General features: G+C 69.4%; 815 protein-coding genes, 22 tRNA genes, 3 rRNA genes, 2 other RNA genes, 6 pseudogenes and 1 riboswitch (2 of these 849 running past the window's edge). Of the genes and pseudogenes, 527 read left to right on the top strand and 321 right to left on the bottom strand.

Annotated features, from left to right (window positions below):
• Positions 1–919, top strand: partial view of an error-prone DNA polymerase gene (locus MRBLWH3_RS16345; protein ID WP_363434145.1) — the 3' end only. 2,498 nt of this gene lie to the left of the window's left edge; the window shows 919 of its 3,417 coding nt (coding positions 2,499–3,417); its start codon lies beyond the left edge, outside the window; the stop codon is at positions 917–919.
• Between the two features lie 9 nt (positions 920–928).
• On the opposite strand, the gene MRBLWH3_RS16340 is transcribed toward MRBLWH3_RS16345, so the two are convergent.
• Complete coding sequence (locus MRBLWH3_RS16340; protein WP_363434142.1) at positions 929–1,258, bottom strand: hypothetical protein; 330 nt, start codon at positions 1,256–1,258, stop codon at positions 929–931.
• 118 nt (positions 1,259–1,376) lie between these two features.
• On the bottom strand, positions 1,377–3,152 hold the full coding sequence (locus MRBLWH3_RS16335; protein ID WP_414685382.1) for an L-aspartate oxidase: 1,776 nt from the start codon (positions 3,150–3,152) through the stop codon (positions 1,377–1,379).
• Between the two features lie 36 nt (positions 3,153–3,188).
• Between MRBLWH3_RS16335 and MRBLWH3_RS16330 the strand changes: the two genes are divergently transcribed.
• Entirely contained in the window at positions 3,189–4,112 is a 924-nt protein-coding gene (locus MRBLWH3_RS16330) for a LysR family transcriptional regulator (protein ID WP_363434137.1), read from the top strand.
• A gap of 620 nt (positions 4,113–4,732) precedes the next feature.
• Here the strand turns inward: MRBLWH3_RS16330 and MRBLWH3_RS16325 are convergent.
• Positions 4,733–5,218, bottom strand: coding sequence for a GNAT family N-acetyltransferase (locus tag MRBLWH3_RS16325; protein ID WP_363434134.1), 486 nt, complete (start codon positions 5,216–5,218; stop codon positions 4,733–4,735).
• Positions 5,219–5,421: 203 nt separating this feature from the next.
• Between MRBLWH3_RS16325 and MRBLWH3_RS16320 the strand changes: the two genes are divergently transcribed.
• Positions 5,422–6,171, top strand: coding sequence for an EAL domain-containing protein (locus MRBLWH3_RS16320; RefSeq protein WP_363434131.1), 750 nt, complete (start codon positions 5,422–5,424; stop codon positions 6,169–6,171).
• A gap of 230 nt (positions 6,172–6,401) precedes the next feature.
• Here MRBLWH3_RS16320 and MRBLWH3_RS16315 read toward each other — a convergent pair whose 3' ends face one another.
• The gene (locus MRBLWH3_RS16315) at positions 6,402–6,608 is read right to left on the bottom strand and encodes a hypothetical protein (protein ID WP_363434128.1); all 207 of its coding nucleotides are present in this window, start codon (positions 6,606–6,608) and stop codon (positions 6,402–6,404) included.
• 22 nt (positions 6,609–6,630) lie between these two features.
• Positions 6,631–7,866 carry a polymer-forming cytoskeletal protein gene (locus tag MRBLWH3_RS16310; RefSeq protein WP_363434125.1) on the bottom strand — a complete coding sequence of 412 codons (1,236 nt, stop codon included), beginning with the start codon at positions 7,864–7,866 and terminating at the stop codon, positions 6,631–6,633.
• Positions 7,867–8,086: 220 nt separating this feature from the next.
• On the opposite strand from MRBLWH3_RS16310, the pseudogene MRBLWH3_RS16305 reads away from it, so the two are divergent.
• Positions 8,087–8,481: pseudogene (locus tag MRBLWH3_RS16305) on the top strand (putative PEP-binding protein); the annotation flags it as partial.
• On the opposite strand, the gene MRBLWH3_RS16300 reads toward MRBLWH3_RS16305, so the two are convergent.
• Entirely contained in the window at positions 8,396–8,770 is a 375-nt protein-coding gene (locus tag MRBLWH3_RS16300) for a flavodoxin family protein (RefSeq protein ID WP_363435580.1), read from the bottom strand. The pseudogene MRBLWH3_RS16305 and the gene MRBLWH3_RS16300 overlap by 86 nt on opposite strands.
• Before the next feature lie 253 nt (positions 8,771–9,023).
• On the opposite strand from MRBLWH3_RS16300, the gene MRBLWH3_RS16295 reads away from it, so the two are divergent.
• Together MRBLWH3_RS16295 and MRBLWH3_RS16290 are read left to right on the top strand one after the other, a co-directional pair.
• The gene (locus MRBLWH3_RS16295; protein ID WP_363434123.1) at positions 9,024–9,869 is read left to right on the top strand and encodes a universal stress protein; all 846 of its coding nucleotides are present in this window, start codon (positions 9,024–9,026) and stop codon (positions 9,867–9,869) included.
• 2 nt (positions 9,870–9,871) lie between these two features.
• Entirely contained in the window at positions 9,872–10,342 is a 471-nt protein-coding gene (locus MRBLWH3_RS16290) for a hypothetical protein (protein ID WP_363434120.1), read from the top strand.
• Positions 10,343–10,378: 36 nt separating this feature from the next.
• Here the strand turns inward: MRBLWH3_RS16290 and MRBLWH3_RS16285 are convergent, their stop codons facing one another.
• The 3 genes from MRBLWH3_RS16285 to MRBLWH3_RS16275 all read right to left on the bottom strand — a co-directional run bounded on the left by MRBLWH3_RS16285 (position 10,379) and on the right by MRBLWH3_RS16275 (position 14,762).
• Positions 10,379–11,023, bottom strand: coding sequence for a response regulator transcription factor (locus tag MRBLWH3_RS16285; protein WP_363434118.1), 645 nt, complete (start codon positions 11,021–11,023; stop codon positions 10,379–10,381).
• Positions 11,020–12,747, bottom strand: coding sequence for a GAF domain-containing protein (locus MRBLWH3_RS16280; protein ID WP_363434115.1), 1,728 nt, complete (start codon positions 12,745–12,747; stop codon positions 11,020–11,022). Before MRBLWH3_RS16280 ends, MRBLWH3_RS16285 begins: the two co-directional genes overlap by 4 nt.
• Positions 12,748–12,842: 95 nt before the next feature.
• Positions 12,843–14,762 (bottom strand): heavy metal translocating P-type ATPase, encoded by a 1,920-nt coding sequence (locus MRBLWH3_RS16275; protein WP_363434113.1) that lies wholly within the window; start codon positions 14,760–14,762, stop codon positions 12,843–12,845.
• Between the two features lie 288 nt (positions 14,763–15,050).
• On the opposite strand from MRBLWH3_RS16275, the gene MRBLWH3_RS16270 reads away from it, so the two are divergent.
• The 3 genes from MRBLWH3_RS16270 to MRBLWH3_RS16260 are packed head-to-tail and all read left to right on the top strand — an operon-like array spanning position 15,051 to position 17,086.
• Positions 15,051–16,112 (top strand): zinc-dependent alcohol dehydrogenase, encoded by a 1,062-nt coding sequence (locus MRBLWH3_RS16270; RefSeq protein WP_363434110.1) that lies wholly within the window; start codon positions 15,051–15,053, stop codon positions 16,110–16,112.
• The gene (locus tag MRBLWH3_RS16265; protein ID WP_363434107.1) at positions 16,105–16,572 is read left to right on the top strand and encodes a universal stress protein; all 468 of its coding nucleotides are present in this window, start codon (positions 16,105–16,107) and stop codon (positions 16,570–16,572) included. The genes MRBLWH3_RS16270 and MRBLWH3_RS16265 overlap by 8 nt, the downstream gene beginning before the upstream one ends.
• Before the next feature lie 10 nt (positions 16,573–16,582).
• Positions 16,583–17,086: a flavodoxin family protein gene (locus tag MRBLWH3_RS16260; protein ID WP_363434105.1), complete on the top strand. Its 504-nt coding sequence runs from the start codon at positions 16,583–16,585 to the stop codon at positions 17,084–17,086.
• Positions 17,087–17,368: 282 nt separating this feature from the next.
• On the opposite strand, the gene MRBLWH3_RS16255 is transcribed toward MRBLWH3_RS16260, so the two are convergent.
• Positions 17,369–18,610, bottom strand: a complete 1,242-nt coding sequence (locus tag MRBLWH3_RS16255; protein WP_363434103.1) for a wax ester/triacylglycerol synthase domain-containing protein — start codon at positions 18,608–18,610, stop codon at positions 17,369–17,371.
• Positions 18,611–18,712: 102 nt separating this feature from the next.
• Positions 18,713–19,162 (bottom strand): pyridoxamine 5'-phosphate oxidase family protein, encoded by a 450-nt coding sequence (locus MRBLWH3_RS16250; protein ID WP_363434100.1) that lies wholly within the window; start codon positions 19,160–19,162, stop codon positions 18,713–18,715.
• A gap of 371 nt (positions 19,163–19,533) precedes the next feature.
• On the opposite strand from MRBLWH3_RS16250, the gene MRBLWH3_RS16245 reads away from it, so the two are divergent.
• Positions 19,534–20,079: a flavodoxin domain-containing protein gene (locus MRBLWH3_RS16245; protein ID WP_363434097.1), complete on the top strand. Its 546-nt coding sequence runs from the start codon at positions 19,534–19,536 to the stop codon at positions 20,077–20,079.
• A gap of 432 nt (positions 20,080–20,511) precedes the next feature.
• Here the strand turns inward: MRBLWH3_RS16245 and MRBLWH3_RS16240 are convergent, their stop codons facing one another.
• Entirely contained in the window at positions 20,512–21,153 is a 642-nt protein-coding gene (locus MRBLWH3_RS16240; RefSeq protein WP_363434094.1) for a hypothetical protein, read from the bottom strand.
• Positions 21,154–21,272: 119 nt separating this feature from the next.
• Between MRBLWH3_RS16240 and MRBLWH3_RS16235 the strand changes: the two genes are divergently transcribed.
• The 3 genes from MRBLWH3_RS16235 to MRBLWH3_RS16225 all read left to right on the top strand — a co-directional run bounded on the left by MRBLWH3_RS16235 (position 21,273) and on the right by MRBLWH3_RS16225 (position 23,420).
• The gene (locus tag MRBLWH3_RS16235) at positions 21,273–21,452 is read left to right on the top strand and encodes an excisionase family DNA-binding protein (RefSeq protein ID WP_363434092.1); all 180 of its coding nucleotides are present in this window, start codon (positions 21,273–21,275) and stop codon (positions 21,450–21,452) included.
• Between the two features lie 354 nt (positions 21,453–21,806).
• Positions 21,807–23,129, top strand: a complete 1,323-nt coding sequence (locus MRBLWH3_RS16230; RefSeq protein ID WP_363434089.1) for a hypothetical protein — start codon at positions 21,807–21,809, stop codon at positions 23,127–23,129.
• Between the two features lie 123 nt (positions 23,130–23,252).
• On the top strand, positions 23,253–23,420 hold the full coding sequence (locus MRBLWH3_RS16225; protein WP_363434086.1) for a DNA-binding protein: 168 nt from the start codon (positions 23,253–23,255) through the stop codon (positions 23,418–23,420).
• Positions 23,421–23,552: 132 nt separating this feature from the next.
• On the opposite strand, the gene MRBLWH3_RS16220 is transcribed toward MRBLWH3_RS16225, so the two are convergent.
• From MRBLWH3_RS16220 to MRBLWH3_RS16200, 5 genes are all read right to left on the bottom strand, one after another.
• Positions 23,553–24,359 (bottom strand): nuclease-related domain-containing protein, encoded by an 807-nt coding sequence (locus tag MRBLWH3_RS16220; RefSeq protein ID WP_363434084.1) that lies wholly within the window; start codon positions 24,357–24,359, stop codon positions 23,553–23,555.
• A gap of 274 nt (positions 24,360–24,633) precedes the next feature.
• Positions 24,634–24,957, bottom strand: a complete 324-nt coding sequence (locus MRBLWH3_RS16215) for a hypothetical protein (RefSeq protein ID WP_363434081.1) — start codon at positions 24,955–24,957, stop codon at positions 24,634–24,636.
• Between the two features lie 9 nt (positions 24,958–24,966).
• Complete coding sequence (locus tag MRBLWH3_RS16210; RefSeq protein ID WP_363434078.1) at positions 24,967–26,364, bottom strand: ThiF family adenylyltransferase; 1,398 nt, start codon at positions 26,362–26,364, stop codon at positions 24,967–24,969.
• A gap of 82 nt (positions 26,365–26,446) precedes the next feature.
• The gene (locus tag MRBLWH3_RS16205; RefSeq protein ID WP_363434076.1) at positions 26,447–26,776 is read right to left on the bottom strand and encodes a hypothetical protein; all 330 of its coding nucleotides are present in this window, start codon (positions 26,774–26,776) and stop codon (positions 26,447–26,449) included.
• Between the two features lie 62 nt (positions 26,777–26,838).
• Positions 26,839–27,270 (bottom strand): hypothetical protein, encoded by a 432-nt coding sequence (locus MRBLWH3_RS16200; RefSeq protein WP_363434074.1) that lies wholly within the window; start codon positions 27,268–27,270, stop codon positions 26,839–26,841.
• Between the two features lie 478 nt (positions 27,271–27,748).
• On the opposite strand from MRBLWH3_RS16200, the gene MRBLWH3_RS16195 reads away from it, so the two are divergent.
• The gene (locus MRBLWH3_RS16195; RefSeq protein WP_363434072.1) at positions 27,749–28,855 is read left to right on the top strand and encodes an ImmA/IrrE family metallo-endopeptidase; all 1,107 of its coding nucleotides are present in this window, start codon (positions 27,749–27,751) and stop codon (positions 28,853–28,855) included.
• Between the two features lie 714 nt (positions 28,856–29,569).
• Here MRBLWH3_RS16195 and MRBLWH3_RS16190 read toward each other — a convergent pair.
• Both MRBLWH3_RS16190 and MRBLWH3_RS16185 read right to left on the bottom strand, forming a co-directional pair.
• On the bottom strand, positions 29,570–30,481 hold the full coding sequence (locus tag MRBLWH3_RS16190; RefSeq protein ID WP_363434069.1) for a hypothetical protein: 912 nt from the start codon (positions 30,479–30,481) through the stop codon (positions 29,570–29,572).
• Between the two features lie 150 nt (positions 30,482–30,631).
• Positions 30,632–30,931: a hypothetical protein gene (locus MRBLWH3_RS16185; protein WP_363434066.1), complete on the bottom strand. Its 300-nt coding sequence runs from the start codon at positions 30,929–30,931 to the stop codon at positions 30,632–30,634.
• Positions 30,932–31,309: 378 nt separating this feature from the next.
• Between MRBLWH3_RS16185 and MRBLWH3_RS16180 the strand changes: the two genes are divergently transcribed.
• Together MRBLWH3_RS16180 and MRBLWH3_RS16175 are read left to right on the top strand one after the other, a co-directional pair.
• Positions 31,310–31,567 carry a hypothetical protein gene (locus MRBLWH3_RS16180; RefSeq protein WP_363434063.1) on the top strand — a complete coding sequence of 86 codons (258 nt, stop codon included), beginning with the start codon at positions 31,310–31,312 and terminating at the stop codon, positions 31,565–31,567.
• 58 nt (positions 31,568–31,625) lie between these two features.
• Positions 31,626–32,147, top strand: coding sequence for a hypothetical protein (locus MRBLWH3_RS16175; RefSeq protein WP_363434061.1), 522 nt, complete (start codon positions 31,626–31,628; stop codon positions 32,145–32,147).
• A gap of 298 nt (positions 32,148–32,445) precedes the next feature.
• On the opposite strand, the gene MRBLWH3_RS16170 is transcribed toward MRBLWH3_RS16175, so the two are convergent.
• The 4 genes from MRBLWH3_RS16170 to MRBLWH3_RS16155 all read right to left on the bottom strand — a co-directional run bounded on the left by MRBLWH3_RS16170 (position 32,446) and on the right by MRBLWH3_RS16155 (position 39,183).
• Positions 32,446–33,534, bottom strand: a complete 1,089-nt coding sequence (locus MRBLWH3_RS16170) for a hypothetical protein (RefSeq protein ID WP_363434058.1) — start codon at positions 33,532–33,534, stop codon at positions 32,446–32,448.
• Between the two features lie 293 nt (positions 33,535–33,827).
• A complete protein-coding gene (locus tag MRBLWH3_RS16165; RefSeq protein WP_363434055.1) occupies positions 33,828–36,566 on the bottom strand; it encodes an AAA family ATPase in 2,739 nt (912 codons plus the stop codon).
• A 281-nt stretch (positions 36,567–36,847) separates the two neighbouring features.
• Positions 36,848–38,194 carry an SMODS domain-containing nucleotidyltransferase gene (locus MRBLWH3_RS16160; RefSeq protein WP_363434053.1) on the bottom strand — a complete coding sequence of 449 codons (1,347 nt, stop codon included), beginning with the start codon at positions 38,192–38,194 and terminating at the stop codon, positions 36,848–36,850.
• Positions 38,191–39,183, bottom strand: a complete 993-nt coding sequence (locus tag MRBLWH3_RS16155; protein ID WP_363434050.1) for a CBASS cGAMP-activated phospholipase — start codon at positions 39,181–39,183, stop codon at positions 38,191–38,193. Before MRBLWH3_RS16155 ends, MRBLWH3_RS16160 begins: the two co-directional genes overlap by 4 nt.
• A 147-nt stretch (positions 39,184–39,330) precedes the next feature.
• Between MRBLWH3_RS16155 and MRBLWH3_RS16150 the strand changes: the two genes are divergently transcribed.
• The 5 genes from MRBLWH3_RS16150 to MRBLWH3_RS16130 all read left to right on the top strand — a co-directional run bounded on the left by MRBLWH3_RS16150 (position 39,331) and on the right by MRBLWH3_RS16130 (position 47,362).
• A complete protein-coding gene (locus MRBLWH3_RS16150) occupies positions 39,331–41,154 on the top strand; it encodes an N-6 DNA methylase (protein ID WP_363434047.1) in 1,824 nt (607 codons plus the stop codon).
• A complete protein-coding gene (locus MRBLWH3_RS16145; RefSeq protein WP_363434044.1) occupies positions 41,151–42,395 on the top strand; it encodes a restriction endonuclease subunit S in 1,245 nt (414 codons plus the stop codon). The genes MRBLWH3_RS16150 and MRBLWH3_RS16145 overlap by 4 nt, the downstream gene beginning before the upstream one ends.
• Complete coding sequence (locus MRBLWH3_RS16140; protein WP_363434041.1) at positions 42,392–45,337, top strand: type I restriction endonuclease subunit R; 2,946 nt, start codon at positions 42,392–42,394, stop codon at positions 45,335–45,337. Before MRBLWH3_RS16145 ends, MRBLWH3_RS16140 begins: the two co-directional genes overlap by 4 nt.
• The gene (locus tag MRBLWH3_RS16135; protein WP_363434038.1) at positions 45,337–45,666 is read left to right on the top strand and encodes a M48 family metallopeptidase; all 330 of its coding nucleotides are present in this window, start codon (positions 45,337–45,339) and stop codon (positions 45,664–45,666) included. Before MRBLWH3_RS16140 ends, MRBLWH3_RS16135 begins: the two co-directional genes overlap by 1 nt.
• Positions 45,667–46,231: 565 nt before the next feature.
• Entirely contained in the window at positions 46,232–47,362 is a 1,131-nt protein-coding gene (locus MRBLWH3_RS16130; RefSeq protein ID WP_363434035.1) for a tyrosine-type recombinase/integrase, read from the top strand.
• A 252-nt stretch (positions 47,363–47,614) separates the two neighbouring features.
• On the opposite strand, the gene MRBLWH3_RS16125 is transcribed toward MRBLWH3_RS16130, so the two are convergent.
• From MRBLWH3_RS16125 to MRBLWH3_RS16115, 3 genes are all read right to left on the bottom strand, one after another.
• The gene (locus MRBLWH3_RS16125) at positions 47,615–48,802 is read right to left on the bottom strand and encodes an McrC family protein (RefSeq protein WP_363434032.1); all 1,188 of its coding nucleotides are present in this window, start codon (positions 48,800–48,802) and stop codon (positions 47,615–47,617) included.
• 7 nt (positions 48,803–48,809) lie between these two features.
• On the bottom strand, positions 48,810–50,993 hold the full coding sequence (locus MRBLWH3_RS16120) for an AAA family ATPase (protein WP_363434029.1): 2,184 nt from the start codon (positions 50,991–50,993) through the stop codon (positions 48,810–48,812).
• Positions 50,994–51,450: 457 nt separating this feature from the next.
• Positions 51,451–51,522: transfer RNA gene (locus tag MRBLWH3_RS16115), tRNA-Arg, on the bottom strand.
• Positions 51,523–51,684: 162 nt separating this feature from the next.
• Here MRBLWH3_RS16115 and MRBLWH3_RS16110 point away from each other — a divergent pair.
• From MRBLWH3_RS16110 to MRBLWH3_RS16100, 3 genes are all read left to right on the top strand, one after another.
• The gene (locus MRBLWH3_RS16110; RefSeq protein WP_363434026.1) at positions 51,685–52,488 is read left to right on the top strand and encodes an N-formylglutamate amidohydrolase; all 804 of its coding nucleotides are present in this window, start codon (positions 51,685–51,687) and stop codon (positions 52,486–52,488) included.
• On the top strand, positions 52,485–53,699 hold the full coding sequence (locus tag MRBLWH3_RS16105) for a flavohemoglobin expression-modulating QEGLA motif protein (protein ID WP_363434023.1): 1,215 nt from the start codon (positions 52,485–52,487) through the stop codon (positions 53,697–53,699). The genes MRBLWH3_RS16110 and MRBLWH3_RS16105 overlap by 4 nt, the downstream gene beginning before the upstream one ends.
• Positions 53,700–53,783: 84 nt before the next feature.
• The gene (locus MRBLWH3_RS16100; protein WP_363434020.1) at positions 53,784–54,827 is read left to right on the top strand and encodes a glutathione synthetase; all 1,044 of its coding nucleotides are present in this window, start codon (positions 53,784–53,786) and stop codon (positions 54,825–54,827) included.
• Positions 54,828–54,895: 68 nt separating this feature from the next.
• Here the strand turns inward: MRBLWH3_RS16100 and MRBLWH3_RS16095 are convergent, their stop codons facing one another.
• On the bottom strand, positions 54,896–55,177 hold the full coding sequence (locus MRBLWH3_RS16095) for a Fe-S cluster assembly protein HesB (RefSeq protein WP_341997924.1): 282 nt from the start codon (positions 55,175–55,177) through the stop codon (positions 54,896–54,898).
• Between the two features lie 342 nt (positions 55,178–55,519).
• Here MRBLWH3_RS16095 and MRBLWH3_RS16090 point away from each other — a divergent pair, with 342 nt between their 5' ends.
• Positions 55,520–57,070: a Re/Si-specific NAD(P)(+) transhydrogenase subunit alpha gene (locus tag MRBLWH3_RS16090; RefSeq protein WP_363434017.1), complete on the top strand. Its 1,551-nt coding sequence runs from the start codon at positions 55,520–55,522 to the stop codon at positions 57,068–57,070.
• A complete protein-coding gene (gene pntB, locus MRBLWH3_RS16085; protein WP_363434015.1) occupies positions 57,067–58,485 on the top strand; it encodes a Re/Si-specific NAD(P)(+) transhydrogenase subunit beta in 1,419 nt (472 codons plus the stop codon). Before MRBLWH3_RS16090 ends, pntB begins: the two co-directional genes overlap by 4 nt.
• Before the next feature lie 46 nt (positions 58,486–58,531).
• Here pntB and MRBLWH3_RS16080 read toward each other — a convergent pair whose 3' ends face one another.
• From MRBLWH3_RS16080 to MRBLWH3_RS16070, 3 genes are all read right to left on the bottom strand, one after another.
• Positions 58,532–58,882 carry a histone-like nucleoid-structuring protein Lsr2 gene (locus MRBLWH3_RS16080; protein ID WP_363434012.1) on the bottom strand — a complete coding sequence of 117 codons (351 nt, stop codon included), beginning with the start codon at positions 58,880–58,882 and terminating at the stop codon, positions 58,532–58,534.
• A 166-nt stretch (positions 58,883–59,048) separates the two neighbouring features.
• Positions 59,049–59,930, bottom strand: a complete 882-nt coding sequence (locus tag MRBLWH3_RS16075; RefSeq protein WP_363434009.1) for a helix-turn-helix transcriptional regulator — start codon at positions 59,928–59,930, stop codon at positions 59,049–59,051.
• 226 nt (positions 59,931–60,156) lie between these two features.
• Positions 60,157–60,756, bottom strand: coding sequence for a methylated-DNA--[protein]-cysteine S-methyltransferase (locus MRBLWH3_RS16070; protein ID WP_363434006.1), 600 nt, complete (start codon positions 60,754–60,756; stop codon positions 60,157–60,159).
• 210 nt (positions 60,757–60,966) lie between these two features.
• Here MRBLWH3_RS16070 and MRBLWH3_RS16065 point away from each other — a divergent pair, with 210 nt between their 5' ends.
• Positions 60,967–64,710: an AAA family ATPase gene (locus MRBLWH3_RS16065; RefSeq protein WP_363435577.1), complete on the top strand. Its 3,744-nt coding sequence runs from the start codon at positions 60,967–60,969 to the stop codon at positions 64,708–64,710.
• Positions 64,697–64,915 (top strand): hypothetical protein, encoded by a 219-nt coding sequence (locus MRBLWH3_RS16060; RefSeq protein ID WP_363434004.1) that lies wholly within the window; start codon positions 64,697–64,699, stop codon positions 64,913–64,915. Before MRBLWH3_RS16065 ends, MRBLWH3_RS16060 begins: the two co-directional genes overlap by 14 nt.
• Here MRBLWH3_RS16060 and mscL read toward each other — a convergent pair.
• Genes mscL through MRBLWH3_RS16045 form a run of 3 tightly spaced genes read right to left on the bottom strand, consistent with a single transcriptional unit; the run spans position 64,912 to position 66,313 of the window.
• A complete protein-coding gene (mscL, locus tag MRBLWH3_RS16055; protein WP_363434001.1) occupies positions 64,912–65,349 on the bottom strand; it encodes a large conductance mechanosensitive channel protein MscL in 438 nt (145 codons plus the stop codon). The two genes, MRBLWH3_RS16060 and mscL, sit on opposite strands and share 4 nt — an antisense overlap.
• A gap of 43 nt (positions 65,350–65,392) precedes the next feature.
• The gene (locus tag MRBLWH3_RS16050) at positions 65,393–65,695 is read right to left on the bottom strand and encodes an FmdB family zinc ribbon protein (RefSeq protein WP_363433998.1); all 303 of its coding nucleotides are present in this window, start codon (positions 65,693–65,695) and stop codon (positions 65,393–65,395) included.
• A 21-nt stretch (positions 65,696–65,716) separates the two neighbouring features.
• Positions 65,717–66,313: a 5-formyltetrahydrofolate cyclo-ligase gene (locus MRBLWH3_RS16045; protein ID WP_363433995.1), complete on the bottom strand. Its 597-nt coding sequence runs from the start codon at positions 66,311–66,313 to the stop codon at positions 65,717–65,719.
• An 80-nt stretch (positions 66,314–66,393) separates the two neighbouring features.
• Between MRBLWH3_RS16045 and galU the strand changes: the two genes are divergently transcribed.
• The 5 genes from galU to MRBLWH3_RS16020 all read left to right on the top strand — a co-directional run bounded on the left by galU (position 66,394) and on the right by MRBLWH3_RS16020 (position 69,950).
• The gene (gene galU, locus MRBLWH3_RS16040) at positions 66,394–67,281 is read left to right on the top strand and encodes a UTP--glucose-1-phosphate uridylyltransferase GalU (RefSeq protein ID WP_363433992.1); all 888 of its coding nucleotides are present in this window, start codon (positions 66,394–66,396) and stop codon (positions 67,279–67,281) included.
• Between the two features lie 23 nt (positions 67,282–67,304).
• Positions 67,305–67,934 carry a GNAT family N-acetyltransferase gene (locus MRBLWH3_RS16035; protein WP_363433989.1) on the top strand — a complete coding sequence of 210 codons (630 nt, stop codon included), beginning with the start codon at positions 67,305–67,307 and terminating at the stop codon, positions 67,932–67,934.
• 76 nt (positions 67,935–68,010) lie between these two features.
• On the top strand, positions 68,011–69,096 hold the full coding sequence (locus tag MRBLWH3_RS16030) for a large exoprotein (RefSeq protein WP_363433987.1): 1,086 nt from the start codon (positions 68,011–68,013) through the stop codon (positions 69,094–69,096).
• A 67-nt stretch (positions 69,097–69,163) separates the two neighbouring features.
• Positions 69,164–69,239, top strand: a tRNA-Ala gene (locus MRBLWH3_RS16025).
• Positions 69,240–69,482: 243 nt separating this feature from the next.
• Positions 69,483–69,950, top strand: a complete 468-nt coding sequence (locus MRBLWH3_RS16020) for a RidA family protein (RefSeq protein ID WP_363433984.1) — start codon at positions 69,483–69,485, stop codon at positions 69,948–69,950.
• 55 nt (positions 69,951–70,005) lie between these two features.
• Here the strand turns inward: MRBLWH3_RS16020 and hemL are convergent, their stop codons facing one another.
• The 6 genes from hemL to hemE form a co-directional block, all read right to left on the bottom strand.
• Complete coding sequence (gene hemL / locus MRBLWH3_RS16015; RefSeq protein WP_363433981.1) at positions 70,006–71,319, bottom strand: glutamate-1-semialdehyde 2,1-aminomutase; 1,314 nt, start codon at positions 71,317–71,319, stop codon at positions 70,006–70,008.
• Positions 71,316–72,242 carry a porphobilinogen synthase gene (hemB, locus tag MRBLWH3_RS16010; RefSeq protein ID WP_414685409.1) on the bottom strand — a complete coding sequence of 309 codons (927 nt, stop codon included), beginning with the start codon at positions 72,240–72,242 and terminating at the stop codon, positions 71,316–71,318. The genes hemL and hemB overlap by 4 nt, the downstream gene beginning before the upstream one ends.
• Positions 72,243–72,295: 53 nt before the next feature.
• Complete coding sequence (hemC, locus tag MRBLWH3_RS16005; protein ID WP_363433975.1) at positions 72,296–73,213, bottom strand: hydroxymethylbilane synthase; 918 nt, start codon at positions 73,211–73,213, stop codon at positions 72,296–72,298.
• A complete protein-coding gene (gene hemQ / locus MRBLWH3_RS16000) occupies positions 73,210–73,893 on the bottom strand; it encodes a hydrogen peroxide-dependent heme synthase (protein WP_363433972.1) in 684 nt (227 codons plus the stop codon). Before hemQ ends, hemC begins: the two co-directional genes overlap by 4 nt.
• A 144-nt stretch (positions 73,894–74,037) precedes the next feature.
• The gene (locus MRBLWH3_RS15995; protein ID WP_363433970.1) at positions 74,038–75,240 is read right to left on the bottom strand and encodes a protoporphyrinogen/coproporphyrinogen oxidase; all 1,203 of its coding nucleotides are present in this window, start codon (positions 75,238–75,240) and stop codon (positions 74,038–74,040) included.
• Entirely contained in the window at positions 75,233–76,291 is a 1,059-nt protein-coding gene (gene hemE, locus MRBLWH3_RS15990; protein ID WP_363433967.1) for a uroporphyrinogen decarboxylase, read from the bottom strand. Before hemE ends, MRBLWH3_RS15995 begins: the two co-directional genes overlap by 8 nt.
• Positions 76,292–76,308: 17 nt before the next feature.
• On the opposite strand from hemE, the gene MRBLWH3_RS15985 reads away from it, so the two are divergent.
• Positions 76,309–77,553, top strand: coding sequence for a glutamyl-tRNA reductase (locus MRBLWH3_RS15985; RefSeq protein ID WP_363433964.1), 1,245 nt, complete (start codon positions 76,309–76,311; stop codon positions 77,551–77,553).
• A 79-nt stretch (positions 77,554–77,632) separates the two neighbouring features.
• Here the strand turns inward: MRBLWH3_RS15985 and MRBLWH3_RS15980 are convergent, their stop codons facing one another.
• Together MRBLWH3_RS15980 and MRBLWH3_RS15975 are read right to left on the bottom strand one after the other, a co-directional pair.
• Positions 77,633–78,445 (bottom strand): ZIP family metal transporter, encoded by an 813-nt coding sequence (locus tag MRBLWH3_RS15980; protein WP_363433961.1) that lies wholly within the window; start codon positions 78,443–78,445, stop codon positions 77,633–77,635.
• A 94-nt stretch (positions 78,446–78,539) separates the two neighbouring features.
• A complete protein-coding gene (locus MRBLWH3_RS15975) occupies positions 78,540–79,616 on the bottom strand; it encodes a Glu/Leu/Phe/Val dehydrogenase family protein (RefSeq protein ID WP_363433958.1) in 1,077 nt (358 codons plus the stop codon).
• A 191-nt stretch (positions 79,617–79,807) separates the two neighbouring features.
• Here MRBLWH3_RS15975 and MRBLWH3_RS15970 point away from each other — a divergent pair.
• Both MRBLWH3_RS15970 and MRBLWH3_RS15965 read left to right on the top strand, forming a co-directional pair.
• Positions 79,808–80,590, top strand: a pseudogene (locus MRBLWH3_RS15970) (methyltransferase domain-containing protein); the annotation flags it as partial.
• Between the two features lie 30 nt (positions 80,591–80,620).
• Positions 80,621–81,097: a YbaK/EbsC family protein gene (locus tag MRBLWH3_RS15965; RefSeq protein ID WP_363435575.1), complete on the top strand. Its 477-nt coding sequence runs from the start codon at positions 80,621–80,623 to the stop codon at positions 81,095–81,097.
• 749 nt (positions 81,098–81,846) lie between these two features.
• On the opposite strand, the gene MRBLWH3_RS15960 is transcribed toward MRBLWH3_RS15965, so the two are convergent.
• Positions 81,847–82,611 (bottom strand): IclR family transcriptional regulator, encoded by a 765-nt coding sequence (locus MRBLWH3_RS15960; protein WP_363433956.1) that lies wholly within the window; start codon positions 82,609–82,611, stop codon positions 81,847–81,849.
• A gap of 88 nt (positions 82,612–82,699) precedes the next feature.
• On the opposite strand from MRBLWH3_RS15960, the gene hutH reads away from it, so the two are divergent.
• The 3 genes from hutH (at position 82,700) to hutI (ending at position 87,307) form a co-directional block, all read left to right on the top strand.
• On the top strand, positions 82,700–84,271 hold the full coding sequence (hutH, locus tag MRBLWH3_RS15955; protein WP_363433953.1) for a histidine ammonia-lyase: 1,572 nt from the start codon (positions 82,700–82,702) through the stop codon (positions 84,269–84,271).
• A gap of 2 nt (positions 84,272–84,273) precedes the next feature.
• Positions 84,274–86,007: a urocanate hydratase gene (gene hutU / locus MRBLWH3_RS15950; RefSeq protein ID WP_363433950.1), complete on the top strand. Its 1,734-nt coding sequence runs from the start codon at positions 84,274–84,276 to the stop codon at positions 86,005–86,007.
• A gap of 67 nt (positions 86,008–86,074) precedes the next feature.
• Positions 86,075–87,307, top strand: coding sequence for an imidazolonepropionase (hutI, locus tag MRBLWH3_RS15945; RefSeq protein WP_414685381.1), 1,233 nt, complete (start codon positions 86,075–86,077; stop codon positions 87,305–87,307).
• Positions 87,308–87,422: 115 nt separating this feature from the next.
• On the opposite strand, the gene MRBLWH3_RS15940 is transcribed toward hutI, so the two are convergent.
• The 5 genes from MRBLWH3_RS15940 to MRBLWH3_RS15920 form a co-directional block, all read right to left on the bottom strand.
• Complete coding sequence (locus MRBLWH3_RS15940; protein WP_363433947.1) at positions 87,423–87,893, bottom strand: SixA phosphatase family protein; 471 nt, start codon at positions 87,891–87,893, stop codon at positions 87,423–87,425.
• The gene (locus tag MRBLWH3_RS15935; protein WP_363433944.1) at positions 87,890–88,786 is read right to left on the bottom strand and encodes an agmatinase family protein; all 897 of its coding nucleotides are present in this window, start codon (positions 88,784–88,786) and stop codon (positions 87,890–87,892) included. Before MRBLWH3_RS15935 ends, MRBLWH3_RS15940 begins: the two co-directional genes overlap by 4 nt.
• A 34-nt stretch (positions 88,787–88,820) precedes the next feature.
• Entirely contained in the window at positions 88,821–89,171 is a 351-nt protein-coding gene (locus tag MRBLWH3_RS15930; protein WP_363433941.1) for a gamma-glutamylcyclotransferase family protein, read from the bottom strand.
• A 71-nt stretch (positions 89,172–89,242) separates the two neighbouring features.
• Entirely contained in the window at positions 89,243–90,514 is a 1,272-nt protein-coding gene (locus MRBLWH3_RS15925; protein ID WP_363433938.1) for a DUF445 domain-containing protein, read from the bottom strand.
• A gap of 4 nt (positions 90,515–90,518) precedes the next feature.
• A complete protein-coding gene (locus MRBLWH3_RS15920; RefSeq protein ID WP_363433937.1) occupies positions 90,519–91,691 on the bottom strand; it encodes an acyl-CoA dehydrogenase family protein in 1,173 nt (390 codons plus the stop codon).
• Between the two features lie 28 nt (positions 91,692–91,719).
• Between MRBLWH3_RS15920 and MRBLWH3_RS15915 the strand changes: the two genes are divergently transcribed.
• Positions 91,720–92,724 carry a TIGR00341 family protein gene (locus MRBLWH3_RS15915; RefSeq protein ID WP_363433934.1) on the top strand — a complete coding sequence of 335 codons (1,005 nt, stop codon included), beginning with the start codon at positions 91,720–91,722 and terminating at the stop codon, positions 92,722–92,724.
• A 21-nt stretch (positions 92,725–92,745) separates the two neighbouring features.
• Here MRBLWH3_RS15915 and MRBLWH3_RS15910 read toward each other — a convergent pair whose 3' ends face one another.
• Positions 92,746–93,513: an alpha/beta fold hydrolase gene (locus tag MRBLWH3_RS15910; RefSeq protein ID WP_363433931.1), complete on the bottom strand. Its 768-nt coding sequence runs from the start codon at positions 93,511–93,513 to the stop codon at positions 92,746–92,748.
• 109 nt (positions 93,514–93,622) lie between these two features.
• Positions 93,623–94,120: a MarR family winged helix-turn-helix transcriptional regulator gene (locus MRBLWH3_RS15905; RefSeq protein WP_363433928.1), complete on the bottom strand. Its 498-nt coding sequence runs from the start codon at positions 94,118–94,120 to the stop codon at positions 93,623–93,625.
• A gap of 126 nt (positions 94,121–94,246) precedes the next feature.
• Between MRBLWH3_RS15905 and MRBLWH3_RS15900 the strand changes: the two genes are divergently transcribed.
• Positions 94,247–94,597 (top strand): hypothetical protein, encoded by a 351-nt coding sequence (locus tag MRBLWH3_RS15900; protein ID WP_363433925.1) that lies wholly within the window; start codon positions 94,247–94,249, stop codon positions 94,595–94,597.
• A gap of 26 nt (positions 94,598–94,623) precedes the next feature.
• On the top strand, positions 94,624–95,028 hold the full coding sequence (locus MRBLWH3_RS15895) for a pilus assembly protein CpaE (RefSeq protein WP_363433922.1): 405 nt from the start codon (positions 94,624–94,626) through the stop codon (positions 95,026–95,028).
• A 358-nt stretch (positions 95,029–95,386) separates the two neighbouring features.
• On the opposite strand, the gene MRBLWH3_RS15890 is transcribed toward MRBLWH3_RS15895, so the two are convergent.
• The gene (locus tag MRBLWH3_RS15890) at positions 95,387–96,595 is read right to left on the bottom strand and encodes an MFS transporter (protein ID WP_363433919.1); all 1,209 of its coding nucleotides are present in this window, start codon (positions 96,593–96,595) and stop codon (positions 95,387–95,389) included.
• Between the two features lie 401 nt (positions 96,596–96,996).
• On the opposite strand from MRBLWH3_RS15890, the gene nrdH reads away from it, so the two are divergent.
• The 4 genes from nrdH to nrdF are packed head-to-tail and all read left to right on the top strand — an operon-like array spanning position 96,997 to position 100,843.
• A complete protein-coding gene (gene nrdH / locus MRBLWH3_RS15885; RefSeq protein ID WP_116196298.1) occupies positions 96,997–97,230 on the top strand; it encodes a glutaredoxin-like protein NrdH in 234 nt (77 codons plus the stop codon).
• Between the two features lie 2 nt (positions 97,231–97,232).
• Positions 97,233–97,679 carry a class Ib ribonucleoside-diphosphate reductase assembly flavoprotein NrdI gene (nrdI, locus tag MRBLWH3_RS15880; protein WP_363433916.1) on the top strand — a complete coding sequence of 149 codons (447 nt, stop codon included), beginning with the start codon at positions 97,233–97,235 and terminating at the stop codon, positions 97,677–97,679.
• The gene (gene nrdE / locus MRBLWH3_RS15875) at positions 97,664–99,817 is read left to right on the top strand and encodes a class 1b ribonucleoside-diphosphate reductase subunit alpha (protein ID WP_363433913.1); all 2,154 of its coding nucleotides are present in this window, start codon (positions 97,664–97,666) and stop codon (positions 99,815–99,817) included. The genes nrdI and nrdE overlap by 16 nt, the downstream gene beginning before the upstream one ends.
• A gap of 51 nt (positions 99,818–99,868) precedes the next feature.
• Positions 99,869–100,843 carry a class 1b ribonucleoside-diphosphate reductase subunit beta gene (nrdF, locus tag MRBLWH3_RS15870; RefSeq protein ID WP_363433910.1) on the top strand — a complete coding sequence of 325 codons (975 nt, stop codon included), beginning with the start codon at positions 99,869–99,871 and terminating at the stop codon, positions 100,841–100,843.
• 163 nt (positions 100,844–101,006) lie between these two features.
• Here the strand turns inward: nrdF and MRBLWH3_RS15865 are convergent, their stop codons facing one another.
• Positions 101,007–101,675 (bottom strand): hypothetical protein, encoded by a 669-nt coding sequence (locus tag MRBLWH3_RS15865; protein WP_363433908.1) that lies wholly within the window; start codon positions 101,673–101,675, stop codon positions 101,007–101,009.
• Between the two features lies 1 nt (position 101,676).
• Positions 101,677–102,975: a glycosyltransferase gene (locus tag MRBLWH3_RS15860; RefSeq protein WP_363433905.1), complete on the bottom strand. Its 1,299-nt coding sequence runs from the start codon at positions 102,973–102,975 to the stop codon at positions 101,677–101,679.
• A gap of 96 nt (positions 102,976–103,071) precedes the next feature.
• Here MRBLWH3_RS15860 and MRBLWH3_RS15855 point away from each other — a divergent pair, with 96 nt between their 5' ends.
• A complete protein-coding gene (locus tag MRBLWH3_RS15855) occupies positions 103,072–103,776 on the top strand; it encodes a TetR/AcrR family transcriptional regulator (protein ID WP_363433903.1) in 705 nt (234 codons plus the stop codon).
• Positions 103,777–103,814: 38 nt separating this feature from the next.
• On the opposite strand, the gene MRBLWH3_RS15850 is transcribed toward MRBLWH3_RS15855, so the two are convergent.
• The 4 genes from MRBLWH3_RS15850 to sfnG all read right to left on the bottom strand — a co-directional run bounded on the left by MRBLWH3_RS15850 (position 103,815) and on the right by sfnG (position 109,912).
• Entirely contained in the window at positions 103,815–106,328 is a 2,514-nt protein-coding gene (locus MRBLWH3_RS15850; protein WP_363433900.1) for a signal peptidase I, read from the bottom strand.
• Between the two features lie 38 nt (positions 106,329–106,366).
• Entirely contained in the window at positions 106,367–106,978 is a 612-nt protein-coding gene (locus MRBLWH3_RS15845; RefSeq protein WP_363433898.1) for a hypothetical protein, read from the bottom strand.
• 525 nt (positions 106,979–107,503) lie between these two features.
• Positions 107,504–108,748 (bottom strand): acyl-CoA dehydrogenase family protein, encoded by a 1,245-nt coding sequence (locus MRBLWH3_RS15840; RefSeq protein WP_363433895.1) that lies wholly within the window; start codon positions 108,746–108,748, stop codon positions 107,504–107,506.
• 33 nt (positions 108,749–108,781) lie between these two features.
• Entirely contained in the window at positions 108,782–109,912 is a 1,131-nt protein-coding gene (gene sfnG / locus MRBLWH3_RS15835) for a dimethylsulfone monooxygenase SfnG (protein ID WP_363433893.1), read from the bottom strand.
• A 284-nt stretch (positions 109,913–110,196) separates the two neighbouring features.
• Between sfnG and MRBLWH3_RS15830 the strand changes: the two genes are divergently transcribed.
• The 5 genes from MRBLWH3_RS15830 to MRBLWH3_RS15810 are packed head-to-tail and all read left to right on the top strand — an operon-like array spanning position 110,197 to position 115,087.
• On the top strand, positions 110,197–111,465 hold the full coding sequence (locus MRBLWH3_RS15830) for an acyl-CoA dehydrogenase family protein (RefSeq protein ID WP_363433890.1): 1,269 nt from the start codon (positions 110,197–110,199) through the stop codon (positions 111,463–111,465).
• Positions 111,462–112,454, top strand: coding sequence for an ATP-grasp domain-containing protein (locus tag MRBLWH3_RS15825; RefSeq protein WP_363433887.1), 993 nt, complete (start codon positions 111,462–111,464; stop codon positions 112,452–112,454). Before MRBLWH3_RS15830 ends, MRBLWH3_RS15825 begins: the two co-directional genes overlap by 4 nt.
• Complete coding sequence (locus MRBLWH3_RS15820; protein WP_363433884.1) at positions 112,451–113,527, top strand: LLM class flavin-dependent oxidoreductase; 1,077 nt, start codon at positions 112,451–112,453, stop codon at positions 113,525–113,527. The genes MRBLWH3_RS15825 and MRBLWH3_RS15820 overlap by 4 nt, the downstream gene beginning before the upstream one ends.
• Positions 113,524–113,763, top strand: a complete 240-nt coding sequence (locus MRBLWH3_RS15815; RefSeq protein ID WP_363433881.1) for a hypothetical protein — start codon at positions 113,524–113,526, stop codon at positions 113,761–113,763. The genes MRBLWH3_RS15820 and MRBLWH3_RS15815 overlap by 4 nt, the downstream gene beginning before the upstream one ends.
• A 1-nt stretch (position 113,764) precedes the next feature.
• A complete protein-coding gene (locus MRBLWH3_RS15810; RefSeq protein ID WP_363433878.1) occupies positions 113,765–115,087 on the top strand; it encodes an O-acetylhomoserine aminocarboxypropyltransferase/cysteine synthase family protein in 1,323 nt (440 codons plus the stop codon).
• Positions 115,088–115,154: 67 nt separating this feature from the next.
• Here the strand turns inward: MRBLWH3_RS15810 and MRBLWH3_RS15805 are convergent, their stop codons facing one another.
• A complete protein-coding gene (locus MRBLWH3_RS15805) occupies positions 115,155–115,571 on the bottom strand; it encodes a GlcG/HbpS family heme-binding protein (protein WP_363433875.1) in 417 nt (138 codons plus the stop codon).
• A 44-nt stretch (positions 115,572–115,615) separates the two neighbouring features.
• Positions 115,616–116,854 (bottom strand): MFS transporter, encoded by a 1,239-nt coding sequence (locus tag MRBLWH3_RS15800; RefSeq protein WP_363433872.1) that lies wholly within the window; start codon positions 116,852–116,854, stop codon positions 115,616–115,618.
• A gap of 114 nt (positions 116,855–116,968) precedes the next feature.
• Between MRBLWH3_RS15800 and MRBLWH3_RS15795 the strand changes: the two genes are divergently transcribed.
• From MRBLWH3_RS15795 to MRBLWH3_RS15770, 6 genes are all read left to right on the top strand, one after another.
• Entirely contained in the window at positions 116,969–117,433 is a 465-nt protein-coding gene (locus MRBLWH3_RS15795) for a MarR family winged helix-turn-helix transcriptional regulator (RefSeq protein ID WP_363433870.1), read from the top strand.
• Between the two features lie 484 nt (positions 117,434–117,917).
• On the top strand, positions 117,918–119,180 hold the full coding sequence (locus MRBLWH3_RS15790) for an extracellular solute-binding protein (RefSeq protein ID WP_363433867.1): 1,263 nt from the start codon (positions 117,918–117,920) through the stop codon (positions 119,178–119,180).
• A 179-nt stretch (positions 119,181–119,359) separates the two neighbouring features.
• On the top strand, positions 119,360–120,211 hold the full coding sequence (locus tag MRBLWH3_RS15785; protein WP_363435569.1) for a carbohydrate ABC transporter permease: 852 nt from the start codon (positions 119,360–119,362) through the stop codon (positions 120,209–120,211).
• Positions 120,208–121,044 carry a carbohydrate ABC transporter permease gene (locus MRBLWH3_RS15780; RefSeq protein WP_116196459.1) on the top strand — a complete coding sequence of 279 codons (837 nt, stop codon included), beginning with the start codon at positions 120,208–120,210 and terminating at the stop codon, positions 121,042–121,044. Before MRBLWH3_RS15785 ends, MRBLWH3_RS15780 begins: the two co-directional genes overlap by 4 nt.
• A gap of 25 nt (positions 121,045–121,069) precedes the next feature.
• Positions 121,070–122,482: a right-handed parallel beta-helix repeat-containing protein gene (locus MRBLWH3_RS15775; protein WP_363433864.1), complete on the top strand. Its 1,413-nt coding sequence runs from the start codon at positions 121,070–121,072 to the stop codon at positions 122,480–122,482.
• 32 nt (positions 122,483–122,514) lie between these two features.
• Positions 122,515–123,576 carry a LacI family DNA-binding transcriptional regulator gene (locus MRBLWH3_RS15770; protein ID WP_363433861.1) on the top strand — a complete coding sequence of 354 codons (1,062 nt, stop codon included), beginning with the start codon at positions 122,515–122,517 and terminating at the stop codon, positions 123,574–123,576.
• 135 nt (positions 123,577–123,711) lie between these two features.
• On the opposite strand, the gene MRBLWH3_RS15765 is transcribed toward MRBLWH3_RS15770, so the two are convergent.
• Together MRBLWH3_RS15765 and MRBLWH3_RS15760 are read right to left on the bottom strand one after the other, a co-directional pair.
• On the bottom strand, positions 123,712–127,296 hold the full coding sequence (locus MRBLWH3_RS15765; protein ID WP_363433858.1) for a GH32 C-terminal domain-containing protein: 3,585 nt from the start codon (positions 127,294–127,296) through the stop codon (positions 123,712–123,714).
• Positions 127,297–127,392: 96 nt separating this feature from the next.
• A complete protein-coding gene (locus MRBLWH3_RS15760; protein ID WP_363433855.1) occupies positions 127,393–128,460 on the bottom strand; it encodes a LacI family DNA-binding transcriptional regulator in 1,068 nt (355 codons plus the stop codon).
• A 115-nt stretch (positions 128,461–128,575) separates the two neighbouring features.
• Between MRBLWH3_RS15760 and MRBLWH3_RS15755 the strand changes: the two genes are divergently transcribed.
• The 12 genes from MRBLWH3_RS15755 (at position 128,576) to MRBLWH3_RS15700 (ending at position 141,350) form a co-directional block, all read left to right on the top strand.
• On the top strand, positions 128,576–129,688 hold the full coding sequence (locus MRBLWH3_RS15755) for a substrate-binding domain-containing protein (RefSeq protein ID WP_414685380.1): 1,113 nt from the start codon (positions 128,576–128,578) through the stop codon (positions 129,686–129,688).
• Positions 129,689–129,765: 77 nt separating this feature from the next.
• The gene (locus tag MRBLWH3_RS15750; protein WP_363433852.1) at positions 129,766–130,800 is read left to right on the top strand and encodes an ABC transporter permease; all 1,035 of its coding nucleotides are present in this window, start codon (positions 129,766–129,768) and stop codon (positions 130,798–130,800) included.
• Positions 130,797–131,597 carry an ATP-binding cassette domain-containing protein gene (locus MRBLWH3_RS15745; RefSeq protein ID WP_341998043.1) on the top strand — a complete coding sequence of 267 codons (801 nt, stop codon included), beginning with the start codon at positions 130,797–130,799 and terminating at the stop codon, positions 131,595–131,597. Before MRBLWH3_RS15750 ends, MRBLWH3_RS15745 begins: the two co-directional genes overlap by 4 nt.
• A 62-nt stretch (positions 131,598–131,659) precedes the next feature.
• Positions 131,660–131,965: a putative quinol monooxygenase gene (locus MRBLWH3_RS15740; RefSeq protein ID WP_363433848.1), complete on the top strand. Its 306-nt coding sequence runs from the start codon at positions 131,660–131,662 to the stop codon at positions 131,963–131,965.
• On the top strand, positions 131,962–132,867 hold the full coding sequence (locus MRBLWH3_RS15735) for a carbohydrate kinase family protein (protein ID WP_363433845.1): 906 nt from the start codon (positions 131,962–131,964) through the stop codon (positions 132,865–132,867). The genes MRBLWH3_RS15740 and MRBLWH3_RS15735 overlap by 4 nt, the downstream gene beginning before the upstream one ends.
• Before the next feature lie 177 nt (positions 132,868–133,044).
• A complete protein-coding gene (locus MRBLWH3_RS15730) occupies positions 133,045–134,517 on the top strand; it encodes a glycoside hydrolase family 32 protein (RefSeq protein WP_363435563.1) in 1,473 nt (490 codons plus the stop codon).
• Between the two features lie 55 nt (positions 134,518–134,572).
• A complete protein-coding gene (locus tag MRBLWH3_RS15725; protein WP_363433842.1) occupies positions 134,573–135,910 on the top strand; it encodes an ABC transporter substrate-binding protein in 1,338 nt (445 codons plus the stop codon).
• On the top strand, positions 135,903–136,865 hold the full coding sequence (locus MRBLWH3_RS15720) for a carbohydrate ABC transporter permease (RefSeq protein ID WP_363433839.1): 963 nt from the start codon (positions 135,903–135,905) through the stop codon (positions 136,863–136,865). Before MRBLWH3_RS15725 ends, MRBLWH3_RS15720 begins: the two co-directional genes overlap by 8 nt.
• On the top strand, positions 136,862–137,779 hold the full coding sequence (locus MRBLWH3_RS15715; RefSeq protein WP_363433836.1) for a carbohydrate ABC transporter permease: 918 nt from the start codon (positions 136,862–136,864) through the stop codon (positions 137,777–137,779). Before MRBLWH3_RS15720 ends, MRBLWH3_RS15715 begins: the two co-directional genes overlap by 4 nt.
• Positions 137,780–137,781: 2 nt before the next feature.
• Entirely contained in the window at positions 137,782–138,795 is a 1,014-nt protein-coding gene (locus MRBLWH3_RS15710) for a LacI family DNA-binding transcriptional regulator (RefSeq protein WP_363433833.1), read from the top strand.
• A 214-nt stretch (positions 138,796–139,009) separates the two neighbouring features.
• Positions 139,010–139,720, top strand: coding sequence for a FadR/GntR family transcriptional regulator (locus tag MRBLWH3_RS15705; RefSeq protein ID WP_363433830.1), 711 nt, complete (start codon positions 139,010–139,012; stop codon positions 139,718–139,720).
• Positions 139,721–139,778: 58 nt separating this feature from the next.
• Complete coding sequence (locus MRBLWH3_RS15700; protein ID WP_363433827.1) at positions 139,779–141,350, top strand: amino acid permease; 1,572 nt, start codon at positions 139,779–139,781, stop codon at positions 141,348–141,350.
• Positions 141,351–141,636: 286 nt separating this feature from the next.
• On the opposite strand, the gene MRBLWH3_RS15695 is transcribed toward MRBLWH3_RS15700, so the two are convergent.
• Positions 141,637–142,005 carry a phage tail protein gene (locus tag MRBLWH3_RS15695; RefSeq protein ID WP_363433825.1) on the bottom strand — a complete coding sequence of 123 codons (369 nt, stop codon included), beginning with the start codon at positions 142,003–142,005 and terminating at the stop codon, positions 141,637–141,639.
• 17 nt (positions 142,006–142,022) lie between these two features.
• A complete protein-coding gene (locus MRBLWH3_RS15690) occupies positions 142,023–143,663 on the bottom strand; it encodes a phage tail sheath family protein (protein ID WP_363433822.1) in 1,641 nt (546 codons plus the stop codon).
• A gap of 370 nt (positions 143,664–144,033) precedes the next feature.
• On the opposite strand from MRBLWH3_RS15690, the gene MRBLWH3_RS15685 reads away from it, so the two are divergent.
• The gene (locus tag MRBLWH3_RS15685) at positions 144,034–144,618 is read left to right on the top strand and encodes a hypothetical protein (RefSeq protein ID WP_363433819.1); all 585 of its coding nucleotides are present in this window, start codon (positions 144,034–144,036) and stop codon (positions 144,616–144,618) included.
• A 13-nt stretch (positions 144,619–144,631) separates the two neighbouring features.
• On the opposite strand, the gene MRBLWH3_RS15680 is transcribed toward MRBLWH3_RS15685, so the two are convergent.
• A complete protein-coding gene (locus MRBLWH3_RS15680) occupies positions 144,632–145,735 on the bottom strand; it encodes a class I SAM-dependent methyltransferase (RefSeq protein WP_363433816.1) in 1,104 nt (367 codons plus the stop codon).
• A gap of 90 nt (positions 145,736–145,825) precedes the next feature.
• Between MRBLWH3_RS15680 and MRBLWH3_RS15675 the strand changes: the two genes are divergently transcribed.
• Together MRBLWH3_RS15675 and MRBLWH3_RS15670 are read left to right on the top strand one after the other, a co-directional pair.
• Positions 145,826–146,245, top strand: a complete 420-nt coding sequence (locus tag MRBLWH3_RS15675) for a MarR family winged helix-turn-helix transcriptional regulator (RefSeq protein ID WP_363433813.1) — start codon at positions 145,826–145,828, stop codon at positions 146,243–146,245.
• Positions 146,246–146,309: 64 nt separating this feature from the next.
• The gene (locus MRBLWH3_RS15670) at positions 146,310–146,774 is read left to right on the top strand and encodes a DUF3817 domain-containing protein (RefSeq protein WP_363433810.1); all 465 of its coding nucleotides are present in this window, start codon (positions 146,310–146,312) and stop codon (positions 146,772–146,774) included.
• A gap of 155 nt (positions 146,775–146,929) precedes the next feature.
• On the opposite strand, the gene MRBLWH3_RS15665 is transcribed toward MRBLWH3_RS15670, so the two are convergent.
• On the bottom strand, positions 146,930–147,301 hold the full coding sequence (locus MRBLWH3_RS15665) for a GNAT family N-acetyltransferase (protein ID WP_363433807.1): 372 nt from the start codon (positions 147,299–147,301) through the stop codon (positions 146,930–146,932).
• Between the two features lie 174 nt (positions 147,302–147,475).
• Between MRBLWH3_RS15665 and MRBLWH3_RS15660 the strand changes: the two genes are divergently transcribed.
• Entirely contained in the window at positions 147,476–150,034 is a 2,559-nt protein-coding gene (locus tag MRBLWH3_RS15660) for an ATP-dependent Clp protease ATP-binding subunit (RefSeq protein ID WP_363433804.1), read from the top strand.
• A 59-nt stretch (positions 150,035–150,093) separates the two neighbouring features.
• Here the strand turns inward: MRBLWH3_RS15660 and MRBLWH3_RS15655 are convergent, their stop codons facing one another.
• A complete protein-coding gene (locus MRBLWH3_RS15655; RefSeq protein WP_363433801.1) occupies positions 150,094–150,876 on the bottom strand; it encodes a DUF72 domain-containing protein in 783 nt (260 codons plus the stop codon).
• Between the two features lie 113 nt (positions 150,877–150,989).
• On the opposite strand from MRBLWH3_RS15655, the gene MRBLWH3_RS15650 reads away from it, so the two are divergent.
• From MRBLWH3_RS15650 to MRBLWH3_RS15625, 6 genes are all read left to right on the top strand, one after another.
• A complete protein-coding gene (locus MRBLWH3_RS15650) occupies positions 150,990–151,865 on the top strand; it encodes an LLM class flavin-dependent oxidoreductase (protein ID WP_363433799.1) in 876 nt (291 codons plus the stop codon).
• Entirely contained in the window at positions 151,862–152,626 is a 765-nt protein-coding gene (locus tag MRBLWH3_RS15645) for an LLM class flavin-dependent oxidoreductase (protein WP_363433796.1), read from the top strand. The genes MRBLWH3_RS15650 and MRBLWH3_RS15645 overlap by 4 nt, the downstream gene beginning before the upstream one ends.
• Entirely contained in the window at positions 152,623–153,600 is a 978-nt protein-coding gene (locus MRBLWH3_RS15640; protein WP_363433793.1) for an epimerase, read from the top strand. Before MRBLWH3_RS15645 ends, MRBLWH3_RS15640 begins: the two co-directional genes overlap by 4 nt.
• An 83-nt stretch (positions 153,601–153,683) precedes the next feature.
• Positions 153,684–155,216 (top strand): ATP-dependent DNA ligase, encoded by a 1,533-nt coding sequence (locus MRBLWH3_RS15635; RefSeq protein ID WP_363433790.1) that lies wholly within the window; start codon positions 153,684–153,686, stop codon positions 155,214–155,216.
• A 291-nt stretch (positions 155,217–155,507) separates the two neighbouring features.
• Positions 155,508–156,128: an alpha/beta fold hydrolase gene (locus tag MRBLWH3_RS15630; RefSeq protein WP_363433788.1), complete on the top strand. Its 621-nt coding sequence runs from the start codon at positions 155,508–155,510 to the stop codon at positions 156,126–156,128.
• Positions 156,125–156,832, top strand: a complete 708-nt coding sequence (locus tag MRBLWH3_RS15625; protein ID WP_363433786.1) for an NAD-dependent deacylase — start codon at positions 156,125–156,127, stop codon at positions 156,830–156,832. Before MRBLWH3_RS15630 ends, MRBLWH3_RS15625 begins: the two co-directional genes overlap by 4 nt.
• Before the next feature lie 57 nt (positions 156,833–156,889).
• On the opposite strand, the gene MRBLWH3_RS15620 is transcribed toward MRBLWH3_RS15625, so the two are convergent.
• From MRBLWH3_RS15620 to hrpA, 12 genes are all read right to left on the bottom strand, one after another.
• Positions 156,890–158,161 carry a sugar ABC transporter permease gene (locus MRBLWH3_RS15620; protein WP_363433783.1) on the bottom strand — a complete coding sequence of 424 codons (1,272 nt, stop codon included), beginning with the start codon at positions 158,159–158,161 and terminating at the stop codon, positions 156,890–156,892.
• A complete protein-coding gene (locus tag MRBLWH3_RS15615) occupies positions 158,161–158,967 on the bottom strand; it encodes an ATP-binding cassette domain-containing protein (protein ID WP_363433781.1) in 807 nt (268 codons plus the stop codon). Before MRBLWH3_RS15615 ends, MRBLWH3_RS15620 begins: the two co-directional genes overlap by 1 nt.
• 85 nt (positions 158,968–159,052) lie before the next feature.
• Positions 159,053–160,135 carry a sugar ABC transporter substrate-binding protein gene (locus tag MRBLWH3_RS15610; protein WP_363433778.1) on the bottom strand — a complete coding sequence of 361 codons (1,083 nt, stop codon included), beginning with the start codon at positions 160,133–160,135 and terminating at the stop codon, positions 159,053–159,055.
• Positions 160,136–160,428: 293 nt separating this feature from the next.
• On the bottom strand, positions 160,429–161,676 hold the full coding sequence (locus MRBLWH3_RS15605; RefSeq protein WP_363433775.1) for a sugar ABC transporter permease: 1,248 nt from the start codon (positions 161,674–161,676) through the stop codon (positions 160,429–160,431).
• The gene (locus MRBLWH3_RS15600; RefSeq protein ID WP_414685379.1) at positions 161,673–162,602 is read right to left on the bottom strand and encodes an ATP-binding cassette domain-containing protein; all 930 of its coding nucleotides are present in this window, start codon (positions 162,600–162,602) and stop codon (positions 161,673–161,675) included. The genes MRBLWH3_RS15605 and MRBLWH3_RS15600 overlap by 4 nt, the downstream gene beginning before the upstream one ends.
• A 57-nt stretch (positions 162,603–162,659) precedes the next feature.
• Entirely contained in the window at positions 162,660–163,757 is a 1,098-nt protein-coding gene (locus MRBLWH3_RS15595) for a sugar ABC transporter substrate-binding protein (RefSeq protein ID WP_363433769.1), read from the bottom strand.
• A 9-nt stretch (positions 163,758–163,766) separates the two neighbouring features.
• On the bottom strand, positions 163,767–164,969 hold the full coding sequence (locus tag MRBLWH3_RS15590; RefSeq protein ID WP_363433766.1) for an ROK family transcriptional regulator: 1,203 nt from the start codon (positions 164,967–164,969) through the stop codon (positions 163,767–163,769).
• A gap of 55 nt (positions 164,970–165,024) precedes the next feature.
• Entirely contained in the window at positions 165,025–165,900 is an 876-nt protein-coding gene (locus tag MRBLWH3_RS15585; protein ID WP_363433763.1) for an NYN domain-containing protein, read from the bottom strand.
• Position 165,901: 1 nt separating this feature from the next.
• Positions 165,902–166,894, bottom strand: a complete 993-nt coding sequence (locus MRBLWH3_RS15580) for a Gfo/Idh/MocA family protein (protein ID WP_363433761.1) — start codon at positions 166,892–166,894, stop codon at positions 165,902–165,904.
• A gap of 37 nt (positions 166,895–166,931) precedes the next feature.
• Entirely contained in the window at positions 166,932–168,302 is a 1,371-nt protein-coding gene (locus MRBLWH3_RS15575; RefSeq protein WP_363433759.1) for an O-acetylhomoserine aminocarboxypropyltransferase/cysteine synthase family protein, read from the bottom strand.
• A gap of 180 nt (positions 168,303–168,482) precedes the next feature.
• The gene (locus MRBLWH3_RS15570) at positions 168,483–169,424 is read right to left on the bottom strand and encodes a quinone oxidoreductase family protein (protein WP_363433757.1); all 942 of its coding nucleotides are present in this window, start codon (positions 169,422–169,424) and stop codon (positions 168,483–168,485) included.
• A gap of 29 nt (positions 169,425–169,453) precedes the next feature.
• Positions 169,454–173,443 (bottom strand): ATP-dependent RNA helicase HrpA, encoded by a 3,990-nt coding sequence (hrpA, locus tag MRBLWH3_RS15565; RefSeq protein WP_363433755.1) that lies wholly within the window; start codon positions 173,441–173,443, stop codon positions 169,454–169,456.
• Between the two features lie 78 nt (positions 173,444–173,521).
• Between hrpA and MRBLWH3_RS15560 the strand changes: the two genes are divergently transcribed.
• The gene (locus MRBLWH3_RS15560) at positions 173,522–174,358 is read left to right on the top strand and encodes an aldo/keto reductase (RefSeq protein WP_363433752.1); all 837 of its coding nucleotides are present in this window, start codon (positions 173,522–173,524) and stop codon (positions 174,356–174,358) included.
• Between the two features lie 28 nt (positions 174,359–174,386).
• Entirely contained in the window at positions 174,387–176,237 is a 1,851-nt protein-coding gene (locus tag MRBLWH3_RS15555) for a thioredoxin domain-containing protein (RefSeq protein ID WP_363433750.1), read from the top strand.
• Between the two features lie 7 nt (positions 176,238–176,244).
• Here MRBLWH3_RS15555 and MRBLWH3_RS15550 read toward each other — a convergent pair whose 3' ends face one another.
• Positions 176,245–177,828, bottom strand: coding sequence for a dolichyl-phosphate-mannose--protein mannosyltransferase (locus MRBLWH3_RS15550; protein WP_363433747.1), 1,584 nt, complete (start codon positions 177,826–177,828; stop codon positions 176,245–176,247).
• 23 nt (positions 177,829–177,851) lie between these two features.
• Between MRBLWH3_RS15550 and rsmI the strand changes: the two genes are divergently transcribed.
• The 4 genes from rsmI to MRBLWH3_RS15530 all read left to right on the top strand — a co-directional run bounded on the left by rsmI (position 177,852) and on the right by MRBLWH3_RS15530 (position 181,840).
• Positions 177,852–178,670 (top strand): 16S rRNA (cytidine(1402)-2'-O)-methyltransferase, encoded by an 819-nt coding sequence (rsmI, locus tag MRBLWH3_RS15545; protein ID WP_363433744.1) that lies wholly within the window; start codon positions 177,852–177,854, stop codon positions 178,668–178,670.
• Between the two features lie 137 nt (positions 178,671–178,807).
• The gene (metG, locus tag MRBLWH3_RS15540; protein WP_363433741.1) at positions 178,808–180,388 is read left to right on the top strand and encodes a methionine--tRNA ligase; all 1,581 of its coding nucleotides are present in this window, start codon (positions 178,808–178,810) and stop codon (positions 180,386–180,388) included.
• A complete protein-coding gene (locus MRBLWH3_RS15535) occupies positions 180,388–181,299 on the top strand; it encodes a TatD family hydrolase (RefSeq protein ID WP_363433739.1) in 912 nt (303 codons plus the stop codon). The genes metG and MRBLWH3_RS15535 overlap by 1 nt, the downstream gene beginning before the upstream one ends.
• Before the next feature lie 10 nt (positions 181,300–181,309).
• On the top strand, positions 181,310–181,840 hold the full coding sequence (locus tag MRBLWH3_RS15530; protein ID WP_363433736.1) for an NUDIX hydrolase: 531 nt from the start codon (positions 181,310–181,312) through the stop codon (positions 181,838–181,840).
• Positions 181,841–181,853: 13 nt separating this feature from the next.
• Here MRBLWH3_RS15530 and MRBLWH3_RS15525 read toward each other — a convergent pair whose 3' ends face one another.
• Both MRBLWH3_RS15525 and MRBLWH3_RS15520 read right to left on the bottom strand, forming a co-directional pair.
• The gene (locus MRBLWH3_RS15525; RefSeq protein ID WP_363433733.1) at positions 181,854–183,158 is read right to left on the bottom strand and encodes an MFS transporter; all 1,305 of its coding nucleotides are present in this window, start codon (positions 183,156–183,158) and stop codon (positions 181,854–181,856) included.
• Positions 183,159–183,247: 89 nt separating this feature from the next.
• Positions 183,248–184,711 (bottom strand): sugar porter family MFS transporter, encoded by a 1,464-nt coding sequence (locus MRBLWH3_RS15520; protein ID WP_363433731.1) that lies wholly within the window; start codon positions 184,709–184,711, stop codon positions 183,248–183,250.
• Between the two features lie 92 nt (positions 184,712–184,803).
• Here MRBLWH3_RS15520 and rsmA point away from each other — a divergent pair, with 92 nt between their 5' ends.
• Both rsmA and MRBLWH3_RS15510 read left to right on the top strand, forming a co-directional pair.
• Entirely contained in the window at positions 184,804–185,664 is an 861-nt protein-coding gene (rsmA, locus tag MRBLWH3_RS15515; RefSeq protein ID WP_363433728.1) for a 16S rRNA (adenine(1518)-N(6)/adenine(1519)-N(6))-dimethyltransferase RsmA, read from the top strand.
• Between the two features lie 117 nt (positions 185,665–185,781).
• Positions 185,782–186,702: a phosphodiesterase gene (locus MRBLWH3_RS15510; protein ID WP_363433726.1), complete on the top strand. Its 921-nt coding sequence runs from the start codon at positions 185,782–185,784 to the stop codon at positions 186,700–186,702.
• Here the strand turns inward: MRBLWH3_RS15510 and MRBLWH3_RS15505 are convergent.
• The gene (locus tag MRBLWH3_RS15505) at positions 186,650–188,236 is read right to left on the bottom strand and encodes a stealth conserved region 3 domain-containing protein (protein ID WP_363433723.1); all 1,587 of its coding nucleotides are present in this window, start codon (positions 188,234–188,236) and stop codon (positions 186,650–186,652) included. The genes MRBLWH3_RS15510 and MRBLWH3_RS15505 overlap by 53 nt on opposite strands.
• A 170-nt stretch (positions 188,237–188,406) precedes the next feature.
• Between MRBLWH3_RS15505 and MRBLWH3_RS15500 the strand changes: the two genes are divergently transcribed.
• The 6 genes from MRBLWH3_RS15500 to MRBLWH3_RS15475 all read left to right on the top strand — a co-directional run bounded on the left by MRBLWH3_RS15500 (position 188,407) and on the right by MRBLWH3_RS15475 (position 195,645).
• Complete coding sequence (locus tag MRBLWH3_RS15500; protein WP_363433721.1) at positions 188,407–189,474, top strand: aldo/keto reductase; 1,068 nt, start codon at positions 188,407–188,409, stop codon at positions 189,472–189,474.
• Positions 189,471–190,397: a 4-(cytidine 5'-diphospho)-2-C-methyl-D-erythritol kinase gene (locus MRBLWH3_RS15495; RefSeq protein WP_363433719.1), complete on the top strand. Its 927-nt coding sequence runs from the start codon at positions 189,471–189,473 to the stop codon at positions 190,395–190,397. Before MRBLWH3_RS15500 ends, MRBLWH3_RS15495 begins: the two co-directional genes overlap by 4 nt.
• A gap of 62 nt (positions 190,398–190,459) precedes the next feature.
• Positions 190,460–191,833, top strand: a complete 1,374-nt coding sequence (locus MRBLWH3_RS15490; RefSeq protein ID WP_363433717.1) for a GNAT family N-acetyltransferase — start codon at positions 190,460–190,462, stop codon at positions 191,831–191,833.
• Positions 191,834–191,924: 91 nt separating this feature from the next.
• On the top strand, positions 191,925–192,974 hold the full coding sequence (locus MRBLWH3_RS15485; protein WP_363433715.1) for an iron ABC transporter substrate-binding protein: 1,050 nt from the start codon (positions 191,925–191,927) through the stop codon (positions 192,972–192,974).
• 77 nt (positions 192,975–193,051) lie between these two features.
• Positions 193,052–194,527 carry an ABC transporter permease gene (locus MRBLWH3_RS15480; protein WP_363433713.1) on the top strand — a complete coding sequence of 492 codons (1,476 nt, stop codon included), beginning with the start codon at positions 193,052–193,054 and terminating at the stop codon, positions 194,525–194,527.
• Positions 194,524–195,645, top strand: coding sequence for an ABC transporter ATP-binding protein (locus MRBLWH3_RS15475; RefSeq protein WP_363433711.1), 1,122 nt, complete (start codon positions 194,524–194,526; stop codon positions 195,643–195,645). Before MRBLWH3_RS15480 ends, MRBLWH3_RS15475 begins: the two co-directional genes overlap by 4 nt.
• Here MRBLWH3_RS15475 and MRBLWH3_RS15470 read toward each other — a convergent pair.
• From MRBLWH3_RS15470 to MRBLWH3_RS15455, 4 genes are all read right to left on the bottom strand, one after another.
• Positions 195,620–198,271, bottom strand: a complete 2,652-nt coding sequence (locus MRBLWH3_RS15470; protein WP_363433708.1) for an AMP-binding protein — start codon at positions 198,269–198,271, stop codon at positions 195,620–195,622. The two genes, MRBLWH3_RS15475 and MRBLWH3_RS15470, sit on opposite strands and share 26 nt — an antisense overlap.
• A 121-nt stretch (positions 198,272–198,392) precedes the next feature.
• Entirely contained in the window at positions 198,393–198,554 is a 162-nt protein-coding gene (locus tag MRBLWH3_RS15465; protein ID WP_363433705.1) for a hypothetical protein, read from the bottom strand.
• Between the two features lie 41 nt (positions 198,555–198,595).
• The gene (locus tag MRBLWH3_RS15460) at positions 198,596–198,886 is read right to left on the bottom strand and encodes a metal-sensitive transcriptional regulator (protein WP_363433702.1); all 291 of its coding nucleotides are present in this window, start codon (positions 198,884–198,886) and stop codon (positions 198,596–198,598) included.
• Complete coding sequence (locus MRBLWH3_RS15455) at positions 198,883–200,568, bottom strand: FAD-dependent oxidoreductase (protein WP_363433700.1); 1,686 nt, start codon at positions 200,566–200,568, stop codon at positions 198,883–198,885. Before MRBLWH3_RS15455 ends, MRBLWH3_RS15460 begins: the two co-directional genes overlap by 4 nt.
• A gap of 495 nt (positions 200,569–201,063) precedes the next feature.
• Between MRBLWH3_RS15455 and MRBLWH3_RS15450 the strand changes: the two genes are divergently transcribed.
• The 8 genes from MRBLWH3_RS15450 (at position 201,064) to MRBLWH3_RS15415 (ending at position 208,897) form a co-directional block, all read left to right on the top strand.
• On the top strand, positions 201,064–202,059 hold the full coding sequence (locus MRBLWH3_RS15450; RefSeq protein WP_363435172.1) for an IS481 family transposase: 996 nt from the start codon (positions 201,064–201,066) through the stop codon (positions 202,057–202,059).
• A 1,117-nt stretch (positions 202,060–203,176) separates the two neighbouring features.
• Positions 203,177–203,692 (top strand): hypothetical protein, encoded by a 516-nt coding sequence (locus MRBLWH3_RS15445; protein WP_363433697.1) that lies wholly within the window; start codon positions 203,177–203,179, stop codon positions 203,690–203,692.
• Complete coding sequence (locus MRBLWH3_RS15440; protein WP_363433694.1) at positions 203,689–204,126, top strand: hypothetical protein; 438 nt, start codon at positions 203,689–203,691, stop codon at positions 204,124–204,126. Before MRBLWH3_RS15445 ends, MRBLWH3_RS15440 begins: the two co-directional genes overlap by 4 nt.
• A 148-nt stretch (positions 204,127–204,274) precedes the next feature.
• On the top strand, positions 204,275–204,493 hold the full coding sequence (locus MRBLWH3_RS15435) for a hypothetical protein (RefSeq protein WP_363433692.1): 219 nt from the start codon (positions 204,275–204,277) through the stop codon (positions 204,491–204,493).
• A 167-nt stretch (positions 204,494–204,660) separates the two neighbouring features.
• Positions 204,661–204,807 carry a hypothetical protein gene (locus MRBLWH3_RS15430; RefSeq protein ID WP_363433689.1) on the top strand — a complete coding sequence of 49 codons (147 nt, stop codon included), beginning with the start codon at positions 204,661–204,663 and terminating at the stop codon, positions 204,805–204,807.
• 39 nt (positions 204,808–204,846) lie between these two features.
• A complete protein-coding gene (locus MRBLWH3_RS15425; protein ID WP_363433686.1) occupies positions 204,847–205,515 on the top strand; it encodes a recombinase family protein in 669 nt (222 codons plus the stop codon).
• A gap of 675 nt (positions 205,516–206,190) precedes the next feature.
• Entirely contained in the window at positions 206,191–206,967 is a 777-nt protein-coding gene (locus MRBLWH3_RS15420) for a hypothetical protein (RefSeq protein WP_363433683.1), read from the top strand.
• Between the two features lie 115 nt (positions 206,968–207,082).
• Positions 207,083–208,897 (top strand): ABC-F family ATP-binding cassette domain-containing protein, encoded by a 1,815-nt coding sequence (locus MRBLWH3_RS15415; protein WP_363433681.1) that lies wholly within the window; start codon positions 207,083–207,085, stop codon positions 208,895–208,897.
• A 9-nt stretch (positions 208,898–208,906) separates the two neighbouring features.
• Here MRBLWH3_RS15415 and MRBLWH3_RS15410 read toward each other — a convergent pair whose 3' ends face one another.
• On the bottom strand, positions 208,907–209,410 hold the full coding sequence (locus MRBLWH3_RS15410) for a MarR family winged helix-turn-helix transcriptional regulator (protein ID WP_363433678.1): 504 nt from the start codon (positions 209,408–209,410) through the stop codon (positions 208,907–208,909).
• Positions 209,411–209,514: 104 nt separating this feature from the next.
• On the opposite strand from MRBLWH3_RS15410, the gene MRBLWH3_RS15405 reads away from it, so the two are divergent.
• From MRBLWH3_RS15405 to MRBLWH3_RS15370, 8 genes are all read left to right on the top strand, one after another.
• Positions 209,515–209,586, top strand: a tRNA-Gln gene (locus tag MRBLWH3_RS15405).
• 1 nt (position 209,587) lies between these two features.
• Positions 209,588–211,060: a bifunctional UDP-N-acetylglucosamine diphosphorylase/glucosamine-1-phosphate N-acetyltransferase GlmU gene (gene glmU, locus MRBLWH3_RS15400; protein WP_363433675.1), complete on the top strand. Its 1,473-nt coding sequence runs from the start codon at positions 209,588–209,590 to the stop codon at positions 211,058–211,060.
• Entirely contained in the window at positions 211,035–212,069 is a 1,035-nt protein-coding gene (locus MRBLWH3_RS15395) for a ribose-phosphate diphosphokinase (RefSeq protein ID WP_363433673.1), read from the top strand. Before glmU ends, MRBLWH3_RS15395 begins: the two co-directional genes overlap by 26 nt.
• Before the next feature lie 54 nt (positions 212,070–212,123).
• Positions 212,124–214,883: a cation-translocating P-type ATPase gene (locus tag MRBLWH3_RS15390; RefSeq protein ID WP_363433670.1), complete on the top strand. Its 2,760-nt coding sequence runs from the start codon at positions 212,124–212,126 to the stop codon at positions 214,881–214,883.
• A gap of 76 nt (positions 214,884–214,959) precedes the next feature.
• The gene (locus tag MRBLWH3_RS15385; RefSeq protein ID WP_363433668.1) at positions 214,960–215,439 is read left to right on the top strand and encodes a hypothetical protein; all 480 of its coding nucleotides are present in this window, start codon (positions 214,960–214,962) and stop codon (positions 215,437–215,439) included.
• Between the two features lie 2 nt (positions 215,440–215,441).
• Positions 215,442–216,341 carry an FAD:protein FMN transferase gene (locus MRBLWH3_RS15380; RefSeq protein ID WP_363433665.1) on the top strand — a complete coding sequence of 300 codons (900 nt, stop codon included), beginning with the start codon at positions 215,442–215,444 and terminating at the stop codon, positions 216,339–216,341.
• Positions 216,338–216,892, top strand: a complete 555-nt coding sequence (locus tag MRBLWH3_RS15375) for an MOSC domain-containing protein (protein WP_363433663.1) — start codon at positions 216,338–216,340, stop codon at positions 216,890–216,892. The genes MRBLWH3_RS15380 and MRBLWH3_RS15375 overlap by 4 nt, the downstream gene beginning before the upstream one ends.
• Positions 216,893–216,896: 4 nt before the next feature.
• Positions 216,897–218,459, top strand: coding sequence for an FAD-dependent oxidoreductase (locus tag MRBLWH3_RS15370; RefSeq protein ID WP_363433661.1), 1,563 nt, complete (start codon positions 216,897–216,899; stop codon positions 218,457–218,459).
• 133 nt (positions 218,460–218,592) lie between these two features.
• On the opposite strand, the gene MRBLWH3_RS15365 is transcribed toward MRBLWH3_RS15370, so the two are convergent.
• Positions 218,593–220,170: a sensor histidine kinase gene (locus MRBLWH3_RS15365; RefSeq protein ID WP_363433658.1), complete on the bottom strand. Its 1,578-nt coding sequence runs from the start codon at positions 220,168–220,170 to the stop codon at positions 218,593–218,595.
• Positions 220,167–220,895 (bottom strand): response regulator transcription factor, encoded by a 729-nt coding sequence (locus MRBLWH3_RS15360; protein WP_363433655.1) that lies wholly within the window; start codon positions 220,893–220,895, stop codon positions 220,167–220,169. The genes MRBLWH3_RS15365 and MRBLWH3_RS15360 overlap by 4 nt, the downstream gene beginning before the upstream one ends.
• A gap of 194 nt (positions 220,896–221,089) precedes the next feature.
• On the opposite strand from MRBLWH3_RS15360, the gene MRBLWH3_RS15355 reads away from it, so the two are divergent.
• On the top strand, positions 221,090–222,550 hold the full coding sequence (locus MRBLWH3_RS15355) for an ABC transporter permease (protein ID WP_363433652.1): 1,461 nt from the start codon (positions 221,090–221,092) through the stop codon (positions 222,548–222,550).
• A gap of 65 nt (positions 222,551–222,615) precedes the next feature.
• The gene (locus MRBLWH3_RS15350; RefSeq protein ID WP_363433649.1) at positions 222,616–223,341 is read left to right on the top strand and encodes an ABC transporter ATP-binding protein; all 726 of its coding nucleotides are present in this window, start codon (positions 222,616–222,618) and stop codon (positions 223,339–223,341) included.
• 14 nt (positions 223,342–223,355) lie between these two features.
• Here the strand turns inward: MRBLWH3_RS15350 and MRBLWH3_RS15345 are convergent, their stop codons facing one another.
• A complete protein-coding gene (locus MRBLWH3_RS15345; protein WP_363433647.1) occupies positions 223,356–224,345 on the bottom strand; it encodes an SDR family oxidoreductase in 990 nt (329 codons plus the stop codon).
• A gap of 111 nt (positions 224,346–224,456) precedes the next feature.
• Here MRBLWH3_RS15345 and MRBLWH3_RS15340 point away from each other — a divergent pair, with 111 nt between their 5' ends.
• Positions 224,457–225,800: an FAD-binding oxidoreductase gene (locus MRBLWH3_RS15340; RefSeq protein ID WP_363433644.1), complete on the top strand. Its 1,344-nt coding sequence runs from the start codon at positions 224,457–224,459 to the stop codon at positions 225,798–225,800.
• A gap of 84 nt (positions 225,801–225,884) precedes the next feature.
• Here the strand turns inward: MRBLWH3_RS15340 and gndA are convergent, their stop codons facing one another.
• The 3 genes from gndA to MRBLWH3_RS15325 all read right to left on the bottom strand — a co-directional run bounded on the left by gndA (position 225,885) and on the right by MRBLWH3_RS15325 (position 229,595).
• Complete coding sequence (gene gndA, locus MRBLWH3_RS15335; RefSeq protein ID WP_363433641.1) at positions 225,885–227,486, bottom strand: NADP-dependent phosphogluconate dehydrogenase; 1,602 nt, start codon at positions 227,484–227,486, stop codon at positions 225,885–225,887.
• Between the two features lie 175 nt (positions 227,487–227,661).
• The gene (locus MRBLWH3_RS15330) at positions 227,662–228,174 is read right to left on the bottom strand and encodes a gluconokinase (RefSeq protein ID WP_363433639.1); all 513 of its coding nucleotides are present in this window, start codon (positions 228,172–228,174) and stop codon (positions 227,662–227,664) included.
• A 20-nt stretch (positions 228,175–228,194) separates the two neighbouring features.
• The gene (locus MRBLWH3_RS15325; protein WP_363433636.1) at positions 228,195–229,595 is read right to left on the bottom strand and encodes a GntP family permease; all 1,401 of its coding nucleotides are present in this window, start codon (positions 229,593–229,595) and stop codon (positions 228,195–228,197) included.
• 144 nt (positions 229,596–229,739) lie between these two features.
• Between MRBLWH3_RS15325 and MRBLWH3_RS15320 the strand changes: the two genes are divergently transcribed.
• The gene (locus MRBLWH3_RS15320; RefSeq protein ID WP_363433633.1) at positions 229,740–230,516 is read left to right on the top strand and encodes a FadR/GntR family transcriptional regulator; all 777 of its coding nucleotides are present in this window, start codon (positions 229,740–229,742) and stop codon (positions 230,514–230,516) included.
• Here MRBLWH3_RS15320 and MRBLWH3_RS15315 read toward each other — a convergent pair.
• Complete coding sequence (locus MRBLWH3_RS15315; protein ID WP_262927523.1) at positions 230,501–230,623, bottom strand: hypothetical protein; 123 nt, start codon at positions 230,621–230,623, stop codon at positions 230,501–230,503. The genes MRBLWH3_RS15320 and MRBLWH3_RS15315 overlap by 16 nt on opposite strands.
• 281 nt (positions 230,624–230,904) lie before the next feature.
• Between MRBLWH3_RS15315 and MRBLWH3_RS15310 the strand changes: the two genes are divergently transcribed.
• Both MRBLWH3_RS15310 and pth read left to right on the top strand, forming a co-directional pair.
• Positions 230,905–231,540, top strand: coding sequence for a 50S ribosomal protein L25/general stress protein Ctc (locus tag MRBLWH3_RS15310; RefSeq protein WP_363433630.1), 636 nt, complete (start codon positions 230,905–230,907; stop codon positions 231,538–231,540).
• Between the two features lie 120 nt (positions 231,541–231,660).
• Positions 231,661–232,245, top strand: a complete 585-nt coding sequence (gene pth, locus MRBLWH3_RS15305) for an aminoacyl-tRNA hydrolase (RefSeq protein WP_363433627.1) — start codon at positions 231,661–231,663, stop codon at positions 232,243–232,245.
• A gap of 434 nt (positions 232,246–232,679) precedes the next feature.
• Here pth and MRBLWH3_RS15300 read toward each other — a convergent pair whose 3' ends face one another.
• Positions 232,680–233,312 carry a hypothetical protein gene (locus MRBLWH3_RS15300; protein WP_363433625.1) on the bottom strand — a complete coding sequence of 211 codons (633 nt, stop codon included), beginning with the start codon at positions 233,310–233,312 and terminating at the stop codon, positions 232,680–232,682.
• A gap of 71 nt (positions 233,313–233,383) precedes the next feature.
• On the opposite strand from MRBLWH3_RS15300, the gene mfd reads away from it, so the two are divergent.
• From mfd to MRBLWH3_RS15280, 4 genes are all read left to right on the top strand, one after another.
• Positions 233,384–237,010: a transcription-repair coupling factor gene (mfd, locus tag MRBLWH3_RS15295; RefSeq protein ID WP_363433622.1), complete on the top strand. Its 3,627-nt coding sequence runs from the start codon at positions 233,384–233,386 to the stop codon at positions 237,008–237,010.
• A gap of 107 nt (positions 237,011–237,117) precedes the next feature.
• A complete protein-coding gene (locus tag MRBLWH3_RS15290; protein WP_363433619.1) occupies positions 237,118–237,717 on the top strand; it encodes a gamma carbonic anhydrase family protein in 600 nt (199 codons plus the stop codon).
• A gap of 52 nt (positions 237,718–237,769) precedes the next feature.
• A complete protein-coding gene (locus tag MRBLWH3_RS15285; RefSeq protein WP_363433616.1) occupies positions 237,770–239,467 on the top strand; it encodes an MFS transporter in 1,698 nt (565 codons plus the stop codon).
• Positions 239,468–239,495: 28 nt separating this feature from the next.
• Positions 239,496–240,203, top strand: a complete 708-nt coding sequence (locus MRBLWH3_RS15280; RefSeq protein ID WP_363433613.1) for a DUF2652 domain-containing protein — start codon at positions 239,496–239,498, stop codon at positions 240,201–240,203.
• A gap of 56 nt (positions 240,204–240,259) precedes the next feature.
• On the opposite strand, the gene MRBLWH3_RS15275 is transcribed toward MRBLWH3_RS15280, so the two are convergent.
• Complete coding sequence (locus tag MRBLWH3_RS15275) at positions 240,260–240,430, bottom strand: hypothetical protein (RefSeq protein ID WP_363433611.1); 171 nt, start codon at positions 240,428–240,430, stop codon at positions 240,260–240,262.
• Between the two features lie 60 nt (positions 240,431–240,490).
• Positions 240,491–243,163, bottom strand: a complete 2,673-nt coding sequence (locus MRBLWH3_RS15270; RefSeq protein ID WP_363433609.1) for a phosphoenolpyruvate carboxylase — start codon at positions 243,161–243,163, stop codon at positions 240,491–240,493.
• Between the two features lie 163 nt (positions 243,164–243,326).
• Between MRBLWH3_RS15270 and nhaA the strand changes: the two genes are divergently transcribed.
• From nhaA to hisS, 3 genes are read left to right on the top strand one after another with little or no spacing between them, the layout of a single operon-like run.
• Positions 243,327–244,487: a Na+/H+ antiporter NhaA gene (gene nhaA, locus MRBLWH3_RS15265; protein ID WP_363433606.1), complete on the top strand. Its 1,161-nt coding sequence runs from the start codon at positions 243,327–243,329 to the stop codon at positions 244,485–244,487.
• Entirely contained in the window at positions 244,442–245,224 is a 783-nt protein-coding gene (locus MRBLWH3_RS15260; RefSeq protein ID WP_363433603.1) for a MazG family protein, read from the top strand. The genes nhaA and MRBLWH3_RS15260 overlap by 46 nt, the downstream gene beginning before the upstream one ends.
• A gap of 31 nt (positions 245,225–245,255) precedes the next feature.
• Entirely contained in the window at positions 245,256–246,521 is a 1,266-nt protein-coding gene (gene hisS, locus MRBLWH3_RS15255) for a histidine--tRNA ligase (RefSeq protein WP_363435561.1), read from the top strand.
• A 110-nt stretch (positions 246,522–246,631) separates the two neighbouring features.
• Here hisS and MRBLWH3_RS15250 read toward each other — a convergent pair whose 3' ends face one another.
• Positions 246,632–247,885: an APC family permease gene (locus tag MRBLWH3_RS15250; protein WP_363433600.1), complete on the bottom strand. Its 1,254-nt coding sequence runs from the start codon at positions 247,883–247,885 to the stop codon at positions 246,632–246,634.
• A gap of 78 nt (positions 247,886–247,963) precedes the next feature.
• On the opposite strand from MRBLWH3_RS15250, the gene MRBLWH3_RS15245 reads away from it, so the two are divergent.
• The gene (locus MRBLWH3_RS15245) at positions 247,964–248,404 is read left to right on the top strand and encodes a YdeI/OmpD-associated family protein (protein WP_363433598.1); all 441 of its coding nucleotides are present in this window, start codon (positions 247,964–247,966) and stop codon (positions 248,402–248,404) included.
• A gap of 255 nt (positions 248,405–248,659) precedes the next feature.
• Entirely contained in the window at positions 248,660–249,487 is an 828-nt protein-coding gene (locus MRBLWH3_RS15240) for an SGNH/GDSL hydrolase family protein (protein ID WP_363433595.1), read from the top strand.
• Here MRBLWH3_RS15240 and MRBLWH3_RS15235 read toward each other — a convergent pair.
• Positions 249,474–249,980: a VOC family protein gene (locus tag MRBLWH3_RS15235; RefSeq protein ID WP_363433592.1), complete on the bottom strand. Its 507-nt coding sequence runs from the start codon at positions 249,978–249,980 to the stop codon at positions 249,474–249,476. The two genes, MRBLWH3_RS15240 and MRBLWH3_RS15235, sit on opposite strands and share 14 nt — an antisense overlap.
• 324 nt (positions 249,981–250,304) lie before the next feature.
• Between MRBLWH3_RS15235 and MRBLWH3_RS15230 the strand changes: the two genes are divergently transcribed.
• The 13 genes from MRBLWH3_RS15230 to MRBLWH3_RS15170 all read left to right on the top strand — a co-directional run bounded on the left by MRBLWH3_RS15230 (position 250,305) and on the right by MRBLWH3_RS15170 (position 262,765).
• On the top strand, positions 250,305–250,829 hold the full coding sequence (locus MRBLWH3_RS15230; protein ID WP_363433590.1) for a CPBP family intramembrane glutamic endopeptidase: 525 nt from the start codon (positions 250,305–250,307) through the stop codon (positions 250,827–250,829).
• The gene (locus tag MRBLWH3_RS15225; protein WP_363433587.1) at positions 250,826–251,830 is read left to right on the top strand and encodes a DUF1648 domain-containing protein; all 1,005 of its coding nucleotides are present in this window, start codon (positions 250,826–250,828) and stop codon (positions 251,828–251,830) included. The genes MRBLWH3_RS15230 and MRBLWH3_RS15225 overlap by 4 nt, the downstream gene beginning before the upstream one ends.
• Positions 251,831–251,862: 32 nt before the next feature.
• Positions 251,863–252,531 (top strand): O-methyltransferase, encoded by a 669-nt coding sequence (locus tag MRBLWH3_RS15220; protein WP_363433584.1) that lies wholly within the window; start codon positions 251,863–251,865, stop codon positions 252,529–252,531.
• A gap of 96 nt (positions 252,532–252,627) precedes the next feature.
• The gene (gene eno, locus MRBLWH3_RS15215) at positions 252,628–253,908 is read left to right on the top strand and encodes a phosphopyruvate hydratase (RefSeq protein WP_363433581.1); all 1,281 of its coding nucleotides are present in this window, start codon (positions 252,628–252,630) and stop codon (positions 253,906–253,908) included.
• Positions 253,909–253,936: 28 nt separating this feature from the next.
• Complete coding sequence (locus MRBLWH3_RS15210) at positions 253,937–254,506, top strand: FtsB family cell division protein (protein WP_363433577.1); 570 nt, start codon at positions 253,937–253,939, stop codon at positions 254,504–254,506.
• A gap of 103 nt (positions 254,507–254,609) precedes the next feature.
• On the top strand, positions 254,610–255,128 hold the full coding sequence (locus tag MRBLWH3_RS15205) for a DUF501 domain-containing protein (protein WP_363433575.1): 519 nt from the start codon (positions 254,610–254,612) through the stop codon (positions 255,126–255,128).
• Positions 255,125–256,402: a S8 family serine peptidase gene (locus tag MRBLWH3_RS15200; RefSeq protein WP_363433573.1), complete on the top strand. Its 1,278-nt coding sequence runs from the start codon at positions 255,125–255,127 to the stop codon at positions 256,400–256,402. The genes MRBLWH3_RS15205 and MRBLWH3_RS15200 overlap by 4 nt, the downstream gene beginning before the upstream one ends.
• A gap of 34 nt (positions 256,403–256,436) precedes the next feature.
• Positions 256,437–257,879 carry an NAD(P)/FAD-dependent oxidoreductase gene (locus MRBLWH3_RS15195; RefSeq protein WP_363435559.1) on the top strand — a complete coding sequence of 481 codons (1,443 nt, stop codon included), beginning with the start codon at positions 256,437–256,439 and terminating at the stop codon, positions 257,877–257,879.
• Between the two features lie 72 nt (positions 257,880–257,951).
• A tRNA-Leu gene (locus MRBLWH3_RS15190) sits at positions 257,952–258,024 on the top strand.
• Between the two features lie 342 nt (positions 258,025–258,366).
• Entirely contained in the window at positions 258,367–259,596 is a 1,230-nt protein-coding gene (locus MRBLWH3_RS15185; protein WP_363433570.1) for an alanine racemase, read from the top strand.
• Positions 259,593–260,906, top strand: a complete 1,314-nt coding sequence (locus tag MRBLWH3_RS15180; protein WP_363433567.1) for a D-arabinono-1,4-lactone oxidase — start codon at positions 259,593–259,595, stop codon at positions 260,904–260,906. The genes MRBLWH3_RS15185 and MRBLWH3_RS15180 overlap by 4 nt, the downstream gene beginning before the upstream one ends.
• 82 nt (positions 260,907–260,988) lie before the next feature.
• Entirely contained in the window at positions 260,989–261,555 is a 567-nt protein-coding gene (locus tag MRBLWH3_RS15175; protein ID WP_045296731.1) for a LemA family protein, read from the top strand.
• A 115-nt stretch (positions 261,556–261,670) separates the two neighbouring features.
• Positions 261,671–262,765, top strand: a complete 1,095-nt coding sequence (locus MRBLWH3_RS15170) for a DNA glycosylase AlkZ-like family protein (RefSeq protein ID WP_363433565.1) — start codon at positions 261,671–261,673, stop codon at positions 262,763–262,765.
• A gap of 22 nt (positions 262,766–262,787) precedes the next feature.
• On the opposite strand, the gene MRBLWH3_RS15165 is transcribed toward MRBLWH3_RS15170, so the two are convergent.
• A complete protein-coding gene (locus tag MRBLWH3_RS15165) occupies positions 262,788–264,101 on the bottom strand; it encodes a winged helix-turn-helix domain-containing protein (protein WP_363433562.1) in 1,314 nt (437 codons plus the stop codon).
• An 84-nt stretch (positions 264,102–264,185) separates the two neighbouring features.
• Between MRBLWH3_RS15165 and MRBLWH3_RS15160 the strand changes: the two genes are divergently transcribed.
• Positions 264,186–265,376, top strand: coding sequence for an AI-2E family transporter (locus MRBLWH3_RS15160; RefSeq protein WP_363433559.1), 1,191 nt, complete (start codon positions 264,186–264,188; stop codon positions 265,374–265,376).
• Between the two features lie 8 nt (positions 265,377–265,384).
• A complete protein-coding gene (ilvA, locus tag MRBLWH3_RS15155) occupies positions 265,385–266,665 on the top strand; it encodes a threonine ammonia-lyase (RefSeq protein ID WP_363435556.1) in 1,281 nt (426 codons plus the stop codon).
• A gap of 47 nt (positions 266,666–266,712) precedes the next feature.
• On the opposite strand, the gene greA is transcribed toward ilvA, so the two are convergent.
• Both greA and MRBLWH3_RS15145 read right to left on the bottom strand, forming a co-directional pair.
• Positions 266,713–267,204, bottom strand: coding sequence for a transcription elongation factor GreA (gene greA, locus MRBLWH3_RS15150; RefSeq protein ID WP_116196585.1), 492 nt, complete (start codon positions 267,202–267,204; stop codon positions 266,713–266,715).
• 131 nt (positions 267,205–267,335) lie between these two features.
• Complete coding sequence (locus MRBLWH3_RS15145; protein ID WP_363433555.1) at positions 267,336–267,734, bottom strand: DUF4307 domain-containing protein; 399 nt, start codon at positions 267,732–267,734, stop codon at positions 267,336–267,338.
• 114 nt (positions 267,735–267,848) lie between these two features.
• On the opposite strand from MRBLWH3_RS15145, the gene MRBLWH3_RS15140 reads away from it, so the two are divergent.
• Complete coding sequence (locus MRBLWH3_RS15140) at positions 267,849–268,160, top strand: hypothetical protein (RefSeq protein WP_363433552.1); 312 nt, start codon at positions 267,849–267,851, stop codon at positions 268,158–268,160.
• A 58-nt stretch (positions 268,161–268,218) separates the two neighbouring features.
• On the opposite strand, the gene trhA is transcribed toward MRBLWH3_RS15140, so the two are convergent.
• Positions 268,219–268,962 carry a PAQR family membrane homeostasis protein TrhA gene (gene trhA, locus MRBLWH3_RS15135; RefSeq protein ID WP_363433549.1) on the bottom strand — a complete coding sequence of 248 codons (744 nt, stop codon included), beginning with the start codon at positions 268,960–268,962 and terminating at the stop codon, positions 268,219–268,221.
• Between the two features lie 112 nt (positions 268,963–269,074).
• On the opposite strand from trhA, the gene MRBLWH3_RS15130 reads away from it, so the two are divergent.
• From MRBLWH3_RS15130 to MRBLWH3_RS15115, 4 genes are all read left to right on the top strand, one after another.
• The gene (locus MRBLWH3_RS15130; protein WP_363433545.1) at positions 269,075–269,860 is read left to right on the top strand and encodes an isoprenyl transferase; all 786 of its coding nucleotides are present in this window, start codon (positions 269,075–269,077) and stop codon (positions 269,858–269,860) included.
• 45 nt (positions 269,861–269,905) lie between these two features.
• Positions 269,906–271,027, top strand: coding sequence for an aminotransferase class V-fold PLP-dependent enzyme (locus MRBLWH3_RS15125; protein ID WP_414685378.1), 1,122 nt, complete (start codon positions 269,906–269,908; stop codon positions 271,025–271,027).
• A 197-nt stretch (positions 271,028–271,224) separates the two neighbouring features.
• A complete protein-coding gene (locus MRBLWH3_RS15120; protein ID WP_363433539.1) occupies positions 271,225–272,580 on the top strand; it encodes a PhoH family protein in 1,356 nt (451 codons plus the stop codon).
• A gap of 168 nt (positions 272,581–272,748) precedes the next feature.
• Positions 272,749–273,501, top strand: coding sequence for a hypothetical protein (locus MRBLWH3_RS15115; RefSeq protein ID WP_363433536.1), 753 nt, complete (start codon positions 272,749–272,751; stop codon positions 273,499–273,501).
• Between the two features lie 105 nt (positions 273,502–273,606).
• On the opposite strand, the gene MRBLWH3_RS15110 is transcribed toward MRBLWH3_RS15115, so the two are convergent.
• From MRBLWH3_RS15110 to xseA, 7 genes are read right to left on the bottom strand one after another with little or no spacing between them, the layout of a single operon-like run.
• Positions 273,607–274,263: a response regulator transcription factor gene (locus MRBLWH3_RS15110; RefSeq protein WP_363433533.1), complete on the bottom strand. Its 657-nt coding sequence runs from the start codon at positions 274,261–274,263 to the stop codon at positions 273,607–273,609.
• Positions 274,260–275,762, bottom strand: a complete 1,503-nt coding sequence (locus MRBLWH3_RS15105; RefSeq protein WP_363433530.1) for a sensor histidine kinase — start codon at positions 275,760–275,762, stop codon at positions 274,260–274,262. The genes MRBLWH3_RS15110 and MRBLWH3_RS15105 overlap by 4 nt, the downstream gene beginning before the upstream one ends.
• 50 nt (positions 275,763–275,812) lie before the next feature.
• Complete coding sequence (locus MRBLWH3_RS15100; protein WP_341998297.1) at positions 275,813–277,207, bottom strand: class II fumarate hydratase; 1,395 nt, start codon at positions 277,205–277,207, stop codon at positions 275,813–275,815.
• A gap of 49 nt (positions 277,208–277,256) precedes the next feature.
• Positions 277,257–277,868, bottom strand: a complete 612-nt coding sequence (locus MRBLWH3_RS15095) for a carbonic anhydrase (protein ID WP_414685408.1) — start codon at positions 277,866–277,868, stop codon at positions 277,257–277,259.
• Positions 277,869–277,903: 35 nt separating this feature from the next.
• On the bottom strand, positions 277,904–278,551 hold the full coding sequence (locus MRBLWH3_RS15090; protein ID WP_363433524.1) for a DUF4245 family protein: 648 nt from the start codon (positions 278,549–278,551) through the stop codon (positions 277,904–277,906).
• The gene (locus tag MRBLWH3_RS15085) at positions 278,551–278,793 is read right to left on the bottom strand and encodes an exodeoxyribonuclease VII small subunit (protein ID WP_341998301.1); all 243 of its coding nucleotides are present in this window, start codon (positions 278,791–278,793) and stop codon (positions 278,551–278,553) included. Before MRBLWH3_RS15085 ends, MRBLWH3_RS15090 begins: the two co-directional genes overlap by 1 nt.
• Before the next feature lie 9 nt (positions 278,794–278,802).
• The gene (gene xseA, locus MRBLWH3_RS15080; protein WP_363433520.1) at positions 278,803–280,155 is read right to left on the bottom strand and encodes an exodeoxyribonuclease VII large subunit; all 1,353 of its coding nucleotides are present in this window, start codon (positions 280,153–280,155) and stop codon (positions 278,803–278,805) included.
• Positions 280,156–280,612: 457 nt separating this feature from the next.
• Here xseA and MRBLWH3_RS15075 point away from each other — a divergent pair, with 457 nt between their 5' ends.
• The 5 genes from MRBLWH3_RS15075 (at position 280,613) to MRBLWH3_RS15055 (ending at position 284,189) form a co-directional block, all read left to right on the top strand.
• On the top strand, positions 280,613–281,653 hold the full coding sequence (locus tag MRBLWH3_RS15075; protein ID WP_363435553.1) for a 4-hydroxy-3-methylbut-2-enyl diphosphate reductase: 1,041 nt from the start codon (positions 280,613–280,615) through the stop codon (positions 281,651–281,653).
• Positions 281,650–282,216 (top strand): DUF6264 family protein, encoded by a 567-nt coding sequence (locus MRBLWH3_RS15070; RefSeq protein WP_363433517.1) that lies wholly within the window; start codon positions 281,650–281,652, stop codon positions 282,214–282,216. Before MRBLWH3_RS15075 ends, MRBLWH3_RS15070 begins: the two co-directional genes overlap by 4 nt.
• A gap of 137 nt (positions 282,217–282,353) precedes the next feature.
• The gene (locus MRBLWH3_RS15065; protein WP_363433514.1) at positions 282,354–282,893 is read left to right on the top strand and encodes a sigma-70 family RNA polymerase sigma factor; all 540 of its coding nucleotides are present in this window, start codon (positions 282,354–282,356) and stop codon (positions 282,891–282,893) included.
• Positions 282,890–283,603 (top strand): zf-HC2 domain-containing protein, encoded by a 714-nt coding sequence (locus MRBLWH3_RS15060; RefSeq protein ID WP_363433511.1) that lies wholly within the window; start codon positions 282,890–282,892, stop codon positions 283,601–283,603. The genes MRBLWH3_RS15065 and MRBLWH3_RS15060 overlap by 4 nt, the downstream gene beginning before the upstream one ends.
• Before the next feature lie 34 nt (positions 283,604–283,637).
• Positions 283,638–284,189 (top strand): MOSC domain-containing protein, encoded by a 552-nt coding sequence (locus tag MRBLWH3_RS15055; protein WP_363433509.1) that lies wholly within the window; start codon positions 283,638–283,640, stop codon positions 284,187–284,189.
• 58 nt (positions 284,190–284,247) lie between these two features.
• Here MRBLWH3_RS15055 and fbaA read toward each other — a convergent pair whose 3' ends face one another.
• Positions 284,248–285,279 carry a class II fructose-bisphosphate aldolase gene (gene fbaA / locus MRBLWH3_RS15050; protein ID WP_363433507.1) on the bottom strand — a complete coding sequence of 344 codons (1,032 nt, stop codon included), beginning with the start codon at positions 285,277–285,279 and terminating at the stop codon, positions 284,248–284,250.
• Between the two features lie 191 nt (positions 285,280–285,470).
• On the opposite strand from fbaA, the gene glpX reads away from it, so the two are divergent.
• Entirely contained in the window at positions 285,471–286,460 is a 990-nt protein-coding gene (gene glpX / locus MRBLWH3_RS15045) for a class II fructose-bisphosphatase (protein WP_363433504.1), read from the top strand.
• Between the two features lie 142 nt (positions 286,461–286,602).
• Positions 286,603–286,815 (top strand): UDP-N-acetylmuramyl pentapeptide phosphotransferase, encoded by a 213-nt coding sequence (locus MRBLWH3_RS15040; RefSeq protein ID WP_082496936.1) that lies wholly within the window; start codon positions 286,603–286,605, stop codon positions 286,813–286,815.
• 3 nt (positions 286,816–286,818) lie between these two features.
• Here the strand turns inward: MRBLWH3_RS15040 and MRBLWH3_RS15035 are convergent, their stop codons facing one another.
• Positions 286,819–288,162, bottom strand: a complete 1,344-nt coding sequence (locus MRBLWH3_RS15035) for a DNA recombination protein RmuC (RefSeq protein WP_363433501.1) — start codon at positions 288,160–288,162, stop codon at positions 286,819–286,821.
• Between the two features lie 64 nt (positions 288,163–288,226).
• Positions 288,227–288,829: a 3'-5' exonuclease gene (locus MRBLWH3_RS15030; protein ID WP_363433498.1), complete on the bottom strand. Its 603-nt coding sequence runs from the start codon at positions 288,827–288,829 to the stop codon at positions 288,227–288,229.
• Between the two features lie 76 nt (positions 288,830–288,905).
• Here MRBLWH3_RS15030 and MRBLWH3_RS15025 point away from each other — a divergent pair, with 76 nt between their 5' ends.
• Entirely contained in the window at positions 288,906–289,664 is a 759-nt protein-coding gene (locus MRBLWH3_RS15025; RefSeq protein ID WP_363433495.1) for a class I SAM-dependent methyltransferase, read from the top strand.
• A 15-nt stretch (positions 289,665–289,679) separates the two neighbouring features.
• Here the strand turns inward: MRBLWH3_RS15025 and MRBLWH3_RS15020 are convergent, their stop codons facing one another.
• Entirely contained in the window at positions 289,680–290,336 is a 657-nt protein-coding gene (locus tag MRBLWH3_RS15020) for an SAM-dependent methyltransferase (protein WP_363433493.1), read from the bottom strand.
• A gap of 107 nt (positions 290,337–290,443) precedes the next feature.
• Between MRBLWH3_RS15020 and MRBLWH3_RS15015 the strand changes: the two genes are divergently transcribed.
• Genes MRBLWH3_RS15015 through MRBLWH3_RS15005 form a run of 3 tightly spaced genes read left to right on the top strand, consistent with a single transcriptional unit; the run spans position 290,444 to position 292,778 of the window.
• A complete protein-coding gene (locus MRBLWH3_RS15015; RefSeq protein WP_363433489.1) occupies positions 290,444–291,055 on the top strand; it encodes a dihydrofolate reductase family protein in 612 nt (203 codons plus the stop codon).
• A gap of 58 nt (positions 291,056–291,113) precedes the next feature.
• Complete coding sequence (gene ychF / locus MRBLWH3_RS15010; protein WP_363433487.1) at positions 291,114–292,187, top strand: redox-regulated ATPase YchF; 1,074 nt, start codon at positions 291,114–291,116, stop codon at positions 292,185–292,187.
• A gap of 24 nt (positions 292,188–292,211) precedes the next feature.
• Positions 292,212–292,778, top strand: coding sequence for an alpha/beta fold hydrolase (locus MRBLWH3_RS15005; protein WP_363433484.1), 567 nt, complete (start codon positions 292,212–292,214; stop codon positions 292,776–292,778).
• Positions 292,779–293,048: 270 nt separating this feature from the next.
• Here the strand turns inward: MRBLWH3_RS15005 and MRBLWH3_RS15000 are convergent, their stop codons facing one another.
• Complete coding sequence (locus MRBLWH3_RS15000) at positions 293,049–294,449, bottom strand: NAD(P)-binding protein (RefSeq protein ID WP_363433481.1); 1,401 nt, start codon at positions 294,447–294,449, stop codon at positions 293,049–293,051.
• A gap of 107 nt (positions 294,450–294,556) precedes the next feature.
• On the opposite strand from MRBLWH3_RS15000, the gene MRBLWH3_RS14995 reads away from it, so the two are divergent.
• On the top strand, positions 294,557–295,276 hold the full coding sequence (locus tag MRBLWH3_RS14995) for a phosphatase PAP2 family protein (RefSeq protein WP_363433479.1): 720 nt from the start codon (positions 294,557–294,559) through the stop codon (positions 295,274–295,276).
• Between the two features lie 63 nt (positions 295,277–295,339).
• Positions 295,340–296,140 (top strand): DUF1206 domain-containing protein, encoded by an 801-nt coding sequence (locus MRBLWH3_RS14990; RefSeq protein ID WP_363433476.1) that lies wholly within the window; start codon positions 295,340–295,342, stop codon positions 296,138–296,140.
• Positions 296,141–296,171: 31 nt separating this feature from the next.
• Here MRBLWH3_RS14990 and MRBLWH3_RS14985 read toward each other — a convergent pair whose 3' ends face one another.
• Positions 296,172–296,939 (bottom strand): patatin-like phospholipase family protein, encoded by a 768-nt coding sequence (locus tag MRBLWH3_RS14985; RefSeq protein ID WP_363433474.1) that lies wholly within the window; start codon positions 296,937–296,939, stop codon positions 296,172–296,174.
• 151 nt (positions 296,940–297,090) lie between these two features.
• On the opposite strand from MRBLWH3_RS14985, the gene MRBLWH3_RS14980 reads away from it, so the two are divergent.
• A complete protein-coding gene (locus MRBLWH3_RS14980) occupies positions 297,091–298,275 on the top strand; it encodes an aminotransferase class I/II-fold pyridoxal phosphate-dependent enzyme (protein ID WP_363433472.1) in 1,185 nt (394 codons plus the stop codon).
• A 28-nt stretch (positions 298,276–298,303) separates the two neighbouring features.
• Here MRBLWH3_RS14980 and MRBLWH3_RS14975 read toward each other — a convergent pair whose 3' ends face one another.
• Positions 298,304–299,056, bottom strand: a complete 753-nt coding sequence (locus MRBLWH3_RS14975; protein WP_363433470.1) for an EI24 domain-containing protein — start codon at positions 299,054–299,056, stop codon at positions 298,304–298,306.
• 250 nt (positions 299,057–299,306) lie between these two features.
• Here MRBLWH3_RS14975 and MRBLWH3_RS14970 point away from each other — a divergent pair, with 250 nt between their 5' ends.
• The 5 genes from MRBLWH3_RS14970 (at position 299,307) to MRBLWH3_RS14950 (ending at position 302,287) form a co-directional block, all read left to right on the top strand.
• Positions 299,307–300,272 (top strand): TIGR03885 family FMN-dependent LLM class oxidoreductase, encoded by a 966-nt coding sequence (locus MRBLWH3_RS14970; RefSeq protein WP_363433467.1) that lies wholly within the window; start codon positions 299,307–299,309, stop codon positions 300,270–300,272.
• Between the two features lie 138 nt (positions 300,273–300,410).
• The gene (locus tag MRBLWH3_RS14965) at positions 300,411–300,701 is read left to right on the top strand and encodes a hypothetical protein (protein ID WP_363433464.1); all 291 of its coding nucleotides are present in this window, start codon (positions 300,411–300,413) and stop codon (positions 300,699–300,701) included.
• Between the two features lie 39 nt (positions 300,702–300,740).
• Positions 300,741–301,568, top strand: coding sequence for a DNA-formamidopyrimidine glycosylase family protein (locus MRBLWH3_RS14960; protein WP_363433461.1), 828 nt, complete (start codon positions 300,741–300,743; stop codon positions 301,566–301,568).
• A 59-nt stretch (positions 301,569–301,627) separates the two neighbouring features.
• The gene (locus MRBLWH3_RS14955; protein ID WP_363433458.1) at positions 301,628–301,750 is read left to right on the top strand and encodes a hypothetical protein; all 123 of its coding nucleotides are present in this window, start codon (positions 301,628–301,630) and stop codon (positions 301,748–301,750) included.
• A 33-nt stretch (positions 301,751–301,783) separates the two neighbouring features.
• Positions 301,784–302,287 carry a hypothetical protein gene (locus MRBLWH3_RS14950; RefSeq protein ID WP_363433455.1) on the top strand — a complete coding sequence of 168 codons (504 nt, stop codon included), beginning with the start codon at positions 301,784–301,786 and terminating at the stop codon, positions 302,285–302,287.
• Here MRBLWH3_RS14950 and MRBLWH3_RS14945 read toward each other — a convergent pair.
• The 3 genes from MRBLWH3_RS14945 to MRBLWH3_RS14935 form a co-directional block, all read right to left on the bottom strand.
• A complete protein-coding gene (locus MRBLWH3_RS14945) occupies positions 302,274–302,876 on the bottom strand; it encodes a carboxymuconolactone decarboxylase family protein (RefSeq protein ID WP_363433453.1) in 603 nt (200 codons plus the stop codon). The genes MRBLWH3_RS14950 and MRBLWH3_RS14945 overlap by 14 nt on opposite strands.
• A gap of 91 nt (positions 302,877–302,967) precedes the next feature.
• Positions 302,968–304,485: a DHA2 family efflux MFS transporter permease subunit gene (locus tag MRBLWH3_RS14940; RefSeq protein ID WP_363433450.1), complete on the bottom strand. Its 1,518-nt coding sequence runs from the start codon at positions 304,483–304,485 to the stop codon at positions 302,968–302,970.
• Positions 304,486–304,619: 134 nt separating this feature from the next.
• On the bottom strand, positions 304,620–304,829 hold the full coding sequence (locus tag MRBLWH3_RS14935; RefSeq protein ID WP_363433448.1) for a hypothetical protein: 210 nt from the start codon (positions 304,827–304,829) through the stop codon (positions 304,620–304,622).
• Between the two features lie 47 nt (positions 304,830–304,876).
• Here MRBLWH3_RS14935 and MRBLWH3_RS14930 point away from each other — a divergent pair, with 47 nt between their 5' ends.
• On the top strand, positions 304,877–306,889 hold the full coding sequence (locus MRBLWH3_RS14930) for an ABC transporter ATP-binding protein (protein ID WP_363435551.1): 2,013 nt from the start codon (positions 304,877–304,879) through the stop codon (positions 306,887–306,889).
• Between the two features lie 29 nt (positions 306,890–306,918).
• On the opposite strand, the gene MRBLWH3_RS14925 is transcribed toward MRBLWH3_RS14930, so the two are convergent.
• From MRBLWH3_RS14925 to MRBLWH3_RS14900, 6 genes are all read right to left on the bottom strand, one after another.
• A complete protein-coding gene (locus tag MRBLWH3_RS14925) occupies positions 306,919–307,872 on the bottom strand; it encodes a glycosyltransferase family 2 protein (RefSeq protein WP_363433444.1) in 954 nt (317 codons plus the stop codon).
• A 75-nt stretch (positions 307,873–307,947) separates the two neighbouring features.
• On the bottom strand, positions 307,948–309,102 hold the full coding sequence (locus tag MRBLWH3_RS14920) for a cysteine desulfurase family protein (RefSeq protein WP_363435548.1): 1,155 nt from the start codon (positions 309,100–309,102) through the stop codon (positions 307,948–307,950).
• Positions 309,103–309,126: 24 nt separating this feature from the next.
• The gene (nadC, locus tag MRBLWH3_RS14915; protein WP_363433441.1) at positions 309,127–309,984 is read right to left on the bottom strand and encodes a carboxylating nicotinate-nucleotide diphosphorylase; all 858 of its coding nucleotides are present in this window, start codon (positions 309,982–309,984) and stop codon (positions 309,127–309,129) included.
• Positions 309,978–311,675 carry an L-aspartate oxidase gene (gene nadB, locus MRBLWH3_RS14910; RefSeq protein ID WP_363433438.1) on the bottom strand — a complete coding sequence of 566 codons (1,698 nt, stop codon included), beginning with the start codon at positions 311,673–311,675 and terminating at the stop codon, positions 309,978–309,980. The genes nadC and nadB overlap by 7 nt, the downstream gene beginning before the upstream one ends.
• Positions 311,672–313,024, bottom strand: coding sequence for a quinolinate synthase NadA (gene nadA, locus MRBLWH3_RS14905; protein WP_363433435.1), 1,353 nt, complete (start codon positions 313,022–313,024; stop codon positions 311,672–311,674). The genes nadB and nadA overlap by 4 nt, the downstream gene beginning before the upstream one ends.
• Positions 313,025–313,046: 22 nt before the next feature.
• Entirely contained in the window at positions 313,047–313,787 is a 741-nt protein-coding gene (locus MRBLWH3_RS14900; RefSeq protein WP_363433432.1) for an NUDIX hydrolase, read from the bottom strand.
• Between the two features lie 83 nt (positions 313,788–313,870).
• On the opposite strand from MRBLWH3_RS14900, the pseudogene MRBLWH3_RS14895 reads away from it, so the two are divergent.
• The 5 genes and pseudogenes from MRBLWH3_RS14895 to gcvP all read left to right on the top strand — a co-directional run.
• Positions 313,871–313,987: pseudogene (locus tag MRBLWH3_RS14895) on the top strand (ABC transporter ATP-binding protein); the annotation flags it as partial.
• A 202-nt stretch (positions 313,988–314,189) separates the two neighbouring features.
• Positions 314,190–315,365 carry a MarP family serine protease gene (locus MRBLWH3_RS14890; protein WP_363433429.1) on the top strand — a complete coding sequence of 392 codons (1,176 nt, stop codon included), beginning with the start codon at positions 314,190–314,192 and terminating at the stop codon, positions 315,363–315,365.
• A 42-nt stretch (positions 315,366–315,407) separates the two neighbouring features.
• A riboswitch (glycine riboswitch) is annotated at positions 315,408–315,504 on the top strand.
• A 234-nt stretch (positions 315,505–315,738) separates the two neighbouring features.
• Positions 315,739–316,857, top strand: a complete 1,119-nt coding sequence (gene gcvT / locus MRBLWH3_RS14885; protein WP_363433426.1) for a glycine cleavage system aminomethyltransferase GcvT — start codon at positions 315,739–315,741, stop codon at positions 316,855–316,857.
• Positions 316,854–317,237: a glycine cleavage system protein GcvH gene (gene gcvH / locus MRBLWH3_RS14880; protein ID WP_363433423.1), complete on the top strand. Its 384-nt coding sequence runs from the start codon at positions 316,854–316,856 to the stop codon at positions 317,235–317,237. Before gcvT ends, gcvH begins: the two co-directional genes overlap by 4 nt.
• On the top strand, positions 317,234–320,125 hold the full coding sequence (gene gcvP / locus MRBLWH3_RS14875; protein ID WP_363433420.1) for an aminomethyl-transferring glycine dehydrogenase: 2,892 nt from the start codon (positions 317,234–317,236) through the stop codon (positions 320,123–320,125). The genes gcvH and gcvP overlap by 4 nt, the downstream gene beginning before the upstream one ends.
• A gap of 229 nt (positions 320,126–320,354) precedes the next feature.
• On the opposite strand, the gene MRBLWH3_RS14870 is transcribed toward gcvP, so the two are convergent.
• Positions 320,355–321,338, bottom strand: a complete 984-nt coding sequence (locus MRBLWH3_RS14870) for a hypothetical protein (RefSeq protein WP_363433417.1) — start codon at positions 321,336–321,338, stop codon at positions 320,355–320,357.
• Positions 321,339–321,628: 290 nt separating this feature from the next.
• On the bottom strand, positions 321,629–322,498 hold the full coding sequence (locus MRBLWH3_RS14865; protein ID WP_363433415.1) for a CPBP family intramembrane glutamic endopeptidase: 870 nt from the start codon (positions 322,496–322,498) through the stop codon (positions 321,629–321,631).
• Between the two features lie 164 nt (positions 322,499–322,662).
• Between MRBLWH3_RS14865 and MRBLWH3_RS14860 the strand changes: the two genes are divergently transcribed.
• The 3 genes from MRBLWH3_RS14860 to MRBLWH3_RS14850 all read left to right on the top strand — a co-directional run bounded on the left by MRBLWH3_RS14860 (position 322,663) and on the right by MRBLWH3_RS14850 (position 327,314).
• On the top strand, positions 322,663–324,468 hold the full coding sequence (locus tag MRBLWH3_RS14860; RefSeq protein ID WP_363433412.1) for an ABC transporter family substrate-binding protein: 1,806 nt from the start codon (positions 322,663–322,665) through the stop codon (positions 324,466–324,468).
• 171 nt (positions 324,469–324,639) lie between these two features.
• On the top strand, positions 324,640–326,175 hold the full coding sequence (locus MRBLWH3_RS14855) for an ABC transporter permease (protein ID WP_363433409.1): 1,536 nt from the start codon (positions 324,640–324,642) through the stop codon (positions 326,173–326,175).
• Positions 326,175–327,314: an ABC transporter permease gene (locus MRBLWH3_RS14850; RefSeq protein ID WP_363433406.1), complete on the top strand. Its 1,140-nt coding sequence runs from the start codon at positions 326,175–326,177 to the stop codon at positions 327,312–327,314. The genes MRBLWH3_RS14855 and MRBLWH3_RS14850 overlap by 1 nt, the downstream gene beginning before the upstream one ends.
• Before the next feature lie 26 nt (positions 327,315–327,340).
• Here MRBLWH3_RS14850 and MRBLWH3_RS14845 read toward each other — a convergent pair whose 3' ends face one another.
• The gene (locus MRBLWH3_RS14845; protein WP_363433404.1) at positions 327,341–327,949 is read right to left on the bottom strand and encodes a PH domain-containing protein; all 609 of its coding nucleotides are present in this window, start codon (positions 327,947–327,949) and stop codon (positions 327,341–327,343) included.
• Positions 327,950–327,984: 35 nt separating this feature from the next.
• Here MRBLWH3_RS14845 and MRBLWH3_RS14840 point away from each other — a divergent pair, with 35 nt between their 5' ends.
• The 8 genes from MRBLWH3_RS14840 to MRBLWH3_RS14805 all read left to right on the top strand — a co-directional run bounded on the left by MRBLWH3_RS14840 (position 327,985) and on the right by MRBLWH3_RS14805 (position 336,362).
• The gene (locus MRBLWH3_RS14840; RefSeq protein WP_363433401.1) at positions 327,985–329,745 is read left to right on the top strand and encodes an ABC transporter ATP-binding protein; all 1,761 of its coding nucleotides are present in this window, start codon (positions 327,985–327,987) and stop codon (positions 329,743–329,745) included.
• 89 nt (positions 329,746–329,834) lie between these two features.
• The gene (gene typA, locus MRBLWH3_RS14835; RefSeq protein WP_363433399.1) at positions 329,835–331,748 is read left to right on the top strand and encodes a translational GTPase TypA; all 1,914 of its coding nucleotides are present in this window, start codon (positions 329,835–329,837) and stop codon (positions 331,746–331,748) included.
• A gap of 130 nt (positions 331,749–331,878) precedes the next feature.
• Positions 331,879–332,640, top strand: a complete 762-nt coding sequence (locus MRBLWH3_RS14830) for an AzlC family ABC transporter permease (protein ID WP_363433396.1) — start codon at positions 331,879–331,881, stop codon at positions 332,638–332,640.
• On the top strand, positions 332,637–332,951 hold the full coding sequence (locus tag MRBLWH3_RS14825) for an AzlD domain-containing protein (RefSeq protein WP_363433394.1): 315 nt from the start codon (positions 332,637–332,639) through the stop codon (positions 332,949–332,951). Before MRBLWH3_RS14830 ends, MRBLWH3_RS14825 begins: the two co-directional genes overlap by 4 nt.
• A gap of 63 nt (positions 332,952–333,014) precedes the next feature.
• The gene (locus MRBLWH3_RS14820) at positions 333,015–333,380 is read left to right on the top strand and encodes a DUF6113 family protein (protein ID WP_363433391.1); all 366 of its coding nucleotides are present in this window, start codon (positions 333,015–333,017) and stop codon (positions 333,378–333,380) included.
• Positions 333,381–333,431: 51 nt separating this feature from the next.
• Entirely contained in the window at positions 333,432–333,752 is a 321-nt protein-coding gene (fdxA, locus tag MRBLWH3_RS14815; RefSeq protein ID WP_018170155.1) for a ferredoxin, read from the top strand.
• Position 333,753: 1 nt separating this feature from the next.
• Positions 333,754–334,875, top strand: coding sequence for a succinyldiaminopimelate transaminase (gene dapC / locus MRBLWH3_RS14810; RefSeq protein ID WP_363433387.1), 1,122 nt, complete (start codon positions 333,754–333,756; stop codon positions 334,873–334,875).
• A gap of 188 nt (positions 334,876–335,063) precedes the next feature.
• Entirely contained in the window at positions 335,064–336,362 is a 1,299-nt protein-coding gene (locus tag MRBLWH3_RS14805) for a citrate synthase (protein ID WP_363433385.1), read from the top strand.
• A gap of 79 nt (positions 336,363–336,441) precedes the next feature.
• On the opposite strand, the gene MRBLWH3_RS14800 is transcribed toward MRBLWH3_RS14805, so the two are convergent.
• Positions 336,442–337,881: an MFS transporter gene (locus tag MRBLWH3_RS14800; RefSeq protein WP_363433382.1), complete on the bottom strand. Its 1,440-nt coding sequence runs from the start codon at positions 337,879–337,881 to the stop codon at positions 336,442–336,444.
• Between the two features lie 171 nt (positions 337,882–338,052).
• Between MRBLWH3_RS14800 and MRBLWH3_RS14795 the strand changes: the two genes are divergently transcribed.
• Positions 338,053–338,622 (top strand): TetR/AcrR family transcriptional regulator, encoded by a 570-nt coding sequence (locus tag MRBLWH3_RS14795; RefSeq protein WP_363433380.1) that lies wholly within the window; start codon positions 338,053–338,055, stop codon positions 338,620–338,622.
• An 88-nt stretch (positions 338,623–338,710) separates the two neighbouring features.
• Here the strand turns inward: MRBLWH3_RS14795 and dapD are convergent, their stop codons facing one another.
• Positions 338,711–339,667, bottom strand: coding sequence for a 2,3,4,5-tetrahydropyridine-2,6-dicarboxylate N-succinyltransferase (gene dapD, locus MRBLWH3_RS14790; RefSeq protein WP_363433378.1), 957 nt, complete (start codon positions 339,665–339,667; stop codon positions 338,711–338,713).
• A gap of 565 nt (positions 339,668–340,232) precedes the next feature.
• Between dapD and MRBLWH3_RS14785 the strand changes: the two genes are divergently transcribed.
• The 6 genes from MRBLWH3_RS14785 (at position 340,233) to MRBLWH3_RS14760 (ending at position 348,154) form a co-directional block, all read left to right on the top strand.
• Positions 340,233–341,754, top strand: a 16S ribosomal RNA gene (locus MRBLWH3_RS14785).
• Between the two features lie 443 nt (positions 341,755–342,197).
• A 23S ribosomal RNA gene (locus MRBLWH3_RS14780) occupies positions 342,198–345,302 on the top strand.
• Between the two features lie 108 nt (positions 345,303–345,410).
• Positions 345,411–345,527 (top strand): 5S ribosomal RNA (gene rrf, locus MRBLWH3_RS14775).
• Together the 16S, 23S and 5S rRNA genes form the textbook arrangement of a ribosomal RNA operon.
• Positions 345,528–345,607: 80 nt before the next feature.
• The gene (gene dapE, locus MRBLWH3_RS14770) at positions 345,608–346,684 is read left to right on the top strand and encodes a succinyl-diaminopimelate desuccinylase (protein WP_363433376.1); all 1,077 of its coding nucleotides are present in this window, start codon (positions 345,608–345,610) and stop codon (positions 346,682–346,684) included.
• 47 nt (positions 346,685–346,731) lie between these two features.
• On the top strand, positions 346,732–347,889 hold the full coding sequence (locus MRBLWH3_RS14765; protein WP_363433373.1) for a hypothetical protein: 1,158 nt from the start codon (positions 346,732–346,734) through the stop codon (positions 347,887–347,889).
• Between the two features lie 91 nt (positions 347,890–347,980).
• Positions 347,981–348,154 carry a DUF3117 domain-containing protein gene (locus MRBLWH3_RS14760; protein WP_019179788.1) on the top strand — a complete coding sequence of 58 codons (174 nt, stop codon included), beginning with the start codon at positions 347,981–347,983 and terminating at the stop codon, positions 348,152–348,154.
• A gap of 61 nt (positions 348,155–348,215) precedes the next feature.
• Here the strand turns inward: MRBLWH3_RS14760 and MRBLWH3_RS14755 are convergent, their stop codons facing one another.
• Entirely contained in the window at positions 348,216–348,851 is a 636-nt protein-coding gene (locus MRBLWH3_RS14755) for an O-methyltransferase (protein ID WP_341998440.1), read from the bottom strand.
• 72 nt (positions 348,852–348,923) lie between these two features.
• Between MRBLWH3_RS14755 and MRBLWH3_RS14750 the strand changes: the two genes are divergently transcribed.
• Positions 348,924–349,304 (top strand): Sec-independent protein translocase TatB, encoded by a 381-nt coding sequence (locus MRBLWH3_RS14750; protein WP_363433371.1) that lies wholly within the window; start codon positions 348,924–348,926, stop codon positions 349,302–349,304.
• A gap of 12 nt (positions 349,305–349,316) precedes the next feature.
• Here MRBLWH3_RS14750 and MRBLWH3_RS14745 read toward each other — a convergent pair whose 3' ends face one another.
• The 3 genes from MRBLWH3_RS14745 to MRBLWH3_RS14735 are packed head-to-tail and all read right to left on the bottom strand — an operon-like array spanning position 349,317 to position 352,290.
• Positions 349,317–350,468 carry a P-loop NTPase gene (locus MRBLWH3_RS14745; protein ID WP_363433367.1) on the bottom strand — a complete coding sequence of 384 codons (1,152 nt, stop codon included), beginning with the start codon at positions 350,466–350,468 and terminating at the stop codon, positions 349,317–349,319.
• The gene (locus tag MRBLWH3_RS14740) at positions 350,465–350,995 is read right to left on the bottom strand and encodes a DUF1003 domain-containing protein (protein WP_363433364.1); all 531 of its coding nucleotides are present in this window, start codon (positions 350,993–350,995) and stop codon (positions 350,465–350,467) included. The genes MRBLWH3_RS14745 and MRBLWH3_RS14740 overlap by 4 nt, the downstream gene beginning before the upstream one ends.
• Positions 350,995–352,290, bottom strand: a complete 1,296-nt coding sequence (locus tag MRBLWH3_RS14735) for a magnesium transporter MgtE N-terminal domain-containing protein (protein ID WP_363433362.1) — start codon at positions 352,288–352,290, stop codon at positions 350,995–350,997. The genes MRBLWH3_RS14740 and MRBLWH3_RS14735 overlap by 1 nt, the downstream gene beginning before the upstream one ends.
• Positions 352,291–352,330: 40 nt before the next feature.
• On the opposite strand from MRBLWH3_RS14735, the gene MRBLWH3_RS14730 reads away from it, so the two are divergent.
• Both MRBLWH3_RS14730 and MRBLWH3_RS14725 read left to right on the top strand, forming a co-directional pair.
• Positions 352,331–353,038: a general stress protein gene (locus MRBLWH3_RS14730; protein ID WP_363433359.1), complete on the top strand. Its 708-nt coding sequence runs from the start codon at positions 352,331–352,333 to the stop codon at positions 353,036–353,038.
• Positions 353,035–353,733, top strand: coding sequence for an alpha/beta family hydrolase (locus MRBLWH3_RS14725; RefSeq protein ID WP_363433356.1), 699 nt, complete (start codon positions 353,035–353,037; stop codon positions 353,731–353,733). Before MRBLWH3_RS14730 ends, MRBLWH3_RS14725 begins: the two co-directional genes overlap by 4 nt.
• Here the strand turns inward: MRBLWH3_RS14725 and MRBLWH3_RS14720 are convergent.
• On the bottom strand, positions 353,709–354,908 hold the full coding sequence (locus MRBLWH3_RS14720; protein WP_363433354.1) for a citrate synthase: 1,200 nt from the start codon (positions 354,906–354,908) through the stop codon (positions 353,709–353,711). The genes MRBLWH3_RS14725 and MRBLWH3_RS14720 overlap by 25 nt on opposite strands.
• A 111-nt stretch (positions 354,909–355,019) precedes the next feature.
• Here MRBLWH3_RS14720 and MRBLWH3_RS14715 point away from each other — a divergent pair, with 111 nt between their 5' ends.
• A complete protein-coding gene (locus tag MRBLWH3_RS14715; protein ID WP_363433351.1) occupies positions 355,020–356,171 on the top strand; it encodes a citrate/2-methylcitrate synthase in 1,152 nt (383 codons plus the stop codon).
• A gap of 6 nt (positions 356,172–356,177) precedes the next feature.
• Here MRBLWH3_RS14715 and MRBLWH3_RS14710 read toward each other — a convergent pair whose 3' ends face one another.
• The 3 genes from MRBLWH3_RS14710 to MRBLWH3_RS14700 all read right to left on the bottom strand — a co-directional run bounded on the left by MRBLWH3_RS14710 (position 356,178) and on the right by MRBLWH3_RS14700 (position 360,505).
• The gene (locus MRBLWH3_RS14710; RefSeq protein ID WP_363435545.1) at positions 356,178–357,938 is read right to left on the bottom strand and encodes a gamma-glutamyltransferase family protein; all 1,761 of its coding nucleotides are present in this window, start codon (positions 357,936–357,938) and stop codon (positions 356,178–356,180) included.
• Positions 357,939–358,022: 84 nt separating this feature from the next.
• Positions 358,023–359,444, bottom strand: a complete 1,422-nt coding sequence (locus MRBLWH3_RS14705) for an aminopeptidase P family protein (RefSeq protein WP_363433349.1) — start codon at positions 359,442–359,444, stop codon at positions 358,023–358,025.
• Positions 359,445–359,482: 38 nt separating this feature from the next.
• Complete coding sequence (locus MRBLWH3_RS14700; RefSeq protein WP_363433347.1) at positions 359,483–360,505, bottom strand: endonuclease/exonuclease/phosphatase family protein; 1,023 nt, start codon at positions 360,503–360,505, stop codon at positions 359,483–359,485.
• 83 nt (positions 360,506–360,588) lie between these two features.
• Here MRBLWH3_RS14700 and MRBLWH3_RS14695 point away from each other — a divergent pair, with 83 nt between their 5' ends.
• A complete protein-coding gene (locus MRBLWH3_RS14695; protein ID WP_363433344.1) occupies positions 360,589–361,452 on the top strand; it encodes a PHP domain-containing protein in 864 nt (287 codons plus the stop codon).
• A 69-nt stretch (positions 361,453–361,521) separates the two neighbouring features.
• Here MRBLWH3_RS14695 and MRBLWH3_RS14690 read toward each other — a convergent pair whose 3' ends face one another.
• Complete coding sequence (locus tag MRBLWH3_RS14690) at positions 361,522–361,953, bottom strand: SHOCT domain-containing protein (RefSeq protein ID WP_363433341.1); 432 nt, start codon at positions 361,951–361,953, stop codon at positions 361,522–361,524.
• A gap of 108 nt (positions 361,954–362,061) precedes the next feature.
• Positions 362,062–363,594, bottom strand: a complete 1,533-nt coding sequence (locus MRBLWH3_RS14685; RefSeq protein WP_363433339.1) for a DEAD/DEAH box helicase — start codon at positions 363,592–363,594, stop codon at positions 362,062–362,064.
• A gap of 210 nt (positions 363,595–363,804) precedes the next feature.
• Here MRBLWH3_RS14685 and MRBLWH3_RS14680 point away from each other — a divergent pair, with 210 nt between their 5' ends.
• Positions 363,805–364,518, top strand: a complete 714-nt coding sequence (locus MRBLWH3_RS14680; protein ID WP_363433337.1) for a ferritin-like fold-containing protein — start codon at positions 363,805–363,807, stop codon at positions 364,516–364,518.
• 63 nt (positions 364,519–364,581) lie between these two features.
• Here MRBLWH3_RS14680 and MRBLWH3_RS14675 read toward each other — a convergent pair whose 3' ends face one another.
• Together MRBLWH3_RS14675 and MRBLWH3_RS14670 are read right to left on the bottom strand one after the other, a co-directional pair.
• The gene (locus MRBLWH3_RS14675; protein WP_363433335.1) at positions 364,582–364,872 is read right to left on the bottom strand and encodes a hypothetical protein; all 291 of its coding nucleotides are present in this window, start codon (positions 364,870–364,872) and stop codon (positions 364,582–364,584) included.
• A gap of 14 nt (positions 364,873–364,886) precedes the next feature.
• Entirely contained in the window at positions 364,887–365,111 is a 225-nt protein-coding gene (locus MRBLWH3_RS14670) for a DUF3107 domain-containing protein (protein WP_192634543.1), read from the bottom strand.
• A 183-nt stretch (positions 365,112–365,294) separates the two neighbouring features.
• Here MRBLWH3_RS14670 and MRBLWH3_RS14665 point away from each other — a divergent pair, with 183 nt between their 5' ends.
• Both MRBLWH3_RS14665 and MRBLWH3_RS14660 read left to right on the top strand, forming a co-directional pair.
• Entirely contained in the window at positions 365,295–368,531 is a 3,237-nt protein-coding gene (locus tag MRBLWH3_RS14665; protein WP_363433331.1) for an ATP-dependent helicase, read from the top strand.
• A 2-nt stretch (positions 368,532–368,533) separates the two neighbouring features.
• Positions 368,534–371,875: an ATP-dependent DNA helicase gene (locus MRBLWH3_RS14660; RefSeq protein ID WP_363435542.1), complete on the top strand. Its 3,342-nt coding sequence runs from the start codon at positions 368,534–368,536 to the stop codon at positions 371,873–371,875.
• Positions 371,876–371,920: 45 nt separating this feature from the next.
• On the opposite strand, the gene MRBLWH3_RS14655 is transcribed toward MRBLWH3_RS14660, so the two are convergent.
• Positions 371,921–373,273, bottom strand: a complete 1,353-nt coding sequence (locus MRBLWH3_RS14655; protein ID WP_363433328.1) for a phosphotransferase — start codon at positions 373,271–373,273, stop codon at positions 371,921–371,923.
• A gap of 77 nt (positions 373,274–373,350) precedes the next feature.
• On the opposite strand from MRBLWH3_RS14655, the gene nudC reads away from it, so the two are divergent.
• Positions 373,351–374,265 (top strand): NAD(+) diphosphatase, encoded by a 915-nt coding sequence (nudC, locus tag MRBLWH3_RS14650; RefSeq protein ID WP_363433326.1) that lies wholly within the window; start codon positions 373,351–373,353, stop codon positions 374,263–374,265.
• The gene (locus tag MRBLWH3_RS14645) at positions 374,262–376,040 is read left to right on the top strand and encodes an ATP-dependent helicase (RefSeq protein ID WP_363433324.1); all 1,779 of its coding nucleotides are present in this window, start codon (positions 374,262–374,264) and stop codon (positions 376,038–376,040) included. Before nudC ends, MRBLWH3_RS14645 begins: the two co-directional genes overlap by 4 nt.
• 783 nt (positions 376,041–376,823) lie before the next feature.
• Here the strand turns inward: MRBLWH3_RS14645 and MRBLWH3_RS14640 are convergent.
• A complete protein-coding gene (locus MRBLWH3_RS14640; protein WP_363433322.1) occupies positions 376,824–378,269 on the bottom strand; it encodes a zinc-dependent metalloprotease in 1,446 nt (481 codons plus the stop codon).
• Between the two features lie 146 nt (positions 378,270–378,415).
• Here MRBLWH3_RS14640 and MRBLWH3_RS14635 point away from each other — a divergent pair, with 146 nt between their 5' ends.
• Both MRBLWH3_RS14635 and MRBLWH3_RS14630 read left to right on the top strand, forming a co-directional pair.
• The gene (locus MRBLWH3_RS14635) at positions 378,416–379,543 is read left to right on the top strand and encodes a YlbL family protein (protein ID WP_363433319.1); all 1,128 of its coding nucleotides are present in this window, start codon (positions 378,416–378,418) and stop codon (positions 379,541–379,543) included.
• Between the two features lie 91 nt (positions 379,544–379,634).
• Positions 379,635–382,541 carry a UPF0182 family protein gene (locus tag MRBLWH3_RS14630; protein WP_363433316.1) on the top strand — a complete coding sequence of 969 codons (2,907 nt, stop codon included), beginning with the start codon at positions 379,635–379,637 and terminating at the stop codon, positions 382,539–382,541.
• 53 nt (positions 382,542–382,594) lie between these two features.
• Here the strand turns inward: MRBLWH3_RS14630 and MRBLWH3_RS14625 are convergent, their stop codons facing one another.
• Genes MRBLWH3_RS14625 through idi form a run of 7 tightly spaced genes read right to left on the bottom strand, consistent with a single transcriptional unit; the run spans position 382,595 to position 388,204 of the window.
• Positions 382,595–383,488, bottom strand: coding sequence for a prenyltransferase (locus MRBLWH3_RS14625; protein ID WP_363433314.1), 894 nt, complete (start codon positions 383,486–383,488; stop codon positions 382,595–382,597).
• On the bottom strand, positions 383,485–383,808 hold the full coding sequence (locus MRBLWH3_RS14620; protein WP_363433311.1) for a lycopene cyclase domain-containing protein: 324 nt from the start codon (positions 383,806–383,808) through the stop codon (positions 383,485–383,487). The genes MRBLWH3_RS14625 and MRBLWH3_RS14620 overlap by 4 nt, the downstream gene beginning before the upstream one ends.
• Positions 383,805–384,158, bottom strand: a complete 354-nt coding sequence (locus MRBLWH3_RS14615) for a lycopene cyclase domain-containing protein (protein WP_363433308.1) — start codon at positions 384,156–384,158, stop codon at positions 383,805–383,807. Before MRBLWH3_RS14615 ends, MRBLWH3_RS14620 begins: the two co-directional genes overlap by 4 nt.
• Positions 384,159–384,160: 2 nt before the next feature.
• Complete coding sequence (gene crtI / locus MRBLWH3_RS14610) at positions 384,161–385,726, bottom strand: phytoene desaturase family protein (RefSeq protein WP_363433305.1); 1,566 nt, start codon at positions 385,724–385,726, stop codon at positions 384,161–384,163.
• Positions 385,723–386,604 carry a phytoene/squalene synthase family protein gene (locus MRBLWH3_RS14605; RefSeq protein WP_363433302.1) on the bottom strand — a complete coding sequence of 294 codons (882 nt, stop codon included), beginning with the start codon at positions 386,602–386,604 and terminating at the stop codon, positions 385,723–385,725. The genes crtI and MRBLWH3_RS14605 overlap by 4 nt, the downstream gene beginning before the upstream one ends.
• A complete protein-coding gene (locus tag MRBLWH3_RS14600) occupies positions 386,601–387,656 on the bottom strand; it encodes a polyprenyl synthetase family protein (RefSeq protein ID WP_363433300.1) in 1,056 nt (351 codons plus the stop codon). The genes MRBLWH3_RS14605 and MRBLWH3_RS14600 overlap by 4 nt, the downstream gene beginning before the upstream one ends.
• Positions 387,653–388,204, bottom strand: a complete 552-nt coding sequence (gene idi / locus MRBLWH3_RS14595; protein ID WP_363433297.1) for an isopentenyl-diphosphate Delta-isomerase — start codon at positions 388,202–388,204, stop codon at positions 387,653–387,655. Before idi ends, MRBLWH3_RS14600 begins: the two co-directional genes overlap by 4 nt.
• Before the next feature lie 126 nt (positions 388,205–388,330).
• Here idi and MRBLWH3_RS14590 point away from each other — a divergent pair, with 126 nt between their 5' ends.
• Positions 388,331–388,759, top strand: a complete 429-nt coding sequence (locus MRBLWH3_RS14590) for a MarR family winged helix-turn-helix transcriptional regulator (protein ID WP_363433295.1) — start codon at positions 388,331–388,333, stop codon at positions 388,757–388,759.
• Positions 388,760–388,828: 69 nt separating this feature from the next.
• On the opposite strand, the gene MRBLWH3_RS14585 is transcribed toward MRBLWH3_RS14590, so the two are convergent.
• A tRNA-Met gene (locus tag MRBLWH3_RS14585) sits at positions 388,829–388,902 on the bottom strand.
• A 91-nt stretch (positions 388,903–388,993) separates the two neighbouring features.
• On the opposite strand from MRBLWH3_RS14585, the gene MRBLWH3_RS14580 reads away from it, so the two are divergent.
• Both MRBLWH3_RS14580 and MRBLWH3_RS14575 read left to right on the top strand, forming a co-directional pair.
• Positions 388,994–389,512 (top strand): DUF6328 family protein, encoded by a 519-nt coding sequence (locus tag MRBLWH3_RS14580; RefSeq protein WP_363433292.1) that lies wholly within the window; start codon positions 388,994–388,996, stop codon positions 389,510–389,512.
• Complete coding sequence (locus MRBLWH3_RS14575) at positions 389,509–390,312, top strand: carbon-nitrogen hydrolase family protein (RefSeq protein ID WP_363433289.1); 804 nt, start codon at positions 389,509–389,511, stop codon at positions 390,310–390,312. The genes MRBLWH3_RS14580 and MRBLWH3_RS14575 overlap by 4 nt, the downstream gene beginning before the upstream one ends.
• A 9-nt stretch (positions 390,313–390,321) precedes the next feature.
• Here the strand turns inward: MRBLWH3_RS14575 and MRBLWH3_RS14570 are convergent, their stop codons facing one another.
• The gene (locus tag MRBLWH3_RS14570; protein ID WP_363433287.1) at positions 390,322–391,521 is read right to left on the bottom strand and encodes an aminotransferase class I/II-fold pyridoxal phosphate-dependent enzyme; all 1,200 of its coding nucleotides are present in this window, start codon (positions 391,519–391,521) and stop codon (positions 390,322–390,324) included.
• 118 nt (positions 391,522–391,639) lie between these two features.
• On the opposite strand from MRBLWH3_RS14570, the gene MRBLWH3_RS14565 reads away from it, so the two are divergent.
• The 3 genes from MRBLWH3_RS14565 to MRBLWH3_RS14555 are packed head-to-tail and all read left to right on the top strand — an operon-like array spanning position 391,640 to position 396,082.
• A complete protein-coding gene (locus tag MRBLWH3_RS14565) occupies positions 391,640–393,313 on the top strand; it encodes a S1C family serine protease (protein ID WP_363433285.1) in 1,674 nt (557 codons plus the stop codon).
• Positions 393,314–393,359: 46 nt separating this feature from the next.
• Complete coding sequence (locus MRBLWH3_RS14560; RefSeq protein ID WP_363433282.1) at positions 393,360–394,634, top strand: CDP-glycerol glycerophosphotransferase family protein; 1,275 nt, start codon at positions 393,360–393,362, stop codon at positions 394,632–394,634.
• Positions 394,631–396,082 (top strand): CDP-glycerol glycerophosphotransferase family protein, encoded by a 1,452-nt coding sequence (locus tag MRBLWH3_RS14555; protein WP_363433279.1) that lies wholly within the window; start codon positions 394,631–394,633, stop codon positions 396,080–396,082. The genes MRBLWH3_RS14560 and MRBLWH3_RS14555 overlap by 4 nt, the downstream gene beginning before the upstream one ends.
• 21 nt (positions 396,083–396,103) lie before the next feature.
• On the opposite strand, the gene MRBLWH3_RS14550 is transcribed toward MRBLWH3_RS14555, so the two are convergent.
• Positions 396,104–397,141: a glycosyltransferase family 2 protein gene (locus tag MRBLWH3_RS14550; protein WP_363433276.1), complete on the bottom strand. Its 1,038-nt coding sequence runs from the start codon at positions 397,139–397,141 to the stop codon at positions 396,104–396,106.
• A 97-nt stretch (positions 397,142–397,238) separates the two neighbouring features.
• On the opposite strand from MRBLWH3_RS14550, the gene MRBLWH3_RS14545 reads away from it, so the two are divergent.
• Positions 397,239–398,519, top strand: coding sequence for a CDP-glycerol glycerophosphotransferase family protein (locus MRBLWH3_RS14545; RefSeq protein WP_363433273.1), 1,281 nt, complete (start codon positions 397,239–397,241; stop codon positions 398,517–398,519).
• 30 nt (positions 398,520–398,549) lie between these two features.
• Here the strand turns inward: MRBLWH3_RS14545 and MRBLWH3_RS14540 are convergent, their stop codons facing one another.
• The 3 genes from MRBLWH3_RS14540 to MRBLWH3_RS14530 all read right to left on the bottom strand — a co-directional run bounded on the left by MRBLWH3_RS14540 (position 398,550) and on the right by MRBLWH3_RS14530 (position 401,790).
• Positions 398,550–399,938, bottom strand: coding sequence for a phosphotransferase (locus MRBLWH3_RS14540; protein WP_363433270.1), 1,389 nt, complete (start codon positions 399,936–399,938; stop codon positions 398,550–398,552).
• Between the two features lie 151 nt (positions 399,939–400,089).
• The gene (locus tag MRBLWH3_RS14535; protein WP_363433267.1) at positions 400,090–401,022 is read right to left on the bottom strand and encodes a hypothetical protein; all 933 of its coding nucleotides are present in this window, start codon (positions 401,020–401,022) and stop codon (positions 400,090–400,092) included.
• Positions 401,023–401,097: 75 nt separating this feature from the next.
• On the bottom strand, positions 401,098–401,790 hold the full coding sequence (locus tag MRBLWH3_RS14530) for a phosphocholine cytidylyltransferase family protein (protein WP_363433265.1): 693 nt from the start codon (positions 401,788–401,790) through the stop codon (positions 401,098–401,100).
• Positions 401,791–401,985: 195 nt separating this feature from the next.
• Between MRBLWH3_RS14530 and MRBLWH3_RS14525 the strand changes: the two genes are divergently transcribed.
• Genes MRBLWH3_RS14525 through MRBLWH3_RS14515 form a run of 3 tightly spaced genes read left to right on the top strand, consistent with a single transcriptional unit; the run spans position 401,986 to position 405,388 of the window.
• Positions 401,986–403,530 carry an ABC transporter ATP-binding protein gene (locus tag MRBLWH3_RS14525; RefSeq protein ID WP_363433263.1) on the top strand — a complete coding sequence of 515 codons (1,545 nt, stop codon included), beginning with the start codon at positions 401,986–401,988 and terminating at the stop codon, positions 403,528–403,530.
• Entirely contained in the window at positions 403,506–405,071 is a 1,566-nt protein-coding gene (locus MRBLWH3_RS14520; RefSeq protein WP_363433261.1) for a hypothetical protein, read from the top strand. Before MRBLWH3_RS14525 ends, MRBLWH3_RS14520 begins: the two co-directional genes overlap by 25 nt.
• A 50-nt stretch (positions 405,072–405,121) precedes the next feature.
• Positions 405,122–405,388, top strand: coding sequence for a DUF3039 domain-containing protein (locus tag MRBLWH3_RS14515; RefSeq protein ID WP_045296870.1), 267 nt, complete (start codon positions 405,122–405,124; stop codon positions 405,386–405,388).
• Here MRBLWH3_RS14515 and MRBLWH3_RS14510 read toward each other — a convergent pair whose 3' ends face one another.
• Positions 405,389–406,735: a nicotinate phosphoribosyltransferase gene (locus tag MRBLWH3_RS14510; RefSeq protein ID WP_363433259.1), complete on the bottom strand. Its 1,347-nt coding sequence runs from the start codon at positions 406,733–406,735 to the stop codon at positions 405,389–405,391.
• Positions 406,736–406,776: 41 nt separating this feature from the next.
• On the opposite strand from MRBLWH3_RS14510, the gene murI reads away from it, so the two are divergent.
• From murI to rdgB, 3 genes are read left to right on the top strand one after another with little or no spacing between them, the layout of a single operon-like run.
• Positions 406,777–407,622 (top strand): glutamate racemase, encoded by an 846-nt coding sequence (gene murI, locus MRBLWH3_RS14505; protein ID WP_363433257.1) that lies wholly within the window; start codon positions 406,777–406,779, stop codon positions 407,620–407,622.
• Positions 407,623–407,653: 31 nt separating this feature from the next.
• A complete protein-coding gene (rph, locus tag MRBLWH3_RS14500; RefSeq protein ID WP_363433255.1) occupies positions 407,654–408,397 on the top strand; it encodes a ribonuclease PH in 744 nt (247 codons plus the stop codon).
• A 3-nt stretch (positions 408,398–408,400) separates the two neighbouring features.
• Positions 408,401–409,006: an RdgB/HAM1 family non-canonical purine NTP pyrophosphatase gene (gene rdgB / locus MRBLWH3_RS14495; protein ID WP_363433253.1), complete on the top strand. Its 606-nt coding sequence runs from the start codon at positions 408,401–408,403 to the stop codon at positions 409,004–409,006.
• A gap of 7 nt (positions 409,007–409,013) precedes the next feature.
• On the opposite strand, the gene MRBLWH3_RS14490 is transcribed toward rdgB, so the two are convergent.
• Entirely contained in the window at positions 409,014–410,627 is a 1,614-nt protein-coding gene (locus MRBLWH3_RS14490; protein WP_363433251.1) for a CocE/NonD family hydrolase, read from the bottom strand.
• A gap of 181 nt (positions 410,628–410,808) precedes the next feature.
• Between MRBLWH3_RS14490 and MRBLWH3_RS14485 the strand changes: the two genes are divergently transcribed.
• Positions 410,809–411,720, top strand: a complete 912-nt coding sequence (locus tag MRBLWH3_RS14485; protein ID WP_363433249.1) for a cation diffusion facilitator family transporter — start codon at positions 410,809–410,811, stop codon at positions 411,718–411,720.
• A gap of 7 nt (positions 411,721–411,727) precedes the next feature.
• Here the strand turns inward: MRBLWH3_RS14485 and MRBLWH3_RS14480 are convergent, their stop codons facing one another.
• Positions 411,728–414,238, bottom strand: a complete 2,511-nt coding sequence (locus MRBLWH3_RS14480) for an ATP-dependent DNA ligase (protein WP_363433247.1) — start codon at positions 414,236–414,238, stop codon at positions 411,728–411,730.
• A 71-nt stretch (positions 414,239–414,309) separates the two neighbouring features.
• On the opposite strand from MRBLWH3_RS14480, the gene MRBLWH3_RS14475 reads away from it, so the two are divergent.
• Positions 414,310–415,212, top strand: a complete 903-nt coding sequence (locus MRBLWH3_RS14475) for a Ku protein (protein WP_363433245.1) — start codon at positions 414,310–414,312, stop codon at positions 415,210–415,212.
• A 20-nt stretch (positions 415,213–415,232) separates the two neighbouring features.
• On the opposite strand, the gene MRBLWH3_RS14470 is transcribed toward MRBLWH3_RS14475, so the two are convergent.
• The 3 genes from MRBLWH3_RS14470 to MRBLWH3_RS14460 all read right to left on the bottom strand — a co-directional run bounded on the left by MRBLWH3_RS14470 (position 415,233) and on the right by MRBLWH3_RS14460 (position 416,418).
• The gene (locus tag MRBLWH3_RS14470) at positions 415,233–416,012 is read right to left on the bottom strand and encodes a DedA family protein (RefSeq protein ID WP_363433243.1); all 780 of its coding nucleotides are present in this window, start codon (positions 416,010–416,012) and stop codon (positions 415,233–415,235) included.
• 45 nt (positions 416,013–416,057) lie between these two features.
• Positions 416,058–416,139 (bottom strand) — tRNA-Leu (locus tag MRBLWH3_RS14465).
• A gap of 72 nt (positions 416,140–416,211) precedes the next feature.
• Entirely contained in the window at positions 416,212–416,418 is a 207-nt protein-coding gene (locus MRBLWH3_RS14460; RefSeq protein WP_363433241.1) for a PLDc N-terminal domain-containing protein, read from the bottom strand.
• Positions 416,419–416,520: 102 nt separating this feature from the next.
• On the opposite strand from MRBLWH3_RS14460, the gene MRBLWH3_RS14455 reads away from it, so the two are divergent.
• From MRBLWH3_RS14455 to MRBLWH3_RS14425, 7 genes are read left to right on the top strand one after another with little or no spacing between them, the layout of a single operon-like run.
• Positions 416,521–417,669, top strand: a complete 1,149-nt coding sequence (locus MRBLWH3_RS14455; RefSeq protein ID WP_363433239.1) for a CpaF family protein — start codon at positions 416,521–416,523, stop codon at positions 417,667–417,669.
• Positions 417,666–418,523, top strand: coding sequence for a type II secretion system F family protein (locus MRBLWH3_RS14450; RefSeq protein WP_363433236.1), 858 nt, complete (start codon positions 417,666–417,668; stop codon positions 418,521–418,523). The genes MRBLWH3_RS14455 and MRBLWH3_RS14450 overlap by 4 nt, the downstream gene beginning before the upstream one ends.
• Complete coding sequence (locus MRBLWH3_RS14445) at positions 418,520–419,452, top strand: type II secretion system F family protein (RefSeq protein WP_363435540.1); 933 nt, start codon at positions 418,520–418,522, stop codon at positions 419,450–419,452. Before MRBLWH3_RS14450 ends, MRBLWH3_RS14445 begins: the two co-directional genes overlap by 4 nt.
• Positions 419,453–419,482: 30 nt before the next feature.
• On the top strand, positions 419,483–419,671 hold the full coding sequence (locus tag MRBLWH3_RS14440; RefSeq protein WP_341998588.1) for a hypothetical protein: 189 nt from the start codon (positions 419,483–419,485) through the stop codon (positions 419,669–419,671).
• Between the two features lie 37 nt (positions 419,672–419,708).
• Positions 419,709–420,110, top strand: coding sequence for a TadE/TadG family type IV pilus assembly protein (locus MRBLWH3_RS14435; RefSeq protein ID WP_414685407.1), 402 nt, complete (start codon positions 419,709–419,711; stop codon positions 420,108–420,110).
• Positions 420,085–420,555, top strand: a complete 471-nt coding sequence (locus tag MRBLWH3_RS14430; protein ID WP_363433231.1) for a TadE family protein — start codon at positions 420,085–420,087, stop codon at positions 420,553–420,555. The genes MRBLWH3_RS14435 and MRBLWH3_RS14430 overlap by 26 nt, the downstream gene beginning before the upstream one ends.
• On the top strand, positions 420,552–421,004 hold the full coding sequence (locus MRBLWH3_RS14425) for a pilus assembly protein TadG-related protein (protein ID WP_363433228.1): 453 nt from the start codon (positions 420,552–420,554) through the stop codon (positions 421,002–421,004). Before MRBLWH3_RS14430 ends, MRBLWH3_RS14425 begins: the two co-directional genes overlap by 4 nt.
• A gap of 20 nt (positions 421,005–421,024) precedes the next feature.
• Here MRBLWH3_RS14425 and MRBLWH3_RS14420 read toward each other — a convergent pair whose 3' ends face one another.
• Positions 421,025–421,630, bottom strand: coding sequence for a response regulator transcription factor (locus MRBLWH3_RS14420; RefSeq protein WP_363433225.1), 606 nt, complete (start codon positions 421,628–421,630; stop codon positions 421,025–421,027).
• Positions 421,631–421,896: 266 nt separating this feature from the next.
• Between MRBLWH3_RS14420 and MRBLWH3_RS14415 the strand changes: the two genes are divergently transcribed.
• Positions 421,897–422,118, top strand: coding sequence for a hypothetical protein (locus tag MRBLWH3_RS14415; protein WP_363433223.1), 222 nt, complete (start codon positions 421,897–421,899; stop codon positions 422,116–422,118).
• Positions 422,119–422,126: 8 nt separating this feature from the next.
• On the opposite strand, the gene MRBLWH3_RS14410 is transcribed toward MRBLWH3_RS14415, so the two are convergent.
• Both MRBLWH3_RS14410 and MRBLWH3_RS14405 read right to left on the bottom strand, forming a co-directional pair.
• The gene (locus MRBLWH3_RS14410; RefSeq protein WP_363433221.1) at positions 422,127–422,456 is read right to left on the bottom strand and encodes a hypothetical protein; all 330 of its coding nucleotides are present in this window, start codon (positions 422,454–422,456) and stop codon (positions 422,127–422,129) included.
• Complete coding sequence (locus MRBLWH3_RS14405) at positions 422,453–423,775, bottom strand: MFS transporter (RefSeq protein WP_363433219.1); 1,323 nt, start codon at positions 423,773–423,775, stop codon at positions 422,453–422,455. Before MRBLWH3_RS14405 ends, MRBLWH3_RS14410 begins: the two co-directional genes overlap by 4 nt.
• A 25-nt stretch (positions 423,776–423,800) precedes the next feature.
• Between MRBLWH3_RS14405 and prfB the strand changes: the two genes are divergently transcribed.
• From prfB to smpB, 4 genes are all read left to right on the top strand, one after another.
• Positions 423,801–424,910: a peptide chain release factor 2 gene (gene prfB, locus MRBLWH3_RS14400; RefSeq protein WP_363433216.1), complete on the top strand. Its 1,110-nt coding sequence runs from the start codon at positions 423,801–423,803 to the stop codon at positions 424,908–424,910.
• 97 nt (positions 424,911–425,007) lie between these two features.
• The gene (ftsE, locus tag MRBLWH3_RS14395; RefSeq protein ID WP_363433214.1) at positions 425,008–426,150 is read left to right on the top strand and encodes a cell division ATP-binding protein FtsE; all 1,143 of its coding nucleotides are present in this window, start codon (positions 425,008–425,010) and stop codon (positions 426,148–426,150) included.
• Entirely contained in the window at positions 426,147–427,061 is a 915-nt protein-coding gene (gene ftsX / locus MRBLWH3_RS14390) for a permease-like cell division protein FtsX (RefSeq protein WP_363433211.1), read from the top strand. The genes ftsE and ftsX overlap by 4 nt, the downstream gene beginning before the upstream one ends.
• A gap of 71 nt (positions 427,062–427,132) precedes the next feature.
• Positions 427,133–427,609, top strand: coding sequence for an SsrA-binding protein SmpB (smpB, locus tag MRBLWH3_RS14385; protein ID WP_045296901.1), 477 nt, complete (start codon positions 427,133–427,135; stop codon positions 427,607–427,609).
• Between the two features lie 105 nt (positions 427,610–427,714).
• On the opposite strand, the gene MRBLWH3_RS14380 is transcribed toward smpB, so the two are convergent.
• Both MRBLWH3_RS14380 and MRBLWH3_RS14375 read right to left on the bottom strand, forming a co-directional pair.
• The gene (locus MRBLWH3_RS14380; RefSeq protein WP_363433208.1) at positions 427,715–428,392 is read right to left on the bottom strand and encodes an SIMPL domain-containing protein; all 678 of its coding nucleotides are present in this window, start codon (positions 428,390–428,392) and stop codon (positions 427,715–427,717) included.
• A 28-nt stretch (positions 428,393–428,420) separates the two neighbouring features.
• A complete protein-coding gene (locus tag MRBLWH3_RS14375) occupies positions 428,421–429,233 on the bottom strand; it encodes a siderophore-interacting protein (RefSeq protein ID WP_363433206.1) in 813 nt (270 codons plus the stop codon).
• 137 nt (positions 429,234–429,370) lie between these two features.
• Here MRBLWH3_RS14375 and MRBLWH3_RS18445 point away from each other — a divergent pair, with 137 nt between their 5' ends.
• The gene (locus MRBLWH3_RS18445; RefSeq protein ID WP_414685377.1) at positions 429,371–430,231 is read left to right on the top strand and encodes an SRPBCC family protein; all 861 of its coding nucleotides are present in this window, start codon (positions 429,371–429,373) and stop codon (positions 430,229–430,231) included.
• On the top strand, positions 430,228–431,736 hold the full coding sequence (locus MRBLWH3_RS14365) for a phytoene desaturase family protein (protein ID WP_363433203.1): 1,509 nt from the start codon (positions 430,228–430,230) through the stop codon (positions 431,734–431,736). The genes MRBLWH3_RS18445 and MRBLWH3_RS14365 overlap by 4 nt, the downstream gene beginning before the upstream one ends.
• A gap of 271 nt (positions 431,737–432,007) precedes the next feature.
• Here MRBLWH3_RS14365 and MRBLWH3_RS14360 read toward each other — a convergent pair whose 3' ends face one another.
• Positions 432,008–432,517 carry a DUF2231 domain-containing protein gene (locus MRBLWH3_RS14360; RefSeq protein ID WP_363433200.1) on the bottom strand — a complete coding sequence of 170 codons (510 nt, stop codon included), beginning with the start codon at positions 432,515–432,517 and terminating at the stop codon, positions 432,008–432,010.
• Between the two features lie 216 nt (positions 432,518–432,733).
• Between MRBLWH3_RS14360 and ssrA the strand changes: the two genes are divergently transcribed.
• Positions 432,734–433,104, top strand: a transfer-messenger RNA (tmRNA) gene (gene ssrA, locus MRBLWH3_RS14355).
• A 563-nt stretch (positions 433,105–433,667) separates the two neighbouring features.
• On the opposite strand, the gene MRBLWH3_RS14350 is transcribed toward ssrA, so the two are convergent.
• The 11 genes from MRBLWH3_RS14350 to MRBLWH3_RS14300 form a co-directional block, all read right to left on the bottom strand.
• Positions 433,668–433,832 carry a hypothetical protein gene (locus MRBLWH3_RS14350; RefSeq protein WP_363433198.1) on the bottom strand — a complete coding sequence of 55 codons (165 nt, stop codon included), beginning with the start codon at positions 433,830–433,832 and terminating at the stop codon, positions 433,668–433,670.
• Between the two features lie 377 nt (positions 433,833–434,209).
• The gene (locus MRBLWH3_RS14345) at positions 434,210–434,428 is read right to left on the bottom strand and encodes a hypothetical protein (protein WP_363433195.1); all 219 of its coding nucleotides are present in this window, start codon (positions 434,426–434,428) and stop codon (positions 434,210–434,212) included.
• 688 nt (positions 434,429–435,116) lie between these two features.
• Entirely contained in the window at positions 435,117–435,932 is an 816-nt protein-coding gene (locus MRBLWH3_RS14340) for an alpha/beta fold hydrolase (protein ID WP_363433193.1), read from the bottom strand.
• A 135-nt stretch (positions 435,933–436,067) separates the two neighbouring features.
• Entirely contained in the window at positions 436,068–436,379 is a 312-nt protein-coding gene (locus tag MRBLWH3_RS14335) for an SHOCT domain-containing protein (protein ID WP_363433190.1), read from the bottom strand.
• A 196-nt stretch (positions 436,380–436,575) separates the two neighbouring features.
• Positions 436,576–436,791, bottom strand: coding sequence for a hypothetical protein (locus MRBLWH3_RS14330; protein ID WP_363433187.1), 216 nt, complete (start codon positions 436,789–436,791; stop codon positions 436,576–436,578).
• A 107-nt stretch (positions 436,792–436,898) separates the two neighbouring features.
• On the bottom strand, positions 436,899–437,183 hold the full coding sequence (locus tag MRBLWH3_RS14325; protein WP_363433185.1) for a hypothetical protein: 285 nt from the start codon (positions 437,181–437,183) through the stop codon (positions 436,899–436,901).
• 103 nt (positions 437,184–437,286) lie between these two features.
• Entirely contained in the window at positions 437,287–437,535 is a 249-nt protein-coding gene (locus MRBLWH3_RS14320) for a hypothetical protein (protein WP_363433182.1), read from the bottom strand.
• A 95-nt stretch (positions 437,536–437,630) separates the two neighbouring features.
• Positions 437,631–438,014 carry an SHOCT domain-containing protein gene (locus tag MRBLWH3_RS14315; RefSeq protein ID WP_363433179.1) on the bottom strand — a complete coding sequence of 128 codons (384 nt, stop codon included), beginning with the start codon at positions 438,012–438,014 and terminating at the stop codon, positions 437,631–437,633.
• 107 nt (positions 438,015–438,121) lie between these two features.
• The gene (locus tag MRBLWH3_RS14310) at positions 438,122–438,721 is read right to left on the bottom strand and encodes a hypothetical protein (RefSeq protein WP_363433177.1); all 600 of its coding nucleotides are present in this window, start codon (positions 438,719–438,721) and stop codon (positions 438,122–438,124) included.
• A 175-nt stretch (positions 438,722–438,896) separates the two neighbouring features.
• Positions 438,897–439,067 (bottom strand): DUF2252 family protein, encoded by a 171-nt coding sequence (locus tag MRBLWH3_RS14305; RefSeq protein WP_363435537.1) that lies wholly within the window; start codon positions 439,065–439,067, stop codon positions 438,897–438,899.
• Positions 439,068–439,300: 233 nt separating this feature from the next.
• Positions 439,301–441,667, bottom strand: a complete 2,367-nt coding sequence (locus MRBLWH3_RS14300) for an arylsulfatase (protein ID WP_363433174.1) — start codon at positions 441,665–441,667, stop codon at positions 439,301–439,303.
• A gap of 239 nt (positions 441,668–441,906) precedes the next feature.
• On the opposite strand from MRBLWH3_RS14300, the gene MRBLWH3_RS14295 reads away from it, so the two are divergent.
• Positions 441,907–442,365, top strand: coding sequence for a DUF6325 family protein (locus MRBLWH3_RS14295; protein WP_363433171.1), 459 nt, complete (start codon positions 441,907–441,909; stop codon positions 442,363–442,365).
• Positions 442,366–442,575: 210 nt separating this feature from the next.
• Positions 442,576–443,259: a hypothetical protein gene (locus MRBLWH3_RS14290; RefSeq protein WP_363433168.1), complete on the top strand. Its 684-nt coding sequence runs from the start codon at positions 442,576–442,578 to the stop codon at positions 443,257–443,259.
• A gap of 2 nt (positions 443,260–443,261) precedes the next feature.
• Here MRBLWH3_RS14290 and MRBLWH3_RS14285 read toward each other — a convergent pair whose 3' ends face one another.
• The 4 genes and pseudogenes from MRBLWH3_RS14285 to MRBLWH3_RS14270 all read right to left on the bottom strand — a co-directional run.
• Positions 443,262–445,781 carry a LuxR C-terminal-related transcriptional regulator gene (locus MRBLWH3_RS14285; protein ID WP_363433165.1) on the bottom strand — a complete coding sequence of 840 codons (2,520 nt, stop codon included), beginning with the start codon at positions 445,779–445,781 and terminating at the stop codon, positions 443,262–443,264.
• Between the two features lie 466 nt (positions 445,782–446,247).
• Positions 446,248–446,472: a hypothetical protein gene (locus MRBLWH3_RS14280; protein WP_363433162.1), complete on the bottom strand. Its 225-nt coding sequence runs from the start codon at positions 446,470–446,472 to the stop codon at positions 446,248–446,250.
• A 407-nt stretch (positions 446,473–446,879) separates the two neighbouring features.
• Positions 446,880–448,001: a PLP-dependent aminotransferase family protein gene (locus tag MRBLWH3_RS14275; protein ID WP_363435534.1), complete on the bottom strand. Its 1,122-nt coding sequence runs from the start codon at positions 447,999–448,001 to the stop codon at positions 446,880–446,882.
• Positions 448,002–448,181: 180 nt separating this feature from the next.
• Positions 448,182–448,421, bottom strand: a pseudogene (locus tag MRBLWH3_RS14270) (GntR family transcriptional regulator); the annotation flags it as partial.
• A gap of 112 nt (positions 448,422–448,533) precedes the next feature.
• On the opposite strand from MRBLWH3_RS14270, the gene MRBLWH3_RS14265 reads away from it, so the two are divergent.
• Together MRBLWH3_RS14265 and MRBLWH3_RS14260 are read left to right on the top strand one after the other, a co-directional pair.
• Positions 448,534–449,016 (top strand): antibiotic biosynthesis monooxygenase family protein, encoded by a 483-nt coding sequence (locus MRBLWH3_RS14265; RefSeq protein ID WP_363433159.1) that lies wholly within the window; start codon positions 448,534–448,536, stop codon positions 449,014–449,016.
• Positions 449,017–449,074: 58 nt separating this feature from the next.
• On the top strand, positions 449,075–449,914 hold the full coding sequence (locus MRBLWH3_RS14260; RefSeq protein WP_363433157.1) for a cupin domain-containing protein: 840 nt from the start codon (positions 449,075–449,077) through the stop codon (positions 449,912–449,914).
• 484 nt (positions 449,915–450,398) lie between these two features.
• On the opposite strand, the gene MRBLWH3_RS14255 is transcribed toward MRBLWH3_RS14260, so the two are convergent.
• From MRBLWH3_RS14255 to MRBLWH3_RS14225, 7 genes are all read right to left on the bottom strand, one after another.
• On the bottom strand, positions 450,399–452,261 hold the full coding sequence (locus tag MRBLWH3_RS14255) for a glycoside hydrolase family 15 protein (protein WP_363433154.1): 1,863 nt from the start codon (positions 452,259–452,261) through the stop codon (positions 450,399–450,401).
• A complete protein-coding gene (locus MRBLWH3_RS14250; RefSeq protein ID WP_363433152.1) occupies positions 452,258–453,724 on the bottom strand; it encodes a glucose-6-phosphate dehydrogenase in 1,467 nt (488 codons plus the stop codon). The genes MRBLWH3_RS14255 and MRBLWH3_RS14250 overlap by 4 nt, the downstream gene beginning before the upstream one ends.
• Before the next feature lie 78 nt (positions 453,725–453,802).
• Positions 453,803–455,194 carry a cytochrome ubiquinol oxidase subunit I gene (locus MRBLWH3_RS14245; protein WP_363433149.1) on the bottom strand — a complete coding sequence of 464 codons (1,392 nt, stop codon included), beginning with the start codon at positions 455,192–455,194 and terminating at the stop codon, positions 453,803–453,805.
• A 222-nt stretch (positions 455,195–455,416) separates the two neighbouring features.
• Positions 455,417–457,108, bottom strand: a complete 1,692-nt coding sequence (locus tag MRBLWH3_RS14240) for a glycoside hydrolase family 13 protein (RefSeq protein ID WP_363433147.1) — start codon at positions 457,106–457,108, stop codon at positions 455,417–455,419.
• Positions 457,109–457,165: 57 nt separating this feature from the next.
• Entirely contained in the window at positions 457,166–458,083 is a 918-nt protein-coding gene (locus MRBLWH3_RS14235) for a carbohydrate ABC transporter permease (protein WP_414685376.1), read from the bottom strand.
• Positions 458,083–459,015 carry a carbohydrate ABC transporter permease gene (locus MRBLWH3_RS14230; protein WP_414685375.1) on the bottom strand — a complete coding sequence of 311 codons (933 nt, stop codon included), beginning with the start codon at positions 459,013–459,015 and terminating at the stop codon, positions 458,083–458,085. Before MRBLWH3_RS14230 ends, MRBLWH3_RS14235 begins: the two co-directional genes overlap by 1 nt.
• 24 nt (positions 459,016–459,039) lie before the next feature.
• On the bottom strand, positions 459,040–460,308 hold the full coding sequence (locus tag MRBLWH3_RS14225; protein ID WP_414685374.1) for an ABC transporter substrate-binding protein: 1,269 nt from the start codon (positions 460,306–460,308) through the stop codon (positions 459,040–459,042).
• A 118-nt stretch (positions 460,309–460,426) separates the two neighbouring features.
• Between MRBLWH3_RS14225 and MRBLWH3_RS14220 the strand changes: the two genes are divergently transcribed.
• Complete coding sequence (locus MRBLWH3_RS14220) at positions 460,427–461,641, top strand: ROK family protein (RefSeq protein WP_363433145.1); 1,215 nt, start codon at positions 460,427–460,429, stop codon at positions 461,639–461,641.
• 7 nt (positions 461,642–461,648) lie between these two features.
• Here MRBLWH3_RS14220 and MRBLWH3_RS14215 read toward each other — a convergent pair whose 3' ends face one another.
• A complete protein-coding gene (locus MRBLWH3_RS14215) occupies positions 461,649–462,995 on the bottom strand; it encodes a vanadium-dependent haloperoxidase (protein ID WP_363433143.1) in 1,347 nt (448 codons plus the stop codon).
• Positions 462,996–463,087: 92 nt separating this feature from the next.
• Positions 463,088–463,741 carry a hypothetical protein gene (locus MRBLWH3_RS14210; RefSeq protein WP_363433140.1) on the bottom strand — a complete coding sequence of 218 codons (654 nt, stop codon included), beginning with the start codon at positions 463,739–463,741 and terminating at the stop codon, positions 463,088–463,090.
• Positions 463,742–463,816: 75 nt separating this feature from the next.
• On the opposite strand from MRBLWH3_RS14210, the gene MRBLWH3_RS14205 reads away from it, so the two are divergent.
• Positions 463,817–464,185: a VOC family protein gene (locus MRBLWH3_RS14205; protein WP_363433137.1), complete on the top strand. Its 369-nt coding sequence runs from the start codon at positions 463,817–463,819 to the stop codon at positions 464,183–464,185.
• Between the two features lie 69 nt (positions 464,186–464,254).
• On the top strand, positions 464,255–465,919 hold the full coding sequence (abc-f, locus tag MRBLWH3_RS14200) for a ribosomal protection-like ABC-F family protein (protein WP_363433134.1): 1,665 nt from the start codon (positions 464,255–464,257) through the stop codon (positions 465,917–465,919).
• Positions 465,920–465,940: 21 nt separating this feature from the next.
• On the opposite strand, the gene MRBLWH3_RS14195 is transcribed toward abc-f, so the two are convergent.
• Positions 465,941–466,291, bottom strand: a complete 351-nt coding sequence (locus MRBLWH3_RS14195; protein ID WP_363433132.1) for a LysR family transcriptional regulator — start codon at positions 466,289–466,291, stop codon at positions 465,941–465,943.
• 103 nt (positions 466,292–466,394) lie between these two features.
• On the opposite strand from MRBLWH3_RS14195, the gene MRBLWH3_RS14190 reads away from it, so the two are divergent.
• From MRBLWH3_RS14190 to MRBLWH3_RS14170, 5 genes are all read left to right on the top strand, one after another.
• On the top strand, positions 466,395–466,802 hold the full coding sequence (locus MRBLWH3_RS14190; protein WP_363433130.1) for a VOC family protein: 408 nt from the start codon (positions 466,395–466,397) through the stop codon (positions 466,800–466,802).
• 146 nt (positions 466,803–466,948) lie between these two features.
• Positions 466,949–467,854, top strand: a complete 906-nt coding sequence (locus MRBLWH3_RS14185) for an RNA polymerase sigma-70 factor (protein WP_363433128.1) — start codon at positions 466,949–466,951, stop codon at positions 467,852–467,854.
• Positions 467,851–468,264: a hypothetical protein gene (locus MRBLWH3_RS14180; protein WP_363433126.1), complete on the top strand. Its 414-nt coding sequence runs from the start codon at positions 467,851–467,853 to the stop codon at positions 468,262–468,264. The genes MRBLWH3_RS14185 and MRBLWH3_RS14180 overlap by 4 nt, the downstream gene beginning before the upstream one ends.
• An 83-nt stretch (positions 468,265–468,347) precedes the next feature.
• On the top strand, positions 468,348–469,106 hold the full coding sequence (locus MRBLWH3_RS14175; protein ID WP_363433123.1) for an SDR family oxidoreductase: 759 nt from the start codon (positions 468,348–468,350) through the stop codon (positions 469,104–469,106).
• Positions 469,107–469,614: 508 nt separating this feature from the next.
• Complete coding sequence (locus MRBLWH3_RS14170) at positions 469,615–470,592, top strand: zinc-binding dehydrogenase (RefSeq protein WP_363433120.1); 978 nt, start codon at positions 469,615–469,617, stop codon at positions 470,590–470,592.
• 167 nt (positions 470,593–470,759) lie between these two features.
• Here MRBLWH3_RS14170 and MRBLWH3_RS14165 read toward each other — a convergent pair whose 3' ends face one another.
• Together MRBLWH3_RS14165 and MRBLWH3_RS14160 are read right to left on the bottom strand one after the other, a co-directional pair.
• Positions 470,760–470,990 carry a hypothetical protein gene (locus tag MRBLWH3_RS14165; RefSeq protein ID WP_363433117.1) on the bottom strand — a complete coding sequence of 77 codons (231 nt, stop codon included), beginning with the start codon at positions 470,988–470,990 and terminating at the stop codon, positions 470,760–470,762.
• Positions 470,984–472,465, bottom strand: coding sequence for an SDR family NAD(P)-dependent oxidoreductase (locus MRBLWH3_RS14160; protein WP_363433114.1), 1,482 nt, complete (start codon positions 472,463–472,465; stop codon positions 470,984–470,986). Before MRBLWH3_RS14160 ends, MRBLWH3_RS14165 begins: the two co-directional genes overlap by 7 nt.
• A gap of 49 nt (positions 472,466–472,514) precedes the next feature.
• Here MRBLWH3_RS14160 and MRBLWH3_RS14155 point away from each other — a divergent pair, with 49 nt between their 5' ends.
• Positions 472,515–472,931 (top strand): NUDIX hydrolase, encoded by a 417-nt coding sequence (locus MRBLWH3_RS14155; RefSeq protein WP_363433111.1) that lies wholly within the window; start codon positions 472,515–472,517, stop codon positions 472,929–472,931.
• Positions 472,932–472,937: 6 nt separating this feature from the next.
• Here the strand turns inward: MRBLWH3_RS14155 and MRBLWH3_RS14150 are convergent, their stop codons facing one another.
• Positions 472,938–473,477, bottom strand: a complete 540-nt coding sequence (locus tag MRBLWH3_RS14150; RefSeq protein WP_363433109.1) for a YaeQ family protein — start codon at positions 473,475–473,477, stop codon at positions 472,938–472,940.
• 50 nt (positions 473,478–473,527) lie between these two features.
• Here MRBLWH3_RS14150 and MRBLWH3_RS14145 point away from each other — a divergent pair, with 50 nt between their 5' ends.
• Entirely contained in the window at positions 473,528–473,941 is a 414-nt protein-coding gene (locus MRBLWH3_RS14145; RefSeq protein WP_363433107.1) for a YkvA family protein, read from the top strand.
• A 7-nt stretch (positions 473,942–473,948) separates the two neighbouring features.
• Here the strand turns inward: MRBLWH3_RS14145 and MRBLWH3_RS14140 are convergent, their stop codons facing one another.
• Together MRBLWH3_RS14140 and MRBLWH3_RS14135 are read right to left on the bottom strand one after the other, a co-directional pair.
• On the bottom strand, positions 473,949–474,527 hold the full coding sequence (locus tag MRBLWH3_RS14140; protein WP_363433104.1) for a hypothetical protein: 579 nt from the start codon (positions 474,525–474,527) through the stop codon (positions 473,949–473,951).
• Positions 474,528–474,579: 52 nt separating this feature from the next.
• Complete coding sequence (locus MRBLWH3_RS14135) at positions 474,580–475,407, bottom strand: inositol monophosphatase family protein (protein WP_363433102.1); 828 nt, start codon at positions 475,405–475,407, stop codon at positions 474,580–474,582.
• A 93-nt stretch (positions 475,408–475,500) separates the two neighbouring features.
• On the opposite strand from MRBLWH3_RS14135, the gene MRBLWH3_RS14130 reads away from it, so the two are divergent.
• Positions 475,501–475,573 (top strand) — tRNA-Lys (locus MRBLWH3_RS14130).
• Between the two features lie 51 nt (positions 475,574–475,624).
• Here MRBLWH3_RS14130 and MRBLWH3_RS14125 read toward each other — a convergent pair.
• The gene (locus MRBLWH3_RS14125; RefSeq protein ID WP_363433099.1) at positions 475,625–476,857 is read right to left on the bottom strand and encodes an MFS transporter; all 1,233 of its coding nucleotides are present in this window, start codon (positions 476,855–476,857) and stop codon (positions 475,625–475,627) included.
• A complete protein-coding gene (locus MRBLWH3_RS14120) occupies positions 476,854–477,312 on the bottom strand; it encodes a MarR family winged helix-turn-helix transcriptional regulator (protein WP_363433097.1) in 459 nt (152 codons plus the stop codon). The genes MRBLWH3_RS14125 and MRBLWH3_RS14120 overlap by 4 nt, the downstream gene beginning before the upstream one ends.
• 216 nt (positions 477,313–477,528) lie before the next feature.
• On the opposite strand from MRBLWH3_RS14120, the gene MRBLWH3_RS14115 reads away from it, so the two are divergent.
• The 9 genes from MRBLWH3_RS14115 to MRBLWH3_RS14075 are packed head-to-tail and all read left to right on the top strand — an operon-like array spanning position 477,529 to position 486,276.
• A complete protein-coding gene (locus MRBLWH3_RS14115) occupies positions 477,529–478,728 on the top strand; it encodes a substrate-binding domain-containing protein (RefSeq protein ID WP_363433095.1) in 1,200 nt (399 codons plus the stop codon).
• 19 nt (positions 478,729–478,747) lie between these two features.
• Positions 478,748–479,560 (top strand): ABC transporter ATP-binding protein, encoded by an 813-nt coding sequence (locus MRBLWH3_RS14110; protein ID WP_363433093.1) that lies wholly within the window; start codon positions 478,748–478,750, stop codon positions 479,558–479,560.
• Positions 479,557–480,297, top strand: coding sequence for an ABC transporter ATP-binding protein (locus MRBLWH3_RS14105; RefSeq protein ID WP_363433091.1), 741 nt, complete (start codon positions 479,557–479,559; stop codon positions 480,295–480,297). Before MRBLWH3_RS14110 ends, MRBLWH3_RS14105 begins: the two co-directional genes overlap by 4 nt.
• Positions 480,294–481,169, top strand: a complete 876-nt coding sequence (locus tag MRBLWH3_RS14100) for a branched-chain amino acid ABC transporter permease (RefSeq protein ID WP_363433088.1) — start codon at positions 480,294–480,296, stop codon at positions 481,167–481,169. The genes MRBLWH3_RS14105 and MRBLWH3_RS14100 overlap by 4 nt, the downstream gene beginning before the upstream one ends.
• The gene (locus MRBLWH3_RS14095; RefSeq protein WP_414685373.1) at positions 481,166–482,323 is read left to right on the top strand and encodes a branched-chain amino acid ABC transporter permease; all 1,158 of its coding nucleotides are present in this window, start codon (positions 481,166–481,168) and stop codon (positions 482,321–482,323) included. Before MRBLWH3_RS14100 ends, MRBLWH3_RS14095 begins: the two co-directional genes overlap by 4 nt.
• Entirely contained in the window at positions 482,320–483,945 is a 1,626-nt protein-coding gene (locus MRBLWH3_RS14090; protein ID WP_363433086.1) for a class I adenylate-forming enzyme family protein, read from the top strand. The genes MRBLWH3_RS14095 and MRBLWH3_RS14090 overlap by 4 nt, the downstream gene beginning before the upstream one ends.
• Positions 483,942–484,619: a TetR/AcrR family transcriptional regulator gene (locus tag MRBLWH3_RS14085; RefSeq protein ID WP_414685372.1), complete on the top strand. Its 678-nt coding sequence runs from the start codon at positions 483,942–483,944 to the stop codon at positions 484,617–484,619. Before MRBLWH3_RS14090 ends, MRBLWH3_RS14085 begins: the two co-directional genes overlap by 4 nt.
• Positions 484,620–484,651: 32 nt before the next feature.
• Positions 484,652–485,371 (top strand): 3-hydroxybutyrate dehydrogenase, encoded by a 720-nt coding sequence (locus MRBLWH3_RS14080; RefSeq protein ID WP_363435518.1) that lies wholly within the window; start codon positions 484,652–484,654, stop codon positions 485,369–485,371.
• A complete protein-coding gene (locus MRBLWH3_RS14075) occupies positions 485,368–486,276 on the top strand; it encodes an alpha/beta hydrolase (protein WP_363433084.1) in 909 nt (302 codons plus the stop codon). The genes MRBLWH3_RS14080 and MRBLWH3_RS14075 overlap by 4 nt, the downstream gene beginning before the upstream one ends.
• Positions 486,277–486,423: 147 nt before the next feature.
• On the opposite strand, the gene MRBLWH3_RS14070 is transcribed toward MRBLWH3_RS14075, so the two are convergent.
• Entirely contained in the window at positions 486,424–487,212 is a 789-nt protein-coding gene (locus MRBLWH3_RS14070) for an IclR family transcriptional regulator (RefSeq protein ID WP_363433081.1), read from the bottom strand.
• Positions 487,213–487,320: 108 nt separating this feature from the next.
• On the opposite strand from MRBLWH3_RS14070, the gene MRBLWH3_RS14065 reads away from it, so the two are divergent.
• From MRBLWH3_RS14065 to MRBLWH3_RS14055, 3 genes are read left to right on the top strand one after another with little or no spacing between them, the layout of a single operon-like run.
• Positions 487,321–488,121 (top strand): CoA transferase subunit A, encoded by an 801-nt coding sequence (locus MRBLWH3_RS14065; RefSeq protein ID WP_363433078.1) that lies wholly within the window; start codon positions 487,321–487,323, stop codon positions 488,119–488,121.
• A 1-nt stretch (position 488,122) separates the two neighbouring features.
• Positions 488,123–488,776 carry a CoA transferase subunit B gene (locus tag MRBLWH3_RS14060; RefSeq protein ID WP_363433076.1) on the top strand — a complete coding sequence of 218 codons (654 nt, stop codon included), beginning with the start codon at positions 488,123–488,125 and terminating at the stop codon, positions 488,774–488,776.
• Positions 488,773–489,957, top strand: coding sequence for an acetyl-CoA C-acetyltransferase (locus tag MRBLWH3_RS14055; protein WP_363433073.1), 1,185 nt, complete (start codon positions 488,773–488,775; stop codon positions 489,955–489,957). Before MRBLWH3_RS14060 ends, MRBLWH3_RS14055 begins: the two co-directional genes overlap by 4 nt.
• 55 nt (positions 489,958–490,012) lie before the next feature.
• Here the strand turns inward: MRBLWH3_RS14055 and MRBLWH3_RS14050 are convergent, their stop codons facing one another.
• Positions 490,013–490,267: a hypothetical protein gene (locus tag MRBLWH3_RS14050; RefSeq protein ID WP_363433070.1), complete on the bottom strand. Its 255-nt coding sequence runs from the start codon at positions 490,265–490,267 to the stop codon at positions 490,013–490,015.
• A 136-nt stretch (positions 490,268–490,403) separates the two neighbouring features.
• Between MRBLWH3_RS14050 and MRBLWH3_RS14045 the strand changes: the two genes are divergently transcribed.
• The 13 genes and pseudogenes from MRBLWH3_RS14045 to serA all read left to right on the top strand — a co-directional run bounded on the left by MRBLWH3_RS14045 (position 490,404) and on the right by serA (position 506,158).
• Complete coding sequence (locus MRBLWH3_RS14045) at positions 490,404–491,849, top strand: alpha,alpha-trehalose-phosphate synthase (UDP-forming) (RefSeq protein WP_363433067.1); 1,446 nt, start codon at positions 490,404–490,406, stop codon at positions 491,847–491,849.
• Positions 491,846–492,625 carry a trehalose-phosphatase gene (otsB, locus tag MRBLWH3_RS14040; protein WP_363433064.1) on the top strand — a complete coding sequence of 260 codons (780 nt, stop codon included), beginning with the start codon at positions 491,846–491,848 and terminating at the stop codon, positions 492,623–492,625. The genes MRBLWH3_RS14045 and otsB overlap by 4 nt, the downstream gene beginning before the upstream one ends.
• Before the next feature lie 63 nt (positions 492,626–492,688).
• A complete protein-coding gene (gene ilvD, locus MRBLWH3_RS14035) occupies positions 492,689–494,407 on the top strand; it encodes a dihydroxy-acid dehydratase (RefSeq protein ID WP_363433060.1) in 1,719 nt (572 codons plus the stop codon).
• A 46-nt stretch (positions 494,408–494,453) separates the two neighbouring features.
• Positions 494,454–496,259 carry an acetolactate synthase large subunit gene (locus MRBLWH3_RS14030; protein ID WP_363433058.1) on the top strand — a complete coding sequence of 602 codons (1,806 nt, stop codon included), beginning with the start codon at positions 494,454–494,456 and terminating at the stop codon, positions 496,257–496,259.
• 3 nt (positions 496,260–496,262) lie between these two features.
• Entirely contained in the window at positions 496,263–496,772 is a 510-nt protein-coding gene (ilvN, locus tag MRBLWH3_RS14025; protein WP_045297961.1) for an acetolactate synthase small subunit, read from the top strand.
• 33 nt (positions 496,773–496,805) lie between these two features.
• Positions 496,806–497,849 (top strand): annotated as a pseudogene (ilvC, locus tag MRBLWH3_RS14020) (ketol-acid reductoisomerase); the annotation flags it as partial.
• A gap of 311 nt (positions 497,850–498,160) precedes the next feature.
• Complete coding sequence (locus MRBLWH3_RS14015; RefSeq protein ID WP_363433055.1) at positions 498,161–498,367, top strand: hypothetical protein; 207 nt, start codon at positions 498,161–498,163, stop codon at positions 498,365–498,367.
• An 81-nt stretch (positions 498,368–498,448) separates the two neighbouring features.
• Positions 498,449–499,165, top strand: coding sequence for a copper homeostasis protein CutC (locus MRBLWH3_RS14010; protein ID WP_363433052.1), 717 nt, complete (start codon positions 498,449–498,451; stop codon positions 499,163–499,165).
• 97 nt (positions 499,166–499,262) lie between these two features.
• Positions 499,263–502,490 carry a lamin tail domain-containing protein gene (locus tag MRBLWH3_RS14005; RefSeq protein WP_363433050.1) on the top strand — a complete coding sequence of 1,076 codons (3,228 nt, stop codon included), beginning with the start codon at positions 499,263–499,265 and terminating at the stop codon, positions 502,488–502,490.
• 78 nt (positions 502,491–502,568) lie between these two features.
• A complete protein-coding gene (locus MRBLWH3_RS14000) occupies positions 502,569–503,423 on the top strand; it encodes a peptidoglycan-binding domain-containing protein (protein WP_363433047.1) in 855 nt (284 codons plus the stop codon).
• A 75-nt stretch (positions 503,424–503,498) separates the two neighbouring features.
• Positions 503,499–504,044, top strand: coding sequence for a DNA polymerase III subunit gamma/tau (locus MRBLWH3_RS13995; RefSeq protein ID WP_363433044.1), 546 nt, complete (start codon positions 503,499–503,501; stop codon positions 504,042–504,044).
• The gene (locus tag MRBLWH3_RS13990) at positions 504,041–504,415 is read left to right on the top strand and encodes a bacitracin resistance protein (RefSeq protein WP_363433041.1); all 375 of its coding nucleotides are present in this window, start codon (positions 504,041–504,043) and stop codon (positions 504,413–504,415) included. The genes MRBLWH3_RS13995 and MRBLWH3_RS13990 overlap by 4 nt, the downstream gene beginning before the upstream one ends.
• A gap of 138 nt (positions 504,416–504,553) precedes the next feature.
• Positions 504,554–506,158 carry a phosphoglycerate dehydrogenase gene (gene serA, locus MRBLWH3_RS13985; RefSeq protein WP_363433039.1) on the top strand — a complete coding sequence of 535 codons (1,605 nt, stop codon included), beginning with the start codon at positions 504,554–504,556 and terminating at the stop codon, positions 506,156–506,158.
• 93 nt (positions 506,159–506,251) lie between these two features.
• Here the strand turns inward: serA and MRBLWH3_RS13980 are convergent, their stop codons facing one another.
• Complete coding sequence (locus MRBLWH3_RS13980) at positions 506,252–506,797, bottom strand: TetR/AcrR family transcriptional regulator (RefSeq protein ID WP_363433037.1); 546 nt, start codon at positions 506,795–506,797, stop codon at positions 506,252–506,254.
• A 63-nt stretch (positions 506,798–506,860) separates the two neighbouring features.
• On the opposite strand from MRBLWH3_RS13980, the gene MRBLWH3_RS13975 reads away from it, so the two are divergent.
• The 5 genes from MRBLWH3_RS13975 to MRBLWH3_RS13955 all read left to right on the top strand — a co-directional run bounded on the left by MRBLWH3_RS13975 (position 506,861) and on the right by MRBLWH3_RS13955 (position 512,762).
• Entirely contained in the window at positions 506,861–508,402 is a 1,542-nt protein-coding gene (locus MRBLWH3_RS13975; RefSeq protein ID WP_363433035.1) for an MFS transporter, read from the top strand.
• Between the two features lie 7 nt (positions 508,403–508,409).
• Positions 508,410–509,462 (top strand): 3-isopropylmalate dehydrogenase, encoded by a 1,053-nt coding sequence (locus MRBLWH3_RS13970; RefSeq protein WP_363433032.1) that lies wholly within the window; start codon positions 508,410–508,412, stop codon positions 509,460–509,462.
• 60 nt (positions 509,463–509,522) lie between these two features.
• Complete coding sequence (locus MRBLWH3_RS13965) at positions 509,523–510,629, top strand: branched-chain amino acid aminotransferase (protein ID WP_363433030.1); 1,107 nt, start codon at positions 509,523–509,525, stop codon at positions 510,627–510,629.
• Between the two features lie 71 nt (positions 510,630–510,700).
• Positions 510,701–511,468, top strand: coding sequence for a fumarylacetoacetate hydrolase family protein (locus MRBLWH3_RS13960; RefSeq protein ID WP_363433027.1), 768 nt, complete (start codon positions 510,701–510,703; stop codon positions 511,466–511,468).
• Positions 511,461–512,762 (top strand): MFS transporter, encoded by a 1,302-nt coding sequence (locus tag MRBLWH3_RS13955; RefSeq protein WP_363433025.1) that lies wholly within the window; start codon positions 511,461–511,463, stop codon positions 512,760–512,762. The genes MRBLWH3_RS13960 and MRBLWH3_RS13955 overlap by 8 nt, the downstream gene beginning before the upstream one ends.
• Before the next feature lie 220 nt (positions 512,763–512,982).
• Here the strand turns inward: MRBLWH3_RS13955 and MRBLWH3_RS13950 are convergent, their stop codons facing one another.
• Positions 512,983–514,050: an aminotransferase class V-fold PLP-dependent enzyme gene (locus MRBLWH3_RS13950; RefSeq protein ID WP_363433022.1), complete on the bottom strand. Its 1,068-nt coding sequence runs from the start codon at positions 514,048–514,050 to the stop codon at positions 512,983–512,985.
• A gap of 82 nt (positions 514,051–514,132) precedes the next feature.
• Between MRBLWH3_RS13950 and MRBLWH3_RS13945 the strand changes: the two genes are divergently transcribed.
• From MRBLWH3_RS13945 to MRBLWH3_RS13935, 3 genes are all read left to right on the top strand, one after another.
• Entirely contained in the window at positions 514,133–515,104 is a 972-nt protein-coding gene (locus MRBLWH3_RS13945) for a LysR family transcriptional regulator (protein WP_363433019.1), read from the top strand.
• Positions 515,105–515,115: 11 nt separating this feature from the next.
• Positions 515,116–516,645: a glutamate--tRNA ligase gene (gene gltX / locus MRBLWH3_RS13940; protein WP_363433017.1), complete on the top strand. Its 1,530-nt coding sequence runs from the start codon at positions 515,116–515,118 to the stop codon at positions 516,643–516,645.
• 69 nt (positions 516,646–516,714) lie between these two features.
• Positions 516,715–516,789 (top strand) — tRNA-Gln (locus MRBLWH3_RS13935).
• Between the two features lie 66 nt (positions 516,790–516,855).
• Here MRBLWH3_RS13935 and MRBLWH3_RS13930 read toward each other — a convergent pair.
• The gene (locus MRBLWH3_RS13930) at positions 516,856–517,164 is read right to left on the bottom strand and encodes a hypothetical protein (protein ID WP_363433015.1); all 309 of its coding nucleotides are present in this window, start codon (positions 517,162–517,164) and stop codon (positions 516,856–516,858) included.
• Between the two features lie 13 nt (positions 517,165–517,177).
• Complete coding sequence (locus MRBLWH3_RS13925) at positions 517,178–518,335, bottom strand: PP2C family protein-serine/threonine phosphatase (protein ID WP_363435515.1); 1,158 nt, start codon at positions 518,333–518,335, stop codon at positions 517,178–517,180.
• A gap of 153 nt (positions 518,336–518,488) precedes the next feature.
• On the opposite strand from MRBLWH3_RS13925, the gene opgC reads away from it, so the two are divergent.
• The 4 genes from opgC to MRBLWH3_RS13905 are packed head-to-tail and all read left to right on the top strand — an operon-like array spanning position 518,489 to position 523,730.
• A complete protein-coding gene (gene opgC, locus MRBLWH3_RS13920; protein WP_363433012.1) occupies positions 518,489–520,969 on the top strand; it encodes an OpgC domain-containing protein in 2,481 nt (826 codons plus the stop codon).
• A 59-nt stretch (positions 520,970–521,028) separates the two neighbouring features.
• Positions 521,029–523,002 (top strand): glycosyltransferase, encoded by a 1,974-nt coding sequence (locus MRBLWH3_RS13915; protein ID WP_363433009.1) that lies wholly within the window; start codon positions 521,029–521,031, stop codon positions 523,000–523,002.
• The gene (locus tag MRBLWH3_RS13910) at positions 522,986–523,318 is read left to right on the top strand and encodes an STAS domain-containing protein (RefSeq protein WP_363433007.1); all 333 of its coding nucleotides are present in this window, start codon (positions 522,986–522,988) and stop codon (positions 523,316–523,318) included. The genes MRBLWH3_RS13915 and MRBLWH3_RS13910 overlap by 17 nt, the downstream gene beginning before the upstream one ends.
• Positions 523,311–523,730 carry an ATP-binding protein gene (locus tag MRBLWH3_RS13905; protein WP_363433004.1) on the top strand — a complete coding sequence of 140 codons (420 nt, stop codon included), beginning with the start codon at positions 523,311–523,313 and terminating at the stop codon, positions 523,728–523,730. Before MRBLWH3_RS13910 ends, MRBLWH3_RS13905 begins: the two co-directional genes overlap by 8 nt.
• A gap of 280 nt (positions 523,731–524,010) precedes the next feature.
• On the opposite strand, the gene MRBLWH3_RS13900 is transcribed toward MRBLWH3_RS13905, so the two are convergent.
• The 3 genes from MRBLWH3_RS13900 to MRBLWH3_RS13890 are packed head-to-tail and all read right to left on the bottom strand — an operon-like array spanning position 524,011 to position 527,164.
• On the bottom strand, positions 524,011–525,354 hold the full coding sequence (locus MRBLWH3_RS13900; protein WP_363433001.1) for a hypothetical protein: 1,344 nt from the start codon (positions 525,352–525,354) through the stop codon (positions 524,011–524,013).
• Positions 525,351–526,424 (bottom strand): NAD-dependent epimerase/dehydratase family protein, encoded by a 1,074-nt coding sequence (locus tag MRBLWH3_RS13895; protein ID WP_363432998.1) that lies wholly within the window; start codon positions 526,422–526,424, stop codon positions 525,351–525,353. Before MRBLWH3_RS13895 ends, MRBLWH3_RS13900 begins: the two co-directional genes overlap by 4 nt.
• On the bottom strand, positions 526,421–527,164 hold the full coding sequence (locus MRBLWH3_RS13890; protein WP_363432995.1) for an MTAP family purine nucleoside phosphorylase: 744 nt from the start codon (positions 527,162–527,164) through the stop codon (positions 526,421–526,423). The genes MRBLWH3_RS13895 and MRBLWH3_RS13890 overlap by 4 nt, the downstream gene beginning before the upstream one ends.
• A 222-nt stretch (positions 527,165–527,386) precedes the next feature.
• Here MRBLWH3_RS13890 and MRBLWH3_RS13885 point away from each other — a divergent pair, with 222 nt between their 5' ends.
• The 3 genes from MRBLWH3_RS13885 to MRBLWH3_RS13875 are packed head-to-tail and all read left to right on the top strand — an operon-like array spanning position 527,387 to position 528,973.
• Positions 527,387–527,956: a hypothetical protein gene (locus tag MRBLWH3_RS13885; protein ID WP_363432993.1), complete on the top strand. Its 570-nt coding sequence runs from the start codon at positions 527,387–527,389 to the stop codon at positions 527,954–527,956.
• Positions 527,946–528,557: a molybdopterin-dependent oxidoreductase gene (locus MRBLWH3_RS13880; protein ID WP_363432991.1), complete on the top strand. Its 612-nt coding sequence runs from the start codon at positions 527,946–527,948 to the stop codon at positions 528,555–528,557. Before MRBLWH3_RS13885 ends, MRBLWH3_RS13880 begins: the two co-directional genes overlap by 11 nt.
• The gene (locus tag MRBLWH3_RS13875; protein WP_363432988.1) at positions 528,554–528,973 is read left to right on the top strand and encodes a hypothetical protein; all 420 of its coding nucleotides are present in this window, start codon (positions 528,554–528,556) and stop codon (positions 528,971–528,973) included. Before MRBLWH3_RS13880 ends, MRBLWH3_RS13875 begins: the two co-directional genes overlap by 4 nt.
• On the opposite strand, the gene MRBLWH3_RS13870 is transcribed toward MRBLWH3_RS13875, so the two are convergent.
• From MRBLWH3_RS13870 to MRBLWH3_RS13860, 3 genes are read right to left on the bottom strand one after another with little or no spacing between them, the layout of a single operon-like run.
• On the bottom strand, positions 528,951–529,646 hold the full coding sequence (locus MRBLWH3_RS13870; protein WP_363432985.1) for a class I SAM-dependent methyltransferase: 696 nt from the start codon (positions 529,644–529,646) through the stop codon (positions 528,951–528,953). The genes MRBLWH3_RS13875 and MRBLWH3_RS13870 overlap by 23 nt on opposite strands.
• The gene (locus MRBLWH3_RS13865; protein ID WP_363432983.1) at positions 529,643–530,254 is read right to left on the bottom strand and encodes a TIGR04282 family arsenosugar biosynthesis glycosyltransferase; all 612 of its coding nucleotides are present in this window, start codon (positions 530,252–530,254) and stop codon (positions 529,643–529,645) included. The genes MRBLWH3_RS13870 and MRBLWH3_RS13865 overlap by 4 nt, the downstream gene beginning before the upstream one ends.
• A gap of 1 nt (position 530,255) precedes the next feature.
• Positions 530,256–530,918 carry a glycosyltransferase family 2 protein gene (locus tag MRBLWH3_RS13860; protein WP_363432981.1) on the bottom strand — a complete coding sequence of 221 codons (663 nt, stop codon included), beginning with the start codon at positions 530,916–530,918 and terminating at the stop codon, positions 530,256–530,258.
• 120 nt (positions 530,919–531,038) lie between these two features.
• On the opposite strand from MRBLWH3_RS13860, the gene MRBLWH3_RS13855 reads away from it, so the two are divergent.
• Together MRBLWH3_RS13855 and MRBLWH3_RS13850 are read left to right on the top strand one after the other, a co-directional pair.
• Positions 531,039–531,767 (top strand): response regulator transcription factor, encoded by a 729-nt coding sequence (locus tag MRBLWH3_RS13855; protein ID WP_363432978.1) that lies wholly within the window; start codon positions 531,039–531,041, stop codon positions 531,765–531,767.
• Positions 531,764–532,906 (top strand): sensor histidine kinase, encoded by a 1,143-nt coding sequence (locus MRBLWH3_RS13850; RefSeq protein WP_363432976.1) that lies wholly within the window; start codon positions 531,764–531,766, stop codon positions 532,904–532,906. Before MRBLWH3_RS13855 ends, MRBLWH3_RS13850 begins: the two co-directional genes overlap by 4 nt.
• 34 nt (positions 532,907–532,940) lie before the next feature.
• On the opposite strand, the gene MRBLWH3_RS13845 is transcribed toward MRBLWH3_RS13850, so the two are convergent.
• The 4 genes from MRBLWH3_RS13845 to MRBLWH3_RS13830 all read right to left on the bottom strand — a co-directional run bounded on the left by MRBLWH3_RS13845 (position 532,941) and on the right by MRBLWH3_RS13830 (position 536,529).
• On the bottom strand, positions 532,941–533,678 hold the full coding sequence (locus MRBLWH3_RS13845; RefSeq protein ID WP_363432974.1) for a cytochrome c biogenesis CcdA family protein: 738 nt from the start codon (positions 533,676–533,678) through the stop codon (positions 532,941–532,943).
• A gap of 7 nt (positions 533,679–533,685) precedes the next feature.
• Positions 533,686–533,979: a thioredoxin family protein gene (locus tag MRBLWH3_RS13840; RefSeq protein WP_363432971.1), complete on the bottom strand. Its 294-nt coding sequence runs from the start codon at positions 533,977–533,979 to the stop codon at positions 533,686–533,688.
• Positions 533,980–534,648: 669 nt separating this feature from the next.
• Positions 534,649–535,008, bottom strand: coding sequence for a MarR family winged helix-turn-helix transcriptional regulator (locus MRBLWH3_RS13835; protein ID WP_363432969.1), 360 nt, complete (start codon positions 535,006–535,008; stop codon positions 534,649–534,651).
• Between the two features lie 369 nt (positions 535,009–535,377).
• Complete coding sequence (locus MRBLWH3_RS13830) at positions 535,378–536,529, bottom strand: flavin reductase (protein WP_363432967.1); 1,152 nt, start codon at positions 536,527–536,529, stop codon at positions 535,378–535,380.
• Between the two features lie 297 nt (positions 536,530–536,826).
• Here MRBLWH3_RS13830 and MRBLWH3_RS13825 point away from each other — a divergent pair, with 297 nt between their 5' ends.
• The 15 genes from MRBLWH3_RS13825 (at position 536,827) to MRBLWH3_RS13755 (ending at position 556,528) form a co-directional block, all read left to right on the top strand.
• Entirely contained in the window at positions 536,827–537,375 is a 549-nt protein-coding gene (locus MRBLWH3_RS13825) for a nuclear transport factor 2 family protein (protein WP_363432964.1), read from the top strand.
• 44 nt (positions 537,376–537,419) lie between these two features.
• The gene (locus tag MRBLWH3_RS13820) at positions 537,420–538,730 is read left to right on the top strand and encodes an NtaA/DmoA family FMN-dependent monooxygenase (protein ID WP_363432961.1); all 1,311 of its coding nucleotides are present in this window, start codon (positions 537,420–537,422) and stop codon (positions 538,728–538,730) included.
• The gene (locus MRBLWH3_RS13815) at positions 538,690–540,420 is read left to right on the top strand and encodes a CocE/NonD family hydrolase (protein ID WP_363432959.1); all 1,731 of its coding nucleotides are present in this window, start codon (positions 538,690–538,692) and stop codon (positions 540,418–540,420) included. The genes MRBLWH3_RS13820 and MRBLWH3_RS13815 overlap by 41 nt, the downstream gene beginning before the upstream one ends.
• 109 nt (positions 540,421–540,529) lie before the next feature.
• Positions 540,530–541,474, top strand: coding sequence for an ABC transporter permease (locus MRBLWH3_RS13810; RefSeq protein ID WP_363432957.1), 945 nt, complete (start codon positions 540,530–540,532; stop codon positions 541,472–541,474).
• Positions 541,471–542,346, top strand: coding sequence for an ABC transporter permease (locus MRBLWH3_RS13805; protein WP_363432955.1), 876 nt, complete (start codon positions 541,471–541,473; stop codon positions 542,344–542,346). Before MRBLWH3_RS13810 ends, MRBLWH3_RS13805 begins: the two co-directional genes overlap by 4 nt.
• Positions 542,343–543,347 carry an ABC transporter ATP-binding protein gene (locus MRBLWH3_RS13800; protein ID WP_363432953.1) on the top strand — a complete coding sequence of 335 codons (1,005 nt, stop codon included), beginning with the start codon at positions 542,343–542,345 and terminating at the stop codon, positions 543,345–543,347. Before MRBLWH3_RS13805 ends, MRBLWH3_RS13800 begins: the two co-directional genes overlap by 4 nt.
• Positions 543,344–544,174, top strand: a complete 831-nt coding sequence (locus MRBLWH3_RS13795; RefSeq protein WP_363432951.1) for an ABC transporter ATP-binding protein — start codon at positions 543,344–543,346, stop codon at positions 544,172–544,174. The genes MRBLWH3_RS13800 and MRBLWH3_RS13795 overlap by 4 nt, the downstream gene beginning before the upstream one ends.
• A 148-nt stretch (positions 544,175–544,322) precedes the next feature.
• Positions 544,323–545,963, top strand: coding sequence for an ABC transporter substrate-binding protein (locus MRBLWH3_RS13790; protein WP_363432948.1), 1,641 nt, complete (start codon positions 544,323–544,325; stop codon positions 545,961–545,963).
• Between the two features lie 49 nt (positions 545,964–546,012).
• Positions 546,013–547,431: an amidase gene (locus MRBLWH3_RS13785; protein WP_363432945.1), complete on the top strand. Its 1,419-nt coding sequence runs from the start codon at positions 546,013–546,015 to the stop codon at positions 547,429–547,431.
• Positions 547,432–547,469: 38 nt separating this feature from the next.
• On the top strand, positions 547,470–549,125 hold the full coding sequence (locus MRBLWH3_RS13780) for a CocE/NonD family hydrolase (RefSeq protein WP_363432942.1): 1,656 nt from the start codon (positions 547,470–547,472) through the stop codon (positions 549,123–549,125).
• Between the two features lie 54 nt (positions 549,126–549,179).
• Positions 549,180–551,255, top strand: a complete 2,076-nt coding sequence (locus MRBLWH3_RS13775) for an FAD-dependent oxidoreductase (RefSeq protein ID WP_363432940.1) — start codon at positions 549,180–549,182, stop codon at positions 551,253–551,255.
• A gap of 60 nt (positions 551,256–551,315) precedes the next feature.
• A complete protein-coding gene (locus MRBLWH3_RS13770) occupies positions 551,316–552,839 on the top strand; it encodes an acyl-CoA synthetase (protein ID WP_363432937.1) in 1,524 nt (507 codons plus the stop codon).
• On the top strand, positions 552,836–553,612 hold the full coding sequence (locus tag MRBLWH3_RS13765) for an electron transfer flavoprotein subunit beta/FixA family protein (protein ID WP_363432935.1): 777 nt from the start codon (positions 552,836–552,838) through the stop codon (positions 553,610–553,612). Before MRBLWH3_RS13770 ends, MRBLWH3_RS13765 begins: the two co-directional genes overlap by 4 nt.
• Before the next feature lie 12 nt (positions 553,613–553,624).
• Positions 553,625–554,590, top strand: a complete 966-nt coding sequence (locus MRBLWH3_RS13760; RefSeq protein ID WP_363428209.1) for an electron transfer flavoprotein subunit alpha/FixB family protein — start codon at positions 553,625–553,627, stop codon at positions 554,588–554,590.
• 6 nt (positions 554,591–554,596) lie between these two features.
• On the top strand, positions 554,597–556,528 hold the full coding sequence (locus MRBLWH3_RS13755; protein WP_363432932.1) for a cytochrome b/b6 domain-containing protein: 1,932 nt from the start codon (positions 554,597–554,599) through the stop codon (positions 556,526–556,528).
• A 146-nt stretch (positions 556,529–556,674) separates the two neighbouring features.
• On the opposite strand, the gene MRBLWH3_RS13750 is transcribed toward MRBLWH3_RS13755, so the two are convergent.
• Complete coding sequence (locus tag MRBLWH3_RS13750; RefSeq protein WP_363432929.1) at positions 556,675–557,601, bottom strand: aminoglycoside phosphotransferase family protein; 927 nt, start codon at positions 557,599–557,601, stop codon at positions 556,675–556,677.
• A 74-nt stretch (positions 557,602–557,675) separates the two neighbouring features.
• Between MRBLWH3_RS13750 and MRBLWH3_RS13745 the strand changes: the two genes are divergently transcribed.
• The 4 genes from MRBLWH3_RS13745 to MRBLWH3_RS13730 all read left to right on the top strand — a co-directional run bounded on the left by MRBLWH3_RS13745 (position 557,676) and on the right by MRBLWH3_RS13730 (position 561,779).
• Entirely contained in the window at positions 557,676–558,455 is a 780-nt protein-coding gene (locus MRBLWH3_RS13745; RefSeq protein WP_363432926.1) for a DeoR/GlpR family DNA-binding transcription regulator, read from the top strand.
• Positions 558,452–559,393 carry a 1-phosphofructokinase gene (gene pfkB, locus MRBLWH3_RS13740; RefSeq protein ID WP_363432923.1) on the top strand — a complete coding sequence of 314 codons (942 nt, stop codon included), beginning with the start codon at positions 558,452–558,454 and terminating at the stop codon, positions 559,391–559,393. Before MRBLWH3_RS13745 ends, pfkB begins: the two co-directional genes overlap by 4 nt.
• Before the next feature lie 34 nt (positions 559,394–559,427).
• Positions 559,428–561,446 (top strand): PTS fructose transporter subunit IIABC, encoded by a 2,019-nt coding sequence (locus tag MRBLWH3_RS13735; RefSeq protein WP_363432920.1) that lies wholly within the window; start codon positions 559,428–559,430, stop codon positions 561,444–561,446.
• Positions 561,447–561,509: 63 nt separating this feature from the next.
• Positions 561,510–561,779, top strand: coding sequence for an HPr family phosphocarrier protein (locus MRBLWH3_RS13730; RefSeq protein WP_045297931.1), 270 nt, complete (start codon positions 561,510–561,512; stop codon positions 561,777–561,779).
• Between the two features lie 102 nt (positions 561,780–561,881).
• Here the strand turns inward: MRBLWH3_RS13730 and MRBLWH3_RS13725 are convergent, their stop codons facing one another.
• Positions 561,882–562,520: an MBL fold metallo-hydrolase gene (locus MRBLWH3_RS13725; RefSeq protein ID WP_363432917.1), complete on the bottom strand. Its 639-nt coding sequence runs from the start codon at positions 562,518–562,520 to the stop codon at positions 561,882–561,884.
• Positions 562,521–562,637: 117 nt separating this feature from the next.
• Between MRBLWH3_RS13725 and MRBLWH3_RS13720 the strand changes: the two genes are divergently transcribed.
• A tRNA-Glu gene (locus MRBLWH3_RS13720) sits at positions 562,638–562,713 on the top strand.
• 42 nt (positions 562,714–562,755) lie between these two features.
• Positions 562,756–562,828: transfer RNA gene (locus MRBLWH3_RS13715), tRNA-Glu, on the top strand.
• 156 nt (positions 562,829–562,984) lie between these two features.
• Here MRBLWH3_RS13715 and MRBLWH3_RS13710 read toward each other — a convergent pair.
• Together MRBLWH3_RS13710 and MRBLWH3_RS13705 are read right to left on the bottom strand one after the other, a co-directional pair.
• Positions 562,985–564,172, bottom strand: coding sequence for a DUF4349 domain-containing protein (locus MRBLWH3_RS13710; RefSeq protein WP_363432914.1), 1,188 nt, complete (start codon positions 564,170–564,172; stop codon positions 562,985–562,987).
• Positions 564,169–564,726 carry an RNA polymerase sigma factor gene (locus MRBLWH3_RS13705; RefSeq protein WP_363432912.1) on the bottom strand — a complete coding sequence of 186 codons (558 nt, stop codon included), beginning with the start codon at positions 564,724–564,726 and terminating at the stop codon, positions 564,169–564,171. The genes MRBLWH3_RS13710 and MRBLWH3_RS13705 overlap by 4 nt, the downstream gene beginning before the upstream one ends.
• A gap of 246 nt (positions 564,727–564,972) precedes the next feature.
• Here MRBLWH3_RS13705 and MRBLWH3_RS13700 point away from each other — a divergent pair, with 246 nt between their 5' ends.
• From MRBLWH3_RS13700 to MRBLWH3_RS13670, 7 genes are all read left to right on the top strand, one after another.
• The gene (locus tag MRBLWH3_RS13700; protein ID WP_363432910.1) at positions 564,973–566,046 is read left to right on the top strand and encodes a TerC family protein; all 1,074 of its coding nucleotides are present in this window, start codon (positions 564,973–564,975) and stop codon (positions 566,044–566,046) included.
• A gap of 304 nt (positions 566,047–566,350) precedes the next feature.
• Positions 566,351–567,823 (top strand): 3-isopropylmalate dehydratase large subunit, encoded by a 1,473-nt coding sequence (gene leuC, locus MRBLWH3_RS13695; protein ID WP_363432908.1) that lies wholly within the window; start codon positions 566,351–566,353, stop codon positions 567,821–567,823.
• Position 567,824: 1 nt separating this feature from the next.
• Entirely contained in the window at positions 567,825–568,421 is a 597-nt protein-coding gene (gene leuD / locus MRBLWH3_RS13690) for a 3-isopropylmalate dehydratase small subunit (protein WP_363432906.1), read from the top strand.
• 74 nt (positions 568,422–568,495) lie between these two features.
• On the top strand, positions 568,496–569,878 hold the full coding sequence (gene murA, locus MRBLWH3_RS13685) for a UDP-N-acetylglucosamine 1-carboxyvinyltransferase (protein WP_363432903.1): 1,383 nt from the start codon (positions 568,496–568,498) through the stop codon (positions 569,876–569,878).
• 4 nt (positions 569,879–569,882) lie between these two features.
• The gene (locus tag MRBLWH3_RS13680; RefSeq protein WP_363432900.1) at positions 569,883–570,647 is read left to right on the top strand and encodes a lysophospholipid acyltransferase family protein; all 765 of its coding nucleotides are present in this window, start codon (positions 569,883–569,885) and stop codon (positions 570,645–570,647) included.
• Positions 570,637–571,773, top strand: a complete 1,137-nt coding sequence (locus MRBLWH3_RS13675; RefSeq protein ID WP_341998954.1) for an NAD(P)H-dependent glycerol-3-phosphate dehydrogenase — start codon at positions 570,637–570,639, stop codon at positions 571,771–571,773. The genes MRBLWH3_RS13680 and MRBLWH3_RS13675 overlap by 11 nt, the downstream gene beginning before the upstream one ends.
• A complete protein-coding gene (locus MRBLWH3_RS13670; RefSeq protein WP_363432896.1) occupies positions 571,673–572,788 on the top strand; it encodes a D-alanine--D-alanine ligase family protein in 1,116 nt (371 codons plus the stop codon). The genes MRBLWH3_RS13675 and MRBLWH3_RS13670 overlap by 101 nt, the downstream gene beginning before the upstream one ends.
• Positions 572,789–572,807: 19 nt before the next feature.
• On the opposite strand, the gene MRBLWH3_RS13665 is transcribed toward MRBLWH3_RS13670, so the two are convergent.
• Positions 572,808–573,305, bottom strand: coding sequence for a DUF3515 family protein (locus MRBLWH3_RS13665; protein WP_363432894.1), 498 nt, complete (start codon positions 573,303–573,305; stop codon positions 572,808–572,810).
• Between the two features lie 57 nt (positions 573,306–573,362).
• Here MRBLWH3_RS13665 and thiL point away from each other — a divergent pair, with 57 nt between their 5' ends.
• On the top strand, positions 573,363–574,358 hold the full coding sequence (gene thiL, locus MRBLWH3_RS13660) for a thiamine-phosphate kinase (RefSeq protein WP_363432891.1): 996 nt from the start codon (positions 573,363–573,365) through the stop codon (positions 574,356–574,358).
• A 38-nt stretch (positions 574,359–574,396) separates the two neighbouring features.
• On the opposite strand, the gene rsmD is transcribed toward thiL, so the two are convergent.
• Complete coding sequence (rsmD, locus tag MRBLWH3_RS13655) at positions 574,397–574,960, bottom strand: 16S rRNA (guanine(966)-N(2))-methyltransferase RsmD (RefSeq protein ID WP_363432887.1); 564 nt, start codon at positions 574,958–574,960, stop codon at positions 574,397–574,399.
• Positions 574,961–575,085: 125 nt separating this feature from the next.
• Between rsmD and MRBLWH3_RS13650 the strand changes: the two genes are divergently transcribed.
• Genes MRBLWH3_RS13650 through mutM form a run of 7 tightly spaced genes read left to right on the top strand, consistent with a single transcriptional unit; the run spans position 575,086 to position 580,860 of the window.
• A complete protein-coding gene (locus tag MRBLWH3_RS13650; RefSeq protein WP_363432884.1) occupies positions 575,086–575,640 on the top strand; it encodes a hypothetical protein in 555 nt (184 codons plus the stop codon).
• 37 nt (positions 575,641–575,677) lie between these two features.
• Positions 575,678–577,840, top strand: a complete 2,163-nt coding sequence (locus MRBLWH3_RS13645; RefSeq protein ID WP_363432881.1) for an ATP-dependent DNA helicase RecG — start codon at positions 575,678–575,680, stop codon at positions 577,838–577,840.
• A gap of 40 nt (positions 577,841–577,880) precedes the next feature.
• Positions 577,881–578,378 carry a pantetheine-phosphate adenylyltransferase gene (gene coaD, locus MRBLWH3_RS13640; RefSeq protein ID WP_363432878.1) on the top strand — a complete coding sequence of 166 codons (498 nt, stop codon included), beginning with the start codon at positions 577,881–577,883 and terminating at the stop codon, positions 578,376–578,378.
• A 41-nt stretch (positions 578,379–578,419) separates the two neighbouring features.
• On the top strand, positions 578,420–578,956 hold the full coding sequence (locus tag MRBLWH3_RS13635; protein ID WP_363432876.1) for a YceD family protein: 537 nt from the start codon (positions 578,420–578,422) through the stop codon (positions 578,954–578,956).
• Positions 578,957–578,989: 33 nt separating this feature from the next.
• On the top strand, positions 578,990–579,199 hold the full coding sequence (rpmF, locus tag MRBLWH3_RS13630) for a 50S ribosomal protein L32 (protein WP_045297913.1): 210 nt from the start codon (positions 578,990–578,992) through the stop codon (positions 579,197–579,199).
• Between the two features lie 19 nt (positions 579,200–579,218).
• Positions 579,219–579,920: a ribonuclease III gene (gene rnc, locus MRBLWH3_RS13625; protein ID WP_363432871.1), complete on the top strand. Its 702-nt coding sequence runs from the start codon at positions 579,219–579,221 to the stop codon at positions 579,918–579,920.
• On the top strand, positions 579,913–580,860 hold the full coding sequence (gene mutM / locus MRBLWH3_RS13620) for a bifunctional DNA-formamidopyrimidine glycosylase/DNA-(apurinic or apyrimidinic site) lyase (protein WP_363432869.1): 948 nt from the start codon (positions 579,913–579,915) through the stop codon (positions 580,858–580,860). The genes rnc and mutM overlap by 8 nt, the downstream gene beginning before the upstream one ends.
• Positions 580,861–580,884: 24 nt before the next feature.
• Here mutM and MRBLWH3_RS13615 read toward each other — a convergent pair whose 3' ends face one another.
• From MRBLWH3_RS13615 to MRBLWH3_RS13605, 3 genes are all read right to left on the bottom strand, one after another.
• Positions 580,885–581,985 (bottom strand): GNAT family N-acetyltransferase, encoded by a 1,101-nt coding sequence (locus MRBLWH3_RS13615; protein WP_363432866.1) that lies wholly within the window; start codon positions 581,983–581,985, stop codon positions 580,885–580,887.
• Entirely contained in the window at positions 581,978–583,060 is a 1,083-nt protein-coding gene (locus tag MRBLWH3_RS13610) for a GNAT family N-acetyltransferase (protein WP_363432863.1), read from the bottom strand. The genes MRBLWH3_RS13615 and MRBLWH3_RS13610 overlap by 8 nt, the downstream gene beginning before the upstream one ends.
• Before the next feature lie 85 nt (positions 583,061–583,145).
• On the bottom strand, positions 583,146–583,400 hold the full coding sequence (locus MRBLWH3_RS13605; protein WP_363432860.1) for a hypothetical protein: 255 nt from the start codon (positions 583,398–583,400) through the stop codon (positions 583,146–583,148).
• Between the two features lie 490 nt (positions 583,401–583,890).
• Between MRBLWH3_RS13605 and smc the strand changes: the two genes are divergently transcribed.
• The 3 genes from smc (at position 583,891) to MRBLWH3_RS13590 (ending at position 588,917) form a co-directional block, all read left to right on the top strand.
• A complete protein-coding gene (gene smc / locus MRBLWH3_RS13600; protein WP_363432857.1) occupies positions 583,891–587,442 on the top strand; it encodes a chromosome segregation protein SMC in 3,552 nt (1,183 codons plus the stop codon).
• A gap of 20 nt (positions 587,443–587,462) precedes the next feature.
• A complete protein-coding gene (ftsY, locus tag MRBLWH3_RS13595) occupies positions 587,463–588,335 on the top strand; it encodes a signal recognition particle-docking protein FtsY (protein WP_341998986.1) in 873 nt (290 codons plus the stop codon).
• 81 nt (positions 588,336–588,416) lie between these two features.
• Positions 588,417–588,917 (top strand): DUF2004 domain-containing protein, encoded by a 501-nt coding sequence (locus tag MRBLWH3_RS13590; protein ID WP_363432853.1) that lies wholly within the window; start codon positions 588,417–588,419, stop codon positions 588,915–588,917.
• A gap of 11 nt (positions 588,918–588,928) precedes the next feature.
• Here MRBLWH3_RS13590 and lipA read toward each other — a convergent pair whose 3' ends face one another.
• Both lipA and lipB read right to left on the bottom strand, forming a co-directional pair.
• A complete protein-coding gene (gene lipA / locus MRBLWH3_RS13585) occupies positions 588,929–589,960 on the bottom strand; it encodes a lipoyl synthase (protein WP_363432850.1) in 1,032 nt (343 codons plus the stop codon).
• A complete protein-coding gene (lipB, locus tag MRBLWH3_RS13580; RefSeq protein ID WP_363432847.1) occupies positions 589,957–590,595 on the bottom strand; it encodes a lipoyl(octanoyl) transferase LipB in 639 nt (212 codons plus the stop codon). The genes lipA and lipB overlap by 4 nt, the downstream gene beginning before the upstream one ends.
• Before the next feature lie 121 nt (positions 590,596–590,716).
• Between lipB and MRBLWH3_RS13575 the strand changes: the two genes are divergently transcribed.
• The 3 genes from MRBLWH3_RS13575 (at position 590,717) to ffh (ending at position 595,502) form a co-directional block, all read left to right on the top strand.
• Positions 590,717–591,712: a TetR family transcriptional regulator gene (locus MRBLWH3_RS13575; protein WP_363432844.1), complete on the top strand. Its 996-nt coding sequence runs from the start codon at positions 590,717–590,719 to the stop codon at positions 591,710–591,712.
• A 99-nt stretch (positions 591,713–591,811) separates the two neighbouring features.
• A complete protein-coding gene (locus tag MRBLWH3_RS13570; protein WP_363432841.1) occupies positions 591,812–593,881 on the top strand; it encodes an elongation factor G in 2,070 nt (689 codons plus the stop codon).
• 58 nt (positions 593,882–593,939) lie between these two features.
• Positions 593,940–595,502 carry a signal recognition particle protein gene (ffh, locus tag MRBLWH3_RS13565; RefSeq protein WP_363432838.1) on the top strand — a complete coding sequence of 521 codons (1,563 nt, stop codon included), beginning with the start codon at positions 593,940–593,942 and terminating at the stop codon, positions 595,500–595,502.
• A 56-nt stretch (positions 595,503–595,558) separates the two neighbouring features.
• Here the strand turns inward: ffh and MRBLWH3_RS13560 are convergent, their stop codons facing one another.
• On the bottom strand, positions 595,559–596,722 hold the full coding sequence (locus MRBLWH3_RS13560; RefSeq protein WP_363432835.1) for a glutamate--cysteine ligase: 1,164 nt from the start codon (positions 596,720–596,722) through the stop codon (positions 595,559–595,561).
• A 227-nt stretch (positions 596,723–596,949) separates the two neighbouring features.
• Between MRBLWH3_RS13560 and rpsP the strand changes: the two genes are divergently transcribed.
• The 4 genes from rpsP to MRBLWH3_RS13540 all read left to right on the top strand — a co-directional run bounded on the left by rpsP (position 596,950) and on the right by MRBLWH3_RS13540 (position 602,419).
• Positions 596,950–597,381 (top strand): 30S ribosomal protein S16, encoded by a 432-nt coding sequence (rpsP, locus tag MRBLWH3_RS13555; RefSeq protein ID WP_363432832.1) that lies wholly within the window; start codon positions 596,950–596,952, stop codon positions 597,379–597,381.
• Positions 597,382–597,385: 4 nt separating this feature from the next.
• Positions 597,386–597,616, top strand: coding sequence for an RNA-binding protein (locus tag MRBLWH3_RS13550; protein WP_106814138.1), 231 nt, complete (start codon positions 597,386–597,388; stop codon positions 597,614–597,616).
• A 49-nt stretch (positions 597,617–597,665) separates the two neighbouring features.
• Positions 597,666–598,274: a ribosome maturation factor RimM gene (gene rimM, locus MRBLWH3_RS13545; RefSeq protein ID WP_363432828.1), complete on the top strand. Its 609-nt coding sequence runs from the start codon at positions 597,666–597,668 to the stop codon at positions 598,272–598,274.
• Between the two features lie 101 nt (positions 598,275–598,375).
• Entirely contained in the window at positions 598,376–602,419 is a 4,044-nt protein-coding gene (locus MRBLWH3_RS13540; RefSeq protein WP_363432825.1) for a bifunctional nitrate reductase/sulfite reductase flavoprotein subunit alpha, read from the top strand.
• A 257-nt stretch (positions 602,420–602,676) separates the two neighbouring features.
• On the opposite strand, the gene MRBLWH3_RS13535 is transcribed toward MRBLWH3_RS13540, so the two are convergent.
• Positions 602,677–604,110 carry an MFS transporter gene (locus MRBLWH3_RS13535; protein WP_363432822.1) on the bottom strand — a complete coding sequence of 478 codons (1,434 nt, stop codon included), beginning with the start codon at positions 604,108–604,110 and terminating at the stop codon, positions 602,677–602,679.
• A gap of 181 nt (positions 604,111–604,291) precedes the next feature.
• Here MRBLWH3_RS13535 and trmD point away from each other — a divergent pair, with 181 nt between their 5' ends.
• Positions 604,292–604,987, top strand: coding sequence for a tRNA (guanosine(37)-N1)-methyltransferase TrmD (gene trmD / locus MRBLWH3_RS13530; RefSeq protein WP_363432819.1), 696 nt, complete (start codon positions 604,292–604,294; stop codon positions 604,985–604,987).
• 43 nt (positions 604,988–605,030) lie between these two features.
• Here the strand turns inward: trmD and MRBLWH3_RS13525 are convergent, their stop codons facing one another.
• From MRBLWH3_RS13525 to nirB, 4 genes are read right to left on the bottom strand one after another with little or no spacing between them, the layout of a single operon-like run.
• Positions 605,031–606,167: a uroporphyrinogen-III synthase gene (locus tag MRBLWH3_RS13525; RefSeq protein WP_363432816.1), complete on the bottom strand. Its 1,137-nt coding sequence runs from the start codon at positions 606,165–606,167 to the stop codon at positions 605,031–605,033.
• The gene (cobA, locus tag MRBLWH3_RS13520) at positions 606,164–606,937 is read right to left on the bottom strand and encodes a uroporphyrinogen-III C-methyltransferase (RefSeq protein WP_363432813.1); all 774 of its coding nucleotides are present in this window, start codon (positions 606,935–606,937) and stop codon (positions 606,164–606,166) included. The genes MRBLWH3_RS13525 and cobA overlap by 4 nt, the downstream gene beginning before the upstream one ends.
• Positions 606,937–607,329, bottom strand: coding sequence for a nitrite reductase small subunit NirD (gene nirD / locus MRBLWH3_RS13515; protein WP_363432810.1), 393 nt, complete (start codon positions 607,327–607,329; stop codon positions 606,937–606,939). Before nirD ends, cobA begins: the two co-directional genes overlap by 1 nt.
• The gene (gene nirB / locus MRBLWH3_RS13510; protein ID WP_363432807.1) at positions 607,326–609,905 is read right to left on the bottom strand and encodes a nitrite reductase large subunit NirB; all 2,580 of its coding nucleotides are present in this window, start codon (positions 609,903–609,905) and stop codon (positions 607,326–607,328) included. The genes nirD and nirB overlap by 4 nt, the downstream gene beginning before the upstream one ends.
• A gap of 299 nt (positions 609,906–610,204) precedes the next feature.
• Between nirB and glgX (MRBLWH3_RS13505) the strand changes: the two genes are divergently transcribed.
• The 3 genes from glgX (MRBLWH3_RS13505) to treZ are packed head-to-tail and all read left to right on the top strand — an operon-like array spanning position 610,205 to position 616,501.
• Positions 610,205–612,418, top strand: coding sequence for a glycogen debranching protein GlgX (gene glgX / locus MRBLWH3_RS13505; RefSeq protein ID WP_363432804.1), 2,214 nt, complete (start codon positions 610,205–610,207; stop codon positions 612,416–612,418).
• A 10-nt stretch (positions 612,419–612,428) separates the two neighbouring features.
• Positions 612,429–614,771 (top strand): malto-oligosyltrehalose synthase, encoded by a 2,343-nt coding sequence (treY, locus tag MRBLWH3_RS13500; RefSeq protein WP_363432801.1) that lies wholly within the window; start codon positions 612,429–612,431, stop codon positions 614,769–614,771.
• Positions 614,771–616,501 (top strand): malto-oligosyltrehalose trehalohydrolase, encoded by a 1,731-nt coding sequence (treZ, locus tag MRBLWH3_RS13495; RefSeq protein WP_414685406.1) that lies wholly within the window; start codon positions 614,771–614,773, stop codon positions 616,499–616,501. Before treY ends, treZ begins: the two co-directional genes overlap by 1 nt.
• A gap of 2 nt (positions 616,502–616,503) precedes the next feature.
• On the opposite strand, the gene map is transcribed toward treZ, so the two are convergent.
• Complete coding sequence (map, locus tag MRBLWH3_RS13490) at positions 616,504–617,286, bottom strand: type I methionyl aminopeptidase (protein WP_363432795.1); 783 nt, start codon at positions 617,284–617,286, stop codon at positions 616,504–616,506.
• Positions 617,287–617,404: 118 nt separating this feature from the next.
• Between map and MRBLWH3_RS13485 the strand changes: the two genes are divergently transcribed.
• The 9 genes from MRBLWH3_RS13485 (at position 617,405) to MRBLWH3_RS13445 (ending at position 624,533) form a co-directional block, all read left to right on the top strand.
• Complete coding sequence (locus MRBLWH3_RS13485; protein WP_363432792.1) at positions 617,405–617,899, top strand: MFS transporter permease; 495 nt, start codon at positions 617,405–617,407, stop codon at positions 617,897–617,899.
• Between the two features lie 169 nt (positions 617,900–618,068).
• On the top strand, positions 618,069–618,419 hold the full coding sequence (gene rplS / locus MRBLWH3_RS13480) for a 50S ribosomal protein L19 (protein ID WP_045297891.1): 351 nt from the start codon (positions 618,069–618,071) through the stop codon (positions 618,417–618,419).
• 132 nt (positions 618,420–618,551) lie between these two features.
• Positions 618,552–619,328: a signal peptidase I gene (lepB, locus tag MRBLWH3_RS13475; RefSeq protein WP_363432788.1), complete on the top strand. Its 777-nt coding sequence runs from the start codon at positions 618,552–618,554 to the stop codon at positions 619,326–619,328.
• Positions 619,325–619,984, top strand: a complete 660-nt coding sequence (locus MRBLWH3_RS13470; protein ID WP_363432785.1) for a ribonuclease HII — start codon at positions 619,325–619,327, stop codon at positions 619,982–619,984. Before lepB ends, MRBLWH3_RS13470 begins: the two co-directional genes overlap by 4 nt.
• A gap of 62 nt (positions 619,985–620,046) precedes the next feature.
• Entirely contained in the window at positions 620,047–620,370 is a 324-nt protein-coding gene (locus MRBLWH3_RS13465) for a DUF2469 family protein (RefSeq protein WP_045297888.1), read from the top strand.
• Positions 620,371–620,482: 112 nt separating this feature from the next.
• Positions 620,483–620,851 (top strand): YraN family protein, encoded by a 369-nt coding sequence (locus MRBLWH3_RS13460; protein WP_363432782.1) that lies wholly within the window; start codon positions 620,483–620,485, stop codon positions 620,849–620,851.
• Complete coding sequence (locus MRBLWH3_RS13455) at positions 620,848–622,371, top strand: YifB family Mg chelatase-like AAA ATPase (protein WP_363432779.1); 1,524 nt, start codon at positions 620,848–620,850, stop codon at positions 622,369–622,371. The genes MRBLWH3_RS13460 and MRBLWH3_RS13455 overlap by 4 nt, the downstream gene beginning before the upstream one ends.
• On the top strand, positions 622,368–623,555 hold the full coding sequence (dprA, locus tag MRBLWH3_RS13450; protein WP_363432777.1) for a DNA-processing protein DprA: 1,188 nt from the start codon (positions 622,368–622,370) through the stop codon (positions 623,553–623,555). Before MRBLWH3_RS13455 ends, dprA begins: the two co-directional genes overlap by 4 nt.
• A gap of 72 nt (positions 623,556–623,627) precedes the next feature.
• Positions 623,628–624,533 carry a tyrosine-type recombinase/integrase gene (locus MRBLWH3_RS13445; RefSeq protein WP_363432774.1) on the top strand — a complete coding sequence of 302 codons (906 nt, stop codon included), beginning with the start codon at positions 623,628–623,630 and terminating at the stop codon, positions 624,531–624,533.
• A gap of 6 nt (positions 624,534–624,539) precedes the next feature.
• Here the strand turns inward: MRBLWH3_RS13445 and MRBLWH3_RS13440 are convergent, their stop codons facing one another.
• On the bottom strand, positions 624,540–625,112 hold the full coding sequence (locus tag MRBLWH3_RS13440) for a murein hydrolase activator EnvC family protein (protein ID WP_363432772.1): 573 nt from the start codon (positions 625,110–625,112) through the stop codon (positions 624,540–624,542).
• Between the two features lie 335 nt (positions 625,113–625,447).
• On the opposite strand from MRBLWH3_RS13440, the gene rpsB reads away from it, so the two are divergent.
• The 9 genes from rpsB (at position 625,448) to MRBLWH3_RS13395 (ending at position 632,113) form a co-directional block, all read left to right on the top strand.
• On the top strand, positions 625,448–626,326 hold the full coding sequence (gene rpsB, locus MRBLWH3_RS13435) for a 30S ribosomal protein S2 (RefSeq protein WP_363432769.1): 879 nt from the start codon (positions 625,448–625,450) through the stop codon (positions 626,324–626,326).
• 103 nt (positions 626,327–626,429) lie between these two features.
• Positions 626,430–627,257, top strand: a complete 828-nt coding sequence (tsf, locus tag MRBLWH3_RS13430; protein WP_363432766.1) for a translation elongation factor Ts — start codon at positions 626,430–626,432, stop codon at positions 627,255–627,257.
• Between the two features lie 84 nt (positions 627,258–627,341).
• Positions 627,342–628,061: a UMP kinase gene (pyrH, locus tag MRBLWH3_RS13425; RefSeq protein WP_363432763.1), complete on the top strand. Its 720-nt coding sequence runs from the start codon at positions 627,342–627,344 to the stop codon at positions 628,059–628,061.
• A 52-nt stretch (positions 628,062–628,113) separates the two neighbouring features.
• The gene (gene frr, locus MRBLWH3_RS13420; protein WP_045297881.1) at positions 628,114–628,668 is read left to right on the top strand and encodes a ribosome recycling factor; all 555 of its coding nucleotides are present in this window, start codon (positions 628,114–628,116) and stop codon (positions 628,666–628,668) included.
• A 9-nt stretch (positions 628,669–628,677) separates the two neighbouring features.
• On the top strand, positions 628,678–629,721 hold the full coding sequence (locus MRBLWH3_RS13415) for a phosphatidate cytidylyltransferase (protein WP_363432760.1): 1,044 nt from the start codon (positions 628,678–628,680) through the stop codon (positions 629,719–629,721).
• On the top strand, positions 629,718–630,281 hold the full coding sequence (locus MRBLWH3_RS13410; RefSeq protein ID WP_363432757.1) for a DivIVA domain-containing protein: 564 nt from the start codon (positions 629,718–629,720) through the stop codon (positions 630,279–630,281). The genes MRBLWH3_RS13415 and MRBLWH3_RS13410 overlap by 4 nt, the downstream gene beginning before the upstream one ends.
• A gap of 139 nt (positions 630,282–630,420) precedes the next feature.
• A complete protein-coding gene (locus tag MRBLWH3_RS13405) occupies positions 630,421–631,098 on the top strand; it encodes a lytic transglycosylase domain-containing protein (protein WP_363432754.1) in 678 nt (225 codons plus the stop codon).
• Between the two features lie 3 nt (positions 631,099–631,101).
• On the top strand, positions 631,102–631,386 hold the full coding sequence (locus tag MRBLWH3_RS13400; protein WP_363432751.1) for a hypothetical protein: 285 nt from the start codon (positions 631,102–631,104) through the stop codon (positions 631,384–631,386).
• 1 nt (position 631,387) lies between these two features.
• The gene (locus MRBLWH3_RS13395; RefSeq protein WP_363432748.1) at positions 631,388–632,113 is read left to right on the top strand and encodes an alpha/beta hydrolase; all 726 of its coding nucleotides are present in this window, start codon (positions 631,388–631,390) and stop codon (positions 632,111–632,113) included.
• A 3-nt stretch (positions 632,114–632,116) separates the two neighbouring features.
• Here MRBLWH3_RS13395 and MRBLWH3_RS13390 read toward each other — a convergent pair whose 3' ends face one another.
• Positions 632,117–633,184, bottom strand: a complete 1,068-nt coding sequence (locus MRBLWH3_RS13390) for an AI-2E family transporter (protein ID WP_363432746.1) — start codon at positions 633,182–633,184, stop codon at positions 632,117–632,119.
• A gap of 144 nt (positions 633,185–633,328) precedes the next feature.
• Here MRBLWH3_RS13390 and MRBLWH3_RS13385 point away from each other — a divergent pair, with 144 nt between their 5' ends.
• Positions 633,329–635,227 (top strand): glycosyl transferase, encoded by a 1,899-nt coding sequence (locus tag MRBLWH3_RS13385; RefSeq protein WP_363432743.1) that lies wholly within the window; start codon positions 633,329–633,331, stop codon positions 635,225–635,227.
• Positions 635,227–636,165 carry a tetratricopeptide repeat protein gene (locus MRBLWH3_RS13380; protein WP_363432741.1) on the top strand — a complete coding sequence of 313 codons (939 nt, stop codon included), beginning with the start codon at positions 635,227–635,229 and terminating at the stop codon, positions 636,163–636,165. The genes MRBLWH3_RS13385 and MRBLWH3_RS13380 overlap by 1 nt, the downstream gene beginning before the upstream one ends.
• An 82-nt stretch (positions 636,166–636,247) precedes the next feature.
• Here the strand turns inward: MRBLWH3_RS13380 and glgB are convergent, their stop codons facing one another.
• From glgB to glgX (MRBLWH3_RS13365), 3 genes are all read right to left on the bottom strand, one after another.
• Positions 636,248–638,422 (bottom strand): 1,4-alpha-glucan branching protein GlgB, encoded by a 2,175-nt coding sequence (gene glgB, locus MRBLWH3_RS13375; protein WP_363432739.1) that lies wholly within the window; start codon positions 638,420–638,422, stop codon positions 636,248–636,250.
• Entirely contained in the window at positions 638,419–640,392 is a 1,974-nt protein-coding gene (locus MRBLWH3_RS13370; protein WP_363435513.1) for a maltotransferase domain-containing protein, read from the bottom strand. The genes glgB and MRBLWH3_RS13370 overlap by 4 nt, the downstream gene beginning before the upstream one ends.
• Before the next feature lie 187 nt (positions 640,393–640,579).
• Positions 640,580–642,664: a glycogen debranching protein GlgX gene (gene glgX / locus MRBLWH3_RS13365; protein WP_363432736.1), complete on the bottom strand. Its 2,085-nt coding sequence runs from the start codon at positions 642,662–642,664 to the stop codon at positions 640,580–640,582.
• 115 nt (positions 642,665–642,779) lie between these two features.
• Here glgX (MRBLWH3_RS13365) and MRBLWH3_RS13360 point away from each other — a divergent pair, with 115 nt between their 5' ends.
• From MRBLWH3_RS13360 to MRBLWH3_RS13345, 4 genes are all read left to right on the top strand, one after another.
• On the top strand, positions 642,780–643,973 hold the full coding sequence (locus MRBLWH3_RS13360) for a cysteine desulfurase family protein (protein WP_363432733.1): 1,194 nt from the start codon (positions 642,780–642,782) through the stop codon (positions 643,971–643,973).
• 9 nt (positions 643,974–643,982) lie between these two features.
• Positions 643,983–645,080 carry a tRNA 2-thiouridine(34) synthase MnmA gene (gene mnmA, locus MRBLWH3_RS13355; RefSeq protein ID WP_363432731.1) on the top strand — a complete coding sequence of 366 codons (1,098 nt, stop codon included), beginning with the start codon at positions 643,983–643,985 and terminating at the stop codon, positions 645,078–645,080.
• Positions 645,081–645,150: 70 nt separating this feature from the next.
• Positions 645,151–647,523, top strand: coding sequence for an NAD-dependent DNA ligase LigA (gene ligA, locus MRBLWH3_RS13350; RefSeq protein ID WP_363432729.1), 2,373 nt, complete (start codon positions 645,151–645,153; stop codon positions 647,521–647,523).
• 55 nt (positions 647,524–647,578) lie between these two features.
• On the top strand, positions 647,579–647,887 hold the full coding sequence (locus tag MRBLWH3_RS13345) for a YciI family protein (RefSeq protein WP_363432726.1): 309 nt from the start codon (positions 647,579–647,581) through the stop codon (positions 647,885–647,887).
• A 4-nt stretch (positions 647,888–647,891) separates the two neighbouring features.
• On the opposite strand, the gene MRBLWH3_RS13340 is transcribed toward MRBLWH3_RS13345, so the two are convergent.
• Positions 647,892–649,592, bottom strand: a complete 1,701-nt coding sequence (locus MRBLWH3_RS13340) for a long-chain-fatty-acid--CoA ligase (RefSeq protein ID WP_363432724.1) — start codon at positions 649,590–649,592, stop codon at positions 647,892–647,894.
• 60 nt (positions 649,593–649,652) lie between these two features.
• Here MRBLWH3_RS13340 and gatC point away from each other — a divergent pair, with 60 nt between their 5' ends.
• From gatC to MRBLWH3_RS13310, 6 genes are all read left to right on the top strand, one after another.
• On the top strand, positions 649,653–649,952 hold the full coding sequence (gene gatC / locus MRBLWH3_RS13335; RefSeq protein ID WP_116196676.1) for an Asp-tRNA(Asn)/Glu-tRNA(Gln) amidotransferase subunit GatC: 300 nt from the start codon (positions 649,653–649,655) through the stop codon (positions 649,950–649,952).
• A 9-nt stretch (positions 649,953–649,961) separates the two neighbouring features.
• A complete protein-coding gene (gene gatA, locus MRBLWH3_RS13330; RefSeq protein WP_363432721.1) occupies positions 649,962–651,482 on the top strand; it encodes an Asp-tRNA(Asn)/Glu-tRNA(Gln) amidotransferase subunit GatA in 1,521 nt (506 codons plus the stop codon).
• Positions 651,482–653,005 (top strand): Asp-tRNA(Asn)/Glu-tRNA(Gln) amidotransferase subunit GatB, encoded by a 1,524-nt coding sequence (gatB, locus tag MRBLWH3_RS13325; RefSeq protein WP_363432719.1) that lies wholly within the window; start codon positions 651,482–651,484, stop codon positions 653,003–653,005. The genes gatA and gatB overlap by 1 nt, the downstream gene beginning before the upstream one ends.
• A gap of 105 nt (positions 653,006–653,110) precedes the next feature.
• On the top strand, positions 653,111–654,373 hold the full coding sequence (locus MRBLWH3_RS13320; protein ID WP_363432717.1) for a DNA polymerase IV: 1,263 nt from the start codon (positions 653,111–653,113) through the stop codon (positions 654,371–654,373).
• Positions 654,374–654,453: 80 nt separating this feature from the next.
• A complete protein-coding gene (locus tag MRBLWH3_RS13315; protein WP_363432715.1) occupies positions 654,454–654,774 on the top strand; it encodes a hypothetical protein in 321 nt (106 codons plus the stop codon).
• On the top strand, positions 654,749–655,342 hold the full coding sequence (locus MRBLWH3_RS13310; RefSeq protein WP_414685371.1) for a hypothetical protein: 594 nt from the start codon (positions 654,749–654,751) through the stop codon (positions 655,340–655,342). The genes MRBLWH3_RS13315 and MRBLWH3_RS13310 overlap by 26 nt, the downstream gene beginning before the upstream one ends.
• Before the next feature lie 12 nt (positions 655,343–655,354).
• On the opposite strand, the gene MRBLWH3_RS13305 is transcribed toward MRBLWH3_RS13310, so the two are convergent.
• The 6 genes from MRBLWH3_RS13305 to MRBLWH3_RS13280 all read right to left on the bottom strand — a co-directional run bounded on the left by MRBLWH3_RS13305 (position 655,355) and on the right by MRBLWH3_RS13280 (position 657,440).
• The gene (locus MRBLWH3_RS13305; protein WP_363432712.1) at positions 655,355–655,849 is read right to left on the bottom strand and encodes a DUF2017 family protein; all 495 of its coding nucleotides are present in this window, start codon (positions 655,847–655,849) and stop codon (positions 655,355–655,357) included.
• Positions 655,846–656,145, bottom strand: coding sequence for an ATP-dependent Clp protease adapter ClpS (gene clpS / locus MRBLWH3_RS13300; RefSeq protein ID WP_363435507.1), 300 nt, complete (start codon positions 656,143–656,145; stop codon positions 655,846–655,848). Before clpS ends, MRBLWH3_RS13305 begins: the two co-directional genes overlap by 4 nt.
• Positions 656,145–656,492 carry a metallopeptidase family protein gene (locus MRBLWH3_RS13295; protein ID WP_414685405.1) on the bottom strand — a complete coding sequence of 116 codons (348 nt, stop codon included), beginning with the start codon at positions 656,490–656,492 and terminating at the stop codon, positions 656,145–656,147. The genes clpS and MRBLWH3_RS13295 overlap by 1 nt, the downstream gene beginning before the upstream one ends.
• Before the next feature lie 58 nt (positions 656,493–656,550).
• Positions 656,551–656,626, bottom strand: a tRNA-His gene (locus MRBLWH3_RS13290).
• A gap of 37 nt (positions 656,627–656,663) precedes the next feature.
• Positions 656,664–657,290, bottom strand: a complete 627-nt coding sequence (orn, locus tag MRBLWH3_RS13285; protein WP_363432707.1) for an oligoribonuclease — start codon at positions 657,288–657,290, stop codon at positions 656,664–656,666.
• Between the two features lie 77 nt (positions 657,291–657,367).
• A tRNA-Arg gene (locus MRBLWH3_RS13280) sits at positions 657,368–657,440 on the bottom strand.
• A 106-nt stretch (positions 657,441–657,546) separates the two neighbouring features.
• On the opposite strand from MRBLWH3_RS13280, the gene MRBLWH3_RS13275 reads away from it, so the two are divergent.
• Positions 657,547–657,759, top strand: coding sequence for a methyltransferase (locus tag MRBLWH3_RS13275; RefSeq protein WP_116193189.1), 213 nt, complete (start codon positions 657,547–657,549; stop codon positions 657,757–657,759).
• 47 nt (positions 657,760–657,806) lie between these two features.
• Here the strand turns inward: MRBLWH3_RS13275 and MRBLWH3_RS13270 are convergent, their stop codons facing one another.
• The gene (locus MRBLWH3_RS13270; RefSeq protein WP_363432703.1) at positions 657,807–658,415 is read right to left on the bottom strand and encodes a YczE/YyaS/YitT family protein; all 609 of its coding nucleotides are present in this window, start codon (positions 658,413–658,415) and stop codon (positions 657,807–657,809) included.
• Positions 658,416–658,477: 62 nt separating this feature from the next.
• On the opposite strand from MRBLWH3_RS13270, the gene MRBLWH3_RS13265 reads away from it, so the two are divergent.
• Entirely contained in the window at positions 658,478–659,902 is a 1,425-nt protein-coding gene (locus MRBLWH3_RS13265; protein WP_363432701.1) for a PLP-dependent aminotransferase family protein, read from the top strand.
• Positions 659,903–659,933: 31 nt separating this feature from the next.
• On the opposite strand, the gene MRBLWH3_RS13260 is transcribed toward MRBLWH3_RS13265, so the two are convergent.
• Entirely contained in the window at positions 659,934–660,197 is a 264-nt protein-coding gene (locus MRBLWH3_RS13260; RefSeq protein ID WP_363432699.1) for a hypothetical protein, read from the bottom strand.
• Positions 660,198–660,425: 228 nt separating this feature from the next.
• Here MRBLWH3_RS13260 and ssb point away from each other — a divergent pair, with 228 nt between their 5' ends.
• The 4 genes from ssb to MRBLWH3_RS13240 all read left to right on the top strand — a co-directional run bounded on the left by ssb (position 660,426) and on the right by MRBLWH3_RS13240 (position 663,850).
• Complete coding sequence (ssb, locus tag MRBLWH3_RS13255; protein WP_363432697.1) at positions 660,426–660,971, top strand: single-stranded DNA-binding protein; 546 nt, start codon at positions 660,426–660,428, stop codon at positions 660,969–660,971.
• Between the two features lie 41 nt (positions 660,972–661,012).
• Positions 661,013–661,540 carry a DUF6993 domain-containing protein gene (locus MRBLWH3_RS13250; protein WP_363432695.1) on the top strand — a complete coding sequence of 176 codons (528 nt, stop codon included), beginning with the start codon at positions 661,013–661,015 and terminating at the stop codon, positions 661,538–661,540.
• Positions 661,541–661,653: 113 nt separating this feature from the next.
• Positions 661,654–663,333, top strand: a complete 1,680-nt coding sequence (gene ettA / locus MRBLWH3_RS13245) for an energy-dependent translational throttle protein EttA (RefSeq protein ID WP_363432693.1) — start codon at positions 661,654–661,656, stop codon at positions 663,331–663,333.
• Positions 663,326–663,850 (top strand): acyl-CoA thioesterase, encoded by a 525-nt coding sequence (locus tag MRBLWH3_RS13240; RefSeq protein ID WP_363432691.1) that lies wholly within the window; start codon positions 663,326–663,328, stop codon positions 663,848–663,850. Before ettA ends, MRBLWH3_RS13240 begins: the two co-directional genes overlap by 8 nt.
• 19 nt (positions 663,851–663,869) lie before the next feature.
• Here the strand turns inward: MRBLWH3_RS13240 and MRBLWH3_RS13235 are convergent, their stop codons facing one another.
• The gene (locus tag MRBLWH3_RS13235; protein WP_363435504.1) at positions 663,870–664,730 is read right to left on the bottom strand and encodes an acyl-CoA thioesterase; all 861 of its coding nucleotides are present in this window, start codon (positions 664,728–664,730) and stop codon (positions 663,870–663,872) included.
• Positions 664,731–664,843: 113 nt separating this feature from the next.
• On the opposite strand from MRBLWH3_RS13235, the gene MRBLWH3_RS13230 reads away from it, so the two are divergent.
• The gene (locus tag MRBLWH3_RS13230) at positions 664,844–665,521 is read left to right on the top strand and encodes a hypothetical protein (RefSeq protein WP_363432688.1); all 678 of its coding nucleotides are present in this window, start codon (positions 664,844–664,846) and stop codon (positions 665,519–665,521) included.
• 39 nt (positions 665,522–665,560) lie between these two features.
• On the opposite strand, the gene MRBLWH3_RS13225 is transcribed toward MRBLWH3_RS13230, so the two are convergent.
• The 10 genes from MRBLWH3_RS13225 to MRBLWH3_RS13180 form a co-directional block, all read right to left on the bottom strand.
• Positions 665,561–667,219, bottom strand: a complete 1,659-nt coding sequence (locus tag MRBLWH3_RS13225) for an FAD-binding dehydrogenase (RefSeq protein ID WP_363432686.1) — start codon at positions 667,217–667,219, stop codon at positions 665,561–665,563.
• A gap of 43 nt (positions 667,220–667,262) precedes the next feature.
• A complete protein-coding gene (locus MRBLWH3_RS13220; RefSeq protein WP_363432684.1) occupies positions 667,263–667,745 on the bottom strand; it encodes a globin in 483 nt (160 codons plus the stop codon).
• Positions 667,742–668,854: a mechanosensitive ion channel family protein gene (locus MRBLWH3_RS13215; RefSeq protein ID WP_363432681.1), complete on the bottom strand. Its 1,113-nt coding sequence runs from the start codon at positions 668,852–668,854 to the stop codon at positions 667,742–667,744. Before MRBLWH3_RS13215 ends, MRBLWH3_RS13220 begins: the two co-directional genes overlap by 4 nt.
• Before the next feature lie 46 nt (positions 668,855–668,900).
• On the bottom strand, positions 668,901–669,614 hold the full coding sequence (locus MRBLWH3_RS13210) for a response regulator transcription factor (RefSeq protein ID WP_363432678.1): 714 nt from the start codon (positions 669,612–669,614) through the stop codon (positions 668,901–668,903).
• On the bottom strand, positions 669,611–670,912 hold the full coding sequence (locus MRBLWH3_RS13205) for a sensor histidine kinase (protein WP_363432676.1): 1,302 nt from the start codon (positions 670,910–670,912) through the stop codon (positions 669,611–669,613). Before MRBLWH3_RS13205 ends, MRBLWH3_RS13210 begins: the two co-directional genes overlap by 4 nt.
• 10 nt (positions 670,913–670,922) lie before the next feature.
• Positions 670,923–671,732, bottom strand: coding sequence for an ABC transporter permease subunit (locus MRBLWH3_RS13200; protein WP_363432674.1), 810 nt, complete (start codon positions 671,730–671,732; stop codon positions 670,923–670,925).
• A complete protein-coding gene (locus MRBLWH3_RS13195) occupies positions 671,729–672,640 on the bottom strand; it encodes an ABC transporter ATP-binding protein (protein WP_363432671.1) in 912 nt (303 codons plus the stop codon). The genes MRBLWH3_RS13200 and MRBLWH3_RS13195 overlap by 4 nt, the downstream gene beginning before the upstream one ends.
• 136 nt (positions 672,641–672,776) lie before the next feature.
• Positions 672,777–675,323 (bottom strand): aminopeptidase N, encoded by a 2,547-nt coding sequence (pepN, locus tag MRBLWH3_RS13190; protein ID WP_363435501.1) that lies wholly within the window; start codon positions 675,321–675,323, stop codon positions 672,777–672,779.
• A gap of 113 nt (positions 675,324–675,436) precedes the next feature.
• Positions 675,437–677,134 (bottom strand): SulP family inorganic anion transporter, encoded by a 1,698-nt coding sequence (locus tag MRBLWH3_RS13185; protein WP_363432668.1) that lies wholly within the window; start codon positions 677,132–677,134, stop codon positions 675,437–675,439.
• Entirely contained in the window at positions 677,131–677,493 is a 363-nt protein-coding gene (locus MRBLWH3_RS13180) for an ArsR/SmtB family transcription factor (protein WP_363432665.1), read from the bottom strand. Before MRBLWH3_RS13180 ends, MRBLWH3_RS13185 begins: the two co-directional genes overlap by 4 nt.
• A 54-nt stretch (positions 677,494–677,547) precedes the next feature.
• Between MRBLWH3_RS13180 and MRBLWH3_RS13175 the strand changes: the two genes are divergently transcribed.
• From MRBLWH3_RS13175 to MRBLWH3_RS13145, 7 genes are all read left to right on the top strand, one after another.
• A complete protein-coding gene (locus tag MRBLWH3_RS13175; RefSeq protein WP_363432662.1) occupies positions 677,548–678,747 on the top strand; it encodes a ferrochelatase in 1,200 nt (399 codons plus the stop codon).
• Between the two features lie 84 nt (positions 678,748–678,831).
• Positions 678,832–679,377: a ribose-5-phosphate isomerase gene (locus MRBLWH3_RS13170; protein WP_363432660.1), complete on the top strand. Its 546-nt coding sequence runs from the start codon at positions 678,832–678,834 to the stop codon at positions 679,375–679,377.
• A gap of 3 nt (positions 679,378–679,380) precedes the next feature.
• Positions 679,381–680,379, top strand: a complete 999-nt coding sequence (locus tag MRBLWH3_RS13165; protein WP_363432657.1) for an Fpg/Nei family DNA glycosylase — start codon at positions 679,381–679,383, stop codon at positions 680,377–680,379.
• A 40-nt stretch (positions 680,380–680,419) separates the two neighbouring features.
• On the top strand, positions 680,420–681,076 hold the full coding sequence (locus tag MRBLWH3_RS13160; protein ID WP_363432654.1) for an FMN-binding negative transcriptional regulator: 657 nt from the start codon (positions 680,420–680,422) through the stop codon (positions 681,074–681,076).
• On the top strand, positions 681,073–682,578 hold the full coding sequence (locus MRBLWH3_RS13155) for an amidohydrolase (protein ID WP_363432652.1): 1,506 nt from the start codon (positions 681,073–681,075) through the stop codon (positions 682,576–682,578). Before MRBLWH3_RS13160 ends, MRBLWH3_RS13155 begins: the two co-directional genes overlap by 4 nt.
• Positions 682,579–682,688: 110 nt before the next feature.
• The gene (locus MRBLWH3_RS13150) at positions 682,689–684,095 is read left to right on the top strand and encodes a sensor histidine kinase (protein ID WP_363432649.1); all 1,407 of its coding nucleotides are present in this window, start codon (positions 682,689–682,691) and stop codon (positions 684,093–684,095) included.
• Between the two features lie 20 nt (positions 684,096–684,115).
• On the top strand, positions 684,116–684,784 hold the full coding sequence (locus MRBLWH3_RS13145; protein WP_363432646.1) for a response regulator transcription factor: 669 nt from the start codon (positions 684,116–684,118) through the stop codon (positions 684,782–684,784).
• Positions 684,785–684,897: 113 nt separating this feature from the next.
• Here MRBLWH3_RS13145 and MRBLWH3_RS13140 read toward each other — a convergent pair whose 3' ends face one another.
• Positions 684,898–685,380, bottom strand: a complete 483-nt coding sequence (locus MRBLWH3_RS13140; RefSeq protein WP_363432643.1) for a Dps family protein — start codon at positions 685,378–685,380, stop codon at positions 684,898–684,900.
• Positions 685,381–685,548: 168 nt separating this feature from the next.
• On the opposite strand from MRBLWH3_RS13140, the gene MRBLWH3_RS13135 reads away from it, so the two are divergent.
• Complete coding sequence (locus tag MRBLWH3_RS13135; protein WP_363432640.1) at positions 685,549–687,696, top strand: acyltransferase family protein; 2,148 nt, start codon at positions 685,549–685,551, stop codon at positions 687,694–687,696.
• Complete coding sequence (locus MRBLWH3_RS13130; protein ID WP_363432637.1) at positions 687,693–688,232, top strand: gamma carbonic anhydrase family protein; 540 nt, start codon at positions 687,693–687,695, stop codon at positions 688,230–688,232. The genes MRBLWH3_RS13135 and MRBLWH3_RS13130 overlap by 4 nt, the downstream gene beginning before the upstream one ends.
• Before the next feature lie 17 nt (positions 688,233–688,249).
• Here MRBLWH3_RS13130 and MRBLWH3_RS13125 read toward each other — a convergent pair whose 3' ends face one another.
• From MRBLWH3_RS13125 to MRBLWH3_RS13115, 3 genes are all read right to left on the bottom strand, one after another.
• Positions 688,250–689,155, bottom strand: coding sequence for an alpha/beta fold hydrolase (locus MRBLWH3_RS13125; RefSeq protein WP_159843894.1), 906 nt, complete (start codon positions 689,153–689,155; stop codon positions 688,250–688,252).
• 132 nt (positions 689,156–689,287) lie between these two features.
• Positions 689,288–690,316, bottom strand: coding sequence for a lactonase family protein (locus MRBLWH3_RS13120; protein WP_363432633.1), 1,029 nt, complete (start codon positions 690,314–690,316; stop codon positions 689,288–689,290).
• A gap of 87 nt (positions 690,317–690,403) precedes the next feature.
• Positions 690,404–690,474: transfer RNA gene (locus MRBLWH3_RS13115), tRNA-Gly, on the bottom strand.
• 98 nt (positions 690,475–690,572) lie between these two features.
• Here MRBLWH3_RS13115 and MRBLWH3_RS13110 point away from each other — a divergent pair.
• The 11 genes from MRBLWH3_RS13110 to MRBLWH3_RS13060 all read left to right on the top strand — a co-directional run bounded on the left by MRBLWH3_RS13110 (position 690,573) and on the right by MRBLWH3_RS13060 (position 700,481).
• Positions 690,573–690,950: a nuclear transport factor 2 family protein gene (locus tag MRBLWH3_RS13110; RefSeq protein ID WP_363432630.1), complete on the top strand. Its 378-nt coding sequence runs from the start codon at positions 690,573–690,575 to the stop codon at positions 690,948–690,950.
• A 77-nt stretch (positions 690,951–691,027) separates the two neighbouring features.
• Positions 691,028–691,101 (top strand) — tRNA-Pro (locus MRBLWH3_RS13105).
• Between the two features lie 71 nt (positions 691,102–691,172).
• Positions 691,173–692,639, top strand: a complete 1,467-nt coding sequence (gene tig, locus MRBLWH3_RS13100) for a trigger factor (RefSeq protein WP_363432627.1) — start codon at positions 691,173–691,175, stop codon at positions 692,637–692,639.
• Positions 692,640–692,707: 68 nt separating this feature from the next.
• Entirely contained in the window at positions 692,708–693,199 is a 492-nt protein-coding gene (locus MRBLWH3_RS13095) for a tetratricopeptide repeat protein (RefSeq protein ID WP_363432624.1), read from the top strand.
• Between the two features lie 79 nt (positions 693,200–693,278).
• Positions 693,279–693,869: an ATP-dependent Clp protease proteolytic subunit gene (locus MRBLWH3_RS13090; protein WP_341999149.1), complete on the top strand. Its 591-nt coding sequence runs from the start codon at positions 693,279–693,281 to the stop codon at positions 693,867–693,869.
• A gap of 29 nt (positions 693,870–693,898) precedes the next feature.
• Positions 693,899–694,570, top strand: a complete 672-nt coding sequence (locus tag MRBLWH3_RS13085) for an ATP-dependent Clp protease proteolytic subunit (protein ID WP_310291089.1) — start codon at positions 693,899–693,901, stop codon at positions 694,568–694,570.
• A gap of 205 nt (positions 694,571–694,775) precedes the next feature.
• Positions 694,776–696,044, top strand: coding sequence for an ATP-dependent Clp protease ATP-binding subunit ClpX (clpX, locus tag MRBLWH3_RS13080; RefSeq protein WP_363432622.1), 1,269 nt, complete (start codon positions 694,776–694,778; stop codon positions 696,042–696,044).
• 30 nt (positions 696,045–696,074) lie between these two features.
• The gene (locus MRBLWH3_RS13075) at positions 696,075–697,061 is read left to right on the top strand and encodes a serine hydrolase domain-containing protein (protein WP_363432619.1); all 987 of its coding nucleotides are present in this window, start codon (positions 696,075–696,077) and stop codon (positions 697,059–697,061) included.
• A gap of 9 nt (positions 697,062–697,070) precedes the next feature.
• Complete coding sequence (locus tag MRBLWH3_RS13070; RefSeq protein ID WP_363432616.1) at positions 697,071–698,189, top strand: epoxide hydrolase family protein; 1,119 nt, start codon at positions 697,071–697,073, stop codon at positions 698,187–698,189.
• A 312-nt stretch (positions 698,190–698,501) separates the two neighbouring features.
• On the top strand, positions 698,502–699,221 hold the full coding sequence (locus tag MRBLWH3_RS13065) for a hypothetical protein (protein ID WP_363432614.1): 720 nt from the start codon (positions 698,502–698,504) through the stop codon (positions 699,219–699,221).
• A 180-nt stretch (positions 699,222–699,401) separates the two neighbouring features.
• Positions 699,402–700,481 carry an alpha/beta fold hydrolase gene (locus MRBLWH3_RS13060; RefSeq protein ID WP_363432612.1) on the top strand — a complete coding sequence of 360 codons (1,080 nt, stop codon included), beginning with the start codon at positions 699,402–699,404 and terminating at the stop codon, positions 700,479–700,481.
• Here MRBLWH3_RS13060 and MRBLWH3_RS13055 read toward each other — a convergent pair.
• On the bottom strand, positions 700,478–702,529 hold the full coding sequence (locus tag MRBLWH3_RS13055; protein ID WP_363432609.1) for a M3 family metallopeptidase: 2,052 nt from the start codon (positions 702,527–702,529) through the stop codon (positions 700,478–700,480). The two genes, MRBLWH3_RS13060 and MRBLWH3_RS13055, sit on opposite strands and share 4 nt — an antisense overlap.
• A 120-nt stretch (positions 702,530–702,649) precedes the next feature.
• Here MRBLWH3_RS13055 and MRBLWH3_RS13050 point away from each other — a divergent pair, with 120 nt between their 5' ends.
• The 3 genes from MRBLWH3_RS13050 to MRBLWH3_RS13040 are packed head-to-tail and all read left to right on the top strand — an operon-like array spanning position 702,650 to position 704,876.
• Positions 702,650–703,288, top strand: coding sequence for an ArsR/SmtB family transcription factor (locus MRBLWH3_RS13050; RefSeq protein ID WP_363432606.1), 639 nt, complete (start codon positions 702,650–702,652; stop codon positions 703,286–703,288).
• Positions 703,285–703,515 carry a hypothetical protein gene (locus MRBLWH3_RS13045; RefSeq protein ID WP_363432603.1) on the top strand — a complete coding sequence of 77 codons (231 nt, stop codon included), beginning with the start codon at positions 703,285–703,287 and terminating at the stop codon, positions 703,513–703,515. The genes MRBLWH3_RS13050 and MRBLWH3_RS13045 overlap by 4 nt, the downstream gene beginning before the upstream one ends.
• Complete coding sequence (locus tag MRBLWH3_RS13040; RefSeq protein ID WP_363432600.1) at positions 703,512–704,876, top strand: MFS transporter; 1,365 nt, start codon at positions 703,512–703,514, stop codon at positions 704,874–704,876. The genes MRBLWH3_RS13045 and MRBLWH3_RS13040 overlap by 4 nt, the downstream gene beginning before the upstream one ends.
• 9 nt (positions 704,877–704,885) lie before the next feature.
• On the opposite strand, the gene MRBLWH3_RS13035 is transcribed toward MRBLWH3_RS13040, so the two are convergent.
• From MRBLWH3_RS13035 to MRBLWH3_RS13025, 3 genes are all read right to left on the bottom strand, one after another.
• Complete coding sequence (locus MRBLWH3_RS13035) at positions 704,886–705,134, bottom strand: hypothetical protein (protein ID WP_363432598.1); 249 nt, start codon at positions 705,132–705,134, stop codon at positions 704,886–704,888.
• A 1-nt stretch (position 705,135) separates the two neighbouring features.
• The gene (gene valS, locus MRBLWH3_RS13030; protein ID WP_363432596.1) at positions 705,136–707,736 is read right to left on the bottom strand and encodes a valine--tRNA ligase; all 2,601 of its coding nucleotides are present in this window, start codon (positions 707,734–707,736) and stop codon (positions 705,136–705,138) included.
• Positions 707,737–707,868: 132 nt separating this feature from the next.
• The gene (locus tag MRBLWH3_RS13025; RefSeq protein WP_363432593.1) at positions 707,869–709,206 is read right to left on the bottom strand and encodes an MFS transporter; all 1,338 of its coding nucleotides are present in this window, start codon (positions 709,204–709,206) and stop codon (positions 707,869–707,871) included.
• A 307-nt stretch (positions 709,207–709,513) separates the two neighbouring features.
• Here MRBLWH3_RS13025 and ileS point away from each other — a divergent pair, with 307 nt between their 5' ends.
• The 4 genes from ileS to ndk are packed head-to-tail and all read left to right on the top strand — an operon-like array spanning position 709,514 to position 715,104.
• On the top strand, positions 709,514–712,897 hold the full coding sequence (ileS, locus tag MRBLWH3_RS13020) for an isoleucine--tRNA ligase (protein WP_363432591.1): 3,384 nt from the start codon (positions 709,514–709,516) through the stop codon (positions 712,895–712,897).
• Positions 712,894–714,252 carry a bifunctional folylpolyglutamate synthase/dihydrofolate synthase gene (locus MRBLWH3_RS13015; RefSeq protein WP_363432588.1) on the top strand — a complete coding sequence of 453 codons (1,359 nt, stop codon included), beginning with the start codon at positions 712,894–712,896 and terminating at the stop codon, positions 714,250–714,252. Before ileS ends, MRBLWH3_RS13015 begins: the two co-directional genes overlap by 4 nt.
• On the top strand, positions 714,240–714,650 hold the full coding sequence (locus MRBLWH3_RS13010; RefSeq protein WP_363432585.1) for a DUF4233 domain-containing protein: 411 nt from the start codon (positions 714,240–714,242) through the stop codon (positions 714,648–714,650). The genes MRBLWH3_RS13015 and MRBLWH3_RS13010 overlap by 13 nt, the downstream gene beginning before the upstream one ends.
• A gap of 37 nt (positions 714,651–714,687) precedes the next feature.
• Positions 714,688–715,104 carry a nucleoside-diphosphate kinase gene (ndk, locus tag MRBLWH3_RS13005; RefSeq protein ID WP_363432582.1) on the top strand — a complete coding sequence of 139 codons (417 nt, stop codon included), beginning with the start codon at positions 714,688–714,690 and terminating at the stop codon, positions 715,102–715,104.
• Between the two features lie 39 nt (positions 715,105–715,143).
• On the opposite strand, the gene MRBLWH3_RS13000 is transcribed toward ndk, so the two are convergent.
• A complete protein-coding gene (locus tag MRBLWH3_RS13000) occupies positions 715,144–715,767 on the bottom strand; it encodes a vitamin K epoxide reductase family protein (protein ID WP_363432580.1) in 624 nt (207 codons plus the stop codon).
• Between the two features lie 344 nt (positions 715,768–716,111).
• Between MRBLWH3_RS13000 and MRBLWH3_RS12995 the strand changes: the two genes are divergently transcribed.
• Both MRBLWH3_RS12995 and MRBLWH3_RS12990 read left to right on the top strand, forming a co-directional pair.
• Positions 716,112–718,505 (top strand): Rne/Rng family ribonuclease, encoded by a 2,394-nt coding sequence (locus tag MRBLWH3_RS12995; RefSeq protein ID WP_363432577.1) that lies wholly within the window; start codon positions 716,112–716,114, stop codon positions 718,503–718,505.
• A 105-nt stretch (positions 718,506–718,610) separates the two neighbouring features.
• Complete coding sequence (locus MRBLWH3_RS12990) at positions 718,611–719,705, top strand: glycosyltransferase (protein WP_363432575.1); 1,095 nt, start codon at positions 718,611–718,613, stop codon at positions 719,703–719,705.
• Positions 719,706–719,707: 2 nt separating this feature from the next.
• Here the strand turns inward: MRBLWH3_RS12990 and MRBLWH3_RS12985 are convergent, their stop codons facing one another.
• Entirely contained in the window at positions 719,708–719,974 is a 267-nt protein-coding gene (locus tag MRBLWH3_RS12985; protein ID WP_310291060.1) for a DUF4031 domain-containing protein, read from the bottom strand.
• Positions 719,975–720,129: 155 nt separating this feature from the next.
• Between MRBLWH3_RS12985 and rplU the strand changes: the two genes are divergently transcribed.
• From rplU to MRBLWH3_RS12910, 15 genes are all read left to right on the top strand, one after another.
• Positions 720,130–720,438: a 50S ribosomal protein L21 gene (gene rplU / locus MRBLWH3_RS12980; RefSeq protein ID WP_109211193.1), complete on the top strand. Its 309-nt coding sequence runs from the start codon at positions 720,130–720,132 to the stop codon at positions 720,436–720,438.
• A gap of 18 nt (positions 720,439–720,456) precedes the next feature.
• The gene (gene rpmA / locus MRBLWH3_RS12975) at positions 720,457–720,714 is read left to right on the top strand and encodes a 50S ribosomal protein L27 (RefSeq protein ID WP_109211194.1); all 258 of its coding nucleotides are present in this window, start codon (positions 720,457–720,459) and stop codon (positions 720,712–720,714) included.
• 105 nt (positions 720,715–720,819) lie between these two features.
• Entirely contained in the window at positions 720,820–722,328 is a 1,509-nt protein-coding gene (obgE, locus tag MRBLWH3_RS12970) for a GTPase ObgE (RefSeq protein ID WP_363432571.1), read from the top strand.
• Entirely contained in the window at positions 722,325–723,167 is an 843-nt protein-coding gene (gene proB / locus MRBLWH3_RS12965) for a glutamate 5-kinase (protein ID WP_363432568.1), read from the top strand. Before obgE ends, proB begins: the two co-directional genes overlap by 4 nt.
• Positions 723,164–724,423, top strand: a complete 1,260-nt coding sequence (locus MRBLWH3_RS12960; protein WP_363432566.1) for a glutamate-5-semialdehyde dehydrogenase — start codon at positions 723,164–723,166, stop codon at positions 724,421–724,423. Before proB ends, MRBLWH3_RS12960 begins: the two co-directional genes overlap by 4 nt.
• 54 nt (positions 724,424–724,477) lie before the next feature.
• A complete protein-coding gene (locus tag MRBLWH3_RS12955) occupies positions 724,478–724,702 on the top strand; it encodes a hypothetical protein (RefSeq protein ID WP_363432563.1) in 225 nt (74 codons plus the stop codon).
• A 9-nt stretch (positions 724,703–724,711) separates the two neighbouring features.
• Positions 724,712–725,308 carry a nicotinate-nucleotide adenylyltransferase gene (gene nadD / locus MRBLWH3_RS12950; protein WP_363432560.1) on the top strand — a complete coding sequence of 199 codons (597 nt, stop codon included), beginning with the start codon at positions 724,712–724,714 and terminating at the stop codon, positions 725,306–725,308.
• Positions 725,305–726,510 (top strand): hypothetical protein, encoded by a 1,206-nt coding sequence (locus MRBLWH3_RS12945; RefSeq protein WP_363432558.1) that lies wholly within the window; start codon positions 725,305–725,307, stop codon positions 726,508–726,510. Before nadD ends, MRBLWH3_RS12945 begins: the two co-directional genes overlap by 4 nt.
• On the top strand, positions 726,510–726,890 hold the full coding sequence (rsfS, locus tag MRBLWH3_RS12940) for a ribosome silencing factor (protein ID WP_363432555.1): 381 nt from the start codon (positions 726,510–726,512) through the stop codon (positions 726,888–726,890). Before MRBLWH3_RS12945 ends, rsfS begins: the two co-directional genes overlap by 1 nt.
• Before the next feature lie 71 nt (positions 726,891–726,961).
• Positions 726,962–727,034 (top strand) — tRNA-Ala (locus tag MRBLWH3_RS12935).
• A 230-nt stretch (positions 727,035–727,264) separates the two neighbouring features.
• Complete coding sequence (locus tag MRBLWH3_RS12930) at positions 727,265–727,741, top strand: VOC family protein (protein WP_363432552.1); 477 nt, start codon at positions 727,265–727,267, stop codon at positions 727,739–727,741.
• Positions 727,738–728,877 carry a PQQ-dependent sugar dehydrogenase gene (locus MRBLWH3_RS12925; RefSeq protein WP_363432549.1) on the top strand — a complete coding sequence of 380 codons (1,140 nt, stop codon included), beginning with the start codon at positions 727,738–727,740 and terminating at the stop codon, positions 728,875–728,877. Before MRBLWH3_RS12930 ends, MRBLWH3_RS12925 begins: the two co-directional genes overlap by 4 nt.
• Positions 728,878–728,911: 34 nt before the next feature.
• A complete protein-coding gene (locus MRBLWH3_RS12920) occupies positions 728,912–730,009 on the top strand; it encodes a zinc-binding metallopeptidase family protein (protein ID WP_363432546.1) in 1,098 nt (365 codons plus the stop codon).
• Positions 730,006–731,682, top strand: a complete 1,677-nt coding sequence (locus MRBLWH3_RS12915) for an acyl-CoA dehydrogenase family protein (RefSeq protein WP_363432544.1) — start codon at positions 730,006–730,008, stop codon at positions 731,680–731,682. The genes MRBLWH3_RS12920 and MRBLWH3_RS12915 overlap by 4 nt, the downstream gene beginning before the upstream one ends.
• Before the next feature lie 27 nt (positions 731,683–731,709).
• Positions 731,710–732,915 (top strand): glycoside hydrolase family 3 N-terminal domain-containing protein, encoded by a 1,206-nt coding sequence (locus tag MRBLWH3_RS12910; RefSeq protein WP_363432541.1) that lies wholly within the window; start codon positions 731,710–731,712, stop codon positions 732,913–732,915.
• 1 nt (position 732,916) lies between these two features.
• Here MRBLWH3_RS12910 and MRBLWH3_RS12905 read toward each other — a convergent pair whose 3' ends face one another.
• From MRBLWH3_RS12905 to MRBLWH3_RS12890, 4 genes are read right to left on the bottom strand one after another with little or no spacing between them, the layout of a single operon-like run.
• Positions 732,917–733,789 carry a 3-methyladenine DNA glycosylase gene (locus tag MRBLWH3_RS12905; protein ID WP_363432538.1) on the bottom strand — a complete coding sequence of 291 codons (873 nt, stop codon included), beginning with the start codon at positions 733,787–733,789 and terminating at the stop codon, positions 732,917–732,919.
• Between the two features lie 45 nt (positions 733,790–733,834).
• Entirely contained in the window at positions 733,835–734,548 is a 714-nt protein-coding gene (locus MRBLWH3_RS12900; RefSeq protein WP_363432536.1) for an SOS response-associated peptidase, read from the bottom strand.
• 47 nt (positions 734,549–734,595) lie between these two features.
• Positions 734,596–735,651, bottom strand: coding sequence for an App1 family protein (locus MRBLWH3_RS12895; protein ID WP_363432533.1), 1,056 nt, complete (start codon positions 735,649–735,651; stop codon positions 734,596–734,598).
• Between the two features lie 4 nt (positions 735,652–735,655).
• Positions 735,656–736,333, bottom strand: a complete 678-nt coding sequence (locus MRBLWH3_RS12890) for a DedA family protein (protein ID WP_363432530.1) — start codon at positions 736,331–736,333, stop codon at positions 735,656–735,658.
• Positions 736,334–736,375: 42 nt separating this feature from the next.
• Here MRBLWH3_RS12890 and MRBLWH3_RS12885 point away from each other — a divergent pair, with 42 nt between their 5' ends.
• The 5 genes from MRBLWH3_RS12885 (at position 736,376) to holA (ending at position 744,539) form a co-directional block, all read left to right on the top strand.
• On the top strand, positions 736,376–737,692 hold the full coding sequence (locus MRBLWH3_RS12885; RefSeq protein ID WP_363432527.1) for an anthranilate synthase component I family protein: 1,317 nt from the start codon (positions 736,376–736,378) through the stop codon (positions 737,690–737,692).
• Between the two features lie 61 nt (positions 737,693–737,753).
• Positions 737,754–740,354 (top strand): leucine--tRNA ligase, encoded by a 2,601-nt coding sequence (gene leuS / locus MRBLWH3_RS12880; RefSeq protein WP_414685370.1) that lies wholly within the window; start codon positions 737,754–737,756, stop codon positions 740,352–740,354.
• 90 nt (positions 740,355–740,444) lie between these two features.
• On the top strand, positions 740,445–741,071 hold the full coding sequence (locus tag MRBLWH3_RS12875) for a ComEA family DNA-binding protein (protein WP_363432523.1): 627 nt from the start codon (positions 740,445–740,447) through the stop codon (positions 741,069–741,071).
• Position 741,072: 1 nt separating this feature from the next.
• Positions 741,073–743,460: a ComEC/Rec2 family competence protein gene (locus MRBLWH3_RS12870; RefSeq protein ID WP_363432520.1), complete on the top strand. Its 2,388-nt coding sequence runs from the start codon at positions 741,073–741,075 to the stop codon at positions 743,458–743,460.
• Positions 743,461–743,501: 41 nt separating this feature from the next.
• A complete protein-coding gene (holA, locus tag MRBLWH3_RS12865; protein ID WP_363432518.1) occupies positions 743,502–744,539 on the top strand; it encodes a DNA polymerase III subunit delta in 1,038 nt (345 codons plus the stop codon).
• Between the two features lie 86 nt (positions 744,540–744,625).
• Here holA and rpsT read toward each other — a convergent pair whose 3' ends face one another.
• Positions 744,626–744,886 carry a 30S ribosomal protein S20 gene (gene rpsT, locus MRBLWH3_RS12860; RefSeq protein WP_045302706.1) on the bottom strand — a complete coding sequence of 87 codons (261 nt, stop codon included), beginning with the start codon at positions 744,884–744,886 and terminating at the stop codon, positions 744,626–744,628.
• A gap of 234 nt (positions 744,887–745,120) precedes the next feature.
• Here rpsT and MRBLWH3_RS12855 point away from each other — a divergent pair, with 234 nt between their 5' ends.
• Together MRBLWH3_RS12855 and MRBLWH3_RS12850 are read left to right on the top strand one after the other, a co-directional pair.
• Positions 745,121–746,479 carry a GH1 family beta-glucosidase gene (locus tag MRBLWH3_RS12855; protein ID WP_363432514.1) on the top strand — a complete coding sequence of 453 codons (1,359 nt, stop codon included), beginning with the start codon at positions 745,121–745,123 and terminating at the stop codon, positions 746,477–746,479.
• Entirely contained in the window at positions 746,476–747,726 is a 1,251-nt protein-coding gene (locus MRBLWH3_RS12850; RefSeq protein WP_363432512.1) for an MFS transporter, read from the top strand. The genes MRBLWH3_RS12855 and MRBLWH3_RS12850 overlap by 4 nt, the downstream gene beginning before the upstream one ends.
• Here the strand turns inward: MRBLWH3_RS12850 and MRBLWH3_RS12845 are convergent.
• On the bottom strand, positions 747,715–748,440 hold the full coding sequence (locus MRBLWH3_RS12845; protein ID WP_363432510.1) for an alpha/beta fold hydrolase: 726 nt from the start codon (positions 748,438–748,440) through the stop codon (positions 747,715–747,717). The two genes, MRBLWH3_RS12850 and MRBLWH3_RS12845, sit on opposite strands and share 12 nt — an antisense overlap.
• A 40-nt stretch (positions 748,441–748,480) precedes the next feature.
• Between MRBLWH3_RS12845 and MRBLWH3_RS12840 the strand changes: the two genes are divergently transcribed.
• From MRBLWH3_RS12840 to era, 12 genes are all read left to right on the top strand, one after another.
• Positions 748,481–749,623, top strand: a complete 1,143-nt coding sequence (locus tag MRBLWH3_RS12840; RefSeq protein ID WP_363432508.1) for a pyridoxal phosphate-dependent aminotransferase — start codon at positions 748,481–748,483, stop codon at positions 749,621–749,623.
• 57 nt (positions 749,624–749,680) lie between these two features.
• Entirely contained in the window at positions 749,681–751,531 is a 1,851-nt protein-coding gene (gene lepA / locus MRBLWH3_RS12835; protein WP_363432506.1) for a translation elongation factor 4, read from the top strand.
• A 27-nt stretch (positions 751,532–751,558) separates the two neighbouring features.
• Positions 751,559–752,209 carry a DUF1990 family protein gene (locus MRBLWH3_RS12830; RefSeq protein WP_363432504.1) on the top strand — a complete coding sequence of 217 codons (651 nt, stop codon included), beginning with the start codon at positions 751,559–751,561 and terminating at the stop codon, positions 752,207–752,209.
• A gap of 7 nt (positions 752,210–752,216) precedes the next feature.
• Complete coding sequence (hemW, locus tag MRBLWH3_RS12825) at positions 752,217–753,434, top strand: radical SAM family heme chaperone HemW (RefSeq protein WP_363432502.1); 1,218 nt, start codon at positions 752,217–752,219, stop codon at positions 753,432–753,434.
• Positions 753,435–753,562: 128 nt separating this feature from the next.
• Positions 753,563–754,603 (top strand): heat-inducible transcriptional repressor HrcA, encoded by a 1,041-nt coding sequence (gene hrcA / locus MRBLWH3_RS12820; RefSeq protein WP_363432500.1) that lies wholly within the window; start codon positions 753,563–753,565, stop codon positions 754,601–754,603.
• 51 nt (positions 754,604–754,654) lie between these two features.
• A complete protein-coding gene (gene dnaJ, locus MRBLWH3_RS12815) occupies positions 754,655–755,770 on the top strand; it encodes a molecular chaperone DnaJ (protein ID WP_363432497.1) in 1,116 nt (371 codons plus the stop codon).
• A gap of 3 nt (positions 755,771–755,773) precedes the next feature.
• Complete coding sequence (locus tag MRBLWH3_RS12810) at positions 755,774–756,511, top strand: 16S rRNA (uracil(1498)-N(3))-methyltransferase (protein WP_363432495.1); 738 nt, start codon at positions 755,774–755,776, stop codon at positions 756,509–756,511.
• A 52-nt stretch (positions 756,512–756,563) separates the two neighbouring features.
• Entirely contained in the window at positions 756,564–756,911 is a 348-nt protein-coding gene (locus MRBLWH3_RS12805) for an HIT domain-containing protein (RefSeq protein WP_363432492.1), read from the top strand.
• A 52-nt stretch (positions 756,912–756,963) separates the two neighbouring features.
• Entirely contained in the window at positions 756,964–757,995 is a 1,032-nt protein-coding gene (locus tag MRBLWH3_RS12800) for a PhoH family protein (RefSeq protein ID WP_342001901.1), read from the top strand.
• The gene (gene ybeY, locus MRBLWH3_RS12795) at positions 757,992–758,462 is read left to right on the top strand and encodes an rRNA maturation RNase YbeY (protein ID WP_363432490.1); all 471 of its coding nucleotides are present in this window, start codon (positions 757,992–757,994) and stop codon (positions 758,460–758,462) included. Before MRBLWH3_RS12800 ends, ybeY begins: the two co-directional genes overlap by 4 nt.
• On the top strand, positions 758,459–759,811 hold the full coding sequence (locus MRBLWH3_RS12790) for a hemolysin family protein (protein WP_363432487.1): 1,353 nt from the start codon (positions 758,459–758,461) through the stop codon (positions 759,809–759,811). The genes ybeY and MRBLWH3_RS12790 overlap by 4 nt, the downstream gene beginning before the upstream one ends.
• Positions 759,808–760,752, top strand: a complete 945-nt coding sequence (era, locus tag MRBLWH3_RS12785) for a GTPase Era (RefSeq protein WP_363432484.1) — start codon at positions 759,808–759,810, stop codon at positions 760,750–760,752. Before MRBLWH3_RS12790 ends, era begins: the two co-directional genes overlap by 4 nt.
• Before the next feature lie 68 nt (positions 760,753–760,820).
• On the opposite strand, the gene MRBLWH3_RS12780 is transcribed toward era, so the two are convergent.
• Positions 760,821–762,071, bottom strand: coding sequence for an acyl-CoA dehydrogenase family protein (locus tag MRBLWH3_RS12780; protein ID WP_363432482.1), 1,251 nt, complete (start codon positions 762,069–762,071; stop codon positions 760,821–760,823).
• Positions 762,072–762,287: 216 nt separating this feature from the next.
• Here MRBLWH3_RS12780 and MRBLWH3_RS12775 point away from each other — a divergent pair, with 216 nt between their 5' ends.
• Together MRBLWH3_RS12775 and leuA are read left to right on the top strand one after the other, a co-directional pair.
• Positions 762,288–763,244 carry a helix-turn-helix domain-containing protein gene (locus MRBLWH3_RS12775; protein WP_363432479.1) on the top strand — a complete coding sequence of 319 codons (957 nt, stop codon included), beginning with the start codon at positions 762,288–762,290 and terminating at the stop codon, positions 763,242–763,244.
• 215 nt (positions 763,245–763,459) lie between these two features.
• The gene (leuA, locus tag MRBLWH3_RS12770; protein WP_363432476.1) at positions 763,460–765,220 is read left to right on the top strand and encodes a 2-isopropylmalate synthase; all 1,761 of its coding nucleotides are present in this window, start codon (positions 763,460–763,462) and stop codon (positions 765,218–765,220) included.
• A gap of 134 nt (positions 765,221–765,354) precedes the next feature.
• Here the strand turns inward: leuA and MRBLWH3_RS12765 are convergent, their stop codons facing one another.
• Genes MRBLWH3_RS12765 through MRBLWH3_RS12755 form a run of 3 tightly spaced genes read right to left on the bottom strand, consistent with a single transcriptional unit; the run spans position 765,355 to position 767,173 of the window.
• Positions 765,355–766,041 (bottom strand): trimeric intracellular cation channel family protein, encoded by a 687-nt coding sequence (locus MRBLWH3_RS12765; protein ID WP_363432474.1) that lies wholly within the window; start codon positions 766,039–766,041, stop codon positions 765,355–765,357.
• A gap of 20 nt (positions 766,042–766,061) precedes the next feature.
• Positions 766,062–766,712 (bottom strand): hypothetical protein, encoded by a 651-nt coding sequence (locus tag MRBLWH3_RS12760; RefSeq protein ID WP_363432471.1) that lies wholly within the window; start codon positions 766,710–766,712, stop codon positions 766,062–766,064.
• Positions 766,709–767,173: a MarR family winged helix-turn-helix transcriptional regulator gene (locus MRBLWH3_RS12755; RefSeq protein WP_363432468.1), complete on the bottom strand. Its 465-nt coding sequence runs from the start codon at positions 767,171–767,173 to the stop codon at positions 766,709–766,711. The genes MRBLWH3_RS12760 and MRBLWH3_RS12755 overlap by 4 nt, the downstream gene beginning before the upstream one ends.
• An 83-nt stretch (positions 767,174–767,256) precedes the next feature.
• On the opposite strand from MRBLWH3_RS12755, the gene recO reads away from it, so the two are divergent.
• The 5 genes from recO to MRBLWH3_RS12730 all read left to right on the top strand — a co-directional run bounded on the left by recO (position 767,257) and on the right by MRBLWH3_RS12730 (position 771,415).
• On the top strand, positions 767,257–768,000 hold the full coding sequence (gene recO, locus MRBLWH3_RS12750) for a DNA repair protein RecO (protein ID WP_363432466.1): 744 nt from the start codon (positions 767,257–767,259) through the stop codon (positions 767,998–768,000).
• Complete coding sequence (locus MRBLWH3_RS12745) at positions 767,997–768,812, top strand: isoprenyl transferase (RefSeq protein ID WP_363432464.1); 816 nt, start codon at positions 767,997–767,999, stop codon at positions 768,810–768,812. Before recO ends, MRBLWH3_RS12745 begins: the two co-directional genes overlap by 4 nt.
• Before the next feature lie 94 nt (positions 768,813–768,906).
• Entirely contained in the window at positions 768,907–769,701 is a 795-nt protein-coding gene (locus MRBLWH3_RS12740) for a hypothetical protein (protein WP_363432461.1), read from the top strand.
• Complete coding sequence (locus MRBLWH3_RS12735) at positions 769,698–770,669, top strand: hypothetical protein (RefSeq protein WP_363432458.1); 972 nt, start codon at positions 769,698–769,700, stop codon at positions 770,667–770,669. Before MRBLWH3_RS12740 ends, MRBLWH3_RS12735 begins: the two co-directional genes overlap by 4 nt.
• Before the next feature lie 65 nt (positions 770,670–770,734).
• The gene (locus MRBLWH3_RS12730) at positions 770,735–771,415 is read left to right on the top strand and encodes a DsbA family oxidoreductase (protein ID WP_363432456.1); all 681 of its coding nucleotides are present in this window, start codon (positions 770,735–770,737) and stop codon (positions 771,413–771,415) included.
• A 62-nt stretch (positions 771,416–771,477) separates the two neighbouring features.
• Here the strand turns inward: MRBLWH3_RS12730 and MRBLWH3_RS12725 are convergent, their stop codons facing one another.
• Positions 771,478–771,981: a glutathione peroxidase gene (locus tag MRBLWH3_RS12725; protein ID WP_363432454.1), complete on the bottom strand. Its 504-nt coding sequence runs from the start codon at positions 771,979–771,981 to the stop codon at positions 771,478–771,480.
• Between the two features lie 76 nt (positions 771,982–772,057).
• On the opposite strand from MRBLWH3_RS12725, the gene dusB reads away from it, so the two are divergent.
• From dusB to MRBLWH3_RS12695, 6 genes are all read left to right on the top strand, one after another.
• Positions 772,058–773,224 (top strand): tRNA dihydrouridine synthase DusB, encoded by a 1,167-nt coding sequence (gene dusB / locus MRBLWH3_RS12720; protein WP_363432451.1) that lies wholly within the window; start codon positions 772,058–772,060, stop codon positions 773,222–773,224.
• Entirely contained in the window at positions 773,214–774,572 is a 1,359-nt protein-coding gene (locus MRBLWH3_RS12715; protein WP_363432449.1) for a deoxyguanosinetriphosphate triphosphohydrolase, read from the top strand. The genes dusB and MRBLWH3_RS12715 overlap by 11 nt, the downstream gene beginning before the upstream one ends.
• Positions 774,572–776,437 (top strand): DNA primase, encoded by a 1,866-nt coding sequence (dnaG, locus tag MRBLWH3_RS12710; protein ID WP_363432446.1) that lies wholly within the window; start codon positions 774,572–774,574, stop codon positions 776,435–776,437. Before MRBLWH3_RS12715 ends, dnaG begins: the two co-directional genes overlap by 1 nt.
• A gap of 50 nt (positions 776,438–776,487) precedes the next feature.
• Complete coding sequence (locus MRBLWH3_RS12705) at positions 776,488–777,276, top strand: ATP-binding cassette domain-containing protein (RefSeq protein WP_363432443.1); 789 nt, start codon at positions 776,488–776,490, stop codon at positions 777,274–777,276.
• A gap of 75 nt (positions 777,277–777,351) precedes the next feature.
• A tRNA-Asn gene (locus tag MRBLWH3_RS12700) sits at positions 777,352–777,424 on the top strand.
• 64 nt (positions 777,425–777,488) lie between these two features.
• Complete coding sequence (locus tag MRBLWH3_RS12695; RefSeq protein ID WP_363432441.1) at positions 777,489–778,157, top strand: hypothetical protein; 669 nt, start codon at positions 777,489–777,491, stop codon at positions 778,155–778,157.
• 64 nt (positions 778,158–778,221) lie between these two features.
• On the opposite strand, the gene MRBLWH3_RS12690 is transcribed toward MRBLWH3_RS12695, so the two are convergent.
• From MRBLWH3_RS12690 to def, 3 genes are all read right to left on the bottom strand, one after another.
• Positions 778,222–778,830: a DUF305 domain-containing protein gene (locus tag MRBLWH3_RS12690; RefSeq protein ID WP_363432438.1), complete on the bottom strand. Its 609-nt coding sequence runs from the start codon at positions 778,828–778,830 to the stop codon at positions 778,222–778,224.
• 65 nt (positions 778,831–778,895) lie between these two features.
• The gene (locus MRBLWH3_RS12685) at positions 778,896–779,321 is read right to left on the bottom strand and encodes a DUF6153 family protein (protein WP_363432436.1); all 426 of its coding nucleotides are present in this window, start codon (positions 779,319–779,321) and stop codon (positions 778,896–778,898) included.
• A 91-nt stretch (positions 779,322–779,412) separates the two neighbouring features.
• Positions 779,413–779,979, bottom strand: a complete 567-nt coding sequence (gene def / locus MRBLWH3_RS12680) for a peptide deformylase (RefSeq protein ID WP_363432433.1) — start codon at positions 779,977–779,979, stop codon at positions 779,413–779,415.
• A 42-nt stretch (positions 779,980–780,021) separates the two neighbouring features.
• Here def and MRBLWH3_RS12675 point away from each other — a divergent pair, with 42 nt between their 5' ends.
• The 3 genes from MRBLWH3_RS12675 (at position 780,022) to nagE (ending at position 783,356) form a co-directional block, all read left to right on the top strand.
• The gene (locus MRBLWH3_RS12675; RefSeq protein WP_363432431.1) at positions 780,022–781,119 is read left to right on the top strand and encodes a DMT family transporter; all 1,098 of its coding nucleotides are present in this window, start codon (positions 780,022–780,024) and stop codon (positions 781,117–781,119) included.
• 26 nt (positions 781,120–781,145) lie between these two features.
• Positions 781,146–781,219 (top strand) — tRNA-Ile (locus MRBLWH3_RS12670).
• A gap of 196 nt (positions 781,220–781,415) precedes the next feature.
• Positions 781,416–783,356, top strand: a complete 1,941-nt coding sequence (nagE, locus tag MRBLWH3_RS12665) for an N-acetylglucosamine-specific PTS transporter subunit IIBC (RefSeq protein WP_363432428.1) — start codon at positions 781,416–781,418, stop codon at positions 783,354–783,356.
• A 63-nt stretch (positions 783,357–783,419) separates the two neighbouring features.
• Here nagE and MRBLWH3_RS12660 read toward each other — a convergent pair whose 3' ends face one another.
• Positions 783,420–785,426, bottom strand: a complete 2,007-nt coding sequence (locus tag MRBLWH3_RS12660; RefSeq protein WP_363432425.1) for a DUF262 domain-containing protein — start codon at positions 785,424–785,426, stop codon at positions 783,420–783,422.
• Between the two features lie 164 nt (positions 785,427–785,590).
• Here MRBLWH3_RS12660 and MRBLWH3_RS12655 point away from each other — a divergent pair, with 164 nt between their 5' ends.
• Together MRBLWH3_RS12655 and MRBLWH3_RS12650 are read left to right on the top strand one after the other, a co-directional pair.
• Complete coding sequence (locus tag MRBLWH3_RS12655) at positions 785,591–786,364, top strand: hypothetical protein (protein ID WP_363432422.1); 774 nt, start codon at positions 785,591–785,593, stop codon at positions 786,362–786,364.
• 150 nt (positions 786,365–786,514) lie between these two features.
• Positions 786,515–787,018, top strand: a complete 504-nt coding sequence (locus MRBLWH3_RS12650; RefSeq protein ID WP_363432420.1) for a DUF3145 domain-containing protein — start codon at positions 786,515–786,517, stop codon at positions 787,016–787,018.
• 146 nt (positions 787,019–787,164) lie between these two features.
• Here MRBLWH3_RS12650 and MRBLWH3_RS12645 read toward each other — a convergent pair whose 3' ends face one another.
• The 6 genes from MRBLWH3_RS12645 to aceE all read right to left on the bottom strand — a co-directional run bounded on the left by MRBLWH3_RS12645 (position 787,165) and on the right by aceE (position 794,759).
• A complete protein-coding gene (locus MRBLWH3_RS12645; RefSeq protein ID WP_363432417.1) occupies positions 787,165–788,403 on the bottom strand; it encodes a beta-ketoacyl-[acyl-carrier-protein] synthase family protein in 1,239 nt (412 codons plus the stop codon).
• Between the two features lie 56 nt (positions 788,404–788,459).
• Positions 788,460–788,708, bottom strand: coding sequence for an acyl carrier protein (locus MRBLWH3_RS12640; RefSeq protein WP_013586517.1), 249 nt, complete (start codon positions 788,706–788,708; stop codon positions 788,460–788,462).
• 74 nt (positions 788,709–788,782) lie between these two features.
• A complete protein-coding gene (locus MRBLWH3_RS12635; protein WP_363432415.1) occupies positions 788,783–789,784 on the bottom strand; it encodes a beta-ketoacyl-ACP synthase III in 1,002 nt (333 codons plus the stop codon).
• 14 nt (positions 789,785–789,798) lie between these two features.
• Positions 789,799–790,710, bottom strand: a complete 912-nt coding sequence (locus MRBLWH3_RS12630; protein ID WP_363432414.1) for an ACP S-malonyltransferase — start codon at positions 790,708–790,710, stop codon at positions 789,799–789,801.
• Positions 790,711–790,804: 94 nt separating this feature from the next.
• Positions 790,805–792,022 (bottom strand): PucR family transcriptional regulator, encoded by a 1,218-nt coding sequence (locus MRBLWH3_RS12625; RefSeq protein WP_414685369.1) that lies wholly within the window; start codon positions 792,020–792,022, stop codon positions 790,805–790,807.
• 7 nt (positions 792,023–792,029) lie between these two features.
• Positions 792,030–794,759, bottom strand: a complete 2,730-nt coding sequence (aceE, locus tag MRBLWH3_RS12620) for a pyruvate dehydrogenase (acetyl-transferring), homodimeric type (protein ID WP_363432411.1) — start codon at positions 794,757–794,759, stop codon at positions 792,030–792,032.
• 142 nt (positions 794,760–794,901) lie between these two features.
• On the opposite strand from aceE, the gene MRBLWH3_RS12615 reads away from it, so the two are divergent.
• A tRNA-Val gene (locus MRBLWH3_RS12615) sits at positions 794,902–794,974 on the top strand.
• Positions 794,975–794,983: 9 nt separating this feature from the next.
• Here MRBLWH3_RS12615 and MRBLWH3_RS12610 read toward each other — a convergent pair.
• Positions 794,984–796,528 (bottom strand): amino acid permease, encoded by a 1,545-nt coding sequence (locus tag MRBLWH3_RS12610; protein WP_363432408.1) that lies wholly within the window; start codon positions 796,526–796,528, stop codon positions 794,984–794,986.
• An 88-nt stretch (positions 796,529–796,616) separates the two neighbouring features.
• Between MRBLWH3_RS12610 and MRBLWH3_RS12605 the strand changes: the two genes are divergently transcribed.
• From MRBLWH3_RS12605 to rnpB, 3 genes are all read left to right on the top strand, one after another.
• On the top strand, positions 796,617–797,348 hold the full coding sequence (locus MRBLWH3_RS12605; RefSeq protein ID WP_363432405.1) for a zinc ribbon domain-containing protein: 732 nt from the start codon (positions 796,617–796,619) through the stop codon (positions 797,346–797,348).
• A 21-nt stretch (positions 797,349–797,369) separates the two neighbouring features.
• Positions 797,370–799,100, top strand: a complete 1,731-nt coding sequence (locus MRBLWH3_RS12600) for a bifunctional 3'-5' exonuclease/DNA polymerase (RefSeq protein ID WP_363432403.1) — start codon at positions 797,370–797,372, stop codon at positions 799,098–799,100.
• A 51-nt stretch (positions 799,101–799,151) separates the two neighbouring features.
• Positions 799,152–799,519, top strand: an RNA gene (gene rnpB, locus MRBLWH3_RS12595) — RNase P RNA component class A.
• A 56-nt stretch (positions 799,520–799,575) separates the two neighbouring features.
• Here the strand turns inward: rnpB and ppgK are convergent.
• Positions 799,576–800,340 carry a polyphosphate--glucose phosphotransferase gene (gene ppgK, locus MRBLWH3_RS12590; RefSeq protein ID WP_363432400.1) on the bottom strand — a complete coding sequence of 255 codons (765 nt, stop codon included), beginning with the start codon at positions 800,338–800,340 and terminating at the stop codon, positions 799,576–799,578.
• 97 nt (positions 800,341–800,437) lie between these two features.
• Between ppgK and MRBLWH3_RS12585 the strand changes: the two genes are divergently transcribed.
• Genes MRBLWH3_RS12585 through MRBLWH3_RS12575 form a run of 3 tightly spaced genes read left to right on the top strand, consistent with a single transcriptional unit; the run spans position 800,438 to position 805,078 of the window.
• Positions 800,438–800,665 carry an SPOR domain-containing protein gene (locus MRBLWH3_RS12585; protein ID WP_363432397.1) on the top strand — a complete coding sequence of 76 codons (228 nt, stop codon included), beginning with the start codon at positions 800,438–800,440 and terminating at the stop codon, positions 800,663–800,665.
• A 59-nt stretch (positions 800,666–800,724) separates the two neighbouring features.
• Entirely contained in the window at positions 800,725–802,062 is a 1,338-nt protein-coding gene (gene glnA, locus MRBLWH3_RS12580) for a type I glutamate--ammonia ligase (protein ID WP_363432394.1), read from the top strand.
• A gap of 13 nt (positions 802,063–802,075) precedes the next feature.
• Positions 802,076–805,078, top strand: coding sequence for a bifunctional [glutamine synthetase] adenylyltransferase/[glutamine synthetase]-adenylyl-L-tyrosine phosphorylase (locus MRBLWH3_RS12575; protein WP_363432391.1), 3,003 nt, complete (start codon positions 802,076–802,078; stop codon positions 805,076–805,078).
• A gap of 25 nt (positions 805,079–805,103) precedes the next feature.
• Here MRBLWH3_RS12575 and MRBLWH3_RS12570 read toward each other — a convergent pair whose 3' ends face one another.
• Positions 805,104–805,841, bottom strand: coding sequence for a peptidase M23 (locus MRBLWH3_RS12570; RefSeq protein ID WP_363432388.1), 738 nt, complete (start codon positions 805,839–805,841; stop codon positions 805,104–805,106).
• 135 nt (positions 805,842–805,976) lie between these two features.
• Complete coding sequence (gene glnA, locus MRBLWH3_RS12565; RefSeq protein ID WP_363432385.1) at positions 805,977–807,401, bottom strand: type I glutamate--ammonia ligase; 1,425 nt, start codon at positions 807,399–807,401, stop codon at positions 805,977–805,979.
• A gap of 132 nt (positions 807,402–807,533) precedes the next feature.
• On the opposite strand from glnA (MRBLWH3_RS12565), the gene MRBLWH3_RS12560 reads away from it, so the two are divergent.
• Positions 807,534–807,926, top strand: a complete 393-nt coding sequence (locus MRBLWH3_RS12560; protein WP_363432382.1) for an RDD family protein — start codon at positions 807,534–807,536, stop codon at positions 807,924–807,926.
• Positions 807,927–807,978: 52 nt separating this feature from the next.
• Here MRBLWH3_RS12560 and MRBLWH3_RS12555 read toward each other — a convergent pair whose 3' ends face one another.
• Positions 807,979–808,689, bottom strand: coding sequence for a DUF4191 domain-containing protein (locus MRBLWH3_RS12555; protein ID WP_363432380.1), 711 nt, complete (start codon positions 808,687–808,689; stop codon positions 807,979–807,981).
• Between the two features lie 124 nt (positions 808,690–808,813).
• Here MRBLWH3_RS12555 and MRBLWH3_RS12550 point away from each other — a divergent pair, with 124 nt between their 5' ends.
• Complete coding sequence (locus MRBLWH3_RS12550; RefSeq protein WP_363432377.1) at positions 808,814–810,127, top strand: hypothetical protein; 1,314 nt, start codon at positions 808,814–808,816, stop codon at positions 810,125–810,127.
• A 19-nt stretch (positions 810,128–810,146) separates the two neighbouring features.
• Here the strand turns inward: MRBLWH3_RS12550 and sucB are convergent, their stop codons facing one another.
• The 3 genes from sucB to MRBLWH3_RS12535 form a co-directional block, all read right to left on the bottom strand.
• Positions 810,147–811,895 (bottom strand): 2-oxoglutarate dehydrogenase, E2 component, dihydrolipoamide succinyltransferase, encoded by a 1,749-nt coding sequence (sucB, locus tag MRBLWH3_RS12545; RefSeq protein ID WP_363432374.1) that lies wholly within the window; start codon positions 811,893–811,895, stop codon positions 810,147–810,149.
• Positions 811,896–811,957: 62 nt separating this feature from the next.
• Positions 811,958–813,331, bottom strand: coding sequence for a dihydrolipoyl dehydrogenase (gene lpdA / locus MRBLWH3_RS12540; protein ID WP_363432371.1), 1,374 nt, complete (start codon positions 813,329–813,331; stop codon positions 811,958–811,960).
• Positions 813,328–814,815 carry a leucyl aminopeptidase gene (locus tag MRBLWH3_RS12535; protein ID WP_363432368.1) on the bottom strand — a complete coding sequence of 496 codons (1,488 nt, stop codon included), beginning with the start codon at positions 814,813–814,815 and terminating at the stop codon, positions 813,328–813,330. Before MRBLWH3_RS12535 ends, lpdA begins: the two co-directional genes overlap by 4 nt.
• An 85-nt stretch (positions 814,816–814,900) precedes the next feature.
• Here MRBLWH3_RS12535 and MRBLWH3_RS12530 point away from each other — a divergent pair, with 85 nt between their 5' ends.
• The 3 genes from MRBLWH3_RS12530 to MRBLWH3_RS12520 all read left to right on the top strand — a co-directional run bounded on the left by MRBLWH3_RS12530 (position 814,901) and on the right by MRBLWH3_RS12520 (position 818,108).
• On the top strand, positions 814,901–815,821 hold the full coding sequence (locus tag MRBLWH3_RS12530) for a proteasome assembly chaperone family protein (RefSeq protein ID WP_363432366.1): 921 nt from the start codon (positions 814,901–814,903) through the stop codon (positions 815,819–815,821).
• Between the two features lie 248 nt (positions 815,822–816,069).
• The gene (locus tag MRBLWH3_RS12525) at positions 816,070–817,416 is read left to right on the top strand and encodes an RNA polymerase sigma factor (RefSeq protein ID WP_363432363.1); all 1,347 of its coding nucleotides are present in this window, start codon (positions 816,070–816,072) and stop codon (positions 817,414–817,416) included.
• The gene (locus MRBLWH3_RS12520; RefSeq protein ID WP_363432360.1) at positions 817,413–818,108 is read left to right on the top strand and encodes a coenzyme F420-0:L-glutamate ligase; all 696 of its coding nucleotides are present in this window, start codon (positions 817,413–817,415) and stop codon (positions 818,106–818,108) included. Before MRBLWH3_RS12525 ends, MRBLWH3_RS12520 begins: the two co-directional genes overlap by 4 nt.
• 66 nt (positions 818,109–818,174) lie before the next feature.
• Here the strand turns inward: MRBLWH3_RS12520 and MRBLWH3_RS12515 are convergent, their stop codons facing one another.
• Complete coding sequence (locus MRBLWH3_RS12515; protein ID WP_363432358.1) at positions 818,175–819,197, bottom strand: sugar-transfer associated ATP-grasp domain-containing protein; 1,023 nt, start codon at positions 819,195–819,197, stop codon at positions 818,175–818,177.
• A 43-nt stretch (positions 819,198–819,240) separates the two neighbouring features.
• Between MRBLWH3_RS12515 and MRBLWH3_RS12510 the strand changes: the two genes are divergently transcribed.
• Both MRBLWH3_RS12510 and MRBLWH3_RS12505 read left to right on the top strand, forming a co-directional pair.
• Complete coding sequence (locus tag MRBLWH3_RS12510; RefSeq protein ID WP_363432356.1) at positions 819,241–819,972, top strand: alanine racemase C-terminal domain-containing protein; 732 nt, start codon at positions 819,241–819,243, stop codon at positions 819,970–819,972.
• Complete coding sequence (locus tag MRBLWH3_RS12505) at positions 819,969–821,018, top strand: alanine racemase (protein ID WP_363432354.1); 1,050 nt, start codon at positions 819,969–819,971, stop codon at positions 821,016–821,018. The genes MRBLWH3_RS12510 and MRBLWH3_RS12505 overlap by 4 nt, the downstream gene beginning before the upstream one ends.
• Before the next feature lie 32 nt (positions 821,019–821,050).
• Here MRBLWH3_RS12505 and MRBLWH3_RS12500 read toward each other — a convergent pair whose 3' ends face one another.
• Positions 821,051–821,269, bottom strand: coding sequence for a DUF7455 domain-containing protein (locus MRBLWH3_RS12500; protein WP_341999436.1), 219 nt, complete (start codon positions 821,267–821,269; stop codon positions 821,051–821,053).
• 168 nt (positions 821,270–821,437) lie between these two features.
• Here MRBLWH3_RS12500 and MRBLWH3_RS12495 point away from each other — a divergent pair, with 168 nt between their 5' ends.
• Positions 821,438–823,519: a DNA gyrase/topoisomerase IV subunit B gene (locus tag MRBLWH3_RS12495; protein ID WP_414685368.1), complete on the top strand. Its 2,082-nt coding sequence runs from the start codon at positions 821,438–821,440 to the stop codon at positions 823,517–823,519.
• 53 nt (positions 823,520–823,572) lie between these two features.
• On the opposite strand, the gene MRBLWH3_RS12490 is transcribed toward MRBLWH3_RS12495, so the two are convergent.
• Entirely contained in the window at positions 823,573–826,032 is a 2,460-nt protein-coding gene (locus MRBLWH3_RS12490; RefSeq protein WP_363432351.1) for a DNA gyrase/topoisomerase IV subunit A, read from the bottom strand.
• A 68-nt stretch (positions 826,033–826,100) separates the two neighbouring features.
• Between MRBLWH3_RS12490 and MRBLWH3_RS12485 the strand changes: the two genes are divergently transcribed.
• The gene (locus tag MRBLWH3_RS12485) at positions 826,101–827,222 is read left to right on the top strand and encodes an alkaline phosphatase family protein (RefSeq protein ID WP_363432349.1); all 1,122 of its coding nucleotides are present in this window, start codon (positions 826,101–826,103) and stop codon (positions 827,220–827,222) included.
• 6 nt (positions 827,223–827,228) lie between these two features.
• Here MRBLWH3_RS12485 and sepH read toward each other — a convergent pair whose 3' ends face one another.
• On the bottom strand, positions 827,229–828,272 hold the full coding sequence (sepH, locus tag MRBLWH3_RS12480; protein WP_363432346.1) for a septation protein SepH: 1,044 nt from the start codon (positions 828,270–828,272) through the stop codon (positions 827,229–827,231).
• A gap of 263 nt (positions 828,273–828,535) precedes the next feature.
• Here sepH and MRBLWH3_RS12475 point away from each other — a divergent pair, with 263 nt between their 5' ends.
• Complete coding sequence (locus MRBLWH3_RS12475; RefSeq protein WP_045302586.1) at positions 828,536–828,829, top strand: DUF4193 domain-containing protein; 294 nt, start codon at positions 828,536–828,538, stop codon at positions 828,827–828,829.
• Here MRBLWH3_RS12475 and MRBLWH3_RS12470 read toward each other — a convergent pair.
• A complete protein-coding gene (locus tag MRBLWH3_RS12470) occupies positions 828,804–829,307 on the bottom strand; it encodes a DUF3093 domain-containing protein (protein WP_363432343.1) in 504 nt (167 codons plus the stop codon). The genes MRBLWH3_RS12475 and MRBLWH3_RS12470 overlap by 26 nt on opposite strands.
• Positions 829,308–829,319: 12 nt before the next feature.
• On the opposite strand from MRBLWH3_RS12470, the gene dut reads away from it, so the two are divergent.
• The 5 genes from dut to dxs all read left to right on the top strand — a co-directional run bounded on the left by dut (position 829,320) and on the right by dxs (position 836,167).
• A complete protein-coding gene (gene dut / locus MRBLWH3_RS12465) occupies positions 829,320–829,772 on the top strand; it encodes a dUTP diphosphatase (RefSeq protein ID WP_363432340.1) in 453 nt (150 codons plus the stop codon).
• Entirely contained in the window at positions 829,769–830,368 is a 600-nt protein-coding gene (locus MRBLWH3_RS12460; RefSeq protein ID WP_363432337.1) for a DUF3710 domain-containing protein, read from the top strand. Before dut ends, MRBLWH3_RS12460 begins: the two co-directional genes overlap by 4 nt.
• Positions 830,365–831,153 carry a DUF3159 domain-containing protein gene (locus MRBLWH3_RS12455; protein ID WP_414685367.1) on the top strand — a complete coding sequence of 263 codons (789 nt, stop codon included), beginning with the start codon at positions 830,365–830,367 and terminating at the stop codon, positions 831,151–831,153. The genes MRBLWH3_RS12460 and MRBLWH3_RS12455 overlap by 4 nt, the downstream gene beginning before the upstream one ends.
• Before the next feature lie 133 nt (positions 831,154–831,286).
• A complete protein-coding gene (gene acnA, locus MRBLWH3_RS12450) occupies positions 831,287–834,115 on the top strand; it encodes an aconitate hydratase AcnA (RefSeq protein WP_363432334.1) in 2,829 nt (942 codons plus the stop codon).
• Between the two features lie 99 nt (positions 834,116–834,214).
• Positions 834,215–836,167, top strand: coding sequence for a 1-deoxy-D-xylulose-5-phosphate synthase (gene dxs, locus MRBLWH3_RS12445; protein ID WP_363432332.1), 1,953 nt, complete (start codon positions 834,215–834,217; stop codon positions 836,165–836,167).
• A gap of 72 nt (positions 836,168–836,239) precedes the next feature.
• Here the strand turns inward: dxs and MRBLWH3_RS12440 are convergent, their stop codons facing one another.
• From MRBLWH3_RS12440 to MRBLWH3_RS12425, 4 genes are all read right to left on the bottom strand, one after another.
• The gene (locus tag MRBLWH3_RS12440; RefSeq protein WP_363435489.1) at positions 836,240–838,399 is read right to left on the bottom strand and encodes a 3-hydroxyacyl-CoA dehydrogenase NAD-binding domain-containing protein; all 2,160 of its coding nucleotides are present in this window, start codon (positions 838,397–838,399) and stop codon (positions 836,240–836,242) included.
• 11 nt (positions 838,400–838,410) lie between these two features.
• Complete coding sequence (locus MRBLWH3_RS12435; protein ID WP_363432330.1) at positions 838,411–839,616, bottom strand: thiolase family protein; 1,206 nt, start codon at positions 839,614–839,616, stop codon at positions 838,411–838,413.
• Between the two features lie 72 nt (positions 839,617–839,688).
• The gene (locus tag MRBLWH3_RS12430) at positions 839,689–840,888 is read right to left on the bottom strand and encodes a ribonuclease D (protein WP_363432328.1); all 1,200 of its coding nucleotides are present in this window, start codon (positions 840,886–840,888) and stop codon (positions 839,689–839,691) included.
• A complete protein-coding gene (locus MRBLWH3_RS12425) occupies positions 840,881–841,471 on the bottom strand; it encodes a DUF3000 domain-containing protein (protein ID WP_363432326.1) in 591 nt (196 codons plus the stop codon). The genes MRBLWH3_RS12430 and MRBLWH3_RS12425 overlap by 8 nt, the downstream gene beginning before the upstream one ends.
• A 25-nt stretch (positions 841,472–841,496) precedes the next feature.
• On the opposite strand from MRBLWH3_RS12425, the gene MRBLWH3_RS12420 reads away from it, so the two are divergent.
• Positions 841,497–842,750, top strand: coding sequence for an alpha/beta hydrolase family protein (locus tag MRBLWH3_RS12420; RefSeq protein WP_363432324.1), 1,254 nt, complete (start codon positions 841,497–841,499; stop codon positions 842,748–842,750).
• 16 nt (positions 842,751–842,766) lie between these two features.
• Here the strand turns inward: MRBLWH3_RS12420 and MRBLWH3_RS12415 are convergent, their stop codons facing one another.
• Complete coding sequence (locus MRBLWH3_RS12415; RefSeq protein WP_363432321.1) at positions 842,767–843,207, bottom strand: SufE family protein; 441 nt, start codon at positions 843,205–843,207, stop codon at positions 842,767–842,769.
• A gap of 34 nt (positions 843,208–843,241) precedes the next feature.
• On the bottom strand, positions 843,242–844,147 hold the full coding sequence (locus MRBLWH3_RS12410) for a sulfurtransferase (protein ID WP_363432319.1): 906 nt from the start codon (positions 844,145–844,147) through the stop codon (positions 843,242–843,244).
• Positions 844,148–844,309: 162 nt separating this feature from the next.
• Between MRBLWH3_RS12410 and zapE the strand changes: the two genes are divergently transcribed.
• From zapE to MRBLWH3_RS12395, 3 genes are all read left to right on the top strand, one after another.
• Positions 844,310–845,338, top strand: coding sequence for a cell division protein ZapE (gene zapE / locus MRBLWH3_RS12405; protein ID WP_363432316.1), 1,029 nt, complete (start codon positions 844,310–844,312; stop codon positions 845,336–845,338).
• 179 nt (positions 845,339–845,517) lie between these two features.
• The gene (locus MRBLWH3_RS12400) at positions 845,518–846,786 is read left to right on the top strand and encodes an ammonium transporter (RefSeq protein WP_363432313.1); all 1,269 of its coding nucleotides are present in this window, start codon (positions 845,518–845,520) and stop codon (positions 846,784–846,786) included.
• Positions 846,787–846,887: 101 nt separating this feature from the next.
• A complete protein-coding gene (locus MRBLWH3_RS12395; RefSeq protein ID WP_363432310.1) occupies positions 846,888–847,409 on the top strand; it encodes a type II toxin-antitoxin system PemK/MazF family toxin in 522 nt (173 codons plus the stop codon).
• A 42-nt stretch (positions 847,410–847,451) separates the two neighbouring features.
• Here MRBLWH3_RS12395 and MRBLWH3_RS12390 read toward each other — a convergent pair.
• Positions 847,452–847,527 (bottom strand) — tRNA-Val (locus tag MRBLWH3_RS12390).
• A 155-nt stretch (positions 847,528–847,682) separates the two neighbouring features.
• Between MRBLWH3_RS12390 and MRBLWH3_RS12385 the strand changes: the two genes are divergently transcribed.
• The 3 genes from MRBLWH3_RS12385 (at position 847,683) to MRBLWH3_RS12375 (ending at position 847,983) form a co-directional block, all read left to right on the top strand.
• A tRNA-Gly gene (locus MRBLWH3_RS12385) sits at positions 847,683–847,755 on the top strand.
• 54 nt (positions 847,756–847,809) lie between these two features.
• A tRNA-Cys gene (locus MRBLWH3_RS12380) sits at positions 847,810–847,883 on the top strand.
• 25 nt (positions 847,884–847,908) lie between these two features.
• Positions 847,909–847,983, top strand: a tRNA-Val gene (locus MRBLWH3_RS12375).
• A 47-nt stretch (positions 847,984–848,030) separates the two neighbouring features.
• On the opposite strand, the gene MRBLWH3_RS12370 is transcribed toward MRBLWH3_RS12375, so the two are convergent.
• Genes MRBLWH3_RS12370 through MRBLWH3_RS12360 form a run of 3 tightly spaced genes read right to left on the bottom strand, consistent with a single transcriptional unit; the run spans position 848,031 to position 851,763 of the window.
• Entirely contained in the window at positions 848,031–848,243 is a 213-nt protein-coding gene (locus MRBLWH3_RS12370) for a KTSC domain-containing protein (RefSeq protein WP_363432307.1), read from the bottom strand.
• Between the two features lie 47 nt (positions 848,244–848,290).
• Positions 848,291–849,331, bottom strand: a complete 1,041-nt coding sequence (locus tag MRBLWH3_RS12365) for an alpha/beta fold hydrolase (RefSeq protein ID WP_363432304.1) — start codon at positions 849,329–849,331, stop codon at positions 848,291–848,293.
• Positions 849,328–851,763 carry a GMC family oxidoreductase gene (locus tag MRBLWH3_RS12360; protein ID WP_363432301.1) on the bottom strand — a complete coding sequence of 812 codons (2,436 nt, stop codon included), beginning with the start codon at positions 851,761–851,763 and terminating at the stop codon, positions 849,328–849,330. The genes MRBLWH3_RS12365 and MRBLWH3_RS12360 overlap by 4 nt, the downstream gene beginning before the upstream one ends.
• Positions 851,764–852,127: 364 nt before the next feature.
• On the opposite strand from MRBLWH3_RS12360, the gene MRBLWH3_RS12355 reads away from it, so the two are divergent.
• The 4 genes from MRBLWH3_RS12355 to MRBLWH3_RS12340 are packed head-to-tail and all read left to right on the top strand — an operon-like array spanning position 852,128 to position 856,709.
• Positions 852,128–853,957, top strand: coding sequence for a peroxidase family protein (locus tag MRBLWH3_RS12355; RefSeq protein WP_363432299.1), 1,830 nt, complete (start codon positions 852,128–852,130; stop codon positions 853,955–853,957).
• 40 nt (positions 853,958–853,997) lie between these two features.
• Positions 853,998–854,468, top strand: coding sequence for a nuclear transport factor 2 family protein (locus tag MRBLWH3_RS12350; protein WP_363432296.1), 471 nt, complete (start codon positions 853,998–854,000; stop codon positions 854,466–854,468).
• 2 nt (positions 854,469–854,470) lie between these two features.
• Positions 854,471–855,814: a cytochrome P450 gene (locus tag MRBLWH3_RS12345; protein ID WP_363432293.1), complete on the top strand. Its 1,344-nt coding sequence runs from the start codon at positions 854,471–854,473 to the stop codon at positions 855,812–855,814.
• Positions 855,795–856,709, top strand: a complete 915-nt coding sequence (locus MRBLWH3_RS12340) for an alpha/beta hydrolase (protein ID WP_363432291.1) — start codon at positions 855,795–855,797, stop codon at positions 856,707–856,709. Before MRBLWH3_RS12345 ends, MRBLWH3_RS12340 begins: the two co-directional genes overlap by 20 nt.
• 49 nt (positions 856,710–856,758) lie before the next feature.
• Here the strand turns inward: MRBLWH3_RS12340 and MRBLWH3_RS12335 are convergent, their stop codons facing one another.
• Positions 856,759–858,219 (bottom strand): hypothetical protein, encoded by a 1,461-nt coding sequence (locus MRBLWH3_RS12335; RefSeq protein WP_363432288.1) that lies wholly within the window; start codon positions 858,217–858,219, stop codon positions 856,759–856,761.
• 20 nt (positions 858,220–858,239) lie between these two features.
• On the bottom strand, positions 858,240–859,322 hold the full coding sequence (locus MRBLWH3_RS12330; RefSeq protein ID WP_363432285.1) for an alpha/beta fold hydrolase: 1,083 nt from the start codon (positions 859,320–859,322) through the stop codon (positions 858,240–858,242).
• A gap of 305 nt (positions 859,323–859,627) precedes the next feature.
• Between MRBLWH3_RS12330 and thrS the strand changes: the two genes are divergently transcribed.
• Together thrS and MRBLWH3_RS12320 are read left to right on the top strand one after the other, a co-directional pair.
• A complete protein-coding gene (gene thrS / locus MRBLWH3_RS12325; protein WP_363432282.1) occupies positions 859,628–861,622 on the top strand; it encodes a threonine--tRNA ligase in 1,995 nt (664 codons plus the stop codon).
• A 152-nt stretch (positions 861,623–861,774) separates the two neighbouring features.
• Positions 861,775–862,272, top strand: coding sequence for an HIT family protein (locus MRBLWH3_RS12320; RefSeq protein ID WP_414685404.1), 498 nt, complete (start codon positions 861,775–861,777; stop codon positions 862,270–862,272).
• A gap of 8 nt (positions 862,273–862,280) precedes the next feature.
• Here the strand turns inward: MRBLWH3_RS12320 and pdxY are convergent, their stop codons facing one another.
• Both pdxY and MRBLWH3_RS12310 read right to left on the bottom strand, forming a co-directional pair.
• Entirely contained in the window at positions 862,281–863,132 is an 852-nt protein-coding gene (gene pdxY / locus MRBLWH3_RS12315; RefSeq protein ID WP_363432276.1) for a pyridoxal kinase PdxY, read from the bottom strand.
• A gap of 7 nt (positions 863,133–863,139) precedes the next feature.
• Complete coding sequence (locus MRBLWH3_RS12310) at positions 863,140–864,486, bottom strand: aminotransferase class I/II-fold pyridoxal phosphate-dependent enzyme (protein ID WP_363432273.1); 1,347 nt, start codon at positions 864,484–864,486, stop codon at positions 863,140–863,142.
• A 128-nt stretch (positions 864,487–864,614) separates the two neighbouring features.
• Between MRBLWH3_RS12310 and pdxS the strand changes: the two genes are divergently transcribed.
• The 11 genes from pdxS (at position 864,615) to MRBLWH3_RS12255 (ending at position 875,454) form a co-directional block, all read left to right on the top strand.
• Positions 864,615–865,505 carry a pyridoxal 5'-phosphate synthase lyase subunit PdxS gene (gene pdxS, locus MRBLWH3_RS12305; RefSeq protein ID WP_363432270.1) on the top strand — a complete coding sequence of 297 codons (891 nt, stop codon included), beginning with the start codon at positions 864,615–864,617 and terminating at the stop codon, positions 865,503–865,505.
• Entirely contained in the window at positions 865,499–866,101 is a 603-nt protein-coding gene (gene pdxT, locus MRBLWH3_RS12300) for a pyridoxal 5'-phosphate synthase glutaminase subunit PdxT (protein WP_363435486.1), read from the top strand. The genes pdxS and pdxT overlap by 7 nt, the downstream gene beginning before the upstream one ends.
• 37 nt (positions 866,102–866,138) lie before the next feature.
• The gene (locus MRBLWH3_RS12295) at positions 866,139–866,660 is read left to right on the top strand and encodes a hypothetical protein (RefSeq protein WP_363432268.1); all 522 of its coding nucleotides are present in this window, start codon (positions 866,139–866,141) and stop codon (positions 866,658–866,660) included.
• 73 nt (positions 866,661–866,733) lie between these two features.
• Complete coding sequence (locus MRBLWH3_RS12290; RefSeq protein ID WP_363432265.1) at positions 866,734–867,495, top strand: YebC/PmpR family DNA-binding transcriptional regulator; 762 nt, start codon at positions 866,734–866,736, stop codon at positions 867,493–867,495.
• Positions 867,496–867,565: 70 nt separating this feature from the next.
• Entirely contained in the window at positions 867,566–868,138 is a 573-nt protein-coding gene (ruvC, locus tag MRBLWH3_RS12285; protein WP_363432262.1) for a crossover junction endodeoxyribonuclease RuvC, read from the top strand.
• Between the two features lie 62 nt (positions 868,139–868,200).
• Positions 868,201–868,827 carry a Holliday junction branch migration protein RuvA gene (ruvA, locus tag MRBLWH3_RS12280; RefSeq protein ID WP_363432260.1) on the top strand — a complete coding sequence of 209 codons (627 nt, stop codon included), beginning with the start codon at positions 868,201–868,203 and terminating at the stop codon, positions 868,825–868,827.
• Entirely contained in the window at positions 868,820–869,845 is a 1,026-nt protein-coding gene (gene ruvB / locus MRBLWH3_RS12275) for a Holliday junction branch migration DNA helicase RuvB (protein ID WP_341999512.1), read from the top strand. The genes ruvA and ruvB overlap by 8 nt, the downstream gene beginning before the upstream one ends.
• Positions 869,846–869,929: 84 nt before the next feature.
• Positions 869,930–870,391, top strand: coding sequence for a preprotein translocase subunit YajC (locus MRBLWH3_RS12270; protein WP_363432257.1), 462 nt, complete (start codon positions 869,930–869,932; stop codon positions 870,389–870,391).
• Positions 870,392–870,433: 42 nt separating this feature from the next.
• The gene (secD, locus tag MRBLWH3_RS12265; RefSeq protein ID WP_363432254.1) at positions 870,434–872,158 is read left to right on the top strand and encodes a protein translocase subunit SecD; all 1,725 of its coding nucleotides are present in this window, start codon (positions 870,434–870,436) and stop codon (positions 872,156–872,158) included.
• Entirely contained in the window at positions 872,158–873,150 is a 993-nt protein-coding gene (gene secF, locus MRBLWH3_RS12260) for a protein translocase subunit SecF (protein WP_363432252.1), read from the top strand. The genes secD and secF overlap by 1 nt, the downstream gene beginning before the upstream one ends.
• A 54-nt stretch (positions 873,151–873,204) precedes the next feature.
• Positions 873,205–875,454, top strand: a complete 2,250-nt coding sequence (locus MRBLWH3_RS12255; protein WP_363432250.1) for a RelA/SpoT family protein — start codon at positions 873,205–873,207, stop codon at positions 875,452–875,454.
• Here MRBLWH3_RS12255 and MRBLWH3_RS12250 read toward each other — a convergent pair.
• The 3 genes from MRBLWH3_RS12250 to MRBLWH3_RS12240 form a co-directional block, all read right to left on the bottom strand.
• Positions 875,433–876,092, bottom strand: a complete 660-nt coding sequence (locus MRBLWH3_RS12250; protein ID WP_363432247.1) for a hypothetical protein — start codon at positions 876,090–876,092, stop codon at positions 875,433–875,435. The genes MRBLWH3_RS12255 and MRBLWH3_RS12250 overlap by 22 nt on opposite strands.
• Positions 876,093–876,102: 10 nt before the next feature.
• Positions 876,103–877,734 carry a DUF349 domain-containing protein gene (locus tag MRBLWH3_RS12245; RefSeq protein ID WP_363432244.1) on the bottom strand — a complete coding sequence of 544 codons (1,632 nt, stop codon included), beginning with the start codon at positions 877,732–877,734 and terminating at the stop codon, positions 876,103–876,105.
• A gap of 109 nt (positions 877,735–877,843) precedes the next feature.
• Positions 877,844–878,152 (bottom strand): dioxygenase, encoded by a 309-nt coding sequence (locus tag MRBLWH3_RS12240; RefSeq protein ID WP_363432242.1) that lies wholly within the window; start codon positions 878,150–878,152, stop codon positions 877,844–877,846.
• A 139-nt stretch (positions 878,153–878,291) separates the two neighbouring features.
• On the opposite strand from MRBLWH3_RS12240, the gene MRBLWH3_RS12235 reads away from it, so the two are divergent.
• From MRBLWH3_RS12235 to gmk, 26 genes and pseudogenes are all read left to right on the top strand, one after another.
• The gene (locus MRBLWH3_RS12235; protein ID WP_363432239.1) at positions 878,292–879,626 is read left to right on the top strand and encodes a replication-associated recombination protein A; all 1,335 of its coding nucleotides are present in this window, start codon (positions 878,292–878,294) and stop codon (positions 879,624–879,626) included.
• A complete protein-coding gene (locus tag MRBLWH3_RS12230) occupies positions 879,623–879,778 on the top strand; it encodes a hypothetical protein (protein WP_363432236.1) in 156 nt (51 codons plus the stop codon). The genes MRBLWH3_RS12235 and MRBLWH3_RS12230 overlap by 4 nt, the downstream gene beginning before the upstream one ends.
• 176 nt (positions 879,779–879,954) lie before the next feature.
• Positions 879,955–880,584 (top strand): 30S ribosomal protein S4, encoded by a 630-nt coding sequence (gene rpsD / locus MRBLWH3_RS12225; RefSeq protein WP_018170803.1) that lies wholly within the window; start codon positions 879,955–879,957, stop codon positions 880,582–880,584.
• Between the two features lie 147 nt (positions 880,585–880,731).
• Positions 880,732–881,028 carry an ATPase gene (locus MRBLWH3_RS12220; protein WP_363432233.1) on the top strand — a complete coding sequence of 99 codons (297 nt, stop codon included), beginning with the start codon at positions 880,732–880,734 and terminating at the stop codon, positions 881,026–881,028.
• Between the two features lie 79 nt (positions 881,029–881,107).
• Positions 881,108–883,765: an alanine--tRNA ligase gene (gene alaS / locus MRBLWH3_RS12215; protein ID WP_363432230.1), complete on the top strand. Its 2,658-nt coding sequence runs from the start codon at positions 881,108–881,110 to the stop codon at positions 883,763–883,765.
• Positions 883,762–884,229 carry a Holliday junction resolvase RuvX gene (gene ruvX / locus MRBLWH3_RS12210; RefSeq protein ID WP_363432227.1) on the top strand — a complete coding sequence of 156 codons (468 nt, stop codon included), beginning with the start codon at positions 883,762–883,764 and terminating at the stop codon, positions 884,227–884,229. The genes alaS and ruvX overlap by 4 nt, the downstream gene beginning before the upstream one ends.
• Complete coding sequence (mltG, locus tag MRBLWH3_RS12205; protein WP_363432225.1) at positions 884,229–885,932, top strand: endolytic transglycosylase MltG; 1,704 nt, start codon at positions 884,229–884,231, stop codon at positions 885,930–885,932. The genes ruvX and mltG overlap by 1 nt, the downstream gene beginning before the upstream one ends.
• On the top strand, positions 885,926–886,777 hold the full coding sequence (locus MRBLWH3_RS12200; protein WP_363432222.1) for a shikimate dehydrogenase: 852 nt from the start codon (positions 885,926–885,928) through the stop codon (positions 886,775–886,777). The genes mltG and MRBLWH3_RS12200 overlap by 7 nt, the downstream gene beginning before the upstream one ends.
• Positions 886,778–886,807: 30 nt before the next feature.
• A complete protein-coding gene (gene aroC, locus MRBLWH3_RS12195; protein ID WP_363432220.1) occupies positions 886,808–888,037 on the top strand; it encodes a chorismate synthase in 1,230 nt (409 codons plus the stop codon).
• Entirely contained in the window at positions 888,021–888,563 is a 543-nt protein-coding gene (locus tag MRBLWH3_RS12190) for a shikimate kinase (RefSeq protein ID WP_363432217.1), read from the top strand. The genes aroC and MRBLWH3_RS12190 overlap by 17 nt, the downstream gene beginning before the upstream one ends.
• The gene (gene aroB, locus MRBLWH3_RS12185; RefSeq protein ID WP_363432214.1) at positions 888,560–889,636 is read left to right on the top strand and encodes a 3-dehydroquinate synthase; all 1,077 of its coding nucleotides are present in this window, start codon (positions 888,560–888,562) and stop codon (positions 889,634–889,636) included. Before MRBLWH3_RS12190 ends, aroB begins: the two co-directional genes overlap by 4 nt.
• Positions 889,633–890,166 carry a GNAT family N-acetyltransferase gene (locus MRBLWH3_RS12180; RefSeq protein WP_363432211.1) on the top strand — a complete coding sequence of 178 codons (534 nt, stop codon included), beginning with the start codon at positions 889,633–889,635 and terminating at the stop codon, positions 890,164–890,166. The genes aroB and MRBLWH3_RS12180 overlap by 4 nt, the downstream gene beginning before the upstream one ends.
• A 71-nt stretch (positions 890,167–890,237) precedes the next feature.
• Entirely contained in the window at positions 890,238–890,696 is a 459-nt protein-coding gene (gene aroQ, locus MRBLWH3_RS12175; RefSeq protein WP_363432209.1) for a type II 3-dehydroquinate dehydratase, read from the top strand.
• A 117-nt stretch (positions 890,697–890,813) separates the two neighbouring features.
• Positions 890,814–891,374, top strand: coding sequence for an elongation factor P (efp, locus tag MRBLWH3_RS12170; RefSeq protein ID WP_045302503.1), 561 nt, complete (start codon positions 890,814–890,816; stop codon positions 891,372–891,374).
• 19 nt (positions 891,375–891,393) lie between these two features.
• Positions 891,394–891,804 carry a transcription antitermination factor NusB gene (gene nusB / locus MRBLWH3_RS12165; RefSeq protein ID WP_363432207.1) on the top strand — a complete coding sequence of 137 codons (411 nt, stop codon included), beginning with the start codon at positions 891,394–891,396 and terminating at the stop codon, positions 891,802–891,804.
• A 52-nt stretch (positions 891,805–891,856) separates the two neighbouring features.
• The gene (locus tag MRBLWH3_RS12160) at positions 891,857–895,129 is read left to right on the top strand and encodes a DEAD/DEAH box helicase (protein WP_363432204.1); all 3,273 of its coding nucleotides are present in this window, start codon (positions 891,857–891,859) and stop codon (positions 895,127–895,129) included.
• 106 nt (positions 895,130–895,235) lie between these two features.
• On the top strand, positions 895,236–896,813 hold the full coding sequence (locus tag MRBLWH3_RS12155; RefSeq protein WP_363432201.1) for a Rieske 2Fe-2S domain-containing protein: 1,578 nt from the start codon (positions 895,236–895,238) through the stop codon (positions 896,811–896,813).
• A gap of 160 nt (positions 896,814–896,973) precedes the next feature.
• Positions 896,974–897,507: a DoxX family membrane protein gene (locus tag MRBLWH3_RS12150; RefSeq protein WP_363432198.1), complete on the top strand. Its 534-nt coding sequence runs from the start codon at positions 896,974–896,976 to the stop codon at positions 897,505–897,507.
• A 116-nt stretch (positions 897,508–897,623) separates the two neighbouring features.
• A complete protein-coding gene (gene pyrR, locus MRBLWH3_RS12145; protein ID WP_363432196.1) occupies positions 897,624–898,154 on the top strand; it encodes a bifunctional pyr operon transcriptional regulator/uracil phosphoribosyltransferase PyrR in 531 nt (176 codons plus the stop codon).
• On the top strand, positions 898,151–899,164 hold the full coding sequence (locus tag MRBLWH3_RS12140) for an aspartate carbamoyltransferase catalytic subunit (RefSeq protein WP_363432194.1): 1,014 nt from the start codon (positions 898,151–898,153) through the stop codon (positions 899,162–899,164). Before pyrR ends, MRBLWH3_RS12140 begins: the two co-directional genes overlap by 4 nt.
• On the top strand, positions 899,161–900,471 hold the full coding sequence (locus tag MRBLWH3_RS12135) for a dihydroorotase (protein ID WP_363432191.1): 1,311 nt from the start codon (positions 899,161–899,163) through the stop codon (positions 900,469–900,471). The genes MRBLWH3_RS12140 and MRBLWH3_RS12135 overlap by 4 nt, the downstream gene beginning before the upstream one ends.
• Entirely contained in the window at positions 900,468–900,977 is a 510-nt protein-coding gene (locus MRBLWH3_RS12130) for a hypothetical protein (RefSeq protein ID WP_363432189.1), read from the top strand. The genes MRBLWH3_RS12135 and MRBLWH3_RS12130 overlap by 4 nt, the downstream gene beginning before the upstream one ends.
• Complete coding sequence (gene carA, locus MRBLWH3_RS12125) at positions 900,974–902,164, top strand: glutamine-hydrolyzing carbamoyl-phosphate synthase small subunit (protein WP_363432187.1); 1,191 nt, start codon at positions 900,974–900,976, stop codon at positions 902,162–902,164. The genes MRBLWH3_RS12130 and carA overlap by 4 nt, the downstream gene beginning before the upstream one ends.
• Entirely contained in the window at positions 902,157–905,444 is a 3,288-nt protein-coding gene (gene carB, locus MRBLWH3_RS12120) for a carbamoyl-phosphate synthase large subunit (RefSeq protein WP_363432184.1), read from the top strand. Before carA ends, carB begins: the two co-directional genes overlap by 8 nt.
• Positions 905,441–906,274 (top strand): orotidine-5'-phosphate decarboxylase, encoded by an 834-nt coding sequence (gene pyrF, locus MRBLWH3_RS12115; protein WP_363432181.1) that lies wholly within the window; start codon positions 905,441–905,443, stop codon positions 906,272–906,274. The genes carB and pyrF overlap by 4 nt, the downstream gene beginning before the upstream one ends.
• 121 nt (positions 906,275–906,395) lie before the next feature.
• Positions 906,396–906,640: pseudogene (gmk, locus tag MRBLWH3_RS12110) on the top strand (guanylate kinase); its annotated part runs 634 nt beyond the window's last position; the annotation flags it as partial.

Genomic DNA, 906,640 nt, shown 5'->3' with positions numbered 1-906,640 from the left:
GCGCCACCACGGGGTCGAGGTGCGTCGCCCCGACCTGCACCTGTCCGGCAGCGAGGCGGTGCTCGAGCCCGTCGCCGGCGCTTCGACAGGCTCAGCGACCGGAGCCGAAGGGCCCACCGGCCTCGGCTCGTGTGCCGAGCGCAAGCAGCCGCCCGTCGGTCTCTTCGACATCGACGCGCCCGATGAATCCGCGGCGCACCGCCGCGACGGGAGGTTCGCGGTGCGGCTGGGGCTTGCGGGGGTGAAGGGGATCGGCGCGACGGTCGCCCAGCGCATCGTCGCCGCGCGCGAGTCGGGCGGGCTGTTCCGCGACCTCCGCGATCTCGTGCGGCGCACCAGCATCACCGCGGTCCAGGTCGAGGCGCTCGCCACCGCGGGGGCGTTCGAATGCCTCGGGCTCAGCAGGCGCGAGGCGATCTGGCTCGCCGGGTCGGCGGCGCAGGACCGCCCCGAGTTCCTGCCGGACTCGCTCATCGCGGTGCAGCCGCCGCTGTTCGCCGACCCCACCAGCTACGAGCGCCTCGCCGCCGACCTGTGGGCGACGGGCATCTCCACCGACGACCATCCGATCACCCACTATCGCTCCGGGCTCGACGCGCGTGGCGTGCTGACGTCCCGCGAACTGCGCAGCCATGAGGTCGGCCGCCGCGTCGAGGTCGCAGGCCTCGTGACTCATCGGCAGCGGCCGGCCACAGCATCCGGAATCACGTTCCTCAACCTCGAAGACGAACACGGTCTCGTCAACATCGTGTGCTCGCTCGGCGTCTGGAATCGGTATCGCCGTATCGTGCGCGACTCGCCCGCGCTCATCGCGCGCGGCATGCTCGAGCGCTCGGCCGAGGGCGTGACGAACCTCATCGCCGACGCGTTCGAAGACCTCCGCGTCGGCGTGCAGCATCGCACCAGGGACTTCCGATGACGATGCCTGTCAGATCTCGTCTTCCCAGTCGACCTCGGCCGAAGGGGCGGGGTCGACCGCGGCGATCGGGTGCAGACGTCGCTGGATCGACTTCATCCGCTCGACCGCCGCCTCATCGACGAGCTCCCCATTGTCGTCGTGGACGTCACGCGCGACCATCTGGCTCGCGGGCCCGATGAGAACAGTCACCTCACCGACGGAGCCGTCCGGCTCCCTCGTCGGAACCGTCACGGCCTCGGCCTCGCCCGCCTCGGCCAGCGCCTGGCCGCAGCGCAGAAGTGTGGCGGCGATGTCGTCACCCGTCACGAACTCGCTTCCCGCGTAGATCACCCGCTTCACGAGTCCTTTCTACCTGAGGATTCGCCGTCGCTCTCGGGGGTTGCCGCCCGGCGCCGAAGGGGCTACAAGCCGCCATCGACCGATGTGGCCGGCATCCCTCGAGACGGGTGTGCGAGGGCTACTCGGCCAGCTTCCCGGCAACGGACACCTCGCGCATCAGCGCGCCGATCTCGGCGGGGATCGGCGGGATCTGCTCCCGTACAACGCCGGTCGAGGGGGACCACACCAGGTTGACCTGCAGTTCGGGATCGATGTCAGGGTAGTCGCTGCGGTTGTGGCACCCGCGGGTCTCCCGCCGTTCGAGCGCGGCTTCGAGCGTCGCCCGCGCGGCGAGGGCCGCCGACTTGAGGTCGAACGCGTGTGCGAGATCGTGATATCCCGCGATGTCGGGGTGCACGCCGATGTCTGTCATCCGCGTTTCGATCGCGTCGAGTTCGGCGAGGCCGGCGAGAAGCCCCTCCTCGTCACGCACGACACCGGCGTGCTCGGTCATCGTGTCGCGGATGGCGCGCTGGAGCGCCCGGACATTCTCGGTTCCGGATGCTGCGAGCAGGACGTCGATCTCCGCGCGGGCGGTCGCGACGGCCGCCGCCGAACGTGTCTGGGCGGGGAGCGCCGCCGAGTACGCGGCGGCGGCCTGCCCGACGATGCGACCGAACACGAGCAACTCGATGAGCGAGTTGCCGCCGAGCCGGTTGGCGCCGTGAAGGCCCGAAGACGCCTCGCCGATGGCGTAGAGTCCGGGCACGTCGGTGGAGTGGTCCGACGCGCGAACCCAGACGCCGCCCATCGAGTAGTGCGCAGTCGGCGCGATCTCGATCGGCTCCTTGGTGATGTCGAGCATCTGCAGCTCGAGCATCGTCTGGTACACGCGGGGGAGGCGGGTCATGATCGTCTCGCGCGGGAGGTGGGACACGTCGAGCCAGACGCCGCCGTTCGGGGTGCCGCGGCCCTCCTTGATCTCGGTGTAGCAGGCCAGGGCGACACGGTCGCGTGTGGAAAGTTCGAGGCGCTCGGGGTCGTACTTGTGCATGAAGCGCTCGCCGAGGCCGTTGCGCAGGATGCCGCCTTCGCCGCGTGCCGCCTCGGAGATGAGGGTGCCGGCCGCGTTCTCGGGCTCGATGATGCCGCTCGGGTGGAACTGCACGAGCTCCGGATCACGAAGCCGGCCGCCTGCTTCCACCGCGAGGCGGAAGGAGTCGCCGGTGTTCTCGTCGCGTCGCGACGACGTGCGCCGCCAGATGCGGTTGTGCCCGCCCGCCGCGAGGATCACCGCGTCCGAGTGGATGAGGTAGCGCGTGCCGTCCTCGAGGTCGAAGCCGTAGGCGCCGAAGACAGCCCCGTCATCGTTCACGAGGATGCGCGTCACGTAGACGGTGTCGAGGATCGGCACGTGCAGCTGCGCGGCCCGGTTGATCAGCGTGCGCTGGATCTCGAGCCCCGTGTAGTCGCCCGCGAACGCGGTGCGACGGTACGTGTGCGCGCCGAAGAACCGCTGCGAGATGCGCCCGTCGTCCTCGCGGGCGAACGGCATGCCGTAGCACTCGAGGTCTTCGATCCCGCGAGCGGCGCCCGACGTGACGATCTCGACGGTGTGCGGGTTGGCGAGCAGGTAGCTCTCCTTCAGCGTGTCGGCGGCGTGCTGCTGCCAGCTGTCGTCGGCATCCATTGTGCCGAGGGCGGCGTTGATGCCGCCTGCGGCGAGGGAGGTGTGCGCGTCCGATTTCGGGCGCTTGCCCAGCGCGACGACGTCGACGCCGGCTTCGGCGAGTTCGATGGCCGCGCGGAGACCGGAGCCCCCGGTGCCGATCACGAGGACGGTGGTGGAAAGCCGGCGTTCTGAGGGGATCACAGCAGACACGCTAAGCAGTTCGCACCGATTACTCCAATGCATATACCTGGTGGGATAGATAGCAATAGGCTATTCAAAATGAATCTCGAGCAGCTCCGTGCGTTCGTCACGGTGGCTCAGCTGGGCAATTTCACCCGCGCCGCCGAGCAGCTCCACCTCGCGCAGCCGTCGCTGAGCCGCCAGATCTCGACACTCGAGCAGAGTCTGGGTGTGGATCTGTTCCACCGCGCCCGCGGAGGCAGCACACCGACCGCCGCGGGCGAGGCGCTCCTGCCCCTCGCCCGACGGATGCTGGCCGACGCAGCATCCGTTCGCCGCGAGATCGACGAGCTCGCCGGCCTCCGGCGCGGGCGCGTCCGCCTCGGCGCCACGCCCACCCTCTGCATCAGCCTCGTCGCCGAAGTGCTGAGCGCGTTCCACGCCGCGCATCCCGGAATCGAGCTGCACATCACCGAGAGCGGGTCGCGCGGTCTGCTCGACGACCTTGCGGGTGGCGAACTCGACCTCGCGCTGATCACCACCTCCGGCGCTGCATCCGCCGAGAGATTCACCGTCACGCAGCTACTCGTCGAAGAGCTCGTCGTCATCTCGTCGAGCAGCGCGCCTCCGCTCACGACACGAGCGAGCGTCGGCCTCGGCGACGTCGCCGCGCTGCCGCAGGTCGTCTTCAGCTCGACGTACGACCTGCGCGCCACCACCGATGCCGCGTTCGCGGCGGCGGGACTGACGCCGCACACGGTCATCGAAGGGGCCGAGATGGACGCCGTGCTGCGCTTCGTCGAGCGCGGGATCGGCGTCGCGATCGTGCCCGCGATGGTGCTCATCGAGCGGTCCGGACTGCGATCGGTCCGCCTGTCCCACCCGACCCTGACGCGCACCATCAGCATCGCGCGGGTCACCGACATGGCTCCGACACGGGCCGTCGAGGTGATGCAGCAGACGATCGAGCGCACAGCGGCCGGGCTCGCCGCACTGCCGCAGGCGACGATGCGGCTCGCATAGTCGAGAGAGCGGGTCCGCGACGGATGCTGCGGTCCGCAGCATCCTTCATCAGTGCCCCAGGGCTCGTCCGAAGACGCGGACGTCACGGCGGGTACGGACGTGGGGCGGCGGATGCTGTTCACTGCAGCGTGGACGCGATATGGTGAGCCGCGGGCAGCTCGGCGTGATCCTGGGAAATGATCACGGCGCGGGCGTCCGGTCTGGGGATCTCTGGGGCAGTGCCGCCGATTTCCCTGCGCTCCCCCCGCGCAAGGACGGTCCCTCGGACGTTGCAGCTAGATCCTGTAGCGTCCGAGGGACCTCAGCCTGTCCCGCGAGCATCACGCGCCCATTTGGGGGGAGGGCTCAGCACTGGGGATGCCTCTGCGACGCTGCCGAAAGGTGTGGGACCCGGCTTGCTGCCACCCTAGCGGTTCATGAGGCGCACACGGCGAGGGCCACGCCGCTCCTTCGGCTGACCCCGGGTCGTCGCCGAACAGCGCTGCCGCGTAGACGGCGCGGACTTCGCGTGCGCGTCGGCCGGCGCACTCGGCAGAGCACGGGCCGAGACCGTCAGGCAGTCCCAGAACCTGCACCTTCACGCCGTCCGCTGCGCCACGACCGTGACGCGGCACCAGGCATCAGAGCAGCGCCTTGCGGAGGAAGACCTGCTCGATGCCGTCGTCACCGTCGACGCGCTGGGATTCGCGATAGCCGAGGCGTTCGTACAGTCGCAGATTCGCCTCGCTCAGCGACCCCGTGAAAAGCTCAGCCTCCCGGCATCCCGCGTTCCGCCCGGCATCCTCGACGGCGAGGAGCAGCCGGGAGCCGATTCCGAGCCCCTGGACGTCCGGGGCGATCGCCAGCCGACCGATGAGCAGCAGCCCGGACTCATGCTTGGCGCGGACCGCGCCGACCAGCCTCGATCCCTGCAGTGCGACGCGCCCGAGGTTGTCCGCCAGCTCCGCTCTCAGCTCGTCGAGGCTCTGTGTGAGGGGCGGCATGCGGACGGTGTCGTAGATGAGCGCCTCCTGCACGAACGCGGCGCGCTGAAGCGTGAGCACCTCGCCGGCATCCTCTTCACGGATGTCGCGGATCATCAGGTCCTGCGGATCACGGCTGTTCATCACGATCAGTAAACCGGCTCCTGTCGATCGCGCGAACCGGGTTGACTCGAAAGCGCTGGCCCATGAAGCGAGACGCGACGCATCGGGTATCCGACAACACCGGCCGCAGTCAAGACGCCGATGCCCAACCGCGTCCGGTGCGAGAATGGCGCGACGGGAAGACGCGGGGCAGGGGTGACCGCCAGCACCGGAAGCGAGAAGCCGTGGCTGTGAGAAGCGAGATATCGAGAGCGCTGGCGCACGCCCTCGACCGCTCGGAGATCACCGCGTGGTTCCAGCCTCAGATCGACCTGGTGACCCACAGAGTGGTCGCCGTCGAGGCTTTGTGCAGGTGGACTCACCCGGATTGGGGCCCGGTGGGACCGAACGAGTTCATTCCCATCGCCGAAGAGGACGGCATGATCGGGGAGATCGGCCGGTACATGGCCACGCAGGCGATCGCCGTGATGTCCAGGTGGGGCATCGATGTCTCCGTCAACGTGTCGCCGACACAGCTGCAGGACTCCGCGTTCTCCACGTGGCTGGGTCGGCTGGTCGATCGGATCAGTCATCCCGCACGCCGGCTCACGCTCGAGATCACCGAGGGTCGTCGCATCGGCAATGTGTCGGCGGTCGTCGGCCGGCTCGATCGTCTCCGGGCGATGGGGCTGGGCATCGCGCTCGATGACTTCGGCGCCGGACAGGCATCGCTCACCCAGCTCAAGCGGCTTCACGCCACAGAGCTGAAGATCGACCGCGCCCTGGTGGCGGACGAGTCCCCATCGGCTGAACGAACCATGGGCGCCGCGATCACTGTCGCCCACGACGCCGGCATCCGCGTCGTCGCCGAGGGGATCGAGACTACGCGGCACCTGGAGAAGGCCACGTCGCTGGGGTGCGACCGCGGCCAGGGCTACTTGTTCGCGCGACCCATGCCGCGGCGCCAGTTGGACGCGCTGCTGACCGCGCTCTGACGCCATCCGTCGGGCGCGCCGGTCGCGCGGCGGACGCACTGCAGCGTCGCGAGAGCGGCAAGGGTCGAGCCCGAGACCCCCGACCGGCACGCGGCGATGGCGGCGGTCTTGTCACGGAGCAGGGCGAGTGCCGCAGTATCCGTTCCTCCCGGACCGGCCATCTCGACGGCGCCGAGCGCGGCGAGGCTCGATCGGCGTGCCGCGACCCCGAGTCCCCACAGGGCGCGGCCTCACCAGTCTCCGGGACCGGGTTCGTCGGTCCATTCGCCGCCGGGACCCATGCGGTTGTGCACGCGGCCGTCCTCTGTGACGGCGGACTCGAGGAAACGCAGGTAGCAGTCGGCCAGGGCGGCCGCGGCATCCGATCGTCCGTCCTCCGGTGCCGTGACGGCAAGTCCCTCGGCGACATCGTCGACGCAGTAGCCCAGCGGGCGCATCTCGCGACGGTGGCATGCTTCCTTACGGGGCGGGAGGCGCCGTCGGGTCTGTGCGCAGGGATGGCGGCGGCGGAGATGTGACGCCAGCCTGCGGCGCAACGCCTGCGCTCGGAGGCTGCGCGTGAGCTGTTGTCTGATCCGCCGGCAGTGCGGGGCCGACGATCGCTGTCGGTGTGCGATGCCATGGCCGCTGACGGTGGAGTTCCAGAAGCTGGGCTCCCAGGCCGAAGAAGACCATCGCGAGCCAGACGAGGATGTTGAGCCACGGGATCTGAAGCGCGACGATGAGTATCACCCCGCCGACGAGTGACATCACCACGGGGTGCGCACGGTCGCGGAACACGAGGCGCCCGATGTAGAACGCGCTGTACACGAACGTCGCCAGGACCATGACCGTCCACACCAGTGCGCCGGCGATGGCGAGCGGAGCGCCGATGATCGTGATGGCCACGAAGAAGAGTGCGATGGGAACCGCGACGGATGCGACGAAGCCCACGAGCAGCGCCTTCCACGGTGACGGCGTCAGATGGTCGGTGACGCGTTGCAGCCAGCGCGGGAGGAGGAGTCCCGCGAGCAGGGCGATGAGGCTGAGAGAGATGAGCGCATAAAGGAAGCCGAGGAACCAGCCGATGAACACCGCCCACGGGGAGACCTCGACCCGAGGGGTCTGCGGAGGCTCCAGGCGCTCGACCGTGCCGTCGACCGCCCCTTCTGCGATACGCGCATCATCGTCGCTCACGTACGTCACGCTGCCGCCGACGGACCCGTCGATGACAAGACGTCCGACACTGGCAGCGACATCGCGCCCCACCTCGCCGGCGATGCTGACGGTGCCCGCAGCAGTGACCACGTCCTGACCGAAGGATCCCGTATCGCCGATCGTGAAGCCGGCCGCGAAGACCGTTCCGCTTCGGGACACCTCGCCGGTGACCGAGACGTCCTGGGCGGCAATGCGAACATCGCCGTCCACCGTCCCCGTGATCGCGACGGTTTGAGCTGCGGCGATCACGTCACCCGTGACGTCGCCGCTGATGGTGACGCTCTGGCCCGTGGCGTACACATCGCCATCGACTGCACCGGAGACATCGATCACCAAGCCGGAGTAGAACCGTGGTCCGTCCCGATCGTCTACCGCCGATGCGACCGCGGGCGAGGACTGCACGGGTGCGCCGGCGGCGGCGCCACCGGCGACGAGCGTGAGAATGCCGGCCGCGAGGATCACGGCCAGAGGACGGACGGCACGCCGCAGAACGCTCACCGCGATCACCTCCCCTGCCGCAACGGCATCATCGATCGGTCGGACGCCGTGGCGACCGGGGGAGCGAACGATTCTGCGGGAGCAGGGCTAGCGGGTGAGGTGGTGGACATGTTGTCTCCCTTTGTCGACTTGACTCTCCGCCCTCGCGGGGGACGCCTGCGGGCCGAAGGTCCCGTGCGGTGGGAGCAGACGATCCCGGAGATGACGGGCTCGTCACCCCCGGCTGGAGTTCATCGTGGGCCACCAGATCGGCATCCACTCCCGGGCGCTGCTCGAGTTCGATGCGTTCCCCGAACCACTCAAGACCGACGTCGCCGACCGCATCGCCGCCTACCCATCGGCGCCGGACTTCTTCGTCCGGCGCCTCGCGGAGGGCGTGGCGACGATCGCTGCCGCGTTCGCCCCGAGCCGGTGATCGTGCGGACCAGTGACTTCAAGTCCAACGAGTACGCCCACCTGTTCGGCGGTGACCGCTACGAACCACGGGAGGAGAACCCGATGCTGGGATGGCGCGGGGCGTCCCGCTACATCACGCCCGAGTTCGAGGACTGCTTCGCGATGGAGTGCGAGGCGCTGCGCTTCGTCTGCGACGAGATGGGGCTGACCAACCTGCAGAGCGGGGTGATCCGTCGGCCAGCCATTCGCGGACGCCGGAGTCGCTCCAGGCGTCGTCGAGCTTCAGGTGCTTCTGTTCGTTGCCAGCCCAGACCACCGCTTCGGCCCGCGACTCGGGTCGACTCAGTCCGTGGGCATGGGTGGGGGCGCCGATGATCAGCGCGTCGACGTCCGCGGGGAGACGATCGGCCTGTCCGACGGGGATCAGGCTGACCGGTCGCTGCAGGCGGATGCCGTCGGCGATCGCCTCCGCGATGCGCCGCGTGTTGCCGAACATCGACTCGTACACGATCGCGATCGCGACCGTGGGTCGGTGGCGGGAGAATTCGTCATCGAACTGCACCTTTCGGAGCGGCCGGGTTGTGGGTGGTGTTCATTCCGTCGCCTCGCTTCATTCGATCGGCTTGGGTGAGGAGGCGTCGGGTCGAAGGTCCCGTGTTCTCGTGAGCCGATCGATGGGACTTTCGGCCCGGCGCTCGGACGCCGGCGCGATTTGACTGCTCGACAACGGCAGAGGTCGCCGATTCGAGATGGGGTCGCTCATGGAACGCATCGTCCTCGGCTACGACGGGAGTCCGGCATCCGTGTCGGCGCTGGCCTGGGTGGCGGCACGAGCCGGCCGCGAGGTGGCGAAGGTCGGTCTCGTCAATGTGGTGTCCCGGTTCGCGCAGGATCGGGCATCCGCGCTCGACCAGCTGGCGGAGGCCGAGACCTTTCTCCGCGACAGGGTGCCCGGTGTCGGAGTCGAACTCCATCGGCTCGAGGGCGGTGTACCCGACTCGCTGACCGAGTTCGCCGATGATACGGATCTGCTCGTCGTGGGCATCAATCCGGGACACCCGATCCGCGCGGCGATGGCCGGCGCCATGCCGTTGCGTATCAGCACCCATGCTCGCGTTCCCGTCGTCATGGTGCCTGCCGGCTGGGTGGATGTCGGCGATCCGATCACCATCGGGATCTCCGACGATGATTCGTCCAGCACCGCGCTCGCGTTCGCGGCTCAGGAGGCCGAGGAGACCGAGACGTCTGTCCGTCTGGTGCACGCGTGGCTCATGCCGACGCCGTCCTTCTCGGGATCGGCGGTGATGGTTGCGACGCAGGAGGATGTGATGGCCGATCATCGCGCGACGCTGACTGCTGCCGTGAACTGGCTCGTCGAGCGTTATCCGACGATGCGCCTGCAGAGTGAACTCGTGCGAGACAGTCGCTCGGCCGCGCTGCTGCGCTATGCGCCGCGCAGCTCGATGCTGGTCATCGGCACTCATCATCGCGGCGTCCTCGCAGGCAGCCTGCTGGGCTCGGTCGCCGAGGGTGTGCTCTGGCAGGCGGAGTGCCCGGTCGCAGTCATTCCCCGGGACGCTGTGCTTCACCACGGAAGAGAGGAGTGATCATGATCCGATTCGCCCGTATCGCGCTGCTGAGCGCGCAGGCGTTCGTCGCGATCACCGCGTTCGCAGGAGGGCTCGCCTTGATCTTCGGCAGCCTCAATCCCGATTGGGGGGCGGTGATCGTCCCGCCGGCGGAGTACCTCGAGGGTTCTCCGTTCTCGTCGTACCTCGTTCCCGGGATGAGCCTCATCGTCTTGGTTGCCGGCGTGCACGCGGCCGCGTTCGTCGCGACCATCATGAGATCTCGCTGGTCGATGCCGCTCGCGGCGGCGGGCGGGTTCGCGTGCCTCATCTGGATCTTCATCCAGATGATCTACATCCCCTTCAGTCTCCTGCAGGCGCTCTACTTCGCGCTGGGTCTGGTCGAACTCGGTGTCACGATGCTGCTTCTCGGCGTCCTGACGCATCTGGCACACCCGCACCGGTCGACGTATGTCGCCGCACACGCACCGGCGACGCCCGGCGGAGCGTGAGCATGCCGTCGAGGGGAGTCGCGATACGGCGAGAAGCTAGCTCGGCTGTCCGCCGCGATGCTCGAGCTGGAACACGGCGGCCTGAGTGCGGCGTTCGAGGCCGAGCTTGCTCAGGAGCGACGACACGTAGTTCTTCACCGTCTTCTCGGCGATGCCGAGGTGCTCGCCGATCTGCCGATTGGTCAGTCCGTCGGCGATCAGTCGCAGGATCTGTCGCTCGCGGAGCCCGAGCGACCCCAGGCGCGGGTCGCTGTTGTCGGCTCGCTCACGGATCTTCTCCGTCGCCCGCTTCACGACGGCGTCATCCATGAGCGTTCGGCCGTTCGCCACGGATCGGATGGCATCCACGAGTCGCGAGCCGCCGATGTCCTTCAAGATGTACCCCGACGCGCCGGCGAGTACAGCCGCACGGACGGCGGCGTCATCGTCGTACGCGGTGAGCATCAGGCACGCGACGGCAGGCATGCGGGAACGGATGTCGCGACAGAGGTCGATCCCGCTGCCGTCGGGAAGCCGGACATCGAGGACCGCGACGTCGGGCAGGGTGGCCTCGATGCGGCCGATGGCTTGCCGCACGGTGGCCGCTTCGCCCACCACTTCCAGGTCGGTCTGAGCCCGCACGAGGTCCACGAGCCCGCGGCGCACGATCTCGTGATCGTCGACGAGGAAGACGTTGGTCATCGACTCCGCCCCTGTCTCTTGTCGGCCTCGCCGTTCAGGGGAGCGGCCCAGCGTACCGTCGTGGCACCGGACACGGACTCGACCGTGAACTGTCCTCCGCGCGCTGCTGCCTTGTCGGCGAGATTCTTCAATCCGCTGCGCCGGTCGCCTGCACCGATCCCGATGCCGTCGTCTTCCACCTGCACCACGGCGGTGTCCGCGTCGATGCCGACCTCCACGGAGATCCGGTCGGCTCTCGAATGGCGCACGGCGTTGCTGAGAAGCTCGCGGGTCACGCCGACGACATCGACCAGCAGGGTGCCCGTGATCGCGTGATCCACCGGGCCGGTGAACCGGATGGCGGGTGGACGACGCAACATGGCCGAGAGGTCCGCGACGACGTCGATCACGCGGTGGCGCAGTGAGCTCTCGTCGCGCTGGGACAGGGCGAACACGACGGTCCTGATCTGCGAGATCGCGTCGTCGAGCTGGTCGATGCTCGCGTGCAGCTGCTCGGTCTCCGGTCCGGGCGGAAGCTTTCCGGCGACGGCCTGCAGCGTGAGGCCGGTACCGAACAGCTGCTGGATGACGTGATCGTGGAGGTCACGTGCGATCCGGCGCCGATCGTCGGCGAGCAGCGCGCGCTGACCCTCCTCCCGAGCGTGCGACAGCTCGAGCGCGAGGCTCGCACGGAAGGCGAAGTCGGCGATGCTCTCGAGATCGGCCACCGTGAAGCGCCGGCCATTGGGGTCGCGTGCAACGCACAGAACACCCCAGAGCCGTCCCCGCCTCCGCAGCGGGGCTGCGACCACCGGGCCGGCATCCCCGTCGCGCACCACGCGCAGCGGGTCGTTCTCGGGCGACGGTTCGCGGACGTATGATCGCGCCTGTCCGCTCGTGATGACGGCGCCCGCGCATGTCGATGAAGCATCGAGCGAGAGTCCCCTGACCTCGCTCTCGCCCTGTCCGCGGGCGGCGGCGACGTGAAGCTGGGCCCCGGAATCGTCCGCCAGCACGACCGTGACCTTGTCGATATCCGGCAAGTCGAAAATGCGGCTGGCAATGAGGTCGAAGGCGGTGTCGGTGGTGGACGAGAGGAGCGCGGCGGACAGCTCTGCTGCGGAACTCATCCACTGCGCACGGCCCCTCGCCTGCTCGAGAAGCCGGGCGTTCTCGATCGCGAAGCCGGCAGTGGTCGCCAGCGCCTCGACCAGGCGCTCATCCTCCTCCGTGAACAGGCCGTCACGGCGGTTGGTGAGATAGAGGTTCCCGAACACCTCGCCTCGCACCCGGACGGGCACCCCGAGAAACGAGTCCATCCTGGGGTGGTGAGGGGGAAAGCCCACGGCGCGGGGGTCGTCGGCCATGCTCGGCAGCCGGATCGGATGCGGGTCGGCGATCAGGGCGCCGAGCAGACCGTGTCCCGTGGGCAGATGCCCTATCGCGGCGGCCTGGTCGTCGCCGAGACCCACGTAGATGAACTCCTCGAGCGCGTCCCGCTCCGGAGCGATCACGCCGAGCGCGCCGTACTCCGCGTCCACCAACGTCGCCGCCGCCTGTGCGATCCGACGAAGGACCGAGGGCAGGTCGCTCTCCTCCACGACCGCCTGGGTGGCGCTGAGAAGCGCGCGCAGTCGGTCCTGCGTCGCGCGGACTCGCTCCGCCTGGGTCAGCAGGGTGGTGAGCGCCTCGTCGAGATCGAGGCGCGGGCCGTCCGGGAACGACAGTGGGTCGGGTCCGGTCATGTCGCACCTCCTCGGCGCCGAGGCCACAGTATGACGCCGGGGCGGCGTCCGCCAGCCATGGCTGGCGAGCCGGAACACTCTCAGCGTCCCCCGTCTCATCGGCCGAGGGCTCCCTCCGACGAGTCGGAGCGGAACGGAACGATCGAAGCGGAGTTCGCGTCCCGAGGGAGGCCGCTCGTCGGTCCCCGGAGCGCGCGGAGGGCGAACAGAATCGTCGCGAGGTCTACGAGCTCCTGGGTGAGCGCGCCTGCGACTGCCGGGATCACACCGGTCATCGCGACGAGCATGAGGCCGACGCTGAGGCCGATGCCGATCCAGATCGCCGTCAGAGCGACGCGCAGGGTGTGTCTGGCGATCGCGATGGCGTCGGTCACCTTCGCGAGCGAGTCGACGAGGATCACGACGTCCGCGGCGTCTCCCGCAGCCGTCGCACCCTTCGCCCCCATGGCGATGCCGATGTCGGCGGCCGCGAGGACCGGCGCGTCGTTCACCCCGTCGCCCACCATGAGCACGGGGCGGGGATGCAGTTCCGCCGCGAGCTGTACCTTTTCGCCGGGCAGCAGCTCGGCGTGCACCTCGTCGATGCCGACAGCAGAGCCGATCGACTCGGCGGTTGCTTGGGCGTCGCCGGTCAGGATCGTGATCCGCTCCACACCTGCGGAGCGCAGCCAGGAGATCACCGCCGGCGATTCGGGACGGGGATCGTCCGCGAGCACCAGTGCGCCCGCGAACTGTCCGTCGACCGCGACGTACGCCGCCGCCTGGCCCGGCTTCAACTCGGTCCGGTGCATATCGGCGGCGATCGACGACACGTACCCGGGTTTGCCGACGACGACTGTTCGGCCACCCAGATCGGCCGTCACGCCGTTGGTCGCGACCTCGCTCGCGTCGCCTGCGCCGAGGAGCTCCAGGCCGCCATCGATCGCAGCCTGCCGGATGCTGCTCGCGAGGACGTGCGAGGAGTATTGCTCGGCGGAGGCGGACAGGCGCAGCAGCTCGTCGGACGAGAATCCGGCGGCGGGTCGCACCGCGACGAGCGTCGGCTTTCCCCGCGTGAGCGTTCCGGTCTTGTCGAAAGCGGCTGACCGCACACCGGCCAATTGCTCGATCACGGCACCGCCTTTCATGATCACTCCGCTCTTGGCCGACCGTGAGAGGCCCCCTAGGAACGCGACCGGTGCCGCGATCAGCAGCGGGCACGGTGTCGCCAGCACCAGCACCTCCGCGAACCTGGTCGGATCCCCGGAGATGGCCCAGGCCGTCCCGGCCAGCACGAGCGAGACGGCGGTGAACGGAATCGCGAAGCGGTCCGCGAGACGTACGACGGGCGCGCGCGACTCCTCGGCGGCGTGCACAAGCGCGATGATCTGCTGATACTGACTCTCGGCGCTGCTGCGAGAAGCGCGGATCCGCACGGCACGGGTGCCGTTGATCGCTCCCGAGAGAACTTCATCGCCTGCGCTCCGGCCCACCGGCATGCTCTCCCCGGTCAATGAAGACTCGTCGAAGGTGCCGTCATCGGTGAGCAGCACCCCATCGACGGGAACGATCTCGGACGGGCGGACGAGAAGGACGTCGCCGACCAAGACCTCGTCGACGGGGACATCCTGCGCCTCTACGAGCTCCGGCCCCTCGCCCCTCGAGAGCACGTGGGCGACCCGCGGCGAACGATCCAGCAGCGCAGTGAGATCGCGTTTGGCCCTCCGCTGTGCGAAATCCTCCAGTGCCTCCCCACCCGACAGCATCAGGACGATGATCAGCGATGCGATGTACTCGTCGACCGCCAGGGTCGCCACCATCGCCACGACAGCCAGGATGTCGAGGCCCACATGGCCCTTCACCACGTCGCGAATCATGCCCACCAGCGTCCAGACCACCACGGCGCCCACCCACGCCGTCGCGATCCAGCGAGCAGCCCGAGGCTGATCCGTCGCTGCGAGCGCCACGACGATGCCCAGCATGATGACGGTCACGGTGATGACGGGGTAGATCCACAGCGAACGGAGCAGTCGCATGCCGCTCAGCATCCCAGATCGCGACGAAGCGGGGTCACGCTTGGCTCCTCGCGAGCGTCGCGATTCCGGCGGTCCTGCTCGCCGACGCGACCGCGAAGCATCTTCGAACTCGGCGGCTCGACATCCGCGGTCAGCGACAGCGAACCCATGCAGCGTCCTCGGGACGGTGTCGATCCGATGACCAGACGCCGGGAGATCGTCGTGTTCCGGGGCCGCAGGACCTACGTCCCATCTGCCCGACCGCGCGGCGGAGACACTGATGAAAGAGATACTGCCGAGGAGATGACCATGAAGACCGCAGTCGTTGATGATTTCGGAGCGCCGGCGCGTGTGGAGGAGCGGGCCATTCCGCAACCCGGTCCTGGACAGGTCCTGGTGCGGCTGGAGGCATGCGGGCTCTGCCACACCGACATCCACGCCATGCGTGGTGATTGGCCGGTGAAGCCTCACCTGCCACTCGTGCCCGGGCATGAGGGTGTCGGCATCATCGAGGCTGTCGGCGAGGGGGTGACCACGCGGACGATCGGTCAGCGAGTGGCGATGCCCTGGCTCGGGCACGCATGTGGCGAGTGCCGGTATTGCGTCGATGGTCGCGAGAACCTGTGCGAGCAGCAGTACAACAACGGCTACGCCGTGGACGGCGGATACTCCGAATACATGCTCGCCGACGCCCGCTTCGCCGTCCTCGTCCCCGACGGGGTCACCCCGCTCGATGCCGCACCGCTGACGTGCGCGGGAGTCACCACCTACGCCGCCATCAAGAATGCGCACGTCACTCCCGGTGAGACGGTCGTCGTGTTCGGTGTCGGCGGCCTGGGCCACCTGGCCGTGCAGTACGCCCGACTCGTCGGTGCGAAGGTCATCGCCGTGGACGTCACCGCTGAGAAGCTGGCGCTCGCCGCCGAGCTCGGCGCGGACCACGTCGTCAACGCCGAGCTGACCGATCCGGTCCAAGCGATCCGCGATCTGGGCGGCGCGGACGTGGCTGTGGTGCTCGCCGTCGCCCGAAAGGTGTTCGAGCAGTCGTTCGAGGCCCTCAACCGCGGGGGTCGACTGGTGCTGGTCTCGCTCCCGGCTGACGGCACGCTGACGATCCCGATCTTCGACACGGTGCTCAAGGGCATCAGCGTCATCGGCTCGATCGTCGGCACGCGGCAGGATCTCGCGGAGGTCTTCGCGCTCCACGCCGCCGGACGCACGCGCGTGATCACGCAGACCCGGGACCTCGATCAGGTGAACGCCTCGGTTGACGAGGTTCTCGCCGGCACGGTGCCTGCACGCCTGGTGTTCACCTATCACACCGCTGACGTCGTCCCGGTGACGGGTGAGGAGGGTTTGAGCGATGGATGAGAGTACAGACCCGGATCGCATCGTCGCAGGCGTGGACGGATCGGCGTCGTCGATCGCCGCCCTCCGGTACGCGGCGCGCCTGGCGGAGGCCTTCGACGCCCCCCTGGAAGCGATCACCACATGGACGTACCCGTCGTTCGCCGGTCCGGAAGTCCCGGGCTGGTATCCCGAGCAGAGTGCCGCCGACACGCTGGACGCTGCCATCGAGAGGGCGTTCGGCGCTTCGCCACCCGAGGGACTCACGCGAACCGTCCTCGTCGGCCCTGCCGCGCGGACGCTGATCGACGTCAGTGATCGCGCCGGAATGCTCGTGCTCGGCAGTCGCGGGCACGGCGGCTTCGCCGGGCTGCTGCTCGGGTCCGTCAGCACGGCGTGCGCGGAGTACGCGCATTGCCCTGTCGTCGTCGTCCACGGACGAAGCGAGGGACTCGCGCAGGGCGCCGCTGCGGCGGAACGTTGAGAGTGCCGTCATGCGTGCACTAGTCGTCTACGAGTCGATGTTCGGGAACACTCACCGGATCGCCGACGCGATCGCCGATGGCATGGCCGACGGGTCGGACGTTTCCGTGTTCGATGTCTCCGATGCGCCGCAACGCGTGCCCGACGACGTGGATCTGCTCGTCGTCGGCGGACCAACCCACGCGTTCTCGATGTCGCGACTCGCGACTCGGAGAGGCGCGGCTCGACGCGGCGGCGCTTACACGGATGTGCCCGAAGGGCTGCGCGAATGGCTCCACGCCCTCCCTGCGCCCCCGTCGGCCTGTGCTTTCGCGGCATTCGACACCCGCGTGGACATGCCGCTCCTGCCGGGCGCGGCGTCGCAGAGCGCCGCCCGTGTCGCCAGGAAGCTCGGATTGGAGGTCGTCGACACCGCGAGCTTTCTGGTCGAAGGCTACGAGGGCCCTCTCGTCGGCGGACAGCTCCAGCGCGCCCGGGAATGGGGCCATGGTCTGACAGAGCAGCTCGCGGGGTGACCGGCGGTCGCTGGTCGGTGACTGGCGAACCAGAGGTGCCTTGTGACGGGCACCCGCCGAATGGATCCGTGGAGATGACATGTCGATCAACACCGGGGCACGTGCACCTCGCCGCGCGATCAGGAGCTCACCGCAGGAGTGGTCGTCGCGGGTGGTGGGCTTCCTCAAGACAGCCGTCGAGGCGTGCGGAGGCTGAGCGCGCCCGAACGCGATGGGCGTGATCTCGCCTCTGCTCGGCCGAGCACGGGTGCGGCTGCGGCGATCGACCGGACCTCGAGCGAGTCACGACGTGAGCGCGACCAGCTCGCGACGGATCGCTGCGCTGACGACGGCCTCGTCGAGGTAGCCGGCGTCGAAGTGGACGCCGAGACAGAGTCGTCCCGCGTACGAGACCGCCGCGACCCCCAGCCGCACATTGGCGGCCAGCACGGCGACCGGCCAGAGCTGCAGCAGCGCAGCGCCCGCCATGCTCAGCCTGTGATCCGGACCAGGCACGTTCGTCACGAAGCCTCCGACCAGGTGCTGCCGGTGCGCTATCCGATCCATCACCCGCGCCCCGAGCGGGCCTCGCATCAGCTCGAGCGTGCCCTGCTGCCGCGCCTGGACCTTCTGGATACGCGTCTGCGCGGCGATCCGGGCGAGGGCCTCATGGGGTGACGCCGCGTCCAGGGGCAACCGGACGAGCATCACCCCGACCTGGTTGCGCGAAGCGCCCCGTCGCTCGAGGGCGACGGGAACGGAGACCGGCAGTTCAGCGGGCATCGGGCCACCGGCCTGCGTCAGCGCTGCTCGGTAGCCGGCTGCCGCGACGGCGAGGATCGCGTCGTTCACCGTCGCCGCATCGCCGTGCGCCGTGGCCCTGATGCGCTCGAGGTCGGCATCCGCGAAGATCACGCCGTGATGGCAGCTGCGCGCGCCGAGAAGCACCGTATCGGGCAGACCGCGCGCGGTGAGAGTCGTCACCGTGCGGCGCACCCCGAACAGCGCGGCACCCAGGCGATCCATCGGTGACGAGCGTGGCGCTGGCGGTTGTACCGGGGGAGCGGGGGAGTGAGCGTCGTCATCCAGCAGTCGCCGGACCACCTCAGCCGCCGCGATGCCGTCCGCGATCGCATGATGGATGCGGAAGATCACGGCGGCGCCTGCCGGCGTCGGCGCGACCAGCAGCTCCCACAGCGGCCGCGACCGCGGGAGGGGCTCGACCATGAGTTCGGCGCATCGGAGTTCGAGATCGCTCAGGTCGTCGATCCTCGGCAGAAGGCGCACGTGTAATCGAAGGTCGGGCTGGCGCTCCGCCCACTCATGCCGCCGTCCCACCGGCACTGGCACCTGGCACAGGGCTGGGATGTCTGCGATGCGACGCCGGACGGCCTCGCGGAGCACCACCAGATCCAGCCCGCCGTGCTCAAAGACGAACCCGCCGGGACCGAGCAGGCCCGCGATGAGGAAGACGTTGACCTGGCCCGAGTGATCCAGTACCAGGTTGGCTTCGTCGACCGGCCTCAGCATCTCTTCGCGTCGCACGTCAGACCTCCCTCCCGCACCGTGCCGGCGGCATCCGCTCGACACATTCGGCTCAGGAGCCGACGCGATCAGCAGTCGTGCATCGGGCGCACAGGCCGGGCGTTACGTCCATTGGTCGTTGGTCGACGCCATGTATCGATCCGGTTCCGGCCTGCGTTCGAATCGCCGTCCTGTCACGGAGTCAGGAGTGATCTGAACCCAGCGGTACTTCAGCGTCGGAATCCAGGGCGTCAGGGGAAGCGCGTCGAGCGCATCGATTTCGCGTTGCAGCTCCACACGCCGCGCCGTGCCCTTCAGCACCACGCTCGCGGCGGAGACGTCGTCGTGCTCATCGGCTTCGAAGGCGACGCGCGGGTGCGCCGAGAGTCCCGCAAGCTTGGATCCGGGGGCTGTGCGAAAGTACAGGCGACCGCCGTCGATCACGTAATTGATCGGGAAGATCTCGAGGTCGCCCCCCGCCGTCACCGCCAGTCGTCCGAGCTCGTTGCGCGCCAGAAGAGCCCAGCACGCCTCTTCATCCAACTGCGTGACGACGTCATCGGCGTTCTCCATGATCGCTCCCTCACTCCAGGGTGGCCCTCTCCGTCTGAGTAAACCCGCCGCGGGCGCGATTCGATCGGGTCGAAGGTCCCGCGGAGCCGGGAACCCTCTTCCGCCTGACCTTCACGCACTTGCGGGCCGGTCGTCGCTCTCGTGGTCGGCGACGGGCCACGAGATCAGCGTGCGCCAGGCGGTCGGATCGGGCTCGGCATCCGGATCGCTCAGATAGCTCTCCCAGATGACGTCGGCCGGCTCCCAGCCTTCCGCGGCGAAGCAGCCCTCGATGACGGGCTGAGAAGCCGGGACGAAGGTCCCGGCGGGGCGCGGCGGCGCCTCCTACGGTGAGCACATTGACACGGTGATCACTGGGCAGGGAGCACGCCATGAAGGTTCTCATCGCTTATGCCAGTCGGCACGGCTCCACGGCCGGAATCGCAGAACGGGTCGCCGCCGAGCTGACGGCCGCCGGTGTCGAAGCGGAGGCGATGCGGACTGAAGACGTCCACGACGTCGAGCAGTACGACGCCTTCGTCGTCGGTGCCGCGGCTTACGTCTTCCACTGGATGAAAGATGCGACCCGGTTCGTCAAGAGGCACAAGGCGGTCCTGGCTTCACGCCCGCTCTGGCTGTTCAGCAGTGGACCGCTCGGCACAGACACCGTCGACGCCGAGGGCCGCGACGTCCTGGAGTCCAGCCGGCCGAAGGAGTTCGAAGAACTCAGCTCGGCACTGCACCCTCGTGACGAGCGGGTCTTCTTCGGGGCATGGGATCCGGATGCCCCGCCCGTCGGCGCCGCGGAGCACCTGATGAAGCTCGTACCCGCGGGAGCGGAGGCCTTGCCCGCCGGCGACTTCAGAGACTGGGCGGCGATCGACGCCTGGGCGCGAACAATCGCAACCGAGCTCGAGGACCCAGGTCGACCCGGGTGAAGTCTGGCGGGTGGCAACTAAGGAATTCGGGCTGAAAAGAAGACCTGATCAGAGGACATAAGAATGTCGCTCCCCCTGGAGGGACTTGAACACGACTGAGCATAATGCTCAATCCTACCGATACCTACAAGAACCGCGGAATTACAGGGCTTTCGAGAGAGCTGGCCGACACCGCGCAGCAGTCGGAAGCAGGTCCCGGCAAACAGTTTGCGGGCAAAATGCGGGCAGCAATCCGCAGAAAATCAGGGGTCTCAGCGATGGTCAAGCGCACTGCGCAGGGCTGTCGAACAGACAGATTCTTCGCCAGCTACCTGAGAGCACATTGCGTAACGCAAAGCCGTGTCCGTCGTGATGTATGAGCAAAATGCTCAATCATCTACTTTGCTCCGAGCCCCGTGAAATCGGCCCACGTGGCACCTGCCAGGGTTGTGCTCATCGCCCGATCGACGGACCCCCGGGCCCGGACGGGCCGTAGTACGGCCCTGTTGCGTGTGGCCTCAGCGGGTTGTACGGGTCCACTGCCGGCGCACGCCGAGGCTCCTGGATCCGCACCTCCGGCGCGAGACCCGCATCGCGGGCGCGAGTCATGAGGCGGGTTGCGGTGCTCTGGCTGATCTTGAGAGTGTCGCTGATGAGCTTGAGTGGGGGGTAGCTGATCGCCATAGCGACGCGATAGACGGCGATCGCGGCGTGCAGGGACTCCAAGGGTTCGCGTTCCTCCTGCGCCTGCACGCGGCTGAGATACTCTCGCACCGGGATGCGAGAGCGATCGTCGATACCCTCCCCGCTGACGTCGACGGTGACGACCTCGAGGGCTGACCTCGTCATGATCCAATGCGTGCGCACCTCGCGCAGCACTTGGCTGGTGATGTCGACGCCTTCCGCTTCGCGCTCAAGGGCGGCGAACACAACGGCCGTGCGGCCAAGCGCAGCGTCCCACTCCACGCGCACGGTGATCGTGCCGGGCACGTCCTGCTCGCCTGACACCCGCGCGTGCCACGACTTCGGCAGCGTTACGCCGCTGCCGAGGTCGATGCGTTCGTCGCTGAAGTCATATGCCTCGACGTCTGCCATGGAGCCCACTATTCCAGGTCGGCGACGATTCGCGAAGAAGACTGTCGATCTTGGCTCACGGTTGTGGTAGCTTGCGATGAAGGGAGACTGACACTGCTGGCTCACAGGAAGGAAGGGCGATGAACCGGTCACAGGACTGCCTGGCTCTGACAATGAAAGATGCCGCGAAGCTCGTCGGCGTCGACTACCGCACGATCAAGCTCGGCATCGAGAACGGGACCATCCCCACGATCCAGCTGGGCCCCCGCCGCATGATCCCTCGCGCCCCGCTGCTGCGGGCCTTCGGCGTCGACGCTTGACCGGTGGCTAATGGCTGGAGCTACGGGTTGGTCTTTCGAGGCTGAGGACGCGTTGCCCCTGACGCGTTGTTCGCGGCTCGATGCTCCATCCTGATTCAAGGTTCGGGTCTCCGGCGGAACTCCGTTCTGACTCTTCGTTTGCGCAAGTGAAACCCACGCGAGCCCGATCGCACGTTGCCAACCCCGCCCGTGCGGTGGATGGCTCAGAGCCACCAACTGAAGGCGCCCGCGTCGCGCTCGCATCTGCGACCGATGCACGCCTCTCCCGCGCGGCCAGACAACGAGCGGCGTCGCGTTCGCGACTAGGTTTCTGTATTCCCATATCGGCGCCCTACGCGCCGATATGGTGAGCAGATGAGTGGTGATGTGATCGGGGACGTCGACTCGACCGATGACGTGGAGTCTGACGAGATCGGTGCTCTCTCCCGCGTCCTCGGCGATGTCTTTCGCCTCGAGGTGAGCTTGAACGGCGATGAAGTCGAGTTTCGAGGTAGGCAACCTGGACAATCAGCAGATCTGGTCTTGGAGAAGAAGTCACGGACCGACGTTCTGAAGGTGCTCGCTGAGATTGAACGACTTCGGTCATCTGAGTCACTCGGGCTGGCATTCATCACAGACACGACGTTCGAGGTCGCCGTGGACGAATCCTCTCTCGGAAGGCCTTTACGGGCGCGCGACGACCTGATCCTTGAAAATGCCGCGGAAGGGCTCTTCTATCGGCTTGGGCGACCCAGCACTGCCTTCAGCATCGCCTGTGCAAAGTTGATGACTGACATCCCGAGGCGAGATCGACCGATGATGCCAACGCTATTGCGCTATGGTCGGTCACCGTCCGGTCAGGCAGAAATTGTTGATCCGTTCGTCTTAATCGCCGATTGGGTCCGGCTTTCGACGTTGCGCATCGAGAGCACCAAGAAGCGAAGCGAAGCCGACTGGCGCGTTCTTTCCGAGTCCCTCTTCTTCCACCTTGGTTTCAACCTCGACCTGGCACTCACCCCGCGACAGTCCGCGACAGAATTGTCCCGCTCGAGTCGGATTCAGAGACTGCGGCGCACTATGACAGACGAGCTTGATGCGCCGCGGCGGACGTATATCCCCGAGATAGTTCGCAGCTATCAAGTGGCGCTAGGGTCTGAGAGCCCTATGCTGTCGTACTTATCCTTCTATCACGTCGCTGAGCATTGGTTCGAAGACGTCTTTCTCGACGATGTGGCAACTCGCGTCCAGCTCGCCATTACTTCGCCAGACTTCTCAGCGAGGCGAAAGAAGGACATCCGCGGCGTCATCCGTACTGTGAGCAAGTCTCTTCGTGCGAGGGACGAGAGCGTAGTGATCAACGAGGCCACGGCGCTCCAGCTGACTCTCGAGAAGTACGTAGACCTAGCGTCGCTCGCCGACTCGATATCGACGTTCGATGCTTCGTTGCTTGAGTACTACGCGCACACGCCTGTCGGATTTTCATCCGGAGACACCGTCGACCTCAGGTCACCGCACGATCAGCGCTACAAACGCCTTGCTCAACGCATCTATAAGACTAGGAATGCCCTCGTTCATCGCAAGGATGGCGACAAGTCCCGTTACACACCGTTTAAAGACGACCACGCGCTTCGTCGCGAGATCCCGTTGATCCGGTTCGTTTCGGAGGCAGTCATCATCGGTAGCAGCTCAGTAATTTAGGGTCCGAAAGCGAAGCCTCTCAGAACAGGCACCGGAGTGCTCGAGTGTCACCTGGCAGCCAAGGTGGTACCTGGCGACGAAGGGAGAGTGACACTGGTCTCAGAAGGGCGGGACCATGAACCGGTGACCAGACTGTCTAGCACCGAAATAAAGGATGCCGCGAAGCTCGTCGGCGTTGACTACCGCACGATCAGGCTTGGCATCGAAAGCGGGACAATCCCCACCGTTCAACTCGGCCCGCGCCGGATGTTCCCCGCGTTCCGCTGCTGCGCCTTCGGCGTCGACATCTGATAGCGGTGCGACGGGCGGAGCTCGCCGCGTGTAACCGCCCGACAGGCCGGCGTGATGCGCGAGCGCGACGAGCGGGAGTCGCTCCCTCGTCGGACTTTCCTCTAAGGCGCTGGCTCCAGCCCGGTGGTCGCCCTATGCGCTCGGGAACGCGCGGGCGATCTGGGTATGTATGCGGTCGACATCGATGGGCTGCGGCGCCGCGTCCATCATGCGCTGGACCAGCAGGCGCGGCCACACAACGTGGACACCGTCGACGCTGAAGGAGCCGCCGATCAGTGACCAGTCGGCTTCAAGAAAACACAGCACGCCGGTCACCGGAGGCACTGCTTCTTCGAGCGCCGCAGTCACTCGTTCGACCTGGGACTGCACTCCTTGTACCAGCTTGGTGCCGTCTCGTCCGCCGATACGGAGAGACTCGACACGCGGCCGAATGATGCCACCTTCCACCTCCAGCGCGGGACGCTTACCCATATACCGCTTCGCGTCGATCACCCAGACCCCGGTCGGGCCGATCACAATGTGATCGATGTTCGCTCGGGTGCCTCGGATGCGGCGGTCATGCAGCGTCCGGAAGGTGTCGGGCAGGTCCCCCAGACGGCGCGCCAGCAGCTCTTCACCGATGGCGCCGCGTTCCCACGCTTTCGTGCTCTGCGGGTCATCGGTGAGCGCGAGGATCAGCCCGCCGAGCTTCGGATGGTCTGTACGGATCCGCCGTTCCCGGTTGTCTCGGCGGCGCTCGTATTCGCGTCGCGCGGATGCCCCCGCCTCGCCTCGGTCCGCACCAGTGAACTCCGCCGCGCAGTCAATACAGCGAAGTCTTTTCGAGTCGCGCTCGTAGACCGCTTCCTCGCCGGCGGAGATCTGCCGGGTGCAGAGCCGGCACGTTCCGGCGTACCGTAGCCGCATGCGTTTATCGTCTGGCCCCAGTTCCAGCGTCACGACGCGAACGTAGCAGGCCGGTTCGCCGGAACTGCGTTATCGCCAGGCGAGGCCGCGCGCTTCTAGGTACGCCAACTCCCACCCACATGCTGGCCATCATGGCGCTCCTGCACCGCGAAGCCGGATCCCTATTCGGGCATTGCGCGCTCGGGGCCCGACGCGAGCGGCGCCGAGTGCGTGCGTTTGGTCCCGCTTGCGTGCGGGTTTGGGCGCGGCTGAGGATCGTTTCGCGCTGGCGGCCGTGCTTTGCGAGTCGTGACTCGACTTGGGCACGCTACGCGTGCTGAGCGCCCGCCTCGTCTTCATCTACTTCGGTGGACGCCATAGAGAGCAGCGTGATTACCGCCAGCCCGGCAAGCGAGGTTGCGGAGAGGATCCAGCTGAAGATGCCCCACACGCCTTCCAGTCCACCTGTTTGCGTCCCCCCGACGACAAATCCGAGGCCGATGACGGAGGTCTCGAGAAGCACGAGAATCCCGTGTCGGAACCACCGTTGCCGGCGGACCTTCATTCGCAAGGCCCGTCGTTCTATGACGAGAGTGACAATCACGAGGGGAAGAACCGTTGCGAGGACCTGACAGGTGTCGGCGTTCATCACCACTCTCTCCTACTTCAGGCGCCCGATGGCGCGGGTCAAGATGCCCTCGATGGCAGCGAGGCCGCGGAGCCGCAGCGTTGCCTTCTTTGTACTTCGTTGCCGAACGATCGCCCGCCAGTCTTCGCGCTGCTCAGCGATCGGCGTTCGTGCGTCGCCCACTGCAAGGGCGTTCTCGTAGGGACAGTAGGGACCGGAGGGTGCCGCGGAGTGCTCGAGCGTGTGGGTCGACAGGAGGTAGCGAAGCGGAGCCGAGACGCCGCGGCCGCCGGGATGGGCGGTGAGGCTCACGAATTGCGCGAGGAGAGCGGCGCTGACGCTGGAGGAGAGTGCAGCGACATTCTGCCGCGAAGGCGCTTCTCGATTCGCGCCGGCGATGTACTCGGGGTCGTCGAGGAGCCCGTTCTTGTCGAGAGCGACGTCTCCGAGGACGAGTTGCCCGAGACAAGCCATGCAGGGTCGGCCAGGTACAAGGGTGTGTGCTCGCCAGATGCCATTACGCATGCGCCCGTCGCGGAAGGTGTCGAGGGCGATGCCGCCATCGATGACGGGGATCAGGTCCGAGTAGGCGATCTCATTGAGAACCGCACGCGGCCACGGCCGATCAACGCACGAGAAGATCACGTCGTAATCCAGCGCCATGCTCACGCCAGCCGGGTCGGTGATGCTGACCTCGTGCGTGCTAACGCGGAACCTTCGGGCGGTCGCCGCCGATTTCATCAGGCGCGCGGCGACGTCTACCTTGGCGCGTCCGAGGGCGGCATCGAGGCGTGTTGCGCCGATCATGCGATCCAAGTTGACGATTTCGACGGCGTCGTAATCCATGACACCGATCTCTTCGATGCCCGTGGCGGCGAGACGCTGGGCGACGTCGAGCCCGACGCTTCCCGCGCCCACGACGAGGATCCGGAGCCGTGCGATCGATTTCTGCGTGCTCTCGCCCCACGATGAAACCGTCCGCTGTTGGGAACGAGTCACCGCCGGGATGCCGCGAAGCTGGTCGTTCCAAGTGACCTTGAGCTTCGCCGACACTGTTCGTACAGATTCGGCCCAGGACGGGGCGGTCCGGTCGAACCAGAATCGTGCTGACCACGCCTCGTCGGCGCCGCCCAGTGTCATGCCGACGAGCGGCGTCTTCGTGATGGTTCGCGCGACGCGCTCGTACTCGGACTCTGTGTTGCGGTCCATGTCGCTGAGTCGCTGCCAGCCCGCGCTGTGCGGGTGCGAGTGCAGGAGAATTAGGCCATGCCCGAGTGCCTGAGCTTCGACTGACGCACGCAGGACATATGCGCTAGTAAACGAGGCGTTGCCATGTAGGTGGCGCTCGCCTTCGCGAGGAAGGATCACCGTCTTGACGAGCGCCGTGGTGCGCTCGGATCCGGTGGAGAGTGCGTAGGTCGCGATCAGCACGTCTTCTTGCCCGTCCTCCCGCATCAAATGATCACGCATCGCCTCGTCGAGGTCGCCGGGAATCGCTACAGAGAATCGCATATCAAGCCGCCGTCGGGATCGCTATGGAAATGAATCCGCGGACGTGGCGGAGCCACGCGAGAGCAGGAGCCGTCGCCATGTCGGTGAAGCTGAATTCCCGCGAGTGCCGCACCCATCCAGGAGGGCAGTCGGTGGAGTCCACGTTGGTCGCGGCGAAAGCGACGGAGGCGGGTAGGTGAATCCAGTGCGGCGGGACCATCGGCCAGCTATGCACCTCGGCCAGGCTGACCCCCGTGGTCACCTTGTCGCCAGCGAGTGCACCGCCGACAGCGACGACGTTGTACAGAATTCGTGCTCCGTCGGCCCACGCCGGGGCGCCAGCCGCAGTCATGTCGTCGATGAACTGCTGGGCCGGCCCGCTGAGGGCCGGCCCAGAGAGGGGCGGCGCGTCGGTCACGCGACGTCTCCGACCTGCTTGGCGGTGACGAACTGGTCGCCATTCTCGATCTTTACGACCTGTTCGTCCGCGAAGGACTCGGTGCCACCCGTCGGGAGGATGCGGGCGAGGTCGTAGCCAGCCGGGTCAACTCCGGCGAGCCGGAGCAGCGCCGCCGCGGTCTGGTCGTCGTCGTGGCTGGTGTGTCGCTCGCCGTCGATCGTGAAGCGGATCTTCTTGCGGGCGGAGAACCGCGCGGAATCCCTCAGGTTGACGATCTGGCCGTCGCCGATCTTCTCCTCTACGCCGTTCTTGGTGATGAGGAAGAGGTCGTGGGACTTCGGGTCGTGTCCCGCCAAGCGCAGGAGAGCAGCGGCCTCCTGGTCCTCGTCGAGCGTGGTGAAAGCGTTGTTGTCGATGTAGATCTTGAGCGGTGCGTCGGGGGTCATGAGACCCTCCTTCCTTGTAGCGTGTCGCCCCTGCTCGCGGTTGGGAGCAGGTAGCATGTACCTGTCGGGTAAATCTCACTGTACCAGATCTTCGTTTACCAAAGAGGTAAATCTTGCTGTTGGCGTGGTCGAGCACATCGCTCCAGGTTTGCTGTCTGTCAGGAGCGCAGCTGCGAGCCGCCGCCGGCGACCAGAGCGCAGCAGCGGAAGACCTTCTGTACCTCATCTCGCAAGCGCCGATGCTCGGCGATCTCGGCCCGTTGCGAAGCGTCCAAATCGATGTTCACTCAGGCCACCTGACTCTCTCGATGGATGAGGTCGACATGCATGCCAACACACTCAGTGCCGACGGAGTAGCGCTCCCACTCCCGAATCGGGCCTCGTTGCTCGAGCACGCCTCCGCGGAGGCTCTACTTGTTCACGACTTCCATGTCCGCGGCCGCTCGATCCTCCGGCGCGCGAGCTGAATCGAGATTTCATGACTAGACACACCGCCACCGACACCCGGTTTGATTTCGCCCCGAACCCAGGGCGCATATTGCAGCGCGAACTTGACTCCCGCGGGATCAGTCAAGCTCAACTTGCCGCGCGGACCGGGCTCAGCACAAAGCACGTCAATCTCGTCATCAAAGGGACCGCACCGCTGTCTGCGGATGTCGCTGTCACCCTTGAGGAGATCCTCGGTGTGTCTGCTGAGATGTGGTTGGGCCTTGAGGCTGCCCGTCAAGCGCAGGGCGCGCGAGCCGAACGGCGAGACGCGCTGGCGGGATTCGCGGAGTGGGCCAGCACGTTCCCTCGGCAACTGCTCATCGAGCGAGGGGTGATTGAGCAACTAGATCACGGGCCGGCTGTAGCGGCGAAGCTACTCTCCTTCTTCGAAGTTGCTTCCCCACACGCCTTCGCGAAGACCTGGCTAGAGCCGCAAGCCTCCTACAAGCGCAGCCAGATACATGTAATCGACACCAATCTGACGGCGCTCTGGCTCAGGCTGTCCGAGCTGCAGGCGGCAGAGCTCATCGACAAGGCGCCACCCTATGACCCAACCAAGCTGCGAGACGTTGCCGCTGAGCTACCCAGACTCACCACGCAAGGGCCGCGAGTTGCCTTCCAGCGGGCCCAGGATCTATTGCTAGAGGCAGGAGTGGTCTTGGTGTTCGTTGCAGAGCTGCCCAACACGCGAATCAGTGGTGTGTCGAGGTGGATCCACAAGACGCCGATGATCGCGGTGACGAGTCGCTATAAGACGCTGGACAGTCTTTGGTTCACGTTGCTACACGAGGTTGCTCACGTCCTTCTGCATCCGAAGCGGAGCACGTTCGTCGACGACTTTAGGGCGAACGACGATGCGGATGCGCAGGAGACGGCCGCAAATCGATTCGCGGAGGAGCACCTGATTCCAGGGGCGTACCGGGATGCTCTACTGTCCGCCACAACCACGTCAACGATCCGTTCGATCGCGCACGATCTTCGCGTATCTCCGAGTCTCGTTGCTGGTCAGTGGGCGTTCCTAACAAAGACGTGGAACGGTCCGATTGCCAAGTTGCGGCAGAGCGTCGATCTTGCAGAGGCCCTCGCTGCACCTTGACGCTCAGTCCATCGTCCACGCTGCGGCCCCAGAACGGATAGCTGACTAAGCGGACCCGGACTCTGGGTAGAAGCCGTCGATTATCGCCCGACGTAACGGGGATGGGTATGGAGTCGGCAGCGTCCGCAGGTCGGTGAGGAAATTCTCGGGATACCCATTCGCGATGCGCGTTCGGGGAGATTGCGTACGCCGTACGGCGCGGCGATCTCGATCCTCATGCGGGCAACGCACGATGAGGGCACGCAGCATGCGGGAGATGACGCGTTCGTTCCGCATCCACTGATGGCCGGTGCCAAAGTCGCGCCTGCCGGGGGGACTTGTTCGGGCGGCAGGTTCGAGAAGTCCGGGACGCCACTAGCGTCGAAGTGCGCCGTCGCCCATTCAATGATGCCGCGGATCGTCTCAACCGCCCCGCCCGCGTCGGCCACAAAGCCGACGGCGGCCGCCACGCCAGCGATGACGCTGGTCAACTTCGATCGCTTCAACCTCGTACGGAGCGCATCGAGCTCTCACGCCAGGTCGGCGTTGGCTGCGCCAGCACCGCCCAGATCGACAGTGAGATTGTGTCCAGTTCTCCCTCTGACGCCAGGTCTCTGGCTCGGCCGGCGACACAGTCGCGTGAACGGGTCCTCGATCGCGCGACCGGGAGGGTGGCATATCAGGACTCAGTCGGTCGGGGTGCCTCCTCGCGGGAAATGCAGACGCCCGCGCCGGCTACCGTGTGAAGACTCGTAGCCGATGGGATTCGTTCAGCTCGAACTGCTGACCTTCGATCTTTACGAACCCTCGAGGCCTGTCCGTGGTATCGGGTGCGGCGCGGTCACGGCCGGGCCCCACGTCCGTCGGACCGGTCAGCATGTACTCTTCGAGCTGCCCATCGGCGAGCAACTCGGTCCCGAGATAGAGCTGAACTCGTTGAGGAGGGGGACCCTTCGTCAGTTCGTGCGGTGAGATCTCTGCGCCAGCGCGAGGATAACGGTCCTGGATGCTTTCCTCAGTAGGAGCAACCCCACCGTTCATCTTGGTGAGTTCGGAGTTGATCGCGGCTGGCCAGCTGTTTGGGCCGATCGACTTCATTTCGCGGGCCACCTTACGTGCACCGCGACCGCGTAGCTTGACTGGTGGCAGGCCGAACATGGCGATGATTACTTGTCGCCTGCGCTTCCAGGGGAGTAGCGGGCTGCGCCAGGTGAGGACTACGACAGCGCCGTCTGCGCCTGACGGTGATGGCATGCGTAGCTCGTCATGCCTCTCGTCGCCAGACCATGACACCTGTTCCGCGTCGAAGATCTCTATCCGAAAGGTCTCGCCTGGAAACAGTGCTTGCACCAGGGGTAACGTTCCGTCGCCGGCGACGGGACGACCCGTTCGAGTAATCCACGTGCGGTGATAGGCGATCTGCTGCACGGGGCTCGCTCCGGCGTTGGAGAGTGTCCAGGTGAACGATCGTGCTGGCGGCGTACAGAACACGGAGCTACGCAGCCGCCCACGCGTAAGAAACGCGGAGAACAATCCGACTAGCGTTATCGCGAACGCTCCGAGCGTGACCCAATCGGCGGTGCTGCCGACAATGCGCGCCCAGTCGGAACCCGTGACCGCAGCGAGGATTGAATCTGCCGGGCCCATGACGACATGGTAGAGGCCGGGACGTCCTCCCCGGTTGTCTGGCGAAGGTCCTGCACCGGCGAGCGGTTGGCGGTCGCTTGCCGCCCGTACGAACGACGGCGCGCGATAGGCTCCGGCCAACGCCTCTGAAGCCCATCGCGCAGGCGGACTTCAGGTGTTCAGGGTGGCCAGGATCTGGCGCGCGGTCTTCGCCGTCGCCGGGATCATCGCCAGGAACATGAGCGGCGGTACGGCGATGCGCTCGTGAAGCCGACGGGTGCCGATCAGGCCGCTCTTTCGTATGAGTGGCGCTGCCACCTTGATCAGCTTGAGCATGCGCTGCTTCCACTGCGGAACAAAGGCGAGTGCGACCGCCAGGAAGAAGAGCAGGCGAGCCAGGGCCGCGGCGGCAAACAGCGCGATCGCGGTGGTGGAAAGGAGGTAAGGAAAGGAACCAACCAGAAGGTCCATGAGGCACGTCTCCAGAAGCGCCCGCCTGTCGGCGCTTCTTAGGACGGCTCTCATGGAGCTCTGGGGTTGTCAGTCAGCCGGAGCGTGATGTTCCGGTCGGAGCTTGGTTAGGGCCTGGATTCGGCCCGTTCGGCCTATCACAGGCGATAGACAGGTCCACTCGACAACACTCAACAACGGAGCACGCGCGGCTATTCCCGTGTTCGAACCCAATTCCGCGAGTCGGGGTGGCTGGCACTGCGTGCGCGCTGGAACACAGCGCCGGTTCGCTCCTAGATATGCCCGCTACTGCGCTGCGCGAATGCCGGTACCCCAGCGCACATCTCGATCCCTTCGCGCGGGGTTACGACGGTTCTGGAGTCACGGAATACTGGTCGGGTGCTCACTGTCGCCAAGACAGTCGCAACTGTTGACTGGTCATCGTTCTGGCCCGACATGATCGTCGCGATTTTTACCGGTCTTTTTGTCGCGGCGGCGGTGATTTTCGCGGAGCGGCAGATATCCCGCCGTGCCGCGCTGCGCGAGAGCGCGGATGCGCAGCGGCGTGTCGTCACGGAGGCCGACCGATGGATGCGAGCAGCTGATCTACAGCTCGGACTCGCTCATTCCCGCCGACACAGACTTTCAACACGTTGAACGACTTGTACGACAGATTCCACCTGGCACTTCCCGTCCTTTCATCGCAGAGTTCGGTGTGCTGCTCGACTACGTGCAGCACTGGGAGGCGATGGTTGCCTCAGCCAAGAAGGTTGAGGTCCTGATACAGGCGAAGACCAACACTCCCCGGATGATGTTCGACACGCTCAACCGGTTGATTTCAGGGCCGCTGCCGGCGGGCCCCCTCTGGCAGAAGATTTGGGCCGACTTCGGCGGAGTTGAGAAGATTCACCACTGCGACCTTCAGACATTCACGGGGGAGTACGTCAAGAATCGGGTGAACGTGGAACAGCACTGGTGGGCATTCGCAGAGTGGCGCAAGGAATGGGCGAAGGCAACGCCCAGCAACATTGGAGCTACCTTGGAAGCCCTCGATCACGGTCGCTGGACACGGTGGCGCGTACGCCGAAACTCCGAACGCACTGCCCGACAGGCGCTGGTCGACGCAGAGCGGTCGGCTAGCAGACAATCCGCGCAATCCCGCGAAAATCGGAAGCGATACTGGCCTCGCTGTTCGGCCAGGAATCTCGCTTTCGATTCTGAAAGTCTGAGCCGCTGAGCGCTAGCGAGCTTCTTCGCTCGGGGCGTACTCCTTGTCGGCGAACTCGTCCCCGCGGTTGTACCACCTTTCGCCGGCCTTCGGATCGGAGGCACTCTACTGCGACGATCGCGTGCCCCGATCCGGAGACGGTCACCACACCTGTATGCGCGGACGCGGGCGACCACCAGTGGCAACCGCGCGCAAGGCGGTCGCAGAACGCGCCAATCTTCGCCGAGTCGCGGGCCTCGACGTCCGAACGAGTCGCTTACGTCAAATCGCACCGGCCCCCCGAATGAAACGTCAGTGACGAGTTGTCTCACGAGCGCTCGAGCCGCCACTCCTCGACAGCCTCCCGCGTCGCCTGAGCGAGTCGCCAGGTGAGATCGCTGAGCGAGGCGGCGTCCTGGTCCGGGTTGAGGAGCTCAACGAGGCCGGACATCGGTTTGCTCGCATCGAATGGGAGATCTTGGGGGATGTAATGCACAAAGGTGTTGCGAATGCGCTTGTTGCGCGGGTCCAAGAACGTAGCCACGTCCTTCGATGTGAGAAGTTCTCGCACCCTTGTGGCCTTCGCCGCGGCGTACTCGCTCAGGAGTTCCTGAAGCGACACAAGGGCATGCCAAAGCGTGACCATAGCCGTGCGGAAGAACGGCCCTTCATGACCCGAGAGTGTTTGCGAGAGCAAGAACACCAGAGTGTTCAGGTCCGATTCGAGAAGAAGGACGAGCATCTTCGCTTCGTCGCCGAGCGACGCTTCGTACTGTGCCGGCAGAAACTTCCGGACGTAGTGGTCTTCCCATAAAACATTCCTCAATCCGCTCAGGTCGAGGGTCGCTTGGGTCGGGTGGCCGGAGCCGACCATCATGTGGAATGCGGACAGATCTCTGCCGAGGTCTGTTCCCAGTTTCAATGCGGCGTCGCGCAACTCTTCCGATACCCCAGCGGGGAGTACGAAACGCACCTGGGTAGGGATCGTAGCCAACACGATGTGACCGTCGAACGTGGCGACTCCGAGTTCTTTGACAAGGTGATGCATGAACCGCGGCGCGCGACCGCGCATCCACACGTGGTGTGCTACCCAGTAGTTCTGCATCTCGGCTCGGAAGTCCTCTACGGACTTCTTCGTGTTGTCTAGCAGCTTCGCAGCGTGGCGCGCCTTCTCGATGGAGGGGCTCTCGTCCTCCGCGAGGAATGGGACGAGTTGAGGGACGCCGACGTTGGTGTCCGGCGATTGAATCACCCTTCGACCCTCGAACGCGACTCGCGCGTTGATGCTGAGCATCATCCAGGACGCGAAGTCGACGCCCGTGCCGGCTTGTGCAGACTTGAAGACATCCAAGCACCAGGCCGCGTCCGTCCACAGAAGCGTCCGTGCAAGCGTGCCCCCTGCCTTGCTAACGCCCACGGTGCCTCGAGTTGGGTGTCGACGTAAGCAATGACTGCATGAGTCCATTCTGTCGGCGTCAAGGCAAGCTGCGCGTCGGAAGTGAACAGTCCGCAATCAGCAGTTCTACGCTGCAGTGGCATGGAACGATCACCACGAAGAAGTCGAGGGATCCCGACGTCCGATGGGCCATGCCCGGTATCGGTCGTTCGCGCAACACTCGAGGAGATTCTGTGAGCGAGGTCGAAACCCGCGCTGATCAGGCCCGGAAGCCCGCGCGAGCCTCTCCTCAATGAGCGCCCGACCGCCGAGCGCTACATCCCGAGATCGCGCCCCGCACTCGGCGCCCCAACCACTGGCCCAGTAGTCATCGCCACCTCCCGGTTCCTCGCCGCGCGACGCATCTCTGCCTGGGCCGCGCGCACAGCATCCTGCATCGTCAACTCCGGAGTGCCGCGCTGCATCGACTCGGCGAGGCACTCGCGCGCCGCGGCATCCGTCCGCGCCACGACGATCGCGACGTTATGCACCCGCCCTCGCGTGAGGCCCACGTAGAGCCCTGCGGCATCCACATCCGGCCCGACCACCGACGCGTCGGCGGTGTCGCCCTGCACACCGTGCACGGTGGACGCGTAGGCGAGCTGCAGGTGCTCGTGGGCGTACTCGGTGGACACGCGCCCCACCTCGCCGCTGTCGCCCACGGAGACAAGAGACACATACTCGTCGCGGATGCCGCGCACAATCCACTGCGCGCGATTCTCGACACCCGTGAGCCGGTCATTGCGACGGGTCTGGACGGTGTCTCCGACGAGGATGCGCTGCTGCCTCATTCCCCACGCGACGACGCGGACGTCGAGCTCGCCCTGATCGACTCGCCGCTGCTGGATGGCGTCGTTGATCGCGTCTGCCTCCGCATTCGTGCCTGATACCAACGTCACGCGCTTGCCGCGCGCGTGCCAGTCGAAGTACGCGTCGATCATCCGCTCACACGCCGCGTCGTGATGTTCGACCCGGTCGATGTGACCGTGTTCGGCAAGCTCGCCCGCAACCGCCAGCGCACGCTCGCGATCACCCGCATTTCGGAGCCGAAGCGTGAGCGCCGCGTAGTCGGGATCACGGAACCGGTGCACCGTGTCGAGCTCGACCGCAGCGTTCGCGTGCCGGATCGCAGAACCCATTGCGCCCGCATGTCCGACCGGCAACGCCTGATGCGTGTCACCCACGAAGGCCAGCCCGACACCCTGCTCGATCGCGAGTTCGACGAGGACGTTCGCCGTCTGCAGGTCGACCATGCCGGCCTCGTCGACGACGATCCGATCGCGAGAACGCAACACGTACTGCGTGGGTCCGCCGTACACGAAGCCCATGCTGGGGTCGACGTCTCCCACTCGGAGCCTTGTCCATACCTTCGCGCCGGTCTCGTCGGTGCCCCACCGGTAGCCGTGGTCCGAAAGCAGGGCATGAATGCTGGATGCCGCGCCCCCGACCTCGCGAGACGCCACCGACGCCGCCTTCCGCGTGGGAGCAACAACGAGCATCCGCCGCCGTTGCGACGTGAGTGCCGCGAACGCAGCGCGCAGCATCGTCGTCTTACCCGCGCCGGCGGGGCCGGTCACCGTCACGAGGCCGTCCGTGCCGGCGATGGCGCACGCGGCAACGCATTGCGACGCGTCCAGTGCCGACAGATCCTCGTTCAGGGCGAACCGCTGCAACTCTCCCGACAGCAGGGAGCGCCCGGGTCGGGCGAGCACGTCCAGGCGGCCGGCGAGACGCACCTTGGCGCACACGGTCTCGGTCGCCATGAACGCCTTGACGTGCGCCGGCGGCTCCGCAACCAGCCGATAGACGGCACCCGTGGCACGCTCCGAGATCTCGGCGATCACGCCATCGAGCCGGTCGCGCTCGGCAACGACCCCCGTGCGTGAGAGCGCGCGTATCGCGCCGGCACGGATGTCAAAGATGCTGAACCTCCCGCCGCATGATGCGGACCGTTCGTCCGCGTCGACGACCGCTTGTGCGGCGAGCAGATCCAGATCGACGGCATGGAGGTCTGTTGGAGCGACGGGGATGGGTGCGCGCCGGGTGGTCAGGCTCGGATTGATCGCTGCGATCTCGTCGCGGACGCGCGCTTCCCACGTCGTCTCATCGAGATCGGCCGGCTTGTTCGGACGCGACACCGCCCACGCGCGCCGATCGATCTGGTGCAGCACCTCCACGCTCGGTGCCGATCCTCCGTGCGCCGCCGACCACTCCGCGATCAGGCGCGCGCGGTTGCCTTCGATCTGCGCCGACCGACGCGACACGGGCCGGACAGCACCGGCGAGTTCGGCGACCTCGCCAGTGTCGTCGAGCGTGTATCCATGCCGGGCGAGTGCGGAGATCCAGGCAGGATCGGTGCGGGCGGCGAGCTCGCCCTCCGCGTTGACGACCGTGTGCAGTTTCATTGCGACGCGCGAGTCGAGGTTCGACCACTTGCCGTCCGCGCCGAGCACCTTGATGTTCAGCCAGAGGTGACGGTGGATATGCGGGTCGAGCGCGCGCGAGCGCCGATGTCGCAGCTCGACGACCTCGATGCGGGTGATCTCCTCGCGGATGAGTCCTCCGTGCCCGCGCCGCGCGTTGAGCTCCGTCTGCCACGTGAGCAGGATGCGGTCACGCAACCGGTCCTGGAGGGCCTCGAACTCGGCAGCGAGCTTGGGATGCAGCAGCGCGGCGATGCTGTACGACTTCGGGTGGTTGAGCGTTCCATCGAGCAGCAGATCGGCGTCGGGGCTCAGCCGCTGGTGGCCGCGCTCTTCCCCGGTGATCGGGTCGTGTCCGGTGAGCCAGACACGAAGGCCGCCGGTGGTGAGCTCGTCGCTGCCGATCCTGCCGCTCGCGACAATGAATCGCGAGACCGTCGAACTGGATGCCGCACCATACGCTTCGAGCGCGTCAACGCCGGGGGAGTGGTGCAGGTGAGCATCGCAGGTGCCCTCGAGCGCGTAGCCGATCGCCTGCCGAACCCCACGGGACTCGACACCTCGCTTCCAACGCTCGAGGCCTCCTCGCATGGCGTCAGAATAGGGTGCGTTTTCCACATTATCCAGGTATTTTTCTGGTGTGCAGGTACGTGTAGGGGAGTGCCTCTAAAGGGTGTCGCTCACCATGGGTGCCTGCGTGCATCGTCTTGTTCGATAACGGGCGCCTCGTCGTGCTGGACCAGCGGGCGGGGATAACCCGAGACCGTGGCTCAAGCAGAGTGGTGGGCGGCGTGCTGCGGTCGATCGCGCGCACAGAGACCGTCGGCCGCACGACGGCCGACGGTCCGGAGCGACATAACATGTCAGGACCGCTATTTGATGCTGACGTCCTGCCGGCTGATGGCGACGCAGACACCGTCTTTCACGACATACGCCTCGACGTAGTGTCGTCCGCGGTACGAGGTCGGCTCCGTCCGAGTCAGCGTGCCGTTGTCCTTCTCGACTTGCCCACGGATGCAATCGGCGCGGATCGCTTCCTCTCCGGTGTTTCGCACCTTCCAGTACACCTCAACTGGTCCTGGCACGTTGTGCTGGACGCGGAACTTGATGTCTGACTTCACAGGCACCACGTTGCCGTATCGGCCGAGCTCGTAGTCCCTAAAGCCGCGACGTTTTGCAACGCGACCGGTCAGACTCACGCGGTAGCGCACATCGAGGCGGATCGGGATGCCCCACCGATCACCGATCGTCTCATCGGTGTTGCGGACGCCTTCGACGCCGAGGTGTGCCTCGGACGCCTTCTTCACGGTCGTGTCGTAGGTGCCGAACTTATCGCCGAAGAGTCGACGCCACTTCACCTTGGACTCTTCGGCGCTTTCCTCGTAATACGCCTCGTCGATCCAACCGCGGTAGACGTGGATCTTGGCGCGGAAGTTGGCGTACTCGTCCTGATTCCAGCGATGGTTGTAGTTCTCGGTCGGCTCGCTCGGGTCGTCGATGCTCGGCATCAGTTCGTTGTCCTGCAGGTAGACGTCGAGCGCGCCGACGATGTTCTTGAGCGCGGTTGGCACGTCGGCGTACTGCGAGTCGTCGCCCCACGCGACAGCGTCGCTGACGCTGTTGCCAAGAAGGATGGACAGGATCACGGACTTACAGCTGAAGGTGTCCTTGAAGTCGCGCAGGTACTTGACGAGCCGGATGACGTTGACGAGACGGCCGCTCGCGAGACGGTTCTGCTCATCGAGCCATTTGTTGTAGCCCTCCGGGTTGGTCAGTTCGAACTGGTTCTCGGCCCGGTTGCTGATGTAGTGGGCGCTGCGCCTTTCCATATAGGGCACCAGATCGATGTGGAACTCGTTGGCGTAGTCGATCCGGATGCAGCGGTCGTGCCGGCTGACCATGTCGCGGTAGGTCGAGCTGCCACGGAACACGGTGTACAACTCCTGGACGTAGTCCTCGGCTTCCCACTCATCCACCTCGTCCATCTCGAGCAAGAGGTCCGCGTCGAACTCATCGTTGGCGCGCACCGGATTGATGATTGTGCGGTGGGCGTAGCTGCCCTGCGGGAGGATGTCGATGAAGTTGGTCGCGAAGGCATCATCGCCCGCTTGCACGAAGTTCGTGATTGCCGTGACGCGCTCGTCGAGCTGCTTGATGCGGCCGTCGCCGAGATTGACCTTGTTGACGAGGAACGCGTCGAAGTGCTTGATGAGCTTCATCGTGCCGCCTCCTCGTTCTCAAGCACCCGAACTGGAACGAACGGCGCTGCGGCCGTCGAGAAGAACCGCGCGCGCAGGAGCGGCAATTGTGTGCGTGCCTGATCAGCACCGAGGGCGCGAAGCTCCGGGATTCCTTCTACGCCGTCCAGCTTGTACTGCCGTTCGTCGACGACGGGTGAGACGCGCACGACGTGGGTGTGACCGAGCAGCAGCATGGTTGATCCGATCGAGGACGACGACTGTCCCGACATGAAGACCTTCACGATTCGTTTCGCCCAGTAATTCGCAAGCCCGTGGCGGCGATCTCGGCTTGCCTGGAAGTTGGCGGGCGCCTCCGTGCAGCCGACACCAAGGAGCTCGACATCCCCTTTCTCCCACTCGAGGAGTCCGATCGCTTCCACCGCCGCCGCACCCATAGGGTTGTTGGCCCACATGCCGCCGTCCACCAGCGGGACTCCGTTGGTGAGGCGGTGCGTCGGGAAATAGGTCGGCGCGGCGGCCGTCGCCATGGCAACGTCGACGGCTCGCAGCTTGTAGTCGCGCTCGAACCGCTCATGATGGGCGGTCTTGAAGACGTTGACCTCGCCCGTCGAGAGGTTGAGGGCCGGAATGACCAACCGCGTCGTGCTCTCGCCGACGCGCCGATCGCCAAAAACCTCGGTGAGCGCTGCCTTCAGCGGCGCCGGGTCGTACTTGGCCGTGACCAGCTGCCGAAGCGGCCCGAGCCGCTTGCTCCCCTTGAAGATCTGCGGCCCCTTTTCCTCGTAGAAGCGGAGGATGTCTGACGCCGGGATGTCGAGACCTAGCGCCAGGGCGATGATGCCACCGGTCGAGGTGCCGACGATCAGATCGAAGTAGGACGCCAACGGCTGGTCGAGTTCGCTTTCCAGATCGGCAAGAAAGGCCGCGGGAAACACGCCCTTGATGCCTCCGCCGTCGATCGTGAGAATGCGTCGAGGCACCCCCGAGCTGACATGCTCTGTACTCATTCGTTCCCCTGTCTATCCGCCCTAAAGCCAAGCCTTGCAAGTTGTATCGAAATGCGCGCTCCTCGAGGTGGCACCCCATTGATCTTGAACATCGCCTGCCCCGCCTCACGATTGCATTTGCTAGATCACTATGCAAACATAACAGACATGACAGAAGCCGCGAATGTTTCTCTGCTAATCCAGGCCGTCCGTGCTGCACTCGACCTGACGCAGGCCGAGCTGGCTGAGCGTCTCGGCGTCTCGTTCGCCACGGTAAACAGGTGGGAAGGCGGGGCCAACAGCCCGCAAAGGGCGCAACTGGCAAAGATCACTGTGCTGGCCGAAGAGGCCGGCGTCGACGTCAGCGATGCCCCCATCATCGGCGACGCAGTGGTGGCCCGTCGTCGCGGCCGGCAGGCTAAGTCGGCGACACCGACCACGAAGCCGATGGAGCAGATGCTCTGGGACGCGGCCTGCTCGATTCGCGGCGAGAAGGACGCGCCGAAATTCAAGGACTATTTGCTCCCGTTGTTGTTCCTGAAGCGCTTATCCGACGTCTTCGATGATGAGATCAACCGCCTCGCTGAGGAGTACGGCGACCGCGACGTCGCCATCGAGATCGCGGACAATGACCACAGTCTCCTCCGCTTCTACCTCCCGCCCGAGTCTCGGTGGGGAGTAGTTAGTGGCCGGGCAAAGTACGACTGGCCGGACGACGAGCGCGGCCGCTCGACCCGCCCCCGCGACGTTGGCGAGCACCTGACCAAAGCGGTGCGTGCTGTCGTCCGTTACAACCCCACACTGGCCGGGGTGATCGACGTCGTCGACTTCGCGGCCGAGCGCAACGGCGAGCGAGACATCAATCCCGCCAAGCTCAACGGTGTCGTCGAGACCTTCTCGGATCCGCGCTACCGGCTCGGACTCGCTGATGTGCAACCCGACTTCCTCGGTCGTTCCTACGAGTACCTCCTCCGCAAGTTCGCCGAAGGTTCCGGCCAGAGCGCCGGTGAGTTCTTCACCCCCACCGAGGTGGGCTTCCTGATGGCCCGGATCCTCCGCCCCAGGCCGGGGCAAACCTGCCACGACTACGCGTGCGGATCGGCTGGACTTCTCATCAAGCTCCAGCTCATCGCTCAGGAGCTCGATCCGACCGCGAAGGTGCCTCTGAAGCTCTACGGGCAGGAACTTCAGGCCGAGAGTTACGCGGTCGCGCGGATGAACGCGATCATCCATGACATGGACGTCGACCTCCGTCGGGGCGACACCATGATCAATCCCAAGTTCCGTACGCCTGCGGGTTCCCTCGACCAATTTGACCTCGTTGTGGCCAATCCGATGTGGAACCAGTCCTTTGGGGCCAGCATCTTCGAGGACGACCCATACGACCGCTTCGTCAAGAACGGCGGCGCGACTTCGGGTAAGGGCGACTGGGCCTGGCTCCAGCACACGTTGTCGGTTCTCAAGGACGGAGGCCGTGCTGCCGTGGTTCTCGACACCGGGGCTGTGACTCGCGGCTCTGGCTCGAAAAATGAGGATAAGGAACGAAACATCCGAAAGTGGTTCGTCGACCAGGATTTGATTGAGGGCGTCATCCTTATGCCAGACAACCTGTTCTACAACACCACCGCCGCGGGCGTGATCGTGGTGCTGAACAAGCGCAAGCCCGAGTCCAAGAAGGGCACGATCACGCTCGTCAATGCCAGCAGGCGCTTCAAGAAGGGCAAGCCCAAGAACCACCTCGCCGACGAGGACGTCACTGATCTTGCGATGCTCTTCAACTCGGGCCGGCCCGTTGAGGGCGAGGTTGCGGTCATCCACACCGCGCAGGCGGCTGACGCGGACTATAGCCTCAGCCCGAGCCGATGGGTCACCAGTGCGGACGCCGCCAACCATCGAGACATCAGCGAACTCGTGGCCGACCTGCAAGCACTTTCTGCGGATGCCGCGAAGAATGACGACGCGCTCTTCGCACTCCTGAAAGGAATCCAGTGAGCGTTGCGATCAAGACCGTGCGGCTGGGTGACCCTGAGGTGTCTGAGGTCTTTCTCGGCCAGTCGCCTCCTTCGGCTACCTACAACGAGCATCGCGAGGGCCTTCCGTTCTATCAGGGAAAGGCCGACTTCGGACTCGTGCATCCAACCCCGCGAGTCTGGTGCAGACAGGGCAGTAAGTTCGCGAAGCCTAACGACGTTCTGATATCGGTTCGCGCCCCGGTTGGTGACGTGAACATGGCAACGGAGGACGCCGTCATTGGGCGTGGTGTGTCAGCGATCCGCGCCGCCGAGGGGGTTGATCCGTGGTACCTGTACTTCGCGCTCGGGTTCATGAAGCCAGCGCTTGAGGCGCAGGCGACGGGATCTACGTTTGCAAGCGTGAACGGTGCCACCCTGCGCGACCTTCAGATCCCGCTCGTACCGTTCGAAGACCAAACTGCGATCAGCCGGACTCTGAGGTTGCTGTTGACGCAACTCCAAGGGGAGGAGAGGGCGCTCGAGTCGGCCGCTGAGACCAAGGCGGCGGCGATGCAGCGATTGTTCTCCCAGGGGCTGAGGGATGAGCCGCAGAAGGAGACCGAGATCGGCCAAATCCCGGAGGGTTGGGAGTTAGCCACTATCGACAAGCACTTCTCGGTCACCTCTGGCGGGACACCATCGCGGGGTAACGACTCGTACTGGGTCGGTGGCACGATCCCCTGGGTCAAGACGACTGAGGTGAATTACTCCGTTATCACCGAGACGGCCGAACACATCACGCAGGCTGGGCTCGACGGATCTGCCGCGAAGATGCTCGGTACGGGCACGTTGCTGATGGCCATGTACGGGCAAGGCGTAACGCGCGGGAAGGTCGGGATTCTGGGTATCGAGGCATCATGCAACCAGGCCTGTGCGGCGATGACGCCGACGGATGACGATGTCCTGCCGCGGTACCTCTACCACTTTCTGACGTCGAGGTATGAAGCAATCCGCTTGCTAGCGCACGGTGGACAACAGCAGAACCTGAACCTCGACATCGTGCGCAAGATCGACGTGCCGGTGCCGTCCACTACCGATGAGCAGCAGGAGATCGTCGACGTACTTGACGCCCTCGACCGCAAGATCGACCTGCATCGACGCAAGCGCGACGTAATCGGCCAGCTCTTCAAGTCGCTACTCCACAAGCTAATGACGGGCGAGGTATCTGTGGACGACCTCGACGTGAGTGCACTGTCGACGCTCGAAGGGAGCACTGCGTGACCCAGATCAAGATATCCGAGGCCAAGTCGGTGCAGTTTCCGATGGTGAAGCACGCCTCGGCTGTCGGATGGGAGCAACTCACTCCCGAGGAAGCTGAGGGCATGCGGCGCGGCCGCGCGAACATGCTTTTCCCCGAGGTGCTGGAGGACAAGCTCCGACAGTTCAACTCGTGGCTGACCGAGGATCAGGCTCGAGCGATTGTCGAGAGCATTGAGGCGCTACCGGCAACGATTGAGGGCAACCGCGAGGTGCTTCGATGGCTGCGCGGAGAGCGACAGTGGCGCGACGAGAACGAGCAGCGACAGCGACCGGTGCAGATCGTCGACTACGCCTTCCCGGATCAGAACGCGCTGCAGGTCACCTGGGAGTGGAAGATCGAGCCGCCCGCGCGCGCCAAGGGCAACCGCGCCGATGTCATGTTCGTCGTCAACGGCATCCCGGTGACCATCGTCGAGCACAAGAACCCGAAAGATCGCGATGCTCTGACGAAGGCGGTTACCCAGCTTCGGCGCTACGAGAAGGAGACGCCCGAGCTCCTCACGCAGGTGCAGCTGCACAACGAGACGCACCTGATCGACTACTGGTACGGCGTCACGTGGAACGTCAATCGCCGGATGCTCTTCAAGTGGAAGCACACTAGCGACGAGTCCTACCGTGACGCGGTGCAGGCGTTCTTCGAGCCACGCGACTTCCTGCGCACCGTTCACGAGTGGGTGCTCTTCTACGTCGAGGACGGCGAGACCCGGAAGTCTGTCCTCCGCGAGCACCAGCGCGGGGCTGTCGACGCCGTCGTTGAACGCTGCGCCGACTCGACGAAGAACCGTGGGCTGATCTGGCACACCCAGGGCTCGGGCAAGACGTTTACGTTGCTTACCGCGGCCCAGTCGATCCTGAGCCAAAAGGACCGCTTCAAGAACGCGACCATCATCCTTGTGGTCGACCGCACTGAGCTCGAGGGCCAGCTCAAGGAGTGGGTCGACAGGCTCCTTGGCGAGATGCAGGCCAATGACATTCCGGTCCGGCGGGCCAACAGTCGAGACGACCTGCAGGACATCCTCGACTCAGACTTCCGCGGGCTCGTGGTGTCGATGATTCACAAGTTCGAGACGATCCGGAAGGACAGCTCAGACCGGGACAACATCTTCGTGTTCATCGACGAAGCTCATCGCTCCGTCGCTGCTGACCTCGGCTCCTACTTGATGGCCGCCGTGCCGAACTCCACCATCATCGGCTTCACCGGAACTCCGGTCGGGGGCACGCACGGCGGCGGGTCGGGATCGTTCCAGATCTTCGGCGCCCAGGACGAGAAGGGCTATCTGCACAAGTACTCGATCATCGAGTCCATCGACGACGAGACGACGTTGCCGATCAAGTACCTGCTTGCTCCGTCGACAATGTCCATGGAGCCCGAGGACCTCGACGAGCAGTTCTACGCCCTCGCGAATGACGAGGACATCACTGACGTCGAGGAGCTCAACAAGGTACTCCAGCGGGCCGTTGGCCTGCGTACCTTCCTTGGTGCAGACAGCCGCGTCAAACAGGTGGCCGAGTTTGTCGCCAACCACTTTATGGAGAACGTCGACCCATTGAGCTACAAGGCGTTCCTCGTTGCCGTCGACCGGGAAACGTGCGCCAAGTACAAGCGCGCGCTCGACGAACTGCTGCCGACCGAATGGTCCGAGGTCGTCTACAGCAAGAACGCCAACGACGTCGTCGAGCGGCCGGATGTCCACGATCTCCAGCTCTCGGATGACCGGGAGAAGGAGGTGCGCCGCCAATTCAAGAAGGCTGACCAGCAGCCAAAGATCCTGATTGTCACCGACAAGCTGCTGACCGGATACGACGCTCCGGTGCTGTACGCGATGTACCTGGACAAGCCGATGCGCGACCACGTGCTGCTCCAGGCGCTCGCGCGCGTGAACCGCCCCTACGTCGACAGCGAGGGAGTACAGAAGAAGGTCGGCCTGGTGGTGGACTTCGTCGGCATCCTGAAAGAGCTACATAAGGCGTTGCGCTTCGACTCGTCCGACGTCGAGGGCGCGCTGGAAGACCTTGATGTGCTGCTGGCCGATCTGCTCGTCAAGATCGACGCGGCCTCGACCGAATACCTCCAGGTTGAGAGCGGTCAGGGTGCCGACGAGCAGTTGGAGAGCCTCGTCTACGGCAAGTTCCTCACCCAGGAAGCGCGCAAGGAATTCTTCGACGCCTACCGCGACATCGAGTCGCTATGGGAGATCCTCTCGCCGTCAGCAGAGCTGCGCGACCACATCGCGACATACAAGCGGCTCTCCGTACTGTACGCCGCCGTGCGAAACGCATACTCCGACGCCGGCGGCTTCACTGCCGACCTGGAGTACAAGACCAAGCGGTTGATCGAGGAGAGCGCGACCCAGGACGGTCTCGGCCGCTTCACCAAAGTTGCCACCTTCGACGTCCAGACACTGGAAGCCATAGGCAAGGACGACGGACCGCCGGAGGAAAAGGTCTACAACCTACTGCGCGGTCTGCGGCAGGAGATGGAGGACACCCCCGCCGCTGCGGTCGTGCTCCAAAGCATCAAGGAGAAGGCGGACCGCGTCATCGAGAACCTCGAGGAGCGCAAGGTCAACGGGCTCGCCGCCCTGGACGAGCTCAAGGCGATTGCCGAGGAGAAGGATCGGCTACGTGAGTTTGCGAAGCAGGCTGGGCTTACCGATCGAGCCTTGGGCGTCTACTCGGTCCTGAGTGCAGAACACGCATTGAGTGGACTCAAGGTCGATCTTCAGCACGTCGCGTTGACCATCGAGATCGCGGTCAACCAGTTCCCGCACTGGAAGCAGAACCCGGACGAGCGCCGCCGCCTCCGTAGTGGCCTCTACAAGCCCCTGCTGGACAACAACGTTCCTGCGAAGGCCTGCAATGAGATCATCGAGAACGTCATGAACGTGCTGGAGAAGGTCTGATGAGGCGGCCCAAGATTGTCCTGACCGCCGACCAGGTGCTCACTCGCAAAGCTATGGCCTGGGCAACGAAGATCCGCGTGAACCCCACCCAAGTCGTGATCACTGACCTAGAGACCAAGTGGGGCTCGTGCGCGCCGGACGGTGTCATCACCCTGGCGGGAGACCTCGTCGACATGCCGGACAACTTCCAGGACTATGTCGTTGTCCATGAGCTCCTTCACCTGCGCTACCGCTCCCACGGCAAGGCGTTCGCCGCGATGATGACCGCGCTTGTCCCCACCTGGCGAGAGCTTGAGGCGTCGAGCACGGTCAGTGAGAGGCGGCCGTGATCTCAGCTCTCCGTTGGTGGCCAAGCTGAGTCGATTGGTCCGATCAAGGTAGCCAAATGCCGCAGCGAGAGGGTCGAGGTCATCGACGAGGCACTCAAGGAAGGTTGGGCATACCGTGGACCGGAGGATCCGGTGCCGCGTGCTCGACATCACCGCGGCGCGACTGCATCAAGAAATGGCGACTTCGAGATTCGTTCCCGCAACTCGCGCGGCGATTCAACCTACGTCGCGCCGTCGTCGCAGTGACGGCACGGTGCTACCGCAGTTTCGCCATCGCTCCGACAGTCAGCCGCCGCAGCGATCTGGCGCGGCGCAGTGCTCGTCGTCGAACGGCTGCTAAGCGACGCGCGCCAGCGCGGAGTCTGCAAGGAGAGAGCGGCGAGAACGGAGCCGCGAACGATCGCTACACTCTCGGCGTCGGAGGGAGGCGCCCTTCGCCACAACGCCAGTTAGCGACGTCTTCCGCCATCTATCCACATCTGTCATCAGCCGCGTTGACGGCATCCCGCCAGTGTCCGACACTGGCCCGATACTGACCGTCGAGCCGGAGTGAGCGGAGGTCGAGATGGGCAGCATCACCCCATACGAATCGGCGAAGGGCCGACGCTACCGCGTGCGCTATCGCAAGCCCGATCGTACCGAGGCGGAGAAGCGCGGCTTCACGACGATGCGCGAGGCGAAGCTTTACCTGTCCATGGTCACGGTGTCGAAGTCGAAGGGTGAGTACATCGACCCGTCCTCGTCACGGGTTCCTGTCCGGATGTTCGCCGACAGCTGGCTGCGATCCAAGCAGCCGCCGATGTCGAAGCCCTCGTACTACATGACGCTCGAGCGGGCGTGGAAGAACCATGTCGCGCCTGTGTGGGCCGACAGGGAGATCTCCTCGATCCGTCGCTCCGAAGTCCAGGATTGGGTGTCCGACCTCGCGACGCAGAAGTCGCGCACGGTCGTTCTTCGCGCACTGGGAGTTCTCGCCGGCATCCTCGACGTCGCGATCGACGATCGACGCCTCGCGAGCAATCCGGCCCGACACGTGCGCAACCTTCCTCGGCACGGGCCGGGCAAGCGTCGCGTCTACCTCTCGCACGACCAGGTGGCGACGCTGGCGGCATGCTCGGCGTACCCGACGCTCGTGCTGACGCTGGCGTACACCGGCCTCCGCTGGGGTGAGGCGACAGGGCTGCGTGTGCGCAGCGTGAATCGCCTGCGTCGCCGCTTCGTCATCGAAGAGAACGCGGTGATGATCGCCTACGAGATCCACGTCGGCACGCCCAAGACGCATGAGAAGCGCTCGGTGCCTTACCCCGAGCGTCTCGCCCCGATGATCGAGCAGGCGTGCGCCGGCAAGGGGCCCGAGGGACTGCTCTTCGGCGACGGGGTCAATCACATGCGCAACTCAGGCAGCAAGGGATGGTTCGCGAACGCGGTGCGGCGGGCGCAGGAGTTCGATCCATCGATCCCGCGGCTCACTCCGCACGACCTCCGTCACACCGCCGCGTCACTCGCGATCAGCTCGGGCGCGAACGTGAAGGCAGTGCAGCGGATGCTCGGCCACGCGTCGGCGGCGATGACGCTGGACACGTACGCGGACCTCTTCGACGATGATCTGGATGCCGTCGCGACGCGACTCAACGACGCGATGCCGCTCGTCGCCCTGCCGTCGGGTCCGCAGACGCGGTATGCCCGGCCGCAGTAGTCCAGAGAACGGATTGCTGAATGCTCCGCGAAGCACCGGACCCCCGAGGGCTAGGCCTCCTTACGACTCGGCTGCTGCTTTCGACGTGGATGGAGTCGAGCTCGGCCGTGAATCCGCGGTACGTCCGCGGAATGGGAAACGACGCCGCGCTTCATTCTTGGTAGGCCCCTTCGGCGAGAGGATGACGGATGGATGTCTGCGGTACCTGCGCTCGGTGCGTGGACGCATTCACGAGTTCGGTGAGCCGATCGCTCATTGCCTGCTGTGTACGAGCTTCGCGCCGAGCGTGGCCACACCGTGCTCGAGTGCCCGGGCATTCCCCTCGAGCGGCAGGGCGTGGACGTGGACATCGATACCCGCCGAGGGGATCTGGAGAACGCGGGCGACAACATCGCCCGACACGTAGATGAGGTGCGCGGTGGGGACGTCGAGCGCGAGCGCGTATGCGACAGCCTGATACACATCCCCATTGGGCATCGCGCCGTTCCCGCTGCCGAGCACCTTGTACTTGGTGTCTGCAACCGTCACTGGAGCGCCGTCACGCGAGATAACGATGTCTGGCCGAAGTGCCACCGATCTGTCGACATCGAACCACCGGCCTCGATCTTGCGCCGTCACGTCGAGCCCGATCTCCGCAAGATTCGCGCGAAGGCGATTGGCTATGTATCCCTCGAACACCATCGCCATGTCGACGAGAAACGTGCCTCCAACCGTGGCCCCATCCCGATGGGTCCATGACACGGCCTCCAGAATCACGCGTGCCAGGCGAAGGGGCACGGTGTAGTGCTGGTTCAGCCGATTGGGGCGGACATCGGGGAGTGGCCTTCCGCGGGGCAACGACTCCACATCTGCGAAAAGGATCTGCACCGCGGTGAAGGCAGAGCCGAGCACGTCCGCTATTCCATCAAGCCGGGCGAGCACGCGCAGCGCCGTCAGCAGGATCCGGTTCTCATCGATGTCCTCCGTGAAATCGTCGAACTCGATCTCGACGGGGAGCGGGATGCCGGGTCGCTTCGCGAGCTGGCGCGAGATGTCCCACCGACCGCGCACGACCGCGGCGGACTCCTGCACGCTCCGGTAGCCCTTGAGCAACCCCCGTCGCGTCGCCTGCTCGACCGCGATAAGAAGCGCACGTGCAATAGCCGTCGGGATCGAGTTGTCGCTGCCGTGCCCCACGTCATCGGCACCAAGGCGCAGCTGAACTCCTCCCAGCGAGGCCATTAAGACGATGTTCTCGAGCGGCGTTTTCGGCACCACGTGGAGCTCACAGCCGCTCGCAACCGCCACTCCGACCTTCAGGACGTCAGTTATCCGCCAGCGCCCTGCGGTCGAAGTTGGGGTGACACGACAGAATCCAAGATCCTGCAGCTCCATCGCCTGCGCGAGCGTCAGGTCGACGAAGCTCTCACCCTTCTCCCTGATGTAGACGCGCTCGGGCATGGCGAGATCAGGACGCCTCGGAGGTGGTCGATCCGCCCGATTCGACCGTGTCCGCCGTCGACGCTGTCGGCTGAAGTGCCGAGAGCAGCGAGGAGAGTGAGAAGCGCGATGCGACGTTGACGTCCGTGCCCAGATGACGCTCTTCGAGAAGCGGGAGAAGGTTCTCGGTCCAGATCGCGTCGAGATCCTGCACGGAGAGATCGTCCGAGCGAAGCAGGTAGCTCGGGCCGATTCGGTCCTCCCGATCCCGGATGCGCGAGTTCAGTTCACTGAACAGCGCGGGCAGCGGGTAGGTCTGCGGATGCTCTCGCACCCAGCGATCAAGGATCCCCTCCACCGGTGGCACCTCGGGGTGAAGTTCGAAGAACGAAAAGCGCCTCCGCATCGCCGAGTCGAGCAGAGCGATAGAGCGGTCGGCAGTATTCATCGTCCCGATGATCAGCACGTTAGGGGGCAACTCGAAGGTGTCGCCGCCGTCGGTCCCGGACCCGGCGTAGAGGAGATCGATGGCGTCACCCCGGTATTCGAGGAGGTAGTAAAGCTCGCCGAAGACTTTGGACAGGTTCGCCCGATTGATCTCGTCGATGAGGAGGACGTGTGCGACATCCGGATCCCTGCGTGCATCCTCGGCGATGCGGCTCAGCGGGCCCCTGGCGAGTTCGAAAACGAGTTGTCCGTTTTTCTCGCGCGGACGGTAGCCCGCGAAGAAGTCCTCGTAGGTGTAGGAAGGGTGGAACTGGATGCGACGCTGCGCCTCCTGGCGACCGTCGGTGATCGCCTGCGTCAGCGCCTTCGCGACGAACGTCTTGCCGGTTCCCGGGGGGCCGTAGAGGATCACCTGGCCGCGCCGATGCAAAGCATCGAGCACGCGTGTGATCCAACCGGCGTCCAGGTTGAGCTCGTCGCTCAGTAAGGCGACATCGATGTCCATTGGCCGGAACCCTCGCGAATCGGCGACGGCCTCATCCTCATCGGCCTCCACGGGGCCGACAGGGAGATCGATCGGCGGCTCGGGATGAGCATCCGGGTGCCATCGATCGCGCAGCGGGCTTTTGTAGAAGCTGACAGGCTTGCCAGTCTTCGCTTGCAGCGCAAGCACGATCCGCCGCAGGTCGTCGTCCGCGTCGTCGCCAAACTGTCCACCGATCTCGCCAATGAACGCTTCGCGGATGCGATGCCGGTGGTCCTCGGACACGATGGGCCCAAAGAATCCCGGATGCACGAGATACATGAGCGAGTATCGCTGAGTCGGGAAGGAATCGCCGTCGACGGACAGTACGAACGAGCGCCATGCTCGTGGGTCGTGGAGCACCCGCTCTTGCTCGTCAGCGTTGAGATCCACCCACGCTTTGGCGAGATTGACGATGATCGTGACCGCGTGATTGATGCGCGACATCATCCCGGTTCCGGGATTGAAGGCGCCACCTCCAAACGCTTCGTCGAACAGGGTCGGGATTGAGACTCCATGCTTCATCAGCTGAAGAACCGCCTCGACCTTCTCCGTCTTCTTGGCGTGACCCATGACGGTAGAGATGGGCAGAATCTGCAGCGCCACGATCTCGGCCATGAGGAGTTTGACCGCATCGGTCTCGTCTTCGAGCTGAACGGCGAGGTTCTGGACGAAGTTGGCGCCCTCCACCCGCGGCGCGCCGATCCACTTCGAGTGGAGCGCCGATACCGTGGCGGTGTCCCACACGGAAAGTCCCGGGCTGAACACCGACCCGCCGCTCTGAAGACCTTCCTCGACCCACGCCCGCGAAGCAGCAAGAATCTTCCGCTGCGCGCTATCTTCAGAGACCCACGCGGTCGCCAGAGCGTCGCCGATGCTGGCGCGCAACTCAAGTCTTGAGGCAGCCGTTCGCTGTTGCGCCTCTGCGAAGAGCTCGTCACCGCCAAACTCCTCGAGTGCCCGCATTCCCGACTCAGTGATGGCCCATCGCCCCGAACCATCGGGGTGCTTACGCAGCCAGCCCGCGTTGACGAGATCAGAACTCGCGAAACGCCAGTCCGTCTCGCCTCGACGCAGACCGCGAGTGTTGATCTCGGACTCGTATTCGGAAAGAGGTACGGAGCGTTCCGCGTCCTCCCAAATGTCGCTGATGGGGACGTACTCGCCCGGCGCCGCATTCGACGCGAGGTAATCGAGCGCTGCACGCGCCCGGGCGGCTCGACGCAACTGTGCTTCTGCCACGTGCCCTCCTGAAGCTCTACTGGCTCCGAGTCTACGAAGGGGGCCGTCACTCACACGACCGCCTCTCATGCCGGCGAGTGCATAGCTCGGAGGAGGGTTTCGACGAGCATCTCTAGTCGGAGCGTAGGGACACCTGCGCTGATCTCTTCGACGATGATCTGGATGCCGTCTGGACGCGACTGAACGACGCGATGCCGCTCGTCGCTCTGCCGCAAGGACCGCAGACCCGCTACGCCCGACCGTCTTGACGCCAGAGAGCAGATTGCTCAGTTTTTCGACGAGGCAGATTTCGCCCGAAACGTTCGATTTTGGCGCTCTCAGACGTCGCGCGCAGGCCGTTGCAGACGCTGTTTTCGGCCTGCCGAAATTTTCAGAATGCGGGCAAAAAGCGGGCAAAAACGCCATTTGTGTGGTCTGACCACAGAAGAAATACCTGGTCAGAGGCAAAAAGAGACTGTGCCCCTGGAGGGACTCGAACCCCCAACCGTTTCCTTAGGACGGAACTGCTCTTCCATTGAGCTACAGAGGCTGGCGTCGTCCAGTCTATGCGGTGAGCGTGCGGGGCCGCGGCACGGACGCGAGCTCCGCGGGGCCATCGGCGAGGAACGCCCGCGCGTCCGCAGTCCAGCACCCGAGCAGCAGTGATGCAACCCCCTTGAGCGTCCACCCCGCACCCGACAACAATGGGCCGATGTTCACGACGGAGCACCCCCCGTTCGAATTCCTCGGCGACTGGAGCGGACAGTTCGTCGCTACGGCCATCCACAACGGCCACGACATCCGCGCGGAGCTCGCGGCCGAGCTGATCCTGCCCGACCACGATCGGCTCCGCGAGGAGGACCCGCACACCGACGAGATCGGCGCACTCGTCCCGGCCCGCGTCGTGGTGCACCGGTCGCGCTTCGAGGTCGATATGAACCGCGCACGCGAGAAGGCCGTCTACCGTTCCGCGGAGGAGGCGTGGGGGCTGGAGGTGGTCCGTGACCCACCCCTCGATCCGGCCGTCGTCGCGAGCTCACTCGAGGTGTACGACACGTTCTATGCCGAGCTCGGCCGGCGGCTCGACGGGGTCGCCGAGCGCGGGCCGTTCGTGGTGTTCGACATCCACTCCTACAACCACCGCCGCGGCGGCGCGGACGCCGTCGAGGCCCCGTGGGCGGAGAATCCCGAAGTGAACGTCGGCACGGGGTCGCTCGATCGGGACCGATTCGGTTCGGTCGTGGACGCCTTCATCGAGTCGCTCGCGCGGGCCGGGACGTCAGCGGGTCCTCTCGATGTGCGTGAGAACGTCCGCTTCCGTGGGCAGCAGCTCGCGGCGTGGACTCATGCCCGCTATCCCGACCGGGGCATCGTGCTCGCGCTGGAGTTCAAGAAGACCTTCATGGACGAGTGGACAGGTGAGGCGGATCAGGCTCGCATCGACGAGCTCGCACGCGCCGTGGCGTCGACGATTCCCGTGCTCCAGGAGGCGCTCATCGAGGTGGCGACACCGTGACCACCCACCCGGCACACGCCCGCGGCTCTGGGGGACCGGAGACCGACCTCATCGAGAAGGGCGCGTTCTCCGCCACCGACCTGGCGGCCGACCACGCGATGGCATCGCTGGCGGGCACGGTGCGATTCCTCCTCGAGATGACACCGGTGAATGCCGACGACATCCGCGCGCAGTTCCTCGCCGACCCCGAGAACGACCCGGTGTTCGAATACCGGCCCCTGGATGTCGACCCCGATGTGCTCGACGCTGAGGTGGCCGCTCTGCCACTCGACGCGGTCGCCGACGCAACCCTCGCGGCGCTGCTGCGCAACCGGCAGCGTGAGATGACGCTGCGGGTGGAGATGCTGCGTGCCCGGAACACCCCTGAGTTCCTGCAGTTGTCGATCGCGCAGTACGGACCGGTGCTGCCGGCGCTTGTAGACACCGCCGACGATCTGCTCACCCGACTCCCGCACGGGAGGCTGGAGCGGGACTCCGTGGGCGCGGAGTCGTTCCTCGCGGCGGCCAAGGCCGAGATCGCCCACTACCGCTCGATCGATCCGGATGCCGAGCTTCACGCCGAGATCCGCGACGACGTCTCGGGCGTGCTGGTCGAGGGCAACACGCTCCTGATCTCGCAGAACGCGGCCGTCGCCGGCCCCCGAGTGAACGCCCTCCTGCAACATGAGGTGGGTACGCATCTGGTGACGCAGGTGAACGGACTGGCGCAGCCGATCCGCATGCTCGGTGCCGGGCTCGCTCATTACGACGAGACGCAGGAGGGACTCGCCGTGCTCGCGGAGATCGCGTGCGGCGGGTTGACCGCCTCCCGGCTGCGGCAGCTCGCGGCGCGGGTGGTGGCCGTGCACGCGCTCGTGGGCGGCGCGAGCTTCGTCGAGACCCACCGTCTGCTCACCGGTCACGGCCTGCCTGCGGGAAGCGCCTACAGCGTCGCCATGCGGGTGTACCGCGCCGGCGGCTTCACCAAGGACGCCATCTACCTCCGCGGCCTGCTCGCACTCCTGGATCACGTGGCGCGCGGTGGCGCGCTCGACCTCCTGTTCCTCGGGAAGTTCTCCCTCGAGGACCTGCCGCTGGTCCAGGACCTCGCAAAGCGGGGACTCCTCGCACCGGCTCGCCTCACCCCGCGCTACCTGTCGGAGGCAGAATCCGCCGAACGGATCCACGATGCCGCCCGCGCCGACGACCTGGTCTCGCTGGTCAATGCGTAGGCTCAGCTCGACGATCCGGCCCCAGCCCGCGAATCACGCACAGACAGCACCGGCCCAGGCCCCGCACACCCTCGAGGAGCCCAGATGAGAATCGGTTTCGTCGTCAACGACATCGCCACGGAGCAGCCCATCTACTCGACGACGCGCCTCGCGATGAGCGCGGCCGCTCACGGGCACGACGTGTGCGTCATGGGCCTTCGGGATTTCGGCTACGAACCCGACGGATCGCTCTCGGCAATCGCGGCGACCCCGACCCCTGGCAAGCGCTACCGGTCGCTCGACCGCTTCCTCGAAGACGTGCAGTCCGCGACGCGCCAGCGCACGGGGCTCGGCGAGTTCGACGTGCTCATGCTCCGCGCCGACCCCGCGGCCGAGGCCCCCGAGAGTGCATGGGCGAGCACGGCCGGGCTGGCATTCGGCCGGATGGTGGCCGAGACCGGGGTCCTCGTCGTCAACGATCCCCGCTCACTGGCGGACGCGATGTCGAAGGCGTACTTCCAGGCCTTCCCCGAGGTGGTGCGCCCGCGCACGCTGATCACGCGCGACGAGGACCGGGTCCGCGAGTTCATCGACGGGCTCGGGGGGCGTGCCGTGCTCAAGCCCCTGCAGGGCTCGGGCGGTTCGGGCGTCTTCCTCGTCGACGTGAAGCGCGAGCGGAACATCGCCCAGATCGTCGAGGCGATCGCCCGCGACGGATACGTGGTGGCTCAGGAGTACCTTCCCGCCGCCAAAGACGGCGACGTGCGGATGTTCGTCATGAACGGCCGCCCATTGGAGGTCGAGGGGGCCTACGCCGCGTTCCGCCGGCGCCCGGACCCAGCGGAAGTGCGGTCCAACATGTCCGCAGGCGGGAAGGCCGAGGCGGTGAAGGTCACCGATGAGATGCTGCACCTCGTGGACGCCGTGCGGCCCAAGCTCCTGTCCGACGGCATGTTCCTCGTCGGTCTGGACATCGCCGGCGACAAGCTGATGGAGGTCAACGTGTTCTCGCCGGGTGGCCTCGGCTCCTGCGCTGCGCTGTACGACGTGGACTTCGCCTCGGCCGTCATCGACGACCTCGAGCGCAAGACGGCGATGCGCGAGCACTACGGCAGCGAGTTCTCGAACGTCCAGCTCGCGACCGCATGACGGTGAGGAAGGCGCCAGGCGAAGGCCCCGGCATCCGATAACGGATGCCGGGGCCTGAAGTGCTGCTGTCAGCCCTGGGTTCCGAGAGCGAAGCGGACGGAGCCGTCGCTCTCGAGCTCGGCATCCAGGACGCGGTCCTCGAGCGCGATCGCAGCGGTCTCGTCGAGGAAGACGCGGGCGCCGCTTTCGATCACGACGGTGTCGTGCGGCCCGGGATCGGGCGCGACGCTCAACTCGAATCCGGACGAGCCACCCGTGTCTCGGATGCGCACACCTCCGTCTTCGGCGAGCGGCACTCGAGCGACGATCTCTTTGACGGCCTCGGCGGCGGTCTGGGTCAGCGTGAGCATGCTTTTCCTTTCCGTTTGCGGTTCCGGACCGGCCACGATTCCGAGATCGACCGGCAGATGCAACCCCTGCGCGCCGCACAGCACGCATTCGGAGGGAGTTCCCACGTTCGGTCGCCACTCGAGACGACGCTCGGGTGGCGACCGAGAAGGGAGCCTGCTCCGAGGAACCCGGGTTGTGGTGTGCTGGGGGCAAATTCTGTGATTCTTGACATCGTGTCGGGGCGCAATGCGCGGTATATCTGCGTGGTGGTCTGACATGGTTGGAGGCGTCGTCGCGAGCACCGACCAGGTCTCGCGGAAGCGCCGCAGCGCCACGCTGCGACACCCGACCCAGAGGAACGCATGACCCGCATTGGCATCGTCGCCGAAGCGCCCGGAGAGACCCGGGTGGCCGCGACCCCGACCACCGTCCCGAAACTCATCGCCCTCGGCTACGACGTCGTCGTCGAAGCCGGCGCAGGTGCCGGCTCGTCGTTCCCGGATGCCGCCTTCGCGAAGGCCGGCGCGACCCTCGTCGACGGTGCGACGGCGTGGGCGGCGCCCGTCGTGCTCAAGGTCGACGCGCCGACGCCGGCCGAGATCGACCGGCTCGCCGACGGTGCGACGATCATCGCGACGCTCAGCCCGGCGCTGCGCCCGGAGCTGGTCGAGTCGCTCGCGACACGGGGGATCACCGCGCTCGCGCTGGACGCGGTGCCGCGCATCTCGCGCGCGCAGTCGATGGACGTGCTGAGCTCGATGGCCAACATCGCCGGCTATCGTGCAGTGGTCGAGGCGGCGCACGAGTTCGGGCGCTTCTTCACCGGCCAGGTCACGGCGGCCGGGAAGGTGCCGCCGGCCAAGGTCCTGGTCGCGGGCGCGGGTGTCGCCGGCCTGGCAGCGATCGGCGCCGCATCGAGCCTCGGCGCGATCGTGCGGGCGACCGACCCGCGGTCCGAGGTCGCCGACCAGGTCGCGTCGATCGGCGGCGAATACCTCGAGGTCGTCGTGCCCGAGGAGGCGAAGCAGGTCTCGTCGGACGGGTACGCCAAGGCGACGAGCGAGGCGTACGACAGGCGTGCGGCCGAGATCTACTCGGAGCAGGCGGCCGATGTCGACATCATCATCACGACCGCGCTCATCCCGGGGCGTGCGGCGCCGCGCCTGATCACGGCGGCAGACGTGGCCTCGATGCGCCCGGGCAGCGTCATCGTCGACATGGCCGCGGGGCAGGGCGGCAACGTCGAGGGCTCGGTCGCGGGAGAGAAGGTCGTCACCGACAACGGCGTGGTGATCCTGGGGTACACGGATCTTCCCGGCCGGCTTCCTCAGCAGGCGTCGCAGCTGTTCGCGACCAATCTCGTCAACCTCCTGAAACTGCTCACGCCCGGCAAGGACGGCGAGCTCACGCTCGACTTCGACGACGTCGTGCAGCGCACGGTCACGATCGTGCAGAACGGCGCGGTCACCTGGCCCCCGCCGCCCGTGCAGGTCTCCGCGGCACCTCCGGCGACGAAGACGACGGATGCTGCGCCCCCGATGCCCCCGAAGAAGCCGATGTCGACCGCAGCCCGGACCGGCCTCATCGTCGCCGGCATCGCAGCACTCTTCGCCATCTGCGCGTTCGCGCCGCCGCCGCTGCCGCAGCACTTCCTGGTGCTGACCCTCGCGATCGTCGTCGGGTTCTACGTCATCGGCCACGTGGCGCACGCGCTGCACACGCCGCTGATGAGCGTGACCAACGCGATCTCGGGCATCATCGTGGTCGGCGCGATGGTGCAGATCACGGTCCCCGACCTCACCGTGCAGATCCTGGCCGCCGTCGCGGTGCTGCTCGCGTCCATCAACATCTTCGGCGGTTTCGCCGTCACGCGGCGCATGCTCGCGATGTTCCAGAAGGGTGAGACGCGATGATCGCGGTCGCCGGTCAGGTCGCGGGCGCCGCCTACATCGTCGCGGCGCTCCTGTTCATCCTCAGCCTCGCCGGGCTGAGCAAACACGAGACTTCCCGCCGCGGGGTGGTGTTCGGCATCGTCGGGATGACGATCGCGCTGATCGCGACGGTCGTGCTGGTCGCCGCCGGCGCGTGGGATCAGCCGTCGGGTGTGCTCGGGCTGACGCTGCTCGTCGTCGCCGTGCTCATCGGCGCCGCGATCGGGCTGTGGCGCGCGCGGATCGTCCAGATGACCGGGATGCCCGAGCTCATCGCGCTGCTGCACTCCTTCGTCGGCCTCGCCGCTGTGCTCGTCGGCTGGAACGGCGCCCTCTACGACACCGGGCTGAGCGGAGCGCTCGCCGACATCCACCACGCCGAGGTCTTCATCGGCGTCTTCATCGGCGGCGTGACGTTCACCGGGTCGATCGTCGCCTTCCTCAAACTGTCGGCGCGGATCTCGTCCAAGCCGCTCATGCTGCCCGGCAAGAACGCCCTCAACATCGGCGCGCTCGTGGCGTTCCTCGCTCTCACGGTCTGGTACGTCATCACGCCGGAACTGTGGCTGCTGGTACTGGTGACCCTCCTCGCGCTCGCGCTCGGCTGGCATCTGGTCGCCTCGATCGGCGGCGGCGACATGCCCGTCGTCGTCTCGATGCTCAACAGTTACTCCGGGTGGGCTGCGGCCGCCGCCGGCTTCCTGCTGAACAACGACCTGCTCATCGTCACCGGCGCGCTCGTCGGCTCGTCGGGTGCGTACCTCAGCTACATCATGTGCAAGGCGATGAACCGGTCGTTCCTGTCGGTGATCGCCGGCGGCTTCGGCATCGAAGCGCCCCGCAAGGACGGCGACGAGGAGCACGGCGAGCACCGCGAGATCGACGCCGAGGCCGCCGCGGATCTGCTCGCCGGCGCATCGAGCGTCGTCATCACACCCGGCTACGGGATGGCCGTCGCCCAGGCCCAGCACGGCGTCGCCGACCTCGTGCAGAAGCTGCGCGAGCGGGGCGTCGACGTGCGGTTCGGCATCCATCCCGTCGCCGGCCGCCTGCCGGGCCACATGAACGTGCTCCTCGCCGAGGCGAAGGTGCCGTACGACATCGTGCTCGAGATGGACGAGATCAACGACGACCTCTCGGGCGTCGACGTCGTCCTCGTCATCGGAGCGAACGACACCGTCAACCCCGCCGCTGCCGAGGACCCCGCAAGCCCGATCGCCGGCATGCCGGTCCTGCGCGTCTGGGAAGCCGACAACGTCATCGTCTTCAAGCGCTCGATGGCGTCCGGATACGCCGGCGTGCCCAATCCGCTCTTCTATCGCGACAACGCGCAGATGCTCTTCGGCGACGCGAAAGAGAAAGTCGACGAGATTCTCTTCCAGCTCTCACGCTCGTGAAATCCCTCGACGAATCGTCGGTGAAAGGCCGCCGAAGCGGCGCGCGTCAGTGCGCCGCTTCGTAGGCTTCCAGGACGGATGCCGGAACCCGGCCCCGTTCGGACACGTGATAGCCGTTCTGCTTCGCCCATTCGCGGACGCCGCTGTAGTCCTGCTGTCCGCTGCGGCGACGCTTGCGCCCGCCCGGGGCGTTCGACGTCGCCCGGGTGGAGGAGACGGTGCGCGCCGCATTGGTGTAGCGCTCGAGAGCACCGCGCAGGGCGGCGGCGTTCTCGTCGGTGAGGTCGATCTCGTAGGCGACGCCATCGAGCGAGAACAGAACGGTCTCGCCGTCGCCGGCTTCCAAAAGGGTTCCGTCGATGTCATCGACGAGCTGGTGAACGATTCTACGGGCCATGAGGGAACAATACGCCGAATTGTCGCCACCGCCTATTGATGAATTCCCTTTCCGTGGACGATCGCGGGGTCGGCGGCGAATTCGGGCATCGTACGGGAATTCGGCCGCGACCGTCGGGATTTCCCTGCGAAGAGGCGGGTTCGGCCGGGCCGACCGTGGCCGCAGGTCAGGGGAGGATGCCGGCGCGACGCGCGGTGACGACCGCGGCGTGGCGGGTCGAGGCGTCCAACTTCGCCATCGCCGCCTGCAGATACGACTTGACCGTGCCCTCTTTGAGGTCGAGGGACGCCGCGATCTCGGCGTTGGTCGAACCCAGCGCCGCGCATGCGAGCACATCGATCTCGCGGGGGGACAGCCGCACGTCGAGCTGGACCGGCGGCTCGGACGCGTCGTGGGAGAGCGCCGCCAGCCGTCGCTCGAGTCGGTCGAGCCGCGCGCGAAGCGCAGGGTCGTCGATGATCGCCGCGATGCTGCGCAACTCGGCGTACGTCTCGCGCAGCTCTTCCCGCGTGGTCGCGGGCATCGCGGCCGGGGCGCTGCGCGTGGGGGAGAGGGTCAGCCGCCGCTGCACCTCGTCGCGGATGCGCAGTTCGCTGGAGAGCTCCTCCGCGACGGCGAAGGCGGGGCGGGCGACGACGTCGCCCACCGGCGCTTCGGCCCATGACCCGCAGTAGATGACGCCGCGAGCGCGGCCGCCCACCATCACGGGGACGGCGAAGAGGGTCGCGATGCCCTCGCCGAGCACGGCGCGGTCGTAGTCGTGCGTGATGCTGCGCGAGGAGCCGTAGTCGAGCGCGAGCCGCGGGCGCTTCTCGACGAGCGCGCGCCCGCCGAGGCCGCGAGAGGCCTCCACGACGAGACCCTCGAGATTGCGGGTGCGGGCACCGTGGATGGACGTGACGTGGATCGCGTCGCCGAGTGCGAGTCCGCCGAAGGCGACCGGGAAGCGGGTACGGCGCACGAGGTCGGCCACCGCGTGGTCGAGCGCCTGCGCGTCGCCGAGATCGCCGCCCGCGCCGTCCACGACGATACGGACCCCCGCGCCCATGCGATCGGGGGCCGGTGCGCGATGTGGGAGGGACGCGCCCACGGCTGACCTGCTTCCGGCGTGACGGCGTCCTCGCCGCCTCTTTCGTAGCGTCGACCCTACCACTCGGGGTATCGTCCTCGGCGGCCTGCGCGTGCTCACGGGCGGGAACGCGAGGCCCGCGGGCGAGCCGCGCGGGCCTCGCGGCGTGCGGGCGGCCTACACGCCCGCAGCCTGGGGTCCCGCCTCAGTCCGCCGTCGCGGCGTCGCGCCGGGCGGCCGATGGCGCCGGCGCGACGGCAGGGCCCTGTTCGAGGTCGACCAGGAACCGCTTCACCTCGGGCCGCCCGCCGTATTCGCCGAGGGAGCCGTCGGCGCGGACGACCCGGTGAACCGGGACCACCACGGAGAACGGCGTCGTCGCGCACGCGGTGCCGACAGCGCGCGCAGCTCGGGGGATGCCGGCCGCGATCGCGACCTCGCCGTAGCTGGCGGTCTCGCCGTAGGGGATGTCGCACACGGCCTCCAGCGCGGCGCGCGTGAACCCGCGGACGAGTCGCCAGTCCAGCGGCAGGTCGAACTCCTCCCGGTCGCCGTCGAAGTACTCGTCGAGCTGCGCCACCGCGCTCTCGAAGGCCTCGGTGGTGGCGGAGGCCGCGGTGGCGGCATCCGTATCGTCGTCAGGGACCGGAAGGGCGCGCAGCTGCAGTGCGACGCGCTCGATCTTGGCGTGCAGGGGGCCGTCGAAGGGGTGGAGGGTCACGATGCCGTCGGCTGTCGTGACGATGAGGATGTCGCCGATGGGCGACGGGTGGACGCGGTAGCGGGGCGGATCCTCGGAGGTCATGCGACCATCCTGGCGCGGCCCGCGGACGCCGTGGTCGGTCGTCTCCGCGATCTGTGAAGTCTGCCGTCCTGATGGTGGCGGGGGAGGAAGGGCACTCCGAGCGCGGTCGCCGGCACCGTCCAATACCGCGAAACTCAGGTCCATTGCAAGAGCCGTGCACACGTCGCCTTTAGGGTGGCACGTGTGTGGCGAGCAGAACGCAGCGCCGTGTTGGGCACATCAGACGCCGAGCGCGGGTACGACGTGACCCCGGGCGATCTGGGTCTCGCCGAACCCGACGTCACGGTCGTGCACGTCGCCGAGACCGAACGCGACCGGCTCCGGCTGCAGTCCGCCGCCCTGGGCGGCAGGTCGACTCTCCTGCACTTCGTCGACGGCCAGGATGCCGCGATCGAGATCACGAAGGCGCACCCCGGAAGCCTGCCTCAGTTCATCACCGGGCGCTCGACGCTGTTGTCGAACCTGTTCCGCGACGAGGTGGCGCTGCGCAATGCGCGCCTCGCCGCCCAGAGCATCACCGCGAAGGACCAGGAGCTGCGCACGACCCGCGGCCTCGACACGGTGCGCCTCGCCGTCGGTCTCGCGAGCTGGCGCGTCGCGGGGATCACGTGGAGCGCGCCCGTGCTGCTGCGGCCTCTCGCGATCCGGCGCCACCACGGCGACTTCGAGCTCAAGCTGCACGGCACGTTCGTGGTCAATCCCGAGCTGATCCGTGCCATGCGCACGAACTTCGGCATCATGATCGACGCCGGCGGCCTCGCCGCCCTCGCGTACGAGGGCGGCGTCTTCAAGCCGCAGCCGGTGATCGATCACCTCCGTGCCCTGACCGCGTCGATCGACAGCTATGCCGTGAAGCCGCGTCTGCTCGTGTCGACCTTCGCCGACGTCGGCGGCGACATGGCGCTGGACGCGTCGGATCTCGATCACCCCGTGCTCAACGCGCTCGCCGGGCACGTCGCCGACCGCGAGTCGCTCACGATCCGCCGCGATGGACCGGTGCCGACGAGTCCCGACGACCGCGCGCCGGCCGCTGACATGCTGCTGCTCGACGCCGACTCCGAGCAGGAGCGGGTGCTCGCACGCATCGCCGACGGCCAATCCCTCGTCATCCACACCCTGCCCGGCACCGGCGGCACGCAGACCGTCATCAACGCGATCGGCGCGCTCGTGCGCGACGGCAAGCGCGTGCTGGTGGTGAGCGCTCGACGCTCGACGCTCGACGGCGTGCGGCACCGCCTCGCGGGGATCGGGCTCCCTGGCCTCGCCGTCTCGCCCGACCGCCTGCAGCGCGACCTCATCCGTGCGATCGGACGCAATGAGAAGGCCGACGCCCCCAAGGTCTCCGACATCGACGACGCGCTGGTGCGGCTGCGGGGCGTGCTCCGGGACTACCGCGCCGCCGTTACGGCGAAGCATCCCGATTTCGGGGTGTCGGTGCTCGACATCCTTCGCGAGCTCGCCGAACTCGCCGAGCGGGGCGTCGCCCCCACGACCGAGGCGCGCTTCGACGCCGAAGCGCTCGCGAGTCTCGCGACGACCCGAGACGACGCGGCCGCCAAGCTCTCCGCCGCCGCGCGCCTCGGCGAGTTCCGCTTCGGCCCCGACGACTCGCCCTGGTACGGCGTCACGTTCGCGACGGTGGAAGAGGCTCGCGGCGCCCATGCGCTCGCCGGCAAGCTCCACCGCAGCGACGTGCCGACGCTGCTGGAGCGCGGCTACGAGCTCATCGCGCAGACGCGCATGCGTCCGTTCCAGACCGTCGCAGAGCTCGGCGTGTATCTGCGCCTGCTCCGCGGCATCCGCGACTCGCTCGACAAGTTCAGCCTCACGGTCTTCGAGCGCCCCCTCGCCGAGCTCATCCAGGCGCACGCGCCGCGTCGCGACGCGCCGGAGATGAACGGCGCCAACCGGCGGCGCCTGCGGCGCCTGTCGCGCGAGTACCTGCGCCCCGGCGTCCACGTTCCCGACATGTACGAGGCGCTGGTGCGCATCCAGCAGCAGCGCACCGAGTGGCAGCGCTACGTCGACGCGGGCGTCACGCCCGAGGTGCCCCTGGGCCTCGGCGACGTCCAGGTCGCCTGGCAGCGCGTCGAGGCCGAGCTCGCCGAGGTGGACGCGGTGCTCGGCCGCACCGGCGCCGACCGTCTCGCGACGCTCCCGGTGAAGCACCTCGTGCGCACGCTCGCCGGCCTCGCCGCCGATTCCGACGTGTTCGACAACCTCAAGGAGCGCGCGACGCTGCGCTCCGAGCTGGCCGCCATGGGCCTCGAGCCCCTTCTGCTCGAGCTGTCGGTGCGCCACGTGCCCGAAGACCAGGTGGCCGCCGAGCTCGAGTTCGCCTGGTGGCAGTCCGCCCTGGAGCTGCTGCTTCGCACGGACCGCGCCGTGCTCGGTGCGAACACGGCCGTCGTCGACCGGCTGGAGCGAGACTTCCGGCTCGTCGACGAAGCCCATGCCGCAGCATCCGGTCCTCTCCTCGCCGCCCATCTGGCGACGCAGTGGCGGATCGGCATCGTCGACCACCGCTCCGAGGCCGACGGGCTCAAGCAGGCTCTGAAGCGCGGCGCGATCACCCCGGCCGAACTGGCGGCGGTGGCGCCGACGCTCTCGCGGACGGTGGCGCCGGTGTGGCTCGCCTCGCCCTACGAGGTGCCCCGCATTCCCGAGGCGGTCACGTTCGACGTCGTGGTGATGGCGGATGCCGCGGCCCTGTGCCTCGCCGAAGCATCGCCGGCGCTCCGCCGCGCGGGGCAGGTCGTGGCCTTCGGCGACCCGGTGACGCAGAAGCCGACCCCGTTCCGGGTATCGGCGGGGTCCGCGATGTCGGCCGCCGCGCCGCCCCCGCCCACCGGGAACGGCGCACCCGCCGACAGCGACGACGACGAGGTTCCGTTCGACGGGACGAGCGTGTTCGAGCGTCTCGCCGAACTGCTGCCCGTCGAGACCCTCACCCGCAGCTACCGGGCCGGTGGCGAGGACCTCGCCGCGCTCGTCAACGACGCGTTCTACGGCGGCGAGCTCGTGTCACTCCCGTGGGCCGGGTCGTACCTGGGGCGCGGCAGCCTCGCGGTCGACTACGTCGAGGGCGGCAACGGCGCGCCCGATCCCATCACCGGGGCTGTCGAAAGCCCCGACTCCGAGGTCGCCCGCGTCGTGACGCTCGTGGTCGAGCACGCCGTCAACCGCGGCAGCGAGTCGCTCATGGTGGTCACCGCGAGTGTGCGGCACGCCGAACGCATCCGCGCGGCAGCGGAGGCCGCGTTCGCCGGGCGCTCCGACGTCGCCGACTTCGTCTCACGCGACACGGCCGAGCCGTTCGCGGTGCTCACCCTGGAGGAGTCGGTCGCCGAGAGCCGCGACCGCGTGATCTTCTCGCTCGGCTTCGGCCTCACCAAGCACGGCCGCGTGCTGAGCGATTTCGGCGACCTGTCGTCGCCCGACGGCGAGCGGCTGCTCACCGTCGGCATGACCCGCGCGCGGCGGTCGATGGTCATCGTGTCGTCGATCCGACCGTCGGCGTTCGACGACGGGCGCCTCGAGTACGGTGCCGCGACGCTCATGTCGATCCTGGGCGGTATCGCCGCCCGCTCGCGCGAGGCGCGCCTCGAGGACCTCGCCGACCCGCTCACGCGCGCCCTGGCCCGGGAGCTCCGCCGCGCGGGGCTCTCCGTGGACGTGCACTATCGCGGCCTCCTGCCCCTCGTCGCGCAGTACGACGGCAAGGCGGTGGTGGTCGAGAGCGACCCCGAGACGATCGGCGAGTCGCTGCGCGAGTCGCTGCGGCTGCGCCCGCAGATCCTGCGGCGCCTCGGCTGGCACTACGTGCGCGTGCACTCGTTCGACCTCTACCGCGACCCGGCGGACGTCGCGCAGCGCATCGCCGCGATGCTGGGCGTGCCGCCCGACGCTCCTCGGGTCGACAACGAGACCCAGCCCATCGATGTCGTCGAGTGACCGGCAGCGTATCGAGCGCGTCAAGGGCTCCCGTCGCGCGAAGCTGACGCCCGCGCCGGGAACCACGGCCGAGCCGATCCCGGCCGATGAGAAGACCACGGATGCCGCGCCCCCCGCGGGTCGCGAAGGTCAGGGGGACGCGGCATCCGAGTCAGCCGGTCCGAACGACGAGCGCCTGCGGCGCGACGTCCCGCCGCACTATTAGGACTGCGCAGGCCGGGGCGCGGCGACGGCGGCCTGCTGCTCCAGGATGTCGCGGATCTGCACCAGGATCTCCTGCTCGGTGGGCAGCTTCGGCTCCTCGTCGGCCGGGGTGATGCCGGCCTTCGCGGCGGCGCGCTCCTTGAGCACGTTCATGGGGTGCACGAAGACGAAGTAGACGACGATCGCGACCGCGAGGAAGGCGATCACCGCATTGATGAGGTCGCTGATCGGGAAGGTGACCGTTCCCCACAGTCCCTGGACGGGAATGCCGATCGCGCCGTTGGCGTCCGGCTTCCAGACGAGCTCGATCAGCGGGTTGATGATGCTCGAGACGATCGCGTTGACGACCGCGGTGAACGCGGCGCCGATGACCACGGCGACCGCCAGGTCGATGACGTTGCCGCGGAGAATGAATTCCTTGAAGCCCTTGATCACGTGTACCCCCTGGGTGTCGTCCCGCGTCTGGGGCGCCGGAGGATCAGGCCCCGGACGACGCGGGCGAGGCTTTCGCCTCGGTCTTCGATGATGTCGAAGTCGACGAGGACGCGCCAGCCGAGGCATCCGATCCGCCGCTCGATCCCGAGTCGCCGCCCGCCTTCGAGCCCGCGCGGGAATCGGTGCGGTAGAAGCCCGAGCCGTTGAAGGTCACGCCGATCGACCCGTACTCCTTGCGCAGGGCTCCGCCGCACTCGGGGCACTCGGTCAGGGTCGGGTCGGCGAAGGACTGCACCGCGTCGAAGCGGTGCCCGCACTGCTTGCAGGCGTAGGCGTACGTAGGCATGGTTCTCTCGGTCTCCGGCTTTCAGCGCCTCGTGGGCGCGAGGGTGATGGTGCGCGTGGGCGTGACGACGCCGGTGACGCGCTCGTCGAGTTCGTCGCTCGGCAGCTCGTCCACGAATTCCGAGTCGAACACGACCGCGTAGACGGGAGGACACCGCTCCATCGACCCGAGGGTCTTGTCGTAGAACCCGCGTCCCCAGCCCAGACGCATCCCGGTGCGGTCGACGGAGGCGGCGGGGATGATGAGAAGGTCGACGTCGTTGACAGCGATCGGTCCGAGCAGCTCGCCGACGGGTTCGGGCAGCCCGAACATGCCTTCGGCGATCTCGCCGTCGGGGCCTGCGACAGCCCAGTCGAGCAGGCCGTCGGTGCGCGTGACGGGAAGGAGGACACGGATGCCGCGGGCCACGGCATCCGCCACGAAAGAACGGGTCCCCGGCTCGGCCGTGGTCGACAGGAAGCACGAGATCGAGCGCGCGCCGTTCTCGGCGACGAGGGCGTCGAGCTGAGCATGGATGCCCGCCTCGGCGGCTTCGCGCGCCTGCGGCGAGAGGCACTGCCGCCGCTCGCGGAGTTCGGCGCGCAGGGCGCGCTTCGCATCGGCGATGGCGTCGGACATGGTGTCGATTGTACGGCGCGGAGTATCGCACACCGTCCGTTCGGCCGAGAAGGCCTGATCGCCGCACCTAGACTCTCAGCATGGCGCATACCTCCATCAAGGCAGTCATCCCCGCTGCGGGCCTCGGTACCCGCTTCCTCCCCGCAACGAAGGCGATGCCGAAGGAGATGCTCCCCGTCGTCGACAAGCCGGCGATCCAGTACGTGGTCGAAGAGGCCGCCCAGGCCGGCATCGACGACATCCTCGTCATCATCGGGCGCAACAAGAACGCGATCTCGAATCACTTCGACTCGGTCCCCGAACTGGAGGAGAAGCTGAAGGACAAGGGCGACACCGACCGGCTGCACCGTGTGCTGGAGTCGAGCGACCTCGCCGACATCCACTTCGTGCGCCAGGGCGAGCCCAAGGGCCTCGGCCACGCGGTGCTTCGCGCCAAGGCCCACGTCGGCGACTCGTCGTTCGCCGTCATGCTCGGTGACGACCTCATCGACGAGCGCGACGAGCTGCTCACCACCATGATCGCGGAGCACGAGCGCACCGGCGCGGCGATCATCGCCCTCATGGAGGTCGATCCCGAGCACATCCACCTCTACGGCGTCGCGTCGGTGGAGTCCACCGACGGCAACGGCATCGTGAAGGTCAACGGCCTCGTCGAGAAGCCCCAGCCCGAGGACGCCCCGTCGAACCTCGCCGTGATCGGCCGCTACGTGCTGTCGCCGAACGTGTTCGAGATCCTCGAGCGCACGGAGCCGGGCAAGGGCGGCGAGATCCAGCTCACCGACGCCCTGCAAGAGCTCGCTGCCGACCCGGCGGGCCCCGGCGTCTACGGCGTCGTTTTCCGTGGCCGTCGCTATGACACCGGCGATAGGGTGGACTACATCAAGGCCATCGTGCAGCTGGCGGCCGATCGCGAAGATCTCGGTCCCGCACTGCGTCCCTGGTTCAAGGATTTCGCGGCGAACCTCTGACGCCGCCCGTTCGAGGGGGTCTCGTGGATCTGTCGGCTCCCCGCAGACACGGCTCGGTGGCGATCCGGCTCGTTCGCCAGCGCGACGCTCGCGTGCTGCAGAACGAGCTGCTCTCCAACCGCGGCTGGCTGCGCCCGTGGGAGGCGACGAGTCCGGACGGTCCCGTGTCGTTCGACATGCGCGTCGGCATTCGCCGGCTGCTCCAGCAGTACCGCGACGGCGTCGGAGTGCCCTTCGTCATGGAGTCCGACGGTGAGGTCGCCGGCCAGCTCAACGTGTGGGGGGTCGCCCGCGGCTCGCTGGCGTCCGCCACGATCGGGTACTGGGTGAGCGAGCGGTTCGCGGGCCGCGGCATCACGCCGACGGCGGTGGCGCTCGCCACCGACATCTGCTTCTCGGAGCTGCGACTGCACCGCATGGAGATCTGCATCCGCCCCGAGAACCGTGCGAGCCTGCGGGTGGTCGAGAAGCTCGGCTTCCGCTACGAAGGGCTGCGTCGCCGCTTCATCCACATCGACGGGGATTGGCGCGACCACTATGCGTTCGCCCTCGTCCGCGAGGACGTCCCCGAGGGCGTGCTCCAGCGCTGGGTGTCGGGTCGCGTGCCCCAGGATGCGGCAACGGTTCCGCCCGCGGACCGGCTTCACGCATAGTCGTCCGGTTGCCGGTTCTCCTCACCACCGGCGGGCGCTCGCGCATCGCCGTGCCTGACCACGGCAGAAATCCGTCTTGCGTGACACGCGGACGGATGCGGGGGACACCGCCGTCCGGTCGCCTACCGTGGTGAACATGGGCGGGCAGGTGTGGGGTGGGGGAGTCATCGTTCTCGTCGCCGTGGCCTTGTGGCTGGTGTACCTCCTGCCCTCGTGGCACAGTCGTCGCCAGTTCGATGCGGCCGAACGCAACGCCGTTCGCTTGAATCAGGCCCTTCGCGTGCTCGCAGAGACGAGTGAGACGCCAGAAGAGGTGCGGCTCGAACTCAATGCCCGCACCGCCGCCGCGCAGCAGAAGCTCGCGAAGCGCGCGCTGGCCGAGCGTGAGCATGCGGCGCTCGAGGGTGCGCGCGTAGACCTCGAGATCGCCAAGCGTGAGCGTGAGGCGGCGGAGGCCGCCGCACGCATCGGCGTGGAGCGTGCTCGCACCGACCGCGTCGCCGCCGAGGCGGCCGCGCGTGTGGATCTGGAGCGCGCCCGAGCCGAGCGGGCCGAGGCTGCGGCGGCTGCCCGCTCCGATCTCGCTGCGGTCCGATCCCTTCCGGCGACGCGTCGTGCGCGCGCCCGGCGCCGGTTCCGGCTCGCCGCGACGTCCGTGGGCGTCGTCGGACTCGGCCTCGTGGCGTGGGGCGTGTTCGAGACCATCACGGCCGGTGCGCAGACGTGGATGTGGGCGGGTGTCGGCCTGGTGGCAGCATCCGTTCTCGTCCTTCGCCAGCTGTCCCGCGTCGCCGCGCGTGCCGTGTCGCGGGCGACGGATGCTGCACCTCGCCGCATCGCGGAGGTGCAGGATGTCGCCCTCGAGCGCGAGCAGCGCGAGTGGGCGCCGCGCGACCTTCCCCGCCCGCTCACGGCCTCGGCGGGCTCCCGCGCCGCCGCTGTGCTGGATGGCGAAGCCGCTCGTGCGGCGCTGCGGCAGGCCGCCCTCGAAGAGGCCATGGCGGCCCGCGCCGCGGCGCAGCAGCCCGCCTCGATCGACGTCGCGCGGACCGTGCGTGCGGCTTCCGCGGAGTCGGAATACGCCCGCATGGGGTACGTGGACGACGCCGAGATCGAGGCGCACGTGCGGCAGCTGCTGACCCGCCGCGCGGCCGGCGAATAGGCCCCTCGGAGGGCCTCCGCGGATTCGGAGCGGGTGTCGGAACCGTGATAGTGTTTTCGAGGTTCAAGGGCCTGTAGCGCAGTTGGTAGCGCGCCTCGTTCGCATCGAGGAGGTCAGGGGTTCGATTCCCCTCAGGTCCACCATTTTCTCCGTCGTCACGGGATACACCTGGGTCGCGCCATAGGTGCTCGTCGTGGTGGCGTTTCGTCGTGCGATATCGCGTGTGCAGGTGTCACGGACCGTCCGGGAATCGATTGACAGGACTGCAATCGATTGTTTGAATGGGATCCCGCCGTTCGTAGGTGAAGCCGGCCGCGGTCATGAGCGGCGAGTTCGACAAGCTGGATGGGTGAGCGGGAGAATGCGTCCCCGATAGGAGTGTCCAGATGCCAGCGACCGTCCCCGAACCGCGCCGTGTGGGCAACGCCGATGTGATCCACCACGACGGTTTCGACGACTCGATCGTCAGCCCATTCGTACCCGCGATTCGTGCCGTCTCGAATGCGCGGCTCGTCTTCATCAGCGGAGTGACGGGAGCTCCGGTCTATCACGACCATCCCCACGTTCCCGCAGTGTTCGACGCGATGCCGATGGATGCAGCGGGACAGGTGCGAAACGCGTTCGCGCATCTTGACCTCGCACTTGCCGCATCGGGGTGCACACGCTCGGACGTGGTGAACATGATTCGCTTCTTCACCGACGTCGAGGCCGATCAGAATGTCGTCAACAGCTACCAGAGCGAGTGGTTCGAGGGCCACATCTCCACCAGCACCACGGTGGAAGTGACTCGCATGGCCACTGATCCACGACTCCGCTTCGAATTTCACGTCGTGGCTGCCGCACCCGGTGCCTGAATGAACTCGGCAGGTGGCCCGGCATCCGCACGTCCGGGCGACGGGCGGACCGCCGTCAGTCCGGCACGGCCTCCGCTGCTGCACGCGCGGCCGCGGGGAGCGCCTCGACGATGCGCGCCACAGCGGTGTCGTCGTGCGCGGCAGAGACGAACCAGGCCTCGAACACCGACGGCGGCAGCGAAACCCCCTGGGCGAGCATCGCGCGGAAGAACGGCGGGTAGCGGAACGCCTCCTGCGCCTTCACCGTGTCGTAGTCGACGGGGGCCTCGTCGGCGAACTGGATCGAGAACAGGTTCCCCGAGCGCTGCACGACATGTGTGACGCCGGCCTCGGAGAGAGAGGATGCCGCGGCGTCCGCGATCGTCGCCGCGGCGGCGTCGATGCGCGCATAGGCGGCGTCGTCGAGGTGGTCGAGAGTCGCGCGCCCGGCCGCGACAGCGAGCGGGTTCCCGCTCAGCGTGCCGGCCTGGTAGACCGGGCCGAGCGGTGCGAGCAGCTCCATGAGGGCCGCTGAGCCGCCGATCGCGGCGAGGGGGAGCCCGCCGCCCACGACCTTGCCGAACGTGATCAGGTCGGGTGAGAAGGGCACCGGGTCGACGCCGTACCAGCCGGCGGGACCGACGCGGAAGCCGGTCAGCACCTCGTCGAGGATCAGCAGAGCGCCGTGCTCATGAGCGATCTCGGCGAGTGCGGCGTTGAAGCCCTCCGCGGGCGGAACGATGCCCATGTTGGCGGGCGCCGCCTCGACGATGACCGCGGCGATGTCGTCGCCGTGTGCCGCGAACACCTCGCGGAGCGCGTCGAGGTCGTTGTAGGCGATCACGAGCGTCTGCGCGGCGATCGCCGCGGGAACCCCCGCCGAACCCGGCATCGCGAGCGTGGCCACGCCCGAGCCCGCCTCGGCCAGCAGGCCGTCGGAGTGCCCGTGGTAGTGGCCGGCGAACTTCACGATGAGGTCGCGTCCGGTCGCGCCGCGCGCGAGGCGGATCGCGGTCATCGTGGCCTCGGTGCCGGTGGACACCAGGCGCACGCGCTGGACCGGGCGCGCCCCATCGCGCGAGACACGCGCGGCGATCAGCTCGGCCAGCTCCGTCTCGCCCGGCGTCGACGCGCCGAAGCCGAGGCCGTGGGCCGCGGCATCCTGAACCGCCTTCACGACGGCGGGGTGGGCGTGACCGAGGATCGCGGGACCCCACGAGCCGACCAGGTCGACGTACTCGCGGCCCTCGACGTCGGTGACGTAGGGGCCGGACGCCGACACGAAGAACCGCGGCGTCTCGTGCACCGAGCCGAAGGCGCGCACCGGCGAGTTCACCCCGCCCGGCATAGCGCCGCGCGCGCGGGCGAACTCCTGTGCATTGGTCGTCATCGGATCCACTCCGCAAGCTCCAGCGCCCAGTAGGTCAGCACGGCGTCGGCGCCGGCGCGGCGGATGCCGATCACCGACTCCTCGATCGCGCGGCGCCGGTCGATCCAGCCGTGCGCGGCCGCGGCCTCGATCATCGAATACTCGCCCGACACCTGATACGCCCAGACCGGGACGGGGCTCGTCGCCGCGGCATCCGCCAGCACGTCGAGGTAGCTCATCGCGGGCTTGACCATCACGATGTCGGCGCCCTCGGCGATGTCGAGATCGAGCTCGCGCGCGCCCTCGCGGCGATTGGCGGGGTCCTGCTGGTACGTGCGGCGGTCGCCTTCGAGCGACGACTGCACGGCCTCGCGGAACGGGCCGTAGAACGCCGAGGCGTACTTGGCCGCGTAGGCGAGGATCGGCGTGTTGCCGAACCCCGAGTCGTCGAGCGCGTCGCGCACGGCGGCGACCTGGCCGTCCATCATGCCCGACAGGCCGAGCAGCTGCGAGCCCGCCTCGGCCTGCGCCAGGCCCATGTCGCGGTACCGCTCGAGGGTCGCGTCGTTGTCGACGTGTCCGTGGGCGTCGAGCACGCCGCAGTGGCCGTGGTCGGTGAATTCGTCGAGGCACAGGTCGGTCTGAACCACGAGCGCGTCGGCCGCCTCCGCGACCGCGATCCGGGTCGCGACGTTGAGGATGCCGTCGGGATCGGTCGCGCCGGAGCCCACGGCGTCCTTGTACTCGGGCACGCCGAACAGCATGATGCCGCCGATGCCGGCGGCCGCAGCATCCGTCACGGCCTTCTTCAGGCTCTCGGTCGAATGCTGCACGACACCCGGCATGGACGAGATCGGCACCGGCTCGCTCGAGCCCTCGCGCACGAACACCGGCAGGATCAGCTCGGCGGGGTGCAGGCGGGTCTCGGCGACGAGGCGCCGCATCGCGGAGGTCTGGCGCAGGCGGCGGGGGCGGTCGGCCGGGGTGTATCCGTACGTCACGGGCGTTCTCCCGTCAGGCCGGCGGCGCCGGCATCGAGCAGTTCACGGGCGACGGATGCTGCGACCTCACGCGACGGATCGCCCTCGTCTTCGGGCCACACGGTGGCATGCGACGACGTGAGGATCGTCGTGCCGTCGAGGCTGTAGACGCTCGCCGAGACCAGGAGGAGCCCGGCGTCGACGACGGCGCGCGCGCCGACGGGGGCGGAGCAGCCGGCCTCGAGGAGGGCGAGCACCTCGCGCTCCGCTTCGACGGCGGCGCGGGTCTCGGCGTGGTCGAGCCGATCGACCAGCCCTTCCTCGCCGCGGCGCACCTCGACCGCGAGCGCGCCCTGCCCGGGGGCGGTCGGCCACCGGTCGGGGTCGAGGAACTCGGTCACGACGTCGGTGCGACCGATGCGGGTGAGTCCGGCGGCGGCGAGGATGACGGCATCCAACTCCCCGCTCGTCACCTTGCCGAGGCGCGTGTCGACGTTGCCGCGGATGTCGACGACCTCGAGATCGGGGCGGCGGGCGCCCAGCTGCGCCATCCGGCGGGGCGAGCCGGTGCCGACGCGAGCACCGGGGGGGAGCTCGTCGAGCTTCAGTCCGTCGCGCGCGACGAGGGCGTCGCGCGGATCTTCGCGGGCCGGGATCGCGGCGACGACGAGCTGGTCGTGCGGGGCCGTGGGGAGATCCTTGAGCGAGTGGACGATGACATCGCATTCACCGGCGAGGAGGGCGTCGCGAAGCGCTCCGGTGAAGAGTCCGGTGCCGCCAGCGCGTGAGAGCGGCTCGTTCGAGCGGTCGCCGTCGGTCGTGATCGTGACGAGCTCGGTCGTGACGCCGTACGCATCGGCGAGATCGTCGGCGACCATGCCGGTCTGCGTCAGCGCGAGGGTGCTCCCGCGCGTCCCGATGCGGAGGGTGGTCACGCCAGCACCTCGGCGATCTCGTCGAGGCCGATGCGGCGGCCGGTGTAGAACGGCACCTCCTCGCGCACGTGGCGGCGGGCCTCGGTCTGGCGGAGGTCGCGCATCAGGTCGACGAGCTCGACGAGCTCGGGAGCCTCGAGGGCCAGGATCCACTCGTAGTCTCCGAGCGCGAACGATGCGACCGTGTTGCTCAGCACCGAGCGGTGGGCGGCCCCCTTGCGGCCGTGGTCGGCGAGCATCTGGCGGCGCTCGTCGTCGGGGAGGATGTACCAGTCGTACGAGCGCACGAACGGGTAGACGGTGAGCCACGCCTCCGGATCCTTGTCGCGCATGAACGCGGGGAGGTGGCTGGCGGTGAACTCGGCGTCGCGGTGCACGCCCATCGCGTTCCAGACCGGCTCGAGCGAGGCCAGCGGCTCGGCGCGGCGGAGGATCCGCAGCGCCGACTGCAGCACCTCGGGGGCGATGCCGACCCCGGTGAGCCAGATCATGAGGTCGGCGTCGGCGCGCAGGCCCGACACGTCGTAGAACCCGCGGACGACCACCCCGGATGCCTCGACCTCGGCGACCGCGGCGCTCAGATCGCCGGCGGGGGCAGGCGCGGAGGAGTCGCGGCGGAAGACGGCCCACAGGGTGTAGCCGAGGGTTTCAGTGGGGGAGTTCGCCGCGACGTCGGTCATACTCCCATCTTTCCACCCTGCGGGACGCCTCCTGCCCGGAGGGGCCCCTCCATCCCCTCCGTGCGAGGTTTCCGGGCAGGCGGTCGGGGTTTCGCTCGTTGAACGAGCGACACGAAACGCCTGAGCGCGGTCCCAGCCCGCGGTTCAACGGGCGAGGAGCTCGGCGGCGGTGCGCTCGGCGTGGGCGACGATGCCGGCCAGGCCGGACCCCGCAACCGTCTCGCCCACCACGACCACCTCGGAGGGGACGGATGCTGCGGCCGGCCGCACCCAGAACACATGGGCCGCGTCGACAACGACCGGCAGTCGCACGGCGAGCAGCGCCTCGGCGTCGGCGACGGCGGCGGCGACCGGGTCGGCCGGGGTCTCGTCGTAGGAGAGCCGGACCACGTGGCGACCGCCGGCGGCGTCTCGGAGCCACTCCCACTTCGCGGTCGCGTGCGTGAGTGCGCGGGCGTTCACCGGTGCCCCGGCGGCCACGAGCAGTCCGGTGCCGCGTGGCGCAGCATCCAACTCCTCCTGCTCCACGACCAGGGTCACGAGGTCGACGCGACGGCCAGGAGCGGCGGGCGACACCACACCCGGGGCTGCGACGATCACGGTGCCCTCGAGCGCGCCGAGGTCGTCGACCGGCGCGCCGAGGCGGATGTCGCCGCCAAGGCGCTCGAGGTCGTCGGCGACGGCCGGCACGAGGCGGTTGATCCCGCCGCGGATCCCCGCGACCGCGGCGCCCGGGGGAGCGGCCGCGCGCAGGCGCGCGACCGCTCCGCTGAGCGAGCCCGCGCTCACGACGGCGTCGGCGAGCCCGGGGTGGGCACGCGCGACCGGGAGTTCGTCGGGGTGCTGCGAGTGCACGCCGTACACGACAGGGGCGACGAGGCGGTCGAGCATCAGCGCGCCGTGGCGCTCCCGCACGAGGGCGCCGAGCGTCGCCGGCACCTCGACGACCGGCAGCGCGTCGAGCTCCGCGGCGCGCTCGGCCGCGGAGAGTCCGACGACGCGCACGACGTCGGCGGTGAGGGGGTCCGCCGGGATGCCGAGCAGCGCGGTCGCCGGCAGCGGCACGGCGTCGCCGGTCGAAGGCTGCAGCCACGCCGGTACGGGGGCGGGGGCGACGACGTCGCCGGCGAGGCCGAGTTCGGCGAGGAGCGCCTCGACCGCGCCGCCGCGCACGGCGAAGCTCTCGGCGCCGGCGTCGAGAGCGAGTCCGCCGACCTCGTGCCGCGCGACCGTGCCGCCGAGGTGATCGGACGCCTCGAACACCGCGACGGAGGCGCCGGACGCTGCCAGCCGCCGGGCGACGACGAGCCCGGCCACCCCGCCGCCCACGACGGAGAAGTCAGCCATGCGCGTGGACGAACTCCACGATGCGCGTGAGCACGGCCGGGTCGGTGTCGGGCGGGACGCCGTGCCCGAGGTTCACGATGTGCGCGCGTGCGGCGCGGCCGCGCTCGAGTACGTCGATGATGTGCGCCTCGAGCACCGGCCAGGGCGCGCGCAGCAGCGCCGGGTCGATGTTGCCCTGCACCGAGACGTCGGGGCCGAGCCGGCGCACGGCCTCGTCGAGGGGGAGGCGCCAGTCGACGCCCACCGTGTCGACGCCCACATCGCGCATTGCGGCGAGCAGCTCGCCCGTGCCGACGCCGAAGTGCACGAGAGGCACGTCGAGCTGGCGCACGGCGTCGAGGGCGAGGGCCGAGAACGGCGCGACGTGGGTCGTGTAGTCGGCAAGGCTGAGCGAGCCCGCCCACGAGTCGAACAGCTGCCCCGCCGAAGCCCCCGCCTCGATCTGGGCGGCGAGGAACGCGCCCGTGATCTCGGCGCACCACGTCAGCAGAGCGACCCAGGTCTCGGGATCGGAGTGCATCAGCGCCCGCGTCTTGAGCTGCTCCTTCGACGGGCCCCCCTCGACGAGGTACGACGCCAGCGTGTACGGGGCGCCGGCGAAGCCGATGAGCGGCGTCGCACCGAGTTCGGCGACCGTGAGCGCGACGGCGTCGCGGATGGGGGCGAGCGCTTCGGGGTCGAGCGGCGGCAGGGACGCGACATCCGCCGTCGTCCGCACCGGGTTCTCGAGCACCGGACCGCGTCCCGCGACGATGCGCACGTCGACGCCCGACAGGCGCACCGGGATCACGATGTCGCTGAAGAAGATGGCGGCGTCGACGCTGTGCCGGCGCACCGGCTGCAGGGTGATCTCGCTGGCGAGCTCGGGGTTCAGGCAGGCGTCGAGCATGTCGGTGCCGACCCGCAGCTCGCGGTATTCCGGCAATGATCGACCCGCCTGACGCATGAACCAGACCGGCGTGCGAGCAGGCCGTTCGCCGCGATACGCGCGTATCAGCGCGGGGGGATCGTTTCTCTGAAGGACGGAAGGGTGAGAGTCATGCAACGACACACGTTAAGATTAGGTCCGTGCTCCTCTGTCTGACCGCGAACCACCGGAACGCGAGCCTCGACATCCTGGAGCGCCTCTCTGTGGGGGCGCCCACGGCGACGCGCGCCCTCGTGGACGACGAGATCTTCGTCTCCGGCGCCGTCGTGCTCGCCACCTGCAACCGGTTCGAGGCCTATCTCGACATCGACGAGCCGCTCACCGGCGGCGAGGCGGTCGCGGCCGAGTCCGTGATCGAGGCGATGGCCGAGGCATCCGGCGTCGCCGCCGATCTGCTGCGCGCGTCGGTCGCTGTCCATCAAGGGGCGGATGCCGCGGCCCACCTGTTCGCCGTCACCAGCGGCCTCGAGTCGATGTCGGTCGGCGAAGACGAGATCTCGGGACAGGTGCGTCGCGCTCTCGACGCCGCCCGCGCCGACGGCATGACCTCGAGCGAGCTTGAGCGCCTCTTCCAGAAGGCGACCCACACCAGCCGCGGCGTGCGCAACCGCACCCAGCTGCGCGGAGCTCACCGCTCGCTCGTGCGCCTCGCTCTCGAGCTGGCGTCGAGCCGCGTCGCCGAGTGGGCCGCCGCGAAGATCGTCCTCGTGGGCACGGGAAAGTACGCCGTCCGCACCGTCGAGGCGCTGCGCGCCCGCGGTGCCGGCGACATCCACGTCTTCTCCCCATCCGGCCGGGCCGAGGCGTTCGCCGCCCAGCACGGGCTGATCCCGGTCTCGGACTTCCCGGCCGAGGTCGCCACGGCCGACGTCGTCATCACGTGCACCGCTGCCGCCGTCGTCCACGCCGACGCGTTCACGCCCGGGCACCGCGTGCTCGTGATCGACCTCGGGCTCCCGCGCAACGTCGACCCCGCCGTCGGCGCGGTCGAGGCGGTCCAGCTGCTCGACCTCGAGACCATCCGGCTGCACGCCCCGCTCGCCGAGTTCAGCGCCCACGCCGACGCGCGCGCGATCGTGGGCGATGCGGCCACCGAGTTCCACGCTGACCGCGAGGCCGGTCCCGCGATCACGGCTCTCCGCGGAGACGTGCTGAGGATCGTCGACGAAGAGATCGCCCGGGCACGCTCGCGCGGCGCCGGAGACGACGTCGAGGCCGCCCTGCGCCACCTCGCCGGTGTGCTGCTGCACCGGCCGTCGGTGCGCATCCGCGAGCTGGCCGTCGAGGGCCGCATCGACGAGGCGCGCGCCGCGCTCGAACTTCTCCACGGCCTGTCGGTCGAGGCTCCCGGCGTCGCGGACGACGACCTCTGGGCCACCGCGTAGGACGCCGGGTCCACCAGACGCTGCTCGCCGGTCCGAGGCGTTTCGACTCGCACCCTCCGCTCAACGAGCGGGGGAGAGCTCAGGCGAGCTCGTGCAGGAGGAACGCCGCGAGGAAGCCGATCGTCGCCCACAGGCCGGTGAGCGCATGCTGCTCGTCGAAGGCCTCGGGGATCATCGTGTTGCACACCATCGCGAGCAGACCGCCGGCGGCGATCGTGGTGATGAGGGCGATGAGGCTCGGCGACGCCGACTGGAAGGCGACGTAGCCCAGCACCGAGGCCACCACCGTGATCAGCGCGATCCCGCTCCACAGCAGGGCCACGTACCGCCCGCTCGAGCCGCCTCGTTTGAGGGCGGAGGTCGAGCCGAGTCCCTCGGGGAAGTTGCTGATGGCGATCGCCGTCACGATGGGGATGCTGATCCCGCCCTCCAGCACCGACAGGCCCATGACGATGGACTCCGGGATGCCGTCGATCAACGCGCCGACGGCGATCACGAGCCCCGCTCCGCTCACCGCCTGCGCTCCGGCGCGGCGGGCCACGATGCTGGCGGACACCTCGTTGCCGTCCGAGTACTCGGTGACCGAGGACGCGTCGATCCGGGACGAGCCGGAGGCGGGCCGCCTGCTGCGTCGCGAGATCAGCTGGTCGGCGACGATGTAGATGATCGCGCCGCCGAGAAAGCCCACGGTTGTGGGGATGAGCCCGCCGTCCTCGGCTGCCTCCTCGACCAGCTCGAAAGCCAGGGTCGAGATGAGGACACCGGCACCGACCGCCATGATCCCGGCGACGATGCGCTGCGGAATCTCGACGAACCACGCGACCGCGGCCCCGACGAGCAGCGTGCCGCCGCCGATGAGGCCGCTGAGCGCCGCGAGCCAGAGTCCTTCCATGGCGCCAACCTAGTGGCGGGGACGAGGGATGCCTCGGCGAAACGCGTTCGCCGCGGCATCCGTCTCTCGTCCGCGGGGTCACACCGTCGCGGTCTCAGCGCGCGAGTGCGGGCTGCCGGCCACCGGCCGCGAGGCGCTCGGCGGCGAGTCCCTCAGCGGCCTCGAGCGGCGTGACGCCGCGGGCCTCCGCCTCGTCGAAGATGCGGCGCACGGTGTCGCCGATCTGGCCGACGCGGTCCATGATCTCGGTACGCGTTCCGAGGTGCTTCGCCTCGAGGTCGAGGTAGATCACCCCGCCCGCGTTGACGACGAAGTCGGGGGCGTACAGGATGCCGCGACCGGCGAGGCGTGCCGCACCGCTGTGGTCGGCGAGGGGATTATTGGCCGGGCCGCACACGGCCTTCGCGTCGAGAGCGTCGATCACCTCGTCGGTGAGCAGCCCGCCGATGCCGGCGGGGACGAAGACGTCCGCGGGGACGAGGTGCTCCTCGCCAGGGGCGATCCACTCGGCACCGAGCTCAGCGGCGAGGTCGCGCTTGGCGGGGTTGACGTCGGTCACCGTCAGGCGCGCCCCTTCGGCCGAGAGGCGCACCGCGAGGCGGCTGCCGACCTGGCCGAGGCCCGAGATCGTGATGCGCCTGCCCCCGACGTCGGCGGTTCCCGCGACGCGCTCGAGCGTCGCGCAGAGCGACTCGTAGACGCCGAGGCTCGTGGGGCCGGCGGGCTCGCCCGAGCCGCCGACGGCGTCGGGCAGGCCCACGACGTACTCGGTGCGCTCGCTGACGACGAGCATGTCCTCGGTCGTCGATCCGACGTCCTCGGCGGTGCGGTACAGGCCGTGCAGGGACTCGACCGCATCACCGAGGTCGAGGAACGCGGCGCGGCGGCGGTCGGTGTCGAGCGTGGTGCCGGGAGGCAGCGCGATGACGGATTTGCCGCCACCCGCGTCGAGGCCTGCTGCGGCGTTCTTGAGCGTCATGGCGGCCGACAGCCGCAGCGCGTCGCCGAGGGCGTCGCTCCAGTGCGGGTACGTCCACAGGCGCGCGCCGCCGAGGGCGGAGCCGAGCACGGAGGAGTGCAGCGCGACGGCGATGAACAGACCGCTCCGGCGGCCGGTGATCACCTCCACCCGCTCGTGTGCGAAATCGGGCAGGGGCAGGGTGTGCGTCATCGCGGTTCTTCCTTCGGCGGGCCTCGTGGGCAGTGCGCTGCGGACGCCGCGGCGTTGCGGCATCCGTTCTCATTGCACACCGATTCTGCGAATTGTTCAACCGTCTCGATGGCGAGTGGGCAGATTGCATGCTCTCCAGAGGAGTCCTGCGCATACCTCAGCGGTGTGTGCGCCGTCGATAGCATCGACGAATGCCAGACGCCTATACGCACGGTCATCACGAGAGCGTCCTGCGGTCGCACCGCTGGCGCACCGCCGAGAACTCCGCCGCTTACCTCCTGCCGCACCTGCGGCCGGGCGTCTCGATCCTCGACGTGGGCAGCGGACCCGGCACCATCACGGCTGACCTCGCGGCGCACGTCGCTCCCGCTCGCGTCATCGGGACGGATGCCTCCGCCGACGTCGTCGCGCAGGCCGCCGCCGACCACGCAGCGCCGAATCTCTCGTTCGAGGTGGGGGACGCCTACGCCCTGCCCTACGACGACGGCTCCTTCGACGTCGTGCACGCGCACCAGGTGCTGCAGCACGTGGGTCGTCCCGTCGACATGCTGCGGGAACTGGGCCGCGTCGCCGGAACGGACGGGCTCGTCGCGGCGCGCGACGTCGACTACGAAGGCGTCATCTGGTACCCGCTGATCCCGGCGCTGGACGAGTGGCTCGCGCTGTACCTCGCAACCCACCGCAGCGTCGCCGGCGAGCCTGCGGCGGGGCGCCGCCTCAAGGCGTGGGCGCAGAAGGCCGGGCTCGCCGACATCCGCGCCACCGCGTCGCTGTGGCTCTTCGAGGACGAGGCGGACCGTGAGTGGTGGGGTGGAATGTGGGCCGACCGCGTGCTGCAGTCGGCGTTCGCCGACTCGGCGCGTGCGACGGGCGCCGACGATGCGCTGCTGCAACGCATCTCGGACGGCTGGCGCGAGTGGGCGGCCGCCGACGACGGCTGGCTCCTCATGCCCCACGGCGAGATCCTCGCGCGCGGCCTGCGTCGTCAGGCTGAGCCGGTGACCATCACCGCCTCGCTTCCTGCCCGCAGTCGCCTCGTCCACGAGGCCATCCGCGCCGCCGGGATCCCCGGAGACATCGTGGTGCTGCCGGATGCCGCATCCACCGCGGTGCTGGCCGCCCAGGCGCTCGGGGTCGAGGTGGGCGCGATCGCCAACAGCCTGGTGTTCTCCAGCGACGGCGCGCCGCTGCTCGTGATGACGAGCGGCGCGCACCGCGTGGACACCGCGGCGCTCGCGAAACGCCTGGGTCACGGCAAGATCCGGCGAGCGACGCCGGAACAGGTGCGGGAGGCGACCGGCCAGGCCATCGGCGGAGTCGCTCCCACGGGGCATCCGGCGCCGCTGCGCACGATCGTCGACGAGGACCTCGCCGGCTACCCCGAGATCTGGGCCGCCGGCGGGACGCCGCACACCGTGTTCCCGATGACCTTCGACGAACTCGTGCGCCTCACCGGCGGCACCGTCATGAAGGTCGACTGACCCCGCAGCGGACATGCGGGCGTGTCGGCGCCGCGGCATCCGTCACCGTTCTGCGGATCGGTCCGGAGGACGGCCTTGACGACCTCCGACGGGCGCGGTAGACAGTGACGGTCCGTATCGGCGTAGATGGGGATCGCCGTGCCTGAACGGACATCGAGCACGCGTGACAAGGGGATACGCATGATCCGTCAGCTCGCCATCGCCACCACCGCAGCCCTGATCGTGACCGGTCTCGCGGTGACTCCCGCCGTCGCGAGTCCGGAGCCGCCACCGGCCGACGACCTGCTCGCTGTCTACGCGGGCACGGTCGATGCCGCAGGACTGGGGGCGATCGTGGATCTCGGCGTCGACCGCCAGGAGATCGTGACCTCGGCGGGCGACGAACCGGGCGAGGTCGAAGTGCAGGTCATCCTGAGCGCCGACCAGGCGGCGCAGCTCGCCGCCGGGGGCGCGGAGCTGACGCCGAAGCAACCTGCGGCACAGCGTCGGACGCTGGCCGCGACCGACGGCGTGTTCCGGATGTACAGCGGCGAAAGAGGCATCCTCGAGGAGCTCATGGCGGTCGCCGCGGATCACCCCGGGCAACGCGAGCGAGTTCCTCCGCTACGACGCGGAGGGCCCGTTCTACAGCGCCACGGCGACACCCGACACGATCCTCTTCGGCTTCGGCCTCGAACAACTGGACTCCGACGAAGCCCGAGCGGAGGTGGTCGGGCGGATCCTCTCGCACCTCGCGGGGTAGGCCATCATCAGAGTCTCCTCGGCGAGGGTCTCGCGCCGCCGATGCGCCGGCCGAGCTCGGCCGCCACCGGCGTGACGAGTTCCGCGACGTCCGCAGCCGCGCGCGCGCCCTCGGCCGGGAACGTGACCGCGATCGCAGCGATGGGCCAGCCGACGTGGTCCAGTACCGCGACCCCGACAGAGCCGAGCCCGAGCGTCACCTCGCCGTCTTCGACGGCCCACCCGCGCTCGCGCACGCCCCGGAGCAGCTCGCGCAGCTCGCCGGGTCGCTGCGGGCCCCGGCCGGTGCGGTCGGCGAAGGACGCGGCATCCGGGAACAGCGCCCTCACCTGCTCGCGAGGAAGCGCCGCGAGCATGGCCCGTCCGGTGGCCGTCAGGTGGGCGGGCAGGCGCACCCCCACGTCGGTGACGAGAGCAGGTCGGCGCGGCGCCCGCTCCTCGACGATGTAGAGCACATCGCGACCGTGCATCACTGCCAGATGCGCGCTCTCGCCTGTGCGGTCGACGAGGTCGGCGAGCACCGGCCTGCCCAGCCGGGCGAGCGGCTCCTGACGCGAGTACCCGCCCGCGAGCTCGAATGCCGCGATACCGATACCCCAGCGGCGATCCTCGGGCAGGTGCACGACGAACTGGTGCTCCTGCAGCGCGGCGAGCAGGTGGTACACCGTGGAGCGCGGGATGCCGAGGGCGGTCGCGATGGATCGCGCGGGAACCGGTCCGCGCTGGTGCGCGAGGTGCGACAGGATCCGCAGCGTCTGGTCGGCGGCGGGCACCTGGGGTCTCGTACCACTGTCTGGAATCACAGACAGAGGATGGCATGAGTCGCTGTCGTGCGCCACGGTCGCGGTGTGGAATCGGAGCATGACCATCGTCACGCCCACCTCAGCCAGCGACGTCGCCGTCGTCACCGTCGGTGCGGCGCCGCTGCGTCCCGACGAAGTCGTCGCCGTCGCTCGCCACGGCGTCCTCGTCGAGCTCGCCCCCGAGGCCTTGGCACGCGTCGCCGCGACCCGCGCTCTCGTCGAAGGCCTCGCCGACGACCCCGAGCCGCACTACGGCATCTCGACCGGCTTCGGCGCACTCGCCACGACATTCATCGCCACAGAGCGCCGCATGCAGCTGCAGGCGAGCCTCATCCGCTCGCACGCGGCGGGCACCGGTGCCGAGGTCGAGCGCGAGGTCGTGCGCGCTCTCATGCTCCTGCGCCTGCAGACCCTGGCGACCGGCCACACGGGCGTGCGCCCCGTCGTCGTCGAGACCTACGCGGCGATGCTGAACGCCGGCATCACCCCGATCGTCCGTGAATACGGCTCGCTCGGCTGCTCCGGCGACCTCGCGCCGCTGTCGCACGTCGCGCTCGCCGCGATGGGCGAGGGACGGGTGCGCACCGCGACCGGCGAAGAGGTCGAGGCGGCCGACGCGCTGGCGGCAGCATCCGTCTCCCCGCTCGTGCTGCGGGAGAAGGAGGGACTCGCGCTGATCAACGGCACCGACGGCATGCTCGGGATGCTGCTGCTGGCGCTCCACGATCTCTCGGTGCTGCTCGACACGGCGGACGTCGCCGCGAGCATGTCGGTCGAGTCGCAGCTCGGCACCGATGCGGTGTTCGCCGCCGACCTGCAGGCGCTGCGGCCGCAGGTGGGCCAGGCCGTATCGGCCGCGAACCTGCGGGCCGTGCTCGCGGGCTCGGGGATCATGGCGTCGCACCGCGACCCCGTCGTCTGCACCCGCGTGCAGGACGCGTATTCGCTGCGCTGCTCGCCGCAGGTCCACGGCGCCGCGCGCGACACCGCCGATCACGCGCTGCTCATCGCCTCGCGCGAGCTCGCCGCCGCCGTCGACAATCCCGTGATCACCGACGACGGGCGCGTCGAGTCCAACGGCAACTTCCACGGCGCGCCGGTGGCGTACGTGCTCGACTTCCTTGCGATCGCGGTCGCCGACGTCGCGTCGATCTCGGAGCGGCGCACCGACCGCGCACTCGACCGCGCGCGCAGCAACGGGCTGCCGCCGTTCCTCGCCGATGAGGTCGGCGTCGACTCGGGCTTCATGATCGCGCAGTACGCCGCGGCGGGCATCGTCTCGGAGCTCAAGCGACTGGCGGTGCCGGCATCCGTCGACTCGATCCCCTCGTCCGCCATGCAGGAGGATCACGTCTCGATGGGGTGGGCGGCCGCGCGCAAGCTCCGCCGTGCGATCGACGGGCTCTCGCGCGTGCTCGCGATCGAGGTGCTGACCGCTGCCCGCGCGCTCGACCTGCGGGCGCCGTTGCAGCCGGCCCCTGCCACGGGCGCCGTGCGCGCCCTCGTGCGCACCATCGCCGGCGGCCCCGGCCCCGACCGCTACCTGTCGCCCGAGATGGAGGCCGTGACCGCGCTCGTGCAGTCGGGCGCCGTCGCGGCAGCCGCCTACCAGACCACCACGAAGGAGTGACGATGTCCGTTTCGACAAGCTCGACGACCGCGCCCGCCACGCGCGGACTCGGCGAGGGCGCCGTGCGCGCGCCGCGCGGCCCCGAGCGCACCGCCAAGAGCTGGGGCGCCGAGGCCGCCAAGCGCATGCTCATGAACAACCTCGACCCCGAGGTCGCCGAGCACCCCGAAGACCTCGTGGTCTACGGCGGCACCGGTCGCGCCGCCCGCAGCTGGGAGGCGTTCGACGCCATCGTCCGCACGCTCGACCAGCTCGAGCCCGACGAGACGCTCCTGGTCCAGTCCGGCAAGCCGGTCGGCGTCTTCCGCACGCACGAGTGGGCGCCCCGCGTGCTCATCGCCAACTCGAACCTCGTGGGGGACTGGGCGACGTGGCCCGAGTTCCGTCGCCTCGAAGAGCTCGGCCTCACCATGTACGGCCAGATGACAGCCGGCTCCTGGATCTACATCGGCACGCAGGGCATCCTGCAGGGCACGTACGAGACGTTCGCCGCGGTGGCGCGCTCCCTCGCCGCGAAGAACGGGACGGATGCCGCGACCGCGAGCCTCGCCGGAACCCTCACGCTGACCGGCGGCGCGGGTGGCATGGGCGGCGCGCAGCCCCTTGCCGTGACCCTCAACGGGGGAGCGGTGCTCATCGTCGACGTGGACGAGTCGCGCCTGGCGCGCCGTGTCGAGCACGGATACCTGGACGAGTACACGACCGATCTCGACGCGGCCATCGCGCGCGTGGTCGCGGCGAAGGACGCGGGCGAGGCGCTCTCGGTCGGGGTGGTGGGCAACGCCGCCGAGGTCTTCGGGGACGTTCTGCTGCGCCACCGCGCGGGTGACCTGACGGTCGACATCGTCACCGACCAGACCAGTGCCCACGACCCGCTGGCGTACCTGCCGGTGGGCATCGCGTTCGAGGACTGGAAGGACGAGGCGACCCGCGACCCGGAGGGCTTCACCGCCCGCGCGCGCGGCAGCATGGCCAAGCACGTCGCGGCGATGGTGGGGTTCCAGGACGCCGGCGCCGAGGTCTTCGACTACGGCAACTCGATCCGCGCCGAGGCGCAGCTGGGCGGCTTCGACCGGGCCTTCGCGTTCCCGGGCTTCGTGCCCGCGTACATCCGCCCGCAGTTCGCCGAGGGCCGCGGCCCGTTCCGCTGGGTCGCGCTCTCGGGGGACCCGGAGGACATCCGCAAGACCGACGATGCCGTGAAGGCTCTGTTCCCCGAGAACGTCGGGCTGGTGCGCTGGCTCGACAAGGCAGGTGACGCCGTCCACTTCGAGGGTCTGCCGGCGCGCATCTGCTGGCTCGGCTACAAGGAGCGCCACCTCGCCGGGCTCAAGTTCAACGAGATGGTCGCGTCGGGTGAGCTGTCGGGGCCGATCGTGATCGGTCGCGACCACCTCGACGCCGGATCTGTCGCCTCGCCGTACCGCGAGACGGAGTCCATGGCCGACGGCTCTGACGCGATCGCCGACTGGCCGCTGCTCAACGCCCTGCTCAACACCGCGTCGGGTGCGGCGTGGGTGTCGATCCACCACGGCGGCGGCGTCGGTATCGGCCGCAGCATCCATGCCGGTCAGGTCACCGTCGCCGACGGCACGCCACTGGCCGCTGAGAAGCTGGAGCGAGTGCTCACGAACGACCCCGGCACCGGCGTCATGCGTCATGTCGACGCGGGCTACGACCGGGCGAAGGAGGTCGCGCGCGAGCGCGGCCTGAACGTTCCGATGATCGGTGAGTGACGTCCCGCGCCGTCGGTCCTGTCCCCTTTCGCCGCTTCCGACGTCGCTGAGGGAGGGAAAGTGGGACATGAGGGTCGGAATTCGGGGCAAGGAGAGGACGGATGCTGTGGCAGCGACGCTCATCACGAACATCGGCGAGCTGACGACCAACGTCCCGGCAGGCGGCGATGCGCTCGGGACGCTGCACAACGCCGCGGTGCTGATCGAGGGTGACCGGATCGCCTGGACCGGGGCGGGGGACGAGGCTGCCGCGGTCTCGGCTCGATTCACCGGCGCGAGCGCCGGCGCTCACCTCGTCGACGCGGGCGGCCGCGCTGTCATCCCGGGGTTCGTCGACAGCCACACCCATCTCGTGTTCGGGGGCGACCGCGCCGACGAGTTCGAGGCGCGCATGACCGGTGCGCCGTATGCCGCAGGAGGTATACGGCGTACCGTTGCGGCGACCCGCGCCGCGACCGACGACGAGCTGCGCGCCCGGCTCGCTGCCTTCGTCGCCGAGCTGCACGCGCAAGGGACGACCACGTTCGAGGTCAAGACGGGGTACGGGCTGACCGTCGCCGACGAGGAGCGGCTGGCGCGCCTCGCCTCGGAGGTGACCGCTGAGGTCACGTTCCTCGGCGCCCACGTCGTGCCCGCCGAGTACAGCGAGCGCCGCGAGGAGTACATCGACCTGGTGTGCGACGCGATGCTGCACGCCTGCACCCCCCATAGCCGGTGGATCGACGTGTTCTGCGAACGCGGTGCTTTCACCCCCGACGAGTCGCGGCGCATCCTCGCCGCCGGCATCGCGCACGGCCTGCAGCCGCGCGTGCACGGCAATCAGCTCGGGCCGGGCGACGGCGTGCGTCTCGCGGTGGAGCTGGGCGCAGCATCCGTCGACCACTGCACCTACCTCTCCGACGATGACGTGCACGCCCTCGCCGGGTCCGCGACGGTCGCGACGCTGCTGCCCGGCGTCGAGTTCTCGACCCGTCAGCCGTACCCCGACGCGCGCCGGCTGATCGACGCCGGCGCGACCGTCGCGCTCGCGAGCGACTGCAACCCGGGATCGAGCTTCACGAGCTCGATGCCGCTCATGATCGCCCTTGCGGTGCGCGAGATGGGAATGACGCCCGCCGAAGCGGTGTGGGCGGCAACCGCCGGGGGCGCGAAGGCCCTGCGCCGCGACGATGTCGGCGCACTCGCCCCCGGGATGCGCGCCGACCTCGTCATGCTCGACGCGCCGACCCGCGTGCATCTCGCGTACAGGCCCGGTGTGCCGCTCGTGCACACCGTCTGGGTAGGCGGTGCCGCGGCCTGACCCTCGTCGAACCCCGAGGCGCGGCATCCGTCATCGCTGTTCACCTGTCACGAAGTGCCGGTCGACCCGGCAGAACGTGACAGGTGAGCAGGCCTCGCGCGCTGACCGGCCCGGGTCAGCGGGGAGCGTCGAAGGTCCAGTTGTCGGGGTCGACGGCGCTGGCGACGTCCCAGTCGTCCTGCGCCCAGATGAACGTCGCGACCGAGCACGTCGGCATGTGGTCGATGTCGTCGTCCGAAAGGCTCGCCGCCAGCGAGCTCATGCCGGGGTCGTGCGCGACGACCATGACCGTCGCCGCCCGCGTGGCTGCCGCCGCCGCGAGCAGTTTCCTCGCCGGTGCGCCGTAGAGCTCGGGGTCGAGCGAGACGGCGACGCCGAGCTCGGCCGCGAATGCCTCGGCGGTCGTCCGCGCGCGCACGGCGGTGCTCGACAGGATCACCTCGGGGCGGAATCCCGTAGCCGCGAGACGCGCCGCCATGCGGGGTGCGTCGCGCATGCCGCGATCGTTCAGCGGGCGATCGTGGTCGTCCAGACTGGGGTCGCCCCAGTCGGACTTGGCATGCCGCACCAGTGCGAGACGGATCATGAGGTCACCCTTCCGGAGGCCTTGGCGGCGAGGAGTTCGAGCACGCACAGCGCTGCGAGGCGCACGGTGCGCCCGTCGGGCGCATCCGCCGTGGCATCGACCTCGGCGATGTCGGCGCTGTGCACGCCAGTGTCGGCGGCGAGGGCGCGCACGAGGGCCCTCAGCTCCCAGGCAGTCAGTCCACCCGGGACGGATGCCGGGCACCCGGGCGCGACGGAACGGTCGCACACGTCGACGTCGACGTCGAGATGCACCGGGCCGCCGCCGGCACCGGCGATCTCGAGCGCCTCGGCCGCGACGTCGGCGGCACCGCGGCGGCGGAGGTCGTCCATGGTCACGACCGTGATGCCGTACTCCGCCGCGCGCCGCGCGTATGCGACCGAGTTGGCGAAGTCGGCGATGCCGAGCTGAACGATCCGCCGCCCGTCGAGGCCGTCCTCGACCAGCCGCCGCACCGGCGACCCGTTCGAGACGCCGTCGCGCAGGTCGAAGTGCGCGTCGACCGTGATGAGCCCGGTGGCGCCGGCGCCCTGCGCCACCGCGTAGGTGAGCGAGTTGTCGCCGCCGAGCGCGACCACGAGATCGGCGCGCTCGCGCAGTTCCGTGACCGTGGAGCGGACGGATGCCTCACCCGCGGGCCCGTCGGGCTCGGCGACGTCGCCCGCATCCGCGATCCGCAGCACCTCGTCGAGATCGACCGGCGGGGGTCCGAGGAGGGTCGGGCTGTAGCGGCGCAGGGCGTCGCGGATCGCCGCAGGCGTCGCGTGGGCACCGGTCGGGGACAGGGACGTGCGGAATGCGGGAACGCCGAGGATCGCGGCATCCCATCTCCCGTCTTCGGGCGGTGGCCACGCACCTGCGCGTGGCCACGATGGATCGTGGGGAAGCGTCACGGCCCGAGGTTACCGGAGCACCCGCTTGCCAGCCTCACGCCGCGACGTAGACCCACGCGGAGCGACCGCTCGCGAGCACCACCGCGCAGCGCCGATACAGTGCCACCTCGTACTCGTCGGCCGCGTCGAGCTCGTCCTCGGTCACCAGCAGCGCCCTGCCCACGACTTTGTCGAGGGGGTTCCCGGTCTCGCGCACGATCGGGTGCACCGAGAGGCCCGACAGGTCGACGACCCGCGTGTCCTCGATCTCGGCGTAGTCGACGGTGTAGCCGGGCAGCGCGTCAGGCACGCTCTCGATCAGCCGCCCGAACGTGTCGAGCTGCACGTCGGCGTTCTGCAGGGTGCCGTAGCTGAAGAGGTACTGGGTGGACTCATCCGCGGACACGGCATCAGGCTAACCCCCGGCGGTCTGCGCCGACCGTGACTTCACGCACTCTTAACACGGCCCATCAGGCATCACCCGAGCAGCGCGTGCGCGATGGAGAAGATCGCGAGCCCCGCGAGCGCTCCGACGATCGTGCCGTTGAGCCGGATGTACTGCAGGTCGCGGCCGACCATGAGCTCGATCTTCTCCGTCGTCTCGGCGGGGTCCCATCGTTCGACCGTGTCGGTGATGATCGAGGCGATGTCGTGGCGATAGCGGTCGACGAGGAACACGGCCGCGTCGGTCACCCAGGTGTCGACGCGGCGCTGGAGCGCAGCATCCGTCGTCAATCGCTCGCCGATCTCGACGAGGGCCTCGACACCCCGTCGCCGCAGGCCGCTCTCGGGGTCGGCGAGGGAGCGCAGCAGTCCGGTCTTCGCCGTCCTCCACGCCTCTCCGGCGAGCTCGCGCACACGGGGGCTGTCGAACACGGCGAGCTTCGCGTCCTCGAAGCGCCCGATCGTCGCGGGGTCGTGCTGCAGATTGCCGGCGAGGCGCCCGAGGTACCCGTCGATCGCGACGCGGGCAGGGTGCCGCGGGTCGGCCTTCACCGCCGCGACGAACTTGACGGCCTCGTTGTACACGGTGTCGTCCACGAAACGATGTGCGACCGACGGCACCCACGCGGGCAGCCGGCGCGAGACCACCCCGGTGAACGAGGACTTGTTGGCGGCGAGCCAGGCGCCTATGGTGTCGGCGGCGAGGTCGACCGCGCCGTGGTGCGCGCCGGCGTCGATGATGCGCTCCAGCCATTCGCCGAGGGGGGGACCCCACTCCGGTGCGATGAGGTGCTCACGGGCGAGCTCCTCGATCACGTCGCGGACGTCGTCGTCGCTGAGAGCCCGCAGCACGCTTCCCGCCATCACGGAAGCCTCGGCCGCGACCCGCTCGGCATGCACCGGTGCGCTCAGCCATTCGCCGAGGCGGGCGGCGATCGCGGTCTGGTCGAGCTTCGTGCGCACGACGTCGGCGCGCAGGAACTCGGTCTCGACGAACTCTCCGAGGGTACGGCCGATCTCGTCCTTGCGACTCGGGATGATCGCGGTGTGCGGGATCGGTATGCCCAGCGGATGCCGGAACAGCGCCGTGACCGCGAACCAGTCGGCGAGCGCGCCGACCATGCCGCCCTCGGCGGCGGCGCGCACGTAGGCGAGGGCCGGCACGTCCTGCTGGAACGCGAACGAGAAGGCGAACAGCACGGCCATGAAGACGAGCGCCCCGAGCGCCACGCCCTTCATCGCGCGCAGGGCCTGGCGGCGCTCCTGGTCGGCGGGGCTCAGGAGGCGGGTCGGCGTCGGCGACATCGGGTCAGTCCTCGACCGGCCCGAGCCATGCCGTCGCGACGGTGGAGTGGGCGGACTCCGGGTCGGACGGATGGAAGAGGCCCGCGAGCACGTCGCGGTAGAGGCGGCTCAGCTCGTCCGCCGAGAAGTAGGAGGCCCCGCCTGCCACCAGCACGGCGTCGTCGACGATCTGCTTCGCGGCCGTCACCGCCCGGTGCTTGAGACCTGCGAGCAGCGAGAACCACCCCGCCCCGTGATCGGCGAGCGCGTCGACGTCGCGGGCGAGCGCGTCGATCTGAAGGGGGAGGGCGTCGTACGCGAGCGCCATGTCGGCGATGCGCCAGCGGATGTCGGGATCCTGGCTGTACGGCTTGCCGGTGCGTTTCGAGGTCCGCCTGCCTGCGGCGGCGACCGCGAGGTCGAGGGCCCGGTGCGCGATCCCGGTGTACACCGACGCCAGGAGGATCTCGAAGACGCTGAAGATGCCGAACACGAGCGGGTCGGGGTTCGGTCCGGGGGCGAGTCGCCGCACGATCCGGTCGGCCGGCGCCACGGCGTCGCGCAGCTCGGTCGTGCGCGACTGCGTGCCCCGCATGCCGAGCGTGTCCCAGTCGTCGCGCACGACGATGCGGCCCGCCTGCACCTCGGCGCGCGGCACGAACGCGTAGATCATCCGCGGTGCATCCTCAGACGAGGTGTCCAACCCGTGCAGCCCCAGCTGCGTCCACACCGGCGCGAGCGACGTGAAGATCTTGGTGCCGGTGAAGGAGTATCCGCCGTCGGGGAGGGGCGCAGCATCCGTGCCACTCCCGAACAGCACCAGATCGTTGCCCGCCTCGCTGATCCCGAACGCGAACACCTCGCCGGCGGCAGCACCCTCCTGCACGAACCGCAGCGCGTCGATGCCCCGGTCGGCGAGCACCTTCGCGACGCCGGTCCACACCAAGTGCATGTTTATCGCGAGGGCCGTCGCCGGGGCCGCGCCCGCCAGACGCTGCTGGAGGACGGATGCCTCGGCCAGCCCCAGCCCGGACCCGCCGAGCTCCTGCGGCACGAGGATCGCGAGATAGCCGGCATCCTTCAGGTCCGCGAGGTCGTCGCCAGGGAAGGTGTTCTCGCGATCGTGCACGACCGCCCGGGCGCGGAAGCGCCCCAGCAGCTCGTCGGTCAGAATCTCACTCGGTTCGAAGGACGCCACCACGCCATTCTTACGCGATGATGTGCGCATGGCGACGCTCTCGGAGATGCTCCAGGCGCTCATCCCGCCGACCCAGCGTCAGAGCGCGGCGCAGGTGACCGAGGCGCTCGACCTCGGCGCAGGCGACCGCGCCGGCAAACGCAGCGGCTTCCTCATCATGCTGACGCTGGCGGGCATCATCGCGATCGCCGGCGTGCTGACCGACTCCACCGCGACGGTCATCGGCGCGATGATCATCGCGCCGCTCGGGACCCCGATCCTGGCGATCGGCCTCGGGATCGTCACCGGTCACCTCCGCCTGGTGGTGCGCTCCATCCTGTGGGTGCTGCTGGGCCTTGCCATCGTGATCGTGCTGGGCCTCGCCTTCTCCGTCTTCGTCGCGACGCCTGAGAGCCTCGAGACCAACTCGCAGGTGCTCGGCCGCACCTCGCCGAGCTTCATGGACCTCGTCGCGGCGCTCGCCACCGGCTTCGCGGGCGGCTTCGCGATGTGCCGACGGGACCTCAGCGCCATCCTCCCCGGCGTTGCGATCGCGATCTCGCTCGTCCCGCCGCTCGGCGTCGTCGGCGTGTGCGCCGGGCAGGGGCTGTGGGCAGACGCCCTCGGTGCGCTGTGGCTGTTCCTCTCCAACGTCGTCGCCCTCGTGATCGCCGGCAGCATCGTCTTCACGCTGGCGGGCTACGCGCGTGACCCAGGCTCGTCGCCGGTCGCCAACCGGCGCCGCGCCTACGTCATCGTCACCGTGCTGGCGGTGGTGATCACGGTGCCGCTGGCGGTGAACTCGGCGGTGGCGGTGGCGCTGGCCAGGTGGTCGGTGGCGATCCAGGACGCGACGACGCAATGGCTCGACGACGAGGGTGCCCGGGTGTACGGGGTCAACTGGTCGGGGGCGACGGCCACCGTCGCGATCACGACCGACGACGGCACGACACCCCCGATCGACGAGCTCCGCGAGTCGCTCGCGAGCGTGCTGCCGTCTCTCGTCGGGGTCGTCATCGATGTCGGTCAGGGCGTCGAGATCCCTGTCCAGTAGGCGTCGTCCGCGGTCGAGGGGTCAGGCGAGCACGGCGAACAGCGCCTCGATCGTGGCCTCCGGCCGGTCGCGGTGAGGCGAGTGTCCTGCATCGGCGACGACCGAGACCGAGAAATGCGGGTTCGGCGCCACGGCGGCCTCTGCCGGCTTGCCGCGGAAGATCGAGTACACGCCGGGATCCGACGCGATCACGTGGGTCGGCACGGCGACCTGGAGTGCAGCATCCGTCACGTCCCAGTCCGGATTCTGCGCGCTCGTCTGCTCGACCGCCCAACGGCTGGCCTGCTGCGCCGACAGGGCCTTCAGCTCGATGTCCTGCGGGTGCCAGTCGGGGTGCTCGGCCCGCACGGCCGCCTGCGACGGGTCGTCGAACGAGCGGGTCTGGCTGTCGCGCACGATGTCGCGATCGTGATCCGTGAGCGCGAGCGCGGGGTCGATCAGGACGAGACGACGCGTCCATGACGGGTCGGCCGCGGCAGCGAGGACGGATGCTGCGCCCCCCAGCGAGTGGCCGATCACGAGATCCCATATACCGGCCCCGGCCCCGGCGTCGGGGCGAGTCGCCGCGACGTCCGCGGCGTAGGAGTCGAGCGTGTAGTCCAGCGTGCGCGGGGCCGTGCCGTGTCCGCGCAGGTCCACGGCATCCGCTCGCCATCCGGCATCGGCGAGTGCCGCGCCGTAGCGCCACATGAGCGCTCCGTTCGAGCCGAGACCATGGATGAGCAGTGCGCGGCGCCCAGCGGAGGCCGCGCCCCACGACAGGCGGGGAAGGGCGACGGGGGCGGGCATGCGCCCAGCCTACGGGCGCAGCGGGAGCCACCCCGCGGCATGGCAGGATGCCGGCGCAGGTTGGCGCGATCGGCGCGGTGTGCCGGCGAGCGGAACCCGACGGTGCCCCTCAGCTCACGGTATCGAGCGCGTCGGCGATCTTCGTGAGCACGCTTGCGGCGACCTGGGCCTCGTCGTCGGGGAGGTGGTCGATGACGTCGACGATCGTGGAGTGGTGTGCCGCAAAGGCGTCGTCGACGCACCGCACGGCCTCCTCGGTCGGGACGAGGAAGTGCGCCCGCCGGTCGGTGGGGTGCTGGACGCGCCGGATGTAGTCACGGGCGACCAGACGCTCGACCACGTTGGTGACCGTGGCGCTGGAAGTGTCGAGCATCACGATGAGGTCTTTGGGACCGAGGTCGCGCTCGTCGCGCATGCCTTGGACGAGGTAGCGGAGCGCGGTGAGATCCACGTTCGACATCCCGGACGCGCGCACGGCGCGGTCGGACTGGTGTCGCTCCGCACGCCGCAGATGCAGGATGGCCTCGCTCAGCAGTCTGCCGGCCTCTGACTGCGGCTCCATCGAGTACAGATGCTCACCCTCCCGGCGTACGACGTTCTGGGGCATGCGACCTACCATACTCTCTCACTTGGTGTGAAAGCTATTGAGTTTCACAGAATCTGTGATACATGTTTACTGAGATTGACAGAAGGTGGTAGATCTGCCACCGCCGCGCATGAGGAGGAAAGAGAGATGGCCTACCTGTACTACGGCGCAGACGCCCGTCCCGCCGAGATTCCCGACCATGTGCTGGCCCACGTGAAGGTGGTCGCCGCGACGAAACTGCGTCGCGGCGAGAGCTTCATGCTCACCTGGCGTCACCGCGGTGAGGGGACCGGGGGAAGGACATCGCTGTGGATGCAGCCGTCCATCCCACTGCGATTCGTGTTCGACGAACCAGAACCGGAGGCCCTGGATTCGGAGTACCTGCGCAAGCTCGCCAACGAGGCCACCTCGAGTCGCGGCATCGTCCTGGAATGGGATGACGAGGCCATCGTGGGGCACCCGGGTGAGGCGCCGCCGATCGACGCCATGGCCGCCTGAACTCTCGCTCGCGTCAGAATGGTGGAGTGATCTCGACGGAAATGGCGATCGCGCTGCGCGAAGCGGGCCTGGTGTGGCACCCGCGCTCGGGCGACCGCTTCCAGCTCGATGAGCCGGAGTTCGAGGCGGACGTCTTCACCGTCAGCGAGATGACGATCGAGCCGCGCGAGTACCCGACCGGCCGCATCCTCGCCTTCAACGGCACGACCGAGTGGGCGCTGGATTCCGTCGCCCTCGAGGACGCGCTGTGGCTGCCCCACGAGCACCAGCTGCGCGAACTCTTGCGGGGTGCGTTCCGGTCGCTTCGGCGGCTGCCCGACAACCACGAGGTCGAGATCGTGCTCGGTGGCCAGCGGCGGGTGTTCGAGCATCCCGAGCCCGCGGACGCCTACGCCCTCGCCCTCCTGGAACTGCTGCGCCGCCTCGCCTGACCGCCTCGACAGGTCGATCGTGAGCGCGGTGGTGCAGCCCGCCGACGCCGCTCCCGAGATCGTGGCGCGCTGATGGACGCGCCGTCGTCGCAGAACTCGGTGTCGCTCTGCAGCGACACCTGCGACGCGTTGCGCACGCTCTGTTCGTAGCCGCTCGTCGCACACACGGCGTCGTTGGTCTCGGGCCGCAGGGCGATCTGGCTCGTCTTCACGATCGGGTCGCTCGCGACGGCCGTGACGATGTCGTCGCATACCTCGAAGCGGATGTGCGGCCAGCGCCCCGAGGAGCACGCGGGAGAGATCGCCGTGAAGGTGACTGTGCCGTTCGCATCGCTCTCCTGCACCCCGCGCAGGCTGCTCAGCCGATGGTCGTCACCGGCTCGGTGTCGGGAATCGGGCTCGCGCCGCGCACGCGCAGGTCGGGAAGGCCGCGCGCGAACACGATGGCGACGAGCAGGCCCAGCGCGCAGAACGCCGCGGCGGACGTGTACGCCGCTGTGACGCCGCCCGGGCCGTCGATGAGGATGCCGGCCACGGCCGAGCCGGCCGCCGCGCCGATGAGCTGGCCCGTGCCGACCCACCCGAACGCCTCTGCGGTGTCGCTGAACTTGACGCTCGCGGTCGTGACCGCTGAGAGCACAGCGAGGGCCGGCGCGATGCCGATGCCCGCGAGGAAGAGCGTGGCGCCGATCCACCACACGTTGACCCACAGCGCGGTGAGGGCGAGCCCGATGGCCACGACCGTCAGGCGCCGTGCCATGGCCCAGCGGCCCATCGGCAGGTGCCCGAAGGTGAGGCCGCCGGCGAGGCTGCCGATCGAGAACACCGCAAGGACGAGTCCCGCCTCGAGTCCGCCGTGGTCGAAGGTCGCCACCACGCTCGCCTCGACGGCCGCGAACGAGCCGATGAGCAGGAAGCCGATGACCGTCGCCAGCAGGATCGGCGGCCGTGTCAGCACCTTGCCGAATGAGCGCTTGCTGCGCGGGATGCGCACGCGCCCGACCTCGGGGGAGAGGATGAACCAGGCGCCGCCTGCCACCAGGACCACCACGACCAGCATGAGGCCGACGACCGTGCCGGCCTGCGTCGCGACGAAGGTGATGAGCACCGGGGCGAGGATCCAGATGAACTCCTGCAGCGAGGCGTCCAGAGAGTACAGCGCGGTCAGCTGCGTGGAGTTGACCATCTTGGCGTAGATGGTGCGCACCGCCGCGACGATCGGCGGCGTCGCGGCGCCCGCGATGAAGCCGAGGACGATGTAGACCGGGACGGGCGCGACGAGGAACGCGATCGCGGTCAGCGAGGCGGCGGCCACTGCGGTGGTGAGCGTGAGCACCCTGCGCATGCCCCAGCGGCCCATCCAGCGGCTCGTGACCGGGCCGGCGAGCGCCTGGCCGATCGACACCGCCGCGAGGACCACGCCTGCCGCGCCGTACGAGCCGGTGATCCCCTCGATATGCAGGAGGATGACGAGGCTGATCATCCCGTTGGGGAAGCGAGCAGTCAGCTGAGCCGCGATGATACGGGCCACCCCGGGGGTGCGGAGAACTTCCCTGTAGCCGGCCACCCGACAACGTTACGGTACGCCCGGCGACGTTCTGGTACGGCATCACGGGCACCGCGCCCCGACCATGCGCGACACGCCCGCGACACGCCGGATCGGTTATCCACAGCTGAATCCGGTGTCGGACGCGCTGGCTCGCTTCTCGCTTGTGGACGGATGTGACAGTGGCGTTCGAAAGCCCCGTGATCCTGGCCTTTTCCAGGCGCTTGCGGCTGTGGATGGATCCGTGGACAACCTGTGTTGTACATGGGGAGAACGGTGGAAAATCACACCGATGTAACTACTAGCCCTTGTGGTGGTATCCAATGTCGGTACCCATATGTAGTATTGGACTCCCGGTGGGGGGACTACCGGGGAAGAGCACCGGATGCCACCGGGGGAAGCACTGAGGAGACGGAATCGACATGGCGATCACGGTTTACACGAAGCCCGCGTGCGTGCAGTGCACGGCGACGTATCGAGCACTCGACTCCAAGGGGATCGAGTACGAAATCCACGACCTCTCGGAGGACCCCGCGGCCCTCGAGCAGGTCAAGGCGCTGGGCTACCTCCAGGCGCCGGTCGTCATCACCGATGAGGACCACTGGTCGGGCTTCCGCCCCGACAAGATCGACGAGCTCGCCTCACGTCTGGCCTGACCATGTCTGCTCTCGCGGCGCCAGGCGTCGCGACGAGCGCGCCACTGCTGGTCTACTTCTCGAGCGTGTCGGGCAACACGGCGCGTTTCATCGAGAAACTCGGCGCGCGAGCGGTCCGGATCCCGCTTCACTCGACGGATCCGGTGCTCGTGGTCGACGAGCCCTACGTCCTTGTGACACCCACCTATGGCGGAGGCCAGGGCAGGGGAGTCGAGAAGGGCGCCGTTCCGAAGCAGGTCATCCGGTTCCTCAACGACGAGCGCAACCGCAACCTCATCCGCGGGGTCATCTCCGCGGGGAACACCAACTTCGGCGACCACTTCTGCGTCGCCGGCGACATCATCAGCCGTAAGTGTCACGTGCCGCACTTGTACCGGCTAGAGGTATTCGGCACGCCCGAAGATGTGGAACGCGTGAACGCGGGATTGGAACGATGGTGGGAACTCTGACGCAGACCGACTGCAAGACACAGGCACGCTTCTCTGGGCTGGACTACCACGCCCTCAACGCGATGCTCAATCTGTACGACGCCGACGGCAAGATCCAGTTCGACGCCGACAAGCGCGCGGCGCGGGAGTACTTCCTGCAGCACGTGAACCAGAACACGGTGTTCTTCCACTCGCTCAAGGAGCGGCTCGACTACCTGGTCGAGAAGGAGTACTACGAGGGCGCCGTGCTCGAGAAGTACTCGTTCGAATACATCCAGAAGCTCAACGACCTCGCCTACTCGAAGAAGTTCCGCTTCGAGACGTTCCTCGGGGCGTTCAAGTACTACACGAGCTACACGCTCAAGACCTTCGACGGCAAGCGCTACCTCGAGCGCTTCGAGGACCGCGTCGTCATGACCGCGCTCGCGCTGGCCGATGGCGACGAGAAGCTGGCCACCGCGCTGGTGGAGGAGATCATCTCGGGTCGGTTCCAGCCCGCGACTCCCACGTTCCTCAACGCCGGCAAGGCGCAGCGCGGCGAGCTCGTCTCGTGCTTCCTGCTGCGGATCGAAGACAACATGGAGTCGATCGCCCGTGGCATCAACTCGGCCCTGCAGTTGTCCAAGCGCGGCGGCGGCGTGGCTCTGCTGCTGTCGAACATCCGCGAGTCGGGTGCGCCGATCAAGCAGATCGAGAACCAGTCCAGCGGCATCATCCCCGTGATGAAGCTCCTCGAGGACTCCTTCTCGTACGCCAATCAGCTCGGCGCGCGTCAGGGCGCGGGTGCGGTGTACCTCAATGCGCACCACCCCGACATCATGCGGTTCCTCGACACCAAACGCGAGAACGCCGACGAGAAGATCCGCATCAAGACGCTGTCGCTGGGCGTCGTCGTTCCCGACATCACGTTCGAGCTCGCCAAGAACGGCGAGGACATGTACCTCTTCTCCCCGTACGACGTCGAGCGCGTCTACGGCGTGCCGTTCGGCGACGTCTCCGTCACCGAGAAGTACCGCGAGATGGTCGACGACCCGCGCATCAAGAAGACGAAGATCAACGCCCGCGAGTTCTTCCAGACCCTCGCCGAGATCCAGTTCGAGTCGGGCTACCCGTACATCATGTTCGAGGACACGGTGAACAAGGCCAACCCGATCAAGGGCCGGATCAACATGTCCAACCTGTGCTCCGAGATCCTGCAGGTCAACACGCCCACCACGTTCAACGAGGACCTGTCGTACGACCAGATCGGCAAGGACATCTCGTGCAACCTGGGCTCGCTCAACATCGCCCTGGCGATGGATGGCGGCGACCTCGCGAAGACGGTGGACACCAGCATCCGTGCCCTCACCGCGGTGAGCGACCAGAGCCACATCCGCTCGGTCCGCTCCATCGAGGACGGCAACGACCGCTCGCACGCGATCGGCCTGGGCCAGATGAACCTGCACGGCTACCTCGCCCGTGAGCACGTCTACTACGGGTCGGAAGAGGGCGTCGACTTCACGAACATCTACTTCTATTCGGTGCTGTTCCACGCGCTGACGGCCTCGAACAAGATCGCCATCGAGCGCGGCGAGACCTTCGACGGGTTCGCCGACTCGACGTACGCGTCGGGCGAGTTCTTCGACAAGTACATCGACCAGGAGTGGGCGCCTGCGACGGCCAAGGTCGCCGAGATGTTCGACGGCCACCACATCCCCACGCAGGATGACTGGCGTGCGTTGAAGGCCTCGATCCAGCAGCACGGCATCTACAACCAGAACCTGCAGGCGGTGCCGCCGACCGGCTCGATCTCGTACATCAACAACTCGACGTCGTCGATCCACCCGATCGCGGCGAAGATCGAGATCCGCAAGGAAGGCAAGCTCGGCCGCGTCTACTACCCGGCCGCGTTCATGACGAACGACAACCTGGAGTACTACCAGGACGCGTACGAGATCGGCTACGAGAAGGTCATCGACACCTACGCCGCCGCCACCCAGCATGTCGACCAGGGTCTGTCGCTCACGCTGTTCTTCAAGGACACCGCGACCACGCGCGACATCAACAAGGCCCAGATCTACGCCTGGCGCAAGGGCATCAAGACGATCTACTACATCCGCCTCCGCCAGATGGCGCTCGAGGGCACGGACATGAGCGAGTGCGTCTCGTGCACGCTCTGAAGACCGGCCGTTGAGCCAGCCCAGCGAGACGAAACGCGAAGAGAGAGAAAGATGAGCGAGAAGCTCCAGCTCCTGGACCACGTCCAGGCGATCAACTGGAACCGTATCCAGGACGACAAGGACCTCGAGGTGTGGAACCGCCTCGTGAACAACTTCTGGCTGCCCGAGAAGGTGCCGCTGTCGAACGACATACAGTCGTGGAATACGCTCACCCCTGAGGAGCAGGCCCTCACGATGCGCGTGTTCACGGGGCTCACGCTCCTCGACACGATCCAGGGCACGGTGGGCGCGGTGTCGCTCATCCCCGACGCGATCACCCCGCACGAAGAGGCCGTCTACACGAACATCGCGTTCATGGAGTCGGTGCACGCGAAGTCGTACTCGTCGATCTTCTCGACGCTGTGCTCGACGAAGGAGATCGACGAGGCGTTCCGCTGGTCGGTCGAGAACGAGAACCTTCAGAAGAAGGCTCAGATCGTCATGGAGTACTACCGCGGCGACGAGCCCCTCAAGCGCAAGGTCGCCTCGACCCTGCTCGAGTCGTTCCTCTTCTACTCGGGCTTCTACCTGCCGATGCACTGGTCGAGCCGGGCGAAGCTGACCAACACGGCCGACCTCATCCGCCTCATCATCCGCGACGAGGCCGTGCACGGCTATTACATCGGCTACAAGTTCCAGCGGGGGCTCGAGACGGTCGACCAGGCCAAGCGCGACGAGATCAAGGACTACACGTTCTCGCTGCTCTACGAGCTCTACGACAACGAGGTGCAGTACACGCAGGACCTCTACGACGGCGTCGGCCTCACCGAGGACGTCAAGAAGTTCCTGCACTACAACGCCAACAAAGCCCTTATGAACCTGGGCTACGAGGCGATGTTCCCCTCGACCGTCACGAACGTGAACCCTGCGATCTTGTCGGCCCTGTCACCGAACGCAGATGAGAACCACGACTTCTTCAGCGGTTCGGGCTCGTCGTACGTCATCGGCAAGGCGGAGGCCACCGAGGACGAGGACTGGGATTTCTAAGAGGAATCCCTGATCGAGCGTAAAATCAGCAGGTCGGATCTGGGCGGGGGTCTACGTGACCTCATCGCCGTGCGCGACTCAGGTCCGTTCAATGAACACCGGAACGCCTGGGCTGATCAGCACCGCCACCCACCCGAGGTCCCTCATAGCAGGAACGAGAGGATCACGGTGGGTTCGGCGTCCGGTCCGCCGCCAGGATGGGCGTCGTATCGGCAATTCGGCTCTGCGGAAGCACCTGTCTGAAGGGGATCGACGTCGCGAGGCCGAGCACGATGATGGAGCCCAGTGCGAGCGTTCCCGCCCACGCGCCGCGGGGGTCGGCGAACGAGATGCGCCCCTCGCTGATGATCGGAGTGAATGCTACGAGGGCGATGGCCGCCGCAGCCGAGACGACGCCGACGATGACGCGCATCCAGGCGCGGCCCCGACCGCCGAAGGCGTAGCCGAGCCCGATGGCGATGAGAGCGACGGCCATTCCGGCCGTGCCGATGCCCTGCGCGAGTGCCGCGAGCGTTCCCGGCACGGTGAGGGGCAGGAAAGCCAGGATGAGCGGCGACAATGCGAGCCACCGCCAGTGCAGCCGACCGCCCGTGCGGCGGATGTGGTCCGCCCAGCCCAGCAGTCCGCCGACGATTCCTGCGCCGCCGAGCACCACTCCGAAGGTCGCGTACCAGCTGAACGTGGACTCGGGGCCGGCGATCTCCGCCATGAATGCCCGGAATCCGGCGGCCCAGGTGACCCCGAGGAGTGCGCCAGCGAGGATGCTGAGCGTTGCGGGCCGCACTCGCGCCCGGCCGGTGCGGTCGCTGGCGTCCGTCTGCGTGGTGTCCATGTCACTCGCTCCCCTTCGCGGTCAGGCTGTCGAGTAGTCCGCGCTCGATGATGCCGACGGAGTCGTACTCCGCCAGGGTTGCGCGCACAGCGGCGATCCGCGCTTTCATTTCGCTGTCCTTGAGCACACGTTCCGCGCCGTGTGCGACGGCCCGGGCGGAGGGTGTTTCAGAGCGGAGGTCCACCGCGAGGCCGCGGTAGGCGAGTCTGACGTTGATGTCGCCCTTGCCCTCGCGGGTGCCGGCGACCAGCAGCGGGACGCCGTGGCTGAGCGCGAGGAGTACGCCACCGAGTCCGCCGTTGGTGACATACAGCTCCGTGTGCGGGAAGAGCAGGTCGAAGTCGACGAAGTCCTCGATCAGCACGTTGTCGTGCGGGTAGCGGGCGCGCAGATCGTCTGTTCCGACGCCGCCGGTCACGACGACGAGCAGCCGGTCGCCGCCCGCGAACGCGTCGATCGCCGGGATCATGAGTTTGCGCGGGTCGTGGTTGTCGACGGTTCCCTGCGAGACGACCACGACGTGACCCGACCGCTCCACGATGCGCGGGCCCAGGGATGCCGTCGCTCTCGGACGGTGCGGCAGCAACGCGCCGACCCACGCGGTGTGGGGCGGAACGTATGCGTCGGGAAAGTCGAGTTCGGGAAGCCCCACGTTGAAGACGCGACGTGCGACGTCCGGCTGCTGGGTGCAGTCGAAGTAGTTCTCGACGGTCACCGGCGGCAGCCCTTCCTCCGCGAGGAAGCCGTTGAAGGTCTCGACAGCCTTCCGGCTGGCGGAAAGGAGCATGGCGCGAGCGATGCGGTTGACGACCTTGCCGACGAATGTCCGCGCCGGACGCAGGCCGAAGAACGGCGTGATCGGATTGCTTCCCCGCAGCGTCGGCGCGGCGATCGAGCCCATCGTGAAGACGGGCACGTCCAGGAGTTTCGCGGCGAGGTAGCCGGCATAGAACGCACCGTCGATAAGTAGAGCGTCGAACGGGAATCGCTCACGTGCGTCACGGATGTCGTGGAACTGGGCACCGACCGGACGGGAGAAGAAGACGTCCGCATCGAACTCGATGGCCCTCGGGCCTTTGAGCTTCTGGCGCTCCGGGAAGAGGGCGTTCACGTTGTCGGCCGTGATCTCGGTCGCTGCCGCGTAGGGGATGACCTCGAGCCCGAGACGCTCCACCCGGGTCGCGTACTCGGGGCCGGCATACCACCTGACATCGTGGCCGCGTTCCGCCAGGCGAACGGCCGGCCCGGTGAGCGGGTTGAAGTGCCCCGCTGCCGGGACTGTCGCGACGAGAATCCGCATGTCGACCCCCTTACGGATGACGATGTCCGGGAGGATTTCGCTTTAGCAAGTCACTATAGTGCACCACTAGTGAACGTATCTAGTATCATTCTCGATGTGACCAACGCCCCTGCCGAGCCTGATCGGCGGAACACTCGGACCCCGGGCGCGTCCGCCGCCCACCGCGGCGTGCGCCGACAGAAAGCCCTCGAAACACGGTGGCGGATCATGGATGCCGCGCTGGCCGAGTTCACAGAGCACGGCTATCACGACACCACCATGACGGCCATCGCCGATCGAGCCGGGGTCTCCGTCCAAACGGTGTACCTCGGATTCCGCACGAAGGGCGGCTTGCTGGAAGAACTCGTCGGCAACGCCGTCCTGGGTCGCACGCGCGACGGCGAGATCGGGCGACCGGACGAGACAGAGGCATTCAGCCGCGCGCTGGAAGAGCCTGACGGAGTCCAGGCGCTCGAACTCTGGGTGGACGCAGCGCTGCCGGTGTATGCACGCACGTCCGCGATCAGCGACGTCGGCCGAGCCGCCTATATGTCCGACTCCTACATCGCCGAGTGGTGGGTGCGGAGCGAAGCACTGCGGCTCGACGGATGCGTACGCGTGGTCCGATCGCTCGCCGAGCACGGCCAGCTACGAGCCGGGCTTAGTGTCGAGGAAGGGGCCGACATCCTTGCCACGACGCTGTCACCTCAGTCCTTCCTCGCCTTCACTATCGATCGGGGCTGGACCGTGGATCACCTCGGGGAATGGCTCAAGCACGCACTCCCGCGACTGCTCCTCGAAACCGGGCACTGGAGCGAGTAGGTCTTCAGATATCCGGCTGTCAGAGCCGGCTGGGGGATCTAGAACTCCCGGTCCACCGCCCCTGGCTCGTTGACCGGGGCCCGCGAGGACGGTGTCCCGGTGAGGTTTGTGACAGTTGCGGTCGGGGTCCACACCATGGTGGATGGCGCGGTCACCGTGCGCAGGCCGTTCGCGCCGGTGGCGACGCTGCCGAGCGTGACGGTGATGACGGTCCGCGGCACTCCGTTGATGGCGGTGGTGGTCGCCACCATGGTGGCGTTGTAGACGACCGTCTTGCGCGGCTTGGCGTAGTTCTGGCTGAGGTTGACGGTGCCGAGGTTCACTGTGCTGCTCTGCCGCTGGATGTCGATCGTGTCGCCGTTGTTTCCCAGCGCCACGAGGTTTCCGTCGCGCAGGCGGACGGTGACCGCCAGAGCGCTGCCGCTCCAGCCGGGGGAAACGGTCGCGGGGTTGACCTGCTGGCTGTAAGTGAAGGTCATCGCGTCGCCGGTGCCGAGCCGTCCCGCGATCGCGGAGCCGTTGGCCGTCTGAATATCCGTGCCGCGCAGCGGGCTGTTGTCGACCCGGCGGGCGGCCACGGTGGCGGAGATCGTCTCCCGCGCCGCGGTATCGGTGAGGACGGCGCGGAAGTCGTACAGGCCGTCCGCGAGCGTTCGGGTGTCCCAGGTGCAGGTGTAGGGAGTGGTCGTGACGGTGCAGGCTGTCGTCCAGGTCGTCGTTCCCGCGGGGGCGTACTGGATGCCCACGGACGCCACCCCCGCGGTCGAGTTCGCCGCGGCGGCCAGCGCCACCATCCCGGTGAGATACTCCCCGGGGTCCTGCAGGGAGACGGAGGAGATCGTGTTGTTGACGGTGCGGTTGGCGACGGTCGCGGATGTGGTGCTGAGCCCGCCCGCGTCGGTTGCGATGGCGCGGAAGCTGTAGCTGCCATCGGGCAACGTCGTGGTGTCGAAGCGGCAGGAGTACGGTACCGCGGTGACAGTGCACAGGTTAGTCCACGGGCCGGTGCCGGCTTGGGAGTATTGCAGTGCGACCTGGGCGATGCCGGAATGAGCGTCAGCGGCGGTGGCAGCAAAGGGCACCGTTCCGCTCAAAGGCGTGCCAGGGTCGGTCATGGTGACTGTGGGCGCCTGGTTGTCCACGAGGACATCGGTCACCGGCGCGGAGAACGTGCTGGTCGTGCCGGCGACGGCGACCGCGCGCAGGTCGTAGTAGTCGTTGGCGAAGGCCGTGGTGACCCACGAGCAGTTGTACGGCGCGAGGACGGCCGCGCACAGCGTCTTCCAGTTGTTCGCCCCGGCCACGGAGTACTCCACCCGCACCGAGTAGAGGCTGGTACCCGGGCTGTAGAGCGTGGTCTGGAGGTTCACCGTGCCGCGCTGGATCTCACCGGGATTCGTCAGAACCACCACCAGGCTGTTCGCAACCACCGTCTCCACGGTGGCGGAGGTTGCGGCGTGGGCGGCGTTGTCCGTGGCGGTCGCTCGGAGGGTGTAGGAGCCGTCCGTGACGGTCTTGGTGTTCCATGAGCACGAGTACGGCGGTGTGCTCCTGGTGCACACTGTGGTCCAGGAGGAGCCGTCGGACCGGAGGTACTGGATCGCGACATCGCGGATCCCGGATTCCGCGTCGCTGGCGGTCGCGGTGAGGGTGATGGCATCTTTCACCGGAGTTCCGGGGTCGGTCATGCTGACCTTGGGCGGCGCCCAGTCGGCGGCTGCCCGGAAGCTGTTCCCCGCATTGGCGGTCGTCGACGTGAACGCCGCGGACGTGAACCCGGATGCGCCGAGCACCACCAGGACGCACAGCGCAAGGACAAGAACGACGGTGACCACCGTTCGAAGCCGCCGCATCGAGACCCTGCGGTTCGCGGGGGGCAGAGCGGTCGCGGTGGGCGAGTCGGCCGCGGCAGGACTGCTGACAGCAGCAGGTCCGCCCCCGCGACCGCCCGCAGAGTCGACGGGTATCGGGGGGCTGGCATTCCTGCCCAGGGCGATGGCCGTGGGGCGGCTGGCGTAGACCGTGGCGGCGACGGCGAGCACCGTCACGACGGACCACAGCGCCAGGGCGGTCAGGTTTCCGTTGCTCAGCCAGAGGCCGGGCAACCCGATATACGGAACCAGCAGGCGGGCCTGGCCGGTGATCTGCTTCCGTTCCAGCGGTGTGCTGTCGACATCAGCGTTCGCATCGCCGGCCGTGGTGAACGTCCCGTCGTCGTTGACGCCGACGATCCGGTGCAGCCGAGCCTTCGCCCGCCCGTCCGGTTCCGCCTCGGCCGGGCTCGTGAACCGGACAACACCGCCCACCGGCACAGGGTCACTGCGATCGAATCCGGCCGCAACGACGACATCACCGATGCTGATGTGCGGCTCCATGGAGCCGCTGCGCACCACACTTGCCTGCCAGCCCAAGAGCGCGGGCAGCACGGCGATGACGGCAAGGCTGAGCAGCACCCCCAGATACAGCCGCGACACGGTGGCCGCGATGAACGCCGCCCAGCCGTCCGCGGAGAACAGGCCGCCCTCGAGTCGTCCCGGTGGCTCGGGAGTCACAGGGCTGTCATCGCCACGCCGTCAGGCCAACGCGTCGACTATTCGTCCGATTGCAGCTCCCACACCAGGTCGATGCCGACACTCGCACCCTGAAGCGCATCGATCTGCGCCTGCGTCATGCCCGTGGTGTCGAAACGCCAGCTTGCCCGGTAGCTGCGGGTCTCCCCGTCCGTTCCGGCGGTCTGCCACGCCGCGCCGCCGGTCGCGTAATCTGCGTGGGTCGTTGCGAGGGTGGACAGTGGCTGATCAGCGATGGCGGCGCCTGCCGCGCTGAACCCGGTGCAGTCGTTGAAGGACCCGCCCGTGCCCTGTTCGACCTGGAGGAAGATCCGGTCCTCCAGCCCGTTCGCGGACAGGAGGTTGTCGGAGTAGAGCCGCACCTCGCCGGGGACGGTGGCATTCGAGGTGACCACGATGCACTTCTGGCCCGTCTGGCCAGGAACGAGGTTCTCGACGTTGAACGCGGCCGCGCCGAGGTCATCGTCCGTGAGGAACACGCTCCCTGTGGTCCAGGAGTTTCCCGCGTTGCGGGTGGTGGCCGTGAACGCGGCCTGCGAGCCCTGCCAGACCATTCCGCCGGCAATCAGTACGGCGACCGGTCCGGCAGCGAGGGCGGCAATGGTGCGAATTCGCGTAGAAGGCGTCTTCATGACGAGAACCTTTCAGTTGTGACAGCTGAAACAGGAGATCGTGCACCGGCCAGCGTCCGCTTGCGCCCTGAGCCACAGCGAGGAAGAGAAGCACCAGTACCACCTCCTAGCGTTCTGCAATGCCCGCTGACGCCACAAGTCGGCCGTTCGGGGGACAGACACCACCGCCTCTGCATTATCAGATCCCGACAGCCACCTCAGACGTGACCTTGCCGGAACTTGACGAACGACCGAAGAGACTCCCGCGGGACGGCTCCTCGCGATCGTCCGGCTGGGCGACCGACGGGCGCTCGTCGCGCCGTCGACCCCTTGCTGTCAACGCGTCGAACTGCCAGGCGTGCCGACGCGCTGGACCCACAGGCGGTGCCTGCGTCGCCGGTGGTCGCCGATGCGAATGGATGACGGGGTTCGCGCCGCATGACGGGCAGAGAGCGGTGCGTTCGACCAGGAGATGCCCTGGATGTCCGCCGGCTGAGCCGAAGACCCCCGGGTCGTCCCGGGGGTCTTCGCCGACGGAGAGGTGCGTCAGCTGTACCAGGTCGGCTGCGGGATCTCGTTGCGCAGCACGAACGTGCCCACCTCCCGCTTCTTATACGGCACCGGGTCGTGGAGGCTGTGCGTGCGGAGGTTGCGCCAGTAGATGTCGAGGCCGACCTTGTTTGCGGTGGCGCGCGCGCCCGTCAGCTCGAAGATCTTCGTGGCGACCGCCAATCCGTCGTCGATGATCCGCAGCTTCGCTGCGGCGATGCGCACCGCCACCTCCCCGCGACGGCGCTCGGTGAGCTCCTCGCGCGGGGCGTGCAGGACATCGCTGATCTCCTGGTCGATCCGGTCGATGAGGGCGGCATCTGCCCAGACCTTGGATGCCAACTCGCCGTACCCCTCGAGGATGTAGAACTCCTCGATGCCGCGCTCCTTGTTCTCGCCCCCGTACGGCCACGCTCGCGTGTGCTCGCGGGTGTAGGCCACGGCGGTGTCGAGGGCGCCCTCGGCGATACCGAGGTAGAAGTTGTTGAACACGGCTTGCAGCGCCGGCACATTGAGGGTGTTGTAGACGAGGGGCTGATACACCTTGTCGACGAAGCCGGCGGCACCTGCCCAGTCGACACGCACGTCGGTGATCTCGACAGCTCCCGACTCGGTCAGCCGCTGGCCGAGGTTGTCCCAGTCGCCGGCGAAGACGATGCCCTCCTGCGCCGTCGGAACTATCGCGAAGATGTGCGTCTCGCGGAGGACGCCCTCGAGCACGGTGAGGTCTGCGACCCGGCCGCCCGTTGAGAACGACTTGCGTCCGTTGAAGACGAGCTGGTCGCCGTCCTCCACGATCTCGAGGTCGCCGTCGCGCGGGTTGACCGCGCCGCCGAAGAACAGGTTGTTCGCTGTGTAGAGCTCTTCGACGGCGGCGATCTGCGGCTCGGTGCCGACCAGGCGCACGGCCCACGCCCACAGGTAGTGGTATCCGAGCAGCTGGCCGATCGAGCCGTCGGCGCGCGCGATGATGCGCACGATCTTCAGCACGACGTCCCACCGCAGGCCCGCCCCGCCGTGGGCGGTGGGGCCGAGTGCCGTGACGAGGCCGGCGTTCTTCAGCAGCTGGACTTCATGGAACGGCGCCGCGTTGGCGCGGTCGCGCTCGACGGCGTCGGCAGCGAGGATGTCGGCGACCTCCTGCGCACGGGCGAGCCACTGCTCAGCGGTGGTCGGCCGAGGCGTCTCCTCCCAGCGGTCAAGCAGCCGGTCGGGCGCGGTGGTCAAGGTCGTGTCGGTCATGGGGTCCTCTCGATGGGTCGGGGTGAATCGGGGTCAGCGGGCGACGCCGACGGGGTCGCCGGTGCGCTCAAGTTCGGCCTCGAGCTCGCGCACGAGCGGGATCACGGTCTGCCCGAATGCTTCGAGCTCCTCCTGGAAGTGCAGGAACCCGAGCAGGAGGAGATCGACGCCGCGCTTCTTGTACTCGACGACGCGCTCGGCGACCTGCTCGGGGGTTCCGATGAGCTGCGTGCGGAACCCGTCGTTGTACTGCACGAGGTCCTCGAACGTCGAGTCGGCCCACATCCCCTTCTTGTCGGCCGTCGACGGCCCGGCTTGCTGGACCGATCTGCGGAAGCCTTCGACCGACCCGGCGTCGGCTTTCGCGATGATCTCGCGCAGCTGCTCGCGCGCCTCCGCCTCGGTGTCGCGGACGATCGCGAAGCCATTCAGGCCGAATCGGACCGTTCGTCCGTGCTCGGCGGCCACGCGCGTGACGTCGTCGTACTGCTCCGTGAAGCCGTCGAAGTCCTTGCCGTTGGAGAAGTACCAGTCGGAGTGCGCTCCGCCGTTGAAACGTGCGGCGGTCGAGTTTCCGCCCTGGAAGATCTCGGGGTGGGGCCGACCTGCAACGGGGTAGGGGCCGGGGCGGAGCGTGAAGTCGTCGACGCGGTAGAAGTCGCCGCGGAATTGGACGTTCTCCTCAGTCCAGAGCTTGCGCAGCACCTCGATGAACTCTCCCGAGCGGCGGTAGCGCTCGTCGTGCTCGAGCCACGGCAGTCCGAGCTTGGTGTACTCGTCCTTGAACCAGCCGGAGACCACGTTCACCGCCGCGCGGCCCTTCGAGAACTGGTCGGCGGTCAGAATGAACTTCGCCAGGACAGCCGGCTCCCATAGCCCGGGGTGCACTGCGGCGATGACTTTGAGCTTCTCGGTCGCCAGCAGGAGCGCGAGGCTCGTGGACGTGGACTCGTGTTGCTGCGCGGCTCCGTAGCTCGAGAGGTAGCGCACCTGAGAGAGGGCGTATTCGAAGCCGACCCGCTCGGCGGTCCGTGCGAGCTCGACGTTGTAGTCGTAGTCCCACGACGTGCGCTGCTCGATCGTGGAGACCACGAGGCCCCCGGACACATTCGGCACCCAGTAGGCGAACTTCAGCGGCTGGTGGACCGCGGCTGAATCGGTCATGACACTCCTTCTTGCTCCGGCGGCGGAGCACTGCGCGAGGCGAATCGCATAAACGGCTGACGACGAACCTGGCCGCGAAGGAGCGGCGAATCAATTCGGACCCCGAAAAGATGCGCTTCTTGACGCTGGATGACTGCGGATGACGAAATCCGCGTCGCAACTCCTCATCTGTTGGAGCGATGACGCCCGGGGCGCATATCGTGCTTCGGATCGCCCTCGCAGTCGTGGCCTCGACGAGGCCCGAGCTGTCGCGGAGGGCGTCCCGATACGAGAGGACCTCCGACATGACCCACGTGCCCGGCTCTGTGCGCGGCGAGATTTCGCTCGGCGCAGACTACGAGCAGCTGGCCGAGCGATTCCGCCCGATCTTCGCTCGGATCGCGGCCAGCGCGGTGGCGCGCGAACAGGAGCGCCGCCTCCCGCGTGAGGAGATCGCGCTCCTCAAGCAGGCTGGCTTCGGCGCCGTACGGGTGCCGCAGCGGTATGGCGGCGGCGGGGCTTCGGTTCCCCAGTTGATCGAGCTGCTGACCGAGCTGGCGGCGGCCGACGCGAACATCCCACAGGCCCTGCGCGGTCACTTCGCGTACGTCGAGGACCGCCTCAACCAGCATGCGGTGAGCGACCAGTCCGGGTGGTTCGCCCGCTTCGTTGCGGGGGAGATCGCCGGGAACGCCTGGACCGAGGTGGGCGATGTGAAGGTCGGCGACGTCAAGACCCGCGTCAGTCGCGTCGGTGACGACCTCGTCGTCAACGGTTCGAAGTATTACAGCACGGGAAGCATCTACGCCGACTGGCTCGATGTCTACGCCGGCCGCGACGAGGACGACGTCGCGGTCGTCGCGGTCGTCAGCGCGCACCAGGACGGCGTGCGCATCAGCGATGACTGGGACGGGTTCGGTCAGCGCACGACCGGGAGCGGCACGACGGTGCTCGAGAACGCCCGCGTGGACGAGGCGAACATCACTGTGTTCACCGACCGCTTCCGGTATCAGACCGCCTTCTATCAGCTCGTCCACCTGGCCACTCTCGCCGGGATCGTCCAGGCGGCCGCCTCCGAGGTCGCCGGCCAGGCGCGCAGCCGCACGCGCGTGTTCAGCCACGGCTCCAGTCCGCAGTGGAGCCAGGACCCTCTCGTGCAGCAGGTCGTAGGCGTCGCGACGGCGCAGGGCTTCGCCGCGCGCGCCATCGCGGTGCGATCGGCGAAGGCCGCACAGGACGCATATCTCGCACACTTCTCGCACGACCTGGCCGCCGAGGAGGCCGCGAACCAGCGCGCCGAGCTGGACTCGGCCCAGGGGCAGATCGTGCTCGTCGACCTGGCGCTGGAGGCGACCAGCAAGGTCCTCAACGCGCTGAGCGCCTCGGCGACCTCCGAGTCGAAGAAGCTCGATCGGTTCTGGCGGAACGCCCGCACCGTCTCGTCGCACAATCCCGTCATCTTCAAGCAGCGCATCGTCGGCGACTGGGCAATCAACTCGACGCCGGTGCCGTACGTGTGGGCGATCGGCGCGCAACGAACGGCCTCGGAGGCAGGGACGCCGGTAGCGTCATGACGTCTCCGCGTGTCTATGTCATCCACGAGAACCCCGAGTGGTTCTCCCCGCTCCAGGCCGCGTTCGAGGCGGAGCACGTGCCCGTTGAGGAGATCCTGCTCACCGGCGGCACCCTCGACCTCGGCTCGGTGCCGGCCGAGGGTGTCTACTGGTCGCGGATCAGCGCCTCGGCGCACACGCGCGGCCACGCGGCCACGAAGGAGTACGCGCGGGCGCTGCTGCGCTGGCTCGAATCACATGGCCGGGTCGTGGTGAACGGAAGCGGCGTGCTCGAACTCGAAGTCAGCAAGGTCGCGCAGCACGCATTGCTTCGCAGCCACCAGTTCGACGTCCCCCGGACGACGGCCGTGTTCGGTCGCCAAGGTCTCGTCGAGGAATCCCGCACGTTGCCGGTGCCGTTCATCACCAAGCACAATCAGGGGGGCAAGGGCCTCGGCGTCCGCCGTTTCGACTCGTACGCCGAGTTCGACGCGTACATCGCGGGGCCTGACTTCGAAGAGCCGGTCGACGGCATCACTCTGCTGCAGGAGTACCTGCCGGCGCGTGAGCCGTTCGTGACCCGCGCGGAGTTCGCGGGCGGGCGGTTCATCTATGCGGTGCGGGTCGACACCTCGGCGGGGAGCTTCGAGCTCTGCCCCGCGGATGCCTGCGCCCTCCCCGCATCCGCTTCCGCGGGAGGCTCCGGGCAGATCGGCGAGGTATGCCTCATCGACGGGCCCGCCGACCTGTTCTCGCTTCGTCGCGACATCACAGCAGCGCATCCGCTCATCCGTCGCTACGAGGAGCTGCTCTCGGGGGCGGGCATCGCGGTGGCGGGGATCGAGTTCATCGAGACGCAGGACGGCCGTACCGTGACCTACGACATCAATACGAACACGAACTACAACCCGGCTGTCGAGTCCTCCTCCGCCGTTTCCGGCGCGCGGGAGGTGGCCCGTTATCTGGGCGCGCTTCTCGAGCAGCACGCACCGCGGGTGGTCACGGCATGAGGTTCGGGTACTGGACCCCCATTTTCGGAGGGTGGCTGCGCAACGTCGAAGACGAGGGGATGCCGGTCGACTTCGGCTATGCGGCGGACCTCGCCAGGTTCGCCGAGCGCAACGGGTTCGATGTAACGCTCGTCCCCGAGCTCAATCTCAACGACATCAAGGGAATCTCGGCGCCGAGCCTCGAGGCGTGGACAGTCGCCACGGCACTGGCGGCCGTGACGGAGCGGATCGAGGTGATGGCGGCCATCCGCCCGGGGTTCCACCTGCCGGCCGTGACCGCCAAGCAGGTGGCGACGCTGCAGCAGCTGTCCGGCGGGCGGTTCAGCCTCAACGTCGTGTCTGCGTGGTGGGAGCAGGAGGCCCGACAGTACGGCGGCATCTTCTCCGCTCACGACGACCGTTATGCGCGCACGGAGGAGTTCGCAACGATTCTCCGCGGCCTGTGGACTCAGGACGGGTTCGACCATGCGGGCGACTATTACCACGTCGAGGATGCCCACCTTCAGCCCAAGCCCGCGGCCCCTCCGATCCTCTATGCGGGTGGCGAGTCGCCGGCCGGTAAGGCGTCGATCACCCGGTTCGCCGACGCGTACCTGACGCACGGCGGCACGGTCGACGAACTGCACGCCAAGATCGCCGAGATGCGCGATCGCCGCGCAGACGCCGGGCTCGCCCCGTTCGCCCACTTCGGGATGGCGGCGTACATCATCGTGCGCGACACCGAGGCGGAGGCGCAGGCCGAGCTCGCACGGATAACGGACGTCACCGAGGGGCCGGCGTACGAGTCGTATCGCGACTTCATCTCGAAGTCGCAGCTCGAGCACGTTCTCGACCTGCGCGACTACTCCGTCTCGAACCGTGGCCTGCGGCCGAACTTCGTAGGCACTCCCGAGCAGGTCGCCGAGCGCATCCTCGCCTTCCAGGAGGTCGGCGTGGACACCCTCCTGCTTCAGGCCTCCCCTCAGCGAGAGGAGCTCGAGCGGGTCGCCCGCGATGTCATCCCCCTCGTGCGGGCGTGGGCTCCGACCGCGGAGCATCAGCTCGCCCCGGTCGTTTCCGGAGGGGCACCGTGAGGACCGCTCCCGTCCACGTCATCCCTGAGAACCCGGACTGGTTCGCGCCTTTGGCGCAGGCCTTCCCGTACGCCGGCATCCCCGTGCGAGAGTGGCTTGCGGCGGACGACACCGCCCTTGAGCTCTCCTTCGCCGTCAACTCCCGGGCCGGCAGCCGGCGGTGGTTCATGAGCTGCGGAGCCGCCGCCTCGGCCCGCTACCCGCGCCGACTCACTCATGACGAGAGCACAGCCTGATATGACCGATTCACACGTTCGCCCTCCCCGCACCGACTGGAGCGGCGCGGGGTTCGAGACCCGCCAGGTGCACGCCGGCGAGCTCAACGAGGGCGAGTACGGCGCCCGTATCGCGCCGATCTATCTCACCGGCGCGTACCGGTTCGACTCCTTCGAGCAGACCCACGCCCGCTTCGTCGGCACGGAGGAGGGTGAGTTCTACTCTCGGCACAGCAATCCCACCAACGCGGTCGCCGAGCGCCGCATCGCCGATCTCGAGGGCGGCACGGGCGCCGTCGCGGTCGCCTCGGGGTCCGCGGCGATCGCTGCCACCCTGCTGGCGCTGGCCCAGGCGGGCGACCACTTCGTCTCGCAGGCGAGCATCTACAGCGGCACGAGGGTCATCTTCGCGCGAGCGCTCGAGCGCACGGGCATCACTGTCGACTGGGTGTGGAATCACCGCGACGAAGCCGAGTGGGAAGCGGCGATCGGTCCCGACACGAAGGCGATCTTCGTCGAGACGATCCCGAATCCCAAAGGCGACCTCGCCGACATCGCCCTCGTGGCGAGAGTGGCCTCGCGCCACGGCCTGCCGATCGTGGCGGACAACACCGTCGCGACGCCGTACCTCCTGCGCCCGCTGGGGCAGGGCGCGCACGTGGTCGTCCACTCCGCCACGAAGTACCTCACGGGACACGGCGCGGCGCTTTCCGGCGTGATCGTCGACGGCGGCACGTTCGACTGGGCGGCGTACGCCGACCGGTATCCGCTGCTGGCCACACGGCAGAGTCCGCTCGTGCCGTCGTTCCTGGAACGTTTCGGGCCCGCGCGCGCGTTCGAGGGCTACGTGCGGAACACGTCGGTCAACGACTTCGGCGCTGCGCTCTCGCCGTTGCACGGCTTCCTCCTCCAGCAGGGCCTGGAGACCCTGTCGCTGCGACTCGAGCGGCATCTCGCGAACGCCCAGCAGGTCGCCGAATGGCTCGCCGCCGATCCGCGGGTCGAATCCGTCGACTACGCGGGGCTCCCGAGTCACGCGCATCACGACCTCGCGCAACGGGACTTCCGGGGCTATGGAGGGGCCGTGTTCTCGTTCACGGTGCCGGGAGGACAGGATGCTGCGGCCCGGGTCATCGACGCGCTCACCGTGTTCTCGCGGATGACCAACATCGGCGACACGCGCTCGATGGTCCTGCATCCCGCCACGACGACGCACGTGCGCTTCGGCGACGAAATACGCGCGCGCTTGGGGATCCATCCGGGTCTCATCCGGCTGTCGATCGGGCTCGAGACGGCGGACGATCTCATCGCCGATCTGGACTCGGCGCTGGCCGCCGACAGCTGATAGGTCGTGGACAGGGCGTCCGCTCGCCAGCGCTCCCCGGGGGCCCGGGCGGGGGATCGCTCCCGGTTCAGGCCCCGATCGTCGTCGCGGCGGCGGTGGCGAACAGGTGGTCGTCGGCGGGTGCACCGCCTCCGACGCCGATCGCGCCGATGAGGTGGCCGTCGCGATGGAGCGGCACACCTCCCGCGATGAACAGCAGCGGTCGGTCGAGCGCGGTCTGCAGGGAGTGGAATGGTCCGTCGGGCTTCACGGCGTCGACGACGTCCGCGGTGGCGGCGTTGAGCTGAAGGGCGGTGTAGGCCTTGCGGGTGCTGGTCTCCCCGGAGATCAGCACCGCGTTGTCGTCGCGACGGAAGGCGAGGAGGTGGCCTCCGGCGTCGAGAACGGTGACGCTGACGGTTGCGCCGGCCCGTTCGGCGGCGTCTCGGGCGACGTCGATGAGTCGGTCGGCGTCGGCGGTCGTGAGCTTGCTGATGGTGGGCATGGGATTCTCCTTCTCGGCGAGTGGGGATGGGGATGCTGGTCGGCTCAGCGGGTGGGGGAGTCCGCGGTCGCGTTCTCCGACGTTTTCGCGGCGGTCGGCGAGCCCGCCGTGACCCCGGCGGCTGCGGCATCCGTCTGCGTACGACGTCCGGCTGCGGCCGTGATGATCATGACGGCGAGGGCTGCGAGGGTGATGATCGCGCCGATCCAGATCGGGGAGGTGTAGCCGAGGCCTGCGGCGATGCCGACGCCGCCTGCCCAGGCGCCGATCGCGTTTCCGACGTTGAATGCGCCGATGTTCGCGCCCGAGGCGAGGGTGGGCGCCTGGCCGGCGTAGTTCATGATGCGGCTCTGCAGTCCGGGCACGGTGCCGAATCCGAACCCGCCCATCAGGAACAGGGCGATGATGGTGGCGATCTGGGATCCCGCGAACAGCGCGAACAGGGCGAGGATCACCACGAGTGCGGCGATGAAGCCGATCAGGGTGGCGTCGATGGAGCGGTCGGCGAGTTTGCCGCCGAGCCAGTTGCCGACGACGAGGCCGGCGCCGAACAGGACGAGCAGCCAGGGGACCGCGGTGGTGGGGAACCCGGTGACTTCCGTCAGGGTGTACGCGATGTAGGTGAACGCGCCGAACATGCCGCCGTAGGCGAGCACGGTGACGAGGAGCGAAAGCCACACCTGGCTGGAGCGGAACGCGCGCAGTTCGCCGCGGATGCTGATCCGCTCTTCCGGGCTGTGGAGGGTCGGCACGAGCGCGGCGATGCCGATGAACGCCAGGACGCCGATGGCGGCGATCGCCCAGAACGTCGACCGCCACCCCAGCTGCTGACCGAGGAACGTTCCGAACGGGACGCCGAGGACGTTGGCGGCGGTGAGGCCGGTGAACATGATCGCGATCGCGCCGGCCTTCTTGTCCGGGGCCACGAGACTTGCGGCGACGACGGAGCCGATCCCGAAGAACGCGCCGTGGCACAGAGCGGCGAGGATGCGGCCGATCATCGCGAGGCTGTAGTCCTCGGCGATCGCGGTGAGCACGTTTCCCACGATGAACAGCACGATCAGTCCCAACAGCACGGGCTTGCGGGGCAGTCGGGTGGTTGCCGCCGTGAGCACCAGGGCCCCGACGACCACCGCGAGGGCGTAGCCGGAGATCAGCCATCCGGCGGCGGCTTCCGAGACGCCGAAATCGGCGGCGACTTCGGGCAGCAGGCCCATGATGACGAACTCGGTCAACCCGATGCCGAAAGCGCCGATAGCCAGCGCCACGAGACCCAAAGGCATGACAATCTCCTCGTGAGACGGTAGAGTAGTTGCAAGCGCGGTATAATGCACAAGCAAGAAGATCATTGCACACGCAAATAATCCGCGCAAGCAACTATTGTTCAGGAGTGTCACATGGGCATCGGCGACGACGCTGTTGAGGTGCGAGCGCAGGGGTGGCGCACGCTCGCGGCGCTGCACGGACTGATCGAGTCGGAACTGGAGCGCGGCCTCGACGCGGTCGACCTGTCCGTGGTTGAGTTCACGGTCCTCGATGCGCTCAGCCGGCAGGACGGCTGGCACATGCGGATGCAGCAGCTCGCACGTGCTGCAGCGCTCAGCCCCAGCGCCACCACGCGCCTGGTCACCCGCCTCGAAGACAGGGGGCTGCTCACACGCATCCTGTGCGCCGACGACCGCCGCGGCATCTACACCGAGCTCACCCCCAGTGGGCGCGCGCTCTACGACCGGGCGCTGCCTGTGCACGACGAGGCCCTCGAACGTGCGCTCGCCGACGCCGCCGACCGGCCCGAGCTCGCCCCGGTGGTGGACGCACTCCATGGCGTCGCGCTACCGTCGCCGTCACCGGCGGGTGCGTGAGGCGAGACACAGCTTTCGCACTGCGCCGGCACATCGCTCGCGCGACTCCTGCCGCGTTCCGCCGAGAACGCTCACCGCGGGATCTGACAGGACACGCGGTCCCCGCGACTCCCGTCGACGCCACCTCATCTCTTCGGTGTCGAAGACTCGCGATGCCCATAGGGCCACATCCCGCACGGCTTGGGCGGCATCGCCCACGCTCGTCCGGGACACGCGACTGAAGTCGCCCAACCCGTCCTGTCAGCCGGATTCTCGGGCGGGTCGTCGGAGCGGCTCATTCCGTGTGGATCGAAGACGAGCTGATTCTTGACTCCCTCCGTCGCGGCCGCTATCGTCGTGCCAAGACGTTTTGGCAAATCGTATTGGCACGACGTCCGACCGGAGTCTGCACCCTTCCTGTACACCAATGAATGGAGTCGAAGTGATGAAGCTTCGCATGCCCGCGGACGCACGTTTGCGCCGGGGAGTCGTTGCGGCGGCAGCCGTGACCACCGCAGCCATCGCACTGAGCGGTTGCGGTGCCGGAGGCGGTGGTGGTGAACCCGCCGCTGACGCCGGTGCGCTGACCGTCGTGGTCGAGGGCGGCGGGAAGGCTGAACTGCAGCCGATCGCCGACCTGTACAAGGATGAGACCGGGACGGAGGTCACCCTCGTCGAGCTTCCGTACGCGGGGCTCTACGACCGCATCTCGTCCGAACTGCAGGCGGGAAACCCCTCTTTCGACATCGCCGCGCTCGACGCGATCTGGCTCCCGGCCTTTGCGCCGGGGCTGGCTCCGCTGGACGATCTGTTCACCGACGACGTCGAGTCCGACCTGTTCGGCGGTCTGGTGAGCGAGTCGCAGGTGGATGACACGTTCGTCGGCATGCCGGTCTGGACGAACTCCGAGATCCTCTTCTACCGCACCGATCTCTTCGAGGACCCGAAGAACACGGCCGACTTCGAGGCGAAGTACGGCTATCCCTTGACCGCGCCGACCACGTGGGAGCAATACCGCGATATCGCGGAGTTCTTCACCCGTGACACGGACGGCGACGGCGCGATCGATCTGTACGGCACCGACGTGAAGGGCGCCGTCGAGACGGAGTGGCTGGCCACGGTGTCGCAGGCCGGTGAAGAGAGCATGGTGCTCGACACCGACAGCGGCGAGGTGACGATCGACGACGCCGCGCACCAGGAAGCGCTCGACTACTACGTCAGCCTGCTCCCCTACGCTCCGTCGGGCGCCGCACAGCTGGACTGGGCGGGAGCGCAGAACCTCTTCTACCAGGGCAAGCTCGCGATGATGCGATTCTGGGGCCATGCCTACCGGCAGACACCGGAGGATTCCGCCGTGAAGGACGCCATCGGCGTCGCCCCGATGATCGGCGGCCCCGGTGGCGTGGCGGGAGTGCCCGGCGCGTGGTACCTGTCCGTCCCCGCGTCGGGGGCCAAGCAGGACGACGCGAAGGACTTCATCGCGTTCGCGTACGAGCACAACGACCTCGCCGCCGACACCTCGTTGGGCCTGGTCGCCCGCAAGAGCGCGTTCGAGAGCAAACAAGGCGAAGCCGGATTCGAGAACTATCCCGCTTTGGTGACGACGCTGGAGGCGCCGCAGTCGCTGCCTCGGCCGGCGACCCCGCAGTGGCAGGAGATCGTCGACTCCGTGCTCGTGCCGATGATCCAGAAGGCCGTCGAGCCGGGAGCTGACACCGCGCAGCTCCTGTCGGACGCCAAGTCCCAGATCGAGTCGATCGTCCAGTAGACGATCCATTCAGAAGGTATTCCGTGGAGATTCTCGCTCCTGCGACCCGCGGTGGGGTGGCCCCGGCCGTCCCGCCGCGGGCCCCGCACCCGGGCTCACGCCCGCGCCCCGGCTCACGCCCGCACGCGCGCAAGCACCGCAGCAAGGACAGCGGCGACCGCCGATTCGCGCTCCTGCTCATGGCGCCGGCGGCCCTGTTCCTCGCCGGTTTCGTGCTGTGGCCCCTCGTCCGGTTCATCTACGACAGCTTCTTCGAGATCTCACCGTTCGCCGGTGCGCCGCGCACGTTCGTCGGCTTCGCGAACTACGCGACCGCGTTCGCCTCGGACGCCTTCCAGTCGGCATCCGTCCGCACGATCGTGTACACCGTCTTCGTCGTGACGGCCGAATTCGTGCTCGGCCTCGCGGTGGCACTGCTGTTCACCGCGCTCGGCCGGCGCTCGGCTGTGTTCCGCACCGTGTTCATGTACCCGCTGATGATCGCTCCGGTGGTCGCCGGCCTGCTGTGGCGGTTCCTCCTCATCGACAACTTCGGCATCGTCAACCAGATGCTCTACGAGGCGCACATCCTGTCCAGCCCCGACCAGATCCAGTGGCTGAGCGATCCGAACATCGCGCTGTTCTCGGTTGCGCTGCCCGACATCTGGCTGACCACTTCGTTCATCACGCTGGTGCTCTTCGCAGGTCTGCAGAACATCCCCGGGGACGTGATCGAGGCCGCCCGTATCGACGGCGCGAAGTACCCACGGATCTTGTTCAGCATCATCATCCCGCTGCTGCGACCCGTGATCGCCGTCGCACTCATCGTCCGCGGCATCGACGCGGCCCGAGCATTCGACATCATCCTCATCCAGACGGATGGCGGCCCTCAGGGCAGCACCACGACGCTGAGCCTTCTCATCTACCGCACCATGACCCGGTTCGGGGATCCGGGATTGGCCAGCGCCATGGGAACGGTCTATCTCATCGTCATGCTGGCCGTGGCCATCGCCGCGATCCTGCTGATCTGGCGTCCAGGGAGCACGCGATGAATCCGCTCGAGACCCGGGGCAAGAGCCGCATCCTCCTGTGGGTCCTGCTCGCCGCCGCCATCATCATGTACGGGTTCCCGTTCCTCTACCTGCTGCTGACGTCGTTCAAGCCCCCGCTGGACGCGATCGCCGTGCCGCCATCGGTGTGGCCAGAGACGTGGACCCTCGACAACTACGTATCCGCGCTCACCCGCGAGGGAGTGCCGGCCGCGCTCATCAACAGCGTGGTCACCGCGGTCATCTCGACCGTGCTGTCGCTGGTGCTCGCCGTGCCCGCCGCATACGCGATCACTCGGTTTCGCACCCCCAGCGGACGCGTCTTCATCGTTGCGGCGCTCGTCACCCGAATGGTGCCGACCATCGCCGTGGGGGCGCCCCTCATCGAGGTGATGCGCAACCTCGGATTGACCGACACCTCTTTCGGGCTCGCTCTCGCGCACACCACGATCTCGCTTCCCCTCTCCATCTGGCTGATGGCGAGCTTCTTCGAGGCCGTCCCGGACGAATTGAGCGAAGCGGCCGAGGTCGACGGCTGCAATCGGCTCCAGGCGATGTGGCGGGTCGTCCTGCCCGTGGTGTCGGGCGGCCTCGCCGTGACTGCGATCTTCGCGTTCCTCGCCTCCTGGAACGAGTTCCTCTTCGCCCTCTTGCTCACCTCGGTCAGGGCGCAGACCACCCCGGTCGTGATCGCCAACTTCCAGAGCCAGTTCGGCCTGGACTGGGGAGGGATGACGGCGCTCGCCGCCGTCTACTCGATCCCCGTCATCCTGCTCACGCTCTTCCTCCAGCGGCAGATCGTCGCCGGCCTCACCCTCGGCGCGGTCAAGGGCTGAGAAGCCGGGACACGATTGGACACCAATGTCGAGTGACAACACGTACGACGTGACGGCGTGGCCTCACGGCGATCCCTACCAGGACATCGGCGAGGTGATCAACAGCATCATCGCGGACGTCAAAGCCCGCCAGGTGGCGCGCGACATGCGGGACGGCGGAAAGCCGGGCGCCGTGATCCGCATTCCGCCGGGGGACTACCGACTTCGCACCCAGGTGCTGATCGACATCAGCTTCCTGCGCATCGAAGGCGCGGGGCACGGCTTCAGCTCGTCCAGCATCCGTTTCAATGTCCCCGCAGACGAATGGCCCGGGTTGCACGAGCTGTGGCCCGGAGGCAGCCGCATCCTCGTCGACATCGCTGCCGGAGCCTCCCACGAGGAATCCGCGGGCGCCGCATTCCTGGTGGCACGCAGCGGAAGCCCGAGAATCAGCTCGGTCGAATTCTCAGGCTTCTGCATCGACGGGCTGCACTTCGCCGGCGACCAACCGGGGGAGAACCCGGAGAACTCGTACGCCAATGGGAAGACGGGCATTCATGTCAGGGATGCCAACGACTCATTCCGGATCACAGGCATGGGGTTCGTCTACCTCGAGCACGCGTTGACGATCCACAAAGCTGACGCACTCTCGATCCACGACAACTTCATCGCGGAATGCGGTTCGTGCATCGAACTGCGCAGCTGGGGCCAGGCGTCCAAGATCACCGACAACCTCATCGGGGCCGGTCCCCACGGTCACTCGATCTACGCCGAGAACCACGGTGGGCTTCTGATCACCGCGAACAACGTCTTTCCGCGCGGCGCGAGCAGCGTGCACCTTCACGGTGTCACCCGGTCGAGCGTGACCAACAACCGCCTCCACTCGTTCTACCCGGGGATGATGGTCCTCGCCGGGAACAGTTCGGAGAACCTGTTGGGCTCGAATCATTTCCTCCGCGACCACGAGCCGTGGACGCCGTTCCTCACGGTGGACAACGGGCTGGACGATCTCTTCGGGCTGCTGGTGATCACCGGCAGCAACAATTCGATCATCGGCAATCACTTCTCCGAGGTCATCGACTCCGAGAGCGTCCGGCCGGCAGGCGTAGCCCCTGTGATCATCCGGCTGGCGGCCGGCAGCGACAACTACATCGCGAGCAACCACGTCGTCGGGTTGGACGTCGCCACCTCATCGAGTGACTCGTGCTTCGAAGCACAGGTCGACGCCCTGCTCGCGACCCACGCTTCGCGAAGTCTCGCCCTCACCGCGGTCCTGGTCGATCCCACGGCCACCGGGAACACCATCCTCGACTCGGGGCGCGATGACGAGGTCGTCGTCGATCTCGCGGTGAACGCATTCCGGCCGACCCCAGCGATCGGATCGGGCGTGCACGCGGAGTCCACCCCGCTGCCCGCTGGCGTGGTGGCGCTGGGGGACCGCCGCGCGGACCGCCGGTGACCGAAAGGTGGTACGAACGTGAGGGGACAACGATGACGGAGAGCCGAGTGACAGAGAAGACCGCTGGCATCCGGGACGTCGCGGCACACGCGGGCGTCTCGCAGACCACCGTTTCCCACGTCCTCAATGCGACGCCGCACACGCGTGTCAGCGAAGACACCGCAGCGCGCGTCCGCGCGGCCGCTGAGGAATTGGGCTATCGACCGAACCGCCTCGCTCGTGGGTTGCGAACGCAGGCGTCGGACATGATCGGCCTGGTCACCGAGGAGATCGCGACCACGCCCCACGCCGGCCGCATCATCCTCGGCGCCCAGGAAGAGGCAAGTCGGCGAAACCTCACCCTCGCCATCATCAACTCGGTGCTGAATCCGGAGCCGGAGGTGGACGCGGCCCAGATCCAGGCCTTCCTCGACCGGCAGGTCGACGGCATCATCTACGCCACGGTGTATCACGACGTGATCGTCGCCCCGGAGAACCTGCGATCCCGGCCCGCAGCGCTGATCGGAGCACGAGACTCCGCGGGGGCCATCCCCGCAGTGCTGCCGGACGAACGGGCTGGCGCCGCCGCTGTCGTGGAGATGCTCGCGCGCGCGGGGCATCGGCGGATCGCCTTCGCCGCGAGCGCCGAGGACGTCCCCGCCACGCGAGGACGCCTCCTCGGCTACCTCGACGGCATGCAGGCGGCGAGCCTGCCGACCGAAGACCTCGTCGTAGCGGGCCCCGCGGACGCGCGCGGCGGGTACCGCGCGAGCCTGGAGCTTCTGGACCGCGCTCCCACCGCGGTGTTCTGCTACAACGACCGAATGGCCGTCGGCGCGTACCGGGCGGCAGGCGAGCGCGGACTCGTCATCCCCACCGACCTCTCGATCGTCGGCTTCGACGACCAGGCGCCGATACCCGACAGTCTGTTTCCGACGCTCACCACGGTCTCGCTCCCGCACTACGAGATGGGGGCCTGGGCCGTGTCCACGCTCGCCGATCTCATTCACGGCAAAGACGAGCAGACGCTGCTCACCGAGCGTCCGACGGTGTTGGCCTGCCCCGTGGTGGAGCGCGAGTCGGTCGCTCCGCCGCGTCCGCAGCGCCCCGAGTAGTCTGCCAGCCCGCCCACGACTCTGCCGCTCGCCGTCGAGTGGCGACATCGACCGACGACATCGTCGCACCACGTGGAGGGGTTCGATTCGCGCCCCGCAGACTCCGCTTTTCGAGCCCCTCCACCTCCGTGACTGCTACTTCTTCACGGTGACCGTCAGCGGCGCGCTGGAGGTCGCCCCTGCCGCGTTGATGAATTCCACGCGGTAGGTGTGCTTGCCCAGTGCCGCCCCGTTGACCGCGGTCGTCGCCGACTGCTGACCCGGCGTTGCCGCGACGAGGATGCCCTCGGCGATCACCGTCTCTCCCTCGTAGAAGCGGTACGACGTCGCGTTCGTGCCCCACCACATGTCGGCGGTGAGCGTGAACCGGCCGTCGCCGTCGGTGTTGTCGTGCGACAGCACGGGCTTGCCCGGATTGGCCTGGGTGACCTTGACGGTCACCGAGGTCGTGGCCGTGACCCCTTTCGTGTTGACCAGCTCGCCCGTGTACACGTAGACGCCGTTGGGCTTTCCGGTGATCGCCACCTTCGCCTGCTGCGCCGCGGTGCCGCCGTAAGCGAGCGGAACCGCAGCGACCAGCGCTCCGTTCTCGAACAGCCGGAAGGACGAGCCGTTCTGGCCGCGGTAGAGGTTCATCGTCACGGTGTAGTCGCCGTCGGCAAGACCGGTGTCCCAGCCGTTGTCGTGCGACAGTGTGCCCCGAGCGGGCGCGGCGGTGGCCCCGTCCGGGACCGTCACCGGCGCCGACCACTCCGACTTCTCGCTCTCGCCGGCCGTGTTCACCGCGGTCGCGGCGAACCGCACGGTCGAGCCGGGGATCAGGTCGCTCACGGTATGTGCGGCTGACGTCGTCGTCGCGATCGGCTCGGGAACACCGTCCTGATAGACGCGGTACTCGGTCACCGGAGCACCGCCGTCGTCGGTCGGAGGCGTCCACGAGACCTCGACTCCTTCGCCGCCGGCGGTGGCGATGACGGATGCCGGAGCCCCAGGTGCTGCGACGGGCTCGGGTTCCTGCCACATGGTGGGCCTGATCGGCGTGACGGTGATCCGCTCGATGGTCGCTTCGCCTCCCTCGGACCACCCGGTGATGGCGTCGGCACCCGCGTCGGGGAACACCTGGTCGGTGATCGTCAGCAGCCCGTCGGCGGCGAACAGCTCCACCGAGGCGCGGTCGAGGTACACCTCGAAGGCGACGGTGCCGTCGGCGCCGAGATCCAGCGGCGCGTCTTCGACGGAGGCGAACGCCGGGTGGAACGCGGTGTTCCCCGAGTCGCGCCGGTCGACGAAGAGGCGTCCGGCCTCCGCGTCGTATCCGATGAGGGTGCCCGAGTCCTCGTCGCCGAAGACGCGCACGCCCGCCCGATCCGCGTCACCGGGACGGAGCACGACCTCCAGCTTGACGACGTCGCCCGCGAGACCGAGGTCGGTCTCGCCGTCCACGGCGACCGACGTGAGCGACTCCGCCTGCGTCGTCTGGAGCTGGCCGGCCAGCTGCGGCACGACGCGCTGCGACAAACGTGGGCCGGCCGGTGTCGAGACGAGCGTCACCTCGCGGGGCAGTGTCATGGAGCTGCGCCACGTGCTCGTCGGGATGTCGTTGGCATAGTCCCAGTTGTTCATCCAGCCCTGCATGATCCGCGATCCGGACGGCGTGCCGAAGTACGACACGGCCGCGTAGTAGTCGCGGCCCCAGTCGAGCCAGTCGTAGCTCTCCAGCCTCGTCGGGGCCGCGGCATCCGCGAACATGACCTGATCGAGCAGGATGTGACCCCAGCCGAAGCGGTTGTTGTCGATCACGCGGATCGACGCCTCGCTCCCTTCGAACTCGCGCACGTTCCAGCTCGCCCAGTCGAGGGTCTCGCTGTCAGCGCCGGTCGCCGTGCGCACGACCTCGCCGTCGACGACCAGATTGACGGATGTCTCGTCCGAACGCGGCTTCGCAGGCGTATCGCCGACCACCACATGGTCGAAGGTGAGATGACCCCACCCGCCGGTGGCTTCGTCGCGGATGCGCAACTGGGCGTTCTGCCCGCGGTACTCCGCGACATCCCAGGAACGCCAGTTCAGCTGTCCCGCCTCGGGACCCGTCTCGGTGCGCACCACGGAACCGTCGACCACGAGCTCGGCCTGGAGCGAGCCGTCGGTGCGCTTGCCGCCTCCGATGAGGAACGAGACGTAGTCGCCCTCGAGCGCGAAGGTCGGCGAGGTGTAGATGCCGACGTTCTCGTCGCCGCGCGGGCCTCCCTCCCACGTGTTCAGGCGCTTGGCGCCGAGGTAGTAGTCACCGCCGGCCGTAGACGGGTTGCGCCACGGATCGGTCGCGAAGTCGCCGGTGATCTCCCAGCCGGCGTCGGCGAGGACCTGTCCATCGGGCAGCTCGAAGTCGAACACGGTGGTACCGGCGGGCGGCTCGTTGGTCAGCTGCGCGCCGGAGACATGCGGATGCCGCCCCCCGCCGACGAGGAAGTTGATGTAGTCGTTCTCGACGGTGAACGCAGGTGACTCCAACGTGCCCACCGGCCAGTCGCCGTCGGTGAACCCGTTGACGAGTCCCGCCCCGATGTAGCCGGCGACCGGGTTCTGTCCCGGCAGCGTCCCCGTCGCCGGTGCGGGCCCCCACGGCCCTTGCTTCCAGTTACCGGGCTCGTTGGCTACCGTCCAGCCGTCGTACGTGCCGTCGTCGAAGCCCGCGAACACCTCGCCCGCGGGCAGAGCCTGCGGGCCCTCCGTGGTCTCGCTCGTGAAGGTGACGCCGTCGAAGTCGCCGACGAAGTACTGGCCTCCGCTGCCACCGGCGACCGCGCCGGGGTTGAGGTTGACCACCATCACCCATCTCGTGTCATCAGGGTCGCCGTCGACGGGCAGTTCGAACAGGTCGGGACACTCCCAGATGCCACCGGTGGAGTTCGCGGGGCCGAAGTCGGAGAGGTGCTCCCAGGTCTTCAGGTCCTGGCTCTTGTACAGCACCACCTTGCGGTCGAGCGCTTCGACGGCGGTCATCACCCAGTAGCTGCCGGCGAGGCCCTCGTACCAGAACACCTTCGGGTCACGGAAGTTCGCCGAGTCTCGGTCGACGACGGGGTTGCCGGCGTACTTCGTCCAGGTGTACCCGCCGTCGGTGCTGTACGCCAGCGACTGCGCCTGCTTGCCCGCGCGGGTGGGGTGCGCCGGCTCATAGGCGCTGGTGTAGATCGCCACGAGCGGTGCCCGGGCGCCGTCGCCGAATCCGGAGGTGTTGTCTTCGTCGACGACCACGGATCCCGAGAAGATGCTCTCGATGGGACGGCCGTCGTCGTCGAACGTCTGCGGGATGGCCAGGGGCTGCTCCTCCCAGTGGAGCAGGTCGTCCGAGGTCGCGTGGCCCCAGCTCATGTTGCCCCAGCGCGTCCCCTGCGGATTGTGCTGGAAGTACAGGTGGTACGTGCCGTCGACGTACACCATGCCGTTCGGATCGTTCATCCAGTTCTGCTCGGGCGTGAAGTGGACAGCGGGCCGGTAGAGCTCATCCCCGACCGCGATCTCCTCCGCTGCAGCGAGCGGCAGCGCCCCCAGCCCGGCCGCGATCATCCCCGCCGCCAGTCCCGCCGCCGCGACGGCGCGCGGCCGCCGAGCTCTCGGGGTCCGCGTTGCGCCGGGCAGTGGCATCCATCGTGCTCGCACCATCAGTCGTTCGCCCTCCTTGGCGATCATCGAGGTCTTCCGACCCTCATCTGACATCGATGTCAGACCGTCAGGGCGAGATGTTATGGCTTGTCCGCTGGACAAAGCAACGACGTGATCCGGCGTCGGCGTCGGTGTCGTGACCGCGCCCGCCTACGCGCTCGGTGAGCCGGGCAGCGGCGACGGGGGAGGGATCTCCCCGCTTCCGCGGGGAACGAAGCTCGTCGGCACCACGTGGTGGAGGGGTGGGGAGGCCTCGCCTTCCAGCCGCTCGAAGATGCGCGCCACGGCGATACGCCCGATCTCCTGCGGGTCCTGCGCGATCACGGTGATGCCGGGGTCGAGGAGGTCGGCCAGTGGCACATCGTCGAAGCCGACCAGTGCGACCGAGTGCTCGGCCCCCGCTTCGCGCAGCGCGTGGATCGCGCCGATGGTGATGAGGTTCTGGGCGCTGAACACGGCGGTGGGCGGCCGATCCGACGCGAGGAGCGCCGTCAGGGCGCGGTGCGCGGAATCGGCATCGCGAAGTCCGGTGATGACGGGGGTCTGTGCGGTGGGGATCCCGGCGTCCCTCGTGGCGTCCAGGAATCCCCGCTCGCGCTCGGCGGCCGTGGGAATCTCGCGGCGGTCGGCGAGCAGGGCGATTCGGCGGTGGCCGTGGGAGATGAGCCATTCGGTCCCCGCCCTGGCAGCGGCTCGATTGTCGCTGGTGACGGAGTCCGCCTCGGTGCCGCTGGGCTCGCGGTCGACGTACACGACAGGGATGCCGCGATCCTGCAGCTGCGCGATGTAGTTCTGCCGGCGCCCCGCGGTGGTCAGGATCAGGCCGTCCACCCGGCGCTGCAGGAACGCAGTCACTGCTCGCTCCTCCCGGTCGGCATCGTCGTCGAGGCTGGAAGCGAACACGGCCACCCCACGCTCGATCGCGGCATCCTCGACGGCGCGGTGGATCGCGCCGGCGAACGGGTTGTCGACGCTGCTGATGAGGAGGCCGAGGGTCCGCGTGCGCCCGTCTGTGCGTCGGAGGCTGCCGGCCTGGAGGTCGACGTGGTAGTCGAGCGCGCGCACCGCGTCCCACACGCGCTTCGCCGTCCCTGGCGCGACATTCGGTTCGTCGTTCACCACCCTGGAGACCGTCTTGGTGCCGACGCCCGCCAGTGCGGCGACCTGCTTCATCGTGGCGCGCGGCTTCTGCCCACGTGCCGGGTTGGCGATTGACATCGGTGTCACAGTCCCATCACAAAATTGGAGTTTGGAGTTGACCCTAGCCGAGCGCTGCGATACAAACGCTTCTGACATCGTTGTCAGCCTGGCAACGTCGGCCGAGAGGAACTCAATGAAGAACCACATGCACAAGGGACGCACCGCTCTGTTCGCAGCGTTCGCCATGTCAGCCGCCGCTGCGCTGACGCTCACCGGCTGTGCCGGCACGAGCGGCGCAACTCCGACCGAGGGCGGCTCCGATGAGATCGGCGTCTCTCTGATCGTCAAGACGAACTCGAACCCGTTCTTCATCGCGATGCAGGACGGCGCGAAGGCCGCTGCGGAGGAGAACGGCGTCAACCTCACCCTTGCCGCGGGCAAGGAGGACGGTGACGAAGACACCCAGATCCAGGCGATCGAGGCCGCCATCTCGAAGGGCGACGCCGGCATCCTGATCACCCCCAACGGTCCCGCTGTCCTGGACGCGGTCGAGAAGGCCCGCGACGCGGGCCTGTTCGTGATCGCGCTGGACACCGTGCCCGACCCCGCGGACGCGGTGGACATCACGTTCGCGACCGACAACTTCCTCGCGGGCCAGTACATCGGTCAGTGGACGGCAGCCACGCTCGCCGGCGGGGAGGCGGTGATCGGCCTCATCGACCTGTTCGACGACAAGGCCGTGACCGTGGACTACAACCGCGACCAGGGCTTCCTGGACGGCATGGGCATCGAGCTGAATGACGACGAGGTGAACGGCGACGAGGAGCCGACGGGTACGTACACCGGCGGCGAGGGCGGCGACTACACGATCGTCGGCAACGAGGCGTCGCAGGGCGCCGAGGACGGCGGTCGCACGGCGATGGAGAACCTCCTCGCGAAGAACCCCGACATCAACGTCGTGTACACGATCAACGAGCCCGCCGCCTACGGTGCGTACCAGGCGCTCGAGGCGGCCGGCAAGAGCAAGGACGACGTGCTCATCGTCTCGGTCGACGGCGGATGCGCCGGCGTCGGCCAGGTCGCCGACGGCATCATCGACGCGACGAGCCAGCAGTACCCGGTGAAGATGGCCGAGCTCGGCGTCGAGGCGATCGTCAAGCTCGTCGAGTCCGGAGAAGCCCCGGAGACCAGCGACGGTCTCGACTTCTTCAACACCGGCGTGGCGCTCGTCACCGACCAGCCCGCCGAGGGCGTCGAGTCGATCGACACCACCGAGGCCGCAGAGATCTGCTGGGGCACGAAGTAATCCGATCCATGACGGATGCTGCGACCGTCACGCCTGCGGCGGTCGCAGCATCCTTCCCACCCCACGGAAGTGACACTGTGACTCAGCCAGCTCCACCCACCTCCACCCTCGACCTCGCAGCCGAATTCCTCGACCGGCGTACCCCGCTCGACCGCATCCGCGGCGTGCTGCACAAGTACCCGGCAATCAGCCCGGCGATCGTGCTCGTGCTCGCCATCATCGTCTTCGGCAGCCTCAACCCGCGGTTCTTCGCGCCGGCGAACCTCTCGCTCGTGCTCGATCAGGTCTCCGTCGTCGGCACGGTGGCCATCGCGCAGACCCTCATCATCCTCACCGCGGGAATCGACCTCTCGGTCGGCGCCGCCATGATCCTCGCCTCGATGGTGATGGCTCAGACCGCGTTCCACAACGGGTTCCCCGCGCCCCTGGCCTTGTTCGCCGGGCTGGTGGCGGCTCTCGCCACCGGTGCGCTGAACGGTTTCCTCGTCACCCGGGTGAAGCTCCCACCCTTCATCGCGACGCTCGGCACCCTGAATGTGTTCATCGCCCTGACCCTCCTGTACAGCGGCGGACAGACCGTCCGCAAGGCGGAGATGCCCGCACTGCTCACGTGGACGGCGACTCCCCTCCCGATCGGCGATGTCCGGCTGACCGTCGGCGTGCTCATCATGCTCGCCCTCTACGTCCTCGTCGCCTACGTGCTGGGACGCACGGCGTGGGGCCGTCACGTCTACGCCGTCGGTGACGATGCTGAGGCCGCGCGCCTCGCCGGCATCTCGACGAGCCGCGTGCTGATGGGCGTCTACATCGCCGCAGGCGCCGTCCTCGCCGTCGCGGCGTGGATCCAGATCGGCCGCTCGGGCGCTGCGAGCCCCAACGCGGGGGCGGACCTCAACCTCGACTCGATCACCGCCGTCGTGATCGGCGGGACGTCCTTGTTCGGCGGCCGCGGCGTCATCTGGGGCACCCTGCTCGGTGCGATCATCGTCGGCGTCTTCCGCAACGGCCTCTTCCTCGCCGGTGTCGACGGCCTTTATCAGACCCTCGCGATCGGCATCCTCGTCATCGTGGCCGTCGCGGTGGATCAGTGGATCAGAAAGGTACGCAAGTGAGCCTCATCGAAGATGCCGTGGAGCCCACCCCGACGCCCCAGGGCGTGCCGGTGCTCGAGGCGAAGCGACTCGTCAAGACCTTCGGCCGGGTCGTCGGACTCGACGGCGTGAGTCTGCAGCTGTTCCCCGGCGAGGTCCTCGCTGTCATCGGCGACAACGGCGCCGGAAAGTCGACGCTCATCAAGTGCCTGACCGGCGCCTACGTCCCCGACGAGGGCGAGCTGCGTCTCGACGGCGAGCTGGTGCACTTCAAGCGCCCGCAGGACGCTCGTGCCGCGGGCATCGAGACCGTCTATCAGAATCTCGCGGTCTCACCAGCGCTCGACGTGGCCGCGAATCTCTTCCTCGGGCGGGAGCGGCGCAAGCCAGGACTGGCCGGAACGGTCTTCCGTGCGCTCGACAAGTCCGGCATGCGCAAGGAAGCACGCGAGCAGGTGCAGAAGCTCGGGATCTCGACCCTTCAGGACGTGACGGTCGCGGTCGAGAACCTGTCGGGAGGGCAGCGCCAAGCCGTGGCGGTCGCACGCGCCGCGGCGTTCGGCTCGAAGGTCGTCATCCTCGACGAGCCGACCGCGGCGCTCGGCGTACGCGAGTCCAACCAGGTGCTGGAGCTGATCGAGCGACTGCGCGAGCACAACGTGCCGGTCATTCTGATCTCGCACAACATGCCGCACGTCTTCCAGGTCGCCGACCGGATCCACGTGCAGCGACTCGGCAAGCGTGCTGCGACGATCACCCCGCAGTCGCATTCGATGACGGATGCCGTCGCCATCATGACCGGAGCCGCACAGGCCTGAGACCTCGCTCGGTCGGGGAGCATCCCGGCCCCCGGCCGAGCAGAGCAGAAGGGACAGACGACATGGAGCCGATCGTGCTCTACGCCGAGTTCACGGCACGACCGGGCGCCCGCACCGAGGTCGAGGGACTGATCCGCGGATACGCGGAGGCTGTCCGCCAGGAGCCGGGAAACGTCGTGTTCGACGTCTACACGCGCGCTGAGGGGGAGGACCGCTTCGTCGTCTTCGAGGTGTACCGCGGTCAGGCGGCGTTCGATGCCCACATCGGGGCCGACAAGGGTGCGGCATTCAACGACGTGCTCGGCCCTCTCATCGTCGGGGGCGCGAGCGAACTCAGCTTCCTTCGCCCGATCGAGGCACGGCTGTGATCGACGCGACGACCATCGACATCGACGTGCTGGTGATCGGTGAGGCCCTGGTCGACATCACGACCACCGGAACAGAGGTGGTCGAGATGCCGGGCGGCGGTCCGGCGAATGTGGCGCTCGGCCTCGGCCGTCAGGGCATCGCGGTGGCACTGCTCACCCGGTTGGGACCCGACGCGCGGGGGAGCGCGATCACCCACCACCTCGAGCGGTCCGGCGTGTGGGTGCTGGCAGAGTCGTTCGGCGCAGGCCCGACGTCCACGGCGCACGCCCACATCCTCGACGACGGCTCGGCGCGCTACGAGTTCAGCATCGACTGGACCGCGTCGCGAGAGAGCCTCCCGGTGAGACCGCGCACCATTCACGCGGGATCCGTCGCCGCTTTCCTCCCACCCGGCGACGAGGTCGTCCTGGAGCAGATCGACCGGCTCGCCCCCGAGATCATCACGTTCGATCCGAACATCCGCCCGGCTCTCGTCGGCGATCTCGATCGAGCGCGAGTGAGGTTCGAGGAGTTCGCACGACGATCCACTGTGCTGAAGCTCTCGGACGAAGACGCCGGCTTCCTGTACCCGGGACTCGATGAAGCCGGCGTACTGACGACGATCGGAGGCCTCGGCCCGCGGCTCGTCGCCATCACGCGCGGGGCACGGGGTGCTGTCCTCGCCGCGGAGGGACGGATCGTGGAGGTGCCTGGTCGCCGCGTCATCGTCGCGGACACGATCGGTGCCGGCGATACCTTCATGGCATCGCTCGTCGCCGACTACCCGGCGCTGCACGACGGTGATCTTACGGAGCAGGCACTGCGGGAACTGGCGGTGCGAGCCGTGGACGCCGCCGCGATCACCGTCAGCCGGCCGGGCGCCGACCTCCCTTGGGCCGGAGAGCTCTCTGTGGCTTCCTGATCCCCGTGCCGGGCCTTCGAGTGAGCGCCCGGTGATCGGATGAGCGCCCCCGCGACCGTCGAGCGGGGGCGCTCATTGCGTTCGGGCGGACGCGGCCACATTTCTTGATTAACCGCTTGACCATCGATCACAGCGCCGGATATGCTCTGCGTAACCGATTAACCAAAGTGGGTGACGATGAGCCAGCGAGGGTTCTATCAGCCGGAAGGCGCGTGGGTCGGGGATGTCATCCCCTGGCAGGAAGAAGGTGTGTTCCACCTCTTCTACCTGTACGAGTCGCGGCGCACGCCGAAAGAGGGCATGCCGTGGCATCGGGTGGTGACCGACGACCTGACCAACTACCACGATGAGGGAATGGCCCTGGCGTCGGGTGGGCACGAGGCCTCCGACTTCAACGTCTACACCGGAAGCATCGTGCTCGTCGAAGACGGGACGCACCACGTCTTCTACACGGGACAGAATCCCGACGTGCTGGGTGATGACGGGCGGCCCCTGCAAGTGGTGATGCACGCGACCAGCACAGACGCGATGCGCTCCTGGCAGCGGCATCCGGGCGACACGTTCGGCGCGACCGCCGGATACGAGACGGGCGACTGGCGGGACCCGTTCGTGTTCTGGGACGAGGACGCGGGGCTCTGGCGCATGCTGATCACCGCGCGTCACGCCACCGGCGCCTCGCGTCGTCGCGGTGTCATCGCGCAGTGCACATCCCACGACCTCTCGACCTGGGAACCGGCCGAGCCGTTCTGGAACCCGGGAAGGTACCTCGCTCACGAATGCCCCGAGGTGTTCCAGTGGGGCGACTGGTGGTACCTCGTGTACTCGGAGTTCAGCGACGCCTTCACCACCCGCTACCGGATGGCGCGCAGCCTGGACGGGCCTTGGCTGGTACCCGAGCACGACACGATCGACGGCCGCGCGTACTACGCGGCGAAATCCGCGGCCCGCGGCGACCGCCGGTTCTTCTTCGGGTGGATCGCCTCCCGCGAAGGCGGCGCCGACGACGGTGCCTGGCAATGGGCGGGGACGATGTCCGTGCTGGAAGCCGAGCAGCGTCGGGACGGCACCCTCGCGTTCCATCCCCCCACGGAGTTGAGGGAGACTTTCTCGGAGCCCGGGCAAGGCATCCCGACAGGCACCGTGCTGGCCGCACCCGACGGCTACATCGACGCGTTGACGGCGGTCGATGCCCCGCCCGCATTCCGCCTGCGCGCGCGCTTCGACATCGACGACGCCACGACCGAGTGCGGAGTGCTGCTGCGTGCCGGCGTCGACGGTGACGAGGGGTATGCGCTCCGCCTCGAGCCCTCGCGCGGGCGCCTCGTCTTCGATCGTTGGCCCCGGCGAGCGACCGGAACGGAGCAGTGGCAGATCTCAGGCGATGTCCCGTTCGCGATCGAACTGGAACGCCCGTGCCACCTCCCGGCAGGTGAGCACGTCCTGGACGTCATCGTCGACGGCGACCTCTGCGTCGCGACGCTCGATGACGCGACGGTGCTGAGTACCCGCCTCTACGACCGTCGGACCGGTCGACTGGGCGCGTTCGTCGGCGAAGGCAGCGCCACCCTCCTCGAATTCTCCGTGTTGTCGCGCGTCGAGACGGAAACGGATGAACCCCTCCACGCGGACGCGCTCGCAGTCACGCGCTGAGACAGCCGACACCCGCACCATCCCTTGCAGTACCCGATCAAAGGAGATTCCCACGATGACAACCATCACACGCGGGGCGGCGATGATCGCCGCGGCCGCGGCAACCGCGCTCATCCTCACCAGCTGCTCGGGAACCTCGGGCGCCTCCGACCCCACCGACGTCGACCCGGACGGCGAGATCGTGCCCCGCGAGATCTCGTGGCTGCTGTCTCGGCCGGCCGACGGCGGCGTCATCACGGCCATGGAGCAGATCGCCGACGAGTACGCCGAAGACCACCCCGGTTTCGGACTCAACCTCATCACGACGCCCGATCGGCCCTCATACATCCAGAAGTACGAGACCCTCGCGGCTGCCAACAAGCTGCCGGAACTGTTCGACACCGACGCCACGCCGTTCGCACGCAAGCTCGCCGGGCAGGGCCGGATGGTGGACGTGGACGCCCTCCTGGAGGATCTCGGCCTCGCCGACGACTACCGTGAGGCGGCGCTGAACTACCAGCGCTTCGACGACGGCTCGCTCTACATGGTGCCGTTCGAGTTCCAGCTCGAGTACTTCTGGTACAACGCCGAGCTACTGGATCAGGCCGGGGTCTCGGTGCCCGCCACGCTCGACGACTTCCCGGCGATGTGCGAAGCGCTCCGTGCGAACGGCGTCACCCCGATCGCCCTGGACGGGCAGGACCAGTGGCCGCTCGAGCGGTACATGGCCTACTACCCGTTCCGCCTCGCCGGACCGGAGTACGTCCAGCAGCTCAAGACGGGGGACGCCTCGTTCGCCGACCCGGCCGGTCGCGCCGCCGCCGAGTGGCTCTACTCGCTCGGCCAGGCCGGCTGCTTCCAGGAGGGTTTCTCGTCGACGGGGTACGCCGACGCGCAGGCGCTGTTCACGTCGGGGAAGGCAGCGGTGTACAACATCGGAACGTGGGAGCTGAGCAACCTGGCGACAGACTCGCTGGACGCGGGCGTGCGCGACACGGTCGACTACTTCACCCTTCCGACCATCGACGGCGCCGTGACCGACGACAACGAGTACGTGACTCCCTCGGGCATCGGCATGGCGGTGAACACCAAGACCTACGACCCGCTGGTGCGCGACTTCCTCGCCTTCGCCCTCGAGCGGTACCCCGAGGTGTACGCGGCCACCGGTGCCCTGTCTCCGACCACGACCGCAGCGACGACGGTCCCCGACGACGCGACGCCGTTGTACACCCGTGCGATCGAGCAGGCCGACAGCGTCGGCCCGCGCATCGCGATGCCGTGGGACACCCAGCTGGACCCGGCGACGAACACCCGCCTGCAGCAGGAGCTGACGCTGCTGGTGCAGGGGGACATCACGCCGGACGAGTTCATCGAGACGATGGACGCGACACTGGCGGAGAACGCCGATGGCTGAAGCCATCGCGCCCGGGACGGCCGCGGCGCAGCCGCGGCCGTCCCGGAGGCACTCGCGCCCGCTCTCGGTTTCCAAGCTGCCGAGGCGATCGACGCTGTCCGTGCTCGTGTTCCTCGTTCCGCCGCTGCTGCTCTACGGCGTCGCGGTGCTGCTTCCGATCATCCAGTCGCTGTTCCTCAGCGTGTTCCGCTGGGACGGCATCACCGACATGGTCTTCGTGGGCGTCGACAACTACGTCAAGATGTTCAGTCGGGACGACGTCTTCTGGACGGCGTTCGGCAACGCCCTCGGCTACCTCGCGATCTGCCTCATCCTGCAGCTGGGCGGCGCGCTCATCGTCGCAAGCCTTCTCACGGCGCTGCCGCGGGCTCGTGAACTGGTGAAGACGATGTATCTCCTGCCGGCCATCATCTCGACCGTCGCGATCGCCTTCCTCTTCCAGCGGATCTACTCGCTCGAACCCGTGGGCCTGCTCAATCAGGTGCTGGCCTGGGTCGGACTGGAGAACCTCCAGACCGCATGGCTGTCGAACGTGCAGACCGTGCTGGCTGCCGTGTCCATCCCCGAGGGGTGGCGGTTCACCGGCCTCTACATGCTGATCATCTACGCGGCGCTGATCGCGGTCCCGCGCGAGCTGGAGGAGGCGGCGCGACTGGACGGCGCGTCGTGGTGGCAGGTGTTCTGGCGGATCCGCTTCCCGTACATCCGCCCGGTGTGGATCACCACGACGATCATGGCCACCACCTTCGCGCTGCGCGGCTTCGACATCCCCTACCTGCTGACCAACGGAGGGCCCGGTCAGGCATCCGAGCTGCTCACGACCTATATGTACAAGACCGCGTTCGTGCACACCGACTACGGATACGCCAGCGCGATCTCGGTGTTCATCGTGGTCGAATGCCTGGTCGCCGTCGGCATCATCTTCCTCCTGCTTCGCCGAAGGGACGACTCATGACCGCTTCCACGCTCCACGCGCCCGCCCCCCCGGCGCCGCGGAGGCCCGCCTCGGCGCCGATTCGGCGTCGACCATCGCAGTCGCCGCGGCTGCGGCTGCAGCGGACCCTGCTCACCGCGACCATCGTGGTCATCGTCATCGTGCAGGTCTACCCGCTCCTCTGGCTGTTCGTGACCAGCTTCCGGACGGCGGCCGACTTCGCCGCGGGGAACCCGTTCGCGCTCCCGCAGTCGTTCACCCTCGACAACTACGCCCGTGCATTCGGCACGGGAAACCTGTGGATGAACATCCTCAACAGCCTGATCGTCACGCTGGGTGCCAGCGCCCTCATCGTCATCGCAGGAATGATGGCGGCATATGCGCTCGAGGTGCTGGGCTTCCGTTTCAGCAACTCGGTCAGGGCGCTGCTGCTGCTGGGGATCATCGTGCCGGTGCAGATCGCCCTGGTCCCGCTGTTCATCGACTACTCGCAGGTCGGCCTGCTCGACACCCACATGTCGATGATCATCCCGCTCGCCGCGTTCTCGCTACCGATGGCGGTGTACCTGTTCTCGTCGTTCTACAAGTACATTCCGCGAGAGACGTACGAGGCGGCATCCCTCGACGGCGCCGGCCCCTACCGGATCTTCGCGCGCATCACCTTGCCGCTGTCGGTGAACACCATCGTCACCGTGGTGCTCGTGAACAGCATCTTCATCTGGAACGATTTCATCTTCGCGAACACCTTCGTGCTCTCGGACGGATTGAAGACGATCCCGTTGGGTCTGCAAAACTACATCGGAGCGATGGGGAACACCGACTGGACTGCGACGTTCGCTGCCGTCTGCGTCACCGTGACTCCGTTGCTGCTCGTGTTCCTGGTCCTGAACAAGGCGATGATCTACGGACTCGAGAGCGGAGCGACGAAGGGGTGAGGATGCCCGAGCACGGCAGGACCGGGTCCGCGGTGACGATGCGCGATGTCGCGAAGGCGGCCGGCGTCTCGGTGGCCACCGTGTCGCACGTCGTCAACGACAAGCCTGGCGCGCGGATCGGCGACGACGCCCGTCGGCGTGTCCAAGAAGCCGTGGCCGCGCTCGGCTACCGGCCGAACGCATTGGCGAAAACGCTCTCTCAGGGCACCTCCCGGTTCATCGGACTCGTATCGGACGCGATCGCGACCACACCGTTCGCCGGACAGATCATCCACGGTGCCCAGAACGAGGCGTGGCGGCATGGCTACGTGCTCCTCGTCGCGGACACGGACGGGAACCGTGCGGCCGAGGACGAAGCGATCGCCATGATGCTCGAGCACCAGGTCCACGGCGTGCTCTACTCCAGCTGGTACCACCACGAGATCACGGTGCCCCCGGCGCTGCTGCAGACCGACACCGTGCTCGTCGACTGCTTCGCGACAGGCAGCGACCTTCCTGCGGTGGTTCCAGACGAGGAACAGGGCGGACGACTTGCCACCGAGGAACTGATCGCTGCCGGCCACCGCCGCATCGCCTTCATCAACACCACGACCCCTTCACCGGCGCAGACCGGCCGGCTTGCCGGGTACCGCGCCGCATTGGAGGCGGCCGGGCTGCCGTACGACCCCGAGTTGGCGTTCTTCGCCGCGCCTCAACAGGAGGGCGGGTACGCGGCGACCGCGTCGATCGTCGCCGCACAGGTCACGGCGGTGTTCTGCCACAACGACCGGGTGGCCATGGGCCTGTACGACGGCCTCCGCGAGGGCGGGCTGCGGATCCCGGAGGACATCGCCATCATGGGGTTCGACAACCAGGACGTGATCGCCGCACACCTGCGCCCTCCGCTGTCGACGGTGGCGCTGCCGCACTACGAGCTCGGTGCCACCGCGGTGCGCGTCCTTCTCGGACTCGAGAAGGCGGACGCGGCGGGACCCTACCTCGTGGCCTGCCCGCCCGTGCTGCGTCAGTCCGTCTAGGGCTCGAGAAGGCGGACGCGGCGGGACCCTACCTCGTGGCCTGCCCGCCCGTCTAGGGCTCGGCGGCCCGTGCAGAGCGATGCGCTGCCCGCGCACACAGGGATCGAGCGGCACGGGTCGGTGTGGTCGTGAGTCCGACCGTCAGCACGATGACGTCACGTGAATAGTTCGCGGTGGAAACGGCTCCGAAACATCGGATGGCCACCATGGAGACGTGGAACCCCTGTCAGACAGCTGGACAGCGCCGCCAGGCGGAGGCCGCGTCGGTGCGGTGGACTACGTGCTGCGTGACCTCAGTGAGGCGATCGCCGCCGGAATCGCGCGCGTGGGGGATCGGCTGCCGTCCGAACAGGCGCTCGCTGCGCGGTACGGGGTCTCGCGGGCGGTCGTCCGCGAGGTGCTTCGCATCCTGGAGACGCGCGGACTGACGGTGACGAGGACGGGGCGGGGCACCTTCGTCACCGCCACGGAACCGGCCAGGGACATGCGATTCGGCAGCTACTCGGCCGGGCACCTCATGGAGGCGCGCCCTCACATCGAGGTCGCTGCGGCGGGTCTTGCCGCGGTGCGTCGCAGCGAGGACCAGGTCACGGCGTTGCAGGAACTGCAGGAGCAGATGGAAGCGGAGGAGGACCCCCAGCGGTGGGTCGATCTCGACGCTCGGCTTCATGCGGCGATCGCATCCGCGTCCGGGAACCCCGTGTTCGCGGACGTCCTGGAGAGCATCCGGATGGTCCTCGCGCAGCAGTCCAGTGTCATCAACCTCACGCCCGGTCGACGTCACCAGAGCGACGCCGAGCACCGGGCGATCATCGCCGCGATCGCGCGCGGTTCGGTGGAAGAGGCAGAGGACAGCATGGGCTACCACCTCGACCAGGTGAAGGAGGTTCTGCTCAGCATCACGATGCTCGACGAGCGGCGCTGAAGGAGTCGCCCTTGGCCGAGTGGTCCCCACGTGCACCACCCTCCGAAAGGCAAATGTCATGACTGACAATCCCCCCGTCGCGAAGATGGATCCCGAGGACGCTCTCGAGAACGATCGCGAACTCACCGGTGACCGCGCTGAAGCCGTCCAGGACTTCTCCAGCGAGGACGCCGGCTATCACAAGGCCCTGCGGCCCCGCCAGATCCAGATGATCGCGATCGGCGGCGCGATCGGCACCGGTCTGTTCATGGGCGCCGGCGGTCGCCTCGCGTCCAGCGGCCCGGCCCTGATCCTGGTCTACGCCGTCTGCGGCTTCTTCGCCTTCCTCATCCTCCGCGCCCTCGGCGAGCTTGTCCTGCATCGCCCGTCCTCGGGGTCGTTCGTCTCGTACGCGCGGGAGTTCTACGGGGAGAAGCTCGCGTTCGGTGCGGGCTGGATGTACTTCCTCAACTGGGCGATGACCTCGATCGTCGACGTCACCGCCGCGGCTCTCTACGTGAACTTCTGGGCCCAGTACTGGGAACCGCTGCAGCAGATCCCGCAATGGGTGATCGCGCTGGTCGCACTGGTCGTGGTGCTGTCACTGAACCTTGTGAGCGTCAAGCTGTTCGGCGAGATGGAGTTCTGGTTCGCGCTCATCAAGGTCGCCGCGCTCGTGATCTTCCTCATCGTGGGCACGTGCTTCATCGTCTTCAACGGGTCCACCGATGTCGGCCCGACCGGGTTCACCGTGATCGCCGAGAACGGCGGCATGTTCCCGATGGGATTCATCGCGCCTCTCCTTGCGATCACCGGGGTGGTGTTCGCCTACGCGGGCATCGAGTTGATCGGGACCGCGGCCGGTGAGACGGCGAATCCCGCGAAGGTGATGCCGAAGGCGATCAACACCGTGGTGCTGCGGATCGCCATCTTCTATGTCGGATCGATCCTGCTGCTGTCGCTGCTGCTTCCGTTCGACGTGTACCAGGCTGGCCAGTCGCCGTTCGTGACGTTCTTCTCCCACATCGGATCCCCCGAAGCCGGGGCGATAGCGGGGTCGGTGATGAACTTCGTCGTGCTCACGGCCGCGCTGTCGAGCCTGAACGCGGGCCTGTACTCGACCGGCCGCATCCTGCGGTCCATGTCGGTGAACGGCTCCGCGCCGGCGTTCACCGCCGCCATGAGCAAGAACGGCGTGCCCTATGGCGGCATCCTGCTCACCGCGGTGATCACGCTCGCCGGCGTCGGCATCAACGCGCTCTGGCCGTCCCAGGCGTTCGAGATCGTCCTCGAGATCTCCGCGCTCGGGATCATCGGCGGCTGGGCCACGATCATCCTCTGCCAGCTGAAGCTGCAGCGGTGGGCGAAGCAGGGGAAGGTCGTCCGCCCCGCGTTCCGGCTCTTCGGGGCGCCCTTCACGTCCTACCTGACGCTTGCGTTCCTCGCGTTCGTGCTCGTCACCATGGCGTTCTCCGAAACGGGGCGCTGGGTGCTCGCGTCGCTGGTCCTGCTGATCCCCGCCCTCATCATCGGCTGGTTCGCTGCACGCGGCAAGATCCAGGAGGCCGCCCGCGCGCGCGAGGGCTACACCGGCAGCCACCCCGTCATCGCCACGCGACCCGCCGAGGACGCTCTGCGACGCCGGGACTGAGCGACTGAAGGGGGGACGGATGCTGCGCCCCGCGGCATCCGTCCTCCCATCGCTTTTTCACCCGCTCCCATCAGCCGATCGCTCGATCGGCGTCTGCGGGGCTGGTGAACTCGATCCGGGTACCCGCCCGAACTCGCGTAATAGATCTCCGAGGGCGGTGTCTCTTCAGTGGGGGATAGCGCCGGAGCCCCGGTCCGGCACCCCGGCCGTGGGTCCCGAGCTCGCGGCTACCGGGGGCGCCGGCATTCTCGCGTCGGCCCCCCGGTCAATCCCGGGTGTCGCCGGGTCATCCACCCGGGTTCCGCAACGTCCGGAGGGCCTCGAGCCACTCCTTGCTCGCGTCGTGCAGTTCGGAACGCGACTGCTCGGCGGCCGCGTCCTGGCGATCCAACTCCGCTGGAGCCGACTCGATGCTCCTGCCGAGTTCGGGTACCCGTCGCGCCGCCGCCCGGAGCTCACGCGAGCCGAGCAGCTCGCGGGCGGATTCGGCGCGCGCGACGAGCCTCCTGCCTTCGCGGTGCTCGACGACCTCCGTGGTGCGCTTGAGACCGCTCACCTTGCTGACGCCCGCGACGTACTTGCCGTCCCCCTTCACGCGGAATTCGAAGTTCTTGAACGGGTCGAACCTGCTGGCGTTGACGCTGAACTGTGCCATGTCCCGGTTCCTTCGGCTCAGACGGCGCTCGCGCCGGCGATCTGCTGCAGTCGGATGACGACGAACTCCGCGGGCTTGAGCGGCGCGAAGCCGACGTGGACGTTGACGATGCCCCGGTCGATGTCCGACTGCGTCGTCGTCTCCCTGTCGCACTTGACGAAGTACGCATCGCGCGGGGTGCGGCCCTGGAACGCGCCCTGGCGGAAGAGGTCGTTCATGAACGTGCCGACGTTGAGGCGGATCTGCGCCCACAGCGGCTCGTCGTTGGGTTCGAACACGACCCACTGCGTTCCGCGGAAGAGCGACTCCTCGATGAAGAGCGCGGTGCGCCGCACGGGGATGTACTTCCACTCGTTCGCGAGCGAGTCCGCACCCTTCAGCGTGCGCGCCCCCCACACGACGCGGCCGGCGCCCGCGAACGCGCGCAGGCTGTTGATGCCGAGCGTGTTCAGCTGCCCGATCTCGCCGTCGCTCAGCGGGACCGAGAGCTCGGGCACGCCGTTGAGCGTCGCCTCGAGGCCGGCCGGCGCCTTCCACACGCCGCGGGTCGCATCGGTGCGGGCGAGCACGCCTGCCACCGCGCCCGAGGCCCCGAAGGTCTCGAGCTGGTTGTCGCGGAGCGGGTTGGTCTGCCGCAGCCTCGGGAAGTACACCGCCGCGTTCGCGCTCACCGTTCCGAGCGACGCGAGACCCGACGCCGCGTCGCCGGCCGTGTCCCAGGTCGGCGGGGCGTCGATCACGTAGAACGCGCGCCGCGTCTCGGCATAGGTCGCCGCCTCCGCGATGACGTCGGCCTCGACCTCGCCGCCGGGACCGTCGGGCGACACCCCCTGATACGGGGGAATGACGAGGAGGTTGAAGATGTCGGCGTCCTCGAGCGCGTACAGTCCCGTCTTGGCGCCGAGCGAGCCCTTCACGTCGGCGGCGACGAGGTCATCGCCGTCGTCTCCGCCGGCGAGCCGCTGGCTCGCCTCCTGCGAAGGGTCGCCCGGCGTCGGCGTGAGGTCGTCCCAGATCGTCTTGCCCGCCGATGGCGTGCCCGTGTGGACCTTGGGGCGACTGCTGTCGGGCACGGTCCCTGCCGTGCGCACGAGGACGGACTCGTTGCCGAGGACCCGCGACAGCAGTCGCGGATGGTCGGCCGGTGCGAGGACGACATTGCGATGGGCCTCGATCATTCCTGTCGCGCTGTCGCGGACGGTCAGGTTGAACAGGGTGTCGGGCTCGTCGCCCAGAGCCGCGTCGTGGGGGCGCGTCTCGTGGTCGATGCGCACGCGGAGGCCGTCGCCCCACAGGCCGACATCGACCGCCTCGAGCGTGAGGAGGTCCGCACCGGTGTCGAGGGCGAGGTCGACCGAGGACGACGCGGGGTCGTCGGCGTCGGACGCCGCATCGTTCACGACGCGGACGATCACGGCTGTGCCGCCGCCGTTGAGGAAGAAGTCGCGCACGGAGAAGCCGAGCCGGCTGAGCCTCCAGAGTCCGCCGAACACGCGCTCGAACTCACCGAAGTTCGTCACGACGACGGGCCTGTCCACCGGGCCGCGGGGCGCCCGCCCCACGAAGGCGGTGACCGCGGTGGAGACCCCGACGATCGTCCGAACCCCGCTGGCCACCTCCTCGATGTACACGCCGGGACAGGTCAGTTGGGACCGCATGGCTGTCTCCGGAGAGGATGCATCGATCTGGGGCCCCGACGGCGATACCCGAGGCCGACAGGAGGGAGGCGACCCCACCAGGTGGTGTCGTCGGCGTGGCCTCGACGACCACGGTGCGAAATGCAAGGACCTCGATTCGAGAGTCAATCCCTCGCGGTGGGGGCTGTCAAGGGCCCGGCGCGCAGGGTCGATCTCCCGTCGAACAGGTGACACGGGGGACCCGCGTTCCTACAGTTGAGTCACGACGCCGACGCTGTGGGAGTCCGGCGTCCAAGTCGCATGCGGTGGAAGGGGAGTGGCCGTGGTCCAGGACGTGCAATCGACCGAGGATCCGGCACCCGCGCCTGCACGCGCACACGCTGCACCGCCGGTGACCCGCGGCACCCTCGTGTGGTTCGGTCTCGGCTTCGCGCTCCTATCGTTCTTCGCCGCCTTCCTCGGATCGTGGCTCGCGAGGTCGGTCGACACGGCCACACCCGCTCCCGCGCCGGAGCCTTCGGCGTCGCCGGAGTACGAGGACGTGCTCGCCGAGATCCTTCCGGCCGGGTCGGCGGTGCGCGCCGGGTCCGGAGCGCCGGAGGCGGGCAAAGGCTACGAGGGTGACGTCTTCATCGACATCCTCAACGCCGATGTGTACCTCTTCCAGGACGGCACGTGGACGGTGGTGGGCAACATCCGTGAGGCGGCGGCGGAGAACCTCACGGGCGAGCAGGGGCCGGCGGGCGCACAGGGTTCCCAGGGCGAGCAGGGCGCGCAGGGCCCGAGCGGCGCGCCGGGTGCGCCGGGAACGCAGGTGGTGCTCGGCACGTCCGCGCCCGACGACGGCGCCTGCACCGCCGACGGTGACGTGTTCATCGACACGGCTGCCGTCCAGTTCTACGAGTGCAGCGACGCGGCGTGGGTGCTGTTCGGCCCGACGGCCGAGGACGATCCGACCCCGGATGCCGGCGAGTAACCGCCGCGACACGTCAGCGGCGGGTGGACGCCGTCACGGTGAACTTGGCGTTGCGTGCGATCTGCCGTGTGGGGCCGACCGTGCGATCGAGCGCCGGACGGTAGCGCAGTCCGGAGTTCCACACGGCCCAGAGTTCGCCGCCGGGCCGCAGCACGCGAGCAGCCTCCGCGAACATCCGCGGAGCGATGGCATCGTGCACCGCCGACCCCGAGTGGAACGGCGGGTTCAGTGCGATGAAGGTCGCGCTCGCGTCCGGCTGTGCGCCGAGCATGTCGTCGCGGACGACGTGGACGCGGTCGGCGACGCCGTTCGCCTCCGCCGTCGCGTGCGCGGATGCGACCGCGGCTGCGGACTGGTCGCACGCGAGCACGCGGAGAGACGGATGCCGCAGTGCCAGCGCCGCCGCGACCACACCGGTCCCGCACGCGAAATCGATCGCCGCGCCATCGGCGAGCGGGGGCAGGTGCTCCAGCAGGAACCTCGTCCCGATGTCGATCGACGCCCCGGCGAACGCTCCTCCGTACGCGCAGACGACGATCCCGTCGTGTGTCGCGCGGCTCGGAACCGGGTCACGGCCGTCGTGGGGCTCGCGGGCGATGAGCACGCGGGACTTCTGGCGGGCGTGAGTGACATCGAGGCGGGCGAACCGTTCGCGCAGCACGTCGTTCATGGCGAGCGTCATGTGCTTCACTCGACCACCCGCGAACACGACGACATCGGGCGCCGCGTATGCGGCGATCAGCGCCGCGACGTCACGCAGCGCGTCGAGCGACCTCGGCAGCCGCAGCAGCACGACCCGTGCGCCGCGCACCAGCTCCGGCGCCAGCGGCAGCGACGCGAACGCGTCGCCGAGTCCGAAGCGCTCGGAGTTCGCCGCGAGAGCGCGTTCGCCGGTGAGCGGGTCCTGATGGACACGGATGCCGCAACCGCCGTCCGCGGCCGCGCTCAGCGTCAGCGCGCCGTAGCCGTCGCCGATCACCACCAGCCCGCCGCCCGTCGCTGTCGACCGAGCGATCGCGGATTCTTCGAGCAGCAGCCGGTCCGCAGCATCCGCCGCCACGAGGTCCGGAGCCTCCACGTCGGGCCACCGGCGCAGGCCGTCGAGCGAGAATGTCACCGTCCCACGGTAGCCGGGCGCGCGGCGTCCGCTTCCCGGGACAGCGGGTGAATGCGTGCCGTCACGGGGCAGCGGGACTAGCATTCAACGGTGCCAGACCGTGCGTTCAGTCCCGTCATCTCGCTGCTGACCGTGGCCGCCGTCTGGGACGCGCACCTCGGCGCGCAGCTGCGCGACCTCGGGCTCACCACCCGAAAGTACGGACTGCTCGCCCACATCGAGGCGACGCCCGGCATCTCGTTCAGCGAACTCGCGCGCCGCTCCCAGATCACCGTGCAGTCGGCGCACACCGCGGTGCAGACCCTCGTCGCCGACGGGCTCGTCGCGGACGCCACGAAGCACGCGGGCGCGGCCTCCGATCTGCGCGTGACCGAGCGGGGGAACGAGGTGCTGCAGGCGGCCGAGCAACGGCTGGCAGCGCTCGACGCGGGACTGGCCGCGGGGGCGCCCGCACTCGCCAGCGCGTTGGAGGGTCTGCACGAGCAGCCGTTCGGACTGGCCCCCGAGTAGGCCGGGAGCGCGGGGGCCCGCGAACCTTCAGAAAGCCTGAAGCACTTTCAGTTACGCTGAAGGTGTGTTCCGCAATCCCCACACCCTGTTCCGCGCGCTCGCTGTCTTCGAGGCGATCTCGTGGACCCTCCTCATCGCCGGCCTCATCCTCCGCGCCACCACCGACTGGGCGCTCGGCGTCACGATCGGCGGCGGCATCCACGGCTTCATCTTCCTGTCGTACGGCGCGACCGTGATCCTCGTCGCCCTCAACAACCGCTGGCGTGTCGGCCCGACGGTGCTCGCGCTCGTGAGCGCCGTCATCCCGTACGCCACGATCCCCGCGGAGTTGTGGCTCCAGCGCAGCGGTCGGCTCGCCGGCGCGTGGCGGCTCGAAGTCACCGACGACCCGCGCGACGACACGTGGTACGACCGGCTCATGCGCTGGTTCCTGCGGCGGCCCTGGGTCCTCGGCGCGCTGATCGCCCTCGCCGTCGTGCTCCTGTTCGTCGTGCTGCTCATCCTCGGTCCGCCCGGCGGGCGGGGTTGACGGCCCGCGTCCTCGTCCGCCCCGCCTCCCGAGGGTGGGGTGGACGAGGACGCATCGCGGTCGTGGAGACGGATGCCGCGGCTCGGCGCCACGCCGGCCGCTGCTGCAGGGTCGGGTGTTGCCGCCGGCGTCGTCGACGACGGAGGCTGCGGGGCTCAGCGCCAGGCGGGGAGCTGCTGCAGCGTCCAGGTGTTGCCGTCGGGGTCGTCGAACTGCACGAACCGGCCCCAGTCCTGGTCGTCGACCCCGCGCCCCTCGACGCCGTTGGCGCGCAAGTGTGCCAGTGCCTCGTCGGCGTCGGGCACCACGACCTGGATGGTGTTCTGCTGTCCGGGTGAGAGAGTGTTGCCGAGCCCGGTGCCGAAGGCGATGGAGCAGGCCGACCCGGGCGGAGTCATCTGCACGAAGCGGAGCCCCTCGACAGGGGTCTGGTCGTGGTCGGCATGGAAGCCGATCCGCTCGTAGAACTCCTTCGCGCGGTCGACGTCGGACACCGGCACGTGGATCAGCTCGATCTTCCAGTCCATGGTTCTCCCTCTTCGATCTCGATCCCCCATGCTCACGCTACGCCCGGGGTGGGACACCCTCCGGGACGGATCCGGCACAGCGGGGAATACCTCTGCCGCGGAGCGGTTGAACTTGACAATGCCCGTATCAAGTTCAAAACTTGATGCTCGTTCACTCAAGTTTCAGGAGACGGAATGCCCGAAGACTTCACTCCTCAGGCCGGCGACGACGCGAGCTCGTTCGACGAGTTCCTGGCACGCTACCTCGCGGGCGAGCGCGCGCGTGCCGAGCGCTCGATCGACCTGAGCCGCTACCTCGGCTCACGCACCCAGGAGCTGCTCCGGCGTGCCGGCAGGTACGCGCTCGAGCGCGGCCAGCAGGAGCTCGACGCGCTGCATGTGCTGCGCATCCTCGTCGCCGAGGCCCCGGCGCGTGAGGCCGTCCAGCGCATCGGCGCGGACGCCGACGCCATCGCGCGCGCCACCGAGGAGCGCCTTCCCTCCGCGACGGCGGGCGCCGACGTCGACGGGGCCGTGGTGACCTCGTCGGTGCAGCGGGCGCTGTTCCACGCGTTCCAGGTCGCCCGCTCGTCCGGATCGACGTACGTCGACCCCGAACACCTCTTCTTCGCCCTCGTGCTCGCGCAGGACACCCCCGCCGGTCAGGTGCTGGCGCGCGCCGGCGTGACCGCCGAGGCGCTCATGCAGGGTGCCCGCGAGACCGTCACACCGGGTGAGACCACGCCGTCCGATGTGCGGCCCGAGGGTGCGGCATCCGACACCCCCATGCTCGACACGTACGGCACCGACCTGACGGCGCGCGCCGTGGCCGGCGAGCTCGACCCCGTGATCGGACGGGCCGACGAGATCGAGCAGACGATCGAGATCCTCAGCCGCCGCACCAAGAACAACCCGGTGCTCGTCGGCGAGGCCGGTGTCGGCAAGACCGCGATCGTCGAGGGCCTCGCCCAGGCGATCGTCGACGGCGCCGTGCCCGAGCAGCTGCTCGGCAAGCGGGTCATCGCGCTCGACCTGCCTGCGATGCTCGCGGGAACCCGCTACCGCGGCGACTTCGAGGAGCGCCTCACCAAGACCATGGACGAGATCGCCGCGCACAAGGGCGAGCTGATCGTCTTCATCGACGAGGTGCACACCGTGGTCGGCGCCGGGGGCGCCGGTGACGGCGGCATGGACGCGGGGAACATCCTCAAGCCGCGCCTCGCGCGCGGCGAGCTGCACCTCGTGGGCGCCACGACGCTCAAGGAGTACCGCGTCATCGAGAAGGACCCCGCGCTCGAGCGCCGGTTCCAGCCGGTCCGCGTGGGTGAGCCCTCCGTCGAGGACGCCGTGCTGATCCTCCGCGGCCTCAAGCCCGCGTACGAGGAGCACCACGGCATCGTCTACACCGACGAGGCGCTGCGCGCGGCCGTCGAGCTCAGCGACCGGTACCTCAGCGAGCGGGTGCTGCCCGACAAGGCCATCGACCTCATCGATCAGGCCGGTGCCCGGCTGCGGCTGCGCCTCGGGTCGAAGGTCGACGTGAGCGGGCTGATCGAGCGGCTCGCGACGCTCGAGGCCGACAAGAACGCCGCGGTGTCGGCGGAGCACTACGAGGAGGCGTCGCAGATCCGCGACCAGATCGCCGATGTGCAGGACCGCCTCGAGCGGGCCACCGCCGCAGGCGCCGCGGTGCGCACCGAGGCGGTCGTCGACGAGCCCGAGATCGCCGCCGTGATCAGCCGCGCCACCGGCATCCCGGTGAACCGCGTGACCGAGACCGAGCGCGAGCGCCTGGCGTCCCTCGAGGACGAGCTGCACGATCGCGTGATCGGGCAGGAGGACGCCGTGACCGCGGTCGCCAAGGCCGTACGGCGCAACCGCACCGGCATGGGCGATGCGCGTCGCCCGGTGGGGTCGTTCCTCTTCCTCGGTCCGACCGGCGTCGGCAAGACCGAGCTCGCGAAGGCGCTGGCGGGGTCGCTCTTCGACGACGACACAGCCGTGATCCGCTTCGACATGAGCGAGTTCGGCGAGCGGCACACCGTGTCGCGCCTCGTCGGAGCCCCTCCCGGATACGTCGGCTACGACGAGGCCGGACAGCTCACCGAGCGCGTGCGGCGCAACCCGTACTCGATCGTGCTGTTCGACGAGATCGAGAAGGCGCACCCCGACGTGTTCAACCTGCTGCTTCAGGTGCTCGACGACGGCCGCCTGACCGACGGCCAGGGTCGCACGGTCGACTTCCGCAACACGGTGGTGGTGATGACCTCGAACCTCGGCTCGGAGTTCCTCGCATCGCGTGGTGGAGCGATCGGGTTCCTCGCCAACGGCGGAGGGGCCACCGGATTCGGCTCGGAGAAGGATCTGCGCGACCGGGTGTTCGGCAAGCTGCGCGAGGCGATGCGTCCGGAGTTCCTCAACCGCATCGACGAGATCGTGCTGTTCCGCAGGCTCGAGAAGCCGCAGCTTCAGAGCATCGTGCGCCTGTTGCTCGGTGCCTCCGACGCGCGGCTCGCGAAGCGCGAGGTGTCGCTGGTCGTGACCGACGCGGCGGTGGCGTGGCTCGCCGACAACGGGTACGAGCCCGAGTACGGCGCCCGGCCGCTGCGCCGCCTCATCCAGCGCGAGGTCGACGACCGTATCGCCGACCTGTTCGTCACGGGTGCGCTCGCCGACGGCGGGACCGTGACGGTGGATGCCGCGGCCGACGCGCTGTCGGTGGTGGCGGGTTCACGCGTCGCCGTGGCCGCCTGACCGACCCTCGACCTCTGACCTCGACCTCTGACCTCGACTCTCTGACCTCGACTCTCTGCTCACCTGTCACGATCTGCTGGTCCCACCGGCACTTCGTGACAGGTGAGCGGGGAGGGCGCCGCGTCAGGGGGCAGCATCCGTTTCAGGGTCCGCGCGTTGTGGACGGCGTGGGCCTCGCCGTCGTTGTTGAAGTACGCGTACACCTCGTGGCCGGCACGCTCCCATTCGCGGATGCGCTCGGCCCACCAGGCGAGATCGTCGTCGGAGTACGAGCCGCCGTACAGGTGCTCGGGGTCGGGACCGTGCAGGCGCACGTAGACGAGGCGGGCGGTCGCACGCAGGATGCACGGCAGGTGGGCGCCGCTCATGACGCAGTACGCGGCGCCGTGGCGCTCGAGGATCGAGAAGACGGCCTCGTCGGTCCAGGACGGATGCCGCAACTCGACGACCGGCCGGATCCACGGGGGCAGCGCCGTGAGGAAGTGCTCGAGGCGGGCGTCGTCGCGCTCCATCTGCGGGTGCAGCTGCACGAGGAGCGGCCCGCGCCGCCCGCGCAGTTCGTGAAGGCCACGACCGACGCGGGAGATCCAGGTCTCCGGCTCCCGCAGGCGCCGTGCATGCGTCAGCCCTCGCGGCGCCTTGACGGTCATCTCGAAAGCGCCCGGCAGGCGTTCGCGCCACGCGGCGAAGCGCGCATCGGGAGGCCAGCGGTAGAAGCTGCCGTTGAGCTCGACGGTGTCGAACTCCGCCGCATACTGGTCGAGCCACGTGCGCTGGTCGCCTTCGTAGACCGCGCCGCGCCAGTGCGGATACACCCATCCCGACGTCCCGATCCGTGCCATGGGTCCCAGCCTCGACGCGGGAGCCGCCGGCGGCCAAGGGGTTGCGCGGTTGCGGCACGTTCACTAGCCCCGGCCGGCGTGCGCGTGTCGGCGGGCGCTGACAGAGTGGGAGCATGACCCGCATCGGCGCGATCTTCAACCCCTACACGCACAGCCCCGACGAATTCCGCGACGCGGTGCTCGCCGCCGAATCGGAGGGGCTGCCCGAGCTGTGGATCTGGGAGGACTGCTTCCGGCAGTCCGCGTTCGCGACCGTGGGAGCGGCGCTCGCGTGGACGGAGGGGCTGCGGATCGGCATCGGGATCGCGCCCCTGCCGCTGCGCAACGTGGCGTCGACCGCGATGGAGATCGCCACCGTCGAGCGCCTGTTCCCGGGGCGGCTGCTTCCGGGCGTCGGTCACGGGGTGCTCGACTGGATGGGGCAGGTGGGCGCGCGCGTCGCCTCGCCGCTGACCCTCATGCGCGAGTACGTGCCCGCCCTGCGCGGCCTCCTCGCCGGTGACGAGCTGAATGTCGACGGCCGGTACGTCGCGCTGCGCGACGTGCGCCTGAACTACCCGCCGACGTCGCCGCCCTTCGTGTACGCGGCCGCCGAGGGCCCGAAGACGCTGCGACTGAGCGGTGAGGTCGCCGACGGCACGGTTCTCGACAGCGGGCACACCGCGAGCGAGTACGCCGTCGCGGCCGCGGCCATCCGTGAGGCCCGTGCCGCAGCCGGCCGTGGCGACGGTCACGACGTCGTCGCCTACGTCGTGACCGCATTCGGCGCAGATGCCGAGGCTCGCGCGATCGCCGATGTCGGCGACAAGCCCGGACCCGAGGAGCGCGCGCTGTGGGGCGACCCGGCGGAGGTCGCCGCTCGCGCGCAGCGATTCTTCGACGCCGGCGTCGACGATGTCGTGCTGCTGCCCTCGTCTCGCGGCGACATCGCCGAGTTCTATCGGGCGGCCGCCGAGGTGTCCCGCCTCGTAAGTGCGAGCGCCGCATGACGGCGGCGCTCTCGATCGGGGTCGCGGCGGCAGCGGGCGCGGAGGTCGCCGCGCGCGTCGCCGCGGCTGCCGAGGCGGCAGGGCTGCACGCCCTCTGGGTGAACGACACCCCCGGGCACGACGCGCTCGGGGCACTGGGCGCCGCCGCGGGCGAGACGGAGCGGCTGGTTCTCGCCACGGGAGTGCTGCCCATCGACCGGCGCACGCCCGACGACATCGTCGCCGGCATCTCGGGGCTTCCGGCGGACCGGCTCGTGCTGGGCATCGGCTCCGGACAGCTGCGCCACGGGGCAGTCGAAAGCGTGACGGATGCTGCCGCCGCCCTCCGTGCGCGTACGGAGGCGTGTGTCGTGGTCGGCGCGCTCGGCCCTCGTATGCGGCGCGCGGGCGCCACCGCGTCGGGCGGACTGCTGCTCAGCTGGCTCACACCCGAGATCGCAGCCGAGCAGGCTCGGCACGCCCATGAGCTCGCCGGCACGGCGCACGTCGCGCTGTACGTGCGGACGGCGGTCGACCCCGCCGCGGCCGCGGTGCTCGACGAGGAGGCGCGGCGTTACGCCGGGTACCCCGCCTACGCGGCGAACTTCGCGCGCCTGGGTGTCGAGGCGGCGGACACGGTCATCCGGCCCGCAGCGCTTCGTGACAGGATCGCCGCCTATCGCGCCGTCGCCGACGAGGTGGTCCTCCGTGCCCTCACCGCTTCGGGCGGCGTCGACGAGCACCTCCGGTTCATCGACGCCGTCGCCGAGGCCGTCGCGTGAGGGCTGCACGCCAGGTCGCGGTCGTCGCCGGTGCGTCCGGCTTCGTCGGTCGCGCGGTGGTGCGCGCCTTCGCCCAGGACGGGTACGACGTGCGCACCGTCGGCCGCTCGGGCGCCGATGCGACGTGGGACGACGGGGGCACCATCCGCTCCCTGGTCGACGGCGCCGCCGTTCTCGTGAACCTCGCCGGCAAGTCGGTGAACTGCCGGTATACCGATGCGAACCGCGACGAGATCCTCCGATCGCGGGTCCAGACGACGAGGACGCTGCGGGAGGCCGTGACGGATGCTGCGACCCCGCCTCGCGTGTGGCTCAACGCGAGCACCGCGACGATCTACCGCTACGCGATGGACCGGCCCCAGACCGAGATCGACGGCGAACTCGGCGAGGGCTTCTCCGTCGAAGTGGCGCGGAACTGGGAGGACGAGTTCTTCGCGTGCGACCTGCCGGAGACACGCCGGGTCGCCCTGCGGATGGCCATCGTCGTCGGCGACGGCCCCGCGACGCGCACACTGCTGCGCCTCGCACGACTCGGTCTCGGCGGCACGCAGTACGACGGGCGATGGTGGGCGCATCGCCGGTACCGCGGGATCGGCGCGCACCCCACAGGGGACGGGCGGCCGTCCTGGCATCGGTCGGGCGGGCGGCAGCGATTCAGCTGGATCCACCTCGACGACGTCGTCGGCGCGGTGCGGTTCGTCCGAGACCGGCCCGAGATCGCTGGGCCGGTGAACCTCGCCGCTGCCGAGGCGAGCGACAACCGCACGCTGATGGCGACGCTGCGACGCGTGGTCGGGCAGCCGATCGGTCTTCCGGCCTACCGCTTCATGCTCGAGCCGGCGATGGCGGTGCTGCGGACCGAGCCGGAGCTCGTGCTCAAGAGCCGCTGGGTCGCGCCGAGCGTGCTGCTGTCGGCCGGCTACGAGTTCGCGCACCGCGACCTGGGATCCGCGCTGCGCACCGTCGCCCGCTGACTTCGGGGCGCTGCGCGCGGTCGTGGCGCGGACCCCGCGTCGAGCCGGCGACACGTGTCCGTGGCCGGTGCCAGAATGCCGGTGTGCTTCTGAATGAGCTGGTGGCCGCGACGGGCGAGGTCGCGGCGACGTCTTCCCGATTGGCCAAGGTGTCGGTCCTCGCGGACCTGCTGCGCGAGCTCGACCCGGACGAGATCGCCCCCGCCATCGGGTTCCTCACGGCCAGCCCGCGACAGGGGCGACTAGGTGTCGGCTGGCGGAGTCTCATGGGCCTCGAGGTTGCGCACGCGGGCGAACCGACCCTGACCGTGCTCGACGTCGATGCATCGCTCAGCCGTCTGGCCGCCGCTGACGGTGCGGGTTCGGTGCTCGCCCGACGCTCCGAACTCGAGGCGCTCGCGGGCGCCGCTACCGCCGATGAGTGGGAGTTCCTCTCGCGCGTCATGATCGGTGAACTGCGCACGGGCGCGCTCGAGGGCGTGCTTCTCGACGCCATCGCGAAGGGCTCCGAGCGCCAGGCCCCGGTCGTGCGGCGAGCCGCGATGCTGTCGGGAGACCTCGGGGCGACGGCGCGCATCGCGCTCACCGGCACACCCGAGGAGCTCTCCGCGGTCGGGCTCGAAGTCGGGCGTGGGGTACTGCCGATGCTGGCCGCGACGGCGGGTTCGACGAGGGAGGCGCTCGAGACGCTCGGGGCCGCAGCATCCGTCGAGTACAAGCTCGATGGTGCGCGCATCCAGGTGCATCGCGACGGCGACGACGTGCGCGTCTTCACGCGCAGCCTCGCCGACATCACGCACCGCGTGCCGGAGCTGGTCGAGGCGGTGCGGGCGATTCCTGCCGAGCGCGTGATCCTCGACGGCGAGACGCTGTCGCTCGATGAGGACGGCGGCCCGCGGCCGTTCCAAGACACCATGTCGCGGTTCGGGTCGATGGGCGACGACGCCGCGGCCACCGTGCTGCGGCCGTGGTTCTTCGACATCCTGCATCTCGACGGGCGCGACCTGATCGACGAGCCGCTTTCCACCCGCCTCGAGCTGCTCGACCGGGCCGTGGGCGATGCGCGCATGCCCGGGGTCGTCACCGACGACCCCGCTGAGGCCGAGGAGTTCTCGCGCCGGGCGCTCGCGGCGGGCCACGAGGGGGTGATGGTGAAAGCGCTCGACGCGCCCTACGCCGCCGGGCGACGCGGCAAGAGCTGGCTCAAGGTCAAGCCCGTTCTCACCTACGATCTCGTCGTGCTCGCCGTGGAGTGGGGATCGGGCCGTCGCGCCGGGCAGCTCTCGAACCTGCACCTCGGTGCCCGAGACCCCGAAGGCGCCTTCGGCGAGCCGGGCGGCTTCGTGATGGTCGGCAAGACGTTCAAGGGCCTCACCGACGCGACGCTGCGGTGGCAGACCGAGCATTTCCCGACCATAGAGACGCACCGCTCGGTGTACGCCGTGCACGTGCGCCCCGAGACGGTCGTCGAGATCGCGATCGACGGCGTGCAGCGCTCGTCGCGTTACCCGGGCGGCGTCGCCCTGCGCTTCGCACGTGTGAAGGGCTATCGCCCCGACAAGCGCCCCGACGAAGCAGACACGATCGCGTCGCTGCGCGCTCTGCTCAGGAGTTGATCAGCCCAGCCTGGGTGCTGGGCATGCGGAGGATTCTCCACTTACCGTGACACCTGGGACCGTGTCCGGCAACGAGGCTGTGACCGGTGGGGAGGTGCTTTTCGCGCGCTCGCCGCAGCCGGCGTCGTGCCGGTCGCGGGGCCGAACGGCCGAGCCGCGAACATCGGCGCCGCCTGCAGCGACTCCGCGAGACTGCAACCGAGAGCCGAGACTGCGGGTGGCCCCCGCAGTCTCGGCGCTCCAGTGAAGTCTCGCGGGCCCTTCGGGGGAGGCGGAACGTAGGATTTCGCCATGACCAAGGGACCCGCACCCGACGCCTCGTACGAGAACCGCAGCTTCGGGGCGCCCGGTGCGGAGCGTACGGTGTTCCTGCTCCGCTCGGGTGTCTCGACCCTGTCTGATCCTCGGCCCGATGTCACCGCGCACCGCGACGCCAGGATCGTCGCCGTGGGGCTCACCGTCGACGACATCGACGACCCTGCGGCGTACCGCGGCGCCACCCCGGCAGAGGCGACCGCGAACGTCATCGCGCGCTTCATCGCGGACGAGGCGCACGGGCGTCCGGTCGGCCTGGTGGGAGTCGGCGAGGCCGGAGAGCTCGCGATCATGATCGCGGCGCATCTCGGCGAGGGCGTCGACCGACTTGCACTCGTCGCCGTTCCCCGACCGGATTCCGAACTCGGCGCGAGCGAGGTCGCCGAGCTCCTGAGCCGCATCTCCGCGAAGACGCTCCTGATGAACGGCCAGGCCGACCCGACGGCCGCATCCGCTGCGGCGCGCTGGTTCAAGGATCATCTGGTGTCTGCCCGGGTCGAGATGGTGCCGAAGACGGGGGGCCCGGGGGCGAGGCTCATCCTCGCGGACGTCTGGGAACGCGTGCTGTCGCACGTCGCGCCTGACACCGTGCGATGAATCGCATCGTCGTGCTCACGGGGGCCGGCATCTCGGCAGAGAGCGGCGTGCCCACGTTCCGCGGCGCCGACGGTCTCTGGGAGGGCCACGACGTGGACGACGTGGCGACGCCGGAGGGATTCGAACGCGACCCCGACCTCGTCCAGGCGTTCTATGACGCACGACGCCGGGCGGCGGCATCCGTCGTCCCGAATGCCGCGCATCGCGCGCTCGCCCGTCTCGAAGGCGCGATCGGCGACGACCTGCTCGTGGTCACGCAGAATGTCGACGACCTGCACGAGCGCGCCGGCAGCCGCAACCTCGTGCACATGCACGGCGAGCTGCGACGCGCGCTCTGCCTCGCCTGCGGATCCCGGCCCGATTGGGTCGCCGACCTCATCGACCGCCCCGCGTGCCCCGAATGCGGAGAACGGATGCTGCGCCCCGACGTGGTCTGGTTCGGTGAGATGCCGTACGGGCTCGACCGCATCGAGCAGGCGGTCGTCGCGTGCGACGTGTTCGTCTCGATCGGCACGTCAGGCCAGGTGTACCCGGCGGCCGGGTACGTCGCGCTCGCGTCGGCCTTCGGGGCGCGCACGGTGGAGCTCAACCTCGAGCCCAGCGACCCGGCGGTGCCCTTCGACGAGACGCGGGCCGGCCTCGCGAGCGAGCTCGTGCCGGCGTGGGTCGAGGAGACGATCGCACTGCGCGCGCCGCGGCGATGACAGAAGAAGGCGCCGCACGGATGCAGCCGCCCGGCGCCTTCTGGCGTGGGTTGTCCGCTACATCCGGACTCCGCCGGAACGCAGACGCGAGAGGGCGTCCACGGTCGCCGCGAGGATCAGCACGCCGCCGGTGACCAGCAGGTTGATGCCGGCGGGCAGGTTCAGCAGACCCAGGCCGTTGGTGATCGTCGCGATCACCAGCGCACCGATCGCGGCGTGCATGAGACGGCCCTTGCCGCCGAACAAGCTGACCCCGCCGACGACTGCTGCCGCGACGCCCGACAGGACGATGTCGCGGCCGACGGTCGCGTCGACCGAGCCGACGCGCGCGACGCTCAGCAGCGCCGAGAAGACGGCCAGGCTCGAGCAGATCACGAACGCCCACCACTTGATCCAGCGCACCTTCACGCCCGAACGCCGGGCGGCCTCGGCATTGCCACCGATGGCGTAGATGTATCGGCCGAACCTGGTGCGGTCGAGCAGGAACGTGCCCAGCCAGAGGATGACGAGCACCACCGGCACGACGACCGGCACGCCCGCGACCTCGATCACCGACTGTCCGCGGTTCTGGTTGAGGACGTACACCACGATCCCGCCGATGACGGCGATGGCCGCCAGCTTGATCCACACCAGCGACAGGGCGCGATTGGGCACGCCGGCGCGGGCGCGGCGGGCGCGGTCCCAGAATGACGTCCCGGCCGAGACGGCGAGCATGATCGCGAGCATGACCCAACCGCCCCATATGGGAAGGTTGCCGTTCTGCAGGAAGATCAGCTCGGGCACCTCGAGGCGGAACAGGCCACCAGGGCCAATGATGACGAGCGCGAGTCCCTGAAAGCCGAGGAACAGACCGAGCGTGACGACGAACGACGGGATGCCTACCCGGGCGACGAAGAAACCTATCAGCGCGCCCGTGAGGAACCCGAACCCGAAGCCGACCAGGAGGGCGAGGGGCCAGGGAACCCCCTGGGCCGCGAGCACGACGAAGAGCGCCATCCCGACGCCGCCGGTGACGCCCGCGGACAGGTCGATCTCGCCGAGCAGCAGCACGAATACCAGCGCCATGCCGAGCACGACCAGGGTGGCCGCCTGATTGAGCAGGTTCGCGAAGTTGCGTTCCGTGAGGAAGAACGGGCTCAGAACCGAGAACAGCGCGAAGAGAACCACCAGGCCGCCGATGGCCGGGAGGGCGCCCATGTCGCCGCCGCGCACCCGCTGCCACCATGCCTTCAGCTGGTCGCCGGCGCCGCCTTCGACGCCGCTGCCGATGAGGTCGCTCGCGAGGGGATCGGGTGCGGCTTCGGTCCGTGTCGTGGCATTGCCGCTCATCACACGTCTCCTTCCGTGCTGATGGTGGAGGTGTCGACGATCGTCACGCCCTTCGGCGCCTTGGTGCCGGTGATGTATCCGACGACGTCGTCGCGCGTGGTCTCGCTCGTCGGGATCTGCGCGACCATCTGACCGAGGTAGAGGACCGCGATGTCGTCGGCCACCTCGAACACGTCGGCGAGGTTGTGGCTGATGAGGATCACGGCGACGCCCTGCTCCGACAGCCGCTTGACCAGGTTCAGCACCTGCTCTGTCTGTGCCACGCCGAGGGCGGCGGTGGGCTCGTCGAGAATCACGACGCGCGCCTTCTTCAGCACGGCGCGCGCGATCGCGACGGTCTGACGTTGGCCGCCCGAGAGGCTCGACACCTTCTGACGTACCGACTTGACCGTGCGCACCGAGAGCGAGCGGAGGGTGTCGGACGCCTCCTTCTCCATTCGCCCCTCGTCGAAGGTGCCGAACGAGAGTTCCTCGCGACCGAGGAACATGTTCTGCACGATGTCGAGGTTGTCGCACAGCGCGAGGTCCTGGTAGACGACCTCGATGCCGAGGCCGGACGCGTCGCGGGGAGCATGCAGGTCACGGTGGGTTCCGTCGATGAGCACCTCGCCCTCGTCGTACGGCTGAACACCGGCGAGACCCTTGATGAGCGTGGACTTCCCGGCCCCGTTGTCGCCCACCAGTGCGGTGACCTTGCCGGGGTGGACCTCGAGGTCGACGCCCTTCAGGACGCTGACCGGGCCGAAGGACTTCTTGACGCCGACCAGTTTGATGATCGGCTCGGTGGCGGTGAGTGTGTCTGACATTGCTCGCTTCCTTGCGATGTCGGTGCTGTGCGCGAGAGGGCGCCGCGCCTCGATGACGCGACGCCCTCGCGGCTTGAACCGAACGTTACTCCGTGACTCCGAACTCGGCGCACTTCGCCTCGACGTCCGGCGTGCAAACGTCGTCGAAGCTGGCGTAGCCGCCGGCGGCGACGACGTCCTTGACCTCGTTGGGGCCGACGACGGTCGGCGTGACCTGGATGTAGGGGGTGCCGTCGTCGAGCTCGGCGTCCGCATCCGGAGTCTCGCCGTTCAGCAGCGCGATGGCGGTCTCGATCGCGGCGTCAGCCTCGAGGTTCACCTGCTTCCACACGGTGCCCGTCTGCCAGCCGAGAAGGATGTTCTGCAGGCCCGCGACATTCGCATCCTGGCCCGACACGGCAACGCCGGTCAGGTTGTTGTCCTGCAGGACCTTGATCACGCCCGCGGCGTTGGTGTCGTTCGCCACCCAGACGCCGTCGACCTGGCCGTTCAGGCTGGTGAGAGCCTGCTCGAAGTTGGTCTGCGACTTCGCCTGGTCCCAGACCCCCGGAGGCTCGGCGGCCGGGGTGATGCCCGCGGCCTCCATGACCTCAACGGCGCCATCGTGGAACATCTTCGCGTTACCGTCGGTCGGGTCGCCGCCCATGTAGACGACGACCGCGTCGGCGGGGGCGACCCCCTTGGCCTCGAGACCGTCAAGGACGAGCTGACCCTCGAGGCGGCCGACCTCTTCGTTGTCGAACGAGACGTAGTAGTCAGAGCCCTTGAAGGGACGGTCGTAGGCGATGACCGGAATGCCCTCGGCCTTCGCCTTCTCGGCGACCGAGACGGCGGCGCCGTTGAGGTCTACGAGGAGCATGACGCCGCAGCCCTTGGTGAGCTGCTGGTCCGCGAGGGTCGCGTACTTGTCCTTATCGCCCTGCGCGTTCTGGATGTCGGCCTCGAAGCCCGCCGCCTCCAGGCCCTCCTGGAGGAACGGACGGTCCAGGTTCTCCCAGCGGGGCGAGGACGCCGCGTCGGGCAGGATCACGCAGGCGCGGCCGGCCGCGTCGCCGCCACCCTCGGTGGAACCTCCGTTGCCGTCGCCGTTGCCGGCACAGCCGGCCAGCATCACCGCGGCGGCACCCGTAAGGGCGACCGCGGCAAGGATCGAAGACTTCTTCATCATTCGCCTTTCGTCATTGAAGCGAGCGAGTCCAGGATCGTCCCTGTGTTCATCGCGCTGATGCGATCATCGAGTACACCGATTCTTATCGTCAAGTCTTGAACATAACGCTTTGGCAACGCCGTCGATCTGAGAGGGTGGATACTGTCGCGCGGACGGCCTAGAGAGCGCTTACCGTGCAGAGTGCCCATGCAGCAGGTCGAAACGCGACAATTCGACAAGGGGATTCCGGGAGCCATCGTGAACACCGGCTCGGCGCGTTCGCCAAGTGAAGCCAGGCGGCCGGGCGATCGGTTTCAGGCGCGTCCGGTGGCCGCGCGGGTGCGGCGCGAGAGGGAGTCGATGATCACGGCGAGCACGAGCACCACGCCGGTGACCATGAACTGGACCGAGGAGTCGAGGCTCAGAAGCGTCAGGCCCGACGAGATCGACTGGATCACGACGATGCCGATGAGTGCCGAGAACGCGGACCCGCGTCCGCCGAAGAGGCTGGTGCCGCCGATGACAGCAGCCGCGATCGCGTTGAGGTTCACGTCGCCGGTGCCCGAGCTCTGATTCGCCGAGGCCAGCCGTGCGGCGGCGAGGATGCCGCCCACAGCGGCGAGGGTCGAGCACATCGCGAAGACAGAAAGGTAGATCCGGTCCACGCGGATCCCCGCGCGTCTCGCGGCCTCGACCGATCCGCCGACCGCGTAGACGGCGCGCCCCCAGCGGGTGCGGGTGAGGGCGAAGTTCATCGCGACCACCAGCGCGAGGAAGAACAGGAACATCACGCCGACGCCGCGGTTCAGGTTGAGGTACCACGCGGCGACGAGCAGGAACACGAGCAGCACGGCGCTGCGCACCGCGATCTCGCCGTAGCTCTGACTCACGAGGTTGGCAGCCGCGCGCCGTCGGGAACGTCGTACGAGCGACCACGCGAAGGCGGTGACGGCGAGCACGGCCACGACATAGGACGCCCACGCCGGAAGGAACATCTGCTGCGCGAACTGCACGAGCCATGAATCGAACGGGATCGCAATCGATCCCGTCTCGCCGAGCACCCACAGCTGCAGGCCCAGGAAGCCGAGCAGACCCGCGAGCGTGATGACGAAGCTCGGAAGACCGAAGCGCGTGAACAGGTACCCGTAGAGCAACCCGACGAGGCAGCCGATCACGATCCCCGCGACCAGGGAGAGGACGAGGTTCCACTGCAACTGCACGAAGGTCACAGCCAGCACCGCTGCGGCGAGGCCTGACACCGAGCCGACCGAGAGGTCGATCTCGCCGACGAGCAGCACGAGCACCACGCCGAGGGCGATCGTGCCGATCGCTGCGCACTGCATCGTGAGGTTGACGAGGTTCTCGCTCGACAGGAACACCGGGTTCAGCAGCTGGAAGACCGTCCAGATCACCACGATCCCGAGCACGACGGGGAGCGCCCCCAGATCGCCGCCGCGCACGCGGGCCACGAACGCCTCGAAGGCGTGACGGATGCCGCTTGCGCTCAGGAGCCGCTCCTGCGGGGCCGTCTCCGCGAGCCGCTCTCCGTGGGGGAGGCTCATCGGGTCCCGTCCCCGCGGGGACGGGACGTGCGGCGGGACCCGGCCCGGGGCATGCGGATGACCGTGCCCCCGGCGGTGTGCTCGTCGAGCTCGGGTTCGTCCAGGGACGGGCCGATCGGCGACGGCGGGGGCGCGGCATCCGTCCGTTCCGATGCCCGACGAAGAGTCGAGTGGTCGACCGCGCCGGTGATGGCCGCGATGAGCGTCTCGCTCGTGACGTCGGCGACGTTGTAGACGCCGTTGTTGCGGCCGAGGCGCAAGACGACGACCCGGTCGGCGACCGCCATGACGTCGGCCATGTTGTGGCTGATGAGGATCACGCCGTGCCCGCGCTCGCGGAGCCGTTCGATGAGATTCAGCACCTCGGCCGTCTGGGCGACGCCGAGGGCGGCGGTCGGCTCGTCGAGGATGACGACCCGGGGCTCGCCGATGAGCGACCGGGCGATCGCGACGGTCTGCCGCTGTCCTCCCGACAGCGATGCGACGGGGATCCGCACCGACGGGATCTTCGCCGAGAGCTCGCGCAACAGCGTCCAGGTGCGCTGCTCCATGTCGACCTCGTCGAGCGTCGCGCCGTCGCGGAGCTCGCGGCCCAGCCAAAGATTGGCGACCACGTCGAGGTTGTCGCACAGCGCGAGGTCCTGGAAGATCGTCTCGATCCCGAGCTGCTGCGCATCGGCGGGGGAGTCGATGCCGACCGGCTCGCCGTCGAACTCGATTGTTCCGCTGTCGGGCGGGTGCACGCCGGCGAGCACCTTCACGAGCGTCGATTTGCCGGCGCCGTTGTCGCCGACGAGGGCGACCACCTCGCCCTCGTTGACCCAGAAATCGACGTCCGTGAGGGCCTTGACCGCGCCGAAGCGCTTGCCGATGCCATGCATCGTCAGCACGCGTTCGCGCGGGCGTCCCGCCCGCGGGTGCGTCATCGACATCCTCGCCTCGTCCTCATCGATCCACCGCCGACCCCTGTCAGAGTCAGGACCCTACCCGATGCCCGCCGCTTCGCACGCATCCGCGTACGCCGGGGTGCAGATGTCGTCGACGCTCCAGAATCCGTCGGCGACCACGGTGTCCATGATGTCGTCGATCGTCACGGCCACCGGGTCGAGCAGAGTGGCCGGTGTGCCCTGGATCTCGAGCGGGGCCGTGACCTTCTCGCCGTGAAGCAGCTTGACGGCGACCTCGGCCGCGAGTTCGGCCTGCGGCTTGATCGCCTTGTAGACGGTCATGTACTGGTCGCCCGTCAAGATGCGCTGGATCGCCGAGAGCTCGGCATCCTGGCCCGTGACGATCGGCAGGGGATCGATGTTCGCTACCCGCAGCGCCGCGACCGCGCCGCCCGCGGTCGCGTCGTTCGCGGCGTAGACCCCCGCGATGGCGTCGCCGTGCTGCGCGATCTGGCCCGACACCCACTCCTGTGCCTTCTCGGGGTTCCAGCCGGGGGTGTCGTACTCGGCGAGCACGCGCAGACCACTGTCGTCGATGATGCTGTGCGCGCCCTGCTTGAACAGCGCGGCGTTGCTGTCGGTGGGGGAGCCGTTGACCATCAGGATGCCGCTGCCCTCGTCCTCCGCCTGCATGCCCTTCACGAACGCGGTCGCCTGCAGCACGCCGACCTTCTCGTTGTCGAACGAGATGTAGTACGCCAGGTCGCCGCCGGCGACGAGCCGGTCGTACGAGATGACGGGCACGCCCTTCGCGTTCGCCGAACTCACGATGCTGACGGCGGCGTTCGCGTCCACCGGGTCGAGCACGAGCACGCCGGCGCCGGCGGCGAGCGCGGACTCCGCCTGCTGCTGCTGCTTGGCGGCGTCCTGGTCGGCGTTGGCGTACAGCACCTCGTACTCGCCGAGCTCGGCGATACGCGCCTCGAACATCGGCCGGTCGAACGTCTCGTAGCGCGCGGTCTTCGCGTCGGGCAGCAACAGGGCGATCGTGTCGTCGTCGGGGGTGCCTCCCTGGCCGGGCGTGCCGGAGCAGCCCGACAGCATTGCGGTGGCGAGCAGGAACCCGGATGCTGCCGCCACCGCGCGACGCCCGCTCGGGCGCCGTCGCGGCCGATCCAGTCGCGTACGGGGCATCGGACGAGCCTATGCGGTGATGGGCAGCGACGGTGCGGTCGGCAGCTGGGCGTCGACCGTGACATGGTCGAGGGCGATCGCGATCGCCCCGCGCGTCTCGGCCCACTCGCCGAACGAGGCGCCCACGATCTCGGGCAGGCCGTCCGCGGACGCGAGTGCGGTGCGCTCGAGCGAGTGGCGCATCGGTGCCATGAGGATCTCGCCGGCTTGGCCGAGCTCGCCGCCGACCACGATGAGCTCGGGGTCGAAGAGATTGCACAGGCTCGCGGCGGCGATGCCGATGTGCCGGCCGGCGTCGGCGATCACGCGGCGCGCCGCGCCGTCGCCCGCCTCGGCGGCGTGCAGCAGGTCGCCGAGGCGGTGCATGCCCTCGCTCGGAGGGAAGAGCGACAGCAGGGCGGGCCCGCCGGCGTAGGTCTCGAGGCAGCCGCGATTGCTGCAGCGGCAGATGGGGCCGTTCTCGTCGAGGGTGACGTGCCCGATCTGGCCGGCCTTGCCGTTGACGCCGCGGAACAGGTCGCCGCCCACGACGAGCCCGGCGCTGATGGTGTGCCCGACGCGGATGAACACCGACGACGCGGCCGAGCGTCCGTTGCCCTCACGCGCCTCGGCCAGCCCGCCGAGGTTCGCCTCACTGTCGACGTGCACGGGGCGTCCGATGCGGATCGAGAGGCTCTCGGCGACGTCGACGTTCTCCCAGCCGCGCAGCAGCCCGGGCGTCGACACCATGCCGGTCCGCGGATCGATGGGCGCGGGAAGCGCGAGACCGACGCCGAGGATGTCGGCCATGGATCCGCCGAGGGATTCCATCATGTCGCCGAGCAGCAGGGCGAGGCGGTCGAGTTCGGAGTCGTGGCGGTGGTCGAGGGGGAGCGGCAGCGACGACTGCGTCACGATGGTGCGCGCAGTGTCGGCGATGGCGATGTGCAGGTGGCGTGAGCTGTAGTGGACCCCGGCGACGAGGCCGAGGCGGCGGGCGAGCGACACCAGGGTCGCGCGGCGGCCGCTGCTCGTCGTGAACGACGTGTGCAGGAGGCCCGACGCCGTCAGCTCCTTGACGATGTTCGAGACCGTGGCGGGCGAGAGGCCTGTGCTGCCGGCGAGCTCGATCTGGGTGAGACGACCGTGGCGCTTCAGCGACTCGATGACACGCGCGCGATTGGCCTCGCGGAGCGAGGTCTGCGAGCCCGGCGGGGCTTGACGGCGTGCCACAGGTCACACTTTATCCCACGGCCGATTTCCCCGGTCGGCTGTGGGTCACGCACGGTCAGCGCCTGTCGGCGGCGAGGCGGATGAGCACGATGTTGCCCGACTCGTCGACCTCGGCGACGCCCGGATGCGCCTTCACGAACTCCGAGAAGCTCTTGTACCCGAGGGCCTTCTCGCTGAAAGCCGGGTCGAGCCGCTTGATGAGGCTCTTCACCGCCGAGGCGTGCTGCCACTCCACGCCTTCCTTGTCGCTCTCCAGACGGAGTGCGCGCTCGAGAAGGGATTCGGTCGGATCGACGGCGGTCTTCCTCGCACGCCGGCTGCCGGACGCACGCGGCGGCGCAGCATCATTCTTCCCCGACGCCGGAGCCGCGACCCCGGGCAGGGCGTCGTACGAATCGAACTGGTCGCACGCCGCGGCGAGCGACTTGGCGGTCGAGCCTGCGACGCCCACGCCCACGACGAAGCGGCCCAGGCGGCGACAGCGCTGGGCGAGCGGCACGTAGTCGGAGTCCCCGGCGACGATCACGACGTGCGTCAGGTCGGGCAGGCGGAACATGTCCTCGACGGCATCCACCGCGAGGCGGATGTCGGCCCCGTTCTTGGCGTACGCCGCGGCGGGGAAGAGCTGCACGAGGTCGACGGCGCGCGCCACGAGCTGCGAGCGGTACTCGGCGTTGACGGGCGCCGACCAGTCCGCGTAGGCGCGGGTGAGCACCAGGGTGCCGAACGACGTCGCGTAGTCGATGATCGCACCGACATCGATCGTCGCGGCGGCCAGGCGCTCCGCGATCTCGGGGTTCGCAGCATCCGTCGCGATCTTCTGTCGGTCGCGGGAGTAGGAGTTCTTGCCGTGCACGCGGTCGTACCACGACATCACGATGTTGTCGAAGTCCAGGTACACCGCCACGCGCGGGCTCAGCAGGTCGGGCATGTCACTCCTCACCGGGATAGCGCACGCCGACGAGGTCGCGGATCTCGTCGAGCGTCGCCATGATCGCGACGGTCTCGTCGATGGGCAGCACATCGGAGTCGGTGCGGCCCTCGGCGAGGTACCGCCCGGCGGCGAGAGCCTGGTACTGCATGCCGCGCCCCTCGACGTCGGAGCGGAACTCCTCGCGCACCGCGCCGTCGGGGCCGACGAGGCGGAACGAGGTGGGCGAATACCAGACGCTGTCGATGTCGATGCGGGCCTCGGTGCCGATGACCGCCGCGGTGTTGGGGCCCGCGCCGCGGGATGCCGAAAGGGAGGTCGACAGCGCGCCCGACGCGTGGGTCATGATCGTCGCGACCTCGGTGTCGGATCCTGCGTCGCCGATGCGGGCGGCCGCCGCGATCGAGAGCGGTTCGCCCAGGATGTCCCACGCGAACGACACCGGGTAGATACCGAGGTCGAGCAGGGCGCCGCCGCCGAGCTCCAGCGCGTTGATACGGTGTCCCGGGTCGGAAGGGAGGCGCTGCGTGTGGTCGGCGGTGACGGCGCGGACCTCGCCGAGCGCGCCGGACTCCACCAGTTCGCGGATGCGGACCATGTGCGGCAGGTAGCGCGTCCACATCGCCTCCATCGCGAGGAGTCCGCGTTCCGCCGCGCAGTCGCGCACCGCCACGGCCTCCGCCGCATTGAGGGTGAACGCCTTCTCGACCAGCACGTGCTTGCCGGCCTCGAGGGCGAGCAGTGCGTTCGCCGCGTGCATCGGATGCGGCGTGGCGATGTAGACGATGTCGACATCGGGGTCGGCCACGAGGTCCTCGTAGGAGCCGTGTGCGTGCGCGAGGCCGAAGTCGGCGGCGAAGGCCTCGGCGGTCTCGCGGCGCCGGGAACCCACGGCGGTGACGTCGAGTCCGGCGGTGCGCAGGTCGCTGGTGAACGCACGGGCGATGCCGCCCGGTCCGAGGATCCCCCAGCGGGGGGAGGAGGGCGAGGTCATGAACACGAGGCTAGCGCGAGCCGCCCGTGGCCGGACGCTAGCGGGCGACGCTCTCCGCGAGCTCGGCGCGGGCCTCTGCCGCCGTGATCTGCTCGAGCGCGCGGGCCAGGTCGTCGACGATGTCGCGGGCGTCCTCGAGGCCGATCGAAAGGCGCACGGTGGTCGGGCCGATGTGCGCCTCGGCGAGCTGCGTCGGCGACATGTGGCTGTGCGTCATCGAGGCCGGGTGAGCCACAAGGCTGCGCGCATCGCCGATGTTGGCGACCAGGCGGATCACCTGCAGGCGCGAGATGAACGCCTCGACGAGCCGGAAGTCCGCCTCGTCGTCGCCCGTCGACGGCAGGTCGAACGCGAAGACCGAGCTCACCCCGTCGGGCAGGTAGGCCTCGGCCTGCGCGCGCCACGGGCTCGACTCCAGCCCGGGGTGGTGCACACGCGAGACCGCGGGGTGCGTCTCGAGGAACCGGGCGACCGTGAGGGCGCTCGCGGCGTGGCGCTGCATGCGAAGGTCGAGCGTCTCGAGGCCCTGCAGCAGCTGGAAGGCGTTGAAGGCCGAGAGCGATGGCCCGAGGTCGTGAACATACTTGGTCTTGACCAGCGCGATGTACGGCGACCCCGTCTCGCCGAAGCGCTCGACGAGACTGCCGTCCGGCACGCGCGGGTACGTCTGGGTCAGCTGTGGCCAGCGCTCGGGTTCGGCGGTGAAGTCGAACGTGCCGAGGTCGACCACGACACCGCCGAGCGATGTGCCGTGGCCGCCGAGGAACTTCGTGGCGGAGTGCACGACGATGTCGGCGCCGAAGTCCTTCGCCCGCTGCAGGTACGGCGTCGCGACGGTGTTGTCGATCACCAGGGGTACGCCGGCGTCTCGGGCGACCGCCGCGACTGCTCCGAGGTCGAGCACCTGCGCGATCGGGTTCGAGATCGACTCGGCGAAGAGCGCGCGCGTGGTCGGGCGGACGGCGGCGCGCCAGGCGTCGAGGTCGTCCTGGTCGACGAATGTCACCTCGATGCCCCAGTCGGCGAAGGTGTCCTGCAGCAGGTCGACGGTGCCGCCGTACAGCTGCCGGGCGGCGACGATGTGCTCGCCCTGCTTGGCCAGAGCCAGCAGTGCGACGGCGACGGCCGCCTGGCCCGACGCAACGCCGGCCGCGGCGATGCCTCCCTCGAGCTCGGCGACGCGGCGCTCGAAGACGAGCACCGTGGGGTTCGCGGCGCGGCTGTAGATGTTGCCGTCCTTGCGCAGCGCGAAGAGGTCGCGTGCCTCGGCGAGCGAGCGGAACTCGAACCCGTTGGACTGGTGGATGGAGGGGATGGCGGTGTTCTCCGCGATGCCGGAGTCGAACCCGGCCTGCACCTGCGCCGTCGCGAACGAGCGAGGGGCGGCAGGACGAGTCTGTTCAGGCATGCCCACCATTGTCGAGCCGAGGCGCCCGCCGGTGTGCTTCGTGTGTCGAACTGTTGCGCCGGCGGCCCGACCGGGTCCCGGCGACGGTAGTTCGTACGCGCGTGAGAACGGTGGGGCCCGGCGTAGCCGATCACACCGGCGGGACTCGACGATCCCCTCCGGTCCGCCCCCGGCGCGCGGTCACGGCACGAGCGTGATCTTGCCCGCCACGCCCGACTCGATCGCGCGATGCGCCTCGGCGGCGTCGACGAGGGCGAACGACGGGCCGAGTTCGACCGAGAAGCGTCCCGCCGCGATCAGGGCGAGCGCGACCGGAACCGCCTCCGTACGCCATCCCTGCTGCTGCGGAGTGAGCGGTTCGGGGGAGCCGCCGGAGAATGCGCGGATGCCGCGGCCGGCAGCATCCCGCCCCCGCACCAGCGTCGCGATCCGCTGACGGTCGGCGACCAGCTCGAGCGAGGTGTCGAGGGCCTCGTCGGTGCCGGCCGCGTCGATGGCGACGGTCACGCCCTGGGGAGCGGCCGCGCGCACGCGGTCGGCGAGCCCCTCACCGTAGGCGACAGGGGTCGCACCGAGCTCGCGGACCCGGTCGAAGCGGCTCTCGGACGACGTCGCGATGACGGTCGCGCCCCACAGCACGGCGAACTGTATGAGGGCCTGACCGACGGCACCCGACCCGGCGTGCACGAGCACGGTGTCGTCGCGGCCGACCGCAAGGGAGCGGAGTGTCTGGTATGCCGTGCCGATCGGGATGCCCAGCGCAGCGCCCTCGGCCGCGCTCACCTGCGGCGGGCGTGGGAAGGCGTGCGTGGCGGCCACCGCCACCTCGGTCGCATACGCTCCCGACGCCCCGGCGAACACCACCGGGTCGCCGACGCGGAACCCGTCGACGCCTTCGCCGACGCCCGTCACCACACCCGCGCCGTCGCCGCCGATGCGACGCGGCGCGGTGATCTCGCCCGATGGCCGACGACCGGAGCGGAGTTTGCCGTCGATCGGGTTGACGCCGGCGGCCGTCACGCGGATCGCGAGCTGCCCGGCTGCGGGGATGGGCTGGGGAACAGAGATCTCGTGAAGGACCTCGGGGCCTCCGAACTCGGTGTACGCGATCGCAGTGGTCATGAGGGGGGCAACTCCTGGCGTCGAGACGGCTATTCCCTGAGGGATCTCTGAATCCGCTGCAGCGATACGGGCTCGGCTGTGCCGAGGGACTGCGCGAACAGGCTCACACGGTACTCCTCGAGCAGCCAGCGAGCGTGTGTGAGCGGACCCGGGGAGTCCACCGCCGGGGGGATCACGCCGCCGGCCTCGGCGAACACCGCGGCCGCCCGCTCGAACTCCGTCATGCGCTGGCGATCGCGGCCGGGGTTGTCGGCGAGCGTCCGCACCCGCTCGAGCGCCCCGCGCAGGTAGCGGGGCAGCTGCGCCAGCCGGGAGGTGCCGGTGCGGGACACGAAACCCGGGAACACCAGCCCCGCAAGCTGTCCCCTGACGTCGTTCAGGGCGCCGAGCAGCGTCAGCGAGTTCGCGTCGCGCATCGCGCGCTCCACCTCACGCGCGGCGGTGAGCACGCGGGCGGTCAGCGACACCGTCTGGAACAGCTCGTCGACCACCGCGCCCGAGAGCGCGTCGCGCACCGCTTCGAAGCCGGCGCGGGTGCGCACCAGGGCGTCGGGAGCGGTGCGTGCGATGACGGCATCCGCCACCGCGACGCGGGCGTCCTCGATGAGCGCCTTCGCAGACGGATACGGGGATGCTGCGAGCGCGAGCTTCTCGGCAGAGGTGAGATGTTCGAGCACATAGGCGGAGGGCGAGGCGACCGAGAGCAGCACCAGGCGGCGTGCCCCCGCCTCCGTCGCGCGGGCTGCGGCCTCGGGCGTCGTCTCGATCCGCAGCGCGACCGATGCGCCCTCGTCGACGATCGCGGGGTAGCCGCGCACGACGCCGCCCGCGACCTTCGTGTCGACGACATCGGGCAGATCGCCGAACGTCCAGTCGGTGAGGCCGGTGCGCTCGGCGAAGGTCGCCGTGGCCCGGTCGTCGAGCGAGCGAGCAACGAGAGAGTCGAAGCGCCCTGAGCGGCCGGACGCATCGATGCCCGCCGTCTCTCCGTTCGGACTCGCACGCCCGCTCGACGAACGGGGAACGCCGTCTTTCGCGGTCAGCGACCGCGACACGGATGCTCGCGCACGGTCGGCGAGCCGCGCTTGCAGTGCGGCAAGATCCCGGTCGGATCCGACGGCGCGGCCGCGCTCGTCGACCGCCCGGAACGACACCTGCAGATGCCCCGGTACGCGCTCCATCTCGAAGTCCGCGGCGCTCACGGGCTGGCTGGCGACGCGCTGGATGCGTGAGGCGAGAGCCTCGCGCAGCGCGACGGGCGGCAGGCCGCCGTGGGCCTCCGGGCCCTGCCCTGCCAGGTCGGCGGAGAAGGTGGCCGCCCAGTCGGCCGCGGGCACGACGTGGCGCCGGATCGCCTTGGGGAGCGAGCGCAGCAGCGCCGTGATGAGCTCGTCGCGCATCCCGGGCACCTGCCAGTCGAACCCGTCGGCGCGCAACTGCGCGAGAAGGGCGAGAGGCACGACGGCCGTCACCCCATCGTCGGCCGCGCCCGGTTCGAAGCGGTACGCGAGCGAGAGCACCTGGTCACCCTGCGTCCACCGTGCGGGGAAGTCGCGTTCGTCGCCGCGCGATGCCTCGTCGACGAGGTCGGCCTCCGTCATGTCCAGAAGGCGCGGCGTGCGGGCCGAGGCATCCATCCACCAGCTCTCGAAAGAGCGCGCGTCGAACACGTCGCCGGGGATCCGGGCGTCGTAGAACCGGAAGACGGCCTCGTCGCCCACCAGGATGTCGCGCCGGCGCTCGCGCTCCTCGATCTTCTCGAGCCGTCGCCGCAGCTCGAGGTTTCGGCGCTCGAACGCCGTGAGCTTCTTGTCGAGGTGCGACGAATCCCACTCGCCCTCCACCAGCGCGTGGCGCACGAAGAGCTCGCGCGCGAAGGGCCGGTCGAACCGCGCGAGCTGCACCCGGCGCTTCGGCACGATCTCGAGGCCGAACAGCGTGACCTTCTCGTACGCGGATGCCGCCCCTGACGCCTTCGACCAGTGCGGCTCGCTCAGCGATCGCTTGGCCAGGTCGCCCGCGAGCGGCTCCGCCCACGCCGGGTCGATCGCGGCGACGGTGCGCGCGAACAGGCGGCTCGTCTCGACGACCTCCGCGGCCATGACGGCGGTCGGCCGCTTCTTCCTGAGTCCGGAGCCCGGGAAGATCGCGAAGCGGGTGCCGCGAGAGCCGAGGTACTCCGCGCTGCGCCGCTGGTCGGCGCGGTCCGAGCCGGTGCGGCCGCGCGCGGCGGTGGAAGTCGTGCGCTCGTCGAGGACGCCCAGGTGGGACAGCAGGCCCGAGAGGATCGCCTTGTGCAGATCGTCGGGGTCGGCGGTGCCCGTTTCGACTCGCTTCGCTCGGTCAACCAGCGCGGAGCGCGGGGCGTTGACGAGTGCGCTGAGCTGACGGTGCACGTCCGCCCACTCCCGCACACGCACGTAGTTGAGGTGCTCGGCGCGGCAGAGGCGCCGGAAGGCGCTCGATCCGAGCTCGGCCTGCTTCTCCTGGAGGTGGTTCCAGAGGTTCAGGAGGCTGAGGAAGTCGCTGGACGGGTCCGTGAACCGCGCGTGGAGGCGGTCGGCCTCTTCTCGACGGTCTTCGGGGCGCTCGCGCACATCCTGGATCGACATCCCCGCGACGATGGCGAGAACGTCCCGCAGCACTCCGGTGCGGCGCGCCTCCACCAGCATGCGGGCGAAGCGAGGATCGATCGGCAGCCGCGAGATCTCGCGGCCGAGGTCGGTGAGCGTGGGGTGGTCACGACCGATCCGGACGGCACCGAGCTCGACGAGGAGGTCGAGCGCGGCCTTGACGCCGCGCGAGTCCGGAGGGGTCAGAAACGGGAACGACGAGATGTCGCCGAACCCGAGTGAGAGCATCTGCAGGATGACCGAGGCCAGGCTCGTGCGCAGGATCTCGGGCTCGGTGAACTCGGGCCGCGTGTCGAAGTCCTCTTCGGAGTACAGCCGGATCGCGATGCCGTCGCTCGTGCGGCCCGCACGCCCCGACCGCTGCTGCGCGGACGCCTGCGACACCGCTTCGATGGGCAGCCGCTGCACCTTGCTGCGGTTGCTGTAGCGCGAGATGCGCGCGGTGCCGGTATCGACGACGTACCTGATGCCCGGCACGGTGAGGCTCGTCTCGGCGACGTTCGTCGCGAGGATGACACGACGACGGATGCCGGGCACCTGAGACCGCTCGAACACCCGGTGCTGCTCCGCCGCAGACAGGCGACCGTAGAGGGGGAGCACCTCGGTGGGCGCGGCGTCCTTCGCGTACATGCCCCGCACGGCGTCCGCGGCGTCGCGGATCTCGGCCTCACCGGGAAGGAACACCAGGACGTCGCCCGCGGATTCGCGGTCGAGTTCGCGCAGGGCGGAGGTGATCCCGTCGACGTCATCGGACTCGTCCTCGCCCTTCGCCGGACGCACCGGCGGGCGGTACCGGATCTCGACCGGATACGTGCGTCCGGATACCTCGATGATGGGCGCCGGAGCGCCGTCGGGCTTCGCGAAGTGCTTCGCGAAGCTCTCGGGGTCGATCGTCGCGCTCGTGATGACGACCTTGAGGTCGGGGCGCTTCGGCAGGATCCGTCGCAGATACCCGAGCAGGAAGTCGACGTTGAGCGACCGCTCGTGGGCCTCGTCGACGATGACCATGTCGTACCGGCGCAGGAGCCGATCGCGGTGGATCTCGTTGAGGAGGATGCCATCCGTCATCAGCGCGATCCGCGTGTCTTCCGACACCTTGTCGGTGAAGCGGACCTTGTAGCCGACGGTCGATCCGAGCGGCACCTGCAGCTCCTCGGCGATGCGCTCGGCGATGGTGCGCGCCGCGATGCGGCGCGGCTGGGTGTGCGCGATGCGGGTGCGTCCGAGCTCCAGAGCGATCTTCGGCAGCTGCGTCGTCTTGCCCGACCCGGTCGCGCCCGCCACGATCACGACCTGGTGGTCCCGGACGGCGCGCGCGATCTCGTCGCGCGCGGCGCTGACGGGGAGCTCCGGCGGATACGAGATGACGGGTTCGGGCGCGGACATAGCCTTCGATCGTATCCCGTCCGGCCGTGCAGCGGATCGACCCGTCCGACGCCCCCACTGCGGATCTAGGCTGGACGCATGACAGTCCCCACCGTGACCCTCAATGACGGCAACTCGATCCCTCAGCTCGGCTATGGGGTCTTCAAGGTGCCGCCGGCGGACACACAGCGGGCCGTCGCGGAGGCGCTCGAGGTCGGCTACCGCCACATCGACACCGCCGCCATCTACGGCAACGAGGAGGGCGTCGGCGCGGCGATCGCGGCGAGCGGCATCGCGCGCGACGAGCTGTTCATCACCACCAAGCTCTGGAATGACCGCCATGACGGCGACGAGCCGAACGCCGCCATCGCGGAGAGCCTCGCGAAGCTCGGGCTCGAGCAGGTCGACCTGTATCTGGTGCACTGGCCGACGCCGGCGCAGGACAACTACCTGCATGCATGGGAGAAGCTCATCGAGCTGCGCGGCGCCGGCCTCACGCGCAGCATCGGCGTCTCGAACCACCTGGTTCCTCACCTCGAGAAGATCGTCTCGGCCACGGGGGTCGTACCGGCCGTGAACCAGATCGAGCTGCACCCGGCCCATCAGCAGCGCGACATCACCGACTGGGCCGCCGCCCACGACGTGAAGATCGAGTCCTGGGGTCCCCTCGGGCAGGGCAAGTACGACCTGTTCGGTGCGGCGCCGGTCGCGGCGGCCGCCCAGGCACATGGCAAGACGCCGGCCCAGGCTGTGCTCCGCTGGCACCTGCAGAAGGGCTTCATCGTCTTCCCGAAGTCGGTGCGCCGCGAGCGCCTCGAGGAGAACCTCGACGTCTTCGACTTCGAACTCACCGCCGCCGAGATCGCCGCCATCGACGCGATGGAGCCGGGTGACGGCACAGGTCGCGTCAGCGCGCACCCCGACGAGGTCAACTGACCGCTCACGAGCGGCGGGAGCGGATGCCGTGAACCCTCGCCTCGCGGAAGCGACGAGCCCGTACCTGAGAGCCCACGCGGGCAATCCGGTCGCGTGGTTCCCGTGGGGCGAGGAGGCGTTCGCCGAGGCGCGGCGCCGTGACGTGCCCGTCATGGTGTCGATCGGCTATTCGACGTGCCACTGGTGCCACGTGATGGCGCGGGAGTCGTTCGAGGACGAGACGACAGCGGCCGAGCTCGACGCCGGATTCGTTTCGATCAAGGTCGACCGCGAGGAGCACCCTGAGGTCGACGCCGCCTACATGGCCGCGGCCTCGGCGTTCTCGCCGAGCCTCGGCTGGCCGCTGACGGTGTTCGCGACGCCCGACGGACGACCGTTCTACGCCGGCACGTACTTCCCGCCGCAGCCGCATGCGGGCATCCCCGCGTTCCGGCAGGTGCTCGCCGCCGTCCACGAGGCGTGGACAGAGCGGCGAGACCAGATCGACGAGACGGCGGATGCCGTCGCCGGCGCGCTCGCGGAGGTCCGCGAGTCCGCCCCCGCCACGCCGGCGACGACGCCGTCCGCCGATGATCTGGCCGGCGCTGCGCGTGCGCTCGCGGCTCGGGAGGATCCGCGCCACGGCGGATTCGGCGATCCCGCGTCGAGCGCCCCCAAGTTCCCGGTCGCCACCGCACTGCGCTTCCTGCAGACGCGGGTCGTCCGCGAGCGGGCGGCCGGGGCATCCGTCGTCGCCGATCGCGCCCTCGCCGCGATGGCCGCGTCGCCGCTGCGCGACCCCGTCGAGGGCGGGTTCTTCCGCTACGCGACCCGGCCCGACTGGACCGTGCCGCACTACGAGCGCATGCTGACCGACAACGCGCAGCTGCTCGACGTCGCGATGGACGCGGAGCCCTCCCGCGACGACGTGGCTCGCGGCATCGCCGGGTTCCTGCGCGACGTGCTCCAGCAGCCGGGCGGCGGCTTCGGCGCCGCCCAGGACTCGGAATCCTGGATCGATGGTGCCCGCAGCGAGGGCGGCTATTATGCGCGGGATGCGGCCGGGCGCACGGACCTCCAGTCGCCGGCCGTCGACGGCAAAGTGGTCAGCGGCTGGAACGGCCTCGCGATCGGCTCCCTCGCGCGGGCCGGCGCGCGACGGGACGAGGCATCCTGGATCGAGGCGGCGCGCTGGGCGGCCGACGCCGTGCTCGAGGTGAACGTCACCGCGGACGGGCGCCTGCTGCGGGCGTCGCTCGACGAGATGCCGTCGCGGGCTCATGCGACGCTCGCCGACCACGGGCAGCTCGCCGCCGGCCTCCTCGCCCTCGCGGTCGCGACGGGCGAGGTCGCGTACGCCACGCGGGCGCGCGAGCTCGTCGACGCCTGTGTCGGCGCCGACGGCCGCGTCGCGGTTCCCGGCGGGGGAGACCCGGTGCTGTCCCGGCAGGGGATCGGAGCACCGGATGCCGCGTCCGACGCCGACGAGCCGTCCGGCGCCGCGTCGGTCGCGGAAGCCGCCGCCGCGCTGTGGGCGCTGGGCGCGGGGGACCGGTATCTGTCGATCGCCGAGAGGCTCGTCGCGGCCCACGCCCCCTCCGCTCTCGCGCAGCCGCTCGCGTACGGCGCGCTGCTGCGGGTCGCAGCACGCCTCGCCGAGCCGCCGCGGCAGATCGTCGTCGTCACGGACGATCCCCGGGCCGCGCTCGCGACGGCGGCGCGCAGCATCCGTGCCGATGTCGTGAGCATCGTGTCGCCGGAACAGGCGCGCTCGTGGGCCGAGTCGGGATTCGAGCTGTTCGCGGAGAAGGCGTCGCGTGGTGGGCGTCCGACCGCCTACGACTGCCGCGACTTCGCGTGCCGGCTGCCCGTCACCGACGTCGCCGAGCTCGGCGCGTGACGCGGGATCACACCCAGCTGTTCAGCCACATGTGCAGGTGCCAGAAGTCGTAGGGCACGTTGATCGCCGAGATCACCGGGTACCAGAAGACGGACAGCGCGAGCGCCACACCGAGGAACACGAGCACCAGACGCTGCCCGGTCAGCCGGCGGTAGGTGTCGGCCGTCGGCGAGCCCGCGATGTCCTTGAGCGCGAACGTCAGCGCCAGGAGCATGAAGGGCAGGATCAGCACCGTGTAGAACTGGAAGATCGTGCGCTGGGGCAGGAACAGCCACGGCACGTAGGTGACCGCGACCCCGGTGAGAACGAGCGCGTAGCGCCAGTCGCGGACGACGACGAAGCGGTACGCGAGGTAGAGCACTGCGGCGACGCCGGCGTACCAGATGAGCGGGTTCGGCATCGTCGAGATCACGTCGACGCATCCGCTCGGGGCCGTGCAGCCGTTCACGCCCAGCGCATCCCGGTGAAAGTAGACGCCGGTGGGGCGCCACAGCAGCGGCCATTGCCACGCCGAGCTCGCGTAGGCGTGGCCGGAGATGATGCCCGCCGTCGATGCGTACATCGCGACGTGATAGAGCCAGAGGCTCTCGAGCGGATTGCTTCCGGCGTGACGGTCGTACCCCCCGTCGGTGACGAGCCAGCCGGTCCACGACGCCAGGTACACCAGCACCGCGACGGGGACGAACAGCACGAACGTGACGAGACCCTGGCGCACGGCATCCGTCGGCCAGAGCACCACCCCCGCGCGCCGGCGGGCGAGCGCGTCGGTCACCACGAAGTAGACGCCCAGGCCCGCCAGCACCCAGGCGCCCGACCATTTCACCGCGGTCGCCGCGCCCAGCGCCGCGCCGGCCGCGATGAGCCACGGCCGGTTCCACAGGACGGGTCCCCAGGAGGGCGGCGCGTCGCCGTCGTAGCGGGCGGCGACGGTCTCGGCGATGCGGGTCATCGTGCGCTCGCGATCGCGCAGCACGAACAGGAAGGCGAGCAGGACGAAGAAGGTCAGCGAGGTGTCGAGCAGCGCGACGCGGCTCATCGAGATCGCCAGGCCGTCCACCGCCATCAGGAGCCCTGCGACGACCGCGAAGGTGGTCGACCTCGTCAGGCGCTTCGCGATGAGCATGAGCAGCAGCACCGACGCGATGCCGAGGAGTGCGGTCGTGATGCGCCAGCCCCACCCCGACTCGGGGCCGAGCACCATCATGCCCAGGGCGATGATCCACTTCCCGAGCGGGGGATGCACGACGAAGGCAGGGTTCGTGGTGAACACGTTCACGTCCCCTGAGAGGAAGCTCTCGTTGGCGTCGGCGGGCCAGGATGCCTCGTACCCGAGGTTGAGCATCGTCCAGGCGTCCTTGACGTAGTACGTCTCGTCGAACTGGTTCATCAGGTCGTGTGCCGCGGCGAGGTTCCACAGGCGCAGGATCGCGGCGATGACCAGGACGATCGCAGGGCCGAGCCACCGGTACAGCCGCCGAGCGCGCGCGTCCTGGCTCAGCCGGCGGGCGAAGCGGTCGTACAGACTCGGTCGTGCCGGAGGCAGGAGCGGCGCGGCGGGCTGATCGGCCTCGAGTCGCGGGGCATCCGTCACCCGGTCAAGCTTAGGCTGAGGGCGTGATCATCCTCGCGGCGACGCCCATCGGCAACCTGGGAGATGCCTCGAAGCGTCTCGTCGAGGCCCTCGGCGAAGCGACGATCGTCGCCGCCGAAGACACTCGCACGACCCAGCGCCTCTTGGCCGCTCTCGGCATCGCGAACCGGCCTCGTCTCATCGCGCTCCACGACCACAACGAGAAGGAGCGGGCGCCCGAGCTCGTGGAGCTCGCCCGCGAGCAGGACGTGCTCGTGCTGAGCGATGCCGGCATGCCCACCGTGAGCGACCCGGGCTACGGCCTCGTCGCGGCGGCCGCGGCGGCGGGGGTCGAGGTGACGGCGATCCCCGGCCCGAGCGCGGTCGTGACGGCGCTCGCGGTGTCGGGGCTGCCGACCGACCGCTTCACGTTCGAGGGCTTCGTTCCGCGCAAGGCGGGGGAGCGAGCCGCGGCCTTCCGAGCGCTCAGCACGGAGCCGCGCACCATGGTCTTCTTCGAGGCGCCGTCGCGCGTCGCGGCGACGCTCGCCGATATGGCGGCCGCGTTCGGCGCCGACCGTCGCGGTGCGGTGTGCCGTGAGCTGACGAAGCTCCACGAGGAGGTGGCGCGTGGCGCGCTGGCCGAGCTCGCCGCGTGGGCCGAGGCCGGCGTCCGTGGCGAGCTCGTCATCGTCGTGGATGGCGCGCCCGCCCGCGGCGTCGCGTTCCCGGACGCGGTGACCCAGGTGCTCGAGCTGGTGCGCGGCGGTACGCGTCTGAAGGAGGCGGCGGCCGAAGTATCCGGCCTCACCGGGCACTCGAGCCGCGAGCTCTACCAGGCCGCACTCTCCGTCCGTGGGTAGCGGGTCCGGCGACCGTCACCTGGGCTCACTCCCGAAACACGGGGCCCGAATGTGACATTCGAGCACCTCGGCGGGTCCGGACGGCGGCGTCCGGTCATAGCGGCGGCCAGGGCATCCGCGCTGACTAGACTCGTCGGGTGACTTCCGGCCCCTCGTCCTTCTACATCACGACGCCGATCTACTATCCGAGCGACGTGCCCCACATCGGCCACGGCTACACCACCGTGGCGGTCGACACCCTCGCGCGCTGGCACCGCCAGGCGGGCGACGACACCTGGATGCTGACGGGTACCGACGAGCACGGCCAGAAGATGATGCGCGCGGCGTCGGCGAACGGCGTCACGCCGCAGGAGTGGGTCGACAAGCTCGTCACCGAGGCATGGTTCCCGCTGCTGGAGACACTGGACGTCGCCAACGACGACTTCATCCGCACGACGCAGCACCGCCACGAGGAGCGGGTGCAGCAGTTCGTCCAGGCGATCTACGACCGCGGGTACATCTACGCCGGCGAGTACGAGGCGCTCTACTGCGTGGGCTGCGAGGAGTTCAAGCCCGAAGCCGAGATCGTCGACGGCACGGGCGCGTTCGAGGGCCTGAAGGTCTGCGCGATCCACTCGAAGCCGCTCGAGCTGCTGCAGGAGAAGAACTACTTCTTCAAGCTGAGCGAGTTCCAGGACAAGCTCCTCGAGCTCTACTCGAGCGTCCCCGACTTCGTGCGCCCCGAGTCGGCCCGCAACGAGGTCGTGTCGTTCGTCAAGAACGGCCTGAAAGACCTTTCGATCTCGCGTTCGGCGTTCGACTGGGGCATCCCGCTCCCGTGGGACGAGTCGCACGTCATCTACGTATGGGTCGACGCCCTCCTCAACTACGCGACCGCGATCGGCTACGGCGAGGACCCCGTCGAGTTCGCCCGCCGCTGGCCGGCTTACCACATCGTCGGCAAGGACATTCTGCGCTTCCACGCCGTCATCTGGCCCGCGATGCTGATGGCCGCAGGACTCGAGGTGCCGCGCGGCGTCTTCGCGCACGGCTGGCTGCTCGTCGGCGGCGAGAAGATGTCGAAGTCGAAGCTCACCGGCATCGCGCCCACCGAGATCACCGACGTGTTCGGCTCGGACGCCTACCGCTTCTACTTCCTGTCGGCGATCGCGTTCGGCCAGGACGGCTCGTTCTCGTGGGAAGATCTCTCGGCCCGCTACCAGGCCGAGCTCGCGAACGGCTTCGGCAATCTCGCGTCGCGCACGACCGCGATGATCGAGCGGTACTTCGAGGGGATCGTGCCCGCGGCGGGCTCCTACACCGAGGCCGACCTGCGCATCCAGAAGACGGTGGCGGATGCTGCGGCCCACGCCGACGCCGCGATCGAGCGGTTCCGCATCGACGAGGCGATCCACGCCATCTGGACGATCGTCGACGCGCTGAACCTGTACATCACCGAGAACGAGCCGTGGGCGCTCGCCAAGGTCGACGCGCAGCGCGAGCGCCTGGGAACGGTGCTCTACACCGCCGCCGAGGGCTTGCGCGCCCTGGCGGTGCTCCTGTCGCCGGTGATGCCTGTCTCGACCGAGAAGCTCTGGATCGCGCTCGGCGCGGCGCAGTCGATCGGGCGCCTGCAGGATCAGCCGATCCGCGAGGCGGGCGACTGGGGCGTGCTTCGCCCGGGGACCTCGGTGAACGGCCTCGCACCGCTGTTCCCGCGCGTCGAGCAGTCGGTCTGATGGCGACACCCCCGGTGCCGTACCCCGCCGCGGGCTCCGACCCGTCGCAGTACGTCCGCTCCCGCGAGAAAGGCTCGCGCGACGTCACGTACCCGGCGGCGCCCGAGCCGCTCGCGGTGCCCGTGTACGACAACCACGCTCATCTCGAGATCGAGGACGGCGCCGGCCTGTCGCTCGACGAGCAGCTCGAGCGTGCCGGCGAGGTCGGTGTGATCGGCGTCGTGCAGGCCGGTGGCGACATCGACTCGAGCCGCTGGTCGGCGTGGGCGGCGGCCTCCCATCCCCGCGTCCTCGCGGCGGTGGCCATCCACCCGAACGAGGCGCCCGCGTACCAGGCGGCCGGGCGGCTTCCCGAGGCGATCGCGGTGATCGACGAGCTCGCCGCGCAGCCGCGCGTGCGCGCGATCGGCGAGACCGGCCTGGACTTCTTCCGCACCGACGAGGACGGCCGGCCCGCCCAGTTCGAGAGCTTCGAGGCGCACATCGCCCTCGCGAAGAAGCACGGCATCGCGATGCAGATCCACGACCGCGACGCGCACGACGCGGTGCTCGATACGCTCGAGCGCGTCGGAGCGCCCGATCGCACGGTCTTCCACTGCTTCTCGGGCGACGCCGACATGGCCCGCATCGCGGGCGCGCGGGGGTACTACCTCTCGTTCGCCGGCAACGTGACATTCAACAACGCGCAGAACCTCCGCGACGCGCTCGCGGTGATCCCGCGCGACCGGATCCTCGTCGAGACGGATGCCCCGTTCCTCACACCCACCCCGCACCGTGGCCGCCCGAACGCCCCGTACCTGATCCCGGTGACGGTGCGATACATGGCCGCCGAGCTCGGCGTCGGCGTCGACGAGCTGTGTGCGCAGATCGCGGCGAACACGCTCGAGGTCTACGGCGCGTTCGACGACTGAGCTGACGCGGGTGACTTCGGTGGACGACGAGCTGTGGGACCTGTTGGATGGCGCCGGCCTCCCCGTCGGCGGGACCCACCGCCGGGGCGACCCCGCCTTCCCGGATGGGCTGTTCCACATCGTGGCGTCGGTGTGCGTCGTGCGCGGCGACGGGCTCGTGCTGCTGACGCGGCGGGCCGCAGCCAAGGACTGGGGCCTCACCTGGGAGTTCCCGGCGGGAAGCGCGCTGACGGGTGAGTCGAGCGAGCAGGCGGCGGTGCGAGAGCTGCAGGAGGAGACCGGAGTCCAGGTCCGGACCTCGGACCTGCGACTCGTCGGCCGACTCATCGAGCGGACCGCACTGTTCGACGTCTACGTCGCGCAGGTGGTCGGCGATCCGATCCTCGCCCTCGACCCCGACGAGGTGTGCGAGAGCGCGTGGGTGCCCCTCGCCGAGGCGATGCGTCGCGGCGCAGCCGGCGAGATGGCGGGCCCCTGGACTCCCCGGCTGGCGCAGCTCGGAGACCGCCTGCACGAGCTGGTGAGCGCGCCGCGCGGCTGACCGTTCCGCAGGTTCAGTCGATCAGGGGGAGCCCACCCGCGCCGGGCTCGTCCTCGTCTGCGACCTGCTCCGCTTCTCGCGCGTCGATCACCGGCTTCGCGGCCGCGATGTGCGAGATCGAGCGCCACACCAGCACCAGCGTGATGAGTGAGCCGCCGAAGGCGAACCACCAGGGGGCGGTGAGTCCCCACACCTGGGCGAGGATCCCGCCGATGAACTGCCCGATCACGAGACCCCCGAAGACGCCGACCATGTTCACCGAGGCGATGCGGCCCTGAAGTTCCATCGGCACGAGGCGCTGGCGGACGGTCGTCGAGATGGTGCCCCATACGAACGCGTAGAGGCCGAAGCCGAACATGATCATGAAGGCCAGTGGGGGAGCGGTCGTGAGTGCGAACGAGAGGTGCATGAGCACTTCGAGCGAAAGGCACACCCGCATGAGCGTCGAGAACGACACGTGCTTCTCGAGCCAGCCGAAGCTGAAGATCGCGATGATGCCGCCGAGCGCCGCCGCCGTCGTGAGGGCACCATAGCCGACGGGGCCCATGCCCAGGTGCTCCGTGGCGTAGAGCACGAGCACACCCCAGGGTGCGGCCCACGTGACGTTGAAGACCAGGATGATGATGACGAGCGTGCGCACCGGTGCGTTGTGGCGCAGCCACTGCAGTCCCTCGCGGATGGCGTGCGCCTTCGTGCCGCGGTCCGTATCCGGGTGTTCGGGCACCGGCGTGCGCGCGATCCGGGAGATGAGCAGCACCGCCAGCGCCACGCACAGCACCTGCAGCACGAACGGCCAGAACGAGCCCACTGCGAAGAGGAAGGCGCCCAGCGGCGGCCCGGCGAGCTGGTTGGCGACGAGGTAGCCCGCCTGCATGCGGGCGTTGCCGATGCCGAGGTCGGCGGGCCTCACCAGCATCGGAAGCAGCGTGCTGCCGGCCGAATCGGCGAAGACCTCGGCCGTCCCATAGAGGAACGCCACGGCCAGCACCAGCCACACGGTGGCCTGTCCGGAGACGAGGAACGCGACGAGCACGGCGACGATCACCGCCCGCAGGCCGTTGGCGAGCATCACCAGGCGCCGCCGGTCGTGGTGGTCGGCGACGGCGCCCGCGAGGAGGCCGAACAGGAGCCACGGCAGGAACTGCATCATGGCGCCGGCCGCCACGAGGACCGGCGACGACGTGAGCGAGGCGATCAGCAGCGGCGCGGCGGCGAGCGCGATGCCGTCGCCGAGATTGCTCGTCCACGACGACGCGAGCAGCCAGCGAAAGTCGGTCCCGAGGCGACGTGGTGCGACCAGTTCCCCGAGCGAAGGCATCCCGCCATCCTACGAGCGGCGGCGGCGATACGACACTCGAGGAACGAGACCCCGGGGTTCACCGGGCTTCTCGTTCGTGCAATGTCGTCTCACCGCGTGGTCGGAGCGTCCTTCGCGTGGACGAACAGCGTCTCGGTCTGCTCGATGTCCATGCCCTTGGTCTCGGGCACCCGCCACGCGACGTAGAGGAACGACAGCGCCGCGAACACGGCGTACATGCCGTAGGTGAACGGGAGCGACCACGACGACATCGCGGGGAAAGAAATCGTGATCAGGAAGTTCGCGATCCACTGCGCGCCGGCTGCGACGCCGAGCGCCTTGCCGCGGATGCGGCTCGGGAAGATCTCTCCGAGCAGCACCCACACCAGCGGTCCCCACGACGCGCCGAAGCCCACGACGAACACGTTCGCCGCGATGAGTGCGATGGGCCCCCACGGTGCGGGCAGCACGACCGCCCCCTCGGCGTCCGTCGTGGAGAACATGAACGAGATGGCCATGAGCCCGAGCGACAGCGTCATCATGACGGAGCCGGTGAGCAGGATCGGCTTCCGTCCGACACGGTCCACCAGGAAGATCGCGATCAGGGTGACGAGCACGTTCGTGATCGAGGTCACGACGCTGATCGTGAACGAATCGCTCTCGTCGAAGCCGACCGACTGCCACAGGCTCGTCGAGTAGTAGAAGATCACATTGATGCCGACGAACTGCTGGAACACCGACAGGATGATGCCGACCCACACGATGCGCTGAAGCCCCAGCACCGGGCCGCGGATCGAGACGCCGGCGTTCTTGCGGTCGGTCTCGATCGCCGTCTGCAGCTCGCGGATCGTCTGGTCGAGGTCGGCGGGCGGGATCAGCCGCGCGAAGATCGCGCGGGCCTCCTCGACACGGCCCTTCGACAGCAGGTAGCGCGGCGACTCGGGCACGGTGAACGACAGGATGCCGTACACCGCCGAGGGGATCACGCCCACGAGGAACATCCATCGCCACGCTTCGAGCCCGAACCAGAGCACGCTGTCGGCACTGCCCGCGGCGTTCGCCAGCAGCGCGTCCGACAGGAGTGCCGCGAAGATGCCGATCGTGATCGCGAGCTGTTGCAGCGAGGCGAGCCCACCGCGGATCTGGCGCGGCGCGATCTCGGCGATGTACGCCGGGGCGACCACCGACGCGATGCCGATGCCGAGGCCGCCGACGACACGCCAGAGGGCGAGATCCCACGCCGAGAACGCGAGTCCGGCGCCGATCGAGCTGACGAAGAACATGATGGCGCCGAGGAACATCACCCGGAGGCGCCCCCATCGGTCCGACAGGTTGCCGGCGATGACGGCACCCACCGCGCAGCCGAGCAGTGCGATCGCGACGACGAATCCTGTGATGACGTCGTTGAGCGCGAAGTCCTTCGAGATCGAGTCGACGGCGCCGTTGATCACCGACGAGTCGAAGCCGAAGAGGAAACCGCCGACCGCTGCCGCGAGCGAGAGGCCGATCGCTCGTCGCCCGTAGGGACTGCGGAGGGAGAACGCGTCTGCGGGGATCGATCCGGTCGAGTGCATGCTGGTCACGCTAGCGTTCGGCCTTCGCCAGGGCGAGGGTATCCGCGGCTCGTCGCCGATGCGCCATCGTGGCGCTCGGTACAGTGGGGCCCATGCCCGTGACACTCCTCGGTGCGGCCGAGATCCGCGCGCTGGCCGCCGAACTCGACGTGACGCCGACCAAGAAGCTCGGGCAGAACTTCGTCGTCGACGCCAACACCGTCCGCAAGATCGTGCACGTCGCCGAGGTCGCACCGGGCGATCGCGTGGTCGAGGTGGGGCCCGGTCTCGGGTCGCTGACCCTCGCGATCCTCGAGGCCGACGCATCCGTCACCGCCGTCGAGATCGACCACCGCCTGGCCGAGCGGCTGCCCGCCACCGCGGCGAGGCACGGCGTCGCCGACGGCGCGCTCACGGTCGTGGACGCCGATGCGCTGCGGGTGACGGAGTTACCGGGTGATCCCTCGGTTCTCGTCGCCAACCTCCCCTACAACGTGAGCGTGCCGGTGCTGCTGCACTTCCTCGAGCACTTCCCCGCACTCGACCGCGGCGTCGTCATGGTGCAGGCCGAGGTGGGGGAGCGACTCGCCGCCCCTCCCGGGTCGAAGGTGTACGGGGCGCCCAGCGTCAAGGCCGCGTGGTATGGGCCGTGGCGGCTCGCCGGCACGGTGTCGCGCCAGGTCTTCTGGCCGGTCCCGAACGTGGACAGCGTGCTCGTCGGCTTCCATCGCGCCGCGGAGCCGCGGGGTGACGAGGAGCTGCGCAAGCGGACGTTCGCGATCGTGGATGCCGCGTTCCAGCAGCGGCGCAAGATGCTCCGGCAGGCGACGGCCGGCGTGCTCGGCGGATCGGCGGCCGCGGCATCCGTGATCCTGGAGAGCGCGGGGGTCGCGCCGACCGCACGCGGCGAGGACCTCTCGATCGAGGACTACGTGCGCATCGCGCAAGCCGCCGGGGGCGGCGCGGACAGCTGAAATTCAGCGGATCTTCACCGTGCCGTCGGGAAATGCATGAAACATGCCGGTAACATTCGAGGGTCCGTCGTCCGGTTCCACGGCACCTCGCCTCCCGGCGGACCGGAGTGACCCGACATGCGCACCGCCGAATACCCGGCCCCCGAACGCATCCTGCTGCATCTGAGCGACACGCACCTGCGCGCGCCCTCGACCCCGCGCCTCTTCGACGTCGTCGACGGCGCGAACCGGCTCGCCGAGACCGTCGGCGTGATCGAGTCCAGTGGCCTCCGTCCTGACGCGATCGTCGTCACCGGAGACCTCGCCGACCTCGGCGAACCCGGCGCGTACGCCGCGCTGCGCGGGCTCGTCGAGCCGCTCGCGGAGCGCATCGGCGCGCGGGTGCTGTGGGTGATGGGCAATCACGACGAGCGCGGGGCGTTCCGCGCGGGCCTCTATGGCGAGGCATCCGACGATCGACCCGTGGATCGGGTCGACGAGCTCGACGGCCTCCGAGTGATCACGCTCGACACCAGCGTCCCCGGCCACCACCACGGCGAGCTGAGCGATGAGCAGCTCATGTGGCTCGCCGGGGTGCTGGCCACGCCGGCACCCCTGGGCACGATCCTCGCGATGCACCACCCGCCCGTGCCCAGCGTGCTGCCGCTCGCGGCGAGCGTCGAGCTGCACGACCAGCGCCGGCTCGCGGGGGTGCTTCGCGGCACCGACGTGCGGGCCATCATCGCCGGCCACCTCCACTATTCGACGTTCGCGACGTTCGCGGGAATTCCGGTGTCGGTGGCGTCGTCGACCTGCTACGCCCAGGACCTCACGGTTCCCGTCGGCGGCACGCGTCCTCAGGACGGCGCGCAGGCGTTCAACATCGTGCACGTGTACGACGACACGGTCGTGCACTCGGTCGTCCCGGTCGACGCGCCTCGCGCACTCGAGCACATCGATGCCGAAGAGGCGCAGCGCCGACTCGGCGAGGCCGGCGTCGCGCCGTTCATCGCCGCGCGGAAGGATGCGCCGACCGCGCCGATTCCCGTGCTGCGCTGAGCTCGTCGCGCTCCCACGGCGCCCTCACCGGGAACATGCGCTCGAGCGCGATGCGGATCGCCCGCACACGGACCTCTTCGGGGACCTCGACCTCGCCGCCGTCGTTGAGGCAGAACATGTCGACGTCGCAGCGCTTCTCGAGCCGTTCCATCCGCCGCAGTCCCGCGGCCACCGTCGTCTGGACGTACCGGACGCGCGGGGAGCGCGTGGCGACAGCCCGCCCGGTGAGCAGCGCGTAGTAGTGGTAGAGGCTGTTGGTCACCGAGATGTCGGTCGCCGAGCGGAACCGGGATGCCGCGGTCCTCGCGAAATCGTCCGGGAAGGCCTGCTCGAGTTCAGCCATGACGCTGCGTCGCAGCGGGGCCGCGCAGTGCTCGAGGTCGCGCACGATCGTGCGTCCGAACCGCTCCCGCAGCAGCGCGCGGTTCACACGGAGGCCGTTGTCGTGCCCGCTCCGGTGGAGCGCGGGTTCGCCCCCGCCGATGCGCACCTCGCACTCGACGAACTTGGTGACCCCTCCGGGGGTGAAGAACATCTCGGGCTCGACGGCCCGCCCGAAGAACATGTCGTCGTTCGAGTAGAGGAAGTGCTCGGCGAGCCCCGGGATGCGATGCAGCTGCGCCTCGACGGCGTGCGAGTTGTGGGTGGGCAGGACAGACGGATCGGCGAAGAACTCCTCGCTGCGCACGATGGTCACCTTCGGGTGGTCGAGCAGCCACGCCGGAGCGGGAGAGTCTGTGGCGATGAAGATGCGCCGGATCCACGGGGCGTACATGTGGACGCTGCGCAGCGCGTAGCGGAGTTCGTCCACGTGACGGTAGCGCGCCGGGCCGTCATCGCCGTCGCCGACGACATACTCGGACAGCTGGGCCGCGCGCTGGCGCCGGAACTCGTTCGATGACCCGTCGACCCACGAGAAGACGATGTCGACGTCCTCCGTGACCTCGAGCGGCTGCGGGTCGAACATCCCCCTGATCGTGTGCCAGGTGCGCCCGTTGCGCTCGATCGTGTCGTACTCGACGTCCTCGGTGGCCGTGCGACGTCGCAGGACGGCGTTGTCGCGAGGCGCCTCGATCACGTCGTCCCCGAAGCGCCAGAACTCCAGGTGCACGCCCAGCGACGGCCCGTACCGGAGCGAACCGGAGCGGCTGAGACGCGGGCGATACACCCGCACCGCGGTGGGAGCGTCGGGAACATCCGCGGCGTCGCTCGCCAGCAGCGGCGCGAGGCCCTTGGCCTTGACGTACAGCGGCTCCCGCGTGCACACCGCGGCCAGCGCAGCCTGCACCGCCTCACGCTGGCGCACGTCGACGACCAATGCCGGCTCCGTGCGATCGTGCCGGACGAGGAGGAACTCCACGGCGGCGTCGTCGAGTGCGTCGGCGACGAGGAGCAGGTCGGTCTCGCGCGCGTCGTGGGGCGAGACGTCGTCGTGGACCAGATGCAGGATGCCCCGCTCGAGCACCACGTCGGCGCGCGCGACGAGCACGCTCCACGGGTCGGTGGCCGGGGGCAGCACAGACAGCAGGGTCATGCCGTCCTCCTTCTCGCTCGATGGTCGTGGGCGCTCGAACTACGCGGTGTCGCCACCATAGGGAGCGTCCGTTACGGCGACGTTTCGGATGTAGACCCTTGACAAAGGTGTCGCCGGTGTGCCGTGCCGCGCTTCCTGCGCGCAGGGGCCGACCTCGCTAGCCTGGACCGGTGACCGAAGACGCGCGCTATCTGTCCCGTGGAGGAGACCTCCACCGTCCCTACGCCGCCGCCGCCGACCGCTACGACGGCGCGGACTACCGCCGGGTGGGTGCCTCCGGGCTCACGCTGCCGCCCGTCTCGCTCGGGCTCTGGTGGAACTTCGGCGACAACATCCCGTTCGACAGTCAGCGGGCCCTGCTGCGCCACGCGTTCGACCGCGGCATCACCCACTTCGACCTGGCGAACAACTACGGCCCGCCCTACGGAAGCGCCGAGACGAACTTCGGCCGCATGATGCGCGAGGACTTCGCCCCGTACCGCGACGAGATCATCATCTCGTCCAAGGCCGGCTACGACATGTGGCACGGGCCCTACGGCAACGGCGGCCCGCGCAAGTACCTGATCTCGAGCGCCGAGCAGTCGCTGAAGCGCATGAGCGTCGACTACGTCGACATCTTCTATTCGCACCGCGTCGACCCCGACGTGCCGATCGAGGAGACCGTGGGCGCTCTCGACTCGCTGGTGCGGCAGGGCAAGGCCCTCTACGTCGGCATCTCGTCCTACAGCGCCGAGCGCACGGCGGTGGCAGCATCCGTCGCCCGCTCGCTCGGCACGCCGCTCGTGATCCACCAGCCGGCCTACTCGATCCTGAACCGCTGGGTGGAGGACGGCCTCACGCGCGTGCTCACGCAGGAGGGCATGGGGGCCATCGCGTTCACGCCGCTGGCGCAGGGGCTGCTCACCGACAAGTATCTCGGCGACGGCTCGGCCCAGCGCGCGCAGCAGCGCGGATCGCTGCCGAACGGCTCGCTGAGCGAGAAGGGGCTGTCGACCTTGCGGTCGCTCGACGTCATCGCGAAGGAGCGCGGGCAGACCCTCGCTCAGATGTCGATCCAGTGGGTGCTGCGCAATCCCGTGGTGGCGTCCGCGCTCATCGGCGCGTCGCGCCCGGCGCAGCTCGACGAGAACCTCAAGGCGCTCGAGGGGCCGGCCTTCACGATGGAGGAGGAGGAGCGCATCGACGCCCTGTCGGACGGCATCGACGTGGACCTCTGGGCGGAATCGGCGAACCGGTGAGCCAGGCGCTGGCCGCCGACGGCGTCCGCGTGCGGGCGCCGGGCAAGCTCAACCTCTTCTTCGAGGTCGGCGGCATGCAGGACGACGGCTACCACGAGGTGGCGTCGGCGTACCAGGCCGTGTCGCTGTACGAGGACGTGTGGGCATCGCCCTCCGACGAGTTCACGGTGTCGATCTCGGGCACCGTCGACGTGACGGGGGTTCCCGCCGATGACCGCAACCTCGCCGTGCGCGCCGCGCGGCTGGTCGCGCAGCGCATCGGCCACGCGGGGGGCGTGCACCTCGACATCGTGAAGCACGTGCCCGTCGCGGGCGGCATGGGCGGAGGATCAGCGGATGCTGCGGCCGCCCTCGTCGCCTGCGACGCGCTGTGGGGGGCCGAGCTGGGAACCGCGGAGCTGCACAAGCTCGCCGCGCGCCTCGGCGCCGACGTGCCCTTCGCGCTGATGGGCGGGACAGCCGTCGGCACCGGACGCGGCGATCAGCTGAGCCCGGCGCTCGCGAAGGGCCGCTTCGACTGGGTCGTGGTGCCGTCGGACGAGGGCCTGTCGACCCCGGAGGTGTACACGCACCTCGACGAGCTGCGCGCGCGGCCCGACATCGTGTCGGGTGCGCGCGTGCCGACGGTCGCGCCCGGCGTGCTGCACGCGCTGCGGGCAGCGGACCCGATCGCGCTCGCCGAGCACACGCGCAACGATCTGCAGGTCGCTGCCCTCTCGCTGCGCCCCGAGCTGCGCGAGGTGCTCGAACTCGGTGAGGAGTCCGGCGCCCTGGCGGGGATGGTGTCGGGGTCGGGTCCTACGCTGGCGTTCCTGACCATCGACCCCGAGTCGGCGCTCGAGCTGCAGATCACGCTGTCGGCCGCGGGCTACGAGGCGCTCCACGTGCACGGACCCGTTGCCGGCGCGCGCGTGGTGACCTGAAGCGGCCCAGGCGTCGGCCCGCACGACAACCTGAGCCCTCACGGGAGTGGAGAGGAAGATCCATGAGCACGCGCGAAACGACCTACGGCGGCGTCGGCGAGACCGAGCGCGCTGCCTTCCGCGCGGGTCCGGTCGACGAGGAGTCGGCGGGCCGGCTCGCTGCGAACGGACTGGACTACCGGCGCATCGCCGTCGACAGCGACGCGTACGTCGGCTGGCTGCAATCCGTCTCTCGCGGCTTCCAGGACGGGGAGCGCACCGCTGAGCAGATCGCCGCGTCACGCGAGCGCAGCGGCTACCGGCGACTCACCGGGGTGTTCGACCCCGAGTCTCCCCTGGACGCACCCGTGGCGACCATCGCGTCGTGGCTCGGCGAGCTCACGGTGCCCGGCGAGGCGATGATCCCCTCGTGCGCGATCTCCGCGGTCACGGTCGCTGCGACCCACCGGCGCAAGGGCGTCGCGCGCGCGATGCTCGAGGGGGAGCTGCGAGCGGCCCAGGCTGCAGGCATCCCGATGGCGATGCTCACGGTGAGCGAATCGCCGCTGTACGGGCGCTATGGGTTCGCGCCCGCTGCGGCGGGCACCTCGTGGCGGATCGAGACCAAGCGGGCCGGCTGGATCGGCCCGCAGCCCACCGGGCGGATCGACTTCATCAGCCGCGAGCGGGTGCGCGAGCTGATGCCGGCTCTCCACGAGCGGGTGCGGCACCACCGCCCGGGCGAGATCGAGGTGCCGGGCAGTCACTGGGACGGGTTCGCCGGCACAAACCCGGCGGCCGAGAAGACCGCCGAGAAGCGCGCGGTGCAGTATTCCGACGCTGCGGGCGACGTGCGCGGGGTCGCGGTGTATGCGGTCCGCGAGAACCACGACGACGTCACGAAGGCGACCGTATCGGTCCACTACCTGCTGGCCGAGACCGACGACGCGTACGCAGCGCTGTGGCGGTTCCTGCTCGAGCTCGACCTGGTGGCCGAGGTGCACGCGGGCGAGCTGTCGGTCGACGAGCCGCTGCTGTGGATGATCGCCGACCAGCGCGCGGCCAAGGTCAGCGTGCGCGACCACCAGTACGTGCGGATCATCGACGTCGTCGCCGCGCTCGAGACCCGCCGCTACGGCGGGCCGGGCACGCTGGTGCTCGACGTCTCCGACCCGCTCGGCATCGCCGCCGGCCGCTACCTGCTCCAGACCGACGAGCGCGGCGCCGCGCGCGTGAGGAGTCTCGGCGAGGGCGAATCGGTCGCTGCGGCGACGGTCACGCTCGGCGTCGCCGAATTGTCGGCGACGTACCTCGGCGGCGTGTCGCTCGCGACGCTCGCCGCAGCAGGACGCGTGACGGTGACGGATGCCTCGGCCGAGGCATCCGTCGACGCGCTCGCTATGGCGACTCGCGTTCTCGGCTGGCACACGGCGCCGCGCCTGAGCATCTGGTACTGAGAGCGTCGGCGCTCGAGGGGCGGAACCGGACGAAACACGGCGATCAAGTGCTTTAGGCTAGCCTTACCTGTCTGTCTTCGAGGGGTTCCCCATGCCTTCACGCCTCCCGTCTTCCGCGCGCCTGCGCCGCTTCCTCGTCGTGCCGGTGGCGCTCGCGGGCCTCGCCCTGGCCGGCTGTGCCGGCGGCGCCGGCGGCGATGACGCCTCCGATCCGGACGCCCTCGTCGTCTACAACGCCCAGCACGAGCAGCTCACCGAGGAGTGGGCCGACGCGTTCACCGCCGAGACCGGCATCGACGTCGTTCTCCGCAACGGCGATGACAGCGAACTGGCCAATCAGCTCGTCCAGGAGGGGAAGGCCTCCAAGGCCGACGTGTTCCTCACCGAGAACTCGCCGGCGATGTCGCTGGTCGAAGGTGCGGACCTCTTCGCCCCGGTGGCCCCGTCCGCCCTGGCGCTCGTTCCCGAGCAGTTCCGTCCGGCCTCCGGCCTCTGGACGGGGATCGCGGCACGCTCGACCGTGCTGGTCTACAACCCCGAGCTGATCTCCGAGAGCGAGCTTCCGGCATCCCTTCTGGATCTCGCCGACGCGCAGTGGACGGGGAAGTGGGGTGCCGCGCCGGCGAAGGCCGACTTCCAGGCGATCGTGTCTGCCGTGCTCGCGACCCAGGGTGAGGACGGCGCGCGCGACTGGCTGGACGGCATGGCCGAGAACGCGGTCGAGTACCGCAACAACATCGTCACCATGAAGGCGGTCAACGCCGGCGAGGTGCCGATGGGCATCATCTACCACTACTACTGGTTCCGCGATCAGGACGCCGCAGCCGAAGACAGCGCCGGCACGAAGCTGCACTACTTCGGCAACCAGGATCCGGGTGCTTTCGTCAGCATCTCGGGCGGCGGTGTCCTGAAGAACGCGCCCCACGCCGATGAGGCGCAGCAGTTCCTCGCGTTCATCGCGGGGGAGCAGGGACAGAAGATCCTCGGCGAGGGATACAGCTTCGAATATCCCGTCGCCTCCGATGTCGCGGCCAAGCCCGAACTGCCCCCGCTCGCCGAGCTCGACGCACCCGTGATCGACCCGTCCACGCTCAATGGGCCCGCGGTCATCGAACTCATGACGGAAGCCGGACTCCTCTGACCCAGCTCCAGACACGAACACCCGCGCGCGACACGACCGAGAGGCGTCCGCCCGCCGGGCTGGTCGTCGTCGTCGCGGTGCTGGCTCTCGGCGCGCTGATCCCGATCGGCTACGTCGTCCAGGCGGCGTTCTCGATGGGGTGGGACCAGCTGTCGGCCCTCGTGTTCCGGCCGAAGGTCGCTGAGCTGCTCGTCAACACGGTGCTGCTGGTGGCGATCGGCGTGCCCGCGACCGTCGTCCTCGGGGTGGGCGGCGCCTGGCTCGTCGAGCGCACGACGCTCCCGGGCCGCGGCGTCTTCAAGGTCGCCCTCGCCGCCCCGCTCGCGATCCCCGCGTTCGTCGCGAGTTACGGCTGGGCCAGTGCGATCCCGTCGCTGAGCGGCCTGTGGGCAGCGGTGCTGGTCGCGACGCTGGCGTACTTCCCGCTGGTGTACCTGCCCGCCCTCGCAGCGATCAGGGGTCTGGATCCCGCGCTGGAGGAATCGGCGCGCTCCCTCGGCATGGGTTCGTGGGCGGTGTTCTTCCGGGTCGTCGCGCCGCAGCTGCGGCTGGCGGTGCTCGGCGGGGCGCTCGTGGTCGCCCTTCACCTGCTGGCCGAGTACGGCGCCTTCGCCTTCCTGCGCTTCGACACGTTCACCACGGCCATCGTCGTCGCGTACGAGAGCATGTTCGCCGGCCCCAACGCGGCCGCGCTCGGGCTGGTGCTCGCCCTGCTGTGCCTGATCCTCCTCGGCGCGGAGTCGGCCGCCCGCGGCCGCGCCCACTACGCCCGTGTCGGCGGCGGTGCTCCGCATCCGGCCGAGACCCTGGGCCTCGGCCGCCTGACGGTGCCGGCGTTCACCGCAGTGGCCGCGGTGCTGGCAGGTGCTCTCGTGGTGCCGCTGACGAGCGTCGTCCGGTGGCTCATGAGAACGGATGCCACGGCTGTCGGCGACGTCGGCCTGGCGGCGCTCCAGACGCTCGGCCTCGCGCTTGCAGGTGCGGTGTGCACGATCGCTGTCGCCCTGCCGTTCGCGTGGCTGGCGGTGCGCTACCCGGGACGGGTCTCACGACTGCTCGAGGGCGCCGCATATCTGGCCAGCAGCCTCCCGGCGATCATCGTCGCGCTCTCGTTCGTGGCGGTCACCCTCGCCTTCGCGCCGTCGCTCTACCAGACGGCGTTCACCGTGGTCGCGGCATACGTCGTGATCTTCCTGCCGCGGGCCCTCGTGCCGCTGCGCGCCGGACTCTCGCAGGTGCCGGAATCCCTCGAGGAGGCCGCGCGCGCTCTCGCGGTGCCTCCTGCCGCCGCGCGGCTGCGGGTCACCGTGCCGCTGCTGCTCCCGGCGATCGGCGCTGGTGCCGCCCTGGTGGCGCTCGGCGCGGCCAACGAACTCACCGCCACGCTGCTGCTCGCCCCGACCGGCACGAGCACGGTGGCCACGAGCTTCTGGTCGGCGGCGTCCGCCCTCGACTACCCGACGGCCGCACCCTACGCGGTGCTTCTGGTGCTTCTGTCGGTGCCCGCGGTCGCACTCATGTTCGCGCATGCGGCAGGGAGGACTCTCAGATGACGCTTCGGCTGGAGGGCGTGTCGAAGGCGTACGGCGGCACGGAGGTGCTGCGCGACGTGTCGCTCGATGTTCCGCGAGGCACTCGCCTCGCACTCGTCGGCGCCTCGGGAAGCGGCAAGACCACGCTGCTGCGCCTGGTCGCGGGATTCGTCGACCCTGACGCCGGCGTGATCAGCCTGGGCGGCCGCGAGCTGTCGGGGCATGGCAGAACGGTGCCCACCCACCGGCGGGGCATCGGCTATGTCGCGCAGGACGGCGCGCTGTTCCCGCATCTGTCGGTGGCCCGCAACATCGCCTTCGGGCTGCCGCGCGGACCCGGTCGTGCCGAGCGCGTGCGCGAACTGCTCGAGCTGGCGTCGCTGCACCCGGACCTCGCCGCCCGGATGCCGCACGAGCTGTCCGGCGGTCAGCAGCAGCGGGTGGCCCTGGCGCGCGCGCTCGCCCAGAATCCCACGGTGATCCTGCTCGACGAGCCGTTCAGCGCGCTCGACACGGGCTTGCGGTCGGCGACACGCGATGCCGTGATCGATGTCCTGGAGCGCAGCGGCGTCACCGCCGTGCTGGTGACCCACGATCAGCCTGAGGCCCTGTCGTTCGGGCACCAGGTCGGTGTGCTCGTCGGCGGTCGCCTGGTGCAGTCCGGCGACCCGATGGCGGTGTACGACGCGCCCATCGACGCGAGCGTGGCGCTGTTCCTCGGCGATGCGCTCGTGGTTCCCGCGCGCTCGGACGCGGACGGTGTCGAGTGCGGATTCGGCCGGCTGACCGTGCGGCACGATCTGTCGGGCGGAGCCGCGCGGGTGCGGGCCATGGTGCGCCCGGAACAGCTGCGCGTGGCCGCGGCGGCGCACGGGGCGGCCGCCACGCTGGCCTCGGTGGCCAACGGCACCGTCGTCGCGGTGCGTCCCGCCGGATCGACAGCCGACCTGCGTCTCCGCGTCGGCACGGGGGAGTTGGAGGCAGAGCTCATGTACCGCGTGCCGCAGCACCGGGCGGCCGCGTTCGCGCCGGGCACGGCCGTGCGCGTGATCGTCGAGGGCGGAGTCGTGCTCTACGCCGCGGCGGGTGAGACCGCGACGACGGGAAGCGTCGTCACGCGCGGCGCAGCCGCAGGCTGAGCGGCGCCGTCGCGCGGCCCAGCCGCGCCCACCCGGCCGCAACACCGGCGCAGGCCCTGACATAGAGCCGGTAGGCGATCACGCCGACGACGAACGACAGCAGCGTGCCGAGCCACGGTGCGCTCTGCTCGAACGGCGGATACACCTGCCAGTGCGTGAGGTAGACGAACAGGGATGCACCGGCCACCGTCACGAGGAGGGGCGCCGCGATGCGGGGGAGCGGGATGGCCCCGACCCATACCAGGGTGAGGATCCCGCCTGCCACGATCGCCTCGCGCCACGGCTCGCCGAAGAATCCGAAGGTCGCTGCGACCGTCACCGCGGACACGAGGATCCGACGGGCGGTCGTGTCCGCGCGTGCCACGAGCCACCCGAGGGCCACCAGCCACAGGACGACGGGTGCGGAGTACCGCTCCACGTACTCGGCAGTGGGCCCAGCGATCGCGAAGCGGGCGGCGAGCGCGACGGCGAGCGCCACCAGAGCGAACCCGAACGGCGCCCGGCGCTCGAGTCGTTCCACGCGGCGCACGGCGAGGAGCGCCGCCGCGCCTGCGAACGTCCAGAGCATCGCCTCGAGGAACCAGAACTGCCATTGCTCGTTCCACCGGCCGTCGCCGGGGGCGAAGTTGTTCACGAGCGCCACGGTCGTCGGCGCGTACTGGCCGGTGACGAGCGCCACCGCGCCGATCCACAGCACCGCCGGCACCGCGAGCTGGGCGGCGCTGCGCCCGAGGCGCCGCAGGCGCGCGGTGCCCGCAACGGGCGCCAGCTGGAATCTCGCGAGGTTGTAGCCGGCGACGGCGAGGAGGAGGTGCGCACCGCCCTTCAGCGAGAAGAGATCGGCGTGAGTCGCGACGATGAGGAAGATCGCCGCCGCCCGCAGCACGACCGGCGTCTCGAGGCGCGTCCACGAGAGCCGGCGACGCCTGGGCCGCAGGGTCGACGCCGCCGCGGCAACCGCGCGAGCGGCATCCGATTCCGTGTTCGCGACCGGGGATTGCGGGGGTGGAGCGGATGCCGCCAACTCGCGCGGGGTGCGCGTCGGCCAGTCCCGGGGGAGCGTGCCGACCATGTCCTCGAGTCGCAGCGAGAGCTCGACGTAGCTCAGCGAGTCGCCACCGAGTCCCGCGAACGTGTCGTCGATGCCCGCGTCGGGCTCACCGAGAAGCGTCGCATACAAGTCGCGCACGATCTCGGCCGTGACGACGGCCGGAGCCGTCGGCCGGAGGGCGGCCGCGCTGTGGTCGTGCGCGGCGGCGAAGCGCACCAGGGTCGTGTAGTCGCGCTTGCCGTTCGAGGTCCGCGGGAACTCGGTCACCGCGTAGGCGCCGATCACCCGCGCCGGCACGCCGGTGAGTGACGCGGCGCGCTCGCGCGCACGGGCGGCCGCGCGCTCGGAGGTCGCGAAAAGCAGCAGCCGTTCGTCGGAGCTCGCGGCGCGCACCTCGATCCCCTCGTCGGCGAGGAGGTGCTCGACGCGGTCGAGGTCGAGACGCAGGCCGAACACCTTCACGAAGCGGTTCATGCGGCCGACGATCTCGTACAGGCCGTCGGTGCGCAGCCTCGCCACGTCTCCGGTGCGCAGCTCCGTCACGGTGCTCCCGAGCGGGAAGTCCTCGGGCCCGTGGGCGTACCCCATCATGACGTTCGGGCCCTCGTACACGAGCTCGCCGGACTCGGCGCCGTCGACGGCGTCGATGCGGAAAGCACCGCCGGGGATGGGGCGGCCGATGGCGCCGGCGTGCGTCAGCGCGAGGTCGGGCGGGAGGTAGGCCATGCGTGCGGTGGCCTCGGTCTGCCCGTACATCACGAAGAGCTCGAAGCCGCTTTCCCGCCCGAGGTGCGCGAACCGTCGCACGGCGTCGGGGGTCATCCGGCCACCCGCCTGCGTGAGGTAGCGCAGCGACGGCAGGTCGGCACCGTCGAAGCCCCTCGCCTCCAGCAGCTCGAACGTGTACGGGACGCCGGCGAACGAGGTGACGGCGTGGGCGCGGGCCCGCGTCCAGAACTCCTCGTCGGCGACGGAGCGCTCGGTGAGCAGCAGGCTCGCCCCGGTCAGCAGGTGGCTGTTGATCACCGACAGTCCGTAGCAGTACTGCAGCGGCAGCGTGGTCGCGGCTCGGTCGCTCGGCGTCAGCCGGAGGTACTCGGCGATCGCCGCCGCGTTGCTGCGGACGTTCTCGACCGACAGACGCACGAGCTTGGGCGAGCCGGTGGAGCCCGAGGTGCTCGAGAGGACGGCGAGATCGGGATGGAAGTCGTGGCGGCTCCCGGGGCGGCGCTCGTCGAGCGTCCAGCCCGAGGCTCCCTCGTGGGCGATGACGTCGGGATCGAACCGTGCGATCAGCGACGCGCGGTGCGCGCGCGCGGCCTCGTCCTCTTCGCCCGACACGAGGAGCACCGGGTGCCCGCCCTCGAGTGCGGCCAGGTAGGTCACGATCGGCTCCACGGCGTTGCCCGCCGCAATCATCACGAGCCGTCGTACGCCGCCGAGTTCGTCCCGGCGCCGCATCACCCGATCGCGCAGCTCCGCGTAGTCGAGCCGCATGCCGTCGGCGATCAGCGCAGTGTGGTCGGGATCCCCTCCGAGGATGGACAGGCCGAGGGCGGGCGCGATCGCGGTCATAGAGTCGGGGGCTTTCTCCGGACGCGCCGGTGCGGGGAGAGTCGCCGGCGCGGGTGCAAGGTATGGCTAGCCTAACCTGTCCGGTTCGCGACGCCGAACTGTGACGGCGGATGACGCCCGCTCAGCGACCCCGCAACGCCGCGAAGAAGCCGCGCCGCGGCGCGGGCTCGTGTCCCTGGCACCGCTGCGTCTGCGACACGCCGGCGAGCGCCTGCTCGACGTGCTGGCCGCACCCGGCCCAGGTGGCCTTGCCGCACGTGGTGCACGTGACCCTGCTGCACATGGAGGTCGTTCCTTTCGATTCGGATGATCCCGCGACCGGCGTCAGGCCAGGGCGAGGAAGAGCTTTTCGAGTTCGTCGGTGGTGAGGCCCTCGGCCTCGGCAGCGCCGTCGGGGTCGACGACGCAGTCGCGCATCGCTGCCGACACGATGGCGAAGCCCGCGCGATCCAGCGCGCTGGTGACGGCCGCGAGCTGCGTGACGACGTCGCGGCAGGAGGCATCCGATTCGACCGCCGCGATGACGCCGGCCAGCTGGCCGTGCGCGCGCTTGAGTCGATTGGCGATGCGCTTTCGGGTGGCGGCCTGCTCTTCGGGGGTGCCGGTGATCATCATGCGTGGGCTCCTTCGCGGGTGAGGGTCCGGTCGATGCGGGCACCGTACCAGTGCTCGAGGGTCTGGATGCCGCCCGAGAGCGACGCCGAGTCGAAGCCGTTGTTCGCGAGGACGCGGTGGGCGATGTTCGAGCGGACGCCGGCCGCGCACAGCACGCGCACGGGCCGGCCGTCGGCCGCGTCTCGTACCTCGCCGAGCCGTTCGCGCAGCTGAGTGTGCGGAATGTTCAGCGAATCCGGGATATGTCCGGTTGCGAACTCCGCCGCCGACCGGACGTCGAGCACGAGAGCCTCTGCGCGGACGTCGTCGAGATCGGCGGCGTACCAGAGCCGGAGCCGTCCGGCGAGCACGTTCTCGGCGACCATGCCGACGAGGTTGACCGCGTCCTTGGCCTGTCCGTAGGGCGGTGCGTAACTGAGGTCGAGATCGATGAGATCGGATGCTGCCAGCCCGGAACGCATCGCGGTGGCGATGACGTCGATCCGCTTGTCGACACCGTCGGCGCCGACCGCCTGCGCGCCCAGGAGCCGGCCGCCCTCGGCGCCGACGTGGACGACGAGGTGCAGCGCTGTGGCCCCGGGGAAGTAGCCGGCGTGCTGGTTGGGGTGCAGATGGAGCGTGCGATATGCGATGCCGGCGGCGTCCAGCGCGGCACGGTTCGCGCCCGTGAGACCGACGGTGAGGCCGCCGACGCGCACGATCGCCGTGCCGAACGGTGCCGGGATCGGGCGTGCGCCGGCGATGCCGAAGATGTCGTCGGCGACGAGGCGGCCCGCGCGGTTGGCCGGGCCGGCGAGGGCGACGGGGGTGACTGCGCCGGTCACGGCGGAGGGGCTCGCGGTGGCATCGCCCGCGGCCCAGACGCCGGGGGCCGAGGTGCGACCGCGCTCGTCGACGAGGATGGCGCCGCGTGTCGTCTCGAGGCCTGCGTCGCGCGCGAATCCGGTGTCGGGGGCGACGCCCACCGACAGCACGACGAGGTCAGCGCCGATCGCCGTGCCGTCGTCGAGGAGGACGGTGTCGACCTCGGGGCGGTTCTCGATGCGCACTGCGGAGACCCCGTCGTGGACACGGATGCCGAGCCCCGCGAGTTCGCCGCGCACGAGGGTCGCCAGCTCCTGTTCGAGAGGCGGCAGCACATGATCGGCCCGTTCGACCAGGTGGACCTCCAGGCCGGCCGCGCGGAGCGCCTCAGCCGCCTCCAGGCCGATGAACCCGGCGCCCAGCACCACGGCGCGGCGATCGCCGCCGGTCACCCGCTCGCGCAGGGCGACGGCATCCGACACGGTGCGCAGCGTGTGCACGCGTGTCGAATCGATGCCGGGGATCGGCGGTCGCAGCGCGGCCGCACCGGGCGCGAGCACGAGAGCGTCGTACGACAGCGTCACGAGGCCGTCCGGCGACTGGGCGGTGACGGTGCGCGCATCCACGTCGAGCGAGAGCACCTCATGGCGCGTGCGCACGTCGAGGTTGAGCGCCGCGCGCAGTGACGCGGGCGTGTGGAGGAGGAGCGAGGACGCCTTCTCGATCTCACCGCTGACGTGATAGGGCAGGCCGCAGTTGGCGAACGACACCTCCTTGCCGCGTTCGAGCACGACGATCTCGGCCGATTCGTCGTGACGGCGCGCGCGTGCCGCCGCACTCATCCCCGCAGCGACTCCACCGACGATCACGATCCGCATGACATCTCCTTCTCGATACCCCTAGGGGTATAACTCTTAGGTGATCGAGGATACCCTAGGGGGTATCGAACGCGAAATCGTGGAGAGCGGTCCTGGCCGCGCACGGTTTGGTCGATAGGTAGATGCATCATGAATCTTCCAGACGCCCTTGCCGCTCTCCGTGCCCTCGACCTTCCAACGCCCCGAATCCGGTACCTGGCCGCGCAGGTCGTTGCCGACCCTGACCGGGCTCACATCATCGTGCGGTCGGCGCGGGTAGAAGCTCTGCGCGTCGCTCAAGAGCGTGACGCCGCCGCACGTGCCGATTTCGCCCAGCGTGCCGCATATGCCGCCAGGGAGGCGCAGAGGCCCGCTGAGACGCCCGCAGAGCCCTCTAGGTGTGATGTCCAGGGACGTTGTTCCGGGGACGCGTCTCTGAGGTGCTGACGGCGAAGGCCTCCCCGGTGTGAAGTGGAGCTGTTCAAGGAACCGCTTCACGAGCCAAGGGAGGCCTTCGTGTCTCACGTTAACGCTGCTCTGACTCCGCGCGCACGACTGAGGATGGCGCGGTTGATCGTTGATGATGGGTGGCCGGTCCAGCCGGCCGCGATGATGTTCATGGTGTCGCCGGTCACGGCTCGGAAATGGGCGGCCAGATACCGCGCCGAAGGCGCGCCCGGAATGATCGACCGCTCCAGCCGACCCCGCTCCATGCCGACCAAGACACCGCGGGAAGTGGTGAAACGGATCGTCCGGGTGCGGTGGCGGCGTCGGCTGGGACCGGCGCAGATCGCCGGCGAGCTGGGTATGCCTGCGTCAACCGTGCACGCTGTCTTGACACGGTGTCGGATCAACCGGCTCTCCCGAATCGACCGTGTCACCGGGGAACCGATCCGCCGCTACGAGCACGACCATCCCGGCGCGCTGATCCACGTCGATGTGACGAAGTTCGGCCGGATCCCAGACGGTGGCGGGCATCGCTTCGTCGGCCGTCAGCAAGGACTGAAGCACCGCGCTGTCACCTCCGACCGTGAAGGCACCCGCAACGCCCGCTACCAACCACACCTTGGAATCGGGTATCTGCACACCGTCGTCGATGACCATTCCCGCGTCGCCTACGTCGAGATGCACACCGATGAACGCAAGGACACAGCGGTCGGCGTCCTGCAACGGGCGGTCGCCTGGTTCGCCGACCAGGGCGTCACGGTCGAGCGAGTGCTCTCGGACAACGGCTCGGCCTACAAGTCATTCGCCTGGCGGGACGCCTGCGTCGAGCTCGGGATCGTGCACAAGCGCACCCGGCCCTACCGGCCTCAGACAAACGGCAAAATCGAGCGTTTCCATCGCACCCTCGCCGACGGCTGGGCATACGCGAGGTTCTACAGCTCAGAAACCGAACGCCGAGCCGCCCTGCCCGGATGGCTGCACTTCTACAATCACCACAGGCGACACTCCGCAATCGGCGGGCCGCCGATCAGCAGGCTCAACAACCTGCCTGGACATCACATCTAGGACGTGGCATCCACGCGAGGACGAAGAACCCGCCCCAAGGCCAGTCACAGTCACATGGACCACGCCACGGAAACCCGATGCTGTGCGTCCTGAGAGCCGCCCCGAACAGTCCGAGGGTTTCGAACAGACAGTGGCGCACCGCAAGAACACCCCGCACGGTCTGATTCGCTACAAGGGCGGCTGTCGGTGCGATGTGTGCCGAGCGGGCAAGAGTGCTAGCCGCCCTTCATTGGGCCTACGTGCACCGAAGGGAACAAGCGCCCCGCACGGGACAACTACCCGCTACCAAGACGGGTGCCGGTGCGACGACTGCCGAAAGGCAAAGTCGGACGCGTCCAGAATTTACCGCGCCCGCAGGCGTGCCGAAAAGCAGGTGGGCCCAAAAGTAGAAAATGGCATCGGGGGCCACGAGTGAACAATTCTCACTAGAATTGTTCTTGGCTCAGTGCTTGCGCCTCTCCCATCCCCTCGGTTGTCGTCCGCATCGACCGGGGGGATTCCTCATTTGTGTTCGGGGCCATGAGAACGATTCTCACGAGACAATAGAAGTAGGAACGCGACTGCACGACCGGCAGACAAGTAAGCGCTAGCCAATTTCACACGTGACGCGACTACACGACCGGTAGAGACACGGGGGACGCGACCCTGTTACCAAGCAAGCGACGACGAGAAGACTTCTCCGGACCTGAATCAAGGCAGACCCGCCCAGGCCACCTAGTGCACGAGAGCTTCGCATCCCCGGTCCTGACAGCCTGTGCTGTGGGGTTGGCTCCGTAAACCGACAACCAACCTCCCCTCTGTAGTGGCTAGCTCTCTATCTACTACGGGGGGGATTTCACCGTGCCCGAGCCCAGGATGAAATGTCCGCTACCTCATGACGATTGGCCCTACGGGCCTAATGATGAATGATTCTTGAACGTGATGTTCTTCTCATGAGGGTTTAAGGACAGGTCTGTCTATTCACAGAATCTGTTCCGCTATGTGCCGTTTGTCCCGACTCGAATGGTCGATAGTAAGTAGTGACAGCGGGAGAATCGCGCGGGGCATATCCTTACGGCCTCGAAAGGGGCACTGCCGGCTCCCGCTGTCACCTAGACCGAAGAACCGCAGGAAATCCATGTCCAGAACGTCCACCATCGCCTCTCACGCGAGACGCGAGGACATCGAGCGCGATATTGCGCAGGGTGTACCTATTCGCGACATTGCCACGAGATACGGCGTGTCCGCTTCCGCGGTCGCACGACACAAGTTGAACCGACACGCGGCCCTTGTCACCGCCATCGCTGAGGATGGACCCGCCCCCGATGACGTTATGGGGCGACTCCGCGACCTGGCCGACAGCACACGTCAAGCTCGATTGCTTGCCGACGCCACAGCATCCCCCGCTGTCCGTGCTCGGGTGGCCTCCAGTGAGCTTGCAGTGCTTGACAGGCTGGTGGACCGCCTCGGGCTGACAGACCTAACCGCCGTCGAGATGGCGCAGGCTACCGGCGCACTGGTGAGAGCCGTTCAGGTATACGTGCAGAGCCATCCCGAGCGGGCTACTGACGTGTACGACGTGCTCGGGGACCACGAAGCACTCATTGAACTTAGAGACGCGCTGCGAGCGCAGGCCAAGGGGAAGAAATCATGACCGCCAGCGGAATTCATCATGCAACCATCTCGGGGCTGACGCTCCCCGGCGTACCTGCCGCACCGGGTGCTGTGCTGTCCGCGACTGGGCGAGTCCTTCTCCAAGGAGAAGAATTCACGGTTACCCCCGAGCTTTATGCCGAGACGGTAGACCGCAACGGCGTTAGTTGGTTGGACTTGGACGCCGATGCCCAACTAGCGAAGTGGGGCGAGATTCGCTTTGCTCCTGGCCCCCGTCCCGATGCGCTCACGTTCGGCGGCGACGATTCGAGCTACCGCATCCGCCAGTGGCAACGTGACCTTGCGTACGCGCAGGATGTGAGCGACCCGAATGAACGACGTGCGGCTCTGGCCAGGGTGCGGGCGGAGTTCCCCGAGTTCGGCGCAAGTCATTCCCACACGCTGAGCACGACACGAGACAGAGCGGGATTCTAGAAAAAATGTCTGCCGCAGATGACGCCCTCGCCGCCTTGGTGGGAGTCCTCGGGGACATCGAGTCCGGAGCACTACCCGCATCCGACAATGACCGCGAGGTAGTCGTTAACGCCCTCGACGTGCTCGCAACAATGGGGGATGAGGACCGATGACCACTGACAACGCCAGGGAGCGCGCCCTCATCGCTGAGATGCGAGCTATCGAACGCCAGAGAGCCGCCACGGCTTACGTACAGCCGACGTTCACTCCCGAACAGGAACGTGCAATCGTGGAAGGCTCTCCCGAAATCGACCGCATCTCACGCGGGGACGCAGATGTCCCCGCCGATGTCGCCGCAGAGATTGCCCGGATTTTGGCTCTCGACTAACTAAAGACTCTCGCTGGGTGTGGTGCATTGGGTCCTCACCCGGCGAGTGAGTGCCCCCTGATTCAGGCCAGGGCGGCGCGACCTCTACAGCCCCCGCCAGTTCTCTTCCACTTGACTGGCGGGGGCTGTCTCTTCTCAGAACGATGGCCAGGAATGAGAATCGAGCTATGGACCGCGACAGCATCGAGAAGGCGGCGGACGTTTTAGACGACACGCTCGCAGAGATTGAGAACGGCGAGCTTGAAGCGACAGCGGAGCAACGCGCCTATCTGAAGGGAGCGCTGGACACTCTGCGACAGCTTGCGGAGGACTAGCACTGTACATAGAGGGAACCCTTTATGTATGCTTGCACTGTGAGCAAGCAGACGCCCCGCCCTCTGGCCCTCGCATACGTGCGTGTTTCGTCCGCTGTGCAGGTAGAAGAGGGCGCATCGCTCGATGCTCAGGAATCCACCCTCCGCGAGGAAGCCGCCCGCCGTGGCTGGGCTATCGAGATTGTGCGCGAAGAGGGCAAGAGCGCCAAGAGCATCCATGGACGCCCCGCCCTGACTGACGCTCTGCGCCGACTGGACAGGGGAGAGGCCCAGTACCTTCTCTCAGTGCGTCTGGACCGCGTATCGCGCTCTGTGGCCGACTTCGCCGCTCTCATCGACCGTGCACGCCGCCAGCACTGGGGCATCGTGCTTCTCTCTCCGAACCTCGACCTCTCGGACCCCTCGGGGGAGTTCGTGGCCAATGTGCTGGCATCCGCCGCCCAGTATGAGCGCCGCTTGATTTCGGTTCGTACTCGCGAGGGGATGGCCCAGCGAAAGACCGAGGGTGCAGTGTTCGGGCGTGAGGTTGCCGCCGACTTCCTGCCGACCTACCGCCGCGTGCTCTTGATGAGTGCGGACGGCGTAGGACTCAACGCCATCGCCCGCACTCTCAACGATGAGGGTGTGCCGACTGCCAAGGGTGGCAAGTGGTACGCGTCTACCGTCCGGGCCATCGTCATGAGCGAGACGGCGAAGACTCTCGGTTGATGAAGTCCGCGAAGCTGGGGATGTTCTCTTAGTAGAACTCGACCACTTGAAGTAGTACGCGGTGTCGTCCTTGATGTACGGGGGCGTTGATGTAGTCGGCGCGCTCCTCCTCGATGAGGAAGACTTGGCAGGGAGCGCCAGCGGGTATATGGTTCACCCCCGCAACCCCGAGCAATTAGCTGACTAATGGACTACCCTAGAAAGAAGAAACCGCCCCCAGTTGGTAGCTGAGAGCGGTTCTCCTGGCCCTGGAGCAGTGCGCGCACTGCGACAGAGGTCGCCTCCACGATTGGCCCCCGACTCCTGCGAAGACGAGGGGGCCTTTCGCTTGGTACGAGTCTACCGGCGAAGGACTACATTGCCGGGGGATGAGGCAAAGATGCCCCATCCGTCAGTAGTGAGTAACAGGACTCAATCCCGTTACTCTCTCTGTGGTCCGAGGTACCCCAATGGGTGCACCTGGGGTACAGCGGACATGCTCAGGCGTGGTCCAGTCTCGCCTCTGCGGGGATAGACCTTTGGTACGTGTACCAACGCTCGCCTACGCCTTGCCTACATCTTTTCGCGTGTAACGATTTGGTAACGGGGCGCACTGTGCACATTCGGTGGAATGGAAAGGCTCGGTCAGGCGGGAGTGAGCTCAAGGCTAACCACTACAACGGCTAGATTTCCCTCGTGCCTGAGAGTATCCAGCCCGAAGAGTCCGACGAAGACTTCGCCGCTCGTGCGGAAGCACTGCGAACGAGTATTCGGAATCACCCTGGGCGCATCGCCCACAACCGCTGGGACTCGGTGCGACTGGTACATGCGGCGCTCAAGTGGAACGAGCACTTCCTGTTGAGGCACATCGACTTCACCGGCCCAGAAGGTGAGGCGAGGGCGTTTAGCTACATGGGCATGGAGCGAGAGCAACGGGAGGCCATGCAGACGTTCTGGATGTTCTTGTTCTTGTTCCTTGCCAACTACACCGCCATGAACACCACCCTCGTGGACAACGTGCGGGGCCTGATGGCGAACTATCGAAGCACGCCCTTCGCGCAGGAGGAGGAGAAGCGTCGGCAGTCGCTGGGTTACGCCCCGGTCACCCAGTTCCTGAAAGACCTTCGCAACTACATCACCCATGTCACGACGCCCCCGCTGTCGTTCGAGATGTCGTTCCAGAACAACGAGACGAAGTTCGTGGCCAAGATGAAGTCGGAACCGTTGCTTGCTTCCGGAAGGTTCAGCGCGACCGCAAAGCAGTACATCGGTGACCAAGAAGACATCGTGATTGCTGACGCGGTCACGGAGTACGCCGGACTTCGGGAGGCGTATTACACATGGATGTTCGAGCAGTTCGACGCTCTGCACGGAGATGACATCAGGGCGCATGACGAACTCGTCAACCAGCAGAACGCGATGTACGGCCTACCGGCGCAGAGTCCTGCACCAGACGATTCCAGCCCGGTCTGACGAGCGCCTGACATCCCCGTCGTGCCAACTCCGTGCCAACTGGGTACGCTGGACTTGCCTGTGGGAGCCTCTCGATTTCGAGAAAATAGGACAGTCGAAGGCAGTTTGAGGGGACATGGCACATCTTCTGGGGGCCGAGGCCCTGCACCTGGAGTTCCCGACCAAGGCCGTCTTCGACCGGGTGTCCCTCGGCATCGACGAGGGCGACCGCATCGGAGTCGTCGGCCGCAACGGCGACGGCAAGTCGAGCCTTCTGGCGATGCTCGCCGGGCGGCTCGAGCCCGATGGCGGCCGAGTCACGGTGCGCGGCGGCGTCCGCGTCGGCGTGCTCGACCAGTCCGACACACTCGACGACGCCCTCACGATCCGGGAAGCCGTCGTCGGCGATCGTCCGGATCACGAATGGGCGGGTGACGCGCGCACGCGCGACGTCATCGCGGGCCTCCTCGGCGACCTCGCGTGGGACGGTCCGGTCGCGGGCCTGTCGGGTGGTCAGCGTCGGCGCGTGTCGCTCGCGGCTCTGCTCGTAGGCGACTACGACGTCATCTTCCTCGACGAGCCCACGAACCACCTCGACGTCGAGGCGATCGCGTGGCTCGCCGAGCACGTCAAGCGCCGGTGGCCGGCGAACCAGGGCGGCCTGCTGGTCGTGACGCACGACCGCTGGTTCCTCGACGAGGTGTGCAACACCACGTGGGAGGTGCACGACCGCGTCGTCGAGCCGTTCGAGGGCGGCTACGCGGCGTATATCCTGCAGCGCGTCGAGCGCGACCGTCAGGCCGCCGTCATCGAACAGCGCCGCCAGAACCTCGCCCGCAAGGAGCTCGCATGGCTGCGCCGCGGCGCGCCCGCGCGCACGTCCAAGCCGAAGTTCCGCATCGACGCCGCCAACGTGCTCATCGCGGACGAGCCGGAGATCCGCAACGCGACCGAGCTGCGCTCGCTCGCGGTCTCGCGTCTGGGCAAGGACGTGGTCGACCTCCTCGACGCCGCAGTCTCGTACGACGGCCGCGAGGTGCTGCATCCGGTGGAGTGGCGCATCGCCCCGGGCGAGCGCACCGGCATCCTCGGCGTCAACGGCGCCGGCAAGTCGACGCTGCTCGGCCTCGTCGCGGGTGACGTCGAACCCACCTCCGGCCGCGTGAAGCGCGGCAAGACCGTGAAGGTCGCGACCCTCACGCAGCGCCTCGACGAACTCGAAGAGCACCTCGACGACCCCGTGCGCGTCGTCATCTCGCGGCTGCGCACCACCTACACGTTCGGAAGCGGCTCGAAGGCGCAGGAGCTCACGCCGGGCCAGCTGCTCGAGAGCATGGGCTTCCAGAGCGCGCAGCTCTCGACGCCCGTCAAGGACCTCTCGGGCGGCCAGAAGCGCCGCCTGCAGCTGCTGCTCATCCTCCTCGAGCAGCCCAACGTGCTCATCCTCGACGAGCCGACGAACGACCTCGACACCGACATGCTCGCCGCCATCGAGGACCTCCTCGACTCGTGGCCGGGCACCCTCCTCGTCGTGTCGCACGACCGGTACTTCATCGAGCGCGTCACCGACCAGCAGTACGCGATCCTCGGCGGCCACCTCCGCCACCTCCCCGGCGGCGTCGACGAGTACCTGCGCCTGCGCGAGCGCGAGCGATCCGCGGGGCCGGCGCCTTCGAAGGGCACGGATGCTGCGGTCGCAGCATCCGTCTCGTCCACCGCGTCGTCGCTGTCGGGGCAGGAGCTGCGCGCCGCGCAGAAGGAGGTCGCATCGCTGGAGCGTCGCCTGGAGAAGCTCGAGACCCGGATCGGCGCCGCACGCACGGCCCTGGCCGACCACGACCAGTCGGACTACGTCGGCCTCGGCGCCGAGATGGCACGCATCGGCGAGCTCGAGAAGGAGCGCGACGGCGTCGAGGAGCGCTGGTTCGAGCTCACCGAGCAGATCGGCTGACCCGGCGGGTCAGTCGGCGGCGTCGAAGCCGAGGCTGAGCTTGCGCAGCAGGGCCGCGAGGCGGTCGCGGTCGCCGCGGGACAGGCCCTCGAGCAGGAGCGCCTCGGCGTCGACGAGACGCGTGATCGCGGCATCCACCCTGATCTTCCCCTCGTCGGTGAGCGTGACCAGGATGCTGCGGCCGTCGTCGGGGTCGGACTCCCGGCGCACCAGCCGGCGCCCCACGAGGCGGTCGATGCGGTTCGTCATCGTGCCGCTCGAGACGAGGGTCTGCTGCAGCAGCTGCTTCGGACTCAGCTGGAAGGGCTCACCCGCGCGCCGCAGGGCCGACAGGACGTCCCACTCCCACGGCTCGAGTTCGCTGCGCTTGAACGCGTCGCGGCGCGCGCGATCGAGGTGGCGCGACAGCCGGTCGACGCGCGACAGCACGCCGAGGGGCGAGAAGTCGAGGTCGGGGCGCTGCGTGGTCCACGCCTCGACGATGCGGTCGACCTCGTCGCTCTGCGCCGTCATGCCCCCATTATCCCGGCACGGATGCTGCGCACCCCCGCGGACGGGCGCGCACGGGGCATCTGGCAGACTTGACGGGCAGGGGCCCGGCACCCGGGAGCCTGCGGTCCGCCGTGGTGTAATGGCAGCACGACAGCCTTTGGAGCTGTGAGGTCTAGGTTCGAGTCCTGGCGGCGGAGCATGACCGACACGACCCGCGACAGCGCACTGGCCGTCATCGTCCTGGCCGCGGGGCAAGGTACCCGCATGAAGTCCTCGGTTCCCAAAGTGCTGCACCGCATCGGCGGACGCCCGCTCGTCGGGCATGTGCTCGACACCGCGATCGCCCTCGGACCCGAGCGCGTCATCGTGGTCGTGCGCCACGAGCGCGATCTCGTCGCCGACGCCGTCGTGAAGGCCGTGCCGGGCGTGGTGGTCGTCGACCAGGACGAGATCCCCGGCACCGGTCGCGCGGTCGAGGTGGCGCTCGACGCCCTCGGCGACTTCGCGGGCGACGTGCTGGTGCTCAGCGGCGACGTGCCGCTCCTCGAGGCCGACACGCTCGCGGGGCTGGTGCGCACGCACCGCGACCGTGCCGTGGCCGCGACCCTGCTCAGCGCCGCGCTCGACGACGCCACCGGCTACGGCCGCGTGATCCGCGACGCCGACGGCACGGTGTCGCGCATCGTCGAGCAGAAGGATGCGACGGCGGACGAGGCATCCGTCACCGAGATCAACGCAGGGGTGTACGTCTTCCAGATGCAGGCGCTGCGCACCGAGCTGGCGCTCGTCGGCACCGAGAACGCGCAGGGCGAGAAGTACCTGACGGACGTGGTGGCGCTGCTGCGCGGCGACGGTCTCGGCGTCGCGGCGGAGACCGCTCCGGACGCGGCGGCAGCCCTCGGCGTGAACGACCGGGTGCAGTTGGCCGAGGCCGCTCGCCTGCTGAACGCGCGCACGGTGCGGCGCTGGCAGCTCGAGGGTGTCACGGTCCTCGACCCGGCGACGACGTGGATCGATGTCGACGCGAAGCTGGCGGCCGACGTCACGGTGCTGCCGAACACGCACATCCTGCGCACCACGACGATCGCGTCGGGTGCGATCGTCGGGCCCGACACGAGCCTCGTCGACTGCGAGGTGGGGGAGGACGCCACCGTCACCCGCACGGACGCGACGCTCGCCGTCATCGGCGCGAAGGCCACCGTGGGCCCGTACGCCTACCTGCGCCCGGGCACGTACCTCGGCGACAAAGGCAAGATCGGCACCTTCGTCGAGACGAAGAACTCGACGATCGGCGAAGCCAGCAAGGTGCCGCACCTGTCGTACATCGGCGACACCACGATCGGCAAGCACGTCAACCTCGGCGCCGGCGCGATCACCGCGAACTACGACGACCTGAGCAAGCACCGCACGGAGATCGGCGACGAGGTCCACTCCGGGTCGCACAACGTCTTCGTGGCGCCCGTTAGGATCGGAGACGGCGCGAAAACCGGGGCAGGGGCGGTCATCCGCAAGGATGTGCCCGCCGGTGCCCTCGCTCTCAGCGTCGCCCCTCAGCGCAACGTCGAGGGTTGGGTCGAGAAGAACAGACCGGGTACCGGGGCGGCGGATGTCGCAGCCAAGGCCCGCAGCGCACAGAAGGCGGACGATGGCGCGCAAGAAGAAGACCGTTGAGCTCGACCGGGCGAACGACATCGCCCCGGGACTCGTCGCGAAGACGAAGAAGCGCCTCGTGGTCGCACGAGGAAGCTCGCACCCCGAGCTCGCGGCCGAGGTCGCCGCCCAGCTGAGCACGGAACTGGTGCCGACCGAGTACCGCACGTTCGCGTCGGGCGAGATCCTGACCCGCTTCGAGGTCTCGATCCGCGGTTGCGACCTGTTCCTCATCCAGAGCTTCGGGCCGCCCGTCAACGAGTGGATGATGGAGACTCTCATCATGCTCGACGCCGCCAAGCGCGCGTCGGCCAAGCGCATCACGGTCGTCGCGCCGTACTTCCCGTACTCCCGGCAGGACAAGAAGGGTCGCGGCCGTGAGCCGATCAGCGCCCGCCTCGTCGCGGACCTCTTCAAGACGGCGGGCGCGGACCGCGTCATGAGCGTCGACCTGCACGCGGCGCAGATCCAGGGGTTCTTCGACGGCCCCGTCGACCACCTGTTCGCCAAGCCGGTGCTGCTCGAGTACTTCGAGAACACGCTCAGCGAGGAGGACCGTGAACGTCTGACCGTGGTGTCGCCCGACACCGGACGCGTACGCGTCGCCGACCAGTGGTCCGACAGCCTGGGCGCACCGCTCGCGATCATCCACAAGCGCCGCGACCCGAACGTCGCGAACCAGGTCACCGTCAACGAGATCGTCGGCACGGTCGACGGGCGCGTATGCCTCCTCGTCGACGACATGATCGACACCGGCGGCACAATCGTCAAGGCCGCCGAGGCGCTGAAGGCGAACGGCGCGGTCAAGGTCATCGTCGCGGCGACCCACGCGATCTTCAGCGATCCCGCGGCCCAGCGCCTGCAGAGCCCGGCCGTCGACGAGGTCGTCGTGACCGACACGGTGCCGATCCCCGCCGAGAAGCGCTTCTCGACGCTTACGATTCTGCCTATCGCACCCCTGCTCGCACGTGCGATCCACGAAGTGTTCGAGGACGGCTCAGTCACCAGCATGTTCGACGGGGCCGCCTGACGCCGGCAGCGGGTCGAGACGCGGACCCGGCGGCGACGGAAGGACCAAGCAAGGATGTCGCAGCCGCTGACGGAAGCCCGCCTCACCGTCGCACGTCCGTGGGCGATCCCCGCAGGCGACGTGCTCACGCATCTCGAGGCGGACGCCGGAGGCCTCAGCACCTCTGGCGCCGCGCAACGGCTCGAGATCGCGGGGCCCAACCGGCTGCCCGAACCGGCGCGCAAGCCGGGCTGGCTGCGTTTCCTGGCTCACTTCAACGACACCCTGATCTACATCCTGCTGGGCGCCGCCGTCATCAAGGCGCTCATGGGCGATTGGCTCGATTTCTGGGTCATCATGGTCGTCGCGATCATCAACGCCGTCATCGGCTACATCCAGGAGGGGCGCGCTGAGAAGGCGCTCGCGGGGATCCGCGGGATGCTGTCGGCCGACGCCAGCGCGCGGCGCGACGGCGGCTGGGCCACCGTCGCAGCCGAAGATCTCGTGCCCGGCGATGTGGTGAGGCTGATGCCCGGCGACAAGGTGCCGGCGGACCTGCGACTGCTGCAGGCGCATCAGCTGCGGATCGACGAAGCCGCGCTCACCGGAGAGTCGGTGCCCTCATCCAAGACCACCGACGCGGTCGCCGCCGAGGCGGGCGTGGGCGACCGGGGCTCGATGGCGTTCTCCGGCACGATCGTGAGCGCCGGGCAAGGGCGCGGTGTGGTCACCGCGACCGGGCCGACGACCGAGCTGGGCCGCATCCAGAGCCTCGCCGACGAAGCCGATGCGCTGGCCACGCCTCTCACCCGTCAGCTCGACGGCTTCGGCCGGGTGCTCACCGTCGTGATCCTCGGCATGGCGGCCGTCATGCTCATGATCGGCCGGTTCCTCCACGGGATGCCGTTCGACGAGCTGATCTCTGCGGCGATCGGGTTCGCCGTCGCGGCGATCCCCGAAGGCCTTCCCGCGCTCGTGACGATCACGCTCGCGATCGGCGTGCAGCAGATGGCGCGCCACAACGCGATCACGCGCAAGCTCCCCGCGGTCGAGGCGCTGGGCTCGGTCACCACGGTCTGCTCCGACAAGACGGGAACGCTCACCCGCAACGAGATGACGGTGCGCCACATCGTCACCCCGCTCGCGGAGTACGAGGTCACCGGCATCGGGTACGAACCCGAGGGCGAGATCGTGCCGGCAGGCGCCGAGGAAACGGATGCCGCAGGCCGGGGCGATCTGGCCGCCATCCTCGCGATCGCGACCCTGTGCAACGACGCGCACATCGTGCGGGGCGACGACGGCATGTGGAGCCTCGTCGGCGAGCCGACCGAGGGAGCGCTCAAGGCGGTCGCGATCAAGGGCGGAGTCGGAAGTGCGGGTGGGCGCCGGGTCGCGGTCATCCCGTTCGACTCCGCCAACAAGCTCATGGCGACGCTCAACGAGGGCGCCCGCTCGGGCGGCGAGGCCGGCGAGGTATCACGGGCGATCCTGGTCAAGGGCGCGCCGGACCGCCTGCTCGAGCGTTCGCTGACGCAGCGCGGCGCCGACGGGTCCGAACCGCTCGACCTCGCGCGCTGGGACGACGCCGTCGCCGCGCTGAGCGGCCAGGGCCTGCGTGTCCTGGCAGCAGCGCGCAAGCCGGTGCGGCCGACGACCGAGGAGTTCGGGCTCGACGACCTGGTGGACCTCGAGTTCATCGGCCTGTGGGGGATCGTCGATCCGCCCCGGCCCGAGGCCGTCGAGGCGATCGCCGACTGCCACGCCGCCGGCATCCGCGTGAAGATGATCACCGGCGACCACGCCGGCACCGCCCTTGCGATCGCGCACGAGATGGGTCTCGCGGGCGCCGACGCCGAGGTGCTCACCGGAGCCGAGCTCGAGGCGCTCACCCAGGAGCAGCTGCGCGAGGTGGTGCGCGACGTCGACGTCTACGCGCGCACCAGCCCCGAGCACAAGATCCGCATCGTTCGTGCGCTGCAGTCGCACGGCGAGGTCGTGGCGATGACCGGCGACGGCGTCAACGACGCCCCGGCGCTCACCCGCGCGGACGTCGGAATCGCGATGGGCATCAAGGGCACCGAGGCGACGAAGGAGGCGGCGGAGTTCGTGCTCGCCGACGACAACTTCGCCACGATCCGCAGCGCCATCGCCGAGGGCCGCCGCATCTACGACAACCTGCGCAAGTCGATCGTCTTCCTGCTGCCCACGAACGGCGCGCAATCGCTCGTCATCCTGGTCGCGGTCGTGTTCGGGCTCGCGCTGCCGCTCACGAGCGTGCAGGTCCTGTGGGTGAACATGGTCACCGCGGTCACGCTCTCGCTCGCCCTCGCGTACGAGCCGGCAGAGCGCGGCATCATGCGTCGTCCGCCGCGGGCGACCGGTGGGCCGATCATCAACCGCGGCGAGCTCGGTTTCATCCTCGTCGTGTCGCTGCTGATCGGCGGCGCGGCGATGGGGGTCTTCTATGGCGTCGTGGCGACCGGGGCCGACATCGAGGTGGCGCGCACCGAGGCGGTGCTCATGCTCGCGTTCGGGCAGCTCGCGTTCCTCTTCAATTGCCGGTTCCTGACCCGCTCGAGCCTGACGATCGACGTGCTGCGGGGCAATCGCGTGGTGTGGTGGTCGGCGATCGCGCTCGTGGTGCTGCAGCTGATCTACACCTACGTGCCGTTCATGAACGTCCTGTTCGAGTCGCGACCGGTGTCCGCGGCATCCTGGATCCTCCCCATCGTCGTGTCGATCGGGATCTTCCTGGCCGTGGAGGTGTTGAAGGCAGTGCTGCGTGCCCGACGGCGCTCATCACACGCCGTTGCTTCGCTCAAAGGCGGCTCATAGGAGGGGTTGAGAGGATCCGATCCGACGCGGACACCGCGTCGACGTCGCGAGCCCGACACGAGCCAGGAGGACCATCATGATCCGCACCGCACTCGCTTCCCGCCCCGTCCGCGCCGGAGCGGCCCTGACCGCCGTCGCCGGCATCGCTCTCCTCTCGGGCTGTGCCGCGAGCGCCTCCGAGGCCGAGGAGCCGACCACGGGCGACACCGGATCGTCGACCGGCTCCGGCTCGACCGGCACGGGCTCCGCCGGCTCCGGCTCGTATGCCGACGGAACTTACACGGCCGAGGGCTCCTACGCGACGCCCGAGTCGGTCGAGACCATCAGCGTCACGGTGACGCTCGAGAACGACGTCATCACCGCCGTCGTGGCGACGGGCGACCCGCAGAAGCGTGAGTCCGAGCAGTACCAGAGCCAGTTCATCGGCGGCATCGCCGACGTGGTCGTCGGGGAGGACATCGACGACATCCAGGTCAGCCGCGTCGCCGGATCGTCCCTCACCAGCGGCGGCTTCAACAAGGCCATCGAGACGATCAAGTCCGAAGCGGCGAGCTAGCCGTGGGCTCCGTGCCGGCGTCCTGGCGCTTCGACGCCATCGGCACGACGTGGGAGATCGTCACCGAGCGCCCGCTTCCCGCAGCGGTGCGCAAGGAGGTGACCGCGCTCGTCGACGCGTTCGACCACACGTGGTCGCGGTTCCGGCCGGACTCCGACGTGAGCGCGCTGGCCCGCGCGGGCGGGTCGATTCCGGCGCCTTCGGACGCCGCACCCATGCTCGACGCCCTCGCCGCGGTGTCGGAGGCGACCGACGGTGCGGTCAACCCTCTCGTCGGTGCTTCGCTCGGCGCGCGCGGCTACGACGGGGACTACTCGCTCCACGACGCCGGCCCGGTGGCCGCGCCCGTCGACTGGCGCGGGAGGCTCACCTGGCGGGGCGGCCGCCTCGCGCTCACCGAACCGGCCACGATCGACGTCGGCGCGCTCGGCAAGGGCCGCCTGGTCGACCGCGTGCTCGAGATCCTGTCGCGCGCGGAGTCCGGGGACCTCACCGTCGATGCCGGCGGCGACCTCGCCGTGCGAGGTCGTCCGCAGCGCATCGGGCTGGAGCATCCGTTCGATCCGCGCCGCGCGATCGGCGTCTGGGAGGTGACGGATGCTGCGCTCTGCGCGTCTGCGATCAACCGGCGCGCGTGGCCGTCGGCGACGGGCACCGCGCTGCATCACGTGCTCGACGCGCGCACCGGGGAGCCCGTGCGCACGATCGCGGCGACGTGGGCCGTGGCGTCCGACGTGATGACGGCCGACGCGGTCGCGACGGCGCTGTTCTTCGATGGCGGGCCGCGCGTCGCCCACGACTGGGCTGTGGAGTGGGTGCGCATGACCACCGACGGCCGCGTCGAGTGGTCGCCCGGCTGCCGCGCCGACCTCTTCGTTCGAACGGATAGCGTAGGACGGTGACCGAGCCCCTCCCCGGACACGTCGTCGCCGTGTCCCGCGACGACGCGCATCGCTTCAGCAAGCCGGCGCGCGAGAGCATCACCCTGATCGCCGGGATCGGCGTCGAGGCAGACGCGCACGCCGGCGCCACCGTGCAGCACCTCTCGCGCATCAAGCGGGACCCGACCGCCCCGAACCTCCGGCAGGTGCACCTCATCCTCGCCGAGCTGTTCGACCACATGGCCGAGCGCGGGCACCAGGTGACGCCCGGTGCTCTCGGCGAGAACATCACGACGGCCGGCATCGACCTGCTCGGTCTCCCGCGCGGCACACGGCTGGAACTCGGTGAGGACGCGGTGATCGAGATCACCGGGCTGCGGAACCCGTGCGCGCAGATCAACGAACTCTCTGAAGGGCTCATGAAAGAAGTGGTCCACGTCGACGAAACGGGCGCCACGGTGCGCCTGGCAGGGGTCATGTCGGTCGTGCTCGCGGGCGGCGTCGTGCGCCCCGGCGACAGCATCCGTGTCCTCCTGGCGGAAGGCCCCCACCAGCCTCTCCAGCCGGTGTGACCTCATGACCACCCTCGCTGCTCTCTGGAACCGCGCCTTCGCGGTGCTCGGCCGTGTGTCGATGTACCGCCTCGTCTACCTCGCACTCGCGGCGCTCGCCATCGTGGCGCTGCTGCTGTCGTTCTTCGATCTCGTCGGGCCTGACCCGCTGCAGCTGATCGCGACGCTCGTCGTGCTCTCGGCCGTGTGCGTGGGGGCGGATGCCGCCGCCCAACGTGTGCTGAACCTTCCCTGGCGCCTCGAATCGTCGCTGATCACCGCGCACATCCTGCTGTTCGTGCTGCGGCCCACGTACGAGGTGGTGGGACTCCTCGGCATCGCGATCGCGGCGGCTGTCGCCTCCCTGTCGAAGTACGTGCTCGCCTGGCGCGGACGCCACATCTTCAACCCCGCGGCGGTCGGTGCGACCGTCCTCACTCTGCTGAGCCTCGCCTGGCCAGACCTCGGGGCGTCGGCGTGGTGGGTGGGCACGCCTGCCCTCGCCGCGCCGGTGATCCTGCTGGGGCTCGCGGTGCTCGTACGCACCGAGAAGGTGAGGGTGATCGCGGTCTTCCTGGTCGTCGCCGTGGCGGTCGCGGTCATCCGCACCTCGGTCCAGTACCAGGAGGCAGGCCTCGAGATCGACGCGCTCGACCTCCTCTGGCCCGTGCTGTGGTCGTCGCCGTTCCTCTTCCTCGGCGCGTTCATGCTCTCCGAGCCGCTGACCCTCCCGCCCCGCCGCTGGCAGCAGTTCGTGGTCGCCGGCGTCGTGGGCGTGCTCGCGGGATGGCCGATCGCGATCGGCGACATCACCCTCGGTCAGGAGCGCGCGCTCCTCGTCGGCAATCTCGTCGCCTTCGCCTTCGCGCTCCGCACCGCGGTGAGGCTCACGCTCGTCGCTCGGTCCGAGCCGACCCCGACCGTGCAGGAGCTCACGTTCCGCGTCCACGACCGGCTCACGTTCCTGCCCGGCCAGTACCTCGAGCTCGAGGTGCCGCACCGCCATCCCGACGCGCGCGGCACCCGCCGCGAGTTCAGCATCGCGTCGGCGCCGGCCGAGCTGCCGTTTGTGAAGGTCGCCTTCAAGGAGGGCAAGACCCCCAAGGCACTGAGCTCGTACAAGAAGGCGCTCGCGCTGGTCGAACCCGGCGACGAGCTCGCGATCACCGGCGTGTGGGGAGACTTCCTGCTCCCCAAGCGCGACGCCGCGCCGATCCTGATGGTCGCCGCCGGCATCGGCGTGACGCCGTTCGTGTCGCAGCTCGGACAGGCGAGGGCGAAGGGCCTCGACCGTGACGTGGTCCTGGTCTACGTCGCGTCGGACTCCTCCGAGTTGGCGTACCGCGACGAGATCGAGGCATCCGGCGCCCGCGTCGTGGTGTTCACGCGCGACCGGCCCGCCGACCTGCCCGCCCACTGGACGTGGGCGCAGGGCGTGCGTCTCGACGCCGAAGGCCTTGTGCAGGTGGTCCCCGACATCGCCGCCCGCCACGCGTACATCTCCGGCCCGGCCGGTCTGATCGCCGAGCTCGCGCCCGCGCTCGAGAAGGCCCGCTCGATCACCACCGACGCCTTCAGCGGCTACTGACCCGCCCCCCCCGCCCCCCTTCGCCCCCGCGCCCCCGCGCCCCATCCGCGAGACTGCAACGGGGCACCGAGACTTCACCTCGTGTGCGAAGTCTCGGTGCCCCGTTGAAGTCTCGCGGTCGAAGCGGCCGGGGTCAGGGGGTGACGGGGTCGATCGGCCGCGCCGGCAGGCGAACCTCGAAGGTCGTGTCGCCGTACTCGCTGGAGACACGGATGCTGCCGCCGTGCGCGTCGACGATGGCCCGGGCGATCGAGAGGCCGAGGCCGGTGCCGCCGGTCTGACGGGCACGCGAACGATCGGCGCGGGAGAAGCGCTCGAAGAGCTCGTCCTTGATCGACGGGTCGATCCCCGGACCGTCGTCTTGCACGCGGAGGATCGCGTCGTCGCCGTCGCGCGAGACGCTCACGGTGACGGTGGTGCCGGCCGGCGTGTGCGTACGCGCGTTCGCGAGCAGGTTCGCGGCGACCTGGTGGAGGCGTCCGGTGTCGCCCGCGATGAGCACCGGCTCGTCGCCCACTTCGAGCACCCACTCGTGGTCGGGGCCCGTCGGCGTGACGTCACCGACCGCGTCGATCGCGAGGCGGGTGAGGTCGACGGTGCCGTAGACGAGCTCCTGGCCTTCGTCGAGCCGCGCGAGCAGCAGCAGGTCCTCGACGAGGGAGGTCATGCGCAGCGACTGCGCCTGGATGCGCTCCAGCGACGCCTCGGTCGTCTCGAGAGCCGTCGTCTGACCGCGGCCGAGCGCCGTGAGCGACAGCTCGGAGTAGCCGCGGATCGACGCGAGCGGAGTGCGCAGCTCGTGGCTGGCGTCGGCGACGAAGCTGCGCATGCGCTCTTCGTTGCGCTGGCGGGCGGTGAGGGACTCGTCGACGTGGTCGAGCAGCGTGTTGAGCGCCGCGCCCACCCGGCCCACCTCGGTGCGCGGATCGGCCTGGCGCGCGGGGACGCGCTCGGAGATCGTGACCTCGCCCTGGTCGAGCTGCTGCGACGACACACGCGCGGCGGTGTCGGCGACGGCGCGCAGCGGCGCGAGGCCGCGGCGGATCGTCCATGCGGTCGCGACGGCGAGGAGGAGCAGCCCGCCCGCCGTGAGGAGGCCGATCGTGATCAGCATCCGGGAGAGGGTCTCGGTGATCCCGGCGCGGGACAGTCCGACGATAATCGTCGTGCCGCCGAACGACACGCCCTCGATGCGGTAGGTCCCGAGGTCGTCGATCGTCACCACGAACTGGCCGCGCTGACCCTGGAGGCTGTTGCTGATCTCGGCGATCTGTTGTTCGCTCAGCGCGACGACGTCGCCGTTCGCGTCGACGACGGCTGCGGTCGGTGGGTTGGGGAGCGACTCCACCGCGAGGAAGTAGCCGGGCTGACGCGGCTGCTGCTCCAGGATCTCCTCCGCGGTCAGGCCGCCGGCGACGGGACCTCGCATGTAGTCGACGCTCTGGAGCTCGGCGTTCACCTCGGTGTCGAGCTGTTGTTCCAGCACCTGTCCGAGGATCGCGCTGGTCGCGACCGCGACGAGCACCAGGATGAACGACGTGATGCCGACCACCGTGACGATGAGCCGGCGCTGGAGCGTCCACGGCGCGCGTCGGGGGAGCGCACCGCGGGAGTCCTCGACGGATGCACGGGATGCCTCGGCTCGCGCGCGTGCGCCGGTCGAGGCATCCGTCCCCGACGCGGAGACGACCGGGGCCTTCTGGTCCGTCACTGCGGCGCCTTGATCATGTAGCCGACGCCGCGCACGGTGTGGATGAGGGGATCGTGGCCTGCGTCGATCTTCTTGCGGAGGTACGAGATGTAGAGCTCGACGACGCTCGAGCGGCCGCCGAAGTCGTAGTTCCAGACGCGGTCGAGGATCTGCGCCTTCGACACGACCCGGCGCTGGTTGCGCATGAGGTAGCGGAGCAGCTCGAACTCGGTCGCGGTGAGCTCGATCTCGGTGCCCGAGCGCTCGACCTCGTGACTGTCCTCGTTGAGGGTGAGGTCGCCGACGCGGAGGATCGGCTCGGCGCCCGCGGCGTGCGCGGTGCCGGCGCGGCGCATGAGTCCGCGCAGGCGCGCCACGACCTCCTCGAGGCTGAAGGGCTTCGTGACGTAGTCGTCGCCACCGGCGGTGAGCCCCGCGACCCGGTCGGTGACGGCGTCTTTCGCGGTCAGGAACAGCACAGGCACATCGTCGCCGGCCTGACGCAGCCGCTGCAGCACGGCCATGCCGTCGAGGTCGGGCATCATCACGTCGAGCACCATCGCGTCGGGCTCGAAATCGCGCGCCGACTGCAGTGCCTCGAACCCGGAGCCCGCGGTGCGGACCTCCCAGCCCTCCATGCGCAGCGCCATCGACAGCAGGTCGGTGAGCATCTGCTCATCGTCGACCACGAGGACACGGAGGTTCGAGCCGTCGGGACGCAGCAGGGCCGATGCGGGGTTGCTCATGCGTCCATTGTGGAGGCCTTCCTATGCGATTCCTATGGAGCCTGCTATGCACGCGCTGTGAAGTGTGCGACGGTGCGCGCCGGCACGAATGCCGCATTCCATACATTCCTCATAGCTCCCGCCCGCGGGGCGCATCACGCGGGTCCGTAGCGTCATGTCGACGGCCGGCATTCCGCGCGGCCCAGAGGAGACCCATGTACATGACCTATCTGCGGCGGGAGCTGGCAGGCAGAAAGAAGCAGACGATCATCGTGGCCGCCGGCCTCGCGATAGCGATCGCGCTCGTGATGATCGTGAACTCGCTTGCCGCCGGTGTGAGCGCTGCCCAGGCGCAGGCGCTCGAGTCCGTGTACGGCATCGGCACCGACCTCACCGTCACCGGATCCCGGGCGGAGCCCGGCGAGGGCGGCGCGCGCTTCGAGTTCGGCGAGGACGGCGGCTCGACGACCGACGACGGCACGACGGAGCTGAGCCAGTCCCGCCTCATGACCGACGTCATGCGCGGCACGCTCGACGCTGCGAGCGTGGACACGGTCGCGGGAGTCGACGGTGTCGCCGCCGCGTCCGGCGCACTGAGCCTCACGAATTCGACGTTCACAGGAGAGCTGCCGCAGCGTCCGGGCGACGCGGTGGAGGGTGGCACGACGCAGGCGGAGCCGCCGCAGCAGGGTGAGGGCGGCTTCGGCGGCGGCTCGTTCGACGTCGACTCGTTCACCGTCCTGGGCATCGACCCCTCGGCGGACGCCGTCGGCCCGCTGTCAGCCGTCGAGGTATCCGACGGGCGCGGTCTCGAGGCAGCCGACGAGGGCGCCCACGTCGCCGTGCTCGACGCGACCTACGCGTCGACGGCCGAGCTCGCGGTGGGCGACACCATCGACGTCGGCGGCCAGGACTTCGAGATCGTCGGAGTCGTCGCCTCGACCTCGGATGACGCCGACACGGCATCGAACGTCTACATCCCGCTGGGGGTCGCGCAGGAACTCTCCGGCGCCGGCGATGTCGTGTCCACGGTGTACGTGCAGGCCGAGTCGTCCGACGCCATCGCCTCGGTGCAGGCCGCGCTCCAGGAGGAGCTGCCCGACGCCACCGTGAGCTCGCAGGCAGATCTCGCCTCGACCGTGTCGGGGTCGCTCTCCAACGCCTCGGCCCTCATCACGAACCTGGGCACGTGGCTCTCGGTCATCGTGCTCGCGGTCGCGCTCGTGCTCGCGGTCCTCTTCACGATCTCGGGAGTGTCGCGCCGCACGCGCGAGTTCGGCACGCTCAAGGCGATCGGCTGGTCCAACGGCCGCGTGGTCGGACAAGTGGCGGCGGAATCGGTCGTACAGGGCGCGGTCGGCGGCGTCGTCGGGCTCATCATCGGCTTCGCCGGCATCGCTCTGATCAACCTGGTCTCGCCGACGATCTCGACCGCGCCGTCGGCGCAGAGCTTCGGCCCCGGCGCCGAAGGCGGCCCGATGAGCGGCGCCGGTGGCGCGTTCGGCAACGCGATGCAGTCCGCGGGCACCGACATCGTGCTCTCGGCGCCGATCACCGTGTGGGTCGTCGTCGCGGCGGTCGGCATCGCGGTACTCGGCGGCCTCGTCGCCGGCGTGTTCGGCGGCTGGCGCGCGGCCCGGCTCAGCCCCGCCGAAGCACTGCGATCGGTCGCATGAGACATCGCATGTCCGGCACCACCCCGGCCCCACCCGAACCCACCTCACCGACGGGAGAGCACGTCATGACCATGACCGACATCGAGCCGCCAGCGGCTCCGGATGCTGCGCCCCAGACGCAGTACCGCCTCGAAGGCGTCACCCGCACCTTCACTCAGAAGGGCCGGGTCGTGAAGGCGCTCGCGGGCGTCGACCTCACCATCGACGCGGGCGATTTCGTCACGATCCAGGGACCGACCGGAGGCGGCAAGTCCACGCTCCTGCAGCTGCTCGGCGCGCTCGACCGGCCCACCGCCGGCTCGGTGCATCTCGACGAGATCGACATCGCGACCGCGAACAACCGCGAGCTCGGCCGCATCCGCGCGCACGAGGTCGGCTTCGTGTTCCAGGGCTTCAACCTCATCCCGACGCTCACGGCGCACGAGAACGTCGACACGGCGCTCGAGCCGCTGGGGCTGTCGAAGGACGAGCGTGGCGCCCGGGTCACCGGGGCGCTCACTCACGTCGGCCTCGCCGACCGCGCCGACCATCGCCCCGGTGAGCTGTCCGGCGGTCAGCAGCAGCGCGTCGCGATCGCGCGGGCGATCGTCAAGCGTCCGCGCGTGCTCCTCGCCGACGAGCCCACGGGCAACCTCGACGAGAGCATGCGCGACGAGATCCTCGCCGTGCTCCAGTCGCTCAACGACGAAGGGCTCACGCTCATCGTCGTGACGCACGACTCGGCGGTCGCCGGACGCGCCCGGCGGCGTCTGCGCCTCGACAGGGGGACGGTTCGCGACATCACGCGCTGAGCCGGCTCGTCCGATCAGCCCGCCGAGCGGGCATGGGCCGCGATGCGATCGAAGACCGCATCGCGGCCCTCGTCGATCTCCTGGGCCTCGGGGTGTGCGTCGTAGTACGCGAGGATGCGGCGCGCCCCCTCGTCGAACGTCACCGTGGTGCGGAACTCCGGCACGAGCTGCGTCACCTTCGACACGTCGAACACCATGGAGTGAGCCTTGTCGCCGATGAGGCCGGGGCCGAGTTCGGGCTCGAACGCGGCGATGGTGTCGGAGGCGACGTGTACCAGGTCGGGGGAGGCCACACCCGCGGCATCCGCCAGCCAGCCGTAGATCTGGTTCCACGTCGGCGCGTGCGTGCCCGTGATCGTGAAGGCCTCGCCGATCGCGGCGGGGTTGCCGAGGAGCCCCGTGAAAGCGACGGCGAAGTCGTCGGCGTGCGTGATCGTCCACAGGCTCGTGCCGTCGCCGTGGACGATCACGGGGCGGCCCGCCCGCATGCGGGCGATGTCGTTCCAGTGGCCCAGGGTGGGCAGCAGCCGTTCGTCGTAGGTGTGCGACGGCCGGATGATCGTGACCGGCAGGCCGCGCTCGCGGTGCGCGCCGACCAGCACGTCCTCGCAGGCGATCTTGTCGCGCGAGTACTGCCAGAACGGGTTGCGCAGCGGCGTGGACTCGGTCACCGGCACGCGGCGCGGCGGCTTTTCGTACGCGGATGCCGAGCTGATGAACACGTACTGCCCGGTGCGGCCCTCGAACAGGTCGAGATCGGTGGCGATGTGGTCGGGCGTGAACGCCAGGAACTCGGCGACCACGTCGAACCGACGGCTGCCGATCGCGGCCCGGACGGCCGCGGGATCGCGGATATCGGCCTCGACGAGCTCGACCTCCGGCGGGAGCGGGCGCCGGGCACTGCCGCGGTTCAGGACCGCGACGTCGTGCCCCAGCGCGACGGAGCGGCGCACGCACGCCGCGCTGATGGTTCCGGTACCGCCGATGTAGAGGATGCTCGTCACCCTCGCGAGCCTACGCCTGTCCTGCGACGCTCCGCGGCGGGCAGCGGCCTCGCTGACGGCGAGCGGTGAACACCCTGGTCGATGTCGGCGATGCCCCCTAGCGTGGCCGTCATGAGCAACGACGACCGCAGCGCCGGCACCGTCGGCACCGTCATCCGTCCGGGCGATTCCGAATGGGAATCCGCCCGCCGCTTCCACTCCGGCATCGGCTCGCCCGCCGCCGTCATCCGCGCCGCCACCGTCGACGACGTGCGCGGCGCGCTCCGCTACGCCTCGGCCGAGAGGCTCGACATCATGATCCGCTGCGGCGGTCACAGCGCCTGGGGCGGGGTGCCCGGCGGCCTCACCCTCGACATCTCCGCCCTCGACGACATCGAGGTGGCGGGCACGCGCGTGCGCGTGGGCGGGGGAGCCCAGTGGGGCGCCGTCGCCCGCGCGCTCGCCGAGCGCGGGCTGGGCATCAGCTCGGGCGACACCGCGTCGGTGGGCGTCGGCGGCCTCACCCTCGGCGGCGGCATCGGCTGGATGGTGCGCGCGTGGGGCCTCGCCGCCGACCAGCTCGCGGGCGCGCAGCTCATCACCGCCCGCGGCGACGTGGTGGAGGTGACGGATGCCTCGCACCCCGAGCTGCTGTGGGCGCTCCGCGGCGGCGGGGGCAACTTCGGCGTCGTCACCCGGTTCGACTTCGCGGCGCACGCGCTCGACGGCGTCGTGCACGCGGTGTACGGGATCGACGGCGATGCCCGCCCGATCATCCGCGCGCTGCGCGACCTGATGACCGACGCTCCACGCGAGCTCACGATCACCTACATGGACGTGCCTGCGATGGATCCGAGCGCACCGGCGGGGGCTTCGATCACGGCGGTGTGGATCGGTACCGATGAAGAGGCCGCGCGACGCGCACTCGCGCCGATCGCCGACGCGCCCGGGGTCACCGAACGCGAGTTCGGTGTGCAGGACTACCCCGACGTTCTCCTCGAAGCCCCCGAATTCGACCCCGAGCAGCCGATGCCCGGCTTCGTCGGCGGCAACACGCTGCTGCCGGTGCTCGACGACGATGCGATCGAGCGGCTGGTGTCGTTCCGCGAGCGGCACCCCGCCTCTGTCGCCTTCCTGCGGTCGCTGGGCGGCGCGTACGGCGACGTCGCCCAGCAAGACTCGGCGTTCCCGGCGCGCGACGCCACGTGGTTCGCCATGGCGGGCGCGTTCGACGTGCCGGGCATGCTCGACGACGAGGCCCGGGCGCAGGTCGTGGTCGAATGGGACGCGATCGAGGCGAAGGGGTCGGGCGTCTACGGCAATTTCACGGTGTCGACCGACGCGTCCATCGCCGACCGGATGTACCCGTCCGCGACCATGGCCCGTCTCGCGACCGTCAAGCGGGAATGGGACCCCGGGAACGTGTTCTGCCGCAACCACAATGTGAAGCCGGGTCCGAACGGTCAGGCAGGCTGAGACCGCGCCCGCGAACCGACCCGGGCTGAGACGCCGAGGGCGGATCCCACGTGGGGATCCGCCCTCGGTACTGCGCGCGACGCGTCAGTGAGTGTCTTCGGCCTCGATCTCGGTGCGGTCCCCCGACCACAGCGTGTGGAAGGTGCCTTCCTTGTCGATGCGCTTGTAGGTGTGGGCGCCGAAGAAGTCGCGCTGGCCCTGGATGAGGGCGGCGGGCAGGCGTTCGGCGCGCAGGCCGTCGTAGTACGACAGCGACGACGAGAACGCGGGCGCCGGGATGCCGGCGCCCGCCGCGGCCGACACGATCCGGCGCCACGCGCCCTGTGCGCGGCCGAGTGCCTCGACGAAGTACGGCGCGGTGAGCAGCACGGGCAGCTCGGGCTGGGCGTCGTAGGCGTCGGCGATGCGGTTGAGGAACTGCGCGCGGATGATGCAGCCGGCGCGCCAGATCTTCGACACGGCGCCGAGGTCGATGGTCCAGTCGTACTCGGCGGCGCCGGCGCGGATCTCGTCGAAGCCCTGCGAATAGGCGACGATCTTCGAGGCGTACAGCGCGAGGCGCACGTCCTCGATGAAGGCGTCGGCGTCGTCGACCTCCAGCCCCTCCTCGGGCCCGGGCAGGTCGCGCGAGACCTCGCGCTGCTCGGGGTGGCTCGACAGCGAGCGGGCGAACGTCGCCTCGGCGATGCCCGAGACCGGTACGCCGAGCGACAGCGCGGTCTGCACGGTCCACGCGCCGGTGCCCTTGGCGCCGGCCTGGTCCAGGATGACGTCCACGAGGGGCCGGCCGGTGGCGGCGTCGACCTGGCGGAGCACCTCCGCGGTGATCTCGATGAGGTACGACTCGAGCTCACCGCGGTTCCACTCGGCGAAGACCTCGGCGATCTCGGCGGGGCTCTTGCCCGTGCCGCGGCGGATCAGGTCGTAGGCCTCGGCGATGAGCTGCATGTCGGCGTACTCGATGCCGTTGTGCACCATCTTCACGAAGTGGCCGGCGCCGTCGTGGCCGACGTGCGTGACGCACGGCTCGCCCTCGGCGACCGCGGCGATGGACTTCAGGATCGGGCCGAGGGTGACCCACGACTCGTCCGAGCCGCCGGGCATGATCGACGGACCGTTGAGCGCGCCCTCCTCGCCGCCGGAGATGCCGGCACCGACGAAGTTGATGCCGGTCTCACGCACGGCCCTCTCGCGGCGGATCGTGTCGGTGAACAGCGCGTTGCCGCCGTCGACGATGATGTCGCCCGGCTCGAACACCTCGACCAGCGAGTCGATGACCGCGTCGGTGGGGCGGCCGGCCTTGACCATGATGACCGCGGCGCGGGGCTTCTGCAGCGACGCGGCGAACTCCTCGTACGAGAACGCGGGGACGAACTCCGCCTCGGGGTGCGTCTGGGTCAGCTCGTCGGTCTTGGAGCGGCTGCGGTTGTACACAGCGACGGTGTTGCCCTCGCGGCTGGCCAGGTTTCGGGCGAGGTTCGACCCCATCACCGCGAGACCCACGACGCCGATGTTCGCCGTCCCGGCAGCAGCAGACGCCGGACCTCCGGCCTCGGGAGTGGGACGCTCGACGTCCTCGGGGGCCGGCGCGGCTTCGTGCGCCTGCGTCGCCTCGTCAGGCGCCTGGTCCTGATCCGTCGAGATGTTGGTCTGGCTCGGGTTGCCGGAAGAATCGATGGAAGACACACGCACTCCTGGGGTTAAGTCGTCTTTTCAGCCTAAAGTCTGGCGCGTCCGTGTTACACGGCATGGCCGAGTGCTCACGCGGCGGCGGGGCCGGTTGTGAGCAGGTCCGGGTGTCGCGGCTCGCGGCTGACGTGACGAGCCTAGCCCGGGAGCGTCGTCGCCCTCCGCCGGCGCGTCACGCGCCTTCGAGGCGGAGCGCCGATGCGACGAGCGCCGCCTGGTCCTCGGGCGCCAGCGCGATATCGACGTCGATCGCCTGCTCGTCGGGTCCGGGCGGCTCCAGAGTCGCGAACTGGGAGTCGAGCAGCGCCGGGGGCATGAAGTGCCCCTGTCGCCGCATCATGCGGTCGCGCACGACCGCGGCGTCTCCCGTGAAGTTCACGAAGGTGACGTCCTCGCGGCGGAGGATGTCGCGGTAGCTGCGCTTGAGCGCTGAGCAGGTGACGATGCCGGGTTCGCCCGCAGCGCGGCGCTCGTCGATCCATGCGGCCACGAGCTCCAGCCACGGGATCCGGTCCTCGTCCGTCAGCGCGTGGCCGCGTCGCATCTTGTCGACGTTGGCGGCCGGGTGGAGGTCGTCGCCCTCCTGGAACGGCCACCCGAGCCTGCCGGAGAGCATGGCCCCCACGGTCGACTTGCCGGTGCCCGACGGACCCATCAGCACCAGGATCGGCGGAGTCGACCGCATCCGTGTTCCCCTCTCCTCGCTCATACGAACACCCCGATGATGAGCACGCCGATCAAGCCGACGACCGAGATGAGGCACTCGAGAACCGTCCAGCTCTTGAGGGTCTGCGAGATGCTGAGGCCGAAGTACTCCTTGATGAGCCAGAAGCCCGCGTCGTTGACGTGCGAGAGGAACACCGATCCCGAGCCGATGGCGAGCACGAGGAGTGCCGACATGGCCGGGTCGAGGCCTTCGGTGAGCGGCTGCAGGATCCCGGCCGCGGTGATCGTGGCGACCGTGGCCGACCCGGTGGCGACGCGGATCACCGCGGCCACGAGCCAGGCGAGGAAGAGGATCGACAGCCCCGACTCGGCGATGAGGCCCGCGATCACGTCGCCGATGCCGGTGTCGACGAGCACCTGCTTGAACCCGCCGCCGGCGCCGACGATGAGCAGGATGCCGGCGATCGGGCCGAGCGAGGAGCCCACCGACTTCGCGATCTCGGCGCGGCCGAAGCCGGCCCCGCCTCCGAGCACGAAGAAGCCGACGATCACCGCGATGAGGAGGGCGATCGCGGGCGTGCCGAGGAAGTCGATCACGGCCTTCGCCGGCGAGGTCGAGCCTGGGGCGACGATGTCGGCGATCGCGCGGGCGAGCATGAGCACGACGGGCAGAAGGATACTCACGAGCGTCGCGGCGAACGACGGACGCCGGGTCTGCTGCTCGCCCTCATCCTCGGCGGTGACGAACAGCTCGGGCACGGGAACGCGCACCCACCGCGCGGCGAGGCCCGAGAACAGGGGGCCCGCGACGATCACCGCCGGAATCGCGACCAGCACGCCGAGTGCGAGGGTGAGGCCGAGATTGGCGCCGAGGATGTCAATCGCCGCAAGCGGGCCGGGATGCGGCGGCACCAGCCCGTGCATGGCGGACAGGCCGGCGAGCGTCGGGATCGCGATCTTCATCAGGGGCAGGCCGGAGCGGCGGGCGACGAGGATGATGACCGGCACGAGCAGGACGAGGCCGACCTCGAAGAACATCGGCAGGCCGATGATCGCTCCGATGAAGCCCATGATCCAGGGAAGGCTCCGGGCACTGGCGCGGGCGACGAGCGTGTCGACGATGCGGTCTGCGCCGCCGGAGTCGGCGAGCAGCTTGCCGTAGATGGCACCGAGGGCGATGAGGATGCCGACGCCGCCCATCGTCGCGCCGAAGCCCGTCGTGAAGCTCACGATCGTCTTGCCGGGCTCGAACCCGGCGATGATCCCCGTGGCGATGGCGCCCATCATCAGGGCGAGGAAAGGGTGCACCTTCAGCCACGTGATCAGCACCACGATGATCGCGATGCCGATGACGGCGGCGGTGAGCAGCTGCCACGGCGGGGCGACGGGTGTCACTTCGACGGCGGCGGCCGGCAGGGAGAGAAGTCCGGAGAGATCCATGAGCGTCCTTGATCGAAACAGGGTCGGTCTTTGACCCGCGGTTTAGTCTGACGTGAACGCTGACTACTGTCAATATGTACGACATAAAAACCGGCTGACGCGCGAATGTCGGATGATACGTGCCCGGTGGGGCACAATCGGACCATGGCAGACACGCCTCACGGAAGCCCCGTGCACGACGCCCTCGTCGAGCGGCTCGGCGCCGCGATCGTGCACGGCGAACTTCCGGCCGGTTCGCGGCTGCTGACCACCGAGCTGGCCGAGTCCTCGGGTGCCTCCCGGTCCGCGGCGCGAGAGGCCGTCAGGGTGCTCGAATCCCTCGGGCTCGTGCAGGTGCGCCGCAAGGCGGGGATCGAGGTGCTCCCGGTGGAGCAGTGGAACGTCTACGCCCCCGAGATCATCGCGTGGCGGCTCGACGGGCCCGGACGCGCGCGGCAGCTGCACGAGCTGAGCGAGCTGCGCGGCGCGGTCGAGCCGCTCGCGGCCCGCCTCGCGGCTGCCCACGCGACCGACGCCCAGCGTCAGGAGCTCGTGGCTGCAGCGCTGCGGATGGCGCGACACGACCAGCACGCGTCAGAGGCCGAGTACCTCGACGCCGACGTGCGGTTCCACCGCACGCTGCTCGGCGCATCGGGAAATCCGATGCTCGGGGTGCTGGGGGGAGTCGTGCAGGCGGTGCTCGAGGGCCGCACGCGCCACGCGCTGATGCCGCACGAGGCGAACCCCGATGCGGTGCGCTGGCATCGCGACGTCGCGTTCGCGGTCGCGAGCGGGGAGGCGGATGCTGCGTTCGAGGCGATGTCGCGGATCGTCAGCGAATCCGATGCCGCGATGGACGAAGCGGCGGGAGAAGACCTCGCCGAGGTGCCCGAGGAGCGGGAGCGCTCGGGACCCCGGAGGCGAGCTCAGTCCTTGCGGTAACCCTGACGGCCGAGGCTCCAGAACGCGAGGACCGTGCCCAGGGCGCCGACAGCGGCCATGGCGCCGATGAGCCAGAGAAGAGCGTGGCTTGCGAAGCCGTAGTCCATGGGGTCCTCCGTGTGAGCGGGAAGCAGGTGCGTTCCTCATCGTAGCGGGGGCGCTGGTAGACTCTTGTCCGAACTTCGGCGAGGGATGCCTCGCGCCCGTCGATCACGGCGGGCTGCGGCATCCGTGATCGACGCGGTGATGCCGGCCCCACGGGCTTTCCTCACGCGTGCGCGTTCGAGTCGAAGTCACCCCCAATACCCGGGCCCGCCACCGCGCAGGCCGATTCGGAACGGCCCCGCGCCGCCTCAGAAAAGGGCACCACGCCCGCAAGGAGAACCCCATGTCGACCGAGCCCGACACCAAGGTCCAGGCCGAGCTTCGCGAGAGCTTCGGCAAGGGCTTCGCCCGCCGCCTCCGCGCCGCCGGCAAGATCCCCGCCGTCATCTACGGCCACGGCACCGACCCCGTGCACGTCGCCCTTCCCGGCCACCAGGTCTCGCTGCTCATCCGCCGCGCCAACGCGGTGCTCGAGCTCGACCTCGACGGCACGTCGCAGCTGACGCTCGTCAAGGACGTCCAGAAGGACCCGGTCCACCAGATCATCGAGCACATCGACCTGCTCGTCGTGAAGAAGGGCGAGAAGATCCAGGTCGACGTCCCCGTCGTCGTTCTGGGCGAGCCCGCAGCCGGCACCATCGTCAACCTCGACGCGCAGACCGTGTCGCTCGAGGTCGAGGCGACCCACATCCCCGAGCACATCGAGGTCGACGTCGAGGGCCTCGAGGAGGGCACCCACATCACCGCCGGTGACCTCAAGCTCCCGAAGGGCGCGGCGCTGGCCGCCGAGCCCGAGCTGCTCGTCGTCGCCATCGCCGTCCCCGCTGCGGCGATCGCCGCCGAGGAGGAGATCGCCGAGGCCGACGCCGAGGTCGCGGCCGAGCAGTCGGAGGCTTCGGAGGAGGCTGCCGCCGAGTAATCGGACGCCGAGCGATCGGATCGCTTTCCGGCGAGGGGGTGCGGATGCCGCGCCCCCTCGCCGCGTCTTCACGAGGCGCTTCGCCGTCGACGCGGCGCGAGCTGGGGCAGGATGGATGACATGGCAGACACGTGGCTGATCGTGGGGCTCGGCAATCCCGGCCCGCGCTACGAGCTCACGCGGCACAACGTCGGGCAGCTCGTCGTCGACGAGCTCGCCGGCCGCCGCGGCGAGTCGTTCAAGGCGCACAAGGCGAATGCCCGCGTCGTCGAGACGTGGCTGCGTCCCGGCGGGCCGAAACTCGTCCTCGCGAAGCCCAACACCTTCATGAACGTCTCGGGAGGGGCGGTCGCCGGGCTCGCCAAGTTCTACGGCATCGACCCCGACCACGTCGTGGTGGTGCACGACGAGCTCGACATCCCGTTCGACACGATCAAGCTCAAGATCGGCGGCGGCCACAGCGGCCACAACGGCGTGCGCGATGTCGCGAAGGCCCTCGGCACGCCCGAGTTCGCGCGCGTGCGCGTCGGCATCGGGCGTCCTCCCGGACGCCAGGACGCCGCCGACTGGGTGCTCGACCCGTTCGGCACCACCGAGCGCAAGAACCTCCCGATCCTCGTCGGCGACGCCGCCGACGCGGTCGAGCAGCTCGTCGCCGAGGGCCTGCTCGCCACCCAGCAGAAGCACCACGCGCCCCGCGTCTGAGCTCCGTGCGGCGCGGTCGCTCGGGCTTTCTCGCATCCTCACCTGAGCTCCCTGCGGGGCGGTCGCTCGGGCTTTCTCGCATCCTCACCTGAGCTCCCTGCGGGGCGGTCGCTCGGGCTTTCTCGCATCCTCACCTGAGCTCCGTGCGGCGCGGTCGCTCGGGCTTTCTCGCATCCTCATCTGAGCTCCGTGCGGCGCGGTCGCTCGGGCTTTCTCGCATCCTCATCTGAGCTCCGTGCGGCGCGGTCGCTCGGGCTTTCTCGCATCCTCATCTGAGCTCCCTGCGGCGCGGTCGCTCGGGCTTTCTCGCATCCTCATCTGAGGTCGAGAGCCGGGGTGCGGGACTCTGTCGCCGTCTTGCTCCGCACCCCGGCTCACGTCCTGGAATGAGGAGCGAGAGGGGCGGATGCTGCGGCGCCGGGTGCCGCGCCAGGTCAGCCGCCGATGCCGGTCCCGGCGGCAAGCCCTGCGGTGAGGAAGCCCTGCACGACAGCGCCGAAGGCGATGGGGCCGAGGACGGCGATGACGACGGCCGCGATGCCGGCGCCGCGTCCGCGTCCCTTGACGACAGCGATGATGCCCTGCACGAGAGCCCACACGCCGATCGCGGTGCCGACCCAGAACGAGACCTCGCCCATCAGCACCCAGTCGCGCACGGGCGTCAGCACGGACCAGTCGAAGTCGCCGGTGAAGGGCCGTGATGAGATCTGGCGGCCGGCGCCGAGCCCGATGTTGAAGCTCGCGATTGCGGCCGACAGGCTCGCGCCGATCGTGGCGAGGAGTGCGAGCGCGAGTGCGACGATCCCGAGAGCACCGCTGCGCTTCGCGGGAGCGGGCGCTCCGTACGCCGCTGTCGGGGCCACCCCGTAGCCCGCGGGCGCCGCGTATCCGGCCGGCGGTGCGTACGCGCCGGCCGGGGGAGCCGCCCACCCCGGTGATGCATCAGGGAGACCGGGCGTCGGGCTCGCGCCCACCGGGGTCCCGAACGGCGCCGCCCCGGGCGCTGCCCACGCCGCGGGCGGAGCGGGCGGGTTCTGGGGGGCGTGGGACGCGTCGGGCTGGCTCACAGCCTCATCCTAGGAGCCGGGGCCGGACCCCGGCGGACCTCGGTGTCGGCCCTGCGTCGTAGACTCGTGCGGTGACAGTTCCCGGGATCGTGCGCGCCCTCGAACAGGCTGAGCCTTTCCGGGACGCGCTGGCCGCGGCATCCGTCGATGCCGACTTCTCGCTCGTCGAAGGGCTCGACGCTCCGCTCCTGGCGGCACTGCTGGAGCGGCGTCGCGCCGCCGGCAGGCCGCCGCTCGTGCTGCTCCTCGCGCCGACCGGGCGCCGGGCGGAGTCGCTGGGGCCTGCCCTGGGCGCGCTGCTGCCGGGCGCCGAGGTGCTGCACTTCCCGGCGTGGGAGACGCTGCCGCACGAACGCCTGAGCCCGAGCGCCGAGACGGTCGGCGCGCGCCTCGAGATCCTCACGCGCATCGCGCGATGGGATGCCGCGACCCCCCTCGTCATCACGGCGTCGGTGCGCGGCGCGATCCAGCCCCTGGCGGCGGGTCTCACCGAGGTCGAGCCGATCGAGCTCATCGTGGGCGGACGCGGCCACGATCTCGGCGACGTCTCGACGCGCCTCGTCGAGCTCGCCTACCACCGCGTCGACATGGTCTCGCGGCGTGGCGAGTTCGCCGTGCGCGGCGGCATCCTCGACGTCTTCCCGCCCACCGCGCCGCACCCGTACCGCGTCGAGTTCTTCGGCGACGAGGTCGACGAGATGAGGGCCTTCTCGGTCGCCGACCAGCGCTCCCTGCCGGGCGAGGTGCGCGAGGTCGCCCTCCTCCCGAGCCGCGAGCTGCTGCTGACGGATGCCGTGCGCGGCCGTGCCCGCGAACTCAAAGACGAGTTCCCGGGTCTCGCGGGCATGCTCGAGAAGATGTCAGAAGGCATCCCGGTCGAGGGCATGGAGTCGCTCCTGCCCGCCGTGGTCGACCGCCTCGTCACGCTCGTCGACTACCTGCCCGAGGGTGCCGCGGTCGCGCTGGTCGACCCCGAGCGCGCCGTGACGCGTGCGATCACCCTCGGCGAGACCAACCGCGAGTTCCTCGACGCCGCGTGGAGCGCAGCGACCGCCGGGGCCAGCACGCCGATCGATCTGGGTGCCGGCGACTTCCTGACCCTGCCCGAGCTGCGCGACGCCGCCCGCGACCGCAGCGGCGTCTGGTGGACGCTCAGCGCCTTCGATTCGGGACACGCGGATGCTGCGGCTGAGGGCCTCATCGACGACGACATCGACGTCGCGCTCGAGGCCGCGGCCGCGATCCGCGTGCCGGGTTCTGCGGTGCCGTCCTTCCAGGGCAATGTCGAGGGTGCGACCGACCATGTGGGCGCATTGCTCGCCGACGGCTGGCGCGTCGTGGTCGCAGCATCCGGAACCGGACTCGTGGAGCGCGCCCGCGACGTGCTCGCCGAGCGCGGCATCGCGGCGCGCAAGGTCGATGAGGTTCTGCACGCACCTGAGCCGGGCGTCGCGCACGTGGTCGTGAGCGTGCTCGAACGCGGCTTCGAAGCCCCTGACGCCAAGCTGGCGGTGCTCACCGAGTCCGAGTTCTACGGCCGCACGATCGGCGGCGACACCCGTGTCGTCAAGAAGCTCGCGTCGCGCCGCAAGGCCGTCGTCGACCCGCTCAAGCTCACCGCGGGCGATTATGTCGTGCACGCGACGCACGGCATCGGAAAGTTCGTCGAACTCACGCAGCGTGAGGTGTCCAGCGGGGGCCGCAACGCGGTCAAGAGCATGCGCGAGTACCTCGTGCTCGAGTACGCGCCGTCCAAGCGCGGGTATCCCGGCGACAAGCTCTTCGTCCCGACCGACCAGCTCGACCTGCTCTCCCGGTACGTCGGCGGCGAGGCACCGGGCCTGTCGAAGATGGGCGGCAGCGACTGGGCGCAGGCCAAGAGCAAGGCCCGCCGCGCGGTGCGCGACATCGCCGTCGAGCTCGTGAAGCTCTACTCCGCGCGCATGGCCGCGAAGGGCCACGCCTTCGGCCCCGACACCCCGTGGCAGCGCGAGCTGGAGGAGGCGTTCCCGTTCGCCGAGACCCCCGACCAGCTGCAGACGATCGACGAGATCAAGGCTGACATGGAGAAGCCGATCCCGATGGACCGGCTGCTGTCGGGCGACGTCGGCTTCGGCAAGACCGAGGTGGCCGTCCGCGCCGCGTTCAAGGCGATCCAGGACGGCAAGCAGGTGGCGATGCTCGTTCCGACGACGCTGCTCGTCAAGCAGCACCTCGAGACCTTCACCGAGCGGTTCGCCGGTTTCCCGGTGAAGGTGAAGGCTCTGTCGCGGTTCCAGACCGACAAGCAGGCTCGGGAGGTCGTCGCGGGCCTCGCCGACGGCACCGTCGACATGGTGATCGGCACCCACCGGATCCTCACCGAGCAGGTGCTGTTCAAGGACCTCGGCCTCATGATCATCGACGAGGAGCAGCGCTTCGGCGTCGAGCACAAGGACCAGCTGAAGAAGCTGAAGACCAACGTCGACATCCTGGCGATGAGCGCGACGCCCATCCCGCGCACGCTCGAGATGGCGGTCACCGGCATCCGGGAGATGTCGACGCTGCAGACGCCGCCCGAGGACCGGCATCCGATCCTGTCGTACGTCGGTCCGCGCAACGACAAGCAGATCGCCGCGGCGATCCGCCGGGAGCTGCTGCGGGAGGGCCAGGTCTTCTTCGTGCACAACCGGGTGTCGTCGATTCAGCGGGTCGCAGCCCAGCTCGCCGAGCTGGTGCCCGAGGCCCGCGTAGCGGTCGCTCACGGACAGATGGGCGAGCACGCCCTCGAAGAGGTGGTGGACGCGTTCTGGGAGCGTCGCAGCGACGTGCTCGTGTGCACGACGATCGTCGAGACGGGCCTGGACATCTCCAACGCCAACACGATCATCATCGACCGGGCGGACAAGTACGGGCTCAGCCAGCTGCACCAGCTGCGCGGCCGCGTGGGTCGCGCACGCGAGCGGGCGTACGCGTACTTCCTCTATGACGAGCAGAAGCCGCTCAGCGAGACGGCGGCGGACCGCCTCGAGACGATCGCCGTCAACAACGACCTCGGCTCGGGTATGCAGGTGGCGCTGAAGGACCTCGAGATCCGCGGCGCCGGCAACCTCCTGGGCGCCGAGCAGGCGGGCCACATCGCCGGGGTCGGCTTCGATCTGTACCTCCGCATGATCGGCGAGGCGGTCGCCACATTCCGCGGCGAGGAGACCGAGGGGCCGACCGAGCTCCGCCTCGAGCTGCCGGTGCAGGCTCGCATCCCCGAGTCGTACATCGACAGCGAGCGGCTGCGCCTCGAGGCGTACCAGAAGCTCTCGGCCGCGGCATCCGTCACCGCAGCCCCCGGGGCGATCGATCTCGTCATCGAAGAGCTCACCGACCGCTACGGCGAGCCGCCCTCGGAGGTCGAAGGCCTGCTCGCGGTCGCCCGCCTGCGCCGCCGTGTCGGTCAGGCGGGCCTCGCCGACGTCGTCGCCATGGGACCGAACCTGCGTATCGCCCCGGCGAACCTGCCCGACTCGATGCGCGTGCGCCTGCAGCGCCTGCATCCCAAGGCGAAACTCGTCGCCGGGGGAGACGCGATGGTCGTGCCCCTTCCCACGGCGGGCGGCGAGGTGCTCGGCGACGACGAGCTCATCGCGTGGGTCGCGCAGCTGATCGAGCAGCTCTGGCCGGAGAAGAAGACGGATGCCGCAGCCGAGGCCGCGGCCGGCGCCTGACGCCGTTCCCGCGTCCCCGCTCACTCCTGATCTCGGAGACATGCCGGCGTCGCGCACGTGTGACGGCGCTACGCTGGCCCCATCGACGAAGGCGGGAGGCAGGAACGATGCGGTTCGAGCACCTCGGGGCACAGCCCCGGATCCATCCCGACGCGGTCGTGGCGGCGACGGCGGTGATCAGCGGCGATGTCGAGATCGGCGCGGACTGCCAGGTCCTGCACGGCGCCGTGATCACCGCTGAGGGCGGCGCCATCACCCTCGGGGCGAACGTGATCGTCATGGAGAACGCGCTCATCCGCGCCACCGCGACGAACCCGGTGCACATCGCCGACCACGTGCTGGTCGGGCCGATGGCGAGCGTCTCGGGCGCGGTGATCGAGGAGGAGGTGTTCCTCGCCACCGGCACACGCGTCTTCAACGGCGCGCGCATCGGCGCGCGCAGCGAGGTGCGCATCAACGCGGTCGTGCACCTGCGCACGACGCTCCCCGCCGAGTCCACCGTGCCCATCGGCTGGGTCGCGGTGGGCGACCCGGCGCAGATCCTGCCGCCGGACCGCCACGAGGAGATCTGGGCAGCGCAGCGCGAACTCGACTTCCCGGGTTACGTGTTCGGCCTCGACCGGGAGACGCCCGACCTCATGGTGCAGCTCACCGAGCGTTACGGCCGCAGCCTCGCGCGCCACGCCGACGACCGTCCGCTGGGCTGAACAAGGGCGTCGAATACTGGCCATCGCAGTATCCCCGGCCTAGAGTCTCCGCATGGGCCGTCTGGGGACCCGTTCGAGACTCGACCAGGCACTGGGTGCCTTCTCGAGCAATTGGCGCAACGTCAATCTGCGGCGCGCGCAGCTGAGCTTCCTCGGTGCGTGGACGGCGGAGTGGGCGTTCACGGTCGCCCTCGGCATCGTGGCGTACAACGACGGCGGGGCGCTCGCCCTGGGGCTGGTCGGTCTGCTGCGGATGCTGCCGTCCGCGGTCCTCGCGCCGGTGCTGTCGCCGTTCGCCGACCGGGGCCGCCGCGAGCGCGTGCTCGTGGTGGTGTCGATGCTGAGGGGCGTGGCGACCGCCCTCGCCGCCGTGATGGTGGCTGTCTCGGGCCCGATCGCCGTGGTCTACGCCCTCGCGGTGCTGTCCACGATCGCCGCGACCCTGTTCCGCCCGGCGCACTCCGCGCTGCTGCCCACGCTGTGCCGTACCGGGCATGAACTGGCGAGCGCGAACGTCGTGCGCGGGCTGCTCGATTCGGTGGCGACGCTCGTGGGTCCGCTCCTGGCAGCCATCGTCCTCGCGTTCGCCGACGTGTCGGTCGTGTTCGCGGTTGCCGCGGCCGCTTCTCTCTGGGCGGCGCTGCTGCTGTTCCGCGTGCGCTACGACGCGCCGCCGCGGCCACCGGCACCGCGCCGGGACCTCCTGAAGGAGGCGGTCGAAGGGCTGCGCGCCGTCGGTCGCAGCCGGGATCTGCAGCTCATCCTGGGGCTGGCGGCGGCCCAGTCGCTCACGCGCGGTGCGCTGACGGTCTTCTCCGTCGTCGTCGCGATCGAGCTGCTGCACACGGGGGAATCCGGCGCGGGCGCGCTGATGGCCGCCGTGGGCGTGGGAGCGGTCGTCGGTTCGCTCGCTGCCTCCCTGCTGGTGGGCACCGGGCGTCTGGGCGCGTGGTTCGGGGTCGGCGTGGGTCTCTGGGGTCTGCCCATCGCCCTCGTCGGGTTCTTCCCGCAGCAGGCGGCCGCCCTCTTCCTGCTCTCCTTCGTCGGCGTCGGCAACGCGCTCATCGATCTCGCCGGATTCACCCTGATCGGACGGCTGGCGGCCGACGCGGTGATGGCCCGGGTGTTCGGGGTGCTGGAGAGCCTGGTCGCGGTCTCGATCGGCATCGGGGCCATCCTGGCCTCTGGGGTCATCGCGTGGGTCGGCGTCGAGCGGGCGCTGATCGTGATCGGCCTGGTGTGTCCCGTGCTGGCGCTCGCGTCATGGTGGCGCCTGCGTCGCCTGGATCGATCGGTCGACGCGCTCGACGTCGAGGTGTCCCTCTTGCAGCAGGTGCCGATGTTCCAGCCGCTGCCGCTGCCCTCGATCGAGCAGCTCGCCCGCGGACTCGAGCCGGTGGACGTGGCGGCGGGGACACCCGTCTTCACCCAGGGCGACGTGGGCGATCGCTACTACGTGATCGAGAGCGGCACGGCAGACGTCATCGGAGACGGCAGGGTCGTGGCGACGCTCGGCGAGGGGGAGGGGTTCGGCGAGATCGCGCTGGTGCGCAGAACGCGTCGAACCGCTACCGTGACAGCGCATACCGCTCTCCGCCTCAAAGCGCTCGCAGCCGACAGGTTCACGGCGGTCGTGCTCGGCTACGCGCCCAGTGCGCAGGCGGCCGCGACGAGCGTCGATCAGCGGCTCGACCGGTTCGCGCCGGATGAGCCGCTGGGCGACTCCGGTCGTCGTGAGCCGGGCGGATGACCCGGACTGATCGAGAGGGATGTGCGGCATGACGACATCGAGAACGGCCCTGCTGATCGCCGACATCGGCGGCTACACCGAGTACATGGGCTCGCACCGCCTGACTCTCGCACACGCCGAGGTGAACACCGCCAGGATGCTCGAGAGCATCGTGCACGCCGCCCGGGGCTTCGACCTCGTCGAGATCGAGGGCGATGGCGCCTTCCTCTCACGCCGGGCGGGGCAGCGCGATCCCGACACGACGCTGGCCGACATCCTGCAGGTCGCCGTCGCGATGCACCGCGCGTTCCATCTGGAGCGCGAGTACATCGTCCAGAACCTCTGCCCATGCGGAGGATGCCGCCAAGCCCGCGATCTGAAGCTGAAGTTCGTGGCGCACGTGGGCGATGTCGCGACGCAGAGCATCAGCGGCAGATCCAAGCTCGTGGGGATCGACGTGATCCTGGTGCACCGGCTGCTCAAGAACTCCGTCGAGATCCCCGAGTACGTCCTGCTCACCGAGGACCTGTACCGGGCCGACACGCCATCGCTTCCCGACGCCGTCGGCGAGATCACCCCGAACCTCGAGGGGATCGGCAGCGTCCGGGCCTACTTCGTCGACGTGGCCGACCTCGACGGCGTCGTCTCTGAGGCGCCCAAGCCCTCTCTCCGCACCCGCCTCGGGAGCACGTTCTCGGCGGTGGGCCGGGGTCTGCCGTACATGGTCGGCACGAAGAAGCCCCGTCGCGCCCGCTAGCGCAGACGACGAGGACAACGGATGCTGCGGGCCGCAGCATCCGTGAATCTCCGACGTCAGTCCCAGACGAGGCCGCAGTCGCGGCAGCCGAACTCGAGGTGGTCGACCCAGCCGTCGTCGAGGTGGCCTCGACGCTCCCACTCGATCCGGAACCACCGCGGTTCGGCCGCCCGCACATCGAGCGACCCGCACCAAGGGCAGACTTCGGCGACGACGATCCGTGCCATGGGCGCCACGGTACGCCGGGGTGGCGGCGATCGCCGGTGCGACGCGCGGCGCCGTCCGGGTCAGCCCGTGTTCTGCAGACCCGCGGCCACGCCCGACACCGACAGCAGGAGCAGGCGCTGCAGTTCGGGGTCGACCGGCGCGCCCTCCGGGGCCTCGCGCAGCGCTCGGAGCGCGCGCAGCTGGAGCAGCGAGAGCGCGTCGACGTAGGGGCTGCGCATCTTGACGGCGCGCTGCAGGACCGGCTTGTTGCCGAGCAGCTCGGTGCCTCCGGTGATGCGGATCACCCAGTCGCGCGTGAGGCTCATCTCGTCGCGCACGAGGCCCGCGAGGTCGTCGCGGTCGCCGAGCTCGAGGTAGTGCAGTGCGATGCGGTCGTCGGTCTTGGCGAGGCTCATCGCGACGTTGTCGATGAGCGTGCGCAAGAGCGGCCAGTCCTGGTACGCCTGCTGCAGCAGCGGCTCGTCGCCGACGGCCTCGAGCGCTGTTCCCAGGCCGAACCACCCTGCAAGGTTGATGCGCGCCTGCGTCCACGCGAACACCCACGGTATGGCGCGGAGGTCTTCGAGGGACTCGACCGACAGCCCGCGGCGCGCCGGGCGCGAGCCGAGGGCGAGCAGGCCGATCTCCTCCATCGGCGTCACGCGCGCGAACCAGGGCGCGAAGCCGGGGGCCTTGACGAGCGAGAAGAAGCGCTCGCGGGATGCCGCGTCCATCGTCGCCGCGACGCCCGCGTACCTCTCCGCCGCGGCACGGTTGCGCTCCTCGTTAGAGGGCGACGAGGCCAGCAGGATCGCCGCGGCGACCTGGTCGATGTGTCGCATCGCGATGGCGGGGTCGCCGTAGCGGGCGAAGATGACCTCGCCCTGCTCGGTCAGCTTGAACCGGCCGTCGACCGAGTGCGGAGGCTGCGCCATGATCGCCGAGTTCGCGGGCCCGCCGCCGCGGCCGAGGGCGCCGCCGCGGCCGTGGAACAGGGTGAGCTCGATGCCGTTCTCGTCGGCCCAGGCCGCGATCTTCGCCTGCGCCTCGTACAGCGCGAGGTTGGCGGCGACGGGGCCGACGTCCTTCGACGAGTCCGAGTAGCCGAGCATGACCTCGAGGCGCCGGCCGGTGGCCTCCAGACGTGCGGCGAACGCGGGGTGCTCGACGATCTCGGCGAGGATGCGGGGCGCTGCCTGCAGGTCGGCGAACGTCTCGAACAGCGGGATCACGTCGAGCACCGGCGGCGTGCCGTCGGGCCCGACGGCGAGCGCCGCGAGCTTGTGCACGTTCGCGAGGTCCTCGGCGGACTGCGTGAACGACACGATGTACCGGCCGGCGGCGCGAGGGCCGTAGCGCTCCTGCAGGAACCCGACCGTGCGCACGACGTCGAGCACCTCTTCGGCGAGCTCGCTGCGCGGCGCGCCCGACTCGAGCTCGGCGAGTACCTTGGCGTGCACGGCGGAGTGCTGACGCACCTCCAGCTCGGTGAGGTGGAACCCATACGTCTCGACCTGCCACAGCAGCTGCTGCAGGTGCCCGTAGGCCTGGCGCGGCGCCCCGGCCTGGACGAGCGAGTCCTGCACGACGCGGAGGTCGGCGAGCAGGTGCTCCGGGTCGCGGTAGGCCAGATCGGCGTTGCGGGCGCGGGTCGCCTCGATCTTGCGGGCGATCAGCAGGAGGATGCGCCGGTGCGGCTCGTCGGGGGAGCGCTTGGCGATGTCCTTCGCGGCGTCCTCGTCGGCGGCCTTGAGGCGACGCCACAGGGCGAGCAGCGCGTCGCTCGGCGGCGTGGTCGAGGCGTCCAGCGTCATGGTGCGGCCGATGCGGCTGGTCGTGCGCTCCAGGCCGATGAGCACGTGCTCGCTCGCGATCGCTGAGGCCTTGCGGGTGACGGACGCCGTGACGAACGGGTTTCCGTCACGGTCGCCGCCGACCCACGAGCCGACGCGCACGAACGGGCGCACGACGGGAGCGCGGCCGCCCGCGGCGGGACCCTGGAGAGCGTCGTCGACGCGGCGGTACACGTGAGGGACCGCGGTGTAGAGCGTGTCGTCGAACACGGCCATCACCGCGCGCACCTCGTCGGTGGGCGCCGGCTTCTCGGGCCGCAGCGGCGCGGTGCGCCACAGGGTGTCGATCTCCTCGAGCATGCGGCGCTCGGCGCGGCGTTCGTCCGCGCCGCCGCGGAGCGAGGCGTCGTGTTCCTCCAGCAGCGTCGCCAGCCGACGGATGCTCGTCGACACCGCCCGCCGACGAGCCTCCGTCGGGTGGGCGGTGAACACCGGGTGGAACCGCATGCTCTGCAGGCGCTCGAGCGCCGTGTCGTCGCCCACCTCGGCGGCCAGGCGCACGAACGCGGCGGCGACCGAGTCGGTCGCCTGCTCGCGGTCGGGGCGGCCGTCGCGCTCGCGGAGCACGCGCACGCGCTGGTGCTCCTCCGCGAGGTTCACGAGGTGGAAGTACGCGGTGAACGCGCGGGCGACCTCGTCGGCGCGGGCGATGGTGAACGAGTCGGCGATCGCGGCGGCGCGGGCGAAGGCCTCCGGCGTCTCATCCGTGTACGCCTGGATCGTGGCGGTGCGCAGCCGCTCGACATCCTCGTAGAGTCCGGGCGATCCGCTCTCCCTCAGGACCTGACCGAGGAGCGTTCCCAGCATGCGGACGTCGCCGCGCATCTGCTCGGGGATCGCCTGCTCAGCCTCGTACCGCCCGACGAGGTCGATCGCTTCGGTGTGGGTGAGTTCACGCATCTCCCCAGGCTAACGGCGCGGTGTTTCCCCGAAGTGACGGTGGACGCTGTGTGACGATCGGCCGCCGGACGGTCGGGTGAGCGCTCGCTACACTGACCCGTGGAGCGCCGGGAAGTCTGGTCGGCACGTCCTCGTCGACCCGCGATTCCCTCACGGAGGCCAGATGTCGCTTCTCCGCTCCGCCCGCTTCCCCGCGATCATCCTCCTCATCGCGGCGGCACTCGGACTCTTCGTCGCCAACTCGGCATGGGGTCCCGCCGTGGACGACGCCATGCACGCGTCTCTCGGCATCCCGGGCGTGTTCGAGCTCAGCCTGTCGCACTGGATAAAAGACGGCCTCCTCGCGGTCTTCTTCTTCGTCGTCGCCGTCGAGCTGCAGTACGAGCTCACGAGGGGCCAGCTCAACTCGGCGCGCACCGCGCTGCAGCCCGCGATCGCCGCGGCCGGTGGCGTTCTGATCCCGATCGCGGTCTATGCAGCGATGGCGTGGGGATCGGACGCGACCGCGGGGTGGCCGATCCCCACTGCGACCGACATCGCCTTCGCGCTCGGCGTGCTCGCTGTCTTCGGTCGCGGGCTTCCGTCCGCCCTCCGGGTCTTCCTGCTCGCGCTCGCGATCCTCGACGACATCGTCGGCATCGTGTTCATCGCGGTGCTCTTCACGAGCGGCGTGAACTTCGCGGCGCTGGCCGGGGCCGCGGTCGCCGTCGTCGCGTTCGGCATCCTGAGCCGGCAGCTCGACACGCGGGCCCGCGTCCCGATCGCGGTCGTGCTCGTGGTACTCGCGGTCACGACCTGGGTTCTCGTGTATCTGTCGGGCGTCCACGCGACGATCGCGGGCGTCGTGCTCGGGCTCGCCATGGCGCAGCGCCCCGCGCTGCGCGTGAGGCACGAGCTGGAACCGTGGGTCAACGTCGTCGTGCTTCCGGTCTTCGCGTTCTCGGCCGCGCTGGTGCAGATCCCGTCGGTGCCGCCGTCGGACCTGTCGCCGGCGTTCTGGGGCGTGCTCGTGGCGCTCCCGGTGGGCAAGGTCGTGGGCATCTCAGTGTTCGGGTGGATCTCGCTGCGCGTCGCGCACCGGGGGAGCGCTTCCCCGCTCGCGTTCGCCGACCTGCTGGCAGCCGGGGCCCTGGGCGGCATCGGGTTCACCGTGTCGCTGCTGCTGTCGGAGCTCGCGTTCTCCAGCGCCGCCGCGCTGCGTGACCAGGCCACGCTCGGGGTGCTCGCGGGTTCGGTGATTTCGCTCCTCCTGGCCGGAGGGCTCGTATCGTGGCGGGCATGGCACTATCGACGCCGGGCGGCGACGGCATCCGTGACAACGTGAACGACCCCCACTCGCCGGGTGCGCCCGACCCGCTGCGAGAGGCGGCCGACGTCATGCGCGCGGTGCGGGACCGCTGCGTCTGGACGCAGCAGATCGACCACCGCGCCCTCGTCCCCTACCTCGTGGAGGAGAGCGCCGAGCTCATCGACGCCGTCGAGGACGGCTCGCGCGACGAGCTGCGCGAAGAGCTCGGCGACCTGCTCTGGCAGGTGCTGTTCCACTCCGAGATCGCCTCTCGCGACGAGGACGACCCTTTCGACATCGACGACGTCGCCCGCGGGCTCACAGACAAGATGGTGCGGCGGCATCCGCACGTCTTCGGCGAGGCCGTGGCGACGACGCCGGAGGAGGTGCTGATCCACTGGAACGCCGCGAAGGCCGCCGAGAAGCACCGGCGTCGCTCCGTCCTCGACGGCGTGAGCGAACGGATGCCGAGTCTGGCGCTCGCCCAGAAGCTCCTGTCGAAGGCATCCCAGGTGGGGCCAGAACCCGGGCGAGTACAGCAGGTGGGCGGGAGTGCGGGTCGTTCCCTACCCCTCGGCGAACAGGTGCACTCTCGCGGAATCGCGATCGGCGGGCCGACCACGGAGGCCGAGCTCGGCGACGCGATCCTCGCCCTCGTCGCCACGGCCCGGTCGAACGGGTGGGATGCGGATCGCGCGCTGCGCGAGCGCCTGCGCGGGCTCGAGCGCGAGATCCGCGCGGCCGAGGGCACCCCGGAGGACCTGGAAAGATAGGGGCGTGGCATCCGTCAATCCGCCGCGCGGCATGCGCGACTTCCTCCCCGCTGAAAAGGCCCGTCGCGAATCCGTGCTCGCCGTGATCCGCGAGCGCTACCGCGCGCACGGGTTCGACGAGATCGAGACACCGGTCATGGAGGAATACTCGCGGCTGCATGCGGGCATCGGCGGCGACAACGAGAAGCTCGCCTACAACGTGCTCAAGCGCGGCCTCGACGCCGACGCGATCAGGGATGCCGCCGACGACCCGGCCGGTCTCACCGATCTCGGCCTGCGCTATGACCTGACCGTGCCGCTCGCACGGTTCTACGCCACTAACCGCGGACAACTGCCCTCGGTGTTCCGCTCGGTCCAGATCGCTCCCGTCTGGCGCGCCGAGCGTCCGCAGAAGGGGCGGTACCGCCAGTTCGTGCAGTGCGACATCGACATCATCGGCGACGCGTCCGCGCGCGCCGAGGCCGAGCTCGCCGTCGCCACGCTCGACACGCTCGACGCGCTCGGGCTCGAGGGCGGCAGCATCCGCATCAACGACCGGCGCGTCCTCGACTGGATGCTCGACAGCTTCGGCTTCACCGCCGGCGAGCGCCCGGGCGTCCTGATCACGATCGACAAGCTCGACAAACTCGGCCCCGACGGGATCGTCGCCGAGCTGCGCGAGCGGGGTGCGACGGCGCAAGCAGTGGACGCGTTCGAGGTCTTCCTGCGCCGCCCGACGACGCTCGAATACAGCCCCTACGGCGAGCGGCAGATCCGCAAGGCGCTTCCCGAGGCAGCGCCGGACGAGATCATCGCGCACCTGGCCGGCGTCGGCTCGGCGGTGGCGGCAGCCCGCGCGACGGGGATCGAAGGCGACATCCCGCTGGTGTTCGACCCGTTCCTGGTGCGCGGCATGGGCTACTACACCGGCACGATCTTCGAGCTCGCCCACCCCTCGGTCGACTACTCGCTGGGCGGCGGCGGCCGCTATGACGGCATGATCGGCCGCTTCCTCGGCCAGGAGGTGCCCGCCGTCGGGTTCTCGATCGGCTTCGAGCGCATCGTCGACCTCGTGGCGGAGCGGACGGATGCCGCGGCCCCGGCCGTCGTGCTCGTCCACGACCGCGACGTGACCGAGGCCGAGTTGCTCGCGCTCAAGGCGGCGCTGGTGCGCCAGGGCTCGCGCGTGCGCCTGGAGCAGCGGACGAAGAACCTCAAGGCGCTGCTCGAGCGCGCGGCCTCCGACGGCTATTCGGCCTTCGCGACGGTCGCCGCCGGTGCGACCGCCGACGCTCTCGAGGTGAAGCCGCTCGCCTGACCCGGGCCCTCTCCGTTGAGGCGACGGTCCGAGGACGAGACCGTGGGATCGACCCGCCGTCTCGTCCCACGACTGTCGTCTCTCACGGGTGGAGGTGACGCGCGCGGGGATCACCGGGAGGCGGCGCCGCGGAGGCGGAGCGCACGATACGCGACTCCGACGGCCACCACCGCCACGCCGGCCACGACGGACTGCCACGGCAGCGTCACCGCGAGGACGAGGCATCCGATGCCCCCGATCACCTGGAGCGCGATCGGATACCGGCGCGCGTCACCGCGCTGGCGGAATGCCGCGACATTGGCGACGAAGTAGTACAGCAGCACGCCGAACGACGAGAAGCCGATCGCGCCGCGGAGGTCGACGAGCGCCACGAGCAGCACGACGACCACGGCTGCGGCGAGCTCCGTGCGGTGCGGCACGTGCCAGCGCGGATGCACGGCGTCGAAGAAGCGGGGAAGGTCGCCCTCGCGCGACATCGCGAAGGCGGTGCGGCTCACCCCGGCGATCAGCGCGAGCAGCGCGCCGAGCGACGCCGCAGCGGCGCCGATGCGCACCACGATGTCGATCCACGCCCAACCGGACTGTGCGGCCGCATCGGCGATGGGCTCGGTCGATGACGCGACGGCGTCGGGACCGAGGGCGCTCAACACCGCGACTGCGACGACGGCGTAGACGGCCAGCGCGATGGTGAACGCGATCACGATCGCCCGGGGGATCACGCGGCGCGGGTCGCGCACCTCCTCGCCCATCGTCGCGATGCGCGCGTACCCGGCGAATGCGAAGAACAGGAGTCCGGCGGACTGCAGGATCCCGTAGCCGCCGCCCGCCCAGAGCGTCCCGGCGGTGAACCAGTCCGGCGCCTCGCCGCCCGAGAAGGCGGCCGTGATGGCCGCGGCGAGCGCGCCGAGCGAGATCACCACGATCACCCGCGCTGCGCCGGCGGTCCGGGTGACTCCGAACCAGTTGACAGCGGTCAGCATGACGACGGCCGCGATCGCGACCGGGCGTTCCCAGCCCGCGGGTGCGGCATACGCGGCGAACGTCAGTGCCATCGCCGCGCAGCTCGCGATCTTGCCGATGATGAATCCCCAGCCTGCGACGAACCCCCACCACGGGCCGAGTTCCGCGCGTCCGTACGCGTACGTTCCGCCCGACGTCGGGTACGCGGCGGCCAGCTGCGCCGACGAGGTCGCGTTGCCGAACGCCACGACGGCGGCGATCGCGAGGCCGATGAGGAGACCGGTGCCCGCGGCATCCGCCGCCGGCGCCCACACGGCGAAGACGCCCGCGCCGATCATCGAGCCGAGCCCGACGAAGACGGCGTCACCGAGTCCGAGTCGACGCTGGAGGGCGGGGGAGGTCACGGGCGAACTTTAGCCTGCGGGGGAGAAGCGACGCCGCCGGGCTTCCCGCGCGCCGTCCGCGCCCGCGAGGATGGGCGCATGACGCTGCAGATCCACACCGTGCTCGCGCCGATGGGCCCGGCCACCGCGATCGAACTCACCGATGGGCAGGTCGCCGACCTCGGCGGAGGCAAGCGCGCCGCCGTCGTCGTCGGAATCGGCGGGCGCAGCGCGCGAGTGCGCCTCGGCGTGATGGGCGGCCGCAACCTCATCGGTCTCTCGAAGGCGGTGCGTGCGGAGCTCGGCGTCGAGATCGGCGACGAGGTCGACGCGACGATCGACCTCGACACCGCGGAACGCGAAGTGGAGGTGCCCGCCGACCTGGCGGCAGCGCTGGATGCCGCGGGCGCGCGCGCCGCGTTCGACGCCCTCGCTTTCACGCGCCGCAAAGAACTCGCGCGCGCGGTCACGGAGGCCAAGCGCCCCGACACCCGCGAGCGCCGCGTCGCTGCCGCGGTGGACGAGGCCTCCGTCCCGTAACCGCCCGAGCCCCGCACCGGCGCCCCTCCCCGTCGCGGCGACCCGCCGCGGTCGACCCGCATCAACGGCCGGCTCTGGCGAGTCGCCGGGCCGATGCGTCTGCGGCCACTTTTCTGGCGAGTCGCCGGGAAACGCGATTCTCTCGGGCGATCGTGGCGACTCGCCAACTGGTCCCCGTGGCCCACGCGGATCCCCGCACCCGCCTGGTCACCGGGACGACCCGGCCTGTTCATTCCGATCGGGTGGCATGGACGCATGACGTTGTCGCGGGAGGTGTTCAGGCGGTCCGCGGCCGTCGCCACGGCGGGGATCGCGGTGGGCGCGGGGATCGTCCTCGTCGGCGGACGTGCGGTGCTGGAACGCCAGGCGGCGGTCGCTCGGCGGCGCATCGGCAAGCCGCTGGGCGAGGAGGCGCTCGACGCCGACCGCGTGTGGGGCCGTCGCTTCGACGGACCGCCGCTCGAGTTCGTCGTGCTCGGCGACTCGATCGCGGCCGGGCTCGGGGCCCAGCGCCGCAAGGACACGCTCGGCGCCCGCCTGGCGAAGGGACTCGCACGCGCCGAGCGCCGGCCGGTGCGCCTGCGGACGGCCGCGATCGTGGGCTCGGAGTCGTCGCTGCTCGCCGCGCAGGTCGACGCCCTGCCTGCCGACTATCGCCCCGACGCCGCCGTGATCGTCGTCGGCGGCAACGACATCACCCACCGCGTGCCGGTGTCGACGTCGGTCGGCCACCTCGAGCAGGCGATCGTGCGGCTGCGGGCGCGCGGAGCGGTGGTCGTCGTCGGAACGTGCCCTGACCTGGGTGCGCTACGGCCGGTGCCGCAGCCGCTGCGCGCACTCGGCTCGCGCCTCTCGCGGCAGCTCGCCGACGCGCAGGCCATCGCCGCCGCCCGGACCGGAGCGCGTGCCGTGTCGCTCGGCCGGGCGGTCGGGCCCTTCTTCGTCAGCCAGCCCGACGAGATGTTCAGCCTCGACCGGTTCCACCCCAGCTCGCTGGGCTACCGCCGCACCGCCGAGGCACTGCTGCCACCGCTCCTCGCCGAGTTCGAGGCCGCCAGGGAGGACCCGGTCAGCCCGTGCTGACCGAGGCGGCCCATTCCGCGACTCGTGCGGCGCTCTCCTCGTCCGACAGGTCCTCGACCCGCGTCATGATCGACCACCGGACCCCGAACGGGTCGCGTACGCTCGCGTAGCGGTCGCCGGAGACGAACGTCGACGGTTCCTCCCTCACCGTCGCCCGCGCAGCCACCGCACGAGAGGTCGTCGCATCAGCATCCGCGACGTAGACGCCCAGCGAGTAGCAGTCGTCTTCGCCCTCGGGTGCGGGGACGAGCCCGTACGCGGGGGAGGGCTCTCCGATCTGGAGGAAGCCGAGGCCGGAGTCCAGCCCCGCGTGGACGACGAGCCCGTCGAACTCCGTGACATCGGTCACTCGCGCGCCGAAGACGTCGCGGTAGAAGTCGAGAGCCTCCCTCGCCCCGCGGATCGCGAGGAACGGGGTGAGGCTGGTCGCCCCGTTGGGGCGGCCGGCGGTGGTGTGCGCACCGGTCACGCCGGTGGTGTTCTCGGTAGTCATGGCCCCATGTTCGCGAGGGCGGATGCCGCGGTCTTGGAGATTCGCGACACCCCCGCCCGCGCGTGTCGGGGCAGCGCACTACCGTGACGGGGGTGACGGATCCGACGCGGGGAGTGCTGTACCCCGACCGCTTGCCCCGCTTCACGCGGCTTCCCCCGCGGGGCGTGGCATCCGCTCTTGTCGAGTGGTTCTGGATTCCGCAGTGGGACCTTCCCGACGGCGTCGTGTCGCGGCAGCCCGTCCTGGGCTACCCGGCGGCCAACCTCGCCGTCGAGCCGGACGAAGTCACCCGCGGGCGCACCCCTGCCCCCGGTCGGAGTCCTGGTGGCCCTGCAGCTGGCGATGATCCCGCTGGGCGCGGTCGTCAACAGCGTGCTCGCGTTCGGCGAGGAGCTCGGCTGGCGCGGATGGCTGCAGACCGCCCTGATGCCGCTCGGCACGTGGCCGGCGCTGCTGGTCACCGGCGCGGTGTGGGGTCTGTGGCACGCTCCGGTCATCCTCCTCGGCTACAACTTCGCCAGGCCCGACCTCGTCGGCGTGCTCTTCATGGTCGGAGGCTGCGTCGCCTGGGGCATCCTGTTCGGCTGGCTGCGGCTGCGCAGCACGTCGGTGTGGCCGGCAGCCCTCGCCTACGGTTCACTCAACGCCGCCGGCGGTCTTCTTCTCCTCCTCGCCGGCGCGGGTGTCGTGCCCGACATGGCCCTCGTCGGCCCGCTGGGCGTCGTCGCGTGGGCACTCGTCGCCGTGGTCGTGCTCGTCATCGTCCTCGCGGGCCAGTTCCGTCCTGGAACGCCCGCCGCGAGCGCCGCTCCCGCCGTCGCGTACATGCCCGAAGGAGGCGCCCGATGACCATCACGGATCGCGCGGTGCGACGCTTCGTCCTGGTCGCGGTGTGGCTCCCGATCGTGCTGGTCGTCGGAGGCGTCGCCGTGCAGCTCGCGCTCCTGCCGCAGGTGCCGTCGACGGTCGCGGTGCATCGGAACGCGGCGGGGGAGGCCGATGGCTTCCTCCCCGCTTGGACGCAGCCGCTGATGACGGTCGCCTTCGGGCTCGGCATCCCATTGCTGATCGTGCTGACGACCCTGCCGGGGCTTCGCCGCGGAGAGCGCGGCGCGACTTACCGGCTCATGGGGGCGACGGCTGCGGCGACCTCCGCGCTCACGACGACGGCCTTCACCCTCACGTTCGCGATGCAGGCGGGTCTGGACCGTGCGAGCGAGGCGCCCGCGGTCTGGGGCGCGCTCGCGGTGTCGATCGCCACGAGTGCTGCGGCCGGCGCGGCAGCCTGGTTCCTCCAGCCTCGCCAGCACGCCGCCCACGGTGCGGTCGCGCCGGCGAAGCCGCTGTCGCTGCGAGCCGGCGAGCGCGCCGTGTGGGCGCGGGCCGCCTCGATGAACACCGGCGCCGCCATCGCGATCGTCGCCGCGGTGCTCGCGATCGGGGTCGCAGCCGTCGTCGCCTGGGTGACCGGTGCCTACCCGCTGCTGGCCGGGCTCTTCGGCGGGATCACGCTCGTGCTTCTCGCCTTCGCGGCGACGACGCTCGCGTTCCACGTGCGGGTGGACGACACCGGTCTGCACGTCGACTCGTTGCTCGGATTCCCGCGGCTCCACGTGCCGCTGACGGACGTGGCCTCGGCGGCATCCGTGGACGTGAATCCGATGGGCGAGTTCGGCGGGTGGGGTCTGCGCCGGAGCACAGGTCGCCGGTTCGGCATCGTGCTGCGCGCGGGGGAGGCGATCGAGGTGGGGCGTCGCAGCGGCAAGCGGTTCGTGGTGACGGTGGACGACGCCGTGACCGGCGCCGCTCTGCTCGAGGCGTTCGTCGCCCGCGCGGCCTCCAGGCCTTGACGCCCGGCGGCGACGGAGGCTTGGCTAGGGGCATGGCCGATCCCACACCCGATACGTGGCGTCGCGTCGACGCCTACCTCACCGAGACGCTCGTCGGCCACGACCCCGGTCTCGAACAGGCCGTCGACGCCCAGAACGACGCGGGGCTGCCCGCCATCGAGGTCGCGCCGGTCAACGGCAAGCTCCTGCACCTGATCGCGCGTATGTCGGGCGCCCGACGGGTGCTGGAGATCGGCACCCTCGGCGCCTACTCGACGATCTGGCTGGCGCGCGGCATCCCCGCCGGCGGGCAGGTGGTGACGATCGAGGCCGAGCCCCTCAACGCCGAGCTCGCCCGGGCCAACCTCGATCGCGCCGGCGTCGGCGACAAGGTCGAGATCCGGCTCGGTCGTGCCGCCGACGTGCTGCCGACCCTCGAAGGCGGCGACCCGTTCGATCTGGTCTTCATCGACGCCGACAAGGAGTCGAACACGATCTATCTCGACTGGGCTGCACGGCTCGGCCGCCCGGGCACGGTGGTCATGGTCGACAACACGGTCCGCGGAGGGGAGGTCGCGAACCCCGCGACCGAGAATCCCCAGATCATCGGGGTGCAGCGCGGTCTCGAGATGCTCGGCCGCGATCCGCGATTCGACGCGACCGCCCTCCAGACGCTCGACGCGAAGGGTTACGACGGGATCGCCATCGCGCTCGTCGTATGACGGATGCCACTGGCCTCGGCATCCGTCATCACTAGACTCGTGGGCGGACCGACGACGCTCCGCCGAACCACCCTCCACCAAGCAAGGAGACCCCCTGTGGCACAGATCGAGGCTGTAGGCGCCCGTGAGATCCTCGACTCGCGCGGAAACCCGACCGTCGAGGTGGAGGTGCTGCTCGACGACGGCATCGTCCAGCGCGCGGCCGTCCCCTCGGGTGCGTCGACCGGCGCTTTCGAGGCGTACGAGCTGCGCGACGGCGACAAGAGCCGCTACGGCGGCAAGGGCGTGCTGAAGGCGGTCGCGGCCGTCATCGACGAACTGGGCCCCGCGATCGAGGGCGTCGAGGCGAGCGAGCAGCGCCTCATCGATGAGATCCTCATCGCCACCGACGGCACCGAGAACAAGTCGCGCACCGGCGCGAACGCCATCCTCGGCGTCTCGCTGGCCGTTGCCAAGGCCGCCGCGGATTCGGCGGACCTCGCGCTGTTCCGCTACCTGGGCGGCCCGAACGCGCACGTCCTTCCCGTGCCGCTGTTCAACGTCATCAACGGCGGCGAGCACGCCGACAACGGCATCGACTTCCAGGAGTTCTTCCTCGCTCCGATCGGCGCCGACACGTACGCCGAATCGCTGCGCTGGGGCACCGAGGTCTACCACGTCCTCAAGGGCGAGCTGAAGGCGGCAGGGTTCGCGACCGGCCTCGGCGACGAGGGCGGCTTCGCGCCCGACCTCCCCAGCAACCGCGAGGGCCTCGACTTCCTGATCCAGGCGATCGAGAAGGCGGGCTTCACCCCCGGCGCGGACATCGCCGTCGGCCTCGACGTCGCCGCGACCGAGTTCTTCAAGGACGGCGTCTACACGGTCGAGGGCAAGCCGTGGTCGGCCGAGCAGCTGACCGACTACTTCGCCGATCTCGTCGAGAACTACCCGATCGTGACGATCGAGGACGCCCTCGCCGAGGATGACTGGGACGCCTGGAAGGCCCTCACCGACAAGATCGGCAAGAAGGTGCAGCTGGTGGGCGACGACCTGTTCGTCACGAACCCGGAGCGCCTGCAGAGGGGCATCGACCTCGGGGTCGGCAACGCGCTGCTGGTCAAGGTGAACCAGATCGGCACCCTGTCCGAGACGCTCGACGCGATCGCGCTCGCCACCCAGAACGGCTACCGCTCGATGCTGTCGCACCGTTCGGGCGAGACCGAGGACACCACGATCGCCGACCTCGCGGTCGCGGTCAACGCGGGTCAGATCAAGACCGGCGCGCCCGCCCGCAGCGAGCGCGTCGCGAAATACAATCAGCTTCTGCGCATCGAAGAGGAGCTCGGCGAGGCCGCGGTGTTCGCGGGTCGCGGAGCGTTCCCCCGATTCAAGGGCTGATGCGCTGCTGAGACGAAAGGAGGGAGCCGTGGTCAAGACGACGGCTCCCTCTCCTCGTACCCCGGGCAACGCCCGCACTCCTGCGACCGCCGCACCGCGTCGCCGGCCCGTGCCCGCACGGCGCCCGGTCGACGTGCGGGCGTGGCTCGGCGGCATCCGTCTCTCCGGCTTCATGGTCATCATGATGGGCCTGGTGGTGCTCGCGGCCTTCGTGCTCGTGCCCACGATCGGCACCTACGTCGACCAGCGCCAGCAGGTCGCCGCGCTCGAAGCGGCGGTGCAGCTCAGCCGCGACGAGGTCGCCGAGCTCGAGTCGCAGCGCGACCGCTGGCAGGACCCCGCCTACATCACGACGCAGGCGCGCGAGCGGCTGTACTACGTGAAGCCCGGCGAGGTCGTGTACCTCGTCGAGGACGATCTCCCCCCTGAGCTCGCGCCGCAGGAGCAGGACCCGGTGAGCGATGAGCTCCAGGCCGCCGACGCCGATTGGATGTCGAAGCTCGTCCGCTCGGTCACCGAGGCAGGGCTCGCGCAGACCGTGGCGCCCGTGACCGTGGGCGTGCCCGACCCGGAACCCTCGACCAGCCCGACGCCGTGAGCGACCCCCGTCGCCGGGAGGACGGCCGCGCGTGCGCTTCCCGCGCGTTCCAGGACCATCCCAGGTGGCGTCGGTAATCTGGCCACGACCAAGGAGCACCTCTGTGACGACCCCGCCGTACCCCCCTGTCAGCGACGCCGACCTGGCCGTGCTCCGCGAGCAGCTCGGTCGTCCCGCTCGCGGCGTCGTCGGCATCGCTGCACAGTGCGTCTGCGGCAATCCCACGGTCGTCGCGACATCGCCGAGGCTCCCCGACGGCACGCCCTTCCCGACGTTCTACTACCTCACCCACCCTGCCGCGACCGCTGCGATGTCGGTGCTCGAAGCCGACCACGTGATGCGGGAGCTGTCCGAGGAGCTCGCCGCCGACGACGAGGTCGCCGCGGCGTACCGGCGCGCGCACGAGGCCTACCTGCGCGACCGCGCGCAGTTCGGCGAGGTCGACGAGATCGCGGGTATCTCCGCGGGCGGCATGCCGACGCGCGTGAAGTGCCTGCATGCTCTCGCGGGTCACGCGCTCGCCGCGGGTCCTGGGGTCAACCCGATCGGGGATCGAGCCCTGGCCATGTCGACGTGGTCGCCCGAGCGCTGCGTGTGCGCGCAACCGGGATCGGGCGGATGATCAGGCGCCTCCTGGCCGGGGTCGCCGCGTCCGCCGTCGCGATGACCCTCGTCGCGGCCGCCCCCGCGACCGCTCAGGCAGCGCCCGCCGACGAAGACCCGGTACGCGCCGCCGAGTACTGGCTGACCGACTACGGCGTCGAGAAGGCGTGGCAGACCACGCGCGGCGCCGGCGTGAAGATCGCCGTCATCGACACCGGGATCGGCCGCGGACCCGTCGCCTTCGATGGTGCGGTGGCGGGCGGCACGGATGTCTCGGGCGCCGGCTCGTCCGACGGACGCACGCCCGTCGGCGCCGTGGACAAGGACCACGGCAGCTGGGTAGCCTCGCTCGCCGCGGGACGGGGCACGGGTCCCGACACGGGCATGATCGGCGTGGCGCCCGAGGCGCAGCTGCTGTCGGTATCGGTCGCGTTCGGGTCATCGGCCCAGCGTCCGTTCTCAGACCAGATCGCCGACGCGATCCGCTGGTCGGTGGACAACGGCGCCGACGTGATCAACATGTCGCTGACGACGAACGTGCCGGACTGGCCCGAGAGCTGGGACGACGCCTTCCTCTACGCGTTCGAGCACGACGTCGTGATCGTGGTGGCTGCGGGCAACCGGGGGAGCGGGACGACGCGCGTCGGCGCTCCCGCCACCATCCCGGGGGTGCTGACGGTGGGCGGCGTCGACCGGTCCGGCCGGGCCAGCGTAGATGCGTCGACGCAGGGGATCACCATCGGCGTCTCTGCGCCGAGCGAGGAGCTCGTCGGCGTCTCTGCCGACTCCACGCTGGTCTCGTGGGACGGCACGAGCGGCGCGGCGCCCATCGTCGCCGGCATCGCGGCCCTCGTGCGGGCGGCGCACCCCGAGCTCGACGCGAACAACGTCATCCACCGCATCATCAAGACCGCTCACCCTGCGGCGGGTGCGACAGACGTGCCCGACCTGCTCTACGGCTACGGGCTGGTGGACGCCGCCGCCGCCGTCGCGGCGAGCATCCCGAATGTCACCGCGAATCCGATGGGCAGCCTCGAGGACTGGGTGCGCCTGTACCGCCGGGCGCCGGTCGCTCCGGTTCCGGAGGAGTCGGCGGCGCCCGTGGAGGTGGCGCCGCTGCCGGACGCCGAACCGATGACCCGCGCCGCCTCTCCACTTCTTCCCGACCGGGATACCGTGATCTACGGCACCCTCCCGCTCCTGCTGGTCACGGCGACGGCTATACTGGTGGCGCTCGGCGTCACCGCTGCTGTCCGACGCATCCGATTGGCGTCCCGCGCGCCGAGCCGCTGACACAGGAGGAGTACTCCAAACCGTGACCAACACCGTGCCCAAGATCCTCATCGTCGGTGGCGGATACGCAGGCTTCTACACGGCCTGGAAGCTCGAGAAGCATCTGCGCAAGGGTGAGGCGGACGTGACGATCGTCGACCCGCTGCCGTACATGACCTACCAGCCGTTCCTCCCCGAGGTCGCCGCGGGCTCGATCGAGGCCCGCCACTCGGTGGTCGCGTTGCGTCGTCACCTCAAGAAGACGAACGTCGTGGCGGGCAAGGTCACCGGCATCACCCACGCCGACAAGGTCGCCACGATCACGCCGATCGCGGGCGAGCCCTATGAGCTCTCCTACGACCAGATCGTCGTCACCGCGGGTGCCGTCTCGCGCACGTTCCCCATCCCGGGGATCGCCGACAACGCGATCGGCCTGAAGACGATCGAAGAGGCCGTCGCGATCCGCGACAAGCTGATGTCGAACTTCGACAAGGCGTCGACGCTGCCCGCCGGTCCGGAGCGCGACCGCCTGCTCACCGTCGTCGTCGTCGGCGGCGGCTTCGCCGGCATCGAGGTGTTCGCCGAGCTGCGCTCGCTCGCCTCCTCGCTGGTCAAGAGCTACCCGCAGCTCACCTTCGACGACACGCACTTCCACCTCATCGAGGCGATGGGCCGCATCATGCCCGAGGTCTCACTGAAGACGAGCGAGTGGGTGCTGAAGAATCTCGCGAAGCGCGGCGCCTCGGTGCACCTCGACACGCAGGTCACGGGCGCCGTCGGCGGCAACATCGAGCTGTCGACCGGCGAGACCATCCCGAGCGACCTCATCATCTGGACCGCCGGCGTCATGGCGAACCCCACGGTGGTGCGCGGCGGCGATCTGCCCGTCGAGGAGCGCGGCCGCATCCGCACCCGTGCCGACCTGCGGGTCGGCAGCGAGGACGAGGTCGTCGAGGGCGCCTGGGCCGCCGGCGACGTGTCGGCCGTGCCCGACCTCACCGGTGGCGGCGTGGGCGGGTACTGCGTGCCCAACGCGCAACACGCCGTGCGTCAGGCGAAGCTCCTTGCGAAGAACCTGGTGGCGGTGCTCCGCGGCGAGCTGCCGCGCGAGTACATCCACAAGAACCTGGGTGCCGTCGCGGGCCTGGGCCTCTGGGTCGGCGTGTTCCAGTCGGGCAACATCGCGCTCAAGGGCTGGATCGCATGGCTCGCTCACCGCGGCTATCACGGCCTCGCGATGCCGTCGTGGGAGCGGAAGTGGCGCGTGCTGTGGGGCTGGTGGAACAACTTCTGGCTCGGCCGCGACATGGTGAACCTGTCGACCGTGCAGAACCCGCGCTACGTTTTCGAAGAATTCGCCGCGCGCCCGCGTCCGCCGCAGCCGGTCGAGGCGCCCGCCGAGAAGGCTGCTCCGGCAGCGGCTCCGGCCAAGAAGGCTCCGGCGCGCAAGGCTCCGGCGAAGGCTGCGGCCGACACGGAGAAGGTCGCCGCCAACTGACGTCGAAGGATGCCGCAGGCTCGTCTGAGAAGATGAGCCTGCGGCATTCGCGTTCCCTGCGGACGCGACCCCGCCCCCGTAGCCCAACGGCAGAGGCACGCGACTTAAACTCGCTCAAGTGTGGGTTCGAATCCCACCGGGGGTACTCCCGCCGGGCTCTCGCCTTCGCAGAGATGCCCCGATGGTCTGGGCCACTCGGCGGAAGGCTCCCCGCATGGGCGAGAACAGCACGGACCGGCAGAGCGAGCGCGATCCGCACGCCCCGACGAGCGGCTGGTGGGGGAAGTTGACGCACTGATCCTGGGCGCCCCGCGGATCGCCGTCCACGGCGCCGAGGAAGACGTCGCGCAGCAGCGCCGCCCGCGGGAAGGGCTGACCTCCGGATCGACTCGCCGCCGGCTGTGCGAACGGCCATCCACAGCCGGTCATCGGGACCGCTTCCAGCGCTTTAGGCTGGGGCGATGCGCACGCACCCGGAGCGAGCCGTATGAGTCTCGATCTGCTGTCCACCCCCACCGCGACGAAGCCGTGGGAGCACCCCGGGGCCTTCTGGGACGCGATGAGCCATGCCCTGACGGAGGTCAGCGGCCCGGTCGCCGCCATCAACGCCGACGGGCTGCGCTACAACGCGCTCGACCTCGTGGTGCGCGCCGGCGGCGTGCCGATCCGCGTCGCCAGCAAGTCGGTACGCGTGCGGGAGGTGCTCAACGCCGTCCTCGCGCTGCCCGGCTACCAGGGCATCCTCGCCTTCACGCTGCCGGAGGCCCTTTGGCTCGCCGAGACGATGGACGACATCGTGCTCGGCTATCCGACGGCCGACCGGGCCGCGATCGCGGCGCTGGCGGCCGATGAGACGGCGTCGTCGCGGATCACGCTGATGGTCGACGATCTGGCGCAGCTCGACCTCGTCGACGCTATCGCGGCACCCGGTGCGCGGCCCGAGATCCGCGTAGCCATCGACGCCGACGCCTCGTGGCGGGCACCCGCCCTCGGTCACATCGGCGTGCTGCGCTCCCCGGTGCACGACGCGGCAGAAGTGGCCGCGCTCGCGCGCTCGATCGCCGCCCGCCCCGGCTTCCGCCTCGTGGGCCTCATGATGTACGAGGCCCAGATCGCGGGGCAGGGTGACGCCACCGGATCCGGCGACGCCGCGATCCGCTGGATGCGGCGACGCTCCGCCGCCGAGCTTCTCGATCGCCGCGGCGCCATCGTCGCCTCGCTCCGCGACATCGCCCCTCTCGAGTTCGTCAACGGCGGCGGGACGGGATCGCTGGAGCTCACAGCATCCGATCAGGCGGTCACCGAGGTCACCGCCGGCAGCGGGCTGCTCGCCGGGCACCTGTTCGACGGCTATCGCGCCTTCGATCCGGCGCCGTCCGCCGCGTTCGCGTTGGAGGTCGTGCGCAAGCCGGCTCCCGACGTCGCGACGGTGCTCGGCGGCGGATGGATCGCCTCCGGGCCCGCCCTCGAGTCGCGTCAGCCCCGTGCCGTGTGGCCCGCCGGACTGCGCATGGCGCCCCGCGAGGGAGCCGGGGAGGTGCAGACGCCGCTGCGCGGCGATGCGGCCCGGGAGCTGCGGGTGGGCGACCGCGTGTGGTTCCGCCATTCCAAGAGCGGTGAGCTCGCGGAGCACGTCGATCTCTACCACGTGGTGGAGGGCGAGACCCACGTCGGGGAGGTGGCGACCTACCGCGGCGAAGGCAAGGCGTTCCTGTGACCCGCCCGGGAGCGGTGTGGCGCAACTGGAGCCGCACGGAGTCGGTGCGCCCGCAGCGCATGGAGTTCCCCCGCACCGTCGCGGCGGTGCAGCGCGCCGTCGTGACTGCGGCGGCGCAGCACATGCCGATCAAGGCGGTCGGTTCCGGTCACAGCTTCACCGGCGTCGCGGTGGCGCCCGGCGCGCTGCTGGAGCTCCGCGACCTCAGCGGGCTCGTCTCGGTCGACGTCGACCGCGCCCGGGTGACGCTTCTCGCGGGCACGCGCCTGCACGAGATCCCGTCGCTCCTCGCCCCGTTCGGCCTCGCGATGGAGAACCTCGGCGACATCGACCGTCAGTCCATCGCCGGGGCGATCTCCACCGGTACGCATGGCACGGGGGAGCGGTTCACCGGCATCGCGGGCCAGGTCGTCGGCGCGACCCTGGTCACCGCGGCCGGCGACCTGTTCAGCGTGAGCGAGGATGAGAATCCCGAGCTGGTACCGGCGGTCGCTCTCGGGCTCGGCGCCCTCGGCATCCTCGTCGAGGTCACACTGCAGTGCGTGCCGGCGTTCGTCCTGCACGCCGTCGAGCAGTCCGAGGATCTCGCCGAGGTCCTCGGTGCGCTCGACGAACGCGCGGCGGCGGCCGATCACTTCGAGTTCTACTGGTTCCCGCACACCGACCGAGCGATGACCAAGACCAACATGCGGCTCCCCGAGAGCGCGCCGCGGCATCCGCTTCCCGCTGTCGGCAAGTGGATCGACGACACGCTCGTCGGCACCGGCGCCCACCAGGTCGCCTGCGCGGCCGGCGCGACGATCCCGGCCCTGGTGCCGCCGATCAACCGGCTCTCGGCGAAGATCTGGGGCAATCGGGAGTTCACGGATGCCTCGGCCCGCGTCTTCGCGACCCACCGGTCGGTGCGGTTCCGCGAGATGGAGTACGCGGTGCCGGTGGAGAACCTGCGGCCCGCGTTCGAATCGATGCGCGCCTTGATCGACGAGCGCGGCTGGCGGATCGGCTTCCCGATCGAAGTGCGGGTCGCGGCCGCCGACGATCGGTGGCTGTCGACGGCCTACGGCCGCGATTCCGGGTACATCGCGGTGCACCGGTACTGGCGGGAGGACCCGACGGAGTACTTCGAGGGGGTCGAGGAGATCATGCTCGGCTTCGACGGTCGACCTCACTGGGGGAAGATGCACACCCTCGGTGCCGACCAGCTGCGGGCGCGCTACCCGCGCTTCGACGACTTCGTCGCACTGCGCGACCGCCTCGACCCGGAGCGGCTGTTCCGCAACCCGTATCTCGATCGCGTGCTCGGTGGGTAACGGCTGAGAGTCGGGGAATACCCCACATGCGACGGGGTTTCGCGTCGGTAGGATGAGGTCACTATCGAACGGAGCCTCGGCAATGGAATGGCTGATCCCAGTCCTGATCGTGTTGGCGCTCGTCGTCATCGTCGGCATCTATCTCTGGGCGACCTACAATTCGCTCGTCCAGCTGAATGTGCGGGTGGATGAGGCGTGGAGCGACATCACCGTGCAGCTCAAGCGTCGGGCCGATCTGCTTCCGAACCTCATCGAGGCCGTGAAGGGCTACGCCGCCCACGAGAAGGCCGTCTTCGAGAACGTCACGAGAGCGCGTGCCGAGACGCTGTCGGCATCGGGGCCCGCTGAGGCCGGCGTCGCCGAGGGGCACCTTCAGCAGGCGCTGAAGTCGCTGTTCGCGGTCGCCGAGGCCTATCCGCAGCTGCAGGCGAGCCAGAACTTCCTGCAGCTGCAGCAGTCGATCGTCGATACCGAAGACAAGATCCAGGCGTCGCGCCGGTTCTACAACGGCGGTGTGCGCGAGCTCAACACGAAGATCAAGGTCTTCCCGAACAACCTGTTCGCGCGCAACCTCGGCTTCCATGAGCGCGAGTTCTTCGAGGTCATCGATGGCGCCGCGATCTCGGAGCCGCCGCGCGTGCAGTTCTGACGCGACTCGAATCAATGCGAGCGCCAGCGAGCGTTGATGCGAGTCGGGTCAAGGTTGAGCGAGCGACGTGAGTCGGACCCCCACCCACGTCGGACACCGGCGATAGCGTCGGAGAATGGTCCATCGACTCAGCCGCGAGGACGCCTGCCGCATCGCGCTGCGCGGGCAGTTGCTGACCGCTGAGAGGCCCGCGGGCATCGTCGAGACGATCGACGCGCTGACGGTCGTCAACATCGAGCCGACCGCGGCGATCGCCCCGAGCGCGGACCTCATCCTGTGGAGTCGACTCGGATGGCCGTATCAGCCGGCCGACCTCGAGCGCCTGTTCGAGGAGGACCGCGCGATCTTCGAGTGGGGCGGTTTCTATCGCGCCATGACCGATCTCGCCCTTCTCATTCCCGAGATGAGGCGCCGCCCCGAGTCGGCGCAGGCGCGGGAGTGGCTCGCCGCGAACGACGTGTTCCGTCGGGAGGTGCTCGCGCGGCTGCGTGCCGAAGGCCCGTTGCGGGCCGCCGAGATCCCTGACACGGCGCAGGTGTCGTGGCGGTCGTCGGGCTGGACGAACAACCGCAACTCGATGCAGCTCCTCGAGATGCTCGTGCTGTGCGGCGATGTGGCGGTCTCGTCACGGGATGCTGGGGGCCGCCTGTTCGACGTCGCCGAGCGCGTGTACCCGTCCGACGTGCCGCAACTGACCGCAGAGGACGCCGCCCGCGAGCGTGCGGAGCGCCGACTGGCAACGCTGGGGATAGCCCGGGTCAAGAGCGTCGCACAGCCCTTCGAGCCGATCGACGTCGGCGAGATCGGTGAGGAGGCGGAGGTCGAGGGCGTCGACGGCTCGTGGCGGGTCGATCCCGGCGCCCCGGCCGGCGCTGACGCGTTCGTCGGTCGCACGGCGCTGCTGTCACCCTTCGACCGTGCCGTGTTCGACCGGCGCCGGCTCGAGGAGCTGTTCGGCTACGAGTACGTACTCGAGATGTACAAGCCCGCGGGGAAGCGCCGGTGGGGCTATTTCGCGCTGCCGATCCTCCACGGGGACCGATTCGTCGGCAAGCTCGACGCCAAGGCCGATCGCAAGGCGGGTGTGCTCCGCGTGCACGCCGTCCACGAGGACGAGCGGTTCACCGAGGAGGTAAGGGAGTCGGTGGAGGCCGAGATCCAGGATCTCGCGCGCTGGCTGGGGCTCGAGGTGGCCGGCCCGGGCGCCTGAGGCCGGCGGTCGCCCGGCCGGATCAGCCGGTCAGCTCTGCGACGTCGAGGTCGCGCGCGTCCGACACGGGTTCGTCCGAGGCGAGAGGCATCGGCTCCGCCGGACCCGCGTCGTGACGCGCCGTCGCGGGCATCACGCGTGCGAGGTCCTCGGTCGCGTCACCCCAGCGGGAGATCGAGATCGACTCGAGCCCCTGCCAGGCGGCGGCGAGCCGAAGCTCGTCTGCGAGGCGGGGTGCGGCGTCGGCGGGCCTGCCGTGCTCCCACCACGCTGACTGGACGAGCAGCGTCGAGGCCGCGCGGTCGGCCTTGAGGTCGACGCGGCCGACGACATCGTCGCCGATGAGGACGGGCAGCGAGTAGTAGCCGAACCGGCGCCGCGGCGCGGGAGTGTAGATCTCGATGCGGTACTCGAAGTCGAAGAGCCGCTCGGCGCGGTCGCGGAACCACACCACCGGATCGAACGGCGTCAGGATCGCCGAGGCGTCCACCTTTCGCGGAACGACGGCGTCGGCATGCAGCCATGCCTTCGCCGGGCGCCCCGCGGCGGTCCATCCCTCGACGGTCACCGGGTGCAGTTCGCCGGCGTCGACGAGGTCTCCGAGGGCCGTCGTCACGGCTGTGCGGTCGGCGATGCGCCAGTAGTCGGCGATGTCCGCGGCGCTGGCGACACCGTAGGCGCGCGCCGCGCGTCTCACGAGCTCCCGCACGGCCTCGTCACGGGGGATCGGCGCCTCGAGCACATGGCGGGGGATCACCTGCTCGGCGAGGCCGTACCGCCGCTCGAAGCCGCGGCGACCCGCGATAGCCACCTCTCCGAACATCCACATGTACTCGAGCGCCCGCTTGACGACATCCCAGTCCCACCAGGGACCCCGTGCGCTCTCCTTTGCGTCGTGCTCGATCTGCGCCGGGCGCAGCGGGCCGCGGGCGGCGAGCTCGGCGCGCACCCAGTCGACGATGTCGCGATTCGCGTCGAACCAGCCACCGGGCTTGCTGCCGTACTTCGCACGCAGCGCCTGCATGCGGAAGTCGAACAGCCCCCAGTCTTCGGCGGGGATGAACGCGGCCACGTGCGCCCAGTACTCGACGTACGGGGAGCGGTGGGCGAACAGCAGACGGTCGAGCGCGGCGGTGTCGTAGGCGCCGACGCGCGAGAACAGCGGCATGTAGTGGGAACGGGCGAAGACGTTGACCGAGTCGATCTGCAGCGTCGCCATGCGCGCGAGCGCGCCGTTGAGCTGCCGGGTGCCGGCCGCGGACGGGCGGGGCCGTCCGAATCCCTGGGCGGCCAGTGCCACGCGGCGCGCTTCGGCGGCGCTGAGTGAGGACTTCACGGGCGCCAGCGTAGCCGCAGCCTCCGACATCGCAGCGCCGCCGTTCATGACCGGCGCGGAATGCGACGCGCCTAGACTGGCCCAATGAGCGGCTCCGACGAAAAGCCCCGCGGCTCCCTCTTCGACGCCGTCCGCGACCGCAGCCGGGTCGTCTCCACCGAGACGTCTGCTTCGGTGCCGCGTGGCCTCAGAGTCGCCACCGCTTACTCGTGGCGTCTGATCGTCGTCGCGGCGGCGATCGGCGTCGGCGTGTGGCTCGTGATCCAGCTGAAGCTGCTCGTGATCCCGCTCCTGATCGCGATCCTCATCACCGCCCTCCTGTGGCCGGCGTTCGCGTGGATGCTCCGACGTCGCGTGCCGCGCTGGCTGGCCATCGTCATCTGCGTGGTGGGCACCATCGCGATCGTCACGGGACTGCTGTGGCTCGTCGTGTGGCAGATCATGCAGCAGTGGGATTCGGTGCAGGCGAGCACGGTGGCCGCGATCGAGCGGTTCCGGCAGTATCTGATCGACGGCCCGCTGCACCTCAGCGAGGATCAGATCGACGACCTGCTCGCGCAGGGCTGGGCATTCGTGCAGCAGCAGGCCGAGCTGCTGTGGTCGGGGGCGCTCGCCATCGGGTCCACGATCGGCCACGTCGTCACCGGCGCGGTGCTCGCGTTCTTCATCCTGCTGTGCCTGCTCGCCGACGGTACGGGCATCTGGCGCTGGACCCTGCGGCTGTTCCCGAAGAAGGCGCGCCCCGCCGCCGACGGCGCCGGCCGAGCCGGTTGGATCACCGTCGTCAACTACGCGCGCACGCAGCTGCTGGTTGCGACCATCGACGCCATCGGAATCGGCCTCGGTGCAGCCCTGCTCGGAGTGCCCCTCGCGATCCCCGTCGCCGTCCTGGTCTTCCTCGGCGCGTTCGTCCCGATCGTCGGTGCGGTCGTCACGGGAACGGTCGCGGTCTTCCTCGCGCTCGTCTACAACGGTCCGTGGATCGCGCTCTGGATGCTCGTGGTCGTCCTCGGGGTGCAGCAGCTGGAGGGGCACGTGCTCCAGCCGCTCCTCATGGGCTCGGCCGTCAAGGTCCACCCGCTCGCCGTCGTGCTCGTCGTGGCCGGCGGTGCCATGATCGCCGGCATTCCGGGCGCCCTCTTCGCCGTGCCGCTGGCCGCGTTCGTGAACGTCGTCGCGGTCTACCTTGCCCAACGCGCGTGGGAGACCGGCGCCAGACCCACCGGGGATCTCATCTGGAGCACCGTTCCCCGGCAGAGGAGAGTCCGTTCGTGACCACCGCAATGTCATCCGCCGACCAGGTGTCCGAGGCCGCCGCCACTGCGGCGTCGCACACGTCGGCCGTGCCGACGCTCGCCGACTTCGAGGATGCTGCGGCCACCCTCGAGGGGGTCATCTCGCACACGCCGCTCGACGCCTCTCAGCACCTGACGGACGTCCTCGGCGTGCCGGTGCATCTCAAGCTCGAGAACCTGCAGCGCACTGGGTCGTTCAAGATCCGCGGCGCGACCTACCGCCTCTCACGCCTGACCGCAGAGGAACGCGCGCGGGGCGTCGTCGCGGCCTCCGCCGGCAACCACGCCCAGGGCGTGGCGCTCGCGGCCAAGGCTCTCGGCATCCACGCGACGATCTTCATGCCCCTCGGCGTACCGGTGCCCAAGCTCCTCGCCACGCGGGGGTACGGCGCCGACGTCGTCTTGGAGGGCGCCACGGTCGAGACGCCGCTGCGACTCGCGGCGGAGTTCGCCGAGCGCACGGGCGCCGTCTTCATCCACCCGTTCGACCACCACGACGTCATCGCCGGTCAAGGGACGCTGGGCCTCGAGCTCATGGACGAGCTGCCCGACCTCGACACGATCGTCCTCGGCATCGGCGGGGGCGGACTGGTCGCCGGCGTCGCTGCGGCCGTCAAGGCCCGTGCCGCGGCGGAGGGCCGCACGGTGCGCGTGATCGGGGTGCAAGCGGAGAATTCCGCGGCTTATCCGGCGTCGCTTCAGGCGGGGCATCCGCTGGAGGTCCCCACGTCGCCGACGATCGCCGACGGCATCGCGGTGGCCCGGCCGGGAGACCTGCCCTTCGAGATCGTCCGCGACCTCGTCGACGAGGTCGTGACGGTGAGCGAGGACGACATCGCCCGCGCCCTCCTCGTGCTGCTCGAGCGTGCCAAGCAGGTGGTGGAGCCGGCAGGCGCCGTGGGCGTGGCGGCGATCCTGGCGGGCAAGGTCGTCGCGACCGGCCCGACGGTGACGGTTCTCTCGGGCGGCAATATCGACCCGCTGCTGCTGCAGCGCGTCGTCGCGCATGGCCTCGCGGCATCCGGTCGATATATGACGCTGCGCATCCCGCTGCCGGATCGTCCCGGCCAGCTCGCGCGGGTGTCAGAGCTGCTGGCGATCGCCGGCGCGAACGTCATCGAGGTGCTGCACACACGCCACGGCCAGGGGATCCAGATCAGCGAGGTGATCCTGCAGCTCAGCGTCGAGACGCGCGGCGAGGAGCACCGCGCGCACGTCATCTCCGTGCTCGAGGACGCGGGCTACGCGCCCACGGTCGTTCCGGACTAGCGAAGGCCGCCCGGTGGCCTCAGGCGAGTCCCTGAGGCCGCTCCGAGTCACTGACCGTTGTAGGTCTCGACCTTGACGATCTCGACAGCGATCTCGCGGCCGTTGGGCGCGGTGTACGAGGTCTTCTCGCCCTCCTTGCGGCCGAGGATCGCCACGCCCAGGGGCGAGGCCTCGCTGTAGACATCGAGTTCGGAGCCGACGGCGATCTCGCGGTTGCCGAGCAGGAAGACCTCTTCGCCGCCCGCCACGATCGCGGTGATGACGGTGCCGGGTTCGACGACACCGCTGCTCTCGGGCGCCTCGCTGACGGTCGCGGTCTTGAGCAGGTGCTGAAGCGTGCGGATGCGCGCCTCCTGCTTGCCCTGCTCGTCCTTGGCGGCGTGGTAGCCGCCGTTCTCCTTGAGGTCGCCTTCTTCGCGCGCGGCCTCGATGCGCTTGGCGATCTCCTCGCGGCCGGTGGTCGAGAGGTGCTCGAGTTCGGCGGCCAGGCGATCGTAGGCGTCCTGGGTGAGGAAGGTCACGGGGGCGTCGGTGGACACGGCTGACTCCTTCATTGGGCCCGCGGCCGACCGGAGCGGTGCGGGCATAAACCGAACGCCCCGGCTCACGGCCAGGGCGCGATTGTGCTGATGTCCCGCCAGACTACGTCACGGCGTCTGTTCGGACAAACTCAGCCGGGCAGCACCCAGCACGAGTTGACGAAGCCGGTGGTGGCGAGCGCAGTCGTCGGGATCGCCTCGCGGAACGCGCGCGCGTGGAGCTCGGATGCCGGCAGTTCGACGACCCGCCAGCCCACCACGCCGTGCTCCTGGTCCTGCGCCTCGATCGCGCAGGCGACCGCGGCCCCGGGCGGACTGCTGATCTGGAATCCGAGCATCACGGAGTGCTCGTCGACGACTTCGAACGAGGTCGTGTCGGCGTCGACGGAGTCGAGCGACCCGCGCACCGTGAACCAGCCGAAGAGGCCCACGAGGCCGATCGTGACGGCGATGCCGGCCCCGATGAGCCACCCGCGCGCGGGGGAGCGGCGACGGCCGTAGCGCTCGTCGAGCATGTCCTGGGTGGTCACGCCGCTCCTTCGGGCTCGTCGGGTCGCATCGGAAGATTAGGCTGGAACCCCAGGCTATGCGCTCGCGCGCGCCCCCGACGACACCGCCCGCCCCGCGGGCAGAGCGAGGAACCCATGCAGCACGCGATCGCCGGGATCCTTCCCACCGCGACGACTCCCACGCCGACTCCCACGCCCGCGGTCGACCCGAACCTCGTGAGCCCGGGGGTCGTGGGATTCCTCTTCACCGCGCTGATCGCGATCGCCGTCATCTTCCTGATCTGGGACATGATGCGCCGCATCCGCCGCGGCCGTGTGCGCGCCGACATCCAGGAGCAGCTGGACGCGGAGGAGCAGGCAGCGCGAGCCACGGAGGCGACCGAGGTCGACGACCAGAGCATCGATCCGGCGGCCGACGACGGCCGCGGCGAGACACCCAAGGCCTGAGGACCCGAACGCATCGAGGGGCGACGGATGCTGCGGCCCGCAGCATCCGTCATCGTCCTCAGCCCGGGAGCCCCAGCGACGGAGAGTACGGGTGCAGCGCGATGATGAGGCACGCCGTCCAGTGGCAGAGGAACGCCAGCACGGTGCACACGTGGAAGATCTCGTGGAACCCGAAGTGGCCGGGCCACGGATTCGGGCGCTTCAGCGCATAGATGACCGCGCCGACCGTGTAGAGGATGCCGCCCACGGCCACGAGAACCATCATGGCCGCGCTGGCCTGGAACAGCGGCACGATGTACATGACCGCCGCCCATCCGAGGAGGAGATACAGGGCGACGTAGAGCCAGCGCGGGGCGTTGATCCAGAAGATGCGGAAGAGGATGCCGAGGAGGGCGCCGCTCCAGACGAGGACCAGCAGCAGCGCTCCCTGCTGCGGCGGCAGCGCGAGCACCGCGATCGGGGTGTAGGTGCCGGCGATCAGCAGCAGGATGTTCGCGTGGTCGATGCGCTTCAGGATCGCCTTGGTCTTCGGCTTCCAGTCGAACCGGTGGTAGAGCGCGGAATTGCCGAACAGCAGGAGCGACGTGGCCATGAACACCGCGGACGCCCATTTGGCCGGAGCGCCCTGCGCGAGCACGATGAGCACGATGCCTGCCGCGATCGCGATGGGGAAGGTCGCCGCGTGGATCCAGCCGCGCCAGCTGGGCTTGAGATCGTGCGTCGCGGCGTCGACCGCCGCGGCATCCATCAGCGGCAGTACGGGGACCTCGGGGGCCCGGGGGATGCTGCGACGGCGGCTCATGTCCTAAGCGTAGAGGGCCGCGCATGCCGAGAGGGGAACATACTCAGTCCCACTGACGATGGGACTGAGTCCCACGCTAGGGCGGACGTCCCGCGCGGGGTAGCGTAGGCGTGTGGTGCGCGGCGAGACGAACGAGGGCAGGGGGCCCCTCTATCGGCTCTACATCAACCGCCTGCGTCGTCGCCTGGATCCGGCATCCGTCCCACGACACCTCGCGATGATGATCGACGGCAACCGCCGGTGGGCCAGGCAGCTCGGCTACGACTCCGCCGCGCACGGCCACCGCGCGGGCGCGGCGAAGATGAAGGAGTTCCTCCGCTGGTGCGACGACGTGGGAATCCGCGTCGTGTCGCTGTACCTGCTGTCGAACGATAACCTGCGAAAGCGCGACTCGCGGGAGCTGTCGGACCTCATCGAGATCATCGCCGAACTCGCCGACGAGCTCTCGCATGAGCGCGACTGGCGCGTGAAGCACGTGGGCAGGGCCGACGCACTGCCCGAGGATCTCAGGAGGGTGCTCGCCGAGGTCGAGGCCCGCACGAAGGACAACATCGGTATGCACGTCAACCTCGCCGTCGGCTACGGCGGCCGGGGCGAGATCGTGGACGCCGTGCGCAGCATCATCGCCCAGCACGACGAGCGCGGCGGCTCCCTGGAGGAGCTGGCCGCGAGCCTCACCCCCGAGCAGATCGGCGAACACCTGTACACCGGTGGGCAGCCCGACCCTGACCTCGTCATCCGCACGTCGGGGGAGCAGCGGCTCAGCGACTTCCTGCTCTGGCAGTCGGCCCACTCTGAGTTCTACTTCGTCGAGGCCCTCGGCCCGGATCTGCGCGAGGTGGACTTCCTTCGCGCGATCCGCGACTTCGCCTCGCGGGACCGCCGATACGGCGGTTGAGCGGCCCTTCACACCGCTGATCCCACCTCTGCGAGAATGATCCGCGTGACGGATCTGGACTCATATCTGGCGTCGTTCGACGGGGAACCGGGGTATCTGGACTGGGCCGCTTTCGGGCCGCTCTCGCCCGCCGTCCGCAGCGAGGCGCAGGGCGACACCGAGCTGCTGGGCTCCGGCCGGCGCACGAGCATCGCGCTCGTCGCCGACCACGTGCGCGGGGCCCGCGAGCTGGTCGCCGAACTGATCGGGACGGATGCCTCGCAGGTGGCGCTGCAGCCGTCCACCACCTACGGACTGATGCACGCGATCTACGGGCTCGCCGGCGGGCTCATGCTGGGTCGCGGCGAGTTCCCCAGCCTCACCGTCGCGGCCGCACGCGCGTCGGAGGCATTCGGATCGGTGCAGCTGCAGTGGGTGGAGCCGGCCGACGGGTTCATGACGCCCGACGCGATCCGCTCCGCCGTCTCCGACGACACCCGCGCCGTCGCGGTCAGCCTCGTCGACTTCCGCACCGGGTACCGCACCGACCTGTCGGCGATCCGAGAGGTGATCGGCGACCGCCTGCTCATCGTCGACGCCATCCAGGGCTTCGGCATGGTCGATGCCGACTACCTCGCCGCCGACGTCGTGTGCGGGCATGGATACAAGTGGCTGCGCGCCGGCCGGGGGACCGGATTCGCCTGGTTCGGCGAGCGGGCGCTCGAGCGGATCGCCCCCGTGCTCTCCGGCTTCGCGGGCGTCGACGGCGACCTGCCCGTCGACGCCGTGCCCGCCCCGGCAGCGTCGGCTCAGGCGTTCTCCGTCTCGGGGATCGACACCCTCGCCGCCGCGCGCCTCGCCACGGCGCTGCGAGAAGTGGTGGAGGTGGGCGTCGCCGATATCGAGTCGGTGCTGGCCGAGCGGGCCGCCGACGTCATGTTCTTGGCGGATCGCTACGAGGTGCCGGTGATCACCCCGCGCGAGCCCGAGCGCCGCGCCGGCATCGTGACGCTGGCACCCGCCCCGCAGGACGCCGCCCCCCTGGCCGCGTCCCTTGCGAACCATGGCCTCACCGTCACCGCGCGGGCCGGCCGCATCCGGGTCGCACCCCACGTCGGCACCGGCGCCGACACGCTGCGTCTGTTCGGCGACGCGCTCGCCGCCTTCTCGTCGGCACGGGTCTGGTGATCGGGATGCTGCGGGCGCAGCATCCGTTCACCAACACGTAACGAGATTCTTGCGTGTCGGGCGCCTCCGATGCCTGTGCGCGGTCGTAGCGTGAGCGCATCGGGCAAGGAGCCCGGTCGAGTCGGCCTCAGGATCGCGACTCGTGACTCCGGTCGACTCGTGACTGCCGGGTGAACCACCCGGGGCGGGAGTGGGTTGTGACCACACGAGCACCACACGAGCAGCACAGTCAGGACCTCGAGCAGGTCGCGGCATCCGATCAGGATCTGCGCACCTACGTGCTCGACACTTCCGTGCTGCTCAGCGATCCGCGGGCGTTCTTCCGCTTCGCCGAACACAGCGTCGTGATCCCCGTCGTGGTGATCACGGAGCTCGAAGGCAAGCGGCATGATCCCGAGATCGGCTACTTCGCCCGGCAGGCGCTGCGCCACCTCGACGAATTGCGCGTCGAGCACGGACGCCTCGACTTCCCCGTTCCGGTCGGCGAGGGCGGGACGCTCCGCGTCGAGCTGAACAACACCGACGCGACCGTGCTGCCCTCGGGCATGCGGCTCGGCGACAACGACAGCCGCATCCTCGCGATCGCGATGAACCTGGCCCAGGACGGGCAGGAGGTCACCGTCGTCTCGAAGGACCTGCCGATGCGGGTCAAGGCGGCGTCGCTCGGCATCACCGCGGAGGAGTACCTCGCCGAGCAGGCGGTCGACTCCGGCTGGACCGGCATCTCCGAGATCGACGTCTCGGGGGACGACATCAGCGACCTGTACGAGAGCGAGGTCGCCGCGAGCGAGGACGTGCAGGGGTTGCCCGTGAACACCGGGCTGATCATCCACTCCGAGCGGGGCTCGGCGCTGGGGCGCGTCGTGGGCGACGGCGAGTACCGCCTGGTCCGCGGCGACCGTGAGGTGTTCGGGCTCCACGGACGTTCGGCCGAGCAGCGCATCGCGATCGACCTGCTCCTCGACCCCGAGGTCGGCATCGTGTCGCTGGGGGGCCGTGCCGGCACCGGAAAGTCGGCGCTCGCGCTGTGCGCCGCGCTCGAAGCAGTGCTCGAACGGCAGCAGCAGCGCAAGATCATCGTGTTCCGGCCCCTGTTCGCCGTCGGTGGCCAGGAGCTCGGGTATCTGCCGGGGGATCAGCAGGAGAAGATGAACCCCTGGGGCCAGGCGGTGTTCGACACGCTCGGCTCGGTGGTCTCGACGAATGTGCTCGACGAGGTGGTGGAACGGGGCCTCCTCGAGGTGCTGCCCCTCACCCACATCCGCGGTCGGTCGCTGCACGACGCGTTCGTGATCGTCGACGAGGCGCAGTCGCTCGAGCGCAACGTGCTGCTCACCGTGCTGAGCCGCATCGGGCAGAATTCGCGGGTCGTGCTGACCCACGACGTCGGCCAGCGCGACAACCTGCGAGTCGGTCGTCACGATGGCGTCGCGTCGGTGATCGAGACTCTCAAGGGGCACTCGCTGTTCGGCCACGTGACGCTCGTGCGGTCGGAGCGGTCGGCCATCGCCGCACTCGTCACCGACCTCCTGGAAGCCGGAGAACTCGCCTGAGAGGGCCCGTGACCCACTGAGGACGCAGCGGGTCGGAATCCCGGATCCCGGCCCGCTGCGGCGCGCGACCATGAGGAAAGTCTCATCGCCCACGGCGCATCCCGCGCGATCGGTCTGTCACCATGGATGACGGGAGACGATTCCGCGCACACGGAGGGAAGGCGAGACGTGGACGCACGCACGGGGCTCGTGATCGGCGGCATGACCGCTGTCGCGGCGAGCGTCGCCGTCGTAACCGCCGTCGCTCTCGCGAACACCGCGGCCCTCGTGGACTCGGAAGGCACAAGCGTCGCCTCGAAACGCGTCGTCGTGCCCGCCCCGGCATCCGCGTCGGCGACGCCTCGGCCCACGCCGGCGGCGACATCTGACGCACTCATCCCGTCCGCCGAGCCGGAAGTGGTCGAGGCGCCTTCACCCGTCCACGTCGCGCCCCCCGCCTCGACGGGCAAGCGTACGCCCGCGACGACCGAGGCGGTCGCACCTGCTGCTCCGGCCCCGCCTGCCGACATCGACGCCGCCATCGCCGCCGCGGAGGCGGCGGGAACATGGGACGCACTGCGTGGCTGGGCGGCCGCGAACGGCTGGTCGAATGCACGGCTCGAAGCGCTGATCGCCCGTCTCGAGCGCGAGAACGCCGACCAGAGCGAGAAGCAGGACCTGAAGAGTTCGAGCGAATCGAGCGATTCCACCGCCCAGCGGCAGAGCTTTGTCCAGGTCCAGGCCCAGGCCCAGGCCCCGGCGCCTGCCCCGGTGTCGGCGCCGGAGCCGGAGCTCCCCGCGGCGGAAGAGAAGCAATCCGGTCAGCAGTCGACCGGTTCACAACCTCCCGCTCAGGCGGGATCGAACGTCGCACACGGCAACGGCGCCGGGAACGACGGGAAGAAAGACCAGTCGCGCAATTCCCCAGACAAGCGCGACTGATAACGGTCGGATCCCCCAGTCCGGCCTTTCACAGCCCCCGGTGTCCCCCAGCACCGGGGGCTTCTTCCTGCCTCGGGAACGCCTGAGCGGGGTGCCCGGACAGGTTCACTCCCAGCGGTAGCCCGCGCCGCGGACGGTGACGATATGGTCGGCGCCCAGCTTGCCGCGGAGGTACCTCACATACACGTCGACCACGTTCGAGCCCGGGTCGAAGTCGAGCCCCCACACACGGCTCAGCAGCTGCTCGCGGCTGAGCACGCGGCCCGGGTTGCGCAAGAACTGCTCGGCGAGTGAGAACTCGCGCGCCGACAGGTCGACCTCTCGACCGCCGACAGTCGCACGGCGCGCCAAGATGTCGAGCATCACGTCGCCGTGCGAGATCGAGACGCCCGCCTGCGGCACGCTCTCGCGCAGGCGCGAGCGCACTCGGGCCAGCAGCTCTTCGAACGTGAACGGCTTGGGCACGTAGTCGTTGGCCCCGGCATCCAGTCCGGTGACCGTGTCGCGCGTGCTGGAGCGCGCCGTGAGCATGATGACGGGCACCGCAGAACCGCGGGCGCGCAGCTCGTGCAGCACCTCGAAGCCGTCCATCGTCGGCAGGCCGACGTCGAGCAGCACGAGGTCGGCGTCGCCGCGCAGCGCCGACTCCAGCCCCTCGGGGCCGTCGTCGAAGACGAGCGTCTCGTAGCCGGCGGCTTCCAGGCCGCGACTCACGAACGCGGCGATGCGCGGTTCGTCCTCGACGATGAGGATCCTGGTCATCCGGCGGCCTCCCGTTGCAGCACGTCTCCGGCACGCACCGGTGCCGGCAGTTCGGCCTCCGTCGGAGGCAGGTGGATGGTGAACGTGGCCCCGCCGCCCGGCGTGTCGGTGACCACGCAGTGCCCGCCGTGACCCTTCGCGATCGCGTCGACGATCGCGAGGCCGAGGCCCGAGCCGCCGACCGAGCGCTTCACATGAGCGCGGTCGAATCGCCGGAATATCCGGGCCCGCGCCCCGGGCGGGATGCCGGGACCGTGGTCGCGCACCCAGAGCCGGGATCCCTCCTCGGAGTGGGCGCTGCCGATCTCGATGGGGCTGAGCTCGGGCGTGTACTTGGCGGCGTTGTCGGCGAGCTGCAGCCATGCCTGCAGCAGGCGGTCCTGATCGCCGATCGTGGTGCCGTCGGCGCGAGCCTCGATGGTCCAGGTGTGGCCGGGGATCACGGCGACGAGTTCGGCGATGCGCTCTGTGAGCGCGGAGAGGTCGACGGTGTCGAGGCTGTACGAGTCCGCCTCTGCGGTGGCGAGCAGGTCGATGTCCTCGACGAGCCGGGTGAGCCGGTCGAGCTCCGCGATTCCGATGTCGCGCGCCGACGCCACATCCGCGGCATCCTGCGGGTTCATGAGCTCGAGGTGACCGCGGACGATCGTGATGGGCGTCTTCAGCTCGTGGCGCACGTCGTCGAGGAGCTGTCGCTGCCCGTCGACGGAATCCTCCAGGCGGTCGAGCATCGAGTTGACCGTGCGCGAGAGGTCGGCGATGTCGTCGTTGCCCTGAGGCTCGAGCCTGTGCGAGAGGTCGGTGATCGAGATGGCGTCGGCCGTCTCACGGAGGCGGCGGATCGGCGACAGGAGCCGACCCGTGACGAACCAGCCCACCACGCCGATGGCGATCAGGACCGCGACGGCGGCGATGACGTACGTCGTCATGGCGAAGGTCACCGGCTGGAGCTCTGCGCCGAGGTCGACCGCACGCACGTAGAGCCCCTGGCGGGGGTCCCCATCCATCTGAACAGGGATGGCGATATAGCGCAGGGATCCCTCGTCGGTGACCGCCGTGCCCCGTGTGGTGTCGCCGCCCGCGGTCTCCCTGACGACGCGGTCGATGAGCTGCTGGTTCTTCGAGATGTCGATGCCCGAGAGCGTCGTCGGCACCCACCGCGGCACTCCGTCGATCAGCGCCAGAGAGCCTTCGTTCCTCGCCGGAACCAGGCGCGCGACCACGGCTTTCAGATAGTCGTCGACGTTCCGGAACTCTTCAGTGTCCAGCTCCTCGACCGCCGCCGACGCGCTGCCCGACGCGCCGACGGCGGTCCGGTCGGCGACGGACTCCAGTACCTTCACCTGATTGCGGAGGCGGTCGTTGACTCCGGCCAGGGCCTGCTCCCGCTGCACCAGGAACGTCACGCTGCCCACGATTGCCAGCCCGACGCATGCGACAGCCAGGATCGCGGCGAGGATCCTGACGCGCGCGGGAACCGGGCGGGGCGTTCGGGCCATGTCCCGATTATCCCGCCGACGCACGGCTGGCGGCATGGGGGCGGGCGGTATCAGCCCGGGTGCGTCATCGAGAGAAGGTCGAGCTTCTCGTCGAGCTGCTCGAGCGTGAGCTCGCCGCGCTCCACGTAACCGAGGTCGATCACGGCCTCGCGCACCGTGATGCCCTTCGCGACGGAGTGCTTGGCGATCTTGGCGGCGGCCTCGTAGCCGATGAGCTTGTTGAGTGGGGTCACGATGGACGGCGACATGCCGGCGTACGCGGCCGCGCGCTCGACGTTCGCCTCGAGTCCGTCGATGGTCTTGTCGGCAAGCACGCGCGACGTGTTCGCGAGCAGCTCGATCGACTCGAGGACGGCGCTGCCCATGATCGGGATGGCGACGTTGAGCTCGAAGGCGCCGGAGGCGCCCGCCCACGCGACGGTCGCATCGTTGCCGATGACGCGGGCGCACACCATGAGCGTCGCCTCGGGGATCACCGGGTTGACCTTGCCGGGCATGATCGACGATCCGGGCTGCAGGTCGGGGATGTGCAGTTCGCCGAGGCCGGTGTTCGGGCCTGAGCCCATCCAGCGCAGGTCGTTGTTGATCTTGGTGAGCGACACCGCGATGGTGCGGAGGGCGCCGGATGCCTCGACCAGGCCGTCGCGGTTCGCCTGAGCCTCGAAGTGATCCTTGGCCTCGGTGATCGGTAGCTCGGTGTCGGACACGATGAGCTCGATGACACGCTGCGGGAACCCGAGCGGCGTGTTGATCCCGGTGCCGACGGCCGTACCGCCGAGCGGGACCTCCGCGACGCGGGGGAGGACGGCCTGCACACGCTCGATGCCGAGGCGGATCTGGCGGGCGTAGCCGCCGAACTCCTGGCCGAGTGTGACGGGCGTCGCGTCCATGAGGTGCGTGCGACCCGACTTCACGACGCTCTTCCAGAGGTCGGCCTTGGCCTCGAGGGCGACGGCCAGGTGGTCGAGCGCAGGGATCAGATCGTCGATGAGCTCCTGCGTCACCGCGATGTGCACCGAGGTCGGGAACACATCGTTCGAGGACTGCGACGCGTTGACGTGGTCGTTCGGGTGAACGGTCGCGCCGAGCGCCTGCGTGGCGAGGGTCGCGAGCACCTCGTTCATGTTCATGTTCGACGACGTGCCGCTGCCGGTCTGGTAGACGTCGATCGGGAACTGGTCGGCGAACTCGCCGGCGATGATGCGATCGGCCGCACCCGCGATGGCGTCGGCGATGGCTCCGTCGAGCGTGCCGAGCTCCTTGTTCGCGAGGGCCGCGGCCTTCTTGATGCGTGCGAGCGCGACGACCTGGGCGGGCTCCAGCCGGTCGCCCGAGATGGGGAAGTTCTCCACGGCGCGCTGCGTCTGCGCGGCGTACAGCGCGTTCTTGGGCACGCGCACCTCGCCCATGGTGTCGTGCTCGATGCGGTACTCGATGTCGGTCACGTCGTTGTTCCTCACGTGTCGGTACAGGGGTGTCGGGGAAAGGAGGTGTTCAGGCGGCGTCGGTGATCCCGACCACGACGTCGGGAATCGCAGTGCCTTCGCCGAGACGGTAGTTGGCGCCGACGATCGCGAGGCGCCCTTCCGCGACGGCGGAGCTGATGAGCTCGGAAGAGTGCAGCAGCTCGCCGACCGTGTCGCGAAGGTGCTCGCGGCCGACCTCTTCGGCGTCGATCTCGACGGGGTAGACGCCGTCCACGGCCGAGGCCCGCTGAACGCGGCGCACTGCGGGAACGATGGGCGAGATCAGGCGCCAGATGTGCGGGGGCAGCGGATCGGCGTCGGGGCTGGTGCTGTCGATCGCCGCACGGACGGCGCCGCACGCGTCGTGGCCCAGCACGACGATGAGCGGCACTTCGAGCACCGCGACGGCGTACTCGAGGCTGCCGACGACCGACTCGGAGACGACCTGCCCGGCGTTGCGCACGACGAACAGGTCGCCGAGGCCTTTGTCGAAGATGATCTCCGCCGCCAGGCGCGAGTCCGCGCAGCCGAACAGGGCCGCGCGGGGTCGCTGCCCTCCCGCGAGCTCATGCCGGGTGTCGACGTCCTGCCGGGGGTGGCGGGGTTCGCCGGCGACGAAGCGCGCGTTGCCGCGCTGCATCTCCCGCCAGGCCTTTGCGGGCGTGGGCTGGTCGGTCACTCGGCCTCCTCGCGTAGTGCGGTGATCTGGTCCGTGACGGAGCGGGCCGTGTCCTCGAGGGCGTCCGCGCCGGCGGCCCCGTAGATGAGCACCGTGTCGGCGCCGGCATCGGTGGCGAGCGCGACCGAGATGTTCCCGGTGCGGTCGGGGTCGAGCTCGTAGCGCTCCCACGTGATGCCGTCGATCGTGACGGTGTCCTGGGGGGCGGAGCCCGACAGGACACGGGCCTCCCATGCCTCGTCCGCGTCGAACCCCTGCGCGACGCGGAGGAATCCGCGGGCGTTCTCGTCGGCGGGCGCGTAGACGACGGTGAACGCGCGCACGCCTCCGTCGCCCTCGACGCCCGCGCGGTTGACGATCCACGCGTCGGACATCTCCGGGGTGATGACCGTCCGTCCCTCGGAGGTAGCGACGCCCTCGGCGACGGAAGCCACGTCGATCGCCTCGCGCGGTGGCGGCGTGCCGCGAGGCACGGCGGCGATGATCACGACGACGACCGCCAGCGTCGCGAGCAACGCCGCGATGAGATTGCGGACGTTCTGGCTCGAGCGATAGATCCGCGACGACTCCGCCTTGCGGTCGGCGGTCTCGTCAGGAGTCTCAGGACGACCGAGCTCGGCGACGATCCGGGGTTCACGTGCCATCAGAGCGCCTCGCCCTGTGTGCGATCGACGGACGCGCGCGCGGCCTCGAGCCGGCGCTTTGCACCCAGCAGCCACTCCTCGCAGCGCGCGGCGAGGGCTTCGCCGCGCTCCCACAGTGCGAGGGAGTGCTCGAGTGTCGGGGCGCCCTGCTCGAGTTCGGCGACGACGCGCACGAGTTCGTCGCGCGCCTGCTCGAACGAGAGGGTCGCGACGTCCGCGAGGGCGCCGCTCGTCTCAGTCATGCCAACAGTCTATTCGGGTGCGGGGCCGGCCCCGCGCCCGACCCGGTTCGGCTGGGCGACGTCGCCCGCGGCGGTGGCGCCCCCGTCGGGACCCTCGGTGATCTCCCCATCGGAGCGAGCGGCGAACGATCCGCGCCCCACGGTGACGACGACGGAAGTGGATGCCGGAGCCTGGGCCGCGTCGCGCACGATCACGCCGTCGGCGAGATGCGCGATGGCGTAGCCGCGAGCGAGCGTCGATGCCGGCGAGAGCGCGCGGAGCGTTGCGCGGAGTTCTGCGGTGCGCTGGTCCTGCACGCGAAGCGACCGGTCGATCCGGTCGCGCCCGCGGGCGACGAGCAGCTCGACCTCGTGCGAGCGCGTGGTGAGCAGCGTCTCGGGGGCGCGCAGCACCGGGCGCGAGCGCAGCTGCTCGAGCTGGGCGATGTCGTGCGAGAGGCGCTGCGTGAGCCGCAGGGTCATGCGCGCGCGCAACTGCCCGACCAGCGCGCGCTGCTCTGCGACATCCGGCACGACGCGCTTCGCCGCGTCGGTCGGGGTCGATGCCCGCAGGTCGGCGACGTCGTCGAGGAGCGGATGGTCGTTCTCGTGGCCGATGGCGCTCACGACGGGAGTGGATGTCGCGGCGACCGCGCGGATCAGGCGCTCATCGCTGAAGCCCAGCAGAGTCTGAGGGTCGCCGCCACCTCGAGCGATGATGATGACGTCGACATCGGGTGCGGCATCCAGCGCCTTCAACGCCGCGATCGTCTCGGGGACGCACCTGTCGCCCTGCACCGCGGCGTACTTCGTCTGGAAGCGCACCTGCGGCCAGCGCAGCTCGGCGTTGCGGTGGACGTCCTTCTCGGCATCCGAGTTCTCACCGGTGATGAGACCGATGAGGTGGGGCAGGAAGGGGAGCGGCTTCTTGCGGGACGGATCGAAGAGCCCCTCGGACCGCAGCTGCACGCGCAGGCGCTCGAGCTTCTCCAGCTGGTCTCCGAGTCCCACGTGACGCATCGCCGAGACTCCGAAGCTGAAGTCGCCGTTCTTCACGAAGTAGTCGGCCTTGACGCACGCGATGACGTGATCGCCCACCTTGAGGTCGTCGGGCAGCCGATCGCGCGTCGACGACCAGATGCGGAAGGAGATCGTGGCATCGGTCACCAGGTCTCTCAAACGACCGAACACGTTTCCGCCCCGCTGGTTCCACCCGGTGATCTCGCCCTCGACCCACACCGATCCCCATGTCTGGACGAACCCGCGGATCGTGTCGTTCAGACGAGCCACGGACGTGGGCGCCTGTGCCGTCGAGTCGCGCGGCGGCACCGAGTCGGGAGGCGGTGGCTCGCCGGGGACGGCGGCAGGCTGGAAACTCGTCATGCGGTCCTTACTCTGCTGATGTGTGGTTTCGGGAGCGTCGTCGGTTTCTGACCGCTCCGGCGATGCCGCGCATGGCTGGACATGTGGTTGCCGTTCTGACGGCTGGAAAGGGTGGGCCGCCCGGTGTCCCGCCGCCGAAGTCGCCGCCCGCTCCCATCCCGCTTCCCGCGCCTCCGACGACCGGAACCGCCGCGAGAGGAGAAGCCGCACGCAGGCCGTCCTCGCCCTCGCCCGCCGACGCATCGACGTGACCCGGGCGCTCCTGCGAGACGGCACGACCTTCCATCAGGAATCACCGCCCGCCACGCCGATCACCGCTTGACAAGTCAATCGAGATTCCCTTCGTGCCCTCGCGCGGGCTCCCCGTCGGAGGCCCCGCTCTGGAGCCCGCCCGTAGAATCGAGGGGTGAGCATCAGCACCCCGGGACAGACCCGACCGAGTCAGGCCCCTGTGAGCATGCCCGTCCCGCGGATCCCGCGGCGGCGCGAACCGCTCAAGGATATCGCCGGGGTCGGACAGAAGCGGGTGCTCCTGGCATCGCCGCGTGGCTACTGCGCGGGCGTGGACCGTGCCGTCATCGCCGTCGAGAAGGCGCTCGAGCGCTTCGGCGCGCCCGTGTACGTGCGCAAGCAGATCGTGCACAACATCCACGTCGTGACGGAGCTCGAGAAGCAGGGGGCCATCTTCGTCGAGGAGGTCGATGAGGTCCCCGCCGGTGCTCATGTCGTGTTCAGCGCGCACGGCGTGTCGCCCGCGGTCGTGGACGCGGCATCCGATCGGGGTCTCCGCGCCATCGACGCGACGTGCCCCCTCGTGACGAAGGTGCACCGCGAGGCGGTGCGCTTCGCGCGGGACGACTTCGAGATCCTGCTGATCGGCCACGAGGGGCACGAAGAGGTCGAGGGCACGGCGGGCGAGGCGCCCGACCACGTCACGATCGTCAACTCGCCCGAAGAGGCCGACACGATCCAGGTGCGCGACCCGTCCAAGGTCGTGTGGCTGTCGCAGACGACGCTGTCGGTCGACGAAACCATGGAGACGGTGCGGCGGCTGCGGGTGCGCTTCCCGCAGTTGCAGGATCCGCCGTCGGATGACATCTGCTACGCCACCCAGAACCGCCAGGTCGCCATCAAGAAGGTAGCGAAGGACGCCGACCTCGTGATCGTGGTCGGCTCGGCGAACTCATCGAACAGCGTGCGGCTCGTCGAGGTCGCGCTCGAGCACGGCGCCAAGGCCGCCTACCGCGTCGACTATGCGGACGAGGTCGAGCAGGCGTGGCTCGAGGGCGTCGAGACCGTCGGTGTCACCAGCGGCGCCTCGGTGCCGGAGGTGCTCGTCCAGCAGGTGCTCGACGACCTCGCCGCCGCCGGCTACCACGATGTGGAAGAGGTGCGCACGGCGGAGGAGGACCTGATGTTCTCGCTCCCGAAAGAGCTGCGACAGGATGCCGGCGGTAAGCGCGACGACCGCGCCTTGGGCGGCCGGAGCCGTTCATGAGCGACGCCGCGAACGCCGAGCCCGACCCGCGCTCCCGTCCGCGTCCCCAGTACGGCGAGTACGCGACGCCCGAGGAGCAGCGCGCGCGCATCCGGGAGCCGGCGCCCCGGCAGGAGCCGGTCGCGCCGATCGTGACGGATGCGCCGGCCGGCGGCATCCCCTCCGCTCCCGTCGTCGCGGAGAAGCGTCAGCACCCGGTCGACCGCATCATCACGTTCGCGCTGCTGGCGTACGGCCTGGTGAACGTGATCACGTCGGTGCCGGCCTTCCTCGACTACGGCACGTACGCCGAGACGATGCTCGGTCTGATGGGCGTCGACACGCAGCTCTCGGACCCCGCCGCCGGAAGACCGTGGGCGATCGCGGCCGCCGTCGTCCTGACGATCGGCTGGTGCCTGACGACGGCACTGTCGGTCTGGAACATGCGCCGCTCGCGGATCTCGTGGTGGATCCCGCTGGCGGGAGGCATCGTCTTCTCACTGACGGCCGGCGCGCTCATGGTCGCGCCCCTGACGAACGACCCCGCCGTCTGGCAGGCGCTCCTCGACAGCACGCGACTCTGAGCCTCCGCGGCACGCGGCGTCCGTCGGGTGCGGCGACGGCGGGACCGGGCCATACTCTCAGGTGACCGCGCGGACGCACAGCGGATTCACGTGAACCCGCTGACGGTGCGTCTCGTGTCTCCTGCGGGAGGTGATGGATGCCGCACGACAGCGTGGCGCGTCGACACAGCGCCGCCGGACGCGAGGCAGCGCGCCTGGCCGCCATGTACGACGCGCATGCGGCGCCGGTGTGGCGCTACGTCGTGCATCTCACCGGCGATCGCGCCGGTGCCGACGATATCGTGCAGGAGACGCTGCTGCGGGCGTGGCGAACGCCCAAGATCCTCGAGCAGGATCCGTCGACCACGCGCTCGTGGATGTTCACCGTGGCGCGGCACCTCGTGATCGACGAGGCGCGCAGCGCTCGGCGGCGCCGCGAGATCGACGTCGCCGAGGTCCCGGAGCGCACCGCCCCGGATGCCACCGACGCGCTGTTCGAGGCGATCCTCGTCGAAGAGGCGCTGGCGACGCTCACGACCGACCACCGCGCCGTCGTCGTACGCGCCTACTACCGCGGCCTCTCCGTTGCCGAGATGGCCGACGAGTTGGACATCCCGGAGGGCACCGTCAAGTCGCGCCTCCACTACGGGCTGCGCGCCCTCCGGCTCACCCTGCAGGAGAAGGGGGTGACACGATGACCACGGATCACGCCCGCTTCGCCGACTGGGACGCCGCATACGTCGTGCGCGCGCTGAGCGGCGACGACCGCCGCCGGTACGAGGCCCATCTCGACGGCTGTCCCGTGTGCCGTGACGCGATCGCCGACCTGGTGCCGTCGCTGGGCCTGCTCGCGCGGGTCGCGCCCGAGCGCGCAGAGGCGCTGCTCGGGCCGTCGCTCCAGGAGGGCCCCGATCCCGCTGCCCGGGAGCGCCTGGTTGTCCGCGGCACGCGGGATTCGCGGCGGCGTCGCATCATCGCGTGGGGCAGCGGCCTCGTCGCCGCGGCGGTCGTCGCCGTCGTGGTCGCATTCGCGGTGACGACGGCGGTCGCGCCGGCGAGGGATCCCGAAGAGGTCGTGGCGCTGCAGGCCGTGACGGATGTGCCGCTGACCGCGCAGGTCGAGTTGACCGACGTGGCGTGGGGCACCCGCATCGCGATGACCTGCCACTACCCGCCCAGCCGCGATCCCTACGCAGCGGACCAGGAGTGGCCGTACGTCCTGGTCGTCACATCGGCCGACGGCACGACCAGCGAGCTGTCGTCGTGGCGCGCCGGCCCGGGGACCACGGCGCACCTTGACGCCGGCACCGCGCTCGACCGGGACGACATCGCATCGATCGAGGTACGCGCCGTCTCGGACGGGCGTGTACTGCTGCGCGGCGAGCCGGCGGCGTCGCCGGGGGAGTGAGCGCTGGGCGCGGGGCCGTGGCTAGGATGAGCGGATGCCTCGTCTGGTCGCCGTCTGCGCCGTCCGACAACTGCGCTCCGATGCCGGCCCCGTCGGCGTGACCGCGATCGACAAGGGCCCGGTCGACGGACCGGTCCGGGTCGGACCGTACGGCGTATACGCCGACGTGCAGGCCGATCGTAAGCATCACGGCGGCTTCGACAAGGCGCTCTACGCGTACGCCGCGGAAGACGCCGCGTTCTGGGAGTCCGAGCTCGGTCGCGAGCTTCCGCCCGGCTGGTTCGGCGAGAACCTGCGGGTCGAGGGGATCGACGTCAACGCCGCGCTCATCGGCGAGCGGTGGCGGATCGGCGACCGTGTCGTGGTCGAGGTAACGATGCCGCGCACCCCCTGCCAGACGTTCGCGCGCTGGGTCGGCGGCGACGACGCGCGCGGCTGGGTCAAGCGTTTCTCGAGCGAGCGCCGCCTCGGCCCGTACCTGCGGGTCGTGCAGGGTGGCCGCGTGCAGGCCGGCGACGAGATCGTCGTCGTCCATCGCCCTGAGGGCGCACGCGGTCTCCTCGACCGCTATACCGATCCCGGGTAGACGAAGGCCCCGGCGCCGGCCGCGAGGCCGGTGCCGAGGCATCCGTCGAATCCGCCGCCTACGCGGCGAGGCTCTTGCCGGCCGAGCCGAGCTGCTGCGTGGCCTCGACCACGCGGGCAGCCATCGCGGACTCCGCGATCTTGCCCCACGCGCGCGGATCGTAGGCCTTCTTGTTGCCCACCTCGCCGTCGACCTTCAGGACGCCGTCGTAGTTTTGGAACATGAAGCCGGCGACGGAGCGCGTGAACGCGTACTGGGTGTCGGTGTCGATGTTCATCTTCACGACGCCGTTGGCGACCGCGAGGGCGATCTCCTCGTCGGTCGAGCCGCTGCCGCCGTGGAAGACGAGGTCGAGGGGCTTCGGGCCGGTGCCGAACTTCGACGCGATGCCTTCCTGGATCTCGCCGAGGAGCTCGGGGCGGAGCTTGACGTTGCCGGGCTTGTAGACGCCGTGGACGTTGCCGAAGGTGAGGGCCGAGATGTAGCGGCCGTTCTCGCCGAGGCCGAGCGCCTCGACGGCCTTGGTCACGTCGGCGACGGTCGTGTAGAGCGCCTCATTGGAGCCCTCGTGCTGCACGCCGTCCTCTTCGCCGCCGACGACGCCGATCTCGACCTCGAGGATCGCGTTGATGTTCTTGAGCCGGGGGAGGAGGTCCTTCGCGATCTCGATGTTCTCGTCGAGGGGCACGGCCGAGCCGTCCCACATGTGGGACTGGAAGATCGGGTTGCGGCCGGCCTTGACCTCTTCCTCCGACGCCTCGATGAGCGGCAGCACGAAGTCGGCGAGCGCGGGCTTGGGGCAGTGGTCGGTGTGGAGGGCGACGGTGATCGGGTAGCTCTTGGCGACCTCAGTGGCGAACTTCGCGAAGGCGAGCGCACCGGCCGCACGAGCCTTGACGGTGTGGCCTGCGAAATAGTCTGCGCCACCCGTCGTCACCTGGATGATGCCGTCGGAACCGGCTTCGGTGAGACCCTGCAGCACGGCGTTGATCGACTGCGAGCTGGCGACGTTGATGGCGGGATACGCGAAGCCACCGGCCTTCGCGCGGTCCAGCATGTCGGCGTACTGCTCCGGGGTGGCGACGGGCATGAGTGCTCCCTTTGATCGAGTGGGCGTCACCGCAAACTCTACCCAAGCGCCGGATGAGGGAACGGATGCTGCCGTCCGGCCTCTCGCGGGAAACCCGCGTCCCTGCACCATTGGAAAGAAAGGACATTCCTTTGCGTTCCAGTGCATGAAATTCCCGTGATTCGGGCGCAATGCTGGCATAGGCTGACCGCATGGTGAGCCTGACCGCGGATATGAGTCCCCTCCACCCCGACCGCAACCTCGCACTCGAACTCGTGCGGGCGACCGAAGCGGCGGCGATCCGCGCGGTGCCGTTCATCGGCCGCGGCGCCAAGGAAGCGGCCGACGGGGCCGCCGTCGACGCGATGCGCGCGTTCTTCACCACCGTCAACTTCGATGGGACCATCGTCATCGGCGAGGGCGAGAAGGACGAAGCGCCGATGCTCTACAACGGCGAGCGCGTCGGCAACGGCCGCGGCCCGCAGGCCGACGTCGCGGTCGACCCGATCGACGGCACCTCGCTGACTGCAGCCGGGCGCAACAACGCCCTCTCGGTGATCGCCGTCTCCGACCACGGCACGATGCTCGACGCATCCAGCGTCTTCTACATGGACAAGCTCGTCACCGGCCCCGCCGGCGTGGGCGTCGTCGACATCCGCCTTCCGATCGGCGAGAACATCCGCAGGCTCGCAAAGGCGCTCGACAAGCCCGTCGACGAGCTGGTCGTCTCGGTGCTGCATCGTCCTCGCCACGAGCGTCTCATCGAGGAGATCCGCGACGCCGGCGCCGGCACGCGTCTGATGAGCGACGGCGACGTCGCGGGCGGCATCAACGCCGCGCGCCACAACGCCCGCACCGACATGTGCGTCGGCGTCGGCGGCAGCCCCGAGGGCATCGTCACCGCGTGTGCGATCAAGGCGCTCGGCGGCCATATCCAGGGGCGCCTGTGGCCCCGCGACGACGACGAGAAGCAGCGCGGCATCGACGCGGGCCTGAAGCTCGACGGCTTCGTCTACGAGGCCGATGATCTCGTGAAGGGCAGCAACACGATCTTCGTCGCGACCGGCGTCACGGATGGCGCGCTCGTCGCCGGCGTCCGCCGCGAGGGCGGGTACGTGTACACCGAGAGCGTCGTGCTGCGCGGCGCGTCGGGGACGCTGCGACGGATCTCCTCGGAGCACCTCGTCTCGAAATGGCTCTGATCGGCAGGTGTGTCGCACCTGTCGCGGTGCGACACGTGACCCTGCCGTGATCGTTTCGTGACCGGCTGCCGGAGGAACTCTGGCAGAATCTTGTGTGGTGTCGATGGAGACACATTCGTGTTTCCTACTCGAGGAGTTGACGATGTCTGCGCACTCAGCCGATCCGTCGTCGCCCCAGACGGGCGCGCAGGCCGTGGTCGCCAACGCGATCGATCCGGCCCGCCGGCCCGACGTGCTGCTGCGCGTGCGCCGTGATGAAGGTCACGAGATCAGCGCGTGGTGGATGATCGGCGCGTTCGTCGGCGTCTCCGCAGCGGTCATCGTGCTCTTGAGCTTCGTCCCCGGCGGCGCCTGAGCCTCACTCGTTCGGCGACGCGATACGGGAGCGCACGTCGCCGAGCTCCGCAGTGGCGGTGAACGGCGTCGCGTCGGCGTCGCCTTCGGCACGGGGATCGGTGGCTTCTTCCAGCCCGGGGAGCGTCTGATCGAGCAGCTCCGGCGCTGTGAGGCGGCGCGGGCTCTTCTCGATGGCGGCCGGCTCGTTCACCGCGTCGAGCTTGGTCGCGTCGATGCCGGGGAACTTGCGTGCGCTCACCAGAACGCGCGTCTCGAGCGAGCCGGCGAACCGGTTGTAGCTGTCGACCGTGCGCTCGATCGCCCGGCGCAGGTCGTCGGCGTGCGACGCCAGCGACCCGAGTCGCTCGTAGAGCTGGTTGCCGAGGTCGAACAGTGCGCGGGCCTCTTGCGAGACGTCCTGCTGGGTCCACGTGTACGCCACGGTCTTGAGCACCGCCCAGAGGTTCACCGGCGACGCCAGTGCGACGCGCTTGCCGAAGGCGTAGTCGAGCAGCGAGGGGTCCTCCTCGAGCGCGGCAGCGAGCAGCGATTCGCTCGGCACGAAGCAGACCACGAACTCCGGGCTCGACGACAGCCCGGCCCAGTAGGTCTTGCGCGCGAGCGCGTCGACGTGCGCCCGCACGGCCTTGACGTGCTTGTCGAGCAGTCCCCGCCTCCGCGCCGCCTCGGCGCCCTGCGCGGTCAGCGGGATCGCGCTCGCCTCGAGGAACGCGTCGAGCGGTACCTTGGCGTCGACCGCGATCGCCTTGTCACCGGGAAGTCGGATGACCATGTCAGGGCGGCCGGCGCCGGCGTCGGACGTGATCGACGCCTGCAGGTCGAAGTCCACGTGACGCGTGAGCCCGGCGGCCTCGACCACCCGCCTCAGCTGCGTCTCGCCCCACACGCCCCGCGTGCTGCCCGAGCGCAGAGCGCTCGCCAGAGACTCCGTGGTCGCGCGCAGTGCCTCGTCGGATTCGTGGGCGCGCCGGAGCTGCTCGGCGAGCGTGCCGAACTGGAGGTGCCGATCCCGCTCGAGGTCGTCGACCTTCGTGTGCATCGCCGCCAGCGTCTCCTGCACGGGGGCCAGCGCCCTCAGCACCGACTGCTCGCGACGCTCACGCTCCTCGCGCGCCGCCTGGTCGTGGCGCGCTTGGCTCGCGAGGTCGCGATAGAGCAGCTGCTGGTGTTCGAGCTGTGCCTGCACGCCCTGCCGCGCGGCCTCCGAACCGGCGAGCCGTGCGGTGATGTCGGCGTGGTCGCGCGCCGCGCGCGCCGCGCTCCGCGCGAGCCCCGCAACCCACCCCGCCAGGGCACCGACGAGGAGACAGACGACTACCACCACACTGATCACGACTGCGTCCATGGCTCCAGGGTGCCGGATGCCTCGGACATCGCCGCGGCGGCGGGCCGCAGCATCCGTTTCCGGGCTACGCGACGGCGAAGCTGACGGCGGGGGTCTCGGCGACCGCGATCTGAGACACCCGCACGCCGACCGCCGCGGTGAGAGCCTCGATGTCGTCGGCGCCGACGCGTCGCGCCGCGTCGATCATGACGTGGGCGCACGCCATCGCGTCGGCCGTGGCGTTGTGGTGCGGGAAGTCGGCGAACCCGGCCTCCGCGGCGACGTACGGCAGCCGGTACGACTCGAGCTTGTAGACCCTGCGCGCGACCTGAAGGCTGCAGGCGTAGCGGTACGGCGGACACTCGTCGCCGGTCGCGTCGCACGCGCGCTTGAGCACCGCCATGTCGAAGCCGGCGTTGTGTGCGACGAGGACGTCGGAGCCCGCGAACGCGACGATGTCGGCGAGCTGGCGAGTCCACGGCGCCGCGTCGGCGACGTCCTCGGGCCGAATGCCGTGGATGCGCACATTGAGCTCGAAGAACACGTCGTGACCGGCCGGCGGGCGGATCAGCCAGCCCGTCCTGTCGACGATCTCACCGTCGCGCACCCGAACGAGTCCGACCGCACAGGCCGAGGCGTTGCTGGAGTTCGCCGTTTCGAAGTCGATCGCGGTGAAGTCCAGAGGCACACCCCCAGACTCACCCTGGCACCCCTGCGCAGCCGGTAGGCGCGCCGAGCGCGCCCGGTCGTCATAGGGTCGGAGCATGGCCAGTCGCGAGGAGATGTCGCTGTCGTTCGGGGCGGCCGCAGGCGCGTACGAGTCGGGCAGGCCCGGCTATCCGCGCGAGGCCGTGGATTGGATGCTCGCTCCGGTGCGCGAGCCCGGACGCGCCCTACGCGCGGCCGATGTCGGCGCGGGCACGGGCAAGCTCACCCGCACCATCGTCGAGGCAGGGGCCGAGGTCGTCGCGATCGACCCCGATGCCGACATGCTGGCCGCACTCCGCGAGCACGTCCACGGCGTTCCCACCTTCGTGGGGACGGCGGAACGGATGCCGCTTCCCGACGCCTGCGTCGACGCGGTGCTCCTCGGGCAGGCGTGGCACTGGGTCGACCCGGTCACCGCCTCCGCCGAGGTCGGGCGAGCGCTCCGCCAGGGCGGCGTGCTCGGGCTCGTGTGGAACACCCGCGACGGATCCGATCCGTGGGTCGCGCGCCTCTCCGCGGCGATGCACGGCAGCCACGCCGAGGAGATACTCGGAGGCGACGGGCCGCGCGTGGCGGATCCGTTCGATGCGCTCGAGCGCCGGTCGTGGACCTGGACCCGCTCCCTCACGCGGGCGGCGCTGCTCGACATGGTCGCCTCGCGCAGCTATGTCATCACCGCGTCCGATGCTCACCGCGCGGCGATCCTGGCCGCTGTGAGCGCGCTGTTCGACGAGCGACGCATCACCGAGGTCACCGGGGACGAGGTCGTGGACCTGCCGTATCTGACGCACGCGTATCGCGGCATCCGTCCCTGAGCCTCCCGCCGGTCGTCACGCACGGACGGTGCCGACCACGCGCCAGGGGCCGGTGGCCTCACGGTAGCTCGGCTCGAATCCGCGCCCTCCGAGCACCGCGATCATGGCATCCGGCGGGTGCGCGTACGCGCGATACGGGTTTCCCGTCACGGCGTACACCGCGTTGATCGCGCGCGCCGAGAAACGGGCGAACAATGTGTGCGGGGGATGGCTGAAGACGACGGCGTGCTCGGCGCGGCCGGCTGCGGCGCCGAGCAGCCGCTCGTAGTCCGGGTAGCAGCAGACGACGCGATGCAGCACGACGATGTCGGCCCGTTCGACCGCCTCGGGTGTGCCAGCGAGATCGACCCCCAGCATCCGCGTCACCCGATGGCGCAGGCCCGCCTCGTCGAGCAGCCGCGCGGCCTCGGGCTCGTACGCCGCGGACAACTCCACGTTGGTGGTGTGGGAGGCGCCGCGTTTGAGGGCCTCGAGCTGGATGTCGCCGATCCCGCCGCCGATCTCGAGGAGGGAGGCACCCGCCAGGCCGATGGAGCTCGCGAAATCGAGCACCAGCGCCGCGCTCGGCGTGAGGCCGTCGCGTCGATACTGCTTCGCCAGCCGCCGGGCGAAGCGGGCGTTGAACTCCCGGTCGTATCCGTCCGGCGCGTGCGGTGCACAGCACTCGTCCACGCCCTCAGTATCGCGCCGGGCGACGAACCCGGCAACGGCGGCGCCGGCACGAGCCTTCGGGGGGCCGAGGCTGTCGCGTGTCTGCAGCGGCGCGTACCGTGTCGCGGGTGCGCACTCTCACCGTCTGCAACTTCGTCACCGTCGACGGCCGCTACGAAGACGATGACCACGACATCGGTTCCTTCTTCGAGCACTGGCATCCCGACTATCAGGGGTCCGACACGTTCGACCACTACACGACCGCGCTGCTTCGCGAGTCGGGCACGCTGCTGCTCGCGGGGCGCCGCTCCGCGCTGGGCAACCTCGGGTACTGGACCGGAGTGCGCGCGAACCCCGAGGCAACCGACATCCGTCACGAGTTCGCCGAGCTGATCCTCGATGTCGAGAAGGTCGTGGTCTCCGACACGATCACCGAGGACGACATCGCGCCGTACGAGAACATCCGAATCGTGCGGGTGGCCGAGGCGCGGGCCGAGGTCGCGCGGTTGAAGCAGGGCGAGGGCGCGGGCATCCTGGTGCTGCTCGGCCGGGTGCTGTGGAACGACCTCATGCGCGCCGGGCTGGTGGACGAGCTCCACCTCGTCACGTTCCCGCTCATCGCCGGGTCCGGAGTGCCGCTGTTCGACGAGCGGCCGGCGGTCGCTCTCAAGCTGCTCGAGTCCCGGTCTTGGGACCAATCGGGCAACGTGCTGATGCGGTGGCGCGTCGACCCCGACTGAGATCGAGCGGGCGGATGCCGCAGTGAGCAGCATCCGTCCGCACCTAGACTGGATGCCCGTGGCTCTCACCATCGGAATCGTCGGTCTCCCGAATGTCGGCAAGTCGACCCTCTTCAACGCCCTGACCAAGAACCAGGTGCTCGCGGCGAACTACCCGTTCGCGACGATCGAGCCCAACATCGGCGTGGTCAACCTTCCCGACCCGCGACTCGGGAAGCTCGCCGAGATCTTCCACTCCGAGCGGATCCTGCCGGCCGCGGTGTCGTTCGTCGACATCGCCGGCATCGTCCGCGGCGCGAGCGAGGGCGAGGGCCTGGGCAACAAGTTCCTCGCGAACATCCGCGAGGCCGACGCCATCGCCCAGGTCGTGCGTGGCTTCGATGACGACGACGTCGTGCACGTCGACGGCGCGGTCGACCCGCAGAGCGACATGGAGACCATCAACGCCGAGCTTCAGCTCGCCGACCTCGAGACGCTGGAGAAGGCGATCACGCGGTACGAGAAGGAGGTCAAGGGCAAGAAGCTCGATCCCTCGGTGCTCGCGGCCGCCGTCGAGGCGAAGGACGCCCTCGAGCGCGGCGTGCTGCTGTCGGCCTCGGGCATCGACCTGGCGCCGATCAAGGAACTCGGCCTTCTCACCGCGAAGCCGTTCATCTTCGTCTTCAACGTCGACGAGGCGGTTCTGACGGATGCTGCGAAGAAGGCGTCGCTCGAGGCGCTGGTCGCTCCGGCCAAGGCAGTGTTCCTCGACGCGAAGATCGAGTCCGAGCTCATCGACCTCGACCCCGAGGACGCGGCGGAGCTGCTGGCGTCGACGGGTCAGGACGAATCGGGTCTCGACCAGCTGGCACGGATCGGCTTCGACACGCTGGGCCTCCAGACGTACCTGACGGCCGGCCCGAAGGAGGCGCGCGCCTGGACCATCGGCAAGGGCTGGAAGGCCCCGCAGGCGGCCGGCGTGATCCACACCGACTTCGAGAAGGGCTTCATCAAGGCCGAGGTCATCTCGTTCGACGACCTCGTGGCGACAGGCTCGGTGGTGGAGGCACGCTCGAAGGGCAAGGCCCGCCTCGAAGGCAAGGACTACGTCATGCAGGACGGCGACGTCGTCGAGTTCCGCTTCAACGTCTGACGACCGCTTCCCGGAAAGGCCCCCATGACCGACACCACGCAGATCTTCGATCCCGACGGCCGCGCGATCCCCTACATCGTCGAGGGCGACGGGCCCATCGGCCTCGTGCTGATCGCCGAACCCGGGCAGGATGCCTTGGGCGTCGTCGGGCACTACCTCGCCGAAGAGGCGGGGTTCCACATCATCCGCGTCGGCTACCGCGCGAACGCCGAGCCCGCCGCGACGGGTGATCAGGCCGACGACGTCGTGTCGATCATGGACGCGCTGGGCCTCGAGCGTACCTGGGTCGGGGGTCACGGACGCGGCGGCACCGTCGCGCGTGCGCTGGTCGCCGCGCACCCGGAGCGCGTCAACGGACTACTGCTGCTGGGCGTCGAGGACGAAGACATCGCGCTGGCGCCGGTGATCCCGGTGCTGATCGTGCAGGGCGCCGACGACGACGTGACCCCGGCCGTGAACGGCGAGCGGCTGCAGGCCACTGCGCCCGAACGGGTGAGCGTGAAGACCCTCGACGCAGCAGGTCACCTCTTCCCGCTCACGCACCCGGTCGAGACGGCGGTCATCGTCGAGGAGTACCTCGACTGGGACTGAGATCCGCTCCGCCCGGCCGAGGTCGCCGAAGCTGTGCAGTCCGCGCGACGCGAAGCCGACGCAGAAGCGGAATGCCGCCTGTAGGAAGTGGTGGGCGGCGACGAACCGGCTGCGCCACGAGCAGCCGCCACGGCGCTGCCCGGCCGAGCGCGAACGCGACGAGAAGGAAGACGACGGCGACGCCGAGTCCCCAGTAGTCCGACCGCCGCCTTCGGCGGATCTCCGCAGGCCCGATGTCGCACACACCCGGCTGGTGGAGCGCGGTCTGGTTCATGGCGACATTCGGCGCACCGGCTGCACGATCCCGGCGAACTCCGCCAGGCGCGCGCGCCCCGCGCCGATATTCTCCTTGAAACGGGCCGCCGCGGCGAGCACTGCGGGGTCGTCCGTCCGGTCCGCCGGGACACGCGCCGGGTTCAGCGAGGTCGTGTTCGACCATGCTCGCAGGTCGGTCTCCCTCGACATCGCCAGCGAAGCGTCACCGCCGATCGTCTGCATCGTCGCCCAGTCCGCCGGAGTGTCGGAATACGGCGATGGGCGGCACACGCGGTTCTTCTCGGCGTCGTCGTCGCGCGTCGCCTCGACGTAGCCCGTGAGCGCCGCGCCGTAGCAGGGGAAGCCGACCCGCACCGGCTGAGGCGTGATGGCCCCCGGGGTCCAGATCGGCTTGAGACCCGGGTACTTCAGCCCTTCGGCCGCGCAGTGGACGACGAGCGAATCGGCGGGCACGTGCACGTCGCCGTCGGCGAAGGTCAGGCGTCCCTTCCCGACGGAGTGGAGGCGGCCGCGCCGGATCACGTCGTCGATCGAGCGGACGAGGTCGAGTTCCCACGTGGCGAGCGTCGGTGTCTTGGCCATCGTCGGGGTGACAGCGGGATCGAAGCGCAGCATGATCCCGGCTTCCTCCATGCGGAAGAAGACGTCATCGGCGTCGGATGCAGCCGCAGCCGCGGCCATCGTGTCGGCGGCCATTCCGAGGAAGATCGCCGGGTCGGGCTGCACGACGGCACGGTTGAGCAGCCACGGGTCACGAGGTCGCACCCAGGTGATGGCGTCCGGTGCGACGCCGTTCTGCAGCAGCCACACGCACGTGTCGGTCGCAGTCTTGCCCGCGCCCACGATGACGTAATGACCGGGGGCCTCGGCGATGCGGACGAGTTCGTTCACCGCTACGACGTGGGCGCCGTCCTCGATCGCGAACGGCGGGGGAGTGAGCAGCGGGATGTCGGGCGACAGGTAGCGCGCGTCGACCACACGGGCACCCGGCGCGTGGAACCGGGCGCCGCTCAGGAGCGACACGAACCGACGGTCGCCCACGTACTCGCTGCGGCCGTGAAACGCGACGCGGCCCGAGCGGACGAACCGGGCGAGAACGCGCGCGTAGTACTCCGACACCTCCGCGGCGCTGGCGCGCTCGTGGAGGCCGCGCTCCGGGCCGTCGGCCTGCAGACGGCCCGCGCCGAGCAGCGTCGAGGCGACGCCGTAGAAGGCGGACGCCTGGTGCAGCCGCACGAATCCGTACGCGTCGAGCCAGTGCCCCCCGGCGCCGTGGCGGCGTTCGACGATCGCGACCGACACGTCGTCGGCCGCGGCGGTGAGTGCGTCCACGAACGCCATCCCCATCGCCCCTGCCCCGACGACCACGTAGTCGACGTCGACGATCGCCTCCATGCGCTCATCAGAGCAGTGCGCGTGCCGCCCGTCAATGGCGCCTACGACACCGAGACCCTTGACGGCAAGAGGGCGCGCGCCGTGCGCCTCCCGTCCACAATGGGCGCGTGGGCGAGAACGAAGAACCCCGGGGCAGTCGGGCGTCGCGCGCTGCGACGCCCGATGAGCCGCTTCCGCACCCCGATCCGCACCGCGCGACCGTCCTGGTGGTCGGCGTGGCGGCCACGGTGCTGTTCGTGGTGCTGCGCTTCGCCGTGGCGCTGGGCGGACACGATCCCCTTCCCGTGGACGTCTGGTGGGACGATGCGATGCTCGCCGGCCTGAACGACGTGGGGCTGATGATCGCCTGGGTGCCCTCCATCGTCGGCGGCGTCGTCGGGGCACCCTTCGTGGGGATCCTCGTCATCGCGATCTTCCTCTGGCGGCGACGACGATGGGATGCCGCGACCCTCGCGGTCGCCATCGTCACCGTGACGGCGATCGGCGCTCCGATGGCCGCGGTCATCGCGAGAGTGCGGCCGTCCGAGTCGCTCGCCGAGAGCGCGGCCACCTCATTCCCGTCCGGTCACACCGCCGTCGCCACGACCATCGGCGTCACGCTGGGACTGCTGCTGCGCCGCTGGTACGTGTGGATACTCGGAGCCGTCTGGGTCGCCTGGATGATGTGGAGTCGCACTTACCTCCACGCTCACTGGGCGAGCGATGTGCTCGCGGGGCTGCTGGAGGGCATCGCGGTGGCCTGCCTGGTGTGGAGTGCCATGCAGGCGTACCGCATCCGAAGGGCGATGTCGTCGCGAACGTCCTCCTCCGCGGAGCCGGACGTTTGAGCACGGTTCTCGTGCGGATTCAAGCCCCAATCCTGCGATCATTCCCGGAGATACGCTTCGCGAATGACCACTGCGAAGAACGCGGCGCGGGCAGCGACGGAGTCGCCCGCATTCCGCACCATCGCCCGCATCGGCTACGTCGTGCTGGGGATCGTGCACATCGTCATCGGCTTCATCGCCATCTCGGTCGCCACCGGCGGCGAAGGAGAAGCCGACCAGGGCGGCGCCATGGAGGCGATCCGCAGCACTCCTCTCGGGGTGTTCCTGCTCTGGGCGATCGCCATCGGGCTCGCGGCGCTCGCCGTGTGGCAGGTGGCCGCGGCGTTCCTGGAGCGCAACCCCGACACCAAGAAGAAGTGGGGCTATCGGGTCAAGGACATCGGCACCGCCGTCGCGTATCTCGCGATCGCGTCCACCGCGCTCGTCTACGCGCTCGGTGGAAGCTCGGACTCCTCGCAGTCGTCGCAGACCTTCAGCGCGCAGCTCATGAGCACCCCCGGCGGCGTCTTCCTCCTGGTGCTGGTCGGTCTGATCATCTTCGCCATCGGTGCGGCCTTCGTCGTCCGGGGGTTCACGCGCGCCTTCGAGAAGCACCTCGACCTCCCCGCCGGCGTCGCACGCAAGGGCGTCGTGACCTTCGGCGTCGTCGGCTACGTCGCAAAGGGCATCGCCGTGGCGGTGGCGGGCGCGCTGTTCGTGGTCGCCGCCTTCACGCACGATCCTGAGACGGCGGGCGGATTGGATGCCGCCCTGCACACCTTGGCCGACGTGCCCCTCGGATCCGTCGTCCTGTGGGTGGTCGCCGCCGGACTGATCATCTACGGGGCCTTCTGCTTCGCGCGCGCCCGCTACGCGCGCTTGTGAGGCTCGCGGACGCGGAACCGCCGCCGCGGCGTCAGTTCGACGCGACGCTGCCGGTTGCCCGCCTGCGGAGGGACGCAGCATCCAATGCCGCCATCGCCGCGCGGCGCCCCTCTTCGATCAGACGCGGCACATCGGTCATTCGCCACTGGGCCATGCCCTCCATCTCGGGCTGGATCAGCACGACCGACGGGTCGGCCACGAGATCCGCGGTCCGGGTGACGGTGCGCATCATGCGGACGTTCTCCCACTTCGCGTGCAGCCGCACCACGATCACGCGCGTGGCGCCGAGGGCGCGCGCGGCGGCGACCGGGACGTTGTCGGTCATGCCGCCGTCCGCGAGCAGCGCATCGCCGCGGCGGATCGGGGGGAGGAGTCCCGGTACTGCGACCGTCGCGCGGAGGGCGGCGCTGAGCGGTCCCTCGTCGAGGATGATCCCGCGGCGGGTGCGCAGATCGGTGGCGTAGGCGGCGAAGCGGCGCGGGAGCCGCTCGATGGGCGGGTCCTCGCCGAGGGCGCGCGGGACGGCATCGACGATGGCAGAGGTGTCGAGCAGGCCCCACCGGGGGGTCAGCGACCAGCGCGCGATGGCGCTCCAGTGGAAGGCGCGGGCGGCGCGCTCGATGGTGTGCAGCTCCAGACCTGCGGCGTACGCGGCCGCGACGAGGGCCCCCGAGCTCGTCCCGGTCGCGATGCCGGGACGGATGCCTCGCTCGGCCAGCACCTGCAGCACACCGACGTGGGCGGCGCCGAACGCGCCCCCGCCTCCGAGTACGAGCCCCAGCTCCGGGTCGTCCATCATCGTCCTCCGCCCGTCCCGCCCGGCCGACCGTAGCATCACGCGTTGGGGAACATCTGTGGACGGCGCGACGAGGGGGTCGATTGACGCACCGCCTCCCAGTTGGGATCCTGGGCGGGATCACGGATCGGCACTGGGGCGAGAGGTGACTGCGATGGCGATGTCGACACGGGCGACAGCGGCGAAGGCGGCGGTGGATGTCGTCGCCTCCTACTTCTCGCGCATGCAGGTCGTGGCCTCAGACCCAGAGGCACTGGTCTTCGCGTTCGGCAACCCGCACGAGATGGCGCTGCCCGGGTTGCCGGCCGCCATCCGTGCGCACGCGGAGCCGCGATCCGTCGACTGGTTCGCGTACAAGAGCAGCGAGCGATCCGCGCAGGAGGTCGTGGCCGCGGCGCTGTCCGGCGAGCTGGGACTGGACTTCGCGCCCGACGACATCGCGATGACGCAGGGCGCCTTCGGTGCGATTTCGCTCGCGTTCGCGCTGCTGGCCGACGCGGGCGACGAGGTCGCCATCCCCGTCCCCGGCTGGTTCTGCTACGCGCCGATGCTGCGCGCCGCGGACCTCGTCCCCATCGGCGTGGAGCTCGCTCCCGTGACGTTCGACCTCGATGTGGACGCGATTGCGCGCGCGATCACGCCGCGCACCAGGATCGTCGTCGTGAACTCACCGGCGAATCCGACGGGTCGCGTCTATCCGCCGTCGACATGGGAGGCGCTCGCCGCAGTGCTCGACGAGGCGTCGCGCGCCCAGGGACGCCGGATCTGGCTGCTGTCGGACGAGCCGTACCGCCGCATCCGCTTCGACGGCACCGCGTTCACGAGCCCCGCCGGGTTCTATCCGTGGACCGTCATCGACTACAGCTACGGGAAGGTGCTGCTCGCTCCCGGCGCGCGACTGGGATACCTCGCGCTCTCGCCGCTCATCCCGACGGCGGAGCGGGAGGAGCTGCGCGCCGCGCTGTTCCCGCTGGGACTCGCTATCGGCTGGGGGTTCCCCGATGCGGTCATGCAGTACTCGGTGCCCGAGCTCGAGACCCTCTCGATCGACATGGCCGAGCTGACGCGCAAGCGCGACCGCATGTACGGCGCCCTCTCCGACGCCGGGTACGAGCTCACCCGGCCGGAGGGCACGTTCTACCTGTGGGGCAAGGCGCCGGGCGGGGATGCGCGGGTGTTCTGCGACGCCCTCGAGGAGCGCGGCGTATACGTCATGCCCGGGTCGCTGTTCGACCAGCCGCACCAGTTCCGGATCTCGCTGACCGCGACCATGACGATGATCGACCGGGCCATCCCGCATCTCATCGAGGTCGTCGCGGAGCGCACCAGCGCCGACTGACACGGATGCGGCGTCGCCGGCCGCCAGGTCACGCTCGAGCCTGCGCCGCCGTGGGGGCGGGATCGAGCAGCGACCGCGCGAGCAGCGCGGCCCCGGCCACGGCCGCCGGCATGGTCGCGACCGCGCCGAGCGGCACCAGGAAGCAGAGCTGCGTCGCGACGCCGAACCCGAGGACGCGGGCGCGCCTGCGGCGCAGCAGTCGTTTGCGCGCGCTGCGGTCGAGTCCGCGGGCTGTCAGCGCGCGGGAGCTCAGCTCGTCGGCGATCAGCCAGCCGGTGAAGACCACCGCGAAGAGGGTGCTCACCACGCCGCCGACGACCGGGATCAACCCGAGCAGCGCGGCGACCAGGGCGACGCCGAGGCCCCGTGCGATGAGCGAGAGGCCATCCGCGACGGAGCGCCAGAACCCGTAGTCGCCGGCGAACTGCGGGGACCCGGCATCCGTCTCGACTGCCCTCCAGATCCGCTCGTAGAACGGGTCGCCCACCAGCAGCGTGAGGGCCGTGAACGAGACGGCGACCAGGACGAGGGCGGCACCGAGCAGTGCCGTGCCCACCGCGACGCGGAGGACCGTGGCCCAGACGCCCGGCCAGCCGTCGGCGAACGGCGTCATCGCCTCGGTGAGGGCGGGGAGCGAGGCGCTCAGCGCGACGAGCCCGCCGAGGAACAGCAGGCCGACGATCGCGGCGGGGACGAGGCCGAGCGCCATGAGACCCGGCCGGCGTCGCCAGTGCGCGAAGCCGCGGCCGAGCAGACCGATCCCTCCGATGAACTCCCGCATCCGAGTCAGCCTAAGACCGCTCGAGCAGATAGCGCATCGCCGCACGATCTGTCTCGTTGAGGCTCGTCTCCTGCTCGAGCCCGCGCGCCGGCTTCGCTTCAGCGAGCCGCAGGGCCCTTGCCTAGGGCTCGACCCGCAGGGCGAGCGCGGCGGCTCACCCGACGGCGCCGCGCGCAGCATCCGTTAGCACGTCCGTCCGGCGCCCGCAACGTCGTGGGCGGTTGGCGGACAGTCGCGCAGGCTGGAGTACATGGTGTTCCTCGGTTACCACGCCTCACACGAACAGCTCCCGCCCTCCCGCCTGCTGGCGGCCGTCCAGGAAGCCGAGCGTTCCGGCTTCGACGGCGCGATGTGTTCTGACCATTTCGCACCATGGGGACTGGCGCAAGGTGAATCGGCGCACGCCTGGAGCTGGCTCGGCGCGGCGATGGCCACCACCGACTTCCCGATGGGAGTGGTCACGGCTCCCGGCCAGCGGTACCACCCGGCGATCTCGACGCAGGCCATGGCTACTCTCGGGGAGATGTTCCCTGGACGGTTCTGGTGCGCGCTCGGAAGCGGCGAGGCGCTCAACGAGCACGTGACGGGCGACGCCTGGCCGCCGAAGCCGCTGCGCGAGGAGCGCCTCTTGGAGGTCGTCGACATCATCCGTCGGCTGCACGCGGGAGAGCGCGTCGACCACGACGGGCTTGTGAGAGTGCACGACGCCCGGCTCTGGTCGCGTCCCGACGACCCGCCGCGGCTGCGGGCCGCCGCGGCGTCCGTGCCTACGGCCGCCTGGGCCGCCTCGTGGGCCGACGGCCTGATCACGGTGGGGCATGACGCCGACGAGATCCGCGCGATCATCACCGCGTACCGGGATGCCGGCGGCGACGGCCCGTGCGCGGTGCAGGTGCACGTGAGCCTTGCCGAGTCGCACGGTGAGGCTCGGCGAGCCGCGGCCGACCAGTGGCGTCAGGTGACCGTGCCCGCAGAACTCATGTGGGATCTCATGCAGCCCGAGGACTTCGACCGGCTCGCCGATCCCGCACACGTCGACGCCCTCGAGCACGGCGTGCTCATCTCCGCCGACGAGGAGGAGGCGGCCGAGCGTCTCGCAGCCGTCGTGGCGGCCGGTGCCGACGAGCTGTACCTGCACGGGATCGGGAAGGACCAGGCCGACTTCCTCGCCCGCGCGCGCGGAGGGCTGCTCGACGCGGTGAGGCGGCGCGCGTGACACGCCCGGACGGGTGACGGTGAAACGAAGACCGCGGCGTGTGTCGACGCCCATCGAGCGAGCCCGAACGCAGTCCGTTGCCGGCTCGCGATGTCAACCCCCTTCGCGGGTGCGGCGGCGACGAGCAGGCTCGCTGCCATGGAACACGATGACATCCACCAGCTGGTGCTGACGCCGCTTGCCGACCGGGCGTGGCGTCTATGCGACCGGGCCGTCGCGCGCAGCGAGGTGGCGAGCGTCGTCGCGTACGTCGAACTGCTCGACTCGGGCGTCTACCAGGCGGTGTGGGTCTCGGTCGGGCTCGGGTCCGCACGGTTCTCATCGCTGGAGGCTCTCTTCCGTGCCGCTGTCGAGATGCTCGAGCAGTCGCGCAGTCAGGGCGCTCTCAAGCCGGCGCCGATCCCGCACCGCCCTCCCGCGCGCGCCTGAGTTCGACCGCGTGTCGGGGCCCGGTGGCAGGATGGGGCCATGCCTGAGTCGCCGGAGGTCGAGGCTCTCGCGCGGTTCCTCGCTGAGGAGGCATCCGGTCGCGAGATCCGTGGAGTCGACGTGCTCGAGTTCCGCACCGTCAAGACGCGTGCGGCACCTCCGACGAGCATCATCGGGCGCACCGTCACCGACGCGCGTCGCCATGGCAAACACGTGGAGCTCATGCTCGACGGGGCGAGCCTCGTCGTGTCGCTCGGCCGTCACGGATGGATGCGATGGCGGGATACCGAGCCCCTCACGCCTGCCGCCGACGCGCCACCGGCGCTTGCGACGTTCGAGCTGTCTGGCGAGAGTGGCCTGGACGTGACGGATGCCGGCAGCTGGGTGTCGCTCGGGCTGTTCGTGGTCAGCGACGCGGACGAGGTGCCCGCGATCGCGAAGCTCGGGCCGGATCCGGCGGATCCTGCCTTCACGCGCGACCGGTTCGATGCCGCACTGGGCGGACGACACAAGCAGATCAAGGCGATCCTGCAGGAGCAGGAATCCCTCGCCGGGATCGGCAACGCCTATTCCGACGAGATCCTGCACATCGCTAAGGTGTCGCCGGTGACCCGTGCGGCCGTGCTCGACGAGGACGCCGCCGACCGGCTGTTCGATGCGACGCTGTCGACGGTACGCGGGGCGATCGATGCCCGGCTCGGCGTGCCGATCCACCAGCTCAAGGCGCAGAAGGTCGCGGCGATGCGCGTGCACGGACGCACGGGCGAGGCGTGTCCGGTGTGCGGTGACACGATCCGCGACCTGACGTTCTCGGGAACGTCCGCGCAGTACTGCCCGACCTGTCAGAACGGGGGAGTGCCCCTTTGAGCCGCGCCGTCGCGGCTTCGGCGGCCGAGGTCCTCGTTGCCGTGGGTAGCATGGTCCACATGACGACTTCGCAGCAGCCCGCCCCGATGACCCTCGCCGCGGTGCCCGACGAGAAGAACCTCCTCACAGTGGTCGAGTCCGCCGGTTCGTGCTGCGGCGGCGGCAGCTGCAGCATCGGCTGACCGCCTCTCCGCTCGCACCACGACGCGCCGGCGATGACCGACGAACAGCTGCACATCACCCCGCGGGTCGGCCGCATCCTCATGTCGGAGGAGGCGATCTACGGTCTGATCCTCGTATCGGGCATGATCGTCGTCTCCGCGAGGGGCACGTCTTGGGAGGCCCTGGTCACCGTCGCCGTCACGGTGGCCGTGTTCTACGCCGCTCACGTGTTCGCCGGCACCCTGGGTCGTCTGGCAGCCACCGACGGTCGCGCCGGGCTCCGCGCGAGCCTCGCAGCGTCTGCCCGCCAGTCCAGCGGCATGCTCTTGGCGTCGGTGCCGCCGCTATTGATCCTCCTCGTCGGTGCCACCCGCGTCATCGAAGACACTACGGCGCTGTGGGTGGCGCTCATCGCCAACACCGTGATGCTCGGCGCACTGGGTTGGATCGCGGTCGCGCGCTGGAGTACGCACTGGTTCCCGCGCCTTCTGAGTGCGCTCATCACCGCGGCGTTCGGCGGGGTGCTCATCCTTCTGAAGGCAGTCATCCATCACTGACGTCGCCGCGCGCGGCCTGAGCCGGCGCGAGCAGAGCTGCGACCAGATCGGGACTGAGGCCGGGCACGTCGTCGACCGGCACCGCCAGGGCGAGCAGCGCGCGGCTGAAGTAGTTTCGCACCGCGGCGGCGAGCGTGATGTCGACGATCTGCCGATCGGTGAAGCCGAGATCGCGCAGACGATGCGTGTCGGCATCGGTCATGGCGGCAGCATCCGTCGAGAGCTTCTCGGCGTACGCGACCACGGCCATGTCCGTCTCATCGAGGCCGGCGTCTGCGCCCTCCCGCGCGAGCCGGGCGAGCTCGTCCTCATCGAGCAGGCCCGCCCGAAGAGTCTTGCGGCCGTGCGCGAGGAGGCAGTGATCCGACCCGATCGCGCGCGCGGCACCGAGCGTCGCCAGCTCGTAGTTACGGAGCCCGATCGACGGCACGATCGCCCGGACCAACGTCTCGAAGGCCGCGTGAGCCTCGGGGTTGATCGCCATCGCGCGCGTGTGTCCGAAGACGAAGCCGTCTCCGCGAATGTCACCTTCGTACATCTCGGCGACGTGGCCGGTCGCCCCGTCGGGGTCCGGAGTGCTCACGATCATGATGTTGCCTTCCCGTCTGGTCTCGGGCGCAACCAGAATCGCGGATGCCCCACCCCTTGTCGAGGGGTGGGGCATCCGCGTGATACCTCGGTCAGTGACCGGCGGGTGCACCCATCGGGGCATCGGCCGGCTTGCGGATGAGGAAGGCGCCGACCAGCAGAGGAAGCGACAGGAACGCGGCTGTGAGGAACGCGGCGTGGGTGCCCGCCGCGCCGGCCGCGACCGCGTCGGCGCCGGACGATGCCGCACTGGAGGAGGCGGCCGCCATGACGCCGAACATGAGGGCGATGCCCGCGGCGCCGGCGACCTGCTGCGCGGTGCCCACGACCGCCGATCCATAGGAGTAGAACCGCGGCTCGAGAGAGCCGAGCGACGCCGTGAAGAGCGGCGTGAACGACAGGGCGAGGCCGATCGAGAGGACGGTCTGCGCCACCGCGATGAGCCACACCGGCGTCTCGGTGCCGAACGTCGTGTAGAACCACAGCATCCCGCTCGTGACGACGGCGCCTGGAACGAGCAGCACCTTCGTGCCCCAGCGGTCGTAGATGCGCCCGATGAACGGTCCGGCGAGCCCCATCGCGAGGGCCCCCGGCAGCACGACCAGACCGGTCGTGAGCGGGTCGACACCGACCACGTCCTGCAGGTAGAGCGGGACCACGGTGATCGCGCCGAAGAACGCCATCGACATGATCGCCATCTGCGCGATCGACAGCGAGAAGTTGGCGCTGCGGAACACGCGGAGGTCGAGCAGCGCGTCGTCCTTGCGCTGCAGCACGACCTGGCGCCATCCGAACAGTCCCAGCGCCACGACGCCGACGGCCAGCGACACGATGAGCGTCGTGGTCGACGCGGCGGCCGCGGCGGCCGCCTCCGCCCCGCCGCCGTGCCCGCCAGCGCCGAGCTGGCTCAGACCGAAGACCAGGCCACCGAAGCCGAGGGCCGACAGGATGACCGAGAGCACGTCGATCGGTGCGCGGGTCGTCTCGCCGAGATTGTGGATCCAGCGCGCGCCGACCACGAGCGCCACGATCGCGATCGGCAGGACGATGCCGAAGATCCAGCGCCACTCGAAGTTGTTGAGGATGGCGCCTGCGAGGGTCGGGCCGATCGCGGGGGCGAGCGAGATCACGATGCTGACGCGGCCCATCATGCGGCCCCGGATCGCGGCGGGCACGACGGTCATGAGCGTCGTCATGAGCAGCGGCATCATGATCGCGGTGCCGGACGCCTGCACGACGCGTGCGACGAGCAGCATCGGGAATCCCGGCGACAGGAACGCGATGAGGGTTCCTGTCGAGAAGAGGCTCATCGCGGCGACGAACATCGCGCGTGTCGTGAAGCGGCGCAGCAGGAAGCCCGTGATCGGGATGATCACGGCCATCGTCAGCATGAACGCGGTCGTCAGCCACTGCGCGGCGAGCGCGGTGATGCCGAGGTCGGTGATGAGGTGCGGGATCGCGACGCCCATCGTCGTCTCGTTGAGGATGGCGACGAACGCGGCGGCGAGCAGCAGCCAGATGACGCGGCTCTCTTCAGGGCGGAGCCTGGGCGTCGTACCCGCAGCAGCGGGGATGCTGCCGGTTCCGGGTGTCGTTTCGATGGCGGCCATAGGTCGTCTCCTCGAGGCTCGGAAGGACAGCGAAAAGCCACCGGAGGGCGGCAAGCCCTCAGGATAACCACAGGTTCAGACATCCCATTCCCGATTCCGGAAACGGATGTGCGCGACGAGGCGACCCGGATCGGTCAGCTGCCGGAGCGCTCGGGCTCCCCGTCGTCCCACTTCTCGGAGCCGATCGCGTCGGTCGGCTCGGCCTCGGGCTCGCGCTCCTCGAGGTTCTTCGGGAGCGGGTTGACGATCTCCTCGTGCGGGATGGCCTTGAGGGCGTCGATCTCCTCGCGAAGCTCCGCGAGATCGCTGCCGTCGTGTTCGGGGAGGTCGGGCGTCGAGGTCATGGCACGAGCCTAGCGTCGGCGGGGCTCATTAGGCTGGCCACGTGAGCATGCGCGGCGGTGGTGGCGGGGGAGGGCACCCCGGTTTCCGCCCGGTCGACACCGAGGCGCAGCGGCGCGCCAACGCCGAGGCGCCCGAGATCCCGAATCTCGGGCGACGCGTGGTGGCACTCTTCCGGCCCTACAAGTGGTCGATCCTCATCACGGGCGTGCTGGTCGTCGCCGGTGCGGGCATCGCCGTCATCCCGCCGCTGCTCGTGCAGCGCGTGTTCGACGACGCCCTGTTCCCCGTCGACGGATCCCCGCCCGACCTCTCGCTGCTGTGGAAGCTCGTGCTGGCGATGATCGCGCTCTTCCTGCTGTCCGCGGCCGTCGGCGTCGTGCAGACGTGGCTCACGTCGACCGTCGGCAATCGGGTCACGGGCGACCTGCGGGTGAAGCTGTTCGACCACCTCCAGTCGATGGAGCTCGGCTTCTTCACGCGCACCAAGACCGGCGTCATCCAATCGCGTCTGCAGAACGACGTGGGCGGCGTCTCGGGCGTTCTCACGAACGCGGTGACGAGCATCCTCGGCAACACGGTCACCGTCGTCGCCTCGCTCGTCGCGATGATCCTCATCGACTGGCGGCTCACGATCATCGCGGTCGTGCTCATGCCGTTCCTCATCCTTGTGCAGCGCCGAGTCGGCCAGGTGCGCGCGCGCATCGCGGGCGAGACGCAGGAATCGCTGTCGGAGCTCACCGCCATCACGCAGGAGACACTGAGCGTCTCGGGCATCCTGCTCTCGAAGTCGTTCAACCGGCAGCGCACCGAGTCGGCGCGCTACGCCGACGAGAACGTGAACCAGGTGCGGCTGCAGGTGCGGCGCGCGATGAGCGGGCAGGGCTTCTTCGCCGTCGTGCAGGTCATCATGGCGAGCGTGCCGGCGATCATCTACCTCGTCTCGGGCTACCTGATCGGCGGCGGCACCGACGCCATCACGGCGGGCACGATCGTCGCGTTCACGACGGTGCAGGCGCGCCTGCTCATGCCGCTCATGGGGCTCATGCGCGTCTCGCTCGACCTGCAGACGTCGTCGGCGCTGTTCGCCCGCATCTTCGAGTACCTCGACCTCGTGCCGGCCATCCGCGATTCACCCGACGCCATCGACGTGGCCGACGCCCCCGGCCCACTCGGCCGCATCGAGTTCCGCGACGTGGAGTTCCGCTACCCGGACGCCGCGCCCGACGCCCGCGCGACGCTCCAGGGCGTCTCGTTCGTCGCCGAGCCGGGCCGGCATGTCGCGTTCGTCGGACCCTCCGGCGCCGGCAAGACGACGGTGCTGTACCTGACGCCGCGCCTGTACGAAGCATCCGGCGGCTCCGTGCTGTTCGCCGGCGAGGACGTGCGCCGGCTGACTCAGGAATCGATCATCGACAACGTCGGGATCGTCTCGCAGGAGACGTACCTCTTCCATGCCACGATCCGCGAGAACCTGCGCTACGCGAAGCCGGAGGCGACCGACGCCGAGGTCGAGGCGGCGTGCCGTGCCGCCAACATCCACCACGTGATCGAGCGGTTCGAGAAGGGCTACGACACGGTCGTCGGCGAGCGCGGGTACCGGCTGTCGGGTGGAGAGAAACAGCGCATCGCGATCGCGCGGGTGCTCCTCAAGGATCCTCCTGTGCTGCTCCTGGACGAGGCGACGTCGGCCCTCGACACGGTGTCGGAGCGCGTCGTGCAGGAGGCGCTGGATGCCGCGGCCCGCGGCCGTACGACCCTGTCGATCGCGCACCGCCTGTCGACGGTGATCGCGGCCGATGTCATCCACGTCGTCGAGGCCGGGCACATCGTGGAATCAGGGACGCACGCGTCGCTGCTGGCGGAGGGCGGGCTCTACGCCGAGCTCGCGGCGCAGCAGCTCGCCACCACCAGGATCCTCGAGGCCGAGGACGCCGAGCCGCCTGCCGACCACCCTGATCGCCGGGCCGATACCGCGCCCGATGCGCCCGTCCTCACCTCGGAAGAGGTGCTCGCCGCGGGCCGCGGCAGTGCGGGCGATCCGGAGTGGCGCGACCACTGAGCGGTGGCACGGCGCACACCGCAGCGTCGTCACCAGAGGCGTGCGGCGGCCAGGGCCGTGGCCGCAGGGTCCGACAGAACGACCCCGTCACCGCGCGACCACAGCACTCGTGCGAACTCCCCGAGCTCGCGCCGGTAGGCATCGTCGACGTGGTCGCGGGCGAGGTCGACGAGCGGCGGCAGGTCCATCGCGAGGATGAGACGGACACGGGATGCCGCCGCCCGCGGCTGGCCCGCGGCATCCAGCACCGCGATCCCGCCGCTGAGCGCCTCGAGGTAGTCGCGGAGCACAGGAAGCTCCGCCTTGTGCTGAGTGATCGAGGAGCCGTCCGCGCGCTCGCGCCACTCCACGACGACGTCGGGGATGACGTCGAACGCGCGGGCGCGCGTGAACATCTGCTGTGCGACGATCTGGTCCTCGTACGCCTTGCCGACGGGGAACCGCAGGCCGGTGCGCCGCCACATGTCGGTGCGGCTCACCTTCGACCACGCGACGATGTTGCCCGATGCCTCGGGGTGCTCCTCGAGGGTGGTACCGATGCGCGCCGGGTCGGTGGCGGCCGCGACCCAGGGCTGCACACTGCCGGCCTCGTAGCCGCCCGCGCTATCAGGGCGCAGCCGGACGTACGCGCCGAGCGCGAAGTCGCTGCCGCTGTCGGCCACCGTGCCGACGAGCCGCTCGAGCGCGGCCGGGGTGAGGCGGTCGTCGGCGTCGAGGAACCCGACGAACGGCGTGCGGACGAGGTCGAGCGCTGTGTTGCGTGCCGCGCCGAGCCCGCTCTGCGCGCGGTGATGCACGACCTGGAACCGTTCGTCGGCCGCGGCCGCGGCATCGAACAGCGCACCGGTCTCGTCGGTCGACGCGTCGTCCACGAGGATCGCGATCCAGTCGTCGCGCGTCTGGGCACGCAGGGATTCGATCGCCTCCGTGGCGTACAGGGCTACGTCGTAGCCGGGGACGATGACGGTCACGGCGGGGGGCACGTCCCGATCCTACGGTCGCCCCCGAGGACGCGGCTCCGGCGAGCGCGGGTATGACGCCCGTTCTCGCGGCGAGGGTCAGCGACCCGGGTCGGACACCGCGGCGACGGACGCCTCGACCGCGTCAGCGACGGCATCCAGCGGTGTCTTCAGCCAGCGCGGGAGGGTGAAGCGCACGGCGGTCTGCGCGACCTCCGGCGCGATCCCCATCGCGACCAGCACGTGTGAAGGCTCGTCGCTGCCCGCGGCGCACGCCGAACCGCTCGAGGACACGACACCGCAGCGCTCGAGTTCGAGGAGCACGGCCTCGCCGCTCGTACCGGCGAACGTGAAGCTGGCCGTGCCCGCGAGGCGATGCACCGGGTCGCCCGTCAGACGCGCTGACGGCACCCGCTCGAGCACGCGGGCGATGAAACGGTCGCGAAGGACCGACACGCGAGCGGATGCCTCGACCCGCTCGGCCTCGGCAGACTCCAGGGCGGTGGCGAACCCGACGGCGCCGGCGACGTCCTCGGTGCCGCTGCGGCGACCGCGCTCCTGACCGCCGCCATGCAGCAAGGGCTCGAGGGGAACCCGGCCGCGCACGCCGAGCACACCTGTGCCCTTGGGTGCGCCCAGCTTGTGCCCGGCGAGCGAGATCGCGTCGTAGCCGAGCTCGGCCGCCGACAGCGACAGCCAGCCCGCGGCCTGCACGCCATCGAGGTGGAGCGGTATACGCCGCTCTCGTACGACGGCGGCGAGGGCCGCAGCATCCTGCACCGTCCCGACCTCGTTGTTCGCGTACCCGACGCTCACGATCACGGTCTCGTCGCGAAGGCTCTGGGCGACGGCGTCCGTCGACACGCGGGCGTTCCCGTCGACGGGCACGAGTGTCGCCGAGTACCCGTGCACGCGCTCGAGGTAGTCGACCGACTCCAGCACCGACTCATGCTCGATCGGGGTGCTGACGACGTGCGCACGCCGATCGTCGCGGCGCTGGGCCGCGGCGATCGCGATGCCCTTGATCGCGAGGTTGTTCGCCTCGGTGCCGCCCGACGTGAAGACGACGTCGCCGGCGCGCAAGCCGAGCACGCGAGCCACGCGCGCGCGGGCGTCGGCGAGGGCGTCGGCGGCCGCCTCGCCCACGGTGTGGTGGCTCGACGCGTTGCCGTACCACCGGGTGAGGTACGGCATCATCGCCTCGAGCACCTCGGGCCGCACCGGTGTGGTCGCGGCGTTGTCGAGGTAGAGCATGCTCATCGGGTGCTTCCTGGCGGGTCAGGCGGCGTCGATCCGCACGTCCAGCCCGAGATCGAGCGCACGTGCCGAGTGCGTGAGTGCGCCCACCGAGATCACGTCGACGCCGGTCTCGGCGATCGCGCGCACCGTCTCGAGCGATACGCCGCCCGAGGCCTCGACCGTCGCGCGGCCGCCTACCTGGGCGACGCCCGCGCGGAGGTCGTCGAGCGAGAAGTTGTCGAGCATGATGGTGCCGATGCCGGCCGCGAGCACCGGTTCGATCTGGTCGATCCGGTCGACCTCCACCTCGATGTGCGTGGTGTGGGGCAGGAGGTCCTTGGCGGCCAGGAGCGCTGCCGTCGGCGAGACGCTCTTCTGCGAGAGCACCGCGAGGTGGTTGTCCTTGGCCATCACGGCGTCCGACAGCGAGTGGCGGTGGTTGCGCCCGCCGCCGTCGCGCACGGCCTTGCGCTCGAAGGCCCGGAGTCCGGGCGTCGTCTTGCGGGTGTCGGCGATGCGAGCCCCGGTGTGTGCGACCGCGGCCACGTAGGTTCCGGTGAGCGTCGCGATCCCCGACATCCGCTGCACGAAGTTGAGGCCGATCCGCTCGGCCGTGAGCACGCCGCGCGCGGGGCCGGTCACGACGGCGAGCACAGTGCCCGGCTCGAACCACTCGCCGTCTTCGATGACGAGCTCGACGTCGATCGTCGGGTCGGTGAGCCGGAACGCCGCCTCGAACACCTCGCCGCCGGAGAACACGCCCCGCTCGCGCGCGACGAGGTCCGCGCGGGCGATGGCGTTCTCGGGGATCAGCGCCTCGCTCGTGAGATCGCCCCACGGCGCGTCCTCCTCCAGGGCGGCGGCGACGGCGCGGTCGATGACGGCACGGGTCAGCATGCGACGGGCTCCTTCGAAAGGTGCGAGGTGGGAGGGTTCTCGAGGCCGTTCGCGCCGCGAACGGCCGCGAGAAGGGCAGGAGCCTCGGCCGGCGTCCCGTCGGAGCGGAAGTGCGCGCCGACCGACTCCCGGCGCGCGCGGGCGGCCGCGACGAGGTGCTCGGCGACGAGCAGAAGGTTCTCGTCCTCGAAGTCGTGCTCGGTGACCGGGGTGCGCTGCTGCGCGCGCCAGGCCGAGATGACGGATGCTGCGTGCCCGAGGCCTGCGTCATCCCGCACGAGTCCGGCATCGTCCCAGAGCAGCTCCTGCAGCGCCGGCCGCGAGAACGCCGGCGCCTCGACGCCGGCCGCAGGCCCCGGCATCCCCACGCCCTGCTGCTCACCTGTCACGACCTGCCGCGCGGATGGGCGCTTCGCGACAGGTGATCGGTGGTCTCTGTCGGCGGGGGAGACCGGAGTCGTGAACGCGGGCCAGATTCCGGAGGCCGCGTCCTCGGCGATGACGTCACCCGCGCGGGCACCGAACACGGCGCCCTCGAGCAGCGAATTCGAGGCGAGGCGGTTGGCGCCGTGCACCCCGGTGCGCGCGACCTCGCCCACCGCGTACAGCCCGGGCAGAGTCGTGCGACCGAAGAGGTCGGTGCAGACGCCGCCCATCAGGTAGTGCGCCGCCGGCGTCACCGGGATCGGCTCGCGCGCCCAGTCGAGGCCCCGCGCGCGCACGGCGCGGTCGATCGTGGGGAAGCGGCGAGCGAGGAACGCCGCACGTTCCTCGGCGTCCTCGGAGTGGATCCGCGTCGCATCCAGGTGGACCGGCCGGCCACCCTGCGCCTCCATCTGCCGTGCGATCGCACGGGCGACCACATCGCGGGGGGCGAGCTCACCGTCGGGGTGCGCGTCGAACGCGAACCGGCGGCCGTGCTCGTCAATCAAGGCGGCGCCCTCGCCGCGCACGGCCTCGGAGACGAGGAACGAGTCGCCCACCGCCAGCACGGTCGGGTGGAACTGGAAGAACTCGAGGTCAGCGACCGCGGCGCCCGCGCGGATCGCCGCGGCGATCCCGTCGCCGGTGGCCACCTCGGGGTTGGTCGAGTGCGCGTAGAGCTCACCTGCGCCTCCGGTCGCGAGCACGACCGCGTCGGCCTCGAGGATCTCGCGGCGGCCGGCGGCAGCATCCGTCTCTCCCACGATCAGCTCGACCCCCGTGACCCGGCCGTCTGTGGTGACGAGGTCGACGAGGAAAGCGTGCTCGACCACCGCGACGTCGCTGGCGCGAAGACGGGCGACGAGCGCCTTCTCGATCGCGGTGCCGGTCGCGTCGCCGCCCGCGTGGAGGATGCGCGGGTACGAGTGCGCCGCCTCGAGGCCCTTCACGAAGCCGCCGGCGTCGTCGCGGTCGAACGCGACGCCGAGGGCGATGAGCTCGCGGATGCGCGCGGGTCCCTCGTCGACCAGGACCCGCACCGCGTCCGCGTCGCCGAGGCCGGCGCCCGCGACCAGCGTGTCGCTCACGTGGTCCTCGGCGCGGTCGTCGTCGAACATCACGCCGGCGATGCCGCCCTGCGCGAAACGAGTGTTGGCGTGCTCGAGCACGTCCTTCGTCACGAGCGTGACAGGGCAGCCGTGCTCGACGGCGTGCAGTGCGGTGAGGAGCCCCGCGATGCCCGAGCCGACGACGATGGCAGTGGTCATGAGGCGTTCTCCCATGCGGCAGCAGGCGCTGCCGGAGGCTTGGCCGCCAACATCCGCTCCAGAGCCACCCGTGCCGGGTCCGCCACGGCGGCCGGCACGGTGATGCGGTTGCGCACCTCGCCCGCGACGAGACCCTCGAGCACCCACGCGAGGTAACCCGGGTGGATGCGGTACATCGTCGAGCAGGGGCACACCACCGGGTCGAGGCAGAAGATCGTGTGCTGCGGATGGTCGGCAGCGAGTCGCTGCACGAGGTTCACCTCGGTGCCGATCGCGAACGTCGTGGGCCCGGAGGCGGCCTCGATCGCCTTGCGGATGTAATCGGTCGAGCCTGCTTCGTCGGCGGCGTCGACGACCTCCATCGGGCATTCGGGGTGCACGATCACCCGCACGCCCGGGTGCTCCGCACGGGCCTTGTCGATCTGGTCGACCGAGAAGCGGCGGTGCACCGAGCAGAAGCCGTGCCAGAGGATCACCCGGGCATCGGCGAGCTGGTGGACGGATGCTCCGCCCAGCGGCTTGCGCGGATTCCACATCGGCATCTGCTCGAGCGGCACGCCCATCGCCTTCGCCGTGTTGCGGCCGAGGTGCTGGTCGGGGAAGAACAGCACGCGCCGTCCGCGCTGGAACGCCCACTCGAGGACCGTCCGCGCGTTCGACGACGTGCACACGATGCCGCCGTGGCGTCCGACGAAGCCCTTGATCGCGGCCGAGGAGTTCATGTACGTGACGGGAATGACGGGCACGAGGCCGTCAGCATCCGCCTGGTCCATGTCGCCGTAGACGTCGGCGAGCTGCTCCCAGCACTCCTCGACCTGATCGATGTCGGCCATGTCTGCCATCGAGCAGCCGGCCGCGAGGTTCGGGAGGATCACGGCCTGCTCGGGACCCGACAGCAGGTCGGCGGTCTCGGCCATGAAGTGCACGCCGCAGAACACGATGGCTTCGGCGTCGGGGTGCTCGAGCGCCGCGTTCGCGAGTTGGAACGAGTCGCCCACGTAGTCGGCATGGACCACGACCTCTTCCCGCTGGTAGAAGTGCCCCAGGACGACGACCCGGTCGCCCAGGGTCGCCTTCGCGGCGCGGATGCGCTCGTCGAGTTCGGCCTCGGACGCCTCGCGGTACTCGCGCGGCAGCTCACCCTGGCGGGGCGACCCGGTAGGGATGACGTCGCCCATCGACGAGCCCGGGCCGTACCCGGGCCGCGTGTCGAAGTCCCACGGACCGGCGGCGAGGTCTGTGTTGCACGTCTCGCCGACCGCCGCGCCGGCGACGATCGCCTGGATGGCGTGATCGACCGAGGCATCCAGTTCGCGGCGGGGCTGGAGAGTGATGTTCACGGCAGACATGTCGGGTGCTCCGTTCGTGTGGTCAGTGGCGGGCGTCGAGCGGACCGCGGTCGGCGAGCTCGACGTCCTGGTTGTAGCGGTAGAGCCGCGCGGGGCGGTGGCTTCCGGTGCGGAAGCGGTCGGTGGGGATGAGGGTGTCGGAGTTCTCGACCTGGCGACGGAAGTTCGCCGGGTCGAGGCGCCGGCCGAGGATCGCTTCGTACACCTCGCGGAGGTCGGCGAGGGTGAACTCGTCGGCGAGCAGCCCGTGGGCGATGCGGCTGTAGCCGACCTTGTTCCGCAGGCGCCACAACGCGTAGTCGACGATCTCGTTGTGGTCGAACGCGAGCTCGGGAAGGGCAGTCGCATCGAACCACCGGACGTTCTCGATGGCGTGGTCCGTCTCGGCCTCGACGGCGCCGATCTCGTCGGCGCGCAGAAGCGCCCAGTACACGATCGAGACGACACGCGTCGGGGACCGGTCGACTGCTCCGAACGCGTAGAGCTGCTCGAGATAGGTCGGTGCCAGCCCGGTCGTCTCGGCGAGGGTGCGGGATGCCGCGGCATCCAGCCCCTCTGTCACGTCGAGCCATCCGCCGGGGAGCGCCCACTGACCCTCGTGCGGGTCGCGCGTGCGGCGCACGAGCGGGAGCACGACCTGGACGGCGTCGCTGCCGGAAAGCCGCCGGAGCGTGAAGATCACCGTCGACACCGCCACGCGGATCGCGTCGGTGTCGGCGGCGGGAGTGCCGGGGGAGCGGGGGTCGAGTGTTGTTCTGGTCATAGTGACTCTAACTGTCCCATCCGATAATAGTGTCAGTCTGACCAGAAGCCAAACCTCCGCCGTAACAACCTGCCGTCAGCGCGGTGCAGCGCGGCATCATCGGCGAGATCATGCGCCTGCGCGAGAAGCTCGGATTCGCCGTCATCTTCATCACGTACCACGACCTGCCGATGCTGATCGAGATCTCGGACCGCCTCGCGAGCACGAGCGCACTCGCACCCTGCTGGGCGCCGCGCCGGATCCCGAGAACCAGGGGATGCTGAGGGACGAGGTCCGCAGGGAGCTCGCCGCCGTACGCCGCTGACCCGCAATCGCGCGCCGCGGCCGCGCGTCGTCGGGGCGTGCTCACAGCCGCAGTGCGTAATCTGGCCGGACGAATGGCTCCGACCGGAGGGCACGGGAATGATCGTCTTCGACGTCATCATCGTCCTCGTCCTCGTTCTGGCGCTCATCACGGGAATCCGTCGCGGTTTCTTCGCGAGTATCGGAACGCTGGCCGGCCTCGCGGCCGGCGCATTCGCGGCATCGTGGCTGGCGCCGCTGGTGAGCAACCTGGTGCCGTCCCCGGCGTGGCGGACGGTGGCGGTGATCGCCACGGTGCTCGGGCTGCTCTTCGGCGGAGGTGCGCTCGGGGCCTGGCTCGGTTCCCTGCTGCGTTCCGGGGCCGACCGCCTGAAGCTCCGATGGGCCGAGCGATTCCTCGGGGGCATCGCGTCGGTGATCGCGGCCGCACTGGCGCTCGCGCTGGTTGCGCCGCCGCTGGTGATGGCGGGCATTCCGGGCGTGTCCGCCGCGGTGGGCTCGTCGTACGTGGTCAACGCGATCAAGACGGTCGTCCCGCCACCCGTCGAGGCGGCACTGGCCGAGCTGAGATCGTCGTTCCTCGCAGACGGCATCCCGCGCCTGGGTGAGCTTCTCGGACCCGCGAGGGTGAGGCCGACCGCGCCGCCGGTCGCCCTGGATGATCCCGAGCTGGCAACGGCCGCGGCATCCGTCGCGCGCGTCTCAGGCACCGCCTATGCGTGCGGGCGGGGAGCGACCGGGTCGGGCTTCGTCATCGCGCCCGACCGGATCGTGACCAACGCGCATGTCGTGGCGGGCGTCGATCTGCCTCTGGTCGAACTGCCGGGGCGGCCGGCGCGCGAGGGGCGGATCGTCTACTTCGACGAGGTCGTCGACCTCGCAGTGATCGCGGTCGAGGATCTGGGCGCCACGCCGCTCCGGCGCGCCGAGACCCTTGCGGCGGGCAGCTCGGCTGCTGTGCAGGGCTATCCTTTCGGCGGCCCGTTCACGATGACGAGCGCATCGGTGCGCGACACCGGCACGGCCATGATCCCCGACATCTACGACCGGACGACGAATCCGCGCGAGATCTACTCACTCCACTCCGTGGTGCGCCCCGGCAACTCCGGAGGCCCCGTCCTCACAGCCGACGGGGAGGTCGCCGGTGTCGTGTTCGCGCGCGCCGAGAACGACGAGAACCTCGGCTACGCGATGACGATGAAGGAGCTCGAGCCCGTCGCCGAGCTCGCGGGCGCCGCGACCGATCGTGTGTCGTCCGGCGACTGCGTCGGCTGACGGCACCGAACGGTATGCTTGCTGCGCAAGTCAATACGGCCCATCACCCGGGCGGGAGAGCCTCGGCAGTGCGATCGCCGAGCACCGAAGGAGCAAGCCTCCCCGCCAATCTCTCAGGTACGCGTACCGTTCGGGCAGGCCGACTCTGAAAAGCGATTCCGAGTGAAGCAAGAAATCGGGTTGAGTAAGGCGCCCCGGCGCCGCATCGAAACCCCACGTGAGACAACGCTCCGCGTCTCCGCGTGATCGCCCGCGAATCCGCCGACGGTGAAAACCCGTTCCTCGACAGGACGGGCGAAACTCTCAGGCCCATGACAGAGGGGGAGTTCACAGGCGCCTTCCGGCGTCTGCCCGTCCGCGACCGGGAGAACTCATGACAGAACTCCGTACCACTGCCCTGCACGACCGCCACGAGGCGCTCGGCGCCTCCTTCACCGACTTCGGCGGCTGGCTCATGCCGGTGCGCTACAGCTCCGACCTCGCCGAGCACCACGCGGTGCGATCCGGCGCGGGTCTCTTCGATATCTCGCACATGGCCGAGTTCCTCGTCACGGGTCGCGGTGCAGCGGCGTTCCTCGACTACGCTCTCGCCGGCGCGATCTCGCCGATGCGTGTCGGCAAGGCGAAGTACTCGCTGGTGCTCGCCGAGTCCGGCGGCATCGTTGACGATGTGATCGTCTACCGCCTCGCCGACGACCGCTTCCTCGTGATCGCCAACGCCGGGAACCGGGATGCCGTCGCCGGCGCGTTCGCCAATCGCATCGGCGGCTTCGAGACCGAACTCGAGGACCAGACCGACGACACGTCGCTCATCGCCGTGCAGGGGCCTGCCGCGCGCGAGATCGTCGAGGCGACCCGGGGCATCGCCGACGTCGCCCCGACGTTCGTCGACCTCGGCTACTACGCGTGCTCCACCGGCACGTTCCACGGCGAGCCCCTGTTCATCGCGCGCACCGGCTACACCGGCGAGGACGGCTTCGAGCTCCTCGTGTCGAACGGTGCCGCGGCCGCGCTGTGGGACGCCCTGCTCGCGGCGGGGGAGCCGCTCGGGCTCGTGCCCGCAGGACTCGCCGCGCGCGACACGCTTCGCCTCGAAGCCGGCATGCCGCTCTACGGCCACGAGCTGTCGCTCGACATCGTCCCGGCCCAGGCGGGCCTCGGCCGCGTCGTCGCGGCCGACAAGGCCGACTTCGTCGGCAAGGCGGGACTCGGCGCCGTGGTCGCGTCCGATGCCCCCGTGCTCGTCGGCCTTTCCGGTGAGGGCCGCCGCGCCGGCCGCGCCGGCTACGCCGTGTTCGATGGCGCCGACTCCGCGGCCCCGGTGGGAGAGATCACGAGCGGTGCACTCAGCCCGACCCTGGGGCATCCCATCGCCATGGCGTTCGTCTCGCCCGCTGCGAGCGCGCCCGGAACCGAGCTCTTCATCGACGTGCGGGGTACCCGCATCCCCGCGACCGTGACCGAACTGCCCTTCTACCGGAGGAACAAATGACCGATCTCACCGCCCTCAAGTACACCGCCGAGCACGAGTGGGTCGCCCTGGAGGGCGACGTCGCGACGGTCGGCATCACCTCGTACGCCGCTGACAAGCTCGGTGACGTCGTGTTCGTCGAGCTCCCCGCCGTGGGGAGCTCCGTGACCGCGGCGACCGTCGTAGGCGAGATCGAGTCCACGAAGTCCGTCGGCGAGCTCTACGCGCCGCTCACCGGCGAGGTCGTCGAGGTCAACGACGCCGTGGTCGACGACCCTTCGCTCGTGAACGCCGATCCGTTCGGCGCCGGCTGGCTCGTCAAGATCACGGTCGACCCCGCCGCCGTCGCGGATCTCCTCGACCGCGACGCGTACGTCTCGCTCACGGGCGGCGCCGAATGACGGGTCTGTTCGCCGACCGTCACATCGGGACGGATGCTGCGGCCCAGCGCACGATGCTCGACGCGCTGGGATACGACAGCGTCGACGCGCTCGTCGAGGCGGCGGTCCCGGCATCCATCCATGCCAAGCCTCGCGCGACGAGCGACATCCCACCCGCGGCGACCGAGGCCGAGGCGCTCGCCGAGCTCCGCGTGCTGGCGTCGCAGAACCGCACGGCGCGCGCGATGATCGGGCTGGGATACTACGACACGCTCACGCCATCGGTGATCGCGCGCAACGTGCTGGAGAACCCCTCCTGGTACACCGCTTACACGCCGTACCAGCCCGAGATCTCGCAGGGACGCCTCGAGGCGCTCATCAACTTCCAGACGATGGTGACCGACCTCACCGGGCTCGCGACGGCGAACGCCTCGATGCTCGATGAGTCGACCGCCGTCGTCGAGGGCATGCTGGTGGCCCGGCGTGCGTCGAAGGCGGCGTCGAACGTGTTCGTGGTCGACGCCGACGCGCTGCCGCAGACGAAGGCGCTCCTCGCGCACCGCGCGGCCGCCGTCGGCATCGAGCTCGTCGAACTCGACCTCGCCCGGGGCGCGATCCTTCCCGACGAGCTGTTCGGCGTGCTCGTGCAGTATCCGGGCGCGTCGGGCAACGTGTGGGACCCGGCCGGAGTGGTCGACGCTGCCCACGTGGCCGGGGGCCTCGTCGTGGTCGCGGCCGACCTCCTCGCGCTCACGCTGCTGCGCTCGCCCGGCTCGCTCGGCGCAGACGTCGCCGTGGGCACGACGCAGCGCTTCGGCGTGCCGCTCGGCTTCGGCGGCCCGCACGCCGGCTACATGGCGGTGCGCCAGGGACTGGAGCGTCAGCTGCCCGGGCGCCTCGTCGGCGTCTCGCAGGACGCCGCCGGCCACCCCGCGTACCGCCTCGCCCTGCAGACGCGCGAGCAGCACATCCGCCGTGAGAAGGCCACGTCGAACATCTGCACGTCGCAGGTGCTGCTGGCCGTCATGGCCTCGATGTACGCGGTGTACCACGGACCCGACGGGCTGCGTGCGATCGCGACCGACGTCGCGAAGAAGGCGGAGGCGCTCGCCGATCGGCTGCGCTCGTACGGACTCCCGCTGCGCTCCGACTCGTTCTTCGACACCATCCGCGTCGCGACGCCCGGTGCGTCGCGCCGCGTGATCGAGCGCGCCCGCGAGCGCGGCTACCAGCTGTTCTGGGTGGACGACGCGACGGTCGGCGTCTCGGTCGACGAGACGACGACCGCCGCCGACCTCGCCGCCGTCGCGTGGGCCTTCGGACTGCCCGAGCACGAATTCCTCGGTGCGGGGGAGCAGGGCGAACGCGTGCTTGCCTTCGCGGATGCTGCACCCCTGGCGGGTGTGCCGTCGGGGCTGCACCGCGTCGAGGAATTCCTCACACACCCGGTGTTCAACTCGCACCGCTCCGAGACGGCGATGATGCGCTACCTCAAGCAGCTCTCCGACCGCGACTACGCGCTGGATCGCGGCATGATCCCGCTGGGCTCGTGCACCATGAAGCTCAACGCGGCGACCGAGATGGCCGCCGTGTCGTGGCCCGAGTTCTCGCGCGTGCACCCGTTCGCGCCCGAGGACGACGTGCGCGGCTACCTCGCGATGATCGAGCAGCTCGAGGTGTGGCTCGCCGAGGTCACCGGGTACGACGCGGTGTCGCTGCAGCCCAACGCCGGTTCGCAGGGCGAGCTCGCGGGACTCATGGCGATCCGGGGCTACCACCGCGCGAACGGCGATCACGCTCGCACGGTGTGCCTCATCCCGTCGTCCGCGCACGGCACGAACGCGGCGTCCGCCGTGCTCGCGGGCATGCGCGTCGTCGTGGTCGCGTGCGACGAGGCCGGCAACGTCGACCTCGGCGATCTGCGCGCGAAGATCGCGGCGCACGCCGACGAGCTCGCGGCGCTCATGATCACGTACCCGTCGACGCACGGGGTCTACGAGCACGACGTGCTCGACATCACGCAGGCCGTGCACGACGCCGGCGGTCAGGTGTACGTCGATGGCGCGAACCTCAACGCACTCCTCGGCTACGCGCGCTTCGGCGACCTGGGCGGCGACGTCTCGCACCTGAATCTGCACAAGACGTTCGCCATCCCGCACGGCGGGGGCGGCCCCGGCGTCGGCCCGGTGGCGGCGAAGGCGCACCTCGCGCCCTACCTGCCCTCGCACCCGCTGTCGCAGCGAAAGGACCACGCGGGCGGCGTCTTCGACGGCGGCCCCATCTCGGCCGCACCGCATGGATCGGCCGGCATCCTTCCGATCTCTTGGGCGTACGTCCGGATGATGGGCGCCGAAGGACTGCGCAGTGCGACGGCGGCCGCGGTGCTCGCCGCGAACTACATCGCCGTGCGCCTGCGCGACCACTACCCGGTTCTCTACACCGGCGAGGACGGACTCGTCGCCCACGAGTGCATCCTCGACCTGCGTCCGCTCAAGGAGGCGACCGGGGTCTCGGTCGACGACGTCGCCAAGCGTCTCATCGACTACGGCTTCCACGCCCCGACGATGTCGTTCCCCGTCGCGGGCACGCTCATGGTCGAGCCGACGGAGTCCGAGGACCTCCCCGAGATCGAGCGCTTCATCGAGGCGATGATCGCCATCAAGGCCGAGGCCGACCGCGTCGGCGCGGGGGAGTGGCCGCAGGACGACAACCCGCTCGTGAACGCACCGCACACCGCCGAGTCCGCGGTCTCGGGCTCGTGGGAGCACCCCTACTCGCGGGAGACCGCCGTGTACCCGGTGCACACGCTGGTCCGCACGAAGTACTGGCCCCCGGTCCGCCGCATCGACCAGGCCTACGGCGACCGCAACCTCGTGTGCGCCTGCCCGCCGATCGAGGCCTTCGCCTGACGCGCCTTTGAGCCGACGGGATGCCGAGCTCCGCGGCATCCCGTCGCTCTCGCCTGCCCGTCGCTCCCGTTGTGCCGGTCGCCCCGGTGGTGCGCGTCCCCCCACCCATTCTTGCGAGGCTTCATCGGCGCACCGAGTGTTGAGCGGCGACACGTGGTCTCGGTGCACCGATGAAGTCTCGAGCGACGACGCGCGGGCGACGACGAGCGGGCACGACGAGCGGGCAGGGTCAGCTTCGGGGCGCGCGAGAACCGGGGGCGAGCAATCGCGTCAGCGAACGCAGCTCGGCGGTGTCTTCAGGACGCTCCGGTCTCAGCCCCGCCGCGATCAGGGCGGCGCGCAGTGGCGCGACGTGAGTCGCCTCGTACCAGCCCCAGTGGACAGTCGCCGCTACTCCCCGCTCGAGTAGTCGGGCGTCCCGCACGCGGCGGGCGCGCAGCATGGTTGCCGCGTCCATACCTGCATACTTCGCGTCACCGTCCGCCTCACCGCCGATTCTGGCGGCCTGCCACCAGTAGTCCAGCCGGAGGTCATCCTCGACCGTCTCCCCGTTGAACCGCTGCTGCAACTCGGGGACTGGGAACCCGAGCCACTCGATCACGGCGAGGCTGACGACCTCGAGAGTGGACTCGGGAACGCCCGTCGCACGGTCGAACACCCAGGCGGCGTGGCGCCGGCCGCGGCTGCTCCGCCGCGCGAGGTTCAGCGATCGCATGGCGGCGACGTCCACATCGTGATGGTGCCGAAGTACGCTGCACGCACCGGCCAGCCCGACGGCATGGTGATGGTGACGAGCCAGGTCTACTGCGATCTCGAGCGGAGCCGCGACCAGCAGCCCGCCGAGCTCCTCATGCTGCGGCAGCCGTTCGGCGATATGAACCCTGGTGCCGGAGACGACACGGGCGGTCGCCGCCGGACCCGCCACCACGTGAACGTCGCGAGGTTCACCGAAGACGGGCAGGCCGCGCAGCGCCGCGGCCGACTCGCGCACGAAGATGGCATCCGGATGGCGGGCAGCGGCGGCATGGACTCGAGCAAGATAGCGATCCCACGGCGCCAGTGCATGCCAAGCGCCGGCATCGGCGTAGACTCCGCGGGTCACCACGACCCAGCGACCTTGACGGATCGCGCGATCGGCGTGGGGCTCAGCGCTGCGTCGGAACAGCTCGAGCGGGCTGGGGACGACGTCGGGGGCGGATACATGGACGCGCATCGACCCAGCGTGCTCCCTTCGCACCACGTCGTGACGCGGCATCCGTCCCATCGCTGCACAACCCACGCATCAGCGTCGCTGTGGAGGACGCGCGCCGCGATGCCTTCGCCACGCCGTCCACAGATCGCCGCGAGACGTCATCTGCGCACCGAGACGTCGATGGGGGACAGCAGTCTCGGCGCGCCGTCGAAGTCTCGCGGGGAGGCGGCCGGCGGGGCGGCGGGAACAGCTGTGGGTGAGGGCGGGCAGGAGCGGGGACGGATGCTGCGGCCACGGGCATCCGCGAGCCGTCAGGCTGCGGGGGCCGGCGTCGGGGTCGGGGTGGGTGTGGGCGTCGGCGTGGGGATGGGGGCGAAGACGCCGGGCCACAGCGCGGCCGCGAGCGGATACCCGACGAAGGCGACGACGTCGAGGAGCGTGTGCGCGATGACGAGCGGCATGACGCGGCCCCAGCGCCGGTAGCACCAGCCGAAGACGACGCCCATCACGACGTTTCCGACGATCGCACCGATGCCCTGGTACGCGTGATATGCGCCGCGCAGGGCGGCGGAGGTCAGGATGATGGCCCAGTCGTTCCAGCCGAACCGGCGCAGCCGGTCGAACAGGTAGCCGATGAAGATGACCTCCTCGGTCAATCCGGCTCGCAACGCCGACAGCACCAGCAGCGGCACCGTCCACCACGCCGCGTCGAGAGGGGACGCGACCACCGCGACGGTGACGCCGAGCGCGCGACCGGCCGCGTAGAGAGCGAGGCCTGGCACGCCGATGACGGCGGCGAGAAGGATGCCGCGGCCGAGGTCTCCGCCGAACCTCGAGAAGTCGAGTCCGATGCGGCGCAGCGCGTTGCTCCCCGGCTCCCAGAGGAGGTAGACGACGAGCGCCACGAGCGCGAGTGCGAAGAAGACGGCGAGCAGCTGGTACAGGATGTCCCAGACGGCCTGCGCGTCACGCGAAGGGTTCACCTGCGTCTGCTGCTGGCCCAGCGGCACCGGCGCGAGGAGCTTGCGCACGAGCGACAGCACCGAGTACACGGCGGACTGTCCGACCGTGATCGCCAGGACGATCCAGACCTCCCAGGTCAGGCGGCGCCTGTCGTACTTCGAGAGGGGCGAGAGCGTAGTGGAAACCCCACTGTTTGCGGGAGGGGTTAGCGGCGTCATCTTGTCAGATTGTCACACTCCAGATCGATTGAGTTAAGGCTCTGTAACGTTTTCGCCGTTTGTTTTGACCATCTCAGTAGGGGTGCTTATCGTTTTCCCATCCGCGCGCAGGTCCGGCTCGAGTCGGATTGGCGTGCAAGTGTCCCTTTTCACAGGAGGAAAGAGTGTCTGAAAAGACGTGGCGCAAGCGCGCCCTTGCGGCGGGAGTCGGGGTCAGCGCGCTGACCCTCGTCCTTGCCGCGTGCTCGGCGCCAGGAGGCGGCGACAACGAGGAGTCCGCCCCCGAGGTGGTCGACACGCAGATCATCCTTGCCGAGACGAACGAGACGACGAGCTTTAACCCTGCCACCCCGCAGAGCAACCTCGACATCAACGGCAAGCTCTGGTACGCGACGCACGAGACCTTCGCCTACATCAACGACCAGATGGAAGTCGTGCCGAACGAGTCGTTCGGCACGATGGAGAAGGTCTCCGACGACCCGCTGACAGTCACGTACACCCTGAACGAGAACGCACAGTGGTCTGACGGCACGCCGGTGACTACCGACGACCTGCTTCTCGGCTGGGCTTCCGGTTCCGGGTACTACGACGACGCGACGCTCGATGACGAGGGCACCGTCACCGGCGGAACCCAGTACTTCACCATCGCAGGCTCGACGTCCGGACTCTCCGACACTGAGGTGCCCGAGGTGAGCGAAGACAAGAAGTCGCTGACGCTCGTCTACGACGTTCCTTACGTGGACTGGAACCTCCAGTGGCTCTTCGACCAAGACGCCAACCCGCTTCCCTTCCACGTCGTGGCTGAGAAGGCCGGCGTGACGTCGGAGGAGTTCATGGAGGCGCTCACCTCGACGCCCCGTGGCAATCCCGACGCCCCCGTCGAGCCGAACGCCACGATCAAGGCCGTCGCCGACGTCTGGAACACCGGCTTCGACGTGACGTCGCTTCCCGACGACGAGTCGCTCTACCTCTCGAACGGTCCGTTCATCGTCGATTCGTGGGAGCCCACCCAGTCGATGACGCTCAAGATCAACGAGAACTACAAGGGCGACCGTGACCCCGCGTACTCGAACCTGGTCTTCCGGTTCGTCGGTGACTCGCAGGCCCAGGTGACCGCGCTCCAGAACGGCGAGGTCGACATCATCAACCCGCAGGCGGGTGGCGACACGCTGCAGCTCCTCGAGAGCATCGACGGCATCGAGATCCTCACGGGTCCGCAACTCTCGTACGACCACGTGGATCTGTCCCACCGCGGCGAGTGGGCCGATCCCGCCGTCCGCGAGGCGTTCATGAAGATCATCCCGCGCCAGCAGATCGTCGACACCGTGGTGAAGCCGATCAACCCGGACGCCTCGGTCCTCAACTCGCAGACGTTCGTCACCTCGCAGGGCGCGCCTTACGAGAAGACCGTCGAGACGAACGGATCCGACGCGTACGCCGAGGTCGACGTCGAGGGCGCCAAGGAGCTCCTCGCCGGACGCACCCCCACGGCGCGCATCCTCTACAACATCAACAACCCGAACCGCGTCGCAGCGTTCGAGGCCATCCAGGCCACGGCGACCGAGGCCGGCTTCAAGGTGGAGGACATCGGTCGTGAGGACTGGAGCGCACAGCTCTCGAGCGACATCTACGACGTCTCGATCTTCGGGTGGATCTCGCCCGGTGTCGGCAACGAGGACATTCCGCAGATCTTCGCGTCGGACGGTGGGTCGAACTTCACGGGTGTGAGCATCCCCGAGGTCGATGAGCTCGCGGCTCAGATCCAGCAGATGACCGACCCGGCAGATGTCGAGGAGGCCCGCATCAAGGTGGACCAGCTGCTCTTCGAGGACTTCTACGGCCTGCCGATCTTCCAGAGCCCCGGCGTGGAAGCCCACACCGACCGGATCTCGGGCGTGACCTTCATGGCCAACCAGACCGGTCCGATCTGGAACTTCTGGGAGTGGACCGCTGAGGAGACGGCTGAGTAATCAGCTGATCGTCTGACGCACGCACGACACTTGGGGCGTCGGGAATCCACCCGGCGCCCCAAGCGCGTGCTGCCCTCACCGTCCACACTACGGCCGCACACGTCGTCATCCCCGACACCCTGGGGATGCCTGAGCGCGGCTGATAACGTTTGTCCATGAAGGGGCAACCCAGTGCTTAGTTTCGTTCTGCGGCGCATCGGGGTCTCGATCCTCATCCTCATCGCCGCATCCTTCATCATGTACACCTTGGTGTCGCTCGCGAAGGATCCCCTCCAGGATCTCTACGCCTCCAACAGCCCCAACAAGGATGCGCTCATCGCCCAGCGCACCGAATGGCTGAATCTCGACCAGCCGATCCCGGTCAGGTGGTTGGGCTGGCTCGCCGGCGCGGCGCGTTGCGTCATCCCCTTCGGCGGATGCGACCTGGGTGTCACCATTCAGAACCAGGACGTCTCCGTGCTGCTCGGCCGCGCGATGTCCTCCACTCTTCAGCTCGTGACAGCCGCCACGATCTTCGCGATCGTGCTGGGTATCACCGTCGGCATCATCTCCGCGCTCCGCCAGTACAGCGCCGTCGACTACACGTTCACCTTCTCGAGCTTCTTCCTCTACTCGCTCCCCTCGTTCCTGATGGGTGTGCTGCTCAAGGTGTTCGTCGCCCTCGGGTTCAACAACTGGCTGCAAGACCCCGTCTTCTCCTGGGCCTGGATCATCGGCCTTGCGCTGATATCCGGCATCTTCTGGCAGGCGGTCATCGGGGGGGCCCGGCAGCGCCGCCTGGTCGTCTTCGTAGCCTCGGTGCTCGTCACCGGCCTGATGGTCTACGGGATGTCGGTCACGGAGTGGTTCCTCGACCCGTCGATCGGACCCGTTCTCACCCCGCTCCTCATCGCCGCGTTCGGCGCGTCGATGGTCCTGCTGATCGCCGGCGCGAGGGCGCGCTACGCGTGGCGGACGGCCGGGGTGACGGTGCTCGTGCTCGTCGCGGCCTACTTCGCACTCAATCCGTTCCTCCAGTCCTTCAACGTCTGGGGCGTCATCGCCCTCTTCTTCATCGCTGGCGCTGCGGGCGGGGTGGTCGGATTCTTCCTCGGCGAGTTCGACAAGGGCCCAGCGATCCGGATCGGCGTGCTCACCGGAGTGCTCGGGATGGGGGTGATCATCGTCGACCAATACATGCGCAACTGGAACTCCTACGTCAACAATCCGCGGATCAACGGACGACCCATCCCGACGGTCGGCTCCGAGACCCCGAACCTTCAGGGCGACTTCTGGATCCAGAGCACTGACACGTTCATGCACCTGTTGCTGCCGACGATCAGCCTGATGCTGATCTCGTTCGCCGGCTACACGCGGTACGCCCGCGGCGGCATGCTCGAGACCCTCAACCAGGACTACATCCGGACGGCTCGCGCGAAGGGACTGCCTGAGCGAACCGTCGTCGTGCGGCACGCGTTCCGCAACTCCCTGATTCCGATCACCACGATCGTCGCGGCCGACGTCGGCGCTCTCATCGGGGGCGCGATCATCACCGAGCGCATCTTCGCGTTCAGCGGGATGGGAGCCCTGTTCAACAGCGGTCTCAACAACTCAGATCCCAATCCGGTGATGGCGTACTTCGTCGTGATCGCCGTCGTCGCGATCACCTTCAACTTCCTCGCCGACCTCGCGTACTCGGCACTAGACCCGAGAGTGAGGGTCAAGTGATGACGATCCCCATTGGAGAGAACTTCGAAGCTCCCTCGGAGCCGGCCGCCGACCCGACCCAGGTGCTGACCGCAGAGGAAAAGGGGTTGAGCCAGGGACGGTTGATCCTGCGAAGGTTCCTGGCCCACAAGCCCGCCCTCGTCAGCATCGTGCTGTTCGTGCTCATCGTCGGGTTCGCGATCTCCGCGACCGGCATCTTCGGTATCCCCGGCTGGTGGAAGTGGAACTACACCTCGCTGCTGCCGATCCAGAATGGCGGGAAGCCGACCCTCACGCTGTGGCCGTTCTCGCTGGGAGACCACCCCTTCGGTCAGAACAACGTGGGCAAGGACTACTTCGCGATGGTCATGCGCGGCCTCGTCAACTCCGCCTACATCATGTTCATCATCGGCGGCATCGCGGCCTTCATCGGGGTCGTGGTCGGCGCGATCGCCGGGTACTACCGCGGCTGGGTGGACTCCGTCCTCATGCGTCTGACGGACATCGTGATCGTGATCCCGATCATCGTCATCGGCGCCGTGGTCGGCTCGGCAGTGGGTGGGCTCGGGCCGCTGGTTCTCGCGATCTTCCTGGGATTCTTCGCGTGGACCGGAATCGCGCGACTGGTGCGGGCCGAGTTCCTGTCGCTGCGAGAGCGCGAGTTCGTCGAAGCGGCGCGCGTGGCGGGAGCCTCGGATCTGCGGATCATCTTCCGGCACATCCTCCCCAACGCGATCGGGGTCGTGATCGTCTCGACGACACTGCTCATCGCGGCCGCCATCATCCTGGAGACGTCTCTCTCGTTCCTCGGCTACGGTGTGCGCAGTCCGGAGGTCTCGCTCGGATTGCTCATCAGCCAGAATGAGGCGGCGTTCCAGACGCGGCCGTGGCTGTTCTGGTGGCCTGCGGTGTTCATCGTGATCCTCTCGCTCCTCGTGAACTTCGTGGGCGATGGACTGCGGGATGCCTTCGACCCGCGGCAGAAGCGCATCCGCTTCAGCAAGGTGAAGGACCTGCCCGCCGATGCGGTCGTCGAGAGCGGAACCGCCACCGACGTCCCGGAGGGCGTCGTGATGACGACGGCCGGGGTCGCGGTCAATGACGGCGTCTCCAGCGACGAGTCCGCCGGTGCCTCCGGCGAGGGCGAGGTCCGCAGATGACCAGCGACGTGCGGGGGCTGCGGCTCTCAGCCCGTCAGCGCGAACACGACTACGGTGGCTGCAGCCAGCAGCGCGCCGGCGATGATCACGGTGGCGTCCCAGTGGCGCGACACGGTCAGTTCGTCCGCGACGCCGACAGTGACCAGGCCGCTGTCCAGCCTTCGCTCCCACTCGTCCCGCACGAGCGTTGCGGCGTCTCCGGAATCGCTCCCGAGGAGATCGCCCGTCCGCGGCGCGCCCCCCACGGACCTCGCCTCGCGGTGGAGCGGACGGCGGCCGATGATCTGCGAGGTCAGCATGCCGGGGGCGGGTGCGGACCACACCGCGAAGCGCCGACCGGGAGTGACGAGCGTCAGAGCATGCTTGGTGTCGACGTGGATCAGCGCCTCCCAGGGGATGTCGACGCTGTGCGTCACATTGCGCACGTGCACCCCCGCCCCGCTCACCGCTATTCCGGGGCGCCACAACGCGGCCCAGCCGAAGAACACCGCCAGCGCCGCCGCCGGGTAGATCCAGGCCATGCCGGGTTCCGAGCCCCACAGCGCGACGCCGGCGATCAGTGTCGCCGCCGCCCAGACCAGGATCGCCATGATCCGGTTGAAGCGGGAATGCAGGATGTCGTTCGCGTGCGCCACGCTCTTATTCTCACCCCCCATGTCAGGAACTTTGGATGAACCAGTCCCGAAACCGTTCGTCGTATGACGGCCATCTGCTCGAGGTCAGTGGACTGTCCGTCGACTTCGCCGTCGACAACTATTGGGTACCCGCTGCCAAGAGCCTCGAATACTCGGTCGACGGCGGCAGCGCCCTGGCCATCGTCGGTGAATCCGGCTCGGGCAAGAGCGCGAGTTCGATGGCGATGCTCGGTCTGCTGCCCTCCAACGCGCGTGTGGGCGGCAGCGTCAAGCTCGCCGGTCGCGAGCTCATAGGTCTCAAGAAGGATGCCCTGCAACGAGTGCGCGGGAGTGAGATCGCCGTCATCTTCCAGGAACCCATGACCGCGCTGAATCCCGTGTACACGGTCGGCTCTCAGATCGTCGAGACGCTGCGCATCCACTTCGGCATCACGCCGAGTGCGGCGAAGGAGCGCGCCCTGGAGCTGCTGGAAATGGTCGAACTGCCCGATCCGCTCAAGGCGTTCAGCTCCTATCCGCACCAGCTGTCGGGCGGTCAGCGTCAGCGCGCGATGATCGCTCAGTCGATCTCGTGCGATCCATGGCTTCTTATCGCCGACGAGCCGACGACGGCGCTGGATGTGACCGTGCAGGCGGAGATCCTCGATCTCATGCGCGACCTGCGGCATCGACTGGATTCGGCGATCCTGCTCATCACCCACGACATGGGGGTGGTCGCCGACCTCGCCGACGACATCGTCGTGATGCGCAAGGGGGAGATCGTCGAGCGTGGAACGGTCGAAGGGGTCTTCGCCAGCCCGCAGCATCCTTACACGCAGCAATTGCTCGCCGCCGTGCCGCGGATCGGCGATGCGCAGGGCGAATCGATCGACACGACCGCGGCGCTCGCAGGTGACACGTCGGTGATCCGCCTGGCCGAGGTCGCCGCACGTGAGGACGACAAGCGGCGCGGGGGTCTCGGCGCTCCCGTGCTCGACTTCCAGGATGTCGCGATCGACTACCCGAAGCGCGGCCGAGTTCCCGCGTTCCGCGCGGTGGAGCACGCGAACTTCTCCATCTACCCCGGTGAGGTCACGGGCCTCGTGGGCGAGTCCGGTTCGGGCAAGACCACGGTGGGCCGCGCCGCCATCGGACTCCTTCCGATCGCCGACGGCAAGGCCGAGGTGGTCGGCTATGACATCTCGAAGGCCGACCGGCGCCTCCTGCACAAGGTGCACAAGGACGTCGGCATCGTCTTCCAGGACCCGTCGTCGTCGCTCAATCCGCGTCTGCCGATCGGCCAGTCCATCGGCGAGCCGATGCTCCTGGCGGGGCTCGCGAAGGGCCGTGGGCTCGATGTGAAGGTGCAGGAGCTGCTGGATGCGGTCGAGCTGCCCCGCTCTTACCGCAACCGGTACCCGCACGAGCTGTCGGGCGGTCAGAAGCAGCGCGTCGGCATCGCGCGTGCCCTGTCGCTGCAGCCCAAGCTGCTCATCGCGGACGAGCCGACCTCGGCGTTGGACGTGTCGGTGCAGGCCACGGTCCTGCAGCTGCTGCGACAGCTTCAGGCCGACATGGGATTCGCGTGCCTCTTCATCAGTCACGACCTCGCAGTCGTCGACTCGCTGGCCGACCGCATCATCGTGATGCACCACGGCAAGATCGTGGAGCAGGGCGCGACGGGTCAGATCCTGCGCGCGCCCCAGGAGGACTACACGCGTCGCCTCATCGCGGCGATCCCGGTGCCGGACCCCGAGGAGCAGCGCGTGCGCCGCGAAGCGCGTGCCGCCCTGCTCGAGGCGGGCCTGGAGGGCTGATCCGGCGCCGAAAGGCGACACACAGCAGTGCCCAATAGAATGGGGATGCCGGCACTCCGGCATCCCCATTCTCTTTCAAGGATTCCCTCATGGCGCGCGCCCTCCGTCCGGACCTCCGCAACGTGGCTATCGTCGCTCACGTCGACCACGGCAAGACCACCCTCGTCGACGCGATGCTCCGCCAGACCGGCTCGTTCGGCGAGCACGCTCACGTCGAGGAGCGCGCGATGGACTCGAACGACCTCGAGCGCGAAAAGGGCATCACGATTCTCGCGAAGAACACCGCGATCACGTACAACGGTGCCCACACCGACGTCCCGGTCACCATCAACGTCATCGACACCCCCGGCCACGCCGACTTCGGCGGCGAGGTCGAGCGCGGCCTGTCGATGGTCGACGGCGTCGTGCTGCTCGTCGACGCGAGCGAGGGTCCGCTCCCGCAGACCCGCTTCGTCCTCCGCAAGGCGCTGGAGGCGAAGCTGCCCGTCATCCTCCTGGTCAACAAGACCGACCGCCCCGACGCGCGCATCGCCGAGGTCGAGGAGGAGGCGCACGACCTGCTGCTCGGGCTCGCGTCCGACCTTCACGAGGATGTGCCCGATCTCGACATCGACGCGTTGCTCGACGTCCCCGTCGTGTACGCGTCGGGCCGCGCGGGCGCAGCATCGCGTACCCGTCCCGCCAACGGCGAGCTCCCCGACAACGCCGACCTCGAGCCGTTGTTCGAGGCGATCCTCGAGCACGTGCCCGCTCCGTCGTACGACGACGAGGCGCCGCTGCAGGCGTGGGTCACGAACCTCGACTCGAGCCCGTTCCTCGGCCGCCTCGCGCTGCTGCGCGTCTTCAACGGCACGCTGAAGAAGGGTCAGACGGTCGCCTGGGTGCGTCACGACGGGACGCACTCGAACGCCCGCATCACCGAGCTCCTCAAGACGCGCGCGCTCGAGCGTTACCCTGCAGAGGAGGCTGGCCCCGGCGACATCGTCGCCATCGCCGGGATCGAGGAGATCACGATCGGCGAGACGATCGCCGACCCCGAGGACGTCCGGCCGCTCCCGGCGATCACGGTCGACGACCCCGCCATCTCGATGACGATCGGAACGAACACCTCTCCGCTGGTCGGCAAGGTCAAGGGGCACAAGGTCACCGCCCGTATGGTGAAGGACCGCCTGGACCGCGAGCTCATCGGCAACGTCTCGCTCAAGGTCGTCGACATCGGACGCCCCGACGCGTGGGAGGTGCAGGGCCGCGGCGAGCTCGCACTCGCGATCCTCGTCGAGAACATGCGCCGCGAGGGCTTCGAGCTCACCGTGGGCAAGCCGCAGGTCGTCACGCGCAAGGGCGAGGACGGCAAGGTCAAGGAGCCCTTCGAGCACCTTACGATCGACGCCCCCGAGGAGTACCTCGGCGCGATCACCCAGCTGATGGCATCGCGCAAGGGCCGTATGGAGACGATGGTCAACCACGGCACCGGCTGGGTGCGCATGGAGTTCATCGTGCCGTCGCGCGGCCTCATCGGGTTCCGCACCGAGTTCCTCTCGATGACGCGCGGCACCGGGATCGCCAACGCGATCTCACACGGCTACGACGACTGGGCGGGTCACATCGTCGCCCGCCAGAACGGTTCGATCGTGGCCGACCGTGCCGGCGTCGTCACCCCGTTCGCCATGATCGCGCTGCAGGAGCGGATGAGCTTCTTCGTGCAGCCCACCGAGGAGGTCTACGAGGGCATGGTCGTCGGCGAGAACTCGCGCGCCGACGACATGGATGTGAACATCACCAAGGAGAAGAAGCTCACGAACATGCGGTCCTCGACCGCTGACGCGTTCGAGTCGATGACTCCGCCGCGCCTCCTCTCGCTCGAGGAGAGCCTCGAGTTCGCCCGCGACGACGAATGCGTCGAGGTGACGCCCGAGAAGGTTCGCATCCGCAAGGTGATCCTCGACGCGACCGAGCGCGGCCGCGCCGCCTCGCGCCTCAAGCGCCAGGACGCCAACGCGTAGTCCTGGAACGGATGCCGCGACCCCGCGCCCTGCGAAGGCGCAGGGCCGCGGCATCCGTCGTGTCGGAAGGACGCGATCGGCGGGCGCGCGGCCCTGCGCCTGATGTCGGCCCCGTCGATAGCATGACGAGGTGACCCTCGACCCGCATTTCGACGCTGCGCCCAGCGCCGGCGAGGGCCGCAGGGCCGTGCGCGAGGGGCTCGGGGTCGCGCTGGCGACCAGTGCGTACGGCATCTCGTTCGGCGCTCTCGCGGTCGCCGCCGGGCTCGACGTCTGGCAGACGTGCGTGCTGAGTCTCGTGATGTTCACCGGCGGGTCGCAGTTCGCGTTCGTCGGCATCGTGGGTGCCGGGGGACTGGCCGCGGTGCCGGCCGCGATCCCGTCGGCGGCGCTGCTCGGGGTACGCAATGTGGCCTACGGCATCCGCATGTCTCCGGTGGTGGGCGCCGGGTTCTGGCGCCGCGCTGCTGCGGCGCAGTTCACGATCGACGAGTCGACGGCGGTGGCGCTCGCCCAGCGCTCACCGCACGCGCGGGCGCTGGGGTTCTGGGTGACCGGCATCGGGATCTACGTCGGCTGGAACCTGTCGACGCTCGCGGGCGCGCTGCTCGGCGACGTGCTCGGCGACGTCCGCGCCTACGGGCTCGACGCGGCGGCGGCCGCGGCGTTCCTCGCGCTGCTGTGGCCGCGCCTGCGCGCGCGGCAGCCCATCGTGGTCGGCGTGGCCGCGGCCGTCGTCGCGACCGTCCTCACGCCGGTCCTCATGCCTGGTCTCCCGGTCATCGTCGCGGCACTCGTCGCGATCGTGGTCGGCGCGACGAACTGGCTCGGCAGAGACGACCGGGTGGACGCCGAACCTGACGACGTCGCCGAGCGGGAGGGGCTGCCGTGACGATGTGGACCGCCATCCTCGCGGCCTCGATCATCTGCGTCGCGCTCAAGACCGTGGGGTATCTCATCCCTTCGAACTGGGTCGAGGCGCCCACGCCGATGCGCATCGCGGACCTCCTCACGGTAGCGCTGCTCGCGGCCCTCGTCGCCGTGCAGACCCTCGGCGCGGGGCAGGCGGTCGTGGTCGATGCGCGGGTTCCCGCCGTGCTCGTCGCGGCGGGCCTGCTGATGCTGCGGGCGCCGTTCCTCGTCGTGGTGATCGCTGCGGCGCTCGTGGCAGCGCTGCTGCGGCTGTGGGGCTGGGCGGCGTGACCCGCTGGCCAAGCCGGCACGGGGCGAGCGGGAGTGCCGACATCCGCTCGGTACCATCGATGCATGCGTCCCTCCGTTCCCGCCCGCATCGGCAGCTGGATCATCGCCATGCTGGTGGGACTGGTCTACGGGGTCGCCGGTACGGTGGCCCACGCGTACGCGATCGGCTGGTTCCCGCTGGGCATGATCCTTGCCGTGATCGGCTCGGGAGCGCTGCTGCTCGCCGTGCGACTGCTCACCTCCGACCGATGGGCGACCCTCGCGACGGGCGTCGGAATGATGGTGTCGATCCTCGTGTTCTCGGGCAGCGGCCCCGGCGGCTCGGTCGTCGTGCCCGAGTCGGAGCTCGGAGTCGTGTGGACCATCGCGGTGCCGATCCTTGTGGCGCTGGCCGTGGCCTGGCCGGATCGCATCCCCCGGATGGAGTGAGCGCGCGTCGCACGGAGGATCGCTGCCGGAGGTCGCGGCTAGACTGGCCGGGTGACGTACGTGATCGCCCTTCCCTGCGTGGACGTCAAGGACCGCGCCTGCATCGACGAGTGTCCCGTGGACTGCATCTACGAGGGCGACCGGTCGCTGTACATCCACCCCGACGAGTGCGTCGACTGCGGCGCCTGCGAGCCGGTCTGCCCGGTCGAAGCGATCTATTACGAAGACGACCTCCCTGACGAGTGGCAGGACTACTACAAGGCCAACGTCGAGTTCTTCGACGACATCGGATCCCCGGGTGGTGCCGCCAAGGTCGGCGTCATCCACAAGGATCACCCGATCATCGAGGCGCTCCCGCCGCAGGAACACTGACGTGGGGGTCGCCGACCTCGCCGATTACCCCTGGGATGCGGTCGCGCCCTACGCCGCGCGCGCACGCTCCCACCCCGACGGGCTCGTGGACCTGTCGATCGGCTCGCCCGTCGACGCCACGCCCGCCATCGTCGCCGAGGCGCTCACCGTTGCGACCGACGCGCACGCGTACCCGCAGACCGTCGGCACGCCGAAGCTGCGTGCGGCCATCGCGAGCTGGTACGACCGTCGCCGCGGCGTTCCCGGGCTGACACCCGACGACGTCCTCCCGACCGTCGGGTCGAAGGAGCTCGTCGCACTCCTCCCGCTGCTGCTGGGCCTCGGGCCTGGCGATCTCGTCGTGCATCCGCGTGCCGCCTACCCCACTTATGAGGTCGGGGCGCGCCTGGTGGGCGCCATGCCCGTCGCTGCTGACGACCCCGCGGAGTGGCCCGAGGGCACGCGCCTCGTCTGGGTGAACTCCCCCGGCAACCCCGATGGCCGAGTGCTCGACGTCGACGCGCTGGGCGCTGCGGTCGGACGCGCCCGTGAGCTCGGTGCCGTGCTGGCGTCCGACGAGTGCTATGCGGAGCTGGGGTGGGATGCCCCGTGGGACACGCAGCCGGTGCCCTCGGCGCTCGACCCTCGCGTGACCGGAGGCGACCTGCGTGGCGTCCTCTCGGTCTACTCGCTGAGCAAGCAGTCGAATCTCGCCGGGTATCGCGCCGCGTTCCTGGCCGGCGATCCCGCCGTGATCGGGCGCCTCCTGACGGCGCGGAAGCACCTCGGTCTCATGCTGCCGCTTCCGGTCCAGGCGGCCATGACCGCCGCGCTCGAGGACGACGCGCACGTCGCCGCCCAGAAGGAGCTCTACCGACGCCGGCGCGAGGTGCTGCGTCCCGCGGTCGAGGCCGCGGGTTTCCGCATCGACGCCAGCGAGGGTGGCCTGTACCTGTGGGCGACCGAGGAGCGAGACGCGTGGGAGAGCCTCGGCCGTCTCGCAGACCTCGGCATCCTCGCAGGCCCCGGCCACTTCTACGGCACGCACTTCCCGCAGCACGTCCGACTGTCGCTCACTGCGACGGACGAGCGCATCGCGGCGGCGGCCGAACGCCTCCGCGCGGCATCAGACATCTCGATCTGAGGATTCCTCTATCGGATGTCGCGGCCCTTTGGTCATGTCAACAGTAGGCGCGACGGCGCACTAGGCTGTAGGGACGCGGCGACGCGGCATCCCCCGTCCCGCCCCTCCGTTCTGCTGCAGCCCTCTCGCTGGCGCCGCACAGGACTGGACGACACCCCCGGTACGACCAGAAATCGCGAGGAGGCGCCGTGAGCGACGCGGGCACCCAGCAGGAGAAGGCCACCCTCACGATCGGTGACAGCACCGCCGAGTTCCCGCTCCTGCGGGGCACCGACGGCACACCGAGCGTGGACCTCTCCACCCTCACCCGCCAGACCGGCTACACGGCTCTCGACTACGGCTTCGTGAACACCGCGGCGACCAAGTCCGCGATCACGTACATCGACGGCGACGAGGGCGTGCTGCGCTACCGCGGCTACCCGATCGAGCAGCTCGCGAAGAACAGCACGTACCTCGAGGTCGCGTGGCTGCTCATCTACGGCGAGCTGCCGAGCGCGGACCAGCTGGCCGAATTCGACGAGAAGATCCGCCGGCACACGCTGCTGCACGAGGACCTCAAGCGCTTCTTCTCCGCATTGCCGCACACCGCGCACCCGATGTCGGTGCTGTCGTCGGCCGTATCGGCGCTCTCGACCTATTACGAGCACCAGTCCGACCCCAACAACCCCGAGCACGTCGAGCTGAACACGATCCGGATGCTCGCGAAGCTCCCGGTGATCGCGGCCTACGCGCACAAGAAGAGCATCGGCCAGGCATTCCTGTACCCCGACAACTCGCTGGGCTTCGTGGACAACTTCCTGAAGCTCAACTTCGGCGTCCTGTCGGAGGTCTATCACGTCGACCCCGTCATGTCGCGGGCTCTCGAGCGACTGCTCATCCTCCACGAGGACCACGAGCAGAACGCGTCCACCTCCACCGTCCGCCTCGTCGGCTCGACCGGCGCGAACCAGTTCTCGTCGATCTCGGCCGGAATCAATGCGCTCTACGGCCCGCTGCACGGCGGCGCGAACGAGGCCGTGCTCGATATGCTGGCCCGCATCCGCGACTCCGGCGAGAGCGTTCAGCGGTTCGTCGAACGGGTCAAGAACAAGGAAGACGGCGTGAAGCTCATGGGCTTCGGGCACCGCGTCTACAAGAACTACGACCCGCGTGCGAAGCTGGTCAAGGAGTCCGCTGACGAGGTGCTCTCCGCCCTCGGGGTGAGCGATCCGCTGCTCGACCTGGCCAAGGAGCTCGAAGAGATCGCGCTCAACGACGCGTACTTCCAGGACCGCCGCCTGTACCCGAACGTGGACTTCTACACGGGCGTGATCTACAAGGCGATGGGCTTCCCGACCCGCATGTTCACGGTGCTGTTCGCCATCGGGCGCCTGCCCGGGTGGCTCGCGCAGTGGCGTGAGGCGGCGAGCGACCCCCAGACCAAGATCGGCCGCCCGCAGCAACTGTACGTCGGTGCCGAGGAGCGCAACTACCCCGGTCTGTCCTGACCTGACTCGCAGGAAAGACGGATGCCGCGCCCCGGAGTGGGGGCGCGGCATCGTCGTCGAGCGGGCGTACCGTCGCGCGTCAGCCGACCTCGGCCAGCGTCGCTTCGTCGGTGTTCTGGGGAACGGTCGGGGGCGCAGCATCCGTCCGTCCGCGCGGCCGGACCGTGAGCACCAGGATCGCGGCGACGACCGCCCCGGTGGCGAGCGTCAGCCAGGCGACCGCGTAGCCGTCGAGCGCGGGCGCGCCGCCGGGCTCGACCGTGCCGAAGACGACGGCCGTCGTGAAGGCGGAGCCGACCGCTGATCCGATCGTGCGCAGATTGGCGTTGACGCCGGTCGCGATGCCGGTGCGGTCCGCGGACACGCTCTCGACGATGATGCTCGCCGTCGACGCGTACGCGAGGCCGATGCCGAGTCCGAACACGCCGCCGGCGATAGCGAGGGTGACGAGCGTCTCGTGGTCGAGGACGGCGAACACGACGCCGCCCGCCATGAGCAGCGCGCCGATTGCCATCATGAGCCGCAGCGGGATGACACGGGCGATGGCGCCGGTCGCGAAGCCGACGCTCGACATGCCGACGAGGAGGGGGAGCAGCGCCAGCCCGGCGGCCTGCACGCCGAGTTCGAGGCCCCAGCCCGAACTCGCCGGAGTCTCGAGGAACTGGGGGAGGTAGCCCCAGAACCCGAAGGCGGCGGCTCCGATCAGGAGAGCGGCGGCGTTCACGGGCCAGATGGCCCGGGATGCCATCAGGCGGAGGTCGACGAGCGGCTCCGACGATCGGAGCTCCGAGACCACCCACCCGAACATGAGCACCACGGCCGCTGCGAACAGCGCGAGGGTGAGCGGCGAGGTCCAGCCCCAGCGCCCACCCGAGCTGAGCGGAACGAGGAGCGCGATGAGCCAGCCTGACAGGAGCACGGCGGAGAGCGCGTTCACGCGGCCGACGGCGCGCAGACCTGCCGGCGGCACGAGCATCATCGTGAGCACGATGCCCGCGACGGCGGCGACGAACGGGACGGCGAAGATCCCGTGCCAGCCGAGGAGCTCGGCGAGGGGGCCTGCGAGCACGCTGCCCGCTGCGCCGCCGATGCCGATGATGGCGCTCGTGGCGCCGATCGCCCCGGTGAGCTGGTGGCGCGGCATGACGTCTCGCAGCAGGCCGAAGGCCAGCGGGAAGAGCGCGCCGCCGACGCCCTGAAGCACGCGGGCGATGATGAGCACCTCGAGGTTCGGCGCGAACGATGCGACCACATCGCCGATCGCGACGACGGCGAGCACGGCGAGGAACGTGTTGCGGCGACCGCGGAGGTCGCCGGTGCGGCCGAGGAGGGGAGTGGCGACGGCCGCGGCGATGAGCCACGACGTGTTGGTCCAGGATGCTGCATCCGCCGTCACGCCGAAGTCTGAGGCGATGAGGGGGATGACGGGGATGATCAGGTTCTGGAGCAGTGCGAGGGAGGCGACGCTGAGCGCGATCGCCGCGAACGCCGCCCGGGGTGTGAAGGGGACAGTGGGCATCGACGGGCCTTCCGATGGGTGCGGATCCGGTGAATGCGGGATAAAGTGGAGGGAGGTCTCCGAACGGAGGACGCCTCCGCTTTGAGATTAGCGGAGGAACCCTCCGTTTCGCAAACCACAGGTTTCGCCGACGCCGAGGGGCTCGGCCGGGTCACATCGGGAGGGGCGGTCATGGCGGTCGTCGAGCGGATATCCGCACTGGAGGCACGTCGTCCGCGAAGGGCCGATGCCGCGCGCAATTTCGACGCCCTTGTCGCCGCCGGCCGCGAAGCATTCGCCGAAGAAGGATCGAGCGCGTCCCTCGAGGACATCGCCCGCCGAGCGGGTGTGGGGATCGGGACGCTCTACCGGAATTTTCCGACGCGTGACGACCTGATCGAAACGCTCTATCTGGGCGAGGTCGACGCCCTCGCGCGCGCCGCCGACGAGGTCGCCGATCTCGAGCCGTGGGAGGCGTTGAGCGCGTGGCTCGACCGGTTCGTCGCATACGTCGGCACCAAGCACGCGCTGCTTGACGGGCTGAACCGGAGGTCACCGGTGCTGGCGGAGTGCCGCACGATCATGCTCTCCGCGGGAGAGCCGCTGCTCGAGCGGGCGCAGGCCGCAGGCGACGTCGACCCCGACATCTCGATCGGCGACGTGGTGAAGCTGGTGTCGGGAGTCGCGGCCGTAGCCTCTTTCGACGACGAAGCGCAGCGTCGGCGTGTGCTCGATCTCGCGATCAACGCCATCCGCCGCTGATCCGAGCGCGCCGCCGAACGCGACGCGCGGGGGTGAAACCACGAGACCGCCCCGTCATGGGTGACGGAGCGGTCTCGGTGACAACGGGTCAGGCGTGGAGCGCCTCGTTGAGGGTGACACCCACACCCGCCCGGCGCACGGCTTCGACCGCGCCGGTGAGCGAGTTCCGGCGGAAGAGGAGGCCGGCGCTGCCGGACAGGTCCGCGCCCTTGGCGGTCGGAAGAGTCCCGTCGGCGCGACGCGGCTCGTCCGCGAGGACGACCTTGGTGCCGGCGGTGACGTAGAGCCCGGCCTCGACGATGCAGTCGTCGCCGAGCGAGATGCCGATGCCCGCGTTCGCCCCGAGCAGGGTGCGCGCGCCCACCGACACCTTGTGGGTGCCGCCGCCGGAGAGTGTGCCCATGATCGAGGCGCCACCACCGATGTCGCTGCCGTCGCCCACGACCACGCCCTGCGAGATGCGGCCTTCGACCATGCTCTGGCCCAGGGTGCCGGCGTTGAAATTCACGAAGCCCTCGTGCATCACGGTCGTACCGGGCGAGAGGTACGCGCCGAGCCGCACCCGCGACGCGTCGGCGATGCGGACGCCGGCCGGGGTGACGTAGTCGAGCAGGCGCGGGAACTTGTCGAGACCCTGCACCTGGATGCCCTCACGAGCGAGGAACGGGCGCAGACGCGCGAGAGCGTCCGGGTGGATGGGGCCCGCGTTGGTCCAGGCGACGTTCGGCAGGTGCGCGAAGATCCCGTCGAGGTTGGCCTCGTTGGGACGCACGAGCAGATGCGACAACGCGTGCAGGCGCAGGTAGGCGTCCGAAGTCGAGGACGGCGCGGCATCGAGGTCAGCCTCGATCGCGACGACATCGACCGTGACGGCCCGGCGCGCATCGGCGACCGCGAGGCGGTCGAGCTCGTCAGGCGGCATCTGCGGGTCGTAGCCCAGCGGGATGCGTCCGGCAGCGGGGGAGGGGAACCATGTGTCGAGCACGGTCCCGTCTTCGGCGGTCGTGGCGAGGCCGACGCCCCACACCCATCGTTCTTCGGTCATGCCTCCCACGCTAGCGCGCGGGCCCTGCGGAAGTTCCGCGTGTTTCCGCGGTTCCGGGCCCGCGACACGCCCGGGGTGTGGGGTGGATTAGACGGTGAGGTGGGATCCGCGTAATGTTCTTGTTGTTCGCCCCAAAGGGTAGAGCGGAAGGCCGGAAGGTCTGGCTCCCCTCAAGCAGCGAACCACCCCATCCGATCTGCTCCTGGCGAGCGGGCCGGGTTCCGGTTTAGGATGGGTTTCTTCCACTTCTGTGACTGCTGGCTCTCCGGCTGTGGTGGGGTCTTGCGCCTCGCCGAGTCGGTTTGACAAGGGGATCGGAACGTGTAAGATAGAGAAGTTGCCCCGCGGAGACGGCTGAGAAGCCGGAAAGCGGGTGCGTCCGATCTTTGAGAACTCAACAGCGTGCACTTGTCAAATGCCAATTTTTTTCTCTGTCGGCCAGTTTTTCTGGTTGGTGGGGGTCTTTTTTGGATCAATTCATGGATGTCAGTTTGATATTCGTTTTTGGTCATGGTTGAACTCGCTGCTTCTTCATCGTTTTCCCGGTGGGTTGTGGCTTTCATTTTTTATGGAGAGTTTGATCCTGGCTCAGGATGAACGCTGGCGGCGTGCTTAACACATGCAAGTCGAACGGTGAAGCCCCGCTTGCGGGGTGGATCAGTGGCGAACGGGTGAGTAACACGTGAGCAACCTGCCCTGGACTCTGGGATAAGCGCTGGAAACGGCGTCTAATACTGGATATGAGCCTCTTCCGCATGGTGGGGGTTGGAAAGATTTTTTGGTCTGGGATGGGCTCGCGGCCTATCAGCTTGTTGGTGAGGTAATGGCTCACCAAGGCGTCGACGGGTAGCCGGCCTGAGAGGGTGACCGGCCACACTGGGACTGAGACACGGCCCAGACTCCTACGGGAGGCAGCAGTGGGGAATATTGCACAATGGGCGGAAGCCTGATGCAGCAACGCCGCGTGAGGGATGACGGCCTTCGGGTTGTAAACCTCTTTTAGCAAGGAAGAAGCGAAAGTGACGGTACTTGCAGAAAAAGCGCCGGCTAACTACGTGCCAGCAGCCGCGGTAATACGTAGGGCGCAAGCGTTATCCGGAATTATTGGGCGTAAAGAGCTCGTAGGCGGTTTGTCGCGTCTGCTGTGAAATCCCGAGGCTCAACCTCGGGCCTGCAGTGGGTACGGGCAGACTAGAGTGCGGTAGGGGAGATTGGAATTCCTGGTGTAGCGGTGGAATGCGCAGATATCAGGAGGAACACCGATGGCGAAGGCAGATCTCTGGGCCGTAACTGACGCTGAGGAGCGAAAGGGTGGGGAGCAAACAGGCTTAGATACCCTGGTAGTCCACCCCGTAAACGTTGGGAACTAGTTGTGGGGTCCTTTCCACGGATTCCGTGACGCAGCTAACGCATTAAGTTCCCCGCCTGGGGAGTACGGCCGCAAGGCTAAAACTCAAAGGAATTGACGGGGACCCGCACAAGCGGCGGAGCATGCGGATTAATTCGATGCAACGCGAAGAACCTTACCAAGGCTTGACATACACGAGAACACCCTAGAAATAGGGGACTCTTTGGACACTCGTGAACAGGTGGTGCATGGTTGTCGTCAGCTCGTGTCGTGAGATGTTGGGTTAAGTCCCGCAACGAGCGCAACCCTCGTTCTATGTTGCCAGCACGTAATGGTGGGAACTCATGGGATACTGCCGGGGTCAACTCGGAGGAAGGTGGGGATGACGTCAAATCATCATGCCCCTTATGTCTTGGGCTTCACGCATGCTACAATGGCCGGTACAAAGGGCTGCAATACCGTGAGGTGGAGCGAATCCCAAAAAGCCGGTCCCAGTTCGGATTGAGGTCTGCAACTCGACCTCATGAAGTCGGAGTCGCTAGTAATCGCAGATCAGCAACGCTGCGGTGAATACGTTCCCGGGTCTTGTACACACCGCCCGTCAAGTCATGAAAGTCGGTAACACCTGAAGCCGGTGGCCCAACCCTTGTGGAGGGAGCCGTCGAAGGTGGGATCGGTAATTAGGACTAAGTCGTAACAAGGTAGCCGTACCGGAAGGTGCGGCTGGATCACCTCCTTTCTAAGGAGCACCTGGACCCTTTCGGGGGTTGTAGGACCCAGTACCACACCGACTGTGTGTGGCTGGGGCTCATGGGTGGAACATTTGACATGGCATCAGCGCGTCTGGTGCCCACTAGTACGCCAGGATTCTTCGGGGTTCGGGTTGGAGGGTGGGTTCTGGTGAGCGGGGTGCCTGCACGCTGTTGGGTCCTGAGGGACCGGACGTCGCATGCTCATCGTTTGGGTGGGGTGTGGTGGCTGACTCTCTGGGCTTCCTTGGCTGCCGGTGGTTGTGCTGGTGGTGGGGGAGTGCCGCCCGTACTTTGAGAACTACACAGTGGACGCGAGCATCTTTGCAAGATGACCCTTCGGGGTTGTTTTGTGTTGATGATCTTAAAGATCATTAGTCAATTTCTGGTCGTATTCCTTTTGGGGAGTGCGTCCGAGTTTTGATTCTCATGTTTTCAAGTCTTTAAGAGCAAACGGTGGATGCCTTGGCATCTGGAGCCGAAGAAGGACGTAGCAATCTGCGATAAGCCTCGGGGAACTGATAAGCAAGTTTTGATCCGAGGGTGTCCGAATGGGGAAACCCCGCTGGGCGGCGTGCCGACCTAGTGACTCCCGCCTGAATATATAGGGCGGGTAGAGGGAACGTGGGGAAGTGAAACATCTCAGTACCCACAGGAAGAGAAAACAACCGTGATTCCGTGAGTAGTGGCGAGCGAAATCGGATCAGGCTAAACCTCATGTGTGTGAGAGCCGGCAGGCGTTGCATGTGGGGGGTTGCGGGACGTTCCTGATCATTCTGCCGAGTGGTCGACGTGACAGAAGCGTATAGACGAACCGTCTTGAAAGGCGGGCCAGAGTGGGTGCCAGCCCCGTAGTCGAAATGCGTGTTCTGGCGTGGAGCGTATCCCAAGTAGCACGGGGCCCGAGAAATCCCGTGTGAATCTGTCAGGACCACCTGATAAGCCTAAATACTCCCAGATGACCGATAGCGGACAAGTACCGTGAGGGAAAGGTGAAAAGTACCCCGGGAGGGGAGTGAAATAGTACCTGAAACCGTTTGCTTACAAACCGTTGGAGCACCCCTGGTAGGTGTGACAGCGTGCCTTTTGAAGAATGAGCCTGCGAGTTAGCGATATGTGGCGAGGTTAACCCGGGTGGGGTAGCCGTAGCGAAAGCGAGTCTGAATAGGGCGATTCAGTCGCATGTCCTAGACCCGAAGCGAAGTGATCTATCCATGGCCAGGCTGAAGCGACGGTAAGACGTCGTGGAGGGCCGAACCCACTTAGGTTGAAAACTGAGGGGATGAGCTGTGGATAGGGGTGAAAGGCCAATCAAACTTCGTGATAGCTGGTTCTCTCCGAAATGCATTTAGGTGCAGCGTTGCGTGTTTCTTGCCGGAGGTAGAGCTACTGGATGGCCGATGGGCCCTACAAGGTTACTGACGTCAGCCAAACTCCGAATGCCGGTAAGTGAGAGCGCAGCAGTGAGACTGTGGGGGATAAGCTTCATAGTCGAGAGGGAAACAACCCAGACCACCATCTAAGGTCCCTAAGCGCGTGCTAAGTGGGAAAGGATGTGGAGTTGCTTAGACAACCAGGAGGTTGGCTTAGAAGCAGCCACCCTTGAAAGAGTGCGTAATAGCTCACTGGTCAAGTGATTCCGCGCCGACAATGTAACGGGGCTCAAGCACGCCACCGAAGTTGTGGCATTGACATTATTGGTAGGCCTTCGTGGTCCAGCCGTGTTGATGGGTAGGAGAGCGTCGTGTGGCGAGTGAAGCGGCGGGGTGACCCAGCCGTGGACGCTACACGAGTGAGAATGCAGGCATGAGTAGCGAAAGACGTGTGAGAAACACGTCCTCCGAAAGACCAAGGGTTCCAGGGTCAAGCTAATCTTCCCTGGGTAAGTCGGGACCTAAGGCGAGGCCGACAGGCGTAGTCGATGGACAACGGGTTGATATTCCCGTACCGGCGAAGAACCGCCCAAACTAATCCAGTAGTGCTAAGTGTCTGAATCCCGTTGACGGATCCCTTCGGGGTGATGCTTCGGGCCTAGCGCACGACCCCATTCTGGTGCGGTTAGCGTATTAACAGGTGTGACGCAGGAAGGTAGCCCATCCCGGGCGATGGTTGTCCCGGGGCAAGTGCGTAGGCCGAGTCATAGGCAAATCCGTGACTCATACAGGCTGAGACACGATGCGGATGAAAAGTGGGTGATCCTATGCTGCCGAGAAAAGCATCGACGCGAGGTTCTAGCCGCCCGTACCCCAAACCGACTCAGGTGGTCAGGTAGAGAATACCAAGGAGATCGAGAGAATCGTGGTTAAGGAACTCGGCAAAATGCCCCCGTAACTTCGGGAGAAGGGGGGCCATCCGCTTATACCAGCTTGCCTGGAAAAGGGTGTGGTGGCCGCAGAGACTAGTGGGTAGCGACTGTTTACTAAAAACACAGGTCCGTGCCAAGTCGCAAGACGATGTATACGGACTGACGCCTGCCCGGTGCTGGAAGGTTAAGAGGACGGGTTAGCCGCAAGGCGAAGCTCAGAATTTAAGCCCCAGTAAACGGCGGTGGTAACTATAACCATCCTAAGGTAGCGAAATTCCTTGTCGGGTAAGTTCCGACCTGCACGAATGGCGTAACGACTTCCCAACTGTCTCAACCGCGAACTCGGCGAAATTGCAATACGAGTAAAGATGCTCGTTACGCGCAGCAGGACGGAAAGACCCCGTGACCTTTACTACAGCTTGGTATTGGTGTTCGGTGTGGCTTGTGTAGGATAGGTGGGAGACTGTGAAGCGGATACGCCAGTATTCGTGGAGTCATTGTTGAAATACCACTCTGGTCACTCTGGATATCTAACTTCGAACCGTAATCCGGTTCAGGGACAGTGCCTGGTGGGTAGTTTAACTGGGGCGGTTGCCTCCCAAAAAGTAACGGAGGCGCCCAAAGGTTCCCTCAACCTGGTTGGCAATCAGGTGGCGAGTGTAAGTGCACAAGGGAGCTTGACTGTGAGACTGACAGGTCGAGCAGGGACGAAAGTCGGGACTAGTGATCCGGCAGTGGCTTGTGGAAGCGCTGTCGCTCAACGGATAAAAGGTACCTCGGGGATAACAGGCTGATCTTGCCCAAGAGTCCATATCGACGGCATGGTTTGGCACCTCGATGTCGGCTCGTCGCATCCTGGGGCTGGAGTAGGTCCCAAGGGTTGGGCTGTTCGCCCATTAAAGCGGTACGCGAGCTGGGTTTAGAACGTCGTGAGACAGTTCGGTCCCTATCCGCTGCGCGCGTAGGAAGTTTGAGAGGATCTGACCCTAGTACGAGAGGACCGGGTTGGACGAACCTCTGGTGTGCCAGTTGTACTGCCAAGTGCACCGCTGGTTAGCTACGTTCGGGATGGATAACCGCTGAAAGCATCTAAGCGGGAAGCCGGCCTCAAGATGAGACTTCCATACCTTCGGGTGAGAGGCTCCCAGCCAGACTACTGGGTTGATAGGCCAGATGTGGAAGCACGGCAACGTGTGCAGCTGACTGGTACTAATAAGCCGATGACTTGATAACACCAACATTTCTGGTGCTCGCGTCCACTGAGTGGTTCCCGATGTACGGTCGGGAACACAACAAAACATAGACTTTTCACGTTGTGAAGACCTGAAACATCGAAAGAGTTTCGGCGGCCATAGCGAGAGGGAAACGCCCGGTCCCATTCCGAACCCGGAAGCTAAGCCTCTCAGCGCCGATGGTACTGCAGGGGGGACCCTGTGGGAGAGTAGGACACCGCCGGACACCCATTCACGGAATGGCCACCCCCACGGGGTGGCCATTCCGCGTTAACGGACCCATTTGGCGCTCGGTAGACTCGAGGGATGCCGGCGCTCGATCTGACTCTTCCCTCAGCCGAACTCACTCGCATCATCTGCGACATTCCGAGCGTCTCCGGCGACGAGAAAACTCTTGCCGACGCGATCTTCGACGAGATCTCTGCCCTCGATCACCTCGACGTGTACCGCGACGGCGACACGATCGTCGCCCGCACCCGCCTGAATCGGGTGCAGCGCGTCGTCATCGCCGGTCACATCGACACTGTCCCCATCAACGCCAACGTGCCGACGAAAGATGTCGACGTCGATGGGGTTCCCTTCATCTGGGGCCGCGGCACCGTCGACATGAAGGCGGGCGTCGCCGTGCAGCTCAAGCTCGCCGCGGAGCTCGCCGACCCCCGCGTCGACATCACCTGGATGTGGTACGACCACGAGGAGGTCGACGCGGACCTCAACGGCCTGACCCGGCTCGCCCGCACCCGCCCCGATCTGTTCGCCGGCGACTTCGCAATCCTCGGGGAGCCGTCGAACGGCGAAGTCGAGGGCGGCTGCAACGGCAATCTGCGCGCGATCGTTCGCACGCACGGGGTGCGCGCGCACAGCGCCCGGGCATGGATCGGCGAGAACGCGATCCACAAGGCCGCTCCGATCCTCGACCGCCTCGCCGCGTATGTCCCGCGCGACGTCGCGGTGGAAGGCCTGGTCTACCGCGAGGGCCTCAACGCGGTACGCATCAACGGCGGTGTGGCCGGCAACGTGATCCCGGACCTGTGCGAGGTGGAGATCAACTACCGCTTCGCACCCAGCCGTGACGTGGTCGAGGCGGAGAGCCACGTCCGCGACGTGTTCGCCGGCTTCGAGGTGGACGTCGTCGATGCGGCAGCCGGCGCGCGGCCCGGACTGGACGCATCCCTCGCCCGGGAGTTCCTCGCGGCTGTCGGCGCTGAGCCCCGGCCGAAGTACGGCTGGACCGACGTCGCGCGCTTCAGTGCGCTGGGTGTGCCGGCCGTGAACTACGGGCCCGGCGACCCTCACCTGGCGCACCACGACGAGGAGCGCGTGCCGGTCTCCCAGATCGAGGCGGTCGAGCAGGGCCTGCGCGCGTGGCTGGCGAGCAGCTGACGTCAACGCCGGCGGCACGTTCGTCCGCCGCGCGGACCGCCGTGCGAGTGGCAGCGATCTACGTCGCGGCAAGGATCGTCACCACTCTGTTCCTCTTCGCCGCCACCGAGCTCTCCGGACTCACGTCGCGGATGGGCGCGGATGCCCGCCTCGGCGACACCGTCGTCGCGTGGGACGGCATGTGGTACTGGGTCGTCGCCGCATCCGGCTACCCGAGCCGCCTGCCGCTCACCGACTCCGGGCAGGTCGCCGAGAACGCGTGGGCGTTCCTCCCCATCTATCCATGGCTCGCGCAGGCGGTGTCGACGCCCTTCGGCCTCTGGCAGATCGGTGCCCTGATCGTCTCGCTCGTCGCCGGGTACGGGGCATCCGTCGCCCTCTACTACCTGCTGCGGATGCGGCTGGACGAGTCGGCCACCCTCTGGGCTGTGGCGTTCTTCGCCAGCGGCCCGCTGGCGGCGCTCTTCCATGTCGGTTACGCCGAGGCGCTCAGCCTGTTCTGGCTGTTCTGCGCTCTCCTGGCCGTCGCCCGCCGACGATATGCGTGGCTGTACGCGCTCATCCCGCTGATGGCGTTCACGCGCCCCGGTGTGCTGGCGTTCGCGCTGTTCCTCGCGCTCTTCGGGATCTGGCGCTGGTTCACGCGGGGGCGCGAGCCGCTACGAGGCCAGGAGATCGCCCACATCATCGCCGCGGGCCTCCTCGCCGCGATCTCGGGATTCGCGTGGCAGCTCATTGCGGGATGGGTCACGGGCGATCCGGACGCGTATCTTGCGACCGAGCTGGCGTGGCGGCGCAACTGGGTCCTCGGTGACGCCACGTTCACGCCGCTCGAGCCCTTCCTCGCGGGCGTTTCGTACTGGTTCGAGACGATGTGGCACCTGCCGCTCGCACTCGGCTACGCGCTCGTGGGCGGCGGGCTGCTGCTCATCGCGGGAGCTCTGATCGCCCTGCCGCCGGTGCGCCGGCTCGGCATCGAGATCCGCCTGTGGAGCGCGAGCTACCTCGTCTACCTCCTGCTCGTGTTCTTCCCGCAGTCGAGCATCTTCCGGCTGCTGGTGCCGCTCTCGCCGCTGTGGGGCGCGTTCGCGGTTCCGCGCTCGCGCGTATGGCGGATCGGCGTGCTCGTCGCATGCCTCGTCGGCCAGTGGTGGTGGATCTACAACATGTATGCGCTGGGCAGCACGAACTGGCAGGTCCCGTGACCGGATCGGATGCCGCTTTCCCCAGGCGTGCCCGGGGTGTCGGCCCTCACGATAAACTTGACGTGCAGACCATCGATGAAAAGGAGCCGCAATGGCAGCCATGAAGCCGAGAACCGGAGACGGGCCGATGGAGGCCGTGAAGGAGGGTCGACTCATCATCGTGCGCGTGCCGCTCGAGGGAGGCGGTCGTCTGGTCGTCTCGGTGAACGACGCTGAGGCCAAGGAGCTCTACGACGTCCTGGGGGGCGTCGTCAACGCCGCGTAATCGCTCGTTGCGCGAACGGCCGGTCCGATCGGACCGGCCGTTCGCGTTCCTCGTCCGAGCCTCAGGACGTGGCGACGGTGGTGAGCTGCAGCAGACCCTCGCCCGTGATCGACAGTGCGCCGATGACCGCGGGGGAGGCCTGCGTCTCCTGGATGAGCGAGCGGTACGACGTCGTGACCGGGTCGCGGCGCACCGGATCGGCGACCGCGCCACCGGAGAGCACGCGGGGGACCAGCACCGTCCCGCCGGCGCGGACCAGGCGAAGACCGTGCTCGACGTACTCGATGACCCCCTCGGGATCGGCGTCGACGAGCACGATGTCATAGGACGCCTCGTTCATGCGCGGCAGCACCTCCGAGGCGCGGCCGGTGATGAATCGGGCGCGTGCCGGGGGGATCCGGGCCTCGGCGAAGGCCTGACGGGCGGCGCCGAGGTGCTCCGGCTCCTTGTCGATGGTGGTGAGGGTCGCGCGTGGGGAGCCGTGCAGCAGCCATAGACCCGAGACGCCCGCACCGGTGCCGATCTCGACGATGTTGAGCGCCTGAGACACCGCGGCGATGACCGCGCACTGAGCTCCGATCGCGGGGCTGACCGGGGCGGCGCCGAGCTCGAGCGCATGCGCGCGCGCACGTGCGATATGCTCCGGCTCGCTCGTCGCCTCGTCGACGAACCGCTGGTTCGCGTTCTGCTCTCCCATCGGAATCCTCCGCTCGTCAGCCTACGCGGCCGCACGGCGCTGACCGCACAGGCACGGCGGTAATCTGAAGGCATGATCTTCGGCCTCACGATCGAGAAGCTCCTGCTGATCGGACTCGTCGCGGCACTCATCCTCGGTCCCGAGCGGCTGCCCCGGTATGCGGAGGCCCTCGCGGGGCTGACCAAGCGTGCACGGGCGTGGGTGACGACCGCACGGACGCGCGTGCGCGATGAGATGGGCGAGGATTTCGACGACGTCGACTGGCGCACACTCGACCCTCGCCAGTACGACCCCCGGCGCATCATCCGCGAGGCGCTGCTCGACGATGCTCCGGTCGCGAGCATCGCCGCGACCCAGGTGCAGGCTGCCCCCGTGCCGCCGACGACGCCGGTGCGGACCCCGTACCGCGTGCCCGTCGACGGCCCGACGCCCTACGACAGCGAGGCGACCTGACCTGCGCCACGGTCAGCGCGGGCGGAACGGCAGAGCGCGCCCGGACAGCCCGCGGGGCGTCTGGGCCAGAGTCTCGGCGAGGCCCGAGATGGCGCGCGCCGCGGGATCGTCGGGGTGCACGATGACCGCCGGGGTGCCGGCATCCGCGTCCGCGCGCAGCGTCGGGCTGAGCGGGACCGAAGCCAGCAGGGGGACCTCGGCGTCGGACTGAGACAGCGACTCGGCGACCGCGGCACCGCCCCCGGCTCCGAACACGTCTATCGTCGTGCCGTCGGGAAGCATCATCGCGGCCATGTTCTCGATCACGCCGATGACGCGCTGGCCGGTCTGACGCGCGACGACGCCGCTGCGTACGGCGACGTCTGCAGCGGCGGCCTGGGGTGTCGTCACGACGAGCACCTCGGCGTTGGGCAGCAGCTGTCCGACCGAGATGGCCACATCGCCCGTGCCGGGGGGCATGTCGAGCAGGAGCACGTCGAGATCGCCGAAGTACACGTCCGTGAGGAACTGCTGCACCGTGCGGTGCAGCATCGGTCCGCGCCATGCGATGGCGCCGACCGGTGCGTCGCCTTCGGCGCGGCGCAGGAACATGCCGATCGAGATCACCTTCACCCCGTGGGCGACCGGCGGCAGCATGAGGTCGTCGACGCGCGTCGGCTGCGGTACCGTGCCGTCGGCCGCGACGAGCCCCAGCTGGCCGGGGATGGAGAACCCGTGCACGTCGGCATCGATGAGGCCAACGGCGAGCCCCCGGGCGGCCAGCGCGGCGGCGAGGTTCGCGGTGACCGTGGACTTGCCGACGCCGCCCTTGCCGCTCGTGACGGCGATGACGCGCGTGAGCGTGCCGGGGCCGAACGGCATCTCGCGGGCACGGCCGCCGCGTAGCCGCTCGGTGAGGGCGTGCCGCTCGGCCGGCGTCATGACACCCACCTCGAGCGCGACATCCGTGATCCCCGACACGGATGCTGCGGCCGCGCGCACGTCGGCCGCGATCCGGTCCGCGGCGGGACAGCCCACGATGGTCAGCGCGATCGCCACGTGTGCGACATGGCCGTCCACCGAGATCTCGCGGACCATGTCGAGCTCGCCGATCGGGCGGCGCAGCTCGGGGTCGGGGACGGCGCCGACAGCGGCGCGGACGGCGTCCGCGGAGGCCGGGCTCATCGTGCAGTGCCGCCGTCGTCGGCCCCGGGCGTGCTCTCGAGCTTCTCGAGGAGGGTGCGCAACTCGGTGCGGAGCACATCGCGCGTGACGACCTGGTCCGCGAAGTCGTTCACGGCCATCCGCAGCGCGACGACCTCGCGGGCGAGGTACTCGGTATCGGCGAGGTTGCGCTCGGCACGCTGCCGGTCCTGCTCGATCTGCACGCGGTCGCGGTCGTCCTGACGGTTCTGCGCCAAGAGGATGAGGGGCGCAGCGTAGGACGCCTGCAGCGACAGGATCAGCGTCAGCAGCGTGAAGTTGGTCGCCGCAGGGTCGAACTGGAGCTGCGGCGGCATGAAGATGTTCCACGTCAGCCAGACGGCGACGAAGATCGTCATCCCGATCAGGAAGCCCGACGTGCCCATCGCGCGCGCGAACGCCTCGGAGAATCGACCGAATCGGTCGCTGGACGGCTGAGGGGAACGCTGGAGCATGCCCGAGCGGCCGCGGGGCGCGTCGAGCGACGGCTGGCGGGTGTTGCGTGCCATCAGCGCCTCCTGGGAATGCTCGCGGTCGTGGTGGGGACGGATGCCGGGCGTTCATCCTCCTCGGCATCGTGCGATCTCCAGTCCTCGGGAAGGAGATAGTCGAGCACGTCGTCGACGCTGACCGCGCCGACCAGCCGATGGGCGGGATCGACGACGGGGAGCGAGACGAGGTTGTACGAGGCGAGCAGCCGCGCGACCTCGGCGGCTGAAGCCGTCGCCGGCACGGGGTCGAGCGTGTCGTCGATGATCGCGCCGAGGCGCTCGTGGGGCGGGTAGCGCAGCATTCTCTGGAAGTGCACCGTTCCGAGAAGGCGCCCCGTGGGCGTCTCGTACGGCGGGAGCGTCACGAAGACGGCGGCCGCCAGCGCGGGGTGCAGCTCGTGACGGCGGATGAGCGCGAGGGCCTCGGCGATGGTCGCGTCGGCGGAGAGCACGATGGGCTCGCTCGTCATCAGCCCGCCGGCGGTGTCGGGGCCGTACTTGAGGAGGGCGCGGACGTCTTCGGCCTCCTCGGGCTCCATGAGCTCGAGGAGTTCCTCCCGCTGATCCTCGGGCAGCTGCCCGAGGACGTCGGCCGCGTCGTCGGGCTCCATGGCGTCGAGGATGTCGGCGGCACGCTCGTCGTCCAGGGCCTCGAGGATGTGGACCTGCTCCTCTTCGGGCATCTCCTCGAGCGCGTCGGCGAGTCGGTCGTCGGGAAGCTCCTCCACGACCTCGAGCAGTCGCTCCTCCGGGAGGTCGAGCAGCGTGTTCGCGAGGTCGGCGGGACGCAGCTCGGAGTATGTCGCGACCAGCTGCTCGGCGGACTGCGCCTCGCCGGGCACCTGGCGCTCGCGTACGGCGTCCCAGTTGGCGAACGTCGTCGGCCCCTTGGCGAAGGGCGAGGCGCTCGTCTTCGGCTTGCGCAGGAAGAGCTGGCCGACATCCCATTCGCCGAGGCGGTTGCGCTCGATGGCCACGTCTTCGATCACCGCGGTGCCAGACCCGTCTGCGAAGAACACCTTGCGGCCGAGGAGCTCCGCCATGACCCGCACCTCGCCGCCGCGCTGCTGGAAGCGGCGGACGTTGATGAGTCCGGTCGTGATGACCTGACCCGTCGCGATGGAGGTGACGCGGCCGATCGACACGAACACGTTGCGTCGGCCGGGGATCTCGACGATGAGCCCGATCACGCGGGGCGGATCGTCTTTGCGATAGATGACGACGACGTCGCGGACCTTGCCGAGACGGTCGCCGGCGGGGTCGAAGACCGAGCACCCGGAAAGGCGCGCGACGAAAACCCTCTGCGTGCTCACACGTCCCAGCGTAGTCCGCGCGCCATGGGAGGATGGGGAGATGACCATGATGGGAGGGCGCTCTCCGCAGAGTTCCGACGCGGTCGGTCCGACCGTGGCGAGCTTCCCGACGTATGAGGGGGCGCAGAAGGCGGTGTCGTCTCTCATCGCGGCCGACATCCCGGCGCGCGACATCGCGATCGTGGGGCAGGGACTCCGCTCGATCGAGCGCATCACCGGCCGCCTGGGTTATGCGTCTGCCGCGCGCTCCGGCGCGGTGAACGGGCTCCTCCTCGGCCTGCTCTTCTCGGCGATCCTCGTGATCGGCTCGCCGTCCGTGCCGATCCAGGCATTCGTCGGCGTCCTCTTCGTCGGCATCGCGATCGGCATGCTGCTGAGCATCGTTGCTTACTCCTTCGTGCGGCGCCGCCGCGACTACGCCTCGGTGATGCAGGTCGTGGCGGACCACTACGAGGTCACTGTCACCGACAACAGCGTCGGCCGCGCACGCCAGGTGCTCGGCCCGCAGGCGGCGGTCGCACCGGTCGTTCAGACCGCCCCCGCGGCGCCTGTCGCCCCGAGCCCCGCCGCTCAGCCCGCCGAGCCGCCCAAGTACGGCGAGCGCGTCGTCCCCCGGCCCGACGGCGAGGCCCCTGCGGGCTCCGTCACCCCGACGACGCCGGACGAGTCCGCAGGAGCCGAGCCGGCTTCGTCCGCCGAACAAGATGCGGCCGACGCCTCGGGCGCCGACGACAGCAAGCGCGCATGACCCCAGACGGCGGTTCCTCGCGGATCTCCGTCCCGCTCCCGAATGAGGGTGTCGAGGTCTCGGCTGACCTCGTCATGCCGTCGTCGGCATGGGCGTTCGCGGCCGTGGCGCACGGCGCGGGCGCGGGGTATCGGCATCCGTTCCTCACCGGCTTCGCCGACGCGCTCGCGCAGGAGGGCGTCGCCACGCTGCGATTCAACTTCCCGTACGTGGAAGCAGGAAGACGGATGCCGGGACCCGCGGCGCACGCCATCGCGACGTGGGCAGCGGTGCATGCCGAACTGGCAGAACGCGCCGTAGGCGCTCCGGTGTTCGCGATCGGCAAGTCGTACGGCGGGCGCATGGCGTCGATGGCGGCGGCCGAGGGCGTCATCGATCCGGCCGGCCTCGTGTATCTCGGCTATCCGCTGCACCCGCCGGGCAGGCCCGACAAGGCCCGCACCGCCCATCTGCCTGACGTGCCGCAGCCCCAGCTCTTCGTGGAGGGGACCAACGACCCGTTCATCGACCCGCACGAGCAGCTCGAAGAGGCGGTTGCGTCCTGCCGGATCGCCGACATCGCCTGGATCGACGGCGGCGGGCACTCGTTCGACGTGAAGGGCCGCAAACGCCCGGCGGCCGACATCGCGGCCGACCTCGCACGGGGCGTCGCCGAGTGGCTGCGGCGGACTCACTCGGGAGCAGGACCCACGTAGCGCCCCCGCGGTCGCAGGCGCATCGGGCGTTCGTCGTACTCGTCCACCGCGTGCGAGATCCAGCCGACGATTCGCCCGATCGCGAAGATCACCGACGCGGCGTCGTCGGGCATCTCCGCCCAGAGGGTGAGAGCGGCCAACGCGAGGTCGAGGTTCGGCCGCATGTCGGCGCGGCGCGCCACCTCGTCCGCGACGGCGTCCACCGCGGCGAGCACGCCTGCGCTCTCCGGCGCGTCGCGCAGCAGCTCGAAGAGCACCCTCGCGCGCATGTCGCCGCCGGCATACAGCGGCTGGCCGAAGCCCGGGACGCCGCTGCGCCCGGCGCGGACGGTGCGCGCGATGGCTGTCGCGGGGTCGTCGCCATCGCGGATGGCGCGGAGCAGGTGCGCCGCCGCCCCGCTCGCGGTGCCGTGCAGCGGCGCATCGAACGCGCCGAGTGCGGCGGTGACGACCGCGTATCCGGACGCGCGCGCCGAGGCGGCGACGCGCGCGGCGAGGGTCGAGGCGGCGAGGTCGTGGTCGATGACGAGCACCAGCGCCGCGTCGATAAGCCGGGATCCGCCGGGCAGATCGCGCGAAGCGAGTGCCCGCCACAGCGTCTGCGCGACGCTGGCACGCTCGTCGGCGACGGCGAGTGCGGCGGGCAGCCCCGTCACGAGCCGCGCGCCCGCGCGCAGAAGCTGTGACGGATCCGGATCATCGCGCAGCGGGTCGGTGGCTGCGAGGGCCGACACCGCGACGAGAAGCCGGTCGAGCGGCCGGGCCGCCGGGCCCAGCGCCGCGATCGTGCCCCGGGCGACGGCGACGTCGGCGGGTGAGGGAGCGCGGAGCGTGGAGACGTCCCACACCCAGGTCACGACGTCCTCGAACGAGGCGTCGCGGGCCAGCTGCGCCGCCGACCGCTCGCGATAGTGCAGCTCGTCGTCGTCGATATGAGCGAGCCGGGTGTCGAGCACCATGAGCGGGCTGCCGGGGGTCGGCGAACCGGGGACAGCTCCGGGTGAGCGCCTGCGTCGTCGCGCGAACGCCTCGACCTCCAGCGGATCGAACGACGAGCCGGCGGCATCGCGCTCGCGCGACAGCAGGCCTCGTGACACGTAGGCGTACAGCGACTCGGGTTTGACGCCGAGGCGGGCGGCCGCCTCGGCCGCGGTCAGTCGGGGAAGATCGCTCACGATATTGATCCGATCAAGATTGACGAAAGCGTGATCAAGTTACGACACTGACTGTAGCGGGAAGGCCCGACCGACGCGGCCGCGTCCTGGATCCCCGAGCAAGGAGCCGACATGACCAGCACGACACGCCCGGCCCCGATCGATGCGCCGCGCGGCCTCGCCGGCGTGACCGTCGCCGACACCACGGTGAGCGACGTCCGCGGGGCAGAGGGCTTCCTCCAGTACCGGGATCGATCGGCGATCGACCTGGCCGAGACGGCGAGCTTCGAGGACGCCTGGCAGCTCCTCGTCACCGGAGAGGCGGCGACGGATGCCTCGCGCCCGGCGTTCGCGGCCCGCATCGCCGATGCCACCACCGCGCGGAGCGCCGACGTTGACGTCGTCGTCGATGCGGTGTCGTCGGCGACGCCGGATGTGCTCGCCGGGCTCGCGGCCGCCTGGCCGCTGCTCGGCGCGAGGCGCAGCATCCGTCCGCTCTACGACCTCGACCAGGACGAGCGTCTCGCCGACGCGATCGCGCTGGCTGCGGCGACACCGGTGCTTGTGGGCGCGCTGTGGCGGCGCGGTCGTGGGGAGGGCGCCCTGCCCGTGCTGGATGATCGCGGAGTCGTCGCGAACTACCTGCACCAGGTCACCGGCGTCGTGCCCGGCGAGGCGATCGAGAACGCTCTGACCGCCTACCTCGTCGCGGTCATGGACCACGGTTTCAACGCCTCCACCTTCACCGCCCGTGTCATCGCCTCGACGGGAGCAGATGCCGCCGCCTGCCTCGTCGGCGCTCTCGGGGCGCTGGCCGGACCCCTGCACGGCGGGGCGCCGTCGCGGGCTCTCGACGGGCTCGATGCGGTGGGCGACGCGGACGGTATCGAGCCGTGGATCCGTGGCGAGCTCGCGGCCGGGCGCCGGCTCATGGGGTTCGGTCACGCCGTGTACCGCACGGCCGACCCGCGTGCCGAGCTGATGAAGCGCGTCGCGCGGCGTACCGGCGGGCCTCGCGTCGAGCTCGCGCTGCGGTTCGAGGAGAGCGCGGAGCGGTTGCTGGCCGAAGCGAAGCCGGGCCGCGAGCTGCACGCGAACGTCGAGTTCTGGGCGGCGCTGGTGATGGAGCAGTGCGGGATCCCGCGCTCGATGTTCACGCCGACGTTCGCGGTCGCGCGCACGATCGGGTGGACGGCGCACATCCTCGAGCAGGCTCGCGATCCGAAGATCATCCGCCCGTCGGCGCGGTACGTGGGGCCCGCAGTGCGAGTGGCGGCAGCGTGAGCGCTGCTACCGCCCGGCGGCGTACCCCTGCATCCCGCGCGGGTTCGCCGCGCCCCACAGGACGCCGGTGGCGGCATCCCGCCCGACGGCGGAGACCCGGCCGAGTGCCCAATCGCCCGCTCGCGTGACGCGGTGACCGCGGCGCTCGAGCCCCCCGATCACCGCGTCGCCGAGCCGGTTCTCGACGACTGCGCCGGCGGGGGTCCAGGTGCGCGGCCAGAACGACTCGGGCATCGAGGTCGTATGCAGCGCGGGCGCGTCGATCGCCTGCTGCGGCGCGTAGCCGCCGACGATGATGCGCAGCAGCGCGAGCAGCTGCCACTGATCCTGCTGGTCGCCGCCGGGAGAGCCGATCGCGAATTCGGGCGCCCCGTCGCGGAGCACCAGCGTGGGCGTGAGCGTGGTGCGCGGGCGCTTGCCCGCGCACAGGGAGGACGGATGCCCCGGCTCGAGCCACGTCATCTGCAGGCGGGTGCCGAGACAGAACCCGAGGGCGGGAATCGTCGGGGAGGACTGCAGCCAGCCGCCCGACGGGGTCGCCGAGACGATGTTGCCCCACCGGTCGATGACGTCGAGATGACAGGTGTCGCCCTTCGTCTCGCCGGTCGGCGCCACGCGGGCTTCGCCGTGCGCCACCGTCGGTTCTCCGGTGCCCACAGCGGGTGCGTCGTAGGTCGTGCGCAGCGGCGGGCGGAAGGGTGTGCGGCCGGGGACCGCGCCAGGCCGGAACTCGGCCGAGGCTTGCGCGGAGATGAGAGACCGCCGCTCATCGAGGTAATCGGCGGACAGGAGCGCGTCCAGGTCGACAACGTCGTCGCCGAACCACGCGTCACGATCGGCGTAGGCCAGCTTCTGCGCCTCGAGGATCGTGTGCGCGCCGGCCTCCTGCGAGGGATCGAGCAGGTCGTCGGCGAGCGGCTCGAGCATGCCCAACGTCTGCAGCAATGCCGGACCCTGCGTCCACGCACCCGCCTTCGCGATCGTGCGGCCCCGGAACTCCCGGGTGACGGCGGGTTCATAGCCCGCGTCGAAGCCGGCGAAGTCCTCCGCCGTGATCACGGCGGCGTGCTGGCCACCGCCGGAGTGCCGGTGCGGCTGCGACAGGAAGACGGATGCCTCGTGGGCGACGATCCCTGTCTTCCACTCGCGCCGTGCGGCGTCGATGCGGGCGGCCCGGCCGACAGGCCCGTCGTCGCGCACGGTGCACGACGCGTGCACGAGCGAGTCGAGCACCGCCGCGTATGCCGGGTTGTGCACGATGCGACCGGCGACGGGGATCTCGCCATCGGGAAGCCACAGGTCCGCCGATGTCGTCCAGTCGTCCCGGAACAGCTCGGCGACGCGCGCGATCGTGGCGGCCGCCCCGGCCACGAGCGGGTGCCCGTCACGCGCGTAGCCGACGGCATAGGCGAGCACGTCGGCGAGTTCCCACGTGCCGTGGTCGCGCAGCAGCAGGAGCCATGCGTCGACCGCGCCGGGCACCGCGGCCGCGAGGCCGCCGGCACCCGGGGTGAGGTCGAGCCCCTCGCCCCGGTAGTGCTCGATCGTCGCGCCGGCGGGAGCCGGGCCCTGGCCCATGAGGACCGTCGGGGACGCGGCATCCGTCTCCTGGAAGATCGCGACGAGATCGCCGCCCGGGCCGTTGAGGTGGGGCTCGACGACGTGCAGCACGAAAGCCGCGGCGACCGAGGCGTCGAAGGCGTTGCCCCCGCGCTCGAGGACAGCCTGCGCGGTCGCGGTCGCGGTCCAGTGGGTCGACGCGGCCATGCCGAACGTGCCCGTCAGCGTCGGGCGCGTCGTGAAGGACGACGGGGCGGTGTATGTCGACAAGCTCAGCGGCCGATGCGAGGTTCAGCGGCCGCCGCGGGCGATCCAGTCCTCGACCTCGTCGGCCGTGCGGGGGATCGCGGCGGAGAGGTTGACCGGACCGTCGGCGGTCATGAGGATGTCGTCCTCGATGCGCACGCCGATGCCGCGGTACTCCTCGGGGACGGTGAGGTCGTCGATCTGGAAGTACAGGCCGGGTTCGATCGTGAAGACCATTCCCGCCTCGAGGGTGCCGTCGTAATACATGTCGCGGCGGGCCTGCGCGCAGTCGTGCACGTCGATCCCCAGATGGTGGCTCGTACCGTGCACCATGTAGCGGCGGTGGTGCCCGCCCTTGTCGGCATCGAGCGCCTCCTCGGCGGTCACCGGCAGCAGCCCCCATTCGGCGACGCGCGTGGCGATGACCTGCATCGCCGCCTCATGGATCTGACGGAACCTCACACCGGGCTTCGCCACGGCGAACGCGGCGTCGGCAGCCTCGCGCACTGTCTCGTACACCTTGCGCTGCACGTCGGTGAAGCGGCCGCTCACCGGGAGGGTGCGGGTGATGTCGGCGGTGTAGAGGCTGTCGACCTCCACCCCGGCGTCGATGAGGATCAGGTCGCCCGGCACGACGGCGCCGTCGTTGCGCGTCCAGTGCAGGTAGCACGCGTGGGGACCGGATGCCGCGATCGTGTCGTAGCCCACCGCGTTGCCGTCGCTGCGCGCACGCTGGTGGAACACGCCCTCGACCACGCGCTCCCCGCGGGGGTGTTCCACGATCGCGGGAAGGTTCGCGACGATGTCGTCGAAGCCGGAGGCCGTCACCTGGACGGCGAACTCCATCTGGCCGATCTCGTACGCATCCTTCACGAGGCGCAGTTCCGACACGAACCGCGTGAGCGCGTCGTCCTCGTCGAGCACGACATCCCCGTCGCCGGCTTCGAAGTCGTCGATATGCGCCGTCGCGAGGCCGAGGTCGGACGCGACTCCGGCCAGCGCGGGTCGCGGGCCGATCCAGAACTCGCCGATCGACGCATCCGAGTAGAACTCGCTCGTCGTGCGGTCGGCGCGCTCGCGGAAGTAGAGCGTGACGTCGTGGCCACCGGGCGAGCGCGGCTCGAACACCAGCACGGCGCCGGGCTCGGCGTCGGACGCCCAGCCGGTCAGGTGCGAGAAGGCGGAGTGCGCGCGGAACGGGTAGTCGGTGTCGTTGCTGCGCTGCGTGAGCTCGCCCGCCGGGATCACGAGGCGCTTGCCCGGGAACGCCGCCGACACGGCGTCGCGACGGGCGGCGGTGAATGCCGCCTGCGGGCGCGCCGGAGGAGTCGACTCGGGGCGCTCGGCCCAGCCGGTCGAGATCGTGTCGAGGAAGCCCTGACCGTACGGCTGACGGCGGTTCGTGCTGGTCGAGGTCTCGGTGGTGCTCGTGGCGCCGGGGGACTGCTCGCTGGCTGCGCTGCTCATGCCTCCCAGTCTCGCACGGGCGTGGGAGCGCGGACAGTTCAGCCGGCGGGGTCGTACTGCACGATGAGCGGGCGGTGATCGGAGCCCGAGTCGTCGAGCGAGCGCAGCACGAGAGAGCCCGTCGCCCGCCACTGCCGCGTCGCCATCACGTGGTCGATCGGGGCCCCGAGGATGGCCGGCATGTCGGCCGACCAGGTCCCCAGGGCGCCGTTGCCGGTCTCGGCTGCGGCATCGGTGCAATGGCCGAGCGTGGCGCCGTCGAGCCCGAGACCCGCCATGTGGTCCACCGTCGCGTTGAAGTCGCCGGCCATGATCACGTTGCCGTCGCCGCACTGATCGGCCAGCCACTGGAGGTCGTCGCGCCAGCTCCGCATGTAGCTCGGTCGGGGCGCGACCGCGTGGACGGCGACGACGGTAGGCCCCTCGCCGGAGACCGGCATCGCGACGGCGCTCGGCACGGTGGAGGTGTTGCTGCTGCCGTCGAGCGAGGACTCGATGACGGCGTAGTCGCCGAGCTCTGGCGAGATCAGGAGGGTGGTCGAGCCGGCATCCCATTCCGTCGACGGATCCGACGCATGGTGCGCCCACATGCGATGACCGAGGTCGCGCATCGCGATGGCGACGCTCTCGCCCGTCTCGATGGTCGTCTCGGGGAGCGCCACGATGTCGGCGTCCATCGCGACCGCGATCTTCGCGATCGTCTCGGGCGGCGTCGCCGGGCCGGCGGTGTTCCATGTCATCACGCGGATGGACGCGTCGGTCTTGACGGGCAGCGGATCGCTGCCCAGGCCGCCACGGGTCGACAGCACCGCCACATTCGCGACGGTCGCGAGTCCCGCCACGACCGCGAGCGAGAGCGCGAACGCGCGGATCGGCCGGGCGACCGCGAAGAGGAGCGCCAGCAGTGCCGCGGCGGCGAACGCGAGCGCGAGGATGCCCCGGAACGACACGATCTGGGCGATGGGATAGATGCGCTCGACGCGGAAGAAACCCGGGAACGTCAGCACCGTTGCTGCGATCGCGCACAGCACGGTGACGAGGATCCCGAGCAGGCGAAGCACGACGGCGACTCTATGCGAGCAGGCTGTGAGATCCGTCAGCGCACGCGGGCGTGGCAGGTTTCGCCCCGCGCTACGCTCGGAGGATGCCCGGACCCCCGCGTTTCGAAGGGCCGAGCGACCTCCACCTGCACTCGGCGAACTCCGACGGCACGCAGCCTCCCGCCGAGGTGATGGCGTCCGCCCACCGGCACGGGGTTCGCACGGCCGCCCTCACCGACCACGACACCACGTCGGGCTGGGCCGAGGCGGCCGAGGCTGCGACATCCCTCGGCATGACGTTCATCCCGGGGATGGAACTGTCAGCGCGCCACGAGTGGCGCAGCGTCCACGTGCTGGCGTACCTGCCCGATCCCGATGAGCCGGCGCTGCGCGCCGAGACCGCGCGCATCCGCTCCTCGAGACTGGATCGCGCGCGTCTGATGGCGGATCGGATCGGGCGCGACTACGACCTGGTGTGGGATGACATCCTGGAACAGACCACCGACGGCGCGACCGTCGGGCGGCCGCACATCGCCGACGCGCTGGTCGCGAGGGGCCTCGTCCGCGATCGCGCCGAGGCGTTCGCCGGCATCCTGAGCCCTCGCGGCGACTATTACGTCGCGCTGTACGCGCCTGACCCGGTCACCGCAGTGGGCCTCGTCGCGGGCGCCGGGGGAGTGCCCGTGATCGCGCATCCCGCAGGGCGCGCCGGCCTGCTCCCGATGCGTCTGATGGAACGGATGCTGGACGCCGGCCTCGCCGGCTTCGAACTGGGTCATCGCGAGAACCGCGATCCGGCGCTCACGACCCTGCGCGACCTGTGCCGCGAACGCGACCTCGTCGTGACCGGCTCCAGCGACTATCACGGCCTGGGCAAGCCCAATCAGCCCGGCGAGAACACCACGACCGACGAGATGGTGTCGCGCGTCATCGCCATGGCGAACGGAAGCGCCCCCGTCTACCCGTGAGGGCGGACGAGGGCGCCTCCGCGACCGCGCATGCCGCGGATCAGATCGTGACGATCGGCGCGCTGCCGATCAGCTCAGGGCCTTGGCCTTCAGCGCGTCGTACTCGGCCTGCGTGATCGTCCCGGCGTCGAGGAGCCCCTTCGCCTTGGCGATCTCCTCGGCGGGGCTCGCACCGGCGCCCGCGACGGACTTGATGTAGGCGTCCTGCGCGCTCTGCAGCTCCGAGGCCTCCTTCGCGCTGCGCTTGGCCATGCCGTTTCCGCGCGCGATCAGGTACACGAGCAGCGTCAGGAACGGCACGAAGATCAGGAAGATGATCCAGACCGCCTTCCACCAGCCGTTGAGCTTGTGGTCGCGGAACAGGTCGGCGATCACGGCGAACAGCGCGAACAGGTACGCCATGAAGAAGAAGATCCAGAGGAACCACCAGATGATGTCCCAGAAGGAGCCCCAGAAGCCCTGGTACTCATAGCCGGTGGTGACGGCCTCGATGATGCGCATCGTGTGCCTTTCGTGAATGCGAGGTACCGGCGCCCGATGCGCCGTATGCGCTCACCATAGCGCTGTCGCGGCGCCGTACCACGGCGCCGCGACAGGAGAACCACGGATTCAGGCGCCGACGGTCGCGCCGCCCGCGGGGGTCGATCCGCCGCTGCCGCCGCGGCGGCGACGGCGGCGCCGCGGCGCGGGCTTGCCGTCATGGTGCTCCTTGCCCCCGCCGTCGTGCGTGCCGCTGCCATCGGTGGACCGGTCGCCGTCGGTGCTCGCCGGGGCGCCGTGCTCCGGCGACCCGCCGGCACCCGCCTCGGCGGTCTGGAACGTGGAGCCGACCCGTTCGGCCGAACCCGACCGGCGACGGCGACGCCGACGGCTCGGAGCCTCACCGTTCGACTCGACTTCGGCGGCAGCATCCGCCGCCCGCTCAGGCTGGACGCGGACGGCCTGGGTCTTCGGAGCCGTCACGATGCGGCCCTTCGTGCCCGCGGGGATGTCGAGATCGCTGAAGAGGTGCGGGCTCGACGAGTAGGTCTCGACGGGCTCGGGCTGGCCGAACTCGAGGGCGCGGTTGATGAGGGCCCACTTGTGCAGGTCCTCCCAGTCGACGAACGTGACAGCGATGCCGGTCTTGCCTGCGCGGCCGGTGCGGCCGGCGCGGTGCAGGTACGTCTTCTCGTCGTCGGGGATCGTGTGGTTGATGACGTGCGTGACGTCATCCACATCGATGCCGCGCGCCGCGACGTCGGTCGCGATGAGGACGTCCTTCTTGCCCGCCTTGAACCCGGCCATCGAGCGCTCGCGCGCCTCCTGGCTCATGTCGCCGTGCACGGCGCCGGCGTTGAAGCCGCGGTCGCTCAGCTCGTCGACGAGCTTCTGCGCGGCGCGCTTGGTGCGCGTGAAGATCACGGACTTGCCGCGGCCCTCGGCCTGGAGGATCCGGGCGATGACCTCGTCCTTGTCGAGCGAGTGCGCCCGATAGACGAGGTGCTTGATGTTCGCCTGCGTGAGGCCCTCGTCGGGGTCGGTCGCGCGGATGTGGATCGGGTTCGACATGAACCGGCGCGCGAGCGCGACGATCGGACCGGGCATGGTCGCCGAGAAGAGCTGCGTGTGACGGATGGCCGGCACCTTCGAGAAGATCTTCTCGATGTCGGGGAGGAATCCGAGGTCGAGCATCTTGTCGGCCTCGTCCAGCACGACCTCCGTCGCGTTCGACAGGTCGAGCAGGCGCTGGTTGTTGAGGTCGATGAGGCGGCCCGGCGTGCCGACGACGATCTGCGCGCCCGCCTTGAGCTGATCGATCTGGCCCTCGTACGCCTTGCCGCCGTAGATGGCGACGACGCTCGTCGAGCGGTTCGAGGTCAGCATGTCCATGTCTTCGTAGACCTGCACGCACAGCTCGCGCGTGGGAACGACGATGAGCGCCTTGACGCCGGGTGCCGGGTCGGCACCGAGACGCTGCACGACGGGGATGCCGAATCCGAAGGTCTTGCCGGTACCCGTCTTGGCCTGGCCGATGATGTCCTGGCCGGGGAGGCCGAGGGGGATGGTCTGCTCCTGGATGGGGAACGCGTCGACGATGCCCTTGGCGGAGAGCGCCTCGACGATGTCCTGATCAACGCCGAGTTCGGCGAAGGTCGTCACGATGTGTGCCTGTCCGGCAGTGGGATGCTGCCTGGGTTCATGCCCGGGCGCGTGTCCGGCCTCTGCAAGGCCGCCGCGCGGGCGGAAAAGCGATCCACGCCCTTCTTTCCCACAGGCGCGGGCGCCCCGATCCGACGCCGGGGCCGGCATCCACGATACCGGAGGTCTCCCGCGGGAGCACGGCGGCGGCGTCCCCGTAGTCTTTCCTGCATGGTCAAGTGGTTCTGGCAGCGTCGCGACACGGGGCGGAAACTGCAGCTGCGCTCGCGCGACGAGCTCAGCGGCGGCAATCGCGTCGACTTCGAGGAGCTCGCTCCCGACATCGACACGTTCCTCGGTCAGGCCGCCTACCTGCAGCTGGGATTCTTCGAGACGCTCACCGAGCTGATCCAGACGATCCCCGAGCTCGGCGAGAAGGAAGCCGTGTCACGCGCCGCCGGCGCGGCGCTCACGAAGCACGAGGCCCTCGTCGCGCTGATCCGTGAGCGCGGCGACGACCCCACCGAGATCATGCGGCCGTTCCGCGAGCCGCTGGACGCCTTCCGCGCCGCGACGCATGGCGTACGCCCGCAGGAGACGATGCTGTCGGTGCACATCACGGCGGGCATGCTCGACGACTTCTACCTCGCTCTGTCGGCCAGCTACGGCGAGACGGGCGACCGCGTGGCGCGGATCCTGCAGGCCGACGACGATCGCCAGGCGATCGTCGAGCTGATCTCCCAGGCGATCGCGAGCGACCCCGAGTGGAAGTCGCTGCTCGCCCTGTGGGGGCGCCGCCTGGTCGGCGACACCCTGCTCATCGCGCGTGCCGCGCTGCGACCGACCGATCTCGGCTCGGCCGCAGAAGAGAAGGTGGAGCCCGTCTTCACCGAGCTCATGGCCGCGCACTCGCGGCGCATGGACGCGATGGGATTGGCCGCCTGACGCTGGACGGATGCTGCGGCCGCGCGTCGCGGCCGGGATCGAGGCACGCGCGGCCGAGGGCGATCAGCCGATGCCGAGGCGCGCCTTCTCGCGGGCGTCGTGGGCTACTCGCGCACGCGAGGTGAGGGTGATCGCCGGGTAGGTGACCGCCATCGGGACGATGAGCGCCGCGAGCCACGGCCACGGAGTGTCGATGCCCACGCCGAGCCAAGTGAGGATCGACCACGCCGCGCCGGCCGACACGGCGCCGATCATCGGCGCCAGGACGACACCGCGCGTCAGGCGCTGGTGCAGCTGGAAGTGGATGCCGATGCCCACGACTGCGCCGACGATGAACGCGATGAGGATCTGCACGGGTGCGGGTCCGCTCAGGCGACGAAGCCGACGCGGCGCGACTCTTCGGAGCCGAGCTCGACATAGGCGAGGCCGGCGGTGGGGACGATGTACGAGTTTCCCTTGGCATCGGCGAACGTCACGTGCGTGGCGCCGGCGTCGAGAGCGGCGGCGACGGACTTCTTGACGTCGGCGGCCGGCTCGTTCGTCTCGAAGTTGAGCTCGCGGCCGGTGTTCGCGATGCCGATGCGGATCTCCACGTGACTGACCTCCTGCGCGGGGCGATAGTTGTCTTGCCGGATGGCTGAGGGCTCCTGCTGGCTCAAGGGCTCAGGTCTCCCCGGACGCATGGCAACTCTACGACACCGCGCCGCGGCATCCGCCCGTCGCAGGAACGCTCTGGGCGAACGACCGATGTCGCTGCCTCGCGCTAGCGTCGAAGGGTGACTTCGGACAAGCCGGCCTCCGCGGCGTACCACCCCGACGCGGCGCAGCGAGCCGTGCTGGCACTGCCGTCGGACGCATCGGGCGTGGTGGTGGGCGCACCGGGCTCCGGAAAGACCGAGACCCTGATCGCGCGGGTCGCGGCCCTGATCGAGGGCGGTGTCGAGCCCGATTCGGTGCTCGTGCTGACACCGTCACGGCAGACCGCCACCGCCCTTCGCGACCGGCTCGGACTCGCGGTGCGCGTGGCGACGACGGGGCCGCTCGCCCGGTCGGTCGCCTCGTACGCCTTCCAGGTCGTGCGGGCGCACGCCGTCGCCGCAGACGCCGATCCACCGCAGCTTCTCACGGGCGGGGACGAGGACCAGATCATGCGCGACCTCCTCGAAGGCGACGACGAGGACGAAGCGGCCGGCGCCGTGCGCTGGCCGGACTGGCTCGGCTCGGCGATCCGCGGCACGTCCGGATTCCGCACCGAGGTCCGCACGTTCCTCGCCGAGTGCACGACGCTCGGCATCAACCCGCGCCGTCTGCGCGAGCTGGGCGAGCGCCACGAGCTACCGGCCTGGGTGGCGCTGTCCTCCTTCTTCGGGGAGTACCTCCAGGTGCGGTCCGCCATGCGCGGCGCCCATCGGGACGCCGCGGGGCTGGTCCGCGAAGCCGTCGGGCTGCTGCGCACCGCTCCGGTGGCCGGCCCGGCCGTCGGAGGCGCGCGCGTCGTCCTGGTCGACGACGCGCAGGAGCTCACCCTCGGCGGGGTCGAGCTGCTCGAGGCCGTTCGGTCCCGGGGCGCGGCGGTACTCGCCTTCGGCGACCCCGACGTCGGGTCGGGTTCCTTCCGCGGCGCGACTCCCGAGAACTTCGCCCGGCTGGCCGCGTCCCTGGGCACGGTGCACGTGCTCGCCGAAGTGCATCGCGGTACCGCTTGGCAGCGAGAGCTCGTCGGCCGCGTCACGCAGCGCATCGGCGCGGTCGGCGTGGTGGCCCATCGCGGCGCGACGGCCGGCGCGGAGGTCGACGGCTCCGTCCGGGTGCTGACGCTGCGCTCGGCCGCGGAGGAGTACGACGCTGTCGCGCGCGTGCTGCGGGAGCGACACGTGCATGAGGGTGTGCCGTGGCACGCGTGCGCCGTCATCGCACACGACACGCGCCAGGTCACCGCGCTCGAGGCGGAGCTGTCGGCGCGTGAGGTGCCGACGCGCTCGAGCGGGCCGGGACGCGCGCTCGGCGCCGTGCGGCCGGTCGCCGACCTGCTGCGGCTCATCGAGCTCGCCTCGCGAGACGAGTGGACGTTCGACGAGGTCTCCTCGGCGCTCGTCGGCACCTACGGACGACTCGACGTGATCGAGCTCCGTCGGCTGCGCTCGGCGCTGCGGCATGCGGAACTCCGACGCGTCTTCGAGAGCGAGGCCGAGCGCGCCGAAGGAGGGGGCCGCGTGGAGAGCGCCGAGCGCTCCGGTCGAGACCTCGTGCTCTCGGCGATGCGTCAGCCGCTCGAGTTCGACCTCCTCGACACGCGCGAGGCCCGGCGTGCGGCGTCGCTGGCGCGCACGCTCGCTGTGCTGCGGGAGGACCTCGATCGCGGGGCGACCGCGCACGAGCTGCTCTGGACCGCCTGGGACCGTAGCGGACTCGAGCGCGGGTGGGGTGAGCTCGCGGGCGGCAACGGTCCGCTGGCCGAGCAGGCGAACCGCGATCTCGACGCGCTCGTGGCGCTCTTCCAGGCCGCCAAGCGTTTCGTCGAGCGGTCGCTCGACGCCGATCCGCGCGTGTTCGCACGGTCCATCCTGGACAGCGGCGTCGCCGAGGACCGGCTCGAAGCGCCGACGCGCGACGACAGCGTGCGCATCATGACGCCCGCCGGCGCCCTCGGGCTCGAGTTCGACACCGTCGTCGTGGCCGGCGTGCAGGACGGTGTCTGGCCCAACACCCGGCTGCGGGGCAGCCTGCTCGACACGTGGCGTCTCACGGATGCCGCCACCCGCGCCGACGGTGAGACACTCGGTGCGTTCGACCGCCGCCGCGGGGCGATGCACGACGAGCTGCGACTGCTCGCCCGCGCGCTGTCGCGCGCGACGGCGCAGGTGATCGTCACCGCCGTGGACGACGACGACACCGGCCCGAGCGTGTTCTTCGAGCTGCTGCCCGACCCCGAACCCTTCGAGCTCGATCACCCGCTATCCCTCCGTGGACTCGTCGCGCGGCACCGGCGCACCCTCACCACGGCGGTCCCGCGCTCGACTCCCGTGTCAGCGCCCCACGCCGCGCCGGCGGTGCGCGCCGCGGAGCAGCTCGCGCTGCTGGCGGATGCCGGGGTGCCCGGCGCCTCGCCCCACGACTGGTACGGCGTCGCAGGGCCGACATCGAGCGGACCCCTGCGCGATCTCTCGCGAGAGGACGTCCGTGTCTCGCCCTCGCGCCTGCACGCCCTGGAAGAGTGCGAGCTCAACTGGGTCATCGCCGACCTCGGCGGCGACCCGGGCGGCACCACCGCCGGCCTCGGCACGATCATCCACGCGGCCCTCGAGCACGCGCCCGGGCACGATGAGGCGGCCCTGTGGAGGGAGGTCGCGTCGCGCTGGGGCGAGCTGACGTTCGAGGCGGAGTGGCGCGATCGGGCCGAGCAGACCCGCGCACGCGATCTGGTGCGACGCCTCCACCTGTACCTCCGGCGGTTCGACGACGCCGGCGGGACGCTGATCGGGGCGGAACCGCACTTCGAGGTCGTCATCCCACTGGACGACGGCGCAGCGGCGGGCGAGGTGCGCGCGGCCGACGCCGGGCTCGACCCCGATGCGGGGGCCGGGGAGCACCGCGTCATCCTGTCGGGGTACATCGATCGCGTCGAGCTGACGCCGGAGGGAACCGTCGTCATCATGGATCTCAAGACCGGCAAGCGCGAGCCGCAGACCGACGCCAAGGTGCTCGACAATCCGCAGCTCGCCGCCTACCAGCTCGCCTTCGAGTCGGGCGCGATCCCGGAGGCGAAGGACTTCGCACCCGGAGGCGCGAAGCTCTTGGTGCTCCGGCCGACCGCGACGAGGTCCGACTACGTCACGCCCTGGCAGCCGCCGTTCGACGAGGAGCGCCGCGATGCGTTCGTCGGCCGCATCCGCACCGCGGTCGCGGTCATGCGCGGGGTGAGCTTCACCGCGCCGTACGAGGAGCACTGCCGCGACGAGCATTCCTACGGGCTCTGCCGGATCCACACCGTGGGCGCGGTGAGCGCCTCGTGACCATCGCGCAGCCCCTGGACACGCAAGCCGTGTCCCCGGCGCCGATCCTGTCGGCGCGCGTGATCGCCGCCGCACTCGGACAGTTCCCGCCGACCGACGAGCAGGTCGCCGTCATCGAGGCGCCCTTGGGGCCTGCCCTCGTCGTCGCCGGCGCAGGCAGCGGAAAGACCGAGACGATGGCGGCCCGAGTCGTGTGGCTGGTCGCGAACGGCATCGTCCGTCGCGACGAGGTGCTCGGCCTCACTTTCACGCGCAAGGCCGCCGGCGAGCTTGCGGAGCGCATCCAGAAGCGCCTCGCGAGACTCGCCGAGTTCGAGCGCCGCGGCGTGCTGCCGTGGCTGCCCGCGCTCGCCGAGGAGGGACGGCTCGACGTGTTCGGCGAACTCGAGAGATCCGGCGCCGACGGGGCGAGGGCGGCGGCCGAGCGTCACCGCCTGCTCGACGCGCTGGCGCAGGGGGTGGACGCTCTCGCTCAGGGTTCCGTCGACGACGCGCTCCTGCACAGGCCGAGCGTCGCAACCTACAACAGCTTCGCCGACCAGATCGTGCGTGAGCACGCCCTCCGGATCGGACGGGACGCCGAGGCCGCCGTCCTCTCGGAGTCCGCGGCGTGGCTCCTCATGCGCCGCGTCGTGTTCGCGTCAGACGACCCTCGACTCGAACGACGGGGCGAGGCGGTGCGCACGATCGTCGACGCGGCGCTGCGGATCGCCCGCGACGGCGTCGACAACCTCGTCGACTTCGACGCGCTCGCCGCATTCCCCGAGCGCTTCGGTGCCGTGCGCGAGCTGCCGTCGACCAATCGGCGCACCACGGTCTACACCGACGTCGCCGATGCGGCCGACCGGGTCGACGCGCTCGCGCTGCTGGCCGACCTCGCGCGCGAGTACGCCGCCGAGAAGATCCGGCTCGGGGTCATCGACTTCTCCGATCAGGTCGCCGGCGCCCTGGAGGTGGTCGCAAGCCACAGCGCGGTCGCCCAGGAACTGCGCGACCGCTACCGCGTCGTGCTGCTCGACGAGTACCAGGACACCTCCGTCGTCCAGACCGACCTGCTGGCAGCCCTCTTCGCCGGCACCGGGGTGATGGCGGTCGGCGATCCGCACCAGGCGATCTATGGGTGGCGCGGCGCCAGCGCCGGCAACCTCGGCGGGTTCGCGGCGGCCTTCGCGCCCGGCGCGGCGTGCGCGCAGTATTCCCTCCTCACGAGCTGGCGCAACAGCTCTTCGGTGCTGACGGCCGCGAACGCCGTGCTCGCGCCGCTCGCCGCGTCGGCTTCCGTCGCGGTCGGCGAGCTGCAGCCGCGTCCCGGGGCGCCGGCCGGGATGGTCGAGCTCGGTTTCGACGCAGACCTCGACACCGAGGCCGACCGTGTCGCCGAGTGGTTCGCGCGGGTCCGCGCCGAGCGCGCCGACGCCGGTCGCACGACCACCGGGGCGATCCTCTTCCGCAGCAAGAAGCACATGGTCCGCTTCGGAGACGCTCTCGGGCGCCGCGGCATCCCGCACCGCATACTCGGGCTCGGCGGCCTGCTCTCGACGCCCGAGATCGTGGACGTCGTGTGCGCGCTGCGGGTCATCAGCGACCCCTCCGCGGGGTCGGCGCTCATCCGGCTGCTGTCGGGGCCACGGTGGGCGATCGGGCTTCCCGACCTGCGCGAGCTCGCGGCGCTGTCCCGCCGCCTCGCGCGTCATGACGCCGCCCTGCAGCCTCTCGCGCCCGAGGTCGTCGAGCGCATCCGGGGGAGCGCCGGCGACGATGACGGCTCGCTCGTCGATGCACTCGACTTCGTGCTGCGGCAGAAGCCCGACCACGGCTGGCTGGAGGGCTTCACGCCCGAGGCGCGCGTTCGGCTGCGGGACGCGGCATCCGTCTTCGCGGGCCTCCGTCAGGCGAGCGGCATGCCGATCCCGGAGCTCGTGCGCCTGATCGAGCTGGAGCTGCGGCTGGACATCGAGCTCGCGGCGAACGAGTCTCGGGGCCCCGCGCGCATCGCGTCGGCGCAGCTGCGCGCCTTCGTCGACGAAGTGCACGCCTTCCTCGCTGCCGACGAGACCGGGTCGCTGTCGAGTCTGCTCGCGTGGCTCGAGCATGCCGAGCAGCTGGACGAGTTCGCGCCCCGCACCGAGCCGCCCGAGGATGACGTCGTGCAGCTCTTGACGATCCACGGATCGAAGGGGCTGGAGTGGGACGCCGTGGCCGTCGTGCGCCTCGTCAAGGATGAGCTGCCCAGTGCACCGCGCGACACGAAGGCCTGGCTCGGATTCGGTGTTCTGCCTTACGCGTTCCGCGGCGACTCCGCCTGGCTGCCCGCGCTCGGCTGGCAGTCCGCGACGACTCAGCAGGAGCTCAAGGAGGCGATCGAGGCGTTCGTCGAGGCGAACCGCGCTCGCCAGCTCGAAGAGGACCGCCGCCTGGCGTACGTGGCGGTCACTCGCGCCCGCGACCACCTCCTGCTCACGGGCGCGACATGGTCGGGCACCAAGCGTCCCCGCACGCGCAGCACGTTCCTCGCCGAGATCGCTGAGGCGCTCGACGTGTCCCTGCCGGACGGCGAGCCCGGCGATGACCCGTACCAGGGGGAGCGGCGCGTGCTCACGTGGCCGATCGATCCGCTGGGCGCGCGCCGGGCGGCCGTCGCGACCGCGGCCGCGACCGTCGAGGCGGCGCTCGACGCCCCGCGGGCCGGGGTCGATCCTCAGGCGGCCCTGCTGCTCGCCGAGCGCGTCGCGCGTCGCGCCCGCCCGGTGCACACCGCGCCGACCCGCATCGCCGCGTCCCGCTACAAGGAGTACGTCGCCGACCTGGAGGGCACCCTCGCGAGCATCGCTCGGCCGATGCCTGAGCGCCCTTTCCGGCAGACGCGCCTGGGCACGCTCTTCCACGCCTGGGTCGAGCAGCGCTCCGGCCGCGCGGGGCTCGGTGGCTCGCTCGACGACGCGCTGTGGGAGACGGACGAAGACGTCCCGGGCACCGAGGCATCGGTCGAAGACGCCGCGGCGCTCGCGGCGCTGCGCGAACGCTTCCTCGCGTCGGAGTGGGCACCGCTGCAGCCGATCGAGGTCGAGACCGAGATCGACTTCACCACCATCGGCCCGGACGGCCTGCCGCACATCGTCATCTGCAAGCTCGACGCCGTGTACCGGCGCGAGGACCGCGGCGGTCGCATCGAGATCGTCGACTGGAAGACCGGCGTCGCGCCGCGCACCGCTGCCGAGAAGGATGAACGGATGCTGCAGCTCGAACTGTACCGACAGGCCTATCACTCCAAGCACAGCGTGCCGCTCGACGAGATCGATGTCGCCCTTTTCTATGTGGCGGAGGGCGTCATCCTGCGCAGCTGAGACGCTCCCGTGCGGTCACGGAGGTCTTGTCACCGCAGTTCCGTCTCAGTCGGCGAGCCAGCGGCGCAGCGCCGCCTCCGACGCGCGCTCCGCCTCGGCCGCGGCATCCAGTCCGCCCCCGTCGTCGCGCTCGCTCGAGGCACCCGGTGCCGCCGCGGCGGGAAGCGCGATGGGCGCGGTGGACAGGTCGTCGTCCGGGTGCCGGCGGGGCAGCTGCACCGCCGAAGCGTCGAGGTCGACGGGTCGGAACGCGGCGAGATCCTCGGCCGAGATCTCCTGGGTGTCGAAGGACTCCGGCGCGGCCACAGGTCCCGTGTCCTGCCGGGCGTCATCCTCGGTGTCGACCCACTGCGCCAGCTCCGCCGGGTCGTACGCATCGGTCTGCATCGACGTGTCGATCGTCGGCGCGTCGGCACCGGGCGTGCGCTCGAGGAGCGCGATGGCGCCATCGACGTCGAGTGCGGCGCCCGACACGATGTCGTCACCGGCCACGCCCGCCGCCAAGGACTCCAGCAGCTCGACGGCGTCACCGACGATGTCGTCGCGGTCGGTGTCGTGCCCGTGCACGAGCCACTTCGCGAACTCGAGTTCGGCATACAGCCGGGCGCGCTCGCGGGCCCGGGCGTCGGGGGCGCGTCCGCTGTCGGCGACGTAGGCGGCGTAGACGTCCTCGGCGGCGTCGGGCGCGGACGCGAGCCATTGCAGGTCGGTCGCGGGGTCGCCGATCGACAGGCCGTGCCACTCGAGCAGTCCGGTCACTGTCGGGATGCCGTCGAGGTCCTCGAACAGGAACGATGCGGCTCCGGCGCCGCCGAGCACCACGGCTGATTCGAACCGCCACAGGTCGTCGGCGTCGACCGCGCGGTGCCAGCGCTCCGCCAGGCTGACCGGCAACCGGCGGGACGCGACGGCGCGCTCGATGAGGCGCGTGACATCGGCACGCACTTGCTGCGGGGTGCGCGCGGGCAACCCCTCGCCCTTGACGATCGAGTGCGGCAACGAGTGGAGCGCGGCGAGAGCCGCGCCGAGCGAGGTGGCCGCACCGCGTCCGGGCGGCAGGTGCGCGGCGTCGACGCGGTATCCGGGGAGGAAGTCGACGACGACCACCCGTGTGTCGCCGAGACCGGCCTCGCCGAGCAGCTCGGGGGCGCGGAAGGGGAGCAGGCCTCGCACACCCGGGGTGAGTGCACGCAGCGCACGCACCTCCGCCGCGAGCTCCGGGGCGGACGACGGGTCGGCAGGGACGCGCACGACCACACGCCGCCCGTCGTCGAGATCGGCGACCGCCGCGTCGTATCGACCGGCGGCGCCCTCGGTGAGCGCGCCGACCCCGACGACGCCGACCCGCGGGAGAGCCGACGTGACCGACGCGGCTAGAGTGAGGGGTGAGCGTGCCATGTGCCCAGGGTAGGTCGGTCGCGCTCGTCCGTCCCCGCGCCACGCCCGGCCCTGAACGACGAAGCGGAGCATGTTCGATGACGGCGCCCGACAGCACGAGCCTGAATCCGCTGGCGCATCCCGGACTCGATCGCGCGGCCGATGAGCGGCTGGTTCCCGATCTTCTCGAGACGGCGAGGACGGATGCCGAGTCCCGGGCCCTGGTGGTCGCAGGCGACTCCGCGCCGCTCGCCGCACCCGATGCGCTGCTGTGGCTCGCTCCGTCGGATGTTCCCGGCGGAGCTGAATGGGCCTTCCTCGGACGTGATGACAACGGGACTGCCCTGCTCGCAGCCGTGTTCACGTCCCAGGACGAGGAACTGTTCGTTGCGCCCGCGGGCTGGGCGGGCCTGCGCACGATGGGAGCCGTGCTCTCGGCCCGCGACGCCGGCGCATTCGTGGAGGCACTCAGCCTCGGGCGCTGGCTGATCGACGCCCCGTTCTGCCCGGCGTGCGGCACGCCGACCGTTCTGGGGGACGCCGGCTGGTCGCGCCGCTGCCCGAACTGCGGGCGGCAGCATTTCCCGCGCACCGATCCGGCCGTGATCGTCGCCATCACGAGCGCCGACGACCCCGACCTCCTTCTCCTCGGCTCGAACGCCCTGTGGGGCGCCGACCGCTTCTCGTGCTTCGCTGGGTTCGTCGAGGCCGGCGAATCGCTCGAGGCGGCCGTGCGCCGCGAGGTCGCGGAGGAGTCCGGTGTCGAAGTCGCCACCGTGATCTATCGGGGATCTCAGGCATGGCCCTATCCCCGCTCGCTGATGGTCGGGTTCCTCGCCGAGTCCCTCGACGATACGGCGGCGCGCGCCGACGGCGAGGAGATCGCGGCGATCCGCTGGTTCACGCGGGACGAGATCGGCCGAGCCCTGGCGGGGGACGGCGATGTCGTGCTCCCCGGACAGGCGTCCATCGCGCACCGGCTCATCGCCGACTGGCACGCGGAGCGCGCGTGAACGCCGGCGCGCTGGCAGGGCTGGACGAGCAGCAGCTCGAGGCGGCGACCGCGCTGCGGGGTCCGGTGGCGGTGCTGGCGGGCGCCGGCACGGGCAAGACCCGCGTCATCACGCATCGCATCGCGCACGGCGTCGACACCGGAGCGTACTCGCCCGGACGCGTGATGGCGGTCACGTTCACGACCAAGGCCGCCGGCGAGATGCGGGGCCGGCTGCGGACGATGGGCGTGGCCGGGGTGTCAGCCCGGACCTTCCACGCGGCCGCTCTCGCACAGCTCAACTTCTTCTGGCCGACCCTCGCCGGCGACACCGCGCCGGGCATCATCGACAACAAGGTGCGCATGCTCGCCCACGCGGCCGACGGCATCGGGCTCGCACCCGACGTTGCCACGCTGCGCGACGTCGCTTCCGAGATCGAGTGGCGGAAGGTCTCGATGCTCGGTGTCGACGCGTATGCGGCGGCCCGCCCGAACGGCGTCGGCCGCCTGGGGGTCGACCGCGTCGTGGCGCTCCAGCATGCGTACGAGAAGCTCAAGGACGAGCGCCGGCAGCTCGACTTCGAGGACGTGCTGCTCGCCTGCGCCGGCATGCTCGAGGCGGAGCCGCAGGTGGCCAAGGCCGTGCGCGAGCAGTATCGCCATTTCACCGTCGACGAGTTCCAGGACGTCTCGCCCCTGCAGAACCGGCTGCTCGAACTGTGGCTGGGGGATCGCCGCGACCTCTGCGTCGTGGGCGACGCGAGCCAGACGATCTATTCGTTCGCCGGTGCCGACGCCGCGTTCCTCCTCGACTTCCCGTCGCGGTACGAGGGCGCCCGCGTCGTGCGCCTCGAGACGAATTATCGGTCCGATGCCCCGATCCTGGCGGTCGCGAACGAGCTGATGCGCGGGCGCCCCGGAGCGCTGCACCTGTCGGCCGCCGCCGACCGGACTGCGGGGACTGAGACCGCGCCGGTTCCGACGGTGACCGCGTTCGAGGATGACCGGGACGAGGCTCGCGCGGTCGCCGCGCGGATCGCCGCGCAGATCGCCGACGGCGCGGATCCACGCCACATCGCGGTGCTCTACCGCGCGCACGCGCAGTCGGCCGAGCTGGTGGCGGCGCTCTCCGACGCGGGCATCGCGACGACGGTGCTCGGCGGCCGCCGGTTCTTCGACATGCCCGAGGTGCGGCAGGCGGTGATGGAGCTGCGCGCGGCGTCGATCGCTCCCATCGAGAGCGGTTTCGTCGACACCGTTCGCGACATCCTGCGCTCGCGGGGCCTCACCGACGAGCCGCCGGAGGCCGGCGGTGCCCTCCGCGACGCCTGGGAGGCCCGCGCCGCCCTCCTGCGCCTCGCGCAGGAAGCCCCCGCCGGCACGACTCTCCGTGCCTTCGCAGACGAGCTCACCGCGCGGGCCAAAGCCCACGACGAGCCGGCGATGCGCACCGTGACGCTCGCGACGCTGCATGCGGCCAAGGGCCTGGAGTGGGAGCACGTGCACCTCGTCGGCGTCGCGGAGGGCGTGCTTCCCATCTCGTACGCCACGACGTTCGAGCAGGTCGACGAGGAGCGCCGACTCGCGTACGTCGGCATCACGCGGGCCGGGCGAACGCTGTCGCTGTCCTGGGCGCGAGGCGCACGGGAGAGGCAGCCGTCGCGGTTCCTGCGAGAGATCGGCAACGGCACTCTGCGTGCGGGCGGTGCGAGCGCACGTGCCGGTGCAGCGAGCCGGCGCGCAGGGTCACCGAGCGGGTCCGGGCGGCCGAGGGGTGCAGCGCGCGCTCCGCGATGAGCCGACCCGCGACGATCCCCGACTCCCACAGCACCGAGGGCTCGCTCTCGACGGCGCGACCCAGCAGTTGCGCCGCGACCGCCGGCCACGACGGATCGCTGTCGCGGCGGTGAGCCGCGACGCACGCGAGGCATGCGCTCCGGCCGGGTTCGACGAACGGGCCGACTTCTGCACCTGAGCCGGTGAGCGCGACCGGCACATGATCGACGTCCGCGCTCATGAGCGCGGCGACCGCGCCGGGCACGACCACGCGATGAACGACGAAGACGACGGCCGCGGCATCCGTTCCGACGCTCCCGACCGCATCGAAGCAGTGGGCGGTGTCGACGTCGTAGCCCTCGGCGGAGAGGCCAGCGGCCACCGCATCGCGATGCTGGTCGGGCACGTCGTCGGCGCACTGGACCACGATGCGGCGGCGGGTCGCGGCATCCGTCATCAGAGCGCGGCGGATCCGTGACAGGAACCGCGCCGCCGTCGCGGCGTCGGGAGCACCCAGCGCCTGCGCGAACGGGATCGCCGCACCGTCGGGGAGACCGCGCTCGAGCTCGCGCAGCAGCCGCTGCTGCCACGGCTGGGGATCGTCGAGCACGGCGACCGGCTCAGCGCCGAACTGGATCGTCGAATCGGTCCGCCACACGGGGGGATACGAGGGGTCGAGTCGGAGCATGGGCCCGATCCTGTCGCACCGGACGGGCCTGACGACCGGTATCCACAGGCCACGACCCCGATTCGCCGCATCCGGTCGGACTGGGGAGGAACCGGTGACCCGGTGCCGGGCCGCCGCTACACGGGCCGATGGTCGTCCGGCGCGCCGCGCTCGCCCTCGTCGCCGGAAGCATCGGATTCGGGAGGAGAATCGGATGCTTCGCCCGCGGCCGATCCGCCGGGCTCGTCTCCGGCGAGCAGGCGCGCCAGGGCGTCGTCCATCTCGTCGCGCAACGGCTCCTCGCCGCGGGCGCGTGCCTCGAGGCGGGCGACGAGCCCCGCGGGATCGTCGATGTCGGACGCGCTCGGCATGAGGTCGGGGTAGTCCCACAGCGCGTCGCGCGCGGCGGGGCCCACCGCAGCCGTCACGGCCCTCCACATGGCGGCGGCCTCGCGCATGCGGCGCGGGCGGATCTCGAGGCCGACGAGCGAGCCGAGTGCGCGCTCGGCCGGACCGCCGACGGCACGCCGGCGACGCACGGCCTCCGAGATGCGTTGCGCCGAGGGGAGCCGCGACGTGGCATCCTCCGTGACGACCTCGACCCAGCCTTCGACGGTGGCGAGGAGATTCTCCAACCGTGCAAGGGCGGCGTCCTGCGCCTCGGAGCGGGCGGGCAGCAGCGCACCGCTCTCGATCGCGCGGCGGAGCTCCTCGGGCTCGGACGGGTCGAAGCGCGTGGCGAGATCCTCGAGGGCGTCGGTGTCGACGTGCACGCCGCGTGCGAAGTCGGTGACCTGCGAGATGACATGCAGGCGCAGCCAGCGCGCGTGCCGGAACAGGCGGGCGTGGGCGAGCTCGCGGGTGGCGACGTAGAGGGCGAGCTGGTCCTCGGGCACCTCGAGATCGCGGCCGAAGTCCGCGAAGTTCTGGGGGAGGATCGCCGCCTGACCGTCGGGCATCAGCGGGATGCCGACGTCGCCGCCGCTCACGACCTCCTTCGACAGGTTGCCGACGACCTGGCCGAGCTGCGACGCGAAGAGAGAGCCGCCGACCGTGCGCATGAGACGCCCGGCTCCCTGCACAAGACCCTGCATGTCTTCGGGCGCCTGCTCGCTCAGCGCGGTGGTGAGGGCGTCGGCGATGCTCGTCGCGACCGGAGCCGCCAGCTCCTGCCACACCGGCAGCGTCGCCTCGACCCACGCGCCGCGCGTGAGCGTCGCCGGGGGCGCCGGCAGCTCCGCGATGGTGGTCGCCTCGCTCAGCCACAGGGTCGCCAGGGCGAACGCCTGGTCGAGGTCCGTGCGCTGGCCCGCGGTCACACCCAGGCCCTCCTGGTTGGCGATGTGCAGCGCTTGGCGCTTCGCCATGTCCCACGAGATGCCGGTCTCGTCGGCCCCTTCGAACGCACCCTGCAGCTGGCGCATCACCGCCTGCATCATCGCGGGGTCGATGTTCATTCCCGACAGCCGCGACAGCTGCTCGGGGTCGAAATCTCCTGCCGCGCCACCGAACAGCTGCCGGATGAGCTCCTGGAAGTCGTCCTCGGGGCTCGGGTCGCTCCCGCCCGTGACGTCGTCTGCCACTTCAGCCGCCTTTCAGCCGGTCGATGAGGTTGCGTTCTACGCTAGTCGCAGCATCCGTCGCACTCCCCGGCAGGGACCCCTTACGCCTTACGCCGGTCGCGAACGACCAGGCGCATCACCCACAAGGCACGGAAAAGAGGTCCCGCGTGGCCCTGTTCGACGAGAACACGACGATCGAGCCCGCCCCGCGGCCGCGGATGTCCCGCCGCACGCTGGTGGGTGTGTGGGCGCTCGCCGTCGCCATGGTGGTGCTCCTCGTCATCACGTTCCTGCCGACGTCGTACGTCATCCAGCGCCCCGGACCCGTCTACAACACGCTCGGCACCGCCGAGAACGCCGACGGCGAGGAGGTGCCGCTGATCTCGGTCGAGGGCGCCGAGACGTACCCGACCGAGGGATCGCTCGACCTCCTCACGGTGCAGGTGCAGGGCAACCGCGAGCACACCCCGTCGTGGTTCGAGCTCGCCATGGCGTGGTTCGACCCGAGCCGCGCCGTCATGCCGATCGACGCGATCTTCCCCCAGGACCAGACCACCAAGGAGCGCAACGAGGAGAGCGCCCAGATGATGGTGGACTCGCAGCACGAGGCGACCGCCGCGGCGCTGACAGAGCTCGGCTACGACGTCGGCGCGACCCTGTCCGTCTACTCCGTCATCGACGGCGCCGCCGCCGAGGGGATCCTCGAGCAGGGCGATCTGATCCTCACGGCGAACGGCGAGGATCTCACGGATGTATCGACCCTGCGCTCCGTCATCAACGAGGGCGAAGGGGCCCCGGTCGAGCTGCTCATCGAGCGCGACGGCGAGCAGCAGACGGTCGAGGTCACTCCGAAGGAGACGACCGACGACGACGGCGAGAAGGGCTGGATCCTCGGCGTCAACCTCACGACGGACTACGACTTCCCGATCGACGTCACCATTCAGCTCAACAATGTCGGTGGTCCGAGTGCGGGCATGATGTTCGCGCTCGGGATCATCGACACACTGACCCCGGGCGAGCTCAACGGCGGCGAGCAGATCGCCGGCACGGGCACGATCACCGCGGACGGCGAGGTCGGGCCGATCGGGGGCATCCGTCAGAAGATGTGGGGCGCGGTGGATGCCGGCGCCCAGTGGTTCCTCGCGCCCGAGGCGAACTGCGACGAGGTCGTGGGGCACATCCCCGGCGACTTGCGCGTGTTCTCGGTGGAGGACCTCGACGACGCGCTGGCCGTGCTCGACGCGGTGAGCGAGGGCGACGATCTCGACGTGCTCCCGACCTGCACCGCGAAATGATGAGGATCGTGCCCGAAACGTTGCGAGTTTCTTAGAGTTCGCCCAGGGAGGACAAGGCGGGCGCCGAGAATCGCGCGCCTAGGATGGGAACGTGACCACGACCTCCGCGCCGACTCCGGCCACACCCTCTCGCACCCGACGCGTCATCGCCATCACCCTCGCGGTCATCGCCGCGCTGGTCGTGGCGTTCTTCATCTTCGCCAGCCTCTACGCGGACTGGCTCTGGTACGACCAGCTCGGGTTCTCCGAGGTGCTGCTGACCCAGTGGGTCGCGCGTGTCGTGATGTTCGTGGTCGGCTTCCTGGGCATGGCCGTGCCGGTCTGGCTGTCCATCCAGCTCGCCTACCGGCTGCGCCCCGTGTACGCGCGGCTGAGCTCCCAGCTCGACCGGTACCAGGAGGTCGTCGAGCCGCTGCGGCGACTGGCGATGTGGGGCATCCCGATCTTCTTCGGCTTCTTCGCCGGCTTCGCCGCCTCTGCGCAGTGGGAGACCACATGGCTGTGGTTCAACGGCGTCGCCACCGACGCGACCGACCCGGAGTTCGGCCTCGACACGGGCTTCTACATGTTCGCGATGCCGTTCTGGAGTTCGCTCGTCGGTTTCGCGTCGGCGGTGCTGCTGATCTGCCTTCTCGTCACGGCGCTGGTGTCGTACCTGTACGGGTCGGTGCGCATCGGTCAGAGGGAGCTGCGCATCTCGAAGTCGGCGCGCATCCAGCTCGCGGTGATCGCGGGTCTCTATCTGCTCGTGCAGGGCGCGAGCCTGTGGCTCGACCGGTACAAGACACTCGTCGAGCCCGGCGACCGCATCACCGGCCCCGGCTACACCGGTGTGAACGCGATCATCCCCGGCCAGACGATCCTCGCGTTCGCGGCGGTCATCGTCGCGATCCTCTTCTTCGTGACCGCGATCATCGGTCGCTGGCGCTATCCGCTCATCGCGACCGCGCTGCTGGTCGTGTCGGCGATCGTCGTCGGCGTGGGCTACCCCTGGGTCGTCAACACGTTCCAAGTGCAGCCGAACCGCTTGACGCTCGAAGAGGAGTACTACCAGCGCAACATCGACATGACCCATGCGGCCTACGGCGTCGACGGCCTCGAGCAGGAGGACTTCACCGCCGTGACCGACGTCACAGCCGGTCAGTTGCGCGACGACGCCGCCGCGACCGCCCAGCTGCGTGTCATGGATCCGGCGATCATCTCGCCGAACGTGCGGCAGCTCGAGCAGTACCGCGGCTATTACCAGTTCGCCGACCCGCTCGACGTGGACCGCTACGACATCGACGGCGTCTCGCAGGACACCATCGTCTCGGTGCGTGAGCTCGACCTCAACGAGCTCGGCAACGCGGCCGACTGGCAGAACTCCGCCGTCGTCTACACCCACGGGTACGGGCTCGTCGCCGCCAAGGGCAACGACCGCACCAACGAGGGCGACCCCGTCTTCCTCGAGCGCGGCATCCCGGCCGCCGGCTTCCTCTCCGACCAGGAGGACTTCCAGCCGCGCGTGTACTTCGGCGAGTACTCGCCGCCCTACTCGATCGTGGGCGCGCCCGACGGCGCCGACCCGGTGGAGCTCGACTACCCTTCGGGCGAGGACGGCGCGGGCGAGACCAAGACCACGTTCGAGGGCAGCGGCGGGCCGAGCCTGGGCAGCGTCTTCAATCGACTCATCTACGCGCTGAAGTTCCAGGCCGAGCAGATCCTGTTCTCGGACTACGTGAACGAGGACTCGCAGATCCTCTACGACCGCAACCCGCGCGATCGCGTGCAGAAGGTCGCGCCCTACCTGACGCTCGACAATGACGCCTACCCGAGTGTGGTCGACGGCCGCATCGTGTGGATCATCGACGGCTATACGCTGAGCGCGAATTACCCGTACTCGTCCACGGTCAGCCTGACCTCGGCGATCTCGGATTCGTCGAACCCCGCACCGCGGTTCGCGCTCGACGACATCAACTACATCCGCAACTCCGTGAAGGCGACCGTCGACGCGTACGACGGCTCCGTGAAGCTCTACGCGTGGGATGAGAACGACCCGGTGCTGCAGTCATGGCAGAAGGTCTACCCGACGACGATCGAGCCCATCAGCGAGATGTCCGCGGACCTGATCAGTCACGTGCGGTACCCGACCGACCTGTTCAAGGTGCAGCGCACGATCCTCGGCGTGTACCACGTCGACGACGCGGCCTCGTTCTATCGCAGCGACAACCGCTGGCAGACCCCGAACGACCCGCAGGAAGAGACGGCCCTGCAGCCGCCGTACTACCTGACGATGCAGATGCCCGATCAGGACCAGCCGACGTACTCCATGTTCACGTCGTTCATCCCGGCGGCGACGGCCGGCAATGCCCGCAACGTGCTGATGGGGTACCTCGCGGTGGACTCGAATGCCGGGGCCGAAGCCGGCGTGAAGAGCGAGGACTACGGCAAGCTGCGCATGCTGGTGATCGATGCCGACACGACGGTGCCCGGTCCAGGTCAGGTGCAGAACACCTTCAACTCGGACCCGCAGATCTCCGCCCAGATCAACCTGCTGAAACAGGGGCAGTCCGAGGTGCAGAACGGCAACCTCCTGACCCTCCCCGTCGGCGGTGGCCTGCTGTACGTGCAGCCGGTGTTCGTTCAGTCGTCGACGGGAACGAAGTTGCCCAAGCTGCAGAAGGTGCTGGTCTCGTTCGGCGACGACATCGCCTTCGAAGACACGCTGAACGAAGCGCTCGACACGCTCTTCGGCGGCGATTCCGGCGCCGACGCAGGTGACACCGATGTACAGCCCACCCCGGGAGCCACGCCCGCACCGACTCCGGAGCCGACCCCGACCGAGCCGACCACCCCGGCGGAGCCGACCGACGAGTACCAGGCCGCCCTGCAGGAGGCGCAACAGGCGATGCTCGACCGCCAGGCGGCCCTCGAGGCGGGCGATTGGGCGGCATACGGAGCCGCCGACGAGCGTCTCACCGCGGCGGTCGACAAGCTCATCGAGCTCGGCGGCCAGTAAGCAGGCACCCACGAGGGCCGGCCCCTTTCAGGGCCGGCCCTCGGTGTTCCCGCTCAGGCCGTGAGGACGGCGTACCAGATGAGCAGCAGCGTGACCGCGAAGCCCGAGAACTGGTTGAGCCACAGGAAGCGGCGCCAGCCGGCCGTCGCGGCGGCCGCATCGGCGTCCGCGATCGAGCGGTAGGGCCACACGGTCACGAGGTACGGCAGTACGAGCACGGCCGCGATCGGCCCCGGCCACGACGTCGCGAGCATCGCCACGCCGGCGGCGGCGTAGCAGGCGAGCGCGAAGCGGACCGTCCAGCGGGCGCCGCGCGCCGTGGCGATCGACGCGATGCCCGCGTCGCGGTCGGCCACGACGTCCTGCACCGCCCCGAACGCGTGCGAGGCCACGCCCCACAGCGCGAATGCGCCGATGAGCGCCACGAGCGGCAGCGTCCACGTCGCGCCCGCGAGCACGAGTCCATACATCGCGGGGGAGAAGAAGTGGATGCTGCTGGTCGCGGAGTCGAGGAACGGGCGCTCTTTCAGCCGCAGCGGCGGCGCGCTGTAGAAGACGACGAAGAACAGGCTCGCGGCGAGCACGAGCCACGAGGCGGGGGACCCGACCGCGACGAGGTAGGCGACGAACGGCAGGCACAGCAGCGCGGAGGCCCACAGGGTCACCCGGTGCATCCGCCGATCGAGAACCGCCCCGTGCGCGCCGCCCTTGCGCGGGTTGCGCAGATCGGACTCGTAGTCGAAGACATCGTTGATGCCGTACATGGCGAGGTTGTAGGGCACGAGGAAGAACAGCGTGCCGATCCCGAGGGTCAGGTCCATCTCGCGCGTGGTCAGGATGTACGCCGCCGCGAACGGGTACGCGGTGTTGATCCAGCTGACCGGCCGCGAGGCGATCAGGAGCTGGCGCGCGACGGCGCCGGCGCGCAGGGGCGGGGCGGATGTCACGAGCGCGCCTCCCTGCGAGGGGCCCGTGAAGGCTCCAGCAGCGTGAACACGGCCGGCACGAGGAATGCCGCGCACACGGGGTAGGCGAAGTCCTCGATCGGCGCGAGCCCGATCCGCACGCCCGAGATCAGCGCGTCGGGATAGGTGAACAGCCCCGCGGCGATCATCACGTTGTCGAAGACGGCGGTGAGCGCGACGAGGAGGCCGGCGGCGATGACGGATGCCGTCATCCTGCGCCCGAAGCCGGGCCGTCGCACCGTCAGCAGCACGACGACCGCCGTGAGCACGACGAACGGCACGACGATGAGGATGTACGTCATCGCCCCGCCTCCGCCCGCGAGGGCGCAGCATCCGTCTTCCGCCGTTCCCGCAGGCGCAGCGCCCCGGCCCACGCGACGAGCGCGAGGTAGCTCAGGAACGCCAGGAACGCGGGCTCCTCGAGGGGGAGGTGCGGGGCGAGGTCCACGCCGAGCAACAGGGCGCTGTCGCCTTTGACGAAGACGCCCGCGGCGATGCCGACGGCGTCCCACGCGAGGAAGAACGCGGTGCCGATGCCGACCGCGAGAGCCGTGCGTCCGGGCGCGTGCCACGCGGCGAGGCGCCAGCGCCGGTCGAGCAGCAGCACGCCCACGGTGGAGACGAGGATCGCGGCGAGGTAGATCCCTGGCACCGTCACACCCTCGCCGGTTCCGCGAGGGGACCGGGGGAGCGATCTCCGCGTAGACGTTTGACGACGAGCTCGGCCGAGATGAGGCACATCGGCAGGCCGATGCCGGGCAGAGTGGAGGCGCCGACGTACGACAGGCCATCGACCCTGCGCGACGTGTTCCGGGGGCGGAAGACCGCGCTCTGCCCGAGCGTGTGCGCGAGGCCGAGCGCGTTGCCGCGCCACGCGCCGAGATCGTCGGCGAAGTCGCCGGGGGCGACGGTGCGCCGCACCACGACGCGCTCCGCCAGATCCGGGATGCCGCACCACTGCTCGATCTGGGAGACGACCCGGTCGGCCGCGGTCTCGATCGCCGGGTCGCCATCGCCGTCGATGCCCCCGTGCCCCAGCTGGGGGTCTGCGGGCACGGGGACGAGCACGAAGAGATTCTCGTGCTCCGGCGGCGCCACGCTGGGGTCCGTGGCGCTGGGACGGCAGATGTAGAGCGATGCGGGGTCCGGGATCCGCGAAGGGGTGCCGAAGATGTCGGTGAAGTTCGCACGCCACTCCTGGGCGAACAGCAGCGTGTGGTGAGCCAGCTGCGGCAGTCGGCCCTCGACGCCGAGCATCACGAGCAGCGCGCCGGGGCTGGGCGTGCGCGAGCGCCACCACTCCTCGGGATAGGTCTGCTCGGCGCGCGGAAGCAGTCGGGTCTCGGTGTGGTGCAGGTCGGCACCCGACACCACGAGGTCGGCGGGAACGCGGTGGCCGCCTGCGAGCTCGACCCCGGTCGCGGCGCCGGAGGCGGTCGTGATCGCAGTGACCCGCGTGCCCGTCGCGATCGCGACTCCGGATGCCTCGGCCAGGCGCACGATCGCCGCCACGAGCTCGCGGAACCCGCCGCGCGGGTAGAGCACCCGATCTCCGAGATCGAGGTGGCTCATGAGGTGGTACAGGCTCGGCACACCGTACGGCGATCCCCCCAGGAACACTGCGGGGTACTCGAGGATCTGCCGGAGCCTCGGGTCGGTGAACCGTCGCTCGACGTGTCGGGCGAGGCTTCGCGTCAGCAGGGGCGCGAGGCGCGGCATCCGCCGCAGCAATGCCGGGTCCCTGAGGCCGGCCGTGGTCTCGTACGTGTCGTAGAGGAAGCGTGTGACGGCGAGGTCGTACGCGTCGGCGGCGGAGTCGAGGTAGGCGTCGAGGCGGTCGCCGGCGCCGGGTTCGACGCTCTCGAACAGCGCTGCGGCCTCGGTGCGTCCCGAGCGCACGTCGAGGGGCCCGAGGCCTGTCGCGGGATCGGAGTACACGCGGTAGGCCGGGTCGAGCGGCACGAGGTCGAGCTCGCGCTCGGCGGTCGTTCCGAGCAGCCGGAAGAAGTGCTCGAACACCTCGGGCATGAGGTACCAGCTGGGACCGGTGTCGAAGCGGAAGCCGTCGCGCTCCCACGACCCGGCACGCCCGCCGAGCTCGTCGCGCGCCTCGAACAGGGTCGTGTCCCAGCCCTCGGTCGCCAGCAGCGCCGCTGCGGCGAGCCCGCCCACGCCGCCGCCGATGACGACCGCGCGTCGCGGTCCGTCGACGAGCGTCATGCGCGCACCTCCCGGGGGGCGAAGCCGAGCAGCGCGCGCGCCGCGAGACGCGCCTTCACGGCGTCGGGTACGCGCACCCGCTCCTGGCGCCCGTCGCAGGCGCGCAGGCGCACGGCCAGTTCCGCGAAGAGATCGTGCGCGGCGGTCACCGCGCGTCGGCAGTCGGCGGGAAGCGCAGGGATCGCGCTCGCGGCGGAGGCGAGATCCCTGTCGATGCGATCGAGCACCGCCGCGCGCTCGCCGTCCGCCGTCGACAGGCCGAGGTAGTCGCGTCCGAGCACCGTTTCATCGTGGCGGAGGTCGCGCAGGAAGTTCACGTCCTGGAACGCGGCGCCGAGACGACGAGCGCCCTCGACCAGTTCAGGCGAAGGGGCGAGCGGACGCGGAGCCCCCGCGTTGACGAACACCTGCAGACACATCAGACCGACGACCTCGGCCGACCCGTAGACGTAGGCATCGTGCGAGGCGGCGTCATGGCGGAGGGTGTCGAGGTCGGTGCGCATCGACGCGAAGAACGGGCGCACGAGATCCTCGCCGATGCCGCACGCGCGCGCGGTACCCGCGAACGCGTGCACCACGAGGTTGGAGCTGAAGCCGCGGTCGATCGCCGACAGCGTCTCGTTCTCGAGTTCGTCGAGGATCTCGCCCGCGACCTCCGGCGACAGTCCGGCTTCCTCGGCGGGACCGTCGACGATCTCGTCCGCGATGCGCACGAGGGCATACACGTTCCGCACGTGCGGCCGCGGGCGCGGGCCGAGTAGCCGGCACGCAAGCCCGAACGAGGTCGAGTAGCGCGCGATCACGGTGGCCGCGGCATCCGCCGCAGCCTGGTCATACAGGGCGAGACCTGTGGGGGACGCGGCGCGCACGATGCTCATGGGATCCGTCCTTCGATGCCGTCGGCGAGGGTCCGCAGAAGGGCTCCCGCACGGTCGGGGAGCGCGGGGTCGTGCGAGGCATCCCGTACCGCCGCCAGCGTCTCCTCGACCAGGTGCACGAGGCGCTCCCGGGCGCCGGTCTGCTCCAGGACGAGCTGCGCCTCGCGCACCGCGACCGGACCGGTGCGCGCGAGTGCGAGCGCCTCGTCGATGCGTGGCGCGGCGTCGGACTCGCGGGCGAGTGCGACCAGCGGAGTGCGCTTGTTCTCGCGGAGATCGGGACCGGTGTCCCGGCCGGTCTGCGCCGCGGTCCCGAACGCCCCGATGAGGTCGTCGACGAGCTGGAAGGCGAGTCCGAGACGGCCACCGGCCTCGCCGAGCACGCGCAGGGCGTCGCCGTCGGCGCCCCCGAGCAGTGCGCCCGCCTGCAGCGGCGCCCGGAACGTGTACACGGCGGTCTTGTTGAACGCCGTGTCGAGCGTGGAGACGCGGGACGGATGCCGCGCCGCGACGCTGTTCTCCACGTCGGCGAGTTCGCCGGCCGCGGAGATGAGGACGGCGTCGTCGACGAGGGTCAGGAGGCGATCCCGGGTAGCGTCATCGGTGTGGGCCATGGCGACCAGCCGGAAGGCCTCGTGGAGCAGGATGTCACCGGCCAGGATCGCCGCGGCGTCTCCCACCAGGGCGGCGCCGTCGGTGTCGGCGCCGCCATCCTGCGCGCGCCGGCGGAACTCGCCGCCGATGTTGGGCACGCCGCGGCGCATGGTGTCGTGGTCGATCACGTCGTCGTGCACGACGAACGCCGTGTGCAGCAGCTCGAACGCCGCCGCGACCGAGAGGACGGCCGACGCGTTGGCGTCGTCGATGCGGAACGCCTCGAAGGAGGCGGTGACCAACGCCGGACGCAGGCGCTTGCCGCCCTGCGCCGCGCGGGTGATCGCGTCCCCCAGCGCACCGAAGCCCGGTCCCAGCTCGGAGGCGCGCTCGCGGATGCGCGTGAGCGCACCGTCGATCGCGATCCGGAGGTCGGGATCGGCCGCCGCCGGGATCATGACGCGCGTCTCTCGCGCGACGGCGTCTCGAACAGGTGCAGCTGCTGTGCCTGGAGCACGAGCCAGGGGCTGAACGCCCACGGTGTCGCCTCCAGCGAGACGGCGAGCGCCTCGGGTCGGACCCACCGCGCGTCGATGGCCTCGAGCGGGTTGAGCACGGGCTCGTCGTCGGTATACGCGGTGTAGACGGGACACACTTCGTGCTCGACGATGCCGTTGGCGTCGGTGGCGCGGTACCGGAACAGCGGGAGTGCGACGCGGAGGTCGCTCAACGTGAGCCCGAGTTCGAAGTCCGCGTGACGACGGACGGCCGAGAGCACCGGCTCCGCGGGGCGGGGGTGCCCGCAGAACGAGTTGGTCCACACGCCAGGCCATGTGCGCTTCGAGAGGGCACGGCGCGTGATGAGCACCTGACCCTCGCCGTTGAGCACGTGGCAGGAGAAAGCGAGATGCAAGGCGGTGTCGGGGCCGTGCACGCTGGATTTCGGCGCGGTGCCGATGGCGCGGCCGTCATCGTCGAGCAGAACCACGTGGTCGGTGTCGGGCATCCGATCACTCCTCTCAGATTGCTAGCTAAACTAGCAATGCCTCTTGTGCGATGCTACAACGGGTCGGAGGGAACGTCCACGATGTCCGAACGCTGGCTGCCACAGACGGATCATGAACATGCGGTGATGCGTGTGCTCACGTCCATCCGTGCCCTCAGCGACGCCATGGAGCGCATGCACAGCGGCATGAAGGGCGACATGGACATGAACGCCTCGGATGTCGCGGCGCTCCGGCTGCTCATCATCCGCGAGCGGCAGGGGCGCTCGGTCAGCCCGCGCGACATCGCCCACCACCTGCGCATCTCGACCGCGTCGACGACGAAGCTGCTCGACCGGCTCGTCGAGTCCGGGCATGTCGAGCGCCGACCGCACCCCAGCGATGGGCGGGGCCGCGTGGTGGTGCTCACCGAGGACGCGAGGCACGCGTTCTTCCGCGTGTTCGGCGAGAAGCTGCGCGCCATGCGCACGGTGGCGATGGAGTTCGACGAGTCGGAGCTCTCGGTGATCGCGCGCTTCCTCGACGACCTCAGCGGTGCGATGGACCCGGAGGGCTGACGGCGTTCAGCGCCAGCGGAAACACGGAAGAGGGCGACCCGTTCGGGACGCCCTCTTCCGTGTTTTCTGTTGCGGGGACAGGATTTGAACCTGCGACCTCTGGGTTATGAGCCCAGCGAGCTACCGAGCTGCTCCACCCCGCGGCACAAGGAATAGCCTAGCACGGGGTTGGGGGTGGTCGTGACACGGGGCGGTCGGCTTGCCCCGATCGCGGGCGCCGGGCAAGGATGAACCATGTCCACCGAGCGTGACACCGATCCGCGAGACGACCAGATCGACGGTCGTGACGAATCACCGGAAGAACGCGCGGACCGCAACTGGAGCGAGGTGCTGCAGGAGGTCCGTGTCCTGCAGACGGGCACGCAGATCCTCACCGGCTTCCTGCTCGCTCTCGCTTTCCAGCCGGCCTTCGCCGACCTGACCGGCTCCCAGCAGGCCTTCTACCTCGGGCTCGTGGTCCTTTCGGCGCTCAGCTCGATCGTGGCCCTCGCGCCGGTCGCACTGCACCGCGCGCTGTTCCAGCAACGGGCGAAGGCCGAAGTCGTGCGCTTCGGGCACCTCGCCCTCGTCGCCGCGCTCGGGACCGTCGCGGTCCTGCTCGTGGGCGTCGTCGCGTTCGTGTTCGATGTCGTGCTCGGCGGGTCGGCGTTCTGGTGGGCCCTCATCCCGCTCGGCCTGTTTCTCTTCGCGCTGTGGCTGGTCATACCCGCGACCCTCCGCGCGCGCCGCCGGACGAACGGAGGACGGCGATGAATCACACCCTGCCCATCGGCGTGGCGCAGTTCGCGCCGACGGCCGACATCGCGGTGAACGTCGAGACCATCGCACAGCTCGTGGCCACGGCATCAGACCGCGGAGCACGCGTGGTGGTGTTCCCCGAGTACTCGAGCTACTTCGTCGACCCGTTCGACGCGTCGCTCGCCGAGAACGCGCAGGAGCTGGATGGGCCGTTCGTCGAGGCGCTGACGCGCCTCGCGTCGCAGCACGAGGTCACGATCGTCGCCGGGCTGCTGGAGCGCGCGAGCGACGGCGAGCGCGTGCGCAACACCGCGGTGGCGGTCGATGGGACCGGCCTGATCGCGCACTACCGCAAGCTGCACCTGTACGACGCCTTCGGGCAACGGGAGTCGGACTGGGTCGAGCCGGGCGAAGCGGGTGAGCCGCAGACGTTCGAGCTCGGTGGGCTGAGGTTCGGTCTGATGACCTGCTACGACCTGCGGTTCCCGGAAGTCGGGCGCCTGCTCGTCGACGCCGGCGCCGATGTCTTCGTCGTGCCCGCAGAGTGGGTGCGCGGCCCGCTCAAAGAGCACCACTGGCGCACGCTGCTGCATGCCCGCGCGATCGAGAACACCGTGTTCGTGGTCGCGGCCGATCACCCACCGCCCCTCGGTGTGGGCAACTCGCTCGTCGTCGACCCGCAGGGCGTCGAGCTCGCCGCCGTCGGAACGTCGACGGACGTCGCGGTCGCCCATCTCGACGTCGGGGCGATCGAGCGTGTGCGCCGCGTCAATCCGGCGCTGAGGCTCAGGCGCTTCGGCGTGGGCCCGCGCTGACCCGCGCACTCATCCGAGGCGGGCGAGGCGGGATGCCGCGTCTTCGAGCACCTCGACGCGTTTGCAGGCCGCGAACCGCACGAGTGTGCCGTACTCGCCACGCCGGTCCGGCGTCGCAAAGGCCGTGAGAGGGATGGCGACGACACCGGCGCGCTCGGGGAGGGCGCGACAGAACGCCGCAGCATCCATCGCTCCCAGCGGCGCGGCGTCGACGACGGTGAAGTACGAGCCGGCGGGCGTCGACACGTCGAAGCCGGCTGCGCGCAGGCCCGTGCCGAGCAGGTCCCGCTTCGCGCGGAGCGCGCCCGCTATGCCGCGGAAGAAGTCGTCGCCGAGGCGCAGGCCCGTCGCCATCGCAGGCTGGAACGGGCTGCCGTTGACGTACGTGAGGAACTGCTTGACCGCGAGCACCGCGTCGATCAGCGACGCGGGGCCCGAGATCCAGCCGATCTTCCAGCCGGTCGTCGAGAAGGTCTTCCCGCCCGACGAGATCGTGAGCGTGCGGTCCCAGGCGCCGGGAAGCGTGGCGATCGGCACGTGCGGCTCGTCGAACACGAGGTGCTCGTACACCTCGTCGGTCACGACCACCGCGTCGTGGCGGTCGGCGAGCCGCACGATCTCGTCCCGCACCTCGGCGCCGAAGACCGCACCTGTCGGGTTGTGCGGGTCGTTCACGAGGATGACGCGGGTGCGATCGCTCACGGCGGCTCGAAGCTCGTCCAGGTCGGGCTGGAAATGCGGCCACCGCAGCGGCACCGTCACGAGCCGCGCGCCGGCGAGTGCGACGACCGCCGCATACGAGTCGTAGTGCGGCTCGAAGACGACCACCTCGTCGTCGGGGCCGTCGAGCAGCGCGAGGAGCGCCGCGGCGAGGGCTTCGGTCGCACCGGCGGTCACCAGCACCTGGCGCGCGGGATCCAGGTGAAGGCCATAGAACCGTTCCTGGTGCTCGGCGACGGCGGCGAGCAGGTCCGGGATCCCGCGACCCGGCGGGTACTGGTTGACGCCGTTCGCGATGGCCGAGCGGGCGGCCTCCAGCACCTCGGCGGGGCCGTCCTCGTCGGGGAAGCCCTGCCCGAGATTGATCGCGCCCGTTCTCGCCGCGAGGGCCGACATCTCAGCGAAAATGGTGGGGTGGATCGACCCGTCGGAACCGACGAGTCCGGCGCCCGCGGCCGTGCGGTGCCATGCTCCGGGGATCTGTCGCATCGCTTCACCGTAGTACCGGGCGGGCTCATCCCCGTTGCATAGGCGAGTCCCATTCGCGACATAAGAAACGCACAGCATGGGTGGGCACAGTGGTGAGTGCTTGGCAGAAGGAGCAACCATGAGCGACACCCAGGGCGACCGCCCGGAAGACCAGACCCCCGCCGTCCCCTCGCAGTCGGCCGCGGAGGCCGCCGCGCAGACGCCCGCCCAGCCCGAGACCCCGGCCGCTGCCGCGGCCGCGCCGGAGACCGTCGAGCCCGCCGCCATCCCCGTCCCGCCCGCTCAGCCCGCTGCCGCAGCGCCGCCGGTCCCTCCGGCTGCCGCGCCGGTCGTGCCTCCGGCGGCCCACGTGCAGGCGACGGCACCGACTCAGCCCGTGCCGCCCGCCGGCTACCCGGCAGGGGCGCACTCGTACGCGCGTCCGCAGGGATACGCCGGTCAGCCCGCGCCCCACCCCCACTCCTACGCGGGCCAGCCCGGACCCGGCGCGCCCGGCGCCGCATTCGGAGTGAACCCCGCGGACGCTCAGCCGACGCTGCCGATCTCCGGTTCGACCGGTGCCGCTCCGACCGCCACGACCACCAAGGTGGCGAAGAAGTCCTCCGGCGCGGGCAAGGTCGTCGGCCTCGTCGTCGCCGCCGCCATCGTCGGCGGTGCGGCGGGCCTGGGTGGCGCGTACGCCGGCGTCACGTGGTTCGCCCCCGTCAGCACTTCGCCCGCCGCCGGGCCGTCGACCGTCACGGTCAACGACACCGACTCGGTCAACCAGACCACCGCGATCGCGGCCAAGGTCGTCCCGAGCGTCGTGACGATCGAGGCCACCGGCTCGTCGGGAGCCGGCACCGGTTCCGGCGTGGTCCTGAAGGAGGACGGCTATGTCGTCACGAACACCCACGTCGTGACCCTCGACGGCGCGACCGGTGACGCGGCCATCCGCGTGACCACCTCGGACGGCCGCGTCTACGACGCCGAGGTCGTAGGCACCGACCCGACCTACGACCTCGCCGTGATCAAGCTGCAGGATGCCGAGGACCTCACGCCGATCGAGATCGCCGACTCGAGCAAGCTCAACGTCGGCGACACGACGGTCGCGGTCGGCGCGCCGCTGGGCCTGGCGAACTCCGTCACCGAGGGCATCGTGAGCGCGCTCAACCGGTCGATCTCGATCGCGTCGTCGGCGGCGCCCGACTCGGGCGACAGCCAGGACGAGCAGGACGAGAACAGCCAGGAGGGTCCGTTCCGCTTCGACTTCGGTCAGGGCGACCAGCAGTCGACCGCCACCGAGAGCATCTCGATCTCGGTGATCCAGACCGACGCGGCCATCAACCCCGGCAACTCGGGCGGTGCGCTCGTCGACTCCGACGGCAAGCTGATCGGCATCAACGTCGCGATCGCGACCGCGGGCGGCTCGTCGCCCGACGGCTCGGGCTCGATCGGCGTCGGCTTCTCGATCCCGTCCGACATCGTCGAGCGCATCACCGGCGAGATCATCGAGAACGGCGAGGCGACCCACGGTCTGCTCGGTGCGAACGTGAAGGCCGCGGCATCCGTCGAGGGCTCCACCATCACCGGTGCCTACATCGACGCGGTCACCGATGGCGGTGCGGCAGCCGCCGCCGGTCTGCAGAAGGGCGATGTCGTCACTGCTTTCAACGGCGTGCCGGTCACGGACGCGACCGACCTCACGGCGCAGGTGCGCGCTGCGGCGGCCGGCAGCGAGGCCGAGGTGACGTACGTCCGCGACGGCAAGACGCAGACGGTCGAGGTCACGCTGGGTTCTCTCCAGCAATAGTCCACACGTCACAGGACGCCATTCCGCCAGCAGGTAGGCTCGCGGGATGGCGTCCTTCTCGTTCGGCGCGGGAAATGCCCGAAAGCTCGCGACGATCCCGCTGTACGCCGCCGGACGAATCCTCACCCTCCTGGTGCCCCGCTCCCGGGACGAGTGGGTGATCGGCTGCGCGGTCGGCATCGGCGACGGGGCGCTCGCGCTCTGGGAGGTGGCTGCGGCGGACGGACGCACGCCGGTCTGGCTGGTGGCATCGAAGCGGGAGGCGACGGATGCCGCGGCCCGCGGCATCCGTGCCGTTCCGAAGCGTTCCCTGCAGGGGCTGTGGCGCACCGCGAGAGCCCGCGTGGTCGTCGTCACGCACGGCTTCGGCGACGTGAACCGCTACGCCGTTTCGGGTGCCTTCGTGGTGCAGCTGTGGCACGGCATCCCGCTCAAGCGAATCGGGATCGACTCGCCCGAGACGCTGCGCGTCCCCCACGTCATCGCCGCAACTCCCGCTGCCGGCGCCGTCAGGACGCTGCTGCGCACGATGTACCGCGGCGCCGCGCGCCGTATCCGGGTGCTGCCGGCGGCCTCGCACCTGGTGCGCGGCCGTCTCGAGTCCGCCTTCGCGCTTCCGGACGCGAGTGTGCCGGTGACCGGCGAGCCTCGCGTGGACGTGCTCTCTCGCGGCACCGCCGGGGATCGGCGGGTGCAGGCGCGCGCCGCGATCGGACTCGCCGTGCCGCGCGTGGCGCCGTCGAGCCGCTTCGTGCTCTACGCGCCGACGTGGCGGGACGGCGCGATCGACCCCGCGGTGCCGACCGACGAGGAGTGGTCTCGGATCGTCGAGGTGCTGCGGCGCCACGATGCCACCCTCCTCGTCCGTTCGCACCCGCTCGGCGCCGGCGATTACGCCCCGCCGTTCCCGACCGACCGCGTGCACTCGCTGGACAGCGACCTCGTCGCAGATGTGACGCCTCTTCTCCCCGGCCTCGACGCCCTGGTCACCGACTACTCTTCGCTGGCGTTCGACGCCTCGCTCGTACCGCTGCCCACGCTGTTCCTCGCGCCCGACGTCGAGGAGTACGCGCAGCGTCGCGGCTTCTACGGCGCCTATGCCGACGTCGCCGGCCAAGACTGGGCCCTCGACTGGACCCAGGCGATGGCCCAGCTGGACGCAGTGCTCGGTTCCGCGGACGAGCGCGCGCGCCGCGTCGAACGGGCGATCGCCCTCGACGCGCGGGTGCACGCGTTCCGGGACGGGCGCAACGCCGAGAGGGTGTACCGTGCGATTCTGGCCGGAACGGTGCACGACGGCCCGAGGGAAGGAACCGGATGACCGACGCGCGCTTCACGACGCAGGGGAGCCCGGCTCTCGTACTCTCGGGCGAGGGGCAACGGCCCGATTCCGTCGAGATCGTCGGCGCTCGCGCCCGCGTCGCCGCGCGCCTGACCGGCCGCGGCAAGACGTGGAACGCGACGCTGCCGCTGCGCGCTGCGCGCTGGGGCGGCCCCGAGCTCCCGCTGCCCGCGGGTTCGTACGAGGTGCGGATCACCGATGCCTCCGGCCGTGTCATCCGTCCCCCCGAAGCGCTTCCGCTCACACAACTCGGTACGCTGCGCGCAAGCCTGGAGGGATGGACCCTGCGCGTCGGGCCTCCGATCGACCCCGCCTACGACTCGGGCGAAGGACAGGACGCGCTCGAACGCCGCTACGCGACCCGACCCGCGACAGGGTTCGAGAACGCGGTGTTCTTCGAGAGCTTCTACGGCCGCAACGCCAGCTGCAACCCGCTCGCGATCGATCGGGAGCTCGCGCGCCGGGCGCCGGGCATCACCCGCTACTGGAGCGTCGTCGACCTGTCGGTCGCCGTGCCCGAGGGCGCCATCCCGGTGGTCGAGGGGAGCCCGGAGTGGTGGCGCGCCCGCGGCGCGGCACGACTGCTCGTGGTCAACGACTGGCTGCGCCGCCGGTTCTCGCGCCGCAAGGGCCAGGTCGTGTTGCAGACGTGGCACGGCACGCCCCTCAAGCGCCTCGCGCTGCACCGGCCCGGTTTCGACCCGCGCCGCACGGCCGCGGTCGTGCGCGAGTCGCGGCGGTGGAACATCCTGCTGGCGCAGAACCCTTACGCCGCGCGCATCCTCGGCAAGGCCTACGCGTTCCTCACGCGCCCGATCTGGGTGGAGGGATATCCGCGCAACGACGTGCTGACCACGGGCGACGATGCGGCGACGCGTGAGGCCCTCGGCATCCGTCCCGGCGAGCGGGTGCTGCTGTACGCGCCGACGTGGCGCGACGACCGCGACCAGATCGTTGACTTCATCGACCCGGTCTCGCTCGCCGCGGCGACCGACGCGGTGGTGCTGGTGCGCGGGCACTCGCGCACGCTGCTGCCCGGACGCGACGCCGAGGGGCCGCGCGTGATCGATGTCACCGGCTTCCCCGACACGTCCCTGCTGCTGCTGGTGGCCGACGCGCTCATCACCGACTACTCGTCCGTGATGTTCGACTATTCGGTGACCGGCAAGCCGATGTACTTCCTCGTGCCCGACATGGAGCACTACCGCGGTGAACTGCGCGGGTTCTACTTCGATCTCGCCGCGCACGCGCCCGGGCCCATGGTGCGCACGCAAGAGGAGCTGGTGGCCGCGCTCGGCTCAGATGATACCGAGAAGTATGCGCGCCGCTACGCGCAGTGGCGCGACAAGTTCAACGCCCGCGACGACGGCCATGCCGCCGAGCGGGTCGTGGCGCGGATCCTGGATCAGGGCTTCATCGAGGCCTGAGCGCAGGGCGGTCACCCGTGGTCACGGCAGAGGTGTGTTGCGGCTCCCGAGTCGCGACGTGTCGACGGTGTCGTGGGCGCCGCCGATCACCCCGAGGAGGAACCCCCATCCCCAGGCCAGGTGCATGGACGGCAGAACGGCTGCGGTCCACAGCTTGTCGCGCCAGCCGCGCCCGCCGCCCGGGCCGATCGCGACGCCGACGATGAGGAACGCGTACGCGACCACGGGGAGGTAGACGACGGATGCCGCCACCGACCACCACCCCTGCACCACGCTCGAGAACTGCAGCACGCCGACGACGATGCCGAGCAGGATCATCAGCACGAGCGCCGGCGGGGCGAAGAAGCGGAGCGAGTTCCCTCGCCCGAACCGGCGGACGAGCTCACCGCGCCACCGCCCTGTCGCGGAGAACTGGCGCACAAGGCGCGTCCAGCTCTCGCGCGGCCAGTACGTGACGGCGAGCGTCGGGTCGAACCAGACGCGGTAACCGGCGCGGCGGATGCGCAGGTTCAACTCCCAGTCCTCGCCGCGGCGGATGCTCTCATCGAAAAGCCCCACCTCTTCGAGCACGTCGCGGCGCATGACGCCGAGATAGGCGGACTCGGCCTCGCCCTCCTGCGTGCCGCCGTGGTACGCGCCGCCGCCGAGACCGATGGGGGAGTTGTAGGCGCGGGCGACGGCACGCTGGAAGGGCGTCCGGCCGTCAGCGCGCATGACGCCGCCCACGTTCGCCGCGCGCACGCGATCGAGGGTCGCCACCGCGCGTCGCGCATACGTCGGATCGAGCTCGGAGTGCGCGTCCACGCGCACGATGGTCGCGTGGCGCGCGGCGCGGATCGCGAGGTTCAACCCGATGGGGATGTCGGCGTCGGGGTTGTCGACCAGCACGATGCGGTCGTCTCCGGCGGCGAGCTCGGCGGCCAGTTCGTTCGTGCCGTCCGTTGACGGACCGAGGGCGAGTACCAGTTCGGCCGGGCCCGGGATGTCCTGCCCGAGTACCGTCTCGACGGCACGCCGCAGGTAGTCGCGCTCGTTGAGCACCGGCATCACGAAACTCACGCCGGCGCCGGGGGGAGGGACCGGAGCGTCCCTGCGCCCGTGTTGCTCGACATGCACGCGTCGATCATGTCACGGGTGCCCTGGGTAGTCTGGATGCGTGGGTCTGGTCTCAGATGGAAAGAAGGCGGTAGCGCTCGTCCGGAAGGCGGTGCGCAATCGCTCCGCCGTCATCGACGTGCGGCGCACGCTCGCGGCCCGGCCGCCGCACCCGCCGTTCCAGTATCGGGTCGCCGTCTACTTCGCCGACGGCGCGGTCAACATGTACCAGATGCGGCAGTGGTACAAGCCGCTCGCCGACCTCGCCAAGACGTGGCCCGTCGTGGTGCTGAGCCGCGCGGCCACCGGCGCCGAGGCCCTGCTTGCGGACAATGCCCTTCCGGTGGCGTTCGTGCCGACGGTGCGGGATCTCGAGCGCTTCATCGCCAAGCAGGACATCCGCCTCGTGCTGTACGTGAATCAGAACACGCGGAACTTCCAGATGTTCCGCTACGGCCGGCGCTGGCACGTGTTCATCAACCACGGCGAGTCCGACAAGATGTACATGACCACGAACCAGTACAAGGCATACGACTACGCGATGATCGCGGGCGACGCCGCGCGCGAGCGACTCTCGCGGGTGTTGTGGGATTACGACATCGAGCGCCGCACGATCGAGATCGGGCGCCCGCAGGCCGACCACTACTCGGGCACCCTGCCGTACACCCCCGACGATCGCACGGTGGTGCTGTACGCGCCCACGTGGGAGGGAGACCGCCCGTCGGCGCACTACGGATCGATCGTCACACATGGCGAGGCGCTCGTCACGGCTCTGCTGGCCACCGGTCGGCATCGGGTGATCTACCGTCCTCACCCGCGCTCGGGCGTCGTGAACCACGAGTACGGCGCCGCGAACACGCGCATCATCGCGGCGCTGACCGCCGCGAACGCGTCGGACCCCTCGGCCCAGCACGTCTTCGACGACGGGCCGGAGCTCGGCTGGCAGCTCGCCGCCGCCGACGTCGCCGTCGTCGACATCTCCGCGATGGTCTACGACCGGCTCGCGGCCGACAAGCCGCTCATGATCACGCGCCCGGCCGACCCCGCCGCCGCGATAGACACGCACGGCTACCTCTCGGCGTGCGAGTGGCTGGCCGCGGCGGACGCCCCCGACATCGTCGGCCACACCGAGCGTGTGCTCGCAGACCCCGAGGCGGTCACGCGGCTCGAGGAATGGGTCACGCACTACTTCGGTGACACGGCCCCCGGCGCCGCGACGGCGCGGTTCCAGGGGGCCGTCCAGCGCCTCATGGACGACTGGGACGCCTGGTACGCCCGGTCGGTCGCCGACACCGAGGACGACGAGCCCGAAGACGAAGCGGAACTCGACGACGAGGGGTGAGCCCGGCCGCTCCGAGAGCAGCGCCCGGCGTCAGGCCACCGGGGCAGGACGCTCGACGAGTCGAGCGATCGCACGAAGCGGGATCGCCACCCACGTCGGCCGGTTGCGGGCCTCGTAGATCGCCTCGTACACAGCCTTGTCCAGCTCGAGCGCGGCAAGCAGCGGATGCCGGGGGTCGAGCCCGCCGGCCGACGCCGCGTATCCGTCCACGAACGCTCCACGGGCGTCGCGCGCCCAGGAGAGCACCGCATCCGCGGAGCGGTCGGGATCGTCGAGGCGGAGTGAACCCGCGACATAGTCGAACGAGCGGAGCATGCCGGCGACATCGCGGAGCGCGAGATCGGATTGCGTGCGCTCCGCCATCGGGCGCAGGGGCTCGCCCTCGAAATCGACCATGATCCAGCCACGGTCGGGGGAGTGCAGCACCTGCCCGAGGTGGAAGTCGCCGTGGACCCGCTGCAGCGGCGGCCACGGCACCTCGAGTGCGCGGCGATACACCTCGGCCGCGGCATCCCGCTGACCGGCGATGTCGGGAACCTCCGCCATCGCGATCGCGAACCGCCGCTCCCATGTGGCGGCCGTCGCTTCACGATCGGCCGCGGTCGCCGTGCGGGTCGGGAAGCACTCGGCGAGAGCGAGATGAACCTCCGCCGTCGCGGCGCCGAGAGCCCGAGCCTCATCGCGGAAGTCGTCGCCCCTCGCCGCGGCCTGGAGTGCGACGCGCCACGCGTCCTCGACGCCCGGGAGGAACTCCTGCGCGCAGGCGAGCGACCCGCGCACGGTGCCGTGAGCGGTGGTGAGGTCGGGCCACGTCCCTTCGATGGAGCCGATCGGGCGCGGCACGTGCGGCGATCCGGCTCCGGCCAGCGCCTCCTGCAGTTCGATATCGGGGTTGAGGCCCGCATGCAGCTGGCGATACACCTTGCAGATCACCGGGGCGCCGTCGCCCTCATAGATGAGGGATGTATTCGACTGCTCGCCGCTGATGACGCGCGAGGTGGCTCGCTCGGGAGCCCGCCCCGACGGTGCTGCTCGCCCGACCGCGGTCGTCTGCGGACCGTGCGCGGCGCCGCCGAGGGAGATGAGGCGCAGCAGCGCCTGCGCGTAGGCGGGATCGAACGGGCCGTCGATGAAAGTCGTCCCCGGAACCGGACTCCCGATGACGTGGTCGGGGTCGGCGTCGACGGTCTCCGTGGCGCGCTCGACGACCGGGATCTGGTACAGCACGGCGGGCAGCGCACCCTCGTCCGCGACGAGGAATGTGCGGATGCGCGCCCCCGCGTCCGCGTCCTCCGGTCCACCGGCCCCGACGCCGAGATCCCACCACGAGAGCAAGCGCAGGCTGGGCGGGCGCCCTTTTGCGGCGTACCACCGCTGCCGCGGCATCCACGCCGCAAGGCACGCCAACGTGCTGTCCATACTGTGAGCGTATGCCCGCGGTCGTGTGCGTGTCGAGGACACGCAGCAAGCGCTTTCATGCCGCCTGGGGACCACATGCCCTACTCGTTCTCGCCCGACTCCTGCGCCGCATGCCGCCATTTTCACCCCACCGCGCATCGGGGGGACGGCGTCAGGAAGGCTTGTCGTCCTCGGTCGGGGCGTCGATGGCGTCGGGGGTGCGTCGGATCACGCGCGCGGTGATTCGCCGCGCCCCCGATGCGCCGCGCGTGATGCCGCCGACCACGGCCTCTCCGGCGCGACGGATGCCGCGTCCTGCGAGCCGTTCGAGCCGGTCGGCGCCGGGACGGGGCTCGAGCTCGGGAGGCAGGATCAGCGGCGGGCTGCCGAACGCGCGTCGGGAGCCGGTGAGCACTCGGCGGCCGAGGATGTTGTTGCCGGCGCCGCCGATCGCCGCGCCGATGCCGAACGGCAGCGCCTTGCCGATCCACGATGCGCCGCCGCGCGCGGCGAACTGGCGGATGAAGGTCGTCTTGAGCCGGTCGACGAGCGGTCCGACGGCCGCCCGGGGGAGCGACTTCGTGATCAGCTCGCCCCAGTATCCCGAGCGAGTCGGACCGCGCCCGGCTGCCTGCCCGGCGAGCTGCGCGACGAGGTCGACGCCTTCCTTGCCCAGCATGAGCGTCAGCACGAGCGCGCGGGCACGCTCGGGATCCGACACCGGGATGCCGTGCACCTCGGTGACCGACTGCGCGAAGAGCGTCGTCGCCTCGAGGAAGGCCACGGTCTCGACGCCGCTGAGCGCGAGCGTCACGCCGGTGCCGATCCCCGGCACGACGGCGGTCGCGCCGACCGCGGCACCGCCGGTGGTCACTGCCGCGAGGTAGCGTCGTTCGAGGATGCGGACGATATCGGCCGGGGAGGCGTCCGGGTGGCGCAGCCGGATGCTGCGCAGGTGGGCGAGCACGACCGGCCGCTGGATCGCGAGCACGCGATCGAGCGCGCGGATGGTGAACGGATGCTCGTCGGAGCCTACGGGCGGCAGTCCGCCGTGCCATGGCGCGTCGCCGGGCAGGGAGTGGATCTGGTGCACCTTGTCGGTCATCGCAGAGATCCTATGCGCAGATGCCGAACGTCGGCCGGGGTTGACACCCCGGCCGACGTTCACACAGACAGAAGATCAGACGAAGAGGTTCGCGCGCTCCAGGTCCTCGGCGAAGTCCACCTCGACGGCATACAGGTCGGAGATGTCGAGCGGCTCGAGCAGCACACCGTCCTCGGCGATCGCGAGCTCGAGCCCGCGCTCGAAGTAGTCCTGATCGTCGACGCGGGTCAGGTGGCGCATGAACGCCTTCTTGTCGCGGCTCGAGATGTAGTTGATGCCCACGGCCTCGCCGATGCCGCCCTTGACCGTCTTCGAGAGCTCGTTGATGTAGCCCTCGGACGTGACGGTGTACTTGACCTCTTCGTCGCTCACCTTGGACGTGTTGACCGTGACGAACGACTGGTCGCGCTCGATGAGCTCGATCGCGCGCCCGAGGACGCGCGGGTCGAAGACGACGTCGCCGTTCATCCAGAGGACGCCGCCCTTCCCCGTCTTCGACAGCGCGCGCAAGAGGCTCTTGGAGGTGTTCGTCTGGTCGTAACGGTCGTTGTAGACGTAGTCGACGTCGGGAAACGCCTCGACGATGGTCTCGGCGCGGTAGCCGACGACCGTGGTGATCTTGGCTTCGCGGCCGAAGGTGGCACGGATGTTGTCGTGCTGCTGCTGCATGATGCTGCGGCCGTCGCCGAGTTCCGTGAGGGGCTTGGGCAGGCTGCGGCCGAGGCGCGAGCCCATTCCGGCTGCGAGGATGACGGTCTGAAGGGTCAAAATCTGCTCCTGAAGTGCGTGATTCACTGCCGGTTCGCCGGCGCGACACCCCTTCGTGCCTCGACCATGGTAGCGACGGGGCCTGGGAAGGCGCATAATGAGCGCCTCCCGTTGCAGAGTTGTGACATAACGTGAATGCCGCGACGCGGCGAGACGAACCGCCTCGCCGTCGGGCCCGCTTGATACGTTGGTGTAGTGACAGCCTCCCTCCCGGTGCCGAATGACATCGATCCGGAAGAGCCGGACCGTCACTCCAGCGCGCGCGTCGTACGCCTCGCAGACACGGTCTCACCGGCTCCCGAGAAGCCCCGCCGCCCGCCGCGCAAGCCGCGCACCGACGACAGCTCGAAGGCGGGGGCCGCTCCGCGCAAGAAGCGCACACCGGCTGCCTCGAAGCCGGAGCCGGCTCCCGTTGCGGATCCGGGGCCTCCGCCTCCTCTGCCGAGCGATCTCGAACTCGCGGCGAGCGCCGCTGCCAGCATCGCCGTGCCCCCGCGCCCGCCGCTGCCCGCAGCTCACGATGATGCGCCGACGGATGCTGCGGAGGCTCCCTCCGTCGAAGACGCGGAGTCCGTCCACGAGGAGGCGACGAACGCGGTCGCCGCCGCCGAGGCCGAAGCTGCGGCAGGGCGCGACGTCGTGGTCGATGCTGAAGCTGCGCTCGCGCCGGAACCCGGGGTCGCCCCCGGACCCGAGATCGCGCCCGAACCGGCGACTGCGCCCGGGGCTGAGATCGCACCCGCACTCGCGGTCGACGGCGAACGCCCCACCGATCCCGAGGCGGACGCCGGGCACGCGACTCTTGCCGAAACCGTGACGGTGGCCGATGCTGAGCCCGTGGTCGAGTCCGCGCCCGTGGCTGAGCCCGCGAACCTGACGCCCGCGCCCCTCGCCGTGCCCGAGCCCGTGACGACCGTCGACCCCGAGGCGCTGGCCGCCGCCGTCTCGCTGGACGGCGCCGCATCAGCGGTCGCAGCATCCGGGAACGCCCTCGTGCTCCGCGGTGTCAGCAAGAGCTTCGGCAGCACCCACGCCGTCGACGGCATCGACCTGACGATCCCGGCCGGTACGTTCTACGGCCTCGTCGGCCCGAACGGCGCCGGCAAGACGACCACGCTCTCGATGATCGCGGGCCTGCTCGAGCCTGATCGCGGCACCATCCATGTCGGCGGAGTGGATGCCGCGGCCAAGCCGCTCGCGGCCAAGAAGCTCATGGGCGTCCTGCCCGATCGGCTCCGCACCTTCGACCGCCTCACCGGCCGTCAGCTCCTCTACTACTACGGCGTGCTGCGCAAGCTTCCACCCGCGATCGTCGAGAGCCGCACCGCCGACCTCGCGCGCGCGTTCGATCTCGAGGACGCACTGGGCCGCAGCGTCTCGGACTACTCCGCGGGCATGCTCAAGAAGGTCATGCTCGCGGGAGCGCTCATCCACTCGCCGCGGCTGCTCGTGCTCGACGAGCCGTTCGAGGCGGTCGATCCCGTCTCGAGTGCGATCATCCTCGACATCCTCTCCACCTACGTCGCTCACGGCGGCACGGTGATCCTCTCGAGCCACGGCATGGACCTCGTCGAGCGCGTCTGCACACGCGTCGCGGTCATCGTGGCCGGCCAGGTGCTCGCGGAAGGCACCGTCGACGAGGTGCGCGGCGAGCTGACGCTCGAGCAGCGCTTCGTGGAACTGGCCGGAGGGCTCAGCGACGTGGAGGGCCTCGAGTGGCTGCACACATTCTCCGACTGAGGCTCGCTCTGCTGTTCGGCACGTTCCGCGGCCACGCGGGGCATGTCGCGCGCGTGGTCACCGGGCTCGTGATCCTCGCCGCCGCGACGGTGGCGGCGTGCTGGGCGCTGCTGACGCTGCAGGACGCCTCCACCGAGGAGGCGCTCGCCGTCACGGTGCTGGGCGGCTCCGCCGTGACCCTCGGGTTCGCGCTCGCGCCCCTGTTCGGCTCCGTAGAAGACCCGCTGGACCCGCGCCGCTTCGCGCTGTTCGGCCTCCCGCGGGGCAGCCTCGCCCTCGTGCTCGCGGTCGCCGGCTTCCTGAGCGTCCCGATCCTCGTGCTGCTCGCGATCGCGGTCTGCTCGGCGATCGTGTGGGCCGCGCACGGCGTCCCGGTGATCATCGGGGTCGCGAGCGTACTGCTCGGGGTCGTGACATGCGTCCTCCTTGCGCGTGTGTGCATGGCACTGGCCTCACTGCTCCTGCGCGACCGGCGCTCGCGCGAGCTCTCGGGCGTGTTCGTGCTCGTGGTGCTCGTCGTCGTGGTGCCGGTCGGCGTCTTCCTCGCCTCGCTGGAGTGGCAGGGGAGCGTGCCACCTCAGCTGCTCGTAGCCGTGGACTGGCTCGCCCTCACCCCCTTCGGCGCCGCGTGGGCGCTGCCCGGGATGGTGGTCACGGGGGGCGCCGCATGGCTGTCGGCGCTCATCGCGGTCCTCACGGTCGTCCTGCTGGGAGCGCTCTGGGCGTGGGCGGTCAAGCGACTGCTCACCACGACCGAGCGCCCGGGCATCGGGCGTGAGCGCGGCGGGCTCGGATGGTTCGGCGTCGCGCCGGGTACGCCCGCGGGTGCGATCGCGGCGCGCAGTCTCGTCTACTGGTTCGGTGACCGTCGCTACGTGGTGAACGGCCTCGTGATCCCGTTCGCGGCCGTCATCACTGTGGTGCCCCTCCTCATCGCGGGGGTCCCGCCCGAGCTCGTCGCCCTCGTGCCCGTGCCGTTCGCAGCCCTCTTCCTCGGCTGGCTGCCGCACGACGACCTCGCCTACGACTCCACCGCCGTCTGGATGCACATCGCCAGCGGCGTGCGCGGTGTCTCCGACCGGCTCGGCCGGCTCGTGCCCGTCCTGCTGGTCGGCACCCCACTGCTCGCCCTCGCGATCCCCGTGGCGACTCTCCTGCACGGGCGTTGGGCGGTGCTCCCGGCCCTCGCAGGCGTGTGCGCCGCACTGTTCCTGTCGGGTCTGGGGCTTTCGAGCATCTCGTCGGTGGTGGCGCCTTACGCCGTCTCGCGGCCGGGCGAGAGTCCGTTCCAGCAGCCCCAGCGCACGAGCGCGAGCGGGGCCATCGCTCAGGGAAGCGTCATGGCCGGCGCACTCGTGGTGTCGACGCCGGTGCTGTGGTGCGGCTGGCTCGCCCTGCGAGGAGACACGGATGCTGCGAGCACGGCGCTGTGGGCAGGCCTGGCCATCGGCGTCGGCGTGCTCGTCGCGGGCATCGGCATCGGAGCGGTCGCGTTCGATCGTCGCGGCGGGCGGCTGATGGAGTTCGCCGAGTCCACCTGACTGGTGCCGACCGACCCCATCCCTGCCTGCCCCGACTACACTGGCAGACCATGAGCACCCCGCTGGACAGCCCCGACCAGGGCGGCATCGCGACCCTCGATCGCGAGCTCGAAGAGCTCCTCAAAGAAGAGAACATCGAGCCGGGTGACCACGAGCGCTTCTCCCATTATGTGAAGAAGGACAAGATCCTCGAGTCCGCCATCACGGGCAAGCCGGTGCGCGCCCTGTGCGGCAAGAAGTGGACGCCGGGTCGCGACCCGGAGAAGTTCCCCGTGTGCCCGACCTGCAAAGAGATCTACGAGTCGCTCCAGGGCTGATCACCCGGCGTCGGTGTAGACGGTCGGGATCGCCGGGTCGGAGCGGCTGAGCGCGAGTGCGCGCACCGGAAGCTCCTCGCGCACGCGCGAGTGATGGGCTCGCGCGGCTTGGACGCCGTCAGGGCCCTCGTATGCGGCATCCGGTTCACCGTCGATGACCAGCGGCACCTGCAGTGCCCGCGCGTCGGGATGCTCCGAGGCGGTTTCCAGCGCCTCGAAGCCGTCCGACACGACGATGAGCTCACTCGTCGCGGTTCCCGCATCCAGCGTGCGGAAGGCCGCCTTGCGGCCGCCCTTCGACGCCTTGTCGGTCGACGCCTTCGCCACGCCGACCCAGCCGCCGTCCGAATCCTGGCGTGCCACGAGCTTGTAGACCATGCCGGCCGTCGGAGTGCCGGATCCCGTGACCACCGACGTGCCCACGCCGTACGAGTCGACGGGGGATGCCGCGAGCGCGGCGATCGCGTACTCGTCGAGGTCGCTCGTCACGGTGATGCGCGTGCCGGTGGCGCCCAGGTCGTCGAGCTGGGCACGCACCTCCGCCGCCACCGTCGGCAGGTCGCCGGAGTCGATGCGGACGCCGCCGAGCCCGGTTCCCGCCACGCGGATCGCCGTCTCGACGCCCTGACGGATGTCGTAGGTGTCGACGAGCAGGGTCGTCCCGACGCCGAGGGCGTCGATCTGGGCGCGGAACGCGTCCTCCTCGGTGTCGTGCACCAGCGTCCATGCGTGCGCGGCGGTGCCCATCGTCGGGATTCCCCAGCAGCGGCCGGCTTCCAGATTGGAGGTCGCACCGAATCCCGTGATGTAGGCCGCACGTGCCGCCGCGACAGCGGAGGACTCGCCGGCTCGCCGCGACCCCATCTCGGCGAGCGGACGATCGCCGGCGGCGATGCTCATGCGTGCGGCGGCGGTCGCGATGGCGGAGTCATGGTTGAGCACGCTCAGCGCGAGGGTCTCGAGCACGACGGCCTCGGCGAACGTTCCTTCGACGGTGAGGATCGGCGAGCCGGGGAAGTACAGCTCGCCTTCGCGGTAGCCCGTCACGGAGCCGGTGAACCGGTAACCCGCCAGGAAGTCGAGGGTCGCGGCATCCACCACCTTCTCGTCACGGAGGAAGCGCAGCTCTTCGTCGCCGAAGCGGAAGTCGCGGAGGAGCGTGAGCAGTCGGCCCGTTCCTGCGACCACGCCGAACCGCCTGGCGCCCGGGAGACGTCGACCGAACAGCTCGAACACGCATCGGCGGTGGGCGGTGCCGTCGCGGAGCGCCGCGTCGACCATCGTGAGCTCGTAGCGGTCCGTCAGCAGGGCGGTCGAGGCCGGACGCGCAGCGTGCCCATGGGTCATGCGGGTCAGCCTAGTGACCCGCTGGCGTAGGGTGGATTCTCGTGAACGACGCGCCGATCGGAATCTTCGACTCCGGGGTCGGCGGGCTCACCGTCGCGCGGGCGGTCTCGGCGCTGCTGCCGCGGGAGTCGATCCTCTACATCGGCGACACCGCGCGCTCGCCCTACGGGCCGAAGCCGATCGCCGACGTCCGCCGCTACTCGCTCGAGGTGCTCGACGACCTCGTGGCCCAGGGCGTGAAGATGCTCGTGATCGCGTGCAACACCGCGTCCTCCGCGATGCTGCGCGACGCACGCGAGCGTTACGACGTGCCGGTGGTCGAAGTCATCAACCCCGCGGTGCGCACCGCGATGTCGACGACGCGCAACGGACGAGTCGGTGTCATCGGCACGGCGGGGACCATCGGTTCCGGGGCGTACCAGGACATGCTCGGAGTCAACGAGCGCCTCACCGTCTTCGCCCAGGCCTGCCCGCGCTTCGTCGAATTCGTCGAGGCCGGCGTCACAGGCTCGCCCGAGGTGCTCGCGGTCGCCGAGGAGTACCTCGCGCCGCTCCGCGCGGCCGAGGTGGACACGCTCGTGCTCGGCTGCACTCACTACCCGTTCCTCGAGGGCGCGATCAGCTACGTCATGGGGCCCGACGTCAGCCTCGTCTCGAGCGACACCGAGACCGCGAAGGACGTGTACCGTCAGCTGGTCTCCCGCGACCTGCTGGCCGGGCCAGATGCCGAGCCCCGCCACCTCTACGAGGCCACCGGTGCGTCCGCCGACGAGTTCCTGCGCCTCGCGCACCGCCTGATGGGCCGGGAGGTCAGCTCGGTACGTCTTGTGCAGACCGGCGCCATCGACCTGCCTCACGCCTCGAACCCTGCCCGGCGCCTCGGCTGAGGCATCCGTCCCCCCTCCGGAGGAGAACCGCATGACCGACATCACCCGTGCCGACGGCCGCTCCGTCGACCAGCTGCGTCCCATCACGATCGAGCGGGGTTGGTCGAGTCAGGCCGAAGGCTCCGCCCTCATCTCGTTCGGGAACACCAAGGTGCTGTGCACGGCGTCGTTCACGAACGGCGTGCCGCGCTGGCTGACCGGCAAGGGCAAGGGCTGGATCACCGCCGAGTACGCGATGCTGCCGCGCGCCACCAACGAGCGCAACGACCGTGAGAGCGTCAAGGGCAAGATCGGCGGCCGCACGCACGAGATCTCGCGCCTCATCGGCCGGGCGCTCCGCGCGGTCGTCGACACCAAGGCACTCGGAGAGAACACCATCGTCATCGACTGCGACGTGCTCCAGGCCGACGGCGGCACGCGCACCGCGGCGATCACCGGCGCCTACGTCGCGCTCGCCGACGCGATCGAGTGGGGCAGGGGCAGGAAGTTCATCGGTCAGAAGGCGCAGGTGCTCTTCGACTCGGTCGCGGCGGTGTCGGTCGGCATCATCGACGGCGAGCCGATGCTCGACCTCGCGTACGTCGAAGACGTGCGGGCCGAGACCGACATGAACGTCGTGGTCACGGGACGGGGCCTGTTCGTCGAGGTGCAGGGCACCGCCGAAGGCGCGCCGTTCGATAAGCGTGAGCTCGACGCGCTGCTGGAACTCGGCGTCAACGGTTGCGCCGACCTGCGCAGCCACCAGCTCGCGGCCCTGCGGCCCGCAGGGGAGTGACGGATGCCTCAGATCGTCCTCGCGACCCACAACCCGCACAAGGTCGAGGAGTTCCAGGCGATCGTCGCGGCGACGCGCCCCGATTTCGAGGTCGTCGGGTACGACGGGCCCGAGCCGATCGAGGACGGCGTCACGTTCGCCGAGAACGCGCTCATCAAGGCGCGCGCCGCCGCTGAGCACTCGGGGCTGCCCGCCCTCGCCGACGATTCGGGTGTGTGCGTCGATGTGCTGGGCGGATCTCCCGGCGTCTTCTCGGCGTACTGGGCGGGACACGCGAAGGATGCCGCGGCCAACCTGAACCTGCTGCTCGACCAGCTCTCCGACATCGGTGACCCGCACCGCACCGCGCAGTTCGTCTCGACGATCGCGCTCGTCGTGCCCGGGGACGGAGCAGTGAAGGAGCACGTGGTCGAGGGGGTCTGGCCGGGGCGTCTCGCGACGGCTCCATCGGGTGCCGGCGGGTTCGGCTACGACCCGATCTTCGTGCCCGACGGGCAGGAGCCCGGCGCCGAGCGGACGGTCGGCGAGTGGACGGTGGACGAGAAGAACGCGGCATCCCACCGGTCCCGCGCCTTCGGCGCGCTCGCCACCCTCCTCGCTGCCCTCTGACGCGGGATCAACCCCGTTCCACGACCGGCAGGTGGAGCACCTGTGGACGGGTGGGATCGGAATGCAGCGCGAAGGCGGCCCGCCCGCCGGACCGGTAGAGCGCGGGAAAAGCGCCCGTCAGCGGATTTCGGGGAGAGAGCTGCCGGCCCGCGACATGCATGCGCAGTTCGTCGCCTGCGCGGAAGAACGTCGCCGACGGAGCGAAGTCGATCTCGACCTCCGTGGGAGTGGTGCGCACGTCGAGCCGGCGAAGCCCGGTCGTGACGAGGTCCCGACCGAAGCCGTACGAGCCTTCGAACGGAACGAATCGCCCACCGCTCCATTTCGAGAGCCCGACGAAGATCGAGACCGGGCCGGCGACCGCGGCGCTCACCCACAGCCGCAGGCGCGCCTCGCCGGTGACCTCGGCATCGCCCTGGAACACCCACGAGAATCGCGCGGCGCGTCGTCGGCCGGCCACCGAGACGAACCTGCCGGGCGCCGGCGACGTCGACAGCCGACCTCCGTCAGAGAGGTGGAGCAGCAGCGGCCGGGTCGCGGGCGGCCAGTGCTCCTCAGCGCGGACGGCATGGATGAGATCGCCGCGCTCGCGCACCTCCAACCGCACGCGCGGCAGCGCGGACGCCACACCCCTCAGGTGCGTGTCGAGGAACGCGAGCTGCGTCGCCTTGGCCTCATCCCCGTAGAACGCGGCCCATTTGCCGGCGCGGTGGGTGAACAGGTGGCGGTGGGTCGATCCGGCGAGGACGAAGGCGCGGAAGCTGCCGCGAGAGTGCAGGTTGTGGTCCGAGAAGCTGCCGCAGACGAGCATCGGCGTCTCGATCCGGCCAAGATCGGGCGCCAGCGAGCGCCACCACGCGTCGTCGTCGGGACGCCCCGAGGCCTCTCGACCCAGATCCGGCGACATGCGCGCGGATCGGCGGACGAGGGTCGTCCACAGGCGTGAGAATCCGATCTCTCGGACTCCGCCGGGGTAGAAGAAGTCGCGGTACGCGTCGGTGAAGCCCTCCCACGGCACGATCGCACGCAGATGCGGCGGACGCAGGGCAGCCGCCTTGTACTGCGAGATCGCGAGGTACGACACGCCGAGCATCGCAACCCCGCCGTCGCACCAGCCCTGCGCCGCGATCCACTCGATCGCGTCGTAGACGTCTTCCGCCTCGGCGTCGCTCATCAACGAGCCCACGCCGTCCGAACGGCCGGCGCCGCGCACATCGAGGTTGACCACGGCGTAGCCCCGCGGCACCCACCACGCCGGATCGGGGGCCTCCCAGCTGGTCTCGTCCGAGATGTGCACGGCCGCGGTCTGGCGCAGGATGCGGAATTGCGGATTGATCCGGTAGCGCCGGCCCGCGCGTCGCGGGAGCGCGTCCTTGCCGTAGGGGTGCGCGCAGAGGATCGACGGCACGGCGACTCCGGTCATCGGCAGGTAGAGGTTCGCCCGCAGGAGCGTCCCGTCGCGCATGGGCACCTCGACATCGCGCCGGATCCGCACGTCGGTGCCGATCGGCGTGACCACGACCGGAGGACGCACCGCCCGCGCGATGCGATGACGGGCATAGGCGAACGCATCCGAGCGTCGCCAGGGGCGATCGGTCACTGGCTCGACGCCGTCCTCCACGGCGCGACGGTATCAGCCGGACGGAGCGGAGGTGAGGATTTCGAGCCTTACGGCTCTCGCCGGCATCGCACCGTTCGTCGCCGCGGCCGGCTGGCATCCGCAGTCGACAGTGAGAATCACACTCATTCCCGACTGGGCGGATCAGCCCTGTCCCGCCTCACGCGGGGCTTAGCCTGAGATCATGCACGACCACGCGCCGACCGGGATCCGAGGAGCGGGCAACCGCCGCCTGCTCGCGATCTCGTTCGCGCTCACCGCCACGGTGATGGTGGTGCAGATCGGCGGCGCGGTGCTGTCGGGATCGCTCGCGCTCCTCGCCGACGCGGCGCACATGTTCACGGATGCTGCGGCCCTCGTGATCGCCCTCATTGCGAGCACCGTCGCGGCCAGGCCCGCGAACGACCGCCGGACCTTCGGGTATCAGCGTGCCGAGGTGTTCGGTGCGTTGATCAACGGCGTCATCCTGATCGTGCTGTCGGGGTGGGTCGCGTTCGAAGGCATCTCGCGCCTGATGAGCCCGGGGGAGACCGAGGTCGCCGGCGGTCTCATGCTCGTCGTCGCGATCGTCGGACTGGTGGCGAACGGCGTGGCGATGTGGCTGCTCAGCTCCGCGCAGCGGCGCAGCATCAACGTGCGCGGCGCCTATCTGGAAGTGCTCGGCGACCTCATCGGCTCGGCGGCGGTGATCGTCGCCGCGCTCGTCATCGTCACGACGGGGTGGTACCAGGCCGACGCCATCGCCTCGCTGTTCATCGCCGCGATGATCATACCGCGGGCGATCGGGCTGCTGCGTGAGGTTGGCTCGGTGCTGGCCGAGTCGGCGCCCAAAGGCACGCACGTCAGGGAGATCCGCGAGCACATCCTCGCCGCACCCGGGGTGGTCGACGTGCACGACGTGCATGTGTGGCAGCTCACGCGCGGAGCGCCGGTGTTCACCGCGCATGTCGTGGTGGACGACGCCGCGCTCGCCGACGGCCGCGCGGGCGGCATCCTCAGCACCCTTCAGACGTGTCTGTCGGATCACTTCGACGTGGAGCACTCGACGTTCCAGCTCGAACCGGCCGGACACGTGGAGCACGAAGCCCACGCCTAGCGAGGCATCAGTCCTCGCGCCGGACCTCGGCAGGGGACTTGTCGGGCCGCAGGCCGCGCCAGCGCGGGTGGCGCAGGATGCCGGCGGGCGTGAACTCGCCATACTCGACCTCGCCGACGAGCTCGGGCCGCACCCAGAGGGCGTCACGCGCGTCGGGAGCCGGCACGCCGACCAGGGGGTTCTCGTCGGTGCGCAGCGGCGTCAGCTTCTTCAGCAGCACGGCGAGCGTGGAGTCACTGAAGCCGCTGCCCACTCGGCCCGCGTACTGCAGCCCGTCGCTTCCGGGAATGCCGAGCAAGAGCGACCCGAACGTGCTGCTGCGCCCGCCTTTCCCGGGCCGGATGCCTGCGATCACGACCTCCTGGGTGCGCGTATTCTTCACCTTGAGCCAGGACTCCGACCGTGCCCCCCGCAGGTAGCGCGAGGCTGGATCCTTGACCACGATCCCTTCCAGGCGCAGCTGCACACTCGTGTCGAGCGCCGCGTCGACATCGTCGAAGACGGGCGGAACGGTGATCGATTCGACGGATGCAGCGGCCACCGATTCCAGCACGTCCCGTCGCTCGTGCAGCGGCAGGGCGGTGAGGTCTTCGCCGTCGTGGGCGAGCACATCGAAGAGGTAGTAGCGGACGGGCGTCCGCCGCGCCACGCGGGCGATGTCTCCCGTGTGCTCGAGGTTCATCCGCGTCTGCAGGAGCGGGAAGCTCGGCCGTCCGTCGGGTTCGAGGGCGACGAGCTCGCCGTCGAGGACGCACGGCTCGGCGCCCAGCCCCGCGTCGACCGCCGTCAGCTCCGGGTACCGGTGCGTGACCTCGTTGCCGCTGCGGGCGAACAGGCGCAGGAGCTGCCCGTCCCAGGCTCCGACCGCGCGGATGCCGTCCCACTTCATCTCCACCCACGCCGGCTCACCCCAGCGCCGGGCGTCCTGGCGCGCGCGCACCGGATCGGCCGCGGTCGCGAGCATCGGGCGCAGCGTGTCGAGGTTCGGCGACGACTCCGAGCTGCGGCCGGGCTTCTCAGTCGGGTCGTGGCTGGCGCGTCGAAGGCGGACGCCGGCCTGCCGCGGGGCGTCAGCCTGCGGGCTGGGCTCGACGACGGTGCCCTCCGGCTGCGGGCGGCCCGCAGCATCCGTCTTCATCCGATGCAGGAGCCAGCTGGACTTCTCTCCTTCGCCGGCGGTGCGGATCAGAGCCAGCCGCACGCGTCCGAGCGGCCCGCCCGGACGGCCCTCCAGGGTCGCGATGACCTCGTCGTCACGCCACTTCTCCAGCTCGTAGCGGCCGTCGTCCCAGATCGTGACGGTGCCTCCGCCGTATTCGCCCGCCGGGATCGTGCCCTCGAACGTGGCGTACTCCATGGGGTGGTCCTCGGTCATGATGGCGAGGTTGTTGCGCTTATACGAGTGGGGCACGCCCCGCGGCACGGCCCAGCTCACCAGTACGCCGTCGTGCTCGAGGCGGAAGTCCCAGTGCAGGGCGGTCGCGTGATGCTCCTGGATGACGAAGCGGGGAAGCTCCCCGTGAGGCGTGGCCCCCAGGGGGTTCGCAGGCACCGGCTCCGGGGTGCGGTCGGCACTGCGCTTGGAGATGTACGCCGACAGCGGGCCGGACTCCGCGTCTCGACCGCCGGCGTGGAAGCCGAGTGCGGCCATCGGGTCGCCGATGGTCTCGGCGCGATCGAGCACTTCGGTGAATTCGAGGTGGCGCAGCCCCGGGTCATCGAGCTCGTCCCACGTGCGCGGCGCGGCGACCGTCGGATGCGGGCGACCGCGCAACGAGTAGGGCGCAATCGTCGTCTTCGATCCGTTGTTCTGGCTCCAGTCGATGAGCACCTTCCCGTGTCGCTCGGTCTTCTTCATGCTGCTGACGACGAGGTCCTTGTGATCGGCCTCGATCGCGCGGGCGAGCTCGTTCGCGAGCGCCGATGCCTGCTCGGTGGACTGTCCGGGCGGCAGCGCTGTGTAGAGGTGGATGCCCTTGCTGCCGCTGGTGACCGGGTACGGCTCCAGCCCCATGTCGAGGAGGATCTCACGCGCCCAGCCGGCCACCACCGCGCACTCGGCGAGGCCGGCATCCGGACCCGGGTCGAGGTCGAGCACGAGCCGATCGGCAGGGCCTCGGCCGCCTCCCGCATCGAATCGCCACTGAGGCACGTGCAGCTCGAGGCTCGCGACCTGCGCGAGGTAGACGAGCGTCGGCACGTCGCCGACCAGCGGGTACTCCTTGGTACCGGTGGAGTGGGGGATCGGCATCCGCCGCACCCATGAGGGCGCGCCCCGTTCGAGGTCCTTCGCGAAGAAGACCATGCCGGGATCGTCCGCCGTGCCGACGCCGTCGGGCCACCGCTTGCGGGTGACGGGGCGTCCGACTACGTGGGGGATCAGCGCCTCGGCGATGCGCGAGTAGTAGTCGATCACCTCGCCCTTGGTGGTGCCGGTCTCGGGGTAGAGCACTTTCTCGAGATTCGTGATGCGCAGGCGGCGCCCGCCGATGCGCACCAGCTGCTCGTCGCCCGCCATGGGCTCAGAGTATCGGCGCCGCGGCGCGCAAGGGGTGGCCGCGTGTCGGCGCCCTGGTGTTCACTGGTGGGGTGAGAGCGATCTGGAAGGGTGCACTGACGTTCGGGCTCGTCAACGTGCCGGTGAAGGTGTATTCGGCGACCGAGGACCACGACGTCTCCTTGCATCAGGTGCACAACAAGGACGGCGGGCGCATCCGCTACCAGCGGATCTGCGAGATCGACGGTGAAGTCGTGCCGTACTTCGACATCGACAAGGCCTACGACGACGGCGAGAAGACCGTGGTGCTGACAAAGGAGGACCTCGAGTCGCTCCCGGCTGAGCGCAGTCGCGAGATCGACGTCGTAGAGTTCGTGCCGAGCGAGCAGATCGATCTGCTGACGCTCGACCGTGCGTACTACCTCGAGCCCGACTCGGCCTCGCCCAAGGCCTACGTGCTCCTGCGCAAGACGCTCGAGCAGACCGACCGCACGGCGATCGTGCGATTCTCGCTGCGGCAGAAGACCAGGCTCGCGGCGCTCAGGGTGCGTTCTGACGTACTGGTGCTGCAGACGCTGCTGTGGTCCGACGAGGTGCGAGAGGCCGCGTTCCCCTCGCTGGACGAGTCGGTGCGCATCTCGGCGAAGGAGCTGGAGCTGTCGGCGTCCCTCGTCGAGAGCTTCTCGAGCGACTTCGATCCCGAGGAGTTCAAGGACGAGTACCAGGAGGAGCTGCGCACCCTCATCGAGGCCAAGCTCGAAAAGGGCGACGCGGTCGACACGTCCGAGACGTTCGGCGAGCAGGAGGAAGAGGAGGTGGGCGGCGAGGTCATCGACCTCATGGCCGCCCTCCGCGCGAGCGTCGAGAAGTCGCGTGCGGCCCGCGAGGGCGGCGCGAAGACGACGTCAGGAAAGACGGATGCTGCCGCCCCGGCGAGGGCCGAGGCCAAGGCATCCGCCAAGAAGCCCGCAGCGAAGAAGAAGAAGGCGTCCTGACCGCCTGAACACCCCTGAGCTCACGCCTTCGGAGCGTCGCCGTGCTCGGGTCCGCGCTCGAACACCTCGGGGTCGAGCACGAGCGCCTCGGCCTCGGCATGGTCGGTGACGACGTCCTCACCGGCCGCGGCGGCCTTCTTCGCCTTGCTGCGCTCGCGGAGGTAGTGCCACAGCGTCACGACGGCAGTGCCACCCACCGCAGCGAGCAGGATCAGGTCGATGTAGTTCTCGACGAACTCTGCGACAGGCGGGATGAATCCGATGGCGTAGCCGAACATCGTGAGCCCGAAGCCCCACAGGACGGCGCCTGTGAAGTTGTAGAGCGTGTACTTCCACTTGTTCATGTGGCCGATGCCCGCGGCGACAGGGGCGAACGTGCGGACGATCGGCACGAACCGGGCGAGGATGATCGTCAGGCCGCCGAAGCGCTCGAAGAACGCGTTGGTGCGCTCGACGTTCTTGACGCTGAAGAGCCCGGACTCCTTCTTCTCGAAGACCGCCGGACCGCCCTTGTGACCGATGTAGTAGCCGACTTCGCCACCGACGAACGCGGCAAGCCCGATGAGGAGCGCCACCCACCACACGCTGAGGCCGAACACACCGTGCGGCGCGTACGGCTGAGGGTGCGACAGCAGTCCCGAGATGACGAGGAGTGTGTCGCCGGGGAGGAGGAACCCGACGAGCAGGCCGGTCTCGGCGAAGACGATGAAGCACACCACGACGAGGGCCCACGGACCGGCCCATCCGATGATGGCGGCCGGATCCAGCCAGGGGATCAGGGCGGTGGGAACAGCGTGCACGATGGTTGTCCCGTCGTCAGTCGGCGGATGATGCGAGAACTCGCGTGCGGAAGGTGGGACTTGAACCCACACGCCCGGAGGCACAGGAACCTAAATCCTGCGTGTCTGCCAATTTCACCACTCCCGCGAGGCTCTCAGTCTACTGAGGCGACTGAGGGTCGGCTGTGGGGCTGGCGCCCCCGTCGACACGGGGGAGGAATCAGCGGCGGATGCCGAAGAGGAAGTAGCTCGCGGGGCCGATCCAGTTCACGAGGATCGCGGGGATCCATGCGACCTTGGGTCCGCGCACTTCGTCGGCGTCGCGGTGTGCCAGATCCCAAAACGCGAGGAACGCGAACACGACCTGCACGATGCCGAGCACGCCGAGTCCCGCCTTCGCCGCAGGGGTCATCTCCGTCTTCGTCATCTTCGTCCCTTCGTCGGTTCCTCCATCCTGCCTCTCGAGCGCGTCCCGCGCATCTGTGGATAACTTTCGGCCGGCTCCGCAGCCAATTGGCAGGATGCTGACGTGACTTCCCCCGCCGCTCCCGTCGCGACCGTCGTGGCGGAGCGCGTGCGTGAGCGCCTCCTGGCGGAGCGCTCGGATCCGACCCGCGATCCCGAGTTCGCGGCGCAGGTCGCCCGCGCCGAGGTGCGCCGGCACAACGATTTCGCCCTGGCCCGCGGACTCGCGCCCGTCGACGACGAGACGGCGTGCGTGCGCGAGGTGCTCGCCGCGGTGTCCGGCTTCGGGCCGTTGCAGGCGTACCTCGACGATCCGACGGTCGAAGAGGTGTGGATCAACGCCCCCGACCGCATCTTCGTGGCCCGCGGGGGAGTGCCCGAGCGCACGCCGCTCATGCTCACCGACACCGCGGTGCGCGATCTGGTGGAACGGATGCTGCAGTCCAGCGGCCGTCGTGTCGATCTGAGTCAGCCGTTCGTCGACGCGTCGCTGCCGGACGGCAGCCGGCTCCATGTCGTCATCCCGGACATCACTCGCCGGCACTGGGCGGTGAACATCCGCAAGTTCCTTCCTGCGTACCGCGATCTCGGACGGCTGGTCGCCGCCGGCTCGATCGCACCGGAGGCGGCGACGCTGCTGCGCGACGCGATGGTCGCCGGGCAGTCGGTCCTGGTGTCGGGCTCGACGCACGCGGGCAAGACGACGCTGCTCGGCGCGCTCATCGCGGCGTGTCCGCCCGAGCACCGGATCGTGACCGTGGAGGAGACATTCGAACTCGCGGTCGCGGCGTCCGATCTCGTCGCCTTGCAGGGCCGCCAGCCGAGTCTCGAAGGCACCGGCGAGGTGACGCTCCGGCGCCTGGTGAAGGAGGCGCTGCGTATGCGTCCCGACCGCCTGGTCGTGGGCGAGGTGCGCGACGCCGAGGCGCTGGACCTACTGCTCGCGCTCAACACCGGCGTCCCCGGGGCGGCGACGATCCACGCCAATTCGGCACGAGAGGCGCTGGCCAAGCTCGCCGCGCTGCCGCTGCTGGCCGGGCGCAACATCGACGCGAGCTTCGTGCAGCCGGCGGTGGCAGCATCCGTGGATCTGGTCGCGCATTGCGAGCGCGACGCGAGCGGAGCGCGGCGAGTGGTCGAGATCGTCACGCCGACCGGGGTCGCGGGCGGCGTCATCACCGCGCACACGCTGTATCGGACGGTGTCCGCGTGACCTTCGTATGGGGCGCGGTGCTCGCAGCCGGGCTGTTGTTGATTCTCTCGCCGTGGCTCTGGCCCGCAGGATCCCGCCGCCCGGGCGTCGCACGGCGCGGGCGGATTGCGCGCCTGCTCGAAGACGCGGGCATGTCACGCGTCTCGGTGCCGGCGATCGTCGTTGTGGCAGGCGTGTGCGGCGCGGTCGCGGCTGCGGTGGCGTGGCTCGTCGCTCCGGTCGCCGCCCTCGCTCTGGTCGCCGCCGTCGCCGGTGCGCTGGCGCCGTTCACATGGCTGCGGGCGCGCCGCTCGAAGCTGCTGCGCTCGCGGCGCGGACTCTGGCCAGACGTGTGCGATCTGCTCATCGCCTCGGTGCGGGCGGGGATGTCGCTGCCCGACGCGGTCGCGACCCTCGCCGACTCCGCGCCCTCCGAGCTCAGGCCCGCGTTCGCGGCCTTCGCCCGCGACATGGCGGCCTCGGGGCACTTCGATTCCAGCATCCAGAGGCTCAAGACCGGCCTGGCCGACCCGGTCGCCGATCGCATCGTCGAGACTCTCCGCATGGCGCGACAGGTCGGCGGCACGGAGCTCACGACGGTCTTGCGGGCCCTCGCGTCGTCGGTGCGGGCGGACGCGGCGCTGCGTGCCGAGGTGGAGTCCCGCCAATCGTGGATCCGCGGGGCGGCCGTGCTCGGCGTGATCGCGCCGTGGGTGATCCTCGCGATGCTCGCGATGCGGCCCGAAGGTGCGCGTGCCTACGGCAGCCCCGGAGGGATCGCGCTCATCCTCGTCGGTGCGGCGGTGTCGCTCGTCGCCTACCGGCTCATGATCCGGCTCGGCCGCCTTCCCGAGCCGCGGCGGTGGTTCGGATGATCGGGTTCGCGATGGGGGATGTCGCGTACGCCGTCGTCCTCGGCACGGCGCTGGGCGTCGGCGTCTGTCTGCTGATCTCGCTTGCGCCGCGGTGGGGCGCGCCCAGCCTGGCGCGGCGGATCGCGCCGTACATCCGCGATGTCACCGATCCGCGGGGCCTCGACGTGACTGACTCCGCCGGCGGGAGTTCGCCGTTCGCGTGGTCGGCGTTCGCACGGCGGCGCCTCGCCCGGCTCGCCGGTGGTGATGCGGTGCTCACGCGGCGGCTGCACCAGGCGGCCTGGGCGATCGACGCGGCGCGCTTCCGCGGCCGGCAGCTCGCCTGGGCGATCGCGGGCCTCGCGATCGGCGGCGGAGTCGTCGTCGCGCTCGTTCTCGCCGGGCGCGGGTCGCCCGTTCTCGCACTGCTCCCACCGGTCGCCGCCGTGGCAGCAGCGATCGCGTACGACGCGTGGCTCACGCGCGCGGCACGGGCGCGAGCGGCGCGCATCGAGGAAGAGCTGCCGACCGTGCTCGAGTTCCTCGCGCTCTGCCTGTCGGCGGGTGAGGGGATCCTCGACTCGCTGCGTCGCGTCAGCGATGTCGGTGCGGGGGAGCTCACCGCCGAGCTGCGCGGCGTCGTGGTGGCGGTAGGCACCGGCTCACCGCTGTCGGAATCGCTCACGCGCCTGGCCGCGGGCCTCGAGATCCCTGCGCTCACCCGCGCGATCGACCAGCTGGTGGCAGCGATCGAGCGCGGCGCCCCGCTCGCGCACGTTCTGCAGGCGCAGGCGATCGACGCTCGCGAGGACGCCAAGCGCACGCTCATCGAGCGCGCGGGCCGGAAAGAGATCTACATGCTCTTCCCCCTGGTTTTCCTGATCCTGCCGCTCAGCGTGCTGTTCGCGGTGTTCCCGGGGATCTTCATGCTTCGACTCGGACTCGGCTGACGGCCGGAAGGAGAAATGATGAAAGAACGGATGCTGCGCCTCACCGCTCGACTTCACGCGGGGGCGCGCGACCTCGCCGACGACGAGCGGGGCGACGTGCCCGGCTGGGTCCTCATCACTCTGATGACCGCGGGACTCGTCGTCGTGATCTGGGCGATGGCCGGTCCTGCGCTTGCCGATCTGTTCGAGCAGGCGATCAGCCGCGTCTCCGGACTCTGACGCCGTGCGCGTCGTCCTGGCCCGCGCGAGGTCGGGCATGCGGACCCGACTCGTGGCGGATCTCCGAGACGACGCCGGGGCCAGTCCTGTCGAGTTCATCCTCGTCGGCGCGCTCCTCACCGTCCTCACGCTGGGCGTGCTGCAGTTCGGCCTCGCGGTGTACGTCCGCAATGTCGTCCACGACGCCGCGGTCGAGGGCGCGTACCACGCCGCCCTCGCCGACACGACGCTCGCCGACGGCGCTCAGCGTACGCGTGACATCGTGGATCGCACCATCGGCGCCGAGTACACCACCGATGTCACCGCACACGAGACGGCGTCGCTCGGTCAGCAGACGGTCGAGGTGCGCGTCCGGACGACGCTGCCGCTGGTCGGCCTGCTCGGGGCGGCGCGGGGACTGGAGGTGACGGCACATGCACCCGTCGAATCCTTCGACTGACGCTCCTCCCACGGACCCGCTCGGCGACCGCGGCTCCGCGGCGCTCGAGTTCATCCTCGTCGGGCTCGTCCTGCTCGTACCTCTCGTCTACCTGGTCGTCGCGCTCGGGCTCATCCAGGGGCAGAGCCTGGGAGCGGAGGCCGCAGCACGCCACGTCGCACGTGCCGTGTCGACGGCAAGCGACGCCGATGACGCCCGTGCCCGGGCGGACGCCGTGCTGGCGGCGGTGTCGCAGGAGTACGGACTCGACGACGTCGACCTCTCGTTCGACTGCACGCCATCCGGCGCCGCGTGCCCGAGGGCCGGCGCGACTCTGCACGTGAGCGTCCGCACGTCGGTCACCCTGCCGCTCGTGCCGCCGGTGCTCGATCTCGACAGCATCGCCGCGATCCCCATCGATGCCTCGGCCGCACACAAGGTCTCCCGCTTCTGGAGCGAACGGTGATCGCGCGCGTGCGCCGCGCCCGTGCCGCGCGCACCGAGGCGCACGATGCCGACGACGAGGGCAGCGTCCTCATTCTCACGCTCGGCTACGCCGTGCTTGCGATCGCGGTGATCCTGGTGTGCACGGCCGCGACGAGCCTGTATCTCGCGCAGAAGCAGCTCGATGCCGTCGCGGATGCTGCGGCCCTGGCCGCTGCGGACGGCTTCGACCTGTCGGTGGTCGCCGGCGAGCCCCTCGCCACGCTCACCGACGCGAGCGTGCGCCGCGAGGCGGAGGCGATGATGGGCTCCGTCCGTCCCGACGCGCGTCTTGTTTCGGCGTCGACCCCCGACGGAGTGTCCGCACGGGTGACGGTCGCAGCGCAGTGGCATCCGCCCATCGTCACGATGTTCGTACCCGACGGCGTCGCACTCGAGGCCACCGCGACGAGCCGCACCGCTCTGCGCTGACGCGCGGTGCTCACTGCGTGCTACATGTCGGCGGCGGCCGCGGCGCGCGCGGCGAGCGCCACCGCCTCCATGCGCGAGTGCACACCGAGCTTTCCGAGCAGGTTCTGCATGTGGGCGCCGACCGTCTTGATGCTGATGCCCATCTCGGTCGCGACCTGCTTCTGCGTCATCCCCTCCGTGGTGAGCGCAAGCACCTGCCGCTCGCGCGGCGTGAGGGACGAGAGGCGCCGGAGGTCCGCCGTTGCGCCGCGGGACGGGCGCGTGCGCTCGACGAGTCGTCGCACGCGTGCGAGGAACTCCTCGGTGTCCATTGACTCCGCAGCGTAGTCATCGGCGCCGACGAGCAGGCCCGCGACGACGTCCGCGGGTGTCGTCCGATCTGCTGACACCAGCACCGCGGGCATGTCGGGCCCGTACCGATCCCGGAGCTCCCTGAGGAAGCTGCACCCACCGTCCTCCACCTCGAGGATGGCGACGTGCGGCGCGACGCCGTTCAGCGTGGCGGCAGCGTCCGTCGTCCTCGCGAACGCCATCGACCGCAACCCCAGACGCGCCAGCAGCGTCACGTAATCGGCCCTGACGTGGTCACCGGCGACCACCAGAGCGAATGACTCTTCTGTGCTCACGATTCCTCCCCGAATCGCGCGCCTCCCGCCAAGACGGACGACCTAGGTATTTCCCCGGGAATCCCTTGCGCATTCCCCCGATCGTCGCGTCCCCACGCCGTTCCTAGCGTAGGGCCGGCAATGGCCCGGGGAAAGGGCGAAGGCTGTCTCAGGGCCGGCTCCGCCGACTCGAGGGGGACCGATCGGCAGCTGACGACGCGGCGACGGAACCCGTGCCCGTCGTCACTTCGCCGTGCGTGGGAGATGCAGGGGTGGATGCGCCCGCCGTGAGTCACGGTGATGCCGGACCGGTGCCACCGCACCCCGACCGGGTCGACGGTGGTCTGCTCCGCCTGCTGCTGCGGGGCGTGACGGGTGCCGCCGCCGCCGCGCAGTTCGGCATCTCACTGCGCACCCGCCGGCGCCGGGTCGCCGAGGTGATGGAGACGGCCGGGGTCACGACCCGCACGCAGCTGGGTGCGGAGACCGTGCGGCGGAACTGGGCGTGAGACCGCCGCTACCAGCCGTGGGCGTTGAACCAATCGCGGCGACGCCGGGACTCGGCATCCGTCTCCGCCGCGTCTGACGTGTCGTGCGCCGGCAGCCGGCCGCCGTCCAGAGGGAGGAAGCGGAGGCATACGGGGCACAGCCCGCGGCCATCGGGAAAGCCGTCGGCCAGCGTCGCTGCGGGGGAGCCCGGCTCGCCCGAGCCCCGGCAGCGTGCGGGATCCGCACCGACCTCCGTCCACATGATCGTGCGGTGGCGGTGCAGACCCGGGTGTCCGAGCGGTCGGGTGCATCGCCGCCCGTCGTTGCGACTGCGGCAGAACCGCACGAGCTCGCTCACGGGCGGATCCGCGGCACGTAGCGCGGGACCCACCGCACGAAGGCGAGCGCGCCGACGAGGCCGATCGCGCCCATGACCCCTGTCGCGACGGAGAGGGAGGCGACGGCGGCGATGCCCGATACCAGCAGTGGCGCGACCGCGCCACCGGCGTCGGTGAGCGTGCGCCACGACCCGAGGAAGGGCGCCGGGTCGGCCTTGGGAGCGACGTCAGCGCCGAGTGTGAGCAGGATGCCGCTCGACAGTCCGTTGCCGACGCCGAGCACCGCCGCGAACATCGCAAACCACATCGCCGCCTGCGGGAGGTCGTGGGTGAACGCCAGCGCGACGAAACCCGCGCCCATCAGGATCATCGCCGGAAGCGCGGCCCACAGCCGGCCGAAGCGGTCCATCACCTGGCCGCTGGCGTAGAAGAGAGCGAAGTCGATCGCACCCGAGATGCCCACGACGAGGGCGATGGTCTGCGCGTCGAGGCCGATCGACACACCCCACAGCGGCAGCACGACCTGGCGGGCGGAACGGACGGCGGCGAGGGATGCTGCCGCCAGGCCCAGGGTCGAGAGCACGCGGCGGTGCCGCAGCATCGTGCGGATGACGCCCGTGCCCGGCCCGGACTCGCTTCCCGCACCCTGGACCTGCCGAAGCGGGATCGAACCGGTGACCGGCTCGCCGGTGTCCTCGGTGTCGACCGCGTCCTCGCGCAGCGTCGAGGGCATCGGCGGCGCGAAGAACTGCCGCCGCGGATCGGGACCGAGGAGCACGAGAAGAACCGTGGCCACGAGGCATCCGCCGAAGAACCAGATCGTGGCGCGCTCGTCGCCCGTGAGCGCGAGGAGGCTTGCCGCGACGAACGGACCGACGAACATCCCGAAGCGGAAGGTGCCGCCCAGAAGAGACAGGGCACGGGCGCGGAACGTCAACGGCACTCGCGTCGTCATGAACGAGTGGCGGGCCAGGCCGAAGGCCGCCGCACAGAAGCCGATGAGGAACACGGCGAACGCGAAGATGGCGAGCGACGGCGCGAAGGCCATGCCGACGACGCCTGCCAGGGATAGCAGACCCGCGACGGCCATCGTCAGGCGCTCGCCGATTCGGGCGACCGCCCAGCCGGCAGGGATGTTACCGCACAGCTGCCCCACGACGAGCGCGGAGGCGACGAGGGCCGCGGTGGCGACATCGGCACCGAGCTGTGCCGCGATGACGGGGATCAAGGGGATGACGGCGCCCTCACCCAGCGCGAACAGCACGGTGGGGCCGTAGACCATCGGGCCGAACCGCCACAGCACGTCACGAGCGGTAGGGGAGTCGGCGTGATCGGTCATCGCTTCCACGTTAGTCTGGAGTGTCATGCTCGACTTCGATCCCTCCGCCGACATCCAGGCCCTGCGCTCCACGTTCGCCGACATCAAGGCCGTGGTCGACGTCGAGGCACTCAACGCCGACATCGAACGCCTGAGCGAGGAGGCCGGCGCCCCTAATCTCTGGGACGACGTCGAGAAGGCGCAGAAGGTCACCAGCGCCCTCAGCCACCGTCAGGCGGAGCTCAAGCGCATCACGGATGTCGAGCAGCGCCTCGACGACCTCGATGTGCTCGTCGAGCTCGCCAACGAGATGGACGACGAGGACTCCGCCGAAGAGGCCCGCCACGAGATCGCCGAGCTCGAGGACATCGTCAGCCAGCTCGAGGTGCAGACGCTCCTCGACGGCGAATACGACGAGCGCTCCGCGGTCGTGACGATCCGATCGGGTGCGGGGGGCGACGACGCCACCGACTTCGCCGAGATGCTGCTGCGCATGTACCTGCGCTGGGCCGAGCGCCACAAGTACCCCGTCAAGGTCATGGACACCTCTTATGCGGAGGGCGCCGGCATCAAGTCGGCGACGTTCGAGATCGACGCGCCCTATGCGTACGGCACGCTGTCGGTCGAGGCGGGCACGCACCGCCTCGCGCGTATCAGCCCCTTCGGCTCGGCCGACAAGCGCCAGACGTCCTTCGCCGCCGTCGAGGTGATCCCGGTGATGGAGGAGGCCGTCGAGGTCGACATCCCCGAGAACGACCTCCGCGTCGACGTGTTCCGCTCGTCGGGCCCGGGCGGCCAGTCCGTCAATACGACCGACTCTGCCGTGCGCCTCACGCACATCCCGACCGGCATCGTCGTGTCGATGCAGAACGAGAAGTCGCAGATCCAGAACCGCGCCGCTGCCATGCGCGTCCTCCAGACCCGCCTGCTGCTGCTCAAGCGCGAAGAGGAGGCCGCGAAGAAGAAGGAGCTCGCCGGTACGATCACCGCGAGCTGGGGCGATCAGATGCGCTCGTACTTCCTCTACGGCCAGCAGCTCGTCAAGGACCTCCGCACCGGTCACGAGGTCGGCAACCCGGCGATCGTCTTCGACGGCGATCTCGACGGCTTCATCTCGGCAGGCATCCGCTGGCGCAAGCGCAAGGACGACGACTGATCGTGCCTCGGCCCGAGGCGTCCGACGGCGAACCGATGCGCAAACGATGAGTGTCGCTGGGCCGCGTCCAGAGCGGTCCGCATAGGCTCGTTAGGCCATGATCCGGTTCGAGAACGTCACGAAGCGCTTTCGCGGCACTTCCAAACCCGCCCTGAGCGATGTCGACTTCGAGGTGCTGCGCGGGGAGTTCGTCTTCCTCGTCGGCGCGTCGGGCTCCGGCAAGTCCTCCTGCCTGCGCCTCATCCTCCGCGAGGAGACGCCGTCAGAAGGGCGCGTGGTGGTCCTCGGCCGCGATCTGCGCACGCTGTCGAACCGCAAGGTGCCGTACTTCCGGCGGCACGTGGGCGCGGTGTTCCAGGACTTCCGACTGCTGCCGACGAAGACCGTGTTCCAGAACGTCGCGTTCACTCTGCAGGTCATCGGGTCGTCGCGCGGCTTCATTCAGCAGGCGGTCCCCGAGGTGCTCGCCCTCGTGGGCCTCGCCGGCAAGGAGAAGAGATTCCCGCACGAGCTGTCGGGCGGTGAGCAGCAGCGCGTGGCGATCGCCCGCGCGCTGGTCAACCGGCCTCAGATCCTCCTCGCCGACGAGCCGACCGGAAACCTCGACCCCGCGACATCCATCGACATCATGCAGCTGCTCGCGCGCATCAACGCCGGCGGCACGACCGTCGTGATGGCCACGCATGAGGCCGGCTTCGTCGACCAGATGCAGCGACGCGTCATCGAGCTGCGCCATGGCGAGATCATCCGTGACGAGCGTCACGGCGGCTACGGCGACCGGTCGAGCCTGCCGAGCCTGGCTCCCGAGCCGGAGCGCGGCGCCGCCGCGGTCGCCGCTCTCACCGCCGTGCTCGAGGTGCAGCGTGAGGCAGCCATCGCGGCCGCAGCGGGCCTCGACCCGACCGCCGTGGAGGATGACGATGAAGTCGTCGGTGGCGAGACGGATGCCGCGTCCGCGGCCGCCTCGCCCTCCGCCGGTGTCGCCGCGGCCGCGGCAGCCGCCGCCGCTGCTGTCGCCGTCACCGCGGCGGAGGCGCAGCAGGCGGAAGGGCTCGCGCAGGCCCTCGGTGAGCCCGTGGGGGAGGCCGCGCCGGAGGAAGCGGCATCCGTTCCCGCGAAGCCGACGCACACGCAGCCGATCCCGCTCGTCGACGCCGTCGAGCTGCAGGTCGAGGAACTCGGACTTGCCGACCGCCTCGGGCTGGACGCCCGTGACGACGAAGTGGGGCCCACGTCATGAGGTTCGGACTCATCATGTCGGAGGCGTTCACCGGTCTCCGGCGCAACCTCTCGATGGTCGTGTCGGTGGTGCTCGTCACGTTCGTGTCGCTGACGTTCGTCGGCGCGGCGATCCTCATGCAGATGCAGATCGGCACGATGCGCGACTTCTGGGTCGAGCGCGCGCAGGTCGCCGTGTACATGTGCACGAGCATCTCGACCCCGGCGACGTGCTCGGCCGGCGAGGCCAGCCCCGAACAGGTGGAAGAGGTGCGCGCGAAGCTCGAGGGCAGCGCGCTGGCGCCGCTCATCCGCGACCTCACCTTCCTCGATCACCAGCAGGCCTACGACGAGCTTCTTCAGATCGCCGGCGAGGAGAACGCGAGCGTCATCACGCCCGAGCAGGTGAACGAGACATTCCGCATCACGCTGGTCGACCCGGAGCAGTCCGATGTGATCATCGAGGCCTTCACGGGGATGCAGGGGGTCGAGCTCGTCAAGGACCAGATGCAGTACCTCGACCCGCTGTTCTCGGCGCTCACGATCGCCACGTACATCGCTGTGGGAATCGCGGTGCTGATGCTCATCGCCGCGGTGCTGCTGATCGCGACGACGATCCGTTTGTCCGCCTTCGCGCGGAGACGGGAACTGGGCATCATGCGCCTGGTGGGGGCATCCAACCGCTTCATCCAGACGCCGTTCATCCTCGAGGGTGTGATCGCGGCACTCCTCGGATCGATCCTCGCGAGCGCGGCCGTGATCGCGGGCGTGCACTTCGGCGTCAACAACTACCTGCGCAACCGGGTCGACTTCGTCACGACGTGGGTCGGCATGGCCGACGCGTGGATCGTGGTGCCCGTCCTGATCCTCGTCGGGGTGGTCCTCGCGGCGCTGTCGGCGAGCTTCGCGATCCGCAGATGGCTCCGCGCGTGATCCTCCGCTCCGCCGCAGCGGTAGACTGACAGGCTGCCGTCCGGGGTGGGCGGCATCAGCGAGGAGACATCATGCCCAGGGAACGCGGGGAGAAGGTCGTGGCGACCAATCGTCGCGCGCGCCACGAGTACGCGATCGAGAAGACGTACGAGGCCGGTCTCGTGCTCACCGGCACCGAGGTGAAGTCGCTGCGCGAAGGCCGCGCGAACCTCTCGGACGGCTACGCGTACATCGACAACGGCGAGGCGTACCTCGACGCCGTGCACATCCCGGAGTACTCGCAGGGGCACTGGACGAATCACTCGTCGAAGCGCACGCGCAAGCTGCTTCTCCACAAGGAGGAGATCGTCAAGCTCTCGCACGCCATCTCGGCGGGCGGCTACACCCTGATTCCGCTGAAGCTCTACTTCTCGGACGGCCGCGCCAAGGTCGAGATCGCGGTCGCCAAGGGCAAGCGCGAGTTCGAGAAGCGCCAGACGATCCGCGAGCGCGAAGACAAGCGCGAGGCGGAGCGCGCGATGCGCTCCCGCAATCGTCTCGGGGAGTGACGCCGGGGGCTACCGCGCCACCGGTTCCGCGGCGTCCATGACGCCGCGCGCGGCGCGGTCAGCCCCAGAACGATCCCACCCTGCTCTCCACGACGTCGGCAGGGCTCATCGGGCGGTGAACCGGGCCTCGACGGACGCCGAGATCACGATGTCCTCCGGCTGGAGCTGCACCGCGGGTCCACCGCCCGCCGCGTCCGAGGCGAACGACGCCTTCGCCATAAGCATGCGCGGCGCCGGCGCCATCTCCGGAGTGCTCGGATGCGCGAGCAGTCCCACGTCCGCGAGCTCGACCGCGGTGACGTCCGCGAGGCCGAGTGCCCCGGCGTAAGCGGTCGCACGGGCGACGGCCACGCCGACGGCCTCGGTTGCGACCTGCCGCTCCACGGAAGCCCTCGTCTCGGGCGTGAGCTTCCATTCGATCCAGCCGAGCTGCACGCCCTCGCGCTCGGCGACCTCGCCCGCCCACCAGGACAGCACGGCGAAGTCGGTGAACGTGACCGAGAAGTCGACGGTGGCATAGTGCACGGGTGCGAGGCGCTTGCCGTCGTTGTTCCAGGGTCGCTCCGACCATACCGACACACGCTGGCTCGTCCACTCGGTGACCGTGCCCGCGGACTTCCGCGACGCGAGGTCGTCGCGCACCGGCTCGGTGAGCGCCGCCATCCGCTCGACGACGGCGCCGCGCTCGGGTCCCTCAGCGCGGATGGTCAGGTGAGCGATTGCGCGCTCAGGGGCGATGCGGGTCTCGTGCTCCCCACGGACGGTGATGACGACGTCGCTCATGATCAGACCCTAACCCGTCACTCCTGGGTCACTCGGGGAAGATCTGTCCCACCGGCAGCCGCTTCTCCGCCTGGAAGACATCCTCGGTGCGACCGTACGCCCAGTACGCCGACAGCGACAGGTCCGCCCGCGCGACGCCGCGCGCGAGCAGCAGCGGTCGCAGCGCCTTCATCGCGCCGCGCTCACCGTGCGCGAACACCTGCACGCGGCCGACCGGCCAGGCCGCAGCATCCACCGTCGCGACGAGCCGCGCTCCGGGAGCGTCGTGGTCCTCGTCGACCCACTGCACGACGGCACCCGAGGGCACCTGCACCCGATGCGCCGGCGAACGCGTCTCGATGATCGTCGTGACCGCCGTCCCCTCGGGCAGTGCCTCGAGCGCGGACCAGATCGCCGGGATCGCCGACTCGTCGCTGATCAGCACGTGGTGGTCCGCGGCGAGGTCGGGGGAGTAGCCCCCGCCCGGCGACAACAGGGTGAGGCGGTCGCCAGGCTTCGCCTTCGCCGCCCAAGGCCCCGCGACGCCCGTGTCGCCGTGCACGACGAAGTCGATGTCGATCGTGCGGGCGGCGGCATCCACGCGGCGGATCGTGTAGGTGCGGATCGTCGGCAGCTCATCGAAGGGCAGCGACTCACGCAGCGCCGACAGGTCGTACGGCGGCTCGAGGGTGCTGCCGACAGGCGGGAGGTACAGCTTGGCGTACTTGTCGGTCTCGGGCCGGTCGGCGAAGCCGGCGAACTCGTCGCCCCCCAGGGTCACCCGCACGAGGTCGGGAGAGAGCCAGGTGCTCCCGGTCACGAAGAGGGTGGTCTGCGGGCGCGGGGCACGAGGTGAGGTCACCCTTACATGCTAGGCAACGGATGCTGCATCCCGTGCCGCTCTGCCACACGCGAGCCCGCTGCGCAACCGGGTCGAGCGCCTGCCGTCGCGCTCCTATCGTCGTGCGAGTAGGGAACCGACCAGCGAGGAGCGAAGCGATGTCGCGCAACGTGAGGGTGCTGCAGTGCACCTCCGAGGACGTCTTCGAGGTGCTGGCGGACGGCTGGCTCTATCCGTCATGGGTTGTCGGCGCGTCGCGCATGCGCGAGGTGGACGAGACGTGGCCGATGGCCGACGCCGAACTGCACCATTCGTTCGGGGTGTGGCCCCTGCTCATCAACGACAAGACGGTGGTCGAAGAGTTCGTCCCCTCGCGCAGGATGGTGATGAAGGCGCGCGGATGGCCGATCGGTGAGGCGCGTGTGACCATCGACGTGAAGCCGCGCGGAGACCGATGCGTCGTCCGCTTCCAGGAAGAGGCCGTCGCCGGACCCGGACGCTTCGTCCCCGCTCCGCTGATGGACATCGCGCTCCACTGGCGCAACGACGAGACGCTGCATCGCCTCGCCTATCTCGCGGAAGGAACGGCGGCTCGCCGCGCCGCCGCGACGACGGCCGAGAGGGAGATGGCCGCATCGGGTGAGACGCAGCAGCTGGATGCCGCGCCCCCGGGCGATGCCGTCGGGTTCGGGGCGGCGAATCCCGGCGGAGATGAGGAAGGGGATCCTGCGATGTCGCCTGCGGGAGCCGGCTCTGAGCCTGTCGTCGTCCCCATCGGGGAGAGCGAGTCGCTGCCGCCCATGACGCCGGGCGATGACGGCGACTCGGCGCGTCCCGCCGTCGAGGAACCCGCCCAACGGCCGGCGGCGTCTCGGCCTCCCGACGTCGATGAGCAGGTCGCTCGGGCCGACGAAGCCGGGGCATCGACCGGGACTCCGGAGGAGTCGTGGAACTCGATGTCCGGCGCGGGCGAGTCCGAGCCGGTGACACCCGACGAGCACGGAGCGCCGCAGAAGTGAGCGGGAGGTCCCGGCGGGGCGGCACCGAGTTCGATGCCGTAGTCGTAGGGTCCGGTCCCAATGGCCTCGCGGCCGCTGTCACACTTGCCCGCGCGGGCTTTCGCGTGCGGGTCTACGAACGAGCCGACCGGCCGGGCGGCGGTGCGGTAACCCGCGAGCTGACGTTGCCCGGTTTCCAGCACGACGTCTGCTCGGCCGTGCATCCGATGGCGTTCGAGTCGCGATTCTTCCGGGAGTTCGGCCTCCGGGAGCGTGTCGAGTTCGTCACACCCGAGGTCTCATTCGCGCATCCTCTCCACGAACGTCATGCCGGAGTCGCCTACCGCGACCTCGCCCGCACCGCCGACGCGCTCGGCCCCGATGCCCTCGCCTACTCACGACTGCTGCGTCCCCTCGTCGAGCGTTCGACGCAGGTGTCCGATTTCACCGGGTCTCCGCTCGTGCGCGTGCCCGCCGACCTCCCGACCGCCATCACGTTCGGGCTGCGCTCCCTCGAGCAGGGGACCCCCGCATGGAATGCGCGCTTCCGGGAGGACACAGCGCCGGCCATGCTCACCGGGGTGGCTGCGCATACGATCCTCTCGCAGCCGAGCATCCCTGCCGCCGGTGCCGGCCTGGCCCTGACCGCGTACGCCCATGCGCGCGGCTGGCCGATTCCGCTCGGCGGGAGCCAGGCCATCATCGACGCGATGATCGACGATCTTCGCGACCACGGCGGCGAGGTCGTCGTGGACCACGAAGTGACCTCGCTCGCGCAGCTGCCGACCGCCACGGTCACTCTGCTGGATGTCACGCCGAAGGCGCTCATCCGCCTCGCCGGCGACGCCATACCCGACCGCTACCGACGCAGGCTGCAGCGCTTCCGCTACGGCGACGGCGTCGCGAAGGTGGATTTCGCGCTGAGCGAGCCGGTGCCGTGGAGTCACCCCGAGCTCCGCCGTGCCGGCACGGTGCATGTCGGAGGCACGCGGGCGGAAGTGGCGGAGGCCGAGAACCAGGTCCATCGGGGCCGGATGCCCGAGCGTCCCTATGTGCTGGTGTCGCAGCCGTCGCTGTTCGACCCCTCCCGAGCGCCGGAGGGAAAGCACACGCTCTGGACGTATACGCACGTGCCCGCCGGCAGCCCCGTCGATCGACGCGAGGCGGTAACCCGTCAGATCGAGCGCTTCGCCCCGGGCTTCCGCGACACGATCCTCGCCACCAGCTCCCGCACTGCGCGCGAGGTGGAGCGCCACAACCCGAACTACCCGGGCGGCGACATCGCGGCGGGCGCCCCCGACCTCCGGCAGCTGTTCAGGCGGCCGGTGCTGAGCCCGAACCCCTGGCGCACACCGATCCCGGGCGTCTACCTCGCCGGCGCGTCGGCCGCCCCCGGGCCGGGCGTCACGGGGCTTCCCGGATGGTTCGCCGCCTTGAGCGCGCTCCGGCACGACTTCGGCACACGCGCCGTGCCCGACCTGTCGCCGCGCCGGCCGACGGCCCGATCAGCCCGGTCGCTGCCGTGAGCAACGCACAGCGACCGGAGGCCGTCGTAATCACGGGCCTCCAGTGGTGTAGGTCGTGCGACCTGGTCGTGCCGACTGATGTCTCGCTCAGCCTGGAGCTCCACGGAACGTCGTCGGACAGCCTCGGCACGGTGCGGGAAGCGCCGGGGAAGGCGGATCCGACGACGGGCGGGGTGGCGGTCGATGCGTCCCCGATTCGGAATCGGTGCAGCCGCTGCGGCGCGCTGACCCGTTCCTCGCTCGCCCGCCGGTGAGCGCCGAGGCGACGAGATCAGCGGAAGCCTTCCATTTGGGTGCGCTCGTCGGCGACGCGCACACCGTAGCGGTAGGCCAGCTTCCCGCCGAGCCATCCCGAGACACCCAGCACGGCCAGCCCGACGATCGTGAGAACGAGACCCCAGATGCTGACCTCGTCGTCATCGTCGGCGGACAGCCGCACGAGCAGGTTGATGACGAACAGCACCACCACGCCGAGATTGAGCGCCATGTGAGTGGTCGCGGTCCGACGCGCCATCGTGCTGCGACCGAGCTGGAGGTAGTCGAGGAAGCCCCAGATCGCGGCCAGCACTGCGCCGATGAGGCCGATGATGATGAGGATCCACGCGCCGCGGATGTAGGGCGCCGGGTCATCCGATGCCAACCCGATGACGTCGAAGACGAGGCTCGCCACCCAGGTGCCGATCGGGATCGTCACCAGGATCGGGTGAAACGGGTGTCCGTACGGGCCGGCGAGCGCGGTGCGCGGTCGCTTGGCGCGCTGCTGCGGGGTGTTCGCTGACATATGTCGCTCCTCGTGTGGGTTGAGCCAGCCGACCATCGAGTGCGCTGCTTCGCACGGGCCTTGACACGTCGGAGAAGGAGTGTCCTGCGTGAGCGGAATGGCGGTGGCGCAGCATCCGTTGTATTCTGATGTGCTCGGATGCTTCGGCGCCGGGTTATGGCAACTCCACAGTGTGACAGCGGCCCTTCGCAAGAAGGACACCTCGAATGAGGTCACGGGGATGATCGGTTTCGACATCGCCTGTGAATCTGCGAGAAGCGGGCCGAGGATGCAGGGTTATCTCGTGAACGCTCCCTGCAAACCAATAACTGCCGAAAAGAAGCAGTCCGACTTCGCCCTCGCTGCCTGAGCAGCGAGCCCGAGTCCGTCAATCCGTGACTGATCCCGTCACGGGTATTGGCGTCATCTAGGGATCTTGCTGCGTGACGTCGCCTGAGCGTCACGCGGGACTCTTTTCAGGATGGGCTTGTCGACTTAGGTGTCTGTGACAAAGGTCGGAGCCGAGGAGAACGCTCGCACAGACTGCGCCCGGAGAATCCGCAGTATCCCAGCGATGGACGGGGGTTCGATTCCCCCCATCTCCACGAACCGCTGTCACGGAGTTGAAGCCCCGCGATCCCCTGGAAGCATGGGGATCGCGGGGCTTTCCTTTTTCGTCGCCAAGAGCGCCGAAACCCGAATCGCCCACATACCTCTCGCGCATATAGGTCGAGAAGCGTGTCCGAAACCGCTAGTTGCAGGTTTCGGACCGCGTGCGGGGGTGCGAGACGGAACGCGCCGTCAGTTCGTCCACAGCCGACCAATGTCGACGTTGAGTGCTGTGCACGATTTCACCGCTCGCGATCTGAAGGTGCGAATGCCGTTGGTTCACCGCGCGTCGGACCTGATTCTCATGTTCGAGCTGGGCGACCGACGGCCACGGCGTCGCTTGTCTAGCGTCTCTGCACACACGCCGACCGCTCTTCGAACGCCGTCCACTCATGCGCCCATGTCAGGTCCGGGGCTGCCACAGCGTTCGGTGCCGTTTGATTCCGCGTCGGACTTCGCCAATGCCCATGGTCAACCCTCGCTCTGAGGGGGGAGAGGCTGGGGCAGCGTTGTCCGTCAGCGTCGGGAACGGCGTGCCCGTCCGGCCGTCGATCGGACCTCGTCAGCCCATCGGTGCCGGGCGTATCACCATCGGGCCGCCGATGTCGACGATATAGGTGAGGGGCAGCGGCCCGAACACGTCTGAACTCTCGCCGCCGTGCTGGAGCGGGAAGGCGACGACGAGCTCGATACCTAGGCGGCGCACGTTGCCGACCAGATAGTCCACGTCTCGGATTCGCTTGAGCCGACCGCTCACCCGTCGTCGCGATCTCGTATCGCTCGGGGGCCGTGTGAACGTCACCCGATAATTGATGTCCAGGGCGCCGAGATCCCTGACGGCACATGTGCGAGCGCGGGAAGTGTCCACACCTGATAGTCCCATGAGTTGCGGACGATGTGTGGTGGATCCTGTCGTCGCCGACACACGCGACCTTGCCCAGCGACAACGGGAACTCCGATTGTGGGGCATTTTCGTGACCGTACCCAGCGAGCGCCGTCAGCGACCACTTGGTGCGCAAGCCGGTCGCGCATCGGGCGACTGAGAGTTTGGGCCAGCAGGCACCGTTCGGCGACGTGAGAACGGCGAGGCACGGCAGCGACCCCTCATCCGCCCTGCTCTGCTCGTAGGCGACCACAGTCAGCCCCGTGAAACTCGTTGTAGCGCTGGCCGTCCTCCACGCCCACTCCGAACATGACGTTCGGCCAATCGGCGTCGGGATCGGCGTGCAGCACCGCGACTTGGTCGGGCGCGGCTGGTTGCAGAAGCATCACCCCGATACCGAGCACGAAACCCACCAACACGCCTGCGGCAGTCCAGAGCACGGGTATCCGCCTCCGCCACCACACCGGCGACTCCACAGTGACAGCGGGCTCGCTCACGCGCCCTCACCGCATGACAACACGAGAGATCACACGCGAACGGATACACCACTCAAAAGGACTTGACGGGCGCCGAGTAAGTCTCCCCGCAGACTCGCTCCGATGGCTTGTCCCCCGAAAGGGGGACATTTAGTGTGTGTTGAGCGTGATGTGTCGGAGTCCTGACGACTCACTCGACCGGACGCTGAGCTGGGGAGTTCCTGGGGCTGGGGTCGCTGACTTCTCCGCTGGCGCGGGGCGGTCCCTCGGACGTAACAGATTGTGGCTGAGACGTCCGAGGGACCTAAGCATCACCCGACGCATCACGCGCCCACTGGGGAGGGGCCGACACTGGGGATGCCGTGCGACGCGAACAGACACGGGCTCCGCCTGCGCCCACCATATTGGTCCCAGGAGACACCCTCCAAGCAATTCGGCATGTGAACGATTGACTCTTCTCTCAGTTCAACCCGTGACTTCTCGCGCCACCGGACCCCCCGACGTCGGATCACGACGCATCAAGCACTTCAGGGTCCACGGCCGTGCGTGGCGTTCCGCTTTCGACGGTCGGCGCTCCGCTGCGCCCGAGAACTGCGGTGAGAGTGACCGGCGGGACGAGCAGCTACCGCCCTCAGGCTCCTTGAGAACGCTGCTATCCGTGGTGGACAGGTGGGTGATTTGCTCCCCGGTGCACTTCGAATGCCTGTGTCAGCCCCGGCGAGTTCGGGTCGTCGGTAATCGGTCTGTCCGCCATGAAGAGGCGGATAACGTTGGCCAGCTCCCCCGGGTGGCTGAAGTTGATCGCGTGGGCGGCACCTTCGATGAGCACAATCAGTACGCGGCTGTCCGTCTGGTTCGCCACCTCCTGCACGCGCTCCCGGCCCGGCAGCAAGGGGTCCCGCTCTCCTATGACGACGAGCGTCGGCACCTGAAGCGCGAAGAGTCGCTCGAGGGAAGGATACTGTGTCAGCGCCTTGAACAACTTGAATGTGCTGGGGACGCCGAAGCGCAGGTAGTCCGGCGTCGCGACGGTGATCATCTTCCGCGGCTCGAGCCCGCCGTCCTTGGCCAACTGAATCACTGCGCGACCCAGCGGCCGGTTGTTCGGGCCGCCTGCAGGCGAGACCAGGATCGCGCGGTCGACGCGCTCGGGGTAGTGGTGCGCGAACTCCAAGATGACCGGGCAGCCCATCGAGTTGCCGACGAGACTCGTCTTTGCAACCTCGCGGTCGTCGAGGAACCTTGCCGCGGCGTGCGCGAGGTCGGGCACGTCCAAGGCGTCCTTCGGCTTGCCGCTGCGACCAAACCCCGGCAGGTCGGGCACGTATGTGTGGTATTCGTCGGCGAGGAGCTCGGCGGTCGGGAGGAGATAGCGACCCGAGAGCCCGAAGCCATGGAGGTGCGTCATTACGGGAGCGTTCGGGGGGTCGGGGGACTCGCGGTAGAAGACATCGACCCCGTCGATCATCGTCCATTTCTCTGCCAGAGCCGACGCAGGGCGGCTCGGAGTGCGCCGCCCTCGATGCCTGTAACTGGCCTTCTCCGGGTTCTTCGCCACAACGAACTCCTTTCGGTCGTCGGGTTCCGCCAATCACCTGAGCGTTCAGCCGAGGAGTTTGGCCTTGGCTGCACTGAACTCCTGGTCCGATATCAGGCCTTGCGTGCGCATCTCGCCGAGCCGGCTCAATTGCGCCGTCAAGTCCTCACCGCCTGTAGACGGCGTGGCGAGCATCGGAGCGGCTCCTTGCTGTGCGGCGACCGCTTGCGCGGCCGATGCATCGACCCGAGCCCGCTCCTGCTGTGCCTCGGCAGCCTGTGTTTCCGCTTCCGCTTCAGCCTTCTTCGCCTGGTGCGATGCAACGCCTCCGGCAACAGCCGTCGCCGTCCCCGCCACGACGGCTGTGCGCGCTGCCATTCCCATCAAACCCCCGCGACCTCTTCTGCGAAGCGGCATGGCGTTCTCCCTCCGTCGACGTGTACTTGTCAGGTCAGCATCGCCGCGGGCACGCGGCCGGTCGTCATCCTCCCCGGGTGATCTCAGGGGATGGCCAGCGACCATCAATGGTCTTTCGCTGCGAGGTGGTTCGAGCGCTACCGCACCGCCCGGCCGATCAGTCATCGGTTTGGACGGGGTTCACCGAGACCACCTCGATGTTCAAGTCGTCCAACATCTCCAAGATCCCAAGCAACCGGGCCTGATCGGCTATGGCGCCGACGATCACTGTCAGGCCTGCATTGTCCGTGCCGACGGCGAATCCTTCGAGAGCGAAGACGAGCTCAGGCCCAAGGCGGCCGCGGACCACGATCTCTACGACGCGAGCGCTCATACCAGGTCCGTTCCTGGCGCGAGCGGCTGCTGCGCCTAGATGCCAGCGTGCGACTTGTCTGCCGCATCGGCGTCATCCGTGTGGGATGATTCCGAGCGAGGTTCAGCTCAGCGCGGAGATGAGCCGGGAGACCGAACAACATCCCACCGAGCGCCCGCGGCGAGCCCCCATGAGCCCGCGTCGATCTGCGCAGCCATATGGCTGATAGCTGCCAAGCTGTCACCCGCGTCCAGTTCGGCGTTCGCGATATCGAGCACAACGAGAAAAGGGGCACGGCCGGCCGAGCCGTCGTTCAACCCGCTCTGCACGTCCAGCGACTGCCGCAGACGGGCGGGAACCGCCGTGCCGGAAACCACCTTCTGACCGAGCGCCGCGTCGGTCGAAGCGAGCATCGTGGACAGGAGGACGATAGACGCCAGCACTACCCGGGAAGACGAGTGCTGCGACCCCCACGCCAGCGAGCATCGTCAGCGGCGACCCGATCAGCAGAGGGCCTCACGGCCATCGGAGCTCGTGACGGAGTGAGCGCAGGTCAAGCCGAGTTGCATCGCTGAAGACGAGAAGGACGAGCGCAATCTCGGCCACTCGCTGAACCACCGCAGTCTCCAGCGAGACGTCGAAGACCCCGGCGGTCGACGCGGCGAGTGATTCGGCCGCCGTGAGAAACAGCGCCGACGTGATCCCGTGCCGATCAAGTGGCCGCGAGAGCGCACTCCAGACGATGATGGTCGTCAGCACGGTCAATGCCGCAACCATACGGATCCCGCACGAAGTGCGCGACGACCTGAAGCGCTCGTCGAGCCCAAAGCATCACGACCATGTCTTCGAGCCGTTCGCCATCACGCCGTGACGAGAGCGCGGTTCTTCAAAGTGTCGAACTCGGCCTGAGTGATCGCACCCGAGTCCAGGAGGCGTTTGGCGGACTCGATCTCGGCGCCAGGCGAGGAAGTTCCGGCGGCCGCCCGAATTTGGCTGTCCGTCTCGGCTTGTGCTTCCTGCGCCCTTGCGGCCTGCCGTTGGGACATCTTCCCGCCCCGCGCGATGAGATAGATGAATGCGGCCAAGAACGGCACGAGGACCAGGAACAGGGCCCAAAGGGCCTTGGCCCAGCCGCCGAGATCCGGGGCGCGGAAGACATCCATGATGACAGTGATGAAGATCCAGATGCACGTCACGACGACGTAGAACCAAAACATCCAGACAAAGAAGTCCCAAATATTCACGATGATCGACCTTCGCGTTCGAGCGGACGCTCGGTTGCTCCGCTGGTTGGGTCAACGTATCGACGCTCACTCAACGGCGGCATCATCCGGACGGGGTGACATCGCTCTCAGCCGGTGGTGATGGGTTGCCCCAATGCGACGGCCACGCCAGCGATGAGCCCGATGCCTGCGATCGCAAGCATGATGACGCGCGCACGTACGTACTCGAACCGCTCGGCTATCGCGCCGAAGAAGAGCGTCACCGCGAACAGGAGGGTCGTCAAGGTGTAGACGTCCGAGTAGGTGTTCGCGTCCTCTCCGTCGGAGAACAGCTCGTCAGCGCGCGCTTCCCACTCCGCAGCGTTCTGGTCAGCGGCAAGCTGGTATTCGGGCATCGCCAGGGGACTGGGAGGCGCCTGCGGGTGCTGCAATGGATCGAGCGCGATCCAGGCGTCGAACGCGACGGCGAACTCGTCACGAAATCGATCCCGGTAGAACTCCGCGACCTCCGCGTTCCCGCTGATCTCCGCGTCGATATAGTTCTCGAACACGCTCAAGTCCGCGATCCTGAATTGATTGGCGGCGCTGCGCTGCTGCGCGGCGTTCGTACGCGCGCCGGAGGCCTGCGTGTAGTCGCTGGATTGGATGCCGTCCCACAACGAAGCCTGATACCCGCTCCACGCCGTCGCCACAGCAGTAAGTCCGAGCAGGAGCACGATCACGATCACGATTACTGGCTGTGGAAAGGTCCTGCGATGGCGTGTCAGCGGTATCCTTGCTGGTCGGATTCGTGTCGTCGGACATGACTCGTTCCTTTCCGGTTCGGCCTCTCATGGCGCGATGCCGGCACCGGGTAGCCCCCCGACGTCTGCCGATCCCTTCGAGTCATGGAGCTGCCCGAGATCAATGTCGCGCTCTACGCCGTCGAGCCCTGGTTGTCTGTGCCAACCGAGGAAGATGTCGCTGGCAGCCTTGAAGCAGCAGTGGATCCGAGTCGCCCCGACCACGCATCAGCACGATCCAAACACGAGTGCCAACGCTGCCGACGCCGACGACCTCGCGCGCGAAGTGCACGTAGCTGAATTCGGCCACAACCCCCAGCTGGCCTCGACGACGTCGACGAGCTTCGTTAGCGTGCGGGTGCTGTCGCGCGTCGGGGCCTTCATGAGCGCAGCATCCGCCCGCGCCGCGCCCGAGCTGCACCCGGCCGGCGAAGCTGCCGTCGTGGATGTCGCCGGCTGACGCGTCGTCGAGGCAGGGACTGTGTTCGACATGGTGTCGACTTTCCGAGCATCGACCACCACGGACTACTGCCTGGCCATCGCGACGCGGAGGCGTTCCTCGGGATCGATGAAGTGGTCGTGATCATCGTCACCGAGGTCGATCTGCACCCAGTGGATCTTGCCCGTGAACCGGCTGTGCTGGGTGGTGTAATCCGTACTCACCGGCGTACCTGCTTCGTAGCCCACATCCGTGGTCTCGTCGCCGGAGAAGATCATGGCCTGGGTCATGCCGACGCGGCCGGTGCCCACGACTTCCCCGTCGTAGTACAGGGTTACGCCGCCACCCTTGGCAAGCCCGCCCCCGTCGTAGGCGAACTCCATCCGCACCTGGTGCGTGCCCACCGGAATGGCTCTTTCAGCTTCGGTGGCGAACGCGTGGATTCCCAGCACGTTATACAAGAATCTCGCGGAGCCGTCGATGGCGTACAGACTCCAGCCGCCGAAGCGCCCACCCTGCGCGATGATCACGCCGTGCGCGCCGGACTCGGGGACGGTCACTTCTGCGGTGACCGAGAACGATTTGTTCTTGATGTTGACGACACTGCTCTCGGAGAGTCGGCCCATGCCGGGGAACAGCAGTTGCGAGGTGCCGTGGATGAGGCTGGGACGACCGGCGATGTCGGGATTCAGCCGCTCGCCACCGCGATCGTCGATGGGCAGGACGTTGTACTTGACAGCCTCGATAAGCCACAGCCGCTGCAGTTCGTGCAGCCTTTCGGGCTGCTCGGCCGACAGGTCATGAGACTGGCTGTAATCGGTCGTGCCGTCGTACAGCTCCCAGACATCGTCGTCGAACGCCGGCAACGCGCCGCCGACCATCAGCCAGGGAGTGCGATGCTTGGTGACCGCGCTCCACCCCTTGTAGTAGACGCCGCGGTTGCCGAACATCTCGAAGTACTGCAGGTCATGACGCTCGGGGCTGTCGGCGTCGTTGAAGGAGTACAGCATGCTTGTCCCCTCCATCGGTGACTGCTGCACACCGTTGACCATCGTCGGCTCCGGAAGGCCGGCCGCCTCAAGGACCGTCGGAGCGAGGTCGATGACGTGCGAGAACTGCGATCGCAATCCGCCCTTCTCCTCGATTCCGCCCGGCCAGTGCACGATGGTGCCGTTACGGGTGCCGCCCCAGTGCGACGCGACCTGCTTCGTCCATTGGAACGGCGTATCCATCGCCCACGCCCAGCCGACGGCGTAGTGATTGTACGAGGCGGGCGAGCCCAGCTCGTCGAGTTTGGAGGCCATGAACTCCGCTGATTCGAGCGCGGCCATTCCGTTGAAGTTGGCCAGCTCGTTGAACGCCCCGTTGAGGGTGCCTTCGGCGGAGGCTCCGTTGTCGCCCACGATGTAGTAGATGAGCGTGTTCTCGAGGATCCCGAGGTCCTCGATCGTGTCGATGACTCGTCCTACGTGATAATCCACGTGCTCCATGAAGCCGGCGTAAACCTCCATCTCGCGCTCGAGGACGGGCTTCAGCTCATCGGGCATGTCATCCCACGCAGGGATCTCGACGTGACGCGGGGTCAGCGCCGCGTCCGACGGGATCACCCCGAGCTCTTTCTGACGCGCGAACGTCTTCTCTCGCTGCACATCCCAGCCCTCGGCGAACTTGCCCTGGTACTTGTCAGCCCATTCCCTTGGAACGTGATGCGGTGCGTGGGTCGCCCCCGGGGCGAAGTAGACGAAGAAGGGCTTGTCAGGCATCAGGGCCTTCTGAGTCCTGATCCACGTCGCAGCGTGGTTCGCGAGGTCCTCGGTGAGGTGGTAGCCCTCTTCAGGAGTCGCCGGTGGTTCCACAGGGGTCGTCCCGTCATAGAGGGATGGGTCCCACTGGTTGTTCTCACCACCGATGAAGCCATAGAAAGTCTCGAATCCGCCACCCACCGAGGGCCACGCATCGAACGGTCCCATGGGGGAGGACTGCCAGACCGGTACTTCGTGGCACTTGCCGAACTGCGCCGTCGAGTATCCATTGAGCTTGAGCGTCATGGCAAGCGGAGCCTTCGTGTTCGGTCGCAACGAGCTGTTGCCCGGGGCCGACGTAGCGGTCTCCGTGATGCTTCCCATTCCGACCGAGTGATGGTTGCGCCCGCTCAGCAGCGCCGCCCTCGTCGGCGCGCACAGCGCGGTCGTGTGGAAGCGGTTATAACGGAGGCCGCCCGCGGCGAGCTTCTCAGCGTTGGGCGTCGCGCACGGCCCTCCGAACACGCTGGCCGCGCCGAAGCCTGCGTCGTCGATCAGGATCACCAGCACGTTGGGCGCGCCCGCGGGCGGGCGCAGGGGGGTGATCGGCGGAAAGGCGGTGTCCGGATCCTTCGCGTCATAGGTGGTGTGAGCATGGGCGGGCCGATCCGGGATCGGGAGCATTGTGCGAGCGTGCGCATCGGACGACATGATCATTCCCCTTAGTCGGACGGATTCGTCGCGCCCACCGTAGGCCCGAGATGTCACCTGGCCCGTCACCCAGCGAGGGTGATAACGCTCACTCCGAGGAGTCGGATGCAACATCACACCTTCTGGGTGACGCTTCTGGCCACGGTCCGCGGATAGCCTTCGCGGGAACGGGATGACGCACCGTGAGGCGCAGCGGGCGATGCAGTCGTGAGATGGAAACCGAGAAAAGGACGAATGAAATGACTGAGCAGGATCTATCGACACTGGGGCCCGTTGACTTCCTCGTCATCGAGTTCCCGTCGGGACACCAGAATTTCACCGGAGAGATCGCGCAGGAGCTCCTGCGATTGGTGGATGCCGGTACCATCCGGGTGATCGATGCCCTCGTCCTCACGAAAGACGAGGACGGGAACATCGACGCGACGGAGTTGGCGGACGCCGGCGATCTCGGCGAACTCGTCCAACTCGAGGCGCAGCTCGCGGAATTGCTGGCTGCCGACGACGTCGTCAATCTCGCCAACGCAATGGACCCGGGAAGCGTTGCGGGCGTGCTCGTGTACGAGAACCTTTGGGCTGCCCCGTTCGCGGACGCGGCCCGCCGAGCGGGCGGTCAGCTCATCGCGAACGGTCGTATCCCGACCCAGGCCATCATCGCCTCCCTTGAGGCGGACGAAGCACTCGAAACGACGGGAGCCTGACATGCCGATCCGGGCAGCACGTGTAGGACGAGTGGGCGTTATCGGTGCCCCCGTCGCCAAGACGGCCGTCGTTGCGGCTGCAGTCCGCCCTGGACCGTCGCCGGTCGCCAAGGCGGCGGTCGTTGGCGCGGCGGTAACCCCAGGGCGCCGTCGTATTTAGACCCAGCCGGACGTGGACCCGAGCCGACGCCGAGCAGCCGGAGGAGAAGGATGGTCGGCGATCACCTGGCCAGAAGACAGCTGGATTCGCCCCGGTCTGCGGCGATAGCAGGCGTGCTCTTCGCGCTGCTGTTCGCCGCCGGCCTGGCGCTTGTCCGCTCCGCGTTGCCCGTCGAGGTCGTGGCGGGAGTCGAGTGGCTGAACGAGAGCGCCAGAGTGCGGATGAACCTGGGACTGGCGCTCGTCCCGTTCGCGGGAATCGCGTTCCTGTGGTTCATGGGCGTCGTCCGCGACCGGTTCAAGGAATCGGAGGATCAGCTCTTCTCATCGGTATTCATCGGAAGCGGGCTGCTCTTCTTGGCAATGGTGTTCGTCTCCGCCGCCATCGCTGGAGGCACCGTCGCGGCGGTTCCGCTCGCGACCGATGACGCGGGTCGTGCCGAGGTCGCCAACTTCGGCCGGGCGATGATGCTGCAGGTGAGTAACATCTATGCCCTGCGGATGGCGGGGGTGATGCTCATCGCGCTCGGAACGATGTGGCTGCGCACCGGGGTCATGCCTCGCTGGCTGGCATTCACGACCTACGGCGTCGCGATCGTGCTGCTTTTCGTGACGAGTCTCAGCGCATGGGTGGTTTTCATTTTCCCGGCGTGGGTGCTCGCGGTGAGCGCCTTCATCCTGTCTCTCAATTTCCGGAACCAGGGGACGGGGCCGCGAAGAGCTGGCGGTGAGTGAGATCAGAGCGTGTATGTCTCGGCGGAAACGGTGAGCAGACCGAGTTCTCGCGCCCGTGCAACGGCATCGCTGCGACGCAACACATCGAGTTTGCGATAGATGTGCGCCGTGTGTGTCTTGATGGTGTTCACCGAGACATAGCATCGTGCGGCAATCTCAACATTCGTCAGCCGCGTCGGCAGATACGCCAATACTTCGAGTTCACGCGAGGTGAGCGGTTCGGCGAGCTGATCAGTTCCTCCGCGGCCGACGCGCTGCGAGAGCCGCACCACCAGACTGCGGAACCGGTCCGGCGGGCCGGGGAGTGCGTCAATGAGCTGGCTCACTGCGCGACCCGCTCGGATGAACGGATGGACCAGCCATTCTGGGCCGGCGACCTCAAGCGCGGAGACCAGCTCGGCACGGGACGGTGCGCTGTGTCCCTCCAGCGCAAAGAGCCAACCGCTCAGAATTCTGTGTTCGACCTCGGAGGCCGGCTTCTGGGAATCAGCGCGGAATGGGATCTGCTCCAGGCGTTCCCGCGCCGTGGGCAGGTTGGCTTCCGCCAGCAAGGCGGCGATCTCTTCGAACGCCAGCATCGACCAACCGCGCTGCGGCTCGATCGCTTCATGCGGCTCGCCGGCCTGTCGGGCCGCACGGTGCCTGGCTGCGAGAAGCGCTCGCCGCACGATCGGGGGCGGTGATCCCGTCGGCTCGATGGCCGTCACGTCGGTGCCGAGAGGGTCGATCAGCTTGGAGGCCGCATGAGCAATCCACATGATCTGTGAGCGCTGATTGGAAGCGGCCCGCAGATTTCCTTCGTGCAGCGAGATCGCTCCGACCTCGGGCTCACCTCGCTGGATCGCCACAATGGCGCGCGCCAGGTACGCGTCAGCCGTCGACGAGTGGGCGAGAAGCGAGGTCTCCCGCGCGATGTCGAGCGCTTCATCCGCGTGCTGCGTCGCCGCGCGCAGACTGCCGCTCCATGCCTCGACCACGGACAGGACCCCGAAGCAGTGAATACGAAACGGCGGGTATCGTCCCCCCGCGGTTCCGAGAGCAGTCTCCAGCCATCCACGCGCCTCGTCAAGCTGACCGAGGTACAGGTGTGCGCGGCCTGCGGAGACGCACGCCATCGTCATCAGTAGCTCACGACTTGTGAGCTGGAGGATGTCCGGAACCACCACGTCGGACAGCTCTTGGAGAAGGCGAACGGCATTCAGCGCGTCTGCCAGATAGGTTTCTGGGTGCGGACGGAACGGGACGATCGCCGAGAGGTACGCGGCCGCCACCAGCCGGTGCCCGTCGTCGGTTGCGGGATCAGAGATGATCTGTCGGAAGGTCTCCTCGGCCTCGACCGCGCGTCCCGTCATGCCCGACATGATCCCGTAGAGCACCCGGACATCTGGACGAGCGACGCGCACCTCCTGGGGGACCATGGACAGCCACCGAGTGACCGTCGCCGTGTGACCGAGCTCGTACTCCCGGCGGCCACGCTGCAGAATGAGGTCCAACGCGTCCGACCACAGTCGAGCACGCAGAAGGCACTCGACGGCTGCGGACGAGTCATCGGCGGCCAGATGCCACGCCGCCGCCCTGCGCAGCAGTCGGACCTCGGCACCCGGATCCGACGCTCGCAGTCGATATCGCAGCAGATCGCGAAACAGGTGATGGAACCTGTACCAATCCCGTCGCCCGGGGACGGGAAGGACGAACATCGACTCGTCCTCGAGGTCGCGGAGGAATCCCCCCGCATCCGGTGCATCGGTGAGGGTGTGTACAAGACCTGGACTCATCTCATCGAGCACCGAGAGCGCGAGGAGCGCCTGGCGGCGCTCGGGAGTCTGCGCGTCAAGGACCTCCTGGCTCAGGTAGTCGACGATCTGCCGGTCGGTCGCGTCGAGCGCGTCCACGACGGCATCCGAACCGGAATGCAGTCTCAGAGTCAGCGCGACCAGCTGAACCCCCGCCGCCCAGCCCTCGGTGTGGCGAAGCACTGTTGCGGCGGTGTCTTCATCGACATGTCGCCCTGTGATCTGCATCAGGACCGCTGCCGTGTCGGTCTGATCGAAGGCCAGCTCAGCGCGCCGGAGCTCCACTAGTCCGTGCTGCAAGCGGTGGCGACTCCACGACAGGCGCAGGTCGGTGCGCGACGAGAAAATGAGATGCGCATTGGCGGGCAGGCGATCGGCAAGAATCCACAGGTCCTCGACCGTCGACCGATTGGACAGGTGGTGAAGGTCGTCGAGGATCACGACCACCTGCCGCCCGACATCCTCCAGCGCGCCACCGAGAGCCTCCACCATGTCCGCCCCGAGCCCACCGCCCGGCTCGCCGAGCGTGGCCTCAAGGTCGCTCAGCCGCGGGTCGACCGCCTCCAGTCGCGCCACGATGCGTTGGGCAAAGTGCACCGAGTCGTCGTCGGCGGCTTCCACATCGATCCACGCCACTCCGAGATCCGGTCGCGACTGAATCCATTGCGAGAGCAGCACGGTCTTTCCTGCGCCGGCCGGTGCGACGATCAGCGTGAGCGGTGCAGACATCCCCAGGTCTAGTTGTCGCCGAAGCACTGGGCGATCGACTGCATGAGGTGGAATCCGACGGGTTGCGAGCATGCCGCCCTCCCGCTCAGTCCCGGCGAGAGGCCTGCGCTTTACGGATCATCCCACGTGGGCGACGGCAAATCGAGTGCTCTGTCGAACGCTCCGGTGTTGGACACGGTGAGACGGTCCGTGGCGGCGGTCAGCAGAGTGGGTGGCTCGAGGCAGGGCAGTTCTGCGACGGCAAGCGCGAGCTGCGCGGCCGCATGAAAGGGATCCGACTTTGAACACGGCCGTGGGCCTGCCAGGAAGGATCACCCAATTGTCCAGACCATCGGCAAGAAGAAACGCCCGCCATCCCTGCTCACTTATGCCGCCGAGAACAGGCACGCCACCCCGGTGATGCCAGGACCGAGGCCACCCATCGAGGAGTCACACGAGAGTCCTTGAGCGCGCGTCCGGCTTCCGCTCAGTCGAGCAGATGTCGGAGGTATCGCTCGGGCGCCGCGAGGTACGACCGCCATTGTGCGACCAGTTCCAGGTCCTCCCAGCGCGACGGCCGCATGCCCCATTCCCCGACTTCGATGATCTTGGCGCCGGGAACGGAAGCGAGGATGGGCGAGTGTGTCGCGCACAGCACCTGACCGCCGTCGGCCGCGATACGGTGCAGCGTCGCGGACGTTGCCGCCACCACCGTCGGACGACCGGAAGCGAGGGGTGGTCAGGTCATGACGGCCAGGGACCAGCACCAACCGGCGAGCTCGCGCGCGATCGCGGCGATGGCGACGACGCTGCGCTTCCCGCGTGCCTGGAACTCGATCCGGCCTCGTACGTCGCCGCGACCGGCCCGGGAAGGTCTGACATCCAAGACACGACCTCGGCCATCGCGGCACCCCAGCGCCGCCCCCGTACGAACGCCCCGGTTCGCTCATCGATCGCGGCCGCGACCACGCTCCGCGTGCGCATCCAGCCCGACTCGTCCGCTCGGTAATAACTGGGGCCTCCCTCACACATGTGGCTCGGCAGGCCGGAACACCCCCGGCCCGCAACCCACCTTCTCTGCGAGGGGAGGCCCCAGGCTCAACACCTCAGAGCGTCCAGTCAGTCCTCTGGCATCTCCGTGGCGGCGGACTTCTCGAGCATCCGGATGATGTGCCCGAGGCGGCGTATCGCTGGGCCGAGATCCCGGTCACGGTTGCCTGCGAATCCGAGCAGTAGGGCCGGGGGTTGCTTGTTCTCGTCGGTATGGAGTGAGAGGGGCCATGCCGGGATCCCTGCACGTCGTGCGTGCTCCGCGACCGTCACATCGTTCAGTCGATCGGGGAGCCACCCGACAACGTGCAGGCCGTGCGGCGGCGCCTGGATCCGGAGGACGTCGCCGATCCGTGCGCTCTCGGTGACGAGTTGCTGCTGTCGTTGGCGATAGAGCACTCTCATCTTGCGCAGATGCCGTGCGTAGTGCCCCTGTGCCATGAAGTCCGCGAGCACCGCCTGATCGAGCAAGTGGGTGTGCATGTCGGTCGCGAGGTGTGCGGCGACGAACCCGTCCACGATCTCCGGTGGGGCGACGATGTAACCGAGCCGCAGCCCGGGGAACATTGTCTTGCTGAAGGTCCCGACGTAGATCACACGACCGTAAGGGTCGATAGCGTGCAACGCCGCCAGTGGGCGCCCTTGATACCGGAACTCGTTGTCGTAGTCATCCTCCACGATCCAAGACTTCGCGCGGCCGGCCCACTTGATGAGCGTGAGACGCCGTTCAAGGCTCATCGTTGCTCCGAGCGGGAACTGGTGCGACGGCGTCACGTACGCGATTCGCGCGTCCGGCTCGCGAACGATCGCTTTCTCGACATCGAAACCCCGCGCGTCGACGGGGATCGGAACGATCCGCGCGCTCGCTGATGCCAGCGCGGCGCGAGTGCCGAGGTATCCGGGGTCCTCGATCCATGCGGCGTCGCCGGGATCGAGGAGGAGTCGTGCGCTGAACTCGAGCGCTTGCTGTGACCCGGACACGATGATGACCTGCTTCGGATCGCAGGTGACACCGCGTGTGGTCGCGATCCGCTCGGCGATCTGTTCCCGCAGCGGCCCGTAGCCGGCAGGGTCGGCGTAGTTCATGATCGAGCGTTCCCCCCGGCGGACCCTGTTCGCGTAGAGGCGCGCCCACAGATCATGAGGGAAGTCGTCCAAGCCCGGCTGTCCGACCTGGAAGATCGTGGCCATCGGCAGATGGAGGGGGGACGGTGGAAGAGGCATCCGACGCGACCCCAGGAGCGCATCACCCCGCCTGGAAAGCGCGGACCTTGCCGACGCTTCCGCGAGTGTCGTGTCCCCCGCGGTGACGGCCACACCGGGCAGTGGACGCTGCGCCAGGTCGGGAAGGCTGCGAGCGACGAAAGTGCCCGCTCCTTGCCGGGCCTCGACGTAGCCCTCGGCGTGCAGCTGGGTGAACGCCGCAAGCACCGTGTTCCTGGAGACCCCGTTCTGCACCGCGAGTTCCCTGCTGGAAGGAAGCTTCGATCCGGGCGGCAACTGCCCGTTCAGGATGGACGTCCTGACCTGCTGGTAGAGCGCGCGGTAGGACGGTGGACGCCGACCAGATTGTTTCTCGAAGGGCTCATGGGCGTTTCGCGCGGATGTCACGTGGTTCCCCCTCGGTGCGTCAACTGGATCTGTGAAACGTCCCGTCTGGCTCTGAAACTAGTACCACTTCGCCCGCGCCACGTGGGAAACCCGAGACCGGAAGGCCCGTTCGATGCCCATCTACCTCAGCATGCAGCGTGTTCGCTTCTCGAGCCCCGACGCGTACGAGAAGTTCAAGGTGGTTTTCGGTGACACCCGCCACCACCTGATGAAGTTGCCAGGCTTCCTCCACCTCACGTGGTGGGAGCATCCCGACGACCCGACGTGGTTCAACGAATGCAGCTTCTGGACCAGCAAGAAGGCACTCTACGACTGGCACATGGACACGTACCACAAGCACGCCAAGGCGTGGGCGGCCAACGGCGCCATCATGGAGGACATCATCACCAACTTCGAGTTGGTGGGCACTCGGCTGCTGCGCATCTGCCCCACCTGCGGAGAGCTCCAAGACAAGAAGTACGAACTTGCTCAGGAGCAGGCCGTGCTCGCGGAGCAGTGTCCGAACTGCGGCTTCCACTTCCCCGTGCTCGGCGAGCAGCCTTCGAGCTTCGCCGTGTTCAAGGATGTCGATCCTGCCCTCGTGGCGCAGGACTGACGCCCACCGCACCACTCCACCACCGTCAAAGAATCGAACAAGAGCGAGGAGCAGAGCCATGACCATAGTCGAGAGCAGCCACCGAGTCGTCGTCGCCAGCCGCAACGAGAATCCTGCCGAATGGACTCCCTTCGAGTGGGAGGATCCGGTGTACGGCCCGCAGGTCAAGGGCGAGGTCGCCGTCATCCGACCGGACGGCACGTCCGGCTCGGTCATGGCTGGGCTGTGGCGTACAGGACGCGGGATCGCCGGATGCGCGGAGGACGGCTCATGTCTGGTCGACTACTCGGCGCCTCTAGGTGACGAGACCATGGTGATCCTCGAAGGGACCGCCACGATCACCGAGGTCGCTTCTGGTCGGACCCACCAGGTCGGTGCCGGATCAATCGTCGCCAATCCCAAGAACGTGGACCTGCACTGGGAGATCGCCGCTCCGTTCCTGAAGAAGTTCTGGGTCATGTGGGACAGCGAAATCCCCGGAACCCCTGAGACCGATCTGATCATCGGCACCATCAGTGACAATCCAGAGCACTGGACTCCGTACGAGTGGGTCGAGCCCGACCATGGTCCTCAGACGTGCGGCGAGCTGACGACCGTTCGCGCCACGGGGAGCACCGGAACGCTGGTCACCGGACTCTGGCGCACCGGCGTCGGAATCGCGGGATGCGCGGAGGACGGCTCGTCGACGATTCCCTACACCGCGCCGCTCGGTGACGAGACGATGCTCATCCTCGAAGGCACCGCGCATCTGCGAGACGAGGTGACCGGCGAAGAGTACGAGCTCCAGGCGGGCGATGTCGTCGCTCTACCGGGTGGTCATCCTGTGACGTGGACCTCGCACGCCCCGTACGTGAAGAAATTCTTCGTGATCACCGACGCGAACCAGACCACCGAGTGAAGGAAAAGCGCCGGTCGGACCGTCCCGCCGGCCGGCGCTTCCTCACTGGGGACAGCATGGACTCGCTGAACACCCGTCGATTTTCGCGTCGCCGCGCTACTCACGTCGTCCGCAGAGACTCTCGATCTGACAAGGGAACCGGAAACGATGAGGATCAGATCCGAGCGGCCGGTCGAGCGGCACCCTGCGCGTGAGGGCTGGTCCGCGGCCGCCGCCGCCGCGCTTCGGTCCCACCTGTCACGGCTCGCCGCGGAGGAAATCGCGCACGCCCGTCGACACGGTGCAGTCACGCCAAAGGATGTCGCACGCATCGGGCACGCGCTCGACGCTTTCACTGCACACCTTCTCGACCGGGTCTGCGTGAGTGCCGCTCGATCCGTGGCAGAGGGGTGTGACCATCAATTCGCCGCCGCGATAGCGCTGTTGTTCGATGTAGGACCCGCTCAGTCATCGCTCATCGTTCCCTCTCGTCAGCAGGGGGCGGTCACAGCGACAGCTCCTCGAGGCGCTCGGCGAGGATGATGCGGGCTGCCGCCTCGATGAGCGCCAGGTGGGAGAACGCCTGCGGGAAGTTTCCCAGGTGGCGTGAGCGGCCCACTTCGAATTCTTCGGCGTAGAGGCCGAGGGGCGATGCGATCCGCAGAAGTCGTTCCAGCAGATTCGCGGCCTTGGCGCGCTCCCCGATGATCGAGAACGCCGAGACCAGCCAGAACGAGCAGATCAGGAAGGTGCCTTCCTTGCCGGAGAGCCCGTCGTCGGTCTCTCCGGTGACGTACCGCAGCACGAAGCCATGCTCCGTCAACTCGGAGGCAATGGCCTCGACGGTCGCGCGGATGCGTTCGTCGGTGCCAGGGAGGAAGCCGAAGACCGCAGCGAGGAGCGTCGAGGCGTCGAGGGCGTCGGTGTCGTAGTGCTGGCGGAGCACGCCGCGGTCGCTGACGCCGTGAGCCAGGATGTCGGCGCGGATCTCGTCGGCAGCCTGCGACCAGGTCTGGTGAAGTGCCTCGTCGCCGCGGATCGCGGCCAGCTTCGATGCCCGGTCGAGTGCGACCCACCCCATGAGCTTCGAGGACACGTAGTGCTGAGGAGCGCCGCGGGCCTCCCAGATGCCTTGGTCCGGCTCACGCCATGCCGCCAGAGCGCCCTCGGCTTGGGATTTGACCAGCGGCCACAATCGCCGAGGCAGATGCTCGTTGCGACGCGTGTGCAGCAAGAGCGAATCGAGCACCGCGCCGTAGACGTCGTTCTGACGCTGGTCGAACGCGCCGTTGCCGATCCTCACCGGACGGGCGCCCTCGTATCCCGACAGATCGTCTCGCGTGGACTCGGTGAGATCGCGCCGGCCGTCGATACCGTACATGATCTGCAGACCGCCGTCGGGGTTGGGCTCCAGATCGGCGATGAACTGCATGAACTCGTCCGCCTCCCAGTCCAGATTCAAGTAGTGCAGGGCCTGCAGGGTGAAGGTGGTGTCGCGCATCCAGGTGTAGCGGTAGTCCCAGTTGCGTTCGCCGCCGGGCGTCTCGGGAAGGGATGTCGTGAGGGCTGCGACCGTCGCCCCTGTCGGCATGTAGGTGAGCCCCTTGATCGTCAACGCCGACCGTTCCAGGAACGGACGCAGCGAGTGGTCGGGGATGCGGGCGCGCGCGAGCCAGCGCCGCCAGAAGAGCACGGTGCGCTCGATCCGTGCAGCGGCATCCTCCGCATCCGAGGGGGACGCGAGACCATCGGCCCACGAGATCGCGCAGAAGGCCTTCTCACCCTTCGTCAGCGTGTGCCGCGCGCGCGCAGCGCTGCCCTCGAGCCCGATGGACAGCCCCGTGCTCAACCGGAACGACCGACCGGCACCGGCGGCGTCGGCGGCGTGCCATTCCTCGTCGACCATCGACCAGTCCGCCGACTGGCGGCCGTAGTCGAAGACCGGCTCGCACACCAGCTCGATCTCGACCGAACCCTCCAGACACTCGACCAGGCGCACGAGGACGTGCTCCGCGTCGACATCGGACGGTGGTCTGGTGTGCGGAGTGACGAGATCAGGACCTGTGCGGGGCCCGAGGGTGAGCGCGTCATGCACCAGCAGCCAGCCAGTGGGTGTGTGCCAGGTGGTGGTCAAGACGTTCGTGCCGGGCACGTATGAGCGGTGGTTCGGCACATTGATGCCGTACGGGCCGAACCGGAACGAGCCCGCGCCGCGGTCGAGAAGGTTGCCGAACACGCTGGGCGCGTCGAACGCGGGGATGCAGAGCCAATCGACCGAGCCGTCGGGGGCGACGAGGGCGCCGGTGTGGCAATCCGAGAGGAACGCGTAGTCGGCGATGGGTGGGAAGGGGGAGTGGTCGAGGCTCACGGCGTGTCCTTCTTCGGGGGTTCGACGATCCACGGCCCCTGCCATCCGCCGTGATCGGCCACGAGCGTCGACGCGATGGCCGGGCCCCAGCTTCCCGGGGCGTACGGATGGACGGGCGGCGGATTCTCGATGAGCGGGCCCATGATGCGCCAGTTCTCCTCCACGATGTCCTGGCGCTTGAAGCGGCCGGAGTCGCCGACGATGGCCGCATGCAGCAGGACTTCGTAGGGCGTCGCGCCCTCGCCGCCTTCGTCGGCGAACTCGGCGTCGAGGGTGATCGCCTGTGGTCCCTTCCCGTCGGCGCGGTGGGCGTCGACGATCAGACGGGCGCCGGTCGACGGATCCAGCTTCACCACGAACTCGTCGCGCACCGGGCGCCGGTCTTCGCCGCCTCCCAGCCCGAGGTGCACGGGCGGCGGCTCGCGGAACACGACCCGAAGCTCTGTCTGTGTGACAGGGAGCCGCTTGCCGGTTCGGATGTAGAAGGGGACGCCCTGCCAGCGCCAGTTGTCGATCTCGAGTCTGAGGGCGGCGTACGTCTCGGTCGTCGATCCCGGTGCGACGCCGGCGATCTCCTGATAGCCGTCGTACTGTCCCCGCACATAGTGGGCGGGGTCCGCGGCCTTCACGGCGCGGAACAGCGTCACCGCGGCATCCCGCAGCGCCTCCGTGCCCTGCGCGGATGGTGGCTCCATCGCGGCTGCGGCGAGTACCTGCATGAGGTGATTGACGATGACATCCCGCAGCGCGCCGACTGGGTCGTAGAAATGACCCCGATCCTCCACCCCGAAGCTCTCGGCCATCGTGATCTCCACGCATTCGACGTAGCTGCGGTTCCACAGCGGCTCGAGGATGGTGTTGGCGAATCGGAGGTAGAGGATCTCCTCGTAGCCCATCTTCCCGAGATAGTGGTCGATTCGATAAAGCTGCGACTCGTCGACGGATCGGTGCAGGTCGGCCGCGAGTTCCTTCGCCGACTCCAGATCGTGACCGAACGGCTTCTCAACGACGACTCGTCCGCCCTGCGTCAGTCCGGCTCGGGCGAGCCCTTCGACGACCCTTCCGAACAGGAACGGCGGGATTTCGAGATAGAACACCGGATGCCGGCTGCCGCTGATCGCGTCGCTGACCCGCTGATACGTGGCCGCATCGCCGAAATCGCCGGCGACGTAGGCGAGTCTTCCGGCGAATCGCGAGAACACCTCCTCATCGAGCGGTTCGCCCGTCGCGACGATCGAGTCGCGAGCGCGCTGCACCAGCTGCTCGAGCGACCAGTCGTCCACCGCGACCCCCACGATCGGACAGTGCAGCAACTCGCGCCGCTCCAGCCGGTAGAGGGAGCGGAATGTCATCACCCTTGCGAGGTCGCCGGTGATCCCGAAGACGACGAGGACGTCGGCGACAGCCGACCCCTGGTCAGGTGCCGGCGGCGGGGAACTCGCCTGGGTTGTCGACGTGGTCATTGCGCTCCCTCTCGGATGGATCGATGATCGCGAACCACACCTCGGCGAGATTCATGCGTGTCCCCTGATCACATCGAATCAGTAGGTCAGCGCCGGAGCGTCGAGGCTGTCGGATGGGGACTCGGCCTCCGAGGCATCCAGGTCGCGCCGCGCGAAGCGGAGCATCAGGACGATATCGAGCACGAGCAGGAGCAGGAACACCGCGTAGAAGGCGACGAGGCTGATGACCACCTCGGCGGCGGACACCGAGCTCGATACCCCGTCGGCCGTCTTCATGAGCCCCTGCACGACCCATGGCTGGCGCCCGCTCTCGGTGAGCATCCACCCAGCCGTGTTCATGAGGAACAGAAGGGGGACCGACCACGTCGCCAGGAACAGGAAGACGCGGGATACCGGCAGCGTCCGCCGCGCCGCCAGCCACACGCCCCACAGCGAGAACAGGAAGAACAGCGTCCCGAGGTACGCCATCACCCGCATGGACCAGTACTGCATCCGCACATCCGGCACGTAGTCGCCCGTCCCGTACTCCGCCCCATCCTGCGCCTGCAGCTCATCGAGACCGACGACCTCGCCGTCCCACGAGAGGGTGGCCAGCAACGACAGCAGATGCGGCACCTGGATGATCTTGATCGGCTCCTGATCGGAGCTCTCGAATCCGCCGACCTGGAACAGCGAGAACGAACACGGCTGGCACGTCTCCCACTGGGCCTCGGCCGCCGCGATCTTCATCGGCTGGTACGTCGTCTCGATCACGCCCAGCTGGCTTCCCACCCCCAGCTGCAGCAGGGTCGACGGCACGAGCACGGCGAGCGACAGCAGGGCGGACGTCTTGAACAGCGGGTGTCCGCGGCGGAGCTGCCATGCCGACACCGCGAGCATCACGACGGCTCCGGTCACCAGAGCCGCCAGGATGACGTGGATGTAGCTCCAGATGAAAACCGGGTTGGTGAACAGGTCGCCGATGGAGGACAGCGTCGGGCGACCTGTTTCGGGATCAGCGGTGTAGCCGACAGGATGCTGCATCCACGAGTTCGCGGCCATGATGAACGCCGCCGAGAGCGCGGCACCCGCCGCGACGAGCCACGCTGAGAGGAGATGGAGCCTGCGGGGGAGCACCTTCCACCCGAACACCCACAGCCCGAGGAACGTGGATTCCAGGAAGAACGCGGCGAGCCCCTCCATGGCCAGCGGGGCGCCGAAGACATCGCCGACGAACACCGAGTACGCCGACCAGTTCATGCCGAACTGGAACTCCTGAACCAGCCCCGTGACCACGCCGATGGCGACGTTGATCAGCAGCAGCGTCCCGAAGAAGCGCGTCAGACGCTCATGGCGGCTCGCCCGGGTCCGGTACCACCGCGTGTGAAGGATGGCCGTCAGGAACGCGAGGCCGATCGTGACGGGCACGAAGAAGAAGTGATAGATGCTCGTCGAGGCGAATTGCAGGCGGGCGAGGTCTGTCGGATCCACGTAACGGCCTCTCACTGGCCGGCGCAAAGGCGCTCCGAGCGGGAGGACGCCTTCCGGTTCGGGTGCGCGCGGCCGTGGAACCCGCGTACCCTGCAACAACGCGTTTCAGTGTCCTCCCGGCGTCAGCGTCTGGCAAGAGGGTCACGGGAGCGCGAAACGGGAAACGGATGCCGCGGCCCTCGCCGGCCGCGGCATCCGCGCTGTGCGATCACGGCGCAGCGATCACGCCCCCGAGACCCAGACGGTCGTCTCGCCCGGGAGTTCGCGCCCCTCGAAGTGCTGGCTCGAGAGCGACCTCGCTCCGTCGTGCGGCAGCTCGTACGGCGTCTCACCGAAATTGGTGAAGACCGTCCACCCGTTCGGGCGGCGGAATCCCAAGACGTCGTCCCGCCCGGTCTTGATCCACTCCAGCGACTCACCGGTCTGCAGCAGCCGACGCAGCGCCAGCGCCTGGCGGTACAGCGCCAGTGTCGACCGCGGGTCGCCGTCCTCGACCGACACCGCGCACTCCGCGAACCACGACGGCTGCGGCAGGTGCGCGCCACCGTCACCGAATCCGTAGGAAGCCCCGTCAGCCGACCACGGCAGGGGGACGCGGCATCCGTCCCGTCCGATGTCCTCACCGGGACTGCGGAAGAAGGTGGGGTCTTGGCGCGCCGAGTCCGGGATCGACGCGACCTCGTGAAGGCCGAGCTCCTCGCCCTGGTACATGTAAGCGGACCCCGGAAGGCCGAGAACGAACAGGGAGGCGGCGCGCGCGCGACGCAGGCCGCGCTCGCGATCGAGCACCGGCGTCTTCCCGCCCGACAGCAGCCACTCGTTGCCGTGCTTGCGCGTCGGGCGCCCATTCTCGTCGCGATCGGCGTCGGGCAGGCCATAACGCGTGGCGTGGCGGACGACGTCGTGATTCGACAGCACCCATGTCGTCGACGAGCCCGACTGAGCGGCGAGCGCGAGATTGTCGCCCACGATGCGGCGGAACTGCGCGGCGTTGAAGTCGGCCTCGAGCAGGTCGAAGTTGAACGCCTGTCCGAGACTCTCGGCCCGCGCGTAGAGCGGGATGCGCGACGGCTCGACCCATGCCTCTGCAACGGCGGTGCGCGGCGGGTCGTACGAGTCGAACACCTCCCGCCACTCCGCGTAGACCTCGTGCACGTCGTCACGGTCGATCATCGGGTGGTTGCCGTCGCGGGGCATGGCGTCGAGCTCGGCCTGCGTGGGGAGCGGGTCGACGAAGTCCTTCGTGAGCATGTGCGCCACGTCGATGCGGAAGCCGTCGACGCCGCGGTCCGACCAGAAGCGCAACGTCCTGGCAAAGTCGGCGCGCACCTCCGGGTTCGACCAGTCGAGGTCGGGCTGCTCCACCGCGAAGTTGTGGAAGTACCATTGTCCGTCGGCCACCCGCTCCCACGCCGACCCGCCGAATACCGACACCCAGTCCGCGGGCGGCTGGGAGCCGCCGGGGCCTGTACCGTCGCGGAAGATGTACCGGGCGCGCGCGGCCGAGCCCGGGCCGGCTGCCAGCGCCTCCTGGAACCAGGCGTGCTGGTCCGACGTGTGGTTCGGCACGATGTCGACGACCACCTTGATGCCCTCGCCGTGGAGGGTTTCGAGCATCTCGTCGAAATCGTCGAGCGTGCCGAGCCGGGGGTCGACGTTGCGGTAGTCCGCGACGTCATATCCGCCGTCCGCCAGGGCGGACGGGTAGAACGGGCTCAGCCAGACCGCGTCGACGCCGAGCTCCTTCAGATACGGCACCCGCGAGGTCACGCCTCGGATGTCGCCGATGCCGTCGCCGTCGGCATCCGCGAAGCTCCGCGGATACACCTGGTAGACCACGGCCTGCCGCCACCAGGCGGGCAGCTCGAGGTCGTTGAGCTGGGAGGTCAGAGGTGCGGAGTGCACAGTCGTCACGGGGACGCGTTTCCTTTCGAGGTCGTACTTTCGGTGGGCAACGGGACGCCGCGGGCCTCAGCCCTTCACGGCTCCCTGGGTGACGCCTTCCACGACCCATCGCTGGGTGAAGAGGTAGACGATGATGGCCGGTGCCATCGCCATGAGGTACGAGGCGAACGACACGTTGTAGTTGTTGCTGAACTGCGTCTGGAAGATGTTCTGCACCACCGGCAGCGTCTGCAGCGCGGGGTCGGAGATGATCAGCGAAGGCATCATGAAGTCGTTCCACGAGGCCAGGAAGGCGAAGATGCCGACTGTGGCGCTCATCGGTGCGAGGAGCGGAAAGATCAGCCGCCAGAACGTCTGGTTGGTACTGGCGCCGTCGATCCGCGCGCTCTCTTCCAGCTCGGCCGGAATCGAGCGCAGGAAAGCCGTGAACAACAGGATGCTGAAGCTGAGGCCGAACATGATCTTCAAGATGATCACGCCGACGGGGTTGTCGAGTCCCGTCAGGCCGGTCAGCTGGATCTGCGGCAGCGCCACCACCGGGAACGGTAGGAACAGGGCCGCGAGCAGGTAGTAGAACGAGTAGCGGAAGAGCTTGCGATCCCAATTGCGGGAGATGGCGAAGGCCGCCAGCGCCGCCAGCACGATGGTGCCGGCGACGGTGAAGACGGTGATCAGCAGCGAGACCGTGAAGGCCCGCGGGAAGTTCGTCAGCTCCCACGCCGCCGCGAATCCCTCGAGGCTCCACGGAGTGGGCCAGGTGAAGGCGTTGCCGTCCACGGCCTGCGACTGGGTCTTGAACGCCATCGTGATGGTGACATACAGCGGCACCAGCACCGTGAGCGTGCAGAGGGCGAGCACGATCGTTCCGGGCCAGTTGACCCGCTCCATGGCGAAGCGCGAGCGAGCGGGCCCCCGAGCGTTTTCGCCGGCGAGCACGCGCTCGGCGGTCATGTCCTCGATAGCGAGGGCGGGCTGCGTGGTCATCAGAACACGTTCCTTCCGCGAGTGAGACGGAGTTGGAGCAGGGCGAGGGTGAGCGCGATGAGGAAGAAGATCGTCGCATTGGCCATCTGATAGGCGTAGTCCCCGCCCGAGAAGCCGGTGAAGATCGTCATGGCGATGGAGCGGGTGGCCGTGCCGGGTCCGCCGTTGGTGAGGCCGACGATGATGTCGTACGCGTTGAGATAGTCCTTGAAACCGATGATCACGTTGATCACCACGTAGCCCGAGACCAGCGGCAGGGTGATGCGGGTCAGCTGCTGAATCTTGCCGGCACCGTCGATGTCGGCCGCCTCGTACACTTCACCGGGGATCGACAGGAGGCCAGCGATGTAGATGAGCAGCGTTCCGGGAATCGCCTGCCACGCGGTGACGATCGCGATCGCGACCCAGGCGAGGTCGGGGTTGGCGAGGATGCTCTCGCTCATCCAGCCGATGCCCCACAGCTGTCCCAGCGCCGGCACGGAGTTGGAGAAAAGGAAGTTGAAGACGTAGGCGATGATGATGCCCGAGATCACCATCGGAATCACGAAGATCGTTCGCAGCCCCGTCTTCAGGCGTACCCGGGATACCAGGCCCACGGCCAGCAAGAAGGCGAGCACGTTGACCACGATCACCACGACGAAGGCCAACCAGAAGGTGAAGAGGTAACTCTGCAGGATCGCGGGGTCGGTGAAGACGGCGATGTAGTTGATGAACCCGACGAACTGCCAGTCGCCGAACCCGATGGAGTTGGTGAAGCTGAAGAAGATGCCGATGACCGCGGGGATCGTGATCGCCAGCGTGAACAGGATCAGTGCGGGCAGAAGGTAGAGGTAGTAGACCCCGTCTACCCGCCGCCGCGTCTGCGGCATCGTCGCCGCACCGGTGCGCCGGCCCGTCTTCGGCGCCGTGACGGCGGCCGTGGTGGTTGCCATGAGTGCGTTTCCTCTCGTATCGCGCTATTGGCGCAGCGCCAGTCGGGCCCAGTCGGCGTCGAGCCTCGCGAGCGTGCGCTCGGGGTCGTCGCCGGTGACGATGCCCTGCATGTAGTTGTCGGTGGGGATGGTCAGCGGGATCGCCTTCGAGGCGCCCTGGTAGAACTTCGCGGAGTCGTAGTACTCCTTCATTCCGAGGATGCGCTCGTCGGTGACGGGAGCCGAGTCGGTCGTGGTGCCGTAGCCGAGGAATGCGGCGTTGTACTCGTCCATCACGTCCTTCTGGAAGAGGTAGCGGAGGAAGTCGCGCGCCCCCTCCTTCTGGTCGGAGGCCTCGGGGATCCACGCGGCCAGGTCGATGTTGACGCGCACCTTGTTGTCATCGGGGTCGTCGGTCATCGGCAGCGGGAACGTGCCGAGGTCGAGGTCGGGGTTCGTCTTGTCGATCTCACCGAATGCCCACGGCCCCTGCAGGTACATCGCCGCTTCTTCCTTGGCGAAGGCGAGATTGCCGTCGCCGTAGCCGCGGCTCGCGGCATCCTCGTTCACGTAGTTGTCCGTGAGCTCGACCATCTGATCGACGGGGTCGGCCATCGTCGTCTGGAACGACACCGGGGAATCGGGACCGACCTCGGTGCCGAGGTCGTTCATCTCGTCGTAGAAGGCGGCCACGTCCACCTCGCCGCCGACGGTGTAGTCGAACCAGCCCTGACCGACGGTCCACGGGTCTTTGAATGTGGCGTAGAACGGGGTGATGCCCGCTGCCGTGAGAGCTTCGCAGACCTCGATGAGCTCGTCCCACGTGGTGGGGACCTCGAGGCCCTGCTCCTCGAAGATCTGCTTGTTGTAGATAACGGATGCCGCCATCACCGAGTACGGCAGCACGCTCGTGCGGCCGGGGTAGGTGGCGTACTGGTCGACGAGGTCCTGCACCTCGGGGAGGATGCGGTCAGCCTCGGGCATATCGCTCAGGTCGCTGAGGGCGCCGCGCTCCATGAAGCGGGCCATCTCCATGTTGTAGTTCAGCAGCCCGAGGTCGGGCGGGTTTCCGCGGAGGAAGCCGGCCTGCAGGTTCGAGGACGTGTCGAAGACGACCTCGACGTCGTCCTGGCCGGCGTTGTACTCCTTGATGAGATCGCGGAAGTAGGGGATCGCCTCGGGCTTGCTGAGGTGGAACCTCACCTCGGCGGGCCCGGACGATGCGCCGGCGCACGCGACGAGCGCGCTGCCGACGAGCACGAGGGCGGCGGCCGCTGCGCAGGCGCGGCGGAGGGTGACGGATGCTTCAGGCACGACGTTGTCCATTTCCGTATGGCGTGTGGCGACTGGTTGCTTCGGTGAGTAGATTTAGCCACCGAATCAACTGTGTCCATCATAATGACGTAAGTACCCGCGACAGGCAAGAGGCTTGATGTCACAATCGCTGCTCACCCCGATGGCACTGCGCCGAGCGAGCCTCGACGCCGTGCTGGGGTTCGCCTGGGATGTCGAGGTCTTCACTGCGTCGGACGTGCTCGACGCGGTGGGGCTCACACGATCGACCGCCATCGACGTCATCGACGAGCTCGTGGCCCGGGGACTTCTCACGGAGCTGCCCAACGCCCGAGCAGCGGGGGACTACCGGAAAGGGCGGCCGGCTCGACGATTCGCCTTTCGAGCCGACGCCGGATACGTGGTCGGAGTGGACGCCGGGCGCGCGCGTCTCACCGCGACGGTCGCGGATCTGCGAGGTGAGACTCGGTCGGTCCGTCACCTGGCGGCGGACGCGTCGCAGGACTCGCCCGAAGATCGGCGCCGGGACGCCGTGCGCGTGGTGGACGATGCGCTCGCGGCAGCGGCGATCGCGCGCGCGGACGTCACGGCACTGTGCGTCGGCGTTCCGGCGCCCGTCGACCGCATTGGATCGTCGCCCCCGCACCGCGACGGATTCTGGCGCCGGATGAACCCGTCGCTTCGTGAGCTGTTCGGCGAGTGGGCGCCGATCGTGCGGGTCGAGAACGATGCGTCGCTCGCGGCGGTGGCCGAGCGAGCAGTGGGCGCCGCGGTCGGCTACGACGACTTCGTGACGCTGCTCGCGGGAGAGCGCCTCGGCGCGGGTGTCTGGGTCGACGGCACCCCGCTGCGCGGTGCCCATGGCGGGGCCGCTGAGATGGTCGCCTTCGATCACGTCACGGGGGTCGAAGGGGCGTGGGGACTCGGGTACCGAGCAGCCGAGGTGGCACGTCGCGCGCTGGCGAAGGGCTCACTCCCGTCGGCGAGTGCGTTGCGCCTCCTCGATGCGACGGAGATCGACGGCAAGACGGTGCTGACGCTCGCGGCCGACGGCGACCCCGGCGCACTCGTCGTCGCTCGGCAGGTCGGAGAGACGCTCGCGGTGATCGCCGGCGTGCTGGGCAGTCTGTTCGACTCCCGCCGCATCATCGTCTCAGGCGCGGTCGCTGCAGGAGCCGGGCCGGTCATCGATGCCGCGGCGGACGCCTTGCCGCAGGAGCTCGACCTGCCGGCCCCCGAGATCGTCGCCTCCGAACTGGGCGCCGACATCGTGTCGGTCGGCGCCGTCCGCGCCGCCGTCGAGGCGGCGCGCACGGGCGTTCTCGATCTGCCCCGGTTCGTCGTGGCCAGCTGACCCGCTGTCAGCGGCCCACCGCCTGGAAGTAGTGAGCGGCGCCATACTGGGCGACGTTCACACCGAGTCGCTGGCCCTCGACGTCCGCGAAGCGGAAGTGCAGGCCGGCCCAGATGCGCGCATCGATCAGTTCGCTCAGCGGCTGCGAGAAGGTGTCGAAGGTCCGGACCGTCGGTGCGCCTGCGGGCAGGGCTGCGGACGTGCTGGTCATCTGGAAGCCGCCCGCGATCACATCTCCGAAGAACATGCGGAGGACCGCGGCGTGCGCGCCGTCGTTGCAGTTGTGTCCCGACGGGTGATCCGGGTACGGCGCGGTCAGGAGTGCGGTCCAGCCCGGCTCGGCGATCGTCGCAGCGTTGCCGTCCTCCCCGGCCCTGGGGATGGCGTTCCACGGCCGCCAGAAGTCGTAGTAGTACTTGTCGGCCCAGCAGGTGATGAGGGCGTCGGCCCCGCTCAGGTTCTGCAGCACGAGAAGCCGGGCGGCGTCGGCGGCGCCGAGATCGTCGGCGACGATCAGCTGTCGGGCGACCTCATTCCACGCGAGGATCGGTGGCCACTGCCACCACTGCGCGATGTAGGTCTGGTCGGCCGTCCGGGTGGACCCGGTCGCCCGGCCGATGGCCTGCACCTCGTTGACCTCGGCGGCATACTCCGGACTGTCGAGCGCGAGCGGCGGCGCCGAGCGGAACTGCTCGGCGCTCTCGACCAGGAACGGTTCGACGCCTCCGACCCAGGGTGTCGGGTCGAGGACCTCGGCCCCGGCGGCATTGAGCAGCGGCGACCAGTGGCCCGGGCGGGGATCACGCACCCACTGAGACGGGCCGAAGCGTCCATCGTTCTGTCGGGCGTGCAGCATCGCGTCGGCGGCAGCGTGGCCTGCGGCGATGCCCTGCTTCTTGAAGGAGTCGTCGTCGATCGCGTCGAGTGACGCCGCGTACTGCGTGTCGAGCGAAGCCAGCAGGCCCGCTCGGCCGGGGAACGGTGCGCGCTCGGGCGCCGTGGAGACCAGATTCGTGAGCACGTCGTATGCCGCCGTCGCGACGGCGGCATCCGTCGAGGCCTTCGCCCCGAACCGCTGAGTGAGCAGATACGGCTGATACTGCTTCGGCCCGATCGCGGTGACGGCGTCGTAGACGGCACCCTGCGTCATGGCCACGTTGATCTGGTAGGCGGGCGGCGCCCCGCCGTTCGGCCCGGGAATGGCGACGAGCGTGTTCACCGCCACTTCGTTCCAGTGGACGACGGCCGTCGCGTCCGCCTCTATCGGCGGCGCGGCCGACGCGCCGGCGGCTCCGAGTGAGACCGACGCGATGAGCGCGGCCGCGATGATGGCGATGGATCGACGAGTGTTCATGATCAACCTCGCAGTGGGGTTCTGAGGTTCAGGCGCGGGGAGCCTGCCTCACTGTCACACTCCGCCGGACGCACGTCGATCGGGCATAGCACCTAGGGAGAACGTGCGCGCAGCTCCTCCGGAGGGCAGGCCGGCCCGCGCGGGTACCCGCCTCCCTGGTCCGGACACACCCCTACGGTGAGCAGGTACGACTGGAGGAGGCTCCGGGTGCTGCCGAACGGTGCGAGCAGCGGGTCCTCTTCCGAGAGCCAGACGGCGTAGACGATCGGTACAGTGAACCGCCCGCCGGAGACGAACGCCGCTGTGCCCTCGTTGAAGGGCACGGGCAGCGCCGGGTGGCAGTCCACTCGCTCGATGCAGAGCCGCACGGCGCGGTCCGCGATCCCGGTGCACGGTGAACGGCCGCTGACTTCGCAGTACTGTGTCGCCCACGCCGACAGACGTGCGGGACCGGTGCCGGGTCTCATTCCGAAGCCGATCGGGTCGATGGTGACGAAATCCGACACGTCGGCTGTCGGATGCGCGGGCGTCACCGGTTCCGCAGACGGCGGCGCCGCGATGCGCGATTGCCTGGTCGGCGACGGCGGAATCCCGGAGGAGGGCGCGCTGCAGCCCACCAGAAGCAGTACCGCCCCCAGCAGTGTCACCACCCATCGTCCCCAGGCGCGCACGGGCATCTCCTGGGCGTGACGGTAGACCTCGCGCTCGAGGACGCACAAGTCCGCCGATACCGCCCGGATACGCATCGCGGACGGGATACGTCCTCGTTGTGCGGGAAATCGCGGTGTCCGCACAGCAGACGTCCGAAGGAGGACGAAGCAATGTCCAAAGTCGTGTGGTTCGACATCCCGGTTGCCGACATGACGCGCGCGATCGCGTTCTATGAGAAGCTCACCGCCGAGAAGCTCATCAGGCTCCCCGTCGGGCCCGGCAAGGAGACCGCGATCTTCGCCGCGGCAGACGGGGGAGCCGCCGGCTGCCTCTTCGCCGCTCCCGAGGACGAGCCGTCGCACTTCGGATCGCGCGTCTACTTCGACGCGAGTCCGTCGATCGATGAGTGGCTGGCGCGCGTCGAGCCGGCCGGCGGGCGCATCCTCGTGCCGAAGACAGAGATCACCGGCGGCCGCGGCGTCTACGCCTACATCGAGGACACCGAGGGCAACAGGATCGGGCTGAACTCTCCGGCGTGAGCACGACCGCCGTCCGTCCCGGCGCTCGCCGGGGCGGGCGGTGCGCTCCCGCGCTGAGAGGATGGTCCGATGACCGCAACACTCGTGGCGCGCGGCGTGGCCGGCGGATACGGCCACCGCACGCTGTTCGACTCGCTCGACCTGACCGTGGCTCCGGGTGATGTCGTCGGTGTGGTCGGCGCCAACGGCGCCGGCAAGTCGACGCTGCTACGCCTGCTCGCCGGCATCGACGAGCCGCAAGCGGGTTCGATCAGCCTTTCACCCGCCGACGCGTTCGTCGGCTGGCTGCCCCAGGAGCACGAACGCGTCGAAGGCGAGACGGTTGCGGCATACATCGCACGTTGTACGGGCTGCGCGCAGGCGACGAGGGACATGGATGCTGCGGCCGCCGCCCTCGGCGACGCCACGCTCGCTCCGCTCGGCGTCGACCCCGCCGACGCGTACTCGACCGCGCTCGACCGCTGGCTGGCGAGCGGCGCCGCCGACCTCGAGGAGCGGGTTCCCGCCGTGCTCGCCGACCTGGGGCTCGACCTCGACGGCACGCCTGCCGACCAAGCGAGGATGACGTCGCTGTCCGGCGGCCAGGCCGCCCGTGTCGGGCTCGCAGCCCTGCTGCTTTCGCGGTTCGACGTCGTGTTGCTCGACGAGCCCACGAACGACCTCGATCTCGGCGGGCTGGAGCGGCTCGAGACGTTCGTGCGCGGCATCCGTGGCGGTGTCGTGCTGGTCAGTCACGATCGCGAGTTCCTCGCGCGCTGCGTGACCCGCGTACTCGAACTCGACCTCGCACAGCACTCGAATCGCGTCTACGGCGGGGGCTACGACGCCTACCTCGAGGAGCGCGCGACGCTTCGCCGGCACGCGCGGGAGAAGTACGACGAGTTCGCGGAGAAGAAGGCCGACCTGGTGGCGCGGGCGCGCACGCAGCGGGAGTGGTCGAGCCAGGGGGTGCGCAACGCGATGAAGAAGTCGCCCGACAACGACAAGATCCGGCGCAAGGCCAATACCGAGTCCAGCGAGAAGCAGGCGCAGAAGGTCCGGCAGATGGAGAGTCGCATCGCGCGGCTGGAGGAGGTCGAGGAGCCGCGCAAGGAGTGGCAGCTCGAGTTCACGATCGGCGCGGCGCCGCGCTCGAGCACCGTCGTCTCGACGCTCAGCGCCGCCGTGTTCGAGCAGGGTTCGTTCACGCTCGGACCGGTGTCGCTGCAAGTCAACGCCGGGGAGCGGATCGGCATCACGGGGCACAACGGCGCCGGCAAGTCCACGCTGCTGCGTGCACTGCTCGGTCGCCAAACACCGACCGCGGGCACAGCGGGCGTCGGGGCCAACGTCGAGATCGGCGAGATCGATCAAGCTCGGTCGTTGCTGGTGGGGTCACAGCCGCTCGCTGCGGCGTTCGGAGAACTCGTGCCGGACATGGAGTCCGGCGAGGTGAGGACCCTGCTCGCCAAGTTCGGCCTGAAAGCGGACCACGTGCGCCGACCGGTCGACGAGCTCTCGCCGGGCGAGCGCACAAGGGCGGCCCTGGCGCTTCTGCAGGCGCGTGGCGTGAACGTGCTGGTGCTCGACGAGCCGACCAACCACCTCGATCTGCCCGCGATCGAGCAGCTCGAGGAGGCACTCGAGTCCTATCGGGGGACCCTGCTGCTGGTGACGCACGACCGCCGGATGCTCGACGCCGTGAACCTCGACCGCCACTGGCGCGTCGCCGCCGGGCGCGTCACCGAACTGTAGTCTCGCGAAGCCGACGGACGCTTAGCGTCCCTGACGCTTCTTGTACGGCTTCGGCTGGCCCTTCACGATCGGCGCGCGGCCCTTGCCCTTGGACGCCTTCGCCTTGCCGCCCGCAGGAGCCTTCGGCTTCGCGGCCGGAGGCGGGGCTTGCGCGATCCGAGTCCTGGCCTCTTCGAGCAGGAGCGCGCCCGCCTGGGTCAGCGACCAGTTCGGCTTGCTTCGTGTGAACAGCGGGTGCCCGACGTCGGTCTCGAGCTTGTCGATCGTGGAGTAGAGCGACGCCAGCGGCACGCCGAGCGCGTCCGCCGCACGCGGCACATGCATGCCCTCGTCGACGACGGCGACGAATCGCTGCAGTTCGCTGATCTTCACGGGCACCCTTCCGCTCGCCGAGGCACTCGTCAAGTCTGCCCCACAGGTCGGCCGACGGCGCGTCGAACGGATCCGTGGGCGCGTCGTCCAAGACACTGGCGAGATGCCTCTCTTCGATCACCTCGGCGTCACCGTCGAAGACCTGCCCCGCGCCGTCGCGCAGTTCGACCCCGTGCTCACGGCGCTCGGAATGGAGCGCACCGACAGTGACACCGGGGTCGCGTGGTACGTCGAGGACGAGACGGAACTGATCCTCTTCCCGGCGCGGGAAACTGGGACCCGGCCGCACCGTCACGGCTCCGTCGGCTGGCAGCACCTGGCTTTCGCGGTGGACTCCCGCGACGAGGTCGACCGGCTGCATGCCATCGCGCTCGCCGCGGGATGGAGTCCGGTGCGCGAGCCGAAGCTGTACCCGCGGTTCAACGAGCGGTACTACGCGTCGTTCGTGGAGGACGACAACGGCATCCGTATCGAGTTCATGCACAACCCTCCGAAGCCACACGCCGGCTGAGCTCTCACAGACTTTCCGCCGATCTGTCACAGATCGCGGTCGTGTCCGGTCTCAGCTGGAGACGCGCGCGTTTCCGGGCGCGACGACGCGCTCCTGCCATCGGTCGCGGGCGTACGCTGAGCGCGGCGATGGGAGAAGCAGACGCAATGGGCGAGACCACGGAGCGCATGAACGATCGGGACGACATCGCCCTCGCGGTCACGGTCTTCGACGAGCACCGGAGGCGGATCTTCGGCATCGCGTATCGCATGCTCGGCACCGTCGCCGATGCGGAAGACATCGTGCAGGAGACCTGGATCCGCTGGCAGAACGCCGACCGCAGCGACATCCGGGAGCCGGGTGCGTTCCTCGCGACCGTCGCGACGCGACTCTCGATCAACGCCACCCAGTCGGCGCACGCGCGCCGCGAGACGTACATCGGACCGTGGCTGCCCGAGCCGGTCAACACGGATGCCGACCCCGCGCTCGGCGCCGAGCGCGGCGAAGCGTTGCAGTACGCGATGCTGCTCATGCTCGAGAAGCTGACGCCCACTGAGCGTGCCGCGTACATCCTCCGCGAAGCGCTCGACTATCCGTACGAGCGGATCGCCGACGTCGTGGGCGCGACCGTCGCGAGTGCCCGCCAGCTCGTCAGCCGTGCTCGCAAGCATCTGGCGTCGGCACGCAAGGCGGAGGTGGCCGCCGCCGAGCAGCGCCGCCTGCTCGAGGCGTTCCTCGTCGCCGCGCAGAAGGGCGACGTGAGCGACCTCGAGCGGCTGTTCGCGGAGGACGTCGTCAGCTACAGCGACGGCAACGGCGTCAAGCTCGCCGCGCGCGTCCCCGTGGCCGGGCGACGTCGCGTCGCGAAGTTCGTCGCCGCGTTCTCCAGCCACTTCTGGACCGGCAAGCAGATCGACTGGGTCGAGGTCAACGGGCAGCCCGCGGCCACCCTCTCGGAGGACGGGGAGGTCACCACTCTCGTCACCGTCACGGCGGGGGAGGACGGCATCCGTCGCCTGCTCTGGGTCATGAGCCCCGACAAGCTCGGGCACGTCGCCCAGGTCGGGGCGTGACCAGGCGTCCTGGCGAGTGGCTGCACCGCTCCGCGCGGCGCTCGACCGCGAGCACTGCGCAGCACGAACGCGTCGTTCTGGCGTTGGTCGCCGCTGCACGGGCGGGTGATTCCCGCGGACTGGAACGGATGCTGCACCCCCGCGTCGTTCTTACCGTCGACGGCGGTGGGGCCGTGGCGGCTCCGGCTCGGGCGCTCGAGGGCGCGTCGATCGTCGGGGAGTATCTCGGCGAGATGCTGATCGCGGCGGTCGAGTCGCAGCGGGTGGAGTCGGTGAACGGCATGCCGGGCGTCGTCCTGTGCCGAGCAGGACACGTGACCGGGGTGCTCAGCATCCGTGTTCGGGGCCGGCTGATTCTCGAGGCGTGGCTCGTCCTCAACCCGGAGAAGCTGACGCACTGGAACTGCTGACGCCGGGCTGTCACACTTCCGGCGCCGACCCGGTCATGGATGGTGAGCGCCGCCCCACGCGCTCCTCGAACGAAAGGCACATCATGGCAAAGATCATCGTCATCGGCGGCTCCGGGCTCGTCGGCTCGAAGGTCGTCGCGAAGCTCACCGCGCACGGCCACGACGCTGTTCCGGCCTCTCCGAACTCGGGCGTCAACACCATCACCGGCGAGGGCCTCGCCGACGCGCTGAAGGGGGCGGATGTCGTGGTCGACGTGTCGAACTCGCCGTCGTTCGCGCCGGCGGACGTGATGGAGTTCTTCACGACGTCGACGCGGAACCTCATCGCGGGAGCGCGCGAGGCGGGCGTCGGGCACTTCGTCGCGCTCACCGTGGTGGGCACGAACCGTCCGAACACGATCTCGTACTTCGCGGCGAAGACCGCGCAGGAGGAGCTGATCCGCGACTCGGGCATCCCGTACTCGATCGTGCACGCTACCCAGTTCTTCGAGTTCATCACCGGCATCGCGGGGGTGTCGGGGAACGGTGACGCGATCCACCTGCCGGGCAACCTCGTGCAGCCGATCGCCGCGGAGGATGTCGCGACCGCCGTCGCGCGTACCGCCGCGGGCGCCCCGCTGAACGCCGACGCCGAGATCGCCGGGCCCGAGGTCATGGGACTCGATGAGATGGTGCGTCGTGGGCTGACGTTCCGTGGCGATGCACGTGAGGTCGTGACCGACCCCGAGGCGCCGTACTTCGGCGCGCTCATGGAGGAGCGCACACTCATGCCCGTGGGCGGGGCGCAGGTGTTCGAGACGACGTTGGGGGAATGGCTGCCGGCGAACCCTCCGCGCAGCTGATCGCAGGATATGGAGGGATCCGTGTGCCAGAGGGCGCGCGGACCCCTCCGCGCGGCACGCCGGTCTTCGTCAGCAATCCGCTCGACGACGTCTGGTCGGTCGGGCGGGCACTGGTTGACCGTACCAGGGGCTCTCCTCCCCATGTAGGGATCGTTCGGGTCTCGGGACTTGTCCTCAGAGTGACCTCTGACCGGAGGCTGCCGCCGGGGACGCTTCGGATGAGGCGGAGCAGCGGGTGCTCGATCCGCATGGTCGACGGCATGCCGCAGCTGCGACCACCCGGCTGGATCGACCCGCAACGACGATGGCGCGGACCCAACCGGCTCCTGCTCGACCAACTCAGACGTGCCAGGTCCGCATAGACACCCTGCGCTCTCACCACCCGCTCGACCCGCAGGGCGGCGACAGCCGCGCGCTCCGCGAGGCAGGGGAATGCGAGCGGCCGGTGGAGGGCTTACCTTCGAGGGGCTGCGCACCCGCGGCCCGGGACTTACCAAGGAGCACCACCGTGCACGCACTCATCCGCTCCGCATTCGGCGACCCGACCGAGGTCCTCGAGGTCGCGGAGAGACCGCTGCCCGAGCCGGGCGCAGGACAAGTGAGGGTGCGGACGGTGCTCTCGCCCATCCACAATCACGACCTCTGGACGATCCGCGGCACATACGGCTATAAGCCCGAGCTTCCTGCGGCCTCCGGCACCGAGGCCGTCGGAGTCGTGGACGCTCTCGGCGACGGTGTCGAGTCGCTGAAGGTCGGGCAGCGGGTCGCCACCGGCGGCACGTTCGGGGTGTGGAGCGAGTACTTCGTCGCGAATGCGGCCGGGCTCGTTCCCGTGCCGGACGCGGTGAGCGACGAGACGGCCGCACAGCTCATCTCGATGCCGTTCAGCGCGCTGAGCCTGCTCGACTTCCTCGATGTGCAGCCGGCCGACTGGATCGTGCAGAACACCGCGAACGGCGCCGTCGGCAGGCTCGTCGCCCAGTTCGCCGCAGCACGTGGCGTACGCGTTCTCGGCCTGGTGCGCCGCGATGCCGGCGTCGATGAACTGGCCGGGCTCGGCATCCGTGATGTCGTGTCGACTGCATCGGATGACTGGCGGGAACGCGCGGCGGCGATCCTCGGCGGGAACGCGCCGCGTGCGGCGGTGGACTCCGTCGGCGGCGAGGCCGCCGGCGACCTGCTGTCGCTGCTCGGCGATGGCGGCACCCTCGTGTCGTTCGGATCGATGGCGTCGGGCACGCTGCAGCTCTCGGCGGGCGACCTCATCTTCAAGCAGGCGACGGTGAAGGGTTTCTGGGGCAGCAAGGTCAGTCAGACGATGGATGCTGCCACCCGCGGTGCGCTTTTCGCCGAGCTGGTGCAGCGCATCGGGTCGGGTGAGGTGTCACTTCCGGTCGACGCGGTGTTCCCGTTCGACCAGGCGCGCCGGGCCGCCGCCGCCAGCGCGGTGCCGGGGCGCGACGGCAAGGTGCTGCTGCGCTTCTGAGGGCCTTCCCGGGCAGGTCGTGCCGGTCGCGGCCTGCCCGCCTCACCTTTCGGCGAGGAGCACGGTAGACGACGTGATCGCACCGTTGTGGATGCGGAGGAGTCCTGCGACGGTGCTCATCGGACTTCCGAACCAAGAGCGGGACGAGGTTCTTCCCGATCAACCGCTCATTCGATCGGCGGAACAGGGCGCCGCGGCGCACGAGGTGCGGGCGGGGGCGGCACCTCCTTCGCGGCGATGATCGCGCCGCGCGGGATGCGCTCGACACCGCGTTTGCCGTCGACCACGACGTAATCCTCGTCGGTGCTCAGGAGCTCGCCGAGGGCATCCGTCGCCTGGCCCGTGGGCAGGATGTAGCGCACCACCACCCGCCGACCCGGCCCAGGCAGGTTCACCATTGCCCGGGCGCGTAGTCCTTGAGGAAGACGCCGAACAGGTCTTCGCCCGCCTCACCGCGCACGATCGGATCATAGACGCGGGCGGCGCCGTCGACGAGGTCCAGCGGCGCGTGGAAGCCTTCCTCCGCGAGGCGCACCTTCGTCGGGTGCGGGCGCTCGTCGGTGATCCAGCCGGTGTCGACGCTCGTCATGAGGATGCGATCGGTCTCGAAGAGCTCGCGCGCGCTCGTGCGCGTCAGCATGTTGACGGCCGCCTTGGCCATGTTGGTGTGCGGATGCCCCGGCCCCTTGTACCCGCGATTGAAGACGCCCTCCATGGCGCTGACATTGACCACGTACGTCCTGCGGGCCGGGCTCGCGGCCAGCGATGCCCGCAGCTTCGACACGAGCAGGAACGGTGCTGTCGTGTTCGCGAGCTGCACCTCGAGCATCTCGAGCGGGTCGACCTCGTCGACGCTCTGCACCCACGAATTGGTGTGATCGAGGTCGGGGATCAGCCCGCCGGCATCGATGGCGGTGCCGGCCGCGAGGCGCTCGAGCGAGCTGGAACCGGCAGCCATGGCCTGCTCGGTCAGCTCGTCGGCACGCGCAGCGGCCGCGGCGAGGATCGGATGAGCGGTGACCGAGCGCTCCAGTGCCTGCGGGTGGCGGTCGTTCGTGTGGCCGAATGTGACCAGCTCCGGCAGAGGCCCATCGGGGAGCGGTGCGAGTTCGGCGTCGACGAGCGGCTGGTACGCACCGGGCGAGCGGCGCACGGTCTGGGTCGCGTTGTTGATCAGGATGTCGAGCGGACCTGCAGCCGCGACGTCCTCCGCCAGCCCGATCACCTGGGCGGGATCGCGCAGGTCGATGCCCACCACCTTCAGGCGATCGATCCATTCCGGGGCGTCGGGGAGGCCGCTGAAACGGCGCACGGCGTCGCGGGGGAAGCGCGTCGTGATCGTGGTGTGCGCGCCGTCGCGCAGGAGGCGCAGCGCGATGTACATGCCGATCTTCGCGCGGCCGCCGGTGAGCAGCGCGCGCTTGCCGGTGAGATCGGTGCGCGCGTTGCGCTTCGCGTGGCTCATCGCCGCGCACGTCGGGCAGAGCTGGTGGTAGAACGCGTCGACGATCGTGTACGGCTGCTTGCAGATGTAGCAGGCGCGCGGCTTGAGGAGAGTGCCGGCGGTGGGCGCGGTCGTGGACGAGCTGATCGGGATGCCGCGGGTCTCGTCGTCGATGCGGTCCGGCGCCCCTGTGGCCGTTGCGGCGACGACAGCGCGGTCGGCGGAGGCGATCGCCTCGCGGATCTCGCGGCGCCGCACCTTCTTGACCGCCTTGAACATCGCGGCGGTCGCCCGGCGGACGGCCACGTAATCGGGGTGCGACTCGTCGACACCCGGCATGATCGCGAGCACCCGCAGGGTGGTCGCCAGATCGTCCGGGTCGATGCCGCTCGGCGGCAGGTCGGAGGGCGCGGGGGAATCGGGAAGCACACGTGATTCTACGCCAGGCCGATTCGGCGGTTCCTGTTAGCGTGCCTTCGTGAGCACCTCGAACCCGGCATCGACGTCGACGCGCAGCATCCGTGTGTCAGCCGCTGTCATCCTGAACGACCGCGATGAGCTCCTGCTGGTGCGCAAGGCCGGCACGACGGCGTTCATGCAGCCGGGAGGCAAACCCGAACCGGACGAGACGGCGGCCGAGACGCTGAGCCGAGAACTGTTCGAGGAGCTGGGGCTTTCGGTGGAGCCCGATCGGCTGGATTCGCTGGGCCTGTTCACGGCGGCCGCGGCGAACGAACCGGGCTTCCTCGTGGTGGCGGACGTGTTCGTCGCTGACATCGGCGATCAGGTGCCGGTGATCGACGCCGAGATCGAGGAGCTGCGGTGGGTCTCCCGTGCCGATGCGCAGCACCTGGAGATCGCGCCGCTGGCGCGGGAGAACTTCCTGCCGGCTTGATCAGGCTCAGCCGGCCGTGATCTCGTGGATGTCGGACTCGAAGGACGAGCCGTTGAGGTCGAGGTAGAGGCGCCTCTCCGTGATCGAGAGGATCATCGTGTTACGCCGCTCGAGCGCTGAGGTGGCCGAATCGAAGAAGCCGGGGTCGAAGCTGTAGAGCTTCACCTCGTCGGCGCGATGGATCTTCTTGCCCGCCCACGGAGCGGCCACCTTCACCGGATCGCGGTGCGTGTACACGGCGACGCGCGCGCCCGCGAGGCTGCCCGTGTGCAGGCGGGCGGCGTCCGGGGCGCCCACCTCTATCCAGGCGACGAGCGCGCCGGTGAGATCGCGTACGAGCACGGCAGGTTCATCCGTCGCGGAGATCCCCTCACTGAACCCGATGCCCTCCTCGTATTCGAGCGCGTACGCGAGCACGCGCGTCAGCATGAACGCGTCGGTCTCGGACGGATGCCGCGCCACCCGCACCGAGAGATCCTCGTAGACGCTCCGATCGACGTCGGCCAGCTGGATATCGAAGGTGTACATCGTCACGCCGATCGCCATGGGAATCGAGCCTACGGTGTGCCGTCGGGGCAGGGTGTTACAGTCGACGGATGCCGGACTGGGCCGTCGCCGTCATCTCCGCGGTCGGCGGGCTCATCATCGTCTGGCTGGTGCTGCTGCTCATCCTGTGGGTGCAGCAGCGCCGAGCGGGTCGCAACGTTGACTGGCGCCAGATCATACGACTCGTCGCCGACGTCGTCGTGCTGCTGAAGCGCCTGATCGTCGATCCCGAGGTGCCGCGGGCCACCCGGTGGTGGCTCGGCGGGCTGCTGGCGTACCTGCTGCTGCCGATCGACCTGGTGCCGGACTTCATCCCGGTGCTCGGATACGCGGACGATGCGATCATCGTCGCGATCGCGCTGCGGTACGCGATCCGAACAGCCGGGACACCCGCCATCGAGCGCTGGTGGCCGGGGACGCCGGAGGGACTCGGCAGCCTGCTCTCGCTGGTGGGCGCGCGCTGAGCGTGGATCAGCTCTTGGGCCACTCGATCAGGAGGAGGCCCTGCTTCGTGTCGGCCACCTTCACCTGGCCGGACGTGAAGAGGTACGTCATGCCGTAGCCCTCGGCATCCGTCGCGATCGCGGTGTCGGCGCTCTCCGTGATGTACACGCCTGCGGCGTCCTCTTCGCGCACCCAGCCCTGGGCCTCGAGCTCTTCCTGCAGGTCCGCGGCCTGGTCGTCTGCGAGAGGTGCCCAGCCGAACATCTGCCCATGGTCGCCGGCGGGACCCTCGAAGTCCGCCCACATGCACTGGAGGCCGTCCTCGATCTCCGTGCTGCCGATGTACAGCGGCGACGCCTGCGAGCTCCACCCGAGGTTCTCGAAGTTCGCCACGACCGACTCACCGATGATCGTGGTGCAGGTCGGATCCTCGGTCGAGGCGGGCGCGGGCTCGGGCGTCGCCGAAGGCTCGGGCGCGGCCGCGGTGGGCGTCTGGCCGTTGCCCGTCTCTTCCGGCACCGGCTCGGGTGCGCCGGCGCAGGCCGTCAGAACGAGCGCCGAGAGGGCGAGGGCGGCGGCTGCGCCGAGGATGCGAGTGGCAGGCATCAGAGAGACTCCGTGGGGGATAGGAGGCGGTCGGGTGTCAGGCGGTACGGGATCAGGCGGAGTGGAGCAGGTCGAGATAGGCGGAATGGAGCACGCGGTTGGTCGCGAGCGAGGAACGCCCGGAGATCGAGTCGTCGCCGTCGAACGATGTGAACTTGCCGCCGGCCTCGGTCACGATCGGCACGAGCGCGGCGATGTCGTACTCCTTGACGTCGAACTCGGCGACGAACTCGAGGCGCCCCTCGGCCAGCAGCATGTACGGCCAGGCGTCGCCGTAGCCGCGATCGCGCCACACCGACGAGGTCAGCCGCTCGAGCGCGTCGAGCTTGCCGGCATGGCGCCACTGCCCGATGCTCTGGAAGCTCACGCTGGAGTCGGCGATCGCATCCACCGTCGACACCGCGAGGCGCTTCGTCGCACCCGTCGGCGTGTTGGTCCAGGCGCCGAGTCCGGTCGCCGCCCACCAGCGCCGGCCGATGGCGGGCTGGCTGGCCACCCCCACGCGCGGCACGCCGTCGATCGCGAGGGCGATGAGGGTCGTCCACATAGGGATGCCCTTGAGGTAGTTCGCGGTGCCGTCGATCGGGTCGATGATCCACTGCCGCGCCGAATCGCCCGTGACGCCGTACTCCTCGCCGAACACGCCGTCACCCGGGCGTTCGAACTCGAGCAGGTCGCGCAGGGCGCGCTCCGTGGCGAGATCGGCCTCGGTGACGTGGCTCGCGTCGGCCTTCAGGTGGACGTCGAGATCGGCCGCATCGAAGCGGGACATGGATGCCGCATCCGCCGCATCGGCCAGACGCAGGGCGAGATCGAGATCGGCCCGGAGATCTCCCTCGAACGGCGTGTCGAACGTCGAAACGGGGGAGGGGGAGGTCACGGATCAAGGATAGCCGGAGGCCCTCCCGCCTCGATTTCACGAGACGCGATCGTGATGCTAATGTTGATCCTCGTTCGCCTCGTCGTGAACAACGCACCTCTAGCTCAATCGGCAGAGCAACTGACTCTTAATCAGTGGGTTCTGGGTTCGAGTCCCAGGGGGTGCACAACTGAGAAGGGCGGTCCGCAAGGACCGCCCTTCTGCCGTCTCCGGCGACTCAGCCCGCGTCGCCCACGAGGACCGCCGCGGCCTCCTCCGCGGCATCCGCTTCGCGCTCGTCTATGCGCGCGAGCGCGCGCCGGCCCAAGAGGATCGTGCCCGTCGCGGCGACGACGGATGCGGCGGCGAACAGATACGGCACGGTCGGGCCGTACAGGTGCCAGAGCAGGGCGGCGAGCGGGGGAGCGGCGGCACCGCCGAGGAAGCGGACGGCCGAGTACGACGAGGAGGCGACCGAGCGGGGGAGGTCGGTCGCCTCCATCACCGACTCGGTGAGCACGGTGTTCATCACACCGAGGAGGAGTCCGCCGACGATGATCGAAGCGACGAGCGCCGCAGCGTCATCGACGACGACTCCGGCGACGACCAGGTCGATCGCGAGCAGCGGCAGTGTCAGGAGCATGACGGTGGTGCGGGCCATGAAGCGCAGCAGCAGCGGTGCGACCCACACGCTCGTGATCGCGAGGGCGACGCCCCAGCCGAAGAACGTGAAGCCGATGCCCATCGCTCCGAAGCCGAGCGGGAACGGCGAGAACGCGAGCAGCACGAAGAAGCCGATGTTGTAGAACAGCGCTGCGACGGCGAGTACGGCCAGCGACGGAATGCGGAGCGCTGTGAAGGGCGCCGAGAGCGGCACAGGCACCGGCTTCTCGATCGGCCCGCGCAACAGCACGAGCACGGCGACGAACGCGATCGCCATCAGCGCCACGACGCCGAAGAACGGTCCGCGCCAGCTGATCTCGCCGAGCAGGCCGCCCAGGAGCGGACCGACCGCGATGCCGAGACCCAGTGCGGCCTCGTAGAGCACGATCGCTGCACCGCTGCCGCCGGACGCGGCCCCGACGATCGTCGCGAGCGCTGTCGAGATGAACAGGGCGTTGCCGAGGCCCCACCCGGCGCGGAAGCCGATGATCGCGTCGACGCTGCCGCTCAGCGAGCAGAGCAGCGCGAACACCACGATGAGCGCCAGGCCGATGAGCAGGGTCGCCTTCGCGCCGATGCGGCTCGATATCCAGCTCGTGACGAGCATCGCGAGACCCGTGACCAGCAGATAGCTGGTGAAGAGGAGCTCGGTCTGCACCGGGCTGGCCTCGAGCGACTCTGCGATCGCGGGCAGGATCGGGTCGACGAGCCCGATGCCCATGAACGCGACGACGCACGCGAACGCCACCGCCCACACCTGGGCGGGCTGGCGCCATTGTGAGTCGGTGCTGTGCCCGTGCGCGCTCATCGGGTGGCCTCGGCCGTGCCGGCGGCCGACGCGGTGCGCGTGCGGTCGAGCGTGCGCGTGAGGACGGAAGCGGTCGTCCGGAGGGCTTCCCACTCATCGGGTTCCAGGTCCTCGAAGTGCGGGGCGAGCGCGGCGGTGAGCTGCAGCAGCCACGTCTGGAGCGCTTCGAGGCCGAGCGCGGTCACCTCGACGACCGTCGCCCGCGAGTCCGCGGCATCCGTCGTCCTCAACACCAGCCCGTGGTCGGTCATGTGACCGATCAGCCGCGTCATGCCGGGCTGGGTCACGCGGCTGAGGCGGGCGAGCTCACCGACGCGCAGCGCGCCGTGGTCCCGCAGGATCGTGAGCGTCCGCCACTGCGCGGCGGGGGTCTCGCTGGCGGTCTCGAGCGCCGCGACGCGGGTGAGCGCGTGGGCGGCGACGATGAGGGTCTCGATGTCCTGATCGTGGGTCACGGAAAAAGCATACCTTTGATATATACCAAAGGTATGAAGTAAGTGGATGCCCCACCCCACCGTCGCGATTCGGTAACGACGGTCGGGGAACAGGGTCGCCGACTTGACCTCGACGCCCTTGCCTTCGTAGATTGCAAGAACCTGAATCGGATCTCATGTTTGAGTTCGACGCACCGGTTCACGCACCAGATCCTTCCAATGGGGAAAGGCACGCACATGCGGGTTACGAAGAAGTTGCTCCTGGGCTCCGTGGTCGTCACGGCAGCGCTCGCCCTGGCGGCCTGCGCGCCGACCACCGAGACGCCGTCCGGCGAGGTGACCGACGGCGGACCGTCCGAGGTCACCGTCGGCATCGTCACCAGCGAGTCCGGTCCGCTCGCCGGCTACGGCAAGCAGTACCTCGACGCGTTCAAGGCGGGGCTCGACTACGCCACCGACGGCACCGGCGAGATCGACGGCACGACGATCAACGTCGAGTACCGCGACGACGCGGGCGATCCCGACAAGGCGGTCACCGCCGTCAAGGAGCTCATCGGCTCGGGCGTCGACATCATCGCCGGCACCGCCTCATCTGGTGTCGCTCTGGCCGTCGCCGAGCAGGCCGAGCAGAACAAGGTGCTCTACATCTCCGGCCCCGCCGCTGCCGACGCGATTACGGGCATCAACGACTACACGTTCCGCTCGGGCCGCCAGAGCGCGCAGGACGTCGCGACGGCGGGCACGTTCCTCGACGACATCGAGGGCAAGACGGTGACCGTGTTCGCACAGGACAACGCGTTCGGCCAGGGCAACGTGGCGGCGGTCGAGGCGATCCTCGGCGGACAGGGTGCGTCCGTGAACTCCGTGCTCGTCGCCGAGGACGCCACCGAGTTCACGCCGTTCGCGCAGCAGGTGCTCGCCGGCGCGCCCGACCTCGTGTTCGTCGCGTGGGCGGGTGCGACTTCCGGCGCGATGTGGCAGGCGATGAGCCAGCAGGGCGTCCTCGACGAGATCCCGGTCGTGACCGGCCTCGGCGACTCGGCGACGTTCGGCGCCTACGGCGAGGCATCCGAGAAGATCAACTTCCTCAACCACTACTTCCCCGAGGCGCCCGACAACGACGTCAACTCCGCCATGGTCGAGGCGATCGAGGACGCAGGGGGCACGCCCGACCTGTTCAGCCCCGACGGCTTCAACGCGGCGATCATGATCGTCCACGCGATCCAGGAGGGCCAGGGCGACGTCGACGCGATGGTCTCGGCGCTCGAGGGCTTCGAGTTCGAGGGCCCGAAGGGCACGATGGCGGTGCGGGAGGGCGACCACGCCCTCATCCAGGAGATGTACCAGGTGAAGCTCGTCGCCGACGGCGGCACCTTCGTGCCCGAACTCGTCGACACCGTCTCGGCGGACGACGTCGCTCCCGCCGAAGCCGACTGATCAGGGGCTTCGCGAAACGATGAACACCACAGTCCCGTCCGCACCCGTCGCGGAGTCCGCACGCCGCGGATCTCCGCTGAAGATCGAGGGCCTCGGCCTGCAGATCGGCGGCGCGACGATCCTGAAGGACGTCGAACTCGACGTCGACGCGGGCTCCCTCGTGGGCGTCATCGGTCCGAACGGCGCCGGCAAGACCACGCTCTTCAATGTGATCTCCGGGCTCATGAAGCCCACTGCCGGCCGCGTCGTGCTCGACGACCGAGACATCACGACGGCGTCGGTGCCCGCGCGGGCGCGGGCGGGACTGGGGCGCACCTTCCAGACCTCGAGCCTGTTCCCCAAGCTGTCCGTGCTCGAGAATGTGCGTGTGGCCGCCCAGGTGCCGCTCGGCGGCTCGGGCTCGCTCCTGCATTTCCCGAAGCGGACGGATGCCGCCACGGAGGTCGCGCTGGACAAGCTCGAGGCCGTCGGGCTCAGTCACAAGCGTGGCGCGCTCGCGGGCGACATCTCGCACGGCGACAAGCGCAAGCTCGAGATCGCGGTGCTGCTGGCCACCGAGGCGAGCATCGTGCTGCTCGACGAGCCCATGGCGGGCGTCGCCTCGGGCGACGTCGCCGGGCTCGTCGACAACATCCGCCAGATGCAGCGCGAGAAGGGCTGCACCCTGCTGATGGTGGAACACCATATCGACGTCCTCATGGGGCTCGTCGAGAAGGTCGCAGTCATGTATTTCGGCACGATCATCGCCTATGACACGCCGCAGCGGATCATGGACGACCCTCTCGTGCAGAGCGCGTACCTCGGCACCGGATCGGCGGGGGAGGCGGCATGAGCAGCATCGATGCCAGGGGCGGCGCGGCCAGCGCCGCCATTCTCACCGTACGGAACCTTCGGTGCACCATCGCGGGTCAGCAGGTCGTGGAGGACGTCTCGTTCGACGTGCCCGCCACCGGCATCACGGCGGTGCTCGGCCGCAACGGTGTCGGCAAGACGTCGTCGCTGCGCGGCATCCTCGGGCTCATGGCGCGTCGCGGTGAGGTGACGCTCGCCGGCGAGCGCATCGACGGCCTGCCGACGCACCGCATCGTGCGGCGCGGCGTCGGGTACGTCCCTGAGGACCGCGAGGTCTTCTCGAAGCTCACCGTCGCCGAGAACCTTGCTCTCGCGGAGCGACAGCGCAACCCGCGACACGAGTTCGTGGCGCACCTCTTCCCCGACCTCGTCGCCCGTCGCGATCAGCAGGCCGGCACGCTCTCCGGCGGCCAGCAGCAGATGGTGTCGGTCGCGCGGGCACTGCTCAACGACAACCGGCTGCTGCTCGTCGACGAGCCCACCAAGGGCCTCGCCCCGAAGATCGTCGCCGAGGTCGCCGAGGCCCTCCAGGAGGCGTCGACGTCCGTTCCGATCCTCCTGGTCGAACAGAACCTGGAGGTCGTGCGCCGCCTGGCCGACGACGCCGTCGTCATCGCCGGCGGGCGCGTCGCGCACGTCGGCAAGGCGCGCGACATCCTCGACGATGAGGACCTCACCCGCCGCCTCCTCGGCGTCCACGTGGAGCACGCTGCATGAGCACCCTCGTCCTCACCCTCATCACCGGCGTCGGTCTGGGCGCCCTCTACTTCCTGGTCGCGAGCGGGCTGAGCCTCATCTACGGACTCATGCACGTGCTCAACTTCGCGCACGGCGCGTTCCTCACGCTGAGCGCGTTCATGGGCTTCATGGTCGCGCAGGCGCTCGGCACCGAATCGTGGGGATCGTTCCTGCTGTCCGTCGTCGTCGGCGCGGGCGTGGGCGCCGTGTTCGCGACGCTCACCGAGTTCGTGCTCATCCGCCCGCTCTACGAGCGGCATATCGAGCAGGTGCTGGTGACGGTCGGCCTGTCGTTCGCCTCCGTCGCGCTCTTCGAGGGGATCTGGGGCACCGACCCCATCCACATCGGCGGACCCCCGTGGCTCACGCAGACGACGAACGTGCTCGGCGCCCGCATCCCGAACACCTACTGGGTGCTGATGATCGCCGCGGTGCTCGTGCTGGCCGCCCTCGTGCTGTTCCTGCAGAAGACGCGCTACGGCATGATCATCCGCGCCGGCGTCGAGAACCGCTCGATGGTGACGGCGCTCGGCATCGACGTGCGGCGCTCGTTCACCCTGGTCTTCGCGATCGGCGGCGCGGCGGCGGGAATCGGCGGGGTGCTCGCGATGCACTACTCGACATTCGTGTCGGCGCACCTCGGACAGACGCTCCTCATCTTCGCGTTCATCGTCACCGTCGTCGGCGGCCTCGGCTCGCTCACCGGTGCCGCGGTCGCATCCGTGCTGGTCGCGGTGCTGCAGCAGTTCGCCAATTTCTACCTCGGCGGCACCGGCGACTTCATCGTCGTCATCCTGCTGGCGCTCGTGCTGCTGGTGCGCCCGACCGGACTCCTCGGGAGGAAGGCATGACCCTTCGACAGGCTCAGGGCCCGCATGCCGCCTCCTCGCGCAGCATCCGTCGCTTCATTCCCGCCGTTGTCGGCGTCCTGCTCGTCGCTTTCATGGCGGCGCTGCCGCTGCTCAACCTCTCGCTGCCGGGCATCCTGCCCACACCGACGTACATGCCGGGAACGCTCGCGCTGCTCTCGCTGTGCATGGTGTTCGCGGCGCTCGCGCTGTCGTACAACCTGCTGCTCGGCTCAGGAGGGATGCTGTCCTTCGGCCACGCTCTCTACTTCGGCGCCGGCGCCTACGGGCTGGGCATCGCGCTCGAGCACTTCGGCGTGCCGCTCTGGCCCGGCGTCTTCATCGCGTTGATCGGCGGCATGGTGATCGCGCTCGTGACCGGCGCCGTGTCGATGCGGGTCTCGGGCATCCCGTTCGCGATGGTGACGCTGGCGTTCGCGCAGGCCGGCTCGGTGCTCGTGCGCCGCAACTCGCAGGTCACCGGCGGCGAGGAGGGGCTCAGCCTCAACACGGCGCAGGTGCCCGACTTCCTCATCGGGGTCGTGAACACGCGCAACCTGTACTGGTTCACGCTTGTCGTGCTCGTGGTGGTGTATCTCGTGGTGCTGTGGGTCGACACCTCGCGTCTGGGGCACCTCGCCCGGGCGACGCGCGAGAACGAGCGGCGCGTGCGCGTGCTCGGGCTCTCGCCGTACCGCGTGCGACTCATCGTGTTCGTCATCGCCGCGGGGCTCGCCAGTCTCGCCGGCGTGGCGTACATGCTGCTGCAGTCGGGCACCGTCCCGCGGTCCGTGTCGGCCGACCTCACGATCACCGTCCTGGTGATGGTGGTGCTGGGTGGCGTCGGATTCCGCTGGGGTGCCATCGTGGGCGGTGTGCTTTACACGCTGCTCGATCAGCGACTCACGGTGTTCGCCGGCTCCGACGCCATCGCCGGGCTTCCCGACGTGCTGCGGATTCCGCTGTCGGAGCCGCTGTTCCTTTTCGGAGTGCTCTTCATCGTCGTGGTGATGTTCCTCCCGGGCGGTATCGCGGGAACGCTCGACGCTGCGGTCCGGCGCCGCCGCGGCGAGAAGGTGCGCGGGTCGCTGCGGCAGCTCGACGACGCCGAGCTGGCACCCGAGACGGCCGACGCGCCGGCGGAGGTGCGCGCATGAGCCGGACCGCCGACCCCGACCTCGACGACGGACCGCACACGATCGGCCGGTGGATCGTCGACCGGGCGACGCGCTCGCCGGGGCGCATCGCCATCGACGACCGCGGCGTGACGGTGGACTATGCGACGCTGGCGGCCCGCGCGACGGAACTGGCCGAGGCGCTGCGGCAGGCGGGCTACGGGCCCGGCGCTCGCGTGGCGACGGTGTCGGGCAACTCCACCGACCACGTCGTGGCGTTCTTCGCGTGCGCGATCGCGGGCGTCGCCTTCGTGCCGCTGTCGTGGCGGCTCACTCCGCGCGAGCTCGCCGAGGTGCTCACCCGGTCCGCTCCGGCTCTGGTGCTGATCGAGGACGAGCACGCAGCGCTCGCCGGCGAGGCGCTGCGCCTCGCGGACGGGATGCCGCGCGCCGCGGCGCTCGGAACCACAGGGGTCGAAGCATCCGTTCCTCGCGCGGTGAGCCCCATGGCGCGCCGGCCGGTGCGCGACGACGACCCGCTGCTCGTCATCTTCACGTCGGGCAGCGAGGCCGCGCCCAAGGGCGTCGTGCTGACGAACGCCAACTGCTTCTGGAACAATCTCGCCCTCGCGCAGGCGCTGCCGCTCACGCAGGACGACGTCGTGCTCGCGATGCTCCCGCAGTTCCACGTCGCCGCGTGGAACTGCCAGCCGCTCCTGGCGTGGTGGGTCGGAGCGACCGTCGTGCTCGAGCGCTCGTTCCAGCCGGCGCGCGTACTGCGGCTGATCGAGGACAGGCAGGTCACCGCGATGATGGGCGTGCCGACGCAGTACGCGCTGCTCGCGGGAGACCGCGAGTGGCGGCAGACGGATGCCTCATCCCTGCGCCTCGCCCTGGTCGGCGGCGCCACGATGCCGGCATCGCTGCAGGAGGCGTGGACGGCGCGGGGCGTCCCGCTGACGCAGGGCTACGGGCTCACTGAGGCGGCGCCCAATGTTCTGCACCTGCCCGCCGCGGAAGCGGCCGGGGCGCCGGGCGCGGTCGGCCGGCCCTACCCCCACGTGTCGGTGCGCATCGTCGACCCGGCGTCGGAGCTCGCGCTGGAGGGCGAGGCCACCGGCGAGCTGTGGGTGCGTGGTCCGAGCGTCTTCGCCGGCTACCTCGGCGACGACGACGCGACCGCCCGCGCGATGAGCGGCGAGTGGCTGCGCACCGGCGATCTCGCATCGCGCGACGCGTCCGGCGTCTACCGCATCGTCGACCGACTCAAGGACATCTTCATCTCGGGTGGCGAGAACGTCGCCCCGGCGGAGGTCGAACACGCCCTCTGCCTGCACCCGCTTGTGGAGGCGGCCGCCGTCGTGGGCGTGCCGGACGCGGTGTGGGGCGAGCGCGGGGTCGCGTTCGTGGTGCCCGCCGGCGGAGCCGCGCTCTCGGCAGACGAGGTGCTCGCGCACGCGCGGCGCAACCTTGCGGCCTTCAAGATCCCGGTCCATGTGGCGATCGTCGACACGCTGCCGCGGTCGACGATCGAGAAGCTCGCACGATCGCGTCTTCGCGACGAGGCGAGGCTGCTGGTCGAACCGCTCCGGGACCAGGAAGATCGTGCTGGGGAGCGCGCGCCCGCAGTGGTGCGCGAGCGTACGAAGGGGGAATCCCGATGAGCATGTCCGATGAAATCGTCGACCGGGAAGAGGAGCTGGTGTCGTCCGCCACGGGGCGCCCGCTCACCAAGCGGGGCGAGGCGACGAGGCGCCGCCTGCTCGAGGCAGCGGAGCTCGTGTTCGCCGAGCAGGGCTACCACGAGGCATCCATCGTCAAGATCACCGAGCGCGCGGGAATCGGTCTCGGCACGTTCTACCTGTACTTCGACAGCAAGCAGGCGATCTTCGAGGCGCTCGTGCTCGACCTCAACCGCCGCGTGCGCCACTCGATGTCGGAGGCGATGGCCGGGGCATCCGGTCGCCTCGAGGCGGAGCGTGCGGGCTTCGCAGGTTTCTTCCGGTTCACGGCGGCGCACCCGGCTCTGTATCGCGTCGTGCGCGAAGCCGAGTTCGTCTCGCCCGAGGTGCTGCGCACGCACTACACGCGCATCGTCGAGGGTTACGAGGCCGGACTGCGCGCCGCGCAGGCGACCGGTGACGTCGACCGCGCCCTGGACCCCGAGACGACGGCCTGGGCCCTCATGGGCATGGGCGAGCTCATCGGCATGCGATTCCTGCTCTGGGAGCGTGACGCCGACGGCAAGCCGCCTGCACAGCTCGACCCGGTCGTGTTCGCCGGCATGACCCGGTTCATCGACAACGCGCTCGCGCCGCGAGCGGGAGAGACGGAGTGACGGTGGAGAAGGATCTCGCGGGCAAGCGCGCGATGGTCACCGGTGGGGCGAGCGGCATCGGCCTCGCGTGCGCCCACGAATTCGCTGCGCGCGGCGCGCACGTCGTCATCGCGGATCTGAACGCCGATGCCGCGACGGATGCTGCCACCGCCGTCGGCGGTGAGCCGTGGGTCGTCGACCTCGCCGACACCGCCGCACTCGACGACCTGACGCTCGACGTCGACATCCTCGTGAACAACGCCGGGATCCAGCGCGTCGCGCCGATCGCCGAGTTCGACCCGGACGTGTTCCGGCTCATCGTGCGGCTCATGCTCGAGTCGCCGTTCCTGCTCATCCGCGCGGCGCTGCCGGCGATGTACGAGCGGGGCTGGGGACGCGTCGTCAACATCTCGAGCGCGCACGGCCTGCGGGCGAGCGCCTTCAAGTCGGCGTACGTCTCGGCGAAGCACGGACTCGAGGGGCTGTCGAAGGTGACCGCCCTCGAAGGAGCACCGCACGGTGTGACGAGCAACTGCATCAACCCTGCCTACGTGCGAACCCCGCTCGTCGAGAAGCAGATCACCGATCAAGCCAAGGTCCACGGCATCGCCGAGAGCGAGGTCGTCGAGAAGATCATGCTCACCGAGAGTGCCGTGAAGCGGCTCGTGGAGGCCGACGAGGTCGCCTCTCTCGCGGGGTGGCTCGTGTCGGACAGGGCCGGCATGGTCACGGGCGCCTCGTACACGATGGACGGCGGATGGACCGCGCGATGAGCCACGCGTATCGGACGATCGATGTCCCCGTCGACGGCGGCGCGCTCCGCGCAGGTGTGTGGGAGCCTGCGGATGCTGCAGCCGACGCTCCTACCGTGCTGCTGGTGCACGGCGTCACGGCGTCGCACCTCGCGTGGCCGTTCGTCGTGGACCGCCTGCCGAGGGTCCGCGTCGTCGCACCCGACCTCCGAGGACGCGGACGCAGCAACGGCATCGAGGGCGCCGCGGGGATGGCCGCTCACGCCGCAGACCTCGCAGCGCTGCTGGATGCGCTCGGGATCGAGCGCACGGTGGTCGTGGGGCACTCGATGGGCGGGTTCGTGTCCGTCGTGTTCGCGCACCTGAACCCCGAGTGCGTGTCGCGGCTGCTGCTCGTCGACGGCGGGCTGCCGCTCGATGTCCCGGCTGGGCTCAGCACCGACGAACTCGTCGCGGGCATTCTCGGTCCCACGGCGGCGCGTCTGTCGATGAGGTTCGCGGGCACGGGGGAGTACCTCGACTTCTGGCGGCAGCATCCGGCGTTCACCGGCGTATGGACGCCCGAACTCGAGCGCTACCTCGCCTACGACCTGGTGGACGACGGCGCCGGTGGGTTCCGCCCGGCGACCAGCTACACGACGACCGCGGACGACACCGTCGACATGAACACAGGCACGTCGCTGCCGGCAGCGCTGGCCGGGCTGCAGCATCCGACCCGCCTCATCACCGTGCCGCGCGGCCTGCAGAACGAGCCGCCCGGCCTGTACGCCCCGGAGCACCTGGACCGGCTGCTCGCGGAGCACCCCGCGGTCGAGCACGAGCGGGTCGAGGGATTCAACCACTACACGATCGTCATGTCTCCCGCAGGTGCCGACGTGGTCGCCGCCGCGATCCGCGAGGAGCTCTCGGCGGTTCCCGCCCAGTGATGCTCACCTGTCGCGATTTGTCGTAGCGCGCAGCGCTTTGTGACAGGTGAGCGAAATCCGGGGTTGGGTCGCTGATGCTCACCTGTCACGATCTGTCGTGGTGGGCAGCGCTTTGTGACAGGTGAGCGAAGACGCCGAGGGAACCGGTCAGCGCGATGCGGCGATGCGGGTGGTGAGCTGGTGCGCGTGCGCGAGCAGCGTGCGGCCGAGCTCGGGGAGGCGGTCCGGACCGAAGCGGAACTCGACGCCGGTGAGGCTCAGCGCCCACTGCGGGTGGCCCTCGCGCGTGAAGACCGCGGCGCCTATGCCGTAGGAGCCCTCGACGATGAGCCCGGGATTCACGGCGTAGCCGCGCTCCTGCGTGTCGCGCAGGCGGGTGCGCAGGCGTTGCACGCTGTGGGCGACACCCCATTCGCGCGGAAGGTCGGGGTGACGCTCGAAGTAGGCGTCCACATCGTGGGGTGGCAGGAACGACAGGATCGCGAGACCGGCCGAGGCGACGCCGAGTGGGAACCGCACGCCCTCCGAGAGCACGAATGAGCGGATCGGAAAGCTCCCCTCCTCGCGCAGGAGGCACACCGTCTCGTCGCCGCGGCGCACCGAGAGGAACGCGCTCTCTTCGGTGCGCACCGCCAGCGAGCGCACGATGTCGCGCGCGACCGCGGTGATGTCGTAGCGGGATGCCGCGACCGTGCCCATCAGATACAGCTCGGGCCCGGGCATCCATCGCCCGCTGCGCTCATCCTGATCGACCAGGCCTTCGTGGCGCAGCGCGGTGAGCAGGCGGTGCGTCGTGGGGCGCGTGAGACCGGCGCGGCGAGCGAGCTCGGCCACCGGCATCCCGTCGTTTCCTCCTGACGTCACCAGGCGCAGGAGCTGGGCCGCGCGAGCGACCGACTGGGCTCCGGGAACGCTGCGCTGGGCGGTGGTGTCCACAATATGGACGCTACGGGGCTGGGCGGCCACATGGCAAGCGGGGAAGTGGTGCGGTCGCCCTCGGAGCCGCAGGATGGACATCGAGCGACCGGAATGCAAAGGAGCAGAATGATCGACAAGACCTGGGGATCGGCGGCCGAGGCCGTCGCCGACATCCCCGACGGCGCGTCCCTCGCGGTGGGAGGGTTCGGGCTCTCCGGCAACCCCATCGCACTCATCGAGGCGCTGCTCGCGCAGGGCACGAGCGACCTCAGCATCGTCAGCAACAACTGCGGCGTCGACGACTGGGGGCTCGGCATCCTGCTGAACGCCAAGCGGATCCGCAAGATGACCTCGTCGTATGTCGGGGAGAACAAGGAGTTCGAGCGGCAGTTCCTGTCGGGGGAGCTCGAGCTCGAGCTGACGCCGCAGGGCACGCTCGCCGAGAAGCTCCGGGCCGGCGGCTCGGGCATCGCCGCGTTCTACACGCAGACCGGTGTCGGCACGCAGGTCGCCGAGGGCGGGCTACCGCGCCGCTATGCCGCCGACGGCAGCATCGCGGTCGCGTCCCCGGTCAAGGACGTGCGCACCTTCGACGTGTCGGGCGCCCCGCGCGACTACGTGCTGGAGGAGGCGATCGTCACGGACTTCGCCCTCGTGCACGCGTGGAAGGGCGACCGCCACGGCAACCTCGTCTTCAACAAGGCCGCCCGCAACTTCAACCCGCTCGCCGCCATGGCGGGTCGCGTCTGCATCGCCCAGGTCGAGGAGCTCGTCGAACCGGGCGAACTCGATGCCGACAGCATCCATCTCCCCGGCATCTACGTGCACCGCATCGTGGAGGTCGGACCCGACATCGAGAAGCGCATCGAACGGCGCACGGTCAGCGTCGCGCAGGCCGCATCGCGCGAGATGCCGGAAGGAGCCTGACGTGCCCCTCACCCGCAACGAGATGGCCGCGCGCGCGGCCCGGGAGCTCGCCGACGGCGCGTACGTGAACTTGGGCATCGGCCTGCCGACACTGGTGCCCAACTTCGTGCCCGACGACGTGACGGTCGTGCTGCAGTCGGAGAACGGCATCCTCGGCGTCGGCCCGTACCCGACCGAGGAGAAGGTCGACCCCGATCTCATCAACGCCGGCAAGGAGACGGTGACGACGCTGCCGGGTTCCGCCTTCTTCGACTCGGCGACGAGCTTCGGCATGATCCGCGGCGGCAAGATCGACGCCGCGATCCTCGGCGCGATGCAGGTGTCGGCCACGGGCGACCTCGCGAACTGGATGATCCCCGGGAAGATGGTGAAGGGCCCCGGCGGCGCAATGGACCTGGTGCACGGCGCCGCGAAGCTCATCGTGCTCATGGAGCACGTCGCGAAAGACGGCTCGGCCAAGATCGTGAACGAGTGCTCGCTGCCCCTCACCGGGCGCGGCGTCGTCGACCGCATCATCACGGACCTGGCGGTCATCGATGTGACGGATGCCGGACTCGTGCTGGTCGAGACGGCCCCCGGCGTCACGGTGGAAGAGGTCATCGCGGCGACCGAACCGGAGCTGACGGTCGCCGTCGGAGAGAGAATCGAAGCATGAACCACGACGACGTCGTCATCGTCGCCGCTGCGCGCACACCGCAGGGGCGGCTGAAGGGGCAGCTGGCTCCGCTCACCGCGGTGCAGCTGGGCAGCGCCGCGATCAAGGGCGCACTGGAGAAGGGCGGCATCCCCGCCGACGCCGTGGACGCGGTGCTCGTCGGCCAGGTGCTCCCGGCCGGATCCGGGCAGAATCCCGCGCGCCAGGCGGCGGTGGGCGCCGGAATCGCCTGGGACGTCCACTCCGGATCGGTCAACAAGGTGTGCCTCTCCGGGCTCACGGCCATCATCGACGGCGCGCGCATGCTCGCCGTGGGCGACGCGACCGTCGTGGTCGCCGCCGGAATGGAGTCGATGACCCGCGCCCCGCACCTGCTCATGGGCTCGCGCGACGGCTGGGCGTACGGCTCGATCGAGGTGCTCGACCATATGGCCTATGACGGCCTCACCGACGCGTACGACCGCGAGAGCATGGGCGCGTCGACCGAGCGGCACAACGATCGGCTCGAAGTGACGAGAGAAGCTCAGGATGCTGTCGCCGCCAGGTCGCACCAGCGTGCGGCGACCGCGCAGACCGAGGGCGTGTTCGACGCCGAGATCGTCCCTGTCGAGATCCCGCAGCGCAAGGGCGCCCCGGTCGTCGTGACGAAGGACGAGGGGGTCCGCCCGGAGACCACCGTCGAAACGCTCGCGGGCCTTCGGCCTGCCTTCACATCCGGCGGGTCGATCACGGCGGGCAACTCGTCGCAGATCTCGGACGGCGCGTCCGCAGTCGTCCTGACCACGCGCTCGCACGCCGATGAGAACGGCTGGGACGTGCTCGCGGTCGTCGGTGCGTCCGGTCAGGTCGCCGGCCCCGACAACTCGCTGCACTCGCAGCCCGCGCGCGCGATCGAGAAGGCACTGGCCAAGCAGGGCATCGCCGCGGGCGACCTCGACATCGTGGAGATCAACGAGGCGTTCGCAGCGGTGGTGGTGCGCTCGCAGGCGGAGCTCGGCCTGCCCGACGACGTGGTCAACCCGCACGGCGGCGGCATCGCGATCGGACACCCGATCGGCGCATCCGGCAACCGCCTCGTCGTGCACGCCGTGCACGAGCTGGTCCGCCGCGGCGGTGGCACGGCGGCGGTCGCGCTCTGCGGTGGCGGCGGTCAGGGAGACGCGCTCATCCTCACGCGCTGAGAGCACGTGATGCGGAAGCGCCACGAGACCCGGCCGGTCTCGTGGCGCTCCTGGCTCAGGACTCGATGCGGCGCCGGAGCAGCTTCTTCTCGCGTCCGTGGACGGGGGAGTCGTTCGCGATGAGCTCGCCGCGCGAGGCGCGGCGGACGTCGACGATCGCGCCGATCGCGAGCGCCAGGGAGATGCCCCAGCTGAGCCACGCGAGCGCCATGCGCCAGGTGAACGGCTCGTTCTCGCGGAGCCCTCTCATCAGCGTCAGCCCGCCCGTGATCGCGGTAAGGATGCCGGTGCCGAAGAGGTACTTGCGCATGGGCCCACGTTAGCGCGACGCATCCCGGCATCGCGCCCCTTGACACAGCGCCGTGCGCCTCGTCAAGGCGCGCCGGGGGCGAGAGCGGCGCTGTTAGCCTGGGCGTGCCGAGTCCACGAAACCGTCAGGAGACCGCGTGACAGAGCCCGTCCCGCCCGCCGCCCAACTCGTCGTCGTCGCCAACCGCCTCCCCGTCGACCGGGTCGTCGACGCCGCTGATGAGCAGGACTGGCGTCGGTCGCCCGGAGGGCTCGTGACGGCCCTCGAGCCGGTGATGCGGCGCGCCGACGGAGCCTGGGTGGGCTGGCCCGGCCAGCCCGACATCGAGGTCGAGCCGTTCGAGTTCGAAGGCACGCAACTGGTCCCGGTGTCGCTGAGCGCGGAAGAGGTCGAGCTCTACTACGAAGGCATGTCGAACGACACGTTCTGGCCTCTCTACCACGACGTGATCGCGGCGCCGCGGTACCGGCGTCTGTGGTGGGATGCGTACGTCAAAGTGAACCGCCGCTTCGCCGAGGCAGCTGCAGGCGTCGCCGCCGAGGGGGGCACGGTGTGGGTGCAGGACTACCAGCTGCAGTTGGTGCCCCAGATGCTGCGCGAAGCCCGCCCCGACCTCACCATCGGCTACTTCCACCACATTCCCTTCCCGGCATACGGGCTCTACTCGCAGCTGCCATGGCGACGTCAGGTGCTCGAGGGCCTGCTGGGCGCCGACGTCATCGGCTTCCAGCGCGTGGCGGACGCCGGCAACTTCGCGCGCGCCGTGCGCCGGCAGCTTCGTTACCAGACGAAGGCGACCGGTATCGCGGTTCCCGAGCCGGACGGCTCGACCCGGAACGCGCTCGCGAAGGCGTTCCCGATCTCGATCGACACCGGCTCGTACATCGAGCTCGCCGGGCGCCCCGACATCATGGCCCGCGCGGCCGAGATCCGCGAGAGCCTCGGAAATCCGAAGAAGATCCTGCTCGGTGTCGACCGGCTCGACTATACGAAGGGCATCCGCCACCGTCTGAAGGCGTTCGGCGAGCTCCTCGAGGACGGCCGGATCGACGTCGAGGACGTCACCCTCGTGCAGGTCGCGAGCCCGAGCCGTGAACGCGTCGAGGCGTACATGCAGCTGCGTGATGAGATCGAGCTCACCGTCGGCCGTATCAACGGCGACCACGACACGATGGGGCACACCGCCATCCGCTACCTGCACCAGGCGTACCCGCGCGAAGAGATGGTGGCGCTGTTCCGCGCCGCCGACGTCATGCTCGTGACGGCATTGCGTGACGGGATGAACCTCGTCGCCAAGGAGTACGTCGCAGCGCGCACCGACAATCGCGGCGTACTGGTGCTGAGCGAGTTCGCCGGCGCCGCCGACGAGCTTCCGAGCGCCATACGCATCAATCCGCACGACATCCACGGGATGAAGGAGGCGATCATGCGCGCGATCGAGATGCCGGCCGCCGAGCAGGGCCGCCGCATGCGGGCGCTGCGCAAGAAGGTCGTCGAAAGCGACGTGGCCAGCTGGTCGCGGTCCTTCCTCGACGCGCTCGACGCCGCGCGTGCGAGCAAGCCCGTGAAGGCCGACGCATGACCGCAGCGGACGACGCGATCGCCCGGCTCGCAGCAGCCGATCGCCTGCTCGTCGCCCTCGATTTCGACGGCACGCTGTCGCCGCTCGAGGACGAGCCGATGGATGCGCGGATGCTGCCCGCCGCCCGCGACGCCGTGGACGCGCTGGTCGCGACGCCTGACACGATCGTCGCGTTCGTGTCGGGGCGGAGCCTCGTGGATCTCCGGGTCATCGCCGAGCACGACGACGGTTCGAGGGTGCTGCTCGCCGGGTCGCACGGCGCGGAGTTCTGGATTCCGGGCGAGGGCATCGCGAGCCACGGCGAAGACGAGGCGGGTGTCGCCCTGCGCGACGCGCTGCGGGGCCACGCGGAAGACGCCACCCGGCACCTGGAGGGCGTCTGGATCGAGCCGAAGACCTTCGGGTTCGGCGTGCACACACGGCGCGCCACGGCCGAAGCGGCCGCCGAGGCGAATCGCCTCGTCGACGAGATCGTCGCGGCCGAGGCGCCGCACTGGCGCCGCCGCACCGGGCACAGCATCGTCGAGTTCGCGTTCCGGCACGAGGGCAAGGACTCCGCGATCGCCGAACTGCGCGAGCGCGTCGCCGCGACCGCCGTGCTCTTCGCCGGCGACGACGTCACGGACGAGGACGCGCTGGCGAGCCTCGGAGAGGGAGACGTCGGTGTGCGCGTGGGGGAGGGGCAGACCTCCGCCAGGGTGCGGGTAGCCGACATCACGGCTCTCGCGGCCCTGTTGCAGCAGCTCGCAGCCGCGCGTTCGCTGAGCCGGGCATAGGTCGGGGGCCCCGGCTCCGTCACTCGGGGCGAGCGAGTCGCTGTGCGGGAATACACTGAACCAATGGCCCAGCCCGATTCGCTTGCTGACAACTCCATCGACATCAAGCCCCGCAGTCGCGTCGTCACCGACGGCATCGAAGCGACGACATCGCGCGGCATGCTCCGCGCCGTCGGCATGGGCGACGCGGACTGGGACAAGCCGCAGATCGGCATCGCGTCGAGCTGGAACGAGATCACCCCCTGCAACCTGAGTCTCGACCGGCTCGCGCAGGGCGCCAAGGAGGGCGTTCACGCCGGCGGCGGATACCCCCTCCAGTTCGGCACCATCTCGGTGTCGGACGGCATCTCGATGGGCCACGAGGGCATGCACTTCTCGCTCGTCTCGCGCGAGGTGATCGCCGACTCGGTCGAGACCGTCATCATGGCCGAGCGCCTCGACGGCTCGGTGCTGCTCGCCGGCTGCGACAAGTCGATCCCCGGCATGCTGATGGCATCGGCGCGCCTCGACCTGTCCAGTGTCTTCCTCTACGCCGGCTCGATCGCGCCCGGCTGGGTCAAGCTCTCGGACGGCACCGAGAAGGACGTCACCATCATCGACTCGTTCGAGGCGGTGGGCGCGTGCCTCGCAGGCAAGATGAGCGAAGCCGACCTCAAGCGGATCGAGTGCGCGATCGCTCCCGGCGAGGGTGCGTGCGGCGGCATGTACACGGCCAACACGATGGCCTCCGTCGCCGAGGCGCTCGGCCTCAGCCTGCCGGGCTCGGCCGCACCGCCTTCGGCCGACCGTCGCCGCGACTATTTCGCGCATCGCTCCGGCGAGGCGGTCGTCAACCTGCTGCGACAGGGGATCACGACGCGCGACATCCTCACCAAGGAGGCGTTCGAGAACGCGATCGCCCTGGCGATGGCGCTGGGCGGCTCGACCAATGTCGTTCTGCACCTGCTCGCGATCGCGCGCGAGGCCGACGTCGACCTCAGCCTGCACGACTTCAACCGCATCGGCGACAGGGTGCCGCACGTGGCCGACATGAAGCCGTTCGGCAAGTACGTCATGAACGACGTCGACCGCCATGGCGGCATCCCGGTCATCATGAAGGCGATGCTCGACGAGGGCCTGCTGCACGGCGATGCGCTGACCGTCACGGGCAAGACGCTCGCCGAGAACCTCGCCGACCTGGACCCCGACCCGGTCGACGGCACCGTCATCCACTCGTTCGACGACCCGATACACGCCAAGGGGGGCATCACGATCCTGCACGGCTCGATCGCTCCCGAGGGCGCCGTCGTCAAGTCCGCCGGGTTCGACGCCGACGTCTTCGAAGGCCCCGCGCGCGTGTTCGAGCGGGAGCGTGCCGCGATGGACGCCCTCGAGGCCGGTGAGATCGCGGCGGGCGACGTCGTGGTCATCCGTTACGAGGGCCCCAAGGGCGGGCCGGGCATGCGCGAGATGCTCGCGATCACCGCGGCCATCAAGGGCGCTGGGCTGGGAAAAGATGTACTACTCTTGACGGACGGCAGATTCTCAGGCGGCACAACCGGCCTGTGCATCGGCCACATAGCTCCCGAAGCGGTGGACGCAGGTCCGATCGCCTTCGTGCGCGATGGTGATCTGATACGGGTCGATATCGCGGCTCGCACTCTCGACCTACTCGTCGACGAGTCCGAGCTTGACTCCCGCCGCTCTGGCTGGGAGCCGCTTCCCCCGCGCTATACCCGTGGCGTCCTTGCCAAGTACTCCCGACTCGTGCGCTCCGCTGCGGAGGGCGCGACCACCGGTTGAGCCTGGCTTCCGACATCCCCTCCGGCCCACTTCAGAGGAATTCACCATGTCAGCCGACACCGCCGCGGCCGTTCCCCGGCCGCCAGCCCGCACCGCCTCGACGCCCGTGCTCACGGGCGCGGAAGCGGTCGTCCGATCGCTCGACCTGCTCGGGGTGACCGACGTCTTCGGTCTTCCCGGCGGGGCGATCATGCCCGTCTACGACCCGCTCATGGATGACGAATCCGTGCGCCACATCCTTGTCCGTCACGAGCAGGGCGCCGGTCACGCCGCCGAGGGGTACGCCGCGGCATCCGGTCGTGTCGGCGTCGCGCTCGCGACGTCCGGCCCTGGCGCCACGAACCTCGTCACCGCCATCGCCGACGCGTACATGGACTCCGTGCCGATCGTGTGCATCACCGGCCAGGTCTTCTCCACCCTCATGGGGACCGACGCGTTCCAGGAGGCCGACATCGTGGGAATCACGATGCCGATCACCAAGCACTCGTTCCTGGTCAAGCGCGCGGAGGACATCCCCGGCGCGATCGCTGCCGCGTTCGAGATCGCGTCGACCGGGCGTCCCGGCCCCGTGCTCGTCGACATCACGAAGGATGCGCAGCAGGCCGAGGTGCCGTTCGTGTGGCCCCCGAACATCGACCTGCCGGGCTACCGCCCCGTGACCAAGGCGCACGGCAAGCAGATCCAGGCCGCGGCTCAGCTCATCGCCGACGCCAAGAAGCCCGTGCTGTACGTCGGCGGCGGAGTGATCCGTGCTCGCGCCTCCGACGAGCTCCGTTCGCTCGCCGAGACGACGGGCGCGCCGGTGGTCACGACCCTCATGGCCCGCGGCGCTTTCCCGGACTCGCACGCGCAGCACCTGGGCATGCCCGGCATGCACGGCACGGTGCCGGCGGTGCTCGCGCTGCAGGAGGCCGACCTCATCGTCGCCCTCGGCGCCCGCTTCGACGACCGCGTCACGGGCAAGGCCGCGCTGTTCGCGCCCCACGCGAAGGTCGTGCACGTCGACATCGACCCCGCCGAGATCTCGAAGATCCGCACCGCCGACGTGCCGATCGTGGGCGACCTCAAGGATGTGCTCGTCGACCTCGACGTCGCGTTCCGTGCGGTCAGCGGCGGCACGGCGCCCGACATCTCCGAGTGGTGGTCGTTCCTCGACGGCCTGCGCGACGAGTTCCCGCTCGGGTACACGCAGCCGACCGACGGCCACATGGCGCCGCAGTACGTGATCCAGCGCATCGGCGAGCTCACCGGCCCCGAGGGCGTCTACGCCGCGGGAGTCGGCCAGCACCAGATGTGGGCCGCGCAGTTCATCAAGTACGAGCGCCCCAACGCCTGGCTGAACTCCGGCGGTGCGGGCACGATGGGCTACTCGGTGCCCGCGGCGATGGGCGCGAAGGTCGCCGAGCCCGACCGCGTCGTGTGGGCGATCGACGGCGACGGCTGCTTCCAGATGACCAATCAGGAGCTCGCCACCTGCGCGATCAACAACATCCCGATCAAGGTCGCGATCATCAACAACTCGTCGCTGGGCATGGTGCGCCAGTGGCAGACGCTGTTCTACGACGGCCGCCACTCGAACACCGACCTCAACACCGGCCACGGCACGGTGCGCATCCCCGACTTCGTGAAGCTGGCGGAGGCGTACGGCTGCCTCGCGATCCGCGTCGAGAAGGAAGAGGACGTGGATGCTGCGATCCAGACAGCGCTCGAGACCAACGACCGTCCCGTCGTCATCGACTTCGTCGTGAGCGCCGACGCGATGGTGTGGCCGATGGTGCCGCAGGGCGTGAGCAACAGTTTCGTCCAGTACGCGCGGGACCACTCGCCCGCCTTCGACGAGCAGGAGGACTGAGACATGACGAGTCACGTGCTGAGCCTCCTCGTGGAGGACAAGCCCGGTCTGCTGACCCGCGTCGCCGGCCTGTTCGCCCGGCGCGGCTTCAACATCGAGTCGCTCGCGGTGGGTGTCACCGAGGTGCCCGGCCTCTCGCGCATCACGGTGGTCGTGGACGTCGATGAGCTTCCCCTCGAGCAGGTCACGAAGCAGCTCAACAAGCTCATCAACGTCATCAAGATCGTCGAACTCGACCCCGCGGCATCCGTCCAGCGCGAGCACATGCTCGTGAAGGTGCGCGCCGACAACCAGACGCGCTCGAACGTGCTCGAGGTCGTGAACCTCTTCCGCGGCCAGATCGTCGACTACGCGCCCGACGCGCTGGTGGTCGAGGTGACGGGCGACAAGGGCAAGGTCGACGCGTTCCTGCGCGCGCTCGAGCCGTTCGGCATCAAGGAGCTGGCACAGTCCGGCCTCGTCGCGATCGGCCGCGGCGGCAAGAGCATCACCGAGCGTGTGCTGCGCGGCTGAGTCGCCGCATCCGTATCTTCCAGAACCGATCAATCAAGGAGAAACACGAAGATGGCTGAGATCTTCTACGACGCCGATGCCGACCTGAGCATCATCCAGGGCAAGAAGGTGGCGATCGTGGGCTACGGCTCGCAGGGTCACGCGCACGCCCAGAACCTTCGCGACTCGGGGGTCGAGGTCGTCATCGCCCTCAAGGACGGCTCGAAGTCGATCGAGAAGGCGCAGGACGAGGGCTTCGAGGTGAAGTCCGTCGCCGACGCGGCCGAGTGGGCGGACGTCATCATGATCCTCGCACCCGACCAGCATCAGCGCGGGATCTACAACGACAGCATCAAGGACAAGCTGACGCCGGGCAAGACGCTCGCATTCGCGCACGGCTTCAACATCCGCTTCGGCTACATCGACGCACCCGAGGGCGTCGATGTCATCCTCGTCGCGCCGAAGGCCCCGGGCCACACGGTGCGCCGTGAGTACGTCGCGGGCCGCGGCATCCCCGACATCATCGCCGTGGAGCGCGACGCCACCGGCAACGCGTGGGCGACCGCGCTGTCGTACGCGAAGGCCATCGGCGGCACGCGTGCCGGCGTCATCAAGACGACCTTCACCGAGGAGACCGAGACCGACCTGTTCGGCGAGCAGGCCGTCCTCTGCGGCGGGGTATCGCAGCTCGTCCAGTACGGCTTCGAGACCCTGACCGAGGCGGGCTACCAGCCGCAGATCGCGTACTTCGAGGTGCTGCACGAGCTGAAGCTCATCGTCGACCTCATGTGGGAGGGCGGCATCGCCAAGCAGCGGTGGTCGGTGTCCGACACGGCCGAGTACGGCGACTACGTCTCGGGCCCGCGCGTCATCGACCCGCACGTCAAGGAGAACATGCAGGCGGTGCTCGCCGACATCCAGTCGGGCGCGTTCGCCAAGCGCTTCATCGACGACCAGGACAACGGCGCCGTCGAGTTCCTCGAACTGCGCGAGAAGGCCGCCGCGCACCCGATCGAGTCGGTCGGCAAGGACCTGCGTTCGCTCTTCGCCTGGAAGCAGCAGGACGCGGACTACGTCGAGGGGTCTGCCGCGCGCTGATCCTCGCTTCACCCGAAGGCCCGGTTCCCGTTCGCGGGGCCGGGCCTTCGGTCATTCCCCTCTCGGGCGGGCGGACGCAGCGTTCAACGCTCACGCGATGAAGCCACCGCATGGATGCAGCGTGATCTCCGCGGAAACGAGCGTCGGCGGCATCCGTCTCTCATCGGTACCGGATCCGTACCGGACGCACCCGATACCGATACCGGACGCCGCGACGTGGTGTTCACGCCCTCGGGGTATCACCGCACCGCGACCGCAACTCACATCACACAGCCTCGCCAACCCGGGCGAGCATCACGAAAGGAACGGCCATGGACGGGAACACCCTGACCTTCACGGCCGACCGGCTCGATCGCGAGCGGGCGGCCGCCCTGGATCGCGAGAACGAGATTCTCGACAGCATCGCCGATCGCGGCGCGACGATCACGCCGGAGAGCCCGGCGTCGCACGTCATCGCAGGCCTCGGCGTGTGGTTCCGGCACCTCTTCACGAGACCACCGCAGCTGCGATTCTCGTGAACCGTAGAGACCCGCCGCCCGGGAGAACGGCGGGTCTCACCGTGTCTGCGGCGCGGCGCGCGCCCGGACTAGGCTCACGACATGCCTGCACCGCGCCCCGTCGAGATCGCCGTCCAAGACCCCGCCGGAGCTCGCGCCGCGATCGGCGCCGGAGCTGCGCGCCTCGAGCTGTGCCAGGCACTGGACGTCGGGGGGCTGACGCCGTCGCTCGCGACGCTCGAGACGGTGCTGTCCGCCGTCGACCCCTCGACCGTGAACGTGCTGGTGCGTCCGCGCGGCGGCGGGTTCGTCTACGGACCCGAAGAGGTCGCCATCGTGTCGGCCGACATCCGCGCGTGCGTCGATCGCGGCGCAGGCGGCGTGGTCGTGGGCGCGCTGACTTCCACGGGCGGTCTCGATGTCGACGCTCTGCGCCGATGGCGGGAGGCTGCGGGCCCGGCGACCCTCGTCTTCCACCGCGCCGTCGACGCCGCCGCCGAACCGTCGGCCGTCTTCGACGCGCTGGTGGCCGAGCACGTCGACCGCGTGCTCACCTCGGGCGGAGCGCCGCGCTCCATCGACGGCCTCGCGACGCTGGCGGCGTTCGCGTCGCGTTCGGGCGGCGTCGAGGTGATGGCGGGCGGCGGCGTGCAGCCGGCCGACATCCCGGCGCTGTTCGCGGCCGGCGTCGACGCGGTGCACCTTTCCGCGCGATCGCGCGCCGGCCACGGTGCGCCATCCGGCCCGGGCGGCGGCTCAGCCGGGCACGACGTGACGGACCCTGCGCTCGTGGCGGAGGCCGTCGCCGCCGCCGGCTGAGACAACCGTCCCGCAGCCGTACACCGGATGAGCACCGGGGTGCCCGCGCCGGTTCACCTCGCCCGGTCACGGTCGGCTTGTGCGCGTCACGAACCGTGTGATCACATTCCTTTCGGCATCCTTCATCCTCGTCGGGACCGCTGCTTCGACGGGTGGCCCCACCGGTGCGCCGGAGACACCGCGGGGCGTTTCGTCGACGGGCGCCGTCACCATCGACGAGGTGTCGCCTGCGGGCGCCCGAGGGCCGGCCTCCGGATTCTTCGAGCTGGCGAATCCAGGCGACCACCCCGTCGACCTCACCGGATACACGGTGTTCCACTGCGACGAGGAGGGGCTGCGCTCCCGCCCGTCGGATCCCGAGGCCGATCTCGGCGGCATCATCCTCGCCGCGGGGGAGCGGCGCGCGTTCCCCACTGCGCGCCTCGCGGAGCGCGGATACGGGCTCATCCTCATCGCCCCATCGGGCGAGACCGTCGACGCGCTCGCGGCCTACTCGGATGACCCCGCGCCGACCATGTCGGAGTGCGGCGGGGGTGTCGAGCTTCCCGTCACCACCGCCGCGGCGCTGGGCGAGAGCTGGCAGCGTGCCGGATCGTCCGGCGACGGACGATGGGTGCGCGCGGTCGGGACCCCCGGCGAACCGAACCGGCTCGCGGAGGCCTCGGGAGCATCGGTGAGGGTCTCCGAGATCGCCGCGGCGGGGCCGGCCGGCCATGGCGACGACTTCGTCGAACTCGTCAACGACGGCATGACCGCCGTGGACCTCGGCGGCTGGCGGCTGTACCGCTGCACCGCGACCGGAGCCGCGCCGACCGCGGCGCTCCAGCACGTGTTCGGCGCAGACACGGCGCTGGCGCCGGGCGGGCGCCTCGTGGTCGGGGGTCCCGCGTTCGCGGGACAGCCGCACGTCCGCGTGGCCACCTCTCTCGCCGACACCGCATACGGCGCCCTCCTCGTCGCCGCGGACGGGCGCCGGGTCGACGGGATCGGGGTGTCGTCCTGGGAGGACACCGCCTGCCAGACCGGTCGCGACAAGCTCCCTTCGACGCTGGACTACCGCACCGGTCAGAGCTGGCAGCGACGGGCGGACGGTGGATTCACGATCGCGGTCCGCACGCCCGGCGAACCGAACGCACTGCGCTCTGCTGCCGGCGCGGCAGCCAGCGCGGCGTCCGCGTACGGCGACCGGCCAGGCGTCGCGGTCAGCGAGATCGCGACGGACCCGGAGATCGCCGGGATGCCGCGACGCAACTTCGTCGAGCTCGCGAACTTCGACGCGAGTGAGGTGGACATCTCGGGGTGGACGCTCATCGCGTGCGGGGCCGACGGGTTCCGGCGGTTCGCCGACCTCGCCGTGGTGCCGTCCGGAACGGTGCTCGGTCCCGACGAGACGTGGACGGCCGCCCTCGCGGGCACCCCCGCCGCCGACACCGCGGATGCCGCCTATGACGATGCGCTCGAGCTGGCGGGAGCGGGGGTCTGGGTGCAGGACGCCTCCGGACGCCGCGTCGACAGCGTCGGCGTCTACCACCGCAACGAAATGGACAGCAGCGTGGACCGGGAGAGCCCGTGCACGAAGGGACTCGCCCTGTCGACGTTCGCGGTCGACCGACTGCGGGGAGAGACGCTGCAGCGCGCCGCGTTCACCGGCGACGACGCGAGCGACTTCGTGCCCGCCGCCGCGAGTCCCGGCGTCCTCGCCGGAACCCGCGCGGTGTCCGCGGACGAGGTGATCGAGCGCGCGCTCGAGCGGGCCCGTTCGGACGCGGGAGAGTCCGCGATCGGCCGGGCCGCAGCATCCGTATCCACTCCACAGGGCGGGGACGGGGTGCCCCTGGAGGTGATCGCGGCCCATGCCGGGTCTTCGCTCTCGCCCCTCACGAGCCGCAGCGCACCAGGCGAGCGGGAGGTTCCCGCAACGGAGCCGACCGCGCGCGACGACGCATACGACCTGCCTTATGTGCGGATGCGGGTTCGACTTCCCGAGGGCGGCGGCGCCGTCTCGTGGAGAGGTCGCACCGTCGGGCGCGCGGAGGTGCGTCTTTCGGTGTGGGTGCCGGAGTCGGGAACGGCACGCCAGGCGGGTTGGCGGGCACTCGACCACGCCGCGGGCGCGGCGACGGGGACGGATGCCGCCGCCACCGCCGCAGTGAGGCTCGAGGGCCTCGTACGTGCGGAGGAGATCGTCGACGGCGCCGCCGACCTGCTGGTGCAGGTCGTGCCGGCCGCGGAGTCGCGGGCCGTCACAGCGGAAGGACTGGCGGACCCCTCGGACTACGACCTCGCACTCGGGCACATCACCGACACGCAGTACTACTCGGAGGCGTACCCCGAGGTGTACGCCGGCGAGGTGGCGTGGCTCGCCCAGAACGCCGAGGCGCGCAAACTCGCCTTCGTCACGCACACGGGCGACCTCATCCAGAACTGGGTCGATCCGGGCCAGACAGAGGAGCGTGCCCGCCGCGAGTACGAGGTGGCGTCGCGGCTGCAGGGCGTGCTCGATGACAACGGCATCGCCAACAGCGTGCTCCCGGGCAACCACGACAACAAGCGCGGCGTGAGCAACGATCTGTTCAACGAGTACTTCGGCCCCGAGCGCTACCGGGAGCAGCCGTGGTTCGGCGGATCGCTCACGGCCGACGACAACAGTGCGAACTGGTCGTCGTTCGAGGCGGGCGGTGCGAGGTTCGTGATGATCTCGCTGCCGTACGCATACGGCGAACGCGAGATCGCGTGGGCCGAAGACGTGGTGGCGGCTCACCGGGACGCGAACATCGTCATCTCGACGCACGAGCACCTCACGCCAGCGTCCGCCGAGGACGACGCGGAGCGTTCGACCACGTCACGGTGGGTCTCTCACGGCGATCTGCTCTGGGAACAGGTCGTCGCGCCGAACCGCAACGTCGTGCTCGTGCTGTCAGGGCACTTCCACGGGCTCGGCGCGATCGTCACCGAGAACGCCGGGGGCATCCCCGGACACACCGTGCTCGAGGCGCTCGGTGACTACCAGGAGTTCCGCACCCCGACGGGGGAGCGGGCGACGGGGTTCCAGCGGCTGCTTCAGCTCGATCTCGCCGCCGGTGTGCTGGCCGTCGACACCTTCTCGGTGCCGCTCGGCGCGACCGCGAGCCATCCGTACGACTACACGCAGTTCCTTCCCGACGACGGCGCTGCGGCGACCCCGTCGAACGAACGACCGTGGCGGATCCTTGCGCAGGGGCTGCAGCACCGCTACACCGAGGAGGACGATGCGTTCGCCGTGCAGCTGGCGCTCCAGCACTCGAAGGCGGTGGAGACGGATGCCGTCACCCTCGTGCACGGCTGAGGTATCAGGGCACGAGCGGCACGCCTCGAAAGCGTGAGGGGCGCAGAGCCCCGATCGACCCAGAGCAGAGGAGCCGTCATGAACGTCGAGCCGTGGAGCACCGTCGGACCGGGATCGTCGGCAGCGATCGTCCCCGGCATCCAGTACCTCCTGCGAGCGCACGGCCATGCCGTGGCCGTCACCGGAACGTACGATCCCGCGACCACTGCGGCGGTCACGGCATTCCAGACCGCGCAGGGCGTGCCGGCAGACGGCATCGTCGGACCCGTGACGTGGCCCGAGCTCGTCATCGCGGTGCAGCAGGGGTCGACCGGCGACGCGGTGCGCGCCGTGCAGCAGTTCGGACTCGTGCGATCGCCGGGGGAGGACCCGCTGGTCGTGGACGGGGACTTCGGCCCGATCACGAAAGAGCGCGTCGAGTTCTTCCAGGAGTCGTGGGGCCTCACCATCGACGGTATCGCCGGCCGCGAGACCTGGTCGTTCTTCAGCACGTTCCTGCCGGGCGAGCGCCCGTGGGCCCTCGTGAAGCAGGGTTCGTCGCAGGCCACGAACTGGCGCGTCCTCGCTGCGCAGCACCTGTTGCGTGCGCGCGGTGCGACCATCGCCGCGGACGGCGCGTTCGGTCCAGAGAGCGGGCAGGCGGTGAAGACCTTCCAGCAGACGCTGCGCGCCGTCGAGATCTCGACCACTCTCGGCCAGCTCGACTGGCCGAGCCTCATCCTCGCCGTGAAGCAGGGCGATGGCCCCGGCGGGGCTGAGGGCGAGGCCGTGCGGGCGGTGCAGACGCTCCTCGCCGGGCTCACCGTCGACGGTGATTTCGGCCCGGCCACCGACGCCGCCGTCCGCGAGTTCCAGCAGCTGTTCGCGCCGCCCGTCGACGGGATCGTGGGTCCGGTGACCTGGCACACGCTGATGCTGCGGCTCTTCGAATGACCGACGCAGGCCCGGGTGCCGCTCCCTGCGCGGGTGGCGCCCGGGCGTGCGGAGCCGCGGCACTACGCTGAGAACGTGACGACCGGACGCGACGACGACGCCCTCACCTGGGACGGCGACGACGATCCCACGCTCGACCACGGCGCGGCCAGCGATGAGGGGGACGGGTCCGAGACTTCGGCCCACTCCTCCCCGGCTGAACTCCCGAAGGGTTTCACCGCCGTCGGCAAGGGCAGCGAGACGCTGGGCTCCGCGGACGCGCCGGTCGCAGCATCCGTCTCAAAGACGCCTTCCCACGCTCCGGCGGCAACGCGCGACCGCCAGCCGATGGGCAACGGCGCGCTGATCGCGTTCGGCGTGCTCGGCGGCGTGTACACCCTCTACGCGATCGGCTGGCTGATCGGCGGCCTGCGCCTGCAGGGCAAGGCGCAGTACCTCGTGATGGACGTGATGTACCAGGGGAGTCTGTGGCTCGCGGTGCTCGCCCCGCTGCTGTGGTTCGCCACGACCCTGCTGCTCACCCGCTCGTCGCGCGCCTGGGTGCGGTTCGCGTGGCTCGCGGCGGGAGTGGTGCTGCTCCTGCCATGGCCCTTCGTGATGATCGGGGCGATCGGACAATGAGCGATGAGATGACGGATGCTGCGCCCCCGGTCGCGAGACGCGGCAAGACGCCCACCTGGCTCGTGGCCGCGATCTCGGGTGTCGTCGGGCTGTTCTACGCGTACGCCGTCTGGAACGCGGTGGGCAACCTCGTCGCCACGCTCGGCGTGTTCGCCGACGCCGGCCTCACCCTCAATGCTCTCGGGTGGTTCATCTGGATCTTCGCCGCCGTGTTCCCGCTCCTGGTGTGGGGCGGAGCCTTCGCGATCGGATACCGGCGCTCCCCGCACGAACTGCTGCTCGTGATGCTCACCGGCCTCGCGCTCGTGGCCGTCTTCTGGCTGAACGTCGTCGCGTACACGACCCTCGACTCTGCGTCGTTCCTGGGCTGAGCCGCCGGCTGCCGTCACACGGTCGGGCACGTCGCCGCGCGGGCGGTAGGCTGGCACAGGCCTCGCCCCCCGACGGCGTGCGGCGCGGCATCCGGTTCTGCTCCGCGCGTTCGCGCACCGCCCCACTAAGGAACACCCGTGCCGAAGCCTGTCGTCCTCATCGCCGAAGAGCTCTCTCCCGCCACGATCGACGCCCTCGGGCCCGACTTCGACGTGCGCAACGTCGACGGCACCGACCGTCCCGCGCTGCTCGAGGCTCTCGCCGACGCCAACGCGGTGCTGATCCGCTCGGCGACGAAGATCGACGCCGAGGCGATCGCCGCGGCGCCCGTCCTCAAGGTCGTCGCCCGCGCCGGCGTCGGGCTCGACAACGTCGACATCAAGACGGCCACCACCGCCGGTGTCATGGTCGTGAACGCCCCGACTTCCAACATCATCTCGGCGGCCGAGCTGACCGTCGGCCACATCCTGAGCCTCGCGCGCCGGATCCCCGCCGCGCACGCCTCGCTCGCAGGCGGCGCGTGGAAGCGTAGCTCGTACACCGGCACCGAGCTGTTCGAGAAGACGGTCGGCATCATCGGCCTGGGCCGCATCGGCGCCCTGATCACCGCCCGCCTCCAGGCGTTCGACGTCCGCGTCATCGCGTACGACCCCTACGTCACGAGCGCTCGCGCGCAGCAGCTGGGCGTGCAGCTGGTCACGCTCGACGAGCTGCTCGCGCAGAGCGACTTCGTCACGATCCACATGCCGAAGACCCCCGAGACGACGGGCATGATCGGCGCCGAGCAGTTCAAGATCATGAAGCCGACCGCGTACGTCGTGAACGTCGCGCGCGGCGGACTCATCGACGAGGAGGCGCTGCACGCCGCCCTGACCGCGGGCGAGATCGCCGGTGCGGGTCTCGACGTCTTCACATCGGAGCCGCCGGCGGACGGCGGCACCGCGGCGGCCCTGCTGGACCTGCCCAATGTCGTCGTCACGCCGCACCTCGGTGCCTCCACCGAGGAGGCTCAGGAGAAGGCGGGTGTCTCGGTCGCGAAGTCGGTGCGTCTCGCTCTCGGCGGAGAGCTGGTTCCGGATGCCGTCAACGTCGCGGGCGGCGTCATCGACCCGTACGTGCGCCCCGGCATACCGCTGGTCGAGAAGCTCGGCCAGATCTTCTCGGCGCTCGCCCGGTCGCCCCTCACGAGCCTCGACGTCGAGGTGCACGGCGAGCTGCAGGCCTACGACGTCAGCGTGCTCAAGCTCGCCGCGCTCAAGGGCGTCTTCACGAACATCGTCAGCGAGACGGTGTCGTATGTGAACGCGCCGCTGCTCGCCGAGCAGCGCGGCGTCGAGGTGCGTCTGCTCGTCGACGACGACAGCCCCGAGTACCGCAATGTCATCACACTGCGCGGCGCCCTGTCGGACGGCTCGCAACTCGCGATCTCGGGCACGCTCACGGGGCCGAAGCAGGTCGAGAAGCTCGTGGGCATCAACGACTATGCGATCGAGCTGCCGATCGAGACCAACCACGTCGTCATGCTCTACACCGACCGCCCCGGCATCGTGGCGATCTACGGCCAGAAGTTCGGCGAGGCGGGCATCAACATCGCCGGCATGCAGATCGCGCGCCAGACGGCCGGCGGCCAGGCGCTCTCGGTGCTCACGGTCGACTCGCCCGTGCCCGACGCCCTCCTCGACGAGGTGAGCACGGCGATCCAGGCCGATCTGTTCCGCCAGATCGAGATCACCGAGTCCTGATTCCAGGATGGATGCTGCGTCTCTGAGCCCCCGGAGGGGCCGGGGTTGCGGCATCCGTCTGCCATCCGCCGACGGCCGGCCCGACGGGCCCGTTCAGGGGCGGGTGGCGCGCTCGACGAGCGCGACGAGGGCGTCGAGCGCCTCGCCGCGCGGGACCGGGCCGGGGATCGACCCGCCCGACAGAGCGTTGTTGAAGTAGAGGCCATCGCTCACGAGCATCACGAGGTCGAGGGCCGTCGCGTCCTTCGTGTGGGGCTCGAGCACGGCCGCCCAGTCATCGCGGGTCTGCCGCAGCGCATCGCTCGCTGAGGCGTCGCCGCCCTGAGCGAGACGCGAGGTCGCGAGGATCGCGCGGTCGATCGGGTCGTTCGCCATGACCGACGTGTGCAGGAAGTAGGCGATGGGGCCTTCAGGCGCCGCCGCCATGAGGTCGGCGTCCTCCTGGACCAGCGCGCGCAGCCGCTCGATCAGCGCGGCCGCGAGTGCCTCCTTCGTGCCGAAATGGTAGAGCAGGCCGCCTTTCGACACGCCCGCGGCCTTGGCAGTGGCGTCCATGGTGGCCGCTCGCTCGCCCTCCTCGATGAGGATCTGCTCGAAGGCGTCGAGCACCTTCTCGCGGGCGAGGGGAGGGCGGCTCATGGCCTCGATGGTATCGACATGTGTCGCAGCATCCTGTTACTATACCGGCTGGACGGTATAGAAATGATGACTCTCACTCAAGAACTCTCGCTCGCCGACGCACAGGCCCGGAAGGTCGGCTGGCGCGGTTGGGCGGCGCTGGTCGTGCTCATGCTGCCGGTGCTGCTCGTCTCGGTCGACAACACGGTGCTGAGTTTCGCGCTGCCGTCGATCGCCCTCGAGCTGGGGCCCTCGAGCGCCCAGCAGCTGTGGATCATCGACGCGTATCCGCTCGTTCTGGCGGGCCTGCTCGTCACGATGGGCACGCTCGGCGACAGGTTCGGGCGGCGACGGATGCTGCTCATCGGCGCGACCGGCTTCGCCGCCGTCTCCGTGCTCGCGGCTTTCGCGCCGAGCGCCGCGTGGCTCATCGCCGCTCGCGCGGCGATGGGCGTGTTCGGCGCGATGCTGATGCCGTCGACGCTCTCGCTGCTGCGCAGCATCTTCACCGACCGTGATCAGCGGCGCCTCGCGATCGCGGTGTGGGCGTCGATGTTCTCCGCCGGTGCGGCGCTCGGCCCGATCGTCGGCGGACTGCTGCTCGAGCACTTCTCGTGGGGCTCGGTGTTCCTCCTCTCGGTCCCCGTGCTCATCCCGCTGCTGGTGCTCGCGCCGCTTCTCGTGCCCGAGAGCCGCGACCCGAGGCCGGGCCGCATCGATCCGCTGAGCATCGTGCTGTCGATGGCCACGATGATCCCGATCGTCTATGGAATGAAGGAGCTCGCGGTGCACGGGTTCGCGGTCGCGGCGTGGCTGCCGATGCTCGTCGGTCTCGGCTTCGGGGTGCTCTTCGTCCGCCGGCAGCTGCGTGCCACGAGTCCGATGCTCGACATGCGCCTGTTCGGCCTCGGCACCTTCAGCGGTGCGCTGCTGGTGAACCTGCTCAGCGTGATCGCGCTTGTCGGCTTCCTGTTCTTCGTCGCGCAGCACCTGCAGCTCATCGTGGGTCTGTCGCCCATGCAGGCAGGGCTGGCACTCGTCCCCGGACTCGCGATGATGATCCTGGCGGGCCTCGCGGTCGTGCCGATCTCGAAGAAGTGGCCTGCCCGCGTCGTGGTGCCGGCTGCGCTCGTGTTCTCGGTCGCGGGCTACATCGCCGTGGCATTCGCCACCGGCCCCGACAGTGTGGGCACGCTTGCCGTGGCGTTCATCTCGCTCGGCATCGGCATCGGCGCAGCCGAGACCGTCTCGAACGAGCTGGTCCTCTCGAGTGCACCGCCGGCGAAGGCCGGTGCTGCCAGCGCCGTCTCCGAGACCGCGTACGAGCTGGGTGCTGTTCTCGGCACAACAGTGCTGGGCGGCATCCTGACCGCGCTCTACCGGTCGAATCTCGTGGTGCCGGACGGCGTGACGGATGCCGCGGCCGCGTCCGCGTCCGAGACCCTCGCCGGTGCGGTGCACGCCGCAGACCAGATCGGCGGGGCGACCGGCCAGGCGCTCTTCGAGGCGGCGGCGACCGCGTTCGACGCGGGCGTGACCGTCACGGCCCTCATCGGGGCGGCCCTCGTGGTCGGCGCGGGGGTCATCGCGGCCACTACCCTGGGAGGGTCCCGCCAGAAGTCATAGGAGCACCATGTCGCGCGTCGTGAAACTGGCCGTCATCCCGGGTGACGGCATCGGTCCGGAGGTCATCGCCGAAGCGGAGAAGGTGCTCGACGCCGCGACCGCGGGCAGTGGCATCCGTTTCGAGAAGACGCGGTACTCGCTCGGTGCCGGGCGCTTCCTCGAGACCGGCGACACGCTCACGGACGACGACCTCGACGCGATCAAGCACCACGATGCGATCCTGCTGGGCGCCGTCGGGGGAGTGCCGGGTGACCCGCGGCTGAAGAACGCGAACATCGAGCGCGGACTGCTGCTGAAGCTGCGCTTCGAGCTGGACCACTACGTCAACCTGCGGCCGTCGAAGCTGTACCCGGGTGTGCCGGGGCCGCTGGCCGAGCCGGGTGATATCGACTTCGTCGTCGTCCGCGAGGGCACCGAGGGGCCGTACGTCGGGAACGGCGGCTCGATCCGCACGGGCACGCCGCACGAGGTCGCGAACGAGACCTCGGTGAACACCGCCTTCGGGGTGGAGCGCGTCGTGCGCTACGCCTTCGATCTCGCCGAGCGCCGCCGCAAGAAGCTCACGCTCGTGCACAAGACCAACGTGCTCGTGCACGCCGGCGGCATCTGGAAGCGCCTCGTGGACGAGGTGGCGCGGGAGCACCCGGACGTGACCGTAGACTATGTGCACGTCGACGCGGCCACCATCTATCTGGTCACGAACCCAGGTCGTTTCGACGTGATCGTCACCGACAACCTCTTCGGCGACATCCTCACCGACCTGGCCGGCGCCGTCACCGGTGGCATCGGCCTCGCAGCCTCGGGCAACATCAACCCCGACGGCGCGTTCCCCTCGATGTTCGAGCCCGTGCACGGATCGGCGCCCGACATCGCAGGACAGCAGAAGGCCGATCCCACGGCCGCGATCCTCTCCGTCTCACTGCTGCTCGATCACCTCGGGCTCACCGACGAGGCACAGCGCGTCACCACGGCTGTCGAGGAGGACATCGCGAGCCGGGGCACGGCATCGCGCACCACCGCGCAGATCGGCGACGCCATCGCCGCCCGACTCCAGGCGTAACCTGGATCCCGCAAGCGCCTCCACCCTCGCGGATCCGTCCGCACGAAAGCACAGGCCGTCATGACCCTCATCGATTCCGACCCCGACACCGGACTCGCGCCGCTCGAGTTCACCGTCAACCGCAACCTGCAGGCGAAGACCACGCAGCAACGCGAGGAGATCCTCGCGAACCCCGGCTTCGGCACCAGCTTCACCGACCACATGGTCGACATCTGCTGGTCCGTCGGCGGTGGCTGGCACCGCCCGCGCGTCCAGCCGTACGGCCCGCTCTCGCTCGATCCCGCCGCGGCGGTCCTGCACTACGGTCAGGAGATCTTCGAGGGCATCAAGGCCTACCGCCACGCCGACGGCTCGATCCACACGTTCCGCCCCGACCAGAACGGCCGGCGCCTTCAGCGCTCCGCACGTCGCCTCGCGCTGCCCGAGCTGCCGGTGTCCTACTTCATCCAGTCGCTGCGCGAGCTCATCGCCGTCGACGGCGCCTGGGTGCCGTCCGGTGACGACCAGAGCCTGTACCTGCGTCCGTTCATGTTCGCCAAGGAGGCGTTCCTCGGCGTGCGTCCCGCGCACAAGGTCGGCTACTACGTGATCGCCTCACCCGCCGGCGCTTACTTCAAGGGTGGCGTGCAGCCGGTGTCGATCTGGCTCAGTGAGGACTACGCGCGCGCCGGTAAGGGCGGCACGGGTGCGGCCAAGACCGGCGGCAACTACGCCGCCAGCCTGCTGCCGCAGTCCGAGGCGTACGAGAACGAGTGCGACCAGGTCGTGTTCCTCGACCAGGACCGCAACGTCGAGGAGCTGGGCGGCATGAACGTCGTGTTCGTCTACAAGGACGGCACGATCGTCACCCCGCAGTCCGACTCGATCCTCGAGGGCATCACCCGCGACTCGATCCTGCAGCTCGCGACCGACCGCGGCCACAAGGTCGAGGGCCGCGCCGTGTCGTTCGACGAGTGGCGCCAGGGCGTCGCCTCCGGCGACATCGTCGAGGTGTTCGCGTGCGGCACCGCTGCCGTGCTCACCCCCATCGGCGTGCTCAAGGGGAAGGACTTCCTCGACGAGCAGCCGACCGGCCCGCTCGCGCTGTCGCTGCGCGAGGAGCTCACCGACATCCAGTACGGGCGCCGTGAAGACAAGCACGGCTGGCTCGTGCGCCTCGACGCCTGACCGATCTCGAACGAAGGCCCGCGGGAGACCGCGGGCCTTCGTTCGTCGGAGCAGGTGGCTAGGCTGAGCCCGTGAGGATCGCGCGCTTCAGCCACAACGACGCCATCAGATTCGGGATCGTCGACGAGGGCGAGCTGGTCGTCCTCGCGGGCGACCCCATGTTCGCCGGCTACGAGACCACGGGGGAGCGCGTGCCGCTCGCCGACGTCGCGCTGCTCGCGCCGGTGATCCCGCGCTCCAAGATCGTGGCGGTCGGCCGCAACTACCGCGACCACGCGGCCGAGCTCGGCAACGACGTGCCCGCGTCGCCGATGCTGTTCTTCAAGCCGAACACCTCGGTGATCGGCCCCGGCGACGCCGTGGTTCTGCCGAAGGGGTCGGACTTCATCAGCTTCGAGGGCGAGCTCGCCGCGGTCATCGGCCGCATCGCGAAGAACGTGTCCGCCGAGAACGCGCTCGACTACGTGTTCGGCTACACGATCGCCAACGACCTCACCGCTCGCGACTGGCAGAAGTCCGATGGTCAGTGGGCGCGGGCCAAGGGGTTCGACACGTCGTGCCCACTGGGCCCGGCGATCGAGACCGACTTCGACGTGACCGGCCCCGCCGTGATCACGACGCGACTCAACGGCGAGGTCCGCCAGCAGGGTCCGATCAGCGACATGGTCTTCTCCCTCGCGGACGTCATCGCCTTCGCCTCCGCCGCCTTCACACTGCTCCCGGGCGACGTGATCCTGACCGGCACACCTGCCGGCGTCGGCCAGATCAGCGCGGGCGACACCGTCGAGGTCGAGATCACCGGGCTCGGGACGCTCCGCAATCCCGCCCGCGATGCCTGAGACCGGGTCAGAACCGGCGGTCGACCTCGCGCCGACCGCCGAAGAGATCGCCCGCGTCCAGCGACGCACGGTATGGGTGCTGTCGGGCGGGCAGGTACTGGGCGGCCTCGCATTCGGTGCGACGCTGTCGCTCGGCGCTGTGCTCGCGGCCGAGCTGTCGGGCGAGGACGCGTTCTCCGGCCTGGCAGCGGCAGCGGTCACGTTCGGCACGGCGCTCACGGCCGTGCCGCTGGCGGCGATCGCCCACCGCCGCGGTCGCCGGCGCTCGCTCACGACCGGTATGGCGGTCGCGCTCATCGGCGTCGGCCTCGTCATCCTCGCCGTCGCCCTGCGGTCGTTTCCGGTGCTGCTCGGCGGCTTCCTCATCATCGGCTCGGGTCAGGCCGCGAATCTGCAGTCCCGCTTCGCCGCGGCGGATCTGGCGACGGATGCCTCGCGTGGGCGCGATCTGTCGATCGTGGTGTGGGCCACCACTGTGGGCGCGGTCCTCGGCCCCAACCTCACCGGCCCCGGCGAGGTGATCGGCGGGGCGATCGGAATGCCCCCGCTGACGGGAGCGTACCTGTTCACCGTCATCGCGCAGGGGCTCGCCATCATCCTGTATCTGGTCGCGATGCGTCCCGATCCGCTACTGCTCGCGCAGCGCGTGGTGGCCTCCGCGAAGGCGGGAAGCCGCGCGATCGCCAAGGCGGATAGTCCGGTGGCCGCTCGGTACGCGATCTTCGCGGTCGCCGCGGCGCACGGCACGATGGTGTCGGTCATGGCGATGACGCCCGTGCACCTGGCGCATCTGACGCACGAGGCGTCGGAGGCGGCGACGCTGTCGATCATCGGCCTCACGATCAGCCTGCACATCGCCGGCATGTACGTGCTGTCACCGGTCTTCGGCATCCTCGCCGACAAGGCGGGTCGAGTTCCCACGATCCTCATCGGACAGGTGCTGCTAGCCGCTGCGCTGCTGACTGCGTCGTTCGGTCAGGCGTCGACCACGGCGGTCACCGTCGCCCTCGTTCTGCTCGGCCTCGGCTGGAGCGCCACGACGGTCGCCGGGTCCACGCTGCTGACCGAATCCTCGTCAGAGGCGCTGCGGACCAGGCGCCAGGGCATCAGCGACTTCACCATGAGCATCGTCGGCGGCGTCGGCGCGATCGCCGCCGGCGCGCTGCTGGGCTGGATCGGCTACGGCGGCCTCGCCCTTGTCGTCCTGGTGCTCGTCGCCGCGTCGGTGCTGCTCTCGCCGCTCGGTTGGCGGGCGTCGGCCGCGAGGGCATCGGACACCGCGTCGGGTGCCTGACCGCCGCCCGACGCGAGGCGCAGAACCGCGCCCTCGACGAGGTCCGTGACGATGGCTGACTCGAGGTCGTCGCCGAGCTTGGTCATCTCGGGACGCGGCGGCGGCATCCGCCCGGCGGCGTGCGGCCGAGGTGGCCGGTCATGCGGCCTCCGTCGTGCATGGCCTGGCTGACCCGCGTCGGCGGTCTGCGCAGTCGTCCGGGTGCCTCGAGGGCGTGTCGTCAGTGGCCCAGCGCCGCGAGCGCGAGGTCGACGTCATCGGCGTCGTTGAACACGTGGAACGCCACGCGAGCGCGGCCAGACCGACCGGATGCGGTGATCTCCGCGGTCGCGAGACGTGCGAGATCCCACCCCTCTGGATCGTCCCACGTGACGATCGCCGACGCACGCTCGGGCTGTGCGAGGCCGAGCCCGGTGCGGAACGCCGCGGCGAGCCCGGTCGCGTGCTCGTGGAGTTCGGCGGGATCGAGCGAGGCGAACAGCTCGAGAGCGGGCGCCGCGCCGACGAACGCCTGCCAGGCCGGCGACACGTCGAAGCGGCGGGCGTCGGCGGCCAGGGCCACCTCCCCGCCGTAGCACGACGACCACGGGTCGTCTCCGGCGTACCAGCCGGCGTTCAGCGGCGTCATCCGCGCGCCCAGGCGGTGCGACACCGTGAGGAACGACACGCCGCGCGGCGCGCACAGCCACTTGTACGCGTGGCAGACGACGGCATCGAAGACGGATGCCTCGACCCGCAGCCATCCGACAGCCTGGGTCGCGTCACACAGCGTGAGCGCGTCGTGCGCCGCCGCGGCAGCCGCGATGGCCGCGGCGTCCGCCACCTCGCCGGTCGCGGACTGCACCACCGAGAAGGCCACCAGGGCCGTGGTCGGACGAACATGCGCCGCCAGGTCGGCGAGCGGTGCGGTGCGCACGACGAGCTCACGCCCGGCGTGGATGAACGGCAGCACGAGGGACGAGAATTCGCCGTCGGGCACGAGCACCTCCGCTCCCTGCGGGAGCGCGGACGCCACCATCCCCGCCGCGACCGAGGTCTGCGAGCCGATGGCCACCCGCTCGGCACCGACGCCGACGAGCGACGCGAACAGCGTGCGCGAGCGTTCCACCGCCGCGCAGTACGCGGCGAGGTCCGGGCGCCCGGAGGCAGAGGCGTCGAGGTCGGCGAGCACGGCGCGTCGCGTCGCGCGGCTGGGCAGGCCCACCGTGCACGCCGCGAGGTAGTCGCGGCCGCCCGCGAACTCTCGCCGGGCGACATCGAGAGGGGGGCAAGGAGCGATCGCGGTCATGGATCCAGAGTGGAGGGTGGTGATTGCTTGCGTCTACGACAGGTGTCACATGCATCGCATAACGGGCGCTTATGATTCAAGCATGGCTGATCCTTGGGATGACGACCCCGGCTTCGACGCCCGCGAACTCCGCGTCGTGAAAGCGATCGCCGACGAGGGTTCCATCACGGGCGCCGCCCTCGCCCTCGGATACAGCCAGCCCGCGGTGAGCCAGCAGCTCAAGCGACTCGAGCAGCGCCTCGCAGTGGCGATCGTCGAACGCGTCGGTCGCAGCGTCCGCCTCACCGACGCGGGTCGCATCCTCGCGCGCCACGCCCCGGCCGTGACGACGGCATTGGATGCCGCCGCCGGCGAACTCGCCGAGCTCCGCGGCCTGCGCTCCGCACGGGTGCGGCTCGTCGGGTTCCCCTCCGCGTCGCCCACGATCGTGCCGCGCCTGCTCGCGGACCTCGCGCAGCGCCATCCGGGAATCTCCCTCACGTACGTCGAGGCCGAACCGCCCGAGGCGGTCGAGGCGGTCCGCGAAGACCGCACCGACATCGCCCTCACGTTCAGCTACCCGGGCGACCGCGACGACCCGCACGGGTCGAGCGCCCGCGGCCTCGCCGTGCACACCGTGGGCGCCGACGAGCTGCTCGCGGTACTCCCGGCTGAGCATCCTGCGGCGACCGCGGACATCATCGACGTCGCGACCCTCGAGAACGACGACTGGATCGCCGGCTGTCCACGCTGCCGGGGGCACCTGCTCGAGCTGTGCGGGCGCGCCGGGTTCGCGCCGCGCATCGCGTTCGAGACAGACAACTTCGTCGCCGTCGAAGGGCTCGTCGCACAGGGGATCGGTGTCGCGACACTGCCGCGGATGGCGGTCGAGTCCTTCCCCCAGCTGCCCGGGGTGGCCGTCGTGCCGCTGCCGGCCGGGGAGCAGCGCCGCATCCACACCGTCACGGCGCGCGGCGCGGATCGCGTGCCGGCTGTGCGGGCGACGCTGAACGCCCTCGCGCGGCTGATCGCCGAGCCCGCGGACGAGCCGGGTCCCGCAGCATCCCGCAACTAGACTTGAGGGCGATGTCTTCTTCGCCTGATCCCCGCACCACGACCGCCACCGGCACCGACGTCCGCGTCCGCTTCTGCCCCTCGCCGACCGGTCTTCCGCACGTCGGACTCATCCGCACGGTGCTGTTCAACTGGGCGTATGCGCGTCACACGGGCGGCAAGCTCGTGTTCCGCATCGAAGACACCGACGCGGCGCGCGACAGCGAGGACAGCTATCACCAGCTTCTCGACGCCCTGCGCTGGCTCAAGATCGACTGGGACGAGGGCGTCGAGGTCGGCGGTCCGCACGGGCCGTACCGCCAGTCGCAGCGCCACCACATCTACCGCGAAGTGCTCGACAGGCTCATCGCCTCCGGCGCCGTGTACGAGAGCTACTCGACGCCCGAAGAGATCGACGCCCGCAACGAGGCGAACGGCCGCGCGAAGCAGCTCGGCTACGACAACCACGACCGCGACCTCACCGATCAGCAGAAGGCCGACTTCCGTGCCGAGGGTCGCGAGCCCGCCTGGCGGCTGCGCGTGCCGGATGAGGACCTCACCTACGTCGACCTCATCCGTGGCGAGGTCACCTTCCCGGCGGGCTCGTTCCCGGACTTCGTGCTCGTGCGTGCGGGCGGAGTGCCGCTCTATCCGTTCGTGAACCCCGTCGACGACGCGCTGATGGGTATCACGCACGTCATCCGCGGCGAGGACCTCATGCCCTCGACCGCTCGACAGCTGGCGCTGTACCGCGCGCTGGTGGATGCCGGCGTCACGACCTTCGTTCCGCGCTTCGCGCACATGCCGCTCGTGCTCGGCGAAGAGGGCAACAAGAAGCTCTCCAAGCGCGACCCGAAAGCCGATCTGTTCCTGCAGCGCGACAAGGGCTTCATCCACGAGGGTCTGCTCAACTACCTCGCCCTGCTCGGCTGGTCCATCGGTCCGGACCGCGACGTGTTCTCGCTCGATGAGCTCGTCGCCGCCTTCGACATCGTCGACGTCAACCCGAATCCGGCTCGCTTCGACCAGAAGAAGGCAGAGTCGATCAACGGCGACCACATCCGGATGCTGCAGCCCGGCGATTTCGCCGACCGCCTGGTGCCGTACCTGGCCGCGGCTGGTGTGGTCGACGAGGACCCGACGGCGGCGCAGCGGGCCATGCTCGCCGCCGCTGCGCCGCTCGTGCAGGAGCGCATGCAGCTGCTCGGGGACGCCCCGGGACTGCTCGGCTTCCTGTTCTCCGACGTGGTCGCCTACCAGGACGACGCCCTCGCGTCGCTTCCCGCGAACGCGAACGAGGTGCTGGTCGCCTCCGTCGGCGCGCTCGAGGTCGTTCCCGACACGGAGTTCACGGCCGCGGCCGTGCAGGACGCCCTCGCCGGCGCCCTCATCTCGCCGGTGGAGGAGGGCGGACTCGGCCTGAAGCCTCGCGTCGCCTACGGCCCTCTGCGCGTCGCGCTGAGCGGCCGCCGGGTGTCGCCGCCACTGTTCGAGTCGATGGAGCTGCTCGGCAAGTCGAAGTCGATCCGCCGGCTCGGAGCATTGCTCGACGCGCGCGGGTGACTGCTCGGTTTGGAGCACGTGCCGGCGTCGCGTAGACTCTATCCTCGGCACGGCTTCGGCTGACAGCCTTGGGGTATGGTGTAATTGGCAACACGGCTGATTCTGGTTCAGTTGTTCTTGGTTCGAGTCCAGGTACCCCAGCCATACGAAAACCCCCGCTCAGGCGGGGGTTTCTTGTCGTTCCGTCGAGCTTTGCCTGGGGCGTGCATCTCATCCAGCACCCTCTCCAGCACGGACACCGCCGCGTGCACCTCTCTCGTAGATGCCGTGCACGAAGGTGTGCAGGGTGAACCCGGGGTCGCCGTGCCCGAGGATCGCGGCCCCCGGCGCCGGGTCGGCGCCGTGCCCGATAAGGACTGACGCTGCCGTGCGCCGCGACGTGTCGCGGCGGGTGCGAGGCACGCCAGCGTCGGCGAGGATCTTCCGCCACTGCGACGAGTCTCCGTCGTCGGTGACGGGCGGCCGCAGCATGGCTTGTGGATCGGTGCCCAGCCTGATGCGGGTATCGAACGTCGTCACCTGAGGTGGCGAGCTACGTGCGGGTCAGCACGACAGCCGCTACGTCGTCGGTGAGCGTGACGGCGTCCAGGCTGGCGAGTAGCGGTGCGAGCCGTGCGCCGGCGTCGCCCTCACGGTCGATCGCTGCGAAGACCTGATTGAGCGCGTGGACGGTCCCGTCACCCAGATCCAGGGCGCCGTCGGTTACGGAGATCATTGAGTCTCCCGAAGCGAGGCGGGATCGACGGACAGTCCATTCGGCGTGCAATGAGAGTCCGAGAGGCATGCCGGTCGCCGGGAGGGGCTCGATGGTGCCGTCGGCGCGAAGCACCGCGGAGAGACCGTGGCCGGCATCCGCGTACTCGATTTCTCCTGATGACAGCTCGACCCGTGCCGCGAACGCCGTCGCGAAGGTCTGAGTGCGGCGGAAATCGTCATCGAGACGCCGATCGATGGACCGGAGGAGAGCGACCGGATCGACGTCGAGGTGACCTAGCGCCACCGCACGAACCGTCGCGGCGATGATGGCTCCTGCGACACCCTTGCCCATCGCGTCTGCGAGCAGCAGGGTCACATGAGAGCCGTCGTCGTGCCATGCGTAGAAATCGCCGCCCACGACCCCGATCGGGCGAGAGTGGGCTGCGATCGAGAATCCGTGAGCGAGCTTCCGGCTGGCGGGCAAGAGAGCTCCCTGCACGCGGGCGGCGAGCTCCATCTCGGCGTTCGCGTGCAGCTCGCGCTCGACCCACGTGCCCATCTGGTCGAGAAGGAGCTGCTGGTCGGTGCCGAAGTCGCGAGGCTTCGTGTCGACGAGACACAGTGTGCCGACGAGCGGGCCTCCCGCGACGCTGAGCGGGCGGCCCGCATAGAACCGCACGTGCCGTTCGCCCGTCACGCTCTCCTTCCAGGAGAAACGGTCGTCGTCTGCGGCGTCGGGGACGACGAGGATCCCGGGCGATCTCACTGCGACGTCACAGAACGACACGTCGAGCGGTGTGTAAACCTCCGCGCCGGGCGGCTGTGGCGATTTCGTGAACTGACGCTCCGCGTCGATGAAGTTGATCTCGGCGACGGGGACGTCAAATACCTCTCGAGCGAGGCGGGTGATGCGGTCGAACCGCTCCTCGGGAGGCGTGCCGAAGATCTGCAGCTCGCGCAAACTCATGAGCCGGTCTGATTCGCTGCCTTCCATCACGCGCCCCACCCTAGCGATGCGATGTGTCCTGCCCGTGACGTCCCGCACCTCAGCACCGTGCGCCGCGTGTGCAATATGCTTCTGATCGTCCAGGCTCGACGACGCGGTCTTGCGCCGATCTTTGTGTAGTCGCCACAAGGAAGGAGCACAGTGGCTGCTCGCCGACTGACGGACGTTCTGTCGCGCGCCGCTCTGGGAAGGATCCTGGCGGGGGCTGCGGCAATCGTGCTCCTGTCGACAGCCTTGGCAGCCTCCCCCGCGGCTGCTGTCGCTCCGACCCCTCCGGTCGTCCCCGCCGAGCAGGCGCCACTCTCGCCGTCGTCAGGAGCGTACTTCGGGGTCACGCTCGACTGGAGCATCGACAACGCAGGGCTGGAGGCGGATCGGCTCGGGCTCACTCCGGCGGCATATGAGCACACCACCACACTCCCCATCACTGACGACGAGGAACGGTACCTCGGCGAGTTCTTCCGCCAGAGCCACGCCGAGGGATCGATCCCGATCGTCACGCTGCAGCCTGCCGGCGGCCTCGCGGACTTCGATCGGGAGGCGGCTCAAGAAGCCGTCGACTCGCTCGCCGCAAGTGGGAAGGGCGACCAGCCCTTCTACGTCCGGTTTGCGCCCGACATGAACGCGAGCTGGGTCCCGTGGGGTCAGGAGCCCGCGGCGTATGTCGCAGCGTTCCGGCTGTTCGCCGACACTCTGCACGCATCCCTGCCCGATGCTGCACTCGTCTGGTCGCCACTCGCGGGCGAGTCGTACCCGTTCGCCGATCCGCGCGCAGTTCACGAGGCAGGCCTTGATACGAACGCTGACGGGCGCCTCGGCTTCGGCGACGACCCCTACGGCCCGTATTACCCGGGGCGTTCGTACGTCGACTGGGTCGGTCTCGCCGCGTATCACGACGCCAGCGGCGGTGGACCGCCCGTCAACGCGATCCCGGCAGAGGGCACGCTCCTCTCCGACCTGTCGGGCCGAGGGGCTCTCGACTTCTACGGACGGTTCGCCGCCGCGACCCGGACGCCTATGCTCCTTGAGACCGCGGCGCTGTACTCACCCGGCAGCGGAGGTGCGACCGCTCTCGCGATCAAACGAGCGTGGTGGCAGCAGAGCATCGACGCTCTCACCAGCGGCGACTACCCGCTGATCGACGTCGCGCTGTGGCGGGACTCCTCGTCACGGCGCGTCGCGGTGGGGGAGGTGGTCATCGATTGGAGCATCTCGAGCGATCCCGCTGTCGCGGCCGCGTTCCGGGCCGACGTGGAGCGCGGGCCGCTCGTGTTCGGCCCCGTTTACACACCCTCGGGCGTCCGCACGGCGACGGCGAACGGCCTGACGATCTCGGGCGCGCCGGCCTGGGCCGTCGTCGTCATCGTGCTCGCCGCAACGGCGTTCCTGCTCGTGTGGGGGCTGCGGCGCGGCAGAGTCGGGAGTCTCGCCTACATTGGGCCCCCTAACCGCGACCTTCGCATCGATCTGCTGCGCGGTGTCGCGATCGTCTTCGTCGTCGTCAATCACCTCGCGCTGACATCGCTCCTGCAGAACGCGACACAGGAGGCGATCGGCGTCGTGTCCGGTGCGGAGCTGTTCGTCCTGCTCTCGGGCGCCGTTCTCGGTATGGTGTATCGCCCGAAGCTCGTGGCTGGCGGAGTCGGGGAGGTGACGGTCCGCACGACGCAACGGGCGTGGAAACTGTACGTGACGGCGCTCGTCGTCGTGATGATAATCGGCGCGTTGAGCCTGCTGCCTTTCCTCAACACCACACCTGTGACGACATTCACCGATCAGGGTACGGGCGCTGCCGGCAGCGAGGCGACGGGGCGCATCTACGAGCTCTACGCCAACTTCGAGACGCTCCTGCGCTACCCCGTGGACCCCTCGATCGTCGTCGACATCGCGCTGCTCCGGCTCGGCCCCTGGCAGGTCAACGTGCTCGGCCTCTACGTGGTGATGCTCGCGCTCTCACCGCTGATCCTGTGGGCGCTCTCGAGGCGCAATTGGGCGCTCGTACTCGCTGTCAGCTGGGCCGTCTATGTGATCGAACGATTCCTCTCGATCCGCGTCCTCCCCTCGCAATTCGAGGACTCGTTCCCTCTGCTCACCTGGCAGGTGCTGTTCGTCACCGGTACCGTCGCCGGGTTCCACCGACGGGAGATCCTCGTCTGGTTCCAGACGAGGATCGGCTCGATCGCATTGGGCCTGTGCGTCCTGGCGACGGTGGCGCTGGCCGTCTTCTCGTGGAACAACCCATACCTCTCGAGCGCGTACGATATGCGCCTCGGACTCGTCCCGTCCAACGCCTACGCCTCCATATACTCGAGCCTGTTCGAGCGGACGACGCTGGAGCCCGGACGGCTCCTCAACGTCTTCCTCGTGACGATCACGGCGTACGCGCTGCTGAGCGTGCTGTGGAAGCCGGTGAATCGACTGTTCGGCTGGTTCTTCCTCCCCCTTGGGCAGGCCACGCTGTACGTGTTCATCATGCACGTGTTCTTCGTCCTGCTGGTGGCCAACGTCCCCGTCCTCCACGAAGGGAATGTCCTCATCGACACGCTCGCGTACCTCGTCGTGCTCGCCCTGCTGTGGGTCATGGTCAAGACGCGCTTCCTCTTCGTGGTGGTGCCCCGGTGAGCGCCTTCGAGGGGCCCGCAGAGGTCGACACACAGAGCACCCTCGCATCGCCGGGGCGCATGCTCCTGCTTCGTGTCATCGTCGTGCTCACGCTTGTGCTCGGCATCAACTACGTGGCGTGGCGGTGGCTCGACTCACTCAACTGGAGCGCGTGGTGGATCGCCGTGCCGCTCGTGATCGCAGAGACCTACAGCCTCGTCGACGTGGGCCTGTTCGGCATGACGATGTGGCGCGCGCGGGGCCGCCCCGCGCCTCCTGCTCCCGATCCCGACGCGACGGTGGACGTCTTCATCACGACCTACAACGAGCCGATCGACCTCGTCATGACGACGGCCCTCGCCGCCAAGGCGGTGCGCTTCCCGCACAGCACCTGGGTGCTCGACGACGGTGACCGCCCGGGGATGCGCGCCGCAGCGGAAGAGGCGGGGATCGGCTACATCACGCGCTCTGAAGTCTGGACGGAAGACGTCCCTCGGCATGCCAAGGCCGGCAACCTCAACAACGCGCTCGAGCAGACGACGAGTGAGTTCATCCTCATCCTCGACGCCGATCAGATCCCGCATGCGGAGATCCTGGAGCACACGCTGGGCTACTTCCGCGACGAAAAGGTCGCGCTCGTGCAGACGCCGCAGGTCTTCTCCAACGTCGCGACCGGCGACCCACTCGGCAGCCAGGCCCCGCTTTTCTACGGGCCGATCCAGCAGGGCAAGGACGGCTGGAATGCGGCGTTCTTCTGCGGATCCAATGCTGTGCTGCGCCGCGAGGCCCTGATGCAGCTCGGCATCGTGGGTTACGTGCGCGATCTCGACAAGCGCCTCGCCGCCGCGCTGCGGGCAGGATCCCGCGCCGTCACGAAAGCCGTGGCACACCCAGCGGCGAAAGATCCCGCAGTCCGTACCGCACTAGACGACGTCGCTGCGGCACTCGCACAGGCGCGCGCGGAGCTCGAGTCGGGGGCGTCCGTCGCGTCGATCACCTACGACCTGCACTCCCGTGTCGACGCCGCCGGCTACTCGCTCGTTGCTTCCGATGTCGCGGGGGTCGAAGCCGACCTAGCGGAGATCCGCGAACTCGCCCGGCTGCGCGGCGGGGACCAGTCGGATGCCGCACAGACTTACGTCGAAGACATCGTCATGGCACTGTCCGAGCGGGACCTCTCCCCGCTCAACGCACTCGAGTCCGTTCAGGCGATCCTGCAGACGATCGCCGTCGACCGGCCCGGTGAAGCACAGCCCGTGATGCCGCTCGCGACGATCTCGGTCACGGAGGACATGGCGACCTGTATGCGCCTGCACGGCCTCGGCTGGAAGAGTGTGTACCACCACGAGCTCCTCGCCGACGGCCTGGCCCCGGAAGACCTCGGAACCATGCTCACGCAGCGGCTGCGATGGGCGCAGGGGACGATGCAGGTGTTCCTGCGCGAGAACCCCCTCGTTCAGCGCGCCCTGTCGGTGCCGCAGCGCCTCATGTACTTCGCCACCATGTGGAGCTACTTGAGCGGCTATGCGTCGGTCGTGTACATCTCCGCGCCGATCATCTACCTCGTGCTCGGCATCCTTCCAGTATCGACGACCGCTTTCGAGTTCTTCGTGCGGTTCATCCCTTTCATGCTGGTGAACCAGCTGCTCTTCCTCGTGGCGGCGAAAGGCACGCCGACGTGGCGCGGACAGCAGTACAGCCTCGCGCTGTTCCCCGTCTGGATCAAGGCGTGCCGAACGGCGTTCGACAACGTCGTGCTGCGCATCCCGCTCGGCTTCGCCGTGACGCCGAAGACACGCCCGCAGATGAACGGACCGCAGTGGCACCTGATCCGTGTGCAACTGATCGTGATGGCGATACTCGTGCTCGCGATCGTCGTCGGGACGCTCCACATGATCTTCAGCGGGGCGGATCCGGTCGGCACGCTCGTCAACGTGGGGTGGGCGGTCTTCGACCTCGTGATCCTGAGCGTGCTCTTGAGCGCGGTGACCTACACCGGCTTCGAGCCGGAGACCGATGAAGAGAAGGGGGCCGTCGATGCAGTTCGAGGTTGAGGACAGAGGATCAGGGGTCGCGATCGTGCGCGCGGTCGGCAAACTCAATCTGATCAGCGCACCGGTACTCCGGTCGGTCGTGACGCGGGCTATCGCCGACCACGGGAATCGCATCGTCGTCGACCTGGCCGGGGTGGAGTTCATCGACTCGTCGGGGCTCGGCGCACTGGTGGGATGCCTGAAGGCGGCGCGGCAGGCCGACGGGGACCTCCGGATCGCGCGGCCGACCGATCAGGTATTGATGGTGCTTCGCCTATCGAGCCTGGATCGGGTGCTCGCGAGCTATGCCTCGCCGGACGAGGCATACGGTGTCTGAACTGACGATCACGTTCCGCGCACCGCCCGACAGCGTCGATGTCGTCCACGCGGGGCTCGACGCGTTGTGGCGGAACGAACCGACGGTCGCCGGCCCTGATCGCTGGGCTTTCGAGACCGCCGTCATCGAACTCGCCTCCAACGTGCTGCAACACGCCTCGTCTCACGCGGCAATCCTCTGCAGTCTGCACGTCGTCGCGGACGCCGACGCGCTCCGAGCCGTGCTGACCGACTCCGCCGATGAGCCCGACATTGACATGCGCCCACGTGAGATGCCCGACCCGCTCGCTGAATCCGGCCGTGGCATCGCGCTCATCAACGCCCTCGTCGATGACTTCGACTATCGCCGCAGCGACCTCCAGAACATCTGGACGCTTACGCTCTCGCGCGCTGCTCCCGCTGCGTCGCCGTGAGTCACCGGGACGCCCGGGCGCATCGTCCCGCGCCCGCGACTGTTATCGGGTTCGAAACGATCGTGCCCTCGCCGACCGCGGACTCTCGGGGATCTGAGCGCCTACAGGGAGGTTGTTCGTCGGCGCGGAGAACTGCGCCGCGACGAGCGCCGGCGCGAAGGGCGACACGATCGATGACCGAGCTCGTCGCGGGACGGCGCGGCGCCGTCGATACGAGCGGGCCCCACCCTCATCATGGGGGCAGCCGCTGCCCAGCGCGCCCGAGATTTGAACCCGGCCGTCACCAACGTGTGAACAGCAGGTGCTGCACGATCACCGCGAAGACCATCTGCGCGATGAGGCCTGCCCGTCGCCAGCGGGAGGGAAGCAGTGCCGTCGCGAGCAGCATCCAAGGGATGAAGGGCAGCCAGATGCGCTCCACCTCGGCGCGGCTCATTTGCGAGATCGCCGCCGCGACGCACATCCCGACCCCGGCGAGGGCAAGCCATGCTGTGGTGCGTCGCGTCGGATTCCCCGACTTCGCATCGGAGAAGGCCACGGCGAGCCCGGCACCGACCATCGGTCCGGCGCTCACTGCAACTGCGGCGAGGTCCGCCCACGTCCAGTAGAGGCCGGGCCGTTCGTGCGCGATGCCGGCCCAATAGCGGTCGCGGAGGACGGGCAGCGCCTCCCACCACGCGAATCCGAGCGCAGCGAAGAGGAAGACCACACCCGCGGAGCCGAGCGCGGCCCAGACCATCGGACGCCACGACCGGGCGAGTACGAGCACCGTGCCAGCAAGCACCGCGAGCAACGGGAGCCCGTACGAGAACATGACGCAGACGCCGTACACCACACCCGATGAGACACCTGTCGCCACCCGCACACCGCGCCGGTGGCTCGTCGCGGCGATGGTCAGCAGCAGGGTGGCCCAGGCGCCGGCCGCCGCGAACACTGCATCGGCGGACACGCACATCCAGATCGCCGCCGGGCCGATGACGAGGAAGGGGGCCGCAGCGCGGGCGAATCGTTCGGCGCCGAGACGCCGGACCACGAGCATCACGGCGATCGCGGTAGTTCCGGCGATCAGAGTGACCACCAGACCCGCGGACAGGGCGCTGCTGAGCCCGACACGCACTAGCCCGATGAAGAAGAGCACCGCGCCGGGCGGGTGGCCCGCGAGGTGCACCGGCCAGTTCTCGTCACTGTCGAGCGGAATGCGGTCTATATACATCCGAAGCATCTCGCCGACGTCGGTCACGGAGCGCGCTGTCTGGAGATACTCGGTCTTGGCGTCGAGGATGCCGCCGATACCCTCCAGGCCGTCCACGGTGGCGAGCGCCAGCATCCAGCCCACGCCCGTGACATAGACGGCGACGAGCAGGCGCGGCCATGACCACGCCACCGCTCGCGGCGTCCATACGCACGTCAGGACGCCGAGGAGGATCGCGATCGGTGTGCCCGGCCCGATCCGCGGAACCCAGATCGAGTGCAGTGGCGGGAACTGCCCGGCGCGCACGTTCCAGTTTGTGACGGCGGGGATGACCATCGACGCGATGATCAGTGCGAGCGTCGACACGAGGCCGATCGTCGCCGCAGTGGTGCGTGTGGCCGGCACGCGGGATCGGGTCGGTGAGAAGGTCACGATGATGCCGCCTCGGCGCGAGGACGCAACGGTGCGTTGGCGAACTCCTTCATCCCATCGTCGAACAGGACCGCGGGTCGCCAGCCGAGCTCGGTCCGGAGGCGCTCGGCGGAGGCGGTGATGTGGCGTACGTCTCCGAGCCGGTACGCACCGTTCAGCTCGGGCTGCGGACCCCCGAGGGCCGCCGCGAGAGCTTCGGCCATATCTCCCACCGTGCGGACCTCGCCGGACGCGACGTTGAAGGGCCGCGCCTCACCGGCGGAGGCATTCGCCGTCCAGCCGATCGCCGCGAAGTTCGCAGCGGCGACGTCATCGACGTGGATGAAGTCGCGCCGCTGGCCGCCATCCTCGAACACGACCGGCGCGCGACCGGCCTCGAGCGCCGAGCGAAACAACGATGCGACTCCGGCGTAGGGTGTCCCGTGCGGCATCCCCGGTCCGTAGACGTTGTGGTAGCGCAGGATCGCGACCCGCCCCCCGGTCTCGCGCGCCCAGGCCGCTACGAGATGCTCCTGCGCCACCTTCGTGGCGGCGTAGACATTGCGCGGATCCAGTGGCGCGGTCTCGTCGATGAGCTCCGGATCGAGCGGCTCGCCGGTTCGCGGCGAGCGGGGTTCCCAGTGGCCGGCCGCGAGATCGCCCTCGCTCCGCGGCGGCGCGCCGATCTGCCCGAGCGCATCGCGGTAGCGTCCCTCGCCGTACACGACCATCGACGATGCGAGCACGAGGCGATGCACTCCGGCGCCCGCCATCGCCGAGATCAGCACGGCCGTGCCCAGGTCGTTGCTGCGCACATAGTCGGGCGCGTCCGCGACGCCGACCCCCAGCCCTACCTTGGCTGCCTGATGGCACACGACGTCGACGCCCGACAGCGCAGCGGCAACGACGGAAGCGTCCGTCATCTCGGCGACCACGGACTCGGCACCCGCGGGCATGCGCGCCGAGGCCGGGTGCACGTCCGGGCGCAGGCTGTCCAGCACCTTCACCCGCCATCCCCGGCTGAGTGCGGTCGCAACCACGTGCGAGCCGATGAAGCCGGCACCGCCGGTGACCAGGAGCGTGCCGGTCATCGCGCCGGGATCTCGCCCGCCAGCACACGGGCGACGACGTTCGCAGCGATGCGTCTCGGTGCGGCGTAGTCCTCGGGCAGCGTGGCGACGGCGTCGGCGAGAGTGCCCGTGATCCGCTCGCGCGCCGCGGAGAGGCGCCGGAAGACGACCTCCGCGGTCACGGCCTCGTCGTCCGCGCCGTGGCCGGTGTCGGCATCCGTCACGAACGACAGGCTCGCGTAACCGAGGTTGAGCTCCGCGGCGAGCGCGGCCTCGGGGTACTGCGTCATGTTGACGATGTCGGCGCCCAGCATCCGCCATCCGCGCGCCTCCGCGCGCGTCGAGAAGCGCGGACCGGCGATGACGACGGTCGTGCCGGTGGGTGCGAAGCGCTCGTCCCTGGCGGTGAGGGCGTCCACGAGCAGTCGACGGATGTCGGCATCGAAGGGGTCCGCGAAAGCCAGATGCTGCACGCCGCTGCCGTCGAAGAACGTGTCCGCGCGGGCGCGGGTGCGGTCGATCAGCTGATCGGGGACCACGAACGTGTCGGGCGGCAGGTCGGGCGTGAGGCTGCCGACGGCACTCGAGCCAATGACGGCGCTGACGCCGAGCGACGCGAGCGCCCACAGGTTCGCACGGTAGTTGACCCGGTGCGGGGGAATCGTGTGGCCGGCGCCGTGCCGGGCGAGGAAGGCGACGTGCGTGCCCCCGAACACCCCGACCGTGATGGGCGACGATGGCGGGCCGTAGGGTGTGGGCACGTCGATCGAGACGGGCTCGTCGATGAGCTCGTTAAAGACCCGAGCCGCCGATGATGCCGATGCGCGCGCCGTGCGCGTCGTCCGATTCCGTCACGAGACCACTCTGACGATGTCGAGCGGGGGAGTCTGCGGACAATCCTTACGGTTCGGTGACGACCGGTTGTTCGCGGTTCGTCATCTCTCGCCGATGCCCGGCGCACGGTGCGAGACGAAACTGGCGGCATGGGCTCGCTCACCGAACGACTGAGTAACGCCGCGGGTGCACGCGCCGCGGCCGTGCGCCAGGCGCTCGATGCCCCCGAACGGACGCCCCGCACCGCGGTGGTCCTCGGCCGGATCGTCGGCGCGGGGTTCGCGGTCTGCTTTCTCACCGGGATCTACAGCCATCTTCAGCAGCATCCGCTCAGCTGGCTCCCCCTCCCCACGCGTCCGGTCGAGCTGTACCAGTGGACACAAGGGATCCACGTGGCAGTGGGCACCGCTCTGCTTCCTCTCGTCCTCGCAAAGCTCTGGGTGGTCTATCCCCGGCTCTTCGCGTGGCCGCCGGTGCGGCGGCCCGTCGACGTCGTCGAGCGCGTGTCGGTCGCGGTGCTCGTCTCGACATCTCTGCTGCAGATCGTGATGGGGGTGCTCAACACCTTCCAGTGGTACCCATGGCCGTTCTCGTTCGTGCGCACCCACTGGGCCCTGGCGTGGGTCCTCGTCGGCGCGATCGTGGTGCACATCGGCGTGAAGCTGCCGGTCATCGTGGCGCACTGGCGCGGGCTCCGCGGGGCGGACGATGGGCACTGAACGGCAGAGTCGGCGCACCTTCCTCGTCGGGGCAGGCGCGTCGGCGGTCGCGCTCGTGGGTCTCACCGCCGGGCAGACGTTCGACCCGCTCGCCCCCGTCAATCTGTTCGGGCCTCGCGTCAAAGGCGACGGGCCCCAGGGAGTGCCGATCAACCGCACGGCGAAGCAGGCCGGCGTCGCAGGCCTGGCCGCCGATCCGGGCTGGCGCCTGCGCGTGACGAGCGCACGCGACGCGATCGAGCTCTCGAGAGAGGATCTGGAACGGATGCCGCAGGCCGAGGCTGTTCTGCCGATCGCGTGCGTCGAGGGATGGAGCACGACGGCTCACTGGCGCGGCGTGCCACTGGGAGACCTCCTCGCCCTCGCTGGAACAAACCCCGAGCACACGGTGCGTGTGGTGAGTCTGCAGCCGCGCGGAGCATATAGGGAGACGACGATGCCCCCGCACTACGCGTGGGATCCGCTGACCCTCGTCGCGCTCGAGCTCAACGGGCAGACACTCGACGCGGATCACGGGTACCCCGCGCGCATCATCGCGCCCGGCCGGCCAGGCGTGCTCCAGACGAAATGGCTCTCTGCGATCCGGGAGGAGTCCGCGTGACCATTCTCCGCCCCCTCCTGCTGGCGCTCGGCGTCGCCGTCGCGGGATACGGTGTTTTCCTGCTCGTGACCACGTCGTCGCCCAGCCGGCTGCTCGCGCTCATGGTCTGGCTGGTCGCGGTGATCGCCGTGCACGACGCGGTGCTGGCGCCGCTCATGTCCTCGCTGCGCGCGCGGTGGTATCGCAGAGCAGAGGCGCGGGCGACCGTCGTGACAACCGTCGTCCACGTCGGCTTCGTGGTCGGCGGCGTGCTCACCCTGTTCGTGGTGCCCGAGATCTGGGCCCAGGCGAGGGGGAACCCGAACCCCACCATCCTCGTGGGCGACTACGCGCTGCGGCTGACGCTCGTGTGGGCGCTGATCGCCGCGACCGTGCTCATCGTGGTGCGCGTGGTCACCCGCCGATCCCGTCGCTGACGACCGGGTCGAGCGAGCCCGGACGCGTGTACTCTGCGAATCGGCGAGCGTCGGTCCGCCACTCTCGCACGAGCTCGAGCCCGGCACCTGCGGCATGCGCTCGGAGGGCGAGCCGCCCGACCTCGGCCCACGGGAACGGCGTGCCGGACGGGCCGACATCGTCGCGCAGCATCCCATGGAATCGATGGTCGCGTCTCGCCGCGGGGTGCGTCTCGACGACGAGTCGCCCCGTCGACCGCAGGAGGCCGGCGCAGCGGCCAAGCAAGGCGGCGGGATCGCCGCCGATGCCGATGTTGCCGTCGAGCAGCAGCGCCGTCCCCCATTCACCCTCTGCCGGGAGCGTGTCGAAGACAGAGCGACGCAGGACGGGCAGGCCGCGGCGACGAGCGATCGACACGGCAGCGCGTGACACGTCGACACCGAGCGCGGCGTGCCCGGCATCCAGTGCCGCTCGCACCATTCGTCCGGGGCCGCAGCCCACGTCGAGCACGGGACCGTCGACGGTGCGGGCGAGAGCGCTGTCGATCTCGTCGGGGGCGGCGAGGAACCGGTCCACATCCATGCGCACGCTGCGGGCGCGGCCTACGTCGTGCAGCATCAGTGGCCCGGTCGGCGTTCGAAGCGCCCGCTCGTACGGAGCGCCGAGGGCGCCGTCAGTGCCGGCGACGCTCATGCCGCCCTCGCGAGGAGCCGCCGCAGCTGGCCGTCGGGCAGAAGGCCCGCCACGGCCGCCAGGCTCTCGGCGGTGTCGATGTCGGTCAGCACCGGCAGTGCCTCGACGCGGAGTCCGGCCGCCCTGAGGCGGCGAAGCTGGCGGTCGCCGGTATCGGCACGCGACATGGGCACGCCGCGCACCAGATCACCGTCGGGTTCGCGCAGCCCGAGCGCCCAGAAGCCGCCGTCGGACGCGAGGCCGAGCCACGCATCGAACGGCGGCGTCGATGCGAGGGCTCGAGAGACGTGCTCCGCGCGCACCTGGGGCGTATCCATGCCGATGAGGAGGGTGGGGCCCGCGCAGTCATCGAGCGCCGTCGCGATGCGCTCGTCGAGCCCGCCCTCCGATTGCGGCACGATCTCCCAGCCATCGGCATCGACGGGCAGATGCTCGCCCGCGAAGCACAGCACGCGTCGCTCGACCGGGATGGCACGGCCGAGGGCAAGTGTGTCGCTCAGGCTCGCTTCGGCGATCCGGGCAGCGTCCTCGAGGCTGAACGGCGGATGCAGCCGCGTCTTCACCCTGCCCGGCACGCACTCCTTAGCCATCACCACCAGGGTCGTCATGTCACACCCGCTCCCGAAGCAGCCTGCTCATGTCGGCGATCGCGATCGCCGTTCCGCGCACCGTGCCCGTCACCTTCGAACGACCGACCCGCGGGCGGTACGTCACCTCCACCTCTCCGATCCGCCACCCTTCTCGAGCGGCCGCCATCACCATCTCGAGCGGATATCCGCTGCGCCGATCGCGCAGGCCCAGCGCCAGCAGGCCTTCCCGTCGGGCGGCGCGCATCGGCCCGAGGTCGTGCACGGAGATCCCCGCACGGGTGCGCAGCCGCCGTGCGAGGTATGCGTTGGCGAGGCGGGCATGGGGCGGCCAGCTGCTCCACGGCACCGCTGCGCGCCTGCCGAGGACCAGGTCGAACTCTCCAGTCAGGACGGGGTCGGTGACGCGCTCGAGCTCGCCGAGGTCGAACGAGCCGTCGGCGTCGCAGATCGCGACCACCTCGGCCGTCGCCGCCGAGACGCCGGCGTGGACAGCTGCGCCGAACCCGCGGCGCGGCTCGTGCACGACCGTCGCGCCGTTCTCTCGGGCGACGGATGCCGAGCAGTCGGTCGAGCCGTTATCGACGACGATCGCTCGAGCGCCCGCCGGCAGCGCGGCCAGCACGCGGGGGAGCGCCGCCGCCTCGTCGAGGCAGGGGAGCACGACATCGATCGCACCAGACATGCTCCGACGGTAGGACGGCGGCCGCGGGCCATGAGCCGCAGAGAATTACGAAGTGCGGACAAGGCCGTCCCTCCGTCGTCCCGCCGTCCTCACCCAGCCGAAGCGGCCTATTCTTACGGCATGTCCACCGCACGGATGCCCGCGCACGGGGGAGACCTCGCCGATCGGCGCGTCCTCGTCGTCGAGGACGATCCCACTGTCCGCGAGGTCGTCGAGACGTACCTCCAGGCGGACGGCTTCATCGTCGACGTGGCATCCGACGGCTTCGCGGCGCTCGATGCGATCGAGATCCGTCGGCCCGATCTCGTCGTCCTCGACCGGATGCTTCCCGGCATCGACGGCGCCGAGGTATGCCGGCGCATCCGGGAGGGCAGCGCCGTGCCGGTCATCCTGCTGACCGCCCTCGGCGCCCCGGAGGACCGAGTCGCGGGACTGGAGGCCGGCGCCGACGACTACCTCACGAAGCCCTTCTCGCCCCGCGAGCTGGTGCTGCGGGTGCAAGCGGTGCTGCGCCGCAGCCTGCGCGAGTTCACGCCGGAGGCACCCTTCGACCTCGGACCGTTCCACCTGGATGCGTCGGCACGCGTCGCGCGCAAGGACGGCGCCGAACTGACTCTGTCGGCACGGGAGTTCGATCTGTTCGCGTTCCTGCTCAAGCATCCTCGTCGCGCCTTCACGCGCGAGGAGCTGCTGCGCGCGGTGTGGGGATGGGAGTTCGGCGACCTCTCGACGGTGACGGTCACGGTCCGGCGCCTGCGCGAGAAGATCGAAGGGGATGTCTCCCAACCGCGGATCCTCAACACCGTGTGGGGAGTCGGGTACCGGCTCGACCCCGAGGGTACGTCATGATTCCTCTGCCCGACCTCGCGGCGATCGTCGGGATCGCGGTGCTGTGCGCGGTGATCGTCGGGGCGCTGGGCCTGATCGCCCTGCGCATCGCGCGGCGATCGCCCATGATGGTGCAGCTGCTCGTCGTCGTCGCGACAGCGACACTGTCGGTGACCGCAGGCATGGTCGCAGTCGCTCAAGCGATGTACCTGTCACCGCACGACCTCCTCGTCGGCGTCTGGGTCTCCGCGAGCGCCGGCTTGGTCTCACTCGGCGCGGCCGTCATCGTCGGGCGCGCATTCACCCGTCAGGTCGCACGCGTGCGCGGGTTCGCCCGTGACATCGGCGACGGCGCACCGGTCGAGCCGCCGGCATCCCCGGATCGTTCGGAGCTGGCGCAGCTGCAGAGCGAGCTCGCGCTCGCCAGTCGGCGTCTGGACGATGCGCGGGCGGAGGTGCAGGCGCTCGACGCGTCGCGCCGCGAGCTGGTGGCGTGGATCTCGCACGACCTGCGCACGCCGCTGGCGGGCCTGAGGGCCATGGCAGAGGCGCTGGAGGACGGGCTGGCCGACGACCCGCAGCGATTCCACCGGCAGATGCGGCTGCAGGTCGCCCATCTCACGTCTCTGGTGGACGAGCTGTTCGAGCTGTCGAAGATCCAGTCGGGGCGTCTCGATCTGACGCTCGAGCCGGTGTCGCTCTACGACCTCGTCAGCGACGCCGTAGCCGAGCTGAGTGTGCTGGCGCGCGCCCACCGCATCACCATCCGCGAGTCGCCGAGCCCCGAGCACGTCGTCCTGGGAGACGCGCGCGAGCTCTCCCGCGTCATCGCGAACCTGCTCATCAATGCGATTCAGCACTCGCCGGCGGGAGGTGAGATCTCGGTCACCACGCGCGCGAGCGGCGACGGGACGGCGACGCTCTCGGTGGTCGATGCGGGCGGGGGGATCGCGGCAACCGACTTGACCAAGGTGTTCATCGCCGGCTGGCGCGCCGACGCTTCGCGGACGCCGCCCGCGGTCGCCACCGGCGGCGGTTCAGGACTGGGTCTTGCGATCGCGCACGGGATCGTCAAGGCTCACGCGGGCGACATCTCGGCGACGAACGTGCCGGGCGGGTGCCGGTTCGACGTCGTGCTCCCTCGCGCCGCCGTCGCGTGACTCTCGGGCGCCCAGTGGGGATCGCCTCGGGCGATCAGCCGGTGCCGAGGATCTGTTCGAGGCGCTCGATGGGGCCGTAGAGGCCCGCGTCGAGGATCCATATCTGGAGCTGCTTGTCGAAGCCGGTGATCACGGCGAGGCCGACGAGGACGAAGAGCATCCCCACGATCCGGCGGAACCATCCGCGCGGATCGGCGAGCCAGCCGAGTCTCCGCACGAGGCCCCTTCCGAGCAGGGCGATCAGCAGCAGCATCGCAGCGAGGCCGAGTGCGTAGGCGAACACGTACGTCACGCCCTCGACGAACGACACGGGGAGCACCGTCGCCACGATCAACGCGTAGGTCGGACTGCAGCTCGAGAACACCGGGCCGAGGGCTGCACCGGTGAGCACGTCTCCGGCGACGCCGCCGTGCGAAGCCGATCGACTCAGCATCGCGTCGCTCGTCGACTGCAGACGCAGGCGCGCCGACAGCCGGTCCCACAGCGACGGGACGAGCAGGTTGACGCCGAGGAGAATCACGATGGAGCCGGAGATCACCTGCCAGACCTGCGGGGGAATGCCGAGCAGAGCGGTCGTGGCCTTCAGCAGCAGTGTGAACACGACGACGCTGACGGCGAGGGATGCCGCGATGATGTAAGGCCGGGAGCGCGAGACGCGGGCACCGTCTCGCACCATCGCGCCTCCCACGATCACCGGCAGCAGCGGCAGCACGCACGGAGCCGCGACGGTGAGGATGCCGGCGGCGAAGCTCAGCAGCAGCGACGCTGTCACGGCATCGTCACGGAACGGCCGCTGCGAGCGACGCCACCGACGGGTCGTCGTAGAGCACGGAACTCGAGATGAGCTCACCGGCGTCATCAACGAAAACCACCGTGGTCTGCAGCGTCACCCCGTACTTCTGGCGGAGATCGGTGCGCGCGTCGTAGTCGACCTTGAACACGGTGAGTCCGTCGGGTGCGCCCTCCGCGCGCAGATCCTCGTCGAGCGTCCGGCACTGCGGACACCACGCGGCGTGGAAGAAGAGAGCCTTAGGTCCCGCCGTTGCCTCGATCGCGCCATCACTGAAGTCCACATAGGCCCCCACGGCCGATGTCGACGCCGACGTGGGAGGGCTGCTCGGCGGGGGACTCGGTGCGGCGGAGGGGTCGGCGGGAGCGGTCGTCGGAGGCGGCAACGCTGTTGCCGATCGTGCGTCCGCTGCAGTTGTGCAGCCTGCGAGTGCCAATGCCACGGTCAGTAGCGCTGCCGAAGCCGTGCGTTTCGCGATGTTCATCCGACCTCCGGGAGGGGCGGGGGAGTGTGACCCCGTCTGAACGATATTCCGCCGCGAGGGGCCGCTGTCCATCATCCGCGCGCTCGTCTCCGATTCGTAAGGAGTACAGCGGTGCAAGAGGTCCACGCGCACCGGACGAATGTGCGATCATCTCCCGCCGCGGATGCGGGCCGCTGCACCCTGGTCGAGACGGCAACTCGACCGCTGACTGCCCGTCGGGTGTGTCCGATCCGATCTTGTGGGTACTCCGAAGAACCGGCGACCGCCGTGGGTGTCGTGGAGGTGTGTGGTGGCCGGGTACCGGCGAGTGAGAGTCTTCACGTGAACCCCCGTAGCGGGCGCCGTGAGCGGAATGAGGTTCCTCGCAGCGGCGGAGCTTCTCGCCCTGCTGGTGGCGCGTCACCCCGCGGAGACCATGCGAGGCGCATCAGCCGTTCGACGAGGCGACGAGCGCACCCCTGCAGCGGATCAAGTCGTTGAAGACGGGTCTGACCACGATGATGACGAACCGCTGCTGTCGGCCACCTTCCCCAGGAGTCCCATGAGGATGTGCTGTTCCGAGCGTGACAGTACGGCCAAATAGCGTTCCGTTATTGCGAGATTCTTGGCGTGAATCTCCTCTGTCAGCGCGACGCCCTTGGGAGTCAGCGAGAGCACGATGGAACGTTGATCGGCTGCTGAGGTCTCCGCAGTGACCAGTTCCTGCGCTTCCAACATCTTCCGCGCCGCGGATACGGCAGCACGGCTCATCAACGATGCGTGCGCCACGCGGTGAGGTTCGAGCGGGCCGGCTGCCCAGAGCGTGAAGCACACGCGGAAATTGGCCATGCTGAGACCATCAGGTAGCAGGCTCTCACTGTCGGCGGCCAATCGACGGTTGAGTCGTCGAATGAGCAGACTGATGGGCGTCGCCAGCCCTGACCCGTCCCTCCCCAGAGCGGTTCGCGACCGCTCCGACGCCATGTCGACAAACGTCAGGAAGCTTTCGTCGGGTGTGTCGGATCGGAGTACCTGATTCAAGGGTTCGCACCTCTCACTGAGACGGGTCTAGAGCCACAGTCCGTGGCGGGCTTCGGCACCTCGCGGCATCAGAAGCTCAGGCTAGTACGGGGCCAAGGCCACCTCTCCACGTGCGGGGAGAGGGTGGCCTCAGGGATCGGACCGCCGGAGGCAAACGCCCCGGCGTGGATGGAGGCTCTACATGGCACCACCACGCTGTTCGATTACTGCTCGCGCAGCGTTCCGGATGAATTCAGCCTGCGACTGGATGATGCTGCGGGACGACGGCGCATCGCGTGCTGAGAGCGCTTCGGTGAGACGCTGGATCAGGGGATGCCCCATCTGCTTCTTCCACATGTCGGAGGCGTACGTGTCGCGCCAGAGCGGTGCGATCGAGAGCTGACGGAACTGCGCCGTGAGCTGGCGGGAGCCGGCCAGGCCGATGATCGCGCAATGGAAGTCGAGGTTGGCTTCGAGGAAGGCGTCGAGCTCCGCCGATGTGTCCGTGGGCAACTCGGCAAGAGCGACCCCCAGCTCAGTGATGTGTTCAAGCGCGTCACCCGGCGCATGTTCGAGGTATCCCTCGATGACTCCGATCTCGATGGCCTGCCGAGCGGCATAGAGATTGTCCACGAACTCGGCGGTGATCGAGGTGGGAGTGAAGGCGCCGCTCTGGTTGCGCTCGACCAGACCCTGCGCACCGAGCCGAACGAGAGCGTTGTAGACGAAGGAAGGCCCCGTGTCCAGCGCCGCCGCGAGCCGCGAAACATCAATAGCGGTTCCCGCCGGGACTGGCCTGCGGAGGATCCAGCTGCGGACGGCGGCATCGGTCTCGGCCTCGACGGTCCGCTCCAGACGGTCCATCCGCCCTCGGTAGTAGGCCAATGGATCGCCCGCGCGCGCGCTGGCCCGCAGCGCCCTGCCGATGAAGATCGTGTGAGTGCCGCCCGTGGCGGTGTCGGATATCTCGCACTCGATCGTCGCGAGCGCGCCGTCGATGAGGGGCAACCCGTTGGAGCTGATCCGGTACGGCGTCCCGGCGAACTTGTCGGCGCCTTTCCGCCCGAAGCGCGCGGCGACGTCCGCCTGCTCAGCGGCCAGGATATTGATCGCGTAGTGCTTGGCCTTGACCAGAGCGTCGTGCGTCGAGCTCGATCGGTTCAAGCACACCAGCATCATCGGTGGATCCAACGAGAGTGACGATACGGCGGATGCTGTCGTTCCGAACGGCTCCCCCTCAAGCTCGGTCGTGATCACGGTCACTCCCGAAGCGAAGTGGCCGAAGACGGCCCTGAAGTCGTCGGCCCCGAGGGCGGTCGACTGCTCGGGCGGAGTTGGCGTGGTGCTCACCTGTAGCTCCTTTGGTCGAGGCGGTTGAGCCAGCTGGGTTGCCCCCTCGCACGATAGCCACAATCAAGCATTTAGTGAAGACCTGCATCAGATTCCGGCACCGTGGGTCGAGAGTTTCGACGTTTCGTCGAGAAAAGTAGTTCAGCTCTGGACTATAGAGAGAAAATCATCTACCGTGGCTCCATCGCCCGTCGGGTCCTGTTTGACCCTCGCGAACGACGATCGCCCTCGCTCGATTCGCTCAACGAAGCCGTTCATGCGCCGCTCACCCGAGCTGGCCGCGAGAGATAGGAAGAGATGCACACGATGCAAGCGGGTATGTCGCTCGAGGAGCTCTCGAAGCGGATAGACCGTCTGGAGTCCGCCACTGCGATTGGGCGACTCCACCAGAACTACGTGCGCGACCTCGCCGCCAGGAACTGGGACGCGGTGGCGGAGGCCTACACAGAGGACGCTGTCTGCGACATCAGGCACCACGGCGTGCACATTGGCCGTCAGGCGATTCGGGAGATGTTCGGCGCGGAACTGGAGGGCGTCGTGCTCGCACGGGACGGGTACATCCTGTCGTCTCCCGACATCACGGTCTCAGATGACGGCGACTCCGCGTCCGGAGTGTGGACGTGGCACCGGTTGCAGGCCGACTTCCGCACCACCTGGGGTCTCATGCGGGTGTGGGGTCCTTGGTCTGAAGGCACCTATGTGACCGAGTACCGCCGTGTGGACGGTGAATGGAAGATCTCCAAGCTGTGGTTCCGTGTGCACGCTCCGGACCACGACGAGGAGTTCGTCGCGGCGGGCGAAGAGGGTCGTGTGTTGGGCGGCGCCGGCCGTCCCGGGGCCATCTAAGCCGTTCCACGCCTCACTTCGAACGGAGCCTGACAATGAGAAAGATGATCCTCACGACCTTTGTGATGCCGCTCGGCTACCACCGCAATAGCTGGCGCCGTGATGACAGCCGCGCCGACGAGGTGCCCGGCCTCGCGTTCGTCCGGGACATCGCACGCATGGCGGAACACGCGAAGCTGGACGCGGTCTTCTTTGGCGACATCGTGCACGCGGGCCCCACAATGCGCGGCGACACCATGATGAACGGGTTCTACGAACCGATGACGACGCTCGCGGCGATCGCCGCCTGCACCACGAACATCGGCTTGATCGGGACCCTGTCCACCTCCCTCTCCGAGCCGTACAATGTGGCCCGGCAGCTTTCCTCGCTGGATCACCTTTCAGCAGGCAGAGCGGGATGGAACATCGTCACTTCCTCCGATGGGTTCCGCAACTTCGGCATTGCCGAGGCCCCCGCGGCGATCGACCGGTATCGCCGAGCCACAGAGTTCGTGCGTGTCGTCGAGCAGCTGTGGGACAGCTGGTCGGACGACGCGGTCATCGCTGACCGGGCCGCCGGAAAGTGGTTGGACACGAAGAAGCTCCGCCCGATCGATCACAAGGGGGAGTTCTTCTCCGTCGAAGGGCCGATCAACCTTCCGCGCTCGCCCCAGGGACGCCCCGTTCTTGTCCAGGCGGGATCCTCGGGACCCGGACTCGAACTGGGAACCAGCGTCGCAGACGCGATCTACACGGCTCAGCCAGACTTCGACGAGGCCGTCAAGTTCTACGCCGATGTCCGCCGGCAGGCGGGTGTTGCTCAAGCGGACGGGGTGCGGCGATCGGCGCTGCCGCCGAAGGTCATTCCAGGGATCGTTCCGGTTGTCGCGGACACTGCGAAGGAAGCCGACGAGATTGCTGCAGAGCTCGCGTCCTTCCTCGACATCGAGCAGGGCCGACTCGAACTCGCTGGAGACCTGAGGGTGGACCTCTCCGACATCGACCTGCACGAGTCCGTTCCGGGGGAGCGGTTCGATCAGATCGCCCAGATGACCAGTCGGCAGGCGATCTACCGTCGGATGTCCGTGGAGCAGGGTCTCACCCTGCGCGAGCTCATCGTGAAGCGAGCGCGTTCCACCGGTCACCAATGGATCGCCGGCACCGCGTCAAGCATCGCCGATCAGATGCAAGCGTGGTTCGAGGCACCCGCGTGCGATGGATTCAATCTCAACGCGCCCTACAACCCTGAAGGATTCGAACGGATCTGCACGAAGCTCGTGCCCGAGCTGCAGAGCCGGGGCCTCTTCCGCACTGAGTATGAAGGGAGCACGCTCCGTGACCAGCTCGGCATCCCGCGTCCGACCGTCCTCTTCTGAAAACCCGGAAGACATTCGCACCATGACTGGCACGCAACTGCAGTTCAAGATCATGCGCCTCGGCGTGGATCCCACCCAAGTCGTCGGCAAGCCCGCCCCTGGGCCCGTTGACCGCAGGACCATCGAGATGCGCGGGATGGTCGTCGAGTACGACACCGCCGTGCCCATGCGCGACGGCGTGCGAATCTACGTCGATGTCTACCGGCCTCATCAGTCGAGCGGCGCCGCCCCGATACTGCTCGCCTGGGGTCCCTACGGCAAACACTGGCTCACCAACCAGATGTATCCCGGGTCCGGGGTGGACCCGGCGTGGATCTCCGATCTGACGGCGTTCGAGGCGCCCGACCCGATCTATTGGACCTCGCACGGCTACGCCGTCGTCGTCGCCGACCCTCGGGGTCTCTGGAACTCCGAGGGCGACTTCTCGCACAACGGTCCTCAGGAACGTGAGGACCTTTACGACACGATCGAATGGCTGGCCGCGCGGCCGTGGTCGAGCGGAAACGTGGGGATGCTGGGCGTCTCCTACCTTGCGGGCAGTCAGTACCAGGCAGCTTCCGCCGCGCCGCCCTCACTGAAGGCGATCAGCCCTTGGGAGTGCTTCTCGGACTGGTACCGAGAGTTCGCAACACACGGCGGAATTCCCGAAACCGGTTTCAGGCCGCGGGTCTCGACCAACGTCTCTTACAGTCGCGGGCGCACTGAGGATCCGGCTGCCAACATGTGGGCGCACCCCTTTGACGACTGGTACTACGCCGAGAAGTACGGCGCAATCGACCAGATCACCATCCCCACCTACATGGTCGCATCGTGGGGTGATCACGGTCTGCACACTCGGGGAACCTTGAACGCTTTCGATCAGATCGGTTCGACCGACAAATGGCTCGAGGTACACGGCCAGAAGAAGTGGATGTACTTCTACCACCCCGACAGCGTCGAACGGCAACGCCAGTTCTTCGACACCTACCTCAAGGGTATGGAGGTCGGGCTCGAGCACTGGCCGCGTGTGTCGGCGGAGATCCGGGACAACGGGCGAAGCGACGACTCGATCTGGAAGAACTTCGACGACGCGAAGTTCTCGACCGACGTGTTCCCGCTCTATCTCGACCTGTCCGCGATGGCTCTGGAACCGAGCGCCGTCGCGCCACAGAGCAGCGAGAGCTTCGACGCCACGAACGACAGCATCAGCCTCGAGTACACGTTCGACCGTGAGACCGACATCGTCGGCCCCGCCTCCCTTACGCTCTGGCTCGCTGCCGATCATTCTACGGACGCAGACGTCTTCGTCATCCTGCGCAAGTTCGATCCCGCAGGCGCCGAGGTGGCGTTCCCGACGGGCTCGATCTTCAGCGACGGACCGGTCGCACTCGGGTGGCTGCGCGCCAGCCATCGAGAAACGGACGATCAGTCCACCCCTCTGGTGCCGCACCACCCGCACACGAATGAGGAACCGCTCGTGCCGGGTGACCCGGTCAGGCTGGACATCGAGATCTGGGCGAGTGGAACCGTCTTCCATGCCGGGGAGACGCTGAGACTGACCATTCAAGGTCGCGACTTCCAGAAACGAGTCACTGAGTCCGGTGTGCCGCCGCTGCAGATCCTCCACGAGTCGCTGCGGAACGACGGGACCTGGACTGTGTTGTCCGGCGGCTCGTTCGAGAGCGTCCTTCGCCTTCCACGATCCCCGTGAGCCCCGGTGACCCGGTCACTCACCAAGATCTCGACGTCGGTACACGAGAAAGGAGCGTCGCGATGAAGATGTTGTCTCTACCCGCACGTGACGGCTCCCGGAGGCGCACATGAAGCAGATTCGCGTTCTCATCAAGGGTCTGGTCGCGCTTGGTGTAACCCTCCTCATCTCGTCGTTTGCGATCTTCGCCGCAGTGCATGTCGCTCCGGGTGATGCGGCGGAACTGCTGGCAGGGCCGAACCCTGACCCCGAGACTTTGGCGCTCATCCGAGCCGAGTACCACCTCGATCAGCCGTTCCTCGTCCAGTACTGGCTGTGGCTGGTCGGGGCGCTGCAGGGAGATCTCGGGCGTTCGACCGCCTTCCGGACCGACGTGGTATCGCTCATCCTTGATCGAGGACTGACGACCGTGATGCTGGTCGGATACGCATCCGTCCTCATCTCCGTCTTCGGTGTAGGACTCGGGATCATCGCAGCGCTTCGTGGAAAGTGGACTGCGACATGGATCAACACGGGGACGACCATCGCGATGGGAGCGCCGGCCTTCGCGGTAGCGGTGCTGCTCATCTGGCTCTTCTCGACACAGCTCGATTGGTTCCCCATCTACGGCACAGGAACCGGGTTCTTCGACAGACTCTGGCATCTCACACTGCCCGCCATCTCGCTGTCGCTGATGTACATCGCTTACGTGGCCAGGGTGACTCAATCGGCCATACGGTCCGAGCTGCATTCGGAGCATGTCGCAGTCGCCCGTAGCCGCGGCATCCCTCGCTCGCTGGTGGTCAGGCGACACGTGCTGAGGAACGCGGCGCCCCCCGTGATCACTCTTGTCGGGCTCACAGTGGCCGGCCTTGTCGCTGGGACGGCCGTCGCTGAGCAGGCGTTCGGCGTCAGCGGAATCGGTTCCCTGCTCGTCACCGCCGCGACGCAACAGGACATCCCCGTCGTACTCGGCGTCTCCATGATCGTGGTCACGGTGTTCGTGGTCGTCAACACCATCGTCGACGTCATCGTGGCGGGCATCGACCCGCGGACGGAGGGTTCAGCCTCGTGACAAGCCCCAGCCTCAGCACTCAGCGCATCGCCCTTCGCCCCGGGATCAAGTCCCGCATGTCCGCCGGCGGATGGTTCTTCGGCGGGGCGGGTCTGGCGTGTGCGTTGATCGTGCTCGCAGCGGTTCTCGCGCCGTGGTTGGCGCCGTACGACCCCTTGGCGCTGGACCCACTGGATGCCTATGCCGGCTCGTCATGGGCTCACCCCCTAGGAACCGACGAGTTCGGTCGAGACATCTACTCTCGGCTGCTCTACGGCGCGCGCCTTACGCTTTCGGCACCCGCGATCGTGGTCGTCATCGGGGTTGTCGCCGGCGTTGCACTGGCGCTGATCGCCGCCTGGTACGGAGGAGCGCTGGACGTTGCAGTCGGGCGCTGCGTCGACGTCATGCTCTCGTTCCCCGGCTTGGTTCTCGCCATCGCGGTCGTCGCGATCTTCGGCGCTGGGTACTTCCCGCCGGTGCTGGCCCTCGCCGTCAGTTACACCCCCAGCGTCGCTCGGGTGATCCGGCCGGTGATCCGCCGCGAGCGGAGTCTGGCATACGTGGCGGCGTTGGAAACCCAGGGTGCGCCCACACTGCGCATCTGGATCGCGCACCTGCTCCCCAACATTGCTCCTCTGATCGTGGTCCAGGCGGCGATCCTCTACGGCTACGCGATGCTCGACCTGGCGGCGATCTCCTTCCTCGGTCTTGGCGTGCAGCCTCCGATCCCAGAGTGGGGAGCCATGGCCGCAGACGGGCAGGCCTCCATTACCGCGGGGTACCCGCAGCAATCGCTCTACGCTGCGCTCGCCGTGATCGGCACTGTCGTCGCCTTCAACGCACTCGGCGACAGGATTGCGCGCCGCTTCCAGATTGACGAGTTCGCATGACCCTCCTCGAAATCGACTCGATCGGCATCTCCGTCACGGTCGGGGGAGAAGGCCGGGTGATCGTGCGCGACGTGTCCCTGGCTGTGGAGCACGGTGAATCCCTCAGCCTTGTCGGTGAGTCCGGGTCCGGGAAGTCGATGACGCTCAAGGCGATACTCGGGCTCTTGCCCTCGACCGCGACCGTTACGGGGATGATCCGTTTCGACGGAGTCGACGTGCTCGGTCTCCGCGGTCGCGAGCTTCGGGCGTTCCTCTCCCGCGATGTCGCTTCGGTGTTCCAGAATCCACAGGCCTCCATCAACCCGTTGGCCCGGATCGGGGACTTCGTATGCGAGTCCCTGATCGCGGCCAGGGGGCTTAGCCGTCGCGCCGCGTACGATCGTGCGGTCGCCACGCTGGAGTCAGTGGGTGTGAGCGACGCTGCCCGCCGAATGAATCAGTATCCGCACGAACTGTCGGGGGGACTGCTTCAGCGCGTCATGATCTCCCAAGCTCTCGTGTCCGAGCCCCGTCTACTCCTGGCAGATGAACCGACGACTGCACTGGATGTCACGACGCAGGAGGAGGTCATGGCGATCCTCAACGAACAGCGTCAACGTCGAGGCTTGGCGATGATCTTCGTGACCCACGATCTCGACCTGGCAGCAGCCGGCTGCGATCGTATCGCCGTCATGTACGCAGGGTCGATAGTGGAGACCCTGCCTGCCCGAGGCCTTCACAGCTCCGCCACGCACCCCTACACCAAAGCCCTCCTGGCAGCGAGACCCGGCATCGGCTCCACGGCAGCGCGCTCTCAACCCATCCCCGGCCAGCCGGTCGCGGCATTCCAAGCTCCGTCAGGCTGCCCGTTCCATCCACGATGCCCCCGCGCGACGGAGGTCTGCCGTGTCGAACGTCCTGCGCTGCGGAGCCAAGGCGTCTCCGTCGCAGCGTGCCATCATCCCGTCCTTCCGATCCAGGAAGCCGCGCCAGACCAGCGACGATCCAAGGAGGAGGAATGAACGAGACGACCGTGCTCACTGCGAGGCACCTGCGCAAGGAGTTTCGCGTCCTGTCATCTACCCGCGTCGGCAAGGAGACGTTCGTCGCGGTCGACGATGTGTCGTTCGAGCTCGCCGCCGGCGGATCGTTGGCGATTGTTGGCGAGTCCGGGTCTGGAAAGTCCACGTGCGCGCGCATGGTGATGGGTCTTGAACGACCGACAGCCGGAACGATCGACCTGGCCGGGGTCCCGGACGGCGAAGGCCCCGGGCGGCGACGTAGGGCACGGCAGATCCAGATGGTGTTCCAAGACCCGTACAGTTCTCTGGATCCCAGGCAAACCGTAGAGGCCGCCCTTGCAGAGTGCGTGAAGCTGCACTTCAGCCTCGGCACGAAGGAACTTCACGCGCGCGTGAGGTCGCTTGTCCGCGATGTGGGACTGGATGAACGACACCTGGCCGTGACACCTCGCGGGATGTCCGGGGGTGAGCGCCAACGGGTCGCGATCGCCAAATCCCTTGCCGCGCAGCCGCAGGTGCTCGTGCTCGACGAGGCCGTCGCAGCACTCGACGTCTCGATTCAGGCGCAGATCCTCAATCTGTTGGCGCGGATCCGCACGGAACAGGGCATCGCCCTTCTGTTCATCAGTCATGACCTCGCCGTCGTCGAGGAAGTGTGTGACGACGTCGTGGTCATGCTTCAAGGCTCCATCGTCGAGCGGGGCCCTGTTCATGAGGTGCTCCGCGATCCGCAGCATCCCTACACCAAGCGGCTCATCGATTCCGTTCCACGTCCCGGTTGGATTCCTCGCAGGCATGTCATCGCGGCGTCCCGAGAGGGGGTGTGACGCGATCCCGATACTCGCGTCGACCTAAGGTCCCGCGAACCCGATAGGTCGACTTCCGTGCAGCGCCGCACGGAGGCAGCAAAGAAGCCCAGCATTCCCCCTTCGCTATCCGCCTGGCGGTTAGCCGACGCCCCATCAGGAGAGTTTCATGAACATTCGCCAACACGGCGCCGCTGCGGTGCCGATCGCCATCCTCGCAGTCGCTCTCACGGGCTGCGCAGCATCGCCCCAGCCCTCACCCACTTCCACACCCACCGATCTGACCGTGCTCACCCCCGAGGCCACCGGCGACGTGGACTCGGTCACCTGGGGGCTTTCCGGCAACGAACCCACCACGCTCGACCCGATCTTGGTGGGCACCATCGGGCAGAACACGGTTGTGAGCAACCTCTGCGAAGGACTCATGCAAGTCCAGCCCGACTTCTCTGTCGATCTCGGGCTCGCCGAGTCATACGACCAGCCGTCCCCGGAGGTCTACGTCTTCCACATCCGACCGGACGTTCACTTCTGGAACGGCCAGGCGCTCACCGCGGATGACGTCGCCTTCAGCCTCAACAGGAACCTCGATCCCGCCTCCGGCGCCGTGAACGGCTACCAGTACGCCCCCGTTCAGTCGATCGAAGCAACCGGCCCACTTGATGTCACGGTCACCCTGAGCGAACCGAACGCAGACATCCTCGCCATCCTGGCCGGGCTCAGTGGCGCAGTCAGTCAGAGGAGTGCGGTCGAAGCTGCGGGAGCGGACTACGGCACCCCCGCAGGCGGACTCCAGTGCACGGGGCCATACGAGCTCGGGCAGTGGACGTCCGGACAGGGAATCGAGATCGTCGCCAACGACGACTACTGGAACACCGATCTCACGCCGCACACCAGCACCATCCACTTCGATGCGATCGTGAACAACAACACGCTGACCAGCGCCCTCCTCAGCGGTGACCTGGACGGCGCATACGCGGTGCCTCCGGCAGGCATCAACGCGCTCTCCAAAGGGGAGGGCACGTTGTACTTCGGAAACAGCACGCAGTACTTCCTCTTCGGACCCGTGGACTCCAGCGGCCCCGCCAGCGACGTCCGTGTCCGTCAGGCACTCAACCTCGCGATGGACAAGTCAAGCTTCGTTGACCGTGTGCTCGGCGGAGCGGGCGCGCCGATGAAGGGATTCGTCCCCCCGTTCGCGTTCGCCGGCAACCCCGCCAGCGCCGCGCTCTTGTCTGCCTACGACAAGCTGCCTGGGAACGCCGCACCCGACATCGACGCCGCGACCAAGCTGATCGAGGAAGCGGACCTCTCAGACACCTCGCTCACCATCGCCATCACCGCTGGAGACCAGACTGCACTGGCCGCTGCGACCCTGATGCAGGCAGCGGGAACCGAGATCGGCCTGGACATGACGATCGAGCAGTTGCAGGACACGCAGATCTTCGATCTCTTCTTCAACCCGGACGCCCGTAAGGATGTCGACCTCCTCGCGACCTCGGGCTACTACGAGACGCCCATCTTCCTGAGCTACACCGGCACGTTCGTCAATCCTGACGGTCTCGTCAACTTCATCGGTTACGACGACCCCGACGCTACCGCGAAGCTTCACGATGCGCTGACGGCAACCGACCCCGAGCAGTCCGCGCAGAGCTACATCGCTGGGCAGGACATCTGGCAGGACGCATTCCTCACCGTGCCGGTGGCCACCCAGTACGAGCGTCTGTACCTGCGTGACGGTCTGACGGGCGTCCCCGCAACCCAGGCCTACGTGAGCTATCCCTGGGCTGCCCTGCTCGGGGCGACCTCCTGACCACCCTCGCCAGCATCCGAGCCACATTGGTGGCCAGAAGGAAATCCCGATGTCGATAGACGAACTTTGGCGCCTGGACGCAACCGATCAAGCCGCAGCGATCCGTGAAGGCCGCGTCACCGCACGTGAAGTCGTGCAATCACACCTGGACCGCATCAGAGCAGTCAACCCCATCACCAACGCCGTTGTGCGGGAGTTGGAAGACGACGCCCTCGAGGCAGCGGAAGACGCCGACGCGGCCTTGGCCGCCGGAGAGCACGTTGGCCCGTTGCACGGCGTTCCCGTCACGGTGAAAACGAATCTCGGTGTTCGTGGCCAGGTGACTGACGAAAGCAACGCGGCATTCGCCGACAACCTGGCGGATGAAGACTCCCCGCCGGTCGGCCTTCTGCGGCGGGCGGGCGCGATCTTCCACGGGCGCACCAACATGCCCGATCTCGGAATGCGGTGGAACACGGACAATCCGCTGTACGGTCCCACGCGCAATCCGTGGGACCCCACCAGAACCCCGGGTGGGTCCAGCGGGGGCGACGCCGCGGCCGTTGCGACCGGCATGACGCCCATCGGACTGGGCAATGACTTCGGCGGCTCGATACGGCTTCCGGCCGCGTACAACGGCGTGGTGGGGTTGCGTCCGACGCCCGGTCGAATCCCGTACGCCCCCGAGTCGCCAGAGGACCGCGGGATGGGCGTGATGTTCTTCTACACCGACGGACCGATCGCGCGCTCCGTGCGCGACGTCCAGCTGGCGTTCGACGTGCTCCGTCAAGAGGATGCCCGGGACCCGTTCTGGGAAGACGCACCCCGGGGCCCCGTGGATCCCTGCGAAGTCGTGTTGTTGCGCGACACCGCCGGCTCGGAACCCGATCCGGAGGTTCTCCAGGGTCTGGAGGTGGCTGCGGACGCGCTTCGCGACGCCGGGTACACGGTGCGTGAAGGCGAGGTGCCATCACTTCAGCGTGCGGCGGAGCTGTGGCGAGACATCGTGGCGACGGAACTCAGCGCGCTGCTCACTTCTGACTTCCTCGAGCTGTTCGGCGAGGACGCGCAGCGGTGGGTGAAGTCCAGCATCAGCACCAGTAACGTGCTCGACACGCGCGGCTACGTGCTCGCTATCGCGGAGCGCGCGTGGATCGCCGCCGAGTGGTCGCAGCTGATGTCGTCTGCTCCGCTCATCCTTGGACCTGTCGATACGGGGATTGCGTGGGACGTCTCCTACGATCGCACCGGCGACGTGGAGGCGGCGGTCGTCGCACTGCGCGACCGGTACACCCTCAACTTGGCCGGAAGCCTGTTGGGGCTCGCCACCGCTACCCTCCCCGTCGGCGTGGGCGCCAGCGGCATGCCGCAGGCCGTGCAGATCGCTGGATGGCGATTCCAGGAGGACCGTGCGCTGGCCGCGGCCGCCGCAGTCGAGTCGCGCGTGGGTATCTTCACGCCCCGGAATCCTGTCGCGGAGGCGCAGTGATGCTGCCCGTCGGTGAACCCATCTCCACGACTGTTCGCATGCGCGACGGCGTCAGGCTGGCAACGGACGTGTACCTGCCCGATGGCTGGGACCGAGGCCCGACGGTCCTGGTAAGACTGCCGTACGGCAAGCGCGACCGCTACACCTTCATGCCGCAGTGCGCGCCGTGGTTCAACGACCGCGGCTACGCGTTCGTGGTCCAGGACGTCAGAGGCAAGGGAGAATCCGAAGGGTCTACCGACCACATCGTTCACGAGGTGCCGGACGGTTACGACACGCTGGAGTGGATCGTCCGCTCTGGGTGGTCCAACGGGGCGGTCGGCATGTTCGGCGACTCCTATTACGCCTACACCCAGTGGGCTGCCCTCGCCAGCGGTCATGAAGCGCTGCGCGCCATCGTTCCAAGGATGTCTTCGCTGAGGATTCCGACTGACGAAGACCAGGATGCCGAGGCGCAGCAGACGGGCACCGGTGCAAGCGGGCCCAACCCTGCTCGGGACGACGGCATCGGCCGGCCACCGTCCGCTGCCTGGGCCAGGTACCTGGCCGGGTACTGGCTCGACAACGACGAGCACATGCCGCCCATGGAGCTCTCGGACCCGCCAATGGCCGCGTTCGAGGAGTTCTTCACCCGGATCGGCAAGCGGTCATCCGCGTTCGACTCCGTGTTCCCTCGCGCAGTGTCCCGGTTCCCATTCCCCGATGGTCATCCCGTTCAGCATCGTGCAGTACCAACACTGCACGTCTTGGGATGGTTCGACCCGGTCGCGAAGGCGGGGATGGAAACCTATCTGAAGCTCACGGCTCACCCGGCATGGGCGCCTCTGCAGCACCTGAGCGCGGACGCCACCGACCATGAGAACTACCAGCTCTCGGACGCGCCGGCCCGCGATGGCAACGATCACGGGACCGACGACGAGGCATTGGCGCGATTGCTGCCCCGCTACCTCGGTCCAGCCCTCGATTTCTTCGACGTCTACCTAGCCGGCACTGCGTCACCGGATACCCTCCCTCGGGTGCGATGGACCCTCGGCCACGTCGGCGATTTCGACGGCGATCAGTGGCCACCGCGCGAGGCAGTCCAGGCGGAGCTCTTCCTCGACGGCCTTGAACAGTCTCGGGAAGATGTCGGGCTGCTCACCCCACACCCACCCACACAGGCGTCCGTCGGGCGCTGGAACCATGACCCGCGCAAGCCCGTCCCCGACATCGGCGACTCTCTGGCCATCCTCGAGACGTGGCCCGACGAATCAGACACGGGACGTCGACAGGATGTGCTGGCTTTCGACGGCCCCGTCGCCGAGCATGCCGTCGACATCGTGGGCCCCGTCGAGTTGGAGCTCACGGTCGCCTCGTCCCGGCCGTCAATGGATGTCTTCGTCAAACTCTTCGACGTGGAACCCGATGGAACCGCACGTCGCCTCCTGAGTGACCAGATCACCGTCTCCCGCGTCAACGAGTCGGCCGTGACGACCTCGATGGAGCTCGGACACATCGCCTATCGTCTGCAACCAGGTCACCGCCTCCGCATGCACGTCGCGAGCAGTGAAAGCCCGACCTTTCTCCACGATCCAGGTGTCGACGGCAACCGGTGGCTGACGCAGACCTCTTCGGTGAGCAGACAGCAGCTCCTCACCTCACCCGACCGTCCATCGCGACTTGTGTACATGCAGCTGCCGCACCCGACCTCCTGATCGACGAAGGCTGCTCGCCCGCGAAACCGCGCGCACCGAAAGAAAGGTGAACTGATGACTCGCGACCCTCGACACGACGTACTCTTCGAGCCGGTCCGGATCGGACCCAAGACCGCCCCGAACCGCTTCTACGCCGTTCCCCACAGCGCAGGGATGGGTTCAGACAAGCCACTGTCCCAGGCAGCCTTCAGAGGAATGAAGGCGGAGGGAGGGTGGGGCGTCGTGTGCACCGAGTATGCACCGATCAGCCCGGACGCGGACGAATCTCCGTCAGCATCCGCACGACTGTGGGACACCGACGACGGTCGTGCGCTCTCGCTGATGGTCGACGCCGTTCACAAGCACGGAGCGCTTGCGGGCATCGAACTCACCCACCTCGGCGGGTACGCCTGGCGCCACGAATCCCGGTGGCCGGCGATCGCCCCATCCCAGTTCCCGAGCGACTTCGACATCCTCGCGACCGCGAAAGCCATGGAGGACTCCGACATCCGTCGCGTGCAGGACGACTGGGTCAGAGCCGCACGCAACGCTCGCGACATCGGCTTCGACATCGTCTATGTCTACGGCGGCTCAGACCTGACGCTGCAGTTCCTTTCGTCGTTCTACAACCACCGCACCGACCGTTACGGTGGTTCGCTGGAGAATCGAGCACGGTTCTGGATCGAAACCCTCGAGGCTGTCAACGGCGCCGTAGGATCTGACTGCGCGGTGGCGGTGCGTTTGAGTATGGAAGCGTTGCGCGGGCGGGGTCTCTCTGACGAGCAGATTCTGGAGTTCGTGTCGCTCGCCGACCCTCTCGTCGATCTATGGGACGTCAACATGGAGTCGACCGAGGACGGCACCAAGGACTCCGGGACATCACGGTTCTTCAAGGAGGGCTATCAGCTGGAGCCGACAGCGCTGGTGCGCCAGGCAACGAAGAAGCCACTGGTCGGCGTCGGACGATACACCAACCCCGACACGATGGCGTCCCTCGTCTCCTCTGGTCGGCTTGACTTCATCGGCGGAGCGCGACCGTCCATCGCTGACCCGTTCCTCCCATCCAAGATCTCTGATGGTCGCTACAGCGACGTCCGTGAGTGCATCGGCTGCAACGTCTGCGTCCTGAAGTCCGAAACGGGCCGACACCTCGGTTGCACGCAGAACGCGACGGCTGGTGAAGAATTCCGGCGTGGATGGCATCCGGAGCGATTCGACACGTCCCCTCGGGAAGGGACCGCGGCCCTCGTCGTCGGTGCCGGTCCGGCTGGCATGGAGTGCGCACTGACGCTCGCCAAACGAGGCTTCCTCGTGCATCTCATCGATGCGGCTGATGAACTCGGAGGGCACATACGCTGGGTTTCACAACTCCCAGGGCTTTCCGAATGGGGCCGGCTTATCGAGTGGCGGCAGCTGCAACTGCAGAACCACCCCAACGTCGAGATCCTTCTGCAGCGATCCCTGACGGCCGATGAGATCCTGAGCTACGGCGCGGAACTTGTGGTGCTGGCGACAGGGGCGCGCTGGGCACGGGATGGGATGACCGGCTTCAATCACACGCCTATCCCGGGCAGTGACAGCCCTCACGTACTGACACCGGAAGACCTCATGGTCGCGGGTGCGAAGCCGGCAGGGCGGCGCGTCACGGTCTTCGACGTCGAGGGGTACGTCGTCGCGTCTGGTCTCGCGGAGCGGTTGGCGCGCGAGGGCCACGAGGTTCATATCGTCACGCCGTTCCCCCAAGTTGCGGTCGTCAGCGACCAGACGATCGAGGGCCCCCTCGTGCGGCAGAATCTCCACAAGCTCGGCGTGACCTTCGTCACCGGCAGCGTTGTGACGAAGATCGACCCGCACGAGGTCAGCGTTGCGAATGAATTCGGCGAGGAGCGCACGCTTCCGTGCGACGCCGTCATCCTCGTCACCCGACGAGTGTCGGTTGATCACCTCTATCACGAGCTGCGCGAACGGCAGGAGGAGTGGGACGAGGCCGAAGTCTCGGCCATCTACCGCATCGGGGATGCCGTTGCCCCTCGGCTGGCGGCCGACTCGATCTTCGACGGACAGCGGCTGGCCCGCGAGATCGATGGGCCAGACCCGAACGTGCCCCTGGCCTATCGGCGGGAGCGAGTCGCGCTTCCGATGCTGGACTGACCAGCCCGGCGTGACTGTCGCCTCGAAGCTTGCTCACACTCCAGAAAGGATCCCAGGCAAATGTGCGTGGGTAGTATCGGCGACTGGCTCGTCAAACGAAGACTGAAATCCCCAGAGAAGACCGCGCTCGTCGTCTCCGGACGGGCGCTGACATATCGCGAATTCGCCGACTCCGCAGACGGTGTGGCGACGCTCCTCACAGAACTGGGAATCGTCAAGGGCGATCGCGTCGCGATCCTGGGCAACAACAGTGCCGAGTTCCTCATTCTGATGTTCGGGGTGTTGCGGATCGGTGCCGTTCTTGTTCCCGTGAATGTTCGGCTTGCTGTCCCGGAGATCTCGCATGTCCTACACGACTCCGGCGCGAGGGTGCTGTTCCACGATCCCGAGTTCGACACCAAGGTGCGAACGCTCGAGCTGCCGGCTGTCGAGCATGTCATCGGATTGGGTCAAGGAACGCCGGGCCGGCCAGGACTGGGGCGGTTGCTCGTCCCCGCGCCTCGCGCGGCCGATGGGGTGGCGGGTGGCGACGATCCGGCCGTCATCCTGTACACCTCGGGGACCACCGGTAGGCCCAAAGGCGCTGTTCTCTCGCATGCGAACCTCACGTGGAACTCGCTGAACTGCATCGTCGACTACGACATCACCGCCTCCGACGTGACACTTCTGATCTCCCCGCTGTTTCACGCGGCGGCTCTCGGGATGGGCGCGCTCCCAGCCATCCTCAAGGGCGCAACGCTCGTCCTCGAGAGAGCATTCGACGCACCCCTGGTGCTGAATCTCATCGAAACGCTCGGCGTAACGATGGTGAGCGGAGTTCCGACCACGTTCCAGCTCCTCGCAGAGCACCCACACTGGGCGGACACCGATCTCACGTCACTGCGAACGATCACGTGTGGAGGGTCGGCCGTCCCCTCCCGCGTGCTCGATGCATTTGAGGAGCGAGGTCTGTCGTTCTCTCAGGGCTACGGCCTGACGGAGACCGCGCCCGGAGCGACTTCCCTCTCGGCCACGATGACGCGCGTGAAGCAAGGAAGCGTTGGGCTCCCACACTTCTTCGCCGATGTCCGAGTCGTGGACGAGGCCGGTGATCTCGTCCCGAGCGGAATCCTGGGGGAGATCCAGATCGCGGGTCCCAACGTGTTCGTCGGCTACCACAACTTGGCAGAGGCCTCTGCCGCGGTGTTCACTGCCGACGGATGGTTCCGTTCGGGGGACGTCGGATATCTCGACGAGGACGGCTACCTCTTTATCGCCGACCGATTGAAGGACCTGATCATCTCGGGTGGAGAGAACATCTACCCCGCCGAGATCGAGAACCTCCTTTACAGCATGGACGGCGTCACGGGGGCTGCGGTTGTTGGCGCACAGGACGATCGCTGGGGCGAGGTGCCGGTGGCGGTACTCACCGTGCGGCAGGGCACCTCCATCACTCTCGAGGCCGTGCGCGCACACCTGCAAACACATCTCGCGCGCTACAAGCTGCCGAAGGCGGTGGTCGTCGTCGAGGAACTGCCGCGCACCGCCTCGGGCAAGGTCCGCAAAGCCGAGCTTCGGGCGCGCATCGCCGAGGTCGTGTCATGAGGATCGTCGTCCTGGTCAAGGAAGTCCCGGATACGTACGGGGATCGCAAGCTGTCGCTGGAGACCGGTCTGGCCGATCGCGGCGCGAGCGAGACCGTGATCGATGAGATCGGCGAGCGGGCGCTTGAGGTGGCGTTGTCGTATGCGGACGGGACGCCGGGCACCGAGGTGGTGGTGTTGTCGATGACGCCGGGGTCGGCGGCGGGGACGGTGCGTAAGGGGCTCGCGATGGGTGCCGCGTCGGCGGTGCAGGTCGTTGACGATGGTCTTCTGGGGGCGGATGTGGGGTTGACGGCGGAGGTGCTGGCGGCGGCGTTGCAGCGTATCGGGTTCGATCTGGTGATCGGTGGGAACTTGTCGACGGACGGGGTGGGCGGGGTCGTTCCGGCGATGGTGGCTGAGATCCTTGATGTGCCGTCGGCGACGTATTTGAGCGCGGTCGAGATCGGCGAGGGTGGGGTGTCGGGCACGCGGGTTTCCGACGGGGCGGTGTTGCAGGTGGCGGCGGTGCTGCCGGCGGTGATCTCGGTCACTGAGGCGTTGCCTGATGCGCGGTTCCCGAATTTCAAGGGCATCATGGCGGCGAAGAAGAAGCCGTTCGAGACGCTGTCGCTCGCTGAGTTGGAGATCGATCCGCACGATCCGGGTGCGTCGCGGTCGATCGTGATCGGACTGAGTGAGAGGCCGCCGCGTGCGGCCGGTGTGAAGATCGTGGACGAGGGGGATGCGGGGCTGAGGCTCGCGGACTTCCTCATCCAGAACCGGCTCGCGTGAGGGGACGTGCACATGGCTTTTGCGGATGACTCGATCCTGGTGCTGCTCGACACCACGCCCTCGGGCGTGCTGGCGAAGTCGGCGGCTGAGCTTTTGGGTGCGGCCGCGCAGGTGGGTACGCCGGTCGCGGTGATCGTCGGCGATGCGGCGTTGGCGGCGGATGCTGCGGCTGTGGGTGCTGCGGTGGTGCTGGTCGCGCCGGCCGGTGACTCTCTGACGGTTCCGCGGGTGGACGCGCTGACGGAGGCTGCGGATCTGGTGCGGCCGGACGCGATCCTGGTGGCGAACTCGGTGGAGGGTCGTGAGGTCGCGGGCCGGTACGCCGCCCGCACCCGTTCGGGTGTCGCGGTCGATGCCGTCGGGGTGTCGCGCGATGCGGAGGGCGTGGTCGCGCACCACTCGGTCTACGGCGGGGCGTATAACGTCGATTCGGCGGTCACGTGGGGTGCGCCGGTGATCACGATCCGGCAGGGTTCGGTCGATGCTCGTGCCGAGGCGGTCGCGGGCGTGGAGGCTGAGCCGCTCGAGGTGCGCGCCTCCGGCCGGAAGGCGGCGACGGTGACGTCGGTGGATGAGGCCGTGGTGTCGTCGTCGCGTCCGGAGTTGCGTGGGGCGGCGAGGGTGGTGTCGGGCGGGCGGGGTCTCGGGTCGGGGGAGAAGTTCGTGCTTGTCGAGCAGCTGGCTGACGTGCTGGGTGCGGCGGTGGGCGCGTCGCGTGCCGCGGTCGACGCGGGCTTCGTGCCGTATTCGTATCAGGTGGGTCAGACGGGGGTGTCGGTGGCGCCGCAGCTGTATGTGGCGTTGGGCATCTCGGGTGCGATCCAGCACAAGGCCGGTATGCAGACCGCGAAGACGATCGTCGCGATCAACAAGGACGCGGACGCCCCGATCTTCGAGATCGCGGACTTCGGCGTCGTCGGCGATCTGTTCACGGTGGTGCCGCAGCTGATCGCCGCGCTCGAGGCGAAGAAGGCGTAGCCCGTTATGGCGACGTTCGGTTCCTCGGTGCGGCGGGGTCTGCCGCGTGTGCCGGGCGGTGAGCCCTGGCCTCCGGCGGGCGCCGCGCCCGGCACGAACGGCAACGGTGTCGCGCCCGCGGAGGCGCCCCTCGTCGAGGTGGTGGCACGACCCGCGGGAGCCGACGCGTCGACCCCGCGTGTCGTGACTCCCGAGGTCGCTGCGGTGGCGTCGGCTGAGGCTCCGGTGGCGGAACACGCGGGAGCCGACGCGTCGACCCCGCGCCTCGCGACTCCCGAGGTCGCTGCGGTTGCGTCGGCTGAGGTTCCGGTGGCGGAACACGCGGGAGCCGATGCGTCGACCCCGCGTGTCGTGACTCCCGAGGTCGCTGCGGTGGCGTCGGCTGGGCGCGCGATTCGCCGTGGCCTGCCGCGGGTGTCGGGTGGTGAGCCGTGGCCGCCGGCGGGCGTTGTCCCGGCCGCTGCGGCCGGTGCCACCACGGACGTGGCAGCCGTCGTCGCCACCGAGACCGCCACGCGAACAGAAGCGACACCTTCGGAGGCGGTGACCCCCGTCAAGGTGCCACCTGTGGTCGCCGCGGGCGCGGAGGCCGGGCAACAGGTGACACCTTCGGCTGCGGGTGAGGGTGCGAAGGCGCTCCGCCGCGGGCTTCCGCGGGTCGTCGGTGGTGAGCCGTGGCCGCCGGCTGGGTTCGCGCCGACCGCGACCGCCGCTGCGGTGACGGATGCTGCGCCCGTGCCGGCTGCGGAAGCGCCGGCGGAGCGCGTGGTGCGCGCCGGTCTTCCGCGCCCGGCCACTGCCGCGCCGACTCCCGTCGTCGCGGCCGCGGTCGAGGCATCCGTCGAGACAGCCCGGACTCGCGCCATTGCGGAGACCCGAATTGCCGAGGTCGTCGCCCCCGCTGCGCCCGCCACCGCCACCGGAGTCCCGCTGTCTCAGCCGCTGCCGTTTCACCGCACCGTGTGGGCGGGCAGGGCCGCGCGCACCCGACCGGCGGCCAGGCCGGAGCCGAAGCGCATCGGCCCGTTCACCCGTGGCCAGTGGGCCGGGGCGGTGATCGTGGGTGGCGCCGGGGTGCTGTACGCGGCGGGCATGGCGGTGTTCGCGGTGCGCTGGCTGCTGTCGACCGAGTGGGGTGTGGACTTCCTCGCCGCCTACCCGGGCGAGTATCACCTGCCCGAAGGGGCCCCGGTCGGTGTCCCCGCGTGGCTCGGGTGGCAGCACTTCTTCAACGTGTTCCTGATGGTGCTGATCATCCGCACCGGTCTGCAGGTCCGCACCGACAAGCGGCCGAGCGTGTTCTGGTCGCCGCGCAGCAACGGCCGGCGCAAGATGAGCCTGAGCCTGTGGTTCCACCAGTCGCTCGACATCCTGTGGATCGTGAACGGCGTGATCTTCGTGGTGCTGCTGTTCGTGACCGGGCAGTGGATGAAGATCGTGCCCACGTCGTGGGAGGTGTTCCCCAACGCGGTCTCGGCGGGGCTGCAGTACGTGTCGCTGGACTGGCCCACCGAGAACGGCTGGGTGAACTACAACTCGCTGCAGCAGCTCGCGTACTTCGCGACCGTGTTCCTGGCCGCGCCGCTCGCGATCGCGACCGGCGTGCGGATGAGCCACGTGTGGCCGAAGAACGCGGCCGGGCTGAACAGGGCGTACCCGCTCGAGTGGGCCCGCGCGGTGCACTTCCCGGTGATGCTGTACTTCGTCGCGTTCATCGCCGTGCACGTGTTCCTGGTGTTCGCGACCGGGGCGCTGCGCAACCTGAACCACATGTACGCCGCGCAGGGCTCGATCGACCCGGACGCGTACACCGACAACTGGACCGGCTTCTGGTTCTTCGCCGCCTCGCTCATCGTGATCGCCGCCGCCTGGGTCGCCGCGCGCCCGCTCGTGCTGGCGCCGATCGCCCGCCTGTTCGGCAAAGTGACCGGCCGCTGACGCGACCGGCCTACTCGACGATTGGTATGCCCCTGTGAAGCGTCATGCATGCCTCGATCGCGGGCTGCGGACTGTGCGCCCGCGGCCCGCGATCGTCGTCTCCCGACGGATGAGGCGGTTCCAGGCGTCGAAACGAAACGGATGCCTCAGCCGGACGCGTCTGCGATCACCTCGGCGGCAGCATCCCGTCCCAGCGCGACGTAAGCCGGGTTGTCGTCGTTGTGCACGAGGAGCATCATCACGACGGCGGCCGCCCAGGCGTGCGCGCGTCGCCAGGTGGCCGCGTCGTAGCGGGACCCGGTCGCGACGATGAAGCGCCCCCGGCCGTCGGCGTCGAATGCGAGCCAGGCGACCGCCAGGTCGTAAGCGGGGTCGCCGGCCGTGACGTCGCCGAAGTCGATGATGCCGGCCAGCCTTCCGTCGCGCGTCACGAGGTTGCCGGGATGCAGGTCGCCGTGAATCCAGAGCGGGGGCCGGCTCCACGCGGCGACGGTGAGACCGGCGTGCCAGACATCGCCCAGCGCCGTGGCGTCCGAGGCGTCCAGCGCTCCGGAGTCGCGCAGTGCGGCGAGGCGGACGGCGACGGCATCCGCGCGCGTCGCCAGGGGAGCGCCCCGGAAGGGATTGACGGGGTGATCCTCGGGTGCCTCAGCATGCAGCGCGCCGAGGACGTCGGCGAGCGTCGTCGCCCATTCGCCACGATCGGCGACGGGTGCGTCCATGGCTCGCTCGCCCTGGATCCATCGCACCACGGACCAGCGCCACGGGTATCCGGCCGCCGGAGCGCCGGCGACGACGGGGTTGGGCACCCCGACGCCGGTCGGCTCGAGTCGCCGCGCGATCTCGGGGAGCACGAGCTGCTCGTGGAGCACGAGGGGCGCGGCGATCGCACGCCGGGGAAGGCGCACCGCGTAGTCGTCGCCCAATCGCCACACCTCGCTGTCCCAGCCTTCGGCAACCTTCCGCAGAGGCAGGACGGTGGCCCCCGGGATTGTTGCGCCTGCTTGGTCGGCGAGCAGTTCGCGAATGAGGGCAGGGCCGATCGAGATCTCGGAGGCGGGCTTGTCGGGCACCCTACGAACTTAGACTCTTGTGTTCGTGTGGGAATGTGTTGTATTGTGTGGGAATCCAACGGAGGTTGTCCCACATGTACGCGACGGAGCGCCACGAGCAGATCGAGCTCCTGCTGTCCGAGCGGAGCCGGGTCAGCGTGGTCGAACTCGCCGACCGATTCGAGGTCACCACCGAAACGATCCGCCGCGACCTCGACCACCTCGAGTCGGCCGGCGCTCTGCGCCGCGTGCACGGGGGCGCGGTCAGCCGGGAGCGCGCGAGCACGCGAGAGCCGTCGCTCGCCGAGCGCTTCGAGCACCACGGCGGCGCCAAGGCCGCCATCGGCCTGCGGGCCCTCGACGCCCTCGGTGCCGAATTCACCGGGTCCGTCTTCCTCGACGCCGGCACGACCACGGCAGCCGTCGCCTCGGCGCTCATTCCGCGCCTCTCCATCGCGCGAATCGAGGTCGTCACGCACTCGCTGGCGCTCGGCAACACGCTCGCCGGCGTTCCGGGCGCGTCTCTCTCGCTGGTCGGCGGGCGCGTGCGCGGTCTTACCGCCGCGGCCGTCGGCGCCGACACCGTCCGGACGATCGGCGCGCTTCGTCCGGATGTCGCCTTCATCGGCACCAACGGCGTCTCGGCGACGTTCGGCCTCAGCACGCCCGACCCCGACGAGGCCGCCGTCAAGCGCGCAATCGTCGAGTCGGCCCGGCGCGTGGTCGTCGTGGCCGATGCCGAGAAGCTCGGCGCCGAACTGCTCGTCGGCTTCGCGCCGCTTCGCGACATCGACGTGCTGGTGACGGATTCCGCACCCGACGAAGAACTCGCGTCCGCGCTCGCGGACGCCGACGTGGAGGTCTGGCTCGCATGATCGTGACGCTCACCGCCAACCCGTCCCTCGACCGCACGGTGATGCTTCCCGCTCCGCTGCAGGTCGGCGACGTGCAGAGCGCGGCTTCGACGCGCGAGGACGCGGGCGGGAAGGGCATCAACGTCGCCCGCGCGATCAGAGCAGCCGGCGAGGACTGCGCCGCGGTGCTGCCCCTCGCGCCGGGCGACCCGTACGACGCGGCACTGCACGCGGCGGACGTCGACGCGCGCCGCGTCGCCGTACGCGGGAACGTCCGCGCGAACATCGCGATCACCGACCCCGCCGGCGTCACCACCAAGCTCAACCTGCCGGGCGCCGAACTGTCGGCGGACGAGGTCTCCGCCGTCGTCGATGCGGTCGTCGCAGCATCCGTCGACGCTCGTTGGCTGGTGCTGGCGGGCTCGCTGCCCCCCGGCGTCCCCGACGACTTCTACGTGCGCGTCATCACCGCCGTCCGCACCGCGCGCGGAGCGGACGCTCCGCTCATCGCGGTGGACACCTCCGGCCCCGCGCTGGCCGCGGTCGTCGCCGCCGGCGCAGCCGACCTCATCAAGCCGAACGATGACGAGCTCGCCGAGCTCGTGGGCGTGGCCATCGACGGCAAGGACCCGCAGTCGGTGCTGCAGGTCGCCCGCGCGCTCGTCCCCGCACGGGTGCGGGCCGCACTCGTCACCCTCGGTTCGCGCGGCGCCCTTCTCGTCGATGCCGAAGGAGCTTGGGCGGCTTCTCCGCCGCCGATCCAAGTCGTGAGCACTGTGGGCGCGGGCGACAGCTCGCTGGCCGGCTACGTGCTCGCTGCCACGCGTGGTGCCGACCAGGGCGAGCGGCTGCGTCTGGCCGTCCGCTACGGAGCGGCCGCAGCATCCCTTCCCGGCACGAAAGCGCCGGCTCCCGCAGATCTTCCCACCGGCGACGTGCCCGTCACACGTCTCGATTGAGCACCCACCCACCCAACGACCGCAGGAGGTCACCGTGTCCGACACCATCACCACAGGCCTGGTGAGCCTCGACGCGCCACTGGGCGCCGACAAAGCCGCCGTGATCCGCTCCCTCGCCGCACGCGTGGTCGCGCAGGGTCGCGCGACCGACGCCGAGGCGCTCTATGCCGACGCGTGGGCGCGCGAAGAGAAGGATGAGACCGGGCTCCCCGGCGGCATCGCCATTCCGCACGCCAAGAGCGCCGCGGTCACGACGCCGTCCCTCGCCTTCGCGCGCCTCACGCCGGGCGTCGACTTCGGCGCGCCGGACGGCGCTGCCGACCTCGTATTCCTCATCGCCGCGCCGGCGGACGCCGCAGAGGCGCACCTCGCAGTGCTCTCCAAGCTCGCGCGGAGCCTTATGCAGGAGGACTTCACCTCCGGTCTGCGCGCCGCGAAGTCCGACGAAGATGTGGTCGCGATCGTGCAGGCGGCGATCGGCGAACGGGAAGCCGCCGCGCCTGCGGCTCCGGCCGCGGCAGCCGCACCTGCCTCCACGGGACTCGACGTCGACGGGCGGCCGGCCCGGGTGGTCGCGGTGACCTCGTGCGCGACCGGCATCGCGCACACGTTCATGGCGGCCGACGCACTCACCGCCGCGGGCAAGAAGGCCGGAATCGACCTGGTGGTCGAGCCGCAGGGCTCGAGCGGGTACCAGGCGCTCCCCGTCGACGTCATCCGCAACGCCGACGCCGTCATCTTCGCGACCGACGTCGACGTCCGGGAGCCGCAGCGGTTCGCAGGCAAGCCGGTCGTGCGCTCGGGCGTCAAGCGCGGCATCGAGCAGCCCGACCAGCTCATCGTGGAGGCCGTCGCCGCGGCGAACAACCCCTCCGCCACCCGCGTGGGAGGCGAGGCGACTGGTGCCACGGCGGCTCCTGCCGAGACCCTGTCGTGGGGCGCCCGCATCCAGCGCATCCTCCTCACCGGCGTCAGCTACATGATCCCGTTCGTCGCGGGCGGCGGTCTGCTGATCGCCCTCGGCTTCCTCATCGGCGGGGTGAATGTCGGCGACGAGGCGTTCAGCGTCATCGTCGACAACGCCCTGTGGGCGCTCCCGGCTGGCGGGCTCGCCCAGTACCTCGGCTCCGTGCTGTTCGTGATCGGCGTGACATCGATGGGATTCCTGGTCTCGGCGCTGGCCGGCTACATCGCGTTCGCGATCGCCGACCGTCCCGGCATCGCGCCCGGATTCGTCGCGGGCGCCGTCGCGGTCATCATGAACGCGGGCTTCATCGGCGGCATCATCGGCGGTCTGCTCGCAGGCTTCGTGGCCTGGTGGATCGGGCGTCTCAACGCGCCGCGATGGCTGCGCGGCCTCATGCCGGTCGTGATCATCCCGCTCGCGGCGTCGATCGTGGCCTCGGGACTGATGATCCTGTTCCTCGGCCGGCCGATCGCCACCCTCATGGAGGGTCTCAACGCCTGGCTCACCGGTCTCGCCGCGACCGACGCGATCATCCTGGTCGGCGTCATCCTCGGCCTCATGATGTGCTTCGACCTCGGCGGCCCGGTCAACAAGGTCGCCTACGCGTTCGCCGTCGCCGGGCTCAGTGCCGGATCGGCCGAGAACCCGACGCCGTATCTCATCATGGCCGCCGTCATGGCCGCCGGCATGGTCCCGCCGCTCGCCATGGCCCTCGCGTCGACCGTTCTGGCACGCAACATGTTCCCGCCGGTCGAGCGCGAGAACGGCAAGGCCGCCTGGCTGCTCGGCGCGGCGTTCATCAGTGAGGGTGCGATCCCGTTCGCTGCTGCAGACCCGCTGCGCGTCATCCCCTCGATGATGCTGGGCGGTGCCGTCACGGGCGCCCTGAGCATGGCCTTCGCCGTCCAGTCCCTGGCGCCCCACGGCGGCATCTTCGTCCTGTTCGCGATCAGCCCGATCTGGGGCTTCCTGGTCGCCCTCGTGGCGGGCACGGTCGTGTCGGCCCTGACGGTGATCGCCCTCAAGAAGTGGATCGCCCCGAAGGAGCTCGCCGAGGCCGAAGCGCGCGTGGCCGTGGCGGCCTGAGGCATTCGTCCGCCAGAATCGGAGTCGTCGACCGCTGAGGTCCGACGCAGACAGGAGAGAACCATGGCAGAACGTCAGGCCACCATCGCCAGCAGCTCGGGACTCCACGCCCGCCCCGCCAAGCTCTTCGTGCAGGCGGTGCAGGCGCAGCCCGTCCCGGTCACGATCGCGGTCGAGGGCGGTGCCGACCTCAACGCCGGCAGCATCCTGTCGCTGATGGGCCTCGGTGCCTCGCAGGGCACCGTCGTGACCCTCAAGGCCGACGGCGACGGGGCCGAGGAGGCGCTCGACGCCCTGGTCGCGCTGCTGGAGACGGACCTCGACGCCCAGTAGCAGAGGATCGTGCGGTTGAGTCCGCACAGGAGCGACGGATGCCGCGGGTCGAAGCCGCTGCGGCATCCGTCGTCCGCGTTCTGCCGGGCTTCCGCGCCCCGCTCAGATGTCGGTGCTGTCTCCGGGGTTCAGCTCCACGAGCTCGCCGCCGTGCTGCTCGGCGGCCCAGCCGAGACGCATCCGCCCCATATCGCGGCCGGCGACCGACAGCCCCATGTCGTGCGTGCCGAACACGCGCCGCGGCGCGACGGCGAGCACGAAGTCCATCGCCTCGCCGATCTTGAGCCACGGTGCGCCGACCGGCGACGCCAGCAGCTTCACCTCGCGGCCCTTCGGCACCGCGTACGAGTCGCCGGGGTAGTAGAACTCGTCGTTCACGAGAACTCCGACGTTGTCGACGACCGGGATCGTCTCGTGGATCACCGCGTGGAGGCCACCGAAGAACTCCAGGCGGAACGGTTCGACCTCGACGACGTCGCCCGGGCGCACGATCGTGATGTCGTAGCCGGCGGCCGCCTTGGACACGCCTTCGGGAGCGAAGATCGGTGTCCCCGGAAAGATGCCGAGAATGCGGTCCAGGTGGTCGGGCGTCCAATGGTCCGGGTGCTCATGCGTGATGACGATCGCGACGACGCCCTCGAGTTCTCCCAGCGGAGCAGTGAACGACCCCGGATCGATGACCAGCGTGCGGCCGGAGTCGACCAGCGTCAGGGTGGCGTGCTCGAACTTCGTGACTCGCATGCGTCGAGTCAAGCGTTCCGGCGTCGCCGAGGCAAGCGACCGGGGTCGGCGCGCCGACACCCGCCGCGATTTGGAGTGGACATGACGCCCGTGGCATAATCGAACGGTTGCCTGAACGGCCCCATCGTATAGCGGCCTAGTACGCCGCCCTCTCACGGCGGTAACGCGGGTTCGAATCCCGCTGGGGTCACCAGTCAGGCAACAACGTCGCGATCTCGGTTGCGGCGCGCTGTACGGCCCCATCGTATAGCGGCCTAGTACGCCGCCCTCTCACGGCGGTAACGCGGGTTCGAATCCCGCTGGGGTCACAATCGACGCCCCGGTCCACGAGGACCGGGGCGTCTTGTGTGCTCCGCTCGGACCAGGCGGGGCAGAGCGGTGAAGCCCCCGGTTTCCGCCGTCGCAGGTGAACCCCTCGTCACCGTGAACACGACTCCGTGAAGGCGTGGACCGCGTGACGAGCGTCAGGCGGACACGTCGGTGGAGCGGTCCGCGTCGACGGTCGGAGGAGCCGGGGTCGCAGCATCCGTCCGGCCACGCCGACGACTGCGGACGAGCCGAACGATGCCCCAGACGATCAGGGCGGCGACGGCGGCCACGGCGAGCCATGGGAGGAGGAAGCCGAGTGCGACGACGATGCCGTTGAGGGTGGCGACGAGGCCATTCCAGCCCGCGGCGAGGCCGTCGCCGAACCCGGCAGGGTCGGCGGTCACAGGCTCGACATCGGGGACGACCGTGACGGACAGCGTCGACATCGCGACCTGGTCATCGAGCATCTCCAGCTGCTGCTGGTAGGACTCCAGCGTGGCCTGGCGCTCCGCCAGGGCCGCCTCAGCGGCGATGAGGTCCGCGACGCTCTGCGCCTGGGCCATGAGCTCGGTGAGGCGGTCCACGGACGCCTGCGCGGCGTCGATGCGGGCCTCGAGGTCCACTGTCTGCTCTGTGACGTCCTGACGCGACAGGGTGCTCGCCGTCACTTCGCCGACATCGTCGAGTTCGTCGACGACGCTCTGCAGCTGGTCGGCGGGGACGCGCACGGTGATCCAGGCGCCGTCGGTCGGATACGGGTAGGGCAGCGTGTCATAGACGACACCCCCGTCGGTGGGGGTGACCGGGTACACCGTGCCGTCGCTGCCGACGCTCATCGACTCGACGTAGCCGCCGTGGGCGACGGCGGAGTTCGCGATGGCACGCGCGGCCGCGTCGACCTCGTCTGCGGTGACCGTGGCCGAGGCCGTGGTGATGATGTCGCGGTCTGCGGCTCCGGCGGCCCCCGCCGTGTCGTCTTCCGCTCCCGGCGCGACCGTGAGGGGCCCCGATTCGCGGGTGACGGCGCCCGACGAGTCCGTGGTGGACGAGTCGGCTCCGGAGTCGGCGGGGGCGACCGGCGCGACGGCGGATTCCTCGCTCACCCCGCCGACACCACCGACGATCGATCCGACCGAGGGTGCGATCACGGCGGCGACGATGATCACCGCCGCTGCGGCGCCGCCGGCGATCCACAGGCGGCCCCGACGGGCACGCCGGGCGGACTGGCGTGTGCGCTCACGCGCGATGTCGGCGAAGAGCGCGTGCTCGATCTCGTCGATCCGCTCGGAGCTGAGCTCGGGGAGGGGTGCGGGGATCCCGGAGTCCGGGGGCTGGACGCTCATGTGCTCTCCTTCACTACGGTCCGCAGACGGGTGCGGATACGGGAGAGACGATTGCGGACGACACCGTGGGCGACGCCGAGCTCGTCGGCGGCCGCCTGGTAGGCGTACCCCTCCGTCGCGCACAGCCGGAAGATGGCGCGGTCGAGTTCACCGAGGCCCGCGACCGCGTTCAGGATCGCCTCCGCCAGGCGGTCGTCGATCACCTGCTGTTCGACGTCGACCGTCGACGGCAGCGTCTCATCGGCGGCTGCGGCGGTGTGCTCGCGGTCGCGGCGCTGCCGGCGGATGCGGTTCGCGGACTGGAACCGGCAGATCGTCGCGAGCCAGGGCAGCAGCGATTCGCCGGCGAGGTCGAGGCCGGGGAGCTTGCGCCAGGCGACGAGGAACGTCTCCTGTGTGACTTCCTCTGCGTCCGCCGGATTACCGACGAGGCCGTGCGCCAGCCAGTAAACCGGGCGCACGTACGCCCGGTACAGCGTGCGGAAGGCGTGCTCGCTCCCGCCCGCAGCCCGCGCCACGAGCTCGGCGTCGCCCGGCAGATCGTCGTCGGCCATCCCCATCCTCCGAATTGTCTCTCACGGTGTCAGTGTCCGCATCGACCGGATCGTCTCACGCGCAAACAGGCGGACCCTGTCGACCCTGTATCCTGTTGCGAGCGAGAGGGAGTATCCCGATACGCGCATCCGTCATCACGGGTCCCGACAGAGCGACCCCGGGTGCGCGCTGCTGGCGGTCAAGTCGGCGGGGGAGAGACTTTCGGATTCCGCCGACCCCTCGTACATCCCCTCGAAAGGCCCTCCATGGACCTCGAACTCCCGCTCTGGTTCGAAATCGGATCCCTCGTGATCCTCACCCTGATCCTTGTCGCAGATCTGCTTCTCATCCTGAAGCGGCCCCACATCCCCTCGACGCGTGAGTCGACGCTGTGGGTGGTCTTCTATGTGACTCTCGCGCTCATCTTCGCCGGCATCATGTGGATCGTCGCGGGGCCGGAGTATGCCGGCCAGTTCGTGGCCGGCTGGCTCACCGAGTACAGCCTGTCGATCGACAATCTCTTCGTCTTCGTGCTGATCATGGCTCAGTTCGCGGTGCCGCGGCGTTATCAGCAGGAGGTGCTGATGGTGGGCATCATCATCGCCCTCGTGCTGCGCGGAATCTTCATCCTGGTCGGCGCCGCGGTGATCGAGCAGTTCAGCTGGGTGTTCTACATCTTCGGCGCGTTCCTCGTCTGGACCGCGTGGCGCCAAGCCTTCCCCGGCGGCGACCACGACTCCGACGTGAAGCAGGAGAACTTCGTCGTGCGCATGCTGCGCCGCACGATCGACATCAGCGATCACTACGACGGCGCGAAGATCCGCACCGTCGTCGACGGCAAGAAGATGTGGACGCCCATGATCATCGTCTTCGCGGCGATCGGCGTCACCGACCTGCTGTTCGCGATCGACTCGATCCCCGCGATCTTCGGCATCACGCAGAGCGCGTTCATCGTCTTCACGGCGAACATCTTCGCCCTCATGGGTCTGCGCCAGCTCTACTTCCTGCTGGGCGACCTCCTCGATCGCCTGCGCTACCTGCATTACGGCATCGCTTTCATCCTCGCGTTCATCGGTCTCAAGCTCGTCTTCCACGCCATGCACGTGAACGAGCTCCCGTTCATCAACAACGGCGAACCGATCGAGTGGGCTCCCGAGATTTCGACGTGGATGTCGCTCGGCGTCATCGTCGTCTCGATGCTCGTCGCGACTGTCGCGAGCCTCGTCGCCTCCGCGCGTGAGAAGAGGGCGCAGAGCGCGGATGCTGCGGCAGCTGTCGTCGCGGATGAGAAGGGCACGCCGCCCACGGTCGACAACCCGCACTCGGACGGCGGTCGCTGACCTCGTCCTGCGAGACGCTTCGCCTCGGGCCGCCGACCGTCGTCGGCCGCCCGAGGAGTCAGGGGCGAGCGAGAGACGGCAGATGACGCAGGCTCGAGGCGTCAGGGCGGCCGACGAGAGACGGCAGATGACGGCGGTGGCGCGGACCGTCGTTCGCGCGATGGTAACCTGGGCACGTGCGGATCGCTCGCCTTCTCCTTAGCGGCCGCGACGAGTCCTAGTCCCAGGCCTCCCTCGTCGCGGAGTTTCGTCGCGGGCCCCACCCCGATGCGGGCGCAGTCCCCATAGAGGAGAACGACTAGCAATGAGCATGACCGATGCATCCGGCATTCCCGATCGTCCCCGTACTCTGGCTGAGAAGGTGTGGGATGACCATGTGGTCGTCCGAGGCGAGGACGGTCAGCCGGACCTGATCTACATCGACTTGCACTTGGTGCACGAGGTCACGAGCCCTCAGGCCTTCGACGGCCTGAGGGCGGAGGGGCGCCCGGTGCGGCGCCTGGATCTGACGATCGCGACAGAGGACCACAACACCCCGACGCTCGACATCGACAAGCCGATCGCGGACCTCACCAGCCGTACGCAGATCGAGACGTTGCGCCGCAACGCCGCCGAGTTCGGTGTGCGCCTGCATTCGCTGGGCGATAAGGAGCAAGGCATCGTCCACGTCGTCGGGCCGCAGCTGGGCCTGACCATGCCGGGCATCACGGTGGTGTGCGGTGACTCGCACACCTCGACGCATGGCGCGTTCGGTGCGATGGCGTTCGGCATCGGCACCAGCGAGATCGAGCACGTGCTGGCCACGCAGACGCTGCCGCTGAAGCCCTTCAAGACGATGGCGATCACGGTCGAGGGCGAGCTGCGGCCCGGTGTCACCGCCAAGGACATCATCCTCGCTGTCATCGCCAAGATCGGGGCGAACGGCGGGCAGGGTTACGTGCTCGAGTACCGCGGCAGCGCCATCCGGTCGCTGTCGATGGAGGGCCGCATGACGATGAGCAACATGTCGATCGAGGCGGGCGCCCGGGCCGGGATGGTCGCGCCGGACGAGACCACGTTCGCGTACGTCAAGGGCCGTGCGCACGCGCCGACCGGTCAGGATTGGGAGGACGCGGTCGCGTACTGGCGGACGCTGCCCAGCGACGAGGGCGCCGTCTACGACGCGGAGGTGTTCCTCGACGCCGCCGAGCTCGAGCCGTTCGTGACGTGGGGCACCAACCCGGGTCAGGGTGTCTCGCTGAGCGCGTCCGTGCCGTCGCCGGACGACTTCGCCGACCCGAATGAGCGTGCGGCAGCCGAGCGGGCGCTCGAATACATGGACCTGGTGCCGGGGACCCCGCTCAAGGCGGTGCCGGTCGACGCGGTGTTCATGGGCTCGTGCACGAACAGCCGCATCGAGGACCTCCGGGCGTTCGCCTCGGTCATCGAAGGCCGTAAGAAGGCGGACGGCGTGCGTGTCATGGTGGTGCCGGGGTCGGCTCGGGTGCGTCTGGAGGCCGAGGCTGAGGGCCTGGACAAGGTCTTCGAGGAGTTCGGCGCCGAGTGGCGCTTCGCGGGGTGCTCGATGTGCCTGGGTATGAACCCCGACCAGCTCGCGCCGGGGGAGCGGTGCGCCTCCACGAGCAACCGCAACTTCGAGGGCCGTCAGGGCAAGGGCGGCCGTACGCACCTCGTCTCGCCGCTGGTCGCGGCGGCGACCGCCGTCATGGGCCGCCTGGCGAGCCCGGGCGATCTCTCCGCGCCCGTCGCGGCCGCAGCCGAGGGCACGGAGGTCTGACATGGAGAAGTTCACGACGCACACCGGCATCGCCGCGCCGCTGAAGCGTTCGGCCGTCGATACCGATCAGATCATCCCGGCCGTCTACCTGAAGCGGGTCACCAAGACCGGCTTCGAGGACGCCCTGTTCGCCAACTGGCGGCAGGACCCCGAGTTCGTGCTCAACCAGCCGGCGTACGCGGGTGCCAGCATCCTCGTCGCGGGCCCCGACTTCGGCACCGGGTCCAGCCGTGAGCACGCGGTGTGGGCGCTGCGCGACTTCGGCTTCAAAGTCGTGCTGAGCCCGCGTTTCGCCGACATCTTCCGCGGCAATGCGGGAAAGCAGGGACTCGTCGCCGGTGTGATCTCGGATGCGGATCTCAAGGCCGCGTGGGCCGCGATCGAGGCCGATCCGGGCGTGTCGATGACGGTCGACCTCGAGGCTCGCACGGCGCGCATCGGCGCGCTGGAGCTTGCTTTCGAGATCGATGATTACACTAGGTGGCGGCTTCTCGAAGGGCTCGACGACATCGGGCTCACGCTGCGCGACGCAGACAAGATCGCGCAGTTCGAGGCTCGCCGAGAGGCGTGGCGGCCGCGGACACTTCCCGTTCCGTAAGCCGGGCCGGGCGCCCAGAACCCGGGTGCCCGACCGTCGCAAGCCCCCTCTGCACACCAAGTGAGGACCACCCGATGAAGCCGCTCCTGAACGTCGCCGCCGGCGAAAGCACCACTGCCGAAGCGGGGGAGCAGGAACTGACCGGTGAAGTCCTCGCGATCCGGGGCGGGCGCCCGCTGACCGGTCGCGTCGAGGTCAAGGGTGCGAAGAACCTCGTCACCAAGGCGATGGTCGCTGCTCTCCTCGGAGAGACGGCCAGCACGCTGCGTGACGTCCCCGACATCAGCGACGTGCAGGTGGTCCGCTCGCTTCTCGAGGTCCACGGCGTGCGCGTCGTGGACGGCGACGAGGAGGGCACGATCCACCTCGACCCGAGCGGCGCCGTGGCGGCGCACTTCGAGGAGATCGACGCGCACGCCGGGGCATCCCGCATCCCGATCCTGTTCTGCGGCCCGCTGCTTCATCTGCTCGGCGAGGCGCTCATCCCCGACCTGGGCGGCTGCCGCATCGGCGACCGTCCGATCAACTTCCACATGGATGCGCTGCGCGCGTTCGGAGCCGTCGTCGACAAGAGCTACGAGGGCATCCGCATCACCGCCCCCAGCGGGCTGCACGGCGCGAACATCGAGCTGCCCTACCCGAGCGTCGGCGCGACCGAGCAGGTTCTGCTCACCGCTGTGCGGGCAAAGGGCGTCACCGAGCTGCGCAACGCCGCCATCGAGCCGGAGATCATGGATCTCATCGCCGTGCTTCAGAAGATGGGCGCGATCATCTCCTACGAGCCGAACCGCGTCATCTTCATCGAGGGCGTCGATTCGCTGCGCGGTTACGACCACCGCGCGATCTTCGATCGCAATGAAGCCGCCTCGTGGGCATGCGCGGCGCTCGCGACCGACGGCGACATCTTCGTCGGCGGGGCGCGCCAGCAGGAGATGCTGACCTTCCTCAACGTGTTCCGCAAGGCCGGCGGCTGGTTCGACGTCCGCGAGGACGGCATCCAGTTCCGCCGCGGCGGGGCGCTGAAGCCCGTCGTCGTCGAGACGGATGTGCACCCCGGATTCATGACCGACTGGCAGCAGCCGCTCATCGTCGCCCTCACGCAGGCCGAGGGGGAGTCGACGGTGCATGAGACCGTGTATGAGAACCGGCTCGGGTTCACCGAGGCGCTCAACCTCATGGGCGCCGACATCGTCGTGCACCGTGACGGGATCGACGCACCCGGCCGCCGGGTTCCCCGCCGAGCCCTCGAGCAAGCGGCCGTCATCAACGGCCCGACACCGCTCCACGGCGCCGATGTCGTCGTCCCCGACCTGCGCGGCGGCTACAGCTATGTGATCGCGGCGCTGGCCGCCGAGGGGGAGTCGGTCGTCCGCAACGTCGGGATCATCCGTCGCGGATACGAGAAGTTCTTCGCCAAGCTCGACCAGCTCGGCGCCGACTTCGACGTCATCGGATAACCCGGTGGCCACCGATCGTCCGCACGCCTCGGCCGAGAAGACACGACCGAGCGTGTTCTGGCCCCTGGCGGGGCTTCTCGTGCCGCTCCTGAGCCTCCTCTTCAAGCTCGAGATCGAGGACGGCCGCAAGCTGCCTCGTGACGGCGCCTACGTGCTCGCGCCGAACCACATGAGCGAGATCGACCCGCTCGTGGTCGCCCTCGCCGTGTGGCGACTGGGCCGCGCGCCCCGGTTCATGGCCAAGGAGAGCCTGTTCCGGGTGCCGGTGCTCGGATGGGTGCTGCGCGCCACCGGGATGGTTCCGGTCGCGCGCGCGACGTCGGCCGCGGCGGCTCGCGCCACGCTCGAGGCCTCGCAGACGCTCGTGCAGCACGGTCGCGGTGTGATCGTCTACCCGGAGGGCTCGCTCACCCGCGAGCCCAACCTCTGGCCCATGCGCGGCAAGACCGGCGCGGTCCGTCTCGCGCTGGCGGGCGGCATCCCGGTCATCCCGATGGCCCACTGGGGTTCTCAGCAGGTGCTTCCGCGCTACGGCAAGCTCAAGCTGTGGCCGCTGCGTCGCCGCGTGCGCGTGATCGTGGGCGACCCCGTGAACCTCACGCGCTTCGTCGGCGCGGCCTCGTCGCAGACCGCGCTCATCGAGGCGACGGACGCTGTGATGGCCGACATCTCCGGCCTCCTCTCCCAGCTGCGCGACGAGCCCGCTCCCGCCCAGCGGTGGAACCCGGCCGATCACGGCCAGAAGGAGACGGGTCGCCTTGAGCCGTAGGCAGGATGCCGCGCGCCCGCGCGTCGCCGTCGTGGGCGCGGGCAGCTGGGGCACGACGTTCGGCAAGATCCTCGCCGACGGCGGCGCCCACGTCACGATGTGGGCGCGCCGCCCTGAGCTGGCGAGCGAGATCCAGGAGGGCAAGCGCAACAGCGAGTACCTCCCTGGGATCAACCTGCCGCGCGATATGCACGCCACGCACCATCTGTCTGAGGCGCTCGAGGGCGCCGAGCAGATCTACCTCTCGATCCCGAGTCAGGCGGTGCGCCAGAATCTCAAGGCGGTGCGCCCGCTGATCTCGCAGAACGACGCCCCCATCGTGTCGCTCATGAAGGGCGTCGAACGGCGCACCGGCCTGCGCATGAGCCAGGTGATCGAGCAGGAGCTGCACTGCGACCCCGCGCGCATCGCCGTCGCATCCGGGCCGAACCTCGCCCTGGAGATCGCGCGCGAGCAGCCGACCGCCGCCGTCATCTCCTCGACGAGCCAGGAGACCGCCGAGGCGGTCGCGCGCCGCGCGCGCAACACGTACTTCCGCACGTTCGTCAACACCGATGTGATCGGCACCGAGTTCGGCGGAGTGCTCAAGAACCTCATCGCCGTCGCCATCGGCATCGTCGACGGCGTCGGCTACGGCGAGAACACGAAGGCGTCGATCATCACGCGCGGTCTCGTCGAGATGACGGACTTCGCCGTCGCGTTCGGGGCGCAGCACGAGACGCTGCAGGGCCTCGCCGGGCTCGGCGACCTCATCGCGACGTGCCAGTCGCCGCTCAGCCGCAACAACACCGCCGGGAGACTGCTCGGCCAGGGGTATCGCTTCGACGACGTCGTCAAGCAGATGAATCAGACGGCGGAGGGGCTCGCGTCCGTCGCGCCCATCCTGCAGCTGGCGCGGGAGGTGGGCGTGCAGATGCCCATCGTCGAGCAGGTGAAGATGGTGCTCGACGGCACCATGAACCCTCGTGACATCGCGCCGCACCTTACGACCGACGACGACACCCCCCAGGGCGAGAGGACGACGAATGGACAAGCCGGCGGTGGCGGTGCTCTTTGGCGGTCGATCCAGCGAGCACTCGATCAGTTCCGCAACGGCGGGCGGGGTGCTGCGGGCGATCGACCGTGACAGCTACCGCGTGATCCCCGTCGGGATCACGCGCGACGGCGTGTTCGTCCTCGAGGACGACGACCCCGGCAAGTTCGCGCTCGACGCCGAGAGGCTTCCGGAGGTCGCCGACAACGGCACCCGCATCCTGTGGCCCGAAGTCGGCGAGCGCGAACTCCGCGTGCGCCGCGCCGACGGAACGGTCGACGACCTGGGCGCGCTCGACGTCGTGCTGCCGATCCTCCACGGCGTGCACGGCGAGGACGGCACCATCCAGGGCTTCTTCGACACGCTCGAGATCCCGTACGCGGGCGGCGGCGTGCTCGATTCGGCGCTGTGCATGGACAAGCACTTCATGAAGATCGTCCTGCAGGCCGCGGGCGTGCCGGTGGCTCCCTGGGTCACGGTGACGCAGGAGCGCTGGGAGAGCGACCCGGAGGGCGTGCGAGCGGATGCTGCGGCGCTCGGTGAGCCGTCTTTCGTCAAGCCCGCGCGCGCGGGATCGAGCGTCGGGGTTTCGAAGGTGCACGAGCCGGGTGAGCTCGATGCGGCCCTGGCCCTCGCGTTCGCCGAGGACGACAAGGTGCTCATCGAGCCGGCGATCGTCGGCCGCGAGGTCGAGGTCGCGATCCTCGAAGGCCGCGGCGGTGCGGCGCCGCGGGCGTCTCTGCCCGGTGAGATCGTGCTCACGACCCGCGAGTTCTACGACTTCGAGGGCAAGTACCTCGGCGGTGACGGCGCCGACGTGGTGTGCCCGGCGGACGTGACCGCCGACGAGATCTCGGCGATCCAGGAACTCGGCATCCGTGCCTTCCAGGCCGTCGACGGGAAGGGCCTCGCGCGCGTGGACTTCTTCCTCACCGCCGACGGGCTCTACGTCAACGAGCTCAACACGATGCCCGGGTTCACCCCGATCTCGATGTTCCCGAAGTGCTGGATCGCGTCGGGCATGTCCTACCCCGAGCTCATCACCGAGCTCGTCGACACCGCGCTCGAGCGCGCCGGCGCGACCGTGGGGGCTCACGCGGCTCGCTGAGCGCTGCGATCCCCGCGGCTCAGGAGGCGGGCGTCGCGTCGCCCCGATCAAGGCACTGGCCGTCGACGGGGAGCACGCTCACGATCGGCGACAGTGCGTCGAGCACGTCGCGGCTCGACACCCCGTCGCCGTTGTCGTCGGCGGTCGTGTCGAGGTAGATCTCCACGGCGGGGGTGCGGCCGAACGTGGTCACGAGGAAGCGCGGCGCATCGGAGTCGTCGATGATCCAGTCGACGCCGGCCACGGTCTCGCAGCGCAGGGTCGTGGGTCCCGGAGGCTCGAGGCCGCACGTGAGCAGCACCTTCGCCGGCTCGCCCCACGCGCCGGTCGCCTGGGCGTCGGTCCACCGCCGGGGCTGCCCGCTCACCATGCCCGGAAGGCTCGAGGTGATCTGCGCGCAGAGCGGGTCGTTCGCGGCCTCCGCCGGATCGAGGTCGACCGTCGTGGTGCATCCCGTCAGCCCGACAGCGGCCACCATCGTGAGGCCGAACGCAACCAGGGAGGGGAGAGCACGCACCATCCCAGGCTAACCCGGCGGCGCGGCCCGGATCGTCCGCACCGGTAGCGTGGACGCGTGGTCGACGAACGCAGGGATCCGACGGTGGGAGAGCTCAGCGAGGGGCGCATCCTGCGCCGGATCCTCGAGCGTCTGGGGGACTCGAACGCCCTCGTCGGGCCGGGCGATGACGCCGCGGTGATCGCCGCTGCGGACGGCCGGGTCGTCGCGACCGTCGACACGCTCGTCCACGGTCCTGACTTCCGACTCGCGTGGTCGGGCGCGTTCGATCTCGGCTACAAGGCGGCCGCCGTCAACCTGGCGGACGTGGCGGCCATGGGCGCGACGCCCACGGCACTGCTCGTGGCCCTCGCGATGCCTGACGCGACACGCCTCTCTTTCGTCACGGGCATCGCCGACGGCCTGCGCGCCGCGTGTCGCGACCTCGCCCCCGGCTGCCGCGTCGAGGGCGGCGATCTCACCGTCTCCGACACGCTCACGATCGCGGTCACCGCGCTCGGGGCTCTCGCGGGCCGTGCGCCGGTGCTGCGCTCAGGGGCAGAACCCGGCGATCTGGTCGCCGTGGCCGGCGAGCTGGGGCGCGCGGCGCGCGGGCTCGGCATCCTCTTCGAGCGGTTCACGGATGCCGCGGGACACCCGATCGCGGTCGACGAGAGTCTCCTCGACCAGGCGCAGCTCACGGACCTCGCGGCTCAGCTGCGTCCGTCACCGCCGGTGTGGCTGGGGCCGGAGGCGGCGGAAGCGGGCGCCACGGCGATGATGGACGTGTCCGACGGCCTCGTGCTCGACGCGTCGCGCATGGCCGCGGCATCCGATGTCACCATCGCCCTCGAATCGGCGTCGCTCGGAGCCGATATCGCCTCGGCCCTCGCTGGCGGTGAGGATCACGCGCTGCTCGCCACGTTCCCGGCGAACCGGCCACTGCCGCACGGGTTCGTCCGCGTGGGGATGGTGCAGCCGCCCGGCGACGACGCGGTGCTCGTCGACGGCCGGCCCCACGACGGCCGCGCCGGCTGGGACCCCTACCGCGACTGGGACGCCGGCACGGGATGACCCGGTGTCGCCGGGGCCCGGGAGGGCGATCCGCCGGGTCATCCGGCCGTGGTCGCCCACCACATCGCGGTGTCGCCGTAGCGCTTCGAGCGCGTGCCGACGAGTCCGTCGGGCAGGCTCGGCTCGGGGGAGCGCGATGCGCGTTCGATCACGACGTCAGCCCCGGGCGAGAGGACCGGGACGAGCAGCGCGAGCGTCGATGACAGCTCCGTCTCGCCGACGTCGTAGGGCGGGTCGAGGAAGACCAGATCGAACGGGCCGCGCGCCGAACGGAGGAACGTGTCGGAGGACATGCGATGCACGCGGATCGCGGCATCCGTCCCCACGGCCTTCGCGACGCGGCCCGCGTTGCGCTGCACGACGGTCGCCGCGCGCGGCGCCTTCTCGACGAGGTCGGCGGATGCCGCACCGCGACTCACCGCCTCGAGCCCCAGAGCACCCGAGCCCGCATAGAGGTCGAGAACAGCAGCGCCGCGCAGCGCGTCGGCGGACTCCAGCGCCCCGAAGAGGGACTCGCGTACACGATCGCTCGTGGGGCGGGTGCCGGCGTCCGGCACATCGAGCATGAGCGAGCCCGCACGGCCGGCGATGATGCGCGTCACCCTCTCACGATAACGGTCGGCGGCAGTGCGGTCCCGCGGGGGCCGCCCCCTATGATCACGGGTGGGGGAGTACGGAATCGATGGGGGTCGACATGGATCGCAGTGGGATCAGGGTTTCGTCGGCGGTGACCGCGTTCGTCGCGGCTGGCCTCGTGCTCGCGGGGTGCGCAGGCGGGGGCGGCTCGCCGACCACATCGCCGACGGCATCGGTATCGGCTTCGGAGTCGCCGTCCGCGTCGCCGACGCCGTCACCGACCGAGTCCGCGTCCGTCACGCTTCCCACTGACTGCAACAACCTGGCGACGCCCGAGACGTGGCAGGCGGCTGTCGGCGACATGACGCTGCAGAGCAACGGCGAGGGCTTCGTGCGGCCGGCTCCCGAGGGCTCCACCCTCGTGCTGGGCTGCGACTGGATCGTCGGCGATGCGACCGGGATGCTGCTGCTCATCAGCACCGCCACACCGGACGCCGTCGGCGCCGCGGTGGCGGACCTCCCCGCGGAGGGATACACGTGCCAGGTGTCGGACGACTTCGGCGCCGACTTCTGCGTGCTTCCCGGGCAGGGAACCGACACCGAGGAGATGATCGTCGCTCGCGACGGGGTGTGGATCTACCTCTCCACGGTGAACCGAAACGGGCGCGCATTCCTCTCGGAGATCGTCTCCTCCATCTTCGCCTGAGCAGCGGGACGTCCCCGGTCACTCTTAGACTCGTGGCGTGGCCGCCTTCACCCTCGACTCGAGCCTCGGTGGCGCGATCGGCGGCAAGACGGCGGCCGCGCTCGAGCGTGCTTTCGGCATGACCACGGTCGGCGATCTGCTCGTTCACTATCCCCGCCGCTACGCCCGTCACGGCGAGCTGACGCCGATCTCGACGCTGCCGCTGGGCGAGCCGGTGACGATCGTCGCCGAGGTGCGCCGCGTCAGCGAACGACGCATGAAGAACCGGAACGGGTCGCTGCTCGAGGTCGTGATCAGCGACGGCAACGGCGAGATGTCGCTGACCTTCTTCAACCAGTCGTGGCGGGTGCGCGACCTGCAGCCCGGCAGGCAGGGCATCTTCGCGGGCAAGGTGGGCATCTACAAGGGCGCGCAGCAGCTCGCCCACCCCGATTACGAGCTCTTCGACGACGCCGACACGGCGCGGCTGAAGGTGCAGGCGAACGCCAACCTGCCCATCCCGATCTATCCGGCCACCAGCACGGTCGCCAGCTGGCAGCTGCAGAAGACGGTGGAACTCGTCCTCGACGGCCTCGGCGACGTCCCCGAGCCGCTCACCGAGGAGGTGCGCGCGCGGCACGGTCTCATCGACGCCCGCACCGCGATCGAGCACATCCACCGTCCGACCGACTTCGACCAGATCGAGCCCGCACGTGCGACGCTGCGCATGCAGGAGGCCTTCGTCCTCCAGGTCGCGCTGCTGCAGCAGCGCCAGTTCGTCCGCGCCCTGTCGGCGACCAAGCGCGCGCCTGGCGCGCTGCTCGAGCGGTTCGACGCGGCCCTGCCGTTCCCGCGGACGCCCGACCAGATCACGGTCGGCGACGACGTCGCGCGCGACCTCATGGGCGACTGGCCCATGAACCGCCTCGTCCAGGGCGAGGTCGGCTCGGGCAAGACGCTGGTCGCGTTGCGCGCCATGCTCCAGGTCGCGCAGTCCGGCGGTCAGTCCGCCCTCATCGCGCCGACCGAAGTCCTGGCGGCGCAGCATGTGCGGTCGATCGCACGGATGCTCGGTCCCCAGCTCGCCCCCGAGCTCATGCCCACGCTCCTCACCGGGCAGCTCCCGGCGGCGGAGCGCCGCAAGGCCGCGCTGCGTGCCGCGTCGGGGCAGGCTCTCATCGTCGTCGGCACCCACGCGCTCCTGAGCGAGACCACGACCTTCGCCGACCTCGGCCTCGTGGTGGTCGACGAGCAGCACCGCTTCGGCGTCGAGCAGCGCGAGTCACTGCGCGCCAAGGGGTCCTCGCCGCACGCTCTGGTGCTGACCGCGACCCCCATCCCGCGCACGGTGGCGATGACCGTCTTCGGCGACCTCGACGTCTCGACGATTCGCACGATGCCCGCCGGCCGCGCCGGCATCGAGACCTACGTCGCGCCGCTGGCCGAGCGCTCGAGCTGGTTCGCGCGCGTCTGGGAGCGCATCGCCGAAGAGGTCGCACAGGGGCGTCAGGCCTTCGTCGTCTGCGCCGCCATCGACGCGGAGAAGCTCACCAAGGACGACACCGCCGACGAGCCCGCCGGCGACACCGGCGGCGAGGCGACCCGCACCCGCTGGGGCGTCGTGCAGGTCGCCGACCTGTTGTCGCGGCATCCGTCGTTCTCGAACATCCGGGTCGAGATCCTGCACGGCAAGATGCCGTCCGACGAGAAGGACGCCGTCATGCAGGCCTTCGCCCGCGGCGATGTCGATGTGCTCGTGGCGACGACCGTCGTCGAAGTGGGCGTCGACGTGCCGAACGCGTCGACCATGGCGATCCTCGAGGCCGACCGGTTCGGCGTGTCACAGCTGCACCAGCTGCGCGGACGCGTCGGGCGCGGCGGGATCCCCGGGCTGTGCCTCCTCGTGACCGAGGCGCCACTCGGCACACCCGCCCGCGAGCGCGTGGAAGCCGTTGCCTCCACGCTCGACGGCTTCGCATTGGCGGAGGTCGACCTCGAGCTCCGCGGCGAGGGCGACGTGCTCGGCGACGCGCAGTCCGGGGCGCGGTCGTCGTTGCGGCTGCTGCGGGTCGTGAAGGACGCCGACATCATCTCCGAGGCGCGGGTGGCGGCCGAGCAGGTGCTGGCGGACGACCCGGCGCTGCTGCGACATCCCGGGCTCACGGCAGCGCTCGAGCGCAACGTCGGGATGGCCGAGCGCGCGGCCCTCGCCAAGAACTGAGGCGTCCGGGCGCCTCTTCCGTCCCACTAGGCTGAATCGCATGAGCAGCCGGATCGCCGTCGTCCCGGGATCGTTCGATCCGCCGACCCTCGGTCATCTCGACGTGATCCGCCGCGCCGCGTCCCTCTACGACCAGCTCCACGTGCTCGTCGTGCACAACCCTGGCAAGGAGGCGATGCTGCCGATCGCGCAGCGTCAGTCGCTGCTGGAGCAGTCGATCGCCGACAGCGAGATCGAAGGCGACGTGATCGTCGCCTCGTGGAGCATGGGCCTGCTGGTCGACTACGCGACGGATGTCGGCGCCGGCGTCCTCGTGAAGGGCATCCGCTCGCAGGTCGATGTCGCGTACGAGACGCCGATGGCGATCGTGAACCGGCACCTCGCGCATGTCGAGACGGTCTTCCTGCTGCCCGATCCTGCGCACGCGCTCGTATCGAGCTCGCTGGTGCGTCAGGTCGCGTCCCTCGGCGGCGACGTGTCCCCGTTCGTGCCGCCGGCGGTGGCCCGGTTCCTCGACACGGGCGCGCGCGGCCTCTGACCCGCAACCGCGGCTAGGCTGGAACCGTGGTCAGAAAGCATGTGACGGGTCCGTTCGTCCTCCCGATCCGCGACATCGCCCACCGCGCCGGAGAGATGCGCGAGCATACCCTCGAGGTTCCCGCTCCCGACAAGTGGGGGGAGGGGCTCGTGGCCGTCGCCGAGGGTGAGCCCGTCGTCATCGAGGCACGCCTCGAGTCGGTGCACGAGGGCATTCTCGTATCCGGAGAAGTCGACACCGAGTACACCGGCATCTGCAGCCGGTGCCTCATCGACATCGCAGAGGGGTTCAAAGTCGAGTTTCAGGAGCTTTTCGCGTATCCTGGGGAGGAAGAAACTGACTTCGAGGTTCAAGACGACCACGTGGATCTTGAAACTCTGGTCAGGGAAGCGGTCGTCCTGTCGCTTCCGTTTCAGCCGGTGTGCCAGCCGGATTGCCCCGGATTAGATCCGATCACGGGTGAGCGACTGGCCGAGAACGCCGGAACGCCGCAGAGCGAGCCTCTCGATCCACGATGGGCCGCGCTCCAGGACTTCACCACGAGCCACGACGACGATGCACCGCGCCCCCGCGGCTGACAGCGGCGTCGAGAACACAGAAGAGAGCTAGCCATGGCAGGTAACCCCCCGAAGCGGAAGGTCTCCCGCTCCAACACTCGCTCGCGTCGCGCGCAGTGGAAGGCCGAGGCCCCCACGCTCGTCAAGACCGTTGAGAACGGCAAGACCGTCTACAGCCGTCCGCACCAGGCGAAGGTCGTCACCGACTCGCAGGGCACCGAGCTGTTCCTCGAGTACAAGGGCCGCAAGGTCGCCGACGTCTGATCGTCGTGCACGGTCTGACGTGACAGACGTCGCAGCGGAGCACACCTCGCTCTCAGACCTCACACAGAAGCTCGGAGTCGTTATCGACGCCGAGCTTCTGTCGCTGGCGCTGACGCATCGCTCGTGGGCGTATGAGAACGGGCAGGTTCCGCACAACGAGCGTCTCGAGTTCCTCGGCGACTCCGTGCTGGGCCTCGCCGTGACGGTGCGCCTCTTCACCGGTCACCCCGAACTCGAAGAGGGCGCCCTGGCGAAGCGGCGTGCCAGTGTCGTCTCGACGGTGGCCCTCGCCGAGATCGCCCGGGGCATCGGTCTCGGCGCGCACCTCAAGCTGGGTCGGGGCGAGATCCTCACCGGCGGGCGTGACAAGGACTCGATCCTCGCCGATACCATGGAGGCGATCTTCGGCGCGACCTACCTGTCGGCGGGATCGGATGCCGCGACCGGCCTGGTGCTGCGACTCGTGGAGCCGCTCCTCGCCAACCCGGAACGCTACGGGGCGGCGATGGACCCGAAGACCGCGCTGCAAGAGCTCGCCGCGCACGGCGGGTTGCTGCCCCCCGTGTACGACGTGACCTCGACCGGACCCGATCACGACCGCCGCTTCACGGCGATCGTGACGGTGGGTGAACTGTCGGCACAGGGCGCGGGCACCAGCAAGAAGCACGCCGAGATGGCCGCCGCGCTCACGGCGTGGCGCGAGCTCAGCGGGCGTGCCTGAGCTTCCCGAGGTCGAGGTCGTCCGCGCAGGCCTCGCCCCCGCGGTCAGCGGCGCACTCGTGGTCGGCGTCACCGTGCTCGACGAGCGCGCACTGACGCGGCACGTCGGTCACGGTGCGGACTTCGAGTCGCGCCTGACCGGTCGCGTCGTGAGCGCGGCCGTGCGGCGCGGAAAGTTCCTGTGGCTTCCGTTGCGGTCGCACTCCCTCGGCTGCTCCTCCGAAGAGGCGGTGATCGGCCACCTCGGCATGAGCGGGCAGATGCTGCTGCGTGCTCCGGGTGCGGCGCGCGAGCGGCACGAACGTGTGCGCATCGACCTCGCGCATCCGGTGCACGGAGAGCTCTCCGTCGTCTTCGCCGATCAGCGCACCTTCGGCTCGCTCGCGTTCGACGACCTGATCGCCACACCCGACGGCGCGCCCGGCGGCCACGGGTGGGACGAGGCATCCGTCCCGGCGCAGGTGGCGCACATCGCACGCGACCCGCTCGATCCGGCGTTCTCGGATGCCGGGTTTCGCCGACTCCTCGCGCGCAAGGACTCGGCGATCAAGCGCGTTCTGCTCGATCAGACGGTCGTCAGCGGAGTGGGCAACATCTACGCCGACGAGTCGCTGTGGGCCGCGCGGATCCACCCCGAGACGTCCGCTCGCGCACTGCCGACCCGCACGGTGAACCGCCTGCTCGCCGAGGTGCGCCACGTGCTCGACAAGGCGCTGGCGGAAGGCGGCACGAGCTTCGACGCGCAGTACGTCAATGTGAACGGTCAGGCCGGCTACTTCGCCCACTCGCTCAACGCATACGGCCGGACCGGGGAGCCGTGCCCCCGATGCGGCCGTCCGATCGTTCGCGTGTCGTTCGCGAATCGCTCGAGTCACTTCTGCGCGCACTGCCAGCGAGTGCCGCGCCCGGGTGTGGACGGAGCGAGCGCGGCACACGTCTGAGCCCTCTCGGGCGCAAGCTGGAGCTCAGAGTTCGAGCACCTTCTTCCACGCGCCGGCGTAGGAGACCGGCACGAAGCCGATGGTCTCGTTGATGTCGAGCATGTGGCGGTTCTCCTCGGCGTTGAACGTCGAGACACGCGGCGAGTCCGGTACCAGATCGCGCCAGCGCAGCAGATTCGCGCATTTGACGATCGTGCCGAGGCGGTGGCCACGGTGCTCTTTCACGACCAGCGTGCCGTACTGCTGCGTGGCGCCGGAACGATCCTCGCCTATCACGAGCTCGTTGTACGCGGCGACCCGACCCGTCGGCACGTGCAGCACGGCCGCCACCGAGACGGTGAGCCCCTGCGCCTTCAGGCGGGCATCTCGCCGCTCGACCCGCGCGGCGTCCCAGTGCTGCTCGTCGATGACGAGGCCACCGGCCGGGACGTCGGTCGACATGCGCGAGAGCGCGTAGGCGAACCCGTCGATGTATTCAGGCGGAGTCGGTGACGTCCACTGGATGGGTCGGTACTCGTCCCCGGCCACCGCGACGGCGTCCGCGAGCATCTGCTCGACGGGGGCGAAGCCGCCGGTCAGATCGAACACGCTGTTGCGCTCCACCTGCTCGAGTGTGAAGCCGCTCGCGAGCTGGAATCTGGTCTGCGCGTCGTCGGCCGGGATCGCCCCCCACCCTGTGGACGGCTGCAAGCGGGGGCCTGCGGCATCCGGTCGATGAAGCGTCCATGTCTGGATCGTGGCGAGTCCGCGCTCGCGCGCCTCCCGTTCGACCTCGGCGAGCAGCAGCTCTTCGAGACCACGACCGCGGTGCGGCGGGTCGACCATGAGGTCGAACTCGACCGTGCTCGCCTCCGCCTCGTTCGAGATCATCAGCGTCACGGCCGCGAGCACCTCGTCACCGCGCAGCGCGGCGAATCCGAGCTGCGTCCAGTCGGTCTGGTCCTGCCAGAGTCCGAGCATCTCGTCGGGCTCCTCGTGCAGGTAGTCGTGTCCGGCGTCCTCGAGGCAGACCGCATTGGCGATCCGTACCATCTCGAGGAACACACGGGCGTCGGGCCGGTCCGCCATCTCGGGGACGACGATCCGCTGGACGGTCACCACGCCGGTATCGGCCAGGTCAGTCATCGAGCACCTTCTTCCATGCCCCCTCGTACGCGATCGGCGCGAAGCCGATCGCCTCGTTGATGTCGAGCATCGGCCGGTTCTCCTCTGCGTTGTAGGTGATGACGCGCGCCGAATCCGGCGCGATCTCGCGCCAGGACAGGAGCCCTACGCATTTCACGAGCGTCCCGAGCTTGTGCCCGCGGTGCTCTTTGAGGACCAGCGTGTCCTCCTGGTGACTCGCCTCGGTGCGATCCTTGCCGATCACCAGTTCGTTGAAGGCGCACAGCTCACCGGTCTCGATGTGCTGGGCGGCCGTGACCTGGATCGTCCGCCCCGATGATGTGTATCGTGCGTCGTGCTCGGCGATCCGTGCGGCATCCCACGTCTCCTCGTCGAACTCGAGCGCAGCAGCGGGTGCATCGGTCGACATGCGAGACTTCATCCACGCGTAGCCGGCGACGTACTCCTCGGGGGTCGGTGCCGACCACTGGACGACGCGATAGGCAGACGATGACGCCCGCGCCTCCGCGAGGAGTCGCTCGACGCCGTCGAACGATCCGGTGAGGTCGAAGGCGCTGTTGCGCTCGACCTGCTCGAGCTCGTAGCCGCGGCGGAGATAGAATCGCGCGACATGGTCCTCGGGGATCTCGCCGAATCCGGTCGGCGGTGCGAGCTGCGGCCCGGGCACGGCGGGGTGCTCGGCCCAGGACTGCAGCACCGTGCGGCCGTGCTCGCGTGCGGTGCGCTCGACGAGCTCGTAGGCCGCCGAGCCGATGCCGCGGCTCCACGTCTCGCGGAGCAGCTCGATGAGCCAGAATGCCGTGGTCGAGCCTTCCTCGAGGGGGAAGTCGACGCCGATGCGGCCGACGATCGCGCCGTCGTCGACGATCACCCAACTGAGCCGGGTCTCGTACTCGGAGGGCCGGTAGTGCGGAAGCAGTTCGTCGGCGGTGATGCGGTGGTCGTCGTGCCCCGAGATCTCACGGTAGATGAGGTTGCGCACGCGCACCATCTCGACGAAGTCGGTGGCGTCGGGTGCGTCGATGGAGGCGGGTACGACGAGGGGGCGGAACTCCAGCCCCGTGATGGTGGTCATGTCGCTGCGTCCTTGCGGTGTCGATGCATGAGGGTGAGGAGTGTGCGGTCCGCCGCCCGCGTAGGGGCGGCGGACCCGGTGGCCGTCACAGCCGGGGTGCGAGGCTGGCCTCGCGGAGGTAGTCGCGTTCACGCTGCGCGGTGGCCTCCTGGTGCCGGAACGCCTGAGCGTGCCGGCGGCGGTCGTCCGCGGACCGCGGGGTCCGGGTGCTCCACAGCAGGAGCCGCAGGCCCAGGTGAAGGGCGAGGCGGGCCAGGAGCGAGGTCCGGGTGGCGCGGCTCGGGAGCCGCAGCGTATCGGGAAGGCCCGAGGGGCGCTGCGGCGCAAGGAGAGTATTCATGATTGCTCTTTCCAGATGGGAGTGATGCCTCGAGCGGTCGCTCGGAGGCGGGGATGCCGTGCCGCAGCACGACGGGACGAGATCGCAGGGGAGCGCGCTCAGCACCATGAAGCGGGTGCGGCACAGCAGACGTTCTCCGCCCGGAAGCGGGCAGACTCGTCCCCTGCGGGGATCAGATGGCGGCGGGGAAGCGGCCGCTCAGCACAGCGCCGAAGGAGACGGTCCCCGACGCGACGGCACGAATCGCTCCGCCATCACGGGCGGCGATTCCAGTTGGAGTCATCAGCATCATCGGGGGACCTCCTTTCTCGACTTCAGACGCAGAGAGTGACGCTAGCGGGTGCGGGATACCCGCGTCAAGCTTTCTCGCAGATTCGGTGATTCCATGGCGTGTCGCGGGATCCGCCTGCGCCACGGCCGGTCTTCCCGGCAGCCGTGCTGTGCTCAGGTAGCGTAGGCGGGTGAAGCGAACGGGGTGGAGGGCGAATCCATGCACCTGAAGAGCGTGACGCTCAAAGGGTTCAAGTCGTTCGCCCAGCCGACGACGTTCGCCCTCGAACCCGGGGTGACATGCATCGTCGGTCCCAACGGCTCCGGCAAGTCCAACGTCGTCGACGCGCTGGCGTGGGTGATGGGGGAGCAGGGTGCCAAGACCCTTCGCGGCGGCAAGATGGAGGACGTCATCTTCGCGGGCACCGCCACGCGCGGGCCGCTCGGCCGCGCCGAGGTGCAGCTCACCATCGACAACAGCGACGGTGCGCTCCCGATCGAGTACTCCGAGGCGACGATCAGCCGCACGCTGTTCCGAAACGGCTCGAGCGAGTACGCGATCAACGGCGAGTCCTGCCGGCTGCTCGACGTGCAGGAGCTGCTGAGCGATTCGGGACTCGGTCGAGAGATGCACGTGATCGTCGGGCAGGGCCGCCTCGACAGCGTGCTGCAGGCGACGCCCGAAGACCGCAGGGGTTTCATCGAGGAGGCGGCCGGCATCCTCAAGCACCGCCGGCGCAAGGAGAAGACCCTCCGCAAGCTCGACGCCATGGAAGCCAACCTCACGCGTCTGAGCGACCTCGCCGGGGAGTTGCGCCGGCAGCTGAAGCCGCTCGGCCGCCAGGCTGAGATCGCCCGCGAGGCGGCGACGATCGCCGCTGTCGTGCGGGACGCGAAGGCGCGCCTTCTCGCCGACGAGATCGTGGGCCTGCGTGCCGAACTCGCCTCGCACGCGCAGAGCGAGCACGAGCGCCACGCCGAGCGCATGGTGCTGCAGGAGCGGCTCGACAATGCACGAGTGCGCATCGAACAGCTCGAGGGCGACCAGCGCTCCGAGAACGTGGACCGCGCGCGCCGCGTGGCGTTCGGGCTCGAACGGGTGCAGGAGCGCCTGCGTGGCCTGTACGCCCTCGCCGGTCAGCGGCTCGCCCTTCTCGGCGACGCCGAGGACGACGACCGCATCGAGCTGACGAACGTCTCGCAGGCGATGATCGATGAGGCTCGCGCGGAGATCGACGACGTCTCTGACGGACTCGGCGCCGCGCAGGATGCCGCAGCCGAGGCCGCTCGCGGCGTCGTGCGTGCGCGGGCCGAGCTCGACGCGCTCGACGTCGACATCGCCGCGCAGAGCGCACTGGTCTCGGAGCACGACATGCGCATCACGGCGCTGCGTGGTACCGCAGAGGCCGCGGCATCCGCCCTTGCAGCCGTGCGCACCGCCGTCGAACGTCAGCAGAAGGCGCTCGATGCCGCGCTCGCACGCCGGGCGGAAGCCGAACAGATCCTCGCCGGCGTGGGCCCCGATCTCGTGCCTGAAGAGTCGTCGGCGGACCTTGCCGCCGCCTATGAGCGGGCGCAGCGCGACGCCACCGAGTCCGAGTCGACCGTCTCCTCGCTCCGGGAGCGCCTTCACGCCGCCGAGCGTGAGCGCGACGCACTGACTGCGCAGACAGCAGCACTGAGTCGGGCCCTCGATGTGAAGAACGGCGCCTCGTCGCTCATCGCGGAGGGTCGCGACGGCGTCCGCGGACTGGTAGGCGACGCGGTCCAGGTCAAGCCGGGCTTCGAGGCCGCGATCGCGGCGGTGCTCGGACCGATCGCCGAGGGCGTGCTCGTCGAGGACCGCGACAGCGCGTTCGCCGTCGCCGACGCCGCGCGCGACGCCGAAGCGGGTGTCGTCGACATCGTGATCGCATCGGCTGGCGTGAGGTACCCGGAACTCCCCGCACTGCGGGGAATCGTGCCGGCGCACGAGGTCGTGACGGCTCCCGAGGGCGTGCTCGGGCTGCTCACGCACGTCGTCGTCGCCGACGACCTCGACACCGCTCGCGACGCCGGCCCGTCGCTGGCGGATGCCGAGCTCGGCGGCCCCCTCACCCTCGTGACACGCCGCGGCGAGGTGTACACCGAGTATTCTCTGCGTGCGGGCGCGGGAGCCTCGCGATCGCGACTGGAGCTCGCGGCGGAACGGGATGCTGCGGCCGACCGCCGCGACGAGATCGTCGTCGTGGCCGACTCGCTGCGCGAAGCGCTGACGGAGGCGACCCGAGAACTCGAGTCGGCACGCCTCCGCACGAAGACGACGCTCGCGACCCTTCGCGAGCATGACGCGGCCCTCGCCGCACACGCGGAGCAGGTCAACCGGGCCTCGGTGCGGCACGAAGCCGCCGTCGCCGAGTGCGAGCGACTCGCGGCCGGGCTGGCCCAGGCGGCCGCGGCCGTCGAGGAGGCCGAGGGGTCGGCACGGTCCGCGGAGGATCAGCTCACCTCGGCACTCGAAGCTCCCCGCCCGATCCTCGATGCCTCCGCGCGCGAGGGCATCCTCGCCGCGCTCGAGGAGGCCCGCGATGGTGAGATGCGCTCTCGCCTCGACGTCGAGACGCTCCGCGAACGCATCCGGGCCGGTGAAGCGCGTGTCGTCGCGCTCGAGCGCCAGCGCGAGCGCGAACGCGAGGCCGCCGCCGAGGCGGCGCGTCGAGCCGTGGTCCGCCGCGCGCAGCGCGAGATCGCCGCCGGCGTCGCCGGTCAGCTGCCCGCGCTGATCGACTCCGTCGACCGCTCCCTCGCGCAGGCCCGCGCCGAGCTCGCCGCCGCGGAATCCGAGCGCACCGCCGTCACCGCCGAACTCGGCGAGTTGCGGACCCAGGAGAACGCCGTGCGAGAGCGGCTCGCCGGGCTGACCGAGAGCGTCCATAGCCTCGAGCTGCAGATCCACGAGAAGCGCCTCCACGTGACGGGACTGCTCGAGCGTGTGAAGTCCGAACTCGGCCTGGACGAAGACATTCTTGTTTCGGAATATGGACCGGATCAGCCCGTTCCGTTGGATCCGGCCGCTGAGCCCGCGCCCGATGATGACGACGCGGCCGGGGAGGCGGCATCCGTCGCATATGACCGCCCCCAGCAGCGCCGACGCCTGCAGGATGCCGAGCGAAAGCTGGCTCAGCTGGGCCGGGTGAACCCGCTCGCCCTCGAGGAGTTCGAAGCGCTCGAGCAGCGTCACAAGTTCATGACCGAGCAACTCGCCGATCTCACCCAGACCCGCAGGGACCTGCTGACGATCATCGAAGAACTCGACGAGCGCATGCAGATCATCTTCCTCGCGGCGTTCGAGGACACGAAGATCGCGTTCGGAGAGGTGTTCCCGATCCTGTTCCCGGGGGGAACCGGATCGATCGCGCTCACAGACCCGGAGTCCCCGCTCACCACGGGGATCGAAGTGGCAGTCCGGCCGGTCGGCAAGAAGATCGAGCGTCTCTCCCTGCTGTCGGGCGGGGAGCGCTCGCTCGCGGCGGTGGCGCTGCTGACCGCGATCTTCAAGGCGCGCCCGAGCCCGTTCTACATCCTCGACGAGGTCGAGGCTGCGCTCGACGATGCCAACCTCGGGCGCCTCCTCGGCGTCTTCGAGCAGCTGCGCGCCTCCAGCCAGCTCATCGTCATCACCCATCAGAAGCGCACGATGGAGATCGCCGACGCGCTGTACGGCGTGTCGATGCGCCAGGACGGCGTCTCGGCCGTGGTGGGCCAGCGCATCGCCGAACGCGCCGCCTCCTGACCGACCCTAGGCTTAGACGCATGGCAGAGAGCTCCTGGTCGCTCGGTCGCGCACTGCGTGGCATGTTCGTCAAGCCCACGATCGACGAGACGACGTGGGACGACCTCGAGACTGCGCTGCTCACCGCGGACTTCGGCCCCGATATCACCGAGCGCATCGTCGACGAGCTGCGCGAGAAGGTGGAGCGCTACCGCACCACCGACCCGAGGGATCTGCAGCGGATGCTGAAGGAGACCCTCGAGGAGCACTTCGCGAAGTTCGACACGACGCTGCGCCTCACCGAGCGGCCCGCGGTCGTGCTGGTCGTCGGTGTCAACGGCGTCGGCAAGACGACCACGATCGGCAAGTTCGCGAAGTTCCTGCAGCGCTACGGACGCTCGGTGGTTGTCGGCGCGGCCGACACGTTCCGAGCCGCGGCGGTCGACCAGCTCGCGACGTGGGCAGAGCGCGGTGGCGCGACGATCGTCCGGCCGCAGCAGGAGGGTCAGGATCCGGCATCCGTCGCCTTCCAGACCATCGAGTACGCCAAGAACACCGGCACGGAGATCGTCCTCGTCGACACCGCAGGACGCCTGCACACCAAGGGTGGCCTGATGGACGAGCTCACCAAGATCCGTCGCGTCATCGAGAAGCAGGCGCCCATCAGCGAGGTGCTGCTCGTCCTCGACGCCACGACAGGGCAGAACGGCGTGATGCAGGCCCAGGCCTTCCTCGAGCACGCGGGCGTCACCGGCCTCGTCCTCACGAAGCTCGACGGTTCCGCGAAGGGCGGATTCGTCCTGGCGGTGCAGGAGCGGACCGGAATTCCGGTCAAGCTGCTCGGTCAGGGCGAGGGCATCGGAGACCTCACCGGCTTCACGCCGCACGTGTTCGCGGCGTCCCTCGTCGATTGAACCCGGGGCCTCTTCGAACCGAATCCGCGCCATGCCGGGTTCGGGCTATCGCCGACGCGCTCGTTGCGGTTTCATGGGGTCATGGCGATCGAGCACGACTACTTCGGACTCCTCGAATCGGGGCCTGACGGATCGATCTTCTGGTCGGAGAACGTCGAACTGGGAGACCAGTCCGTCACGGTGGATCTCACGGCACCCGACCAGGACGACGTGTCGGAGGCGGCCCTCGATGTGGCCGCCGCGCTCATCTCGTCGATCGAGGACATCGATCGCAGCGCCCGCAACGCGATGGTCAACGAGCTGAGCGACCGCACCAGCGAGGTGACCGAGTACATCCTGCAGCAGCAGGAGGCTCTCGGCGACGCCCTCGAAGACACGCTCGTCGACATCTCGGGCGACGTGCACATCGACGTGATCCGCTCGCTGCAGCTGATGAGCATGACGATCCTCGCCGACGAGCACGGAGGTGCCGACCCCTTCGCCGTGCTCGAGTACGCGCTCGACCCCGACGCCACCGACGACGTGCTGCTCGTGAACCTCGACTCCGACGGTGGCGTGCTGTCGGTGACGAGCGCCGACTAGCGTCCTCGGGTTCAGACCGCCTGGGCGAACCCGCGTTCGACGTGCACGTCCTCGGCGATGTGCGCCAGGTGCGGCGGGATCTCCCGCCCCTTCGAGATCATCGACTGCGCCCACAGGCGCCCGGCGCGGTACGACGAGCGCACGAGCGGGCCGGCCAGCACACCGAGGAACCCGATCCGCTCGGCCGCCTCCTTGAACTCGACGAACTCCTGCGGCTTCACCCAGCGAGCCACCGGAAGGTGCCGCGGCGAGGGGCGCAGGTACTGCGTGATGGTGATGATGTCGGTGCCGGCCCCGTGCAGATCCTCGAGCGCCTGCACGACCTCCTCCGGCTCCTCGCCCATGCCGAGGATGAGGTTCGACTTGGTGATGAGCCCGGCGTCACGCGCCTGCGTCAGGACGTCGAGCGAGCGCTCATAGCGGAACGCGGGGCGGATGCGCTTGAAGATGCGCGGCACTGTCTCCACGTTGTGGGCGAAGACCTCGGGGCGGCTGTCGAACACCTCGCCGAGCAGCGCCGGGTCTCCGTTGAAGTCCGTCGCGAGGATCTCGACACCGGTGTTCGGGTTCGCCGCGTGGATCGCCCGCACGGTCTCGGCGTGCAGCCACGCTCCGCCGTCGGCCAGGTCGTCGCGCGCGACCCCCGTGACGGTGGCGTAGCGGAGGTTCATGCGCACGACGCTCTCGGCGACACGGCGTGGCTCGTCGGTGTCGTAGTCGGCGGGCTTGCCGGTGTCGATCTGGCAGAAGTCGCAGCGGCGCGTGCATTGCGAGCCGCCGATCAGGAACGTGGCCTCGCGGTCCTCCCAGCACTCGTAGATGTTGGGGCAGCCGGCCTCCTGGCAGACGGTGTGCAGCTCCTCCGTCTTCACGAGCGACTGCAGCGCCTGGTACTCAGGCCCCATCTTGGCCCTCGTCTTGATCCACTCGGGCTTGCGCTCGATCGGGGTCTGCGCGTTGCGGACCTCCAGACGCAGGAGCTTGCGGCCGTCGGGAGTGGAGGACGGCGCGGATGCCGCAGCCGGCGTGCCACAGGCGCTCATGCCGCCACCCCCGCGAAGTCGTCGGCGAAAACCCGCGAGACGGTGTCGATCACGTCGCTGGGGGAGATGTCGGCGCCGGCGATCTCGCTCACGGTCGTGACCCCGGCATCCGTGATCCCGCACGGGATGATCCCTCGGAAGCCGGCCAGCGTGTTGTCGCAGTTCAGCGCGAAGCCGTGCATCGTGACGCCGCGCTGCACGCGCACCCCGATGGCCGCCACTTTGTCCTCGCCGAGCGGTCGTCGAACCCACACGCCGCTGCGGCCCTCGACGCGGTACCCGTCGACGTCGAACTCGTGCAGTGCGTCGATCAGGAGCTGCTCGAGGCGGCGCACGTGCGCGATCACGTCGACTGGCTCGGCGAGGCGGAAAATCGGGTACCCGACCAGCTGGCCGGGTCCGTGCCATGTGATCTTGCCGCCCCGGTCGACGTCGACCACGGGCGTGCCGTCGGTGGGCCGCTCATGGCGGGCGGTGCGCGCGCCTGCCGTGTACACCGGCTCGTGTTCGAGCAGCAGGAGTGTGTCGGGGCGGGTCCCCGCGACGACGTCTGCGTGGATGCTGCGCTGCAGTGCCCATCCGTCGAGATACGGCACGTAGTCGGGGGACAGGCCGACGGTCTGGATGTCGAGCATCGTGCTCCTTCGCTCGTGGCGATTGCTGGATCGCGTCCAACAATACATCCGCAACGGGTGAGGATGTCGTACGCGCGGCATCGCCGGGGCGCGTGCGGAAGGCGGCCAATAGGGTGGGCTCATGTCCACCGAGCCGCGCGCCGGACGCCCCAAGGCGTCGTCGCGAGAGACGATCGCCGAGGCCGCCTGCGAGCTCTTCCTCGAGCAGGGGTACGAGCAGACGTCGATCGTCGACATCGCCCGGCGTGCCGGAGTCAGCCGATCGAGCTTCTTCAATTACTTCTCGTCCAAATCCGACGTGCTCTGGGCGGGACTCGACGAGAGGCTCGCGGCCTTCGAGCACCGGCTCGAAGAACCGGATGGGAAGGATGCGGCCGCCTCCGTGCGCGCCGCGACGCTGGCGATCGCCGATTCCTTCGCCCCCGACAGCCTCGCGCTGGGCATCGTCAACGCGACCGCGATGAGTCTCGAGACGGAGTACGAGCGCGATGCCGCGCTGCGGCGTGCGCGGGTGGCGCGAGCGGTCGCCGGCCGCCTTCTGGGCGGCGGCGCCGACCGCGTGCGTGCGGAGGTCGCGGGAGCGGCGTGGGGTGGAGCGGTCCTCGCCGCCATCGAGGCGTGGGCCCACGACGGGGCCGGTCGTACTTCGCTGGCGCGCTTCCTCTCCCTCGCCGCCGATGCGGCCGCGCCGGTGTGGTCCGCGCCCCCGATGGCGGAGGTCGCCCAGCTCCGGGTCGTGGTGCAGGCTGCCGCCTTCGAGCAGACCCTCGCGTTCTATCGCGACGTCGTCGGGATGCCTCAGGTCGAGGCGTACGAGGCGGATGGCGGCGCCCGCGTCGCGATTCTCGCGGCCGGCCGCGCGACCCTCGAGATCGCCAATCCGGCGCAGGTCGAGTTCATCGACCGCGTCGAGACCGACGGCGATTCGCCGAGCGACCGGATCCGCCTGGCCCTCGAGGTGGCCGATACGACGAGTGCCACAGCGCGGCTGGCGAACGCGGGCGCCGAGATCGAGGCATCCGCTCGTGAAACCCCCTGGCGTTCCATCAACGCGCGCCTCCGCGGCCCCGCCGGCCTGCAGCTGACGCTCTTCCAGGAGCTCGGGCCCGAGGACTGACGTCCGACGCGCTCGACGCCGTTCCGCCGGACGCCTCTGGCAGCGGCCTCCGAGACGGTGCACGATGGTGCCCAGCGCACATCGTCGTGGGAGGTCACCGTGGAATCGGCATCCGCACTCTCCTTGCACTGCTCCGTCGCCCTCATCGGAGCGACGGGATCGGGGAAGACGATGCTGGCCGAGGCGCTGCTCCACCGCGCCGGGGCGATCTCCCGGCGGGGCTCGATCGAGCAGGGGACCACCGTGTGCGATCACGAACCCGAGGAGATCGCTCGCCACACCACGCTCGGACTGTCGCCGGCGTGGCTGTCATGGCGTGCCGACGACGCGGACTATGGCGTCACGCTCATGGACACGCCGGGGCACCCGGATTTCGTGGGCGCCGTCGATGCGGCGCTCGCGGTGGCGGATGTGGCGGTGCTCGTGGTCAGCGCCATCGACGGCGTGACGGCGGGCGCCCGCGCCGCTTGGTCCGCTGCGGAGGCCGCCGGCGTCGCGCGCGTCGTCGTCGTGACACAGGAGGACCGCGCGCGTGCGTCGTTCCGCGCCGTGCTCGATCAGCTCCGCGAGGAATTCGGAGACCGCATCTGGGCGCTCGAACTGCCGGTGGGAGAGGCCCAGTCCTTCCACGGCATCGCCGACGTGCTGAGCGAGCAGGCCGTGCTCTACGACGCCGACGGCGGCCACCACGAAGAGCCCGTGCCGGCCGACCTCGCCGAGGAGGAGCACCGTCTGCACCAGGCGGTCACCGAGGAGATCGTGTCGCGCGACGACGAGCAGCTCGAGGCGTACCTCGAGGGGCGCGAACCGCCGCCGGCCGAACTCGGGCGCACCCTCGCGCGCACCGTCGCCGCCGGCGAGGGCGTGCCGGTCGTGGTGTGCTCCGCGACGACGGGGGCAGGAGTCGACCGCGTTCTGGATCTCGTGTGCGAGCTCGCACCCGCCGTGGCGGACCATGACACTCGCATCGTGCTCGGCGTGGATTCGGACGGTGGAGGAGGCAGCGAGCACGACGTCGCTCCCGACCCCGCGGGCGACAAGCTGGTGCACGTGTTCCGCACCGTGGCCGACCCGTTCGTGGGGCAGATCGCGATGCTGAAGGTGCTGTCCGGGGTCCTACGCCCCGGCGATCGCCTGCGCAACGCGACGACAGGCGTCGAGGAGCGGATGCCGGGGCTGTTCCGGCTGCGGGGCGCCGACCACCTGCCGGTCGACGCGCTGCGCGCCGGCGAGATCGGCGCCGTCGCCAAGCTCGCCGGCACGCCGTCGGGCTCGCTGCTGTGGAGTCGGACGCAGACGAATGCCCGTCCTGCGCGACTGCCCTCTCGGCCGCCCGTGTTCGCGATGAGCCTGCAGCCGGTGTCGCAGTCCGACGACACGAAGCTCACGACGGCGCTCGGCCGCCTCCTCGCCGAGGACCCGACGCTCGTCGTGGATCGCGCGGGCCCCGACACGATCCTCCGCGGTCTCGGCGACACGCACGTGGCGGTCGCCGTCGAGCGGCTTGCTCGCGTGCTCGGCGTGCACGTCACGACCGGCCCGGCGCCCGTCGCTTACCGCGAGACGATCGCGCACGGGGCGGCGGCGGAGGGGAAACTCAAGAAGCAGTCGGGCGGACACGGGCAGTTCGCCGTGGTCATGCTGAGGGTCGCCCCGCTTCCTCCAGGTGGGGGCTTCGAGTTCGTCGACTCCGTCGTCGGCGGCGCCGTGCCGCGCTCGTACATCCCCGCCGTCGAGAAGGGCGTGCGCGACGCCCTCGCGGCCGGGGGGACCCTCGGGCATCCTGTCGTCGACGTACGTGTCGAGCTCTTCGACGGCAAGTCGCACTCGGTCGACTCGTCGGAGATGGCCTTCCGCACGGCCGCGGCGATGGGGGTCAAGACCGCGCTCGCGCAAGCCGGCGCCGTGCTGCTCGAACCGGTGTCCACCGTCGTCGTGACCGTGCCGGCCGCAGGTCAGGGGCAGGTGCTGACGGACCTGTCGGGAAGGCGCGGCCGGGTGGTCGGGACGGAAACGGACGCGGATGGACGCACCCGCGTCATGGCCACCGTCCCTGACGCGGAGCTCGCGCGCTACGTGCTCGACCTGCGCGCACTCACGGGCGGTCAGGCGGAGCTGACGCTCACGCCCTACGGCTACGAGCGTGCGCCGGAGGGCGCCCGCGCGTGAAATCACGGCGGGAGCGCACGGCGAAGCATGCAATGCGCTCCCGTAGAATCGGGGGATCATGGCGACTTTCGGCACTCTCTCCGACCGGCTCACCGAGACCTTCCGCAACCTCCGCACCAAGGGCAAGCTCACGCCCGCGGACGTCGACGGCACGGTCCGCGAGATCCGGCGAGCCCTGCTCGACGCCGACGTGGCGCTGCCCGTCGTCAAGGAGTTCACCGGCAAGGTGCGCGAGCGCGCCCTCGGCGACGAGGTCAACAAGGCGCTGAACCCTGCGCAGCAGGTCGTGCAGATCGTCAACGAGGAGCTCATCGCGATCCTCGGCGGCGAGCAGCGCCGGCTGCAGTTCGCGAAGAACCCGCCGACGGTGATCATGCTCGCCGGCCTTCAGGGTTCGGGCAAGACGACGTTCGCCGGGAAGCTGGCGAAGATGCTCGAGAAGGACGGCCACACGCCGCTCCTCATCGCCGCCGACCTTCAGCGCCCGAACGCCGTCAACCAGCTGCAGGTCGTCGCCCAGCGCGCGGGCGCCGCGATCTACGCGCCCGAGCCGGGCAACGGCGTCGGCGACCCGGTCAAGGTCGCGAGGGACGGTGTCGAGGTCGCTCGCCGCCAGCAGCACGACATCGTCATCATCGACACCGCCGGCCGTCTCGGCGTCGACGCCGAGCTCATGAAGCAGGCCGCCGACATCCGCAAGGCGACCGATCCCGACGAGGTGCTGTTCGTCATCGACGCGATGATCGGTCAGGATGCCGTCAACACGGCGAAGGCCTTCCAGGACGGCGTCGACTTCACCGGCGTCGTGCTCTCCAAGCTCGACGGCGACGCGCGCGGTGGCGCCGCGCTGTCGGTCGCGTCGGTGACCGGGCGTCCGATCATCTTCGCGTCGACGGGCGAGGGTCTCGACGACCTCGAGGCGTTCCACCCCGACCGCATGGCGTCGCGCATCCTCGACCTCGGTGACATCCTCACCCTCATCGAGCAGGCGCAGCAGGCGTTCGACGAGGCCGAGGCGCTCAAGGTCGCCGAGAAGCTCGCGACCGAGCAGTTCACGCTCGAGGACTTCCTCGAGCAGATGCAGCAGATGCGCAAGATGGGCTCGATGAAGAAGATGCTCGGGATGCTGCCGGGCATGGGGCAGATGAAGCAGCAGCTCGACGACTTCGACGAGCGCGAGATCGACCGCACCGAGGCGATCATCCGTTCGATGACCCCGGCCGAGCGGCGCAACACGAAGCTCCTCAACGGCTCCCGCCGCCTGCGCATCGCGCGCGGCTCCGGTATGACCGTGACCGACGTCAACCAGCTCGTGCAGCGGTTCGACCAGGCCGCGAAGATGATGAAGACCGTCGCCCGCGGCGGCGTGCCGAACATCCCTGGCATGGGTCCGGTTCCGGGTGCAGGGCGCCCGGGCTCGTCGTCCAAGCGTGGCAAGCAGCAGAAGACCAAGGGCTCGCGCTCGGGCAACCCGGCCAAGCGGGCTGCTGAGAACGCCGGCATCGCAGCTCAGGCCGCCGAGGCGCCCACCGGTTCCGGCTTCGGTCTCGGCGGCGGCGCGAAGGGTGCGCCCACCGAGGCCGACCTGGCCGAGCTGCAGAAGATGCTCGGCCGCGGCTGACGTCGGTCGGATCGGATGCTGCCGGCCCCAGCATCCGTCCTCCCGGCGCTCGAGGGTCAGTGGCCGAGTGCGGCGAGGTGCTCGCGGAGCGTCGGACCTGAACGGAACTCGCCGACCAGGTGACGGACGACCTCACGCAGGTCTCCGTCGGATGCGTCGGCGATCGCGAGCTGCCGCGAGTAGCTCGCACCGTCGGAGAGGATCGTCTCGATCCCGGCCAGTTCGCGAGCGCACTCGAGCTCCACGGCGATGTCGCCGACCTGTTCCAGGGTCTCGCGCAGGTGCTCGACGACGGGGCGCTGTGTGCCGAGATGGTCCACGATCACGCGCGCGTCGAGGCCGTAACGGGCGGCGCGCCACTTGTTCTCGCGCATGAACCAGGGCTGGATCGTCTCGAGGGGGAGCCTCTCGTCGAGGCGCCGTGAGAAGTGCTCCACGAGCACCTGGACCAGCGCGGCGATCGCCGCCAGTTCGGGCAGGGTCGACATGCCGTCGCACGCCCGCACCTCGATGGTGCCCCAGCGCGGTGCCGGGCGGATGTCCCATCGCACCTCGGTGGCGTCCTCCATCACCCCGGTCTTCACCATGTCGTGGAGGTATCCCTCGAACTCGCGCCAGTCGCGGAGCGGCCACGGAAGACCGGCGGTCGGCAGCTGCTGGAAGACGAGGGCGCGGTTGGAGGCGTACCCGGTGCGCTCGCCTGCCCAGAACGGGCTGGACGCCGACAGCGCCTGCAGGTGGGGCAGGTAGACCGCGAGGGCGTTGATGATCGGGAACACCTTCGCGACGTCCTCGACGCCGACGTGCACGTGGATGCCCCAGATCATCATGTTGCGCCCCCACCACTGGGTGCGCTGGATCAGCTTGTGGTAGCGGGTCTTGTCGGTGACGCTCTGGTCGTACCACTGGGCGAATGGGTGACTGCCGGCGCAGAGCAGGTCGATCCCGTGCGGATCGGTGTACGTGCGCACCTCGGCGATCGCATCGGCGATGTCGTCGACCGCGGCAGCGACGGTGCCGCCGGTGCCGCTGGTCACCTCCACGGTGTTGGTCAGCAGCTCGCCGGTGACGGTGTAGCGCTCGAGCGACGAGTGGTCCTCGAGGGCGGCGAGCAGCTCGGGACCGCGGGGGATGAGGTCTCCGGTGGCGGTGTCGGCGAGCATGAGCTCCCACTCGAGCCCCACGGACGAACGGGCGGATGTCGCGAAGGGCACCGTCATGGGCACAGTCTGACACGGCGCCGCGCCGGGTCCCTCTGGTCACGGCACGCGAAGACATCTGGTGGCGGGGCGTTCGCGGGAGCTCCTGCGTTCTGGCAGAATAGAGGGCTGGATCACCCGCTCGACCCTCTATCCAGCGCGGAGATCCTCCTTCAGAGCTTCCGCCGGGTGTGCACCCCACGCTCCAGGCGACCGGTTCAATCACTTTCCACACATTCAGGAGAATCGTGGCTGTCAAGATTCGTCTCAAGCGCCTCGGCAAGATCCGTGCGCCCTACTACCGCATCGTCGTGGCCGACTCGCGCACCAAGCGCGACGGTCGTGTCATCGAGGAGATCGGCAAGTACCACCCGACCGAGGAGCCCTCGTTCATCGAGGTCGACTCCGACCGTGCGCAGTACTGGCTGTCGGTCGGCGCCCAGCCGACCGAGCAAGTGCTCGCCATCCTCAAGCTGACCGGCGACTGGGGTCAGTTCAAGGGTGACAAGAACGCGGTCTCGACCGTGAAGACCCGCGAGGACAAGGCCGCTTACGAGGCCGACACGTCCAAGAAGTCGGTCATCAAGCCGAAGACTGAGAAGAAGGCCGAGGAGCCCGCCGAGGCTCCCGCCGACGAGGCGACCGACGCGGCCGACGACGCCGCCGAGTCCGCCGAGTAATCCGTTGCTCGCCGCCGCGCTCGAACACGTCGTCAAGGGGATCGTCGATCACCCGGACGATGTCCGCATCGACTCGAGCACCTCGCCGCGAGGCGACGTGCTCGAGGTGCACGTCCACCCCGAAGACCGGGGTCGCGTGATCGGGCGTGGCGGCCGCACGGCCAAAGCCCTGCGCACCCTCATCTCCGCCCTCGCCGACGGACGCCGCGTGCGCGTCGACGTGGCGGACGACTGAGGTGTCAGGCGAAGAGACCACGGGGCCGGGCGCAGACGCCCGCAAGCCCGTGAACGCAGTTCCCCCGACGGGCAAGACGCAGCTCCGGGTCGGTCGCCTCGTGAAGGCGCACGGTCTGAAGGGCGCGATCAAGCTCGAGCTGTACACCGACGACCCCGAGGGTCGCTTCGTCCCCGGCGCCACCTTCACCCTTCAGGTGCCCGAGTCGTCACCGTGGCACGGCAAGCCGCTCACGGTTCGCGAGTTCAGGTGGATGAACAGCCACCCCGTCGCCTTCTTCGAGGGTGTCGAGGACCGCGACGCGGCGGAGGAGCTCATCCGCGCGATCCTCTGGGTCGACGAAGACATGCAGGCCTCGCCCGCCGAGGAGGATGCCTGGTTCGACCACCAGCTCGTGGGTCTCGACGTCGTCCGCGACGGTGAGACCGTCGGCAAGGTCGCGCGCGTCGACCACCTTCCCGCGCAGGACCTGCTCATTGTGAAGGTCCGCGATGAAGAGGTGCTGGTGCCCTTCGTCAAGGCCATCGTGCCCGAAGTCGACATCGCGAGCGGCCGCGTGATCGTGACGCCGCCGGCCGGCCTCTTCGAAGAGATCCCCGACGAGGCCGACGAGACGCCTCCGACGTCGCCGGACGCCTCGGAGGGCCCCTCCGCCTGACGCCACTTCACGACCCCTCTCGGGGAACCGTGCGGCAGATGTGACCTGCGGGAAACACGACGGGAAACGGCCCGGAACCTCCGTCCGGGACCATCGAAGGCATGGGCGAAGTGCGCACCGTGTGCTCCTACTGCGGCGTCGGCTGCGGTATCTCGGTGACGACTTCGGACGCCGGGGCGGGGCATCCGCTCACCATCGCCAAGGTTGCGGGGGACCGCGCGCACCCCACGAACGCCGGCCGGCTGTGCACCAAGGGAGCGACCCACGCCGAGCTCATGCAGGCTCCGGGCCGGATGACGACCGCGCACGTTCGGCCCTCTCGCGGCGAACCGGCGGCGCCGGTTCCGGTCGCTGATGCGGTGACGGATGCCGCGGCCCGCCTTCGCGCGATCCTCGACGAGCACGGGCCCGATGCGATCGCCCTGTACGTATCGGGACAGATGAGCATGGAGGCGCAGTACCTCTCGAACAAGCTCGTCAAGGGGTATCTGCGCGGGATCCACATCGAGTCGAACTCGAGGCTGTGCATGGCGTCGGCCGGGACCGGCTACAAGCAATCGCTCGGAGCCGACGGTCCGCCGGGATCGTACGAGGACTTCGACCGCGCCGACCTCTTCTTCGTCATCGGGTCCAACACGGCCGACTGCCACCCGATCCTGTTCCTGCGCATGGCCGACCGGCTGAAGCAGGGTGCGAAGCTCATCGTCGTCGACCCTCGTCGCACGACGACCGCGGATCGCGCGGACCTCTTCCTGCAGATCGCGCCGGGGACGGACCTCGCCCTGCTGAACGGCCTGCTGCACCTGCTGGTGGAGGCCGGGGACATCGACGACGAGTTCATCGCCGCGCACACCGAGGGGTGGGAACACATGGCGGAGCTCCTCGCCGAGTACCCGCCGGCGCGCGTCGCCGAACTGACGGGACTCGCCGAGGCGGACATCCGCACCGCCGCCCGCTGGATCGGCGAGGCCGGCGAGTGGATGACGCTGTGGACGATGGGACTCAACCAGTCGACCCACGGCACCTGGTCCACGAACGCGATCTGCAACCTGCACCTCGCCACCGGCGCGATCTGCCGCCCCGGCAGCGGCCCGTTCTCTCTCACCGGCCAGCCGAACGCGATGGGCGGGCGGGAGATGGGCTACATGGGGCCCGGACTTCCCGGCCAGCGCGCAGTGTTCAGCGCACCCGACCGTGCGTTCGTCGAGGACGTCTGGGGGCTCGAGTCCGGTGCGATCCGTGCGGAGTCGGGCTCGGGCACGATCGACATGTTCCGGCGCGCGGCCGACGGCGAGATCAAGGCCGTCTGGATCATCTGCAGCAACCCGGTCGCGTCGGTCGCGAATCGCAAGACGGTGATTCAGGCGCTCGAGACCGCCGAGCTCGTCATCGCGCAGGACGTCTACACCGAGACAGCCACCACTGCCTATGCCGACATCCTGCTGCCGGCCACGCTGTGGGTGGAGGCCGACGGCGTCACGGTCAACAGCGACCGCACCCTCACGCTCGTCCGCGACGTCGTCGCGGCGCCGGGCGAGGCGCAGCCGGACTGGCTCACGATCTGTCAGATCGCCCGGGCGATGGGTTTCGACGGGTTCGACTTCGTCTCCAGCGCCGAGGTGTTCGACGAGATCCGCCGGTTCTGGAACCCGCAGACGGGGTGGGACCTGCGCGGCGTGACGTACGAGCGGCTGCGTGAGACGCCGGTGCAGTGGCCGGCCCCTCCGGACGACTCCGCGACGCGGCATCCGATCCGGTACCTCAACGACGGGATGAGCCAGTCGCTGCACGTAGAGGACGACGGGACGGTGCCGCGCCTGGCATTCGCGACGCCGTCGCGGCGCGCGCAGTTCCTCGCGCGACCCCACCTCGCGCCGGCTGAGCTGCCCGACGACGACTACCCGTGGGTTCTGAACACGGGGCGTCTCCCACATCACTGGCACACGCTCACCAAGACAGGCCGTGTCGCGAAGCTCACCAAGCTGCACCCTGGACCGTTCGTCGAGGTGCATCCCGTCGATGCGGAGCGGCTCGGGATCGCCGCGGGCGACCACGTCGAGGTCGCGTCGCGCCGCGGGCGGTTCGTCGTGCCCGCCGTGCTCACCGACCGCGTGCAGCCAGGGGGCGTGTTCGCACCCTTCCACTGGAACGACGAGCACGGCGAGTACGTGACGGTCAACGCGGTGACCAGCGACGCCGTCGACCCGCTGTCGTCGCAGCCCGAGTTCAAGTTCGCGGCGGTATCGCTGCGCCGCGTCGGCCCCGCGGTCGGCGGCGGCTCGTCGACGACGTCCGCCGACGAGGCGCTCGCGAGCGCCGGGGTGGCCCTCGCTCCGCCTCAGCTCAGCGATCTCGAGGGTGCGTACCTCGCCGGTTTCCTCTCGACGGTCAGATCGGTGGTGCTGGCACCCGGCGAGGTGCCGGTGCTGCCGGCGGAGGCCCCCCTGAGAGCAATCGCGCGGGCGTGGTTCGACGGCGTCCTCGCCGGCGCGTTCTCGCGGACCTCGATCGGGGTGACCACGGCGGAGGCGCTCGACGAGGTCGTGGTGCTGTGGGGTTCGCAGACCGGCAACGCCGAGGAGTTCGCCACGGCGGCGAGCGCTGCCCTGGGTGCACGTGGCATCCCCGCGCGTGCCCGCAGCATGGCCGAACTGCGCGCGACGGACCTCACGGCGGTGAAGCGGCTGCTCGTGGTCACCTCCACGTTCGGCGACGGCGGCCCACCCGATAACGCGGCCGCCCTGTGGCACGAACTCAACGCAGACGGCGCGCCCGAGTTGTCCGGCCTGCGCTATGCCGTGCTCGCGCTCGGCGACTCGAACTACGACGATTTCTGCGGCCACGGCCGCCGCCTCGACGCGCGCCTGGGCGAGCTCGGCGCGACGGCGCTCCTCGACCGGGTCGATCTCGAGCCCGATGCCGAGGAACCGCGGGAGGCGTGGCTGACCCAGATCCTCGACACGCTGGCCGCGGAGGGGACGACGGGTGCGGCATCCGTCTCCCTTCAGGCTCCACCGGCCAAGCGGCTGTTCAGCCGGGCCAACCCGGTGCAGGCGGCGCTCGTGCGCAACGATCTGCTGAGCGGGCCGGGGTCCCAGAAGGAGGTTCGGCGCTTCGCCTTCGACCTCTCCGACTCGGGCGCGACGTACGAGGCCGGCGATTCGCTGGGCGTCGTGTGCGCCAACGCTCCGGCGGTCGTCGCGGAATGGCTCGACGCGACCGGCATCGCTGCGCTGGAGATCGTGGAGATCGACGGCGAGGAGCGCACCTTCGCCGACGCTCTGAGGACGCGGCTCGATATCACGAAGACGCCGGTCGACCTGGTGCGCTTCGTCGCGGAGCGCAGCGGCGACAGCATGCTCGCGGGGCTGCTGCGGCGCGAGAACAAAGGCCGCCTCGAGCAGTTCCTGTGGAGCCAGCAGGCCGTCGACCTCGTGCGCGACTTCCCGGTGCAGGCCACCGCCGCTGACTGGGCCGGCGTGCTCAAGCGGCTGCAGCCCCGCCAGTACTCGATCTCGTCGAGCCCCAAGACAGACCCCGACACCGTGGAGCTCACGGTGTCGGTGGTGCGCTTCCAGACCGACTCCGGACGCGCCCGCGGCGGCGTGTGCTCGACGTTCCTGGCGGACGGCGACGCGCTCGCGCCGCCCGTCTATCTGCAGCGATCGCCGGCGTTCCGGCCGCCGAAGACCGGCGACACTCCCATGATCATGATCGGGCCCGGCACGGGCATTGCGCCGTTCCGCGCGTTCCTGCACGACCGCCGCGCCGACGGTCACACCGGGCGCAACTGGCTGTTCTTCGGCGAGCAGCACGCCGCGAGCGACTTCTACTACCGCGACGAGCTCGACGAGATGCGCGAGGACGGGTTCCTCACGCGGCTCGACGTGGCGTTCTCGCGCGACCAGCGGCAGAAGATCTACGTGCAGGACCGCATGATCGAGCACGGCGCCCACCTGTGGCGCTGGCTCCAGGACGACGGCGCCCATGTCTACGTGTGCGGCGACGCCATGCGCATGGCCAAGGACGTCGACGCGACCCTCGTCGCGATCGCGCAGCAGCACGGCAAGCTCTCCGAGGAGGCCGCCGCCGAGTATGTGCGGGGCCTCGCCGCGGATGAGCGCTACGTCCGCGACGTGTACTGAGTCCGCAGCGCCGGCCGTCGTCGGCCGCGCGAGCGCCGTCCCGCCCACCCGGATCGCGCTGACAGGGCAGAACCCCAGGGCAGGCATGTCCCGATGCCTCGCCCTCCTGTCCCGAGTCCCGCTGCGCGTGCCGGGTCTTGCGAGCGAGCGCGGGACATGCCCGCCGGGAGGGTCGCGGCGCGCGGCCATCATCGCTCACACATGAGAAGAGCGGATGCCTCTGGTCGAGGCATCCGCTCTTCTGCTGAGCACGCGCGTCAGATGCGCTGCTTGGCCAGCGAGGTGCGCGGGATCACGTACACGAACACCGTGAGCAGCAGCAGCCCGACGTATGCGGCGACGAAGCCGTAGAACGCGGCCTGGTAGCCGCCCGTGGCGAGCTGCGAGGCGTTGAGCACCTGCGGCACGAGGAAGCCGCCGTAGGCGCCGATCGCCGAGATGAGTCCGAGAGCTGCGGCCGCCTTGCGGATCATCTTCGTCGACTCCGGCGTGCCCGGCTCGTACCCCCGCGCCTGAGAGCGCGCGGCGAAGATGCTCGGGATCATGCGGTAGGTCGAGCCGTTGCCCATTCCGGTGGCCGCGAACAGCACGAGGAAGCACGCGAGGAACACCACGAAGTTGTGCATCGGCAGCGTCCAGACGAGCGCCAGCGCGCCGAGAGCCATGATCGAGAAGGCGCCGACGGTGACGCGTGCGCCGCCGAACCGATCGGCGAGCTTTCCGCCATACGGGCGGGCGAGCGAGCCGACGAGCGCGCCGAGGAAGGCCAGCGAGACGGCCGCCTGTCCGACCTGGATCGTCGAGAACTCGGGGAACTGGTCGGCGATGAGCTTCGGGAAGACGCTCGCGAAGCCGATGAACGAGCCGAAGGTGCCGATGTAGAGCACCGCCATGATCCACAGGTGAGGTTCGCGCAGCGCCGCGGCGGAGCCGCCGAAGTCCGCCTTGGCCGACGACAGGTTGTCCATGTAGCGCCATGCGCCCCACATCGCGACGAGGATGAGCGGGATCCACATCCAGCCGGCGAGCGAGATATTGAGGGTCGCGCCGGCGCCGATGGTCACCGCGATCGGCACGGCGAACTGCGCGACCGAGGTACCGAGGTTGCCGCCGGCGGCGTTCAGGCCGAGGGCCCAGCCCTTCTCCTTCTGCGGGAAGAAGTAGGTGATGTTGGCCATCGAACTCGCGAAGTTGCCGCCGCCGACGCCGCCGAGGGCCGCGACGAGCAGCAGCACGCCGAACGGGGTCTCGGGGTTCGCGACGACGATGCCGAGGAGCACGGCCGGGATGAGCAGCAGGCCCGCCGACACGATCGTCCAGTTGCGGCCGCCGAAGATCGCGACCATGAACGTGTACGGGAAGCGCAGCGTGGCGCCGACGAGGCTCGGCAGCGAGATGAGCCAGAACGACTCCGAGCTGGTGAGCTGGAAGCCGGCGGCCGGCAGCATCACGACGACGATGCTCCACAGCTGCCAGATGATGAACCCGAGGAACTCGGCGAAGATGGACCAGCCGAGGTTGCGCCGCGCGATGGCGCGGCCCGAGGCCGCCCAGAACGTGGAGTTCTCCGCATTCCAGCCGTCGATCCAGCGGCCCGGGCGATGGGTGAGGGTGACCGGCGCATCGGCCGGGGCGATGGTGCGGGATGGATCAGCGGTATCCGTCATCGACGGCGTATCGGTCGTGGTCATGGCGCCTCCCTGAGGTGAGCAGACACTTGGGGGTGAGTGTGTCTCCACGTTAGGGACCCCGTGTTTCGGCCCGTCTGCCCACCCGGTTACCTCTCCGTCACTTCTCGATCACGGACGCCGCGGCCCGAGGTGGACGCCCCGTCACACGTCGGAAACACGCCAGGCTCCTAGACTCGAAGGCATGCGCGTCGACATCGTCACGATCTTCCCGACGTTCTTCGACGTGCTCGGCGTCTCGCTGATCGGGAAGGCCCGTGATCGGGGCATCCTCGACATGCACGTCCACGACCTGCGGGACTGGACACACGATCGGCACCGCACCGTCGACGACACCCCCTACGGAGGCGGCGCCGGCATGGTGATGAAGCCGGAACCCTGGGGTGAGGCCCTCGACCAGGTGCTGAGCGACGACGCCGTGCTGCTGGTGCCGTCGCCCGCCGGCGAGCTGTTCTCCCAGCCGATGGCGCGCGAGCTCGCCGGCGAGGAGCACCTCGTGTTCGCCTGCGGACGCTACGAAGGGATCGATCAGCGCGTCGTCGACCACTACTCGGCGCGCGGGCGAGTGCGGCTCGTGAGCCTCGGCGACTATGTGCTCAACGGGGGAGAGGTGGCCGCGATGGCGGTGATCGAGGCCGTGTCGCGCCTCATCCCCGGCGTCGTCGGCAACCCTGAGAGCCTCGTGGAGGAATCGCACGAGCTCGGCCTGCTCGAGTACCCGAGCTACACGAAGCCCGCCGAGTGGCGCGGGCACGAGGTGCCGCCGGTGCTGCTCAGCGGCAACCACGGTGCGATCGCCTCGTGGCGGCACGAGCAGAGTCTGGAGCGCACCCGGGCGCACCGGCCCGACCTGCTGCCGGATCGGGATCCCGCCGCCTGAGGACGGCCGGATGCCGCAAGCGCTGAGGGTCCGACTGGCGGCGTCAAGCAGATTCGATGACGTTGAGCCGGTAGCCGCGCTTGACCACGGTCTTCACCAGGTCGGGGACCCCCAGCGACTCGCGGAGCCGTGCGACGGCCATCTCCACGGCGTGGGTGTTCTCACCCGATCGCGGAAGCGCCGCCTGCAGGCGAGGTCGCGACACGACGCCGCCATGGGCGTCGAACAGCGCGGCGACGATGTCGGTGGCGCTTCGCGACAGGGGGATGTGGCGGCCGTCGAGCACGATGCCCGTGCTGCGCAGTTCGAGGCGTCCCGCCGAGGTCGCCAGTGACGCCGCGCCACCCCCGCCGAAGTGCGTGACGACAGCCCGCACCAGCGAGCCGAGGCGGCCACGCTCGGCGATCAGCGGGTGAAGGCCCGCATCCTGCAGCGGCCCGGCGGTGATCGGTCCGACGGCGGCCATGAGAAGGCGTCCCTCCGCCTCGCGGTCGACGATCTCGTCGTGCACGCCCTCGCCCCGCGCGGCAGCGATCCACTCCGCGGCGCCGGGGGCGGACGTGAACAGGACCGCGTCGACCTCGCCCTGCGCCGCCGCGACGACGGAGCGCGACACCGCGGCGGGGTCGGGAGGAGGACCCCAGCGGTACACGGTGAGGCTCACGACCTCCGCGCCCGCGCCCTCGAACAGCTCATCGAGGCCATCGGCCCCGGAGCCGTGGTGCTGGACCGCTACGCGCTTGCCCGCGACGCCCTCGGCGAGGAGGAACTCTCCCAGCTCGGCCGAGGTCTCGGACTCCGCCACCCAGTCGGCGGTGAGGCCCGCCTGCTGGATCGCGCCGCGAGCCTTGGGCCCGCGCGCGACGATCTGGGCGCGCGACAGGGCGAGGTGGAGGTCGTCGAGGAGCCCGGCTTCGTCGGCGGCCTCCATCCAGCCGCGGAAGCCCACGCCGGTCGTCGCGACGACCACGTCGGGCTGCAGCGCGATGAGCTTGCGCGTCGCGGCGATCAGTGCGTCATCGTCGATGTGCGGCACGATCGTCAGCGCGGGCGCGTGGCGCACCTGCGCGCCGTGACGCTCGAGCGCGGCGGCAAGCTCCGAGGAGCGACGATCGACAGCGATGACGATCGTGCAGCCGTCGAGTGCGGCCGAGAGGGTGGGGCGGGGGGTGGAGCTCAAAGGACGATGTCACCTGCCAGTTGGGGGTCGGGAAGCAGCAGCCCGGCGCGAGCGACCTCGCCGACCACGATGACCGCGGGATTGCGCACGCCGGCGAGGCCCGCGTCGACCACGACACACCCCAGGGTACTGCGGGTCGTGCGCTGATCGCGGTGGTGGCCGCGCTCGACGATCGCGACGGGGCGATCGGCCGGCACCCCGGCGTGCAAGGCGTCCGACACGATGCGCGGCAGGGCGCCGACGCCCATGAGGATGACCGTCGTCACGGAGTCGTCACGGAGAGCCGCGAGCGTGGCCTCGGTCACCTCCGAGGGACCGTTCATGATGTGCACCGCCCCCGCGACACCGCGATGGGTGATCGGGATGCCGGCGGCCTGGGGTACGGCGACGGCGCTCGAGATGCCGGGCACGACGTCGACGGGAATGCCCGCCGCGAGACACGCGGCCACCTCCTCGCCGCCGCGGCCGAAGACGAACGGGTCTCCACCTTTGAGGCGCACCACGCGCTTGCCCGCGCGGGCGCGGTCGACGAGGAGCTCGTTGATCTCGTCCTGCGGGACCGGGTGGTGGCCGGGCAGCTTGCCCACGTCGATGATCTCGACGTCGGGACCCACGTGGTCGCGGATGTCGGTCGGACCGAGCCTGTCCATGACGACGACCTCCGCCCGCGTCAGCAGGCGCCAGGCTCGCAGTGTGAGCAGATCGATGGGACCCGGGCCGCCACCAATGAGGTCGACGCGCCCGACGGTGCTCTTCGCTCGCCCGGTCATCACTCGTCCCAGCGGACCAGGACGTGCCCGGCGTCGACGGTCACCGGCCAGACGTGCAGGCTCTTCGGCTCCTTGCCCTGCGTGTCGAGGCAGACGCCGGTGCGCAGGTCGAACACCTGCTTGTACATCGGCGAGGCGACCGTGGGAACGTCCTGCCGGGTGCCGACGATGCCGCGCGAGATGACGTGCGCGTGGCTGTAGGGGTCAAGGTTCGAGACGGCGTGGACGCGGCCCGCCGACCCGTCGGGGCCGTGCAGGAGGAAGAGCGCGATCTGCGTGCCACCGAGGAGCGCGGCGCGGCCGCGCTCCACCTCGAGGTCGTCCAGAGCGCACACGCGCACCCATCCGTCCGGGGCGGTGTACTCGTCCGTCTGCGGCTCGACGAGGGTCATCGGCGCACCTCCAGGGTCGTTCCGGCGATGAGGACGCGCGAGTCGGCGCGCTCATCCTCGGTGGCGGGTCGGGGCTGGCCGCGCTCGGCGGTGTAGGCCAGCGAGGGGTCGGGCGTGGTCGGCGCGTTGACGAACGACGCGAACCGGCGGAGCTTCTCAGGGTCTTCGAGGGTCGCCTTCCACTCGTCCTCGTACGAGTCGAGGTGGGCCGCCATCGCAGCGTCGAGGTCGGCGCAGATGCCGAGACTGTCCTCGAAGATGACGTCGCGCAGACCCTGGATGCCGCCGTCCAGGTCCTCGAACCACGGCGCAGTGCGCTGCAGGCGGTCGGCGGTGAAGATGTAGTACATCAGGAACCGGTCGATGGCCGTGAGGAGCTCATCGTCGCTGAGTCCCTCGGCGAGCAGGACCGCGTGGCGGGGCGTGAAGCCGCCGTTGCCACCGACGTACATGTTCCAGCCCGCCTCGGTGGCGATCACGCCGACGTCCTTGCCGCGCGCCTCCGCGCACTCCCGGGCGCAGCCCGAGACGCCGAGCTTCAGCTTGTGCGGCGAGCGGAGCCCCCGGTAGCGCAGCTCGAGCTGCACCGCCATGCCGACCGAGTCCTGCACGCCATAGCGGCACCACGTCGAGCCGACGCACGACTTCACCGTGCGCAGCGACTTGCCGTACGCGTGGCCGGACTCGAAGCCGGCGTCCACGAGCTGCTTCCAGATCTCGGGCAGCTGCTCGAGGCGGGCGCCGAACATATCGATCCGCTGGCCGCCCGTGATCTTCGTGTAGAGACCGAAGTCCTTCGCGACCTGGCCGATGACCAGCAGCCCCTCTGGCGTGATCTCGCCGCCGGGGATGCGGGGGACCACCGAGTAGCTGCCGTCCTTCTGGAGGTTCGCCATCACGTGGTCGTTGGTGTCCTGCAGAGTGGCGTTCTCGCCCTCGAGCACGTGGCCCCGCACGAGCGTCGACAGGATGCTGGCGAGGGCCGGCTTGCAGATGTCGCAGCCGCGACCGGTGCCGAAGCGCTCGATGACGGCGCTGAAGGTCTCAAGACCCGACACCCGCACGGCGTCGAACAGCTGGCGACGCGACATGTCGAAGTGCTCGCAGATCGCGTTGCTGAGCGCCGCTCCGGACTTCGCGAGCTCGGTGCCGACGATCTTCTTGACCATCATCACGCACGAACCGCACGCGGCCCCGGCCTTCGTGCAGAACTTGATGGCCGCGACATCCGTGCAGCCCTCCTCGTGCACCGCGTGGCGGATGGCCCCCGCCGTGACGCTGTTGCACGAGCACACGAGCGCCTCGTCGGGAAGGTCGCCGGTCGGTGCGGCGACGCCGCCCTCGGGCATGAGATAGGCGGCAGGGTCACCGCCCAGCGCGCCGCCGACGAGCGGCCGGAGCGACCCGTACGCCGATGCGTCGCCGACGAGGATGCCGCCGAGCAGCGTTTTCGCGTCGTCCGAGAGCACGAGCTTCTTGTAGACGCCGGCCACGGGATCGGCGTAGGTGACGTCCAGCGCGCCAGGCGTCTCGGCGAAGGCGTCGCCGAAGCTGGCAACATCCACGCCCGACAGCTTGAGCTTCGTCGACAGGTCGTAACCGGGGAAGGATGCCTCGCCACCGAGCAGGCGCGTCGCGGCGACCTCGGCCATGGCATAGCCGGGAGCAACGAGGCCGACGCACATTCCGTCGTAATTGGCGACCTCGCCGATCGCCAGCACGCGGGGATCGGACGTCTGGCAGCCGGCGTCGATCAGCACGCCGCCGCGAGGGTGCACGTCGAGGCCCGCGGTGCGCGCGAGCTCGTCGCGAGGCCGCACGCCGACAGTGAAGACCACGACGTCGGTGCGCGCGTAGGTGCCGTCGCGGAACTCGAGGCCCGTCACCTGCCCGGAACGGTCGGGGTCGAGGCGGGTCGTGACCGCCTCGGTCTTGACCGCGATGCCGCGCGATTCGATGAGGCGCCGCAGGGCGTTGCCTGCGGGGAGATCCAGCTGCGCCGACATCAGCCGGTCGGAGGACTGGACCACCGTGCAGTCGACGTCGAGGCCCTGCAGGGCGCCCGCGGCCTCGAGTCCGAGGAGTCCGCCGCCGATGACGGTGCCGACGAGCGGACGCCCGAGCTCGGCCGAGCGGCGCTGCACGAACTCCTCGAGCTCCTCGACGTCGTCGAGGGTGCGGTACACGAAACAGCCTTCGAGGCCGAAGCCGTCGACGGCCAGACGTGCGGCGTAGGAGCCTGTCGCGAGGACGAGACGGTCGTAGGCGACGCTCGTGCCGCTGCGCGTCGTCACGCGACGCGCGCCGCGGTCGATGCGGGTGACGGCCTCGCCGCGGAGGAACCGCACGCGCTCGTCGTCGAGCACTGCGCGTTCGAGCTCCAGGTCTTCGGGGGAGGCGCCCGCGAAGAACCCGGTCAGTCCCACCCGGTCGTAGGGGTGGCGCTCCTCCTCGCCGATGAGCGTGATGCGCCACTCCTCGCCGGCCCGGCTGAGCAGGCTCTCGACGAAGCGGTGGGCGACCATGCCCGCGCCGACGATCACCACGTGGGTGCCGAGGGCAGGGGTCTCACTCATGCCGTCACCGTACGCGGGTGATGTTGCAGCAGCGTCAGCGTCGTGTTTCCGGCTGTTGACGCGGTCGCGGTGGGCCATGGCTCCTCCTCTGGGGCGGACGTCTCGGTCACGTTGACGCTACGAGGGCGGTGTTTCGCCTCCCGTGGGCGGCGATTACCTCGAGCGAACGTTTCTCTCACACCGTTCTGCGCAGTGTTGTGAAAAGCGGGGCGCCTACCGTGTCTCTGCCGCACGCGCCACCCCGGGAGGCCTGTCACCGTCTCCCGCTAGGGTGAAGGCCCCGCCGAAATGGAGCGTGCATGCAGATCTGGCCCGGATCCCCCTACCCGCTTGGTGCGACCTTCGATGGAAGCGGCACCAACTTCGCTCTGTACAGCGAGGGGGCCGAACGCGTCGAGCTGTGCCTGTTCGACGATGACGGCGGCGAGACCCGCGTCGAGCTCGTTGACGTGGACGCCTTCGTCCATCACGGATACGTTCCGTCCGTGCAGCCCGGCCAGCGCTACGGCTACCGCGTCCACGGCGACTACGACCCCTCGCAGGGCAAGAGGTTCAACCCGAACAAGCTCCTGCTCGATCCGTATGCCAAGGCCGTCGAGGGGCAGATCCAGTGGGGTCAGTCCGTGTTCGGCTATGAATTCGGCGATCCGGACTCACGCAACGACGAGGACTCCGCCGCGCAGCAGATGATGGGCGTCGTCGTGAATCCGTACTTCGACTGGAGCGGAGACCGGCAACCGAAGACGCCGTACGCCGAGTCCTTCATCTATGAGGCGCATGTCCGAGGGCTCACCCAGCTGCATCCGTCGATCCCGGAGGACATCCGCGGGACGTACAGCGCCATCGCGCACCCCGCCATCATCGAGCACCTTCAGAAGCTCGGCGTGACGGCGATCGAGCTGATGCCGGTGCACCAGTTCGTCGACGACTCGGTGTTGGAGCAGAAGGGACTCTCGAACTACTGGGGCTACAACACGATCGCCTTCCTCGCCCCTCAGAACACCTACTCGTCGAGCGGACAGCGCGGCCAGCAGGTGCAGGAGTTCAAGGCGATGGTCAAGGCGCTCCACGCCGCCGGCATCGAGGTGATCCTCGACGTCGTGTACAACCACACGGCCGAAGGCAACCATCTGGGACCCACTCTGTCGATGCGGGGCATCGACAACGAGGCCTACTACCGGCTGGAAGACGACGACAAGCGCTACTACACGGACTACACCGGCACCGGGAACAGCCTCAACGTCGGCAACCCGCACACGTTGCAACTCATCATGGACTCGCTGCGCTACTGGGTGCTCGAGATGCACGTGGACGGCTTCCGGTTCGACCTCGCATCGACGCTTGCGCGCGAGTTCTACGAAGTCGACCGCCTGGCGGCGTTCTTCGAACTCGTGCAGCAGGACCCGGTGGTGTCGCAGGTCAAGCTCATCGCGGAGCCGTGGGACGTCGGGCCGGGCGGCTACCAGGTCGGCAACTTCCCCCCTCAGTGGACCGAGTGGAACGGCAAGTACCGCGACACCGTCCGAGACTTCTGGCGGGGTGAACCTGCGACGCTGGGGGAGTTCGCCTCGCGGCTCACCGGCTCGTCCGATCTCTATGAGCATTCCGGCCGGCGTCCGGTGGCATCCATCAACTTCGTCACGGCGCACGACGGGTTCACGCTGCGCGATCTCGTCTCTTACGACGAGAAGCACAACGAGGCCAACGGGGAAGACAACCGCGACGGTGCCGACGACAACCGTTCCTGGAACGGCGGCGTCGAAGGACCGACGGACGACCCGGACGTCCTGGCGCTGCGCGCGCGCCAACAGCGCAACTTCATCGCAACGCTGCTGCTGTCGCAGGGGGTGCCGATGCTGCTGCACGGCGACGAGCTCGGCCGAACCCAGCAGGGGAACAACAACGGCTACGCACAGGACAACGAGATCACGTGGGTGGACTGGTCGGCCCCGGATCAGCCGCTGGTCGAGTTCACGGCCGCCTTGGCACGCCTGCGCCGCGAGCACCCGACCTTCCGCCGGCGTCGCTTCTTCGACGGCCGTCCTGTGCGCCGCGAGGAGGGCGCGCCCATCCCCGACATCGCCTGGGCGCGTCCGGACGGGTCGCAGATGCAGCCCGAGGACTGGGACTCGGGCTTCGGGCGCGCGGTGGCCGTGTTCCTCAACGGCGACGGCATCCGGGAGCGGGATCGCCGCGGAGACCCGATCACCGACGACCACTTCATCGTGCTGTTCAACGCGGGCGACGACGTGGTCGACTTCGTCATCCCCGACGTGGAGTTCAGCCCTGAATGGGATGTCATCGTCGACACCGCCGGTCTGCACGCGAACACCGCGCCGGTGGAGCCCGGCTCCACGCTGTTGGTGCCGGGGCGTTCCCTCATGGTGCTCCGCGAGCATGAGCTGCCCGAGCCCGAGATCGATCACTCGGTCGCCGCGTCGCTTGCCGTGACGAGCGTCGCCGGCATCGACGAGGTTCCGGGCGCCGCCCCCCGTCCCGAGCTCTCCCGCTGAGAGGACCGCCGTGCCGACGCCTCGACCGAGATCCACGTACCGCCTCCAGATCCGACAGTCGTTCACCCTCGACGACGCCGCTGTCCTGCAGCAGTACCTGAGCGATCTCGGGGCGGACTGGGTGTACTTGTCACCCATCCTCACGGCGTCGGAGGGCTCGGACCACGGCTACGACGTCGTGGACCCCACCACCGTCGACCCGGCTCGGGGGGGCCGCCGCGCGCTCGAGCGCGCTTCGCGTGTCTTCCACGACGCGGGGCTCGGCATCCTCGTCGACATCGTCCCGAACCACGTCGGCGTGGCGCGCGCCGAGCAGAACGCCTGGTGGTGGGACGTCCTTGCCCACGGGCCCGCGTCGCGTCACGCGGCCGCATTCGATATCGACTGGGCGTTCGGCGGCGGCAGGGTGCGCCTCCCGGTCCTCGGCGAGGATGTCGGTGCCGCCGCCTCCTCGGGAGCGCTGCGCGTCGAGGGCGGCGAGCTCCGCTACTACGACCACCGGTACCCGCTCGCGCCGGGCAGTGCCGCCGTCGGTGACGATGTCCTGGATGTGCACGATCGACAGCATTACGAGCTCATGGACTGGCGGAGAGAGGCGTACGACCTGAACTACCGCCGCTTCTTCGGGGTGTCGAGCCTGGCGGCCGTGCGGGTCGAAGATCGCGCCGTGTTCGACGAGACCCACGCGGAGGTCGGCAACTGGTTCGCCGAGGGGCTGGTGGACGGCCTGCGAGTCGACCATCCGGACGGCCTGCGCGCTCCCGTCGAGTACCTCGAGCGGCTGCAGGAGCTCACGGGCGGCGCATACGTGGCGGTCGAGAAGATCCTCGAGCACGGCGAGGACCTCCCGCAGTTCTTCGCCGCCGAGGGCACGACGGGCTACGAGACGCTCGCCGACATCGACCGCGTTCTGGTGGATCCGTCCGGCGAGCCGGGACTGGGCACGCTCGACGAACGGCTGCGCGCGGCATCCGATCTGCCGGCTGCGCTCCCGTGGGCGGAGGTGATAGCCGGCACCAAGCGCGCCGTCGGCGAGGGCATCCTGCGCTCAGAGGTGCGCCGGCTCGCGCGCGACCTGGGTGTGCCGGACGAGCCCGCCACGCAGGACGCGCTCGTCGAGCTGCTCGCACGCTTCCCCGTGTACCGTTCCTACCTGCCCGCCGGACGCGAGCACCTCGACGAGGCGGCCGCGGCGGCGCGGATGCACCGTCCGGATCTGGCCGGTGCGCTCGACGCCGTGCTTCCGGCCCTGGCCGATCCGCAGCATCCTGCCGCCCTGCGATTTCAGCAGACGAGCGGCATGGTGATGGCCAAGGGCGTCGAGGACACCGCGTTCTACCGCGCGACTCGCCTCGGCACCTTGACCGAAGTCGGCGCGGATCCGTCGGTTTTCGCGCTGCCTGTCGACCGCTTCCACGCTGCGCAGGCGGCGCGGCACGCAGCATGGCCCCATTCCATGACGACGCTGTCGACCCACGACACCAAGCGGGGGGAGGACGTGCGCGCGCGGCTCGCGGTGCTGGCGGAGATCCCGGCACGCTGGGCGCAGGTCCTCGAAGAGCTGACGGATGCTGCCACCACCGGTCACGGTCCTTTCGACGCGCTGCTCTGGCAGGCGATCGTGGGTGCGTGGCCGGCCTCCCGGGAGCGCCTGCACGCCTACGCCGAGAAGGCTGCGCGCGAGGCCGCCGAGGCAACGTCGTGGCTCGCACCGGACGAGGCGTTCGAGCGCCGCATGCACGTCGTGGTCGACGGGGCGTTCGACGACCACGACGTCGCTGCGCGGCTGGAGTCGTTCGTGTCGGAGATCGAGGGCGCCGGATGGTCGAACTCTCTCTCGGCGAAGCTGCTGCAGCTCACGGGACCCGGCGTGCCCGACGTCTACCAAGGGAGCGAGCTCTGGGAGCAGAGCCTGGTCGACCCCGACAATCGTCGACCCGTGGACTTCGACGAGCGCCGTCGCCTCCTGTCGCTCATCGACGCAGGAGCACAGCCTGTCGTCGACAGGACCGGCGCGGCGAAGCTGCTCGTCACCGCCCGCGCGCTGCGACTGCGTCGAGACCGGCCCGAGCTCTTCACCCGATACACACCCATGACGGTCGTCGGCGCCGCGGCGGATCACGCGATCGCCGTCGATCGTGGCGGTGCGGTAGCGGTGGCCACACGGCTGCCCGTCGGCTTGGCGGAGCGGGGCGAAGCCACCGGCTCACCCTGGGAGGACACGATGCTGCTGCGCCATGCGGGGCCCACGACCGATGTGCTGACGGGACGCGTGTACTCCGGACACGTCCTGCTGGCGGAGCTGCTGGACCTCTATCCCGTAGCCCTCCTCGTCGCGGGAGAGCTCCCGTGATCCCCGAGGTGTGGGCGCCGCGCGCCGACAGCGTGGCACTCCGTGTGGCCGGGCGCGGTGACGATTGTGTGATGGCACCCGTCGGGGGCGGATGGTGGCGCGCCGAAACCGAACTCCACGATGGAGACGAGTACGGGTTCGTCCTCGACGGCGCGGACCATGCCCGCCCGGATCCGCGCTCGCGCAGGCAGCCGCGTGGCGTCCATGAACTCAGTGCCGTCTTCGATCCCGCGGCGCACGAGTGGGCGGACGCGACCTGGACAGGACGCCAGCTCGCGGGCGGAGTCGTCTACGAGCTGCATGTCGGCACCTTCACACCGGAGGGGACGCTGGATGCCGCGATCGACCGGCTCGGGCACCTCGTGGAGCTGGGCATCGACTTCGTGGAGCTGCTGCCGGTGAACGGCTTCAACGGCGTCCACAACTGGGGCTACGACGGCGTGCTCTGGTACGCCGTGCACGAGCCCTACGGCGGGCCTGCCGCCTACCAGCGCTTCGTCGACGCGTGCCATGCCCACGGCATCGCCGTCATCCAGGACGTCGTGTACAACCACCTCGGCCCCAGCGGCAACTATCTGCCCGAGTTCGGCCCGTACCTGCGTGACGCCGAGTCGAACACGTGGGGCTCATCCGTCGACCTCGACGAGCCCGAGGTGCGCCGCTTCATCGTCGAGAACGCGCTGATGTGGCTCCGCGACCACCACGTCGACGGTCTGCGCCTCGACGCCGTCCACGCGCTCAAGGATCGCTCGCCCATCCACATCCTGCAGGAGCTGGCCGAGGCGGTCGACGCGCTGAGCGCGCATCTGGGGAGGCCGCTCACCCTCATTGCGGAGTCCGACTTGAACGATGCGCGGCTGATCGCTGCGCGTGAGGCCGACGGCTACGGCCTGACGGCGCAGTGGAGCGATGACTACCACCACGCGCTGCACGTCGCGCTGACCGGCGAGACCGCGGGCTATTACGCCGACTTCGCCCCCCTGGCCGCTCTCGTCAAGGCTTCGACGCGAGGGTTCTTCCACGACGGCACCTGGTCGTCGTTCCGGGGGCGTGAGCACGGGCATCCCATCGATCCCCGTATCCCGGCCTGGCGACTGGTCACGTTCTCACAGGACCACGACCAGATCGGCAATCGCGCGGCGGGCGACCGGCTCTCGCAGACGCTGGACGAGGGCGGTCTCGCGATCGCCGCGGTCCTCACCGTCCTCACCCCCTTCACACCGATGCTGTTCATGGGGGAGGAGTGGGCTGCGTCGACGCCGTGGCAGTTCTTCACGTCGCACCCGGAGCCGGAACTCGGCGAAGCGACGGCGCGCGGGCGCAAGGCCGAGTTCGCGGCGATGGGGTGGGACGAGTCGGTGGTGCCCGATCCACAGGATCCTGAGACGTTCCAGCGCTCCAAGCTGCGGTGGTCGGAGACGGATGCCGGTGTCCACGCCCGGATCCTCGCGCTCTATCGATCCCTCCTCCGGCTCCGCCGGGGGCATGCCGACCTGACGGAACCGGACCTGCGTGACTTCACGGCCGAGGCGGACGAAGAGCAGCGCTGGTTCCGGCTGCGCCGTGGCAGGACCGAGGTTCTGGTGAACTTCGCCGACGAGCCGGTCATGGTTCCCGCTCCGGAGGCCACCGACGTGCACCTGGCCACCGACCCGGACGCGTACGTGGTCGACGGGACGGCGGCGCTGCCGGCGCGGTCAGCCGTTGTCCTCGCGGACCGAGGCCGGTGAGATCAGGCGACGCCGAGCCACGATCGGTCGGTGAGGACGATCGGGCCGCCGTCGGTGATCGCGACGGTGTGCTCGGAGTGAGCGCCTCGGGAGCCGTCGGCCGATCGGAGCGTCCAGCCGTCGGGGTCGGTGACGAGCTCGTCGGTCGTCTGCAGGAACCACGGCTCCAGTGCGAGGACGAGACCCGCGCGGAGAGGGTAGCCGCGGCCCGCCTTGCCGTCGTTCGCGACGTGCGGATCGCCGTGCATCTCGCGACCGACGCCGTGGCCGCCGAAGTCGGTGTTGATCGAGTAGCCGTCGGCGTGCGCGATCGCGGCGATCGACGCCGAGATGTCGCCGATGCGATTTCCCACCGCCGCCGCGTCGATGGCGGCGGCCAGCGCGCGTTCGGTCGTGTCGATGAGCGAGAGGTCCTCGTCGCGTGGTGTGCCGACGACGAACGAGACAGCCGAGTCAGCGACCCAGCCGTTCACCGACACAGCGAAGTCGAGCGAGACGAGGTCGCCGTCGCGCAGGGTGTAGTCGAAGGGGAGGCCGTGCAGCACCGCATCGTTGACGGACGTGCAGATGACCTTCCCGAACGGGCGGGCCCCGAACGACGGGTGGTAGTCGATGTAGCAGGACTCGGCCCCGGCGCGGCGGATGAGGTCGTGCGCTCGACGGTCGATCGCGAGCAGGTTCGTCCCCACCTTGGTCTCGTCGCGCAGCGTCGCGAGGGTCTCGGCGACGAACCGCCCGGCGGGCTTCATCGCCTCGATCTCGGCAGGCGTGCGCAACTCGATCATGTGGGGGATCCTCTCGTTCCCCTCCATTCTGTCTGACCGGTCGGCGCAGCGCCGGGAGGATGTTCTGCGGCACGCGGAAGCGGACCACGGCGTCGTCCGCGGGCGTACCATCAGTGGCATGTGGCTGCGTCGCGCATTCTTCGGCTGGCTGATCCCGGCCGCCTTCCTGCTGCCGCTGTGGCTCCTCGTCGGATGGGCCGTGTTCAACGCCGGAGGATGGGCCTTCCTGTGGGTGCTGTTCCTCGCCATCCCGGGCGTGTTCCTGTGGCAGCTCCTCCTCACGCTCCTGGTGCGTGCGCGGGGCACGGTTCGTGCGCACCGCGCCGTCTCCTGGTGGGACGCCCTGGGCTTCACGGTCTGGCACCTCCTCGTGATCTCACTCGGCTTCTTCGCGGAAGCGTGGTGGGCACCCGTGATGGTCGTCGCGATCCTCGCCGGCGTCGGTCTGTTCTGGCTCGAGCTGTGGCAGCTGTGGAGTGAGGCGCGACCCTCGCGGTTCGTCTTGCGCGCGTCGGAGGGGGTCGCGTACATCCCGGCCCCGTCGGACGCGCCCGAGGCGCCTCCGCGCGAGGTCATCGTCATCACGGAGAAGCAGACGCCGCCCGCGAACTGACGCGTTTTGGCCGGGTGCGGCATCCATGGCAGAATGGATGTTTGTGCCCTGACCGGTTCTGCCTCAGGGGAACCAGCTGGACGGCTTCATGCCGGAGGCCTGCGGCACGCTCTAGTCCTTTACCATCCTTCCCGCGGTCGACCTGTGGCGGCCGCAGAGAGAGACGATCATGCAGATCCTCGACGCCGTCGACGCGGCTTCGCTCCGCTCCGACATCCCCGCGTTCAACGCCGGCGACACCGTGAAGGTGCACGTCAACATCACCGAGGGCAACCGCTCGCGTATCCAGGTCTTCCAGGGCGTCGTCATCGGCCGCTCGGGCGACGGCGTGCGCGAGACCTTCACGGTCCGCAAGATCAGCTTCCAGGTCGGCGTCGAGCGCACCTTCCCGGTGCACTCCCCGGTCATCGACCACATCGAGGTCGTGACCCGCGGTGACGTGCGTCGCGCGAAGCTGTACTACCTGCGCAACCTCCGTGGCAAGAAGGCCAAGATCAAGGAGAAGCGCGAGAGCAACTGACGCTCCTCTCGCAGCGTTTTCGCGAGGCCCCGGACCACAGAGGTCCGGGGCCTCGTCGTACTCCGGAAGGGCCGGAGTGTGCGACCCTTGAAGGCGGGGTCGCCGCGACCGTCGGCACCCGCGAAGGAACTCATGACGACCGAGAAATCGGCTCCGGCCGAGCCGGCGCCCGGGCCCGAGCCCGCCGCGACCATCCAGCCGCGTCGTCGGAGCTGGCTGGTGTTCCTGCGCGACGTGGTCGTGATCATCTTGATCGCGGTGCTCGTCTCCCTCGTGGTCAAGACGTTCCTCGTGCGGTCGTTCTACATCCCCTCGGGATCGATGGAGGACACCCTCCACGTCAAGGACCGCATCCTCGTCGACGAGATCACCCCGCGGTTCGGCGCCTACGAGCGCGGCGACATCGTGGTCTTCCAGGACCCGGGAGGCTGGCTTCCTCCGAGCACCGATCCCGCGCGTCCGCCCCTCGTCGAGGGCGTTGAGTGGCTGCTGTCTCTTGTCGGCCTGGCCGCGCCCGACAGCGACGACCATCTCGTCAAGCGCATCATCGGGCTGCCCGGTGACCACGTCGTGTGCTGCAACGCCATCGGCCAGATCACGGTCAATGATGTGCCGATCGATGAGTCCGCCTACTTGAAGCTTCCCGCGGGCGAGACGGCGGCGTCGGGCGATTCCTTCGACGTGACGGTTCCGGTCGGCAGCCTCTGGGTGCTCGGCGACAACCGCTATCGCTCCAAAGACTCGCGGTACAACACCGACCAACCGGGCAAGGGCTTCGTCCCGATCGACAACCTCGTCGGCCGCGCGTTCCTCGTGACGTGGCCCTTCGACCGCTTCGGGCTCCTCGATTTCCACCACGACGTGTTCGCCGGTGTCCCCGACGCGGAGCCGGAGGGCGGCGGGCAGTGACCGTCGCCGAGCCCCGCCTCACGCTCGAGCGCCGGCTCCTGCGAGAGCACACGCTCGTCATCGCGTGCGACGAGGTGGGGCGAGGAGCGCTGGCCGGGCCGGTCGCGGTCGGGGCGGCGGTCGTCGACGCCCCGCGATCGCGCAAGCGCATCCCACAGGGCCTGCGCGACTCGAAGCTGGTGCCGGAACTCCGACGCGCCGACGTCGCGGCGCGCGCCGCGTCGTGGGTCGCCGCCAGCGCCGTCGGATGGGCGAGCTCCGAGGAGATCGACGAGATCGGCATCATGCGCGCCCTCGGGCTCGCCTCGATCCGCGCGATCGCGGATCTCCGCGCGCACGGCGTCGTGCCGGAGGACGCCATCGTGATCCTCGACGGCAACTACGACTACATCCGTCCCGCCGGGGAATCGGGACTCACGGTGCGTCCGGTGATCAAGGCCGACCGCGACTGCGCATCGGCGGCCGCGGCATCCGTCATCGCCAAGGTCGCGCGCGACCGCCTCATGACGGAGCTGCACGACGAGCTTCCCGCGTACCGCTGGGCCCGCAACAAGGGATACGCGAGCGCGGACCATCGCGAAGCGATCCGTGAGCACGGCATCAGCCGGCACCACCGCGCGTCGTGGTCGATCGCCGACGCGCCCACGCTGTTCTGAGCGTTCGCCACCCGCGGACCCGGACTCCGGGCATACGCTCGCGCCCATAGGATGGGATCACCATGGATGACGAGGTCTTCGAAGACTACGACCGCGAGCTCGAACTCGCTCTGTACCGCGAGTACCGCGATGTCGTCTCGCAGTTCCAGTACGTGATCGAGACGGAGCGGCGCTTCTACCTCGCGAACGAGGTCAACGTCGTGCGCCGCGACACCGAGCACGACTTCTACTTCGAGATCTCGATGTCCGACGTCTGGGTCTGGGACATCTACCGCGCCGACCGCTTCGTGAAGGCGGTGCGGGTGCTGACGTTCAAGGACGTCAACGTCGAGGAGCTCTCGCGACGCGACTTCCACCTCCCGGAAGAGCTCTCGCTCGACACCTGAGCGGGCGCGGCGCCTCCTCCCCAGGGCGCTCGTCCAGGGACTCTGACCGAGTTCTGAACGGATGACGCGACCCCGCGCCCGCGCGGATGCCCGCGCGCGCGACGATGCCGGAATGGCAGACAAAGACGTTCTCGGGCGCGCAGGCGAGGAACGCGCCGCCCGGTATTTCGAGGCGCAGGGTTTCACCGTCCTCGCCCGCAACTGGCGATGCCGGGAGGGCGAGATCGACCTCGTGGTCGGCGACCGGTCCGCGCTTGTCGTCGTGGAGGTCAAGACGCGCCGGGGCGAGGAGTTCGGGCATCCGTTCGAGGCTCTCGACGCACGCAAGCGCGGCCGACTCTGGCGACTCACGATCGCGTGGGCGAGTGCGCACCGCGAACTCGTCCAGGGGCGGCGGCTCCGCATCGACGCGATCGGCATCGTCGGCCCCGACCCTCGCACAGCGCGCCTGGAGCACCTCGTCGACGTGGAGGTGCCGTGAGGGTCGCGCGCACGTGGGCCGTCGCCCTCGTCGGGGCGGAGGGCGAGTGCGTCGAGGTCGAAGCGGACCTCTCGAATCAGCAGCCGGACTTCCGCATCATCGGGCTTCCCGACAAAGCGCTCGGCGAATCGGTCCAGCGCGTGCACAACGCCTGCGCGAACAGCGGCATGCCGCTCACGCGGCGACGCCTCACGGTGAACCTGTCGCCCGCCAGCCTCCCCAAGCACGGGTCCGGATTCGACGTCGCCATCGCAGTGGCGTCCCTTGCGACCGAGACCTCCATGGACGCGGCCTCGGTGGCGTCCGCAGTCCACATCGGAGAGCTCGGGCTCGACGGCCGACTCCGACCCGTGCCGGGGGTCCTTCCCGCAGTGGTCGCTGCACGTCGGGCGGGGCATCGCCGCGTCGTCGTGCCGCATGCCAACGGTCCCGAGGCGGCGCTCGTCGAGGGCATCGAGGTACTCGCCGCCGTCAGTCTCGCGCAGGTGATCGCGTGGCACGGAGGTGACGTCGAGGTCGCCGATGTCGATCCGGTGGTGTTGCCGGATGATGGGGCCCCATCCGAACCCGTCCTCGATCTCGCGGAGGTGATCGGGCAGCGCGACGCCGTCGAGGCGCTGGTCGTCGCCGCCGCCGGCGGCCATCATCTGCTGATGTGCGGACCGCCGGGCGCGGGCAAGACGATGCTCGCCCGGCGGCTGCCCGGGATCCTCCCCGAACTCGACGATCGTGCCGCGCTGGTCGCTGCCTCGATACGGAGCCTCGCAGGTTCACGGGTCGTGGAACTGTCGCGTACCCCGCCCTTCGTCGCGCCGCACCACAGCGCGAGCGTGGCCGCTCTCGTGGGCGGCGGCACGCGGTTGGTGCGCCCCGGCGCGATCGCACGTGCCAGCGAGGGCGTGCTGTTCCTCGACGAGGCGGGGGAGTTCGCCGCGAGCGCGCTCGACGCGCTCCGGCAGCCGCTCGAGTCCGGAGCGATCACAATCGACCGTGCGGGCGCCCGCGCCGAGTATCCCGCGCGGTTCCAGCTCGTTCTCGCCACCAACCCCTGTCCCTGCGGCGACTACGGGATCCGGGGAGGCACCTGCACCTGTCCGCCGGCGGCGATCCGTCGTTACCTCGGCCGGCTATCGGGGCCGCTCCTGGACCGCATGGACATCGAGCTGACCTTGACGCGCGTCGGCGTCGCGCAGCGAGGCGCGGGGCCGACCGTCTCGACGGCGACCGCCCGGGAGCAGGTCGCCGTTGCGCGGGCACGCGCGAGCCATCGCCTCGCCGAGACGCCGTGGACGGTGAACGCCGACGTGCCCGGCACCTGGCTCCGCGAAGGCCCCGCCGCACCGTCCCCGGTCGTGCGACGTCCGCTCGATGCGGCCCTGCACCGCGGCGCGCTCACTCTGCGCGGGTACGACAGGGTGCTGCGCGTCGCGTGGTCGTTGGCCGACATCGAGGGGCGCGGCCAGCTCGGGGCGGAGCACGTCGGCCGCGCGCTCTACCTGAAGAAGGGGATCGCGCTGTGATCGCGTTCGATCTGAGCGCCGACGCCGCCCGGCGCGCACTCTCGCCCGCGGGTGTCGAGTACGACGCTGATGCGGCCCGGGAGCGGTATGCGACGGCGGTCTGGTGCCTGCTCACCGAGCCAGGCGACTCGGTCGCGGGGCGCATCATCGGCGCCCGCGGTCCGGTCGCGAGCCTGGAGGCGGTCGTGGCGGGCGACGAACTCGCCGAGCTCTCGCCCAGAGAAGCGGCGGAGGGCCGTAAGCGTTGGCTGCCGCGGTTGTCCGCCGGCGGCGTTGCCGACTCCCTGACCGCGGCGGCGGCCCGCGGCGTGAGGTTGGTGACGCGGGCCGATCCCGAATGGCCCGTGCAGCTGGACGACCTCGGAGCACACGCGCCACTGTGTCTGTGGGTCCGGGGCGATGCGTCCGCGCTCCCACGCGTCCACGCATCGGTCGCCATCGTCGGCGCCAGGGCGGCGACCCACTACGGCGACCACGTGGCGCGGGAGCTCGCGGCCGATCTGGCGGGCAGCGGCGTGGCGGTGGTCTCAGGCGGCGCCTACGGCATCGACGGCTCTGCGCACCGCGCGGCGCTGATGGCGAGCGGTCTCACGGTCGCACTGCTCGCTGGCGGCGCTGATCGCGCGTATCCCGCCGGCCACACCCAGCTGATCGACGACATCGCCCGACGCGGGGTCGTGGTGAGCGAGGTCGCATGCGGCTCTGCGCCCACGAAATGGCGCTTCCTGCAGCGAAACCGGCTGATCGCCGCGCTCTCGGCCGCTACCGTCGTGGTCGAGGCGGGGTGGCGCAGCGGCTCGCTCAACACTGCCGGCCACGCGGCCGCCCTGTCACGTCCGCTCGGTGCCGTGCCCGGACAGATCACCTCGGCGACGTCGGCGGGCACGCACCGGCTCATCCGCGAGTACGGGGCGCAGTGCATCACGAGCGCCGACGACGTGCGAGAGCTGCTGGGGATGGATGGCGGAACGGATGCTGCCGCCGCCCCGCGCGGGACCTACACCGGCGACGCGACCCGGGTGAAGGACGCCATGAGCACCCGCGTCTGGCGGGATGCCCGCGACATCGCGCGGCGCGCGGGCATGGCGGCCGACGTCGTCGAGGGCATCCTCGGGCTGCTGCGACTCGAAGGAGCTGTCGAGTCGGGGGTCGAGGGCTGGCGGCTGCTCCGCATCGGAGGGTGATCGACGGATGACTGGGCACGCGAGTGCGCGTCGCAGGGCGCTCGAGGGAACCGCCTGGCCCATGCTGGAACCATGGAGATCGGGGAGGCGGCGACCGTGTATCTGCGTCATCTCGCGGAGGTGCGCCGCCTCTCGCCCGCCACTGTGCGGGCCTACCGGTCCGACCTGGACGGACTGGTCGATGCCTGCGGCGACGTCGAACTCGCCGCCGTCGATCTCGAGAGCCTCCGCGATTGGCTGTGGCACGCCGTCCAGCGCGGCGACAGCCGCGCCACGATCGCGCGGCGCACTGCAGCCGTCCGGGGCTTCTTCGCGTGGGTGACCGAGACTGGCGCGATCGCCGCTGACCCGAGCCTTCGGCTGGTCGCCCCGAAGCGCGGGAAGACTCTGCCCAAGGTCGCCACCGCCGACACGCTGAGCGACATGCTCGATCGCCTCGCATCGGCGGCCGCAGACGGCGATCCCGTCGCGCTGCGCGATCATGCGATGCTCGAGCTGCTGTACGGCGCAGCGGTGCGCGTCTCCGAGCTGTGCGGGCTCGACGTCGACGATCTGGATCACGACCGCCGCACGGCCCGCCTGCTGGGCAAGGGATCGAAGGAGAGGGTCGTACCTTTCGGGCTCCCCGCGCTCAGGGCGATCGACGCCTACGTCGTCCGCGGCCGGCCGGCGCTTCTCGCCCGACGAGCGGACGACACGTCCGTTCCCGCGCTCTTCCTGGGTGCCCGGGGCGGGCGGATCGGGCCGCGCGCCGTCTACGCTCTCGTATCGCGGCGGCTCGGACCCGAGCTCGGCGCCCAGGTGGGACCGCACGCGCTGCGCCACTCGGCGGCGACCCACCTCCTCGACGGCGGCGCAGACCTGCGCGCTGTCCAGGAGATCCTGGGCCATGCGAGTCTGGGCACCACGCAGATCTACACCCACGTCTCCAGCGAGAGACTGGCGGCGTCGTACCGCCTCGCGCACCCGCGGGCTTGATCTCCGTCAGCAGCAGGGGAGCAGCACCGCGCGGGGCACCCCGCCCAGGAGGACGAGCGGGTTGATGTAGACGCCGTCGAGCCGGACACCGAAGTGCACCGTACCGGTCTCGGCGTGCCCGCCCTCCGACACCGTTCCCAGTGTCGCGCCCTCGCCGACCGGTGTTCCTGCGCGGAGGGCTGAGTGGATGGGCTCGAGTGTCGACACGAGACCGTCGCCGTGGTCCACGGTGATCACGTCGCGTCCGGCGACCTGACCTGAGAACGCGACGACGCCCGCGGCGGGGGCGAGTACGACGCCCTCGCCGACCGGTAGGAGGTCGACGCCCCGGTGTCCTGGTCCGTACTCGTGGGGCGGCGCGACGAAGGGGTGCGCCAGCCGGAACGGATGCACGGGCCACTGCCAGTCGCGCGCGAGCGACACCGTTCCGCCGTCGACGACCGGGCCCGGCTCCGTGACATCGGCGTGCGCCTTCGTGCCCGGCGAAAGAGCGAGCACGACGCCCACGGCGATGACGGCGCCGAGGTGGGCAGGCGGCCGGCTGAATCGGTGCTGGCGGATGAGCGCGCGCTTCGGCATGGCACCACCCTGACCCGCCCGAGGCGGCGGCGGATGGAAGCGACGGAACGACGTGGACAAGCGTCGCGATCTGCCGTCGGGGGAGGAGGAGCGGTCCGGCCGCTCCTGATACACTGAGTGCGCACTCCGCATGTCGGGGTGACTCCGCGTGCCCAGAGCGCCGCAAACCCCGAGTCTGACGAAGGGTGAGGCGCGGCATCCATCCCCAACGGTCCCCGCGAGCGCTTTCGAGCGAGCGCAGGGCGGGAATGAGCCGGGCGCCAGGCCACGCCGGCCACGAGCCGGCGCGAGAACAACCGCAACAGGCGCGCACGCGCCGGAACAGGAGAACGGCCATGGCCGTCGTCACCATTCGCCAGCTGCTCGACAGCGGCGTCCACTTCGGACACCAGACCCGCCGGTGGAATCCGAAGGTCAAGCGCTTCATCCTCACGGAGCGCAGCGGCATCCACATCATCGACCTGCAGCAGTCGCTGACGTACATCGACAAGGCGTACGAGTTCGTCAAGGAGACCGTCGCGCACGGCGGCACCATCCTCTTCGTCGGCACCAAGAAGCAGGCTCAGGAAGTCATCGCCGAGCAGGCGACCCGCGTGGGCCAGCCCTACGTCAACCAGCGCTGGCTGGGCGGTCTGCTCACCAACTTCTCGACCGTGTCCAAGCGTCTCGCGCGCATGAAGGAGCTCGAGGAGCTCGACTTCGAGGACCCGGCTGCGAGCGGCTTCACCAAGAAGGAGCTCCTCCTCAAGAAGCGCGAGCTCGACAAGCTCCACAAGTCGCTCGGCGGTATCCGCAACCTGCAGAAGACCCCCTCGGCCATCTGGGTCGTCGACGCCAAGCGCGAGCACCTCGCGATCGACGAGGCGTCGAAGCTCGGCATCCCGGTGATCGGCATCCTCGACACCAACGCCGATCCGGACGAGTTCCAGTACCCGATCCCGGGCAACGACGACGCGATCCGCTCGGTGGGCCTGCTCACCCGCATCATCGCCGACGCCGCCGCCGAGGGCCTGATCCAGCGCCACCAGCCCACCGACGAGGCCGCTGACGCGGAGCCCCTCGCCGACTGGGAGCGCGAGCTGCTCGAGCAGGGCGCGCCCGTCGTGACCGACGTCGCCGAGGTCGAGACCATCGCCACCGAGTCGGCTGCCGATGAGGCCGGTGCTGAGGCCGCTGAGGTCGCAGAGGCCGCTGAGGCGACCCCCGCCGAGTAAGGCTCACACACTCCGCCGCGGCGGGATCGACCAGACCGAGCGGTCCGGACGGTCCCGCCGAGGCATCCCACGAGAACTCACACAAATCAAGGAGCCGCCACCCATGGCAAACTTCACGATCGCCGACATCAAGACGCTGCGTGAGCAGCTCGGCACGGGCATGGTCGACACCAAGAAGGCTCTCGAGGAGGCCGACGGCGACCTCGAGAAGGCCGTCGAGATCCTGCGCCTCAAGGGTGCGAAGGGCAACGCCAAGCGTGCCGACCGCTCCACGAGCGAGGGCCTCGTCGCGGCCAAGGAGGTCGACGGTCAGGTCACCATCATCGAGCTCAACACCGAGACCGACTTCGTCGCGAAGAACGACCGCTTCCTCGCCCTCGCGGACAAGGTGCTCGACGCCGCCGCCGCGGCCCACGCCGACTCTGCCGAGGCCGCACTCGCCGCGCCCGCCGGCAGCCAGACGGTCGCCGAGCTCATCTCGGACGAGGCCGCGATCATCGGCGAGAAGGTGGAACTGCGCCGTGTGAACACGCTCTCGGGCGACAAGTTCGAGATCTACCTCCACAAGACCAGCAAGGACCTGCCGCCGCAGGTCGGTGTCGTCCTCGCCTACTCGGGTGACGACGCCGAGACGGCGCGCAGCCTCGCACAGCACATCTCGTTCGCGAACCCGTCCTACCTGTCGCGCGACGAGGTCCCCGAGGCCGAGGTCGAAAAGGAGCGCGAGATCGTCACAGAGATCTCCCGCAACGAGGGCAAGCCCGAGGCCGCCCTGCCGAAGATCGTCGAGGGCCGCGTGAACGCGTTCTTCAAGCAGGTCTCGCTCCTCGATCAGGATTACGCGAAGGACAACAAGCAGTCCGTCGCGCAGGTCGCGAAGGACGCCGGTCTCACCCTGACGGGCTTCGCCCGTTACAAGGTCGGCGCCTGACCTTCTGAGAAGGCCCGCATCGGCAATCCGATGCGGGCCTTTTCGCATGCCCTTCGATAGTTTGTCGTAGACGAGAGGACCACAGTGATCAACGAGAACACCGGGCGCCGCCGCGTCCTTCTGAAGCTGTCCGGCGAAGCGTTCGGCGGAGGCCAGCTGGGTGTGAACCCCGACGTGGTCAGCCAGATCGCCCAGGAGATCGCGGCAGCGGTCGACCGGGTCGAGATCGCTGTGGTCGTCGGCGGCGGCAACTTCTTCCGCGGCGCGGAGTTGAGTCAGCGCGGCATGGACCGCGGGCGAGCTGACTACATGGGCATGCTCGGCACCGTCATGAACGCCCTCGCGCTGCAGGACTTCCTCGAGCAGGCCGGCGCCGCCACGCGCGTGCAGTCGGCGATCTCGATGACGCAGGTCGCCGAGCCCTACATCCCACGCCGCGCGGAGCGTCACATGGAGAAGGGCCGCGTGGTGATCTTCGGCGCCGGCGCCGGTCTGCCGTACTTCTCCACCGACACCGTCGCCGCGCAGCGCGCGCTCGAGATCGACGCGCAGGAGGTGCTCGTCGCGAAGAACGGGGTGGACGGCGTGTACACCGCGGACCCGAAGAAGGATGCCTCGGCCACCCTCATCGATCGCATCACGTACCTCGACGCGCTGCAGCGCGGTCTGAAGGTCGTCGACTCGACCGCGTTCAGCCTCTGCATGGACAACCGGATGGACATGCGCGTGTTCGGCATGGAACCCGCGGGCAATGTGACGAAGGCTCTCCTGGGGGAGACCATCGGCACGCTGGTCACGGCGTGACGCGCCGCGCGTCGATAGACTTGACCAGCCCCATCTACGCGAAGGAGACACTGTGATCGCGGACGTCTTGGCCGATGCCGGAGTGCGCATGGACCGCGCCGTCGAGGCAGCGAAGGAGGACTTCGCCACGGTGCGCACCGGACGCGCGAACCCGCAGCTGTTCCAGAAGGTCCTCGTCGACTACTACGGCAGCCCGACGCCGCTTGCGCAGCTCGCGTCGATCAACAACCCCGAGGCGCGCACGCTCCTCATCACGCCGTACGACAAGTCGGCGCTGAAGGCGATCGAGCAGGCGATCCGCGACATTCCGAACCTGGGCGTCAACCCGACGAACGACGGCAACCTCGTGCGCGTCACGATGCCCGAGCTCACCGAGGAGCGCCGCAAGGAATACGTGAAGCTCACGCGCACCAAGGGCGAGGACGCCAAGGTCCACGTTCGCGGCATCCGTCGCAAGGCGAAGGACGACATCGACGCGCTGAAGGGCGAAGTCGGCGAAGACGAGCTCGCCCGTGGCGAGAAGGAGCTCGACGCGCTCACGCGCGCGCACGTCGACGCCATCGACGAGGCGCTCAAGCGCAAAGAGGCCGAACTCCTCGAGGTCTGAGGTCTGGCCATGACCGACGCATCCGACCCGCCGCGGAGCGACGTGCCCTCCTCACCGCAGACGCGGCGCGAGGCGGGGGAGGCGCGGCGCGCCGCGGAGGTCCACGAGACCGGCCCCGCGCTGCAGTCGCATCTGCGCGCGGCGCGCAGCGAGTTGGAGGGCCACGTGGCCCAGGCGCGGGCAGACTTCGAGGAGGCGAACGAGCGCATCAAGGAGCGCACCGGTCGCGACCTCATCGTCGCGATCCTCATCGGCCTCGCGATCGGTGTCGTGCTGCTCGGATCGCTGCTGTTCGTGAAATGGGCGTTCGTGCCGTTCGCCGTCGCCGTAGCGCTGCTCGCGATCTTCGAGTTCGCGCGCGCGCTGATCGCCAGCGGTCGTCGGGTCGATCTGATCCCGCAGCTCATCGCAGCCACGGTGATGGTGCTGTCGGCGTACTTCGTCGATTCCTGGCTGCACTGGGTGTTGCTGTTCGTCGCGCTGGCGTTCGTCGTGGTGTGGCGACTGGTCGGTCAGATGGCAGCGCACGACGGCCGCGCGTACGGCCTCGTCCTGGGCGACGTGCTCATCTCGACGTTCTTGCAGCTGTATGTTGCCTTCCTCGGAAGCCTCACCCTCGTCCTGCTGGCGAAGGACGGCGGCGAGTGGTGGGTCCTGTCGTTCATCATCGTCGCCGTCGCGGTGGACACGGGCGCGTACGCTGCGGGCATCACGATGGGCAAGCACCCCATGGCGCCCCGCATCAGCCCGAAGAAGACGTGGGAGGGCTTCGCGGGTGCCGGAGCTGCCGCGATCCTCGCCGGCGTTCTCGTCGGGCTTTTCATGCTCGGTCTCGAGTGGTGGATGGGTGCCATCTTCGGCATCCTCATCCTCGCCACGGCCACGGTCGGCGATCTGGGAGAATCGATGATCAAGCGCGACCTCGGCATCAAGGACATGAGCTCCTGGCTTCCGGGCCACGGCGGCGTGCTGGATCGACTCGACTCGATCCTGCTGTCCGTCGTCGCAGCGCTGACCCTCTACTATCTCTTCACTCCGCTGGTGGCATCATGACGACATCGCAGACGATCGCCCGGACATCCTTCCCCGAAGCGCGCGGACGCGAGAAGGGCTACGACAAGCAGCCCGTCGACGAGTTCCTCGCGCGGGCACGCGCCTCGTTCGAGCGCGGAACGGACGCATTGACGTCGGCCGACATCCGGCAGGTCGCGTTCCCGCTGGTGCGGCACGGTTACGCCATCGCGTCGGTCGATGCCGCTCTCGGCCGCATCGAGGACGCCTTCGCGGCTCGCGAGCGCTCCTCGGCGGTGGCGGCCTCGGGTGCGAAAGCGTGGGTCGGCCACACACGCGAGCTCGCCCAGGAGGTCCTCGACCGTCTCTCGCGCCCGGTCAAGCGCCGTTTCGATCGGGTCTCGCCCTTGCGTTACGGCTACCGCATCGCGGAGGTCGACCTCGTCACCGACAAGCTCGCGCGCTTCCTGGAGACCGGCGACTCCGTCACCGTCGAACAGGTGCGGTCGGTCGCGTTCCGCATGCAACGCGGGGGGTATCGCGAAACGCAGGTCGACGCGGTCCTCGATGCCGTCGTCGAGGTGATGCTCGCCGTCAAGTGAGGCGCGCGAGTTCCGCAGATGGCATGCCCTCGGGCGCCTGTGCGAGAATCAGGACACTGTGACTTCTGGAAACGAGCTGCACCCCACCAGACGCGCCCGACGTCACGAGGTGGCGACCCGGCCTGCGAGGCCGGTCGCCGTGACGGGATCCACTCCTTCGGTCTCCTCCTCCCCGGCCACCAGAGCCGCCCCGCGCTGGTCGCGTCGTCGCGGAGTGGTCGGCGCGTTCGCCGCCTTCGCGGTGCTCGGCTTCGTCGTCGCCTACATCGGTCCGACCGGGCTCGCGCTGGCACAGGTCAGCTCCGACGAGGAATCGTCCCGGGTCTCGCTCTACGCCAGCGGGCTCGATGACGTGCAGTCCCGCGCCGGCGACGAGGACGCGGCCGACCCGGAGCCCGCGGCACTCGACCGCGGCAATTACACGGTGTATGTGAAGCCCAAGCCCACGCCGACCGTCCAGGCATCGACCTCGACGTCATCGGGAGGATGGCGTCCTCCGTTCGTGACGCCGGACCCCGGCAGCGCCCAGGCCATCGCCTACGACATGGTGCTGGCGCGCGGGTGGGGCGACGACCAGTTCGCGTGCCTCGTCGCGCTCTGGAAGAAGGAGTCGGGTTGGCGCGTCAACGCGTACAACGCGAGCAGCGGCGCCTACGGCATCCCGCAGGCGCTTCCCGGAAGCAAGATGGCCACCGCCGGCGCCGACTGGGAGACGAACCCCGCGACGCAGATCACGTGGGGTCTCGGTTACATCGGCGGGCGCTACGGCACGCCGTGCGGCGCGTGGGACCACTCGCAGCGCACGGGCTGGTACTGACCTGTGCCGCGGTCGAACCGCCGCCGTCAGGACTCGAGCGGCGACGACTCCTTCGAGCGCCTCCTGGCGGGCTGGAAGCGCACCGAGATGCGGCGCGGCATCGAGTGGACCGTGCAGCCGGTCTCGGCGGCGCAGGCCCAGAAGCCGTACACGTGCCCCGGATGCGGACGTCAGATCGACGTCGGCGTCGCACATCTCGTGGCGTGGCGTGCGGACGGCGTTCTGGGCGACGCCGCCGACCTCGCCGCTCGCCGGCACTGGCATCAGCACTGCTGGAAGGTGGCTTGACATGGAGATCCGCGGACCGATGCAGCTGCCCGCGCGCCGCGAGGACATCCAGCTCGACACGCTGGACGGGCTGACCCTCGTCGGAGAGCTCGCCCTCCCCGAAACCCGCGACCCGGTCGCGACCCTCGTGACGCTGCATCCGCTCCCCACCGCCGGCGGGTTCATGGACTCGCACATCCTCCGCAAGGCCGCGGGCCGACTGCCTGCACTCGCCGATCTCGCGGTGCTGCGGTTCAACACGCGTGGGACGACGTCGCCACGGGGCACCAGCGAAGGCTCGTTCGACGGCGGCCGCGCCGAGGCGTTCGACGTCGCCGCGGCGATGGACTTCGTGCGCGAGCGCGGACTCCCGCGCCCGTGGTTCGTCGGCTGGTCGTTCGGGACGGAGCTGGCACTCAAATACGGTCGCGACCACAGCGTCGAGGGCGCGGTGCTGCTGTCGCCGCCGCTGCATCGTGCGACGGACGAAGAAGTCGCGGCGTGGGCCGGCGATGAGCGCCGGCTGATCGTGCTCGTCCCGGAATTCGATGACTATCTCCGACCGGATGCTGCGACCCAGCGCTTTGCGAGCGTTCCCGAGGCCGTCCTGATCCCGGTCGAGGGCGGAAAGCACCTGTGGGTGGGGGAGAACCAGACGCGGCGCGTGCTGACCGAGATCGTTGCGGCCGTCAATCCCGACGCGCTTCCGCTGCCGGTGGAATGGCACGGACCCGCTGCCGCAGTGTGAGCGTCACCGTTCGTTCTGGCGTGGGATCACGACCTGGCGGTAGATGATCAGGATGCTGGCCGCCACCGGGATCGCCACCAGGGCGCCGAGGAGGCCCAGCAGCGAACCGCCGGCGAGGGCCGCGATCACGACCACCGCTCCGGGGACCGCCACGGCGCGCCCCATGATGCGCGGCGAGATGACGTACGCCTCGATCTGCATATAGATCAGGTAATAGATCGCGGCGATCAGTGCGGTCGTCGGGGAACCCACCACCAGGCACGTGAACACGATGATGATCGAGCCGGTGAGCGTGCCGACGAGAGGGATGAGCGAGAAGAAGAAGGCGATCACCGCGAGCACCGCGGGGAAGGGCGCCTTGATGATCGTGAGGAAGATCGCGCTGAGCACGCCGTTGATGAGGCCGAGCGTGACCTGGCCGATGACGTAATAGCCGACCGAGTCGGTGATCTGCTCGCCGAGATCCATGAATCGGGCACGCTTGGATGCCGGGACCAGCTGGTAGACGGCGCGCTTCAGGTTCGGCGTCGACGCCGTGAAATAGATCGTGAGGATCAGCACGATGAACGCGCCGGCGAATCCCGCGATGAGCGCACCCATGATCGCGATGATGCTGCCGCCGACCTCGGAGCCGATCGCGCCGACATCGAGCGAGGCGTACCAGTCTTCGATGTAGCCCCACACCTCATCGACGTTGAGCGCGGGGAAGACCGCGTGCAGCCAGTCCTGTATCGCGCCCACCGGGTCGTCGAACTCGCCCTTCTCGGCCAGGTCCTGGATGGTCGTGACGAGCTGGCCGATCTGCTGGACGATGATCGGGACGACCATGAGGATGATGCCTGCGAAGACAGCAAGCACCCCGAGGATCGTGATCAGCACCGCCGCCCAGCGCGGCAGCTTGCGGCGCTCGAGCCATGCGACGATCGGGTCGAGGCCCAGCGAGAGGAAGAGCGCCGTGCCGACGTAGAGCAGGATCGTCTGGAGGTTCTGGATGCCCCCGATGAGCAGCAGCCCGAGGCCGACACCCAGCGTCGCGAGAAGCGCGGTGCGGAACGGGTTGTGCAGCTTCATCGAGTCCCCCTCAGATCGGCGCCCTGTCGATCCATCTGTCCGCCCAGGATACGCATCAGAGACGTCCAGCCCCGTGAATGCCGCCTCCCACGCGCCTCACAGGTCGTGTTCGCTACCCTGAACTGTTGAATCGAAGGGTGCGCCGTGTCCGCGCGCCCGGGAAAGGTGTTCTTCGTGCGTTTCGTGTGGGCCGTGGCGGCGTTCGTTCTCGCCACCGTGATGATCGGTGCGGGCATCGCCCAGCGGACGATCTTCCAGGGACCCAAGACCGAGACCACGGCGATCTCGGTCGAAGAGCAGACTCCGTATCTCCTCATCGACGGCGCCGTGCTCAATCAGATGCCCGGCACGCAGACGCTGCGGGCCCAGACCGAAGGCGACATCTTCGCCTCGTACGGCCGCACGGCCGACATGGAGGCCTGGCTCTCCGACTCCACGTACACCCACGTCACGCTCGACGACGAGGGCGGACTCGAGACCGCCGTCGTTGAGCCCGAGGTCGATGCGACCGCGGATCCCGCCGCAGAGGCCCCATCCGACGACCCCGCGGCGGGCGACGCCGCCGCGGATGATGCGACCGGCGGGGAGGATGCCGCCGAGACCACCGGCCGCACCCCCGTCGGATCCGACCTGTGGCTAGACGAGTACCAGCAGACCGACCTCCTCATCGCGCCGCTTCAGCTGCCGGAGGGGATGAGCGTGCTGGTCGCCGCGGATGGCACCGCGCCCGCGCCGAGCAGGGTGACGATCTCGTGGCCGCTGCAGACGTCGACGCCCTGGGCTGGGCCGCTGATCGTCGCCGGCGGCATCCTGATGGCCGTCGGCGTGTTCCTGTACATCCTCGGTATCCGCCACGCGCGGCGCAAGCGCGGTCCTCGCCGCAAGGGCCTGCCGCTGCCGGTCACCGAGCCCATCGACATCGCGATCGATCACGACGACGACAAGGGCGTGATCAGCAGTTCGAAGCCGACGCGTCGCGCCGTCTCGAGCGGCGGGCGACGTGCGTTCGCCGTGCTTCCGGTGGTGGCCGTCTCGGCGCTGCTGTTCTCGGGCTGCTCGGCCGACGCGTGGCCGCCGCTCGGCTCATCGCCGACCCCGTCGCCCACGGCGACCGTGATCGCCCCCGACGGGCAGCAGGCTCCGGCGGTGACGAAGGCGCAGGCCGAGCGCATCCTCACGCGCATCGCCGCCACGGTGGCCGACGCCGACGCCGCGATGGACGGCGACCTCGCCGACACCCGCCTCGAGGGGGCGGCGCTCGCGGCGCGCGACACGAACTACAAGCTCCGCGGCGCACTCGGCGACTACCCGGCGCCGGCGCCGATCCTGGCGAAGCCGCTGGAGATCATCCTCCCGCAGGCATACGACGGCTGGCCGCGCTCGGTCATCGCGGTCGCGGACGATGAGGAGTCCAAGACGTCGAGCATCATGGTGCTGACCCAGCAGGATCAGTGGTCGGACTACAAGCTGTCGTATGTCGGAAGTCTCGAGGCCTCGACTTCGCTTCCCGACCTCGCGCCGGCCTACATCGGCGCGCCCCAGGTCGAGCCGGACTCGCCGTTCCTTCTGCTGCCTCCGAACGAGGTCGCGGCCGCGTACGCGGACGTCGTCAACAAGGGCGAGCAGAGCGAGTACTACGACCTCTTCGAGGCCGATGGCGACCAGCTCCGAGCCAGCATCACAGCGGACCGTCAGCGGCGACTCGACGAGTTCAACAAGACGGCGTCGTCGACCGGAACCCTGGAGTTCAGCTCGGCGGCGGGGGTCCAGGCGCCGTTCGCCCTGCAGACGGTCGAGAGCGGCGCGATCGTCGCAGTGAACATCAATGAGATCGACACAGTGAAGCCCACCAACGCGGATGCCGTGATCAAGGTCAACGACAACCGCACGGTCAAGACACTGGCTGGTGTCGACCAGTCGCAGAGCGGATTCGCGACCACCTTCAGCGACCAGGTGTTCTTCTACGTGCCCGGTCCGGGTTCGAACGAGAAGATCCGTCTGCTCGGTTACTCGTCCGACATCCTCGATGCGAAGATTCTGTAGTGACCGATCCCACTCTGGGCGCCTCGCTTCGCGGCGCCGTCGACCTCTCCTCCCTCCGCAATCGCCCCGCGCCCGCCGCTCCGGGTGAGGAGGCGCCGGCCGGCGCCGGCGTGGCCGTTCCGTCGCTCGTCCTGGATGTCACCGACGACACGTTCCCGCAGGTGCTCGAGCTGTCGCGCACCGTTCCCGTGGTCGTGGACCTCTGGGCCGAGTGGTGCGGACCATGCAAGCAGCTGAGCCCGATCCTCGAGAAGGTCGTGATCGAGCTCGGCGGACGCGTCGTGCTGGCCAAGGTCGACGTCGACGCGAACCCCCAGCTCTCGCAGGCGTTCCGTGCGCAGTCGATTCCGATGGTCGTGGCCCTCGTCGCGGGCCAGCCTGTGCCGATGTTCACCGGCGCGGTGCCCGAGCAGCAGGTGCGCGAGGTGTTCGCACAGCTCCTTCAGCTCGCGGCCCAGAACGGCGTGGCCGGCTCCGCCTCGGTCGACGGGGAAGTCCCGCAGGAGGACCCCGCTGAGCCGCCCCTCCCGCCGCTGCACGCGGAGGCGTTCGCGGCGATCGAGGACGGGGACTACGCCCGTGCGATCGCGGCCTACGAGAAGGCTCTCGTCGAGAACCCCCGAGACGCCGAGGCGCGTGCCGGGCTCGGCCAGGTGCGCCTGCTCGACCGTGTGCAGGGCGTCGATCTGCAGGCGGCGCGTGCCGCCGCAGCATCCGCCCCCCAGGACGTGACCGCGCAGTTCGCCGTCGCCGATCTCGATCTCGCGGGCGGGCATGTGGAGGACGCCTTCGGGCGCTTGCTGGATCTGTTCGCCCAGCTTCCGGCCGACGAGCGCACCCCGGTGCGCGAGCGGCTCGTCGAGCTGTTCGCGCTCGTCGGCGATGCGGACCCCCGTGTGATCGCGGCCCGCGGTCGCCTCGCTTCGCTGCTTTTCTGAGCGGCCCCGCACCCGAAGACGCGGTCCTCTCGCCGACGAGGGCTCCGGGTGCACCCGGAGCCCTCCTCGGCTCTGACGATCCTCAGCCCTGGGTCGGCGACGGGATGTGCGCGCCCGTCCGGTGGCGCAGCCAGAGCACTCCCAGCGGCGGCAGCACGAGGACTGCGCGTCCGCCGGCGCCCGCGTGGACGACGCCGAGGTTGCCGACACCCGACCCGCCGTACACCTGCGCGTCGGTATTGAGGATCTCATCCCAGACTCCGGTCTCGGGCAGGTCGAGCTCATACGAGATCGGGTTCCCGGAGAAGTTCGCGGCGACGACGATCGTGTTGCCGTGCCAGTCCCGTCGCGCGAACGCGATCACATTGGGATTCCACTTCGGAGCGCCGAGTCGGGTGAACGCCGCGCCGTCGCTGTCGCGCGCCCACAGCGCGGAATGCTCCCGATAGATCCGGTTGAGCGCTCCGACGAACTGCTGGAGCTGTGCGTGGGTGGGCTGATCGAGCAGCCACCAGTCGAGGGAGCGTCCCTCGGACCACTCGGAGAGCTGTCCGAACTCCTGGCCCATGAACAGCAGCTGCTTGCCCGGGTGCCCCCACATGTAGGCGAGGAAGGCACGCATGTTCGCGAGCTTCTGCCAGTGGTCGCCGGGCATCCGGGAGAAGAGGCTCCCCTTCCCGTGGACGACCTCGTCGTGGCTGATCGGCAGCACGTAGTTCTCGCTGAACGCGTAGACGAACGAGAACGACAGTTCGCCCTCGTGGTGCGATCGATAGATCGGATCGCGCTTGACGTACTGGAGCGAGTCGTTCATCCAGCCCATGTTCCACTTGAACCCGAACCCGAGACCGGCCTGGTTGGTGGGGGCGGTGACCCCGGGGAAGCTCGTGGACTCCTCGGCGATCATGGCGATGCCGGGGTAGCGCTTGTACGCGGTGGCGTTGACCTCCTGCAGGAAGTGGATCGCCTCGAGGTTCTCTCGTCCGCCGTGCACGTTCGGCGCCCACTCGCCGTCCTCGCGCGAGTAGTCGAGGTAAAGCATCGATGCCACGGCGTCCACGCGCAGGCCGTCGACGTGGAACTCCTCGAACCAGTACAGCGCGTTCGCGACAAGGAAGTTCCGCACTTCGTTGCGGCCGTAGTCGAAGATGTACGTGCCCCAGTCGCGGTGTTCACCGCGCCGCGGGTCGGCGTGCTCGTACAGCGGCTCGCCATCGAAGCGCGCGAGGGCGAAGGCGTCCTTGGGGAAATGCCCAGGGACCCAGTCCATGATGACGCCGATGCCGGCCTGGTGGAGCCGGTCGATGAGGTACCGGAGATCGTCGGGGTGCCCGAAGCGGCTGGTGGGCGCGTAGTAGCCCGTGACCTGGTATCCCCACGAACCACCGAACGGATGCTCGGCGAGCGGGAGGAACTCGACGTGCGTGAACCCCTGTGCGCCCACGCAATCGATGATCTGGTCGGCGGCCTCACGGTACGACAGGCCCTGGCGCCAGGAGCCGAGATGCAGCTCGTAGACCGACATCGGCTGCGACACGGGGGTCGACTTGGCGCGCTGCGCGAGCCAGGTGGCATCGCCCCACGAGTACGAGGAGCGGACGACCACCGATGCCGTAGCCGGCGGCACCTCGGCGAACCGGGCCATCGGGTCGGCCTTGAGCACCCAGTCGCCGCCCCGCGCCCGAAGCTCGAACTTGTAGGTCGCGCCGTGACCGACTCCGGGAACGAAGAGCTCCCACACGCCGCTCCCGCCCATCGAGCGCATCGCGTGGCCCTGGCCGTCCCAGCCGTTGAAGTCGCCCACCACGCGCACGGCGCGAGCATTCGGCGCCCACACGGTGAAGGCGGTGCCCAGGGAGCCGTCGTGCTCGCGCTCATGCGCGCCGAGCACGCGCCACAGCTCCTCGTGGCGCCCCTCGCCGATCAGATGGAGGTCGAGCTCGCCGATCGTGGGGGAGTGACGGTACGGATCGTCCGCGGTGAAGTCAGGCCCGTGGGGGTAGGTGGTCAGCAGCTCGTACGGGCTGATTCCTCCCGCACGCGTGCCCTCCCAGATCCCTGCGCGCACGTGCTCCAGCGGCACGCGGGTGCCGTCGGCGAACACGGCGGTGACGCTGCGTGCCAACGGCCGCCGGGCGCGCACGATCCAGGTCGCGGTGCCCTCGGCATCGGTGTCGGGATGTATGCCGAGAACGGAGTGGGGGTCGTGGTGCGAGCCCGTCGCGACGGCATCGAGGATCTGGTCGGCGGGCGTCATCGGGACTCCTTCACGTGGAGGATGTGGACCGGGTCGGTGAACGCGTCGAGCATCACGTAGTTGTGATCCGACCACGTCCATCGCGCCCCGGTGACGAGGTCCTCGACCTCGTACGGCGTACCCGGCTCGACGCCCCACACGCGGGTGTCGAGGTGGACCATCGTCTGACGCACCGAGTGGGGATCGGTGTTGACGACGACGATGATCGTGTCGCTGCGGCCGTCGGGCGAAAGAGCCGCATCGAGATGCTTGGCGTACACCAGGATCGCGTCGTCGTCGCTCCAGTGGACGCTGAGGTTGCGAAGCTGCCTCAGCGCCGGATGCGCGCGCCGGATCTCGTTGAGGCGCGTCAGGAACGGGGCGAGTGAGTCGCCCCGCTCGATCGCGCCGGCCCAGTCCCGGAACTTGTACTCGTACTTCTCGTTGTCGATGTTCTCTTCCGACCCCGGGCGCGCCACGTTCTCGTAGAGCTCGTACCCCGCGTACACGCCGTACGTCGGGGCCGCCGTCGCTGCGATCGCCGCGCGGATCGCATACGCCGGCCGGCCTCCGAACTGCAGGAACTCGGTGAGGATGTCGTGGGTGTTCACGAAGAGGTTGGGCCGCATGAAGTCCGCGGTCTCATGCGCCACCGAAGAGAGGAACTCTTCCAGTTCGCGCTTGGTGTTGCGCCACGTGAAGTACGAGTAGCTCTGCTGGAACCCGACAGCCGCCAGACTCTGCATCACGGCGGGTCGCGTGAATGCCTCGGAGAGGAAGATCGCGTCGGGATGCTCGGCGTTCACGGTGGTGATGAGCCACTCCCAGAACTGCAGAGGCTTGGTGTGCGGGTTGTCGACTCGGAAGATCTTCACGCCCTGCGAGATCCAGTGCCGCACCACCCGGAGCACCTCGGCGTAGATACCCGCCGGATCGATGTCGAAGTTGATCGGGTAGATGTCCTGATACTTCTTCGGCGGGTTCTCCGCGTAAGCGATCGAGCCGTCGGGGAGTGTCGTGAACCATTCCGGGTGCTCTGTCACCCAGGGATGATCGGGCGAGGCCTGGAGGGCGAGGTCGAGGGCGACCTCGAGGCCGTGCTGCTGCGCGGCGCGCACGAACGCGCGGAAGTCGGCGGGCGAGCCGAGCTCGGGATGGATGGCGTCGTGGCCCCCTTCCGGTGCCCCGATCGCATACGGGGATCCGGGATCGCCGGGCACCGCATCCAGCGTGTTGTTGCGCCCCTTCCGGTTCGTCTGCCCGATCGGATGGATGGGCGGAAGGTAGGCGACGTCGAACCCCATCTCCGCCACCGCGGGCAGGCGTTTGGCGGCCGTGCGGAAGGTGCCGCTCTTGATCGTGCCGTCCTTGAGTCGACGGGCGCCCTCGGAGCGGGGGAAGAACTCGTACCACGCCCCGACACCCGCGCGTTCGCGTTCGACGAGAAGTTCCATGTCGTCGCCGATGGTGACCAGCGACATCAACGGTCGCTGGTGGAAGTATCGTGCGATCGCCGGATCCTCGACGATCGACAGCGCCCCGGCGTCGTCGACCTCGGAGTCACGCAGCGATGCGGCCGCGTCGGCGAGCACCCGGCGCTCCGTCACGGGACGCCCCCGCTCGGCACTCGCCCGTTCGAACAGGCGGGCGCCCATCTCACGCATGAGAGACGCATCCACCCCTGCCGCGATCTTGAGGGATGCGGCGTGCTCCCACGTGGCGAAGTCATCGCCGAACGACTCGAAGCGGAAGCGCCAGACGCCCTGTTCGAGCAGAGCCACCTCGGTGCGCCACCGGTCCAAGCCGTCCTCGAGCGGCTCGAGGCGGTGCAGCGATTCGTCGCCCGAGGGCGAGACCAGCCGCACCTGCACGCCGATGCGGTCGTGCCCCTCACGGAACGACGTCACCCCGAACGGCACGACCTCGCCGACGAACGCCTTGGGCCTGTAGTCACCCCACGGGACGGCGGGTGTGGGCTTGGCGAGCGGAATGCGCTGCGCTGCGGTGTCGGGCTCAGTCCGCCCGGCACGGGTCCTGCGGACAGGGAGGGCAGAGGCGCTCCGCCACGGATGGGAGCGCACGGAGCGCGTCTTCGTGACCACGTCTCGAACCTATCGCGCGCCCGACCGGGAAGACAGCGACGTGACGCGGTGCCGCGATTTCGGCGAAGGATCCGGGCTACTCGGCACGGAAGAGACGCATCGACGTGCCTGCGAGTGCGACGGTGTCGCCGGGGACGAAGACCTCCGCACTCTCCGACGGCGTCTCGTCGGCGCTCGACCAGAGCGAGACGAAGCGCGTGACGCCCTCCACGTCGGGAAGCGTGACCTCGATCGGCCGCTCGGTGCCGTGCACCATGAGCAGCACCCGGTTGAAGCCCTCGAACTCGGGCGTGGATGCGGCCACGTACTGCAGTGTGCGGTGGGACGGATCGGTCCACCGCTCGATCGACATGGTCTCGCCGTGCTCGTCGTACCACTCCATGACAGACGCCGAGGGCGTGCGTTCGCCGAGCCGCGCGAAGCGGCTCGGCCGCAGCGCCGGGTTCTCACGACGCAGGCGCAGCAGGTGGCGCACGTGGGCGTACAGATCCTGCTGCCACGGCGCGTGCTCCCACGTCAGCCACGTCAGGACCGAGTCGTGGCAGTACGCGTTGTTGTTCCCGCGCTGTGTGCGGGCGAATTCGTCACCGGCGGTCAGCATGGGCACACCCGCCGACAGGAGCAGCGTGCCCAGGAGGTTGCGCATCGCCTTGCGCCGCGTCGCGAGGATGCGCTCGTCGTCGGTCGGGCCCTCGGCGCCGTGGTTGAAGGAGCGGTTGGTGTCGGCTCCGTCGCGGTTCTGCTCGCCGTTGCCGAGGTTGTGCTTGACGTCGTACGACACCAGATCGCGCAGCGTGAAACCGTCGTGGGCGGTCACGAAGTTGACGCTCGCGAGCGGACCGCGGGCGTCGGCGAAGGTGTTCGCGGATCCCGCGAGGCGGTTCGCGAAGCCGCCGATGCCGACCGGCGAGGTCGACGCGCGACGTGCGTAGTCCACGTCGCTCAGCCAGAAATTGCGGACGCGATCGCGATAGCGGTCGTTCCACTCGCTCCAGCCGTCGCCGAAGTTGCCCGTCTGCCACCCGCCCATGCCGACGTCCCACGGCTCCGCGATCATCTTCACGCCCGCGAGCGCGGGATCGTCGAGGATGGCGCGCAGCAGCGGGTGCTCCGGTGTGAACACGTGCCCCGCATCGCGTCCGAGCGTCGCGGCGAGGTCGAACCGGAAGCCGTCGATCTGCACGTCGTTCGCCCAGTAGCGGAGGGAATCCAGCACCAGGCGGGCCGCAGCATCCGTCGACGTGTCCACCGCGTTGCCGCAGCCCGTGACGTCGATGTACGCGCCGTCCTCCTGCTGGCGGTAGTAGGCGCGGTTGTCGATGCCGCGCAGGCTCGAGCGCGGACCGCCGATGCCCTCCTCGGCCGTGTGGTTGTAGACGACGTCGAGGATGACCTCGAGCCCGGCCTCGTGCAGCAGCTTCACCATGCCCTTGAACTCACGCAGGATCGCCTCGGGACCCTGCCGGCGGGCCTCCTCGGTCGCGTACGCGGCATGGGGGGTGAAGAAGTTCAGCGAGTTGTAACCCCAGTAGTTGGCGAGCCCGTGCTGGAGCAGCCGCGGTTCGGTCGTGAACGCATGCACCGGCAGCAGCTCGATGCTCGTGACGCCGAGGTCGAGGAGATGCTGCACCATGGCCGGGTGCGCGAGACCGGCGTACGTCCCGCGGAGGGCGCCGGGGACGTCGGGATGGCGCTTCGACAGGCCCTTCAGATGGCCCTCGTAGAGCACCGTCCGGTCCATCGGGATGGCGGGCTTGGCGACGCCGCCCCAGTCGAACGATCCGTCGACCACCTCCGAGCGCCAGCCGTCATACCCGGTGCGGACGAGTCCCCGTGAGTAGGGCTCGAGCAGGAGCGTTCCGCCGTTGAAGGTGTTGCCCGGGCCGTGCGGCCCGTCGACACGGATCGCGTAGCGCGTGCCGGGGCGCAGAAGCGGCGTCGTGATCTCCCACACGCCGCCGCCGATGGCGACGAGCGGCTCGGTGGCGGTGATCCAGTCGAGGTCTGTGTCGTCGAAGACGACGAGCTCGATCGCGTCCGCCGTGTCAGACCAGACCCGCAGGCGTGCCTGTCCGTCGAGGAGCACGACCCCCAGTCCGTCGAGTGCGGGGTCGAGCAGACCCGCGTCAGGGGGCGAGATGACGGAGACCGGGCTGATCATGCGGACTACCATAACCATGGTCCGAGTCGACGGTGTTACGGCACCGGGTCCCACCGGACACGGATCTCGGATGCCGCGGCCCGCCGCTTCCGATCGCGCAGGAGGCGGACCGGTCATGAGCGATGCACGGATATATCTCGATCACGCCGCGACAGCGCCGCTGCGACCCGAGGCGCGCGACGCCTGGATCGACGCCGCGTCGGCGGTGGGCAACGCCTCATCCATCCACGGCGCGGGCCAGCACGCGCGCCGGGTGCTCGAGGAGGCGCGCGAGCGCCTCGCCGCGGTGGTCGACGCCGACCCGATCGAAGTCGTGTTCACGTCGGGCGGCACCGAGGCAGTCAACCTCGCCGTGAAGGGCCTGTGGTGGGCCAGGCGACCAGACGCCGACGCCGTGGTGCTGCCGGACGGCGAACACCACGCGACGCTCGACGCGGTCGAATGGCTCGACGCGCAGGGCGCGGTCGTGCGGCACGTCGGCACCGACGACAGCGCCCGCATCCGTGTCGACGAGTTCACTGCGGCCCTGTCCGGCGCCGCCCTGGCCACCGCGCTCGTCGCGAACAACGAAGCCGGCACGGTGAACGACGCGGCCGCACTGTCGGCCGGCGCCGCGGGGGCCGGCGTGCCCCTGCATCTGGACGCGGTCGCAGCGTTCGGCCACCTGCCGGTGTCGTTCCGCGGCTGGCGAGGCGAGGCTCGCGGCCGCGCGGGCCTCGTGGCCATGAGCGTGTCGGCCCACAAGATCGGCGGCCCGACCGGCGTCGGCGCGCTCGTCGTCGCACGCAGCGCGGACCTCACCGCGCTCCTGCACGGCGGTGGTCAGCAGCGGCGGCTGCGCGCCGGCACGCAGGACGTGCCAGGCGCGGCGGCTTTCGCCGTCGCGGCCGAACTCGCGGGGGCCGAGCGCGTGTCCGAGGCGCGGCGACTTGCAGCCCTGCGGGAGCGTCTGGTGCGCGGCATCCGGAACTCCGTCCCCGATGCCGAGCTGCTGGGAGACCCGATCGACCGCCTGCCCGGCAACGCGCACCTGCTCTTCCCCGGGGCGTCGGGAGAGACGCTGCTCTTCCTGCTCGATATGGCCGGCGTCGAGGTATCCACCGGGTCGGCGTGCCAGGCGGGCGTGCCGGAGCCGTCGCATGTCGTCCTCGCGATGGGACGGACGGATGCCGAGGCACGTCAGGTGCTGCGGTTCACGCTCGGTCGCACCACCGGCGATGACGACGTCGACACTGTGCTCGCAGTGCTGCCAGAGCTCGTCGAGCGCGCGAGAGCGGCGTCCGGGCCACGGTCAGGCAGGGCTTCGTAGACTGGACCCATGCGGATCCTTGCGGCCATGAGCGGTGGAGTGGACTCGGCCGTCGCGGCCGCACGGGCCGTCGAGGCGGGTCACGACGTCGTCGGCGTGCACCTGGCGCTCTCGCGCGCGGGCGGAACGCTGCGCACCGGCAGCCGCGGCTGCTGCACCATCGAGGACGCGATGGACGCCCGCAGGGCCGCCGACCGGCTCGGCATCCCCTTCTATGTGTGGGACTTCTCCGAGCGATTCCGCGATGACGTGATCGACGACTTCGTCGCCGAGTACCGTGCGGGCCGCACCCCGAACCCGTGCATGCGGTGCAACGAGAAGATCAAGTTCGCCGCCCTGCTGGAGCGCGCGCTCGAGCTCGGCTTCGACGCGGTGTGCACGGGCCATTACGCCACGCTGATCGACGGCGCGGAGGGGCTCGAACTGCATCGGGCATCGGACGCCGCGAAGGACCAGTCGTACGTGCTCGGCGTCCTGAACGCCGAACAGCTCGCGCACACGTACTTCCCGCTCGGCGCGACGCCGTCGAAGGCCCTGGTGCGCGCCGAGGCCGAGGAGCGCGGCCTGACCGTCGCCCACAAGCCCGACAGCCATGACATCTGCTTCATCCCCGACGGCGACACGCGCGGCTGGCTCGCCGAGAAGGTCGGCACGGAGCGCGGCGACATCGTCGATCGGACCGGCGCCGTGGTGGGCGCGCACGAGGGCGCCCACGCCTTCACGGTCGGCCAGCGCCGCGGTCTGCAGCTCGGCGTTCCTGCGCCGGACGGCAAGCCCCGCTTCGTGCTCGAGGTGCGGCCCGTGTCCAACACGGTCGTGGTCGGTCCCAAGGAGGCTCTCGCCACCGCCGAGATCGCGGGGGAGCGGTACTCCTGGGCGGGACGCCCGCAGCGCCCGGGCGAGTTCGCCTGCCACGTGCAGATCCGCGCACACGCCGAGCCGGTTTCGGCGATCGCGACGCTGGCCGACGGCGTGCTCACGGTCGTCCCGGCCGAGCCGTTCGACGGCGTCGCACCGGGGCAGACCGCGGTGCTCTACGACGGCACGCGCGTGATCGGGCAGTTCACGATCGATCGCACGGTGTCCGCCGTCCCGGTCGACGCATAGACGGATGCTGCGTCTCCGCGCGGCGGTCGGCCGCCGCGGCGGTGTCGGACCCCGCTCCTAGACTGGTGCGGTGACGGATGACCTCGGTACGCCAGCCTCCGCGCCGCTCGACGCGGCGGCACCTCTTCCCTCCGACCCCGGTCCGGAGGCCTCGCGCACCGAAGCGCAGGAACTGACGGACCGCATCCTCCACGCCCGCGACGCCTATTACGGTCGCAACGCCGAGCTCGTCGACGACGCAACCTACGACGGGTGGATGCATCGGCTGGAAGAGCTCGAGCGCCTGCACCCCGAACTGCAGGGCCAGGACTCGCCCACCCAGACCGTCGGCGCCGCGGAGAGCTCGATGTTCGCGCCGGTCGAGCATGCCGAGCGGATGCTGAGCCTCGACAACGTCTTCAGCCTCGACGAGCTGCGGGATTGGTGTGTCAAGACCGAGTCGGCGGCCGGCCGCAGAGTGCGATGGCTCACCGAGCTCAAGATCGACGGGCTCGCCATCAGCCTCCGTTACGAACGCGGCGTGCTGACTTCGGCGGCGACGCGCGGAGACGGTCGCACCGGCGAGGACGTGACCGTCAATGCCGTCCGTGTCGCGGGCATCCCGCAGCGGCTCGAAGGCAGCGGGCATCCCGACCTCGTCGAGGTTCGGGGCGAGGTGTTCATCCCGGTCGCGGCGTTCGAGGCGCTCAACGCACTGCAGGCCGACATGCGTGACCGTGCGGTCGAAGAGACGCGGGCCCGCACTCGGGCGTTCGACGAGGCCAAGGCCCGCGTGAGCGCCGAGAGGCGGTTCCCGTCCTTCGCCAACCCGCGGAACGCGGCCTCGGGGGGCCTGCGCCAACAGCTCGACAAGAAGGACGGCCTCGAGCGCGAGGCAGGGCAGGCGCGGCTCGACTCCCTCCGACTGTTCGTCCACGGAATCGGCGCGTGGAGCAATCCGCCGGTGGATTCGCAGAGCGAGACCTACGGCTTGCTCGCCGAGTGGGGCCTTCCGACGAGCCCCTACTTCCGGACGGCCGACGAGATCGACGGTGTGCTCGACTTCGTCGCCCACTACGGCGAGCACCGCCACGACGTCGAGCACGAGATCGACGGCGTCGTCGTCAAGGTCGACGAGCTCGCGCTGCACGATGAGCTCGGCGCGACCAGCCGCGCGCCGCGGTGGGCGATCGCGTACAAGTACCCGCCCGAGCAGGTCAACACCAAGCTGCTCGACATCGTCGTGTCGGTCGGGCGGACCGGGCGTGCGACTCCGTTCGCCGTCATGGCTCCTGCGCGTGTCGCCGGATCGGTGGTGCGTCAGGCGACCCTGCACAACCAGGACGTCGTGCGGGCGAAGGGGGTGCTGATCGGCGACACGGTCGTGCTCCGCAAGGCGGGCGACGTGATCCCCGAGATCCTCGGCCCCGTGGTCGAGCTCCGAGACGGCACAGAACGCGAGTTCGTCATGCCGGCCGACTGCCCGGAGTGCGGGTTCCCGCTCGCGCCGGCGAAGGAAGGCGACATCGACCTGCGCTGCCCGAACACGCGGGCGTGCCCCGCCCAGGTGCGCGGACGCGTGGAGCACATCGGCTCGCGGGGTGCCCTCGACATCGAGGCGCTGGGCGAGGTCACCGCGGCCGCGCTGACGCAGCCCTCCGTGCCGGAGGTCCCTCCGCTCGAGACCGAGGCGACGCTCTTCGAGCTCACCGTCGACCAGCTCGTGCCGATCGAAGTGATCGTGCGCGACGCCGAGACGGGCGAGCCCCGAATCGACGAGAAGTCCGGCGAGATGGTGCGGCGGGCGCCGTTCCGGCGCAATCCGACGCCGGCCGAGAAGAAGGCGGGGATCACCGAGCCGCAGCCGTCCGCACAGGCGCTGACGCTGATCGATCAGTTGGAGCGCGCGAAGACCAAGGAGCTGTGGCGCTTCCTGGTGGCTCTCAACATCCGTCACGTCGGACCGGTGGCCGCTCGCGCCCTGGCGCAGTGGTTCGGTTCGGTCGAGGCGATCCGCGATGCATCCCGCGACGAACTCGCCGCGGTCGAGGGAGTCGGTGGCATCATCGCCGACTCGCTCCGTGAATGGTTCGAAGGGGACTGGCATCGCGACATCGTCGACCGCTGGGCCGCGGCAGGCGCTCAGCTCGCCACCCCAGGACACCCCGGCCCCGGCGCAGCGGTCACTGCGGGGGGTGTGCTGGACGGACTCACCGTCGTCGCGACCGGCTCTCTCGAGGGCTACAGCCGCGAGGGAGCGCAGGAGGCGATCCTCAAGGCCGGCGGCAAGGCGGCGTCGAGCGTGTCGAAGAAGACCGACTTCGTCGCGGCGGGGCCGGGTGCCGGTTCGAAGCTTGCGAAGGCGGAGGAGCTCGGCATCCGCATCCTCGACGCGGCGCAGTTCCACATCCTGGTCACCCAAGGACCCGAGGAACTCGACGCCCTCGTCCGGGACGCGGGCTGATTCTTCGTCGTCGTCGAACGATGCGTCGGCGCGCGTCGGCTGGGATGATGATCGCATGGCGCAATGGCTCTATCGCATCGTCCCCTCGCGGCCCGGGATGGTCGCCGACGCGACGCCGGACGAGCAGCGCATCGTCGGCGCGCACTTCGACTACTTGGTCGATCTGCGAGATCGCGGCACTCTCGTCCTCGCCGGCCGCACCCAAGAGGCCGAAGGCACGTTCGGTATCACGATCTTCGACGCCGACGACGAGGCGGCGGCTCGCGCGATCATGCGCGCCGATCCCGCCGTTGCGGCCGGCGTCTTCGTCGCGTCGCTGCACCCCTATCGGATCGCGGTCGCCCGGGACGGGCTCGAGGACTGAGCGGTCAGGCGCCGGTGTTGAGCGCGAGCAGGCGGTCCCGCACCTGGCGGCGCAGCACCTTGCCGATGAGGGACTTCGGGAGCTCGTCGACGACGTAGATGCGGCGGGGCACCTTGTACGGCGTGAGGATGCCGCGGGCGGAATCCCGGACGGCCTCGATGTCGACCTCCTGGCCGGGTGCGACGACGATCGCCGCCACGACCTCTTCGCCGGAGTGCGCGCTCGGGAGCCCGACGACGGCCGCGTCCTCGACCTGCGGGTGCTGGCGGAGCGCGTTCTCGACCTCGGTCGGCGCGACGTTGAATCCGCCCGTGATGATGAGCTCCTTGATGCGGTCGACGATGCGCACGAACCCGGCGTCGTCGATCGTGACGATGTCGCCGGTGCGGAACCATCCCTCGCTGAAGACCGCCTCGGTCTCTTCGGGCTTGCCGTAGTAGCCGCCGAAGACCTGCGGTCCGCGCACGACGAGTTCGCCGCGCTCGCCGGCCGGGACGTCCTGCGTGGGGTCGTCGGGATCGACGACCCGGCACTCCGTGCCGGGCAGGGGCAGGCCGACGGTGCCCGGTACGCGGTTCCCTGCGACCGGGTTGGCCATCAGCACAGGGGAGCACTCGCTGAGCCCGTAGCCCTCGACGAGGAACCCGCCGGATGCCGCCTCGAAGGGCACCACGAGCTCGTGCGGCAGCGCCATGGCGCCTGAGATCGCGACCTCGGTGCCGACGAGCGATACGCCCTTCTCGCGCGCCGCCTTGAGAAGGCGGTCGGCGATCGGCGGGACCAGCGGCAGGAACGTCGCGGGGTGCTTCTTCGTCACGTCCAGCACCATGTCGGGGTCGAAGCGCGGGAAGAGCACCAGCCGCGCGCCCATCGACATCGCGAACGTGAGGCAGAGGGTGAGTCCGTAGGCGTGGAACATCGGGAGCACCGCGTAGACGACGCAGCCGTCTCCGCGCACGATAGAAGGCACCCACGCCCGCGCCTGCGCTGCGTTCGAGAGCAGGTTGCGGTGCGTGAGCGAGGCGCCCTTCGGGGTGCCGGTCGTGCCGCTCGTGTATTGGATGAGCGCGAGATCGTCGGTGGCCGGGCTCGGGTGGGATGCCGGCAGCGGCGACGATCCCACGACCTGCTCCCACGGCACCGTGCCGGAAACTCGTTCGGAGAGCGCCTCGCGCGCCTCGCGGGCCTTCGCGATGGGGAGCCTGAGGGCGAGGCGGGTGCCGAACGGCATCGCCGTGATGACGTCGACCGAGATGAGGTTCGTCACCGCGAGGTCGGCCGGGAAGTCCTGCACGGTCGCGACGACCTTCGTCCACACGATCGCATGCTTCGCGCCGTGGTCTTCGAACTGCTTGCGCAGCTCACGGGGGGTGTACAGCGGGTTGTGCTCGACCACGACGGCACCGAGGCGCAGGATCGCGTAGAACGCGACGATGTGTTGCGGGCAGTTCGGCAGCACGAGGGCGACGGGGTCGCCCGCCCTCACGCCGAGATCGCGCAGTCCTGCCGCCGCGCGCTCGATCTGCTCGTGGAGCGAGCGGTACGACGTCTCGCGTCCGAAGAACTGCAGGGCCGCGGCATCCGGGTAATCGCGAGCCGACGCAGCGACGATGTCGACGAGGGAACCGGTCACCGGGGCGAGGTCCTCCGGGACGCCCTCGGCGTAGCTGGCGATCCAGGGGCGCGGCGGGTCGTAGGTCGTCACGGCCACAGCCTACGCCGGGCAGGCCACGGGCCAGTGGTGCGGCCCCGGTAGTCTTGTCTGGTGTCTGAAATCACCCCCGATCTCGTGCGCCATCTCGGTGTGCTCGCCCGGATCCAGCTGAGCGACGGCGAGGTCGAGCGCCTCACCGGCCAGCTCGACGCGATCGTCGACAACATCGCCAAGGTCTCTGAGGTCGCCACGCCCGACGTCCCCGCCACCAGCCACCCGATCGCCCTCGAGAACGTATTCCGTTCGGACGTCCCCGGCGATCTGCTCACGCCCGCTCAGGTGCTGCAGAACGCCCCGGATTCCGCCGACGGTCGGTTCCGCGTGACCGCGATCCTCGGCGAAGAGCAGTAAGGACCCGACGTGACCGATCTCACGAAGCTGAGCGCCGCCGCGCTCGCAGACAAGCTCTCCGTCGGCGAGGTGTCGAGCGTGGAGGCCACGCAGGCCCACCTCGACCGCATCGCCGCGGTGGATGCCGACGTGCACGCCTTCCTCCACGTCAGCCAGCACGCGCTCGACGTGGCGGCCGCCATCGACCGCCGGCGCGCGGCCGGAGAAGACCTCAGTCCCCTCGCGGGGGTGCCTCTGGCGATCAAGGACGTGCTGGTGACGACGGACATGCCGTCGACCAGCGGCTCGAAGATCCTCGAGGGCTACATGTCGCCGTACGACGCGACCGTCGTCGCGCGCTCGCGCGCCGCGGGTCTGGTGCCGCTCGGCAAGACGAACATGGACGAGTTCGCGATGGGCTCGTCGACCGAGCACTCGGCGTACGGGCCCACCCGCAACCCGTGGGACCTCACGCGGATTCCGGGCGGCTCCGGCGGTGGTTCCGCGGCTGCTGTCGCCGCATTCGAAGCTCCCCTGGCGCTCGGCTCCGACACGGGTGGCTCGATCCGCCAGCCCGCGCACGTCACGGGAACGGTGGGCATCAAGCCGACCTACGGCGGCGTCAGCCGCTACGGCGCGATCGCACTGGCATCGAGCCTCGATCAGGTCGGCCCCGTGACTCGCACGGTGCTCGACGCGGGACTCCTTCACGACGTGATCGGCGGGCACGACCCGCACGACTCCACGTCGCTCGCTCACGAGTGGCCGTCGTTCGCCGCCGCCGCACGCGAGGGTGCGAACGGCGAGGTGCTCAGGGGCCTCAAGGTCGGCGTCATCCGCGAACTCCCCGACAGCGGCTTCCAGGCCGGTGTGTCGGAGTCGTTCCGCGCGGCCCTGGCCGCGATGGAGGCACAGGGCGCCGAGATCGTCGAGATCAGTGCACCGCACTTCGAGTACGGCGTCGCCGCGTACTATCTGATCCTTCCGGCCGAGGCATCCAGCAATCTGGCGAAGTTCGACTCTGTGCGCTTCGGCCTGCGCGTCGACGTCCCGGGCGGCACCGTGGAGGATGTCATGGCCAAGACCCGCGATGCCGGCTTCGGCGACGAGGTGAAGCGCCGCATCATCCTCGGCACGTACGCCCTGTCGGCGGGCTATTACGACGCCTATTACGGCTCGGCCCAGAAGGTGCGCACGCTGATCCAGCGCGATTTCGCGGACGCATTCTCGCAGGTGGATGTCATCGCGACACCGTCGGCACCGACCACCGCGTTCAAGCTCGGCGAGAAGATCGACGACCCGCTGCAGATGTACCTCAACGACGTGACGACGATCCCGGCGAACCTCGCGGGCGTGCCGGGGATCTCGATCCCGTCGGGTCTCGCGTCGGAGGACGGCCTGCCTGTCGGGATCCAGTTCCTCGCCCCCGCGCACGAGGACGCGCGTCTGTACCGCGTCGGTGCGGCGCTGGAGTCCCTGCTCGTCGACTCGTGGGGCGGTCCGCTCCTCGACAGGGCGCCGGCCCTCGGCGCGAACGGAGGTGCCCGCTGATGGCGAAGGACAAGCTGATGGACTTCGACAAGGCGCTCGAGCTCTACGAGCCGGTGCTCGGCTTCGAGGTGCACGTCGAGCTGAACACCGAGACCAAGATGTTCTCGGCGGCGGCGAACCCCGCGAACTCCGCGAACCACGGCGCCGAAGCGAACACGCTCGTCGCGCCGGTCGACATGGGCCTGCCGGGCGCGTTGCCCGTCGTCAACGAGACCGCGGTCCGCTACTCGATCAGCCTGGGCCTCGCGCTCGGCTGCTCGATCGCGCCGTCGAGCCGGTTCGCGCGCAAGAACTACTTCTACCCCGACCTCGGCAAGAACTACCAGATCTCGCAGTACGACGAGCCGATCGCGTTCGAGGGGTCGGTCGACATCGAGCTCGCCGACGGGAAGATCGTCACCGTGCCGATCGAACGCGCGCACATGGAGGAGGATGCCGGCAAGCTCACCCACGTCGGCGGCTCGACCGGACGCATCCAGGGCGCGGAGTACTCGCTGGTCGACTACAACCGTGCCGGTGTCCCGCTCGTCGAGATCGTCACGAAGCCGATCTTCGGCGCCGAGCACCGCGCGCCGGAGATCGCGAAGGCGTACGTCGCGACGATCCGCGACATCGTGATCGCGCTCGGCATCTCGGAGGCGCGCATGGAGCGCGGCAACCTCCGCTGCGACGCCAATGTGTCGCTGCGCCCGCGCGGCCAGGAGAAGCTCGGCACGCGCACCGAGACGAAGAACGTCAACTCGATGCGCTCGGTCGAGCGTGCGGTGCGGTACGAGATCCAGCGCCAGGCGGCGATCCTCGCCGCCGGCGGGACGATCACGCAGGAGACGCGTCACTGGCACGAGGACACCGGCACCACGTCGCCTGGTCGACCCAAGTCGGACGCCGACGACTACCGCTACTTCCCGGAGCCCGACCTGCTGCCGGTCGCGCCGTCGCTCGAGTTGATCGAGCAGCTCCGAGCCGCGCTGCCTGAGCCGCCTGCGGCTCGCCGGCGTCGCCTCAAAGCCGACTGGGGCTTCGCCGACATCGACTTCCAGGGCGTCGTGAACGCAGGACTGCTCGCCGAGGTGGAAGCCACGATCGCTGCGGGTACATCTCCCGCCTCGGCGCGCAAGTGGTGGACGGGCGAGCTCCTGCGCATCGCGAACGCCGAGGGTCGCGAACCGGCCGAGCTGGCGACCCCCGCGGACGTGGCCGCGCTGCAGGCGCTCGTCGACGCCGGGACCCTGACCGACAAGCTCGCGCGCCAGGTTCTCGAGGGCATGATCGCCGGTGAGGGCACGCCTCAGGAGATCGTCGACGCCCGTGGGCTCGCCGTCGTCTCGGACGACGGTGCGCTCATCGCAGCGATCGACGAGGCGCTGGCCGCTCAGCCCGGCGTGCTCGAGAAGATCCGCGACGGCAAGGTGCAGGCCGCCGGTGCCGTCATCGGCGCGGTCATGAAGGCGATGAAGGGCCAGGCGGATGCCGCACGCGTGCGCGAGCTCGTGCTCGAGCGCGCCGGCTCGACCGGCGCATAAGCCGATCCTCGAACGCCGCGGGCGTTCGAGCTCGACCTGAGGGCGGATCCCGGACGGGGTCCGCCCTCAGGTGACGATGTCCGCGGTTGCTGGGAGGATCGACGCATGGGGCGCGGTGACGGAACCGGCAGGGTCGTCTCCCCGGAGGATGCCGACGACACCGGCGCCGGCATCCTGCACGTCGACATGGACGCGTTCTATGCGTCGGTCGAACAGCTCGACGATCCCTCGCTGCGCGGCAAGGCGATCATCGTCGGCGCGCCCGAGAGCCGCTCGGTCGTCTCGAGCGCGTCGTACGAGGCTCGGCGCTTCGGCGTGCGATCCGCGATGCCGGTCGCCCAGGCATTGCGACTGTGCCCGCACGCGATCGTCGTCCGCCCGCACTTCGAACGGTATCTCGAGATGTCGTCGCAGGTCATGCGCATCTTCCGCGACGTGACGCCGCTCGTCGAACCGCTGTCGATCGACGAGGCGTTCCTCGACGTCAGCGGAGCGCGCCGGCTCTGGGGCAGTCCCGGACGGATCGCACGGATGCTGCGCCACCGCGTCCTCGAGGAGACCGGCCTCACCTGCAGCATCGGCGTCGCCGCGACGAAGCACGTCGCGAAGATGGCCTCCACCTTGAGCAAGCCCGACGGTCTTCTGATCGTCGCGGAGGCGGACACCGCCGCGTTCCTCGCCCCGCGATCGGTGCGCGCCCTGTGGGGCGTCGGACCGAAGACATCAGAGGCGCTCGAGGCACGCGGCATCCGCACCATCGCCGACGTGATCGACACGCCCCGCGACCTGCTCGAGCGCGCTCTGGGTGTCGCGATGGGGGGCAGGATCTGGCACCTCGCGCGAGGGATCGACGCACGCGAGGTCGACACGAGCCGGGTCGAGAGGAGCGTGGGGCACGAAGAGACCTTCCATGAGGACATCCGCGACATGGCGATCCTGCGCTCGGAGTTGCGCCGCCTGGCAGATCGGGTGGGCGCGCGGCTGCGCAGCAGCGGATGGGAGGCGTCGACCGTCGCGATCAAGGTGCGCTACGCGGACTTCACGACGATCTCCCGATCGCAGACGCTTCCCGAGCCCACCGCGGTCGGGCAGCGGATCGGCGACGCTGCTCATGACCTGTTCGCCTCGGTGGATCGAACGCTGCCCGTTCGGCTCATCGGCGTGCGGGCGGAGAAGCTGCGCCCGGCAGCGGCGGCGACACCGGCGCTGTGGGACGACGACGAAGGATGGCGACGCATCGAGGATGCGTTGGACGGCGCGACGGCGAGATTCGGGCGCGGGGCGGTCACCCGCGCGACCCTGCTCGGCACACGCGGCGGCGGAACTCTCCCGTCGAGCCCGCCGCCGCCGCCACTCGACCAGGGCTGAGGCACGGCACCGGGGCGGTCACACCCCTGGTCTTCATCGGCGCGCTGTCACAGGGGCGCGGCGGCGGGTACGTTGGACGCATGCCCAACATCGCACTCGAACTCGGCAAGCAGTCCGCGTCCTTCGGCGTGAAGAGCGCATACGGCGAGCAGCAGGACGTCGACGGCGTCCGCATGATCCCCGTCGCGCTGACGTGGTCCGGTTTCGGAGGGGGATCGGACGAGGCCGGCAACGGCGGTGGTGGCGGAGGCGGCTGGGCCATCCCGGTCGGCGCATACATCCGGCAGGGCGACGGCCTGCGGTTCGAGCCGAACATCATCGCGCTCCTGACGGTCGCGATTCCGTTCGTCTTCTTCGCCGGTCGCGCGCTCAGCCGTGTCATTCGCACCCTCAAGAAGTAGCCCGGACGCCGTCGGCAACTCGCTCGGGATCGCGGTCGACCAGATCATCGCGGCGATCGCGCAGGTCGCGGCATCCAATCCGGTCGTCCTCATCGACGGACGAAGCGGTGCCGGCAAGACGACGCTGGCGCGCAATCTCGTCGCACGATGGCCGATGCGCGGCCGCGTGCAGCTGGTGGCGCTCGATTCGATCTACCCGGGCTGGGACGGTTTGGACGACGGCGTCGAGTTCGCGAAGGATCTGATCCTGACCCCGCACGCCAAGGGGCTCGTGGGGGTGTGGCAGCGGTGGGACTGGACGCTCGGAGAACCCGCCGAGGCGCACGCCGTCGACCCGGCCCTGCCGCTCATCGTCGAGGGCGCCGGAATCCTCACGCCCGCAACCGCTCGCCTTGCCGACGTACGCGTCTGGCTCGAGTCGCCGGCGGCGTCGCGCAAGCAGCGCGCGCTGGCCCGCGATGGCGAGACGTACCGTCCGCACTGGGACCGATGGGCGCGCCAGGAGCACCGGCACGTCACCCGCGACGATCCGATCCGCCTCGCGAACCTTGTGATCCCTGTGCCCTGACGTGACCGCGGATCATTCCTCGCGGTCGAGGGCGGCCACGAGGCCGTCGAGCCGGTACCCGATCCAGTCGTAGACACCGAAGCGCGGGTCGTCGTGGTCGTGGTCGTCCTCTTCGTCGACGCCCAGCCGCGTCGCAAGCACCAGACGGACGGCCGCGAGCGTGCGCAGCCACGCCTGCGTCGTTTCGGGGTCCAGCCTGATCTCGACCTGTTCCCGCAGATCCGGGTCGTCGGGGTCCTCGGGGATCTGAGCCGCGTCCTGGAGGGAGACCAGCACGAGGCCCGCGTCGGACTCCCGCCGACCCAGCAGATCGGCCCGTGTCAACGCCCGGAACTCCCGTGCCGCCTCCTCATCGTCCGCGTACGCGGACGGCACCAGCCGGGCGATCGCCGGGTCATCGTCGTCGGGTGCGGACTCGCGCAGCAGCTCGGCGAATTGGCCGACGAGCCCTGCCAGATGGGCGGCCTCGAGGCGGGCGACCTCGATCACGACGATCCCGCCCGTCATCGGGGCTCCTGCCTCACTGTCGCCCACAGGCCGTAATCGTGCATAGCCTGGGCGTGCATCTCCATCTGCTCCCGGGGGCCCTGCGAGACGACCGCGTGCCCCTCGTTGTGCACGGCAAGCATCAGCCGTTCCGCGTCGGCGCGCGCCAGGCCGAAGTACTCGCGGAAGACGTGGGTGACGTAGCTCATGAGGTTGACGGGATCGTCCCAGACGACCGTCTGCCAGGGGCGCGCGGGATCGACGCGGTCGGAGACCTCGACGTCCTCGTCGACGGAGGGTGTGGCGAGCGCCGCCATCATGCCCACCCCAGCTCGTGCAGGCGATCGTCGTCGATTCCGTAGAAGTGCGCGATCTCGTGCACCAGCGTCGTGTGCACTTCGTCGCGCAGGTCGCCCTCGTCGTCGCACACCGCCAGGTGCGGTTCGCGGTACACGATGATGCGGTCCGGCAGCTCGCCGATCCCGTAGCGCTCCCGCTCGGTCAATGCCCAGCCGTCGTACAGCCCCAGCAGGTCGAGGCTGCCGTCCTCGGGCCGGTCCTCGACGACGAACACGACGTTGTCGAGGCCCTCGACCATGTCGTCGGGGAGGGCATCCAGCTCGTCGATCACGAGCGTCTCGAAGGTCGCGGCATCCATCTCCATCATGATGCCCCGCTTCTACACGAATGGGACGCGTGAGACGCGCCCCATTCGATTGATCTGGGGTGAGTAACGGGACTTGAACCCGCGACCCCCTGGACCACAACCAGGTGCTCTACCAACTGAGCTATACCCACCATGTCTCCCGCTCGCGCGGGCAACCAGACGATTCTCTCACACCTCCGGAGCAAACGACGACACGACGGCAGCAGCGGCTGCGCGCGCGCCGTCGCTCGTCGGCCCCGGCTCCGGAACGAACACCGCCTGGCGGTAGTACGCGAGTTCGCGAATCGACTCGAGGATGTCGGCGAGGGCGCGGTGACCGCCGTCTTTCGCGGGTGCGTGGATGTACGCACGGGGGTACCAGCGGCGCGAGAGCTCCTTGATGCTCGATACGTCGACGTTGCGGTAGTGCAGCCACCGGTCCACGCGCGGCATGTACTTCGCGAGGAACATACGGTCGGTGCCGATGGTGTTCCCGGCGAGGGGAGCCTTGCCCTCGAGCGGGACGAATCGCTGGATGTACTCGAGCACCTGGAACTCGGCGTCCGCCAGGCTCACGCCCTGCGGAATCTCGTCGAGCAGCCCGGAAGTGCGATGCATGTTCGTGACGAACTCGTTCATATTCGCAAGCGCCGAGTCGTCCGGCTTGATCACGACGGAGAAGCCCGGGCCGAGTGTGCGCAGCTCGAAGTCGGTGATGACCACGGCGATCTCCACCAGCTCGTCCACGCCGAGGTCGAGCCCGGTCATCTCGCAGTCGATCCACACCAGGCGGTCGTTCTCGGATGCACCCACCATGTGCTCCATCCTTATCGGAAGTCCAGACATCCCACGGGCCTGGACCAGGGTGCCGACTCCCACGCCGGCCCCGTTCGCCCCTCCGGGAGGATTCGAACCCCCGACCTGGCGGGTAGAAACCGCTCGCTCTGTCCCCTGAGCTACGGAGGGAAGGGTTCTTCCACACTACCGGGTCGCACCACGCCGTCGCGGACGCTGGCGAACGACGGACTCTCGGCGTAGCGTCAGCACCGGAGGCATCGAAAGGAGTTCACCGATGAGCACCACGGAGACGCACCACCCTCTCTGGGTCGCCTATGGAGCATCCGGCGTCGCCGGAAGCATCCGCAAGGACGACGACGGCTATACGGTCACCATGGCCGGGGCGAGCGAGGCGACAGGCACGTACCCGACGATGGAGATCGCGAAGAGCGCGCTCCACGCGCACATGACGCCAGGCAGCGACTGGCCCATGTTCCGCGAGCACTGATCCGCGCGGCGCACCCAGCCTTGGGGCGCGTCACGGGGCGGCACGCGTCACGCCGATCGCTCGGCGGCGACGCGCGCCGGTGTCCGCCGCGTGTCGAGCAGGGGCAGCGAGACATGCACCAGCGGGCCGATCAGGACGGCGAAGAGCACTGTGCCGATGCCGACCGTGCCACCGAGCAGCCAGCCCACGACCAGCACCGAGACCTCGACGAGGGCCCGGCACACCCAGATCGGCCAGCCGAGGCGGGCGTTCATGCCGGTCATGAGCCCGTCGCGCGGGCCCGGGCCGAAGTGGGCGCCGATGTAGAGCCCTGACGCGACCGCCACCAGGACGATGCCGCCGAGGAGCGTCGCGAGCTGGGCGGCGAAACCCGACACGGGCGGCACGACGGCGAGCACGATCTGCATACTCGTGCCGACGAGGAGGATGTTGGCGATCGTGCCGATGCCCGGCTTCTGGCGGAGGGGGATCCAGAGCAGCAGCACGAAGAATCCCACGATGTTGGTGATCCAGCCGATGCCGATGCCCGTGCGCACGGACAGGCCCTGCGCGAAGACGGTCCAGGGATCGACGCCCAGTCCGGCTTCGACGGTGAGCGCGCAACCGGCTCCGTAGAGGAAGAGACCGACGAGCAATTGGACGATTCGGCGTGGCATGAGGTCCATCCAATCTCATGATTGGCCCGTTGACTGCAGTCCAATATGAGTACGCTGGCCTTATGGACTCCCGCATTTCCGCGCGCGCCCTCGCCGCGGCCCTTGGCGGCTGGCGCACGCGCGAGCCGGCGTACGAAGCGCTGGCCGACGGCATCCGACTGCTCTGTCTCGACAACAGGCTCGCGCCGCGCACGGCGCTGCCGGCCGAGCGAGAGTTCGCTGCCGCGCTGCACGTGAGCCGCAGCACCGTCGCCGCCGCCTACCGGAGCCTGCGCGAGACCGAGCACATCGCGAGTCTGCGCGGATCGGGCAGCGTCACTCTCCCGCTCGGGCGCCGAGATCCGGGACGCGCCGACGCCGGGGAGGGGATGATCGACCTTCAGCAGGCGAGCCCACCCGCCTGGCCGGGGCTGGCGGGAATCATGGCCGAGACCGCCGGCGGCGCATCTGCGCTGGTCTCGCGCGTGGGATACGACGTTCTGGGTCGGATCGAGCTGCGTGAAGCGATCGCCGAGCGGTACACCGCGCGGGGGGTTCCGACGCATCCGGACGAGGTGCTCGTCACGACCGGGGCACAGAGCGCGATCCACCTCGTGTCGACACTGCTCATCGGGCGAGGAGACCGCGTGCTCGTGGAGACGCCGACATATCCGCACGCGGCGGACGCGCTGCGCCGGGCTGGGGCCCGTCTCGTGGGAGTGCCAGTGACCACCGAGGAAGGCTGGGATCTCGATCGGGCCGAGCAGGCGTTCGCCCGGACTCTCCCGGTGATGGCGTACCTGATGCCCGACTTCCAGAATCCGACGGGCCGGAGCATGAGCGTCCAGGAGCGCGAGGTGATGCTCGCCGCAGGGGAGCGGTCGGGGTCCGTGCTGGTCCTCGACGAGACGACCGCGGATCTCGACATCGACCGCGGATGTTTCGCGCCGGGCTTCGCGGCATCCGAGCCCGGCACAGTGGTGCGGATCGGTTCCCTGGGCAAGACGGTGTGGGGTGGGCTGCGGATCGGGTGGGTGCGCGCCGACGGGGATCTCATCCGCAGGCTCGTGGCGGCGCGACCTGCGCACGACCTCGGCACCCCCGAGTTCGAGCAGGCCATCGCCACCCGCCTCCTGTCGCAGTTCGACGACATCGTCGTCCAGCGTTCGGAGTTGCTGCGCTCGGGACGCGACGCGCTCGTACGGGCGCTGCGGGAGCGGTTGCCCGCGTGGGATCTGCCGGATGCTCACGGCGGCGTCTCCCTCTGGATCGAGCTCGGCGCCCCACTCAGCTCGGCCCTGGTCATCGAATCCCGATCACGAGGTGTGCTGCTGAGTGCGGGACCGCGCTTCTCCGTCGATGGTGGGCATGAACGACACCTCCGGGTGCCCTTCACCGCACCCCCCGAGGAGATGGTGCGCGCCGCGGAAGTGCTCGCGGACGCCTGGTCGTCGGTGCGGGCGGGCGCGCCATCGACGACCGTGGAGCAGGTCGGCGCGGTCATCTGAGACCACGGTGGAGATCCTGGCCAGGCGTGTCTCAGCGGGCGGACATCAGGCTTTCGACCGCATCGTCAGCGCTCCAGAAATCGCCGAGATCGCGGAAGGCATGAGTCGCTGGGTTGTAGCGTCGCGCACGGAATCGGATGCCGCCCGCCTGGGTGACCGTCTGGAGATGACCGATCACGCGCCCACCCGGCTCCAACACCCGCCAGAGGGCGGGCGCCGCGGCGACGAGACGCATACGGGTGCGCGGGGCGAGGAGCGGCGTGCCCGATGTGCGGGCTCCGATGACAGCTGACATGTTGCCTCCCTGTCATTCGAACATATATCCGGGCTCCGACATTCCGCCTCCGGGGTTCTTCCGGCGTTTCCTCCCCAGCGGCTCAGGTGTGACCGCTGTCCACAGATCGCTCGTCCGCTGCGCGCCGAAGACCCGAACGCGGCGAGGCTGAGTCCACTGCCGGCGTCCTCGGGCACGGGGCGCCGGCAGTACCGGGGACGGTCCTCGGGACGACAGGAAGGATGAGTCATGAGCGACACAGGCGACACGATCACGATCACCGGCAACGTGGCGACACCACCCGAACTGAAGCAGACACCGACCGGCGTCGCGATCGTCACGTTCCGGGTGGCGAGCGGTCAGCGGCGGTATAGCCGGGAAGCCGGAGGATGGACCGATGCCGGAACGAACTGGTACACCGTCTCGGTGTTCCGCACGCTGGCCGAGCACGCCTACCGATCGCTCCAGAAGGGCGATCGCGTGATCCTCACGGGTCGCCTGCGACTGCGCGAATGGGATAACGGCACCCGCCGGGGCACGGCCATCGAGATCGACGTCGACGCGATCGGGCACGATCTGCGCTGGGGGACGACGACGTTCCAGAAGGACTCGCGGGCCACGACGACCGACAGATCGCAGACCTGGTCGACGGAGCCTGCCGGCGACGTCTGGGCGGCGCCCGGCGTCGACGGAGCGCACGAGTCCGGAGAGGAGGAAGAAGTCGTGAAGCCCGTGCTCGTGGCAGTCGGATCTGGTTCCGACACCGCTGGTGTCGATGTGGAGACGCCGTTCTGAGGCGTTCAGCATGCGCGGGGCCGGCGGCCTAAACTCTCCCCGTGGCCCGAGACCTCCCGCCCCGCGCTCGCTCCGACGTCCGTTCGATGCGCGCCCCACGGGTGATCGCCGTCATCGCGCTCGTCGGCGCGCTCACCGCCTGTAGCCCTGACGGACCGGAGCCGACGCCGGCGCCCACGATCACGACCGCGGAAAGTGCACCGAGCCCGAGCGGTACGCCGACTGCGCCGGCCGCACCCACGCTCGTGCCTGACGGCACGGCAGAGGACAACCTCCCGCTGTTCTCGTCGGTCACCGCTGCCGTGTGGGCGACCGATGCCCGCGTCACCGGGCGCGCGTACGTCGATGCGCTCACGGCGGCGGGGTTCGACAAGGCCGCGATGCAGGTCACGCAGGACACGTCGACGGTGGGCAATCCCGCCGAGAGCATCCAGTTCTCGGTGCGCTGGAACGATCAGTGCCTCATCGGCCAGGTCGGCCCCGCGACGGGGGATCCCGTCACTGTCGTGGTTCCGGTACTCGCGGAGGGAAACTGCCTCGTGGGGCAGACCCGCCCGATCGACTGGTGAGCTCGGACCACCCGACGCGCCGTGGCGGATGCGGGACGCGCTCACGCCGCTCGCCGCGCCGCCCGGTAGGCTGGGACGCTGACGTCTGAAGTCCAAGGAGAGCAGAAACCCGCATGGCTGAGTACATCTACTCGATGGTCCGAGCCCGTAAGGCCGTCGGCGAGAAACTGATCCTCGACGACGTCACGATGGCGTTCCTCCCTGGCGCGAAGATCGGCATGGTGGGCCCGAACGGCGCCGGAAAGTCGACGATCCTCAAGATCATGGCCGGTCTCGACACCCCTTCGAACGGCGAGGCGAAGCTCAGCCCGGGCTTCACCGTCGGAATCCTCATGCAGGAGCCGGAGCTCGACGAGACCAAGACGGTTCTCGAGAACATCCAGGACGGCATCGCCATCAAGGCCAAGGTCGACCGGTTCAACGAGATCTCCGGCCTCATGGCCGACCCCGACGCCGACTTCGACGCGCTGCTCGCGGAGATGGGCGTCCTCCAGGAGGAGATCGACGCCGCCGACGCGTGGGACCTCGACTCCCAGCTGGAGCAGGCGATGGACGCTCTGCGCACTCCGCAGGGCGACGCGCAGATCGGGCCGCTCTCGGGTGGTGAGAAGCGCCGCGTCGCCCTCACCAAGCTCCTGCTGCAGAAGCCCGACCTGCTGCTCCTCGACGAGCCCACCAACCACCTCGACGCAGAGAGCGTGCTCTGGCTCGAGCAGCACCTGCAGAAGTACCCCGGCGCGGTGATCGCCATCACGCACGACCGGTACTTCCTCGACAACGTGGCCGAGTGGATCGCCGAGGTCGACCGCGGCCGCCTCATCGGATATGAGGGCAACTACTCGACCTACCTCGAGAAGAAGGCGGAGCGTCTGGCGATCCAGGGCAAGAAGGACGCCAAGCTCGCCAAGCGCCTCGCCGAGGAGCTGGACTGGGTCCGCTCGAACCAGAAGGGGCGCCAGGCCAAGTCCAAGGCTCGACTCGCCCGCTACGAGGAGATGGCGGCCGAGGCCGACCGGACCCGCAAACTCGACTTCGAGGAGATCACGATCCCGCCGGGTCCGCGCCTGGGCAGCGTCGTGATCGAGGCGAAGAAGCTGCAGAAGGGCTTCGACGGCCGGTCGCTGATCGACGGGCTGAGCTTCACGCTCCCGCCGAACGGCATCGTCGGCGTGATCGGCCCGAACGGTGTCGGCAAGACCACGCTCTTCAAGACCATCGTCGGCCTCGAGTCCCTCGATGGCGGTGACCTCAAGATCGGCGAGACGGTCAAGATCAGCTACGTCGACCAGTCGCGCGCGAGCATCGACCCGCAGAAGAGCCTGTGGGAGGTCGTCTCGGACGGGCTCGACATCATCACGGTCGGCAAGACCGAGATCCCCTCGCGCGCGTACGTGTCGAAGTTCGGTTTCAAGGGACCGGACCAGCAGAAGAAGGCCGGCGTGCTCTCCGGTGGTGAGCGCAATCGCCTCAACCTCGCGCTGACGCTCAAGGAGGGCGGCAACCTGCTGCTCCTCGACGAGCCCACCAACGACCTCGATGTCGAGACGCTCCAGTCGCTGGAGAACGCGCTGCTCGAGTTCCCCGGCTGCGCGGTGGTCATCACGCACGACCGCTGGTTCCTCGATCGAATCGCGACCCACATCCTCGCGTATGAGGGCACCGACGAGAACCCCGACCGGTGGTACTGGTTCGAGGGCAACTTCGAGGCGTACGAGGCGAACAAGATCGAACGCCTCGGAGCGGAGGCGGCGCGTCCGCACCGCACCGCGTACCGCAAGCTCACGCGTGACTGAGACGGGCGACGGGGCGGTCGCAGCAGCCGCGGAAGGCGACCGCCGCCTGCACATTCCCATCCACCTGAGATGGGGAGACCTCGACGCGTTCAACCACGTCAACAACACGTCGATGCTCAAGCTCCTCGAAGAGGCGCGCGTCCGGGCGTTCTGGCTGCCCGAGCCCGGCGAGGATGCGCCGGCCACGGCAGTGCTCGACTCGAGCATCTTCAGCGGGATGTTGACGCTCATCGCCCGTCAGGAGATCGAATACCTGGCCCCGGTGCCGTACCAGCGGCATCCGCTCGATGTGCAGATGTGGTTCGGGAAACTGGGCGGGTCGAGCATCGAAGTCTGCTACGAGGTGTACAGCCCGGTCGAGTCTGCGGCAGGGGGGCGAACCCTGTACGCACGCGCCACCACCGTGATCGTGAAGGTCGACGCCGAGACCGGTCGTCCGCTTAGACTCACCAGCGAGGAGCGCGCGGCGTGGGCGCCCTACGTCGGCGAGCCGATCGACTACGCCCACCGTCGCTGAACCCGCCCACCGGCGCCATTCAGCCGGCGTCGTCGCCTGCACCGGGGACGCGGATCATGATCTCCTGCGCCACACTGGCCATCAGCGTCCCGTCTGCGGCATAGATCCGCCCTGACGCGAGGCCGCGGCCACCGCGGGCGCTCGGTGATTCCTGGACGTACAGCATCCATTCGTCGACGCGTCCGAAGCGATGCCACCACATCGCGTGGTCGAGGCTCGCGACCTTCAGTCCAGGCGTCGCCCATGAGACGCCGTGGGCTCGGAGGATGGACTCCTGGATCGTCAGGTCGCTGAGGTATGCGAGCGCGGCCCGGTGGACCGCTGCGTCGTCCGGGATCGGTCGGCGCGCGCGCATCCAAACCGCCTGGTGCGGTGCCTTCTCGGCGTCGGCGGTGAGGTAGATGGGCGATGGTATGTGCCGCAGATCCACCGGCCGGTCGGTGAAGAGCCGCTTCGACATCGGGTGGAGGCCCCCGAGGTGCGCCTCGATGTCGGGAAGGTCCTCCGGCGCAGGAACCCCTTCGGGCATGACCGCCTGATGGTCCAGTCCAGGGTCCTCGTCTTGGAACGACGCGATCATCGAGAAGATCGGGACGCCTTCCTGGAACGCCTGCGTGCGCCGGGTCGAGAACGAGCGTCCGTCGTGGATGCGATCGACGGAGAAGGTGATGCCCTTCGCAGAGTCGCCCGGACGCAGGAAGTAGCCGTGCATCGAGTGCACGATCCGCTCCTCCGGGATCGTGCGCGACGCCGCGACGATCGACTGCGCGAGCACCTGCCCGCCGTACACGCGACCGAGCGGCATCGACTGCGATCTGCCGGTGAAGATGTCTTCCGTGGTGCGCGCGTCGGACGCGCTCAGATCGATGACCGACAGCATCGACGCGACCGGGTCCTTCTCCGGCGCCGTCTCGGCGTTCGGCTCGGCATCCACGGGTGCTCCTCTCCCGGGGCGGCGGCCGCCCGTAGGTCCGCTTGGTAGCTTAGAGGGCGATGTCACCGCGCCTCTTGCTCGCCGATCCCGAGTCCGCCGCCGACGCCCTCACCTTCGCGGGTAGGGCAGCGCGCTTCACCGTCGAGGGCGTCCGGCTGCAGGCGTCGGGCGGGGTCCTGGCCATGACCGCCGCCCCGCTGGCGCCGCGTGGCTTCGGTGATCCGACGCCGACCGTCCTCGCGCTCCGCTCGCTCGGCGCAGACCCTGAGCTCGTGTGCGACCTCGTGGTCGAGGCATCCGCTCTGTCCGCCACGACCGACGATCCGCGAGCTCTCATGCTCCCCGAGACCGCCCTGTCGCCCGCGTGGGCCGGGATCACCCCGCCGCGCAGCGGCTGGGATGCACGGCCCGGCCTGGAGGCGTCGACCCTCGCGGCCAAGGCGCAGGGCGGGATCGCCCGCGTCGCCGACGCGGTGCCGACAGATGCCGGTGAGGACGTGGTGCGCACGGTCCGCGCCGCGGTGTGGGGCGCGCCCGACGAAGAGCTGGGAGGCCTCCCGCTCGGCGTCGCGTTCGCGGCACTGAGCCTCGGCTTCATCAGCGGCAGCGAGACCGCCCGGGTGTTCGCGAGCGGGCCGTGGACCCGTGTCAGCCTGTCCCGAGGGCACGTTCTGGTTCGCGGTCCGGTGGCGACCGGCCTCACGCCCGTCCGGCGCACGGGATCACCGGCGAACTGAGTCGGCGGCCGGATCGAGCGGACGATGAACGAACCCGTCCTAAACGGCCGTGGCCGCCGCGCGCCCGGCGATCCGTCCCGAGAAGAGGCATCCGCCCACGAACGTTCCCTCGAGTGCGCGATAGCCGTGGACGCCACCACCGCCGAAACCGCTCGCTTCGCCCGCGGCGTACAGTCCCGCTACGGGCTCGCCCCCGGCGCCGAGCGCGCGTCCTGACAGGTCGGTCTCGATGCCACCGAGGGACTTTCGGGTGAGCACGCGCAGCTTCACGGCGATGAGCGGACCCGACTTCGGGTCGAGGATCCGGTGCGGGCTCGCAGTGCGGATGAGCCGATCGCCGCGGAACGCGCGCGCTGAGCGCAGCATGGCGATCTGAGCGTCCTTGGTGAAGTCGTTGTCGATCTCCCGGTCGCGGGACTCGACCTCGAACCGCACCCGGTCGGCGTCGAGAACGTCGCCGCCGGGCAGCGCCTGCATGCCCGCGATCAGGTCGTCGAGGCTGTCGCGCACGACGAAGTCGGCGCCGCGATCCATGAAGGCCTGCACGGGACCGGCGGCGCCCTTGCCCAGGCGAGACTTCGCGAGGAGCGTGATGTCCTTCCCGGTGAGGTCGGGGTTCTGCTCACTGCCCGAGAGCGTGAACTCCTTCTCGATGATCTTCTGCGACAGCACGAACCAGGAGTGGTCGTGGCCGGTCGCCCGCAGGTGCGCGAGCGTGCCGAGCGTGTCGAAGCCGGGGAACAGGGGCACCGGCAGCCGGCTGCCGGTCGCGTCGAGCCACACCGACGAGGGACCGGGGAGGATGCGGATGCCGTGATCCGGCCAGATCGGATCCCAGTTCTGGATCCCCTCGACGTAGTGCCACATGCGGTCGCCATTGATCAGCCGGGCACCGGCCGCCGCCGACACCGGCTGCATCGACCCGTCCACGTAGGCGGGCACGCCCGTCACCATCGTTGCCGGGGGAGTGCCGAGGCGCTCCGGCCACCACTGACGCACGAGGTCATGGTTGCCGCCGATTCCCCCCGACGACACGATCGTCGCGGCTGCGGTGACGGTGAACGTGTCGACCGCCTCCCGCGAGCTCGCGACGCCGCGTGCGGCTCCGGAGGGCGCCAGGACGTCGCCGGCCGCGCCCGTGACGACACCGCGGTCGACGGTGAGCGACGTGACCCGGTGACGGGGCAGGATCGTCACGCGCCCGTTGGCTTCACCGTCCTCCACCGCGGCCTGGAACGGTGCGACGATCCCCGGGCCGGTTCCCCATGTGATGTGGAAGCGCGGCACCGAGTTACCCGGTCCGGTCGCGGTGTACCCGCCGCGCTCCGCCCAGCCGACGATCGGGAAGAAGCCGACGCCCTTCTCGCGCAGCCATGCCCGCTTCTCCTCGTGCGCGAACTGCAGGTAGGCCTCGGCCCACCTCCGCGGCCAGAGGTCTTCGTCACGGTCGAATCCCGCGTTGCCGAACCAGTCCTGTCGCGCCAGCTCGAGCGAATCCCGGATGCCCAGCCGGCGCTGCTCGGGCGAATCGATGAAGAACAGCCCGCCGAACGACCACCACGCCTGCCCACCGAGGTTCGACCGCGGCTCCTGGTCGACGATCGTCACGCGCTTGCCCGCGGCGACCGCCTCCGCGGTGGCGACGAGGCCCGCGAGCCCCCATCCGATGACGAGGATGTCGGTGTGGTGGGAGGGCATGTCGACTCCTTCGTCGGCGGCGGGTGGAACCGTGTCGGCTGACTCAGCGGGCGGGGTCGGGGTCGGCCGGCGGTGCCGCCGTGATGGGGAGGGATGCTGCAGCCCGGGGGCCTGCGGCGGGTCCGATGCCCGCGGGCTCGAAGGTATTCACCATGGCATACGCGGCGCGCTGGAGGTAATCCCAGAGCGTCGCCTCGTGGAGCGGCGGGAGGTGGAGCTCGTCCACAGCGACGCGCATGTGCCCGAGCCACCGGTCGCGCGCGTCGGGGTCGACGTGGAACGCCGCGTGCCGCATGCGCAGCCGGGGGTGGCCCCGCTCCTGGCTGTACGTCGTCGGACCGCCCCAGTACTGCTCGAGGAACAGCGTGAGGCGCTCTCTCGCGGGTCCCAGGTCCTCCTCGGGATACATGGGCTTCAGCACCTCGTCGGCGGCGACGCCGCGGTAGAACACGTCGACGAGCCGCACGAACGTGTCGTGACCGCCGACCTCGTCGAAGAAGCTCAGCGGGCTGGCCGGGTCGGTCATGGAGTTCCTCCGGTGGTCGTGCCGGATTCGTCGCCCGCAGGCGCTGCCGACGGTTTCTTGGGGGTTCGCTTCGGCTTCCACACCGCGCGCTCGGGCGCGGAGGCGACAGGCGTGGGCTTCGTCTTCGGCGGGTTGGCACCGCGCACGCGCTGGGCACCCTCGAGCCCGCTCGGCATGACCGCGGCGAGGGCTGGGAGCGTGATCCCCATCTCGTCGATGGCGTGCTTGAGGCGCATTCGCAGCTCGCGGGCGACGTCGTCCTTGGCGTTCGCGCGCGTCTTCATGACCAGACGGATCACGAGCGCATCTCCCGAGATCGACTCGAGGCCCCACACCTCGGGCTGCTCGAGGATGCGTGTGCGCCACTTCGGATCCTTCGCGAGCGCCTTCGCGGTGTCGAGCATCACCCTCTCGACCTCGCTGATGTCGGAGTCGGTCGCCACCGAGAGGTCGAGGATGACTCGCGACCAGCCCTGCGACAGGTTGCCGATGCGCAGGATCTCGCCGTTGCGCACGTACCAGAGGGTGCCGTTGACGTCGCGCACGTGCGTGACGCGGACGCTCACATACTCGACGATGCCGGTCGCCAGGCCGAGGTCGACCACGTCGCCGATCCCCACCTGGTCCTCGGCGACGATGAAGATGCCGTTGAGCACGTCCTTCACGATGTTCTGCGCACCGAAGCCGAGGCCTGCGCCGATGGCGGCGGTCAGGAGCGTGAGCGAGCCGAGCGCGGTCGGCGCCAGCACGTTGATGATCAGCAGCAGAGCGATGATCACGACGGTCACGTTGACGATGTTGCTGAGGATCGACCCGAGGGTGCGCGTGCGCTGGACGAGCCGCACCGACGCCAGAGGCGACCTCTCGAGCGCCTGGGTGTCGTCGACGTTCGCTTTGTTCTTGGCTCCGTTGACGATGCGCCCGACGACGCGGTGGATGACGAAGCGCAGGATCCACACGACGAGCACCGCGCCGACGATGATGCCGGCCACCGACAGGAGGTTCCAGCCTGCCTTGACGAAGAACTCGCCGACATCCCGCCAGAGCTCGACGTCGGTGAGGTCGGGGGCTTCCGGGGCGGGAGTGGATTGGACGGGCACGCGGATCATCGTCACGATCCTAACGACGTCCAGCTGCGCTCAGCCTGGGCGGCGCTCAGGGTGTGGGTGACTCGTCACCAGCGGAAGGCAGGGGCGCAGACGCATCCACGAGTCGGTGCCGGTGGGCGAGGATCACCGCGTGCACGCGGTCGCGTGCCCTGATCTTGGCCAGCACCCGGCCGACATGCGTCTTCACGGTGGATTCGCTCAGGAACAGGTGGCGCGCGATCTCGGCGTTGTTCATCCCCTGGGCGATCGCGATGAAGACGTCCTTCTCGCGTTCGGTGAGTTCCGTCGTCGGGTCGTCCGCGGATGAGGCATGCGGTGCCGCCGCCCGGGGCGCCGCATGGAGCCTGTCGATGAGTCGCCGTGTGACCGAGGGCGCCAGCACCGCGTCGCCGCGATGCACCGCGCGGATCGCGGCGGTCAGCTCGGAGCGCTGCGCATCCTTCAGGAGGAACCCGCTCGCGCCGGCATCGAGGGCGCCCAGCGCGTACTCGTCGAGGTCGAACGTGGTCAGGGCGAGCACGCGCGTCTGCGGGTGAGCGGCGACGATCGATCGGGTGGCGGCAATGCCGTCGGTACGCGGCATCCGTATGTCCATCAGCACGATGTCGGGGGCGTGCGCGGCGGCGGCGCGCACCGCCTCGTCGCCGTCGGCCGCTTCGCCCACGACGGCGACGTCCGGCTCCGCCTCGAGCACGAGGCGGAAACCGAGCCGGATCAGCTCCTGATCGTCGACCAGGAGGACGCGGATGGGGGTGGTCATGGTCCGTTCTCCTCCACTGCGGTCGTCGCACTCGCGTGCGCCGGCAGGGGCAGCGAGGCCTGCACCGCCCACCGCCTGCCGTCGACCGCTCCGGCCTCCAGCGTCCCTCCCACGTGCGCCGCGCGCTCGCGGAGTCCGGGAAGACCGAACCCGGCGCGCGCCGGCGGGTCCGCAGCATCCGTGCGCGGTCGCACCCCGTCGTTGACGATGGTGAGGTCGACGGTGTCTGCCCGAGCGGTGATCCGCACCTCGATCGCGGCCGCGAGCGGTGCGTGCCGCATCGCGTTGGTGAGCGACTCCTGCACGATGCGCGCCACCGCGAACCGCACTTCCGCCGGCAAGCCGTCGAGGCGACCCTCCACCTGCAGCACGACGGGGAACCCCGCCCGCTGGGCGGATTCGACCGCATCGGCGACGGACGCCGACTCTATCGGCGCGAGCGGCGCGTCGGGGGAGAGATCGGGGTCGCGCAGCACCCCGAGCATCGCGCGCATCTCGGTCAGCGCACCCCGAGCCGTGGCGGCGATCTGCTCGGTGGCAGCGCGGGCGCGCGTGATGTCGGATGTCGCGGTCGCCCCCTCCGCGAGGGCGACGACGACGGTCAGGTTGTGCGAGACGATGTCGTGCATCTCGCGCGCGATGCGCGTCCGCTCGGCCGCGGCGCCCAGGCGCGCCTGCTGGTCCCGTTCGACCAGCAGTTGCCGCGAGCGGTCGATGAGCGCTTCCAGATACCGGCGGCGGTTGCCGACGTTGATCCCGATCAGGGCGCCGATCAGCAGGGCGATCGTCGCCGATACCAGCGAGGTGAGGAGGTAGCTCCACGTCGCGGGGTCCGCGAATCCGGCGATGAGCGTGTAAACGGCCATCAGGGCGGTCACCGAGGCGAACGCGATCCAGCACGACCGCACCGATCGATAGACGGCGACCGCGTAGATCCCGAAGGCGGGAAGGACATGGGATACCGGGACCAGGCTCGGCGGCAGGATCACCAAGGGCAGGGCGGCCACGGCGAAGACGAGCAGCGGCCGAGAGCGCCGGAACAGCAGGGCGACGCACGCGCCGGTCACGACGACGATCGCGAACACGGTCTGCGCCCCCGTCGGGGGCACGGGGTATTCGGAGCGGATCGCCGCAGTGGGCACCGACAGCAGGAACGCGACGACGGTGACGATCACGTCGGCGAACCGCGGATGCCGGGCCCAGAAGCGCCGGAAGACGCCCGGAGGGCGAGGCAGCAGGAGGCCGTCGTCGGCGCCGGGGGCGGCGCCGACGACGACCTGGCTGGCGGATCGCGGCATTCGGTCGACTCTACGCGTCGCGGCCGCGCAGCACCGCCCAGCCGCCGACGAGGGGGACGAGGCCCCAGGCCGCCAGCGTCAGCAGCGGGACGGCGAGGTCCTCGGCGCCGGGGGCAGTCACCTCGGCCGCGGCGTTCATCGGGAGGTACTCTGCGAGGTCGGCGATCCAGCTCCAGCTCTCACCGAACATCGCGAACAGGCTGAACACGATCGGCAGCACGAACAGCACGCCCACGGTCACCGCGATCGCTCCGGCGCCGTTGCGCAGGATGAACCCGAACCCGAGGCCGATGAGGGTGAAGACCACCATCGAGAGAACGCCCAGCGCGAGCGGCACGATCGACTCGTCCGGCGCCGACCAGTCGATCCCCTCGGCGACCAAGGGGGCGGTCGCCGCGATCGCCACGGCATAGATCACCACTGTCGTCACCGCGATCAGCACGCCGACGACGACCGCCTTCGCGGCCACGACGGCACCGCGACGCGGCTCGGCGGTGAGCGTGGAGCGGATCATCCCCGTCGAGTACTCGCCGGTGATGACGATCGCGCCGAGAATGCCGGCGACGAGCATCGTGAACTGCGTGGGCGAGAGGATCGCGCTGACCGCGGGAAAGCCGCCACCGAACTGGGCGGAGGCAGAGGCGATCATCATCGAGATGCCGATGGAAAGCAGGGCGGTGATCCCGAGCGACCACCACGTCGAACGCAGCGTCGTGACCTTGATCCATTCGCTGTGCAGCAGATGGACGAAGCTCAGCCGGTGCGGCGAGGCGGGGCGGGCGCCTGCGTCGGCACGCGTGGCGGGGGCGAGGGCGGTCATGCGATCTCCTTCGAGGTGTACTCGACGGCGTCGCCGGTGAGGGCGAGGTAGGCGTCTTCCAGCGATCCGGTGCGAGAGGTGAGCTCGTGGACGGCGATGCCGAGCGAGGCGGCCAGATCTCCGATGGATGCGGCGGTGACGCCGGAGATCTCGGCGACGCCGGGTGCCGACGCGGTGACGGTGACATCGGGCCCCGCGAGGGCGGCGACGAGCTCAGCCACGCGGGGCGAGCGCACCATGACGTTGTTGGTGGTCCAGGCCTGGACGAGCTCCGACAGCTCGGCATCCGCGAGCACCTCACCACGACCGAGGACGATCACGTGATCGGCGGTCTGCGCCATCTCGCTCATGAGATGGCTGGAGAGGAGCACGGTGCGCCCCTCCGCCGCGAGGTGCCGCACGAACTGGCGCACCCACCTCACGCCTTCGGGGTCGAGACCGTTCACCGGCTCGTCGAGGATGAGGGTGCGCGGGTCTCCGAGCAGCGCAGCGGCGATGCCGAGCCGCTGACCCATTCCGAGCGAGAACTTGCCCGCCCGCTTGCCAGCGACCGACTGGATGCCGGTGAGCTCGATCACCTCGTCGACGCGGGCGCGGCCGATCCCGTGCGTCGCCGCCATCGCCCGAAGGTGGGCGCGCGCCGAGCGGCCGGTGTGCACCGCCTTGGCGTCGAGCAGCACGCCGACCTCGGTCAGCGGTGAGCGCAGGCGCGCATAATTCTGACCCGCGACGGTCACGGTGCCGGACGTGGGCCGGTCGAGGCCGACGATCATCCGCATCGTGGTCGACTTGCCGGCTCCGTTCGGGCCGAGGAACCCGGTGACCTTCCCCGCCTGTACGGTGAACGACACATCGGACACCGCTGTTCTGTCTCCGAAGCGCTTCGTGAGCTGTTCTGCAACGATCATGCCCACCACGCTATGAGTCAGCTGCGCCCGAGCGCGTCAGCCTTCGGGATGAAACACGGGCGACCGAGTGGTACCACGGTGCCGGAAACGACGGATGCCTCGACCCTGGCCGGGTCGAGGCATCCGTCGCGGCCGATCACTGAGCGTCGCGGTCCTGCACGGAGAGCGCGCGCTCGACGCCGGCGAGGTTCTCGGCGACCAGGCGGCGCAGGGCCGGAGCCGCATCGGCGTTCGCCTCGAGCCACGCGCGCGTGGCGTCGCGGAGCGCGACGTCGGCGAGCGGAGCGGGGTAGAGGCCGACGATGAGGTACTGCGCGATCTGGTAGGTGCGCGAGTCCCAGATGGGCAGCAGCGACTCGAAGTAGCGCGCGACGAAGCCGCCGAGGAGGTCGCGGCCCGCCGGGTGCACGAACCCGAGCGCCGCAGCGCGGACGATGGTGTTCGGCTGGTCATCGCTGTCGACGAGCGACGACCACGCGGCAGCCTTCGCCTCGACCGACGGCAGTGCCGCCTTGGCCTGCGCCGCGAACTCGCCGCCCTTGGCGGTGTTGTCGGCGTCGAGGGCCTCGTCGATGTCGGCCGCCGTGACGACGCCGCCCGCGGCGAGCGACACCAGCAGCTGCCACGACAGGTCGGTGTCGATCGCCAGCCCCTTGAAGGTGACCTCGCCATCGCGGACCTGACGGACCTTCTCCCACTGGCCGGGGGTCGATGCGGCCGAGGCGAACGCGGTGACGAACTGCAGCTGGCTGTCGCTTCCGGCCTCAGCCTCCTGCGCGAGGTCCCACAGCGCTTCGGCGACCTTCGCGCGGGTGACGTCGCGCTTCTCGGGCGCGACGTACGAGTTCGCCGCGAGCTGCAACTGCGCGAGGGTCGTGCGGACCGTGGTCGACTCCGTCTCGGCGCCGATGTTGCGCAGAACCAGATCCACGTAGTCGGAAGCGGATGCCTCGGCATCGCGCGTCTGGTCCCACGCGGCACCCCAGACCAGCGAACGGGCGAGCGGGTCGCTGATCTTGCCCAGGTGGTCGATGGCCGTCTCGAGCGACCGGTCGTCGAGGCGGATCTTCGCGTACGCGAGGTCTTCGTCGTTCAGGAGCACGAGAGCGGGACGCTTCAGACCCTTCAGCTCGGGCACCTCGGTGAGGTCGCCGTCCACGTCGAGCTCGACGTGGTGCACGCGTACGAGCACACCGCCGTCGAGGTCGTAGAAGCCGACGCCGAGGCGGTGCGGCCGGATCGTGGGGTAGTCGGCGGGCGCCGTCTGCACGATCGCGAAGCGCGTGATGGCGCCGTCGACATCCGTCACGATCTCGGGCGACAGGGTGTTCACGCCCGCCGTCTCGAGCCACTTCTTCGACCACGTCGACAGCTCACGGCCGCTGGTGACCTCGAGCTCGGTGAGCAGGTCCGAAAGCTCGGTGTTCGACCACTCGTGCTTCTTGAAGTAGGCGGCGACGCCAGCGAAGAACGCCTCGATGCCGACCCACGCGGCGAGCTGCTTGAGCACCGAGCCGCCCTTGGCGTACGTGATGCCGTCGAAGTTGACCTGGACGTCCTCGAGGTCGTTGATCTGCGCGACGACGGGGTGTGTCGAGGGGAGCTGGTCCTGGCGGTACGCCCAGGTCTTCTCCATCGCGTTGAACGTGGTCCACGCCTCGGTCCACTCGGTGGCCTCGGCGGTGGCGATCGTCGACGCCCACTCGGCGAACGACTCGTTGAGCCACAGGTCGTTCCACCACTTCATCGTGACGAGGTCACCGAACCACATGTGGGCGAGCTCGTGCAGGATCGTGACGACGCGGCGCTCCTTGACGGCATCCGTCACCTTCGAGCGGAAGACGTACGTCTCGGTGAAGGTGACCGCGCCCGCGTTCTCCATCGCACCCGCGTTGAATTCCGGCACGAAGAGCTGGTCGTACTTGGCGAACGGGTAGGCGTAGTCGAACTTCTCCTCGAAGTACGTGAAGCCCTGGCGCGTCTTGTCGAAGATGTAGTCGGCGTCGAGGAACTGCCAGAGGCTCTTGCGGCCGTAGACCCCGAGCGGAATGACCCGGCCCGACGCGCTGGTCAGCTCCGAGAACGTCGCCTCGTAGGGTCCTGCGATGAGGGCCGTGATGTACGACGAGATGCGCGGCGTGGGCTCGAAGCGCCAGGTCGCGGTGCCGTCACCGTGCTTCTTCGGCTCGGGGGTGGGGGAGTTCGAGACGACCTTCCACGGCTCGGGCGCCGTGACCGTGAAGGCGAACGTGGCCTTCAGGTCGGGCTGCTCGAACACCGCGAAGACGCGGCGCGAGTCGGGCACCTCGAACTGCGAGTAGAGGTACACCTCTCCGTCGACAGGGTCGACGAAACGGTGCAGGCCCTCGCCCGTGTTCGTGTACAGGCAGTCCGCGTCGATCACGAGCTCGTTGTCGGCGGCCAGGTCGTCCAGCGCGATGCGCGAGTCCGCGAACACCGTCGCGGGGTCGATCGAGCGGCCGTTGAGCGTGATCTCGCGCACCTCGCGCGCGATCAGGTCGATGAACGTCGAGGCACCGGGCGTCGCGGTGAAGCGGACGACGGAGCGGGATCCGAAGACCTCGGCGCCCTTCGTCACGTCGAGAGCGACTTCGTACGACTGCGTGTCGACGATCGCGCGGCGCTCCTGCGCCTCGATGCGGGTGAGGTTCTCTCCAGGCACTGCTGTGGCTCCCATGGGTGAGGATGACGGAGGTGGTCGATCGGCTCGTCGCGCGAGCGTTCGATCCGGCGGCCGCCACCAGCGCTGCTGGCACCGATGACAACCGTCCCAGCCTATGTGGTGCGGGTGCTGGATTGTCGTCGGACATGGCTGCGGGCGTGCTCCATCGCCGAGGGGAGATCGGCGAACAGGTGGTTCTGATGACGGAGCGAGCCGAGCACGCCGACGGTTCGGAAGAGTTCCTCGTGTCCGGGTTGGACGCCCTTGATGAGCACGGTGACGCCTCGACGCTCCATGGTCTGCACGATCTCGGTGAGCACACGCGCACCGGTCGCGTCGACCAGTTCGAGCCGGGACATGCGCAGGATCACCACCGAGATGCCCGTGAGACCGGTCACCGCGTCGAACACCCGGTCCGCCGCCGCGAAGAAGAGCGGACCGTCCACACGCACGATCGCGATGTGCACGTCTTCCGCCGCCGGTTCGCCCGAGGGCGGTTCGCGGTGCACCGACGTCGCCCGCGAGATGTTGCGCAACGCGAAGAACCCCGCGCAGGCGACCCCGATCACGACGGCGACGATGAGATCGAACGACACGGTCACGACGGCCGTGAGGAGGAACGCGGCGGCGTCCGAGCGCGTGGAGCCCAGAATCGAACGGACGGTCGCGAGGTGGACCATGCGCACCGCGGTGAGCATCAGCACGCCGGCGAGCGCCGCCAACGGGATCGCGCTCACCGGACCCGCGGCGACCACGACGAACCCGAGCAGCACGGCGGCGTGCACGATTGCCGCCAGCCGCGAGCGTCCGCCTGAGCGAACGTTGACCGCGGTGCGTGCGATCGCGCCGGTGGCCGGCATACCTGCGAACAGTCCGGAGCCGATGGACGCGATCCCTTGACCGACCAGCTCGCGATCGGGGTCGTAGCTGCCGGTGTCGGCGAGCGAGGCGGCGACGCGCGCCGAGAGCAGCGACTCGATGGCCGCCAGGGCGGCCACCGTCACCGCGGGCAGCGCCAGAGCCCCGAGTTCGGCGGGGTCGAGTGACGCAAGCACGGGTGCGGGCAGCGTCGCGGGGAGCGGACCGATCACTGCCAGCGGATCGGGCACCACCAGGGCGAGCAGCGTGACGACGGCGATCCCGATCAGCGATCCTGGGATCGCGGGATGGATGCGCGGAGCCGCGAGCATGCAGGCGACCACCGTGCCGGCGGCCGCGAGCGCCCACGGCACATAGGCCCAGTCGGCCTCCGCGATCGCCTGCGCCGCTGCGATGACCGCGTGAGAGCTGTGCTCGCCCGCGGGGCTGAGCGTCGGCGAGACGAGCAGGGGCACCTGCTGCAGGAAGATGATCACGGCGATGCCGAGGGTGAATCCCTCGATGACGGGCCAGGGGATGATCGACACCGCGCGGCCGAGTCGCAGCAGTCCGGCGACGAGCACGAGGATCCCGGCGAGCATGCTGACGACCGCGACCGCGCCTGGTCCCTGTGAGGCGACGATGGGCACGAGGACGACGACCATCGCGCCCGTCGGCCCCGACACCTGCACATGTGATCCGCCGAAGACGGCCGCGAGCACACCCGCGACGATCGCGGTCACGAGCCCTGCCTCCGCTGTCAGCCCCGAACTCACCCCGAACCCGAGCGCGAGGGGGAGGGCGACGATCCCGACCGTGACCCCGGCGACGAGGTCCGCCCGCCACGTCCGGCGCAGTCCGCGATAGTCCTCGGGCGAGGGGAGAAGATTCCGCGCGTACGCAAACGCACGGCGCGTCCGGCTCGCCCGTGCGGCGGCATCCTTCCCGCTCATCGCGTGGGGAGCGCCGGGAGCGAGTCCGCGCCGGCGAGAAGGTCTCGATCGGACGACAGGACGTCGAGCAGCAGCGCGCGCGCAACGGCGAGCAGCTCGGCCACCTTGGCGTCGGCGAGCCGGTAGTACACATGGCTCGCGCGCCGCTCGGAGGCGACCAGGCGGTGCCGGCGCAGCACGGCGAGATGCTGGGAGAGGTGGGATGCCTCGAGGCCGGTCTCCGTCTGGAGCTCGGCCACGCTCAGCTCGTCGGCGGCCGAGAGCAGCTCCAGGATGCGGATCCGGAACGGGTGCGACAGCCCCTTGAAGAGGCCGGCCTTGACTTCGTACAGCGGTCGCTGCGCTCGTGTTAATGGCATGATGAAATCATCATATCGCCGGATCCGGCGGCGACGCGATGTCAGGATGGAGGGGTGACCTCCCCCGAGCAGCACGTCGTCCCCTTCGCCTCTCCCGCCGCCGCCCCCGGCGCGTCGTACGTCGACGAGCCCGTCGCGTACGACGGCATCCTCCTCGCGGGCTTCGGCGGGCCGGAGGGCCAGGACGACGTCATCCCGTTCCTCCGTAACGTCACGCGCGGCCGCGGGATCCCTGACGAGCGCCTCGAAGAGGTCGCGCACCACTACCGTCACTTCGGCGGCGTGAGCCCGATCAACGCACAGAACCGCGCGCTCAAGACGGCTCTCGAGGCCGAACTCGGGCGCCGGGGCCTCGACCTGCCGGTGTACTGGGGCAACCGCAACTGGGCACCGTACCTCGGCGAGGCGGTGACGGATGCCGCAGCCGCCGGTCACACGAATCTGCTGGCACTCGCCACCAGCGCCTATTCGTCGTTCTCGAGCTGCCGTCAGTACCGCGAGGACTTCGCCCGTGTTCTCACCGAGACCGGACTGGCCGGCGCTGTGACGATCGACAAGGTGCGGCAGTTCTTCGACCATCCCGGCTTCGTGCAGCCCTTTGTCGACGGCGTGCGCGATGCCGTGGCCGGGTTCCTCGCCGACGGCATCGCCCCCGAGGGCGTGCGGGTGCTGTTCTCGACCCACAGCATTCCGACGGCGGATGCTGAGCGCTCCGGTCCGCGAGAGGGCGACGAGCTGCACCGCGCACTGGGCGAGGGCGGCGCGTACGCTGCACAGCACATCGCCGTCGCCGAGGTCGTCATGGCGACCGTCGCCGCCGAGATCGCCGGCGCCGACCGCGTCGCGTGGGACCTCGTCTACCAGTCGCGTTCCGGACCGCCGAGCCAGCCGTGGCTCGAGCCCGACATCAACGATGTCATCGCGGAGCTTCCGGGCGCCGGCGTGGAAGCGCTCGCGATCGTGCCGGTCGGCTTCATGAGCGACCACATGGAGGTCCTGTGGGACCTCGACACCGAGGCGATGGAGGCTGCCGCCGAGGTCGGCATCCGCGCGGTGCGCACGCCGACGCCGGGCGTCGACCCGGTCTTCGTGGCCGGCCTCGTCGACCTCGTCGAGGAGCGCCTGAACGGCACGCCCGCGGGGGAGCGGCCCCACGCGACCGACCTCGGACCCTGGTTCGACGTCTGCCGTCCCGCCTGCTGCGAGAACGTGCGCGCAGGCTTCAAGCCGGCCGCCGCGGGCATCGCGCCCTGAGCGAGCGAACTGCCTGAGCGGACCGCGTGCTGCGGCCGCAGCATCCTTCTTCCCCCTCCACCAGCCCTCTCTAGGATTGAGCCCATGCGCATCCACATCGCGACCGACCACGCCGGCCTCGAGTTCTCGACGCAGCTGCAGCACCATCTCGCGGCCGCAGGCCACGAGGTCGTCGACCACGGCCCGATCGAATACGACCCGCTCGATGACTACCCGGCGTTCTGCATCCGCGCGGCCCAGGCCGTCGTGCGCGACCAGGCCGCCGGCATCGAGGCGCTCGGCGTCGTCTTCGGCGGCTCGGGCAACGGCGAGCAGATCGCCGCGAACAAGGTCGTGGGCGTGCGCGCCGCACTCGCGTGGAGCATCGCCACGGCGGAGCTCGCTCGCGAGCACAACGACGCGAACGTCATCGCGATCGGTGCACGCCAGCACACGTTCGAAGAGGCCGCGAGCTTCATCGACCGCTTCATCGCGACGCCGTTCTCCGGCGAGGAGCGCCATGCGCGCCGCATCGCCCAGCTCGCCGCCTATGAGGAGGACGGCACCCTCGAGCCCGACCCGCGAGCTGTCGCCGGGCAGCCCGACGTCCTCGCCGCCGACGACAGCTCATTCGACCCCGAAGCCGGCTGAGCCGTGCCGGAGGGGCATTCCGTCCATCGCATCGCCCGCCAGTTCGACCGCAACTTCGTCGGCCGCTCCGTCGCGGCGTCGAGCCCGCAGGGACGCTTCGTCGAGGGCTCCGCGATCCTGAGCGGGCGCACCGCGACGTCGGTACGGGCCGTCGGCAAGCAGATGTTCCTCGAGTTCGACGACGACTGGTGGCTGCGCGTGCACCTCGGCATGTACGGTGCGTGGGACTTCGCGGGCGAGATCCTCGTGGATCCGACCATCGCATCGGCCAACGGGCGCATGGGCCAGACGAACCAGCGAGGCGCCGACCTCGATGACCCGATCCTCGACACCGCCGGCGAGAACTCGCTGACCTCGATCGGAGCCCCCCGCCGCACGCGCGTCCACGTGCGCATGTCGGAGCAGACCACCGGGCTCGCCGACGAGGGGGACGAGTGGCCGCCGCCCGTGGTCGGTCAGGTGCGGCTCCGCCTGCTCACGGAGGTGACGTGTGCCGACCTGCGCGGCCCGACGGCCTGCGAGCTGCAGACGCCGGAAGAGGTCGCCGCGACCATCGCGAAGCTCGGACCGGACCCGCTGGTCGATGACGTCGTGGAGGGGGAGGAGCGGTTCACGTCGGTCGTGCGTCGCAAGCCGACCTCCATCGGCCTGCTGCTCATGGACCAGAACGTGGTGAGCGGCATCGGCAACGTGTACCGCGCCGAGCTGCTGTTCCGGGCGCGCCAGAACCCCCACACGCCGGGGCGCGACGTCCCCGAGGAGGTCGTCCGCGACATCTGGCGGGACTGGGTGCGACTCCTGGCGATCGGCGTCGAGACCGGCCAGATGATGACGATGGACGACCTCGACCCCGAGGCGTATCGTGCGGCGATGGCCAGTCGCGACGACCGCCACTGGGTCTACCACCGCGCGGGTCTCCCGTGCCGGGTGTGCGGCACCGCGATCGTGGTCGAGGAGGCCGCGGGGCGGAAGCTCTACTGGTGCCCGTTCTGCCAGGCCTGACGGTGCCGCCGGGGCCCGAACCCGCGAATAGGCTGGGCGCATGCGTCAGAACCCGAGCTTCGCGATGTCGGATGCCGGCGAGATCCGCCGGCTCATCGAGCAGAATCCGTGGGTCACGATCGTCTCGTCGACCGACACCGGGCTGGTCGCGTCGCACTACGCCGTGCTGCTGGACAGTGACGTCCACCACGGGGATCGCGATGATCTCACGATCGTGGGGCACGTCGGCAAGCCCGACGACCTCATCCACGGTCTCGGAGAGCGTGAGCTGCTCGTGGTGGTGCAGGGCCCGCATGGATACATCTCGCCGGGGTGGTACGGCGACGTCCCCAGCGTGCCGACGTGGAACTTCGTGACGGCGCACCTGACCGGCGTCCCCGAGCTGCTGAGCCCGGAGGAGAACCTCCAGGTGCTCGAGCGCCTCGTCGCGCGCTTCGAGAGCGGCCTGCCGCAGCCGCGCCTCATGTGGGAGCCACCGAACGATCCGGAGTACGTGCGCAGGCTCGAGAAGGGCACGGTCGGCTTCCGGCTCACGCCGACCAAGGTCGTCGGCAAGCGCAAGCTGAGCCAGAACAAGCCCGATGAGACGGTCGAGACCGTCCTCGTGGAACTCGAGTCCGGCACGAGCCCCTACGCCGATCCGCGGCTGGCGGCCGAGATGCGCCGCGATCTCGAGACCCGCAAGGCCGCCCGGTGACGGCCACACGCGGCGAAGCCCTCGACGTCATCGCGAACGCGCGGCTCACCGGTTCCGACCGCACCGATCCGTTCGGCGCTGACCCGGTCGACGTGCACCTCGCCGAGGGGCTCGTGGTCGACATCGCGCCCGCGGGGGCGCTGCCGCGTCACGGGCACGTGCTGGACGCCGACGGCGGGTGGGTCATCCCCGGTCTCTGGGACCACCACGTCCACATCGTGCAGTGGGCGCTCTCCGCCCAGCGGGTCGCCCTCGGAGAGGCGGCGTCGGCGGCGCACGCGGCGGCGCTCATGGCCGTGGCCGAGGCACTGCCCGACGGACGCCGCGTGGGCACCGGCTTCCGGGACGCCTTCTGGGCCGACACGCCCGACCTCGCCCTCCTGGATGCCGCGACAGGCGAGATTCCGACCTACCTCATCAACGCCGACGTGCACAGCGTGTGGCTGAACTCGGCGGCCCTGCGCCGCGAGGGGTTCGAGCCGGACGGGTCCGGCCTCCTCCGTGAGGAGCCGGCGTTCGAGATCTCGCGCCGCCTCAACGACGTCGACGCGTCGGTGTCCGATCCGCTCGTGACGCGCATGGCGCAGGATGCGGCATCCCGCGGCGTCGTGGGGATCGTCGATCTCGACATGTCGTGGAACGAGCACGCGTGGGCGCGGCGGCTCGCCGCCGGGTTCGACGCCCTGCGGGTCTCCTTCGGGATCTACCCACAATTCCTCGACCGGGCCATCGCCGACGGACTCCAGACGGGGGACGCGGTCAAGGGCGCAGCATCCGATCTCGTCCGCGTCGGCCCCCTCAAGGTGATCACCGATGGCTCGCTCGGCACCCGCACCGCCGCGTGCTCCCACGCATATCCGGACGATCCGCACAACCACGGCCTGATCACGGTCGACCTCGCGACGCTCGTCGACCTCATGACGCGGGCCACGGCGGCGGGCATCGCATCGGCGATCCACGCGATCGGCGACGTCGCGAACTCGCACGCGCTCGATGCCTTCGCCGCGACGGGCGCATGGGGCACCATCGAGCACGCGCAGCTCGTCGCCCACGCCGACATCCCGCGGTTCGCGCGGCTGGGGATCGGCGCGAGCGTCCAGCCCGAACATGCCCTCGACGACCGCGACCTGACCGACACCGTATGGGCGGGTCAGACCGCGCAGCCGTATCCGCTGCGGGCTCTCGCCGATACGGGTGCGAACCTGCTCTTCGGCTCCGATGCGCCCGTCTCGCCGCTCGATCCGTGGGCGGCGATGGCGGCCGCCGTGTTCCGCACCCGCGGGGGCCGGGAGCCGTGGCAGCCGGCGCAGCGCGTCGACGCCGCGACGGCGCTGGCCGCCTCGACGCGGGACGGCTCCGCCGAGCCCGCGCGCATCGATCCCGGCGACGCCGCCGACCTCGCGATCTGCGAGCACGACCCCCTCGCCGTCGGCGAGCCGGCGCTGCGCGGGATGAAGGTGGCCGCGACGATGCTGGCGGGACGCCTCACCCACGTGGACTGAGGCGCGGGCCTCTGCGGGGGTCTGCCCCCGTATCGGTCTGGGAGCACATCGGATGCCGCGCCGTCGTCGGCGTCGCGAAGCTGGGAACATGAGTTCCGAGGGAGACACCGATGACCGCCGCCACCACTGAGCCGGCTCCGCTCCAACCCGTCGCGTCCCGCCCTGCCTCCGGGTTCTGGACGTCCTACGGGCAGGCGTGGGTCCGCACCCCCGGAAGTGCGTTGTACCTGCTCGCGGTGTTCGTCCTCGCGATGGTGTCGGTGAGCGTGCTCGCCTCCCTGTTCTGGACGGGCGTCGGGTTGCTGATCCTCGTGATCGGGCTGCCGCTCATCGTGCTGACGCTGCTCATCGCGCGCGGCTTCGGCGTCGTCGACAGGTTCCTCCTCCTGCTGACCGGCCAGACCGAGATCCCCGAGCCGGAGTGGAATCGCGACAAGCCGGAGACGACGGGCTTCTGGATGACGCTGACCCGCCCGATCCGCAATGCGCACTATTGGCTGTACCTCGTGCACGGCATGATCGTGAACCCGATCGTCAGCACCATCTCGTTCACCCTCACGGTCGTATGGCTGAGCGTCGGCCTCGGCGGTCTCACCTACTGGTTCTGGGGGCTCTTCCTGCCTCGCAGCTGGAATGCCGACGGCTCGGGTGGGGAGTGGGGGCACTACGTCGCAGACTTCATACCGTGGCTCTTCGGCGGCTGGTCGAGCTGGGCCGTGGAGGTCGCGCTCTATCTCATCGCCGGAATCGTCTTCACCTTCACGATGCCGTGGGTGCTCGGCGCCCTCGCGCGCGGCCACCACGCGATCGCGAAGGGCATGCTCGGCCGGTGGGAGTCGGACGAGCTGGCCGCCGAGGTCCGCGCCGAAGCCGCGGCGCGCGGCGCCGCGGTGCACGCCGAGGACCTCGCACTGCGTCGCCTCGAGCGCGACATCCACGACGGCCCGCAGCAGCGCCTGGTGCGGCTGCAGATGGACCTCGCCGCGCTGGAGCGGCGCGCCGAGTCCGGAGACACGGATGCTGCCGCCGACCTCGCGCGGGAGGCGCGAGGTCACGCGAAGGCGGCGCTGGATGAGCTGCGGGCGCTGTCCAGCGGGGTCGCACCGCCGCTGCTGCAGGACCGCGGTCTCGCTGCCGCCCTGGACGCCGTGGCGACCGCGTCGCCGCTGTGGGTGCAAGTCGACGTCGACCCCTCGATCGACCGCGCCGTCAGCCAGGAGGCGGCGCGCACCGTCTACTTCGTGGTCGCCGAGCTCATGACGAACGCCGTCAAGCACTCCGGAGCCACCGCGGCGACCCTGCGCGCCTCATTGCGTCGCAGTGCGGCCGGGACGGCGACGCACCTCGACGTCTGGGTCGTGGACAACGGCGGCGGGGGCGCGGCGATCACGCCGGGCCACGGGCTCGAGGGCCTGCACGAGCGGGTCGCCGGGCTCCGCGGAGTGCTGGTCGTGACGAGCCCGGTCGGCGGGCCGACGTCGGTCGGAGCCCACATCCCTCTTACGGTCGCGCCGTGACACGCGCCTATCCTGAGGGGATGTCCGCCTCGTCCGATTCCGCGCCGCTGCGCGTCGTCCTGTTCGAGGACTCCGTCCTCCTGCGGGAGGGGCTCGTCCGGCTGTTCGACGAGGCCGGATACACGACGGCCGGCGCCTGGGGCGACGCCGAGGATGTGGTGGGCCGCGTTCGTGAAGCCCGGGCCGACGTTGCGATCCTCGACGTCCGCCTGCCCCCGGGCTTCCGCGACGAGGGCATCCGCGCGGCCCTGGCAGTGCGCGCCGCGCTTCCCGCCGTCGGAATCCTCGTGCTCAGCCAGTACGTCGAGGGGGTCTACGCGAAGGAGCTTCTCGCGGGCGGAGAGGGCGGCGTCGGCTACCTCCTGAAGGACCGCGTCACATCCCTGGAAGAATTCACGGATGCCGTCCGCCGTGTCCGCGAGCGCGGGACGGTGCTCGATCCACTCGTCGTGCAGGGGCTGCTCTCAGCGCGACCCGATCCGCTCTCCACGCTCACACCGCGCGAACGCGACGTGCTCACCCTCATGGCGGAGGGACGCAGCAACGCGAGCATCGCGCAACGGCTGTTCATCGGCGTCGGAGCGGTGGAGAAGAACATCAGCGCCATCTTCGCGAAGCTCGGTCTTGAAGAGTCGGGCACCGAGCATCGCAGGGTCCTGGCAGTGCTCGCCTTTCTGCAGCATCCGTGACGCCCGCCGCTCGTTCCGTCAGCGAGGCACGAGCGCGTCGAAACGCCCTCAGCCTCGTGATGAGGTTGAGGGCGTTTCGACGCGCGGGCTCGCTCAACGAGCGAGGACAGGCATCACTCGGCGAGGTGCGCGAAGAGGAACCAGCGGTCCTTCTCGAGCGACTCCTTGATGCCGATCGCGATGTCCTGGCTCGTGAGGTCGAACTCGTCGAGCCCGTCGATCGCGGCCTGCGTGTCGGCGATGGCGGTGTCCATGTCGGAGATCACGTTGCGGATCAGCGCGTCCCACTGGGTGAAGCCTGCAGGGACCGCCGTAGAGGTCTTCTGCGCGACCGTTCCGACACGGGCGTCGATCGGGAGTCCGAGGGCCACGATGCGCTCAGCCGCCTGGTCGGCGCCGGCCTGTGCGTGGAGCACCACCGAGTCCAGCAGTTCGTGGATGGCGATGAAGTTCGCGCCCCGCACGTTCCAGTGCGCCTGCTTTCCGTTCACGGCCAGCGCCTGAAGGCCCAGGACAACGGGGGTGAGGAACTGCGCCGTCGCGGCGGCGACGTCGGGGTTCGCTGCGGTAGCGGGGGTGGTCTGGGTGTTCGTCATGTCTCTCGCCTCCATCGTTCGGAGGGTCGCTCAGCTCAGCGGTCTTCCTCCAGTGACTGCAACGCTACTCACGAGGAGTCATTCCGCAAGCAAGAGAAGGCTGGGCTAAACCGGGGAATCCGCGCCGTCCGTGCGGGCGAGCCGCGCGACAGCGGCTAACGTCGATTCGTGCCTTCCGCCGATCACGACCTCGGACCGCAGCATCTGGGCGCTCCCGCCAAGACCGTGACCCGCGAGCCCCGCGATCGCTCACCCGAACACGCGGAGCCCTCGCGCTTCATCCCGCACGTGCAGGGCCTGCGCGCGATCGCCGTCCTGTGCGTCGTGCTCTACCACTTCTGGCCCGGCCGGCTCACCGGCGGTTACATCGGCGTCGACATCTTCTTCGTGATCTCGGGCTTCCTCATCACGGCGCACCTGATGCGCGAGCTCACAGCGACCGGCACGGTGCGGCTGGGCCAGTTCTGGGCGCGCCGCGCACGACGCCTTCTCCCTGCGTCCCTCCTCGTCCTGCTCTTCTGCGCGGTCGTCGTGATGTCGCCCTACCTCATGCCCACGTCGGCATTGCCAAACGAGGTGCGCGAGATCCTGGCGTCGACGTTCTACGTCGAGAACTGGTACCTGGCTCTCAATTCCGCCGACTACCTCAACCACTCCGGTTCGCCCACCACGGTGCAGCACTACTGGTCCCTGTCGCTGGAAGAGCAGTTCTACGTGATGTGGCCGCTCATCATGCTGCTGGCCGCGTGGATCGGCGTGAAGTTCTTCCGCGGCGCGCGTCGGCGGACGATCATCATGGCCCTCGGCATCGTGACCGTGGTCTCCTTCGTGTTCTGCGTCGTCTTCACGATCACGAATCCGGCGCCCGCCTACTTCGTCACATTCGGCCGAATGTGGCAATTCGGAGTCGGAGCCCTCATCGCGCTGGTGCCGGTGCTGCGCATACGTCACGCGATCGGCAGCTTCGTGCTCGGCTGGGGCGGCATCCTGCTGCTTCTGTACGTCGCCTTCACGTTCGACGGTCAGACGCCGTTCCCCGGTTACATGGCCGCGCTGCCGACCTTAGGCGCGGCCGCGGTCATCGCTGCGTCGAACACCGCACGCTGGTGGTACCCGACGCGCGTCCTCGCGATCCGTCCGGCGCAGTTCGTCGGAGACATCTCGTACTCGCTGTATCTCTGGCACTGGCCGTTGATCGTCATCGCGCCCTCGGTGCCGTTCTGGGGCCTCACGATCTACCATCGCGTGGCGCTCCTGGTTTTGTGCTTCGTGCTCGGGTGGCTCACGAAGCGGTTCGTGGAGGATCCGGCCCGGGGCTGGAAGGTGCTCACCTCGCGGCCCGCCCGCGTGACGCTGTGGTCGTCGCTCGCGGCGATGGTCGTGGTGGGACTCGTCGCGGCCTCCGCGTGGTTCGTCAACGCGCCGTTGTACAACCAGGGCACGCGCGACATCGCCGAGCTGCAGCAGAACCCGCCGGAGTGCTTCGGTGCGGCATCCGTGCTCGACTCCGCCTGTGGCGGCGCGGACTTCGGCGACACGATCCTGCCTGCACCCGGCTTCGCCGGCATCGACCGGCCCGAGAGTCCGGACTGCTTCGTGCAGCTCACCGATTCGCGACCCGTCTCATGCACCTTCGGCTCGGATGACCCCGACGCACCGCGCATCGCGCTCATCGGCGACAGCCACGCCTACCAGCTGCTGTCCACGTTCCAGCGCATGGCCGACGAGAACGGCTGGCAGCTGGTGACCTGGTTCAAGGGCGCATGCCCCTGGAACACGACGCCGCTGTCGACACCGGGGGCGTTCGGCGCCGCCTGCACCGAGTGGCGCGACCGCGTGCAGAACGCGATCGACGACGCCGACCTCGACGGCGTTTTCACGGCGGCGATAGCGACCACGCCGTACTCGTCCGCGGGGTACGACTCGTCGTACGACGCGGCCGTGGCCGGCTACCGTGATGCGTGGAGCACGGTCACGGAGCGCGGCATCCCCGTGATCACCGTGGTCGACAACCCGGTGTGGGAGACGGATCCGAACAAGTGCCTGCGCACGCGCGACGTCTCGGAGTGCGAGGGCGCCCGGTCGGATGTGCTCGTGGAGGACGATCCGCTGCGGGCCGCAGCATCCGGTCTCGATTCGGTCACTCTGCTCGACTTCACCGACGTCTTCTGCGGCACCGAGACGTGCGCGCCGGTGGTGGGCGGGGCGAACATCTATCGCGACCAGGACCACCTGACGGTCACCTTCGCCGACACGCTGGCCCCGTGGTACACCGAAGCCATCGAGGTGGCGCTGGCCAATAGAGTCGCCTCATGACGATCGCACCCGGAGCATCGGTCCTCACCGCCGCGGGCAGGACGCCCTCGCTCGATCCGACGTCGTTCATCGCAGACGGCGCCCGCGTCGTCGGGGGTGTGACCCTCGGCCCCGGTGCCAGCGTCTGGTACAACGCGGTGCTCCGCGCCGACGGCGACACCATCACGGTCGGGGCGAACAGCAACCTGCAGGACAACGTCTCCGTCCACGTCGACGCGGGCAGGCCCGTCGTCATCGGCGAGAACGTCTCGGTCGGGCACAACGCCGTCGTGCATGGTTGCACGATCGGCGACGGCTCGCTCATCGGCATGGGCGCCGTCGTGCTCAACGGCGCGAAGATCGGATCCGGATGCCTCGTCGCCGGCGGCGCAGTCGTGCTCGAGGGGTCAGAGATCCCGGACGGCTCCCTCGTCGCCGGCGTGCCGGCGAAGGTGCGCCGCGAGCTGACCGATGAGGAACGCGCCGGACTGCTGCGCAACGCCGAGCACTACCTCGCGCACATCGACGAGCATCGCGACGCAGCGCCCCCCGGCTGAGCCGCGGCTCGGTGGCCTCAACCGCGCGGCTGCGCCGGAGGGTGATGCTTGCCACGGTGCACCTCGTACAGGCGCACGTGGCCGGGCCACGCCGGGTCGTTCTCGATCGGCAGGTCGTCCATGAAATGACGGATGACGTGGGCCAGCTGCCCCGGATGGCTGAAGTTGATCGCGTGGGCGGCGCCCTCCAGCATCACGACCAGCACATGGCTGTCGGTCTGGCTGGCGATCTCGTCGACGCGGTGTGCGTGGGGGAGCAGGGGGTCGCGCTGGCCCAGCACCACAAGCGTGGGGATGCGCATCTCGAGCAGTCGCTGCAGTGACGGGTACTGCGTGAGCGAGCGGAACATGCGCATCGTGCTCGGGACGCCGAAGCGCACGTAGTCGGGCACGGCGACGCGTGCCATCTTGACGGGCTCGCGCGGCGCGTCCTGCGAGAGCTGCTTGATCGCGCGGCGCAGCGGCTGGTTGAACAGGCCGCCCGCGGGAGACACCAGCACCGCTCGGTCGATGCGCTCGGGGTAGCGGTGCGCGAACTCGATGATGACGGGGCATCCCATCGAGTTGCCGACAAGCGTCGCCTTCTCGACGCCGCGGTCGTCGAAGAAGTCGACCGCGGCGCGCGCGAGGTCGGGGATGTCGAGCATGTCTCGGCGCTTGCCGCTGCGCCCGAAGCCGGGAAGGTCGGGCACGTAGGTGTGGAACTCGTCGGCGAGCCGCTCGGCCGTCGGCAGGAGGTAACGACCGGAGAGCCCGAATCCGTGCACGTGCGCCATGACGCGCTCGTCCTTCGTCGGATTCGGCGACTCCCGATAGAAGACGTCGACGCCGTCGATGCGCGTCCACTTCTCGGCGAGCGTCGACGCGGGCCGACGAGGGACCTTGCGCTCGCCCGGCTCGGGTGTGGGCTTGCTGCTGCTCATCGCGGGCTCCTGCAGGGCATGGAACGGTTCCAGACTCAGTCTGCCGCGACAGGACGACCCGGGAACAGTAGGGCACGCGGGAGAACTTCGCGCGATCTGAACGAAATCCGTCGTCGGGAGGCGGCCCTCGTCTCAGACGAACCGCACCCAGTTCGCCCCGCCGCCGGTCTCGACGCGCTGCAGCCGCTCGAGCCGATCCTCGTCCACCGCGTAGAGGGCGACCTCGGTCGATCGCTCGCCCGCCGCGACGAGGTACGCGCCGTCCGGACTGATCGCGAATCCGCGCGGCTGCGTCTCGGTCACCGTGAAGCTCGTCGCCGCCGACACCGACCCATCGGCCGACACGGGGGCCGCACCCAGCGTGCTCTCCGTGCGCTCGGTGGCCCAGAGCCACCGGCCACCCGCACCGAAGTGCATGTCCGCACCCCAGATAAGGTGTTCGGCCCGCGGATCCGCGCCGAACCGGCTGTGCGTGAGTCCCTTCGACGGATCGAAGACGGATGCCGCGCCCACGAGCTCCAGGGTCCCGTCAGAGGTGTCGCGGGCGAAGTGCAGCACTTCGCCCGAGAACTCCGTCATGATGTACACCGCGTCCTGGGCATCGTTGAGCACGAGATGCCGGGGACCGCTGCCCTCCGGCGCGGCGACCGTCGCCGGCTCGAGAGGTTCCAGCGAAAGATCGTCGCCGATGGCGTACTGCGCCACCAGATCGGCCCCGAGCGAGACGAAATACGCGAACCGGCCGTCGTGGCTCGGCAGCACCGAGTGCAGATTGGGGAATTCGATCCGCGACACCGGCTCGCTGACGGCCCCGTCGGTCACCCGAGCGACGATCCCGTACCCGCCCCCATACGACACCCCGAGCAGACCTGAACCATCGCGCGTGAGCGCGAGGTAGTTCATGCCGCCTCCGACCAGATCGGCGCGCGAGACCTGCGAAAGCCGCCCGGTCTCACGATCGAGCCGCAGCGAGACGATGGCGGCGGGTTCACCCTTGACGCCCGCGTAGACGAAGTCGCGCCCCGCGTCCACCACGAAGGTGGAGCATCCGTCGAGTCCTTCCATCACCGCCAGCCGTTCGAGGGAACCGTCTGCGAGTCGGAAGGTGCTGATGCTGCCGTCGCCGGCATTGGCCACGAGAACGAGGAGCGATTCGGTCACCCCTCGATCGTATGCGCGGCGGCGGGACGTCGCGGCGGCGTCCAGGCATGAAGAAAGCCCCGATTCGTCGGGGCTTTCTCGTATGGGAGGGGATGACGGGAATCGAACCCGCACCATCAGTTTGGAAGACTGAGGCTCTACCATTGAGCTACATCCCCGTGCGCCCGCGGACGGGCACCGACCAATCGTATTACATCGCGAAGGTCTTCCGTTCCCACCCGCGGTCCGGACGCACGGCCGAGCGAAGGAGCCGGCGATGGAACGCACGGGCAGGCAGGTCGTGGAGGCGCTCGTCGCCACGCTGAACGCGGGCGAGGTCGCCGGCATGGACGACATCTTCCGCGACGACGCCGTCATCGAGTGGCCGCAGTCGGGGGAGCGCATCGTCGGCGCCGACAACCGACGCGCGATCTATGGCGCGTTCCCGCAGCTTCCTGCCATCTCGCCGCGGCGCCTCACGGGTGCCGGAGACCTGTGGGTGCTGGAGGCTGATCTCGACTACGGCGACGGCGATCCTTATCAGACGGTGTTCGTGTTCGAGCTGCGCGACGGACTCATCTCCAAAGAGACCGCGTATTGGACGAAGCCGTTCCCTGCGCCCGACTGGCGCGCGGGCTGGGTCGAGCGGATGTAGGGCGGCGCAGGAACGTCTCGGGCAGGTCGGCTAGACTTCTCGGGGCCGAAAGGCGCACGCACGCGTGCGAACCCGCCCGGGGCGTAGCTCAGCTTGGTAGAGCGCCCGCTTTGGGAGCGGGAGGCCGCAGGTTCAAATCCTGTCGCCCCGACATTCGGAATTCCGAACCCAGACCTTCAACCGCCGCGGCCTCGCGCGGTCCGAAAGAGGAGAACTACAGGCATGGTGAACAGCACCGTCGAGAAGCTCAGCCCGACCCGGGTGAAGCTGCACATCACGGTCAGCCCCGACGAGCTCAAGCCGTCGATCAAGCACGCGTACGAGCACATCGCGCAGGACGTGCAGATCCCCGGCTTCCGCAAGGGCAAGGTGCCCGCGCCGATCATCGACCAGCGCATCGGCCGTGTCGCGGTGCTCGAGCACGCCGTAAGCGAAGGCCTCGACACCTTCTATCGCGAGGCGGCAGCCGCGCACGAGCTGCGTGTGCTCGGCCGCCCGTCGGCCGAGGTCACCGAGTGGCCGAACGAGAAGGACTTCTCGGGTGACCTCGAGGTCACCGTCGAGGTCGACGTCCGCCCCGAGTTCGACCTGCCGTCCTTCGAGGGCACGACCGTCGAGGTCGACGCTGTCGAGGTCGACGAGGCCGCGATCGACGAGGAGCTGGACCGCCTCCGCGGCCGCTTCGGCACGCTCGTGACGGTCGACCGTCCGGCCGCCAACGGCGACTTCGTCGAGCTGGACCTCGTCGCGACGATCGACGACGCCGAGATCGACCGCGCCGAGGGCGTGTCGTACGAGGTCGGGTCGGGCGAGCTGCTCGAGGGCATCGACGAGGCCATCGACTCCCTCACCGCCGGTGAGGACACCACATTCCGCTCGAAGCTCGTCGGCGGCGACCACGCCGGCGAGGAGGCCGAGGTCTCGGTCGTCGTCAAGGCCGTCAAGGAGCGCGAGCTTCCCGAGGCCGACGACGACTTCGCCCAGATCGCGAGCGAGTTCGACACCATCGGCGAGCTGCGCGACAGCCTCAAGGAGCGCGTCGGTCAGCAGGGTGCCTTCACCCAGGGCTCGGCCGCACGCGACAAGCTCATCGAGGTGCTGCTCGAGAAGGTCGAGATCCCCGTTCCGCCGCAGCTCATCGAGGACGAGGTGCACAATCACCTCGAGGGCGAAGGCCGCCTCGAGGACGACGTGCACCGCGCCGAGGTCGCCGAGGCGAGCGAGAAGCAGTTCAAGACGCAGATGCTGCTCGACAAGATCGCCGAGACGCTCAACGTGCAGGTGTCGCAGGACGAGCTCACGCAGTACCTTGTGCAGTCGGCCGCCCAGTACGGCATGGCTCCGCAGGAGTTCGTGAACGCGCTGCAGGAGGGCAACCAGCTCCCCGCCATGATCGGCGAGGTCGCCCGCAACAAGGCCCTGGCCGTCGCGCTCGGCAAGGTCACGGTCGTCGACACCAAGGGCAACCCCGTCGACCTCAGCGGCTTCGTCGCCACCGAGGACGAGGCTGCGGACGAGGAGGATGTCGTCGAGGAGGCGCAGGAGATCGCGGATGCCGCGGCCGACGCCGACGCCGTGATCGAGGCGGAAGAGGCCGCGCCCGCGAAGAAGGCGCCCGCCCGCAAGCCCGCCGCCAAGAAGGCACCGGCCAAGAAGGCTCCCGCTGAGAAGGCCGCAGACAAGGAGTAAGCACTGCGACAGCAGTGATCGGGGACGGATGCCGCGGCATCCGTCCCCTTCTTCATCGAGGAGGAACCGTGCACGACGACTGGGCCGCGCGCATCGAGGCCATCTGGGACGATGACGCGCTGAGCGACGAGTCCAGGCTCGAGCGGATCGACGCCGTCGCTGCCGAGCGGCCGGCCGGCGACCCGCTGGCGCTGTTCGAGCGTGGTGGTGCCCGAGACGCCGCGGGGCTCGAGGCGGACGCCGCACCCCTGTACCGCGCCGCCCTGGACGGGGGACTGGACGACGTGCACCGGCCGCAGGCCGTGATCCAGCTCGCCAGCACGCTGCGCAATCTCGGGCTCGCGGACGAAGCGGTCGGGATGCTGCGGGCCGAGCTCGCCCGCCGGCCGGCTTCTCCGCTCCACGACGAGGCGTCGGCCTTCCTGGCCCTCGCGCTGGTGTCGGTCGGGCGCGAGCGGGAGGCGGCCTCCGTCGCCCTGCGAACCCTCGCCCCGCACCTCAGCCGATACACGTGCTCGGTCGCCTCGTACGCCGAGGAGCTGGGGGAGGACACCGCCTGATCTGCCCAGGGCGAACACGGGCGGGTCGCTCGTGACGCGCCGGTAGATTCGATGGCGACCCAAGGAAACAGGAGTACACATGGCCGAACCACTTGTCGCGACCAGCGTCTTCGACAGGCTGCTGAAGGACCGCATCATCTGGCTGGGGTCGGAGGTGCGTGACGACAACGCCAACGAGATCTGCGCGAAGATCCTGCTTCTCGCCGCCGAGGACTCCGAGAAGGACATCTACCTCTACATCAACTCGCCCGGTGGCTCGATCACGGCCGGCATGGCGATCTACGACACGATGCAGTTCGTCCCCAACGACATCGTCACGGTCGGCATCGGCATGGCCGCCTCGATGGGCCAGCTCCTGCTGACGGCGGGTACGAAGGGCAAGCGCTACATCACGCCCAACGCCCGCGTGCTGCTGCACCAGCCCCACGGCGGGTTCGGCGGCACCGCGAGCGACATCCAGACGCAGGCGCAGCTCATCCTCGACATGAAGAAGCGTCTGGCCGAGATCACGGCCAAGCAGACGGGCAAGAGCGTCGAGCAGATCAACGCTGACGGCGACCGGGACCGCTGGTTCGGCGCCGAGGAGGCGCTCGAGTACGGCTTCGTCGACCACATCCGCGAGTCCGCGACGGACGTCATCGGCGGCGGTGGCACCGCCTCCGACAGCTGAGACCGAAGGCGAAAGAGAGAGAACCCGGAATGCAAACCCCCACCTTCGGAGCAGCGGCGCCTCAGGCCCTCCAGATGCCCGGCAGCCGCTACATCCTGCCGCAGTTCGAGGAGCGCACCGCGTACGGCTACAAGCGACAGGACCCGTACAACAAGCTGTTCGAGGACCGCGTCATCTTCCTGGGCGTCCAGGTCGACGATGCCTCGGCGGATGACGTCATGGCCCAGTTGCTCGTGCTCGAGTCGCAGGACCCCGACCGCGACATCATCATGTACATCAACTCGCCCGGCGGCTCGTTCACGGCCATGACGGCGATCTACGACACCATGCAGTACGTGTCGCCGCAGATCCAGACCGTGGTGCTCGGCCAGGCCGCGTCGGCGGCCGCCGTGCTGCTGGCAGCCGGCGCGCCCGGCAAGCGCCTGGCGCTTCCGAACGCGCGCATCCTGATCCACCAGCCCGCCGTCGGCGAGGCCGGCCACGGTCAGGCATCGGACATCGAGATCCAGGCGGCCGAGATCCTGCGCATGCGAACCTGGCTCGAGGAGACGCTCGCGAAGCACTCGAACAAGACGCAGGCCGAGGTCAACAAGGACATCGACCGAGACAAGATCCTCTCCGCGGAGGAAGCGGTCACCTACGGCCTCGTCGACCAGGTGCTCACCACGCGCAAGCGCGGCCAGCAGGCCCTGACGAAGTAGTCGCTCCGCACCGACCTGCGCACAGATCAGCGCCCCGCCCCCGGCCAGCCGGGCGGCGGGGCGCCGGCGTCCGAGGCGCGGGTTCTCTCTCCGCGAACCCCGGGTCGTCCACAACGTGCGTCGCAATGCCGCCGCATGTCGGGCTCAGCTATTAGGCTCGGAGAACATCTGGGGGGCTCGGCCCCGACGTACGAGGAGGAGCGGCATGGCACGCATCGGTGAGAGCGCCGACTTGTTCAAGTGCTCCTTCTGCGGCAAGAGTCAGAAGCAGGTCCAGCAGTTGATCGCCGGGCCCGGCGTCTACATCTGCGACGAGTGCGTCGAGCTGTGCAACGAGATCATCGAAGAGCGCATGGCGGAGTCGTCGTCAGGCGTCGTCGCCGACTTCGACTTGCCGAAGCCCCGCGAGATCTTCGCGTTCCTCGAGGAGTACGTCGTCGGGCAGACCGACGCCAAGCGCGCGCTCTCCGTCGCCGTGTACAACCATTACAAGCGCGTGCGCGCCCACGGCACGATCCAGTCGGCCGAGCAGCGAGCCGACGAGATCGAGATCGCCAAGAGCAACATCCTCCTCCTCGGCCCGACGGGCTGCGGCAAGACCTATCTCGCGCAGACGCTCGCAAAGCGCCTCAACGTGCCGTTCGCCGTCGCGGACGCCACCGCGCTGACCGAGGCCGGCTATGTCGGTGAAGACGTGGAGAACATCCTCCTCAAGCTGCTGCAGGCCGCTGACTTCGACACGAAGCGCGCAGAGACCGGCATCATCTACATCGACGAGGTCGACAAGATCGCGCGCAAGGCTGAGAACCCGTCGATCACGCGCGACGTCTCGGGCGAGGGCGTCCAGCAGGCACTGCTGAAGATCCTCGAAGGCACCGTCGCCTCAGTTCCCCCGCAGGGCGGCCGCAAGCACCCCCATCAGGAATTCATCCAGATCGACACGACGAACGTGCTGTTCATCGTGGCCGGCGCCTTCGCCGGGCTGGAAGACATCATCTCCTCCCGCGTCGGCAAGCACGGCGTCGGCTTCGGCGCCTCACTGCACCGAAAGGACGAGGACCTCAACCTCTTCGGAGACGTGCAGCCCGAAGACCTGCACAAGTTCGGCCTGATCCCGGAGTTCATCGGCCGCCTGCCGGTCGTCGCCTCGGTGTCGCCGCTCGACCGCGAGGCGCTCATGGAGATCCTCACCGAACCCAAGAACGCTCTGGTCAAGCAGTACCACCGCATGTTCGAGCTCGACGGCGTGACGCTCGAGTTCGACCGTGAGGCGCTCGAGGCGATCGCCGACCTCGCGGTCGCACGCAAGACCGGTGCGCGCGGCCTTCGGGCGATCCTCGAGGACGTCCTGGGCCCGATCATGTTCGAGATCCCCTCGACCAACGACGTCGACAAGGTCATCGTCACCCGCGCGGCCGTCGACGAAGGCGCTCCGCCGACGCTCGTGCTGCGGGAGAAGCGCAAGAGCGCCTGATTCGGTTCCACCGCCGCGGGAGCTCTGCGCATGAGTGACGTCGTCCCCGATCTCGAGGGATTCTGCGGTGTCGTCAGTGCCCGGCGTGGCGACCAGGTGCTCGGCGAGTGGTCCGTCGGTCTCGCCGACCGCACAGCGGGTGCGCCGAACACCCCCGAGACACGCTTCGGACTGGCGAGCGGCACGAAGACCTTCACGGCCCTCACAACCCTCTCCCTCATCGGCGACGGCGTCCTGCGTCTGGACATCCGCGCGCGAGAGCTCCTCGAGAACGACCTGCCGCTGATCGCCGACGATGTCACCATCGACCACCTGCTGAGCCACACCTCCGGTATCGGGGATTACCTCGATGAAGAGATCGACGCGCTGGCGCCTCTGAGCGTGCCCGTGCAGCAGCTCGACTCCACGCCCGCCTACCTGCCGATGCTGGAGGGGTTCCCGACGAAGTTCCCGGCAGGCGAACGGTTCTCGTACTGCAACGGGGGCTACGTCGTGCTCGCGATCATCGCCGAGCGCGTCGCGGGCATTCCGTTCGCCGACCTCGTGCGGAAACGCGTCTTCGAGCCGGCGGGCATGGGCGCATCGGGCTTCCCGCGCTCCGACCGGCTACCGCCCGGCACCGCCACCGGCTACAAGGAGGACGGCCGCACCAACGTGTTCGAGCTCCCGGTCGTCGGATCGGGGGACGGAGGAGCGCACTCCACGGCCGGCGATCTCCACCGCTTCTGGCGGGCGCTCCTCGCCGGGCGCATCGTCGATCCCTCGCTGGTGGCACTGCTCACCGAGCGGGTCATCGACGACGCCGGAGACGGACTCGGGTACAGCCGGGGAGTGTGGCTCGATGACGACGACCTCATCATCGTGGGTGGCGACCACGGCGTCGTGGCGGTGAGCCGGCATCATCCGTCGACCGCGACCACGGTCACCGGCCTCGCGAATGTCGAGGTGCCGACCTTCGCCCGCATCCGCGAGCTGATGCGCGCGGTCAAGAGCGACGGTGTCGTACCCGCCGAGTAGTTTCGGGCCATGCCCACGGTCCTTCCCTTCTCTATCCACGTGCCCGAGGCAGACCTCGCCGATCTGCGGGAGCGTCTCGCCCGGTTTCGACCGCTCCCGGACTCACCGCGGCGGCCGACCTCGGGCATGAGCGGGGAGTACCTCGCGGAGCTCGTCGAGACCTGGCGCGCATGGGATTGGCGCGCGCGTGAGGAGTGGCTGAACGACCACCCACAGTTCCTCGCCGACATCGGCGACACCACGATCCACTTCGCGCACCTTCGCTCGGCACGCGCCGACGCTCCCGCACTTCTCGTGATGCACGGCTGGCCGCACACCTTCGCGCTGCAGCTCGATTTCGCCGATCTGCTGCCCGACTTCCACGTGGTCGTGCCGAGCTTCCCCGGCTTCGCGTACTCGACTGCGTACGCCGACGGCCCGATGACCGAGACGCGGCTGGCCGCGACGATGCACGCGCTCATGACCGAGGTGCTCGGGTACGACCGGTACCTGACGTACGGCGAGGACGTCTCGGCGAGCGTCAACGATCTGATCGCCGGCACCTACGGCGACACGGTGGCGGGAGTCATCGCGACGCACTCGCACTTCCCGTCCTCGGCCGAGCGCGCCGAGCTGACCGCGCCCGATGAGGTCGCGTTCTTCGCGAGGCTGGAGCGATGGGGCGGCGCGAACGGCGCCTACGGGCACGTCCAGGCCACCCGACCCGACACTCTTGCGGCCGCGCTGAACGACTCGCCGGCGGGTCTCCTGGCATACCTGACGGAGAAGCTGGTCGAGTGGAGCGATACGCCCGCGGGTGACCCGCGTCACCTGGAGCGGCGCATCTCCCGCGACCGCATCCTCACCGAGGCGATGATCTACTGGACCACCCAGAGCATCGCCACGTCGTTCCGGCCGTACTACGAGGGCGCCGACCAGCCCGATGCGATGCCGCCCGTGGAGGTTCCGGCATCCGTCCACATCCAACGACACGAGGGCGACTACCCCGAGTCTCTCGCCAGGCGCTTCTACCGCGACCTGCGCACATTCGAGCGGCTCGACGAAGGAGGGCACTTCGCTGTCGCCGAAGTACCCTCCGCCATGGCCGACCGCGTGCGGGCATTCGCGCAGACGATCGGAGCGCCCTGAGTCGCGGCGGCGGCGGGCGTGTCTGAGGCACCTCTCGGGGCACACCCGAGTCGCTGACAGCGAAGGCATCGCCGAGGCGGGTGGCCCGATCGGGCCACCCACCGAATGGCGACTCCGGGCGACGCGCCGATGCGCCCCAGCCGGTGAACTCGGAGCATGTCGATATCCACATCCACTTCCACGTCACCGTCACTCCGCGATGCCGTATCGCCCGCGCCCGCGGCATCGACGACTCGCGATGCATCGTCCGCCCACGCGACACCACCTGCCACAGCCGGTGCGAAAGTCGGCGCCCGCGTCGGCGACCTATTCATGGAACGGGCGCTCAACGGCCCTCGCCGCCACGCCAACGGCGGATTCGCGGCGGGGTCGATCGCGCAGCACGTCGACGCCGACAGCGTGACCGTCGTCCTCGAGCGACCGATCCCGCTCGCGCGGCAGCTCGAGGTCCGAGAAGACAGAGACGGCGCCATCGTCTGGGACGGTCGTCGCGTCGTCGCCCGCGCACGCCCCGGCCGGCTCACCGACCACCCGGCCCCGCCCGCGCCATCCTTCGCCGACGCGCTCCTGGCCCGCGCGCGGCATCCGCTCATCGGCGTGCGGCATCTGCTCTCCGACTGCGTCGTCTGCGGACCGGACCGCACCGACGGGATGCATGTCACGCCGGGGTTCGTGCCGGGTGCCTCCGATCGCCTCGTGGCTCCGTGGACCGTCGACGTCCGGTTCGCGCATGCCGGTCTCGCCCGCTATCCGGCAGTGTGGGCCGCACTGGACTGCCCGAGCTACCCCGCACGCGCGCTGGTCGACGGGACCGTGTGCCTCCTCGGCACGATGACGGCGTACGTCGAGAGGCGCCCACGCGTGGGCGAACAGCTTGTCGTCCACAGCTGGACCCGTGAGCAGCACGGGAGGCGCTTCGAGACCTCGGCCGCGATGGTCGACGCGGCAGGCGGCCTTGTCGCACGCGCCGACGCGACCTGGGTGGCACTCAAGCACCAGCGCGCCCTCGGGACGATGCGATGGCTTCGTTGACGGCGAGACACGAGGCGTGGACCCCTTGCGCGGGCTTCCGCCGAGCGGCGCGCCTCGCGAACGATCACCCCACCTGGTCGTTCTCTCGGCTGGATTCGTGACGATCTCGCGCACCCGGCCGGTTTCGGCCCCGGATCCCGCGCACTCCCTTCCGGCCGGACCGTGACCCATACTGTTGTCGTGTCCAGCCCTGTGCGCGTGCAGTACGCCTGGTCGGGTTCCGATGACGTCGCGTGGTCGGAGACCGGCAGCGGAGAGCCCGTGCTCGTCGGCGGCTGGTGGATGAGTCATCTGGTACGTGACTGGGAGTACCCGCCGTTCCGGGCATTCGTCGAGGAGATGGCGCTCCATCGCCGGGTGATCCGCCTGGACGCACCCGGCAGCGGGATGTCACGATCCCGGGGAGCGATGCCCGAACGCCTCGACCCGCACGTCGACGCGATGAGGGCGGTTCTCGACGCCGCCGGCGCGCCCGCGGCGACGCTCTTCGCGGGATCGTCCGGGTGCGCCATCGCCGTGGAGTTCGCGGCCCGCTACCCGGAGCGCGTGCGTCGGCTGGTGCTCGCCGGGGCCTACCTCGACGGGTCGGCGATCGCGCCGGCTGGCGATCGGGCAGCCCTCGTCGAGCTGGTGCGGAGTAGCTGGGGTCTGAGCTCCCGTGTCATGTCGGACATCTTCTACCCCGATGCGACGCCCGAGCAGCGCCGGGCTTACGCACGCCACCAGCGCTCCACGGCGACCGCCGAGGCGGCGGCCGCCGGGCTGGAGGCGGTGTACTCCTTCAACGCCACCCCGGCGGCGGCACAGGTGCGCGCGCCCACCCTGGTGCTGCACCGGCGAGGAGACCGCGCGATCCGGCTGGCGCTGGGGGTGGCGGCCGCATCCGCCATTCCGGGCGCGCGCCTCGAGGTGCTCGACGGCGCCGACCACCATCCCTGGCACGGCGACGCAGCGGAGTTTCTCCGCCGCGCGCTGGCATTCGACGGCGTCCCCGCCGGGATCCTGGCGAGGGGCCTGCCGCCCTCAGCCTCGCCGGGGGAGCACGCCTCCCTCGTCTCGTCGGCGGCGCCGATCTCGCCCCGCGAGCTGCAAGTGCTGCACCTCGTCGCGCGGGGGATGACCGATGCTCAGATCGCCGCCGAACTCTTCCTCAGCGTCCATACCGTGCACCGCCACGTGGCGAATGCGAGGACGAAGCTCGGCGTGCCGTCGCGAGCGGCCGCCGCCGCGTGGGCGGCCGCTCGCAGCGGTGGGTCCTAGGCGAGCAGACCCCGTCGTTCGAGCAGCGGCTCGATCTCGGCGTCCCGCCCGCGGAAGTCGCGGTAGGCCTCGAGCGGGTCCTTCGACCCGCCCACGCCCAGCAGCCGCCCGCGGAACCGGTCGCCATTCTCGCGGCGCAATCCGCCGTTCTCGCGGAACCACTCCACCGTGTCCGCGTCGAGCACCTCGCTCCAGATGTACGAGTAGTAGCCGGCGCTGTAGCCGCCCGAGAACACGTGGGCGAAGTACGTCGACGAGTACCGGGTGGGCACGACCGGGCTGTCGAGGCCGATGTCCGCGAGAGCCTTCGCCTCGAAGTCCGCGACGTCGAGATCCGCCGCGGCGCCGTCCACCGACAGCGAGTGCCACGCCTGGTCGAGCCATGCCGCCGCGAGGTACTCGCTCGTCGCGAAGCCCTGGTTGAACGCCTCCGACGCGTGGAGCTTTTCGACGATCTCGGCGGGGAGCGGCTCGTCGGTGTCGATGTGGCGGGCGTACGACGCGAGGATCTCGGGCCAGTAGATCCACATCTCGTTGACCTGGCTCGGGAACTCGACGAAGTCGCGGTAGACGTTGGTCCCCGCGAAGTGCGGGTACGTGACGGTCGCGAACAGGCCGTGCAGGGCGTGGCCGAACTCGTGGAACAGCGTGGTCACCTCGTCGAGGCTGAGCAGCGTCGGGCGCCCCTCGGCCGGCTTCGGCACGTTGAGGTTGTTGACAACGATCGGCTGGGTGCCGCGCAACCCCGACTGCAGCACGATCGAATTCATCCACGCGCCGCCACGCTTCGTGTCGCGCGTGTAGAGGTCGAGGATGTAGAGGCCGAGCGTCGAGGAGTCCGCGTTGTGGACCTCGAAGACGCGTGTGTCGGGGTGGTAGCCGCCGAGGTCGGGGCGCTCGGTGAACGTGATGCCGTACAGGTCCGTCGCGGCGCGGAACACACCGTCCTGGAGCACGCGTTCAGCCTCGAACCACGGCCGGAGCGCGGATCGGTCGAGGTCGTACTCGGCGGCCCGCACCTTCTCGGTGTAGAACGCCCAGTCGTGTGCCTCCAGAGCGAAGGGCTCGGGGCCGGCGTCGACGATGGCCTGCAGCTTCGCCTGCTCGCGACGGGCGTTGCGAGCCGCCGGAGCGGCGAGCTGCCGCAGCAGGTCGTGAACGGCCGCGGGCGAGCCGGCCGTCTCGTCGGACGTGATGTACGCAGCGTGCGAGTCGTAGCCCAGGAGGGCGGCGCGCTCGGCGCGCAGGCGCACGATCTCGAGCAGCGTCGCACGGTTGTCGTTGTCGTTGCCGCGCGATCCGCGGGAGCGGGATGCCGCGAGCAGGCGAGCGCGCGACTCCCGATCGGTCAGGCTCGACAGGTAGGGGTGGCCGGTGAACAGCGTGAGGGTCACGACCCACTTGCCCTCGAGCCCGCGATCCGCGGCGGCCTGCGCGGCCGCGGAGAGTTCGCCCTCCGCGAGCCCATCGAGCGCGGACGCATCGTCGAAAACGATCGCCAGGTCGTTCGTGTCGGCGAGCAGGTTCTTCTCGAACTGCGTCGTCAGGGTGGACAGACGCTGGTTGAGCTCCGTGAGGCGCTTCTTCGCTTCATCGTCCAGCCCGGCGCCGGCATGGGCCATCTCGGTGTGGTGCCGCTCCACGAGGTAACGCTGCTCGGGTGTCAGCTCGAGTTCGTCGAGCTGATCGTGGATCGTCTTGATTCGCCAGAACAGCGCGGAGTCCAGCTGGATCGAATCCTGGTGCGCCGACATGAGCGGCGCCAGCTGCTCTTCGATCTCCTGGATCTCGGGTGTCGCGTCGGCCGAAGACACCGTGTAGAAAGTCCGCGCGATGTCGCCCAGGAGTCGTCCGCTCTCTTCCAGCGGCACCAAGGTGTTCTCGAAGGTCGGCATCGATCGCACGCGCGTGATCGCCGACACCTCTCGGGTGTGAGCTTCGAACGCCTGCCCGAACGCCGGCAGGTAGTGCTCGGGGCGGATGGCTGCGTACTCGGGAAGCCCGTACGGCAGCGTGCTGGGGGACAGGAGCGGGTTGTCGTTCGGCATGGCGTCCAGCCTAGTCACGACGACGGGGCATGCCGAGAGTCTTTTGCAAAGACAAGCTTGCAAACAATCTATTGCAAAGCATCACTTGCAAAGAAGGCTTTGCATCGCTAATCTGAAGGCATGGCAGAGAACGAGACCCCGGAGGCGGACGAGGCCGCCGCCCGCACCGAGGAGCGCCACAACCCGGACCGCGTCCTGGACTCCGGCGCCCTCCGGGCCCTGGCGCACCCGCTTCGCGTGAAGATCTACGACATCCTCAGCCAGTACGGTCCGCAGACGGCGAGCTCGCTCGCGGAGCGCCTGGGGGAGTCCAGTGGCTCGACGAGCTACCACCTTCGCGCGCTCGCCAAGCAGGACCTCATCCGCGAGGCCGAGGACCGCGGCACCGGCCGTGAGCGCTGGTGGGAGCGTCCCGTCGGGGGCGTGTCGTTCGCCAACCCCGACGCGATGGCGACGCCCGCAGGCCGTGCCGCGACGCAGGTCGTGATGAACGAGTTCCTACGCAACCGCAACGACCAGCTACTCGACTTCGTCAACCGGGGGATCGGCGGCGAGGACCTGATGTGGCAGGAGGGCACGCTGATCTCCACCGCCACCGCCCGCCTCACGCCCGAGCAGAGCAAAGACCTGGCGCTGAAGATCATGGCGCTCATCGACGAGACCGTCGACAACTACCGCAATCAGACCGGCGAGAACGTCCGCCCCGTCACCATCCGGGCCGACCTCTTCCCGCTCCCGCAAAGAGGAGGACAGTCATGACCGCCATCACGGCAGACGAACTCGCGGCACGGGGGTTCCGGGCATCCGCCACCCGATTCGACCGCGTGCTGCTGCGCGCGGCATCCGCCCTCGACGCGTACGTCGTCGCACGCGTCGAGAAGCGAGACGACGCCCAGGAGCGCCGCGCACTGACCGCACAGGCCGCCGCGGGCGGCGCACGGCGCGAAGCCGAGGCGCGCGCCGCGATGGGGATGCTCCCGCGATGAGCGAGAGCGTCGATACGGCGCAGCGCGCCGGATCGACGGCCGGGCGGGCACGCACGGTCCCGCTCGGCCGCGATTTCGGCAAGCTGTGGACCGCGGCCGCCTTCAGCAACCTGGCCGACGGCCTCGGGCGTGTGGCGGTGCCGCTCATCGCCACCACGCTCACGCGAGACCCGCTCGCGATCGCGGCGATCGGGGCGCTGGCGTTCCTGCCATGGCTCGTCTTCGGCCTGCCCGCGGGCGTGATCATCGACCGCTTCGACCGCCGCTGGATCATGGCGATCGCGAACGGCATCCGCGGCCTCGCGGCCGTCGGGCTCGCCGTCCTCACCGTCACGGGGGCGCTCGACATCTGGTGGCTGTTCGCCGGCGTGCTGGTGTTCGGCCTCGGTGAGACCTTGTTCGACAACGCGACCAACGCGATCGTGCCGAACGTGGTGAAGCGCCCTGCCCTCGATCGCGCGAACGGCTGGCTGCAGGCCGCGCAGATCACGATCGACAGCTTCATCTCGTCGCCGATCGGCGGTGTGCTGTTCGCGATCTCCCTCGCGCTCCCGCTCTGGGTGGGCGCAGCCGGTTACCTCATCCCGATCGCGCTCGCGGTGATGCTTCCGCTGTCCGCGGCCCGTCCCCTCCTCGATGTGCACGCCACATCGGTGCGGGCCGAGGCAGCAGTGGCCGCCGGTGACCCGCTGGCCGCTTCCGAGGAAGCAGCCGAGAAGACCGCGGAGACGGATGCTGCGCCCGCGGCGCGTCCGAACGTCTCGGCGCGCGATGCCTTCGTGTACCTCTGGAACCACCGGTTCCTGCGCTCGATGGTGATCTTCACCTCGATCGTCGGGTCGGCGTTCGCTTTCGCCCAGGCGCCGGTGTTCCTGTACTTCCTCGACGTGCAGCACGTGCCGGCGGCCGCGATCGGCGTGGTCACGGCCGGGATCGGGCTCGGTGGGCTCGCCGGCTCGCTGGTCGCCTCGTCGCTCGTCGCGAAGTTCGGCCGGGGCGTGGTCATGCTCGGGGCCAACGTCGTCGCCGCGCTCAGCCTCGCCGCCGTCTGGGCAGCTCCCGAGGCGATCACGGGGACGATCGCCTACGGTCTCATGGCGGCCGCCGTGTCGGTGTGGAACGTCCCATGGGGCGCGCTGCGTCAGACGATCGTGCCCGGCCACATGTTCGGCCGCGTGCTGGGGATCAGCCGCACCCTCACGTGGGGCATCTTCCCGTTCGCGACGCTCCTCGGCGGGTGGGTCGCCCGCATCGACCTGCGCCTGCCGTTCCTCATCGCCGCGGGTGTGACGCTCGTCGCGACCCTGTTCGCCGCGCGACTGCTCTTGTCGGCGTCGCAGCACGACGCACCGGAGGAATGAGCCCGAGGCTTATGCGAAGCCGTCGTCCGGATCGTGCCGGACGACGGCTTCGCCGTCGGCGTCCAGCGACACGATCACGCCCGTGTCGAGCTCGGCGATCGGCTTCCCCTCCAGCCACGTGAGCGTCCAGCGCGGACGCGGCTGACCGAGCTGATCACCGGGGATCGTCTCGTCGACGGAACGGATGCCGCGCACCAGCGCGTCCGGGACGGCCTTGGGCGGTTCGTCGCCCGAGGTCCAGCGTGTTCCGAGCTGCATGTCACACCTCCTGGGGAGCGAGTTCGACGCCCTCGATGAGGAGCTCGTCCGACCCGTCGATCAGATCCAGCGTCTCGATGCGACCGACGGCCCGCAGGTCGCCCTCCGCGAGACGCAGGTTTGCGATCGTGACGTCGTCGGCTCGAAGCGTGAGGGACGCCACCGGGGTCTTCTGCGAGGCCTTCGCCTCCGTCTTCGCGCGGCGGATGCCGATCAGCGCCGCACTCACCGCCGTGAGAACGGCGGGGTCGCCCCACTCCTCCTCCGGCGCGACGGGCCAGTCCGCCGTGTGCACCGATCCGTTGTTGAACCACGACCAGGCCTCTTCCGTCGCAAACGCGAGCACGGGAGCCAGAAGCCGCAGCAGCGCCGACATCGCCAGACGCAGCGCGAGTGCGGCGGAAGCCTGCCCCGCGTCGGTCTGGTTGTAGGCGCGCTCCTTGACGAGCTCGAGGTAGTCGTCGCAGAACGTCCAGAAGAACGACTCGGTCAGCTCGAGCGCGCGCGCGTGGTCGTAGTTGTCGAGAGCCTTGGTGGCCTCGCGCACCACGCCGTGCAGGGTGGCGAGCATCGACGCGTCGAGCGCGTGGGTCACCTCGGCGCCCTCGGGCACCGGGAACGACAGCACGAACTTGGCAGCGTTGAGCACCTTGATCGCCAGGCGACGGCCGATCTTCACCTGCGTGGGGTTCTGCGGGTCGAACGCCGCGTCGGTGCCGAGACGGCTCGAGGCGGCCCAGTAACGCACCGCGTCCGAGCCGTGCTGCGAGAGGATGTCGGCGGGAGTGACGACGTTGCCCTTCGACTTCGACATCTTCTTGCGGTCGGGGTCGACGATGAAGCCGGAGATGGCAGCATCCGTCCACGGCGCACGGTCGTCCTCGAGGGCGCTTCGCAGCAGCGTCGAGAACAGCCACGTGCGGATGATGTCCTGACCCTGCGGGCGCATGTCGAACGGGGCGACGAGGTTCCACAGCTCCGGGTCGCGCTCCCAGCCGCCCGCGAGCTGCGGGGTCAGCGACGAGGTCGCCCAGGTGTCGAAGATGTCGTTCTCGCCCTCGAAGCCGCCGGGCAGGCCGCGCTGGTCGGCGGTGTAACCGGCCGGCACGTCGATGGACGGGTCGATCGGCAGCGAGGCGTGGTCGGGGGTGAGCACGCGGTCGTAGTCCCGCTCGCCGTTCTCGTCGAGCGGGTACCAGACGGGGATCGGCACGCCGAAGAAGCGCTGGCGGGAGACGAGCCAGTCGCCGGTGAGGCCGTTGGTCCAGTTCTCGAAGCGCACCCGCATGAAGTCGGGATGCCACGACATGTCCTTGCCCAGCGCGATGAGCTTGTCGCGCAGCGCCTCGTCGCGCGCGCCGTTGCGGATGTACCACTGACGCGTCGAGACGATCTCCATCGGGCGATCGCCCTTCTCGTAGAACTTCACGACGTGCGTGAAGGGCTTCGGGTCGCCGATCAGCTCGCCGGACTCCTGCAGCAGTTCCACGACGCGCTTCTTGGCGCTGAACACCGTCTTGCCCGCGAGCTCCGCGTACGCCGCCTTGCCGGCATCCGTCTCGATCGCCTGCGGGGCATCTGCCAGCACGCGTCCGTCGAGACCCAGGATCGTGCGGTTCGGCAGCTGCAGCTCACGCCACCACACGACGTCGGTGACGTCGCCGAACGTGCAGATCATCGCGATGCCCGAGCCCTTGTCGGGCTGTGCCAGCGGGTGAGCCAGCACCGGCACCTCGACGTCGAAGAGCGGCGTACGCACCGTCGTGCCGAAGAGGGGCTGGTAGCGCTCGTCGTCGGGGTGGGCGACCAGCGCGACGCAGGCGGGCAGCAGCTCGGGGCGGGTGGTCTCGATGTGCACGTCGCCGGCACCGTCGGTCCGGTGGAAAGCGACCCGGTGGAACGCGGCGGGCTGCTCGCGCTCCTCGAGCTCGGCCTGGGCGATCGCGGTGCGGAAGTCGATATCCCACATCGTCGGCGCGAGGTCCTGGTAGGCCTCGCCGCGATCGAGGTTGCGCAGGAACGCGAGCTGGCTGGTGCGGATCGTGTCGTCGGAGATGGTGCGGTAGGTCTGCGTCCAGTCGACGCTCAGGCCCAGCTGACGGAAGAGCGCCTCGAAGTGCTTCTCATCCTCGACGGTGAGCCTCTCGCAGAGCTCGATGAAGTTGCGGCGGCTGACGGGCACCTGGTCGGCGGCACGGCTCGACTTGTTGTCGCCGCCCTCGAACGGCGGCGTGAAGTCGGCGTCGTACGGCAGCGACGGATCGCACCGCACGCCGTAGTAGTTCTGCACGCGGCGTTCGGTGGGAAGGCCGTTGTCGTCCCAGCCCATCGGATAGAACACGGCCTTGCCGCGCATGCGCTCGTAGCGCACCTTGAGATCGGTGTGCGTGAACGAGAAGACGTGCCCGATGTGCAGGCTCCCCGACGCGGTGGGCGGGGGAGTGTCGACCGAGTACACGCCCTCACGGCCGACCTCGACGGCGCGAGCGCGGTCGAACAGATACGTGCCCTGACCGGACCACGCGGCGTCCCACTTCGCTTCGAGTCCCTCGAGCGCGGGCTTGTCCGGGATCTGACCCTGTGCGGGGCGGGCGTCGGTCATGGCGTCTCCTCGAGGCGATATGTGCGGCACTGTGTGAGCGTGCCTGAGTGTGGGATGTCGCTCGATTCTACCCGGGTGCAATACACCCCGATCGCGGGACGGATGCTGCGGACCGCAGCATCCGTCCCCCGATCACGCGTTCGCTGTCGCGGTGGCGGGGTCGGTCGCGAGCTCCGGTTCGACGGCGCGGCGTGATGCGAACCACGCGGAGACGAGCGTGATGACGGACATGATCGCGAGGATGACGCCGGGGTGCCACCACGCGAAGCCCGTCGCAATGCCGAGCTCGAACGTCAGGTAAGGCACGAAACCGCTGATCGTCGCGGCCAGGGCATACGCGAACGACAGCGCGGAGTAGCGGAACCGGTCGGGGAAGAGGTCGTTCATCAGGCCACCGAGCGCCGCCCACGCCATCGTCGGCAGGATGCCGCCGACGAGCATGGTCGCGACGAGGATCGGGAAGGTCGCGAACTGGAGCAGGAAGTACATCGGGAACGTGATGAGGAGCGTGCCCAGCGCGCCCCACACCACGACGTTCGCCGAGCCGACCCGACTCGCCCAGGCGCCGAACAGCGGGATGGTGACGAGCTGCAGCAGACCGCCGATCGTGGTCGCGAGGAGCAGGTCCTGGAAGCTGAAGCCGAGCTGCTCCACGCCGTAGTTGACCGTGTAGGTGTTCATCAGCGAGTACGACCCGATGCCGAGCAGTGCCGCGCCGATGGCGATGGCCATGGCGCCGGGGCGCTTCGCGAACATCGTGAGGAACGGGACGCGGTCGCGGCGCCCCTCGGCGACGACGCGTTCGAACACCGGCGTCTCGGTGATCGACCACCGCAGGTACAGCGACACGAGCAGCAGCGGGAGCGCGAGGAGGAACGGAATGCGCCATCCCCATTCGGCGATCTGCTCCGCCGGAAGGACGGCGGTCAGCACGATGAACACGGTCGCGGAGAGGATCGAGCCCACGGGCGAGCCGAGCTGGGGGACCGCCGCGTAGAAGGCGCGCTTGACCGGGCCGGAGTTCTCGGTCGCGATGAGGATGGAGCCGCCCCATTCGCCGCCGAGCGACAGGCCCTGCACGATGCGCAGGAGGATCAGCAGGGCGGCGCCGAGCCAACCCGCCTGGGCGTACGTCGGGAGGAGGCCGATGAGGCCGGTGGCGACGCCCATGATGGCGACGGTCCACAGCAGTGTCGCGCGCCGGCCCAGGCGGTCGCCCATGTAGCCGAAGATGACGGCGCCGATCGGGCGGACGACGAATGCGAGGGCGATGGTGAGGAACGCCGCGCTGGTCGCGCCGAACTCGCCCAGCGGGTCGAAGAACAGCGGCCCGACGAAGAACGCCGAGAAGTAGGCGAACAGGTAGAAGTCGAAGGATTCGAGGGAGGTTCCCACCATCGACGCCCACGCGACGCGACGCGTCGGGGAGGTCTCGAGGGCGAGCGCGGTATCGGGGGCTGCTGCGGTCACGGGAGTCGATCTTGGCACGGGTCCAGAAACCTCGGCGGCCGCTTCCGCATTCCCCCTTTGCACGGCCAGGGTAGAATCGTCGGACCAGCGCGGATCCGGCCATCACCGGGGAGCTCTCGGAAGAACAGGACGCGACGCACGCGGCGTTCCCACTAGAACCGAGCGGGGCAGGCCCGTCACAGCCGCAGTGAAAGCGGGCGGTCGCCTCGGCGCCGTCAATGCAGGGTGGTACCGCGGTACGTCTGGTCATGGATCCAGGCAGTGTCGTCCCCGCAGGAAGCACACGAGCGAGCACCTGCGAGAGAAGATGACCTACCCCCGCCCCTCCGCCTTCGGGCCCGCGGCCGACACCGCGCCGGCCCCCGTCGTTCCGAGCCCCCGCTTCCCGGAGATCGAGCAGGAGACGCTCGCGTTCTGGGAGGCCGACCGCACGTTCCGTGCGTCGATCGATCAGCGCGAGGGCGCCGAGGAGTGGGTGTTCTACGACGGCCCTCCCTTCGCGAACGGCCTCCCGCACTACGGTCACCTCCTCACCGGCTACGCGAAGGACGTCTTCCCTCGCTTCCAGACGATGCGCGGCAAGAAGGTCGACCGCGTCTTCGGCTGGGACACTCACGGTCTTCCCGCCGAGCTCGAGGCCATGAAGCAGCTCGGCATCACCGAGAAGAGCGAGATCGAGGCGATGGGCATCGCCACGTTCAACGCGAAGTCGCGGGAGTCGGTGCTGGCCTACACCCGTGAGTGGGAGGACTACGTCACGCGTCAGGCACGGTGGGTCGACTTCGAGCGCGGCTACAAGACGCTCGACCTCACGTACATGGAATCCGTGCTGTGGGCGTTCAAGACGATCTACGACAAGGGCCTCGCGTACGAGGGTCACCGCGTGCTGCCGTACTGCTGGCGCGACGAGACGCCGTTATCGGCGCACGAGCTGCGCATGGACGACGACGTCTACAAGATGCGCCAAGACCCGTCTGTCACGATCACCTTCCCGCTGGTGGGGGCGAAGGCGGAGGCGCTCGGCCTCACCGCGGTGCGCGCCCTCGCATGGACCACGACCCCGTGGACGCTGCCCACGAACTTCGCTCTCGTCGTCGGACCCGACATCCGCTACGTGGTGGTGCCGGGCGGGCCGAACGGCGCCGCCGATGTGCATCGCGACGACGAGAGGGCCGAGGCCGAGTCGCACCGCTACCTCCTCGCCGAGGAGCTGCTCGCCGGCTACGCCAAGGACCTCGGCTACGCCTCGGCCGAGGCCGCGCGTGAGGCCGTCGAACAGACGGTCGTCGGCTCCGAACTCGAGGACGTCGCCTACGACCGCCTGTTCGACTACTACGCGGATGCCTCGATCTGGCGCACGCAGAACGCCTGGCGCATCCTCGTCGACGACTACGTCACGACCGGCGACGGCACCGGCATCGTCCACCAGGCTCCGGCCTTCGGTGAGGACGACCAGCGGGTGACCGAGGCCGCGGGCATCCCGCTCATCATGAGCCTCGACGACGGCGGGCGCTTCCTCCCGCAGGTGACGGACGTCGCCGGCGAGCTCTGGATGGATGCCAACCGTCCGCTCATCCGCCTGCTGAAGCAGGACGGGCGCCTCTTGCGGGAGGCGAGCTACGAGCACTCGTACCCGCACTGCTGGCGCTGCCGGAACCCCCTCATCTACCGCGCCGTCTCGAGCTGGTTCGTGCGCGTCACCGACATCAAGGACCGCATGCTCGCGGGCAACGAGCAGATCACCTGGGTGCCCGAGAACGTCAAGCACGGCCAGTTCGGCAAGTGGCTCGAGGGCGCGCGCGACTGGTCGATCAGCCGCAACCGCTACTGGGGCTCGCCGATCCCGGTGTGGAAGAGCGACGACCCGGAGCACCCGCGTGTCGACGTCTACGGCTCCCTCGAGGAGCTCGAGCGCGACTTCGGGCGCCTCCCGCGCAACGCGGAGGGCGAGGTCGACCTCCACCGCCCGTACATCGACGACCTCACCCGCACGAACCCGGACGACCCGACGGGCAAGAGCACGATGCGCCGCATCGAGGACGTCTTCGACGTGTGGTTCGACTCGGGCTCCATGCCGTACGCGCAGGTGCACTACCCGTTCGAGAACCAGCAGTGGTTCGACGAGCACTCCCCGGCGGACTTCATCGTCGAGTACATCGGGCAGACGCGCGGCTGGTTCTACGTCATGCACGTACTCTCGACGGCGCTGTTCGATCGCCCCGCCTTCACCGGGGTGTCGTGCCACGGCATCGTGCTCGGCAGCGACGGCCTGAAGATGTCCAAGTCGCTGCGCAACTACCCCGACGTCAGCGAGGTCTTCGACCGCGACGGATCCGACGCGATGCGCTGGTTCCTGATGTCGAGCTCCGTGCTGCGCGGCGGCAACCTCATCGTCACCGAGGAGGGCATCCGCGCGGGCGTCCGCGAGTTCCTGCTGCCGGTCTGGAACGCGTGGTACTTCTTCGCGACCTACGCCAACGCCGCAGGCGGCGCCGGCGGCGACGGCTACCAGGCGTCATGGCGCACCGACTCGACCGACGTGCTCGACCGCTACATCCTGGCGCTCACGGGCGACCTGGTGCGCGACGTGGCCGCCGACCTCGAGGTGCTCGACTCGACGCTGGCGGCGGCGAAGCTGCGTGACTTCGCGGAGGCGCTGACCAACTGGTACATCCGCCGCTCACGCGACCGGTTCTGGGTCGGCGTGTCCGCCGATCCGAAGAGCCGCGAGGCTTTCGACACGCTGTACACGGTGCTCGAGACCCTCACCCGCGTGGCAGCGCCCCTCATCCCGCTGGTCTCCGAGAAGGTCTGGCAGGGCCTCACCGGCGGACGCAGCGTCCACCTGCAGGACTGGCCCGACGCCGACGCCTTCCCGGCTGCCGACGACATCCGCGCCGCGATGGACGCCGTCCGCGAGGCATCCAGCGTGGCCAACGCGCTGCGCAAGAAAGAGGGCCGTCGCGTGCGCCTGCCGCTTCCTACCCTGACGGTGGCGGTTCCGGATGCTGCGTCCCTCGCGCAGTTCGAGGGCATCCTGCGCGACGAGCTCAACGTGAAGTCGGTCGAGCTCATCGAGCTCGGCGACGACGTCTCGGAGCGCTACGGCATCAGCAAGCGCCTCACCGTGAACGCGCGCGCCGCGGGACCGCGCCTGGGCAAGCAGGTCCAGCATGTGATCTCGGGCGCGAAGGCGGGCGTGTGGGAGGAGCGCGACGGCATCGTGGTCGTCGACGGCATCGCCCTGGAGCCGGGGGAGTACGACCTCACGCTCGAGGCAGGCGGCGTCGCCGGGGGCACGGCGATCTCACTCCTGGCAGGCGACGGCTTCGTGCTGCTCGACACCACCACGACGCCTGAGCTCGAGGCGGAGGGTCTGGCTCGTGACGTGATCCGCGCCGTCCAGGACACCCGCAAGTCCGCCGGCTTCGACGTCAGCGACCGCATCCGCCTCGGCCTCCTCTTCGACGACGACGCGGACGGCGAGGCCGTCGCCGCCGCCTTCGACGTCGCCGACGTGGCGGGCGAGACGCTCGCCCTCGCACACACCGTGCGGACGCGAGCGACCGAGCTCGCAGCATCCGGTGATTCCGAGACCGCGATCGAGTACGAGGCGGTGGTCGACGCGGGAACCTATGCCAACCGCGGCGCCTTCACCGTCTCGGTCGGCAGGACGGGAGTCCAGGCATGAGCGATCGCGACCGGCGGCGCGCCGACGCCGTCTACGAGGCCCTCCTCGAGCGCCAGGGGGAGCGGTGGGTGCAGCCCCGCGTGGAGCGCACGAAGCGGGTGCTCGAGCTGTTGGACGACCCACAGAAGACGTACCGCGTCGTCCACGTCACGGGCACCAACGGGAAGACGTCGACCAGCCGCATGATCGAGAGCCTCGTGCGCGCCCACGGGCTGCGCACCGGTCTGTTCACCAGTCCTCACCTCGAGCGCTTCACCGAGCGGATCATGGTCGACGGCGAGCCGATCGACGATGTCGCGGTCGCCGACGCGTGGGACGAGATCGCACCCTTCGTCGAGCTGGTCGACGCCGAGCTCGCCGCGAACGGCGATGCCGCGCTCACGTTCTTCGAACTGCTCACGGTGCTGGCGTTCGTCGCCTTCGCCGATGCGCCGATCGACGTGCTCGTGCTGGAGGTCGGCATGGGCGGGTCGTGGGACTCGACCAACACGGCCGACGGCGATGTGGCGGTGTTCGCGCCGATCGACCTCGACCACGCAGACCGTCTCGGCGACACCGTCGCCGAGATCGCGAGCGTGAAGGCGGGCATCATCAAGGACGGCGCCGCGGTCGTCTCGGCGCGGCAGGATGCTGCCGCCGAGGCGGTGCTCCGCGAAGCGGCCGCCGCCCGCGCGGCGTCGATCGCATTCGAGGGCGCCGAGTTCGCGCTCGCACAGCAGCGACTCGCGGTCGGCGGACAGCAGATCACCGTGCGGGGCCTCGCCGGCACGTACGAGGACGAGTACCTGCCGCTGTACGGTGCCCACCAGGGCTTCAACGCCGCGCTCGCGATCGCCGCGGTCGAGTCGCTCGTGGGCGGCGCATCCCAGCCGATCGCCGGAGACGTGCTGGCGGACGGCCTCGGCGGAGTGACCTCGCCCGGACGCCTCCAGCTCGTCGGCGCCGCGCCGACCGTGCTCGTCGACGCTGCCCACAACCCGCACGGCGCCCGCGCCCTCGTGACGGCGTTGCGCGAGTCGTTCGACTTCGACGAGTGGGGCGTCGTGCTCGGCCTGCTCTCCGACAAGGATGCCGCCGGGATCGTCGCGGAGATCGCCCCCGTGGCGGCGCACGTGTTCGCCACCGCTCCCGACTCCGAGCGCGCGGAGGACGCCGACGCCATCGCCGACCTCGCCGAAGCGCACGATCTGCGGGTCTCCGTGCACCGCGACCTGCCCGACGCCGCAGAGGCGGCGCGCGCGTGGGCCGCGGCATCCGATCGGCGCGCCGTCGTCATCGCGGGATCGGTCGTGCTCGCGGGCGAGGCCCTCGCCCTCGCGGCCGACGAGGACTGGAAGGCCGGGTGGAACGCGTGAGCGACGCGAAGCAGCCGAAGCCCCGCCGCCCGCGCGGTGCGGCGGAGTCGCTGGCCACGATCGTGCTCGGCTTCGAGTCGATCGTGGTGTTCCTCGGGGGCCTCGTCGTCTACGGCCTGAAGGCGCTGCCCGCCTCGATCGAGCCCTGGTCGGGAATCGTTGCGGGGGCCGTGCTCGCGGCGCTGATGATCGCCACGACGCGCCTGGTGCGCTATCGATGGGGCATCGCGCTCGGGTGGGTGCTGCAGGCGATCGTCCTGCTCGGCGCCCTCCTCGTGCCGGCACTCGCGATCGTCGCGCTCATTTTCGGCGGCATGTACGGGTATGCGACGATCAAGGGGGCCGCTCTCGACCGGCGCAACGCGCGCCTCGCAGCCCAATCTGCCGAAGAGCACTGACTCCTCCCCACGCCTGATCCGTAACGAAAGGTCCCGCATGCCCATCGAAGAGACCCTCGTCCTCGTCAAGCCCGACGGCGTCGCCCGCGGCCTCACCGGCGCGATCCTCGCCCGCATCGAGGCGAAAGGGTACGCGCTCGTCGACATCCGACTGGTCGAGCCCGACCGCGAGACCCTCGAGCGGCACTACGCCGAGCACGAGGGCAAGCCGTTCTACGAGCCGCTGCTCGAGTTCATGATGTCGGGCCCATCGGTCGCGATCCGCCTCGCCGGCAACCGCGTCATCGAGGGCTTCCGCTCGCTCGCGGGCACGACGGACCCGACGACGGCCGCTCCCGGCACGGTCCGCGGCGACTACGGCCGCGACTGGGGCCTGAAGGTGCAGCAGAACCTGGTGCACGGCTCCGACAGCCCCGAGTCCGCCGCGCGCGAGCTCGACATCTGGTTCAGCTGATCGCTCGCTCGGCTGAGCCTGCCGGGATGCTCGGGAAGGTCAGCCGAACAGCGTCTGCCAGATGTTGACGACGGCATTCATCTCCAGCTGCGCCAGCAGCAGGATGATCGCGTAGCTGATGATCGCTGCCAGCGGCACCCACACCATCAGGCGGTCTGCGACGTGGCGCAGCTTGTCGGATGCCGGAAACGGTCCGGCGCGCAGCATGTGCAGAGTCACCGCGTAGAAGGTCGGGATCGTGACCGCCCACGTCGCCATGCACCACGGGCACAGCGTGTGCAGGTTGGGCGCGTAGATGCTCTGGCTGATGAGCCAGATCACGAACGCGAACGCGAACGTGATGCCGGCCCAGAAAGACCACCAGAACCAGCGGGCGAACCGAGCGCGAGCAAGGATCGCCATGCCCACGACGATCGGGGCGACCCAGCCGGTGAGCCCGAGGACCGGGTTCGGGAACCCGAACACGCTTCCCTGCCAGGAATCGAGGTTCGCGCTGCACTGCACCAGCACGCTCAGATCGCACGACGCGATCGCGTCGGGGTTGGCGAGCTTCTCGAACTTCTCGATCGTCAGCGAGAAGGCCGCCCACCAACCGACCACACCCGCGATCACGAGCCATGCGGCGAGTCCGGTGGGACGGGTGCGGGTCTGCTGCTCGGGCATGCCTCGGATTATGACATCGGGATCTGCACGGATGCCGCACCCTCGGGCCGTGGCAAATCGCCGGTCCTCGGCGTGGGGAGGGCGTGGCTGGCGGGCGAATGGGCATTCTGGCGGAGGAAGTGCGATAATGGGGGGCGATGACTCACGGCCGCGCCGTGACGATCATCACCAGAAGACTTCAGGGCGACGAATGCCCTTGGCAGCGCGAGCATCCGCTTAGCGCCGGACGACCGCTGCAGACCGAGTGAGTTCGCGGCACCGCCCCGTCCAGCGGGGCATGGGCGGCGCCGCACGAGATTTCGCCGGGCGACGCGCGGTGTCGCCCCGCTAGGAGTACGCCAGTGATGGCTGATGGAACCGATGCAGAATTCACCCCTCAGACCGAACCGGACGCACCGCTGACATCAGCGGGCGACGAGGCGACCTCCGCGGCTGACGCGGATTCGCCGGTCGAGGGGCCGCAGGAGACCGCGGAGGTCTCCGAGCCGGCCGTGGAGAGCGCCGCCGAGACGGGGGTCGAGGCTCCTGAGGCGGCCACCGACACCGAGACGACTCCCGCAGACCCGGACGCCGCCGGTGCCGCGCAGCCTGCTGCCGAGGCGACCCCCGACCCCACCGGAGCGGTCTCCGAGGACGAGGCGACTCCGGCAGTCGAGGCCGCAGAGCCGGAGACTCCCGTGGAGCCCGACGCCCTCACCGCGGTGGGCCTGGGGCTGCTGCCCGAGGTCTTCGTGTCGGCGGTGTCGACGCAGCTCATGTTCTACGCGCCCGAGATCACGCCGCTTCCGGCGCGCCCGGGCCGCTCGCAGCCGGAGGCGGAGCCCGAGGCCGCGGCATCGTCCAGCACGTCGCGCCGGCGCAGCCGTCGCCGCGGCGAGGGCCGGGACGAGGCGTCCGCTCCTTCGGAGCCGTCGCAGCCGCGCCAGCGTGCCGTCGAGCTCATCACCGAGCCCCAGCGCATCAAGGGGTCGACCCGCCTCGAGGCGAAGAAGCAGCGCCGCCGTGACGGCCGGGAGGCCGGCCGCCGCCGCGCCGTCGTCACCGAGGCGGAGTTCCTCGCTCGTCGTGAGGCGGTCGACCGTGACATGATCGTGCGCTCGCGCAACGGCCGCATCCAGATCGCGGTGCTCGAAGACAATGTGCTCGTCGAGCACTACGTCGCGCGCAACCAGGACGCGTCCCTCATCGGCAACGTCTACCTCGGCCGCGTGCAGAACGTCCTGCCGAGCATGGAGGCCGCCTTCGTCGACATCGGCCGGGGGCGCAACGCCGTGCTGTACTCGGGCGAGGTCGATTGGGATGCCGTCGAGACCGGCAACCAGCCCCGCCGGATCGAGCTCGCGCTCAAGACCGGCGACCGCGTGCTCGTCCAGGTCACGAAGGATCCGGTCGGACACAAGGGCGCGCGCCTCACGAGCCAGATCTCGCTCCCCGGTCGCTACCTCGTGTATGTGCCGGGCGGCAACATGAACGGCATCTCGCGCAAGCTCCCCGACACGGAGCGCGCCCGCCTCAAGAAGATCCTCAAGGAGGTGCTGCCCGAGTCGTCCGGCGTCATCGTCCGCACCGCCGCCGAAGGCGCCACCGAGGACCAGCTGACGCGCGACGTGCAGCGCCTCACCAACCAGTGGGAGCACATCTCGAAGCAGATCGAGACGATCCAGGCGCCCGCGCTGCTGCACTCCGAGCCGGACCTCCTCGTCAAGATCGTCCGCGACGTCTTCAACGAGGACTTCTCGAAGATGCTCATCCAGGGCGACGATGCGCACCACACCATCTCGAAGTACCTCGAGTCCGTGGCACCCGACCTCCTCGAGCGCGTCGAGCGCTACGAAGGCGAGCACGACCCGTTCGACGTCTTCCGCGTCACCGAGCAGATCGAGAAGGCCCTCGACCGCAAGGTGTGGCTGCCCTCCGGCGGATCGCTGGTCATCGACCGCACCGAGGCGATGACGGTCGTCGACGTCAACACCGGCAAGTTCGTCGGCTCGGGCGGCAACCTCGAAGAGACCGTCACGAAGAACAACCTCGAAGCCGCGGAGGAGATCGTCCGCCAGCTGCGCCTGCGCGACATCGGCGGCATCATCGTCGTCGACTTCATCGACATGGTGCTCGAGTCCAACCGCGACCTCGTCCTGCGCCGCCTCGTCGAGTGCCTCAGCCGCGACCGGACGAAGCACCAGGTCGCGGAGGTCACCTCGCTCGGCCTCGTCCAGATGACGCGCAAGAAGCTCGGACTGGGCCTGCTCGAGACCTTCAGCGAGGCGTGCGAGGTCTGCGCGGGGCGCGGTCTGATCGTGCACCATGACCCGGTCGTCAAGCACCGTGTGCCCGCCGCTGCCGGCGGTGCGCCGTCATCCGGCCGTCGCCCGCGGGGTGGAGCATCGACGCCTGCAAGCGGCAGCGGCTCGAACGGCACGCACGTGATCACCGAGGGCGTCAAGTCGGCGCTCGCGCAGATCGCAGCGTCCACGATCCACCACAGCGACGAGGCTCCGCACGTCGAGGCCGAGCCCGTCGTCGAGCAGACTCCCGTCGAGCGTCCGAAGAAGCCGCGCAAGAAGCGTCCGGATTCCGGCGGGAAGAAGGAGAACCGCACCGAGAAGGACGTCCTCCTCGACTCGGTGCTGAACGCGCTTCCCGAACCCAAGGCTCCGGGGCAGGGTCGCTCCCGTCGTCGCGTGACGACGGCGGCGCTCACGGGCACCCCGGTGCCGCACACGCCCTCAGAGGACTGAGCGCTCACGCCGTCCCGGCTCCGGCCGGGGCGCCGTGACCTCACTGTCGGCCGTCGCGGCCCGTCGCTAGTGTGAGCCCCGGGGAGTTGCGGAAACGGGGGTGCCATGGCGCGCTACGTCTTCGTGACGTGGGACGGCGGCGGCAACCGCATGCCCACCATCACGATCGCGCGAACGCTGGCGGACCGCGGACACGATGTGCGCATCCTCGGGCACGACTCCCAGGCGGACGCCTACCGGGCGGCCGGGCTGCGGTTCACGGCCTACGCGAGCGCACCCGGTTTCGTGCTCGATCCGCGCCCAGCGGGCCTGCTGCGGCTGTTCTCCGACCCCGGCCTCGCCGACGACACCGTGGCACTGATCGCGGCGTTCCCCGCCGACGTCGTGGTGGTCGACTGCACACTGTTCGCGGTCCTCGACGTGCTTGATCGGATCGACCAGCGCTTCGCGGTGCTCGAGCACACACTGCACGACTTCCTGGCCTCGGGCGCGCGCGTGGCAGGGCCGGTGCTGTGGACGAGGGGGATACGCGTGCGGGCGCCCCGCCGACACGCCGCCCCGATCCTGGTGGCATCTGTGCCGGGCTTCGAGGTGCCGTTCCCTTCTCAGCGCGACCTTTCCGCAGTGCCCGGCGAGGTGGTCTACGCGGGCGCGATGACACGCGCCGTCCCCGCACGACCCGTCGCACCCACGGTGGTGCTGAGCCTCAGCACCTTCCGCTTCGCCGACCTCGTCTCGACCTGGCAGCGCGTGCTCGACGCCGTCGATGGCCTCGACGTGCGTGTGGTCGCCACGCTGGGTCCGGCCGTCGCGAGGGGGGAGGTGCAGGTACCCGGCGGCATCGAAGTGCACGAATGGATGCCGCACGACGAATTGTTCCCCCAGGCCTCGCTCCTCGTGGGCCACGGCGGGCACGGCACGACGCTCGCGGCGCTCGCGCATGGCGTGCCGGTGCTGGTGCTGCCGCTCGATCGAACGTCGGATCAGCCGCGCATCGCGCGAGCAGTGGCGCGTGCGGGCGCGGGGGCGAAGATGTCGCGCCGCACGGATGCCGCGACGATCCGCCATGCGATCACGCGGACGCTGGCCGACCATGCCATGCGGGATCGCGCACGCCGGCTGGGCGATGCGATCCGCACGCTCGACGGACCCGGTCGCGCGGCGGACGTGCTCGAACTGTCGGCCGCGGCCGGGCGGTGAGGTCAGCGGCGGTCGCGCCCCCGTACCCTGAGCCCGGACGCGATGAGCCGTCGCACCAGCTCGTGTCCGCTGACATGAAGGGCGCCGGCGGCGACCAGGCGCGCGTGCGCCTCTTCGGGCACGTCGTAGTGGTCGAGGTCGAATCCCCGTGCGGGGATCCCGTTCGCCGCGGCGAACGCGTGGAGCTCCGCGAGGTCGGTGTCGGTCACCAGGTGCGCCCACAGCCGACCGTGCGCCGGCCAGAGAGGATCGTCGATCAGGATCGCCACGACCAGATCCTACGCACCGGATGCCGCGCTGCCCGCTTTCGCGGAGTGTTCGGGCATCTGGTAAAGTAGACCCTTGGTGCGTCGAGATATCCGCACCAAGTCTTCGTTGACGTCCCCGAGTGCGTGCGCGCGCTCCCAGAAGAAACAGGTGTGAAGTGGTTTACGCAGTTGTGCGCGCCGGCGGCCGGCAGGAGAAGGTCGAGGTCGGCACGATCGTCGTTCTCGACCGTCAGGCCGCGAAGGTCGGCGACAAGATCGAGCTCCCCGCGGTGCTCTTCGTCGACGGTGACACCGTCACGACCGATGCCGACAAGCTCGCGAAGGTCACCGTGACCGCCGAGGTGCTCGGTGAGGAGCGCGGCCCGAAGATCGTGATCCAGAAGTTCAAGAACAAGACCGGCTACAAGAAGCGCCAGGGGCACCGTCAGGACCTCACGCGCGTCAAGGTCACCGGCATCAAGTAAGCCACAGGAGACGCAGAGATGGCACACAAAAAGGGCGCAAGCTCCACCCGTAACGGTCGTGACTCCAACGCTCAGCGCCTCGGCGTGAAGCGTTTCGGCGGCCAGGCCGTCAACGCCGGCGAGATCCTCGTCCGCCAGCGTGGCACTCACTTCCACCCGGGCGCCAACGTCGGCCGCGGTGGCGACGACACGCTGTTCGCACTGGCCGCGGGCGCGGTCGAGTTCGGCCACAAGGGCGGCCGCAAGGTCGTCAACGTCGTGGCGGTCGCGGAGTAATCCAGCGAGTCGCACAGACTTCCGGAAGGGGCGGGCTTCGGCTCGCCCCTTCCCTTTATCGCCTTCCCGGCACGCCGGGAAGCATCCACACCTGAGGGGGACCGCATGGTCACGTTCGTCGACCGGGTGACGCTTCACCTGCGCGCCGGCAAGGGCGGCAACGGCTGCGTGTCGGTCAAGCGCGAGAAGTTCAAGCCGCTCGCGGGACCCGATGGCGGCAACGGTGGCCATGGTGGCGACGTCGTGCTCGTCGCCGACCCGCAGGTCACGACGCTGCTGTCATACCACCACTCGCCGCACCGCTCCAGCGGGAACGGCGGCTTCGGCATGGGCGACCACCGATCGGGGGCAGCGGGTGATCCGCTCGAACTGCCCGTCCCGGTCGGCACGGTCGTGAAGGACGCCACGGGCGAGGTCCTCGTCGACATGATCGAACCGGGCATGCGATTCGTCGCGGCCCCCGGAGGCCTCGGCGGGCTCGGCAACGCCGCTCTCGCCAACCCCAAGCGCAAGGCGCCGGGCTTCGCACTGCTCGGCACGCCCGGCTGGGAGGGCGACGTCCTCCTCGAGCTCAAGACCGTCGCCGATGTCGCCCTCGTCGGCTTCCCTTCGGCGGGCAAGTCGAGCCTCATCGCGGCGATCTCCGCCGCACGGCCGAAGATCGCCGACTACCCCTTCACCACACTCCACCCGAACCTGGGCGTCGTGCAGGCGGGAGAGCAGCGCTTCACCGTCGCCGACGTGCCCGGGCTCATCGAGGGCGCGAGCGAGGGCAAGGGCCTGGGCCTGGAGTTCCTCCGTCACGTCGAGCGCTGCACGGCACTCGTCCACGTCCTGGACTGCGCCACGCTCGAGCCTGGTCGGGACCCGCTGAGCGACCTCGATGTCATCCTGGCCGAACTCGCCGCCTATCCGGTGCCCGACGGTCAGCTCCCGCTGCTCGAGCGCCCGCAGCTGGTGGCGCTCAACAAGGTCGACGTCCCCGAGGCGAAGGATCTCGCGGATCTCGTCCGCCCCGACCTCGAGGCCCGCGGGTTCCGCGTGTTCGAAATCTCGACCGTGAGCCATGAAGGACTGCGTCAGCTCACCTTCGCGCTCGGCGACATCGTCGCGAAGCATCGCGCCGCGCAGGCCGCAGCTCCCGCGCCCGAGCGCATCGTCATCCGGCCGAAGGGCTCGGAGAAGGACTTCTCGGTCCGCGTCGAAGGCGGCACCTACGGCAACATCTACCGCATTCTCGGCGACAAGCCCCTCAAATGGGTGCAGCAGACCGACTTCCAGAACGAGGAGGCCGTCGGGTACCTCGGCGACCGTCTCGAGAAGCTCGGCGTCGAGGACGAGCTGTTCCGTGCGGGTGCCACGCCCGGCGCGACCGTCGTGATCGGCGAAGGTGACGGCATCGTGTTCGACTGGGAGCCCTCGATCTCTTCGAACGCGGAACTGATGACGGCGCCGCGCGGCACCGATCCGCGCCTGCTGCGCGACAACCGCCGCACGACGTCGGAGCGCCGCGAGCGTTACCACGACATGATGGACGCCAAGTCGGAGGCACGCGCCGAACTGGAGGCCGAGCGGATCGCCGAGCGCTACCGCGAGCAGGAGGATGCGGAGTGAGCGCACGCGAGCGCAGCGATCTCCCGTTCGCCCGCCGCGTCGTCGTGAAGGTCGGGTCCTCCTCGATCAGCGGGGAGAACGCACACAAGATCAAGCCGATCGTCGACGCCCTCGCCGCTGCGCACGGACGCGGCACCGAGGTGGTGCTCGTGTCGTCCGGCGCCATCGCGACGGGCATGCCCTACCTGCTGCTCGACGAGCGTCCGAGTGACCTCGCGACCCAGCAGGCGGCGGCCGCGGTGGGCCAGAACGTGCTCATCTACCGCTACCAGGAGGCGCTTCGTCCGTTCCGCATCGTCGCAGGCCAGGTGCTCCTGACCGCCGGCGACCTCGAGAACGCCACGCACCGCTCCAATGCGCGCCGCGCCATGGAGCGGCTCCTGGGCCTGCGCATCCTCCCGATCGTCAACGAGAACGACACCGTCGCGACCCACGAGATCCGCTTCGGTGACAACGACCGCCTCGCGGCCCTGGTCGCGCAGCTGATCGGGGCGGACGCCCTGGTGCTGCTGAGCGATATCGAGTGCCTGTACACGCGTCCACCCGACGAGCCCGGCGCCCTGCCGATCCCGCACGTGATCTACGGCGACGACCTGCACGGCTTCGAGTTCGGCTCGGTCGTCGTCAACAGCGTCGGCACCGGGGGAGCGGCGACCAAGGTCTCGGCCGCGCGGCTGGCCGCATCATCCGGCATCGGGGTCCTCGTCACCAGCGCGGACCTCGTGGGCGAAGCACTGTCGGGCGACGAGATCGGCACCTGGTTCCAGCCCAACCCGGAGCCGACCGCGCCCGCCGCGACGGGTCCATTGCGGACCGCGGTCGATACACTGGGCGGATGACCACGACCGCCACGACGGCACGCGAACGGATGCTGCTCGCCAAGGACGCCGCGCGCAGCATCGGCCTCCTCGGCGACGACGCGAAGCGCGATGCGCTCCTCTCGATCGCCGACGCGATCGAGGCCGCGGCGCCGGAGATCGTGGCGGCCAACGTGGAAGACCTCCGCCGCGGCACCGAGACCGGGCTCTCAACCGCACTGCAGGACCGTCTGCGGCTCGACGAGCCACGGGTCGCCTCTCTCGCCGCGGCGGTGCGCGAGATCGCCGCACTGCCGGACCCCGTCGGCCGGGTTCTCGACGAGCGGACGCTGGGGAACGGGGTGTCGCTCACAAAGGTCGCCGTGCCGTTCGGCGTGGTGGGCTCCATCTACGAAGCACGCCCCAACGTCACCGTCGACATCGCCGCCCTCGCCCTGCGCTCGGGCAACGCCGTCGTACTGCGGGGCGGCACCGCCGCCGAGCACACGAACGCGGCCCTCGTCCGCACGATGCGCGGCGCGCTGGCCGAGCGGGGCATCGACCCGGAAGCCATCCAGACGGTGGACGAGTTCGGCCGCGAGGGAGCCCGCGAGCTGATGCACGCACGGGGGGTCGTCGACGTGCTCGTGCCACGCGGCAGCGCGCAGCTGATCGAGACGGTCGTGACCGAGTCCTCGGTCCCCGTCATCGAGACGGGCGCCGGCGTCGTGCACATCGTCCTCGACGAGACGGCGCCCCTCGACTGGGCGCGCGACATCGTCGTCAACGCCAAGACTCAGCGGCCGAGCGTGTGCAACGCCGTCGAGACCGTCCTCGTGCACCGGGGCGCCGCCGACCGCCTCATCGGACCGGTCGTGGCGGCCCTGCAGCAGAGCGGGGTCACCGTCCATGGCGACGAGACCGTCGAACGCCTCGCGGTCGGCGTCACCCCTGCGACCGACGAGGACTGGGCGACCGAGTACCTCAGCCTCGATCTCGCGATGCGTGTCGTCGACGACCTGGACGACGCGCTCGAGCACATCCGCCGCTATTCGACCCACCACACCGAGTCGATCGTGACGCAGGATGCCGCCAACGAAGCACGTTTCCTCGCCGAGGTCGATTCCGCCGTGGTGATGGCCAACACGTCGACGCGGTTCACCGACGGCGGCGAGTTCGGCTTCGGCGCAGAGGTCGGCATCTCCACGCAGAAGCTGCACGCGCGCGGCCCCATGGGGCTCGCTGAGCTCACGAGCTCGAAGTGGCTCGCGCGGGGTGCCGGGCAGGTCCGCGCGTGACGGAATAGACTTGTCCAGTCCCGCGCCCCAGAGGCGAACCCGAACGGAGCCCGAATGACACTCGTCACGATCATCGCCCTCGCCGCCGAAGAGTCGGAGCACCACGGCAACGTCGCCCTCGAGACCGTCGGGTACGGCATCACCGCGATCGTGGTCTTCGCCGCGCTGGCGATCGTGACGCTGTCGTACCGCAATGTGGCGAACCGCCACGCGCACAAGGCCGAGGCGTACGCCAAGGCTCACGCGAACGACGTCCAGAGAGCGGGGCACGGCCACTAAGGCTGCTGCATGTCCTTGGCGACAGCTCCGAGGGTCGGGGTCATGGGCGGCACGTTCGACCCGGTCCATCACGGGCACCTGGTCGCCGCCAGCGAAGTGGCGCAGTGGTTCGACCTCGATGAGGTCGTCTTCGTGCCCACCGGCGAGCCCTGGCAGAAGGCCGACGTCTCGCCGAGCGAGCATCGCTATCTCATGACGGTCATCGCCACGGCATCCAATCCGCGGTTCACGGTCAGCCGCGTCGACATCGACCGCGACGGTCCCACCTACACCATCGACACGCTCCGCGATCTGAAGGCCCAGCGCCCGGACGCGGAGCTGTTCTTCATCACCGGTGCCGACGCCATAGCGCAAATTCTCAGTTGGAGGGACCATGATGAGTTGTGGGACCTCGCCCATTTCGTCGCGGTATCCAGGCCCGGTCACGTTCTGAACACCGATGGTCTGCCGAGCGACGACGTCAGCCAGCTCGAGATCCCCGCCCTCGCGATCTCATCGACGGATTGCCGTGACCGAGTTCAGCGAGGACACCCCGTGTGGTACCTCGTGCCCGACGGAGTCGTCCAATACATTGCGAAGCACCATCTCTACCGGAGCAAGGAATGAGTACACCCGAGCACCCGGCGACGCCAGCCCTCACACGTAAGCAGATCCGCGAGCTGCGGAACACGGGATCGACACCCGTCATCACCGCGACGCCGGGCGACGGCGAGGCCCCCGAGGCTCCGGCGCCTGTCGCGGCGCCCCCGGCCGATGCCATGCAGTCGACCCCGCCGCCGATGCCGGTGGCCTCCGCGCCGTTCCCTCGCCCGTCCGAACCCGCCGCCGTGGCGCCGGCACCGGGTCCCGACTCCGCCGTCGACCTGGGCGTGTCGCCGCTCACGCGTCGCCAGGCTCGCCAGCAGGAGCGCATCCGCACCGCGTCGGTCCCCGTGATCACGCCGGAGGTCGTCGCCGCACACGCCGCCGCCACGGGCGGCAGCGCCCCGACGTTCGCGTTCCCCGCCGCCCCACCGCCCGTGGCGCCGTTCGACGAGCCCGCACCGTCGCGCTTCACGCCCCCTCAGGACGACACGCAGGTGTCGACCGACAGCGGCGTGCACGCGCTTTTCGGTATTCCGCGCGAGTCCGAAGCCGCGCCGGCAGCTCCGCCGAGCTGGCAGCAAGGCGTGCCCGCGGCACCGGTCCCGGTTCCCGCCTTCGCGGCGGAGCCTGCGGCACCCGAGGTCGAGGAGAGCTCGTTCGACAACGGGTCCGGCACCACTGGGACCGACGGCGCCGAAGCGCCCGCCGCGGCGCCGAAGGCCGTCAACCCGCTTTTGGGCGCGAGCCTGCTCGACGAGGAACCGGCCGCCGGCCAGCCAGCTGCGATCGAGTTCCCGCCGTCGTTCGACCAGCTGCTGACCCGCACCACCGGCGCCATCGCGATCCCCAACGCACTGATCGTGTCGCAGGCCCCCGAGGTCGCGCCGCTGGTGGCGCCCGTCACCGCGACGGGCGAGGTCATCGTCACGGGCACGTTCAACCTGCCCGAGGGCCTCGGCTCCACCGGTCATGCCAAGGGCACCGCCGACGGCAAGGAGATCGACGCGACGCTCGTCGACGGCGAACTGCCCTCGCACTCCTCGCCGACGCCGATCGCCGCGAGCTCCGCCGTCAGCACCGCGAAGGCACCTGGCGACGTCATCAAGCCACCGGTGCCTGAGAAGGGCGGCAAGCTCATGATGTCGCTCGCGATCACCGCGGGCGTACTGGCCCTCGCCCTCGTGGGCGTTCTGATCCTCGCCTTCGTGACAGGAGTCTTCTGATGGTGGCGAGCGCGCAGTCGCACGACATGCTCCAGACCGCTGCGGCAGCGGCCGACGCGAAGGGCGGCGAGGATCTCGTCGCCCTCGACGTGTCGCAGCCGCTCCCGCTGGTCGACATCTTCCTGCTCGTCACGGGCCGCAGCGAGCGCAACGTCGCGGCGATCGCCGACGAGATCGAGGACAAGCTGCTCGAAGCGGGCCACAAGCGACTGCGTCGCGAAGGTCGTGAGGAGTCCCGGTGGATCCTCATCGACTTCGGCGACCTCGTCGTCCACGTGTTCCACGAGCAGGAACGCGTCTACTACGGCCTCGAGCGGCTGTGGAAGGACTGCCCCGTGGTTCCGATCACCCTTCCCGCGCGAGCGACCGCCGAAGAGTGATCCTGGTACGGATCACCCCTCGGAGTGTTGTAAGCTAGACGGGTTGCCCCGCGAGAGCGGGAACAGCGTCCGGGCCTGTGGCGCAGCTGGTAGCGCACCTGCATGGCATGCAGGGGGTCAGGGGTTCGAGTCCCCTCAGGTCCACCGAGAAGGCCGCCCGATGAGGGCGGCCTTTCGCTTTGCCGCTGCATCGCGGCACTCCACGTCACCCGTGCGATCGAGCTCACCGGGGCGCTGCTGGTGCTCAGCCGGGCCGAGCAGGGTCGTTCACGGCTCGGGCGGACGCGGGCCTGCGGATCGCGGTGCGGCTCGGCGCGCGGCATCCGCGATCCCGGCCATTGCGCGGGTGCGATGCGTCGACAAGGGTGGAACGCATGAGCGCAGTGACCCCGTTCCTCTGGTTCGACGATGCCGCGGAGGAGGCCGTCACGTTCTACACGGGGCTGATCCCGGACTCCGAGCTCGTGACGATCGACCGCTACCCCGAGGCGGTGCCGGGCATGGGAGGGAAGGTCATGCACGTGCACTTCCGGCTCGGCGGCCGGGACTACTTCGGGATGGATGCCGGTCCGCAGTTCCCGTTCACCGAGGCGGTCTCGCTGTACGTCGCGTGCCGCGATCAGGCGGAGGTCGACCGATACTGGGACGCGCTCACGGCGGACGGCGGTCAGGAGCAGCCCTGTGGGTGGCTCAAGGACCGCTGGGGCCTGTCGTGGCAGATCATCCCGGACCGGCTCGTCGAGTTGATCCGCCACCCCGACCCCGAGGTCGCCCACCGCGCCGTGCAGGCGATGCTCCGGATGCGGCGCATCGACCTCGCGGTCCTCGAGGCGGCCGTGGCGGACGGATGAGGCGCGACGCCCGGTTGGCGGCGGTCGGATGCCTCGTCCTGGTGCTGACCGCGACATCCGGGTGCAGCGCTCCGGCGCCCCAGCCGACACCGTCTTCGCCGGCACCCACGATCGGTCCGAGCACCACTGCGGCTACCCAGACCTGGTGGCGCGCCGGCTCCGTCACCGGGACCCTCGCGTCGGCGCTCGTCGCACCGTGGTCGGTCGTGCCGCTCGACGGCGGGGGAGCCCTCATCTCCGAACGCGGTGACGGCACGGTTCTCGAACTCACCCCCGACGGCGAGGTCCGCACAGTCGGCGTGATCCCCGGTGTGGTGTCAGGCGGCGAGTCCGGCCTCCACGGGCTCGCGCTCCTCCGGACTGACGGCGCCCCCACGCTCTTCGCCTATTCGGGTGCGGCCGACGACAATCGCGTGGCACGGATGCCGCTGCTCGGCGAGCCGGGATCCTTCGAGCTGGGCGAGCCTGAGGTGATCCTCGAGGGCATCGCGCGGGCGAGCACCCACGACGGCGGGCGCCTCGCCTTCGGCCCGGACGGTTACCTGTACATCACGACGGGAGACGCGCAGCAACGCGACGCCCCGCAGGACCGCGACAGCCTCAACGGCAAGATCCTGCGCGTGACCGCCGACGGCGATCCTGCCCCCGGCAATCCGTGGGGCACGCGCGTGTGGTCGATGGGGCATCGCAACGTGCAGGGGATCGCGTGGACGGCCGACGGCACGATGTGGGCCAGCGAATTCGGTCAGAACACCTGGGACGAGCTCAACCGCATCGAACCGGGGGGAGACTACGGCTGGCCCGTGGTCGAGGGGATCTCCGGGCGGGGGGAGTTCACGGATCCGGTGGCCCAGTGGCCGACGAGCGCTGCGAGCCCCAGCGGCATCGCCGCCCGCGGCGACACGATATTCATGGCGGGGCTCCGCGGCGAGCGGCTCTGGCAGATCGACACCGACGCGGGGAAGATGCGCGATGAGCCCGTCGCCGCGTTCGTGGGCGAGCACGGACGACTGCGAGACGTCGTCGCGCTGCCAGACGGGTCGCTGTGGCTGCTGACGAACAACACCGACGGGCGAGGTTCGCCGCGACCAGGCGACGATCTCCTCCTGCGCGTAGAGGTCGTTCCGGCCCCGTGAATCGTGGCGCTCTGCAGCACGCTACGGTGAGACCGTGACCTCGCAGCCCCGCTGTCCGCATTGTCGCCGCTTCGTCTACCTGGACACGCTGCAGTGTCCGAACTGCGAAGCCGCGATCGGCTACCACATCCCGACGCGTGAATTCTACGGAATCCGCCACGGGCAGGCTATCATCGGCGGCGAGACCTGGTACACCTGCTCGAACCGTGAGTGGGCGTGCAACTGGCTCGTGTGGGAGAACGCTCCCGCCGGCCGGTGCTTCTCCTGCCGGCTCACTCGACGCCGTCCAGCCGCCGACGACACCGTCGCCCTCGAGAAACTCGCGAAGACCGAGGAGGCCAAGCGAAGGCTCCTCCTGCAGCTCGCCGACCTCGGCCTGCCGATCGTCGGCTGGGACGTCGAGAAGGGCGGCCTCGGGTTCGACCTGATCTCGAGCCTCTCCGACGGCAAGCCGGTGACCATCGGGCACGCCAACGGCATCATCACGATCGACCTGGCTGAGAACCTCGACGATCGGCGGGAGGCCCTTCGGGTGCGGCTCGGGGAGCCGTACCGCACGATCCTCGGGCACCTCCGCCACGAGGTCGGGCACTACTACCAGAACGTCCTCCTCACCGACGACGAGCTCTGGGCGCGGTGCCGCGAGCTGTTCGGTGACGAGCGCGCGAGCTACCGGGACGCGCTGAAGCGCCACTACAGATTCGGCGCCCCGTCCGAGTGGCACGCGGCGTTCATCTCGGAGTACGCGACGATGCACCCGTGGGAGGACTTCGCCGAGACGTTCGCCCATTACCTCCACATCACCGGCACGCTGCAGACCGCAGCGGTCATCGGGATCCATCTCGACGCCTCCGTGACGAATCTCCGGGACACGGACGTCGTTCCGCTCGAGTCGTACGAGAACGAGCCGATCCAGCGGCTCCTCACCGACTGGGAGTGGCTGTCGCAGGCGTTCAACCGCATCAACAGGTCGATGGGCTTCGGCGACCTGTACCCGTTCACGATCGTGACGCCGGTGCGGCACAAGCTCGCCTTCGTCCACGACATCGTGACGCGCGCGCCGCTCAGCCCGGGGGAGCAGTACACCCTCGCGATGGCCGGCGGCGGCGCGGGGGAGACGGAGACGTCATGACGTCATTCGCGCGGGGACAGCGGGTGATCGGTGCGGCGACGCACTACGTCGAGAACCAACCGTCCTGGCGCGTCGAGGTCGACGAGTACACGCTCAACGCGCCGCTCGCCGCAGCGGTCGGCGCGTTCGGGGCGGGGTGGGCCGAGGAGGGGCTCCGGGAAGCGGGTCTGCTGGTCGGGTCCGGCTCGTTCCAGCGGGACGCCCACCTCGCGAACGTGCACACCCCCGTTGCGCACGCCCACGACCGCTGGGGCTATCGCCTGGACGAGGTCGAGTACGACCCGTCGTATCACCGGGTGATCGCCGAATCGGTCTCCCGGGGTGCACACACCTCGGCGTGGGCCACCCCCCGTGCCGGAGCACACGTCGCACGCGCGGCGATGTTCATGCTGTTCGCGCAGGTCGAACCGGGGCACGCGTGCCCGGTCTCGATGACCCACGCCGCGGTCGCCTCGATCGAAGGATCGCCGTGGGTCGCCGACGAGTGGCTTCCACGCCTCTACTCGCGGGAGTACGAACCACGACTCGCCGTCGACGGCGGCAAGTCGAGCGCCCTCATCGGGATGGCGATGACCGAGAAGCAGGGAGGCTCCGACGTGCGCGCGGGCACGACCGTGGGCGAGTCGATGGGCGGGCACGCCTACCAGCTCACCGGCCACAAGTGGTTCTGCTCGGCGCCCATGTCGGACGGCTTCCTCGTGCTCGCCCACACCCGCAGCCGCGGCGTCGACGAGGGACTCACCTGTGTGTTCGTGCCCCGCATGCTGCCGCACGACATGCGGAACGTGTTCCGCATCCAGCGGCTGAAAGACAAGCTCGGCAACCGCGCGAACGCGTCGGCAGAGGTCGAGTTCGACGGCACGGTCGGCTTCCTCGTCGGCGAGCCCGGACGCGGAGTCAGGGCGATCATCGAGATGGTCCAGCGCACGCGCCTCGACTGCGTGCTCGGCACGGCCGCGGGCATGCGGCAGTCGGTGGCCGAAGCGGTGTGGCACGCACGCGGACGCGAGGCGTTCGGTGCACTCCTCGTCGACCAGCCCGCGATGACCGGCGTGCTCGCCGACCTCGCCCTCGAATACGAGGCCGCGATGCTCACCGGCCTGCGCCTCGCGCAGCTCTTCGAGGCCGAAGCATCCGATCGCGATGTCGCTCTGCGCCGCCTCGCCACCCCGGTGTCGAAGTACTGGGTGTGCAAGCGCGGGCCGCATCACTCCTACGAGGCGCTCGAGTGCCTCGGCGGGAACGGCTACACCGAGGCCTTCCCGCTGGCCCGGCGCTATCGCGAGCAGCCCGTCATGGCGATCTGGGAGGGCTCGGGCAACGTCATCGCTCTCGACGTGCTGCGGGCGCTCACGCGCGACCGCGAGTCGGGCGCGGCTTTCGCCGACGAGCTCGCGACCACGGCGGGGGCCTCGGCGATCCTCGATCGGCACGTGGAACGCACGCTCGCCCTGCTGGAGCGCCTTGTGACCGCTCCGGACGAGGCCCCGTCTCAGGCTCGCCGGCTCAGCGAAGATCTCGCCCTGGCGTTCCAGGCATCCCTGATGCTGCGGCACGCCCCCGGAGTCGACGCCGACACGTTCATCGCCGCCCGGCTGGGCGAGGAGCGCGGAGCGCAGTACGGCGTGCTGCCTTCGGGGACGGATGCCGCCGCCATCGTCGCGCGCCACTGACCGTCGAGCCGCGCCTAGGCTGTGGGAGTGACTGCAGCGCGACGATCCATCCTGCTCGCCGCGGTCGTCGCAGCCGCGGCGATCGTCTGCGCGTCGTGCGCAGCGGCCCCGTCAGCGAAGCCGTCAGCGATCTCGTCGCCAACGGCCACCGCCGCACCGACACCCGAGGTCGCCGATCTCACACCGGCCGAGCAGGTGGTCTCCACGATGCCGCTGCGGGAGCGCGCGGCGAGCGTCGTGATGGGCCACATTCCGACGACGGATGCTGTCGCCCTGCGTTCGTACATGGCATCCACCGACGTCGGCGGCTTCCTTCTCCTGGGGGCGAACATCCCCGCCGACGAGGCCGCGCTCGCAGGGCTCACCGCCGCGCTCACGGTCGACCCGGCGCAGCCGCCGCTGATCGCCGTCGACCAGGAGGGTGGTGACGTGTCGCGGCTCGCGTGGGACGACCTTCCTTCCCCGCTCGAGCTGCAGCAGGCCGATGCCGCCACCGTGGAGGCGGCGTATGCCGGCCGCGGCGCGCTCGTCCGCCAGGCCGGCATTCCCGTGAACTTCGGCATCGTCGCGGACGTCACCGCCGACCCGGACTCGTTCATCCATCGGCGGGTCCTGGGTACGACGCCCGATACCGCCGCGGCGCACGTGGCTGCGGCCGTCGTCGGCGAGAAGGGCAGCGTCTTCTCGACCCTCAAGCATTTCCCGGGCCACGGCGCGGCGCCGGGGGACTCCCACTCGTCGATCCCGTCGACGACGATGACGCTCGATCAGTGGCGCACCACCGACGCGTTGCCGTTCCAGGCCGGGGTCGACGCCGGCGCCGAGCTGCTCATGTTCGGTCACCTGGCGTACACCGCCGTCGATCCGGCGCCCGCGAGCCTCTCACCGCAATGGCACCGCATCGCGCGCGACGAGCTCGGCTTCGACGGCGTGGCGGTCACGGACGATCTCGGCATGTTGGAAGGCTCGGGTCTGCCCGCGTACGCCGACCCCGTCGCGAACGCCGTCGCCGCCCTCGCGGCGGGCAACGACATGGTGCTCACCGTGGTCTACTCGACGCCCGAGACCGCGCCGCAGATCGTCGACGGGATCGTCACCGCGGTGGAGTCGGGCGCGGTGCCCGCCGAGCGACTGGAAGAGGCGGCAACACGCGTGATGGAGCTGCGACTCGCCGTCGCCGAGGCTGGAGAGGGCGAGCTTTCGTGCACGACGTGCGCGGATCCCGCCGAATGAGTCAGCCGCCGGCGATCTCGACGAGGCCGGCGCGGAGGACGTGTCCGCGCTCGGCGAAGCCGCGCTGCGCCCGCACATAGGCGGCCTTGCCCTCCGCAGTCTCGATCGGAACAGCGTCATAGCCCCAGTCCGCGAGGTCGTAGGGCGACGCGCGCATGTCGAGCACGCGGATGTCCCGGGCCAGCTCGAATGCATCGAGCAGCACCTCGCCCGGCACGAGAGGCCCGAGCTTCACCGCCCACTTGTACAGGTCCATGCCGGCGTGGAGGCAGCCGGGTTGCTCCAGCTCAGGCTGACCTTCGCGCGTGAGCATCTCCCGATTGCGCGGGACGGCCTCTGGTGTGAAGAACCGGAATGCGTCGAAGTGCGTGCAGCGGAGGTCGTGCTCCTCGACCACGGCGTCGGTCGCGTCCTGGCCCAGCCGCAGCGGGACGGGATGCCGGTGCTCCGGCTGCCGGTACACCATGGCCCACTCGTGCAGACCGAAGCACCCGAAGCCGGGGGCTCGGCCGGCGGTCGCGCGAAGAATCCTCGCGACGTTCCCGACGAGCGCGCCCCGCTCGGCGCGGAAGCCCTCGCCGTCGACGGCGAGAGCCCCGGCCCCGCCACCCGGACGATACCAGCGCCATGCGGCGCGGGCGTCGGCGGCGGCATCCGACAGCTCCACGCCCTCGCCGGGATGCCAGCGGTGCAGCACCGCCGGCTTGTACGAGTAGTACGTGAAGAGGAAGTCCTCGACCGGGTGCGTCTCGTGACGTGCGGCGCGGGCACGATGCGCCGCCGTCAGGGCCCGAGCACGCTCCTTGTGGACAGCCTCGCGCTCTCGCCATACGGCGCGGGCCAGCACTGGGGCCTCAGGAGGCGCGATCGTCACCGTTCGAGGATACGCGGGACGCCTCCGCGCGCCGTCAGCGCGGGATCACGTCTCGACAGGCTCGATGAGCTCCGGCGAGTTGTTGCGCACGTTGCCGACGGCCTTCGAGACCTCGTGGTCGTCGAGCGTATCGGCCAGGGCAGGGGCGGCGTCGATCGCCGCGTCGAGCACGTCGCGCACGTTGTCGGTCGTGGGTTCGAGCCACGCGTCGGCGTGGTCGGGATCGAGGAAGAGCGGCATGCGGTCGTGGATCGAGCCGAGGTGCCCGATGGAGTCACGCGTGAGGATCGTGAAGCTCAGCAGCCACCGCTCCGGGTCGTCGTCGCCCTTCGTCTTGTCGCGCCACCACTCGTAGAGCCCGGCGAGGAACAGGGGCTCGCCGTCGGCGGGGTGGATGTAGTGCGGGATCTTCACGCCGTCGACATTCTTCCACTCGTAGTAGCCCGACGCGGGCACCACGGCGCGGCGCTTCTCGAGCGCGCCGCGGAACATCGGCTTGTCTTCCAGCTCCTCGGCCCGGGCGTTGAACGCCCGCGCGCCGATCTTGGTGTCTTTCGCCCATGACGGGATGAGCCCCCAGCGGGCGGCCTCGAGACGGCGCGTGGGGGGCTCGGTCTTCGCCGAGTCGAGCACGATCGCAGCGCTGCTGGTCGGAGCCACGTTGTAGGACGGCTCGGGAAGGTCGTCGCCCTCGACATCGACGCGCAGCACCCCGACGAGATCGGAACCTGCACTGGCCACCACGAAGCGTCCGCACATGCGGCCAGCCTACGCGTGGCCTCCGACGTGGGCGCGGAAACAGAGGCTCAGGCTTCGAGCGCTCCGGCGGCACCGAGGACGCCGACATCCTCCAGCCGTTCCAGCAGGCCTGCGCCGTCGTTGTCGCTCACCCACGGCACCGAGGCCGCCGCGTGGTCGTTGACGGCAGTGCGGCCGCCGGCCAGCACCGCCTCGGCGGGGGACAGGCGCCGGATCGCGACAGCCACGACACGGGAGGGGTGCTCATCGGTGAAGGTGGTGTAGATCGCGTCGTCGTGCTGCCCGTCGTCGCCGATGAGCAGCCACCGCACGTGCGGGAACTCCTCGGCCAGACGGCGCAGATTCGAGAGCTTGTGCGCCTTGCCGCTGCGGAACCAGCGATCGTGCGTCGGACCCCAGTCGGTCAGGAGGAGGGCGCCCGGCGGGAAGACATGGCGGCTGAGGAAGCGGATGAGCGTCGGCGCGATATTCCACGCTCCGGTGGAGAGGTATACGAGCGGTGCACCGGGGTTCTCCCGGACGACGCGCTCCATGAGCACCGCCATGCCGGGGACGGGCTGGCGGGCGTGCTCGTTGACCACGAACGAGTTCCAGGCGGCGAGGAGCGGGCGGGGGATGGCCGTGACCATGACTGTGTCGTCCACGTCCGAGACGATGCCGAAGGGGACATCGGGACCGACGATGAACGCCCGCGTCTCGACCGGTTCGCCCCCCTCCACCGTCATCGTGAACGTCTGCCAGCCCGGCTCGAGATCGGCGGGGAGCCGCGTGTCGATCACGCCGCCACGGTCGGCCACGACCTCGTGATCAACGCCCGCGATGGTCACCGTGACCGCCGCGTAGCCGATGGGGACCGCCGCGAAGCTGCGCCAGCCGCGCACGCCGGCGTATTCGCCGGACGTGGTCTCCTTCGCCGGCGGGACGATCATCACCCGGCCGAGGACTCGCACCCAGTCGGGTCCGCCGTAGCCCGGAAAGGGTGCGACGGTGGGCCTCTGCCCACGGCGGCGGGCACGCCGTTCGCGCCACGCGTGGAACCGGTACTCCAGGCGGGCGAGCCACAGGATCTTGGCGCGCACGTTCTGGGGGTCGGTGTGGGGCACCCCTTCAGTCTTTCACGTCCGTCACAGACGACTCGTCTGGACCGCCGTGCTCGAGGTGCTTGCGCTCCGCCCGTTCGATCACCTTCTTGCTCACGAACACGAGCACCAGGAACAGCACGATGACGCCCACGAAGACGTAGCCCGCGTAGTGGAGCCGGTCGGCGAGCTCGCGGTAGGTTCCCGCGGCGACCGCGGCGACCGAGATGTAGAGCGTCGACCAGATCACGCACGCCGGGATCGTCCACGCGAGGAACCGGCGGTACGGGTAGCCGCTCATCCCGACGGTCAGCGGCACCAGCGAGTGCAGCACCGGCAGGAAGCGGGAGATGAAGATCGCCGGCCCGCCGCGCCGCCGCAGATACCGCTCGGAACGCTCCCAGTTCTCTTCGCCGATGCGGCGCCCCAGCCGGGAGTGCTGGATGCGGGGGCCCAGGAAGCGCCCGAGCCAGAAGCCGATGCTCTCGCCGATGAGGGCGCCGAGCACCACGGCGACGCCGAGGATCACGCCCTCCAGCACCGACGAGACGGCGGTGCCCGCGACGATCACGATCGTGTCCCCGGGTACCACGAGTCCGATGAGCACGCTCGTCTCCAGCATGATCGCGAATCCGGCGAGCAGCGTCCTGACGATCGGGTCGACGCTCTGCACGGCGTCGAGCAGCCACGTCAGGAACTCGTTCACGCCATGAGCCTAGAGGTCTGCGCGCCGCTCTAACCTGGGAACATGACGGAGCCCCTCGCCGCCGCGGTCGTCCCGAACTGGGTGGATCCGGCATCCGTCTTCGCCGCCTTCTTCCAGGGTGAGCCCGACTGCTTCTGGTTGGATGCCGGACCCGACGCGCGCGAGGGATGGAGCTGGATCGGAGCGGGCTCCCGGGACGAGCCGGAGCACGTGAGGGCGACGACATGCACCGCCGCACCCTCCGGCGGTGGCGAGAGCCCCTTCCGCGGCGGGTGGGTGGGCTGGACGGGGTACGATGACGCAGCAGCGCGCGCCGGCGCCCCTGCGTTCGGCGTGGCCGATGTCCTCCCGCAGGAAGTGTGGCTGCGCGTGGAGCGCCTGATCGCGTTCGACCACGGCCGGCGCACGATCTGTGCGTACGCCTCGTCGGTGGAGGTCGACGACCTCGCCGCCGCAGTCGCCGCGGCGGTGGAGACTCCGATCGCAACCGCACCCGCCGAATCGCTGGGAGTGGCTCACGCCCGGCATCGCCCCGACGAGTACGCCGCGCTCATCGAACTCTGTCGCGACGCGATCCGGGAGGGCGACGCGTATCAGCTGTGCCTCACGACACGCTTCGAGGTCGCGGCATCCGTCGATCCTGTCGAGGTCTATCTCCGCCTGCGCGCGGCGACGCCGGCGCATCACGGCGGGCTCGTGCGCTCGGGCGGCGCCGCGCTGCTCAGTGCGAGCCCGGAGCAGTTCCTCCACGTCGAGCGTGCGCCCGAGGCCGGCGCGATCGTGCGCACGCGGCCGATCAAGGGCACGCGCCCGCGCGGCGCGGACCCGGCCGCCGACGCCGCCCTGGCGGCGGAGCTCCGCGCGAGCGAGAAGGAGCGCGCCGAGAACGTCATGATCGTCGACCTCATGCGCAACGACCTCTCCCGCGTGTGCGTGGACGGCACCGTGGGCGTCGACGCTCTGCTCGAGGTCGAGTCATACCCCGCTGTGCACCAGCTGGTGAGCACCGTGTCGGGTCGCCTCGCGGCCGGAACGACCGTCGACGACCTGTTGGCGGCGACCTTCCCGGCCGGCTCGATGACGGGGGCCCCGAAGCTCTCGGCGATGACGATCCTGCACGCTCTCGAAGGCGCGCCCCGCGGAGTGTTCTCGGGGTGCTTCGGCTGGGTCGGCGACGACGGTGCTCTCGATCTCGCCATGGTGATCCGCTCGATCGTGGTCGCGCCGGACGGCGCATACGTGGGCGCCGGGGGCGGCATCACGTGGCGATCGGATGCCGCGGACGAGGTCGCCGAGGTGGGGATCAAGGCACGCGGACCCCTCGCCGCGCTGGGCGCAGCCCTGCCGCCGGGCTGGTGAACCGCCTGTTCCGCTAACCTGGAAGACGCGCTTCGCGCGCTGCGCGCGCTTTCCGGCTTCCATGATTGGCACTTTCCACGTGAGTCAGACCGATACTCCCGACACCTCTGCGCCCACAGAGGCCTATGACGCCTACTCCATCCAGCAGAAGTGGCAGGCGCGCTGGGCAGAGGCCGATCCGTTCCGGGCCGGCGGCGCCGATGACAAGCGCCCCCGCAAGTACGTGCTCGGCATGTTCCCGTACCCCTCGGGCGACCTCCACATGGGTCATGCCGAGAGCTACGCGTATGTCGACATCGTGGCGCGGTTCTGGCGTCACCGCGGCTACAACGTCCTGAACCCGATCGGGTGGGACTCGTTCGGCCTGCCGGCGGAGAACGCGGCGATCCAGCGCGGGGCCGACCCGCGCGAGTGGACCTACGCGAACATCGAGCAGCACAAGAAGAGCTTCCGCGAGTACGGCTCGTCGTACGACTGGAGCCGGATCCTCCACACGAGCGACCCCGAGTACTACCACTGGAACCAGTGGCTGTTCCAGCGCCTCTACGAGCGCGGCCTGGCCTACCGCAAGGAGAGCCCGGTCAACTGGTGCCCCAACGACCAGACCGTGCTCGCGAACGAGCAGGTCGTGGACGGGCACTGCGAGCGCTGCGGCGCCGAGGTGATCAAGAAGAAGCTCACGCAGTGGTACTTCAAGATCACCGAGTACGCCGACCGGCTGCTGGACGACCTCAACCAGCTCGAGGGGTTCTGGCCGCAGAAGGTCATCCGCATGCAGCGGAACTGGATCGGCCGCTCGGTGGGCGCCGACATAGACTTCGAGATCGAGGGCCGGGCCGACAAGGTCACGGTCTTCTCTACGCGCCCCGACACGCTGCACGGCGCGACGTTCATGGTCGTCGCGCCCGACAGCGACCTGGCCGCCGAGCTCGCCGCCGGCTCGTCGGCCGAGGTGCGCGTGCGCTTCCAGGACTACCTCGAGAGCGTGCAGCGCGAGACCGAGATCGAGCGCCAGAGCACCGACCGGCCCAAGACCGGCGTCTTCCTGGACCGCTTCGCGATCAACCCGGTCAACGCCGAGCGCCTGCCCATCTGGGCCGCGGACTACGTGCTGGCCGATTACGGGCACGGCGCCGTCATGGCTGTCCCGGCGCACGACCAGCGCGACCTCGACTTCGCGCGCGCGTTCGACCTGCCGGTCAAGGTCGTGGTCGACACCACCGCCCCGATCACCGGGGCGATCCCGGTCATAGAAATGGACGACGAGGGCGTGCCCATCGATCCGGGTCCTCTCGACACGCTCGACGACCTCGATCCCGCCCGCACCGGCATCGCCCTCACGGGCGACGGCCGCGTCATCAACTCCGGCTCGCTCGACGGCCTGTCCAAGCGCAACGCGATCGGGCGCATCATCGATCAGCTCGAGGCCGCCGGCACCGGACGCGCGGCGAAGTCGTACCGTCTGCGCGACTGGCTCATCTCGCGTCAGCGGTTCTGGGGCACGCCGATCCCGATGATCCACACCGAGGACGGGCGAATCGTGCCGGTTCCGCAGGACCAGCTGCCACTGCGCCTCCCCGACGCGCACGGTCTCGACCTCGCCCCCAAGGGCACGTCGCCGCTGGGCGGCGCGACGGAGTGGATGAAGACGACCGACCCCGAGACGGGCGAGCCGGCGCTGCGCGACCCCGACACGATGGACACGTTCGTCGACAGCTCGTGGTACTTCCTGCGGTTCCTGGCGCCGGACGACGCGAACGAGGCGTTCCCCTCCCGCGAGGCGGACCGGTGGGCGCCCGTCGACTCGTACATCGGCGGCGTCGAGCACGCGATCCTGCACCTGCTGTACGCGCGCTTCATCACGAAGGTCCTCTTCGACATGGGGCTGATCGACTTCACGGAGCCGTTCTCCAGCCTGATCAACCAGGGCATGGTGCTCCTCGACGGGTCGAAGATGTCGAAGTCGAAGGGCAACCTCGTCGAGTTCGCGTCGAGCATGGTCGACCCCGGCGCCGACGCGGTGCGCACCGCGATCGCGTTCGCCGGCCCGGTCGAGGACGACATTAACTGGGAGGACGTGTCGACCACCGGCGCCCAGAAGTTCCTCGCGCGTGCCTGGCGGGTCGCCACCGACGTGACCAGCGACCCCGACGTGGTGTGGGCGGAGGGCGACGCGTCGCTGCGCCGCGTGACGCACCGCCTGCTCGCGGACGCGCCAGGGCTCGTCGAACAGACGAAGTTCAACGTGGTCGTCGCCCGCCTCATGGAGCTGGTCAACGCGACGCGCAAGGTCATAGACACCGGCGCCGGTCCCGCCGACCCCGCTGTGCGCGAGGCCGCCGAGGCGACCGCGATGATCCTCGACCTGTTCGCTCCACACCTCGCGGAGGAGATGTGGGAGATCCTGGGGTACGACGGGTTCGTCGGTCTGGTGCCGTGGCGCACGGCCGACCCGACGTTGCTCGTCGAGGAGACGGTGACGGCGGTCGTCCAGATCGACGGAAAGGTGCGCGCCACCCTTCAGATACCCGCGCGCATCGACGCCGCCGAGCTCGAGCGACTCGCCCGCGCCGACGAGAAGGTCGTCCGCTCGCTCGCGGGCCGCGAGATCACGCGCGTGGTCGTCCGCCCGCCGAAGGTCGTGAGCTTCAGCACCCACTGACCTTCCTCCACAGCACGGTCGGGTCCCGGGGTGTGCACATCCCCGGGACCCTCGGCGTCTGGGGCCCTCCCCACCTCCTAGCGTGGGTCCGTGACAGCCGACGACCGCTCCGAGAGCGGGTCGACCGAGCCCGTCGGCGCGCGCCGCCGCCTGGGGATCGGCGCCGTCGTGGTCCTCGTGATCGCCGCACTGGCGATCACCGTGGGTATCGGCGTCCTTCGCAGCGCGACCGCCCCGGTCGATGAGGTCCTCGTCGACGAGACCCCCGCGGCAGCAGCGACGCCGTCGGTCGAGATGTACGTGCACATCTCCGGTGCGGTGCGCGCACCTGGCCTCTACGTGCTGCCGGCCGGCTCGCGCGTCGTCGACGCTGTCGCGGCCGCCGGCGGCTTCGCCGACGACGCCGACCGTGACGCGATCAACCTCGCCCGCACACTCGACGACGGCGAGCAGCTGCCGGTCCCGCGCGAGGGCGACGCGCCGCCGGCCGCGGCCGACGGCCCCGGTCCCGTGCCGTCCGGCGACGCGCCCGTCGACCTCAACGAAGCCGACGCGCCGCTCCTCGAGACGCTTCCACGCATCGGTCCTGCGCTCGCGGAGCGGATCATCGCGTGGCGCGACGACAACGGCGGGTTCACGAGCATCGAGGACCTGCTCGCGGTTCCCGGCATCGGCGACAAGATGTTCGAGGCCCTGCGCGGCCTCGTGACGGTGTGACATGGCTCGGCACGCGCTGCGGCTGGTCCCGGTCGCCGGGGTGTGCTGGGCGGTCGCGGCGGTCGCGATCCTCCTTCCCGCGGCATCGCCCTGGATCGCTCTGGTGCTCTGGTCCCTTGCCCTCGTGCTCACCGCCGTCGTGCTGCGCCTCAGCGGGCCTCGGGGCAGTCCGTCGCCTCTCACCAGGTCCCTGACACGATTCCGGATGCCTCGGCACGCCGTGCGCCGTGCCGTCGCGGTCGCGGTGCTCGCCGCCGCGGCTTCGGCGGCCGCGGCGTCCCATGTCGCCCTGGCGCACCCGGCCCGGACCACGATCGCCGAGCTCGCCCTGGACGGTGGCCGGGCCGTCGACATCCGTGCCGACGTCGTCGGCAAGATCGAGCACCGCGCCGATGGTTCGCTCGCCTTCGATGCCCGGGCGTCGGGTATGGCGATCGGGAGCGAGAGGCATGCGGCGGAGGTCGAGATCACGCTGCGCGTCTCATCCGAGGACGTAGACAGGCCATCGCAGCTCGACGTGGGTGCGGCCGTCGTCGCCCACGGCACCGCACGACCCGGGAGGCCGGGGGAGCGGGCGGTGCTCGAGGTGTGGGCCTCGCGCGGGGTCGAGGTCCTGAACCCGCCGGAGGGTATCGCCGCAGTCACTGCGGGGTTGCGACGCGGCCTTATCGATGCACTCGACGGTCTGCCCGGCGAGGGCGCGGGTCTGGTCCCCGGTCTTGCGGTCGGCGACACGTCGGTCGTCTCACCTTCCCTCGATGAGGCCATGAAGGAATCCTCACTGTCGCACCTGACGGCCGTGTCCGGGGCGAACTGCGCGCTGGTCGTCGGCATCGCGTTCACCCTCGCGGCCGCTCTCGGCGCCTCGCGAGGGCTGCGGGTCGCCGTCGGCCTGTGCGCGCTCGCGGGGTTCGTCCTGCTCGTCACACCCGAGCCGAGCGTCGTGCGCGCCGCCGCGATGGCCGCGATCGCGATGCTCGCGGTGCTGTTCGGCCGCGCCGGCGCGGGGATGACGCTGCTGTCGGTCGCCGTCGCGCTGCTGCTCGTCCTCGATCCGTGGCTGGCAGCGTCGCTCGGGTTCGCGCTGTCCGTCGTCGCGACGGGGTCGCTGCTGCTGTGGGCGCGTCCGCTCGCCACCGGGCTCGCCCGCGTCCTCCCGCGACCCCTGGCTCTCGCCCTCGCGGTGCCGCTCGCCGCCCAGCTTGCATGTGGTCCGCTTCTGATCCTCATCGAGCCGACGGTGCCCGTGTACGGCGTGCTCGCGAACCTTCTCGCGGGCCCCGCCGCACCGGCCGCGACCCTGCTGGGGCTCGCGGCGTGTCTCAGCGCGCCGCTGCCGTGGCTGCAATCGGGTCTCGCGGGACTCGCCTGGGTGCCGGCGTCGTGGATCGCTGCGACTGCCACCACAGCCTCGGCGCTCCCCGTGGATGCGTTGCCCTGGCTCGAGGGGGTGCCCGGCGCGATGGCGCTCGCCGCGGCGGGCCTGGCTGTCGGGCTCGCGATCGCCCTGGACCGCCGCGGTCCGTGGGCACGGCGCCTCACCCGCACCGTCGCCGTCGCCGTCGTCGCCGTCTTGCTGGGCGCCGGGATCGGCACGGCAGCCCTGGCCACCGTGGCCGGCCGGTGGACCCTCCCTGCCGACTGGTCCGTTCTCGCGTGCGACGTGGGTCAGGGCGATGCCGTCCTGCTCCGGTCGGAGGACGCCGTCGCACTGGTCGACACCGGGCCGGACCCCGAACCGCTCGCCGCCTGCCTCTCCCGCGCCGGCCTCGACCGGATCGACCTGCTCGTCCTCACGCACTACGACCTCGACCACATCGGCGGGCTCGACGCAGTACGCGGCCGGGTCGGCATGGTGCTCCACGGACCGGGCGACGCAGCGGGGCGCGCGACCATCGCCTCGCTGGCGGCGCAGGGGGCGCGGCCGACCGAGGCGGCGGCGGGCCTGAGCGGGTCACTCGGGGGCGCGCGGTGGCGCGTGCTCTGGCCGAAGGCGGGGAGCCGCGCCTTCCCGTCGGGCAACGACGCCAGCATCGTCCTGGACGTCCGGGGCGGCGGCATTCCTCCGATCCTCCTCCTCGGCGACCTGTCGGCCTCGCCGCAGCGGCTGCTGACGACAACCGGCGCGCTCGATCCCCCCTACGCGATCGTCAAGACCGCCCATCACGGGAGCGCCGACCAGGACGCAGGCCTGTATGTCGCCGCACAGCCGTCGGTAGCGCTCGTCACCGTCGGTGCCGGCAACGACTACGGGCATCCGCGCGACGACGCGCTCGCGATCCTCGACGCGGTCGGAGCGCGGATCGAGCGCACCGACCGCGACGGCGCAATCGCCCTCTGGGCATCGGGCACCGGTTCGGTGGCGGTATGGCACGATCGCGGCGGGTGAGGGCGACGGTCACCGTCGGTGGCCGTCGGTAGGCTGGGGGAATGGCTTCTCCCGCACGCCGAGCACCTGCGAAGGCAGCGCGCAGCGCCATTCCCCAGCTCTCGTGGCGAGCTCCGCAGCCGGCACCGATCGTCCTCGTCTCCGGGCCGGAGGAGGTCTGCGCCGAACGGGCGATCGCCGGCGTGCGTGACTACCTGCGTGCCGAAGACCCGACGCTCGAGGTGTCCGACATCCGCGCCGACGACTACGCCGCGGGAACCCTCCTGGGCGTGACTTCGCCATCGCTGTTCGGCGAGCCGCGGCTGGTCCGCGTGAGCGGCGTCGAGAAGTGCTCCGACACCTTCCTCACGGAGGCCGTGGCGTACCTCGCGGCCCCGCAGGACGGCGCGACGGTCGTCCTCCGCCACACCGGCGCGAGCGTGCGCGGCAAGAAGCTGCTCGACGCGATCCGCGCAGGTGAGGGTTCGGGCGTCGAGATCGCATGCCCGGCCGTCAAGCGCGACTCCGACCGCTTCGACTTCGCCGCGGGGGAGTTCCAGGTGGCGAAGAAGCGCATCGCTCCGACGGCGCTGCGCGCGCTCGTGTCCGCCTTCGCGGACGACCTCACCGAACTCGCCGCGGCGTGCCAGCAGCTCATCGCCGACGTCCCCGGCGACATCACCGACCAGGTCGTCGCGCGCTACTACGGCGGGCGTGTCGAGACATCGGCCTTCACGGTCGCCGACACGGCGATCGCGGGGCGCTACGGAGAGGCGCTCATCGCGCTTCGACACGCCCTGGCCTCCGGCGCCGACCCGGTGCCGCTCGTCGCCGCGGTCGCGATGAAGCTGCGGACCATGGCGCGGGTCGCGGGCAACCGCGAGCCCGCGGCGGCCCTGGCGTCGCGCCTGGGTATGAAGGACTGGCAGGTCGATCGCGCCCGCCGCGATCTGGTCGGCTGGAACGAGGAGAGCCTCGGCCGCGCGATCCAGGCGACGGCACGCGCGGATGCCGAGGTCAAGGGCGGTTCACGCGACGCGGTGTTCGCCCTCGAGCGCATGCTCACCGTGATCGCCACGCGCGCACCGTACGGCGCCTGACCCGACACTCCCCGGCACAAGCCGAAGGCCCGCCCCTGGTGGGACGGGCCTTCACGCGACTCGAGGTCGCGGAGCTTGTCAGAGGCTCAGAGAGCGGCGACCTGCTTGGCGATGGCCGACTTGCGGTTCGCCGCCTGGTTCTTGTGGATGACGCCCTTGCTGACGGCCTTGTCGAGCTTCTTGGTCGCCGTGCCCAGCGCCTTCTCGGCAGCTGCCTTGTCGCCGGCCGCGATGGCCTCACGGGTGCGACGGACGTGCGTCTTCAGCTCGCTCTTGACGGCCTTGTTGCGCTCGCGCGCCTTCTCGTTGGTCTTGTTGCGCTTGATCTGCGACTTGATGTTCGCCACGTGTCGACGTTCTTTCGTTCGAAGGTGAATCGGATTGATGTGCCGGTCAGCGAGAGAGGGGCGCTTCGCGGCGGTCGTGAGGGCGAACCCACACGCAAGCCAAACAAGGATTCTATCAGGTGAACCGATGGGTCGATGACACTCACAGGCGTGCACGGCGGAGCCCTCTCATGATGCATGATCTACGCGTGGGAGCGCGCTCGCCCGGCGCGCTGAGTGACGAAGGAGTCCGCCGTGCCGCAGCATCCGTCTGTCGATCTCTCGCCGTTCCCGCCGGGCTTCCGGTGGTCCGCCGCCACCGCCGCGTTCCAAGTGGAGGGCTCGCGCGCGGTAGACGGACGGGGCCGGTCGATCTGGGACGACTTCGTGGCCACTCCGGGTGCCGTGCGCGACGGGGCCACAGCCGACCCCGGTCCGGACAGTTACCGGCGGCATCGCGAAGACGTGGCGCTCCTCGCCGCGCTCGGCGTCGATCGGTACCGCTTCTCGATCTCGTGGGTGCGTGTGGAGCCGGAGCCCGGCGGCCCGGTGCTGCAATCCGGCCTCGACTACTACCGCCGCCTCGCCGACGACCTGCGCGAAGCGGGGGTCACACCATTCGCGACGCTGTACCACTGGGATCTGCCGAGCGCCCTCGAAGAGCGCGGCGGCTGGCTCAGCCGAGACACGGCGCTGCGCTTCGGCGAGTATGCCGAGATCGTCGCGGAGGCGCTGGGCGACAGCATCCGTCACTGGTACACACTCAACGAGCCCGTCTCGACGTCGCTCCAGGGCTACGCCGTGGGCACGCTCGCGCCGGGGAGGCAGCTGCTCTTCGGCGCGCTGCCGACCGTGCACCATCAGTTGCTCGGTCACGGCCTCGCGCTGCGCACGCTGCGCGCGGCCGGTGCCGAGGAGGTCGGGATCGTCAACAACCACACCCTCGTGCTTCCGGCAGCGAAGACGCATGCCGACCTCGCGGCAACAGCCGTGTACGACGTGCTCCACAACCGCGTCTTCGCCGACCCCGTGCTCACAGGCGCCTACCCCGACCTCGAGGTGCTCGGGATCCCGCCCATGCCGGTCGAGGACGACGATCTCGAGCTGATCTCGGCGGCGGGGGACTTCTACGGCATCAACTTCTACAAGCCGACGACCGTCGCCGCCGCGCCCGACGGCAGCCCCTTGCCCTTCGAGATCGTCCCGACGCCCGGCGCGCCCGTCACCGGCTTCGGGCCGGAGTGGCCCATCGTACCGGCGGCGCTGACGGGACTGCTCTTCGACTTCACGGAGCGCTACGGCGACCGCCTGCCGCCGCTCGTGATCGGCGAGAACGGGGCGTCGTTCCCCGAACCGGATCACGTCGACGGGCCCGTCCCGGACGCCGAGCGCATCTCGTACCTCGCCGGCCACATCGATGCCGTGGGCGCGGCCGTACGCGGCGGCGTCGACGTGCGCGAGTACACGGTGTGGTCTCTGCTGGACAACTTCGAGTGGGCAGACGGGTGGTCTCAGCGGTTCGGCCTCGTGCACGTCGACTTCGACACCGCGGCACGCTCCCCGAAGGCGTCGTTCGACTGGTACCGCGGCCTCATCGCAGAGGCCCGCGCGTGACCGCCCGGCCGGGGGCCAAGGTCGGCGCGGGCTGGTTCACCCTCTTCACGCTCGCCTGGCTCGCACTGTGGACGGTGCAGCTCACTCCGCTCCACCTGCTCATCCCCCTGCAGCTCGACACTCCGGACGACGCCGACGGTTGGGTGTCGGGGGTGGTGTCGTCGGGCCTCGTACTGGCGATCGGCGGCATCGCCGGTGCGATCGCCGCCCCGGTCGCCGGCGGGCTCTCGGACCGCACCCGGGGCAGGATGGGGCGCCGCCGCCCCTGGGCGCTCGGCGGAGTGTGGCTGGGCACTGCCTCGCTGGCCGCGACCGCCTCGGCACCCGGGCCGTGGGGCGTGGGGCTCGCCTGGGTGGGTGTCTCGGTCGGTGTCGCCATGGCCTCCGCGGCCTTCACCGCTCTCATCGCCGATCAGCTGACGACGCAGCGGGGCGCAGCATCCGCCGCCGTCTCGTCCTCGCAGGCACTCGGGATCGTCGTGGGCGTCGGCGTCATCGTGCTTCTCGAACTCGGCGTCGTGGTCGGCTACCTCGTCCTGGCCGGCTTCCTCGCCGTCGTCGGCACGGCCGCGGCACTTCTCCTGCCCGATCCGCCCGCACGCGCCGACGTGGCGGTGGCGCGCGAAGCGCGCACCCTCGGCGAGCGACTCGCCGCCCTTCGCGACCGCGACTTCGCGTGGCTCCTGGCGGGGCGCCTGACGGTGAACGTCGGCAACGCGCTCGGCACGGGGCTGCTGCTGTTCTTCCTGCTGTACGGCCTGCACCGCGACCCCGCGACGGCCGAGGACGAGCTGCTGCTGCTGATCCTCGTGTACACGCTCTTCGTCGTGGTGTCCTCGATCGCGTCGGGGTGGATCTCCGACCGCACCGGGCGACGGATCCCGTTCGCTGTGTGGTCGGCCGTCGTCCAGGGACTCGCGTCGATCATCCTCGTGGTGGCGCCGTCGCTCACGACCGCGATGATCGCGGCGGCGCTCCTCGGCGTCGGCTACGGGGCATACATGTCAGTGGGCCTCGCGCTCGGCGCGGACCTGCTGCCGTATCCGCAGGACCACGCGCGCGACCTCGGATTCGTGAACGTGTCGGCAAGCCTCGGCCAGCTCATCGGGCCTCTCCTCGGCGCGGGCCTCGTCGCGCTCGTGGGCGGCTTCTGGCTGCTGTTCCTCGTCGGGGGCGTCCTGTCGATCGCGGGCGGCTTCATGACCTACGCGATCCGCAGTCGGGAGCGCGCGGCCTCAGCGGTGTGACGCCTCCAGCGTCGTGAGGGCGACCTCGAGGAGTGCGTTGAACACGCGCGGACGCATGACGGTCACGTGATGGGTCGTCCGCGGCACGACGATCAGCTCCGCGTGGCGCGCGATCCTCATGAAGAGCTTCTCGTTCACGCGGAGCTGGTCGTACTGACCGTTGACGAACCAGAGGGGGGCGTCGATGCGATGGAGCGCCGCGAGCAGGTCGAGCACGGACAGGCTGCGCAGCGCCACGTCCTGTGCGTCGAGCGCATAGCCGCCGGCCCCGAAGTCGGCCCGGGTCTCGTCAGGGAGGATGCGATCGAGCATGCGGTCGGTGAGCCACATCCCGCGGTCGGGCAGTGAGTCGAAGCCGCGCGCGAGGACCCGGTAGGTCGCGAGGCCGACGCCGCGCGGGATGGCGGTGCAGGATGCCGCGATGAAGCCCGCGACGGGGGGAGGAGTCTCCGCCCCCGCGTACTCGATGCACAGGAGCCCGCCCATCGAGTGGCCCGACAGCAGGACAGGACCGCGCTCGGCCGCGGCGCGCACCGCAGAGTCGATCGTGGCGAAAGCCGACTCGAGCGTGAACTCCTCGGCGATGCGGGATCCGTGGCCGGGGAGGTCGACCGCGGTGACCGGGTTGCCGCGCACCGTCAGGTATTCGGCCTGCGCGCGCCACATCGTCGCGGACGTCCGGATGCCGTGAACGAGCACGACCTGGACGACCATGACGACAGGGTATCGGCGCAGGCCCCCCTAGCATGGCGGCATGCCCGAGATCGCCCCGCACATCGCGCGCATGCCGGGTTCAGGCGTGCGCCACATCCTCGAGCGCGCGCTGCGCCGGCCCGGCACGATCATCCTCGCCGTAGGTGAACCGGGCGAGGTGGCGGGGCAACGGATCCGGGATGCTGCGTCCCAGGCGTGGCACGACGGTGCGATCCGGTACACGCCCAACGGCGGCATCCCGGCGCTGCGCGAAGCGATCCGCGACAAGCTGGCGCGGGAGAACGCGCTCGACGTCGAGCTCGAACAGATCTGGGTGACGATCGGCGCGACGCAGGCGCTGCACCTCGCGATGGCGCTCACGCTGTCGGAAGGGGACGAGGTGCTCGTGCCCGACCCCGGCTACACCACCTTCACGATGAACGCCCACCTCCTGCAGGCGACGCCGGTGCCCTATCCGCTGCGTCCCGAGCGCGCCTTCCAGCCCGATCTCGGCGAGCTCGAGTCGCTGGTCACGCCGCGCACGCGGGCGATCATCGTGAACACCCCCTCCAATCCGCTCGGCTCGACGTTCGACCGGGCGACGCTGGAAGCGCTCATCGCCCTCGCAGGCCGCCACGATCTGTGGCTCATCAGCGACGAGGTGTACGAGCGGTTCACCTGGGGTGAGCCGCACGTGAGCCCCGCGACGCTCGATGCCGACGGCCGCGTGCTGTCCGTGTTCTCGATGTCGAAGACGTATGCCATGACCGGGGCCCGGGTGGGGTGGCTCGTCACGCCTCCGGGATGGCGGCAGACGATGCTGCGCGTCCAGGAGGCGGTTGTCAGCTGCGTCGACGAGCCGTCGCAGCGGGCGGCCGCCGAGGCCCTCACCGGCGAACAGGGCGGCGTCGCACACAGCGCGGCCCACTATCGCGGCAACCTCGCCGCGGCGACGGCGCTCCTCGATGCGCGCGGTCTGCGATACCTGGATCCGACCGGCGCCTTCTACCTCTGGATCGACGTGTCGCACGTGTCCGCGGGCGATGTCATGACGTGGTCCGAGCGGTTCCTCGACGAGCAGGGCGTGGCCGTCGCCCCTGGCAGCGCGTTCGGCACCTCGGGCGAGGGCTGGATTCGCGTGTGCGTGGCCAGCGATCGTGACGAGCTGCTGGAGGGGCTCGGCCGCCTCCCCGCTGCTGCCTGACCCCGCCGCCGTCGCCGGGGCTCGTCGAGCAGCGCGCACCCGTAGAATCGTCTGGACATGTCACCGCGCGCCCTGAAGCCCCTCGAGCCCTCTGCCACGCCGCCCGAGCTGATCCGCAACTTCTGCATCATCGCCCACATCGACCACGGCAAGTCGACGTTGGCCGACCGCATGCTGCAGATCACGGGTGTCGTCTCCGACCGCGACATGCGCGCGCAGTACCTCGACCGTATGGACATCGAGCGCGAGCGCGGGATCACGATCAAGTCGCAGGCCGTGCGCATGCCGTGGGCCGCCGCCGGTCAGACCTTCGCACTCAACATGATCGACACCCCCGGACACGTGGACTTCACGTACGAGGTCTCGCGTTCGCTCGCGGCCTGCGAGGGCGCGATCCTCCTGGTCGACGCCGCGCAGGGCATCGAGGCGCAGACGCTCGCGAACCTGTACCTCGCGCTCGAGAACGACCTGCACATCATCCCCGTGCTCAACAAGATCGACCTGCCCGCCGCCGACCCCGAGAAGTACGCGGCGGAGCTGGCCGGTCTCATCGGCGGCTCGCCCGACGACGTGCTCCGCGTGAGCGGCAAGACGGGCATGGGGGTCGAGACCCTGCTCGACCGCATCGTCGAGCAGATCCCCGCTCCGAAGGGGGACGCGGACGCCCCGGCCCGGGCCATGATCTTCGACTCGGTATACGACTCCTACCGCGGCGTGGTGACATACGTCCGCATGGTCGACGGCAAGCTCGAGCCGCGTGAGCGCATCCAGATGATGTCGACGAAGGCGACGCACGACCTCCTCGAGATCGGTGTGTCCAGCCCGGAGCCGGTCCCCACCAAGGGCCTCGGCGTCGGCGAGGTGGGGTATCTCATCACCGGCGTGAAGGACGTCCGCCAGTCCAAGGTCGGCGACACGATCACGAATCAGCGCAAGCCCGCGGGCCAGGCGCTCGCCGGCTACACCGACCCGAAGCCGATGGTCTTCTCGGGCATCTACCCGATCGACGGCAGCGACTACGCCGACCTCCGTGAGGCGCTCGACAAGCTCAAGCTGTCGGACGCGTCCCTCCAGTACGAGCCCGAGACGTCGGTGGCGCTCGGCTTCGGCTTCCGCTGCGGCTTCCTCGGTCTGCTGCACCTCGAGATCATCACCGAGCGCCTCTCGCGCGAGTTCGACCTCGACCTCATCACGACCGCACCTTCGGTGACGTACGAAGTCACGACGGACACCGGCGACACCGTCGTCGTCACCAACCCGAGCGAGTACCCCGACGGCCGCGTCGCCGAGGTGTCCGAGCCGGTGGTGAAGGTCGGCATCCTGCTGCCGAAGGACTACGTCGGAACCGTCATGGAGCTCTGCCAGTCCCGCCGCGGTTCGCTCCTCGGAATGGACTACCTCAGCGAGGACCGCGTCGAACTGCGCTACCACATGCCCCTGGGGGAGATCGTGTTCGACTTCTTCGACCAGTTGAAGTCCAAGACCCAGGGCTATGCGAGCCTCGACTACGAGCCCGCTGGCTCGCAGACTGCCGATCTCGTCAAGGTCGACATCCTGCTGCAGGGCGACAAAGTCGACGCGTTCAGCTCCATCGTGCATCGCGACAAGGCCTATGCGTACGGCACGATGATGACCGAGCGCCTGCGCAAACTCATCCCGCGCCAGCAGTTCGAGGTGCCGATCCAGGCCGCCATCGGCGCCCGGATCATCGCCCGCGAGAACATCCGGGCGATGCGCAAGGACGTCCTCGCGAAGTGCTACGGCGGCGACATCTCGCGCAAGCGCAAGCTCCTCGAGAAGCAGAAGGAGGGCAAGAAGCGCATGAAGATGGTCGGTCGCGTCGAGGTCCCGCAGGAGGCGTTCATCGCCGCGCTCTCAGGGGACGTCGAGGGTCCTGCCAAGAAGTGACCCGACTCGCGAAGTAGGCTGGAATCCATGCGTCGAGGAACCTTCCGGGACGACACCGTCGACTATGCCGCTGTCGGGGCGACCCAGGCGCCGGATCTGATGCAGTATCCACCGGAGCGCAGCATCCCGGCGGAGCAGTCGTGGCGCATCGGCAGCGGCGAGACCCGCTTCCGTGCGGCGAGCGAGGCGCTCATGTCGTGGACCGCGCAGCGCGGTGCGGGGCTCGTGCTCACCGATGTGCGGCCTGCGTCCGGCCCCATGTACTCGGGCGTCAGCTTCGACGCCGAGGGGAACCCCGTCGCGCCGAGCCGGTCCGAGGCCGAACAGCGGTTCGACGCCGACGGCACGCCGTTCGTCGGCGCGGGCACGACGGTCCGCGTCGACGGCCGCGTCAAGGGGCTGCGCGCCGATGCGGAGCTCCGCGTCATCTTCGCGGTGGAGGAGCCTCGCCGCGTGGGCTTCGCGCTGGGCACCGTGAGCGAATCGGTCGTCAGCGGCGAGGAGTCGTTCATGCTCGACTGGTACGACAACGACGAGGTCTGGTTCACGGTCCGTGCGTTCGACGCCCCGCGCGCCGTGCTCTACCGGATGCTTCCCGGCCTCACGAAGCGCCGTCGACGCGAGCTGTTCACGCGCTACCTTCGCGCGATCTCGCCGCTGTACACCACCCCCGCGTGAGGCGCTGATGGGCTCCGCACTTCCGCTGGGCGAGCCCGTTCCCTCGGACGGCTCGCTGCCGCTCGGCACGCGCATCGATCCGGCCGCCGACTTCAGCGTGTACCTGCACGTTCCGTTCTGCCGCGTGCGCTGCGGCTACTGCGACTTCAACACCTACACGTCGTCCGAGTTGCGCGGTGCCCGCCAGGACGAGTATGCGGACACGCTCCTGCGCGAGATCGCCCTTGCCGCGCCCGTTCTCGCCCGCGCCGGCGGCGTCCGTCCCGCGTCGACGGTGTTCTTCGGCGGCGGCACCCCGACGCTCCTCCCGCCGGGCGACCTCGGGCGCATGCTGGCAGGTGTCCGTGACACATTCGGCATCGCCGAGGGCGCCGAGATCACGGTCGAGGCCAACCCCGACACGGTCACCCCCGCGGTCGCGGCCGAGCTCGCAGCATCCGGTGTCACCCGTCTCTCGGTCGGCATGCAGTCCGCGGTCCCGCACGTCCTCGCCGCGCTCGACCGCACGCACGACCCCGACAACGTCCGCACGGCGGTCAGCGCGGCGCGCGGCGCCGGACTCGACGTGAGCGTCGACCTCATCTACGGCGCCCCGGGCGAGTCTCTGGACGACTGGCGCTCGTCGCTGGGGGCGGCGGTGGCGCTCGAACCCGATCACGTCTCGGCGTACGCGCTCATCATCGAGGACGGCACGAAGCTCGCCCGCCAGATCCGACGCGGCGAGGTCGCCGCCCCCGACGACGACCTGCAGGCCGACATGTACGAACTGGCAGACGACATGCTCGCGGGCGCAGGATTCGGCTGGTACGAGGTGTCGAACTGGGCGCGCGGGGACGCGCACCGCTCGCGACACAACCTCGCGTACTGGGTCGGCTCGGACTGGTGGGGCTTCGGCCCCGGCGCGCACAGCCACGTCGCGGGCGTGCGGTTCTGGAACGTCAAACACCCCGCCGCCTACGCGCAGCGGCTGGCCGCGGGCGAGTCGCCGGCCGCCGGACGGGAGATTCCGGATGCCGCAGCCAGGAACCTCGAGAGCGTGCTGCTGCGCACCCGCATCCGCGACGGACTGCCGGTCGAGGAGCTCCTCGGCGAGGGCCGCCACGCGGTCGCCGCGCTCATCGCGGACGGTCTCATCGACGGTCACGCCGCGCTGCGGGGGAGGGTCGTGCTCACCCGCCGCGGCCGTCTCCTCGCCGACGCCGTGGTCCGCGCGCTCACCGACTGACCTCGGCGGCATTGCGGTTCCGGGTGAGACGGCAACCCGACCTGCGTGGCTCGGCGATCCTGACAGGGGCATCGGATAGAATTGGCACTCCAGTCATGCGAGTGCCAGCTGCGGCGTGAGGAGGCGGGATGGTCAGCGAACGAGGTCTGCAGGTACTGCGGGCGATCGTCCAGGACTACGTCGACACGCGCGAGCCGGTCGGCAGCAAGGCGATCGTCGAGCGCCACTCCTTCGGCGTGTCGGCGGCGACGATCCGCAACGACATGGCGCTGCTCGAGGACGAAGACCTCATCGTGGCGCCCCACACCTCGTCCGGCCGGGTGCCGACCGACAAGGGCTATCGCGTCTTCGTCGATCACCTCGCCGAGCTCCGGCCGCTCTCGCCGGCCCAGCGCGCCGCCATCGCCTCGTTCCTCGACGGGTCGGGTGACCTCGACGACGTGCTCGTGCGCACCGTGCGGGCGCTCACGCAGCTGACCGGCCAGGTCGCGATCGTGCAGTACCCCTCGTTCGCGCGCGCGAACGTCACGCACGTCGAGCTGGTGCAGCTCGGAGGCGGACGCATGCTGGTGATCGTGGTCACCGACACCGGACGCGTCTCTCAGCGACTGACCTTCGTCGGCGAGGATTTCGACGACTCCGATCTCGCGCACATCCGCGCCGGCCTCGGCACCCTCCTGGTCGGCCGCCCCGTGCGCGAGGGACTGCAGCGCATCGCCGAGCGACTCGACGCTCCCCACACGCAAGCGCCTGCGCACGAACGCGCAATGGATGAGATCGTGCGCGCCGTCGCCGAGGAGCTCGAAGAGTTCCGGCAGGACAAGCTCGTGATGGCAGGCAGCGCCAACCTCGCCCGCCGCGAGTCCGACTTCCGCGGCAGCATCTACCCGCTCCTCGAGGCGATCGAGGAGCAGGTGACCCTGCTGCGGCTGATGGGCGAGATGGTCGCCGACGAACAGGGCCTCTCGGCGAGCATCGGCCGTGAGAACGAGGCGTTCGGTCTGGCCGAGGCATCCGTCGTCGCCAGCGACTACGACGCGACGGGCGCGCTCGCCCGCGTCGGCGTGCTCGGCCCGACACGCATGGACTACCCCACGAACCTCGCGACGGTCCGCGCCGTCGCGCGTTATCTCACGCGCATGCTCGAGCAGGACGACAGCTCCCGCTGACGCACGCGCGCACCCACGATCCCGCGGCCTCGCCGCGGCAGGAAGGCGAATGTGGCTGACCACTACGAGGTCCTCGGCGTCTCACGCGACGCCTCCACCGACGAGATCAAGAAGGCTTACCGCAAGCTGGCCCGCCAGTTGCACCCGGACGTGAACCCGGGCGAGGAGGCGTCCGAGCGCTTCAAGCTCGTGACGCATGCCTACGACGTCCTCAGCGACCCCGAGCAGCGCGCACGTTACGACATGGGCGGCAACGACTCGCCGTTCGGCGGCGGCGCCGGCGGCTTCGGCGGGTTCAACGACATCTTCGAGACGTTCTTCGGCGCAGCGGGCGGGTCGCGTGGCGGTCGTCCCCGGTCGCGTCGCGAGCGCGGCCAGGACGCGCTCGTTCGCGTCACGCTCGAACTCGGGGATGTCGTGTTCGGCACGCACCGCGACATCGAGGTCGACACCGCCGTGGTGTGCGAGACCTGCCAGGGCTCCTGCTGCCAGCCGGGCACGAGCCCGGTCACGTGCGACATCTGCCACGGCACCGGCAACGTCCAGCGCCAGGTGCGGAGCCTCCTCGGGAACGTCGTCACGACCCAGCCGTGCAACGTCTGCCAGGGCTACGGCACGACCATCCCGTACCCGTGCGCCACCTGCCAGGGGCAGGGGCGCGTGCGCGCGCGCCGAACAGTGTCGCTCGACATCCCGGCCGGCGTCGAGACCGGACTGCGCCTGCAGCTTCCGGGTTCGGGCGAGGTCGGCCCGGCGGGCGGCCCGAACGGCGACCTGTACATCGAGGTCACCGTGCAGCCGCACGAGGTGTTCAGCCGCGACGGTGACGACCTGCTCGCGACGCTCGAGGTGTCGATGCCCGACGCGATCCTCGGCACCACGACGACGATCGAATCGCTCGACGGCCCCGTCGATCTCGAGGTGCGGGCGGGCGTGCAGGCGGGCGACATCCTCACGATCAAGGGGCGCGGCATCACGCCGCTGCGCGGCTCCCAGCGCGGCGACCTCAGGGTCGGCGTGCACGTGGTCACCCCGACGCGCCTCGACCACAAGGAGCGCGCCCTCATCGAGGAGTTCGCCAAGCGCACCAAGGCTCCCTCGCCGAAGCTGGCGGAGTTCCATCAGGGCCTGTTCGCCAAGCTGCGCGATCGCTTCCGGAACGGCTGACCCGTGCCCCTGCACTTCCTCCTCGATCAGCCCGTCGATGCGGCCCCCGGCGAGACGGTGACCCTCACCGGTACGGAGGCGCACCACGCCGCGACCGTGCGCCGCGTGCGGGTCGGCGAGGAGGTCACGGTCGGCGACGGGCGGGGGGCCTGGCTCACCGGCAGCGTCGAGTCGGTCGCGCCGCGCGAGGTCGTCGTGCGCATCGACGGACGGACGGATGCTGCGCCCCCGCGCCCGCGCATCGTGCTGGTGCAGGCGCTGGCCAAGGGGGATCGCGACGAGCTCGCCGTCCAGGCGGCGACCGAGCTCGGTGTCGACGAGATCGTGCCGTGGCAGGCCGCCCGCAGCGTCTCGCGGTGGGACGCCGCGAAGGCGGCGAAGGGCCGGGCGCGCTGGGCGACGATCGTGCGCGAGGCCGCGAAGCAGGCGCACCGCGCGTGGGTGCCGGAGGTGGCGGAGCTGACCACGACTGCGGCGCTCGCGCGGCGGGCGGCAGCATCCGTCGTCCTGATCCTGGAGCCGGCGGCGACCGAGCGGCTCAGCGCCCTCACAGTGGAGCCGGCCGAGGAACGCGACATCGTGCTCGTCGTCGGACCTGAGGGCGGCATCGCCGCGGAAGAGCTCGACGCCCTCACGGCCGCGGGTGCGCGACTCGTGCGCCTCGGCGAGACCGTGCTGCGCACCTCGACGGCCGGTCCGGCGGCGCTGGCAGTCGTCAGCACCGCCCTCGGGCGCTGGTGAGCGGGGCGGGCCGCAGCCGTCCCCGCGCGCACCCCGTCGGTAGACTTGCGACATGAGTGAACCGTCGATCTTCACGCGCATCCTGGACGGCGAGGTCCCGTCCGAGATCATCGCAGAGACCGAGAACGCATTCGCCATCCGCGACATCGCCCCGAAAGCACCCGTGCACCTGCTGGTGATCCCCAAGACCGGGGAGTACCGCAACGTCGTCGAGCTCGCCGCCGGCGACCCAGACCTCATGGCCGAGCTCGTCGGCCTCGCGAACACGGTCGCTGCCGAGCACTCCGACGGGGACTTCCGCCTCGTGTTCAACACCGGCCCGAACGCGGGCCAGACCATCTTCCACGTGCATGCCCATGTGCTCGCGGGAGGCCTCGAAGAGAAGAGTCTCGGTGCCTGATCAACCTGCTCATGAGACCGTGAGCGACCACGTCGAGGTCGACGGCGTCGCGATGGTGCAGCTCCTCGGTCCACAGGACCGCCTGCTGCGGGTCGTCGAGAAGGAGCACCCGGGTGTCGATGTGCACGTGCGCGGCAACGAGATCACTCTGACGGGGGAGGCGGCGGCGGTCGCTGCGGCGCGGACGCTGGTCGACGAGCTCGTCGCGATGACGAAGGCGGGTCAATCGCTCGGCGAGGACGACGTCGCCTCGTCGAACCGCATCCTCCGCAGTGAGGGCGGGCCCCGCCCGTCGGAGGTGCTCGGAGAGGCGATCCTCTCCTCGCGCGGCAAGGTCATCCGCCCGAAGACCCTCGGCCAGAAGGCGTACGTCGACGCCATCGAGGAGAACACGATCGTGTTCGGCATCGGCCCCGCCGGCACCGGGAAGACATATCTCGCGATGGCGAAAGCCGTCCAGGCGCTGCAGCGCAAGGAGGTCAGCCGCATCATCCTGACGCGGCCGGCCGTCGAGGCGGGTGAGCGGCTCGGCTTCCTGCCCGGCACGCTCACCGACAAGATCGACCCGTACCTGCGCCCGCTGTACGACGCGCTCAACGAGATGATGGACCCGGAGCTGGTGCCCAAGCTCATGGCGACCGGCACGATCGAGGTCGCTCCGCTGGCGTACATGCGCGGCCGCACGCTGAACGACTCCTTCGTCGTCCTCGACGAGGCGCAGAACACCACGCCCGAGCAGATGAAGATGTTCCTCACGCGCCTGGGCTTCGGGACGCGCATGGTGGTCACCGGCGACATCACGCAGATCGACCTGCCGCAGGGCGCCTCCGGCCTGCGGCTCGTGACCCGCGTGCTCGGCGACATCGACGACATCCACTTCTCGTACCTGACGAGCGACGACGTCGTGCGCCACACCCTCGTCGGCCGCATCGTCGACGCCTACAGCGAGTACGACGAGCGCCGGATCGCCGCACGTCGCGAGAGGGACGAGGCATCCGAGTTCGCCAACCGCGCCGAGCGACGCGCCGCCACCGTACGCGGCGGCGGACCGCGTGACCACCTTCCGAAGCGAGGACGCCCATGACCATCGAGATCGGCAACGAATCGGGGCTCGCCGTCGACGAGACGGTGCTGCTCCGCCTCATGGAGCACAACCTCGCCGAGCTTCACGTCAGCCCGGACGCCGACGTGGCGATCCTGCTGGTCGACGAGGGCGCCATGGAGGCACTGCACGTGCAGTGGATGGACGAGCCCGGCCCCACCGACGTGCTGAGCTTCCCGATGGACGAGCTTCGTCCGGGCACCGAGGACGCCCCCACGCCGGCAGGCCTCCTCGGCGACATCGTGCTGTGCCCGCAGGTCGCCGAGACCCAGGCCGTGGCCGCCAAGCACTCGACGCTCGACGAGCTCATCCTCCTCACCACGCACGGACTCCTGCACCTCCTCGGCTTCGACCACGCCGAACCGGAGGAGGAGCGGGAGATGTTCGGACTGCAGCGCGAGCTCATCACCTCGTTCCAGGCATCCGAACGTCGACGACCTCGCGCATGACCGCCGCTCTGCTGCTCGTCGCCGCGGCGGTCCTGCTCGCGTTCGGCGCCCTCATGGTCGCCATCGACGCGGCGCTCGGCGTCACTTCCCGCGCTGATCTCGCAGAGCTCGGAGCGGGCGGTCGCAACGCGGTGTCGCTCAGGAAGATCGCGGACGACCCCGACGCGCACGCCAACGCCGTGATCTTCATCCGCGTGCTCGCGGAGACGACGGCGGCCGTACTGGTCACCGTCGCGTTCACGGACCTGTTCGACAACATCTGGTGGGCGATGCTCGCGGCCGCGGTGCTCATGACGGGTGTCTCCTACGTCGTGGTGGGGGCGAGCCCCCGCACCGTGGGGCGACTCCACGCGAAAGGGCTCCTGCGCGGTGCGGCGCCGATCGTCCGCGGAGTGCGCATCATCCTCGGACCACTGGCCCACGGCCTCGTCGCCCTCGGCACCCGCATCACACCCGGCTCACCGCGCGGCTCGTCGTTCGCCTCCGAGGAGCAGCTGCTCAGCATCATCGATGAGGCCGCCGAGAACGAGCTCATCGAACAGGACGACCGCGAGCTGATCCACTCGGTGTTCGACTTCACCGACACGTTCGTGCGTGCCGTGATGGTGCCCCGCACCGACATGGTGACGGTGGATGCCTCGACCTCGACGCGTGAGGCGATGACGATCTTCCTCGACAAGGGCGTCTCGCGCATTCCCATCGTCGACGACGATGCCGACGACGTCGTGGGCGTGCTCTACCTCAAGGACCTCGTGCAGTTCGGCTTCAGCGACGAGGCGGGGTGGCGGGATGCCCCGATCAGCCGGATCGCGCGCCCCGCGGTGTTCGTGCCGGAGTCGATGAAGGCCGAGACGCTGCTGCAGCAGATGAAGCGCGACGCGGTGCACGTGTGCCTCGTCATCGACGAGTACGGCGGCGTCTCGGGCCTCGTGACCCTGGAGGACCTCATCGAGGAGCTCGTCGGCGAAATCTCGGACGAATACGACCCGCGTGGCGAAGAGGTCACCGAGCTGGAGCCCGGCCACTACCGCGTGAGCGCCCGCCTCGGCCTCGACGAGGTCGGCGACCTCTTCGGCCTCGAGCTCGAGGACGAGGACGTCGATTCCATCGGGGGACTGCTCGGCAAGGCCCTCGGTCGCGTCCCGCAGCCTGGTGCGACGGCCGAGTACGCCGGCCTCGTGCTCACCGGCGGAGCGTCCCGCGGCCGCGGACGCGGCATCTCCACGGTGTTCGTCGAGCGCGGCGACCCCGCCCTGCACGTCGGCCGCTCGCCGGGCACCGGCGAGATCCGTATCGTGAGCCCCCGCACCGGCGAGATCCGGCTGCCTCGCAAGGAAGAGACGTCATGACCGAGAACGAGCCCACACCGCACGCCGAGTCCGTCTCCGCGCACGGGTCCGCCGAGAGCCGGTCCGGTTTCGTCACGTTCGTGGGCCGGCCGAACGTCGGCAAGTCGACCCTGACCAACGCGCTGGTCGGCGAGAAGGTCGCCATCACCAGCGACAAGCCCCAGACGACGCGCCGCGCGATCCGCGGCATCCTGAGTCGCCCCGGCGGCCAGCTCGTGATCGTCGACACCCCGGGACTCCACAAACCCCGCACGCTGCTCGGGCAGCGCCTCAACGACCTCGTCGAGCAGGTGCTCGGCGACGTCGACGTCATCGGCTTCTGCGTGCCCGCGATCGAGAAGGTGGGCCCCGGCGACCGCCGCATCGCGGAGTCGCTGAACGGCTACGGGCGCGCGAAGAAGGTGGCCATCGTGACCAAGACGGATGCCGCCACCCGCGAGCAGATCACCGAGAGGCTCATCGAGGTCGATCAGCTCCGCGAAGACTGGGCGGCCGTCATCCCGCTGTCCGCCTTCACGCGCGACCAGCTCGACGTCCTGAGCGACGAGCTGCTCGCTCTCATGCCGGAAGGCCCCGCCCTGTACCCCGAGGGCGTCGTCACCGACGAGTCGACCGAGGATCGCATCGCCGAGATCATCCGCGAAGCCGCTCTCGACGGCGTGCGCGACGAGCTGCCGCACTCGATCGCCGTCGTCGTGCAGGATGTGGCACCCCGCGAGGACTCCGAGCTGACCGACATCTACGCCGACATCGTCGTCGAACGCGACAGTCAGAAGGGCATCATCATCGGGCACAAGGGCTCTCGGCTGCGCGACGTCGGCGCCCGCGCCCGCGCGCAGATCGAACCCCTGCTGGGCACCAAGGTGTTCCTCAAGCTGCATGTGCGCATCGCCAAGGAATGGCAGCGCGACCCGAAACAACTCGGTCGCCTCGGCTTCTAGCCACGGATGCGCTCCGCGGCAGGGCGGTCCGAGCGAGACCGGAGCCCCTGCCGCGGGGCGGTCGTCGACTACGGCAGACGGTTCTCGGCAGCGGCGAGGTGGTCGTAGCCGGGAGTGCGCAGCATCTCGTGGAGGTGGCGGCGGCGGACGCCCATGTTCCCGCCGTCGTACACCGGGAAGCAGAGCACGTCTTGCATGATCGCGCCGAGCGGGGTGCGGTCGCCGTATGACTCGACCCCTACCAGTCGCATGGCGTCGTAGACCGTCTGCACCGAAAGCTCGGAGTTGTAGATCTTGACCATGTTCGACAGCTCCCGGTCCAGTCCTCCGGTCTTGTCGAAGTGGTCGGCCGCCTTCCAGGCGAAGTAGCGGCCCGCCTCGATGCGCGTCTTGATGTCGGCGAGCATGTACCCCGCGTTCTGATGGTCGATGACGGGCACACTTCCCGAGCGCCTCTCGGTCGTGACGAACTCGTAGGCGAACTCGAACGCGGCACGCATCTTGCCGACGGCCGCGGCGCCGATGCTGGAGCAGGTCCATGAGAACGCGCCCTTGGTCAGCTGCACCCCGTCGCCCGGCTCGCCGATCATGTTCGACAGCGGTACCCGGACGTCGCGGAACTCCAGGACGGGTGAGTTCGTGGCGACGTGACCGAACGTGTCGATCATGCCCGTCACCACCACTCCGGGAGTGCCCTTCTCCACGACGACGATCGCGAGCGACTCCTGGGGCGGAGCGTCGGGGTCGGTGCGGCAGACGACGCTGATCAGGTCAGCGCCCTTGTCGTCCCACCCTGAGGCGTTGGTGGTGTACGCCTTCCTGCCGTTGATGACCCATTCGTCTCCGTCGCGGACGGCGAAGGTCTGAACTCCGAACCGCGGGTCCGGATGGTCGAAGTTGGCCCCACCCGCAGCCTCCGTGAACGCGATCGCGGCGAGGGCCGGACTGCCGTCGAGGAAGGGCGCGAAGAACCGCGTTCGCTGTTCGGGGGTGCCCGCAGCGATGATCGGGTACAGTCCCAGGCCGGTGCCCAGCACGGCCGACGGGACGTTCACGTCGATGCGCGCGAGCTCCTCGCAGGCGAGGGCGAACTGCAGATTGGTGAACCGATGTCCTCCGGATTCCGGCGGCACGAGCCCGGCGATGAAGCCGGCGTCCACCATCTGCTGGTAGAAGGGCTTGAGCGCACGGAACCGCTCGAGGGGCTCGGAGTGGGGGGCCACGGCATCGGAGACGCCCGAGAGCACCCCTTCCGCGAACTCGCGGGCCTGAAGCCTGAGCGACATCTCCTCGTCCGACAGTGTGAAGTCGATCGCCATGGGGTTCTCCTTGGGTAGACGGCGGGTCGTCTCCACCTTCTGCGGAATTGACACCGTGCGCTTGTGTCACAGCGCACGCGAACCGGGACGAGCGCGCACCGTCGCCTGCAGTGAGATCTCGCTTACTTCCCCGAAACGTGAGTGACTCCGCGCCGTGATCGCGTCTCGGTCTACTCTTCTCGACGCGATTCACGCGAGAGCAACGAGGAGATGCCGATGTCGTTGCGCTGGGATACATCCACCCGACCTCCTGCCGAGCAGTACGCCTACTGGCGCCACACGCTGTGCGACGCCTTCACGCCGCTGCGCCCGGTCGAACGCGGTCAACGCGATGCCTGGCGGCGCCCGGGGCTGCCCGGCACTGTGGCCAGTGAGCTCCTCGGCCATGTCAACGCCGCCGAGATCGCCACATGTGCGCAGACGATCCATCACGGGCGGGCAGAGGTGGAGCGGTTGGAAGAGGACGTGGTCTTCGTCAATCTGATGCTGCGCGGTCGGTGCATCGTGCGTCAGGGGGCGACAGAGGCCTACTCGCCCGCCGGGACCTTCACGATCGTGGATGCCGCCGAGGAGTTCGTCCTCGACTACCTCGACCCGTGGACGTCGGTCTCGTTCCGTGTGCCCAGCGTCCGGCTGCACTCGCGTGTGCGGCGGGATCTGCGCGCGAAGTCGTTCTCGGCGCTGAGCGGCATGAGCGCGGTCCTGGCCGACTCGATGCGGTCGGCCTGGTCGGCCTCGCCCGACGTCGACGACGCGCAGCGGTCCGTGCTCGGCTCGGTCTTCGAGACCCTCCTCGACTCCTTCGCCGAGCAGGCCCCGATGGAGACCTACGTCGCGAGCGACGGGCGCGGAGAAGCCCTGCGCTCGAGTATCGAGCGGTATGTGACGCAGCATCTGCGGCACGGCGATGTGAGCCCGACGGCCACCGCTGCCCGCTTCGCCATCTCGGTGCGCAAGCTTCATCGGCTGTACGAGGGTGCCGCGATGTCGTACAGCCAGACCGTCATGCGCCTGCGGGTCGAGCAGTGCGCCGCCGAGCTCGCTCACCCGGCCGAGACGACGCTGACCGAGCTGGCTGCGCGGTGGGGGTTCGCGGACCTCTCGCACCTCAACCGCGCGTTCCGGGCGCACGTGGGCATGAGTCCGCGCGCGTACCGTTCCGTCGCGGCGTGAAGGTGTCGTCCCGCGTCGTCCGGTTCGCGTCGGCGGCGAGCGCGGGTGTACTCTGACCTCATGCGCTTCCGCGGGCTTCTCCTTCTTAGCCGCCGCGACGAGACCTCGTTCTAGGGCCTTCCTCGTCGCGGAGCTCTTCGTTGGCCCGCATCATCAGGCACTGAGCCACCCCGATCGGGCTGAGGCTCGGACCACACGAGAGAAGCGACGACATCATGGAGAACACCCAGAAGCCCTCGGGCATGCCGACCCACAAGTATCGGCCGTTCCACAAGCAGATCACCGTGCATCTGCCCGACCGCACCTGGCCGAACCAGCGCATCACGACCGCACCTCGCTGGTGCGCCGTCGACCTGCGCGACGGCAATCAGGCGCTCATCGACCCGATGAGCCCCGAGCGCAAGCGCATCATGTTCGACCTGCTCGTGAAGATGGGCTACAAGGAGATCGAGGTCGGCTTTCCCTCGGCGAGCCAGACCGACTTCGACTTCGTGCGTCAGCTCATCGAAGAGGACCTCATCCCGGACGACGTCACGATCCAGGTGCTGACGCAGGCCCGTGAGCACCTCATCGAGCGCACGTACGAATCCATCGCCGGCGCCAAGCAGGCGATCGTGCACCTGTACAACTCGACGAGCGTGCTGCAGCGTGAGGTGGTCTTCCGCACCGACGAGCAGGGCATCATCGACATCGCCCTCGAAGGCGCGCGCCTGTGCCGCGAGTTCGAGAAGCGCATCCCCGAGACAAAGGTCTTCTACGAGTACTCGCCCGAGAGCTACACCGGCACCGAGCTCGAGTTCGCGCTGAACGTGTGCAACCAGGTCATCGAGATCTTCGAGCCGACACCCGAGCGCAAGGTCATCATCAACCTGCCCGCCACCGTCGAGATGGCGACGCCGAACGTGTATGCCGACTCGATCGAGTGGATGAGCCGTCGCCTCGCTCACCGCGAGAACGTCATCCTGTCCCTGCACCCCCACAACGACCGTGGCACGGCGATCGCGGCAGCGGAGCTCGGCTACATGGCCGGCGCCGACCGCATCGAGGGGTGCCTCTTCGGCAACGGCGAGAGGACGGGCAACGTCGACCTGGTGGCGCTGGGCATCAACCTGTTCACGCAGGGCATCGACCCGCAGATCGATTTCAGCGACATCGACCAGGTGAAGCGCACGGTCGAGTACTGCAACCAGCTGCCCGTGCACGAGCGCAGCCCCTGGGCCGGCGACCTCGTGTTCACCGCGTTCAGCGGCTCGCACCAGGACGCCATCAAGAAGGGCTTCGAGGCGATGGACGCCCGCGCCGCAGCGACCGGCGTGACCGTGGACGAGATCGAGTGGGCGGTCCCGTACCTGCCGATCGACCCGAAGGACCTGGGTCGCTCGTACGAGGCGGTCATCCGCGTCAACTCGCAGTCGGGCAAGGGCGGCGTCGCATACCTGCTCAAGACCGACCACTCCCTGGATCTGCCCCGGAAGCTCCAGATCGACTTCTCGGGCGTGGTGCAGGTCAAGACCGACGCCGAGGGCGGCGAGGTCACGAGCGACCAGATCTGGAAGATCTTCACCGACGAGTACCTGCCGTCGGAGATCGCCGACGAGCGCTGGGGCCGCTTCGAGCTCCTGGCCACCAGCACCCGCAGCGACCTGTCGGGGGACGTCGCGCTCGACATCACGCTGCGCGACGGCGACGAGCGGTTCGAGGCATCCGGGCACGGCAACGGCCCTGTCGCCGCGTTCCTCGAGATCATCCGCGCACAGGGATTCGACGTGACGCTCTACGACTACGTCGAGCACGCCCTCAGCGCAGGCGGCGACGCGCAGGCGGCCGCCTACATCGAACTCCAGGTCGACGGCGAGCGCCTCTGGGGCGTCGGCATCGACTCGGACATCTCGACCGCATCGCTCAAGGCGATCGTGTCGGGCGTGAACCGCGCCATCCGTACGCGGCAGCGCTCCGGAGCCCTCGCGGGCGTCTGAGCGCGAACCGTCGACGGGTGTGCGCGGGTGATCCCCGCGCGCGCCCGTCGGTGTTCGTCACCCCGGTCGTCGAGCGGCATTTCGGCTCGCCGGCGTTCGCTCACTGCGAGTCTGCGCGAGTCGGACGGGTCGCTTCAGGGCTTGACGATCGGGATCGTCGAGGTCTCCACGGCCACCTTGCGGCGGTAGAGCGCGCGCTGTTCCGGCAGCGAGATGTCGAAGATGACGGCGAGCAGGCGTATCACCGTCGTCACGACGATGCCTATCACCGCGGCGACGACCACGCTCGCGCCGAGCTGCTCGGCGGTCGCGAGGACGAGGCATCCGATGCCCGCCGCTGCCGCGTACAGCGAGCTGACGTGCAGGATCGCGACCGGCAGCCCCATGATCACGTCGCGGAGGATGCCGCCGCCGACGGCCGCGCACACCCCGACGAACACGGCGGGCACGATCGGGAGACCGAGCACGAGCGCCTTGCTCGTGCCGAATGCCCCGAACAGGCCGATGACCAGGGCGTCGAGGCCGACGATGACGGCGTTCAGTCGCTGGAAGAGACCGGCGAGCAGCATCCCGAACAGGGCAGCGCCGGCAGCGGTGAGCAGGTACCAGTTGCTCTGCAGGGTGGTCGGCGCGACGTTGAGGAGCAGGTCGCGGATCAGACCTCCGCCCATGCCCATGACGATGCCGATGATCGCGACGCCGAGCAGGTCGAGCCGCCGTTCGCCGCGGAAGCCCGATGCGAACAGGGCGCCCTGGATGCCGCCGAGACCCACGGCGATGAGGTCGGCCCACAGGGGGATCACGAAGACCGGCTCGTCCACCCCTCCATTGTCGACGGCGATCAGGGGATGTGGGTGCGCACCGCCGACAGGAAGCCGTCGAGATCGTCGGTCCACAGCCGCACCGCCTCGATGCGGTCGCGGCCCTGCGGAAGCCGCACGTCGAGCGGGTGCTCGAGTCGGATCAGCACGTTCGTCTCGTTCGCGATACGCGCGGCGAACGTGCGGCCCTCCGGTTCGTCCACGACGGCCGGCGCCTTGTCGACGCGGTGCGCAGAGCGCTCGACGGATTGCACGACGTCCCATGGCAGGTCGAGATCGAGCTCGGCGCCCTGCCGCACCCGGATGCCGTCCGGCCCGACGGCGTGCGGTCGGGTGAGGTAGCCGAACAGGAGCCCGAGCATCCACGTCACGCCCCAGATGCCGAGGATGAGGAGCGGAATGCGGACCCAGGTCCACCGGTGGACGATGAGGTCCAGGATCGGGATCTCGACGGCTGACAGCACGATGAAGATCACCAGCAGGGTCATGACAGGGGAGTGGTACCGGAATGCGCTGGCGCCCGCGGGGACCCGCGGGCGACGGAACACGAGGCGGTAGATGCTCTGGTAGATCCCGAGCTCCACGATCCAGGCGCGGCGGGCGAGCGTGCGCAGCTTCGTCGGCCACGCGGGCGCGGTGGCCGGTCCGGGACGGTCGTCCACAGTGCTCATGATCGGCGGTCCTCGGCGGTGCGGGCCTCGTGCTCGTCGATGAGCCGGTTCAGGCGGTCGAGGACGTGCGCCAGCCCCCGCAGGGTGGCCTGCGTCGTCGCCTCGTCGAGGCCGTCGATGAGCTGCGCCCCGAGTTCGGTGTGCTCGGCATCCATGGCCCGCATCGCCTCCTCACCGCGCGGGGTCAGCGTCACGAGCACGGCCCGGCGGTCGTGGGGATGCGGCTCGCGCCGTGCGAAACCGGTGGCCTCGAGCCCGTCGACGAGGGTCGTGACGTTGCGCGGCGTGACGCTGAGCGCGGCCGCCAGCTCCGCCTGGGTGCGCGGGCCCTCGTGGAAGACGAGCCACAGCACGTGGGTGCGGGCGGGGGTGAGGCCCCGGCGATCGAGCTCGCGCTCCTGATCGGCGCCCAAGACGCCGGACAGCGCGAGGAGCGTGTCGAGAATCTGAGTACCGGACATAGTGAATAGAGCACACCACTTTGCGGACGGCACCCGCGGCGCTGTGCCACCCGATCGTGCGGGAGCGCAGGGATAATTGACGCGTGCCCACCTACCGCGATGAAGTCGTGGTCCTGCGCACCCACAAGCTGGGGGAGGCCGACAGGATCGTGACGATGCTCAGCCGCCGTCATGGCAAGCTGCGCGCCGTCGCCAAGGGCGTCCGTCGTACGTCGTCGCGCTTCGGCGCGCGCCTCGAGCCCTTCATGGTCGCGGACGTGCAGCTGTACCAGGGGCGATCGCTCGACATCGTCCAGCAGGCCGAGTCGCTGGGCTCGTACGGCGCCGAGATCGTGGCCCACTACGACCGGTACACCTCCGCGCACGCGATGGTCGAGGCGGCTGACCGCCTGAACGAGGCGGAGGCGACGCCCCAGCAGTACCTGCTCCTCGTCGGGGGACTACGTGCCCTGTCGCGCGGCGAGCATGCCGCCCGGAGCGTGCTCGATTCGTACCTGCTCCGTGCCATGGCACTGTCGGGCTGGGCGCCCGGCCTCGGCGAGTGTGCGCGCTGCGGGCGCCTCGGCCCTCATGACACCTTCGTCGCCCAGCAGGGTGGCATCGTCTGCCGCGACTGCGCTCCGACCGGCGCCGCCCGCGTCGACGCCGCCACCGTATCGCTCCTGCAGTCGCTGATGGCAGGGGAGTGGGACGTGGTGGATGCCGCGCCCCCGGGGTCGACCGCCGCCGCTTCGGGTCTCATCGCCGCCTATGCGCAGTGGCACCTCGAGCGCGGCATCCGTTCGCTCTCCCATGTCTCGGCAGCCCCGCAGGAAGGCCCCAGGTGACCCCGAAGCCCTACACGCACCGCGACGCGGTGCCGTACCGCCCGCTCGACTGGACCGGCGTCCACCCGCCGGAGTATCCGAGAGGCGCCGTGCCGAATCACGTCGCGATCGTGATGGACGGAAACGGACGCTGGGCGAACCGCCGCGGCCTCACCCGTATCGAGGGACACAAGGCGGGCGAGGCCGCGTTGCTGGATGTCGTGGCCGGCGCGATCCAGGCGGGCGTGAAGCACCTCTCGGTCTACGCCTTCTCGACCGAGAACTGGTCGCGCTCGCCCGACGAGGTCCGCTTCCTCATGGGCTACAACCGCGATGTGCTTCACCGGCGCCGCGATCAGCTCAACGAGTGGGGCGTGCGCATCCAATGGGCCGGCCGCAAGCCACGCCTGTGGGGCAGCGTCATCAAGGAGCTCCAGTTCGCCGAGCAGCTGACCACCGGCAACGACGTGCTGACGCTCACGATGTGCGTGAACTACGGCGGCCGCATCGAGCTGGTCGACGCGATGCGCTCGATCGCCGACGACGTCGCGTCGGGACGCCTGAAGCCCTCGGCCGTGTCGGAGAAGCTCATCCAGCGGAGGCTGTACCGCCCCGAGATGCCGGACGTCGATCTGTTCCTCCGCTCGAGTGGTGAGCAGCGAACGTCGAACTTCCTGCTGTGGGAGTCCGCCTACGCGGAGTTCGTGTTCCTCGACACGCTGTGGCCCGACTTCACGCGAGAGGACCTGTGGCGCGGCATCGACACCTATCTCGGCCGTGATCGCCGTTTCGGCGGTGCCGTGGACGCGCCGGCCTCCTCCTCGACGACCTGAGCCGGGCTCCCGCGACCGACGGGGTATCCAGCGCGCCTTCGCGCCCTCATCATTGACGTGAGCCGCGCGCATGCGGCCGGTCAGGAGGCGCATCATGGCCCTGTCAGGGCCCCGGGTGGGCCTCGCCGCGATCCTGAGCCTTGTCATCGTCTTCGCCCTCACAGGATGCGGGACGACCGTGACCGGGGAGGCGGGGCGGACGACGACGGCGAGCCCGTCAGCGTCCGCGGAAGAGACGGACGAGGGCACCCCCGACGGCGAGACCGACGGCGAGACCGACGGCGACGCCGACGGCGACGAGCAGGGGCAGACCGACTCCGACGGCGGCGAGGATCCCGCCCAGGACCGTGTCCGCACGGGCCCCGTCGCCCAGTACGGGGGCCCCGCCTACGGCGATCAGGGCACGGCCGAGGTCCTGGAGGCCGGTCTCTGGTGCAAGACGATCGCGGTGTTCTGGGGCGGCACCGTGCCCATACCCGAGGGGGTCGGCTTCACGTTCGAGAACGCCGTGCCCGATCGGCCCGGCCTCCGGGTGGAGGGCGGGGTCTGCGGCACCCGCGGTGCGGATCGCTCGTGCCTCGGCATGCTGGTCCGGGCGAACGAGTCCGGCATCTTCTGCAGTCTCCTCCTGCGCCCCGGCAGCGACTTCCAGGACGGCACCGCGATCACGTTCCGCGGCACGCTCGAGTGCCCGACCGCCGAGATCTGCGACCAGGTCGCCGCGCGCGAGGTCGAGCCGGGCCCGCCGATCATCGTCGACGACCCGGAGCCCTCCGCCGAACAGGAGCAGCCGCAGCAACAGCGGGAAGAGGAGCAACCGGACGAGGAGCAGCCGACCGAGCCCCCCGATCCCGGACAGTCGCCGCAGCCAGGGGAGGAGAGCGGGTGACCGACCACCCGGCGATCACGCCTTCCGAGCCGTCGGCGCCCGAGCACGAGACGCCGCCGCGCGTCGAGCCGCGCGCGATCGAGCCCGGCCTGGGCTTCGAGAAGTGGATGGGCTTCCTCTCCTCGTTCGTGGCTCCGCTCACGCTGGTCACCGCGCTGCTCTTCTACTTCGGCTACGTCTCGACACGAGAGTTCTTCCGGTACTTCGGGGTCGACGTCGACATCATCGGCCTGAGCTCGCAGGAGTTCGTGATGCGCAGCCCCGGCGCCCTCTTCATCCCGGTGATGGTGCTCACCCTGCTCGCGGCTACGGCGATCCTCGGCCATCGCGCCCTCCGCACGTGGCTGCTCGCGCAGCAGCGCCCGGCGCAGCGCCGGGTGATCGGCATCCTCGCATGGACGGGGATCGGCTTCATCCTCGCCGGTCTCGTGCTGGCCTTCCTCGTGCCGTTCCTCCCGGGGTGGACGTACGGGCAGCTCCTCACCCCGCTGTTTCTCGCGATCGGCGCGGGACTCGCCGCCTACGCCTCCGCCACCGTTCGCGCCCTCGACCCTTCGAGCGGTGGGAGAGGCGTGGTCGTGCTGCTCGTCCTCGTGATGATCGCCGGAACGTTCTGGTCGACCGCGACCATCGCGCAGTGGTGGGGACGCGGGCAGGCGCGCTCCCTCGCCGCCGACCTCACCACGCTTCCCGCCGTCGTGCTCGACACGCGTGAGCGGCTCTTCCCGGGCAACGACGCGATCACCTTCCAACAGCTCGGGGACGAGGCATCCGTCGAAGATCCTGCGGCCGAGCCGCAGACGTTCGGGTACCGCTACTTCGGCCTCCGGCTGCTCGCGCAGGGTGGCGGACGCCTGTACCTCGTCCCGGACTCTTGGTCACCGGACGCCTCGACCCTCGTGGTGCCGTACGACGACGTCCGGGTGAGATTCCGGTTCGTGCCCGACGCCGATCCGCCGATTCCCTGAGCATCCGCACCACAGGCGACGCATTCGGTGGAATAGATGCGCGGCGGCGGGCAGTTGTCCTCTGCATGACGGATGCCATCAAGATCGACGTGTGGAGCGACATCGCCTGCCCCTGGTGCTACATCGGCAAGCGGAATCTCGAGAACGGACTGGCCGCGGCATCCGCGGATGACGACGCCCCGGCCGTGGAGGTGACGTACCACTCGTTCGAACTGTCGCCCGATACCCCCGTCGACTTCGAAGGCGATGAGCTCGACTTCCTCGCGAAGCACAAGGGGATGCCGCGCACCCAGGTGCAGCAGATGCTCGAGCGCGTCACCGGCGTCGCCGCCGAAGCCGGCCTCGAGTACCGCTTCGACCTCCTCAAGCACACGAACACCGTGAAGGCCCACGAGCTCCTGCATTTCGCGAAGGAGCGGGGGCGGCAGCACGAGCTCGCCGAGCGCCTGATGGCCGCGTATTTCACGGAGGGGCGCCATCTCGGTCGCGAGGACGAGCTCGTCCACCTCGCGGCGGAAGCGGGTCTCGACGCCGATGACGCGCGGGAGGCCCTGCAGAGCGGGCGCTACCTCGACGCGGTGCGCACCGATCAGGCGCAGGCTGTCGCCTACGGCATCAACGGGGTGCCCTTCTTCGTGATCGACGGCAAGTACGGCGTGTCGGGGGCGCAGCCGGCCGAGGCCTTCGCGCAGATCGTGCGCCAGGTGTGGTCCGAGCACCGCGAGCCCGCCGACGTCGACGCCTGATCGCCACACGAGAATGGGCCCGTCGCGATTTCATCGCGGCGGGCCCGTTCGGTCACTCCGGGTCAGCGAGGAAGGTTCGCCTCGATAACCTCGATAATGACCGGGTCGTCGGGCTTGACCTTCGGACGGAAACGGTGGACGCCACCCTCAGGCGTCAGGACGAACTTCTCGAAGTTCCAGACGATCGGGCCTTTCTTTCCTTCGGCGTCGCGCGCCTTCTTCAGCGCCTTGTAGACCGGGGCGGCGCCGGGACCGTTGACCTTGACCTTGTCGAAGACGGGGAACGTCACACCCCACGTGACCGAGCAGTACTCGAGGATCTCCTCCATCGACCCCGGCTCCTGGCCCATGAACTGGTTGCAGGGAAAGCCCAGGACCGTGAAGCCGCGGTCGGCGTAGGCACGCTGCAGCTGCTCGAGCTGCTCGTACTGCGGGGTCAGGCCGCACTTCGAGGCGACGTTGACCACGAGGATCACCTGGTCGCCGTACTCCGAGAGGGTGGCGGTGCCGCCGTCGGCGGTGTCGAAGGGGATCTCGCGCAGGTCGGTGAGCGTGGCCTCGGTCATCGTCCCAGGCTAAGCCCTCTGCACAGGGGCGCGGCCGTTCAGCCAAGCAACGGATTCCTGTAAGAGAATGGAACGCATGACGACTGCCCTCGCCCCTGCGCCGACGCTGCGCATCGGGCCCATCGAACTCGACGCCCCCGTGGTGCTCGCGCCGATGGCAGGCATCACCAACACGGCTTTCCGGCGCCTCTGCCGCGAGTACGGAGCCGGTCTCTACGTCAGCGAGATGATCACGACGCGCGCCCTCGTGGAGCGCAACGCGACGACGATGCGCCTGATCACGCACCACGAGTCCGAGACCCCCCGCTCGATCCAGCTGTACGGCGTCGACCCTGCGACCACCGAGGCCGCCGTGCGCCTGCTCGTCGAAGAGGATCGCGCCGACCACATCGACCTGAATTTCGGATGCCCCGTCCCCAAGGTCACCCGCAAGGGCGGGGGAGCGGCGCTGCCCTGGAAGCTCGGCCTGTTCCGCGACATCGTGACGCGCGCGTCTCGCGCTGCCGGCGACATCCCCCTCACGGTCAAGATGCGCAAAGGCATCGACGCCGACCACCTCACCTACCTCGATGCCGGCCGCATCGCCGAGGACGCCGGTGTGGCTGCCGTCGCCCTGCATGCCCGCACGGCGTCGGAGTTCTACTCGGGCGAGGCGGACTGGTCGGCGATCGCGAAGCTCAAGGAAGCCGTCACCAGCGTCCCCGTGCTCGGCAACGGCGACATCTGGTCGGCCGACGACGCCGCGCGCATGATGCACGAGACCGGCTGCGACGGCGTCGTCGTCGGGCGCGGATGCCTCGGGCGTCCCTGGTTGTTCGGTGACCTCGCCCGTGAGCTCGGCGGCCCCGGTGCCGCACCGGCCGAGCCGGTCGACGCGACCCTCGGCTTCGTCTCCCGCGCGTTCCGCCGGCACGCGGAGCTGCTCGTCGAGTTCTTCGAGGACGAGGACCGCGGCTGCCGAGACATCCGCAAGCACGTCGCGTGGTACTTCAAGGGCTACCCGGTCGGCGGCGAGCTCCGCGCGAGTCTGGCCACCGCGTCGAGTCTCGCCGAGATCGACGATCTCCTCGCCACCCTCGACGCCGACGCCCCGTATCCGGGCGCGGCGGCGGAAGGCCAGCGCGGGCGTGCCGGCACGCCGAAGCGCCCCGCTCTACCCGACCGCTGGCTCGAATCGCGCGAGCTCAGCGCCGAGGCCACGACCGCCATCGCCGAAGCGGAACTCGACCACAGTGGCGGCTGACCTGGCCGGCGCGTCGGAGCGCCCCGTGGGGTACGACGACGCCGACGCCGACCGCTTCCACGCCGAACGCCACCGCTCGCAGCGCGGCGACTTCGCCCGCGACCGCGCCCGTGTGCTGCACTCCGCGGCTCTGCGACGCCTCGCCGCGAAGACGCAGGTGCTGAGCCCCGCGAGCCCCGCCGACTTCGCGCGCAACCGCCTCACCCACTCGCTGGAGGTCGCCCAGGTCGGCCGCGAGCTGGCGACCGCACTCGATCTCGCCGCCGACGTCGTCGACACCGCCTGCCTCAGCCACGACCTCGGGCACCCGCCCTTCGGCCACAACGGCGAACGCGCGCTGAATGAGTGGGCCGAGAACGTCGGCGGATTCGAGGGCAACGCGCAGACCCTGCGCATCCTCACACGGCTCGAGCCGAAGGTGGTCGACGGCGACGGCCGCAGCTTCGGCCTGAACCTCACCCGTGCGAGCCTCGACGCCGCGTGCAAATACCCGTGGACCGCTGATCACCCGTTGCCCGACCCGGGCGGCCGGCTCAAGTTCGGCGTCTACCCCGAAGACGAAGAGGTCTTCCGCTGGATCCGCGCCGGTGCGCCGGGCCGGCTCCGCTGCATCGAGGCCGAGGTGATGGACCTCTCCGACGACATCGCCTACTCGGTCCATGATTTCGAGGACGCGATCGTCAACGGCTACCTCGACCCGGCGCGCCTGGTCGATCCGCGCGAGCACGAGTGGCTCCTCACGGCGATCCAGTCCTGGGTGGGTTTCGACTTCGCCCGTGACGAACTCGAGGATGCACTGTTCCGACTCACCCGCATGCCCGAGTGGATGGATTCCTTCGACGGCACCCGTGCCGCGCTGGCGCGCCTCAAGAACCTCACTTCGGACCTGATCGGCCGCTTCGCGCGCGCTGCAACGACGGCGACGCGCGAGTCGTACCCGACGTCTGTGCTCACGCGCTATCGCGGCCACCTCATCGTGCCCCGAATCGTCGAGGCCGAGATGGCCGTGCTCAAGGGCATCATCGGCGCCGCGGTCGTGTCGATCGAAGGACGCAAGGACCTCTACAAAGAGCAGCGACGCCTCCTCAAGCGCCTCGCCACCGCTCTGTGGGAGCGCCCCGACGCGCTCGATGCGCTGCACGCGGAGGACTTCGCGGCTGCCGAGACGGATGCTGCACGCCGCCGCGTCCTCGTCGACCAGGTCGCCAGCCTCACCGACCAGCTCGCGATCGCATGGCACGGGTCACTCGTCGAGCCGGTGGATGCCGCATCCGTCGGCATTTGGGCACCGGGCGCTCGCCCCATGGACACGGCTTCCCACGCCCTCCGCGCTTCCGAGGCGCGCTGATGGCGGGGCGCATCCGCCAGGCGGACGTCGACGAGGTCAAGGCGCGCACGAACATCGCCGACATCATCGGCGAGCGGGTCGCGCTCAAGTCCGCCGGTGTCGGCTCGATGAAGGGGCTCTGCCCGTTCCACGACGAACGCAGTCCGAGCTTCAACGTGCGTCCGCAGGCCGGCTTCTACCACTGCTTCGGCTGCGGCGAGTCCGGTGACGTGTACTCGTTCTTGCGCGCGATGGACCACGTGACCTTCACCGAAGCCGTCGAACGGCTGGCGGGCCGCATCGGCTACGCGCTGCACTATGAGGACGGTGGCGCCGCCCCTGAGCACACCGGCCGCGCGCGCCTGTATGCCGCGAACGCGGCGGCGGCGGAGTTCTTCCGTTCGCAGCTCATGACGCCCGAGGCGGACATCGCACGACGGTTCCTCGGCCAGCGCGGCTTCGACGCGGGCGCCGCGGCCCACTTCGGCGTCGGGTTCGCCCCCAAGGGCTGGGAGGGCATGACCAAGGCGCTGCGCGCCCAGGGGTTCACCGAGGAGGAGCTCTCGTCCGCCGGCCTCGTGTCGCAGGGGCAGCGCGGCGTCTACGACCGCTTCCGTGGCCGCGTGGTCTGGCCGATCCGCGACGTCACCGGGCAGGTGATCGGGTTCGGCGCGCGCAGACTCTTCGACGACGACAACGGCCCCAAGTACCTGAACACGCCTGAGACGACGATCTACAAGAAAGCGCAGGTGCTCTATGGCCTGGACCTCGCCAAGCGCGAGGTCTCCCGCCAGCACCAGGTGGTCGTGGTCGAGGGCTACACCGACGTGATGGCATGCCACCTGGCAGGCGTCACCACTGCGATCGCGACATGCGGCACCGCGTTCGGATCCGACCACATCACGGTGCTCCGGCGTGTGATGGGAGACGACTCCACGTCCGGCGAGGTCGTCTTCACCTTCGACCCGGATGCCGCGGGGCAGAAGGCGGCGCTGCGCGCCTTCGCCGATGCCAAGCGATTCAACGCGCAGACGTATGTCGCCACCGGCCCGGAAGGGCTCGATCCGTGCGACCTGCGGCTCGCCCGCGGCGACGGCGCCGTGCGGGCGCTGCTCGAGACGAAGGTGCCCATGGTCGAGTTCGTGCTCGATCAGCGCATCTCGGGCTACGACCTGCGAAGCGTCGAAGGGCGGGTGGGCGCGCTGCGGACGGCGGCTCCGGTGGTCGCCGAGCTGAGGGACCCGCTGCTACAGCCCGAGTACGTGCGTGTGCTCGCTCGACGACTCGGCATGGACACCGAGGACGTCCGCCGGGAGGTCGAGCGCGCGGGCAGGAGCAACGGGGGCGGCCGACGCGACGCCGCGCCCGGCACGTCCGAATCGCCGGAGCCGTCGGTGATCGACGGCGCTCTGCGCGTCACGCTCGGGACCCTTCCGCGCACGCCCGACATCGGGATCGAGCGTGACGCGCTGATGGGTGTGCTGCAGTTCGGCCACCGGATGGATCCGTCACTCGTCGCACGCGCGCTCGACCTGCCGTTCCGGCATCCGGCTCTGGAAGCCGTGCGCGTCGCCGTGCGCGACGCTCCGGGGATGCAGCGCCCCGGCTGGGCGGTGGATGCCGTCGCCAACGTCCGCGAGCCCTACCGGTCGCTCGCCGCGGAGCTTCTCGCCGCCGACTTCCCCGCTCTGAGCGACGAGGAGGCGGTGTCCTCGGCGAGCGACCTCGCGCGCCGCCTGGTGATGCGCGGATTCGACCGCGAGAAGGCGGAGCTGCTCGGCGCGATCCAGCGCGTGCCCGCGGACTCGGAAGAGGGCCGCGCGATCCGGCTGCGCCTGCGGGAGCTCGACGCCCAGCGCCAGGCGCTGGCCGACGAGGGATCCTGAACGGATCCCGTCGGCTGGCGTCGGCGCCGGTCGCAGGGCAGGATGAGGACATGGCTCGCCGACGAGACGCGGATGTCGCGATCGACTGTTCCGATCTGTCGATCGCGCGCTCCGGGCGCGGAGCCCCTGCCCAGCGCGTCGTCGACGGCGTCTCGTTCACGTTGCCGCATGGGGGCGTCCTCGCGCTGATGGGGCCTACCGGCTCCGGCAAGTCGTCGCTCGCGGCGGTGTTGGCAGGCGCCGACGAACCGGGTCTCGCGGTGGTGGGGGGCCGCGGCCTCGTCGAGGGGGTCGCAGTGCGGCACCCCCGCCGTGCCCATCGGTATCTCACCTACTACGCCGGGTACGTCCCGCAGTCCGCCGGGGCCCGGCTGCCGGCACGCCTCACCGTCGCAGAGGTGATCGGCGAGCCGATCACAAGCCGCGACCGACGCGTCAGCGCACGCGCACTCGCGGTGCGGGTGGCGTCGCTCCTCGACGAGCTGATGCTGCCGCTCGGCGCCGCACCCAAGTACCCGTACGAGCTCAGCGCCGGGATGCGCCAGCGCGTGGCGCTGGCCCGGGCGCTGGTGCTCCAGCCTCGCGTCCTGATCGCCGACGAGCCCTTCGCCAACATGGACGTCGAGGTACGCAAGGCGGCGCGCGAGGCGGTGCTCCGCCGGCGGCGTGAATTCGACATGGCGGCGCTCGTCGTGACGAACGAGCCGGAGGTCGTACGCGAGCTCGACGCGGATGTCCTCGTGCTGCGGGCAGGTCATGCGGTCGCCTTCGGACACGGAACGCAGGATCTGCTGTGGACGCCCGACGGCCGGGTCGATCAACGTCTGGTCAACAACTGAGCCGCGCGCGTGGTCATGAGCACCGGTTGAGCTTTGCTAGTATGGACTGGTTGCCCGCACGAGAGTGCGGACCATTCCTCCATAGCTCAATTGGCAGAGCAATCGGCTGTTAACCGATAGGTTCTTGGTTCGAGTCCAAGTGGGGGAGCGAAAGCCTCGGGGCTCCACCCCCGGGGCTTTCTTCGTCTCCGGGACCACATCGAGGAGTGCACATGGCGGCTCGCGCGAAGCCCTCGCCGCGTCTGGCTGTCGAGGGCGGCGTACCCGCCCCGGCGCCCGTCTACCGCTCGATTCCGCTGCTGCTCACGCTGGGCGTGTTCGGCGCCACGGTTCTCTGGGTCGGGCTGGTCGTGCTGTTCGGGGACGAACCCTGGATGTTCCCCATCTCGGCGCCGGCGCCGTGGCTCTTCCTCGCCCTCGCGCCGTCGCTCATCGCGATCCTGCTCGCGGTCCGGGGCATCGCGCTGTGGTCGCTGCTCTTCGCCGCGGCGAGCGTGTGGCTCGTCCCCACGGGCCTCGCGACGGTCGCGGTCGTGCTGGTCGCCCTTTGGACGGTGCGCGGCATTCGCAGTCAGTGGGCTGCCCACGATCTCGACTCCGTGATCGCCACGGCTGCGGCGCACGGGCTTCCCGTACTGGTCGTGCAGCACGTGGCGGGCACGGCGCGGGCGCGCAAGACCACCGACACGACGCAGGTGCAGGTACGCGACGTCGACACCGGCGAACTCTCGACGGCGCGGGTCTGGGGCCCGATGATCACGGGGACCACCTTTGTGCGCCAGGGGATGAACGTCATCGCACAGGCGCCGCCCGGAGCCGACGCGGAGCTGCGCCGCTGGGTCGAGCGCCAGAACCGCCGGAGCGCGCCGACCACGGCGTGACCACGGCCGCAGCCGTGGCCCGGACCGTATGCACGACCCGGCCCACGGCTCGGGCGACGCGAGTTCAGAGCGTCGTCAGCAGCTCCTGCATCTCGGCGATCTCGGCCGTCTGGTCGACGATCACGCTCTGGGCGAGGGCGAGCACGTCCGGGTCCTGCCCGTCGGCGAGGGCGGCCTGCGCCATCTCGACGGCACCCTCGTGGTGCACGATCATCTGCTCGAGGAAGAGGCGGCTCGCCTCGGGCCCGTCGGCTTCGCGCAGCGCGGTGATGTCGGCCTCCGACATCATCCCGTCGCCGTGATTCATGCCTCTCGAGGCATCGGGGTCGTGAGGAACGCCCCACTCGTCGAGCCAGCCCTCCATGAGCTCGATCTCCGGCCCCTGGGCGGCCTTGATCCGCTCCGCCAGCTCGACGACGCGGGGATCCACCCCTTCCTTCGCGAGCACCACGTCGGACATCTCGATCGCCTGCTCGTGGTGGGGAATCATCATGACGACGAACATCTGGTCGGCCATGGCGACGGAGGACGCGGAGTTCGAGGGCCTCTGCGACCCGTGGTCCATCCCGGGCATCGAGCCCGGGCCGGCGGCCCCGTTCGCACACCCGGCCAGCCCCAGGGCGACGGCGAGGGGGAGGACGGCGACGAGGGTGCGCGTGCGGTGGTGGTTCATTTCTTCTTCTCTCTGTCGTTGCGGGTGCGGCGCTGATGCGCCCGACGAATCGGGCGCTGGACCGCTCACGTCCGGCTGACGGAGAGAACAGTGAGAGAGGGTGGATGCTGCGGCGCACCGTCGACGGGCACGCCGACGGTTGCGGCGCTCCAGAACAGCTCGCGCCGCCCGAGCCACCACGACGAGCCGGACGGTGCGACGAACAGTGCAGTGAGGAGGAGGGCGAGGACGCAGACCACCGCCCAGACGCTGGGAATGGAAGGCTCTGCCGGCGTGATGGCGCTCTCGGTCATCGAGCCCTGGTGCTCGTGATGCTGCGCCGTGCCGGACTGGACCGACGCCACCGTCATCGGCGATCCGTGCGCGGCATGCGATCCCTGGGAAGCGAGCACGTGCATGCCGAGAAGGCCCAGCACGATCGCCGCGATCATCACAGCGTGCACACCGAACCCGACGCGCGTCGAGCGGGGTTCGCGCTGCAGCGGCAGCATCCGTGCACCTCCTCGACGTCGGGACGCCTATCAGCGTCCTCACGAGTCTACCGCGATACCCCCTGAGGGTATAGCCGTGATCAGTGTCCGCTCAGGCGTCGAGGTCGTCGATGCCCGGGGTCCAGGAGCTGCCCGGCCGGCCCCAGCCGCGTTTGCGCGCGATCTTCTGCACGGTCTTCCAGTCACCGTCGTCGAGGCGGTCGACGTAGAGGATGCCGTCGAGGTGGTCGAACTCGTGCTGCATGATGCGCGCGCGCCAGCCGTCGACCTGGATGCGGACGGGTTCCCCCTCGAGGCCTGTGCCGGTCACGAGCACCTCGTCGGACCGACGCAGCGGGAACCGCTCGCCGGGGAACGACAGGCAGCCCTCCGACTCCTCATCGGGATCGGGTGCACCGGGCTCGAGGGGCTTCATCCACAGTTCGGGGTTGATGATCACGCCGCGCCAGGGCTCACCGTCGTCGTCGGCGTAGGTGTACGTGTAGATGCGCAGCGGCACACCCACCTGCGGGGCTGCGAGACCCACGCCGGGCGCGGCATCCATCGTCTCGAACATGTCGGCGACCAGGGTGCGGATCTCGTCCGTGATCTCTTCGACGACGGACGCGGGGGAGTGCAGGACGGGATCGCCCATGATGCGAATCGGGAGAACAGCCACGCCTTGAGCCTATCGACCGGCGCCTGCGGCTAGTGTCGATGTGTGGTGTGGACGGCGGTGGAGCTCGAGGACGTGGGCGATCAGCTCGTCGGCGCGTTCCAGAACCCCGGCATCCTCATCGGCATCCCGCTGGCCCTGCTCGGCGCCGTCTTCATGTCGTTCGGCGCCCAGTACCAGCACCGCGGAGTCACCAAGGTCGAGCGACTCTACGGTTCCCAGAGCAACGGCGGGCTCGGCGCGAACCACCTGCTGAAGCTCCTCGCACGGCCGTCCTGGGTGATCGGCACGGTCATGCTGGGGCTCGCCATCGTGTGCCAGCTGTCGGCTTTGGCGTACGCGCCACTCATCGTTGTGCAGCCCCTCGGGGCGATCGCCCTCGTGATCACGACCCTGCTGAACGCGCAGATCAGCGGGCACAAGCCGACCAGGCGGTCTCTGACCGCCATCGGGGCGTGCGTCGGCGGCATCTTCATCTTCGTGACCATCGCGGCTCTGTACGCGACCGAGAAGCCGGTGTCGAACGGACAGCTCATCACGATCCTGGTGCTGCTCGGCATCGTCACCGTCGTCTTCGCGGGTCTATGGATCTGGCTGCGCTCGCGTATGGGGGCGCTGTTCTACATCATCGCCGCGGGAGTCATCTACGGCTTCGTCGCGACCCTCGCCAAGGTCGTGATCGTTCGCATCCAGGCGAGCGACTTCAACTGGCTCACCTTCACGTGCCTCGCCGCTCTCATCGCGGGAGCCATCGTCGGCGCGTACTTCGTGCAGAACGCGTATGCCTCCGGGCCACCCGACCTGGTCGTCGCAGGCCTCACCGTCATCGACCCGATCGTGGCGATCTTCATCGGCCTGACAGTGCTGCAAGAGGCGGCCGGCGCACCGCTCTGGGTCTACATCTCGTTCGCGTTGGTCGGCGCTGTCGCCGTATGGGGCGTTTTCCAGCTCGCCCGTCACCATCCGCAGGTGCTCAGCGAGAGCCAGGAGCTCCCGATCCCGCGGGGGAGTGCCGGACGGGCGACGGATGCCGCCCACCCGCACACGGCATCGATAAAGGTGACAGAGGCCGTCGCCAAGGTGTGGCCGGAACCACCCGTGAAGGACCCAGCCGACGAGGCGGAAGGCAAGCCGGGCAGGTAGGCTCGTCCACGTACTCATCCGTGCGCGGGGCGGTGGCCAAGCTGGTCAAGGCAGCGGGCTCATAACCCGACGATCGTGGGTTCAAGTCCCACCCGCCCTACCCGACGAGGCCCGTCGCGATCATGCATCGCGGCGGGCCTCGGCGCGTTCCACCGGACACGCAGGTCCCCGGACAACGACCGGATGAGAATTCGTTCATACCCCTAACTTTCGGAGGGGGGAGCAGTGACGGACGGCTCGGTTTGCCTGTAGCGTCAGCGGCATCAACTGTCCCTGGCTCCTGATGGAGGCGAACGATGAAGTTCTTGCAGAGGCTCGGCAGGTCGATCATGCTCCCGGTGGCCGTGCTGCCGGTGGCTGCGATCCTGTCCGGCATCAGCTACTGGATCAGCAACGGGGGAAAGAGTCCCAACCTCGTCTCCGCGTTCCTCGGCGCAGCGGGCGGCTCGCTGCTCGACAATATGGCGCTGCTGTTCGCCGTCGGCATCGCGCTCGGGATGGCGCAGAAGTCCGACGGCACCTCGGCGCTGGCCGGGCTCGTGTCGTGGCTCGTGGTGACGACGCTCCTCAAGCCGGAGACCGTCGCCCTCTACACGGGGATCGCCGACGTCAACGAGGTCGACCCCGCGTTCCTCAAGGTGCAGAACGTCTTCGTCGGCATCATCTGCGGTCTGATCGGCGCGTTCTGCTACAACCGCTTCAAAGACACGAAGCTCCCGGACGCGCTGTCGTTCTTCTCGGGCAAGCGCTCGGTCGCGATCGTCACCGCCGGCGCGTCGCTGGTCGTCGCCATCGCTCTTTTCTTCATCTGGCCATGGGTCTACGGCGGTCTCGTCACGTTCGGCGAATGGATCGTCACGCTCGGCCCCTTCGGCACGGGCATCTACGGCTTCCTCAACCGGCTCCTCATCCCCGTGGGCCTGCATCACGCGCTCAACTCGGTGTTCTGGTTCGACGTCGCGGGCATCAACGATCTGAACAACTTCCTCTCCGGCGAAGGCACCTACGGCGTCACCGGCCAGTACATGACCGGCTTCTTCCCGATCATGATGTTCGGTCTGCCGGGAGCCGCCCTCGCCATGTACCTCACCGCGAAGACCACGCGCAAGAAGCTCGCCTACGGCATCCTCCTCGGCGGCGCGATCTCGTCCTTCTTCGTGGGCGTCACTGAGCCTCTCGAGTTCGCCTTCATGTTCCTGGCGCCCGTGCTGTATGTCACCCACGCCCTGTTCACGGGCATCTCGATGGCGATCAGTCAGATCCTGCCCGTGCGCATGGGCTTCGGCTTCTCGGGCGGCTTCATCGACCTCGTCCTCAACTGGATGAACCCGATGGCGCAGAACCCGTGGCTGATCCCCGTGATGGGCGTCTTCTGGTTCTTCATCTACTTCGGGGTGTTCTACTTCTTCATCAAGCGGTTCAACCTGAAGACCCCGGGCCGCGAGGACGACGACATCCTCGGGGAGGGGACCGAGTACGACACACACGTCGCCGACGACAAGTACCTCGTCACCGGCAGCCGTTTCATCGACGCGCTCGGCGGAAAGGACAACATCCTCGAACTGGAGAACTGCGCAACGCGCCTGCGTATGGAGATCGATGACGTCAGCAAGGTCGACGAGACCGCGCTCAAGCGCGCCGGCGCCGCGGGCACCATGAAGCCGGGCGGCAAGTCGGTGCAGGTGGTCTACGGAACGAACGTCCAGTTCGTGAAGGACGCGATGGAGCAGATCATCGCGGGTGAGGTCGCGGCGCCGTCAGGTGCGGCGCCCGAGCCGGCGATCGCCCCCGCCGCCGTCAGCACCGCGGTGCTCACCGACACGCCCGCGACCACCACCGTCACCCTGCGCCAGCCGCTCGAGGGCAAGGTCGTGTCATTGTCCGCGGTGCCCGACCCGACCTTCGCCCAGGGCATCATGGGCCCGGGCATCGCGATCGAGCCGACCGGCAATACGGTCGTGGCGCCGGCCGACGGCACCATCGGCGCCACGTTCGACAGCAGTCACGCGGTGGCGCTCGTGCTCGACGACGGCACGGAGCTGCTGATCCACGTCGGCATCGACACCGTCGGGATGAAGGGCGACGGCTTCGAGACCCTCGTCGAGAAGGGGCAGAAGGTCACGGCGGGAACGCCGCTCCTGCGCTTCGACCTCGCGAAGATCCATGCGGCCGGACACCCCTCCATCACTCCGGTGATCGTGCTCAACAACGAGAACGCGGTCGTCAGCTTCGATTGACGCCCGCATCCCGGAGGCGATGAACGGGACGGATGCCTCGACCCCGAGGCATCCGTCCCGTCTTCACATCGCGTTGCCGATGTAGGAGTACTTGACGAAGACCTCGGGGGCCAGGCCCGCCTCTTCGAGCACGCCCTGAACGGCGCTCAGCATGTAGCTGGAGTCCCAGCCCATGTAGAGCGAGTGCTGGTCGTCGAGGCGGTCCCACTGGCCGTTCCAGGACTGTGCCGTGTAGACCGGACCGCCCCGGCGCGCGCTGTACGCGACGACCGCCTCTCGGGAGTCCGCCCAGAGCCGCTTGAAGACGCGGTTGAAGAGGTACTTGACGTCGGGCACCTCCCAGTGCTCGCCGCAGTACTCGACGTACGACCACTCGCGGTGCCAGCCCGGGGGCCATCCGCGGCGGCGGACGGCGTCGAGGATCGGGGTCAGGCCGTCATCGTCGATCGCCGGGCCGCCCGGACGCTTCCAGACCTCGACGAACCGTCCGGTGAGCCGCATCGATCGTCGGGCGATCGCGGCCGTGCCCCATGAGGGCAGGTCGGCGAGCTCAGCCGTGGTCGAGACGGCGCTGCGGGCGTACAGCGCCCGCTTCTCGGGGAACGAGAGGTCGAAAGCGCGGACGGCGAGGTCCTCCTCGAGAACCGTGAGGTTGCCGATCGTCTTCGCGAGCGCGCGATGGCTGTTCTGCTCGTCGTCCGTGTACGACGCCCACTCGCGGACGCCGTCGCCCGACCAGCCGTCGCCGGGAGCGAGCGGGAAGATGTGCTCGACGTCCAGACCGCCCGCCCCGTCCACCCCGGCGATGCGGCCGAGGACGTAGGCCGCGTGGGGGAGTTCCGAGTACTTGAGGGCGACAGCGACGCGCTCGTCGGACGGCGTGATGCGCGAGATCGCCGACACGAGCGCAGCCGCGCCGTCTTCGCGGGCCCGGCACAGCCGCGCGACGAGGCGGTCAACGCCGGTGCCGACGACGGCCCGCCGCGCGAGCAGCGACTGCACCATCTCGAGCGTGTCGATCAGTTCGTCGTGCCCGAGTAATCGCCGCTCGAAGTCGCGGTACGTTCGCATGACGAGCGGGTACATTCCGGTGCCGAACGTGCCGAGGTACGCGAGGTGGCGCGTGATCTCGGCATCCGGAGCCTCATTCGGCCGGAGCAGGATGCGGTACACGCGGGAGAGTTCGCGCCACTCGTCGGCGTGGCGCCGCAGGCCCTCGAAGTCGAGCCGTGGGAACTCGTGGCGGAAGGCGTCGTACACGCCGCGGCCGCCGACGACGGTCACCTCGCGGCCGGTCCGCATGACGAGGTACTGCCGCCAGAACTCCGCGATCGAATCGCCCGTGTTCTGCTCGATCACCTGCCAGTAGTCGGCTTCGATCTCGCGCTGCTCGGAGTGATTCAGTCCCATCAGCACGTAGTTGTGGATGAGCTCATGGTCGCGCAACGGCTCGCCGGTGGAGTTGAGGCTCTCGAAGATCTGCTGCGCGTTGGCGCCGGCGCCGAGCGTGATCGCAACGTGCTCGAGCTTCTGGAGTCCCCGCCAGATGTGCGGCGCCTCCTCGAGGCTGATCTGGCTGCGGAAGAACGCGTAGTTGTCGTCGAACCGCGAGTCGCGGTGCTCCCCGGCCGGGAGCGGGAGGTCGAGCACGACGCGTTCGAACACCGACGCCCACGCCCGGTGCGGACGAAGCTTCGTGCGCGCGTCGTCGTGGGAGTGGACGAGAACGCGCTGGAGCTGATCGGCGAGGTCGGGATCTGTTTCGCGGACGGTGTGGTGCAGGGCTGCGACCAGCAGCATGAGCGTCGTCGTGCGCTGCTGTCCGTCGATCAGCACCAGCTCCGCGTCCGACCCCTCGCCGCTCGCGGAGGAGAGGATCGAGCCGATGAAGTGCATCTGCCGATCGTCGAGTTCCGCGACCGCACGGATGTCGGCGAGCAGCTGCTCGCACCCGCCGATGTCCCACCGGTACTGCCGCTGATACACCGGGACCACGATCGTCCAGTCCGCGGCGGAGAGCCAGCCGATGGTGTTGACAGCAGTGGCATCGACGTTCGTGGCAGTGACCATGGCCCGTCCAGTCTAGGCCGGGCTCCCCGCCTCGGAGCGGGGCCGCGGCGGCCGCCGGTTATTCACGGCGCGGGTTTCGGGGGCGTTCAGACCCCCGAGGTAGGCTTACCTAAGTTGAGCCTGTTAAAACGTGCTGGCTCACTGACCGAAAGGCATGATTCGTCATGGGTTACATCAAGTCCGCCGCTCTCGACGAGACCGGCTTCGTGGTGCTCGACTCCTACGGTGAGGAGGTCGACCCGCAGGAGTGGCTCTCGATCGAGTACGTCGATTGGAAGTCGTCGGGCGACACCCGCTTCGCGCCGCTCGCGTCCGCCAAGGGCGAGATCGAGTGCAACGGGTTCTGGAACCACACGCCCCCGCGCACCGATAAGGACGGCGTCTGGATCCCCGAGCAGACCGACAAGGCGCCGACCCTGACCCGTCGCGCGCAGGAGCCTGGCGCCAACGTCGGCCGGTGCCGCATCATCGAGCTGCAGCCGAACACCTACGCCGACGCGCTGTACAACCTCCACCAGGACGACAACAACCGCCTCAACCCCGACGGCACCGGCTGGGTCGTGCGCGGCTTCTTCAACCTCACCGACGACAAGAACAGCTACTTCGTGCTGCGCGAGAACCGGACCGACCCGAGCATCGAGTACCGCGTCGCGCTTCCCGCCGGCGCGCAGCTCATCGTCGACACGCAGCGTCTCTGGCACGCCGTGCATCACGACGGCACGGAGCCGCGCTACTGCCTCATCACCTCGTGGGAGTCCGGCCCCGAGCTCGACGCCTACATGGAGAAGTACCACGCCGTGCCGACCGCACCGCAGTTCGAGGTCGCGCAGGAGGCGCTCGACGCCGGTCAGGCCGAGCAGGCCCGCCGCGACGCCGCGCGTGCCGCGTACTACGCCGCCAAGGGCAAGGCCGAGGTCCAGGCCATGAGCGAGGCCTGAGCCACGCCTGCCGGATCGGGGAGGGCCCGGGAATCACAGTCTTGTGATTCCCGGGCCCTCTCCGCGATAATGGCGGCAGCACAACCGAACAGCACGTCATGACACCGTCACAGGTCGTAGGGGAAGACGCACCTGACGAACGGAGAGATCATGGCGACACATAATGCGCGTGGGGTGATCTTCATCCACTCCGCGCCACGAGCGTTGTGCCCCCACCTCGAGTGGGCAGTGGGGCGAGCCCTCGGCCGCGCCGTCAGCTTCGACTGGGCGGATCAGCCGGTGCTGACCGGCAGCAGGCGCTCCGAGTTCTACTGGGAGGGTGCCGCCGGGACGGGGTCTGCACTGGCGACGGCGATCCGCGGCTGGGAGCACCTGCGGTTCGAGGTCACGGAGGACCCCACCCCACGCAGTGACGGCGGTCGCTGGCTGCACACGCCCGGACTCGGCATCCATTACGCACAGACCGATACCGCGGGCAACGTCGTGATCGGCGAGGACCGCATCCGCTATGCGATGGAGATCGCCGGCGGCGACGCGTTCGAGCTGCAGCGTGAACTCGATGTCGCGCTGGGGGCCGCGTGGGACGAGGAGCTCGAGCCGTTCCGGCACGCGAGCGACGACGCCCCCGTCGTCTGGCTGCACAAGGTCGGCTGAACAACCCCAGAGACGCAGGCGGCGCGAGGCGCCACTACCGAGGCTCGGAGGCCGTGAATCCCGGGTCGCGGGACCGCGAACCGCCGCCTGACACGACAGACGCCCCCGGTCGGCTTCACCCGGGGGCGTCTTCGCGTCACGTGCCGTCAGACCGAGCGGAAGGCGACGACGGCGTTGTGGCCGCCGAAACCGAAGGAGTTGCTGATCGCGAGCTGGTCGCCGGCCCCGAGGGCGATGGGCGAACCCGAGATGCGCAGCGGAATGTCGGGGTCCTGGGTGCTGACGTTGATCGTCGGCGGCGCCTGACGCTCGCGCAGTGCGAGGAGCGTGAAGATCGCCTCGAGCGCACCGGTGCCGCCCAGCAGGTGGCCGGTCGCGCCCTTCGTCGCAGAGACGGGGATCTCGTGGACGCGGTCGCCGAAGACGCTCAGCAGCGCCTTGTACTCGGCGATGTCGCCGGTGGGAGTCGACGTGGCGTGCGCATTGATGTGCGTGACCTCGTCGGGCGTCGCACCCGCCTGCTCGAGCGCGAGCCGGACGGCACGCGAAGCACCAAGACCCTCAGGCTCCGGGGCCGTGATGTGGTACGAGTCGGCCGTCACTCCGCCGCCTACGACCTCGCCATAGATCCTCGCGCCGCGGGCCCTGGCGTGCTCCTCGGTCTCGAGGACCAGGGCCGCCGCGCCCTCGCCCATGACGAACCCGTCACGGTCGACGCTGTACGGCCGCGACGCGGTCTCGGGGGAGTCGTTGCGCTTGGAGAGGGCCTGCATCGCGGAGAAGGCGGCGATCGTGAGCGGGTGGATGACCGCCTCAGCTCCCCCGGCGATGACGACGTCGGCGTGACCCGCTCGAAGGCTCTCGAAGGCGTTGACGAGCGACTCGGTGCTCGACGCGCACGCCGAGGCCACCGTCCGTGCGTAGGCGCGGGCGTTCAGGTGCATCGAGACGGCCGCAGCGGGGGCGTTCGGCATGAGCATCGGGACGCTCATGGGCATGACCCGGCGAGGACCCTTGGTCTTGAGCGTGTCCCAGCCCGCGAGCGTCGTCTGGAGGCCTCCGATGCCGGTCGCGAAGTCGACGGCGAACCGCTCGGGCTCGACCTCGGGCTTCCCCGCGTCCTCCCAGGCCTCGAACGCGGCGACGAGCGCGAACTGCGCCGACGGGTCGAGGCGGTTGGCGATCGGACGCTCCAGCACCGTGTCAGGCCGCACGAGCGCCTGCGCGGCGAAGGTGACGGGGAGCTGGTACTCCTCGACCCAATCCTGCTCGATGGTGTGCGTGCCGGATGCGCCGCTCAACAGCGCCGACCAGCTCTCGGGAGCGGTGCCGCCGATGGGGGTCGACGCGCCGATGCCGGTGACAACGATACGGGGTGTGCTCATGGATCAGAGTCCTCGCGATGCTGGCCGGTGGGGGCCGCGGCCCCCACCGGGATGTCCTACGCCTGGTTCGACGTGATGAAGGTGACGGCGTCGCCGACGGTCTTGAGGTTCTTGACCTCGTCGTCCGGGATGGTGACGCCGAACTTCTCCTCGGCGTTGACGACGATCGTCATCATCGAGATCGAGTCGATGTCCAGGTCGTCGGTGAACGACTTCTCGAGCGCGACCTCGTCGGCCGAGATACCGGTCTCGTCGGTGATGAGCTCCGCGAGTCCCGCGAGGACCTCGTCGTTGGTGAATGCCATGGGATTCTCCTGTTTGTTAGGGGTAGGCGTGCCCGAGCGGGCCGGGAATCAGTCTAAGGTCGCGGTTCGCCGCGTCACGGAAGGACGACCACCTGCGCGCCGAAAACCAGCCCGGCGCCGAAGCCGATCTGGAGTGCGAGTCCGCCGCTGAGCTCGGGATGCTCCTGGAGCAGACGGTGGGTGGCGAGCGGGATGGAGGCCGCCGAGGTGTTCCCGGTGGTCTCGATGTCACGGCCGATCAGCACGGTGTCGGGGAGACCGAGCTGCTTCGCGAATTCGTCGATGATGCGCATGTTCGCCTGGTGGGGCACGAAGGCGGCGAGATCGGATGCCTCGATCCCCGCGGCCTCGAGCGCCTGGCGCGCGACCTTCACCATCTCCCAGACGGCCCAGCGGAAGACCGTGGGGCCCTCCTGGCGAAGCGTCGGCCAGGGCGCGACGCCGTCGCGGAACTCGTTCAGTGTGTGGTTCATGCCGACGGCGTCGGACTTCGAGCCGTCGGAGCCCCAGACCGTGGGACCGATGCCGGGAGTGTCGCTGGGACCGATGACGGCCGCGCCCGCTCCGTCGCCGAGAAGGAACGAGATGCTCCGATCCGCGGGGTCGACGATGTCGCTGAGCTTCTCGGTTCCGACGACCAGCGCATAGTGCGCGGCGCCGGCGCGCACGAGCGCGTCGGCCTGCGCGACGCCGTATGCGAAGCCGGCGCACGCGGCGTTCACGTCGTAGGCGGCGGCAGGGTTCGCCCCGACGCGGTCGGCGACGATCGCCGAGACCGACGGGCTCTGCTTCGGGTTGCTGATCGTCGCGACGATCACGGCGTCGATCTGAGAGGGCTCCAGACCTGAGCGCTCGATCGCCTCGCGGGCGGCATCCGTTGCCAGGTCGATCGCGTCGGTCTCCGGTACTGCACGAGTGCGCGTGACGATGCCGGTGCGCTGGCGGATCCACTCGTCGCTGGAGTTGATCGGGCCGATGAGATCCTCGTTGGGGACCGCGATCTCGCCGCGTGCGGCGCCGAACGAATAGATGCGCGTGTGGGCGGCACCGGTGGGCTGAATGAGGCTGCGGGTCATGCGGGATACTCCGGTCAGGCGTCGGCGGCCACCAGCGCGGTGGCGGCCTCCAGGTCAGCGGGCGTCTTGACGGCGACGGCGGGGACTCCGCGGAGCGCGCGCTTCGCGAGCCCGACGAGCGTGCCCGCGGGGGACAGCTCCACGATGCCGGATACGCCGGCGTCGGCGAAAGACTCCATGCAGAGATCCCAGCGCACCGGTGAAGCGACCTGGTCGACGAGCAGGTCGACGAAGGCCGTGCCCGAGGCCGCCGCGGAGCCGTCGCGGTTCGTCCACAGCGTGACCCCCGGATCGGAGACGTCGTGATCGGTCGCGGCGGCGCGGAGAGCCTCGACGGCCGGAGCCATGTAGTGCGTGTGGAAGGCGCCGGCGACCTGCAGCGGGATCACGCGGGTGCCGGAGACCGGCTCGGCCGAGAGAGCTTGGAGGGCGTCGAGTGCGCCGGCGACGACGAGCTGCCCGCCGCCGTTGTAGTTCGCCGGGGAGAGCCCGAGCTCTTCGAGGCGGGCGAGGACGGATGCCTCGTCCCCGCCGATCACGGCGCTCATGCCTGTTTCGGCTGCTGCTGCGGCCTCCGCCATCGCCCGGCCGCGTATGCCCACCAGGGTGAGCGCGGACTCTTCGCTCAGCACGCCCGCCGCCGCTGCGGCCGCGAACTCCCCGACCGAATGCCCGGCGACGCCGCCGATGCGCTCACGGTCGGGCAGCGCGTTCCACGACAGCAGGCTGGCCGCGACGATGAGCGGCTGCGCCACCTGGGTGTCGCGGATCTGGTCGGCGTCCCATTCCGTGCCGGCGGCGACGAGGTCGACGCCCGACCACTCCGAGTACAGAGCGAGGCGATCCGCCGCGTCGTCCGATTCGAGCCAGGGAGTCAGGAAGCCGGGGGACTGGGATCCCTGCCCGGGGAAGACCGCGATTCTCACCGTTCCATCCTGTCAAGGATCAGAGAGGTCGTTCTGGCGACACCGTCACAAGAATCACGCGCGGCTTTGTGCGTGGCCCACACCGACAGGGGGATCAAGCCGGGTTGCGCCGTGCGGGCGGCCGACGGCGCGAGGCATCCGTTCCGATCGATCCGAGGATCAGTGCCGTCTGCAGGATCAGCGCCTCACGAGGCCCGGTGGCGTCCCAGCCGATCACCTCCGACACGCGCTTGAGCCGGTAGCGGACCGTGTTCGGGTGCACGAACAGCTCGCGCGCGGTCGCCTCGAGCGACCGGCCGTTGTCGAGGTAGGCCCAGAGCGTCGACACGAGGTCGGCGCTGTGCGCCTGGAGCGGTCGATAAATGCGCTCGACCAGCGTGAGCTTGGCGAGGGGATCCCCCGCGAGCGCGCGCTCGGGGAGGAGGTCGTCGGCCTCCACCGGTCGGGGCGCGTGGCGCCACGCGCGCGCGACGGCGAATCCGGCGAGGGCCGCGCGGGCGCTCTGACTTGCGTCGACGAGCGCCGGCACGGTGGGTCCGAGCACCAGGTACCCCCCGCCGAAGCCCGGCTCGAGACGGCGCGCGATCTCACCGAACGGAAGGTCCGTCACCGCGTCGTCCGCGACCGCCGACGGCTCGGCTCGCCCGACCACCAGCACGAGACGGGAGCCCTGCACGCCGATCAGCACGTCGACGCCCAGCTTGCGCGCCGTCCGCCGGAGCTGGTCGACATCGAACTGCGGGGGAGTCGTGCCGACGAGCACCGCGACCTCGCCGTGACCGTGCCAGCCGAGGGCGGCGATGCGGCTCGGGAGCTCCTCATCGGCCTCGCCCGTGAGGATCGAGTCGACGACGAGCGCCTCGAGGCGCGCATCCCAGAGGCCGCGCGCCTCGGCGGCGCGGGCGTAGACGTCCGCTGCGGCGAACGCCACCTCTCGCGAGTAGAGCAGTATCGCCTCGCGAAGGTGCTCGCCCTTGCCCGCGACGCGCTCCTCGGTCACCTCGACGGTGACGCGGATGAGTTGCAGGGTCTGCTGCAGGCTGACGCTGCGCAGCAGCTCGCGGGGAGCCGCGGCGAAGATGTCGGACGCGATCCACGGCGTGGAGCCGGGCTCGTCGTACCACGAGATGAACGACGTGATACCGGCCTGCGCCACCAGCCCGACGGCGGAGCGTCGGGCCGGCGGCATCTCGGCATACCAGGGCAGCGTCTCCTCGAGGCGCTTGATGGTGACGGTCGCGAGGTCGCCCGCGATGCGCCGCAGCCAGGCGAGCGTCTCGACCTTGTCCATCACCTCGGTGGACTTGCCCATCCGCCGGTCAGCTCTCGCCGCCCGCGTTCCCGCTCGTGCCGGCGGTCACGTCGTGCAGGCGGTACTTCTCGATGGCCTGCACCGCGAGGCTGCGGTCGACCGCACCCTCTTCGGCCAGTGCCTGCAGCGTCCGGACCGCGACCGAGGGGCCGTCGATCTTGAAGAAGCGACGTGCCGCAGCGCGCGTGTCGGAGAAGCCGAAGCCGTCGGCACCGAGCGTCGCGAAGCGGTTCGGCACCCACGGACGGATCTGGTCCTGCACCGCGTGCATGAAGTCGCTGACCGCGACCACCGGGCCGGCTGCGTCCTTCAGCTTCTCGGTCAGGTAGGCCGTGTGCGGCTCCTCCTCCGGGTGGAGGAAGTTGTGCTCGTCGGCGGCCAGGCCGTCGCGCCGCAGCTCGCTCCACGACGTGACAGACCAGACGTCGGCCTGCACGCCCCAGTCATCGCGCAGCAGCTGCTGCGCCTCGAGCGCCCACGGCACGCCGACGCCCGACGCGAGGAGCTGGGCCTTGGGGCCCTCACCCCCCGCGGTGGAGACGCGGTGGATGCCGCGCACGATGCCGTCGACGTCCACGCCTTCGGGCTCGGCCGGCTGCACCAGCGGCTCGTTGTACACCGTGAGGTAGTACATGACGTTGGGGTCGGGGTGGTTCCCGCCGTACATGCGCTCGATGCCCGAACGGACGATGTGCGCGATCTCGTAACCGTAGGCCGGATCGTACGACAGGGTCGCCGGGTTGGTCGCGGCGAGGAGCAGCGAGTGGCCGTCGGCGTGCTGGAGACCCTCGCCGGTGAGCGTGGTGCGTCCGGCCGTCGCACCGATGATGAAGCCGCGCGCCATCTGGTCGCCCGCCGCCCACTGGGCGTCGCCGGTGCGCTGGAAGCCGAACATCGAGTAGAAGACGTAGACCGGGATGAGCGGCTCGCCGTGCGTGGCGTACGAGGTGCCTGCTGCGGTGAACGCGGCGACCGCGCCGGCCTCGTTGATGCCGACGTGGACGATCTGCCCCTGCGGGCTCTCCTTGTAGGCCAGGAGAAGCTCGCGGTCGACCGACGTGTAGTTCTGGCCGTGCGGGTTGTAGATCTTCGCCGAGGGGAAGAACGCGTCCATACCGAAGGTGCGCGCCTCGTCCGGGATGATCGGCACGATGCGGTGGCCGAAGTCCTTCGCGCGGAGCAGGTCCTTGAGCAGGCGCACGAACGCCATGGTCGTGGCGATCTCCTGCGTGCCCGAGCCCTTCTTCGGCAGCGCGTACGCCTCGTCGCCCGGAAGCTGCAGGCCGACGTGGTGCGAGCGGCGCTCGGGGAGGAAGCCGCCGAGGGAGCGGCGACGCTCCAGCATGTACTGGATCGTCTCGTCGTTCGAGCCGGGGTTGTAGTACGGCGGCAGGTAGGGGTTCTCTTCGAGCTGCGCATCCGAGACCGGGATCCGCATCGAGTCGCGGAAGAACTTGAGGTCCTGCAGCGTCATCTTCTTCATCTGGTGGGTCGCGTTGCGGCCCTCGAAGTGATGCCCGAGGCCGTAGCCCTTGATCGTCTTGGCGAGGATCACGGTGGGCTGGCCCTTGTGCTCGGTCGCGGCCTTGTAGGCGCCGTAGACCTTGCGGTAGTCGAGGCCTCCGCGGCGGAGCTTGCCCCAGATGTCGTCGTCCGACCAGTCCTTCACGAGGGCGGCCGTGCGCTCGTCGCGCCCGAAGAAGTGCTCGCGGATGAACGCGCCGTCCTCGGCACGGTAGGTCTGGAAGTCGCCGTCCGGGGTGGTGTTCATGAGGTGCACGAGCGCGCCGTCGGTGTCCTTCGCGAGCAGCTCGTCCCAGCCAGAGCCCCAGACCACCTTGATGACGTTCCAGCCGGCACCGCGGAAGAAGCTCTCGAGCTCCTGGATGATCTTGCCGTTGCCGCGGACCGGGCCGTCGAGGCGCTGCAGGTTGCAGTTGACGACGAACGTGAGATTGTCCAAGCCCTCGTTGGCCGCCACCTGCAGCTGACCGCGGCTCTCGACCTCGTCCATTTCGCCGTCGCCGAGGAACGCCCACACGCGCGAGTTCGAGAGATCCTTGATCCCGCGGTTGGTGAGGTACTTGTTCGACATCGCCTGGTAGATGGCGTTGATCGGGCCGAGTCCCATCGACACCGTCGGGAACTGCCAGTACTCCGGCATGAGGCGCGGGTGCGGGTATGACGGCAGCGCGTTGGGCGCCTTCGACTTCTCCTGGCGGAAGCCGTCGAGCTGCTCGGAGCTGAGGCGCCCCTCCAGGAACGAGCGGGCGTAGATGCCGGGCGAGGCGTGACCCTGGATGAAGATCTGGTCGCCGCCGGTCGGGTCGTCGAGGCCGCGGAAGAAGTGGTTGAAGCCGACCTCGTACAGCGAGGCGGAGGATGCGTACGTCGAGATGTGCCCACCGACGCCGATGCCGGGCCGCTGCGCGCGGTGCACAGTGATCGCGGCGTTCCAGCGGATCCACCGGCGGTAACGGCGTTCGAGCTCCTCGTCGCCCGGGAACTCGGGCTCGTTCTCCGGGGCGATCGTGTTGATGTAGTCCGTCGTGGGAACCTGCGGGACGTTCAGCTGCAGCTCGTGGGAGGTCTGCAGCAGGCTCAGCATGATCTCGCGGCCACGTCCGTGGCCCTTCGCCTGCACGAGCTGCTGGAGGGACTCCTGCCACTCGGAGGTCTCATCGGGATCGCTGTCGAGGGGTTCCTGCGAATACGGATCCTGATCGTTGACAGTCACAGAAGACCTTTCGTCGTCTGGCAGATCGTGCCAGGTAATCGCTACGGGAGCGGCGCGGGCGTTGTCTGCCCTGCACAAACGCACCGACAGCCAGCCTAGCGAGTTCGAGACGCTCCGGACGCACCTCGTAGACTGGTCGCGAGGGCCTTTAGCTCAGCTGGTAGAGCGCCACGTTTACACCGTGGATGTCGTCGGTTCGATCCCGGCAGGGCCCACCCGAGATCTCAGGGCCGGTCCGCGCGCGGATCCCCGTCGCCGCCCCGATCCCCGTCGCCCCGCTCGTGCGAGACGACGTGCGGCAGCGCGAACTCCTGGTACCCGGGCTGGCCGATCTTGGAGTGCCGGTGCGAGTACGCGAAGTAGATCACGAATCCCAGGAGGAGCCACACCACGAATCTCAGCCACGTCTCCACCGTGAGGTTGAGCATCAGGTAGACGCAGATCGCGGCAGACAGCGCCGGCAGCCACGGGTTGAGGGGCACGCGGAAGGTGCGATGCAGGTCGGGGCGCTTGCGCCGCAGCGCGATGACGCCGATCGACACGAGCACGAACGCCGACAGCGTGCCGATGTTGACCATCTCTTCGAGCAGGCCGATCGGAGTGAAACCCGCGACGACGGCGACCACGATCGTCACGAGGATCGAGATGACCCACGGCGTGCGGAACCGCGGGTGCACCTTGGCGAGGCCTATCGGCAGGAGGGCGTCGCGCGACATCGCGAAGATGATGCGCGTGGCGCCGATGAGGAGCGTGAGCACGACGGTGGTGAGGCCCGCGACGGCGCCCGCGGAGATCAGTGTCGCCATCCACGTCGCTCCGTGGAAGGCGAAGGCGTTGGCGAGGGCCGCCGCCGGGTCGAGGTCCTGGTACGGCACCATGCCGGTGACCACGAGGGCGACGGCGCAGTACAGGAGCGTGCAGATCACCAGGGAGGCGATGATGCCGATCGGCAGGTCGCGCTGCGGGCGGCGGGTCTCCTCCGCAGTGGTCGCGACGACATCGAAGCCGATGTACGCGAAGAAGACGAGCGCGGCGCCGGCGAAGATGCCGCCGACACCGAAGGCGGTCGGCTCGATGCCCGAGAGGAACTGCAGCAGCGGCTGACTGAGCCCCGTGGCGGCCTCCCGCGGCGCCGGCGCGGGCACGAACGGCGACCAGTTCGCGGGACTCACGAACAGGAGCCCGGCGACGATGACGAACAGCACGATGAAGAGCTTCACGGCGACGAGCACCATGTTCACGCGCAGCGACTCCTTGATGCCGAACGTCATGAGGCCGCCGAGCACGAGCACGAGCAGTATCGCCATGAGGTCGACGGTGCCGCCGTATCCGATCTCAGCGGGGATCGGCATCCCGAGCTGTTCGAAGAGCGTGCCGAGATACGCGCTCCATCCCTGCGCGACGACGCTCGCGCCCAGGAACATCTCGAGGATGAGGTCCCACCCGATGATCCACGCGAACAGCTCCCCGAGCGACGAGTACGAGAAGGTGTAGGCGGATCCCGACACCGGCACGGTCGACGCGAACTCGGCGTAGCAGAGCGCGGCGAGCGTGCAGGCGATCGCGGCGACCACGAAGCTGATCACGATGGCCGGGCCCGCGACCTCGTGCGCGGCGCGGCCGGTGAGGGTGAAGATGCCGGCGCCGATCACGACGCCGATGCCGAAGACCGTGAGGTCCAGGGCCGTCAAGGACTTCTTGAGTCGGGATTCCGGTTCGTCGGTGTCGGCAATCGACTGCTCGACCGACTTGGTGCGGAGAACACCCATGGTTCGCGCCTTTCGTCTTCGGAAGGGCCGGTCGTCGAATGCTAGTCGCCACCGTTGGCGCCGTCGATGCCCACGGTAGGTTGGTGACGTGAACGCCAGCCCCGCAGACCAGCGCCGCCTCGTCGAGGTCGCCCAGCTCGACGCCCGCATCCGCCAGGCCGACCATGCTCGTAAGAACCCGCCGCAGGCGGGTCGCGTGCAGGAGCTGCTGGGCCGGCGTCAGGAGCTCTCGCAGGAGCTGGGAACGCGCCTCGGCGCCAGGGACGATCTGCGCACCGAGCTGTCGCGCATCGAGTCCGATGTCGCCGTGGTCGACGCCCGCGCGGCGCGCGATGCGGGCCGCCTGGCCGCCTCGACGAACTCGAAGGAGGCACAGGGGCTCGAGAGCGAACTGGCTGCCCTCGCCCGCCGCAAGAGCGATCTCGAAGACGCGGAGCTCGCCGTCATGGAGCGTCTCGAGACCGCCGACGCCGCCATCGCCGAGCAGGAGGGCCTCATCGCGGCGACCAACGCCGAGGGCGCCGAGCTGAGCGCCGAGGGCAAGCGCGCCGTCGCCGAGGCGACGGCGGCCTTCGAGGCAGCCACCCGTGACCGCGCGGCCATCGCAGGCAGCGTCCCCGCCGACCTTCTCGCCTTGTACGACCGCCTCGCGGTCCGCAGCGCCGGCGCGGCGTTCCTGCGCCGTCGCACGTGCGAGGGCTGCCACATGGTGCTCGCCGGCACCGACCTGCAGGTGCTGCGCCAGGCCGGCGAGAACGACGTGGTGACGTGCCCGGAGTGCGGCTGCATCCTCGTGCGCGACGACGAATCCGGGCTGTGACCGCAGCCGGGCAGTGCTGCGGTGGGCGTGCCTGACGCCCCGGGCTGGATCGTCCTCGGGCGGACCGGACGCGGCGCCGCCGCCGTTCTGCTCGACGCGAACGCCGACGAGCTCGGCCGCGACGAGGTGGACGGTGCCGCGCTGTCGTCGTGGATCTCGGACGCCGAGTCCCGCTGGGCCCCGCGGTGGGTCTGGCACGACACGCCGCAGTGGTACGCCGCGCTCCTCGCCGAGGGAGTCCGCGTCGCCCGGTGTCACGACCTCCGCCTGGGCCACGCGATCCTGCGCGACTCGGCGCTCGTCGCCGAGGCGGCGGCGGTGAGGCGGGTACGGGAGTGGGATGCTGCGCCGCACGTCGATGCCGAGGAAGCCACGCCCGCCCTGTTCGAGCTGGATGCCGTCGCGCGCGGTTCCGGCCCTCCCGCCGACGTGGAGGCGGCGCTGGCCGAGTTCGCGCGTCAGCGGGATGCGGTCGCCGACAGCGCCGAGTCCGGTCGTCTTCGACTGCTCACGGCTGCGGAGTCGGCGGGCGCGTTGGTTGCCGCCGAGCTGCGTGCGGCGGGACTTCCGTGGGACGCCGAGGCGCACGACCGCATCCTCGTGGAGACCCTCGGGCAGCGCCGCCCCGGTGGCGCGCAGCCCGTGAAGCTGGCCGCGGCAGCGGAACGCGTGCGCGCGGCACTCGGCGATCCTTCCGCGAGCCTCGACTCCCAGCCGAAGCTGCTCCGGTCTCTTCACCGCGTCGGCGTGCTGGTCGAGTCCACCAGCCGGTGGGAGCTCGCCGAGCAGCGGCATCCCGTCATCGAGCCGCTCCTCGAGTACAAGAAGCTGTCGCGGCTGCTGTCGGCGAACGGGTGGGCATGGCTGTCGGACTGGGTCGCCGACGGCAGGTTCCGCCCGGTCTACGTTCCCGGCGGCGTCGTCACGGGGCGCTGGGCGTCGTCCGGCGGGGGAGCGCTGCAGCTGCCTCGTCAGCTGCGCGAGGCCGTCCGCGCGGACCCGGGATGGCGGCTCGTCGTCGCCGACGTCGCCCAGCTCGAGCCACGCGTGCTTGCGGCGATGTCGGGCGACACGGCGCTCGCGGCGGCGGCCCGCGGACGCGATCTCTACACGGGGATCGTCGACAGCGGTGCCGTCGCTACCCGGCAGGAGGCGAAGATCGCGATGCTCGGCGCGATGTACGGCGCCACCACGGGAGAGTCGGGGCGGCTGGTGCCGCGCCTGCGCCGCGCCTATCCGCGCGCGATGGGTCTCGTCGACGACGCGGCCCGCACCGGCGAGGACGGCGGCATCGTCTCCACATGGCTCGGCCGAACGTCGCCGGCCCCGTCGCCGGAATGGTCCGCCGCGCAGTCGCTCGCGACCGAGGCGGACGCATCCGGCGCCGACGAGAACCGCGCCCGGCGCTGGGCTCGCGATCGTGGTCGTTTCACGCGGAACTTCGTCGTGCAGGGCACCGCCGCCGAGTGGGCGCTCGCGTGGCTGGCCGACCTGCGCGGGCGCCTCGCCGCGCTCCCGCCGGTCCCTCCCGAGCGCAGCGCGCCACGCTCGGGGCCGGCGTTCGCGCACCGGCCGCATCTCGCCTTCTTCCTGCACGACGAGGTCATCGTGCACACCCCCGAGGAGCACGCGGATGCGGCGGCCCAGGCCGTCACGGATGCCGCGGCGACCGCGGGGCACCTGCTCTTCGGCGGCTTCCCTCTCGACTTCCGGCTCGACGTGCGCATCGCCGAGACCGCACTCAAGGAATGACCGCGCCGCGGATACCCGCACGGCGGCGATAGATAGACTGACGAATGCGAATGGGTCGGCTGGACGGTCGCGTCGCGGGCGGTTCGCCGCCGCGCGTCGAGGAACGTCCGGGCTCCACAGGGCAGGGCGGTGGGTAACACCCACCCGGAGCGATCCGCGAGACAGTGCCACAGAGAGCAGACCGCCCGGCTTCGGCCGGGTAAGGGTGAAAGGGTGGTGTAAGAGACCACCGGGGTCGTGGTGACACGTCCCGCACGGTAAACCTCGCCCGGAGCAAGGCCAGACAGGGGATGACGACGCGGCCCGCCGAGTCCCCGGGTAGGCCGCTGGAGCGGCACGGCAACGTGTCGCCGAGAGAGATGACCGTCCACGGGGCTCACGCCCCCGGACAGAACCCGGCGTACAGGCCGGCCCATTCGCGCTCCGTCGGACCGCGACGCCCATCGCGGCGCGCCCCGACGACGCGGCGACCGCGTCAGCCGCGCGCGAGCGCGGCGGCGCCGATGATGCCCGCGTTGTTGCGGTGCACCGCCGGCACGATCGGCGTCTTGAGGTCGAGCAGATGCAGGAACTTGTCGGAGTGCTTCGACACACCCCCACCGACGACGAACAGGTCGGGACTGAAGAGGAACTCGATGTGGCTGTAGTACCACTGCAGCCGCTTCCCCCACTGCTCCCACGTGAGGTGGTCACGCTCCATCGCGGAGTATGCGGCGTAGGCCTCGGCATCCTTCCCGTGACGGGCGCGCTGCACGTGGCCGAGCTCCGAGTTCGGCACCAGCACGCCGTCGTACAGCAGCGCCGAGCCGATCCCGGTGCCGAGGGTGGTGAGGATCGTGAGCCCGGGCCGGTCCTTCGCGGCGCCGTAGCGGACCTCGGCGACGCCTGCGACGTCCGCGTCGTTCGCGAAGTGGATGTCGCGGCCCAGGCCGTCCTCGAAGAACCTCTCGGCTTCGAAGTCGATCCACTGGTCCGACACGTTCGCCGCCGACAGCGTGCGCCCGTTCTTCACGATCGCGGGGAACGCCACTCCGAGGGCCACCGACGGATCGTCGGCGACGCCCAGGGTCGAGAGCACCTCGGTCACCGCGGCCAGCACGTCCGGGGGGTGCGCGCCGGCAGGAGTCGCGACCTTGACGCGATCGCTGACGAGTTCACCCTTCTCCAGATCGACGATCCCTGCCTTGATTCCGGTACCGCCGATGTCCACGCCGACGGCGCGTGCCGCGTCAGATGCCATGTCGACAGCCTATCGACGCCGACGGCGTCGCCCACGAGGCGGGCGTCAGTAGGATCATGCCGAGGGCGAGCAGCCCGCGATGCGAGGAGCGTGCAGGATGACCAGCGGCAGCGACAAGTACTGGTACAACCTCAAGACCGGTGAGGTCGAGAAGGGCTTCGAATCGCCCGCACCCGACCGCGCCGGCCCCTTCGACACTCCCGAGGAGGCGGCGAAGGCCCCCGAAGTGATCAAGGAGCGCGCCCGTGCGTGGGCGGCGGAGGAGGCGCGCGAGGACTCGTGGGGCGCCGACACGGTGTCAGGCGAGGGCAGCGACGACCAGTAGTCTGGCTTTCACCGCGGTCGTATTGACACCTCGGGCGATCCGGCACCGGAGAGGACGCGATGGACAAGCAGCGTGACTTCGTTCTGAGGACCATCGAAGAACGAGGCGTGAAGTTCGTACGACTGTGGTTCACAGACGTGATCGGCACGCTGAAGTCCGTCGCCATCGCCCCCGCGGAAGTGGAGGGCGCCTTCAGCGAGGGCCTCGGATTCGACGGCTCCGCCATCGAGGGCCTGACGCGCTCCTACGAGTCGGACCTCCTGGCGCACCCTGACCCGACCACGTTCCAGATCCTGCCCTGGCGGGGCGAGATCGATCCGACCGCGCGCATGTTCTGCGACATCACCACGCCCGATGGGCAGCCGGCCGTCGCCGACCCGCGCCATGTGCTCAAGCGCACCTTGGCGAAGGCCGCCGACGCGGGGTTCACGTTCTACACGCACCCCGAGATCGAGTTCTATCTGCTGAAGTCCTCGTCCTTCGGCACCGAGGGTCCCGAACCCGTCGACTCGGCCGGGTACTTCGACAACGTCCCCGGCGGCACCGCCCACGACTTCCGCCGCCGCTCGGTCCGCATGCTCGAAGACCTCGGCATCTCCGTGGAGTTCAGCCACCACGAGGGCGGTCCGGGCCAGAACGAGATCGACCTGCGCTACGCGGACGCCCTCACCACGGCCGACAACATCATGACATTCCGGACCGTCATCAAAGAGGTCGCGATCGAGCAGGGCGTCTACGCGACGTTCATGCCGAAGCCGATGACGGGCAAGCCCGGCAGCGGCATGCACACGCACATGTCCCTGTTCGAAGGGGACGTCAACGCGTTCTACGAAGAGGGCGCGCAGTACCAGCTGTCCAAGGTCGGCCGCCAGTTCATCGCCGGCCTGCTGCGCCACGCGAACGAGATCTCGGCCGTCACGAACCAGTTCGTCAACTCGTACAAGCGTTTGTGGGGCGGCGACGAGGCGCCCAGCTTCATCTGCTGGGGCCACAACAACCGCTCAGCCCTCGTGCGCGTGCCGCTGTACAAGCCCAGCAAGGGCCAGTCGTCGCGCGTCGAGTACCGCGCGCTCGACTCCGCCGCGAATCCCTACCTTTCGTTCGCGCTCATGCTGGCGGCGGGCCTCAAGGGCATCGAGAACGAATACGAGCTCCCGCTCGAGGCGGAGGACAACGTCTGGTCCCTGACGGATGCTGAGCGCCGGGCGCTCGGTTACGCCCCGCTGCCCGCCAGCCTCGACCACGCGCTGGAGTACATGGAGGAGTCCGAGCTCGTCGCCGAGACCCTCGGCGAGCAGGTCTTCAACTACGTGCTGCTCAACAAGCGCCGCGAGTGGCAGGAGTATCGCTCGCAGGTGACCCACTTCGAGCTCAAGAGCAACCTCGAGATGCTCTGAGACCGGCTGACGCATGTCCGCGAGCGACCGGCCGGCTTCCCTGACCCCGCTCGCCCGCCTGGGCTTCAGCCGTCTCACGGATGCGGAGGAGCTCCTCCACGAACTGTCGACCCTGCTCGAGACGACGCGCGACGCGCTGCTCGGTGGTGCAGCCCACGCGGCGGACCCTGACGAGGCGCTCAATGCGCTCGTACGCATCGCGCGTCGGGACGCCGCGTCCGTCCAGCGCGCCCGTGAACGGCCCGCGGCCTGGCAGGCGCTGTGGGCGCTGCTCGGCGCGTCGACCGGCTTCGGAGAGTTCTTCTTCCGGCACCCCGCAGAGGTCGACCAGCTCGCCGAAGCGGGGGGGCGACTGCCTACGCCGGAGGAGCTCCGCTCGGAGATGCTCGCGTCGATCGACGCCGTCGACGGGTTCGCCGCCGACGGCGGCGAGGGCGCCTGGGTCGCGCTGCGCGTGCGGTACCGCCGCATGCTCGCGCGCATCGCCGCGTACGACCTCTTGAGCCCCACGCCGGTCGACGAGGTGGAGGCCGTGTCGGCACGACTCGCGGATGCCGCGGGCGCGGCGCTCGAGGCATCCCTCGCGGTCGCCCGCACGCGAGTGTCAGGAGGCGCCGTCGGCGCGGGGCTGTTCCCGCGCGACCAGGTGGCGCGCGCGAAGCTCGCGATCATCGGCATGGGGAAGACCGGTGCGCGCGAGCTCAACTACGTCAGCGACGTGGATGTCATCTTCGTGGGCGGGGGCGACGACGACGCGATCGAGGAGCTCGGCGAGAGCCGCATCGTCGACATCGCGACACGACTGGCGGTTCAGACGATGCGCGGCATCTCGGGCGTTGAGATCGAGCCGCCGCTGTGGGAGGTCGACGCCAACCTGCGTCCGGAGGGCAAGCAGGGTGCGCTCGTGCGCACGCTCGACTCGCACCTGGCGTACTACGACCGCTGGGCGAAGAGCTGGGAGTTCCAGGCGCTGCTGAAGGCGCGGCCCATCGCGGGCGACGAGAACCTCGCGCAGGCGTACATTCAAGCGGTGCAGCCGAAGGTGTGGACGAGTGCCGCCCGTGAGAACTTCGTCGACAGCGTGCAGCGCATGCGCGAGCGCGTCACCGAGCACATCCCGCCCGCCGACGTGCCGTATCAGCTCAAGCTCGGACCAGGCGGCATCCGCGACATCGAGTTCACCGTCCAGCTCCTGCAGCTCGTGCACGGCCTGTCGGACGATCGCATCCGTCAGCGGGGCACGCTCGCGGCGCTGGACGCGCTCGTCGTCGAGGGGTATATCGGCCGTGCCGAGGCATCCGCCTTCTCGCGGGACTATCGCGTCCTGAGGCTGCTCGAGCACCGCGTGCAGCTGCGCCAGCTGCGCCGCACGCACCTGATGCCGTCGCGACCAGAGGAGCTTCGCGTCCTCGCGCGCGCGACGGGCCTCGCCGACACCGGTGACGGGATCTGGCAGCTGTGGGAATCCGTCAAGCGCGAGGTGCGCGACATCCATGTCCGGCTCTTCTATCGCCCGCTGCTGTCGGCGGTGGCCGCGCTGCCGGCCGACGAGCGCGTGCTGTCGACCGAGCAGGCTCACGACCGTCTCGCGGCGATCGGCTTCGCCGACCCCGCGGGCGCGCTGCGCCACATCGCCGCGCTCACCAGCGGCTTGAGCAGGAAGGCGACGATCCAGCGGCACCTGATGCCCGTCATGATCCGCTGGTTCGCGGACGGCGTCGATCCGGATTACGGCCTCCTGGCCTTCCGTCGGCTCAGCGAGCGGCTCGGAGACACCCACTGGTTCCTGCGCATGCTGCGGGACTCCTCAGGTGCCGCCGAAAGCCTCTCCCGAGTGCTGTCCGGCTCTCGCTACGTGGGGGAGCTCATCGAGTGGATCCCCGAGTCGGCCGCGTGGTTGGACGACCCGGAGCTGCTGCGTCCGCGTTCGGGAGCGGCACTGCAGCAGGAGGCACGGGCGATCCAGACCCGGCATGACACCACCATCGACGCGATGCGCTCGGTGCGGGCGCTGCGACGCCGCGAGCAGCTGCGCATCGCGATGGGAGCGATCCTCGGAAGCGTGACGATCGAGGAGGTCGCCGACGCCCTCACGACGATCACCGAGGTCACGATCCAGGCGACCCTGCGGGCGGTGCGCCGTGAGGTCGTGCCCGCCGAGGACGCGGCCCTCGACTTCTCGGTCATCGCCATGGGACGCTTCGGCGGCGCGGAGCTCGGGTTCGGCTCCGACGCCGACGTCATGTACGTCTATCGGCCCAACGGCGTCGACCCGCAGCGCGCCCACGAGCTCGCCCTGAAGCTCGTCGCCGCGCTGCGCACCCACTCCGAGGACCACCGCGTCCCGCTCGAGCTCGACGCGGACCTGCGCCCGGAGGGCCGCAACGGCCCGCTCGCCCGCTCGCTCGAGGCGTACGAGGAGTACTACCGCCGATGGGCACTGTCGTGGGAGGCGCAGGCGCTGCTGCGGGCGCGCGGCGTCGCCGGGAGCGTCAAGCTCATCGGCGATTTCATGAAGCTCGCCGATCGAGTGCGCTACCCCGAGACGGTCGACCTCGCCGCCACGCGGGAGATCAAGCGCATCAAGGCCCGTGTCGAGAGCGAGCGGCTGCCGCAGGGAGTCGACCCGTCACGACATCTCAAGCTCGGCCCCGGCTCGCTCAGCGACGTCGAGTGGCTCGTCCAGCTGCTGCAGCTGCAGCACGCCCACGCGGTACCCGAGATGCGCACGACATCCACGCTGGGGGCGCTGCGCGCCGCCGAGAGCGCCGGACTAGTTCCCCCCAGCGCCGCGGACCGCCTCGCGGACGCCTGGCGGCTCGCGAGCCGTCTCCGCTCGGCCAACACGCTGCTGTCAGGGCAGACGAGCGACGTGCTCCCGGTCGACCGCAAGAAGCTCGACGGCATCGGACGGCTCCTCGAATATCCGCCGCGGTCAGCCACGCAGGTCGAAGAGGACTACCTCGGCACCACGCGTCGCGCACGTCGCGTGTTCGAGAAGCTCTTCTACGGCTGACACGGACGCTGCGACCCGCGCCCGCTCACGGACCCGGGCAGTGCGGGACGCCGTCGATGCGGTCGCCCTCCAACGGGGTGCCCGTGACGGCGGCGACCACGCGCACCGCGCGATCCCAGTACCGGGCGTAGTGATTCGGGTCGGCGTTGACCTGCGTGCGGTGCGCGACGAGGGTCGGCTCCACCGCAGCCCGGTCGGGTACGCGTGCCGCCATGGCTCGGTAGAACACCGTCGCGGCCGTGTACGGATCGAGGCGCGCTTCGCGCGTGCCCCAGGAGTCCTGCTGCTGGAACAGACCGATCGAGGTGGTGCGGGAGCCGTCCGGATTGGTGACGCCGCTCGTCTCCCAGTCGCCGTAGTCGATGTTGCGCAGCGATGATTCGCCCATCGCCGTCATCACCGCGATCGTCTGGTCTCTCGCATCGAATCCGAGGTCCCGGCCGGCGGCGAGGATCGTGCAGGCGTTCGTGAGCTGCTCGAAGCGATACCCGGCGACCGCGGGCTCGATCATCGGCGGCGGGACGGGCGCACGATCGTCCGGGGCGAGCGCGAGGTCGTCCGCCCACGACATCCGGAAGCTCCCCGCGAGGAGCGCCGCACCCACCAGGACGGCGGCGAACAGGATCACCGGAACGGCGATCGCCGCCGCGACTCCCCACCCGCGGCCACGCCGACGGGCGTGACGCCGCGGCCTGCGCCGGCGAGCCGCCGGCAATCGACGCGTGGTGCGCCGTCGTGCCGTTGCGGTGGTGCGGGTGGGCATCGTGTTCGCCTTCTGTCGGTACGGGCGCGAATGCGCTCGTTCAGCCTAGGCCGCGCCCCGGGTCGCGGCATCCTTCTCCCAGCGAACGCAGAAGCGGGCCCCGGTCTCCCGGGGCCCGCCTGCGGTGCTGGAACGTCAGACGCCGAAGTACAGTTCGTACTCGAACGGGTGCGGACGCGCGTTGAGCGGCTGGATCTCGTTCTCGATCTTGTACTCGATCCACGTCTCGATGAGCTCGGGCGTGAACACGCCGCCCTTGAGCAGGAACTCGTGGTCGGCGCGGAGCGCCTCGAGCGAGTCGAGCAGCGAGTTCGGCACCTGCGGGATGTTCTTCGCCTCCTCGGGGGGAAGTTCGTACAGGTCCTTGTCGACCGGCTCGTGCGGCTCGATGCGGTTCTGGATGCCGTCGAGGCCCGCCATGAGCTGCGCGGCGAAGGCGAGGTACGGGTTGCCCGAGGCGTCCGGCGCACGGAACTCGATGCGCTTGGCCTTGGGGTTGGAGCCCGTGATCGGGATGCGGATGGCCGCCGAGCGGTTGCCGGCCGAGTACACCAGGTTGACCGGAGCCTCGTAGCCCTTCACGAGACGCTTGTACGAGTTGAGCGTCGGGTTGGTGAAGGCCAGCAGCGCCGGCGCGTGCGCCAGGATGCCGCCGATGTACCAGCGCGCCACGTCGGAGAGCTGCGCGTAGCCCTTCTCGTCATAGAAGAGCGGCTTGCCGTCGAGCCACAGGGACTGGTGCGTGTGCATGCCCGAGCCGTTGTCGCCGAAGAGCGGCTTGGGCATGAAGGTCGCGACCTTGCCCCACTCGTTCGCCACGTTCTTGACGATGTACTTGAACTTCAGGATGTCGTCGGCCGCGTGCACCATCGTGTCGAAGCGGTAGTTGATCTCCTGCTGGCCACCGGTGCCCACCTCGTGGTGCGCGCGCTCGAGCTGCAGACCCGACTCGATGAGGTGGAGGCTGATGTCGTCACGCAGGTCGGCCGTCTTGTCGACGGGGGAGACCGGGAAGTACCCGCCCTTGTACGGGGTCTTGTTGGCGAGGTTGCCGCCCTCTTCGGCGCGGCCGGTGTTCCAGGCGCCCTCTTCGGAGTCGACCGAGTAGAAGCTGGAGTTCTGCTTCACTTCGTAGCGGACGTCGTCGAAGATGTAGAACTCGGCCTCGGGCGCGAAGAAGGCGGTGTCGGCGATGCCGGTCGAGGCGAGGTACTTCTCTGCCTTCTTGGCGACCTGGCGCGGGTCCTTCGAGTAGATCTCGCCGTTGCGCGGGTTGTAGATGTCGAAGACCATGACGAGCGTCTTCGCCTCACGGAACGGGTCGAGGTACGCCGTCGACACGTCCGGGATCAGCTGCATGTCCGATTCGTGGATGTTCGCGAAGCCTCGGATGGAGGAGCCGTCGAACAGCTGGCCGACCGTGAAGAACTCTTCGTCGACGGTGGAGGCCGGGATGTTGAAGTGCTGCTGTACGCCAGGAAGATCCGTGAAACGGATGTCGAGGAACTTGACGTCCTCGTCCTTGATGAACTTCAGCACCTCGGATGAATCTTTGAACATGAAGACTCCAGAGGTAGGGCATTCGGATCGGCCCGTACGGGCCGGGCACTTTGGCAAGGTACCCGCAGGGCATTGCCCTCCAGTATCACTTGTGTTTCAGGGATGTTACGGAGACCTGGGTACGCTGGGGAAGTGACGCAGAGCACCCAGGACTACCCCGGCGAACGCCTCGGACTGCCCCGCGAGGGCACCGGATCCATCGGCCGTCTGGGCCGCCGCGTGGGCGCTCTCTTCCTCGATTACGGCGCCGCGTACCTCATCTCGGGGTTCTTCGGATGGGACCCTCTGGCGATCCTCGCGATCTTCGCCGCCATCCAGATCGTGTTCCTGCCGACGCTGCAGGGGAGCCCCGGTCACCGGATCTTCGGTCTGCGCCTCGTGCGCCTCGACGGCACGTGGGTGGGCCTGTGGCGTCCCGTGATCCGCACCGCCCTCCTGATCCTGGCGATCCCTGCGGTCATCTGGGACGCTGACCAGCGGGGCCTTCACGACAAGGCCGTAGGCACGGTGCTCATCCGCTCCTGAAACGAGAGAACCCGGCCGGCATCTCCGCCGGACCGGGTTCGTGCACGTGCGCTCAGCGAGGACGCGGCGCACGGACCTTCGTGGGGTCGATGCCCTTCGGGATCGGCAGTGACGTGAGCGACTGCGAGACCGACTCGACGCGCTTGATGACCGCGGCCATCGTCGCCCGGTCGATCTTCGTAGGCAGCGCCTTGATGGTCGGCGCCAGCTTGGAGATCGGCGTTTCGCCCTCGCCGTGCCCCACGTACAGCACCGTCAGGGGAACGCCGGAAGCGACGCGCTGCACCTTGGAGCGCTCGTCGTTCACGAGCCGGGTGAGGCGGCCGCGGGCACCCTCGCCGACGATCACGACGCCGCCGCGACCGATCGCGCGGTAGACGGCCTCCTGAGTCTTGGGATTGATCCCCACCGGCATCTCGCTGGCCTGCCACTTGCGGCCCAGCGACGTCGAGAGGACGTGACCGGTGGCACCCGGCATCCCGTCGATCTTCTTGTACATCGCCCGCGTCGACAGACGCGTCATCGTCATCATCGACGCGAGGACGCCCAGCATGAGGCCGGTGACACCCCACAGGATGACGCTCCAGACGGCGACCGGCGGGATGAGGAAACCGATGCCGACGCCCACGGCGGTGCCGAGGAGGAGTATGCCGATCAGCAGGTACGGCAGCCAGCGGAACTCCTTCTGCGTGAAGGTGTAGAGGGTGCGGATCTGGGAGAAGAATCCCGGGCCCTTCTCGGGGGCGGAACTGCGCGCGGCCATAGCTTCCAGCGTACCTTTTCGCGGGCTCCTCCTCGGCTCCTCCCCAGCCGAGGAGGCACGGCATTCATCCACAGACGTCGCCGGGGCGGGACGGCCCGGGAGGACGGCGCCGCACACTGGCGACATGACGACCGCCGATGGCACGCTCAGGAGCCCCTACCGCGCCATCCGCGCGGTGCGGGCGCGGGATGACTGCCCGTGGCCGGGCACGCTTGTGCGCACCGCCCGGGGCGACGCGTGGGTGCTCGTCGACGCCGCCGTTCTCGGCCCGCAGTGGAGAGGGTGGGAAGCCGCGCCCGACGGCCACGTACTGACTCCGGTCGACGTCGTGCGACGCGTCGACGGACACGATGTCGTGCTGCCGGTGTGCCCCGAGCGCCTCGAAGACTTCGTGCGCCGACGTGCCGCGCGGATGCCGCTCAGCCTGGGTGAGGCCGTCACGCTGGGAGTGAGTGTGCTGCGCGGCTGCGCGCAGATCGCGAACGCGCCCGATGCTGAGGGCGACTGGTGGCTCGACGACGCCGGACGGCCTGTGCTGGCGACGGATGCCTCTGCCCGGCGCGCGTTCGAAGCGTCAGCGGGCGTCCTCGAGCAGGTGAGTGTCGACCCTCCGGCGCACCGCACGTGGCAGACCGTGCTGCGCGCCGTCACCGCCGAGCGCATCTCGGTCCACGAGCTGGAGGCGGTCGAGGAGGCGCTGTTCGCCCTGGCCGACGCGGAGCCGCTCAGCACGGTCAGCCTCAGCCCCCGGAGCGCCACCGATGCCGTTGCTCGTGCGCATGAGGAGACGCGCGTGGCCGACGTGACACACGAGCCCGCACCGCGTTCGATGTGGCAGACGCTCGTCGCCGGCGTGGACGACGAACTCGCGGACTCCGTGTCGCGCGCGACGACAGCGATGTGGCGGCGACTGCGACGCACGGGGGACGGGGCGAAGACCGGAACGCGACGCACGCCGTGGCTTGTCGGCGGAGCCGTCGCGGCGGCCGTCCTCGCCGGCGGCGCGCTATGGCCGACCGCGAGCGGGGTAGCAACCGACGACCGAGCGAGCGCTGCGCCGACCGCGCCACCCCAGCCCGCAGCATCCGTTCCGGCCGCTTCCGCCCCACGGGCGACATCGACTGGCGGCGCGCCGGCGGGGGAGTCCGCCGACCTCGCTCGGATCACGGGAGAGCTGCTGGACGCACGGAACGCCTGCGTCGGACACGACGACGCCTGCCTCACGGACGTGACCGTGGAGGCCACGCCGCTGGCCGGCGGCGCCATCGACCTGCCTGCCGCGGGGCGCACCGTGACGCTCCTGGATGACTTCGGCGACATCGCGGTGCTCCGGGTGGATGCGAGCGACGCGTCCATCCCGTCGCAGATGGTCGTGATCCTGCGCGCAGACGAGAAATGGCTGCTGCGCGACGTCTCCGACGTCGCGCAGCAGCCATAGAAGCGGGAACCGCCCCCGATCAGATCCCCAGGTTGCCCTCGAACGCGGCGGCCTCCAGGCGCGTCTTCACGGCACCGAGGAAGCGCGCAGCGTCCGCACCGTCGATGACGCGGTGGTCGTACGACAGCGCGAGGTAGACGTACGAGCGCACCGAGATCGCGTCTTTGCCGTCGACCGTCACGACCCCGGGACGCTTGACGACCACGCCGGTGCCGAGGATCGCGGTCTGGGGCAGGAAGACGACGGGGGTGTCGAACAGCGCGCCGCGCGAACCGGTGTTGGTCAGTGTGAACGTGCCGCCCGCGAGCTCGTCGGGCTTCAGCTTGTTGTCGCGGGTGCGCGCGGCGAGGTCGGCGATCTCATGCGCGATCTGGGCGAGATGCTTGCCCGCCGCGTCACGGAGCACCGGAGTCAGGAGCCCGCGCTCGGTGTCGACCGCGATGGAGAGGTTCTCGCTCGCCGGGTAGACGATCTGATCGCCGTCCACCGTCGAGTTCACGACGGGGTACGCCTGGAGCGCCTCGGCGGCGGCCAGTGCGAAGAACGGCAGGAACGACAGCTTGTCGCCCGTCTTCGCCAGGAAGTCGTTCTTCACCCTGTCGCGGAAGGTCGCGAGCTTCGTGACGTCCACCTCGACAACCGAGGTCAGCTGCGCCGTCGACTGCATCGACTCCACGGCCCGCGCGGCGAGCACCTTGCGCAGACGCGACATCGGCTGCGTGGTGCCGCGCAGCGGCGACACCTCGAGCGGCGCGGGAGCGGGCGCAGCGGCAGCGGCAGCCGCGGCAGGAGCGGACGCTGCGGCCTCCGCCGCCTTGAGCACGTCCTCCTTGCGGATGCGACCGCCGACGCCGGTGCCCTTCACCGAACCGAGGTCGACGCCCTGCTGCTGGGCGAGGCGACGAACGAGCGGCGTGACGTAGGTGATCCCGTCCTCCTCGGCGACAAGCGCCGGAGCAGCGGGCGCAGGGGCCGCGGCGGGAGCAGGAGCGGCGGCCGGGGTCGGGGCGGCCGCGGGAGCGGGAGCCGGGGCAGGAGCGGCCGCGGGAGCGGCGGCCGGGGCAGGAGCCGGTGCAGCGGCCGGAGCCGGAGCCTCAGCGGCCGGTGCCTGAGCAGGCGCTGCGGCGGCGGCCACCGCGCCGGCCTCCCCGATGCGGGCGAGCGGCGAGCCAACGGCGGCGGTCTCGTCTTCGGCGACCAGGATCTCGGTAAGCACGCCGGCGAACGGCGACGGGATCTCGGTGTCGACCTTGTCGGTCGAGATCTCGAGGAGCGGCTCGTCGACGGCGACCTCCTCGCCGATCTGCTTGAGCCAGCGGGTGACGGTGCCCTCCGTGACGCTCTCCCCGAGCTCGGGCAGGACGACATCCTTGCCTCCGCCTGCGGACGCGGCGGGCTGCGCGGCAGCGGCTGCCGGCGCGGCCTCCGCCGGGGCTGCCGGAGCCTCCGCGGGCGCCGCAGGGGCGGCTTCAGCGGGCGCGGCCTGCGCCTCGGCGGCCTCGGGAGCCGGGGCGGCGGCGGGGGTTCCGGAGCCGTCACCGATCTTCGCCAGCACGGCGCCGACCTCGACGGTCTCGTCCTCCTGCACGAGGATCTCCTCGATCACGCCGCTGACCGGCGAAGGGATCTCGGTGTCCACCTTGTCCGTGGAGATCTCGAGCAGGCCCTCGTCCGCCTGGACCGTGTCGCCGACGTTCTTGAGCCAGCGGGTGACCGTTCCCTCGGTCACGCTCTCGCCGAGAGCGGGGAGGACCACGGATGTGCTCATGAGGATGTCTCCTTCTGAAGAAATATCGGATCTAGCTTAGTGATGGGGCGCGCCCCGGAGGGTCACAGCGCGTGCAGCGGCTTGCCCGCCAGAGCGAGGAACGCCTCGCCGAGCGCTTCGGACTGGGTCGGGTGCGCGTGGATGAACGGCGCGATGTCTTCGGGGTGGGCTTCCCAGCCGACGACGAGCTGTCCCTCGGTGATGAGTTCGCCGACGCGGTCGCCGATCAGGTGGACGCCGAGGACCGGGCCGTCCTTGGCGCGCACGACCTTGACGATGCCGCTCGTGCCGAGGATCTCGCTCTTGCCGTTGCCTGCGAGGTTGTACTCGTAGGAGACGACGTCGTCCGCGCCGTGCGCGGCGGCGGCCTGCGCCTCTGTGAGGCCCACGGACGCGACCTCCGGGTGGCTGTACGTGACCTTGGGGATGTGGGCGTCGGGGATCACGACGGGCGACAGACCCGCGATCTCCTCGGCGACGAAGATGCCCTGCTGGAATCCGCGGTGGGCGAGTTGGGGGCCGGGGACGATGTCACCCACCGCCCACACGTGGTCGACCCCGGTGCGCAGCCGCTCGTCGGTGATGACGAAGCCGCGATCGATCGTCACACCGGCGTCCTCGTAGCCGAGGCCCGCGGTCGCCGGCCCGCGCCCGACGGCGACGAGCAGGTAGTCCGCGGTGAAGGTCTTGCCGTCCTCGAGCGTCACCGTCACCGCGTCCGCGGTCTGCGACGCACTCTGGAACCGCACCCCGAGGGAGTACGGGATGCCGCGGCGTCGGAACGCGCGCTCGAGGCCCTTGCTGAGCGCGACGTCTTCGTTGGGCACGAGGTGGTCGAGTGCCTCGACGATGGTGACCTCGGCGCCGAACGAGCGCCAGACGCTCGCGAACTCGACGCCGATGACCCCGCCGCCCAGGATGACGACGCTGCCGGGGATCTCGTCGAGCTCGAGGGCGTGCTCGCTGGTGAGGATTCGACCGCCGATCTCCAGCCCGGGCAGCGTCCGGCTGTACGAGCCCGTGGCCAGCACGACGTCGGTGCCGCGATAGAGGTCGTCGCCGACGCGCACGGCGGGACCCGCCTCGAGGCGGCCCTCTCCGCTCACGACGGTGATGCCGCGGGCCTTGACCAGGCCCTCGAGTCCCTTGTACTTCTTCGCGACGATGCCTTCGCGGTAGGCGCGGACGCCCGCCGGGTCGATGCCGTCGAACGTCGCGCGGATGCCGATGGCCGCAGCATCCCGTGCCGTGTCGGCCACCTCGGCAGCATGCAGCAGCGCCTTCGTCGGGATGCACCCGCGGTGCAGGCACGTGCCTCCCACCTTGTCCTTCTCCACAAGGGCCACGGTCTTGCCGAGTTCCGCGGCGCGGAGTGCGGCCGCGTAGCCGCCGCTTCCACCGCCGAGTACGACGAGATCGAAGGAGTGGTCGGTCATCGTGCCTCCTCATCGAGGTCAGCCAGGACGAAGCGGATCAGGCTGCGCACGGTGGCGGCAGTCGGTCCCTTGTCGGTGAAGCCGTACGGCGCACCCTTGTGAGTCCCGCTTCCGGCGATGTCGAGATGCACCCAGGGGATTCGGGGCGCATCCGTCTCGTCGGCGGTGCGGCCGACGAAGTGGCGCAGGAACAGTCCTGCGAACAGCGAGCCGCCGGCTGGGTCGCCGATCTTGGCGTTCTGCAGGTCGGCGATCGGGGAGTCGAGCTCCTCGACCATGTGGGCGGGGAGGGGCAGCTGCCATGCGGGCTCGCCGGTCTCGCCAGCCGCGGCGAGGTAGGCGGCCACGGCGTCGTCGTCTCCCATCACGCCGGTGTGACGCGTGCCGAGGGCGATGAGGATCGCACCGGTGAGCGTTGCGACATCGACGATCACGTCGGGCTTCTCCCGGCTGGCCGCGACCAGTCCGTCGGCGAGCACGAGGCGGCCCTCGGCGTCGGTGTTGAGCACCTCGACGGTCGTGCCGTCGAGCAGGCGCAGCACGTCGCCGGGGCGCGTGGCGCGGCCCGAGGGCATGTTGTCGGCGACGCAGAGCCACGCCGTCACTTTGACAGGAGCGCCGACGGACGCCGCGGCCCGCAGCACGCCGAGCACGGTTGCGGCGCCCGCCATGTCGTACTTCATCCCCACCATCGACGCGGCCGGTTTCAGCGACAGGCCACCGGTATCGAACGTGATGCCCTTGCCCACCAGCGCCACGTGCCTGGCGGCGCCCTCGGGCGCGTACTCGAGGCGGATGAGGCGCGGCGGGCGATCCGAGCCCTGCCCCACGCCGAGGATCCCACCGAAGCCCTGCTCGCGCAGCGCCTCCTCATCGAGGACCTCGACCGTGACCGGCAGGTCTGCGACGGACTCGGTGGCACGCGCGGCGACATCCGCGGGCCCGAGCCATTCCGCCGGGGTGTTCACGAGGTCCTTGACGAGGGCGACGGATGCTGCGGTCTCCACGATCAGCCTGAGCGCGACGTGGTCCGGCTCGGCGGTGCCGTGCACGACCACGCGCTGCGCGCGAGGCTTCGGCGCCTCGGTCTTGTACCCCTCGAAGCGGTAGCCGCCGAGCGCGGCGCCCTCCGCGGCCGCCGTCCACAGCGACGGATCGGCGAAGGGCGCGGCGACGGCGACCGTCGCGAACCCGGTGATGGCGCGGACAGCCGCGCCGACCGCATCGCGCAGGGCCGCAGCATCCGGAGCCGAACCGGTCCCCACGACAGCCAGCGGAACCGTCGTCGCATCGGGCACGTGGACCCGCACCCAGGCGCCTACGGCACCGGTGAAGCCCACTCCCGACAGCGCCTCGGCCAGTCCGGGCCAGTCCGAGAGATCGGGGCTTCCATCGGCGTCGAGCGGGGGGAGCGCGAGGAGGAGAAGGTCGGCGTCGGACTCTCGGACGGGTGCAGTGCGGTACTCGAGGTCGGGGAGCGACATGGTCTCCATCCTAGGGACGACGACTGTTCGCTCTGAGCGCGACCGTCACGACCCGAGCTCCGCGGACGGCTCGTAGCATGGGGGCATGCCTTTTCCCGGCCCGCTGTTCGAACGTGCGGCGTCAGCGCCGCCCGTGCCGCGCGGGTTGCCGCTGGTGATCGCCCTCACCGGGTTCACCGATGCCGGCAGCGCCGTGAGCCGAGTGATCGACTACTTCCGCGACGAGCTCTCGCCGACGCCCCTCGCGGTGTTCTCCAACGACACGCTGCTGGACTACCGCGCACGCCGCCCGATCGTGTCGTTCGAGAAGGACCACCTCACCGACTACCGCCCGTCCCGTCTGGAGCTGTCGTTCGCCCACGACGCGCTCGGGCAGCCGTTCCTGCTGCTGGCAGGCTACGAGCCGGACTTCGCCTGGGATGCCTTCACCGAGGCGATCCTGGAATTCACAGAGCTGTACGGCGTGTCGACGGTGACGTGGGTCCATGCGATCCCGATGCCCGTGCCTCACACGCGCCCGATCGGCACGACGGTGAGCGGAACCCGGTCGGAACTGACCGAGGCGCACTCGGTGTGGCAGCCCCACACGCAGGTGCCGGCGACGGCGGGTCACCTGCTCGAGTACCGGCTCGCCGCCGCGGGCGTGCGCGTCGCGGGCTTCGTGCTGCTGATCCCGCACTATCTCGGCGACACCGAGTACCCCGCCGCCGCTCTGGCGGCTCTCGACAGCCTCACCGTCGCGACAGGACTCGTCTTCGCGGGCGACGAGCTGCGCGAGGAGAACCGCGAGTATCTCGAGAAGGTCACCGAGCAGATCGAGGGCAGCGACGAGCTCGCGCGCATGGTGCAGGGCCTCGAGGAGCGCTACGACGCCTACATGGCCGGATCCACTCTCGCGACCCCGATGATCCACACGGGCGACCTGCCCAGTGCCGACGAGCTGGCGGCCGAACTCGAGCGGTTCCTGGCAACGCGGCCGGCGGAGGACGACAAGCGCGGCTCCTGATCGCGCCGCCCCGTGCGTCGGAGGAATTCGACGCCCGTGCGGGGTGTTGACATGGGAGATGGAGGTGCGCCTGGTCGCGGCAGGGCGATGCTGGTGGCGCACGGCAAGTATGAGATACTAGACGCTCTGACCCGTTGTCAACCATCTTCGTGGGGCACCCTTTCGAAGATGTGGACTTGACAAGGGTCTTACTAGTGTCCGAACCGACCGGAGAGGCGCAGGGCGCTTCGACCGGTGAAAGGCGAAACGTGACTCCAGGCACGAACACCAAGGCTCGCTCGGCCGCGAAGGACACCGAGACGGACGAGACGAAGACCGCGGCCGCCAAGAAGGCTCCCGTGGCCAAGGGCGCCGCCAAGACCAAGGCCGCACCGAAGACCGCGTCGAAGCGCGCGAAGAAGTCGGACGACGAGTTCGAGGACGACGTCGAGGAGCTCGACGAGGACGTCGAACTCGAGGACGAGGGCGACGACGCGGACGGCGACGACGCAGCGGAGGCCGGCGAGCCGGCCAAGGGCGCCAAGGCCGCCGTCGGCGAAGACGCCAACGCCTCCGAGGACGAGGAGGAAGAGGAGGAGAGCACCAAGCCGGCGTTCACCGAACCTCTTCCCACCGGCGCGATCGTCATCTCGTCCAGCGACGAGGACGACGTGCCGGTCTACTCGACCCAGATCACCGGCGCGACGGCCGACCCCGTCAAGGACTACCTCAAGCAGATCGGCAAGGTGCCGCTCCTGAACGCGGCCGAAGAGGTCGAGCTCGCGATGCGCATCGAGGCGGGTCTGTTCGCCGAAGAGAAGCTGTCGCACATGTCGGCCGCGGAGAAGACTTCGCAGCTCGGTCTCGACCTGCAGTGGGTCGCCCGCGACGGCCAGCGCGCGAAGAGCCACCTGCTCGGCGCCAACCTGCGCCTCGTCGTCTCGCTCGCCAAGCGCTACACGGGCCGTGGCATGCAGTTCCTGGACCTCATCCAGGAGGGCAACCTCGGTCTCATCCGCGCGGTCGAGAAGTTCGACTACACCAAGGGCTTCAAGTTCTCGACCTACGCGACGTGGTGGATCCGTCAGGCCATCACCCGCGCCATGGCCGACCAGGCCCGCACCATCCGTATCCCGGTGCACATGGTCGAGGTCATCAACAAGCTCGCGCGCGTCCAGCGCCAGATGCTCCAGGACCTCGGTCGCGAACCCACGCCCGAGGAGCTCAGCCGCGAGCTCGACATGACGCCCGAGAAGGTCATCGAGGTGCAGAAGTACGGCCGTGAGCCGATCTCGCTGCACACGCCTCTCGGTGAGGACGGCGACAGCGAGTTCGGTGACCTCATCGAAGACACCGAGGCCGTGGTCCCGGCCGACGCTGTGGGCTTCACGATGCTCCAGCGCCAGCTCGAGTCGCTGCTCGACTCGCTCTCGGAGCGCGAGGCCGGCGTGATCCGCATGCGCTTCGGCCTCGGCGACGGCCAGCCGAAGACGCTCGACCAGATCGGCGACACGTTCGGGGTCACCCGCGAGCGCATCCGCCAGATCGAGTCGAAGACGATGGCGAAGCTGCGGCACCCGTCGCGTTCGCAGTCGCTGCGGGACTACCTCGAGTGAGTGAGGCGAACGCCGGCAAGGCGCTCACCGTACAGGTCGAAGGCTCGTCGTTCGCGCGCATCCCGATCCGCACGCGGGTCGTGATGCCGGGCGACGACCTCGACGCCTTCGTCCGCGAGTACGCGGCCGATGCGGTGCGCGAAGGCGACCTGCTGTTCGTGACGGAGAAGATCGTCGCGATCACGCAGGGACGCTCGTACCTCGTCGAGGACATCACGCCGCGCAGGTTGGCGCTCTTCCTCTCGAAGTACGTCACCCGCACGCCCTACGGCATCGGACTCGGCATGCCCGAGACGATGGAGATGGCGCTGCGAGAGTGCGGCACGCTCCGCATCCTCTTCGCGGCCGCCGTCTCCGCCGTGACCAAGCTGTTCGGCCGCAAGGGCGACTTCTATCGCATCGCCGGCGACAAAGCCCGCGCGATCGACGGACCGACGTCGGGAACGATCCCCCCGTACAACAAGGCCGTCGTGCTCGGACCCGAGCGCCCGCGCGAGGTCGCGACCCACCTCAAGGCGCTGCTCGGCGGGGTACCCGAGGTGGCCGTGGTCGACATCAACGACCTCGGCGGCAACATCCTCGGCTCCACGCTCGACAAGGCGGAAGAGAAGCGTCTCGTCTCGATCCTCAGGGACAACCCGCTGGGTCAGGGCCACCAGTCGACGCCGCTCGGCATCGTCCGGACGATCTGAACCGGCCCACGCGAGAGGCGCGGCATCCTTCACGGATGCCGCGCCTCTCGCGTGTTCGGAGCGAGGTCAGAATCCGATCGCCTCGCGGTAGCGGGGCTTGTGGCCGGTGCGGATGCCGGTGACGCTCGGCTTGTTCTCGTAGACACCGGCGCCCCAGTTGCCCTCGACGAGCACCGGACCGTCCGGCGAGACCACGATGTCCCAGCCGACGTACTGGATCTGGGGCACGACGCGCGCGACCTGGTCGACGAACGCCCTGACCTCGTCGATCATGGGCAGCTGGAAGTCTGCGATGAGGAAGCCGCTGTCTGGGTGCTTCTCGTGCACGTGGCCATGCGAGTCGTAGCCGGGGCCGACGGCATGGCCGTTCTCGTCGAGCATCGTGTAGAAGCCGCCGAAGGTCATCTGGTCGCTCACCGCCCCGCGACCGAACTTCTGCGCCATCGCCAGGATGTGGGTCTTCTCGCCGTCGAAGAACGCGGTGACACGCGTGGTGTTCACGGTTCCGGGGCACACGGCCGCGAGGTCGGCGTGCTGGCGGATGACCTCCTCGATCAGCAGCTCGCCGCGCGACAGCAGCCCGCGGTGGAAGTCGTCCCAATCCGAGACGTCGGCTGCGTGGTAGCGGTGCACACCCGTGCCCGCCTGGCCCACCGGCTCCTTCGTGACGATCGTGCCGTGCTTCTGGGCGAAGGTGCGCACCGCGTCGGCATTGCCCTCCTCGACGACCATCCATTCCCGACGGAGGAAGTCGCTGAACGTGCGGTCGAACTCGACCTTGTCCTGGAACCGGCCCCGGTAGGCGGGATCGTCGTACTTCTGCGACAGCTCGTTCGAGACCGGATGCGTCATGTAGGTCGCCCGCTCCGACCGGTTCAGGATCGCGAAGTCGTAGTCGACGTAGTCCTGGAAGCCGACCTGCTTGAAACCGGCCGACCACAGCATGTCGACCACGACCGCGGGGGTCCACTTGCCGTGCGCGTGCGCGGTCTCGTGCGCGCGCTCCAGCACGGAGCCTACATCGATGCGACGGACCCGCCAGGCGAGGTAGCGAAGGCGGTTCGAGAGGGCGAGGCCCTGAGAAGACATGCGTGCTCCGGGTTCGGTTCGGGGACCCCGATAGTCTAGGGGCGTGAGTTCCGCGATCCCTGGGCACGACCATGCCGTGCCGGGATCGGACCCCCGCAGCGCCCCGGTTGCACGCGTCTCGCGGGCTGCACTCACCGCGAACGCCCGGGCCGCGTGGGAGCGCGGCATCCGTTGGTACGACCCGTCGATCCTGGAAGCGGATGCCTGGGGACACGGCGCGGAGCTCGCGCGGCGCGTGCTCGCGAGGGAGGGCTTCACGTCCGGAGCGAGCGTTCGCGCGAGGCGCCGCCAGGATTCCGAGCCCTGGGCGATGCCCGCGAGAGCGCAGCATCTCTCGCCCTCGTGGTTCTTCGGGCTCACCGGTGTGCAGCACCCGACGGCGCCGGCCCTTCGACTCACGGGCACCGTGCTCTCGGTGAAGGATCTCCGGGCCGGGGAAGGCGTGTCGTACGGCTACGCGTACCGCGCGCCGGCCGACACCCGTGTCGCGCTGGTCACCGGCGGCTATGCCCAGGGCATCGTGCGCGGGCTCGGCGGCGCGGTTCACGTGGTGATCGCGGGGGAGCGGCACGCCATCGTCGGGCGCGTCGCGATGGACGTGTGCGTGGTGGAGATCGCGGATGCTGCGATCCCGCGCGGCGCGGAGGTCCTCTTCCTCGGCGACCCGGCGCTGGGCGAGCCGTCGCTCGCCGACTGGGTGCACGCCACGGGGCTGACCGCCGGCGAGCTGATCACGGCGGTCGGACTTCGCGCCACCCGTGTGGAGGCACCGTGACCGCCCGCCTCTCCGTCGACCTCGATGCCCTCGTGGCGAACGTCGCGCGCGTGCGCGACACGGTGTCTCCCGCCGAGCTGATGCTCGTGGTCAAGGACGACGCCTACGGCCACGGCCTGGCGCCCGTCGTGCGGGCCGCCTCCGCAACGGGGGTGACCTGGTTCGGCGCCTTCGACGTGCGGACGGGGTGTGCGGTGCGCGATGCCGTCGGCGACGACGCCCGGATCTTCGCCTGGATCGCTGCCTCACGCGACGACCTCGACGCCGCCGTCGCCCGGGGGATCGACCTCGGCATCGGCGACGCCGATCTGCTGGAGGAGCTCGCGGAGGCCGCGCGGGACGCCGGCTCGACGGTGCGCGCGCACCTCAAGATCGACACCGGCCTGCACCGCAACGGCGTGCGGCCGGAGCAGTGGCCGGGGTTCGTGTCGCGCGCGGCTGCGCTGCAGACGGAAGGCGTCATCGACGTCGTGGGTGTCTGGAGCCACATCGCGGAGGCGTCGGACGCCGAGGACGACGACGCCCGCCTGGTCTACGAGTGGGCGCTCGACGCGGCCGCGGCCGTGGGCCTCCGCCCGGCGATGCGTCATCTGGCCGCCAGCGCCGCCTCGTTCGCCCGTCCGCCGTTCCGCTACGACATGGTTCGCGTAGGGGCGTTCTGCTACGGCATCCGCTCGGCCGGAGGCCCCTCCGCCGCCGACCTCGGCCTCACGCCGATCGGAACGCTCGAGGCCGACGTGATCGAGGTGGCCGGAGAGTCCGTCAGGGTCGATCTCGGATCTCTCCACGGGCTTCCGTCAACACTGCGCACTCGCGCGGTGGTCGGAACACCCGCCGGGAGCCGGCCGCTCATCGCCGTCGGAGACTCGGATTCTCTCGTCGCCGCGTGGCCGGGAGCCGCCGTCGGGGATGCCGTCACCATCTACGGTCCGGGCGCTTCCGGCGAAGCGAGCGCGACGGATCTCGCGGAGCTCATCGGCACGATCGGTGAGGAGATCGCCCTGCGCGTGTCACCGCTCGTGGAACGCAGATACACCCGCCGCTGAAAGCGACGGGTGCGAGTCTGACGGGACGGTTCCTACTCGGCGAGGCGAGCGGTCTCGTCGTGCCACGAGGTCGCGATGGCGCGAAGCTTCTCTTCGTACTTGCGTCCGTGGTGGGCGCAGAAGAGGAGCTCGCTGCCGTTGACCTCGGCCGCGATGTACGCCTGTGCGCCGCAGGAGTCGCAACGATCCATCGCCGTGAGGCGGTGCTCGAGGACGGCGCCGGGCTCGGTGGGTGTCGATAGCGTGGTCATGTCGGTGCCTCCTCGTATTCGTAGAACTCTCTCGCGGTCATGAAATACAACCACGCCGATGTTTCGAGAATGCCGCGAATCGGCAACATTTCGCTGAGCGCGTACGCTTGCCGGCCCTGAAGCGTGTCTGTGCGGGGCCGTCGGGCGCCCCGATTACGATAGGAGATTGTGACCGCCGAGTACTCCGCCCATCATCTCCAGGTGCTCGAAGGGCTCGAAGCGGTCCGCAAGCGACCTGGCATGTACATCGGCTCGACCGACTCGCGCGGCCTCATGCACTGCCTGTGGGAGATCATCGACAACTCCGTCGACGAGGCACTCGCCGGCCACGGCTCACGCATCGACATCGTGCTCCACGCCGACGGCAGCGTCGAGGTGCGCGACCGCGCCCGCGGCATCCCGGTCGACATCGAGCCGCGCACAGGGCTGACCGGCGTCGAGGTCGTCTTCACCAAGCTCCACGCGGGTGGCAAGTTCGGGGGCGGCTCGTACGCCGCATCGGGCGGTCTGCACGGCGTCGGGGCATCGGTCGTCAACGCGCTCTCGGAGCGCCTCGACGTCGAGGTCGACCGCGGCGGCAAGACGTGGGCGATGTCGTTCCACCGGGGCGAGCCCGGTGTCTTCTCGAACGGCAGCCCCGACTCGGGCTTCACCCCCTTCGAGGAGCGCAGCGAGCTGCGGGTCGCGGGCCGCGCCGCGAAGGGCGTGACCGGCACGCGCATCCGCTATTGGGCGGATCGCCAGATCTTCACGAAGGACGCGGCGTTCAACCTGCAGGAGCTCGAGCAGCGCGCGCGCCAGACCGCGTTCCTGGTCCCGGGCCTCGAGATCGTCATCCGCGACGAGCGACCCGGCACCGAGGCCGGCGAGCCTGTCGAGACGAGCTACCGGTTCGACGGCGGCATCTCCGAGTTCGCCGACTTCCTCGCACCCGACTCCGGCGTCACCGACACGTGGCGACTCACCGGTGAGGGCATGTTCACCGAGACCGTCCCGGTGCTGCAGCCCTCGGGCGCGATGGTGCCGACAGAGCTCGAGCGCGAGTGCCACGTCGACATCGCCGTCAGGTGGGGAACCGGTTACGAGACGGTGTCGCGCTCGTTCGTCAACATCATCGCCACACCCAAGGGCGGCACGCACCAGCAGGGGTTCGAACAGGGCCTCATGAAGGTGCTGCGCGATCAGGTGGCGCAGAACACACGTCGCCTGAAGGTCGGCAACGACAAGCTCGAGAAGGACGACATCCTCGCCGGGCTCACCGCCGTGCTGACCGTGCGCGTCGCCGAGCCGCAGTTCGAGGGTCAGACCAAGGAGGTGCTCGGCACACCGGCGGTCCGCCAGATCGTGTCGAACGTCGTCACGCGCGAACTCACCGCGCGCTTCACGTCGCCGAAGCGCGACGACAAGGCGCAGACCTCGCTGCTGCTCGACAAGGTCGTCTCCGAGATGAAGGCGCGCATCTCCGCGCGCACCCACAAAGAGACGCAGCGCCGCAAGAACGCGCTCGAGTCCTCGTCGCTCCCTGCGAAGCTCGCTGACTGCCGGTCGAACGACGTCGCCGAGTCGGAGCTGTTCATCGTCGAGGGCGACTCGGCCCTGGGCACCGCCAAGCTCGCACGCAACAGCGAGTTCCAGGCGCTGCTGCCGATCCGCGGCAAGATCCTCAACGTCCAGAAGGCGTCCATCAGCGACATGCTCTCGAACGCGGAGTGCGCCGCGATCATCCAGGTGATCGGAGCCGGCTCGGGCCGCTCGTTCGACCTCGACACCGCGCGCTACGGCAAGATCATCCTGATGAGCGACGCCGACGTCGACGGCGCCCACATCCGCACGCTGCTGCTGACCCTGTTCTTCCGGTACATGCGACCGCTCATCGACGAGGGCCGCGTGTACGCCGCCGTCCCGCCGCTGCACCGCGTGGTCGTGATGAACCCCGGTTCCAAGCCCAACGAGACGATCTACACGTACTCCGAGGCCGAGCTGCATGGACTCCTCACGAAGCTCACGAAGGCCGGCAAGCGTTGGCAGGAGCCGGTTCAGCGCTACAAGGGCCTCGGCGAGATGGACGCGGACCAGTTGGCCACGACGACCATGGACCGGAGCGGCCGCACGCTCCGACGCGTGCGGATGCAGGATGCCGAGGCGGCGGCATCCGTCTTCGAACTGCTGATGGGCAACGACGTGGCGCCGCGCAAGGAGTTCATCATCGACTCCAGCGATCGCCTGGTGCGCGAGCGCATCGACGCGTGACGGCCGGCTGCCGGTTCGCCCCACCCACACGGTGGGGCCGAACCGGCAGGGACTCAGCGGATGCCGGTGCCGACGGCGCCGATGACTCCGTCGAGCGCGGTGCCCGACGCGTCGCGCTTCGCGCCGGACTCCGGCAAAGCGCGGGTCGCGCCGTCCGGCCCGACGGCGCGCGGTTCGGTGCCGACCCAGGCGATCGTGAGCGCATCCTCTCCACGGAGGAACCGCTGAGCGCGCACACCGCCGGTCGCCCGGCCCTTCGCGGGGAACTCGCTGAACAGCGACACCTTGGCGCTGCCGGCGTCGGTGCCCGCGAGCGCCGTCGTCGAGCCGGCGATCGTCACCACGACGGCGTCGAACTCGGAGGGCCCGACGACGTCGAACGCGATGACCTGTGCGCCGTCGGTGAGGCGGATGCCGGCCATGCCGCCGGCGGACCGGCCCTGCGGGCGCACAGATGACGCGTCGAAGCGCAGCAGCTGCGCGTCGCTGGCCACGAACACCAGCTCGGCGCCGTCCGAGGCGGGGGCGGCGCCGACGACCCGGTCGCCGTCCTTGAGGGCGATGATCTCGACGTCGTGCTTGTTGGCGATCTCGCTGGCGGCCACACGCTTGACGATGCCCTGCGCTGTTCCGATGGCAATCGGCGGGGCGTCTGCGAGCGGCACGAGCGCGACGATGTGCTCGCCGCCACTCAGTCCGAGGTACTGGTCGCCACGCGTCCCGGCCGCCAGCTGCACGGAGTTTCCCGGCACGGACGGCAGGTCGACGGGGGAGAAGCGCACCAGGCGGCCGAGGTTCGTCACCACGCCGATGTCGCCGCGCGTGGTGGCGTCCACCGCCGAGCGGATGGCGTCGTGCTTGGAGCGTCGTGATGGCGCGACGATGCCCCCGGCGGGTGCATCGGCCACGAGCTCGGCACGCACCATGCGGCCGGTGGCAGAGAGGAAGACGCGGCACGGCGCATCGGCGATCTGCAGGTCGGCGGCTGCCGCAGCCGCACGCGAGCGCGGCTGGACGGGTCCGCCGTTGAGCAGCAGCGTGCGCCGCGGGGTGCCGAACGCCTCGGCGGCGGCATCCAATTCGTGCGCCACCTGCGCGCGCAGGAGCACGTCGCTGCCGAGCAACTCCTCGAGCTGGGCGATCTCCTTCTTGAGGTTGTCGCGCTCGGCCTCGAGCTCGATGCGCGAGAACTTCGTGAGGCGACGCAGTCGCAGCTCGAGGATGTACTCGGACTGCGCCTCCGACAGGTCGAAGACGCTCATCAGGCGCGTGCGCGCCTGCTCGCTGTCGTCGGATGTACGGATGACCTGGATGACCTCATCGATGTCGAGGATCGCGATGAGCAGGCCCTCGACGAGGTGCAGGCGTTCCCTGCGACGCTCGAGACGGTAGCGGCTGCGGCGCGTGACCACGCTGATTCGGTGGTCGAGGTAGACGCGCAGGAGCTCACGAAGTCCGAGCGTCTGCGGCTGTCCCTCGACGAGGGCGACGTTGTTGATGCTGAACGAGTCCTCGAGCGGCGTCAGACGGTAGAGGTGGTCGAGCACCGCCTGCGGGTCGAATCCCGTCTTGATGCCGATCACCAGGCGCAGGCCATGGTGGCGGTCGGTCAGATCGTTGACGTCGGCGATGCCCTGGAGCTTCTTGGCGTTGACGGCGTCCTTGATCTTCTCGATCACGCGCTCGGGGCCGACGAGGTACGGCAGCTCGGTCACGACGAGGCCGGTGCGGCGCGGGCCGAGGGATTCGATCGACACCTTCGCCCGCGTGCGGAAGCTGCCGCGGCCGTTCGTGTACGCATCCTTGATGCCGTCCAGGCCGACGATGATGCCGCCGCCGGGAAGGTCGGGACCGGGCACGAACTCCATCAGTTCGTCGACCGTCGCCTCAGGGTTCTCGAGCAGGTGCGTCGCGGCTCCCACGACCTCGACCAGGTTGTGCGGCGCCATGTTGGTCGCCATGCCGACCGCGATGCCGGTCGTACCGTTGACGACGAGGTTGGGGAACGCGGCCGGCAGCACCTCCGGCTGCTGGAACTGGCCGTCGTAGTTCGGGATGAAGTCGACGACGTCCTCGTCGAGGTTCTCGGTGAGGGCCAGCGCCGGCGGGGCGAGACGGGCCTCGGTGTACCGGGGTGCGGCGGGACCGTCGTCGAGCGAGCCGAAGTTTCCGTGCCCGTCGACCAGGGGCACACGCAGCGAGAAGGGCTGTGCGAGACGCACGAGGGCGTCGTAGATGGGGGCGTCGCCGTGCGGGTGCAGCTTTCCCATCACCTCGCCGACCACACGGGCGCTCTTCACATGGCCGCGGTCCGGACGAAGGCCCATGTCGGCCATCTGGAACAGGATGCGACGCTGCACCGGCTTGAGTCCGTCGCGCGCGTCGGGGAGCGCGCGCGAGTAGATGACCGAGTACGCGTACTCGAGGAACGACGTCTGCATCTCCGAAGAGACGTCGACGTCCTCGATGCGTCCGTGGTCGGCTGAGGAGGAATCGGTGCGGGAAGCGGGCATGTGTCGATGAAGCCTCGGGTGACGGCGGGGAGCGAGGGGGCGCGGCCGCGTGTGCGAGACTGGCCCCGATGACCCTCAGCCTACCCGTGGACCCGCCGCGCGCCCGGAGCCTCACCCGTGTCGTGACCGAGATGTCGGCAGCGCTCGACGGCAGCTCGGAGTGGTTCGCGCCGGCGCGGAGCGCCATCGTCTGGGTGCTCGACGGACTCGGTGTCTCCAACCTCTCGGCCCGATCCGGGCACGCCCGCTTCCTCAGCGAGGCTCGCTCGAAGAAGGATGTCGCGCGCTCGGTCTTCCCGTCGACGACGGCTGCCGCACTGACCAGCCTGCTGACGGGCACGCTGCCGGGGGAGCACGGCATCGTCGGCTATCGGGCGCGCGTACCCGGCACCGACGACGTGGTGAATCTGCTGCGCGGCTGGGACACCGACGGCCTGCCCTTGGAGTTCCAGCGGGCAGCCCCGCTGTCCGCCACGCTCGGCAGGCCGTTCCTCGCCGTGTCGCGCAACGAGTACGCGGGCACCGGCTTCACGGCGGCCACCCTCGGCGACGCCGAATTCCACGGCGCCGACGACCTCGACGAGCGCGTGAGCCTCGCCGCCGACCTCGCGGCGCAGCATCCGGGTTCCCTCATCTATCTCTATGCGCCCGATCTCGACGCGATCGGCCACAAGCGCGGCTGGGAGTCCGATGAATGGGTCGCCGGGCTGGAGCGGGTGGATGCCGCGGCCCGCACGCTCTCGACATCCCTCGACCGCGGCACCGGCGTCGTGGTCACGTCGGACCACGGCATGGTCGACGTGCCGCGGCATCGCCATCTCCTTCTGGAGGAGGGGGACGACCTGCTCGACGGCGTCCGCCTCATCGGCGGAGAACCTCGGATGCTCCACCTGTACGCGGAGTCGGGTGCGGCAGATGCGGTGCTGGGGAGGTGGCGGCAGGCCGAGGCATCCCGTTCGTGGGTCTTCTCACGCGCCGAACTCGAGTCGTCAGGGCTGGTGGGCACGGTCGAGCCGGAAGTCGCTGCGCGGATCGGCGACGTGATCGTCGCCGCGCGCGCGGGCGTCGCATACTACGACGACCGGCTCGCCGACAAGGCCCCGCAGAAGATGATCGGGCAGCATGGCTCGCTGACCGACGAGGAGCGGATCGTGCCGCTCATCCGGCTCGGCGCGTTCGCCGGAGCCTGAAGTTCATCAGTCGTCGGAGCGGGCGCCGAACACGATCTCGTCCCACGACGGCATCGACGTGCGTCCCTTGCGACGACCGGCCTCGGCAACAGCAGCCGGCGTCGGCGCCTGGTAGTCGGATGCCGGCGGTTCCTCGTCGGACGACGACTCGTCGTATCCCGGCTCCAGCGCGTCGAAGAGCGCAACCGGCGCGGGCGAGCGTGGACCCGACACGACCTCCTCGGCACCCGGGAGCGGCTCACGCTGACCGCGACGACGACGCAGTGCCTCGAGAAGGTCGGCGGTCTCGGCCGAGGTCACCACGGCGGGCTCGCTGGCGCGCTTGATGGCGGCCTCCTGGACGGCGGGTGCGGCCGGGCCAGGGATGTCGGGTGACTCGATGTCGGCGTCGGGAAGGCGGCGCGGACCGAACGCCCCGCTGTCGAAGCGGGAGTCGTCCTTCGCAGCCACGCTGTCGAGGGCGCGCAGCCGGGGGATGAGCCCCTCGGGGAGAGACCCCTGACGCGAGAGCTGGATGGCGTCGGTGTTCAGCGGCGACAGCGTGCTCCGGCGCGGGTCGAACCCCCAGCGGGCGTCGTGGCCGATGTCGTTCGAGGTGAACTCCAGCTTGACGATCCAGCCGGTCGGCTCCTTCCAGCTGGTCCAGCGTTCGCCGACCGCGCCCGCCTCGGCGAGCTTGGCGCGCACCGCCGAGCCGAATGTCGTCTGCCCGTCGCCCTCGAAGTCACCGCCGAGGAGCACGGGAACGGCCAGCGCCTGGCCGACGATGTGCTCGCGCTCGGCGAGCACGGGGCCCTCGAAGCGCACGATGTCCTCCACGCGGGCGCCGAGCAGCTCTGCCACCTCGCGCGCGGACAGACCGGAGCGGATGTGGGCCTGGATCTCGCGGGGGCTCGGACGCGGGGTCTGCACATCGGCCTCGCGCTCGCGGCGCGCCTTGCGCAGCTCCCCGCGCAGCACGTCGTCCACGTCGAGCGTGAATCTCTCGCCGGACTCCGTCGCCAGGATGAGCTTGTCGTCCTCGGTTCCGATGACCTTGAGCTGTTCCATGCGGACGCTCCCTGCTTCTCGTGCCGGCTCTTGGCTGCGCTGGTCCGGCGGACTTCACGGCTTCAGAGCCCGCCTGTCCGCCCCATCGTGTCATAGCGCACCACGAGGGCCGGGAATATCCCGCGCGTGCCGCGAGTTTCACGCGAACGCACGGTCAGGATCGTGCCCGATCGCATTTGCGAAAAGGGAAATGGTCGTGCAAACTATCGCCGCCCGCAAGGGCGAGCGCAACCGCGAATACCCGGAAGTTGAGATCTTCACGCATGGCCACCGATTACGACGCCCCCCGCAAGACCGAGGACGACAGCGAGTCGATCGAGGCGCTCAAGGAGCGCGTTCCCGACAAGCTCTCGGGCTCGGTCGATGTGGAGGACGCCGACAACCCGTCGGGCTTCGAGCTGCCCGGTGCCGACCTGTCGGACCTCGAGCTCGACGTCGTCGTTCTGCCCGCCCAGGAGGACGAGTTCACCTGTTCGAACTGCTTCCTCGTGAAGCACCGCTCGCAGCTCGATCACGAGACCGCCGACGGCCCTATCTGTACTGAGTGCGCCGCGTGATCTGAGCCCGCCGCACCGCGGCGGCCAGTCGGTCCGGCGTCCGCGAGGAGATCACCCACGCGGTCGTCGGATCATCGGCATCCGTCACAGGGAACACGACGACTGGGTCGATCCCGCCCCGGATGAGATGCCACGACCGCGGGTCCAGTCCTGCACCGCGCGCATGGCGCGCGTCCTCCCCGGCATGCGCTTCTCCTGCGCCGAGGAACTCCACGCCGATGTGCGCGCGTCCCGCTCGCAGCTCGCCGTCCCGGACCTCGACGACGGGGGCCGCCAGGATCAGCAGCGCGATCAGCAGGATGCCGACGGCTGCGCCCACGACGAGTGCGACGGTCGTGTCGATCGGCGTGACGACGAGCGCCACCATCGGCGCCGCCATCCCCGCCGCGACCAGGATCCACAGTGACGGGCCGAGCCGCTCGCGATAGCCGTCGACGCGGCCGGTCCGGGCACCGGCGTGGGGCGTTGAGTTCTGCATTACCCTCGTTGGGTGACTGAAACGGTGGACGTCCCCATTATCGCCCCCGACGTTCCGGTGTACGCGCACCCCGGGGACGCCGGAGCCGACCTCGTCGCCGCCGAGGCGGTGCGCCTCGAACCCGGTGAGCGCGCCCTCGTCGGCACCGGCGTGCGGATCGCGCTGCCTGACGGCTGCGTCGCGTTCGTGGTGCCGCGCAGCGGCCTGGCCGCCAAGCACGGGATCACGATCGTGAACGCGCCGGGAACGATCGACGCCGGCTACCGCGGCGAGATCAAGGTGATCCTGCTGAACACCGATGCCACGAACGCGCACGACATCGCCGTGGGCGACCGCATCGCCCAGCTCATCGTGATGCCCGTCCCGCGCGCCGTGTTCATCCCCGTGGAAACCCTCCCCGACAGCGTGCGCGGCGAGGGGGGCTTCGGCTCCACGGGCTATCAGAAGGACGGAGTCCTCGCATGACCGACCCCTCATCCGTCGACGGACCGCGCAAGGTCGCACCCGACGACCGCGCCTCCATCGGCCCGTTCGACGAGTCGGAGGCCAACCCGGTCCGTCCGTACATCGATCTCGGCGGGATCAAGATCCTCCCGCGCGAGGGCCTGAACCTGCGCCTCGAGGTCGAGGAGCAGACCAAGCGCATCGTCGCCGTCGGACTGGACTACGCCGGATCGACCCTTCAGGTGCAGCCGTTCGCCGCGCCGCGTTCAGCGGGCCTGTGGGAAGAGACGCGCGAGCAGATCCGCCAGCAGATCCGCCAGCAGGGCGGCCGCGTCGAGGAGCGGGAAGGACCGCTCGGTCCGGAACTCCTCGCCGAGGTGCCCGTCATCGCCGGCCCCGACGGCACGGCCGGCAAGCGCCTGGCCCGCTTCGTCGGCGTCGACGGACCGCGCTGGTTCCTGCGCGGCGTCATCGGCGGTGCGGCCACGGCCGACGTGGAGGCCGCCGCTGCCGTGGAAGACCTCTTCCGGTCGATCGTGGTCGTCCGCGGCGGCTCGCCGATGCCGCCACGCGACCTCATCCCGCTGAAGATGCCGGCGACGCCGGGCTCGGCGTGAGCGACACCTCACGCCCCGACGACGCGGCGGAGCCCGCCGCGCACGCCCCTGCCGGCGACACGGACGGAACGGATGCTGCACCCTCGGCGTCCGAGATGCTCGGCGCCGCACTGGGCGGCGCTGCGCGCCGCGCGGGTCTCGACCCGGCCGAGGGCAAGAGCACGGGGCATGCCGTGTGGGCCGCGATGGGCGGCTGGCGCGGCATCCTCGAGTCCGTCCTTCCGGGCGTCGTGTTCCTCGTCGCATGGACGGCGACCTACGACCCCGACCCTGATGTCCGCTCCGGCAACCTCCCGCTGAGCCTCGGGCTGTCGGTCGGGCTCGCCGCGGTCTTCACCATCGTTCGCCTCATCCAGCGGCAGTCCGCGAGCGCCGCCATCGGCGGCCTGATCGCGGCCGCGGCGGCCGCAGGGCTGTCCCTGTGGACCGGCAGGGGAGAGGACAGCTTCATCCCCGGCTTCCTCACCAACACGCTCTACGGCACCGCGTTCCTCGTCTCGGCACTCATCGGGTGGCCGCTCATCGGTCTTGCGGTGGGCGTCCTCATGGGCGAGGGCACCGCGTGGCGCGCCGTCAAACGCAAGCGGCGCGTCTTCTTCTGGCTGTCGATCGCCTGGGCGGGGCTGTTCGCACTCCGCCTGATCGTGCAGGTGCCTCTGTACTTCGCCGGCGACGTCACCGCGCTCGGCACCCTGAAGCTGATCATGGGGCTGCCCCTGTTCGCGCCATTGGTCGCGGTCACATGGCTCGCCGTGCGCGCGCTCTATCCGCGCACGGCGAAGTGATACATTTATCTCGACATCAAGATAAATTTCCTCCGGTCCGTTAGGTCGGCCTCACTAGCCGAGGGCTCCGGTGCGGGGGAAGATGGGGTTGCCGGACTCCGGCACGATCCCGCCGCCGACGAAGGAGACAGACGTGTCCACGGTTGACAGCTTCGGTGCGAAGAGCACCCTGACGGTCGGCAGCACCGACTACGAGATCTTCCGCATCGACACGGTCGCGGGCTACGAGAAACTCCCGTTCAGCCTCAAGGTGCTGTTGGAGAACCTTCTGCGCACAGAGGACGGCGCCAACGTCACCAAGGAGCAGATCCAGGCCCTCGGATCGTGGGATGCCGCGGCCGAGCCCGACACGGAGATCCAGTTCACGCCGGCTCGCGTCGTGATGCAGGACTTCACGGGCGTGCCGTGCATCGTGGACCTCGCCACCATGCGCGAGGCCGTGGGCGCCCTCGGAGGAGACCCGACCCGGATCAACCCGCTCTCGCCGGCGGAAATGGTCATCGACCACTCGGTCATCGCCGACCTCTTCGGCACCGAGAACGCGCTCGAGCGCAACGTCGAGATCGAGTACGAGCGCAACGGCGAGCGATACCAGTTCCTCCGCTGGGGCCAGACCGCGTTCAACGACTTCAAGGTGGTCCCCCCGGGCACGGGCATCGTGCACCAGGTGAACATCGAGCACCTCGCCAAGGTCATCTACGACCGCGAGGTCGGAGGCGTCCTGCGCGCCTACCCCGACACCTGTGTCGGCACCGACTCCCACACCACGATGGTCAACGGGCTCGGGGTGCTCGGCTGGGGCGTCGGCGGCATCGAGGCAGAGGCGGCCATGCTCGGCCAGCCCGTGTCGATGCTGATCCCGAAGGTGGTCGGCTTCAAGCTGTCCGGCGCCATCCCCACCGGTGTCACCGCGACCGACGTGGTGCTCACGATCACCGACATGCTGCGCAAGCACGGCGTGGTCGGCAAGTTCGTCGAGTTCTACGGCGAGGGCGTCGCCTCCGTGCCGCTCGCCAACCGCGCCACCATCGGAAACATGAGCCCCGAGTTCGGCTCGACGGCCGCGATGTTCCCGATCGACGACGTGACGATCGACTACCTGCGCCTCACCGGCCGCGACGAGCAGCAGCTCGCCCTCGTCGAGGCTTACGCCAAGGAGCAGACGCTCTGGCACGACGCCTCGCGCGAGCCGGTCTTCAGCGAGTACATGGAGCTCGACCTGTCGACGGTCGTCCCGTCGATCGCCGGGCCGAAGCGTCCGCAGGACCGCATCGTCCTCGCCGAGGCCAAGCGGCAGTTCGAGGTCGACCTCACCAACTACGCCGAGGTCGACCACGACCTCGTCGACCTCGAGGGAGCCGAGTCCTTCCCAGCGTCCGACCCGCCCGGAAACTCCCCGGAGGACGAGCACAGCACCCACCAGCACCACCATCGCAGCCACGCACCGGCGACGGCCTCCAAGCCCACGCAGGTGACGCTCGAGGGCGGCGAGAAGTTCGTGCTGGATCACGGCGCTGTCACGATCGCGGCGATCACCTCGTGCACGAACACGTCGAACCCGTCGGTCATGTTGGCCGCGGGCCTGCTCGCCCGCAACGCGGTCAAGAAGGGCCTCAAGGCCAAGCCGTGGGTCAAGACCACGCTCGCGCCGGGCTCGAAGGTCGTCACGGACTACTACGAGAAGGCCGGCCTCACCCAGGACCTCGAGGACCTCGGCTTCTACACCGTCGGCTACGGCTGCACCACGTGCATCGGCAACTCCGGACCCCTGATCGAAGAGGTGTCGGCGGCGATCAACGAGAACGACCTCGCCGTGACGGCCGTGCTCTCGGGCAACCGCAACTTCGAGGGTCGCATCAACCCCGACGTCAAGATGAACTACCTCGCGAGCCCGCCCCTCGTGATCGCCTACTCGCTCGCCGGATCGATGAACTTCGACTTCGAGACCGACGCGCTGGGCAAGGACCGGGACGGCAACGACGTGTTCCTCCGCGACATCTGGCCCGACTCGGCGGAGGTGCAGCGCACGATCGACTCGTCGATCAACAAAGACATGTTCACGCAGCAGTACGCGAGCGTGTTCGAGGGCGACGAGCGCTGGAAGACCCTCCCGACGCCCACCGGAGACGTGTTCGAGTGGGACGAGGCCTCGACGTATGTGCGCAAGCCCCCCTACTTCGACGGCATGACGATGGAGCTGACCCCGGTCGCCGACATCTCCGGCGCCCGCGTCCTGGCCACACTGCTGGACTCGGTCACCACCGACCACATCAGCCCCGCCGGCAACATCAAGGCCGACAGCCCGGCCGGTCAATACCTGGCCGAGCACGGTGTGGACCGCAAGGACTTCAACTCGTATGGCTCGCGCCGTGGCAACCACGAGGTGATGATCCGCGGCACATTCGCCAACATCCGCCTGAAGAACCAGCTCGTGCGCGAGGTCAACGACGGCGCCGAGGTCGAGGGCGGGCTCACCCGCGACTTCACGCAGGCCGGCGGCCCGCAGTCCTTCATCTATGACGCCAGCCAGAACTACCAGTCGGCCGGCACGCCGCTGGTGATCTTCGGCGGCAAGGAGTACGGCTCCGGCTCGTCGCGCGACTGGGCGGCCAAGGGCACGAGCCTGCTGGGTGTGAAGGCGGTCATCACCGAGAGCTTCGAGCGCATCCACCGCTCGAACCTCATCGGTATGGGCGTCGTTCCGCTGCAGTTCCCGGCCGGCGAGAGCTGGAAGTCGCTGGGTCTCGACGGCACCGAGATCGTCTCGATCTCGGGTCTCGAGCAGCTCAACGAGGGCGTGACGCCGAAGACCGTCAAGGTCACGGCCGAGCCCAGCGAGTTCTCGCCCGAGGGCAAGCAGACCGTCGAGTTCGACGCGGTCGTCCGCATCGACACACCCGGTGAGGCCGACTACTACCGCAACGGCGGCATCCTGCAGTACGTGCTGCGCTCGCTGGTCTGACAGCTGATTCACGGGGGACCGGGTGCTGCGCGGCATCCGGTCCCCCTTCCTGCCCCGGGTAGACTTGCAGAGCCCTTCCCGGGCCGGAAAGGAGCGGGGATGTCGCTGCTGTCGTCCATCACCGGACCCCGCGACCTCGACGCACTGAGCCTCGATCAGCTCGAGCAGCTCGCGGAAGAGATCCGCGGCTTCCTCGTCGAGAACGTCGCACGCACGGGCGGTCACCTGGGCCCCAACCTCGGTGTCGTCGAGCTGACGATCGCGCTCCATCGCGTGTTCGACTCGCCGAACGATCCGATGATCTTCGACACGGGTCACCAGTCCTATGTTCACAAGCTCCTCACGGGGCGTCAGGACTTCACGAAGCTGCGCGCGCGCGAGGGCCTCGCAGGCTATCCGCAGCGCTCCGAGAGCCCGCACGACGTCGTCGAGTCTTCCCACGCCTCGAGCTCGCTGAGCTGGGCGGACGGCGTCTCTCGCGCCCTGACCCGCACCGGCCGCAAGGACCGGCACGTGGTCGCCGTCGTCGGCGACGGCGCGCTCACGGGCGGCATGACGTGGGAGGCGCTCAACAACATCTCCGACGACAACGACCGCAACCTGGTCATCCTCGTCAACGACAACGGGCGCTCGTACGCCCCGACCATCGGCGGCATGGCGCGCTACCTCAACCGCGTCCGCACCGCGGATTCGTACCGCAACCTGCACCGCGGCTCCGACACGCTGTTCCGCAAGCTCGGCCCCGCCGCCCGCGCCGTCTACCGCGGCGTGCGCGGCGGCACGCACGGCTTCCTGTCGCGGTTCACGAACAACGCGGCACTGTATTCGAACCTCGACATCAAATACCTCGGGCCGGTGGATGGGCATGACCTCCCGACGCTCATCGAGACGCTCGAACTCGCCAAGGAGTACGGCGCGCCCGTCATCGTCCACGCGATCACCGAGAAGGGGCGGGGCTACGCACCCGCCGTCGAAGACGAGGCCGACCAGTTCCACGCCGTGGGCAAGATCGACCCGATCACCGGCGAGTCCCTCGGCGCGGCCGCCGGCACCGCCTGGACCGACGTCTTCGCGGACGAGCTCGTGCACGTGGGCGACCGGCGCGACGACGTCATCGCGATGACCGCGGCCATGCTGCGCCCCACAGGTCTGCTGCCCTTCGCGCAGCGGTTCCCCGACCGCGTGTACGACGTGGGCATCGCCGAGCAGCACGCCGTCGCGTCGGCGGCCGGCCTGGCGTTCGGCGGCCTGCACCCGGTCGTCGCGATCTACGCGACGTTCATGAACCGCGCGTTCGACCAGGTGCTGATGGATGTCGCGCTCCATCGCGCGGGAGTCACCTTCGTGCTCGATCGTGCCGGCGTGACCGGCCCCGACGGCCCGAGCCACCACGGCATCTGGGACCTCGCGATGCTCCAGATCGTGCCGCACATCCGCATCGCTGTGCCCCGTGACGAGGTTCGCCTGCGCGAGGAGCTGCGTGAGGCCGTCGCCGTCGACGACGCGCCCACCGTCATCCGCTTCCCGAAGGGCGGCGTGAGCCCCGAGCTTGCAGCCCTGGAGCGGCTCGAAGACGGCGTGGACGTGCTGATGCGCTCCGACGCACAGGACGTGCTGCTGGTCGGCATCGGCCCGATGGCGCACATCGCGGTGGACGTCGCCGAGCGCCTGCGCGCGCAGGGCATCGGCGCCACCGTCGTCGACCCGCGGTGGGTCGTCCCGGTACAGCCTTCGATCGTCGAGCTCGCAGCATCCCACCGTCTCGTGATCACGATCGAGGACGGCATCCGTGTCGGCGGCATCGGCACCCGCGTGCGCCAGGTGCTCCGTGAGGCGGGCGTCGACACCGCGGTCGACGAGCTCGGCGTGCCGGACGAGTTCATCGACCACGCGAGCCGCGAGCAGATCCTCGAGGACGCGGGCCTCACACCGGCGAGGATCGCACAGGACGTCGTCGCGCAGGTGCTCGGCACCCGCATCCCGGTCGCCCGCGGCGCCGAGACCCGCGAGATCCCCGTGATCCCGACGTTGTCGCGCGAGGAGCGCCACTAGAGTCGCGCGGCGCAGCCGCGTCGAACGGGGCGCATCCTCCGCGGAGGATGCGCCCCTTCGATCTTCCCGGCGTCAGCCTGCGATGCCCGTGATCACCGGATGGTGGAAGGTGTCGTCGAAGACGCGCTCGGAGGCGCCCTCTCGATCGAGATACGGCGATGCGCCGCCGTCGATGAACGGCCAGCCCGCGCCGAGGATGAGGCAGAGGTCGATGTCCTCGACCTCGGGGACCACGCCCTCGTCGAGCATGATCTTGATCTCCTGTGCGAGCCCGTCCTGCACGCGGCGCAGGATCTCGTCGGCGGAGGCCGGTGACGAGCCCACCGCAGGCTTGAGCACCTTCTCCGCCGCCTTGGTCCAGCCGGTCACGCGGCCGCCCTTGTCCTTCTCGACGACTTCGGGCAGCTCCGCGAGCGCGTGGAAGTTCTCGTTCGCATAGAACCGCTCGGGAAAGGCGCGCACCATCGTGTCCTGCACGTGTGCGGCGACCTTCCAGCCGACCAGGTCGATGAGCTGGAACGGCCCCATCGGCAGGCCGAGCGGTGCGAACGCCTTCTCGACGTCGCCGACCGGGGTGCCCTCGTACACGGCACGCGCAGCCTCGCCCATGACCTTCGCCAGCAGGCGGTTGACGACGAAGCCGGGCGCGTCGGCGGTGAGCACCGCGTTCTTGCCCAGGTTCTTCGCGACCACGAATGCCGTCGAGAGTGCGCTCTCCGAGGTCTGCGGCGTCTTCACGATCTCGATGAGCGGCATGACCGCGACCGGGTTGAAGAAGTGGAAGCCCACGAGCCGCTCGGGGTGGACGAGCTTCGCACCGATCTCCTCGACCGACAGCGACGAGGTGTTGGTGGCGAGGATCGCGTCCTCCGCGATGATCTTCTCGATCTCTCCGAACACCTGCTGCTTCACACCGACCTCTTCGAAGACGGCCTCGATGACGAAGTCGCAGTCCGCGTAGAGGCTCTTGTCGGTCGTGCCCGTGACGAGTGCGCGCAGCTTGTTGGCGGAGTCGCCGTCGAGCCGGCCCTTCGCCTCGAGCTTGCCGATCTCGTCGTGGATGTACGCCACGCCCTTGTCGACGCGCGCCTGGTCGAGGTCGGTGATGAGCACCGGCACCTGCAGCTTGCGCACGAACAGCAGCGCGAACTGACTGGCCATGAGGCCGGCGCCGATGATGCCGACCTTGGTGACCTTCTTCGCGAGCTCCTTGTCGGGAGCGCCGACCGGACGCTTAGCCCGCTTCTGCACCAGATCGAAGGCGTACATGGATGCGGCGAACTGGTCGCCCGTGATGAGCTCGGCGAGGGCCTCGTCCTCACGTGCGAAGCCTTCCGCCTTCGAGCCGTTGCGCGCTTTGTCGAGGAGGTCGAGAGCCACGTACGGGGACTTGGGCACGGTGCCGATCTTGGACTCGAGCATGCCGCGCGCCATCTTGATCGCGATCGGCCACTTGGTGAGGCGCTCGATCTTGCCCGGCACGTTCTTCCGGTCGACCTTGATCTTCCCGCCGAGCACGCCGTCGGCCCACGCCAGCGAGTCCTCGAGGTAGTTCGCAGCGGGGAAGATCGCGTCCACGATTCCGTAGTCGAACGCCTGCTGCGGCTTGAGCATGCGGTTCTGCTTCAGCGGGTTCGAGATCACGACCTCGAGCGCGTTCTCGATGCCGATGAGGTTCGGCAGCAAGTATGCGCCGCCCCAGCCGGGGATGATGCCGAGGAACACCTCGGGAAGCGCGATCGCCGCGGCCGAGGCATCCACCGTCCGATACGTGGAGTTGAGTGCGATCTCGAGGCCACCGCCGAGCGCCAGCCCGTTCACGAACGCGAACGCGGGCACGCCCAGCTCGGAGAGCTTGCCGAACACCTTGTGGCCGAGCTGGGCAACCCTGCGGGCGTCGTCCTTCGAGCCGACCTTGCTGATGTCACTGAGGTCGGCGCCGGCGGCGAGGATGTACTGCTTGCCTGTGATGCCGACCGCCTGGATCTCGCCGGCGGCCGCCCGTGCCTTCAGCGCGTCGAGCGTCTCGCCGAGCTGGAACATCGTGGCGGGGCCGAGCGTGTTCGGGCGGGTGTGGTCTCGGCCGTTGTCGAGGGTGACCAGTGCCAGCACCTTGCCGGAGGGCAGACGGATGTCGCGCACCCGCGACTGCGTGACCACCTCGCCGTCGGTCATGGCGACGATGGGGGAGAAGTCGATGTGTTCGTACTGTTCGGAGACGGTGTTCGTCATCGTCGTGTCACTCACTTCCGCTTCTTGCCGTCGAAGAACGGGTTCTCCCAGATGACGGAGCCGCCCTGGCCGAGACCGACGCACATGGCGGTGAGTCCGTAGCGCACGTCGCGGCGCTCGGCGAACTGGGCCGCGAGCTGGATCATCAGGCGCACGCCGGACGCGGCGAGCGGGTGGCCGACCGCGATGGCGCCGCCCCATTGGTTGACTCGGGGGTCGTCGTCGGCGATGCCGAAGTGGTCGAGCAGCGAGATCACCTGGATGGCGAACGCCTCGTTCAGCTCGAACAGGCCGATGTCGTCGACGCTCAGGCCCGCCTTCTTGAGCGCCTTCTCGGTCGACGGGATCGGGCCGATGCCCATGATCTCGGGCTGCACGCCCGCGAAGGCGAACGAGACGAGCTTCATCTTCGGCTTCAAGCCCAGCTCCTTGACGGCGCCCCCGCCGGCGAGCAGCGACATCGTCGCGCCGTCGGTGAGAGGCGAAGACGTGCCGGCGGTCACCCGACCGTGCGGGCGGAACGGCGTCTTGAGACCGGCGAGGTCTTCCATCGTGGTCTGCGGGCGGCGGCCCTCGTCTTCGGTCGCGAGGCCCCACGAGCCGTCGGCGTCCTTGGTGGCGACCGAGACGAGGTCGGGCTGGATCTTGCCGGCGTCGTACGCCGCCTGCGCCTTGTGCTGGCTGAGCATGCCGTAGCGGTCCGAGCGCTCCTTGGTGAGGTGCGGGAACCGGTCGAAGATGCGCTCTGCGGTCACCCCCATGTTGAGCGCGCCGGGGTCGACCATCTTCTCCGCGACGAAACGCGGGTTCGGGTCGGCGTTGCCGCCGATGGGATGGTGGCCCATGTGCTCGACGCCGCCCGCCAGGGCGACGTCGTACATTCCCACGCCGATCGAGCCCGCCATCGTGGTGACGCTCGTCATCGCGCCCGCGCACATGCGGTCGATCGCGAAGCCTGGAACCGTCTGGGGGAGCCCGGCGAGGATCGCGACGCTGCGGCCGAGGGTCAGCCCCTGGTCACCGGTCTGGCTGGTCGCGGCGATGGCGACATCGTCGACGCGGTCCTTGGGAACGCCGGGATTGCGCTCCATGAGCCCGATCGTCGCCTTGACGGCGAGGTCGTCCGCGCGGGTGTTCCAATACATGCCTTTCTCGCCGGCGCGCCCGAACGGGGTGCGCATTCCATCGACGAAGAAGACGTCCGAAATCTCGGCCACTCTGCCTCCAAAAGTAGGGATGTCGCCAGCCTAGGAGGGCGCGTGGAGCGGTCGGAATCGGGTGGGGGAAACCTACGAAGCGGTTTCCGACGCCTGCGACGCGACTTGCACGGATCCCACAAAGGCATCGGCGATCACCTGTGAGGTCTGCGCAATCTGCCACGCTCGCGCACCCAGCGCCGACAGGGCTTCGCCGACGGATGCCGCGTTCAGCGGCTGTGGCGGAGCCCAGGCGACGCGTCGCAGCAGCTCGGGAGTGAGGAGGTTCTCTGTGGGCATGTGGAGTTCCTGGGCACGCTGCTCCACGAGAGGGCGTGCCGCCTTCAGACGAGCATCGGCCTCCGGGTTGCGATCGGCCCACGCCCGCGGGGGTGGCAGCGTGTCTCCGCCGGTCGCACGTTCCAGAGGGAGCTGCGTGACGGCGCGTCCGGCCTCGATCGCCGCCCACCAGCGGTCCAGCTGCGACCGGCTCGCGCGGCCGGTGAAGTCCTTGACCGCGGCGAGCGCGCTCTTCGACTTGGGGTCGGCGAGGACGGCGGCGACCAGGGCGCGGTCGGGGACGAGCCGCCCGGGCGCGACATCCTCCTCCCTCGCGTACTCTTCACGGGCCGTCCACAGTTCGCGGGCGACGGCGAGCGCCTTGCGACCGCGCACCGTGTGCAGGCCCGACAGGCGGCGCCACGGCTCCTCACGCGGAGGCTTGGGCTCGCGCTCGAGCACGGCGCGGAACTCCTCCGCGGCGAACTCGGTCTTGCCCTGCTCCACGAGTTCCGCGACCAGCTTGTCGCGCACATCGACGAGGTGTTCGACGTCGAGTGCCGCGTATTCGAGCCACGACTGGGGGAGGGGACGCGTCGACCAATCCGACGCCGAATGCGCCTTCGCGAGCGTGATGCCCAGCGTGTCCTCGACGACGGCGGCGAGACCGACTCGCTCGTGACCGAGAAGGCGGGCGGCGAGCTCGGTGTCGAAGATGGAGGCGGGCTCCAGACCGATCTCGCGCAGCGACGGCAGGTCCTGACTCGCGGCGTGCAGCACCCATTCCTCGGCGCCGATCGCATCCTCGAGCGCGCGGAAGTCCCCGATCGGTGGGGGATCGAAGAGGAACACGCCCGCACCGCGCCGGTACACCTGCACCAGGTAGGCCCGCTGCGAGTAGCGGAACCCCGAGGCGCGCTCGACGTCGACGGCGACGGGGCCCTCCCCATCTGCCAGGCGCCGTGCAGCCTCTCCGACGCGCGCGACCTCGTCGATCACGTCGTATTCAGCCACGTGGCGACCTGTGCGAACCGAGCATCGCGATCCCTTCCGAGCCGGGCGGAAGCCCTGCCAGCATGCAAACCAACTCCGCCCATGCTTCCACGTGCGCAGCGATCGCGCCTTCCGGGGTCCAGGACGCGCGCAGTTCTATCTGTGCCCCGTCGCCCTCCGCGGCCAGCGCGCCGAATCCCTTGGAGAGTGTCTTCGTCGCCGTGCCGGATGCCGAGTGGTAGGTGGCGCGTCGTGACTCGAGCGCATCGGTGAGCCAGGTCCACGCGACGTCCGCGAGCAGCGGATCCACCCCGATCTCGGGCTCGAGCGGCGCCTGCGCGAAGCATACGATCCGCCACGGACCGTTCCAGGGCGCGGGCTGCTCCGGATCGTGCAGGAGCACCAGCCGCCCCGTGCCGTAGGGCGAGTCCGCGGAGTCGGGCTCGGGGCGCACGTCGCCCGCGATCGCGAACGCGTTCGGCGCGAGACCCTGCGGCGCGGCGATCTCGCGGACTGCGAGGTCGCCGCGGAAGGAGATCGTACGCACCGCCTCGGCGGCCTGCTCGAAAGAGCCCGGTGCCGCCGGGGGACGCTGCTCAGTCACGCGGACAGACTAGGCTGATGCCTCGATGGTCGCCTCCAGGCGCGCCGCATGGGACGGCGCACGCAGTTATCCGGGAGGGCCGAAAGCTCTCGGTCCTCGCCGCAGGCGCGGGACGCGCGCCCTCGTCGCCGGTGTGAAGGCCGCGCTCACGGTGCTGAGCGTGGCGCTGGCCGCTGTGCTCGGCGCCCTTGCGGCGGGTTCGGTGGTGATGGCCCGAAAAGTCGTCACTCCGGCGCGCCGGCAGGCCGATACACGCATCCTCGCGCTCGACACCGCCGCGCAGACGATCACCCTGTCGCGCACGGCCGACACGGAGCTCCCGGGACGCTACGGCCTGTTCACCTCCGGCACGTCCGACTACATCAAGCTCGGCTCGGTGCTGTCGGAGGACGCATCGAGCGTCAAGCGCAAGCTCCTCACGCACATCCCGGCGGACGCGAGCCTCGCCCCCGAGGCGGCCTTCAGCGGCTGGTACTACGACCACCCCGAGCAGTTGCACCTGCCGTTCACCCCCGAGCTCATCGGCTCCACCGTCGGCCCGTGCCCTGCGTGGCAGTTCCCGGCCGGCGACGGTGACACCTGGGTCGTCCAGGTGCACGGGCGCGGCACGACGCGGGCCGAGTGCTTGCGGGCGGTGCCCGTGTTCCATTCGCTCGGCATCACGTCGCTCGTCGTGTCGTACCGCAACGACGGCGAGGCGCCGCGCAGCCGCAACGGCACGTACGCGCTCGGGGCCACCGAGTGGCGCGACATCGATGCTGCCGTCGGATTCGCACGGCGACGCGGCGCCCGCCGGATCATCGTCATGGGCTGGTCCATGGGCGGCGCGATCGCGCTGCAGCTCGCGCTCAACTCTGCGCACGGTGATGCCATCGCCGGACTCATCCTCGAGTCCCCGGTCGTCGACTGGCGGGTCGTGCTCAATTACCAGGCCCGCGCGGAGCGCGTTCCGGGCGCGGTCAGCCGTCTCGCGATCGAGGCGCTGCAGACCGAGTGGGCCTCCCCGCTGACCCGCACCGGAGCCGCCATCCGTCTCGACCAGCTCGACGTCGTCTCGCGGGCCGGGGAGCTGCGGCATCCGATCCTCATCCTCCACAGCGACGACGACGGATTCGTGCCGTCAGACGCGTCTCACGACCTCGTCGCCGCCCGTCCCGATCTCGTCGAGATGCAGGTGTTCGAGGTCGCGCGCCACACCAAGCTGTGGAACTACGACCAGGAGCGCTGGACCGCCAGCATCGGCGGGTGGCTCGCCGCTCACGGGATCGTCGCGGACTGACGACCCCCGGCGGGCATCAGTCCGCCGACTTGGCGCGCACCTGACGCTGGGCACGCAGAAGCATCCCGGTCATTCCGGAGATTCGCAGGGGTGACACCACTCGCGTGAGACCCAGCGTCTGCGGGAAGTCGCCCGGCACCGCCAGCACCTCCGCGGTCGTGAGGCCGGTGAGGCCATGCGCCAAGATGCTCGCGAATCCGCGGGTCGTCGGAGCCTCGGGCGGAGCGGTCGCGTGCATCGCGACGGCGCCGTCGGCGTCCACGTCCACGACGATGAACACCGGCGATTGGCACTCCACTACGCGCTCGTACAGCTCCGGGTGCCCCTCGTACTCCACGGGCATCGACGGCAGCTCGTACGAGTACTCCAGGAGCAGCTGGAGTCGATCGGGCTCAGGCAGCTCGAGGAACTCGTCGCGGATCTCGGCGAGGCGGTCAGGCAGGGCGGCTTCGGTCATCTCCGCCATTTTCCCACGGGACGGATGCTGCGGCTCAGCGCCGAGGCGCGTCTCCCGGCTCGGCACCCGCAACGATCGGCACACGCACCGCGCTGCCCCACTCGGTCCACGACCCGTCGTAGTTGCGGACGTCCTCGAAGCCGAGGAGGTGCTTGAGGACGAACCACGTGTGGCTGGACCGCTCGCCGATGCGGCAGTAGGCGACGATCGCGTCGCCGTCCTGGAGCCTGACCTCGCCGCGGTAGATGGCGTCCAGCTCCGCGCGAGGCCGGAAGCCGCCGTCCTCGGCGACGGCGCGCGCCCAGGGCACGTTCCGCGCCGCCGGGATGTGCCCCGCGCGCAGGGCTCCTTCCTCGGGGTACGCCGGCGCCGACGTTCGCGATCCGTCGTATTCCTCGGGGGAGCGCACGTCGATGAGCGGCCCACGGCCCAGGTGGGCGAGCACGTCGTCCTTGTAGGCGCGCAGGACGGAGTCGTCGCGCTCCACGACCGGGTATTCGGTGGGGACCGGGTTCGGGGCCTCCGTCGTGATCGGTCGTCCCTCGGCGATCCACCTGTCTCGTCCGCCGTCGAGGAGGCGGACGTCCTCGTGCCCGAACAGGGAGAACACCCACAGCGCATACGCGGCCCACCAGTTGTTCTTGTCTCCGTAGATCACGACGGTGTCGTCGCGGGAGATTCCCTTCCTGCTGAGCAGCGAGGCGAAGCCCTGACCGTCGACGTAGTCGCGCACGACCGGATCGTTGAGCTCGGTGTGCCAGTCGACCTTCACGGCGCCCGGGATGTGGCCCGTCTCGTACAGCAGGACGTCCTCATCGGACTCGACGACGACGAGGCCCTCGCGGTCCAGGTTCGCCTCGAGCCAGTCGCCCGTCACGAGTCGCCCCGGCTCGGAGTACTCGGCGAACTTCTCGGACGAGGTGTCGGTCTCGACGGTCATGGCGTCTCCTGGATTCGGGTGCGAGGTTCGAGCGGCCGTCATCCGCCATCGAGCGAGGGCGGGCGCGCACGGCTGACGGTTAGGGTTGAACCGTCGACTCCGACCCTAGATTCCCGCGCGGGGCGCCACACCGCCTCCGTAAGACACCGACACAGGATCCGTATGACCGTCTCCGCCACCCGAACCGGCGTCGTCCACCTCGCGGAGCGCGCCCCGCAGCTCGCCGGCGCCGAGATGGTCGCCGCTCTGGTCCCGCCGCCCCAGTTCGCCGACGCGACGTTCGACACGTACCGCGCCGACCCGGCCTATCCATCCCAGCAGGAGGCGAAGGACCTGCTCCAGGCGTTCTCGGGGGCTGCCGCGCCGGCCAAGGGCGGCCTGTTCCGCCGCGCGAAGCGCCCTGAACTCAAGCCCGGCGTCTACCTCGACGGCGGGTTCGGCGTCGGCAAGACCCACCTCCTCGCCTCCGTGTACCACGCGATGCCGGCGCGTCGGAAGTACTTCGGATCCTTCATCGAGTACACCGCCCTCGTGGGTGCGCTCGGCTACCAGAACACCGTCGAGCTCTTCCGCGGCGCGGATCTGCTCTGCATCGACGAGTTCGAACTCGACGATCCCGGCGACACCATGGTCATGACGCGGCTGCTGGGCGAGCTCGTCACCTCGGGAACACGGCTGGCCGCGACATCCAACACGCCTCCCAACGCCCTCGGCGAGGGGCGCTTCGCCGCGCAGGACTTCCTCCGCGAGATCCACGCGATGGCCTCGAGCTTCCAGACCATCCGCATCGACGGCACGGACTTCCGCCACCGCGCGGTCGACGGGCATGCCGTCGTGCTCGACCCGCCCCACTACGAAGCGGCGATCGCGACCGCTGCCGCCACGGCGCTCGCATCCGACGACACGTTCGACGCGCTCGTCGCGCACCTCGCGCACGTCCACCCCTCGCGCTACATCCGCCTCATCGAAGGGCTGGCAGTCGTCGGTCTGAGGGACGTGACCCCTTTCACCGACCAGTCGGCTGCGCTGCGGTTCGTCGCGTTCATCGACCGCGTCTACGACGCGCAGCTGCCGATCCGCGCCACCGGCACGTCGCTCGACCTCGTCTTCCCCGAGGAGATGCTCGCGGGCGGCTACCGCAAGAAGTACCTGCGCGCGATCTCGCGGCTGGTCGCCTCGACACTCGCCTGAACGGCCGGTTCGAGCGAAACGCACGGCCCGTGCTCGGCGCGCCGAAACACGATGTTTACGTACGCACCCCTTCCGTAACGAAGGGGAAACACGGGTCGTCCCGCTCCGGAAACGGAGCGTCGACACACTGAGGGAACCCGACGCTATACCTGCGTCCCTGCAGAGAGGTTCTCTTCGAGATGGATCAAGGCAACACCGCATTCATCCTGATAGCGGCAGCACTCGTCCTGTTGATGACGCCAGGACTTGCGTTCTTCTACGGCGGTCTGGTCAAGGCCAAGAGCGTCATCAGCATGATGATGCTGAGCTTCGGCGCCATGGGCCTCATCGGCGTGCTCTGGGTGCTCTACGGCTACGCGATCGCCTTCCCCGGCTCTGACGGCCTCGTGCCGCCGTGGTCGATCGACTGGTCGGCACTGGGCCTCCAGAGCCTGCTCGAGACCCCCGAGGGCGCCGCGTACCCGCCGCTCGCCTTCGTCGCCTTCCAGGCCACCTTCGCCATCATCACCGTCGCGCTCGTCTCGGGGGCGATCGCCGACCGGGCCAAGTTCGGCTCGTGGATGGTCTTCGCCGCCATCTGGGCGACGATCGTCTACTTCCCGGTCGCCAGCTGGGTGTTCAACTTCGGCCTCGCCGAGGACGGCAGCTTCGCCTACGGCGGCTGGATCACCTACGGCATGCAGGAGTGGTTCGGCGTCGGCGCGATCGACTTCGCAGGCGGCACCGCGGTGCACATCAACGCCGGTGCGGCGGCTCTCGCGCTCGCGCTCGTCCTCGGCAAGCGCGTCGGCTTCCAGAAGGGCGTCCACGTCCCGCACAACCCGCCGTTCGTGCTCCTCGGCGCCGGTCTGCTGTGGTTCGGCTGGTTCGGCTTCAACGCCGGTTCCGAGCTGGCCGCGGACGGCACCGCCGCGCTGGCGTTCGTCAACACGATCGCCGCTCCCGCGGCGGCGCTCCTCGCGTGGCTGATCGTCGAGAAGATCAAGGACGGCAAGCCCACGTCGGTCGGCGCCGCCTCTGGCGCGGTCGCGGGCCTCGTCGCGATCACCCCGGCGTGCGCCTCCCTGGACCCTGTCTGGGCGATCGTCCTCGGCCTGCTCGCCGGCGCCGTCTGCGCCCTGGCGATCGAGCTCAAGTACAAGTGGGGCTTCGACGACTCGCTCGACGTGGTCGGCATCCACTTGGTCGGCGGTCTCCTGGGAACCCTGTACCTCGGCTTCTTCGCCAAGAGCACCGGCCTTTTCTGGACCGGCAACGGCACCCAGCTGCTGGTGCAGGCGATCGCCGCCTTCGCCGTTCTGATCTACTCGTTCGTGCTGGCCTACGTCATCGGCTTCGCGATCGAGAAGACGGTCGGCTTCCGCGTCAAGAACGAGGACGAGGTCGCCGGCATCGACACCGTCGTGCACGGCGAGGAGGGCTACGTGCTCGAGGGCGCTCGCGGCTGACCCATCCGGCATCCGCTCCGAAGGGGCGTCGCGGTTCTCCCCCCACCGCGGCGCCCCTTCGGCGTGTGCGCGCCGCAGGCCGGCGCTCGTAGGATGACGACGTGACACAGCGAAGCGGGCTGCGCGGCATCGTGACCCGTATCCTCCGGCCCCACCTCGCGACAGGGTCCTCCACCACTGCACGCGCGTCCGAGGACGGCCGCAGCGGCCCGACGGCGACCGTGGAGGTGGCACCGCCCGGCAGGGGAGCGCTGCGGATCACGTACGTCCCGGACCACGACGGCGCCCCGGACGCGGGCGAGATCATCTGGACGTGGGTGCCGTACGCCGAGAACGACGGCCGCGGCAAGGACCGCCCGCTTCTCGTGATCGCGAGGCAGAGCGCAGATCGCGTATACGCCGTCCGTCTCACCAGTAAGCCGCACGACGGCGACCGGGATTTCCTCGCCCTCGGCACGGGGGACTGGGACCCGCAGGGTCGCCCGTCGTGGCTCGATGTCGAGCAGCTCTACAGCGTGCATCGCGACGGCATGCGGCGCGAGGCCTCCGCCCTCGACCCGAACCGATTCGTCCTCGTCGCCGACGCCCTACACCGTCGCTACGGCTGGGCCGTCGACAACTGACGCGAGAAGGCCCGATCATCTTCGTGACCGGGCCTTCTCTGGTGGTGGGCGATACCAGACTCGAACTGATGACCTCTTCCGTGTGAAGGAAGCGCGCTACCAACTGCGCCAATCGCCCGTTCCCCGAGGGGGACGACTAACAACCTTACCGGATGCAGCAGGGTGCCTCGAACCACATCGGCGAGACACGCGCGGGGTGCACTCGGTTTTGCAGGACGCCCGGGATCGGTTAGAGTCTTTCAAGTGCCCGGGTGAACAACCCGGGAACGAAATGCGGATGTAGCGCAGTTGGTAGCGCATCACCTTGCCAAGGTGAGGGTCGCGAGTTCGAGTCTCGTCATCCGCTCGAGTGCAGGGATCCCCGTCAGGAGGTCACGGCACGTGGGGTCAAACCACACGCGGTGGCGTGGCCGAGCGGCTAGGCACCGGCCTGCAAAGCCGTTTACACGGGTTCGAATCCCGTCGCCACCTCCACTCGAACTGAATAGCCCTTTCACGGGCGCGATTGGCGCAGCGGTAGCGCGCTTCCCTGACACGGAAGAGGTCACTGGTTCGATCCCAGTATCGCGCACCACCTGAAGCCCCCGCCCCGGCGGGGGCTTTCGCATTGCCCCGTACACATCAGCGGACGTGCTCCGAGGGATACACCTCTCTGATCCGCTCCTGGAAGAACCTGCCGGCACTGTCGGCCTCGCGGAGCGCCCGGTGCACCGAGGGCGGAACCGCGAAGTAGCGGTACACATCGCCGGACGTGAACTCGAGTTCGAGCACGGCCGTGTCGGCGTCATACCCGGCCGACACGATCGCCGCGGAATCGAGACGGTGTCGTCGCACGCCTTCAGGCTACGCCGGGGGCCCCGGCCGGCACTGCCGACACTGCGTCAGGCGTTCAACTCGGCGATGACCCTCGGGTACACGTCGATGTGGGCACGCGCGCCGAGGAAGACGTCGGCGTGGCCATACCCACGGAGCACGGTGAGCGAGTGTCGCCCTGGCTGGTGCCGTTCGAGGTACGCGTGGGTCTTCCTCTGGCTCTCGGGCAGGAACGCCCTGTTCTCAGCACCCGCGAACAAGGCGAACCTCGCCTGCGTCTGCGGCACCCCGGTCGCGAATCCCGACGGGAGTCCGCCCTTCGCGCGGATGGACACGAGCTGACCCGCCCGATCGGAGGCGGCGAGCTGCGCGTAGAAGCTCATCGGCACGCGGCCGAACTCCGTCGCCACCCAGTCGTGGGTCGCAGCATCCAGATTCGCGTGCCGCCACAGCGCGGGATGCCCGGATCCGAGCGCGAAGCTCGCCATGTTGCAGCTCGCGTTGCCGCACTCGGCGTGCCACATCCGCACCGCGTTTCGTGTCACGCGGGCAAGCGCGCGCTCGGGGCCGTCGCGCCAGGGGACATCGACGTAGGACTGCGTGCGCTGCATGAGCGGCCGCAGCGTGTGAAGCTTCACGCGCGCGAACGGCGGCATGACCGGATGCAACGACACGCCGTTCGATACGATCACGTCGACCTCGGGCACGAGGCCGCTCACCGCCGCCATGCTGAGGGCCGTCGATCCCTGACAGTGCGCCACGGTCCTGAGGGACGCGGCGCCGGTCTGTGCGATCACGTAGCGGACGGCCGCGGGGACGTCGTGGAGCGCGACGTCGTCGAGCGTCCACGGGCGCGGGTCGAGATCGGTCGAACCGCGCCAGTTGAGCATCCACACGTCCCAGCCGTCGTCGAGGAGCACGTCGACGAGCGTGCGGGCGACGGGTGGTCGGAACGACTCCGCACGCATCGCCACGCCGTGCAGCAGGAGGACCGGTCCCTTCGTGGGTTCGGAGTCGGTGCGCACGCGGATGAGCGTCATCGTGACGCCGTCGCCGGCGTCGATGAAGTGGACCTCGTCCTGATGCCGGAAGCGCGCCGTCGCCCTCACGATCGGTCCTCCGGAATGGGCGCCGACGACACCGCGGCCGGAACGGCACCGGGTGCGGGCGGTCCCGGGCGCAGGTAGACGTCTTTCATCGATCCGGCGAAGAACGCTCCGAACCGTGCGATGGAACCCAGCGACCCGGATCCCGACCCGCGGAAGGTCGTCAGCTGGCGGGCGAAATCGAGGGGGAGGATCCGCAGGATGCCCGCGCCGATCACGTCGGCGGGGGCATCCTGCCCGCCGTTCTCACCCGGCGGGACGTGCCCGCGCATCAGGGAGATGTAGAGCGTGGAGGTATCGGTCCACATGTCGAACCCGCGGTCGTTGCGCACGGTCTTGAAGCCGTACATCGTCAGCGGCTGTCCGGACATGTCGCTGAACCACAGTCGGTAGCGCATCTCGCGGGTGAGGGTGGTGTCCGCCGCCACGAAGAGGTTGGCCCAGCCGCGCTGCACCGGCAGCGTGCCGCCCAGCAGATCGCAGTCGACATACCCCTCGGCGACCGCGGTGTGATCCTCGCCGGCGGCGAACCGCTCGACGTCGGGTGCGGTGATCGTGAGTTGGAACATGAAGCGCTGCGCGAGCAGGCGCCCGAGCTCCCAGCCGGCGAGAGGATCCGTTTCCCCCAGGGCGAGATGGCCTTTCATCTTCTCGGTGAACTCCATGCCGCGGCCGGCGATCGGGTCGACCGGGGCATCGACGACGACCGGTGCCTCGGCGACCGCCACCGTCACGGGGTCGCTCGCACCCCGCCGTGGCGGCTTCGGCCGCTCGAGCAGGTGCTCGACGGCGCGATCCGCCATCGCCGCGATCGTGAGCGACGGGTTGGGTCCCACCGGCCCGGGCACTGCCGAGCCGTCCACCACGAAGAGTCCGGGGTGCCCGAACGACTCGCCCCAGCTGTCGACCACACCCTCCTGGGGAGCACGGCCCATCGGCGTTCCCCCCAGCGGATGGACAGTCACCACGCGCTTGGTCCACCACAGCGGGTTGTCGCGGAATCGTCCGCCGAGCGCCTCGGTGATGCCTTGCATCGTCGTGCGCATCGCGTCGAAGTACGCCTTGCTGGTCGCCGTCGTCCACTCCACCTCGAGCTCACCGTCGACGAGCGTGATCCGTCCGTCGGGAGTGTCGCGACCCATGCCGAGCAGAGGGAGCGAGCTCGACGTCAGCCGCCCCTGGCCGACGAGCTTCGCGACCTCGGCGGAGATCGTGGACTCGTTCCGGTTCGTCAGCCGGTGCGCGAGGATCTGCGAGACGACGCTCGCCGTGCGGCGCATCGAGGCGGTCACCTGCGCGGTCTCGACGAGCCAGCTCGTGAACTCGGGGAACCCGGCCTCCTGCACGTAGTAGCCGCGCCCCTGCCCTTCCTCGTCGAGCCCGTCGGGCTTGCGGATCGCGGTGGTGATGACGGGGCCGTACGCGGGGTCGATCACCCGCGTGTGACCCGCCTCGCTGGTCGACTGGGCACCGAAGCAGAAGGTCAGCAGGTCGCCGTTGCCGCTGAAGCGGGTGCCCAGTGCCCGTCCGATCGCAGGGAGTGCCACCCGGTTGCGCAGCAGCAGCGCGGTGGTGCCGAACGTGCCCGCACCCAGGAACAGATGATCGCAGGTGATCCGCACGTGCGTGCGCTCATGGCGACCGCTCGCGTCGCGTTCGCCGTAGCGCACGTAGCGCACCTCATAGCCGCCGCCGTCGAGGGGGGCGACGCCGTAGACCTCGCACTCGGTGCGCAGGTCGGCCCCGTGCGCCGCGGCGGCGGAGAGGTAGTTGTGGTCGAGCGTGTTCTTCGCACCCTCGTTGCAGCCGATGTCGCACTCGCCGCACAGGCGGCACGTCAGCCGGGTCGCGTTGTGGATGTTGCCGTATGGCGGCAGGTCGATGAGCTGCTTCTGCATCGGCTCGGCTCCGGGACGCGCGGAGAACGACACCGCGAGCGGCGGAGAGAAGGCCTGGAGCCCGAGCGTCTCGGCGGCATCCCTCAGTGCGCGCGCCTTGGGGAGGTCGGGGTACGGGTTCGGCACCGGCGTCATCATCGCCTCGACGGCGTCGTAGTGGCGGTCGAGGTCGTTGCGGCCGATCGGCCAGTGCTCGTACCCTCCGCCCGGCAGGGGCGAATCGTGCACGAACCAGCGCTCGTCCTTGCGAAGCAGCACGTTGGCGTAGATGAGCGAGCCGCCGCCGAGACCGGCGGAGACGATGCCCTCGAGCTTTCGGAAGGAGCGCACGTCGAAGAGCCCGAGCAGTTCGTCCTTCGGCTCCCAGAACGCCCTGCTCATCTCGTACGGATTGCGCGCGAAGCTGCCCGGCGGGTACGCCCGCCCCCGCTCGAGCAGCACGACGGAGCGGCCTGCCTCGGCGAGGCGGTAGGCGCTGACGGATGCTCCGAACCCGGAGCCGACGACGACGGCATCGACGTGCTCGGCCGCGGGCATCTCAGGCCACCTCTCTGCAGGATGTGCCCCGCTCTGCGTCGTTCTCGTCTTGCGTACGGATCATCGACTCCCTCTCTGCGGGCTCGGCGACACACTTGGTGGAGACGGTCGTACACCGGAGGAGTCCATCGCGCCGCAGAAGATACGTCGTCCCGGATCGCCCCCTCGGCACTCAAACTAGTGACCCCGGCGGCGGCGCCGCAACGGATGCCGCAGCCGCCGATCGCGCGGCGGGAAAGGTCATTCCGAAGATCCGCACGTCGGATGTACGAAGGATGGCCCGCGCATGCTCTCCTTCACTATGATTCGGGCAGATCCGCGGACCTGCCCTCCCGCGTTACCGTCGGCAATGAGGAGACCCAAGGTGCTCAGACGCTTCTACGCACGGATCAACCGCACGAGACCGTGGTACCGGCTCCCGTTCCTGCTGGGTCTGTTCAACCTCATTGCGCTGCGCGAGGAGCTCCGGGAGGACAACCTCGTCGACACACGCACGCCAGGCGGCGCCGGCCGCACTCCCGGCGTGACGCCCGCGTCGGCAGGCGAAGAGCGACGACGGTTCCGCACCGCCGACGGCTCGTACAACGACCTGAGCGATCCCGACATGGGTCGCGCGGGCACGCGGTTCGCGCGCAATGTCCCGCTGGCGCACGCGTGGCCGGCCGAGGCCGACGAGCTCATGACACCGAACCCGCGGGAGGTCAGCCGGAAGCTGATGCGCCGCGAGACGTTCACCCCGGCGACCTCGATCAACCTCCTCGCCGCCGCGTGGATCCAGTTCCAGACGCACGACTGGTTCGCGCACGGCAGGGAGCCCGCCGACGTCATCGAGATCGACGTCGCGGAGGGCGACGACTGGTTCGAGAACCCCATGCGCATTCCGCGCACCAAGATCGACGACACCCGTACGGACGCCGATCGCGACCTGCCTCCGACATTCATCAACAGCAACTCGCACTGGTGGGACGCTTCGTCGATCTACGGCAGCACTCCCGAGCGACGCGAGCAGGTGCGCAGTCACGTGGACGGCAAGCTCGTGCTCAAGGACGGGAACCTGCCGCTCGACCCGGCGACGGGCGTCGCACTCACCGGATTCAGCGAGAACTGGTGGGTGGGCCTGGGGCTGCTGCACACCCTCTTCACCCTGGAGCACAACGCCATCTGCGATCGGCTGAAGATCGACTACCCGGGGATGACCGAGGACGAGCTCTTCGGCACCGCGCAGCTGGTCGTCTCGGCCCTCCTCGCCAAGATCCACACGGTCGAGTGGACCCCCGCGATCATCGCCCACCCCGTGCTCAAGGTCGCGATGCGGGCCAACTGGTGGGGGCTCGCGGAGGAGAAGCTGCACCGCATGTTCGGGCGCCTGAGCAGGAGCGAGGTCATCAGCGGCATCCCCGGCTCCGCGTTCGACCACCACGGCTCGCCATACCAGCTGACGGAGGAGTTCGCCGCGGTGTACCGCCTGCACCCCCTGCTGCCCGACACCCTCGAAGTCCATTCGCTCGACGACGGCGCGCTGGTGGACAGCATGGAGTTCCAGGAGATCATCCTGCTCAACGCGCACCGCGTGCTCACCTCGGGAGCAAGGGTCCAGGACCTCTGGTACTCGTTCGGGGTGCAGCATCCGGGAGCCGTTCAGCTGCACAACTTCCCGCGCTGGATGCAGGACATCACGCTGCCCGACGGACTCCGCCTTGATCTCGCGGCCCTCGACATCATGCGCGACCGCGAGCGCGGCGTGCCGCGGTACAACGAGTTCCGGCGCCAGCTGCATCTGAAGCCCGCCGAGACGTTCGACGAGCTCACCGACAACCCCACGTGGGCGCGGGAGCTCGAGGCCATGTACGGCGACGTCGAGAAGGTCGATCTGCAGGTCGGGATGCACGCCGAGACACCTCCTCCAGGTTTCGGCTTCAGCGACACCGCGTTCCGCGTGTTCATCCTCATGGCGAGCAGGCGGCTGAAGAGCGACCGCTTCATCACCGACTGCTACACCGAGGAGTACTACACGAAGACCGGCATGCAGTGGATCGCCGACAACACGATGGCCTCGGTGCTCCTTCGGCACTACCCACAGCTCTCGCCGTCGCTCGACGGCGTGAAGAACGCGTTCGCGCCGTGGAGCGTCGTCGGGCCAAGGCCCGAAGGCTCCACGAGCACGGCAGCCGCCGCGGCATCCGCCGCCGGATAGACAGTCGGCCGACGCGCGGCCGCGGCCGAGAAGGGAAGTCATGACGATCACCGAGCAGGACCGCGAAGCGCGGTTCACCCTGATCCGCACGTATTGGGATGTGCTCATGGCCGCGGACATGGCGGCCTTCCGCAAGCTGCTCGCCCCGACCGCCGTCATCCACTATCCCGGCCAGAACCATATGTCGGGGGACTACACGACCACCGACGACATCATCGGGCTCTACACGCGACTGACGCAGTTCATCAAGGACGGCGTGTTCGTGGGCGAAGTCCTCGACATCACAGCCGGTGAGATCTTCACGACGGTGATCCTGAAGTACGAGATCCGGATGCCGATCAAGACGCTGCACGGGCGGGCGACAGGGATCTTCATCCTCGACGAGAACCATCTGATCAAGGAGTACTGGCTCCACGAGTGGAACCAGCAGATGATCAACTGGGTGTTCAGATCGTCGCGGTGGTTCGGCTGGACGATGAAGCTGCTCCCCGAGAAGCGCAAGAAGAAGTGACGATGGTGAAACCCCAGGCGAAGCACAAGCCCCTCCCTCCCGGCCGGTTCGGCCTGCCCTGGCTGGGCGAGACCCTCTCGATCCTCCGCAACAACCATCGCTTCTACCAGGACCGCCTCGAGAAGTACGGCCCCATCTTCAAGACGCGTCTGTTCGGCAACAGCTTCGTCGTCTTCTCGGGGCACGAGGCCTTCCACGCGTTCGCGGTGGACGAGCGAATCGTGCGCGGCGACGCGGACCCCATCTCGGCCGAGCAGATCTTCATGAACTCCCTCGCGCTGATCGACGGCGTGGAGCACCACACCCGCAAGGCCGTCATGCTGCGTGCCGTCGGCTTCCGCTCGGCCATCGCAGCGTACCTGCCCACCATGCAGGAGCTGCTGCAGCGCACGATCGATCCGTGGCTGGAAACCGGCACGGGCGGCGACCTGCGCGCCGATCTGCAGCGGTTCGCCGCGCGGCTCACCGGCGCCCTGTACACCGGTGACCGCAGCGAAGAGCACGCCGCCGAGCTGGATCGGCACCTGGCGAACATGCGCGACGCGTTCATGACCCTGCCCGTGCCGATCCCCGGCACGACCTACGGCAAGGCGATCGCGGGCCGCAAGCGCATGGACCAGATCATCGGCGAAGCGCTCGAGAAGCATCGGCGGGGTGGGTACGACGACATCGTGTCGCGCATGATCGACGCCGCGAACGATGCCGACGTGCCGATCGACGACCTGCGCGGCGACATCCGGCACCTCATCTTCGCGGGTCAGGGCGGCTACTTCGTGCCGCTGACCCTCACGACCCTGATCGTCGGCCAGCACCCCGAGATCATGGAGCGCGCCCGCGCCGAGGTCCTTTCCGTCGCACCCGACGGCCCCATCACGATGGAGCAGATCGAGCGGATGGAATATCTCGAGCAGATCTCCAAGGAGGTGCGGCGGTACTTCGCGATGAACTCGGCCACGTTCTTCGGGCGCGTGCAGGCCGATATGGAGGTCGGCGGCTACCGCATCCCCAGGGGATGGGGGGCGATGGGCGGCATCCACATCAACATGCGCAACCCGGACGTGTTCCCCGACCCGGATCGCTTCGACCCCGACCGGTTCGAGCCGAAGCGCGAGGCGGCCCTGCCGCCCGGCAGCTATGTTCCCCATGGCGACGGCCAGAGCACGCACCACCGCTGCCCCGGCGAGAACATCGTGACGGTCGCCGTGAAGGTGTATCTGACGCTGCTGCTGCGCAGGGCCGAGTGGTCGATCCCGGAACAGGACCTGACGCTCACGAACGAGCTGTTCCCGCTGCCGGCGAGCGGCCTGCGGGTGGACTTCCGTCAGCATGTCCCGGTCGTCGGCTGAGGCGCCCGGCGCGACGCGGGAGCGCGGACTGCGCAAGCTCCTCCATCTCACGCGGCTGATGGTCACGGGGGATCGCCAGCCGATCACGCGGACGCCGTCCGAGTTCGGGCTCGCGTACGAAGAGGTCGCCTTCGCCGCGAGCGACGGCGTCGCGCTGAAGGGGTGGTTCGTCCCGTCCGGCGCGGAGCGAGGCCCGGTCGTCGTGTTCGTGCACGGCTGGCTGTGGAATCGCACCGGCAACGTCGCGGGGCGCGTGCCGTTCGTCGACCGCGACGTCGACTTCCTCCCGGCGACGAAGGCGCTGCACGACGCCGGATTCCACGTGCTGCTCTTCGACCTCTCGAACCACGGCGAGAGCGGCAGCAGACCGCCGCTCACAATGGGGCGCTGGGAGGCGCGCGACTTCACGGGAGCGCTCGCCTACCTGCGGGAACGGCCCGACGTCGATCCGGCGCGCATCGGCGCGCTCGGCACGTCCGCGGGCGCGAACACCGTCATGTACGCCATTCCCGACGGACCCCCGGTGAAGGCGTTCCTCGCGGTGCAGCCGACCCGGCTCCCCGTGTTCAACCGCAACTTCGCGCGAGAGGTGCTCGGACCGCTCGGTCCTGCGGAAGCGGCGAGCACCGACCTGGTGTACGTCGCGCTGCGGGCCCCGCTGCCGAGCCGCCACGATCCGGCGATCCCCGCACGCGAGCTCGGCGACACCGTCGTGCAGTACGTGCAGGGAACCGGCGATCCGTGGGGCGAGATGCGGATCGTGGAGGAGTTCTCCGCGCTCACACCGCACTCCCTCGGCGTCATCGCGTACCCGTCGACGGGTCGCTACGAGGGCTATCAGTACGTGAGCAAGGAGGTCGACGAGGTCGTCGGCTTCTTCACCGCCCACCTCTGACGGCGCGAGCGGCGGGTCGCGGCATCCGTCTTCCGTCCGTCCGGCGGGATCAGCGGTGCCAGAGCCCGTCGTGAGCCGCCTGGCGGGTGTACTGACGCGGGTCGAAGAACCGGTCGTAGTACTCCAGCTCGAGGTGCGAGAACTGCAGCCACATGCCGGGCGTGTAGAACGCGTCCACGTGCGCGGGGAAGCGCCCGTAGGTGTCCCAGATGTAGTTGCAGATCTCCTTCGTGTACGCGATCTCGTTCGGCCCGAACCGCGTCCCCTTGTCGAGGAAGGCCCGCGCATCGTCGGAGTTGCGGTACGGGCTCGAGAACACCTTCTCGTTGCCGTACGCCGGCCCGGTCGCGCTGTATTTCGACTCGACGACCCGATCGACGGCTTCGTCCATCGACGATACGTACGGGGGAGTGAGCCCCTCGAGGATGCCGTCGATCCCCACCGGGTTCGCCTGCGATGCGGGCACCGGCGGCCATTTGCGATGCCTCGTCGGCTCCTCGAGACGGAAGCCGAGCCCGTGCCAGCCCTTCGCGTCGTCCTGCTGCCAGATGTATGGCGGGAACACCGAGCCGTGGATCCAGCCGCCGAGCCCCATCGACTGCCCGAGCAGCATGAGGTTCTGGAAGTAGAAGAACGCCTCGTAGTCGGTGCGCAGCGCTCCGCCGAAGCCGAGGGGCGCCTGGCTCTCCTTGTTGAGGTAGCCGCTGCGCACGCGGTCGAGCCCGCCGATGGGGTGATACGGGATCTTGGGCCCGATGCCCAGCCCGCCGGCGATCTTGGCGATCCACTCCACCGTGTTCTTCGGGTGGAATGTGCGCCAGTCGTCGAGGAAGAGCGGACGCATGCCTCCCGGCTCGGTGAGCAGGATGATGATCGCGTTGATGTATTGCCACGTGCAGTCGACGACAGGGAAGAAGAGCGTGGTCCCCGGAGCGTTGGAGGCCTGGTTGTTCCAGCCGAGGTAGTACGGCCATTCGCGGGGGAAGTCGAGCCGGCGGTCCGACACGCGCACCAGGCACTCGTCGGCCGCGCCGATCCAGTCGGCCTCCGTCCAGTCGCCCCACTTCGGCGGGAGGTCCTTCAGCAGCTCGAGTGCGCGCTGCCCCTTGGGCGCCTTCAGCAGGAAGATGCCGTCGTCGTTGATCATGAAGAAGTGCGTCGCCTGCGCGTTGTCGGCGCTGCTGCCGGTGCGGGCCATGATGTTGAGGAACGGCGTGCCGAGCTCGTCCTTGCCGTCCGTCTCGACGAGCGGACCGTCGTGCGTCGTGATCCCGGTGATCCCGGTGACGCACGTGATGAGGACCGCCTCCTCCAGTTTGCTCAGCGGCGCCGGCGCGTTGTGACTCTCGTGGCTCAGCGGGCCCGCGTTCACCGAGAAGCCGCGCGGGATGCGCCTGGTGCGGCGGTCGGTGAGCGCCGAGAGGAACGGGTAGCCCGCGAGGTCGGCGAGGCCCGCGTGCGCTCCCGCAGCTGCGGCATCGGTGGCGGTCGACGAGTCGATCGAAGTCATGGCGGCTCTCCTGGTTCGCGTCAGTTGTGCCGGTCGAGCCGGGCGGTGATGACGGGATAGACGTCGCGCGCGGCATCCTTCCCGATGAAGCAGTCCATATGGGCGTAGCCGGGGATGACGTCCCGGGTGTACAGCTCGGCGCCGTTGCGCTCGCGCAGCACGTCGTAGGTGATCTCGCTGCCCTCCGGCACGAACAGGCGGTTGTCGGCGCCGTGGAGGAAGGCGATCGGCAGACGCAGGCCCGACACGTCGTCGAGGTAGTCGTGCTCGCCGTCCGCGCTGACGGCGTGGTCCTCGCGGAGGATTCTCGTGATGTGGCGCAGCGTCGTCATGTTGGCGACGCCGAACGCCTCCTCGAGGTGGTCGTGCGTCGCCTCGTTCAGCTGCGCATGGTCGTACACCTCGCCGTACATGAACATGACCCGCCGGCAGAACGGGCGGTCGCACGGCTCGTCGCCCGCGGGGTAGATCGCGAGCGCCTTGTCGTAGAGCGTCTCGCCCCACGACGGGTCGTCGTCGAACTCGGTGGTCAGGGTGTCGAAGCCCAGTGCCTGCAGGATGTTCCCCGCGTAGATACCGGCACGCAGCTCGTTGAGCGTGCCGCCGCGCGGGTGCAGCGTGACCTGGGAGGCGACCGCCGAGCGCACGCCCTCGAGGCCCAGGCCCAGCGACATCAGCATCGTGAGCGATCCGACGCAGTGCGCCACGATCTGCACCGACTCCGCTCCCGACACCTCGCGCACCTTGGCGACCGCGGCCGGGTAGTCGTACTCGGCGATGTCGTCGAGTGTGAACTGCGTCCCTCCCGACGGCAGCTCCGGGCTCGCGCGGTAGTCGAGCACCCACACGTCGTAGCCGTGCTCGTAGAGGTACTCGGGGAAGTTCGTGTCGGTGGTGTCGATCGTGTACGCGAACGCCGACGTGCCGAACCCGGGGGTCAGGATGACGGGCCCCTTCGTTCCGCCCTCGAACCGCGTGAGGCGCAGCATGACCCCGTCGACGGTGTCGAATTCGTGGATCGTCGGTTCACCGCAGCGCAGGGCGCGCCGAACGCGTTCGTCCGAAGTATCCGTCGCCGTCGATGCGGCTTCGTGCTCGCTCATCTCGACCCCCAGCATCAGCCGTACGGAGATCGTCGCGGCGAGGCGGGACCGGCCCACGGGCGACGACGGAGTCAGCATATTGCCCGGCAGGCGCTCTCGTCACGAAGTTCAGGAGCCTCGTCGGGCGCCCGTGATACCCGCCCCCCGAGAACCACTGGCTAGAATCGTCGCGTGGAACTCGTCTGGTCGACCGCTGCAACGGCAGTGCAGACCGACACGCGAACGCTCGGCGCCTGAGCGGGCGGGGCGCGGCGTGCGCCCGAAGCTGAGTAGCCTTGATCCGAGCCATTCCCAGGAGAGTTTCCGTGACTGACGCTGTGTCCTTCCCCGCCGACGGCTTCGCCCTGTTCCCCGACCGCTCCGTGGTCGCGCTCCGCGTGAACGGCGAACTCAGAGACCTCGCGACGGTGGTGGAGGAGACGGATGCCGTGGAGCCCGTCACCATCGACAGCCCCGACGGCCTCGCGATCCTGCGCCACTCCACGGCGCACGTCCTCGCCCAGGCCGTCCAGCGCATCAACCCGCAGGCGAACCTCGGCATCGGCCCGCCCATCACCGACGGCTTCTACTACGACTTCGGCGTGGAGCACCCCTTCACCCCCGAGGACCTCAAGGCCATCGACAAGGAGATGGCGCGCATCATCCGCGAGGGCCAGCGCTTCGTCCGCCGCGTCGTGAGCGACGACGAGGCGCGCGTCGAGCTCGTCGACGAGCCGTTCAAGCTCGAGCTCATCGGACTCAAGGGCGGCGGGGCCGAGAAGACCGAGGGCGCGTCGGTCGAGGTCGGCGCCGGCGAGCTCACGATCTACGACAACGTCGACCGCGACGGACAGACCGTCTGGAAGGACCTCTGCCGCGGGCCGCACCTGCCGAACACCCGTATGATCGGCAACGGCTGGGCGCTGCAGCGCATCGCCGGCGCATACTGGCGCGGCAGCGAGAAGAACCCGCAGCTGCAGCGCATCTACGGAACCGCGTGGCCCACCAAGGACGAGCTGCGCGCCTACCAGACCCGCCTCGAGGAGGCCGCCAAGCGCGATCACCGCAAGCTCGGCAAGGACCTCGATCTCTTCTCGTTCCCCGACGAGATCGGTTCGGGCCTGTCGGTGTGGCACCCGCGCGGCGGCATCGTCCGCGGCGAGATGGAGCAGCACGCGCGTCGCCGCCACATCGCGGGCGGCTACACCTACGTGTACACGCCGCACATCTCGAAGGAGGACCTGTTCCTCACCTCGAATCACCTCGTCACGTACAAGGAGGGCATGTTCCCGCCCATCGTGATGGACGAGGAGCGCGACGAGCACGGCGAGATCACCAAGCACGGCCAGGACTACTACCTGAAGCCGATGAACTGCCCGATGCACATCCTCATCTACAAGGAGCGCGCGCGCAGCTACCGCGACCTGCCGATGCGCCTCGCCGAGAACGGCACGGTGTACCGCAACGAGCTCTCGGGCGCACTGCACGGCCTCACCCGTGTGCGCGGCTTCACACAGGACGACTCGCACCTGTTCGTCACGCCCGAGCAGCTGGAGGAGGAGGCGACCCGCGTCCTCGAGTTCGTCATCTCGATGCTGCGCGACTTCGGTCTCGACGAGTTCGAGCTCGAGCTGTCGATGCGCGACGACGAGAAGGGCAAGTGGATCGGCTCGGACGAGTTCTGGGACTACTCCACCAACGCCCTGCGCAACGTCGCCGTCGCGAGCGGGCTGAAGCTGACCGAAGTGCCGGGCGAGGCCGCGTTCTACGGTCCGAAGATCGACCTCAAGACCCGCGACGCGATCGGCCGCACCTGGCAGCTGTCCACGGTGCAGGTCGACCCGAACCTTCCCGAGCGCTTCGAGCTGGAGTACACGGACCGCGACGGTCAGAAGAAGCGGCCGATCATGATCCACCGCGCGCTGTTCGGCTCGATCGAGCGCTTCTTCGCGATCCTGCTCGAGCACTACGCCGGCGCGTTCCCGGTGTGGCTGTCGCCCGTCCAGGTGGTCGGCATTCCCGTCGCCGAGGACTTCGCGGACTACCTCGGCGCGGTCATCGACCAGCTGAAGGCCGAGGGCGTGCGAGCCGAGCTCGATCACTCCGACGACCGCATGCAGAAGAAGATCCGCACGCACACCACCCAGAAAGTCCCGCTCCAGCTCATCGCGGGCGCGCAGGACCAGGCAGGTGACACCGTGTCGTTCCGCTTCCGCGACGGCTCGCAGGAGAACGGCGTGCCGATCGCCGACGCCCTCCGCCGCGTCCGGGAGGCGATCGCCTCCCATGCGCTGGTCAACACCGCGGAGGACTTCGCGTGAACGACGACCCGCTTGCGGGGAGTCGCGAACGCGAAGTCACGGTCCCTGAGCCTGTCGAAAGGCGCGTGAGCCTCGACGAGGTCGCGTCGCGCGGCAATCCGGAGTCGGATGCCGCGAACCCCGCGCTCGTCGACGCCGCGACCCTCGCGGGGGTGCCGGACGAGTTCCAGCGCCTCTGGACGCCGCACCGCATGGCGTACATCCAGGCCGGCCCTGAGGTGCTGCGCAAGGAGTGCCCGTTCTGCGAGGCGCCGCGAAAGTCCGACGAGGACGGTCTCATCGTCTTCCGGGGCCGGACGGCGTACGCGCTGCTGAACCTCTTCCCGTACAACTCGGGTCACCTGCTCGTGTGCCCGTACCGCCACATCGCGACGTACGACGAGGCGACCGACGAAGAGGTCGCCGAGATCGGGCTGATCACACAGCAGGGCATGCGCGTGCTCCGTCAGGTCTCCCGCTGCGACGGCTTCAACATCGGGATGAACCAGGGTCATGTCGCCGGCGCCGGCGTCGACGAGCACCTGCACCAGCACATCGTGCCGCGGTGGGGTTCCGACGCGAACTTCTTCCCGATCATCGCGAAGACGAAGGCCCTGCCGCAGCTCCTCGGTGACGTGCGCCGTGCGATCTATGACGCCTGGAACGCCTGACCTGCGCTTCAGCGGACCTGCGTGACCTCGAACTGCAGGCGCGGGTTCGCGTAGGCGTCCTGCGATTCGATGAGCTGCAGCTCACGCTCGCCAGAGGCGTGGGTGCGCTCGAGAAGGTCGAAGACGCTCGAGGTGGTGCGGGCAAGGGCGTCGGCCGCATCGCCGGTCCGGCGGTGATGCGCCGTGAAGAGCGCCGCCGTGACATCGCCCGAGCCGTTGGCCTTCATCGGGATGTGCGGCGTCTGCACGATCCACGCGCCGTCGTCGGTGACCGCGAGCATCTCGATCGTGCCCTCGGCGCGATCCGGGCGCTCGACGCTCGTCACCAGCACGGTGCGCGGGCCCATCGCACGCGCGGCGTCCGCGGAGGCGAGGGTCGAGTCGAGATCCGACGGCTCGGTCTCGGTGAGGAAGCCCAGCTCGAACTGGTTCGGGGTGATGATGTCGGCGGCGGGCACCACGCGGTCGCGCAGCAGCGCCGGGATCGCGGGAGCCACGAAGCAGCCGGACTTCGCGTTGCCCATCACCGGGTCGCATGCGTAGATGGCGGCGGGGTTCGCCTCCTTCACCCGCGCGACCGTGTCGAGGATGACATCGGCGATACCGTCACCACCTTGGTAGCCCGAGAGGACGACGTCGATCTGCGGGAAGACGCCGCGGTCCTCGATGCCGGCGACGACGTCGCGCACGTCGTCGGGATCGATCATCGGGCCGCGCCATGCGCCGTACCCGGTGTGATTCGAGAAGTTCACGGTGTACACCGGCATGACCTCGACGCCGATGCGCTGCAGCGGGAAGACAGCGGCGGAGTTGCCGACGTGGCCGTAGGCGACCGCGGACTGGATCGAGAGGATCTTCACCGCTCGATCATGCCACTTCGCGCGTGACGAGCCGCCCACCCGCCGCGCGCACGGCCGCGGCCACGTCGACCGCGAGCCGTTCGGCGTCCGTGTCGTCGAGGTCGTGAACCGTGAGTCGGAGGCGGCGAGAAGGCCCGTCGCCGCCGAGCGCGAAGTCGTCGCCCGCGCGCGCGAGCCACCCGCGACGCATGAGCTGCTCCGACACCGCCCGCGCGGGCACCGGGAGCGGGATCCACAGGTTCAGGCCGTCCCCCGCATCCGCCGGCACCCCCTCGTTCGCGAGCCGCTCGACGAACGCGGCGTTGCGCGCCGCGTAGTGCGCGCCGGCGCGCTCGATCGCGGCCATGGTCGCAGCATCCGTCACCAATGCGTGGGCGAGTCGCTGCAGCAGGTGGCTCACCCACGTGGTGCCGGGGGTGAGGCGCATGGCGAGCCGTTCCGCGGTCTCTGGATCGGATGCCGTCACCGCGAGGCACATGTCGGGTCCGAGGAACTTCGACACCGACCTCACGAGCGCCCAGCGGCGATGGCCGGTGGCGACGAGGGAGTGGAACGGCCGCCGCGAGAGGAGCGAGAAGTGGTCGTCCTCGATCACCAGCACGTAGGGGTGCTCGCGGAGCACGTCGCGCAACTCCTCGGCGCGGCGCGCGGAGAGGCTGGCGCCGGTCGGGTTCTGGGCACGAGGCGTGTGGACGACTGCGCGGACGCCCTGCTCGAGCGCGGCGCGCAGTCCCTCGACAGTCATGCCCTCGTCGTCGACCGGCACGGGGACGGGGCGGTAGCCGCCGATCCGCACGGTGTGGATGCTCGTCAGGAAGCACGGGTCCTCGAGTGCGACGGCGTCGTCGCGCGTGAGCGCCTGGGCGAGCAGCCGCTCGACGGCGTCCGCAGCGCCGCTCGTGATCGTGAGGCGCATGTCGGCGTCGGCAGGAGCGAGCCCGTCGCGCATCCACTGGAGCGCCCAGCGCTCGAGACCCGGATCGATGACCGGTTCGCCGTAGAGGACCGGCCTGCCGGCCATCGCCGCGAGCGCTCCCGAGAGATCGGGGATCAGCTCGGGGTCGGGATTGCCGGTGCCGACATCGCGCAGCACGCTGCCCGCGGCGAAGCCCTCCTGGGCGACGGGGGAGAGGTCGGCGACGCGTGTTCCGCCGCGGCCCCGCGTCACGATCACACCCGCCTGGGTGAGTTGGCGGTACGCCGCCACCACGGTGTTGCGGTTCACGCCGAGTTCGTCGGCGAGGGAGCGCACGGGCGGCAGGATGTCACCGGGATGGAGGTCGCCGCGTTCGATGCGGGAGCGCAGGCTGTCGGCGATCTCGGATGCGGATCGGCCGCTGATGTCGAGATTCATGCCCGTCCTTCGGATGACGTCCTGCCCCGCCGAGTGCAGGGCCCAGCCCATGCTATCTTTTGGCCTAGGCCAATACTCGCATTGTCCTCACCCGTTGCGCATCCGCGCTCCGATCGAAGGGAAAGCTCGTGACCTCTGCCGACACGGGAACCGACCGCGTCAAGCGCGGACTCGCCGAGATGCTCAAGGGCGGCGTCATCATGGACGTCGTCACCCCCGACCAGGCGAAGATCGCCGAGGATGCCGGCGCGGTCGCCGTCATGGCCCTCGAGCGCGTGCCCGCCGACATCCGCGCGCAGGGCGGCGTCTCGCGCATGAGCGACCCGGACATGATCGACGGCATCATCGAGGCCGTCTCGATCCCGGTCATGGCGAAGGCGCGCATCGGCCACTTCGTCGAGGCGCAGGTGCTGCAGGAGCTCGGCGTCGACTACATCGACGAGTCCGAGGTGCTGTCGCCGGCCGACTACGTGAACCACATCGACAAGTGGAACTTCACCGTGCCGTTCGTGTGCGGCGCCACGAACCTGGGCGAGGCGCTCCGCCGCATCAACGAGGGCGCGGCGATGATCCGCTCGAAGGGCGAGGCGGGCACCGGCGATGTCTCGGAGGCTACGAAGCACATCCGCAAGATCACGGGCGAGATCAACGTGCTGCGCTCGATGACGAAGGACGAGCTCTACGTCGCCGCGAAGGAGCTGCAGGCGCCGTACGACCTCGTCGCCGAGATCGCCGAGACCGGCAAGCTGCCTGTCGTTCTGTTCGTCGCGGGCGGCGTCGCCACACCCGCGGACGCCGCGATGATGATGCAGATGGGTGCCGACGGCGTGTTCGTCGGCTCGGGCATCTTCAAGTCCGGCAACCCCGCCCAGCGCGCGGCCGCCATCGTGAAGGCCACGACGTTCTACGACGACCCCCAGGTGATCGCTGACGTGTCGCGCGGCCTCGGCGAGGCCATGGTCGGCATCAACGTCGCCGACCTGCCCGCGCCCCACCGCCTCGCCGAGCGCGGCTGGTGACGCCACCGCCGCGCGTCGGCGTCCTGGCACTGCAGGGAGATGTCCGTGAGCACGTGCGCGTGCTCACGGACCTCGGCGCCGAGGCGATCAAAGTCCGCCGTCCCGAGGAGTTGGAAGGCGTGGACGGACTCGTGCTTCCCGGTGGCGAGTCCAGCGTCATCGACAAGCTCTCTCGTGCCTTCGGCATGCGCGAGCCCGTCCGCGAGGCGATCGCCGCGGGCATGCCGATGTACGGGACGTGCGCCGGGCTCATCCTCCTCGCCGACCGCATCACCGACGGCATCGAGGGTCAGCAGACCTTCGGCGGGCTCGATGTCACGGTGCGCCGCAACGCGTTCGGAAGCCAGGTGGACTCGTTCGAGGTCGACCTCGACATCCCGGCGCTCGGCGAGCCGCCCGTGCACGCGGTGTTCATCCGCGCACCTCTCGTCGAGGAGGCGGGCGACGGCGTCGAACGTCTCGCGAGCCTCGACGACGGGCGCGTGGTCGCCGTCCGGCAGGGCTCGCTCCTCGGTACCTCTTTCCATCCCGAGGTGACGGGCGAGCACCGCTTCCACGCGCTGTTCCTCGACCTGGTCCGCGAGCGGGGCCGGTAACGGGGCAGGCACGATACGTCGGGGTAGATTCTGAATCATGACGATCAACGACTGGTGGCGCGAGCACCCCGAGGAGCGCTACTGGATGATCGCCCCGTCGCGCGGTGTCGTCGGCGACGCCCTCTCGGCACCCAAGGCCCAGGACGAACGCCGGTTCGAATGGTCCCACGAGCTCGTCGGGTTCACCGAGCCCGGCGACACGCTGTTCGTCTGGGACCGCACCTTGCCCGTGCCCGGCATAGCCGCGTGGGGCCGCGTGCTCGGCCCGCTGGGCGAGGAGACCCGCGAGCGCCGTGGCGACGACCTGCCGCACTGGCGCATGCCGATCAGCGACACCCTGCGTCTCGCCTCGCCGATCACTCTGCCGAGCCTGCGCCGCGTCGGCAGCGAGATCGTCACGGTGCGCGACCGGGTGGAGGAGCTCACCGCGGGACCCGTCTACTTCCCCTTCATCGGGTCGGCCGAGACGCTCGCACCGGCCCCCGCGTACCTCACGAAGGTTCCACGCGACCTCGTGGCGCTGCTGTCGTCGCGGTTCGGCTTCGAGTTCGCGCTGTAGCGCGGGGATAAACTAGTCCGTCGGGCGAGGCGTTCACACGCCCGCACCCGACGAGCGTGAATTCAGGAGGACCATGTCCGGGCATTCCAAGTGGGCGACGACCAAGCACAAGAAGGCCGTCATCGACGCGCGCCGTGCGAAGTCATGGGCCAAGCTCATCAAGAACATCGAAGTGGCCGCCAAGCTCGGCGGACCCGACCTGCAGGGCAACCCGACCCTGTTCGACGCCGTGCTCAAGGCGAAGAAGACGTCGGTCCCGAAGGACAACATCGATCGCGCGATCAAGCGCGGCGCCGGCATCGGCGGCGAGTCGGTCGAGTACGCCTCGATCATGTACGAGGGGTACGGCCCCAACGGCGTGGCCCTCATGATCGAGTGTCTGACCGACAACAAGAACCGCGCCGCGGCCGAGGTGCGCACCGCGCTCACCCGCAACGGCGGCACGCTCGCCGATCCGGGCAGCGTCGCGTACAACTTCACCCGCAAGGGCGTCATCGTCGTCGGTGGCGAGGGCACCAGCGAGGACGACGTGATGCTCGCCGTGCTCGAGGCCGGCGCCGAAGAGGTCGAGCCGCACGCGCAGGGCTTCGAGGTCATCACCGAGGCCACCGATCTCGTGACCGTGCGCTCCGCTCTGCAGGACGCCGGCATCGAGTACGAGTCGGCCGACGTCGAGTTCGTCCCCAACCTCAAGGTCGAGGTCGACGCCGACACCGCCCGCAAGGTCTTCCGCCTCATCGACGCCCTCGAGGACAGCGACGACGTCCAGAACGTCTACAGCAACTTCGACCTCACCGTCGAGGTTCAGGCTGAGCTCGAGAACGACGAGGACTGATGACAGGAACGGATGCTGCACCCAGGCGCGCCTGGCCGCAGCATCCGTCTTCCTCGCTTAGCGTGGGGGAGTGGCATCCTCCCGCGGTCGACTGCGCGTGCTCGGAATCGATCCGGGCCTGACGCGCTGCGGTGTCGGCGTCGTCGACGTCGCGCCCGACCGCTCGGCCGCCCTCGTGCACGTGGGAGTCGTGCGGACCGATCCCGGAACACCGATCGAGGAGCGGCTCGCACTGATCGCGCGGGGCCTGCGCGCCGTGCTCGACGCGCATGATCCCGACGTCGTCGCCGTGGAACGGGTCTTCGCGCAGCACAACCGCGCGACGGTGATGGGCACCGCGCAGGCCAGCGGCATCGCGCTGCTCGTGGCGGGCGAGAGGGGCATCACCGCCGCCACGCACACCCCGTCCGAGGTGAAGGCCGCGATCACAGGGTACGGAAACGCCGACAAGCGCCAGGTCCAGACCATGGTGGCGCGCGTCCTGAGGCTGGAGGAGCTCCCGAAGCCCGCCGATGCCGCGGACGCCCTTGCCCTGGCCCTCTGCCACGCCTGGCGCGGTGCTCCCGCGCAGTCCGCGGCCTCCGGGCCGCTGACCCCGGCGCAGCGCGCGTGGGTCGACGCGGAGCGGCTCGCCCGACGATGATCGCCTGCGGCGCCGTGCGTGTCGCTCGAACAAACGTCCGAACCGCCCCGTAGGCTCGACGCATGATCTCCTCAGTCCGCGGCACGGCTGTGCACGTCGAAACGGATGCGATCGTCGTCGAGGTCGGGGGGGTCGGCCTCCACGTCGCCGTGACGCCGCAGGTCGCGCGCACCACTCAGCTGGGCGACACCGTGACCCTCCACACGTCGCTCATCGTCCGCGAGGACGCGTTCTCGCTGTTCGGCTTCGAGTCGCGCGAGGAGCTCGCCGTCTTCGGCCAGCTGCTCGGCGTCACCGGCGTCGGACCCAAGTCCGCACTCGGCGTGCTCGCGACTCTCACCGTCCCGCAGATCGCCGATGCCGTGTCCGGCGACGACGACGCCCCCTTCCGCCGAGTATCCGGCATCGGCCCCAAGACGGCGAAGCTCATCGTGGTGCAGCTCGCGGGCAAGATCGCGATGACGCGTCCGACCGGTCCGGCGGGAACGGATGCCGCCACCTCCGCAGCGATCCCGGCACAGGTCGTGCAGGCCCTCGTCGGCCTCGGCTGGTCCGAGCGCGTGGCGGTCGAAGCCGTCGAGAACGTCGCCGCCGACGCGCCCGACTCCGACCGATCGTCGGTGTCGGCGCTCCTGCGCCTCACGCTCGCCACCCTCGGCCCCGCCCGGAAGGAGACCGTGAGTGGGTGACGTGCGCGAAGCGGAAGAACCCGTCGACGAGACCGAGCTTGCGATCGAGGGCGCGTTGCGCCCCACGTCGCTCGCCGAATTCGTCGGGCAGCAGAAGGTGCGCGGTCAGATGCAGCTGCTTCTCGATGCGGCGCGCATCCAGCAGCGCCCCGCCGACCACATCCTTCTCTCGGGGCCCCCGGGCCTCGGCAAGACCACGCTCGCGATGATCGTCGCCTACGAGAGCGGACGCCCGCTTCGGCTGTCCAGCGGCCCTGCGATCCAGCACGCGGGCGATCTCGCCGCGCTGCTGTCGAGCCTCACGCCTGGCGAAGTGCTCTTCATCGACGAGGTGCACCGCATGGCGCGCTCCGCGGAGGAGATGCTCTATCTCGCGATGGAGGACTTCCGCATCGACATCATGGTCGGCAAGGGCGCCGGCGCGACGAGCATCCCGCTCGACCTGTCGCCGTTCACCCTCGTCGGCGCGACGACGCGGTCGGGCCTTCTGCCCAACCCGCTGCGCGACCGCTTCGGCTTCACCGCCCACCTCGAGTATTACGAGCCCGAAGAGCTCGAGCGGGTCATCGAGCGGTCCGCCGTGATGCTCGGCGTCTCGCTGCCCCCCGCGGCACGCGCCGAGATCGCGCGCCGCTCACGAGGCACGCCCCGCATCGCGAACCGCCTGCTGCGGCGCGTGCGGGACTACCTCGTCGTCCACGGCCGCACCGGCGCGGACATCGCGGCGGTCGACGCAGCCCTCGACCTCTACGACGTCGACCGGATCGGGCTCGACCGGCTCGACCGGGCCGTGCTCGACATGCTGGTGAGGCGGTTCCGCGGAGGACCGGTGGGTCTCAGCACGCTCGCCGTGGCGGTCGGCGAGGAGCCCGACACGATCGAGTCGGTGGTCGAGCCATACCTCGTCCGCATCGGCTTCATGGGGCGTACGCCGCGCGGGCGCATCGCGATGCCCGAGGCCTACGCCCACTTGGGGGTGCCCGTGGCCGACTCGGTGCTGGGATTCGATGTCCTATAATCGCTGGAGGTTTACACCCACCCCCTCCTGCAAGGCAGCGCCGCCCTTCGGCGCGTGCCTCACCCGAAAGGCACCTCCCGCTCCATGGACTTCGCTACCTTCCTGAGCAATTACGGCCTCATCATCCTGCTGGTCGTCCTCCTCGTCTTCATGTTCTGGAGCTCCCGCCGCCGTATGCAGAAGCAGAAGGCGGAGCAGGAGCAGAAGGCGCGTCAGACGGTGCCTGGCTCGGAGGTTCTCCTTCAGGGTGGTCTCTACGGCACGATCGTCTCCTACGACGCCGACAACCTCGACCAGCCCGCCATCGTCGAGCTGGCGCCTGGCGTCGAGATCAAAGTCCACAGCCAGGCCATCCTGCGTGTCGTCAACCCGGGAGAGCACTCGGTCACCGAAGACGAGTACCTCGCGGCCGAAGAGAGCCATGCCGAGTACGCCGAGGGCGTCGCGAACGGCGACATCACCTCGATCAGCGACGACCAGGGCACCGCTGCGGGCAAGGACAAGACCGACCCTGACACCGAGGCCGGCACCAAGTCGCAGGGCTGACGCCCTCCGTTCGCCCGTTCGGGCTCTCAAGAAAGCAAAGACGTGGCGACATCCACTCCCGTCCGGCATGCATGGCGCGCGCTGACCGGACTCCTCGCGATCACGGCGCTCCTGTTCGGCATCAACGCGCTCGGCGTGTACGTGTTCGGCCAGAGCTCGTGGACCCCCGCGCTCGCGCTGGACCTCCAGGGCGGCACGCAGATCGTCCTGGAGGCGCAGACCGAGGACGGCGCAGACCCGTCGCCCGAGCAGATGCAGCAGGCCGTGACGATCATCCGCCAGCGTGTGGACGCCTCGGGCGTCGGCGAGGCCGACGTCACCACGCAGGGCGGCAACCAGATCGTCGTGCAGATCCCCGGCCAGGCGGACGAAGAGACCCGCAACCGCATCGAGGCCTCGGCGCAGCTGCAGCTGCGCGCAGTGCTGAGCGCCGGAGCGCCCGCCAACACCTTCGTCGGGGACGACGGCAACGAGACGCCGTACCCGACGCCGGACCCGACGCTCCAGGCGACCCCGAGCACCTCGCCGACGAACGGCAGCGACCCCGCGTGGATCACACCGGCGCTCCAGGCCGAGTTCCAGGCATACGACTGCGCCGACCCGGCGAACGATCCCGCGAACGCGCCGGCCGACCAGCCGCTCATCACGTGTGACGCGGAGGGCACGGTCAAGTACATCCTCGGCCCGGTCGAGCTCGACGGCTCGTCGATCGACGACGCGACCTTCGGCCTGCAGCAGAACAACGGGCTGTGGGCGGTCAACCTGGCGTTCGACGCCGACGGAACGACGACCTTCGGTGAGATCAGCCAGCGTCTCTACGGCGCCGAGCCACCGCTCAACCAGTTCGCGTTCGTCCTGGACGGCTACGTCCTGTCGGCCCCGTCGATGAACGGCGTGATCCTCGACGGCAAGCCGAGCATCACGGGCAGCTTCACCCAGGAGACCGCGAAGGTGCTCGCCGACCAGCTCAAGTACGGCGCGCTCCCGCTGAGCTTCACGGTCGAGAGCTCCAACTCCATCTCCGCCACCCTCGGTTCGCAGCAGCTGCAGATCGGCCTCATCGCGGGCCTCATCGGCCTCATCCTGGTCGCGATCTACTCCCTGATCGTGTATCGCGCGCTCGGCTTCATCATCATCGCGTCGCTCGCGGTGATGGCGGTGCTGACCTACCTCACACTGTGCATCCTCGCCTGGCGCATGGGCTTCCGCCTGTCGCTCGCGGGTGTCGCCGGCCTGATCGTGACGATCGGCTTCACCGCCGACTCGTTCATCGTCTACTTCGAGCGCATCCGAGACGAACTGCGCGACGGCAAGTCGATCACCGCCGCCGTCGAAGACGGCTGGGGACGCGCGAAGCGGACGATCTACATCTCGAAGTCGATCAACATCCTCGCCGCCGTGGTGCTGTACATCCTCGCGGACTCGACGGTGAAGGGCTTCGCGTTCACGCTCGGTCTCACGACCGCGATCGACGTCCTGATCTTCATCCTGTTCACGCACCCGGTGCTGCAGCTCCTGGCACGCACGCGGTTCTTCGGGTCGGGGCATCCCCTTTCCGGGCTCGACCCCACCGCGCTCGGCGCCGTCTACCGCGGCCGCGCGCAGTTCCGCGAGCCGGTGCTCGCCACGGGCGCGGCGGGCCGCCGCAACGTCAAGTCCCGCGGGGAAGCCGCGCGTCGCCAGACCATCGCCGAGCGGAAGCAGGCCGAACTGGCCGCCGCCGAGAGCGCGAAACCCGGCACGACCGTCAAGGAGGGAGACGACTGATGCGCTCCATGAGCCAGTTCGGCAACGACCTCTACACGGGCAAGACGTCGTTCCCCTTCGTCGGCCGGCGCCGCCTGTGGTTCCTCATCGCCGCGATCCTCGTCGTGGGCTCGGCCCTGGTGCCGCTGCTGCGCCCCATCCAGTTCTCGATCGAGTTCACGGGCGGCTCCCAGTTCACCGTGAGCGGCGTGGCGTCGCCCATCGACCAGTCGCTCGCCACCGACGCCGTCCACGCGGTCGTCCCGGATGCCACGACGAAGGTCGTCACCATCGGCGACGATGCGGTGCGCGTTCAGACCGACCAGGTGACGGACGCCGAGAGCCGGGAGATCTCGGCCGCCCTCGCCGAGGCGTACAACGTGCCCGAGAGCGAAGTCAGCTATGCGTTCATCGGCCCCAGCTGGGGAGCGGACGTCACACGCCAGTCGCTGTGGGGTCTCGCGATCTTCCTCGCGCTGACCGCGATCATCCTCGCCCTGTACTTCCGCACCTGGAAGATGTCGCTCTCGGCGATCATCGGCCTCGTGGATGTGCTCATCATCACGATCGGCGTCTACGCGCTGTTCGGATTCGAGATCTCGCCCGCCGCCGTCATCGGCTTCCTGACGATCCTCTCGTACGCCCTGTACGACACCACGGTCGTCTTCGACAAGATCAGGGAGAACACCAGCGAGGACGGCGAGGTGTCCGGGCGCACGTTCGGCGAATCGGTGAACCTCGCGGTGAACCAGACTCTCGTGCGCTCGATCAACACGACCGTCGTCGCGATCCTGCCCACCGGCGCGATCCTGTTCATCGGCATCATCTGGGCCGGTGCGCAGACGCTCACCGACCTGTCGCTGTCGATCTTCGTGGGAACGATCGTCGCCGCGTACTCGACGATCTTCGTCGCGGCGCCGCTGTACTCGCTCCTGCGCGAGAACGAGCCGGCCATCAAGACGCGCGATGCGCGCGTCGTGGCGGCACGCGAGTTGGCGGGCACCCCGGCCTGAGGGTCCGGCGCGCGGGCGTAGGATTGTGAGGTCCAGCGGAGGGGAGGGTATCGAGTGACCGAGACCGTCCCCCCCGCCCAATCCTCCTCGCTGCGGCGTCTGGTCCCTCGGATCTTCTCGAGATCGGCCCGCCGCGACGACGTCGAGCAGCTCCTGCGAACGGTGCGTACGCACCACCCCAAGGGCGATCTGTCGATCGTGGAGCGCGCCTATTCGGTCGCCGAGACCGCGCACACCGGGCAGCTCCGTCAGAGCGGCGAGCCGTACATCACGCACCCGCTCGCGGTGGCCCAGATCCTCGCGGACCTCGGTCTCGGACCGCGAGCGATCGCGGCGGCGCTGCTTCACGACACCGTCGAGGACACCGAGTACTCGCTCGAGATGCTCACCAGCGAGTTCGGCGACGAGGTCGCCATGCTCGTGGACGGCGTGACCAAGCTCGACAAGGTCAAGTACGGCGAGAGCGCGCAGGCCGAGACGGTCCGCAAGATGATCGTCGCGATGTCGCGTGACATCCGCGTGCTTCTCATAAAGCTCGCCGACCGTCTGCACAACGCCCGCACGTGGGGGTTCGTGCCCCCCGAGAAGTCGCGCAAGAAGGCGACCGAGACGCTCGAGATCTATGCGCCGCTCGCACATCGTCTCGGCATTCAGGCGATCAAGTCCGAACTGGAGGACCTGTCGTTCGCCGTGCTGCACCCGAAGCTGTACGCGGAGATCGACAGCCTCGTGAAGCAGCGCACGCCACAGCGCGAGCAGTACGTCCAGAACGTCATCGACGCGGTCGACAGCGACCTCCGGGAGCTCCGCATCCGCGGCCGGGTGATGGGGCGTCCCAAGCAGCTGTACTCCGTTTACCAGAAGATGGTGGTCCGCGGCCGCGAGTTCGACGACATCTACGACCTGATCGGCATCCGCGTGCTCGTCGGCAGCGTGCGCGACTGCTACGCCGTCCTCGGCGCGATCCACGCACGGTGGACGCCGCTGCCCGGACGCTTCAAGGACTACATCGCGACCCCGAAGTTCAACCTCTACCAGTCGCTGCACACGACCGTGATCGGCCCGGGCGGCCGCACCGTCGAGATCCAGATCCGCACGCACGAGATGCATCAGCAGGCCGAGTACGGCGTTGCGGCCCACTGGAAGTACAAAGAGCAGATGAACGGCGGCAAGACGGACTCCAAGTCCGTCGACACCGACATGGCGTGGCTCGCCCACATCTCCGACTGGCAGGCCGAGACGGCCGATCCCGGCGAGTTCCTCGATTCGCTCCGCTTCGAGATCGGCGCCAAAGAGGTCTACGTTTTCACGCCGAAGGGCCGCGTCATCGGGCTGCCCGCGGGGGCGACCCCCGTCGACTTCGCATACGCGGTGCACACCGAGGTCGGCCACCGGACGATGGGCGCGAAGGTCAACGGGCGGCTCGTGCCGCTGGAGTCCGAGCTCAAGAGCGGCGATGTCGTCGAGGTGTTCACCTCGAAGAATCCCGACGCCGGCCCGAGCCAGGACTGGCTCGGCTTCGTGCGCAGCACCCGCGCCCGCAACAAGATCCGCGGCTGGTTCACCAAGGAGCGCCGCGAAGAGGCGATCGAGCAGGGCAAGGAGTCGATCGCCCGCGCGATGCGCCGGCAGAACCTGCCGCTGCAGCGCCTGATGAGCCAGGACTCCTTCACCGAGGTCGCCCACCAGCTCCGCTACGAGGATGTCTCCGCGCTGTACGCCGCGGTCGGCGAGGGGCATGTCTCGACCCAGTCGGTCATCGAGAAGGTCACCGCACTCGTCGCCGCAGGCGACACCACGACCGGTCCCATCGACCTGCCGGTCGTCGGCCGGGCCCGGGCCTCCCGCAACGGCGACTCCGGCATCCTCGTGCGCGGCGCTCCCGACATCCTCGTCAAGCTCGCGAAATGCTGCACCCCGGTGCCCGGCGACCAGATCGTCGGCTTCGTCACCCGCGGCAGCGGCGTCTCGGTGCACCGCGCCGACTGCACCAACGTCAAGTCGCTGATGGAGGATCCCGAGCGGCTCATCGAGGTCGAGTGGGCGCCCACGACGAAGAGCGTCTTCCTCGTGCAGATCCAGGTCGAGGCCCTCGACCGCTCAGGGTTGCTGAGCGACGTGACGCGTGTGCTCAGCGAGCACCACGTGAACATCCTCTCGGCGACGGTCTCGACGTCGAACGACCGCCTGGCGCTCAGCCGCTTCGTCTTCGAGATGGGCGACATCGTCCACCTCGACCGCGTCCTCAACGCCGTGCGGCGCATCGACGCCGTCTACGACGTCTACCGCGTCACGTCGTCCTGACGCCCGGCGACGATCGCCCGCAGGCACGCCAGCGCTGAGCGCTTATGGGGGAGCGCACCCGCCTCCAGCCGCGCGATCGCGCGGTCGGCAGCATCCACGTCGACGTCTGCGAGGAGGCGCGCCGCCGCCGTGTGCTCGTCGTCGCCTGCGCGTGCCAGGTCGGCGAGCGTGCGTTCGGGAGTGGTGACGAGCACACCGCCGACCAGCTGGAGGTCTTCACCCGGGACCTGCAGGTCGCGGTACACGATACGGCGGTCCGGCCGGACGTGAAGTCGTCGAGGCACCGCACGCTGCACGGTGTGGCGGGAGGGAGGCAGCGGCAGGCCGCCGTGCACCCACGCCGCGGACAGGTGGGTCGCCGCGAGCGTGTCGCCCAGCGTCTCGCTGAGCGAGCCCGCCCGGAGCGCCGCTGTCTCGATGGCGTCCGCGGGGATGTACGCGTCGCCGAGCGCGACCAGGTCGCCGTCGAGGCAGGCGGCGGTGAGTTCGGCGCGAGAGAGCCGCGCGTCGGCGAAGTACAGGAAGGGCGATCCCACGGAGGCAGTCTGCCGCACACCGGGCGATCCACGGATGCCGCATCCGCCGATTGTGGAGAAGCCGGCCGCCGCGAACGCGACGACCGGCCTCTGACCGTTCACGCGGGGCGGATCAGCCGCCGAGCGCCTTGAGCCACGTACGACGGGCCTCGAGTGCGTCGGTCGCGTTCGCGATCGCCTTCTTGTCACCCGACTTCTTCGCGGCCTCGAGCTCGTCCTCGAGCTTCTGGATCGCGTCGTTCAGCTGGCGCGTCATGTCGTTCGCGCGCGCCTTCTGCTCGGGATCGTTGCGCTTCCAGTCGGCGTCCTCGCGCGAGCGCAGCGCGTTCTCGACGCGACGGAGCTCGTCGTCGAGCGAACGCTCCGTGTCGCGCGGGAAGATGCGGCCGATCTCGTCCCAGCGGCGTTGGATGCCGGTGAGGATCGAGCGGGCCTTCGTGATGTCACGCTCGTCGCCGACGGCCTTGGCCTCCTCGATCAGCGCGCGCTTGAGGTCGATCTTCTCCCGCGAGGCTTCGGCGTCCGCCGCCTCGCGCTCGATCCGCGCACCGTAGAGGGCGTCGCCGGCGGCCTTGAAGCGTGCCCAGAGAGCGTCGTCGACCTTTTTGCCGGCGCGTCCCGCGGTCTTCCACTGGTCGAGCAGCTCGCGGTACGCGGGGATGCCGTCCTCGCCCTTGGATGCGAGGGCCTCGGCCTTCTCGACAAGGCGGGTCTTGCGGTCGCGGACGCCCTTGTGAGCTTCGTCGAGCTCGGCGTAGAACGCGCGGCGGTGCTTGTCGACGGTGGCGCGTGCGTCGCGGAATCGCTTCCAAAGCTGCTGAGCCGTCGACTTCGGCAGGCGCGGACCGTTCTGCTGCTGCGACTGCCACTGGTCGAACAGCGCGTTGAGCTCGGCCGTGGCCTGCTTCCACTGCACGGTGCGCGGGTCGCGGGCTGCGAGCGCCTCGGCCTTCTCGACCAGCTCGGTGCGGGACTTGACCGCGTCGTCGACCGCTTCGCGCGCCGCGACGGCCTCGGTCGCAGACTCGGCGGCGAGCGTCTCGGTGAGGGCGGCGACACGCGCCACGAGGCTCGCGAGATCGCCGACGGCGGCAGCCCCGTCGAGCTTGCCGTTGATGGTGCGCGCGGTCGAGCGCAGGTCGGAGGCGGATGCACCGCCCCGACGGTGACGCACCTCGAGGAGCGTCACCTCGCTCGCGAGGTCGTTGTACTTGCGCTCGAAGTAGGCGAGCGCCTCTTCAGCAGAGCCGTCGGGGTACTGACCCACGACGCGCCAGCCATCGGCCTCGCGGACAGAGACGGTGCCGTCCTCGTCGACACGACCCCACGGCTCGTCGTCCGACGGCGCGGTCTCGACGACCACGTCCACGACCTCCACCGCGACGACATCGCCGTCTTCGACGACGTCGGCGACGCCGATCACCTCGACGGCGACGACTTCGGAGTCCTCGACGACCTCCACCACGTCGATCTCGACGACCTCGACCTCGACGCCCGCGGCTTCGGACCCTGCAGATCCGGCGTCATCCGGCGTCTGCTCTGATTCGCCGGTCTCGGCCGCGAGGCCGTCCTCCGCGGGCCGGTCTGCCTCTGCGGTGTCTTCGGCGGCGGCGACGACATCCGCGTCCGCCGCGGCTCCGGTCGTGGTGGCGGCGTCTTCAGCGACGGTCGGGGTCTCGTTGTCGTCGGCCCCTCTGGTGTCGGGGGCGTCGGTCTCGGGCGGGAAGTCTGCTGCGGCAGTCACGGGTTGCACCTCATCGCGGCTCACGCCGTCTGTAGGGAGTAGGACGGCTCACAGCCTAGTACGGCGGATGCCTCGCCCGAGGTGCCGTCATGGCCCAAGACGCCGGATGTCAGGGGGTCGGCGTGGGTGTCGCGCTCGGATCCGGCGTGGTCGTCGCCGACGGCGTCGGTCCCGGCGTCGTCGCCGCCGGAGTCGGAGTCGACGACGGCGAAGGCTCGGGGGCCCCGGGCCCGGCGACGAAGTACAGCGTCTGCGCCGCGATCAGACCGAGCACGAGCACACCGCCGACGACGCCGGCGATCAGGTTGTCGCGCGTGCGACGGCGCGCCTGGCCGTCATGGAACTGCCGTCGCGCCTCGTACAGCCGCGTGCGCTCCCGCGCAGCCCGCGCGTCGCGGTCCTTGCCACCGGTCGCCACGTGACCTCCTCGTTCCGTTCGTGCCGGGCGCGTGCGCCTCGTGCCAGGCGGCGCCCGGGCGGGTTGATCCTACGGGGCCGAACCGCGGCGGCAAAACCGCAGCGGATCCGGTGTCGTGGGCGCGGGATAGCCTGGTGGAGTGACCGGTCCTTCCGCGCTCTTCCAGGGCCTGACGCCTCTTGCCGTGCGCATGCGTCCGACGTCGCTGGACGAGGTCGCCGGTCAGTCGCACCTGCTGCGTGCGGGATCGCCGTTGGTGACACTCGCGAATCCGGAGGCCGCGGCCCGCGCTGCGACATCGGTCATCCTGTGGGGCCCGCCCGGCACCGGCAAGACGACGCTCGCGCAGGCGATCGCCCGGTCCTCCGGGCGGCGGTTCGTCGAACTCTCGGCAGTGACCGCCGGTGTGCGCGACGTGCGCGAGGTGATGCAGGAGGCGCTGACCCAGCGCGATCTCTACGGCCAGTCGACCATCCTGTTCCTCGACGAGATCCACCGGTTCACGAAGGCCCAGCAGGACGCTCTGCTGCCGGGCGTCGAGAACGGCTGGGTCGTGCTCATCGCGGCGACGACCGAGAATCCGTCGTTCTCGGTGATCTCACCCCTCCTGTCGCGGTCGCTGCTGCTCACACTCAAGCCCCTCACCGACGAAGACCTCGGCATGCTCCTCGACCGCGCGGTGACCGATGCCCGGGGCCTCTCGGGCGCCGTCGCGCTCGGCGACGAGGCGCGGGCCGCTCTCGTGCGGCTCGCCTCAGGCGACGCCCGGCGGGCGCTCACGGCACTCGAGGCGGCCGCGTCCCTCGCGACTCCCGACGAAGACGACGCGGGGAGGATCCCCGAGATCTCAGCCGACAATGTCGCGCAGGCGGTCGATCGCGCACTGCTGCGCTACGACCGCCAGGGCGACGAGCACTACGACGTCATCAGCGCCTTCATCAAGTCGATCCGCGGCTCGGATGTCGACGCCGCGATGCACTACCTCGCCCGCATGATCGAGGCAGGGGAGGACCCGAGGTTCATCGCCCGCCGCCTCATCATCTCGGCCGCGGAGGACATCGGCCTCGCCGACCCGCAGGCGCTGCCGATCGCCGTCGCCGCCGCCGACGCGGTGCAGTTCATCGGCATGCCCGAAGGTCGCATCCCGCTCGCGGAGGCCACCGCGTATCTCGCGACGACCGCGAAGTCGAACGCGGCCTACCTCGCGATCGACGCGGCGATCTCCGACGTGCGGTCGGGCGGCTTCGGCCGCGTGCCGATCCACTTGCGCGACGCGCACTACCCGGGGGCGAAACGCCTGGGACACGGCAAGGGGTACGTGTACCCGCACGACGCCGAGATCGGCATCGCGCCGCAGCAGTACCTGCCAGACGAACTTCGGGGCCGTCGCTACTACGAGCCGAAGGCGCTGGGCGCCGAGCGCGATGTCCAGGCGCGGCTCGAGAAGATCCGTCGCATCCTCGACGGCGGGTGACAGCGTGCCTCGTGCTCGGCGCCCTCGCCGTTGTTCAGATCTGCGTGGCCGCCGGCGCGCCGTGGGCGCGCGTCGTCCGCGGCGGGGTGCCTCGCGTGCTGCCGCGACGGCTGAGCATCGCCGGTGCGACGCAGGTCATCGCCCTCTCATGAAGGCCCGGCGGCGCGTCTGCTAAGCTTGAACGGCTCGAAACGCAGTTTTCGGGCATCCCCTCTCTTCTCGACCTACCTTCCGGCATGCCCCGGCGTGCAGTCCGGACAGGGCGAAGACAGGGCGATACGCCCGCGGGCCGTGAAAGACACGGCCGCGTCATCGAAAGGAACACTTCGTGGCAACGAAGTCCCAGGACCGCCGCAAGGTCCGCCTCTCCCGCGCCCTCGGCGTCGCGCTGACCCCCAAGGCAGCCAAGTACCTCGAGAAGCGCCCCTACGCGCCCGGCGAGCACGGCCGCACCAAGCGCAAGCAGGACAGCGACTACGCTGTCCGCCTCCGCGAGAAGCAGCGTCTGCGCGAGCAGTACGGCATCCGCGAGAAGCAGCTGCGCATCCAGTTCAACGAGGCCCGCCGCACCCAGGGCCTGACGGGTGAGAACCTCGTCGAGCAGCTCGAGATGCGTCTGGACGCGCTCGTGCTGCGTGCCGGCTTCGCCCGCACCACCGCGCAGGCGCGCCAGCTCGTCGTGCACCGTCACATCCTCGTGGACGGCCAGCTCGTCGACCGCCCGTCCTTCCGCGTGAAGCCGGGTCAGCTCATCCACGTCAAGGCCAAGAGCGAGGGCATCGAGCCCTTCCAGGTCGCAGCTCTCGGCGGTCACGCCGAGGTCCTGCCGCCCGTCCCGGGCTACCTCGAGGTCGAGCTCGACAAGCTCCAGGCCCGTCTCGTGCGTCGCCCCAAGCGCGCCGAGGTCCCCGTGGTCTGCGACGTCCAGCTCGTCGTCGAGTACTACGCAGCTCGCTAAGGGTCGCGATCGAGCGAAGGGCGCCGGGTCATCCCGGCGCCCTTCGTCGTCTCCGGGGGGCGAGGTGCCCGGACCGGCATACGAGGCGGTGTTTCGGCATACGATGGGGGGATGCCGCGCCCCAGCGGCCCGCGAGGAAGTGGTGACATGAAGAACCTGGTGTGGTTCCTACTCGGCATCGCCGGAGGATTCGTCGCGGCGCACTTCATGAACAAAGACCCGCGCGGTCACGAGATCCTCGCCGATGTCGACGCGCGCATCACCGAGTTCACCGACCGCATCGGCGACGCCTACCGGGAGCAGGAGGCCCGTTTCGCCGGCATCGTCGACGACGTGCGGGATGCCGCTGCCGAAGCCGCCGGCACCGCCAAGGCCGCAGCATCCCACGCCGTCGACGCCGTCGCGGACGCCGCCAAGAGCGCGGCCGACACGCTCGGCGACTGACAGACGCATACCGCTCACCGGCAGCGCCGGGGAGTCGGCGTGCCCCGACACGCATTCGCACGCACACACAAGGACCCGCATGAAGACCGCCGAGATCGCACAGCGCTTCCTCGATTACTTCGAGAAGAACGGCCACACCATCATCCCTTCGGCATCGCTGGTGACCGACGACCCGGCGCTGCTGTTCACGGTGGCCGGCATGGTGCCCTTCATCCCGTATCTGTCGGGCGACGTTCCCGCGCCTTACCCGCGCGCCGCCGACAACCAGAAGTGCATCCGCACCAACGACATCGAAGAAGTCGGCAAGACGCCGCGACACGGCACGTTCTTCCAGATGCTCGGCAACTGGTCGTTCGGCGACTACTTCAAGGAAGGCGCGATCCGCTACGCGTGGGACCTGCTGACCTCCCCTGAGACCGAGGGCGGCCTCGGCTTCGATCAGAAGGACCTGTGGGTCACCGTCTACGAGGAGGACGACGAGGCGCACGACCTCTGGCTGAAGCTCACCGACCTGCCCGAGGAGCGTATCCAGCGCCTCGGCAAGGACACGAACTACTGGAGCACCGGTCTTCCCGGCCCCGCCGGTCCCTGCTCGGAGATCTTCTTCGACCGCGGTCCCGCATACGGCATCGACGGCGGTCCCGCGACCGACGACGACCGCTACGTCGAGATCTGGAACCTCGTGTTCATGCAGTACGAGATCACCGACGTGCGGTCGAAGTACGACTTCGACATCGTCGGCGAGCTGCCGAACAAGAACATCGACACCGGCATGGGCCTGGAGCGCATCGCGTTCATCAAGCAGGGCGTCGACAACATGTACGAGACCGACCAGGTGCGTCCGGTGCTCGACAAGGCGGTCGAGCTGTCGGGCCGCACGTACGGCGCGAACCACGACGACGACGTGCGCTTCCGTGTCGTCGCGGACCACGTCCGTTCGTCGCTCATGCTGATGTCGGACGGCGTCACGCCCTCCAACGACGGCCGCGGCTACATCCTGCGCCGCCTCATGCGCCGCGTGATCCGCTCGATGCGCCTGCTCGGCGTCGACCGGCCGACGTTCGAGGTGCTGTTCACGGCGTCGCGCGACGCCATGAAGGACGCCTACCCTGTCGTCGAGACCGACTGGGCCCGCATCTCGCAGTACGCCCTCGCCGAGGAGGCGACGTTCCTGCGCACGCTCGCGGCGGGGGAGTCGATCCTCGACGAGTCGCTCACCGCGACGAAGGCGGCGGGCGGCACGACACTGACCGGCACCGAGGCGTTCCTGCTGCACGACACGTACGGCTTCCCGATCGATCTGACGCTCGAGATCGCCGAGGAGGCGGGGCTGAGCGTCGACCGCGGCGCGTTCGACGGCCTCATGCAGGAGCAGCGCGCACGGGCGAAGGCCGACGCGCGGGCGCGCAAGCGCCAGCTCGCAGACACGAGCGTGTACCGCGACCTGCGCGCGCAGGGTGAGACCGTCTTCACCGGCTACACCGACCTCGAGGCGGAGTCGCAGGTGCTCGGCATTCTCGTGGACGGCGTGTCGGTCGACCGCGCGAGCGTCGGCCAGATCGCCGAGGTGATCCTCGCCGAGACCGCGCTGTATGCCGAGTCGGGCGGCCAGGTCGCCGACAAGGGCGTCATCGTCGGCCCGGGCTACGAGCTCGAGGTGCTCGACGTGCAGAAGCCGGTGCCGGGGCTCATCAGCCATACCGTGGAGGTGTCGACGGGAGAGGTGGGTGTCGGTCAGGCGGCGACGACCGTGGTGGATGCTGCGAACCGCCGCGCCGCCCGTCAGGCGCACTCCGCGACCCACCTGGTGCACGCCGCGCTCCGCGACACGCTCGGCAAGACGGCGACGCAGGCAGGTTCGCTCAACCGCGCCGGCTACATGCGCTTCGACTTCTCGTGGGGCCAGTCGCTGTCGGACGCCACCAAGACCGAGATCGAGGAGATCGCCAACAACGCGGTGCGCGACAACCTCGAGGTGACCACGCGCGTGCTGCCGCTCGACGAAGCCCGCTCGCTCGGAGCGATGGCGCTGTTCGGCGAGAAGTACGGCGACACCGTGCGCATGGTCGACATCGGCGGCCCCTGGTCGCGCGAGCTCTGCGCGGGCACGCACGTCTCCACGAGCGCCGAGATCGGACTCATCAACCTCGTCGGGGAGTCGTCGGTCGGCGCGTCCAACCGGCGCGTCGAGGCGCTCGTCGGTCTCGACGCCTTCCGCTCGCTCGCGGCCGAGCGCGCGCTCGTTTCGCAGCTCACGACGTCGCTCAAGGCGCCGCGTGAGCAGCTGCCGGCGCGCATCGCGGAGCTGCAGGCGAGCCTCAAGGCCGCCGAGAAGAAGATCGCCGCGTTCGAGGCCAAGGCCCTCGGAGACCGGCTCCCGGCCCTCGCGGCGGGCGCCACGCGGATCGGAGACACGGTCGTGGTGGCCGAGTCGCTCGGGAACGCAGCATCCGCCGACGACGTCCGCTCGCTGGCTCTGCAGGTGCGTGAGCGACTCGGGTCGGAGGCGGCCGTGGTCGCGCTGGGCGCGGTCGTGAACGAACGGCCGGTGGTGATCGTCGCGACCAACGACGCGGCCCGCGCCGCCGGCGCGAAGGCGGGCGTGCTCGCGAAGGGCGCCGCCGGCGTGCTGGGCGGCGGCGGCGGCGGTCGCGACGACGTCGCGCAGGGCGGCGGAACCGATGCTGCGGCCCTGCCTGCGGCGCTGACCTCGGTGAAGGACGCGCTCGGCGCGTGAGCGGCTTCCGGCGCGGCACGCGGCTCGGCATCGACGTGGGCAGAGCCCGGGTCGGGGTCGCGAAGTGCGACCCCGACGGTCTGCTCGCCACACCGGTCGAGACGGTGCCGCGCGACGACGCCTCGGTGACCCGGATCGTTGCGCTCTCCGACGAGTATTCGGCGATCGAACTCTACGTGGGCCTGCCGCTGAACATGCGAGGAGAGGACACGGCGTCGACGCAGGACGCCCGGGACTTCGCCGGGGCGCTGGCCGCAGCGTCCGGGCTCCCCGTCCGCCTCGTGGACGAGCGTCTTTCCACCGTCTCCGCACACGCGGCGCTGCGCAGTTCGGGCAGAACCCAGCGTTCGTCGCGTAACATCGTGGACCAGGTCGCCGCGGTCGTCCTGCTCCAGCAAGCGCTCGACGTCGAGAAGAGCACCGGACGACCTCCCGGAACCCCCGTCCCCCAGGAGCCCGCCTGATGCCCGACTCATCGCCCGACGGCGAAGCCGTTCCCCGGTCGCGCCGCGCTGCCCGCGAGGCAGCCGCGCGACAGGCGGCGACGGGGGAGACGCCGACGACGCCGGCTGCTGCCGGGCCCTCAGAGCGTGCGGCTGCTCATGCCGCCCACGCGGCCACCTGGGAATCGCTCATCACCGGCTCAACGCCGGTCGTGGGGACCGCTCCCGGCACGCCCGCACCCACGCCCACGGCGCCGCCCGCATCGGCCGCCGCGGTGGACCAGCCCGCGCCGGGCAGCGGCTTCCAGCCGGTGCCGCTGCGCACGCCGCGTCCGAACACGCAGCCGATCGACGTCGAGCCGCCCGTCGACGACGACGCCTGGATCTTCGCCGCGGCCGGAGTCAGTCCCGCGATGCCGTACAGCCGTGGAGGCGCCGCGCCCGCGGCTGCTCCCGCGACGGCGGTGGCCCCCGCCGCGCCCGCAGCACGAGGGACCACGCCCGTCCGCGACGAGGACGACGGGTCGGCGCCTTCCGGATCGCTCGAAGACCTGTTCAGCGGCTCCGCCTCCACGAACGAGATCGGTCACGCAGCGCCGCCCCCGAACAAGAAGCGCCGGCGGATCGGGGGCTGGATCGCTCTCGGCGTCGTGCTGCTGATCCTCGGCGGGATCGCCGCCGGCGGCCTGTACGTGTGGAACACGTATGAAGACAAGATCCGCGAGGTCATGGGCTGGGAGGAGCCCAAGGACTACGAGGCCGGACTCGCCAACGGCGAGACGTTGGTCACGATCGTCCCGGGCGACACCGGGTTGCCGATCTCGCAGTCGCTGTACGACGCGGAGGTGACCAAGACGCCCGACGCCTTCTACGACTACCTCATCAAGAGCGACCAGAACCCGAACTTCCAGCCGGGCGTCTACAAGCTGCAGAAGAAGATGACCAGCGAGGCCGCCCTCAGTGCCCTCCTGGACCCTGAGAACAAGCAGGAGTTCACCGCCCAGATCCCCGAGGGCTACACGGTCGAGGGCACACTCGAGCGGATCTCGGAGGGCACCGGCATCCCCCTGGAACAGCTCACTGCTGCCGCAGCCGACCCGTCCGCGTACGGGGTTGCCGTCGATCCCGCCGTCGTCGCGGCGGGCGGGCAGCCGCTCGAAGGCTGGCTGTTCCCTGCGACCTACACCTTCGACCCGAGCGTCACCGCCCAGTCGGCCATCCAGACGCTCGTCGACCGCACGAAGCAGTCGCTCGACGCGGCCGGCGTGCCCGAGGAACGGCGCCAGGAGATCCTCACGACCGCCTCGATCATCCAGCGCGAGGCGCGGGCCGGGACCGACATGCAGAAGGTCGCGCGCGTCATCCTCAACCGGCTCGATCCGTCCAATCAGGAGACGTTCGGCAAGCTCCAGATGGACTCCACGGCGCAGTACGGCTACGGCGAGATGCACGACGGCACGGTGAGCTCGTCGGAGGCGGCGCTCAACGACCCCAATCCGTGGAACACCTACGTCCACACGGGACTGCCCGTCGGCCCGATCGCCAACCCGGGCGACGTGGCGATCGACGCGGCGATGCATCCGGCCGAGGGACCCTGGCTCTACTTCGTGACGGTGAACCTCAACACGGGCGAAACGCAGTTCAGCTCGACATACAGCGAGCACCTGAGATACGTCGAGCAGTGGCAGCAGTGGTGCCGCGACAACCCGGACCAGGGGTGCTGAGCCCGCACGCGTCGCGCCTGGAGGTCTGGGGCGACCCCATCGCGCACAGCCGCTCGCCCCAGCTGCACGCCGCGGCGTATGAGGTGCTCGGGCTCGACTGGGCCTACGGTCGCCGCCGGGTCGACGAGGCGTCCTTCGGCGACGAGCTCGCGGGACTGGACGACACCTGGCGCGGCCTCTCGCTCACCATGCCGCTCAAGGGCGTCGCCTTCGCCGCGGCCTCGGCGCACGACCGCCGGGCCGAGCTCACGGGGGCGGTCAACACGCTGCTGCTGGCTCCCGAGGGCGCGCGCGGCTTCAACACCGACGTGGGTGGCATCGTCCGCGCTCTCGCCGATGACGGCGTCACCGACGTCCCACGGGCGCGCATCGTCGGCGCGGGCGCCACCGCGACCTCGGCGCTGGTCGCGCTGTCCGAGCTCGGCGCGCGCGACGTCGACGTGGTCGCCCGCCGACCGGAAGCCGTGGAGTCGCTCGCGGCACTGGGCCGCGAACTCGGCATCTCCGTCGCAGCGACCTCGTTCGCCGCATCCGTCCACGTCGACGTGCCGCTCACGATCGCGACCCTTCCCGGCGACGCACCCGTCACGGACGCCGCCGCCGACGCTCTCGCCGGGGCCGGCGGCTTGCTCCTCGACGTCGTCTACGGGCACTGGCCGACCGCGCTTTCGGCCGCATGGGAACGTGCGGCCGGCACGGCGCGATCGGGACTCGGGATGCTGCTGCACCAGGCCCTGCTGCAGATCCGGATCTTCCGGCACGGCATGCCCGACACCCCGCTCGACCGCGAGGCGGAGGCGCTGGTGGCCATGCGCCGGGTGCTCGAGGAGCCGCCGGCGGCGTAACGGCCTCTCGGGGCGTGGGAGACTGGACGAATGCTCCGCGTGCTCACGGCCGGCGAATCGCACGGCCCCGAACTCGTCGCCGTCATGGAGGGCCTTCCTGCGGGCGTCCCCGTCTCCCGCGCCGCGATCCAGGCGGATCTCGCGCGCCGCAAGCTCGGCTACGGCCGCGGGTCGCGCATGAAGTTCGAAGAGGACGAGCTCACGATCTCGTCCGGCGTCGTGCACGGCACGACTCTCGGCAGCCCCATCGCACTGCGTATCGGCAACACCGAGTGGCCGAAGTGGGTCGAGGTCATGAGCGCCGAGCCCGTCGAGCTCACCGAGAAGTCCCGGGGCCGCGGCGCCGCGCTCACGCGTCCTCGCCCGGGGCACGCCGATCTCGTCGGCATGCAGAAGTACGGCTTCGACGAGGCCCGTCCGATCCTCGAGCGCGCGAGCGCCCGCGAGACCGCGGCTCGCGTCGCTCTCGGCGCGCTCGCACGCGCGTTCTTGGCCGAGCTCGGCATCCGCCTCGTCAGCCACACGCTGTCGATCGGGCCCGTGCAGGTGCCCGAGGGCGCCGCACTGCCGACGCCCGACGACGTCGACGCGCTCGACGCCGATCCGCTGCGCTGTTTCGACGCCGCGACGAGCGCCGCCATGGTCGCCGAGGTCGACGAGGCCCGCAAGGACGGCGACACCCTCGGCGGCATCGTCGAGGTGCTCGCCTATGGGCTCCCGCCCGGGCTCGGCTCGCACGTGCACTGGGATCGCCGCCTCGATGCGAAGCTCGCGCAGGCGCTCATGAGCATCCAGGCGATCAAGGGAGTCGAGGTCGGCGACGGCTTCGAGACCACGCGGCGCCGCGGCTCCGCCGCGCACGACGAACTCTTCGTCGCCGGCGACGGCATCACCCGCTCGAGCGACAAGGCGGGTGGCACCGAGGGCGGCATGTCGACGGGCACCGTGCTGCGCGTGCGGGCCGGGATGAAGCCGATCGCCACGGTGCCGCGGGCTCTGCGCACCGTGGACGTCGCGACCGGCGACACCGCGTCCGCCCACCACCAGCGCTCCGACGTGTGCGCGGTTCCCGCCGCGGGCGTCGTCGCCGAGGCCATGGTCGCGGTCGTGCTCGCCGACGTCGTGCTGGAGAAGTTCGGCGGCGACAGCGTCGCCGAGACGCGCCGAAACCTCGAGGGCTACCTCGCGGCCATCCCCGACGCGCTGCGCAGTGCGGCGGAAAGCGACTCCGGTCTCGGCGACCATGACCGCGCGCTCTGACGCCGTCGTGCTGATCGGTCCGATGGGGGCCGGCAAGACCAGCATCGGCAAGAAGGCTGCGCGCGCACTCCGCGTGCCATTCTTCGACACCGACGCCGCGGTCGTCCGCGACCACGGACCGATCGAGCAGCTGTTCGCCGAATACGGCGAAGCGCACTTCCGCGCCGCCGAACGGGCGGCCGTGGTCGAAGGGCTCGCCACGGGCGGCGTGGTGTCGCTGGGCGGCGGAGCCGTACTCGACCCCGAGACGCGCGCCGACCTCGCCCGGCACCGCGTCGTGTTCCTCACCGTCTCGCCGCGGGTGGTCGCCGGCCGCGTCCGCGACTCGAACCGGCCGCTGCTGCAGGGCGGCGACGATGCGATCGAGCGCTGGACGGCGATCTTCGAAGAGCGCCTGCCGGTCTACGAGGAGCTCGCCGATGTCACCCTCGACACCTCCACCGGTCCGCTGCAGGACGTCGTCGACGCCCTGGTCGCGTGGGTGCGGGGCACCACCGGTGACGAGCAGAAGGAGCAGACGGCATGACGGATGCCACCACCATCACCGTGAGCGGAGACGCGAGCTACGGCATCACCGTGGGCCACGGCATCCTGCCGTCCCTCGGCGACGCGCTCCCGCCCGCCGCACGCAAGGTGCTCGTGATCCACCCGCCGACGCTCGCCGAACAGGCCGGACGGCTGCGCGCACAACTCGTGGGGGACCGCGAGGTTCTGCTCGCCGAGATCCCGGACGCCGAGGCGGGCAAGCGCATCGAAGTGGCCGCGTTCTGCTGGCAGGTGATGGGCAAGGCCGACTTCACCCGCACCGACGCCGTCGTGGGCTTCGGTGGAGGAGCGGTGACCGACCTCGCCGGCTTCGTCGCGGCCACCTGGCTGCGCGGCGTCGAGGTCGTGCAGGTGCCGACCACCGTGCTCGGCATGGTCGACGCCGCCGTCGGCGGCAAGACGGGCGTCAACACCGCCGAGGGCAAGAACCTTGTCGGCGCGTTCTGGGCGCCCCGTGCTGTGATCTGCGACCTCGATCTGCTCGACACGCTGGCGCGCAACGAGCGCGTCGCGGGATACGCCGAGGTCGTCAAGGCCGGCTTCATCTGGGCGCCCGAGATCCTCGAGCTGATCGAGGCCGATCCCGAGGGCGCCGTCGATCCGCAGAGCGCCGCATTCCGCCGCACGATCGAGCTCGCCATCGACATGAAGGCGCGCGTCGTCGGGGAAGACCTCCGCGAAGCGGGCCTGCGCGAGATCCTCAACTACGGCCACACTCTCGGCCACGCCATCGAGCACGCCGAGCGCTACCGCTGGCGCCACGGCGCCGCGATCTCGGTGGGCATGGTGTTCGCCGCCGAGCTGTCGCGCCTGGCCGGCCGGCTCACGGATGCCGCCGCCCAGCGCCACCGCGACATCCTCGAGTCGCTGGGGCTGCCGACGACGTACCGCCCCGGTGCGTGGCCGCAGCTGCTGTCGACCATGCAGCGCGACAAGAAGAGCCGCGGTGGCATGCTGCGTTTCATCGTGCTCGACGACATCGCGAAGCCCACCGTGCTGCAGGCGCCCGACGAGTCGCTGCTGTTCGCGGCGTACCAAGAGGTCGCGGGATGAGCACCAGCGCCGTGCGCCGCATCCGCTCCGACGAGTGGCGGGCGGTGCGCGAGCTGCGGCTCGAGTCGACGAGCGATCCCGACGCGAACATCGCCTTCCTCGAGACGCCCGAGCAGGTCGCGGCGCGCCCGGAGCAGTTCTGGCGCGACCGCGCCGAACTCGCCGCCGAGAGCGAGACCGCCGCGCAGTTCGTGGCCGTGATCGACGACGTCTGGGTCGGAAGCCTCTCCGTGCTCGTCCGTGCCAGCGGGCAGACCGACCATCTCGGCCGTTTCGTCGACGACCGCCGGGCGGATGTCGTCGGGGTCTACGTCAATCCCGCCCATCGCGGCACGGGGGCGATAGACCTCCTGCTCGCCGCTGCCGCAGAGTGGGTCACGACCCTCGGGCTCACCCGGCTCAGCCTCGACGTTCACCGGGAGAACCTCCGCGCCCAGGCGGCGTATCGCCGGGCGGGATTCGTGCCGACGGGGGAGACGTTCACGAGCGTCATCGGTCCTGAGATCGTGATGGCCCGCCCGTTGCCATGAGCGAGACGGTCCCCATCCGATGCATCGGGACGGGGTCTGTGCGGCTCCACGCGCGCTGATATCGTGCGAGCATGACCGCCCCTCGCCGCCTCCTGCTCGTCAACGGCCCCAATCTGAATCTCCTGGGCGGCCGAGAGCCCGAGATCTACGGCACCGCGACCCTGGCCGACGTCGTGCAGGTGGCGACGGATGCTGCCGCCCGGCGCGGCTTCGAGGTGCGGGCCGTGCAGAGCAACCACGAGGGCGTGCTGATCGATGCCATCCACGACGCGCGCAGGGACTGCGCCGGCATCGTCATCAACCCCGGCGGCCTGACCCACACCTCCGTCGTGCTCCGCGACGCCCTCTCCGGCGTGAGCCTGCCGGTGGCCGAGGTGCACATCTCGGACGTGATGGCTCGCGAGGAGTTCCGTCACCACTCCTATGTCGCGGACGTCGCCGTCGTCCATGTGATCGGCGAGGGGGTGCCGGGCTACGCGACCGCCGTGGCGCGTCTCATCGACATCGTCACCGGGCAGGCCGAGGGCTGACGAATCGGCCGGGTACCAGGCATCCCGTAGAATCGAACGTCGGCAGGTCCGACCCTTGAGCTCTTCACGGGGCAGCGATCGCCTCCACGCACTTCAACGAAACGGATCCGTACCCTCATGGCCTCCACCGCAGACATCAAGAACGGCGTCGTCCTCTCGATCGACGGCCAGCTCTGGAACGTCATCGAGTTCCAGCACGTCAAGCCGGGCAAGGGCGGTGCCTTCGTCCGCACGAAGCTGAAGAACGTCGTCTCGGGCAAGGTCGTCGACCGCACCTACAACGCCGGCGCGAAGATCGACATCGAGAACGTGGACCGACGCGACTTCACGTACCTGTACAACGACGGCGACAACTTCGTGTTCATGGACGTCGAGGACTACGACCAGATCAATGTCGGCGCGGCCACGGTCGGCGACGCGGCGCACTTCCTGCTCGAGAACCAGCAGGTGCAGATCGCGCTCAACAACGGCAACCCGCTGTACGTCGAGCTCCCGGCATCCGTCGTCCTCGAGATCACGTACACGGAGCCGGGCCTCCAGGGCGACCGCTCGTCGGCCGGCACCAAGGCCGCGACCGTCGAGACCGGGTACGAGATCCAGGTCCCGCTGTTCGTCGAGACCGGCACCAAGGTGAAGGTCGACACCCGCACGGGCGACTACCTCGGCCGCGTCAACTGACGCCCGGGGCAGCTGACCTATGAGTGCCCGTACGAAGGCGCGCAAGCGCGCCCTCGACATCCTGTTCCAGGCGGACGTGCGCGGCGACGAGCCCGCGACGGTGCTCGCGGCCGAGGCGAAGCGCGCGGCCAGCGAGCCGGCACGTCAGGCCTCGTGGCTCTACGCGCGCGAGATCGTCGACGGCGTGATCGACAACCAGGACGCCATCGACGAGCAGATCACGACGTTCGCGAAGGACTGGACCCTCGCCCGCATGCCCGCGGTCGACCGTGCCGTGCTGCGGATCGGTGCGTGGGAGATCCTCTACAACGACGAGGTGCCCACCGCGGTCGCGATCGACGAGGCGGTCGAGCTGGTCAAGGAGTTCTCGTCCGACGAGTCCGGCCCCTTCGTCCACGGCGTCCTCGCCCGCATCGCCCGCGCGAGCTGATCACGACCGTCCGTCCGGCCGGGTGTCGGCGGGAGCGGGCAGGATGGATGCCGTGACCCCGCCGTCCGCCGGACCCCCGCCGTTCGTCGACCACGGGCACATCCGCCGGTTCGTCGACAGCGGCACCTACGAGCGCGGCGTCGGGTACTTCGCCGACGGCGCCGTCGAACGCCTCGAATGGGACGCGGTCGCCTCCGTCATCGAGGCGGTCGTCGCGGGCAGCGGCGGACGCACGTACCGCTGCCGCGTTCGGCTCGACCCGCAGCGCGCGGACCACCCCATCGCGGCGACGTCGTGCACCTGCCCGGTGCAGTTCGACTGCAAGCACACGGTCGCGACGTTGCTCGCGAGCAATCGCCTCTCCGCCGCCGCCCCGATGCCGGAGAGCGGGTCGTCGTGGCGCGACGTGTTCGCGCCCTCTCCGACGACGCAACGCGCCCGGACGCCGCTCGCCCTCGGCGTCGAGCTCCGTCAGCGCATCCGGCGCGGAGCGTCGACATGGGCGCCGGCGCGCGTCGAGTCCGCGACCCCCCGGGGCCTGCACCAGCACGGCGCCGACGTCCTGGTCGGCCTGCGACCGCTCGAGCGCTCGGTCCGCTCCGACGCCTGGATCAAGGGCGACGTCTCGTGGGACGCCGTGCGCCGGCCGACCACCGCCTTCGACCCCGCGCAGGCGCGCTGGTTCGCGGAGCTGCACAGCATCGGCCGCGACGTCCGCTCGTTCGGCGCCTTCTCCGACGTCTCGGAGTGGCTCACGCTCGACGACATCGAGTCGAGCCTGCTCTGGCCGCACCTCGCGGCCGCCGCGGATCGCGGCATCCCACTCGTTCCGACCAAGCGCAGCACGACCGTCGCCCTCGCGACCTCGGCGACGGTCGTCATACAGGCGCTGCGCACCGGCCGCGGGCTCGAGATCGCGCCCGTCGTCACGATCGACGGCCAGCACGCGGATGCTGCGACCCTGCGCCCGGTCGGGCGCACGGGCGTCTACCGGTTCACTCTCGAGCGCGAGCGCATCGACCTCGTGCTCGCCGCCGTCGCCCTGCCCGACCCCGTCCCCGCGCTCCTCGCGGCGCGCGAAGCGGTCGTGGTGCCCGGCGCCGAGGCCGGGGAGTTCGTCCGCGACCACCTGCCCCGGATCGGCCGCCGTGTCGAGATCGACGCGCCCGGGCTGGACGTCGCCCCGCCGCCACGACCCGAGCTCGTCACCCGCGTGCACTTCGAGCCGAATCACCGCCTGGTCTACACGCTGTCATGGCGCTACGGCGACGGCGACCTCTTCGGATTCGACGCGACCGGCGGCGAGCGTGACGCCGGGGCCGAGACGGCCATCCGCGGTCGCGTCGAGTCGCTGTGGCGCGACCACGCACCGGTCGACCTCGCCTCTGCCGATACGCTGACCGGTCTCGACGCGGCGGAGTTCGCGTCGCGGCTGCTGCCGCTGCTCGAGGCCGACACGGACGTGAGCGTCGAGATCTCGGGGCAGCGCCCGCAGTACCGCGAGCTCGCCGGCGATCCGCGCATCGACATCACCACGGTCGAGACGAACGATCCGGACTGGTTCGATCTCGGCGTCGTCGTGACCATCGACGGCCGCCGCATCCCGTTCGGAACGCTCTTCACAGCGCTCTCGCGCGGCCGCAAGAAGATCCTCCTGAGCGACGGCGCGTACTTCTCGCTGTCGCATCCGTCGCTGCAGCGCCTGCGCGACCTCATCGACGAGGCCGGCGAGCTCGACGAGTGGGAGACCGGGCCTCGCATCAGCCGCTACCAGACCGCTCTCTGGGCGGACTTCGAGGACCTCGCCGACGAGGCGCAGCCGGCGGTGTCCTGGCGCGCGACCGTCGAAGCGCTGCGCGATGCCGGCGGCGTGCCCCCGGCTCCGCTGCCGTCGGGTCTCGACGCCGAGCTGAGGCCTTACCAGCGCGTCGGCTACGACTGGCTCGCCTTCCTCTGGAATCACCGGCTGGGCGGCATCCTCGCCGACGACATGGGACTCGGAAAGACGCTGCAGCTGCTCGCGCTCATCGCCCATGCCCGCGAACACGGCGAGACGCGGCCTTTCCTCGTGGTGGCGCCGACCTCCGTACTATCGACCTGGCGCAACGAGGCGGCCCGGTTCACACCGGACCTGCGGGTCGCCGTCGTCGACGCGACCCGCGCGAAGCGCGGAACGAGGGTGACGGATGCCGCGCCCACCGCCGACATCGTCGTCACGTCGTACACGCTGCTCCGGCTCGACGAGCGCGAGTTCGGTGCGGTGGCGTGGGCGGGACTGATCCTCGACGAGGCGCAGTTCGTGAAGAACAGCCGGACCAAGGCATACCGGGCCGCGCGAGACCTCTCGGCGGACGCGGTGTTCGCCGTCACCGGCACGCCGCTGGAGAACAGCCTCACGGAGCTGTGGGCGCTGCTCTCGCTGACGGCGCCGGGGCTGTTCGCCTCGAGCCGCAGATTCCGCGAGGAGTACGTCGGTCCGATCGAGAAGGGGAAGGTGCCCGAGAACCAGGAGGGCGGCGCGTACCGGGCGGGCCGCCTCGCTCGGCTGAGGCGCCGCATCCGTCCGCTCGTGCTGCGTCGCACGAAGGAGCTCGTGGCCGCGGACCTGCCTGTCAAACAGGAGCAGGAGGTGCGGATCGAACTGGGTGCCGCGCACCGTGCCCTCTACGACACCGTGCTGCAGCGCGAGCGCCAGAAGGTCCTCGGACTCCTCGACGACCTCGACCGCAACCGGTTCATCGTGTTCCGGTCGCTCACGCTGCTGCGCATGCTGAGCCTGGCTCCCGAGCTGGTGGATCCCGCGCATGCGGGCATCGCCCCGAGCAAGCTCGCGGCGCTCTTCGAGCAGCTGGACGAAGCGCTGGCGGAGGGGCACCGCGCGCTCGTATTCAGCCAGTTCACGTCGTTCCTGGGTCTGGTGGCGAAGCAGCTCGAGGCACGCGGCATCCCTTACGCCTACCTCGACGGATCGACGCGCGACCGTGACGCGGCCGTCGCCGCCTTCCGCGGGGGAGAGGCGCCGGTGTTCCTCATCAGCCTCAAGGCCGGCGGGTTCGGACTCACACTGACCGAGGCGGACTACGTGTTCCTGCTCGACCCGTGGTGGAACCCCGCCGCCGAGGCGCAGGCAGTGGACCGCGCTCACCGCATCGGCCAGCACCGCAGCGTCATGGTGTACCGGCTGATCGCGAACGGCACGATCGAGGAGAAGGTCATGGTGCTGCAGCAGCGCAAGGCGCGCCTGTTCCGGTCGGTGATGGACGACGACGCGCTGTTCGGGCAGGTGCTCACCGCCGACGACATCCGCGGCCTGTTCGAGGACTGATCTCGCACCATCCTCGGCACGCCGGATCCGGTTTTGCACGGCGGGCGATCCGGTGCGTCCCGCGAGCCTCACCTAGACTCGTCTGGTTCGACAGGAGGGTACCCCCATGCGCATCACGGGCCTCGGCCACGCCGGAATGTTCATCGAGACGGCGGGAGGCAGCATCCTCTGCGACCCGGTGGTCGGGCCGACCTTCTTCGGGTCGTGGTTCCCGTTCCCCGACAACCGTGCGCTCGACTGGGCGACCTACGGCAAGGCCGACTTCCTCTACATCTCCCACCGCCACCGCGATCACTTCGACCCGGCTCTCATGCGGAAGCACGTGCCGAAGACCATCAAAGTGCTTCTGCCGGACTACCCGACGGACGACCTCGAGCAGGATCTGCGAAAGCTCGGGTACGACAACATCGTCTACACGCAGGCCGGCGTGCCGCTCGAGTTCGGCGAGCTCAAGATCATGGTGACCCCGCTGCGCGCGCCGAGCGACGGACCGATCGGCGACTCGTCGCTGAGCGTCGACGACGGCACGGCGAGCATCCTGAATCAGAACGACTCGCACCCGCTCGACCTCGAGAAGCTGATGTCCTTCTCGAAGCCGGAAGCGTACTTCACGCAGGTGTCGGGCGCGATCTGGTGGCCGATGGTCTACGACCTGCCGCAGGACGCCAAGCAGAACTTCGCGAAGCTCAAGCGGGACGCGCAGAACAAGCGCGCCATGTACTACATCGAGAAGGTCGACGCCGAACACGTCTTCCCCATGGCAGGGCCGCCGATGTTCCTCCGCGAGGAGCTGTTCAAGTACAACGGCTATGGCATCGACGACGACGCGATCTTCACCGACCAGCGCCAGTTCCTCACCCACATGGCAGAGCTGCGGCCCGAACAGAAGGGCTACGAGTTCGTGCCCGGCACGGTGGTGGAGCTGAACGGCGGCGAGATCTCCGTGACGCAGACGCTGTACACCCCGGCCGAGATCGACCGAGTCTTCGACGACAAGTGGGCCTACCTCGCCGAGCAGCGCGATTCGCGCCAGGGCGAGGTGCGCGCCGAGGAGGCGACGCGCGCCGCGGTGCTGCCGCCGGACGAGATGCTCGCCGCGATCAAGGAATGGTGGGAGCCGCTGCTGCGCCGCGCCCGCACCATCCGCAACGGTGTGGGCGGGGTGGTGCGCTTCCGCATCGGCGAGCTCGACATGGTCGTGGACTTCCCGAAGGCCAAGGTGCGCGAGTACGCCGAGGGCGACGAGTGCATCTACTGGTACACGATCCCCGCCGACCTGGTGTCGACCAACATCGCCGACCACGAGATCGACTGGTCGAACTCGATCTTCCTCTCGATGCAATTCGAGGTGGGGCGCAGCGGCAAGTTCAACGAGTTCCTCACCACATTCCTCAAGTGCCTGTCTCGTGATCGCATCGAGTACGTCGAGAACTGGTACGCCGAGCAGACCGACCAGACCGAGGATGCGCAGCTCGGCGAGTGGATCGTGCAGCGCCGCTGCCCGCACCTGCGAGCCGATCTCACCAAGACGGGCAAGATCGAAGACGGTGTCCTCACGTGCTCGTTGCACGACTGGAAGTGGGACCTCGCGAGCGGCAGGTGCCTGACGAGCCAGGGACACCCGATCCGGGCTTCGCAGGTCGAGGACGACCTCTACCGCGCCGCGACGAGCCCCGCGGCCTGAGAGCCTGTGTTGTAGATCCTCCACAACAGGCGGCGGTCGGCTGTCGGCTTTTGTGTGAGGTCGGTGCCGATCTGCGCTGGTTCGTATCACCTCGCGACCCTTTCGTGTCCTGATCACCGTGCCCGCGATCGCGGGCTTCAGAACCCGAAGGAGTCACGCCATGACCACCGTTCCCATCCACGGCGCCGGCGGCGTCGTTCCCGTCTCCACCGGTCGTCCGAACCCGTTCACCGCCCTTCTCACGTGGGAGGCACGTGCCGAAGCGGCCGTGAAGACGTGGCTGCAGCGCTGGAGCATCCCCGCACTGCGGGTGGCGCTCGGCGCCGTCTTCCTCGTCTTCGGCGCCCTGAAGTTCTTCCCGGGCGTGAGCCCCGTCGAGGAGCTCGTCAGTCGCACGTGGGAGAAGCTCACCTTCGGACTCGTCAGCGGGCAGGCGGCTCTCGTCGCCACAGCCGTCATCGAGGTGGCCGCGGGTGCGCTGCTCGTCGCCGGCGGCGTGTTCGCCCGCGCCGGCCTCGTCGTGCTCGCGCTCGCGTTCGTCGGCATCCTGTCGCCGATCGTGCTGCTGCCCGCCGAGGTCTTCGGCCCGGTCGGCCCGACTCTCACCGGGCAGTACATCTTCAAGAACGTGGTGCTGATCGCCGCATCGCTCGTCGTGGCCTCGCGCGTGCTGCGCGGACCCGCGCGCCGCTGACCCGTCACACAGGGGGGCCGGTCCGGGTTCGGGGCCGGCCCCCACCGTGTCGTAGACTGGTCGGCGATCACAGCAACCTTTAACACCGTCCTGTGAGGCGGAGAAGGGAGCGGCGGATGAGCACGCGCACCGTGCTCCACGAGGCCGACATCGCCCGGGCCCTGACTCGGATCTCCCACGAGATCCTCGAGTCCAACAGGGGCCCCGAAGGACTCGTCCTCCTCGGAATCCCCACTCGCGGCGTCACACTCGCCCATCGCGTCGGTGCGCTCGTCGCCCAGTTCGGCGGCGCCCCCGTCCCGGTGGGATCCCTCGACGTCACGATGTACCGCGACGACCTGCACCGCAATCCGACCCGCGCGCCGCAGCCGACGCAGATCCCGGCCGGCGGCATCGACGGCAAGGTCGTCGTCCTGGTGGACGATGTGCTCTTCTCGGGGCGCAGCATCCGTGCGGCTCTCGATGCCCTCCAAGACATCGGCCGTCCCGCAGCGGTGCGTCTGGCGACCCTCGTCGATCGCGGCCACCGCGAGCTGCCCATCCGGCCCGACTTCGTCGGCAAGAACCTGCCGAGCTCCCGCGAGGAGCGCGTGAATGTGCGTCTCGCGGAGACCGACGGCGTCGAGGAGGTGACGATCGAGTCATGAGGCACCTGCTCGACACCCAGACCCTCGCCCGCGAGGATGCGCTGCGCATCCTCGACGTCGCGGAGGACATGGCCGCCACGCAGCAGCGCGAGGTCAAGAAGCTTCCCACGCTCCGCGGCAAGACCGTCGTGAACCTCTTCTTCGAGGATTCGACGCGCACCCGGATCTCGTTCGAGGCGGCCGCGAAGCGGCTTTCGGCGGACGTCATCAACTTCTCGGCGAAAGGGTCCAGCGTCTCGAAGGGGGAGTCGCTCCAGGACACTGCGCAGACCCTGCAGGCGATGGGGGCGGACGCCGTCGTCATCCGCCATGGCGCGTCGGGAGCGCCGCGCACCCTCGCGACCAGCGGGTGGATCAGCGCGGGGGTCGTGAACGCCGGCGACGGCACGCACGAGCACCCGACGCAGGCCCTGCTCGACGCGTTCACCATCCGCAAGCGCCGGTTCGGTGGCGAGAGCCGCGGCCGCGATCTCGCCGGGGTGAAGGTCACCATCGTGGGGGACGTGCTCCACTCGCGCGTCGCACGCTCGAACGTGTGGCTGCTGAACACCCTCGGCGCGAGCGTCACCCTGGTGTCGCCGCCCACGCTCGTACCCCAGGACATGACGAACTGGCCGGTCAAGGTGCGGTACGACCTCGACGAGGCGATCACGGAGGGCCCCGACGCGCTCATGATGCTGCGCATTCAGCTGGAGCGCATGAACGCGGCGTATTTCCCGACTGAACGGGAGTATTCGCGCCGCTGGGGCCTGGATGCCCGCCGACTTCAGGCACTCGGAGCCGATAGCATTGTCATGCACCCCGGACCCATGAACCGGGGTCTGGAGATCTCCGCAGAAGCCGCTGACTCGCCACGCTCGACCGTGCTCGAGCAGGTCGCCAACGGCGTCTCGGTGCGCATGGCGGCGCTCTACCTGCTGCTGGCGGGCGCGGAGCGCACCCCGGCCGAGACCACGTCCACCGCGCATGCCCCTGCCCCGGACGGCACAGCGAAGGAGAACACCCGATGAGCGAGACCCTACTCTTCCGCGGAGCGCTGGTCGAAGGATCGACGGCCGCCGACGTGCTCGTCGAGGACGGCGTCATCACCGCCATCGGGCCCGGCGTCAGCCGTGCCGGCGCAAGCGAGATCGACGTCGACGGCCTGGTGCTGCTGCCCGGCCTGGTCGACCTCCACACGCACCTGCGCGAGCCGGGGTATGAGGCATCCGAGACGATCCTCACCGGTTCGCGCGCCGCCGCGGCCGGCGGGTACACCGCCGTGTTCGCGATGCCCAACACGTCGCCTGTCGCCGACACCGCCGGTGTCGTCGAGCAGGAGCTCGCCCTCGGCGAGGCCGCCGGTTACGTCACCGTGCAGCCGATCGGCGCCGTCACGGTGGGCCAGAAAGGCGAGCGGCTCGCCGAGCTCGGCGCCATGGCCGACTCGCGAGCCCGCGTGCGCGTCTTCAGCGACGACGGCTTCTGCGTGTGGGACCCGCTCATCATGCGGCGCGCACTCGAGTACGTGAAGGCGTTCGACGGCGTCATCGCGCAGCATGCGCAGGACCCGCGTCTCACCGAGGGGGCGCAGATGAACGAGGGCTCGGTGTCGGCCGAGCTCGGTCTGGCCGGCTGGCCCGCCGTCGCCGAGGAGTCGATCATCGCCCGCGATGTGCTGCTCGCCGAGCACGTCGGCTCGCGCCTGCACGTGTGCCACCTCTCGACGGCCGGGTCGGTCGAGATCATCCGCTGGGGCAAGCGCCGCGGTGTGAACGTGACAGCGGAAGTCACGCCGCACCACCTGCTCCTCACCGACGAGCTGGTGCGCGACTACGACGCGCGCTTCAAGGTGAATCCGCCGCTGCGCCGCGAAGAGGACGTGCTCGCCGTTCGCGAGGGTCTCGCCGACGGCACGATCGACATCGTCGCCACCGACCACGCGCCCCACCCCGCCGAGGCGAAGGCGTGCGAGTGGCACGCGGCCGCCAACGGCATGGTCGGGCTCGAGAGCGCCCTGCGCGTCGTTCAGCAGTCGATGGTCGACACCGGCCTCATCACGTGGGGCGATGTCGCGCGCATCATGTCGCGCGAGCCCGCCCGCATCGGTCGGCTCACCGGTCACGGCACCCCGCTCACCGAGGGACAGCCGGCGTCCCTCGCGTTCTACGACCCGTCGCCGCGCCGCACGTTCACGACGGACGACCTGCACGGCCGGAGTGTGAACTCGCCGTACCTCGGCCGTGAGCTGCCGGGCGACGTCCGCTGGACCCTGCACCAGGGCACCGTCACGGTCGCCGACGGCGCTCTCCTCGACACGCCGGGGGTGCGCGCATGACCCGCGAGGCCGCACTCGGCGTCATGGTCGCGGTCACCATCGCGCTGCTCGGCGTGCTGGTGTGGGCCTGGTGGCGACGAACGCGGCGCGACGCCGCGCTGGTCGCGCCTGTCGGCGAGATCCCCGCGGGCGCCGCGACCCTCGCGGCATTCCCGACGCTCTACGTCGCGACCACGCGTCACGGCGAGCCGCTCGAGCGCCTCGCCATCGGCGGCCTCGCCTTCCGCTCGCGCTCCGACGTGACCGTGACCGACGCGGGCCTCGCGCTCGACCTCACCGGCAAGCCGCGCGTGTTCCTCGCGGTCGACCGCATCGAGGACGTCGCACAGGCGACGGTCGCGATCGACCGCGTCGTCGAGCCCGACGGCCTGGTGCGCCTCGCCTGGCGCCTCGACGACGGCACGGTCGTCGACTCCTATCTCCGACCCCAGGATGCCTCTGCCCGCGCCCTCGCGGACGCGGTGGCGGACATCCTTCCCCCGACCCAGACGGGAACCGACGCATGACCTCCCTGTTCCAGACCGACCCGGCCGTCCTCGTGCTCGAGGACGGGACACGCCACGTCGGGCGCGCCTACGGCGCCCTCGGCACCACCATCGGCGAGGTGGTCTTCGCCACCGGCATGACCGGCTATCAGGAGACCCTCACCGACCCGTCGTACGCCGGCCAGATCGTGCTGCAGACGGCGCCCCACATCGGCAACACCGGCATGAACGACGAGGACCCCGAGTCGCGACGCATCTGGGTGTCGGGCTACATCGTGCGCGACCCCTCCCGCGTGGTGTCCAACTGGCGCGCCGACGAGTCCCTCGACGACGCGCTGGTGAACGACGGGGTCATCGGCATCAGCGGCATCGACACCCGCGCGGTCACGCGCCACATCCGCTCCGCGGGCAGCATGCGCGGGGCGATCTTCTCCGGCGAGGCGGCGCGGATCGATCCCGAAGAGCAGCTGCGCCTCGTCCGCGAGGCGCCCGAGATGGCCGGGCAGAACCTCTCCGCGCAGGTGTCGGTGGCGGCGGCCGAGGTCACCCCGGCGAAGGGCGAGCGCATCGGCAATCTCGCGGTGCTCGATCTCGGCGTGAAGCAGGCCACGGTCGACAACCTGGCCGCCCGCGGCTTCGACGTGCACGTGCTCCCGCAGGACGTCACCATCGACGGCATCCGCGCGATCGAGCCGGTCGCGGTGTTCTACTCGAACGGCCCCGGCGACCCGGCGGCGTCGGGCGACCACGTCGAGCTGCTGCGGGACGTGCTCGACGACGGCCTGCCGTTCTTCGGCATCTGCTTCGGCAACCAGCTCCTGGGCCGCGCCCTCGGCCTCGGCACCTACAAGCTGCCGTTCGGCCACCGCGGCATCAACCAGCCCGTGCTCGACAAGGCGACCGGCCGCGTCGAGATCACGGCGCACAACCACGGCTTCGCCGTCGACGCGCCCGTCGAGGGACAGTTCGACAGCCCTCACGGCTACGGCAAGGTCGAGGTCAGCCACGTCGGCCTCAACGACCAGGTGGTCGAGGGACTGCGAGCTCTCGACATCCCGGCCTTCTCGGTGCAGTACCACCCGGAGGCGGCAGCCGGACCCCACGACGCCAACTACCTGTTCGACCGCTTCCGCGACCTCGTCGTCGCGAACCTCTCGCGTTTCGACTCGCACGCTCGCTCAACGACCGGAAAGCCCACCGATGCCTAAGCGTTCTGACATCAACTCCGTCCTCGTCATCGGATCCGGCCCGATCGTCATCGGCCAGGCGTGCGAGTTCGACTATTCGGGCACGCAGGCCTGCCGCGTGCTCCGCGAGGAGGGCGTGCGCGTCATCCTGGTCAACTCCAACCCGGCGACGATCATGACCGACCCGGACTTCGCCGACGCGACCTACATCGAGCCCATCAACTGGCGCGTGATCGAGACGATCATCGCGAAGGAGAAGCCCGACGCGATCCTGCCGACCCTCGGCGGGCAGACCGCCCTCAACGCGGCGATCGACCTGCACAAGAACGGCATCCTGGAGAAGTACGGCGTCGAGCTCATCGGCGCCGACTTCGAGGCGATCAACAAGGGCGAGGACCGCCAGATCTTCAAGGAGCTGGTGATCGCGGCGGGCGCCGATGTCGCTGCATCCGTCATCTGCCACACCATGGACGAACTGCTCGCGGGCGCCGAGAAGCTCGGCTACCCGCTCGTCGTGCGCCCGTCGTTCACGATGGGCGGCCTCGGCTCGGGATTCGCGTACGACGAGGAGGACCTCCGCCGCATCGGCGGCGCGGGCCTCCACGACTCGCCGACGAACGAGGTGCTGCTCGAGGAGTCGATCCTCGGGTGGAAGGAGTACGAGCTCGAGCTCATGCGCGACACCGCCGACAACACGGTCGTCGTCTGCTCGATCGAGAACGTCGACCCGGTGGGCGTCCACACCGGCGACTCCATCACGGTCGCCCCGGCCCTCACGCTGACCGACCGCGAGTACCAGAAGCTGCGCGACATCGGCATCGACATCATCCGCGCCGTGGGCGTCGACACGGGCGGGTGCAACATCCAGTTCGCCGTCGACCCGACCAACGGCCGCATCATCGTCATCGAGATGAACCCCCGCGTGTCGCGCTCGTCCGCGCTCGCCTCGAAGGCGACCGGATTCCCGATCGCGAAGATCGCCGCGAAGCTCGCGATCGGCTACCGCCTCGACGAGATCCCGAACGACATCACGAAGGTGACCCCGGCGAGCTTCGAGCCGACGCTCGACTACGTCGTCGTCAAGGTGCCGCGCTTCAACTTCGAGAAGTTTCCTGCCGCCGACACGACGCTCACCACCACCATGAAGTCGGTGGGCGAGGCGATGGCGATCGGCCGCAACTACGCGACCGCGCTGCAGAAGGCACTGCGCTCGCTCGAGAAGCGCGGCTCGAGCTTCCACTGGAACGACGAGCCCCGTTCTGTGGAGGAGCTCCTCGAGATCGCGAAGACCCCGACCGACGGCCGCATCGTCGTGCTGCAGCAGGCGCTGCGCAAGGGCGCCACCGTCGAGCAGGCTTTCGAGGCCACCAAGATCGACCCATGGTTCCTCGACCAGATCGTGCTCATCAACGAGGTCGCCGAGTTCGTCGCGCAGGCGGGGGAGTTGGATGCCGCCACCCTCCGCATCGCGAAGGAGCACGGCTTCAGCGACGCCCAGGTCGCGCAGCTGCGCGGTGACAGCGAGACCCAGGTGCGCGGCATCCGTCACGGTCTCGGCATCCGTCCCGTGTACAAGACCGTCGACACGTGCGCGGGGGAGTTCCCCGCGCTCACGCCCTACCACTACTCGAGCTACGACTTCGAGACCGAGGTGACGCCGTCGGAGCGCACCAAGGTCGTCATCATCGGCTCGGGCCCGAACCGCATCGGCCAGGGCGTCGAGTTCGATTACTCGTGCGTGCACGCCTCGTTCGCCCTGTCGGACGCGGGCTACGAGACCGTCATGGTCAACTGCAACCCCGAGACCGTGTCGACCGACTACGACACGTCCGACCGCCTGTACTTCGAACCGTTGACCCTCGAGGACGTCCTCGAGGTGCTGCACGCCGAGTCCCAGTCGGGGAAGATCCTCGGCGTCATCTGCCAGCTCGGCGGTCAGACGCCGCTCGGCCTCGCGAAGGGCATCGAGGAGGCCGGCTACACGATCCTCGGCACCAAGCCCGCCGCGATCGACCTCGCCGAGGAGCGCGAGCTCTTCTCGCGCCTGCTCGACGACGCCGGACTCGTCGCGCCGCGCAACGGCACCGCGATCGACGTCGACGGAGCGGTCGCGGTCGCCGAGGAGATCGGCTACCCGGTGCTGGTGCGCCCGAGCTTCGTGCTCGGCGGCCGCGGCATGGAGATCGTCTACTCGACCGAGGCGCTGCGCGACTACTTCATCCGCGTCGCGGGCGAGGCGATCATCGGCCCGGGGCTCCCGCTGCTCGTCGACCGCTTCCTCGACGACGCGATCGAGCTCGACGTGGACGCGCTGTACGACGGCGAGGAGCTCTACATCGGCGGCGTCATGGAGCACCTCGAGGAGGCCGGCATCCACTCCGGCGACTCGTCGTGCACGCTGCCGCCCGTGAGCCTCGGGCGGACCGACATCGACCGCGTCCGCGAGGCCACGCGCGCCATCGCCGAGCGTGTCGGGGTGCGGGGCCTGCTCAACGTCCAGTTCGCGATCTCGGCGGGCGTGCTCTACGTCATCGAGGCGAACCCTCGCGCGAGCCGCACCGTGCCCTTCGTGTCGAAGGCGCTCGGCATCCCGCTCGCCAAGGCCGCGTCGCGCATCATGGCCGGCGCCGCGATCGCCGAACTGAAGGCCGAGGGGCTGCTGCCCGAGCAGGACGGCTCGCGCGTCCCGCTCGACGCCCCCGTCGCCGTCAAGGAGGCCGTTCTGCCCTTCAAGCGGTTCCGCACGCGCGACGGTCAGACCGTCGACTCCGTGCTCGGCCCCGAGATGCGCTCGACCGGCGAGGTCATGGGCATCGACCGCGACTTCCCGACCGCGTTCGCGAAGTCGCAGGAGGCCGCGTACGGCGGCATGCCGCAGTCGGGCACCGTGTTCATCTCGGTCGCCGACAGCGACAAGCGCGCCGTGATCCTCCCCGCCCACCGGCTGCAGGAGCTCGGCTTCGATCTGGTCGCGACCGAAGGGACCGCCGAGATCCTCGCCCGAAACGGGATCGACGTGCGCGTGGTCGAGAAGTACTCGGAGACGCTGGAGTCGGGCGGCACCAACATCGTCGATCTGATCAACGCCGGCGACATCGACATCGTCGTGAACACGCCGTCAGGTGGCGCGACTCGCGCCGACGGCTACGAGATCCGCGCCGCGGCCGTGGCCGGCGACAAGGCGCTGTTCACCACGATGGCGGTGCTCGGCGCCGCGGTGAGCGCGCTGCCGGTGCTGCGCGAAGGCTTCCACGTGAAGAGCCTCCAGGAGTACGCCGCCGATCGACAGGGAGCTGCATGACCTCATTCGGAGAACGCGTCCGCGCCGCCATGGCGGCGCACGGGCAGCTGTGCGTCGGCATCGATCCGCACGCGCACCTGCTGGCCGAGTGGGGGCTGGATGCCTCGGCCGCCGGGGTGCGCGAGTTCGGCCTGCGCGTGGTCGAGGCCGCCGCAGGCCGGGTCGCCGTCGTCAAGCCGCAGGTCTCGTTCTTCGAGGTCCACGGCTCGGCCGGCTTCGCCGCCCTCGAGGACGTCCTCGCGGCGGCGCGCGACGCGGGACTCCTCGTGATCGCGGACGCCAAGCGCGGCGACATCGGCACCACGATGGACGCGTACGCGCAGGCCTGGCTCACACCCGGCTCGCCGCTCGAGGCCGACGCTCTCACGGTGAGCCCGTTCCTCGGCGTGGGTGCGCTCGACGGGACGTTCGACGTCGCGCTGCGCAACGGCAAGGGCGTGTTCGTGCTCGCCGCGACGAGCAACCCCGAGGCGCAGGGGCCGCAGCGCGCGCACCACGCCGACGGTGCGACGGTCTCCGCCGGCATCGTCCGCGAGGTCTCCGAACGCAACACCCGCGCGACGCCCGCCGGCGAGTGGGGGAGCCTCGGCTTCGTGATCGGCGGCACCGTCGACTGGTCGGACGCCGGCCTTCGGTCCTTCGCGCCGGTGACGCCCATCCTCGGGCCGGGCTTCGGTCATCAGGGGGCGAATCCGAACGACCTCGGTGCGCGCTTCGGCGTCCTGCAGGAAGCGGTGGTAGCGTCTGAGAGCCGCAGCATCCTGGCTGCCGGACCCGACCGGCTCGCCGCGCGCATATCCGAGCGCGCCCTTCTCTACCGTGGTGGTTGAAATGCCCGATTCGCGCACCCGACCCGTTGGGGCCTCGCCCCAAACCCCCGGCGCGCAAGCGCGACCCGATCAGGAAACCCCTGATGGCGCTCCACCCTCCACCTCCGGCGCGCCAGGGAGGCCCCCCGAGGTCGACCGCGTCGCCGCCTCGCGCCGTGCCGTCGCCGCCCGCCGCGAACGCGCCGCCCTGAAGAAGGATGTCGCGATGCGGGTGATCACGCCGCAGGAGCTCCTGCGGCGGGCCCTCGCCGAGCCCACGTCGCCTGCGGGCGCGATGCGCGTTCCGGAGTTCCTCACCGCGATCCCCGCGATCGGCGAGGGCAAGCGCGACCGCATCCTGCACGACCTCGAGATCTCGCCCGTCAA

Origin of the sequence: Microbacterium sp. LWH3-1.2 (assembly GCF_040675855.1) — a bacterium.
In the GTDB taxonomy this organism is placed as follows: domain Bacteria; phylum Actinomycetota; class Actinomycetes; order Actinomycetales; family Microbacteriaceae; genus Microbacterium.
The sequence above is the reverse complement of the archived record's forward strand: the minus strand, read 5'-3'. Positions and strand labels throughout refer to the sequence as shown.

Excerpts from the sequence above, each read along its gene's own strand:
- MRBLWH3_RS16335 (WP_414685382.1), bottom strand. The coding sequence starts at position 3,152 with ATGCATTGGAGTAATCGGTGCGAACTGCTTAGCGTGTCTGCTGTGATC.
- MRBLWH3_RS16330 (WP_363434137.1), top strand. The coding sequence starts at position 3,189 with ATGAATCTCGAGCAGCTCCGTGCGTTCGTCACGGTGGCTCAGCTGGGC.
- MRBLWH3_RS16325 (WP_363434134.1), bottom strand. The coding sequence starts at position 5,218 with ATGAACAGCCGTGATCCGCAGGACCTGATGATCCGCGACATCCGTGAA.
- MRBLWH3_RS16315 (WP_363434128.1), bottom strand. The coding sequence starts at position 6,608 with ATGCGCCCGCTGGGCTACTGCGTCGACGATGTCGCCGAGGGACTTGCC.
- MRBLWH3_RS16295 (WP_363434123.1), top strand. The coding sequence starts at position 9,024 with ATGGAACGCATCGTCCTCGGCTACGACGGGAGTCCGGCATCCGTGTCG.
- MRBLWH3_RS16290 (WP_363434120.1), top strand. The coding sequence starts at position 9,872 with ATGATCCGATTCGCCCGTATCGCGCTGCTGAGCGCGCAGGCGTTCGTC.
- MRBLWH3_RS16285 (WP_363434118.1), bottom strand. The coding sequence starts at position 11,023 with ATGACCAACGTCTTCCTCGTCGACGATCACGAGATCGTGCGCCGCGGG.
- MRBLWH3_RS16280 (WP_363434115.1), bottom strand. The coding sequence starts at position 12,747 with ATGACCGGACCCGACCCACTGTCGTTCCCGGACGGCCCGCGCCTCGAT.
- MRBLWH3_RS16275 (WP_363434113.1), bottom strand. The coding sequence starts at position 14,762 with ATGCGACTGCTCCGTTCGCTGTGGATCTACCCCGTCATCACCGTGACC.
- MRBLWH3_RS16270 (WP_363434110.1), top strand. The coding sequence starts at position 15,051 with ATGAAGACCGCAGTCGTTGATGATTTCGGAGCGCCGGCGCGTGTGGAG.
- MRBLWH3_RS16265 (WP_363434107.1), top strand. The coding sequence starts at position 16,105 with ATGGATGAGAGTACAGACCCGGATCGCATCGTCGCAGGCGTGGACGGA.
- MRBLWH3_RS16260 (WP_363434105.1), top strand. The coding sequence starts at position 16,583 with ATGCGTGCACTAGTCGTCTACGAGTCGATGTTCGGGAACACTCACCGG.
- MRBLWH3_RS16250 (WP_363434100.1), bottom strand. The coding sequence starts at position 19,162 with ATGGAGAACGCCGATGACGTCGTCACGCAGTTGGATGAAGAGGCGTGC.
- MRBLWH3_RS16245 (WP_363434097.1), top strand. The coding sequence starts at position 19,534 with ATGAAGGTTCTCATCGCTTATGCCAGTCGGCACGGCTCCACGGCCGGA.
- MRBLWH3_RS16240 (WP_363434094.1), bottom strand. The coding sequence starts at position 21,153 with ATGGCAGACGTCGAGGCATATGACTTCAGCGACGAACGCATCGACCTC.
- MRBLWH3_RS16235 (WP_363434092.1), top strand. The coding sequence starts at position 21,273 with ATGAACCGGTCACAGGACTGCCTGGCTCTGACAATGAAAGATGCCGCG.
- MRBLWH3_RS16230 (WP_363434089.1), top strand. The coding sequence starts at position 21,807 with ATGAGTGGTGATGTGATCGGGGACGTCGACTCGACCGATGACGTGGAG.
- MRBLWH3_RS16205 (WP_363434076.1), bottom strand. The coding sequence starts at position 26,776 with ATGACTGCGGCTGGCGCCCCGGCGTGGGCCGACGGAGCACGAATTCTG.
- MRBLWH3_RS16200 (WP_363434074.1), bottom strand. The coding sequence starts at position 27,270 with ATGACCCCCGACGCACCGCTCAAGATCTACATCGACAACAACGCTTTC.
- MRBLWH3_RS16195 (WP_363434072.1), top strand. The coding sequence starts at position 27,749 with ATGACTAGACACACCGCCACCGACACCCGGTTTGATTTCGCCCCGAAC.
- MRBLWH3_RS16190 (WP_363434069.1), bottom strand. The coding sequence starts at position 30,481 with ATGGGCCCGGCAGATTCAATCCTCGCTGCGGTCACGGGTTCCGACTGG.
- MRBLWH3_RS16185 (WP_363434066.1), bottom strand. The coding sequence starts at position 30,931 with ATGGACCTTCTGGTTGGTTCCTTTCCTTACCTCCTTTCCACCACCGCG.
- MRBLWH3_RS16165 (WP_363434055.1), bottom strand. The coding sequence starts at position 36,566 with ATGCGAGGAGGCCTCGAGCGTTGGAAGCGAGGTGTCGAGTCCCGTGGG.
- MRBLWH3_RS16160 (WP_363434053.1), bottom strand. The coding sequence starts at position 38,194 with ATGAAGCTCATCAAGCACTTCGACGCGTTCCTCGTCAACAAGGTCAAT.
- MRBLWH3_RS16155 (WP_363434050.1), bottom strand. The coding sequence starts at position 39,183 with ATGAGTACAGAGCATGTCAGCTCGGGGGTGCCTCGACGCATTCTCACG.
- MRBLWH3_RS16150 (WP_363434047.1), top strand. The coding sequence starts at position 39,331 with ATGACAGAAGCCGCGAATGTTTCTCTGCTAATCCAGGCCGTCCGTGCT.
- MRBLWH3_RS16135 (WP_363434038.1), top strand. The coding sequence starts at position 45,337 with ATGAGGCGGCCCAAGATTGTCCTGACCGCCGACCAGGTGCTCACTCGC.
- MRBLWH3_RS16130 (WP_363434035.1), top strand. The coding sequence starts at position 46,232 with ATGGGCAGCATCACCCCATACGAATCGGCGAAGGGCCGACGCTACCGC.
- MRBLWH3_RS16125 (WP_363434032.1), bottom strand. The coding sequence starts at position 48,802 with ATGCCCGAGCGCGTCTACATCAGGGAGAAGGGTGAGAGCTTCGTCGAC.
- MRBLWH3_RS16110 (WP_363434026.1), top strand. The coding sequence starts at position 51,685 with ATGTTCACGACGGAGCACCCCCCGTTCGAATTCCTCGGCGACTGGAGC.
- MRBLWH3_RS16100 (WP_363434020.1), top strand. The coding sequence starts at position 53,784 with ATGAGAATCGGTTTCGTCGTCAACGACATCGCCACGGAGCAGCCCATC.
- MRBLWH3_RS16095 (WP_341997924.1), bottom strand. The coding sequence starts at position 55,177 with ATGCTCACGCTGACCCAGACCGCCGCCGAGGCCGTCAAAGAGATCGTC.
- MRBLWH3_RS16090 (WP_363434017.1), top strand. The coding sequence starts at position 55,520 with ATGACCCGCATTGGCATCGTCGCCGAAGCGCCCGGAGAGACCCGGGTG.
- pntB (WP_363434015.1), top strand. The coding sequence starts at position 57,067 with ATGATCGCGGTCGCCGGTCAGGTCGCGGGCGCCGCCTACATCGTCGCG.
- MRBLWH3_RS16080 (WP_363434012.1), bottom strand. The coding sequence starts at position 58,882 with ATGGCCCGTAGAATCGTTCACCAGCTCGTCGATGACATCGACGGAACC.
- MRBLWH3_RS16075 (WP_363434009.1), bottom strand. The coding sequence starts at position 59,930 with ATGGGCGCGGGGGTCCGTATCGTCGTGGACGGCGCGGGCGGCGATCTC.
- MRBLWH3_RS16070 (WP_363434006.1), bottom strand. The coding sequence starts at position 60,756 with ATGACCTCCGAGGATCCGCCCCGCTACCGCGTCCACCCGTCGCCCATC.
- MRBLWH3_RS16060 (WP_363434004.1), top strand. The coding sequence starts at position 64,697 with ATGTCGTCGAGTGACCGGCAGCGTATCGAGCGCGTCAAGGGCTCCCGT.
- MRBLWH3_RS16050 (WP_363433998.1), bottom strand. The coding sequence starts at position 65,695 with ATGCCTACGTACGCCTACGCCTGCAAGCAGTGCGGGCACCGCTTCGAC.
- MRBLWH3_RS16045 (WP_363433995.1), bottom strand. The coding sequence starts at position 66,313 with ATGTCCGACGCCATCGCCGATGCGAAGCGCGCCCTGCGCGCCGAACTC.
- galU (WP_363433992.1), top strand. The coding sequence starts at position 66,394 with ATGGCGCATACCTCCATCAAGGCAGTCATCCCCGCTGCGGGCCTCGGT.
- MRBLWH3_RS16020 (WP_363433984.1), top strand. The coding sequence starts at position 69,483 with ATGCCAGCGACCGTCCCCGAACCGCGCCGTGTGGGCAACGCCGATGTG.
- hemL (WP_363433981.1), bottom strand. The coding sequence starts at position 71,319 with ATGACGACCAATGCACAGGAGTTCGCCCGCGCGCGCGGCGCTATGCCG.
- hemB (WP_414685409.1), bottom strand. The coding sequence starts at position 72,242 with ATGCGGCGCCTCGTCGCCGAGACCCGCCTGCACCCCGCCGAGCTGATC.
- hemQ (WP_363433972.1), bottom strand. The coding sequence starts at position 73,893 with ATGACCGACGTCGCGGCGAACTCCCCCACTGAAACCCTCGGCTACACC.
- MRBLWH3_RS15995 (WP_363433970.1), bottom strand. The coding sequence starts at position 75,240 with ATGGCTGACTTCTCCGTCGTGGGCGGCGGGGTGGCCGGGCTCGTCGTC.
- MRBLWH3_RS15980 (WP_363433961.1), bottom strand. The coding sequence starts at position 78,445 with ATGGAAGGACTCTGGCTCGCGGCGCTCAGCGGCCTCATCGGCGGCGGC.
- MRBLWH3_RS15975 (WP_363433958.1), bottom strand. The coding sequence starts at position 79,616 with ATGACGCACACCCTGCCCCTGCCCGATTTCGCACACGAGCGGGTGGAG.
- hutH (WP_363433953.1), top strand. The coding sequence starts at position 82,700 with ATGACCATCGTCACGCCCACCTCAGCCAGCGACGTCGCCGTCGTCACC.
- hutU (WP_363433950.1), top strand. The coding sequence starts at position 84,274 with ATGTCCGTTTCGACAAGCTCGACGACCGCGCCCGCCACGCGCGGACTC.
- hutI (WP_414685381.1), top strand. The coding sequence starts at position 86,075 with ATGAGGGTCGGAATTCGGGGCAAGGAGAGGACGGATGCTGTGGCAGCG.
- MRBLWH3_RS15940 (WP_363433947.1), bottom strand. The coding sequence starts at position 87,893 with ATGATCCGTCTCGCACTGGTGCGGCATGCCAAGTCCGACTGGGGCGAC.
- MRBLWH3_RS15925 (WP_363433938.1), bottom strand. The coding sequence starts at position 90,514 with ATGTCGCCGACGCCGACCCGCCTCCTGAGCCCCGCCGACCAGGAGCGC.
- MRBLWH3_RS15915 (WP_363433934.1), top strand. The coding sequence starts at position 91,720 with ATGGCGACGCTCTCGGAGATGCTCCAGGCGCTCATCCCGCCGACCCAG.
- MRBLWH3_RS15910 (WP_363433931.1), bottom strand. The coding sequence starts at position 93,513 with ATGCCCGCCCCCGTCGCCCTTCCCCGCCTGTCGTGGGGCGCGGCCTCC.
- MRBLWH3_RS15905 (WP_363433928.1), bottom strand. The coding sequence starts at position 94,120 with ATGCCCCAGAACGTCGTACGCCGGGAGGGTGAGCATCTGTACTCGATG.
- MRBLWH3_RS15900 (WP_363433925.1), top strand. The coding sequence starts at position 94,247 with ATGGCCTACCTGTACTACGGCGCAGACGCCCGTCCCGCCGAGATTCCC.
- nrdH (WP_116196298.1), top strand. The coding sequence starts at position 96,997 with ATGGCGATCACGGTTTACACGAAGCCCGCGTGCGTGCAGTGCACGGCG.
- nrdI (WP_363433916.1), top strand. The coding sequence starts at position 97,233 with ATGTCTGCTCTCGCGGCGCCAGGCGTCGCGACGAGCGCGCCACTGCTG.
- nrdE (WP_363433913.1), top strand. The coding sequence starts at position 97,664 with ATGGTGGGAACTCTGACGCAGACCGACTGCAAGACACAGGCACGCTTC.
- nrdF (WP_363433910.1), top strand. The coding sequence starts at position 99,869 with ATGAGCGAGAAGCTCCAGCTCCTGGACCACGTCCAGGCGATCAACTGG.
- MRBLWH3_RS15865 (WP_363433908.1), bottom strand. The coding sequence starts at position 101,675 with ATGGACACCACGCAGACGGACGCCAGCGACCGCACCGGCCGGGCGCGA.
- MRBLWH3_RS15860 (WP_363433905.1), bottom strand. The coding sequence starts at position 102,975 with ATGCGGATTCTCGTCGCGACAGTCCCGGCAGCGGGGCACTTCAACCCG.
- MRBLWH3_RS15845 (WP_363433898.1), bottom strand. The coding sequence starts at position 106,978 with ATGAAGACGCCTTCTACGCGAATTCGCACCATTGCCGCCCTCGCTGCC.
- MRBLWH3_RS15840 (WP_363433895.1), bottom strand. The coding sequence starts at position 108,748 with ATGACCGACACGACCTTGACCACCGCGCCCGACCGGCTGCTTGACCGC.
- sfnG (WP_363433893.1), bottom strand. The coding sequence starts at position 109,912 with ATGACCGATTCAGCCGCGGTCCACCAGCCGCTGAAGTTCGCCTACTGG.
- MRBLWH3_RS15830 (WP_363433890.1), top strand. The coding sequence starts at position 110,197 with ATGACCCACGTGCCCGGCTCTGTGCGCGGCGAGATTTCGCTCGGCGCA.
- MRBLWH3_RS15825 (WP_363433887.1), top strand. The coding sequence starts at position 111,462 with ATGACGTCTCCGCGTGTCTATGTCATCCACGAGAACCCCGAGTGGTTC.
- MRBLWH3_RS15820 (WP_363433884.1), top strand. The coding sequence starts at position 112,451 with ATGAGGTTCGGGTACTGGACCCCCATTTTCGGAGGGTGGCTGCGCAAC.
- MRBLWH3_RS15810 (WP_363433878.1), top strand. The coding sequence starts at position 113,765 with ATGACCGATTCACACGTTCGCCCTCCCCGCACCGACTGGAGCGGCGCG.
- MRBLWH3_RS15805 (WP_363433875.1), bottom strand. The coding sequence starts at position 115,571 with ATGCCCACCATCAGCAAGCTCACGACCGCCGACGCCGACCGACTCATC.
- MRBLWH3_RS15800 (WP_363433872.1), bottom strand. The coding sequence starts at position 116,854 with ATGCCTTTGGGTCTCGTGGCGCTGGCTATCGGCGCTTTCGGCATCGGG.
- MRBLWH3_RS15795 (WP_363433870.1), top strand. The coding sequence starts at position 116,969 with ATGGGCATCGGCGACGACGCTGTTGAGGTGCGAGCGCAGGGGTGGCGC.
- MRBLWH3_RS15785 (WP_363435569.1), top strand. The coding sequence starts at position 119,360 with ATGGCGCCGGCGGCCCTGTTCCTCGCCGGTTTCGTGCTGTGGCCCCTC.
- MRBLWH3_RS15780 (WP_116196459.1), top strand. The coding sequence starts at position 120,208 with ATGAATCCGCTCGAGACCCGGGGCAAGAGCCGCATCCTCCTGTGGGTC.
- MRBLWH3_RS15775 (WP_363433864.1), top strand. The coding sequence starts at position 121,070 with ATGTCGAGTGACAACACGTACGACGTGACGGCGTGGCCTCACGGCGAT.
- MRBLWH3_RS15770 (WP_363433861.1), top strand. The coding sequence starts at position 122,515 with ATGACGGAGAGCCGAGTGACAGAGAAGACCGCTGGCATCCGGGACGTC.
- MRBLWH3_RS15765 (WP_363433858.1), bottom strand. The coding sequence starts at position 127,296 with ATGTCAGATGAGGGTCGGAAGACCTCGATGATCGCCAAGGAGGGCGAA.
- MRBLWH3_RS15760 (WP_363433855.1), bottom strand. The coding sequence starts at position 128,460 with ATGTCAATCGCCAACCCGGCACGTGGGCAGAAGCCGCGCGCCACGATG.
- MRBLWH3_RS15755 (WP_414685380.1), top strand. The coding sequence starts at position 128,576 with ATGAAGAACCACATGCACAAGGGACGCACCGCTCTGTTCGCAGCGTTC.
- MRBLWH3_RS15740 (WP_363433848.1), top strand. The coding sequence starts at position 131,660 with ATGGAGCCGATCGTGCTCTACGCCGAGTTCACGGCACGACCGGGCGCC.
- MRBLWH3_RS15730 (WP_363435563.1), top strand. The coding sequence starts at position 133,045 with ATGAGCCAGCGAGGGTTCTATCAGCCGGAAGGCGCGTGGGTCGGGGAT.
- MRBLWH3_RS15725 (WP_363433842.1), top strand. The coding sequence starts at position 134,573 with ATGACAACCATCACACGCGGGGCGGCGATGATCGCCGCGGCCGCGGCA.
- MRBLWH3_RS15720 (WP_363433839.1), top strand. The coding sequence starts at position 135,903 with ATGGCTGAAGCCATCGCGCCCGGGACGGCCGCGGCGCAGCCGCGGCCG.
- MRBLWH3_RS15715 (WP_363433836.1), top strand. The coding sequence starts at position 136,862 with ATGACCGCTTCCACGCTCCACGCGCCCGCCCCCCCGGCGCCGCGGAGG.
- MRBLWH3_RS15710 (WP_363433833.1), top strand. The coding sequence starts at position 137,782 with ATGCCCGAGCACGGCAGGACCGGGTCCGCGGTGACGATGCGCGATGTC.
- MRBLWH3_RS15700 (WP_363433827.1), top strand. The coding sequence starts at position 139,779 with ATGACTGACAATCCCCCCGTCGCGAAGATGGATCCCGAGGACGCTCTC.
- MRBLWH3_RS15695 (WP_363433825.1), bottom strand. The coding sequence starts at position 142,005 with ATGGCACAGTTCAGCGTCAACGCCAGCAGGTTCGACCCGTTCAAGAAC.
- MRBLWH3_RS15690 (WP_363433822.1), bottom strand. The coding sequence starts at position 143,663 with ATGCGGTCCCAACTGACCTGTCCCGGCGTGTACATCGAGGAGGTGGCC.
- MRBLWH3_RS15665 (WP_363433807.1), bottom strand. The coding sequence starts at position 147,301 with ATGGACTGGAAGATCGAGCTGATCCACGTGCCGGTGTCCGACGTCGAC.
- MRBLWH3_RS15660 (WP_363433804.1), top strand. The coding sequence starts at position 147,476 with ATGCCCGAAGACTTCACTCCTCAGGCCGGCGACGACGCGAGCTCGTTC.
- MRBLWH3_RS15655 (WP_363433801.1), bottom strand. The coding sequence starts at position 150,876 with ATGGCACGGATCGGGACGTCGGGATGGGTGTATCCGCACTGGCGCGGC.
- MRBLWH3_RS15650 (WP_363433799.1), top strand. The coding sequence starts at position 150,990 with ATGACCCGCATCGGCGCGATCTTCAACCCCTACACGCACAGCCCCGAC.
- MRBLWH3_RS15645 (WP_363433796.1), top strand. The coding sequence starts at position 151,862 with ATGACGGCGGCGCTCTCGATCGGGGTCGCGGCGGCAGCGGGCGCGGAG.
- MRBLWH3_RS15630 (WP_363433788.1), top strand. The coding sequence starts at position 155,508 with ATGACCAAGGGACCCGCACCCGACGCCTCGTACGAGAACCGCAGCTTC.
- MRBLWH3_RS15625 (WP_363433786.1), top strand. The coding sequence starts at position 156,125 with ATGAATCGCATCGTCGTGCTCACGGGGGCCGGCATCTCGGCAGAGAGC.
- MRBLWH3_RS15620 (WP_363433783.1), bottom strand. The coding sequence starts at position 158,161 with ATGAGCGGCAATGCCACGACACGGACCGAAGCCGCACCCGATCCCCTC.
- MRBLWH3_RS15615 (WP_363433781.1), bottom strand. The coding sequence starts at position 158,967 with ATGTCAGACACACTCACCGCCACCGAGCCGATCATCAAACTGGTCGGC.
- MRBLWH3_RS15610 (WP_363433778.1), bottom strand. The coding sequence starts at position 160,135 with ATGATGAAGAAGTCTTCGATCCTTGCCGCGGTCGCCCTTACGGGTGCC.
- MRBLWH3_RS15605 (WP_363433775.1), bottom strand. The coding sequence starts at position 161,676 with ATGAGCCTCCCCCACGGAGAGCGGCTCGCGGAGACGGCCCCGCAGGAG.
- MRBLWH3_RS15600 (WP_414685379.1), bottom strand. The coding sequence starts at position 162,602 with ATGACGCACCCGCGGGCGGGACGCCCGCGCGAACGCGTGCTGACGATG.
- MRBLWH3_RS15595 (WP_363433769.1), bottom strand. The coding sequence starts at position 163,757 with ATGCCCCGTACGCGACTGGATCGGCCGCGACGGCGCCCGAGCGGGCGT.
- MRBLWH3_RS15585 (WP_363433763.1), bottom strand. The coding sequence starts at position 165,900 with ATGCCCGACCTGCTGAGCCCGCGCGTGGCGGTGTACCTGGACTTCGAC.
- MRBLWH3_RS15580 (WP_363433761.1), bottom strand. The coding sequence starts at position 166,894 with ATGACCTCGCCCTCCTCCCCCCGCTGGGGGATCCTCGGACCGGGCGGC.
- MRBLWH3_RS15575 (WP_363433759.1), bottom strand. The coding sequence starts at position 168,302 with ATGCCTGAACAGACTCGTCCTGCCGCCCCTCGCTCGTTCGCGACGGCG.
- MRBLWH3_RS15570 (WP_363433757.1), bottom strand. The coding sequence starts at position 169,424 with ATGACCACTGCGATCGCGTACACCGAGTTCGGAGGCCCCGAGGTCCTT.
- hrpA (WP_363433755.1), bottom strand. The coding sequence starts at position 173,443 with ATGTCCGCGCCCGAACCCGTCATCTCGTATCCGCCGGAGCTCCCCGTC.
- MRBLWH3_RS15560 (WP_363433752.1), top strand. The coding sequence starts at position 173,522 with ATGACAGTCCCCACCGTGACCCTCAATGACGGCAACTCGATCCCTCAG.
- MRBLWH3_RS15535 (WP_363433739.1), top strand. The coding sequence starts at position 180,388 with ATGGCGACACCCCCGGTGCCGTACCCCGCCGCGGGCTCCGACCCGTCG.
- MRBLWH3_RS15525 (WP_363433733.1), bottom strand. The coding sequence starts at position 183,158 with ATGCCTTCGCTCGGGGAACTGGTCGCACCACGTCGCCTCGGGACCGAC.
- MRBLWH3_RS15520 (WP_363433731.1), bottom strand. The coding sequence starts at position 184,711 with ATGCACTCGACCGGATCGATCCCCGCAGACGCGTTCTCCCTCCGCAGT.
- rsmA (WP_363433728.1), top strand. The coding sequence starts at position 184,804 with ATGCCCGTGACACTCCTCGGTGCGGCCGAGATCCGCGCGCTGGCCGCC.
- MRBLWH3_RS15510 (WP_363433726.1), top strand. The coding sequence starts at position 185,782 with ATGCGCACCGCCGAATACCCGGCCCCCGAACGCATCCTGCTGCATCTG.
- MRBLWH3_RS15505 (WP_363433723.1), bottom strand. The coding sequence starts at position 188,236 with ATGACCCTGCTGTCTGTGCTGCCCCCGGCCACCGACCCGTGGAGCGTG.
- MRBLWH3_RS15490 (WP_363433717.1), top strand. The coding sequence starts at position 190,460 with ATGAGCACGCGCGAAACGACCTACGGCGGCGTCGGCGAGACCGAGCGC.
- MRBLWH3_RS15485 (WP_363433715.1), top strand. The coding sequence starts at position 191,925 with ATGCCTTCACGCCTCCCGTCTTCCGCGCGCCTGCGCCGCTTCCTCGTC.
- MRBLWH3_RS15475 (WP_363433711.1), top strand. The coding sequence starts at position 194,524 with ATGACGCTTCGGCTGGAGGGCGTGTCGAAGGCGTACGGCGGCACGGAG.
- MRBLWH3_RS15470 (WP_363433708.1), bottom strand. The coding sequence starts at position 198,271 with ATGACCGCGATCGCGCCCGCCCTCGGCCTGTCCATCCTCGGAGGGGAT.
- MRBLWH3_RS15465 (WP_363433705.1), bottom strand. The coding sequence starts at position 198,554 with ATGTGCAGCAGGGTCACGTGCACCACGTGCGGCAAGGCCACCTGGGCC.
- MRBLWH3_RS15460 (WP_363433702.1), bottom strand. The coding sequence starts at position 198,886 with ATGATGATCACCGGCACCCCCGAAGAGCAGGCCGCCACCCGAAAGCGC.
- MRBLWH3_RS15455 (WP_363433700.1), bottom strand. The coding sequence starts at position 200,568 with ATGCGGATCGTGATCGTCGGTGGAGTCGCTGCGGGGATGAGTGCGGCG.
- MRBLWH3_RS15445 (WP_363433697.1), top strand. The coding sequence starts at position 203,177 with ATGTCCAGAACGTCCACCATCGCCTCTCACGCGAGACGCGAGGACATC.
- MRBLWH3_RS15440 (WP_363433694.1), top strand. The coding sequence starts at position 203,689 with ATGACCGCCAGCGGAATTCATCATGCAACCATCTCGGGGCTGACGCTC.
- MRBLWH3_RS15435 (WP_363433692.1), top strand. The coding sequence starts at position 204,275 with ATGACCACTGACAACGCCAGGGAGCGCGCCCTCATCGCTGAGATGCGA.
- MRBLWH3_RS15430 (WP_363433689.1), top strand. The coding sequence starts at position 204,661 with ATGGACCGCGACAGCATCGAGAAGGCGGCGGACGTTTTAGACGACACG.
- MRBLWH3_RS15415 (WP_363433681.1), top strand. The coding sequence starts at position 207,083 with ATGGCACATCTTCTGGGGGCCGAGGCCCTGCACCTGGAGTTCCCGACC.
- MRBLWH3_RS15410 (WP_363433678.1), bottom strand. The coding sequence starts at position 209,410 with ATGACGGCGCAGAGCGACGAGGTCGACCGCATCGTCGAGGCGTGGACC.
- glmU (WP_363433675.1), top strand. The coding sequence starts at position 209,588 with ATGACCGACACGACCCGCGACAGCGCACTGGCCGTCATCGTCCTGGCC.
- MRBLWH3_RS15395 (WP_363433673.1), top strand. The coding sequence starts at position 211,035 with ATGGCGCGCAAGAAGAAGACCGTTGAGCTCGACCGGGCGAACGACATC.
- MRBLWH3_RS15390 (WP_363433670.1), top strand. The coding sequence starts at position 212,124 with ATGTCGCAGCCGCTGACGGAAGCCCGCCTCACCGTCGCACGTCCGTGG.
- MRBLWH3_RS15385 (WP_363433668.1), top strand. The coding sequence starts at position 214,960 with ATGATCCGCACCGCACTCGCTTCCCGCCCCGTCCGCGCCGGAGCGGCC.
- MRBLWH3_RS15370 (WP_363433661.1), top strand. The coding sequence starts at position 216,897 with ATGACCACCCTCGCTGCTCTCTGGAACCGCGCCTTCGCGGTGCTCGGC.
- MRBLWH3_RS15360 (WP_363433655.1), bottom strand. The coding sequence starts at position 220,895 with ATGAGCAACCCCGCATCGGCCCTGCTGCGTCCCGACGGCTCGAACCTC.
- MRBLWH3_RS15355 (WP_363433652.1), top strand. The coding sequence starts at position 221,090 with ATGTACATGACCTATCTGCGGCGGGAGCTGGCAGGCAGAAAGAAGCAG.
- MRBLWH3_RS15350 (WP_363433649.1), top strand. The coding sequence starts at position 222,616 with ATGACCATGACCGACATCGAGCCGCCAGCGGCTCCGGATGCTGCGCCC.
- MRBLWH3_RS15340 (WP_363433644.1), top strand. The coding sequence starts at position 224,457 with ATGAGCAACGACGACCGCAGCGCCGGCACCGTCGGCACCGTCATCCGT.
- MRBLWH3_RS15330 (WP_363433639.1), bottom strand. The coding sequence starts at position 228,174 with ATGCGGTCGACTCCGCCGATCCTGGTGCTGATGGGTCCGTCGGGCACC.
- MRBLWH3_RS15325 (WP_363433636.1), bottom strand. The coding sequence starts at position 229,595 with ATGGATCTCTCCGGACTTCTCTCCCTGCCGGCCGCCGCCGTCGAAGTG.
- MRBLWH3_RS15320 (WP_363433633.1), top strand. The coding sequence starts at position 229,740 with ATGGCAGACACGCCTCACGGAAGCCCCGTGCACGACGCCCTCGTCGAG.
- MRBLWH3_RS15315 (WP_262927523.1), bottom strand. The coding sequence starts at position 230,623 with ATGGACTACGGCTTCGCAAGCCACGCTCTTCTCTGGCTCATCGGCGCC.
- MRBLWH3_RS15310 (WP_363433630.1), top strand. The coding sequence starts at position 230,905 with ATGTCGACCGAGCCCGACACCAAGGTCCAGGCCGAGCTTCGCGAGAGC.
- pth (WP_363433627.1), top strand. The coding sequence starts at position 231,661 with ATGGCAGACACGTGGCTGATCGTGGGGCTCGGCAATCCCGGCCCGCGC.
- MRBLWH3_RS15290 (WP_363433619.1), top strand. The coding sequence starts at position 237,118 with ATGCGGTTCGAGCACCTCGGGGCACAGCCCCGGATCCATCCCGACGCG.
- MRBLWH3_RS15285 (WP_363433616.1), top strand. The coding sequence starts at position 237,770 with ATGGGCCGTCTGGGGACCCGTTCGAGACTCGACCAGGCACTGGGTGCC.
- MRBLWH3_RS15280 (WP_363433613.1), top strand. The coding sequence starts at position 239,496 with ATGACGACATCGAGAACGGCCCTGCTGATCGCCGACATCGGCGGCTAC.
- MRBLWH3_RS15275 (WP_363433611.1), bottom strand. The coding sequence starts at position 240,430 with ATGGCACGGATCGTCGTCGCCGAAGTCTGCCCTTGGTGCGGGTCGCTC.
- MRBLWH3_RS15270 (WP_363433609.1), bottom strand. The coding sequence starts at position 243,163 with ATGCGTGAACTCACCCACACCGAAGCGATCGACCTCGTCGGGCGGTAC.
- nhaA (WP_363433606.1), top strand. The coding sequence starts at position 243,327 with ATGTCGCTTCTCCGCTCCGCCCGCTTCCCCGCGATCATCCTCCTCATC.
- MRBLWH3_RS15260 (WP_363433603.1), top strand. The coding sequence starts at position 244,442 with ATGGCACTATCGACGCCGGGCGGCGACGGCATCCGTGACAACGTGAAC.
- hisS (WP_363435561.1), top strand. The coding sequence starts at position 245,256 with ATGCGCGACTTCCTCCCCGCTGAAAAGGCCCGTCGCGAATCCGTGCTC.
- MRBLWH3_RS15245 (WP_363433598.1), top strand. The coding sequence starts at position 247,964 with ATGACGCTGCAGATCCACACCGTGCTCGCGCCGATGGGCCCGGCCACC.
- MRBLWH3_RS15240 (WP_363433595.1), top strand. The coding sequence starts at position 248,660 with ATGACGTTGTCGCGGGAGGTGTTCAGGCGGTCCGCGGCCGTCGCCACG.
- MRBLWH3_RS15235 (WP_363433592.1), bottom strand. The coding sequence starts at position 249,980 with ATGACTACCGAGAACACCACCGGCGTGACCGGTGCGCACACCACCGCC.
- MRBLWH3_RS15225 (WP_363433587.1), top strand. The coding sequence starts at position 250,826 with ATGACCATCACGGATCGCGCGGTGCGACGCTTCGTCCTGGTCGCGGTG.
- MRBLWH3_RS15220 (WP_363433584.1), top strand. The coding sequence starts at position 251,863 with ATGGCCGATCCCACACCCGATACGTGGCGTCGCGTCGACGCCTACCTC.
- MRBLWH3_RS15200 (WP_363433573.1), top strand. The coding sequence starts at position 255,125 with ATGATCAGGCGCCTCCTGGCCGGGGTCGCCGCGTCCGCCGTCGCGATG.
- MRBLWH3_RS15185 (WP_363433570.1), top strand. The coding sequence starts at position 258,367 with ATGAGTCTCGATCTGCTGTCCACCCCCACCGCGACGAAGCCGTGGGAG.
- MRBLWH3_RS15175 (WP_045296731.1), top strand. The coding sequence starts at position 260,989 with ATGGAATGGCTGATCCCAGTCCTGATCGTGTTGGCGCTCGTCGTCATC.
- MRBLWH3_RS15170 (WP_363433565.1), top strand. The coding sequence starts at position 261,671 with ATGGTCCATCGACTCAGCCGCGAGGACGCCTGCCGCATCGCGCTGCGC.
- MRBLWH3_RS15160 (WP_363433559.1), top strand. The coding sequence starts at position 264,186 with ATGAGCGGCTCCGACGAAAAGCCCCGCGGCTCCCTCTTCGACGCCGTC.
- ilvA (WP_363435556.1), top strand. The coding sequence starts at position 265,385 with ATGTCATCCGCCGACCAGGTGTCCGAGGCCGCCGCCACTGCGGCGTCG.
- MRBLWH3_RS15140 (WP_363433552.1), top strand. The coding sequence starts at position 267,849 with ATGCAGCACGCGATCGCCGGGATCCTTCCCACCGCGACGACTCCCACG.
- trhA (WP_363433549.1), bottom strand. The coding sequence starts at position 268,962 with ATGAGCCGCCGTCGCAGCATCCCCCGGGCCCCCGAGGTCCCCGTACTG.
- MRBLWH3_RS15110 (WP_363433533.1), bottom strand. The coding sequence starts at position 274,263 with ATGACCAGGATCCTCATCGTCGAGGACGAACCGCGCATCGCCGCGTTC.
- MRBLWH3_RS15105 (WP_363433530.1), bottom strand. The coding sequence starts at position 275,762 with ATGGCCCGAACGCCCCGCCCGGTTCCCGCGCGCGTCAGGATCCTCGCC.
- MRBLWH3_RS15095 (WP_414685408.1), bottom strand. The coding sequence starts at position 277,868 with ATGCAGCGCGGCAACGCGCGCTTCGTCGCCGGCGAACCCCGCCACCCC.
- MRBLWH3_RS15090 (WP_363433524.1), bottom strand. The coding sequence starts at position 278,551 with ATGGCACGTGAACCCCGGATCGTCGCCGAGCTCGGTCGTCCTGAGACT.
- MRBLWH3_RS15085 (WP_341998301.1), bottom strand. The coding sequence starts at position 278,793 with ATGACTGAGACGAGCGGCGCCCTCGCGGACGTCGCGACCCTCTCGTTC.
- xseA (WP_363433520.1), bottom strand. The coding sequence starts at position 280,155 with ATGACGAGTTTCCAGCCTGCCGCCGTCCCCGGCGAGCCACCGCCTCCC.
- MRBLWH3_RS15075 (WP_363435553.1), top strand. The coding sequence starts at position 280,613 with ATGCCCGTCCCGCGGATCCCGCGGCGGCGCGAACCGCTCAAGGATATC.
- MRBLWH3_RS15070 (WP_363433517.1), top strand. The coding sequence starts at position 281,650 with ATGAGCGACGCCGCGAACGCCGAGCCCGACCCGCGCTCCCGTCCGCGT.
- MRBLWH3_RS15065 (WP_363433514.1), top strand. The coding sequence starts at position 282,354 with ATGCCGCACGACAGCGTGGCGCGTCGACACAGCGCCGCCGGACGCGAG.
- MRBLWH3_RS15060 (WP_363433511.1), top strand. The coding sequence starts at position 282,890 with ATGACCACGGATCACGCCCGCTTCGCCGACTGGGACGCCGCATACGTC.
- MRBLWH3_RS15055 (WP_363433509.1), top strand. The coding sequence starts at position 283,638 with ATGCCTCGTCTGGTCGCCGTCTGCGCCGTCCGACAACTGCGCTCCGAT.
- fbaA (WP_363433507.1), bottom strand. The coding sequence starts at position 285,279 with ATGCCCGTCGCCACCCCGGAGCAGTACGCCGACATGCTGGACCGCGCG.
- glpX (WP_363433504.1), top strand. The coding sequence starts at position 285,471 with ATGGTGAGCCTGACCGCGGATATGAGTCCCCTCCACCCCGACCGCAAC.
- MRBLWH3_RS15040 (WP_082496936.1), top strand. The coding sequence starts at position 286,603 with ATGTCTGCGCACTCAGCCGATCCGTCGTCGCCCCAGACGGGCGCGCAG.
- MRBLWH3_RS15035 (WP_363433501.1), bottom strand. The coding sequence starts at position 288,162 with ATGGACGCAGTCGTGATCAGTGTGGTGGTAGTCGTCTGTCTCCTCGTC.
- MRBLWH3_RS15025 (WP_363433495.1), top strand. The coding sequence starts at position 288,906 with ATGGCCAGTCGCGAGGAGATGTCGCTGTCGTTCGGGGCGGCCGCAGGC.
- MRBLWH3_RS15005 (WP_363433484.1), top strand. The coding sequence starts at position 292,212 with ATGACCGACACCACGCAGATCTTCGATCCCGACGGCCGCGCGATCCCC.
- MRBLWH3_RS15000 (WP_363433481.1), bottom strand. The coding sequence starts at position 294,449 with ATGGAGGCGATCGTCGACGTCGACTACGTGGTCGTCGGGGCAGGGGCG.
- MRBLWH3_RS14990 (WP_363433476.1), top strand. The coding sequence starts at position 295,340 with ATGACCACTGCGAAGAACGCGGCGCGGGCAGCGACGGAGTCGCCCGCA.
- MRBLWH3_RS14985 (WP_363433474.1), bottom strand. The coding sequence starts at position 296,939 with ATGATGGACGACCCGGAGCTGGGGCTCGTACTCGGAGGCGGGGGCGCG.
- MRBLWH3_RS14980 (WP_363433472.1), top strand. The coding sequence starts at position 297,091 with ATGGCGATGTCGACACGGGCGACAGCGGCGAAGGCGGCGGTGGATGTC.
- MRBLWH3_RS14975 (WP_363433470.1), bottom strand. The coding sequence starts at position 299,056 with ATGCGGGAGTTCATCGGAGGGATCGGTCTGCTCGGCCGCGGCTTCGCG.
- MRBLWH3_RS14970 (WP_363433467.1), top strand. The coding sequence starts at position 299,307 with ATGGTGTTCCTCGGTTACCACGCCTCACACGAACAGCTCCCGCCCTCC.
- MRBLWH3_RS14965 (WP_363433464.1), top strand. The coding sequence starts at position 300,411 with ATGGAACACGATGACATCCACCAGCTGGTGCTGACGCCGCTTGCCGAC.
- MRBLWH3_RS14960 (WP_363433461.1), top strand. The coding sequence starts at position 300,741 with ATGCCTGAGTCGCCGGAGGTCGAGGCTCTCGCGCGGTTCCTCGCTGAG.
- MRBLWH3_RS14955 (WP_363433458.1), top strand. The coding sequence starts at position 301,628 with ATGACGACTTCGCAGCAGCCCGCCCCGATGACCCTCGCCGCGGTGCCC.
- MRBLWH3_RS14950 (WP_363433455.1), top strand. The coding sequence starts at position 301,784 with ATGACCGACGAACAGCTGCACATCACCCCGCGGGTCGGCCGCATCCTC.
- MRBLWH3_RS14945 (WP_363433453.1), bottom strand. The coding sequence starts at position 302,876 with ATGATCGTGAGCACTCCGGACCCCGACGGGGCGACCGGCCACGTCGCC.
- MRBLWH3_RS14940 (WP_363433450.1), bottom strand. The coding sequence starts at position 304,485 with ATGGCCGCCATCGAAACGACACCCGGAACCGGCAGCATCCCCGCTGCT.
- MRBLWH3_RS14935 (WP_363433448.1), bottom strand. The coding sequence starts at position 304,829 with ATGACCTCGACGCCCGACCTCCCCGAACACGACGGCAGCGATCTCGCG.
- MRBLWH3_RS14930 (WP_363435551.1), top strand. The coding sequence starts at position 304,877 with ATGCGCGGCGGTGGTGGCGGGGGAGGGCACCCCGGTTTCCGCCCGGTC.
- MRBLWH3_RS14920 (WP_363435548.1), bottom strand. The coding sequence starts at position 309,102 with ATGCTCTACCTCGACAACGCCGCGACCACACCGGTGCGGCCCGAGGTG.
- nadC (WP_363433441.1), bottom strand. The coding sequence starts at position 309,984 with ATGCTGACCCGTGCCGTCATCGACCGCGCCGTCGCCGCCGCCCTGGAG.
- nadB (WP_363433438.1), bottom strand. The coding sequence starts at position 311,675 with ATGACCACTGCCATCGTCGTCGGCTCGGGCATCGCGGGGCTCCTCACC.
- nadA (WP_363433435.1), bottom strand. The coding sequence starts at position 313,024 with ATGTCTGCCGTGAACATCACTCTCCAGCCCCGCCGCGAACTGGATGCC.
- MRBLWH3_RS14900 (WP_363433432.1), bottom strand. The coding sequence starts at position 313,787 with ATGACCAGAACAACACTCGACCCCCGCTCCCCCGGCACTCCCGCCGCC.
- MRBLWH3_RS14890 (WP_363433429.1), top strand. The coding sequence starts at position 314,190 with ATGATCGTCTTCGACGTCATCATCGTCCTCGTCCTCGTTCTGGCGCTC.
- gcvT (WP_363433426.1), top strand. The coding sequence starts at position 315,739 with ATGACAGAACTCCGTACCACTGCCCTGCACGACCGCCACGAGGCGCTC.
- gcvH (WP_363433423.1), top strand. The coding sequence starts at position 316,854 with ATGACCGATCTCACCGCCCTCAAGTACACCGCCGAGCACGAGTGGGTC.
- gcvP (WP_363433420.1), top strand. The coding sequence starts at position 317,234 with ATGACGGGTCTGTTCGCCGACCGTCACATCGGGACGGATGCTGCGGCC.
- MRBLWH3_RS14870 (WP_363433417.1), bottom strand. The coding sequence starts at position 321,338 with ATGCGCGTCCATGTATCCGCCCCCGACGTCGTCCCCAGCCCGCTCGAG.
- MRBLWH3_RS14865 (WP_363433415.1), bottom strand. The coding sequence starts at position 322,498 with ATGACGCCGCTAACCCCTCCCGCAAACAGTGGGGTTTCCACTACGCTC.
- MRBLWH3_RS14850 (WP_363433406.1), top strand. The coding sequence starts at position 326,175 with ATGACGATCCCCATTGGAGAGAACTTCGAAGCTCCCTCGGAGCCGGCC.
- MRBLWH3_RS14840 (WP_363433401.1), top strand. The coding sequence starts at position 327,985 with ATGAACCAGTCCCGAAACCGTTCGTCGTATGACGGCCATCTGCTCGAG.
- typA (WP_363433399.1), top strand. The coding sequence starts at position 329,835 with ATGGCGCGCGCCCTCCGTCCGGACCTCCGCAACGTGGCTATCGTCGCT.
- MRBLWH3_RS14820 (WP_363433391.1), top strand. The coding sequence starts at position 333,015 with ATGCGTCCCTCCGTTCCCGCCCGCATCGGCAGCTGGATCATCGCCATG.
- MRBLWH3_RS14800 (WP_363433382.1), bottom strand. The coding sequence starts at position 337,881 with ATGCCCACTGTCCCCTTCACACCCCGGGCGGCGTTCGCGGCGATCGCG.
- MRBLWH3_RS14795 (WP_363433380.1), top strand. The coding sequence starts at position 338,053 with ATGGCGGTCGTCGAGCGGATATCCGCACTGGAGGCACGTCGTCCGCGA.
- dapD (WP_363433378.1), bottom strand. The coding sequence starts at position 339,667 with ATGACCGAAGAACGATGGGTGTGGGGCGTCGGCCTCGCCACGACCGCC.
- dapE (WP_363433376.1), top strand. The coding sequence starts at position 345,608 with ATGCCGGCGCTCGATCTGACTCTTCCCTCAGCCGAACTCACTCGCATC.
- MRBLWH3_RS14760 (WP_019179788.1), top strand. The coding sequence starts at position 347,981 with ATGGCAGCCATGAAGCCGAGAACCGGAGACGGGCCGATGGAGGCCGTG.
- MRBLWH3_RS14755 (WP_341998440.1), bottom strand. The coding sequence starts at position 348,851 with ATGGGAGAGCAGAACGCGAACCAGCGGTTCGTCGACGAGGCGACGAGC.
- MRBLWH3_RS14750 (WP_363433371.1), top strand. The coding sequence starts at position 348,924 with ATGATCTTCGGCCTCACGATCGAGAAGCTCCTGCTGATCGGACTCGTC.
- MRBLWH3_RS14745 (WP_363433367.1), bottom strand. The coding sequence starts at position 350,468 with ATGAGCCCGGCCTCCGCGGACGCCGTCCGCGCCGCTGTCGGCGCCGTC.
- MRBLWH3_RS14740 (WP_363433364.1), bottom strand. The coding sequence starts at position 350,995 with ATGGCACGCAACACCCGCCAGCCGTCGCTCGACGCGCCCCGCGGCCGC.
- MRBLWH3_RS14730 (WP_363433359.1), top strand. The coding sequence starts at position 352,331 with ATGACCATGATGGGAGGGCGCTCTCCGCAGAGTTCCGACGCGGTCGGT.
- MRBLWH3_RS14725 (WP_363433356.1), top strand. The coding sequence starts at position 353,035 with ATGACCCCAGACGGCGGTTCCTCGCGGATCTCCGTCCCGCTCCCGAAT.
- MRBLWH3_RS14715 (WP_363433351.1), top strand. The coding sequence starts at position 355,020 with ATGACCAGCACGACACGCCCGGCCCCGATCGATGCGCCGCGCGGCCTC.
- MRBLWH3_RS14710 (WP_363435545.1), bottom strand. The coding sequence starts at position 357,938 with ATGGCCGCGTCGACCCACTGGACCGCGACCGCGACCGCGCAGGCTGTC.
- MRBLWH3_RS14705 (WP_363433349.1), bottom strand. The coding sequence starts at position 359,444 with ATGAGCAGCGCAGCCAGCGAGCAGTCCCCCGGCGCCACGAGCACCACC.
- MRBLWH3_RS14695 (WP_363433344.1), top strand. The coding sequence starts at position 360,589 with ATGCCCGGACCCCCGCGTTTCGAAGGGCCGAGCGACCTCCACCTGCAC.
- MRBLWH3_RS14690 (WP_363433341.1), bottom strand. The coding sequence starts at position 361,953 with ATGCGCATCATCGAGGCCGTCACCACCGGCTATGAGTACCAGGGCTTC.
- MRBLWH3_RS14680 (WP_363433337.1), top strand. The coding sequence starts at position 363,805 with ATGGTCAAGTGGTTCTGGCAGCGTCGCGACACGGGGCGGAAACTGCAG.
- MRBLWH3_RS14655 (WP_363433328.1), bottom strand. The coding sequence starts at position 373,273 with ATGGCACGCTCACCCCTCACTCTAGCCGCGTCGGTCACGTCGGCTCTC.
- nudC (WP_363433326.1), top strand. The coding sequence starts at position 373,351 with ATGACGGCGCCCGACAGCACGAGCCTGAATCCGCTGGCGCATCCCGGA.
- MRBLWH3_RS14620 (WP_363433311.1), bottom strand. The coding sequence starts at position 383,808 with ATGACGTACATCCTCATCGTCGTGCCGTTCGTCGTGCTCACGGCGGTC.
- crtI (WP_363433305.1), bottom strand. The coding sequence starts at position 385,726 with ATGACGCTCGTCGACGGACCGCGACGCGCGGTCGTCATCGGCGGCGGC.
- MRBLWH3_RS14605 (WP_363433302.1), bottom strand. The coding sequence starts at position 386,604 with ATGAGCATCGTGCGCGCCGCGTCCCCCACAGGTCTCGCCCTGTATGAC.
- MRBLWH3_RS14600 (WP_363433300.1), bottom strand. The coding sequence starts at position 387,656 with ATGATCCCGGCGGCGGCCGATCCCGACCTCCGGATCGCGATCGACGGT.
- idi (WP_363433297.1), bottom strand. The coding sequence starts at position 388,204 with ATGCCCGACACCGACCACGTGGTTCTGCTCGACGATGACGGCCGCGCC.
- MRBLWH3_RS14590 (WP_363433295.1), top strand. The coding sequence starts at position 388,331 with ATGCGTGTGCTCACGTCCATCCGTGCCCTCAGCGACGCCATGGAGCGC.
- MRBLWH3_RS14580 (WP_363433292.1), top strand. The coding sequence starts at position 388,994 with ATGTCCACCGAGCGTGACACCGATCCGCGAGACGACCAGATCGACGGT.
- MRBLWH3_RS14575 (WP_363433289.1), top strand. The coding sequence starts at position 389,509 with ATGAATCACACCCTGCCCATCGGCGTGGCGCAGTTCGCGCCGACGGCC.
- MRBLWH3_RS14570 (WP_363433287.1), bottom strand. The coding sequence starts at position 391,521 with ATGCGACAGATCCCCGGAGCATGGCACCGCACGGCCGCGGGCGCCGGA.
- MRBLWH3_RS14565 (WP_363433285.1), top strand. The coding sequence starts at position 391,640 with ATGAGCGACACCCAGGGCGACCGCCCGGAAGACCAGACCCCCGCCGTC.
- MRBLWH3_RS14560 (WP_363433282.1), top strand. The coding sequence starts at position 393,360 with ATGGCGTCCTTCTCGTTCGGCGCGGGAAATGCCCGAAAGCTCGCGACG.
- MRBLWH3_RS14555 (WP_363433279.1), top strand. The coding sequence starts at position 394,631 with ATGACCGACGCGCGCTTCACGACGCAGGGGAGCCCGGCTCTCGTACTC.
- MRBLWH3_RS14540 (WP_363433270.1), bottom strand. The coding sequence starts at position 399,938 with ATGGACAGCACGTTGGCGTGCCTTGCGGCGTGGATGCCGCGGCAGCGG.
- MRBLWH3_RS14535 (WP_363433267.1), bottom strand. The coding sequence starts at position 401,022 with ATGACCGACAAGGTGCACCAGATCCACTCCCTGCCCGGCGACGCGCCA.
- MRBLWH3_RS14515 (WP_045296870.1), top strand. The coding sequence starts at position 405,122 with ATGAGCACCCCGCTGGACAGCCCCGACCAGGGCGGCATCGCGACCCTC.
- MRBLWH3_RS14510 (WP_363433259.1), bottom strand. The coding sequence starts at position 406,735 with ATGACCCATGGGCACGCTGCGCGTCCGGCCTCGACCGCCCTGCTGACG.
- rph (WP_363433255.1), top strand. The coding sequence starts at position 407,654 with ATGACCGACATCACCCGTGCCGACGGCCGCTCCGTCGACCAGCTGCGT.
- rdgB (WP_363433253.1), top strand. The coding sequence starts at position 408,401 with ATGCCTCAGATCGTCCTCGCGACCCACAACCCGCACAAGGTCGAGGAG.
- MRBLWH3_RS14485 (WP_363433249.1), top strand. The coding sequence starts at position 410,809 with ATGCACGACCACGCGCCGACCGGGATCCGAGGAGCGGGCAACCGCCGC.
- MRBLWH3_RS14480 (WP_363433247.1), bottom strand. The coding sequence starts at position 414,238 with ATGGCGGGCGACGAGCAGCTGGTGCGCATCGGCGGGCGCCGCCTGCGC.
- MRBLWH3_RS14460 (WP_363433241.1), bottom strand. The coding sequence starts at position 416,418 with ATGACGAAGACGGAGATGACCCCTGCGGCGAAGGCGGGACTCGGCGTG.
- MRBLWH3_RS14445 (WP_363435540.1), top strand. The coding sequence starts at position 418,520 with ATGATCGGGTTCGCGATGGGGGATGTCGCGTACGCCGTCGTCCTCGGC.
- MRBLWH3_RS14440 (WP_341998588.1), top strand. The coding sequence starts at position 419,483 with ATGCTGCGCCTCACCGCTCGACTTCACGCGGGGGCGCGCGACCTCGCC.
- MRBLWH3_RS14435 (WP_414685407.1), top strand. The coding sequence starts at position 419,709 with ATGCGGACCCGACTCGTGGCGGATCTCCGAGACGACGCCGGGGCCAGT.
- MRBLWH3_RS14430 (WP_363433231.1), top strand. The coding sequence starts at position 420,085 with ATGCACCCGTCGAATCCTTCGACTGACGCTCCTCCCACGGACCCGCTC.
- MRBLWH3_RS14405 (WP_363433219.1), bottom strand. The coding sequence starts at position 423,775 with ATGACCGATCACGCCGACTCCCCTACCGCTCGTGACGTGCTGTGGCGG.
- prfB (WP_363433216.1), top strand. The coding sequence starts at position 423,801 with ATGCTCGACTTCGATCCCTCCGCCGACATCCAGGCCCTGCGCTCCACG.
- ftsE (WP_363433214.1), top strand. The coding sequence starts at position 425,008 with ATGATCCGGTTCGAGAACGTCACGAAGCGCTTTCGCGGCACTTCCAAA.
- ftsX (WP_363433211.1), top strand. The coding sequence starts at position 426,147 with ATGAGGTTCGGACTCATCATGTCGGAGGCGTTCACCGGTCTCCGGCGC.
- smpB (WP_045296901.1), top strand. The coding sequence starts at position 427,133 with ATGCCCAGGGAACGCGGGGAGAAGGTCGTGGCGACCAATCGTCGCGCG.
- MRBLWH3_RS14380 (WP_363433208.1), bottom strand. The coding sequence starts at position 428,392 with ATGAGCGACGTCGTCATCACCGTCCGTGGGGAGCACGAGACCCGCATC.
- MRBLWH3_RS18445 (WP_414685377.1), top strand. The coding sequence starts at position 429,371 with ATGTCGCGCAACGTGAGGGTGCTGCAGTGCACCTCCGAGGACGTCTTC.
- MRBLWH3_RS14360 (WP_363433200.1), bottom strand. The coding sequence starts at position 432,517 with ATGTCAGCGAACACCCCGCAGCAGCGCGCCAAGCGACCGCGCACCGCG.
- MRBLWH3_RS14340 (WP_363433193.1), bottom strand. The coding sequence starts at position 435,932 with ATGATCGACGGGGTCGATGTCTTCTACCGCGAGTCCCCCGACCCCCCG.
- MRBLWH3_RS14335 (WP_363433190.1), bottom strand. The coding sequence starts at position 436,379 with ATGGCAGCGCGCACAGCCGTCGTGGCGGGGACGGCGACGGCTGTTGCC.
- MRBLWH3_RS14330 (WP_363433187.1), bottom strand. The coding sequence starts at position 436,791 with ATGAGCGCTCGCGTCGTAGAGATCGTGGTCCGCGGCCGCCTTGGGCCT.
- MRBLWH3_RS14325 (WP_363433185.1), bottom strand. The coding sequence starts at position 437,183 with ATGCTCGCTTCGACCGACGCGGCGCTCGGTCAGAAGGTGGTTTCCGGC.
- MRBLWH3_RS14300 (WP_363433174.1), bottom strand. The coding sequence starts at position 441,667 with ATGTCGTCCGATGCGCACGCTCGCACAATGCTCCCGATCCCGGATCGG.
- MRBLWH3_RS14295 (WP_363433171.1), top strand. The coding sequence starts at position 441,907 with ATGACTGAGCAGGATCTATCGACACTGGGGCCCGTTGACTTCCTCGTC.
- MRBLWH3_RS14290 (WP_363433168.1), top strand. The coding sequence starts at position 442,576 with ATGGTCGGCGATCACCTGGCCAGAAGACAGCTGGATTCGCCCCGGTCT.
- MRBLWH3_RS14285 (WP_363433165.1), bottom strand. The coding sequence starts at position 445,781 with ATGTCTGCACCGCTCACGCTGATCGTCGCACCGGCCGGCGCAGGAAAG.
- MRBLWH3_RS14275 (WP_363435534.1), bottom strand. The coding sequence starts at position 448,001 with ATGGCCACGATCTTCCAGGTCGGACAGCCGGGCTTGGACGACTTCCCT.
- MRBLWH3_RS14265 (WP_363433159.1), top strand. The coding sequence starts at position 448,534 with ATGCCCATCTACCTCAGCATGCAGCGTGTTCGCTTCTCGAGCCCCGAC.
- MRBLWH3_RS14260 (WP_363433157.1), top strand. The coding sequence starts at position 449,075 with ATGACCATAGTCGAGAGCAGCCACCGAGTCGTCGTCGCCAGCCGCAAC.
- MRBLWH3_RS14250 (WP_363433152.1), bottom strand. The coding sequence starts at position 453,724 with ATGACCACGTCGACAACCCAGGCGAGTTCCCCGCCGCCGGCACCTGAC.
- MRBLWH3_RS14235 (WP_414685376.1), bottom strand. The coding sequence starts at position 458,083 with ATGACCACGCAGCCCGCCCTCGCTATCGAGGACATGACCGCCGAGCGC.
- MRBLWH3_RS14230 (WP_414685375.1), bottom strand. The coding sequence starts at position 459,015 with ATGGCAACCACCACGGCCGCCGTCACGGCGCCGAAGACGGGCCGGCGC.
- MRBLWH3_RS14220 (WP_363433145.1), top strand. The coding sequence starts at position 460,427 with ATGTCACAATCGCTGCTCACCCCGATGGCACTGCGCCGAGCGAGCCTC.
- MRBLWH3_RS14215 (WP_363433143.1), bottom strand. The coding sequence starts at position 462,995 with ATGAACACTCGTCGATCCATCGCCATCATCGCGGCCGCGCTCATCGCG.
- MRBLWH3_RS14210 (WP_363433140.1), bottom strand. The coding sequence starts at position 463,741 with ATGCGTATCCGGGCGGTATCGGCGGACTTGTGCGTCCTCGAGCGCGAG.
- MRBLWH3_RS14205 (WP_363433137.1), top strand. The coding sequence starts at position 463,817 with ATGTCCAAAGTCGTGTGGTTCGACATCCCGGTTGCCGACATGACGCGC.
- abc-f (WP_363433134.1), top strand. The coding sequence starts at position 464,255 with ATGACCGCAACACTCGTGGCGCGCGGCGTGGCCGGCGGATACGGCCAC.
- MRBLWH3_RS14190 (WP_363433130.1), top strand. The coding sequence starts at position 466,395 with ATGCCTCTCTTCGATCACCTCGGCGTCACCGTCGAAGACCTGCCCCGC.
- MRBLWH3_RS14185 (WP_363433128.1), top strand. The coding sequence starts at position 466,949 with ATGGGCGAGACCACGGAGCGCATGAACGATCGGGACGACATCGCCCTC.
- MRBLWH3_RS14175 (WP_363433123.1), top strand. The coding sequence starts at position 468,348 with ATGGCAAAGATCATCGTCATCGGCGGCTCCGGGCTCGTCGGCTCGAAG.
- MRBLWH3_RS14165 (WP_363433117.1), bottom strand. The coding sequence starts at position 470,990 with ATGGTGAACCTGCCTGGGCCGGGTCGGCGGGTGGTGGTGCGCTACATC.
- MRBLWH3_RS14150 (WP_363433109.1), bottom strand. The coding sequence starts at position 473,477 with ATGGCGATCGGCGTGACGATGTACACCTTCGATATCCAGCTGGCCGAC.
- MRBLWH3_RS14145 (WP_363433107.1), top strand. The coding sequence starts at position 473,528 with ATGCCGGACTGGGCCGTCGCCGTCATCTCCGCGGTCGGCGGGCTCATC.
- MRBLWH3_RS14140 (WP_363433104.1), bottom strand. The coding sequence starts at position 474,527 with ATGCCTGCCACTCGCATCCTCGGCGCAGCCGCCGCCCTCGCCCTCTCG.
- MRBLWH3_RS14125 (WP_363433099.1), bottom strand. The coding sequence starts at position 476,857 with ATGAGCGCGCACGGGCACAGCACCGACTCACAATGGCGCCAGCCCGCC.
- MRBLWH3_RS14115 (WP_363433095.1), top strand. The coding sequence starts at position 477,529 with ATGCGGGTTACGAAGAAGTTGCTCCTGGGCTCCGTGGTCGTCACGGCA.
- MRBLWH3_RS14110 (WP_363433093.1), top strand. The coding sequence starts at position 478,748 with ATGAACACCACAGTCCCGTCCGCACCCGTCGCGGAGTCCGCACGCCGC.
- MRBLWH3_RS14105 (WP_363433091.1), top strand. The coding sequence starts at position 479,557 with ATGAGCAGCATCGATGCCAGGGGCGGCGCGGCCAGCGCCGCCATTCTC.
- MRBLWH3_RS14100 (WP_363433088.1), top strand. The coding sequence starts at position 480,294 with ATGAGCACCCTCGTCCTCACCCTCATCACCGGCGTCGGTCTGGGCGCC.
- MRBLWH3_RS14095 (WP_414685373.1), top strand. The coding sequence starts at position 481,166 with ATGACCCTTCGACAGGCTCAGGGCCCGCATGCCGCCTCCTCGCGCAGC.
- MRBLWH3_RS14090 (WP_363433086.1), top strand. The coding sequence starts at position 482,320 with ATGAGCCGGACCGCCGACCCCGACCTCGACGACGGACCGCACACGATC.
- MRBLWH3_RS14085 (WP_414685372.1), top strand. The coding sequence starts at position 483,942 with ATGAGCATGTCCGATGAAATCGTCGACCGGGAAGAGGAGCTGGTGTCG.
- MRBLWH3_RS14080 (WP_363435518.1), top strand. The coding sequence starts at position 484,652 with ATGGTCACCGGTGGGGCGAGCGGCATCGGCCTCGCGTGCGCCCACGAA.
- MRBLWH3_RS14075 (WP_363433084.1), top strand. The coding sequence starts at position 485,368 with ATGAGCCACGCGTATCGGACGATCGATGTCCCCGTCGACGGCGGCGCG.
- MRBLWH3_RS14065 (WP_363433078.1), top strand. The coding sequence starts at position 487,321 with ATGATCGACAAGACCTGGGGATCGGCGGCCGAGGCCGTCGCCGACATC.
- MRBLWH3_RS14055 (WP_363433073.1), top strand. The coding sequence starts at position 488,773 with ATGAACCACGACGACGTCGTCATCGTCGCCGCTGCGCGCACACCGCAG.
- MRBLWH3_RS14050 (WP_363433070.1), bottom strand. The coding sequence starts at position 490,267 with ATGCGCAAGTACCTCTTCGGCACCGGCATCCTTACCGCGATCACGGGC.
- otsB (WP_363433064.1), top strand. The coding sequence starts at position 491,846 with ATGACCGCAGCGGACGACGCGATCGCCCGGCTCGCAGCAGCCGATCGC.
- ilvD (WP_363433060.1), top strand. The coding sequence starts at position 492,689 with ATGGCCCAGCCCGATTCGCTTGCTGACAACTCCATCGACATCAAGCCC.
- MRBLWH3_RS14030 (WP_363433058.1), top strand. The coding sequence starts at position 494,454 with ATGTCAGCCGACACCGCCGCGGCCGTTCCCCGGCCGCCAGCCCGCACC.
- ilvN (WP_045297961.1), top strand. The coding sequence starts at position 496,263 with ATGACGAGTCACGTGCTGAGCCTCCTCGTGGAGGACAAGCCCGGTCTG.
- MRBLWH3_RS14015 (WP_363433055.1), top strand. The coding sequence starts at position 498,161 with ATGGACGGGAACACCCTGACCTTCACGGCCGACCGGCTCGATCGCGAG.
- MRBLWH3_RS14010 (WP_363433052.1), top strand. The coding sequence starts at position 498,449 with ATGCCTGCACCGCGCCCCGTCGAGATCGCCGTCCAAGACCCCGCCGGA.
- MRBLWH3_RS14000 (WP_363433047.1), top strand. The coding sequence starts at position 502,569 with ATGAACGTCGAGCCGTGGAGCACCGTCGGACCGGGATCGTCGGCAGCG.
- MRBLWH3_RS13990 (WP_363433041.1), top strand. The coding sequence starts at position 504,041 with ATGAGCGATGAGATGACGGATGCTGCGCCCCCGGTCGCGAGACGCGGC.
- MRBLWH3_RS13980 (WP_363433037.1), bottom strand. The coding sequence starts at position 506,797 with ATGAGCCGCCCTCCCCTCGCCCGCGAGAAGGTGCTCGACGCCTTCGAG.
- MRBLWH3_RS13975 (WP_363433035.1), top strand. The coding sequence starts at position 506,861 with ATGATGACTCTCACTCAAGAACTCTCGCTCGCCGACGCACAGGCCCGG.
- MRBLWH3_RS13970 (WP_363433032.1), top strand. The coding sequence starts at position 508,410 with ATGTCGCGCGTCGTGAAACTGGCCGTCATCCCGGGTGACGGCATCGGT.
- MRBLWH3_RS13965 (WP_363433030.1), top strand. The coding sequence starts at position 509,523 with ATGACCCTCATCGATTCCGACCCCGACACCGGACTCGCGCCGCTCGAG.
- MRBLWH3_RS13955 (WP_363433025.1), top strand. The coding sequence starts at position 511,461 with ATGCCTGAGACCGGGTCAGAACCGGCGGTCGACCTCGCGCCGACCGCC.
- MRBLWH3_RS13950 (WP_363433022.1), bottom strand. The coding sequence starts at position 514,050 with ATGACCGCGATCGCTCCTTGCCCCCCTCTCGATGTCGCCCGGCGAGAG.
- MRBLWH3_RS13945 (WP_363433019.1), top strand. The coding sequence starts at position 514,133 with ATGGCTGATCCTTGGGATGACGACCCCGGCTTCGACGCCCGCGAACTC.
- gltX (WP_363433017.1), top strand. The coding sequence starts at position 515,116 with ATGTCTTCTTCGCCTGATCCCCGCACCACGACCGCCACCGGCACCGAC.
- MRBLWH3_RS13925 (WP_363435515.1), bottom strand. The coding sequence starts at position 518,335 with ATGGAAGGCAGCGAATCAGACCGGCTCATGAGTTTGCGCGAGCTGCAG.
- MRBLWH3_RS13915 (WP_363433009.1), top strand. The coding sequence starts at position 521,029 with ATGCTCCTGCTTCGTGTCATCGTCGTGCTCACGCTTGTGCTCGGCATC.
- MRBLWH3_RS13910 (WP_363433007.1), top strand. The coding sequence starts at position 522,986 with ATGCAGTTCGAGGTTGAGGACAGAGGATCAGGGGTCGCGATCGTGCGC.
- MRBLWH3_RS13895 (WP_363432998.1), bottom strand. The coding sequence starts at position 526,424 with ATGACCGGCACGCTCCTGGTCACCGGCGGTGCCGGCTTCATCGGCTCG.
- MRBLWH3_RS13885 (WP_363432993.1), top strand. The coding sequence starts at position 527,387 with ATGGGCTCGCTCACCGAACGACTGAGTAACGCCGCGGGTGCACGCGCC.
- MRBLWH3_RS13880 (WP_363432991.1), top strand. The coding sequence starts at position 527,946 with ATGGGCACTGAACGGCAGAGTCGGCGCACCTTCCTCGTCGGGGCAGGC.
- MRBLWH3_RS13870 (WP_363432985.1), bottom strand. The coding sequence starts at position 529,646 with ATGAGCGTCGCCGGCACTGACGGCGCCCTCGGCGCTCCGTACGAGCGG.
- MRBLWH3_RS13865 (WP_363432983.1), bottom strand. The coding sequence starts at position 530,254 with ATGACGACCCTGGTGGTGATGGCTAAGGAGTGCGTGCCGGGCAGGGTG.
- MRBLWH3_RS13860 (WP_363432981.1), bottom strand. The coding sequence starts at position 530,918 with ATGTCTGGTGCGATCGATGTCGTGCTCCCCTGCCTCGACGAGGCGGCG.
- MRBLWH3_RS13855 (WP_363432978.1), top strand. The coding sequence starts at position 531,039 with ATGTCCACCGCACGGATGCCCGCGCACGGGGGAGACCTCGCCGATCGG.
- MRBLWH3_RS13850 (WP_363432976.1), top strand. The coding sequence starts at position 531,764 with ATGATTCCTCTGCCCGACCTCGCGGCGATCGTCGGGATCGCGGTGCTG.
- MRBLWH3_RS13835 (WP_363432969.1), bottom strand. The coding sequence starts at position 535,008 with ATGGCCAATTTCCGCGTGTGCTTCACGCTCTGGGCAGCCGGCCCGCTC.
- MRBLWH3_RS13825 (WP_363432964.1), top strand. The coding sequence starts at position 536,827 with ATGCACACGATGCAAGCGGGTATGTCGCTCGAGGAGCTCTCGAAGCGG.
- MRBLWH3_RS13820 (WP_363432961.1), top strand. The coding sequence starts at position 537,420 with ATGATCCTCACGACCTTTGTGATGCCGCTCGGCTACCACCGCAATAGC.
- MRBLWH3_RS13810 (WP_363432957.1), top strand. The coding sequence starts at position 540,530 with ATGAAGCAGATTCGCGTTCTCATCAAGGGTCTGGTCGCGCTTGGTGTA.
- MRBLWH3_RS13800 (WP_363432953.1), top strand. The coding sequence starts at position 542,343 with ATGACCCTCCTCGAAATCGACTCGATCGGCATCTCCGTCACGGTCGGG.
- MRBLWH3_RS13795 (WP_363432951.1), top strand. The coding sequence starts at position 543,344 with ATGAACGAGACGACCGTGCTCACTGCGAGGCACCTGCGCAAGGAGTTT.
- MRBLWH3_RS13790 (WP_363432948.1), top strand. The coding sequence starts at position 544,323 with ATGAACATTCGCCAACACGGCGCCGCTGCGGTGCCGATCGCCATCCTC.
- MRBLWH3_RS13785 (WP_363432945.1), top strand. The coding sequence starts at position 546,013 with ATGTCGATAGACGAACTTTGGCGCCTGGACGCAACCGATCAAGCCGCA.
- MRBLWH3_RS13780 (WP_363432942.1), top strand. The coding sequence starts at position 547,470 with ATGCGCGACGGCGTCAGGCTGGCAACGGACGTGTACCTGCCCGATGGC.
- MRBLWH3_RS13775 (WP_363432940.1), top strand. The coding sequence starts at position 549,180 with ATGACTCGCGACCCTCGACACGACGTACTCTTCGAGCCGGTCCGGATC.
- MRBLWH3_RS13770 (WP_363432937.1), top strand. The coding sequence starts at position 551,316 with ATGTGCGTGGGTAGTATCGGCGACTGGCTCGTCAAACGAAGACTGAAA.
- MRBLWH3_RS13765 (WP_363432935.1), top strand. The coding sequence starts at position 552,836 with ATGAGGATCGTCGTCCTGGTCAAGGAAGTCCCGGATACGTACGGGGAT.
- MRBLWH3_RS13760 (WP_363428209.1), top strand. The coding sequence starts at position 553,625 with ATGGCTTTTGCGGATGACTCGATCCTGGTGCTGCTCGACACCACGCCC.
- MRBLWH3_RS13755 (WP_363432932.1), top strand. The coding sequence starts at position 554,597 with ATGGCGACGTTCGGTTCCTCGGTGCGGCGGGGTCTGCCGCGTGTGCCG.
- MRBLWH3_RS13745 (WP_363432926.1), top strand. The coding sequence starts at position 557,676 with ATGTACGCGACGGAGCGCCACGAGCAGATCGAGCTCCTGCTGTCCGAG.
- pfkB (WP_363432923.1), top strand. The coding sequence starts at position 558,452 with ATGATCGTGACGCTCACCGCCAACCCGTCCCTCGACCGCACGGTGATG.
- MRBLWH3_RS13730 (WP_045297931.1), top strand. The coding sequence starts at position 561,510 with ATGGCAGAACGTCAGGCCACCATCGCCAGCAGCTCGGGACTCCACGCC.
- MRBLWH3_RS13725 (WP_363432917.1), bottom strand. The coding sequence starts at position 562,520 with ATGCGAGTCACGAAGTTCGAGCACGCCACCCTGACGCTGGTCGACTCC.
- MRBLWH3_RS13710 (WP_363432914.1), bottom strand. The coding sequence starts at position 564,172 with ATGAGCGTCCAGCCCCCGGACTCCGGGATCCCCGCACCCCTCCCCGAG.
- MRBLWH3_RS13705 (WP_363432912.1), bottom strand. The coding sequence starts at position 564,726 with ATGGCCGACGACGATCTGCCGGGCGACGCCGAGCTCGTGGCGCGGGCT.
- MRBLWH3_RS13700 (WP_363432910.1), top strand. The coding sequence starts at position 564,973 with ATGGACCTCGAACTCCCGCTCTGGTTCGAAATCGGATCCCTCGTGATC.
- leuC (WP_363432908.1), top strand. The coding sequence starts at position 566,351 with ATGAGCATGACCGATGCATCCGGCATTCCCGATCGTCCCCGTACTCTG.
- leuD (WP_363432906.1), top strand. The coding sequence starts at position 567,825 with ATGGAGAAGTTCACGACGCACACCGGCATCGCCGCGCCGCTGAAGCGT.
- murA (WP_363432903.1), top strand. The coding sequence starts at position 568,496 with ATGAAGCCGCTCCTGAACGTCGCCGCCGGCGAAAGCACCACTGCCGAA.
- MRBLWH3_RS13670 (WP_363432896.1), top strand. The coding sequence starts at position 571,673 with ATGGACAAGCCGGCGGTGGCGGTGCTCTTTGGCGGTCGATCCAGCGAG.
- coaD (WP_363432878.1), top strand. The coding sequence starts at position 577,881 with ATGAGCAGCCGGATCGCCGTCGTCCCGGGATCGTTCGATCCGCCGACC.
- rpmF (WP_045297913.1), top strand. The coding sequence starts at position 578,990 with ATGGCAGGTAACCCCCCGAAGCGGAAGGTCTCCCGCTCCAACACTCGC.
- MRBLWH3_RS13615 (WP_363432866.1), bottom strand. The coding sequence starts at position 581,985 with ATGACTGACCTGGCCGATACCGGCGTGGTGACCGTCCAGCGGATCGTC.
- MRBLWH3_RS13610 (WP_363432863.1), bottom strand. The coding sequence starts at position 583,060 with ATGACCACCATCACGGGGCTGGAGTTCCGCCCCCTCGTCGTACCCGCC.
- MRBLWH3_RS13605 (WP_363432860.1), bottom strand. The coding sequence starts at position 583,400 with ATGAATACTCTCCTTGCGCCGCAGCGCCCCTCGGGCCTTCCCGATACG.
- smc (WP_363432857.1), top strand. The coding sequence starts at position 583,891 with ATGCACCTGAAGAGCGTGACGCTCAAAGGGTTCAAGTCGTTCGCCCAG.
- ftsY (WP_341998986.1), top strand. The coding sequence starts at position 587,463 with ATGGCAGAGAGCTCCTGGTCGCTCGGTCGCGCACTGCGTGGCATGTTC.
- MRBLWH3_RS13590 (WP_363432853.1), top strand. The coding sequence starts at position 588,417 with ATGGCGATCGAGCACGACTACTTCGGACTCCTCGAATCGGGGCCTGAC.
- lipA (WP_363432850.1), bottom strand. The coding sequence starts at position 589,960 with ATGAGCGCCTGTGGCACGCCGGCTGCGGCATCCGCGCCGTCCTCCACT.
- lipB (WP_363432847.1), bottom strand. The coding sequence starts at position 590,595 with ATGCTCGACATCCAGACCGTCGGCCTGTCCCCCGACTACGTGCCGTAT.
- MRBLWH3_RS13575 (WP_363432844.1), top strand. The coding sequence starts at position 590,717 with ATGTCCACCGAGCCGCGCGCCGGACGCCCCAAGGCGTCGTCGCGAGAG.
- ffh (WP_363432838.1), top strand. The coding sequence starts at position 593,940 with ATGGCGACTTTCGGCACTCTCTCCGACCGGCTCACCGAGACCTTCCGC.
- MRBLWH3_RS13560 (WP_363432835.1), bottom strand. The coding sequence starts at position 596,722 with ATGACGGTGCCCTTCGCGACATCCGCCCGTTCGTCCGTGGGGCTCGAG.
- MRBLWH3_RS13540 (WP_363432825.1), top strand. The coding sequence starts at position 598,376 with ATGGGCGAAGTGCGCACCGTGTGCTCCTACTGCGGCGTCGGCTGCGGT.
- MRBLWH3_RS13535 (WP_363432822.1), bottom strand. The coding sequence starts at position 604,110 with ATGACCACGACCGATACGCCGTCGATGACGGATACCGCTGATCCATCC.
- trmD (WP_363432819.1), top strand. The coding sequence starts at position 604,292 with ATGCGCGTCGACATCGTCACGATCTTCCCGACGTTCTTCGACGTGCTC.
- cobA (WP_363432813.1), bottom strand. The coding sequence starts at position 606,937 with ATGACCGGGCGAGCGAAGAGCACCGTCGGGCGCGTCGACCTCATTGGT.
- nirD (WP_363432810.1), bottom strand. The coding sequence starts at position 607,329 with ATGACCCTCGTCGAGCCGCAGACGGACGAGTACACCGCCCCGGACGGA.
- nirB (WP_363432807.1), bottom strand. The coding sequence starts at position 609,905 with ATGAGTGAGACCCCTGCCCTCGGCACCCACGTGGTGATCGTCGGCGCG.
- glgX (WP_363432804.1), top strand. The coding sequence starts at position 610,205 with ATGCAGATCTGGCCCGGATCCCCCTACCCGCTTGGTGCGACCTTCGAT.
- map (WP_363432795.1), bottom strand. The coding sequence starts at position 617,286 with ATGATCGAGTTGCGCACGCCTGCCGAGATCGAGGCGATGAAGCCCGCC.
- MRBLWH3_RS13485 (WP_363432792.1), top strand. The coding sequence starts at position 617,405 with ATGTGGCTGCGTCGCGCATTCTTCGGCTGGCTGATCCCGGCCGCCTTC.
- rplS (WP_045297891.1), top strand. The coding sequence starts at position 618,069 with ATGCAGATCCTCGACGCCGTCGACGCGGCTTCGCTCCGCTCCGACATC.
- lepB (WP_363432788.1), top strand. The coding sequence starts at position 618,552 with ATGACGACCGAGAAATCGGCTCCGGCCGAGCCGGCGCCCGGGCCCGAG.
- MRBLWH3_RS13465 (WP_045297888.1), top strand. The coding sequence starts at position 620,047 with ATGGATGACGAGGTCTTCGAAGACTACGACCGCGAGCTCGAACTCGCT.
- MRBLWH3_RS13460 (WP_363432782.1), top strand. The coding sequence starts at position 620,483 with ATGGCAGACAAAGACGTTCTCGGGCGCGCAGGCGAGGAACGCGCCGCC.
- MRBLWH3_RS13445 (WP_363432774.1), top strand. The coding sequence starts at position 623,628 with ATGGAGATCGGGGAGGCGGCGACCGTGTATCTGCGTCATCTCGCGGAG.
- MRBLWH3_RS13440 (WP_363432772.1), bottom strand. The coding sequence starts at position 625,112 with ATGCCGAAGCGCGCGCTCATCCGCCAGCACCGATTCAGCCGGCCGCCT.
- rpsB (WP_363432769.1), top strand. The coding sequence starts at position 625,448 with ATGGCCGTCGTCACCATTCGCCAGCTGCTCGACAGCGGCGTCCACTTC.
- tsf (WP_363432766.1), top strand. The coding sequence starts at position 626,430 with ATGGCAAACTTCACGATCGCCGACATCAAGACGCTGCGTGAGCAGCTC.
- MRBLWH3_RS13415 (WP_363432760.1), top strand. The coding sequence starts at position 628,678 with ATGACCGACGCATCCGACCCGCCGCGGAGCGACGTGCCCTCCTCACCG.
- MRBLWH3_RS13410 (WP_363432757.1), top strand. The coding sequence starts at position 629,718 with ATGACGACATCGCAGACGATCGCCCGGACATCCTTCCCCGAAGCGCGC.
- MRBLWH3_RS13395 (WP_363432748.1), top strand. The coding sequence starts at position 631,388 with ATGGAGATCCGCGGACCGATGCAGCTGCCCGCGCGCCGCGAGGACATC.
- MRBLWH3_RS13390 (WP_363432746.1), bottom strand. The coding sequence starts at position 633,184 with ATGAAGCTGCACAACCCGTTCCGCACCGCGCTTCTCGCGACGCTGGGT.
- glgB (WP_363432739.1), bottom strand. The coding sequence starts at position 638,422 with ATGACGCCCGCCGACCAGATCCTCGATGCCGTCGCGACGGGCTCGCAC.
- glgX (WP_363432736.1), bottom strand. The coding sequence starts at position 642,664 with ATGATCAGCCCGGTCTCCGTCATCTCGCCCCCTGACGCGGGTCTGCTC.
- MRBLWH3_RS13360 (WP_363432733.1), top strand. The coding sequence starts at position 642,780 with ATGAGCGATGCACGGATATATCTCGATCACGCCGCGACAGCGCCGCTG.
- mnmA (WP_363432731.1), top strand. The coding sequence starts at position 643,983 with ATGCGGATCCTTGCGGCCATGAGCGGTGGAGTGGACTCGGCCGTCGCG.
- MRBLWH3_RS13345 (WP_363432726.1), top strand. The coding sequence starts at position 647,579 with ATGGCGCAATGGCTCTATCGCATCGTCCCCTCGCGGCCCGGGATGGTC.
- gatB (WP_363432719.1), top strand. The coding sequence starts at position 651,482 with ATGGCGAAGGACAAGCTGATGGACTTCGACAAGGCGCTCGAGCTCTAC.
- MRBLWH3_RS13320 (WP_363432717.1), top strand. The coding sequence starts at position 653,111 with ATGGGGCGCGGTGACGGAACCGGCAGGGTCGTCTCCCCGGAGGATGCC.
- MRBLWH3_RS13315 (WP_363432715.1), top strand. The coding sequence starts at position 654,454 with ATGCCCAACATCGCACTCGAACTCGGCAAGCAGTCCGCGTCCTTCGGC.
- MRBLWH3_RS13305 (WP_363432712.1), bottom strand. The coding sequence starts at position 655,849 with ATGACGGGCGGGATCGTCGTGATCGAGGTCGCCCGCCTCGAGGCCGCC.
- clpS (WP_363435507.1), bottom strand. The coding sequence starts at position 656,145 with ATGGCGGCGCTCGCCACACCCTCCGTCGACGAGGACGTCGAGGTCTCC.
- MRBLWH3_RS13295 (WP_414685405.1), bottom strand. The coding sequence starts at position 656,492 with ATGGAGATGGATGCCGCGACCTTCGAGACGCTCGTGATCGACGAGCTG.
- orn (WP_363432707.1), bottom strand. The coding sequence starts at position 657,290 with ATGGTGGGTGCATCCGAGAACGACCGCCTGGTGTGGATCGACTGCGAG.
- MRBLWH3_RS13275 (WP_116193189.1), top strand. The coding sequence starts at position 657,547 with ATGAGCACCACGGAGACGCACCACCCTCTCTGGGTCGCCTATGGAGCA.
- MRBLWH3_RS13270 (WP_363432703.1), bottom strand. The coding sequence starts at position 658,415 with ATGCCACGCCGAATCGTCCAATTGCTCGTCGGTCTCTTCCTCTACGGA.
- MRBLWH3_RS13265 (WP_363432701.1), top strand. The coding sequence starts at position 658,478 with ATGGACTCCCGCATTTCCGCGCGCGCCCTCGCCGCGGCCCTTGGCGGC.
- MRBLWH3_RS13260 (WP_363432699.1), bottom strand. The coding sequence starts at position 660,197 with ATGTCAGCTGTCATCGGAGCCCGCACATCGGGCACGCCGCTCCTCGCC.
- ssb (WP_363432697.1), top strand. The coding sequence starts at position 660,426 with ATGAGCGACACAGGCGACACGATCACGATCACCGGCAACGTGGCGACA.
- ettA (WP_363432693.1), top strand. The coding sequence starts at position 661,654 with ATGGCTGAGTACATCTACTCGATGGTCCGAGCCCGTAAGGCCGTCGGC.
- MRBLWH3_RS13235 (WP_363435504.1), bottom strand. The coding sequence starts at position 664,730 with ATGCTGTCGGTCATCGATCTGAGCGCGTCCGACGCGCGCACCACGGAA.
- MRBLWH3_RS13230 (WP_363432688.1), top strand. The coding sequence starts at position 664,844 with ATGTCACCGCGCCTCTTGCTCGCCGATCCCGAGTCCGCCGCCGACGCC.
- MRBLWH3_RS13225 (WP_363432686.1), bottom strand. The coding sequence starts at position 667,219 with ATGCCCTCCCACCACACCGACATCCTCGTCATCGGATGGGGGCTCGCG.
- MRBLWH3_RS13220 (WP_363432684.1), bottom strand. The coding sequence starts at position 667,745 with ATGACCGACCCGGCCAGCCCGCTGAGCTTCTTCGACGAGGTCGGCGGT.
- MRBLWH3_RS13215 (WP_363432681.1), bottom strand. The coding sequence starts at position 668,854 with ATGATCCGCGTGCCCGTCCAATCCACTCCCGCCCCGGAAGCCCCCGAC.
- MRBLWH3_RS13210 (WP_363432678.1), bottom strand. The coding sequence starts at position 669,614 with ATGACCACCCCCATCCGCGTCCTCCTGGTCGACGATCAGGAGCTGATC.
- MRBLWH3_RS13205 (WP_363432676.1), bottom strand. The coding sequence starts at position 670,912 with ATGCCGCGATCCGCCAGCCAGGTCGTCGTCGGCGCCGCCCCCGGCGCC.
- MRBLWH3_RS13200 (WP_363432674.1), bottom strand. The coding sequence starts at position 671,732 with ATGACCGCCCTCGCCCCCGCCACGCGTGCCGACGCAGGCGCCCGCCCC.
- MRBLWH3_RS13195 (WP_363432671.1), bottom strand. The coding sequence starts at position 672,640 with ATGATCGTTGCAGAACAGCTCACGAAGCGCTTCGGAGACAGAACAGCG.
- MRBLWH3_RS13185 (WP_363432668.1), bottom strand. The coding sequence starts at position 677,134 with ATGAGCGGGAAGGATGCCGCCGCACGGGCGAGCCGGACGCGCCGTGCG.
- MRBLWH3_RS13180 (WP_363432665.1), bottom strand. The coding sequence starts at position 677,493 with ATGCCATTAACACGAGCGCAGCGACCGCTGTACGAAGTCAAGGCCGGC.
- MRBLWH3_RS13170 (WP_363432660.1), top strand. The coding sequence starts at position 678,832 with ATGCGCATCCACATCGCGACCGACCACGCCGGCCTCGAGTTCTCGACG.
- MRBLWH3_RS13160 (WP_363432654.1), top strand. The coding sequence starts at position 680,420 with ATGCGTCAGAACCCGAGCTTCGCGATGTCGGATGCCGGCGAGATCCGC.
- MRBLWH3_RS13150 (WP_363432649.1), top strand. The coding sequence starts at position 682,689 with ATGACCGCCGCCACCACTGAGCCGGCTCCGCTCCAACCCGTCGCGTCC.
- MRBLWH3_RS13145 (WP_363432646.1), top strand. The coding sequence starts at position 684,116 with ATGTCCGCCTCGTCCGATTCCGCGCCGCTGCGCGTCGTCCTGTTCGAG.
- MRBLWH3_RS13140 (WP_363432643.1), bottom strand. The coding sequence starts at position 685,380 with ATGACGAACACCCAGACCACCCCCGCTACCGCAGCGAACCCCGACGTC.
- MRBLWH3_RS13130 (WP_363432637.1), top strand. The coding sequence starts at position 687,693 with ATGACGATCGCACCCGGAGCATCGGTCCTCACCGCCGCGGGCAGGACG.
- MRBLWH3_RS13125 (WP_159843894.1), bottom strand. The coding sequence starts at position 689,155 with ATGAGCAGCAGCAAGCCCACACCCGAGCCGGGCGAGCGCAAGGTCCCT.
- MRBLWH3_RS13110 (WP_363432630.1), top strand. The coding sequence starts at position 690,573 with ATGGAACGCACGGGCAGGCAGGTCGTGGAGGCGCTCGTCGCCACGCTG.
- tig (WP_363432627.1), top strand. The coding sequence starts at position 691,173 with ATGGTGAACAGCACCGTCGAGAAGCTCAGCCCGACCCGGGTGAAGCTG.
- MRBLWH3_RS13090 (WP_341999149.1), top strand. The coding sequence starts at position 693,279 with ATGGCCGAACCACTTGTCGCGACCAGCGTCTTCGACAGGCTGCTGAAG.
- MRBLWH3_RS13085 (WP_310291089.1), top strand. The coding sequence starts at position 693,899 with ATGCAAACCCCCACCTTCGGAGCAGCGGCGCCTCAGGCCCTCCAGATG.
- clpX (WP_363432622.1), top strand. The coding sequence starts at position 694,776 with ATGGCACGCATCGGTGAGAGCGCCGACTTGTTCAAGTGCTCCTTCTGC.
- MRBLWH3_RS13075 (WP_363432619.1), top strand. The coding sequence starts at position 696,075 with ATGAGTGACGTCGTCCCCGATCTCGAGGGATTCTGCGGTGTCGTCAGT.
- MRBLWH3_RS13070 (WP_363432616.1), top strand. The coding sequence starts at position 697,071 with ATGCCCACGGTCCTTCCCTTCTCTATCCACGTGCCCGAGGCAGACCTC.
- MRBLWH3_RS13065 (WP_363432614.1), top strand. The coding sequence starts at position 698,502 with ATGGAACGGGCGCTCAACGGCCCTCGCCGCCACGCCAACGGCGGATTC.
- MRBLWH3_RS13055 (WP_363432609.1), bottom strand. The coding sequence starts at position 702,529 with ATGCCGAACGACAACCCGCTCCTGTCCCCCAGCACGCTGCCGTACGGG.
- MRBLWH3_RS13050 (WP_363432606.1), top strand. The coding sequence starts at position 702,650 with ATGGCAGAGAACGAGACCCCGGAGGCGGACGAGGCCGCCGCCCGCACC.
- MRBLWH3_RS13045 (WP_363432603.1), top strand. The coding sequence starts at position 703,285 with ATGACCGCCATCACGGCAGACGAACTCGCGGCACGGGGGTTCCGGGCA.
- MRBLWH3_RS13040 (WP_363432600.1), top strand. The coding sequence starts at position 703,512 with ATGAGCGAGAGCGTCGATACGGCGCAGCGCGCCGGATCGACGGCCGGG.
- MRBLWH3_RS13035 (WP_363432598.1), bottom strand. The coding sequence starts at position 705,134 with ATGCAGCTCGGAACACGCTGGACCTCGGGCGACGAACCGCCCAAGGCC.
- valS (WP_363432596.1), bottom strand. The coding sequence starts at position 707,736 with ATGACCGACGCCCGCCCCGCACAGGGTCAGATCCCGGACAAGCCCGCG.
- ileS (WP_363432591.1), top strand. The coding sequence starts at position 709,514 with ATGACCTACCCCCGCCCCTCCGCCTTCGGGCCCGCGGCCGACACCGCG.
- MRBLWH3_RS13015 (WP_363432588.1), top strand. The coding sequence starts at position 712,894 with ATGAGCGATCGCGACCGGCGGCGCGCCGACGCCGTCTACGAGGCCCTC.
- ndk (WP_363432582.1), top strand. The coding sequence starts at position 714,688 with ATGCCCATCGAAGAGACCCTCGTCCTCGTCAAGCCCGACGGCGTCGCC.
- MRBLWH3_RS13000 (WP_363432580.1), bottom strand. The coding sequence starts at position 715,767 with ATGCCCGAGCAGCAGACCCGCACCCGTCCCACCGGACTCGCCGCATGG.
- MRBLWH3_RS12995 (WP_363432577.1), top strand. The coding sequence starts at position 716,112 with ATGGCTGATGGAACCGATGCAGAATTCACCCCTCAGACCGAACCGGAC.
- MRBLWH3_RS12990 (WP_363432575.1), top strand. The coding sequence starts at position 718,611 with ATGGCGCGCTACGTCTTCGTGACGTGGGACGGCGGCGGCAACCGCATG.
- rpmA (WP_109211194.1), top strand. The coding sequence starts at position 720,457 with ATGGCACACAAAAAGGGCGCAAGCTCCACCCGTAACGGTCGTGACTCC.
- obgE (WP_363432571.1), top strand. The coding sequence starts at position 720,820 with ATGGTCACGTTCGTCGACCGGGTGACGCTTCACCTGCGCGCCGGCAAG.
- MRBLWH3_RS12960 (WP_363432566.1), top strand. The coding sequence starts at position 723,164 with ATGACCACGACCGCCACGACGGCACGCGAACGGATGCTGCTCGCCAAG.
- MRBLWH3_RS12955 (WP_363432563.1), top strand. The coding sequence starts at position 724,478 with ATGACACTCGTCACGATCATCGCCCTCGCCGCCGAAGAGTCGGAGCAC.
- nadD (WP_363432560.1), top strand. The coding sequence starts at position 724,712 with ATGTCCTTGGCGACAGCTCCGAGGGTCGGGGTCATGGGCGGCACGTTC.
- MRBLWH3_RS12945 (WP_363432558.1), top strand. The coding sequence starts at position 725,305 with ATGAGTACACCCGAGCACCCGGCGACGCCAGCCCTCACACGTAAGCAG.
- rsfS (WP_363432555.1), top strand. The coding sequence starts at position 726,510 with ATGGTGGCGAGCGCGCAGTCGCACGACATGCTCCAGACCGCTGCGGCA.
- MRBLWH3_RS12930 (WP_363432552.1), top strand. The coding sequence starts at position 727,265 with ATGAGCGCAGTGACCCCGTTCCTCTGGTTCGACGATGCCGCGGAGGAG.
- MRBLWH3_RS12925 (WP_363432549.1), top strand. The coding sequence starts at position 727,738 with ATGAGGCGCGACGCCCGGTTGGCGGCGGTCGGATGCCTCGTCCTGGTG.
- MRBLWH3_RS12915 (WP_363432544.1), top strand. The coding sequence starts at position 730,006 with ATGACGTCATTCGCGCGGGGACAGCGGGTGATCGGTGCGGCGACGCAC.
- MRBLWH3_RS12900 (WP_363432536.1), bottom strand. The coding sequence starts at position 734,548 with ATGTGCGGACGCTTCGTGGTGGCCAGTGCAGGTTCCGATCTCGTCGGG.
- MRBLWH3_RS12885 (WP_363432527.1), top strand. The coding sequence starts at position 736,376 with ATGACGGAGCCCCTCGCCGCCGCGGTCGTCCCGAACTGGGTGGATCCG.
- leuS (WP_414685370.1), top strand. The coding sequence starts at position 737,754 with ATGATTGGCACTTTCCACGTGAGTCAGACCGATACTCCCGACACCTCT.
- MRBLWH3_RS12870 (WP_363432520.1), top strand. The coding sequence starts at position 741,073 with ATGGCTCGGCACGCGCTGCGGCTGGTCCCGGTCGCCGGGGTGTGCTGG.
- holA (WP_363432518.1), top strand. The coding sequence starts at position 743,502 with ATGGCTTCTCCCGCACGCCGAGCACCTGCGAAGGCAGCGCGCAGCGCC.
- MRBLWH3_RS12845 (WP_363432510.1), bottom strand. The coding sequence starts at position 748,440 with ATGGTCGTCCAGGTCGTGCTCGTTCACGGCATCCGGACGTCCGCGACG.
- MRBLWH3_RS12840 (WP_363432508.1), top strand. The coding sequence starts at position 748,481 with ATGCCCGAGATCGCCCCGCACATCGCGCGCATGCCGGGTTCAGGCGTG.
- lepA (WP_363432506.1), top strand. The coding sequence starts at position 749,681 with ATGTCACCGCGCGCCCTGAAGCCCCTCGAGCCCTCTGCCACGCCGCCC.
- MRBLWH3_RS12830 (WP_363432504.1), top strand. The coding sequence starts at position 751,559 with ATGCGTCGAGGAACCTTCCGGGACGACACCGTCGACTATGCCGCTGTC.
- hemW (WP_363432502.1), top strand. The coding sequence starts at position 752,217 with ATGGGCTCCGCACTTCCGCTGGGCGAGCCCGTTCCCTCGGACGGCTCG.
- hrcA (WP_363432500.1), top strand. The coding sequence starts at position 753,563 with ATGGTCAGCGAACGAGGTCTGCAGGTACTGCGGGCGATCGTCCAGGAC.
- MRBLWH3_RS12805 (WP_363432492.1), top strand. The coding sequence starts at position 756,564 with ATGAGTGAACCGTCGATCTTCACGCGCATCCTGGACGGCGAGGTCCCG.
- MRBLWH3_RS12800 (WP_342001901.1), top strand. The coding sequence starts at position 756,964 with ATGGTGCAGCTCCTCGGTCCACAGGACCGCCTGCTGCGGGTCGTCGAG.
- ybeY (WP_363432490.1), top strand. The coding sequence starts at position 757,992 with ATGACCATCGAGATCGGCAACGAATCGGGGCTCGCCGTCGACGAGACG.
- MRBLWH3_RS12790 (WP_363432487.1), top strand. The coding sequence starts at position 758,459 with ATGACCGCCGCTCTGCTGCTCGTCGCCGCGGCGGTCCTGCTCGCGTTC.
- era (WP_363432484.1), top strand. The coding sequence starts at position 759,808 with ATGACCGAGAACGAGCCCACACCGCACGCCGAGTCCGTCTCCGCGCAC.
- MRBLWH3_RS12780 (WP_363432482.1), bottom strand. The coding sequence starts at position 762,071 with ATGGCGATCGACTTCACACTGTCGGACGAGGAGATGTCGCTCAGGCTT.
- MRBLWH3_RS12775 (WP_363432479.1), top strand. The coding sequence starts at position 762,288 with ATGTCGTTGCGCTGGGATACATCCACCCGACCTCCTGCCGAGCAGTAC.
- leuA (WP_363432476.1), top strand. The coding sequence starts at position 763,460 with ATGGAGAACACCCAGAAGCCCTCGGGCATGCCGACCCACAAGTATCGG.
- MRBLWH3_RS12760 (WP_363432471.1), bottom strand. The coding sequence starts at position 766,712 with ATGAGCACTGTGGACGACCGTCCCGGACCGGCCACCGCGCCCGCGTGG.
- MRBLWH3_RS12755 (WP_363432468.1), bottom strand. The coding sequence starts at position 767,173 with ATGTCCGGTACTCAGATTCTCGACACGCTCCTCGCGCTGTCCGGCGTC.
- MRBLWH3_RS12740 (WP_363432461.1), top strand. The coding sequence starts at position 768,907 with ATGGCCCTGTCAGGGCCCCGGGTGGGCCTCGCCGCGATCCTGAGCCTT.
- MRBLWH3_RS12730 (WP_363432456.1), top strand. The coding sequence starts at position 770,735 with ATGACGGATGCCATCAAGATCGACGTGTGGAGCGACATCGCCTGCCCC.
- MRBLWH3_RS12725 (WP_363432454.1), bottom strand. The coding sequence starts at position 771,981 with ATGACCGAGGCCACGCTCACCGACCTGCGCGAGATCCCCTTCGACACC.
- dusB (WP_363432451.1), top strand. The coding sequence starts at position 772,058 with ATGACGACTGCCCTCGCCCCTGCGCCGACGCTGCGCATCGGGCCCATC.
- dnaG (WP_363432446.1), top strand. The coding sequence starts at position 774,572 with ATGGCGGGGCGCATCCGCCAGGCGGACGTCGACGAGGTCAAGGCGCGC.
- MRBLWH3_RS12705 (WP_363432443.1), top strand. The coding sequence starts at position 776,488 with ATGGCTCGCCGACGAGACGCGGATGTCGCGATCGACTGTTCCGATCTG.
- MRBLWH3_RS12695 (WP_363432441.1), top strand. The coding sequence starts at position 777,489 with ATGGCGGCTCGCGCGAAGCCCTCGCCGCGTCTGGCTGTCGAGGGCGGC.
- MRBLWH3_RS12690 (WP_363432438.1), bottom strand. The coding sequence starts at position 778,830 with ATGAACCACCACCGCACGCGCACCCTCGTCGCCGTCCTCCCCCTCGCC.
- MRBLWH3_RS12685 (WP_363432436.1), bottom strand. The coding sequence starts at position 779,321 with ATGCTGCCGCTGCAGCGCGAACCCCGCTCGACGCGCGTCGGGTTCGGT.
- nagE (WP_363432428.1), top strand. The coding sequence starts at position 781,416 with ATGAAGTTCTTGCAGAGGCTCGGCAGGTCGATCATGCTCCCGGTGGCC.
- MRBLWH3_RS12660 (WP_363432425.1), bottom strand. The coding sequence starts at position 785,426 with ATGGTCACTGCCACGAACGTCGATGCCACTGCTGTCAACACCATCGGC.
- MRBLWH3_RS12655 (WP_363432422.1), top strand. The coding sequence starts at position 785,591 with ATGGGTTACATCAAGTCCGCCGCTCTCGACGAGACCGGCTTCGTGGTG.
- MRBLWH3_RS12650 (WP_363432420.1), top strand. The coding sequence starts at position 786,515 with ATGGCGACACATAATGCGCGTGGGGTGATCTTCATCCACTCCGCGCCA.
- MRBLWH3_RS12645 (WP_363432417.1), bottom strand. The coding sequence starts at position 788,403 with ATGAGCACACCCCGTATCGTTGTCACCGGCATCGGCGCGTCGACCCCC.
- MRBLWH3_RS12640 (WP_013586517.1), bottom strand. The coding sequence starts at position 788,708 with ATGGCATTCACCAACGACGAGGTCCTCGCGGGACTCGCGGAGCTCATC.
- MRBLWH3_RS12635 (WP_363432415.1), bottom strand. The coding sequence starts at position 789,784 with ATGACCCGCAGCCTCATTCAGCCCACCGGTGCCGCCCACACGCGCATC.
- MRBLWH3_RS12625 (WP_414685369.1), bottom strand. The coding sequence starts at position 792,022 with ATGGGCAAGTCCACCGAGGTGATGGACAAGGTCGAGACGCTCGCCTGG.
- MRBLWH3_RS12610 (WP_363432408.1), bottom strand. The coding sequence starts at position 796,528 with ATGGGTGTTCTCCGCACCAAGTCGGTCGAGCAGTCGATTGCCGACACC.
- ppgK (WP_363432400.1), bottom strand. The coding sequence starts at position 800,340 with ATGGCATCTGACGCGGCACGCGCCGTCGGCGTGGACATCGGCGGTACC.
- MRBLWH3_RS12585 (WP_363432397.1), top strand. The coding sequence starts at position 800,438 with ATGACCAGCGGCAGCGACAAGTACTGGTACAACCTCAAGACCGGTGAG.
- glnA (WP_363432394.1), top strand. The coding sequence starts at position 800,725 with ATGGACAAGCAGCGTGACTTCGTTCTGAGGACCATCGAAGAACGAGGC.
- MRBLWH3_RS12575 (WP_363432391.1), top strand. The coding sequence starts at position 802,076 with ATGTCCGCGAGCGACCGGCCGGCTTCCCTGACCCCGCTCGCCCGCCTG.
- MRBLWH3_RS12570 (WP_363432388.1), bottom strand. The coding sequence starts at position 805,841 with ATGCCCACCCGCACCACCGCAACGGCACGACGGCGCACCACGCGTCGA.
- glnA (WP_363432385.1), bottom strand. The coding sequence starts at position 807,401 with ATGTTCAAAGATTCATCCGAGGTGCTGAAGTTCATCAAGGACGAGGAC.
- MRBLWH3_RS12555 (WP_363432380.1), bottom strand. The coding sequence starts at position 808,689 with ATGGCCGCGCGCAGTTCCGCCCCCGAGAAGGGCCCGGGATTCTTCTCC.
- MRBLWH3_RS12550 (WP_363432377.1), top strand. The coding sequence starts at position 808,814 with ATGACGACCGCCGATGGCACGCTCAGGAGCCCCTACCGCGCCATCCGC.
- sucB (WP_363432374.1), bottom strand. The coding sequence starts at position 811,895 with ATGAGCACATCCGTGGTCCTCCCCGCTCTCGGCGAGAGCGTGACCGAG.
- lpdA (WP_363432371.1), bottom strand. The coding sequence starts at position 813,331 with ATGACCGACCACTCCTTCGATCTCGTCGTACTCGGCGGTGGAAGCGGC.
- MRBLWH3_RS12535 (WP_363432368.1), bottom strand. The coding sequence starts at position 814,815 with ATGTCGCTCCCCGACCTCGAGTACCGCACTGCACCCGTCCGAGAGTCC.
- MRBLWH3_RS12530 (WP_363432366.1), top strand. The coding sequence starts at position 814,901 with ATGCCTTTTCCCGGCCCGCTGTTCGAACGTGCGGCGTCAGCGCCGCCC.
- MRBLWH3_RS12515 (WP_363432358.1), bottom strand. The coding sequence starts at position 819,197 with ATGTCTTCTCAGGGCCTCGCCCTCTCGAACCGCCTTCGCTACCTCGCC.
- MRBLWH3_RS12500 (WP_341999436.1), bottom strand. The coding sequence starts at position 821,269 with ATGACCACGCTATCGACACCCACCGAGCCCGGCGCCGTCCTCGAGCAC.
- MRBLWH3_RS12490 (WP_363432351.1), bottom strand. The coding sequence starts at position 826,032 with ATGCCCGCTTCCCGCACCGATTCCTCCTCAGCCGACCACGGACGCATC.
- MRBLWH3_RS12485 (WP_363432349.1), top strand. The coding sequence starts at position 826,101 with ATGACCCTCAGCCTACCCGTGGACCCGCCGCGCGCCCGGAGCCTCACC.
- sepH (WP_363432346.1), bottom strand. The coding sequence starts at position 828,272 with ATGGAACAGCTCAAGGTCATCGGAACCGAGGACGACAAGCTCATCCTG.
- MRBLWH3_RS12475 (WP_045302586.1), top strand. The coding sequence starts at position 828,536 with ATGGCCACCGATTACGACGCCCCCCGCAAGACCGAGGACGACAGCGAG.
- MRBLWH3_RS12470 (WP_363432343.1), bottom strand. The coding sequence starts at position 829,307 with ATGCAGAACTCAACGCCCCACGCCGGTGCCCGGACCGGCCGCGTCGAC.
- MRBLWH3_RS12460 (WP_363432337.1), top strand. The coding sequence starts at position 829,769 with ATGACCGACCCCTCATCCGTCGACGGACCGCGCAAGGTCGCACCCGAC.
- dxs (WP_363432332.1), top strand. The coding sequence starts at position 834,215 with ATGTCGCTGCTGTCGTCCATCACCGGACCCCGCGACCTCGACGCACTG.
- MRBLWH3_RS12440 (WP_363435489.1), bottom strand. The coding sequence starts at position 838,399 with ATGACGAACACCGTCTCCGAACAGTACGAACACATCGACTTCTCCCCC.
- MRBLWH3_RS12420 (WP_363432324.1), top strand. The coding sequence starts at position 841,497 with ATGGTCGCCTCCAGGCGCGCCGCATGGGACGGCGCACGCAGTTATCCG.
- MRBLWH3_RS12415 (WP_363432321.1), bottom strand. The coding sequence starts at position 843,207 with ATGACCGAAGCCGCCCTGCCTGACCGCCTCGCCGAGATCCGCGACGAG.
- MRBLWH3_RS12410 (WP_363432319.1), bottom strand. The coding sequence starts at position 844,147 with ATGACCGTCGAGACCGACACCTCGTCCGAGAAGTTCGCCGAGTACTCC.
- zapE (WP_363432316.1), top strand. The coding sequence starts at position 844,310 with ATGACCGTCTCCGCCACCCGAACCGGCGTCGTCCACCTCGCGGAGCGC.
- MRBLWH3_RS12400 (WP_363432313.1), top strand. The coding sequence starts at position 845,518 with ATGGATCAAGGCAACACCGCATTCATCCTGATAGCGGCAGCACTCGTC.
- MRBLWH3_RS12360 (WP_363432301.1), bottom strand. The coding sequence starts at position 851,763 with ATGCCCGCGGCCGAGCACGTCGATGCCGTCGTCGTCGGCTCCGGGTTC.
- MRBLWH3_RS12350 (WP_363432296.1), top strand. The coding sequence starts at position 853,998 with ATGACGATCACCGAGCAGGACCGCGAAGCGCGGTTCACCCTGATCCGC.
- MRBLWH3_RS12345 (WP_363432293.1), top strand. The coding sequence starts at position 854,471 with ATGGTGAAACCCCAGGCGAAGCACAAGCCCCTCCCTCCCGGCCGGTTC.
- MRBLWH3_RS12340 (WP_363432291.1), top strand. The coding sequence starts at position 855,795 with ATGTCCCGGTCGTCGGCTGAGGCGCCCGGCGCGACGCGGGAGCGCGGA.
- MRBLWH3_RS12335 (WP_363432288.1), bottom strand. The coding sequence starts at position 858,219 with ATGACTTCGATCGACTCGTCGACCGCCACCGATGCCGCAGCTGCGGGA.
- MRBLWH3_RS12330 (WP_363432285.1), bottom strand. The coding sequence starts at position 859,322 with ATGAGCGAGCACGAAGCCGCATCGACGGCGACGGATACTTCGGACGAA.
- MRBLWH3_RS12310 (WP_363432273.1), bottom strand. The coding sequence starts at position 864,486 with ATGAATCTCGACATCAGCGGCCGATCCGCATCCGAGATCGCCGACAGC.
- MRBLWH3_RS12295 (WP_363432268.1), top strand. The coding sequence starts at position 866,139 with ATGACGATCAACGACTGGTGGCGCGAGCACCCCGAGGAGCGCTACTGG.
- MRBLWH3_RS12290 (WP_363432265.1), top strand. The coding sequence starts at position 866,734 with ATGTCCGGGCATTCCAAGTGGGCGACGACCAAGCACAAGAAGGCCGTC.
- ruvA (WP_363432260.1), top strand. The coding sequence starts at position 868,201 with ATGATCTCCTCAGTCCGCGGCACGGCTGTGCACGTCGAAACGGATGCG.
- MRBLWH3_RS12270 (WP_363432257.1), top strand. The coding sequence starts at position 869,930 with ATGGACTTCGCTACCTTCCTGAGCAATTACGGCCTCATCATCCTGCTG.
- secF (WP_363432252.1), top strand. The coding sequence starts at position 872,158 with ATGCGCTCCATGAGCCAGTTCGGCAACGACCTCTACACGGGCAAGACG.
- MRBLWH3_RS12220 (WP_363432233.1), top strand. The coding sequence starts at position 880,732 with ATGAAGAACCTGGTGTGGTTCCTACTCGGCATCGCCGGAGGATTCGTC.
- alaS (WP_363432230.1), top strand. The coding sequence starts at position 881,108 with ATGAAGACCGCCGAGATCGCACAGCGCTTCCTCGATTACTTCGAGAAG.
- mltG (WP_363432225.1), top strand. The coding sequence starts at position 884,229 with ATGCCCGACTCATCGCCCGACGGCGAAGCCGTTCCCCGGTCGCGCCGC.
- aroC (WP_363432220.1), top strand. The coding sequence starts at position 886,808 with ATGCTCCGCGTGCTCACGGCCGGCGAATCGCACGGCCCCGAACTCGTC.
- MRBLWH3_RS12190 (WP_363432217.1), top strand. The coding sequence starts at position 888,021 with ATGACCGCGCGCTCTGACGCCGTCGTGCTGATCGGTCCGATGGGGGCC.
- aroB (WP_363432214.1), top strand. The coding sequence starts at position 888,560 with ATGACGGATGCCACCACCATCACCGTGAGCGGAGACGCGAGCTACGGC.
- MRBLWH3_RS12180 (WP_363432211.1), top strand. The coding sequence starts at position 889,633 with ATGAGCACCAGCGCCGTGCGCCGCATCCGCTCCGACGAGTGGCGGGCG.
- aroQ (WP_363432209.1), top strand. The coding sequence starts at position 890,238 with ATGACCGCCCCTCGCCGCCTCCTGCTCGTCAACGGCCCCAATCTGAAT.
- efp (WP_045302503.1), top strand. The coding sequence starts at position 890,814 with ATGGCCTCCACCGCAGACATCAAGAACGGCGTCGTCCTCTCGATCGAC.
- nusB (WP_363432207.1), top strand. The coding sequence starts at position 891,394 with ATGAGTGCCCGTACGAAGGCGCGCAAGCGCGCCCTCGACATCCTGTTC.
- MRBLWH3_RS12155 (WP_363432201.1), top strand. The coding sequence starts at position 895,236 with ATGCGCATCACGGGCCTCGGCCACGCCGGAATGTTCATCGAGACGGCG.
- MRBLWH3_RS12150 (WP_363432198.1), top strand. The coding sequence starts at position 896,974 with ATGACCACCGTTCCCATCCACGGCGCCGGCGGCGTCGTTCCCGTCTCC.
- pyrR (WP_363432196.1), top strand. The coding sequence starts at position 897,624 with ATGAGCACGCGCACCGTGCTCCACGAGGCCGACATCGCCCGGGCCCTG.
- MRBLWH3_RS12140 (WP_363432194.1), top strand. The coding sequence starts at position 898,151 with ATGAGGCACCTGCTCGACACCCAGACCCTCGCCCGCGAGGATGCGCTG.
- MRBLWH3_RS12135 (WP_363432191.1), top strand. The coding sequence starts at position 899,161 with ATGAGCGAGACCCTACTCTTCCGCGGAGCGCTGGTCGAAGGATCGACG.
- MRBLWH3_RS12130 (WP_363432189.1), top strand. The coding sequence starts at position 900,468 with ATGACCCGCGAGGCCGCACTCGGCGTCATGGTCGCGGTCACCATCGCG.
- carA (WP_363432187.1), top strand. The coding sequence starts at position 900,974 with ATGACCTCCCTGTTCCAGACCGACCCGGCCGTCCTCGTGCTCGAGGAC.
- carB (WP_363432184.1), top strand. The coding sequence starts at position 902,157 with ATGCCTAAGCGTTCTGACATCAACTCCGTCCTCGTCATCGGATCCGGC.
- pyrF (WP_363432181.1), top strand. The coding sequence starts at position 905,441 with ATGACCTCATTCGGAGAACGCGTCCGCGCCGCCATGGCGGCGCACGGG.